Genomic DNA, 844,013 nt, shown 5'->3' with positions numbered 1-844,013 from the left:
TTAAAACTGCCACGGTAAGTTATTTTGTTTCCAGCCTTTATCTTGATTATTTCCTTCAAAGCCGTCACTAATATTATAACAATTTTTATAACCTATATTAGTTATAAAATTTGCTGCGATAAATGACCTATATCCTGAACGGCACAGAAAAAATATTATTGCATGAATTTTATCGTTAACGATAGATAAAAAATTATCTTCAAAATCTTTATTCAATTGCCAACTTAGAAAGATCATCTTATTTTTATTATCTAAATGAGGTATCCCCACTTGCTGCCACTCTTCTCTAGTTCTAACATCTACAAGAAAAGCATTATCATTTGAAATTAGCATATCATAAGCTTTTGTAGAACAGATATTTTGAACCGACATATTTATTTTTTTGCTGTTATTGATAATAAAAGTTAATAGAATTTTACCCATGTAGAATGGATTTATTAGAGTGCTGAATTATTAAAGCATTTTAAAATGATCTTGGTATCTGATTATTTTAATAATATTATTATAAAAAATTTTTGCAAGATGTTATATATGAATAAATTAAATAAAAACTCTTTACAAAAGAAACTTGTTTACCGTAGTAAAAATCGCGGTTGCAGAGAAATGGATTATATACTCGGTAGCTTTGCCGAAAAGTACCTATCCTTAATGGATGAAAAAAAACTTGGAAGCTATTCTTTAATACTTGATCAAAATGATAATGATCTTTATAATTGGATTAATAATAAATCTTCTGCTCCTTCTTATCTAGATGCCGAAATAATTGATAAATTACGCAAAATAGCAAAAATATAAACTCCTGTAGAATGTTACAACAAAAATTTCCGGCGGCTGCCAAATCTTTCTTTGCAATTGATAATTTTACTAAGAATCTTAACCAAGATTTCATCTTGAGTGCGAGTAATGAAGAGGAGGCGTTGCAATTATACAAGCAAGCTTTATTTTTTTCTTCTAATGAAAATATTTATTACTTTCCAAGCTATAATACCATCCCTTATGACCATACGTCACCAAATGCAAATATCTTATCTAGACGTGCAGAAACATTAATCAAGCTAACAACAAATAATAGTAATAGCAACAAATTACTCATCACTCATACAGCGAACTTATTAAACAAATTACCGCCGAAAGATTTTTTTTCTAAATATTTTTTGAAATTATCCCCTAAAATGAAATTTACTACGGATGAGCTTGCTATGTTTCTAGTAGAAAATAGTTTTACAAGAAATGCGAGTAGCATCGATGCCGGGGAATTTGCGGTTAGAGGCGAAATCATTGATATAATATTGTCCGGTCCTAAAGCTTATAGAATTCATTTTAGCTGGGGTTATATTGAATCAATAAAAGAATTTGATATTGATACACAAATTTCGACTAAATCCTGCAGGGAGCTTATTATTAGTCCTGCAAATGAGATAGTTTTAAATAGTGAAACTATAGGTAATTTTAAGAATAATTACTTACGAAATTTTGGAGTTAATCATACTGATAATGCTTTATATGAGGCGGTAATATCTGGAAGAAAATTTACAGGATATGAACAATTGCTCCCATTATTTTACGATTCCTGCTCTAACTTAATAGATTATTTAAACGATCCTATTTTCATATTCGATAATTTGTCAAAACAAGCCATTTTAGAATTTGAACATAGTTATAACGATTTTTATTCGGCAAGGTCAGAGGCAAATAAACTTAAATTTAATAGTTTCTATCCCACCCTTTCACCGACTAGCTTATATTTTACCGCTTCTGAAATAACGGAATTACTAGAACAAAAAAATAATATACTACTTACTTTTGAAAACTCAGAGCAAGCTAGCTTAATTGAAAATATCGCTGCTACAAGTTTTATAGAAAAGAAAACGGTTTTCGATAAATTATTTGAGGTTATTAAAGCAAATTCTCATAAGAAAATTATTATAGGCTCAAGCGTTTTAAGTAGTTTTGAGCGGATCAAAAGCATAATTCAAAATTATGAATATAAATATAATGAGATAAATAAATTAGATGAGGCTAAGGCTTCAATAATAAATGTCGCGATAATTCCTTTAAATCAAAGCTTTTATACGAAAGAATATTTATTTATTACCGCTAGCGAATTATTAGAAGAAAAACCTAGCTCTACAAACACTAACAAAAAACTTAAAAATATCTTGCTGGAGCTTGATAATTTAGCTGAAGGCGAATTTGTTGTTCACAAAGATCATGGAATAGGGCAGTTTTTAAAGCTAGAAGCTTTAGAAATCAAAGGCAAACCACATGATTTTTTAAAGATTTTATATGCCGGCAATGATAAATTATATATACCAGTTGAAAGTATAGAGGTAATAAAAAAATACGGCAATGATAATGCGAGGCTTGATAAGCTTGGTAGCGTTGCATGGCAAAGAAGTAAGGCAAAGCTTAAAAAGCGTATAAAAGAGATAGCACTGCATTTAATACAAATAGCAGCTAAAAGGAAACTTAATAGTAGTGCTTCCGTTGAATTTGACCTTGAAGAATATGATAAATTTTGTGCTAATTTTCCTTTCAGCGAAACGGAAGACCAATTAATCGCTATAAACGATATTAAAGAAGATCTAAGCAACGGTATGTTAATGGATAGGTTAATATGCGGTGATGTCGGGTTTGGTAAAACAGAGGTAGCAATGCGTGCCGTCTTTATGGTAGCAAAATCTCTAAATGAACATTTACCTCAAGTAGCCGTAGTTGTACCGACAACTATTTTATGTAGTCAACATTTTTCAAGGTTCATAGAAAGGTTCAAAGGTTTTGGTTTAAATATCAAGCAATTATCTAGCGTTATTAGTTCTAAAGAAGCAAAAATTATAAGATCGGAGCTTGAAAGCGGTAAAATAAATATAATAATAGGCACTCATTCTTTATTACATAAAAATATAAAATTCTTTAATTTGAAATTGTTAATAATCGATGAAGAACAACATTTCGGTGTCGGTCAAAAAGAATTTCTTAAATCGCTAAAATCCTCTTCCCATGTACTTGCAATGTCGGCAACACCGATTCCTCGAACGCTGCAAATGTCAATGACCGGTTTAAAAGACCTTAGCATTATTGCAACGCCGCCTCTAAACAGGCGGGAAGTTCATACCTCGGTTATGCCGTTTGATCCCGTTATTATCAGAGATGCATTATTACGCGAACATTTTAGAGGCGGAAGAAGTTTTTATGTAGTTCCAAGAATTAAAGATATAGAGGATATCGCAAAACAATTAAAACAAATCGTGCCGGAATTAAGCTATAAAATAGCTTACGGAAAAATGACTCCGAGTAAAATTGATGAGGTTATGAGCGAGTTTTATGCCGGCAAATTCGATATACTAGTCTCAACTACTATTATAGAATCAGGAATTGATATAGCCGAGGCAAATACCATGATCATACATAATGCTGATATGCTGGGTCTTAGTCAGCTATATCAATTGCGTGGTCGCATAGGTCGAGGTAAAATGCGGGGTTATGCCTATCTAACGGTAGCAAGTCATAAAAAGATGACATCGCACTCCTTAAGATGCTTAGAGATAATACAAAATAGTTGTGCTTTGGGCTCAGGTTTTACTATTGCAAGCCGTGATATGGATTTACGAGGTTTCGGTAATTTGATAGGTGAAGAACAATCAGGACAAATTAAAGAAGTAGGTACAGAACTCTATCAAGAAATGCTGGAAGAACAAATAGCTATTTTTAAAGATGAACCGATTGTTTCAGAACAACCCTTTATCCCGACTATTAATTTGGGATTATCCGTCTTTATTCCAGATAATTATGTAGCCGATGCAGCTCTTAAACTTGGACTATATAGAAGAATAGGTAATTTAAGTAATGAGATAGAAGTAGAGACATTTAAAGATGAGATGATTGATAGATTCGGTTTACTACCGATTGAATTTAATAATTTACTTGATATTGTAAAAATAAAACTATTATGCTTTAAGTTAAATATTGAAAATCTAGATTCAGGAGATAACGGATTTGTGATTAAATTTTATAAAAATGCCGATATGACTGATAAAATTTTAAAATTCGTTAGTACTTACTCTAATCAGGCAAAAATCAAACCAGATAATAAATTAGTATATATCAAGAAATTAGTAGATAAAAATATAATTGTTGAGGCAAATCAACTACTTTGGAATTTATCGGAGGTGTAGACTCGATGTCATGCCTGCTCTGTCATTGCAAGCAGCCGTAGGCTGCGTGGCAATCTCATGAAATAATAACAAACTCCTGAGATTGCTTCGTCAATTGCTATGCAATTTCCTTGCAATGACGGTAACACGTTTTTAACATAATAAATATGTCCCATAACCTAAAGCAATTATTTCAACAACATAATGTAAAAGGTTTGTCGATTAATTCTAAAACCGTTAAGGATAAAGATATCTTTTTTGCGATTAAAGGACGGAATACTGATGGAAATGATTTTATTAAGGATGCTTTAAGCAAAGGTGCAGTATTAGTAATTACGGACAATAAAAATATTGTTATAGATAAAGTAATTTACGTAAAAGATGTGCAGGCAGCTTTATATGAAGCCATAGAAATATTCTATCCTAAAAAACCAAAGGATCTAATAGCCGTAACCGGTACTAACGGTAAAAGCTCGGTAGTATCCTATATAGCTCAAACATATTCATTACTTGGGAAAAAAGCAGCATCTATAGGTACGATAGGGGTAGAAATATTTGGCTGCGTTAATCTTATAAATGATGTACCGGAATTAACAACTTTAGACTATTTAAGCTTTAGAAAAATTGCTCATAATTTAGCTGAAAATGGTATAGAATATTTAGTTTTTGAAGCTTCTAGTCATGGTCTTGATCAAGCAAGACTTAGGGAAATAAAAGTAAATATCGCATGTTTTACTAGCTTTAGTCAGGATCATCTAGATTACCACCATACAAAAGAAAATTATTTATTAGCCAAACTGAAATTATTTATAAATCATTTATTACCGAACGGTATCGCAATATTAAATTCTGATATAGAAGAAATAGAGTTTGTTAAAGATTATCTACATAATCATAATGTTAAATTTATAACCGTTGGGACAAAAGGTGATTTAGAAATAACTAGACTTAACGGTTCTTTAAAAGGACAAAATATTAATTTTACATTTAATAATAGAGAATATAATTTTAATACCCCGATAATTGGTAGCTTTCAGGCTAGTAATTTATTAATTGCTGTTCTTAGCATTCATTATATTGGTTTTGCTTTTGATGATGTTATAGATTCTTTATTAGAAGTTAAAGCAGTAAAAGGCAGAATGGAGAGAATAGATAACACTAATATCTTCGTTGATTATGCCCACACTCCGGACGCTCTTGAAAAAGCTTTAACGGAACTGAAAAATATTAAATTACGTGATAGTAAGCTAAGCGTAGTTTTTGGCTGCGGCGGTAATCGTGATAAGGCAAAGAGAAGTCTTATGGGGCAAATAGCCGCAAAACGTGCCGATACCATCATAATTACAGATGATAATCCACGCCATGAAGACCCAAAGCTTATTAGAGCTGAAATTATAAGCGGTATAGAGAAAGCAGATTATACAGAAATAGCAAATAGAGAAGAGGCTATTAAATACGGTATAAATAATTTAAAACAAGATGATATCTTATTAGTTGCCGGCAAAGGTCATGAAAATTACCAAATTATAGGCGATAAGAAATTACCTTTTGATGATGCTGAGGTTGTGAGGAAGTGTATAAAAGTTTGTCATCCCGTGGCTTGACCCATAGTACCGGACAGTTTTAAAAAAACTTGATGTCATCCCCGCGGAAGCGGGGATCCAGAAAAATAACTTCAATATTAATACAGAAATGACATATTTGATAAAATAAACATATAAAAAGCTTGTTTTTTATATGTTTACTGGCTTCCCGCCTACACGGGAATGACATAAACACGCCATACAACAACACATAAATAACAAAAACATATGATCTGGAATTCTAAAACTTTAAGTGCTGTTCTCGGTATCACAATCTCTAATTCTATAAATTGTAATGAAGTGCAATTTAATTCCAAAGATGTTAAAAAAGGTAATTTATTTATAGCACTTCAAGGTAATAGAGATGGTCACGATTATGTTCTAGATGCAATAGATAAAGGAGCAGCAGCCGTAATTATTAGTAAGCGAGTAGAGATCAATGATAAAGATAAAATTATCTTAGTAGATGATTGTTTTGAAGCTCTACAAAAAATGGCTTTATATAAACGAGAGAATTCAAAAGCTAAATTTATAGCTATAACAGGCAGCGTTGGTAAAACTTCTACAAAAGAAGCACTGAAAGTATTATTACAACATGATTTTCTAGTTTTTGCTAGCCGAGGTAACTTCAATAACAAACTCGGTATGCTTATTAATCTTGCTTCAATGGCTGATGATACGGAATATGCTATTTTTGAGCTTGGCATGAACCATAAAGGTGAAATAAGAGAGCTGGTTCAAATATTAAAGCCGCATATTGCCATGATTACTAATATTTCAGAGGCTCATTTAGAATTTTTTAACTCGCTTGAAGAGATAGCTGAAGCTAAATGTGAGATTTTTGCAAATTTTAGCAAAAATGATATTGCCGTTATTAATGCCGATACTAATTGCTATAACAAAATATTATCGATATTAAAAAACCTTTTTATCACCGATATACATAGCTTCGGTAGATCAGCTAAAACTTCAGCAGAATTAATTTTATATGAGAACCTAGGAGAGCAAGTCTACTTAAAGTATAAGATAAATAATAAAGTCTTAGATGTAACGATACCGTTTATTCCTCGGCATTTTACCGAAAATTATACCGGTGTACTTTTAATTATCGATATATTAGGTAAAGATATAGAGATAGCTGCAAATCACTTAGCAAATATTTCTCCTACTAAAGGAAGAGGGGAAATTATCAATATACAAAATTGTCGTGTAATTTGTGATTACTATAACGCAAGTCCGCAGTCAATGAAAGCTGCATTAGAATATTTAAAACAAGTACCTGCCGAGAATAAAACTGCTATAATAGGCGATATGCTAGAGCTAGGGGAAAATGCTAAACGATTACATGAGAAACTAGTGCAGTACATATTAGATGCCGCTTGTTCTAAGGTCTATTTAGTAGGAGTAAATACTAAATATATTGATGATTTACTACCTTCCAAAATAGCTAAAAAATACTTTAAAAATGTTGATGAATTAATTACGCATATTACGGATTTATTTGAAGGTAATGAGCTGATTCTAATAAAAGGGTCAAGAGGCGTAAAACTTGATAAGATTGTTGATTATTATAAATAAATACACTAGGATATTCTTAATATTGTGTAGTTTGGTTGCCCGTCATTGCGCGGAAATGACGTAGTAATTGACGAAGCAATCTCAGGATGTTTGACAAGATTGCTGCCGCGCAGTCTACGACTGCGCGCAATGACGATTTGGTATCCAATAACATCAAAATATACTTTTAAATTTAAATCTACAAATGTTATACAATCTTTTACTCCCTCATATCCATAATTCACATATAGCTAATTTATTTCACTATATTACTTTTCGTAGCGGTCTTGCTATTATTATAACTCTAAGCCTTAGCTTTATCACGGGTCCGATATTAATAGAATTTCTGCGATCTATTCAAAAAAACGGTCAGCCTATACGCTCAGACGGACCTGAATCGCATCAAACAAAAGTAGGTACTCCGACAATGGGGGGCATTATGATTATTTTGTCTAGTTGTCTTTCTACTTTATTACTTGCTGATTTAACGAATAAATATATTTGGATTACGTTATTTGGTTTGATTAGTTTCGGTATTATAGGATTTATGGATGATTATGCTAAGGTAACTAAAAATAATCATTACGGAGTAAGAGGAAAAAGTAAGCTTTTACTTCAAGGAATTATTAGCTTCATTATATGTGTTTTACTAGAATATCTAGATAAAAGTCCAAGTCATTTACTTAACGTACCGTTTTTTAAAAATTTAAGTTTGGATCTTGGTTATTGTTATATAGTTTTTGCTATATTTGTTATAGTTGGCTCTTCTAATGCCGTGAATCTAACGGATGGGCTTGATGGTCTTGCTACCGTTCCTATTGCCTTTACTGCCGGTTCTTTTGCTTTAATAAGTTATTTAGTAGGAAATCTAATTTACTCGAACTACTTACAGCTAACCTATATACCACATACCGGAGAGTTAACGGTGTTATGTGCAGGATTAGTCGGTAGCTGCCTTGGATTTTTATGGTTTAATGCACAACCGGCAGAAGTTTTTATGGGCGATACCGGTAGTCTAAGTCTTGGCGGTGTGCTTGGTATTATTAGCGTTATTACTAAGCATGAAATAGTTTTAGCTATAGTCGGCGGCTTGTTTGTTATTGAAACGGCATCCGTAATTTTACAGGTATATTACTTCAAAGCTACTAAAGGAAAAAGAATATTTAAAATGGCACCGCTCCATCATCATTTTGAAAAACACGGCTGGGCAGAATCAAAAGTCGTAATAAGATTTTGGATTATTTCAGTTATATTTGCTCTGATAGGCTTATCATCCTTAAAATTACGTTAACTATATTCGTTTATCTATCTTTTATTTATCAAAATACATTACATAAATTAACTTTCTCTTTGCTTTTGTACAAGAAATTTGCTATAATACTGATATTAATTTATAGTAGGTGTATGGCATGGTTAAAGAAATAGATATAAATAAATTATTAGCACAAGAAAATAATGCTTTAAATGCTATACTAAGCCAAGTACATGAATTATGCAAGCAAAATAAGCAGTTGCAAGGTTTAATCGAAATACAAAATGAAACTAAAGAACTAGAAAAAGAACATAATAGATCGTTGCCTTGGTTTAAAAGATTTGTAAAAACAGTTTCTAATGTAAAGTATATTTTAATCAAAAGTGAAGAACAGTTAACAAATGAAGCAATAAAGTATAATAATAAAATATTAAAAGATATTGATAATAAGATATATAATATAGCGGAAAAATCTGCACCTTTAAAGCAAGCATTACAAGAAGAAATCGAAAAAAATTTTAAGGATTTAACAAAGAAAGATTTATCTAAAGATCAAAGAGCAAGATTATCAGAAGTATTTTTTAGTTATAAGAGTACCCCTGAAAGATTCTCAGCTCTACATATGACCAATCCCTTACAATTCATTAATGCTGAAGAACTAGAGAAACAATATAATTCTTTAAATGCTACAAAACAAAACATCCAAAATTTAATATCCGAAAATTCTAATATCAAAGAACTTAAAGAAATACAAAAACAGGTTGCTGAAATTAGGGCAGAAGTACCTCATACATTTTTTGAAAAATTAAATAATATTTGGCAAAATGTTAAAAATGTTTTTGTAAATAATAGTGAGCAGGTTTTAGCAAAAAACAAAGAGAGTAATACTAGAACAATTAGAAAGATTGATGAACAATTATATAAAACAAAGCATAAATTTGAGGAATTAATTGAAAATAAAGAAAGAAATATTAAGGATATAATTGCAAAATTACCTGACAATGAGGAGTTACAAAAGATAGTAAGTAACCTTACCAATCACATGGCTTCAAAAAAAGAACCAATATTAGCAAATGTGTCCCTAGCTAAACCTTTGGAAAATAATATAACACCACCGCCTCCTTTACCGGAAAATAACATTCCATCACCACCTCCACCTCCACCACCGCCTCCTTTACCGGAAAATAACATTCCATCACCACCTCCACCACCGCCTCCTTTACCGGAAAATAACATTCCATCACCACCTCCACCACCGCCTATGGCTCCGGCTGAGACATTATCTAAGTCTGTAGAAGCTACTACGGTTAAAAAACTGGAAAATCAACCACGTCCTTCTATAGATACTTCTGATTTAATGAGAGAAATAGCAGGGCCAAAAAAACTAAAAAAAGTTGAATTTGACCCTAATACAGGAAAACCGGTTGCACATTCTCATAGTAAGCCTGCTCAGAATGTTAACAAACCTAGTGGACTTGAATCAATTTTCGCACGAAGAGTTGCTATAGAGATGAGTGATAGTAGTAGCAGTGAAAGCGATAGTGGTAACTGGAGTGAGGTTAGTGTTAATAGGAATAAATCAAAAATGCTTAAAACTAAAGGAGAACGAGATGCTAAAATGACTACGCATGCTCAAAAAATTAATAATAGGAACTCACAAAAACCATCATTTGTTAGATAATAAATGTCATTCCCACGGAAGCGGGAATGACATAAAACACCATATAAATCTACCCTTTAAACTTCTTCAACTATTCTTTTACCAAAGAAATTAGCAGTTTTTAAATCGCCTTGAGTAGGAGTAATATCAGGAGAAGATTTGTGGTTAGATTGAGTCATACGTCCTGACCAGCTACCTAAGCGGTTAATTTTATTGGGATCAGGCATCTCATGATCAGAACAATTCGGAGCAGCTTCAGCTTGCCCTACCCAAATCATACAATGCTGCATAGGGAAGTGAAATAGCTGCTGAATACTGCAAACTTATCACCTGAATAAAAAGCAGAATTAGTAAAAGCTGCAGCTATTTTATCTTTCCATTTTTGTTGTGCCCATCTAGTTGAGGTAGCTTCCATAAATATTTTAAACGATCTGGCTAAACTACCCATATAGGTTGGGACTCCAAAAATGATAGCACCTGCATTGTCTCATAAATCCCAATCGAGATTATTAGGTTTATCTTTATTTATTTGTATAAGAAACATTTGCTCCTGCTTCTTTTATGCTCTTATTTAGTTTTTCAGCTACTTTTGCAGTATGACCGTATCTACTATAATATTACGATAGCTACTTTAACCATTTTATTCTCCTATAAATTTACTATAAACTCGGCTTCAGTTTTAGACGTTATTTCTTCAATAGTAACATCGTCAGCTTGTCTAACTAATATCATTGCATCTTTATCAATATCAAAAATTCCAAGATCGGTAATTACTCTGTTAACTACTTTTTTACCTGTTCACGGAAAGTTGCATTCTTTTAATAATTTAGCATCGCCATCTTTTGCGTTATGTTCCATTGTAATAACTACTCTTGTGGTGTTAGTGACCAAATCCATAGCTCCTCCCATACCTTTAACCATTTTACCCGGAATAGTCCAGTTGGCAAGATCGCCTGTTTGTGAGACTTGCATAGCACCTCAAATAGTTAAATAGACATGCGAACCTCTAATCATCCCAAATGAAAAGCTACTGTCGAAATAGCTGCTTTCAGGAATAGCAGTAATAGTTTGCTTACCGGCGTTAATTAAATCAGGATCTTCCTCTCCTGCGTAAGGAAATGGTCCCATACCAATCATACCGTTCTCGCTTTGAAATATTACATTCACTCCTTGAGGTATATAATTTGCTACATGCGTAGGCATACCTATACCAAGATTGACATATAATCCGTCTTTAAGTTCCTCTGCGGTTATTTGATAAATTTCTTCTTTGCTCCAAGGCATATTTTATTTTTCCCTGACAGTTAATTGCTCAATACGTTTCTCATATTTTTCACCTACTATTAATCGCTGTATGAAAATATTAGGTGTGTGAATATTGTTAGGGTCACGCTCTCCCACCTCAACTATTTCCTCTACTTCACAAACTGTAACTTTAGCGGCACCTGCCATGACTGCATTAAAATTTCGTGCAGTTTTATTATAAATCACGTTGCCGCTTTTATCAGCTTTAAAGCCTTTAATAATAGCAAGGTCAGCTTGAAGGGCAGTTTCCATTATATATTTTTTGCCGTTAAACTCCTTGGTTTCTTTACCTTCCTCTACAATTGTACCTATACCTGTTTTAGTATAAAAAGCTGGAATTCCCATACAAGCAGCCCTAATTCGTTCAGCTAAAGTTCCTTGTGGGTTTAGCTCAAGCTCTAAAACCTTATCAAGATATTGTTGCTCAAAAATCTTATTTTCTCCGACATACGAAGAAATCATTTTTTTTATTTGTTTAGTTTGAAGAAGAAGCCCAAGTCCGAAGTTGTCAACACCGCAATTATTGCTTATAACTGTTAAATTTTGAACATTGCTTTTAAGAAGTGCATTTATTAAATTTTCAGGAATACCACATAGACCGAATCCGCCCGACATTATAGTCATGCCGTCATAAAGAAGTCCTTCAAGAGCTCAGCCGAAGGATAGATTTTATTCATAAATTTTAAATTATTTAATATCTATTATTTAAGACATTAGGAAGATTTGCAAAAGAAGTCAAGGACATACACAAGTTTGGTATATTACAAAAATACTGTACAAGAAATTACATTTAACCATTGCTGCTTGTTTTGTGTATTCATCAACAGTATTAGTAACTGAATCAAATATTGATGACAATATAACAATTCAAGAAAATTCTAAAAAAAAATTATAGTTATGTAGTGACTTATAATAAAGATATGTCCTCAAGAGTGAGTAGTAATGTTGCTATGTCATTAATTGAAGGTTACCGTCAATTAGATGATGCTATGTTTGCCGATTCAGATAATATAGCTATGAAGATCTTAAGTTATATTACAAGATTTACTGCTACATCTTGGATTATGGTAGGTAATCATGAAATAGGAGGTTATGGAGCAAGAGCAAAGAATTTGATTTAAAAGTAACAAAATATGAAGTAGATCCTTTTGAGGGTACAACATATTTTAAAACTAAAGATTTTAATTCTTTGCAAGTTCATAAGCACATTGCTATAGATACAGGGGGAATGCAAGCAAGTTATTTGTTATCTGAAAATATTAAAGATAGATACATGGCAAGTCACAAAATTAATCCTACTTACGGTATAGGTTATTTATGGATAAGACTAGAGCAAGCAAGTTATATTTTTAGTACTAAGTTTGATGGCAAAGATAAAAGCGGTAATGATATAAATACATATGTAAAAGCGATTAACTCCATATACGGTAAAAATTATATTACTAAAAATAAAATTTTTCATATGCTTATTTAGATTTATTTGATCCGTTTTTATTCTATTCAGGATATTCATTTATTAACTTAAATAATATGCCGATGATTGCATTAGGACCGGTTAAATATTTACCGGCTACTAGAGCGATACTTGCTCCATACGGTTTAGAGCGTGGTTTAGTTAACCATTTTGTTGTTGATAACAAATATATTCAAGTTAATATTAATTACGGCAAAAATCAAAAATTTAAGTCTTACGGTGTCGGAGTGAAAGCTAATAACTTAGTCAAAGTTGAATTTATCGGTTTAGGTTTAGAAGCGACATTTTGGAATCAGCCTAAAATGTTAACCGCTACCCCTTTAAAAGAAAATTGTAAGCAAGGTGGACTTGGAGCCGTTAATTTTGAGCTTAGCGTAAATGAAACATTTAAGATAGTCGGCTCAGACGGTTACAAAACAGCGGGATTTATAGAAGGTATGCCTTTAAAATCCTCAGCTATAGTTAGAGCAGGGTTAAAATTAGCTTTATAAGAGAAGGCTTTGTTGCATGATTAATATGTCATTCCTGCGAAAGCAGCAAGCCAGAAAAAAGCGCGATACATCAAGCTTTTAATTTTCAACACTTACTGTGTATGCACCGTTTAATTACTGGATTCCCGCTTTTGCAAGAATGACATATTAATCATAATTTGTATATTTTATTATTCTTCTTTTATTATAAAGTATATATATTTGTATATAAGATAATTATGACTATATATGCTAACTATTTTAGAAAAATTCTTATTCTCTTCTGTAAAAACGTTCATCAATATACGTGAAGATACCGTATCTGCTCTTAAAAGGCTTGGTATTAACAATATTCGTGATTTATTATTTTATCTACCTGTTTCATATCAAAATAAAATATTATCGCCTAATTTAACTGAAGTTAGAGACGGTGACATAATCCAAACAGAAATTGTAGTTGAGAGCATTAATTTACCCAAGAAAAGTAGTCAGCCTTTAAAAATTACAGCTAGCAATGATACTGGTTCTTTGTTATTAGTGTTTTTTCATAAACCCCCACCGTTTATTTTTAATAAGCTGCAAGTTGGTACTTCTCATATTATCAGCGGAAAGGTGCAATTTTTTGATCATTACTTGCAAATTGCGCATCCTGAATTTATTGTAAATCCTAAACTCGCAAAAGAAATAGAGCCGATTTATTCCCTGACATATTTACTTAGTAACAAGCAGTTATATTCATATATCATAAAAGCAATAGAGATATTTGAAGAGAAGTGTAAGAGTATAGAAGATAAAGAAGTAAAAGATTATTTAGATATTATATTGCAGAATTTGCAAATGTTGCATGTTTTCCATCATTGCGAGGAGGCATGCATGCCGACAAAGCAATCCAGTAATGTAAAATTAATAAATTCTAGATTGCCACAGCCTCTAAAGGGGCTTCGCAATGACGATTTATATACTAACGCCAAAAAACAATTAGCAGCTAAGGAGCTTATCGCTAATCAAATATCTCTTTTAAATGTACGTACGCAAATAAGTAGAAGACAAGGTAATATTTACCCTAAAGCTGTATCTATTCAAGCAAATATATTAAATGAGCTAGGATTTGAGTTAACCTCTTATCAAAAGCAAGTCATAGAAGAAATAGAGTGTGATCAAAGCGATAAAATAGAAATGATGAGATTGTTGCAAGGCGATGTTGGTTCCGGTAAAACTTTGGTAGCTCTGCTGACGATGGTAAATGTGGTAGCCACTGGATTTCAAGCAACGCTTATGGCTCCAACTGATTTGCTTGCCAATCAGCATTATGAGTTTTTTGTTAAAGCTTTAAAAAATACTAATATAAGAGTCGGATTACTTACAGGTAAGATACTGGGGGCCGCTCGTAAAAATATTATGATACAACTTGACAACAATGAGATTGATATATTAGTCGGCACTCATGCTTTATTTCAAGAAAAAGTAAGTTTTAAGAAATTAGGTTATATAGTTATTGATGAGCAGCATAGATTTGGGGTACAACAGCGTTTGAATTTAATAAATAAAGGAGTAAATCCCGATGTGTTAGTTATGACTGCAACGCCGATTCCTCGAAGTCTTGCACTGACTATGTTTGGTGATATGACTATCTCAAAGCTAATGGGTAAGCCGAAAAGTCGTTTACCTATCGCTACAAATACCATGTCCGTTAATAAGATAGAGCATATTATAGTAGCGATAAATAAGAAGCTTATTGCAGGTGAGCGGGTATATTGGATTTGTCCATTGATAGAGCAGGGAGGGAAAGAAACGCCGGAAGAGGATAGTTTATTGATGGATGTGATGAATCGTTTTAACTCTATCGACAATATCTATCAAGGTTATACCGGTATTATTCACGGTAAGATGAAAAACGAGCAGAAAGACCAAATAATGAAGCAATTTAAGGAAGGTGAAATTAAGATATTAGTTGCAACAACCGTTATTGAAGTCGGAATAGACATACCTGAAGCCACTTTGATAATTATTGAAAATGCTGAGCAATTTGGTCTCGCTCAACTTCATCAGCTTAGAGGTAGAGTAGGGCGGGGTAGTTTGCAGTCATATTGTATATTGTTATACAATCCTAAAAGGCTTAGAAAAGTTGCACGAGGTAGGTTTGAGATAATGAAACAAACTAATGATGGATTTTATATAGCTGAGCAGGATTTAAAACTTCGAGGTAGCGGTGAGATTTTAGGAGTAAAACAAAGCGGCGAAATCGCATTTTTCTTCGCCGATTTAGCGGACGATTATGACCTACTTCTTAAAGCGCATAAATTTGCGGCAATAGGCTCAAAAGGTAATGTAAATTTTGTTAACTTTCAGATCAAGCTCTTTGCCAAATCTCAAGTAAGCGAGCTGGTTTAGTTTGAATATGCTATTTCCGCTTGACATTGGCGTTGTTGCATGGATCGATTTTTCCGTCATTGCGAGAAGAATTACGCAGTAATTCGATAAAGCAATCTCGTGCCAAAATCCTGAGATTGCCGTGCTCCTTTCAGTCGCTCGCAATGATGAAAAACCGTACCGTGCAAGCAAGCTGTTTTATAAAATCTAGAATACTATAAGTTAAAGTTAATCCTGTGTGATTTCAGCAAGTCTAGTAAACAGAGCGTCAATCATATCCCAGCCTTTTTTTTGAATAGTGAGTAAAGAAGAATCATTAATGTTTATTTGTTTTAATAAAGCTATTCCCATTTGTTCATGTTCAGGATCAAGATACATATGTGTTTTGAAATGTTTTGCTGCTTTATGATTAAAAAATATTGATCCTAGTTTTGCATAAAATATAGTAGCACAAGATTCTATTACTAAATGGACAAGGACGGCTCTTTCACTATCTCCAAGAGTCATCATTTTTAGCGTAAACCAAGAACCTAAGGCCTCAAAAATCGAATCTGTAGTTTCTTCATTATTTTCTAGATTTTGGAATAATTCTATATTATGTCCAAATTCATCAGTAAGATGCTCCCATGCAAGTTGTTGAAATTCTTTTGTTTCAGAAAACACTACTCTTGCTAATACCATTTTTTGAAATGCGTCTGACCAAAGCCGAAAATGTTTAAGAAATTTATTTTTTCGTAGCGTACTATCTAACTTAATTTTAAATAATTTGTTTTTTTTAAATTGCTCTTTATATTGTTCATTATCCAACATTAAACGATCTATTATATTCATATATTTAAATATATTAATAATCCAACATTAAACGATCTATTATATTCATATATTTAAATATATTAATATTAACTAAATTACGCTGTCACTTATTATTAATGTTTATTTACCAATTTTTAAAACCATATGTGTATTTATAGATGAATATGAATTGTAAGATCATAATGTGTATGCAGTAAATATATAAAACATTGCGACTTATCCATTTTAGATTTATAGCTATTTTTTGTGAATAATCGCTTAGGATCATTAATATATAGGTAATTGTTAAGAAAGTGAGGTTTAAAATTAAGTCAGTATTTGAAAAATTAAACTCATTAAAGGAAATCGCAAGAGTAAAAAGAGTTGAATGCACGAAAGAAGCAAAAATTGCTATAAAACAGCAAAGTTTTAAGTTTGCCTGCTCATGTTTTGAAATAAATCCAAGTATCATTGTAGCAATTACAAGCGTCCCGTAATCAATCAAAGCCCAGCTAATATACCACAATAGTACCATTATAATTGCATGACAATAACCGCTATAGAAAAAGCGAGTTAAAGAATTACGAAAATAATAAATATACCATTGCCCTAAATAGATAGAGATTAGAATATTTGTAGTAAGAAACTGTTTAAATAGTACAGTGGTATATATTTGTAATAAAACACCGAATATTATTATATGGGTTTTTGGTTTATCATGAAAATTATAACCGGCAAAAAAGCAAAATACTGGCATAGTTGTACGACCTATGATCCGCATAATTGTTAATTCAGGATATAGATATAAACCTACATGATCAATGATCATGGCTATAATAGCTAAGGCTTTTAGCCAATCCTGATAATTTGATTGGTGCTTATTTTTTGTTGTTATCATAATTAACCGCTTTTAATAAATATGCCGTGCCGAAAAATGCTCCCATTCCAACTGCAATTGTACTACCTAGCATACAGACTTTAATCAGTAAATATTCCGAATAAAAATATTCTAAATAATAATGCTTTATTAAAGCAATTATAATAGACATTAATATACAGCATAACAAAATTTTACCGCAGAAAAGTTTTATACCGGCTTCTATATGAAGCTTATTTTGTTTTGTAGTATAGCTATATAATAAACCTAGATTATACCAAGCTGCAATAGATGTACCGACTGCAATACCGATATGTTTCAAAGAATCCATTAATAATAGGTTCATGCCGGTATTAATTATTATGGACAATAAGGTTATTTTGAGCGGTGTTTTAGTATCTCCGTTAGCATAAAAAATAGGAGTTAAAATTTTTGCCAAAATAAAAGCAGGGAGCCCAAGTGCAAACGCAGAAATAGCCTCAGCTGTATTTGTAGTATCTTGGCTCGTGAATACTCCTCTTTCATAAATTATATTAATAATCGGATGAGATAGAATTATAATACCGAATGTAGCAGGCAACGATAATAATAATCCCATTCTAATAGCATTATTCTGTATTTTTTTTGCAGCTACTATATCATTTGATTTATAGATTTTTGACAGCTCAGGTAGCAATATAGTAGAGAAGCTAGTACCTATTATTGATAGAGGAAATTGATATATCCGGTCGGCATAAGATAATATAGAAATAGCACCTTCAATAAAGCTAGCAATAGATTGGGATATGAAAAGGTTTAATTGCTGTATGCCGGAGCTAATGGTTGCCGGTCCCATATTAATCAAAAGCTTTTTTACATCGGGATCGCTTGGGTTAAAAATTATTGGAAAGTTTAAATCCGCTCTTTTCACACAGACAAACATAAACGAAACTTGTAATATTCCGGCCATTATTAAAGATAAGCTAATTGAGATAGTAGCTTCTATATAATGATCAAATGTTAAAGTAAAAATTATTACGCATATACTTAAAATAACCGGTGAAAAAGCAAATGCAGCGAATTTTTTTATAGAGTTTAATATTCCGCCAAGTAGAGCCGTTAATGAAACAAATATTAAATAAGGTATTGTAATTCGGCATAAAAATACCGTAAGCTCAAACTTTTCTTTTTTACCGTGAAATCCAGGAACAATAAACAGCATTAATTGTGGCATGAAGATTTGCATTAATGCTATTATTACTATTAATGTCAGAAGTAAAAGGGTAAAAATCTCACCTGAAAAATTATTAGCGGCTTTCTTAGAAATAAGCATTTTTTCATTATAAATAGGAATGAATACGCTTGATAATGCTCCTTCTGCAAAAATTCTTCTAAATAGATTCGGTAGTTTAAAAGCAACATTAATGCTATCACCCATAGGCGTAGAGCCGAATAATGATGCGATAAACTGTTCACGCACTAAGCCAAATATGCGAGAAATTAATGTGAAAAAAGCTACTACGACTCCTGAACGAAATAATCGACTTCTTGCATAACTTGCCTCTAAAGGTAATTTGTGCGTCAATCCGGTACTCGCATTCTCACGTACTAAAGTGTACGCTGCGGTGCTGTGTTCCGTGTTTCCTTTAAATTCCTCTTTATTAGCTACGTTATGCAAGAAGTCGGTCACTGTTTGTTTTTTATCTTATTTTTCTGATGCCATTCCCGCGGAGGCGGGAATCCAGTAAAACCTATAAAAAATAAAAACTTCTTTTTATAGGTTTATTTTGTTAATTAATGTGTAATTGTTGAGATCGGGATTAAGGCTACTGTTTCTGGATTCCTGCCTCTGCGGGAATGACATCAAGCACCATGCAAGCAACGTCATGAATTCTTATCCCTAGCTGACCCTCTATCTATTCCTTCATTGATTAAAGCGTCTGCTTTTGATTTATTTTCCCATCCAGTCACTTTAACCCATTTACCTTTTTCTAAATCTTTATAATGCTCAAAGAAATGCACGATACGTTTCTTGAGCATGTCACATAAATCATCTAGCTCTTTAATATGATCGAAAGTAATATCGAGCTTAGAAGTCGGTACTGCGATTATTTTCTCATCAAGCCCTGATTCGTCTTCCATCATCAATACACCGACTGCTCGGCATTGTATAACCGACCCAGGCACTACCGGATGATGAGCTACGACAAGTACGTCTACCGGATCACCGTCATTTGAAAGAGTATGAGGAATAAAACCGTAATTGCATGGATAGCTCATGGTAGTTTGCATAAAGCGATCAACAAAAATTGCTCCTGATTCTTTGTCAAATTCGTATTTGATTGGACCGCTATTCATCGGAATTTCGATAATTACGTTTATTTCGTAATTATTTGCTTTTGCTTTGATTTTATCTATAAACATGTTTTTATTTATTTAGTTTAGTTGTTTTTCGTCATTGCGAGGAGAATTACAACGTAATTCGACGAAGCAATCTCAGGCCTATTTTACTAGATTGCCACGTCGCTTCGCTCTTCGCAATGACGTTGTTATTGCGGAGGTCTGTAATTCTCATCATGCTTTGCAAGTAATTGTCTTGCTATAAATTTCCCGTTCGATAATTGCCCGATGGCAATAATTCCTTGTCCTTTACGAAATAGAGCCGGAAGGGCTCCTTGATATAATATCTCGAAATCCTTAATATTATCGGTAATAACAAAACTTATCTTATCATCAGCAATTTTATTTATTGAGTCTGTTTTAACAAGCCCACCGACTCTTAACTCTTTGCCTTGTTCTATTTCATTAATTTTTGACGGCGGCAAAAAAAATACTATATTTTTCTCTAAATTGTAAAGTATTATACTAATTCCTAAACATGCTGAGCAGAAACAAATAATTATTGTTATGAATCTATTTCTTACTCTCTTTTGCATTAAAGTGCTGTTTATTTTTCAATGACTTGTAATTTAAAAAACTTACAATTAACAATGTCGCTAAGGTTAAAAAGGTAAATAAATACGCTACCGATATATAATTATTCATTTCTTAAAAATTCCATAATTTCCTTAGGTGAAGAATCTAAATAGAAATGTTTCAGATATTTTCCGTTTGCATCGATTAAATATGTAAAAGATGAATGATCAAGCATATAGTTCGGGTCGTCATCATCACCATGCACACGAGCATAGAAGACCTTGAATTTATCAGTTACATCTTTTATTTGCTGCTCGTTACCGGTAAGACCTATAAATTTCGGATGAAAATGTTTTAGATATTCTTTAAGTGCTATAGGAGTATCACGTTTTGGGTCAATAGTGATAAAAACAGGTAGAATATCTATTTTATGTTTATTTAAAATTTCTACAATCTCTGTCATTTTATTTAGAGAGGTTGGGCATATATCAGGACAACTAGTAAATCCAAAGTAAATGAGGCTTAAGTTGCCTTTCAACTTATCACTATTAAATATCTCTCCATTTTGGTCTATTAGTTCAAAATCACCGCCGATTTTTACGTTATCTTCATAGATATTAACTTGACCGGCAAGTGGCTTTTCAGGCGTTCTTAAAGATAACAACAAATATAATGCTCCTACTCCTATTAATAAGCTAATTACGATAATTATTTTTATAACATTTGACTGTATTTTCATAAGATATTATCCATTTTTGCGTTGTCATCCTAGCTGGTCCTGCTGTATGGCTCTTATGTTATTCCTGCGAAAGCAGGAATCCAGAGAAAAGTGAAAATGTCATACCGTGGCTTGACTACGGTATCTTATATCACAGGCCGTGTTCTGAGATCCCGCAATCAAGTTGCGGGATGACATTAAAGGTTACTGGATTCCCGCTTTCGTGGGAATGACATAAAAAGACCATACAACAAAGTCTACTCTTTTACACAAGCCCTAATTTTTTAGGTTTAAAATATTGTACCCAAATATCTATTAACAATTTAGTAATGATAATCGCCGAAAACATTGAAGATATAATCCCGATAGTTAATGCAACGGCAAAACCTTTTATTGCACCTACTCCAAATATATAAAGTAAAAAAGCAACGATTAAAGTAGTTAGGTTAGCATCAAGGATAGTGGCAAACGCAGATTCAAAACCGGTTCTAATAGCATAAAGATTAGACACTCCTTTATGCAGTTCCTCTTTAATTCTTTCGTAAATCAATACATTAGCATCAACAGCCATACCCATAGTGAGTATTATTCCTGCAATGCCCGGCAGAGTTAAAGTAGCTTGGAAAAGTGAAAGTAAAGCTAAAATATATAACAATGCAAGGCTTAAGGCTATATTGGCAAATAAACCAAGCACACCGTAAGACCAAACCATAAATATACACACTGCTATAAATCCTATAAGTCCTGCCTTTTTGCCTGACTCTATAGAATCAGCACCCAAATTTGGACCTATACTTCTCTCTTCAATAATTTTAAGTGGGGCAGGAAGCGAACCGGCTCGCAATAATAGTGCAAGCTCATTTGCCGACTCAACGGTAAAATTTCCTGTTATTATACCGCTTCCGCCCATAATTGCTCCGTTTATCATTGGAGCACTTAGTAATTTATTGTCTAAAACTATAGCAAGGCGTTTACCGGTATTATTTTTAGTTATTGCACCAAATATTTTACTACCTAAATTGTTGAAAGAAAAAGCCACTACCGCTTGCGAATTTTGGTCAAAAGAAGCTGAAGCGGTTGTAAGCTGATCCCCACCCAAAACAACTTTTTTCTTTATAACGACATAATACTCCCCATGACTTTCGTTATCTCCCTTAACTAGCATTGAACCTACTGGAACATGTCCTTTTACCGCTTCTTCGATATTGGCATTTTCATCAACTAAATGAAAAGTTAGCTTTGCAGTTTTCCCTAATATATTCTTCAGGTAAGAGGGATTTTCTTCACCGGGAACTTGCAGTAATATATGCTTATCGCCTTGTTTCTGTAGGGTCGGCTCTTTAGTGCCGGTACTATCAACTCTCATGCGAACGATCTCAATAGATTGGTCTACTACCTTATTAAGTAAGTCATTTAATCTAGATTCGCTGTAGCTAAGCTTTATTTTATTTTCATTTACTTCAGCGATAATTTCTGGATCGATTTTATTAATTATTTTCTTTAACTGCTTTAATTTCTCAGGCGATCTTACTTCTAATTGAATGCTATTTTGTCTAACTAACAGATTTTTATAGCCGATTTTATCCTCACGAAAATTTTTGCGTAAAGTGTCGGCAAGATTTTCCATTGAATCATTTAAGTAGGTGTCAAAATCAACATCGAGTAATAAATGGGCTCCTCCTCTAAGATCAAGTCCTAGATTTACTGAATCATGAGGTAGAAACTTAGAGTTTACCTGCATGAAATTAGGTAAGGCACAAATAACCGCAAAAACCGTACATATAATTGAAAGAAAAATTTTCCACTTAGGAAGATTTTGCACCGCTTACCCTCTTATTTTTTTTGTTTTCTTTTTTTACTGCTACTTCTTTTGTACGACTAGTTATATCGATAATAGCACTTTTTAAAACTTTAATACGTACATCTTTAGCTATTTCGATTTCAATATTATTGTCATTTTCACTTACTTTAGTCACAATACCATAAATGCCGCTATTTGTTAGAACTTCTTCGCCTTTTTTAACTTCACTTACTAATTTCTCTCTTTCTTTGCGTCGTGTTTCTTGTGGACGTAATAATAAGAAGTAAAATACAGCAAAAATTAAAACCATCGGTATTAAGCTTGTTAACCCTGATTGTAAAGAATTTGTTTCTGCAGGCACTACCTCAGTTTCCTGTATTTCTATAGTGTCATTATTATTTGCCTGATTATCTTGCGTATTTGCTGACATATGTAATTTCCTAATTGTTGCAATAGTCTTCCTGTATAACCTCTTTCTAAAAGTAATTTTTATACCTTTGATACTTCAAGCTTTGGTACGTCAAATTTTAGGCTTCGCCTTTGCTCATGTAGTTTTCTACGCTCCGCAGGTTCACCACTTACTTGGCTTCCAACTTTTGAAGTATCTGCGGTATACATCACTCGGGTACTCGCATCTCACGTCCCTTTTTGTACGCTGCAGTGCTGCGTGCCGTGTTTCCTTAAAATTTCTCTTTATAAGATAGGTTATGCACTAAGTTTAATAAAATAAAAATAGCTACCTAATAGCTTTAATGCAAGGGTAAAATAATAATATAAAATACATTTAAATATATTTTATACTAATATAAGTTATCACAAAACCGATAAATGGCTATTTTTATGACAGTTATAACTACTAGAATTTCTAATGCACTAGATATTATACTTTCTAATGTTGTTAAGGAAATCGATAGACCAAAAGGATATATTATACGTAAAGCAATAGAAAGTTATATAGCAGAAAAAGCAGATTTATTAATTGCTGTGTCTTGTGTAGAAACAAGAGAAGAAGTAATTTCATTAGAAGATATTAAGAACAAATATGGTTTGGAAGATTGAATTTATAATAAACTTACTGATGTCATTTGCAAAAGGGCGTTGTTGCTTGGCTCGAAAAACATGCTCTATGTCATTCCCGCCTACGCGGGAATGACATAAAATGGACAAAATCACTGGAGCGGGTGAAGGGATTCGAACCCTCGACTTCAACCTTGGCAAGGTAGTGCTCTACCCCTGAGCTACACCCGCTTAAATAAAATAACGGCGTTTTAATGTAAAAAGTTTAAGGGGATCAAAATTAATTACATCAAAACGCCTTAGTGCTTTTTAATCTAAGCGCATCTGAATATAAGTAATTATAAGATAAATTGCAAGTATTAAATTAGAAATTTATTGGCATTGCTAAATAAAGATATATTTTTTAATAAATTAACGCCATTGCAAGGCAATGACAAAGTATATTGACTAAGCAATCTAGTTAAAAACTCTGTAAACTAGAATTTATTATTATTTTTTTAGATTGATACGCTCCTTTCAGTCGCTCAGCTCATTACGACACCTGTCTTGAGTTAGCAATGCTGTAAAAAATCTAATTTTGTTAACTTGACTTTTATTGTTATATAAAACAGTATAGTTCTTTATTAATTTTAACTAATCTGTAAAAAAGTATGTGAAGTTACGCAAAAGAGCAAAAAAGTTTAGCCCGTAATCAACAATAGGACTACTATCGATAGGTACGTTTCTTGCATATTGTGATCTCACGCTTGTACACATGGCGGTAATACTTAACGAGCTATTTTTTCCTGAAGCCGATGTACGAGCAGCTTCTCTATATTCTGCCATTGCATATTGTGCAACATATGTATTTAGACCTATCGGTGCTTTAATATTCGGTTGGATAGGAGATACTATAGGTCGTAAGGCAACGGTCATTATTACAACTTTTTTAATGTCGCTTTGTTATCTTATAATGGCTAATTATAAAAACTTATGCCGAAATTGGTATTACGGGGACTTTTGTAGTAACTGCGTGTCGTATCGCTCAGGGGATGTCCTTTATAAGGGAGGTAGTAGGTGCCGAGCTTTATCTAACCGAAATGACAAAAATTCCTCAACGTTATTGGGTGGTGGCTTCGCTTGTTGTTTTTGTAATTTTAGGTGCAACCGTGTAGCATTGGCGGTAGGAACACTTGTTACTTCTTTTGGACTTGATTGGCGTATTGCATTGTGGTTTGGAGCAGCTATTGCTATAGTTGGTGCTGTTGTAAGGACAAAGCTTAGGGAGACTCAAGATTTCATTGATGCAAAAAGACAAATAAAGAAAACTTTAATAAACCAACAGCAATAGCTTTCTTTTTGGTACATTGTGGAGCCCCGTTATGGTTTTATATTGTTTATATTTATTGCAGTAATATGCTAAAAACTCATTATAATTACAGTGCTACTCAAAATTCATCACAATTTTATTGTTTGTGGTACAGAATTAATAAATACAATAATTGTTACTTATTTGGTTTGTAAAATACATCCTTTAAAAGTCCTTAAAGTAAGATTAATAATATTTTCTATGGTAGCCCTTATATCTTCTATCTTACTAAATAATATTTCAAATACTATAGAATTACTTTTATTCCAATTATTTATTGTAGTATTTGCCCCTACTATTTTTCCGGCAGGTGCAGTGTTTTATGCAAGATTTCCAGTATTAAAACGTTTTACATGCGGCAGTTTTATATTGGCTTTATCACAAGCTTTAATGTTTGCAGTTTCTTCTTTTAGAACAATTTACTTGATAGATTCTTTTAATCACTGGGGATTATTATTCTTGATTATTCCAATTCTAATTGGTTATACATTTGGAGTAAATCATTTTATAAAGTTAGAGGAGGAAGCAGAGAGTTATTATTAGAAAAAGCTTTGTGTCTTTCAAGTTCAATATTAAAAACTTTTAGGCATAACTTAGCAAATTCTTGTTCTAGTTTATAATTTATATTAGCAGCGACCACAAGAAAATTTATTAAAGTCGCTTCAATAATTTTTCTAGCTTTCTCAGGTGATTTAACTCCCAAAGTTTGCACATTATGAATTCGGTCAAATAATTTTATTAATGCCGTATTGTATCTTTTTTCTTTAATTAATAAGTTTAGGCTTTCTCCGCCACTTATCTTCCCGTAAGATTTAATTCTAGTTAGACCTTCTACGTGTTTTGTTACTTCCGGTCCAAAAATTTCGGTAATTGCTTCTTCAGTTAATTCAGTGTCTTCAATAGTATCATGAAGTAAAGCGGCTTGCAGCATAATGATGTTATAAAGCTTAGGTGCTTCTTCAGCTACAAATTCAGCAAGCATAATTTTTACCTCAATCGGGTGCAAATAATAAGGATCGCCTGATTGACGTATTTGAGAACCGTGTTACGTGCATAGTGGATACCTTTTGTGATTTCGAGTATATCTATAGGATTTGCTACTTTAGTATTTAAATATTCGAGTTTATCAAGTAATTTTTGACTATAAACACAAATTGCAAACTTTTCTTTCCACGAGCTTATATCTTCTATAAAAGTTATTTCTTATTTCATTATAATTTGTGGGCTATTAATTAAAAAATTAGACATTGCCTAGAAAAAGTTGATAATTTGAAAAGTTTACGTCATTGCCACGCTCTTTGCAGTCGCTTAGCTCATGACGATATCAACCGTTTCAAGGAAATGCCAAAAATTGCAGTAATAAATAGCTGCAGATTAGGTTCTATGAAGGAAAATTAAATTAATCTATTTTTGCTATTTTTTGCTGTAAATCATAAGATTTTTTTTGAAATAGGAACAACTATTACTTCAAAAATCTTATTAATGTTCGCTACAAAATATCTGAAAATATAAATAATTTAATTTGCCTTCACAGAACCTAAAGATTATTGTTATATTATTTTAAATATTAATCCTAAAGTCAAAATATAACTATGTCAAACCGTAATAGTTTAGAAGTACAAGAGTACGCACAAGCTAGCTCCTTAAATAATACTAATCTAACTGCATCACAGGGTGAGTTAATACTAACTGTTGCAAATTTATTGTTCAAAGAGTCCAATATTAATAATCATCAGAATATACAAAGAGATAATAATATATCTTATGAGAATAATATTACCGACTTTGAAAATCAGGATACAAGTGGTGGTATATGTAAATGTCTTGGAGCGATAGCTACTGTGTGCTGCAATGTGTATGTATTTTTATTTGAATAAACACCAATTTTACACTAAAAAAATATGAGCAAGGCTTAAGAAAGTTAGGAAACCTAGCGCATCGGTTATGGTTGTTAGAAATACACCGGAGCCTGTAGCGGGGTCTATATCAAAATAATGCAGTATTATAGGAATAGCAGAGCCGAATAATCCGGCTACTAAAAAATTTAAAATAACTGCAATAGCAAAAATAACGCTAAGATTTAAGTCAAGCAACATCACAAAGCTAAGTCCTGCTCCGATAATTGCAAGTACAAAACCGTTAAAAGCCGATACGGCTATTTCTTTTAATATAACTTTATTGACATTATTATAATGAATATCTTTATTAGCAAGGGCTCTAACCGTAACGGTCATGGCTTGTGTTCCGGCATTTCCGCCCATTGAAGCTACAATAGGCATAATGGCTGCAAGCGTTACAAGTTTTGCAATAGTATCGTTAAAATGGTTAATGATAAGTGAGGTCATGCAGGCAGTGATTAGATTAACAAAGAGCCAAGGAAAACGATGTCTAACGGTATAAAATACATTGAAGAAGGTATCTTGAGTGTGTACCCCGCTTAATGATAATATATCTTTGCCGGCTTGTTCTTCGATAATATAAATTATATTATCGATTGATACGCTACCTACTAACTTACCGCTTTTATTGACTACCGGTACAATAGTTAAAGCATATTGTCTAAAAATGAAGCTTAGTTCATTTAAGTCGGTAAAAGCATCTGCAAGTTTAAAATCTTTGTTCATCAAATCTTTTATCAATTCATTTTGTTTGCCTTTAATTAGCGTGCTAAGAGAAATAATACCGATAGGGCGTAATTTATTATCCGTAACGATTGCCGCATAAAAGTCATTCTTTACGTTCTTGATAAAATTTAATGATTCCTCGACCGTCCATCCTTCGTGAAGATTAATAAAATCTCGTTCAATTACCCTACCTACCGTATTTTCGGGATATGTACAACCTACGGTAATTTGGTGTTTTTTTTCTTTAGTGAGATTACTTAGGATAAGGTCTTTTATATCATCGTCTAGATCGATTACTACTTCAATAGCATCTTCTATAACTAGCTTATTGATTAATTCTGCAGATTTTTTTATGCCTAAAGTTTCTATTATTAAAGGTTTACTATAAGCATTTAATGATACTAACGTTTCAGGCTTAATTTCATCCTGTAATAAAGGAATAATTATTTTATATGTTTTATTGTTAAGATTATCTAAGAAATCTGCTAAATCGGCATAATGAAGCTTGGCCAGCCTGCTTGCAGCAGCATCATAATTGTGATTTTCGATCAGATCGTTAATTTGATCAAAAATTTCAGCAAATTGATCGTGATGATCTGGTAAGATGCTTTTAAATATATTGAAATTAGGCATAGCCTATTGACCTAATAGTTTATTATAGACTTATTATAATTATTTAAAGCTGGGTAGCTAGGCTTGGCACAGAAGTGTGTACAATTTGCTAATCAATATAAATCACAGAGTACAAATAAGCAATAGTTTTTATTTTAACTCCTTTTCATTTATCAGGAGTATACAATTAGCACAAACATTTGCTAACAAGACGAACTTAGGAGTAAATATAAAATCTGAAGTGTCGAAACAAACAAAAATTTGACTTTGTGAAAAACCGGCGAATGGTGCGGTCGAGAAGACTTGAACTTCCAATCTTTTTACAGAACAGCACCCTCAATGCTGCGCGTCTACCAATTTCGCCACGACCGCTTAAGTTTTACTCTATAGCAGATTATGAGTAAAATATCAATAGAATTCTTTTGATGTTATTTCCACCTTTCTATGTCATTCCCACTTCCACGGGAATGACATAAACTAGCCATGCGACAACACCTTTAGTCGTTCGCAATGACGGAAAGCTATTCAAGATAAATCAACAACAAAACTAGGTGTAATCGATTGCTTAACAGCAGCTTTCATTAAACTATCTAGTTTTTCATCAATATTATCAAAATCAATATGATATTCTCTAGAATTTCCGGTTAACACTAGGGCAGAGTCTATACCAAGGCGATTTGCTGCCAGTATATCGGTGTAAACAGTGTCCCCAATCATTAACATGCGATTCTTAGGGGTATTATGACATTCTTTTAAAATTTTGCTATATATTTCTTCATATGGCTTACCACTATAAATTACTTTTCCGCCAAGCTGCTTTATTTTTTCGGCATAATAGCCGCTACAATATCTATAAACACCGTGCTGATTTATTCCAAGGTCAGGATTAGCACAAATATTGACCATTTTACGTTGTACAACAATTTTAAATAATTCATTGAATTCGTTTAAATCTAAATTTTCGTTTTCGTCTCTGTAAATAGTCATTAAGAAAATATTAGCTTTGTTAATATCGTCAGTGATAGGACATTGAATTCTGTTTATTATATCATTTTCTAAATGTCCTAAATGATATATTGCTGGTTTTTCTATACCGAACCGCTCTTTACTTTCTAGTATCATTTCTACTGCTATTTGGCCTGAGCTAATGATCATTTCCGGTTCTGCATTTAAGCCCCACGATTTAATTGTTTGATGCAGTGAAACAATATTGCGTGGAGCATTAGTGACAAAATATACTTTTTTTCGTTTAATAATCTTATTGATATTTTGTACGACGCCCGGATAGGTAAGCCCCCCTTCAATTATTACCCCCCAAAGATCGAATAAAAACACGTCATAATCATTAATTACATCGAAAATATGTTTTAACTTTAATATATTCATTGTTATCTCGCTAATTTTAAATCAAGAAACTTTACTATTTTAATAAGTTACGTTATAGTCATTTTTATTGTTTCTAGCAACAAGTAATAGAGCCAAATATATAATATGTCGGAAATTGAAAAAAAATTTAACGAATCATCATACGGTGCTGATTCCATAAAGGTTTTAAAAGGTCTTGAAGCCGTAAGAAAAAGACCGGGAATGTATATCGGGGATGTTGGAGACGGGTCGGGTCTACATCATATGATTTATGAAGTAGTCGACAACGCTATCGATGAGTCGCTTGCTGGTTATTGCGATCTAGTACGAGTAACATTAAATAAAAACGGTTCAGTAACCGTATCCGATAACGGGCGAGGTATACCCGTTGAAATTCATGCAGAAGAAGGAATATCGGCAGCTGAAGTTATTATGACGCAACTTCACGCCGGCGGTAAGTTTGACCAGAACGCTTATAAGGTTGCAGGCGGTCTACACGGTGTTGGTGTATCGGTTGTAAATGCTCTTTCTGAATGGCTTGAGCTGCGTATTTGGCGTAATAATAAGGAATATTTGATGAGATTTAATAATGGTATAACGGAAGCTCCGCTTGCGGTTGTCAAAGAAAATATTGATAAAAAAGGTACGGAAGTTACTTTTTTTCCGTCTGTAGAAACGTTTACTAATATAGAATTTGATTTTGGCACTATAGAGCATCGTCTTCGTGAGCTTGCTTTTTTAAATTCAGGCGTAAAGATTTTACTCGTCGATAATCGCTTTGAAGAAGTGAAAGAAGTAGAGTTTTATTATACGGGCGGTATAGAAGCTTATGTAAAATATATAGACAGAGCAAAGCACGCTATCCATCCATGTATAGTAGTTAATACGGAGAATGCTGAGTCCGGTATAAGCCTTGAGCTTGCAATGCATTGGAACGATTCTTATCATGAAAATATTTTATGCTTTACTAATAATATTAGGCAGCGTGATGGCGGAACTCATCTTAGTGCTTTCAAATCAGCGATAACACGTGTTATGACCTCGTATCTTGATACTACGGGTCTTAATAAAAAAGCTAAAAATTACTTTAGCGGTGAAGATACTAGGGAAGGGCTATGTTGTGTGCTTTCTGTTAAAGTGCCTGATCCTAAATTCTCTTCTCAAACAAAAGATAAGCTAGTAAGCTCCGAAGTACGACCGGTTGTTGAGAATGCCGTTTATACAAAGGTTCTTGAGTGGTTTGAAGAGCATCCAGCAGAAGCTAAGGCAATTATAGCTAAGATTATGGAAGCTGCGAATGCTCGTGAAGCTGCTAGAAAAGCAAGGGAACTCACTCGAAGAAAATCAGCTTTAGAAGTTTCGAATTTACCAGGTAAACTTGCCGATTGCCATGCAAAAGATCCTGCGATTTCAGAATTGTTTATTGTTGAGGGGGACTCTGCGGGCGGTACTGCAAAGCAGGGTAGGGATAGCAAAATTCAGGCTATATTGCCTTTGCGTGGTAAAATTTTGAACGTTGAACGTGCAAGATTTGATAAAATGCTCGGTTCGGACCAAATCGGTACGTTAATTACAGCGCTTGGAATTAGTGTTGAACGAGAATTTTCCTTAGAAAAGCTTAGATACCATAAAGTTATTATTATGACCGATGCTGATGTTGATGGCTCGCACATTAGAACTTTATTACTCACGTTTTTCTATCGTCATATGCCTGCGCTAATAAATAAAGGCTATCTATATATAGCTCAGCCACCGCTTTATAAAGTAAAAAAAGGAGCAGCCGAGTTTTATTTAAAGAATGAGCAAGCGCTGCAAGATTATTTGATCAAATCAACTATTAATGATGCAACCTTAATTCTAGACGATAAAGAGCAGTTAGTGGGTGATAATTTAGAAGAGCTAATTAATAAAGTGGTTAAGCTTAACGGCTTACTTGACCATGCTAGCAAAAAATTTAATCGCTCAATTACCGAAATTCTTGCTATTAATGACTTACTTAATAACAAAATATTTGATCCTGAAAGTGATTTAAGACTTAAAAAAGCTTTAGATGTTTTAAATAGCTTAGAAGATTCGCCTGATAAGACTAGTTGGGAAGTTTTAAAACATGAAAATAAAATAGAGTTCTTCCGCTTTAGTAGGGGTTTAAAAGAAAGTAAAATATTATTGAAAGAGCAGTTAGAATCATTTGAGTTTGTACAAATATCAAAGCTTGCTTTAACGATTTTTGATATATTTAGTAAGCAATTAAAGCTTATAGTGAAAAGTCAGGAATTCGATATTTTAACACCGAGTCAGTTGTTAAATACCATTATAGAATGCGGAAAAAGAGGTATAAATATTCAGCGTTTTAAGGGTCTTGGTGAGATGAATTCCGACCAGCTATGGGAAACTACTCTTGACCCTACAAAAAGAACTTTGCTTCAGGTAAGAGTTGCAGAAATTGATGAAGCAGAAGGCATTTTCTCTACTTTAATGGGTGACGTTGTTGAACCTCGCAGGTTATTTATCCAAGCAAATGCGTTGAATGTCGTGAATTTGGATGTGTAGTATAATCGGTGTCATACCGTGGTCAAGCCACGGTATGACAATTTAATCAGTTTCTCTTCGCAATGACGTTACAATTGTATCAAAATAATTTATGCACAAATTAATTATTCACGGTGGTATACCTCTGAAAGGTAGTATTAATATTAGCGGTGCTAAAAATGCCGTGCTACCTATTATGGCAGCGTCTATTCTTACCGATAAACTGCATATTACTAATGTTCCAAAGTTAACGGATGTTAGTACTATGAAAGATTTGCTCCGAAGTCACGGGGCAGATATTGAAATAATAGAACATCAAGATGAATTTGAGCTTATAATTGATACCAAAAATATAAATAACTTTACTGCAGATTATGAAATAGTCCGTAAAATGAGAGCATCGATTTGGGTGCTTGGTCCTTTGCTTACCAAATACGGTAAAGCAAAAGTATCGCTTCCGGGTGGTTGTGCTATTGGAGCAAGGCAAGTAGATTTGCATATTGCTGTATTAAAAGCTATGGGAGCTGAGATTGAAATAGAAGACGGTTATATTAACGCTTCAAGTAAAGGACGCTTAAAAGGTACTCATTTTGTTTTTGATAAAGTTTCCGTAGGTGCTACGATTAATGCAATACTTGCAGCTGTTTTAGCAGAGGGGGAAACTGTGCTTTTTAATTGTGGTCGAGAGCCGGAAATAGTTGATTTATGTAATTGTCTTATCACAATGGGAGCCGATATTGCAGGTATCGGCACTAGCGAAATAACAATTAAAGGCAAGGATTCTTTAAATAAAGCGAGCTATAAAGTACTTTCTGATCGTATTGAAGCCGGTACTTATATGTTTGCGGCAGCTATTACTAAAGGTGATGTAAAAATTTGTGGGATTGATTACCATATTGTAGAAAACATAGCTTTAAAACTTATCGAAACGGGTATAAAAGTCGTGCCGATCAATAACGGAGTGCAAGTAACTTATGAAGGGAAGTTAAATTCAGTTGATTTAGAAACTAATCCCTATCCTGGCTTTGCTACTGATTTGCAAGCACAATTTATGAGCCTTATGACGCTTAGTAGCGGTGTTTCAATGATCACCGAGAATATTTTTGAAAATCGTTTTATGCATGTTCCTGAATTATGTAGAATGGGAGCAGATATAGTAGCACGAGGTAATAAGGCGGTTGTTCGAGGTGTAGAAATGTTAAAAGGTGCAGAAGTTATGGCCAGTGATCTTAGAGCTTCGGTATCGCTAATACTCGCCGGTCTTAGTACTAATAGCAAAACCGTATTACACCGAATATATCATTTAGATCGTGGCTTCCAAGATTTAGAAAAAAAATTAAGTAATTGTGGTGCAGATATAAAAAGGGTATAATATATTCGATCAACTTCAAAAATGGGCTCAGTCGTTCGTTTTACAAGAGCTGCGGTACGCACGTATTAAGTATATGCTGTGTTCCTCGCCTTGTCAACTCCTTGCTCTTTTTGAAGTTGATCTGCGTATATTCGTTTCCTATTTATTTATAGTATACTATTTTTAACGGAGAAAAATTATGGCAAGAATTACAGCAGAAGATTGTAATAAAATTATACCGGATAGGTTTCGGCTTGTTGTCCTAGCAACAAGATATGCTAAATTATTAAATTATAAAGTAGAAACTAATCACATCAAAAAAGAAAAGCTTGATAAGCCTCCTGTTATCGCATTACGTAGAATTGCTGCCGGAAAAGTAGCGGTAGCTCAGTTAGAACAAGATTTAATAAATAGTCTGCGTACAAGAACTATGATAGAGCCGCTTGTTAATCAAGATGAATCAGAAGCTGTAGAAGAAAAATTTGAGTATTTACCTGAAGTTTATATCGGGGAAGATTATTCTGATTTAGATGATCAAATCTTTATTGATGAGACTGGCAAAGATTATGAAACCGATAAGTAAATGCTTATCGGTGTTGGTACTGATATAGTACAAATTCCTAGAATCGAAAAAATATTACATTTATATCCAGAACTTTTTGCTAAAAAAATTCTAACTTCAAAGGAATTAAAACAGTTTGCTTTGTTGGGAAAAATAAACCATGCTGCTTTTTTAGCCAAGCGTTTTGCTGCTAAAGAGGCTGTTAGTAAAGCCTTTGGAGTCGGTATAGGTCAAGGTATAAATTTTAAAGATATTACTATACTAAATAATGATTTAGGTAAGCCTATAGTAGAAGTTAGCTCAAACTATACAAACAAACTCTCTCCTTTTAATATTCACCTTTCTCTTGCTGATGATTATCCTGTGTGTGTAGCATTTGCTGTGATTGAGAGTAGTGATAATGTTATTCGTGGGTAGAGGCGTGTTACTGTGTGAACCCTATTTCATTCCCGCGGAGGCATTGTTGCATGGATGTCCAAACCGTTATTGCGAGGCGCGAAGGGACGTGGCAATCTCATGCAGTAATAACAAACTTCTGAGATTGCTTCGTCAAAACTTACAGTTTTTCCTCGTAATGACGACTTGGTATACGGGGAATGCCCACTCTCGCAATGACAAAATATAAATTACGATCCGGCTTTGCTGTCTGCTTTAGGTAACATGATTTTTAAATTAGCTTTAGCTTCTAAATCAGCAATATATTTCTTTAGTACTTCTGCAGCTAATATATTATCAATAGTTACTTTTGCTTCTTCTTTTGTTGGAATAGGCACAGGTTTTTTCTCAAGCACTTTGATAATATGCCAACCGAAATCGGTTTTTACAGGAGTTGAAACTTCATTTACTTTTAAAGCAAAAGCTTTCTTTTCAAATTCCGGTACTAACTGCCCAGGTTGATTTAGTAGAATGTAACCGATAACGCCGCCGTTTGAAGCTGAAGCTTTATCAAGAGATAACTCTTCTGCAAGCTTAGTAAAGTTTCCGCCTTTGCTTAATTTAGTTTTTATATCATTAGCTTCTTTTTGAGATTTAACTAAAATATGAGCAACTTTTATTTGTTCTTTACCTTTAAGATTACCGACATATTTATTATATTCGTCATCAAACATCTTATCTGTAATGTTAGATTTTATGTAGTTTGCTAGTAATTCTTGTTGAGCTAATTGATTTTTTGCATTTTCAAGTTTTTCTTGGAATTCTTTAGAAGAAGTAATATTTGACTTAGCAACTTCTTCTTTTAACAAAAGATTATTAACATAAATTTTTATTAATTTTTCCTGATCTTGTGGTGGAAAATCATCAAAATTTTTGATTGTTTCACCTGATTGAAGATTAAGCTGAGGCTTAAATTCTTTCATAATTTGCGATGCTTTTACTTCACCGCCTTTATAGGTAGCAACTACCTTGTCTTTATCAGCAAAAGCAATACCGGAAAGCATGCTAACTGATAAAAATATAACAGATAATTTTTTCATTTATGACTCATAATTGTGTTAAATATAAGCTTAAATTTTATAAAAATAATATATAACCGTCAACAGCTATTTGAGAATATTTTATTTATTAATAATAATTTACAAATATTTGTAGTAAAAAATTATTCATTTAAATAAAATTATAACATTTGATAATTTTATAAAATATACCTATATTTAAGTACTAAAATACTAAAAATATCATAAGGACTTTAATGCTTTCTATTTTAAAAAAACTTTTCGGTACTGCAAATGATCGTACTGTAAAAAAACTATTTTCTGAAATTACAAAAATTAACTCGCTTGAACCTGCTATACAAAAATTATCAGATGAGGAGTTGAAGAATAAAACTGTGGAGTTTAAAGAAAAACTTAAAAACGGAGCTACTTTAGACGATATAGTATATGAGGCGTTTGCGGTAGTTAGGGAAGCAGCTAAAAGAGTTTGCGGTATGCGTCATTTTGACGTTCAGCTTATAGGTGGCCTGATATTACATCGAGGCATGATTACCGAAATGCGTACCGGTGAGGGTAAGACCTTAGTTGCAACGCTTCCTGCTTACTTAAATGCTTTAACTGGAAAAGGTGTACATGTTGTAACCGTAAATGATTATCTAGCACGCCGTGATTCTGCTTCCATGGGTAAAATTTACAATTTTTTAGGTTTATCGGTTGGATGTATTGTTGGCGGTATGCCTGATGAGGTAAAACGAGCCGCCTATAACGCCGATATTACGCATGCAACAAATAATGAGCTCGGTTTCGATTATTTAAGGGATAATATGAAGTATAGCTTGCAGGAGCGGGTACTGCGTCCTTTTAATTTTGCTATCATCGATGAGGTTGATTCGATTTTGATAGATGAAGCAAGAACTCCGCTCGTTATCTCGGGTCCGGTTAATGATAATGCAGAATTATACGGTAAAATTGATAAAATAGTACGTCTGCTTAATGCAAGTGATTTTGAAAAAGACGAAAAATTAAAAACTATCAATTTAACGGAAACCGGCATTACACATATAGAATCGCTTTTAAGTAAAGAAAATATTATAAAACCAGATACCAGTTTATATGATTTTGAGAATTTAACTTTAGTACATTATGTTAACCAAGCCTTAAGAGCTCATAATATGTTTACTGTTAATGTAGATTATTTGGTGCGTGAAGGTAAAGTAATGATTATTGATGAGTTTACCGGTCGTGTAATGGAAGGGCGTAGATATTCGGAAGGGTTACATCAAGCATTAGAAGCAAAAGAAAATGTGAAAATTCAAAATGAGAACCAAACTTTAGCATCTATTACTTTCCAAAATTATTTTCGTAATTATCCTAAATTATCGGGTATGACCGGTACGGCTATGACCGAAGCATCGGAACTAAAAGATATATATAATCTCGATGTGGTCGCAGTCCCAACCCATAATAAAGTTACAAGGCTTGACCTTGATGACGAAATTTACGGTAGTAAAAAAGAAAAATATGATGCTATCTTAAAGCTAATTAGGGATTGTTACGATCGTGGACAGCCTATACTTGTCGGTACGATAAGCATAGAAAAGTCAGAAGAACTTTCAAGCGTTTTAAATAAAGAAAAAATCCCTCATAAAGTATTAAACGCCAAATTTCATGAGCAGGAAGCTTTTATTATTGCTCAAGCAGGTAGGTTTAAGGCAGTAACGATTGCAACTAATATGGCAGGGCGGGGTACTGATATTATGCTTGGCGGTAATCCTGAAATGTTAATAGAACAGCTGGATAAAGAACATAATTATGAAGCTAAAATAGCTGAAATAAAAGCTCAAATTGCCGCAGAAAAGAAGCAGGTTATTGAAGCAGGCGGCTTATTTGTGATAGGTACGGAAAGGCATGAAAGCCGTAGGATAGATAATCAGCTAAGAGGAAGATCAGGTAGACAAGGTGATCCTGGTAAAACTAAGTTTTTCCTATCGCTTGATGACGATTTAATGCGTATTTTTGCATCAGATCGTATATCAGGAGTCCTTAGAACACTTGGATTGAAAGACGGAGAGGCTATCCACCATCCAATGATTAGTCGTTCACTTGAGAAAGCGCAGCAAAAAGTGGAAGGACATAACTACGAAATGCGTAAAAATTTATTACGTTTTGATGATGTAATGAATGACCAACGTAAGATAATATACGAGCAACGTACTGAAATTATTAAATCTAAAGATAGTCACGGTTTCTTAAATAGTACTACTGAGGAACTCGCCAAAAAGATAGTATTAACTTTCATGCCGGTAGGCTCTTATAGAGAAGATTGGGATATAGAGAATTTAAGCGTAGAATTACATCGTGTTTTTTCTATAAAATTTGATCATAATGTAGTAAGTAAAAATGATGTAACGGAAGAAGAAATCACGAAGACTGTTATACAAATGGCTCATGATATATATAAGTCAAAAGAAGAAGCCTATAGTAGCGAGCTAATGCATAATGCCGTGAAATATATTTTATTAACTACCCTTGATCAAGTTTGGAAAGATCATTTATATAGCTTAGATCATTTAAGACAAGGCATATCTCTTCGAGCTTATGGCCAAAAAGACCCTCTTAGTGAGTATAAAAGAGAAGCATTTAACTTATTCGAGCAGATGCTTAATAATTTAAAAGAATTATTTATTCAAACCGTATACCATTTCCATATTGACTTAAAAAATGTTCAAAAAGAAGATGTTTCGCTTGAGTATAAAAAACTTCAGAAAAATATGCGTGAGAGTCGGGAAGATCCGGCATTTAGTAAATATAACGCAGGAAGTAGCCTTGAGACTGACCTTAAACCAGTCGTATCACGCATTGATCCAAAAGATAGAAACCCTGACGATCCTACTAGTTGGGGTAGGGTATCTCGTAATGAGCTATGTCCGTGCGGTTCAGGCAAGAAATATAAATATTGTCATGGTGCAAATGAATAGATGCACACCTATAATACCCTACGATTTTTACTCTATGTCATTCCCGCGAAGGCGGGAATCCAGCAAAACTCGAAAAAATCAAAAGGTTATAGCTATTTCTTACAGTTTCTTTACATTTTTAGAAAAAGTAACAATTCTTCGAGATTTTTATACTTTCTGGGTTCCCGCCTTCGCGGGAATGACATAAAACGAGCCATTAATTCTTAAGACAATAAAACCTTTTTAAAAATTGTAGGGTATTATAATGAATACCACTTTACATCAGCGTTCTCTAAAAATCCAAGCTAGGCTTCATTTTATAGTGTAGCAACTTCTAGATAGTGCACAAGATAAAATCGCTATGATTATCTTTGGCTCTTTTGCAAGAGGTGATTGGGTGCGTGATCTACCTAACGGTTACCATACGGCAAGGATTAATCAGTAGGAGTTCTCAGTATTGTCTGCGTGACTTCCTAATCGTCATTGCGAGGAAATTGCATAGCAATTGACTAAGCAATCTCAGGAGTTTGTTATTATTTCATAAGATTGCCACGCAGCCTACGGCTGCTCGCAATGACGATTTGGGTATCCAAGCAAGCCTTTTGCAGGAATGACAATGAGATCTTTATCACCTTTAAGAAATACACAGTATAAATAAGTAGAATATGATAAAAGAACTATTAAATAGTAATTTAACTCTGTTGCTAAAGTCAAATAGAGTAGTAGTGCAAGATATAGAACATTATGTAAAACAATGTAGCTTTGAAAATGTTTTAAAAGAGTCTATTTTTCTCTTGATACAGTGGGCCTAGTAAGGAGTTTAAATGAATTACGTGCAGTATCTCCTACTGAACTATTTTCGGTATCTACAAATAATGCACTAAAAGTTGGCTAAATGGTTAGTTGAAGAAAAAAAAGCAAATGTTAATATGTGTAGTGATATTTTGAAGAATACTCCTTGAAATTCAGCTGCACGTCACGGAAATTGTAGCAGAATATCTAATATCAAAAGGTGCTGCAGTAAACGGGAACGAGGAGCTTGGCTAGGATCACCTTTATATGAAGCAGTAAGCACTTTAATGTAGCAACACTATTAATTAAGAACGGAGCTGAGGTGGATCAAAGAAAATCCAGAGGAATACCTTTGCATGCGGTTGCTAAAAATGTTCGATGTACTTCTAAAGATATTAAGGATGATGAAATATATAAGCTGTTAGTATCATATGGTGCTGATATCAACGCAAAAGTAGAATGTACAATAGCATTTGTCGGTGAAAGTGAAGTAATAACGGAAGAATAATGATATTTTGAGATATCTTAACATATTTATAGGCATTGCCTAGAAATCGTTGATACCCCGTCATTGTAAGCGGCTGTAGGCTCCTGTTGCATGGATACCAAATCGTCATTGCGAGCGACTGTAAGGAGCGTGGCAATCCAGAAAAATAATAAAAATGCTACGCATTTTACTAGATTGCTTCGTCAATTACTTTGTAATTTTCCTCGTAATGACGTCAACTTTTCAAATTATCAACTTTTTCTAGGTAATGTCTATTTATCGACACGGTAGTTATTGACAAGTTTAGGAAAAAGTTGTATATTCTTCACAAGTTTAAGAAAAAGTTAATAGTATATGTCTAAAGCAAAAACAGCTTCCAAAAATAACCCGACTTCTAGGGAACAGGCTAAAGAATATTTTCATAACGGTCAGAAAATCAAACCGGTCAAGCTTATTGCTGCTCAAAAGTCTTTTCTAGCTGCCGAATATGAATCTTCCGGAGATTTAGTCGTAGGGAGCAATGGTCAGCCATTACCTTGGGGATTAGTTAAAAGCTTATCTTAATATTTTCACTTCCAAAAACCTCGCTAATAAATAATCGGGGGCATAGCTCAGGGGTAGAGCATCTGCTTTGCACGCAGAGGGTCAAGGGTTCGATTCCCTTTGCCTCCACCACTTCCGATAAGGGTTTCAAGGCTTTTTGAAATTTAGTAAAAACTTTGAATGTTCCTTTTGTTTTAATTTTCGCTCCATGTCTTGCTAAAAAAATATTCTGTACCTACTATTATTGGTTATGGGAAGTATTTACAACAGCAGAATCTAGGCAAAAATAATAATCTACATACTCAAAAGTTGAGGTGACTATTTACTTGAGAAAGAAATATACTAAGCTTTGCTAGAACTTAGTAATTATAGCAGTGAAGAGAATAATAAATTATTAAGGACATAATATGAGTGGTACAACAAAAAATATAAATGCAAAGGGAGCAGCAAGCATGGGTCTTGATAGTTGGCTTGGCGTTACTGTAGGTGATAATATTACTCATTCTTTTAGTTTAGATACTAATAGTAATATTTTTTAGGTATCACCGATACTATGAATTACTATAATGGCTTAGGTAGTATAGACATAAATAATGCACGTGTTAATTTTAATATAACTAATAGAGCTTTAGAAATAAATGCTAATAACAGCCCTTTTAAATTGATTGTAGATGAGGATTTGTCTATAAAAATTGCAAAGTTTAACACCTATGAAAATGAGCAATATACTTTTACAAATCATTATCAAGATAAAATGAGTTTCCAAGATATAAATATGTTAGCAAAAATAACTAATCTATCTCATAAAGAATTTGTTAAAATTTTATCTAATAATTATACGCTAGAAGCAATAAAGGAGATTGCAGATAAATATAAAGCAATAGATAAAGAGGCATTAAATTTATTTATAGGACAAAATTATAAGCTTTTTTATAGCTCTGATCAAACTGAAAATCCTTTTAAAGATCATACTCCATTTTTAAATTAGTAGACAAGTCTTTAGAAGAAAGTCCAATCCTTAATCTAATGCCTGTTGACCTTAAAATATCATATAGCTTCTTATTTAGAGGACGAAGTCGATATAATAGGCAATGACAGCTAAATCCTCTATCTACTACAATGCAAGCTGGCATACAATACATATTGGCATGCAAGAAGATTTAAGCTACACTGCAAAGCTTGCCAATCACTTAATACATAAAAATGGTACGTAATGGCTTGATGTTCTAGATCAGGCATTAAATTTATACCAGCTAGGTACTCAGACTATGCAGATAGCAGACGATATAAGAAAGCTAGTAGCAGGCACATCGCTGGTAGACTTAAAGACAAATTTACCAAATCTTGACTCTGTAAGATTTGGTATGTAGGTATCAAGGGGAGTAAGTACTACAAATAGTTTAGTAGTTGAGAGTTTGCAGGACGTAATACAAGATTTTGATATGATTACTAATGGATTAAATAAAGAAGAAAAAGCAGCTTTGAAAACAAGATTCAGTTGCTCAAAGATGCTGGCTCAAACAAAGGAAGCTATTTATGCCAAAGCATTTGATATTTCAACGCACTATTTAAAAACGTTTAAAGGCACAGGTTTAAAAGGTATGTTAATAGCTTCTTCTAGATTAATTGTCGTTCGTTTTAAAAAATTTTTAGATGATATAGGACAAGTAAGTTCTGAAGTTGTTATATCTGCTACTGATGACCGGGACGGTTATAAAGATATTGAAGGCGAAAATGAAGTAGATAAATTTATAAAAAACATGAGGGAACAATATGGAGCAAAATTCAATAATAGAATTATTAAAAAATTTAAAAGTTCCGATGATCCTGACATTTTAATTGTAGTTTCAAAATTACTAACCGGTTTTGATGCACCGCGTAATGTCGTTATTTACATATGCAAAGAATGAAAAGAGCATAATCTTTTACAAGCAATTGCTCGTGCGAATCGTCTATTTGAAGAAAAAGGGAAAACTAAAGAATATGGTTACATAATTGACTATGTAGGGTTATCGAATCAATTAAAACAAGCACATCAATTTTATGAAAATGATGGTTTAAACAATTTTGATAGAGAAGATTTAGAAGATGCTATATTTTTTGTATATGATAAATTGAAAGCATTTTTTCTGTTACTACAAGAAAAAAGTGCCTAACGATTTGGATTCTGAACAGCTCGAACAGCATTTAGCCGATGAAGTTATACGCAATAAGTTTTATTTCTTGTTGAATAAATTTAAAAATCTGATGTCTATAGCTTCTAATTCTTATGAATTTTATGAAGAAAAAGAACACGTTAATTTACAATATGAATAAAATTTAATAAGCTCAAAGAGATAGTGGAAAAGCGTTATAAAGAAAAACCGGATAAAACAATATATACCGCTCAAGTCATGAAGTTGCTTGATGAGTATGTTATTGCCGGTCATATTACTAAAACTGAAGCGGTTAACATTCGGTCATGGATATGGCTTCAAATACAAGATACTATTAAGGATTATATCAATATCGATCCTGCCTTTTATCAAAAATTTTCTACCCTTAATAAATAACACAATAATACAGCATCATAATAAACGTGTATCGGAGAGTGATCTTTTAAATAGAGTTAAAAAAATAAGAGCTGAATTTAAAAATGATGTGCCACGTGAACTCGGCACTAACAAAACAATAATAGCTTCTTACAGAATCGCAAAGATCAAAATCAGCGTGAAAATGCCATTCAAATTGCTCTTGATACCTATGACATCATTAAGCAGGAAATAATTGTTGCTTGGACAAAAAACACTTCCATTTTAAATGAAAAATTCACTTGATGATTATTTTGTTGATGTTGTTAAAAAAGAAATGAGGATTGACTTTAATAATGAAGATTTAAGTGATGTTGTGAAAAGCCTAATTGATTTTGCTAAAGAGCAGCATGAAGCTAAATGATTTGGCTTAAATAACGCAAATAGCGCATTATGCAATAATTCGCTATTATAGAATTTTTAAGCTATCAATATTTATATAATATCTTTAGTCGTATTATCGTAATATTTTCCTAATATGTCTAAAGTGTTTTGATCATAGTCATTGTGAGCTTCCATATGCCATACCGGTTCATAATCGCGAGCTGCTAAAAAATGTTTTGTATAATGTTTTAATTCTCTCTCACCTGAGTTACCAAGTTTGTATGAAAGTGTATAAGAAATGGTGGGTTGATTTGGGGCCTTTTCTATTTTTTATTGAATATAATTATACTGTAATTCGTTTGTATTGCCTATAATGTGGATATTTATGTGTCTGTGTTGTAAGTTATATATCTCTGTTAGCTTTTCAGGTTCTATTTTGCACATAGCATTCCAGCTTTTATCAAATACCTCATTATCTCGTATAGAATTACCGTTTTTTTCTTGTATAAGCTCATTCATTTTCTTACGAAATTTTGCGGTAGTTATTTTACCGGTTTTATACTGATCTATTATTCCGTTAGTTTTTCTTCTTCTTTTGCCATAGTAGCAATATCCGGTATACTTAGTCCGCTGTATTTGCTAAATTTTATTATAGCGAGTTCCCTCTTGGTTAAAATGACCTGCGAATATTTAAAAACATGAGCTTTTATCATAGTGATTACCTATAAATTGTTAGTTTTAAAAATATAAAATTGTTAAATAAAAAATCAATACTATAATATTAAGAAATCATATTTAGGGTAAAATAATGAGTTTAAAATCCGCTTGGCTAGATACGCCTCTTGTTTCTATGCTGGCAATTAGTGATGAAAAATTGCTTTATTTGCTAGAGTTTGTTGATAGAAGAGGTTTGGAGCGTGAACTTGAGAGGCTAAGGATTAAGATAGAATCTGCTATTATTCCTGGAAGCACTGAACCGATTTGAATGATTGAAGATGATCTTCAATTGTACTTATAACGGAAAAATTTAATACGCCTATATAGCTTTTAGGAAGCCCATTTCAAAAAATGGTTTGGCAAGAATTAATGAATATACCTTACGGTGAAACACGAAGCTATTTAAATCAGGCTAAAGTTTTGGGCAAACCTAATTCTTATAGAGCTGTTGCAAATGCTAATGGTATGAATCAGTTAGCAATCATTGTTCCTTGTCATCGTATTTATTAATAGCAATGGCAAACTTGGAGGCTATGGCAGGGGATTACATCGTAAAAAATGGCTTATTGAACATGAGAGAAAATTTACAGCAAATTAGAAATATTTTACTTGAGAATGCTACTATTCCTGTAGAACGTAGAATGCTATTCTTGAAAACTAGAGGAGAGTATGGAGAGCATGACCGATTTATTGGTGTGACCGTGCCGACTTTACGTACAATAGCTAAAAGTTATTTATAATTTGGATATGGAGGATTTAAGCCGACTTATTACTTCAGAATTTAATGAAGAGAAATTTTTAGCATTAGCTATTTTGATTATGCAATATCAGACAGCACAAGATAAAGAGTTTTTGTATAATTTTTATTTAAACAATATAAAACACGTAAATAATTGGAATTTAGTGGATGCATCAGCTCATCATATAATCGGAGCTTATTTATGGGATAAAGAAAAGGATTATCTCTTTACACTAACAAAATCGGAAATTCTATGGGAAAGACGAATAGCTATAGTTGCTACTTGGTATTTTATCAAAAATAATACATGAGATACGACTTTTGAAATAGCAAAATTACTCTTAAACGATAAACATGATTTAATGTATAAAGCAGTAGGTTGGATGCTACGTGAAGCAGGAAAAAAAGATGAAAAACAATTAATAGATTTTTTGGATCGCTATACTTTACAAATGCCAAGAATCGCAGTTCGTTATGCTATAGAGAGATTACCACAAGAAGTGTACAAAAAATATCTTTTAAAAAACTAGATTTATATTTAATCTATGTTAATATTTCATTTTAATTTATTAAGGGTATTATTATGCTAAAAACATTACTAATTAGTTTTATAACTTTAATTTGTGCAGTAAACTATGCTGATAACCAAACAGCTCAAAATCCTAATTCTACAAATTCTTCTTCTGATCAGCCCGATGATTTACCTGCAGAGGCAGCCGTTCACTTTGCACAGCCTTGGGCAAGACCTACAACAAATGTGCAAGGTAAAGTTAGCAATTCTGCTATGTATTTTACATTAATAAATAGTAGAAGTAAGAGTTATAATTTAGTGAATATATCTTCAGATAAGATAAGTGGAATAGAAATTCATCAAACAATTAATGATCAAGGGGTTAGTAAAATGGTAAAAGTGGATTATCCATTTTTAATTGCCGGTAATATTAATGTTGATTTTAAGCCCGGTGACATGCATATTATGCTTTATGACCCAAAAGTAGATTTAAATGTAGGAGATGAGTTTAAAATAACCTTTTTCTTTGATGACAATACACGAAAAATAGTGAATGTTAAAGTCGCAAATGACAATCCGTATAATAAAACGGGGAATTGAAGGTTATTGTTGCATGGTGCACTCTTCTATGTCATGCCCACAAAGGCAGGAATCCAGTAAAACCTATAAAAAACTTGTTTGTTGAGGTTTAATGTGTAATTTTTATATCAATATTAAGGTTATTTGTTCTGGATTTCGGCTTTTAGCTAAGGACCACTATACACATGACCCTAGAAATTACCGGAAGTGAGTTAATTAAATCTAAACTTATAGATGCTCCTGAACGTTCAGGGGTTTATCGAATGTTTGACGTTAACAAGCAAGTTCTCTATGTCGGTAAAGCTAAAAATTTAAAGAAACGCCTTACTAATTACATTAAAAGTAATTTAGATAATAAGACGCTTCGGATGATTGCAAATACTTGTTTTTTAGAGTATAGCATCACTAATTCCGAAGTTGAAGCACTACTGTTAGAAGCACAGTTAATCAAGAAATTTCAGCCGAAATTTAATATTCTTCTTAAGGACTGCAAGTCTTTTCCTTTCATTAAGTTACGTTTAGATCATGATTTCCCACAATTACTAAAATATCGAGGTAAAACTCTAAGTGACGGGAAGTTTTTTGGTCCTTTTGCCTCGAGTGTGGAAGTTAATACTACTTTGACCGAACTACAAAAAATTTTTAAATTACGTTCCTGCACGGATAATTACTTTAATTCACGTACTCGTCCTTGCTTACAATATGAAATAAAACGTTGTTATGCTCCTTGCGTCGGTAAAATAAACAAGGAAGACTATAGAGACTTAGTAACTCAGGTTAAAGATTTCTTACAAGGTCGCACTAAAGAACTCCAAGAGAACCTATCTAGAAAGATGGAAGAGCTAAGTAGTCAGATGCGTTTTGAAGAGGCGGCAGAAATTAGAGATCGCATTAAAGCACTTAGTTATGTGCAGCTTAAGGCAGGGGTTTTAGATGTCGTTAAAGACGCAGATATAATCGCTATTGTGGAAAAGAACGGGCATTATTGCGTGGAAGTGTTTTTATATAGGGCAGGGCAAGCATGCGGTAATATTCCTTATTTTCCTACTTCTACCGAAAATAGTACCAAAGAAGAAGTATTAGAATATTTTTTATTACAATTTTACCAAAAACAACACGTGCCTGCGGCAATTATAATTAATCATGCAATTAATGATAAAGAGAATGTGATAGAGGCGATTAAGAAAATCAACAATATACTTCAGCTTAATATTACAGTACCTAATAAAGGCGGTAAGGCTAAATTAGTTCAAAATGCTGAGACAAATGCTTTATTTTCTCTAGAGCAGTATTTGAAGAAATTTGCAAAAAATCAAGAGATTATATTTGAAATTAAAGAGCTATTTGGTCTTTCTGAAATTCCTGAAAGAATTGAGATTTATGATAATAGCCATATTCAAGGTAAGTTTGCGGTTGGAGTGATGGTAGTTGCTGGTAAAGTCGGTTTTGATAAAAAAGAATATCGGGTTTTTAATGTCCATGCTCCCTCTCTCGTATGTCATTCCCGTGAAAGCGGGGATCCAAAAAGGTTAATGGATTCCTGCTTTCGCGGGCATGGCATCAAGAACTGCGGGGGTGACATAAAAGGTGACGATTATGAGATGCTCCGGCAAGTCCTAACAAGGCGGCTTACAAGGTTAAGGCAAGAGCCGCATAAATTGCCAAGCTTAATGATTATAGACGGCGGCAAAGGGCATTTAGGCGTCGTTAAAGAGGTGATGGATAAATTTGAAATGAATATTCCTTTTGTTTGTATGTCAAAAGGAGTAGATAGAAATGCCGGTTTTGAACAGTTCCATGTTATAGGTAAGGAAGTATTTACTCTAGATAAGAATTTGCCGGTTATGAAATATTTACAAATCTTGCGAGATGAGGCACATAATTTTGCCATAAAGAATCATAGACTAGGTAGATCACGTGCTATAAAAATATCACGCCTTGACGATATAGAGGGCGTAGGTGAAACTCGAAAAAAAGCATTACTGCATTATTTCGGTTCGTATAAAGCAGTATGCGACGCAACCATATATGAGCTTGCTAAAGTAAATGGTATTAACAAGTTACTTGCTGAGATGATTTTTAATGTTTTGCACAGAAAAAACTAATATTATAACTCATGAAAAACCTAGTTGTATGAGTCGCGATGTCATTCCTGCGGAGGCGGGAATCCAGTCACTAAAAAGTCTAGACATACTAAATTTAAAAAATTAAAAGCTCGATTTTCCTACTTGTCACTGAATTCCTGCTTCCGCAGGAATGACATCGAGCAGGTTTCTGGATTTATGCAATAAGGCTAGCTTTTTATATCCTCAATAGGATCTTTAAGTTCTTGGCATGCTGTGCCTATTAATTTAGGTTCATCATTCTGAGATAAATCATTAATATTAAATTTAGTTAAGTCAGGATAATATGGAGTCATTGTACTATGAATAGAATAATTTAAAGTTCCTGTCATTAAAGAGTTAACAGCATCATTTTTTTGCTTAGTAGAGTAATACATATTACGCATATTTTCTGAATACGACGTAGCTATATCAGCTAAAGTGCTGCCATTAACGTCATCACGTGAATTTAAGCTTAAATTTTATTCTCCCATTCTTGTCTTCAATAGGAATTATTATGCTATATTTTCCTTCAATACTATTTTGCTTAGACATAAAATCCTCATAATTCAATTATTAATCTTGAGTTAACATATTAAATTATTTAAAACTTCAAGTAAATAGATAATATATTTTATATGACTTTCTTCGTAATGACATTAGAATACCACCATCCTAGAATAAATATCACAAGACTCACCATTGTCCCTATAAACACTCCTCTAAGGTTGAAATATTGCAACGATAAAGAATAATATTCCCATATTAAGAAGATAGCTGCTCCGCCAAGTGATGATAAGACCATTATAGTTTTAGATGTTCTGATACCAAAAAGCGTTATTATTAACGGTACTAATGTTACCGGTCCCCAGAAACCAGTGAAGAATACTACTAAGTCAATTACATTACTAAATTTTAAAGCTACAATTATTGCAAAACTTCCTATTATAACGTTAATAATTCGAGCAATTAATAATAATTTTTGCTGATTTTTAACCTTAAAAATAGGATTGATTATATCTTTAACAATAGCTATAGAAGTAACGTTTAAATCAGAATCAGCAGTAGACATAACGGCAGCTAAGAGTCCACTCATTACTATCCCTTGAATTAAAGTTGGGATGATTTGGTTGATTAAATAAGGTAATACTAAATTTGACGGTTGGTTTGGATAAAGCTTATAAGCAATTAAACCATTTAAAGTAATGCAAATCAAGAAGAAAAAATATATAGCGGATTTTGCATATATTGCTTTAGTTGTTTGCGTAGGATTTTTATTAATTAAAGCTCTTTGAATAAATGTAGGATATAGATTCATGACGCTAAAACTTAAAGCTGCTGCGATTGTATAAGAAAGTAGGTTGCTCCGATCAAAATTTGCATTTTCCGTAGGTAGGTTATTAATAAAATCTACAAAACCGATTTTATTTAAACTGATAAAAGTTATGGTTGGTATAGCGATTATCATTGCCAAAAATTGTAGTAAATTAGTAAAAACAATAGATTGTAAACCGCCTATTGTAGTATATATAAGTACTATACTATAACTTAAAATTACCCCATTTACATCATTTATTTCTAAGATATATTGAAAAATATAGCCGCTGACGCTTATTTGAGCAGCCAAAAACCCCACTGAAACGATAACCGAACTAACCCCTCCGATAAAACGACCTATATTACCGTAATATGTACTTAGGATATCGCCGATGCTTTCAGCTCCGTAATGTTTGGCAATTAAAGGCACTATATAGATTGCAATTAATATATCTATAGGTATTGTAAGTATAAGAGCGTAAGCATAATATTCATGCCCCAAAAAAGCCTTTTCCATAATGCCGAAAGTGGTGGCTCCTCCGACAGAACTTACAAATATCGTAGCTATTAATAACAGCTTACTATTTTGCGCTTTACTTTCAACATTTGCATAGTTCTTAAAACTACTATTTTTAGTTCGGTAATATATACCAATAAGTAGAATAGATATTAGGTATATGAATACGATAATATTATCAATAGGTAAATTAAACATAAATTAGATTTTAAAGCTCAAACTTAGTATTTGTTCACAATATATATTTAGTCAAGAATGCTAGATTTATAATTATGTGTCATAATCTGTTCCAAGAAGTTCAGTATCCGGTGTCCAAATATCTTAGTTGGGAGCATATTTCTATATTTTACAGTGGGGTTTAATTTTTTTTCAGTAGTGTTTTTCTTTAGGGGATCGTTAGAGTTTGATTGAGTTGTAGTTTTTATATTTTTACAATATTTATGTATTTTAAAAATACCTATTTTAAGTTGTGGCATAATTAACCTTTATTTATGTAAAAAATAAAATCATTATTAACATTAATCAATAATTATTTCAAATAAAACATAATATAAGTCAATATTTTTTAAATTAACCTATATTAAAATAGTTCTATAGGTCATTATTATTGAGTATGTTTAAGAAACCTATTCATGTACTTCACCAGCTAATTCAAGTCCCAACTCTTCAGGATTTTCATTAGCAACCAAAACAATTTTAGATATTCTTGAACCGGTATAGAAATTTGTAGTATCATTTAATTTTTCTATATCTTTAGTGGTAACAAGAGAATTATCTATTGTGTTAGAATTATTATTTTGAGACGCTATTGCAAGGCTTAAAAAAGCTTTTAATTCAGGTTTATCATCGGGTACTAATTCTATTAGTTTTTATCTCGATGATCTGCTCCATATTATTAAATTTAACCATTTCTGTGTAGCCTTCATGAATAACTAATTGAAGAGGTGTATATCCATCTAAATCTTTTAACTCTGTTGAAGCTCCTTTTTCTAGTAAAAATTCAGCTATATCATAAAGTTTGCGGTAAATAGCCTTATGTAGAACTGTATGATAAAACGAATCTTGAATATTGATATCATCACCTTGATGATCTAAAATCTTTTTTATAAGATGTTTTAGTTGAGCGGTTTGAAAAAACTTGGATTGGTAAAAAGAATATGCTCCGTAAGTGATGTGAAACTGTTCGAATAGTTTATCTAGTGTAATGTTGTAGCCGGAGTCTTGTGCAGAAGGAAGATATCAGTGGTACTTCTTGAATGGCCGATAAACTAATGCTAGGGATAAAATTGGAAGAAACAATAGGAGTTAGGGTGTCGCCTTGCTCTAGTAAGGTAATATCCAAACACCATACCTGTATCATAAGAAGATGTGTGTTCTGTTATTAGAGTAGCCATCGTTTCTATTTCTCTAACTTTAGCCATAAAATTACTATAATCATTTATCTGAAATTAATATATTAAATAATATGAATTTTCAAGGTGAAAATCACTTTAAAAAATCCATAAAATCATTGGATTAAACTTTGTTGTGTGGTTCGATGTTATTCCTGTATGGCGTTGTTGTGTGGATCAATGTCCCCTCTGTCATCCCACGACGTGATCGCGGAATCCATTCTAAAATACTAATATTAGTATTTTAAATTATTTTTTTGGATACCGTGGTCAAGCCACGGTATGACATCTTAATAATTTAATTCATCCTTGTTAAAAACCCTTGACTCCTTGATATTCCTATAATATTCTATAATTTCCCATTAAATCCCAAATTAACCCAAATTATACCAATGAATGTATTTTTATCTAAGTATATAAATGGTGTTGATAAAAAGAGTAGGGTGTCGGTGCCGGCGAATTACCGTGCGGTACTAGGGAAAGAATTATTTAACGGTGTAATTGCTTATCCGTCGATTAGGAATAATTGTATAGAGGTGTGCGGTATTTCGCATATCGAGAGATTAAGGCAGATGATAGAGACGCTTGATCCTTATTCCGAGGAGCGTGATGCGTTTGAGACTATGATATTCGGGGAAGCTGTACAACTTTCCTTTGATGGGGAGGGAAGAATTATATTGCCGCAATCTTTAATGAAGCATGCAGGAATCGAAGAGCAAGCATGTTTTGTAGGTAAAGGGGTGATTTTTGAGATTTGGCAGCCGCAGAATTTTGAGAAATATTTAAATGCCGCTCAAAAAATTGCTCATGAAAAGCGCTTAACTCTAAGGAATGCTCATTAATGATACAATCTCACGTGTCTGTAATGCTAAATGAAATGTTAGAGGCCTTAAGCCCAAAAGCTGGTGAGTCTTATTTAGATTGTACGTTTGGAGCAGGAGGATATAGCAAAGCAATATTAGAAAGCTGTAACTGTTATGTCACAGCCTTGGATCGTGATCCAAACGTAATTAAAAGAGCCGAAGAAATTCAGCAAAATTACGGTGAGAGATTTGATTTTGTAGAAACAAATTTTGCGGATAGCTTTGCAAAGCTTAAGGAAAAAAAATTTGATGGGATAGTGCTGGATTTAGGCGTTTCATCAATGCAGTTAGATATAGCAGATAGAGGATTTTCGTTTTTGCATGACGGACCACTCGATATGCGTATGAGCGGGCAAGGGCTTAGTGCCGAGGAGTTTGTAAATGCGGCAGAGGAAAAAGAGCTCGCTGACGTAATTTACAAATACGGAGATGAGAGCTTTTCACGAAGAATTGCTAAGAGAATTGTAGAATATAGAAAAACGGCGAGAATTGATAGTACAGGCAAGTTAGCCGAGATTGTTAGAAGTAGTATAGGATTTAGAAAAGGCAAAATTGATCCTGCAACTAAAACCTTTCAAGCCATTAGGATTTATGTAAACGATGAGCTTGGGGCGTTAGAGCAGTTTTTAGTGAATGTAAAAAATATATTAAAGAACGACGGACGTTTAGTTGTGGTGTCTTTTCACTCTTTAGAAGATAGGATAGTTAAGAATTTCTTTAAAGAACATTCGGAAAAGCCGGTAGTAAGATCAAAATATGCTAAAGACGATATGACGATTGATCCAAATAAATGGCTTAAGATTATTACTAACAAAGCTCTAGCACCGTCAGATAAAGAAGTAGGGCTAAATATTAGAGCGAGATCGGCAAAACTTCGAGCAGCAAAAGCGATATATGAGTAATTAATTATGAGTATAAGAAAGCTTCACTATTTAACATTATTGATAACAATTATAGCAATATGTAGTTTGTTTAGCATAAAGGAGCGAGTCTCAACTCTTGATTATCAATTAAGTAGCGTTGTAAAACAGATAAATAGTGAGAATAATAATATTCATATTTTAAAAGCAGAGCAAGCTTATCTACTTTTGCCGGCTCGATTGGAAAAACTTGCGGCGGCTTATTTAAAATTAGAAACAGTTAAATCTTATCAAATGATAAAAGATCCGTTAGGGCCAAATATCGATCAAAATATTAAATTTAATCATAATATTAGTATTTCCAAGAGTAGTAAATGGCGTTACAAAAGAATTACAAATAATAAGTATATACAGACTGTTTCGAGTAGAGTGAAGGATACTCGATGAACTTCAAAAATTGGCTACGTCATCCTACAAGTACTGTGGTACTCACGTATTAAGTATACGCTCCGTTCCTCGTTTTGTGGATTCCTTGCTCTTTTTGACGTTGATCTTTGTATCTTGGTAGGATTGTTGCATGGCTTGGAAAAAGCATTCGATGTCATTCCCGCGTAGGCGGGAATCTAGGGTAAAGCGAGATAAATCGAGCTTTTTAAAAAATCTTGATTTTAAAGATTTTTTATTTTTCAAATCAAGTTTTGAAAAGGTTTTAAAGTACTGGATTCCTGCTTTCGCGGGAATGACATAAGGATTGCAGAAATATTAGTGTTTGAAACACCATAAATAACATATGAAACAAATTTGGGAAAAATGGAAACCTACAATTAAAAGTCTAACAATTTGGAATGTTTGTAGTAAAAATACAAAAATCCGATTATTAATGGTTATTTGTGTCTTTTCTTTTCTTTTTTGTACTTTATCTTACAGATTGATAATCGTTGCTACGAATGTTTATGATAAAAATATTAATTCCTTTAAAAAAAAGCATCAATTTAGAAAAGAAATAGTTGATCGAAACGGTAATTTATTAGCAGTGAACCTACCTTCTGCCTCATTATTTGCTAATCCACAAATAGTACTTGATCCTGAAACTTCCGTAAAAAAGCTAGCAGAAATTCTACCTGATATTAATAAAGCTAAATTACTTGCAGAACTTAAGTCAAATAAAAGCTTTATATGGGTAAAAAGGGATGTACTACCTAGTCAGCAAGAAAAGATAACTAGCCTTGGGTTACTTGGTTTTGAATTTGAAGAAGAGCAGAAACGAATTTATACCTTTTCTAATTTATTGTCGCATGTTATCGGTTATGTAGGTAGAGACTCGGTAGGGCTTAGTGGCTTAGAGCTCGCTTATGATAAGTATTTAACTAATTCTGATTATGAATTAAACGAACCAAAGAATCGGAAAGAACCGCTGCAATTATCTATTGATATCAGATTACAAAGTATTTTAAGTGAGGAGATTGATAAAACTTTAAAGCAATTTAAGGCCATAGGAGCAGTAGGCATTATTGCTGATCCAAATAATGGCGAGATTTTAGCATTAGTAAATAAGCCTGATTTCGATCCGCATTATCCGAGTTTAGCCAAACCAGAAGAGCTGTTTAATATAGCAAGTCTCGGGATTTACGAAATGGGTTCGGTGTTTAAGGCATTAACTATGGCAGTCGGCTTTGATACCGGTGCAATAAATATGAATGATGCTTATGATATAAGTTATATGAAAGTAGGAGGATTCCAGCTTAAGGATTATACGCCAAGGCAAGGATGGCATAGTGTACCTGAGATTTTTCTATATTCTTCAAATATTGGCACAAGTCAAATTATGCTTGAAATCGGTAAAAGCAATTTTAAAAAATACCTAAAGAAATTAGGTCTATTAGATCAGTTGCAAATAGAATTACCTGAACGAGGTACTCCGTTATTTCCTTCCGAGAAAAGATGGAATGAGTTAACGAGTGTTACTATGTCGTATGGCTACGGCATTTCGATTAGCCCTTTGCATTTTGTTAGAGCAATGTTACCGGTTGTTAACGGCGGTACTTTATATGATCTTACTTTATTAAAAAGAAAGGATGAAAAAGTAATAGGTACAAAAGTTTTTAGTGAAAATACCTCTACCCAAATGAAGAAATTATTTAGAGCGGTAGTAAAAGAAGGTAACGGTAAAAGAGCAGAGGTCAAAGGCTATCTTATCGGCGGTAAGACCGGTACGGCAGAAAAACTTTCACAAGGGGCAGGGGGAAAAAAGAAATATCTAAAAAATAGTAGAGCGTCATCGTTTTTAGGTATGCTGCCTGCATCTAACCCGCAATATATTATTTTTATTAGATTTGATGAGCCGAAACCGACTAAAGAAAGCTTTGGCTTTGCAACCGCAAGTTGGACGGCTGCCCCTACTGCCGGTAGAGTATTTGAACGTATGATATCTTTATATGGTTTAGAACCGATAGAACAAAGTGAGGAAGAAAGTTAAAATATTACCTAATAATTATAGATTTTGTCATTGCGAGCAGGCATTGTTGCGTAGATCGGTAAAACCTACTTGATGTCATCCCCGCCTATGCGGGCATGATATAAAACGATCTGTGCAACAAAAAGCCTAAATTTTCTGGTAATGACGCATTTATAAGCTAAAAAGGAGGTTTTTATGTCAAAAAATAAAAATATAACAGATAAACCTAGTATACCTATCCCACGGCTTAAGTTTTTTGATCTCACGACAACAATAAATAATATTATATCAAAACAACTATTTATATCCACAAGTTCCAAGGCACAAGAAGAATTAGAGCTTAGCGATAATGATAAAAGACCTAACCCTAGTTGTTGTGAGTTATTGTAGAATCCATATTCATTTTTTAAAACTGTACAAAATAGAAAATTAATTTATATTTTGTATATGGTTGATATGGTCGTTGGGTGGTTGCAATTTTTCTATTGTCACCCCGTGGTTTGACCACGGGGTCCAGTAAAAATGACCACACAAAATGTTGTTTATATAGATCCCGCGATCAAGTCGTGGGATGACAACCTAATTGCCGATCAAGTCACGGTATGACACAGTATAAAACTATATAACAAAAAACTATTTATGTTAAAGATAAAACAGGAAATATATAAAAATAGCTTACAAATAATATTAAAATTGCTGTTTGCTTTGCTATGTTTTTTTATAATATTATTTCCGTTAGTGAGTTATAAAATAAATATTCAAAGCAGAATCTTTCCGGCGATGGAAATTATATTTATTTATTATTTTATGTCGTTATATTCCTTAAATATTTTTGGCATATTTTTTCTCGGTCTATTTATAGATCAAATAAGTGGTATGCCTATCGGTACAAATTCGCTAGTTTTTTTATCGGCATATACGATTTATAAATTATCTTCACAATATTTTGTAGCTAAAAACTATTTAATAAATTTCATTATTTTTTGCGTTTATTGTTTATTTATATTGAATTTTAAATATTTACTAATAACAATCAAGAAGCTAGAAGCAGACGGATATTTAATAATTTTCTTTCAATTTTTAACAACTATATTTTCTTATAATATAATTCGTCTTATACTTGACTCTCCTATGAATTACTTTAAAAAGTATGCTAAATAAGAAAATACTACATGGTGAGTTAATTTCACGAAGAGCCTTTATAATCGGATTAGGTAAACTCGGATTTTTATCGTTGCTTGGAATAAGAATGTTTTATTTACAGCTTATTAAAAGCGAAGAATATAAGACTTTATCGGATAAGAATCGTATTAATTTCGTTGTACTTCCACCGACTAGAGGAAGAATTTACGATTTAGACGGCAATATTTTAGCTACTAATAAACCATGTTATCAGCTAGTAATAGATAGAAGCATTAATAATAATTATAGGGATGAATTAGAAATAATTAGTAATATTCTAAATTTATCTCCGGAAAAATATAATTATATTAAGCAAAAAATTAAAAAATCTAGTCGCCACACTCCTTTAATAATATTTGATCAGCTTGATTGGCAGCAAGTATCAATGATTGAAGAACAAAAGCATAAACTCGCTTCAATATTTATTGATATAGGTTATTTAAGGTTTTATCCTTTTTCAAGCGTTACTTCTCATTTAATCGGTTATCTTGGTCAAATAAATGAGCACGAGAAGCAGGAATTAAATATACATAGTTTACGCGATTTTAATATCGGTAAATCCGGTATTGAAAAATATTACGATAACAAACTAAGAGGAGCATTTGGTTATAAAAAAGTTGAAGTAAACGCTTACGGTAAGCAGGTAAGAGAAATAGCAGGAACCCCTACTAAATCGGGTGAAGATATGCATTTAAATATCGATGTGTTGCTTCAGAAAAATATCCAGCAATATTTAAATCCTAAAGGTTCTTCGGCAATAGTTATGGATACTAAAACCGGCAATGTACTAATTTGTGCTTCCACTCCGGGTTTTGAATCAAATCATTTCAGTAAATTATCGGAAAATTATTGGCAAAGTTTAACGAGTGATCCTTATAAGCCTTTAATTAATAAGGTAATACAAAATTCTTATCCTCCAGGCTCGGTTTTTAAAATAATTACCGTACTTGCAGCCCTTGAAGTAGGCATTAATCCTAATAAAACCGTTTTTTGCGACGGTAGCTCTGCTCTTGGTACTAATAGCTTTAGATGTTGGAATCATAGCGGACACGGAACGTTAGATATGATGTCTGCTTTAAAGCATTCTTGTAATATTTATATGTATGAATTAGCAAGAATAGTAGGTCCGGATAAAATTCTTGAAGTTGCAAGAGAATTTGGCCTCGGTTCAAAAACCGGTATTGATTTAGCTCCTGAAAGTAGCGGGTTTGTACCGTCAAAAGAGTGGAAAAAGAAAAAATTAAAGCGTCCTTGGTCAATAGGAGATAGTTTTAATTTAGCAATCGGACAGGGGTTTCTAGGGGTAACCCCGATGCAGCTTGCAAGGTTTATTACAGCTATTGCAAGTAACGGTAAACTGTATACGCCTAGAATATTAAAAAATGATCCGGAATTTTATAATGTCAATATTAAGCCCGAAAATATCACAATAATCCAAGAAAGTTTGTATAATACCGTTAATGTTGCGGGAGGTACGGCGTATTATAATAGAATTTTAGGCAAAAATAGGCAGCTCGCTGGTAAAACCGGTACTTCGCAGGTGCAAGGCAAACTAAATGCTAAAGATGATTTAAGCCGTAAAGCTATTGCTTGGGAGAGGCGTAATCATGCCTTGTTCTTAGGCTTCGCTCCTTATCACGATCCTAGTTATTCCGTTACCGTCTTTATTGATCATGGTGGAGGCGGTAGTAAAGCCGCCGCCCCTGTAGCTCGTAAAATTATGTCGGACGTGTTGGATAAGTATTTATAGCTTTTTTTAGTTTGTAGTTTGTGCTATTATGTGTCGTAATGTGTTAGATAGGTCACAAGATGGCAAGACTGAATTTAACTATTCCGGACGAACTAAATAATAGTTTAGCATAGTCAGCAAAAAACTTAGACAGATCAAAAGGGTATATATACGTAAAGCGATTGAATATCTACAGGAAATACAAGAAGATTCAGAAGATGCAAAATTGCTTTGCAAAGAATTAATGCCCCTGATTTTAAAACTTACACTACTGACGAAGTGAGGGAATGGTTAAAAAAGAAAAATGTTTAAAGTTATATGAGAAAATAAGGCACGTGCAGAATTAGCTGAATTGTGTGGTATCCAGAAAACAACTTAAAATACTAATAATATTAGTATTTTTAATTAGACCCCGTGATCAAGGAACTAGGTGACAATGGCAAAACTGATCCACACGTATAATTCTAGCTTTATATAATTATATCTTAACTCATATCACAAAATACTTTATTTTAGTTAGTAGTTTGTGTTATTAATAACTAGGCTTTGCATGCGGAAAATTGAATTAATCTATTTTTTGTTGTAAATCATAAGATTTTTTTGAAATAGGAATAACTATTATTGCAAAAATCTTATTAATTTTCTTTTACAAAACCTAGGAATTATTATAGAGGTATATATATGTCTAAGAAAAAGCAGGACGATCAAATAATAAAAGAATTAGAAGAAAGACTAGCAAAACTTAAAGGCACTCCTCCATCACTTGAAGAATTAGAAGAAAGGTTTGCAAAGCTCCAAGATAGACCTTATATCCCCACAAAAAAATCCGGTAATGAAGTAGACGATCTAATTGAGCAGCTGCAATCTGAGCTTAAACTAGAACAAAAAAGTAAAAGCCTTAATGATCAAAAAGACCAAGCAATACGTGATAGGCTAGATAAATTAAGAGAAGACAGTCCTATAACGCAAAAAACGACACCTATAGATCTTTCTTTTAATGATACTAAATCAATAATTACCGATACTATAGATGCTCAGGCAGATATCGCTAGTTCATATGCTAATCGCTCTACCGAGTTAGAGGAGAAAAAAGCATTACTCCATTTAGCTCATAATCTAACTGAAGCGAGAGATATTATTAGGGATATACCCCCTATATCTAAAGAATATGCGCCTAAACTATTAGATGTTATTGCTAGTGGGTTAGGTAAAATTTATGAAGGAATAAAGAAAATAGCTTCGCCTGCAGTTAATATTATAAAAGAAATAGGTAGTAGTCTTGTTAATGCGATTAAATCACTTCCTCACAAATCTTCCAAGCAACAAATAAAATTAAAGAAGTTATATAGAACATATGTTGATTTGAAAGGAATAAAGCCAAAGATAAAAGAAGAGTTTCTTAAAAAACATTATGAGCGAATTGATCAGCTACAAACTCCTAAGGAAATATTTGTAGAAACTGCCAAAATTACTCAATCTATAAGGATAGCCGGAAAACAAAAGATAAATACTCTTAAACAACAACAAATTATTAATAGAATGAAGCAGAAAAGTCCTACTGCTTTTATAAATAATAATTCATTTACACCGTCTAATACTCCTACTAATAAAGCAAAGTCTTCCAAGAGCAACCAAAGGTAAATGCTATGTTATTCCTGTGAAAGCAGGCATCTAGAAAAATAACCCTTAATATTGGATCAAATTATACCTTTAACAAAATAAGCATATAAAAAATTTTTTATATGTTTTACTGGATTCCCGCTTTCGCGGGAATGACATAAAGAGCATTTACTGATCCACGCAACAATGCCACGCGGGGATGACATACTGAATGTTCGTATAAGGACCAAGGTATTTAAAGATTATTCTACTCCTTTCATTCCGCTTGTCTTAGCTTTATCAAACGAAGTATCTTTAATTGCTGCTTCGGTAAAATCGGCATTTGTTAGGTCGGAGTTATTAAAGCCCGCCTGATCAATTTTAGCTGATTTAAATATACTATCTGTTAATATTGAGTTTGAAAAATCTGTTTTAGTAAGTATTGCTGCAGAAAAATTAGCCTCTTTTAAAATAGAATTTTTTATTACCGTATTTGTTAGGTTAGCATTTTTAAAGATACTATTTGAAAAATCTACTCTATCAAATATTAAGTTGCTCAAGTCAAAATTTGTTAAATTCATATTTGCTAAGTGAGTTATTTTTTGCAAATCTTTTACCGAATTTATTACTATATTATTTGGTAGAATTTTGCTCGAATTATCACTATTTAAAATAATATTATTAAAAACATTAGTATTAATAAAACCGGAATACGCTTGGTAGTTAATATTATTTATTTGCGAATTAGAAAGGACGGAGTTAATAACCGCAGTATTTGTTAGAGTGGAATTTATTAGAGCTACTTGGTTTAAATTGCCTAAAGTAATTTTAACATCTGAAAAATTTACGTTTTGTATTAAAGATTTAGAAAAATTTATATTATTAAATTGTCCGTTAGTTATATTTGAGTTTATTATTTCACTGCTGTTTAAGTCAGTATTAATCACTATAAATTGTTTAAAATCATTATTGCTAAAAATATTATTAGTATAGCTAATATTATCTAAAGTAACATTTGAGCCTTTAGTTTTATTAATCCTTACAAAATTAGCATTACTATTTTTTATTGATAAATTATTAAATTTATTATCGTTTAGACTCATATTATTTAATATCGCATTATTGATTTTAAAATGCTTTAAAACTGAACTACTAATTGTACTATTTTGTAAATCACATTTAGTAAGGCTAATATTTTGTAGTGTTGAATCTTGAAAGGAAGCGTATGAAAAGCAAGAGTTATTACTTTGTACGTTATTAAAATTTACTGCATTAAAAATACTGTGTGTGAAGTTAGACTCCTTAATTATTACTGCTGTTAATGTAGTTTGACTTAGGTTGCTAGATTCAAAATAATTATTAGTAAAATTGGTATTATTTATTAGACTTTTTTCTAAATCCGTACCGTAAAATATTGAATTTGTTATATTAGTATTTTTAAAGCTATTATTCTGTAGGGTAGCTTTTTGAAAATTAACACCGTCGATAGTATTATTGCTCCATAATACATGACTAAATTTAGAATTTTCAAAGTTGACATTTATTATAGTAGTTTTATTAAAAGCAGTATCGCTAAAATTTGATTGAACAAAATTTGTATTTTGTAATGTTATATTGTGAAAAATTGAACCTTGAAAGTCAGCATTATATCCGGAAATATTTTTTATTACCGAATCTGCAAAATTACTTTCTTGAATTATAGCATTTGTAAGTATTGCTTTTTCTAAATTGCTACCTGTAAAATCAGCACGTAATATTTCGCAGGAAGTCAAATCTATTCCTGATAAATCTTCATTGATTAGCTGTACTCCTATTAATTTTACTCCTTTTAAATTTGAACCGAACTTCTCTTTAAGGTTCACTTTAAGGTTTTTAGAATTTTGCGATATTATATAATTCCGAATTACCGTGCTTTGGCTATCCGTAAGTAATCCGTTCGCATCACGAGTAGATTCGGAGCAGCTGCTTAATAACAAATAAATCGTAATTATTGATATGACTTTAAGCATTTGCTTCCTCATATTCTTCATCATTTATTCTATTGGTAGGAGGTATATGTAAGCTTAATAATTTTAATTTACGATGCAAAGCCGATCTTTCCATACCGACAAATGCGGATGTTTTTGAAATATTATTATTAAAACGACTCATTTGTGCCGATAGATATTGACGCTCAAAAACTTCTCTAGCTTCTCTAAGCGGCATAGATAACATATCAAAGCTATCTTCAAGTTTTGTAAGATTAGCACTATTTGCTAATATTTCAGAAGGTATCATATAAGGTTTTATAATTTCATTATTACCTGTAGTTAACGGATTCATAATTAAAGTCCATTCAACAACGTTACGTAATTGTCTAATATTGCCTGGCCATTCATAGGATTGAAGAGCAGCGATAGTTTCATCGGCAAAGCTACGTTCTTTTAAACCTGAAAATTTTGAAAGTTGCTTAACAAAATACTTAACGAGTAGCGGTATATCTTCTTTTCTTTCATATAATGAAGGTACTTTTAGAGAGGATACATTAAGGCGATAATATAGATCTTCTAGGAATTTGCCGTTATTAACTTCATCTTGGATATTTTTAGAAGTACCGGTGATAATTTTTATATCAATTTTAATATTTTTCCCGCAAGGTTTTGTAAGAGTTTGCTCTTTAAGGAATTTTAATAATTTTACTTGGATAGGAATAGGAATATTACTGACCTCATCTATATATAAAGTACCGTTATTGGCAAATTCTAAGATAGTAGGGCGTTTATTATTTGCCTCCTTTTCCGATTCGCCGAATAATTCTTGATTGATTTTTTCCGTAGTCATACAGGTAGGGCTGAAAATAATGAACGGATTATTAACCCTTTTAGATTGTTTATGAATTAATCTTGCTGCAAGTGCTTTACCGCTACCGACTTTACCGTGAATCATTATACGACTGCTAGAGGTAGCTGCCTTTGCTATTGCCATTTTATATTTTAAAGTTACCGCACATTCGCCTACTAATTCAGTTTTATCTATAACCTTTGATTTTAAATCTATATTTTCGCGTTTTAACTTTGTTACTTCACAAGCTCTTGTAAGTAAAATAACTAATTTATCATTATTAAACGGTTTTTCTATATAATCGTAAGCACCCATTTTTATAGCATTTACTGCTGTTTCTATAGTACCGTGACCGCTAATAATTATTACTGGCATTAAAGGATAGCGTTTTTTTATTATCTCTAAAATCCCAAGTCCGTCAATTTCGCTTCCTTGAAGCCAAATATCAAGTATAACTGCAGAGACCGGTTTTTCGGAAAGTATTTTAAGGGCTTGAGTACTATTAGCGGCAACCTTAGGGTTAAAACCTTCATCTTTCAAATTTGCAGCAATGAGATTTCGTATACTCTCTTCATCGTCTACTATTAAAACATCTAGTTGTGACATTACAATTTACCTTAAAAATATTAATACTAGGTTCTTGCGTAGGATTTCTAAAAAGATTTAATATTTTACGATATTTGTTAGCGAAAATTAATAAGATTTTTGAAAGAATTAGTTATTCATATTTCAAAAAAATCTTATAATTTGCAGCAAAAAATAGTCAAAATTAAATCTTTTTAGAAATCCTACGCAAGAACCTAAATATATACGTTAATGCCGAATGTAAAAGAAAGCAACATTTTTTTATAACATTTTTGTCACAATAGCTATTTATAATGTAAAGGTTGGCTAAGATTACATAATATTAAAATTATTTAAGGAATTTTAATTAATTTTATTTGCAGTTTGTAGTGTTATAAATGATTATATATAATGAGAGGGGTAGGATATCCAAGCCGTCATTGCGAGCGACCGTAGGGAGCGTGGCAATCTCATGAAATAATAACAAGCTCCTGAGATTGCTTCGTCAATTACTTCGTAATTTCCTCGCAATGACGATGATGATTGTGTATCCAACAGTAAAACCGATTTTAAAAATTATGCTTAACATCTTTTTAATTATTATTTCATTATTTATTTGCTTAATAACCTACCTATTTATCAGCAAAACGGATATTTTAACAAATTTGTTGATTTTAAATAGCTTCACGACTTTAGCGAGTGTATTGATTTGTTGTTTAGGTTTATACTCAGGCAATAGTTCATATTTGGATATAGCAATTATTTATTTTCTTCTAAGCTTTATAGCAACAAACGGATATTTAAAATATTTCATAAATGAATCGAATGAAAACAAAACAGATTGATAGACATCTTGCCAAATTCGCTTATAGAGAGGAATTTGTAGGAGACACGAAACGCAGCACCGCAGCGTACACAAGCTTACGTGAGGATGCGAGTATCGGATCGACGCACAAATTACCTCTAGAAGTAAAAGAGTTTGGGAAGATGTCTAATACAGTAATTTTAGGATGCGGTCTTAGCGGCATGTTAACGGCGCTTTCTTTTGCACAAAAGGGTATAAAAACTACTATATTCGAGAGTAAATCGGTAAAAAGCCCAGAGTTTTTTAAAGATATAAGAACTACTGCTTTAACGCCGCATTCTAAAAATTTCTTATTCTCTATTGATATATGGGAAGAGCTTGAGAAGTTTGTAGCAGAAATGCAAGACATATATGTAGTAGATAATAAGGCTTCAGAGATATTAGACTTACGAAATGACGCTGACGCTGTACTTGGATATGTGGTTAAGAATAGCGACTTTAAAAAAATGCTATTGTCAAAAATAACTAATAATCCGTTGATAACATTAATTGATAATAATCAATATCAAGAGGTTATAAGCCATAATGACTACTCGATTATAAAATTTGATGATAACCAAATTAAGTGTAATTTATTAATTATATGTGACGGAGCAAATTCAAAAGTGAGGTCTCATTACTTTGCTAATGAAATTGAGAAACCTTATCAAACTGCTCTTACATTTAATATTAAGCATGAAAAGCCGCATGAAAATTGTGCTATGGAGCATTTCCTGCCGCTTGGTCCTTTTGCTTTGCTGCCTTTAAAAGATCAATATGCTTCATCCGTAATATGGTCAACTTCTTCTGATCAGGCTGCTTTAATTGTTAATTTGTCTGTAGAAGAAGTTAGGTTCTTAACTCAAAGAAATGCCGGTAATTCCCTAGGTAAAATTACTATTGATAGTGAGATTAGTAGCTTTCCACTAAAAGCCCGTATAGCAAATAGATATTTTCATAACCGTATAGTGCTTGTTGCCGACACTGCCCACACAGTACATCCGCTAGCCGGACAAGGGCTTAATCAGGGCATAAAGGATATAGAGATTTTGAGTATGATAGTGAGTAGTAATGGCACATTACAAGAATATCAAAAGCTAAGGCAAGAGGATAATTGTATTATGTATAAGCTGACTGATGAGTTAAATAATATTTTTTCAAATTATTCCAAAAATTTAAGATGTTTAAGACAAATAGGATTTAAGGTGATCAATAATTTTAAACCTGTAAAAAACTTGATTACTAGCTATGCGATGGGGAAGAGGTGAGTGTTCTTGTGTATCATTTCTAGCTAGTTCTGATGTCATTCCCGCGAAAGTGGGCATCCAGTAATCAAGAATCGATAAAAGCATTGTTTATTTATACTGTTTAAAAGATGGATTCCCGCTTTCACGGGAATGACATAGAATGTGAAATAACGTAGAACAGAATTTTATAAGATATGCATGAGTAAAGAAAATTTAAGCAGTAAATCATCTATTAATACTCCTAAAGAAGAAATAAAAAATGCAGCAGAAGATAATAAGCTTAAATCTTCAATAAATACTCCTGAAAGAGTAGAGCTTTTAGAAGCAGCACAAACAAAAGCTTCTGAGCCTTCACAGGAGAACAGCAATCGTAAAATAAGCCAGCAGGAAAAAGAACGCTGCAAGAGGATACAGCACTTTACGGTGCTAGAGTTGCTCGTGCCGGAATCGCTGCAAGTGGAGTAGCAATCGAAGTGGTACAGGAGGGCAGTAAAGTTATCGCTAGTCCTACTCATATTAGTAGAAGTAGTAATTAACGTTGGAGAAAAAGTAGCAAAAGCTTATGATCCGGTTGATACACTTCAGCAAGGTGCAAAAATTAAAGCAAAAGGTCCCCCAAGTCCCGGTTTAGCCGATAAGGCATTAAATAAAATCATGACACTACCCGGTGGTGAAACTGCAGCAAATGTTCTAGAGAAAACATATAAAACATTAGGTAGTAAAGCAGTCAGACGTGCGGCTAGCATTGGCGGCGTTGCAGTATCGTTAGTCCTTAATCCCACTCCCGTTGGGGTTGGGCTTGCTGCACTTTCTTTATCAACCGTTGCTTACAATGTTGGAAAAGAAACTTTGGAAGTAAAAGAAGATAAGCGTTTAGATAGAAAGAAACAACTTTAGAAAATATTAAAGCTAATTATGTGAAGCAAGCAGAGTTAGTAGTTACTACTCGAATAGATCAAGCAAAAGATAGCCCTGAACTTACAAATGTCTTGGATACTCAATGAGCTAAAATTTACCAAGAAAAAGTTGAATCTGAAAAATTAAATACAACTAGAACTAAAGAGATTTTAAAAGCAATACGAGATACTACCTTAGAGACGGTATCTTTAGTAGCACAAGCAAGTGCTGTAGGCGGTATTATAGGCGGTTTGGTAGCAGGTGCTACTGGAGGAGGAGCAGAGCCTAATGTAATAGGTGAAGGAGATGCTAATTTAGTCCGTATGGAGCGAAAAAAAGATAAAATCAATCAAATAAATAGTTTAAAACATCAATAGGAAATTATGCAGATAAGAAAGACTTGCTTGAAAAAGAAAGGCAAGCAAAAATAGATACCAAAGCATTAGAAGAATTTTTAACTATACCCCCTAAAATTGATCAATTAAGTGCAGGGCAGCTAAGAGAGCATTTTAATGTAACTAGAGCAAAGGTTGCAGCGAGACCTGAATTTGCTCCTCCTGCTGAAAAAACTAATTTTGAAAAAGTTAAATCGGCAGTAAAAGTAGGAGTCGGTTATTTTGTTGAATCGCAATTTGGTGATTTAAAAGAAATATACGGTAAAAAAAAGAAATATTTCAATCTTTTATAACTCCCAATGTTAGCAATAAAGTAAAACCTGAGCAAAATAAAGCTCATGAGCAAGCTAACATATGCAAGAGAATTTGTCACGTGGCAAGGGGGGTCGTTATGGTGCTAGCGCACCATCATCACAATCAACACCGAATGCTTCTAAACACCATGAATCTTCAAGAGGATTTTAATTGTTAATAAAGACTTATAATTATCTTATAGATTATATCTTGCCGCAGAGATGTTTTTAAGCGGTGCGGAAATACTAGGGGGAGCGGTGAATTTTGTAGCGATTGTTGGAAGAAGCTAGAGTTTATAGCAAGACTCTATTGTAGTATATGTGGACAAAGATTTAGTATAAAAATCTTAGATAACTGCATTTGTGGAAATTGTTATAGCAACAAACCTAATTATGAGTTTGCTCGCAGCTTATTTAAGTGTAATGAGCATAGCAAAAAAATAGTTCATCAGTTTAAATATCAAGATAAGACGATATTTGCTAAGACCTTTGCTAAGCTTTTATATAATAGATATAGCAGCGAGGATATAAAAGATATTGATTTAATCATACCTGTACCTACGAATGTATAATCCTGCTCGTATTTTAGCTATGGAAATTGCAAAAGTTACCGATAAAATGTTAAAAGCTGAGATTTTAACTAAAGCAAAATGGACTAAGTCTCAGACTTTTCTCTCACGAAAACAACACACAAATCATATAAAGGGTAGTATCAAATTTAACACAAAGTATAATATTGTCAGTAAAAAAATCTTATTAGTCGATGATGTCGTTACCACTGCTGTTACTATAAATGAATGTGCTAAAATTTTACGACAAGCCGGGGGTGGCGTTGGTAAAAGTCTTAAGTGTTGCTATGACATAACGTTATTGCAAGGGGACATGGTTGTGTGTATCGAAAAACACACTCGATGTCATCCCTTGGCTTGACCACGGGATCCAAAAAATAATAAAAATTTTTAGTATTTTTAACTGGACTTCATGGTCAAGGCACGGGGTAACACAGAAGGTAACTTATGCAAAATGAAATAAAAAAAGTTTGTGTTATCAGTGCGGGAGTAATGGGTTCAGGGATTACAGCGTTAATTGCTAATTCCTCTTATAAAGTAGTGCTGCTTGATATTATCGCTAAAGATTCCGATGATCCTAATAAAATAGTTAACACCGCTAAAGACAAATTGCATAAACAAAAACCTCCACCTCCACCTTTATCTTTTCCTGATAAAGCAAATTTCATTACCATCGGTAATTTAGAATATGATTGAGATTTAATTAAAGAATGTGATTTAGTGATTGAAGTTATTGTTGAGAAGTTAGAAATCAAACACCAATTATATAATAAAATTATTCCTGATCTTAAAGAAGATGCAATTATTACTTCTAATATCTCTACATTACCGCTTGAAAGACTCAAAGAGAATTTACCAGATAATATTAAATCTAGGTTCGTTATTACGCATTTCTTCAATCCGCCAAGATAATATGGAACTGCTTGAGTTAATTATAGACCCTATGATAAAGGCTGAAGTAATAGAAAGAGTATCAGAGTTCTTAACGAAAACGCTTGGTAAAATTATAGTAAAATGTAATGATACGCCTGGTTTTATTGCTAATAGAGTATGGTATTTTTTACTTGAATTAGTAGCCCGTAAAGCGATAAGTCAGAATCTTGATATTGCTACTATAGATAAAATATTTACTACATTTTTGGGGCTGCCGAGTACCGGAATTTTCGGTTTATATGATCTAATCGGGTATGACGTAATGAAGTTAATTTCAAGTTCATTACTTGCCTCTCTTCCTGCAAATGATGCTTATCATAAAATAATATGTAAAGACCCCTGTCTTGATAAGATGATAGAGAAGCAGTTAATTGGACGTAAAAGTGACGGTGGATTTTATCGTTTATCGGTATCAAATGGCAAAAAGATTAAAGAAGTTATCAATATAAACGACTTATCATATAGTCCTGTTCAAAAAGTAGATATTTTAATCTTGATGCGCTTCTTGTAAGTGATTCGGTTTACGGTAAATTTTTTACTGAAATTATCACGGAATTTTATGTTTATTTAGCAGGTTTAGTTTCGTCGGTTACGGATAATATTTATGATATCGATGCTATGAAGCTTGGTTACAGCTGGAAATATGGTCCATTTGAATTATTGAACTATAGCGGCTAAAAACGGTTGGAATTCGGTAATTAAAAATGCTGATTTAATGCATATCCCACTTCCGCAATATTTAGCCAATAAAGAATATCAAAAAATCGATAAACAAAAATTTAATTCTCACAAAGATATTTTACAAGAAAGTCAGATAGTATTAGAGAATAGCTCGGCAAAATTAATACTTTATCAAGATGTTTTGATTTTTGTTATTACTATAAAAATGAATTGTTTAAATCATGAGGTGTTTTATTTACTACAAGAAGCAGCAAGTAAAGCCGAAAATGACGGTAAAAATCTTTGTATTTATCCGCAAGGAAATAATTTGTCTGCCGGTGCTGATTTAAAACTTCTGCTGTCTTATATTGAAGGAATTTTCACGATCTAGAGAATTTACTAAAGCTGGGATAGCGAACCATGCTCCACTTAAAATATTCCTCTGTACATGTTATTAGCTTGTGGTCTTGGTGTGGCACTTGGAGGTGGATATGAGCTGTTATTGCACTCAAGCTTTATTATAGGAAATCAAGAACTTAACGCAGGGCTTGTAGAACTTGGTGTTGGTTTAATACCCGGGTGGGGCGGTGTTACCGCAATGTTTGCTTGAGGTAATGGTAATAAAACTAAACTAATTAGAAATATCAGCAATATTATAGAGCAGAATAAAACAAGTTCAGCCCGATTACTTGAAAGCAGATTATGATGTAGAGAAGATGCACGTAAATATGAACAAGTATTATATTTTAGAGGAAGCTTTAAAATTAAACCTACCTAAAAAGATAGTACCGATTCCGCATAAAATTACTTTGCCTAAAATAAATTTAGCAACAGCAATAGATACATCAAAATATAACGATCTACAAAATAAGGTGCTTAGCAAATTTCAAGATATTATTGATACACATAATGAAACAAATGAAGAAGAGCTACTTGCCTATGAGTAGGAAATATTGTTAGAACTTGTAAAAGATCCAAAAACTATAGAGAAGCTGAAAGTAATTGTGGGATAAACTCCTACTATGTCATTCCTGCGAAAGCAGGAATCCAGAAAAGTAGTCTTAATATTGACAAAATAAACCTAAAAAAACAAGTTTTTTGTAGGTTTTACTGGGTTCCCGCTTTCGCAGGAATGACATAAAAACCGTGCGGGTAATGCTACTCCAAAATAATATTGCTTATAACACCACGATAGTAAGTTTGAGGGTCGTACATAGCTTCACTGTAAATAGCAGGAGTAGAGAATATGCCCTTATTAACTGCTTTGATTTTATACTGATACGTCATTTTTTGATCAGAAATAGTACCGCAAATCATAACTCTATCATCACGATTATTTATATATATCGGTTTCCATATCATTATTTCCTGCGTGCGTTCTAATATATTTATGTGGTTGTTATCCGGTAAAAGCTCGAAGCCTGCCGGTAATAAATCAAGTAGAACCATATTGCTCAAGGGTTTATTACTACCTGAACGCATGGTGATTTCCACCGTAATATTATCACCTAATTTTACTTTGCTAACCTCTTTATTATTTTCATCGAGATATTTTTTTGTTATTTCTATGCCTTTAACTATCTCTTTATGTTCTGTTAATTGCTTATCATAGCCTGAAGTTAAAAGCTGATAGAAAAAGCCGTTACTTGAGAATGTTAAGTCGATATTCTTATTTTCTACCGACAGCTCAGCAATCATCACTTTATTGCCTGTTAAAGTAACTTCTTTATCTGTAGAGGTTACTTTAATAGTAGCCTCATCTACATGATTTATTTTATCGGCATAGGCAAGACTTGCCATAATAGCATAGCTTGCGGATAGGCTATTATAGTTATCTTTAGCAAAAAGAGCGATATCCTGTACAATTTTTGGGTCAAAGTCTTTTAACCGTTCTGGAAAATGCATAGAAATTAAGTATAAATACTGACTATATTTTATTAGAGGATTGTAATACTGATAGTCTGTTTTTGATATAGGTTTATTTAGAGTAAATCTGTCTAATAATTTCTCCGCTTCTTCATTCATTTGCAGCATTTTATAGCTAGCTGCTAAATAAACGCTAGTCAAATCATCTTGCCATGTATTTTTATGGTACTCGTCTAAATATTTTAAAATATTTGCAATATAGCTTGTAGTAATAACGCTGTTTTGCGTCAGGATATAAACCGCATATGCCTTTTCTCTTGCTTCATCTAAGGAGTTTATTGATCTGTTAGCCATATTCTCTAAATAGTAAATACCTTGATTAAATGTATCACTTGGAACAGCTAAATATCTAGTTGCTCCCTCGCTTAAGCAATGCATAGCATAAACGGAAATAAATGGATCGGAATCGTCATTAAAATTGTTCCAATATCTAAATCCACCGTCATAATTTTGACGTTCTGATAAAGTTTGGAATATTTTTGATAATGATTCATCCATTTTTTTACGATCAGTTTTAAGAATCTGAACTAGCTCTTGTTCATTATATAATAAAATATTGGCAAAATTTTGGCTTATTAATTGTTCAGTGCAACCATAAGGATAATTATCTAGGACATCTTTAAAGCCAGAAATAATAGCTAGCGGTGATTTAGAAGCGGAAATGTGTAGTTTAGCAAATTCAGGATATACATCCCGTAAGATTTTTAAATTAGTCTTGTTGTCTGTAATAAAGCCTGTATTAACTGTTGTAACGCTCGGACTAGCAGGGCGAACGCTCGTAGTACTAAGTTCATTCGGAGCTATGTACTACTGCCATAGATATTATATCCGGCTTTAGGTGATTTATAGAAGCCACAACCTTTAAATCTGCCGCACCGAGTTGATCAGTCGCTTTTAATTTAACATTAATAGTAGCTTCCTTATTTTCGTCTATCGGGATCTCTTTAGGATAATCTAATATTTTAAGTCCTTCACTTGTTTCAATATTTAGAAAAACCTGAGCATTTCCTGAATCTTTTAGGTTATTAAATATTGTTACCGGTACTGTAAATTCATCATTTGGAGCTACAAATAAAGGTAAATTTGGATTGATAATAAGATCAGATTGGACTAATAAATCAGCTTTGGAAGTTCCTATAGAGTCAAGGCTTGAGGCTACCCCTATAACTCTTAAAGTGCCGTTAAAATAGCTTGGTATATCAAATGTGACTTCTCTCTCATCAAGATCTGCTTCTAAAATTCCTGACCAAAATGCTACGGGAGGTTAGCTTTTTCTTTTAAACGGATTAAGGTTTCGAGCGACATTTATACAACCGTCTCCGGCAGGAGCCGCCATATAAGCTTTCATTAATAAAGGACGCTAAGGTAATATTAAATCCATGATTTGTGATGTTCGGACTTCCCAAGGCTTTATCGTTAATAAAGTAATTAAGCAGGTCGGGAGTCTGATAACCAGCAAATGATAATATCCCTGCATCAACAGCAAATATTATTATTTTACCGGGATTTGTAGTACGGTAACGAATTGCTAGCTTTTCTCCCGATTTGATTTTTGCAGGAAGTGTTAATCCAATATCTTGTTTATGTTTATAAATGCCCGCAGTAAACGGTACTACTGCATAGCTAAACGGTGATATAAAGATTTCCGTAGCTTCTATGTCTCTTATAAATTGTACATTTACATATCCTTTACCCTCAAAGCCGTCAGGAATTTTTATTTCTTGAATGCTATTATTTGCATCAGCTTTAAACCATTCAAAATTATGTACTTTATCGGTCTCGATAGTAATTAACCCATAACCTGTATAAGGAGTTATAATATTTAAAAGAATAGTATCGCCGGCTTTATAATCATCTTTATCAAGTTTAACTTTTAAATTTGCTTTGTCTGTTAAATTAGCCGTAACATTTCCTTCACCTATTACCGAAAATTCAGCTTGGGCAAAGATTGTATCTTCTTTATCGGTTAAGTAAATAACGTAATCGCCTGCTTCTTTAGTAGGCACTTTATAAATATAACTTTCGTTTGCCGTGATATTAATTTTGTCAGAAGATATATTAGTCTCAATAGGTACTGAACTGTAAGAATAATTACCGTTACTATCTGCTACTAAGTTATTTACATAATTAATCTTTTTTAAGTTAAGAGTTAAATTAGGTGCAGCTACTTTTTCTGCTTTATTTGATATGGCTATGAATTCTATTGCCGCGCTTGTTTTTGTCTTAATATATTTTAGATCGTTGTTGCTTCTAAATCCTATAATATAAGGCAGAGGTGACACTATAAGCGATTTGCTTGCGTTTACGCTTCTTCCTGAATCAGGCTCAAATCCTGCTGCTGAAAATGTTAGATTAAAATTAGCGTTATAATATTTCTCAAGGTTAAGGTCAAAGTTTGCCGTACCTTTAGAGTCGGTAGTAATATCTCCTAAACGTTCGTAAAAAAACTCTTTATTTCCTTTGCTACTATAAAATTTATATTCTTTAAATCTAGGTACGAAAAACTCGGTAGGTCTAATATCAATAAAGCCGCTGACTTTTCTATTTTCTGCAGGAGTGCCGTAAAGATTTATGAGATTAACGGTTGCTTTAAGATCTTTTGGATTCGTCCATAGCTCATCTTGTGAGTTATTGAAGTTTATGTTTATTTTCATGCAGTCAGGCTGAAAATCACCAACCCTGACAGACACGCTATTAAGATAGTTATTGCTGCCTTTATCTCCTACTAAATATAAGCTTATATTGTATAAGCCGGTTAAGGCATCATCAAGCGTTGAGAATAAATATTCGCCGAATCCTTCTGCATCTAGAACTATTTTACTTTTATCTATTACTTTTCCTCTAGGGTTAGTTACTTGTATTTCTAAAGGTAAGCCGTCAAATTTTCCTTGCCAGTCGGTTTGTTTGAGCATAATGCCTATGTGACCTTGCTTGCTTGGATAGATGCAGCCGATCGGAAAATAAATAAGCTTTTAACCATTGATCAGAACTAACGGCTCCTGCTACATCAAACCGAGAATAATTAACTTGTCTATCAATTCTACTATACGGCATAAATGAAAAATCATCCTTAGTAGTTAATATATAAGCCACTGGAGTTTTTTCTTTTGAAAAATCATTTATATTTGATAAAACGGCATGTCCTTTACTATCGGTTTTGCTGCTTACTAACACCTCACCGTTAAGTCCTATAATATCTGCTTTTACACCTCCAGCCGGTTTACCGTTACTGATATAAGAAACAAAGATATGATGCGTCCCGGTTTTATCAGTTTTTACTATACAACCAAGATCGGTAACTAAAATTAATCTTTTATCTTGAGATATAATGTTATTATTGTCTTGAGCATAAACTTTTGCTAGAAATAACTCCTTGGAATAGCTGCCTGCTTCTTCTACATTAAAATATTTACTGAAATCTAAATCGGTATAATGAGGTAAATTTAAATTTTGAGAGTTCACTATTACTTCCTCTTGAAATACCTCGGAAATATTATACTCATTAAAGGTATATTCATTTATAAAAGTCGGGTTTTGGAAAATATTATATCTATTTGTTTGGCTGATTAAATGATTAACTTCTTGCTGATTAATCTTATCGATTTCTAAATATAATTTATCTATGCCAAGTGAATATACGGGCAGCTTTCTTTCGCCAGCTAATGAAAGAATAGAACCGTCGGACATTAGCTTAACTTCTTTAGGGTTACCCGGTATTTGTACGATTTGAAAATAATCTGAGCCGAGTGTTAAATTATCCGATGTTTTAACACCTTGATTTACTTTAACAAGCAAAGCTCTTGAGGTAAACGTATCTACTTTAAAACTATGCATAGTAGTAATGCTTGGGACGGAAGATAAAAGCTCAAAATTTATTTTTTCACTCGATTTAAGAATATCATCGGTTATTTCTTTCGGATTTTGCCATTTATAGTTTTTTTTGCCTGCAACTCCTAAGAAAGCCGGCTTATCCTGCCGTAATAAAAATAACTCTAAATGTTTTTTTATTTCCTCACCCGACACCGGTGTATTTGTGGTAATTATAATTATCTGTTCCGGTTTTAGTTTATCATCTTTAACAATTGTAGCAGTACTATTAGTGATTTTTAAATATGAGGATAGACTTGGAATTAATACATTTTCTTTATAAGAATATCTTATGTTATTTGGCGTCTTATGATTTTGATCTTTTACATTTTTATATGTGAAAACTTCTCCGCCATGTAGAGGTTTAACACCGTCTTTTATAATTACGGAAATTGTATCTTCTTTATCTGTAAGCGGTGGTATATTAGTAATAATCGTAGCTTCCGTATTATTGGTATTGAATTTGATAGGAAAAGGTAATTTTTCTTTAGTTGAAGATTTTATACACTCTATTCTTTCCTCTAGAGTTTTAGGATCGATAGGATAGTTAAAAGCTATTTTAGTTTGAACGAATTTTTTGGAAATATCGATATTATCCTGTAGATAATTCATTTCTTTAATAATAGGAAGTAGTGGTAAAGTCGTGAAACTTATATTATTACTTTTTAAACCGACAAAATTAGGGAATATATAATCTTCGATAGTAATCTTATCAGTTTGATGAGCTACAAAAGTGCTTTCTGGAGTAAAATTTATGTTATACCACCAGCCAAATCACCATGCTCCTTTAATATCAGATGAAATAGATATGTAATCATTTATTTTTTTTTCCGTTAAGCCCTAGCTCTCTTTGTGGCTTTGTACACCATTCTTTAATGCTAGAGTCGCAAAGGTCAATATTTAACGCATTTTGTCCTGCTAACAGATTTTCGTGAGTTAATTTAAAATATAAAGGTATTTTTTTGTTAAAGCTTGCAGCAATTAGTTGTAAATTTATTAAACATACGAAAATAGTAAATACAAATTTGCGGAAAATATTTTTCATATCTATAGCTTATTATTTATGATAACTTCAATTATATATAAATAAAATTAAGTAAAGTAATGAATAAGGATATTTTTTTCAATATTCAGCAAAAATTTTTTTGTTATTTGGACAAGAGGAGTGTTATGAGATTATCATAATATTCGGATTTACTATATTAGGAGGCAACTATTTGCACAAGCTATTTGTGTATTACTTTTCACTACAATTTTAAATATATTGTTAAAATATATATTTGAAATAACTTTGAATCTTGCTCTAAATATTAAAGGTTTTGCTTTCCCTAGAGTCATATGAGCAGCAGCGTACTATTTTACGGTTGGTTTTTTGCAAATATTATATATTCCTTATTAAGAATAATAATAGTAGTGACTTTAACCGGTATGGGATTTGCGCTGATTTATAAGGGCTATCATTATCCGGTTGATATTATTGCATCTATAACAATTGGAATAATGGTTATTGCTGTTATATATAGTGTAACCAAAGAAGAGATTATTCAAAAATACCCTTATATGTTTGGAGCGTTTTTATGACTATTAACCGTACCGATGGTAGCTTATCTTAAAATTATTGACGTGCATTGTCTTGCTTGGGTATGGACGGTATTTTGGGGATTACTCGGTTTTACTATTTCTGGAGGACTGTTTTATAAATATTTTGATTTTCCTCAATCAAAATTAAATCGTTTTATTAATTTAGCTATCATTGTTGCTTCAGTAGCTTTGATTGCATATATTAATTATCTATTCAAACAATATTTGGGATATAAGTTTTATTTAACTTGGTTCTTAATAGGTTTTAGTTTGCCACTATCGGTGAGGTGATGCCATATTCATATAAGATCAACGCATGAGTATATGAAGTGAGTTAAGTTGCACTTCGTGTCCTTATTTATCGTGTAAAGCGAAATTTCCTATTGACTTTTATATAAAACAGTATAAGTTTCTTTACAATTTAATTTTTTATAAAGACATTATGCTCGGCTATGAGAAAGAACAAAGCAGCTTAAATCGTAATTAAAAAGAAGCAATAGGTTTATTATCTGTTGGTACATTGCTTGAATATTTTGACCTTATGCTTTATGTACATATGGTAGTAGTATTCAATGAATTGTTTTTGCCAAAGGCTGATCCAAAAGTAGTTTTTATTTATTCTGTATCTGCTTTTTGTTCAACATATTTATTAAGACCTTTTGGAGCTTTTTAATATTTGGTTGGATAGGAGACGCTATAGGACGTAAAACAACAATTATTACTACCACCTTTTTCAATGTCTATATCTTGTTTAGCATAGATGATGTGAAGAAAGATGAGTCTCTCAAAAGACAAAAAATTGACCTCAGTCGAAATGATTTATTGTTGCAGAAAATTAAGAATAATGATCCTGAAATTGTTCGTGTAGAACTACCTTATGAAGAAGATAGTAGTTTTTTGTCAATTGTAATTAAAACTTTAGAGAAAAATACTGTAGTAAAAGAAATTGATTGATATGGCAGCAACCTTAGTAACGATGATATAAAAAATCTAAGTAAAATTGTAAAGTTAAATCAAATATCACATTTAAACCTGAATTCTACTTCTTTAGATAGTGAAAAAATAAAAATTCTTATTGATGCTTTAGCAGATAATACCTCTCTTGAATATTTATCTTTAAATTCTATTGCGCTGAAAATAGAAGATTTAAGAATATTAATAGATGCTATTAAAAACCACCCTAATTTAAGTTCTTTAGCATTAGGTAGTAGTGAACTAGGAAATAAAGGAGCAGCAATTATTAGTGAGTTGTTTCATTCAAAACTACCGTTAAAATCCTTAGATATAGGACAAATGAATATTACTGCCGAAGGGATAGACGTTATCGCAAATAATATTAGCAGTACAAAATTAATGTCGTTAAATTTAGGGTATAATAACCTTAGAAACAAGGGAGTCATAAAATTACTGCATGCTTTAATGGCTAATCAATATATTAAAGAATTAATATTAAATGCAACAAGAATCTCCGAAAAAAGTGCAGAAGTAATTGAAAATTTTTTAACCTCACATCTATTGATACTTTAGATTTAAAAATAATAACTTAGGAGATGAAAATATATAGCATCTGCTTTAAAATGAAATCCATGGTTAAAAACTCTAAATCTTAATAACAAGAATTTAACCCATAATAATATAAAAGAACTTACTACTGCATTAACCGAAAATAAAGCGTAACTTTACTCATAAGCAATAATATTGAAATAGGAGATCTAGGTTTTGAAGCAATAGCGAACATGCTACAAAAAAACAATTCTCTAAAAAAATTAGCGCTTATGAACATTAAATTAGGAGATCTAATAGATAATAACATAACCAATTTGGGTGCGGAAAGCTTAAAAAGCATTCCAGGTAACATGACGATTGTAGTAGACGGTAATGATATTGATAATTCAATATTTGAGAAAAGCGTTGAGGCTTTAGGAGAAAAGAATTAAAATTATAAAATAATATTTATATGGCAAATCTAACAAATGCACAGAAAGAAAGGTTAACAGTAGAGTGTGTTAAATATGTAGATAGCCAGACAGTAGAGGAATCATAAGAGATAAAAAATCGAGAGAGGCTTTATTAAAAAGTATTATATTAAACGAATCTATATCTGCCTTAAAAATCCTTACTGAACACTATAAGAAAATACACAAAAATAATAGTGAAGCCCTGGATGAAAGTGTTGAAAAATTAGCAGTTCTAGCGGTTGTAGCAAGTAAAACAGCAAAGATGATTCCAAAACAACTTGTTCCTTATATGGTATTTCATGTTGGATTTGCTGACGAGAATCCTACCCATGGGCTATTCAATGACAACAACAACTCAAATCTGCAGAATGTTGCATATGCTTTCCGTACTCGACTTAACTCAAAGATTATAAAAGCAAATGATACTCCTTTACAAAATAGACGCTTTGATGCCTTAGGTAGGTTAATTCAATATAATAGCCAATGTAGTGCCGTATGTTTTGACGGCAAACAAATTTTAGTAGCGTTCAACGAATTACATAATTCTAGTGTGAACACAAATAAAGTTGAACAAATTGAGACACATAACACAAAAGTTTTTAAATATTTACAAGATTATGCTCCTTACACAGCTTTACCTACAGAAGAGCAAAAAAATTTTCTACAACAACAAAATCTATCTACTCAACGAAAAGCGCTACTTCTAGATGTTGCACAATATTATTATAAAAATAATAGTGACCATAAGGATATATTACCACGTATTTTGCAAGAGCTAGAAAAATATCCGAATAATAATCAAGAGGTGCAACAAAAAGTCTGTAATGTAACCAGTGTAAGTCCAAAAGTAGTGAAGGCAGTAGCTAGAGCTAGAAGAGATTTGATGAAATGAGAAGATGCATTAAACCCTGATACTATTGATGCAAGTAAAAAATTTGTCCATTCAATTATTGAAGCTATAAAACAACCATATAAAATTGTATTAGATGGTCCACTTAGCGATAAAGCTCATGCTGAAATGAGAATAATACAGTATATAAAAGCACAACTTCCAGATCGTGATAATCAATTAAGTGCAGCAATATAATACATAGGATTGTCTAAATTTTGTTGTATTAGTTGTGATTTAATTATAAATAAAGAAACGAAAAATGTAGATTTGCATTTTACTGATAAGAGTAAACAAAGACACTTAATACCGCTTAATATTACTACTAGCGGAGGAAATGGAGTAGGATATGAATGGGATTGAATAGATGTTATAAGAAAAAATCCTTACTGGTTAGAGGATTTGCTAGGTAAAACAGCATATGAAAAATATAACGCTTTATCAGAACAGGAGAAGAAAATAGCAATTAACGGTATAGTAAGATATATAGGCAAAGGGGAATTAAAGATTAAGGACACCCTGCTTAAAATAAACCCGGAGAAAGAACATAGCAAAGATAAAGAACATGAACCTTTGAAAAAACATAGACAAAAGAAATTGACTGCTGACACTTCTTCTATTGAAGCTGAAGCAAAAAATGAACCTAGGCAAAAGATAATTGCTGCTAAGTACAACGGAAAGCTTTAAACGATCAGTCAAAAAGCAATATCTCAATTGGGAGATAACTCTATATAGAAGAAAAATCTTTATTTCGCGAGAATAAATGTGTTTCTTTCTTGCTTAAATCTCACTTGGTAAAGCTAAATCCACCTCGCTCAAAATATAGTCCGTTCCAGCTTACGGCATTTAACTAAGCCTTTAAGTTCTTTATCCTTTACATAGGTAATTGTGTTTAAGACGTCAAGATAAGAGCTAACTTTTTGGCTTTTCCTTGTTTTACAAGTCTTTTATAAAAAGGTTTAACTGCAGAATTATATCTTACAGACGTAACAGTGGCCATATATAATGCTGCCCGCATCGTTTTTCTACCACCTTTAGTTGTTGCTAACCTAACACTTAAACCTGAAAAGCTTGATTTTATGCTGCGTCCACCGTTTGATTCATTCATAAAAGTGAAAGAAATTGAAGAATGGCGCACCCGAGAGGAGTCGAACCCCTAACCTTATGATCCGTAGTCATATACTCTATCCAATTGAGCTACGGGTGCCTAAGTTTGAAGTACTTATTTCTAAGCCTTATTTCTTGTTGCTAACATACGAAGAAGCATATATAAAAGCATAGTATTTGTCAAGAAACATAAAGTGTTCTTATGTTTCTCTGAATAATAAAATATAAAAAATTACAATTAATAATTGAATTATCATATTATATATTGTATATAGAGGTTCATAAATTGATATGAGAAAAAAATGAATAAAATTAATCATAATTTACTTACTTTGGATTAATATGACTGCACAAGCAGACAATATATCAGAAAGTGCTAAAAAAAATTAGCAGTAATGAACTCTTTAAATGTTAAGGAAAAGTGGTAGAAAGGTAATGTAATAAATTGTAAGTCGGGAGAAACTTTATTAGAAGAAACAGAAAAATATACTTCTCCTAAGTTAAAGCGTTTGACTCATTGTAGTTGTTGTGCGTATGCTGCTAGTGCAGCCTTGGGGTTTCCAAATCAGTCTCTACCATCCTGAAAGCGATAAAATGTTTATACCTTACTTTATCAAATAAGCAAGCTGAGTGGCTTGAAACAGACCGAATAAAGAACGGATGGCATTTTGTTAAAGCAGGAAATCGTGATGATAGTTTTATTCAAGCACAACAATTTGCTAATCAAGGATATTTTGTTCTATCCGTATATAACAATGCTAATCCAAAAAGAGCAGGGCATATTGCCGTTGTAGTACCAAGTAGTAAGGATATAGAGAAAATAAAAAATGAAGGACCGGACACGGCTCAAGCCGGTAATATTAATTTTTCCTGTAGCTCTTTGAAAAAGGGTTTTAGGAATAAAATTTTATTATTATAAAATATAACAGATATCAGTAAGGTAACCGGACAGTTTTTATTCTATGTCATTCCCGTGGGGCATTGCCTGTATGGATCGATTTCCTGTTGTCATACCGTGGCTTGACCACGGGATCCATAAATATGATAAAAAAATACTAGTATTTTTAACTGGACCCAGCTACGGGGTGACAATAGGTGGAATCGATCTACGCAGGCAATGTCCTCCTGCAGCAGCGGGCATCCCCAGTGTTTTAAGTTATTTTTTTGGATACCATGGTCAAACCACGGTATGACACAGTGGATTTTACTGATTCATGCAACAATGTCTTGCGGGAATGACGCCGATTTATGCAACAACGTCCCTGGTTTGCAGGAATGACATAATCAGCTTTTTTAGTTATTGGCTATTTTAGCGATTTATGCAACAGCATCTACCCATGAAATTTCTATGCTACCGACTAGATCCACTTGAGGAGTTTCGCTGTAGCTTGGTAAGTTATCATACACAAGATGAGCTAAGCCGGCTATTCCGTTTACTATCCCTGCTGTATTTTCATAAGCAAATTTTGCTGCTTCTATTCCTGTATAAGTCGTATTTTTTAATAACTCAAATGTGTTCTCCGGTGAATATGCAAGAGCTGTTCCAACACAAATCCCCATAGCAACTGTAGGATGAGCATAAAATCTCCATGCAGCCGTTGATATTGCTGCTTTTACAAATATTCGCATGATAATCTAATATATCAAGTATTGACAAAGTACTTACATTCTTTATAAGATTGAAAATGTTTGTATTATGAGTATCAAACTAGATTCTTACGAACAAGATATTGAAGATAATTTTGAAAAGCAGCAAAAAAATTGATGATAGAAGTGAAATAGTTTTGCTTCAAAAATTTGCAAAAGCACATCTTAATAAAAAAAGATCTGTTACTATTAGGATTGCAGAACATGACATAGAAGCAATAAAAATTAAAGCTTCTAAGTATGGTTTGCCTTATCAGACCTATCTTAATATGCTAATTCATTCAGACACTACTAAACTCTAAATATATGACCAAGTATATATATAATCATGCAAAGAACGTTAAGTTATTGAATGAGCGTGGTGGTATAGGCTTTGAAGAAATAATACAGTCGATTGCTGACGGTAATTTATTAGATATTAAATTACATCATAATCAAGAGCAATATAAAGGTCAAAAAATTTTATATGTTCAAATGATTGCGCAAGTACATGCAGTACTTTATATAAAAGGTGATAAAGATGCTATGTTCCTTAACACTTTATTGCCTAGCAGAAAAGCAAAAAAGGAATTTTTAAAAGATAAGAAATAATATATGCGTTTTATAGAAGAATTTATAAATAAAGGATATTTCCATCAATGTACCGATTTGGATCGGTTAACTGCTATAACGAAAGAAACAAAAATAGCTGCGTATATAGGCTTTGACTGTACTGCTACATCACTCCACATCGGTAGTTTAATGCAGATAATGATTCTGCGATTGCTTCAGCAGCACGGGCATAAGCCTATTGTAATTATCGGCGGCGGTACGAGTAAAATCGGTGATCCTACTTGGAAAGACGAAGTGCGCAAAATTTTAAGCAAAGAAGATATAGCTAAAAATGCCGAAGGTATTAAAAAATCTTTGTCGAAGTTTATCAAATTCGGTGACGGTAAAAGTGATGCTATTATGCTGGATAACGCAGAGTGGTTAGATGCGTTCAATTATCTAGATTTTCTACGGGATTTTGGTAGCTATTTCTCGGTAAACCGTATGCTGACTATGGATTCGGTAAAACTAAGGCTTGAGCGTGAGCAGCATTTAAGCTTCTTAGAATTTAACTATATGTTATTGCAGGCCTATGATTTTTACTATTTAAGCAAGCATTACAATTGCAGCTTGCAGCTTGGCGGTAGTGATCAGTGGGGCAATATCGTAATGGGAGCCGATTTAATTCGTAAAATAAGCGGCAAAGAAGTATTCGGTATGACGACACCGCTACTTACGACTAGCTCCGGTGCTAAGATGGGCAAGACTGCTGCGGGAGCGGTATGGCTTAATGAAGATTTGCTAAGCCCGTATGATTATTACCAATATTGGCGTAACTGTGAAGATGCCGACATAGTTAGATTTGCCAAATTATATAGCGAGTTCACTCAAGAAGAGCTTAATAGGTTTGAGAGTTTAGTGGCAGAAGATATTAATGCAGCTAAAAAACAGCTTGCTTATGAGCTAACTAAGCTTTGTCACTCGGAGCAGGCAGCAAAATCAGCTCTAGAAACTGCAGTAAAGATATTTGAAGAAGGACAAATCGATGAGAATTTACCTACCGTTGTTTTAGAGCAGGAAGTATTACAAGCAGGTATTAGTGCATATGAATTATTTCATGAAGCAGGGCTTGCTACTTCTAAATCGGAAGCACGCAAGCTTATAAGAGGGAATGGTGCTAAGATAAATGATAGATTAGTCGCAGATGAAAATATGATAATTAACACTAATTTCTTACTCGATAAAAAAGTTATAAAGCTCTCTGCCGGTAAGAAAAGACATATATTGGTTAGGGTTTGAATATTTTTCTAGATTACCATGTTCCCTTCAGTTGTAGCATTATTGTATGGCTCAAATATATTATGTCTAATTGAAACTGTAACTTTCAATTAGACAAATTGTATATTGTCTATCTAATGGGCCCTTATAACATAAGTTAAATTCAAATTTAAACAGTAATGACTAAAATAAGGCTTGATGAATATTTGCTGCAAAAAGGTTTTGTAACAGATATTACCATAGCACGAAGTTTGATTATCCAAGGTAAAGTACATAATAAGCATGAGCAGTTAATTAAGCCTGGGATACAGGTTAATATAAATGACACCGACATTAAGGTAAAGCTACCGCAGCATAATTATGTTTCAAGAGGGGCATTAAAATTAATTGCCGCTTTGGATTATTTTCAAATTGATCCCGAAAATTTAGTTTGTATTGATATCGGTAGTAGCACCGGCGGTTTTACAGAAGTGTTACTTGAGCGTAAAGCAAAATTAATTTTTGCCGTAGATGTCGGTTATGGCGGACTTCATCCTAAATTACGCGATAATCCACACATTAAGGTGCTTGAGAAGACTAATGCACGATATTTAACCGATAAACAAATAATAACGAAGCCTGATTTAATTGTTTGCGATGCCAGCTTTATTAGTTTAACTACTATATTACCGACTGCACTAAATTTAGTTAAAGAAGATTGCATGCTTATTGCTTTAATAAAACCGCAGTTTGAGGTCGAAAAGCATGAAGTAGAGCAGGGAGGAGTTATTAAAAATCCTCTCTTACATCAAAAAGTATGCGATAAAATCAAAGATTGGCTTGAGAAAGAGCATAATTTTAAAATATTCGGTATAATAGCAAGTCCAATACTAGGAGCTAAGGGGAATCAAGAGTTTTTAATATGCGGAAAAAGAAAAACGCTTATTTTTCTATAGTTTATCCTTAATTTGAATTGTTTTAGTAATCATTGCATCTTCTAATGTATAATTATTCAATGTTTTTATAAATGCTTCACTTGCTGCTTTAATAAAATGTTTAAATTGGCATGAATTTGTAATTCTGCAGCTATTAGTATTTTTATTGAAACATTCTACTATATTCATATTAGGTTCTAATTTTTCTATTATATCTCCCAACTTCATGGAAAAAGGGCTAAATGCTAGCTTAATTCCTCCTCCTTTTCCTTTACTACTATTAATATATCCTAATTGTGCTAATCTATGAATCACTTTTATCAAATGATTAAGGGAAATATTATGGTACTCTGATATCTCTTTTACACTACAAATTCTTTCCGGTGTTGAAGCAAGATATATAAGGCTACGTAATCCGTAGTCGGTAAAACTTGTTAACTGCATAAAAATTTTATTTATTTTTACCTTAAAAAACGTCTATATAAGTCTAGTTACTATAATATGTATTTTAAATGCATATTTGTAGTAAAGGTTATATTATTCAAAAAGGAGTAATTATGTCTAGAACAACTATAGTGAGCGAAATAAGCAAAACTGCTGCGCTATTTAAGAATTTTGATATTACTAAATCTTTAAATTTTTATGGAAATTTAGCAACTAAACATGAAGCAGTGGTAAATGAATTTTTTAATAGTAAGAGTTTTAATACTGAAAAACCTGAGAAAGGAATACAGCCAAATGCAATGAAAAATTTTTTAAATCTTACCGGCAGTAGTATTCTAAAGGTTTTAAGTGCATATAGCGAAACAGATGAAGTAGATCTTTTAGAAGTGATCCAATCCAAGCATTAGAGAATGATCATAAATGTAAAAGGGCGGTATCAAAAATTGTTGATACATTGTAGGGCGTAATATTCCTTCAGAGTGATATCAACCTGTTGCTGAAGAGCTTATAGCAAATGTAGATGAGGGTAACAAGCTGGTAGGTAACGTAAATATAGTAGGAAAGCATTTTGTAAGTGCTGAAAAGAAGCAATATGATGAATTAAAAGCAAAGTATAATATAGCGAGTTTTGAAAGTCATAAAATAAAAATCGAAATAGAAAGTGCTGAACAAAAAGTAATACCGCACAAACATAGGCAAATTATTACTTTTAAAGTAGGAGAAAGATACAGTGAATTTACAGTTATAAAAACCGGTCATGATGAAGAAGGTCATTATTATGAATACTTAATAAAGAAAAATCCTAATGGCACTGTAACAAATTATCTATTTGATTCTGAAAATCATCTGGTAAAAGTACACCCTTCATATATTGAATCGGATATAGAAAACAATAAAGATCTCGTTCTTATCAGCGGCGGGTCGGGAGCAAGCCATTCTATTTCTAGAATTAATAGTATAACAAATGAAGAAAATGTTAAGCTTTCCGCCGTTATGCACATTATTCACTCTACTAGAAATAAAAACAGTGATACATTTCAATTAGATGCAGCTGTCAAAAAATTAACTGATATGGCCGCAATATGCGATACTGAAATTCACTATAAATTTTATACTCAAGATAGTTATAATAATATTAATGAGAACGATAATATACATTATCATATCGGTAGAATAGCTGAAGAATTTTTATTAGGCCTTTTAAAAGGTGAAACTGATGAAATTTGTGGTCCTCATTCTTTTAACGATCATGTGCAGCATATATTAGAAGCGAAAATGGGGGTGATGTGTATACTCAGATTCATGTAGAAGCATTTTGTTCATCAGGAGGAGACTATGATTCATCTCTAAGCAGACCAGAGGGATTATCGAGTATTTGCCCCTTTATGAATATGTAGTTTTACAAAAATATAAAGTTAAATATTGCTTATATATTCTAATTAGTGTATTTTGGTTACGGATAAGCATTATAAAAATTATAGATAGGTGGGTTTATCCCACCTTTTTTGTTATAAATATCAAATATGCAAACTATTGAACAACAAATAACAAACGTAATAGAAGAATCCTTGACAGATATGGGGTTTGAGTTAGTTCTTGTGAAGTTTAAAGGTGTTAACCCTAAAGTAGTCGAGATATTGATTGATAGCTTAAACAGCGAAAAAGTATCTGTGGAAGATTGTACTAAAGCAAGTAGGACTATCTCCGCTATTCTAGATGTTGAAGATTTAATAGAAGCTGCATATTCTTTAGAGGTAGCATCAAGCGGTCTTGAACGTCCGTTAGTAAAGTTTGAAAATTATAATAGATTTTTAGAAAGAGAAGTTAAAATCAAACTTAAAGAATTATTGAACGGCAAAACTCGTTATCAGGGTAAAATAATTAAAGCAGAAAATAATAAAATATATTTAAAATGTGAAGAACAAGAAGTACTAATTGATTATGATTTAATTAAAAATGCTAATCTAGTGTTAACTGAAGAAGTATTTAAAAAATTGCTAAAGCAATAAGAGATAATGTATGTCTAATGTAGGTAATGTAGAAATTTTACAAATTATAGATTCTGTAGCTCGTGAGAAAGGAATATCAAAAGAAATTTTGATTTCAACGGTTGAACAAGCGGTACAAGCAGCAGGACGAAAAAAATACGGTAATGAATATAATATTAAAGCTCAGATAAATAGGAAAACCGGTGAGATAAATCTTTTAAGGATCTTAAAAATAGTAGAAGATGTAGAAGATTACTTAACGCAACTCTCACTTGAAGAAGCTTTAATAAAGAATCCGGAAGCTAAAATCGGTGATGAGATATATGAATATTTACCGCCGATTGATCATGCTAGAGTATCGGCTCAAGCTGCAAAACAAGTTATAACTCAACGTGTTATAGAAGCTGAACGTGAAAAACAATATCATGACTTTAAAGATAGAAAAGGCGAAATTATAAATGGGATAGTTAAGAGAATAGAATACGGTGATATAATAGTTGACCTGAGTCGTGCGGAAGCAATAATAAAAAAAGATCAATTAATTAAGGGTGAGAATTTTAAACCTAATGATCGTATAAAAGCATATGTACAGGATGTAAGGCAAGAAACAAAAGGACCGCAGATTTTCTTGTCTAGAGTAGATAACCAGATGCTAGTTAAACTATTTAAGCTAGAAGTACCTGAAATTCTTGAATCTATTATTCAAATAAAATCAGTAGCACGTGATCCCGGTTCAAAAGCAAAAATAGCGGTATTTGCTTCGGATAGTAGTATAGATCCCGTAGGCTCATGCGTAGGTATTAGAGGTAATAGAGTAAAAGCCGTAACAAATGAATTAAACGGAGAGAAAATTGATATAGTATTATGGAGTAATGATCTTGCACAGTTTATAGTTAATGCTCTTGCACCGCTTGCACCTGGGGAAATCACAAAAATTTTGATTGATGAGGATAGGCATAAGGTAGAAGTAGTAGTTTCGCAGGAAAATCAAAGTATTGCAATAGGTAGAAGAGGGCAGAATGTTCGTTTAGCTTCTCAGCTTACAGGTTGGAATATCGATATAATGACCGAAGAGCAAGAATCAAAAAGAAGAAATGAAGAGTTCTTAACTTCTACGGCATTATTTATGGAAGCTTTAGATGTTGAAGAAGTTATAGGTCAGCTTTTATCGGTAACGGGATTTAATTCAGTAGAACAAATTGCTAGTAGTGAGATTAGTACTTTAACAAGAATTGAAGGCTTTGAGGAAGAACTTGCCGTAGAGATTAAAAATCGAGCTATTAATTACGTCGACCTTAAGAATGAAAAGATTATCAAAAAGCTAGAGGATCTAGGAGTTGAGCAAGAATTAATAGATATATTAGAATTATCGCTTGAATTCATATTACAATTTGCCGAATATGGTATAAAGACCATAGAAGATTTAGGAGAGATGAGTGTAAATGAATTTAAAAATTTAGCTCCAAATTCTAATATAACGGACGAAAATATTAAATTGCTGATTAAAACTGCTAGACAGCATGGTGCATTGAAGGATAGTTAGTGGGTTGAATGTAGGGTGTATGTCATTCCTGCGAAAGCAGGCATCCAGAATAAATAGCTTAGTAATTACGGCGTCCTTGAAAAATAAACCTATAAAAATAAGTTTTTTTATAAATTTTAGTGTATTCCCGCTTTCGCGGGAATGACATAAACGAGCCATGCGAGCAACGCCGCTTTTAGCTAGGAATGACATAATCAAGTAGTAGACAGACAAAACAGAAACACAAAGGTTTTAAATATGACGGATAACCAGGAAATCAAACCCAAAAAGTTGACACTTGGCAATTCAAAATTATCGCTTAATAAGTCTTTTGACTCTCTTACAGGAGCTCAAAGCTTTGTTAATGCTAAATCTAAAACGCTAGTAGAAGTTAGAAAAAGCTCTACCGGTAGTGCTACTACCCTTTCATTAAATAAAGAAAGGAATAGCTTAGATCAAACTGTTATTGATGCTAATAAGGAAGAATTTAACAGACGTTTATCTATTCTAAAAAAAGCTGCTGAGCAATCTCAATTAAATGACCCTTCAAAAATAAGCACTTTAAGCAAACTTGCAAGTATTAACCAGTCTGCTAACTCCAAAATAGAACCGCTAGAAACTGATAAAGAAGTTGAACAAAAACAGCAAAATACCGAAGAAAATAAAGTAGAAGTTAGTGCTAAAATCGTTCAAGATGATGAAGATATACCGTCACAAATACCTAAAAAGCAAGAAGAAACTTTTGTAAAGTCTCCTTTAGTAGGAATGCGAACACGTTACGGTATAGAATCAGAGAAAGAATTAGATAAAACAGCAGATAGTAAAATAATAGCACCAAAAATTAAGCTAGAAGAGCCAAAAAAATTCAAAAAAGCCGATCTTTTCAATATGCTTAGCGACGACGAAAGCGGCAGCTGTAGAACTAGAAGTCTTGCTTCTATAAAAAGAGCTAGAGAAAAAGAAAAGCGTAAATTAGCATCACAAGCACCTGAGAAAGTATATAGAGAAGTGACGATCCCGGAAGTTATCGGAGTCGGCGATCTTGCAAATGCTATGTCTGAAAGAGTGGCTGATGTAATTAAAGAATTAATGAAACTCGGTATTCTTGCAAATGCTAGCCAAACAATAGATGCCGATACGGCAGAACTAGTTGCAACAAATTTAGGGCATACGGTAAAAAGAGTCCAAGAGTCAGATGTTGAAAATGTTTTAATTAGTGATGATAAGGTTGAGGATTTAAGAACGCGTGCTCCGGTTGTAACGGTAATGGGTCATGTCGATCATGGTAAAACCTCATTGCTTGACGCTCTTAAGTCTACAGATATTGCTGCAGGTGAGCTAGGCGGAATTACACAACATATTGGGGCTTATAGAGTAACTCTTGCAGATGGTAGAGCAATTACTTTTATTGATACTCCGGGGCATGAAGCTTTTTCGGAAATGCGGTCAAGAGGTGCTAAAGTAACGGATATAGTTATTATAGTGGTCGCAGCAGATGATGGAATCAAAACGCAAACGGTTGAGGCAATTAATCATGCGAAAGCAGCGGGCGTTCCTATAATTGTAGCTATTAATAAGATTGATAAGCCTGATATTGATATTGAGCGTGTAAAGAATGAATTATATGTCCATGAAATTATCGGCGAAGAGGCAGGTGGTGACGTTATGATTATTCCTATCTCGGCACTAAAGAAAATTAACTTAGATAAACTTGAAGAAGCAATTTTATTAATTGCAGAAATGCAGGATTTAAAGGCAAATCCTTTCGGTTCAGCTGCCGGTGTTGTAATCGAGTCAAAAATTGAACAAGGAAGAGGAACGCTAACCACTATATTAGTGCAGCGAGGTACTTTAAGAAACAGTGATATTATAATAGCTGGTACTGCTTACGGTAAAGTTAAAAAGATGACTAATGATAAGGGACTAGAAATAGTAGAAGCAACTCCGTCTGTTCCTGTAGAAATTCAGGGGTTAAATGAAGTGCCTTTTGCCGGCGATAAATTTAACATAGTACAAAATGAGAAACAAGCAAAAGATATAGCCGAATATAGAATGCGTCTTGCTAAAGAAAAAAAAATATCTATTGCACCGCGTTCAAGTTTAGAAGATTTGTTTTTAAAAGCTTCCGGTAATAGTAAAATTAAGGAATTACCTTTAATTATTAAAGGTGATGTTCAAGGGTCGGTTGAAGCTATTTCAGGTAGCTTATTAAAATTACCGAGTGATGAGATAAAGCTTCGTATACTTCATAGTGGCGTAGGTCCGATAACGGAATCCGATGTATCTCTTGCACATGCTTCTTCGGCTATTATTGTCAGCTTTAACGTTAGAGCAGGGGCAAATGCCTTAACTGCCGCAGAAAAAGAAAAAGTCGATATTCGATATTATAGTATAATATATCATTTAATTGATGATATAAAAGCCATTATGAGCGGTATGCTTGATCCGATCGTTAGAGAGCAGTATATCGGAAGCGCAGAAATTAGACAAATATTTAATATTACCAAAGTTGGCAAAATCGCCGGTAGCTATGTAACTAAAGGGATTATTAAGAAAGGAGCGGGCGTACGCTTATTACGTGATAATGTAGTCATTCATGAAGGAAAACTCAAAACTTTAAAACGCTTTAAAGATGAAGTTAAAGAAGTTAGAGAAGGATATGAGTGTGGTATAGCATTTGAAAATTATGAAGATATTAGAGAAGGAGACACAGTTGAAGTTTTTGAGCTAATTCAAGAACAAAGACAATTATAATATACTCGTTGAACTTCAAAAATTGCCTACATTATCATACAAGTACTGCGGTGTTGTTGCATGGATACTACTAAATCGTCATTGCGAGTAGTTGTAGACTGTATGGCAATCTCATGAAATAATAACAAACTCCTGAGATTGCTTCGTCAATTACTTTGTAATTTCCTCGCAATGACGAAAAGTTAGAACCACGCAACAACCTGCTTTCGCGGGCATGACATTTAGTAGAATATCCCTTTTTGATAAATTAATCAATTTGAAGTAAAATATAATAAAAAGTTAATAATTATTAGCCTTTATCTTGACCTCCTCATAATTTCTATTATAATGGCAATGTTGATTATTGTAATCAGAAATGAGGAAAAATTATGGCCATAACATCAATTTTTAATAAGTTACAAAATTTAATCCCAAATAATACCTCTCCAAAGTCGGCCTCCTATCTTGCTAACGATGAATTTGAGTTTATAACTTCTCCTACTAAGCAAGAAGAAAATACTGATTTTTTAGCAGCGTTAGATAATTCAATTAAGCAGTATGACGAAAAAAGTGCAAGATGTAATAAAAAAATAGTAGAAGCTCAAGCTAAAGATCCTTTTTTAAATTCTAAAATAATCTTCCAAGAAGCAGTAAAAGGTCAGCCAGATACTCTAGGCATCTCTCAAATCAGATTTACAGATCTTTTAAATAAGCTTGATGGTAGTGAAAAAGTAACTAACACACCTAAAAGTAAAGGTTTTGTCAGTACATTTAGTTCATCATTAAAAACAGTTTATGATTTCGGAGTAAAGAGTTTTAATATTATAAAAAATACATCTAGTATTCTTTCTTCTAAAGTTGCTGAAACTTGTAATTTTGTGAGTAATAAACTTTTTTCTTATTTAAATAATAACGCTGAAGAAACATTTAATCTCTTAGATCAACTAGAAACTCTTCCTGATGATGAGTTAGTAGAAGCAATTTTAAACACGTCTGAAAATGCATTAGATGAAGTGTTTGAAAAGATAACATATAAAAAATTGGTAGAATTAATTAATAATATTTCCGATGAACAAGCACAAAAATTAGTTCATTATATTTTGCCGGAGCATTTTGAAAAATTAATGCAATTTATTCCATTAGATAAATTAAATACATATATCGATACTACCCTTTCTTTAGAAAAGCTTACCGAGCAGGAACTAAAAAAATTATCAGATGAGGATCTTTCTGATGAACAGCTTGAAAATATAATTATTTTAGCAGGAGAAGAAAAGCTTGCAGAAAATTTTGATATTATTCCAAATAAAAATTTAGTAAGAATCATGAGTCATATTTCAAATGATAAGCTAGCACCAATAATTTTGCACGCCTCAGATGAAAGTCTAGTAAGAATCATTGATATTATTAACTCGGATAATCATGATTTATCGAAATCATTAGTTGGGCAAATAATAGCCTTAATACACGACAAGAAGTGTGTAAAACAAGAATCAGGTGCAGTCTCTGATAGTGATTCCGGATTCTTTGATTATGAAGATGAAATAAAAGTACCAGACAATCAAGTAGAACACTCTAATAGTGATTTTACTATGAAATTATCTTATCATTTTGGAGTCTTTAATTATGAAGATGATGTAGTATACTTATAATAAAGCTCTTATGTCATTTCGTTGATTATAGAAATCCAGTAAATGGATTCCTACTTTTAACTAGGAATGGCATAATTGATTGCGATTTTAGCATCAGGAGGGCGTATGTATAGTGGCTCGATAGAGCTATTTAATTTTACATCGCTCGACAATCTACTAGCAATATATCTACAGGTAACCCAAGCTTTAACTCGTGCAAAACGTGGCAAGGTTATTATATTCGGCAAATGCATAATTTGGTGATATATAAATTCAAGTCCGCTACCGCAACAAACTATATGCCCTTTCTCATTTGTAAGCAGTTTTATAGCATACTCGAAATCTATCAATAACGGCTCTTCTATTTGTCCTGATTTATGAAAAACTTGCATATAAAGCTGTGAGCGATAAGCATTTAAAAAGACATATATTTTATCATAATCTTTAACTTGAGTTATGGCTCTAAAATAAGCATATTCAAAATTGCTAACCGCTACTGCTTGAATATTCTCCTTGGAAAATAATATACCTTTAGCACTAGCAAGTCCTATTCTAATGCCGGTAAAGCTACCGGGTCCGTTAGTTACCGCTAAATAATCTAAATCATCATATGAACATTTAGCTGATTTCATCACGTCTTCTATCATCGGCATTAGATTTTCTGCTTGCATAGAAGGACGTAATTCTTCTATACATGCCAGGATATTCTCATTTTCGGATATTGCTACCGATGCAGTATTATTGGCTGTGTCAAATGCTAGTATTTTCATAGATTATTATTTGAATAAGTCACTATGTGTACCGGTATGTATAGATAGTGTACCAGGAAATTTTTGAAAAGCCCTTATGTCATTAAATCTTGATTTTAAAGATTTTTTTATTATATTACTTTCTTCTTGAGTAAAGCTTTTAAGAAGCTTTACTCAACTGGATTCTCGCTTTCGCAGGAATGACATGTAATAAAATAGTAGAGATTTGCAGAATCATATTAAATTAAGGTTTTTATACATTTCTTTATACGCAGAATATTTATTAATATTTAAACCTTTTGCTGATTCTTCTAATATTTTTATTGATTCTGCATTTAATGCTTTTTCCTGTGCTATTTTATGATATATCGCTTCTCTTACAAAATTCATAATAGTATCATTTTGCAGTGTGAACTTTAAGAAAATGATGTAATTCGTTTGGTATATCTATGCTTAGTCTAGTCATATTACATACTTATTTAAGTAATTACTTAAGTAAGTATATCATAAAATAAGAAAAATAAAAGTAAAAATATAGTCTCTAAAAATTATTTAAAGTATATTCAATAAAAGTTTGGCGTGCTTCAACCTGTCTATTATTATGAAATAAATATCTATTAAAAAAATAGTTTGTTAGAGCTAAAGCTTGCCGTTTTTCTTCTAATGTAATCTCACTATTATCTGAAAGTAAAAATCTTGGTAACATCAATAATTTATCTTTATAAGCTTTTCCTACTTCATATGATAATGCTCTAGCTGATTTAGGTGATACATAGATTAAATCAGTTGTAACATGGCTCACGCCGCACTTGGTAAGATCAAGCTTATAACCCGTCTCGGCAAGTAAAGCTAGCTCAAAATTAATATAATCACGAAAACAAAAATTCTTTGATAAATTATCTAAATAGTTAATTAGAAATGAAAAAAATTTAGAATGTTCTTCTCTTTCATGAAATAACTCTTTGATTAAAGATATAACGGAATTAAAAGCATATAATTTAGTTTTATTTGTGATAAAATAACCGGTGTAAGATTTAATGAGTTCACATTTAGCCATGCCAATATGTTCATGTAATCTTGCCTGCCAAAGAAAATCTATAATATTCCCTTCTTGATATATAAATTTACTTTTTTTAGTAAATTCTTTTACAACTCCCGAATATAAACCATGATTTTTAGTAAAAACCGTAATAATAAATGTATTTTCTTTCAAAGGTTTTTTAGCAATTATTACTCCTATATCTTTGATATTCATGGTTTTTTTTATTAAATTGTTGTCATTGCAAGGAAAATTACGGAGTAATTGACGAAGCAATTCAGTTAAAAATGCTAATTTTTAGCATTTTTTTAATTATTTTCTGGATTGCCGTGCTCCTTTCAGTCGCTCGCAATGACGGTTTGATATCCGTACAACAACCCCCTAGCTTCCTCAGAATTCCCTGTATATGATATATTCCTATACCCTAGTTTGATTGCAGTAAATAAAGCAGCGTGATCCTCTCCTACATTTACGGTAAGATCTAAAACTTTTTCTGGAAATTCTTTACTTAGAGTTTTAAACATGTAATCAATTGCTAGCATACCGTAATATTTTACGCTAGAGGCATGATTTGTTAATATCAGCTGTTCTTCTACACTAGATAAAAAATTACGTGCTTCTTCCAAATTTCTTATTTCATAAACTATACTCATTTAATTATCTCTTTTAGGTCCTGTAAATGTGAGACGGAAGATATAAAGTCATACGTTAAATTTTCAAATTTAGAGCAGATAATCTTATTAAATCCAAGTTTTACGGCTTCTTTTATTCTTGTTTCTGCCTTTGCGGTTTTTCTTATTTCACCCGATAAGCTTATTTCGCCGAAAAAGACGCTATGTTCGGGTACAGGGTTGCCGGTTGCAGCAGATATTAAGCTCGCTATTACTGCTAAATCAGAAGCAGGATCGGCAATTTTAAGTCCCCCCGCAATGCTTAAATATACCTCATAATTAGCAAGATTCAGTCCGATCCTACTACTAAGCACGGCAAGTATCATTGATAACCTATTAGCATCCCAGCCCACCGCAGAGCGTCTAGGAGTTACCATATTTGAGGGTACTATAAGGGCTTGTACTTCCATAAGTAACGGTCTTGAACCTTCGATTCCTGCAAAAATAGACGTACCTATAACGTTCTGTTCTCGCTGCATTAAAAATAGTTCAGACGGATTTGTTACTTCAATAAGTCCGCTGCCGTTCATCTCAAATACTCCTATTTCACCCACACCGCCAAAACGATTTTTATATGAGCGTAAAATACGGAAATGATTATTATGATCTCCCTCAAAATATAGCACGGTATCCACTAAATGTTCAAGTATCTTAGGACCTGCTAGTTGTCCGTCTTTAGTGACGTGACAGCTTAATAAAATAATTATATTGTTTTGCTTAGCATAATTAACAAGCTCATTTGCACATGTACGAATTTGCGAAACAGTGCCTGGAGGCGATGATAATTCTTTTGTGGTAATTGTTTGAATAGAATCAATCACTATTAAATCAATATTATTTTTATTAGCTTCTATACTCCCAATAATATCTTCCAAATTAGTAGCTGCTAAAATATCGGTATTATAGTTAGTTAGGTTTAGCCTTATGGCCCTTAATTTTATTTGGTCTAACGATTCTTCGCCCGTTATATATAAGCAATTCATCTTTGATGCAAAGTTACTTGCTGCTAGCTGTAGTAACAAAGTAGATTTGCCTATACCAGGGTCTCCTCCTATTAATATAGCCGAACCAAGCACTAAACCGCCGCCTAGTACTCTATTGAATTCACCTATAGGGGTAGGGATGCGTAACTGCTCGGTTACATGCCCTGAAAGCTTATCGAAGTCTTGCTTGCTACCGACTTTAACAATTGCTTGATTTGTACTGATTATCTCTTCGACAATACTACCCCATACACCGCAATCAAAGCACTGCCCTGACCATTTAGGACTAATATTTCCACAGTTAGAACATATGTAATGTTTTTTGGTCATGTTTGTTTTTAATGTCTTGTTACGCGGTTCTATGTCATTCCCACGAAAGCGGGAATCCAGAAAAATAACCTTAATACAGGTACAAAATTACATACTATTAATAAAATAAAAATATAAAAACAAGTTTTTATATTTTATATGTTTTACTGGATTCCCGCCTTCGCGGGAATGACGGTAAAGCTCAAAACCAACAGCTTACTCTTACCATATAGTTTTTCACGTATAATTTCAATATTTTCATCTAAAATATAATCATCTGTTTTAGCCATCTCAATAACTATAATAGCACCGTCTTTGAGCCAATTATTTTTTATCAGCAGTTTCATTACTTTAGGCACTATATTTTTATGATAAGGGGGGTCTATAAAGACAAGATCAAATGCTTTATTAGACATCTTCCCAAACTTCGCTTCTAGAGGTAATTTAGACGTTGATCTGGTACTCGCATCCTCACGTACTAGTGTGTACGCTGCGGTGCTGTGTTCCGTGTCTCCTTTAGATCCCTCTCTATAAGCTGGTTTAAAAAGATGTCTAGTAGCTTTCGTTAGATTTAAAGCATTAATATTAACAAAATTAACATTATTTTCAATGTTTAGAGATTTAGCAAATCCTGCTGCTATTTTTAATGAGGATGTATCAATATCAATTAAGGTAGCAAAACCTGCTCCTCTTGATAGGCTCTCAAAAGCAAGGCTACCACTACCGGCAAATAAATCGAGAATGTGAGTATTTTCGTTAAATAATTTATTACCGGTAAACTCACCGGAGGTTAATATACTAAATATTGCCTCTTTGAGTTTACCGGTGGAAGGTCGATATTTGATATTTTTAGCGGTAGGTATAATTTGGTTTCTATATTTACCGGATATTATTTTTAACACTTATTTAGTTATATGCTTCTTTTATTGAGCGTGATTTTTTTTCGTTTTTTATTTTTGTGGCAAATCCTTTGCCTTGAGTGTTAGGCTTAAATTTTGCTGCAAATGTATTAGATTTTGCTTGTTGTTTTTCTACAGTTTTATCTTGCTTTTCTTTGATTTCTACTTTTGGCGTTGTTTGGTTTAAATTATTTTGTGCTTGTTTTGAAAGATCTTGTTCTTTAGCTTTATCAATATTATTATTTACATTATTTAAATTTTCTTCCCTTTCTTTAGATTTTTCTGTCTCAGCTTTTTGTCTTGCTTGTTGTTTTGCTGTTACTAATTCATCAATATTTTTAGGAGGCGGTGAGATATATTTATCTATACTACTAGTTAAGTTTTCAAATGACTTCTGAAGATTGCGTAAAGGTTTTTGAGTGAGTTTATAAGTGCCGGTAGCGACTAGCCCTCCGGCCAAAATACCTGCGCCTAGAATTACAGCTTTAGTAGTAAGGGCCGTGCCGGTGGCCAATAACACAGGCATTGCTACGAAAGGTGCAGCTGCTACTGCAAGACCGGTTACTACGGCAAGTCCTACTAAAAATTTTTTACTTGCTAAAAAATTTGTTACGCGGCTAAGTCCTGATGTAGTACTTTTAGCAAGTTTTGTACAAAACTGTCCTACTCCGGTTTTCAGAAACCAACCGCTTTTCTCTCTGGCATGAATTTTATCTTGTAATTTAGCATGTTCGTTAACATTGACAGATGTTTTTTTACCGTCTTTATCTTGATGATCTAAATTCCCTTTAGCCTCACCTTTAGTATCATGCATCTTTGTAGCATCGTTGATTTTTGCTTTATCAAAATCTGCTCCTTCTTTATTAATTCCAGCTAGATTTGCTGCTTTTAGATTCGCTTGTTTTAGATTTGCTTCTTTAAATATAGCCTCGGCTGCTTCCACTGCTTGCATATCGGCATTTTCCAACACTGCTTTAGTGAAATTGGCTTTAGTAAGATCGGCACGCTGCATAATTGCATTTTTAAAGTTAGCTTCCTTAGCATTAATATTTTTAGCAATAGCATCCGAAATATTTAATCCCTCGGCTTCTGCTTTTTCTAAAGTAGCATTACTTAACTGAGCAAATTGTGCAGTTGCATTAGTAAGCGTAGCGTTTGTAAGATCGGCATATTCAAGATTTGCTTTATCAAGCTGTGCTTTTGTTAAATCAGCGTTCTTAAGTTTAACACGTTGCATTATAGCTTCTCTTAAGTCAGCTTCTTTTAAAGATAGTATATTTTCAAATTCAGCATCGCTAAAATAGGCATTTCTTGCAGTTATGCCTTGCATGTTACATTGCTCTTTAAATTTTGCTTCTAATGCATGTGTTTTATTCATAAAAACATTTTCAAGATTAGTAGAAACGATATTTGCTTGATCTAGAAGTGCATTATTTAAAACTACCCCCTGCATTTGAACTCTTTGCATATCTGCATAGGCAAGCGATATACCGGTCAGATTAGAATTTTTCCATTCTGAATCTTTAATAATGAACTTTTCAGCATCGGCATTAACCATCATAACCGCATTAAATTTGCTATTTGTTACCTCTACTTCAGATAAATCTACTTTAGGCATGTAAGCTCTCGACATATCACTATTTTCAATTTTGCTCTTTTTAAGATCAGCAAAAAGAAATCCTGCGTTACGAGCCGTAACATTTTGAAAAACGGCATTTTGTAAATTAGCTCCTTCAAAATTAGTAAAATCTAAATTACAATTTGAGATTTTGACATTCTCTAAGTTGGCTGAAGCAAATAATGTATTCTTCAGGTTAAGATTAGTAAGAGTTTTACCTGATAAATTAATCGCTGAAAGATCAGGAACTATATTTAAATCGTCTGAAAGATTTTTTTGCTTTCTAACAAATTCGGTAAGAGATAATTTTGTATTGGATTGTTTTGCTGCTTCAGCTAAATATAGATCAAATTCGGCAGAAGTTAATTTTATATATTCTTTCGGTATATCTCGTTCTTTGGCAGTCGAGCCTATAATATATGATGGGTCTAGTGTTATTTGTATTTCTTCGTCTTTTAACTGCTCAAAAATACCCTCTAAACCCTTACCGCAGAACATTCTAAGATTATCTAAAGCATATACTTCAGTTTCTAATTTGTTTACTTCATGCTGTAACTTGTTGATTTTTTCTAGTGCGTGTTGTCGGTTTCTAGCAATAGTTTCTGCACTATTCCAAAAAGCATTTAAAAAATTGGTAGCAATCCCAGGATTATCTAAATTTTGCTTTAGAGTTTCTAACTCTTCTTGCTTAGTCTTTAGTTCGTTTGATTTGATGTTCCATAAAGTTTTTTCGTCTTCTCCAGCCAAAATATATTTCTTTGTCTTCGTAGCTTCATCTATAACTATTTCTTTGATATGTTCTTTTTCTAAATCTTTATCTATATATTGATTTAATCTTTCAAGATCTGAAAAAGATAGTTTTATATCTCGTATTTTATCTTTGAGATTGGGGATTTTATAGTTATCATAATCATAATCTTTATAATTAAAATCTGTATAATGAAGATTTGCTCCTCTAAAGTCGGTACCGATAAATGTACAATCATTAAATTGTACATTTGTTAAATCTGAATCACATAATATGGTATTTGTTAAGTCACAATTATTAAATACGGCATCTGTTAGTATTGTACCTTGGAAATTAGCATTGGCTAAATCTGCGTTAATTTCCATATTTTCTAAACTAGTAATGATAATGTTATCATTATCTTCAGCGAAATATTTATTTTTGATAAAATCATTTAGCGAGACACTAGGGTTATCTTTTATATAACCAAGGTAATCGTTTAGGTCTTTTTCTGCACATGTATATATATTAAGATTTGTCATATGTATTCTATATGATTAGTTAAAATGTATTAATAATAACACATTACTAATTATTTTCCAGTATTTTATTATTTATTTCTTTATAATCTCCGGGTTTTAGATTATCTATTGTAAAACTACCATATTGAATCCTAATTAATTTGTTAACTTTTAGTCCACAATACTCGAATATTCTTCTAATTTCACGATTTTTTCCTTCAAATAAAACTACTTCAAACCAACAATTAGTCTTATTTTGCTTAAGTAATTTTATCGAATGAGGGTTATAAAATATCCCGTCAATTTCTAAATTTTTATAATTGCTTTTTAGTAGAACATCAGACTTCCCATACGCCCTAACATGATATACTCGCTTTAACCTACTTGAGGGGAGCTCAAACTGACGAGCTAAATCACCGCTATTAGTTAGTAATAATAAACCTTCACTATTTAAATCCAGCCTACCTATTGAAATAACACGAGGTAAACCGGTTAGCTGTTCAAACACTGTTTTACGAGATAAAGGATCTTTATGAGTGGTAATTAAACCAACAGGTTTGTAATAAATCCAAAGCCTTGGTTTGTGTATATTATTGATTAATGTGCCTGATACTTCAATTTGATTACTAATATCAACATTTGTAGTTGGTGATAAAATTGTAATGCCGTCTACTTTTACCTGTCCTTCAACTATCAGCTTTTCAGCATCACGCCTAGAACAAACTCCTGCATTACTAATTATTTTAGCTAATCTATGCATTTTTAAATATAGTAATTTTCAATAGACCTCTTCCCAAGCGTCGTTTCTAGAGATAATTTATACGTCGATTCGGTACTCGCATCTTCACGTATTTCTATATATGCTGTGGTGCTGTGTCCCGTGTCTCCGTTAAATTCCTCTCTATAAGTTGGTTTGGGAAGAGGTCTAATAAGAATATATAAAAATACCCTTAAAAAGCAATATTAATAATTTTACATAAATTATTAATATAATTTATACTATACCGCTACATATGTTTTAACAAAATTATACGAATGTTAATTTTACTTATCAAAACTTTTTATTCTTTAAAATTCTTATCGTCTTTTTTTAGCTGATTTTCTTTTTAACAAAAATTAAGTCCTTTGCTTTAATCTAAACTTCATTAAATTATGCAAAAACTTATTATCCTGTTAATTTCAGGTACTTGTATAGGTAGCGGTATGATAGCACTACCCATGGTATTAGCAACATTAGGTTATAATACCTAGTATAATATTGATGTTTGTAATTTGGTTTATAATGTATTATACTTCTTTAATTAACCTAGAGCTTAATCTTCAAGCGGGTAAAGGCTTAACACTTGGGCATTGGGAAAATATTTTTCAGGACATATTGCTCAAATCATCGGTACTGTAAGGCTTAAGCTCCTTTCATATGCTTTACTTGCAGTATTTATATACGGAGGCTCTTCAATATTACAGAAGTTATTAGCTTTAAATACAAGTATAACTTATATAGGAGCATGGTGTATTATTATTACCTCTAAAAGAAATATCTATATGGGGTATAGTCACTTCGGTAGTTTTTACTTCATTTAGTTTTCAAGTAATCTTCCATACCTTAACTAATTATTGTAACAAAAATGCTAAAGACGGCGTTTTTATTTGGAAGCTTAATTCCTGCAATAGTATATATAATTTGGACTTGTAGTATTCTTATTGTAGTACATCATAATAATCCAACATTTTATCAACAAATGATTACCAGTAATGTAGAAGTCGGAGATTTAAGGAATTAAGTAATATAGCAAAATGGCCGTTCGTACAATTATTAGTTTAGATATTTTCAACTCTTGCTATCATTAGATCAATACTCGGAGTAGGAGTAGGGCTATGTAATTCCCTTAAAACTATGTTTATGAATTCGATACCGAATGTAGTAATGCGTAATATGACCGCTTCTATCGTTACTATATTACCAGCTTGTATTGTAGCAGTAGTAGTACCTAATGCTTTTATTATAATTTTAGGATTTGCTGTGATTCTCGTAATTATTGCAATTTTATTACCGGTTTATCTGTTATATAAAGCAAAGATAAATAATTTATTATCTTGAATTACAAAAACAATATCTAATTATTATATGTGTAATTGTTGAAATGCTTATAATGGGCTATGAACTTGTTAATATAGTAACTAAATCATAAGGTTATTTATTATTAAATATACTAGTAATATTGAAAAATAGGAATTTTGTAAATATAAATATTATGATAATAGGAAATAATATAGCAACAATAAAACATGTAAGAAATAACGGGCAAATACCCGTGGGGAAGAAATATGCAGGAAAACAGATACAAGTTTTAACATCAAGTGATGGTGCTATAATAATAAAGCCCGGTAAGTTCATTCCTTATAATGAGATGTGGCTTTATAGGAACAATAATAATGAGGTGTTTGATAAAGCAATAGGATAGACAGAAAAAAATAAAGATAAACATCATCATTGCGAGAGGAAGGTACGAAGTAACTGACGAAGCAATCTCAGGAAAAATTCCTGAGATTGCCACACTCACTAACGTTCGCTCGCAATGACGATTTGGTATCCACGCAATAATGACGTAAAACAATTCTGATTTAATTAGAGTTAAAAGTTCTTGTCTCCAAATTACCAAATTTCGAAAATTGACTATCATAATAAAGCGGAACATTTCCAACTGGTCCGTTACGATGTTTTGCAACAATTATATCGGCAATATTATATACTTTGTTGAGCTTATCTAACCATGCGGCATGTTTAGCATCGCCTGCTGCCGGTTCTTTTCTAGTTAAATAATATTCTTCACGATAAATAAACATTACTATATCAGCATCCTGTTCTATAGTTCCCGATTCTCGAAGATCGGATAGCATAGGTTTTTTGTCCTCACGTAGTTCTACCGCTCTTGAAAGCTGAGATAACGCAATAACCGGAATATTTAACTCTTTTGCTATTGCTTTTAAACCTTGGGTTATTTCTGAAATCTCGCTAACTCTATTTTCGGATTTACTTACTCCTCTAATTAATTGTAAATAATCAATAAATAATATACCGAGATTATGCTTGCGTTTCATTCTTCTAGCTCTTGTTCTTATAGCGGAAATAGATAGAGCAGGGGTATCATCGATAAAAAATTGTAATTCCGATAAAGTATTTGCTTCCTTGCGAAGACGGTTATATTTTTCTTCACCTAGAATCCCCGTACGAAGAGAAGTAGAATCAATTTCTGCACACATTGAAAGTAGACGTGTGGTTAGCTGTTCTGAGGACATTTCTAAAGAGAAAAAACCTACTGACTGAATTTCTTTATTATCTCTAATATTTTTAAGACGCATATTATTACAGGCATTAAGTGCAAGATTTATAGCAAATGCCGTTTTACCCATAGACGGACGTCCTGCAAGAATTATAAGATCGGAATTATGAAAGCCGCATAATTTATTATCTAGATCAATCAAACCGGTAGATATACCAATTATATGATCATTATTTTTCATAGCCCTATTAATACTAGCTAGTGATTCTGAAATAGATATACCGATTTTGGTAAAACTTTTTTCATTCAAACCTTCGCTAGCTAAATCGTAAAGTTTAGCTTCGGCATGTTCAATCTGTTCCTTTGCTTCAACTGCTAATGAAGAATTATAGGCATTATTTACTACTTCTTCACCGATATTTATTAAATTACGCTTTATTGCTAAATCATATATTATTTTACCATAATCAACCGGATTTATTACCATCATTGACATAGTTATCAATTGTGCTAAATACTCCGCTCCTTCTACTTCTTGAAATAGTGCATCTTGAGTTAACATACTACGTAAAGTAATAGGTGTAGCTGTCAGCCCTTTTTCAGTAATTTTCTCAATTGCCTTATAGATTTTTTTATGAATAGGTTCAAAAAAATGCTCATCACGTAAAAATTCCGATACGTAATTTAGTAATTCGTTATTGGTTAAAATCGCCCCAAGTAGCATTTGCTCTGCTTGAACATTTGAAGGTAAAACCCTTGGTATAGGTAAATTATTTTCGTTATCAGCTAATATATTTGTTTCGTTATTTATTTTATTACGTGCCATTGTTGTTTGTTAAATTATTATATGGTTTGAAAAAAGAAGCCCTTTATGTCATTCCCACGAGGTATTGTTGCGTGGATACCGAGTCGTCATTGCAAGCAGCCGTAGGCTGCGTGGTGATAAAAAAATTCTGTAAATCAGAATTTTTACTGGATTGCTTCGTCAATTACTTATGTCATTTCCTCGCAATGACGTTAAAACCGATCCACACAACAAAGCCCAAAACAGAACATTGTACATTGTGCATTCTTTGCTTCATTTCTATGTTCAGCCATTAATTTATCTACTACACTTTTTTCCAGTGAAAAATATTTATTAATAATATTACAGGCTTTTTTAAATGCAAGTTTTAATAGTAAAGTTGATACTTTATTGCTCATAACTATCCCAGCGTTTAATTAAATTAGTTTCGATATCGAAAAAATCTAAAACTCTAGTAATAGAATGATTCACTATATCATCTATACTTACAGGGTTATTATAAAAAGCCGGCACGGGCGGTGATATAATGCCGCCGTAACTCGCTACTTTTAACATATTTTCTAAATGTCCGATATGCAAAGGAGTTTCACGGGTCATTAAAATAAGTTTCCTTCTGTCTTTAAGTACAACACCTGCCGCTCTACTAATTAAATTATCTTCCATTGAGTGAGCAATACTTGCTAAGGTCTTCATACTACAAGGGGCTATTATCATGCCTGAAGTTTTAAAAGAGCCGCTTGAAATGGTAGCACCTAAATCTTTATCGTCATAATAATAATTCGCCAGTAGCTTAATTTTATCTATAGAATATTTAGTTTCGAGCTTTATAGTAAGAGCTGCTCCCTCTGAAATAACCAAATGAGTTTCGATATTTTGTTGTTTTAGTACTTCAAGCAAACGAATACCGTATATTGTGCCTGAAGCTCCAGAAATTGCTATAACAATTTTTGTTTCTTTATTCATCTAGGTTTCTATAATTTATCAGTTTAGTATATAATAAAAAAAAAAATATAAAATACATTATATATGCGAATAGCAAAAATATTATTACCGGTAGCAAAATTATTTCCGCTAGATTATTTAATACCTGAAGATTTAGAGCTAAACATAGGTGATCTTGTTGTAGTGCCTTTTAGAAATAAGGAATTAACCGGTATAGTATGGGAGCTTGTTTCAAATTCCGAGGCAAAAAAAATAAAAACTATTAGAGCGAAAGTACCGTTAAACTTAAATATTACTTCAGAAGTTTTAGAATTAATTAAATGGATGAGTAGCTACTATATGTCAGAGCTTGGGAGCATAGCCAAGTTAGTATTACCTATGGATATTGCTGAAAAACCGATTAAAGTTAAGGAGCAGAAAGTCAATAATAACTTTGTGCTACCTGATTTGTCAGAAGAGCAGAAACAAGCAGTAACAATTTTAAATGAAAGTAATAAGCCAACACTTGTTAAAGGTGTTACGGGATCAGGTAAAACAGAAATATATTTTCATCTAATAGCAGATTACTTAGCAAAAGGCACACAAGTGCTTGTTATGTTGCCTGAAATTGCTTTAAGTACACAAATTATTAATCGTTTTATAGAGCGATTCGGTTTTGAGCCTATCATATGGAACTCAAGCGTTACCAAAGCTCACAAGAAAATGATTTTAAGAGGTATATTAAGCGATAAAGTTAAAGTAGTAATTGGGGCTAGAAGTAGTTTGTTTTTACCTTTTAAAAATCTCGGTTTAATAGTTATAGATGAGGAACATGACGATTCCTATAAACAAGATGACGGTATATTATATAATGCTAGGGATACGGCTATCGTAAGAGGTACATTTGATAAAGCACAAATTGTTTTGTGTTCGGCAACACCGTCTATTGAAACGATACATAATATAGAAATTGGTAAATATCAATTGGTTACATTGGTTAATAGATACAAAAATGTCGATTTGCCAAATATAGAAATAATCGACATGACTAAAGAAAAGCTATCTAAGAATTCCTATTTATCCAAGCTTCTTATAGAAGCTATCAAAGGTAATTTAGATAATAAAAAGCAAGTCTTATTATTTCTTAATAGGCGTGGTTATGCTCCGCTCATGCTATGCAAAGCTTGCGGTCACAGATTGACCTGTAAATTCTGCTCTTCTTGGATGGTAGTACATAAAGCGACTAACAAACTTGAATGTCACCATTGCGGTTATCAAAGTAAAATTTTTAGTTCTTGTCCTGAATGTCTAGAGGATGAAACATTAACTATCTGTGGTCCAGGTATAGAGAGAATAGAGGAAGAAGCAAAAGCACTTTTTCCTGAGAGTAAAATTGCAGTGATAAGTAAAGATCATGCTAAAAGCCCGGAAAAAATAGCACAGCTTCTACATCAAATGGAAAATTTAGAAATTGATATTTTAATAGGCACACAAATAATAACAAAAGGTTATCACTTTCCGAATCTTACTTTAGTTGGAGTAATAGATGCCGATCTTGGAAGCAATAATGCCGATCTTAGAGCATCTGAGCGAACTTTTCAGCTACTACATCAGGTAGGTGGTAGAGCGGGTAGAGGAGATAGTAAAGGTGTAGTATATTTACAAAGCTATTATCCTGATAATACAATTTTTAGTTATGTTAAAGCCGGTGATGAAGATAGTTTTTTTGCACATGAACTTGAAATAAGAAAATCAGCAGATATGCCGCCATTTTCCAAAACAGCATCGGTAATTTTGTCAGGTTCCAGTGAGGCTAAAATTCTAGAAATTGCTAGGGATATGGTCCGAATTGCACCAAAAGCAAACGTAAAAATTTTAGGACCGGCAAGCTCATTAATGTCAAAGCTCGCTGGTAAATATCGTTACCGAATACTTATTATAGCCGATAAGAAATTTAATTTGCAGAAATATTTAAAATTTTGGCTAAGCCTTATAAAAATTCCTTCTTTTTGCCATCTAAAAATAGATATCGATCCTAAAAGTTTTTATTAGCTTCTATATCTTTCTCCTTGATTCTTCGACGGTGGAACATTAGATGAATGAGGAGAAGGGTTGGTAAGAGATTTTTGTATTTCTTCTATAGCTTTTTTAGTATTTTGAGTAGAATTTTTATAGCATCTTTATAAAAAGCAGCTTTAGCTTTATCTTCGGTAAAAGAATATTGTATAAAATTACCAATATTTTTCCAAAGAGGATTATTATCCATTTTTGTAGTTTTTTCACACCATTTACCTACCTCTTGCAGTTTTGCTTCAACTTTAGCTATAGCAGCTGGATTATGTTTATTATCATCATAAATCTGAATAATATTATTTACTTTTTCTTTAAATTCAATGTGTTGTCTACTTTGTTTCAAATGAGCTATTATATCATCATTGTTTACTAATTCTCTCAGATTATCAATTATATCAGATAGTGTAGGTGGTTCAGGTAATTTATAATGTTGATTGATTTTTTCAAATTTATCTTTGTGTGGATGATGCTTGATTAGATCATCTTCTATAAAAGAAACAAACTCTTTTTGGGGTACTCCTACTTGTTTTATTAGCCGTCCTAATGATTGTTCATAAGCTTTAATAGTAACATCACGATGCTTCCCTGCCATAGAACCGCTTAATGCTATATAGTGGCTAAATTCCGGAATCAAAGCATCTTTAGTATCAATATTATGATCTTTAAAAAATTGCTCTCTTTTCTCTTTTACGGTTAAATTGGATTGTTTTTTAGGTGTTGTTTCCGGTACTTTTGTTTGTTCCGGAGCCGGTTTTGAAAAAATAATAGGCTTTTGGGTTTCAACTTGTGGAGATGGGGTATCAACAAATATATCAAGTGCTTGGGAATGTGTAGTTAAGTCAGGCTGTTTTTTATGTGCCTCGTTCCATGCCTTTATGTGCTCAGAAGTGGGTTTTAGAGGAACAGCCGGTTTTGTATTTTTTAGTGGGTTATTTGACATATTTTTTGATTTTTTTCCCACTCTTGTATTCTATCTTGTACTGATTTTGGCATATTATCTTGTGTCATATTAAGCTCCTATGTTTATTTACATAATTAAACAGCTTGCTTAAATTTTTTATAAATTGCAAGCAAAATTTCTTTTTGTAATGCAATATTTTTACTATAAGATAGTTAGGTTATATATTTTATATATTAGAATCCAAGTTATTAACTAAAATGAGATATGAATTTTATGTACCCCCATATTAGACTTAGAAGAAATAGAAAAGCTTTTTGGCTTAGAGAGTTAATATCCGAAAGTAATTTATCGGTTAGTGATTTAGTGTTGCCTTTATTTGTTGTTGAAGGACATAATGAAAGGCAAGAAATTAAAACTATGCCTGGTATATATCGTTTATCGATTGATCAAATAGTAGAAACGGCAAAAGAAGCAGCAGAGCTGGGTATTAATGTTATTGCATTATTTCCAAGTATTGATCAAAGTCTAAAAAGCGAAAATGCCGATGAGGCTTATAATTTAGATAATTTAATATGTAGAACTATTAGAAGCATCAAAAACGCTAATATCGATATTGGTATAATATGCGATGTAGCACTTGATCCTTATACTACACATGGTCATGATGGTATTGTGCATCATGGGGCAGTTGATAATGATAGATCAGTAAGCGCTTTGTGTAATCAGGCATTAGTGCTAGCAAAAGCTGGAGTAGATATTGTTGCACCTTCCGATATGATGGATGGAAGAATTAGGGCTATAAGGGAATATCTTGACCAAGAGGGATTTATAAATGTTGGAATTCTTGCTTATGCCGCTAAATATGCTTCAAGTTTTTACGGTCCGTTTCGCGATGCTGTTAAGAGTAATAAAAAGAATTATTTAGATAAATCAAGCTATCAAATGGATGTACGTAATATTAAGGAAGCAATGCTTGAGATGGAGCATGATATAGCAGAGGGAGCCGATATGGTAATGGTGAAGCCTGGTATGCCGTTTTTGGATGTTATTCGTGAAGCGGCAAATAATTTAAATGCTAAAATTTTTGCATATCAGGTTAGTGGAGAATATGCAATGTTAAAATTTGCAGCAGAAGCAGGGGCAATGGATTGGGAGAGAGCTGTGATGGAGTCATTAATTAGTTTTAAACGTGCCGGTGCCACAGGTATATTTACCTATGCAGCTCTTGAAGTAGCTGAAATATTAAAGAACAATAAAATTAGGTACAAAACAGCTTCTGATATAAAATAAATAATATGTTAATTATATCAAAATTATCAATGTAGTGTAAATCATTATAAAGAGGCGAAGATGACGCAAAATAAGAAATCAGTATTTAAAGGTTGGAATTTTTTAAAGCCTAAAGGAGGCGGAGCTAATGAGGTAGGAGAGCATGGCGGAGTATATCAAAGCTTAGACGGTAAAATTACGGCGATGATAAAAAAAGAGGCTTCAAGCGCAAAAAATATAGCTGAGTTTTTAGGATCTCAAATTTTTGAAGCTATAAGTCCTGGAAATGGAGCAAAGGTTAATTTAATTGCTCCTGATGATTTTAATAAATCTAAAGCCGTTGATTTGCAAATATATGTCAAATCTGAATTTTTTGAGAATTATAGTAGTGATATGTATGTGGACATGGATAAACATATGTCTGCTAAAACTAAACCGAGTTCTTGGTTTAGAAAGGACGGCGGTAGACCACTTTTTATGGGGACTAGAAATAAATTATTTAGAACCTTAGAAAATGCTTTTAAGGAAATTAAGTATCAGAACTTTGAAAACATTATGCCGGCAAGTTTATTGATCGGCGATTTTGATATACATGTTGGAAATATAGGAGTTATCAGAGATCCAAAAAATCCAAAAACTTTACCTAAATTAGTAAGAATTGATTTTGCTGGTAGTTTTGATAATTTAACAAATAATATATATCCGCATTCAAGAGCTAAACATTTGCCTGGATTCGGTCCCACTAACCATTTTAGAGAATTTCCTTCTAATTTAAGAACAAAAAATCCTAATTTTGCCGATAGCTTACTTGCAGTTTCTAAAATTGATTTAAGCAAAACTATTGATAAAAGTTTTGATGCATTAACTAAATATTATAGTAATGAAGCAATTGCAGAATTTGCAAAACAAGCGATGCCAAAGCAATTTAATAATAAACAATCTAAAGAAATAACGCCTGAAGCAATTAAGGCTAGTTTAATAGATACAATGAAAAAAAGGCAAGAATCCTTAAAGGAATACGGCTTAGAAATTAAAGTAAATAGTTTAATTTCTAAAAAATATAGTTTTCCTTATTACGAAGTGAAAGAGCAAGGATTAAAAACATTAATGAAAGAGTATCCTGATTATTTTGCGAACATTCTTAATTATGAAGAAAGAAAAAAAGGAGGACAAAAACTTAAATTAAGAAATAACATTACTACTAATTTTGCAAGAATTTTAGAAATACTTGGTATTAGAGATAGTGCGAAAAAACATTTAATAAAGACAATAAAAAGTTTAAATGAAGATATTAAAGATGAAAGAAATTTAGCTGGTTCTTCTGATAAAATAAAGAAAGAACCAAAACAAAAATTGGTAAAGACAAATATATATGCAAACAGAGAATATGTAGATGCTCTAGAAAAATTTAAGAAAGAAGTTGGAACGGATGATATTGTTAGTGTTACTCCAAGTCAATTAGGCCTAGCTAAAAAAGCTACACAAAAAGACCAAGATTTATTAAAATTAGATGAAGAAAATCTAAAACATATAAAGAATCTAAAAGGCAAGGTTATGAAGCCTACTCAAACTACTGCAGCTAGTGTTGTTAATAAAAAGTCTACACCGGCTAAAACGAGATAATAAATGAACCAAGCAACAAGAAGCCTACAACTAAGTAATTAATCAGTAAAAGCCCATATTGCATCGGCAGCTTAATTATCTCAATCTTTTTAGAAAAATACATGCCTTTTACTACTTTAAGATAATAAAACGCAGCAACTACGCTGGTAAAAATACCACAATAAGCTAATGCGAATTCTTCTTGATTAATTGCTTGGTAAAAAAGGTAATATTTACCGAAAAATCCTGTAAGAGGAGGGATTCCAATCATTGAAAACATAACTATGCTAATTACGGCAGCTATAGTTTTATGATACTCTGCAATTCCTTGTATAGTTTTAAAACTAGCTTTATCGACGTCTTTACCGAGCAGTATAATTAAGCAAGTAAAAAATCCTATACTCCCTACCGCATATATTAGAATATATAGTAGAGCTGCTTTATATCCTTCTTGATTATGCAGAAGAACGCCGATTAATACATAACCGATATTTAAAATAGTACTATAAGCCATTAATCTTTTTAGAGAAGTTTGACGAATTGCTCCAAAAGCTCCAAACAGCATAGATAATATAGCAATTATCTTTATTAAATTATAATTAATAGGATAGTAATTACCTATAATTAATTTGCTGATATTTAATAAAACAATAACCATACCTATTTTTGAGGCAGCGTTGAAATAAGTAACCGCAGTAATCGGTGATCCTTCATATACGTCAGGGACCCAAAAATGGAGTGGAACACTTGAGAGTTTAAAGAAAATACTACTTAAAAATAGTACAATACCGATTATTAACCCAAGATTCATTCCGGAATTATCATTTAGTTTATATAAGATATCCTCAAATTGTAGGCTTCCGCCGAATCCGTATATAAAAGAAATACCGAATAATGATAAACAACTAACTAAACTACCTAAGATAAAATATTTTAAAGCACCTTCCGATGATTTCATATCATTTAATTTGAATCCTGCAAGTGCATATGAAGTTAAAGCAGTAAGCTCCATACCGCAGAATAATAATAGAAAATTCCGTGATGAAATTGCAACAAAAATACCTACAACCGATAATAACATTAAAGTAATAAATTCAAACTTTAATTCATCAGCAACAAGAATAGAGTAATCACGGTATATAATCATGGAGATAATAGTGAATAGTAGCACTATGCTTTTACTAATACCGATATTTATTCCGGTAGCAAATGAGTACCATACTCCTTCATAACTTGAGTACTTAAAGGTAAGAAAAATTGATAATATGCATAGTAAAATAATGATATTAGAAATAATTCTATTTTTATTTGGGATCATTATGGCAAAAAACTGCCCTAAAAGTGCTATTAAAGTCAAAGTTATTTCAGGAAGTAGCAGTAGCATATAAAAATAATATTATTTATGGAAATATAAATATTAGTAAATAAATCATTTTTTATCAACAAACTTATATATAATATTGCACTTTAATACTACCTCTAATTAAAATTATTTTCTTCGTATAATTATTTTATACAAAAAAAGCCTAAACATGATGAGATTGTACGTAGTGCATTTGAAAACCCTATAGTTGCTAAAGCCCTCTACAGCTTAGTTCTCATAATCCTTCTTTGTTCTTATTCTTTAGCAGGCTTCGTATCCTGTGCAAATATATTATTACCGGCTATTAAAATTCCTATGGCTAATATTTCATAACTATAAGTGCTAATTTTGTTGAGTGTATAATGTCTTATACATTAATAATTAATAGTTGCAATAAATAAAAAATAAATTATTTTGGTTAATCAATGTTAAATTGCTTAAATAAAATTAAATTCTTAAACTCACACCTATAATTGTTTTAATCTAATTAGGTTTTCTAATAAAAATATGAAGCCTTCTACTTCAAAACCATTAACTGACAAGTTAAGAACCTTATATAGTTCTCACGATACTTTACCAAAGCTAATAGAATACGAAAAAAAAGCTCAGTCTTTAGATGAATATTAAGTAAAATTACAGATATTATTTAGTGAAGACGATGAAGCAGCTAAAGCAGCATTACGCGATAAAGTTGTCGGAGAAAAGAGATCGATAGAAATAGAGAATATTTTTAAAGCCATAGATACGGAAAGATAAGAGAGCTGTTTAATAAAAATTATCAAGTTCAAGAAGAAAAAATTGATAATATAGTTAAGTCACTAAATGAAGAACAGAAGTTTGAGATACTTCGCGGAAATCTACCTAATAAAAGTGAATCAGAAATAAAAAATATAATTGAGCAAGTAAACAGAATAAAAGCAGATGTCGGTAAAGTACTGTTACTCGGTAGTGCAGGAATAGGTAAAACCACGTTAATGCATTATCTATCGTATAAATGGGGAAAAGGGGCGTTATGGAGCGATAAGTTTGATTATGTTTTAGAGTTAAAAGAATTATTAAATGAAAGTTAGAAAGACGGTGATAGTGGGTATTTTGATATTAATAATTTATCTCAAAGTCAGCTTAATTGTTTTATCCATTATTGTTTAGGCAGTAGTGAAAGTACCTTAAGTGTTAAGGAAATAATGGATATCCAAAATAAAGATAAGATGTTGTTATTACTTGATGGGTATGATGCAGTAGCACATCTAAATACTCGCGGTGTAAAAAGTTAATAGATAAAATATTAGAATATCAAAACGTAATAATGAGTGCTAGACCTAATGTGGTTGTAGAAGAAATGCGTAAAACAGGTTTGCGCGGAAATTAGACAATACAGGACAGGCTGGGATAGTGAGGGAATAGAGCAATATGTACATAAAAATTTTGAGTATGATAAAGAGCTAGGAGTGCAATTAAAAAGCTTTTTGGATACTCATAGCCAAATAAAAGAAATATGTGAAGTTCCTATCAATACTGCATTAATATGTTTGGTTTGGAGTGATCAAACAATAAGGGATAAATTTCAAAAAAAACAGTAATCAAGATTTTATAAGTCGTTTATATAGTGAAGTAATAAACTGGCTTAATAATAGGCATATAGAAAAAAACAAAATATAAAAATAAAACTGAAGCTAATGATATAGATGAAGTTATAGAACAAGGATGATTAAAAAGCAAAGGAAGTAATGATCAATTTATTCACTTAACTATTCAAGAATTTTTAGCCGCATGTTATTTAAAAAATCAATTAACAGATAATAAGATGCAAAAATAAGGTTGAAAACCAGTAATTTTAAATTACTAGATGCCGGGGCAAATAAAAGATTAGATGCCTATGCAATTAAGATAGATAGCCACAATAAAATACTATAGTGGAACAATACAAAAAGCAGAAATCTTTGAGAAATTGAAAGTTTAGCACAAGAAAGCCCATTATTATACGATTACTGTAATGCATTTTATTGGAATATAAAAATATCATAAATGCTTGCTGTATTGTTGAAACTAAAATATTTAAAAATAATATTAATGAGCAAGAGGGTATAATAAAAATTTTAGTAAAAGGTATAGATTTAATAACGCAAAGTTTCTTAATAGATATATTAACAGATTTGGCTTGCAGTATAGTAGCAGCAACGCATGAGAGAAAGCATGGAAATAAAGTAATTAGTATAAACGATATTATTCGCAATAAAATTGGAATGGAAGATTTAGACGATCACTTAAAGAAAATAGTTATTATTAAAACACAAGAACGTAGAAACGAAATAATAAATCTCTCAAAAACACCTATGTCACATTCTGATTCTACTAGATTTCGAGCTAATATACAAGAATTAGGTAATGTAGTTAAAGAATTTGGGCTTTTCTAAAACTATAGAAATACATGATCAGGATAATATAGCTGTGCAACTAGCTTTAAAGGACTCTATTTTATTTATTGAATCTTTATATACAAACCGTGATGATATATTGAATGAAAAAAACGATTTTTACGTGCAGGATGAAAAGGGTGAAAATAGTAATATTGTCTAATGTTAATCTCTTCTGACACCTAATAAATGTAAAATCAGATAAGCAGCAATTGCCACGCCCCTAAGAATCGTGTATGCTGGTTTTTCCGCACACAGCTCAAACCTTAATACACATGTGATGAGTTTCTTTTGAGTCGGCTCACGCTTTTCAAAATATTTCTTATATGCCGGATCATATATTGTAGTATCCATTTTAACTTTCACATGTCTTACAATCGGTAAATATTTCATTTTGAGTCTCTTTATGCATACTCTTAGGTTCATCTAGTGACATAGATGGTTGCCTAGCGGAAACAACTCTTTGATACAACCTCGTTGTCACAAACTATTCTATTAAAAGGTTCTTGCACGATAAACTCAAAAACATGATCTCTAATACGTCCGATTGTATCCCATACAAATTCTGGAATCTTCTTAAAACCGTCATATCCACGCAAAGCAAAAATATGATTATTAATTAACTTATTATCATATATAACATAAGCTCTTTCGCTATAGTATATTTACCCGTCCTGGGCTTTCCTATTAAATAGATAATATTTTAGAGGCAATTTCTATAGCCCTTCACTTGGAGTTATCGAACCAAGTATTATAGAAGTTTCTACAAGATTCAAAAACATCATATTGTCCACTCTGTAATCTTACAAAATCTTCCGTTAAGAAGAGGTTGTCAGTTCTAGTGTTTAATCTTTTTAATCGTTCTTCAACCGGACAAAAGATTCCTTAAAAAGGTGATTTTGTAACAATTTAGATATTTAAGATAAAATTTAGCAAGTTCTTGAGCATCCAGACCATCTAGTGCCGTATCGATTACAATATTAAAATTTTTATCTAATAATGCTTTTGCGGTTGTAAGCAATATCAACGCAACAATTTTTCTTCTTGCTAACCTATTATTATTAAAACGACCTTTTAGTCTATCATCATTGTTTTCAGTGCCAGCCTCATTTTCTGCAAACTTAAATTCTGTAGGAAAAATCGTACTATAAAACGCTCCGACTTTATCAATTTGTAAATGAATAAATTTATTATTAAATTGCCTACCAATTTCTTTGGCTATTGTTGTTTTACCTGCACAAGAAGGACCGTTGATTATTATAACTTGATTCATATTTCACTAATCTCAATTATGATATAATAAATCGTCCCACAAGTAATTTTTAGAAAAAATATATTTATGTATAAACTTATCAAAGTAGTTTATTTACTTTTAAATCTTTCTTCAAGTTCCTTATCTAAAAGCCAAATATGTTCTTTTTCAAGTATTGCATAACGTAATTGTTCTTTTTCTTTATCTATAATATGCTTCGATTTAACATGATCTTTGATGAAAATTGAATCACGATAACTATTAAATATTTTCATAAAATCATTAAAATTTTAACTTCACTATATATTATGCACTTAAGTAATAACTCCATTAGGCTTATGCGTTGCACACATTATAGCGAGTGGAAAGAATACCATCGCATACGAGCTGAACAAATCTTTGATACTATAAATGTAAAATATGATTCTAACCATCCAACTATAACGGCAGAGAATCATTATCATTTTGTGTTATATAAAAGAGTTAAAATCGTTGCAACTGCTCATATAGAATTGTTCAATGAAAATGAATGGGCACTAAGGTCACTTGCAGTAGATAGGCCTTATCAAAACCAAGGATTCGGTAAATATACAATGAAGCTTGCGGTTTTAAACCATTATTTAATTTAAAGCCACAAAACTATGAATTTAATATGGTGTATATGGTTAAGAATCTAGAATCTAACAAATCCTCTACAAAATTTAATTCTGCTTGAGCAAGACGCACGGGGCTATGGTTTTGATTGGCCGGATCATGAGATGATTTTAGAAAAGCAGGCAATAGATGAATGTAGAGAGATAAAAGAAGCTATTGACGATGCCGAACCACCAGAAAGAGTACAAGAAGAAATAGGGGATTTGCTCCATACGGCGATTTCGTTGTGTATTTTTTCAGGGTTGGATGTTGAGACAACGCTTAGCAAGACAAATGAAAAATTTGAGAAACGTATGAGAGCAATAAAAATGCTTACCAAAAAGCATCACCTGCCAAATCTGCACGGACAATCCGTAGAATTTATGCTGAAGCTTTGGAAAGAAGCAAAAGAGATAACTAAAAATGTTAAACCCTAAAAGCATTCTTAAATTAATAATCTTTCTTAGTATATTTTTACTTACTTTATACGGAGTAAATTTTGCTTTGCATTGGCAATAATCCCGACGTAAATAATGAAGTAGCTGATGATATAGGAATTTGTTTATATAAAAATGCTCATAAAAGCCTACAGGTTAATTCTATGGGAATAGCATTTAATATTTCCTATACCCCAAATGCTGAAAAAGACTGTTTTAATCCATCCTTCCCTATTATTCATACTAAAACAGATGCAAAACATAATACTTGGCTTCACATAGTTCGCACTGATTTGCTCGGATAAGGAATTACAAGAGTTTATAGACGGTGATATAAAACTCAATTACCCATTTTACACTTTAGAACAAGATTTTTATGATTCTCCTTTATGGTACTACACACTTTTCTCTAAACCTTTATCTTACTGGATCGGTCACGTTTATGCCATTAAAATTGATCATGAGCGTAAAACAATAAAAGTTATAGACGGTATCAAATGGGGGTTTAAGCTCTCGTATTTTCCTACAATATGATCATTTAAATCTTCGTCCGGTGTTAAACTCGGTACAGAATATCCTTTTAAATATGGCTTTACAAATTCAAGGTCTTCAGCAGCAGAATGTTCTACTACACTTAATAAATATAAAGCATCTTTTAGAGTTAATGCTTCAATTGGCGGAGCTTTAATATTTTTATACAAAAATGTATCTATTAAAATATGTCTTTTTGCTGCTTCTTCAGTTTGTTTTTGCTGTTTTATAGATTTCTTACAATTATCACATGAACAACTAGAGTTATTGTTATGATTACATATAGGACCCAATAGAGCAAAACTCATTTCTCCATAAACATAGCTATAATCATTTCTACTCTTTCGCTTAATAACTAAATTTGTATCTCGGTAGTATTTACAGAATAATTTATGATGCGTAACAAGCGGAAATAAACTAACTAAACTATTGGCATTAACATTCAATTCTTCTAATTTAGCTATTTTCTCATAGTTATAATAACGTTTTATTAAATCTTTGATTTGTTCTTCTGTTAAATGTGATAAATCTTTATGAGTCATAACTTAATATAAATTAATTGATTCTTAGGTATATAATTGTAACTTATAAAATTACAGCTGTAATAAAAAAACAATATAAAGATACAACTATTTTTATTATAAAAGTAAAAATAGAAATTAAAAGACTATCAATATGAGGTAATTAGTAAACGATAAGCTTTGTAAAAAGCTTTTAGACTTTATAAATGTAATAACAAATGCATATGCAACTTTTAAATACTCGACAGTGGAAACCTTGATTACTATTTAGCTTTCCGGTTCGATAAACTACAAAAATTGGCTAACTGTCCAGACTAGAGCATGGTAAGTTAGTATTACAGAAAAAAGATATTTTTGTTTAGGTAAAGTTGATGGTAATATTTTAACAGTCCGTTTTACATTCCGAGATAATCATAAGAATTTTTAGAGCAGGATACTGGCGCAAAGGTAAGAGAATTTATGAGCAAGAGAATAAAATACACTGATGGGGAAATAGGGGAAGTAAAAAGAGTCAAAGATTTCTTGCCGCACCCTAGAGAACTTTTATTAAAAGATGATTCAATAAAAGTAACCATGTCTTTAAGTAAAGAGAGCGTAGAATTTTTTAAATCAGAAGCAGCAACTGCACATGTTCCTTTACTAGATAAATATACTAAGTATTATAAAGAAAATAAACGAGCATAACATACTCTTCTGCTTTTAAGAATTGCTCTTTGTTATCTGCATGAATTCACGTACTCACTTATTAAGTATAAACTGTACACACTCACCATTTGATAACAAATTCAATTCTTGAAATCATGCGAGTATACCATAAACTGAACTGGCGGAGAGAGGGGGATTCGAACCCCCGACACGTTGCCGTGAACACGCTTTCCAGGCGTGCGCCTTAAACCACTCGGCCATCTCTCCCAAATTTTTAGCATTGCCTGTATGGCTTCCTATGTCATTCTCACAAGGTATTGATGTTGTTGCATAGAGTAAAAAGCCTACTCGATATCATCCCAGCGGAAGCGAGGATCCCAAAAAATAAACCTATAACAACAAGTTTTTTATAGGTTTTACTGGATTCCCGGTTTCTCGCGGGAATGACATAAAACAATCTATGTCACAAAGCCTTTAGTCACTTGCAATGACGACTCGGGTATCCATACGACAAAGCTAAGACTTATTCTGAGAAAAAATATTATTAGCTTCTTCTAGCTCATTTTTAGTATTAACACCAACAATTAAATCATGATCAGTAGATAATAAATATGAAACTTTTTCACCGTGATTTTTACATATTTTTACTATTTCAGTTAAATAAACTTCCTTATGACCGTTAGTATTAGTAGCAAATAAAGGTAAGTATTTATTTAAAATTTCGCTACTGAAAGCCATAATACCTGAATTACAAAGCTTTATGTTTTTCTCTTCTGCGCTTGCATTTTTATGTTCGATTATCTCTAAAAATTCACCATTTTTATCAGTAGATATTCTCCCATATTGAACCGGATTTGCTCTCTCAAAGCTTAAAGTCACTAATGCAGAATTAGTAAGGCTTAAATAAGCTATTAATTCATGCATAAGTTTTGGAGTAATAAGAGGATGATCAGCGTACAAAACTAATATTGTTTTATTTTTATTAATTAAATCTATTGCTACATAAGTAGCATGAGCTGTGCCTTTAGGTTCTGCTTGCAGTACAAAGCGACACATATTTTCATAGGGCATTAAATGTTTTTTAAGTTCTTCTGAATACACTATAATTACATCATTTGTAACGTTAAGCGAATTCTTTAATACCGTTTCAAGCATTGGAACTCCACCGACTGGATGCATTACTTTCGGTAAATCGGACTCCATTCTAGTACCTTTACCGGCTGCTAAAATAATTATTTGATAATTTGCATCGTTATAAGTCATGGTTCTCCTTGTATTATTTCGTAAACATCATCAGATAACTCATAATTCCCAAAAACTCTTTGCACATCATCGCTTTCTTCTAAAACTTCCACAAGCTTTAGTAATTTTTCGGCTTTTTCCTTATCATCTATAATTATTGTATTTAATGGGATCCAGCCTATATACGAATCTTCAGGTATGCCGTATTTGCCAGTGAAAAAGTCTAGAACTTTAGAGAAATTTTCAATATCCGTATAGATTGTATGGGTGGTATCATCGGATATAATATCATGCCCCCCGGCTTCTATGACTGCCTCTAAAACATCTGCATTAGATGCTATATTTATTGGATACTGAATAACGCCGCAATGGTTAAATAAATAATTGACACTACCGGTTTCGCCTAAACTCCCACCATATTTAGTAAAACTAGAGCGTACTTCTGCAGCAGTGCGGTTTTTATTATCGGTTAACGCTTCAACTATTATAGCAATACCATTCGGTGCATAACCTTCATATCTAATTTCCGTATAATTTTCGTTATTAGAAGACTCATTAGCACTATTAAGAGCTTTATCTATTCTTTCTTTAGGGAGATTGTGACTACGTGCAGCGGTTAAAGCATTTCTAAGACGTGGATTATTTTCAGGGTTATTAGAAGAACCGGTTTTAGCTGCAGTAACTATTTCACGAATTAATTTAGTGAAAACTTTTGCTCTTTTTTTATCTTGAGCCCCTTTACGATGCTGAATATTTTTGAACTTTGAATGACCGGCCATATTTATTTCTTTTCTTTCAAAAGTAGTATTATATACTCTGAAGTAAAATGAAAAGTAATATACGAAGATCAACTGGAAAAAGAGCAAGGAGTCTGCAAACCGAGGAGCGGAGCATATAATAAACACTCAGCATCCGAGGACTTACAAAGACGACGTAGCTAATTTTTCAAGTTCATCGAGTATATTTTTTTCTCCACAAATGATTAATTAACCTTGTTTTGCTTTAAATCTTTTATTCTTTTTATTTATTACAAAAATTTTGCCTCTTCTTTTAACGATCTGACAATCTTTATCACGTTTTTTTAACGATTTTAATGAGCTAACAACTTTCATAAAATATACTTTTACATTTAATTTGGATTGATAATAAACATGTTTATTTAATCAGTCAATTAGGTTCTGTACTCTTGTAATAGAATAATCATAATTATGGCCATTTTTAGTTGCAAATTATAAGATTTTTTTGAAATATGAATAACTATTTCTGCAAAAATCTTATTAATTTTTGCTAAAAAACATCTCAAAATTATAATCATTAATCAAAAGTGTACAGAACCTAACAATTTAAAGCATTTTTAAAAAATACCATGTTTCGTGGTTTTTAACTATAAATTTAACCAATAATTACAAAGGGATCAAATTATGAATAAATATTCATTATATAACTTTACTCAAGAAACCATAAATGAAATCAAGCAAAATGGAAGAGAATGGAGTTTAAACAAACCATATTATGATGAATTGCTTGTTGAATTACCGAAATTAGTTCAAAAATTTGATCTATCTGAAATAATTACAAAAGTAGATTATAGATTATCCAGGTAAACGTGTATCCATATTTAATGCAGTAAGGGAGCGAGCATCATATGCTCAACTTGCTAAATGGGCTGAGAATGCTATTCAAGATGAGCAGCAAGGTGAAAATGAAAAAGCTAATAATCAAGGAAAGCTATAAAAGCAGTATTAGAGCATGCTAAAACATCAGGTATAGATTATTGTAGTTTAATAAGAGGCTGGGAAAATAATAAAGGGGCAGCACAAGGCAATCAGATACTGACACTTCTTTTAAACAAAGTGAAACAAAATATTGACTTAAGTATAGATGAACTAAAGATAGCTAAAATCATAATAGACGCAGCAAATAAAGGAGGATACGGCTTATACGCTATTCCAAATAATTATAAAAATAATGAAAATGCAAAACATGCAGCTAACGAACATAAAAAATGGTATGAAAGCGTAATTAAAGATGATGATTTTTCAATGTTAAGCTTTAAGCTATAGTGTGGATACAAGCTCTATATTGCAAGAAAAAGATCTAATTGATCTATCTGAGGATAATTCTACTATATCTCCAGAAATGTCAAAGGAACAAAATAATCTTAACGATCAACAACTTGCAGCTTTGGTTCATCAAGCAACTGCTCACGCTAACAGAGAGGAAATACCACATATACAACCTTCTACTAGTTCTAATAGAGGAGAGAGCGGTACAGTAGGTATGCAATAAGGATTTAGTAACATTAATTAATGCCGGAGTTCAAGCTTTAGATGGGACTACTAATCCTCAAGATGCTCAAGGTAGCACTGCTGAAGACTTTGTAATACAAGTAAGTAATCTTTTGCAAGCGACAGGAGGCGATATTAATAATTTGTTGGATATGGTACCCGATATATTAGGTAATCCTCAAAACACTAATGATGCTGCTTGGGATTTAGATTAAATCCTTACCTCTTACATGCTATAACTTCCCTTGCTTCGTAAGATAAGTTATGGTAGGCTAGTTTATCTTATTGTAACTCAAGTTATTTTAGCGTTGCCGGTATGGTTTGGGAATTATGCCAAAATTGTTATTGCGAGCGACTACAAGGAGCGTGGCAATCCAGTAAAACGATAAAAAAATTCTGTAAATCAGAATTGTTTACTGGACTGCTGCGTCAATTACTCCGTAATTTTCCTCTCAATGACGTTAAAACCATACTACTCCTATTATTATCCTGTATCCTTTTCTCTAAGCCGGCTATTGCCGATCCTGAAATAGCTGAATCCTTTAAATGTTCAAAACTTTTTCCTTACTTTGAAAAAAAATTTAATATCCCATCTAATACGTTACATTCAATAGCTTTAAAAGAATCGGGGAAAAAACATACAACCCGTAAAATTACAATAGTATGGCCTTGGACAGTAAATGTTGAAGGAAAAGGCTATTATTTTAACACAAAAAGAGAAGCCGTAAGTTTTGTTAGAGTAGAGCTTATAAAAGGGCGAGAGAGTATTGATATCGGATGCATGCAGATTAACTTAAGGCATCATTTAGGGGCTTTTAATTCCCTTGAACAGGCATTTGATCCAAATAATAACATTCGTTACGGTGCAGAATTTTTGCGTTCAAAATATGATCAGCTAGGGAGCTGGCACAAGGCGATAGCTCATTATCATTCGGCTACACATTCTTTAGGGTTTAAATATAAACAAGATGTAGTTAAAATAGCAAGTAATATGGCTCTTTATAAAGCATCCTTACATAGTTATCTAAATAATAATGAAGGGGCTTTAGAAGATACAATTCCAGTAAATAATAACAAAGTTCAAAAAAAATCACTTTTTAGTGGCAATAAAAGATACAGAAGTAGTATTATGATACCGGTTCCTGCTAAAATTAATTAATTCTATGAATATTAAATTAATTACATGTTTTTTAATATTAGTAAGTGCGGTAAAAGTAAATGCCGATTTTAACAATATTCAAGATAATTTTGAATATCAGAAAGAGCAATTAATAATAGAATTACCTTGGAGCGATTGTACCGAAATTCATAAATTATTAGAGGAAAAATTATCTTTTTCAGAACAACAAATAAAAAAAGAAAATAAAATTCGTGAGAAATATAAACAATTTTATTTAAAACATAATAATCCTACTAATTTTTCTATGCAATTTCTTGAGAAAAAATCTGAGACTAATGGAGTAGAAACTTTAATATCAGGTTTTTTAAAATTTTGTGAAGATAATTTTCAAACTAGTAAAAGTAAATCTCATTCCCTAAATTATTATATTAAAAAACAACAAGACCAATGGTTTAATGATATAAGAAATGAGAATTACAAAATATATTATAGAAAAAAATACGAAGATAATATCTTTAGAAATAATTAATTAAGGCAACTATATATCTTGTATAACCTAAATTGTTTCGATAATTTTATATAAAATTGTGTTAGTATAGTTAAGTGTTAGATTTTAAAAGTGTTGTTGATTTATTCGAAAAATTACCTACTGAACAAAAGTGCATAATTATTTTACTGATATACGTTGGGCTAACGTAGCTTATTGTCCGTATTGCGGCAACCAAAAGATTTTTCATTATGCGGATGGAACGAATCACAAATGTTAGGCATGTAAAAAGCGTTTTAGTATCAAAGTTGGCACAATTTTTGAAAATAGTAAGATTTCTTTAAAGAAATGGTTTACAGCAGTTTTACAAGTGACTACGCAAAAAAAAGTTTATCATCGTTACAGCTTTCAAGAGATATTAATGTTACCCAAACAACTGCATGGTTTATGCTTCATAGGATTAGAGAAGTGACTAAACTAGAAAGTTTTAGTATGCCTTTAAAAAGTACTGTAGAAATAGATGAGACGTATATTGGTGGTAAAGAAAAGAACAAACATCAAAATAAAAAAAACTAAAAGTACACAAGGTGGCAGCACAAAGACAACAACCGTTGTAATCGGCATGATAGAGAGAAACGGTAACGCTAAGGCTCAAGTTATAACAAAAGTTAATTCAAAGACCATAGAAAAAATTGCAATAAATAATATTCTAATAGGGTCAACTATTTTATCTGATGAATGGGGAGCTTACAAGGTATTAGAACAGTTATATAATCATGAATATATAAATCACGACTTAGGTAAATATATAAGAGAGTCTGTGTCCACAAACACGATAGAAAGCTTTTGGGCGTTGTTTAAGCGTGGTATAATCGGACTCTTATTCTATTAGAAAAAAACACATGGAGAGATATTTAAACGAGTTTGTATTTAGGTGCAACCATAAAAACTATAATGTAAGAAATATGTTTAATGCTATACTTTTAAATACAGGTAATTATTGATTTTATAAAGCCTTGGTAGGTCGGTATGCAACTCAAAGTAGTTAAAAACGGAGAATTATCTTTTAACGAGGTTTTAGCAATGATAGGTCAAGCTCCGTTAAAAATTAATTCTCCAGAGATTGCAGAAGACAAAATCCCTAAACTATTTATAAAATTTATAAAATGGACAGGGGAAAAAGAAGCCTTATCAAAGAGTTGTGCTTACGCTTACCTGCTAGTTACAATAATCATTATGAGTCTTTAGGGGGAGCCCTTTTTTGCACTCGTTCCAGACAAAGCTATTATATCAGATATAAACTTAGATTTCATACAAGGCAGTTAAAGATGAAGCTCGAGCATTAGTTGAGCTGTTAGCTAAGCATAAAGCTAATCACTCTCAAGATTATTACTATGCTGTTAGAAAGAACGCAAATAGCGATAACCCTATTGAGATAGCAACACGTTTCATATACCTTAACAAGACTTTTGTTATAATGGTCTTTATAGAGTAAATAGCAAAGGAGAGTGCAACGTCCCGATGGGAGCTTATATGAATCCTAATATTCTTGATAAGGATAACATACTTGCTTGCGTGTAGTAAAGCTTTACAAAATGTTGAAATAATATATCAGGATTTCAGCAATATTTCGCCTAAGCCTAAAGATTTCGTTTATATAGACCCGTCATATCAACCTATTAATAAAATACTTCATTTACAAAATATACAAAGCTTGGCTTTACAGAGGCAGATCAGGTTAAGCTTTATGAAAAATGCAGAGCATTACATAAGAAAGGTGTATATTTTATTTCAAATTCAGATAGCGATTTTATATTATATCATCCAGAACGTCACCCTAATTGCCTAGTTATAGAATCTAAGTGGCAACAATCAGGAGGATCGGTTGATGAAAAATATACTTATCTTGTGCTAAACATAAAAAAAACAAGGAATTTATGATACTATAATAATAATTGATGGTGATGGATATAAAAAAGAAGCCTTGAAATGTTTCAAGGATCAAGTTGGCAGTAATTTAATAGAAGTGTTTAGTATGTCTGAATTTACATCTTGGGTAAATAAAAAGAAAATATAGGTTATACAAGTATATAATTCCCTTAATTTATTTCAGTACTTGATTAATGTATACTAACTGTTAATATACAGGGTTATTTATGTTAAAGAATTTTATATTAGTATTGTTGTGTATAAGTAGTTATAAATCTCTAGGAGAATCTAATAAGACCGAGAACAATGTTTCAGCGATAGAAAGAAAAAAAGTTTCTAGTAATGATAAACAACTAAAACCTGTCTACTTAGAGCATTTTGATCTAACTGCGGATTTAAATCCTACAGAAAAAAGCCTGTTGAGTTTAGAACCTTTATCACCTAATAATAACAATACGAAACCTATAATTGTAGATATTCAGGAGACTTTTGAAGGGCTAGATAGAGTTAAAGGGGATGATATTCGCACTGCAAGACAGAGAGAACTTGTTCAAAATAGTTTGCTAGGAGATTTTTTAGCGGGTTTTATTTCTCGACCGCCACCAACAATTTTAGGAGAGAAAATTCAAGATAGGAGAAGATTATATATTCAACAGACTAAAGCTAAAAAATCACCGAAATAATGCAGTAGAGGCGATAAGTAACAGCTTATTTATCAAGCATGCAGCTAATGATATAATAAGTCGATTAGGGATGATTGATAAGGATTTTTCGGATATTCTAGAAATATCGGCTAAATGCGGTTATCTTACGAGCTTACTAAAAAATGCTTATCGAAGTGCCGATATTACCGTAACAGATATGTCGCCTTTATTGCTTGATTCTTTTGAGCATAATCATAAATTATTAACCGATGATGAAGATTTAGCATTGCCAAAAGACTCTTTTGATTTAATTATTTATTCATTAGGGTTACACTGGATAAATGATGTACAACGCTTTTTATCTAATATAAGAATATTTTTAAAATCTGACGGTATTTTTATCGGTAATTTTGTCGGAGGAAATAGCTTAAAGAATTTACGTAAATCCTTAATAGATGCCGAAATAGCAAGTGATTTTAAGCACTCTCCTCATATTGCTCCTTTTATTCATTTTGCTCATGTTCCGATTTTATTTTCGCAAGCAAGATTTGCCGAAGTAATTGTTGACTATGAAAATATAGAGCTAAAATTTGATAATCCTTTAGCTTTAATGAGAGAAATAAAAAATATAGGTGAGGCAAATTCACTAAATGCTAGTCATAATTATGCTATTTCTAAAAAGATGTTTTCTTTACTACAAAATTATACAAACGGTTTTGAAGATAATATTAATTTAATTAGTTTTATTGCTTCACCAAATAAGAATAGTATAAGATTAAAGTTGTTATAAAGGTGGTAGTGGTGTATTTTAGCAGTATTACATCATTGCAAGGAAATTATGTAAGTAATTGACAAAGCAATCTCAGGATATTTGACAAGATTGCCACGCAGCCTATGGCTCCTTGCAATGACGATCCAACAATTTATTAAGGTCAAACAAATATGCAAGAATTTGATTTAGTGGTAATAGGTAGCGGTCCAGCCGGTTATACAGGCAGTATTAGGGCTGCTCAACTTGGTATGAAAGTAGCGTGTATTGAGAAAAGCGATACTCTTGGCGGCACTTGTTTAAATATAGGATGCATACCATCGAAAGCTTTACTGAATTCTTCCGAAAAATATGAAGCAGCTCTAAAACATTTTGAGAATATAGGTATTACTGCGGATGTAAAATTAGACTTACAAAAAATGCTAGCTAATAAAGATAAAGTAGTTCTTGATCTCACAAAAGGTATAGAAAGTCTCTTTGCCAAAAACAAAGTTACTAGGATAAAAGGTGAAGCTAAAATTAGTTCTAGTAATATCGTTGAAGTAAATAAAGAGCAAATTAAAGCCAAAAATATCCTAATTACTACAGGTTCCAGCGTCATAGAAATACCGAATATCAAAATAGACGAAGAATTTATTGTTTCATCTACCGGTGCTTTGAAACTTTCTAAAGTACCTGAGAACTTAATAGTAGTAGGCGGAGGGTATATAGGCTTAGAACTTGGTTCAGTTTGGCGTCGTTTGGGAGCTAAAGTAACAGTTATTGAGTATGCACCGAGCATTGTACCTATGCTTGATAAAGAAATTGCTACACAATTTATGAAACTACAGCAAAAACAAGGTATAGAGTTTAAACTGAATACTAAAGTGCTATCTGCTGAAGTAAAGTCAGGAAAAGTAAATCTAACAATAGAGGAGGACGGTAAGAGTTCAGTAGTAACAAGCGATGTTGTGTTGATGGCGGTAGGCAGAAAAGCCTATACGCAAAATCTAGGGCTTGAGTCTGTCGGTATTATTACGGATAAGCAAGGTAGCATTGAGATTAATAACCGGTTCCAAACAGCAGTTTCCAATATTTATGCAGTCGGTGATGTGGTAAAAGGAGCTATGCTTGCTCATAAAGCCGAGGAAGAGGCTGTAGCTGCCGTAGAAATTATGGCAGGGCAGGCAGGACATGTTAACTATAACTTAATTCCAAGCGTAATATATACTTATCCTGAAGTAGCAAGCGTCGGTGAAACGGAAGAACAGCTAAAAGAAAAAGGCATTAATTATAAAGTCGGTAAGTTTCCGTTTTTAGCAAATAGTAGAGCAAGAGCAATCGGTAGTACGGAAGGTATGGTTAAGATCCTTGCCGATAGTAAAACCGATAGGGTTTTAGGAGCTCATATTATAGGAGCTGATGCAGGTACATTAATTGCCGCGCTTACGGCTTATATGGAATTCGGAGCAGCTTCAGAAGATATAGCAAGAACCTGCCACGCTCACCCAACTTTAAGCGAGGCTATAAAAGAGGCAGCACTTAGTGTAGATAAGAGGACTATTAATATTTGATATATTTCTACGTCATTGCAAGGAAAAACTGTAAGTTTTGACGAAGCAATCTCAAGCGTCCTGCTTTATGAGATTGCCACGCTCCTTGCAGTCGCGGCGTTGTTGCATGGCTTGAAAAACCAGTTCGTTGTCATACCATGGCTTGACCACGGTATCCAGTAAAACCACTCAAAATACTAATAATATTAGTATTTTTAACTAGATCCCACGAACAAGTCGTGGGATGACAGAGATGAAGCGAGCCCCACAAGGCCTTCAGTCGCTCGCAATGACGAATTTAAGGATATTTATGACCAAACAAGAGCTGCGTCTTTATTTCAAAGAATTTTTAATAAAAAACCAAGATAAGATTAATTCCGATTTAGTCAAAAACTCTCTAATCAATAAAATTAGCCGGTTATTACAGGAGTTAAAAGTAAAGACAGTAGGACTTTACTTTCCTCTAAAATACGAAATTAACTTACTTGAAATAACAAATTTACATCCTGCAATAAGATTCTTCCTACCGAAAATCATAAAAAATGAGATAAAATATTGTTCTTATCATTATAACGATCAATTGGCTTTAGGGGCTTTTAAAATCTATGAACCTATAAATAATGATTTTTTTATTCCTGAGTTAGTTATTATCCCAGGACTTGCGTTTAGTAAGGAGGGTTATAGACTTGGATACGGCCAAGGACATTTTGACCGATATCTTAATAATAACCGCAATATATTAACCGCCGGAGTTTGTTTAAAAGAACAATTAATAGATAATTTTCTGATTGAATCTCATGATCGTAAGCTTAAATTTATGATTTCGGTATAATAACCTTAACTTTATTGTATAAAATATTAATTTATATTTAATTATAAAAATCAACTTAGGGTAAAATGGTTGATATAATAAAAAAATTGTTGTATTGATCGGTGTACCTTTTGCTTTTTTTGCACAAGCAGTTGGAGATTGGCTAGAAACAGGACAAATATCCGGCGATACTCAGACTGGAGATATTTGCCTTCAATTAGCATTAGTAGGGACACTGATCATAGCCCAGGCATTTAGTAACTTGCCTGATTATGTATACAACGAATATGTCAAAGTAGTACAAGATAGTGAGATATAAGTTACATTAGTGGGCTAATTGTTTTCTATTCATAATAGGCTACAAGTTATTCGATTTATAGCTTTTTTCTTATAAGTTATTACACAAACTTATTATTTCATCTTTATATTTTTGTTTGTGTAAATATTTGCTTTTTAAATTTAGATTTTTAAAATCCTTGTGATTCAATGGCGGGTATTTACTAAGCTTTATTAAATCTTCATCTAAAATAAAATGCTTACGAGGAATATTTATAGTTTGTGCATTCTCTTCACGATAAGCTGCAAGCATTTGAATTTTGTGATTAAAACTCTTATCATCACTTCCATATTTTATTTTTTTCCAAGCATCTTTCGGCTCAACCTTATAATTTCTAACATCTAATAAAGCACTAAGAGTAGTTTGATATTTATTAGTTAAATTATTTCTAACAATTATATTATTTAACTCTTTATATATCTTATACAAATACTCCACGTCTAACATTGCATAATTTAACATATCACTAGTAATAGGGCGTTTTAGCCAGTGAGATTTTTGGTGGGTTTTATCGATAGTAATACCGATTAGCTTATAGCAAAGGTCATCATAGCTTAGCTGTTTACCGAATCCGCAAATATTTGCTGCAATTTGTATATCAAAAACATTAGCAGGTAGTGTTTTAAATAAATTATAGAAAATCTCTAAATCTTCACGAGGAGCATGAAATATTTTAGTAATATTATTATCTGCAAGCAGCTGATTAAAAATATTCAGATCTAAATTACTTAATGCATCAATTATTCCGCAATATTCTTCTGCTTTAACTTGAATTATACTAAGCTGAGCATAATAAGTATAGCGACGCTCAAATTCCGTATCTATGCTTAAGCATGCCTTATTTGCTAACCGGTTACAAAATTCTTCTAATATTTTTTGATTATCGATAATTTGCATAGAAGCTATTTATAAAGCTCCGATAATTTTTAAGAAAAGATTAGTATGAGATAACGACAGAACCACTTCAAGACCGATTAAAATAATAATAATCCACTCAAGTTTGGTGGAATGTTTATAATTAAGATCGTTTGAAAGAATGTCTAAAAGCTCGTGAATCATATTAAGACGATGATTCATTATATTTTGCCGTATTTCTATGTCTTGAAACTCTGCTGTCATGAGATATAGAGGCTCATAACTCGGACGACGCCAAAAAAATTCTGGAGTATCGAATATATCGCTATGCAAACTGATTGAATAACGCTCGTTAAATAATATACCTATTTGCTGTAATATCTCCTTTTTAGAAAGCGATACGCTACCGGTTCTAGCTAGTTCCTGTTGTATAGGGGTTGTCTGAACAATCAAGTTACTAACAGATTGCTCAAGAACGCTAAGTTTAACCGATTGTGCAAGAGCATGGGAAATAGAAAGTTTAACAAAAACTGATTTATCTGCTAAGATTATTTTATTTTTTTCTTCATCAATAAATGTTTTCTTGACTTCCGTATTATATTCAAAATAAATATAATCGGATACCGGCTCTTTAAGCTTATTTACTGGTACTAAATCAGTATCGCTTAAAACTATTTTTTCTTGAATTTCATCGCCGCCCCAAATAGTTACACAACCAAACGGAAAGAAAAATATCTCTATAAAATCAGAATCTTTATTTATCTCTTTCCGAATATATAAAACATCATCAAAATGTTGAGGTTCAAGACCAATCTTTTTTAAATTAGTAACTAGATCACTCATCTTATATTCGGAAGAAGTACAGTAAGATGAACATCTCATGATTATTCAGTTTAATTTATATAAATTTAGAGTATAGTAGTTAGGAACCTATAAAGTCAATAATATTATAATTATGTATGAAATATTAAGTAATAGAGAAGTTATCAAAATAATAGGTTTCGATTCCGTAAAGTTCCTACAAAATCTCATTACTAACGATATTTGTAAGAGTATAGTCAATTCAGTTGAATTCAGATACAAGGAGCGAGGAGCGAAGCCTATAATAATAGGTGAGACGACGAGTAACGCAGTAGGCGAGTCCAAATCAATTGACTATAATTATTGCTATACTTATTTGCTTAATAATCAAGGAAGATATTTATTTGATTTTTTCGTGTATGTTCATAACTCTGAAGAAATTTACCTTGATATTGATAAAAGTAATAAAGCTGCTTTGATAGAGTATTTAAACTTCTATAAATTTCGCTCAAAAATACAAGTAATAGATTGTAGTAACGAATATAAAGTTATCTACTCACTTCAAAAATTAGATATAGACTCGCTAATTACGGTTCGTGATCCTCGTTATGCTAAGCTTGGTTTCCGCTCAATAAATAAGCTCGATGTCATACCGCTGTGCGGTATCCAGACAATAATTAAAAAAGACTGGATCCCGTGGTCAAGCCACAGGGTGATAGAGGGGGAACCGCTCTCCTCAACAACATCTCCCCGTGAAAACCGGAATCCAATATACCTAGAAGATAAATATAATTTTGCAATAATAGATGGTGTGGAAGATTTAATCACAGATAAATCTATTCCAAATATGTATGGTGCTGAGGAGTTAAATGCAATTAGTTTTGATAAAGGTTGTTATGTCGGGCAAGAAGTGATTTCAAGGGCTAAATATCAAGGAGTTATAAGAAGAAAGATATATAAAATTACAGCAGATGAAGATTTATCTTCATTAGTTAAAGATGAAGAAATACTCGCAGATAACAATAAAATCGGCGTAATATGCTCAAGTTATCACAATAAAGCAATCGCCTTAATCAGAGAAGAAAAATATCTTGCCGATAAAGAAGCTGATGTTACCGTTAAAGGGATTAAAATCAACTTATCTCTCGCACCTTGGTATTAAATAATAGTTAATTTTTTAATAATTACTTGACATTTATCAAGTTTGCATGTATTATTATAATTATAAATAGACACAAACCATATTTCATGGTATTTTTTATAAAAAATTAATATAAATTGGAGACTTTTATGTATACACCTTTTCCATTATTAACTTCAGGAAACATACAATTAATACCGGCTATATTAAACAGAACTAATGTTAACAACAAACTTAATATTTTTGAAGCTCTTTGTAGTTTAATACCTCAACAATAAGATCAGAATGTTAAAAATGTTTTAGAAAATATTGCTGTACAGATATTAAACAAAATGATCCTCATCCCTGACACTAATTGGGATAAGAAAGATACAAACGGATACTTGAATGGGGTATTTGGAGTAATAGCTCCAATGTTATTGATGTATTTCATCATAACCCTGCACTTATGGCAAAATTTGTTTCAACTGAGAAAGCACAAATTCATAATTTTTTCTGTGTTGCTATAGAGTCGCATATTTCTGATGATTTCCGTAAGACACAAATTGAAAAATTTACACAATTAGGTTTAGATATTAATGATCTTGGTCAAGATAATCATATTGCTTTATATTCTACAATAAATATCCGCTTATTACTAATAATCCGAGTAATCAAAATATAAGTTTATTTCAAACTCAAATGGATAAATATTATAAAATAATTGAGAATCTAGTTAAATTTGGTGTTAATCCTTCGCTTGAAGCAAATAATATATTAAATTTATTAGCTACCGGTACTTTACAAATACAAAATACAATATCTAAAATGTCTGATAACGGTCATAAATATTTAGCTCAAGCAGGTTTTAAAACTTTAATAATGAATGTAAAGGAATTAGTAGAAAAAACATTAGGAAAGTGTAACCTTGAAAATTCTACCGGTGGTAATAATATGATTGCTACGCTTGGTAATATAATATGGTCTATTAAACAAGATATTTCAAAAGCATCCGGTCAAGCAAAAACATTGTTAATCAACAATTTTAAAGAACTGAAATCTTTAGCTGAGCCTATAATAGAAAAAATAGTAAAACTTCTTAGAAAAATGCATAAAAATACGCATACAAAACCTGATGTAAATTTCTATGATAAGAGTGGTAAAACACCACTTGATTGGTATAGCGATTATAACGCTACTAAAATCGTAGAAACTTTAATAAAAAATGGCGGTAATGTAAATCTTCAGTGTACTCAAGATGCAGCTGCTCCTAGCCATAGATTATTTTTAAACAATTCAAAAGTATAATGCTAGCAACCCAAAACTGCCAACTCTAAAAGCATTATTAAATAAAGAAAACAAGCCACCGTTTGATCCAAGTATCAAGATGGTAGGTAATAAAAACGGCAGCAGATGTATGAGAAGAGAAAAAAAACAGCTATAGTTGATGACAATTATTGTCATAATGCACTTGATGAGTACACAACTTGGTATAATAACGATTATACTGTAGCATCATTAGGTCAGGGCAGTAGAAGTTTAATCTTTATGAATATAAAAATGAGTCTTGTATGTCATTCCTAGCTAAAAGCGGCCTTATTGCATGGCTCGTTTATGTCATGTCCGCAGAAGCAGGAATTTCAGCATAAAGCGAGCTTTAAAAAAAATCTTTTAAAAAGTTTTGAAGTACTGGATTCCCGCCTACGCGGGAATGACATCGAGTCTTATGACACCCATGTGTATTCGTAGGAATGACATACTGTTTTAACTCCACAAAAATATTGTTTGTTTCTTTTTTTATCTTTATTATTATTTGCATAGAAAATCCCTATAACTTAAATCTATGCCAAATATAGATCTCCTTATTTTTACTAGCTTTTTAGCGATTAATTTGCTAGTTGGACTTCTAAATATCACAAATATAAAAAATATTTGCGAATATGCGATAGGAACAAGGAATTTTTCTACAGGTACAATAGTCGCAACTCTTATTGCTACTTGGATCAGTACTAGTACTTTTTTAATCGATAATTCAAGAATATATACGGACGGATTATTGTACTTATTACCTAGTATATTCGGTAGCGTTGTTAGTTGGTTATTAATTAGTGACTTTATAGCTCTTCGTTGTGAGAATTGTTTGGGTAGCTTATCGGCAGCAGAAATAATAGGGGAGGCGTATGGTAACAAAGTTCGTATTCTTACGTCGATAGTTAGTATATTAATGTCTATAGGTAGGATTGCCATGCAATTCCACGTAGCAAGTTTAATATTACAGCTATTCTTTAACATTTCAAATTTGTACATAGATTTATGTATTGCCACTGTAATAATAAGCTATTCTGCTTTTGGCGGTGTAAAATCGGTTACTTTTACCGAAGCCGTACAGTTTTTTACTTATAGTGCAATTATTCCAGTAATAGGAATTGTCGTATGGAATGTTTTTAGCGATCCGCATATAGTTATAGACTCAAATGTACAAACTCGTCTTACTGATTTACAAGGATTGTTTCACTATACTAGTCCTAAATTTTGGATTTCTTTAAATATTTTTATATATTTTGTGATTCCGTCACTTGGTCCTTCAATTTTTCAAAGAATATTGATGGCAAAAGACACAAGGCAAATATCACGAACATTTTTTATTTCGGCAGTTATTTGTCTTTTTTTATCCGTTTTATTCATTTGGATTGCAATATTATTATTGTCTCAAGATCCAGTAGTTAACACCAATGAATTGTTTTTACGGATCATTACAAGTTATATAGGATTTAAGGGGTTAATAGTCGGCGTTATTATGGCAATGATAATCGCAAGTACAAACGCTTATATTAACGTTGCAGTGGTAACTTTGACTAATGACATAATTAAAAAAGCTTCATTAAATTATAATTATATAACCGCAATTACTATAGGATTAATAGGTTTTATTATATCGCTCTACACTAAAGATTTAATAAATCTATTTTTATTATTGACTAGCATCTATTTACTGCTAATCACTTTGCCGTTAATTTTGTTAATATACGGTTTTAAATCAAGTGCCAAAAGTTTTTTTATCGGTATGATTACTGCAATATTAACTATTATATTGTGGCAAATATTTTCTTTAAGAGCAGTTCTAGGTATTTATCCGATACTACCCGCAACTATTGTAAATTTACTCTTTTTTCTTGGAAGCCATTATATTTTAAAGCAACCCGGAGGGTTTAGTTCTTTAAAAGAGCCGCTAACCGTTAAAATAATCAGGCAAGAGAGAGCAAGAAAAGGTTTGACTTTATTTCGTGATCTTAAGAATTTTAACATCTTTAAATATTGGGAAAGTACCCTACCAAATCAAAAAATTACTTATAGTTATGTCGGTATATTTATTTTAATATCGATGTTCTCATCTTTATATATCACATCAGGTAGCAGAATAATAAACCATTTGGAGATATATAATATTATTTACCATACCACACTTATAACTGCTGCAATATTAATTACTTATCCTTTATGGTCTTTAAAGTTTCAAAAGAATTATATTATATCTTTATCTTGGTTTGTGGCTACTTTCGTTATATTAATATTTTTCGGTAGTTTACTTGTTATATCAAGTTAGTTTTGATCAACTGCAATTAATGTGTTTGATAATTAACTTACTTATAATTGCAACGATATTCAGGTGGCAAGCTACTTTACTACTTATGACCGTTACGTTTGCTAGTATAGAGCTTTATAAATATTTTATGGATGAGAAGTTATTAATTAGCATAGGTAGTTTTCAATTCAAAGTAGTATATTCCTAACCTTATTTAGTAGCCTTTTAATAGTATGCTTAAAACCAAGGCAGGAGCAAGAAAAATTAGTTAACCTAAAAAATACTCCTTTAGGTAATAGAGTTAATTATAGAGAGCAGGCATTAGAGAAGTTACTTGATTTGAAACATGAGTTCTTACGTAATATAAACCATGAAATCAATACGCTGCTAACCGGTATTATTAGCCTTGGTGAAACCTTATGGGCTAATTATGATAAATTTAATGAAGATCAGCGTCGCAATGCAGTAGAGGTTATAGCTAAAAGCTCTATTAAATTAAATAGCTTGATAAATAATATTCTAGATTTTTCAAAATTATCCAGTCTTAATGATGCACTCAATAAAAAAGATATAAACTTAAGCGAATTGCTACATGAAAGGATTAAAATATGTAAGAAATTATATCTAAACGGCAAAATCTTAAATTTTGTATCTGATATTGAAAAGAATATAATTATTATATTCTTTTCAATTTTAACTGTGATCCTCATTATATTAAACACACATTCGCTAATCTAATAATAAATGCTATCAGCTATTGTAGTGAGGGAATAATAAACATTGATCTACACATGCAAGAAAATAATATCTTGTTTTATAGTATAAAAGACGATGGAATAGGAGTACTGAAAGAGGAATTGCAGAGTATATTCGGTGTATTTGTCGTAAGCTCTAAAACACGTACGGCAGGAGGTAGAGGAGTAGGACTTGCATTATGTAAGAAAGTAATAGAACTGCACGCCGGAAAAATTTGGGCAGAAAACAATAAACAGGGAAAGACTACTTTTATTTTTACGATGCCTTTGTAATTGAAAATGTCATTCCGTTGAGCACAGGAATACAGTACTGTTTGCTGTCATACCGTGCCCCGCCACGGTATCCAAAAAACAACTTATAACACGCATTTTTAACATTTTTACCGGATGCCGTGGCAGGGCCACGGTATGACATTATTATGAAAAAAATTATTTTTAATAAACAACAAGATTTTATATCAATTATAGAACCGGCGTCAAGCTGTCTAGATGCACAAGATAAATTAAAGGAAGCTATTAAAATACTAGCGTTGCATGGTTTTAACACTTTAGTAGATGATAAGATTTTTTCAGGTGATGCATTGCCTTTTTTCGCTGCTTCTAAAGAGGAAAGGTTAAGAATGTTTGAAGCTATGGAAAATGCACAGGTTAAAATAATTTGGGCTTTTCGTGGCGGATGTGGATGCAGTGAATTTGTAGAAGATTGTTTTAATATAGAACAAAAAGGGGATAAAGTCCTGATAGGCTATAGCGATATTACCGTTTTGCATTTATTACTAAATAACCATTATAATATCCCAACTATTCACGGTTCAGTGTTAACTTCGTTACTACCGCCTACTAATCAGGATATTATGCCTATAATAAATGTTCTTAAAGGAGAAAAGAGTGAAATACAACTTATACCTATAAAGAAAATTAGTGAGGAAAATATAACAGGTACAATAACAGGCGGGAATTTAACGGTTTTAACTAAATTGATTAGTACTGGTTTGCAAATTCATTCTCATTCCTATGCTTCTTTATGTCATTCCCGCGGAAGCGGGAATCCAGAAAAAATAATACTGGATCCCCGTTTCCACGGGGATGACAATAAAATTCTATTGCTTGAAGACGTTAATGAAAAAGCCTATGCCGTACATCGTAATCTAGTTCAATTAAAAAATACCGGTATATTTGAATGCATAAAGGCAATAATCTTTGGTGATTTTACTAAAGGGGATGAGTTTGTAGAACAAGCAGTTATTATGAATCATGAAGTAATTATAAACAGTAATGTTTTAAGTTTTACTAGCCCTTTTGAAATAGTAGAAAACAAATGACAAATTCTATCAGAATAGGTACAAGAAAAAGTCCACTTGCTTTAATACACACTAATTTAGTTATTCAGCAAATCAAACAATTTTTTCCTGATATCAATTGTGAAATAGTGCCGATTATTACTAGCGGGGATTTAATCCAAAATAAACCATTATATGATATAGGCGGTAAAGCTTTATTTTTAAAGGAAATAGAGCAAGCCTTGCTTGATAAAAAAATTGACTTAGCTGTTCATTCTTTAAAAGATGTACCGGGTAGAATACCTGAACCGCTAGTAATAGCTGCTGTTTTAGAGCGTGAAGACCCCAGAGATGTTTTTGTTTGTCTAAAATATAAATCTATAGAAGAGCTGCCGCAAAATGCCGTAATAGGTAGCTCGGCAGTACGAAGAAAAGCATTTATCCAAAAAATAAGACCGGATTTAAAGGTAACGGTTTTTAGAGGGAATGTTGATTCAAGAATAAAAAAGCTAATGACCGGCGAAGTTGACGCAACAATTTTAGCATATACAGGTCTTAAAAGGTTAGAGGTGTTTAATCCGGAGTATTGCCATTTGATAGAGTATTCACAGATGTTACCGTGTATAGGGCAGGGAGTCATTGCAGTTGAGATTAGAAAAGATGATAATGCTATGCTTGAGATATGCAACCAAATTAATCATCTGCCCACTTTTGAGCTCATAAAACCCGAAAGAGCATTTTTAGAGTATCTAGATGCTAATTGCCGCACCCCGATTGCTGCTTATTCACAATATCTAGATGTAAATCCTAGACATCTTTCCAAATTCGCTTATAGGGAGGTATTTGAAGGAAACACAGAAGCACTTGCCACCGCAGCGTACAAAAGCAATCGCACAGATGCGAGTACCGGATTGACGTACAAATTACCCCTAGAAGTAGAGTTTGGGAAGATGTCTAATATACAAACCAATTTTATGCTCGGTAACCTTGATGGCAGTAAAATAACTTTCCATACCGAAACTACCAATATAAAAACTTCAACAGAAGCAGGCATAAAAGCCGCTAAAATGATGTTGGAAGCTATCTGTAAATAAATTTTAATCGATAATTTAATTCTTTTTTGCTGCAAATTATAAGATTTTTTTGAAATATGAATAACACCCTATCAAAAATCTTATCAATTTTTGCTAAAAAAGCTCTTTACTTGCTAATTACAATTTATTTACAGATAACCTCTTAAATCAACTAGATAAATAGATATTTAGGGAATATACTCCTAAAATATCTAAATTTGCAAGATATTATCATGACAATACAAAGATTTTTAGACTTAGAATTACCAAAAGGACAGTCCTGTTTTTTGTGGGGAGCACGTAAAACTGGTAAGTCAACATATCTGAAACAACGTTTTCCGGATATATATAGATTTATTACAAGCTGATATCCTATAAAGTTTACTTTCAAAATCCTGAACGTGTAAGAGAAGAATTTAAGTCAAAAGACGGCATCTCAACTATTATTATTGATGAGGTGCAAAAAATTCCCTTACTGTTAGATAAGGTTCATTATTTAATAGAATCTAATAAATCTTTACAATTTATCCTTTGCTGCTCCAGTACTAGGCGCTTAAAATCAACAGGTAGCAATTTACTTGGCAGAAGAGCTTGGAGATATATGTTTTTGCTGCTCTATGCTATTCTGAGCTAAAAGAGCTTGATTGGCATAAAATTTTTAATCATGGACTAATACCTGATCATTATATTGCATCAAAAAAGCTTCATAAATATCTTGCGTCCTATTTATATGACTATATTTTACCTGAAGTACAGTTTGTGAAGCAAATTTAAGAAAACGCAAGGTTTCTAGAGATTATAGGCATTTCAAACGATGAGATGATAAATTATAGTAATATAGCAAGAGATTGCGGTGTTGATGCAAAAACCGTTAGAACATATCTTGAAATATTAGAAGATATATATTTAGGATATCATCTTTATCCGTATAGATCACTTAGCAAAAGGCGAATTATTACGGCAATGCCTAAATTTTACCTTTTCGATACCGCACTTAGCAAATTACCTAAGGCAATATGAATATCAGGAAATGACAGGGTTTGATGCTGGTAAATCTTTTGAGCATTATGTATTCTTAGAATTAATAGCTTATAAATATTTAAACAACAAAAGAGATGAATTATTTTATTGGTGTACTAAAGAAGGATATGAGGTTGATTTTATATTTCAAAATAGTGATGCATTTGAAGTTAAAATTGCTTCTTCTATACACAAAAATCATTTAGAAGGTCTATTAGAATTTAGTAAAGATAGTGATTTTAAATTACATATATGGACATTTAGTATAGAGCTAAGTATTATTAAATTAATCGATTAAAGGCTAAAAATGCATTCTTCTTTTGAATGGGATGAAGAAAAAAATAAAATTAATATTGGTAGCATAACGTAAGCTTTTATGAAGCTCAAAAAGCTTTTCTAGATATCAAAAGGATAATCCTTCAAGATGTAGACCATAGTGTTACAGAAAAAAGATATTTTTGTTTAGGTAAAGTTGATGGTAATATTTAACAGTCCGTTTTATGTTCCGAGGTAATCATATAAGAATTTTGGGAGCAGGATACTGGCGTAAAGGCAAGAGAATTTATGAACAAGAGCTAAAATACACTGATGGGGAAATAGGGGAAGTAAAAATAGTAAAAGATTTCTTACCACATCCTAGAGAACTTTTATTAAAAGATGATTCAGTAAAAGTAACCATGTCTTTAAGTAAAGAGAGCGTAGAATTTTTTAAATCAGAAGCAGCAACTGCACATGTGCCTTATCAAAAAATGATTAGGATTTTACTAGAAAATATACTAAGCACTATAAAGCAAATAAAAGGGTATAATACTATAAACTGAGCTGGCGGATAGGGTGGGATTCGAACCCACGGTACGGTTGCCCGTACGCCAGTTTTCAAGACTAGTGCCTTAAACCACTCGGCCACCTATCCAAGAAGATTCATACCAAATAATCTTATATATTTCAAGGGAAATCTTGCAATATATGAATCTAAATTACAAATCCGAATTGTTCTTTCACTTCATTAACCGTTTCAGAAGCTCTAATTCTTGCTTTTTCTGCTCCTTTGTGCAGTATTTTTAATAAATATCCTTTATCATTCATTAATTCTAAATATTTATCACGTATCGGTTGTAAATTTGTAATAATAATTTCTGCCAAATCTTCTTTAAATTTTGCAAAACCTTGGTTTTGATAATTACCGATTATTTTTTCCAAGCTTTCTTCGGATAAACTGCTATAAATATCTAATAAATTACTAATTTCCGGTCTTGTTTCTTGATCATAGCTAACAAAACTTAAATGATCGGTTTTGGCTTTTTTTATTTTTTGATGAATAAGATCGTTATCGTCTTTTAAATTGATACGGGAAAAATCCGAAATATCAGATTTACTCATTTTCTGTAATCCATCCCGTAAGCTCATGATTCTTGTGCCTGTTGCACTAATTAAAACCTCAGGAACTTTTAGAATTTCTTTGTTAAATTTTCTATTTATTACCCCTGCAATATCTCTTGTTAGCTCTAAATGCTGCTTCTGATCCTCACCTACAGGCACTATATCGGCTTTATATATTAAGATATCCGCTGCCATAAGTACCGGATAGGAAAATAACCCAAGACAAGCCTTTTCTTGATCGCTACCTGCTTTATCTTTAAATTGCGTCATGCGCTTTAACCATCCAAGCGGTGTAACGCAATTTAGTAGCCAAGCAAGTTCAGTATGCTCTTTCACCATACTTTGGGCAAAAATCGTTACTTTGTCAGGGTTAAGCCCTGCTGCTAAATAAACAGCAAGCACCTCCATAATTGAATTGTTAAGTTCTGATGGCTGAATATCAACCGTGATAGAATGCAAATCTGCTAAGAAGAAAAAACAATTATATTCTTCCTGCATTTTAACCCAGTTTTTAATTGCGCCAAGATAGTTACCGAGATGTAAAGAACCGGTTGCTTGCACACCGGAAAGAACAGTTTTTTTCATTTAATACCTTTTTATTTTACTCATTGTAAAATTATGTTATAAATACCATTTTTATTAATATAAGTATCTTAATAATTATGCTGTGGCGTTTAAGAATTTTATCATTTTACGGATTATTATCGTTATTTACATTTATTTTTTTTCTTATATGTTACATACCAGTAACATTTTTCAATGTCAACTATCAAATAAGATATAGAATTGCCATTATCTTTTCTTATGCTTTTGTGTTGCTTGCAAAAATTTGTTGCGGTTTAAAATATGAAGTAGAGGGGCTTGAGAAATTACCGAAGACTATTGCAATCGTCGTGTCTAATCACCAATCCTTTTGGGATCAAATGTTTATGCAACTGATTATTCCTAAACATTCTTGGGTATTAAAGCGTGAATTATTTAATATACCCCTGCTTGGTTGGGGACTTCGGATGGTTAAACCTATTGCAGTTGACCGTGGTACTAATAGCTCGGTTGCTCAGATTTTAAGAGAAGGTCAGGAAAAAATAAAAGAAGGATTATGGTTAATAATATTTCCGGAATCAACTAAAGTTCCGCCTGATAGAACGGTAAAATTTAAACCAAGTGCCGTAAAGCTTGCTTCAATTACTAAAGTTCCAATTGTGATGATAGCTCATAATGCCGGTTTATTTTGGCCTAGAGGTTTTTGGTTTAAGCGACCTGGAACTATAAAGATAAAGATTATAGGTGTAATAGAAAAAGAAGAAATAGAGCAAACAGACGTACGTATACTTAATGACAAGGTTGAGCAAATTATTAACAGTGAAAAGCAAAAATTATTAAATTAATATTAGGTTTTAAAAATAATTAGTATTATCATAAAATTACAACTTAGTTCTTATGGAGGTATGTCAGTATTTTCTTAGATAATCTTTATATGTCATTCCCGCGTAGGCGGGAATCCAGTAAAACCTATAAAAAACTTGTTTTTTTAGGTTTATTTGGTCAATAATCTGTAATTTTTATACTAGTATTAAGGTGATCCTTTCTAGACTCCCACTTTCGCAGGAATGACATAGAAGTCGTACAACAAGGTTTTTAGTCGTTTGTAATGATGATACAAATTAGGTGCCTAACTTATTAAATATTTCTTTTGTATTATTTGCGATAGTTAAACCAATTTGCTTATCTGTATTCTCAAAAGTTTTTATAGTCTTTTCATTAGGAATCTTAATATGTGGTTTGAAAGGCAAACCGCCGCTATTTATACATTGAGTTAGAAAAATATCCTCATGGCTTCTGACATAGTCATCCCCATTTGCTTAAATATTTCTGCTGCTTCAAGTTTTATATCTGCTGAAACGCGTAATCTAATATCTACTGAATATAGCTCCATTCAATTATTATTATCCGCTATAGTCAAATGATTTAAATTCACTTACATCGTTTCTCGTCGCTCTCCGATTATTATAGGCTGCGCTTCTCGCTCTTTGTAATTACATCCAACTGATTTGACCACATTTTAGTATATATGGCGGCATGCGTCAATACACTCATATTTTAATTCAGAATAGTTGCACTAATAAGAAAAAGTGGTAAAATATCATATCGAACAAATTAAATATTATGAATAATTATGCCACAAATTTATTTTAACGGTCCGGAAGGACGAATTGAAGGAAGATATGTAAAAGCTACCGCGCCTAACGCCCCTATTGCATTAGTGCTTCATCCTCATCCTTTATATGAGGGTAATATGAATAATAAAGTAGTTTATAATGCCTATAAGATTTTAGCAGATAACGGTTATACCGTCTTACGTATTAATTTTAGAGGAGTAGGGGGATCACAAGGTAAATTTGATAACGGAGTCGGTGAAGTGGTTGATGCGGGGGCAGCTCTCGACTGGTTACAGCAGAATAACCCAAATGCTCAGTCTAATCTGATATTAGGATTTTCTTTCGGAGCATGGATAGCTATGCAACTTGTAATGCGACGTCCGGAAATAAATCATTTTATTGCTATTTCACCGCCAGTTAATACAATTCATAAATATGACTTCTCATTCCTCTCACCTTGTCCTATTCCAGGGTTTATATTACAGGGAGATAATGATAGTATAGTATCGGCAGATGATGTAAAAGACCTAGCAAATAGATTATCTAAGCAACAATCCCATATTAAAGTTGATTATAAAATTATCAATGGAGCTGACCATTTCTTTCGTTATAAAACTGAAGAATTTGCTAAAGCAATAAATGCTTATTTAATAACAATTCAATCTAATTATCATCACCATAATAATAATGTAAATGAAGAAATTAGTAAGCACCCAAAGAAATTATTTTTATATTAGTTTTTGTTGTGTGGTTCGGCTTATCCGTCATTGCAAGCAGGCGTTGTTGCAGGTACCCAAGTCGTCATATTTTTTTATCACCACGTAGCCTACGGCTGCTTGCAATGACGACTTGGTATCCACGCAACAATATCTCGTGGGGAATAACATAAAAGAATCCATATCACAACGTCTACAATTCTAAATAAGCTTCTATTGCTAAAATTAATATTTCATCTTGTTTAGCATCTAACTCTTGAGTTAATTCTTCATAAATTTGCCTATCTGATAGAGAAGTAAATTTTTTAAATAGCTGCACTAATTTTAAAGAAGGAATAATACGAAAAGCATCTTTTAATATTTTGATCTTTTTATTAACATTCAGCTTATTATTTAAATTAAAGTAACATTCTAGTAATTCGTCGTTATAAAAATTTAAATCTACAGCCGTTGCCAAATAATCTATAGCATTAGCCGTATTATTACTTTCTATTTCTTGCTTCACTGCTAATAAATAATACTCAGCAATTTCCGGCATAGACTCATGTTTATGAAATTTTGCGAGCTTATTCGTTATAAAAATAAATTTTGTCCATAGAGAAAGTCTAGCATAACAACGCATTAAAGTAATTAAATTGTCAATATCAAGTTCATTGAAATTATAAGCCTTGGTTGCGTAATTTTCTGCTTGCTCATAAAAAGATTTATCATAATAAAGTTTTGCTAGATTTTTGCTACCGTAAAAAACAAATTCTTTAGATGTAATAAGTTTTTGAAAATAGGAAATTTTTCTATCTACATCCTCTTCAGTTACGGCTAAGATTAAATTATGGAATTCTTGTGAATCTTTTAGATCTTCAGAAGATAAATTTTTGCGAGCAATAGAAGCAGATTTAGCTTTATTATTCATAATATATTCGGCAAAAGCTAAAATTAAAGCATATCTATCATGATTAATTTTTCGTTTACTAAAAATATTATGTATTTTAGATGGTAAATCGATAATTAATATTAGAAATCTAATGACAATAAAACAAGAAATTAGTAATAAAAGGCCTAAAATAAGACTAAAGAACAAGTTAGTCTCTATATTATAATCATATAAACTAATAAAAACTTTTGAATCAAAGCTCTCTATAAAAGTAAACCCGAAATAAAGCAGTAAAAAAGTAGCACATATTAATAATAACCTAAACATCTTTATTTACAAACTCCTGCATAAATTTTTCTGAATAAAGACAATCGATTAGATAGTTTAAGTTCTCTAAAATTAGAGGTTTATCTTGTTCTTTTATCATCATAGCAGAAGGTTTTTTTTCAATTTTGATAAACTTCGCCAGCCACTTATGGTTGGTAGGAAAAATTACTTCCGTACTACTTGATTTAGAAAAAAGATAATTATTATATGCTTCTAAGTTATTTAAAATATTCCTTATATCTTGAGGCAGCAGACGGGACTTTACTATTCTTAGTTCTTTACTATAATCCTTATCTTGCATGAAATTATATACTAATAGATTTACATTTAATAAGTAATTAATATAGTCAAGTGATACCCATACGCCTACCTCATCACTCGTCGTTCTCCTATTAGTTATAGGCTTCTTCGCTCCTTGTTCCTTGTATCCGAATGAAGCTGAATTGACTACAGTTTCTAATTTTGGTTCTACTAAATTAGTCGGTGCTTCAGGAAACTTTAAAGAACTTACGTAATTTAAAAGCGATTTGGTAGATAATAGAGGAGCTGCTTCCTTTTCTTCCAGGGTAGTATTTTCTTTATTTTCTACTGCTTGATCAGGAATTTGGCTTAAATCCTTATTTTCACTTTTAAAAAGTTTTAAAATATTGGATCTATTATGATAAAGAGTAAAAGAAGATAAGACAAATATTACTATGGCTATAAAAAAGATGTTTTTGCTTTTAAATAAACTATCGAATTTGTGCATTTTCAGATAATAACTTGATTATATCGTTAAGGTTTTGATCATCACAATAAACCACATTTTTTATAAAAGGTCTAACTATATTTGCAACTTTCAAACTTATGGCTACAACTAAACTATCTTGTAAGTACTCTAGTAAATTATTTTGCAGTAATAATTTTACTAAAGTCCTAGCACTATTTTGAGAATAAAGTAATATAAAATCAATATTATTTTTAAATGCTTTTATAATAGATACGGGCAGCTCATTCAAATATTCTACATTATAAATGATATGTCTAGCTATTTTGCTAGGTAAATCTTTAGTAATTTCATTTGAAGATAAATATATAGTCTGCTCATATAAATCAGGAGGAAAATGCTTAATCAAATCTTCCACGTTTTTAGCAGTATACATTACTTCCTTGCCTAATAATCGTTTTGACTTACTACCTACTACCCAAATATCTTGTTTTAAGTTATGACCGGTTAAGATACTTGCTGCATATTTACTAGTTATTATTATATTTGAGTAATTATCTAAAATATCGATATTAAAATCTAGAGTTTTATATTTAATTAAAGGACAATGAATATCACGTAAATCTAAATTATATTTACTTATTTCCTTTATAGTTTCATTATTTTCTTCAATATGTCTAGTTAATAAAACCGATTTCATACAATATTTGTACTCCAATATAAAAAGCAACTGCCCAAATAATAATAGCAGCTATTTTATTAATTATAGTGAAAATCGTACTACTTTTATTTAGCTTTCTAATATTATAACCTGCAACTGCTAAAGAAAAAAACCATATCCAAGATATAAGTATGCAAGTTAAGGTAAATATAATTTTTGCAATACCGCTATACTTTAAAGCACTAATACCTATTACTATAATCGTATCCATAATTGCATGCGGATTTAATATTGACACCGATATAGCAAATAAAATTTGTTTTTGAGCTGAAAAAGCCCCGGACTTCATTGTAAGATCAATAGGCGGCTGATTCCAAGTATTATATCCCATATAAATTAAGAAAATAAATCCAACAATAAATATAGATAATTTTAACCAAGAAATTTCAAGAATTAACAAAGATATCCCAAGAACTGCCATACATATAAGCATAGTATCACATATTGAGGCTGCAATTATGCTAGGTAAAGCCTTGCTAAACTTTGGCTGTGTTGCTCCTTGATTGAATATAAAAATATTCTGTACTCCGAGCGGCACTATTAAACCGAGAGCTAAAACGATGCCATGTAAAAAAGCACTTAATATATCATTATTCATTTAAATAGCCATTTTATATACTAGAGCTATGCTCCAAATTGTTACTGCTCCCATTTTATTAATTATTTTTAATATTATAGCATTTTTATTTAATTTTCTAATATTATAACCAATTATTGCCAATGATAAAAACTATATACTAATAAAAATGTAAATAATTTTAATGTCATTTCCTTGATATTTGTAAAAACCAATATTTAATATACTCATTATATATGGGTTTAATATAGATAATATTGATATCACAATATAGAAACTAAACTTTGTTTCTACATAGAAATAGGCTAAGGTTCTATTGTTAAATTAAAATATGATTGATGCCAAGTATTATATTCCATACAGATTAGAAAAATAAATTTAGAAAAATAAATCCAATTATGAAAAAAGGTATTGTTATATATCAAATCATAAAAATAAAGAAGAAATCATGATTGAAAACGATTATATGTATAAGTATATTATAACATAAGCAACAATTACACTAGGTAGAGCTTTTTTGAAGCTACGATATTTTGCACTGTGATTTAATATAAAAATACTTGGTATAATGGAAGAAATAGCAAAATACGGTATTAAAAATATTATACTTAATATATTCATTCATTATTGTAATTTAGTTTTTATTTTTAATAATATTAATAAAGACGGAATAGTTATAATAGTAGTAAATAAAAAGAAATTTTGCCAACCGAAATTTACTACCATATAGCCTGAAATTATAGGAAAAATTGAGCGCGAAATCCCCATCATCGATGAAAGAAAAGAATATTGAGTAGCTCGAAATTGACCTTGACAGAGTGCAGAAATAAAAGCGATATAAGCAGTCATTGTCATACCGCCGGTAATACTTGCTATTCCTATCGTAATAAATAATAATAAAGAATTTTTACCGTTTATTTCAAGAAAAATAAATAAAATATGTCCTAAAGCATGAATAATACCAAATAAAAATATACTATTTAATATATTTTTATGTTTCATAATAACCCCGCCGACAAGTCCACCGATTATAGCTCCTACAACTCCACAAAACTTTCCAACGCTTGCTATTTCAAAAGCATCATACTCAAGATGAAGCAAAAACGGATTAATCATAACATTAATTAAGTTATCCGGTAACCTATATAATACTAGGAAAATTAATATAAGAATAATGAAATAAACAGAACCTATAGGTTTTAACGCATTATATATAAAATTTATTATGTTTTTTTTATTTTGATTATTTTTTATATCATTCTTGATTATCTGTATATGTATGTTCTCGTTTAAATAACAATACTTAATTCCTACAATCAATAAAATTAAATAAATAAATACTAAACCGGCAAAGATTTTATATATTTCATTAAATGTTAAATAAATAGATAAATAAATAGCTCCAGAACCGGCTAAAAGCATACCGACCCGATAACCGAATATATATATTCCTGAAGTAAACCCAAGCGATTCTTTAGGTACTATTTCCGTTCTTAAAGCACTTAATATAGTATCTTGTGCAGCACTAAAAAAAGAAATAATTAAAGCTGTGAAAGCAAATAATAATAGATTAGTACTAGGATCTAGAAAGCTGAAAATATATATAAGAAATATCAATGCACTACTAGTTAAGCAAATCCAAGATAATCTATGACCGAATATTTTGTTTAAATATTTAATTTGCACTGCATCAAAAATCGGTGCTAACAAGAAATTAATAGAGTAGGGAAGCGTTATGAATGATAATATACCGATTGTTTGCAGTGCTATATCTTCTTTAGCAAGCCAATAATTTAAAGTATTACCGGTAATCATTAGATTAAAACCGCTAATAAGCCCAAACAACCAAATAATACATAAACGAGAGTTATTTAACATGAATTTATATAATTCGAGTAAATGAAGAATTGATAGACGAAGATCAACTTCAACAAGAGCAAGGAGTCTATAAGGCGAAGAGCGGAGCGTATACTTAATACGTGAGCACCGCAGAGCTTATGAAACAACATAGCCAATTTTTGAAGTTGATCGAGTATATATGCCTTTAGCTCTAAGTTCCTATAGGCTTAATATGCAAAAATGTGAGTCTTCGGTTGATTTGCAGCATGTAATGTAATCATGTTATTTTAATGTCTCAATATCTTTCTTATCTAATTTTGTTATTTTCATAATAGTTTCTAAAGAAAGCCCTTCTTTTTTCATTGCTTTAGTCATAGTAATTTTCTCTTTTTTTCTACCTTCTTCAATACCTGCTTGTTTCCAGCTATGAGCTAAGCTATTATGCATAAGGTTTCCTCCTAATGCAGGGTTTCAATGCTATTTAAGTATTTTTTCTATTTCTATTTTATCATTTTCCCTAGTCTGATTCAAGGTGTAGAGGACAAAATTAGCTCTATATAATCTATACCGATATTAACTTTAATAAATTCTGGTAAAAGATCAGCTACTTCTTGCCATCTCTTTAATAAATCTCGTTTGTGGATATGTTTTAAAAAAAACTGCAAGATTCCAGACCAAGCTTTTTCTTTTAATTTGTCATCAGAAATATTTTGAACATTAATTAACTGATAATCATTAATCCATATGTATTTTTTACAAGTTCACTGTTTTCAAATAACTCCCATAGATTAGTCATAAAGTGACAAAAGAATGTAAGAGAAATATAGCTCATTTTAAACTTAAAAAATATGCACAAAACGCAAGATAAAAATATGCTTTTAAAAACTTTACAAAAGTCAAAATGTGATTTTTCTTTTCCTAACTAAGATTTATTAAATCTTATCGATGAGATGGAACTGTTTTACATATTTTTAGACTCAAAGCCCTTATTTTTCTTATTTCATTTTACACTATGCAGGACCTAAGCCATGGACTACCGATAAGCAGGAATTATGGAAGACACATCAGGACAAATTAGATAAGATCACAAAATATTACTGGCGATATAAAGAAATAACACCTTGGAGTAGTATAAATTAATTATTTTAATTGACTTTAGCACTTAAGAGATTTAAAAATTAACTTTAATATGTAAGGTTACAATAAAAATGTTACCGCCTAAAATTTTCTTTGAAAAAGTTAAAGAAATAATTTGGCCTATAGAAAGGCAAGAATTAAAGCTATTTATACCTATGGCTTTAATGATGTTATGTATCCTTTTTAATTTTGGGGCTTTAAGATCTATCAAAGATAGTTTAGTAGTACCCTCTATGGGGGCTGAAATTATTAGCTTCTTAAAATTATGGTTAGTATTACCCTCGTGCGTAATTTTTACCGTACTTTATGTTAAACTTAGTAATAACTTAAATTTTGAATATATTTTCTACATTATAGTCGGCAGTTTTTTACTATTTTTCTTATTATTTGCCTATATTATTTATCCAAATCAAGATATTTATCATCCTAATGATGAAATGATAAATAAATTAATTGCTTCATACCCTCATTTTAAATGGTTTATTAAAATAGGTAGTCAATGGAGTTATGCACTGATGTATATTTTCGCGGAATTATGGAGTGCAGTAGTCATAAACTTAATGTTTTGGCAGTTTGCCAATCACATTTTTGATACTTCTAAAGCTAAAAGATTCTATCCCGTTCTTGGAATGGTCGGTAATATCGGTCTTATAATAGCAGGCAGCGTACTTGTCTTTTTCTCAAGCGGGCAGGACGTCATTGATTCAGAATTATTACCGGATGCTTTTAATTTATCTGTTGGAAATGCTATAATGCTTCAGCCAATCATGTCAATTATTGTTACTGTAGGAATAATTGCTATGCTTCTATTTAGAATAATCAATAGATTTATTTTAACAGATTCCATAAATGTTTTAGATGCAAAAAAAGTTACAGCTAAAATGAAAACAAAACTTTCGGTAATTGAAAGTATCAAATTAGTAATTCACTCAAAATATATAGGTCGTATTGCCTTATTAATAATCTGTTATGGATTATTAATAAATATAGTTGAAGGACCTTGGAAAGCAAAAATAAAAGAATTACATCCCAACACTATAGACTATGTTAACTTTATGGGCAGGTTTAATATTTGGATGGGGATATCATGCGTTACTTTCATGATAATAGGCAGTAATATTCTTAGAAGACTCGGTTGGCTCATTTCGGCATTATTAACTCCTATGATGTTGTCTATTACCGGCTTGATGTTTTTTATCTTTATAATTTTTATTGAAGAAATAGGAGAATGTTTCGGTGATTTTAATCTTCTATATGCAGCGATTATTGTTGGAGCAATTCAGAACATACTGAGTAAATCGTCCAAATATTCATTATTCGATTCAACAAAAGAAATGGCGTATATTCCTTTATCTTTAGAGCTTAGAACTAAGGGAAAAGCTGCCGTAGAGGTAATAGGTACTAAATTCGGTAAATCGCTTGGAGCATTTATACAGTCTTTGATATTTATTATTATTCCGACTGCTACCTTTGATTCTATTATAATATATTTATTAGTAACTTTTATAGTTATGATGAGTTTATGGATTTGGAACGTTATAAAATTGAATAAGGAATATATAGAGCTGTGTAAGTAAACGTCATTGCAAGCGGGCATTGTTGCGTGGATATACCACCCAGTCATATTTTCAATTTTTCCTTGCAATGACAAAAAAACTTATCCATACAACAAAAGAAAATCACACTATAATACCGATTTAAAGATGAAAAAAATTCTTAAAATAATATTATTTATAACTATCTTTATTATACTCGCATATAGTGGGTTGTGGTTTACTATTATGTTCTCTTTATCACACTCTATAAATCAAAAATATGCCGGTACCAACCTTAATATAGAAGAGGCTGATAATAATCCTAATCAGCAATATCTTATTAAGTTTTCTAAAGTTCAGCCATATGGTTTTCCTTTCAAATTAGGTATTTCAGTAATTAATTGGCAAGAAGAGAGTATTAATAGAGTAACTGAATTTACCACACCGATAAATATCGGTTATGATTTACTTAAGCAGAAATTATTTATACATTTTTCCGGAGAAGCATTCGGAAAATTTAAGCCGGTTCAAAGAGGCTTTGGAGTAAGATTTTATAATGAGAACTGTATATTATCAACAAAAATACCGTTAAATTTTAAATTATTTGAAATAGTACGATTTAAAAAAGATTTATTTGAAGTTATAAATTTAATAGAAAATATTAAATTTACTTCCGGTAAAACAGAAATTTTTGATTTAGTCGATAATCAAAAATTATATGAAGAAGATCATACTATACTTACTATGTTATTTGACAAAAGTAAGTATTATACAAGTAAACAGGATTTCCTTGATAACATACCGCAAAAATTAGCAATTTATTATGAAACCGAAATAGTACAAAGTAACCTTGAAGATAGAATAATACCTGCCGGCTTATTATTATATAGACCCGCTTGGAATAATAATTTCAAATTTTCCGGTAATTTCTTGATTAGTACTAGTAGTGTGAATTTTAAAGATATTGCTAAAGATTTAACAATTGAAGTTACTAATGCAAAAATCAATAGTAATAACTTTGAAAATAATATTAATTTATTATATAAAGGTAAGTTAAACGATTTCGGCAATAATAATATTGATCTTTTGGTAGATTCGCAATTTAAGCTAAAACCTGGTTTTATAATAGGTTCATTAGAATTTATAAAGAAATATTACGATAAGCAAACCTATTTATTTAAACTTTCTGATAATAAGCTATATAAAGATTTTAATAATGAACTAAGCTATATTTTAAATAATAATAAACAATATAATTTTAGTATTTTTGAAGATAGGGAATATCATTTTAATTTAAATATTAATTTAGTAACTGAATTAAACAAATTAACTAGAGCACAGATAAATGCTTTAAGTCTCTATTCAAACGCATCGGGATTTAATATAACAAATGAAACTATAGTAAATGCTCTTAAAGATTCTTACAGTAAAGGTACTATAATAATTAATGATTACTCTAGAATAATAGATGTTTTAAGTGCATATATATACGGAGTAGGGGATTTTAAAGATTTTTCGGAAGAGAGTAAGGAAGTATACGGGAATGCTTTGAAATCATTTTTAAAAACTATTTCTGATCACCCGAATTCATCTAATTTAATTGATGCTAGCATTGAGTATGTGTTTGATTTGTCCGATTTAAACAAAGCTAAAATAGGTAATATAGATGATATAAATAAACTTATACCTTTATATTATTTATCTTTATATCAAGCAGCAGTAAAAAAAGTGCAACCCGGTGAAAATGTAAAAGAAAAAATTATGGAGTTAATTCCTAATGTTAATCAAAAAATATTAGAGGAATGTATACTCGATGAACTGCGTTAATCATCATTGCAAGCAACTGAAAGGAGCGTGGCAATCTCAGGATTTTGGCACGAGTATAAAAATACCAACCATGAATATTATAGTAAAAATACAGCAAGATTTAAAAGATGAAGTAACTAAGTTAAACAATTTAATCATTAGCTGTTTAAAAAGTGATGAAGAGTTAATAGAAAAGGTCGGTAAATATTTACTAGAAGCAGGAGGTAAAAGAATTCGTCCGCTTTTAACTATAATAACTGCTAAAATGTTTGATTATAAAGGCGATAATCATATAAAGCTCGCAAGTGCCGTTGAATTCATTCACACCGCCACATTGCTTCATGATGATGTGGTAGACGACAGTACTTTAAGAAGATTCAAACCTACGGCTAACGTTATTTGGGGCAGTAAAACAAGTATTTTAGTGGGTGATTTCCTCTTTAGTCAGTCTTTTAAGTTAATGGTAGCTTCCGGCTCTATTAAAGCTATGAATGTTCTAGCTAAAGCTTCAGCAATTATTTCCGAAGGGGAGGTAGTACAGCTAGTGAAGTTAAATGAACGACGTATTATAACTATAGACGAATATCAGCAAATAGTTAAATCTAAAACCGCCGAACTATTTGGAACTGCTTGTGCAGTTGGAGCTATTATAGCAGAGCAGGTAGACCATATTTCTAAAGATATGGAGGACTTTGGGAAATTACTCGGTACGATATTTCAGGTTATAGATGACTTGCTTGATTATTTGGGTAATGATAAACAGGTAGGCAAAAATATTGGCGATGATTTCTTAGAAGGAAAAGTTACGTTACCGCTGATTTTTTTATATAATAAGTTAGCGCAAGATAAGCAGCTTTGGCTTGAAAATATAATTAAATGTGATAAGCGTACTAAAGATGACTTTGTAAAAATACATGACTTAATGGTAAAGCATGAAATTTACAATGAAACAGTTAATTATTTGAGTAACTTAGAAAATGCAGCAAGTAAGTTATTAAATAAAATTCCGGTTCCGGTTCAGAATATTTATAAAGACTATTTGTTTTCGATTATTAAATTTATTTTGGATCGCTCTTATTAGTTATTTTTATTTTGGATCGCTCTTATTAGTTATTTGCATTCGTAGCTCAGCTGGATAGAGCGTTGCCCTCCGAAGGCAAAGGTCGTTGGTTCAAATCCAATCGAATGCACCATATAAAATTTTATTTTCCATAATATAGATTATAGAACAACAATTACTTATGGGTTGTAAAAATGTTTAGGGATTGTAAAAATATTGAAAATTGACGAATGGCTGGGACGGGAGGATTCGAACCTCCGGATGACGATACCAAAAACCGTTGCCTTACCACTTGGCGACGTCCCAATATAGAAATAGACTTTATACCAATAAATAGCAGAAACGTCAATTACAATCAATTACAATATAAATTTATACCAATATAAATTTATACCAATAAATAGCAGAAACGTCAATTACAATATAAATTTATTTCATTATTAAGCCAATTCCTCGCTTGCGTGGATAATAAATCATAAATTTTAGCTCTAATTTTGTTATAATATTCCTTGATATAGTTTATTTCATCAATATTAAGTAGTTTCATATCAGTCAATTTACTAGCATAAGGCACTAGGCTTAAGGTCTCAAACTCCAGCCATCCATTATTTTCTTTTACATACATCAAATTCTCAATCCTAATACCATATTTTCCAGGAACATAAAACCCCGGTTCATTAGATAAGATCATACCTGCTTTAAGTATTGTTTTATTAAGAAGATTTATGCTTTGCGGTCCTTCGTGAACACTTAAGAAGCTCCCTACCCCATGCCCTGTACCGTGTGGATAATCTAGCATTTCTTGCCATAAATATTGCCGAGCGAGTATATCAAGATTAGCTCCTGCGATGATATTTTTTGGGAATTTGGCTTTAGCTAAAGCAATATGTCCTTTAAGTACTTGCGTATAACGCTTTTTCTGCTCATCTGTCGGTGTACCTATTACTATTGTTCTAGTTATATCGGTAGTAGCACCTTGATACTGACCGCCGGAATCTATCAGTAATATCCCCTGCCCTTCAATTTTTTTAGCAGTTTTTTGGTCAGCTCTATAATGAATAATAGCACTATTTTCCTGAAATCCGCAAATAGCAGGAAAACTATCCGAAACATATCCCTCTTGTTTAGCTCGTTGCTCTGTAAGCTTTAAACCGAGGGAATACTCGGTCAATTCGTTATTATGTTTTTCTGGATCTCCGTTTTCACAGGGATGACATTGAGAAAAATCAGCAAAAAATTCACATAAAGCTACTGCATCTTTAATATGCAAATCGATTGCATGCTTAATTTCTACATCGTTCTTACAAGCTTTAAGCATTAAGCATGGATCGGTAATTTTTTGTACTTTTTTATCAGCTACTAAGTCCATTATATGAACAGATGCTATAGTATCATCAATAAAAATTCTATAAGCTGGTTTGGAAAGATGTTTATTCTCGCTATCTCTTAAAATATTTTCAAATTCTTCTTCCGGTAAAATCGTTATTTCAGGACGAGCATTAATAATTTCGGCATCGATTCTTGTAGGATTTATAAACAAATATAATTGTGTAGAAGTGAGTATAACTTTTGCAAACATTAAAGGCGTATAAGCAACATCACTGGCACGCAAATTTAGTAACCAACATATGGAGGAGCTATCGAGAATGACTAAGGCAGATTGCTCGGTGTCATTCCTGCAAAAGCGGGAATCCAAAAAAATTTCACGACATTTACTTATTTTATCAGTATGACTAACGCCCGCCAACTTAATATCATGCAAATAAACTTTAGAGTTTGGCTCTAGCGGCTGATTTGGCCAAATCTTATCAACTAAATTTCCATTAATCTTCTGAAAATTGAACTTTAAATTTGATATAGTGGGATAAGTAAATAATTCAGAATCGTATCCTATTTTTGCATCTTTACCAAACTTAGATATATCTTTTAAGTCAAAAAGCTTAAAAAGCTCTAAATCCAGCTCTTTATTTGCTTGCTCTAAATAACGTCCATCGGTAAAGAATAATGCTGTATCTTTATATATAATAGCTATACCGTTTGAACCAGTAAAACCTGTTATATATTCAAGTCTCTTTGCATAGCTTGGAACATATTCACTCATATATTTATCGTTAGACGGAATTATATAACCGTCTATATCATATTCTGTGAATAAATTTCTAAGCAGATTAATGCGGATTTTGATCATGTTTTTATATCTCTGTTTATATCTCTTATGTCGTGCTCTTGCCCGCTTGGAGGCTGAGTCGTCATTGCAAGGAAATTACTTGCAGTCGCTTGCAATAACGGCTCAGCATCCAGCTAGGTAACGCTCATAGACGGGAATGATATTTATACCATCCATAATACAAAGGAATACCAAAGATAGTAAAAGAACTAGCTATAATCAGAGTTTTAACAGGTGTTTCATAGATCACCCATGCACAAAAGATAATCGATATTATAGCTATAAGTAAATAATAATAAGAAAAATTTTCTTTTGAGCTAAAAATCATCTTTAAAAAAGCTAAGCTACAAATTAAATAGACGAATAAGAATGTGATTGCCGAGAAATCTATTATTTGTGTAATCTGTTTGGCCAAATTATCATTTGCCGTAAAGACTAATAACGGCACAATGCCAAGGCAGCTTACAATAATTCCGTGAGTTGGAGCGTTATTGCTATTTTTCTTAGCAAAAAATTTCGGTAATAAACCGTCTTCTGCAAGCCCAAGAGCTATCTGTCCGCTAGTTAGCACCCAAGCATTAAGCGTACCTATACATATAATCGAGGCTATAACCGTAATTACGCTTGACCATTTACCCCCGAATAATAATGAAGCGGCATCGGCATAAGGAGCTTTAGCACTGACAAGTTCAGAAGCAGGGATTAATCCCATTATACCTATGCTATTAATAATATATAACACTGCTACGCAAAAAGTTCCAACTATTATGGCTCGTGGAATGGTTTTTGCCGGATCTTTTACTGCACCTGCCGTGGTAGTTGCACATTCTATGCCAATAAATCCCCAAAAAGTAAGCAGTACAACTCTTCCCATAATGCTCGGAATGCTTAAATTCTCTACTTCCTCGGCAATAGTTATATTATCGATATTAAAATGTGATAAAGCACATAAACCTACTATAAGCAATGGAACAAATTTTAAGAGAGTTAAATAAAACTCTGCTTTTCCTGCTACTTCAGGACCTTTTAAATTTAAAACCATAATAGCACCTAATAATATGATCTGTAATATTAAGTCTGAAATCGCTTGTGATTTAAAAAAAGGCGTTAGATAACCTATTGCCGAAATGACTACTATACTTGTACTGACAAAGGATATAATCCAGTAAGTCCAACCGGTGAAAAAAGCTATTTTATCCCCAAAATTTTCCCGTACATAAACGTGCGGACCTCCTGTTTTAGGAAATTGTGCACAAAGGGTAGAAAATACAAGTGCTATACTCATAGCACCGAATAATGAAAGTACCCAGCCCCAAATGCTGTATATACCGAACGGTGCTAAACTTAACGGCAAGATAAAAACGCTAGTACCGATTTGACTGCCGGTTACTAAGGCAAAAACCGCCCAGAAACCTAATTTTTGTGACATATTAATCTAATTTAAAGAAAACAGCTTTAACATAGCTGAAATAATGATTTTTAGCAATAGTTAAAACTACTATAATTATTTTACTCTTGATTTCTAAACAAAAGATTGATAACTTTTTAAGCTATCAAAAATAATCTTAGGGGTTAATATGCCAAATCGCACCGCTAAAGTTTATACAGTGAAATCAGGAGATGCTTTATCAAAAATTTCACAAATTATGATACTCCTGTTCAGGATTTAGTTAAATATACTAATATACGCGATCCTAATCATATCGCAGTAGGCTGGGGGATTTCATTTTCCAGTGATTTGCATGATTGTTCTTAAAATAAAGCTATTGGTGTAATAGTCAACTGCAATTGACTTTTTATGGATGTGCTGTAATTGCTAGAATAGTGTGATATTATCTTTGTTTGGTCCATATAATACCAAAAAATTCTATAAGCAGCAGGAATATTATTTGCAGCATAAGCTTTAAATATTTCTTCTCCGTCATGTCCTTTAACAGATTTTTATATTTATGGGTATTTAAACTAGGATGACGAGGGTTGGCCTGTAGATATGCCAGTGTTTTTTTACTGCTTTTAAACGTTTTTCTAATCCTTTATTATTTTCGAGTTCTTCCAAATCTTTACTAGCTTGAATAGTAAAAAGAATTTTCAAAGTCATCATCTAAATATTTACTGAAATCTTCTATAAATTTAACTTGCCCTTTAGCAGAATCTTTAATACCATTATTTAATTGCATTAAAACCTTTTTGTGATTAAATAGCCAACTTTCTTTTAAAGGTATTTCCGTATAGGGTTCTAAAATAATTTGTCCTTTTTTACTATTGCTTCTAGAATAGACTTTTTATCATTTTCGATATCAGCATCCCTCATAAGTCTAATTTCAGCCCTTCTTTTTTCCTTTTCTTCTGTATTAAGCGGAGAAAAGAAATCAATTCTTTCCTCTAGTGCTTTTAAGAGAATATTTTATTATAAACCCAGTTAAACATATTTTAAAACCTTTATTGATTCTAAAGTGTTACACGCTAAAAGATTTGCCGCAGCCGCAATTAGCTTTTTCGTTAGGATTGGTGAAAGTGAATTGGGATTTGAATTTAGTCTCTACATAGTCCATTTCAGAACCTAGAATATACATTAATGCCTTTGGGTCGATTAGTATCCGTACGCCCTTTTCTTCAACTACTTCATCGAATTGATTTTTACTATCGGCATATTCCACGTAATAAGTCTGACCGGCACAACCGCCTGACTTAACCCCTACCCTAATACCAAAGGTAGGCTTGGCGCGTTTTTCTATTAGCAATTTTACTTGCTTTGCAGCAGAATCGGTTAATGAAATAACATTTTTCATATGTTAAGAGTCTTTTTTGCTTTCTTTTTTCTGTTTGTAATCGGCTATAGCTGCTTTTATTGCATCTTCAGCAAGTAGTGAGCAATGTAATTTGACCGGTGGAAGTGACAATTCTTTTGCTATTTCGGTATTTTTAATAGTCTCGGCATCTTCTACCGATCTTCCTTTAACCCACTCCGTTACTAAAGAACTTGAAGCAATAGCTGAACCGCAGCCGAATGTTTTAAATTTAGCATCTGTAATAATCCCGTCATCATCAACTGCGATTTGTAACTTCATAACGTCACCGCAAGCAGGAGCTCCAACTAGTCCTGTACCAACATTTTTATTTTCTTTATCAAGCGATCCAACATTACGAGGATTTTCATAATGATCTATCACTTTTTTGCTATAAGCCATTGTTATTCTCTAAAATTTGGTTTTGTATGTTATACTTGTGTGAATACCTGAGCCGTCATTGTGAGGAAAAACTGTAAGTTTGGATGAAGCAATCTCAGGATATTTGACAAGATTGCAACGCAGCCTACCGGCTGCTCGCAATGCTGATATTCTCAATGTACAGCCCATTTAATCTTTTTCAAATCAATTCCCTCTTGCATCATTTCCCAAAGAGGGCTTAATGCCCTTAGTTTATCGATTTTTGAGCATATTAAATTTACTGCGTAGTCAACTTCCTGCTCGGTAGTAAATCTACCTATGCCGAACCGAATTGCAGTATGGGCAAGCTCTTCACCGATTCCCATAGAACGTAAAACATATGACGGCTCTAAAGAGGCAGAAGTACAAGCAGAACCGGAGGAAACCGCTAAATCTTTAATGGCAAGGATCATTGATTCTCCTTCAACTCCGGCAAAGCTTAAATTTAAATTACCTTTATATCTTTGATTTTTATCGCCGTTTAAATAAACTTCTGAAATTCGCTTATGTATATTATTTAAAAATCTGTCGAATAAGTAATTTACGTGCTTAGTATCTTTTTCCATCTCACTATACGCTATTTCAGCAGCCATGCCAAGCCCTACAATTAAAGGAGTCGGTAGCGTACCTGAACGCATACCTCTCTCCTGCCCGCCACCGTTTATGAGCGGTGTAACACGCACACGAGGTTTTTTCCTTACATATAATGCACCTATTCCTTTTGGACCGTAAATTTTATGCCCTGAGATACTGGCAAGATCAATATTCAATGCGTTAACATCAATTGGAATTTTACCAAAACCTTGAGCAATATCGGAATGAAAAAAAACGCCCTTTTCACGGCAAATTTTCCCGATTTCCTTTAAAGGCTGAACAACACCTATTTCATTATTAACCACCATAACTGAAACTAACATAGTCTGATCGGTAATGGCATTTTTTAGAGTTTCTAAATTGATTATTCCATTTGGCTTAATCGGTAAGTATGTGATTTTTATACCTTCTTGCTCTAAATGCCTGCAAGCATCAAGTACGCATTTATGTTCACTGACTACGGTAATAATATGATTCTTTTTATTGCTGTAAAATTTTGCTATTCCCTTTATTGCAAGATTGTTAGACTCAGTTGCACCGGAAGTGAAAATAATTTCTTTAGTATCCGCTCCTATTAACTTTGCTACCATACTCCTTGCCTCTTCAACGGCGTTTTCTGCCTCCCAACCGAAAGAATGGCTGCGTGAATGAGGATTGCCGAATTTAGTAGTAAAATAAGGCAACATTGCCTCCATTACTCTTGGATCTATTGGAGTTGTCGCCTGATAATCCATATATATCGGTAAGGTTAAATTGTTTAATTGTGGGTTCATATGGTTAAATTAATTCATGTTTTGGTATAGTTTAAACAGTCATCGATGTCATTCCTGCAGAAGCGGGAATGACATAAACGGAGCCGTGCAACAACGTAGCTTTTAGCTAGGAATGACATCGTAAATCTCCTCAAAAGCCTCTATAAAAGCCTCTATATCACTTACCGTATTAGTATGGCTTAAAGATATCCTAATCGAAGATTTTGCTTCTTCTTCCCCTACACCCATATTGGTTAATACATGTGATTTAGATATTTTTCCCGATGAACAAGCAGAACCGGAACTTACGCAAATATTATGTAAATCAAACCCGATTAATTTCGCTTGTGCATCCGTATTTGGTATAGTAATTAATGTAGTATTAGGCAACCTAGCTACGTTATTACTAACAATATTTACATTAGGATATTTTTTTAATTTTTTCTCTAAATTTTCTTGTAACTTTTTGATTTTTATATAATTTTCTGAGATATTGTCTGTCCTCAATGCAGAAGCTAAACCAAATCCTGCAATTGCTAAAACATTTTCAGTGCCTGAGCGTACTGATTTTTCCTGCCCTCCTCCTATAATCATTGGAGTAATTTGAAAATTAGAGCTAGAAATTAAAGCAGCACCACCCTGCCCCCCTCCTATTTTATGCCCTGAAATTGTAGCAAAATCTAATCCTAATGCTTTGATATTTATTGGTATTCTGCCAAAACCTTGCACTAAATCGCTATGAAATTTTGCCTCATATTTTTTAGTTATTTTACCTATCTCAGCTATATCTTGTAAAACTCCGCTTTCATTATTAGCCATTATTATGGAAACTAGTTTTTTACTAGTATTACTTTGAGCTAACAACTCTTCTAAATGTTCTAAATCAACTAGCCCTTGCGTATTAACACTTATAACTTTAATATTTGGAGCGTAGTTTATATGGTTATAGATCGATAAATGTTCAATAGCTGAAATAAAAATATCGCCGTCATAAAAATTTTTCATTATTAAATTATTACCTTCAGTTCCTGATGAAGTAAAAGTAATATCATATTCTCTAGATGATAAGGTTATACCAAGAGCCGTCGCTATTTGTGCGCGTACCGTTTCTATGAGATTCTTAGCAAATCTACCTGAGCTATGTGCTGATGAAGGGTTAAGCTCCTTGTCCATTAAACTTATTATGAATTCCTTAACTCTAGGGTCGATAACAGTAGTAGCATTATGGTCTAAATATATCATATATTTAAATTTGAGTTTAAAGCATCTTTAATTGAGATATTTTCAAAATAATCTCTAATATGCTTACCAAGACCTTGCCATAATTTATGCGAATTACATTTTATTGTATCAGGCACGCAAGTTTTAACTGACTTCTTATAGCAGGTAGTCATTATAAAATTTTCGTTAACGGCGTCCATAATATCGGAAATTTTTATTTCTTCTAGGTTACCGATTAAAATATACCCACCTTTCGATCCTCTAATAGCCTTAACTAGATCAGCTTTTTTAAGTTTAGCAAATATCTGCTCTAAATAGTTAAGCGATATATTTTGTTTTACGGACATTTCATTCAAAGTGACCGGTTCGGCACTTGATTTTGAAGCCATTTCAAGTATTGCCATTACGGCATATCTTCCTTTCGTCGTCAGCATCATATAACCAACCTATTAAAACTTAAAATTGTTTAATATCTACAATACCCAAGTAATTTAGTCAAGTATATAATTATATTATTTAATAAAAAATTAGCTTGTTAATATAAACTAAAATTTAATTGTGTAAAAACTAGTAGCAGTAGAAAAGAAGGAGAGAATATTATAAATAAGTGTTAATCCAACATTACCTAGGGACGTTGTTGCATGGTGCAAAAAACACCTTCGATATCATTCCTAGCTAGAAGCGGGAATCCAAAATTGCTTTGTCATCATCCCGCAAGCTTGTAGCAGGACCCAATTAAATATTAGTACTTTAAATTATTTTTATGGTCCCAGTGGTCAAGCGCACTAGGTGACATAATGGGTTTTACCAATCCACGCAACAATGCTGGAGTATGACATTTAGCTGGATGCCTGCTTTCGCAGGAATGACATTTAATTATAAATAGTTAATTTATTATCCACGCCCTCTGTTTGTTGTTCTATTTCTAGCTTTAGGTTTTGAAGAAGCAGCAATATTTTTTAAATTAGTTTGATAATGTTTAATTTTCTCTATTCTTGCCTCTCTTAGTTTTTCATAATGAGTTTTAGCATTTTTGCTGAAACCTACTTTGGTTTCCATATTTTTTACAAAATCAGTAACAAGTATTCGAGATGCCCTTGAATATCGATTTGACAATTTTTATCTAAAGCACCGGGCATAGTTTCTTGTATTTTTTTACAACACAGTACATATCTAAAGCTTCAGGTTGATAATGACCGCTATTATTACGAAGGTAATCAATTTTCCCCTATCATTTATACCTATAACTCCTGCTGCTTCCGCAGGCTTTCCACTTAAAAATGAACCGTGAACAAGATTTTTAGTATTTGGCAAATATTGATTTTTATGAGTACCCATATAAATTGTTCCATCCTCTCCCATTACAAATACTTGAACATTATTCATGCTTTTACTTTCTTTACCGATAGTAGAAGCTACTTTACCGTTAGCATCAAGTAATCTTTGAGAGGAGGTATCATAGAATAATTGGTGATTTTTTTCTTCTGGTCCCATACGTAATATTTTAAATTTATGCCCATCCCATATTTGTTTACCTTGAGCTATTTCTTGAAGATGATGTTCTGCAAGTTTTGGATTTGGATGAACTACTTTAACTCTTACAGAATCTACTATTGCATCGTTTAATTTTCCTAACTCATGTTCCGGTATTAAAGCCTGCTTAAATTTCTTTATTAATCTATTCCAATTATCTCTAGCTCTAGTTTTGGGATCTCTAAAAGGTGTATCAATATTTCTTCTGACATCTCCAACTAGATAAACTTTATTATCTTTTTGGACTAAGTTATCTTTGTATAAAGGCTCTCCTTCTTGATTTATAAGTGGACCTTGTCTTGCAATAGCAGCTAATTGACCATCCTTATAAAGAATAATTTTTTCATTACTTATGAATTAATTTGTATTTTATCCTGATGATTTAAATTACCAATACCGATACCGTCAATATCTGCAATTTGAATATCTCTATTTTTATCAACAAATTTTCTAATTTCTTCAGAATTATTAATAAATTGACCGTTATCCTTTAATATTCCTTGTATATCGCCGATAGTATAAGTAAATTCTTCTTTGATTGTTTTTGTGTCCTTTATAAGACCTACTGCAGCGAAAATTTGTTGAAAGAAATTTAGATTGCTCTTTACTTCAACATTTTTTACTCCAATAGCTTCTCGTTAATGAATTACCAATTGATCCGGCTTTAAGTAGCCACCTTTATCATAAATATTAATTATTCTTCCTCTTATAAGGTCTACTTCTGTTGCTTCTTTATCTTGTGAAAATTCCTTAACTTGCGGCTCTTCTGCAAACCTTACTTTCTTTTTTGTCCTTACCCATTTAAATAAATGTATAAAAAATAACTTTAGGTTTCATTTTAACAATAAAAACTTTTATTTTGTTAATAATAGGCTATTTTTTTAGTAAATTGAGGATTTAAAATCACATATTATATGATAACTGATTTTTCTTACATATAGTGCGATAGGTTCTTGTTAATTTGCCAAATAGCGACAAATACTAAACAAGTTGTAAACATTTGTAGTAGCTGTAATAATATGCTTAATTCCGGTATTAATATAATAATAACCGGTTGTAATATTATCGGGACTCCGCTTGAAAACATTACTAACCTTATAGCAGTTTGTATTGAAGTTTTAGTAGTAAGTAAATTAGCTAAGCTATATACTAACAAAACTATAATACTTCTCTCTAATAAGAATGTTACAAACCAAAATAATATAATAGCCGGCATACCGAAATAAATAAATAAATTGGGGGCATATAATAAATGATCGGCAAAATATTTTTTTATTATTTCAGGAGTTAAAATTACTTCATTTTGCTTGAATATCTCAGAATAGTTAATAGTACTTGGGAAATTTTTCTTAGTATTGGCTACAATTAAATTTATCTTCAGCTTATTCTCTTCAAGTACAAACGGTATTTTGCTTTTTTCTTTGTTAGAAACTTGATTTTTTGTATCAATGACGACTATTTTATTGTTATTCTTGCTATATAAATATATAGGCTCTACTTCTGCAACTGAAATGTTTGAATTATTATATTTAATTTCCGGTAATTGATTGATAATATATTCAATGTTGGCTGTAACTTTTGATGATTGTATTCCGTTAAAATAATCTTTTAAAGTTATTAGGTAATTTAATATAAAAATACAATAAATTATTGATGGAATAAAAGATAAGGTAAATACATATCTTATTCCGTACCCTTGATAGTTTTTATATACATCTTTATAAAACTCTATAGAGCGAATTGATAAATGTAATTGACGGAGTAATGCGTTTAATCCTCCTAATATAAATGATAATAAATACATGTATAAGTAATTTATTTAAGTTTTTCAACCTCTTCCTTCTTTAATCCGGTTGAGGTAGCTATTAAATCAGTTTTTACACCAGCTGTGATTAAATTTTTGGCTATATTAATTGTGCTTTAAGTATTTTTGCTATTGCTATTATATCATTTTGACCGAGTTTGATCAAAATGTAGAATAAAATTAACTCTAAATCAATCCCTATATTAACCTCAGCAAATATAGGTAAAAGGTCTGCTATTTCTTACCATCTCTTTAACAAATCTCGTGTATGAATGTGCTTCATAAAAAATTATAAAATTCCTGACCAAGTATTTTCTGTCAATTTTTCATCAGGAATTTCATGAACATTAATTAGCTGATAATCATTAATACAAGTAGCGTTTACTAATTCACTATTTTCAAATAATTCCCATAAATTTAAAGGAGCAGTATTATTTTTGTATGCCATTATAAAACACTCAAGGATATATGAAAGGAAATTTTGTATTTTTTAGTACTTTCTATGATATTCAGCAATATTTAACATATACCTAAATAACCAAAAAGCCATATAATAATATTAACCAATGTCTTAGAAGATAATTAAGGTGATCATAAGCTTTTTAAGCAAGTAGAAAATATGGCTTTGCAGCGTGACTCTCTTATTGTACCGGTAAAACTACTTATTTCAGTAGAGGAAAATAATAAACGAATACAAAGGCCCGATAGAGTGTTGTGTTATAAATCTTTGAGTATTGAAGGAAACGCAGAGTTAATTAATATAACGCATTCTCATTTGTTAGAAATAGATGTTAGTGATCTAACGGCACGTGCTTTAGTAGAGAAGATTTTAGAGCATACAAATAATATTGAGTAAATGAATAATATTTTAGATTACAAATCATACTACGATTTAATTGAGAATCTGAAGCTAGAAATCAAGCAAATACGAATTCGTGCACATTTAAGCATAAATAAAGAATTGATAAAACTATATTGAAATATTGGTTTTCAAATAATTAAACGTCAAAAGCTTGAGAAGTGGGAGCAAAAGTTATAGAAAATTTTTCTAAAGACTTATTAAAAGAATTTCCTGAAATGAAAAGATTATCTTATCAAAATATTTCTTATATGAGGCAATTTGCTGAAGAATATAACGATGAACAAATCCCCCAACAGCCTGTTGGAGAAATTCCCTGGGGATATCATATAGTCATTGTCTCAAAAGTTAAAAATCATACTGAAAGGCTTTGGTATGTATGCACACAAAACTATAGAAAACGGTTGGTCACGTAACGTACTAACCTTGCAAATTAAAAGCAATTTATACGCAAGATCAGGAAAAAGTATAAATAATTTTGGACATACTTTACCGGCAATGCAGTCTGATTTAGCAAAATCAATTATAAAAAATCCTTATAATTTAGAATTTCTAGATATTAAAGAAAATGTTTTAGAACGAGAACTAGAAAATAAGCTAATAGATAATATTAAGGATTTTTTATTAGAACTCGGTCAAGATTTTGCATTTATAGGTAATCCATACCTATAGAATTAGAAGGAGAGGATTATTACTTAGATTTATTGTTTTATCATGTTAAACTTAAATGCTATGTTGTTATTGAATTAAAAACGGGTAAATTTAAACTTAAATTAACCGAAAAATTTACCTACGAAATGAAAAAGCTATTTACCTAGTCCAAAAGATTTAGCTAGGTTAAAGAAACGAAGAGAAAAAGGATAATTATGAGTAGTGTAAATATTAGTTTAGCAACTCCTGATAATATTACAAATATTTTACCTTTGATGGCTCACTAGAATTCATATTGAAGCTTTAGTGATTGATGAGAATTATCGGGGAAAACAAATAGGTAAAAAGCTTATGGAATATTTAGAAGAAATAGTAAAAAAATATAGCCTCGTAATCGTTGATCTTACTTCTGGTTATCGATGTGCTACAGATAGTACGCATATATTTTATGAAGTGCTAGGTTATCATAATTCCGGAGAAATGGCTAAATTATATTTAAGACAAGAGTTATGAAGAATGAATCTGTAAAGAATATACGTTTAACCACTGCAACCGTTGCTGATTATCCTCTAATCCGAAATATGGTAAGGTTTTATATATATGATATATCGCGTTATTGTGGGTTTGAATCAGATGAATATGATTGGACATTGTCACGAGATGGTTTATATGAAGCTGATAATTACAAAAAATATTTTATAGAAACGGATAGGAAAGCCTATTGAATTAAATTAAATATAAAGGAGTTGGTAGGCAAGTAGCTAAGCAAATTTGGCAAATGCATAAAAGATTATGGGAAGTTGTGATTATTCCTGAAAATAAGCTGGCATTAATATTTTGGCGGAAAGTCATTAATGAATTTACCAAAGGTAATTTATCTTGAGGAAATTAAACTTGTTCAAATGAGTGATTATAAGGCCGAAAGAGTTATTTTTGAATTTGGTGCCAATATATTATGAATATAAATTTTACTACAACCTAATCTCTGCTTTTGCTAAATCTTTTAAAGTGCGTGATCCGGTGCATAGCATGGTAATTTTAAGCTGCTCGATTATCAATTGTATCTCTTCGAAAAGCAAGCTTTCAGAAATATCTGCCGCTTTTAAAAATTGACCGGCAAGTCCAAAAATATTAGCTCCTATACGAATTGCTTTTGCACCGTCAATGCCGGATTTTAACCCGCCACTGGTAATAATCGGAATATCTTTTGAAACTTCCCGCACCATTTTTAGAGAATCTAAAGTCGGAATTCCCCAGTTAATAAAGCTACTAGCTATACGGTTTTGTAACGAATTTGTAGCACGATAAGCCTCTACTTGACTCCAAGATGTCCCACCGCTCCCTGCAATATCAAGAACCTTAACCCCTGCGTCAATAAGACTCTCAGCAACTTGTTTAGATAAACCGTATCCTACTTCCTTAACAATTACTGGAATAGAGAGGTAATGAACCACTTCTCTTATCTTAGGTAACAGCTTTTCCCAGTTTCTATTACCTTCCGGCTGAGTCAGTTCCTGTAACACGTTTAAGTGTAAAATTAAGGCATCGGCTTTAATAGCATCCACTAAATACTGACATTCTTTAGGTGTCACTCCGTAATTAAGCTGTACTGCACCGATATTGGCTAGTAAAGGGATATCGGGAGCTATATGCCTTACTGCAAATGTCTTGATTGTATCCGGTTCCGTTAACAAAACCCGCATAGAGCCAAGCCCCATAGCAATACCGGCTTTTTGAGCGACCTGTGCAAGTCTATAGTTAATATCTCTAGCTCTAGTCGTGCCTCCGGTCATACTAGAAATTAGGATAGGTGCTTGTAAAGATTTTCCGAGGAAAGTAGTAGTTGTATTGATGCTATCGTAGTGAATTTCCGGTAATGCATTGTGAATAAAGTGAATAGATTCAAAACCGCTTTTAAGTGTAGATTCAACGTTTTTCGTAAGATTAATTTCAATATGGTCTTGCTTTCTTTCTATATCTAAATTCTGATCTTTTAGCATTTTCTCACTAATTCTTTTTACACTTAATCTATATTAATATATCTAGGTTCTGTGAAGATTTCTAATGGATTTTTTATTTTGAAGTATTTTTTAGCGAAAATTAATAAGATTTTTGAAGGAATAGTTATTCATATTTCAAAAAAACTTATAATTTGCAGCAAAAAAAGAGTCATAATTATGATTATTCTATTAAATGTCTACAGCACCTAAGCATTAAAGAAATAATCAAGTGCTGCAAGTTTTGAAGGTAAGTTTATTAATGGGTCTGAACGCTCAAAATCATAAGCATTGTAAAGGAGTACAGTCTGCTTCTATAATGTAAGCGTGTATATTTTTAGGCTCATTATTTTCTAGCTTATACCCTATAACATAGCTTGAGTATTTTTGTTCGATCAATTCTAAGCTCCATTCTATATCCTGATCCCACCATAGTTTTATATGTGGCATTTCTAGCCATTTTAAAAAAAGCAAAAAATGAGAAGTAGAAAGTGGGGTAAAGCTTATGTTAATATATTGTTTATCATTAAATAACTTGTATTACCTTTAAAATGCCCTGCTTTGAGCTTTATATTCTCCGGCCTGTTGTAATACCAATTAATTTAATTTCTGATAATTGTGTAATTACTTTATGCATTGTATAGCCTCTTATTAATTCACTCAGTAAGTTAAAACTAATCTAAAAAGGAATTATGATAAGATTTGAATATTATCTAACTTTTTTTGAAAAGCAAAAAGTCCTTAGTTTATGATATGTTTACTGTGTGAAGTATTTATAAATTGAAATAGCAATAAGATATGGTGGAGCCAGGGGGAGTCGAACCCCCGACCTTTTGAATGCCATTCAAACACTCTACCAACTGAGCTATGACCCCAATATAGTCAATGGATTTGGACTCGCCTGCATCGTCATTCGTCGTTCTCCTATTAGTTAGGTTTAACTCCTCGCTTCTAGTGTACAAATCCCACTGACTTGACTATAACAAATTAATTCTCTTATACTATAATAATAAAACTAAATCTATAGAATTTAATCTTTATTTTGCTAACAATGCCATAGCATCTCTGGACGATATTATATTATCTACTAATCCAAATTTTTTTGCTTCTTCCGGTGACATGAACTTATCACGTTCCATACTTTTTTCGATATGTTGTAACTCTTGTTCAGTATGTTTACTATACAATTCGTTAAGTAACCTTTTGATTTTTAGGGTTTCTTGAGCGTGGATTTCTATATCGGTAGCTTGCCCTTTATAACCTCCTGATGGTTGATGGATCATAATACGACTGTGAGGTAAACTATAACGCATCCCCTTCTCGCCCCCGCACAGTAAAAGTGAACCCATAGAACAAGCTTGACCTATGCATAATGTAGCCACTTTAGGTTTTATATATTGCATTGTGTCATAAATTGCAAGACCTGCGGTTACAACTCCTCCGGGGGAATTGATATACATATATATATCTTTTTTAGGATTTTCTGCTTCAAGAAACAATAATTGTGCAACAATTAAGTTGGCCATATGATCTTCAACAGTACTACATACAAAGATTATACGTTCTTTTAGCAATCTTGAATATATATCATAAGCACGTTCACCGCGTGATGTTGGTTCAATTACTATCGGTACATACGACATTAATATTTTCTCCTGAAATTGATTAATTAAATAGTTTTTCGTCATTACGAGGAGGTTATTTTAATAACCGACGTGGCAATCTCATGAAGTAGCATAGAACTCCTGAGATTGCTTCGTTGCAACTTACAGTTTCTCCTCGCAATAACTTATACTAGATTATTACTTCTTATCTTCTAAAGCATTAGCAAGTATATCTCCCATATTGGTAGTATTATCACTAGAACCATATGCTTTGAGAGCTTTTTGACGTTCTGCTATTTTATGAGCTTTGACCGATAATAAAATTCTACCGGTTGATTTCTCGATAGACACAACTTTTGCTTCTATTTCTTTGTCTATTTGAAACATTTCAGGCTTCTGCTCGTCTTTTTCATCCGATAGTTCAGTGCTTTTAATAAAACCTGCTACTTTATCGTTTAATAATACTTCGAGTCCCTCATCTTTAACTGCTGTTATAAGGGCTTTAACTATGGTGCCTTTTTTATATTCATCACTGATTTCTTGATATGGATTCGGCGACAATTGTTTTATACCTAAACTCACTTGTTCTTTTTCAATATTAATGGCTAGAACTTTGCATTCTATTTCGTCACCTTTTTTGTATGATTTTAATAGATCCGTTCCTTTATCTTCCCAGCTAATATCACCTTCATGAATCATGCCGTCCATATTATTACCGAGTGCAACAAAAATACCGAAATCCGTAATATTTCTAATCGGTGCTTTAATTATAGTACCGACAGGATTATTTTCAGCGAACTTTGTTAAAGGATTTTCTTGGCATTGTTTAATACTTAAAGAAACACGATGCTTTTCAGTATCGACCTCTAAAACTACGAATTCTACTTCTTGCCCTATAGTTAGCGTTTTTCTAGGATTTTGATTAGATTTTAACCAACTAATTTCGCTTGAATGAACAAGTCCCTCAAGCCCGTCTTTTAATTCTATAAATACGCCGTAATCAGCAAAATTTGTAACTTTACCGGTCATTTGTTTACCGACGGGGAATTCTTCTTTAATTGCTTCCCATGGGTTAGAATCAAGTTGTTTTATACCGAGTGATATTCTTTTGGTTTTTTCATCAAACTTAATAACCATTACTTTAACCTTTTGGTTAAAGTCTAACACTTCTGAAGGATGGTTAACTCTTCCCCAAGAAATATCGGTTAAATGTAATAAACCATCAACACTGCCAAGATCGATAAACGCACCGTAATCAGTAATATTTTTTACGGTTCCTTCTAATACCATGCCTTCTTTAATTTTAGATAGCATCTCATCTCTAGCTTCGGAACGTGATTCTTCTAAAATGGCTCTTCTTGAAACTACTATATTACCAAGCTTTTTATCCATACTTAAAATTTTAAACGGTTGCTTGATATTCATTATAGAAGTAGGATCTTTAATAGGTCTAACGTCAACTTGGCTTCCCGGTAAGAATGCTACTACACCCGATAAATCCACGGTAAAGCCTCCTTTTACACGACCGAAAATCGTACCGTCGACAAATTCGCCCTTGGAACACATGATTTCTAGTTGTCCCCATAATTCCTCTTTAACTGCTTTTTCACGGCTCAATATTGTTCTGCCGTTACGTCCTTCAATTGTCTCGATGAAAACTTCAACTACGTCCCCAACTCCAGGTAAAGCTAAAAATTCAGACTTAGGTATTCTACCTTCATTTTTTAATCCAACGTCAACAATAATTATATCGTTTTTTATTTCGATTACTTGACCTTTAACTACCGTTTTTTCTTTTATATGACTTGTATCAACGGTTTCAAGCATTTTAGAGAAATCTTCTGCAAATTTGTGATTCATTGCTGCAAGTTGTGGAACAAATCGTTGTTTTAGTTTTATTGACATATTCTTCTCGTAATATTAGCTAAAGTGCCTAGGCTAATAAAATTTTTTTGAAAGGTTAATAAAATTGGATGCTCTTGCATGGCTAAAAAAAGCGTTCTATGTCATTCCCGCGTAGGCGGGAATCCAGAACAAGCGAAATGGAGCTTTTAATATTAAAAATTCAGTGTGTTTTCACCTTTTAGTTGCTGAATTCCCGCCTACGCGGGAATGACATACTAGCCATGCAATAACGCCATAAAATCGAATAAAATAACCTAGCACTTTTTCAAGTTATTTTATTCTTTATATAATTTGTTACTTCTTCTACGACTTCCATAGCCGAAAGCTTTGAAGTATCGATAATTAAAGCATCTGAAGCCGGTAATAACGGTGCAGCTTTTCGCTCTTTATCTCTTTTATCTCGCAAAATTATTTGCCGTAAAATCTCATCGAGTATACATGTTTTTCCTTGTGCTTGCAACTGCTTATATCGTCTTTCAGCCCTAATTTGAGGATTTGCGGTTATAAAAATCTTTAAATCGGCGTCCGGTGCAACAACGGTGCCTATATCCCTACCCTCCATAATCATTCTAGGTGTTGTTTTTACTAGATTAATCAGGTATTTGTTTAGATTATTTCTAATTTCACTTATTATGGCAATTTGCGATGCTATATTTCCTATATTCTCATTCTCTAAGTCAAAATTATTGTCGAGTTTTAATTCTTTAGATAAAGCAATTACCGCATCTATATCAGTGACATCTATTTTTTGACTAATACAGTCAAACGCAAGCTGCCTATAAACAATACTTGACTGAAAATATTTAAGAGAAAATTTCTTGGCCAGTATTAAACCGATAGTCCCTTTACCTGAAGCAGCAGGACCGTCAAGAGCAATAGTGAAATTTTGAGAAATATCAAAGGCTTTAGTTTTTAAATCCACCATAAAATTATAGACTAAATAATAAAATATTATAAATAATGGAAATAAAGCTTGAAATCTAGTACATTAATGAATGTTTTAAAAAAACAAGGGTTAAAAACTACATATAGATTTAGTAGTACACCCTATGATGGGGTAATCAACAAATTAATTTTTTGATTTACAGCTTTAGTGTTTAAGAAATTAGGAATATGATGTCCGCTTTCCATTCTTGCTATTTGCGCTTGAGAATTAGACATTTTTTTAGCAACATCCGCCTGAGTCATATTAGATGCAAGACGAACCTTTAATAAAGTGCTTGCTATCTCAAATTCCATTTTTCGTGCTTCATAAGCTTTTTTTACTTCGGGGTTTGATAATAACTCTTTTTTAAATTTATCAAAGTTTTTCATTAAAACCTTCCTTTAATCTTAAGTTTTAGTTATTGAAATAGCTATTTTAGGAGTTTTTTTCTGTTTTTTTAATAAATGTATGCAATATAACTATTTTTTATCAATATAATCTTTTTAACATATAACTTGAACTAATCAATTGACACTTATCTTAATTGTAAATATTATAAGGTCCATAATTCAATAAACCCAAAACTACATAAAGATTAAAAAAATTATAAGGGTGATTAGCTCAGTTGGTTAGAGCATTACGTTGACATCGTAAAGGTTGAGGGTTCGAATCCCCCATCGCCCACCATATTACCTCTAGGCTTTTAAGACTTGTATGATTTTAATAAAAAACCCGTATGCTGGTTATATGATGGTTTTTTACTAAAGTTACCCCCATATACTTCTCTATAAAGTTTTCCTCTAACTGGTCTACAGAAGGAGGGAGTATAACAGAAATTTTAACTTTTCCCGGTCATTTTGCTGGTAATCATGATACCATATTTTATAATTTTGTGGGTAATTTTATTCCACCTGAGTGGCGAAATCTTAACAATAACCATGGTAAAAGATTAAGTACAACTTCTCGTCAACTTTTATCGTTAATAGTTTCTCGTATAAATTTTTATAATAAGCTTGGTAAGCAAGCAGAAGAACTACAGGAAAGTTTTCTTTTCTTCCAGCAAAAGCTAGGAGTTTGTCAAAAACGGGTAAAGCAATGTCTAGAAGAACTGAAAGGCAGTGGTTTCATTGATTTTTATTCAACTACCTTGATTATACATAATTATGAGATGTCCTAATATTCAATGTATCAAACTCCTTAAAAATTTTGTCAGTTTTCGTAGTAAAACTAATTGCGACTCTAACCAACAAGAATTTTCAAAGCAATCTGAAACAAAACATAACTCAATAGATCAAAATATTCAACCTAACCCAAAAAAAAATTTCCACTCAACCGGAAAAAATTTTCCATCACACAATATAATAGATATATATAATAATATATCTATATCTAGATATGGCAAAAAAAAATTTTTTTGAGGAAAATTGTAGACAAAGTTTGGAAGAGAGTAAATCAACGGAAGAGCAAAACTTTCAATCAGAAGGAGTGGTAAGTTCAGTAAGTAAGATGCCACCCATAAATTCTAGTGAGTCCTCTCCAATCAGCGATTCAGGCAGTAAGTCAGACTCTGACTCAAAAGATGATGATGCAGGTAGTGGAGGGGTTAATCAATCTTGCCAAAAATTGGCTGGTGTGATTAGCAAAATTGCCAGCAAGGTTAAAGGTTGGGGTTTGCCTCAGAAGTTAGAGGAGTTTCATCCATTGACTGAAGACGATGGCGATGTGCTAAGAATGAGATCAGGCCGTGACTTCAACTTGAGTTTTATCAACAAGTTGTTGATTAGACTAAGCAAGTAACGTTCCAATAATTACTTTCGCAATAAGCAAGCCGTGCTAAGTTACATGACTTTGGCTTTGATGCATGAAATGCGTCAACCGGCTTTGGCAAATAACGCGCGCTTTAACTTCAAAATGGATGATACTACTAGGACTAGAGAGAGTTATTTGCAGAAGGTAGAAGCGAGTCTAGACACTAGTCCAACAAATCAACTAAAATACAAGATCGCTGGAGTATTTGAGCGTAATACTGCCTATAAATTGCTGACTAGTTGTTGTTTCCTAGGGGTCTTTGGTGATTTATATAAGATCAAGCTAACACAGGAGGATATTAGGTTGCCTGAGTATGAGAAAACAAAATTACTCCATCAAGTACAAGTGGTATACGGCAACGAGGTACAGCACTTGGAGATTATTAGCAAAAAAACTACCACAACTACCGATAAATCAAAATCAAGCTATTTAGGACTAAGCCAGCTAAATCCACAGTCAGTGTGGTACAAAGTACGGCAATATTTACTGGAATCTTATGGTGAATTTGTTGATAAAGCATGGTTTAGCCAGTTAGAAGTGGTTGAAGAGGATATGACTTGCAAAAAAATCATTCTCAAACCAGCAACTGCCTTTATTGGTGACTGGATTAAGCAGAAGTATGGTATGGATTTAAGGCATGCTTTTCACAGTCATAATTTTACTTTTGAGTTTATGAAAGTTGACAGTAGTGCAATGGTATAGGATATGAGGAGGTTTAATATTTTTTTATTTAGCTGTTAATTGGTATTAAAAAATAACAATAAAAGGAAGAAGTTTTTTATTACGATTTAATAAACTAAACAACCCTCAGCTATAAGCTGAGGGGTTATAAAGTGGAATCGATTAGAAATCGATTATCGTTCACTAGACCTCTTGCGAAACTCAGTTCTGCTGGTAATTTGGATAATAATGCGGTACTCGAATCCTCACGTACATTTATATACACTGCAGTTTGAGGTGAAGCATCTCCTTCAAATTCTTGTGCATAAGCGAGTTTCGAAAAAGTCTTTTCTATAATTCCTCATATACCTTCTCTGATATAAATTCGTTGCTACGCAACTTCATTATATCTTTCCTTCGCCTAAAGGCAAGGGATTTTATATCCCCGAAGGGGACATTAAAGAAATAGCACTTAAAGCTATTTTCAACATATTTATAAGAGGATTATAATTTTAGCTAAGGGGGGGCTTATTAAAAACAAATAACACTATTGTACAAGTCTGTATTTATGAAATTTTAAGATGTTATTTCAATAATTGGTAGTGTGTTTTAAAGAAATATAGTCTAGAGTGACGAAACGTGAGAAAAGCAAAAATTTAAATTGGTAGTGATAGTTTGATAAAACTAATTGTATTAGTTGAGAAGACAATAATTACGATAGAGTAATAATGAGAAATAATTGTTCATTTAAGGAAAAACCAGCATGTAACCAGCATATAGCACTAAGAGAACTGAGAAATCTTGAGAGTAATGGGGTTTATAAAGGATTAACTTTTTCGTGGGTAACGAGAAAGCCTAGCCCTAAATTCACTATTTACAACTAATTTTACAAGATTTTTATCAGTTTTTTTCATTTTTTGGCAAAAATAACCTCACAGAATCAATAGGGGGGGCTATGTGGTATAAAATCAAGTATAGGGGGATTTTTGTAAACTTTTTTTAAAGATAATTAATCGCTTATTATTAAAAATTTTTATTTTTTTATTACTAGCAATAATCTGTGTTATTTGATAAAATTAAACCTAAAAAGAAAGGGAAAGTTATGAGTAATATTAACGCTAAGTTTTACATACCATTGGTGTCACTACTTGTTTACAAGATTTTTATCAGTTTTTTTCATTTTTTGGCAAAAATAACCTCACAGAATCAATAGGGGGGCTATGTGGTATAAAATCAAGTATAGGGGGATTTTTGTAAACTTTTTTTAAAGATAATTAATCGCTTATTATTAAAAATTTTTATTTTTTTATTACTAGCAATAATCTGTGTTATTTGATAAAATTAAACCTAAAAGAAAGGGAAAGTTATGAGTAATATTAACGCTAAGTTTTACATACCATTGGTGTCACTACTTGGTATATTCATTTATTTACTAAATTATTTTAATAAAATATCTCAGTGTTCTTTAGTATTTGTGTTTTTAGCTATAACTACCAATATTATATCTGAGCTATATGGTAGAAATAGAGCTTTGATTGCTGTGGCGTTATGTATAATAGTAAGTTTTGGTTTGTTATGGAACTTCAATTATTATATTCATGGTCGTGTTATTAAAGGAGTTGTTTTTGCATCTTTTGTATCTGTATTATTATCAACATATTGTAGTACAAGTATATTTTCACAACTTAAGCCAAGATGTTCTTTGAATACAAGAAATTTTGCTAGTTTAATAATGTGTGCTGTCGTAGATGGTATTGTGATGTCAGGATTTTTTGTAAATGTATTCTCTACAAGTAAAGTTTTGTCGATATTTTATAAAGAAGTATTATATAAATGTGCATATTCATTAACAGTTTATATATGTATATTTTTAGTTCAAAAAGTATATGGCAATAATGGGAGTGTCCGCGAACTGAAAAATTTTTGAATAAAAAATATAGCTAACCTTAGCTCGATGTAACAAGTTCTAGCTAATACTATCGTTTATTTGAACAACAATACATTTAGATTTATAACATGTTTTATAAAAGTATAAAAATCCGTCTACATTATATTTTGTCTCTTATCTTTGTTAAAACTTCAGTATATCACTTGCAGATTGCTGAATAATACACTATAAATAGCTGGAATATTATATTATTTTATAGAGATTATGATTATTAAGGTAATATTTGTCTTGTTAATTCCTTTTATTAAGTGGTTGTACTTTTAATAATAAGGTTAAATTACAGCAAGATTATACAACACAATACAACGTAGAATTACAAATGTAAAGGATACTACTAAACGGTATAAGCAAACTAGTTATGAACATAGTACAGACACTTTTAAATCTTTTGCATATGAAATTGAACAAAAAAATTATGGAATCTCCGTATGCATTTGAAGATGCTGTAAAATACTAGACAACAATTAACCAGAATTATTGAACAATACAAGGAAGAACAAAATAGACAAGAGCACATTGCTGCTGATTATGCAAGACAGCCATCGCATGCTGAAGGGTTGCAAAACCAGTTAAAGAGTTATGGGGCAGCAGTTCAGAGTCAGTTGGATAGCTATTGGCAGAGATTTAGAATAGCGGGCTGGGAGGTATCAAAAATCTGCAAGAACTACTGGATTAGTACAAGGATTGGGGCTAACGGCTTTAACCTTTGGACTTGGGTCAGGATTAGGAGCAATTGGTGCTAAGGGTTCAGTATTTGCTGGGATAGGTTCAGGAATCGAAATGTTATCTCCGCTTGTTGGTATAGGTCATTATATGAATAGAGCCGATATTGGTCGTAAACTTGCTGGTTTTGAAAGAATTAATCTTAACAACAATGATCCAAGTATAGGTGCTGATTTGTCGCGAATGGCAAAATACGGTCCATCAGGATTAAGAAAAATGGCAATAGCTGAGCTTGGTGGTCTAAAACAATCGCTGGAACATTTTAATATATCAGTACCACGATTAAAAGATTTACCGCCGTTACATGAATCTCTTGGCAAGATCATATCCCTTAAGGATATTGAAGGATTAACCCTAGGCTTGCCTAGTATGACTGCAGCGAGTGGCAAAAAATATAACCATGCAATGCTGTATAATAGTGATTTCCTCAAGAAACTTAAGAAAGTATCAAAAAAATTGGCAACACCATATTTAACAGCTAATACAAGTGTAAACTCAAGAGTTATGAACTATGCATGATAATGAATTAAACAAAAAGATTGAATATTTTGATAATCTGAAAAGCAAGCGGGAAAAATGGAATCAGATATGGGATGAGCTAAAGAGATATGTCTGTCCACAAACTGAGAGTAATAAGGTAATATTTGATTCTACTTCCATTTGGTCAAGGGAACAATTAGCCTCAGGTTTACAAAGCTTGCTAGTTAATCCATCACTGAACTGGTTTAACCTGAGCATAGTAGTGGAGGATGAAAATCAATACCAAAGTAAATTAACATCAGCTGATGAACATGTTAGCCCAAATGATAGAAAAAGCCATAATGGATATATTCAACAATTCAGCTTCTAATTTCTACAATCAGATTCATCAGTTTTTTCTAAATCTAGCTGCCTTTGGTACAGCGATATTCTATGTTGAAGAAGACCTATTATTGCCCCAAACTCTATTTTTTCGTAATATTAATTTATAGGAATGTTATTTTGAAGAAGATAAATTTGGTTTTGTTAATACCATGTACCGACTATTTATAAAGCTGCATCAGCTCAATGGCCAGACTTTGCCGATTTCAAGGAAAGACTAGCTAAGAATCCTGATGAAACAGTAGAGATATTGCACATAGTTAGCCCACAAAGTGAGAATCAGAGAGGTAAAGGTGGAAAAAAAGGGTTAATGACAACACTTGCCTATAGCTCAGAATATATCTACTTATCTGAACAAAAAATTATCAGTCAATCAGGATATTCATATTTTCCGTTTTTTGTTACGCGGTGGATTAAAGGAGAAGGTCAAGTATACGGCTATGCTCCCACCATGCTATCTAAAGAGTTTAAAAGAATTGTTGCTATTTCTGCACTAGCATCTATAGAACTTTTTACATTTTTTAATGGTTCTATTCATTCCTCCGCTACAATTAAAGCCTTTTGTGATTTAAACTCTATTATTTTATTGTATGACAATGCTATAGGATTAAATTTTGAGACTGCTGAAGATTTAGGATTTTTTATCATAATAAATACTTATTAATAAATAGGCATGTATTATAAAGTAAACCCACTATTTTGTAAAGAAAATACTAATTTTTAATTAAAGTTAATAACTTGAAGCATTTCTATTGGTATTTCACCCCCACTATTTTAACTCTTAATAAACACCAATTCGTTATCAGATGAGTGTTTAGTACTAAATGCATAACCTAAATATGAGAAATTCTTAAGTAGCTCAGGTGAGTCAATTAGGTTGTTAGCAATAACCTTGACCATCGCCCCTCGAGCTTTTTTAGCATTTATACCGATTGTTGATAATTTACCGTTCCTATTTTCTTTAAAATGAACGTTAACTAATTGATATTTAAGTTTATTTGGGTTTATTACAGATGAATATTCTTGTGATGCTAGGTTGAGTAAATATTTATTTTCCTGTGTAGCAAGAATTTTATTAATATAATTAGTGACTTCATCTTGCCAAAAGTTTGTTAAATTTATTTCATTTAATTTTGTTGCCATTTCTAATCTATACGGCTTAATAGTATCTAGCGGTTTTAAGACTCCGTAAAGTCCTGATATAATAAGCAAATGTGATTGCAAGAAATTTAATGCATGATTAGTTAATTTTTCTATATGTATATTATTAAAAACATCTCCTGCATAAGCAAAAATAGTCGCTTTACTCTCTTGATTATCAAAATCCTTAAATCTTTCTTTATTTATAGATGCAAGTTTTGCACTTATATTCATTATTTTCGATAATTGATTCTCAGAATAGCTTTGGAGTGTAGAAAGTAGTTGATTAGTTAACGTAAGGAACACTGGAATCGTCAGCTCCGTCTTGGGAGCTAACTTCTCGAAATTTAGAGTTTTAGCAGAAGAAATAATAGCAAGCATTTCTATCGAGCCGGAGTACTCGGAAGAGATGCAGTAGTGCGAGCGATATTTCTGTTAGTACTATCGATTGTTTGCATAATTGCATAGCTTGGATCACCGTCAAGCTCTACTACTTCTTTGGGTTTCGTAGTTTTTGGACTGGTACAGCCAATTAAAGCTATAGAAGCAAATAAAATTATTAAATACCTTATCATAAATACCCTGTTTTAATTTTACACTTAAGATAGCTGCCTATTATTATAATGTCAAGTGAGAGGAAAATTTTATTACCCTACCCTATAACCTTTCAGTAATAGTCTAAAGATTCTTCATAATATTTTAAATCTAATTCTGCATAATTTAAATTAGGTTCATCTTTGTTGCTTTCTATTTCGGGTTCAGGTTTAAGCTTATCATAATTTTTTCTAGTTTTTCAATAATATTCTAAAGTTTCTTCATATTCCCATCTAGGTAGAGGGTGATTATCAGATTCTTTTTCTAAATATATCATTATTGATGATGTTTTTTCCTTTAAAGATTCATTACATAATTCTTCAACAATAGGATAATATTCTTTCTGATTCAGATACTAAAGGCATGATTGTTGGTGTACTATCATTTAAGTAATTATATAATGCTTCAAAAAAAGAATCATATTGCCTATTACCTATAATATCGTGATATATAAAAGAGTCTATATTAAGTGTTTGAATAATCAGCTTCCCATCTATCGATAATATTTTTTTGAAGAGTTCTAAATCTTCAGTATGAAGAGCCATGGAAATTTATTCCTTAAATAAATTTTTAGGCATTCTGTAATAAATCGTATTATAGAATTTTTCGCTTTCAGGAAATTTGCGTTTGCGGATAGAGAAATTACCGAAATTTCTGATTTCGATACGCTTTTGTTGTTTAAGAGATTCGTTTAAATAATCTAAAATTAAATCTACTGAATCTTTAACATCTTCTTTAGAAAGATAATTCAGCTTATTATGTATTTTATCTATTAAATAATTCTTAGTAATCATTATTAAAAAATCGCTTTGATTCCGTTAAAACTATTTTTAAAAAAACTAGGTGCTATACTATCAAAATCTTCAAGTATTAGGTCCATTAATTTTGGTTTTGGTTTTAATTGATAATCTTTAACTAGTAGATTAACATTAATTTTCTGAACTTCCTGTAACCATTTTAATGCAGTATCTTCCGAGCCTATAGCATCCACAAGCTTTAACTTTAAAGCCTGACGACCTGAATATACTCGTCCGTCTGCGAGCTTTTTTACTTCTTCTATAGGAAGATTACGCCTCTCTGAAACAAGTTCAAGGAAGAAATTATAAGTATCTTCTATATTTTCCATAATGGCTACCCGCACTGCTTCCGTCAGTTTTTCGGTAGGATTTGGGACAGCTTTTAATTCACCCGATTTGAAATTATTAAACTTAATCCCCAATTTTTGAGCAAGCTCCGTTACCTCGGCTGTTTGTAGTATTACACCGATTGAACCCGTAATAGTTCCGTTATGGCTGATAATATAATCACCTCCAAGAGAGATTAAATAACCGCCGCTTGCAGCTATTGTTCCCATAACTATCACTACCGGCTTTTTTGCGGATATTTTACGCAGAATATTATAAATTTTTTCAGCGCCGACTACCGTACCGCCGGGAGAATTTACGTTAACTATTAACGCTTTAATATGAGAATCATCGATTATTTTTTTGAGTTTTTTGTCACGCTTTTCGTCTTCAAGAATTATTTCGTCTATTAATACGGAAGCTATATAGTCTTCATTACTATTAATAGGTAACACCTCTTTTGGAGCAAAATCTTTACCGACTAGTAAGAATACGATCGCAATTAAAATAATAGCTGCTAGCTTCCAAATTAACAAACGAGATTTTATTTGTCTTCTTTCAATTAAATAATCAGGTGTTATACTCATGATCTTATATACTTTTTTAGAATACTAAATGCAGACCTATACTGTGACAGGCGTGAGGAGCGAAGCCTATAATATAATAAGGTGAAGCCGACGCACAACGAAGCACAATATAGGTTATAGACCGTTCTTAGGACGTTCAGGACTCTTCATCATCTCAAAAAACTCACCGTTAGTTTTAGTATTTTCAAGTTTTTTGAGTAAAAATTCTATTGCTTCACTGCTACCCATTGGATCGATAATACGACGAAGGACCCACATTTTATTTAATATTATTTTATCTACTAATAAATCTTCTTTTCTAGTTCCTGATCTAGTTATATCAATAGCCGGATAAATACGCTTATCGGCAATCTTACGATCTAGAACTATCTCGGAATTACCTGTACCTTTAAACTCCTCAAAAATTACCTCATCCATACGAGAACCGGTTTCAATTAAAGCCGTACCGATTATAGTAAGCGAACCGCCGTTTTCAATATTTCTTGCTGCTCCGAAAAATCTTTTAGGTCTCTGAAGAGCATTAGCATCAACACCGCCCGTTAATACTTTACCTGATGACGGCACTACGGTATTATAAGCACGAGCTAAACGTGTTATCGCATCTACTAAAATTACCACATCTTTTTTATGTTCTACTAAACGCTTTGCTTTTTTGATAACCATTTCTGCAAGCTGCACGTGCCTACTTGCCGGTTCATCGAAAGTAGAGCTAACAACCTCCCCACGTACGGAACGTTGCATATCGGTTACTTCTTCAGGTCTTTCGTCTATTAACAGTACTATTAAAAATACTTCCGGATTATTGGTTGTAATTGCATGTGCTATATTTTGTAATAGTACGGTTTTACCTGTACGAGGCGGTGCTACTATTAATGCACGTTGTCCTTTACCCATAGGGGCAACAAGTTCAATAACCCGTGTACTAAAATCCTTACTATCTTTACTATTATTTTCAAGTTCTAATCCTAATTTTTCATCAGGGTATAAGGGGGTTAAATTATCAAAATGAACACGATGATAAGCTTTAGAAGGGTCTTCAAAATTTACTCTATTGACTTTCAGTAAAGCAAAATAACGTTCCCCGGCTTTTGGAGCTCTGATCTGACCTTCTACAGTATCACCGGTACGCAGACCAAAGCGACGAATCTGACTAGGAGAAATATAAATATCATCAGGGCCTGCTAAGTAGTTTACTTCCGGCGAACGTAAAAAACCAAATCCGTCAGGTAGTACTTCAAGTACCCCCTCTCCCACTATTAAAACTCCCTGCTCTACGGATTTTTTCAAAATTGCAAAAACTAATTCTTGTTTAAGTAATGAATTAATATTTTCAATTTTTAATTCTTCTGCTTGAGCTTGTAGTTCCTCCGGTAATTTACGTTTTAATTGTTTTAAATTAATAATATTACCGTTCTCTGCAAAATTATTATAATTGTTATTGGATTCGGTATTGTTAAGTTCTGCTGTGGATTCTTTATTAGTTGTGTTCATTATTTTATTATTAATAGATTATAATTGAAAAGTTGAGTTAGCAATCAAGTTTAAAGGTAAGTAATATACTTATTTAAGTTAGGAATCAAATTAGATTTTTAGAAAGTTTTATTTATTCTTGTGGTTTAAAGAATTATTTATCTTGTTAGCTTATCAGAGCTGGCTATGTATGTAAAACCATACTAACAACGTTAATAGCACATTGTCAACCCAAATCGTCATTGTGAGCAGGTAATTGGTAAATGGTCATTGCGAGAAAATTACGAAGCAATCTTGGGAGTGTATTATTATTGCATGAGATTGCTGCACAGCTTACGGCTGCGTAGCTCATGACGACCTTGGTAACCTCTTCTCGCAATGACGGATGAATCAATCCACGTAACTCTAGCAATCTTTTGATTTTAACAATAACACATTTGTATTAAGTAATGGCATGCATACCTTTTTAACTTCATTTAATAAGGCCTCATTGCTTATTGCTGGGTTTAATTCGTTGCGTACCGCATCAAATATTTCTCTTAAACTTTTCTCTTCTACCATATATTTAAAAATATATTTAGTGCTTCTAAATATCGACATTGAGATATTAACATTATTTAATATTCCATTATTAATAGTAAAATTAATAGCATTATTTACTGCTGAAGGATTAGATTCCAAATGCTCATAAATTTGTTTAGCAAAATTGGCAATATTATGGAAGTACGGTATATTATCAAGGTCATCAAGAGAGGCTACACTATCTTTTTGATTTGATACGTAAAATGAATGTTTAATAATATTACCGGTAAGTATTTCAGAAATTGCTTCTCTAGTTACTTTATCCATCTTTTTAACTTTTTGTAGAAGTGAAAAATCTTTTATATAATTTTCCGGTCTTAATAAAATTTTCTCTAAAGGATCAAGATAATCAACAAAATTTAAGCCTGCTTTTTCTACGAATTCATATAACTCAGGAACGGAATAGGCTCTATCCTGTTTGTGCAGGAACATATCATAAACTCCGACGTCACCGAAATTTTGGTAATCTGAAAATAACTCCCAACCTCTTTTATACCAGTTAGTAGCAGGCAAATTCTCTAGAATTAGCTTCCCGTTCATTACTTCTTCGATACGGCTTTTAGTATCTTTATTTATCATTTTCATTACATCCTGAATTTGATAAACACCGGTACGTCCGTATTTAGCATATACCATTAAACCCATACCGCCGGTCGGCTTTAAAGAATCTTTTAGATTTTTTAAACCTTCATCAGGATTTGCTAAATGATGAAGCACGCCGGTACAATTTATATAATCGAATTTTCCAAGTTTTAGATTAGGTATATTTAATATTGAATCATTAATCCATTTAATATTTCTAAGACCTCGTACTTCTGCACGTTTTTGTGCTACTTCCATGCTAGGCTTGCTGAAATCTAGATATATTATTTCGGCATTTTTATCTTTTAACTGCTCGGCAAGATAAATAGTCGAATCACCGGTGCCGCCGCCTGCTATTAAGCATCTAAAATTATTATTAAAATTTTCTTTTCCTTGATATAGAAAATGGTTTAATTCTCCTAAGAACTCACCGCATGTTGCAAGTAAATATTCTTGTTCTTGATTTGGGTCTCTGAAAGGATAAGGATAATCTTGATAATGCTCTTGTACTTCTGCTAAGTCTTTAGAAATTGTAGTATTTTTTGTTTTCTTTAAATTGCTCATAAATTATTATTTTTTACGTTGTTATTATATATACTTAGCATATCTACTCTTTTAGCAGTATATCTTTTATAATTAATTGAATAGTATAATTATCTTGCCAATTATTAGTTTTTAACGTTCCTATTGCGGCAATATTTTTTGCTTTAGGGCTTAATAAAACATCTTCAAATGCAGTTCCTACCGAATTAAAAGCAATAGCAGATAAGGCTTTATTACCAAAGCCTCGCTTATTTGGAACAAGCATACATTTAATATGCTTACTTCCAACGATATCCGCTTTTAATACAAATAAATCATCAAATTTAAATATAGGCTCATGATTTCCTTGACCGAAAGGCTCTAAAGTGTTTAATTCCTCCATTAAAGGGAAATTCACACTATTAACCGTTAAATCAATATCATATTCCGCATGCTTATAATTTTCTAGTTTAGTTATACTAATTCTAAAAGCATTATTAAAAAAATTCTGCAATTCTTGTAATTTTTCAGCCGTTACGGTAAAACCTGCCGCCATAGCATGACCTCCGCCTGCTATTAGCAAATCTTTGCTTTTAGCATTGATAATTTCAGCACCAAAATCAATACCTAAAATAGAACGGCATGAAGCTTTACCAATCCCGTCATTTAAAGCTATAACTGCCACCGGCTTATCAAATCTTTCTTTTAATTTGCCGGCAACGATTCCTATAACGCCTGGATGCCATCCTTCTTTTACGATAAATAATACACTACTCTCTTGTTGTGTCAAAGCAATTTCCATCGCTTCTTCTATCATTAATAACTCAATTACTTTACGCTCATTATTGTGTTTTTCAAGTTCTTTAGCTAATTTATTTGCTTCATTAGAACAACTAGTAGATAGGAGATGAGCCCCTAAACTTGACTTTCCTACTCTACCGCCTGCATTGATACGGGGACCTAGAATAAACCCTAAATGATAACATTTTGGTATTTCATGAAGCCCTGCCATATCATATAATGTTTTAATCCCTATATTTTGCCTTTGTTGCATTACTTTCAATCCGCTTGCAACAAATGCACGATTTAAGCCTGTTAATTTCATCATATCGCAAACAGTACCAAGAGCCACTAAATCTAGATACTGCATTAGATTAGGCTGAAGCATTGTTTGCGTGAAATAATTTTGCTTCTTTAAATTCGATAATATTGCAGTTGCAAATAAGAAAGCAACTCCTACGGCTGCCAAATGTTTATATTCGCTTTTTTCATCAATACGATTTGGATTTACTATAGCTACTGCATCCGGTAATATTTCCGTAGCTATATGATGATCGATTACTATAACATCAAGGTTAACGTCTTTTGCGTATTTTAGGGCTTCATGTGCCATAGCACCGCAATCAACCGTAATTAATAATTCTGTGCCGTTATCTTTAATTTTTTGCATAGCAAAAGGAGTTGGACCGTATCCTTCAGCTATACGATCAGGAACATAAATATCACATAGTATATTTAAATCTCTAAAAATATTTTTAAGTAAAGCGGCTGAAGTAGCACCGTCTACATCATAATCGGCAAAGATACATATTTTTTGGTTATTTAAAATAGCTGTAACAGTTCTATCTACAGCCTTTTCCATATCAAGTAGATGAAAAGGATCAGGTAATAAATTTTTGATTTTCGGTCTCAAGAAATTTTCTACTTCCTCTAGATTATTTACTCTTAATGATACTATTCTAGCAAGTAAATCACTAATTTTGAAACTACGACATAACTCGGTGACTATATCTTCGTTAATCAGTTTCTGCTGCCAGATTTTACCGTTTATAGATGCTTGTGGTTTCATTTGTTTATTAGGCTGTATTTTTGCTGTATATCGTCATTGTGAGTAGGCATTGTTGCGTGGATCAATTTCACCTCTGTTCACCCCGTGGCTTGACCACAGGATCCAGTTAAAAATACTAACATTATTAGTATTTTTTATTATTTTTATGGACTCCGTGGTCAAGCCACGGGGTGAACAGAGGTGAAATTGATCCACGCAACAATGCCTACTCACAATGACGATATACACTTATATCTCCAAAAGTTTTTTAGCTTCATCATCTGCAATTAAAGCTTCAACAAACTCATCTAATTGTCCGTTTTTAACTACTTCGTCTATCTTATAAAGTGTTAAGTGTATTCTATGGTCGGATACTCTTCCCTGTGGGAAATTATAAGTACGTATCCGCTCCGAACGATCTCCCGAACCTACCTGCCCTCTTCTGCTATCGGCTCTTTCTTGTTCCTTTTTACGTCGTTCTTCTTCATAAATTCTAGCACGTAGAATTTTTAACGCCTTTGCTTTATTTTTATGCTGTGACTTCTCATCTTGCAAGGCTACGGTAATACCGGTAGGGATATGAGTTATACGTACGGCAGAATCGGTAGTATTAACGTGCTGTCCACCAGCCCCTGAAGCTCTATAAGTATCGATTCTTAAGTCTTTATCTTCAATTTTAATATCAACCTCTTCAGCCTCAGGAAGTACTGCAACCGTTGCTGCCGAAGTATGAATACGTCCTTGTGATTCCGTTTCCGGTACTCTCTGTACTCTATGAACGCCTGACTCAAATTTGAGCTTAGAAAATACATCTTTGCCTTTTATTGACGCCGATGCTTCTTTATAACCGCCTATTCCCGTATCGGAAATTGCTAATATCTCAAAACGCCATCCTTTTAACTCAGCATATCTTTGATACATATTAAAAAGTACGGCAGCAAAAAGTGCCGCTTCTTCTCCGCCGCTTCCTGCTCTAACTTCAATAATAGCACTTTTACTATCCGCATCATCTTTTGGTAATAAAGCAATTTTTACGGCTCTTTCAAGTTTTGGTAACGAATTTTCAAGAGTGTATATTTCGTCTTCAATCATTTCTAAAGTGGCATTATCAAGTCCCACTTCTAGCTTAAAATTATTTGCTTCTTCAAGCTCAGATTTAGCCTTATTATATTCTTTAATTTTTGCTACAACATCTTCAAGTTCTGCATATTCTTTAGATGCCTTAACAAACTCGTCTCCCATAATGCCGGAAGATAGTTTATTGCCTAAATTTTCGTATTTGTCTAAAATTTTTGCTAAATTATCTGAAAAACGCATGTTATTTTATTGTGATTTGTTTATGGCTGAGATTTCAACGTTATTGCGAGAAGCAACTGAAAGTTACGATGAAGCAATCTCAGGATATTTGACGAGATTGTCACGCAGCCTATGGCTGCTCGTAATGACGACTTATATCAACATCAAAACAGGACTCTCTATAAACTTTTGAAATGCTGCCAAGAACTCAGCACCGACTGCTCCGTCTACTACTCGGTGATCGGCAGAAAGAGTTACGTCCATAATTGTGGCTATAGTTATTTGATCATTCTTGACTATAGCACGTTTTGCAATAGCTCCGACGCCCATTATACAACTTTGCGGTGGGTTAATTATAGCATTGAAATTCTTAATACCGTACATACCGAGGTTAGAAATGGTAAACCCTCCGCCCTGAAATTCTTCAGGGGTTAATTTATTATCTTTTGCTTTCTTTATTAATGCTTTCATTTCACGAGATAGTTCTAGAATGTTTTTTTGATTGGCATTTTTAACTATCGGTGTAACAAGCCCGTTCTCAATCGCTACCGCTACTGAAATATCGACATTATTGTAATATCTAATTGCATCTTCTCCCCAGCTAGCATTGGCATTTGGCACTTCTTGTAAAGCTTTGGCTACTGCTAAAATAATAAAATCATTAACCGATATCCTTGTTGATTTATCTTCAGAAAAAGATTTATTAATGTCTTCTCTTATATCTAACAATTTATCGACATTACATTCTATAGATAAATAAAAATGTGGAACTGTTTGTTTAGATTCAAGCAGACGCTTGGCTATAATCTTGCGGATATTATTATTTGGTACTAAACGATATTCTGCAGGATTTCTGCTAACTATTTTATTATGAGCAGTGCTAGGAGTATATGATAAGATATCTTGTTTGACTATTCTACCGTGCGGACCGCTACCTTTCACGCTCTCAAATCTAATATTTCTCATTTTTGCAAGTCTTTTTGCAAGTGGTGAGGCGAATATTTTACTAGCATCATGTTTTATAACTGTTACCTGTTCTTCTACATTAGTTATATTCTCGTGGGGTTTCGGAAGATTAGCATCTGTTTTCGGTGACGGTGATACACTATTATTTTTTGCAATAAACGCATCAATGTCTGTTTTTTCTTCTCCCTCTTCACTTAACACGGCAATTAAAGAGTTAACAGGTACATTTTGACTATTTTGTGGGATAACTATTTGGGCAAGTATACCTTCGTCTACTGCTTCTACTTCCATCGTTGCTTTATCGGTTTCAATTTCAGCAATTACTTCTCCAGGATTAACTTTGTCCCCTTCTTTTTTTAACCACCTAGCTAGATTTCCTTCCGTCATAGTTGGAGATAAAGCAGGCATTAAAATTTTAATCGGCATAACTTATTTAGATTTGACTTTTTATTGTTGTTATTACACGTCATTGCGAGGAGAGGCCAAGCCTCGACGCGGCAACCTCATGAAACAGTAAAATTCCTGAGATTGCCACACTCTCTACGTTCACGCGCAATGACGATTTGAGTAGCTATTGCACCTTAATATCAGGGCTAACGATCATTATCATCTGTTTACCTTCCATTTTAGCATGCTGATCGATTTTAACGAGTCCTTCGAGCCCTACTTCTATACGTTTAAATAGTTCTTGACCGACCTCTTTATGAAGAATCTCTCGTCCCTTAAACCATAAAGAAATTTTTACTTTATCTCCGTCTTTTAAAAATTCTTTTATTTTTCTTAACTTAGTTTCAAAATCACCTATACTAATATTAGGTTTAAATTTCATTTCTTTAAGTACGATGATTTTTTGTTTTTTGCGTGCTTCATGCAAACGTTTTTTGCTTTCGTACTTAAACTTACCAAAATCTAGAATTTTACAGACAGGGGGTACAGCATTCGGTGATATCTCGACTAAGTCAAGACCGGCTCTTTCCGCCATATCTAATGCTGCTCTAATATTTACGACGCCGTGCATTTCGCCGTTTTCGCCTACTAAACGCACTTCTCTAGCTCTGATTTCTCTATTAGCCTTAGGAAAATTATTTTTAGAAATAAAATGTCTCCGTATTATGTTTATAAATAAATATATATTGGATTTAACTTATTTTATTTAAAATTACAAGTAAATAAAATATTTTATCTTTAATTTTATTTAGAAAGTTTTAAAAAAAATTGAAACTACAAGGCAAATTCCAAATATTAATAAACAGATTCGTGTTAATTTAGCGACTCTTGCCTGTATTTTCAAGTTTTTTAGGTCTATAGCATGCTTATGAGCTTGCTCTTGTTGTGCCATATGCATTAATTCCTGTAAAGTACCGGGATAAATACTCTCATACTCACTGATTAAATCAATTGGCGGTAATATATGTTCAAATTTTTTACGGTAAAAATTATTATCAGGTTCGTTTACACTAAAAGTCTTAGCATAACCTTTATTTAATCTATTATTTTTATTAAAAAAACGTTTAGTCTCTTTCATATCCCTGTGTTATTTTTTGAAATGTATATAATATATTACTTTCAACTATTTTAAAATAATCAATTAATTGCGTTTCTTTTTTTTGCTGTTGTTTGGAGCTTTTCATATTTATTATATTCTGTAGCTCTGCATATACTAGTTTTATAAAACTTTGTTTCATTGATTATACTAAATTTATAAAATCTGTTTTTGGTATTAGCGGTTCGCCCCTAAAATTTATAGCATTATTAAATTTATTGCAACAGGTTATAAAATTTTTATCACATCCGGCAGTAATTTTTACTTCCTCGGCATCTTTAACATAATCCGGTATAATATCCTCTAATATAATCAAATTACCGAAATTGCTTAGAACTTTACTGTTAAAACGATTTTGCTGAATATAATTTGACCGCCGTTATAATAGCCGTTTTCCTCAAAAATACCTTCAATGATTATATGGTTTTGTGCGGAATCGTTAAATTCTGCTTCTTTTAAATCTAAACTGGAATTCGGTAAAAAAACTCTCTCTTCACTTTTTATAGCATGATCGCTATTTGTTAAGTTTAATTCCCCACCGCTAGCTCGCTTAATTTAAAAACAATAAACAAAATTCGTAAGCTTTGTAATTACCTCTTCAATCGCAATACTCATATAATCACCTCCACTAACTCTATGTTGTATAACGCTATAGAACCGTCATTACAATAAGAATATTCAAAACTATCTATACTAAATCTAATTGCTACGTCAAAAGTAAAATCAGCAGTTCAAATTACATCTTGACCTAAGGGACTTGGTAAGGTCACTATACCATCGTTGTAATCTACAATGCCCATAGTTCTGACATTATTCATGTATAGAATGACACTATTATTAACCGGTTTAGTGATAACTCGTTCGTAAGGAGCAATAGGATCGCCATATATCTTCCTTAGCTGAAATTTATTTAAATTACCGTCCCCTTTAGCAATAACTTCGTTAATTCCTCTATAATCTGCATAATTCCTAAATCTCAAAGCAAAATTACTTCCACATCTTGCTTTAAAAAAGCTATTAAATTGCTCAAATTCCGTACTGCTTAACCTTGCATTTTTGATTAAATATTTCTGACTCGTTAATTGTGAAAGGATCTTCACTATTTTGCTGTTGACATATTTCAATAGTTTTTACGTGAGTAACAACACTTGGTTTGAGAAATTTTTCATTAATATTTACTGACAATAAGGAGGTATTTATACATTGTTCATGCTTAAGTTCTCTTCCGACTAAGACCATAATATCTCTAAATTGTGTTATATTTATATTTTGAAGTTCCTAATTAGGCATTTTTTATTACTTCGTCATATAATTCTACTAAACCTTCACATGCGTTATTATTACCCGTAAATAGTGTACATTTAAAAGCTTTTTCAATTTTATAAAATCTTGCATTAATGTACGAATGTTATTAGAAGAAAGTTTTTTAAATTCGTTTAATGGCTCATATGCATTTGTTAAAAACGCTTGAGACAGATAACTTGGGTTGTTTAAATTGGAGCTTAAGTAGAAGTTAACAAAAATTAAATCTACAATTTAAATTTAGTAATATTTTTTGCTAAAAAAAAAGTTCGGCATTGGAAAAAGAGATTATTTTTTTGGACGGTAGTTGCAATATTATTCTGCCGGTATTATCGATATCTTTAAAAAGACCGGTTACTATATCATTTTGATATTTAACGCTAATATTTTCATATAACTTATAAGCATGTTCTAACCATTTTTTTCTAATAAAAGGAAAACCGTTATTATGCCAAATTTGATAATATTCTTCAAAATTTTCTATTAATATCTTAAGTAAAGCTTGCGGTTCTATAGGTGGTAGATTTTCGCTTATTAAGCTAGTAGTAGGCTGGTCGATATTATCAGGGTGATAGCTAATATTAATGCCGATACCGATAATAAGGTAATAATTATTTTCTACTTTAACAGATTCAAGAAGTATACCGGCAATTTTCCGACTGTTAATTAATACATCATTGGGCCATTTGAGTTGTATAATGTTATTTTCGTTCCTTATGTCATTCCTGCTTTCGCGGGAATGACATAGAGAACTATAGGAGTGACATAAAGAGGTTATACTATCATAAACGCTAAGTGCCGTAACAAAAGATAATTGCGGCACTAATTCTAGCTCTTTATCAGGCTTTATTAGTAAACTTACATGTAAGTTACCTGACCTAGACTGCCAGTTTTTGCCGCTTCTACCACGTCCATTAGTTTGAGATTTGGCAAGTACTGCATAGTTTGAATCAACTTTAGCATTCTGAGCCATTTTCATAGCCTCAGAGTTTGTACTGTCTAGCTTGTCAAAAACAATTAGTTTAAATTTACCGATATTCATTTTTTTGAGTAGCCGTCATTGCGAGGAAAGGCGAGCTTTGTTGCATGTCTTGAAAAACCCGCTTGATGTCATTCCTGCGAAAGCGGGAATGACATCAAAACACCTAACTCGCCCCCTACTGACATGACTTGTAGCTACACTATGTTTGCTTTGAATTTTTGGTGCTTCGCTTTTACTCTTAGTTATAAAGCTTTCTAAATCTTGTTTAGTCAATTTAAACTTAGCAATATTTTCATCAAAGGTTTTAGTTTTATCAAATCTTACATCTTTATTTTTATCTATTCCAAGTACCTCAATGAAACTATCTTTTATTTTACTTGAAGCAGCAGTATCATTTAAGGTATACAATAAAGCGTTCAATGAGTTTGTATCGGCTTTTAGTGTATTATTACGACTAGTGGCAGCAATAATTACATATTTTTTAAGCTTTTCATTTAATTCTTTTTCGTTTAATGCTCCGGTTTTACAAAATGATAATAACATCTTTGCTTCATCATCATGATTTTCAATAACTCCTTCTTGCCATTTAGAAGTATTATTTTCTTTTGACTGAATAAACATTTCTAACAATGTAGTGCCAAATGTTTTATGTAGATTGTTATTATCATAAACTTCATAAACATTATAGTAGAAATTTTTGATGGTCAAATATTTTATCTGCTTCTTTGCCAAGGTCATGATTATTCAAATGTTCTCTAGTTTGACAATATCCTTTAATATGCAAATAATTAGAATATTTGTGTGCATCTTTGAAATCCAAAGTATCTATTCCGGTAGTATCTAAAACAGCAGTGTTTAAAGCATTTTCACGTAACTGTTCATTAGTTGCTCTTAGAGTTTCAGTATATTTAAATTTTCCTCCTACTTTTGCAAGTGTCTTAAATAATATATCAGCTAAAAACTTTACAATATCACTTGGGCTTTCAAATTTTTTTGCACTATATATAGCAATATTTGCATCAGCTTCCATACACGTACCAAAAGCCATAGCTAGAGTTCTACCTTGTTTTTTAGCTAAGGTAATCTCCTCCATATTATCAGTTATTGTTTTTGTATCAAATTCCAGTTCATTGCCTTTAAAATATTTTGTCGGTATATTATCTCTATATCTGCCGTCTATATATTTTTTACTGTCAATTTCTACCGACTTAAAAACAAGCGGTATAGAAGCAGAAGCACAGTAAGCTAAAGTAATTTCAACATTTGGCGTATCAAAGCTATTGAAAATAGTTAGTTCACTTGTCTCTTGCTGAGTTGCCATAATTACTAAATCTTTATACTGCACTGGATTTTATTTTCGCAGTAACGTTATATCCTTAAAATATATTTTACCGTCTTTTTGGTTGTATCTTTCTCTTAATTCATCAAGAGCTTTATCATCTTTAACATTTACTATATCTGATCTCTGTAAAAAATTTCCTATATTTTCTTTAATAACAAGTTCTAATAGAGCATATAAAGGTTTACCGTCTTTATTTAACTGTACTATATCCACAGAAAATCCTTTTTTTCCAAGTAAAGTTTGCAGATTTGTATTTTTAGAAATTGCTTCAAATCGCTCAGGCGGGTGTCCCAAGAGCTACCACTGTGGCAGTTATAGCACCAGCGGAAGAACCTGCTACCGCCTTGACATTATCTAAAATACCAGCTTTTTTGCTGTCTCATAAGCTTCGGAATATATTGCTCCCTTAGCTCCTCCTCCACTAAAAGCTATATATTCGATAGGAGCTTTCTGTGCTTGCTCTAACTCCTGCAATGTTTTTATTTGATTGCTAGAAGATTGTTGAATTTTTTTTAGGTCTTTTAACTCCTCTAATATATCAGATTGCTCATTAACTACAGGAGTTTGTGACTCTTGCTTCAGATTATTAATAATAGGATGTTTTCTTACCTTTATATCAGCCATAGTTTTATTTTATTAAGTTATCTTCTACAAACTTCCAGTTGATCATATGCTTAATAAATATGTCAACATAATCAGGTCGTTTGTTACGATAATCAATATAATAAGCATGTTCCCATACATCACATGCAAAAAGCGGCTTCATACCGTGTGCTATAGGTGTACCGGCATTAGCGGTTTTTATAATTTGTAACCTATTATCGTGATATACAAGCCATGCCCAGCCGCTACCGAATTGCCCTACTGCCTCTTGCTTAAACTGTTTACAAAACTCTTCAAAACTACCGAAATCTTTATTAATTTGTTCTAATATTTTACCGCTTGGCTTACCTCCGCCCTGCGGCTTTATTGAATGCCAAAAAAAGGTATGATTCCATATTTGGGCTGCGTTATTAAAAATAGCCGTATTTGAGTTTTGTGATGACCATTCTATTATTTCTTCTAAATCTTTTTTTTGTAATTCTTCTTTATCTTTAAGTAAATTGTTTAGATTTTGTACATAAGTATTATGATGCTTACCATGATGATAATCAAAAGTCTCGAGAGTAAAATGTGGTTTAAAACTTTCTTTCTCATAAGGTAAATCAGGTAAGATAAAAGGATATGAGGTTTGATTAGATTTGTTGCAATAGGTCATGTTATTTTCTCCTATGTTGGTTTTTATATATTTATAGCGAGAACCAATACGTCATTGCGAGGAAAAATTGAAAATTTTGACGAAGCAATCTCAGGAGTCCTACTTTATGAGATTGCCACGCTCCTTGCAGTTGCTTGCAATGACGATTTAGTATCCACGCAGGCATGACATCATAGTAACTTATAAAAATCGGACGCTAAATAAAGCGATCCGGTTATTATAATATTTGCTTTATTATCGCCGTTTATCTTCTTTATATCACTAATCGCTTCTTCGAGTGAGTTGCTTTCGCTAAAATCAATACCACTCTTTCTGCCTTCCAAATTTATTGTTTCTGCACTATGGCTTAGCGGTTCGGATAAAACTTTAACGCCGTAACCTTTAATTGTCAAATCCTTAAAGTAAGAGCAAAATTCCTCAATATTCCTATTTTTAGTCATACCGAGTATTAAATATATCGATGATTTTAAATTATCACGCATCCAATTTGCCAAAACTTGAGCTCCGCCATTATTGTGAGCTACGTCTATCCAAATTTGAACATTATCACCTATTAATTTAGAATATTTTTTCGGTTCTATTTTTTCGATTCTAGCAGGCCAAATAGTATTTTGTAATCCTTTAGCAATAACCTCATTATTAATATTAAATTGTTTGTTAATAAGGCTTATTAAGGCAATAACGCTTGCAGCATTTATTAATTGATGATCACCAAGTAGTGCAGGAGTCGGAAACTCATAGGTAAAATTTCGTGATGAATAAATAAATCCGTTGTCCGTCTTTTTAATACCGAAATCATATTCATAACAGAAACTCGGTACTTCTAACTCTTCAGCCTTGGCAAATAATGTTTCATAAACTTCCAAAACTTGCATACTTATAACGCAAGGAACACAAGACTTCATAATACCAGCTTTCTCAACTGCTATTAGGGGTAATGTATTACCCAGCATATGCATATGATCATATGAAATAGGTGTAATTAAAGTAATTAATGGTTGTTCTACTATATTTGTTGCGTCTAACCGACCGCCTAGTCCCGTCTCTAAAATTAATATATCGGCTTTTGTTTTCTCAAATGCTAGAAACGCTGCTGCCGTAGTACCTTCAAAGAAGCTAGGTTCAATATTAAATTTTTCGCTTGCTACCCTCACCTGCTCACAAACCTGCCATAATTCATTATCCGAGATTTTCTCACCTGCTACTACGATTCGTTCATTAAATTCTAATAAATGAGGAGATGTATAGCAATGTACCTTATAACCGGCAAGCGTAAAGATGCTTTTAAGCATAGCACTACTTGAACCTTTACCGTTTGTACCTGCTATATGTATGACGGGAGGAAGCCTTAAATGAGCGTTACCTAAGGCTCTTAAAAGTCTTGCTATATTTTCAAGATCATATTTAATGTTATTTTTCCAGGTCGGCACGGGAAAATGAGGCATTAGCATTGTTATTGATTTTTTTCATGAATGATAGAGTTATACCATATTTGTTGTCAACTTAAAGATCGATGCCATTCCTGCAAAGGTGGTGTTTTTGCATGGCTCGAAACAGGGTAAAGCGAGATAAATCAAGCTTTTAGAAAGCTTAAAAGTAGCGGATTCCCGCTTGCGCGGGAATGACATCAAAACTTTAGATCAACTGTTTTTAGGCAATACTGAAGTTCATCGAATTTTTGGTTTTACTGCATTGATAAGTCCAATTAATAATACTGATTTAATTATTCCCGGTATTATAAAAGGTAATACGCCGCCGTAAAAGGCACCGCTTGCTCCTAAGAGTGTAGAGAGCCACATCCAGCCTAAACTCATAATAATTATATTACCGATCAAACATAAAGATATCTGATTTAACCATTGATTAGAAGTAAAAATTTTATCTTTTAAGCTAGCCATAACATATACGGCAATTACAAAACCTGCTAGATATCCTCCGGTAGGACCGAATAATATTCGTAAACCGCTTGAAAATTCTCCGAACACAGGGATTCCCATTGCTCCAAGAGTTATGAAAGATAATATTGTTAAAGGTGCGGTAGTCTTATTATATGTAAGTCCGATGAATATTACTGCAACGGTTTGCAATGAAATAAATATAGGCTTTATAGGTATTACTATTTGTGAACAAATAGTAAGTAATGTCACTCCTAAAACTATTTCTATTGCTTGCCTTGTGGTTAACGGTAGTGAGATTGAATTAAGTTGCATAAAATTACCGCATGATTTATTTTTAAGTAATTACACTAAATAGAATTATATAATGTCCTTGTCAAGAATATAAAAATGAAAATAAAAATTTATAATGATCTAGGAGTTTCAAAAGAAAGTATTAAGCATTGCGTGCATACCTTAAGACTTTATGCTCCAAAGTATAACGTAGATTATATTACTGCACAAGAAATTATAGACGAAAAGTGGGTTCAAAACACCTTATTACTTATTTTACTCGGTGGAAGAGATTTATACTATGTACAAAAATTGCAAGGCAAAGGAAATGCTAATATAAAGAATTATATTAAAAACGGTGGTAATTTTCTTGGGATATGTGCAGGCAGTTACTACAGCGGTAACTATGTAGAATTTGCTAAAGGAACAAATATAGAGGTTATAAGTAAAAGAGAATTAAAGATTTTCAATGGAACGGTTAGAGGACCATTGCTTGCTCCTTATTATTACAACTCACATAAAGGAGCAAGAGCCGCGTATCTAAAAATAAATCCAACACTTAATTTAAATATTAAGGATTGTTATGCTTTTTATAATGGCGGTGGATATTTTATTGATGCAGAAAATACCAAAGATACTGAAATAATAGCAAGTTATGAGGATTCTCAGGCTGCAATAATAAAATGTACTTACGGCGACGGGACAGCTATTTTAAGTGGAGTTCATCTTGAATATGATCCTGCACTCATAAAAAATCAATCTCTTAATAATATTCATAAAATACTAAAAGCTCATGATACGGAAAGAATCAAATTATTAAATTATATATTAGACTTCTTCGGAAACGCGCTTATAGAGAGGAATGTGTAGGAAACACGCAACACAACAGAACCGCAGCGTACGTAGAAGTACGTGAGAGGATGCGAGCAGCGAATTGACGCACAAATTAGCTCTAGAAGTAGAGTTTCCGAAGAAGTCTATTCAAAAATCTAAATCTGTATAATAGTTTGGAGGGGTAAAGCCAGGGATTCTATCTTGTAGTAATAACCTAAAAGCCGGTCTTGATTTAATTAGTGAATACCAATGTTTGATAAGCGTCCATTTATCCCAATAAATCTCACCGAAATAATCGAGTACCGATAAGTGACAACTTGCGGCAATATCAGCAATAGTGAGTGAATCCGATACAAGATAACTTCTTTTTTCTAGTAAAGAAGTTATATATTCTAAGTGATAATTTAAATTATTTTTTGCAATACGTAAAAACTCGGTTCGTGGGCTGCTCATTTTAGCAATTGATCTTATAACTTTTTCATCGATAATAATCTTAGTAACTTCACGATAAAATTTATCGTTAAACCAAAAGAATAATCGTCTAATTTCGCAACAAATATCAATATCTTCATCTAAAAAATTAAAATTCGGATATTTGCTATTAAGATATTCAACAAAAGGATAAATACCTACCACACATAAGCCGTATGATTCTGCTAAAATAGGTAAAGTTCCGGCAGGATTTATTTTTAAGAAATCTTTATTGAATTGCCAATAATCTTCTTTAATCGTAGTAAATTCTATATCTAATGCTTTTAAGAAGACACGGGCTTGTCTTGAAAGAGGACAAATAGGATTATGATATAACTTTTTCATTAAATTGTGTTACAGTCCTAGTCATTCCGCGACTTGATCGCAGGATCTATCAATATTTGTTAAGCTATTTTCTAAGCTCCCGCGATCAAGTCGCGGGATGACAATAAGGTCTATAAGCCGGATTCTGTATGAATATTAATTCATTGCAGTTATTTATCTAGGATAAACGTTACCGTTTACCTCAAGCGATCTACCCGCATTACAAGCCGGTTAGAGATAACCCGGGAACTTGATAAGTTCTGTAACGCCTATTTGATCTTGCTCTTGGTGGGGTTTACCATGCGTAATTTGTTACCAACTTACCGGTACGCTCTTACCGTACCTTTTCACCCTTACCAAAAATACTCGATCAACTGCAAAAATTGGCTGCGTCATTTCACAAGTACTACGGTACTCACGTATTAAGTATACGCTCCGTTCCTCGTCTTGTGAACTCCTAGCTCTTTTTGAAGTTGATCTTCGTATTCATACTTGGCGGTGTATTTTCTGTGGTACTGTCCCTAAAGTAATAATACTCTGCCGGAGGTTAACCGGCACCATACCTCTATAGAGTCCGGACTTTCCTCGTGATCTATAGCTTTGCTATATTATCACGCAACTGCACGACCATTTAGAATTATGGTCAATTTTCTTAAATTAGTCAATAACATTTAGCATAAGTTCAATTAACTTATTAGGTTCTGTGAAGGTTTCTAATTGATTTGCTATTTTGAGATATTTTTTAGCGAAAATTAATAAGATTTTTTTTGAAAATTTGACTTTTGTACACAGAATATAATTAAATTAGTAAGTATAATAACAAATTAAAATTTCAACTATTTTATTAAAGATATTCTTAATTTAACGTTGCTACTATTTTTTTCATACTGTATAAATATGTATTTAATGCTCCTAAACACATAAATTGTTAGCAAATTTTGATATATGATATGAAAAAATTAATTTATTATTTTGGCAGTAATGGTAGTGATGGAAACGCTAGAATGAAAAATATACTTGGTAACAAAGGTGCTGGTCTTGCCGAAATGTCCAACCTAAAACTACCTATTCCTGATGGTTTTACAATAACTACAGAGCTATGTAATTATTTTTATACCCACAATAATAACTTTCCTAAAAACTTTCAAAGCGACTTAAAAAAAGCTATCACTGAACTTGAAATAATTACCGGTAAAATTTTCGGCAGTACAAGCAATCCTTTATTGTTATCGGTGCGTTCGGGCTCTACGGTTTCAATGCCTGGAATGATGGATACTATCCTTAATCTTGGAATGAATAACGAAGTGTGTAATGCTCTTGCGGATTCCTGCGGTGATAAACGATTTGCTCTTGATAGTTACAAAAGATTTTTAGAAATGTACGGTTCAACGGTATTATCTATACCTCGTGATCTATTTGAACAAATTTACGAAAAGCACAAGATGCAAGCCGATATTCATAAAGATAGCGATATTACCGTAGAATTATTAGAAAAAATTATTGATGATTTCAAACGGTTGCATATTAAGTATACTAAGCAACTAATTAATGATCCTTATGAACAGTTAGAATCGGCAATTAAAGCGGTGCTACATTCTTGGATGAGTAATAGAGCGGTTATATATAGAAAAATCAATAATATTGCGGAGGATTGCGGTACGGCTATTAATATCCAAGCAATGGTTTTCGGTAATTTAGGTAAAACTTCAGCTACGGGAGTTGCTTTTACTAGATCACCTTCTACAGGAGAAAAAAAGCTCTTTGGAGAGTTTTTAATAAATGCTCAAGGTGAAGACATAGTATCGGGAACTAGAACACCTATGCCTATTATTGCAAATGATTCAAATTCTATGCAAGCAATGATGCCGGAAGTGTTTAAGGAGTTATCACAAATTGCACAAAAGCTTGAAGAACATTACTTAGATATGCAGGATATAGAATTCACTATAGAAAATAATAAGCTATATATTTTGCAAACACGTACTGCAAAAAGAACAGCCATCGCTGCTATTAATATTGCCGTACAAATGGTAGAAGAAAAGCTTATTTCTAAAGAACAAGCCTTAATGCGAATCGATCCGGAATCATTAAATCAATTATTACATACAAGAATTGATTACAGTAAGGGGCTTACTTCTATTGCTGAGGGGCTACCTGCTTCTCCTGGGGCTGCAACAGGTATTGCAGTATTCTCACCTTATGATGCCGAAAAATTATCTCATCATCATAAAGTAATTTTAGTACGCCATGATACTAGTCCTGAGGATATTAACGGAATGCATGTTTCTTCAGGTATTTTAACTATTAGAGGGGGAATGACTTCACATGCTGCAGTTGTGGCAAGAGGTATGGGGAAGCCTTGTGTTTGCGGTACAAGTAATTTATCTATAGATGAGAAAAAACAAATATTAACAGCAGGCGACATAGTTATTAAACAAGGTGATATTATAACGATTGACGGAGGTAGCGGTAAAATCTTCTTAGGTGAAATGCCGTTAATTCAACCTACTTTCAGTGAGGAATCAAAATTAATTTTAGATTGGGCAGACGAGATTAGTAGCTTAAAAGTTCGTGCAAATGCTGAAACAGTTAACGATGCTTTAGTATCTGTAAAGTTTGGAGCTCAAGGTATAGGTTTATGTCGTAGCGAACATATGTTTTTTGATAAAAATAAAATTCCTTTAGTAAGAGACATGATTATTGCTCCTGATATAGAACGGAGAAAGCTTGCCGTGCAGAAATTATTACCTCTGCAAACTGAGGATTTTAAAGCTTTATTCAGAGTAATGAAAGATAAACCGGTAAATATTAGATTACTTGATCCGCCGTTACATGAGTTTTTACCTACCACCGAAGAAGATAAAAAGAATTTAGCCAATAGCTTAAATCTACCTTTATCCATGATTAATCAACGTCTTCATGCTATGCATGAAGTAAATCCTATGCTCGGTCACCGTGGATGTAGACTTGGTATATGTTCGCCAGAAATTTACCAAATGCAAATTGAAGCAATTTTTACAGCTATTTTTGAGCTACATAAAAAAGAACATATAGAATGCAACTTAGAATTAATGATTCCTTTAATTAGCAATGTAGGTGAAATAAAAAAGCTTAAAATGGATATTTATGCGGTAATAGAGGAATTAGAGCAACGTTATAGCTATAAGTTTTCCTTTACGCTCGGTACTATGATAGAACTACCCAGGGCAGCACTCGGCAGTAAGAAAATAGCTAAGGAAGTTGACTATTTTAGTTTTGGTACTAATGATTTAACTCAGACTACATATGGAATTTCTAGAGATGATATTGCCTCTTTTCTTCCATATTATTTAGAAGAAAAGATTTTTGAATCCGATCCATTTACTACTCTCGATGAAGAAGGAGTAGGAGAATTAATTGAAATTGCTATAAAACGCGGAAAAAGCAGTAATGCTAATTTGAAACTCGGAGCTTGCGGAGAACATGCAGGGCACCCTGCCTCTATAGAATTTTTTCATAGAATGAATTTAAACTATGTTTCTTGTTCTCCATATCGTATCCCTATAGCAAGAATCGCCGCAGCACAAGCTAAAATTAAACACGGGTGATAAAGGCGTTGTTGCGAGCGGGTATTGGATACCTATAGTACCGGACATTTTCGTGCTATATCATTTCAGCGTGGCCTTGTTGCGTGAATCAATTTCACCTCTGTCACCCCGTGGCTTAACCACGGGGTGACACAGTGGGTTTTACCGGTTCACGCAATGACCAAAAAATTATTTACAATATTTACAAATTAATATGATCATAATACCAATATTAAGCATTTTTGGGTTTTCATCTTTTTTTGCCAAATATTTCAAAACAAAATTGACTTTCGCTATTCCCATAACAATCAGCATATTAGTACCGATTTTATATTGTTTTGCTATGTTAAAGCTATTACCGGCTATAACATATATATATTATTGCATCGGTATATTTTTAGCTTTCATGTCATTCTTGCATTTTATAGGCGTTGTTGTAGGGGGTGGCTCCGCTCCTGTCATCCCGCGACTTGATCGCGGGATCCAGTTAAAAATGTTTAGTATTTTTAAGTTATATTGTTGGATACCGTGGTCAAGCCACGGTATGACACCGCACGCATTTCTTGATCTACGCAATAATACCTCCTTCATTTCATTTCTGTGGAAGCAGGAATCTAGAAAAAATATAATTGAAATCATTGTATTTACTTTATTGATTCTTTTGTTTTTTCTTTATACCAGAGATGCATCGCTGCATTCTTATGATGATTTCTCACATTGGGGAATATTTACTAAAGAATTATTATATTTCGGTGTTTTTGAAAATCAGTCTTCGTTAACTTCCATTATTACTACTCATGCCCATTATCCAAGAGGAGCTGCCGTTTATCATTATTTTATGCTGCTACTTTCAGGTTATTCGGACGGTAACGTATTATTTGCTCATTTCTTATTACATTTAGCATTTCTAGCTCCTTTAGCCGCAAATAAGAAAGTGTGGCAAACCGGAATGTTGTTTTCACTTTTACTTTGCGGCGTAGTATTATATACGACCGGAATTCGTTCAATATATAACGATAGTACTATTGGCTTAATGTTCGGAGCTATTTTTGCAATTTATATCCTTGCGGAAGACAAGAAAAAAGCATTATTGCTTATTTTACCTATTACGATATTACTTGCCTCTTTCCGAGAAATTGGAACATGGCTTGCTAGTTTTGCTTCGATAATTCTTATAGCTCATTATACAATTTTTTATAAAAAGCCTAAGAAATCAAGTGATTATATTACATATCTGATTTTACTTACTTTACCTATTTTGTGTAATTTTATTTGGATGAGTTATTTTAAAAACACCCATGATTTTTTTGACAGATGCGAACATAGTTTTAGCAATTTAGTATATATTGCTGAAAATTTTAATGAACAGCATAGATCATTATTACTAAATTACGGTAAATTTCTCTTGTTATTCTTATTAAAAGAAGGAAGTTTAGTTGTATATACTATTTGTATAGCTGCATGGTACGGAATTCGTAAATATAAACCGGGTTTGCTGAAAGAATATAAATTTTTCCTGATAAGTACGTTTGCGTGTTTTATAATTTTTGCTTTGTGGCGGTTATATTTATATTTCTTTAACTTTAGTTATGAAGAGGCAATTAGAGGGGCATCGTTACTGAGATATCTTGGATGTTATGTTATAGCTATCGGAATGATTGCAGCTTCGTATGTTAAAAATAGTATTTTCTTACACAAGCAAAGTAATAAAGAGTTATTTATATTCCTTCTGCTTCTTGCTGTTTCTACGTTTTCCGTAGTAAAAAATATACTAAGAATCAAACACTTAAACTTAGAACAAAAGAATTTTATCCAGCAAACAACAGAAGTGAAAAAGCTATTGGAGCAAGGCAATAAAATTGAATTTAACTTTAGCGGTAAGAAAGATAATTTACAATGTTATATATTAAATTATAATCTAGTACCGTATTTAGGTAAGAAATCCTTACAAGAATGCATAAAAGCTCCTAAAGAAGCGATTATAGAAACAAAGGAAGAAGCGGTATACGCTCCTTTTAAATAGAGTTGAGGATTTATTGCACAGCTCCTATGTCATTCCTGTGTGGCCTTGTTGTGTAGATATTACCCCATCATTGCCATCAGTTGTAGTATTTGCGTGGCAATCTCATAAAATAATAACAGACTTCTGAGATTGCTTCATCAATTGCTATGCAATTTCCGTAGCTCAGATGGGAAAGCTGATTCACGTAATAACATCACGTGAGAATAACATAAAACCAATATAGATTTTAACAATTATGGATATAAAATATAATTTAGCTGCCGCTTACCGAATAATGGCGTATTTATCGCTGGATGATCATACTTATACGCATCTATCCGCAAGACCTAAAAATGCCGTTTTTTACTATATTTATCCTTTTGGACTAAGATTTGAAGAAGTAACTACAGAGAATCTTTTAAAAGTTAGTTTAGACGGACAAATTTTAGAAGGAGAAGAATATCAATATAATAAAACCGGTTACTTTATTCATGGTAGTATTTATAAAACACGCCCTGATATTTCTGCTATTTTTCATTATCATACTCCTGCAGCTATTGCCGTTTCTGCTTTAAAATGCGGGCTTGTACCGATCAGTCAATGGGCATTACATTTTTACGACAGAATATCATATAATAATTATAATTCTCTAGTACTAGATGCCGACAAACAGAGTAGTAGACTTGTTACTGACCTTAAACAGAATTATGTGATGTTACTTCGTAATCACGGTGCTATTTACCTGCGGAAAAACTATTCATGAAGCTATGTTTTATACTTACCATTTAGAACAAGCTTGTAAAACGCAATGCCTACTAAATTCTACAAAAGAACAAGAGCTTATAATCCCTTCCGTAGAAATATGTAAGCAGACGGTAAAAGACTTATTATCGTTTGAAGAAGATTTAGGCAAACGTGACTGGGCAGCTTGGCTACGACTTGTGAAGATGTGATCATAATACTACGACCCCAGCGGCTTTACTTGCGTGTTTTAAGGATGTATCAAGTGTTGCTATTGGTAACCCACAGCCTAATACTAGCTCTAAATAGCTAGATCATAAAGTGTTAATCCATATTGTACGGCTAAATCCATTGTCTCACACCATATATGTTCCAATGTTATTTGATCAATTTTGATGTAAAGATCCTTTAAAGTATAAATTGTTTGGTGACGTTGATTTGCAGTAAGACGTTTTGCACGCTCTGCACATAATAATACATTTCCAATCTCAAGCCCCCAAATAGCAGGGACAATTGCTCCTTCTGTTATGGTTTTATCTAGTATATCCAAGCTTGCTACTTCATCAGGCATAAGCCATGATAAAGCAATTGAAGAATCTAAAACAAAAGAGACCATTTTTTACTTCTTACCCTCATTTTTGTAATTTAGCCATACTTCTAAATCCGATGGTTGTAAATTAATTTCTTTTGCAAGTTTTCGAAGTCTAAGAGCTGCAATCTTTGCTATTTCAATATTATTATGAGAATCAATAGGAACAATTTTTGCAGCAGCTTTTCCTCTTTTAGTAATTAAAATTTCTTCACCTGTACTAACTCGGTCTAATAATTTAGAAAAATGGGTTTTAGCATCAAAGGCTGTAATTGTGTTTTTCATATAATGAACTAGTTAATTAACTAGTCAGTTATAACATAATTTTAAATTTAAATGTCAAAAACTTTAATAGACATCTTTCCAAACACTTATAGAGAGGAATTTAAAGGAGACACGAAAGCACTTGTCACCGCAGCGTACAAATTAGTACGTGAGGATACGGCGTCTAGGCTTGATGTATAAATTACCTCTAGCAGCGCAGTTTGAGACAATGTCTAATGCCTACAATCGCTACCGTGAATATGTGGAGGATGGAGTTTTATATGCTTTAGCATCTTTTTAAGTAGTGTATCACGCTTAAGTTTTGATAAATAATCTAAGAAAGTTTTGCCGTTTAAATAATCTATTTCATGCTGAATTACAGTTGCTAAAAAGCCTTCTGCTGCTAGTTTTTGCTTATTACCGTTATAATCAAGATATTTTACCTTGATTGCTTTTGATCGTGTAATAGATGCTTCAATGCCTGGAAACGATAAAGAACCCTCAATAAAAGTTTGTTTTTCTTCTGAAAAATAAGTTATGTCCGGATTAATAAAAACTATAGGCGATGATTTATTATTTTCATGTAGGTCAACTACCGCTATACGCTTTAATATTCCTACCATATTAGCACCCAAGCCCACTGCCCTTTCTATATGTAAATTCTGAAGCATTTTATCGACAATAGTACGAATATTATCATCAACAATGTCTATATATTCTGCTTGTTTTTTAAAAATATCGTTTGGTGCATAAACTATTTGATAGTAAGGTTTATCTTGATTCATTAATATACTCCGATACATGAAGAGTGATTTTTGCATTGCTAAATAAAGATAGATATCGTTATTGCGAGCAAGCATTGTTGCGTAGACCGGTTTTCCTATCATTACAAGGAAATTACAAAGTAATTGACGAAGCAATCCAGTAAAAAATTCTAATTTACAGAATTTTTTAATTATTTTCTAGATTGCCACGCAGCCTACGGCTGCTCACAATGATGACTCAGTGTCCATGCAACAACGCCTCCTTGCAATGGTGTAGCTTTTTCAAACCATCAATATTTATTTAGCAATGCCATTATTTCATTACGATAGCTGATAATATATTCTGATTATAAGGTTCTTGCAAATGATATGAGCGTCTTTTACTTGGATATTTTAACGGATTTGTGTAAGTATCTTCAGCAATATTTTTTATATCTTTGACGCCTGCTTCTTTAAGTTTTAACTCTACAAAAGCCGGTAAATCAAACATATAATGATTTTCTTTTATAGAGTTTATAAAAAACTGTTTATTGTTAATATCCTTACTTAAGAAAGCTTTATAATATTCATCATCAACTTCATATGAACTTTGAGCTATAGCAGGACCTATCACTGCTATTAAATTCTTTGCTCCTTTTTCTGTTATTTTAGTAACTATATTACTAATAATATTATTTATACTTCCTTTCCAACCTGCATGTGCCGCTCCGATTATTTTACCGTCGCCGCTTGCAAGTAATACCGGTACACAATCTGCTGATTGTACCGCTAATACTAAATTTTTCTTAGTTGTAATGCTGCCATCTGCTTCAGGTAAGGCAATTATGGACTCGTCAGCATTAACAATTTGATTGCCATGTACTTGGTTTAAAATTAAAATATCTTGTGCTTTAAAATAAGTAGTAATAGATTTTTTGTTTTCAACTATTTCTGTTTCATTTATAGCGTTATTTTTTTTTATATATCTATGACTAGAATTATTGAATGTTTTATCAAAAATTTTATAATAAACTGATCCGTTTATTAATCCTTCCATGAAAATATCCCATATTAATTATAATAGTTTTATTAATACTTTATCCGGTCGTTTACAAAAAAATAAACAGCTAGAAAAAATAATAGCACAATTTCATCAAGACTATAACCTAATCCCTATTATGGGCGTAGAAATAGAGTTTTATTTAAGTCACAATATTGATATAGCTAAATTTGAAATACTTTCAAGAAAATACTTAGCTAGATTTCAAATTGCTAAAATAAAAAAAGAAAAAGGCAATAACCAATTTGAAATAGATCTCCCCCCTTCTGTAAACTTAATACAATATATACAAAATATTTTAGAGGTTAAAACTATTTTAAAAAAAATGGCACAGCAGTTAAACGGTTATATAGATTTTTCGCCTAAGCCGTTTTTGGATGATTATGGTAATAGTATGCATTTTCATATTAATTTTCATTCCGAGTTCAATGATTATTATATAATTTTAGCAGCACAAGGGCTATGTCACTATATGTTAGACACCCTACTCGCTTTTATGCCTACTACTCTAGATTATTCACGGATAAATAAAAAATTTATGGCTCCTACGCATATATCGTACGGTGGAAATAATAGAAGCGTAGCCGTACGAACTCCAAATGCTTTTCCCAAACGTTTAGAACATCGCTTATCTTCCCCCGAAACCGATCCATATATAGCAATTTTTACTATTTTAAAGTCAATATTGTTGGCTTTGAAATCTCCAAGTTCGCTCCAAACAATAGAAAAAATTTACGGAAATGCTTTCGATCCACAATATAATTTAACTCCATTACCGACATCATCTCAGGCGAGCTTTATGTTATTTAAACCGGATTTTTTTAAATAATTTGTATGTTGTTCACAAAACCTAAAAACTAAACAATAATTGTTTTTTACAACTAAAATAAAGATTGATATAAAATATTAAATATAAAACTGCCGAAATTGTTTCAATTCAGTATTTTATTTTTCTGATGAAGTGCTTTAAGCTGCACTTCACTCTATATTTTCATAATTTTTCATTAGATAATTAAATTCCGCACCATAGATAAATATCATATTTATAATATAAAAGAATATTAATGTAACTATTATACTACCAAGTGAACCATACATTAGATTTAATTGATTATAGTAGACTATATAAGTTGAAAGCAAATAGCCGCTTATTATCCATAATATCACAGTTAATAAAGCCCCTGGAAATACATCAATAAAATTTAGTTTTACATTAGGTAATATATAATACAAAGATGAGGCACCTAAAAATAATAAAATTAAAATTAAAAAATATCTTATAAAATTTAAAATGATCTTATATTTTTCAATGGTCTCTAATATTATCGGAATTTTTGTAAATAATATTGGAATCACCACTAAAAGAAACATAGTAAAGGTAATCAAGGCACTAATTATAAGAAACTGTATAATACTAAGTAATCTTCTTCTTATATAAGGGGGTGGAGATTTGATTTGATATACACGATTTAAAATAGTCCTTAAACATTCTACAAAAGAAGAAGCAGTCCAAATACTGCCTACTATGGCAAGATTCATTAAACTTTGAGGAGGAGCACTTAGTAATTCGCGTATTCTTTTTTCTATTGATTCCATTGCTTGTTCTGGAAGACTCTCTAGAAAAATTTGTATAAAATTTTGACCAAGTTCTGAAGCTCCTAAAAAGCTTGTTAAAGCTAATAAGAATACTAGGAAAGGGAAAATAGATAAAAGTATCATGAATGACATATATCCCGAATGTTCAACGCCATCATCTTCTATTGTTCTAAATAAGGCTACGTAAAGACAATTACAAATTTTTCTCATTATAAAAGCTAAGTTGTTATTATTAATTTTATATTTAATCTTAAATAAGTTCGCTGTAAATAATTAATTTATAATTAAAATGAAACTATACTTTATCCTTGATTTAAAATATGAATATAGAAATGAAATTTTTTCCTTGCATTAATTTTATATTTTTCTATAATACACCAAATTTTTTTTTATAAATTGTTAATTTATGCTTCAGTAAATAAGTTTTTAAAACATAAGGTATTCATATTTTACAAATAATTTTAAAGTTCTTATGATATTTTTATTTGATAAGAAATAATTTTATTCTTTAATAATTATTTACTAAATGATTACAAAAAACTTAAAAAATGTTATTTTATAGTTGCTTATAATATTAATTTATGGTATTATTTCTACCTACGCTTGGATAAGTTTAACGGTATTAAATTATTAATAACCACATGTTTTATAATAATATAGGATAATATCATTTTTGTTCAAAGAAAATTTTTAAATATAGATATAATTAGTAACCAAGGAGAGGATCATGGGTAGAAAAAACGATATTATACAAAAAATCGATAGTTTTATCGGCAAGAAAATTTATTCTTTAAGACTCGCTAAGGGGTTGTCTCGTCAACAACTGGCTGAAGTAATTGATGTTACGCATCAACAATTACAAAAATACGAAAAAGCAATTAATAGAATTTCTGTAGGAAGGCTAGTACTAATCGCAGAAGCTTTAGATAGGAATATTGATTATTTCTTTGAAGGTTTAGAAGAAGCTAATAAACCGCAGCCCGTACATACTCAACATCAACGTATGTGTATTGAAGTTTCAAGAAATTTTATGAAAATTAATAGCACAGAAGAACAACAAGCCGTTAATAATTTAGTAAAATGTTTAGCTGGAAAGAAAAACTAAAAACTAATGCATAACGGCAAGCTGCCATCCTGATTACGTTGTGATATAATTTATGTCATCCTCGCAGAAGCAGGAGTAACATTGCTTGCCTTGATAATATACAGAATACAAATCTTGATCAGCGTTGTGGAAGGGAAGACTCTCTTTTAATAGGTGTTGATTTATTTAAAGTTTCCGACTGAATGATATCTCGTGCATTCATTAATGCTCCCATAATTTTTATATTCCCTTTGATATTAACTCTATCTCTTCCTACTACCATTTTAGCTTTTTCAATATCTGGATTATCTTTACTTATAGGTTTTAATTGAGACTTTCCTGATACTACCCTTACATCTTCCGTTTTAACACTAGGGTTTTCAATTGCTTCTGCTCGTTTTTGTGCTTGTAATAACTTATCTATAGTTTGTAAACGTACCTCTTTAGATAAAGTTTTATCATCAATTAAATTAGTTTTAATGAAACTTTGCTGTTCTGCAGTAGAAGATTTAGTACCAAATGCCTTTACCAGCTCATCTACTTTTTTTATTGATTCCTCTTTTTTTTCTTCAAGAGTTTTAAGGTTACCATTTGGAGAAAGCATAGCACGAAAATTATTGACTTTCTCAACTGCAAGCTTAGAGATATTATTTAATATACTAGAAGTTTCTTGTACAATTCTTTCTTCTGCTGACACTACCGGTTCTTTAGATTTTTCTAATGCTTCTATAACAGGATTAACAGCGTTAATTACTTCTCGAGCTTTGTTATATATATCATCGTGAGGCTTGTGTTCTTCTATATTCTGTCCTTTTAACCCTTCAGTTAAATTGTGAATGTCTCTATCTAAAGCTGTCTCACTCGCTGCATCTTTAGCTTTGTTAAGTGCCTCTTTCTCAGAGTCATTAATATTACTATTATCGATCCCGCTAGAAACTGCCTTAGTTATTTCAGGACCTCCTTTGCCTTCATAAATACCGTCTACTAACCCTTTAGTCATTAGCTCTCTATCAGGTAAATTGGTCTGACTTTCTGCAATACCTTTTTCCGCTGATGCCATAATAAGTGCTTTATTAGGTAAGGATAAAGAGGTATCACTATGAGTAGCTATAGTCTCGCCTACCCCTTTAACAATCGTTGCTTTGTCTTGAGCTTCAAGCGCGCTTCCTGCAATTGTGTTAGTAATTTCTTGAATTATTTCGCCTTTGACTGCTGCTGTAGCCGGACCATCTAAAACATTAGATATAATGGCTTGTATGTTTGTTGTTTTTAATTCAGTATTACTTAGAGGATCAAACAAAATATCATTTACTTTTTTTATTGTATCTTTTTTAGTTTGTTCTGCCATAATCTTATCTAAATGCTGCTGCATCAATTGTTGTTGTGCCGGACTGAGAACTTGGGCTTCTACCCCTTTCTTTAATACAGAACCTAATAATTTTTGTTTTTCCGCATTGCTTAATTCAGAGACATTAACCTTATCACCTACTGCTATAAGCATTGCAGTAGAAAGGTTACTTTTTATTACAACATCCTTAATACCGTCAATTGCTGCAGCTCTACTTGTATCATCTTTCAGACTTAAACCGACATCTACTGCCTTTTCTAACACCTGTTGTTTTTGCTTCGGCTCAAGATTCTCTGAATTTAAAACGATAGCTACTGTAGCTTCAAGCATTTTTGATTTTTCTAGGTCTGGGGTATTCTGATCATTTTTTATGGTTTCTAATACTGCATTGACTCCAGCTACTTTTGCATCCGGTTTGAGGTTTTTATTATTGACCATATTTTCAGCGAAAGCAATGATATTAGCCTGCTTTTCAGCAATATCACTTTTCTCATTATTAAGAATTACCGTGGCTGCTTCTTTAATCAAATCAATTTGTTTATTGCTATCAATTTCTTTTGTTAAACCTACATTTACATAATTTAATAAATCTTGCATGCTGCCTGATAAAGCCGTAGCTGCATTAAGAAGATTTGGATTCACTTGTTGCGACTGTGGCATTTGTGAAGTCTCAGGTTGCAGTGGTTGGTTAGTAGGAGTAATTGGCGGTACTTGTTGTTTATACTGATGTGGTTCAACCGATGAACTTGTTGTTTGCTGTGGAGTTATTAGCGGTTGTTCCTTACTTTGTCCTTGTCCTATTATAATATCTTCAGCTTGCGATAAATCAACGCTCTGTCCTTGGTTCAGTTCCACCTCCTTCATCATTTCTTTATATTTACCGCGTGTTACCGCAAGTGTATAAATTTCTCCACCATGCTCTATATAAGCTATTGCGTCATCTCCGGTTCCGGCAAATTTTAAAGGTTTTGGTGAGCTTATTTCTTTAAGTTGAGGTTTACCGTTTGGTCCTTCTTCGTAGTGGGCAGTGAAATATACGGCTTTATCTTTGGAGGGCTTTGTGCCATCAGCTTTTAATGCTACCATCGATAAATGCATTGACCCATCGGCTTTATCAAGTTTTATAGGAAAATCTATTTCCCTATATGAGCTGATCTGAACCTGAGTACCGTCTTGTTTAGCTACAGTAAAAGGCGTAGTTTTAACAGTTGTTTCATTTAAGGTACAGAGTTCATCACCTGCATCATTTTTAACTACTGTTGCTCTAAGATCGCTTGCACTTACGTGATTTTCCCACTGTACCGGTTTAAATCCACCAGGGTATCCACTAGCGGCGCTAAATGTATTATGCACATTTTTATAGCCGGCTATTTCTATTGATTCTAATTTCTTTTTAAGCTCAGGCTTTTCTAAAGCCTTATCAATAAATGCTCTATTAGCCGGATTACCGAAAAAAGTACTTAATGTTTTATCTTTTTCTTCTTCTATTTCTTTTCTTTTTTGTTCAGCTAAATCACGGTCTGTAAGGGCTGCCAGGTCTTTTAATATTTGTTCTATTAAATTATCTTTTTGCGGTTGTATAATTGTTTCTCTTACAGCCTTGGTTATTGGGTCTGATGTCTGACTGTCAGGAGAGATATTGCCCGATAAAGCACTCATTGAAGGGGTAGATTGAGTAGAAGATGCAGAAGTAACGATAAAACCATCGTCAGCTTCTAGTTCTGGGGTAGTTTGAGATAAAAATTCTTTTTGCTCTTGTTCTAATGTTTGCTTTTGTTCTTCTGTATATTCCTTATTTGCTAAAGGATCAAATTCACTTGTATCTAGGTTACCGTCTTTACTCATAAAACCTCTCATTTAACCAAAAATTAATTAGCATAAACTGTAAGTGATGCGTAGTCAAGTCGATGTTGTTATATTGATCTTTACCCTCTTATGTCATTCCCGCGTAGGCGGGTATCCAGTCACTACAAAGTCTAAGCACACTAGATTTTTAAATTAAAAGCTCGATTTATTTCGTTTTTTTCTGGATTCCCGCCTCTGCGGGAATGACATAACATATCCTTTTTTCACAGTTTGAGTTATACTGTCAAAGATAGTATATAGAGATTTTAGTAATATCAAGACAAAACTAATTTTATTGAGAAAATTTAATAGAATTTTTATATTCTTTATTGAGTGCTTTAGTTGCCCAAAGCCAAGTTAAGCAAGTAATTATAAATATAATCATTAAACAGATGGAAATAGATTGATAACTAGCGGAAGGTAATATTATAAATACCAATGACTGTAAAAATGCACTACCAGATTTACCGAGTTTTGTACCTATCACGTCGGCAGCAGCTTTGCCTTTTATTTTTATTTCCGGATCTAAAGGAACATAGGCCATTTCTTTTGTTGAATCAAATAAGGTATATTTGCTTGATTTACTAAGCACATTTTGAATAGCACCTATTGTTATAGCAATTAAAGCAGGATCGGTTAGAATAAAATTTGCTATTATTAAGCCGGCAAATCTTTCAAAATTATTAACGGCAAAAAATAATATACCGGTAATAAAAACTATTAAAGGGGTGATAACAGCTGCCGTAAACCAGCCAAGTCTTCTAATTATATTTGAACCAAGTACGACAAATAAAATAGTCAATACTCCGGTATAGCTCAAATAACTTCCTATAAAAGCTGCATATTCGGTTGGAGTTTTATAAATTTTAGTAGCTGCTGCTTTCCAAGGACCTTCTACTAAATTAATGGCAATGCCATAGCAGATAAGCAAAGTTGCAATTAATCTAATATGTCTTGACGATAGAAGCATCTGAAAACTTTCGGCAATAGTCATGGATTTTTTCTTTGCTTTAAACCTGAGTAACGCCATATGCGCTTTGTCTAGTACTTTATGATTAAGCAACCAAAAGGTTTTAATAGCTATTATTCCTAAAATTAATACTATAGTTAGTATAATTTGTATAGAAAGTGTATGAAAAGACGATTGCAATGCAAATTTATTAGTGACGTAATCATTAATATTACTTAGATTTTCTAAAAACTGCCCTGCTAAATAAATACCTGTTTGACTAAGTAAACCGAATAACGGATAAAATCTTTTAGATTCTTCTACTGTAGTAATATTATTCACAAACTGCCAAAAAAGTAATGCGAAAACTACGTTTGGCCATAATTCGGCTATTATATAAAATAACGAAAAACTCCATTTTGATAAAAGCAATATAAACCATTTTAAATTAGGTAAACTTGCCGTTAAATTTTGAACGGTTACAGGACTGAAATGCAGCATTTCATGATTTGGAAAAATAACGTAAGCAAAAAGAGCAAAGAATGTTAAAAATATTGATATAATAAGATAAAATATATTTTCTGCTTTCATCTTATTAACAAGCTTTACATATATAGCAGTTATTAAAAAAGCTGACGGCATCACTCCCCAAAACTTCAAAAACGAGATAATCTCGGCACCGATCATAGTATTAACAATACTATCTTTTAATGCTCTGATTAGATTTTGGATAAATAAAATACAGAACATTAATAAAGTGATGAATAAAAATTTAGAAACTTCATGGCGTTTTATAGGCCAGATATAATCGGTAAGTTTAGAAAAATAGCTATTGATTTTAGAGGAAGAATTTTCTACATTACTGTGGTTAATCGTCATTATTTGGTCTAACCTATCTTGCTATTCTATTGGCTAGAGTTATATATTAAAGATTGTCTAAATTTAAGTCAAGTTAAAATCACATTAAAATGAGTAATTATTGGTTAAATATTTATAAACCAAGAGGTATAAGTTCTGCTCAACTTGTTAGCATAATAAAAAAAATACTCGGTAAAACCAAGATAGGACATGCCGGTACTTTAGACGTAGAAGCGGAAGGAATATTACCGTTTGCCGTAGGTGAAGCTACAAAACTGATACATCTGCTAATTGATGCTAGAAAAACCTATATTTTTACCGTAAAATTCGGAATGCAAACCAATAGCGGCGATTGTGCCGGTAAAGTAATAGCAACGAAAGATTGTGTCCCTTCTCAAGAAGAAGCTTATGCCGTATGTTCTAAATTTATCGGTAGCGTAACACAAATACCGCCGGCTTTTTCAGCTCTTAAAGTTAACGGTGTAAGAGCTTATAAATTGGCTAGAGAGGAAAAAAAAGTAGAATTAAAGCCACGAAATATAACTATTTATGATCTAAAATGTTTAAATTTTGATGAGAAAAATGCTACCGCTACATACTATACGGAATGCTCAAAAGGTACTTATATAAGGACTTTAGCAGAAGATTTGGCATTGTCCTTGCAAAGTTTAGGATTTGTGATAGAATTACGCCGTACTCGGGTTGGAATATTTAAAGAAGAAAATGCTATCCGAATTAAATCGCCTGACGAAATTACCAAAAGTGCCTTAGAGGAAAAAAGTATAAAGATAGAAGCAATACTGGACGACATCCTGGTTCTTGATGCAACTGACAGCCAAGCACAGCAAATTAAATATGGACAGAAATGTTTATTTAATTATGAAAAAGACTTTAGACATCTTGCCAAATTTGCTTATAGAGAGGAATTTAAAGGAAACACGGAACGCAGCACCACAGCGTACACTTTAGTGCGTGAGAATGCGAGTACCGGATTGACGTACAAATTACCTCTAGAAGTAGAGTTTGGCAAGATGTCTGTTGATCTTTTGTGGGTTCGCTATAAAGGCACTTTGCTTGCAATAGGTAGCTTAAACAAGAATTGCTTTAATTCTTTACGAGTATTTAATTTAACATAAGACTTCTTTTAAAACTGGAAGTCTATATATTTAAGGAGAAATTATCGATGTCGATTACTACAGAACGTAAACAACAATTAATTAAAGAATATGCTATAACGGAAAATGATACCGGTTCAAGTGCAGTGCAATGTGCTATCTTAACTGAAAGAATCAATAATTTAACCGAGCATTTTAAATCTAACCATAAAGATCATACTTCAAGACGCGGATTATTAATTTTAGTCGGGCGCCGCCGCAGATTACTTAACTATATTAAAAAGAATAATGTTAGCAAATATTTAGATTTAATAAGTAAGCTAGGAATTAGAAAGATTAAGTAGTTGGATAATCGTCATTGCGAGCAGCCGTAGGATGCGTGGCAATCTTGTCAAATATCCTGAGATTGCTTCGTCGAATTACTTCGTAATTTTCCTCGCAATGACGTGGTAGAATACAATACAATATAAATTATGAGATGAGATAAATAGATGTTTAACGAAATAACTAAGAGTGTTACATGGAACGGGCAAGTGCTTGAGCTTAGTACAGGTAAAATAGCAAGGCAAGCTGACGGGGCAGTTACGGTAAAAATGGGTAATTCCGTTTTATTATGTACGGCAGTAGTAGCTAACAAAGCAAAAGAGGGCATAGGTTTTCTTCCTTTAACAATTAATTATAGAGAAATGGCATATGCTGCCGGTAAGATACCAGGAGGATTTTTTAAACATGAGGGAAAAGCATCAGATAGAGAAGTTTTAGTATCTCGTTTAATAGATAGACCGATTAGACCATTATTTCATCCGGCTTTTGTGAATGAAACGCATGTAACTTGCAGTGTTCTTTCATATGATCCTGAAACTCCGGTAGATATACTTGCAATTATCGGTGCATCGGCTGCACTTAGCCTATCCCCTGCTCCTTATCTAGAAATAGTTGCGGCAAGTAAAGTAGGTTTAATCAATGGTGAATTTGTTTTAAATCCGACACTTGCATTATTAAAAACAAGTCAGCTTGATTTAGTAGTTGCAGGAACATCAGATTCAGTAATGATGGTTGAATCGGAAGCTCATTTACTTTCTGAAGAACAAATGTTAGAAGCTGTAAAATTTGGATTTGAAAGCTTTCAGCCGGTAATAAAGATAATTAAAGCACTAGCAGAAGAAGCTAAAAAACCAAAACTTGAAATGCAAGCTTTATATCCTGCTTCATTAAAGAAAGAAATTGAGAAGTTATTTGTAAAAGAAATTGAACAAGCTTTTGCAATGAAATCTAAACAAGAACGTAGCACTAATTTAGATTTAATACATGAAAAAGTTCTTACACATTTTGTAAGCGACATAGAAAATAAAAAATATAGTCATTATCAAATCGAATCAGCTTTAAAAGCTATTGAATCAGATATATTACGTAACGAGATTTTAGAAAAAAATAGACGTATCGATGGAAGAAGTACCACGGATATAAGACAAATTGCTTGTGAAATAGGTTTACTACCTTCCGCACATGGTTCAGCTTTATTTACTAGAGGTGAAACGCAAAGCTTAGTTAGTACTACATTCGGTACTAGTTTAGATGAGCAGATAGTTGACAGTTTAGAGGGTGAGTATAAAGAGCGTTTTATGCTCAATTATATCTTCCCGCCCTACTCTGTAAATGAAGCAATGCCAATGAAAGCACCTAGTCGTCGTGAAGTCGGACACGGTAAACTCGCATGGCGTGCTATTAATCCAATATTACCTAATAAAGTACAATTTCCTTATTCTATTAGAGTAGTTGCCGAAACTACGGAATCTAACGGTTCTTCTTCAATGGCAACTGTTTGCGGTAGTTCTCTTGCTTTAATGTATGCCGGCGTACCGATAAAAGCACCGGTTGCGGGTATTGCTATGGGACTTGTTAAGGAAGGTAAAAATTTTGCCGTATTATCGGATATTCTCGGCGATGAAGATTATTTCGGTGATATGGACTTTAAGGTTGCAGGAACTAGCGAAGGGATTACTGCATTACAAATGGATATCAAAATATCCGGAGTAGATTTTAAAATAATGAAAGTAGCTTTAGAGCAAGCACGACTCGGTCGTTTGCATATACTGGAGCAAATGAATAAAGTTATCAGTAAACCAAATAACGAACTAAGTAAAAATGCTCCTTCTACTACTACTATAAAAATAGATAAGGATAAAATTAGAGATATTATAGGACCGGGAGGTAAAGTAATAAAGGAAATTTGTGAAACTAGCGGTGCTAAAATAGATATAAGCGATGACGGTACGGTGTCTGTTTATGCTTCAGATAGAGATAAGCTAAAAGTTGCCTTAGATAAAATTAAAGCTATTGTCGTTGAACCTGAAATCGGTGAAATATTTAACGGTACGGTAGTGAAAGTCTTAGATTCCGGTGCTTTTATTAATTATGTAGGTAATAAAGACGGCTTTGTGCATATTAGTGAAGTATCAGGAGAAAGAATAGAAACGGTTAGCAGTGTTTTAAAACAAGGCGATATAGTAAAAGTTAAGCTAATAGGCTTTGATAATAAAGGCAAAGCAAAATTAACTATTAAAAATGCCGATAAAGATAAATCTTCAAATAATACAAAGCCAAAAACTAATGTTAATAATACTAAGGACAATTCAGAACCTGAGCAGCGACATGATTCTAGTAAAAAACGCGCTTGGAATGAAGATAATAATGCTGAAATTGCTGAAGTAATTACAGAACGTAAGTATTTTAATTGATATGAAGCTTAATCGTCATTGCAAGGAAATTACGAAGTAATTGACGAAGCAATCTCAGGAGTTTGTTATTATTTCATGAGATTGCCGTGCAGCCTACGGCTGTTCGCAATGACGGTTCGGGTATCCACAAAAATAGCTCATAATACTAATAATTTGCTAGATACCGTGGATAAGCCACGGTATGACAATGAGTACATAAATGACCAACACAAATAATTACCGAATCATCGCAAAGAGGGTTATTTCTAGTGAAGCAAGTGCTTTAGAAAAATTATCCGAAAATATCCCTGAAGACTTTAACAGAATTATAGAATTTTTACTATCTTTCAAAGGACGGATAATCCTAACCGGCATAGGCAAAAGCGGTTATATTGCAAGAAAAATCGCTGCTAGCTTTTCTTCAACCGGTATGCCTGCTTTTTATTTACATCCGGCAGAAGCAAGTCACGGCGATTTAGGTATGGTGACGAAAAATGATCTAGTAATTATGTTATCTAATTCCGGCGAAACTAAAGAACTATTTAATATAATTGAATATTGCAAGAACTCTTCCATAAAAATTGCTGCAATGACAATGAATAAGAATTCTACTTTAGCTAAAAGAAGCGATTTTTTATTACTAGTACCTGAATACCAGGAAGCTTCTGTAATTGGAGTTCCTACTATATCATCTTTAATCATGCTATCACTCGGTGATGCTTTAATGACTGTTATACATGAAAAACGAGGCTTTACTAAAGATGATTTTAAAATTTATCATCCGGGAGGTACAATCGGCGCTAATTTAACAAAAATTAAAAACCTAATGCGTAGCGGTGATGAAATACCTTTAGTATATGAAGATACTTCCTTTGCCAAAACTATAATTATTATGAATAAAAAACGTTTAGGTTGTACGCTTGTAACAGATAAAAACCAAAATTTGGTGGGAATTATAACCGATGGGGATTTACGTCGTCATATTAACGATCAAATCCACTTAAAAACAGCATCAAGCATTATGACCAAAAACCCTATTCATATCTCATCGGAAATATTTGCAAAAGAGGCTTTAAATTTAATGAAAGCCAAAAATATCACTAATATACCGATTGTTGATGATAATATTATTATAGGCATTATTCATATTCATGATTTACTACGCATAGGGGTTAGCTAAAATCTATGCCCTCTTCTTATAAACGGCGAAAAAAAATTTGGAAATCTGTATATCTTTTAATAACAGTTGGAATTTTATATATAGGGTATATATTAATTAAAAGCGGTTATATTAATGAAAAAAACGATATTAACGTTACAAAAAAAAGTTTAAAAGACAATAAAAATTTTGATTTAAAGTATAATATTATATTGAAAGATTCAATTTTTGAAGGAGTAAGTAAAAATTTAAATACGTATAAGATTAAAACTGAACGAGCTATAAAAGAGTCGAATAACAAATATAAACTAGATATAATAAATGCTATTTATAACGTAAATCAAGATCAAACTCTTATTATCAATGCGAAAGAAGGCTTTTTAGATGAAGAATCAAGCATATTAGATTTAAAAAACGATGTAAAACTTCTTTTTGATGAGATCATATTTAACACTAACGATGCAAGGATTGATTTAGTAAATAAGAATATAACCGGTCATTCCCCTGTTACGTTACTTTACAAAAACTCTTCAATTACTTCGGATAGTTTTAATACAAAAGATGAAAATAATATTATAATTTTTAGAGGCAATGTCTCTACAATCATCGATTTATCGGATTAGACATCTTGCCAAACCAGCTTATAGAGAGGAATTTAAAGGAGATATGGAATGTAGCACCGCAGCGTACAAAGAAGTACTTGAGGATACGAGTACCGATTTGACGTCTAAATTACCTCTAGAAGCAAAGTTTGGAAAGATGTCTATTATTAAACTTGTTTTACTTCTTATAATTAGTAATATAATATATGCTAATGATAAAAATATTTCAAATTTACATATCACATCTGATAGTTTAATTATTGATAGAACCAAACAAAAAGCAGCATATCTTGGAAATGTTATTGTTTACTTCGATAATGCGATACTTAGAACGAAAGAATTATATATTTTTTATAAAACAATAGATGAAAAGCAAACTATTGATCATATAGTTGTCCCTACTAAATTGACTGTAGAAAGAAAAATAAATAATGAATTATTACTTGCAGATAGTGCTAAATATTTTTGCGATAATAAACAACTTATTCTACTTGGTAATGTAATATTACAGCGTGACGATAATGTTTTAAAAACTAATAAACTAATCTACTATGTAGATATTATTAAAAAATAGAGCTATTTACCGTTGGTACGTCATTGCAAGCGATTGCAAGAAGTGTGACAACCCAGAAAATAATTAAAAAAATGCTAAAGATTAATATTTTTAACTGGATTGCTTCGTCAATTACTTAGTAATTTCCTCGCAATGACGTTGAAAATTAATCCACGCAACAAAATCTTAACAAATAAAAAAGATGGACAGCTTACACATTAAAAATATATCAAAATCCTACAAAAAAAGGAATATATTAACTGATATATCTCTGAATATAAAACAAGGAGAGATAGTTGGTTTATTCGGTCCGAATGGAGCCGGTAAAACAACTTGCTTTAACATTATTATCGGTTTAATGAAACTGGACTCAGGGCAATTACTTTTAAATGATATAAATATTACCAACTTGCCTATTTATTTACGAGCAAGGCTTGGACTCGGCTATCTTCTTCAAGAACCTTCGATATTTCGGGAATTGTCGGTTGAAGATAATATTAAGGCTGTAGTTGAGATATCTAACAATGATAAAGAAGTAATTGCACAAAAAACCCATAATTTGTTAGAGAAGTTTTCGATAGTTCATTTAAAAGATTTATCCGCTGCTAGCTTATCAGGCGGTGAAAGGCGTAGGCTTGAGATTGCACGTGTACTTGCAATAGAGCCTAAATTTATCATGCTTGATGAACCGCTTGCCGGTATTGACCCGCTTGCTATTTCCGATATTAAAAATCTAATTACTTATTTACGTGAATTTAAGATAGGTATATTAATTACCGACCATAATGTACGTGATACTCTAGATATAGTCGACCGTGCTTATGTTATTTTTGAAGGTAAAGTATTATTAGAAGGTAGTGCTAAGGAAATAGCAAATAGCAAAAAAGTTAAGGAAGTGTATTTAGGTGAGAGCTTTAGTTTTTAGACTATGCCAATTCGTTATTGCGAGCGACTTGCAGGTGTTGTTGCATGGATTGTTTTATGTCATGCCCGCCTACGCGGGGATAACATCGAGTAGGTTTTTCGAGCCATGCAACAAGGCTCTTTTGTAGGAATGACATAAGAGCCATGTAATAATATTCCAAACAGTTTTCTATGCAAATTAACAAAGAAATTTTTAGGGCTTATGATATAAGAGGCAATAGCCTTAAAGATTTAACGGAAGAAGTAGCTTATAAAATCGGCTTTGGTTTTGCCGAGATGACTATAACGAAAGATAACGATAAAATCTGTGTCGGTTTAGACGGTCGGCTTAGCTCCCCTACCCTTTGTAAAGCTTTAGAACTAGGATTAACTAATGCAGGGGCTGAAATCATAAATATTGGCGTAGTTCCAACACCAGTTTTATATTTTGCCGATAAACACTTGACGCCCGTCGGTAGTATTATGGTCACGGGGTCACACAATCCTCGTGACGATAACGGCTTTAAAATACTACAAAACGGTAAACCTTTTTTCGGTGATCAGATACAGGAGTTATTGACTAAGATTTTGGATAACTATTCCAATACCACACCAGCATTCCCTTATGTCATTCCTGCGAAAGCAGGAATCCATAATATACAATCTAAATACCTAAAACGTATTTTAGATGGCATAAACATTAATCCAAAATTAAAAGTGGCTTGGGATTGCGGCAATGGAGCAACCGGCGATATTGTTGAAGAACTTAAAAAGCATCTCTCAAACAAGAATATAATCATACATAGTAAAATTGACGGGAATTTTCCAAGCCATCATCCTGATCCTACAAATCCTGCTAATTTGCAGGAGTTAATAAAAGTGGTTAAAGAACAAAATTGTGACCTTGGTATAGCTTTTGACGGTGACGGTGATAGAATCGGCATTATAAGCTCAAGCGGTAAAATATTATTAGGTGATCAAATTTTATGCATTTTTGCTGAGGATATTTTAAAGGAAAATCCAAACGCAACTATAATAGTTGATGTAAAAGTCAGCCAATTTATAGTCGCTAAAATAAAATCATATGGAGGACATCCTATAATATGGCGAACAGGTCATCCTTTTATTAAAAGCAAAATGCTTGAGACAAAGGCTTTACTCGCTGGCGAAATGAGCGGGCATATATTTTTTGCCGATAAATATTTTGGTTTTGACGATGCAATTTATGCAGCTCTTAGATTTTTAGATTTACTTAGTAGATCAAGTAAAACTCTAGATGAGATAATAGAGGATGTACCGAAAAGCTATAGTACACCGGAAATTAAAATTGTTGTTCCTTCAGAGTTAAAATTACAAATTATTAAAGAGATTAAAGAAAAAGCATTAGAAGAGAAAATGGAGTTTAATGATATAGACGGTGTACGGGTAAATACTGCACATGGTTGGTGGCTCTTGCGTAGCTCTAATACCGAATCTATTATAGTTGCAAGGGCTGAATCAGATAGTAAGAATGGTTTAGAGGAAATAATCACTATAATTAATAAATATCTTGAAAAATACGGGTTATTAATTAATTATTAACACATCATTGCTTTCTAAAATATTATTTTATATATTTTTCTTACATTAAATTAATATCAAGCAAAATAATATGTTAAAAATCTCAAATATCAATCACTTATTTGTTGATACTAGATTAGTGACAATAACGCCAATAGGTGTAAATACATTAAATATTAACATTGAGGCACCATTAGTAATAAAACATAAAGACCTTGAGCCTACTGATAATCCTCTTAACAGTGACGTAGCCGCATTTAATGGTTTAAATAGTCTGACCATTGACTACAGTGATGCGGGCTTATTTAGTGCTCCAACTATTAATTATGACAACAAACTTGGTACAATAACATTTAGTGGACCAGCAGATAGTAATGCTAATACTGACACTTTAGGACATACTAATGAAACCGTTTAAGGGTATGAGGTCATTCCTGCTAGGCGTTGTTACATGGATAGGTTTTTCCGTCATTGCGAGGAGTTACGTTAGCAACGGCGCGGCAATCTCATAAGATAATATAAAAAAACTCCTGAGCTTGCCACGCCATCATAAATGCTGGCTTGCAATGACTATACAAGTTTGTATTTATTAGTTAAACAAGTGACAAAGAAAGAAATATACTCAAATGATTTGGAGAATGGGAATGTAAAACGAGGAGCGAGTACGCACAGCCTATATTTAATAGGTGATCCGAAGTTTTGCAGAAACAATTCTTCAAAGCAGAAGAGTATAATTATATTATGCGGGCCGACTGCTAGCGGGAAGTCTTATTTAGGTCATGAACTGGCTAAAGCTTATAACGGCGAAATCATTAATATCGACTCAATGCAGGTTTATAAGGAAATTCCTATTATTACCGCCTCCCCTCCGAAAAGCTACAAAACTGAAATCTTGTATCACTTATATAACTTCTTATCAATGACAGAAGATTTCTCGGTAATAAAATATCTAAAACTTGCGACAGAAAAAATAAAAGAAATAACCGACAGAGGTAAGCTACCTATATTAATAGGTGGAACGGGTTTATATATTAATTCTTTAGTTTTTGGCTATAATAATATTCCTGATATATCAGAAGATTTACAAGCAAAGGTAAGAAATTTACATGTTAAAATAGGCAATATAGAATTATGGGGTAAATTAGAGAAGTTTGACCCGCTTGCTGCTTCTAAAATAAACCAAAATGATACTCAGCGTTTAATTAGAGCTTATGAAGTATTCATGCAAACCGGTAAATCTATTTTTTCTTTTCAAACTTTGCCAAAAGAACAAATCTTATCTGACTTTAATTGCAAAATTATTTTCTTAAATCCTGAGCGAAAGTTTTTATATAAAACATGTGATGAGCGTTTAGATAAGATATTTAAAGAAGGGGCAATTGACGAAATAGCTTTAATAAAAAAGCAATTTGCTCCTAAAGATTATACGAATTTGAAAGCTGTAGGGATAAAAGAAATTTTAGCTTATTTAAACGGCAATCTCACTTTAGATGAGGCTTTAAATGCAGCTCAAATACGAACCCGTCAGTATGCTAAAAGACAAGTTACTTGGTTTAAAAATCAGATACAAGATAAAATCACATTGGAATATGCTAACCAAGAAGAATTTACTCAAATTTTAAAAAACCCTTTTAACACTATATAGCTTATCTACGTATTGCTTCTTTCTTTTTATTATTGGAAATAGGAGTAATGGAAAGTGTATTTGTCTTAGGTCCTACAATATTAATCTTACTATTTAAATTTGAGACGATACTTTGTGCTGCTTTTAATACATCAGCCGGAACTTTATTTTCTAATTCTGGTTTCTTATCAGATTTTTGATTAAAATAACCAACTCCTGCTTGAACAACATTTAGGATTTGTTTAATAATATTCAGTGCTTGTCCTTCTTTCCAAACTAAACTACCTATACTAGTAGCAACATTAATATATTTTTTATTTGCAATATTTTCTAAGATTGGAATCAGCTTATCCGGTTGATTGAGCATAGGTGTTAGTATACTATATAATTCTTTCTTATCGAGCTTATTTATACCGGGTACATCTTTTAAAGTTTTATCTAAAATACCTGTAAATATTTCCTTATTATCGTTTAAATATTTTTTGATCTCGGGATTATCTTTAGTTAACATTACCAATTCTTTAGCTATTCCTGTATAATCCCTTTAACAAATCCATCAAAAACCTTTTTTAATTATTCAGGATTATCAAGTAATATAGGCATTACATTCGTAAGTTTTGTAGTATCTGTTGTTTCTAGTCCATAATTTTCAAGCTGCTGTTTATAGTGTGGCTATTTGTTTCATCTTGCTCTAAAATGCCTTTAATTAAATTATCGAATAAACCCTCTTTACTTTGCTCTACTAATATATCTTTTAATTTAAATGAAGGATCTATTAAGGGCGGAGATTATATTACCGGTTAAACTCATAATCGCCTTTATTTAAGTCTGCAATAATCTCATGAGCAACTTCCGGTTTTGACATAACTTCATCTACTATACTAAGCATTTGTTTATCGAAATTATATTCTTGCGTTATGCTTTGTATATTCGGAGTATTTTCAATAATAGCTGCGGCAATATCTGATAAGACTGTTTTATTATCAGCAACAAAACTTTTTAATTTATCGTCACCCGCTACCATTTCTAAAGATTTCCACGAGCCACCATTACTCCTTGATTTGCATTCAGAGTATCAAAAATCTCTGTTGTTTCAGGCATTTTATTTAATAAAGTAGGAATAGTCTCTACATCCACTTTATAGCTTTCAAAATATTCTTTTAAGAAAGGTTTCGCTTGTTCTTTAGTTTCTATTAAGAAACCTTCTATAATTATTTATTTTTCAGGAGATAATTTATTAAACCTTTTTAGAGCATTAGGATTGTTTATATTTTCAGCCAGCTCTTTTTTAAACTCAGGATGTTCATTAAATATTTTTATAACTTTTGCATATGTGTCATTGACTTTGAGGTTTTTGTAATATATCATTAAAAGCTTTTATATAGTCGCTTGGAAGTATTTCAGTTATGTAATTCGCAATATCGTTACCTTTTTCATTAAACAATTTTCAGCAATTTTTATCCGTGGATAACATTCCTAATGTTTGAGAAGTTACTTTATTCATAGTCCCGTACTTCTTGCTTTATCTCAAGTACAATTTCTTGAAGGCTTTTAAGTACAGCATCATTTTTAAAACATTCTTTTAGTATTTCGAGTCTCTTTTCATCTAAAGCACTCTTATCTTGAAATTCTCTAAAACCTGCTTTTGCTAAGATTGGTCCTATTTTTGGTAAATCATCGGAATGCTTTTGTAGAAAATCCTATATTTCGGATTTTTCAAGAACAGATTTTTGACACTTTGAATCAAGATATATATCAGAGGAGCTTGCAAGTTTAACAAGATTATAACTATTTACGGGATTAGTGAAGGCAAACTTCGCACCTTTTAATAATGCTCCTATACTAACTGGTAATATTTTTTCTTTGGAGATGCAGCAAGGTCATAAATAAAGCTTGTCAATGCCTTGCTGCATCAGTAGAAGATAATGTCCTTTTAACAGTTTTATTAAAATTCTTTAATTTAATATCTTTAATGGAATTTGTAACTGCCGTAAAAATAATGAAATATATTTAATTACATAAACATTAAATTATCTTAAAATTGATTCAAAGAAATAAATTAAGCACTACTTAAATATTTTAATTTATATTACATAATATGGTAATTAAATCAATTTGATCTAAGATTTATGGAGTTATCTGTGTATTTGTTTACTTTTTGTAGGTAATGATGCGTAAGTATGTGATTTATCGTGATTATCTACTACATGCACTTTACTATCTAAATTTGAAACTATATTTTTTGTTGCTTTTAAAACATTTAATTTATTAATATTTTCGAACTCATTTTTAAAGTTATCTTTTAACTGTTCATTGAAGATTTCTTTTGGTAAATAAATTCCACCGGTAATAGTGCCTACCCCAGTATATTGAGATTTAGAATATAAAGTAGAGGCAATATTACTTGCTAACTTTTCTAGATTTGTTGGCTCTAAAAAATTATTTATATTATCAGGATTTTCTTTAGAATATTCAGAAACGATAGGTTTTAGCATCTGATTTATCATGTAAAAATCTTCACCTCTATTATCACCTTTATCAAAAAGTTTTTGTGATATTTTCTCGCTTAAAATATTTGCCAATAAATTACTCTTAATATTTTGTTTATTTGCAATATTTTCATATAAAGGGTTCAATACTTGTAGTGGAGAATTTACATGATTTGTAATATGTTTATATTGATTTGTTCTAGGAGTAGCTAGGTTAGTAACCATATTCATAGGTAGTGAATTTAGTTTTTCTATAATATAGTCTTTAATCGTTTGATTTTCTTCATATAATCTTTTTACTTGTTGAGCAAAATTTTTTTTACTAAGTACATTTCTTTTTCCTTCAGCTTGTATTTGTAAAAATAATTTATCAATTGCCTTATCAATTAATTTTGCTTGTTGTTCTTTAATTAGTGTAGGTACTAAAGGAGGGATAGCCTTATCAAGATTGTAAGTATCAGTAAGTAGCATTAAATTATCAGGTAATTTAGCCTCTGCTAAATTAATATTTTTAAAATTACAATCTTTTAAAGAAGTGACTTTAGTTAAATCTGCATTTTTTAATGATACGCCTGAGAAGTCGATATTAGATAAATCACCTACTAATATAGCTCCCTCTAAGCTGAATTTTCCATTTTGTATTTTATGTAAATTATTTCTAAGAGTAATTGCATCTATAGTTTTATCTTTAAAATCTTGTGATGGACTAAATACGTCTTTTAGTTTTTCAGTAGCATAGCTAAAACCTGCTGTTATAATATTCGGCAATTGCCCTTCCAAATAATTTGTTTTTTGAGCTAGATTATATATAGCACTAGCAGCCTCACGATAATTACTTTTTTCAACCTCTTCTATAACTTTAACTAATTCATTAGGATGGTTTAACATTGATGGAAGTATATTATATAATTCTTTCTTATCAAGGTTATTTATACCTGGTATTTTTACTAAAGTTTTATCTAAAATACTTGCAAATATTTCTCTATTATTGTTTAAATATTTTTTAATTTCAGGATTGTCTTTAGTTAAAGCTATTAACTCTTTTGCCATTCCCGTATAATCACCTTGAATAAAATCTCGAAAAACCTTTTTTAATGATTCAGATTGATCAAGTAATATAGGCATTATGCTCGTTAGCTTTGTCACATCACGCGCTTCCAGACTATAATTTATAAGTTGTTGTTTTATAGTTTGGCTATTTTTTGCATCTTGTTCTAAAACTCCTGTAATTAAATTATCCAATAGACCTCCTTTACTTTGCTCTACTAATATATCTTTTAATTTAAATGTAAGATCATTAAGGGCGGAGATTATATTACCGGTTAAACTCATATAATCGCCTTTATTTAAGTCTGCAATAATCTCATGAGCAACTTCCGGTTTTGACATAACTTCGCCTACAATACTAAGCATTTGTTTATCAAAATTATATTCTTTTGTTACGTTTTGTACGCTAGGAGTATTTTCAATAATACCTAAAGCAATATTTGGTAAGATTGTTTTATTATTAGCAAAAAAACTTTTTAATTTATCATCACCAGCTACCATTTCTAAGGATTTCTCAAGAGATATCATTACACCTTGATTTGGAGCATTAAGAGTATCAAAAATCTCTTTTATCTCAGGCATTTTATTTAATAAAGTAGGAATAATATCTAAAATATTAAGATCAATTTTGTAGGTTTCAAAATGTTCTTTTAAGAAAGGTTTAGCTTGTTCTTTTGCTTCTTCTAAGAAATTTTCAATAATTATTTGTTTTTCAGGAGATAACTTATTAAATCTTTTTAGAGTATTAGGATTGTTTATATTTTTAGCCAGTTCTTGCTTAAAATCAGGATGATCATTAAATATTTTTAATAAATTTTTCTTTTCGGGTTTTTGTAATATATAATCAAAAGTTTTTATATAATCGCTTGGAAGTATTTCAGTTGCTCCTGTACGTATGTATTTCGTAATATCTTCACTCTTTTCGTTAAAGAATTTTTGGAAGTTTTTATCGGTAACCAGCATATCTAAAGTTCTAGAAGTCACTTTATTCCAGTCCGGTAGCTCTTGCTTTACTTCAACTGCAATTTCTTGAAGTGTTTTAAGTACTTGTTCATTTTTAAAACATTCTTTTAGTATTTCGAGTCCCTTTTCATCTAAAGCACTCTTATCTTGAAATTCTCTAAAGCCTGCATTTGCTAAGATTTGACCTATTTTAGGCAAATCATCCGAATGTTTTTTTAAAAATTCCCATATTGGAGATTTTTTAAGAAGTGATTTTTGAAATTCCGGATCAAGATATATCTTAGAAGAGTTAGCAAGCTTAACAAGATTATAAGTATTTACAGGATTAGTTAAAATAAATCTTGCTCCGAGTAATATCGTTCTTAAGCTTATACTCTTTGAAGATGATAAATCCTGAATTGCACTCTTTAGTACTTTATTAGCTTTAGAAGAAGATAAAACTTTTTCTACAACTTTTTGATAGTTTTTATTATTTATAACAGCCATAAAATCACTTGCAATGTTTAAATATTCTAAATCTATTTTAAAAAATTTTTAAAAATAAAGATCAGGTATTTTTAATTTTTTGTTATTGTTGTTCTTAATATGTATACTTCAACACAACATGTTTAGCATAAGTGCTATCTGAGTATATTATTTAGCCTCCGCTGTGGCGTCCATCTCAGTGAATACTTCTTCCCATGAACCGGTAGTCGCTGCTTTTGAATATTCAGTTGTTCTATTTTCAAAAAAGTTCGTATGTTCGACTCCGTTTAGCATTTCATCAAGCCAAGGAAGGGGGTTATGATTTACCAAATATACATCTTTGAGTCCTAGCTGCATTAAACGACGGTCGGCAATATAACGAATATATTGTCTTACTTCATATGCCGTTAATCCCTCAATACCGCCAACTTCAAAAGCAAGTTCAATAAAGGCATCTTCAAAATGCACAATAGTCGTACAAGCTTCATAAATACGTTTACGTAAAGTTTCTGTCCAAACTTCAGGGTTTTCTCTTACAAAAGTCTTAAACAGAGTAATAATTGAGTTAGTATGAAGTGTTTCATCACGCACTGACCAAGCAATAATCTGTCCCATACCTTTCATTTTATTCAAACGAGGGAAATTAAGCATGATCGCAAAAGAAGCAAATAGCTGTAATCCTTCAGTAAAAGCTCCAAATACTGCGAGTGTAGTTGCTATATCTTCTTTGGCACCCACTCCGAATTGCTGCATATAATCATACTTGTCTTTCATTTCCTTATATTTAAGAAATGCTGAATATTCTACTTCCGGCATACCTACCGTATCAAGTAAATGTGAATATGCCGCGATATGTACCGTTTCCATATTAGAAAATGCTGATAACATCATTAATATTTCAGTCGGTTTAAATACTCGTGAATAATGCTTCATATAGCAATTATTCACTTCAATATCTGCCTGTGTAAAAAAACGAAATATTTGCGTTAATAGATGTTTTTCCCCTGGAGTTAAGTTATATTTCCAATCTTTAACATCGTCGGCAAGCGGTACTTCTTCCGGTAGCCAATGAATTTTTTGTTGAGTGTGCCAAGCTTCATATGCCCATGGATATGAAAACGGTTTATAAATTGGACTTGCATCAAGTAGTGACATAATTTTTCTTCTTTTAATTTTTCTATTTCTTCTTTTGAAAGCTTAGTATATTTAATTATTTTCTCTATCGGCTCATTATCCGCTAACATTTTTTTTGCTATTTCTGTATTTCTTCTAGTTTCTCCAATTTCAATACCCTCAGCTTTCCCCTCATTATATTTACTTTTTTGATTTAACTCTTCCGTTTGAGTAGCAAGCATCACTTTAATATAATTATCATATTCTGCTTCGCTCCAGTTAAATTATTCAATAGTTTTATAAACTGATAATGCTATTTTCATCTTTTGTATGTTGCGGGGGTTCTTTTGCTCTATCGAATTTAGCCATCATATATAACCAATCATTTTCTAAGCTTTCTCACTCATCTGCTTCTTTGGTAAATTTGTCTAATGCAACAAATACGCAAGCATTTAAGTTGCTGCTTACCGTTGCCGACATTAATAGTTTGATGATAGCTAATACATTCTTTTTCCTCGGGCAATGCCTGAAATCCAGAAATAATTACTACCATTACTACAGGAGCTAGATCAACATATTCTTTTCCTCTTTTTAATTGCGAAGAAAATGCTACACCACTGTACAATGGTACTCTTGATAAAGAAGCATCGGCATAGCCGTTTTGCATCTCAACAATATAAATATTGCCGGAGTTATCTCGAACTTTTACGTCTACTATACTCCTTTTATTCTATCCTAAATCCAACGCTTGTTCGTTTGAAATATATTCAAGGTTGATAATCCTTAACTCTTCAGGTAACTTCATAATATATTGAGAAAGCCTAGTCACCTTGTTTTATCCGTAAACAATTTTTTAAATGCTACATCATTTGTTGGGTCTAAATATCTTTGCATAGTTATACTTACTGACACGCTAAGCATTCTTCGTAGTTACCGGCTTCTGCTAATTTATCGTTTTGTTCCTCTAAATCTTTAAAATTGGCCTTTAATACGTCATGCGAGACCTTATCGGCTCGCTGTATTGATGTCGATCGACAGTAATATAAACTTTTTACTCCTTTTTTCCAGGCTTTAAAATGAATATTATTTAAATATTTCTTACTAACATTCCCCGGTAAAAAGATGTTTAAAGATTGTGCTTGCGTAATGTAAGGAGTACGATCGCTTGCCAGTTCAATTAGCCAATTCTGATCAATTTCGTAAGCGGTTTTGAAAACCTGTTTTTCTTCTTCGGATAAAAATGTTAAATGTTGTACTGATCCTTCATGTGTTGCAATCGAAGACCAAACTTGATCATTATTAAATCCTTTCTCCTCTAATAACCTTTCTAAATGTTTGTTACGCACGTTAAAAGAACCGGTTAAAGTCTTTTGTACAAAGCTATTAGCGGCAAACGGCTCTATTCCAGGTGAGGCATTACCTGCTATTACCGAAATTGAGGCGGTAGGTGCTATTGCGGTTTTATTGCTAAATCGTTCATTACTTCCTGCATCTAGAGCATCAGGACATACTCCTTTTTCTTTACCGATTTCTATTGAGGCTTTATCAGTTTCAGCAGATATATATTCAAATATTTTTTTATTCCAAACTTTTGCCATAACCGATTCTATCGGTACTTTTTTCATTTGCAAAAATGAGTGGAAGCCCATTACGCCAAGTCCAACGCTTCGCTCACGTAAAGCCGAATATTTAGCTCTTGCCATAGTATCCGGTGCTTTATTAATAAAGTCTTCTAAAACATTATCAAGGAACAACATAATAGAATGGATAAATTCTTTATCGTCTTTCCACTCTTCGTAATACTCTAAATTTAAAGAGGAAAGGCAGCAAACAGCAGTTCTTGGCTTTCCTAGATGGTCAATTCCCGTCGGCAATGTAATTTCGCTACAAAGATTAGACATTTTAACTTGAAGCCCTAATTTTTTATGATGCTCAGGGATAGATTTATTAACACTATCGATAAATAACAAGTAAGGCTCACCTGTTTCTATTCTAGTAGTTAATAACTTAACCCATAAATCTCTTGCTCTAACTTTATTTACGACTTTTTTGGTAGCAGGACTAACAAGGTCAAAATCCGTATTGTTTTCAACTGCTTTCATAAATTCATCGGTTATAGCTATACCGTGATGAATATTAAGAGCTTTACGATTAACATCCCCGCCTGTCGGACGTCTTATATCGATAAATTCTTCAATTTCAGGGTGATTAATAGGCAAATATACAGCCGATGAACCTCGTCTAATAGAACCTTGCGAAATAGCAAGAGTCATAGAATCCATTACTTTAATAAACGGTATAATACCAGATGAATGACCTTTATCACGAATCCCTTCATTAATAGCACGAACATTACCCCAATAACTGCCAATCCCGCCACCGCGTGCAGCAAGCCAAACATTTTCTGTCCATAAATTTACTATATCGTCTAAGCTATCATCGGTCTCATTCAAGAAGCATGAAATAGGAAGTCCCCTATCCGTTCCGCCGTTACTTAAGATTGGTGTTGCTGGCATAAACCACATTTTACTCATATATTCATATAACTTCTGAGCATGCTGTTTATTTTCGGCATAATAACTAGAAACTCTTGCAAATAAATCTTGAAAATCCTCACCTTTCATAAGATATCGATCTCGCAGAATAGCTTTACCGAAAGGAGTAAGTAAATTGTTATGGTTGTTGTTTATAGTGATTTGAAATTTATTTTTTTTAAACGTGTTCATTATAGGTACTAATGGGGTTGTAGGATTTATAATGCTTATTTTGAAAAAATGACACCATATTCAGTGTATAGAATCTTCACTTAAGTAGACACGAGAATAATAATTTATTCAATATAAATATTTATTTTTTTTTAGATTTTTGACTTGACACAAATCACTCTTGATTACTATATAGAATTGTTTGTACAAATATTATACTTTCTTAAGGCACAAACAGTCTTATCCTGCGGAAGTAAGGCAACGTTGCGTGGTTCCCGGTTGCATTTTCGCGTAGACATAAGTTTAAGGATCGATTCCATCTCTGTCATCTCACGATCAAGTCACAGCGTAACAGAAAGAAAACCGATCCATGCAACAAGACCTTATCTATACGGGCATAACGTTAAATACATTCTCTATCATTCGTATTAAGAGACCTATCGGTGTAACCTCATCCTTATATTCAACAATAAACGATGCAACAAACGTGGCGTGTCGGCTACTATCCAATCAACTTCTACAACATAATATCCTGGCTCTCTATCTGGAAAAGTTACTTCAATCATTTTAGAAGGAACTAATGTATGATCCCAGTAAGGAAATTGATCAAAAAGTTCACTATAAATTTCTTCTAAATCATCGTGTTTCAGTCTATTTGCAAAGGTAAACTCTGCTTTTGTCATTTGCACTATATAACCGCAAGTTTTATGTGATACAGTATAATCCCATGCTATTGTAAGTTTTTTCTCACCTTCTAATGGTATAGTTTATCCAGTTAAACATTGGATCTTTTAATTCCGCTCTTATTTCTTCATTAGTAGCATTTACCCAATCTGTATCATCTGTACGCCCACCATTAAGAATATGCCCATCTAGCGGTAGCGGTTCCCCTGCGACATCATTTCCAAAACGCTCATCACTCCCTTTCCCTGTTTCAAATTCGTTAAGTTTCCACTCTTCATCTATTAGCTTCTTATCTACACAAACTTTTCCCATTGTGTAAAGCGGGAATATTATTCGATCATGTTTTGGAGTTGGTGGATTGTGTTGTTCTTCATTTTTCATAAATTCGACCTTTATTTAAGTTAAAAATATTAAGTAACTACAAAATACTAAATGTAGTTATAGTAATATAAAACTTAAATTGTTTTTGATATTATAATAAAAATACAGCTTCATAATACTGGACAGCCATGTCTAGCACCCTAGGAGTCAATCCATGCAAGCCACAAAGTTAGAACCTAGGCTGAAGAATTTTGATTTTAAAGATTTTTTATTATATAGCCATGGCTGAGTTACGGTAATAGTGTCTTGAAATGTGCCGGCAGCAGCAAGAGGTTGTGACGGCAGACGTGCATATACGGTATAGTTTTTTGTGACCGGTTCAAGACCTAGTGTATAGCTATCGGTAAATGTTACAGTACTACTAGTACTGTTACCGATGATTTGAGTAAAACCGGCATCTTTATACAAATTATAATTCAGCTTACGTACCACATTAATCATATTCTTGGGTTATAAATATTAGCAGCTCCCGTACTGAAAGTTACGGTATAGCTAACAAGTAGTGATAATAAAGCACTACAAGTAACTGAAGCAGTAACGGAAGTTGTGCTAATGGCACCGACATTAAAACTACCGAAATTTACGGTTGGAACTGACGGATTACATTTTGCAAGTAACGCCATAGCATTTCCTGACATAATCATGTTGATTAATAATATTATTATTGATTTCTTGACATTGCTTAAAAAGAATTTGTCATACCGTGGTGGTCAAGCCACGGTATGACAACGGAGCGTTTTTAGTCCACACAGAAGTAACAATAAGTCTTCATTTGCATATTGCTTTGCCTAAATCAATTACAGGGTCATTTAAATCTCTATTAACCGGTACGCTAAAATGACAGTATTTATTATTCTCCGCATTCTCGTCACAAATAGAACCGTTTAATACTTCAAGATCTTTAATATATATCTTACCGTCATAGCCTACAAATATTTCTGCATCTAAACCTTCAATACTCACGTACTATCAAATACTGTCATTTCAATGCTTTTAATTATTTTAATATTAAAGTCTAATAATACCGCTGATTTTGTTCTTGGAGCAACTTTCAAAGCAATTTCTTCAAACTCTGTATTAAGAGGTAGATTTTCATCGTCTAGTCTTATTTCGGAAGGAACATACGGTGTTAAGTTAGGTACAAGCATTTTACCTTTATCATCGGTATCACCCGCTATTATTATAAACCCCGACATTCTTTAAACTATTGACTTTAATCAAAGCAAGACCTCCGTTAATCGGTCTTGTCTCATAATAGCTTTTATCAATAGAGAAAATTCCTCCTTTGATATTAAACTGTTTCATTATTTCGGTATCATTTTTCTGCAGATAAACTCCAATATCATTATTTTTACCGTTACAGTTAACTTGTACATTGTAATTTGTAGCTTTAGCTTTGATCAGGTTAGCATTATATCCCCATCCCATATTTGAAGTAATCGGCCAGGAAACACCAAGTTACTTTGTATGATATTTATTTTGATATAAATCGGTCAATGAAATGCTTTTATTGGAATCTCAATTTAAGTTAAATGGTATATAGGCAAAATTATTTTTACGTTTACTGTTTAAATCGGTACCTATAGTAAAACGTAAGAAACCTTTTTTAGTAATATTGCTTTGATAAGTTGATGATAATATCTTTGAGCGTTTACCTTTTTGCATTGTGTTATTTACGACAAAAGACAAAAAATTAACACTTATATTACCAAAATCGGTATTACCGCAACTAGCTGAAATCTGATAATTTAAACTTGAGAAAATTTTATCGGGATCGTTATATACGTCCTGATAATTACTATTATTCCAATCTAAATTACTATTAATATCAAAATATTCCGATTCATAAGTATAGCCGCAATTAATTCTTTGACAGCGACCAAAATTTTTGATATTATTTGCAGCTGAAATGCCTATAATAAATTTCCGATTTTTAAATTATTACCCCCTACTGCTCCATTATTTTTTAAAAACTCAAAATGTCCGCCGCTTGTTATAATCATTCATACCAAGCATATAATCAGTATTTAGAACTAAATATTTATAAGCACTGCTATATATAGTAAAATCTTGTCTTTGAAAACCTGCTTAGTAAGAGAAATGTGAAAGCCCGGAACGTAATAAGCTCGGTGATACGTAATAAGGAGAATAGTAATTGTCTCAACTTTACCGGTTATATCTTGTGTTTTAACTATTAAATCACCTCTACCGGTGATAACCGGAATATTGGTTATATCAAAATCCCCCATATGAGCTTTAGCATTATATATAGGTATACTATTTGAAAATATCTCTATACTGCTTGGAAGTTCTGATTTCCCTCTAAAATCCAGTAACGGATAGGTAACTAAATTTGGTTTAACTGCAAAATTAGTAGTATACTGAATACCGGCAAATCTAGTTGAATTAGACCAAGAAGACACTTTAGTTATGCTATTATCCCCTACCCACCAATGATATCCACATTCTCATATGTCCAATTTGTGTCTAAACGTGTAAATTTATTTTGGTTTTTTGTGGTATGTGTGATTTTAGAAAAATTTGATTTAACGGCTTCAGTTTGAAATAAGACACTATAACTATACACCGTGTTCAGTGAAATAATTGAGTTCCTCTACTCCGGCTAAATAATTAATATCATCATTTGGACTAAGAGTCACATCATAGTTTAAATATACCCCACTAATAAGTTTAGTATCGACGTTCTTCATAGGACCACCTGAAGCATCAAATGATTGAGGTTGAATTTTTCTGCTGGAAAAGTAATATTTAAATCTAAATTCTCAAAGTTTAAATCATATTTAGTACCCTCAAGCAAATCTAAATTAATATATGCAGTATCATGATAATGCACTAAACCCTGCTTAAGATAATCTTCTTGAACATCAAAATGTTCTATATCTTCAAGAGGAATTAAATAATGACCTTGAGCGTTTTGCACTATAGTCGGCAATATATCGGTTTCGGTATAATTAACTTCTAACGAAACCATCAATTCACTCTCACCCGCAATTTCATTAGCGCTATTCTCAAATTCTACTGCTAGAGGTAATTGGGGCAATAACCCTAACTCCTAATCCTCATGTACGTTTGTATCCGCTGCGATTCAAGGCGAAGTATCACCAAGAGATTCAGAGATAACTCCACCTGCAAAACTCACCGGTATAAAAAAATAATACCTATAAAAACCGATATTATTGTATTTAAAAAGCACATTGCTTTAATTTATTTAGTTTTAAAGATTTGTAACCTGATATTGTTATAGCTATACTATGCTGAACAACAAGATCTACGGTGGAGGTAACACTATTCTCTAACTTCACTCTACGAGGTAATTCTTTTATAAAAATTCTATAGTCTTTTGCTTTAGTAGAATAATTCTGTGTGTTTTTTAAAGCTACCCGTATCAATTGTATTTTACCATCATGTAAGGTAAATGTTACCGGAGTTGTCACTAAATCTTTAGTTTCTTTATATTCTTCTATACCATCTTTATATGTACGCTTGAAACGAATTAATTGAAACTTTTTAGGTGCATAATCATTATTTTGCACCGTCATAGTTGCTATTCTATTACTATATATTGACAGGTACGAGTGGCACTGGCAAAAGAATTAAAAATCAAGAATATAGATAGGATAGGTAGCAATCTTAAAAAATATTTATATCAATATGCCACGATTATTGTAATTGTATCATTACAAGTATCGGAAGGAACATTTGCTCCTTGAGGTATTTTGCCGTATATTGTGAGCGTTTGCTCTAGTCCTGTTCCCATTACCCAGCCACTTGATTGATTTCCCCAATTCTGCGTTCTCCCTGCATGGGAGTAAAGATTATAAGGTAAATAACTATTAGTGTTAACAAGACCAGTAATTTTACGGGTACTAGTTGTAGCAGCAGGTGCAGTACCGGCATTTAATGAAACAGTATAATTAGTACCTAAAGTACACTTTATTATAATTGTATTTGTTTGCAGAGCATCGACAGTTGGAACATACGTACCGAAAGCTAAAGGAGTAGCCGAACTATACAAGATGGTAAAACCATCGCACTAACAAGGCAAAAAGCATTAGCGGAGGAGGCAAAACTATTGCCCGTACTTATAGTTAAGATAATAAAACCGATAATATTTCGTAGAATCTTAATTTTCATAATTTATTATAAAAATAATTAATTTCTATTATTAATCTTTTACAAAGTTTAACGATTTTACAAGGCTAGTTTAAGAAATGGTTATATTTAAATATGAATTAATGATATGTGCCCCACAGAATTTGTTTTGGTTTTTCTTTAAATTTTATTTTTTACATTAAAATATAATGAATATAACCCAGATTAGCTATAAATAGATTCTTTATATAGAAAAATTACAAACAGATAAAGAATCTATTATAATTACCAAAAGCGATAGGGAAGTAGCACAAATATTACCTATAAATACTAAAAAAATCTCATTATTCGGTATGCTACAAAACACAGCCGAGATAAAAGCGAATATATTAGAACCCGTAGAAGAAAAGTGGAATGCAGTACAACATTTAAATGCATCTCGTCTAGTATAATATCCGACAGTTTTTAAAAATCCCTCTGAGACAGTGTTGGATTTCTATAAATATACTCACATAACCATTGATTATTTTCTCAATATCCAATAAAATCCTTTTTAAAATTTAAATATAAAAAGTATGCATAATACTGATGTTGTAATAATAGGTGCCGGTCCGGTTGGATTATTTGCAGTTTTTCAAGCAGGAATGCTTGGCATGAAGTGTCATGTTATTGATGCACAAGAAGTTATCGGCGGTCAGTGTATTACCCTATATCCTGAAAAGCCTATTTACGATATACCGGCATATCCTAAAATTGTAGCAGAAGAGCTAATAAAACAGTTAGCACTTCAAGCAGCTCCTTTTAACCCTATATATCATTTAAATCAGCAAGCTATAGAGCTAAATAAACAAGATGATTCTTTTGAAATTAAAACCTCAAAAAACACTCTTATTAAAAGCAAAGTTATTATTATTGCAGCAGGAGCAGGTGCATTCGGTCCAAACAAACCGCCCCTTGCGAATATTGAAGATTTTGAAAGCAAGTCAGTTTTTTATTTCATCAATGATAAAAGCAAATTTGCGGGTAAAAATATAGTTATAGCAGGCGGCGGGGATTCGGCTGTTGACTGGGCTATTTCTCTTTCAGATATTGCAAATAAAATATATTTAGTACATAGGCGGGATAAATTTACGGCAGCTCCTGAAAGCGTAAGGCAATTAAGGCATATTGCAGAAACCGATAAAATCGAGTTAATAACCGGTTATCAATTAAATGCTTTAGATGGTAATAATAGTGAACTTCAATCGGTTATAGTTAAAGATTTACAAAATAATACTCGCAAATTGGATGCCAATATATTACTACCTTTTTTTGGGTTAAAGCAAGATTTAGGTAGCTTAGCAAATTGGGGTTTAAATGTTAAGCTTCACCATATTGAAGTAGACTCTTCCTATTATCAAACTAATATAGAAGGTATTTACGCCATTGGCGATATTGCTCATTATGTTGGTAAGCTTAAGCTGATTCTTACGGGTTTTGCTGAAGCGGCAAGCAGTCTTCATCATGCTTATAGTAGAGTATTTGACGGCAAGGCTCTACATTTTGAGTATTCTACTACCAAAAATACGGGGAAAAGAAGTAAGAGCGTGACTAAATAAAGCGATCGTCATTGCGAACAACCGTAGAGAACGTGACAATCTCATGAAACAATAACAAACTCCTGAGATTGCTTCGTCAATTACTTACGTAATTTCCTTGCAATGACGTTAAAACTGAACGGAGACAAAAATAAGAGTGAATAATATAATTGACGGTAAAGCATTAGCCAATGAGATACTAGCAGACTTAAAGCTAGAAATTCAAGAACTTACAAGCCAAACCAACGCTTCACCAAAGCTTGCTATAGTCCTAGTAGGCGATAATCCGGCAAGCATTATTTATGTAAGACACAAAATAAAAAATGCACATAAAGTAGGAATTTATACTTTATTAATAAATCTATCTGCTACTATTCATACTAATGATTTAATATCAAAAATCAATGAGTTAAACCTTGATAACGAGATTTCAGGAATTATAGTTCAGCTTCCTTTGCCAAGCTCCATAGATAAAAATAAAATTTTATCGGCAGTATCACCTTCTAAAGATATCGATGGTTTCCACCCTTTAAATGTCGGTTACTTACATAGCGGAATTAGTCAAGGCTTTATTCCCTGCACTGCTCTTGGTTGTCTTGCAGCTATCAAAAAATACGAACCTAATTTAACCGGTAAAAACGTTGTAATTATTGGACGCTCAAATATAGTAGGCAAACCTTTAAGTGCTTTACTGTTAAAAGAAAATTGCAGCGTTACTATTTGTCATTCTAAGACACACAATTTACGCTCTATTACTTCTAAAGCCGATATTGTTGTTGCTGCAATAGGCTCACCTTTAAAATTAACTGCAGAATATTTTAATCCTGAATCTATAGTAATTGATGTAGGCATTAATAGAATTAGCAGCAATAAAATTATCGGTGATGTTGATTTTGAAAATGTTCAGTCTAAAGTACAATATATTACTCCCGTCCCAGGCGGCATCGGACCGATGACTATTGCGTTTTTACTTAAAAATACGGTTAAGGCATTTAAGGATTCCTTATATACGCTTGATACGTAAAAAGTAGAGAGACGACGCCAATTTTTCAAATGAAACGAGTATCTTATAAACATTTGCAAGTTCTACATAATGTCTTACATTATCTTGCATATATTCTAAATCTTGATCGGTTAAATATCTAACAAATTGTGCAGGGGATCCCATCCATAATTCTTGAGATTTAATTATCTTCTTTGGCAGGATAAGACTGCCTGCAGCAATAAAGGCATATTCTTCTATTACTGCATAAATCCATTATCGTAGCACTCATACTGATAAAAGCATTATTATGTATTGTACAGGCATGAATAAGAGAGAGATGAACGGTAGTTATATTATCGCCTATTTCTACCGGTCCGTTAAACCTTGAAGCATGAATTATACTACCGTCTTGTACGTTAGTATTATTTCCTATTTTTATCTATTCAACGTCGCCTCTAAGAACCGTATTAAACCAAATGCTTGAATTACTACCTATTTCAACATCTCCTATTAAAGAGCTGCTTTCGGCAATATATGCACTTTTATCGATTCTTGGCGTAACTCCTTTGTAAGGGATAATGAGCATTAATTATAATCTACCCAAGAAATATTACCGTCTTTACGATAATAAACTATATTGATACGATCATTATTTATATTTTTAAATACTACTGCAGGTAAATCTTCTAAATCCATTTGCATTACCGCTTCTTTTACTGATAATTTTAATATTCCTACAGGCTTTTCAGCGATAATTGCCGGATTATCATTATCTTCAGCGTTAGAGGTTTCACTATCAGATTGCGGCTTAATAATATATTTGGTACCTTCGTAAGCAATTTCTGATATTTTTACTTTACCCGTATGATGATTTTTGAATTTTGATTTATATTTTCTAAGCTGTTTTTCTAGTTTTGACATAGCTTTATCAAAAGCTACATATATATCGCTACAACTATCATTACTTTTGACTATATTATGTTTACCGGAGCCATATTTTACTATAATATCACATTTAAAGTTAATTCCTTCTTTTGAAAAATGTATATCTATATTTATTATATCGGTAAAATATTTTTTAACGACTTGCGTAGCCCTCTCTTTTGAATATTCTTGTAAATTATTACCGATAGAAATATGTTGACCTGAAACTGAAATAATCATAAATAACCTTTATAATCTGAAATAATTAATATATAGGCGTTACTAAGTAACACCTATACAATTAATTTATATTTAGAGTAATTTCAAGTTTTATTACAAATTAATTTATTTAAACTTTAGCCGTAGAGTTTAGGACGCTTATCCTTATTTTGTTGCGATTTAATTAGTTTTTTAGCAGTCTTTCTTACATAATTAGGCTCAATGCCAATTTCTAAGCAGGTAGCATTAAAATTTTCATTATTTTCAACAAGCCATTTTTTAGCGTTATATTCTGCTTTTGTTGTCTCTTTCTTGTTAGAAGTATTAGTTGTATCTATTATTGTCTGCATAATAATAGCACTTCTAAGAGCAATATCGGGTATAGAATTATAAAGTTTAATACGCTCAAAAGGAGTAGTTAATTTAATGACATATGGTTTAGTCATATAAAACCTCTAATAATTATTAATAAAGTAAGATTTTATTAAAATAAATGTAACTACTAGGTTTTTCTTTTTTAACAAAGGCCTTAAAAAGTATAATAATTTTCAAGGCTTCAACTAGTAGTGACTAATTTGGATTAATAGAGATATCTAGTAATTATAATATTAGGAATAAGCTAGATGTTAGGTTCTGTATATTTTTTGATAAAATACGATATTTTACTCTTGCAGAAATAGAAAAATTGTTATATACATTGTTATCTTTTACTTATACTCAAATGATTTCAAGAATTGAATTTTATTTTGAGAGGTAAGCACCCGCAGCCTATACTTAATGGATGAAGATGCAATCCTTGATAAAATGAAAGAGCAATTCTTAAAAGCAGAAGAGTATATAAGGGGGTGTAGCTCAGTTGGTTAGAGCATCTGCCTGTCACGCAGAAGGTCGCGGGTTCGAGTCCCGTCACTCTCGCCAACCCCTTTCAGGTTTCGGGGTTTCCTGTCGTTTTCTAAAAAATTCATATGCTCCTTTTATGCGCCTTTTATTGTAATTCTCATATTAAACTCTTTTAAATTCCGAATTTTAAATATTATAAAAAACTAACTTTGTATATACCTTAAAGTAACCTCAACTCATTTGTTCGCACTTTTAGTTAAATTTCTATTGTATTCTTAAAACTTCTTATTATGATTCTATCTATAAGCTCGTTTTTAACAAAATTTATAGAATTTAATAAGAAAATAATTATGTTTAGATGGTTTCAACCCTCAAATCAAGAATTAATAAGCACTATACAGAAAGAAAATACCGCAGAAGCACAAAAATTAATTGCCGCAATGGAGATTACTGCATTAAGTAAAGTTAGGGATATTTATATTAGCATTAGCAGGGCTATTTGTAGCATCCGTACCTATATTTTGAGTTACATTACCGTCACCTATAAATTCAATGTACCGCCTACACCGCCGGTGCTAAGTACTACTCCATTTGCTCCTACGCTACCGGTTAGCGTAACCCCATCTGCTAAAGCTAAGATAGAGCCATTCTTATTTAAAGCTACGGGAACAAATACATTAGCTGAGAACGTAATGGGGGTTGCTCCGATATTTACGAGTTTTAAGCTGCTGCCGTTAGTTCCAATCGTACCGTTAACATTACCGCTTTGTATTGTCAGTGTGCATTGGTTATTGCCTTGGTTATTTGCAGAGGTCGTAACTGAACTGGTCACACCATTTACTATTAACTCACCATCTACTCTAAATAATATGTTACCACCCGCTCCTAGGTCTAAAAAGCTTGGTTAAATGTTACCTGCTATTCATACTAAGTAACTGCGTAAATACCGTATTATCGACTACGACATCACCTGCTCAGTCTACTATGAAATTCTTAAGGCGATGAGTATTCTATAGTATAAGGTCCACCGTTATTTGCTATGGTTAGGTATTTTGTGATTGCTCCTATTCTCACTATTCCATATTCATCATTGCCAGATTTGTTTAAATTATTATTTTAGCAAATTTATATTCCTATTTGCTGCATCTATTGTATATGTCGTATTATCCGCTATTCTAATATCACCTATATCTCCGCACTTGGATCATTGATTGTTAAATTAGCATTTATTTGTATTTTTGCTTTTATAGCGTTTAATAATGCAACATTGATTGTATTTTCGGTATTTATTATTAAAGTACCACCGCTAGCATTACTATTATTAAAAGTAATACCTCCTACATCTAATAGACTGTTAACACTTATAGTTCCCGCAGCTAAAACACTATCTGCAAAAACAATACTATTTACCGTAGTATTACCTTGTAAATCAAGAATCTTACCGTTACCTCCATTACACTGAAGTATATTGAAATTATTTATCTTTCCATTAAGTATAGCATTCCCTATAAAATTTCCGTTGACTCCTTTAGCACCATCTACATTACCTGTAACCGTTATGTCGTCATCTCAATTAAGTACGTATTACTGTGTAAATTAATATTAGTAGCTTTTAATATTGTAGCATTAAGTGTTGCCGACCCAAGTAAAACATTTACTGCGGCTAATGAGCCTATATTACCTATATCGCCTGTTATTATGTTATTACTACCAAGATCATGAGCTAGATTTAGTATCCCTTGACCGTCAACGCCGGTAGTATTATTTATATTACCCGTTAACGTTGTTATATTACCGTCAAAAAGAGTAAGTATAGAGTTATTGTTAGTAAGATTTATATTTGCAGCATTAATTGTAATATTACCTGCTCCGGACATATAAATCTGTGCTTCCCCGTTTCCTAGATTTATTCCAGCAAAAGAGTTAGTTCTATGTGATTTGATATAGTACCCGTACCTACAAATGTTATTGTACCGTTATTGCCAGCTACCGTATTATCTATCTGAGTTGTAATATTTAAACCGTTATTAATTTGTCAAGTAGAATTCTTACCGGCGAAATCTATATTACTAAATGTTTGATTACCGACTCCGGTAACAATTGACGTAACATCATTATTAATAAATTTAAGAGGAGTGAAATTAGGAGTAAGACCTACTGTTGCACTAAAAGCACCTCTTGATACATTTTGACTTACCTCAACCCCACCAAAAGCAGGTAGTGCTATTAATTAATGTATTGATCCCACCAATAACAGCATTTGTTTTATCTGCCGATATTTTAATTCCAAGCCCTTTGAAGAAATATTGCCGTTATTAAATACTCCTCCTACAAGACCGGCACCGGGACTCAAGCTTACGCTACCGAGATTAGGAATTGTTGCTCCTGCAGTATTAGAGCTAGTGAATAATGTTCCGCATAATGATGCCGTTGCTAAAAATTTTCTTAAAATTTTTGATTCTTTCATTAATATTAATACATTTAATTAATAATTTGTAGCAACTTTTTTACAATAATAAAATAGAAGCAGATAGAGCTAGATTCCGAAAGCTTTAGACAAGATGAATTGACGACTGAGCCTGCGGAACGTACAAAAAGTACGTGAGCAAAGGCACATGTCAGAAAATTCACTTGTATCAAGCTTTCGGAACGATGCTGTACCAAACAAATATTGTTACTTGGTAGTGTAGAAATTTAATTATGTATTTAGAATTAAGTTAAAGGAATTTCTCAATGAAATTTGGAAAGCAGAAAGATAAACTAAGCTGTTTTGTCTTTTATTGTAGGCATGGATTTTACTACCTCAGATACACCGCTTTGAGTAGCTGCCGCAGTAGTAGCAGCATTACTGTGTCACACCCCCACGGGGTCCATAAAAACAATAAAAAATACTAAAATTATTAGTAGTTTTAACTGGATCCCATGGTCAAGCCACGGGATGACAGAGGTGAAATTGATCCACGCAACAATATAGTCAATTCAGCCCAATTTAGTGACAGGCGTAAGGAAGAGAGTCTATAATAATAGGTGAGCTCAAGATAGTCAGGAATGAAGCAAGAAAAATCGCATTTTGATTGAAAAGTCAACAAGAATTACTTTACTATAGCTTGCATTAATTTAATATATGATATTTTGACTATTAACAAATCTCTATTTATTTATCGGTGTTCCTACCAAAGCATGCTTAAGTACTTGATCAATATTTGATACAGATATAATTTCTAGGCTTTCTTTTATATTCGGCGGTATATCTTGCAAATCTTTGACATTTTCTTCAGGAATCAACACGGTTTTAATACCTCCCCTACTTGCAGCAAGTAACTTCTCTTTAAGACCACCTATAGGTAAAACATTGCCTCTTAAAGTAATTTCACCGGTCATTGCTACAGTACGATGTACGGGTATTTTAGTCATCAACGAAACAATAGTCGTAAACAAAGCACAGCCAGCAGACGGCCCATCTTTTGGAATAGCTCCAGCCGGTACGTGAATGTGAATATCAAAATCTTTATAATTGTCGTACTTTAATCCAAAATTTGTTGCTCTGCTTCTAAAACAACTATAGGCAGCCATTGCCGATTCTTTCATAACATCACCGAGTTTTCCGGTGGTCTTTATTTCACCTTTCCCTGGAAATGCTAAAGCCTCTATAGTTAAAAGCTCTCCGCCTACTTCAGTGTAAGCAAGTCCCGTAGTACTTCCTATTTGATCTTCTTTCTCGGCAAGCCCGAAATTATATTTCTTAGCTCCTAAAAATTCTTCAAGATGATTACTATCTATGGCGATATGCTTAACACTTTTATCTGCTAAAATCTGCTTTAATGCTTTTCTAGTTAATGCCCCTATTTCACGCTCTAAAGCTCTTACACCTGATTCCTTGGTATAATATCTAATTAAATCCAAAATTGCCGTCTCGGATATAGTAATTTCATCTTTTTTGATTTTATGCATTTTAAATTGTTTTGGAACTAAATAATTTCTCGCAATTTGGAGCTTTGTTTCCTCTACATAACCGGAAATATATATTTTTTCCATTCTATCACTTAAAGCTCTAGGTAAATCATGAGAGTTAGCAGTAGCAATAAATATTACATTTGATAGATCATATTCTACTTCTAGATAATGATCAACAAAGTGACTATTCTGCTCAGGGTCTAATACCTCAAGCAAAGCGGATGCCGGATCACCTCTAAAATCAGAACTCATTTTATCGATTTCATCAAGCAGCATTACAGGATTACTAGTCTTAACTTTCTTAAGTTGACCTAAAATTTTACCGGGCATTGATCCAAGGTAAGTTTTTCTATGCCCTCTGATTTCTGCTTCGTCTCTAACACCGCCGAGCGCAAGTTTAGTATATTTTCTGCCCATTCCTTCGGCAATAGATTTTACAAGTGAAGTCTTACCGACCCCTGGCGGACCTATTAAACATAATATAGGTCCTCTAATTTTACTTGAACGCTGTAATACCGCTAAATATTCTATAATTCGTTCTTTAACTTTTTCGAGTCCAAAATGGTCACGATTTAAAATTTTCTCTGCTTGGTTAATATCTATTTTGCTATTATCATACTTACCCCAAGGCAGGCTAAGCAATGTCTCAAGATAGTTACGCGTTACTCCTGACTCCGCTGACATTTGGTTCATAGTACGGAGTTTCTTAAGTTCAGCCTCAGCTTTTTCTTTTGCTTCTTTTGATAATTTTAAACTTTTAATTTTTTTCTCAAAATCGGCAAGTTCTGATTTATCTTCATCAAGCTCTTTTTGAATAGCTTTCATTTGTTCGTGCAGATAATAATCACGCTGCGTTTTTTCGATTTGCTTTCTTACTCTTTGCTGCAATGCCTGCTCGGTTTCTGAATTTACTATATTGGAAGTAAGCGTACTAATAACCGTAGTGATACGCTTAAAAGGATTAGTTTCTTCTAATAAATGCTGCTTTGCCTCAAGTGAAGTTATCAAATGTGAGGCTAATATATTTATAATATCTATGAAATTAGTGCTATTACTTATTTCTTTATTGATAGTTTCAATAATTTCTGCATTAACTTTCTTATCATTAATCGCATATTTACTAAATAGTTGTACTGCATTATCAACGAGTGAACGCATGTTATTAACGTCAAATATTTCTTCATCTGGAATAATTTCGTAATTTGCTTCAAAAGCTTCGTCGCCTTTGATATTGCTTAGCTTTACTCTTGCTACTGCTTCTATTAAGATTTTTGCCGTATTATTAGGCAGCTTCACTATTTGGATAATCTTGGCAAGTATAGCTGTGTTATAAAGTTCGTGTGTACTAGGGTTTTCTTGATCAAATTTTTTCTGTAAAGTTACTAAAATATATTTACTATTATCTTCCTCGGAAATGGTAGTATGAGAGAGTGCTTGCAACGATTTTGGCCTACCCACAAAAATAGGAGCAATTACTCCCGGGAATACTACCATATCTCTCAGTGCCATTAACGGAAGGGATTTTTTATGCATCAATTAAAACCTTTTAAAATTTCTAATTATTAACTATATAATATAGTATTAACCTGATTTCAAGCTACCATTATTAATTATATTTATGAATTTATTACTACAACCTCCTCAAAATGTAGCAGCCGCACATAATAGAATAAAACAATATCTACATTTAACTCCGATCGTTCACTCTGAAAGCTTAAATGAGATGCTCGGTCATGAGATTTTTTTTAAAGTTGAATCATTACAAAAAACCGGTGCATTTAAAGTTAGAGGCGTGTTAAATCATTTATTAGAATTAAAAGAGCAAGGAAAATTACCTGATAAAATAGTCGGTTATAGTACGGGTAACCATGGAATCGGTCTTGCTTATGCGAGCAAATTATTCGGTATTAAAACAAGGATTTATTTACCGTTAAATACTTCAAAAGTAAAACAGCAAGCAGCTCTTTATTACGGCGGTGAAGTTATATATACATATACTCGACAAGAAGCGGAAGAAAAAGCAAAAGAAGATGAAAAGCAAGGATTTTACTATATGCATCCTTCCGATAGTGATTCTACAATAGCAGGAGCAGGCACGTTATGCTATGAAGCATTACAGCAGCTAGGTTTTAGTCCTGATGCTATTTTTGCCTCTTGCGGCGGCGGCGGTTTAATTTCTGGCGCATATCTTGCCAAGGAATTAATATCACCGACAAGCTTGTTAATAGGTGCAGAACCTTTAAATGCCAATGATGCTTATTTATCTGTTAAAGATAATAAAACATATAGATTTAACTATGCTCCGAATACTATTGCGGACGGTCTTAAAACCTTGAGTATATCAGCTCGTACATTTGAATATCTGAAAAAACTTGATGATTTTTATTTAGCAGAAGAATATGAAATATATTACTGGACGGCGTGGCTTACTCATTTACTTAAAGTAATATGCGAACCGTCAAGTAGTATAAACATGGTTTCAGTGGTAAATTTTTTAAAAACACAATCCAAACCTCAAAAATTACTAGTACTAATCTCAGGCGGTAATATCGATCCTATTCTTTATAATGAATTATGGAAAGAGGCGTATTTAAGCATCTCACCTAAATCTTTATGTTCTGATGTCATTTCTGCGAAAGCAGCAATCTAGTAACCTTTAATGTCATACTGCAACTTGATCGCGGTATCTTAGGACTCAGCTGGTGATACAAGACCCCGTGGTCACGCCACGGGGTGACAATAAAAAATCTAGATTCCCGCTTTCGCGGGCATGACATAGAAGCAATGTAACAACGCCTCCTCACAATGATGAAGTTATATTAAAATTTAACCCTTTCTTCTTACTGCTTCTTGATTTTTAGTAGAAGGATTAGGAGTGATTTGCGGAGGTGTTATATTAGAACTTCTTAGTTTTATTAAATCTTCAAATATGGTTTTATCAAATGCTATTGGATTGATTTTTCTGAGTTCCGCTAAATTAAAATTATTAATTTGTTGCGGTTGAACTATAATAGGCTCACCCGTAACAGGAATTAAATTTTTAAATTCAGGATTAGTTGCTACTTTATCTTTATTTTCATTTAAAAATTTTGTTAGACCTGCAGCAATGTCAGGATTTGTTAAAGCATTTGAAAAGATTTTATCATTAATTGTCTTCACTACATATCCATCACTCAGAGTAATATATTTATCTACAACTTTTCCTAATCTTGTTTCCAAATAGTTTCTACCTGTAAATATCTGCTTAAATTTTTCCCATAAAGAAGTACCTCTATCATTAATATCTTTTAATTCAGTGGCTATTTTAGTACTATTCTCAGTTAGATAAGTAGAATCTAACTTATTTAATGCCCTTATTATTTCAGGATTCTTTATGCCTGATGAGTTAGTAAGTATAATAATTTGTTCTAATTGCTTACTAATTTTATTATTTTTTTCTAATCTATTAATAACCTGCTGTACCGTATAAGTGGCTGCATTTTGTAATGCCTTAAATTCCACTTGAGATAATTGATTTACTCTTGGGATAAACTGCTTACTATTTTTATTAAATTTCTGGTTTTGATCTCCTTGCATAATAAATTTTTCATATTTCTCAAGTTTGTCTGGAGTGTTTTTAGGATCTTGTTTTAAGATTTCTATAGCTTGATCTTTTACAGCCTGTGCATATTGCTCTTTAGGTATAGACTTTCCGCTTACGGCTATTAATGCTTCTTTAGTTGCTCTTATAGGATTGGCAAAGATTTCTTCTTCATCTTCTATACCCATCAATGATAATTCATCAAAAGGTCCTCCTGTATTTAGAGGCAGTACAAAACCCTTAAGTGCTGCTTCAGCCCTTGCGACATCAAACTTTAGCTTATCTGCTACACTAGGTATTAGTTTTATATCTTGTCCTAAATTGATATGCAAGTTATCTACTAATTTTTGTATATCTTTATTTTCTACAACTTCACTAATAATTTTACTGGCAAGTACTTCAAGCGTACTAGTGATATATTCTTCAGATTGTAAATATTGTTGAATAGGATCGGGAGTAACAATATTTTTATTCAAAGTATCTAATCTCCTATCTACGTTTTTTATATCAACTATTTTATCTTTTACTGCAGCCAATATCTCAGTCACTTCATCGTTTTTTTTAATAGTATCATCTATATTACTTATAATCTCTGCCATATAATACTCATTATTAAGTTATTTGATATAATGAACAATTATCAAACTTTTTAAAAATTCGCAACTATATTATCATATAAATCACTACTTACTATGCCCTGACTGTTGCCCACTCTCTCTACTTTTATTAAGGTTTTCAACATGAGATATAGGGGTTGATATAGAAGACTTATAGCCTTGGGGTATTGTTTTATTTTGCTTTACAATATTTGGTGCTTGTTTTTCTCTTTGTAGTTCTTACGACAAATTTTTCGTTTCTATATGTAAACTATTACTTTTTTCAAAGTTAGCAAATGCTTTATCTATATTTTTTTGAGCATAATCCGTACCGGTAAAAACTGCTACTATTCTTTGCCATAGCTTAGGTTTGGTTACTCTTTGTAATTCTAATGCTATAACTTTCTCCCCCCATCCGTGTGTTCCTTCAATATCCAGGATTTAACTCTGCTAATACTCTTTTAGTACCGTTAACAAGTGCAGAATTGCTGCTCTCAAGTAATGGGACAAAATTCTTGATAATTTCTTTACCTTGCTCTATCATTTGTTCAAACGGTAGTTTACTTATCGCTGGTAATAAAGTGTTAATTATATTAGGCTCATTTACTCCTAACTCATGAATAGACGATAAAGCTTTTGCTTCTTTTTCATCTGTTTGAAAAGTAATTTTTAAAAATTCAGCTATCTTTAATGCTGCTTGTGTTAATGCTTCTACTTGTTTTGGATCATTAATTTGCTCTTGTTTATCAAGTTTAGGGGTAGTATTTTTAGTAAGAAATTTTCTGTAGTTACCTAATGTTGTTTCTGAAACATTTTCTTTAAGGTTATCTAATGTTTTATCTATTAATTTCTCTCTATATTGTTCTTTAGATATTTTTTGGTTAGCTAATTCTAACATAGCTTTTTCTAATGGTTTTTTAATATCCATCACTTCATCTTCGCTTAAGCCATTACGTTTTTCGTCGTTCATCTGCTCTACTTGAGACTCACTTAAATCTATGGCAAACCAATTTAAAATTTATGAATGAAAATTAATTAAAACTTATAAAAAGAATTGTATTTTTTCATAGAAGAGGTCCTGATCGTAATTTCATCAGGGATTTCAGTTATGAACCTTGAAGGGTAAGAACGGACTATTTCATAAAATATTTTTCTGCTTTCAGCATGAGTAATGTAGAGGTCTTTTTTGGCTCTCGTAATACCCACATAAGCAATGCGGCGTTCTTCTTCTAAGCCTTTTTCGCCATCTTCGTCTAGAGATCTTTGAGACGGAAATACCCCCTCTTCCCAGCCCGGTAAAAATACCACGTCAAACTCAAGCCCTTTAGCTGCGTGCAGGGTCATTATAGTAACCGAGCCACCGTAATTGGTTTCAAGCACTTCATTTTCCATAACTAAGCTTGAATGTTCGACAAAATCATGAACATCGTTAAATTCAGCAATAGCTCTAAGCATTTCGTTAATATTTTCGATTCTACCGAATGCTTCTTCGGTTTTTTCTTCTTGAAGCATTTCAAGATAACCGGAATCATCAAGTATTGCTTTAACTACGTTTATTGGAGCATCTATACTAAATCTTTCGTACCAATTATCGATTTTAGTAACCAAATCTTTTAGAGTTTCATATGATTTTGCTTTAATCTCACCTATTTCTAGCATTTCTTTAATGGCTGCGAAATTAGAAATATTTCGCTCAAGTGCATAACCTCTAATTTTATTTAAGCTAGCTGCACCTATTGTCCTTTTCGGCACATTTATAATACGCTCAAGTGCTAGATTGTCATTTTTATTCAAAGATATACGGATATAAGCAAGCACATCTCTTATTTCCATACGTTCATAGAACCGCAAACCGCCTATAATTTTATAAGGCATAGCACTATTTATAAACGCTTCCTCAAAACTTCTTGTTTGAAATCCGGCTCGTACTAATATTGCAATATTGCCGGCATTATACCGATTTTCTCGCACTAACTTATCTATTTCACCGGCTATATATCTTGCTTCTTCTTTATCACTCCAACAAGAGATAATTTTTATCTTTTCACCGTTTTCCCTATCCGTCCATAACGTTTTACCGTGACGGTTTTTATTATTATTAATAACATTGGAAGCAGCAGCAAGTATTGGCAAAGTTGATCTATAATTCTGCTCTAATTTAATAATTGTTGCACCTGCAAAATCTTTTTCAAAACGTAATATATTCCCGACTTCTGCTCCTCGCCAACCATAAATAGATTGATCATCATCCCCTACACAGCAAATATTTTTATATAAACTTGCGAGCATTCTTGCCCATAAATACTGGACAACGTTAGTGTCTTGATATTCATCAATTAAAATATATCGATATTTTTCTTGGTAATATCTTAGTATTTCAGAGTTTTTAATAAAAAGCTCATTATTATAAAGTAGCAAATCTCCAAAATCTAAAACATTAGAAATAAGTAAATTTTTCTGATATTCTTCGTATACAAGTTTTGCAACCCTCTGCAACGGTAAATTAGTATCTGATACTGATAGTTTAGTTGGTAATAATCCTTGATCTTTCCATCTAGAAATTATGATATGTATTAATTTAGGAGCATATTTTTTAGTATCAATATCTTTTAGCTTTACTATATCTTTCACTAGTTTTAATTGATCATCATGACTAATAATAGTAAATCTATTATTTAAACCAAGATTTAAATGCTCAATCTGGTCACGTAATATCCTAGCTGCCATTGAGTGGAAAGTGCCTATATTAAGACCATAGCAATTAATTAGACTATTAACTCTTTCAGCCATTTCTTTAGCAGCTTTATTAGTAAAAGTAACGGCTAGAATATTTTGAGGTGAGGCTAAATTTTGGTGAATAATATTAGCTATTCTTGAGGTAAGTACCTTTGTTTTACCTGTCCCTGCACCTGCAAGCAATAAAAGCGGTCCTTCAGTGTGAAGCACTGCTTTTTGCTGCTCTGGATTTAATGTATGTATGAAATCTTGATTTTGCATTTATTTTAAGGATGTTGTGCTATGGCTCTACTATGTCATTCCCGCAAAAGCAGGAATGACATTAAAGCATTAAAATATCACCTTATTCTTCTTAGATTTTTCATAATATACGAAATAGTAATTATCGGACTACAAATAATTATTTTAAATAACCTAAAATAAGAGCTTAAATTTCTATCTTCAATAAACCAATTATATAAATCATTTATAGGTTTAATCTCAGCAGGAATAATATATTGATCTTTAAATAATGCTTTTAAAACTCTTTTTGCCTGTTTTGCTTCTACTTTACGCTCTATTGTTAAGCTTTGATCATGTACTCGGTAGAAATATAAAGATTCCGGTATATGAGCAAATTTCGTAATAAGCCCAAACCTTAGCCAATATTCATAATCATCCACTAACTGCATATTTTCATTATATCCACCTACTTGCCTTGCTAAATCGGCTCTATATAAGAAACATGCACCGACGCAATCTCTAATCGGTAAAAACTCAGGAGGTTCTTGATAAAGTCTTATTCCTACTTTACCGTGGTCATCGATCAAAGTATAATCAGTATATACAAGCCCTATCTCAGGTGAATTATCAAGTATCTTAACCATTTTTTCTAAAGCATTTTCATGGAAAAGATTATCATCTGAAGTCCAAGTAAAATACTCCCCCTTGGCCTCTTTAAAAGCAATATTAAGACTTGCCGGTAATCTTTTATTGGTCTCATTTACTATTACCTTAATACGTGAATCCTGCTCTGCATATGTCCTAGCTACTATAACGCTATTATCTTTTGAGCAATCATCAATAATAATAAGCTCAAAGTCTTTAAAACTTTGATTAAGACAACTCTCAATAGCAAAAGGTAACAGCTTCTTTCTATTATAAACCGGTAAAACTATTGAGATTTTTGGAAGATTACTATGCATGTCCTCCTAACATATCAAGAGTATTTAAACTATTAATTATATTTTCTATTAGTTCTGATTCTTCAGCTTTACATCCATCTTCAAGGATTAATAATATATTGCTTAAAGCATTATTAAGCATTTTGGGTATTATAGTATTTTGCTCTTCAAACCTTTTAATTAGTTGCATCAAAGGATCAACATCTTCAATTGTTAACGATTCTTTATATTGAGCAATAGCTCGGCAAGACAATCAGATAATGCCCATAACAAAAGATCAGCTCCTTCATTATCTATTAAATCAAATACTTCATAAATTTTTTCAATTTGTACTTCAATATTATCTACAAGCACTAGCATCATTTTTACTATTTAGATTATTATATTTTCTATGTCATTCCCGCTTTCGCGGGAATCCAGAAAAAATAATCTTAATACTGCTACAAAGAATTATATTTTTTATATTCTTTACGAGATTCCTGCTTTCGCAGGAATGACATAAAAGAAACCATGCGGGCATGCTTAATGCTGTAAATTTATATATTTCGTATTTAGATATTCAAATATCCCTTCAAATGAGCCTTCCACTCCAAAACCTGAAGCTTTACGTCCTGCAAAAGGTGCTTTTGCATTTGCAGGTAACGGGTCGTTAATCGATACCATACCAAAATCAAGCTTAGACGCTATCATTTATGCCACAGATATATTATTTGAATACACATATCCTTGCAAGCCGTATTCGGTATTATTTGCATGTTCTATTACTTCATCCAAATCTTTGAATTTATAACAAGCAACTACCGGACCGAATATTTCTATTCTAAAGATATCCATATTATCCAAACAGTCAATAATAATAGTAGGCTCAATAAAATTATCAACAGTTTTACCGCCGCAAATTAATGTAGCTCCTTTACTTTGTGCATCAGCGAGTAACTTTTGTATTTTTGCTATGGCAGCAGAATTAATTAACGGACCTACCTACATCCGATTCCTTATCAAATCCGTCACCAGCTTTAAGCTTAGTAAATTTCGCCTTTATCACTTGATCATATCTAACTCCGGTTATTTCTAGCTCTGTAAATTTTTTACTTTGGCTATTTGGATAAAAATGATTTAAGTAAAATTTAATTGCCGAATATATTAAAAATTTTTGTGAAAATGCGGCTTCTGCTAGCTCTATTTCTAAATTAGCATTTTTCAATGCTTCTAAATTTTGTATGTTAAAATTACCTCATCCAACTAAAAATTTCATAAGTAATGGATATGTATCAATATTTTGTTTTTGTGGTGGTATATTTGTTCCAAGTCATTATATATTTGTACCTCATTAAATTAATACACAATGACTATAATAAGTGTCTTACTAAATGCAACAATTTTTTATTAACTTATATGTTAATTTACAGCTAAAAAATCTAAATTATTTATTTAGAAATTTTTCAGCCTCAAGAGCCGCCATACAGCCTGTTCCTGCAGCAGTTATTGCTTGTCTATAAATTTTATCCTGAACGTCACCAGCAGCAAAAACACCTTCTACACTAGTTCTAGTAGTGCCTGACTTCGTGATGATATAATTATCGTCATCCATTACAATTTGTCCGGTAAATAGCCCCGTATTCGGTGCATGCCCAATAGCTATAAATACACCGCTACAATTCAATAAACTAATCTCTTGGGTGTGAACATTTTGAATTTTAACTCCAGTAACAGATTTTGGTTTATTGCTACCTACAATCTCATCTACTACATGATCCCAAATGACTGATATTTTAGAATTTTTAAATAATCGATCCTGTAATATTTTCTCAGCTCTAAAACTATCTCTTCTATGCACTATAGTGACTTTGTTAGCATGATTGGTTAAGTATAAAGCTTCTTCTACTGCACTATTTCCTCCCCCTACTACAACTATTTCTTGATTCTTAAAAAAGACACCATCGCAAGTAGCACATGCCGAAACACCAAAACCACGAAATTTCTGCTCTGAAGCTATACCAAGCCATTTTGCTTCCGCACCGGTACAAATGATTATGCTCTCCGCGTCATATTCATTTCCTGCTCCTGTAAATACTTTAAAAGGTCTTTTTGATAAATCCACCTTTTCTACGTAATCACTAACAATTTCCGTACCGACATTTTTAGCCTGCATATACATCTGCTCCATAAGCCAAGGTCCTTGCACCGTTTCTGCAAATCCTGGATAGTTCTCAACACCGGTGGTAATTGTAAGCTGCCCGCCTGGCTGCATACCATTTATTAATATTGGTTTTAAAGCAGCTCTAGCTGTATAAATAGCGGCACTTAAGCCCGCAGGTCCTGAACCTATTATTAGTACTTTAGTAGTAATTTTCATAATTATTATTTATTAATTTAAATGATGCCTATGTCATTCATGCGAAAGCAGGAATCCAGAAAAACATATAAAAAATAGTTTTTTTATATGTTTTTCTGGATTCCCGCTTCCGCGGGAATGACATCCTGAACGTTCGTACAATACAAGGTCATACAATCTAAGACTTCTTTTCTAACCAAGATTTGACATAGTTAATTTCTTCAGGGTTCATTAGAGAAGGAGCATGACCGGCATATTTTATTTCATAAAGATCAAAAATTTTTGTTGCTTTCATCTTTTTAAGAGTAGATTTTGTTAAAATTTGAGATTTCATCCCATGAATTACTAATATTCTACATTTTATTTTATTCCATACAGACCATAGTTTAATATCTTCATGGTTACTAGCATTTTTCATTCCTTTTGTTATAGCAGGATCATAATTCATTTTATATTTTCCGCCGAATGTAGAAATGACACTATATTTTGTTAAATAATCCCAATCTTCTTCATCTTTAATACCGCTTTGTGCATAAATAAGTTTTAAATGTTCTTTTGCACTAGCCAAATCATCTAAGAGTATCGTTTTTTTAGCATAACCTCCCATTTTAATTAAAGGAGCAGCATCAATAAACGCCCCTATATCATTTAATATTAAGGCTTTAAAAATATTTTTATATTTACTGGCAAGTACCATACCTATAATACCACCCATTGAAGTACCAAGCCAAATAGGATTTTTGATATTTAGCCTTTTTAAAAAAAATAACGTATCTTTAATATAAGTCGTATAGTTATAATGATTAGCTTTTTTAAAATTTTCGCTATCACTGCGACCGGGATAATTTATTGCAATTACTCTATAATTTTTACTCAACTCTTTAGCTATTTTATCAAAATCATGAGCATTTCTAGTTAAACCGTGAGCACATACTATTATATTTTTATTTTTAGGATCACCGAATTCCAAATAAGAAATTTTATGTTTCGGTATATATTGAAGAGGTAATAAATTAATATAGGGACCAATTTTTATTGAATTAATTTTCATATGAACCTATTAATACCAATTTAGAATAAATTGTAAAAAAATCATTGTCATCAATTGTCATCATGTTATTAATTTAAGTCACTTAAAAATATACTGACCATGGTCGGCATATATATAACTACAAAAAGCAAAGATAAAAACACAGTAGCTGCAACTTTTTCAGGGTAAAATTTCTGTAAATTCGCTATAACTATAGTATTTGCTGCGAGTGGTGCCGTAGAAAGTAGTTTTAGGGCATTATAGTAATCATTGTTATACCATTTTGTTACAAAATGATCAAACATGATAAATAACCCTACTCCCAAAGGATAGAATAGAAATTTAGCAGCAAAAGTAGCAAGAGTAAATTTGATATCGACTTCAAATTTTTGTAGAGACGAAAGAGCAAGACCCACCATCACCATACCGAGTATCGAAAAAGCGCCTTTCATATTATATATAAAATCATCTAAAAAATCCGGTAAAGTAAAACCGCAAAAACTAAATAAACATCCCAAGAAAAAAGCATTTAAAATCGGTAATTTTACTACTTTTAATATACTATCGGTGGTATTAGCAAAGCTCCTCATACAAATATAAAAGCCGACGGAACATTCATAAATATTCACTCCTATAACAACCATCATGTAAATACTTAATGTATAATCATCAAAAAGTGCTGTAGCTATAGGCAACATAAAATACCCGCCATTTGCCGTACCTGCAGACAAAGCTATAATATTACGTGTATGATCCTGCCAAAATTTACCAAAAAAATAATAAGAAAAGAGCGATAAGAGTGTTGCAATTACAAATGTTACAACCGTAATGCTTAATGCCGCAAGTGTTAAGGTTGTACTAGCAGGTATCGTAAAAAATACTATAGGCGATATAAAATAGAATAGTAACGAAGAGATACTATCTCTTTCAACATTTGAATATTTACCTGCTAAAAATCCTATTACTACACTTAATAATACCGAAACGGTTTTAAAAAAAACTATACTAAAGATTATCATGTAATGAGCTAAAGATATAATTACTTATAATATATGAGGTTTTATTTTTTTCACTAAATTTTGTAAAGATTTTTACTTCATCAGACCAAAATAAATTTCTAATTAAAACTTTAAAAACTTTATGTGATTTAAGGTATCTAATTTAATATGAAATTTTCATATTTATTAGTATTGCTCGCGTGGATTCATATGTCATTCCCGCGGAGGCATTGTTGCGTGGATTCATATGTCATTCCTGCTTTTGCAGGAATGACATAAGGAATAACACATGAAGCTACTTCGGAAATTATAGGCATATGTAAATTATATTTTTTTATCAAATCCAAAACTAATTTTAATGCTTCTCTTCCCTCTACTAGCTCTTTATATTCCTGTAAAAATTTCTTTTTATCGCTACTAATTCCAAGTTCATAACCAAATTTTGTATTACGTGAACCTAACGAATAACAAGTAAGCACTAAATCGCCTACTACGCCCTCTAGTAAAATATCAGAATTTTTTTGCATACCACCTAACGCTTTCGACAAAATAGCAATTTCTTTTAAGGCAGCTACTATAAGCGTTGCTCTTGCATTTTCGCCCTGCTTTCTTGCTAAATCAATCCCGCTTTTAATAGCAAAAATATTTTTTAAAGCTCCTGCTACCTGTAATGTTACAATATCGCTTGACACATTAGTAGTAAAAATTTTTGAACTTAGGTTATAAGCTATTTTATTTGCTATATCTATATCTAAACTTGCAATACTTGCCGAAGCAGGTAAATTTTTAGCAAGTTCTTTTGCTAGATTTGGACCTACAAAAAACGCTGTAGGACTATGCGGTAATAGAGTTTTTAACCTATCTGAAAATAATGCGGTAGGATTACGGGCAAAGCCTTTTGTTGCAATTAGAAGAGTATTGTCTTTAGAAATGCTGTGAGTTTTTAATAATTTTATTGAGTCATCAAAAGCGTAAGACGGCACTGCAATAATAATTAATTCAAAATCCTTAATTATATCTAAGTTTGTAGTAGCCTGTAAATGAGCAGGTAATTTAATATCCCCTAAATATTTTACATTAGTTTTGTTATGTAAAATTTCCTTTGCTATTGCCTCATCACGTAAAAATAAAGTAACGTTATTACAGTTTTGTGCTGCTAAAGAAGCAAGGCTAGTACCGAAACTCCCTCCCCCATAAACCGCAATATTTTTAAATTTGTTCATGTGCTTATTTTTTCTTTGTCACTTGCAGGTTTGTAGGTATCGTTGCTTGGCTTGTTTATGTCATTCTCACGAAGGGGGAATCCAGTAAAACCATATAAACACAAGTTTTTATATGGTGTTTTTATCAAATATGTAACTTCTGTATCAATATTGAAGTTGTGTTTCTGAATTCCCGCTTCTGTGGGAATGACATTGAGCCAATTTCTCGAGCCATAAAACAATACCTACTCACAATAACAATTGCACTACTCCACAGCTTTCTCAAGATTTACTATTATAACGGGTGACTTATTAATTTCTTGTTTTAAGGTTTTACGGATTGTTCCTTTTATTGCCTCGATTACTTGTTCATCCGACAATGCTTTTTTAGCCTGTTTATTTTGAATGGTCACAAGTTCTTTAATATCGTTTTTAATGAGGTTAACTAATGCCATATCCTCTTTCGGATCAAGCAGCCCGGGCATAGACAGCATTGGGTTTGCAACCAGCAGTCCTTTTTTATTAATGACTACTGATGCTACCACGATACCCGACTCACGCATACGTCTTCTAGCTTTGAAAATCGGAGATTCAACGGGCAGCAAATAATTACCGTCAACAGCTAAATAACCGTTTTCAACCTTTGAAATTACTTTTGCATTATTAGGTTCAAGCAGTACTACACTACCATTTTCAACCTCTACTACCTGTTTTATGCCGTTTTTCTTAGCAAGCTTAACATGTTCATGAATATGTACAGGCTCGCCGTGAACAGGTATACAAATATTCGGTCTAATTAGAGAATACATTTTTTGTAGCTCGTCAATCGATGGATGTCCTGAAACATGTACAAAATGGTCTCGCTCGGTAATAACTTCTACACCGGCTTTAACAAATATATTAAATAGCCTGAATATTTTCTTTTCATTACCCGGAATAATTTTTGAAGAAAAAATCATTGTATCCTTAGGAACAAGCTTTATAGACGGATGAGAATTACTAGCCAGTTTTGCGGTAGCAGCCATAGGCTCACCTTGACAACCGGTAGCAATTACTAATAATTCTTCTCTTCTAAATCTGCTAACATCACGTTCACTAATTAGAGGAGCAATATCTTTCAAATAGCCGCTTTCCTGCGCAGCAAGCATCATACGGTGCAAACTTCTACCGGTTAAGACTACTTTTCTACCCGCAAGCCCTGCAGCATGAATTATTGTATCAAGCCGTGCTAAATTAGAGGCAAAGGTTGAAACTACTACCATTTGAGGACAACCGGCTATAATATCTACTAAACTTTTTCTAACATCCCCCTCAGAACCTGAGCTTCCTTTATTAAATACGTTAGTTGAATCACAAACAAGTGCAAGAACCCCTTCATCTCCGTAAGATTTTAAAAGCTCCTCATCGGCTTTTTTTCCAAGTATCGGATCGTTATCAAATTTCCAATCCCCCGTATGTAAAATATTACCTGCATCCGTACGGATCATAATTGCTTGCATTTCAGGAGCCGAATGAGTCAGTGGCACCATCTCTAAGGAAAAAGGATCTAGATTTATTTTACTACCGGGTTTTACTTCATGAATTTTTATATTTTTAGCAAAATCATATTCATTTAAACGAATTTTTAGAAAATTTGCTGTAAAAGTAGTAATATAAATAGGACATTTAAGTCTATTCCATAAATATTGGACTCCACCTAAATGATCCTCGTGAGCATGAGTTAAAATCAGACCTACTATATCTTTTTTATATTTCTCGATAAAGCTGCTATCAGCAATGATCATATCAACACCGGGTAAATAATCATCGGCAAAACCGCTACCACAATCAATCATTAACCATTGACCTTGATAATGGTAAAGATTAAGATTCATACCTATTTCATTAGATCCCCCTAGCGGTACAAATAGCAGATCATTTTTATGATTTTTGATGTTGAATGATGACATAATTTAACTTAATATTTATTTTATTATTTTATTCTTATAACTTATTATTAGTTAAGCGTCTATATATTAAAAAAGAAATTCATATAATGAATATAAATAAAATAGCATTGATTTATAACCACAATTCCAAACATTTAGCTATTATAGAAGAAATAAAAAAACTCTATAATTATTGTAAAATAGAGGAAGCGGAGGTCATTATCGTAATAGGCGGGGATGGAGCATTACTACATAATATTCACCGCTATATGCATCTTAATATACCTTTTTACGGAGTTAATTTAGGAAGCCTCGGCTTTTTAATGAATCCTTTAGATACCAAAAAATTATTACAAAATATACACGAAAGTACGGTTTCTATCCTAAATCCTCTTCTTATGCAAGTCGCAGATACGAGCGGTCAAATATATACGGCACTTGCTATTAACGAAGTATCGATATTTCGTAAAACTAATCAAGCTGCTAAATTTAGAATAGAAGTAAACGGGATAGAGAGAATGAACGAATTAGTAGCAGACGGAGCTTTAGTTGCAACACCTGCCGGAAGTAGTGCTTATAATTTATCTGCCAGCGGTCCTATTTTACCGCTTGAGTCAAACATGTTATGCCTAACCCCTATCTGCTCGTTTAGACCGCGTAGATGGCACGGTGCTTTACTGCTTTCATCTGCTACGATTAAATTTGAAATACTTAATACAAATAAACGACCGGTAAATGCTACTGCCGACTTTCAGGAGTTTAATAATATCACAAATGTTACCGTTAAATCTACTAAGGATAAGCCTGTTAAACTGCTCTTTAATAAAAACCATACGCTGGAAGATAGAATTATTAAAGAGCAATTCGGTGGGTAATTATTAAAAAATATTAATAATTTTTTGACTAAGAATTAAACTAATGTATGATGCCTTGTTAAAAATAACTAGGCATCATATATGAAATCAAAAAAGTCTTCTATTAACTTTTCTGAAAATACCCATATTTTATGGTTACCACGTGAAGCTCCAATATTACCTTAAATACAGCTATAGAATTGTACTCAGCAATAGTTAAGGATTTTGATATAAAAAATAATTATTTAAGAACTATTGAAGAAATCAAAAATTCAAAATTAGCTTCAGAATTTGCTAATTTAGCAATTAAGGAGATAAAAGAGGTAAAAACCCCAAAAAAGCTATTGGAATGTGTATTAAAAAATACAATTACGAAGAACTTAAAAATCATGAGTTATTTAAAGATTATGAGATTAGTGAATATAATGCTTTAATTAATAAAAATTCTAAAGTAGAAATATTTTTTGAATACAAACCTAGCTCCAATTCTTCTAACCCTATCACTAAGATTATCAATAAATTTATCGCTAAGGAAAATATTTTTCGTTTAGCCGTAGTAGAAAAGAATATTGCATTAATGGAAGAAGTAGCTAAAGATATACTTAAATCAGCACCTATAGTTTTAAATTTACTTAAAACTCACGGAGAATGGTATCAAAAATATCTAAATATTATTATTTGTAAAACCTGAATTTCAACCTGATATTATTAAACAATTAGCAAATATAGAAGATTTTGCTATTCTAGGCTCTTTTTCTGAAATATTGCTTGCTACCAAAAAATATGATGAAATAATAACATTACCTGCACCACGACCAGCGAATCTAGTAAACAATGAGCAAAAACAGGAAAGTAAATTTCATCTATTTTTGCCGTTATAATCTATCAGTAGCCTATAATAAATACAGGAAAATTATCATTAGACGAAGAACAATTATTACGCATTTTAAAGGATCGACCAAACGATAGCGCTTCATCAAGCTATAGCTTATTTAATATTTATTTACTTAACGAAAGGGCAACAGCAACAACAAATTTAATCAAAATGCTCCTACAGATATCAAAATTTCGACAGCAATGAGTTTTAATTTAGCTGAAATTGCTGAAGCTAAATTAAATCTAATTAACCAAGACAATTTATCTAAAGATAGTCAAGAACAGTTTCGATGTTTTCAATATATTGCCAAATACAATCAATATTCTGCTGCTGCGAAAATTGTGCATTAAGAAAACCTAAAGGATGAGTGAATCGAAATTAGCAACTCTATTAGTGGTGTTATATTACTATCTACAATAGCCTTATATACCAAAGTAATATGAATTAGCTAAACAATTTATACAAAAAATACCTAAAAATAAAATAACTCCATATCTCAGTAATATCTTCCAGGCAATAGAATTTTTATTCAATCCTGAAGAATATATTAACCAAATTCATATCGAAGCTCTTGTTAGCAACCTTAATTTTGCACAAGCACAAGCTATAGAAAAAATTAATAAGATTATCAATTGTTTAATCGCAATTAAGAAATACAACTTAGGGTTAAAGAAAGTTGAGGCAATTTTACAATATGATAATAAAAATCAGGAAGCCATTGAGATTAGATACGAATCAATGTGATAAATTTATAAATGCCTTAAAGAAAGATATAATATATAGACAACAGGGGGATAACGGCGTTAAATTTATCGGTAAAAAAGTAGTTGACATTAAAATTGATGGTGACCAGCATTTATTCACAAATATATTACATTCAAACGAACAAGGTGAATTACTGATACATTTTGATCATCAAGGAAATCATAATGATGTAATAAAATTCGCCAGCGAACATCATCTAGAATTTCACCAAGATTCACTATAACTTTAATAAAATTATTAATTTTTACTCAAAAGGTTGGCGTAGGTTAATAGCGGCAGATACGGTACCCTCGTCTAAATAATCAAGTTCACCTCCGATAGGTATACCGCTAGCAAGGCGAGAAATTTTAGCAGGATGCTCTTTTAAATATTCTGTAATAAAATAAGCAGTAGTCTGACCTTCTAAAGTAGAATTAGTAGCAATAATAACTTCTTTAATATTTTCTGCAAAACATCTTGTAAGTAGTTCAGGTAACCGAAGTATGCTAGGGTTTTGTCTACTAGCTGCCGATAAATTATGACCGAGTACATGATATAAACCTTTAAAATTACCGCTACGCTCCATTGCCCATAATTCAGCCACAGTTTCGACAATAGCAATAATTGATTTATCTCTATATTCAGAAGAACAAATACGGCAAATATTTTCCGTATCCATATTACCGCAAATCTCGCATTTTACTATTTTCTTATCTATCTCTACAAGATTATTAATCAGGCTTTTTAACCTTACGTCTTTATCTTGCAATAGGTAAAGCGCTATACGCCTTGCCGATCTAATACCAAGACCGGGTAATTTTGAAAAAAGATAAATTAGCTGATCTATATCATTATCATTTGTTTCATTCATAAATATACTCGTTTAATTTGAAAAATGCGCTACATCGTATTATAAGCACTGCGGTACTCACCTATTAAGTGTATATGCTCCGCTCTTCGCCTTATATACTCCTTGCTCTTTTCCAAATTAAACTTCGTCTATTACTTAGGAGTATATTTAAGACTTAATAACGACGGTTCCGGCTATTTTATCATGTAATGCTTGTTTTTTAGAAGAAAAAAGTATGAAAAAAATACCGATAGGAAAAGTCATATACCCTAAAAATCTTTTAATTAACTGCTTTAAGGTCGGACGATTTAATGTTACGGCATCTACGATTTTCATACGTAAAAACATTTTACTAAGCGTTGCACCTTTATAATACCAAAGCGTTATGAAATATGAGCCTATTACTAATATATTAGTAGCAAAAATTGAAATATTAAACAAAATATATTTATTAAAATTTCCTGCTTTAAGATATTCATAAAATTCCTGACTCATAACCGAGTTAAACATTGCATTGGGATTATGAAGATTAATGTTATTGCTAAGGAAATAATCATTAAAGAACAACCATAATAAATTAAAAGAACAAAATTGTGATATTGGGATTGCTATAAAGGCAAATACTGATAAATCAAGTGCCGTAGAAAAAATTCGTGCTATAAAATCAGGATAAATAATTTGTTTTTTCATTGCCAGTTACTTTATTTTGGTGTTAGATAGTAAGGGTTATGGCAATCTCAGGATTGTGGCATGAGATTGCTTCGTCAAAACTTACAGTTTGTCCTTGCAATGACGATTAATACCCCTAATCACAATCCAATATATTACATTCATGAATCAATTTAAAGCATATAGTTTATTATTTGTTGATAGTTTTGTCTCAAATCTTGTTATAGGTTTTCAGAATGAATTAATATTTCATTCTATGAAAATGTTCGGAGGCTATAATAGTTTAATAATGCTGTTAGTAGCTATTTGTGCTTCTCTTAGCGGTAATGCAATCAATTATATTTTTGGAACAATAGTTTTAAATATCTTTTATGCTTCCAAAAATACACAAAATATTTTAAGACATAAAAATTTAACAAAACTATATTATAAATATGAGATATTTATAATTTTCTTAATGGCATTTTCTTTTTGGGGAAGCTTTATTTCTTTATTCTCCGGTTTTTTTAAAACAAAATTTCTAAAATTTTTAGGTATTGGTTGTTTGGCAAAAGCATGCTATTATGCCTTAGAATTGTATATATTTTTTAACGCATGAAAAAATTAACCAAAACTCATTCTCATAGACAACAAAAATTAGCAAGCATTATAAATGAAGCATTAATAGAAATTCTAAGGCGTGGCAAAATGCTGGATAGCAGACTTTTTGCTTGTCCTCTCACTATTACGAAAGTTATAGTTACTACTGATCTCAAAATAGCTAATTGTTATTTCTTGCCTTTTAATACTAAACTAACAATAGATGAAATTATGGATGCATTAAATAATTCTAAAAATGCTATCAGAAATTTTATTACTAATAAAATACATATGAAATTCTCGCCTGATATAAGATTTCATTACGATCACGGATTTGATAATGCTATAAAAGTGGCACACTTATTAAAAGATCTCTGAATATAAGAATCTAATAATTTATTAAAAAATTATTATTAATAAATTATTTTAATATTTAGGTTATTGTATCATGCCATATTTTAATCAGTAATGTTATAACTGAAATATGGCATAACAAAATAGATAACTTAAAAGAAATAAAAGGATTAACAGGTTTACGCGGGTATACTGCATTATGGGTATTCTTCTTAACACGCCACATATAATTTGGCCAGATAACTCAATTGGAATGAATATAGCAAGACTTCAGTCTTGGGGTTGTAATATTTTTTGTGTTATCCGGCTTTATTTTTATACGCATACCGTTAGTTATAAAAGTTTTTTATTTGCACGTATTGCCAGAGTTTATCCCTTACATTTATTTATGCTTTTATAATGTGTTCCTTATTCAAGCATGGGGGTTCACGGATTTAGTATCTTGGAATCCAACCTTCATGTGCAATAAGTACGGTAATGTTTGCATATTAATTATTTCCTTTTTTAATATCATTGATGCAAAGATTATCAATAATTAAGTTATTGATAATCTTGTTATTTATATCTTATTGGATAATTTCTGCTCCTTATGCTTTTTTCAATGGCTGCAGACCCATATTAGTAACGAAAGAGTACAATTTGCTTACGGTAAAAGCTTAATAATGTTTTTAGGTGTATTTATTTTTGGTTGTATAACATATTTTATTACAAAATATATAAAATCTTTGAAACTTAATTATATTATTTATGATATTATTACATTTGTAGGAATTGCTGTTTTTGCTTATATTTTTATTATAATTAATGCAGAAACACTTTGGTGGCTTGCAGTTGGCTCATTCTTAATAATTATTGGAAAATCTAATGATTCAGGATTAAGTAAACTTATTTTCGGTAATCCAATAACATATTTTCTAGATCAAATTTCATATGCTTTATACCTTTCTGCTTTAACTACAGAATTTTTTGTAGCATAATTACTGGATTTATCCAACTCCTTTATGGCTTAAATTTGCTACTTCGGTTACAATAGCTACTATTTTGCATTATATAATTGAATTACCAGCTCGCCAGTTCATTCGTCAATTAAAAGTGAATAGATAGATAGGTGCTAGGAGATAAACGCAATCATTGAAAACAATAATTATCCGTTATACTAAAAACGCTTAAAAATTAAGCTTTAGTACAACAGCCCCCCTAGCATAAATGGACTAAAGGCTATTATAAATAAGTGTTTTGCAATGATGGAGTTTAAACATCATTTACAAAACGATAAATATCATAATAATTAAAATAATCAAGATATTTTAGTTATGTTTTAAATTTTAAGTATAACGCAAATAAAAATAAATCCTTATTTTTATTAAATAACTTTAAAAGATTATTTTTTTATATTAAAATATAAAAATAATCTTTTAATAAAAATAAATAGAAAATGTCTCCTCAAATAATAGAGTTATTAATTTTTGCCGTTATTGCCTTTTACATTATCAACAAATTAATTACGACTCTCGGTTCTACTGCAGAAGAGGAACAGACAAAGCAAAAATCTTATTTTGGCGAACCGGTTATTAAGGACGTAACTTACAGTATAGTTAAATCTAATAAAGAAGAAAAAAATATTCCAACAGCCCAAGATATTAAAGCTTTTAAAGATATAATAGTAGAACATAATATAACTGCGGTCGTAGATGGAATGGAACAAGTCCATAAACGCCTTTACTCCTTTGATCCGGTTAAATTCATAAATAATGCTAAAACTGCTTTTCAAATGATTATAGAAGCTGCTTATAAAAAAGATGCTAAAGAATTATCTGAGCTGGTAGATAAAAGATACTTGGAAGAATTTGAAAAAATAACACCGTCCTATGGTGATTTTTTTGACTCATCGGCTTTAAGTGCAAAATATTCAGAAATTTACATGTTCGGTAATAACATATTTATTAAATTACTATTTCAAGGTAAAAATGTAGTTGACAAAATCGAAGATTTAAAGGAAGAATGGACATTTACACGTAATGCTAATACCAAAGAAGTTGATTGGTTTTTAAGCAATATTGAGAGAGTGTAGCAATTATATTTTATGACCTGAATGTCATTTCCGCGGAAGTGGGAATGACATCAAAAGACTATAAAACTAAATAACAAACTATTAGTAATGAGTAAAATTTTCTATATTATAGGCACTATATTAATAATAAGTGTCGGTATTTTTATGTTTCAAACGATAACGGATAACAATCAAATAATCCCCAGAAAAGTTTTATTCGGTAACCCTGATAAAGCCAGGGTTTCTCTAACCCACGACGGCAAATATATTCTATATGTTGCACCGAAAGATGGTGTATTAAATATTTGGCTAGCACCCTCAGATGATATTAGTAAAGCAGAAGCCATAACCCATGACAAAGGACGCGGTATTTGGTCTTATGCTAAAGCTTATAATAATAAAAATATTTTATATACCCAAGATTTTAACGGTGATGAAAATGACCGAATTTATAGCTATAACATAGAGACAAAAGAGACAAAATTACTTACTCCTGCAAAAGGAGTTAAAGCCAAAATAGCCGGAGCAAGTCATAAGAAGCCAAATGAGATATTAATATATTTAAATGAGCGTAATCCTGAATATTTTGATATTTACAAATTAAATCTAGATACTCTAGAAAAAGAACTGATTTATAAAAATGATAGATTTACTGATTATGTAACTGATGAAAATTTAAATTTAAGATTCGGTAGCTTACTAGATAAAGACGGAACTGTTGAATATTATGAATTAAAAGACGGAGAACCAAAGTTATTTACTAAGATATCAATGGAAGATTCTTTTAACACTGCCATACTTGGTTTTGATGCTAGCGGTGAAACTTTATATATGCTAGAGGGACGTAATCGTAATACCTCCGCACTTAAAGCTATAACACTAGCTACAGGTAGTGAAGAAATATTAGCCGAAGATGCAAAAGCCGATATCAGCTTATTTACAGTTCATCCCACAAAGCAAACTCCGCAAGCAGTATCTATAGATTATGATAGAGTCTCATATAAAATATTAGATAAAGATATTGAAGATGATATTAAATATTTGCAATCTATTGATCGCGGTGATTTAATTATTAATAGTAGGACGCTAGACGATAAAACTTGGATCGTTGCTTATATGGCTGATAATGCACCGGTGAAATATTATAAATATGATAGGACAAATAAAAAAGCTGAGTTTTTATTTACTAATCGCAAAGAACTTGAGCAATATAATCTTGCTAAGATGATACCGATAATTATCAAGTCACGTGACGGGCTTGATTTAGTTAGCTATATCACTTTTCCAAATGATGTAAAGCTCGATAAAAATAATATACCCGATAGAAAAGTACCTCTAATTTTAAATGTCCACGGCGGTCCGTGGGTACGTGATAGCTGGGGATACAATACTGAGCATCAGTGGCTTGCAAATCGTGGTTACGCAGTTTTAAGTATAAATTACCGTGGTTCTACCGGTTTTGGGAAAGATTTCTTAAACGCCGGTAATTTAGAATATGCCGGTAAAATGCACACCGATTTAATTGATGGTGTTAACTGGGCTATTAAGAATAATATAGTTGATTCTGACAAAGTTTGTATTATGGGTGGAAGCTATGGAGGTTATGCAACGCTTGTAGGTCTTACCATGACGCCTGACGTATTTGCTTGCGGTATTGACGTTGTCGGTATGTCTAATTTATTAACTCATGTGCAATCTAAAGCTCCTTATATGACACCATTGTTAAGTATATATAAAACACGTATAGGACCTTGGGACACTGAAGAAGAAAAAGAATTTTTAAGACAAAGATCACCGATTAATTTTGTTGATAATATCAAAAAGCCTTTATTTATAGCACAAGGTGTTCACGATGTGAGAGTCGTGCAGGCAGAATCAGAACAGATTGTAAACAGCATGCAAGCAAAGCATATACCGGTAGTTTATGCACTTTACAAAGATGAAGGTCATGGATTTGCAAAAGCCGGTAATAGAATCTCATATTACGCTCTTGCCGAGCAGTTTTTAGCTAAGGTTTTAAAAGGAAGAGCGGAACATATAGGAGATGACTTAAAGAATGCTAATCTCATTCTGAATGATAAAGAAAAAATTAGCGGTACAGAGGCAGAAAAGATTATAGATACGGCAGTTGGGAATTAAGAAGCAACTGTCATACCGTGACTCGGTGTCACCCCGTGGCTTTGCCCATGGGATCTAGTTAAAAATACTAATAATTTTAGTATTTTTATTGTTTTTTAGATTCCTGCTTTCGCAGGAAAATTACACAGAAGAGCGACAATGACATTAAGTAAGTTTGAGTACTATCATGCTACTTACAAATACTGAAAATTCTTACGGCTTAATTGCAAAACTTTTTCACTGGATCATGAGCATTATAGTTATAGTAATGCTCATTGTCGGTGTCTTAATGGATAATTTCTTAGAACTTCCTTTAAAAGGGCAATTATACGGGATACATGAAGCAACCGGTATAGTTGTTGTATCTTTAGTAATAATAAGGCTTTTATAGAAATTCTATAATGCTAATGTTTTGCTACCGGAAGATATGCCGAATTGGCACAAAAAGCCACTAATATTAATATAAATTTGCTATAGCTTTTAATGTTATTAATGCCGATAAGCGGCTTTCTAATAACTATCTTATCAAACCATCATATTGATTTTTATGATTTGTTTACTATCAATTCTTTTGCTCCAGATTTACAATTTGCCAAAATCTTTAAAAAAATCTATAAAAAGGCTGCTTATTTACTGCTTTAATTATTTTGATATACTAGCTGCATTATATCATCACTTTATTAAGAAAGATAACGTATTAAAAGGATATTGAATGAGTAACCTCATTATAAACTTATTGACATATAATAAATTGTGTTTTATATACAAAGTAAGATCAGATAACTTACTATATTAGTATTATGAGTAAAAGTGCCAGAGTAGTAATCTCATCGAAAGGACAGGTAGTTATACCTAAATATATAAGCAATAAACTTGGTTTACATTCAGGCTCTGAGTTAATAATTAACTACAAAAAAAATGAAACATTAGAATTGCTTCCTATAAAAAAAGATATCTATAGCTTTTTTTGGTAAAGGTAAACATAAAGCTAAAAACGGTCCGGTGGATGTAGATGAAGCTATTAGTATTGCGATTATCGAAAATGATAGGAATTGACACTAATATCTTAACTCGTACTTTTCTTGAAGATGATGAAATACAAGGTAAAGCAGCTCAAAATTTCTTAAAACATAACATCACTAATAAGATTTTTATTGCATCATATGCATTACTTGAATTTGTATGGGTGCTAAAAGTAAATAAATTTACTCGCCAGGAAATTTATGAAGCAGTAATTAATTTTATTGATAATTCTGGCTTTATCATTGGGCATCAAGACATATATCAGCTACTGAGAAATATATTAAAGGTAAAGCAGACTTTGCCGATTATATGATTATTGCAGAAGGAGAAGTCAACAGTGCTAATAAGTTTAGCACTTTTGATAAAGATATAGTAAGAGAAGTTAAAAATGCATCTTATCCATAAAAATTAATAGCACTTTAAATAAATTATTTAAAATGAATATTCATGAATATCAAGCAAAAGAGATTTTAAGAAAATACGGCGTACCTACTTCCACCGGGCTAGTTGTTACGAAAACCGAAAAGATTAATGAAACCATAGATAAATTAAATACGGAAGTATATGTGGTTAAAGCACAAATACATGCCGGCGGTAGAGGTAAAGCAGGCGGTGTTAAGGTTGTTAAGAGTAAAGAAGAAGCCAAAAAAGTTGCTCATGACATGTTTGGTATTAATTTAGTAACGCATCAAACAGGACCTCAAGGACAAAAAGTAAACCGTCTTTATATCGAATCAGGTTGTGAGATTTTAAAAGAATATTATTTTAGTATAGTATTTGATAGATCGGCTAGCTGTATTACTTTTATAGCTTCTACGGAAGGAGGAGTTGATATTGAAGAAGTAGCAGAAAACACTCCGGAAAAAATTATTAAATTTTCCGTTGATCCTGCAACCGGTTTACAAGATTTTCATATGCGAGGCATAGCTTATGAGTTAGGCTTTAAGGATAACCAAGCTAAACAGATGAAAGAAATAGTAAAATCAGTCTATAATGCTTTTATTGAAACCGATGCAGCACAAATCGAAATCAACCCATTAATTGTAAATAGCGACGGGAACTTATTAGCTTTGGATGCAAAAATTACTTTTGACGATAACGGCTTATTGCGGCATCCGAATATTACGGCAATGCGTGATCATGATGAAGAAGATCCTCTAGAAACTAGAGCAGCAAATGCAGGACTTAGCTATGTAAAAATGGACGGTAATATCGGTTGTATGGTTAACGGTGCCGGTCTTGCCATGGCCACTATGGATATTATTAAACTTTACGGTGCTTCACCTGCTAATTTCTTGGATGTCGGTGGTGGAGCTGATCGTGAGCGTGTAAAAGAAGCTTTAAAAATAATTTTATCTGATAAAGCAGTACAAGGGATTCTAGTTAATATTTTCGGCGGTATCATGCGTTGTGATATTATAGCAGAAGGGATTATTGCCGCTGCAAAAGACATAGGTATAAAAGTACCGTTAGTAGTTCGTTTAGCCGGTACAAACGTTGAAAAAGGCGAAGACATTTTATCAAATTCTGGTTTAGAAATAATACCGGCACATGATTTAGCAGATGCGGCAAATAAAATAGTTGAAGCGATACGGTAGATAACCGTCATGAGCTATACAGGCATTGACCTTGTTGTATAGCGCTCGAAAAACCAGTTCAGTGTCATACCGTGTCTTGACCACAGTATCCATAAAAAAATTAAAATAAGGACTGGATCACGCGATCAAGTCGCGGGATGACATCAAAGTAAAATAAAAACAATAAACATTATTTAACATGGCAATATTAATAAATAAAAAAACACAAGTTATCTGTCAGGGTTTTACTGGTTTACAAGGAACTTTTCACTCTGAACAAGCGATAGCGTACGGCACTAACATGGTTGGCGGTGTTACACCCGGCAAAGGCGGTCATACTCACCTTGATTTACCTGTATATAATACCGTACATGAAGCAAAAGCAAAAACCGGTGCAAATGCAAGCGTTATATATGTTCCGCCCGGCTTTGCCGCTGATTCGATATTAGAAGCAATCGATGCCAAAATTGAAGTAGTAGTATGTATAACGGAAGGCATTCCGGTGCTTGATATGGTGAAAGTCAAACGTGCTTTAGTCGGTTCTAAAACTAGATTAATCGGTCCTAACTGCCCTGGAGTTATCACACCGGGTGAATGTAAAATCGGTATTATGCCTGGGCATATTCATAAAAGAGGAACAATAGGTATTGTTTCCAGATCAGGTACTCTAACTTATGAAGCAGTAGCACAGACAACAGCAGTAGGACTTGGACAATCTACGTGTGTCGGTATAGGCGGCGATCCTGTTAACGGCACTAATTTTGTTGATTGTATTGAGATGTTTTTGACAGATGATGAAACAAAAGCAATTATTATGATCGGTGAAATTGGCGGTAATGCAGAAGAAGATGCAGCTGAGTTTATCAAGCAGTCAAAAATCAAGAAACCTATAGTAAGCTTTATTGCAGGTATTACAGCACCTCCAGGTAAAAGAATGGGACATGCCGGAGCTATTATTGTCGGAAGAACAGGAAGTGCCGAAGATAAGCTGGAAGCTCTACAAAGTGCCGGCGTAATTATCACTAGATCCCCTGCCGATATCGGTAAAACTATGTTAGATTTACTAAATAAAGGCTAAAGTTATTCAAGAGCAATTGCTGTCATTCCTACTAGGTCTTGTTGCGTGGAGACTGAAGGTCGTCATTGCGAGGAAATTACGTAAGTAATTGACGAAGCAATTTCAGGATGCTTGACAGGATTGCCACGTCGCTTCGCTCCTCGCAATGATGATTTGGTACCCATGCAACCATGCTTTCACGGGAATAACATAAAAAGCATTTACTGGTCTACGCAACAATTCTTAAGGACTCTTAATTATCCCTAATTTCTTTAACTATATTTAGTAATTGTGGAAAATCTATTAACCCAGGTATTAATTTTGAATCGATTATATACGCAGGTACTCCTTGAATTCTAAGACTTCTAGCTATTTTCATATTTTGAGTAATTAAATCTTTAATCTCATTACTATCGGCAATTTCTTCAATTTCCGTAGCATTTAAGCCATTCTCAGTTAATAATTCTTTTATAGATTCCTTAGAAACATCTCTTATTTTTATTAATTCATCATGAACAGCTTTGAATTTACTTGGATTAACCTTATAAACGGCTAAAACTATTCTTGCAAGATATTCGGAAACATCTCCAAGGATAGGAAGCGGTCGTAATACAACTTTAACTTTTGGATCGTTTTGCAATAATTCATTTATAGAAACATCGCCTTTTTTACAATAAGAACAATTGTAATCATAAAAAGCAATTATTGTTACATCACCGTCTTTATTTCCTATAACAGGAAAGCTTGTGCTATCTTCAATACTTAACTTATTATCTTTTATATAGTTATTAACTTTAGTCTCATTTTCCTGTACTTTACGTTTTTGCAACCCTTCTATTGATTCTATTATTATTTCCGGAGTTTTAAGCAAATAATCTTTGATTATTGCTTGTACTCTTTCTTCTTCACATTTTCTTGCATCTTCGCTTTGTTTAACCTCAACGGAAACTGGATTTGTAGAATAAGTTTTCATTGTTTTGAAAACAAATAAAACTCCTATTATAACTATAAATATAACCAATATTTTACCTATAATATCCTGCATAAATACCTTTTTTAAAAATTTTATATCTTCCTAAAGTCTAAGTAATTCTATATGTCATTCCCGCGAAAGCGGGAATGACATAAAACGATCTATGTAACAAAGCCAGCTTGTCATCCGGTGTAGCAAAGTCCATTACTTCTGTCTTATTAATCTGCTCTGATCTCTTTTCCAGTCTTTTTCTTTAATTGACTCTCTTTTATCATGTAATTTCTTACCTTTAGCAATACCAAGTTCAACTTTCACTTTATTTTTTTTATTAAAATACATAGAAAGAGCTACTAGCGTATAGCCTTTTATTCTAATTCTACCGATAATTTTCTTTATCTCTTTAGTATGCAACAATAATTTACGCGGTCTACGAGTAGCATGATTAAATCTATTCGCTTTTTCATATTCTGCAATATGGCAGTTATACAAAAATACCTCATGTCCGGTATCTGCCGCATGACTTTCTTCTATAGAAGCTTTGCCTTGACGCAGAGACCGTACTTCACTACCCTTTAATACAATACCCGCTTCTAATCTTTCTTCAATAAAATAATGAAAAAGGGCTTTCTTATTTTGTGCAATAACTTTCTTATATTCAGTCATATTTTTATAGATAGTGATGTTATGATGTTTTCAATTTGTTTTTTGGCACTATCGCTTGCTTCAGTTAATGGGGGTCTAATTTCATTTTCACATAAACCTAAATAATGTGCAGCATATTTTATCGGAATCGGATTAGATTCTACAAATAATGCTGTATATAAAGGTAGTAATTTCTGATGGATTTCTAATGCTCCTTTAGTATCGTTCTTATTCCATTTTTCTAATAGCTCTTTACATATATTAGGAACAATATTAGAGGCTACAGAAGTCCACCCCACCCCACCTTGAGCGTTAAAAGCTAAGACTACTTCATCATTACCGGTTAAAATATTGAAATCCTTTTTAACTGTTGCTCTGATCCGCAATGGACGTTCTAAATCTACACCACAATCTTTTAATGCTAAAATACGCGGTAGCTTGCTAAGTCTCAATATTGTCTCATCAGAAAAATCTACTCCGCTTCTAGTTGGAGCTGAATATAACATAATAGGTAAATTACACGCTTCATGCAATGCTTCAAAATGCTTATAAATTCCGTGTTGGGTAGGTTTGACATAAGATGGTGGACTAGCCATAAAACCATCTACGCCGATTTTTGTAGATTCCGCTGCAAGTGCTCTTGCATAAGTAGTATTATTTGATGAACACCCGCTTATTATAGGAATACACTTATTAACGATTTCTACGCTAGTTTGCAGTAATAATTTATATTCTTCAAAGCTTAAACTACTACTTTCTCCCGTTGAGCCTGCAATTAATACTGCATCGACTTCATGCTTTATTTGATGTTTTACAATTCTCTCTAAAGCATATAAGTCTAACTTATTATCTTTAAAAGGTGTTATAAGTGCGGTAATTAAACCTTTAAATATGTTATGCATGATTTTTTTGATTTTAATTGTTTAGCTTATTAAATCATCATTGCGAGAAGAATTACGTAGTAATTCGACGAAGCAATCTCAGGAGTTTGTTATTATTTCATGGGATTACCACGCAGTCTACGACTGCTCGCAATGACGACTCAGTATCCATACACAGGCAATACCTCCTCGCAATGACGTTTCTTCTACTCCCTAACAACACGCCTATACTCTTCTTTCAAACGATCTGCAATTTTATGATCATCAAAAATAATCTTTTTATTGCCAAGATCTATAGAATCAATATTTTGTACCTCAATTGCCGTGCCTGTAACAAAACATCCGGTAAAATCCTCTATTTGCTCTAATTTTAAACGCTCTTCTTTTACTTCTAGACCTAAATCTTTTGCAATTTCAATAATAGTCTTTCTTGTTATACCGTTTAAAAACCTATCGGCAATTGGAGTATATAATATTTTATCTTTAACAAAGAAAATATTTGTTGTAGTGCATTCAGCAATATATCCTTCATAATCAAGTAATAATGCATCCTCATAGCCAAGAGCCTTAGCTTCTTTTTTACTCGTTATTGCCATATTATATTGAGCGGCGGATTTAGATTGTACCGGGGTGCTATCAGGCATTGCTTTACGCCAGCGGCTTACATGCAAATTTATACCTTTCTCAAAAGACCTCGGCATAGATGGAATACCGGCAATCAAAAGATTAGTAGATAAATACTGATTAGTGATATTTAGCGACTCGTCTCCGCACCAAATAAGCGGTCTTATATATGCATCCTTAATATTATTTTGTTTTATTACACGTTCATGCGCTTTTATTATCTCGTCTACATTATAAGGTACTTTCAAACCTAATGCTTCTGCTGATTTTATTAATCTTGCCGTATGTTCTTTTAGTTTAAAAACTTTGCCATTATAAGCTCTCTCACCCTCAAATACCGATCCTGAATAATGCAGGCTATGAGTCAAAACATGAATCCTTGCACATTGATAAGGAACTAAATCACCATTAATCCAAACATGCCAAAAAATTTGCTCTAGTTTTACCATTGTCATTAATCTATATTTATATTAAAGTATTGTCAATCGTCATGAGCTATACGGCCGTAGTTCCTATGTCATTCCTGCGAAAGCGGGAATCCAGTAGTATTTAACGTCATCCCGCGACTTGATCGCAGGATCTCAGAACACAACCTACGACATAAGATCCCGTGGTCAAGCCATGGGATGACAATAGTGAAATACAATTTTTTTAAATTAAACGAGTATGCATACATACAAAGCACATATTTTAATCGTTGATGATGATAGCAGAATATTAGCACTTTTAAAGCAATTTTTAAATAAAAACGCGTTTTTAGTATCAACGGCAAGCTCAGTCATAGAAGCTAAAAATCTATTAAAAACTTCTAATTATGATTTAATTATTTTAGATGTTATGTTACCTGAAATAACAGGGCTTGATTTTGCTACTACTATAAGGGATGCCGGTAATAATATTCCTATAGTTATGCTTACTGCTTTATCGGAAGCCGATGACCGTGTTAAAGGACTTGAAGCCGGTGCCTCTGATTATATAACTAAACCTTTTGAACCGAGAGAATTATTACTTCGGATAAATAACTTAATCAATAATTATAATAACTTTAAAAAAGAAACGAATATAATTAAATTCGGCAATAATTTTTATAATTCCGATACAAAAGAATTTACCAAGAATCATCAAATTGTATCTCTTAGCTCTACTGAACAAAAATTACTTGAGATATTAATAAAAAATTCCGGTAAATCTACTAGTCGTTTTGAACTGTCAAAAATAATGGGAGGGCTTAGTATGCGTTCTATCGATGTACAAATTACAAGAATAAGAAGCAAAATAGAAGACAACCCAAAAGAGCCGAAATATTTAAAAACTGTGCGTAATGAGGGCTATGCACTTTATATCTAAATTATTACAGCATATTTCAAAGAGCTTCAGACAAGATGAATTTAAAAGCGAGCCTACACAGCGTATAAAAATAAGTGAGCACAGACCAATCTTGAAAAATTCGCTTGTATCAAGCTCTTTGAAATATGCTTTACCAAGAACATTATTTGTACGGTTTATGTTTATTATAATCATTCCGATTTTAATAGGACAAATCGTTGCTATATTTTTGTTTTACGATCGTCATTGGTATAATGTTTCATATTATACTAGTACTATTATTATCAATGAAATAGAATCATTGATTAAAGAACATAGAAATAATTCAAGAGAGATAACCCATTTATCGGAAAATTATCTTAATTTATCTTATCAGTTTCAGCTTAATAAAAAGTTATCTATAAAACAGCCTAAATTAGGTGAACCTTTAACTATATTCAAAAATATTTTAGCTACAAAAATCCATGAAAACAATATAGTTAAACTAAATAAGAAAAATAAAATTGAAGTATTTTTAGAATTAAAAGATGGAGTATTATATATTACTTTTCCTGCAAAGTTACTACTTAATCCTACAGTATATATATTTGTTTTATGGATTATATCTTTAACTGTTATATTACTTTCTGTTTCTATTATTTTCTCCAAAAATCAAATTAAATCAATACTCACTCTTGCGGATAGCATGGATAAATTTGGTCGAGGTGTTTTAAAAGGCAACAATTTCAAACCTTCAGGAGCCTTAGAAATAAGAAAAGCAGGGCTTGCTTTTTTAAAAATGAAAGCTCGTATTGAAAAACAAATTACTAAAAAAACCACTATACTTGCTATGATTTCTCATGACCTGAGAACTCCTTTAACAAGAATGAAGCTACAACTTGAATTGATGGAAGAAAGCGAAGAAATCGAAGGGTTAAAACAAGATATATTAACTATGCAGCAAATGATAAATTCTTATTTAGATTTTGCTAAAGGTGCAAGTACAGAAGAATTTGAAGACATTTTATTATTACCTTGGATGGAACGTTTTTTTAACAAATGGTCACATGTAAATATTGAATTTATAAAATCTACTAATTTAGATAAACTAGCAGTATGCATTAAGCCGCATTCTTTTGAAAGAGCCTTGTCTAATGTAATCGGTAACGCTATAAAATATGGAACTAAAATTAAGATATCCTCAAAAGATAATGCATCTACCGTAGCTATAATTATTGAGGATAACGGTCCCGGTATAGATGATACGGAAACACACCTTGTATTTAAACCGTTTTATAGATCGGATAAAGCAAGACAGCTTGATAATGCAAGTAACGTAGGGCTTGGGCTTGCTATTACTAAAGAAATAATAAACGATCATAAAGGCTCTATTTATTTAGAAGATAGCAAGGATTTAGGCGGGCTATCGGTAAGAATCGAAATACCTAAAATATGACTACCGATGTCATTCCCGTGTAGATGCCAAATCGTCATTACAATGATAGGCACAACCGAGGGCGTGACAATCTCAGAAATTTTATATTGTTTCATGAGATTGCCACGCTCCTTTTAGTCACTTGCAATGACGGAAAAATCGATCCATGCAGCAACATCTAAAATATAAAATAATGACTAACATAAAACATTTAGCAATAATAATGGACGGTAATGCTCGTTGGGCAGATCAGCATAACTTAACAAAATCTGAAGGGCATAAAGCAGGAGCCGATAAAATTCGTGAATTACTGCCTGAGTTTCTTAACCTTAACATACCTTATATAACTTTATATACTTTCTCTTCCGAAAATTGGCAACGCTCAAGCACGGAAGTAGATTTCTTAATAAAATTATTAAGTATTTATTTAAAAACCGAATTAAATAATTTACATAAAAACGGCGTTAAAATAAAAGTAATAGGTAGGCTGACTTTATTAAGTAGCTCATTGCAAAAACAAATAAATAATGCTATAGAATTAACAAAAAATAATAATAAAATAACGCTTTGTATAGCTTTTAGTTATGGAAGTCGTCAAGAAATAGTTGATGCCTGCACAAAAATTATTACAAGCGGTAAAAAAGCAGTAAGTGACAGCGATATACAACACGCTTTATATGATCCTGAAATGCCGGATGTAGATTTATTAATAAGACCGGGCGGGGTTTATCGCATCAGTAATTTCTTGCTTTGGCAAGCAGCTTATGCTGAATTATATTTCTCACCCAAATATTGGCCTGATTTTAATAAATATGATATACAAGAAGCTATAAATGATTACTCAAAAAGGAAAAGAACATTTGGTAAAAGATAAACAAAAATCAAACATATATTTAAGAATCCTATCCGGTATAGTTTTAGTTCCGTTATTTGTCATAGCTATATTATGGTGTAAGCCTTTATTCTATATTCTAATGATATTAGTAGGTACGGGAATGTTAAGTGAGTGGTATAATATGACCTACTCTTCTATTCCTGATCTATTAATCGGGCTAATTATTATTCCGATTCCTATAAGCCTATTAATATTTTTAAGTATGGAAGATACCAATAGATGGCTTATTATGCTTTATTTTTGCATAATGTGGTCGGTAGATACTTTCGCTATGATTGGCGGCAAAACTTTTAAAGGAGCAAAACTTGCTCCGAAACTTAGTCCTAACAAAACCTGGAGCGGTTTAGTGACGGGAGTATTATCAGCAGGTTTAGTTGCGGTATTAGTTAGTGTTATACCAAACTTTCATATTGAAAATTACTATTTTTCAAATAAAATTTATTTGTTTATAATGAGTTGTATATTAGCATTAATAGCTCAATTAAGTGATTTATTTATTTCATATTTTAAGCGAAAATTTAATATTAAAGATAGCGGTCATATAATACCCGGTCATGGAGGAGTGCTAGACAGATTTGATAGTATTATTTTAACCGCTCTGATATTATTTCTTATGAAGATATATTTATGATAATACATTTAAATAATCATTCTAAAAAAATAATTTTAAATATCTTTTTAGCTTTACTGCTTGTATATTTTGTTTTTCATTGCATATATGGTAACAAAGGGATTATTGCATATTTAAAAGTAAATAGGCAGCTTGAAAAAGCTTATGATGAACTAAAAGGCTTACGAGCAGAAAGAGTAGAACTTGAGCATAACGTCAAATTACTACGAACGGAATCTCTAAATAAAGATATGTTAGAAGAACAAGCAAAGAAAGTTTTAGGAGTAGCTGCTCCAAATGAGCAGGTGTTTAATCACCAATAACAAAACTTTGTTGTCATCCCGCTACTTGATCGCGGGATCCAGTCTTTTTTAATTTTTTTTTGATACCGTGGTCAAGCCACGGGATGACACAGAACGCGTTTTGCGATCCGCACAACAACATTATTGATTCAAAGGAATTAAAAATCATTTATGACTATAAAAATTTATCAAAACGACCTACCTAATAATTTTACACTTGAAGGAGATTTAGCTATAGATACCGAAACAATGGGACTAAATCTCCATAGAGATAAACTATGTTTGCTACAATTGAGTAACGGCAATGGTGAAGCTCATCTTGTTCATTTTACAAATCAAGATTATACAGCTCCTAATGTAAAAGCATTATTACTAGATAAAACTAGATGTAAGATATTTCATTTTGCTAGATTTGATCTAGCATCCATAAAAAAATATTTAAGTATAGATTTAGAAAATATCTTTTGTACTAAAATATCTTCAAAACTAGTTAGAACTTATACCGATAGTCATGGGCTTAAGGATTTGTGCCGAGAATTGCTTAATATAAATATTTCAAAACAACAACAATCTTCCTATTGGGGTGCGGATCATTTATCTTCAGAACAAAAAGAATATGCAGCAAAAGATGTGCTTTATTTGCATCAGTTAAAAGATATTTTACAAAACATGCTACTTAAAGAAAATAGGTATGAACTTGCCCAAGATATTTTCCGTTTTTTACCGATAAGAGCTAATTTAGACCTTATCGGTTGGAATGAAATTGATATTTTCATGCATTAATTTATTAATACCATTTATTGACTTCAGGTATAAAATCAGGCGCACTATTTAATAGTCTATCTGTAATAAATTTTCATTAATAATTGAAGATTTTTGCAGAAATAGCAGTTCCTATTTCAAAAAAATCTTATAATTTACAGCAAAAAAAATTAAATTACCGGTTAAAATTTATTACAGACAGTCTATTAGTAGCTAATTGATTTTTTTAAATTACTGAGCCTACAATAGACTTATTGCATAATGTAGCTAATAAGAAAGAATTTGAAGAAAACATGGAAACACTTGCCACCGCAGCGTACATAAAAATACGTAAGGATGTGAGTACCGGATTGACATACAAATTTACCCTTAGATACAAGTTATACAAAAAGTGTAATTAATTAGTAACTAAAAGGGGATTTTTATGACTAATAGAAAAAAAATAGAAGTGCTAGATTCAAAGTCAGATTTAAATCTAAGTCTAAATAGTATAGCAAACCTCTGTTATCCTAGGATTATAACTTGTGAAACAGAAGAAGAAACTTTAAGTATTGATGGCGGTTTTGCCGCATTTTGGTAGGCAGCTAATTATATAATAGATAAAGTATTAATGCTAATAAACAATATTTACTATTACCTTAGAGAAGGGACATTATGAAACTTCATCTTATCAGAGTTATAAGGGTGCTTCAAAAGGTACTTACCATAATAATTGCAGTAATTTTATAAATGAGACGAAGCAGCATTATGACTCTTCATTAGATAAACATAAGGAGGTAGTTTTAGGTCATACTACTACTTTTTTTTGGGTTAGTATGATAAGGTAATACAATAAAAGTATACTAGGTGTCATACTGCGGCTTGACCACGGTATTTAAAAATAACTTAAAGTACTAATAATTTTAGTATTTTAAACTAGATCCCACGATCAAATCACGGGATGACAGATTCAAAAAATAATATACTTCTGATAAATGAAAAGTAGATAGACGCAGTTTAATTTGGAAAGAGCAAGGAATCTGTAAGCCGAGGAGCGGAGCATATACTTAATACGTGAGCATCCGAAGACTTACCCAAAACGACGTAGCCAATTGTCCAAATTAAACGAGTATATTCACAATTTTACGAGGAACGAGGATAATCTTCTTCGGCTCTTTCCCTTCTAAGAACTTTTGTACCTTTGGCAAACTGACGGTCACTTGCTTTATTTCATCTTCACTTACGGAAGTTTTAAACTCATAGGTATCACGGAGTTTGCCATTAACCTGCACTGCCATAATATATGTATCTAACTCTAGCATTGATTCATCAAATGCAGGAAAAGACAAATTATATAATCGCGCTTTATTGCCAAGCTTTTGCCAAATTTCTTCCGTAATATGCGGGATAAAAGGATTTAGTAGCTGTACTAAAACATTAAAGCCATGCCTTACGGTTTTAACATCAATTTTATCTTTGGATATTTCAGCAGATATAGCATTAGAAAGCTCACGCATACGTGCTATTGCTCTGTTTAGGGCCAAATGCTTTATATCTTCGGCGACGTGCTTTATTGTAAAATGTACTAACCTATTAAGCTCTTTATTAACCTCGCTATTCACATCATCTTTTAAAGAATCTATCGCCTTAAACATATACTCAAGCTTATTAATAAAACGTGAGCAGCCTTCAATACCGCTTGCCGACCATTCTAGATCTTTCTCAGGCGGACTATCGGACAGTACAAAAAGCCTAATAGCATCTGCCCCATATTGCTCTTGCATTGTCTCAAGATCGATGAGATTCTTTTTAGACTTACTCATCTTTTCAATGCGTCCCTGCACTACTCTATTATTGCTTTCTTTATGAAAAAATTCATTACCCTTTTTAACTACTTCTTCAGGATATAACCAATTATTATGTTCATCTTTGTAAGTGGCATGCAGCACCATACCTTGAGTAAATAACCCTTTAAAAGGCTCTCGAACGCTTACGTAATTCTGTTCGTTCATTACTTTTGTGAAAAACCTTGCATATAATAAATGCATTACCGCATGTTCAATGCCGCCTATATATTTATCAACCGGTAGCCAGTAATCACAAGCTTTTTTATCAGTCATCTCTGTAGCATTGCTATTGCAATATCTCGTAAAATACCAAGATGATTCAAAAAATGTATCAAAAGTATCGGTTTCACGCACAGCCGGCTTATCGCATTTCGGACAATTAACATGTTTCCAACTAGGATGATGATCAAGCGGATTACCGTGACCGTCAAAATTGACATCATCAGGTAAAGTAACGGGTAAGTCTTTGTAAGGTACGGGCACTATGCCACAAATTTCGCAGTGAATCATAGGAATAGGACATCCCCAAAAGCGCTGCCTTGAAATCCCCCAATCTTTTAGACGATAATTTACGCTGCGTTTACCTATGCCTAGTTTCTCAAATGCTCCGATGACTTCTTGTTTTGCTTCGTTACTAGTTAAGCCGTTTAGAAAATCCGAATTAATTAAAATTCCATCTTCCGTATAAGCGGTCTTTTGTACATCCATATCTGCTTTAATTACTTGTTTAATAGATAAATTCATTTTAACAGCTAATTCATGGTCACATTCGTCATGAGCAGGGCAACCAAATATTGCACCAGTGCCATAATCCATTAGCACAAAATTAGTAATAATAACCGGTAAAACTATATTTGAATCGAAAGGATGAGTAACAAAAAGACCGGTAAATACACCTTCCTTTTCAGCCTTTTCTAGTTTGCTACTTCTTGTAATATGCGAGCATTGAGTTATAAAAGCGAGTATTTCAGGTGTTTTAGAAACTAACCGCTCTATTATCGGATGATTAAAGGCAATTCCTATAAAGCTAGCACCAAAAATGGTTTCAGGTTTGGTTGAGAATACTTCTATAGTAATCTCTTCATTATCCTTAATTTTGAAATGAAAATTAGCACCTATCGATTTACCTATCCATTTCTCTTGCATAGACCGAACAGCTTCAGGCCACTCTTTTAAATTCTGAATTTCGTTTAATAATTCTTCAGCATAATCGGTAATTTTTAAGAACCATTGCTTTAAATAACGTTTTGCAACTATTGCACCTGAACGCCAACCACGCCCGTCTACAACTTGTTCATTCGCAAGCACAGTATTATCAACCGGATCCCAATTAACAAATGATTCTTTTTGATAAGCAAGATTTCGTGCATAAAGCTCTAAAAAGAATTTCTGCTCATGTTTATAATACTCAGGATCGCAACTATTTATCTCTCTAGACCAATCATAAGAAAAGCCCATAGATTTTAGCTGCTTTTTCATATTCTTGATATTAGCATATGTCCATTTTTTTGGGTGAGAATTATTGTTTATTGCGGCATTTTCGGCAGGTAGCCCGAAAGCATCCCAACCCATCGGATGAAGTACATTAAAACCTTGCATAGTCATAAACCTTGCAATAACATCACCTATAGAATAGTTGCGTACGTGACCTACATGGATTTTACCGGAAGGATAAGGCAGCATTTCAAGTACGTAATATTTTGGCTTGCTACTCGCGTTTGATACCTCAAAAGCTTTTTCTTCTTGCCAAATGTACTGCCATTTTTGTTCTATTTGGTTCATATTTTTTTAATTTATATACTGCATTGTCATTGTGAGCAGTCGTAGACTGCACGGCAATCTCATCAAATATCCTGAGATTGCTTTGTCAATTACTCTGTAATTGCCTCGCAATGACGGCAATACTGTTATTACCTCACACTATTAATATATATCTCTCTAGCTTTTCTTAAAATTTTATCTTCAAGCGTGATAGCAAGATTTGAGGTGTTTTCATTAAATACCCATTGTTTATTTTTAAGCATTTCTTCAAATACTTTCACTTCGATTGAATCAGGGCTGATTACATCGTCTTTAATAAATATATTTATTTTAAATCGAAAATTAGGATTAGAACGTGGGCTATACCATTCCGTAATAATCACGCCGCCGTTTGAGTCGGCTGATGCAAGAGGAGCCACACTTATAGTCTCTAATGCTGCTTGCCAGAGATATTTATTAACTGAACCTCCTATAGCTTTAGTAGATTCATTCTTAACCCTACCCGGTCTAAAAACTAATCCTTCTTCACCTGCTATAGAACCGACTTCGTCCCATTTCTGCTCTCGTTCTGTTTTTGGATAATCACCCGCTAAGATACTAGTACTTATTGCACTAAGTATAATTACAAAAAATAATCCGATAATTTTCTTCATAACCAATATTTAATTAGTGTGCTTGAGGGAAATAATAGAGAAGCTTTAGCTATTAGTCAAAAATTATTTCTTCCCACCGTTCTTTGGCATTGTTATATGGCTCAAAAAAAACCCACTCGATCCCGCCTATGCGGGAATGACATAGGGCAGATTTAATTATTTCTCAGAAATAAATTCAAAACGTGGAATATTTTTGCCGTGTAATAAAACCTTTTCGCTAAACATTTCAAGCGGCCTTACCCAGAAGCTGGAAATTATCATATAACTCTTGCAAAGTTTCAGTATGTTTTGCAGTATCTATAACTTGATATAATTTTTCTTTGTAATGCTTATATATTCCGGTTCTCATAACACTTACACCTTAACAGGCATGACGACAAAAATATCTTTAGGATTCTCAGGAAATTTAATAAGTACCGGTGCTGAAACATCTGAAAAATATAGTTCTACTAAATCCGATTTCACTGCTTTTAAGACATCTTCCAAATATTGCGGGTTAAAGCCTATAGCTAAAGACTCATCACTATTATATTCATAAAAACTTTCCTTATCTTGTGAAGAATTAATAACCTCTTTTGCGTTGCCTCTTGCTTCACCGACGGCACTAATCTCTAAGGTTTCACAAGATAACGATAATTTTACTGCTCTAAATTTTTCAACGGTTATTATCGCTATCCTTTCTATACTATCTGCAAACATTTTTCGATTAATTACTAATTTTGAGCTGCTGCTTTCCGGAATAAAAGTACTATAATCAGGGAAAGTACCGTCTATAAGCTTTGATAGCATAATAGTATTTTCGTTACATATAAATTTAATCTTATTGCTATTTAATAAAATTTCTATATCTTCATTTATATTTTTAGGATCTTTAACGATTTTTAAAATTTCCTCTGCACTTTTTTGGGGTAATATAACTCCAAAATTCTTTATTTGTTTTTCTAATGTTACCCATGAAATCGAAAGTCTATGCCCATCGGTACTTGCCGAACAAAACTCTTTGTCTTTTATGTGTAAATAAACACCGTTTAAATTATAACGAGTTTCATCTAAAGAAATCGAAAATTTTGTCGATTCGATTATTTTAGCAAAATCCGTGCAGGAAATTTTAAAACTTGCTTCAGGATTAATACTATCCATTGCAGGAAAAGAACTAACCGGCAAAGTAAATAAATTAAATTTACAATTTTTTCCTTTGATCTCAAGTCCCGTTGTACCGAGATCTGTTAATGTAAGCTCGGAATCCGGAAGTTTTCGGACTATATCATTTAGAGTTTTCGTAGAAACGGTACATTCACCTTCACTTACTACCTGTACTGCTATTTTTTGACTTAAGTACAAATCCATATTAGTAGAACTAAGCTCTAGATTGCCGTCTTGTGCTGATAATTTAATGTTTGCATATTCAGGTATGAAATTACGTTTTTCAACAACGGAACTTGCAAACCCTAGGGACTGAACTAATGTTTTTGTTTCCACTATTAATTTTAACATATTGTTATTCTCTTAATGTTCCTTGAAATTTTTGTGAGATGGCAGCAACTAAATCTTTACTGAACGAATTTAAATCAGTATCAGATAACGTCCGATCATCTGCTTGTAGCTCTATTTTAACCGCTATAGATTTTTTACCTTCAGGTAATTTATCACCGCTATAAATATCAAATAATATAACTGATTTGATAAGCTTTTTATTAAAATTATTTATATATGCTATTATTTCACCGACTCTATGATCTTGACCAACAATAAATGCGTAATCTCTAAAATTAGCTTGGAAATCCGATACTGCAAATTCGTCTCTTTTACCCAATTTAGCTTTTATCAACGGCAAATTCGTAATATTTAGCTCGAATGCAAATATTTCCTGATTAATATCGTAATATTTCAAGATTTTAGGGTGTATCTGCCCAAAATGACCTAATAAATTTTTACCAAGCCCTATATTTACTGCTCTAGTTGGATGATAATATTGTGGCAATGCTGTCCCATTTGTTGCTATACATTTATCTATAGATAGTCCTGCATAATCAGCTACCAACTCTAAATCGCCTTTAAGATCAAAAACATCATAGCCTCGTCCAAGCGAATGAGGGTTTTTATTATTATATGAACCGCTTATAATTGCCGTCAAATAAGTTGCTTCCGTATTTAAATCTATAAAACTTGGTCCAACTTCAAAAAAAGCCATATCTTTTATAGAGCGTGCTAGATTTTTACTTACTATACTTAACAAATTCGGCAGTATAGTAGGACGCATATAATTGTCTCCTATGCTCATAGGATTAAGCAAAAATAACTCTTCTTTTAATTCAGCAAACAACTTTGCATCTTCACTACTCATAAAAGAGTTAGTTACTACCTCATCATAACCTTTGCTTGCTAATATCCTTTTAAAACTAGATATTCTTTTATGCTCTCTTAGCTTATTATTATCTTGGTCTAGTTCAGGTAATTTTATACTCTCTATTTTATCATAGCCGTAAATACGAGCGATTTCTTCAGCTATATCTTCTAAAATAGTTATATCGTGACGCCAAGAAGGAGCTATTACCTTTATAATCTCACCTTTAACATCCGTAATAAATCCTAGTTTATGTAATATGGCTTCTATCGCTTTGATATTTAGTTTAATTCCTGTAATTTTTTCTAAATAACATGCTGAAAAATCTAAAGGTTTTTTTTGTGACTCTTTTTCACCGACTTTCACTACTTCCGATACTTCACCGTTTCCGCATATTGACAAAATAAGATTAGTTGCTATATCCAAAGCCTTTTCCGTAAAATTTCTATCGATATTACGCTCATTACGATATCTAGCATCCGTATCAATTTGGAACCTTCGCCCGCTAGCTGCAACCATTTTAGCATTAAAACAAGCAGCCTCGAGTATTATATTAGTTGTACTATCAGTACAACTACTATCAGCCCCGCCAATGACACCGGCCAGACCTTGAATACCACTTTCATCTTTTATAACTAAATCATTTTCTGTAAGTAAATATTCTTTGCCGTTTAGGGCGTGGCATTTAGCTACGTCATTGCGAGGCTGCAAAGCAGCCGTGGCAATCTCATTTTGTTGTCCTGAGATTGCTTCGTCGCTACGCTTCTCGCAATGACGTGCTACAGTAATTCCCCCTTTTATCCTATCTGCATCGTAAGCATGCATCGGCTGCCCAAAGCTATAGGAAATATAATTTGTTACATCCACTAAGCTTGAAATAGTTTTTACCCCAACATTTTTTAATAATTTCTGTAACCAATCAGGGCTTGGTTTATTTTTTAAATTTCTTATCTCTCTAAAAGTAAATAACGGACAGGCTTCCTTATCTTGCACGTTAAGCTTCATTTTAGAAATAAATGTACTCTTTATTGCCGCAATTTCTAGCTCTTTAAGTATGCCTATTCCTTTAGCTGCTAAATCTCTTGCGATGCCGTAAACTCCAAGTGCATCACCACGATTAGGAGTAACGTTAATAACAAATATAGGATCATCTAAACCGTAATATTTAGTAAAATTCTCTCCAACTACGGCATCTTCAGATAGCTCTATAATCCCTTCAGACTCTGAAGCTAGCAGTAATTCCTCTTCAGAGCAAAGCATACCACAGCTTTTTTCGCCTCTAATAACAGATTCCTTAATCTTAAATTTACCGTTTGGTATTTCTATTCCGATATTTGCAAGTACTACTTTTATACCTGCTCTTGCATTACGCGCACCACAAACTATTTGCAACATACCGCTTTTAGTCTCAACATCACAAAGCTTTAATTTATCAGCTGACGGGTGAGGTTTAATATTTGTAATATATGCTACTTCAAACTTTTGTAATGCTGCTGCTTTATCTATCACCTCTTCCACTTCAAGGCCAATAGCTGTTAGGGCTTCGGCAATTTCAGTAACTGAAGCCGATGTCTCTAAAAATTGTTTTAACCATGATAACGTAAATTTCATTTCGTAAGCCCTCCTGCTAAATTCGGTATATCAAAGCTCCCAAAATTATAATGTTTAAGCCAACGCATATCTCCTTCAAAAAATTGTCTTAAATCTTTGATATTATATTTTAACATTGCAAAACGCTCTACTCCAAGCCCAAAAGCAAAACCTTGATACTCGCTGCTATCGATACCAACATTTTTAAGCACGTTTGGATGAACCATCCCGCAACCGAGGACCTCAAGCCATTTATCGTTTTTATTCATCCGAATATCAACTTCGGCAGAAGGTTCGGTAAATGGGAAAAAGCTGGGTCTAAAACGTAATTCAATATTAGAATTTTCAAAAAAGCTTTTTATAAATGTCGTGATAACATATTTTAAATGTCCCATATTGATATTTTTATCCATAACAAGCCCTTCTATTTGGTGAAACATTGGCGTATGCGTCATATCCGAATCCGATCTATAAGTCCTACCCGGTGCTATAAACCTAAAAGGCGGTTTGCCGTTTTTCATAGCTCTAATCTGCACTGTTGAGGTATGAGTACGTAATAACAACGGCTTATTATTTTCCTGACTTTTCAAATAAAAAGTATCATGCATTTGCCTTGCGGGATGATCATCTTCAAAATTGAGAGCGGTAAAATTATGAAAATCATTCTCGATATTCGGTCCGTTTTCTATAGTAAAACCAAACTGCGAAAATACTTGTATTAACTCCTCACTACATTGTGTTATTGGATGAATAGAACCTTGTTTATATCTCCGTGCAGGGATTGTTAAATCAATTTTATCGGCAGCAAGTTTAAAATTTAGTTCCTGCTCCTCTAAAATTTCTGCTTTTGCTTTTATTATATTCTGTATTGTATCTTTTAATTTATTGATTTTTAAGCCAAATTCTTTACGTTCCTGTTCATTTAAACTACCTAATTTTTTAAGCTCACCGGTCACTATACCGTTCTTGCCTAAAAATGCTACTTTATATTCTTGCAGAGCTTTTAAGTTTTGTACTAATAAGATTTTGTCCTCAGCAAGCCTTAATATTGTTTCTATATTTTCCATGATTGTTTTTTTGTTTTTGATTTTTTATTGTACGGTAGAACGTCATTGCGAGCGGGCATTGTTGCGTGGACCTGTTTATCCGTCATTGCAAGGAAATCGCATAGCAATTGATGAAGCAATCCAGTTAAAAATTCTGTAAATCAGAATTTTTTTAATTATTTTCTGGATTGCCGCGTCACCTACGGCTCCTCGCAATGACGACCTTCAGTATCTACGCAACAATACCTCCCTGCAATGACTTTAAACCAACATACACTTCATATAATTCTCTTCTATCGCCACCAACTTCGCTTTAAATATCTGCCCTATTTCTAAAGGTTTATCTAGCTTTACCGGAATAAAATTTTCGGTATGGGCAATATTATTATTCTCTACTAATAACTCCACTTGCTGTCCTATATGTTTTTTAAAGAATTCGGTCAACTGGTTTTGCCCTTCTTGCCTTAAAATTGCTGCCCTTTCTTTTCTTATATTTTTAGGTACTTGTGGCATACGTGCTGCAGGCGTTCCTTCTCTTTCCGAATAAGGAAAAACATGTAAATATTGTAATTCCGCTTCTGAAATTAATTTTCTTGTATTTTCAAACATTTCAGGGGTTTCAGTCGGGAAACCAGCTATAATATCCGCACCAAAAGATACTTCCGGTCTTATTGCCCGCAGTTTCCGACAAAACTCTATTACGTTTGCTCTATTATGACGTCTTTTCATACGTTTTAAGATCATATCATCACCTGCTTGCAAGCTAATATGAAAATGCGGCATTATCCTTTCACTATAAGCTATAAGCTCAAAAAGTTCATCATCTATTTCTGCAACATCTATTGAAGATAATCTAAGCCTCTTTAATTCAGGGACTAAATTCAACACTCGTTTAATCATTTGTGCGAATGTTGGACTTCCTGGCAAATCACTACCATAAGCCGTGACATCAACACCGGTAAAAACTACTTCGTTAAAGCCGTTTAATACCAAATGCTTGACCTGCTCTGCTATAGCTCCTATTGCTACTGATCTACTTTTTCCTCTACCATAAGGGATAATACAGAAAGTACAAAAATGATCACAACCGTTTTGTACCTGAATAAAAGCACGAGACTTACAGTCAAAGCTACTTACTAAATGACTTGCCGTCTCTTTCACCGACATTATATCGTTAACTGTTATTTTTGCATCGGTAATTTGGTAGTAATGAGGTAATAACTTCTCTGCATTACCTATAACTTTGTCAACTTCCGGCATATTACCGTACATTTGCGGACTTGTTTGAGCACTACAGCCGGTAACAATAATTTTTAAATCAGGATTATTTTTTTTAGCCTTGCGTATAGCTTGTCTTGCTTGTTTCTCAGCTGCTTTAGTTACCGCACAAGTATTGAATATTGCTACATTATCGATACCCGACAATTCCAAGTTTTTTCGTATTATCTCACTTTCGTAAATATTAAGTCTACAGCCAAATGTTACTACGTTTTGTCTTAAATTATTGCTCACAATAATATTCCCCACGTGCTACAAGCGTAGCTGCCCCTTGCATTATTATATTACCGTTTTCTTCTTTCATAGTAAGGTTACCGTGCTTAAAGACTATAGTACTTGGTGAATGGATAAAACCGTGCTTTAAACCGGCAGCAAAACTACCGCAAGCTCCGCTTCCGCAAGCAAGCGTTAACCCTGCCCCCCGCTCCCAAACGGATAAATAGATTTTATTATCTTTTACTTCAGCAAAATTAACATTTACCCCATCTGCGAATAATTCCTTAGCCTGCAATCTTTCACCGACAATTTTTTGATCTTGAGGTTCTAACTTACTAAAAATAACTACATGTGGATTACCTATATCAACGCAAATAGTTTCCTTTAAATCAATCATATAACGCTCTGCAAATTGCCAAACTTTATCACGACTTGGCATCCAAGCTTCATTAAAACTCACGCTTCCTACATTAACGCTAATATTATTTTCATCATTGACATTACATAGCAATTTTTTATTGCCTACTATTACGGTAATATCTTGCTTTCCCGTATCAAGATAAATTAACTTGGCTAAACATCTTGTAGCATTACCGCATAATTTAGCACTAGAGCCGTCTATGTTATATATAATCATTTCATAAAAATCATTATGCTCTTCATAAATAATACACTGATCGCAACCGATACCTGTATGACGCTCAGCCATATTTTTTGCTAACTGCGATAAATCATATGAACTTGATAAATCTCGTTTGTTAACAATAACAAAATCATTACCGAGACCATGCATTTTTACAAAATTAATTTTACTAATCATAATGTTTTATATATTAGGAAATTGTATTATAGCAAATTTCTTGGAATTTGCTATAATGAAGTGATGATATATAAAAATATAGACTATTATGCTAATTTCACGTTTCTTAGACCCTAAAAATAACTATGCATTTTTAAAAATTTGCGGTACAGAAAAAAATAAGGATATACTTATTCATTTTCTAAATAACATTTTAGGTTATACGGGAAAAGAAGTAATTACCGAAGTTACTTTTTTAAAAAAAAATCTAAGGTTCTGACATCCCTACTGATAGACAATCTATAGTTGATGTATTATGTAGAGATAAATACGGTACTCAATTTATTGTAGAGATGCAGGTTAGCAAACATCCAGGTTTTGAAAAACGAACTCAGCTTTATACAGCAAAGGCCTATTCAAGCAAAATAATAAACAAAGATGAAGATCATAAAAAAATGGCAGTATATGCAAAACTTCGAGGAGTAATATTCTTAGCTATTGCCGATTTTATTTTATTGCCCGATAAAAAAGATTGGAGATCAAATCATAGATTACTTGATACTAAAACTTATGAGAACGACCTACAAGATTTGTATTTTAGCTTTTTAGAGCTTGAGAAATTTAATAAAGAATTAGATCAATTAGAGAACCTTCAAGAAAAATGGGCATATTTCTTTAAACATGCACATGAAAGCACTCTAGAAGAAATGGAGAATTTGATAGGTCATGATTTTATTATTAAAAAAGCTTTTTATGCTTTGGATCAAGCTAGTTGGTCTGAAAAAGAGTTAAATACTTATGAAAAAATGATAAAAACCGAAACGGATCATCTAGCCGTAGAAGAGCAGAAAATTATGGATGCTGAAGCTAAAGGGGAAGCCAGAGGGGCAGCAAAACAAAAAATTTCTATAGCTAAAAACATGTTAGCCAAAAATAAACCTTTAGATAAAATTATAGATTTTACCGGTTTAACAGAAAAAGAAATCGAGCAATTATAAGTAATGAAGATCCTTAATATTATGCTAAGTCGTGACCTTGGCGGCATTCAACAAGCATTTTTAGATTATAGCACTGCTTTAGAGATGCAAAAAATTGAGGTTATAAATATCACTTCTTACAAGGCAAAAATAAATTCCTTTCTTCTATACAAACAAAGCTTAAAACTACCTAATATAGTACCGTTTGATTTACTCTCGGTACTTATTTTTAAGTATATAATTCATAAGACTAAACCCGATATAATTATAGCACACGGTAATAGAGCAATAAATTTTAGTAAATTGGCTAAATCACAAAATATAAAATTAATCGGTATCGCTCATAATTATAGTTTAAAAGGACTACGTAAATGTGATTTTGTTATTGCCTTGACGCATCATATGAAAGCATTTTTATTAAAAAATCACTTTGCCGAATCTAGGATATGCATCCTACCGAATATGATAAATATTGCTAAAGACTTTATTCCAAATAAAACATATAGCAAACCTGTCGTAATTGGTGTACTAGCAAGATTTGTAGCTAAGAAAGGTGTTGATGTTTTTATTAAAGCTATCAAAATTTTAAAAGAAAAAAAATATGATCTTCATGCAGTTATAGGTGGAAGCGGCGAGGAAAAAGATAATTTAATTGCTTTAGCACATAAACTTAATTTACAAGATCAAATATCATTTACGGGATGGGTTCACGATAGAGATAAATTCTTTAAACAAATAGATATTTTTTGCTTACCGTCTCTTCATGAACCGTTTGGCATTATAGTGCTTGAAGCAATGGAGGCAAGCATGCCTATCGTTAGTACAGATACTGAAGGGCCTGCAGCAATCTTAAACGACATGCAAGACGGGCTTATTTGTAAAGCCGGCTCTGCTGAAGATTTAGCAGCAAAAATTGTCTATCTAATAGAGAACCCTATAAAAGCAAAAGAATTTTCTAAAAACGCCTACCTTACTCTCAAACAAAATTATGACATTAAAGTTGTTTCTGAAAAGTTACAGCATATTTTAGAAAGCTTCAGATAAGATGAATTTAAGGGTGAGCCTACACAGCTTATAAAAATACGTGAACACAAGCGAATCCTGCAAAATTCACTTATATCAAGCTTTCTAAAATATGCTATAGCAACATTATTACGTAATTATAAAAATAGTTAGTTGCAAAAATAATAGTCTATATTGACATAACGGTTTAAAGATTCATAATTAATATTAAGTAATATGAATTTATTTTAATGAACCTAATCGATGAACTTCATATGCCGATTTTGCATTTACTTAAAATATATTCTAGTTTTATCGATTTCATCATTTCTTCTATGTGGTTGTAACGCAAAACACGATACTATTCCCCCTAAACTCTCATTACCTACTACTTGGAATAATTATTCTCTAGAACAAAATAATAATGCATCCTCCAAGTAGTGACTGCAATTTAACGATCCGGTGTTAAATAACCTAATCGAAGAATCTTTAACTGGTAACTCCGATATTGAGCTGGCAATGAGTAATGTGCTAGCAGCGCAAGCACAGCTTAACCTTATTAATTCTTATAGATTTCCACAAATCAATTTACAAGGCGGAGCAAATCAAACAAAAAACAGTAAAGACACAAAAGCACCGAATGAACCGAAATTCTCTAATAATTTGGGGCTAGCAAGCGTGCTTAATTACGAGCTGGATTTATAGAGGCAGCCGCCAACGCTAGCGAATCAGCTAAAAAACTTGCCTTGCAAGTGAGTATAGCAAGGCAGCGGTACGTTTATCAGTTATAAGTCACGTCACTATAAGTTACTTTAATCTTTTAGTATTAGACAAATAAATCTATCTAACTAAAAAGCTAATTGAGGCTCAAACGGAAATTTATAAATTAAATCAGAAATTATATAATCTTGGCGTAGGTGATTTAATATCGGTTAGTGAAGCTGCTTCCGACCTTGCACTTACTAAGTTATCATTGCCACCTTTAAAACAACAAAGACATGAGCAGGAAACCGCTTTAAAATTTTAGTAGGTAGAATTCCTGAAAATATAGTAAACGGCTTAATTTATCGTAATAAACCAATAGATTACTTCCCTGCTCTACCGGTATTACCTAAAATATTACCATCAGAGCTTTTAGAGCAAAGACCAGATATTAAAACAGCAGCGCAGAATTTACTAGCAGCAGATGTAAACTTAAAAACAATAAAAGCTACTTATTTTCCACAAATTTCTTTAACAGGCTTATTAGGATACGGTAGCAATAAACTTAATACTCTGTTTACTAACTCAGCTGAGACTTGGCAGGTAGGCGGCAACATAGCAGGACCTATTTGTGATTTTGGCAAATAACAATGCTTAAAACAATAATGCGGAATTTGATATTGATAACATTACTAGTACTAAATAGTAATATTAGTGGTTTGGGTAATAAAACATCATAATAAAAGCAGTAAACAAATCACTATAGCAGCTCCGGTTGAGGTAACACAAGTTATCAGAAAAGACGTATCTGATGTGATAGAACTTGCAGGAGTAGCTGAAACTGACCAAAGTGCCGATATTCAATCTCAAGTTACGGGCCAAATATTAAGTGTAAATTTTGATGATGGACAAGAAGTAAAAACAGGTGATTGATTATATGAAATCGATTCTCGTCCTTTTCAAAATCAATTATAGCAAGCACCAGCAAATTTACTAAGTGATACTTATAACCTTGAAGATGCTATAAAAGCAGAGGCAAGATATCATGCTTTATATGAGGAAAAAGCCGTTTCGGAAGAGCAGTATTTACAGATGCTAACTAATATGAATATGCTTAGGGCCACCGTGGAACGCGATAAAGCAATTATTGCAGACGCTAATTTACAAATCGAGTATTCAAAAATAGTAGCTCCTTTTGATGGTAAACTTAGTGCGAGTAATGTGGATATAGGTGATTTAGTATCGCCGGATTTTGTGCGTCTAGTAACTATCAATACTAGCTCGCCTATTTATGTCAGCTTCTCCGTACCTGAAAAATATCTCGATCGTATTAATAAATCTCAAAAATCTAATGATTTAGCTTTGACGGTTAGAACCGTAAGCGACTAAGAAATTAAAGACGGTGAGATCGTTTTTGTCGATAATTCGATTGATCCAAATAGCGGCACTATCAAAGTTAAAGCAACATTACCTAACCAAAACGAAATATTATGTGGCCAGGACAGTGTGTGCGTGTATCCCTAACGATTTACATCGAACAAGAGGCTTTAATAGTTCCGTCTAAAACCATGCAAACTAACGATCAAGATCCTTATATATTTGTTGTCGATCAAGATAATAAAGCCGTGGGTCAAGAATATAGATATAGTGTTTTCTAATGATGATTTTATTGTTATTAAAACGGTATAGATGGGGGAGAAACGGTAATCACCAACGGGCAGCTACGATTATCTAACGGAGCAGAGGTGAGTATTAGGGAGGAGTAGTGTCAAATCGTCATTGCGAGGAAATTACAAAGTAATTGACGAGAAGCAATATTAGGAGTTTGTCATTATTTCATGACATTGCCACGCTTCTTACAGTCGCTTGCAATGACGATATGTATGACAGAAAAAATCCATAAAACAGGACAAAATAATTGGGTATTTCAGAAATATTTATTAAGCGTCCGGTTCTTGCTACTTTATTCATGGCAACTATTTTGCTGTTTGGCGCATTCGGCTATAGGATATGACCGGTAAGCGTTTTACCTGACATCAACTGCCCGACTATTCCGGTTTCAGTAAGCTTGCCTGGAGCTGACCCTACTACTATGGCATCTTCAGTTGCATTACCGCTTGAAAAGCAATGATCGACGATATCAGATATTGACTCGATGAGTTCGGTTAATAGTAACAGTACTACTCAAATTACTTTGCAGTTTAATTTAGACCGAAATATAGATGCAGCGGCACAAGACATACAAGCAACTACCGAACGACTTACCTACCCCGCCCTCATATTGTAAAGTAAATCCTGCCGACGCACCTATATTTTATTTATCTTTAACCTCTGAGACTCTTCCCCTTATATACCGTGGACTATTACGCCGAAACAATTATGGCTGAGCGTTTATCTATGCTGCCGGGGGTGTTGCACAGATACAAGTTTACGGCTCACAGCAATATGCAGTGCGTATGCAGATTGACCCTGTTAAAATGGCAGCAAATAATATAGGGCTTGACCAAGTATCAAACATTATCAGCTCTGCTAACGTTAATTTACCGACCGGAGCTTTATACGGTACAGATATCTACTCAAGCATTAGCACCCCTGGGCAATTACAAAATGTTAAAGAACATAATGAGTTAATATTAACTTATAAAAACGGTAATCCGCTTTTTCTTAAAAATATTGGGAAAGCCATTGATAGCGTAACTAATAATAAAATAGCCGCTTGGTATAGGGATAAGCCGGGGGTAATACTTGCTATTCAAAAACAACCGGATACTACTAATACTATTGAAATAGTCGACTCTATAAAAGAAGTATTGCCGTTGCTTCGCAGGCAAATCCCTGAGGACATTAATATTAATATCATGTTTGATAGGTCAATTTCTATATCAGAGAATCGGTCAATGATGCCAATTTTACTATGCTACTCGCTTTATTTAATACTAGTAGTGATTGCTATATTTCGCTTTCTACATAACTTACGGTCCGTGATTATTTCGACTATTGCCCTTCCTTTATCAGTTGTCGGTACTTTTGCCTTTATATATCTATTCGGTTATAGCATCAATAATATGTCTTTAATGGCTCTAACGCTTGCGATGGGTTTTGTCGTGGATGATGCAATAGTAGTGCTTGAAAATATCACACGACATATGGAAAAAGGCGAGAGTAAAATAGCAGGATGTATTAACGGTACTAAAGAAATAGGATTTACTATCATCTCAAGGACTTTATCCCTAATGACGATATTCATCCCAATATATTTATGAGCGGAATTTTAGTGAAGCTATTGCACGAACTTACCGTTGTTATTACTACCGCTATTTTGCTTTCGGGAGTTATCTCGATAACCGTAACTCCTATGTTATGTAATGTGTTTTTGAGGGATCGTCATTGCGAGGAACGTAGTGACGAAGCACTCTCAGGGCAACCCACCGAGATTGCCACTGCGTCTTTGACGCCTCGCAATGACGACCTACCACTAACCGAAAAAGCCTTTGAATATGTCAAACAAAAATATGGTAGCAGTCTAAAAACAGTAGTAGAGCATTCAAAAACTACTATGCTTATATTTTTCTCTTAGTAATCATCGCAACGGCTTATTTATTTGGGAAAGTACGCAAAGACCTTATGCCTTATTCCTATACGGGATAAATCTTATTTTTTACCGACGCCGCTCAAACTATTTCTTTTGATACGATAGTGCAAGAACAGCAACAAGTAAGTGATGTATTACTTAAAAATCCTAATATAGATTCATTTTTTTCTGCCGTAGATGTTTCAGGTAGAAACTCTGCCGTAAATCAGGGTACGATTTTGATTAGCTTAAAACCTCGTGACCAAAGAATAGGCGCTGACGCCGTTATAGATCAGTTACGTTCAAAACTAAATCATTTAGTAGGTTTAAGGGTATATATCCAGAACGTACCTACTATTACGATCGACGGACCAGCAACCAAAAGCCAATATCAATATACTATGCAAGAACTCGATCAAGATGTGCTATTTAGCTTTGCACCGAAATTAAAGGACAAGCTCGCACAACTTGCCAGGTTTTATTAACGTAACTTCGGATTTACAAATAGCACAGCCATAAACTTTAGTGCAGATTGATAGATATAGGGCTGCAAAACTCGGTATATCAGTCGAGCACGTCCAAAATATCTTATATACAGCTTACGGTGCTGAGCAGATTTCCACATTATATACCCCAACAGCTCAATATGATGTTATTTTAGAGCTAGATCCTAAATATCAAACAGATTCGTCAATGTTATCTCTAGTCAATATTAACTCCGCAAGCGGCAATTTAGTACCGCTAACTACCATTGCTAAAATTGTTAACACTGTTGGCCCGCTTAGTATTTCACATTTCGGGCCATTACCTTCAGTGATGGTATCATTTAACCTGCAAGATGGATATTCAATTAGTGATGTCGTTCCAAAAGTTAATCAAGCAATAAGAGAGTTACAAATGCCGGCTACGATTACGGGAAGCTTCCAAGGAACAGTTCAGGCATGTCAGTCGTCTTTTTCCGATCTTGGCTTATTGCTTGGACTTGCCGTTATAGTTATTTACATCATCCTTGGCATGTTATATGAAAGTTTTGTGCATCCTATAACTATACTTTTAGGACTACCCTACCGCTATATTGGGAGCATTACTCACTCTACTAATATTTAATGAAGCATGTATAATACGATTCAGACCGATTATGATGACTACCCTAGCTGCCTTAATGAGCACTATACCTATTGCGTTTGAAGTTGGAGCAACAAGAACAGAGAGAAGATCACTAGGGCCTGCAGTAGTGGGAGGTTTACTCACACATTGCAATTACTTACTCTTTATACATCACACCGATAATTTGCCTATATTTAGACACAGCTAAGAAATGGTTAAAGCATAGCAATTATAAAGCTGAAATTTTAGAAACTATCCGGAATTAAATTGGAAATCTTAATGTTGTTGTATGGCGCGAGAAACTCGTTCAGCATTATACCGTGGCTTGACCACGATATCCAGAAAATAACTAAAAATACTAATATTATTAGTATTTTTGACTAGCTCCCATGGACAAGCTACGGCGTGACAGTGGTATCAAGCGTGTTCAGTATTCGGCATCGTTTTCTCTTCTCCAACAACCGTAATTTCATCACTATCATAATTAAATGTGTCCGTTGTAGAAGGAGTAGACGGTACAGGCGATGTGCTTACTAACTCAGAAGACTTTTGATCTAAATAGTCTCTTACTTCTCGTTTACCAAGCAATTCCATAGCATCATTTTTATTACTTTCTTTTATTTATATATGCTTCAGGAATATATGCCTTAATATATTCCATATCAGATGCGTTTTTTAATAAATAAGGTGATACAAACTCTAGTATGTCCTTACCGCTTCTTTTATAATGAGTAAGCAACACAAATACCGTAGTCATTTAATAAATGCTTGTGTCTTGTCTGTTGAATGTTGTTTTGCAGATTCCACAGCTCTTAAAGCATATAATATCTGTTCTCGTGTTGCTTGAATAGAAACATCATCTGATGAAGCCATACAGTAAGCTTTTTCAAGCTCTTGATCTTTAAAAATGTAATTTTTTTGTTAATTCTTTTATTTTAGTAACAATAGGGTTTTGAAGGCCTTTTATAAAGATAAGACTAGCAGTACTTGCTGAAAGTTTACTTTTCATAATATACCTATTAATAAATTTAACATATTTCTATATTCAAATATTAATTTTTATTAATAAATAATAAACCTATTGGTAGTGATAAATATATCATATCAGAGATTGCTTTATATATCTAAAGACTGGAGATTTCTGCTTTTAGCTAAGAATAGGCTTATTATATCGAACAAGCATTACTGTCGTTATCATCATCTTCAAGGATAAATTTTTGCTTTACCTTAGAATTGTTATTATACGGCTTACTATTTTTTACCGGTGGATAATTTACAGGCTCATAATTTGTAACGGGCGGGGCATAATTTTGATTTACTACAGCATTTGGACAAGTATATTTTGATATATCACGCTTAGTTTCTCTAAGCATGGCTTTTATCTGATTTAATTCCTCTTGTATCTTTTTTTCTTTATCGCTATCGTCTTTTCTAACCTTTTTATTCGCTCTACTTAAAGTCATATCATCATCGGATTCAGCGAAACCGGCTTCTGCTTTTTGCTTTGCTATATCCCTTTTAATCATCTTAAGATACATTTCACGATTTCTCTTTACAGGATCGATTCTTTCTCCTCTTAAAGGACTATCACTATCATAGTCATCATCGTTATCATAATCAAGATTATCTTCTACTATATTCTTTTTAGCCAAAGTAATATATTTATTATTATATACAGGTTGTCTCTTGCCGCCTTTAGCACCTTTGCTATCAACCAATCTGTTATTTGCTGATCTTTGAAAATAGCTTCTAAAATTATCTGTACAAGCTGAAAGTAAAAACATTCCTAAAAATAATATTATAATTTTTTTTAACATATATTTATATTATTCCAAAACTTTTATTAGACTTCCTGTACAACTTAGCTAATAAGGAGGAATTTGTAGAAGACATGGAACGCAGCACCGCAGCGTACGCTTTGGTACGTGAGGATACGAGTACCGGATCGACGCACAAATTACCCTTAGAAGCAAGTTATGCAGAAAGTCTAATATGATTAATGCCACATAATAGCCAAACTTGCAAGAATAAAGAGCCGAACTGCTATGTGCTTAATTAAATTATTGTGATTCTGAGGTATTTTTGGTCTTGTTGTATGTCTCCACCCCGTCATTGCAAGCGACTAAAAGGAGCGTGGCAATCTCAGGACTTTAGCACGAGATTGCTTCGTCAAAACTTACAGTCTTTCCTCGCAATGACGGAAAACAAAATCTAAATCATCTCTCCTATTAGGTTACTTAATAGCTTATGCCCTTCTTTTCTTCTTTTTAATAAATTTTGTGAAGCATCCTCTAATATTTTTGGATTACTTATCAAATCGAGTATTTTATCTGCTAATTTTTCTGCAGAAATATTATGCTGCTCTAAACACCATCCTGTTTTTTCATCTGCCAATAATTGTGCATTGTAATATTGATGATTATCCGCGGCACTAGGCAGTGGAATAAAGATTGCCGGCAACCCTATATAGGTCAATTCTTCTATAGTAGATGCTCCTGCTCTTGAAATCACTAAATCGGCTTCTTTATATTGCAATGCTATATTATCAAAAAATTCAGCCAATTCATAGGTAATGTTTAATTTCAAGTATATATCTTTTATTTTTACTTGATCATCTAATGCCGCTTGCTGGATTATATTTAATTCAAGACTTGGCTGTTTTTGCATCAAAATTTGGATACTTGCAGGTATCAGCTCTGAAAATAACTTAGCTCCTTGACTACCGCCAAAGATAAATATTGTAAAAAGCTTATCATTCCGTGGCTTAACCACGGAGTCCAGTGCTTTTATTAAAGACTTTTTGGACCCCGTGGTCAAGCCACGGGACGACATTTCTATAACCTTTAATTTCCTAATATTCTCTCTAACTACCCCACCGGTAACTACTATTTTACTTTTTGCAAATTCCGGTAAATTCTTTATTTTTTCATAAGAAATAGCTATCTTTTTAGCAAAGCTTGCAAAAAATTTATTAACTTTTCCAAGGTAAGAATTCTGTTCATGAATTATAATCGGTACTCTTAAAAAAATTGCCGCAAACATTGGAGCTATAACAGGATAACCGCCAAACCCTACAGTAACGGAAGGCTTCATATTATATAATAATTTAATAGCTTTTAAAACTGCAATTGATAACCTAGGTAAAAACAAGAAAATATTACCTGAGCGTTTTAAATCTAGGATATGAAAAATTACTTTCATATCCTGCTTTATATATTGTTTGCATCTTAAATCCGTAATAAAATGAACTTCATAGCCACGTTTGATTAATTCTTCTCCAAGAGCAACTGCCGGAAAAAAATGTCCCCCCGTCCCTCCTGCTACCAAAATGATTTTTTTCATATTTCAATATTACGAATTTTGTACGAATTTAACGGCGTTCGGTATCTTGTAAAGCCAAGAAGCATACCGGTAGCGATAGCTATTGCAAGCGTTGAAGAACCACCGTAACTAATAAACGGTAATGTCATACCTTTAGTAGGAAGTAAATGTAAAGTCACACCCATATTAATTATTGCCTGAAGCCCTAATTGTGCAATTATACCGCTAGCAGCGAATTGTACAAATTTATCTGTTTCGTTTAATAACTTAATAAGACTTCTTAATACTATAAAAGCAAATATACCTATAACAATAAGGCAAATAATAGCTCCAAACTCCTCACCTGCTACAGCAAAAATAAAATCCGTATGCGAGTCAGGTAGTACCTGCTTGACTGCCCCCTCCCCTGGACCTCGTCCATATAACCCGCCATGCTCAAACGCCTTAAGAGACTTACTAACTTGATAATTCTCGCTACTATCTGGATCTAAAAACGAATTAATTCTTTGCGTTACGTGCGGTAACCAAAAATAAGCAATAGTTACTCCTATCATTCCTAAAAAACCGGCTAAAACAATCCAAAATATCGGCATACCCGCAATAAACAGTTGAATACCGAAAACTGCCGTAATCATTACAAGCATTCCAAAATCCGGCTGAATAATTAAGAGAATAGCAACAATAGAATAAAGTATTACACAAATCGTAAAACTTGGAAAATCATCATTAAATTTTAGCGATAATATCCAGCCCGTAACAACTGCAAAAAACGGTTTGATAAATTCCGAAGGTTGAATAGATAGACCTAGAATATTAATCCATCGCACTGCGCCTTTTACTTCATAGCCAAAAAATTTAACTGCTATTAATAAAACTATACTAGCAATAAATCCAACTATTGCAAAACGCCTTAACCATTTTTTATTAAGACATGAAAATAATAATATAAGTCCTGAAGCGGTAGCTAAATAAAATATTTGTCTAGATACAAAATAACTTTCTTCAAGACCTATTCTACTTGCTACTGCTGAACCTGAGGTAGTAACCAGCATTAGACTAAAAGCAAATAAGATAATTAAAGAAATTATTATTTGCCTATCGGTACTCCGCCACCATAATTTTATAAAGTTATTAGATATTTCGTTATTCATATTATAGTTATTCAATTATGGCTATATTTATAATGTTATTGCATGGATCGGAAAACACCCTCGATGTCACTCCGTGGCTTGACCACGGTATCCAGAAAAACAATAAAAAATACTAATATTATTTAGTATTTTTAACTAGACCCTGTGGTCAAGCCACGGAGTGACAGGATACTACACAATTTTATAAACAACTCGCCACGCTCTTCAAAATTTTTAAACTGATCATATGAGCTACAACTAGGTGCTAACAAGATATTTTTTACTTCCGCGTTATCACCTACTGCATCCTTATAAGCAAGATCGAAAGCCTGCTCAAGATTATCACATATTACAAAATCTACTATATTCTTAGCAGTATTTGCAAATATTTCTTTAGCTTGACCATAAAAATAAGCTTTCTTAATTTGACTGAAATAAGGCTTTATTTCCTCAATACCACCCTCTTTAGGGATTCCTCCCGCAAGCCAGTAAATATTAGCGAGTGCTTTAATTGATTGCACAGCAGATATGGCATTGGTCGCTTTACTATCATTGTAAAAACTTATATTATTTATACTACCGATATATTGCATTCTATGAGGTAAACTTTGAAAACTACTTATAGATTCAAGTATTTTTTTAGGTTCTACTCCTATTATTTTAGCTACTGCATAACTTGCTGCAATATTCTCACAATTATGAACTCCTTGCAGGTTTTTATTAAAAGGTACAGTATAATGCATAAAGCTTGATACAAGCGAATTTTGCAGGTCTTGCCTGTGCTCACGTATTTTTATACACTCCGGCTCCGCAGGCTCACCTTGCAATTCATCTTGTCTAAAACTTTCTGAATTATGCTGTAATTCAAAACTTATATCATCAAAAAAATTAGCGCTAATTTTATCATCAACTACCGAAATACCGTTTTCAAGAATTTGAGTAACCGAAAAAGGAATTAGCTTTATACGCTGCTCTTGCTGCAATTTTATAAAGACTTCACGACAATAATCATTATCGATATTAATTACCGCATAACTCTCTTGATCCATTCGATCAAAGATCTTAGATTTTGCTGCAATATAGCAGGGCATATCCTGATGTCTATCTAAATGGTCGGGAGTGATATTAAGAAGCACGGCTATTTTAGCTGTAAAGGTTTTTACTAGATCTAGCTGAAAAGAAGACAATTCAAGTACATATCCATCCTTACTTGCTTTAGCTTGCAAAGCAGAAACTCCAATATTACCGGCAACCGGATAGTCTAAACCGCTACTATTTAAGATATGGCTTATTAAAGCAGTAGTAGTACTTTTACCGTTTGTACCGGTTATAGCTATAAATTTTAAGTTTTTTGATTTTGCAAATAATAAGTCTATATCGGAAGTGATTGGAATATTAAAACTTTTTGCAATATTGACTATCTCATGCGTTAAAGGAATTCCAGGACTTAAGACAATTGTATCTAAATTTTGCCATCTTGAATCAGATAAAGCAGCGATAGCGGTTTTACTATATAATTCTTCAAATATATCTCTATTTGCTTTTAAATCATCATAAACAATTACATCATATTTATTTTGCAATTCCTCGTAAACCGATATACCGGTTTTACCAAGCCCAAAAACACCTATTTTTTGTTTTGTATGAGAATTCATGAATTAATTTGAAAAAATATTGCAGTCCTAGTATTCAAGAACAGGTATATGAAGATCAACTTCAAAAAGAGCAAGGAGTTTACAAGTCGAGGAGCAGAGCGTATACTTAATACGTAAGCACCGCAGATCTTGTAAAACGACGTAGCCAATTTTTGAAGTTGATCAAGTATACTAATGCATGTCCTGCATTAATGCTTGTTCACCTTCATTAAATTCACCTTGTCCTTTTACATTACTGTAAGTTGTTTTGCTATGCCCAGGATCAGGTAAATAATAATGAGGCGGAACTTCTAGTGCTTTAGCACGCTGTACTTGATACTCATTAGGTCCAACTGTTGATATACCTATGGTTTCTTTTAACTTTTTACTACAAGCAGAAGTAATTAATAAAACAGTAAATAATACAAAAATCTTTTTCACTTAAACACCTATAAATTAAAATTAAAATTAATAGCCTCCTTGCAAAATGAACTTCTAGAAGGTAATGTGTAAGTCAACCCGGTACTTGAATCCTCAAGTAGGTCTACTACGCTACGGTTCTGCGTTCTATGTTGCCTTCAAATGCCTCTCTATAAGTTTAATTTTGCAAGGAGGCTATTTTATCATTACCACCCTTATCGGTATTACGAATTTTTTCAGCCATAGCTTCAATTTGAGCATTATCATAATTCCCTTTAGCCTTTTCTTCAATAACTTTTTTAGTACTATAATAATCTTCTATTAAGATAATTACTCCTATTGTAATAAAGCAATCAGCTAAATTAAATACGGGGAAGCTATAATTCTGATAATGAAAATGGATGAAGTCAAAAACTGCTCCTCTAAAAAATCTATCAATTAGATTACCAACAGCTCCGCCGATTACAAAGCTATAACCGGCAAAGCTTCCGATCGTTTTTGAACGTATCATCAAATAATATAAATAACAGACAATAATCGTATTCGTTATTAAGAAAATAGCATTGCTATATTGATAATATTCACGCATTAGACCAAAGCTAATACCGTAATTCCAAGTATAAACCATATTTAAGAAAGAAGTAACCTTAAGCATTAAGCCCGGCTTCCATCTCAAATTATCAATAAACCACCATTTACTTAACTGATCAATAATCACTAAGGTTATTATTATACGACTACTACGAGCAAATGTGAGATATAGTTTTTTTAGTAGTGGGAGCATAATTGTAAATGTCATTCCCGCGAAAGCGGGAATCCAGAAAAAACAACCTTAATATTAATACAAAATTATATATTTGATAAAATAAACCTATAAAAAACAAGTTTTTTATAGATTCTACTAGATTCCCGCTTTCGCATGAATGACATAAGAGCCGTACAACACAAAGTTGATTACGGTATGACAAGGATTCACTCTACAATGAAACTGTGGCTGCTTTATCAGCTTGCAATTCCTTATCAAGCTTAACACTTAAAGTTTTTATTTCTTTTTTAAATTGTTTAAATTTCTCTAAATTTTTTCCGTTTAATTCTATACCCGGTGTTGTTTTAACTGACATAGGATTAACATGTTTTCCATCAATTTTAACTTCATAATGTAAATGTGGAGCTGTAGCTCTGCCGGTACTTCCGACATATGCGATGATTTGTCCTTGTTTTACGATACTTCCGACTTTTAAATTTTTTGCAAAATTTGAAGCATGCGCATAAGCAGTAGATAGCGTACCGCTATGTTTGACCTGAATAAATTTGCCATAACCCGACTTCCAACCTATTTCTGTTATAACTCCGTTTCCTGCGGAATATATAGGCGTACCGATTGGAGCTGCAAAGTCAACCCCCCTATGCATTTTAGTATAACCGAGTATCGGATGCTTTCTATTACCGTAATGTGAAGAAACTTTTATAACTTTTAGCGGAGTTTTAAGTAAGCTTCTTTTTACGCTTTTACCGTCTTCGGAAAAAAATGCATGATTATTTGCGTTATTGTCATGAGAATAACGATATATATTATATTCTTTCCCTGAAAGATTTAATGAAACATATAGAATTTTACCGTGGTGGGAAAATTTACCATCTTCCGTTACGTATTTTTCCGTTATTACGGTTGCAGTATCACCGCTTTTTATTTGACGCTGAAAATCGATTTGATAAGCATAAGCATTAATCAGCTCTATTATACTGTTATCCGATAAGCCCAGTTTTTTAAGAGCTGACATGAAATTTGCCTCAATACTTACCGACGATTTAGCAACTTTTTTATTTAAAGGTACTACAATTTCTTCAACTTTAAAATTATCACCTTCTCTAATTACTTCAATAGTTTTTAGCTTATCGATAATTATAACGATTTTATTTAAGAATGCTACCTCTGAGGTTAAATCTTCATCCTCGTTTTCGATAATTTTTGTTTCATATTCAAAAGTAATTTGCTGCCCTATTTTCAGAGCAGAAGATAATTTTCCCTCCTTTATTAAACTTACAATTTTGTCTATTTCATTTTTAGGGATATGTTGTTCTATCAAAATTGACTTTATAGTATCGCCTTTTTTTACTACTACTTCTTTAAATAAAATTGTTTCTTCTTCACTACTATCAGGTTGTACTAAAGTTATGGATAAAGTGTTGTTAACATAATTATTAACAGCAAAAGAGACAAAAACAACTAATCCTATAAATAATAATAAGGAGGCAGAGGTGAGGATCTTCCTGAGACGTGCACTAATAAAAGATGATGGTAATATGCCATTAAAATCACAAGATAGTGCGGTATCATTCATTAAAATTGCTCTGAAGATTATTTGAATCAATTTTTCATTACTAGTAATAATATGCACTATATACAAACAAATTACAATAGCAAATTGTAAAATTTTGTTTTATTTCTGTCTTAATTAGTTTTTTATTGATTAAAAGTTAATTTTTATTAACTTATATAGATAAATATTATGCCTAGACTTTTCCTATTTGTATTAATGTTTTATTAATTTTTATAAATCTTATGTCCTGCTCATCTAACCATAATACTGTCAAATTACCCAAATAGAATATTATGATAATATTTCTTTAAATAAAAACTGTCCTATAAATAGTGAAATAGTTCTAGTAGGCGGTTGTTTTGATTTATTACATTACGGTCATATAGAATTTCTACGCAAAGCTAAAAAACACGGTAAATACTTAATCGTTGCTTTAGAGCCGGATAAAACAATTATTAAATATAAAAAACGTCAACCTCTCCATAATCAATTACAACAAGCACAAATTTTAAGTTCTTTCACATTTGTTGATAAAGTACTCATATTACCTAAACTAAAAGATTTTAATGATTATGCTCGGTTAGTGCAAAATATTTGTCCTTCTGTAATCGCCGTAACAAAGCATGATCCTCAGTTAATAAATAAATTCAAGCAAAATTAAGAAATGCGAAAGTAATAGAAGTTATTGACTTACTGCAACATCCTAATATAGGTACACTGTCTAGCTCAAATATTATTAAAAATATGTAGTTTTTACAAAAATTTATCGATTTTTACTTTAATAAAACTGTATATCCATTTATATTAAATGTAAATCACTTTATATGTGCTATGAAAAATATTATTAGACATCTTTCCAAACCAGCTGATAGAGAGGAATTTAAAGAAGACACTCCCCCTCGAACCGCAGAGTACAAAAGCGTAAGTGAGGATTCGAGTACCGGATTGACGTATACATTACCTCCAAAAGCGAAATTTGGAAAAATGTCTATTGCTTTAATGTGTTTTTTGATTGTTAGCAGTAATTGCTTTGCTTCCGAGCCGTTACCTTGGCAAGTAACGTTCCAGCCACCGGCAAGTCCGATTATGGAGGAATTACATCATTTTCATAATTTTCTGCTGTATATCTCAACAGCTATTGTTTTATTTGTTGCCGGATTACTTGGCTTTGTATGCATCAGATTTAATGCAAAAAATAATCCCGTACCGGCAAAATTTTCACATAATGTTTTAATAGAAATAATTTGGACTGTAATACCTATAATAATTTTAGTGATTATTGCAGTGCCGTCTTTTAAAATATTGCGTCATGCCGAAAAAATACCCGAAACGGATTTAACTATTAAAGTAGTAGGTTATCAATGGTATTGGCATTATATATATCCTGATCATGATAATTTAGAATTTGATAGCGTAATGATCTCTGATGAAAATTTAAAACCTAACCACAAAAGATTATTAGATGTTGATAATCGAATTGTTATCCCTGAAAATGCTACCGTAAGGTTTCTCATTACCGCAGGTGACGTAATACATAGTTTTGCCGTTCCATCACTTGGATTTAAAATAGACGCAGTCCCAGGCAGAATAAACGAAACCTGGACAAGAGTGGCTAAAAAAGGCGTATATTACGGACAATGCTCCGAACTATGCGGCATCCATCACGGCTTCATGCCGATTGCTATAGAAGTAGTAAGTAAAGAGGATTTCGACAATTGGATTGCAAGCAAGAATAAGACTGCTATGAATGGTAAGAAGCCAAAATTGGCAGCTAACTAATTATATTTAGAAGTTCTATGGAAAATTATAATACAAAAATATCTGAACTAGATAAATTACTAAACGATATAACCGATTCTAATCGACATCAAGCAATTATTAAGTAGTGATGATTCAGCAGGTACAGAAGCATGGTAATTTATAACGAAAGTATTTTATAAACTAAAACTATTACTTTAAATTTTTTAATATATGCCTAACCACAATAACCCTTATCCCCATCTTTTTCCTAAACAAACAAAAGAAACGATATTTTTAAAACATTTTATCCATAATCTAAATATAATAGTCGGAGATTACACTTATTACAATGACGCTAATCACCCTGAGAAATTTGAATATGAAAATGTTAGAGGAGCTTATTTTGTTAAATTGATTATAGGAAAATTTTGTGCTATTGCTATGGGTACTAGTATAGTATTGTTGTCGGTAATCCTGCAAAGATATAGATTTCCTGATGAGATAGTTGAGCAATTACTTGAAATTCTGGGATTGGGATTATGATCAAATCACTCGGAATATTCCGGCAATTGTTGGAGCAGATATCGCAAAATTAAAACAGACAGAATAATAATTATGGATATAACTACTACCGAAATTTATCACGATGGCCACCACACCCCACACGGTTGGAGGCGATGGCTTTTTTCTACCAATCACAAAGATATCGGCATTATGTATATCATATTTGCCGTTTTTGCCGGAATTGTCGGAGGTTTGTTCTCACTGCTTTTTAGGTTAGAGCTTGCAATGCCCGGCGGCACTTTCTTAAATCATGATTTCCAGCTATATAACGTACTTATCACAGCACATGCGGTTATTATGGTATTCTTTATGATTATGCCGGCGTTGTTCGGTGGCTTTGGTAACTATTTCGTACCTCTGTTAATAGGGGCTCCCGATATGGCATTTCCACGCCTTAACAATATCAGTTTTTGGCTACTAGTGCCTGCTTTTCTTTTACTTATGGGATCAGCTTTTGTTGACGGTGGGCCAGGAACGGGCTGGACACTCTACCCTCCTTTAAGTAATTTAAGCGGTCACCCCGGTGCAGCCGTTGATATGGCTATTTTCAGTTTACATTTAACCGGTCTATCGTCAATCCTTGGATCAATTAACTTAATCGTTACTATCTTTAATATGAGAGCTCCGGGAATGGGACTTTTCAAGATGCCGTTATTCGTTTGGTCTATTTTAGTTACCGCATTTCTAATAATTCTTGCGATGCCGGTACTTGGTGGAGCTATTACTATGCTACTTACAGATCGTAATTTTGGAACTACTTTCTTTAAGCCTGACGGCGGCGGTGATCCTGTATTATTTCAGCATCTATTTTGGTTTTTCGGTCATCCTGAAGTATATATCGTAATACTTCCAGGCTTTGGTATAGTAAGTCAAGTTATTGCAACTTTTTCACGCAAACCTATATTCGGCTATCAAGGTATGATCGGGGCTATGGTGATCATAGGCTTTGTTGGATTTATCGTATGGGCTCACCATATGTTTACTGTTGGGCTTTCTTATAATGCACTTATATATTTCACTGCCGGAACGATGATTATAGCAGTTCCGACGGGTATTAAAATATTTAGCTGGATAGCGACTATGTGGGGTGGTTCGATTACATTCCCAACTCCTATGCTATTTTCGATAGGATTTATTATATTATTCACAATCGGCGGCGTAACCGGCATAATCCTATCAAATTCGGCACTTGATAGAGTTCTGCACGATACATATTATGTTGTTGCACATTTCCATTATACGATGTCGCTCGGTGCTTTATTTACGGCATTTGCAGGCTTTTATTATTGGTTTGGCAAAATATCTGGTAAACAATATCCAGACATTTTAGGCAAAATTCATTTTTGGATTACCTTTATAGGCGTTAATTTAACTTTCTTCCCGCAGCATTTCTTAGGTCTTGCGGGCATGCCAAGAAGAATACCGGACTACCCTGAAGCTTTCGCCGGCTGGAATATGGTTTCGTCGATAGGAGCAGGTATTTCTATGTTTGCTGCCCTTTATTTTGTATTTATCGTTTTCTATACGCTAAAATACGGCAAAGATTGTCCAAACAATCCTTGGGGAGAAGGAGCAGACACATTAGAGTGGACACTTACCTCACCACCGCCGTTCCATACTTTTGAAACACCACCGCATATTGGGGGGTAATAGTGGCTTTGCTGCGTGGATGCCAAGTCATCATCATTGCGAGGAGTTGCGTTAGCAACGACGCGGTAATCTCATAAGATAATATAAAAAACTCCTGAGATTGCCACGTCAGCATAAATGCTGGCTTGCAATGATAGGACCTTTATGAACTGTCCGGTACTATGAAGAATGACATAGCTGACAGAAAAATAATAAAATGATAATAAAATGTATAAAAAACCGATAATAGGTGTTACACCTGATTTAGCTCAAAATTGTGAAAAATATACTTACGCTGCTTTTCCATGGTACGCCTTGCGAAGAAACTATACCGATGCGATTATTGCAGCCGGCGGTGTACCGCTATTATTACCTTATCAAAGTGATACAATAAATCAGCTTATGGAACTTGTTGATGGTGTTGTAATGCCAGGCGGTGATGAGGACATACATCCTAAATTTTATGAGCCGGAATACGCTGAAGATATAGTCGTTTCCAATGAAGAACGTGATAATTTTGAGATATTAGTTTTAAAGAAAGCATTAGAGAGAGATATTCCGGTTTTAGGAATATGCCGAGGTATGCAGTTATTAAACGTTATTTTTAAGGGTACGCTTATTAAACATATTCCTGATTATATTGAAACTGTAATTAATCATACACAACCTTCGCCTAAAAACATCGTTTCGCATGCAATTAATATAGAAGCAAATACTAAACTTGCTAAAATAGCTAATAATCAGCTACAAACTATGGTTAATTCGACTCATCACCAGGCTGCTAAACAACTTGGTAATGATCTTATCGTATCTGCAACAGCAGAAGACGGTATAATTGAAGCCATTGAATCAACGAAACATAAATTTGTTATCGGCGTTCAATGGCATCCTGAATATCTTAACGATAATGGAGTAGATTTAGAATTATTTAAAGAATTCGTAAAAGTTAGTAAGTAAATATTAGTTTTTAACATCATTAGATGAACATATTACAAACGCTTTATTATATTCATATCCAAGCGGCTAACAACATACGGAATTTTTAGAGCGTTCATATACAAAAGTAGAACCTCTACCATTACCTTCTAGTTGATACTGACCATAAATTACAGGTCCACATTGTTCTTGCCAAGTAATTGAATATTTTACCCGATTATCTTGCACGTCCCATTGTTGTAAACAGCTGCTAATAATACAATTCATTTCAGGCACAAATAGTTTAACCAATTTTTGTATTACCAAATCTTCTTGTTGTTCTACTTGTATATTATCACAATAAGCTATATGTGAGTTTAAATTATTAGCATAAGCGCGTGATATTATAGAGACTATAATAGTAAATAATATAAAAAATTTCTTTATTTATTAAATTTAAATTAAAATATTTAAAGATACTTAATAAGAAACTAATAATCAAATATTATTTATTGTACTATATTATCATTTTAAATAAGATTTCGGACCTTTGATCTGCTATATTATCGTCAAAAACATTATTTATGACTGCTGATTATTCTTTTTTGAAAAGTTTTGCTGAGTATATCATTGATAAATTAGGTAAAGATACAAAAGTTCAAATAATATTGCCTAATAATTTCTCATGCCTAGAATTAAAGAAGATTTTAACCGATAAATATAAAATTAAATTACCTATCATTATTCCTTTTAATTCTCTTATTTCAAAAAAAAACGATTCGGATTATATATCTAAAATAGAAGAATTACTTATTTTATCATCCATTATCACCGAATATAAAGAATTACCTTTGAATAAAAATGAATCATTAAAAGCTGCAGAACTTTTAAGAAAATTGTTTAATGATCTTATAATCAATAATATCGATATAAAATTAATTGAAGTCTATAACAATTCTAATTATTGGCAAAAGATTTATAAATTTCTAGAATATTGCTTTTTACGATGGCAAGAAGAAATATCGTTTACTCAAAAACAAACTAAAGCAGTTTATAAATTAAAGCTATTACAAGAAGAAATAATAAAAATAAAAACAGGACATAAACAGGTAATACTCGCTGGAATATTCAAGCCTAATGTTTTTTTAAAAAGATTTGAAGAAGAATTAAAGGATTACATAATGCACTATAATCCTGCCTCCAAGCAGATTAGCGATGGTATATCTTATTATGAACCTAATGACATTTATGAAGAAACTAAACAAATATCTTATATATGTAGCCGTAATAAAGACAGACGGATTGCAATCGTTACAAATAATAATAAGCTTAAAAGAGTATATTGTAATTTTTTAGACAAATATGAAGATCTACTAGGTAATGACTTAAGGCTTACTAATATAGGTGAATTACTAACTTCCATTATTAAAATATTATGTAATAATTTTGATTTAAAACTTCTATTTTTATTACTTAAAAATCCTTTAATTAACTGCCCTACTGTGCAGCAGTTAGAGTTAATGCTATCTAATAAACACCGTTTTATATCCTCACCGAAATATTTATTGCAATTACAATTTGATAATGAGGATATAAGAGAGTATTGCCGTAACTTAATAGATATTTTATTTACCGATACTCCAAATAATATACAAGCTATTCTAACCTTAACTAAAGAAATAACTGAAAAACTTTTGCCTACTATTTGGGAAAAAGAAGGAGGAGCAGAACTACTTGAGTTTTTAACAAATTTAACTGCATATAGTAAATATATAAATTCAACGGATAAAAAGGATTTTCCTAAAATTTTTTCTTTTTTACTTTCTAATATCAAATATTACAAAAATACTGACGCTGCTAGTATTATTATAGGACGGCCTGAAGATTTAGCATTATGTGAATTTGACTTAATTATATTACCGCATTTTAATAATGAAAACTGGACACTTAGTGCTAAAGCTCACCCATGGCTTAGCAAGAAAGCATTGCAGATACTAAATATAGATTACGATGAAATTGCTCCTACTCTATATTCAGATTACTTCAATTTATTTCTACAAAATAAGCAAATAGTTATACTGAATGCTAAAAAATATGATGGGAAACTGTCAGTGCCGAGTAATTTATTTTTGAAGCTAGAAAAAGGTGCTATGTCACCCCGTGACTTGATCACGGGGTCCAGTAATTATATGGATACCGTGGTCAAGCCACGGTATGACAAGAGTATTGAGATCCACAGCCCTTCTTTCCCAACCACCTTATCAGTAACCGAAATAGAAACATTAATAAGAAACCCATACGGTTTTTATGCTAAGAAAATTCTTGGACTACGTAAAAAAGATCATATATGGGAAGAACCTAAAATATCGGATTTCGGTAATTTGATTCATAAAGTTTTAGAAGAATATTCTAAAAATTACGACAAACAATATATTAATTTAAATTTGCTTGATAAACAAAATGCTTTAATAAATATCGGTAATCATATTTTATATAGCACTATTTTACCAAGCTACACCAAAAAAACGTGGCAAATAAAACTCACGGCTTTCAGCAAAGCTTTTATTTTATTTGATATAGAACGCCGAAAAAACTGCAAAGAAATCTATTTTGAAACTAAAGGGGAATTACGGCTAAATATTGTAGGTCAAGATATAAAAATAATCGGTATAGCTGACCGAATTGAAATAAGTAAATCAAACAATATAACTATACTAGATTATAAGACCGGTACTATTCCGACTAAGAAAGAAATAGAGCTTGGACTCTCGCCGCAACTTATCATAGAAAGTTTGATGTTACTAGAAAACGGATTTACGAAATGTAATTCTCTGTCCCTTTTATGTCATCCCCAGCCCCTTTTGTGTTATTCCCGCGAAAGCAGGAATCCAGTTATAAATAACAATATTACTATCGCCTACGTAAAAATCACTAGTACCGAACCTTATGTGCACACAACGGAAATAGCTTTAAGCATCGAGACTTTAAATAGACATAAAGCAGGATTAGTAAAATTACTTGAACATTATATTACAAATAAATTCTTTTCTTATGATTTGAATTTATCAAAGTATAATGATTATTTGCATTTGAGTCGATAGGCTAATTATGTCATTCCTGCGCAGGTGCATGGGTGTCAACTTAAGACTCAATGTCATTCCCGCGTAGGCAGGAATCCAGTACTTTAAAACTTTTTTTAAAGTTCGATTTATCTCGCTTTACCCTAGGATTCCCGCCTACGCGGGAATATGACATAAACAAACCATGCAACAAGGCTTTCAGTCGCTCGCAATGACGGCTTAGCAACTGCTCGCAATAGTGCTTACAACCCCATCACTAACTTAAATTCTTTACTTTTAATAATCTTACTATTCGTATTATAAATAATCGGATCGTTAATTTTTTCATGACCGAATCTATTTGTTTTAAATACCGGTATATCTACACTATCTGCAAAATTACGAAGCACTAACATTGTGGCATCAAAATCTTTACCAAATGAACCAAATATTATAGCCTTAACATCCTCAAGTAACCCTGCTTGCTTTAAGTGTAAAAGCGCACGATCTAATCTAAAAGGAACTACATTCACATCTTCTAAAAAAAGAATTTTGCCCTTAGTCTTTATTTGCCAACTCGTTCCTATACTAGTCTGCACCATAGTTAAGTTACCGCCTGTTAGTTTGCCGTTAACAAGATCACTTGATTTTGCTATATCGTTAAGAGGCACTAAATTATCTATAGTAACCTGCTTTACTTTACCTTTTAATATTTCAGCAAGCTTGGTAAAATTACCTTGATCTTGTTCTGGCTTTAAGAGATCGGCTATATTACTGCCGTGAATAGTTTTCCAGCCCCATTCTTGTGATAGAAAAAGATGTAACGCTGTTATATCGCTATATCCTATAAAGACTTTCTCTTTATTTGGTTTTGATAGCTTTAGTAAATCGGGAATTATTCTCGCAGAGCCGTAACCACCTCGTAAACTCCATACTATATTATCAGACTCATCAAATAATGCATCCCGCAGGCAATTAAATCTTACTTCATCGCTACTTGCAAGAAAGGGTAGCTTACCTTTAGCAAAACACTTAGAAGAAATTTGTAAATTTAGTCCATTAATATTTTTTAAATCCGACAAGGTTTTATTATCCGCTCCTGTTGCCGGAGCAACAACAGTAATAGAGATATTTTTTAGACTATGACCAGCAGCAAAAGTTGATATTGAAAAAAATAATATTATTAGTAAAGATATCTTTTTAAGAATCATAAATATAATTGATAGGTATTGTTATATGAACAGGTAAACCTACTATGTCATGCCGTGGCGTGACCACAGCATCCAGTCTTTATTTTATTTTTTCTAGATACCGTGGACAAGACACGCTATGACAGAGGCAAGCACTGGATTCCCATTTTAGCTAGGGACAGACATGACATAGAAAATGCGAATAACCTTAAGAAGCTATTCTAAAGCAGCATCATCACCGGCAATCTCTACTGCTTTAGCCCTGATTTGGTCAATAGTAAGGCCACTATATTCTACAGACCCACCTAATACAGTATCATCCTGACCAAAAAAATTAATGTTCTTAACAACAGTTGCTTTATCTATATTATCTTCCCTCATATCATATACAAGCTTTAATGCTTCTTTTTGTGCTGGTAGTTCATGAGTATTAGATAGTGCTAAAGTCTTTACTTTTGCTCCAAGTTCATTCGCCGAAGCCTCTGATATTTCATCATCTTCAGATTTATCAGTTGAATTTTCGCTTATTCTAAGGTTTTCTATTATAGGTTCAACAAGCTGTGTCCATAGCTGGTCAGTTGAACTACAATCACAATCGGCTAGATATTTTCTACCTTCTTCTCCAGTTTTTACAGCATTATCAACAAACTCTTTAACTATCCACTTATTGTTAAATTTGTTATAAGCAGCTTTTATGAATAGTTCTAAATGATTAGAACCTAAATCTAAGAATTTTTGTTTAAGGTCCATAGGGATATGACTTTTTGTATCTAGCCATGTTTGCATTCCTGATAATATTTCTGACATTACCTTATTAGTGTCTTGTATCGGTACAGTAATATTATTACTCTTAATAGTAACCTCAAGTGCATTTTTAGTACTAGCATCCAAGTTAGATACTAAGTTTTCATACTGGGCTGGGTTACTTTTAGCTTCTTTTAAAATGCTTACTATTTTCTTAAATCTTGGTACTATTTCTGAATGACTATTCGTACTGCTTGTCATCCAATCCCATTTAAAATATTCAAAACCGCCGGTAGCATGATTTGGAACTGCAACATGTGCAAATTTATGGTCATATCTAATGCCGATTACATCAAGATCGTTTTTATATTTCTTTACTTGAGTATCGTGATCATTGCGCTGTTTTTTAAAGTGTTGCTCTAATTTTTTCATACTCTCCTCCTTAATTCATAGTTTTTAATTAGTGTTGATATGATACTTATATATTACTATATGTCAAAATAAAACACTAATAGAAATTAACTTTTTGCTATATCACAAGCATGTAAGTCACGCTTAAAGTACAAACTACTATTCTTATTTAAGATTACCCGATAAATCTGAACATTTTCAAGTACTCTTTGAACGTAATCTCTTGTTTCTCGATAAGGTATAAGTTCTATCCAGTCAATAACTTTTCTTGTATCTTTTATATCCCTTGGATCACCAAACCTATCTATCCATTTTACTACATTATGACTTCCGGCATTGTAAGAAGCAATGGATAGAATATAAGAACCTTTATGATTATCTAATAATTTTTTGAAATGATGCGCACCAAGTTTAATATTATATACCGGATTTCTAGTTAAGTCTGCTACATTACATTTAACATTTATGGACCTTGCGGTATCACAAGCAGTACCTTTAATAAGTTGCATGAGACCCATAGCATTTGCATAACTTACTGCTTTATGATCAAAAACCGATTCTTGTCTAATTATTCCATAAGTTAAATGAGGTGGGATAGGCAAATCTACTAGATTATAAGGCGTTGGAAAAGCACAATCCGGAATAAAAGCATTATTTTGGGCAGCAATTTTTGCCACCTCAACCATATGATTAGTATTATTATTGGCTTTAATAATATTCGCAATTATTTGAATTTCTGCAGAATTTTTAGTATTTTTCATTGCTGCTTTGGAATATATCAGGGCTAAGTAGTTTTTATTATATTTAACCAATAACCTTATTGCTTTAATAATCTCTTTATTTTCTATAATTTTCCTTTCTTCAGAAGTTATTACGGGAATAGGAGGTAAAACTAACTTTGTCCTATTTAATTCAATATTTGCTACCTGCCCATAAAAGGTAAAAGAATATTTAGCTGCCTGCTCGTAAAATTTTCTAGCCATTTGCTTATCGCCTTTTGCTGCATAAGTACGACCGAGCCAATAAAACCCACGTGCCAAACTAATCGGAGTCTTAACAACTTTAATAAACTTATTAAAATGTACTAATGCTTGATCAGGCTTTTTTAAAAAACTTAAAGAAAGCCAGCCCGCAAGCCACTCCTGCTCCCTTATAGTTTCAGGACAAGTAGCAAAAGGAAGCGTTGCCATTCTATAGCTATTAGCAAAATCTTTGTAATCGATGAATTCACGAGCATAATAGGACTGAATACGACACCATTTAGCAAAATGTTTACGGTTATTTTTAGCTTTCTTAAACAAAGTAATAATTTCCTTTGTCGGCTTTTGCATTTTTTTAAAATCTAAATAACGATATAATAAACCGGAAGTATAGTATTTTTCAGGAACACTTTTAAAAAGCTTTTCAGCATTTGGCGATTTACCTATAATCGCAATTTGGACTTTAAAAGAATTACGGTAACCTTGCTCTACATATTTCAGGGATTGCTTAGCAGATCTAATATCATTTTTCCATAAATGTTCTTCTATTCGTTCTAAATGATCACTCGCAGTTAAATATTTATGCCACTTATTGTAATATGCATTTTCTTCTTCAGGAGTGAAATTGGCGTATACCCAAGCCTCTTTAATAATCGGTAGTAATATCTTCTGATCTTTGATTAAACTACTTGCAGCTGCCGCATAAAATTTATAACCTTTGCCGGTAAGAGGAGGATGTTTACTAAACCAATCAACAATTACTTTTTTATTTGTATTATTATTTAGATATTCTTCTGCTCTTTCTTCAAGCAGCTTATTTTGAGGCCAATCCGGGTTATTGCATAAAAACCTTATTACATGTTCAAAACTATTATCTGAATATTTATTATCTAAATATTTCTGAGAAAGTACAATTTTTGTTAAAATTTTATTATTTACTTCTAGCGCTAAATCTTCGGCTCGTGACCAATTTTTTTGATCGATATAGGTAAAAACTTGTTTAACATTATCTATAGCATCAGAATTAGCATTTACTTTCAAAGCTAATAACAACAATATAGAGGTTAACAATTTTATTATGATTTTCATAAGTTTTATGATTTGTTGCGTGGATACCTAATAGTCATTACGAGCTACTAAAAGCGTTGTTGTATGGCTTGTTAATGTCATTCCTGCGAAAGTAGGAATCCAGTAAAACCTATAAAAAACTTATTTTTTATAGGTTTATCTAATATGTAATTTTTGTATCAATATTAAGGTTATTTTTCTGGATTCCCGCCTACGCGGGAATGACATAGAGACCTACTAAACACCGGTAGAACCAAAGCCACCGCTACCACGCATCGTTTCCATCAGACTAATACTTTCTTCCCATAATATACGTTCGTACTTTGCGATTATCATCTGTGCAATTCGCATGCCTTTTTCTATAATAAAATCTTCTTTACCGAGATTAATAAGAATGACCTTTATTTCACCTCGATAATCTGCATCAATAGTACCGGGTGAATTAGCAACCGTGATACCGTGTTTAACGGCAAGACCCGAACGGGGTCTTATTTGGGCTTCAAACGAATCCGGTAGTGCTATAGCGATGCCTGTTGGAATTAGCTGTATTGCGGCTGCTTTTATTGTTATAGGTTGCTCGTTTGCGGCTATTAAATCCATCCCCGCACTATGCTCTGTAGCATATTCCGGCAAACTGCCGGAAAAATTTTCTAGTTTTTTAATTTTCACTTGTGTTATTGTCATATTATTTCATATCAAATTTATCGTTAATAATTTTATTTTCTACCGCATCAATTAAAGAATTAGCAAGATTATCGGTTAATATCTTACTTCCCATGCCAAGTTTCTTTTTAAGCCAAGGTTGCTTAGCACACAGATATTGAAACTTAATATTATCACCGAATTTTTCTTTCATTACGCTATACATATCACCTATGCCATCAATTAAGCCGTAATCAAGCGCCGTGTGCCCTGCCCAAAATTCACCGTTAAATAAAATTTCGTCTTGCTGAGTTAACTTCCCTGCTCTTCTTGTTTTTACATATTCTATAAAATGTTCATAAACCTGCTTTTGCAAATCTTTGATAATTTTAAGATCATCTTTATTAATAGGTTTAAACGGATCCAATACTGATTTATTCTTGCCTTCCGTATAAACTCTCCTCTCTATCCCAAGTTTATTAATTGCTTCATGAAAACCGAATCCGCTTGATACTACTCCGATACTACCGATAACCGAACTCGGCAAAGCATATATCCGGTCACCGCTGCAAGCCAGCCAATATCCGCCTGAAGCCGCCATATCTTCAATAAAACTATAAATTTTTATTTTATTTTCTTCAGCAAGATCACGAATACGTTTTGCAATAAGTTCAGATTGTACCGGAGAACCGCCAGGAGAATTAATAATTAAACATAATGCTTTTAATTTCTTTATTTTAAAAGCTTTTTCTATTAGTGCATTTAATGATTCTAACGTAAGTCCCGATTGCATAGTACTTACTTTACCGATAACACCGCTAAGGCGTAAAACGGCAATCACCTCTTTAGAATTACCAAAAACCGAAGCAAATAATTGATCTAATTTACTTATCTGTCGTTTGGTTATTATCTGATCAAATTCAGCATTCGCCATAGTTGATTTATTTACTTCATTCATTAATTTTACTCATTTTTAATTTAATATACTCGTTTCATTTGAAAAATTGGCTATGTTGTCTTATAAGATCTGCGGTACTCACCTATTAAGTATACGCTCCGCTCCTCGCCTTATAGACTCCTTGCTCTTTTCCAAATTACACTTCGTCTATTTACTTGGAGTTACTATAGAGCATCCTTTTTTATTGGCCGCAAAGGCTTAGCCGGTTTATTCAGAGATTGCGCGTTATAACTATTTTTAGGTTCAGGATAATTTCCGGAAATGGCAGATAAAATAGTACTTCTAACTTTTTCGTCATACCAATTTGTATTGCCGACAAAGCTAGTTACTATTTTGCCGTTTGGATCTATTAATATACTAGTCGGCAAACTAACAACCCCTAAGGCTTTAAATAATTCATTTCTATAATCATGATAAATCGGCAAATATCTTATTTGATAGCTTTTAAAATATTCTTTCACAACTTTTATGTCTTGATAATCTTCTGAAATCGGAATTACTGAAAAAGGTAATTTCCTAAAATCTTTTTGCAACATATCAAGGTCAGGCATTTCTTTGACACAAGGAGCACTCCAAGTAGCCCAAAACACTAACAATATAGTCTTTCCTTCAAACTGATCAAGAGAATATTGATTTTTTTCTTCATCAAAAAAAATTATATTATCAGGAACGCTTGAACCTCTTAAAAATGCTAATTTATCCTTAGGCTGCTCATAGAGCCTAGCATGAATTTTAGGAATAAAAATTATTATATATAATAAAAATACTATAATATATATAAGATATTTATTATAATTTCTTAAGGTCATATAATAATTTATAGTAATGAAGACATTTTATTTATTCGTATTAGCACTTACATTATGTAGTTGTGGTATAAAAAAGCCTTTAGAAGCACCGCAGAAAGAGGCAAAAAGTCATTGCGAGCAGTCGTAGACTGCGTGGCAATCTCGTCAAATATCCTGAGATTGCTTCGTCAAATTACTTCGTAATTTTCCTCGCAATGACGTACTGTATCAATACCTCTTAAGCGTCGTACCTTGCAAAACTAAGTCAAAACAATAAGACGGCATATTTGCTTGCGGTTCGATCAATATCGGATTTACTTCACCGCACTCATTATCACACATATTTTGATCAGATAAGTCTAAGCGTGTTTCGAGAGTAGTAAGACTAGGATGCTCTATTCTTATATTTGCACTTCTCAAATAACGAGAAGATGTATAAGGCAACATGCTAATAAAGTAATATTCTCCTTTATTATTAGTAGTAGCAATACCGGAACCGGTAAAACTTGAATCGCTTTTACTTGTAAATCTTCTTTTATCAACTCTAGTTTTTAAAGGTTCGTAAGGATATTTACCCCCACTGCCTGCTTGCCATAAATAAACTTTAGCATCCGCAACCGGCACGCAATTTTGATCTAATACTTTTCCTTTAATTAATATCCTTTCACCATAAAATTTTGATAATCTTCCTGTTTTACGTAATAAATTATTAGTAGTTTCAAAAACTTTTGGTTCATAATCATTAAATATATTTCTAGTAATTTTACAACGATTCAGCTTATTAGGGTAAGTTTTAGAAGCAGCAAATAGGTTTAATGTCCATAAACATAAAAAACAAAATATAAATTTTTTCACTTTTCACCACTATATTTATAAAATTCTGCATCTAAATTTAAATTAATTATTTTTATTAATCAAATTATTTTTATTCTCATTTGATTATTAAGTAATTGATTGTTATAGTAAACTTTGTTATACTAAAATATTATATAATATGCAAAAATTTTTATCTTTAATAATTGTAATTCTAATACTTTACAATATAGTAAAGTTAAAAATATCTCCCGACAACAATAATCTTACAACTGTAGAGCAAACGACTTCAAATAATTCATCTACCAATGAAAACCAAACTAGTATAAATAATGAACCTCCTATTTCATTAAACGGCAACTTATTTGAACGTACGGTTTCAAAAATAGTAATAAATGCTCTTAAAACCGAAGAAGGGAAAGCATTTTTTGAAAATATTTTACAACCGTTAAATGGACCTATCAATCCTAATGATTACACTATTGAAGTACGTAAGGATTTAGTAAAAACACTGTTCAAAATTAATACGCTCGGTAGCGGTAATATCGGTCCCGCTTCTTGCGGACATGTAGTTACCGTATTTTATCAAATATCAGATATGAACAATACTTTAATATCTGAAGATACTAAGACTTTTACTTTAGGCTCTGCTCCTGTAATGCTTGGCTTAGATAATGTAATAATCGGTATGATGGTAGGAGAAGCACGAGAAGCTATTATTCCGGCAAAATATGCTGTTAATAATAGTAATAATATTATCTTCGATGATGCTTATAATTATAAAGTTAATGTAATTTTAAAATCCATATTACCGCAAAATTTTGTTAAAAGTAATGAAGTGAAAATTTATGACGATGAGATAGCTTATCGTGTTCCTTTATTATGTGGTGAAAAAGTAAGCTTTAATGCTAAAATTACTCGCTTATCAAACGGTAAAATACTATATGATTCCAAAGCAAAAGGACAACCAATAGATATGAAAATCGGCGATATTACATATCCTTTAATTTTTTCTTACGCCTTGCAAGGTAAAGTAACGATTGGAACACGCAGTGTTATTGCTGAAGGCAAAACATTTAAAACTTTAGGTTCTAACATAAATAAAATTATTTCTCATGAATCGTTACCGATAAATGAATATCTTTTGCTTGAACTAGGAGACTTTAAACAAAATTAAATAAATATGAAACAAAATAAAATTCAAAGACAAAAAAATTATATTTTATTATCTATCCTTGTCATAATGATAATAATTGTATATCTTATAGCATTAATAAAAATTGCAGGATAAATTTTGTAATTATTAAAAATTTAAAACTCAAATTAAACGAGTATATAAGCATCTTACTTTAAACTTTAATTATAGTATGGAAATTATTAAAAAAAACAAAAATATTATTATATTAGTAGGTTTAATATTTTTAGCAGTAATTATTTATATCTCTACAAGTAAGAATTCCGATAATAAAACAAACGATAATATATTAGAAGTAAAGATAGCTATACAAGATCATAAATTTGTTCCGAATATAGTTGAAGTACCAAAAGCGACTAAGATAAGGTTAATTGTTCATAATGAAGATGATACGGTAGAAGAGTTTGAAAGTCACGATTTACATCGTGAAAAAATAGTTATGCCAAATGAGTCAATACATATTATACTTGCACCTCTCAAGTCCGGAAAATATGAATTTTTTGGAGATTTTCATCAAGATACGGCGCAGGGTTTTATAATTGTTAATGATTAGATAAAAAATATGTTTAAAATTGCTTTAGTAGTGTTTCGTGAATGTTTAGAAATATCCTTATTACTTGGTGTAATACTCGTCGTAACAAAACAAATAGAAAAATCTCGTCTTTATATTATTGCTGGAGTAATGCTTGGAGTAGTATTTGCTTCAATTTTTGCATTTTTTACACGTAAATTATCTTTATCTTTTGGCGGAATAGGCGACGAATTATTCAATTCCGGAATTATGATACTAATAACAATTCTGATTAGCTGGACAATAATATGGATGCAAGGTTACGGTATAAAAGTAAAGCAACATATAAACGACTTATCAGTAAAAATTCATGAAGGTAATGCCAGTTATTTCATGTTGTTTTTTTTAGTTGCCACTACTATATTACGAGAAGGTGCAGAAATTATTATTTTAGTATATAGCATATCTTCAGTTGAAACAATATCAAGCAGTATTTACTTGCAAGGAGTGATAATAGGTGCTACAAGTGGCTTCTTACTTGGTTTAGTAATATATTTCGGTTTCATTAAGATTGCTAATCAAAAATATATTTTTAAAATCTCTACCATATTATTAATGCTAATAGCAGGCGGATTTGCAGCAAGTGCTGCAGGTATTTTAACCTCTTCCGGTCTAATTATGTTTTTATCCGATCAACTTTGGGATAGTTCATGGTTAGTAGCAGATAGAAGTATGATAGGTAAAATCTTACATATTGTTACCGGTTATATTGCAAGACCTAACGGGCTACAAGTACTGGCTTATTTTACTACTATATTACTGATAAATATTTTCATACAAATAAAATTAAGATATTCCAAAAATAACTTAATATCAGTACAAAAAAATGAATCAAATTAATTTTATCAAAGAGAACAATTAAATTAAATATGTTAAAATTTTTATCAGAAATTGGTCCGGTAATAGCATTTTTTGCAGGCTTTTTTTATGGAGGCGGTATACAACACGCTACTCTTTATATGCTTATTACCTCTGTTATTTGTATTACCCTTTGTTATGTTATAGATAAGAAAGTATCCAAGCTTTCTATTATTTCTACGACTGTTTTATTAGTTTCGGGAAGTATTACTTTAATTAGCGGCGATGCAATGTATATAAAAATCAAACCTACTATATTATATGTTATTTTTGGAATAATATTTCTCATGAGCGGTATAAGAAAAAATCCTTTTATCAAATATGCTTTAGAGAGTATAGTACGTCTTAAAGAAGAAAGTTGGATAACCTTAAGCTATAGAACAGCGGCTTTTTTCTTTTTTATGGCTGTAGTTAATGAAGTAGTTTGGCGTAATTGCTCAGATGAAACATGGGTAAAATTCAAAGTATTCGGTGTAATACCTATTACTTTTATATTTATTTTACTGCAATTACCTCTTTTATTAAAGAATAAATTACCGGATAGTAAGATATGATATATAATACCTTACTATTTTTACTTTATGTCATTACCGCGTAGGTGTTGTTGCATGGACCGGTAAAATCCACTGTGTCACCCTGTGGCTTGACGACGGGGTCCATACAAACAATTTAAAATACTAATATTAGTATTTTAAGCTGGATCCCACGATCAAGTCGCGGGATGACACAGAATCCATGCTTTCACAGAGATAACACCGATGGCTTTTTAAAAATTGTCCGGTACTATAATAAACAAACAGTTAATTCTTGAACAAATACAATCTTTTTAAAAATCGTAGGGTACTATTGTTATGATATTACGAGTTCTAATTTTTATAGCTCTTTCTTTTAGTCTATCTGCTTGTTTACCTGCTATTTTTACCGCAGCAACCACTACCGGCATTGTTGCTTCAAAAGATCAACCAATATCTGAAACATTAAATGATGCAAGGATTTCTGCCAGCATTAAAGCTGATTTAGTAAAAAATAATTTTAGAGATTTAGGTGCTAAAATAAAGGTTGAAGTATCACAAGGAAGAGTATTATTAACAGGAAATATTCAAAAAGAATCTGATGCGTTAAAAGCCGTAGAAATTGCTTGGAATCAAAAAAGCGTAAAAGAAGTTATTAATGAGTTGAAAGTAAATAAAAACAGTAATCATTTTGACTTAGCCCAATATACTAAAGATAGTATGATAACCACACAAATTAAAGCTAAAAATTTAGTCAGAAAAGACATTAAATTTGCTAATTATACTATTCTAACTATAGATAATATTGTTTATTTATTTGGAGTTGCAAGATCAGAAGAAGAGCTAGAAAAGCTTGCTTCTATTGCATCAAAAATAAAAGGTGTTGAAAAAGTTGTGTGTTACGCTAAAATAATGAATAACTTTAACACCAATAATGATAATAGTGAAGAATCATAAATTCAAATTAGACCTCTTGCAGAATGAAGCTAATACAGAGAAATTTGAAGGAAACACTGCATGTAGCACTGCAGCATACACTTTAGTACGTGAGGATGCGAGTACCGGATTGACGTATACCGCAGATATTTCAAAAGTTGGAAATCAAATAAGTGGTGAGCCTGCACAGCGTATAAAAATACGTGAACACAGGCGAATCCCGAAATTTGACTTACCAAATCTTAAAGTATCAAAGGTATACAAATTACCTTTAGGAGCAAGTTATGTAAAGGGTTTATTACTTTTGTTAATTTTTTGTTTTGGTCTAAGCAGTTGTAATACCTCAAAAAGATTACCTTATTCCCACAAATATTCTTACAAAGAATTATCAAAAGATGATCCTCATAATCTAACTTATAAAGGACATTATAAAGTCGGTAAAAATTATAAAATACAAGGAAAGACTTACAAACCTCACAACCCTAAATCTTTTACCGAAACAGGTTATGCCTCATGGTACGGTGGACTTAAAGACGGTTTTCACGGTAAAAAAACAGCTAATGGCGATAGATTTAATAGAAATTTATTAACTGCTGCACATAAAACTCTTCCGCTCCCTTGCTTAGTTAAAGTTACCAACAAAGCCAATAATAAAGCAGTAATTTTAATGGTTAATGACAGAGGCCCTTTTAAGAAAAATCGTATAATAGATGTTTCTCAAAAAGCGGCTGAAATTTTAGCATTTAAAAATCAAGGTATAACTAAAGTAAAAATAGAATATTTACCTAATGAAACTGAGAAATTTCTAAAAAATATTAATCTAAAAAAACCACAAAGTAAAACTTTAGCTAAAAACTCTAAAAAATCTTCATCTAATAAAGTTACAAACAACAATAAATGTAGCGTTAATTGTCATATAAAACTTATAAATTTAAAGTATAAATTGGCCGTAACTCCTTAAAAGATGTGTGAATATTAAATCGTCAATAGTCGTAGGCATTGTTGCATGGCTCGATTTTTAACGTCATTGCGAGGAGCAACTTAAGTTTCGACGACGCAATCTCAGAAGTGTTTGTATTACCTCATGAGATTGCCACGACCACTTTGTGGTCTCACAATAACGATACATATCAACTACGTATATTCTTTTTCTTTATTATTTTTGATTTAGCTTTGGTAGTAGATTTATTATTAGAGGCAAGCTTGATTGAAGGTTTAGAGACTATAGGCTTAATATTAAAATGCTGATCTAATAGCCCCATCATCTTTTGATCACGAGATGCGGCACTTTTACCGCCTGTAACAACGGCAATCAATGATTTACCGTTCCTAGAAGCAGTAGTTACTAAATTATAACCTGCCGGTGTATGAAAACCTGTTTTCATCCCTTCTGCACCTTGATAATTTTTAGTAACCCTATTATGTCCATTTACTACATTTCCACGAAATACAAAGCTGGTTTTAGCAAATAACGGATAAAATTTAGGATAATCTCTCTTCAAAGCCATAGCAAGTTTAGCCATATCTCTTGCGGTAGTTTGCTGCAATGGGTCATGCCAACCTGAAGCATTTTTAAAATAGGTATTCTTCATACCGAGCTGTTTAGCTTTAACATTCATTAAATGAGCAAAAGCTTTCTCTGACCCTTTCATGCCCTCAGCAACCGTTACAGCAACATCATTAGCAGATTTTATAATTAATCCATTAATTGCCTCTCGAACGGTTATAGTTTCCCCTGCTTTTAAACCCAGCTTACACGGTGGCATTTTTGAAGCTTTTGCTGATACAAATAATTTTTTATCTAAAGGTAACTTACCGGCTTCAATTGCTTCAAACATTAAGTATAGAGTCATTAGCTTAGTTAAAGAAGCGGGGTAAATCCGAATTTGTGAATTATGGGCCTGCAACACTTTACCGCTTTTTGCATCAATTACTAAACTAGTTTGAACAGGAGGCTTAGGGGTATTTTTTACGGCTTTTTTTGCTTCGCTTATAGGCGCCAAGAAAAATGTTATGACAAAAATATAAGGTAATAAAAATTTCCTAAACATTTTAAATAAATAAAATATTATTCAAATTAAACCAAATGTGATTTTTCGTCATTGCGAGGAAAAATTGAAAATTTTGACGAAGCAATCAAGTAAAAAATGCATAGCATTTTTTTATTATTTTCCTAGATTGTCACGCTTCCTATGGTCGCTCGCAATGACAATGAAAATAATACTTACTACACATTAACCTTTTTATTAAGATACATTAATATAAACAAAGCAGGCAAGGCTAAAATTATAGTAAAGAGGAAAAAACCGTCCCAGCCCATCATATTTACAAGTTTTCCAGCATAAATAGTGACAGTATTGTTACATAAACTACTAGCACTACTAAGTAAAGCATATTGTGTTGCGGAATATTTTTTATTACATAAATTACCTATATATCCGACTAAAGAAGTAGCACCCATAGCGGCAGCAAAATTCTCTATAGTAATAGCAATTAATAAAGCTTCAAAAGAAGGAGGCTGATGATTAAGCCAAATAAATGCAAAATGCGTTAAGCTTTGGGCAATACCGGTAATAATCAAACCTTTAAAATTCCCCACCCTATACATTACAATACCACCGACAAAACCGCCGACTAAGGTTGCAATCAATCCATAAAGTTTAGCTATTATTGCTATTTCGCCTTTTGTATAACCAAGCTCTATATAAAAAGGTGAGGCAACCGCTCCAAGCATAGCATCGCCTAATTTAAAAAATATTACCGCAAGTAAAATAGTTGCAGCAAATTCTCTTTTGAAAAAATCCTGGAAAGGATTAATTACTGTAGAAATCCATGAAGTAATAGAAATAATATTAATTTTTTCTCTTACTAATTCTTTTTCATTTACGGTTATTATAAATATCGTTGCAACGACAAATATTATAGCTATAACACAGAAAGTTAGTTGCCAATTATTTCCAGTTATTTCTGCAAAGTACAAAGCACCTGCCCCTGTAATAAGCATACCGATTCGATAACCGAATACAGCCGTTGCACTAGCTATGCTTTGTGTTTCTTGATCAAACTTATCTATACGCAACGCATCAACGGCAATATCAAACGTGCTAGATAAAAAGCCTAATAATATAGTCAAAAAATAGAAAGAAGTTAAAGAAACTTCAGGATTTTCCTTGCTCATAGCAATTAGTACTAAAGCCATTAAAGAGCTACATAATATAAGCCAGCTTTTGCGATGTCCCCACCTACTTAAAAAAGGTATTTTAAAATTGTCGACTAGAGGCGACCAAAATACTTTTAACGAATATGATAACCTTGCAACCGCAAAAGTAGTAATAACGGCGATATCTATACCGGATTCTTTTAACCATACTGCAAGAGTAGAAAAAATTATAACCAGCGGCATACCGCTAACTATTCCTAAAATAAATATTTCAAATAATCGATAGTCTTTAAAAATCTTAGTAATACGCATTGTGATATTTCATTAAATCGTCATTGCGAGGAGGGGCATAGTCCCAACGTGACAATCTAGGAAAATAATAAAAAAATGCTATGCATTTTTTACTGGATTGCTTCGTCAAAATTTTCAATTTTTCCTCGCAATGACGAAAATATTAGTGTTGCAATAATAATTAATAAATATAAGCTATTTACTTTATAAATCAACCATTTTCTCTTAACTCCTTATTATACAACCTATAATATTCATCTTTATTTTTAAGCAATTGTGTATGAGTGCCTTGTTCACAAATCTCACCGTTTTTCATGACGATAATATTATCAAGATCGGTAATACTGCTTAAACGATGCGTAATTATTAAAGTGGTTTTTCCTTGGCGTAATTTCTTTAACGATTCTAGAATTTTCTGTTCGGAAGCTTGGTCTAAGCTGCTTGTTGCTTCATCCCAAATTAAAATAGGAGCATCTTTTAAGAAAGCTCTAGCAATAGATAAACGCTGACGCTGACCGCCTGAAAGAGTTGTCCCCTGCCCCCCTATCTGCGTGTCGTAACCATTCGGCAGATGCATAATAAACTCATGAGCATCGGCATATTTTGCTGCTCTAATTATTTCTTCTCTTGTAGCGTTTTCCTGACCGTATGCTATATTTTCTGCAACGCTTGTATCAAATAAATAAGTATCTTGAGTAACTAAGGAAATCTGACCTCTAAGTGAAGTAAGCTTAATATCTTTAATATCATGATTATTAATTAAAATTCTTCCTTCATTTGGATCATAAAAACGCACTAATAAATTACTAAGCGAAGTCTTAGCACTACCTGAACGCCCGACAAACGCAATAATTTTATGAGGCTCTAGCCTTAAATCTATATATTTTATAGCTATTTTACTCTCAAACCTTAAAGCTAATTTTTCAAAAGTAATTTGTGGATTATATAAATCTACGTCTTTAGCATCTTCATGATCTTTAATAAGAGGCTCGGTATCCAAAATACTAAATACCCTCTTAGCTGCTGCTATTCCTTCTTGCAAATTAATATTTAATGATACCAAACTTTTAAACGGTCTATAAGCCGCTGCAAAAGAAGCCAAAAAAGCAAAAAGAGCCCCTGGCGTACTTTTCCCCTCCAGGACTAGATTACCTCCATACCATACCATCCCTCCAACTGCAAGACCGCTTAAACCCTCCATAATCGGTGCAACCATCGCATCTAGCTTAGATGTTTTTTTGTAGAACTCTAAAATATTATTAATAATCAACGATGCTCTATTACGTTCTATTTGTTCGCCTACAAAAGATTTAATAATCTTAATTGACTGAAATGTTTCATCAAGCCGAGAGGTATAATGCCCAAGCTCTTCTTGTGACTGTGCAAATATTCTTCTTATCTTTCTACCCATCCTTTGCACCGGATAAACAGCTAAAGGGAAAACAAGAAAAACTACGCAAGATAATAGCGGTTCTAAATGAAACATTGTTGCTATTAAACATACTACAGTTAGGAAGTGTTTAGCACATCCGACAAGTAAGTTAGAAACAGCTCCACGCATCAAAGAAATATCATTAGTAAAACGAGATATTAAACGTCCTGAAGATTGGTTTTGAATAAAAGAAATATCGGCAAATAACAAATGCTCATACATTTTTATCTGTAAATCGTTTAGTACCCTCTGCCCAACAAATTTTATTAGATAATTCTGATAATACTCTGAAATTCCTTTTATAACAAAAGTTACAGTAAGCACTATGGGCATTATTATAAGCATTTTCTTATCATGCGTTAAAAAAACCTTATCAATAATAGGTCTAGCCGCATGTACGATCACTGCCGTACAAAGTGCTGCAACAACCATACAAAATATCGCAAAATATATTTTATTTGCGTAAGGTTTAACATGATCTTTTATCAGCCTTTTTATAACATCTGCGGCTGTGTAGTTATCATTTAAATTATTGTTATTCATTCTCGTTAAAAATATTAAATTGATGATGTGATTGATTCGGTACAGGCATTTTCAAATGCTCAAAAGCGGCAATCGTGATTACCCTACCTCTAGGAGTTCTTTGTAGTAAACCTATCTGTATAAGATAAGGCTCTATGGTTTCTTCAAGTGCATCACGTTGTTCAGATAAGGCAGCTGCAATCGTTTCAATTCCGACAGGACCGCCGTTATAATTATCCGCTATGAATTTTAGATAACGATAATCATTGCTATCAAGTCCTATGCGATCAACTTCCAAACGATTTAACCCAAAATCAGAGACTTCCTTATCTACTCTTGATTTACCGTCAACTGCTGCAAAATCTCTTATACGACGAAGCAATCTTAATGCAATTCTTGGCGTTCCTCTACTTCTTTTAGCTATTTCTTCAGAACCTGAATCGGTCAAATCAATATCAAGTAGTGTACTTGCTCTATTTAGAACTTTCTTCAATTCCTCAGTATTATAAAAATTTAGCCGCATAGGGATACCGAACCTATCACGCAAAGGATTACTAAGCAGCCCGAGGCGTGTGGTAGCACCGATTAAGGTAAATTTCGGCAAGGTTATTTTCACTGACCTTGCAGCAGATCCTTCACCGATAATTATATCCAGCTCAAAATCTTCCATAGCAGGATATAAAACCTCTTCAACCGCAGTATTTAAGCGGTGGATTTCATCAATAAATAATACATCGTTCTTTTCAAGATTGGTAAGAATAGCAGCAAGATCAGCTACCTTAAGTATAGCAGGACCGGAGGTGGATTTAAAATTACCGCCGATTTCGTTAGAGATAATTTTAGCAAGCGTAGTTTTACCAAGCCCGGGCGGACCATAAAATAAAGTATGATCCAGATGCTCATTTCGAGATTTTGCAGCCTTAATAAATACCGAAAGATTTTCTTTAATCTGCTGTTGACCGACAAATTCTTGCAAATATGATGGCCTTATCGGCAATTCTTGATCATTTTCACTTTTTTCAGGTGATAATATATTAGTCATTATTTTAAATCGAATATAATGACTAATAATAGCCAAAAAATAGTTTTATGCTATAAATTATTTTAGACTTTTATATTAGCCCTCTTCATAGACACTAGTTACCCCTTCTCTAAGTTTATCTAAGGTTTCAAAAAATTTTTCTGTATCAGTGACGCCTAAGTTTTGTAATTCTTCTTTAAGGTAATTTTGATTTAATCCTTTATATCACTTGAAATAATGGCCAAATATCTCATGTGATAATATTATATTAGGATTTTCATAATAATTTTTCAACACTTCTGCTACATCTTTTAGAGTAAGGTTATTTTCATCAGTTATTTCTGTAATTTGTGCATCCAATTCTTGTCTATCTTGAGATTTCATTCCTATCTTATAACCTAAAATATTACATCCAATTAAGCTTTTATTCTCTTTTATAGAATCCGATAAGGCTTTCTTTGATTCCTCGCTTACTTCTGTACTTAATGAAAAATTCAATCCGGCAAGTTTAGTATTTTTAACAAATGAGGATCAGGCAGGAACATTATTATCAAAAAATATCCCACTTATATCTAAAGCGCTTATTTTTGTTTTGTTTACTCTTAAGGTATCTAAAAGAACATCTATCTTATTAGCATTATTCAAAGCATTTATAAAACTAATGTCGGTAATGCGGCATAGCGGATCTTTAAAAAATTCAGCAAATAACTTTATTGATTTTAAACTCCACACAAAACTATCAGTACTTAAGTACTTTATAGTAGCGTCTCCTTGTAAAGCATTAAATAACCCATTTTAAAGCATCTTCAGGAATTTTAGAGTATCCAGCAGCTACAAATACCGGTGATTGTGGTACAAAATTAACCTCGGTAATACTTAAAGTAGCAGGGTCTTTCTATAGCTCTTTTAATATTGCTTCAGCCTTTATTTTTCCTAAATATTCTATTAACTTGGACATATATTTTACCTATTAATTTTAGTAATTAAATTAATATAAAATAACTGCTAATTTATCAACTAAAAATTAGAATTTCGATTTTTCAGGGCTGTTTTGATTAATTCATCAATAGAGATTTCGGGATTTTGGGTAATGATGCCTTGAACAGCGTTTTGAGCTTCAAATCTAGAAAATCCTAGATTTACTAGAGCTTTTATTACTTCATTACTTGCAACGGGTGTGATATTCTTAATATTTAAGCTCTCTTTAATAATAGCTGAACCGCTTGATATTTTCGCTACTTTACCTTTCAGCTCTAGCACTATACGTTCAGCAAGTTTAGCCCCTACTCCGGATATTGCTTTAAATATATTTTTATCTTCATTATTTACAGCAATTTGAATATCTGAAGGTGTAAGGCTTGATAAGATAAATAAAGCCATTCTGGTACCTATACCGTTTACTGATTGTAGTAAATTAAAAAAAATCTTCTCTTCTAGAGTCAAAAAACCGTAAAGATGAATATGTTCCTCTCGAACATGGGTTTCAATAAATAGTTTATAAAACTCCCCTTCAGCAAGTGTACCTAAAGTTTTACCTGAAGCATAGACTAAGTACCCTACCCCGTTTACGTCAATTATAACGTAATCATCGCCTTGGGAATCAACTTTACCACTTAATTTACCGATCATATATTTACTTTTTCTTTTTACTATATATTAAAATTAGTGTTGGTAAAGCGGTAATAATTGCTGCTAAGATGTAATAAATAACAAACGGTCTATCCATCATATGACACTGCTCATAATTAGGAATAGTTTGAGCCAAAACCATATAAGCAACTATTATCGTCACTACTAATATATAGACCGGTAAAAAACAAATATTTTATAAAATTTTTCATGTTAATCTCTTTGTGAATCAGTGATATGATGTTATTCCTGCGAAAGTAGAAATCTAGGGGTCAAGCAAGATAAATCGAGCTTTGAAAAAGCTTTAAAGTACTGGATTCCGGCTTTCGCGGAAATGGCATCAGAGGTTTTTTCTTCTCTTAAGTTAACACTCATACACGAAAGCGGGAATTACATTAAAAACTACACAAACTTATAATAAGTTTGATTCTTACCCCCTTTACTTATTAAAAGTTTACGCTCTAAACCATATAACAAATCTCTACTAGCCGTTGCCGTAGAAATACTTTTATGTACAGTAATATAATCTTTTCTAGAAAACCATTGATCTATTAAATTAACCTTAGCAAATTCCATTCTAGATAAAGGCGTATTTGCCTCATATGTAATATTGTTACTATATAATTTTAATGCTACAACTATTTTATCAAGCATAAACTCGATAAATCAGGTCGATTCACCAAGCTTATCACACTTACTTAAAACATTATAATATTCACTTTGATTATTCCTTATCAAACTTTCAACGGAAATATACTCAAAAATTTTATTAGCTTGCATTAGTAATAATTGTTGCCATAATCTACCGATTCGTCCGTTACCGTCTGAAAAAGGATGGATAAATTCAAACTCATAATGAAATATACAAACTTTAACTATTCCAGAAATTTGCTTATCTTGTGCTATACACTCAAATAAATCCTGCATTAATAAAGATACACGGCGTGCCGTAGGGGCAAAATATATAATCTCTGTGCCTTTAAATATAGCGGCATTACCTTTACGCCACTTTCCGTTATCTTCTACTAATCCTTGCATTAATATCTCATGTGCTTTTAATAATGATTCAATTTTGAAGGGATTAAATATAGTCAGATTATTGTATAGTTTTATAGCATTTTTTTTACTTCTACAATATCTTTTTCAGGTGCGAGTACACGCTTGTCGTTTATTATATCGGTTATCTGCTCTACGCTTAAACTATTTCCTTCAATTGCTAAAGAAGAATGTATAGTTTTAATTTGATTATTTTTTCTAAGTTTTATAGGTTGAGAGTAAAGCTTGCTACCGGCTACAATACCAAGCTCATAAGAAATATCTTGTGATAACTCCAAGATTTTATTAGTTATTTGAAAAGACGGTTTACTATTCATTATATGATAGTATCATATGATACTATCATTGTCTACGAAGAATATTTTTATCATTCCCATAGGGTATTAGCCTTATTGCATGACTCCAAAATCGTCATTGCGAACAGCCGTAGACTGCGTGGCAATCTCATGAAATAATAACAAACTCCTGAGATTGCCTCATCCATTGCTATGCAATTTTCTCGTAATGACGTATATCTCTTTATTTTACAATACACTCATTAGACTACCTACCTCAATATCTTCTATAACACCACTTTTACGATCTTTTAATTCAACAATATTATTTGCGGCTTTTTTAGGACCAATTATAATTTGATGAGGTGAGCCTATAAGATCATGCGTTGCAAATTTACTGCCTGGACGTGCTTCGGTATCGTCATATAACACTTCTATATTTTTATCTGATAGCTCTTTATAAGCCATTTCCGCAAGCTCTACGCATTTACTATCATGAATATTTAAATTAATTAGAGAAACTTTGAAAGGAGCAACGCTAGAAGGCCATATGATACCTTTCTCATCGCAATTTGCTTCTATGATAGCAGCAACTAACCTTGAAATGCCTATGCCGTAAGAACTCATTTCTATAGGCGTTAGTTTACCATACTCATCATTAATAAGTGCATTCATATTAACCGAATATTTTGAGCCTATATAAAAAATATGCCCGACTTCTATTCCTTTACTGCTGGTTATTTCTTGTTCAGATATAGGTAATTTATTTACTTCATATTTTTCTTCAGCTGCTGCGTACCAACTTTTAATTTCCTCTACATCGATATCAGGATTATCTTTTAATATCTTAAATTTTTTATCGTAATAAATAGTACTTTCACCAGTTTCAGCGATTATATGAAACTCATGGCTTAAATTGCCACCGATCGGACCGTTATCGGCAATAACAGGGATAGCAAACACGCCTAAATCCCTGAAAGCATTGATATAAGCCTTATACATTTGATTATAGGTTTTAACAGCATTTTCTTCATTGATATCAAAAGAATAAGCATCTTTCATTAAAAACTCTCGTCCTCTCATAACACCAAAACGAGGTCTAATCTCATCACGAAATTTCCATTGGATATGATAAAGATTTTTCGGCAAATCCTTATATGACTTAATATTATGACGAAAAATATCCGTAATCATATCTTCGTTAGTAGGACCAAATAGTAAAGTATTATCGTGGCGATCTTGAAATTTCAGCATTTCTTTACCGTAATTATCAAAACGTCCTGATTCCATCCATAAATGTGCCGGCTGAATGCAAGGCATTAGAACTTCCAAAGCTCCCACTTTATTCATATTTAAGCGTACTATATTCTCGATATTCTTCAATACTTTTAAGCCAAGCGGAAGCCAAGTATAAATCCCTGCTGCTTGCTGCCTAATCATTCCGCTTCTAAGCATTAATTTATGCGAAGTTACTTGAGCTTCACTTGGCTCTTCCTTTAACACAGGTAAAAAATATTTTGATAATAACATATTGTATTTACTTTCTTGCTATATGTATAATCATTTATTTGGTTATCCCGTGGCTTGACCACGGGATCCAGTTTTTTTAAATTTTTTTCTAGATACCGCGATCAAGTCGCGGTATGACAAAATGACTGGATTCCCGCTTCCGCAGAAATGACATTAATAACGTATCACCTTTTAGCAGTAAGGTTTAAAAACTCATGACGATATTTCTGCTGTTCGGCAAATATACCCGTATAATGCATGGTATTCATAACGCTATTATCTTGCATTACGCCACGCATTGACATACAGCTATGTACGGCAGAAATCTTAACGGCAACGCCAAGCGGCGTTAAATTCTCCTGCACGCTTTCTGCTATCTGTACCGTCATTTTTTCTTGGATTTGTAGTCTTCTAGCAAAAATATTTACTATTCGTGCTAGCTTACTTATGCCGACAATACAATTATCAGGAACATAAGCTATATCTACTGTACCGTTAAACGGTAATATATGATGTTCACAGAAAGAGGTAAATTTTATATTCAGTAAGATAAAATCTCGAAAATTACAAGTTTCATAAAACTTGGTATTTAATATTTCTGCTACATCCTTTCCATAACCGGAAAATATTTCTGCGTAGCTATTAATTACTCTATCAGGCGTTTTAAGCAACCCTTCTCTGCTTGGATCTTCACCAATGAATTTTAGTAACGTTCTTACTGCCTCTTTAGCTTCTTCTCTAGTTGGTTTACTCATGTGCTAGTTTTATACTTTTAAAAAACATTACTTTAACACAAATATATACAAACATCAAGCCGCCTACTATAGCAATAACCCCTCCTCCGCCCATCATGCCCATTAATAGCTTAGCTGACATCGGCATTACACTATTTGGGTCTTTCCGCATAACACCGTAACCACCGGCGAATGCTAGACCTAGTATGTGCAGAATCTGCCCGAATGTTAGGAGGTAAAATGTAAAATTAATAATATTGTCATTGCGAAGAGGCACGAAGTGCCGACGCGATAATCTAGGGAGTTTTTGTATTACCTCATGAGATTGCCACGCTCTTTTTAGTCGCTCACAATGACGTTGATACCTCCCAATACCCAAATAACTACACCCCATACAAGCAATGCTAATCCCTACTATAGACCCGTGATAATGAGCAGGAATTGCTACATTTATACCTGTGATATTCATTGCTATAAAACCGCCAAGTAAGAATAAAGTAATAGAGCAAAGTAAGATGGTTTTGATTACTCTGTCATTTATTGTAACCGTGTCATCCCGCGGGATGACAAATACCCACACCAACTCAACCCCCATACCTATTAAACATAAAACAGGAGCAATGCCGCCTAGATATTTCATATGATTTGTATAGAATACTTTGAAGGCTCCATCGATAATATCATAAAATATATGACCGAAAAGTGTAAGAATTCCAAAAATAAAATTTAAATAAAGTAAGAAAAGATAGAAGTTTTGACATTTCACTTCTCTAGCTATTAACTCTCTAAATAAACTAACCCAAATAAATATTAATATTTGAGTATATATAAATTGCAGTAAATGACCTCCGCTCCAAAAAAGTAATTCATAATAAAATTCTATCTCGATTGGAATAATTTGAATGATGTTTTGCAAGCCATTATAAGACCATCCAAAACAAACAAAACTTAAAATAAACATTATAATAGTCGATAATACGGTAAAATTCACTAGACTATTTAAGTTCGTCCAATCGAAGAAATATAAAATATTTATAGCGTACAATAGCAACGTAATACCAAATAAGCTTAACCCCCCAATAAATACGATATTTTCAAGCATCGGTATATAATTATTCATCACCGGATTATGCCCGGCTATTGGGGAGATGGCGATTAGAAGAGTAGCTAGAAAAGCAAGTTTGGGGTAAAGGCGCAACACGTCATTACAAGCGAACGTAGAGAGCGTGGCAATCTCAGAAATTTTGTATTGTTTCATGAGATTGCCGCGTCGAGGCTTTGCCTCTCCTCGCAATGACATTGCACCCCCCCAAACACTAGCCGTCACGGACAATAACCAAATCAATACCGATAAATTAACATGAATAATTAAAGCAGATTTGAAAATATGCGGATTTGGGAAAAAGCTTGATAATTGCGGGGTACGTAGTACCACCAAAATAATTGAATATAAACCCGCAAATCCCAAGGATAAAATACCAAGCTTAAGCCAAGAATTAGTTAAGCTATTATTTTGTAATTGATTGGTAGAATTCATAACTACAGGTAAATATTAAATATACTCTACAAATAGCTCACGGTATTTAAATAAGCAATATTTTTTTATTTGCTTTAGAAGCTAACATACGATATTAATAAGTCAATCCAGAGTTAATAGTTAGATATGACTAACCACCTACGTATCGGTATTTTTAATCTTTGAATAATAGGAATGAAATTTTATTAGGTAAACATATTTAATTCCCATGGTGAGTCTAGTTATGCTCCTGTCGGTGGACATTTAGAATTTGGAGAAACATTTGCAGAATGTGCTATCCGTGAAGTTTTAGAAGAAACAAATCTGATCATTGAAAATCCACAATTGATAGCGGTGACTAACGATATTTTTGAAAAAGAACAAAAGTATTACATCTTGATTTGCCTTAAAGCTCATTGTTTAAATGAGCATGAATTACAGAATCTTGAGGGTCATAAAGTAGCAAGCTGGTAGTGGTTTGCTCTTGATAATTTACCCTCTAAACTTTTTCTACCTCTAAAAAGACTCATTGAGAAAAAATGTTATTTATATAAAAAAAGTATTGATTAACTAAGTTTATCTAATTTTAAATATCCGGACTCGTATTTGTGTAAAACACTAGCAATAAGAGTTTGATAAGACATTCTTTCTTATGCTGCAATTCTTTTGATATGATTTAAATCGTATAACGGCAATCTAATATTAATGCTTTCCGATTTTTTAAAAAAAATTAGCTGCGGCAATTTTAGCTATATCTTTTGGCTCTCTAGTTCTTTTTTAGGCAACTCTAAAAGCTCATCTTGTTCAAAATAATCTAGTATTTCTTGTTCTTTTTCAGTAAATTTGTATTTTTTCATAATCTAATCCTTAGCTTGATAATATAATCCTAACTTAGCAATTTTAATAAATGATCACCTTGATTTATAATTATGATAATACAGATTTTATTGTTGTAGCGGATTGAATGGTGGGTTTGAGAAGACTTGAACTTCCGACCTCACGCTTATCAGGCGTGTGCTCTAACCAGCTGAGCTACAAACCCACAGTATAGAAGTATGGTGAGCTCGCCGGGATTTGAACCCGGGACCCTTTGATTAAAAGTCAAATGCTCTACCGGCTGAGCTACGAGCTCTTAAATATACTGCATATATTCAAAAATTATGTTTTACTTTATCGCCGAAAAAGGCTAATCTGTCAACAGTTATTTTTTAATTTAAACTTAGGAAGTTTATGCGGCATCAGGACGTGGCTATAATTATCCCCTCAAGGCTAAGTTCAACTAGGCTCAAACAAAAACCGCTGCAGCTTATCGGCTCTATAACTTTAATCGAGCGGGTATTCAAACAAGTAAATCAAGCGGGCCTTGAGCATACATATGTTGCAACCGACTCGGAAGAGATAGCAAGCGTTATTACAAAAGTCGGAGGAAAAGTAATATTCACGGATAGTGCTATCCCAACCGGTACTGATCGTACTTATGAAGCTTTTAAATTAATTCCAAATAATCAAAACATTAATTACATAGTTAATGTACAGGGAGATATGCCTTTCATTGAACCTAGCTCTATTTTGAAAATTATAGAATATTTAAAAAACAGCAAATACGATATTGTTACACCGATAGTAAAAGTAGATAGGGAATCAGTGAAAGCTAGTAGTAATGTTACCGTAGCGGTTGACTCGGCGGGGACAGCATTGTATTTTTCGCGTAGTCTTATTCCAAACGGTGCAGAAGAATTTTTATACCATGTAGGCATGTATGGTTTTCGCAAAAACGCTTTAGAAAAATTTGTATCTCTTAAGCCAACTTTTTTAGAAAAAACAGAACGTTTAGAACAATTACGTGTCCTTGAAAACGGCATGACTATAGGTACATGTTTAGTTGAGAATGTTCCTATTTCCGTAGATACGGAAGAAGACTTAAAAAAAGCAGTAAAATTTTACGAAAATATTAGTAAACTAGGTTTATAATAATGGTACATTTCATTTTTGTTACCGGCGGCGTTGTTTCATCACTAGGTAAAGGTCTAACGGCAGCATCTCTTGCTATGCTATTGCAAGCGAAAGGTTTTAGAGTAAGTGTACGAAAACTAGACCCTTATCTTAACATTGACCCGGGAACTATGAATCCTCATGAACATGGTGAGGTATATGTAACCGATGACGGAGCAGAAACCGATCTAGATCTTGGACATTATGAACGTTTTACCGGAGTGTCCGCATGCAAATTTGATAGCATCACAACAGGTGCGATATACTCAAAATTACTTAAAGATGAACGTTTAGGAAATTACGCCGGCGCTACTGTTCAAGTCATCCCGCATGTTACAAATATAATAAAAGATTTTATACTTTCAAACACCAAGGGTGTTGATTTTATTATTTGTGAAATAGGCGGTACAGTCGGTGATATTGAAGGTCTACCGTTTTTTGAAGCTATAAGGCAAATTGGTAACCAATTAAAAAGCGAAAATTGTTTATTTATTCATTTAACATTATTACCTTATGTTAAAACCGCCCGTGAATTAAAAATAAAACCTACCCAACACTCAGTTAAAGCATTACGCGCTATAGGTATTTCACCTAATATACTAGTGTGTCGTGCAGAACGTCACATTTCAAAAGGCGCAATAGATAAAATATCTTTATTGTGTAATATAAAATCTGAGTATGTTGTTCCGGCAATAGATCAAAAAAATATATATTTAGTACCGATTGCATATCATAATTCAGGTCTTGATAATAAAGTATTAAAATTTTTTAATATTAATATCATGCCATCTAAATTAGATAAATGGCATGATATAATTAATAGGCTAAAAGATTCTAATTCAAAAGTAAGAATCGCTATAATAGCTAAATATCATAAATTAAAAGATGCTTATAAATCAGTAATCGAGGCACTTAATCATGCAGGTATTTATTACAAATACAAAATTGATTTAGTATGGATAAATGCTGAAAATCTAACTGAAGAGAGTATTAATAAAAAATTATTAGATATAGATGGGATTTTAGTACCAGGTGGATTTGGAGAACGGGCAACTAAAGGAAAAATTATAGCAATAAAATATGCCCGTACTAATAACATACCTTTTTTTGGAATATGTTTCGGTATGCAACTTGCGACGATCGAAATAGCTCAGAATTTAATCGGTATTAAAGATGCAGTAACGGAAGAATTTAAAGTAGACGGTACAAAAATTATTGAGAAAATAAATAAAAACTGTGAAGACTCAAAAATAACAATTGAAAATGTAAAAAAGACTATGAGGCTCGGCTCTTATCCTTGTAGTTTGGTCGCAAATACCATTGCAGCAAATGCTTATAAAAGCCTTGAAATAAATGAGAGACATCGTCATAGATATAAATTTAATAATGAATTTCAAAATATTTTTGAAAAACACGGAATAGTATTTAGCGGTTTTTCAAAAGATGAAGAGATTGTAGAAATAATTGAACTACCGCTACTGCGTTGGTTCGTAGGAGTACAATTTCATCCGGAATTTAAATCTAAACCTTTTGAAGCTCATCCGTTATTTATTCAGTTTATTAAAGCAGCGATTGAGTATAACAAATGTAATTAACAACAATATATGAGACTATTTTAAAAAATCTTGACATAGTTTTTATTATAGTCTAGGGTGCAAAAATAATATATCCGGACAGTTTCTAAAAAGCGTTTGAGGCCATTCCCGCATATGCGGGAATGGCCTCTAAAGCTCTAAGCCTTGCAAAAACATAACATTTTTAAAAACTATCCGGTACTAAAAAAATAAGCTCATAGTAAATCAATGGATAGCGTGGATTCTAATTGCACAATTTGGAATAAAGCCAGAAACAGTAAATTTAGGCATATAGTATGGCCGATTAGATCGTATGAATTAACCAAGTTCATCCCGATGGCTTTACTAATGTTTTTTATTCTACTTAATCAAAACTTAGTTCGTAGTATTAAAGATAGTTTTGTTGTTACCTTAATTAGCTCGGAAGTATTGAGTTTTATCAAACTTTGGGGCGAAATGCCGATGGGAATTTTATTTGTTATTTTTTATTCTAAACTCTGTAATATTATGACAACAGAGCAAGTTTTTAGGATAATTACCGGTACTTTTTTATTTTTCTTCACAATTTTTGGTTTTATTTTATTTCCGTACAGAGACTTTTTTCATCCCGATCCCGAATTAATTAAGCACTATATCACTGTTCTTCCTCACTTAAAATGGTTTTTAATCATTTGGGGACAGTGGAGTTTAGTATTATTTTACATTATGGGAGAGTTATGGCCGGTTATAGTCTTTACGCTTTTATATTGGCAGCTTGCAAATAAAATTACCAAAGTTGAAGAAGCACCAAGATTTTACTCATTTTTTACTTTATTCGGACAAACTAATTTACTCATCTCAGGAACCGTAATTATTTATTTTGCTAAGAGTGAGCATTTCTTATTACCTTTATTTTCTCATCTAAACGATACAAATGAAATTCTTTTAAAATCATTTATTACGGTTATTTTAATATCCGGATTAATTTGTTTAGCTCTTCATAAACTTATTGATAAATCAGTCGTAGAAGCTGACAAAAATATTAAATTTAAAAACCAAAGAACGGATATATTAAAATTAAGCTTGGTCGACAGTGCAAAAGTAATATTAACTTCTAGATATCTCGGTTTTATTTGTCTTCTTGTAATGTCTTATTCTATGAGTATTAGCCTAATAGAAGGATTATGGATGTCCAAAGTAAAGCAACTCTATCCCGCTACAAAGGATTTTATAGCCTATCACGGTAAAGTGTTTTTTTGGACGGGAATACTCACGTTAGTTAGTGCGTTTTTAGGCAGTAGTTTAATTAGAATATGCGGCTGGTTTTGGGGAGCTATTATAACACCGATTATGATGTTTGGAGCAGGTGTTATGTTCTTTTCATTCACGGTTTTTGAAAATCACCTAGGACATATCGTAAATACTCTCGGCTATAGTGCACCGCTTGTCGTTATAGTTTTTATCGGCGGACTTTGGCATGTACTGTCTAAATCCGTAAAATATTCACTTTTTGATGCTACCAAAGAAATGGTATATATTCCGCTCGATAGTGAAATGAAGACCAAAGGTAAAGCTGCAGTTGATGTTATGGGTGCTAAAATCGGTAAATCAATAGGGGCTATTATTCAATTCATATCCTTTAGTATTTTCCCGAACGCCATACATAACGACATAGCCGGTTTATTGATGTTTAGTTTTATTATCGTATGTCTATTATGGCTATATGGCGTGAAAGTTTTATCAAAATATTATAATAAGATGATACAACGTTGATAAGGATATCCATTCCTGCAAAGGCTTGCTTGCGTTGATACCTATAATCTTCATGAGCTACGTAGGCGTTGTTGTATAACTCAGGAAAGGCGTACGATGTCATTCGTAGCTCAATATTGTTGCGTAGACCAGTAAAATCCCCTGTGTCATCCCGTGGCTTAACCACGGGATCCATAAAAACAATAAAAAATACTAATAATTCTAGTATTTTTCACTGGATCCCGCGATCAAGTCGCGGGATTGACATCGGAAACATTGATCCACGCAACAAGGCCTGAAAGCGGGGATCTAGCACAATAACTTCAAATATCGATATAGAAGTTATTTATTAAAAAAATAAACCTAAAAAAACAAATTTTTTATAGGTTTTACTAGCTTTCCGCCTACGCGGGAATGATATAAAACGATCCATGTATACAATGCTGAACAGAAATGACCAGTGCTGTTCAAAAATTGCTTGATACTATGAATCAAACTACTGTATTTTGAACACCCTCTCCTATTAATCCTTGATCAAGCAAATCAAAAGCCTCATCCCAGCACTTATATACTGCATTTTCTTGAGCTACTTCCGAATAATTTTCGATTAACCCTAGATTTTGACAATAATAACAAGTTGAGCTTTTAAACCATCACTCTATTGATTTTTAATATAATCTAATATTATTTTTAAAACAGCTTGGCTACTATCCTTTGCTTTTTCATATTTATTTTTTAAGCTCTATAATCTGTCAACATATATTCTTAACGTCTCTACTTCTGTACTTTGATATATTAAGCTCTCTATTTTTTCAATTTGTTTTATTAACCGCTCTGCCTCTTCATACGGTTCTTTACATTGTCTTACTAAATTTGCTTTTGTAAAATTAGTATTAGCATTGTTATGCATTAATAGTGAAAGAATAATTTTGTTTTCTACTAAGTTACGACATATTCAAGTAACATTTTGGCTTTTTTAAAATTACCTGTAACCTCTAAAGCAGTATCACCATTCTCATATTGTATATTAAGATCAATACCTTTTTGCAGTAACTCTTTAAGGTCTGCTAAGTCAGTTACATAATGTAGGGTACTTTTGTTTTCTGGGCTATCTACCGTATCAAAACTAACATCTTTACTGTTTTTACTATAAGACTATTGTTAATACTAATGCGTAAATCATGAAACATGTCTGGAGCGGTTTTACATGCTTTTGCATTACTCCCCTTTCCTATACAAGATTAAAAATATTTATTAACTTAGAAATTTTAGGCATAATTATTTTTTTTAGTTATTTTATTAAAATTCCATGTTTCATGGTATTTTTGACTCGACATTATATTAATATATTTTAATAAAGTCAATGTGAATGGTTAATTTTTATGAATTAACCAATTAACAATATAATTTAAAAATTCTTTTTTCTTGAGTCTATTTGTAATATAGTTAATAGACATATTTAATATTTGTAGAGGGAGTAATGAAACAAAATCCAAAAATCTCATTAATAGGTAGCGGTAACATAGGTGGTACACTGGCTCACTTAATTAGCCTTAGAGCACTCGGCAATATCGTATTATTTGATGTGACTGAAGGAGTACCGCAAGGAAAAGCATTGGATCTCATGCAAGCCGGTACAATAGCCGGGTCTGATATCAAAATAAAAGGCACAAACGACTATAAAGATATTAAAGGATCTGATGCCATAATTATTACTGCCGGTTTACCAAGAAAACCAGGGATGAGTAGAGACGATTTAATTAGCATTAACACCGGTATTATGAAAACGGTTGCAGCAAATGTTAAAAAATACGCTCCTGATGCCTTTGTAATAGTAATTACCAATCCACTTGATGTTATGGTATATGTCATGCTTAAAGAAAGCGGATTGCCTCACAATAAAGTAATCGGTATGGCAGGAGTACTTGACTCATCAAGATTTAATCTTTTTCTTGCTGAAGAGTTTAAAGTATCGGTTAGCAATGTTAATAGCATGGTTCTCGGCGGTCACGGCGATGCTATGGTACCTCTTGCAAGATATTCTACAATATCAGGCGTGCCGATACCTGACTTGATAAAAATGGGCTTATCAAGTAATGAAAATATTGAAAAAATAATCGATCGTACTAGAAACGGCGGCGGTGAGATTGTTGCATTACTTAAAACAGGTTCTGCTTATTATGCTCCTGCAGCCTCAGCAATAGAAATGCTTGAGTCATATTTAAAAGATAAACGTCAGATTCTAACTTGTGCCGCTCATTTACAAGGTGAGTACGGCGTACATGATTTATATGTCGGAGTGCCTATTATGATCGGTAAAGAAGGTGTTCTAAAAGTAATAGAACTGCAGTTAACCGCAGAGGAAAAAGCACTATTTGATAAATCAGTCGAGGGAATTAAAAAACTCATTGAGACGATAAAATAAATGATAAAATTATATTATTGAAGCACAAATGCAACAAGATTTAAAATATTGAATTAATACTAATTATTAGTATTGTTAATTGAACATACATGGTATTACATTTTGTTTATTTTTATTAATAGAGGGAAATTATGAAACATAAGAATGAATTAGACCGGCTAATAAGAAATCTTTATTTAATAAAAAATACTAATTTAAATAATATTTTAGAAACAGATAAACTAGCTATAACACGTACAACTAATTTTATAGAAGCTCTAATAAACAAAATAGACCCTAGAACGCCGGGACCGTATGTTTCTCAACCACAAGCTAACTTCAAAGTAACAAATGATAAAAATATACAGGGTGCTAGTAAAGAAATTTATTTAAAAAATCTACCTATTAGTATTGGTAAGGTTGAAGGCTTTAAGGAAGACAGAAAAGGTAGAAAAACAAAGGCTCAACTTGATGTCCTAATATCCCCTTCAGATTTTTCAGCATGATTAAGACTAAGTAATTCATTACCAATCACTAATGAGCAAGAACTAGAAATAAAGGGCAATATTAATCTATTGCAATTGATGGAAGAAGTTGTTCAGAAAGTAGGGGAAAAGAGCTTAAATATAAAGCAAGATAAAAAAGTACTTACCTCACAAAAAACGAACAAGCTATAACACACGGTCAACAAAAAGTAGAACTTAGCCTTAAAGAAGAAATAATCAAGTTAAGGGAAGCATTTCAAGAAACAATCAAAAATCCAACTAATAATGAAGCATTTAATAAGACATCAAAAGAAATTTTAGGTTTGATTAATAATATCAATGCTCATCAACCATTTAGATTACAGGCAGCTAGAAATAAAATCCTAAGTAGCAGAGAAAGCCCTAATACTAAAAATATAAAAATAGAGGGATTTTTTCTTGAACAACATGCATTGGATAAATTTCAAGCATTACAGAGAGAGATTACAAAAAATAAAAGAGCCTAGAGAAAAATTATATGAAATGAAAAATTTTTATGATGTGATTAATTCATTAGATAAAAATATCATTCTAGGAGTAATGCAAGAGAAACAAAAAGTGCAAGAGATTATAAGAAGTAAATTTTTATACCTTGATAATGCCTGGGATTTTTCAGATGGTTTACAAAATTTATTTGAGAAGTTAAAAAATAAAGAAGCGACAGGGGAAAAAGAACTTATAGAAGCTTCTAAAAATATACTCAGCAAAAGTATATCAGTAAATAAAAATTACTTCCGTAATACTAATAATTCAAGCGCATTAGATTTACAATATAAGATGTTGTTAAGATAATATCTCGCAAAATATAAAGGAGGCTCTAATCTTATATGCCAGAAGTAATAACAAGATTGATATATTATCTGAAGAATTAGCAAATAAATTTATATCAAATTTAATCAAGCAAAATGAATCGTTACTACAAAAAGAAACAGGTAAATATTCTCCTTCTTTAGAAACTATACCTGAAGATTCTATACCTCAGTTATCACCGGCAATAGTACATTCCTCAACAGAACTTTTTGCAAAACTAGAAAATTCATTCAATGAACTAGCACAATTCACTGATAAAATATTAATAGATACCGGCAAATCTTATGTACAACAGGCAAATATTAATCCTCAATCTAATACCGTTTCTAGATCTTCTTCTATTGATTCAGGAATAGCCTCAAGTCAAGAAGAATTATCTACCACATTTGGAAAAAGCAGCGCTACTAATTTAATTGACGCGCTTGATTTAGTACAAGCGAAAATTTTATCAAATTCAAATATAGCAAAAGATAAGTTAACTGTAACAAAAGAACTACAAAAATCTATCCAACAAAAAGAAGTAAGCAATGAAAGACTTACTCAAGAAGAAATAGATAATATTTATAAGACACTAGGTATATTTGAAGAAATTAAGGAATATGAAAAGAGCGACAATTCACGTGTTCCTCGTTTACTAAATAAAAATTACTATAAGCTAACTGATCCTCGTGAGGAGCGTAGAAGCGATAATATCGCTTTAGAGCAGGATGATATTGGAATGCTAACTACTGATACTGATTTAGAGTGGGATGACACCGGAATACTGCCTCCTGCCCAAAATAGTGCCCTTTCAGATAAATTAAAAGAAGCAGTAGATGATTATATATCTGAGCTACAAAATGAAAAGCTATCTAAAGATACATCCCCGAAACAAGTTGAGGCAATAACTCATCCAATGCAGGAAGCAAGACCGACTCCTCCTGCTCTTTCCTGGAATACTCATCCTATATTCGATGATACAATAAAGTTCTTAAAGAGGTTTAAAGAAGAGATCGATAAATTTCCACAAGATTATACTAAAGTCTCTACCATACCTCTATATTGAAATAATGTTAATAGAAATTTAGGAAGAAGTGAATTTTTAGCAAGTATGGTATCGACTTCTCAACAAGATGAGAGCATTAATGATATAGTAGATAAACTTCAAAAAATTTCTACTAATTGTAGTAAGATAAGTAATAATGATGATAAATTTAATAAAGAGATTAAAGCATCTTTTGTAGAAATTAATACCACATTAAAAAATATAATGGAATATAAAGGACCCGAAATAGAATATTTAAATTCCAATATAGAAAAAGTTTAAAAGAATTTATCTAATTTAGAATCTTTGACTTATGAATTATCTAAAAATACATCTCCGAAACATATTAAGCAATCAACCCAAAACCAACCTAAAATATCTACAGGAGCAGTTACCGGTATAAAAGATAGAATAGCAAAATTTGAAGCAGACTCTGACAGCAACATCAAAAAATACTGGACAGAAGAAAAGAAACAGACTGTAGAAAAACAACATGAAAATACTCAATCTGACTATATAAATCCTCAGAAAAATTTTGAGTTTGAAAAGCGAGGTAAAGAAATTAAAGAGAATAGTACCAAAAATTTAATAAACAAATTTGAAAAAGGCTTTGATAGTAAAACAACAAGATACTGGACATCACCGGCGGGATAGGATAAATGGGAGGAAGAAAAACAGAAAGGTATAGGAAAAGAGAATAAACTAATAAGACCTCGTACAAAATTTGCAATAGAACATTCTAAACATACTCAATCTAAAGAGCCTATATATCATCCAACTCCTGAAAAATTGAATATTCACGAAATAACTCACGATTTAAAGCTAAAAGGCAATACAAAAAACTTAAAAGACAAATTTGAAAACTTAGCAAAAGCAGCGAAGCAAATTGGGACACAAGCACAGCAAAGCGCCAAATCTTCACGTAGTCCTAGCATAAAACCTACAGGTTGCAGTAAAGACGGAAGAAATATATAAGGCAATTGATGTTATTCTTGTTTTTGGGTCTTGTTGCATGGCTCGTTTATGTCATTTCCGCGGAGGCGGGACTCCAGTAAAACACATAAAACAACAAGTTTTTTATGTGTTTATTTTGTCAAATATATCAATATTGAAGTTATTTTGCTAGATCCCCGCTTTCGCAGGGATGACATTGAGTAGGTTTTTCAAGCCATGCAACAAGACTTTACTGTTGTGAGGATGACATCCTACGTAAAACCAACACTGTACTCATTAATATTATAAGCAAAAATATGAAAAAGCTTAAAGTGAGAGATAGTGACTTAAAATTTTGCCATAACAACATACTAAAGAAAGGAGTAGTTGAGGATAGAATAATACCTCCAAAAGAATGTGATAGACTATAAAGCCTCATTTTAACATTAGTCTTAAATAAGGATTGAACAATAATTTGTAGCGGTACTGCATAAAATGCTGCAAGTCCTATTAATATAACGGGACAGAGAATATTAAATATTTGTTTGTATAACATTATTTGCATTCCTAAAGCAACAATAATGCTGACAAATAAAGCCCATGTAATCTGTCTTAAAGGGTTTATTTTATCGGCAAACAGCCCTGCAAAAACAGCTGATATTCCATAGGTAGTAGTAAGAGCTATATTCATAAATCTTATTTCAGGATGATTTATAAGAGCTATTTTTGTTAACAAAACTCCTAAGAAAATTACTAAAAAGTGATACACTCCTCCAATAGCACCGTTTATTAGTAATGCTATTATAACGGATAGTTTATTATTCCATATAATTTGCCGCAAGGTACTTTTTGATGACGTTCTTAAAAACTCGCTACTTTCTTTAAAAAAATTTCTCATCAAAATAGCAAATAAACCAAATATTGCACCAATAAAGAAAGTAAAACGCCATAAATATTGGATATCGGAATTACTAGCGTAATAATAAGCTATAGCCGCAAGTAATGCACCTATTTGGCTACAGCATGAAACTATTCCTATATTTAAATTTTTCTGATTATCGCCTGTTTTTTCAGCTACATAAACCTTTATTCCGTCAACTTCTCCGGCAAGGCTTGCTAAAAAAACCATTCGACATAATGTTAGTATGACCGTAGCAAAAATACCTATTATCTCAAAGGAAGGAGTAATAGCAATTAATCCAGTAGCAATGCTACTCATACACATTGATATCTTGATAGATTTAGTACGCCCGTATTTATCTCCGATAAATCCAAACATTAAGGACCCTAAAGGTCGTACTATAACGGCTGCACTAAGAATAGCAAAAAAAACAAGTAGTTGTTTATCCTGCTCTATATTAGGTAAGAAATTTTGTGCAAGAATACTAGCCGATAAACCGAATAGAGCATAATCATAATAACGGATAATCGTTGTAAAAAATGCAACTAAAAAAGCTGAATTAGACATATAATATTTTCTTTTTGTGGCAACAGCTATGATACCAACTATTTAGGCTGTGTGAAAGAAAATTAATTTAATCTATTTTTACTCTTTGTGTCTACAAATTATAAGATTTTTTTGAAATAGGCACAACTACAGCATAATTTCAATATAGAAATCTTTTATATTTATTTTACTATTGTAGTTTTAATTATAATATTTTATATTTGGTATATATTCAATTTTTAACCGTTTTAAAAATATGCACTTAGAATATAAAGTTACTATATCTGAAAATGGCAGAATAAATATTCCTGCAAAAATTCGTGATCAATTACATCTTGCTTCAGGAGATCAGTTAATGCTAATACTTGATAAAGAATTAACATTGATTCCTCTAAAAAATAAAATTAAAGAATTTCAAGCATTAGTAAAATCTAGAAATAAAGATAACATATCATTAGTTGACTCTTTAATTGAATCAAGAAGAAAGGAATTTAATAATGAATAAATATATTTTAGATTCATCTGCTTTACTTGCATTATTTAACTTAGAAACTGGTAGTGACAAGGTCGAAGAATTATTACCGTTATCTATTATGTCTACAGTAAATATAGCAGAAGTAGTAGCTGAACTAGATAAAAAATTGAACATATCTTTTATTCAAAGTAAAGAAATGATCTCAGCTTCCATAAATAAAATTGTAGCCTTAGATCTTGATCAAGCTATAGAAATTGGACGCTTAAAGAAAGAAACAGAACAATTTGGCTTATCTCTTGGTGACAGAGCGTGCATTAGCCTAGGATTAATTACAGGCTATCCTATATATACTGCAGATAAAATTTGGGCTAAACTGCAATTAAATTGTAAAATCGTTCTAATTCGCTAGGCTCTACGAAGATTTCTAATTGATTTGCTATTTTGAGGTATTTTTTAGCGAAAATTAATAAGATTTTTGAAAGAATAGCTACTCCTATTTCAAAGAAACCTTATAATTTGCAGCAAAAAATAATCAAAATTAAATCTTCTTAGAGACTAACAGCTCATTTTATGATAAAATTTGAACAAAGAGCCATTATGATACTATAATAATTACCTTCCTCTTCCTGAGTTTTGCTTTTCTATTTTTGCTCTTCGTGCTTTCATAGCCTTTGCTAGTGCTTCTTTATGCTGATCTCCTCCTTGAGGCATTTGTTTACCAGCATCCTTTGCCTCGTTTTTTATAGTTTTTGGAATTGATATAGGTGGTGGCGGAAGCGATGGGGGAATATGAATACCGCTTCCAGGCATTAGAGGCGGCACCGGTATAGTACCGCTAGGCATAGTTGGAGTATTTTTTGAAGATTGATTAACAGCTTCTGCTTGCTGCTGCTTTATCTTCTCTTCTTTCATACGTTTTATAGCTGCTAATACTCCTTGTTGCTATAAACCTGCAGCTATCGGCTCTCTTTTTGTAGCAGTTAAGTGTTTATTTTTATTATCAAACTTTTGTTCTCTATCGGAAGCACTATTAATAGTATTATGTTCTTTTTCTATAGCCTTAAATTGATTATTAATAGCTTCTAATTCTGCAGCGATTTTCCATCTTTCTTCTCTAGTAATATTAGAATTAGCTTTTTTTTCTTCCAGCCCCTTTTGCCTCTCTTCTAGTTCTTTCTGTTTTTGCTTTAATGCTGCTATACGTTGTGCATGATTATCTATTTTTTCTTCTGTACTCTTTGTTTGCGGCTCGAAAAAATCCTGTACTTGTCTGCTTTGAACTTTTGTCTTTAACTCTTCATCAAAGGAAAGCGGTTTATTTCGTACAGGCTATCCTAAATCAGAATGTATGAGATCGTCAAAATTTTCTCTAGAAGCTAACGGTTTTTTACTGGTATCAGGTATTTGAGGATCATGTTTTCGTAAATCTTTTGTAATTTCTTGTATATTTTTATGAAGTTCTGTAATCAACGCCACTTTACCTCTCACAAGTTAATTGATTTTAAAGATATAAGTAATTAAACCTCGTTTATAGCTTCAACGCAAGCAAAAGTTGCTATTTTTAGTATTTCATTAGCTGTTGCTGCAGCTTGAAGTATTTGAACGGGTTTTTCAAAACCGTTTGTTATAGGACCTATAAAGCTGTTTGACGAAAATTCTTGTAACAACTCAGTAGAAATAGCAGCTGAATTTAAACCAGGCATAATTAATACATTTGCAGATCCTGATAATCTACAAAATTTATATAATTTACGTAAATCACCATCTAAAGCCACTTGAACTGACATCTCTCCGTCATATTCAAAATCTACCTTCATGCCGCTCAGCTCTTCTTTGTCCTTGCTAAAATTATCTAGTATATTTACTGCTTCACGAATACGAGCTGTTTTTGCCTTAGAAGAATTACCGAATGTTGAAAAAGAAAGAAGTGCAACACGAGGCGTGATTCCCATATTTTTAGCAATTTCTGCAGTTTGGGTTGCTATTTGTGCAAGTTCCCAACTGTTTGGATATTCTGTAATACAATTATCGGCAATAATAATATTATTATCTTTAGCAATCATAATTGAATAGCCAAGGATTCTACGATTAGTTTTTGGTGAAATGACTTTCATGATATCTTCTAAACTATCGATATAACTTTGCGTAACACCGGTTAGAAGAGCATCACCGTCACCGCATGCTAACATACAAGCAGCGAAAATATTCTTATCAGTTTTAACAAGCTTTGCACAATCACGGTATAAATAACCTTTTCTCTGAAGTTTTTTATATAAATAACTAGTATATTTCTCTAAACTATCGCTTAAGGCCGCATTCATTATTTGAATTCCGTCTAAGCTAATATCTTGACCTATCTTTTTTAACATAGCCTCAATTCGTTCAACACGACCAATTATAATCGGATGACCGTATTTCTTGTCTCGCATCATAAGAGCGGCAGAAATTACTTCTTCTTCTTCACCTTCAGCAAAAACAATCCGTTTAAGCGGTGCATTATGAATTTTTTCAGCTAAGAAATTCATATAGTTAGCAGTAGGATTTAATCTGCTACCTAATTCTTTCTTATATTTACCTATACTAAAATCTTTAACCCTAGCAACGCCGCTTTCTATTGCAGCAACGGCAACCGCCGCTGCTACGGTAATTAAACGAGGATCAAACGGTACAGGAATGATATATTCCTTACCAAAAACCATCTTACGCCCTGAATAAGCTTTATACACCTCTTCCGGTACAGGTCTACGGGCTAAATCTGCAATGGCTTTTGCTGCAGCTATTTTCATTGCCGTATTAATAGTCTTAGCTCTTATATCTAATGCTCCTCTAAAAATATAAGGAAATCCCATAACATTATTAATCTGATTATTATAATCAGATCGCCCTGTTGCTATAATCGCATCATCGCGTACAAGTTTTATATCTTCCGGAGTAATTTCCGGATCAGGGTTAGCCATAGCAAAAATAATCGGATTATTTGCCATTCTACTCACCATATCTTTAGTTACTGCCCCTTTTACCGATAACCCTATAAATACATCAGCGTTATTTAAGCTTTCCGCTAAAGTTCTAAACTTGGTATCACTTGCATATAGCTCTTTCCATTTATTCATACCTTCTAGGCGTCCTTTGTAAACAACGCCTTTAGTATCACATACAATAATCTTTGATTTATCAGCTCCAAGAGCAATTAATAAATCAATACAAGCAATAGCTGCTGCACCTGCTCCGTTAACTACGATTTTTAAATCTTCAAGCTTGCGATTAGTAAGATACGCAGCATTTATTAGCCCTGCGGCGGTAATAATCGCTGTTCCATGCTGATCGTCATGAAAGACCGGTATATCCATTAAAGATTTTAATTTTTCTTCTATAATAAAACATTCCGGAGCTTTAATATCTTCAAGATTAATACCCCCAAAACTATAACTGAGATACTTCACGGCATTAATAAATTCTTCAGGGTCTTCCGTATTCACTTCCAAGTCAATTGCATCAATATCAGCAAATTTTTTGAATAGTACCGCTTTACCTTCCATCACCGGTTTTGAAGCGGCAGCTCCTAAATTACCAAGCCCAAGTACGGCAGTACCGTTAGAGATTACGGCAACTAAATTACCGCGAGCAGTATATTTATATACATCCTCTAAATTTTTAGCAATTTCAAGGCAAGGAGCCGCAACCCCTGGGGAATAAGCAAGTGATAAATCTTGCTGAGTAACTAAAGACTTTGTTGCAGAAATAGCGATCTTACCAGGCTTATCTTTTGCATGATATTCAAGGGCCTCAGCATAATTTATTTTATTCATTGCATCCATTTTAGAAATTCCTGTTTTATTTGTTTGTTTTAGTTTTGCGTCATTGCGAGCAAACGCAATAGGCATCGACGAAGCAATCTCAGGCAACATTCCTGAGATTGCCACGCTCCTTTCAGTCGCTTGCAATGACGTGGTAAATTCACCCCATTATATACATAATAATTGATATAGTAACTACCGAGAAAAAAGTAGTAAATGTTATAATCAACGCCATAGAATCAGGATCACCGTCAAGTTGACGAGATAAAACATAAGCCGTACTTGCACATGGAAGGCAGCTATATAATATTCCTACCGATCTATTTAATCCGTCAATAGACATTAACCATAGTACTACTACACTAACTAGAGGAAATGCAACTAATTTAACAAAGCTTGTAAACATTACATTATGTAAAAGCTCTTGTCTAATAGTAAAATTAAGCCCTGCCCCAACATTTAGCATACCGATAGCTAAAGCGGCATTAGAAAGGCTATCTAACGTTTGCTTAAGCCCTAAATGTAATTCAAGATTTGAGTAATTAAAAACGAATCCTACTAAACTGGCGATAATTAACGGATTACGCACAATTAATTTCATCATTAAAACAAAACTAGTGCTAATAGTATTAGTCACGGATTTATTAGGGACATAATAAGCGAAAATCATTACCGATAAAATATTGGTAAAAATAATCATATAAGAAGAAATAATGGCAACGATTGAAAGTCCGCTAGAACCAAGCAAGGGGCTACTTACCCCAAAAAAAATGTAGCTATTATAACGAATCGATCCTTGAAAAATGGAAGTAAATTGGACTTTATCTATGTTGTATTTTTTTTGGTAAATTATAAGACCGATTGATACAAGAATAGTGGATATAATAAGAGCCACTACTAATTTAATTATGAGTGCAATACTTAAATCGGCAGTAGATACGTAACTAAACAACATGGCAGGAAATAGTACAAAATACGATAATTTCTCAATACCACGCCAAAATTCTTCTGAAGTTAACCATTTATTTTTGATAATACTACCAAGCAGCATAATTAAAAAAATAGGTAACGTACTACAAAAAATTTCATTCATTTGTTAATAGTTTTTATTTTAACGTCATTGCGAGGAGCGAAGCGACGTGGCAATCTCTTCCAACTTCCTGAGATTGCCACACTCACTTCGTTCGCAATGACGCTTAGATACCCATGCGGGAATGATATATAGGCTACAACTGCCCTTCAACAAGCTTTTTCATTTCCTGCACCCCGTAAAGCTTTATAAAAGTCCCAAGTCTGGGACCTTCATTCTGTCCAAGCAATATTTGATATAAATCTTTGAAGTAATCACGCAGATTTTCATATCCTGCTTTCATTCCTATATCATATATTGCTTTCTGAATTGCTTCAGCTTCGGTTTGATCAGCTATATCAGATAACATATCTAATATATCCTGCAAAATAACCTTATGCTTTTCAGAAGGAGATAAATATGATTTATGTGCTTTAATAAAGTCATTATAATATCTTATAGCAAATTCTGCTAAATGGTCAAGATAAGGGTTAGTATTTGGAGTTGCTTGTGGCTCATATTTGCTAATAAATCCCCAAAGCACCGATTTATCCGAAGGATTACACACAGAAGTAAGATTTAAAAGCAACGAATAGGTAATTCCAAAAGTCTCAATTTTCGGTACATTTCCGTGATGGATGTGATAAACGGGATTTGCAAAACGCTTTGCCCTGTCCTCTTCTAAATGATATTTCTGGTTAAAAGTAATATATTCATCAACATTTTTAGGAATTACATCAAAAAACAAACGCTTAGCTCTAGTCGGATTTTGATACATAAATAATGCCATACTTTCAACAGGAGCATATTTAAGCCAATCATCAATGCTAATACTATTACCTTTTGATTTTGATATTTTCTCACCGTTTGCATCTAAGAATAACTCATAACATAACTGCACCGGCGGCTTTCCTCCTAGGATTCGGCAAATTTCTGAATAAAGACGAGCATTTGCCAAATGGTCTTTGCCGTACATCTCATAATCGACTTTAAGCGCAGCCCAACGCATACCAAAATCCGGCTTCCACTGTAATTTGCAATGCCCTCCCGTTACCGGTACTTCTATATAATTACCGGCTTTGTCTTTATACGTTACAGTGCCTGCTTTAGCATCCCATTTCTCTATAGGTACTTGCAGTACCTTACCTGTTTTCGGACATATAGGCATGAAAGGTGAATAGGTAGCCTTGCGCTCTTCTCTAAAAGTCGGTAGCATTAGCTCCATTATCTCGTCATATTTCTCAAGCACCATTATCAGCATCTCATCAAACATACCAGCTTTATAACAGTTAGTACTGCTATAAAATTCATACTCAAAGCCGAATTTATCAAGGAATGAGCGAAGCTTTGCATTCATATAATGCCCATAACTTTCACATTCACCGAATGTATCAGGGATAGAAGTAAGCGGCATATCCATATACTGTGCCACTATTTCAGGATTTGGGATATTGCTAGGTACTTTACGAAGCCCGTCCATATCATCGGAAAAGCAAATTAGTTTAGTCGGAATATCGGATAATTGCTCAAATGCTTTCTGTACCATCACCATACGAGCATTTTCACCAAAAGTACCGATATGAGGTAAACCTGAAGGACCGTAACCCGTTTCAAATAATACATACCCCTTCTCAGGAATTTGACCGTTTAAGCTATCTAATATCTTCTTAGCCTCAACAAAAGGCCACGCGTTTGACTTAATAGCATCTTCCCAAATGTCTGACATTGATTTTTCTTGCGCTTTAATTAATAATCAGTGACAATATACTAAATTTATTTATTTGTAAAATATCAAATTAAACGCTGTCATTGCGAGGAGCGAAGCGACGTGGCAATCTCATCAAACTTCCCGAGATTGCCACGCTCCTGGCAGTCGCTCGCAATGACATTAAGAACAAAAAAACATGCCATTTAATACTATTATAAATTACATCAGAAAAGATAGATATAAAGTTCTACATTTAGGACTGATCGCAATTTCTATAATAGCACTTTCTACCGCTTATATTGCTGAATATATATTCCATTATACACCCTGTCCTTTATGCGTTTACGAACGATTTCCCTATTTAACCCTAATCAAAATTTGCTTAACTGCTTTAATCATCCGACAGTTAAGTAAGTATACTTTAATATTCATTCTCCTAACTATCCTTAGCTCTTGTATATTATCAACCTATCATAGCTTCGTAGAAAGAGGCATAGTACAACCAAGTGCTCTTTGTTCATCAATGCTTCATATCCCGAAAGGCTTGTCTATACAACACATCAAACAAATGTTCTACTCGCAGCCAATCACGTCCTGCATGAAACCCGCCATCAAAATCTTTGGTATTTCTATGACAGAGTATAATCTACTCTTAAATATCGGTCTTCTAATCTGTGTACTCCTCGTTTGGTTTTATCCAAAATCTAATAAATAGTTAAAATTAACTATTGGATTGCAGCAATTCAAAATATTATGTATAATGCTCACACGACAAAATAATATTTAAACATAAAGGAATATTTATATGATGAATCAACCAACAAATAATGCTAATTACAGACTTCCAGACGGTAGTACGGTTTTACATAATGCAGCAACGTATAGGGAATGTAAATAATGTTAGACTTTTACTTTCACAAGGTACCGATATTAATGCTTTAGATGCTAAAGGAAACAAACTATAGATTATGCATCTAAACCAGAAATTAAAGAAATACTAACTGATGCTAATGTACGCTCAGCACTACCTGAATTCAAAGCAGAACAAAAGCTTGCTGAGATGAAGAAAAATATTCAAAATGAGGATGATAAAAATAACATTATCAACGGATTAATTATGAATCCTGAATTTTATTCTGATATAGATGATGTTACAAGAGAGAAATTAATAGAAAAACTTTTTAATTATAATTTCACGATAATAATCCAGTAATAGCTCAGGTAGCAGCACCGGCACCAGTAACAACCACTACTTCTACAGAAATAGCAGCAGAGGATAATGTACGTGCACCAAACCCTGAAATATATGACACCTTAATTGAAGCTGAAGACAACCGTACACCGTTTAGTATAGCAGCCTCAACTGGAAATGCAAATATTGTTCAAAAATTAATTGAGCAAGGTCATAATGTCAATGCTAAGGATGAACAAGGAAATACGGCATTATTTTATGCAAGCACTAAAGAAATAGCTAAAATTTTATTAGACAAAGGGACAAGTTTTGAAGTTGAGCATAAATATCTATACTCACCTATACATTATGCGGCAACAATAGGAAATAAGCAGCTTTTTACTTAAAAAAATGTGGATGTTAATACTAAAGATGGAAAGGGACGTATACCTATAAATTATGCAACTTATTCTAAACAGCACGAAATAACTCAAATTTTATTACAACCCGGCAGTGAAATTGATACAGTAGACAATTATGGCGGCACACCTTTGTGCTATTTGCTACTAAAGCATGAATCAGTTCAAAATAAAACGTTACTGGACTTCTTTTTAAATAATAACGTTAATCTTAAGATTAATGCGTGTGGTGAGTCAATTTTTAATCACGCACTAACATCAAGAGATAAATGGTTACTTGAGAAGTTAATATCTAAAGGTGCTGATATAGGACGACAAGGCGTTCTATTGCATAATCCATTCGATCACAGTATAGCAGAACTTGTAAAGATAGGTGTTGATAAAGAAAAGATAATTCTCATATTAATGAGCAATTAAAAATTACATACAAAAATACTTGGGTGCAAAATCAGCTAACAATTATAAAGACATGGATGTTAATGGTTATAATTATGATTTACCGGATGAAGAAGGGTTTGCAAAAAATACACACGAAAAATTATTAAAAGATGTTATGCAACGTATTAAAAACGGTGAAGATAAAGATGGCATTATTAATACATTAATTGAGATTAGTATTAATGAAGATACAAGAACAGAGTTAATAGAAAAAGTTTTAAATTATAATGTTAATGATAATAATCCTGTAGCAGCTCCAGCATTAGTTACTCCTGTAGCAACCCCTATAGTAGTACTGACTCCATCAACTACAACAGAAGAAAAGTTATCGGCTGAAGTGAAGACACGCCTTACAATAGGGAAAATAAGGATGATATTATTAATTTCGTGCTTCTTTATCAGACTACTAACGAGAATGTAAAAAGTGAGTTAATAGATTATATCTGTGAATATTCTTTCGATACTGAATTAGCCAGACAGATAGGTGCAGATATGCAATTCTAATTTAAAATCTCTTTAAGTGCTTGTAAAGAAAAACCCGGTGGTTTTAGGTAGTCTAGTACTACCTTACCACTATCTAAGACTATAAGCCTTTTGCCGTAATTTACGGCATCTTCTAAATTATGCGTGATCATAACGGAAGTGATCTTATGTTTCTCTATAATCTCTGCTGTTTTTTTCATCACTTCCAAAGAAGCTTTCGGATCTAAATTTGCCGTATGTTCGTCTAGAAATAATATTTTAGGTGGATGAGCTATGATAAGTGCCAGCAGTATCATCTGCTTTTCTCCACCGGAAAATTTACCTAATGGCTGTGAAAGTAAAGGCACAAAGCGTTTAGGCGCACCTGTAAGCTCTAACAACTCGCTACTTGCTAACCGTTCATTACTAGAGAATCTACTTTCCCACAAAATGATATTTTCTTCAAGGGTTAGCTCGGTAAATAGCCTCTCTTCAGCTTTTTGTGTTAATGTAACTAATGTAGAAGCTTTTTGTCCTTTAGGTATTTTATCGATTCTGACTTGATCTAGCAACACTTTCCCGCTAGTAGGTTTTAAATAGCCGGCAAGTATTTTAGCTAAAGTAGACTTACCGCTACCGTTATGACCCAATATGACAACAAACTCTTCTTTAGCAATATTTAAAGTAGTTTCAGCAATTATAGGTTCGGTTCTTTCTTTAACTTTGAACTGTATATTTTCTGCATATAAATAAGGTTTCATAAAGCCTCTCTTTTTACAGAACTCAACGAAATAAACAATACTATACCTAAAATAAGCTTAAGATTTATGGGATCGATTCCAATTCGGAGTAAAAAGCCCAGAGCAATAAAGTAAAATAATATACCTATCAAACAAGACAATATCTCTTTAAACGCATTAAAATTATTAGCATGGATTAAAATATGACGCCCTATAACAATTGCACCAATACCGACTAGTGCAACCCCGAAACCCATATTAATATCGGCAAAACCATTTACTTGTGCAGATAAAGTACCGGTTAAAGCAGCCAAACAATTACTTATGCTAAAACCGATAGTACGGTAAAGCTCAGCAGGTTTTCCTAAATTAATCAATAAATCTTTATTAAAACCAAAAGCACGAAGAAATAAACCGAACTTACCTTTTAATAAAATTATAACTGAACATATAATAAGACAATTGATTATTACTAAAGGTATTAACCAATTTTCGAGATCTAATATAGATAATAGAGTCGGCATACCAAGAACTGATATATTAGGACGCTGCATAATTTGTAAGTTAACCGAATAAAGCATAAAACTTGCAAGTATTCCGGCTATAAGCCCGTTAATGCGGTTATTCTTCTGCATAACACTAACTATACTGCCTATAATTCCGCCTGCTATTACGGCAAATATTAATGCAGGCAATAACCCAAATGAAAGGCTGCGGGCAAACACTGCCGCACCAAGTACATAAGTACCGTCTACGGTAAGATCGGTAATTTTGAGAATCTGATAACTTATATACATCCCTAAAATAAGCGGCAGCATTATTAAGGATTGCTCAAGAGCAGTAACTAAAATGTTCATGTTACTACTCTTCAAGTTCTTTACGCGCGAAAGGAAGTACGGATAAATTTTCTTTAGTAAGAATATCTTGTTTAACAAATGATTTAAGGTTAATAAATAAAGTTAAGTCTTTCATATCCCCAAATGGAATATCTTTCGGTGCTATTCCTTGTAAGATTTTTTTTGCCATTAAACCTGCTTCTACGCCTATTTGCTTCTCTTGTACTCCTACCGCAATAGTTGCCCCGCTAATTACCGAACCTTCATCGGAAGCAATGATCGGAATACGGCGTTTAAATGCTTCTTGCTTTAAAATATTAATCCCACTGACTATTAAATGATCTTTCAAAATTATAAAACTCTGCGTATTTTCAGGAGCATTTTTTACAGCCACAGGCATATCATTGAAATTTTGTATCATTACCGTGTGCAGCGAAATATTGTTTTTGCCAGCATATAATTTTAACATTTCTACTTCAGGTATAACTTTCTCGCTACTGCTATAAATTAAAGTGATATTCTGTAAAACAGGTAATTGACTAATGGTGTCAGTGATTTTTATCTCATCGTTAACACCAGTAACTAAAGGTAGGTTTTTACTATTAATCATAGCAGCAGCACAAACAATCGGTTTATTTGTTATATGAGAAATAACAGTTTGGCTGGCTGTCGTGCCTATTGGAATTATTACATCAATATCCTGATCTGTTATTTGCTTTATAATGGCAAGTAAAATATTAGAATCAGCATGAGCATTTTTAACTATAATTTCTGCATCTATATCTTTTAGCGACTCTTTAATTCCTGATATAATCTCAGTCATTGCGGCATGTTCAAGTGGAACAATGACTGCTACTTTTTTTTGATCCGCATACACTGCAGCTGTGATGAATAAAACAAAAAGACAAGAAAAAAATTTTTGCAAAATATTAGAGATAAACATTTTAATATCCTGTTATAAGTTATAATTTAATAATCAAAATTTAAATTTGCATATAGCAAACACATAAACGCACAAAATTATCTACGCCAACGCCAATTTTGTATTAAACTATTAACCTTTAAAGATATCATAAATATTTTTAACTGTAGAAATATAAAGTAAAGATAAAAAACTTAGCTTTCTGTGACTAGAAGCTAAATAGTCAAGAAAGCTCTACCTTAGAGGCTATCTGTAAATAAGTTTTAATTGGTAATTAAAGAGCTTTTTTAGTAAAAATTGATAAGATTTTTGAAAGAATATTACTTTATATTTCAAAAAAGTCTTACAATTTGCAGTAAAAAAGCTCTTTAATTACCAATTAAAACTTATTTACAGATAGCCTCTTAATTTTTAATGTTTAGCACTATTTTTAGATTATGTCAATAACCAATAAATACTACTAAAAGAATTACTTGAGATAGCCTATACTCGATGTCATGACCGCTTTTACGAAACGTTATCATTGCATAAAGTTGTTGCACGGCTACAAACAACCTACTCGATGTCATACCGTAGCTTGACCACGGCATCCATAAAAGTCACTTTAAAATACTAAATTTTTAGTATTTTAAATTGGATCCCGTGATCAAGTCGCAGGATGACAGGGGTGGAATCGATCCACGCAGAAATGACCTAAACAAGCCATTAATCCTCTTAATGACGATTCAGTACCCATGCAGCAGCAAGGCTTGCAAAATGAAAAAGGAACTCATTTCTTAAACTATGCATTTTCTGTTTGTTCTAATACCATTTGCCCTAGTAATTGCGATAGAACATCTTGACCTGCTTCAGTCCAACTTACAGGTGGCTCTTCGTTTGGTAAACCTGTACCATAACGATCATTAAATACTCTCACTGCTTGCTGAGTAAATTGATCAAATATACTTGTGGATTCTACTCCATAGCCATATTCTTTTAAATTTTCCTGTAAAGTATTAACTTTTTCTCCAGTACTATCAAGACTTAATAATAATTTACTCTTTTGCTCTTGCGTAGTCTCAAAATATCTACCAAAACCAGCTTCAGCTAATTCTTTCCAAGGAAATTTTGATCCAGGAGCTATATGAGCATTGCCTTCTCGGTTTACAGTTACTTCACCAAGACCGACTAAATCATGTTTTAAATCTAAATTTGGATATCTTTCTGTTACATCCTTAAGAAATTCTTTTAATTGCCCTATTTGCTCTTCAGGAAAATCACTTTTTGCATCATTAATAAGCATGACTCCAATACCAAACTTATTAACACCTACTTCTCCTTTCCAACTACTCTTGCCTGCATAAAAAGCTTGATCTGTTAAATCATTATGATATTCTTTTTGAGTCCCATCCTTATCAATTATGTAATGAACACTTGCACCTCGCTCATCCAATACTTCACGAACAGTCTTAATATCCTTACTTACAGAATAAGTAATTACTACACAGGTAGGTTTTACTCCTTCCGGTCTTGGGGCCATATATTTACAATTTGGACTATTGGTATTACTAATACCGTTATTTTCAATAGCCTTACTTTTACTCATAACTTTCCTCCAATATATTTAATAATTGTTGACGGTTCAGAATGTACTAAACCTTAATAAAAATTAATACTTTGGTAATGCTAAGTCAATGAAAATTTAAATATTATTCACAAGGTATCGATACTGATCTGACACGTTCAATGATTATTTTTCTAATATTTGTAGTAAATGCTCTAGTTAACGATAAAAGTGCTCTTTCCATAGTCCTTGATAATTCTTTATAATCAAAAGAGACGTCATGTTCATATTGCCCTTCTGCTTAAGCAATATTATTTAAGAAATCACTTTCTATTTCTTTGAATAGATATTCAATTTTATTATTAGGAGTATTTTCATTGTCAGCTTTTAACTTTTCTTCTTCAGAACTATTAAAGAAATATTTTAAAGGCATATTGAAAACTTTTGCAAAAACATATAACCTACTTATAGGTATATTACTTAAACCTTCTTCATATTTTTTAACTTGGAGAGCACTAATATCGAAAAAGCTTGCCCTAATTCTTTTTGGATAATACCTACAGCAAGACGTCGTTCTTTTAAACGTTCACTTGCGAATTTGTCTGGATGTTTTATTGAATCATTCATTTTAACAATAAGCTTTAATTAAAAATTAATTATTGATAAAGGCTATTCAACTTTAATGCAGTATATATTACTTTATATTTAATCAAGCAACTTTATTAAACATTTAATATAATAATACTAAAACCCTTTGTTATCAAGAATCAAGGCTAATAAATAATTAATTAAAAGTATAAAAACGATGAGTAATACAATAGTAAAATTACCGAATTGCGAGAATATAGTGGGAGAGATTAGTTTTTTAGGAATTAAACCTTGAGTATCATTTATTTCATTTAGATTTAGTTTTTTTATTGTTCTGCCAAAAGGATCTACTATAGCTGAAATACCGTTATTCGCTACTCTAATCATAGGTAAACCGTTCTCTACGGCTCTACTTCTACTAATATGAAAATGCTGATATGGACCGCTGGATTTACCATACCATGCATCATTTGTAATATTAATTATTACATCGGCTATTTCATTATTCGTCCGTACAAAATCAGGAAAAATAGATTCATAACAAATTAAAGGTTTAATTTTAAGATTATATTTTTCAAGATACACAAGCCCTCCGTTTCCTTCTTTATAATCAATTAAACCATGAGTTAATTTTTTAAACGGTAGTATCTTTTTAAGGGGCATATACTCACCGAAAGGTACTAAATGTGATTTATGGTATTCAAATAATTTATGATTATTTTTATCAAGAGCATACATAGCTGAGTAAAGTTCAAACTCATCACCTTGTTTTTTATTATCCGAAATTCCTCCTGTTATCAAAATAGCATTTGTAGAATTTAGCATTTTTAATAATTTTGATTTAACTTGCGGTATATCATCAGGTACTACTAATGCTGCCTCAGACCAAATAATTAAATCGGTAGGTTCCAAATTTTCGGATAAATTAATATGTAGCATTAAATTATGCCAAAATTCTTCTTCATTCCATTTTTCGGTTTGAGGTATTGAAGGTTGCACTAATCGTACTTTTATATCAGTGAAATTTGTATGGTTATTACTTAGCCTTACTGCTCCATAAATGACAATGATGGTTAATACTAGGACTGAACTAGCTAGTAATATTTTTAACTGAGTAAATTGCTTGCTAAATAAAGGATAAGCTGATGTAGAAATATATATAACTATAAAACTAAGCCCATATATCCCTATTATACTTAAAGGCTGTATTAAAATATCTGAAAACGAAAAAGCATAACCAATCAAATTCCAAGGAAGACCGGTAAAAAGCCATGAACGTACCCACTCAAATAATACCCAACATAAACAGAATATAAATTGGTAATATTTATTATTTTTAGCAAAAAAACTAAGCGTGCAGCTTGCCGATATAAAGCAAGCTAAAACTATAGGTAGTCCAAATAACGCAAAAGGAATTGCCCACCAAAAATCTGCAATATAAACGCTAACACCGATACTTATCCAATATATTCCACTTAAAAAATGCCCAAAACCAAATAAATAACCAAATTTTGTGGCTTCTTGCCAATTTGCAGATTTTTGCACTATATAACATAAGTAAGATAACGTTAATAATGCCGGTATAAAGAAAGTCGGAGCAAAAACTAAACCGCTTAATATCCCTAGCAGTAAACATATGATTTTAGGTTTATACATTTTTATCGATTATTTGTTTACAAAATAATACATCATGCTATCATTTCAGCAAGTTTTAATATAATGAGTAAATAAATGACTACAGGATTACTACAAGGAAAAAAAGGCTTAATTACAGGTATTGCAAATAATATGTCAATATCGTGGGCGATTGCACAGCTTGCTAAAAAACACGGAGCAGAGCTATGGTTTACTTATCAATCGGGAGTACTAGAAAAACGAGTTAAACCACTCGCTGAGGAAATAGGTTGTAATTTTGTTAGCGAACTTGATGTTACGAAGCCAAAATCAATTAGTAATTTATTTGATGATATACAAGAGAAATGGGGTAGCTTCGATTTCTTACTTCACGGTATGGCTTTTGCCGATAAAAATGAATTAAAAGGACGTTATGTTGATACTAGCTTAGAAAATTTTCATAATTCTTTACATATATCATGTTACTCTCTTTTAGAACTCTCAAGGTCCGCAGAAGCCTTAATGCATAACGGCGGAAGCATTGTGACATTAACTTACTACGGCGCTGAAAAAGTTATACCTAATTATAACGTTATGGGAGTAGCCAAAGCTGCACTTGAGGCTAGTATAAAATATTTAGCAAACGATATGGGAGAAAATAATATTAGGGTAAATGCTATTTCGGCAGGACCTATCAAAACTTTAGCATCTAGTGCAATAGGTGATTTTAGTACTATGCTTAAATCTCACGCTGCAACCGCACCGTTAAAACGTAATACTACCCAAAACGATGTAGGAGGAGCAGCAGTATATTTATTTAGTGAATTATCTAAAGGTGTTACCGGTGAAATCCATTATGTAGATTGCGGTTATAATATTATGGGAAGTAATAAATTATAAATTATTGTAGGGATTAATGTCATTCCCGCAAAAGGCTTGCTTGTGTAGACCAATAAAATCCACTGTATCATCCTGTAGCTTGACCACAGGGCCCATAAAAACAATAAAAATACTAATATTATTAGTATTTTAAGCTAGATCCCGTGAATAAATCACGGGATGACAACTGTATTTTTCAAGTCACACAACAAAATCATCATAATCCATGATTTCTTTTTTTGAGGTGTTCAGGTTTTGGAGGAACAGGCGGTTTTTTAGATTTTGCCTGAACCTTTTTAGCCTCTAACGGCAATGCCAGATTATTGAATCTATTTAACTCTTTTGAGATTTGTTTTAACTGTTCTTGTACTTCTATCTTTAAAGGAGTATAAGAATTTTTTATTTCACTATTTATTATTGTGCCTATTTTCTCAAGATTTTCTTTAGAAATAGAATATGATTTTATACCTATATAATTAACAATCTTTGACCACCAAGTTTGTCCTTGATCTAATCCTTGATATATTACATCTACTAAATCATTTTTTTTGAATGTTAATATATAATCAGAAGCTCCTTCTAAAGCTTTAGATAAATGCCTTTTTATTTCTCCTTGTCTCTTATCTTCAATATTTACTTTTTTGTCTTTCTTGAGTTTTGTTATTGCTTTTTCAATTATTGAAGATATCTTAGTTTCTTTTCCTTCATGTGCTTTATTTTCTAAATTTTCTTTGGTATTAAAATTTATATTAGTTCCTATTTTAGCATCTACTAATTGTTTAGCATACTTACCGTTAGGATCTTGTATTTCTCGCTCTATCTCAGCGGATTTTAAACCTAATTTTGTATATATATCTGATTCTCGGAAAAGTGGAGCATATAATAAAAAATTAATACTTTGAGCTATTCTACTATCTATCAAATCTTTAGAATCTCTTTTGGGATAAAATTTTTCTTGTAAAATATGATAGTGATCTAATATTTCCTGTGTTATATCTTTTACATCAAGAGATTGTAATTCTCCTTTATCATTAAATTTTGCTTTCATACCTGAGCGTTTGGCTTCCAATAATAATATTTCTTGAAAAACTTTATTATTAGGAGTACGACAAACGAAATTAGGATCGTTATCCGGCATTAATTCATTTGCATTTTCCATTATTGCTTGATTGAGTTTATGTAATTGCTCTTTATTAAGTTTTTTATCTAACAAACTTATAAAAGCTTCTCTTTGTTTTTGCTTACTTGCAGTACTAAAAGCCTGCTGCATCTTTTGCAAAACAACAAAATCAAAATTTTTGTTACCTATTTCTTGGATCACTAAATTTGCTAAATTTTTTGTTTCAGTATTCACTGTTTCTTTTTTATTTTTTGCAGCCATATTTAGTATTAATCTCACTTATAATTATTTAAATATTAATGATAGATTAAATTAATTTCTAGATGTTTTTACTATATTTATAATCAAAACTTTAAAACAGTATAGCAAGTCATACTGGTTCTGAGCTATTACCTAAAATTTCTATTGATTCTATTGTGTCATTATGCGATTGACTATGCATTACTAAAGCTAAAATATTTGAAGATGCTAAATTGCTAATATAAACACCTTGTACATCATTTAATACATAATCAACCACTAATAATTTAGCATCCGCAGAAGTTCCATATAATGACATTTTTGCCTCAAATAATTTTTTAAATGTATCTAATTCAAGTAATTCTTCACATACAGCATGTTCTTTAATATCTCTACTTACAAATAAACTCATTATGCTTCGTGCTAAACTATTTTTAATATACAAGCCTTTTAAGCATTCAATAAAATGTTCAAAAAAATTTAGTTCTTCAAAAGGAATGTTGAAATCAGGTAATAATTCTTGATATAATTTTTTCTGTAATTCCTTTTTTTCAATTAGTTCTTCAAAAGGAATGTTGAGATCAGTGAACAATTCTTGATATAATTTTTTCTGCAATGCCTCATCCTCAAATTTTTTCAAATAGAAATTATCAATTAATAGCTTGTAAAGCTTAAGTATCACACTAGGAAAATTAATTTTCAAAGTTCCTTTTTTATCAATTTCTACAGTAAACCTGTTTTCTTTTGCTTCTAAATATATTAGATCTCGAAATATACTATCCTCTTTTGTTCTACGAAGTAAAAAAGCTGTATCTTTAGAATCAACTAAATCTAAAGCATGTTTCATTATTGTTGCATTAAGCTCATGTAACATATTGTTAGATATCACCTCTGCTGCATCTGCTAGAAAAGATTTTTTATCATCTATTTTTAATTTCCTTAAATTTTCTAGAACTTCTAAAGTTATTTCACCTTGTTGAATTTTTTTAAGTAACTCATAATAGTTGCTAAATTTTACTTCTTGATTTTTACATCCTAACCCGGCATAAACATTGCATCCTGATTCTTGCTTTTGAGCTAATCCAGTATATTCTTTTTCAATTTCTCTAGGTTTACTAATACAAGAGTTCATAATGTCTTTTAGCTTCATATAATTTATTCCTTACATTTAATAAGGAATATTATATTTAGTTAAGAAATATTAACAAGTACTTTATAGAAGATTAATATAAATTAATTTTTATTAAGAGGATGATGCAACAATGCTTTTTTGAGATGATTAGTTTGAAGATGAGTATATATTTGGGTAGTAGATATATCAGCGTGACCAAGCAGCTCTTGAATTACTCTTAAGTCTGCTCCGCCCTCAAGCAAATGACTTGCAAAACTGTGACGTAATATATGCGGAGAAATATACTCAGGGTTAAGTCCTGCATAAAAGGCAGCAGATTTTAACAGAATAGCAAAATTTTGCCTAGTCATATAACCCGCTAAAGCTGATGAAGGAAATAAATAAATTAGATTTCTTGGTTTAGCTTTATTCACAAAAACACCTCTAATTGCAAGATATTTAGCAATACTGATAACTGCCTGTTCATTTATTACTATGACTCTTTCCTTATTACCTTTACCAAGTACCGAAAATATTTTTCTTACTTCTCCTTTAGACGTTTTATTAGTTAGAATATCAGCAAGCTTAAGACTAACAAGCTCCGAGACTCTAAGACCGCTAGCATAAAGCAAATGAATCATAGCATTAAGCCTGATACCTTCAGGAGAATTATCTTGAGAACAATGTTCAAGTAAAGATTTAATTTGAGCTATAGATAATATTTCGGGCAGTTTATTTTGATATTTAGGCAAATCTACGTTAAGAACCGGATTAAACGCGGTATGGTTTTCGCTAATTAAAAATTCATAATAACTTTTTATAGTTGAGATTTTTCTATTGATTGAGCGTGCTTGCAAATCATTACTTGCTAGATACTCAATCCAGTCTCTAATATTCTCAGTAGTAATATTTAATTCGGATAATTTGTGTTTAGCAAGATAATTTTGAAAATCGAATAAGTCACGCTTATAGCTAAGTATAGAATTTTTTGACAATGCTCTCTCGGCTAAAAGCATTTCTAGGAATTGCGCAATAAATCCCATAAGATGTTTTAATTTCTATAATGGAGGCCAGGGTCGGAATCGAACCGACGAATAGAGGATTTGCAGTCCACGGCATTACCACTTTGCTACCCAGCCTAATCAGTGTCATACCACAATCCTATGTTATGCCTGCGCAAGCAGGAATCCATAAACGGATAATTGTATTTTTACTGGATTCCCGCTTTCGCGGGAATGACATAAATACTACCAACATCCATACAAAAAAGCAACTATTTTTATATTAAACTCCTAATCCTTGCAGGATATTTAAACGATTTATCCTTCATACAATTCAAGAACTGGCTAACTGAATCTACTATATCGTCATTTTTAATATGGGGAAAATTCAGTAATTCCTTTAAAATTATGCTTGATTGTTTAGGTATTAGAACACTAGCTGATTGCAATAAAGGCACTACCGAGGCGAATCTTGTAACTTTATCAAAGCTTAGCTTCATCCCTATCACTCTAATATTACCACCTAAATCCTATATCTTGAATCAATTGTTGACCACTTGCTTTATCTTCGATTAATATAAATTTTGGCTGATATTCTCTAGCTAATTTTTCTGTCAAATTCTTAAGCTCAGGATAATTAATTTTTTTCCGTACTAATGATACTAGATAATATTTCTGCATCCCCCATATATTACAAACACTATAATCGGAATCTTCGGAACTCTTAATTGCCGTATCCCAGCTGTGCACAAAATAATCAAATCTTGAATGTAGATTTTCATAAAATCTAATATCTTCCATATTCAGTAACGATGACCTTTGTGCTATCGGTTCTTGTAAATATTGAGCATTATCATTATAGCTACCTATTTCCTGCTCTAATTTCATTAAACAATCAGGAGGTGCTTTAATAGCTGTCTAATAACTTTACCACTAAGATATTGATATTCTTTATTCATTAATTTAAAGGAGTAATCTTGCATGCTAATCGCCGGAATTTTTAAATGATGCCATGAATTGCTATTATTAAGTAGATAACCGGATAAATCATCCGTATGCAGACGCTGCATAACTAAAACTATCGCTCCCTTATTACGATTATTTAGTCTGCTAACAAAAGTTTGCTCAAACCAATCTATAAACTTTCTTACGTATTTTATAAGAATGAATTTGCGTGGGGTTATGAGGATCATCAATAATTAAGATATCACCGCCCTCACCTGTTGCAGATCCTCCAACCGATGTTGCAAATCTAAAGCCATTAGCTGTTGTTAAAAACTTACTTTTTTGATTATGGAGTTTACTAAGGATAGTACTTGAAGTTCTTTATACCAATCAGAATTTAAAATGAACTGACAATCTAGTGAGTGTTTCATGCTAAGTATTTGAGAATAGCTACTATAATCCTTTTGGTAGGATTAACCCCCAATAAATAAGCAGGCCAAGCAACGCTAACACAAATAGATTGTAGTCAGCTCCTTGGCGGTATATTTTTTATTAAACGATTAATATCACCGCTTTGCACGGCATTTAAATAATCGGTAATTATTCTTATATGCTTACTTGGATAATACTCCGCTCCAGGATTAATAGTATTAAATTAATAATAAAACTATAAAAATCCTGTAGTAAAATAGAATTTAAGAGTTCTTTAGAGTGGAGGATATTGTACCTACATCGTCATTGCGAGGAAAAATTGTAAGTTTTGACTAAGCAATCTCAGGCAAGATTCCTGAGATTGCCACGCTCCTTGAAATCGCTTGCAATGACCTTAAAACCTTATCATAAATTATCATTGCCATTAATCCCCTATAGTATATAATTTTGAAAAATAATATATTTATCTATGAAATTACTAAAAATTATTTTTATCATTACTATATGCATTAATTTTCCTATATTCGCAGAAAATTTAGAGTCGGTTACTACAACCGAAGATATTGAAAATGACGTATTTATCCCTCTTGATGAAAATCATCCTATTTTAAATCCAAACGATAATATTAATGATAGTTCTGAGTTTAAAAATTATACAAATGGCAAAATTATTGCTCTCAATAACATTACTGCTACTTCTGAAGAGATAGATTTTAAAGTCGGGGAAGAAAAATATTTCGGTAATATAAAAATCAAATTGCACAAATGTATAAAAAACCTTGATCCATATAATGAAGATAATTATTTGTTGATGACCATAACGGAATATAAAATAGATGAAGATCCTAATGTACTCTTTCAAGGATGGATGATTTCTTCAAGCATTTCACTTTCAACGTTTGAACACCCAATCTACGAAATTTTTGCTAAAGATTGTTTTTAGATGCAATATTTAATTTCAAGTTTAATATTTTTAATTCCAAGCCTTGGGATGCTGGCGGGCTTATCCGCTGCAGCTACTGTTACAATTTTTTTGCTTATATCATTCCTGCAAGATATTAATCGTCATTGCGAGCGACTTAAAGGAGCGTGGCAATCCAGTAACAATGTCATACCGTGGCTTGACCACGGTATCCAAAAAATAAAAAAAGACTTGATCCCACTACAAGCTCACGGGATGACAATGTTATTCACCGCTTGGTGCTTTATATCTTGTTTATTCGCAATTCATCTTATTAATAGCTTAGCTACTTTTACTCAAGTTTTTATACTCTTATTTCTTGGCTTTGCAGTTAGTAATTCTGCTCCTTTTCAAAATCGCTTACAGCTTAAAAAAGCCTTAATATTCGGAATTCTCACAGCAATATTATTATTCTTCATCGAATATTCTTCTAATGGATTTTTAACAAGAATATTCAAAACTAGTTTTGGCTTATATATGCTAGATCGTGGTTGTGCTTTACTTTCAATTACCGCTTGGGTAGCGATTATAATTTTACTTTCTAACGGTAAAAAACGACATACCTTAATACTATATATATTAGTACTTTATTTACTAAGTATTTCCGATAGTTTAGCAAGTTTTTTAGGCTTCGGTATAGGAGGAGTAATATTTATTTTAACAAGATGTATGAAGCCGATATTTTTCAAATTAATCACAATAAGTTTAATTACCGGCTCGTTACTATTTCCTGTGATAGCTAAACAAATAGAACCACAAGATTTATCTGAAAAATATTTAGCTACACAACCTTCCGCTGCTCATCGTTTATTTATTTGGCATTTCGTCGCAAACAAAATCATTGAAAAGCCGATTTTAGGCTATGGCTTAGCTTCTTCTAAATATATCGAAGCTAGTGATAGTGAAATGATCGATTACAATGGAGAAAAATGGCATCCTTTGCCGCTTCATCCTCATAATAATATATTACAAATTACTCTTGAACTCGGTATAATAGGTTTAATATTATTTTTATGCTTAGTTTATAAATATCTCAAACAAATTAGTAATCTCGAAAATAAAAATTTCAAGGCAATTTCCTATGCATGTTTTATAAATTACTATATTATCGGCATGATTTCATATAATATTTGGCAAATATGGTGGATATCAAGCGGTATTTGGGTACTAGTTTTAATGAAGCTACTAGTTAAACCTGATATTGTCATTGATAATTGATGCTATTTGAGGTAAATATAGAGTTAAGTGTCATTAAATCTACGTCATTGCAAACAGCCGTAGGCTGCGTGGCAATCTCATCAAATATCCTGAGACTGCTTCGTCGCATTACTGTGCAATGCTTCTCGCAATGACGGAACAATATAATAAAAAACATATGCTACAAAACTCAGAACTTTTACAAGAATATCTACCGATTGCCATATTTTTCGGTATTGCGGTATTGGTTTCCGGTGTAATAATGATGCTACCTCACCTATTATCGACAAAAAAATATAATAAAGATAAGCTAGAACCTTATGAGTGCGGTTTTGAGCCTTTTAGCGATGCAAGATCAAAATTTGACATATGTTTTTACTTAGTTGCTATTTTATTTATTATCTTTGATCTTGAAATTGCATTTTTAGTGCCTTGGGCTATTAGTCTTAATACGATAGGTCAAATAGGCTTTTTTTCAATGATGTTTTTCTTATTCGTACTTATTATCGGGTTCATATATGAATGGAAGAAAGGAGCTTTAGACTGGTAGTAATATGAAAAATAATTTTTATCAAGAAGACGAATTATTAAGTAATGAGCTTTCTAATAGAGGATTCTTACTCACTAAAGTTGATGACGTTATAGGCTGGGCGAGAGCTAATTCCTTATGGCCTATGACTTTTGGGCTTGCTTGTTGTGCTGTTGAGATGATGCAGGCAGCAGCAAGTAGATATGATATGGATCGCTTCGGTATGTTATTTAGACCCAGTCCAAGACAGTCCGACCTTATGATAGTTGCAGGAACGCTTACTAACAAAATGGCACCAGCTCTACGTAAAGTATATGATCAGATGGCTGAACCTAAATGGGTCCTTTCAATGGGTAGTTGTGCCAATGGCGGCGGCTATTACCACTTTTCCTATTCGGTAGTGCGTGGCTGTGATAGAATCGTACCGGTTGACGTATATGTCCCTGGCTGCCCTCCTACCGCCGAAGCATTAATTTACGGGCTGATGCAGTTACAGAAAAAAATTAAACGCACTACAGGTTTTAAGTATGACGCTAGACAAACTCATTGAAAGACTTGCAGCTAAATCTAGCATTTTAATAACTCCGATCACGGTTAAAGATTACCTAGCTTATACAATCGAGCCGCATTTGTTATTGCCGTTTTTAAAAGCTTTAAAAGAATCGGAAGAATTACGCTTCACTTTACTTACTGATTTATTTGGGGCTGATTTTCCTCAGAATAACGTAGTCAATTCAGTTGGGCTTGGCCACAAGGAGCAAGACGCGAAGCCTATAACTAATAGGAGCACGACGAACGACAATGTAGGCGAGTCCAAATCAATTGACTATAAAAGGTTTGAAGTAGTATATAATTTATTAAGCTTAAAATTAAATAAGCGTCTTATAATAAAAGTATATATATCTGAAAAAGAAACTATACCTTCAGCAATGAATATATTTAGTGCCGCTTGTTGGTATGAGCGTGAAGTTTATGATATGTACGGGGTAAATTTCGAGGGTAATGACGATAAAAGACGCATACTAACCGATTACGAATTTGAGGGGCATCCATTACGTAAAGATTTCCCGTTAACAGGCTATACACAAGTTAAATATGATGAGAAGCTAAAGAAAGTAGCTTATGAACCGGTCGATTTAGACATAGAATATCGTGAGTTTGATTTTAGCTCGCACTGGCATAGCCCGAGTTATGTATTGCCAGGTGATGAGAAGGCAACCAATGTCATTCCTGCGAAAGCAGGAATCCAGAAATAAAATGAATGTCATCCTGTGACTTGATCGCGGGATCCAGAAAAAATACAAAAGACTGGACCCCGTGGTCAAGCGAACGAGGTGACAGTAGGAAAAATACTATGACTAACAACACCAAAACTATAACTCTAAACCTTGGTCCACAGCATCCGGCAACTCACGGAGTTTTAAGGTTAATCCTTGAGATGGACGGGGAAGTAGTAAATAATGCCGACCCTCATATTGGGTTACTTCATCGTGGTACGGAAAAGCTTATTGAGCATAAAACATATTTGCAGGCTATACCATATTTTGATCGTCTTGATTATGTTTCACCGATGTGTCAGGAACATGCATTTGCTTTAGCTGTTGAGTCGTTATTAGAATGCGACGTCCCACGAAGAGCTCAGTTTATCAGGGTATTATTCTCAGAGCTAACAAGAATTTTGAACCATACTTTGAATATTGGCAGCCAAGCTTTAGATATCGGTGCTACTACTCCTTTATTATGGCTCTTTGAAGAGCGAGAAAAGATCATGGAATTTTACGAGCATGTTTCCGGCTCTCGTATGCATTCAAACTACTTTAGACCGGGCGGGGTTGCAGCAGATTTACCCGAAGGTTTACTTGAGGATATAGATAAGTTTATAGAACAGTTTCCTCCTAAACTTCACGATATTGAAAGTCTACTAAATGAAAATAGATTATGGAAACAACGTTTAGTAGATATCGGCGTTGTGTCTCAAAAAGAGGCAATGGACTGGGGGTTTTCAGGACCAATGCTTAGAGGTTCGGGTATAGCTTGGGATTTACGCAAGTCAAACCCTTATGACGTTTACGATGAAATGGACTTTAAAGTACCAATTGGCAAAAACGGTGATTGTTACGACAGATATTTCGTTCGTATGCTTGAAATGTACGAATCAATCAAGATAATCAAGCAATGTATAGAAAAAATGCCGAAAGGTGCAATTAAAACCGATGATCCTAAATTAACACCACCGACAAGAGCCAAAATGAAAGAATCTATGGAAGCAATGATTCATCATTTTAAGCTCTATACAGAAGGATATGACGTCCCAGCCGGCGAGACCTATAAAGCCGTAGAAGCCCCTAAAGGCGAATTTGGTGTATATTTATACTCGCAAGGAGGTAATAGACCTTATAGATGTCGTATTAAAGCACCCGGCTTTGCTCATTTGCAAGGACTAGATTTTATGTCTAAAGGTCATTTAATGGCAGATGTTATTACTATTATTGCAACGCTTGATATAGTATTTGGTGAGATAGATAGGTAATATATTTGTCATGCCGTGGGCTTGTACTTGCGTTGCTCTGTCATTCCTGCGAAAACAGGAATCCATAAAATAAAACTAAAACACACAAAATATATTGGGTATATATATTATGCTCTAATAAGCATGGTACTTTATATATTGGTATTACTAATAATATAATAAGTCGTGCTTATGAACATAAACAAAAAATAATAAAAGGTTTTACCTCAAAATATAATATTATAAAGCTTGTTTATACAGAAGCATTTACTGATATTCAAGAAGCACTTACAAGAAAAAAACTTGAAAAAATGGCAACGTAGTTGGAAAATAGAACTGATAGAAAAAACTAATCCTGAATGGACAGATTTAATTAAATAGTTCTAAGGATTCCTGCTTGCGCAGAAATGACATAAAACTATACCGTAAAAATATATGAATACAAAAATTACAAATTTTACATTTGATAAGAAAAATTTAAATCTAGCAGAAGAGATTATAAAAAAATATCCACCGCATGGAAAAAGAAGTGCAATACTTCCGCTGCTTGATCTAGCACAACGTCAAAACGGCGGCTGGCTACCTGTTCCTGCTATCGAATATGTCGCAAATATGTTAGCAATGCCTTATATACGGGCTTATGAGGTTGCAACATTTTATACTATGTTTAACTTAAAGCGGGTTGGTAAATATCATATCCAAGTATGTACTACCACTCCTTGCTGGCTGAGTGGTAGTGATGATATAATGAAAATTTGCGAAAAGAAATTAGGTGTAAAACTCAAAGAAACTACTGAAGATCAAAAATTTACTTTAAGCGAGATAGAATGTTTGGGAGCATGCGTTAACGCTCCGGTCGTACAGATTAATGACGATTATTATGAAGATCTAACTCAAGAAAAAATGGGGAAAATAATAGACAAGCTTCAAAATGACTAGAATTTTATTATTATTACTTAGATTTTATCAATATTTCATTTCTCCACTACTTGGCAATAATTGCAGGTTTCACCCCACTTGTTCTGAATATGCCAAAGAAGCTATATCAATGCACGGCAGCATAAAAGGCTTGTGGTTTACCTTTAAAAGAATCATCAAATGTCAACCGTTTTGCGACGGCGGATATGATACAGTTCCAATCTCTATAAAAAATTCTAAACCACTTAATAAAAAAATATAAATTATGTTTATTGTAAACCTTAAATATACCTTAGGCTTAGATCTTTCTTCTATTGAAAATTTATTACGCAACATAGAAAATGTTTAGATACATGTTATGATAAAGGACATTTTATTAGGTCCTATACATCCAAGAATTGGTGGTATTATTTTAGCTAATATAGAAAAACTAAGTCAACTTAAAGATATATTAAGAGAAGATCCTTTTTATATAAATAATATAGCTGAATATGCAATTACTAACTTCACTCCTACAAAATGGAATAAGAATTTAAATATTTTTTTCAAAAACATGAATAAACTAATCCCTTTACCTCGTGAATTTTTTGCAAGAGATACTAATGTAGTAAGCACTGAGTTAATCGGTAAAACTCTTTATTTCCAAGGTAAAACAGCTATCATTACTGAAACTGAAAGCTATATAGGGCAGAATGATCCTGCTTGCCATGCAGCAAGAGGGCGGACAAAAAGAACGGATATAATGTTTGGTCCTGCAGGCTTTAGCTATGTCTATTTAATTTACGGAATGTATTATTGTTTAAATTTCGTAACCGAAGCTAAAGGCTTCCCTGCTGCAACCTTAATAAGAGGCGTACATGTTATTTCGCCTGAAAATCTATACCTCAACGGTCCGGGTAAATTATGCAAATATTTAGGAATTAATATTTCTCATAATAAATGCGATCTCATAAATAACAACGAATTTTTTGTCGGCGATATCGGCTTAAAGCTACCCTACTCTACTACTGCTCGTATAGGTATTACTAAAGGCACGGATAAATTATGGCGTTATGTTGTTACAGATATCACTAATTTAATCTCTCAATATAATGTACAGCCTTAATAAGGTCATATTGATTTACGGCAAAAGGACCTCGAAAAGGTTTGTCTAATATAAATAATAACAAAAGCATTGATGATGAAGTGATACAAACTAAACCAACCGAAATCTTATGTAAATAAAGCTTGGTGCCAAGCATACAGACAAAAATTAAATTAATAGCAGTCATTATACATACAACTATCCAATATTGAATATTTAAGGAAAAATAGGACACTTTAATCCTGTTATACCTTACTGTCTAAAGCTCTTTTATCTCTTCAATGATTTACCTGCTTAGTCAATAGCTGCATTTGCTCGCGTGCTTTATAAGCTTGTAGTCTCTTATTAATATCTTGGAGGAAACTAAGAACTTCATGACCGATTTGCTTGCCGTCTTTCATTAATTGCCATTCACGCCGCATTACACCTGTGGTATAATTTTTAATATCTAGATAAATTGTAGGCCTCATGTCATGAGGAAGCTACACTATCTGCAAGCCTCATCAACACTATAGATTCTGCTGCCACCCCACCCCTTCTTGTGCTTTATTAAAATTACCGAGTAAATAAATTAATACAAAACCGGTTGATACCGCATACATACTACCGACTACACCTGATAAACACCCACCAAGACTTCCAAGCTCTTCTTTTTGAAAATTATTAGGAATAATGTATTTTGTTAAATATAAACATCCCACACAAAAACTCATCAAAACAATATTTATTATGATGAATAAAACAATATTAGGAACGGTATAGATAAAGTCAATTATATGATTACATAGGTATTATTAACCATGTCCTGCTGAATATTTATGTAATATACTAGAAATAAGAGTTTGATAAGGTAATCCCTCATAAGCAGCTTTTTGTTTTATTCTCATTAAATCACTACTAGAAATACGAATATTTATGCGAGTATCTTTTTTTAAATAATTAGCTGCTGCCACTTGTGATATATGTTTCTCTTGTTCAAAATTTTTAATTCTTTGCCATTCATCATTTTCAAAAGACTCCAGCAATGCGTTTTCTTCAGCATCTAGTATTATATTTGATATATTCTCTTTATTTCTCATGACTTTTCCTATTTTTAGATATTCCTGAGTAGCTTTGTGACGTGGAATAATAGTCTTTAAAAAAATTGTTCTATCAACTTCACTAATAAAAGGCACTAAATAGGCGTATTCATTAAATTTAACTATATACATTTTTTGCTCTGAATATTTATTAGGATTTGGATGTTCTATTATATCCAATAAACAATTACTTTCTATAACTGATATTATTTCTTCAAAACTTACCTTGCGCTCACTTATTAACTTATAATTTTTTTCAGCAGAAAAGCTATAATTACATTTCTTTGTCATCTTATGATATTAGTACAATGTATGCTTTATGTCAACACTACACTTCCATCTCTTCTAAGACCACTGTAGAATCAGCAAGTTTAGTAATTTTTTCAATTTTTAACCGAGCTTCTTTTAGTTTTTTCTCACAATGATTCTTAAGTAAAATACCTCTTTCAAAGCTATTAACTGCCGTCTCTAGACTCTCTTGTCCGTTATCTATTTTTTTAACAATTTCCTCAAGCTCTTTTAAAGCTTCTTCAAAGCTAATATTTGCTTCTAAAGTTTTAGTATTAGTCATTTATTTTTATGTTTAATGGTTATCTGTAGTAATTGTGTCTTCAGTTGTTTGGGGTATAAGTAATTGTTTTAGCTCACTACTATCAAAAGTTTTCTTAGGAGCAAAAATACTCCCTTGCATTTTTATATTAAGATGTGCCAAGCTATCTTTATCAGAACTTGTATTTGAGGTATTTAACTTAACAAGCCTTGCCGGCACGTAAAATGATAAAATACTAGATGCATCCATATCAAAATTATATATATTAACTGCAAAAGAGGCCGCACCACTACTATATTGTGTTGCAAATTTTACTTTCTTTAAAAGGGCAATACCTTTTTGTAGTTCAATATCACCGCTTATACCTCTAATATTTTCTTGTCCTGTGGTTATAGCACTATTTATATCTTTATCTAAATTTTGTACCTTATAATCAGCTGTATCAATTTTTTCTATAAAAGCATCAATTGCAAAATTATTAACATCTATATTGTTTATAGCAAATTGTGATTTTGTAGTAAGGTTATATAGCTGGCTTTGAAGAGTGTTACCGTTAGTTCCTAAACTACCGCTGATACTTATTTTTCCACCACTTGTAGTAAATATTTTAGGCATAAGAGCTGACACTTTGTTTAAATCTATTGTATTTAAAGCATATACGAAATTTATAGCATAAGGTTCTAATAAAATATTGCCGTTACCTTGAAGCTTACCACCTAATAATTCTGCTTCAATATTATTAAATTGTAATAAATTATTATTATTTGCTACATAAAATTTAACATTTTTCAATATTAAATCATTTTGTAATAATGTCGACAATGTACCGGCAACTTGTAAGGTAGCTTTATCTAAACTATAATCATTTATTAATTTATTTCTTAAATTAAGCATTCCTGCCGGTGATAATAAATCAGTAGTAAGATTACCGTCCTTAATTTCTACGGTCAAAGACGGTAATACACTCGATGCATCTAAGTTCCAGCTAGTTGATAAATAGCTGTTAGCAGTTTTAAAATCTAAATTACTAATTTTTATATTAGCTGGTACGATTTTAGCAAGCAAATTCATTTTGTCAAATACATGATCGTTATACTTAACGCTATCTATCAGAATATCTAAATTAGCTAAATATCCTATTGTTCTAATAGGGATGAATTTACTTGGATAATCTAGAGCTTTCATATCTTTAGTTAAATTTTTTGTAAATTCGATAAGCGGTGAAATTATTGGATACGTTCTACTGCTTAAGTCAAGCGAAGATATATTAAGCGTAGCGTCTAAACGCGGTGTTTGAGCAATAAATTTACTAGAAAAATTTCCTGATAAATTTAAATTATCTGTTTTGAGTAATAAATTTTTAAAAAATAAATCTATTAAAGTGAGTTTTAAATCCGATGACAAGCTAAAAGGAATAGCTTCTTTAATAGTAACGTCGTTAAATCCTAAAATATTCAGTAACGAATTTATATCGTTGTGCTTTAAATATAGCTGTCCATCGAACATACTTCTAACGGCATTCTGTGTTACATTACCTGTAAGCTTAAATTCTCCACCTGATTTAATATTACCTGAAAATTCATTTATCTTTAAAGTACCCTTTGATAAGTTAGAAGAAAAGACTATTTTTTTTAGTGCTTCATTATTACTTAAAATTATTTCGTTAATTGCCACGTCTGCTTTAAGTAATTTATTGGCAAAAATAAATCTAATATTTGAAGAAGAAGTATTAAATGTTACCTCTGCATTTGGAGAAATTAACGAACTTAAATCTATTTTAGGAAAATCTAGTTTTACATTAGTAGTAATATTATCATTTTTAGCAATGTTAACAAATCCATGACCAATAATAAAAGATGATGCTATTACTATGTCTTTTAGTTCTATTGCATCTTCATTATTTGAAATATTAAATTTAACGTTTACTGCCTCATGTTGATTAAATTTATTAAAAAGATGGTTTAAATCCGGTAATATATTATACATTACCGATGCTAAATTTTTAATCTGATATTCACCACTACCGCTAGTAAGCTTAGAATCTTTGTAAATTTGCGATAACTTAAAACCATAATCATTATTATCAATATTAAGACTAAAATCTACTATATCGTCACGTTTATTAATTGAACCTGAAATTTTACCTATATAGTTACTTGTAGTTTTAAATATGTAATTAGACGATAAAGCATTTTCTTTTTTTAATATACAATTATTAAAATTTAAAATAGAATAATCTTGTTTATTAATAATACTTAGATTAGTAACATTTAGATTTATATTTTGTAATTTATATTTAAAGAAATTCTTTATTAACTCTTCATGATTATAAATATTTAATACATTAGAATGTGAATAAAATTTAGCATCTAATATATCTATTTTATTAATTTTAGGATTAAATTTTATAAGCGACCACAACGAAAAATGAATTTTGATCTGCTCTAAATCTAACTTTCCTTCTTCTCTTATCGTCTCAATAACTAAATAGGACAAAGGAAATTTATGCATCTTTATTTTTCCGATGTTTTCTTTCGCAATTCCTAAATAACTGGTAAAATTATTAGTAACCGAATTATAGTTAACAAACGATAATGCACCAAACATTATAAATAACAATAATGAAAAACAAATTATGACGCCGGCAGCTATTTTTTTTATCATGTCTGTAAAAAAGTTTTTAAATATATTATTATATATAATTATCAAAATTTAAAGGCAAATTAATGAATTCTTTAGAAAATTTAATTTTAGTCGGTGTAATAAAATCATGTCATGGAATTAAAGGTCATGTAATGTTAAAATCTTTTACCGACCCTGCTACAAAAATACTTGAAAGAAATTTAGTAAATGAGTCAGGAGCAAATATACATATTAAGCTAATTAGCCAAAATGCCAAAGGAGAATTAATTTGTACATTTAATGATATAGCTACTCGAAATGAAGCTGAACATTTAAAAGGTTATAAAATATTTTGCTTAAGAGCAAGTTTACCGGAACTAGAAGAAGATGAATTTTATATAGCGGATTTAACTCATTTACCGGTATTAAACCAAGATCATAAAGAAATAGGCAAAATTACAAATATTCTTAACTTTGGTGCCGGTGACATAATTGAAATAGCATTTTCAGATCAAACAACCGAATTATTACCTTTCAATAAAGAATTTTTTCCTATTATAACTAAAGATTATGTGATTTTAAATTATCAAAGAGAAGCTTGAATAATTTACCGTAGTTTTCAATTTCTTTATAGTACCCTACGATTCTTATTCACCTCTGTTTCATCCCGTGGCATGACCACGGGATCCAGTTAAAAATACTAAATTTATTAGTATGTATTGTTTTTATGGCCCCCGTGGTCAAGCCACGGGGTGACACAGTGGATTTTATCGGTCCACGCAACAACATCTACTCGCAATGATGGACAAACCGATCCACGCAACAACGCATCGTGGGAATGACATAGAATATAATTATTTTAATCCTTAATTGAGTAAATTATATAAAATTGACAATTAATCCTTAAATACTATAATTAATATATGTATATAAATAGAAGGTTAAGCTCTATGCCTAAAACTTTAAAATACTCACTTATTATATTTATAAGTATAATATTATTATTAATTGTTATTCCTTTCTTTATTCCTTTAAATAATTATAAAGGAATAGTAATAGATAAAGTTAAAGAGGCTACAAATAGAGATTTAACTATTAACGGCGACATAAAATTATCTTTACTACCGAATCCCGCAATATCACTATCAGAAATTAAATTATCATCAATAAACGGTACAAAAGAACCTCATCTAGTTTCCGTTGAAGGTGCTAAAGCGTCATTGCGACTTTTTCCTCTTTTTAGAGGAGCAATTGAAGTAGCTTCTATAGAACTGCAAAAACCGATTATAAATCTAGAAGTTTTAAGTAATGGACAAAAAAATTGGCAATTTTCTACACCTAATAATGCATCCAAAACAAATGAACTTAGCTCTGTAGAATCTACCGATACTAAAACTGAATTAGCACTTCCTATTTTGATTAGTCATTTTAAAATTATAGACGGCAAAGTAATATATATAGAAAAAAACAGTGAGAAAATATTTAACGATATTAACTTAGAGACTAAAATTAAAAGCCTTAAAGGTCCTATAGATTTGACTTTAGCTTTAAAGGCTTTGGAACAGCAAATTAATATAGACGGCCATATTGAAGAAATCGGTAAAATAATTCCGTTAAGTGCCAATATTAATCTTGCCGGTGAAAAAATTAAAATTGAAGGAAAATTTGATAGCGAACATAATTCCTTCATAGGTAACACAAATATTAAAGGTAATACTAAAACTTTAGGTATGCCTGCTGATTTACAAAATGACTACGAGCTAACTACGGCAATTACTGCCGATAGTAAAAATATAGCTATTAAAGATGCTAGACTTAATTATTCAAATATAGAATTACTAGCAAATGCAAATTATGATATAGAGCGTAATAACCTGAAATCAAATATTATTATCAATCCCGGTAACATTATAACCGAGATTAGCTCTAATTTAGATAAGACAAATATTATGCTACAAGCTGATAGTTTAAAACCTATACTTGATGCTCTAAAACTAAAGACCGATAAATTACCGTCTATTATTAACCAAAAACTTATACTTACTTCTAATGTAATTAGTAATGCTCAAGCAATAAAATTACAAAATATTAATTTATCGGCTGCAAATAGTAATCTAACCGGAGATATTGAGCTTAAAAATTTAGCACAAGATATAACTATTTCGTACAATCTAAAAATTAATAATTTTGAGTCGTTTATGTCTCTTATGGGAGTAAGTAATTTAAGTCAGATTGGAGTATTGCAGTTAAACGGAGGAGTGCAAAAAATTAAAGATACTTTCCATATTAATAATAAAATATCCGCTTTTAATACTAATATATCTATTAAAGGAGATATTAATTTAGAAACTCAGAAGCCCAATTTTAATCTTAACTTATATAGTCCGTTAGTGAATTTGGATAAAATTCTTACAAGTAATAGTCCTACTCCTGCTCCAAATAAAACTAATAGTCCTGCTATTCACAACATACCTACAGCTAAAAATAATTCTCCTTGGTCACATAATCCTATTAATTTAGGGTTTTTAAATGAAATTGAAGGGCAATTATCCGCAAATATTGATAAATTAACTAACGACTCATTAATCATAAATAATTTAAAAGCAAAATTAAATATCACCGGCGGCACGCTGAATATTACTTCAGTTAATGCAAGCATTTACGGTGGCGAACTAAGTAGCACCGGTTATGTGAGTTCAGCCAAAGATCAAAACGCTGCAATTAAAATCGATTTAAAAAATGCCTATCTCAAAAGTTTCACTCCGCAATCGGATAAAATAAAAATCACTGATGGGCGACTAAGCTTTAAAGCCGATCTTACTTCTCGCGGTAATAGCGTTTATACATATGTTAATAATCTAAATGGACAATTTAACGTAAATAGCGATAACGGGGAAATAAGCGGATTTGATTTAAATCGAATCGCAGATGCGGTAAATAATGCTAAAAATACCGAAGGAGTATTGCGACTTATTAACAGCGCCTTTAGTGGCGGATCCACATCTTTCAAAAATTTAATTGCCAGAGGAAATATAACGCAAGGCAAGCTTAATTTAAATGAATGTAGTTTAGATGCTTCACCTGCCACAACAAATGCAAGCGGTCAAATTAACTTACCACAATATATGATGGATGTTAGTGCAAGCGTTACTATTGCGGATTTACCGCCTATAGCCGTTAAATTATACGGATTCATAAATAATCCGCAGCATAAATTAGACGTTCAAGCCTTTCAAACATATTTAGTTAAAAACGTATTTAATAGCGTTATTAAAGACTTAAAAAGCGGAGAGAAGAAACCTGAAAATATTATTAAAGATGCTTTAGGTCTCAGAAAGACAAAGGATACAAATACAGAGGAACAAAACAGCCCTACGCAGGAAAACCAACAAACAGATCCTGTGAATAAGCTTCTACAAAAAGGATTGAAGAAACTGTTTTAATGTGACCGTCACGGGTGTTGTGTAACTTATTATTCCTCTCTATGTCATCATCCAGCAAAACATATAATATAGTGTAGTAACAATGTTGAAGTTATTTTTTCTAGACTTAGTTAGCAAGCAACTAGATGACAGTGCAACACTCATAAATACCCACGTTTTGATACGGTTACTCCTGTGCCAAACCTAATTTGATACAAATCCTTTGTTTCCTCAGTACCTAATACCAAATTAGGTATATTTTTAGGGAAATCTTGAATTACTTTAGTAATTTTTGCTACTTCTCCATCATAATTTACCTTTTTCAACAAAATAATAAGGTCTTCATATAATGATTTTTTATTTGGATTTAACCCTATAGCTCTTTTGATAGAAGCGAGTGCTTCCTCCGGATTTATTTTATGTAATTTATTAAAAAACTCTTCGTGATATTATACTTTACTTGGATCTAGTTCAATAGCTTTCTTTAATGATTTAATTGCATTATCTTGTTGTTTTTCCATTAAAATAGAACTTAAACTATGAAAAATTTCAGCTTCTCTATTGTTATATTTTTCAGTCTTATCATAAGTTTCAATAAAATTTGAAAGTTCTTCAGGATCAGTTTCAACGAATTTTCGTAGATTGTCTTTTTCTTTTTGATATTGGATATCTGTTATGAAGATCGAGATATTTTTTCACTACTTTCTTTAGCAATTTCAGAAGTTTTAAACTTCCAATAAGGCAAAATTTCATTTTTATATGGTTGACAAATGCATACTCCTTGCGCCCCTTTACCTACTCTATAGCTTTCCGGGTATTTACGATACTCAATATCATTTTTCCATTTATAACTTTTATTATCAAAATTTAGATAGCTTGGTTTTGCCATAACTTATGATATATTTGTAATTAATAATTTATAACTACAATTTCAACGTAAGTAAATAAATCTGAAGTTTGTAAAGCTAAGTAAGTAGTTTAAATAAACTTTAATTTAAAATCGTATGATTAAGAAAATAGTACAAAATACGAAAACTTTGCATGTACGTCCTAATGGAAGATCAGCTGATTACATAACTCCTAACTTCATGTATGGCTGTGCCGGAGGTTGCAGAAATAGTTATTGTTATGTTATGCATCATAACTATGAGACATTATATATCAATGAAAATATAGATCAAATACTTGACGTATTGGATAAACATATAGCAAACTTACCGACTAAAATTTCCAATCAAACAGATTCTAAATATTGGACATATGATATAGGTTGTTCTACCGATGTAAGTTTGCATTGGAAACACACTAATTGGTTAAAGATATTTAATTTCTTTAAAGAAGATCCACGTGCTAAAGCAACTTTTGCTACTAAATATGTCAATCCTAAATTACTTAATTTTAATCCTGAAAACAAAATAAGGATTAGATTTAGTTTGATACCGACAAGAATGAGTGAGATATTAGAGCCAAAAACGAGTCCAATTATCGAGCGAATAAAAGCAGTGAATATTTTTATTGAAGCAGGTTACGAAGTTCATCTAAACTTTGCTCCTATTATTGCTTATGAAGGCTGGCTTACCGAATATGCAAAGTTATTTGAAGATTTAGCTCAATACATAAACAACCAATATAAACCGTTTATAAAAGCGGAATGCATATTTTTAACGCATAACGATAAGCAGCATGAAAGAAATATTACCTTAAATAGATTAGAGAGTGAAGCTTTAATTTGGCAACCAAATTATACAGGAAAATAAAGTAAGCGAATATGGAGGCAAGGCGGTACGTTATAAAGCCGGTATTAAGAGTAGTTTTTATCCAACGATGGAGTGTGTTGCATGACAGGTTGCTCCTATGGAATAAAATACGATATATATGCTCACTCCTCCTACTTATCAAAATTACGAAACAAAAGCATAAAATTTAAAATTACAGTTATAAATAAAAAATCACTTGCATGAAAATACACTTATGATATGTTTCTTCACATTGGGTTTCAATTTTAGCTTCTATAAAAGTAACCCAACACTATTATCTCTCAGCTAATAGTGGATATAGTGTTAGTTGAGTACAAAAGTAAAAATATAAAAAACAAGTAAAATATCGAATAGGCAAAAAATTGTTTAGCTTGTTTGTTATCAGGGGTGTCATAGAATAAAGAACCGGCATAATATAGAAATACTACCCCAAGGATACCAGAAATTATTAAATATATAAAATTATTCATTCCAATAAAAAAAGGCATTAGCGAAACAATAAATAAAAGAATACTGTAAATTAGAATTTGTTTTTTAGTATATAAAGTCCCCTTTACTGCAGGCATCATCGGTACTTTACAGTTTTTATAGTCATCGTTACAGAATAAAGCAAGAGCCCATGAATGCGGCGGCGTCCAAATAAAAATAATCAAAAATAATATAATCGACTCTAGAGATATAGTATTGCTTACCGCTGCATAACCTATCACAGGAGGTAATGCTCCCGATACTCCGCCAATAACGATATTTTGTATAGAACGACGCTTTAACCAAATAGTATAAATACAGATATAATAAAAAATAGTGAATAGCAGTAAAAAGGATGCAAGTAGATTAACACATAAAGCCATAAAAAATACTGCAAAAAATCCCGTTATCAAACCAAAAGATAAAGCTTCATCAGATTCTATAACTCCTCTTACTATCGGTCTTTTTTGGGTACGTTTCATTAAGCTATCGATGTCTCTATCGTACCACATATTAATTGCCCCTGCACTACCTGCCCCAAGCGCTATGCAAACAACTGCAATACCAGCAATAAACGGATGCACGGAATAAGGAGCAAGCCACATACCTACAAAACCCGTAAAAATCACAAGTGACATTACACGCGGTTTCATAAGTAAAATATAGTCTTTAACAGTACTTTGTGAATGATTGATTTTACCTAAATTGATTGGTCTTACTAAGGAACGCATATGAAATATTTTTTAATTAAATATAAAAAGTTTTAGGTTAAAAATCAATTATTGACTTTGATGCAAGCAATGTATATATTTTTTTGTAATTCAAATAATAAATAATAAGTTAAGGATATTATCAGTGACAAAAATTGTTCGTTCTAAATATAAAGCTAGTAGAAGACTTGGAGTAAGTCTATGGGGTGATAGCAAGGATGCTTTCAATACACGAAATTATCGTCCCGGGCAACATGGGCAGAATACCATGATTAAAACTTCAGATTATGGTTTACATTTAAAAGCTAAGCAAAGATTGAAATGCCACTACGGTCGTGTCACTGAAAAACAATTTAGAAATATTTTTGCACTTGCTCAAAAAATGAAAGGTAATACCGGTGAAAATTTCATTGGGTTACTTGAAAGTAGACTTGATACGGTAGTTTATAGAATGAATATAGCTCCAACTATTTTTGCTGCACGACAGTTAGTTTCACACGGACATATTAAATTAAACGGTAAGAAAGCCGATATCGCAAGCATACGACTAAAGGCAGGCGATGTTATAGAAGTTCAAGAATCCGTAAAACAAATACCGCTTATCCAAGAATCCGTTTCAAAACAAGGTCAAACAACACCGGGGTATTTATCATTTGATGTACCTTCATTAACCGGTAAATATTTAAGAGTTCCTGCTCTTTCTGATGTCCCATATCCTTTTGAAGCAGAAGTGCATTTAGTAATCGAGTTATATTCTCGTTAACAATTATAAAAAGGCAGGTTTTATTTATCTGCCTTTTTACTTTCTTCCCTACACCTACATTTTTTCTTTATACTATAATACAACTTATCACCTAATTCGGCAGCTTTTATTAAAGATAGATTAGTTAAGAATTTAACGTCTGAGCTAAGAAAAAACTGTAATTTTTGACGAAGCAAGGAAGTATAAAAATGCTAATTTTTAGTATTTTTTATTATTTTTATGGAGTGCCACGCTACTTTCAATCGCTCAAACGGTACTGCTGCGTGGATCAGTTTTTCAGTTGTTTTTGGATACCGTGGTCAAACCACGGTATAACACCGAGTGCCTTTTTCGATACACATAACAACACTCACTCACAATAACGATATCTATTTTTAATAAAAATAATGCTGCTTCTACCTTTTCCCAAAAGTTAGCATATGGCATGCATTTAATAATTAGCGGTATAATTTGGTTTTATTGTACATGGGACAACAGGAAGCAGTCTTTTTGTTTCGGCAACTCTTGCTGATGAAATCTTAATAACCGAAGGGTATTGTCAGAAACATTATCTTACTTCTGCCACATTTAAAGGAAGTTTAATCTACCCTATTACTACAAATCTCATCACAACTTTTCCTAATTATTCAGTACCAATTTATTTAACTTCTACAGCTGCAATAGTAGGCTTAGCATATTATGGGACTGATTTCTTAAATTATCAGGACAATTTAAAAGAAATTCAGATAAACTTAACTCCTCATATTAGGGTAATTGATCCTAATATACTTTCTAACAATTTTAAAAATGATTCAAAAAATGCAATTAAAGATGTAACCCAAGGGTTTTAGATTTAATTGAAGCATACATAAATAGTAGTTTTATTAACTATACCGAAAATGATGGCAATATATTAATTGCATTAACCTTACTCATACAGGACCCTAATGCTGATATAGGAGCTCTTGTTTCTCAAGGAGCAAAAATCAGTATTTTATGGTGTGGAAAAAATATAATAAGCACACTATTCCAATCATATAAAGTTTCTTTAACACAAAATACTCAAGATTTAATCGAACAAAAAACTTTAGAACTGTTACTAAACTAGGAATATAAAAGTAAAATCTTAGGATTAAAGGATATAGAAGCTATTACTAATAATTTTATTTAATGATCTTAATAATACTTTCACTATTGGAATTTTACAATTAGAGAATTTAACGACTCAAAAAATTATACAGCTTATTGCATTGCAAGATATAATGAATTTAGTTCCAGGAGCTATTATATTTAATGCGTTTGACAATATTAAGAAAGGATTTTTAAATATATTATATCAACTGAATATTTCTTACAGGCAAGAAGCCAGAGGAAATTAACGAAAATACAGCTTCTATAGTAAGAAATCTATCCTCTAATACTTCAAATATTTTGTTAACTAATTCTGCTCAATTTGTACAAAATCAATATGCCAAACAACTTAAAGCTAAAAAAGAAATATCAAAGAAAATGTTGTTTTTAGATAGCACAAAAAATACTATAACTACTATACTAGATATCTCCGATAAATTCATAAAATCACTTTACTATATTTATAAAGTAAAAAATGGAGAGATTACGCCTGAGCAAGCTCTACTACTTAATCCTTGGCTTGAAACCTTAAAATCATTCTTAACAAGTTCCTCATTAAAAATAATCTTTAGTGGAGCAGTTCAGTTATATAACAAGCGAGAATTACAAAATTAATAGAGGCATCTTCTGAGAATACAAAAGGAATAACATGGTCTACTAATGATACAAACGATGAACTTGTAATTTCTGATTATAACCTAATTATAGAAGAAAGAACTATTTTGAGTTTTGAAAAATTAGTATTCAAACTAGGAGCACATGATCTTCTTTCAGCTTCCTCAGGAAAAGGCAACACTACTTTTTTAAAGAGTTTAGTCAATTGTATTGCTGATCCATGCCATAGAGTTGGTGAAATTTCCATACCTACCCATTATCAAAATCCAAAAATAATATTTATTGATCAGAATAGTGACATACCGGTTTAATCTACTTTATTTGAAATAATAACCTCCGACCTTGATCAATCAATCATTAAAAGTAATAAGCAATTATTAGAAGAAAAAATTAACACACTACTTATAAAATTAGATCTAGGTACATTAAATTAAGCACTTAAGTGATAAAAATTATGATGTAATCAATGCACCAAGTGGCAGTCAAAAGAAAAAAATTGGAATCATTAAAGCTATAATTTCAAACCCTAAAATATTAATTTTAGACGAGGTATTTGCTAATCTTGATAAAATATCTATAGAAAATGCATAACAAGCTTTAAAAGAATTTTTACCGGAAACTTTAATGCTTGTAGTGCATCATGACGGTAAATCTCATGACTATAATAATTTTTATGATCAGTATAAATCTTGCAGATTTGTATGCTGAAATAAAATTATTAGGAGAATAGCTATTCTATTCAACCCTATATACTTGACTACTTTTCATTTATCATGAGTATATACTCAATCTAGATGTTCATTTATGGGAGTTTTTTAAGATTTCTTTATAGATTTCAAGGTTTTTTCTTAGCATCAGATCAAGAGAGAAATTATTAATTACCGTATGTCTTGCCGCTTCTTGGATTTTCTTAGCAAGATCAGTACCTAAAATCGAGAAACAATAATCGATTTTCTGTGCTAACGCTTCGGCATTATTTGGTTCTACGTGGAAACCGGTTATATTATTCTTTATTGTCTCTACTGCCCCGCCGATATTAGTTGCAATAACAAGCTTCTTCATCGCCTGCCCTTCTATAATAGTACGCCCGAAAGCTTCAGGCTCGATTGAGGCAGAAATGATAATATCGGAAATCCCATATAGGTTTATTATATCCGAATCATTACCAAAAATTTGAATTTTATTTTGAAGTTTTAGATTAGCTATAAGCTCTTTTACTCTATTAGTAAAATTGGGATGTCTAGATATATCACCGACCATTAAACAATAAAAGTCTCTATGTTTTAATTTACTTAATGCTTCTACTAGAACAAGATGCCCTTTCCAACTTGTCATTCTAGAAGGCATTAATATTATCGGCACGTTACTCGGTACATCATATTTATCACAACATTTTTCAAGTTTTTCCGGTGTTAAATTTGCGGGATCGAAATAATCACAATTCACTCCACGCTCAATTACTACTATTTTATCTTCATCAATTTTATAGTTTTCGAGCAAGTGTTGTTTTACAAAATTAGACACGGCAACAACTTTCTTGCCTTTTAGCATTATGCTATTATAATATTTTTTAAAACTATTCGGAATATTATAAACCCCATGAAAGGTAGTCAAAAATTTAGCATTTGTCCATTTTGTTGCTAGATATGAACTCCATGCCGGTGCTCTTGATCTTGTATGAACTATATCAACATTATATTTTTTGATTATTTCTGCTATCAATTTTGCATTATTCAGAATTACAAAAGGATTTTTACTGTTACTATTCATTTCAATATGCAATATATCTTCCTTATCTAACTCTTTAACTAGAGTACCGCCTGCTGAAATTATGATAGGAGTATGACCGAGAATTTTAAGATATTTTGCAACTTCTATAGTACCTCTTTCAACTCCTCCCGAAACTAGAGCAGGCACTACTTGCAAAATAGTATATTTATTGTATCGTTTACTTGACTTTAATGAAGGCATTAAATCTCAATCTATTAAAATAATTATTTAAAATGCACAAACTTTATAATAAAACACAAGACAAATTTATTGTCTATGATAATTATAGAATAATTAATACAAATATTCCATCTGTAATTTTTTTACACGGCTTGATGTCTAGTATGCAATCAACTAAGGCTATCTATTTAATAGATTATTGTAAAAAAAACAATTATAATTTTATTGTTTTTGATAATTTCGGCCATGGAAACGCATCAGGACAATTTAAGGATCAAACAATTAGTGATTGGTTAGAAGGAGTATCACTAATTTTAGATAAATTAATTAATACGGAGGCGATATTAGTAGGTTCGAGCATAGGAGGATGGCTAGCACTTCTTGCGGCTTTAAGATTTCCTGATAAAATAAAGGGACTTGTGTGTGTAGCCCCTGCTCCAGATTGTACTGAAAATATTTGGCAGAATATATCTCTAAATGATCAAAATAAGATGCAAAAAGAGGGAATACTAGAAGTAAGCGGTAAAAATTGTGAGCATAAATATCATATAAGCTATAAACTGATAGAAGATGCAAAAAAACATTTATTATTGACAAAGAAACAGATTGATATAAATATACCGGTACATCTCATTCATGGGATGTTAGATGAAGACGTGCCTTATAATGTTTCAGTAAAATTATTAGAAAAAATAACGAGCAAACAAATAGTAATGAAGCTAATTAAAGACGGTCACCATAATTTATCTAGAGAAGAAGATTTAAAGGTAATGACAAATTCCTTAGAAGAAGTAATTAGACTCTTAAGTAATATTAAATAAACAATAAATATGTATAGCAACATAAATAAAGTGCATGATTTTAAAGAAGTTATAGAAGCGGTAAAACAAGCCGATCATACTAGCTTGGTGTTTTTTGATGTAGATGAAGTAATTGTAATGGATAGTGATGAATCTAGGTTAACACATGATTATAGAAAAGAATTAATGAAGAACATTGAAAAAAGACTTACTAGAAAAGAATGTGAATTATTACTTAGTATTGTTCTTAAAGATAGGAAAGCTAGATTTGTTAACCCAGATATCTTAACGATATTTGCTCTACTTATAGAAAAAAATGTACCGGCAATGGGTCTTACTAAACTTCCTACCGGTAAATTCGGCGTAATTGAAGATATGATCGAATGGAGAATTCGTGAACTCACTGCATTAAAGGTAAATTTTCAAGAATTTTCACCTTTAGAAGATGAGATAATAATAGAAGATTTTAATGCCGGTTACGGTAAACCTACATTAAAAGACGGAATAATTTACACTGCGGAATATGATAAAGGAAGCATGCTTGAGTATGTATTACGAAAAACAAGTTATTATCCACAATCAATAATATTTATCGATGATATGGAAGAAAATTTATTATCATTACAAGCAATTTGTAAGAAACTAAAAATTAACTATCAAGGATTTGAGTTTACCGGTTCTGCTATCGTTCCTGAACCTGTTCTTGATGCACAATTAGAAAAAATTAGATTTGAAATTCTAGAAAAAGAATATAAATGGTTAACGGATAAGGAACTGAAAAAGCATACTTTGTCATCTAGTAGATTGTCCACAGTATCCAGCTAAAAATGTCACAACAACATACACTTTTAGTTGCTTTTCCTAGATGCCGTCGACACACTACTAGATGACACCTATGCACCTTAGAGTATAATATATGATGTCTGCAAAACTTATTGTTCTTTTTACCTTACTTATCTCGCTTTCTACTATGGCAAGTAAAAAGGAAGCAGAAACAATTACAGAAGTAAAAGCAACTAAAGTACAAATTGCTGAGCTTTACGACATATTTAATATTGTAGGGCAATGCCAGAATGATAATAGTCGTGATTATTATGCCAATGCCACCGGAGTAGTTGAACAAGTCTCAGCACATCAAGGAGAAATAGTAAAAAAAGGGGATATATTGCTAGTTATAGATAAAAACATAGCAGAAACCACTAAATCTAGAGCAGCAGCGTTATTAAATACAAAACAAGAAGATTATAATAGAAAAGAAGCTTTATTCGCTAAAAAATTTGTAAGCAACGAGGAATATAAAAGGTCAAAAAGCGAACTTGAAGATGCAAAATTTAATTATTCCAAAGCTCTAAAAACATATAATGATATGATAATTACTGCACCCTACTCTGGTAAAATAGGCGTAATTAAGTCTATGGTCGGCGATGAAGTAAAAATAGGTGACTATCTTTTTAGCATTACCGGAACAGAAAACTCACAAAGTATTTTTATTGAATTGCCGGAGTCTTTAAGCGGAAAAGTTGGCGTCGATACTGAAGTTTTAATTGCAGGAAAAATTAAAAGTAAAATCGGGGCAATATCGCATTACTTATCAGATAATGGTACTTTAACAGCTAAAATTATTTTACCTATGGGTACAAAAATCCTGCATAATAGCTTTGTAGATGTTATGCTTATAATTAACCCTCATAAAAACCTAACCGTTCCTGAAAGTTGTATTCAACGCAATAATCAAGGTAATTTTATTTATAAAATAGACGGTTATACGATAAAACAATTATATGTAAAAATCGGTACACGTACAGAAGGTCTAATTGAAATTATCTCTGACGATATTAAAGCAGGTGACTTAGTCGTTACCGAAGGTATGACTAAAATTGGTGATGGCTCAAAAGTTAAGATACTTGAGGAATAGTTATTTATATATGCTTTTTAAGCCATCTCTGTATTCTAGAGATTGTTGCACGTATTCCTTCTTGCCTTATAGAAGTAATAGTTAATAAAATCAAAATTTTTGTTACAAAGCAATAGGTGCGTATTTTTTGAATTACATAGTTATTTTTGAAAAAAGAAATATTACTTTTTTTATAGTCTTCATTTTTATTTTCTAGTAATCTTAATTGTGTAACAGCTGCTAATAACAAATTAATAGTAAACGGACTAAATTTACTTAAATAAGAATCATTAAGAACATAAGAAGTAATATTTATTAAACCTACTGAATATTTATTTGGGTCCATAAACGTATTAGTACCACCGCTAATTCGTACTTTAGACAATTCTTTGTCTATACCGCCTATTGAGTTTTTACTAGCAATAGATATCCATAAACAACAATCTTCACCGCTTCTTATATTTTCAGGAAATAAATTTTCTTGAAATAATGTCAAAGTTCCCATAACTGTCGGCATTGCTATTGGACAAGTTTGTATAACTTGAGGAAAAACATTGCCACTAAAAAGCCCGGAATGAACAGATTCGATATATTTTCCTTTTTCATTTATTTTTTGATATGAAGTATGAGAAAATATAAAATTATTTTCTTCCATAAACTTTAATTGGATTTCTATTTTATCCTTATAAAATAAATCGTCCGAATCAAGGAAAGCAATATATTTTCCTATAGCATTTTTAATACCTAAGTTACGTGCAGCAGCAGGTCCTTCATTTTTTTTATGAAAATATTTTATTCTTTTATCTTTTTTGCATATTGCAGTTAATGCTGATATATCATCAGTCGACCCATCATCTATTATAAGTATCTCAAAATTTTTGTGTGTTTGAATAAGTACACTTTCTATAGCTTCAATTGCCCAATTTATTCTATTATATACCGGTATAATAACACTAATTTTAGTATCATTTAGTACTTGTTGAGCCATAGTATTTGCTAAATCACAGGCTTTTTTATACGGAGTATTATTGGATAAAAAAGTAGCTGTACGAGTTAAAAATAAATAAGGAGAACCTTCCATTTTGATCATTTCTTCTTCTGTTAACTCGTGAAGAAACGATGACCATAATACATTACATTCTTCGTTATGATTTGATATTTTTTTACTACCTTGCTCTGAATGAAAACGAGATTTAATTAGGATAGATTCGTCAAAATGAATAGGAGCAACACGGAAAATTTTAAACCATAAATCATAATCTTGCGTTGTCGGTAAAGCCTCATTAAATATACCGACTTCATGAAAATATTTAGCAGGAATCAATAACGAACAACCATGTATTAATCCTCGTAATAAAGGTAATAAAGAAATATTAAGTTTATTTATAGGTAGCACACTATCCGGTTTAATATAACGTAGAGAGTTGCCTTTTTCATCGATTAATTCATAACCACCGTAAATGATAGTATCTTTATTATCTAATTTATTTAATATGTCAACTTGATGCTCGATTTTATTAGGATAATATATATCATCATGGCTAAGCCACGAAAAATATTCCCCTTGCATGTGTTTTATACCGTAATTTAAGGCCGAACCGCAACCTCCGTTTTCTTTATGAAAATAGCGTATTTTATCACCATATGATAATGCTACACGTTCTGTCTCTCCATTATCTTTTGAACCATCATTAACAACAATAATTTCAATATTTTTGTAAGTTTGTGCTAAAGCACTATTTATAGCTTCTTTCATATAATTAGCCCCATTATAGACAGGTATAATAATGGAAACTAAAGTATGATAAATATTTAGAGGTTTATCTTTTCTATTTGTCATAACTTTTAAAAATAATTTATAAAATGTTAGTTTTATTGTTTAAATTTTCTATAGAGTTTTAGAAAAATAGATGTTTCTTCTTCACTAATAATTAGTTTATTTTAAAATTTTTATTTCTTCTAAAGCATTATTTAGCTCTGTTACAGTATTATTTTAATTTAGTGTTTCTCTTCGCTATTTTTAAATGCATCTCTAGTTTGCAGCAATTGTTTTAATATATCTTGGGATTGCAAACCTAGCTTTTCTAAAAATTCTAGAGTCCAAGCTGAGATTAGATAGTTAAATAATTGTTTTATAGGCTTTAAATCTGAGTTACTAGATATACAAATTATAGAATTAGGAGGATTTTTTCAGAATGCGTGTCGTGAGTTACACCATCTACTCCTTCATAGAAAAATTCTTTGTTCGGATATGATTCAAAGTCTTTTTCAGTAATTCAATTAACTAAATGATGTATATTCCCTTCCGGTTCATTAAAAGGTACATTTACTATTAATCGTTTTTTACATTTAAGATTAAGTGCTAGATTTAACCCATCTTCAATATGCTCAAGTGCATGTCGTGATACAACAATATAATCATATTCTTCTGCCTTTTTAATAAAACTAACTAAATCAGATTTAATATATTGTATATTAGATGCTCCACAATTTTGTTCAGCATAAATTATAGATTCTTTACTGATATTTATTGCTGTAATTTCTACTCCTAATATATCGCTAAGCATGAAAGTTCCGTGTCCCGTTCCACAACCTATATCTAAAATTTTTATTTTTTGATTTAGCATTAATGGGCTATTAAGTATCTCGGCTTCTATAATTTTTTTAAAAATCTTATAGCTACTTTTATGACGCATTACCTCTAAAACATCATAAGTTTCCCCAAGAATTAATCTTTCTCCATCATTATAAATTTCTTCTAACATAAATTATTTAAACTATTATAATTTTAATAAATATTCGGCGATAAATGCAGCAGGGTTTTCTACAGGATCAAGCATCTTTTTAAATTGATTTCTGCCACTACTATTTTCATAATAAGGTAAATAATGATTTTGCTTAATAAATTCTATATAGTTAATAATATCTTGCGGCTCATAAGCAAAATACATATATTTTTTTAATTCTTTAGATAGAGCATTGCTATTAAATTCATTATTCCAACCATTACTTAAGTAAATTATAGGCTTATCGGCAACTACTACTTCAGCAAGAGATGAAGTACCGTCACTTATTACAATATCTGACACCATTATATCATCCAGTAACGACCTGAATGCATGTGCAGAAATAGTAACATTCTTTAAAGAGTTAAATCTACTTAATATATTATCCATATCACTTTGGCTTAAGTAATTTTTACCGACTGCATAGGTAAATAGTGTTACATGCGGTCTTATAATAAAATGAATATTAGGATGTTGTAATGCATAATTATAGAAAAAATAGTGATAATTTAAGAAAGTAGAACCTCCTTCATATAAATCTCTATTTTTAAATGATAATTCCCATCTAGGAAGCCATAAAATGGTTTCCGAGTTTGGTTTTTCTTTAATATTATAATTTCTTACTTCATAGTATGGTTGATAACCTGAAACAATAACTCTATCCTTAGGAAATTTATAATTACTAATAAAGATATCCTTTGTACTTTCTGAATCAACAAATACCGTCTCTATGCAACTTGATAACTTATCATCATCAATATTTTTTTGATGAAAGATATGCGGACCATAGACTATATACATAATTTTTGTTTTAGTGCCTCTAAAGCTCTTATACAAATTAGCAGCCGTAAAAGGTTCTGATATATAGCCTTGAAAATTTTCGTAAGGATTTTGCGTAAAGATAAAATCCGGCTGATAATTTTTTAGTTCAGAAATTTCACATTTTGTATTAACATTTGAATAAGAAGCATACTTACCGCATGGATATATCACATCTTGTGCATCAAATTTACTAATAAACCCGGTATCTATTCCTCCTTGAATATTGGGATGAGGATGAGGTACTATTACAATTTTGACATCGTGACCTATTTTTTTCATCTCATTATACATTGCGTATACGCCTTTGCCGCCGAATGTCTCTGTACTAACAAGGAAAACTATTTTTTTATAAGAATTTTCTTTGGAATAGCAAAAAGAAGATATAAGAGTTATTAGTAAAAAAACACTTAAAAATAAAGTGTTAAGTTTTATTAATTTAAAAAATTTCATGTTTTGATATGATAATAATGAATAGGATTACTTTTTAAACCATACTGTATGGTTAACATAATCCACATAACTTAAAACTATACGTAATATTTTCTTTGATACAAGTCCTGCGTCTGCATAATCCGGCACGATATCTTGCAAGCGTTTATTATTCTCGTGTTCTTCCGTAATAGCTTTCACCGATTGTAGTACCCGTTCAGCCTTAAAACCCGACATAATAAGTGTTCCGGCGTCCATACCTTCAGGACGTTCATGTGCTTCTCGAATATTTAAAGCAGGTAAATTAAGTATAGATGCCTCTTCAGTGATAGTACCGCTATCGGATAAAATACAAAATGCATTCATCTGAAGTTTAACGTAGTCCGTAAACCCGAAGGCTGGCAAAAATCTTATTTTATCGCCAAGTTCTTTAAACTCCTCTAAATCCTCAAGCCTTTTTTTAGTCCTTGGATGTGTTGAGAAGATTACAGGAAAATTATACTCTTTAATAAGCGTTTGTAAACTACTTAATAATTCTTTCAGGTTATTTTTGACATCAACATTTTCCTCACGATGTGAGCTAATTAAGAAATATTGCTTTGTGGTAAGTGACAATTTATCTAAAATATCAGACTTTAATATTTTAGACATAAAGCGATCAAGGACCTCAGGCATATGTGAACCTGATTTAAAAATAAGCTCAGGCGGTAAACCTTCAAAAATTAAATAACGTCTTGCATGCTCGGTTAACGTAATGTTAACGTCACTAATATGATCAATGATTTTACGGTTTATTTCTTCAGGTACACGCTGATCAAAACAACGATTTCCTGCTTCCATATGAAAAATTGGAATTTTACGGCGTTTAGCGGCAATTGCCGATAAACATGAATTAGTATCACCGTAAAATAAAACGGCGTCGGGCTTTTCTTTCTCAAGTACTGCATCAACTTTTTCGATAATAAGCCCAATAGATTTGGCCGTATTATCTGCTGCTACTTCTAAGAAATAATCGGGTTTTCTAATTCCCATATCATCAAAAAACACCTGATGTAATTCATATGCATAATTTTGACCGGTGTGAACTAGGATGTGATGAGTATATTTATCAAACTCAGAAATCACGCAGCATAGTTTAATAAGTTCAGGACGAGTACCAACAATCGTCATTACCTTAAGCATTTTTGAGCTCCTCTTGTATGTAATCAAGAGTCAGTAATAACTCTTTTACTTCTTCTAAATTTAAACGTTTTGTATTATGGGAAGTGTAATCCTCTAAAAGTGCTACTTTCTTTTCACCTTCAACAAAATATTTTGCATAATTAAGATCGCGCCCGTCCATAGGAATACGGTAATAATCCCTTAAATCATCAGCTTTTGCCATTTCTTCTGATGATACTAATGATTCGTAATGTTTTTCGCCGTGACGTGTACCGATAAAACGTATTTCATTTTTACTATTGAATATATCTTGTAACGCTTTTGCGAGTACTTCAATTGTGCTTGCCGGAGATTTTTGTACGAAAATATCACCCTGATGACCATGCTCAAATGCATATAAAACTAAATCCACTGAATCTACAAGCGACATTAAAAAACGTGTCATTGACGGTTCTGTGATGGTTAATTCCTTACCTTGTTTTATTTGATTGATAAAAAGAGGAATGACTGAACCTCTAGAAGCCATAACGTTACCGTATCTAGTAACGCACAGCACAGTCTCACCTGGAGAACGCATACGTGCTTTTGCTATTGCTAACTTTTCCATTAATGCTTTAGATAATCCCATTGCATTAATTGGATATACAGCCTTATCGGTACTTAGTACAATAACTTTTGTAACTTTGTTATTAATAGCAGCACTTAAAACATTTTCAGTACCTAAGACGTTAGTATTTATTGCTTCCATAGGATAAAATTCACAAGTTGGAACCTGCTTTAAAGCAGCGGCATGGAATACATAATTTACACCATGCATTGCCTCATCAATACTTTTATAATTGCGTACGTCCCCGATATAGAATTTAAGTTTCGGATTATTTAAAGCAATACGCATATCCTCTTGCTTTTTTTCATCTCTACTGAAAATACGAATTTCCTTAATATCGTTAATAATACCGGATTTAAGAAAACGAGAAAGCACCGCATTACCAAATGAACCGGTGCCTCCTGTAATCATTAAAGTTTTATCTACAAACATTATATATAAATACCTATTTTGTTATTATTCATTCTGTCATTGTGTCAATCGAGACACACTCTAAGGTAGCCATCCTGTGGCTTGTCCACAGGGTCCAGTTATAAAAAATACAAACATAAAACGCTCGATTTATCTCACTTTATGCTGGATTCCGTGTACAAGCCTATATTCGCAATGACAATTTACTTAAACTCACACATACGCTTTACAAGCTCACGCCATTCAGGAGGCGTATATCCCGTCACCTCATTAAAACGAGTACTATCTAGTGAGCGATCTACTACAAGCTCATCTGATGCAATAATATCGATGTCTTTATTATATATTTCTGCTACTAATTTTAACAATTCTAACTTATTAATCGGTTTTGAGGAAACATGATACAGCCCGTGCAACTCTTTATTAGGTAACACAAAATCCCTTATTATTCTTGCAAGCTCTACTGTCGGGAATCCTGAATAAATAGCTTTCTCAAACCCTTTCACTGAACCTTCTGCACTTAAAAACCAATTGATTAAACTTCTATTGCCTGCTAGCTCATGACCTATAATGGAAGTACGCAATGTGATAGCATGCGGATAATCTACCTCACCAAGAAATTTTGAACGACCGTAAAGGTCATAACAGTCAGACAAATCGCTTTCCTTATAATTACCTTTTTTTCCTGAAAACACACAATCAGTACTAATATGGATTAACCTTGAATTAGCTAGTTTACATAAATTAGCTAGCCTATGAGGCAGCAAACTATTTATCGATAATGCTTTTAACGGGTCATTAGCATCTGCCAATTGTTTTACAAGCCCTATACAATTTATTACTATATCGGGTTTTGTTTGATTAAATACCTCAACTAACGCATCATGGTTCTCAACATTTACATTTGTAATTAATTTATCGGATAAATCCTTAGAAAAGTAAGAACGAGCTGAATTATTTCGGGCTGTCGCAAAAATGTCAAATTTTTTATCACTACTTAAAAACCTGAATATGCTATTACCTAGCATACCGGTAACACCTAAAATTAATATTTTCATAGTATATTTTATTTATTTTTACCGAATCGGTTCTATCATAAATAATATATCTTTACAATAGTGTTTTGAGTGCGTAACAATATTGAGTTATACATAATTAACTTGCCATAAAAAAGGTTCTTATTCTATCTTCTGTAATTTTCCAACCTTCATCTTCTGCAAGCTCTAAATCATATTGGTATTGCATATTCCCAATGAGGATTAATATTAAAATACTTACCCAAACGAAGGGCTGTATCAGCTGCAATTGAACGATGATGCTTAATTATATTATTGATCCTAGTAACGGGTACATCAATATCACGAGCAAGTTTGCTTTGACTAATCCCCATAGGTTCCATAAATTCTGCTAGTAAAATTTGTCCCAGTGAAATAGGAGGTAATTTATTCTTGGCTTTGTTGCATGGACCATTTTATGTCATTCCCGCGTAGGCGGGCATCCAGTAAAACCTATAAAAACTTGTTTTGATAGGTTTATTTTGTCAAATATGCCACTTCTATATCAATATTGAAGTTATTTTGCTGGATCCCCGCTTTCGCGGGGATGACATTGAGTAGGTTGTTCGATCCATACAACAACTCCTCAATTCTTTCCTAATTAAATATTTTTTATAGAATCAAGCACGGTTTCAAGAATCATACTAGCAGCTACTGCATCATCGTTATTATTACGGTCTTTTCTTTTCACTCCAAACGATTTAAGCAAATTATTTGCAGCTTTGGTAGTTAATCTTTCATCTTGTAAATATATAGGCAAGTTTATAGATTTTGCTAGCTCTTCAGCAAATTTCATCACTATATTTGTTTGCTCCGTTACTGCTCCGCTCATATCAATCGGTAGACCTATTATAACACCGCAAACTTTATATTTCTCGATGATATTAAGCAAGGCAGTAATAACAATTTTTTTATTTATCTCGGTTATAGTATTTAAGGGCATAGCAATACTACGTTCTTGATTAGATAATGCGATTCCTAATTTTTTGCTTCCGTAATCAATAGCGATAAGCGGAGCATTTGGTATTAAAAGCCGATAAAATTCTTGAAGATTTTTTATGATCATGATAGTTATAAAAATTACTTTATTAATTATTATTTATGCTAAAAACTATTCAGAAACATTTAGATACGAAATTAATTAAATTATCAGCGATTTTAGCCTTTATTTATTGTTTATTCTTTAATACCGCAATATTGATTTATAAATTTGATTATTATAAAGCAACAATCTTTAGAGGGATATTAGAGTTATCAAAAGATTTTTGCTATATTTATATATTTTCTTTTATAGCATTTTTCGGTCTTAGCGTACATAGATTAGTGTTAAAAATCGGCGTGGGGTTTTTATTTATAACATCCGCTATTGCTAGTTATTACATTTATTTCTTCAAAATCAAGCCTACTAAACAAGTAATAGGTAGTTTTTTCTCAACGGATTTAAACGAAGTTTATGAATTAACCAGCATTAAGTTAATAATATGGATAATTTTTTGCCTTTTGACCTGTTTTTATACTCTCAAATCTTTTGCCGCCGAAAATTCTAAATCATTCGTAACAAAACTATTATCTACCGCTTGCTTACTTATTTTTGTATATAATATTATTACTCCTTCATTTAAGATACTAAAAAATTATTTTCCCATTCAGTATTTACATAATAGCTACCTTAATTTTGCCGGAAATTTCGGTGAAAAAAATTATGCATGTATAGATATTAGCAAACAATATAACTTTATAGATAAGTCAGATAAAGATATTATCGGTGTTTTAGTTATAGGAGAATCAGCAAGATTTGATCATTTCGGTATTAACGGTTATGAAAGAGATACGACTCCTTACTTAAAGACTACTCAAAACCTAATTTCTTTCAAAGCTAAATCTTCTTCTAACCTTACCTATCTTTCCGTACCGTCGTTACTTTCACGTTATCCTGCAAGTCAAATTGAAAATAGTAGACAAGAGAACAGCTTTTTATCAATTTTAACAAATCTTGGCTTTAATACTACCTGGATCGGGACTCAAACTTTAATGAGGAGTTTTGCAAATTTTGACCTCAGTAATATATATAATGACGTTAATTTTACTATAGTACCGGGCGGCTCTGCCCTATTTTCTTTAAATGATCATGATGAAAAAATATTGCCTTTTATAAAAGAAATACTAACAAACTCAGAGAAACAATTTTTAGTCGTTCACACTTCCGGCAGCCATTGGAACTATAATGCGAGATATCCAAAAGAGTTTGAGTATTTTACCCCTACCTGTCCTATTAAGGTTAAGGGAGATGCAAGTGATTGCGATAAGCTTGCTTTAGTTAACAGTTATGATAACTCGATTTTATATACCGATTTTTTTTTATATAATTTAATAGATTTGCTTAAAGATAAAAATGCATTTTTATTATATGTATCTGATCACGGCGAGTCCCTCGGAGAAAATGGTTATTACGGTCACGGCGGTCCACTACTTGCAGAACAAATAACCGTACCTCTTATAGTTTGGGTATCAGATGATTTTCAAGCTAAATATCCTCAATCAGTATCTTCAATGAAAAATTATGCTAATACCGAAATTAGCCATGATTATGTATTTCATTCAATCCTTAACTGTTTAAATATAGAGTCCGACATAATAGATAAAGACTTAAGTATATGTAAATCTAGTTAAAAATTATTGAATTATTAAAAAATTTATATATAAATTAAGAACTCAATAATTATATGATTTATTATTATGTCTGATATACCTAAACTAGACGACTATTATTATAGATTTTTACAAAGTATTTTACTTAAAACACTAGAACAAAATAAAGCTGCTGAAACGTATTTATTGCAGAAAGATTTTAATAGCGCTTTAAATGAGATAAAAAATGTAAATGAACAACTTGAAGAATATTCAAGCATTCTTTCTTTACTCAAAGTAATTAAAACCCATTTTAATGATAAAAAAATATATAATTAAGTACCGTTTAACTTAAAATCCTTTTTTTATAATTAAAAATAATATAGAGTGAAAATAAAAAAAGGTATTGAATTATGGAATATGCATTATTAATTTTCAGTATTATAGCGATTTTAGTTATAATACAAATGGTTAAAGTTGTACCGCAACAACAAGCATGGGTAGTAGAAAAACTTGGAAAATTCGATAAGGTACTGCAGCCTGGCTTAAATTTACTCATCCCTGTTATTCAGAGAGTAGCATACAAACATACTTTAAAAGAAGAAGCAATAGACGTTACCGCTCAAACAGCTATTTCAAACGATAACGTAACATTATCTATAGACGGTGTTTTATATGTTAAGATCATTGATCCAATGGCAGCATCTTATGGTGTTAATAATCCTTACTATGCCATAACACAGCTTGCTCAAACTACTATGCGTTCGGAAATCGGTAAACTCCCTTTAGATAGAACTTTTGAAGAGCGCGAAACTTTAAACGTAGCAATTGTAGCAGCTATTAATCAGGCTGCTATAAATTGGGGCATACAATGTATGCGTTATGAAATTAAAGATATTCAACCTCCGCAAACTATACTTAAAGCTATGGAATTGCAGGTAGCGGCAGAGCGTCAAAAAAGAGCTCAAATTCTAGAGTCGGAAGGTAATAGACAAGCAAAAATTAACCATGCAGAAGGTGAAAAAGCACAAATCGTACTGAATTCAGAAGCTTCTTATACAGATCAAGTTAACAGGGCAAAAGGTGAAGCTGAAGCAATAGGCTTAGTCGCTACCGCTACGGCAAATAGTATTGAGATTGTTGCAACTGCCGTACAAAAAACGGGAGGAAGTGATGCAGTAGCTCTTAAAATAGCCGAGCAATATATTAGTGCGTTCGGTAATTTGGCTAAAGATACCAACACCGTAATTTTACCCGCAAATCTTTCAGAACCGAGTAGTTTTATAACCGAAGCATTAACTATATTTAACCAATTAAAAGCTTCTTCTTCGGGAACGAAAATAGATAAGTAGCAATTTATAACGATTTATTATTGTAATAATAATTAGTTTTATATATCATATCAGATTATTAATTAATAAAAGGTTATGAATATGTCAGTATTTGTCGGCAAAACTGCTCCGGATTTTACAGCTAAAGCTATTATGCCTAATAATAATATAGACGATAAGTTTAAACTTAGCAATTATGCTGCAGGGGATAATATAGTGTTATTTTTTTATCCCCTAGATTTTACTTTTGTTTGTCCATCGGAAATTATAGCATTTCACAATAAGCTTGGTGAATTTACCGAAAGACGTACTAAAGTAGTAGCTGTTAGTGTTGATTCGCATTTTAGCCATTTAGCTTGGAAAAATACTCCGCATAATAAAGGCGGGCTTGGACAAGTACAATTCCCAATGGTTTCCGATATAAAAAAGGATATTTCTTCAAAATATAATGTACTTAATGAAGACGGTGTTGCTTTGCGTGGAACTTTTTTAATCGATAAGGATTTCATAGTACGTCACATGCTAGTTAACGACTTACCTATCGGTCGTGATATTAATTATACATTAAAAGTAATCGATGCTTTAACTCATCATCAAAAGCACGGCGAAGTTTGTCCTGCCGGCTGGCATAAAGGTGAGGAAGCAATTACTCCATCACATGAAGGTATAGCACATTATTTAAGCTCACATGCAGAGAAGCTGTAATATATTACTACTGTGTTATTAAAGTGGAAAACTGTCCTACCGTGGCTTGTATAGTGTTGTTGCATTGTTCGATGTCATATCCCGCGAAAGCGGGAATCCAGCAAAAAATAACCTTAACATTGATAAACAATTACATATTTAATAAAATAAACATATAAAAACACAAATTTTTGTATGCTTGACTGGATTCCCGCCTAGGCAGGAATGACATACAGCACTAACGCAATATCAAATAACCCTAAATAATGTTGAAAGAATTATTTTCTGCTCCTAAAATATCTTATAATATTGATTGCAACAATTAATATTTTACGTCTTATTAGGAGTGAAATATCGGTCCTAAAACTTTCTTTAGTTTAATTAAATTATTTGGTGATATAGCAACTGCCATAGATAACGTTCCGGATTTTTCATTGCGAGGCGGAAAGTCAAAACCAATTAAATTTTTCAGTAAAAGCGATGCTGAAAACGAGTTAGAGCTTCTCGAAAAAGACAATGCTAAGATCATCACATCTAAATCGCCGGAATATCAAAATTATTACTTGAAATTTATGATCCACTGCTAATATTAAGCTATAATAATATAGAGTTATTAAATTATACTATATAAATGCGTTGCAATAGTAGGTACAAAAACGCTGCTGCAAACGGAAGAAGCTTTGCGCATAAAATTGCAAATGATTTAGTAAAAGAAGGTTATATAAACGTTTCAGGATTAGCACGAGGAATAGATAGCAGCGTACATCAAGCTGCAATTGCTCAAACTATCGGAGTTATTGCAGGCAGTATTGATCATATATATCCACCGGAAAATAAAAAACTATTGGAAAATTTAGCAGAAGAAGGTTTAATATTATGAGTTACCTATCGGCTTTACCCCGCTTGGAAAACATTTTCCACAGCGTAACAGGATAATATCGGGACTAGCCTTAGGAGTAGTGGTAGTAGAAGCAAGCTTAAAATCCGGTTCATTAATAACTGCAAAATTTGCACTTGAACACAATAAGGCAATATTTGCCGTTCCCGGCTTTCCTTTAGATCAAAAATGTCAAGGTACAAATTGATTAGAGAGGGAGCATATTTAGTGGAATCAGTAGACGATATTGTAGCTAATTTACCGCAATATGAAGAATTTATGAAAAAAGATGATGGATTATTTAAGGATTTTGTTGAGCTAGGAACAGTAAATACGAGATATATTAAAGAACCGTCACAAAAGGAGCGTACTGCTTGCTATATTGGAATTATTATCGGCAGTACCCATAATAGACTTGGAATATTTACAAAAAGAAATAGAATTACCGCTTCCTATCATATATACGGTAATATTAGAATTAGAACTCGCCGGGACAGTAATGCGTCACGCCGGTAATAAAATATCATTAGTTTATAATAAGTAGATGAAATTAGTAATAGTAGAATCGCCGGCAAAGGCAAAAACTATAAATAAATATTTAGGTGATGAGTTTAAGGTCATTGCATCATTCGGTCATATTAGAGATTTACCTTCTAAAAAAGGCTCGGTATTACCTGATGAAAATTTTGCAATGAAATATGATATTTCCGATAAAGCCGGTAAATATGTAGATGCCATAGTTAAAGATGCTACAAAAGCTGATGCAGTATATCTTGCAACCGATCCTGATCGTGAGGGTGAATCTATCTCATGGCATATTGCAGAGGTAATAAAAGAAAAAACTCAAGTTAAATCCGATGATTTTTTCAAAAGGGTAGCATTTAACGAAATCACTAAAAAAGCAATTATTCATGCCGTTGAAAACCCTAGGAAACTTGATACTAACTTAGTAAATGCCCAACAAGCAAGAAGAGCTTTAGACTATTTAGTCGGCTTTACCCTTTCACCTCTTTTATGGCGTAAGTTACCGGGATGTAAATCGGCAGGACGTGTGCAGTCTGTGGCTCTGCGATTAATATGTGAGCGAGAAGATGAAATAGAGCGTTTTAAGTCAGAAGAATATTGGGATATTAGCCTTAAAATGCAAAATAGTAATAACGAACTATTTACTGCTAAATTGACTCAAGTACACGATCAGAAGTTAGAAAAATTCTCAATTATTAACGAAAAAAACGCCAAAGATTTAACCAAAAAATTAAAATCTCAAAAATTTCATGTTGATAAGATAGAAAAAAAACAACAAAAACGTCAACCACAACCTCCTTTTATTACTTCATCACTACAACAAGAAGCAGCAAGAAAATTAGGTTTTAGTGCTAAAAAGACTATGCAAATAGCACAAAAACTTTATGAGGGTGTTGATATAGGTAAGGAAACTATAGGGCTTATTACTTATATGAGAACCGACGGCGTTACATTATCAAATGATGCAATAGCAGATATACGTAAGTTAATCGATAAAAGTTACGGCGATAAATATTTACCGACTAGCCCTAGAATTTATAAATCCAAAGTAAAAAATGCTCAAGAAGCTCATGAAGCAATAAGACCCACAAATATTACTTATACTCCTGATAGCTTAAAAGAAAAGCTAGACAAGGATTATTATAAGCTTTATGAGTTGATTTGGAAAAGAACTATAGCCTGCCAAATGGAAAATGTTATAATGGATTTGGTAGTTGCAAATTTAGCTTCGGAAAATAAAGAATATTTAGCAAAAGCAAACGGATCGACTATAGCCTTTGACGGATTTTATAAGGTTTATCGTGAAAGTATGGACGATGAAGCTGAAGAAGAAAATAAAATGCTGCCGCCTTTAAAAGAACAAGAGCCGCTGAAAACTAAAGCAGTTATTCCAAATCAACATTTTACCGAACCGCCTCCAAGATATTCAGAAGCAAGTTTAGTGAAAAAACTTGAAGAGCTTGGAATCGGTCGTCCTTCGACCTATGCTAGTATTTTATCGGTTTTACAAGATCGAAAATATGTTGCTCTTGAGAAAAAACGATTTATACCTGAAGAGCTTGGACGTTTGGTAACGGTATTTTTAGTCGGTTTCTTCAAAAAATACGTTGAATATGATTTTACTGCAGGACTTGAAAACGAATTAGACGCAATAGCAGCCGGCAAACTTGAATGGAAAGCTGCTTTAAATAATTTTTGGAGCGGTTTTAACCATAATATTGAATCAGTAAACGAGCAGAAAATAACCGAGATTATTAGCTATGTACAAAAAGCCCTTGATTATCACCTGTTCGGTGAGAATAAAGAATCTAAAATTTGTCCTTCATGTCACACGGGCGAGCTTAGCTTAAAGCTTGGTAAGTTCGGAGCGTTTTTAGCATGTAGTAATTACCCTGAATGTACTTTTAGAAAAGCTATTGTTAGCGGTAACGATAACAACGAAAATGAAGGCGAGCCTGCTGCTATGCCTAATGAGAATAAAGTTTTAGGTACGGATAAAGACGGAGTAGAAATATATCTGAAAAAAGGACCTTACGGACCTTATATTCAACTTGGCAAACAAGAAGGCAAAGTAAAGCCCAAACGTAGCCCCGTGCCTGCTAGCTTGAACCAAAATGATATTACACTTGATATAGCATTAAAGCTTCTAAGCTTACCGCTAAAAATAGGTATTCATAAAGATAGCGACGAGGAAATTATGATAGGATACGGTAAATTCGGTCCTTACATAAAATATATGGGTAAATTTATTTCGGTACAAAAAAAATATGATTTTCTAAATTTAAGCTTAGATGATGCGATGAAGCTAATTGAAGAGAATAAAGCGAAATTAGAGAAGAAACAGGCATAAATGGTTCAGTGTCATCCCGTGGACTTGATCACGGGGTCTCAGGACACAGGCTGTGATACAAGATCCCGTGGTCAAGCCACAGGATGACAATTAATAAAATTACTTATTTATGACAAAAGTTATAACACGATTTGCTCCGTCACCGACCGGTATGTTACATGTCGGGAATATCAGGGCAGCATTGCTTAACTGGCTATATGCCAAGAAGCATAACGGACAGTTTATTTTAAGATTTGACGATACGGATTTAGAGCGTAGTAAACAGGAATATAAAGACGCTATCGAGGAAGATCTAAAATTTTTAAATATTAATTGGGATCAGACATTTAATCAATTAAGTCGTTTAAGTAGATATGATGCAATCAAAAATCTATTACTAGACAAAAAAAGATTATATGCCTGCTATGAGACTCCTGAAGAGCTAGAATTAAAGCGTAAATTTCAATTATCTAAAGGTTTACCACCGATTTATGATCGAGCTAGCTTAAATCTAACTGAAGAGCAAGCAAAGAAATATATAGAACAAGGAAGAAAACCGCATTATAGATTTTTGGTAAATCATGAACCGATTAGCTGGCATGATATGATCAAAGGCGAAGTTAAATATGACGGCAAGGCTTTAAGCGACCCAATAGTGATAAGAGCAGACGGTAGTATGACCTATATGTTATGCTCAGTTATTGATGATATTGATTATGATATTACTCATATTATTAGGGGTGAAGATCACGTTAGCAATACCGCCATTCAAATGCAAATGTTTGAGGCTTTAAATACTACTCCTCCGACTTTTGGGCATTTAAGTTTAATAATCAATAAAGATGAGAAAATTTCTAAAAGAGTTGGAGGGTTTGAGATCGCAACTCTTAGAAAAGAAATCGGAATCGAAGCTATGGCAATCGCTAGCTTTTTTAGTTTACTTGGTTCATCAGCACAAATCTTGCCTTATAAATCAATGGAGAAGCTAGCAAATCAATTTGAGATAAGTAGTTTCTCTAAAAGTCCAACTATCTATCAGCCGGAAGATTTAGAAAGATTAAATCATAAATTACTTATAAGTTTAGATTTTGATACAGTAAAAGAACGCCTTAAAGAAATAGATGCCGAGTATATTGATGAAAATTTTTGGTTATCGGTAAGCCCTAACTTGCAAAAATTACGTGATGTAAAAGATTGGTGGGAAATTTGCCATCAAACTCCGAATGTAGAAAATCTAAATTTAGATAAGGAATATTTAAAGCAAGCAGCAGAATTATTACCGCAAGGTGAAATCACTAAAGATAGCTGGAGCATTTGGACTAAAGAAATAACAAATATAACAGGCAGGAAAGGTAAGGAGTTATTTTTACCTCTTCGCCTTGCTTTAACCGCCAGAGAATCAGGACCAGAAATCGCAAGCGTTTTACCTTTGATTGATAGAGAAGAGATAATAAAGCGTTTAACTAGTGCGTGACTCTCGATGTCATGCCCGCGAAAGCGGGGATCCAGTAAAAATAATCTTATTGGTACAAAAATGATATATTTGATAAAATAAACATATAAAAACAAGTTTTTATATGTTTTACTAGATGCCTGCTTTCGCGGGAATGACATAGACACCATGCAACTCCTCGCAATGACAATTGAGTATGACAATATTTTAACTATAATACTCTATCATGTGAGTATTAATAGCACCGGCAAGCTGCGGTATCACCGTAAATATTATCGGCAATAAGAGAAACTATACCTGCTGTTCCTGCTACTAAACCTTCCCACAGTTTCATAAGCTACATATCCTGCAGTTAGTCCTGCTTTTACTGTATTTTTTAATCGGACGGCGAAATTAAAATTGCCCCTAATGTAAAAGCACCGATAAGAACCGGAGGATTGTAATAAGCAAAAGTTGCAAGGCTTGCTACAGTTGCTTGAGCAAATGTAGATACAACAGAATAATTAGAGTTGTTCACATCAGAAACACAACCCTGAACGGAACATACAGTTTTTGCACCGTTTTCTATCACATTAATAGCATGTTCCGTTGCTAAGGTAGCACATACATTGTGCAATCTGTCACAGCTTTGGTAGCATTTTGAAAATGAATTGTAGCACTGTCAAAGTAACTAGATGTTTTTTGTGAAGTTTTTACAATCATTATTATTGTAATTGACGTTTCCGCTATTTATTTGTGGCCCCGTATAGTTTTTTGTCATGATTTTCCCCCTTAAAATTAAATCGTGACGCAATTATAACTTAAATGTTGTTGTGTCAATGGATATTATTAATAATACTTTAAGATAAAAAGAAGGTTTAGCTGTTAAAAAACTTTTTGATTTTTAGCTTATCTTCTTTAGACAAAGTAGGCTTGAACCCGTATATATCTTTTTTATTAGCACTTTCAGGTCTAAATTGAAACTCGCCTTTAATTGTGTTGCTTGTAACTATCTGATCAGGAGCACCCCATTTAGGAACATCATATTTTATAACTATGTCCCTGTTTCTAAGTCCAGATTTATAAGCGTTACTATTTTCGTCAATATCTTTTATTGTATAATTATTTATTAAAGCATCTCTATCAAAACCACGATCATATGCCCACATTGTTATTTTCTCGATCGGCAGCACTTTAGCAACATTAGCTAAATCTATAAGTTTTACCTTGTTCTATATATTCGTTTATCTCTTTATCTATGCCCTTTAGAACATAATTTTTAACTATTGTTTTAAAATAATCGCTTGAAAATTCTTGTTCTTTTGAGGTTTTAAATAAATCAAGCATAACATTATCCAGCGATTTACTCTTATTATTCTCTTTAATGAAATTGTCCAAATAAAGTGCCAAAACAAATCCACTATAGTATGGCAATCTTTGTACTGCATAATCTTGCCAATAATCTGTTTCAATTACATTATTAGGTTCATTTATAACAGGTGATAAATAATAATTCTCAAAGAATTTATTAAATTCTTCTACAAATTCCTCAAGAGTTATTATAACACTAGAACGTAAGGCTAAAACCCTACTATAATAATCGGTAAATCCCTCACTCCACCAATAATTTAATCGTTCTAAGTTATTACGTATTTTCTTCCCTGTCCAATTATGTAGATGTTCATGAGCAAGTCACGTTATATAATCCTGTTTGTCCAAACCGTGAGGAATAAATGCAGTAAAACTATGAGTTAAGCCCGTTCTGGCTATATGTCTAGGTTGATTCCCCTCGCTTAAGCTTAGTAGATAATAAGGAAAAATCATTATCATGGAAAAATGTTCTTTGTCCCTTGATAATTTTATTTATATAAGCAGCTATTTCTTAATCTTTAAAATCAAATTGACCATGTAACGAAAGATATACAGGATTTTTTTGATCGACAATTTTGTAAACACGTAAATCACGCGCTGCATAAACTGCACTATATAATTCAATCGGCATAGCTTTAAATTTCACGCTTTTACCAAGACCATAATCTGATATTGTTTCCCAACTATCAGGAATATTATTCCATTCAATGTTAAACGCTACTATATCATTTCCATTTAGATCACCGGGAGTAGCAAAAAGCCCATAACCCGGTGAATAAATTAAATTTTGTCTAATTATTGCTTCGTGGATATCACAAGGATTACCGGTTTTTTGATATATTGCGTAGCTTAAACAAATAATATGGATTTTTCCCGTATTTAAAATAGCTTTATTCGCGTCTTGATTTCTAAACTGTAATTTTCCAATAGGATATTCTAGCTTCACATTTTTGATTTGCTTGTAATATGTAGGCATTTGCCCATGCATAGGGTACATCTAAAACAACCTCACCACTCATATTGCCGATTATTTCCGTCTCAACTTTGATAGCTGAAACAGACGTATTAGACAAAGGTGTTATTTTGTAATGTATCTGCCTATAAGTATTTACCGATACTAGATTTGAAATTAGAATTCTGATTTACAGAATTTTTATTATTTTTTATGGATTGCCACACCGCCTATATGGCTGCTCGCAATGACGATATCTATGTATGCATGTATTCTATTTAATTATTACTTCCTGACCATTAGCCCATAAGCTTCTATGTCTTCAAGCCATTTAGCGTTTTCTATTGAATATGATTCTTAAAATTCGGCAAGTGTAGGATCAGGTTCGCCTGTTAAATTTTTAAGCCCGTCAAATAAAATGTCTAAAAAACCTATTTTATTCTTTTTACAATAATCTCCTACATCTTCAATATGCTTCGCACGATCATCAACAAATACAATAAACTAGCATTTAGCTCTTCAGAAACTTTTGATAAAGTACCACTTTTTGAGTAATTACCGGTTATAAATATACCTTTATAAAAAATAGCATCATCCTTTTGTCCTGAATTATACATTGCTAATTTTTTATTATCTGAAAATTCGATACCCAGCTCTTTTAGTTCTTTATATCACCAATCGTGCATAGAAGGAATATTGCCAAATGCTCCCGTATTCATTTGTATAAGACCATAAACCGAAAACTTTTCCTTGAGCTTGTTTATAACTTCTACCCACTCTTCATCAATTAATATTACTTTTCGCTGCAAACGCCAATTACTGATAATTTCCTCATAATTGTCATTTCCTTAATTCTATCAATTATTTGATTATAAGGCGGCTGCTTAAAAGTTTTTGATTTAGGAGTTATAAGCATATCGTCAACATCAATGAATATAGATGCACGAGTAGGAGCATTTTTTATTATTAAATCATAAACTTTTTCGGCACTATCGGCAGTTTCAAAATCTTTCATATATACTCCGAAGTCAAATGAAGAGTAGTGATACGAAGTTTAACTTGGAAAAGAGTAATCGATCTGTCAGCTGAGGAGCGGAGCGTATATTAAACGTTCAGCATCTGAGGTCTTACAAAGACATTGTTGCTAATTTTTCAAGTGGGGCGAGTATCAAATTTAATATTAAGTTCTTCAGTTAAAATAGCCATTAATTCAAGCCCTGCTCTATTTGTCCATTTGCCTTGTTCATAAAAAAAATGATAAGGACCGCTAACCGGCGACGACAACCAAATTTCTTTGGCAGCACTTTGTTTATTTATTACATATACCCCTTTATCAGTATCAAGGTTTAATATATCGCCTTGTAAATCTACATCTATACTTGCTTCTTTATCCTGCTCTTCTATCTTTTCTGCTATATATGCAATTGTTGTCTCGGCTATTTTACTAAATTCACTATTATTCATGATAACATCCCTTAAGTAGATAAAAATATACGCAAATCAACTTCAAAAAGAGTAAGGAGTCTATAAGGCAAGGAGCGGAGCGTATACTTAATACATGAGCACCACAGCTCTTATAAGACGACGTAGCCAATTTTGAAGTTCATCGAGTAGATGGTTTTTCAGGATCAATTGCCGGCTCAGGTACTTTAATCAAACTTTTTCGATAAGTTTCAACAAATCTATTATGATCATTAAGATTGTTAGAAAAATTATGCCCGCCTTTACCGTCAACTACAAAAAATAATGCATCCGTTTTAGCAGATTTTACCACTGCTTCTAAAGATTTTAACGACGGACAAGAAATCGGACCGGGTGGTAAACCTTTTATATAATAAGTATTATAGGGTAGTTCTTGCAATAAATCTTTTTTTGTTAAAGCTCTTGCTAATTTAAATTTTCCTTCAGTCAAAGCATATATAGTAGTCGAATCGGCTTGTAGCTTCATATTTTTCTTTAAACGATTAATGAATACTGCTGCTATAATAGGTTTTTCTGCATTTGAACCGGCTTCTTTTTCAATTATCGAAGCTAGCGTTAATACCTCAAGTCTAGTTTTTAATGGAGAATCCGGTGCAAGATTTTGCATTACTTTATCTAAATTAGCAGACATTAAATTTCTCATGTGATCAATTATCTGCTCTTTTTGATCACCGTAAGAAAAAAAATACGTGGAAGGCATTAAAAAACCTTCAGGTATTATCCCTTTTATTTCTCCAAGTAATCGACTTTCTTCATTAATTTTCTTTATAACCTCACTAACTACCGTACCTTCCGGGACAATTATCTTGTGTATTATAGATTTACCGCTTGCTAATATTCTTAAAGTTTGCAGAGGCGATATATTACGAGTAAACACATATTCACCACTTTTAAGAGGTCTTTTTATAGAATAAATTTTAGCAATTACCTTAAAAATTCTTGGATATTTGATTACTGCATTAGAATAAAGTTTTGTAACTATTTGATTTACGGATAATTTAGGTTCAATAATTATCGTTTTATTTTGAGTAAGATCACCCGGCACAAAAATATAAAATATACTAAAATTTAGCAAAGTAATAAATATAGTTAGAGGTACTATCACTAAAAAAAGTTTAGTTTTTAATAGGTTGTTTAACATAATAACTATTATTTTTATAAGGCTTAGAAAGATTGACAAAAATAATTACCATGAAATGTGGTTTTTTTTCTTGACATTTGAAATAACATATAGTAAAATTAACTTTTTGCTGAATTTAAATTATATAGTTTGTGCTAAATCAATCAATAGTTTTAATATTTGGTAATTAAAATGAGATAACTAATGAGCAACAAATTAATAACGCAAACCAATTTACTATAACAATAGTATACTCCTGTAAAATGAAAAGTTAGAATTTTTATTACAAACAAAAAATATACATCTTTATTCATAGTGCATATTACTATACCGGCGTTAATACTGATCTTATAATGGGCATTATATATTATGATACAAGATCACAATACCGATCTAAAACACGAAGAACAGACTGAAAGGTTAAAAGCTTTACAAAATAAGTTAGGAAACTTATCCGGTTTCTTGACAACAATGCGTTCTGATAACAATGAGGAATACAAAAAAATTGCCAATGATTTAAAAATTTTAATGAAACAAATTCATACTATAAGAAAAAACATGGAAATATATTTTGTTATTATATTAATATTAATGTTTATTATAATTCAGAAAATGTTGTGGACCATCGGTTTCAAGTACTAATCTTTCTCTTTTAACAACTTTATTTTAGGTTCTAAGAACTCCTGTTTAATAATTTCTGCAGCTATATAAGAAGGTACAGCGTCATCTCGATCACTTGATACAAGCGAATGTTCCAAGCTAAGCCTGTGTCCAAGTACTTTTGTACACCTAGCTAGCTTGCCTTTAAATTTATCGTGTCTAAAACTTTCTGAATTTAGCTGTAATCGGTTTGATTTAAATCCTAATTGCTGCAAAATTTTTTGGCTTTCTATGACCTGCTCATAAACTTTCTTAGAATTAAATAATAACTCTTGAAGCTTATTACTAATAAGATTAGCTCGGCAATTAAATTGGATAAATTCCGGAATTATTTCTTTATCGGCTATAATATTTATCAACGTAACATATTTTATTTTTATCAATAGCCTGATAATAAAAAAGCTTATAAGATTAACTTTATAAGCCACAATCATAGGAGTACCGGAAGCTGCTATCTCTAAAGTATTAGTACCGGATTTTGCTAAAGCTACATCCGCAACAGCATAAGTTTTAAGTCTCTCACTTGAAAATAAATAATTAAACTTAACATCTTCTAGAAACGGTTTTATTATTGCCTCATGAGCAGGATTTGCAAGAGTAAATATAACTTTAAGATTATTACAACTCTCGAATATTTCTTCAATAGAAGAAACAAAAACCGATAAATGCCTTAGAATCTCACCCTTTCTACTACCAAGAGTAACACACAAAACTCTCTCATTCTCATCTATTTTAAACTCTTCACGTAAAGCTATTTTATCACTATAAAACTCTTGCTCCATAATCGGATGACCTATATATCTACAATCAAGACCGACTTTAGTAAAATATGGAGGTTCAAACGGTAGTAAAGTAAATAAACAATCATAAATTTTAGCGTATTTTACTGCCCTACCCTCTTTATATGCCCAAACTGACGGTGCAACGATATGAATCATTTTCAGCTTTGGTAAAAGTTTCCTTACTCGCTTTGCCACACGATAAGTAAACCCTGGTGAATCTATGGTAATTAATAAATCAGCTTTACTATTTATTATATCCTCCACAGTTTTATCAATTAATTTTTTAAGCTTAAAAATATGAGGCAAAATTTCTACAAAACCCATTAAATTTATGGAAGTAATAGGAAATAAGCTTTTAAAGCTACCGGCTTCCTCCATATATTTGCCGCCAACACCAACAAACTGTACAGCGTCATTCACAAAACTTAATACAGGTGAATTGAGTTGTACTCCTGTATTGTTTTTTAAATGCTGCATTATACGACCACCTACAAAGTCTCCTGAAACCTCACCAGCTATAAAGTAAATTTTTGTCATTAAAGATAGTTATTTTTAAGGTTCTCAATTTCTGTTTGTAATCGCTCTATTTCTTTTATAGATACTTCAGTAATCTCATGTATTTTTTCTATCGAGTTTTTTTTCATTAACATCTTTGTTGCTATTTTTATCCTTTTTGTAACTTCACCTTCTTGTTTACTTTTTTCCTCCCCTCCTCTATTCCTTTTGCCATACCTTGTTCTCTACCTTTTTCTTCAGCAGAAACTATATAATCACGCTCTTTATAGCTTCTATTCATATAGGCATGATAAATTATTTGCTCTTTAGGAGTCATCTTCAGTATATCAAGACGTTTTGCTACTGTCTTCATATATGGTGATTTAAAATCTTTCTTAACTTCAGAATTTTTTACTACATATAGCCATTCATCCAATTCATCTCTTATAACAGCATTAAATAATGGTACTGATATTACAACATATTCTGGAAATACATTATATAAATCAAATATTTTACCTCTCATATCTCCCAAAGAAAATTTCATAGGGTGTTTTTTATCAACTTCTCTAAAAATAGTCTTACCGTGATATAAAGGTGCTTTCATATTATCAAAAGGAAAATACAATTTTTCTTTATTACTGCCACTTTCTAGTAAGGGGATTTCATTTTAACAGCACTATAACCAGCATCTTTAAGAATAGCCGAAATAAATCCCTCGACTATTTCATAATCCCCTGTATCTTTTAATAAATATTTTATAGCGTAATCAAAACTTATTATAGTACTCATATCTTTTATCCTTAAATCATCTTAAATATATTGCAAAAAATGAAGACAGTATACGAAGATCAACTTCAAAAAGAGCAAGGAGTCCACAAGGCGAGGAACGCATCGTATACTTAATACGTGAGTACCGAAGCTCTTGTAGGACGACGTAGCATTTTTGAAGTTGATCTTCGTATACATATTATTAAATTCCATTTTACGGTAACTCAAAGCTTCTGCAATATGCACTTTCAAGACCTTCTCAACATTCTTAAGATCAGCAATCGTGCATGCTACTCTAAGTATTCGGTTATAAGCACGCATTGATAAACAAAATTTATTTGCCGCTTCATTCAGTAAATCTTTACTTTCATCCGCAGGCATAGCATAATCTATTAACACCTGCCCATCTAATCTGTTATTTGTTTTAATATTAATAGCCCTCATATCTCTTTTCTTGAATTAAACGTACTTTCTCAACTCTTGCAGCTATATATTCAGATTCTTCCTCAGAGTTATCTACAATCAAGTCATAATTATAAACATTAATACTAGTTACTGCTATATGCAAATTAAATCTATCCATAATAGGTCCCGATACTTTCATTTGATAGTCGCTAGCACATTTTGGAACTTTCATACATTCTTTATAAGAATCGCCTCAATAACCGCATTTACAAGGATTCATAGCTGCTATTAACTGGAAATTTGCCAGATATTTTATATGAGCATTTGATCGTGAGATTAGTATTTCACCGTTTTCAATAGGCTGTCTTCATGCATCAATAACATGCTGTGGAAATTCAGGTAGTTCATCTCAAAATAATACTCCGTTATGAGCTAGCGTAATTGCCCCCAGGCTTTACTTTTTTTCCGACACCGCCACCGACCATAGCGGCCAATGAGTATGAATAATGTGGAGTTCTACACGGCCTTACTTTGGTAAGTTTACCGTCTAAAAATTTTCCTGCAATACTTGTAATCTTACTACATTCTAAAATTTCTTTTGTAGACATTTTAGGTAGTATACTGGGAAGACAGGCAGCAAGTCTTGATTTACCGGTTCCGGGAGGACCAAACATTAAAAGGTTATGCCACCTGATGCTGCAATTTCTAAAGCTTGTTTAGCAATTTTGTGACCTTTTATATCTTTAAAATCAGGATAATTTATCGGCTCATCTTGTAGCTTAGCTTCCGGAGGAGTTGAAACTTGTGAACCTTTAAAATGATTTACTAGTTCAATTAAATTACCTACAACAAGTATATTATCATTTTACCCGACCAAGCAACTTCCGAGCTGTTTTTACTTGAACAAATAAGACCTTTACCTCTAAAAGAAGCCCCCAATCGCTGCAGGTCAAGCTCCACTTACCGGTAAGCTTGAACCGTCTAATGATAGCTCTCCTATTATCAAATATTCTGCAATTTCAAGTTCAGATAACATATTCATTGCGGTAAGTATCGCACAAGTAATCACAAGATCGAAGTGGCTTCCTTCTTTTACTAAATCTGCCAGAACTAAATTTATTAAAATCTTTTTAGTATGTAGTGCAAGCCCTATAGAAGATAACACTACTTTAACACGTTAGACTTGCTATATGCCTTATCATGAAATTTTTCTTAAAATACTATTTTGCTAGGTTGTAGATGTTATTGCATGATACTACTAAATCGTCATTGCGAGCAGACATAGGCTGCGTGGCAATCTCATGAAATAATAACAAACTCCTGAGATTGCTTCGTCAATTACTGACGTAATTGCCTCGTAATGATGAAAAATAACAACCTTATCTTAACCATTGATTGAAAAACGTACTACAGAACAAACTTAGCTAAGTCAAGATTAGTTATTATTTTTGATAATTGATTTTCTACGAATTTATCATCGATAGTTATTTTTTTGCCTTTCATTTCGCTAGCTTCAAAGCTTATATCCTCAAGCAAATTCTCAAGTATAGTATGCAGCCTTCTAGCCCCTATATCCTCGACTTCTAAATTAACGGTGATCGCATAATCCGCTATCTTCTCAATAGCAGAAGCAGCAAATTCAAGACGTACGTCTTCAGTACCTATTAACGCCGAATATTGTTTTATTAAACTAGTTTCAGGCTCAAGCAATATTTTAATCATATCATCTTTGGTAAGCGAATTTAATTCTACTCTAATCGGTAACCTTCCTTGTAACTCCGGTAATAAATCAGAAGGTTTAGCAATATGAAAAGCACCGGAAGCAATAAATAATATATGATCGGTTTTAACCGGTCCATATTTAGTATTAACCGTCGTGCCCTCTATCAAAGGTAGCAAATCTCTTTGCACTCCCTCTCTACTTATTTCGGCATTTTTTGCTCTGGAACTACCAGTTGAAGCTATTTTATCAATTTCGTCAATAAAAACTATACCGTCATTTTCAGCTAAATTTATAGCTTGCTGAATAATTTTTTCTTGGTCTATTAATTTTTCTGATTCTTCAGGTATAATCATAGCCATAGCATCTTTAACTAGCATTTTTTTTGTTTTAGTCTTACTACTGCCAAGGGCTCGTCCAATCATATCGCCAAGATTCAGAACGCCCATAGATGCTCCCGGCATACCCGGTATTTCAAAACTGCCACCGCCGACAGGTGTAGTATCAGCTACGCTAATTTCAATTTCCGTATCATCAAGTTCGCCGTTTAAAATTTTTTCTTTGAACTTTTCTCTAGTCTCACTACTAGAAGTTTTACCTACTAAACTATCTAATATTCTCTCGATCGCTTTTTCACGGGCATGAATATCTACTTTCGTTTTTGCTAAAGTTTTTTCAGTATTAACGGCTATTTCGACTAAATCACGAATTATTGATTCTACATCACGCCCTACATATCCGACTTCGGTAAATTTAGTTGCTTCAATTTTATAGAAAGGAGAATTAGTCAGCGTTGCAAGGCGTCTTGCTATTTCTGTTTTCCCGACACCGGTTGAACCAATCATTAAAATATTTTTCGGTACTATTTCATTACGTAAATTACCTTCTACTCTTTTACGACGACAACGATTTCTAAGTGCAATAGCAACAGCTTTTTTGGCCTTTTCTTGACCTACGATAAATCTATTCAGTTCATTCACTATTTGAGAAGGGGTAAGCCCCATAGGGTCTTTTTTATAAGTAGTTTTAGTAGCTTTCATACAACTTTTTCCATTATAATATTATGATTAGAAAATACACACAAATCTGCAGCTATATTCATAGATTTTAAAGCAATTTCTTCAGCAGTTAAATTATTCTCGTAAGACATTAGAGCGCGAGCGGCAGATAGCGCAAATAAACCGCCTGAACCTATTGCTGCAACATTATTTTCAGGCTCTACGACATCACCGTTACCGGTTAAAATTAATATATGACTACGATCAGCAACAATCATCATTGCTTCCAAACGTCTCAAATATTTATCGCTACGCCAATCTTTTGCAAGCTCAACTGCACTTCTAAGTAAATTATGCTTATGTTGCTCTATCTTTACTGCAAGCTTTTCAAATAACGCAAGACCGTCAGCCGTAGAACCCGCAAAACCGGCAATAATTTTATTATTTGCTATAGTCCGAAGTTTTCGTGCTGTAGATTTTAGTACGGTATTACCATGCGAGACTTGTCCATCTGCTGCTATAATTATTTCTTCGTTCTTTTTTAAACAAAGTATTGTTGTACCGTGTAAGGATAAATTATCTGACATAATATAAAATTTATTGATATTAAGTTGTTAATTAAGTACTATTAGAATTACTGTTAAGTAGACGAATAGACGAAGTTTAATTTGGACAAGAGCAAGGAGTCTGTAAGCCGAGGAGCGGAGCGTATATTAATACGTGAGCATACGAGGACTTACCAAAACGACGTAGCCAATTTTCCAAATTAAACGAGTATACTTGACTAATCCAATTTAATTAATTATTGTCCCTTGAATTTTCAAGGCTTAAACTTAAATAATGAATATATACGCAATATACATTAACTCCACACAAAAAAATAATAATTTTATTGTTATTGCAGAAGGCTTTTCATGGATAGCGGCTCTTTTAAGTATATTTTGGGCATTATACCATAAAATGTGGTTAATTGTTGCTATTGCCGTAATAGCGAATATAATCGTTACGGCGATTAATATCGAAGAGTTAAAGTTTATATTTAAGATAGTCTTAATATTAGGCTTCGGCTTTTGTGCTTCAGATATTAGAGAAAATTATTTAAAAAGAAATAATTACCGACTAGAAGATATAATAATTGCCAACTCTAGAATTGAAGCTGAATTAAAATTTCTAAAACGTAGTGTGCTTGTTTAACAACAACGTGGTTTCATAAATATTAAATCGTCATTGCAAGCAGTCGTAGACTGCACACTGCAAGGCAATCCAGAAAAAAATTAAAGCAATGCTAAAATTAGCATTTCTTACTGGATTGCTTCGTCAAAACTTACATTTTTTACTCGCAATGACGGAAAATTAAGCCATACAATAAAGCTTTTAACAGGAATCAAATGATGTATAACAAAGAAAATGTTTTTGCAAAAATCATAGGTAAAAATCTTCCGGCAGAAATAATTTATGAAGACGAACAAATTTTAGCATTCAAAGATATAGCACCCGTAGCACCTGTACATATTATCGTTATACCTAAAAACGAATATATAGATTATGCCGATTTCATCTCTAAAGCTTCTATAGACGAAATAAAACATTTTTTTGCTAAACTTTCTGATATAGCAAATGAAGCGGGTTTAGATAAAGACGGTTATCGTTTAATAACTAATAAAGGCGAGAAATCGGGACAAACTATTTTTCATTTCCATTTCCATATTATCGGAGGTGAAAAACTCATCGGATTAATAAATAATGACTAAAAAATACAATATTGCAGTAATCGGAGCTACAGGAAATGTAGGGCGTGAAACTCTAAATATTCTAGCTGAGCGTAATTTCCCCATTAATAAAGTTTATGCTATAGCTTCAGATAGCTCTCTAGGGCGAGAAGTAAGCTTTGGAGAAAAAATACTACAAATTAATAGTTTAAAAAGTTTACATTTTGACGATATCGATATTGCTTTTTTTTGTGTAGGTTCAGAAGTGTCAAAAGAACTTATACCAAAAGCTACTGCTAGTAATTGTGTAGTTATCGACAAATCCTCACTTTTTAGAGTTGATAATCAAGTGCCGTTAATTGTACCTGAGGTTAATTTATCAACACTTAAAGAGTTTAATACTAAAAATATCATAGCTAACCCTAACTGTATCGTCATTCCGCTTGCAGTAGTATTAAAACCGCTAGATAATGAAATAAAGATTAAAAGAGTAGTGATATCTACTTATCAATCAGTATCAGGAGCAGGTAAAGCAGGAATGGACGAACTCTACGACCAAACAAAATCTAAATATGTTTTTGGAGCACATGATCCTAAGAAATTTCCAAAACAGATTGCATTTAATCTTTTTCCTCATATAGGTGATTTAAATAAAGATGGCTATACAAGTGAAGAAGCAAAAATTGCTTCTGAACTAAACAAAATTATAGGTAATCACTTTACAGCTAGCGTTACTGCTGTTAGAGTACCAGTATTTATCGGTCATTCTATATCGGTTAACATAGAATTTAACGACAAAATTGATGCCAAAGAAGTCGAAGAAATATTACAAGATGCCGATGGAATTGTTACAATTTCTAATAATAATTACCTTGCGTATATCTCACCCGTTGAAGTGGTAGGCGAAGATGCCGTATATGTCTCCCGAATTAGAAATGACGTAAGTAGAGATAATACGATAAATCTATGGATCACATGTGATAACTTACGTAAAGGAGCAGCTTTAAATAGTGTTCAAATTGCTGAAGAATTAATTAATAATTATTTATAATATAAAATATGAATAATAAAAATAATAATCTAAATAAAAAAAACCCACTAGTAATAGCATTAGGCGAATGTAGAACAGCTTTTTGGATAGTCTTTTGGTTTGCTTTTGTAATCAACTTACTAATGTTAATTACTCCTCTTTACTCACTACAAGTTCTTGATAGAGTCCTTGGAAGCGGTAATCTACAAACATTATTATTTTTATCAATAATAATCGCATATATTTATTTTGTTTACGGATTATTACAAATTGCTCGTTCTTTTACACTTATAAAGGTAGGAGAATGGCTTGATAGAACAGTAGCTCCCGTAATTTTTGCTTCTTCAATTTCTGCAGCTGCAACACGAGCAAATATGGGTTCTAGCCAATTATTACGTGATTTTCAAACCGTCAAAACATTCCTAACAAGTACCGGAATTAATACTTTATTCGATGCCCCTTGGAGCCTTATCTATATTGCGGTTATTTTTTCAATTCATCCATATATCGGTCTTATTACCGTTTTTGGTGCAATTATAATAGTTTCAACCGCTTTCTTTAACGCTGCAGCTACTAATAAAACACTTGGTGAAGCTACCGAATTTTCGATAAAAGGTATGACACAAGCCGATATTGCAAACAGAAATGCAGAAGCAATTGAAGCAATGGGAATGATGAAGAATGTTACAAAAAATTGGCATAAATTTAACATATTAGCACTTGATAAGCAATCGGTTGCTAGCTATCGTAACGGTGTTATTTCTAACTTTTCAAGGTTTATCCGTAATATAATGCAAATGGCTGTTACCGGAGTCGGTGCTTACATTGTTGTAAAATCTCACAGTGCAGATATGACTCCCGGTAATATGATTATGAGTTCTATCATAGTCGGTAGAGCTCTTGCTCCTTTCGATAATGCTATTGATTTATGGAAAAGTATGAGCGGTGCTATTAAATCATACAAAAACATTAATAATTTATTTAACACTTATTCTTCTAGAGACGAAACGATGCCAATTCCGAACGTTGATGGTCATCTTACTGTTGAAAATATTTATTATGCTCACCCTATACCGCAATATTTACCGCAACCTCCCGTACCGAAATATATCTTAAAAGGCGTTAGTTTTGCAGTACAACCGGGCGAAGTTTTAGCAATTATCGGTCCTTCAGCTACAGGAAAATCAACTTTAGCTAAAATCATAGTCGGGGTATGGAAAGAATCATCAGGTTCCGTACGTTTAGATAGTGCTGAAATTTATCGTTGGAATAGAGAAGATTTCGGTAGACATGTCGGCTATCTTCCTCAAGGAATAGAACTTTTTAGCGGTAGTATTAAACAAAATATAGCTAGAATGGAAGAAGATGCCGATCCGCAAAAAGTTATTGAAGCAGCTAAAATAGCCGGAGCTCATGAAATGATATTAAGATTCCCTGACGGTTATGATTCTGATATCGGTCCTGCAGGCTCTAATCTATCAGGTGGTCAAAGACAGCGTATCGGGCTTGCTAGAGCTTTTTACGGTAATCCAAAACTCATCATTTTAGATGAGCCTAATGCTAATTTAGATGAGGCAGGTGAAGTTGCCCTTGCAAGTGCCTTAAAACAAGCAAAACTTAAAGGAATAGCAGTTCTTGTAATTTCACATAGACCATCCGTATTATCCGTTGTTGATAAAATTCTAATATTACAGGATGGAGCCGTTGCAGTTTACGGAACGGCAGAAGAGATTCAAAAACACTTTAAAACTTTAAAAAGCGATACAATTCATATCAATAACTAAAGTGTCATATCGTGACTTGATTAGCATTGTTGCATGGCTTCCAAATCATCATTGTGCGGAAACTTTGTGCGCGTGGCAATCTCATGCATTCTATCGAGATTGCTTCGTCAATTACTACATCATGTCCTCGCAATGACGCAAAATACAAACAATACTGACTAAATATAATAATGATTAAATATTATGCAGGACTTAAAACACAATAAACCTCAAATTACTCCGGAACAATTAAAACAATTATTGTCCTTAAGAGAAGATGCGTTAAATCTTAAAGGTCAAAGTTCTAAACGTAAAGCTTTAATAAATACTACATTAAAGAAAACCTCTCATGCTATAGAATTCTTATTAGTAAAACTTGATAGGTTTGTTAATTTTATTACCAAAAAAACCGATAAAGATCGTAATAACGTAGCCCAAGCTGCAAGATCACCTATACTTTTCGGTATTTATGTTATGATCTTTTTAGTATTAATAGGTGGATTATGGTCGGCTCTTGCTCCGCTTGATAGTGGTGCTGTAGCTGTCGGTATCGTAATGCCAAGCACAAATAAAAAAACGATTCAACATCATGAAGGCGGAATAATCAATGCTATTTATGTGAAGCAAGGTGATAAAGTCAAAGAAGGCGATAAATTAATAGAGCTTGAAGAAACTAGAATAAAAAGCGAACATGAAAATATTCTTGGTCAATACCGTAATTTTTTAGCAACTGAAAATCGTTTAATTGCCGAACGTGATAATTTAGAACAAATCGAATTCTCTGATTTTCTAATGCAGGATATCAATTTACCGGAAGTAGCTAAAATAATTCATACGCAGGAAAATTTATTTAGATCTAGAAAAGAAGTATATAACTCAGAGAAAGATGCATTACATCAAAATATTGCTCAACTTGAAAAAAAAATTGAAGGTTTAGAAGCAAAAAAAGTTGCCGCCTCCAAAACTGCTGAAGTTTATCAAGACCGTTTAAAAGCTTTAAGAACCTTAAAAGAAAAAGGCTTTGTACAAAAAGCAGCCTTATTAGACCAAGAGGCAAAAGTTGCCGCTTCAAAAAGCGATGTTGCAACAACTGAAGCCGAAATAGCAGGAATACGCCATGCTATTACCGAAACGCAAATTAAAATTATAAATCAACAAAATAAATACACTGAACGGACTTTAACAGAGCTTCGTGAAGCTCAAGTACAAACCGCATCTCTTAAAGAAAAATATAATGCCCTGACGGATTCGCTTAATCGTGTGATAATCAGATCACCTGTTGACGGTATCGTTAATAATTTAAAATATCATACAATAGGCGGTGTTATAAGTCACGGACAACCTATTATGGAAATTTCGCCCACTAATGACCCATTAATAATAGAAGCAAAGGTATCTCAAAAAAACATTGACTCAGTACATGAGGGATTAGTTGCAAAAATACGTTTCAGTGCATTTAAATCAAGAACAACTCCAACATTTACCGGTAAAGTAGTAAGCATATCTCCCGATATCGTACAAGATGAAAGACAGCATCCGGGACAACAGCAAGATAATTATTATGTTGCAAGAGTTGAAATCGATATGGATGAATTTAACAAAGTTGCTAAAGTTAAAAATCTTGAATTACACCCCGGTATGCAAGCTGAGGTACAAATCGTAACAGGTACTAGAACACTACTTCGATATTTACTTGATCCCGTTACTGATACTGCATTTAAAGCTTTCAGAGAAAAATAGATAATTTGCAAATTTTAAGTTAGATAACTTTACGAAACCTAAATATTTACAATATTTATTAAAATTCTTAATCCTTTATTGACTTTGAATCAAAAGCAGTATAGCTTATTTTGTAATCTAATTAATATACAAAGGTTATGTTAGGCTACGAAAAAGAACAACGAAGTTTAAATACAGAACAAAAACAAGCAGTCGGATTACTTTCTATAGGTACATTTCTAGAGTATTTTGACCTTATGCTTTATGTGCATATGGCGGTGCTTTTAAATAATTTATTTTTTCCGGAATATGATCCTTTCACTTTTTCGTTGCTTACTGCCTTTTCTTTCTGTTCTACCTATTTGCTAAGACCTATAGGAGCATTAATATTTGGGTATATAGGCGATCATTTTGGACGTAAGATTGTAGTTGTTTTAACTACCCTATTAATGGCTATTACTTGTGTGATTATAGGCAGCATGCCAACATATGCACAGATAGGTATCACAGCCTCTTGGGTTCTTACTATATGTCGTATAATTCAAGGTATGTCAGCAACTGCAGAAGCACGAGGTGCAGAGCTGTACTTAACCGAAAATTCATCTCCTCCTATACAATATCCATTAGTAACAATTATAACCGTATTTTCTGCCGTAGGCACTACGGTAGCACTAGGTATTGCATCAATTTTTACTAATCAAAATATTTATCACCATGAGTCAAGTTGGCGTATAGCCTTTTTCGTTGGTGCAACTATCGCTTTTGTAGGTACTATTGCAAGGACTAGTTTAAAAGAAGCAGAGGCATTTTCAAATAAAAGAAACAAATTAAAACTCAGACTTCAAGAAAATAATATTATGCTTGAAGAAATTGACAAGGATATTCTAGATCAAAAAGTTCCAAACACCACTTCTATTTGGTATTTCTTTATCCAGTGTGCTAGGCCACCGTGTTTTTATTTCGTATATATATATTGCGGTGATATATTAAAAAGAGAATGTGGATTTACTCCAAATCAAATTATAAATCAAAATTTTTGGGTATCTATAATAGATTTACTCGGTATTATCGGTCTTGCATTTATTAGCTATAAAATCCATCCTTTAAAAATCCTAAAGGTAAAATTATATCTATTTTTTACCTCTCTCATTTTTTTTCCTATAATGTTAAATTATAACCCTACTCCTTTATATATTTTTATTTTTCAATGTTTAGCTGCATTATTCGTATTTGATCACGTACCAGCAGCTCCTATATTTTATAAATATTTTCCGGTTTTTAAGAGATTTACATATACTAGTATGCTAAGTGCAATAGCAAAATTATTTACTTATATTATAACGTCATTTGGTTTAGTTTATATTACCAATTCTCTAGGATATTGGGGATTATTTTTAATTTTCATTCCGGTAGGTATCACTTTTTTTATGGGAGTAACTTATTTTGAGAAAATGGAAACGAATCGAAATTTATAATTTTATTAAAAGTAGAATTTATATTAAATTTTAAATTATTTTTATAACATTCAGCATATATAAGCTCTGAAACTGAAGGTATTTCAAGTATTTCACTTAACACTAAAAAGCTTTTTAATGTCTCTTTAATTATTTTATGAGCTTTTTCAGGCGATTTTGCTTCCAAAGTTTGTAAATTATGTATTCTATCAAAAAGTTTTATAAGAGCAGTATCGTATCTTTGTTGTTTAATTAATAAAATAAGACTTTTCTCGCTACTTATTTTGCCCCAAGGTTTAATTCTAGTTAGACCTGCTACATGCCTTGCTACTTCTTCATCAAAAATATTGCTAATTATTTCTTCAGTAAGTTCAGTATCTTCAATAGTGTCATGCAGTAATGCAGCTTGTAGCATTCTAAAAGTAAAGAGTTTAGGCACTTCTTTTGCTACAAATTCTGCTACCATACTCGTTACTGCGATTGGATGAGAATAATAAGGGTCACCTGATTGACGCTTTTGCTCACCATGATATTTACGAGCATAATAAATACCTTTTTGAACTTCTCTAATATCGATAGGTTGTTTGACTTGGGTATTTAAAAATAAAAGCCTTTCGATTAATTGATCTGAATATTTACAGCTTTCAAAATTTTTTTCCCAATATTCTATATCTTTCATACAATCGTCCCATTATATATATATTATTTTATTGTTTTATTGTTTTTTTTGATGATTATCTTTTATATTTTCTTTTTAAAATCCAATTATTATTTATTAAAAATCTCTATATTTAATAAATTTTCTATTTTTAATGCTAAAAAATAACTATATATTAAAAATAGGTTTTTACAAAGGTTTATATGTCATTCTTAACTATCACCTAAATTTTGCTCATTACAACAATATTTCTTTTGCGTCTGTATGGCTTAGGAAGTATTCTTTCAAGTTTTTTTTAAAAGAACATTACAAAATCTTTGACCAAAACAGCAGATTTTAGCTGTTATTATAGCATCTTTAATATTTGGGATTACATATTTTCAAGGCAGAATATATAGCGTTAAGCACTATATGCGGTTTTGTCTATGGTTATGCATATTATAAAACAGGCAAAATATTATGCTCTGTGATAGTTCATTTCGGTCTAAATTTATGCCATGTATTATTATTTACTTAATTTACAAATAGTAAACATAATAACTAAGTTTTATGAACAAAGACATCCCTACAGATTTATTATCTTCAGAATATGAGTTAGCAAGCTCTAGTAATGCTGCTTTGACCCTATTTTTAATGGAAGCAACCTTATTATTCTTGTTTGGTTATTGCTGCTACTGTTGTTTCAATAATGAGCCACAAGATATGGGGCTTGAATTAATCGGTGATCACCACGAACATGATGAATAAACATTTTTTAATTATTGCATGGTTCTTAATGTCATTCCTGCGAAAGGCTTGCCTACGTGGCTCGAAAATAGTCATTGCGAGGAAATTATGAAATAATTGATGAAGCAATCTCAGGAATTTGTTATTATTTCATGAGATTGCCATGCAGTCTACGACTGCTCGTAATGACGGGGTGGTATCCACGCAGGCAATGCCTACAACCTACAATTTACTTGGATCAAAGCTAAAATTAATCTCTTTCCAATGGTTAAAGCGTGCAGAGTCAAGGTTTTCGATAGGGCTTGCTTGCCATACCGCTCTAATTGCATTATCTGCCAAAGCTTCACACACACTAGCCGGAATATTAGGACAGATTTTTTTGTTAACCTTTGCCTGCTCAACATTACCTGCTTTATCTAGCGTAATACTAATAATGACTTTTACCTTATTATTACCTCTAACTCCTGCCGGTACATTACTCCAATGTCTTTCAATCTGTCTTTTTATCAAAGATGTGTCACTATCGGAAAGAGGCAGCCCATCCGTATAAACCCCCTTAGCTTCTTGTGCATTATCAGCTTTTTTTGACCTTTGATGCTTATTGGATTTTACATTATCCCCTTCTGAAGATTGCTCTAAATTCTTCAGCAAAGAATCAAGCTCATCGGTTTTAGGATCTTTTTTCTTCACATCTTTAGGTTTCTCAGCCGGTTTCGTTTCCTCTTTCTTTTCTTCGGGCTTCTTCTTTTCTTCTGCTTGTTTTTTTTCTTCTTCTTTAGGTGTTTCTTCCTTTACTTCTTCTTTCTTCTCAGGTAACGCTTCTTTTGCTTCTTCAGACTTTGGTTCTTCTATAGGTTTTTTCTCTTCTATTTTAGGCTTTGCTTCCATTGTTTTAGCCTCAGGCTCTTTTGCTTTTTCTTCTTTAGACAAATCTTGCGGTTCTTCTTTTGGCTTACTTTGCTCAGATTTTTTAGCGTCTTCGTTTTCTATAGGGGCTTCTTTTTGCTTTGTCTGAGTGATAATATTTGATTTATCGCTAACAGGTAACATTTCAAAAGTTATAGTTTGCTCTTCCGGTAATTTTTCAAAAAGTGACGGCATACCGAATAGAAAAAAATATAAAAGAAGTAAGTGCAGAACAATAGAGAAGCTAAGGAAAACCGTAAAATTATCCTTATTTTGATTATCTTTCATTATTTTTAATATTTGAAATAAGAGCTACACGCGAAAAGCCGGCAGCATGAATTTCGGTAACTATTTCTACTACCTGCCCATAAGAAACATTTCTATCACCTCTTACAAAAATTCTAGCATCCTTTTTTTCTTTAGTGATATTTGCAAGCTTGTCGGTTAAATGCATTCTTTCTATTGGACTTTCAAGTAAGAAAATTTTGCCTTTATTATTGATAGTAACAACCAAAGGCTCATCCTGACCTGAAATCGGGCTTGAATTTGTCTCAGGCAAATCCACGTTTACTCCTGACACAAGCATTGGAGAAGTAATCATAAAAATAATTAATAGCACAAGCATCACGTCAACAAGCGGCGTAACGTTAATTTCGCTAACTACCGCTCTTTTACTTTTTCTATTACTTCCGGCAAGCTTTATAGCCATTACATTTTCTCCTGATCAATTGCCTTAGACAGTATAGACTTTAACTCACTAATAAAATCTTCAATCTTATTATTGATAAGAGTAATACGGGAAATCAGATAATTATAAAAAATTACTGCCGGAATAGCTGCAAATAAGCCTATCGCAGTTGCAAGTAACGCCTCAGCAATTCCGGGAGCTACTACAGCAAGAGAAGTATTTTTTGAAGTAGCAATCGATTGGAAGCTATGCATAATCCCCCAAACGGTACCGAATAAACCTACGAAAGGAGCACTTGATCCAACAGTTGCCAAGAAGCTTAAATTTTTCTCGAGCTTTTCGACTTCCCTATTTTGAGCTAAGTACATTGCACCTGTTATACGCTCTTTATGGTTGTTTTTTAAGCTTTCAGAAAGCCCTTTAGTGCTTAAGCTTTTACACTCATCCATAGCTGAGACAAAAATTAAAGCTAGCGGATTATTAACCGACCTCTTTATGCTTTCATATAATTGCTCTAATACTCCACCGGACCAAAACACATTTTCAAATGCCCGCATGCTTTTCTGCACTTGCACTAGCTTAAATATTTTATCCAAAATAATAGCCCATGACCAAATAGAGGCAATAAGCAACATCAGCATAACTGACTTACCGATAATGTCGGAGGAGCTTATTAAAGAAAAAATCGATAAATGATCTTGCGTAATGACTTCTAAACCGTCGCTAATATTAGTATCTGCACTCATTGAATATATATTATTTAAATTATTCTAAAATTAAATAATATATTCATATTTTATTTTTGTCATTAGGTTATGTGAAAAATTTTAGTAATCAATTTAGTATGGCTTGTGCAAAACACTTCAGTGTCATACCGTGGCTTGACCACAGTATCCAGAAAACAACTAAAAATACTAATATTATTAGTATTTTTAACTGGATTCTGTGAATAAATCACGAGGTGACACATATTTTTAAACCATTAATTTAATATCTCTTGACTCATGTCAATTTTTGATATAAAACGCCGCTCTTACATTTAATCTAAAGTTGCACATAAAATTAATTCAATATTTAAAAAAACTTGAATCTATAGCTTTTGGTCCATGGCTTAATAAATACAAAATACAAACAATTATTTACCTCAGATGAATTAGAAACTGAGCTGTTTGATATAATCATTCAAACTCAAGAAAATAAAAAACATTTTAATAAAGAGTTATTTATATTATCTAATAACGTTATTGAGAGAGCAAAGAGAAGAGATCAAGCGATCAGAAGTTGCTGTTATTTTTTCTTCGGACTATAGAGCAAATTTATATTCTATATTTACTTGGTTAACTAACTTTCAGTTAGAACAATATGCTAGATTTATATTAAATCTTCCAAAGAATTATAAGGACTATGAAGATTATTTTTTACAAGAACAACAACAAGACAGATATTCAAAAATCAAAGCTTTTAATAATGTTCAAGATAAGAAATTCTTGAGAAAAGATTGCAATTTATCAAAGCACGAACAATCAAATAATTACCCATTGTTTCAAAAAAATACTTTAAAATTGCAAAAATATTTAGAATATCCTTATGAATATAATACTGCAATTGATAAATCTGAATTTCTAGGTTCTGTAGATAGCTATTATAATTATTCTTGTAATAATATATAAAAATTATATATTAATAAAACAATCATTTATTAATAAAATGAATATGCTGAAATCAGAAAATATACAAAAATCCGATAAAGCTCCTAAAGTTATAAGTAAAGACACGTTTTTTAGACCTTATGGCCTTCCATCTTATTCTATTTACTATATGGATGACGGCACAACTATATATAGTGAATCTGAATCACCTTATTATTATGATAAAGTTAAAATTATAGGTCATGATACCGGATATTTATAAATATTTTACTGGATTTGGGTTTGAATAGACATTACTTAGAAAGAATTGCTTTGTGAGTTAATGGAGCCTCTCGATGTCATTCCTAGCTAGAAGCAGGAATCCAGTAATAAAAAGTTCATACACTGTAAGTTTTAATAATAATTCTATGTAAAATTTTAAACCTTTCCTATCACATTGTAGCAGTTCTTAAGCCCAACTAATACTAAATTATATTAATGAACAATGCAGAGCCTTCAATTACTTTTAAGCTTGATATTAGTTTATAACACCCTCAATATATTATCAGAAAGTAACATAAGAAATTTTAGAAAAAACTTTTCCGGTCTTGATGTAGTAGAAATGGATAAAAACTTTTCATCTATACCAACTGTTGGTGCCGCTATAGAAGTAATGCATTATATATTTGGACATTTAAATAGTGAAAATCTACAGTAAGTAGCAAGAAAGTTACCGAAATTAAGCATTCACTAATACATAAATTAATGCCTAATTATCCATATGAAAGTTACACAAATCATGAATTGTTGAAAAATTATGAAATAATACAGAGACCAGGCTTTTTTGAATATCAATTAGATGGTGAACTCATAAAATGGATGCCGGATAAAATCATTTCTATACCACCTGATATGCTAACCAAAATTCAAATAATGAGTCTTGCCTTTCAATGTAGTATATTAAATAGACACAATGAAGCTGCTAAAGAGATATTTAAATGTATCATTGCAGCAATAAATCTATATTTTAATTACTTTGCAAAAGAAGTTGAACAATATAGCAAATGTGCAGAATATCTACTCCCCGTACTAAAGCTTATTGCACCGGAATCTAAGCTTAAAATTACTCAAGCACTAGTACCGTATATAAAATCCAGCTTAGATTTGTCAGGTCAATGCTCTGATTTATTAATGGAAAATAAAAATTTTGAAAGGGTAAAAGCTTTACTTGAAGAATCTATTTTTTCATTAAATACTCACACTGAAAATCAGGTTTTAGCCCAGTGGTATTATAGAACAGGGCGTGTTTATGAAGAAACCGGGAGCTATGATATGTCCACTAAATGTTATGAACATGCTTTTGTGCTTCTACCTACACATCCAACAGCAGCCTATCATTTATGGTCTAATTATAGAATACAAGGCAAATGTGATAAAGCTAATGACTTAATACAATATGTGCCGGTAGAATATATACAATACATTCTAGAAATGTTAACTAATCCATATGAAATTTCTTATAAGACGTTAGATGTAATAAAACAAATACCTTAGTGCCTTTCTATTCATCAATATATGATGGCTGTGAATACATGGCTTTTTATAACAGCATTTCCAATAAAAAAATTAACAAAAACCAGCAATCAATATTAACCGCAAAACTAAAAGCAATTAGTGATACCCCAAACAACATACTTCTAACATTCTCACTTGCCATATGTAGTACGCAATTTAAAACGGCTTCTGATCTTTTAAATAAGATACCTGAGCATCAAATAAATTTGTATGAAAAGGCTATTATAAAACTTCGGAGTTACATGGACCCAAATTATACGTTACCTCAAAATAATACTCTAACATCCAATGAAAAAACAGAGGTTCTTAACGCCGTTAATACCGGTTTAATAGCAGATAACGAGACTAAATTAACTTCTGAAAAATCTGAAAAGATTTTCCAAAATGTTGAAAATGCTCTGCAAAATGATTCTTGCCATGAAAACACTTTAGAAATTGGAGTAGTGACCGCCTTATTAAATAATAACCTAACAAAGTACAAGAATATGCAAGTAAATGAAGTCAAAAAAACAAGAAGGGATTATTGCAAGCTATTCAATAAGCCAATAGAAAACTTAGAACAATTAACCCTTCAATATTATACAAAAAAAATCCATCAATATTATCAACTAAACAAGAAACATGAATTTTATCTAGCCATTCAAAAGATTACCAACTTCAATAATAATTCTTGGAATATTCCTAAAGAAGGTCAAATTAAAATTGATAATCAGAAAGTAACAAAAGGTACGGATAAATTTCTTGGCAAATATAGAGGATTTGATTATTACGGTACAATGTCTAAAAAAATCTATAACACCTTTGATAAAAGTAAAGTTACCTCTTTTGTTTCTGCTTTAAAAAAAGGAATAATATATCACAAACACGGAGTAACCGGAGTTAAACTTATTAAAGAAAATGCTTTTAAAGCTACGTGGGACTGTGATGACTGATTATTTACAAATATATTATATTTTAATGAACAAGGGTTATTATTAAATGTTGATGAGTATGGTAACCATGCTGAAATAAAAAAGTTTATTAGCGGTCATCATTTGGAGTTTTATAATGTGGAGTGATTAACTTTAAGATTCTGCTTTGTTGCATGACTCGATTTTTATTGTCATTGCAAGGAAATTGCATAGCAATTGATGAAGCAATCTCAGGATATTTGACGAGATTGCTACGCAGCCTATGGCTGCTTGCAATGACGTGGTGGTATCCACACAACAACGCCTCTTCGCAATGACGATATCTATATTTAATGAACGTAGTAGAACTTAAATAATCGTTGCCGTATTTCTCAATATAATCATCATATTTACCTTTAAAATCAACAATCTTTTTCCTATGGGAAAGAGTAATAATTCCGATCGTGCGTTACTAATATTACCGTACCATCAAAATCAATTAGAGATTTTTTCAGAGCTTCTCTTGACTCTATATCAAGATGGTTTGTCGGTTCGTCGAGTAGTAAAATATCGGGATTATTAAATAGACTTTGTACGAGTAATACACGAAAGCTTATAACCTTCTGACAACCCAGAAAGCGGCTCATAATGGTATTTTTCGGCTATTCCAAGACCTACAAGCAAGCTAGCTGCAAAAATTTCAGCAGTATAACCGTCATTATCGTATATTACCTGTTCAAGTTCACCAGACTTATACCCATCTTCATCGCTACATTCCTGCCGATTTAATATCTCTTCTTTTTCTTGTAAAACTTTCCATAACTCCTTCTTCCCTGCTATTACCGTATCTATAATTTTAGTATTTTCATAAAGAAACTGAGCTTGTTTTAAACAACCTATTTTGGAGTTTTTTGGTATGTTAATCTCACCGAAAGCTGGCTCTTCTTCCTTAGTTAAGACTTTGAAAAAAGTTGTTTGACCTGCTCCGTTGGCACCTACTAAACCATATCGTTTATTGTTTTTAATATGCAAATTTACATCGGTAAATAGTATTCTTGTACCATCACTCATGGCTAAATCGTTTATAATAATCATATTTTTAGATGTCGTGGTTAAATGGTGTTATTGTATAGACACCTAATCGCCATTGTGAACAACTGCAGATCTTGTTGCACGGCTCGTTTTATGTCATTCCAGCGAAGGCGTTGTTGCATAGATACCGCCCTGTCATTGCGAGCAGTCGTAGACTGCGTGGCAGTCCAAAACAATAATAAAAAAAATTCTGTAAATCAGAATTTTTTACTGAATTGCTGCGTCAAAACTTACAGTTTTTCCTTGCAATGACGACCTTCAGTATCCACACAACAAGACCTATGCAGACATAACACAAGAGCCATGCGGGCAATGCCGAGCTTGTGGCAAAATTCATAAATGCTTATTACTTACAGTTAGTTTTGATGGATACCATAGAAGGTTCACAGTATAACAATAAAAAATCTTATTTCTTCAATAGCTCAAGAGCTTTTGCAAAATCTACTATATATTCTGCTTCTTTTTTTAAGTCTTTAATTTTTAAGTTATTATTCGCCTGCTCTTCGTCACCTATAAAAATAATAAATTGAGCATTTTCATTAAAAATGCGTTGCATTCTTTTAGCTATTTTACCTAGGGATTCTATGATAATCGCAATATTTTCTGTTCGCAATTTATCTACAATTTCTAAAGCATAGCAAATATTATTTTTGCCTATAGGTAATACAAATACCGGCTTAACTTCAGATATATCATATTCCCGCATTAAAGCAATTCGCTCAATACCGGCAGCAAAACCGATAGCCGGCACATCATCGTTATTACCCATGATTTTAGCAAGCCCGTCATAACGTCCACCAGCTAGAATAGTAGATTGGCTCCCTAACTTTTTTGTAGTGAATTCAAAAGCAGTATGGCAATAATAATCAAGCCCTCTAACCAAGCGTGGATTTATGCTATATTTCACACCTAAAATATCTAGATACTGTATTAACTCCTCAAAATATTCTTTGGATTCATCAGTGTAATATTCAGATAAAACCGGTGCGTTTGCTATTATTTTCTGATCAGTCTCACTTTTAGAATCAAGTATCCGCATTGGATTTTTAGATAACCTTATTTTGCTTTCTTCTGATAATTGATCTTTAAAATCATTTAGATATTCTACTAATTTTTGCTGATAAACGCTTCTTGATTCATTACATCCAAGAGAGTTAAGCTCTAAGGTAGTATCCTGCTCTATTTCGAGTGCTTTTAATATATCAACGGCTAACTTCAAAGTATCAGCATCAGTAATTGCTCCTTTAGCACCGATATACTCATAATTTAGTTGGTGAAATTGTCTTTGACGCCCTGCTTGCGGTCTATCATAACGAAAAATAGGACCGGTAGAGAAAAACTTTAATGGTAATTTATGTTGTAATCTGTTTGAGATGAAGCTTCTTATAATACATGCTGTAAATTCAGGTCGTAATGCTACGCAATCATTGCTTTTATCTAAAAAACTATAGATTTCTTTGCTGATTACGTCAGAGCTTGCACCCATCGAACGGTTAAAGACTTTAGTATACTCCACAATAGGAGTACTCATTTGTTTATAGCCGTACAATACTCCCACATCTCTTGCTTTGTTAATGATATAGTCGTGAACTTTATAATCATCCGGCAAGAGATCTTTCATTCCTCGGAGTGGTTGCAGCTTTTCAGTCATTTGGTTAATTTTGTTTTGTTGCGTGGATACTACTAACTCGTCATTGCGAGGAGAGGCAAAGCCTTGACGGTGGCAATCTCAGGAATTTTGTACTACTGCATGAGATTGCCATGCTCTCTACGTTCGCTCGCAATGACGGATATCCCCCTCTTAATTCTGCTCTTTTTGCATAAAAAACGATCTTACAATATATAAAACAAATATTGTAATAAACCAATATATTAATACACGACCTGCGGTTAATAGATTAAATTCACCGTCATATATTTGAATAAATAGTAAATATGCACAAGCAATTAAAATAAACGGTACGATAATAAATACTAAAGGACATCTAAAAGGCCTTGGAGCATCAGGTAGCGTTACCCTAAATAATACCACTATTATTGTAACGGTTATATAATCAATAAGAGCTCCCATTGAAGTTAATTGCGTTAATAATTCCGTAGAACAAAATCCTCCAAGGATAGCGGCTAAAGAAGCAAATATTATAATCGTAATATACGGACTATCATATTTTGGGTGCAGCCTTGCAAAACTTTTCGGTAGTAAACCGTCACGTGCAATAGCATAAAAAATACGAGAAGTACCGTAAATATTCATCATCAACACCGTCATCATACCGCAAACTGCTCCGGTTGCAACAATAGCAGAGCCGATCTTGCTATTATTGATAGTTAAAGCATAAGCAAGCGGTTGATCGTTATTTAACTGATCAAAAGGTGCAATACCGGTAACAAGCCCTGCCATTGTTACATAAACTATAGTAGTTAGAACAAGTGAGCCAATAATACCGATCATTATATCGCGTTTTGGGTTTTTACACTCCTCAGCTGCGGTTGCAATCGTTCCAAAACCTGTAAAAGCTAAGAATAAAATAGACGCACCTACTAAAACATTACTAAAACCGAAAGGCATAAAATTACTCCAGTTAGTAGCATCAAAATGAGGGGCAGCAGTGAGTATAAATACAAATATTGCAGTCATTTTTATGAAAACTAAAATTGCATTTAGTCTCTTACTATCTTTAGTACCTAAATATAAAATAAATCCAATAAATCCCGAGATTAAAAATGCCGGTAAATTTATTATACCGCCATTTGTCGGTACAGTAGTTAATTCTTTCGGTAAATTGATTCCACCTGCTGCTAGTATTCCTTGTACGTAGCCCGACCAGCCTGCAGCTACTATTCCTGCAGCAACACCAAGTTCTAATATTATAACACTACCGATCATCCAAGCAAATACTTCGCCAAATGCTACATAGGAATAAGTGTAAATACTTCCTGATGTCGGAAGCATTGCAGCAAGTTCAGTATAAACAAGCGCTACAAAGATACAGGTAATACCTGCAATCGCATAAGATAACATTACTGCAGGTCCTGAATATTTAGCAGCAATTATACCGGTAACGACGAATACGCCTGTGCCGATCATCGCACCAAGACCCAGTAATATTAAATCGAATGCTCCAAGTGTCTTGCTAAGACCGCTTGAACTGCCTATCTCTTTTACTGATTCAAAACTTTTCTTCCTTAAAAAACTCATTAGTTTCTCCTGTTTTAGTGAGCTTATTTTTTTGTGAATTGTGTCTCATTGCGAGCGACTAAAAGGAGCGTGGCAATCTCAGGAGGCCTAACTAGATTGCCACGTCGCTTCCCTCCTCGTAATGACACAATTACCTTATCTCTCTAGTAATCCATCCGCCGCCAAGTACTCTTTCACCGGCATAAATAACGCATGCTTGCCCAGGGGCAACGGCTTTTTCTTCGCATAAAAATTTTACTTTCATTTTATCATCACCGAGTTTACTTATTTCAGCTAGACGCGGCGGTCTTGTCGAGCGAATTTTAACTGCTACTTCTAACTTTTCGTTATCTTTAATCTCATCTGCAAGCCAATTCACATCTCTAATGATAAATTCCTGCACGTTTAATGCGGACTCCGGTCCTACATATACTATATTGTCCTTAGGATCAATCTTTACTACATATAAAGGCTCATTATACGCTATACCAAGACCACGACGTTGCCCTATGGTGTAGTTAATTATACCGCTATGCTCCCCTAGCTCAAACCCGTTTACATGAATAATTTTACCGCTTTCACTACTATTTGGACGTATTTTATTTATTACGCTCTTATAATGTCCGTCAGGTATGAAACAAATATCTTGGCTGTCGGGCTTATCCGCTACCTCAAGCCCAAATTTACTAGCAAGCTTTCGTGTTTCACCCTTAGTAAGCCCTCCTAGAGGGAAACGTAAATATTCTAATTGCTCTTTAGTTGTCGTAAATAAAAAATAACTTTGATCTTTTGCTGGATCAAGCCCTGTATGTAATTCCGCTCCGTTATCACCGTGTATTTTTCGTACGTAATGACCGGTAGCAAGCTTATCTGCTCCAAGCTCTCTAGCCGTTTTAATTAGATCCCTGAACTTTACCGATTTATTACATTGCACACATGGAAGCGGTGTTTCACCTTGTAAATAGCTATCGACGAAATTATCTATTACCGACTCTTTAAATTTGCTCTCATAATCAAGTACGTAATGGGGAATACCTAGCTTATTTGCTACCATTTTAGCATCGTAAATATCCTGACCGGCACAACAGGCATTTTTCTTCCCTACTGCCATACCGTGATCATATAGCTGCAAGGTAATACCTATAACATTATGTCCTTGTTCATGCAGCATTGCGGCAACCGCCGAACTATCAACCCCGCCTGACATTGCGACAACTATAGTAGACTGCTTATCCCCTAAATTAATCATACCAACCTTAAACAAACAACAAATTATACTAAATTTATAATTAAATTACAACACTATCTTTTAATATATTAAAATGCTATAATTGGCGTTGTCTAATAATTATCGATTTCGTCATTGCAAGCAGCCCTAGGCTGCGTGGCAATCTCATGAAATAATAACAAACTCCTGAGATTGCTTCGTCAATACTTCGTATTTCCTCGCAATAACGCTTTACTAATCCACCTGGGAATGACAAAATGCTTCAAATAATGCAAAAATTATATGTTATTAAAATATTATACAAAACAGTTATTACATTAGCTCTAATTTATTTCATACTGATTATTTTAGAATATGCACGTCAAGGTTTTCTTAATGACTTATCGTTACAAAAAGTAGATTTATCTATTCAGAATTCCATAAAAGAACCAATTTATTTAGTATCTTATGCCGACGGTCTGGAGTATGTTTATCGTAATCAAAATGCAACCACTCATTATGCAATTAATAAAGGTATAGACTTCATATTTAACTATAAGAAAAAGCACATAAATCAAGCGTTTATAGAAAAAAACCAAGAAATTTTTAATGCACCTGCAGGAGCGGGGTTATGGCTATGGAAGCCTTATATTATACTTGAAACAATGAAAAATGCACCAGAAGGAGCTATTATAGTATATTTAGATTCAGCATTTGTTATTAAAAAGCATATCAGTAATTTAACAAATCTTTTAGGCGATAATGATATATTACTGGTACATGATCGCAATCGTAAAAACGGTAGTTTTGTTAAAGGCGACACTTTTGCTTTAATGGATTGCCTTACAGACGAATGCAGAAATGACTATCACATTTGGAGTGCCGTTATTATTGTGCGTAATACCAAGCTTTCTCGTTCTTTCATTGAAAAATGGCTACAAAGTTGTGAAGATATTAGAATTCTTTCAGGTAAAAATTATAATATCCATCCTAACTACGATGAATATAAATGGCATCATTCCGATCAATCGGTACTGAGCCTTATATATCATAAAAATCCACAATCGGTTAAAGTAATAGAATATGAAGACACAACACCTTCTTTATCTTGGTTCCACCGTAAATATTCAAATAGCTCACCGTTAAAACCTTGGTATAGCATATACGGTATAGATCCTATAATTAATTTTAATACTAACGGCAAAGTTTTACCTGCTACCTCTCTTATAAATTCTCCGACGATTGTTAGACTTCGTAAATGGGTTATCGAGTATATTCAATGAGCCGGTGTTGTTGCATAATTCCAAAGCCGTCATTACGAGCGAACGTAGAGAGCGTGGCAATCTCATGAAATAATAACAAACTCCTGAGATTGCTTCGTCAATTACTTACGTAATTTCCTCGCAATGACGACATCTCTCGTACTTTAAAAAAACTATAAGATAAAGTAAGTACTTTAATGTCTTGCATTTCAGGGTCAAGCTCAAAATCCTTATCTATATAAAATGTAACCGGCATTAAGACTCTTTCGCCGGCTTTTAATAATTGTTCTTCAAAACAAAAACAATGAATTTTTATGAAATATTTTCCTGCTTTATTTGGAGTAACATTATATACGGAAGTACCTATTATATCGTTATCGCTTAGATTCTCCGTTTCATAGAACACTAGAGTATTCTGCCCCGGAACAATTTGCACTCTTTGCTGCCTTGGAATAAACCGCCAAGGTAAATCTTTATCAACATTAGCATCAAACTCGATAATTATAGGTTTAGTGCCTTTTACCTTAGAATATACACTCACCGTTTCTTTTGCAGTAGTGCCGCCATATCCTGTAACTTTACAAAATAAATTATAGATAGGTACGGAAGCAAAACTGAGTAACACCATACTAATTATTAAGCCCAGCAAGGAAAAAGCTAAATTTTTATTGGATTTTTTAGACATTATTTGATTTTATTTAAAAATATTCTAGAAAAAGTTTATTTTAGATCATATATGTGTTAGTATAAAAAAAATAGTTTTTAAGGTTAGTATGACTAATAATATTAATGCATTAGCAATTTCTAGCGAATCAGGATTTTATAGCTACTTACAGAAAATCAATAAAATTCCTTCACTTACGCAAGAAGAAGAATTGTTATTAGCAAAATCCTATTTAGAAGGGAATGATTTACAAGCTGCACATAAATTAGTAACAAGCCATCTTAAACTTGTTGCAAAAATTGCAAGCGGCTATAGGACTTACGGTCTTCCTATTACCGAATTGGTTTCAGAAGGTAATATAGGTTTAATGCAAGCAGTAAAAAAATTCAATCCCGAACTTGGTTTTCGCCTATCAACATATGCGATGTGGTGGATTAAAGCAGCCATACAAGAATATATATTAAAATCTTGGTCATTAGTAAAGATGGGAACAACGACCGCACAAAAAAAATTATTTTTTAGTCTTAATAAAGTTAAGCATAAAATTACTAATTTATACTCAAGGGCTATTACTACCGATGATTTTGTACAAATAGCAGATGAGCTAGGCGTTTCGGTTAATGAAGTTTCTGAAATGAATACTAGAATTTCAGGTCCTGATTTATCGTTAAATAACTCTATAAATAGTGACGATGCAGAATCCGGAGAATTAATAGAACTATTACCGGAAACACGCCCTACTCCTGAAGCTATGGCTATTAATAAGCAAAATTCTACCAGTAAAAGGCAGTTACTATCAAATGCTATGAAGATTTTAAACGACAGGGAACTGCGTATTTTCACAGAGCGTAAATTAACTGATACTCCTAAAACTCTAGATATTCTAAGCAATGAGTATAATATTTCTAAGGAACGTATTAGACAAATAGAAAATACGGCTTTTGAAAAAATAAAGAAGTTTATTTTAAACCATAGTAGAGAAGTAGCTTAAGCCTTATTGGACTGTCATCCCGTGGCTTGACCACAGGATCCAAAAACAACTAATAGTATTTTTACTGGATACCGCGATTAAGTCACGGTATGACAACGGAAAAACGATCCACCCAACAATGCTTTCGTAGCAATGACATTAGTTCAGTACACCTGACCATTCTGGATCAGAAGCATCTGCCGGTGTCATAATTTCTCTTTCATTATGACCTGTTAGATCAATTGCAAAAATTTTGTTTTTTCCTGGAGCTTTAGCGCTCGACGGCCAACCTTTAGCAAACATAATAACTCGTCCGTTAGGCGACCAACAAGGACTTTCGACTAAATATCCGCTTGTTATTATCCTTTCACTATTCTTATCATCTTGAGGACATGCTTTCATAATTCCGATATTAAAAGTTTTTCCTCCGTCTCCTTTAGTAATCTTAGTAAATGCTATATAGTCTCCTCTAGGCGACCAGCTAGGAGCTGCGTAAGAACCACTGCCAAAACTAATACGCTGAACGTCACTTCCGTCTGAATTCATGATATATAATTGAGGCACACCGTTTCTATCGGAATTATATACAATTTTTTTACCGTCCGGTGAATAGCTAGGAGAGGTATTAATACCGAATCCGTCAGTCAATTTATGAAGCCGTTTAGTAGCAAGGTCGATTTCATAAATATGCGTCGAGCCGTTTTTAGCTATCGACATTACAGCTTTTCTACCGTCTGGTGAGAATCTAGGAGCAAAAGATATACCGGGAAAATCACCTACTACACTTTCTTTGCCTGTTTTTAAATCTTTTTCATAAACAAGTACTCTTCTTTTAGTAGCATATGAAACATAAAAAATCTTATCCGCCGAACGAGCAAATCTTGGGGTTAAGACTAGTGACTTTCCATTGGTAAGGTATTTATTATTAGCCCCGTCATAATCCATCAAAGCAATTCTTTTTATTTTCGGTAAAGAGCTGCTTTCTGATACATACACTATTTTAGTGTCAAAATAACCGGCATCACCGGTAATTTTTTCATAAATTTTATCGGCAATTTTATGTGCTGCTCTTCTCCATAGATTTTTCGGTACTTCAAGACGTTCACCGACGAGCTGTTTTTCAAGCAACGTATCCCATAATATAAAGCTAATTTGAAATTTACCGCTTTCTAGTTTTTTCACTTCACCGTTTACTAAAAGACTAGCATTAATTTGACGCCATGCAGCAAAAAGCGGTTTATATTCTATTCCTGTCTTCTCTTCTATAAAAGAGGCAGCAGAAATAGGACGGAATAACCCCGAAAGCTTTAAATCATTAGAGATAACTTTAACCATATCGTGACCTAATACATCAGCGGCAGAATTATCGGCATCAAATTTATTGACCGCTATAGGTGTTGGGTCAGCTCGCCCATGCTCAATGTTTATTGTTTCAAGTGCATAGCTGGTAACGCTAAATAATAGTGATAGTATAAAATATATAATATTTCTCACTTAAAATACTCCTTTTTATCAAATGCCGTTATGGTTGTTGTATGTCATTCCTGCGAAAGCAGGAATGACATACATTACCCAAAAATCTTCATCAGTTCTTCCCATTCTCTCTTAGTCATATCACTAGTTTCATGGGTAACTTTTTCACCGTTTATCATTCTTTTAATTACATCCAAACCTTTACGTGAAATGTTTGCTCCCTGCAAACGATATTCTTCAAAAGCTTCGTAAACAAAAGGAACCCAAGCTTTGACTATCTCAAGCATCTTTTCAGCATAAACTCTAATTTCATATTGAGCGTGAGGGTCAGCTCGCAATCTTAAAAAATGAAGTAAATTATGTAAATTAATCTTCCAATACCATTCCGTATAATAATTTAAAGTTAAATTCATACGAGCAAGCTCTCTTGCTATCCCTGTGGCGTTCTCATCTATAATATTACCCTCTTCATCGGCATTCATCAGTTCTTTATAATGCCCGTAGCACTGTCTAGCATCTTCCTCTAAAATTGCAAGGACCTTTTCAGCCACTTCTTTCGGTAAGCTATCCCCTTCCCTACATTGTTTATTTACAGCAGATTGGGAAGCAATATTTGCCGGTTCAGGTAGATAAAATTCATTACCTACAATAGAATACCTTGCCGAATATTCGTTAACGCTAGCTGTTCTATGCCTAATCCATTGCCTTGCAATAAATATCGGTAGTTTAATATGGAACTTGATATCACACATCTCAAAAGGAGTGGTATGATAATGACGAAGCAAGTAGTTTATCAGCCCTTTATCTTGGTTTAATTGCTTCGTACCCTTACCGTAAGATACACGAGCTGCTTGTACTATAGCACTATCATCCCCCATATAGTCGATAACTCTAATAAAGCCGTAATCTAACACTTTTATAGGCTCATATAAGATTTCTTCAAGTGCCGGGACTGTTACTCTTTTTGTGGTGTTATGCATTCTATTTATCCTTTATGTTTTGCTTTAAATTAACCTTTTCGATGTCATTACTGCGTTGTTGCATGGCTCGTTTTATGTCATTCCCGCTTTCGCAGGCATGACATAAAGTTATGGCAAATAACTATATAAATTCTTACCGTTTCTTTTTAGCCATAATTTTGCCGGTTGGTATTCGGGATATATATACTCAACTAGCTCCCAAAAATTTTTACTATGGTTCATTTCTTTTAAATGTGCCATTTCATGAGCTACTAAATATTTCAGTACTTCAAAGGGAGCAAAAACTACCCGCCAATTAAAAACAAGATTCCCTTTGCTACAACAACTCCCCCAACGGCTAACATTTTCCATTATTCTAATATTGGAATAAGTCAAATTATGTTTTTTAGATATATTCTCTACTATTATTTTTATTTCTGCTAATAATTTCTTTTTAAGGAATACTGCTATACTAAGTTTTTTTAGTACCTGACTACAACAATACACTTCTAACGTAGAATCATTTAATTTTAGCTGATTTTTAGACGAATCAATATGTATTATTTCATAAGATTTACCCAAAATAGAAATCTTATCTTCATCTTTTGGTATCGCAGTTACATTACGACGTAATTTTTGCCTAACCCAATATTCTTGACTTAACAAAAAATTATGACCTTTTTCGGCTTTTACCTTAAGAGGTAATACAAGCTCTGCACCTTTAGACGTAATGCGGATGGCTATATTTTTAGCTTTGCTACTCCTTCTTACTATAACATTTTGAGGTTCACCATATTTGGTAAGAGTAATAACATCTTCCATTTAAAATTCTATATACTTATTAGGATCAACTGCTATTTTATTTTTACGCATAGCAAAATATAATTTATGTTCTACATGTCCGATAACACTATTTCTAGCAATTTTATCACCTTTTTTCAGTAATAAATCATCTAAACTCGCATATGCTACTTCTAGATCGTCTTTATCTAATTTAACTATTACTAAATTACCGAATTGCTTATTATAACCTGAATATATTACCGTTCCTGCAGCTATCGATTTCACTTCACTATATTCTTTAGCTACAATATCTATCCCTTTACTTTTACCGGCTTTAAACTCGGTAATAATTACCCCATTTAACGGTTTTACAAAGTTTAATTGTTCTATCGATTCTTCATCTGCGTCTTCATTCCGAGACATAGGAATCTCAATATCATCATTATCATCTTCTATAATTTTTGCCTTTGGCTCTTCAAGTCTACCGCTAACTTTTTCTGACGCGGGATTATCTTCCATAGTTCTTTGAACTATCATACCCTCATCGTGATCTAGTGCGGTAGAATTATTATTTGCAGTAACATCTCCTACTTTATACTCAATTGGAGCCGGTGGCTGATCAACACAAGCAACTAAACAAAAACATATAACGATACTAAGTACAACAGGATATTTCATATATTTAACAAAACTATTATTTACATTAGAAAACAAATCTTACATAGTATATAATTTTTATCATTATTTTCCATCAAAAAATTAACTATGAAAACTTATAATATTGTCATAGCTAGTGATCATTCAGGTTATGAGCTTAAGTCTGAAATTATCAATTATTTAGAGCAGAAATCTCTAAAGATTTATGACTGCGGAACAAATAATACACAAACTGTTGATTATCCTGATTATGCTAAGAAAGTAGTAGATATTATTATTGAAAAATCAGCACCTATCGGTATTTTAATTAGTGATACGGGGATTGGTATGTCTATAGCTGCGAATCGTAGCTCGGAAATAAGAGCCGCTTTGTGCAACAATATATTAACTGCCGAAAATGCTAAAGCTCATAATGACGCTAATATCTTGATACTCGGAGCAAAAACCATAGACCAAAAAATAGTATTTGATATTATAGATAAGTTTTTAACTACCCAATTTGAAGGCGGCAGACATAGCACCCGCCTATCAAAGATCAAATAGTTGTATAAACTGTTAAACATTGTTATTATCCGTCATTGCGAGGAGAGGCAAAGCCTCGACGTGGCAATCTCAGGCATTTTGCACTATTTCATAAGATTGCTACGCTCCTTGCAGTCGCTCGCAATGACGATTCGGTATCCATGCAATAAAGCCAAACTATAATATAAATTATGCTGCTTAATATGAATCTTCAAGAGTTGAAACAAAAATATAATTACGATGTTGCAACGAAAATGATGCAGCAATATCTAGACATTAAATTTGCTCATTTAGATTGTTTACTACTATTTAGAATGGGTGATTTTTATGAAATGTTCTATGAAGATGCAATTCTAGCAAGCAATATACTTGGCATTGCTTTAACAAAGCGCGGCAAAAACGGCGAAGAAGACATTGCGATGTGCGGGGTACCTTATCATGCCCTTGAGAATTATTTAACGAAGTTAATTGAAGCAAATTATAAGGTTGCTATTTGTGATCAACTAGAAACACCTGAAGAAGCAAAGAATAGAGGCGGTTATAAAGCGGTAGTTACTAGGGATGTTACACGTATTATAACTCCGGGAACTATAATTGAAGAAAATTTAATTGCTTCAGCCGAACCTAATTATTTAGCAAGTCTCGTAATACCGAAAAATAAAGAAACAGCTAGCCTTTGTTATGTTGATCTTTCTACTTCCGAAATTGTTGTAGTTAATGTACCGGAAACGGAAATTCTTAATGAGCTGGCTCGTTTAAAACCTCGTGAAATTCTGCTTAGCGAAAATCTGAGATCTTCTAATCTTGCGGATAGTATTTTCAAACAATTAAATTTTCGTATTACCTATCAAGTTGATAGTTTTTTTGCGATTAATAAATGCAAAAAAATCATTTTAGATTTTTATAAAATGAAAGATATTAAAGGAATCGGCGAGATATCTAGTAGTCAAATTTGTGCCATAGGTAGCGTTTTAGAATATTTATCGTTAACGCAAAAACAAAATATTCCTCATTTGCCAATCCCTAGAATTATCAATTTTCATAGCTATATGACTATTGATTTCTCTACTAGACGCAACCTTGAAATTGTCACAAACTCACAAGGCGGCTCGCAAGGAAGTTTATTAAGCACCCTTAATCATACGGTTACTAAACAAGGTGGACGTTTACTATATCATTTTCTTTCAAGTCCTTTAACCAACATTGCTAAAATAAATCATCGTTTAAATATTACCGAGTTCTTTTATTCCAACTTAGAAATAGTAAAAAAAATTAGAGAACTTCTAAAAAAAACTAGTGATATAGAACGCTGCTTAACACGTATTACGATGAACAGAAGTTCAGGTCGTGATTTACTTAGCATTAAATATACTTTAGAAACGGCAACGATTATTAAAGGAGTATTCTTTGACGCTTACGGTTTTAATTTACCTGATTTTATCGAAAAAATTATTAAACCTCTATCAGGTGATACAGAATTATATAATTTAATAGATGAAACAATACGAGAAGATGCACCGAATAATTTAAATGACGGAGGTATAATAAAACATGAATATCATCCGAAAGTAGCCCAATTACATGATTTAATTAATAACGGAAAATTATATATTGAAAAGCTAAAAGATCAATATCGCAAAGAAACGGGAATAGACAGTTTAAAAATATCTCATAATAATGTTATAGGGCTTTTTATCGATATCACCGCTAAAAATGTTAATAAAATCCTTGATCACAAATTTATTCACCGTCAAACAACGGTTAATCATGTTCGTTACACTACTGCTGAACTACAAAAGCTTGAAAGTGAGTTAGTCAATGCTAAAACCTTAGTAATAAGCTTAGAAAAAGAATTATATGCGGATATTTGTAGCCAAGTAATCGAAAAAGCTTCCTATTTACGAATGCTTGCAAGCTCCTTAAGCGGGCTTGACGTATTTTGTAATTTTGCTTACATCGCTGATGAATATGATTATGTTAAGCCTGAGTTTACCGATGATTTAAGCTTTGATATCGTTAAAGGACGGCATCCTGTAGTAGAGAAAGCACTACAGCGAGAAAGCAAAAGCTTTGTATATAATGATTGTCATTTATCAGAGCTTGAGCGTATTTGGTTAATTACCGGTCCTAATATGGCAGGTAAAAGTACTTTTTTACGTCAAAACGCCATCATTGCAATCATTGCTCAAATAGGCTCGTTCGTGCCGGCAAAAAGTGCTAAAATAGGGGTAGTCGACAAAATATTTAGCCGAATAGGTGCTGCCGATGACTTAATTAAGGGACAATCGACCTTTATGGCAGAGATGCTTGAAACCTCGGCAATCCTTGCTCAATCTACAAAAAACTCACTAATCATACTTGATGAGGTAGGTAGAGGCACATCCACTTATGACGGGGTATCTATAGCATGGTCGGTGCTTGAATATATTCATGATAAGCTGAAATGTCGCTGTTTATTTGCAACGCACTATCATGAGCTAACCGTTATGAGTAATTTCCTGCCGGCTTTGCAAAATTATACTATTGCTATTGAGGAGTCAGGTAAAGATATTCTATTTTTACATAATATTATATCAGGTGCTGCCGATAGGTCCTACGGTCTTCATGTTGCAGCTCTTGCCGGTCTTCCTGCGAGTGTTATAAACAGAGCTGAGCAGATTCTGCTTAAATTTGAAAAAACTTCTACAGGTAAAGGAAAAAATATTTTATCAACGGAATCAAATAATTTAAGTTTGTTTTATCTTGAACCTAATAAAACTACTATAAGCAGCAAATTAGATAAAAAATTCAGCACTATCGATCCTGATAAACTATCCCCTAAAGAAGCACTTGAGTTAATGTATGAGTTAAAGAAGTTGGTTTGATGCGAGTTTGGCAGTGCCTGCGTGGATCAGTTTTTTTTATCATTGCAAGGAAAAACTGTAAGTTGTGACAAAGCAATCTCAGGAGTTTGTTATTATTGCATGAGATTGCCACGCAGCCTACTGCTGCTTGCAATGACAATCTAGTATCTATGCAACCTTGCCTCCCTTTCCAACCAATATTTACTACAGGCGAAAAAATTAGGATTAGCGAAACTTTCTTTACCGTAAGTAATTTCTTGTCCATGCGTATCTAAAATATTACCACCGCCGGCTTTAATTAAAGCATGACCTGCCGCTATGTCCCATTCCATAGTTTGACCGAATTTTGGATATATATCAGCTGCTCCTTCAGCAATTAAGCATAGTTTCATTGAACTGCCTATTGCATTTATTTGACCGAATGAATACTTACTTAAAAATTCTTTAGTAGCTTTATTTGAATTATAAAAACCTATTACCGCATTAAGCTCTTCATGTTTAGGTTCATGATTAACAAATATTTCTTTAGAATTCTGTTCGATTTTTAACCGACCGTTTACATCAGTATAATATAGCTTTGCTGTTTCAGGGTGATATATCAAGCCGATGGTTGGAAAACCGTTTTCAATAAGCCCTATATTGACCGTATATGTACTTTTACCGTTTACATAGCTCCATGTCCCATCAATAGGATCGATTAACCAAAAAGTATCACTGCTGAATATAGGTAGCGGCTGCTCTTCACATACTATAGCTATTTGAGAGGTTAAGGTTTGTAGAGTTTGATAAATTATTTTACTAATTTCCTTATCGGCATTAGTGACTACTGACCCATCTGATTTAATATCAGTCAACATTCCTGTCTTTTTTATATCTAGTGCAATCTTGCCGGTATTAATAATTAAATCTTTTAAAGCATTAATTAAATTGTCATTCATAATTATTTATTTAACATCTTTGCAGCTGTATCATCTTCTAACCACTGACCGGTATTTAAAAACGTAGATTGCTGCAACTCAGCGATTTGATGATCAGGTGACCCCGGTAACATTTGCCACCCCAAATATTCAATTCCATAATATCCTATATCAACCATACTTAAATAAGAGTCCATATTTTCTAAATCTTTTTTATTATTTGCAAAAATTACTATTTTTTTAGGTTGTTTTGGTATAATTTTTAAGAACTCTATAAGAGCTTTGACTCTATTTATATTACCGGTAAATATTATACCTAAATAAAAAATAGGGGCTTCAGCATCGCTTGGATTAAATCTAAATACATCTTTATCATTAACTTTATTAGTAAAATTAATATTGAGTCCGTAAAGTAAGGTATATAACCATCCTTCATAATTTTCAATTAAATTACATGGGGCCGTTATTTCCTGAAGACCTAAAACCGTTGCACCTTGCTGTTTCATCTTATTAATTAAATCTACCCATTTAGATTCAACAAGCATCATCTGACGCTGCACTATCAATTTTGCAATAGTTTTATTAACTGATGCGTTATCCGCTGCAAGACTATATAAATATTTAGTAAAATTTATATAAGAATTATCCTGATATCGAAATAATTTGGATTTCGGTGTTATGATAGTATTATCTATATTTATAAGTACCAGCGTATCTGCATCTATCTTCGGTAATAAGTTTTTCATTGTTACTGAATCTACGGAGTAAGTAGGAATAATTTGACCGTAGCCCGCATACGAAATAACTAAGCAAAGTACACTCAATAAAACTTTATTTATTCGTGTCATAAGGATTTTTACCTTTTGCATTATTATTCTTTAAAGGTGGATTATTTCTTTTTAGCTTATTTATTTGAGATATTAAATCATTAATCAGTTTAGTATAATATGCAACATCTTTATTTTTCGGAGTATTTTTATTATTATAATGATAACCAATAAATAATATATTAGAACTATAACTACTAAGTTGCAATTCCATTGAGCTTAGTAATTCTAAGCTACTACTAATCATTATAAAGCATTTCGGTATAAAATTCATTTGAATAAGGAACTTGAGCATCATTTCCGCTTCCGATATATTATTACTTGTCAATATACCCTTATAAAATACCGGATAAGTATTAGCAAAACTGTCTACATTATTAAAAATAATATAATTATTGTTTGGAAAACTATTTGAAAAATCAATATCAAAATTTTTCTTTAAATAATCGGCAAACCATATCTCAAATTTAGGAATATTATTAAAATTACCGGTAAACCCATCATTTACTGCTATTATGGGGATTTTACTATTACTCATTTCATTTACAAAATTTGGAAAATCAGATTCTTGTAATTCTTTCTTATAACTATCATTAGTTAAAACCAATTGCTTTATATAAATAGCTTTTGAATTTTTATTAATATTAAGTAAAAGAGGAATTAGTGTAAGATAAATGTCTTTATCAAGCTGTGTAACGATAGGCACTAAAGACTTAAACACAAAATCATCTAGAACCGTTACTACTAATAAATCCTGAGGTACATAATTTTTATTATAATTTTCTTTAAAATCTTGTTTTATTTTATTTAAACTATCCACTTCTATAATTTCTGCACGAGCTATAGAAGCAATACATAATATTAGAATAAATATATATTTTTTAAACATTTATGATTTCCATTTTTTTAAAGGCAGCATATCACCCTGTGATTTTCTATGTAATTCCTGCGAAAGCGGGAATCCAGAAAAAATAACCTTAATAATTGGTACATGTTTGACAAAATAAACATATAAAAGCTTGTTTTTTTATATATGTTTTCCTAGATTCCCGCTTTCGCAGGAATTACATATATTAGTGTTATCACATCATACTGCTAATATCAATCCATATTAAATTATAATATGGTAAATATGTTTGGAAGTTTTTTTAGTTCGCTTGGCGGTACTGTTGGAAATGCATTTGGCGGCGGCATATTTTCAAGCGTGGGAAGATTTGTCGACAAAATGCTTGGTGAGTATTTAGATCAACTAAATCACGAACCGATAGAATATGACAATATTAAAAATTTCAAAGAAAGTTTTAAATATGTAACAGCTAATTACGGTGAACCTATACCGCTAATTTTCGGTACTGCAAGAGTTAACAGACAAATAATTTCAAATCAAAATAAGCAACTAAATTGTTATGTGCTATAACCAGTTCCGTAACAAGAGCCGGTAGTCAGTAAATCTCTTTAGGGTACGAGTCTAGAGCTGATAAAATATAACTATTATCGAATAATAATTTGCTTGCAATTAGCTCACTAACAAAATCCGCTCCGGCTTTTTTGGGATTCGGTTTTTTAGTAAATAATGAACCGGATAGTCTAAATATTACTGCTCCGGTTTTACTTTTAAGCACTTTCCACGGAACATGTCCCGCCGATTGTGCAATTAAATTAATACATCTATATACTATAACATTTTCGCGATAAGCTTCTATGTCGACTCTGATTAAATTACCATATGCAATGTCGTTTAGTTCAATAAAATTTTGTGATTTGGTAGTACTATTCTTCCAAAACTTTTTCCAATAATTTTTTATCATATATCCTAATATATTTATTGTTTTCAGGATTATATAATGATTTGGGAGGTAGACTAAGAGAGCTTAATAAGATGTTAATGTTCGTTAATGTAATTAAAATTATTTCTTTACAAATAGAAAGATATAGTATTTATTATCAAACATATTACCATGAAATATAGCAACTTGATAGGATATAAAACATGTCTTTACCATCTGAATATTATTCACAATGACCCATAACAGCTTTGAATAAGCTAATAAAAAATTTTATAAAAACTAAAAAATATGACGAAATAAAATCAATTTTAGCATCTAAGAACAGCTATAATTTGTTAGGGTTACATCATGCCATTACGTCATTTGATCTAGAAGCATATACACTTATTATTTCTTATGCTAACCCTAGCCACTTTACTTCTGCTGAATACGATAGATATATACATAACATCGATGATACATCTATGCTTGATGTAGCAGCATTTATAAATTTTGATACTATACAATATAGAGATACAAAAAGCAGCATGTTGCAAGAGTTGATTAAGTGTAAGAAGAGAACGATTGAGTAGCACAATAACAATGCAATTAGTGAATTTAAAATAGAAGGATTTGAATTAAAAATTAGCTAGTTATTTAAGTTTTTAAGAGTTTAAAAGCTTTATTGAATATAATAAAATTGAGATAAATATTGAAGAACTTAATATTGCAAAATTTAAAATAGAAAAATTATCACCGATTGCATATAGCGAAAACTCTGATATGACTATATTACTATTTTAATGACAAGGACTTACAATGTAAGCGATTTAAACGACAATATAATGCTTCATAACTATACAAAGCTTTTGCAATAGGGGCCTACAAATAAGTTATTAGCCTATAATAGCAGCGGTTAATATTCAAGTGCAAGATAGCCTAAAAATAATATTTGATAATAAATCATTTTCTCATTACGATTGAGACAATAACCTAATATGTATAGGCGCAGAAAAATTAAATTTAGAATCAATAATAGCACATAAATTTGGACATTATGCAATAGAGAAAACTTTGTACAATGCAAGTATCCCACTAAATAATAGTTTTCAAATTTTGAAAACAGATTTCGTAAAAAATGTACCATATCAAAATGATGATAAAATATTTTTGCCTAAAAATTTTGACAGCTTAAAGCGTTTAATTAATAGTTCATATGAATATAGTAGAGCGGCAAAACCAATACTTGATTTAACGGCACATTTAATATTAACACCAGAGGAAAAAAATGAAATTAGTAGTAAATATAACAATAGTAAAGAATTGATTAAATATTTAAAAAATGAGACTATATTACCTATATTTTACTTTAATAATTATAGACCGGAACAGATACAAGAGAATTAGAGGAAGTTATAAAAACTAATTCTCATACCCATATTATGTGACCACTTTAATTATTAATTTACTAAAATTACCTTGTGTAAAAGAACAGGATTATTATGAATAATTTGCAACTGATCAAAAAGTTCAATTGCAATGTATATTAACCAAGATTCTACCACAAATAATAAAAGATAAAGATCTTACTAGCGAGCAAGTTTACTACTTAGAAAGAATTGGAAATCTTATACACAGAGAATCAGATGATAGCGCTGCAGAGTGCATAGTTAGGTATCTAGAAATTAGTATAGATAATTTATTGCATCCCATCGAAGATTTACTTATTATTAATGCAATGCAACTGTTGGTAGATTTCTGGGCGGAACACATAGTTCCTAAAATGGAATCTACTATTATAGGATGTACAAAGGAATATAATTGTGACACATTTGATGGAGCGTAATTAATTTAGCTATTGTTGTGTGGCGCTTTTTATGTCATACCTACGCAAGCAGGAATCCAGTACTTTAAAGCTTTTTTTACTTTAAAAGTGAAACAATATAATAAAAAATCTTTGCAATCAAGATTTTTTTAGCCTGTATCCCTGCTTTCGCAGGTATGACATCACTGGCTTTTCGAAAACTATCCAGCACTATAACACAAAAACCCTAATCACTAAAATTATACCTAATATTTTTTCTAGCAGAACTTATATCTTTTAAACGTTCACACACCTTTTCAAAGACTTGTTTAGGCAAGATATTTGAAGCATTAATTTGTAAAAATTTATCGTCTTTTAATTTAATCGAAAAAGAAGGCTCTTGAAATTCTGGCCCATCAATTTCTCTAGCAATTTTTATATAATAACCGATTATATGACTGTTGTAATAATCACTTTTACTAATCATTTTCTTAGCTATTTTATTAATCTGCATGTCAGTTTTAGCAGTATAAGTAACCGTAAGGGCAATACCTAGCATAAGACGCTGTCTATGACTAAAAGGAATGTCTGAAGATAATATAAATTCCGAAACAAAATTTGCTCTAAGCGTTTTATCAATATTTTTATTATATTGTGCTAGCATTATAGCGAGTTCAATAATAATAAGAGTCGTGGCATCGGCATTAATTAAAAGATATTGTACTGCTTCAATATATTTTTCAATTTTACATATATTTCTATCAAATTTTACTAATCTCTTCACCCTCTCATAAATAATATCTTTTTCTGTTTCATGAGACGGCAACGAGTCAAATCTTACTCCTTCTTTTAAACCGTAATTTGAGATAATAATTTTTTCCGGTGAAAATACCTTAATCATTGCTTTTATTACTAAAACTGCATTATAATTTATGACTTTCTGCTCGTAATAACTCAGTTTTAATTTATCGATTTGCGATAATTTCTCTAAATATAACTCAAACTCTACACGATTTATTTCAAAATTATGTAAATTTTTAAGGGGATAATTTATAGACTCCATGTATATACGGCTCATTAGACGTAATGCACCGCCAATTAAATATAAATTAGGATAATGTGCAGCTCCAAATTCTTCCTCTAGCATTTTAGTAATCAGCCCGACATCACCAAAATTGCTACTAACAATAATTTTTGTACCAAGCGGCAATGATTTTAATTTACCGACTTTTTTATTTCCAATCTGTGCAAGCTCAAGACTTCCACCTCCAAGATCAGCTACAATACCGAAAGCATCACTAATACCGGAAATTAATCCGGCAGCAGTTAAATAAGCTTCACGTTCACCTGAGATAATTTCAATATCAATATTGAATCTCTTTTTAATTATAGCTTTGAATTCATCTGCTTTAGGATGCCCCCTAAGTATGGCTGTTGCAACACATCGAATATTAGTAACAGACAGTTTGGTAAAAATATGAATAAGATATTGTAGAGATAAATATGTTTGATGTTTTACGTCTAAATTATCTAAATTAAGTAAATTTGTAAGATAATTTCTAAATTTATAATTAAAAATTTCCGGCGCTCCAAGCTCATCATTTTCATAAACTACAGCTCTTAAAGCATTTGAACCGATATCAATAATAGCTGAACGCATTTTACTCATTATTTTCCGGAACAGTTATTGTTTCAGTCTCTTCCGAAGCCTCATTATTATTTGCCCTAGGGTCAAAAGGCACTTGAGTAGGTACAAAAGTCGGCGGTAATAATCTACTAGTAAAAAACTTATCTTCATAATACTTAATTTTACGCGATTTTATAGGCGGAAAGGATTCTATTAAAACAATTTGCTCATCTCTCGGTAACTGTATTACTTCTTGAGGTAAAAGTAAAGCTCTTTGAACCTGAGAAACGTTTTGGGTTCTAGTAGCAATATTAAGATCAAAAAATAAAGGTTTACTAAATGATCTTTGTTCTACCGTCTTATTACCGACAAGCTGCGATATTAAATTTGCCGTTTCATAGTTATTAGCGGCAAAAGTAATACGATATGTTGCATTAGATAAGAAAGAATTCATCCCGGCATCTTCATATGTTCCTTTTAACTGCTGTGTATCTTGGATAATTAAAAATAAACGAACTCTATAACCTCTAAAATAAGCTATACCGGCTTTAAAAGTATCCATCTTCCCGAGCGTCGGGAACTCGTCAAGTAAGAACATCACTCCATACGGCTCTTCCTTTAAATCCGGCATTTTGCGGCTTAAAAATTCTGTCGCCTGCTGATAAAACACCTGCATTAATTTTTGTAAACGCTGTATATTATCGGGTGTTAACCCTACATATACGGTTGTTTTGACTTTTTTAAATTCTTGTATATTGAAATCAGAAGATGCTGTAGCTGAATCAATAAGTGGATTTGCCCATAATTCAAGCGATGAGTTCATTGTAGATATTACGCCGGAACGCTCTTTATCGGCTTTTTGCAAAAATGCAGCAATATTCATATATGCAACAGGATGTATTACACCACCAAGCGTATCGAGTACGACCGCTAGATTATAAACTACGTCGTCACTCCTCATAGTACGCACTACTTCACCGAAAGATTTAGTTTTAGTAGGATCGGCTATTAAATATAGAGTTACGCCTAAAAATAAGCTTCGTGCCTCATTATTCCAAAAATCTTTTTCCGGCATTATAAGATTTGAAATTTTTTGAACGTCATCAACCATTTGCCCAGGCTTAGTACTAACCCAATCAATCGGATTATAACAATGAGTAACACCATCAGGATTAGAAGGCTCCCATACAAAAACTTTCTGCCCTTGCTTCTCACGCCAACCACTTGTCAACCCGTGATTTTCAAGCTTTATGTCATGCACTACTACCGAATCACTCCAAAATAACAAGTTAGGTATCACAAACCCTACACCTTTACCTGAACCGGTAGGAGCAAATAATAAAGCATGCTGGAACCCGTCTGCAACAAAATATCCACCGGCATCAACACCGATCAGCATACCTTTCTTAGATCTAAGACCTGCAGCCTCTATATCTGACGGATTAGCCCAACTTGCATCTCCATATACTTTTTCATCTTGTTTGAAAAATTGTAATGATTTTATTCTTTCAAAATTTTTAATGTAAAATATTATAACAATAATAGCCGGACTGAGAAGAGAGGCAAGTAGCTTCAATTTTAAATAATTATAGTCGGAAATTTTTAACTGCTCCCAAACGTTAATAAGCCAATACGCCCACTTATAAACAATATTTATAGCATTTATATTTACACCTAAAGCTCCAACCTCATTAGTAAAAATTGCAACAAATGCACCGCTTATCCAAATGGTACCAAAAATAACAACCGGATGAATTATAGCATGACCGAATATATTTCTAGTAACTTTAAGTATCTTATGCCATTCCATGAATTGATATTCCTAGTTTATGCTTATATATTAGTTTTTGTGTGGAGTAATTTTTACGTCATTGCGCGCAACTAAAAGGAGCGTGGCAATCTCAGGATTGTGGCTTGAGATTGTGCTTAGTCAATTACTGCATAATTTCCTCGCAATGACGTTTTTAAACCATCCCCTCAGCGTTCTTGTTCTGCTTATAATATACTTCCGAAACATATCTTTTCCCGCCGCTACCGCGTTTTAACTGCACAACAATATCTACAACGGTTAAAATATACTTCTTTACTTCTTCAGGCGGCATACCAAGATCTGCTTGCATAACCATAAGCTTTAACTGCTCAATAGCCATAGCGGGACTATCAGCATGCAGTGTTGATATTGAACCGGGATGACCTGTATTAATAGCACGCAAAAAACTAAAAGCTTCTTTACCTCGAAGCTCACCTACTATAATCCTATCTGGTCTTAAACGCAAACAGGCCTCTATTAAATCTTGAGTAGTCACATTTGCACGCCCCTGTCCTCCTTTGGAAGCCAGTAAATGCACTCTGTTAGGATGGCGTGATAGCACAATCTCACGAGCATCTTCTACAGTAATTAATCTTTCTATTGAAGGTATTTCAGTGAGTGCCGCATTAGTAAAAGTAGTTTTACCGGTTGAAGTACCGCCGCTAATTATGATATTTTTCTTTGAAACAACTGCATGTCTAATAAATTCTTTAATCTTTTTTTCAGCTAAGAAATTATTTAAAATTACTGCATCTTCATCTACTAAACTCTCTGTTGCAGTATCATCAAATGCCCCCATTTTAGCATATTCATCTAAAGTTAGATTCATACCGTTAGGCTTTCTTATAGCATAAATGATTTGTCCTATCTCACAAGCAGGAGGAAATACTATTTGAATACGGTAGCCATTCGGCAAAGTTGCCGAAAGAAGCGGTTTTTCTTCTGAAATCATCTGTTCGGTAGATTGAGCGACTAAACTCCCTAATGCAAGTAGATGTTCGCTATCCAGTTCCGGTATTTGCTTAGAATATATATCGCCTTTTTTTTCAACCCATACTTCTCCGGGCTTATTAACCATAATTTCGTTAATACCGTCTTCAGCAAATAAATTTTTAAAAGGAAGTAAAAACGTCTCTAAGGCTGCAAATTCTTCACTCATTTCATTACCTTCGATTTTAATAAAACGGCTTTTGGGAATTTATAATCCTTATTAACGTATATTCTAACCGGCGTACCTTGATTAACCGTTGTCGTCGGCTTAAACTGCTGCTGAGTTATCATATTTTTTACAACATGCGTTACATCCGTAAAAGCTTCAGTAGAAGCTTGTTGTGCTTGCGTCGGAGTTGATGCTATAGAGGTAGTAGTAAGCAAACTTGAAGCTGCCGTATTAACTGCCTGTACTAAGGTTTGAAGTCTCTGCTCAGCAGTATTCGCTGAAGAAGCAGTTTGTGCGGTTGTACATGCTTGAGTCATAGTAGTATAAGCAGTCGAAGTTTTATCGGTAATAGCAGCAAGTATATTAGTACAAATTGTAACTATCCGAGTATTGGCATCTATAGCGGTATTAGACGCAATAGTTTGAGCAGTATTTAACAATTGTTTTGCCGTAGCACTATTGGTAGCCGCTGCCTGAGAAGCTATAGGAGGCGGCACTAACTTATCAAGGACTTTAGCAAGCCCTATATTAAAGCCGGATTGTAATACGGCATTTGCAAATTGTTCTTTATATTTATTATCAACTCTTCCTTGTAATCCCGGTCTACCTAAATTATCAACTGCAGGTGAGTCGAATTCTATAGTATAACCGCTCGTTAAATCGATTCTATCCCATATTATAGAAACTCTACCATAACTACTGGACGAAGTTGAGGTTGCATATTTACCGAATATTTTTGACCCTTTCGGTATCAATATCACTTTATCTTTCTCAGAAAATACGTCTCTACTAATAATGGCTCTTATTTCACCGCCGAGATCACTATTTATTGCCGTCTCAAGGACTGCATCAATTAATTTACCGCGTCCGAGAACCAAAGACATATCACCGCGATCTTTAAAGGTCGTTTCTGCTGTAATCTGTTCCGGTGTTTTTTTAGGCTCTACACCACCAATTAACACTATAGCTGATTTTCTTTTTGCTTCACGACGTTGCTTCTCTGCATCGCTCTCAACTAACGTTCCTGAAGTCGAAGGCAACGAAACCGGCGGCAATGGAAGCGTTTTGTCTTTATGCTCTTCTACAGGAGTAGTAGGAGGTAAGACCGGTGGAACTTTTACTACCGGAGGGAGAGGCGGTGGAGGAGCGGTGGGCGTCTCAAGCTTAGGCGGATCAGGTAACTTTGGAATCTCCGGAATATTATCATCAACCTCCATAACAGGTTTTACAATATTACTCGGTATCTGAGTCTCCGGTATTTCTTCTTTTTCAGTACCGAAAAAAAGAGTATAAAAAATATATATAAAAATACCACAAATTACGACTACTATCGCAATACTCTTATTAAAGCTAACCGCAACTTTTGATAATTCTCTTTGTACTTCAGGAGAATCTGCTCCTGATAAAGCACCGGTATTATGATTGTTATTTTGCTCTTCAGCCATATCTAAATTATATTAGTTAAAGTGTTTTTATTGTCATTGTTGCGTGGATCGATTTTTCCGTCATTGCGAGGAAACCTCAGAGCAATTGTACGTCCGCAATCTCAGGAGTTTGTATTATTTCATAAGATTGTCACGCAGCCTACGGCTTGCTCGCAATGACATATCTACGCAGAAATGACATCGATTAAAATCTTGCCATGTAATTACTATTTTTCTTAGGGTAGTAAAATTTAATTACATATACTAAATCCCTTTCGTTACCCATCATAAGTTCCGTAGAAGCGATATCAAATTCATATATTCTTTTATTAGTTATAATAGTCATATTTGTACGAATATCTTTTTCAAGAGGCTTAATAAATAATCTATTTGCCAAAGGAGTTATTTTCCAAGCATAAGCATCCCCAAGAATTATATTTTGGACTTCTTCGTTTTTAGCAAATTCTATATGCGATTGAAAGCCAAAATGCAAAACTAATAAATAAACTTCATTTGGATTATATATATAAGTTTTTATCCTATTATCTTTAGTTATAGATAAATCATCTACATAATTATTACTACTATTACATGGATCATCTACAAGTGGACATTCTCGTTGTACTGTAAAACCGCTTAATAATATAAAAACTAAAAAATAAAATCTAACTATTGTCATCGTCTACCCTATATCCGTTCACTTGAAACCCTACCGGATTTACATCAAGTTCTGAATCTGTTAATTGCATAGGCACATAAGCATAACTTACTACCGCTATTTTATTATAAACTAATTGGTTTCCTGATGTTTCATTTACGGAAAATCTAACTATATATTTATCTGCTGCGATTTTTGACCATGATTTTATTACTAAAAATGTAGTATTTGCTTCTTTATATTTTAAAGTAGGATCAAAATCTTTATTTCTTATATAGCCAAGATAATTGTAATAAACACTGCTTGTTGAAAATAATCTTATTGTCGTACGAGCTATCGTTGCAAAATCAACCGGATTATATGTTTCCCGTGCTGTTATGTATTTCTTTATAAAATACCTTGTAAGAGACTCATCCGCCGTTAACACTGGTGATGAAATAGGTTCTACCACTGAGGCACGTCCGGTATTACTATTAAGCTGAATAACAAAAGGCTCAAACTGTTTAGATTTCACTACAAAGGCTATTACTAAAGTTGCTATAACCATAAAAATGGTTAGTAGTATTATTAATATGATAAGTAAGTTACGTTGAACAAGTAACTTATCAGATCGCTCTTCATACCAATTCTGAGTCATTTTTAAAGGATTAGCCGATTTAATATTTTCTTGCGTTTGTGTATCTCCTGAACCGCTTTGTGAGTTATTACTTGATTTAAAGAAGCCAAATATATTATTCATATCAAAGGTATTTTTCTTATTACAAACTATTACTTTTATACTATATTTACTGAATTAACAGGTCTTCTTACACAAGGATTTACGCTTACACTCGAACCATTATCTATATCAGCAGCAACGCACGGGCTTTTAATTTCATAAGGAGCTGAAGGGGTACATGACAACAATTGAGCAAGCATAATTAATACTAATAGAAGCTTTAATGATTTTAACATTCTAATTATACATTATTAAATTATCTTGTTACTATTTTAAAATTACCTTACTATACAATAGTTCACAAGCATTTTTTAAAAAAATCTATTTATAAATATAAAAAAATATTAAAAAGATTGTAAACGATTATACTCTGAAGTAAATAAAGAGTAGTTATACGAAGTGCAGCTTAGGAGAAGAGCGTATACTTAATACGTGGCTACCTGCAGACTTATAAAGACATTGTCGCCAATTTTTCAAGTGGGATGAGTATAACATAATAACTACCATCAATAATTGTTATTGTATAATTTTAATTTATAATTTATTTATTTTAATTTTAAAGTTAAACAATATTTGGTATTGTAGCAACAATATAAACTTGTTTTATAGCTTAAATAACATTAAATTCAATCATAATCATATTATAATAATTATGATAGAGTGTTAAAACAGAATAAAATGAGATATTAATCTAGTCATTATGGACCCATTAACCAACGCAATACAAGAATATATAAAATCCGGCGAATATTTTATTGATGCAAGAAAATGGTATAATTTTAAGTATATCTTACCGTTCAGTCATAGAAGTCTTCTGCTTTTAATATGCACGATTTTTACCTTATTATTAACCTTAGTTTGTATAAATATCACCATATTGCTACCTATAAACAAAAAAGTAAATTATTTAATAAAAGATGATGCCGAAAAACAAGCTGCCATTACTAATACTAAACATTCAACATTAGTAAAGCCTTATACCTCTATTGCAAATATTATGCTTCAGAATTATGTAAACCAACGAGAAGAATACAATTACGATATATTAAAAGAACAATTTACCTTTATCAAAAATGCTTCTACGCGTATTGTTTATATGCAATTTGCTAATTTTATGAATATTGATAACCCATTATCACCGGTCATAAGATATCAAAAACTATATAGACGCTCAATTAATATATTATCAATTAACAATATAAACGATAACGAGGCAGTTGTTACTTTTGAATCATTGGCAAAAAATAGTACGGATGCAATTTTAGAAAATATGGTATGGGAAGCAAGAATCGGATTTATAATGGATTCTATCAGTACAAATACATCACCTGATATGCCGTTCAATTTTACCGTTACTAGTTACAAGCTAAAGTTATTAAGGAATAAAAATCAGAAATAATATGAAGCAACTAATAATATTTTGTACTTTTATAATACTTACATTAGATGTATTGGCTCTTACTATATCACGACCTCTAGGTCGAGACCCACGTCTCAGAGTTATGACTTATAACCCTGACGATGTTTTCAAATTCACAGGATATTACGGCTATCAAGCAAGTATAGAACTAGCAAGAGACGAGGAAATAGTAAGTATTTCTATGGGAGATACTACTTCATGGCAAATAGTACCTGCCGGTCATAGGATTTTTATTAAACCGATGGAACCGGATGCTACTACTAATATGACTTTAATTACTAATAAACGGACGTACTTCTTTGAACTATATGCCGCTGAAACTCTTGATATGCGTGATCCTGAAATGGTCTTTAACGTAAAGTTTCTTTATCCGGATGACGAAAATGACAATATGAGCGGTCATATGCAAACTTTTTCTGCTGCCCTAGCAAGTCCCGACCTGACTCATCCTGAAAAATATAACTTTAATTACTATATTAGCGGCAGCGAAGAAATAGCTCCTATTAAAATTTTTGATGACGGCGAGTTTACTTATCTGCAATTTAGAGATAAAAACGCTGAAATTTCCGGTATTTTTGCTGTAGATGATTCACTTCGAGAATCTTTAGTAAATTATCGCCTTGCTCAAGATAATCCTAATATGGTGATCCTTGAACAGGTTTTTCCTAAGCTCGCTATACGTAAGGGCAAAAAAGTCACATGCGTATTTAATCAGTCTTTCAAAGCGTATTAATGTCTACCAACGTCACTACGGCAATGACGATGAAACTGATTCACGTAACAATACTTTTCTTACAATAACAATATAATTATGCATAATTTAATATATTTCTTTGCCTTGATCTTACTAACTAGCGGCTTATTTATAATGCTTACAAGTCGTAATTATATTCATAAAATTATCGGGCTTGGAATCTTTCAAAGTTCGGTGTTAGTATTGTATTTAAGTATCGGAAAAATTAAAACAGGCGGTGTACCTATTTTCCAAGAGGGCATCACTACTTACACTAGCCCTTTGCCTCATGTATTAATGCTAACTGCTATAGTAGTTGGGTTTGCTACTCTTAGCGTAGCTTTAAGTTTAATATATCAAATTTATAAACATTGTGGTACAATATCAGAAAATGAAATTAATTTTGATAAATGATTCTAGCTCACCATGTCCCTATCATACAAATATTATTCCCTTTATTTGGGGCTTTACTCTCAATAATATCTTTTCGCTTTATTACCTTTGCACGAATAATTACTACGATTTGTATTTTATCTAGCCTTTTGGTCAGTGTTTATGGATATAGCATTATACAAAATACGGAGCTATCTTACACCATGGGAGGATGGACTTCAAAAATAGGAATAGAATATCGGCTAAATGCACTAAACCAAGCTATTATTATTTATCTTAACTTGGTTTTATTATTCTTTTTAGTTTTTTGTCATAAGATTACTAATCAAACTATCTTAAAATATATAAACAATAATAGAAAATCTTTATTTTACGGTATATTATTATTCGCTCATACGGGCTATTTAGGGATGATGGCTACTCACGATTTTTTTAATCTATATATATTTATAGAGATTTCGGCACTGAGTAGCTATGTACTGATAGCCTCAGGTAATAATCCAAAATCTTTAATCGGAGCTTTTGATTATTTGATAATAGGTAGTATTGGTGCAACTCTTATTCTTATATCTATAGGATTTTTGCTAAGCATTACGGGTAGTTTGAATATGGCAGAAATTGCAGCGTATTTACAAGCACATACTAATTCCCGTATAATCACTATAGCTATCGGTTTTTTCTTAATAGGTGCTATTTTAAAAACAGCTTTTTTCCCTATGCATTTTTGGATGATGAGAGCTTATAATAACACGGCTTCAGTTATTTTAGTATATTTAGCAGGGATTTCTACTATAATAGGAATATATATAATATATAAATTTACTTATATTATTATAGGCTATGAGACAATTAAAACGGCTATTACAAATTTTATAAAACCTATCGCTTTAGCTACTCTTATTATAGCCCCATATTTTGCTTACCAAACAAAAGATTTCAAGAATATTATAATTTATTCATGTTGCACTCAAATAGGTTACGTATTTTTATTATACGTAACCGAAAACGGTATAATAGTTTTACCAAGTTTATTACTTACGGATAGTATAAATAAAATAGCTCTTTTCTTGATAGATGCTTATAATGGAAGCTATAAAAGAGAGCCTAACAAAGTTTTAATAATAATTGCTATTATGTGCAGCTGTGGCTTACCTATCAGTCCATTATTTTTTATCAAAGTAAATATTCTTGAATTATTATTAACACAAAATCTACTATTAGATTTTATTATAATTTTACTTAGCTCCGTAGGATCGTTATTTTACCATTATAAAATGGTACTATTGTCATTCCCGCGAAAGCGGGAATCCAGTAATTAAAAAATATAAACACAGTAAGTTTTTAAAACTAAAAGCACGATTTATCTCGCTTTTTCTGGATTTCCCCACTTTTAGCTAGGCATGACATAGAAAGCCATACAGGTAATGCGCTAACCATACTATCAAAAAAAGTATAACAGCTTATCATGATTACACAATTTACTACTCCGAGTCTTTTGATTCTATCAACTTTGCTAGTTGGTGTATTAAACTTAACTAGCCCGTATGCCACTCAAAAAGATAGCTTTATACGTAATTTTTTACTTATTACTATCGCTATTTTTTTCTTCGGTAATATTTTAATTATAGACTGGTTGTTTTTAAAAGGTATTAGAGCAGGGTTTGAATTTAATATATGCGGTAATTACTCTATAGGATTCCATCTTGAACCTTTAGGGCTTATTTTCTTAAGTTTAATAGGCTTTTTATGGATTTGTGCTTTACTTTACACTCCTAAATATCTTGCTATTAATAATATAGACTATTCTTCTAGATTCTTATTTTTCTTTAACTTCACTATTCTAATCGGTGTTTTAATTGCTTTATCTAGCAACTTATTCACGATGTTTATTTGCTATGAGCTTTTAACTATTTCTACAGCTTTTTTAATAGGACATACCAAAAATAATATAGTACTTAGCGGGTTATATAAATATCTAAAAATTCTGATGATTTCTGCCACAATATTATTTTTACCGGCAGTGATAATTATTTATACTAAAACCGGTAACGGAGATTTTGCAAGTGGAAGTTTAGTAGAAAATTATTTTTCCAAAAACCAGTCAATTATTTTATTGTTAATGTTTATTTGCGGTATTGCTAAAACTGCAATTTTTCCGGTGCATTCATGGCTTCCTGCTGCAATGGTTGCACATTACCCCATTAGTAGTTTGCTGCATGCCGTAATAGTGGTTAAAACCGGATTATTTTGTATTTACAAAATCCTATTATATATATTCGGTTTATCGTATTTACAAATGATATTTGCCGAGTTTAACTGGTTAATTTTTATACCGATAGTAAGCATATTTTATAGCTCAATCAAAGCCCTAGACACGGATAATATCAAAAAAATACTCGCCTACTCCACTATGAACCAATTAAGCCTTGCATTGCTTAGTGCTTTCATGTTAACACCTAAGGCACTTGGAGCCGCAATACTCCATTTAGTTTCACATTCTTTTACAAAAATCTGCTTATTTTATAGTATGGGAAGTATTTACAGTTTAAAGAAAGCCAATCAAGTACAGAATTTACATGGTACATCCAAAGAATTTCCTTTAATTTCTTTTATTATATCTATCTCTTCATTATCCTTAATCGGTATGCCTATCTTTAGCGGATTTATTAGCAAATTCTCAATATTACTTGCCGCAAGCGAACAGCATCAAATCATTGTTATGATTGTCGTAATAGCTAGTAGTATATTCTCAAGCCTTTACCTGCTCAAAATATTAAGCTCTATTTATAAACCTTCTTTAGTAGAATCTAACGTAACAAAACCACTCCCCTACTCTATGCAAATTAGTATAATAATGTGCTGCTGTGCCGTAACTCTTTTCTATTTTATTCAAATCTTAATCAGAGAATTTTTAGCTTATATTACATAAACATATTTACATAATCTACACATAATCATATAATATGTATACCGTAGATACTTCAAAAGTTGGAAGTCAAATAAGCAGTGCACCTACACAGCGTACAATAGTGAGCACAGGCGAATCCCGAAATTTGACGTACCACATCTTGAAGTATCAAAGGTATAAATATGGTAATTATTTTTGAGGATAAATATGGCACAAATTATTAGAGCAACAGAATTTGTACGATCTTTTTCAGATATTATGAATAGAGTTTACTATAAAGGCGAAAGCTTTGACGTTCAAAAAGGTAATCATATCGTAGCAAGGATTACGCCTGCAGAAATCAAGCCTTCTGTAGCAGTAAGAGACTTAGAGGAAGCTTTTAAAAATGGTCCACATCTTGATCCTGAAGATGCTGATCAATTCATGAAAAATCGCGAAGAAATAAGACACAATACTAAACAAGATATTAAAAAATTGGTTGAAAGATGGGATTAATTATTGATACTGCTATAATCATAGCTTTAGAAAGAGAAAAGGTAAGTACTAAGCAATGGTCACCTTACGGTCAGACTTATATTAGCCCTATTGTGTTAACTGAACTATTAATAGGAGTAGATAGAGTCAAGAATGAGAATAAACGTATAAAATGTTTAGCTTTTATAGAATACGTAAAAAGTCTGTTTACTATATTACCTTTCGGTATTGAAGAAGTATATACATATGCACGTATTACTCATGATTTATACACACAACGTATAACTATAGGAGCTCATGATATGCTTATTGCAGCAACGGCTATTACAAAAGGTTTTCTGATATTAACTCTAAATGTAAAAGACTTTAAAAGAATCCAGGGACTAGAGGTTTTAACAGTTTCTGCTAAGGATTAAAATGTTTATTCAAAATACCAAGTGTACATTTCCGCTTACTAATTTTGAGCTGATGTTTGATTTTCACCCACAAAATCAGCTAATAGCTCTAGCATTTCTAATTGTTACTGCTATCTTAAATCTTTATACAATTTCCCAAAATAGAAAATTAGAATGCTTAATCGGTAGTTTATACTGTTTATCCTCTATTATATGCGTATTTGCAGCTGATTTTATTTCCATGATAATCTCGCTTGAATTCATGACGATTTTTGCCTGCATAATTATTTTTTGTGACCAATTAAAGATAAAACCGGCACGTCAATATTTCCTCACTCATTTATTCAGCAGCGGGCTAATCTTAATCGGTATGACTCTTCTAATCCAAACAACAAGTAATACGACTTTTACTTCTTTAACGGCATCAGTAAATAATTTTGAGTTACCAGCAATATTCATACTTGCAGGTTGTTTAATTAATGCCTCGACTATTTTTGTAAACGGCTGGGTGGTTCATTGCTATCCTATAGCTTCAAGTAGCGGTATTGTATATTTAATTAGTTTTACTACTAAAGTTATTTTAATTATCATTTTAAAATTATTTAGCGGTCTTGAGATATTAAAGTTTTTTGGGATATCAATGATCATTTACGGATTAGTATTGTCTCTAATTGAAAAAAAACTTAAACGATTAATATGTTATCTTACCGTATCACAGCTTGGTTTTATATTAACGGCTATTAGCATAAACTCTCCAAATATAGCTTATCTTATTACAAGCTTTATATTCATACATATATTATATAACGGATTATTTGCTTTATATTTCGCTTATATAGAAGATGAGTATGATATTAAAAATTACCAAGATCTTCAGAATACTCAAATTAATTTTATTTTATTAAGCGGATTTGTTATTAGTATATTGATCTATACATCTATACTGCCTATTAGTTCGTCTTATATTAAAGATGAAATAGCTAATATTTTAAACGAGAATAGTGTAATGCTATTTTCCAAGATAGCGACTTGTACCGTATTATTTGGGTTGTTAATGGAGAGTTCTACGTCATTCCCATCTCTCTTTATGTCATTCCTGCGAAAGCAGGAATCCAGTAAAAACCTTAAAAATAAAAGCTTTATAATATTTCTGGATTCCTGCTTTCGCGGGGATTACATAAGAACTATAACCTACCTCTCTTTCTGCATCATAACTTTATGCATATGTTTATTCTACCCTATTCAAATATCACATACTGCTAACTTTAAGCTAGTGATCCTTGCCATCTCACTGTTATTGGCTTTAATATTTAGAAAAATACCACGCATTTCGACAGAAAACATAAACCTTGACCTATACCAATATATTGAAAAATTTATATATTTCAGTATCGATAAATATAAAGAAACGGCAGACAATAACGAAGATGCGGCAGAATATCTTAATTTTAAGATTATTTGGGATAATATTTTAAGTAAAATATCTGCTTGGCATAATCAACAAACTGCTATATTGATTGTATTATTCCTATTAATTAGTTTGATTTTAACACTACAATAATTCGATGTCATTTTTGTATAGATACCAAAATCGTCATTGCGAGAAGAAACTGTAAGTTTCAACGAAGCAATCTAGTAAACAATTCTGATTACAGAATTTTTGTATTATTTTACTAGATTGCCGCGTCACCTACGGCTCCTCGCAATGACGACTTTAGGCATAACAACACAAAAAAATAAAAAACATGAAACCACCAATAACAGACAAACAAAATTACAGCTTTGAAGTTCACGAAGCAACAATAAACGATGATTATCACTGGCTGCGTGATCCTAAGTGGCCAAATGTAGAAGACTCTAAAATTTTAGATTATTTAAAAGCTGAGAATCAATATACCGAAAATTTCTTTGCCGCTCTGCAAAATGATAAGGAAAAGATTTTTGAAGAATTAAAAGGACGGGTTAAATTAGACGATGAATCGGTTTATGTTAAGAACAAAGATTATTACTATTACCATAGAGTAGAGGAGAATAAAAATTATCCGATATATTGCAGAAAGCATAATAATATGGATTCAGCAGAAGAAGTAATATTAGATGTCAACCTTCTTGCTCCAAATAGCAGTTTTACTGATGTTGCTACAGTTGCAATGTCACCTGATCACAATTTAATGGCTTATAGTGTTAATTTTACAGGTAATGAACAATACAATATCAAAATATATAACCTTAAAGAACAAAAATACTTACCTGATGAATTAGGCAATGTACAGCTAAATCTCGATCGCTTCAGACAAGATGAATTTCAGGACAAGCCTGCGGAACGTACAAATGTACGTGAGCCTAGGCGAATGCCACAAAATTCGCTTGTATCAAGCGATCGAGATTTAGCTGTAGCGCCTACTATAATTTGGCATGAACACTTAAACGGCTTTTTCTATATTACTATTAATGAGAATCAACGCTGGGATAAGGTAATGTTTCACCGTCTAGGTGAAGAGGTCACTCAGGATAAATTAATATTCGAGGTAAAAAACCCTCTTCATTTTATCAGCTGCAAGAAATCAGCAAGTCATGAATATATTTTTATAAATTCAGGCGATCATAATGAAAATGAAATTTACGTAATTTCTATGCAGGATGATAGTTTTACGCCTAAATTAGTACGAGCTGCAGAAAACAAAATATTCTATGAAATAGAATATAATGGCGATTATTTTTATATTAAAACTAATTATAAAGCTAAAAATTTCCATGTTATAAAACTGCCGGTAAATAATTTTGAAAATACTAGCTGGGATGATATTTATATTAAGGAAGAACAAGACAAATATTTAAAAAGCTTTAATGTTACAAATAATTATTTAATCTTACACTATCGTGACCAAGGTTTACCGCTAATTAAAATAAAGCGATTTAAAGATTTACAAGAAAATACAATTCATTTTCCCGACGAAAGTTTCCAAGCAAGTAGTTTTTCTACAAACTTTGAGGAAGACGATATCAGAATAGATTACTCTTCTCTAGCAAGACCCAATACCACTTATAGCTACGATTTTAATAGCGATAAATTAACGATATTAAAGAGCCACGAAATACCTTCAGGCTTTAACCCGGAGGAGTATAAAGTAGAGAGAATATTTGCAGATAATGAAGATGTAAAAGTACCTATAACCTTGTTTTATAAAAAATCTTTATTTAAAAAAGACGGTTCAAATCCTTTATATCTAATGGGTTACGGTGCTTATGGCATCGCTATGCCCGTCAATTTTAGAAATACAGCAGTAACACTTGCCGATCGTGGTTTTATTTACGCAGTTGCTCATATTAGAGGTGGCGATGATCTAGGTCATGATTGGTATGAAGCTGCTAAGTTTTTAACCAAAAAAAGAACATTTGAAGACTTCATAGCCTGTAGTAGAGCTTTAATTAACGAGCAATATACAAGTAACAACAATATAGTAATAATGGGCGGTAGTGCCGGCGGTATGTTAATCGGTTACATACTCAACGAAAAACCGGAAATCTATAGAGCAGCAATCGCGCATGTACCGTTTGTTGATGTTTTGAATACCATGCTTGACGAAAGCTTACCGTTAACTCTCTTGGAATATAATGAGTGGGGTAATCCGAAAGAGAAAGAATATTTTGAATATATTAAATCATATTCCCCTTATGATAACGTAAAAGCACAAAACTACCCTGCTCTATTCGTTACTTGCGGTATATCCGACCCACGTGTAGGTTACTGGGAACCTGCTAAATGGGTAGCAAAATTACGAGCACTAAAAATGGACAATAATCCCTTATTATTAAAAACCAATATGGATACGGGACATAAAGGTTCTGCCGGTCGTTTTGATTATCTGAAAGAGATAGCTGACGAATTAGTATTTATTTTTAAGGTGTTTGATGTTGAGGTTTAGTTAGCAGATTTGTGGCTGGAATCCTGTTATGTCATTCCTGCGAAAGCAGGCAGCCAGGAACAAGCGCAATAAATTGAGCTTTTAAAAAGCTTTAAAGTACTGGATTCCTGCTTTTGCAGGAATGACATACAACACCTCTACTGAATACAAAAACAATGCATAAAAATTATCTAGAACAATTACAAAAATTACCGATTACTTTAATTGTACTAATTAGCTTAATTTGCTGTATTGGTTTCATTGTGCTTTATTCTGCAGCAAATAGTAATTTGCAGCCCTGGGCTTACAAACAAATTATAAATTTTTGTATATTCTTGCCTTTAGCTATTATTATTGCATTAATTGATTTACGCATAATATTTAGGTTATCGTATATCTTTTATTTGTGCGTACTCGCTTTACTAGTAGCCGTGGAGCTTTTTGGCTCAACTGCCATGGGCGGTAAAAGATGGATTGATATCGGTATAGTTAAGCTTCAACCTTCCGAACCGATAAAAATCGCCGTTGTAGTAATGCTTGCTAGATATTTCCATTCACTAACAATTGATGATCTTACAAAATTTCATAAAGTTATTATACCGATTATAGGAGTTTTAATACCGGCTTTTCTAATAATTAGAGAACCAGATTTAGGTACGGGAATGATTGTTTTAATTGTTTCGGCAATTATATTTTTTGCGGCAGGTCTTAGAATAAAATATTTTATAATACTAGGTCTTGCTGCTCTTATTAGCCTACCTATTGCTTGGAATATGATGTATGATTATCAAAAAAAACGGGTAATGGTTTTTTTAGATCCCGAACATGATCCGCTTGGTGCTAGTTATAATATTATTCAGTCTAAAATCGCTATAGGTTCAGGTAGCCTATTTGGACGCGGTTTAAATCAAGGTAGCCAAAGCCATTTGGATTTTCTTCCCGAACATCAAACTGACTTTATCTTTGCTACCTTCGCTGAAGAGTTCGGCTTTATAGGAGGAATGTTTTTACTAATATTATATTTTGCACTTATAACTATTTCTTTATTAATTGCCGCAAATTGCCGAGAGATTTTTAGTAAATTAATAGTAATAGGTATTACTTCAATCTTATTTACTCACGTATTTATTAATATAGCTATGGTTATGGGCTTGCTTCCCGTAGTAGGCGTACCACTACCGTTTATTTCTTACGGCGGAACAATGATCGCATCCATGCTAATCGGCTTTGGGCTTGTGATGAATGCTCAGGTACACAGACATACCGCTTTAAACTAGTGCAATTATATTGACAAAATGGATAACATAAATTAATAATAAGTTGCACTTCACTTTCGGATTTTCGTATAAAGCGCAATTTCCTATTGACTTTTATATAAAACAGTATAGATTTCTTTACAATTTAATTTTTTATAAAGAATTTATGCTTGGCTATGAGAAAGCACAAACAAGTTTAAATAGAGAACCAAAACAAGCATGAGATATTTTGTCTATAGTGGCTATTTTCTTTAAATTATCCTCACCAAATTTATATAGGTTTATTTTATATTGTTCTGCTAACGGATCGTCTGTTTCTGCAAGTAATTTAGTTATAAACTCCTCTAAACTTACTATTTTGCTTGCTGAATTATCGGTTGTAAACATTTCATAGTTTCTATCTTCAAATATTATCTTGCCTTCTATTCCTGATGCTTTACTAACCGATACCGTAAAAGTAAAATTATATTTCTTTATACCATTTAAAATAAACTTACACTCAACTCATTTATCACACCGCTTTTTAATATGCTTTTACATACTTCTTTTAAAAAGATTTGCGTTTCGCTTATATTCGGTAATTCGTTAAAACTCGCAATAAACCATTCTATTACTTCAGGATTTTTACTTTTTTCATATTCTTGAGTGATGTAATCGGTTATTGTGTGTAGAGGGTTTGGGCGTCTATTTCTAAATATAAATCCTTATCAAAATTTTGAGTTCTATGTAGATCAATTATTTTTATTAACCTATTAACTTGTTTATAACTAGCTTTATCAAATGATCTTAAATTTATTATATTAATTAAACTTACAGCAACTGCATACTTAACATATCTGTCAACATAAGGGTCACTGAGTATATCTTTGAACACTTTAAATGCTTCTTCTACCGGTTTTACCTTTCCTAATTCAACTAAACTTAAAGCAGACTCCGATTTGTCAGAATTACTAAATAAATTTTTCAGTATTTTAGATGCGTCATGTGATATATTGGGGTTTATTTGTATTATCCAACCTAGGATTTTGGCGATTGTGAATTCAATATAATTACTAGGGTTATTAAGTAGTGTATTCAATATTTTTAATGTCTCTTGGGCTAAACTAGGATTTATACGTACTGTTTCAGTTAAGCTCCAAATAACTACAATTTTGACTTCGTTGCCGGAATCGTTTAATACTTCTTTCAATATACTAAATATTGCTAATGTTAAACTTGGTACAATATATATTAACTATAAGCTTACAACAGCCGTAACCTTAATATAAATATTAGAATCATTTAGTAGATCTTGCAGTGTATTTAAAGCTTATTGTTCATATATTACACTTAGCATTTCAGTTAAGCTTCTCAAGTAGCTTGATATAAAATTTCATTATTAGGGTTACCAAATAGTTATTCTGATTTTAAACATTGCACAGTATCAAATTTGACATAATTAGGCATTACGGATTAGTGTTTGCAATATGTTCAATGCTTCTTTTACTAAACTAGGCTTTGCCTTTACTATTTCAACTAAAACTGAAACTGCCTCGCACTTGAAATTTTCTATAGGATCATTAAATAATGCTTGCAGTGCATTAAATTGCCTTGGGTGCTATATTAGGTGTTGTATTTACTATCTTAACTAAGCTTTTAGTAACTAAGTATTTGTTGTATAATTTTTTTTTACCTGATTTAATATTTTTATATCTAAATTAGGCATAATATTAATTATTTCAATCAATATTATATTTACATATTCATTTAATACCTTTTTATTTAATAACGGTATTATTTTTTTTAAACTTTCCTGTAATACTGTCTTATCTATCGTCTCATCTAATATTTGGGCTAATTTTTGTAATTGTTCATCTTTAATTTCTAATAGGCTTGTTAACTTCTTATAAATTTTTGTTTTACTGCCCCATTCATTTCTTATTTGCTAATCCTGTGATGATTCCTATAACTTTTTTCAATTCTTGAGGGTCCGTTTTTTTTATTTTGTAATTTTTCATTTACTGTTTTAACAATCGCTTCCGATAAATAACCACTGTCTATTATATGTTGTTCCCAACCTGTAATATCTTTTAGCACAACTTCATCTATTAAATATTGTATTTGTTTTAAATTCGGTATTCTACTATCAAATTTCCCGTTAATGTTGCTTTGAGCTAATAAATGCATTAATAGTATAATCTTTCTTTCAATCCCTAACTCTAATATCCTATCCACATTACATGTTACAGCTTTCCAAAATATTTCTATTAACTCTTGATTATTTTCATTACTTACCATCCCTGTTAGAAACTTCAGAGTCATTAGATATTTCGGATCGTTTCGATGCGCACCTATAAAATTTGCTGCTGTATATTTTGTGTTGTTATCTGCTAACTGATTTTTTAAATAACATGCAGCTAGATATTCTTGAAATGTTAAATGAATAAACTGAAAATTTTGCCCTTCTATTCTTAATAGCCCTTGTTCTATAACTTCGTCTATATCTAATATATCTTTCTTGCTTTCTACTACTTTGTTCTCTACTCACTTCCCTGTTGCAACAAACGACTCATAAGCTATTTGCTCTAAAAAACTCATTTTGTTTTTTAAGTGATTATTAGCTTCAGTTTTATTGTTATATTTAAGTCGTTTATATAGTAAAATAATAAACTGGCTTAATAATAGGCATTTAGAAAAAAACAAATTATTATTTCACTATATAAACGACTTATATTAAAATCTTGATTACTGTTTTTTTTGAAATTTATCCCTTATTGCTTGATCGCTCCAAACCAAACATATTAATGCAGTATTGATAGGAACTGCACATATTTCTTTTATTTGGCCATGAGTATCCAAAAAGATTTTTAATGGTGTGCCAAGCTCTTGATCATACTCAAAATTTTTATGTACATATTGCTCTATTCCCTCACTATAACCAACCGCATTAGGCCTAGAACTGATTACGATATTTTTATACTGCAATACCGAATCCATAATATCTCGGTAATCACGATTACTCTGTGATAAAAACGCTACCTCATCATAACCATCCAGTAGTAATAATATCCTATCTTTATCTTGTATGCTTTTTATATCTTCAAGTTTTATATCGTTAGAATCTAAACAATAATGGACAAAACAACTTAGTATATCTATATCGTCATCTATATTAGTACCATAACGTACTGTCCAGCTTAACAATTCCTTTAACCTGATTCTAAATACATAATCAAATTTGTTGTTCCATAGTTTTTCTTTTTCCCATTTATAAGATAGATAATGCATTAACGTGGTTTTACCTATTCCTGCACTACCGAATAACAATACTTTACCTATATCAACTTGCATTCTGTTTATTTTCTCAACTATATTTTTTATTTCTGAGGTACTTTTATTAGTTAGATTTCTGCGAAGTATCGCAAACTTATTTTCTTCATTTAGTGACTTAACTATATTATCAATTTTTTCTTCTTGAACTTGATAATTTTTATCAAACAACTCCCTTATCTTTTCTTCCGTATCTATGGCTTTAAAAATATTCTCTATTTCTGCCGGTGATGAGACAGCAGTAGATTTCAGTACGTGGGCTAGTCCTTTTGTCGGCAATAGTCCTCAAAAGGCACAAAATAATCTAAGCGGTTATAAATCTAACTCAACCAGCAGTACTGTCGGTTTTGATAGTTGAATAGGCGATGATTTCTTACTTAGCGTTGCTAGTGCATGGCAAACGAACTCTTACGACTGATATGGCACTGAGATTAGGTAAATATTTTCACACTTCAGCCCAGTTATGGATTAATTTACAAGCAAGATATGATTTAAAATTAACCTAGCGTAATGAATGGCCTCATATTAAATCGTATTCGTACTATGGAAACAGCAAGAAAAGCTAGTTGATCATTTCCTAGCAATGGCAAAAGATTCAGGATGTCTTATGGCAATATCGATATCCTACATAAATCTTATTCTTATACTGTCGCTTGTACCAAGTGCATAAGGGTTAACTAACACATCTAATACGCCCCATTGCCTGACATAAAATATTAAATAATACTTTTTATCACGGAGTAATACATTATAAAAAAGGCAACAAATACTACCCTTATATTTACAAGCCTATTGTTACTCAAGAATTATAGAACAAATAGAAAAAGTTTTTGCATCAATGTATATTGAGCCTGATTTATTGAGCAACATAATTAAAAGTGTTAAAGAATCGGCAAAATATGAAAAAGATTATTATAACACAAGAATAACAGAATGAAATAAAGAGCTTATCAGTGTAAAAAATAGCCTTGATAAGCTTAGAAGTAAACTTTTAGACGGTATATTTACAAATGAAGAATACGAAGAAGATAAATATAAATTAACAACACGTCGTGATAAAGTAATGTTAGAGATAGCAGAGCATAATAAAGGTAATGATTGTTTTACGGACAAAATGATAGATGTACTAAATTTAGTTGCCAATGCACATCAATATTGTGTTTTGTCGAATGCTGAGGGAAAAAGACGCCTAATAAAAACTGTGTTTTCAATTAAATTAACAGGCAAAAAGCTTGACTTTATGCTGCATTCGCCGTTTGATTCATTCGTAAAGTTGTCAAAAGTTGAGGAATGGCTCCCCGGGCCGGACTCGAACCAGCGACCGAACGGTTAACAGCCGTTTGCTCTACCACTAAGCTACCGAGGAACATTAGAAGCATCTGGAAGATTCAGATACTTCCTTATAACAAATCTTTATTATAACGTCTAGCGTTTTCTTTATATAAAATAAAAAAGTTTTATTCATCACCTATTTTTAAAGCTGCAATAAACGCAGATTGCGGAATTTCGATATTACCGTACTGTCTCATTCTCTTTTTACCTGCTTTTTGTTTCTCAAGTAATTTACGTTTACGACTTATATCACCACCGTAACATTTAGATAACACATCTTTACGTAGGGCTTTAATAGTCTCACGCGCGATAATACGACTACCTATACTTGCTTGAATTGCTATATCAATCTGCTGTCTCGGTATTAAATCCTTTAACCTTACGCATAATGCCCTCCCCCTTTGCTCGGCACGTGAGCGGTGTACGATTGTGGATAGTGCATCAACCACCTCTGCGTTAACCAAAATCCCAAGCTTAACAAGTTCGGAAGGTTTATAAACATCCATTTGCCATTCAAAACTTGCATAACCTTTAGAACAGCTTTTTAAACGATCGTAGAAATCGTAAACTATCTCATTTAGCGGTAATTTATAAATTATTTTAGCCCTATTTGCTATATAGCTATGATCAAGCTGCATCCCTCTCTTTTCCGTACAAAGCGATAGTACCGCACCTAAAAACTCATCAGGTACCATTATAGTTGCCTTAATCCAAGGCTCTTCCATTGATTCGATTTTTTGTAAATCAGGCAAATCTGCTGGGTTATGTATCTCTAAGTTCTCACCGTCCCGCATATGAATTTTATACACCACGCTTGGAGCGGTAGTGATTAAATCTAAATCGAATTCCCTACTTAAACGTTCTTGGATTATCTCTAAATGTAACAGCCCTAAAAAGCCGCATCTAAAACCTACTCCGAGTGCCGAAGAACTTTCCATTTCATACTCAAAACTAGCATCATTAAGGCGTAATTTAGCCAGTGAATCCTTTAGATGCTCAAATTCCGAGCTATCCGTTGGATAAAGACCACAAAACACTACGGGTAAGTTTGGTTTAAAACCCGGTAGAGCTTGCTCACAAGGCTTTGTTTCATCAGTGATAGTATCCCCAACTTTACAATCCGCTACTTGCTTTATAGCCGCAGTAAAGAAGCCGATTTCGCCTGCATGCAGAACATCCGAAATATGTTTTTTCGGAGTAAAATAGCCAACATTCTCAACGGTATAAACTGAGTTAGTAGCCATCATTTTAATACGCATATTCTTACGTAAGTAGCCATCAATAACACGTACTAAAATAACCACGCCAAGATATGGGTCATACCAACTATCAACAAGCAAAGCTTTCAAAATATCAGAACTACTTTCTTTTGGCGGAGGTAATTTATTTACTATAGCCTCTAAAACTAAATCAATCCCTATACCACTTTTAGCAGAGATTAGCACAGCCTCACTTGTATCGATTCCGATTATATCCTCTATTTGCTGCTTAACCTGTTCAGGTTCTGACGCCGGTAGGTCAAGCTTGTTAAGCACCAGTACAATCTCATGATCATTCTCGATTGCTTGGTAAACATTGGCAAGCGTTTGTGCTTCTACTCCTTGCGTACTATCAACTACCAATAACGAGCCTTCACAAGCAGCAAGTGACCTACTAACTTCATAAGCAAAATCGACATGCCCGGGAGTGTCCATTAGATTCAAATAGTAGGTGTTACCGTCTTTAGCTTTATATACAAGCCGCACGGTTTGTGCCTTAATAGTTATACCTCTCTCTTTTTCAATATCCATCGAATCTAGCACTTGCTGGCTCATTTCCCTAGCCTGCAAGCCGCCGCAATGTTCAATTAACCTATCGGCTAACGTAGATTTACCGTGATCAATATGGGCAATTATTGAGAAGTTCCTTATATATTTTTGATGATTCATAATTATTGTGATATAATTTGCATTTGTTTATTGTCTGTTATCCCGCGATCAAGTCGCAGCATGACACTAAACCACGATAATATATAACAAAATCGAAATTTATAACAGGAAAAAATAATGCGAGCTGAAATAGAAAATTATGTAAAAAAAATTGAGCAGTCTTTAGAACTACTTTGGAGGTCACTTTGACGTTGAAGCATCAACTGAAAGACTGAACGCGTTAGAAGAGTTAACAGCCGATCCTAGTTTATGGAATGATCAGGCTAATGCTCAAAAATTACTGCGAGAAAAAAGTAATCTAGAAGAAAAACTAAACGCTTTTAATAAACTCAAATCCAATTTAAAAGATGCTTTAGAACTTGAAGAAATGGCTGAAGCCGAAAACGATTTAGAAACACTTTCACAAATTGAACAGGACTTAAAAAATTTAAGCATCATTGCTGCCAAATTTGAAACGGAATGTTTGTTTTCAGGTGCAGCAGACGGTAATAATTGCTTTTTAGAGATTAATGCTGGAGCCGGGGGAACTGAAAGCCATGACTGGGCGTCTATTATGATGCGTATGTATTTGCGTTTTGCCGAAAGACTCGGCTTTAAAACCGAAATAATCAATATGATTAACGGCGAAGAGGCAGGCATTAAATCATGCACGATTAGGATAATAGGAAAGCGTGCTCACGGCTGGTTTAAGACCGAAGCTGGCGTTCACAGATTAGTGCGTATTTCTCCGTTTAATGCAGCCGGTAAAAGAATGACTAGCTTTGCAAGTAGCTGGATATATCCCGAAATTGATGATAATATAGCAATTACTATTGAGGATAAAGATTTAAGAATCGATACTTTTAGAGCATCGGGAGCCGGCGGGCAGCACGTTAATACTACCGATTCAGCTGTACGTATCACTCATATACCGACCGGTACGGTAACACAATGCCAAAGCGATAGATCGCAGCATAAAAATAAAGCTCAAGCTATGAAAATGCTTCAAGCCAAACTCTATGAGCTTGAAATGCAAAAACGTACTGATAGCGTTAACGAGCAGAATGCCGCTAAAACCGATAATAGCTGGGGACATCAAATTAGATCATATGTTTTGCAACCTTATCAAATGGTAAAAGATTTACGTACCGATTATGAAACTTCCGATACTAAAGGAGTGCTTGACGGTGACCTTGAAGAATTTGTTTCCGCAAACCTTGCTATGAATGCAGGTGGTAAGAAGTAGTGAAAATCAATGAGCAATACTTTAAGTAATGAATCATACACTAATTTAATCAAAAATTTAAAACAAGAAATTAGCAAAGCTCGTATTAGAGCCCATTTAGCAGCAAATAAAGAATTGATAGTGCTTTATTAGCATATAGGAAAATTAATTTTAGAACGTCAGAATAAAGAAAAATGGGGATCAAAAGTGATGCAAAATATTTCTGATGATTTGTGTAAAGAATTTCCTAAAATGCAAGGATTATCATATCAAAACCTTTCTTATATGCGTCAGTTTTTTGCAGAATATAATAATGACCAAATTCTCCAACAGGCGGTTAGAGAAATCGCATGGAGTCATAATATTATTATTTTTTCAAAACTAAAAAATATAAATCAAAGAATTTGGTATGCACAACAAACCATCGACAATGCTTGGTCAAGAAATGTATTATCTTTGCAAATTAAAAGTAACTTACATGAAAGGTCAGCGAAAGGTATAAATAACTTTTCCAATACTTTACCTGAGCTACAGTCCGATTTAGCCAGGTCGATTATAAAAGAACCGTATAACTTAGAATTTTTAGATATTCAAGGTAAAATAATAGAACGAGATTTAGAAAATAAATTGATAGATAATATTAAAAACTTTTTATTAGAGTTAGGACAAGGTTTTGCATTTGTTGGCAATCAGTATCATATAGAACTTGAGGGAGAAGATTATTATTTGGATTTAGTTTTTTATCACATAAAACTCAAATGCTATGTATGTTGTTATTGAATTAAAAACCGGCAAGTTTAAGCCGGAATATGCCGGTACACTAACTTTTTATCTTAATTTAATGGAGCGCACAATTAAAGATAATTCGGACAATCCTACAATTGGATTAATTTTGTGCGAAGCAAAACAAGGTATTACTGTAGAATACGCTATAGAAGGCATCCAAAAACCAATAGGAGTATCACAATTTAAGCTTACAGCAACATTACCTAAAAAGCTTGAAAAATTCCTGCCTACCCCTCAAGATCTAGCAAAGCTAAAAAGCGAATAAATTACTAAAAGTTATTTTTCTTGATACCATGGTCAAGCTTTGGTATGACCTTTTCATATTTCAACCTTATTATTTTTATCGCAACATGAAAAACTAGAAAAACTTTACTACTGCTATTTCTATATTTATTATAGCTATAGCCTCGATGCTAGGATTTCAGAGTTATCAAAAATTTACTCAAGATAAACATTTTGAGCAGGTAATAACCGTAAATAATCTATAGTGTGATCCTGCTAATGAAAAAATCCGCAAGACATTCTTATATCAAAATACCTATCAATTCCGATACTCAAAATATAGAGGCTGCAGATAAAGAGGACGGATATAATAGGATGAGGCTTGGCATAGATAGAGATTGCAAGAGAAGTAGCAAATAAAAAACTTGATAAGCAAATATCTAGCCTAACATATGAAGAATTGAAAAAATACGGACCGATGATTTTGTTTAACGGCGGAGCGTATGATAATAAATTACTACAAGAAGCGCTTGATAAAAATATTATTACCGATTATCCAAAAGAAAATTTTTATATTTTTACGCTGCCGGAATACCAAACCAATACCGGCGTGGACAATTTAACACTCTATATAAAGAGCATGAAAACGGTAATATTGACTTAAGTAATGCCGACATTGCTATTGTTACTCATGCTTATTATTTTCCTCGTGTTAATCGATATTTTGATAACAAACCGAATTTTGACTTCTTCTTTATTCATAACACTAAACCTATAATTTTCTTAGTCGATCGAAAATTTGAAACCATAGGAGTAGATAATGAACTAAAGCATGAGCTAATAAAATTACCTAACTATATAGAGAAAGGTTTTGTTTCAGAAAAATTAAATGCTAATATTTAGCAATGTTTGATTAATCAATGACTATCTCTCTTGCTTCTTGTTCTTTAATCTCAATACGAGGTAGAATAATAGTAAGTATTCCATTCTTAAGGCTTGAAGAGATATTTGCCTGATCTACATCTTCATATAATGATATTACATAATTAAAATTTTTATTCATATAATTATCTGAATCATCAGCTTTATTTTTTTCTTCTATATTCCCTGTAATAAATAATTTATTACCGTTTACTTTAACCTTAATTTGACTTTTATCAAAGCCAGGTACTTCCATAATAATAATATACTGCTTATCTTTAGTAATAAAATTGCTTTTTATGCTATTAGATTCATAAAGCAGCAATCTATTTTTAAATAAATTATCAATATTTGTAATTTGATTATCTATTAAATCTGCTACCTGACGCAGTGGCGTTGCATTACCGGAATCATAATTCTTATTAGCTATTGCAATATTACTAGATAAAATCATAGCTGCTATAGACGGAATATATAATCTTACGCTCTTTAACATAAAACCACCATTAATTTTGTTCACCATTAATTTTGTTAGTTATATAATTTAAATATATAAAATTATCTATTTAAAATTCAAGTCTTATATTTCCATAATTTGCTGAAAGTACTCTGCCCAAAATAAAAACTAATAATCTCCGCAAAAATAGTTTGATCTTCTATGCCCCATAATATATCTAGATATTCAACTAGCAGAGCAGAACTTTTGAACGATTTATATTGAACATATTTAACTCCTCCATACATTGCAAAAAAGCTATAGGCAAGCACGGGTCTTACCGAGCCATTTAAAGCATCAACCCAACTAACACCTGATTTATAAGTGGAGTAAAGAGAATATTACTCTACCATTTCTTGTGATATGGTCAGCTCTGTAAAAGTTTTAGACTGATTAAGTTTTTGTTATTAGCAATTTGACGGTCTAAAATATTTATCTCGTGTTTTTTGTCGTTAATATCTTTATATATTTTCAAAATTTCAGGAATTATTGAACTCATAAATCCTGTTATCGCCACAAGTAAAGTAATCATAAATACCTATCTATATAAATTTTAGGATAAGTATAGCAAAGATAAGTCATTATACTAAGAAAGAGGCAGCATGGACTGATTATTTATGTCATTTCTGCGAAAGCAGGAATTCAGTAAAAAATGATAAAAACACAGCAAACTATATAAAAATTTAGTATATAATTAGATTAAAAAACTAGATTCCTGCTTTCACAGAAATGACATTGAACATGTTTAATGATCCATGCAACAACGCCAATAATAGGAAAACTGATCCACTCAACAATTACTTTAAATTAGACCAAATGCGGTTTTTTGCAATATAGAAAAAGATAGTAAATACCGCTAAAAACATCATAACTTTAAGACCCATAGATTTACGATGTTCCATTTCCGGCTCAGCTGCCCATTGTAGAAATACCACAATATCTTGCGACATCTGCTCTACACTTGCGTTAGTACCGTCCATATAGGTTACCTGCCCATCTGTAAGCGGCGGCGGCATTGCTATTTGCTCTCCAGGGAAATAGGGATTATAATGAGTTCCCTGCATCAGCTTAAAATCTGCCGGCGGTTCGGTATAGCCGGTAAGTAGCGAATATATATAATTAGCTCCGTCATGACGTGCTTTTATTATCAACGATAAATCAGGAGGATGGGCACCGTTATTAGCTGCTCTTGATGCTTGCTCATTAGGGTAAGGAGGTACAAAACGATCAGAGGGAAGAGCGGGGCGGTCAAACATTTCACCATCATCATTAGGTCCGTCTTGTATCATATAGCCTTTGGCAATCTCTTTTATCTCATCATCCGAAAAGCCGATATCTTTAAGATTACGGTAATATAAATTGTTTAAACCGTGGCAGACACTACAAACTTCTTTATAGACCTGAAAACCTCTTTGTGCTGCTTCACGATTAACTGTACCAAATATGCCGTCAAACGACCATTTCATCTTTTTTGGATGTAATACTTCTTCGTTGGCTAAACTTAAGCACGAAGTTAGTAGTATGATGATAGAGATAAGTAGTTTAGTTTTCATAAATTTTTTTGAGTCGTCATTGCAAGGAAAAATTGCAAATGTTGACGAAGCAATCTCAGGAGTTTATATATTATTTTATAAGATTGTTGTGTTGAGATTTTGTCTTTCCTTGCAATTTATTCTATTAATTTAATTTTTTTGTTTCTTAAACCGGCTTTAATTTGTTTTTCTCTATTTATTGCTGAATTCATAGTTGATGAATTTCATAAAATACTAAAATTTTGCAATTTTTACTAAACTCCTTAATTGTATCATTTTGGTGTTGATATATTCTTTTATTCAATTAAAAGTAACACCAGTATAGAGTATACCATTTTCTTATTAGTTACTATAATATACTATTGGTTACTTCATAAATTTGTATAATACAAAAAACGTCATTGCGAGCAGCCATAGGCTGCACGGCAATCTCATGAAATAATAACAAACTCCTGAGATTGCTTCGTCAATTGCTATGCAATTTCCTCGCAATGACATCTCTTTGCAATGACTTAACTCTTACAATTCCTCCGGCAATGGCAGCGGTTTTTCATATTTACCTATCAGCGGCAGAGCTACTAAGACATGAAAAAAGTAATAACAAGCAGCAAAACGGCTAATGGTAATATACGGCTCTTCTGCCGGCTGCCCACCTAAATAACCAAGCAATAAACAATCTGCCATAAATATCCAAAAAGCCATTCGGTATATCGGTCTATAATTGCTACTTCTAATTTTTGAAGTATCAAGCCAAGGTAGTAACAATAACACAAATATACTTCCGAACATTAATAGCACCCCACCGAGCTTAGACGGCACGGCTCTAAGTATTGCATAAAACGGCAGAAAATACCATTCAGGGACAATGTGGGCAGGCGTAACTAACGGATTTGCTGGAATGTAATTATCGGGATGTCCTAAATAATTAGGTTCGTAAAAAATAAAATAGGCAAATATTATGAAATAAACTCCGAAACCGACAAAATCCTTTACGGTATAATAAGGGTGGAACGGAATAGTATCTTTAGGGCTTTTAACATCTATACCTTTTGGGTTATTTGAACCATGCTGATGCAAGGCCACTAAATGCAGCATCACTAAAGCAACAATAATAAACGGCAATAAATAATGCAGTGAGAAGAACCTATTTAATGTCGGGTTATCAACAGAAAAACCACCCCATAACCACGTAACTATGAATTCCCCTATTAACGGAATAGCGGAAAATAAATTAGTAATAACCGTTGCTCCCCAGTAGCTCATCTGCCCCCAAGGAAGCACGTAACCCATGAAAGCAGTAGCCATCATGGTTAGAAAAATGATGATACCGATATGCCAAAGCAGTTCTCTAGGTGCTTTATAAGAGCCGTAATACAAACCTCTTGCTATGTGTAAGTATACGGCGACAAAAAACATCGATGCACCTACCGCATGAGTATAACGCAGTAACCAACCGTAATTCACGTTACGCATGATTCGCTCAACACTATCGAAAGCATGATCAACATGCGGAGTATAGTGCATAGCAAGTATGACGCCGGTGATTATCTGAATCACTAACGCAATACCGGCAATAGAGCCTAAATTCCACAAATAGCTAAGATTTTTCGGAGTTTGATAATGACTAAAATGCTTTAGGAACGCAAAAATAGGAAGACGATAATCTATCCATTCTATAATAGCATTAGGCTTTTTAGGGGTAATATCTTCATTCATAAATAATTACCCGATTCTAATTTTTTTGTCGCTAATAAAAGTGTAAGGCGGCACAGCTAAATTTAAAGGAGCAGGACCTCTTCTAACTCTACCTGAAGAATCATATTGTGAACCATGGCACGGACAGAACCATCCATCATATTCACCTTGATTAGCAAGCGGTACACAACCTAAATGCGTGCAGATCCCGATCGTCACCAGCCAATTATCATGCCCTGCTTTCACACGTGCTGCATCTGCTTCAGGATCAATCAGCTCTGACATTTTAACGGCTCTTGCTTCAGCTATTTTGTCAGGCGTACGGTTAGTGATAAAAACCGGTTTACCTTGCCATTTAACCGTAACTGTTTGACCTACCGCAATATTTGATAAATCAACCTCAATTGATGATAAAGCTAGCACGTCCGCAGAAGGGTTCAAAGAATCAACGAGAGGCCAAAGAGTACATGCTGCCCCAATTGCTGCCACACTACTAGCCGTTAGAACCATAAAATCACGACGTGTTGTTTGTTTGTTTTTATTATCTTCAGTATCCGACATATAATATTAAAGTGACATAAATTAATGATTATTATTACTACCGCTTGGGGTATTATTAAGATTATTTGGATTTTCTCGTGCTTCATAAGGATTTATTATAGGACGTTCAGCATCTTCAACACTATCTGCTTGTTTTGGCGTAAGTTTATTTATTTCATCTTCTAACACTCGTGCTCCTGTCCCTTCTTCATGCTTATATGCGCCAGGATCACTTAAGCAATTCCAAAAACTAACTAAACGATTCCAATTAGGACCGAGTTTTGTAGTACAATTTTGAGCAACTGCTTTAGTTGTATCTAATATCTCGACTGTAGTGTCAGTAAAATAATCTATAAACCCAATTTTTTTTAAGCCCAATACTGTATAATATAAAGTAATTAAGGAAGCAACCGCTATAATTAAATACCATTTAGTGATAATAGACCACAGAAAAAATCCCATAGGATTTGCTGCCATTAACCTTCGTAAAGCCTGCCACATATATTTTGCTCAAAAAATTTATTAATAATATTCATCTTATTTTATATCACTACATTAGTAAAAATAAAGCAAAATCACGTAATATTATAAATATTTTTAATTAAACAGGAACTCAAGAAGAATGAAATCGGTAAAAATACTAAATTAATTCCTATCATAATAAAAATTAATTGTAAGTTATTATCCTGTAATATTAAACCTGTCATTATAATATTCGGAATTAATAACGGCATGATAAACGTACCGACAAAGTTAGCATTCTTCTTAAAATAACATTGCACGCTACCGGATAACACTACTAAACTACTTGATAACACTAATATCATCCATACACTAATAAAGAAAAATATTATCTCAAGCAAAGTTTTATCAAACAAGACATAAATAATGGGTAAAACAAAAACCAGCCCTATCGTACTACTGATAAATATAGCAAAAAATTTAGCCAATATAATTTTTTCATGACTAACAATTGATAATAATAACTCTAAGCTTCCGTCTTCCAAATCAGATTTAAATATAACCGAAGAAAAACCGATTAATGAAATTAATAAACAAATGACCGAAAAAATTAAACCGAATTTGTTAATATCCCTTTCACTGTTAATTAAAACAGTACTAATTATGCAAAATAAAAAAAATATAACTAGATATTTTATTATATTATTAATGCGATTCTGCACTATCAATTCACGCTTAATTAGTACCAATAGACTATTCATAATTATTAAATACGTTGTAAATTAAGTACATAATAGCTGCAACAGTTAAACCTATACCAATTTCAACAATAACTATCGCAATATGCTGAGCAAGTAGCTTATCATTGATAAAATTTGTTAGTGAATAATAATTTAAATAATTATCGTTAAAAAAGAGTGATATTGTTCCTACAATTGCATATATTGCTACACCTAAAACCGCAATACAAACTAGCACGTTAGGAGGAACATATCGGCTTAATTTTCGATTACCGTAAACTAAATCATAAGCAATAAGGCTAGATGCAAATATAACACCTGCTTGAAACCCACCACCCGGCGAAGACTCACCGTTAAGCTGAATATATATACTATATAAAATTATATAAGGTATTATAAAACTAGTAATATATTTTATTATTGGATTTGTCATCCCATGGCTTGACCACGGGATCTTGTATCGCCTGCTGTGTCCTGAGATACCGAGATCAAGTCGCGGTATGGCATCATCAGACTTTCTTGAAAATATCAACAGCACGGCCATTCCTGCAATTAAAATTACGCTAGTTTCACCTAAAGTATCATATCCACGATAACTTGCAAGAATAGCCGCAACAAAAGAAGGTATACCTATATCTCTAGAGGTATTTTCGATATAATATTTACTTGAATGCATATGAATAGGAGCATTATCATCACCGTAATTCGGTAATTCTAGCCCCATATAAGCAAGAGTTACTACCAACAATAAACATATTAAACTTGCTGGAATAATATTAGTTCTCTCAATATTCTTTAAATCCGAAGGTAATTTACGCAACAAATTCAAATATACGCATGTTGATAAGCAAGCTCCAAGTGCTGCCTCGGTCATTGCGACATCAGGAGCATCCATAATAAGATAGGATACACCAATTAATAAGCTAAATACAGAAGCAGCAATCACTGCATTTAGTAAATCTTTAGCAAAAATTATTTTTATCGAGATTAAGATCAATAAAAAAGCAATTAAGTTAAGTAGGTAATTGCCGAGATCAAAATTTAAAGCTGTCTTTACTGTCATATGGTTATTAAAATTTAACGTCATTGCAAGGAGAAACCTAATTTCGACGTGGCAATTTTATCAAGCATCCTGAGATTGCTGCATCAATTACTTCGTAATTTTCCTTGCAATGACGGTACTATCAGCTCTAATTTTCATACATAAAGATGCTTTACCAAGTGCATGAGTTGCTACCGGATTGAGTATAAAAATCAATAAAGCCGCTAAAATTAATTTAACAGAGTTCACAATATCTGCTTCAATGCACGCAAAACCTATTAAGCAAATAGGCACGCCGAAACTCTCAATAACACTTGCTGCATGTAATTTAGTATAAAAATCAGGAAATCTAAAAAAACCGATTATTCCTGAAAATATAGCAAATAATCCAATAATTACTAATAAAATTCCTATATAGTATAGTGTCATTGTGTTTATCCTTTTTTCATCATTGCGAGGAAATTATGAAATAATTGACGAAGCAATCTCATGCACAAGTCCTGAGATTGCCTCACGAACTAAAGTTCACTCGCAATGACGTTTTTACTCACCTTGAGCCAAGCTATAACCTGCAACCCCGTCAAATTCAAACAGATTCTCTACTTTGATAAAATCGATATTTGCTGTGCTTAAAGCTTCAAGCAATCTTGTTATATCTAAATGCTTTATTTCGGTGCCGTCTTTATTCATAAAACGACAACACCAATGATCGGAAACAGTTTCAAACCTTGTATCACGAGGCCACAGCTTTAATCCTTTTGACGAGATTGTTTTTAACTCAAAATTACCAAGATCAAGTTTATTAATTTTATCTGCTATATCATGAGCAGAAGATACATTCATATTCACAAATATATCCGTACCAACCAATTTCTTAACTTCTTTAGTATCAATTTTATAATCTATATTGCTTTCTTGCTTCTCAGCAATTAAGGGATAATCTGCTTTAGGTAGCTTTGTCGGTAACTGTCCTAATCTTTTTGTTACTTCTTCGGCAAATTCTTTTGTACCGACTTTTTTACTAGAACTCTGCTCGTTATATATATCGGCTGTATGAACGCCATCCTCTATAGTTTTTTTCCAAGCATTTTCGATTAATGTAGCGATATCACCCTGCCCTATATGTACTAGCATCATTATTGCAGCATTTAAAAGCCCTGACGGATTTGCGATATCTTTACCGGCAATATCGGGAGCACTTCCATGTACCGCTTCAAACATTGCATAATGCTGCCCAATATTTGCAGAACCTGCAAGACCTACCGAGCCTGAAATTTCAGCAGCTACGTCAGATATGATATCACCGTATAAATTAGAAGTTACGATAACGTCAAATATTTCCGGTTGGGTAGCAAGCCTTGCCGTCCCGATATCGATAATATAATGCGCGTTATTAATTTGCGGGTATTCTTTTGCAATCTCATTAAATACTTTATGCAAAACCCCATCGGAAAATTTCATAATATTATCTTTGCTTAAACACATGACTTTTTTACGGTTATTTTTTATTGCATATTCAAAAGCATATCTAATAATCTTCTCACATCCTGTATGACTTATCAACTTCATTGACTCATACATATTATGCGTTTGACGGTATTCTATACCTGCGTATAAATCTTCCTCATTCTCACGTATAATAGTTAGGTTCAAATTTGGATGTAATGTTCTAGTAAAAGGATGAAACGAAACGACAGGACGAATATTAGCAAAAAGCTGTAATGTTTTACGAATCGTGACATTTAAACTTTTATATCCTCCACCTTGCGGAGTAGTAATCGGGGCTTTAAGTATAATACCGGTGCGTTGTATTGATTCCCAGCTTTCCTCGCTTATGCCTGAAGTATAATGCTTCTTGTAAAGCTTTTCACCTACTTCAATGGTTTCTAAACGAATACGAGCCTCGGCTTTACGTAATATATAAAGCACTGCCTCCATTATTTCAGGACCTATACCGTCCCCGTATGCAATTGTAATCGGTGTAAATTCTGCCATATTAAATACTCTCTTGTTTATATCATTCCCGGGTAGACGGGAATCCAGTAAAATCTATAAAAACTAGTTTTTATAGATTTATTTTATCAAATATGTAACTTCTGTATCAATATTGAAGTTATTTTTCTGGATTACCACCTACGCGGGAATGACACACAAAAATCCATACAACACTATCAATAGTTTATCGTTACTTCTTTTAATCTCTCATTCAACATAAAAGTCACTTCGGAAGTTATATTCAAATTATTTTTGGCATATAAGACTTGAGCACTTGGAATTACCAAATTAAGGTTATATTTCTCAGCAAGTTCACTAATTATTGTAATAGTTGTTTCATGGACTCTACTCATAGCCTCAGCGTGGGCTTGTTCAAGCTTTGTTTTCTTAATCTGAATTTCTTTTCTAACGTGGCTAACTTTTGCATTAAATTCGTTTACTTTATGCTCAAATTCAGTTTCACTTAAATGAGAACGCTCATTTAGCAGCTTCTCTTCCAGCGGTTTAAATTCTGCTTCTTTTGCAGCAATATTCTCTTGAATTTTATGATTAAGCTTTTCGATTTTATTACGCAAATCTTTTATAGCGATCGAACCTTCCAATATAGATTGTACATCAGCAACAGCTACTCTAACTTTAAAATTATCTTCTTTAATTGGCACATTTTGTGCCTCCGTAATCGTTGAGAAATTTATTATGAATATGCATAAACATAATATTCGGTATATCATCCTTGATCCTTTTAGGTTAAACGGTATCGGCTAGAATTGTCATCCCATGGCTTGACCACGGGATCTTGTGTCACAGGCAGTATCCTGAGATTCCGCGATCAAGTCGCGGGATGATATTCAAGATGACTGGATTCCCGCCTACGTGGGAATGACACTGGAGCAACACCCTTATTAATCTAAGAATAAATAACATCAAGCAATTTGTCTATAATTAAAAACTTAACCTTTACCTAACATTGGTACATTCCCGCCTCCCCATGGTATATATTCGCCATCCGAATAATAATCACTAGCAATAGGTTCAAACGAAATAGCTTTTATTGCTTCAGGACTTAAATAGGTACTCTCTCCATCACTAAACAAAGGTTCAGTAGCCGGTTCTTCTAGCTCAATATAAATTTCATGCTGTTCATTTCATTAAATTCATATAAAAAAAAGCTTCATGAATATGCTCTGTTCCTTTGTTCTTAACCAACACTACTGTAATACCATAGTCTTGTGCAGCATTGACAGTTATTTCGGTATTATTAATTATTTCTCTTATATATTCTTTTTTAGTACAATTTTGTATTGCTTCAAAATTATTAGAAGGTAAAGCTGATGTTATATAAATTTTTGCTGCATCTTCCTTGCCTAGTAACCTTGCTAATGCATATTTTACAGCATGAGGATAATCATTAAATGATGCTATAGCTATTTTATATAATATTCTTAAAAAGGCGTGCTATTTGCTCTTCATTGTCCAACCTAAATTTTCATTATCTAGGAATTTCTCCATCAGCTCTATAGAAAATTTTTGCTCAAGCCTAACTTTTTCTTGCTCTCGTGCTTCATAGGAGCTAAAAAAGCGATGTTGTATATTACGTGCTATTAAACCTCCTAACCTCTCTCCGATATAATTATGCGAATGTCCAACTAAAGTATTGTCACAATCAAATATAAATAAAACTGTATTATCGTTCATTAATTTCTCTTATTTTAAAGTTTAAAAATTCTTAGTAATTTTTATGCTACAGTTAAATCAATTTCTTTTTCAAGAACTTATATTCCAATTTTTGGTATTTTAGTGTATAATACGAAAAACTATTGTAAACTTGTAAGAATTTTTAAAGATGACATCTATTCGTAATATAGCAATTATTGCCCACGTTGATCATGGAAAAACTACGCTTGTTGATAACATGCTTAAACAAAGCGGAACATTTAGAGCTAACCAAGCAGTTGCTGAGCGTGCTATGGACTCTAACGATCTTGAGCGTGAGCGTGGAATCACGATACTTGCCAAATGCACTGCTCTTATGTGGAACGATATCCGTATCAATATAGTTGATACGCCAGGACACGCCGATTTTGGCGGTGAAGTAGAACGCATCCTTAGCATGGTTGACGGTGTAGTGCTACTTGTCGATGCATCGGAAGGACCAATGCCGCAAACAAAATTCGTGCTTTCTAAAGCGTTAAATCTTGGCTTAAAACCTATTGTCGTTATTAATAAAATCGATAGAGATGACCAAAGAATTAAAGAAGTTATCGATGAAGTATTTGAGCTATTTGTGGCACTTGAAGCAAACAACGATCAGCTTGACTTCCCTATAGTGTATGCATCAGGTAGAGCAGGTAGAGCATCTTTAACCTTTGATGATAAAATTAATCCTTTAGACAATTTAGCAGATGATTTAGCACCGCTTTTCGACCTTATAGTACAGCATGTACCAAAACCCTTAGCCGATGACAAAGCACCGTTTTCTATGCTTGTTACTACTAGAGAATATAACTCTTTCTTCGGTAGGGTTTTAACAGGTCGTGTACAAAGCGGCACTGTTAAAATTAACCAAAACGTAAAAGTATTAAATCGTGAGAATAAAGTACTTGAAACCGGACGTATCACTAAAATATTAGCCTTTAGAGGCTTAGAGCGAATCGCTATAAATGATGCTACAGCCGGCGATATTATTGCCGTAGCAGGCGTTGAAAACGCCAACGTTGCCGATACTATCTGCTCCCCTGAGGTAACCGAGGCCGTACCGTCTCTACCTATCGATCCGCCGACTTTATCCATGACTTTTAGCGTTAATGACTCACCGCTTGCAGGAAGCGAAGGGACAAAAGTTACGTCGAGCTTAATTGGAGCGAGGTTAATGCGTGAGCTTGAAAGTAACGTTGCCTTAAAAGTTACTGAAGCTGCGGAGAAAAATGCTTTCCAAGTTGCAGGGCGTGGTGAGTTACAACTTGGGATCTTAATTGAAACTATGCGTCGTGAAGGATTTGAGCTATCTATTAGCAGACCCGAAGTATTATTCCAAACTGATGAGAAAGGTAATAAGCAAGAACCGATGGAAGAAATCCAAGTTGACGTTGATGATGATTATGTTGGAGTAGTCGTAAAATCTTTAGCACTGAGAAAAGCCGAAATGACTGATATGAGGGCGTCAGGCGGCGGTAAAAGCCGTGTTACGTTTATCGGACCGTCTAGAGGGTTAATCGGCTATCACAGCCAGTTTTTAACCGAAACACGAGGCACAGGGATTATGAATCGTATTTTCCATGGATATGCTGATTATAAAGGAAATATCGAAGGAAGACGTAACGGTGTGCTTATCTCTAACGGTGACGGGGCAGCAGTCGCATATGCTCTATGGAATCTAGAAGAAAGGGGGAAAATGTTTATAAACCCTAGTGACAAAGTATATAGAGGCATGATTATCGGCGAACATAATCGTGATAATGATTTAGAGGTAAACCCACTCAAAGCGAAACAACTGAGCAACGTTAGAGCAACAGGTAAAGACGAAGCCATAAGGCTAACTCCGCCAATGCTTTTAACGTTAGAGCAGGCAATCAGCTATATACAAGATGACGAGCGAGTTGAAGTCACACCGAAATCTATTCGTTTACGTAAAGCTCTACTTGACCCTAACGACCGTAAAAGAGCTGCAAAGTAGATATGCCTAAAAAAGTTGACATCGTCATTGCGAGGGAAAACTGTAAGTTTTGACAAAACAATCTCTGGAATCTTGCTTTATGAGATTGCCAAGCTCCTTTCAGTTGCGCGCAATGACGAAAAAACTAAGCTAATACATTAAATACTATAATAACAAACCTTTTTAACGGCTTCTATTACATCGCTCTCACTCGGCAGAGCTAGTGTTTCTAAATTAACAGCATAAGGAAGGGGAAGATCTTTGCCGCTTACAATCTCTATCGGAGCATCTAAATAATCAAATGCTTCTTTCATAACAATAGACGCTATACTTGCACCAACACCTGCAAAAAACCACCCTTCTTCCACTACAACTAAACGATTAGTTTTTTTCACTGATTCTATTATTGTCTCAGTATCAAGCGGTTTAATAGTGCGAAGATCAATCACCTCACAATCAATATTATCATTCTGCACAACATTTGCAGCATCTAAGGCAAGTTTTACTTGAATCGAGAAAGTTACTATAGTGACACTACTACCCTCTCTTAAAATTTTTGCCTGACCAAAGGGTATAGGCTCGATTGTTTTCGGCACATCAAAACTATGACCGTATAAAATTTCATTTTCTAAAAAAACAACGGGATTATCGTCCCTAATAGCTGTAAGCATAAGTCCTTTATGATCTGCTGCACTATAAGGAGCTACTACTTTTAATCCCGGAATGTGGGAATAGCAAGCTGTATAATTTTGGCTATGTTGTGCAGCTACTCTACTTGCTGCTCCGTTTGGTCCTCTAAATACTATCGGACATTTGACCTGCCCGCCTGACATGTAATGTGTTTTTGCCGCTGAATTAACTATGTGATCGAATGCTTGCATAGCAAAGTTAAAGGTCATAAACTCTACGATCGGGCGAAGTCCTGCAAAAGCTGCTCCGACTGCAAGCCCTGCAAAACCATATTCCGTTATCGGTGTATCAATTACCCTCTTAGGACCAAATCGCTCTAGTAATCCTTGAGTTACCTTGTAAGCTCCTTGATATTCTGCAACTTCCTCGCCTATGACAAAAACCTTGTCGTCTCTTATCATCTCTTCTTGCATGGCATCACGCAATGCTTCACGTACCGTTATTTGCATTTTTCTTTTTTATTTGATTAAATTAAACGTTATTGCAAGGAGGCTGCCTGCGTGAACGTCATTGCGAACAGCCATAGGCTGCGTGACAATCTCATGCAATAATAATAAATTCCTGAGATTGCTTCGTCAAAACTTACAGTTTTTCCTCGCAATGACGCCTTAACAGTACACCTGTGTATACAACTCCCCTTCATCAGGTAGCGGTGAATTTTCTGAGAATTCTACTGCTTCTTTCACAATTTCTTTTACCGACTGTTCTATTGCTTTTAAATCCGCTTCGGTTACATATTTATTGTCAAGTATCGTTTTGCTTATTATTACCAACGGATCACGCTCTTTATATTGCTCAACTTCTTCTTTACTACGATATTTTGCCGGGTCGGACATCGAATGCCCACGATAACGATAAGTTTTTACCTCTAATATCAGAGGAAAGCTATTTTCTCTAACATACTCGGCTGCTTGCTTAGAGCCGTCATACATTTCTTCAAAATCCATACCGTCTAGCTGAAATCCTTTAATCCCAAACGATGCCCCTTTCTTATATAAATCACGCATAAAGGTAGAACGTGCTACAGACGTCCCCATCGAATATTCGTTATTTTCAATAATATAAACTACCGGCAAACCCCATAAAGCAGCCATATTAAAAGCTTCATATACCTGACCTTGATTAACGGCACCGTCACCTAAAAAAGTAAAACAGATATTATGCGTATCGTTATATTTTTCAGCAAACGCAAGCCCTGTACCTATCGGTACTTGAGCCCCTACTATACCGTGTCCACCGTAAAATTTGTTGGGTACATTAAATAAATGCATCGAGCCACCCTTACCTTTCGAGCAACCTGTAGCACGCCCCATAAGCTCGGCAAGAACATACTTAGGCTCAGTTCCTGCTAAAATAATATGAGCATGGTCACGATAGCTAGTAATAGTGCTATCACCTTTTTGTTTAACCATATCTACTGCAGAAATTACTGCTTCTTGCCCTACATATAAATGACAAAAACCACCGATTTCTCCCATGCCGTATAACTGACCGCATTTTTCTTCAAAACGACGCAGTAGGAGCATATCTTTAAAGCTTTTTATATATTCTTCCTTTGTCGGCTTATATTTTCCTAACTTAATATCCACTAATTACTCCTTAAGACTATTGTTATCCCGTGGCTTGACCACGGGATGACATCTGTAAATTAAAAGTCACAAAATATGGTACATGATCCGAAGGTGAAAACCAATCACGTGCTTCTGATAGTAAATGCATAGAAAATAATGCACCTTTTAAATTATCGCTAACCCAAATATGATCAAGTCTTCTACCTCTGTTAGATTTTTTCCAATCTATATTTCTATAACTCCACCAAGTATAAAATTTTTCGTCAAGCGATACGAAATGTCTGCTACTATCAATAAAACCTAACGCATTTTGTAGCTCTACCAATAACGAGCGTTCAATATCGGTATGGCTGATAACATTTCGCAACTGCTTACTAGACCATACATCATGTTCATGCGGAGCAATGTTCAAGTCCCCAACAATAATCATTTTATCGTTTTTAGTACGGTTAGTCGTTAACCATTCCTGCATTAACCTTATATATTCAAGCTTATGCTTAAATTTTGTATTTACCTCGATATCAGGTATATCACCGCCGGCAGGAACATAAAAATTATGTATTTCTATATCATTAACCATAGCTGCTATATGCCTTTTATCACTATTATATAACTCCAATGAAAAAACATTATTCAAAGGAAATTTTGAAATAATAGCAACACCGTTATATGATTTCTGCCCTGAATATATTACATGTTCATAGCCTATATTTTTAATAACTTCAAGAGGAAATAATGAGTCAGCTACCTTTGTTTCTTGAAGTAAAATAATATCCGGCTGATGTTCATATGCTAATTTCCTTAATAAATCGATCCGTAGACGCAATGAATTAATATTCCAAGTAACTATCTGCATTAGACTTGTTGTATAACCCCTCCTTCTCAAGGTAATTTGTATGTCAATCCGATACTCGCATCCTCACGTACTAAGTGTACGCTGCGGTGCTACGTTCCGTGTTTCTTTCAAATTCCTCTTTATAAGATAGGTTATACAACAAGTCTATTTAATTTTTTATAGCTGCCCCTATGATTGCATCTCTAAAATAAATTATTCCAAGTTGATTTAAAGGATTTTTCATGTCAATTTTATCTTTTTCTTATTCAGGAATTTTTATCATAGTATTACTGAGTATAGCAAAATACAGATTATCAGGCAACACAGATCCTGCTTCACTTTGTATTCCAAGGGCTTTTCCCGTATAATGAATCATTAAACGCTTAGAATCAAGATCAGTAAGAAAAATACCGTAACCCATATAAGACTTACGCCCTTCTATATCTTGTGCTAAAAAATATTTAGTAGTCATAAGTTTATACGACTTCTTAGAAAGCATTTTCTCCTCATTTAATGCCCTATACCATCTAATAAGATCAACCGGTGTTGAGATTATACCACCGTCAGCACAAGGAACTGAAAATCAGCAGTTACAGGAGTAAATATAGGTTTATTACTATTATTAGGCGTTAAAAAATATCTTACCGGATAATTAGAACTAATAATGTTTTTTTTGGATTCTAGCGGCTTCACTATTGAAGCAAAACTAGTAGATTTCATATTAAGCGGTTTAAAAAATTCATCATAAAAAAAGTTAGCTAAATCTTTTTTAGCCACCTTTTCTATAATCATACCGAGTATAACAAAATTAGTATTACTATATTTAAATTTTTTCCCTATAGATATTGCTAAAGGCTTAGAAGAAACAAATTGTAATATTTTCTTGTAAATCTCTTTCTTAGGCATATTTAAATCAAGTTTAACAAAACTAAAATATTCAGCAATACCGCTACTATGCGTTAATAAATTATGGATAGATATTTTATATGCCCAATCCGGCACTTTTCCACCCCACATTTCCGGATCAAGATATTTATAAATTTTATCGTTAATATTTAATAATGCCTGTTCTTGTAATTTTAAGATTCTAGCTGCTGTAAAAGGCTTTGTAGCAGAAACAATAGGCATCATTTCATTTGCTTTTAATTGCTCATCATTTAAAGCAAAAATTCCTTTAGCACTGGTTAATAAAGGTTTCTAATCATCGGCAAACATAAAAACGGCATTTAAAAACCTATTACTGACATATTCTTTTTCTGCTTCATTGATTCTTTGCTGTATATCTGCAAAACAATCAATACAATTAGTAATAAAAAAAGCAACAATAAAAAATATCTACGCATCATAACTGCAACACTCCACAAATTTATCAATAGACGTCTTACATAACGCAGCTAATAAAAAGAAATTTGCAGGAGACACGGAACGCAGAACCACAGCGTACACTTGACATGAGGATTCGAGTACCGGATCGACGTACAAATTACCTTTAGAAGCAATTTATGTAAGACGTCTAGTAAAATAAAACGGTAATTTTGCTTCTAACTTAATCTCTTGACCAAAAATTTTTTCAGATAAACATATATTATTAGCATGCAAGAACATATATTTACTATACGGCATTATTTCTTTATTACCATATTTATCATCTCCAAGTATCGGACAACCTAATAATTTAGCATGCAACCTTAATTGATGCATTCTACCTGTAACCGGCGTAAATTCAATTAAAAATAAGTTATTATCAAGTGATTTAAGTACTTTATAATAAGTAATGGCAAGTTTACCATTTTCACTATCAATATCAGTAATTTTAGGTGTACTTCCTTTACTCTTTTCTATATTACTTCTAACTTCGCCTACATTTTTAATTGGCTTCCCATAGGTTACGGCAAAATATGTTTTTACAACCAATTTTTCTTTCAAAGCATCATGAAGTTTTACACTACTTAAATAATTTTTGGCTATTAAGAGCAAACCACTTGTTTTTTTATCTAATCTATGTACTAGCTTAAAATCAGTACCTTTATAATTCAAATATTTTAATGCAGAGTCAATAGATAAATTTATTTTAGTGCCGCCTTGAGTAGCAAGACCTGCAGGTTTATTTATAGCTATTAAATTATCATCTGCATATATCAAATAATCGGTAGTAATTTTCTTCGCTAGCTTAATTTCAGCGTCGGTAAAAACTAATTTTTCAGGTTGCTTAACAGGTAAATTAAACTTATCGTTAATAAAAATTTTATCGCCGCCCTTTACTCTTAAACTCGCTTCTGCTTTCTGAGAATTAACGGTAATTTGTTTTTGACGTAATGCTTTCTCTATTACTCCTTGAGTCAATAAGGGATATAGACGTTTTAAATATTTATCTAATCTAGAAGAAATAGGAGTATTGACATCGATGATCATATTTTTAATAAATTAGGAACTTTTTATTAAAAAATAGCACCAAATTATTATAGATAACAGGATTATAGCAAAAAGCTGATGTATAGAGGCAATTATTATAGGTACAGAGTATAAAAGAGTAATGATGCCGGTAGATACCTGCATAAATAATGCAATCATTAGAAAATACGCTATCTTATTTAATTTCGGATGCTCTATTTTTAACAAGCAAATTATCAAAACTACAACAACCAAAAATACGCTATAGCCGACTAAACGATGTATGAATTGTATAAAAACCGGATCATACCAATTTTTAAGATCAAAGAAATTATCTTTTATCTCCATCGGGATAAAGCTATCATCCATTAGCGGAAAACTATTATATATCAGCCCTGCATCAAGCCCTGCAACTAAAGCACCTAAAAACATTTGCACATATACTACAGTAATAGCAATACCGGAAAATATTAATGGTAATTTAAAATCTGTTTGTGACGGGATTAACAAAATATCACAACGATTTTTTATTAGTTGATAAAAAAGTATGTGATAAATAATTACGGCAATAATTAAATGAAAAGCAAGTCGAAAATGACTAACATACGGGCTATTCAACAAGCCGCTTTTAACCATATACCACCCTATAAAGCCTTGTACGCAAAATAACAACAAAGCAATTATATAAGGTAGCATGTCACGATTTTTTATAACATCTTTAAAATAAAAATATATAAAAGGTACAATATATATTAAAGCTGTAATTCTACCGAGTAATCGATGTATAAACTCTAACAGATAAATAAACTTAAACTGTGATAAAGTAATTCCGTAATTAACGGAGTTATATTCAGGAAAAGCTTTATATTTAGCAAATTCCGATTGCCAGCTTTCAAAACTCAAAGGCGGCAAAATACCGGTGACCGGACGCCACTCAACTATAGATAAACCAGAACCGGTAAGCCTTGTTATCCCCCCTATAACAATCGTCGCTATGACCATTATACAATTTATACACAACCATTTTGTAATTAAACTTTTCTGCACTTTTATTTTAAGTTTATGTTTTTTATCGCGTCATTACAGCACTGCTATGTCATCCCCGCGTAGGCCTTGTGGCGTGGATAGGTTTATCATTTATCAGCCCCGCGACTTGATCGCGGGATCCAGCTAAAAATACTAATATTATTAGTATTTTTTATTATTTTTATGGACCCCGTGGTCAAGCCCACGGGGTGACATTAAGGATTACTGGATTCCTGCTTTCGCAGGAATGACATTATTATAGCCCTCAAATCAAGACTCTGCATTCTTTTCCGTATCTTCGACGGTATTAGAAGGACATTTCTTATTTGATGTTTTATTACGATATCTACGTTTTGTCTTTTTGGGAGCAGCTTGTGCTTCTTCTAAGCCGGCATTACTTTCTACAACTTTCACCTCTTCCACAACGCGTACGGTTTGCTCCACCGATTCTTCTGCCTCTAAACTCTTATCTTTTACTTCATTAGCAACATTATTACTATTATTAGCTGTTTTCCATTTATGTTTATTTTTGCGTAACTGTTCTTTTTTCAGCTCTTCTTCAGTATAATCGGCATTATGATTCTGAATTACCGGCTTAACAGAATTAAAATTATTGTTATTTTTCTTGAACAACTTCACTTTTTCAATCGAATAACTATCTGATGTAGCATTAGGATCGGAATAAAAATTAAGCTTTATATTATATTTTTCTTCAATAAATTTTATCTCAGCACGTTTATTATTAAGTAGATAAATAACTGAAACGATATTGGTAAAAACATTTATTACATCAATTCTTTCTTCAAAAATTTCATTCTCTATAGTACGTAAAATTAACATAGCATTAGCGTCACTTGCTCTAATGACTCCTTTACCGTTACAATGAGAACAAATTGCCGAATTAGTTTCTAAGAAAGAAGAACGTAATCTCTGCCTTGAGAATTCAAGTAGTCCAAACTGACTAATATTACCGGTTTGTATACGAGCACGATCACGACTTAAAAACTCTTTAAAGGATCGTTCAATAATTTTACGATTCTTAGCTTCGCTCATGTCTATAAAATCAACAACTATCAAACCTGATAGATCTCTAAGCTTTACTTGCTTTGCTACTTCTTTGGCTGCTTCTAAATTAGTTTTTAGTGCCGTTTCTTCAATATTTTGTTCAGAAGTTGATTTACCGGAATTTACATCAATTGCAATAAGAGCTTCCGTAGGATTAATAACGATATATCCTCCTGAAGGTAACGTCACTACAGGCTGATATAATTTAACTAATTGCTCTTCTACTTGAAACTTAGTAAATATAGGAGTTTTACTTTTATGCTCTTTCAGCTTTACAAGCTCTGAAGGTAATAAATCCTGCATAAATTTTGAAGCGTCTTCATAACCCTCTTGTCCTTGAATTACCACCTCTTTAACATTGTGATCGCACATATCACGTATGGTTTTACGTATTATACCATCTTCCTCATGAATAAAACACGGAGCCGGAAATTTAATAGTACTTTTACGAATTTTATTCCATAACCTTACTAAATAATTATAGTCTTTCTTTAAATCTAAGGTGCTACTTCCTCTACCTGCGGTTCTAACAATGACGCTATAAGCATTTTTGTCACCGCTTACTATTTTATTTAAAATATCTTTCAGTCTTTTTCTTTCTTCCCCGTTTGATATTTTACGCGATATACCGTTTTGCGAACCTTTATTAGGCATTAAAACACAATATTTACCAGCCAAGGATATATAAGTAGTAAAAGCGGCGCACTTACTTCCTCGTTCTTCCTTAGTAACCTGCACTAATAATATTTGGTTTTTTCTTATTACTTCTTGAACTTTATATTGTTTATATTGCGGAATATTTGACTCAGGGGTACCGCTTTGAATCATTTCAATATCATCAGCCGCTTCTAAATTAAGTTCTGACTGGAATTTACTCTCTACTAAATCTTCTATGGTTTTTAGATCAATTTCTTCACTATCAACCAAAGCATCATATATAGCAGCTGGTTTCTCTTTATCATCCTCAACCGTAATATTTGAAAGAGCTATTTCAGGAAAAGCATTAACCAGAAAATTTCTCTCCGAGGTAGGCAAATTGTAATAGTTAGGATGGATTTCACTAAACGGTAAAAAACCGCTTTTATCCATTCCGTACTCTATAAAAACAGCTTGTAGCGACGGTTCTATTCTTGTAACTTTTGCTAAATAAATGTTACCTTTATTTTGTTGTCTTACGGTTGTTTGAAATTCAATATCTTCTATATTGTTGCTTTGTCCTAATAAAACTACTCTTGTTTCGCTTGGAAAATTAGCATCAATTATAATCTTTTTATTCATTTATCTTGCTCACTAACTTGAAGAACAAATAATTAATATAATGCTTGTATCTTAAGAAAAATCATTGTTTATCTTGTATTAATTTATTTAAATAGATAATTTATCTATGAGTAAAGAGCAAAAATGAAATTCTAGATAAACTTCAAATAACACCTCTTTAAAATACTAAAAAATATATTATTATTTTTCTTACATTAAAATATTTTCATATTATTTAATTCATTAATTTTTTTTAAAATTCAACAATAATTATATACAAATTACAAATAAGACTACCATACTTGATTAAAAGCTGATAATATAATAACTATCCATATATACTTAAATAATGGAATTATGAATCTCTTTAATTTTTAAGATAATAATCTTAATCATTATAATTATGAGTTATATACCATGTATTTATGTTTAGCAAACACTTAATTTATGACTTTAAAAAACGATTACAAAACTATTTTTTTCTCACTTTTGGGAATATTTATTTTTTCCTGTATCAATGCTATAAATTTTTATAATTTTAAAATCTTTTTACTGCTAAATAAAAATCTAGGCGGAGAACAAATAAATCATATCAATCAAACTAAATTTATAGGTTCGATAATCGCAGGCTTTGCCTTAACACAGTTAATTAATAAGTTCAGTAATCAAAAAATTATTTTAATTAGCTTATCTTTATTAATTATTTGTACAATAAACCTAATTTTATTAAATAATTATACTCTAATTAAAATTAATTTTATTGTAATTAATTTTGGAACATTTTCATATTTCACTTCTATAACATTAGACATTATTGAGAGTAGCAAAGAAAAGCAATATTTTTTTTTAGCTTGTATAATGTTGTTATGGGCGGGTGGAAACTTAATGGTAGATTTATTAAATCCATTTATAACACCGACAAATAATACTATAGTAATTTGTGCATTGTTATATTGTATCAATATACTAACCGAATTTCTGCATTATAATCCTACATCTCATAAATTAAATTTAAATTCCAAATTTTCATCCTTAATAAAAAATGTCGAATTACAATTATTGACAGGCTTCGTAGTTGCTTATGTCACCTTGGATATATTATGGTATTATGAAGCTTTTGCATTAAAGAAAGAATTAGTATTAATTAATTTAAGACTTATACTAAAATATATTTTTCTAGCAATATGTTTTTCTATAATTCCTATATGCTATATATTAAGCAAAGTAAATAAATATTTGGCTAATTTATTACTCACTATAATTCTGCTCGTCTGCTTTATTTTACTACCGCTTCATGGAACTAATAAAAACCTTAATATATTATATATAATACTAATCGGTAGTTGTTTAGGATCCATTTATATTTGCAATATTTTAATACTAATTGATAAATTTAGGGATTACGAACTTAGAACAGCTTTATTTGCGTATTTTTCAATGTGCAGCATCGGTACATATGCCGGAGCTTTATCATCTCATGTACCTTACGGCACTATTAACGGCAGTGATTTCTTATTTTCTGTTTTTGCCGTAGTCGGTAGTTTTGTAGCTTATCATTTTTGGTATTTTATTAAGTATACATTATATAGATTTTAATAAGACTTTTTGCATAACTTGCTAATAAAGGTAATTTGTACGTCGATCCGGTACTCGCATCCTCACGTTACTTGCGGTGTACGCTGCGGTTCTGCGTTCCGTGTCTCCTTCAAATTGCTCTTTATTAGCAAGTTATGCAAAAAGTCTTATACTAAACATAGACGAAGATCAACTTCAAAAAGAGCAAGGAATCCACAAGGTGAGGAGCGGCGCTTATACTTAATACGTGAATATCGCAACTCTTGTAGGATGACACAGCCAATTGTGAAGTTCATCGAGTATATGTGTAATATTCTGTAACATAATATAACTTGTATAATTTGGCATTAAATATTAATATTTAAATATATTTTTACAATGCCTAAAATGCAGCAAAGTACATTATTAAAACCGGTTAGTTGTTACGGAATCGGGGTCCACTCAGGAAAACGTACCCAGTTAACTATAGAACCCGCTAAAGAAAATACCGGAATTATATTCATTAGAACCGATATATCTTCTGAAAAGAATTATATTGAAGCTAGCTATTGCAATGTTTCCGATACCTTGTTATCTACCACTATCAGTAATGATCATAAAGTTCAAATTTCAACAATTGAACATTTAATGGCAGCACTTTGGGGATGCAGCATTGATAATGCAATTATTAAAATTGACGGTCCTGAAGTACCAATTATGGACGGCAGTAGTAAACCTTTTGTGTTTATGATTGAGTGTGCAGGAAAAACATTACAAAATGCTCCTAAAAAATATCTAAAAATTTTAAAAGATATAAAAGTAGTTCATAAAGATTGTGAATTATATTGTACTCCTTCCGATCACATGACTGTAGATTTAACCATTGATTTTAGTAGTAAAGCTATAGGCAGACAAAATCTAAGTTTTAGGGATCAAGAATCTTTTACTAAAAATATTGCGGATGCTAGAACTTTTGGCTTTATAAGAGATGTTGATTATTTGAAAAGCAAAGGGCTTGCCCAAGGTGCCTCATTTGAGAATGCTATAGGAATAGATGAGCAGGATAAAATCTTAAACCCCAACGGCTTACGTTATGAAGACGAATTTGTTCGCCATAAACTATTAGATTTATTCGGTGATTTATATACCAACGGCACTAGCATTGTAAGTGCAATTAAAGGCTACAAAACCAGCCATGCTCTTAATAATGAACTATTGCATAGAATATTTAGCGATACTACCTCTTACAAATTTGTAACTAGCAGTGAGTTATAATAATCATTTCATATTGTTAAATTTCGCTTTCTTTTTTGCATCCTTTGTAAATTTTCACTTTTTGTCCTTTTTATTGCAGCATTATTAACTTTATCTTGATCCATAGCTTTAGTTAAAGGAGTATATCCTTCGGCTTTACTAGGATTTTCATAAAATGGATTCATTACATTTTTAATATCTTTAACATAGCTCTCTTTGCTATTATCCATTGTTATTTTATTTTCTCTAAAAAATTCTTCTAAACCGTTTCTTTTTATTTCAGAATTAAAACTGCCTATTATTTCTCGAAATTTTTGTATTTTTTGGTCTTTATTCATACTCCAATAATTCTTATCCATTATTAATTTTTTTAAAGCTAACGTTTGCAATACTTGATTCTTAGTATAATTCTCTAATTGTTCTAAATTTTTATATATAGGAGTATCTTGTTTTTTATATTCTTCATTTATATTTAATTTAAATATTGCTTTTATTTCTATTTTTTCCTTTTCAGTAAGACCGTCGATAATTAATGATGCGGTCGTAACTACACCGTAACCCGTAGCTTTTAATATATCAAGCACATTACCGCTCGCACCTTTAATAATAGAAGCGGCCAAATTTGCGGCTCCACCTAAATTATTGCCAAATATTCGTCCTGTACTGTTCAATTTATTTACATTTAACTCATACTTATCTTGAGTAGCATCCTTACCTGCCGTTTGCGGCGTATATAATTCATTTTTCAAAATATCTTTTAAGCTCGGTTCTAATGATAATATATAATCTTGCTGATTTTTAGCATTTCTGTTATGTACTAATAAATTATTCTCTTTATGAAGTTTACACAAATCATGCACTTTCAAAGTCTCAGTTACAGCTTGAATTCCTACGCTAACTCCTGAAACAACAGCTACAGCTATAATTATCGGTGATATAGGAGTAAAAAGTCCAGAAACTGTAATTGCTATAGAAGCTATGGAAACTGCATAACTTAAACTATTGCTAAATAATATTTTACCGATTTTACTTTGTCTAAAACTAGTCCAATAAGATTTTAACTTATTAAATATTTTTCTAACCCTTGATTTGTTTGACATTTATTTTTCTCTCCAAAGAACAAATATTTTTATAAACTTTTCTTTTATTTATTTAATTAACTTCTCTTACAACTTAAATTATAGTATAAATTCTAATAAAAAAACAAAATAAATGTCTGGAAAAGAATTAAATAAAATTGTTGCAGCCATCTTATTTGCTAGTTTAATTGCTATGATGGTTGGATTTGTTGCAAATATATTATACAAGCCCACTCTAGAGTTACAACATCGCGGCTACAGCGTTGCGGTTCAAGAATCATCAGAAAATCAAAATACTACCGCACTAGAGCAAGCACTGGTAAATATACCGGAATTAATGAAGACTGCCAACGCCGATAACGGTCGTGAAATAGCCAAGAAATGTTTAATGTGTCATTCTCTTGATAAAGACGGTCCAAATAAACTAGGACCGCATCTTTGGGATGTAGCAGGCAGACCAAAAGCGAGCATAGCAGACTATAAATATTCCCCTGCTCTATCAAAACTTGGCGGCGTATGGGATGATGATAGTTTATTTGCTTTCTTACATAAACCAAGTAGCTATGCACCAGGAACTAAAATGTCCTTTGCCGGTATCTCAAAACCACAAGACATAGCTGACGTAATATTATTTTTAAAAACTTATGTTCATGATAAATAATTATCTCACCGAAATATGGTTAATAATAGGTATAATTTGCATAGTTGTTGAATTCTTTACAGTTCCAAGTATTGGATTCTTATTCTTTGGGCTTGGAGCGTTATCAAACACTCTTGTGATATATAACTACCCTCTAGTTAGCTTAACAAATCAAATAACATTTTTTGGTATATTAGCACTTATTTGGTTTTGCATATTATATTATCCTCTTAAAAAATATGTTTATAATAAAACTGATAAAACAAAAAATTACTCGGATATGATAGGCAAAACGGTAGAGGTTTATAGTGCTACAGTTTCTTCTGATACTATAGGACAAGTAAGATGGTCCGGTGCTATTATGAATGCTTACCTTGTGCCAAATGAAATCGATGCCAAAACAGGCAACCGACTTTTTATTATCGAAGTTAAAGGGAATGTACTAATTTGTTCTAGAGAAAAACCTAATAATAATTCTTAGCAAAATATTTCTAAATTATATTGCCCGCGTAAATACAAGTCCTCATTGCCAGTCGGTATTGTTGCGTGGATCATTTTATGTCATTCTCACGGAAGCGGGAATGACACTAAATGCATTTTCCAGTCCAACACGGGCAGCCTCTCTAAATATTCTCTTTAAACCAATCAAAAGCTTTTTTAAAGAAGCTACTATTTGTATCAAGTCTAATATGAGCAAATTCTTTTTGCTGTTTTAGAGCATGAATTTTTAGCATTCCTATAGTTGCTGAATACATAGCCGGATTATAGTCTTCTATAAAACCGGCAATAATCTCCGGTTTACCGATTCTACTCTGTTTTTCAAAAATTTTATTTGAAAGCTCTTTAAGTCCTCTAAGCTGGGACCCGCCGCCGGTAATTACAACTCTTAAAACTTCAACCTGCCCTTTTGTTGCTTTATCATATTCGGCTTTTACCATTGATAATATTTCTTCGGCTCTTGCTCTTATTACCTCAGCCAATTTATAAATTGTTACGGAAGTATTTAAAGTATGATGAGTATCAACCTGAAAATCCTCCATATTTATAATACTATCTTTCTCAAATAAAGGTATCATTGCATTACCGTATAAAATTTTTAATTTCTCTGCCGTAACAAGATCAATACCAAAGACTTTAGCAATATCCGAGCTAATATGAAAACTACCTATATTTACATGCCCCGTATATATTAATTTACCGGCAAAAAAAATGCCGAAAGAGGTAGTTTTATCCCCCATATCGATTATAAGCGAACCTAGATTTTTTTCATCATTCGTAAGACAGCTAATAGCAGAAGCATAAATTGCTAGAGTAATATTTGTGACTTCAACATGACATTTAGCGAAGCATTGTACAATATTTGATAACATATTTGAACTAGCAGCAATAATATGTAATTCACAACTAAGTTCTCTACCGTACATACCTATAGGATTCTCGACTGAATTATTATCAAGGGTAAATTCAAGAGGAAAATAATGAATAATTTCTTGGTTTTTAACTTTAAATTCAAGTAATGCTTTTTGTAGTAACTTTTTAATATCCTGCTGCGTTACGGTTTGCCCGTTAACTTTAATGGTATAATTAATATAATAAGATTTAGTGTCGGCACCTGATAACGATAATATAACTTTTTTTATATTTTTACCGCAATCTTTTTCAAGTGCGTAAATTGCTGAAACAATGCTAGTTTCAGCATTTTTTAAATCTGATATAACTCCTGATTTAATACCTTTAGAATGATGCAAATTTTGGCTAGCTACTTTAATTTCACCTTTTTTACTAATATAGGCAGCAATTACGGCAATCTTACTACTACCTAAATCAAGTGTAACAAAATTTGATATTTTCTCTTTCATTTTTTTATGCTTGTTATTCCAAAAACGTCATTACGCAAAGAATTACAAAGTAATGAGACGAAGCAAGCTCAGGATGCTTGACAAGAGTACCACGTCGAAACTACGTTTCTCTTCGCAATGACGATTCTCAGTACTTCTCTATATAATACTTATTCTTATCCCTTAAATCCAAAACCTTATAATTTTGGTTAAATAGCTTATTAGCTTTATTTAGTGCATCGACATATTTTAATGCTTCTTCAAACTCTTTTTCAGGTAACTTAATACTTATATTACCTTTAAGATTTAAATCCCACCTTCTATCTCCGAGTCTTACAGCAGCTGAAGTTTTATTCATTAATGCCGGATATTTCTGCAGCTCTAATACTAATGTACCTGCATAGATATTCGCCCCTTCCCCTACAACATGTAATAAATGAGGAAAAGGTTGAATATTTTTACTAATTTCGTAACCTTCTTCATCGACTAAGAAAAGCTGATTATTAATTTGCCAAATAGCAATAGGTTCTCTTTCAAATAATTTTATATATACCGTATTTGGTAATCTTCTACTGACATATACTTCCTTGATCCATTTATTTTTCTTTAAATTATTTCTAATTTCGTCTAATTTAAGAGCAAAAATAGGACTGTCCTTATTCGCATTTAAAACATTTAATATTGTAGGCTCATCGACATTTTGCTGTCCTTCAATGATAACATTCTCAAGTTTAAACCCAAGTTTTGTTGTTGTTTGGTATATATTTGTTGTTAAGTAGGTTTTTATGCCGGCAAAATATTTTGTAAAAACAAATAGACATACAAAGATAATTAAAGCAATCTTAAGCCCTAATATTGCTTTTTGGTAAATTAGTCCTAATTTTCGGCGTAATGAGATATTATTAGTTTTTTTTGTTTGTCTTTTTTTATTGGAGCTTGTTTTTTTTCTCATGATTCAAAGCTTGCCGTCTTTATAATTTCTTCAATTAAGTTAGTAAAATTTATCCCTGCATAAGCTGCAATTTCCGGCACTATTGATAAAGACATCATACCTGGGTGAGTATTTATCTCCAAAGCATATAACTTGTTTGTCTGCTCTTCTAAAATAAACTCTGCTCTAGCAGGACCTTTACAATTCATTGTTTTATAAATTTTTTCTGATTCTATAAGTAATTTCTCATATAAATTAGCAGGTAGCGGAGCAGGACAAAGATGATCAGCAAATCCTTCGGTATATTTAGTTTCATAATCATAGAAACGATTCTTTAGTAATTTAATCTCTAAAGCTCCAAGAGCTTTGCCGTTTAATACCGCTACTTGCAATTCTCGCCCTTTTATATATTGTTCTATTATTACCTGATCACCGTAAGGAAAATAATAATCGGCAAAGTTAAAATCGTCTTCTGCAAATATCACCTCAACACCAATACTTGAACCTTGCGTAAGAGGCTTAATAACGTACGGTCGTTTCATAGGATCATTTTTTATATTATCGCTTTTATTTACAACAATGCTTTCTGCCATATTAATATTATTCCTTAAAAACCAGATCCTAGAATGTATTTTATCGAATGCTAAAGCTGAAGATAACACGCCGCTATGAGTATAAGGAATCCGCATTATATTAAGTAATCCTGGTAAACAACCGTCTTCACCATATGTACCGTGCAGGCAATTAAAAACGATATCAGGTTTTATTTCTTGTAATCTAACGGCAATATCCGCTCCCATATCAATAAAGGTAACTCTATATCCTAATTCAATTAAAGCTTTACTAACTCCTTCGCTTGACACTAACGATACTTCACGCTCAGCAGACATACCGCCTGCTATTAATGCTATATGCTTTTTACCGGTATTACTTAATATTTTGACTATAGAGTGTTCTACCCAATGTGTTTGATATTTATGCACGTTTTTTCCTTTCTTATTAAATCCATTGTAATTCCTAACTAAAAGCGGCCTTGTTGCATAGCTCGAAAAACCTACTCGATGTCATCGCCGCGTAGGCGGGGATCCAGAAAAATAACTTCAATATTGATATAGAAGTTACATATTATAAAATAAACATATAAAAAACTTGTTTTTTATATGTTTTACTGGATTCCCGCCTTCGCGGGAATGACATAAAACTAGCTGCAACAACGCCATTTTTAATTAGGGATGACGTCCGATTCGCTTAATCTCCCACTCTAACTTAACCCCGCTATCTTCAAATACTTTCTGCTGGACGAAATCACCTAAATCTTCTAAATCCTTAGCGGTAGCATCACCATTATTTATCATAAAATTACAATGAAGTTCTGACATCGAAGCACCGCCTATTCTATAGCCTCTAAGCCCCGCTTTGTCAATAAGTTCCCAAGATTTATACCCTTCAGGATTTGCAAAAGTACTACCGCCCGTACGCTCTTTAATAGGCTGTGTAGATGATCTTGCGTTATTTATTTCATTCATCCGTAATAATATATTTTCACTATCGCCTTTATTTATTTTAAAAACAACTTTGAGAATAATTAAATTCTTTGGTAAATTATTACTGCGATATTTAAAACCGATTTCTTCATTTGTGAATGTTAAAAAGTTTCCTGCAAAGTCAATCGCTTCAATCTGCACTACAATATCTTTAAATTCAGAGCCGTAAGCACCGGCATTCATAGCAACACCGCCGCCGATAGTCCCTGGAATACCTACTAAAAACTCAAAACCGGAAATAGCATTTGCTTGACAAAATTTTGCTAAATTATAATTAAGGCAGCTGCTACCTACTATTAAATGATTATCTATAAACTCAATATTGCTAAAATTCTGACCAAGTTTTATAACGACCCCTTCTATGCCGCCGTCTCTTATAATAATATTTGAGCCTGCTCCAAAAGTCTTTATAGGTAATTTTTGCTTATTTTGTATTAAGAAACTTTTTAAATCTTCGCTATCTAAAGGTTTAAAGAAAATTTCAGCATTACCGCCTACTTTAAACCATGTTAAGTGTTTTAAATTATAATCTTTTTTATACTCGCCTTTTACTATCGGTAAAATTAACATATTTAGTCCTGCTATTCGCTTTACTGTTATCTTCACTCTTTTGTCCCCTAGTTCGCTTGACCCTATGTTATACGAACAGATGTCATTCCCGCAAAAGCGGGAATCCAGAAAAAAATGATAACAACAAAGAAAATTATATACTAAATTTTTATATAATTTATTTAAAAAACTGGATTCCCGCTTTCGCGGGAATGACATAAGAGCTATGCAACAATACCAGTCAAACCACAGTATGACAGCTAAAGCCACGGGATGACAATCTCCCATCTAATTCATTAGCAAAACTTGAAATATTACCTGCTCCCATCATAATTATCATATCACCAGAAGCTGCATTATCTATAATAACTCCAACCGCATCATCTAGCTCTGCTAGAAAATTTGCTTTATCGTGATGTTTACGCTTAGTAATCTTATCAACTAAACTTCGTCCTGTAATTCCTTCTATAGGGTTTTCACCTGCAGCATATATATCGGTAATATAGAGTATATCGGCATCAGCAAAGCAAAGCATAAAATCATCAAATAAATACTGCATTCTTGAATATCTGTGAGGCTGAAAAATAGCAATAACTTTACCGTTTTGTTTATTTGCTATATTTTTAGCCGTCGCAAGCGTTGCTTTGATTTCCTCAGGGTGATGAGCGTAATCATCGATAATTGAAGCGTTATTATATTCAGCTACTTTAGTAAATCTCCTCTTCACTCCTTTAAAATTATTAAAACCGTTTTTAATAGCTTTAATACCGAAATCTAATTCTATCCCAACAGCAATTGCAGCAAGACTATTTAAAATATTATGTCTTCCGGGCGTTGGAATAGTAATTTTTTCAATAATCGTTGTACCTAGTACACTTGGTAGACTAATTTTTACGTCAAAAGTAGAGGAGGCAATATCAGTGTTAATATTAAACGCTATAATATGAGCATCTTCCGAATCGATGCCATAAGTCACAATCTTCCTTTCAGTAATCTCGTCTACTAACTTACGCACTATTTTATGATCGATACAACAAACGGCAAAACCGTAAAACGGCAAATTAGTAATAAAGCTTCTAAAAGCACCAATTAATGTTTCAAAATCTCTATAATAATCTAAATGTTCAGGATCAATGTTAGTTATTATCGCAATAGTTGATGGAATATGAATAAACGTTGCATCCGATTCATCGGCCTCCGCAATTAAATAATTACTTGAACCAAGATATGCATTAGTCGATTTATTATTGATGATCCCACCGTTAATAACCGTAGGACATAAACCAGCTGCCTCAAATAAACAAGCAACTAAAGAAGTAGTAGTGGTTTTACCGTGCGATCCCGAAACTGCTACTGAACATTTTAATCTCATAAGTTCAGCAAGCATGTCCGCACGTCTAATAATTGGAATTTTACGCTCCAAAGCTTCTTTTATTTCAGGATTCTTTGGATTAATTGCCGATGAAATCACAACATACGACACATTGGTAATGTTCTGCTCGGCGTGTCCTAAAAATATTTTAATGCCGTATGACTCAAGCCTTTTAGTATTATAATTTTCTACTAAATCGGAACCTTGTACTTTATAACCTAGATTATATAATATCTCGGCAATACCGCTCATGCCAACGCCACCGATACCTATAAAATGTATAGTTTCTAAGGTTTGATTAGTTTTTTTTAATTCAAGTAACAGCATTTAAGTTTAATCATTTAAAATTGAGTTCTGCATATAGGTTTTAAGTCACATTGTCAAGTACTAACTGTGTCATACCGCGACTTGATCGCGGTATCCAGTTGAAAATATTAAAATCATTGATATTAAAAGTTATTTTTATGGATACCGTGGTCAAATCACGGCATGACATCGGAGTCTTTTTCAAGAGCCATGCAACAAAACCGGTTCAGTATGACAATTATTAAACCTCATCCCCTCTATCAAATTTTGCTTCGGAATAGAAGTTTCCTTGTAGCCCACCGACTTTTAGATCAATTAAAAATTTAGCTATTTCTCCGTTTTCTACGAATTCAGCTACCGTTGCAATACCTAAATCTTCTGAAATTTTAATTAATCTTTCCACGAAATACCTACTTTGTACATCACTTGTAATACTACGCACATATTTACCGTCAATTTTGATAATATCAATTGGTAAACTTTGAAGTTGTTTAAAAGAAGTAAAACCCGCACCAAAATCGTCTAATGCAAATTTACATCCGTACTTATGTAGTTTATTAATAAATAAAGTTATTTTATCGTAATGCTGATTGAAAGAAGTTTCCGTAATTTCAATAATTAAACGATCCCGAACATTATGAGCTTTTAATAAGTTTTCTGCTATTTCCCATAAAGCTTCATCGCCTGTTCCTATATTTGAAATATTAACGGCTAACATTAAGTTTGGGTTGCGGGCAAGTTCATTAACAGTCATTTCTAAAACAATTTGATCAATTATAAAAATTAATCCTTTATTTTCAGCAATAGGGATTATAGGACCTACGGAAATATAAACACCGTTCTCGTCAGGTATACGAAGCAGACATTCATAATAATGAATCTTCATAGTATTACGATCTATTATAGGCTGATAAGCAAATCGCATAGTCTTTTTTGCTAAGGCTTGTCGTAGTAAGTTAAGCTGAAGATTAGATTTTCTTATATTTTCTAAATCATGTTCTGTACTGCTATATTCACGGTAATAATAATTATTATTTTGTGCAAGTAACATATTTAATATTTTTTCAATTTCTTTAGCATTATTACTTACTTTTTTTGGAAATTTAATACTAGCAATATAACAATTCATATAAATTGCCGGCTTCTGTTCATTAATATAAAGCTGCAAAAATAAATATAATTTTCTAGCAAAATTTTTAATTAAGTCAGAATCAGTAGTATTTAGGATAAATAATATTCTATCTTTCTTTATTTTCTTAAACTTTGAAAAAATATTAAGTTCTTTGCTTACATCTTCAATGATTTGATCTAAATCTTCAATTATAAAATGCTTACCCTGCTCTATAAATTCTATTTCATCATAATTAACTAATCTACAAGCAAAACATACGCCTTTTTCCAATTTATCTATCGCATCTTGTAAATCTTTATAATTCGTTCTTAATTCCGACATTGCCATGTGTATCATAAAATTATATACTTAAGAATATTAGGACATTTTTACTGTAAATGAAATAAAAATATGAACCGCATAGAAAGGATACAAGAAAAATTAAGTGTGTTAAAACCACATTTTCAAGAAATAATAGATGAAAGCTATAAACATGCTAGTCATTATAACGGAATTCACAGCCATATAAAAATAAGAATTTCTGCAGAAACATTACAGGGGCAAAGCCTAATTGCCAATCATCGCACGATTAATAACTTACTTGCCGATGAATTTAATAGCGGCTTGCATGCTTTATCGATAGAGGTACTATGAAAACAAATAATATTTTAAAAGTAGCCATTGGAGCTAGCAGCGTAGCACAAAAAGCCTTAAATAGTATAACGGATAAAAGCTGTGGCATAATTGAGGATAAAATACTTAAAGGTAATTACGTCACTCGCGAAGAATTTGAAAAATTACAAACTTTAGTAATAAAACTCAAGAAAGAATTAGCAGAGTTAAAGAGCAAATAATTCATCAACTAGTTTCAGAATTTTCTATTTTTGCTTTTAGCTCTTCTATGTCTTCTATAGTTAGCCCTGTTGAATCTGCTATTATATTGACATCTATATCTTTAAGTCATAAGTTCTTTGCTATTTCTATGCTTCTTTCTTTCCCTTGTTCACACTGTTCTTCCTAAAGCTATTTCCTCGGCATCTTCCATTAATTGCGCTCTTTTATATAGGCATCATATTCTTTGGCGGTGAGGTTATGCATTTCTATTATATTGTATGCATCTAATACCTTCTCGCTCTTTATATTTGCAGGTGGGGTGTTTTCTGTTTCTGCACACTTAAATAAATGTAGCCACTCATCTATAGTAGTTTCAAGCTTATCTTTATCAAAATTTTAAGCTCTATAAATACATAGGAAAAATCAAATAAATATTTGTTTTAGTTTCAAGCATTTTAGTCTTAATAAGTGCAATAACTATTACCGGTAATAAATCTTTATGCTTTATTCCTTGTGTAAGTTGCTGTACGTAAGAATGAGCAGAATAATATTGCACTCTTTTTAAGTAATCGCTTTCATTTCTTTTTTGCATCTCGATTATATACCAGCTACCGGCTTCAGCTTTAACCTTTAAATCAAATATGCTTCTTGTTCCCTTTATCGAGCATAGGTACTTGCTCTACAGATATAAATTCTATTGCTTTAATTCTCAGCCCCTCAGGTAGTTCAAGAACTGCATTGATAAATTCCTTGAACCTCTCTAAATCACGAAAGATTTTTTAAATACACTATCAATTAGTGGGATCTAAATATCTTTGCATATTAATTATTACTTTTGGTATTACTCATAATTATATAGCTTTTTAAGTAATCAGTAAATAAATACTAGAATATGTACTGTTAATAGAATAATTATTGCTATTTTTTAACAAAAATTACGTACTTTGATCCGTTCTAATGGATACGATTGCTGACATGCCGGGAACTAGATTAGCATTTGGGGATTTAAAATCTATTAAAACAGGTACACGTTGTACGCTTTTAGTAAAATTACCGGTAGCATGATCTGGTGGGATTAAGCTAAATTTAGAGCCGGTCGCAGGAGCAATATTACGAATTTTCCCGTAAATTACCTTTTTAGGCAAAGCATCAAATTCAATTTTGACTTTCATGCCGGACTTAAATTTCTGAATTTGTGTTTCTTTAAAATTAGCCTGAATATACATAGTATTATCTTGAACTATAGAAAACAACACCCTACCCGGTACTATGTAATTTCCGACTTCTAAACTACTATTACCGAATATACCGGGTACCATAGCAATAAGTTTAGTATTTTGTAAGCTCCTTAAGGTTACTTTTTTATTTTCTGTTAGCTCTTTAAGTTTTTCCTGTTCTGCTGCTTTTTCAAGCTCAAGAAGCTGTAAATGTTGCTTAGATATATCTAAATCTAACTGTGCTTGTTTATAATCCGTTTTGGCTTTTTGATATGCGTTTTTAGAATCATCTAACGTTTTAGAGCTAGCAAATTTTGCCTTATTTAACTCCTGCACTCTCATAAAATCTGTTGCAACAATATCAAAGCTTATTTTATTAAGCTTTAATTTTTCAGCTGCTTGCTCTAGGCTACTCTGCCCTATTGAGATTTTTTGCTCTATAATTTCTATATTTTTTATGCAAGCTTCAATAGATGCTTCAAGTGCTGCAAGCTTTGCCTTATAATCTCTATCGTCAATTTCACCTATCAGATCGCCTTTATTAACTTTAGTATTATCGGTAACAAATAACTTTGTTAAAACACCGCTAACTTCAGCACTAACATTTGAAATATCTGCATCTATGTAAGCATTATCCGTAGATTGTGTATTGGCCCAAACATAAATTCTATATCCCAAATAAATAAATATGATTAAGGCTATAATAATTACATATTTAGTAAATGGATGATGTTTATATTTGTCGATAGCTTGTTGTAATACACTCGGCATAATTAACTTTACCAATACCCTCTATGTTTAAAAAAATAACAAATGGGTATAGAAAGAATATATATAACTGCAATTAACGGCAGTGAATACCATGGATATATGATAAGATTTATAATAACAAGAGCAACTAAAATCATTGCAAGCGATAAATATTCAGGTTTAATACTCAAATTTTTTGTTGAAATTGTAGGAAGCCTACTAGCAAGTAGCAAAGCTATAATAGCCAAATATATATTAATTGTTATAGTATGAGTACGGGTATTGATATTTAATAACGTACTGATTTCAAAATCTATCATTACAGGCATTAAAGCAAGTAAAGCACCGCATGGGGCAGGTACACCGGTAAAAAAATAGTCAGTTTTATCTTGTTTCGGTTGATAAATACCAACGTTAAAGCGAGCTAAACGTAGTGCCATACACACTATAAATAATAACATTACCGCTGATGAAAATACCTTATACTCATATTGTTGAAAAGACCATAAATATATCAGATAGGCAGGAGCTATACCGAAATTAGCAAAATCGCATAATGAATCAAGCTCTGCACCAAATGGACTAACTGCATTTAGCATCCTTGCTATTCTACCGTCGATACTGTCAATAATTGCCGCTACTATAATGCAATATACCGCAAGTTCCCATCTGCTATCCAAAGCAAATTTTATAGAACTCATACCGGTTACTAAACCAAGCAACGTAATAAAGTTGGGAATTAATTTTATTAGAGGTACAGGCTTAGTTATTATAGATTTACGCATTTTTAACAATTTTTATACTCAAAATGTATTTATCACGTCATTGCAAGGAAAAAACAGTGTGGTTGCATGGCTGTCAATGTCTCATTCCTGCAAAAGCAGGAATCCAGAAAAAAATAATCTTAATTGGTACAAAATTATATATTTGATAAAATAAACAGATAAAAAACTTGTTTTTTATACGTTTCACTAGATTCCCTCCCGCCTACGCGGGAATGACATAAACAAACCATGCCTACAGCTGCTCGCAATGACGGTTTTAAAGTTATGAGGCTACTTCCTTTCAAACTTAAATTCTGTTGTCTTTTTACGTCCAAAATCAGCAATGATAGTTTCACCGCCTATAGCAGTCTGCCCTTTACTCACTAATAAAGCTGTTTTCAACGGTAGATAAACATCTACTCTGCTACCGAAACGAATTATACCGTATCGCTCGCCCGTTTTCACTTCATTACCCTCTTCTAAATCACAAACTATACGCCTTGCTATAAGTCCGGCTATTTGAACAAAAACAATTTTCTGACCTTGAGCCATTTCCATTAATACTGATTGACGCTCATTATAAATACTAGCTTTATCGAGTGAAGCATTAAAAAATTTTCCTGGATTATAATGAAGTGCTAAAATTTTTCCGTTTGCCGGGATTCTATTAACATGGACATTAAAAATATTTAGAAAAATACTCACTCTAATCATTTCCACATCACCGAGTCCTAATTCCGGAGGCGGCAATGCTTCCTTAATTTCTTGAATTATTCCATCTGCGGGACTTATTACCAGATCATCACTTATAGGCACAAAGCGATCAGGATTACGGAAAAAATAAATACACCAAGCAGTAGCAATACATCCAATACAGCCAAGTTTTTCATTAAATGATGCTAATAAAAAACTTACTAATGCAAAGCTAGCAATAAATATATATCCTTCGCGATGAATAATTTTAAATAAATCATTATATTGTTTCATTTTAATCTCTATGAATCTCCTTATTATTTTTAACTATGCCTGCTCTGCTTTATCCTCTTGGTTCTCACTCTCGTTTTCATCTTCGTCTTGAGGGGTAGCTTGGACTTCTTGCGCAGAACCAAGAGCATATACGCATAAATCCGGGAGTGGAACACCGTTTTTTTTGGCAAGATCATTTAGCTGTGATATTGCTTTCATAACATCATCAGGAATAGTACCACCTCTTTCGTCAGATAACCATTTTGCTTGAAATTGTAGCGGATGATGCCCTTCTTGAGGCGTACCTATATAAAACTTAAACTTGGCTCTTTGTCCACTAAAATCGCAGTCAAATTCAAACTCTTTATAATGTGCCATAACTTTATGAATTAATAATTATATTAATATTATTATAATAATAAAAATGCAAATCTAAAATAATTTCTTGTCTAATATTTTTTAAGTTTTTTAGCAATATAACGATTTGAATATAGAAATTTATCGCTAGAATCTATAATGATTCCGCCTGCTTCCTTAATAAAAAGCTCAAATGCATAATATAATGTAAAATTTAATAATGATAAACATATTAAATCCGCTTTACCTGACGCTACAAGCGTAGCCCCATAGCAAAGAGAACCAAAAGATCTAATATTATCTACCTCTATCTCCTCCAAATCATTATGATTTACACCTTCAATAATTGCTAAACAGTTTTTTAAATCGGCATTATCGGAAACTCTAAGTCTTAATCCTTGATAATTAGAGTTTAAATTATTTTTTTCTATCCAAGCTCCCTTACCTTTTTCAGCATAATAAATTTCATTAAGAGCAGGAAAATATATTACTGTAGAAGTAGGAATTAAAACTTCTTGATTCCTTTTTAAATAAGTTACGGATATCGCAAAAAAAGGTATGCTTCTGGCGAAATTATTTGGGCTATCTATAGGATTAATTAAAAAAACACTCTCATAATTATTATTTAAATCGAATTTATCCTCCGGAAAAAATAAATATTGTGTATATTTTTGTAATTCTTCACATAATAAAGTTTTTAATTTTAAATAAGATCGCTTACAAAATTCTTCATTTCTTACAGAGTTTTTTTGTAGCATTTCGAGTTCTAAAAAATCTCTATGCAAAAACTTAACAGCTTTACGCAGGGCATTAATTAATAAATTAGTTATAGGTTGCATTTGATATTTTTAATTTAAGATATTAGTTTTAGAAATTATGTCATATGGCTTTAAAAATTGATACCATGCCTAGCTAAAAGGATTGCCTGAGTGGATGCTGAAAGTCGTCATTGCGAGGAAAAACTGTAAGTTTTGACTAAGCAATCTCAGGATATTTAACGAGATTGCCACACAGCCTACGGCTCGCAATGACAGGGTGGTATCCATAGTTCAATAAAACAGCTTACTTCGCTCGCTCGACATATGTCATATCATCAGTTTTAATAACAATTTTTTCTCCTATTTCTAAATATTGCGGGACCTTAACTTTAATACCGTTTTCTAAAATTGCTGGTTTATAAGAAGCGGTAGCGGTTGCTCCTTTTATTACCGGATCAGTTTCACTAATTTCAAGTATAACAGTTGGAGGAAGCTCAATATTTAAAGGCTTGTCATTATAAAATTCGACTTTAACAATCATATTTTCAGTTAAGAAAGATAATTTTTCTTCTAACATTTCCTTGGAAATATTTATTTGATCAAAATGTTTAGTATCCATTAATACCAAATCATCACCTTCAAAATATAAAAATTGATAATCTTTTTGTTCAAGTTCAGCTTTTTCTAAATAATCGGCAGAACTGAATCTTTCGTTACGCTTTGTCCCTGTTTTTAAATTTTTCATCTCAACTTGTACATAAGCTCCACCTTTCCCGGGTTGAGTATGTTCCGGTGTTTTGCTGACAACCCATAAATCATTATTATACACTAATATGTTACCTGTTCTAATTGAATTTGCTGAAATTTTCATATATCATACATTTAAGACTTTAAATTAAAGTATAAATATACAAATTATTTCCTTTAAAAACAAGAATTTAATCTTATGACCACAATATTAGTAGTAGATGATATAGAACCCAATATTAAGTTACTAACAGCCAAACTTTTAAAAGAGTATTATACGGTTCTTACTGCAAATAGCGGTAAAGAAGCACTAGCAATTCTTAAAAAAGCAAAAATTGATATTATACTACTTGATGTTATGATGCCGGAAATGGATGGATTTGAGGTATGTAAAACGATAAAAACCGATCCGGAAACTACTCATATACCGGTTGTAATGGTAACTGCACTTTCCGATATTGATGATCGAGTTAAAGGTCTTGAGGCAGGAGCTGATGAGTTTTTAACAAAGCCGATTAACGATACTGCTCTATTTGTAAGACTTAAATCGCTATCTAGAATGAAAAGCTTAATTGATGAGTTAAAGCTTCGTAATAGCACTAATGCATTATTAGGCGTAACAAATATCGAAATGCATGACACTTTTGCAGATAAAAAAATATTACTAATTAATGATGATGTGGTACAAACTAAAAATATAAAACAAATGTTACTTAAGCTTACCCAAAACGTAAAGGTAATAAGTAATTCCGATGAATTAGATATTATAAATGAATATACCCCCGATTTAGTAATTATCAGTAGTACGCTCGAAAATGACGATCCTTTGAGGATCAGTGTTATTTTAAGAGGTAAAGCAGAAATAAGCGGCGTAGTAATAATTTTACAAATTGATGAAGACGGTATGCCTTTGGTTGTGAAAGGTATTGAACTCGGTATTAATGATTATTTCGTTTATCCTATAGAGGAAAGCGAATTGCTTGCTAGAATTAGAACACAATTAAGACGTAAGCAATATCAAGATAATTTACGTAATGATCTTGAACAAAGCGTCAATTTAGCAGTTAAAGACGGTCTAACCGGCTTATTTAATCGTCGCTATTTCGATATACATCTCAAACAAATTATTGAGAAAACTAATAAAGAAAGTATTAAATTATGTTTACTTATGTGCGATATCGACAATTTTAAACATGTAAACGATACTTACGGTCATCAAGCAGGCGATAAGGTTTTAACAATTGTATCCCGTATTTTGAAGAATACTCTCAGAGTAACAGACTTAATAGCAAGATTCGGCGGTGAAGAATTTACTATACTCTTAACGGATATAGATATTTCTAAAGCAATTGAAACTGCGGAGAGAGTTAGAGTTAAAATAGAATATATGAATTTTCACATTGAAGATCAAATTGAACCTTTAAAAACAACTATTTCAATCGGAGTTACGAAATATAAAAAAGAAGAATCAATAGAATCTTTCATTGAACGTGCTGACAAAGCTATGTATGAAGCTAAAACAACGGGTAAAAATAAAGTAGTAAAATTATAATTGATTTTTTAAAGTAAAAAAATAATGAGCAATTCTTCCAAAAAACATCTTGATTTACCATATAGACCAGGGGTCGGCATGATGATATTAAATGCCGATAACCATATATTCGTGGGTAAAAGAATAGATACAAAAATATCTGCATGGCAAATGCCGCAAGGTGGGATAGTTCCCGGCGAAACACCAAGTATTGCAGCAATGCGTGAGATGTTAGAAGAAATAGGCAGCGATAAAGGATATATTATTGCCGAAAGCAAATTCTGGTATAGTTATGATGTACCAAACTTTTTAATACCTAAACTGTGGAACGGTAATTTTCGTGGACAAAAACAACGCTGGTTTTTAATTAGGTTTACCGGAAATAACGAAGATATTAATATAAATACCTCTAATCCGGAATTTGACCAATGGCGTTGGGCATCACTTGATGAACTCTTATCTATTATAATACCGTTTAAACGTAAACTTTACCAAGCCGTCGTAAAAGAATTTGAATCATTAATTCAGTAAAATTTTATATATATAGTACTTGTAGAACAGCACTATTTACCTCTTTATCACCTTCAATTCATTCATTTATAGCACTAAATAATGAAATATCCGTATTATTGCCTAAAGTAAATACAGCACACTCATTTGTTCCTCTAGACAATAAACTAATCTTTATCGCAACTAGATGCAATCATATAATATGTACGTACTATCATTCTTTATTAGGTTATAATTATAATCACCGATTATATGTGCAGTAAATGCATTTGCTAGATTAGATATAGTTATATTAGCAATAAAATCTTTTACTTCTCTTATATGAAATAAGTTTATAATGAAATTACTTAGACAGTAATTTGTTGTTGTTTCAGTTTCCCAATTAACCGTATCAATTTGAGTTTCCGGCATTAAAAATCATGAATTTATATCTTCAAACGCAAATTTTAGCTCTCTAACCAATCCATATAAAATATATTTTTTATCAGCAATATGTACAAAGGTATGATCAGGATGCTCATCTCAAAAATATGTAGAGGTATTAGAAAAAGGTTTTAAATGTACAGAATATACCTTATTTCTATCAAGGCTTTGGTCATAACTATTTTCACTAGAATCAGCTGGTATTAAATTTGGTAATAAAATAAGTCTACAAAAATAACCGATTAAATTAACTATATTTGGTAAAATTTAATATGATAATTTGGCATAAAGTTACTTTATGTTTAGTATTACATGTCTTATTATTAAGATTATTGTTATAATTCAATTAATTTAATAAGAAACCATAGTTTAGCTGCTGTTGATACTTGTGTGATTTTTGCTATTATTCTTTTCACTTAAGTAATTCAACCTGACAATAATTAGATTTTACTTTCTATCTTTGCAGCCAATATAAAGTCGTTTTCCATAAGACCGTCGATTTTATGAGTCCATATTTCCACACTACATGCTCCCCAAGATATAGTTAAATCGGAATGATGTGCTTCCTGCTCTGCAATTTCAGTTATCTTATTTGCAAATTCCATAGCTTTTATAAAATTAGAAAATTTATATTTTTTATAAAGAGGCCCTAATGCATTCACTTGCCACTCACTTTGTAATTGAACTAATAACTTATCAATTTCTTTTTCTCAAGTGGCGGAACTCCACCCTCACATGGTATGCATCTTTTCTCACTGAATACTGTCATAGTTTTTTTTCTATATCAAAGTTAAAATATTGATCTTTATAAGGCTCATCTGCAAGTTGTATAATGCCACTACTCAATTTTACATGCTTTAAAATTATGTTTTTGCATCTTAGAACATAAATAATTACGTTTTGCTAAATATTGCTTATCAATTAATTTACTATCATTAGGTAAAGCTTTATCAAATAAGTCAAAAGAAGTATACATGTCTACCGTATTGTCATCTAAAGAGGATTATAACACGCGCGTCTTTCAGCTTTCTCTTAATAATCTTCAGAATTATTATTAACTTCCTTCTGAAGCTTTATTATTGATCAATCTACAGTACTTACTATGACTAAATCTTTCAGCTATGTAACCTAATATAAAACATTTAGACTGATCTATATATGGGTAAAAGCTTTCCTTATTTTTTTGATCAATATTATCTTTGCTCAATCTTAAAAATGTTGTACAGCTTTTTGTGGCCTATATGCATATAATCAGTGAATAACCATCTTTTTGTATCTCAGCTTGTTACTGCTCTAAGAGCCTTAACAGCTTATATGGTTAAAATTGCTTCCGGTGCTTTATAACCATCTACCTTTTTACCAACAAAATTTTCATCTGAATAATAATGCATATTTTGAATAATTGTAGGGTCGATATCGTTCAGATACATGAACCCTTTAAGTAAGGATTTAGCATATATTGGAAGAAAACTCATAAATATAAAAATTAAACTTGTTAAAATCAATTTCATAAAATGCTAGGCTTTGTAAAGATTTCTAATTGATTTTATTTTGAGATATTTTTTAGTGCAAATCAAATCGTTTTAGAGATCTTCACAGAACCTAATATAAAATAGACTCCTTGGCATAATCTCTTTCTAAAAGTAATTTGAATCTGGTACTCGAATCCTTACATAGATTTGGCTACGCTCCGGTTCTATGTTCTGTGCCTCCTTCAAATTCCTCTTTATAAAATAGGTTATACAAGAAGTCTAATATTTATCTTATACAAAATTTTATTAAAAACTATGGAACTGTTAACAGTACTATAGTAAACTCACCCCCATTTTGTGCCAGGCACGAAAGGTAGAGCCTATATATATAATAGACGAGAGGATGAACAACAAAGCACAAAGTTCAAATCAGTTTACTATAGAACTGTCAAAAAGACGGATGAATGGTAGCGAGGGAGGGATTTGAACCCCCGACACACGGATTATGATTCCGTCGCTCTAACCAGCTGAGCTACCCCGCCAGGAGAAAAGTGTTTATATAATTTGTTAAGAAGTGTCATTCTAGATAAAAGCGGTTACATGGCTTGGAAAATGTACTTAGTGTCATACCGTGGCTTGACCACGGTATCCCAAAAAAATAACTTAAAATACTAATTAATTTAAATATGTTAAGCTGAACCCCACGATCAAGTCGCGGGATGACAATAAAAAATTGATCCATGCAACAATTGACTAGCAACTTCTCAAATTGTATCTTAACGTTTAGAGAATTGTGTTTTCTTACGTGCTTTACGTTGTCCGTATTTCTTACGCTCTACTACCCTAGAATCACGTGTTAAAAGACCACCTTTACGCAAAATAGCATGAAAATCCGGAGCAGATTTATCTAAAGCTTTAGAAATTCCATGCAAAATAGCACCTTTCTGTCCTGAAATTCCTCCACCTCTAACAGTACAAATTATATCATACTGATCAATAGTTTTTGTTAAGACAAACGGCTGTAAGATAGTTTTCACATAAGTTTCAGAAGGAAAATACTGGGCTATTGTTTTTTTATTAACAACTATTTTTCCTTTTCCTACTTTAAGCCATACTCGTGCTATAGCATTTTTTCTTTTACCTGTAGCATAAAACTTGCCTAAATTATCTATTTTTTCTTTAGGAGTTTTTAATACTAAAGGTTCTTTAGTTAACTGCTTTTCTACTTTTTCTGTTTTAATTTTTAACTCGGGCATATTCTATTACTTTTTATTTTTTGGATTTTGGCTTGCAAAATCATAAACAGTAGGTTGCTGTGCCATATGAGGATGATCACCATTTGCATAAACATACAAATTACTCATTTGCTTAGCACCTAAAGCATTTCTTGTAATCATTCTTTTTACGGCCATTTTAATAACTCTCTCAGGGTGTTTACCACTTAAGATTTTACCTGCCGTAGTATCTTTTATCCCACCTGGAAATCCTGTATATCTGTAATATATTTTTCCGTCTTTGGGATTTGCTTTTTTACCTGTTAATTTTACATGCTCCGCATTTATTATGATTATATTATCACCACAATCTAAATGAGGTGTAAAGCTAGGCTTATGCTTGCCGCGTAGCATATTAGCAACTCTGCTAGCGAGGCGTCCTAGTACAATATTTTTTGCGTCTATGACCCACCATTTCTTTTCAATTTCCGATGGCTTTGCCGAGTAAGTTTTCACAATAGTATCTTTTTAATTAGAATTTAAAATTAAAGAATCAAGCAACATATTTAATAGCATTAATACCCGCTATCTGTCAAGCTAAATATAATTTATTTACTTCCAAATATTATTTTTCTATCGGTCGAAAAATATAAATTATTATTTGCTCTTAGCCCATAATAACGAATATTTTTTATAATTTTGACAACATTAGGTATCATGTTTAATCCATTATTATCAACATCAAAACTATATAAAACACCGTTAACGGAAATAACATTTAAACTTCGCTTATTGTTATTATTAACGCCAACAAAAGGTACTAAAAAAGCAGCAGATTTTAGTTTCTTAGGATCTTGTCTATCATTTAAATCAGCTACAAACTTTACTTTCCCTGTTTCAGGATTAAATGCTGCTATTTGTCTAGCATTATTTGTTACAAATAGACTATTACCGATTAAAGACATTGATTGAATATCCTCGGCATTTACCTGCCAAATCACACTGCCAGTTGCTAAATTAAGCTTAATCAGCTTACCAAGACCGGTTGCTATATACAGATTCATATTATCATGAACGGGAGTACATAAAATACTTGATTCGTCAAAATTCGGTATAGCTGTACGATCATTAAGATTTGTAAACTCAAAATTCCATTTTACTTCACCGTTTGTTATATTTAAGGCAAGTATTTGCCCGGAATTATAAGTTACTATTACATTATCATGCTGTACTATCGGCGTCATAAAATAACTAGCCGACAAAACTTCCGCTAGGCTTTCATGTTCCCATACGGTTTTTAAAGTTTCTGCATTTAAAGCAATAGTTTGATTACTGATAGTTTGCACTAAGACAGTATTATCATTGAGCACAATAGGCTTAATTCTAATAATATCCGGAAGTTCTTTTCTAATTATTTCATAACCTGATTTTGCATCTAGCACTACTAACAACCTTGAACCGTATGTTACGTATAATTTTCCGTTATGGTGTAAAATTCCACCGCCTATATAATTATCTTTTTTATGTCTACTTAAATTATAAGACCAAATAATCTTATTTTTCTCTATAGAAAATGCAGAAATATTCGATCTAATATCCAATGCATAAATCATATTGCCTATAAAAACCGGCTCGGTAATCGTTTTACTTCTAGTGAAACTATACTGTTTATTCTTAAGCATATTTGCATTAAATGCATATATATTTGCATTAGAATCTAAATATATAGGCTCATGAGTCTGAATTGCTAATTTAGGAGTCAACTCAACAATATTTTTTACCCTTGTTGGTCCAAGCCCGTTACATGAAATTAAAATAAACGGTAATAACAGAAGTGCTATTTTTTTTGTCATATTTTTCCTTAAGTACGAATTATTATTTATTTAAATTTACAAGCAATGCTTTAGCCTGATCTTTTATTAGATCAGATACATTATTTGAAATTAATAAATTTTTTAGATTTTTTTCTGCTTGCGGTTTCATATTATTCTTAATATCCCACATAGCTTTTATAATAGTTGCTGTAGCCCAAAAAGGTTTTTTCTCGTCATCAAAATAGTTTAAATATTTGGTCAATTTCTCTTTATCTTGAATATCTAGATTGTGATCATCAATAACAAGACTACACCATGAAATACGTGCATAAGAAGTAGAAATTTCGGAATATTCTTTATTTTCAATAATTTTATTAAGCAGGTCTTTCGCTTCTGAATATTTTTTTTTTGAAATCTTTATGGCTACTTGTTTTAATGCAGCTATTTCTTTGATTTTAGTATTACTAGTAGTAACTAAATTCTCTAAAGTATTAAAAGCTAATTCTTCATTATCTTTTGTTGTTTTCAAACCAACAGTCTTAACAAGAATATCTCCGTTTTTTTGGTTATTTTTAATTCTTTTATCTTTATTATTATTAATAACAACCATTATAGTAATAGCTATTATAGAAATGATTATTATTATAGGTAAAAGCTTTTTGAAAAAAATTAACCTTTTTTCTTCATTTTGATCACTCAGTACTTCATCCAAAATATCAGTCATATTTTATTATTTTTATTTATTTTTACAGCCAAATTTAATCTTAGCATCTTCTGCCATTTTCTTGGATGCGGCAGTTCTATTAGTTGGAAATTCCTTATCACACTTAGCAAGCATATTACATGCTTCCTGAGTTTTTTTTAGTTCGCCTAAGGAAAGTGCTAACTTCAATAAACCATCGGAAGATTTTGCCCCTTTCGGTAACTCTTTATAGCCTTTTAAATAGTTAACCGCTGCCCCGTTATAGTCTTTTTGTTTAAAAAAGCATTCCCCATACCAGAAATAAGCATTACTAATTAGCAAACTGTTAGGATATTTTTGGATAAAATTTTTAAACTTATCTTTTGCTTCAGTAAGTTTATTATCTTTATAAGCAGCAAGAGCCAAATCATAGGCTTGCTTATCAGGAGCTATATCCTTATTAACCTCAATAGGTTTTGTAGGCGCATTATCCGTCATATCTTTAAGCAAAGCTATATCAAAAACATCTTGTTTTGTTGAATCACCGGCTTCTAAAACTTCAGTATTTTCTTCTTGATTTGAAATATTTGAGTTCTGAGTTAGCATATCAATTTTATGCTGTAAAACCTCAACTTTACCGATTAGCCTTCTGATTTCTTGTTCCTGTTCATCTAGTCTATTTTCAAAATCATTATTTGCTACATATTTTAAAGGCTTTCCTTTAATAGTTTCGCTTTCTCCGAAAGAAAACATAGAAAATAAAAAAGTAAATAATAAGACAATCAGTTTCATATATTTTTTAAAAATTTATAATTTTTTTATAATACCGAAATTTTTTTAATATTCCACACAATTTTTTATATTTCAATACTACCGTCATATGTAAACGTTATTGTTATGGTGGTACCTTCATTTATCTTACTTTGCAAATCAAATTTACCGTTCATAAGTTCAACCAGCTTTTTAGTAAGCGGCAACCCAAGACCGGTACCTTCATATTTTCTACTAAGCTCACTATCAATTTGACCGAACGCCGATAAAGTTTTTGGGATATCTTTTTCCTCAATACCGATACCGGTATCTATAACTTTTATATATACTAATTTTGCTAACTCATCTTTTTCAAGTGCAATAGTAACACTTCCTCCGGAATTTGTAAATTTCACGGCATTTGATAAAAGATTTAAGAATACTTGTTTTAGCCTTTTTGGATCAGCCTTTATAACCACATGCTCTTTCGGTAATCTACTAATTAAAGCCACTTCGGCTTGATCGGCACGAGGCTTAACAAGTATCAGCGAAGAACGAATTAATTTATTTAAATCAAGATCTATACTATCTACTTTTAATTTATCGGCAGAAGCTTTAGAAAGATCTAAAATATCATTAATCATACTAAGCAAATGCTTACCGGCATCATTTATATCTTTAATATAATTTTTACTTTTTTCTTCATCTCTTTCCGACATAAGAATTTCCGAAAAGCCTATTATAGCATTAAGCGGTGTACGCAATTCATGACTAATATTCGCAAAAAACTTTGTATTTGAAGAGCTGGTTTTTTCTACTTTTACTATTTGAGCTTTTAAATTTCTATTTATTTCAAGCTGCTCCTCAATGATTTGTCTAGCATAGTTAGTATTACTAATAATTATAGTGCAGAATATTATAAAAATAATGATAAAAGTTATAAAAACCTTTTGCTCAAGAGAGGTTATATTTTGCCACTGGCTGGTAATATTAGTGTTAATCTCAAATACTGCATCTACGGGAAAATCTAAATTATTATTTATAACAGGGATATAGCTAGTAATAAAAGAAGCCTCTTCCACTGTTAAATCACTTTCATTTTCTATTACTACCCTTGGTAATAATATATGACTTGTAATACCTTCAAAAGCATCTCGAAGCGGAGCTTTTGAAGTAAAGGATTTTAAAAAAAATTTATCGATTTTTGCGGTAACTATCTCAACCAAACTATCATCTTTATAATTGTCTACACTATACATATGTAACATATTACTAGTGATGAATTTATTACCTTTGAGATCGTAGAGAGAAATATTAATATTAAGATTGGTGAACCATTGAGCGGTAATCTTTGCAAAATTAATAAAATCTTGATCTTGTAATAGTTTTAAATAATCGAATTTGTGTAATTTACTGATTACGTTCTGATGAGTATTCCAAATATTATCAGTGTAAAGTTCTACAATTTTAGTATGTTCCAAAGCCACTTGTTTTACTATCATTTCTTTTATCATAAAATAACGATAAAACATCATATTTATGACAATATTAAGAAACAATATAATGAATGACAATCTTACTATATACTTATTGTGGTTCATTATAAGACCTAGTAGTTATTTTTAACTCAACTGATGTCATCCCTGCGGAAGGCTTGCTCGCATAACAAATCGTCATTGCGAGTGACTAAAAGGAGCGTGGCAATCTCATAAACCAGGGTGCCTGAGAGATCTCGCGTACGTACAAAACTTACAGTTTTTCCGTAGCTTATGACGAAGAATCTACCCATGCAGCAAAACCGAGAATGATATTATCCTCTCTACTTATCTTCTTGTTTAACTCTCTCTTTTGTTTCCAGCTTCTTATTAAGAATCAACCCTGTAATTACATCATAAGCACGAGCAAATTGATAATCTTTTTTGTATAATTCCGATAATTCATTCTCTTCTTGTTTATTATTTTTGGCTTTTGTTGCTTTTTGGCTATCTTTGTTTTTTTCATTATCATTCTTCAAATAATTTTTTAAAGAACTCTCAGAAAAACGCTTATCTATTTTTTTCACTTCTGGATACTCAACTTTCGCCGGCTCAATTAAAATATCAGGCTCTATTCCTTCTGCTTGAATAGAACGACCGCTTGGGGTGTAATATTTAGATATAGTCAGTTTTACGGCCGCCCTAGAATTGATTTGTGTTAAAGCCTGAACTGATCCTTTACCGAAAGACTTAGTGCCAAGTATTATTGCTCTTTTATGATCTTGCAAAGCTCCGGCAACTATTTCCGAGGCAGAGGCAGAATTACCGTTTATTAAAACTATCATAGGTACTTTGGGAGCTTTTAACGAAAACTCATTTGCTTTAATTTCGCTATTACTTGATGTAGTTCTACCTTTTGTTGTTACAATTACACCGGAATCAATAAAATAATCACTAACAGCAATAGCTTGATCGAGTATACCTCCGGCATTATTACGTAAATCTAGAATTATACCTTTAAGGTCATCTTTACCCTCAGTTTTTAACTTCTTTACTGCTGCCTTCAGCTCAGAAATTGTTGACTCATTAAAAGTAGTTATACGTATATATGCAATATTATTTTTTTCTAAATGTGCTTTTATCGGCTTGATTTTTACTATTTCGCGAGTAAGCTCTAGCTCTTGCGGTTTTGCCTCTTCTTCCTTAATTATCAACAATTTAACCTTAGTACCAGGCGTACCACGCATCTCTTTTATAGCTTTATTAGGACCAAGCGTAGAGACTAACTCGTCATTCACGCCTACTATATAATCCCCACCTTTAAGCCCTGCTTTGAAAGCCGGCAAATCGTCAATAGGCGATATTATCTTAATTGCTCCGCTATCATACATTATTTCAACACCGATTCCGCCGAATTCACCTTTTGTAAAAGTAAAAATATCTTCTAAATCCTCATCGGTATAATAGCTTGAATGGGGATCAAGTGAGTTTAACATACCGTTAATTGCTTCATCTATCATTTTTTGCCTATCGGGCACCTGTACATAAGCCTTTTCGATACGTTCAAATACTTCTTGAAATTGCTTATAAGCTTCCTGATTTGATATTTTATTTTCAGTTTCTTTTTCTCCTTCTGCAAATGCACAAATAGAATTTATAATAAAAAATAGTGTTATAATTAAACGTAATAACATAATACTCCAAATATGTGTGTTTTTTAAGCAAAGCGTCATTGCGAGGAAAATTACGAAGTAATTTGACGAAGCAATCTCAGGATATTTGACGAGATTGCCGAGTCGCCTACGGCTCCTCGCAATAACGATTAAATATCCAACTCACTAATAATTTTATCCATTTTAACTAAAGCCTGTTCATAAATAAATTGAAATCTTTTTTCCGGCTTTTTACCCATTAAATCATCTACTATTTTATCAACATTTTGAACATCTTCTAAAGTTACCTTTAAAAGCGATCTTTTTTCCGGATGCATAGTAGTTTCCTTTAATTGTGCAGGCATCATTTCACCGAGACCTTTAAACCTACCTACTTCAATTTTAGCTTTACTAGCTTTTAATAATTTATCCGTTAACTTAGCTTTTTCCTCTTCATCGCCTGCATAATAAGTTTTATTAGACTGCGTTAAACGATAAAGCGGAGGCTTAGCTAGATATAAATGCCCCTCTTCTACCAATTTCGGCATTCGTAAAAAAAAGAAAGTCATTAATAGCGAAGCTATATGAGCACCGTCAACATCTGCATCAGTCATAATAATTATTTTTTCGTAACGCAGATTTTCTTTTTTATAATTCTTTAAACTACCGCAGGCAAGAGCTATTTCTAAATCTTGTATTGCTTGATTATTAACGATTTTCTCAAGCGTAGAACTCGCAACATTTAGAACTTTACCCCATAGCGGTAATACTGCTTGCGTTTCTCTATTACGTGCTTGTTTTGCAGAGCCTCCTGCCGAATCACCTTCTACAATAAATAATTCCGTCCCTTCAGGTGAAGTGCGTGTGCAATCGGCAAGTTTACCGGGTAAACGTAATTTTTGAGTGGCATTTTTACGGGAAATATTTTTTTCGTTTTTCTTACTGATTCTAAACTCCGCAATGCTAATTACATGCTCCAGTAAATTAGTAGCTAAAGCTTTATCACTACTAAGAAAATGGTCAAAATGATCTTTTATTATATTCTCGACCGGTTTACTTACACCGTTTGATACTAATTTTTCCTTAGTTTGTCCTTGAAAAGACGGCTCAGCTATAAAAATAGAAAGTACGACACTTGTGGTTTCTAAAATATCCTCAATAGTTAGATTAGCAGCTTTTTTATTCCCTATCATTTCACCATATGCTTTAAGCCCACGTAAAATAGCCGACTTAAGTCCTTGCTCATGTGTTCCTCCTTGAGGAGTCGGAACAGTATTACAATATGATTGAACAAATGCCGAGCTATCGTTATTTTGCCAACAAATCGCCCATTCAAGTTTTATCCTGTCCGGCGTAGACTCTATATTACCTGCAAAAATTCCTGGAATAACTAAATTATCTAAAGTTATTTTTGAACTTAAATAATCTTTTAAACCGTTCGGGAAACTTATTAATGCCTTTTTAGGTATATCTGACTGTACTTCTACTTCGCATACCCATTCTATAGTAACACCGCGATATAAATAAGCTTTTGACCTTGCAAGCTCATAAATCTTTTTAGGATTAAAATGTAATTTTTCACTAAAAATTTCCGGATCGGGAGTGAAATGTATTGATGTACCTCTTAGCCTTTTAGATGTTTCTTCACATATTAAATCAGTTAATTTTTCTCCTTTAGAATAACTTTGGCTATATAATTTACCTTGTTTATAAACCTTTATTTCTAAATGTTTAGATAAAGCATTTACTACCGATATTCCAACACCATGCAATCCGCCTGCAGTATGATAAACATTATTTGAGAATTTACCTCCTGAATGAAGAGTAGTTAAAATTACTTCTAAAGCTGATTTGTTAGGAAATTTAGGATGATTATCAATAGGGATACCGCGACCGTTATCAAATATAGTAATACTATGATCATGATGCATTTTTATCGTGATGATACTTGCAAAGCCGGCGACTGCTTCATCCATAGCATTATCCAGCACCTCAGATACTAAATGATGCATAGCATTTGAATCAGTACCCCCGATATACATCCCCGGTCTTTTACGAACAGGCTCAAGCCCCTCTAATACTTCAATATCTTTTGCACTATAGTTATTATCGACTAGCTTATTTTTCTTTTCTTTGTTAAAGCTGAATAAATCGCTCATATATTAGAGATTTAATTAATTATTGTCTCTCCTAAATTAAACTATTTAACATAGAAAAGCAATTAAGCTTTAAAGAAATTGTTTGAAAATTCTACGTAATTGCGAGGTAAAACTGTAAGTTTTGACGAAGCAATCTCAGGATTTTATACTATTTTTGAGATTGCCACGCTCCTTACAGTCGCTTGCAATGACGATAAAAATAATCTTATCAATATCCCTTAGCTTTGATTAACATACAAGTTATGTTAGCGTTTCCTTGAGCTAATGCAATATCTAATGGATATTGGCACTCATCATTTAGAGTAGAAATGTTAATACCTCGTATGACCAAAAATTTTGCTAAATAGTAATTATCGTTATAAATAGCAGCAGTTAGTAATGTCTCACCGCTTCTACCTTTTTCTTGCAATATAGGATAAACGTCAAGTAACGCACGCAACCCAAAAAGATTGTTTCTATCCACTGCTCTAAAAGCATTCTCTACTGCACTACAATAAGATAGATTGGCATAAATATCTTTCTTTTTATTTATATTATTATCATATTTAATAAAACTCTCTACAACTTTTCTTCTTTCGGCACTTGCTATCCATTCTGCTTTCTTTTGGAACAGCTCTATATATGCATACATATCCATCTGCTCTAAAGTCGCCTGCTCTGTTAGTTTACCAAGCACTATATCATCATCAGGTAAAAGTAACATTTGTGTTTCATCTTTAACAAATGTTGTTACCAACTCCGATGTGTCATTATTTACGTTATTATCTTGTTTTTGAATCGTGACATTTGGAGAGCTTGCCGGAGGTGATTTCTCTTGATTATTTGTAGTTTGATTATTATTAATTTGTAAAGGCTGAAGTTGATTCAGCTTCACTACAACAACGGGTATAAGCGGCGTATTCCAATCTTGTTTTTTTGGGACATCTGAAACAGCTACAAATGTCTCTTGCGAGTTATTGAGTTCTGCTGAAGAATCGGTTGTAGGAATTACTTTAGACGGAGTAGTAACGGGTGTATTTGGGCTAGTCGGTGTTATAGGCTGTGTAGAAGGTTGATTTGTAGGCATTACCGAAGGTGCAGGTACATTACTAGGTACTACCGGAGTTACTGTTGTCGGCATAGTACTTGATGTATTATCTTGGGTTACCGGCGGGCTAACCACAGGCGGAGAAACAGCAGGTATATTAGTTATAGAGGGCGGTGCTATCGGTGCTACGCTTTCTTCCTCTTTATTAGCATCAGGAGGGGGATTAAGCGGAATAGGCTTATGCACAGGCGGCAAATTGGTTGGTGTATATATTTGCACCGGTCGCTGCGGAGGCACTACATAACTTCCTGCTTGAGCCGGAGGCATAGATACTATCGGTCTCGGTACGTTAGGAATTATAATATTAGAAGCTAAATTTGTATCATTATGCTCATTAGAAGCAACTTGTGCTTCATGCATTTCATTACTTGTAACACTAGGTAACGTTGCACTACCAATATCTATAAAAGGTTCAGATGCCTCGGCTTCATTAGATTCCTGAATGTCATGAGAAGCTAAATTTACACTACTTTCATGACTGGGATTTGTATGAACGTTATCACTTGTAGCACTAGGCAATGCTGTATTACCGACATCTATAAACGGCTTAGCTTGTTCATTGTCATTAGGCTCTTGGGAAGCTAGCTTTGGTTCTTCTTGATGGGCTGCTTTAGTTTGTTCATTTGCTTGTTTAGGGGGTATATCTTTCTTTTTTGGTTTACTAAAAAATTGTTTAAATTTATCAAAAAAAGAAATATCGGCACTAGAGCGAACATCCTTATCTTTAGTATCTACTTCGGCAGCCGGTAATGATGGCGGTAAGGGCGGAGGTGAAGCATAACTTTGAACTATCACTAATAATAGATTTATAAAAAATAATATCTTACATAATTTATTTAACATATAATTCCTTATTAAATCATTTATTTGATAGCAAGAGGTTGTTCGATGTCATTCCTGCGAAAGCAGGCATCCAGGGTAAAGCGAGATAAATCGAGCTTTTAATATTCAAACTTACTGTGTATATACCTTTTAATTGTTGGATTCCCGCTTCCGTGGGAATGACATAAACAAGCCATACACCTCCCCCGCTTTTAGCTAGCAATGACATGCACTCCCCTACCTCTTACTATTCTGCACCAATTTCTTTATCTCAATCTCTACTAACTCTTTAACAAGTACAGGTAGATTTTTATCAAGCCAAGCTTTAAGTTCTGGTTTTAACATCTCAACGACTAATTCTTCAAGTGCATTTTTAGATGAGATATTATGATCCAGCTTTTTATCTTTAATAGTATCAGTAAAATTTTTAAAAATATCACCTACCTCTTCAGCAGATTTCGTTGATATTAACTTTTCTTCTTCATCTTGATTTACTATTTCCGTTAGCTCTAATACATCTTCATCTTCGTTATCATTTTCATGAATAGGATTTTTACGCTCGTTTATTACTCCTTTAATCGCTTTTAATATGTCTTCTATCGACATATCTTGGTTCTTTTTATTGTCCTTACTCACGTTAGAAACCTATAAACATTTTCTTTTTAATAGTCTTAAACTCTTCTTCAGGACTAAAATATTTTACTTTAAGTTTTAAACTTTGAGCCGTTAGCTCGCCGGTTAACAATTTCATTTGATATGCCGCAAGTACTGAAGATTTATACGCATCCACACGAGTTATTTTTGCTTCGTATAATTTTTCTTCGGCAGTTAAAACATCTAATATTGTTTTAGATCCGACTATTTCCTCTTGCACAGTACCGTCATATGATATTTGAGCAGCATCCACTCCTTGATTAGCGGCAACAATACGAGATTTTGCTGCTTCAAATCCCTCCCACACGCTTACAACCCCTGCTTGGGTCTGCTTTATCACATTATCAAGCTGAACTGCACTATTTCTTGTTTGATTTTTAGCCGATCTGATTCTTGAATATTGAGCTCCTCCCTCAGGATAAATAGGGATATTTACCGAAAGAGTAGTAGTATAGCTTCTATTATTTATAGCATTTACATTTCTAGCATTTATATCACCTTGTGGATTGTAGTATGTTCTACCGGATTGCAGTTGCACACTTACTTGCGGTAATAATTTCCCTTTTTCTGCCATTTCTAAAGCTTTAGCCGCAGTTACATTATGCCTTGCCGAATCAATATCAGGATTGAGTTTAGCAGCTCTTCCAGTTAACTCATCTAATGAAGCAGGTAACATTTTAGGTAACTCAGGCATAGTTATATTAGTCGGCTCTATTCCAAATACTCTAATAAAATTTGCTTTTTTTCCTTGAAAATCGGCATAAGCAGCTAGTTTATTCGTTTCTGCTGCTGCAAGCCCCGCTCTTGCGGTTGCTATATCTACTTCCGTTGCTTCTCCAAGTCTTAATTTTTCCTCAACGGTGTTAACTTGTTGTATGTTAGTGCGAACTCTACTTTCGGAAATATCATATTTCGCTTTGCTCTCAAAACAATCAAGATACGCAGTTATTAAATTTAATAATATTTTTTGTTCACCGGCATAATATGCACCCCGTGCAGCTCTAAATCCTGCTTGAGCAGCTTTAAGAGCCGCAACACTAGAACCACCATTAAATAGAGACTGTTGAATTGTTAATGCACCTTGATCACTATCTGTTTCCCTTGGAGTAAGACCAAGCCTATCAGCATATTTTTTATTATATTTAGTCTTATTATGTTGTCTATTAATCTGTAATCCGGCACTAGGCATAAACCCCGAAAAAGCTCGCGGAAACTGCTCAATCGAGTCTAAAAACTTAATTCTAGCAGCTTTCAGCTCCTCATTATTCTTATATCCTTCAGTTAAAGCTCCCTGCAAATCAACTGCTGCAACCGAACTAGTTAGTAATAATGTAACAATAAATGTAATTAATTTACGCATAAATTTCTTGAATAATTGATAATATATTAGTTAGATTAGTTTAATCTTTCAAGAATATACCTATATCCTAATCAAACAATATAAATCTATTGTAGCAATGTTAGCACGTAATATAACAAAAATTAATCTCAAGGGCAATGATAACTATTTTACATTTTATTTTACGGTTATAAAGCTTTAAGATTAATTAATATTTGATAACAAAATAAAATTTTATGTCTATATATTGATTTTTCTAGTTTCAGTGGATTAAATAAAGAATAACAAAGACTTTTAATACAATTAAAAGGTTTTACCAAATCTTTGAAAATGAATGTAAAAGATTTAGAAGATCTTATTTTATATTTTACAAAATTCTTTAATGAATTATCTCACACTGAAAATATCGATGTAGCGAAAATAGAAAAACTTTTTAATAGGACAATCCAAGAATCTATAACTACTTTATCTGAAGCGCTTGAGAAAGCATATCAAGAACAGTTAAAAAACAAAAGATATCTTTTTATTTGACAGGATTATTGTAGAAAAATGTTTAAATGTTTTAGAACATATTTTATTTCAGCAAGAATGAGATAAACTCTATCCTGGAGCTTCTAAAAAAATTATAGAATCATTAGACAATATATTAGTCGGGGTTATATCGACTCAAATACCGATGCTTGGAATATTTATACAAACAAGAGAAATACTTGAAAAAGTAAATAATCTTATTGACTCTGAAAAAATTATTGCCAAAAATAACAAAATTGCATAATGATATAAAAGAAATAAGGACAGAAGCTAAATCTCATGAGAAGCTTCAAAACATCTATGAAAAAGCCAAAAAAGTTGCTACAATTTCAGAAATATTAAAAGAACCGACTCGAAAAATTATTGAAATAGCAAATAAAAACCCTAATAACCAAGCTTCACTAGAGAATATTGTAAAAGCTACTAAAGCTATACCAAAAAGCAAAGATGAAGTAGAAGAAAAAATAACAGAACTAAAAAGTAATATTGAAAGTGCAATTCCACAAGATACAAATATTGACAAATTAAACGCTGTAAAGAATACTATTTCTGGTAATCTAAATGAAGCTAAAACAGAATTATTACAAGTATTACATCCGGAAGCTTCTTGTAGCGAAAAGATAGAATCCTTATGTAAAGCAGCAGAAAAAGCTATAAAAATTGCAAGCGACATAAAAAAATAGTAGGAGTAATACCAGGAAGTCAAGAACTCGGAAATGTTATAAGTCTCACAATAAAAACTAACTTATTACCGCCTCCGGTCTTAGCAATTGCAAAGCTAACTCCTGATATAGCTAACTTAGTTAATATAGGTAAAGCAGTGGTTACTATACTTTCTAAAACACACAACTTAACTCAACAACAAGGAAGAGCAAAATAGTGTCTAATTCTAATACTCATATTTTAATTGCCATAGGTTGCTTATTAGCATTATTATTAATATTTTTAATGTATAAGAAAATAGCAGCACGTAAAAACAATATATTACCTGCTGCAGGAGGTAATATTGATGATTCGCCAAATGTGGCACTTAATAGTCAAACACCAGAAAATAAAAAGCTGACATTACAAGAAAGAATAGAACTATCTTGGAAATTTCTTTATAACATCACGGAAGTTATTTTAAATAAATTCTCTAAAGAAGATGTTATTCAAGTGAATAAATGCGGTCAAGTTTTATTTGAAAATGGCGTTAGATATGAACATGTAGTCGATCTTGCAATTCCTCAAGTTAAGTCTCATACTCAAACAGTTGAACAAGAACAATCTAAAGGGAAAAAAGCCTTAGGGGTATAACTCTTTTCTTTGAAAAGTAGTATTTTATACTTTTCTTTAAAGCATGTTTAAAATCAATTATGTTTTTTATCCTTTACTTATATACTAATATAACTATTTAGGCGTTTATTCCTAAATAGTAATTTTTTAGGAATAAACTCCAATTAAGTGAGATTATAAAAGGCAGCACTCTTAGCTAAATAGGTAAATTTTATTTAAACTATGTCTAATATATATCTTGTTACTATATCGTTTAATAAAAGTAAGCAATTCTTATTATTGGCATTTACTTTGTAGTTTTATCGGTTCTTTATACCAAAACGGTAATATATTAAATAATGGAGAATTTTTAGTCTTACAAAAAATAAATTGGTTTTTTATGCAGTAATTCCTAATAAAGATGCTTTGCATGCTTCACATTTAAGCTATCATGCATTGAAAGATAAAGATGAATTAGAGCAATTGGGCGTAATAATTAGTTATAAAATAACAGCAGACTATGTTAGTGCAACACCTATTGATATCGAAAAAAATATTGAAAATGCAAAATTTCTCTATTTATATCCTATTTCATGGTCAAAAGCTTATGAAGAGCAGCTTATATTACGTACAGATGAGGGGAGATAGCTACCTTTATATATAATAAATGATAAAGACCGATATCTCGGAGGAACAATTACTTCTTGGCAAAATGATTATGCAGCGGCTTACAGCTTATGGCTTTCAAGCTATAAACATTAGAACCTTTAATGCAAAAACAATTAGCAGAATTAGATAGTGATATTTCTATAAAAGGAAGAAAAATGAGTAAGCGAATACAAAAATGTTTAAAAAAGAAAGTTTTTTATCCTATAGCAGCACCGGTATCAAGAAACTCCTATGCACGTTCTAATTATTCAAATTGTCCATCTTGTAAAAAAGATTGGCAATTCAAAACAACATTTCATGAAATATTTGATTATAAATGTAATAAATGCCTTTTATTAGGTTAGGAACTTCATAGTTAGCTTTTTGTTGCCTAGAGATACCTTACATATTCTTAATATAACGCCGGTTTACACAAATCCGTTAACTTGATGCTCCCAGAGTTCCTTAAAAGTGCCGTCTTCTACGATCTTGCCTTTATCCATAACAATAATTCTATCCATATGCTTGATAGTAGATAATCTGTGGGCTATAGCAATTATTGTGACATTCTCAATATCAAGCATGGTATTAATAGATTTTTGTACTTATTGCTCTGTATGGCTATCAAGGCTTGAAGTTGCTTCATCTAAAACCAAAATCGGAGCGTTTTTAAGAATAGCACAGACAATTGCTATACGTTGCCTCTGTCCACCACTTAGCTTTACTCCTCTCTCACCGACAATGGTGTTATATTTTTCCGGTAAACTTTCGATAAATTCATAAATATTTGCAGCTTTGGCGGCATTTTCTATTTCCTAAAGGCTTGGGTTATCGATTATAATATCGCAAATTCCGGCTTAAAATTTTTCAATAATAATGCAATGAAAGTGGATTGACCGCTACCTGAATTCCCGACAATACCCACTTTCTCACCGGCTTTAATATACAAATTAAGAGACTGGAATACACTACTCCCCTCTTTATAAGCAAACGATATATCCTTAAATATAATCTCCCCTTTGAAGATTTTTAATTCAGCAGCATTTTTTATCTATAGTATCTTGTGGGATTTGCATGATTGTAAAGGCGGAGCGAAACGCTGCTATATCGTCTAAAAAGTCTTTAAGTTCCATAGTGGCATGCCACGAATTTTCAGTAACTAAAAAAGTAAGGGACATAATAAAAGCAATATCGCCGATACTAATTTCACCAAGATTACGTTAAATGAATTACATACACAAATACACCTATATACCCAATATACTAAACTGAGTATTATACAAATAATTAAATCATATTTGTAATATTTTTGTTAGAGGATGTACATTATGGTAATAATCATTTACTTTATTTAATTCTCGCTGCTTTGCTGCAAACGAAAAAATAGTAAAGATGTTTATAATACAATCAGCTACCAAGAATCTTGCTTATCTTGTTCCATTGTAGCAAGTTTAGTAAAAAACTGTAAAGCAAGCGGTAAGTCAATAGCCATAAAGGTACTAATGACAACAAATACTTTAATATTAGTAAGACCCAGTGCAATACCGGAAAGCAAGGTAATGAATAACGGTTTGCTTAATTGATACTCGATTGCTTGGTGCATTTTATAATAATTATCACCTATGCCCCGTACTCTTCCAACGATAGAACCGGAAAGGTTATTTTGAAAATAAGTATACGGCAAATTAAAACAGTGATTACATATTTTATGCATCATGCCTTGAAAGATATGAGCACGCCAAGCACCATCAAGTATAGCTTGTGCTGCTACAAACCATATTATCGGTTTATAACTTTGAGCAAATATAATCTTTTCATTTTGGGTAAATAAATCAAGCAAAAGCTTTACGGCATAATTATATATAATAGGATGAAAGCCGCTTGCAATAGGCCCAAGCATCATAACAAAATACCAATATTTATACGGCTTTATAACAGACCATAAAAAAGAAACAGAATATTGATTTTCATAAGTTGAGAAATGTATGTTATTCTGAGATAAAAGCGGCCTTATTACATGGCCCGTTTCATATCATACCTGCGTGCCCTTGTTGCATGACTCTTATGTCATTCCCGCAAAAGCGGGAATCCAGTACTTTAAAGCTTTATTTGAAAACTAAAATTTATAAAAAAATCTTGGTCTAAAAGATTTGTTTAGAAAGCTCGCTTTACCCTAAATTCCCGCCTTCGCGGGAATGACATCGATCCTTAAGTTGTCACCCATGTGCGATCAACGGAATGACATTATTGTAGATAATCTATTAATATATTAGTATCAAAGGTAGCTTTCATTCGTTCCACTCATTACATAATTTAGCCTTATATTCTTTTTATCTTTCCAGAGTTCAAAAGCGTTTTCAAATGCCTTATTATTGTGATCATTACTAGCAATGTAACTAGTTAAAGCTTGCCCAATAATTTTATCTCTTGATATTTTTTTCTTGGATAATTTATCTAGAATTTTAATTTGCGAATCAGCTATATTAATAATAGTTCTCACATAATCTCCTTAGAATTTTTTCCTAATTAGGATATCATATCCCTATGACACGTATTATTATCTTATATCATCCTTTAGATTTAAAAGCTACAAATATTTCTCATTCTCTTCTTTAACCACAGCTATTAACTGCTCAACCGATAATACTTCTTGGTCAGTAGTTCCAAGCCTTCTAATCGCTACTTGTTTATTTTCTTGCTCTTGTTTACCGATTACTGCAATCATCGGTATTTTTTGATTAGAAAACTCACGAATCTTATAGTTAATTTTATCAGGTGAGATATTAAAATCCGTTCTTACCCCGTTATCAATTAAAGCTTTCTGCACTTCCAAAGCGTAATCGTTCAAATCGCTGGTAATAGTTGCAATAGCAACCTGCACTGGTGCAAGCCAAAGCGGAAACCTACCTGCATATTCTTCGATCAATATACCAATAAAACGCTCAAGTGAGCCAAGGATCGCTCTATGTAGCATTACGGGTCTTTTTTTCTCTCCGCTTGCTGCAACATAGCTAGCGTCTAACCGCTCTGGCAAAACAAAATCCATCTGAAGCGTACCGCATTGCCATTGCCGCCCTATCGCATCGGTTAATACAAACTCAAGCTTCGGACCGTAAAATGCCCCCTCGCCCGGGTTTAGTGTATAAGTAAACCCTGCTTGTTCTACTGCTTCTTTTAAAGCATTCTCAGCCTTATCCCAAACTTCATTGCTCCCTGCTCTGATTTCAGGACGATCAGAGAATTTTACCTTTATATCAGTAAAGCCGAAATCCTTATAAATTTCAGTCAGTAATTTACAAAAACTAACCGTTTCATCGGTAATTTGTTCCGCAGCACAAAATATATGTGCATCGTCTTGCACTAAACTCCGCACTCTCATTAAACCGTGCAATGCACCGGATGCCTCATTACGATGGCACAAACCAAACTCCGACATACGAAGAGGTAAATCACGATAACTCTTGATACCTTGTTTGAAAATCTGCACGTGGCAAGGGCAGTTCATCGGCTTCAAAGCTAATGTCTTGTCGTCTGTTTCTAACGCAAACATATCATCACGAAACTTTTCCCAATGTCCTGAAGCCTCCCAAAGGCTTTTATCGACCAAAACAGGAGTCTTAACTTCGGTATAACCGTTTTTACGAATCTTTTTCCTAATATACTGCTCAATGGTATTATATATACTCCAGCCTTTATCATGCCAAAATACCATTCCTTGAGCTTCTTCTTGGAAGTGGAATAAATCAAGCTCACGCCCAAGCTTTCTATGATCACGCTTTTCGGCTTCTTCAAGCATCAAGAGATAACTATCTAGCTGCTCCTTCGTGGCCCAAGCAGTGCCGTATATACGCTGCAACATCTCATTACGACTATCACCTCGCCAATACGCTCCTGCAACTTTCATCAACTTAAAATGCTTAACAACCCCTGTAGAAGGAGCATGCGGACCTCGGCATAGATCAATAAAATTACCTTGCCTGTATAAAGTAATTGGCTCACCTGCCGGAATTGAAGCAATAATTTCGGCTTTATAATGCTCTCCTATCGATTTAAAAAACTCTATGGCTTTATCCCTATCCCATAGCTCTCTTGTTACTTGCTCGTTCTTTTGTGAAAGTTCTTGCATTTTAGCTTCTATAACGGCTAAATCATCATTGGTAAAAGGTTTATCACGAGCAAAATCGTAATAATAACCGTTTTCAATTGCAGGACCAATCGTTACCTGAGTTTCAGGGAATAGTTCCTTTACTGCTTCTGCTGTTAAATGTGCCGCATCATGCCTTATTATCTCGAGACATTCAGGATCTTTCGCAGTTAAAATACGAAGCTTGCAATCATTGTCAATTACGATACTTAAGTCTTGAAGCTCACCGTTTATTTCAGCAACCATTGCTGCTTTAGCAAGTGACATTGAAATTGCATTTGCTACTTCATAGGCGGTAATGTTTTTTGCAAATTGTTTTATACTCCCATCGGGAAAGGAAATATTAATCATTCTTTTATAACTTATTTTTTCTTCAAATTTTTTACTTGTAGACCTTATCTCGTAGCTCTTATTTCATTCCTGCAAAAGCAGGAATGACACTTAGACTACTTGCTTTCTTGATCTATCATAGCCATGGCATTTATAAATTCTAATACTCTTGCATCACTAAGGATCTGATCAATAGCTTTATCGTTAAAGGTTAGTCCGGCGTCTTTACTTTTTACAGCCACTACTAAAGATTCACCGTCTTTTAATTCAGAATTTTTACTAAAAACTTCTATTGCCCTAAAGCCGTATTGCTTTATTATTGAAGATTGTTTTCCTAGATTTAAAGCAAATTCCTTAGAATTTTCTATTTTATTAAGCACCGGTACAATAGCATTATTAGTATAATGCACAAAATTATTTATAACCACACTCGGATCCGATAATTTTATTACGCTTTCTAGATTCAGAGGATTATCTATACTAGGCATATCAATATCAATAGCAAAATTAAAATCATCCATTACAAGATTAGTTTTACCGGATAATTTTTTTGCTTCAGGATCAAACTCACCTTTTAAATTAAATTCGGAATTATTTATTTTTGCAAAAACACCCATTACTTTTTCTCCATCTTCTTGAGTAATAGGGCTAGTTAGTTTAAAAAATTTATCTAACTCAGCTCTTTTGTTTAAACCATTACTAAAGTAGCTTCCTAAAGCTTCAGCTGCCGTTTTTTGGTATGTTTCAGAAGGTTCTATAGTAGATTTAATATTTAAAGCAAAATCAAAAATTTTATCTTTTTCTATATTTAATTTATATAAATTACTTTCTACTTTTCCTTTTCTTTCAATATCACAAGCAAATAAAAACGGCTTACCTTTTACTAATTCTCCTAACATCTGCATAAAAATAACAGCATACATATTCTCATCTTGCCTTTGATCTAGAGAAAAATTTTGAATTAATAATTTCCCAAGAGCTACTAACTCATCACTATATTTTAGTTTTAATTTGGAATTGTAAGAAATAGGTAAATTCAATATATCTAACTTTGTCAAACCATACTCAAAGAAAGCAGTATCAGAGTCATTAGCTATTTGATCTCTCAAAAATTCAAAAATTTTATCATATAAATTTCTTCTGTAATTTTCAGAAATAAAAGAAACAGTATTTTTTCCATCCAAAATTAACAAATTAAGGTTATCCGATGTCTTAGTATTAGTAATTACAGAATTACTAATACTACTCTCTGCTAATTTTTCTGCATCTAGAGAACTATAAAGAGTTGATTTATTGTCACTCAAGCTTAATTTCCAATAATCAGGCTCTTTATTAAACAAAGATTTTCTAAACCAAATTGTTGTATGATGATCAGGTGAGTAAAAAATATTTTTTTCATCTTGAGCGGTAGTAATTTTTACATTATTTCCGTAAGAATCAATTTTTGTAATATTCAAAAACGGTATATGTCTAATAACTATTTCATCACAATAAAAATCTATAGGTTTTAACATTACTTTATTTAAAGTAACACTAAAGCCATATTTATTAACTTTTATTGCATCATAAGTTATATATTCTTCATATTTATCAAGAATAGAGATAATATTTTCTTTACTTTGATGTTCAAATTTATAGGCAACATATCCCCACCCTACCAGGACTAGCGCTATAAAGCTTATTATAATAAATCGTATTTTCATCTTTTTTACTGTAAAAAATTATTAAAAATCAATGTTGTTCCTGCGTAAACACCTAATCGTCATTGCGAGCAGCAGTAGGCTGCGTGGCAATCTCGTCAAATATCCTGAGATTGCTTCGTCAAGTACTTCGTAATTTTCCTCGCAATGACGAAAAACTGAACTTTGTAATAAAACCTTAAACAGTCCAAAATAGCATATATCGCTTAAAAAATATATTTATTTTTCTTTTAAACGATCAGCTATTAGCTGATATGATTCAAAAACCTTATTTGGTTCTTTTTCAAGCAATTCAAATCCCAATTTTTCATTACTGTTAATATGCCATAATCTACAATTATCCGGACTAATTTCATCAGTTAACATAATGATAGATTCTTCACCGTTAAACACACGCCCAAATTCTAATTTACACTCAACAAGCCGAATCCCGACACCGATAAATACGCCGCTTAGAAAATCATATATACGCAAAGCCTGCTCTTTTACCGCTTTAATTTCATCCCTAGTTAACCAGCCGAAATTTAATATTTGATACTCATTAACTATCGGATATTTAAATTCACGACTTCGGATCTTAAAATCAATGATAGGTTTATCAAATACATACCCTTCATCAATTCCGAATTCTTTTACAAATCTACTGCACGCTACTGATGATATTATTACTTGTATTGGGAAAACCTCAACATATTGAATTAATTGCTCCCTCATATTTATTTTTTCGATAAAATGATTTTCAATGCCGATCATTTCCAGTTTATCCATGAGAAAGGAAGAAATATTATTATTAAGTACTCCTTTACCTGATATATCAACAATCTCACCTGTTTCTAAAATAGCCTTATCGGAAAAAGCCATTATAAGTAAACAATCTTCTTCGGCAGAATATAAAATTTTACTTGAACCTTCATATAATTTTTTTTTCATTTATTTGTCTCAAAATTCATTTTCCTCGTCATTGCGAGAAAATTACAAAGTAATTGACGAAGCAATCTCAGGAACTTGTTATTATTTCATGAGATTGCTACGCAGCCTACGGCCGCTTGCAATGACGACTCTGGTATCCACACAAGCATATCATTAAACTCCCTGAAGATCATTCGGACCGATAATTGCCGACGTAGTAGTACCACTAAATATTTTATTTGCCGTATTAATAATATCATCAGCTTTTATGCTCATGATAATTTCCATAATCTCTTCAGGAGAAATATATTGACCGAAAACAGAATAATTTTTACCTATTTCTTCTGACTTATAGGTATTTTTCTCTTGAGCCATTTGTAAATTACTACGTAGTTGTGTTTTAGCTCTAAGAATCTCTTCTGTGCTTACTTGTTCAGTCATTTTTATTATTTCGTTTTTAATCTCTCTATATAATAATTCTAATTTATCATGTGCAGTGGATGCATAAATTGTAAACACTCCACTATCAAAATAAGCACTATTATAACTACCTACTGCATATGCTAAACCTAATTTCTCACGAATACTTTGAAATAAACGCGATGACATACCGCCACCGAATATTATAGAAAGTAGATGGGTTTGGTAAAGCTTTTCTAAATTAATATATGATGTACCTTCAAACCCTAGCACTACACTAGTTTGCTCTAACTCCTTATTAATAAAGCCGTGCCCGCCTATGTATTTTGCTGGAATAAAGCTACTTTCTACTCCTTGCTTCAAAGAAGAAAATAACTGTTCCGCTATAATTACTATTTTATCATGATCAATATTACCGGCAATTGATAAATAGAGATTTTCAGCATTATAATGTTTATCTATAAAATTAAAAAAATGTTCTTTCGTAAAAGTTGCAAGGGTTTTAGCAGTACCTAAGATTGACTTACCCAATGGTTGTTCTCTATAAACTTTATTATAAAATTTCTCATATACTAGGTCATCTGGATTATCCTGATGATGAGCAATTTCCTGCATGATCACCTGATATTCCTTAGCTATTTCCTCATCAGCAAAAATAGAATTTTGAATTATATCGGCAAGTATATTAAGTGCTTTATCACAATTTTCAGACAAGACTCGTGCATAATATACCGTATTCTCATGACCGGTATAGGCATTAAAATGTCCGCCTATAGAGTCAAACACTTCCGCTATCTGTTTTGCCGTTCTAGTTTTTGTACCTTTAAAAGCCATATGCTCAAGAAAGTGAGATATGCCATCCTCTTCTACATTCTCATAACGTGCTCCAACTTTAGCAATTAAATTTATTGCTACTGAATTAACATAAGGCATATTATATGTTAAAATTGTCAAACCGTTTTTTAATTTACTAACATTAAAATTTTCTTTCATAATTTATCTTTTATTTTCTAAATCGTCATTGCACGGAGATGTATAGCATCGACGTGGCAATCTCAGAAATTTTATATTACTTCATGAAATTGCCACGCTCCTTATAGTCGCTCGCAATGACGTTTTTTGATTTAAGCGATAACTCTCTGAACTTCGTAAGCCTTAGAAATCTTGCAAAAGCAAAAATTATTGAATCTACAAAACCGTCAAAACCAAATACAAAATAGCGTCTGATAAAAAACGCTTTACAAAACCACCATATCATTTCTGTTGTTAAACGAAAATTTGAAAGCTTTTTTCCTTGCTTAACTAAATCTTTTGCTTGCTCGTTAGAATAAAAATTTGCTTTAGTGACCAACTGCTCAATTGAAGTACCCGAATAATGATAAGCAACTTCATTTAATAGATAAATTTTACCTGCAAAATCAACATCTTTATTAAATATTACCGAATCATGAGTAGTACTATTTACCGTATTTGCAAAGCTTGCAAATTTTTTATTATACAACCGAGTACATTTATTAAATGGAGCAAACATTCGTGGCTTTTGGTCATTACGATGCATTATTAACAGCTTTATTTGATAAGCTAAATAACGATCTTGATTATGAGAGGCAAAAATATACTCTATTTCGTCTTGTAACTCTTTAGACAACTCCTCATCGGCATCAATATTAAGAACCCAATCATTTACGCAAAGGCTTTCGGCAAAAGATTTCTGTCCTACATAACCAAGCCACGGTTTTATTACTACCTTTGCTCCTAATTTTTCAGCTATTGCTACCGTATCATCAGTACTTTCACTATCGACTACTATCACCTCATCAGTAATATTTTTTACGCTATTTATAGCTCGTGCTACCCTTGTGGATTCATTTTTGGTAATAATAAATGCTGAGATTTTTTCAGTTAATGACTTATGCATAATACGTATACATTCTAAGAATTTTTACAACTTTTTCTTGTTTATAAACTTCATAAACCAACCTATGTTGAATATTAATTCTTCTTGAATAGCAACCGCTAAAGTCACCAACTAGCTTTTCATATGGAGGGTAAATTTTCCAAGGATCAGTACTAACTATGTTTAATAAAACTTCTACTTTATTCTTTAAACCGGCTTGCACTATTTTCTTAGCATCTTTTTGTGCTTGTATAGTATAACGAATTATATACATTTATAAAAAATTACCAATTTAATTTATCGCTACACTTTGCTATAGGCTCTGCTCGTCCTTCAATTATATACTTATGCATATTTGGAATAGATAATAAATATAAAGTTTCTTCCATATTATGATAATCTTCTTCTGAAATTATAACTACATTATTTCTTTTACCTTTAATATAAACAGGTTTGTGTACATCAGAAACATAATCTATAAGTTTATAAAGCTTACTTCTTGCTTCACTTGTATTATATATTTCCATTATTTTTTCCTTATAGTTAGTGAGACTTAATATTAATAACGTACTATAAACAGTACGTTTTGTCAAGGTTATATTCCTACTATCACCCTAAACACCAGCTTAACTACATAAGTTAAAAGGAATGTGGATAATAATCCGCTAAGCCATAGGATAATAAACCATTGCCACCCTTTGAGACCAGAGGTTATTGTTTTAAATTTTTTAATATATCGGATGATGAGATGATTTGCCACGGAATATATAATAACAATAGAATGTGTAGCCAAGTATGACAGGTAGGAATATCCCAGCTCCTATCAACAGTAAAGACTGTGACTCCGGTGCTGCTGCAGCAGTTTCAAGCGTAACTTTATAAGGAACGATATATGGCCATATGCTTATCGCGAGCCCTAAATATCCTAATAAAAATAACCAGATCGTATAAATAAACGGCTTTACTTCTTTTTTCTGCTTAACGGCTTTAATGAACTTGATAAATATTAAAGCAGTTACAATAGGTACAATAGATAAATAGTAAATATTAGGTACACTAAACCAACGATGTTTTATGTGGTTATTTAAGAAAGGAACCCATAAGCTTACAAACCCCATAAAAAGTGCAACGTAAAATAAAATATATAAAGCAGATTTATAAGCCCAATCTTGTGTTGTCTTTTCTGTTTTCAGAATAAGCCAAGTAGCACCCAAGAGTGCATAACCGAATATTAATGCTATCCCCGTCATAACGGAAAAGGGAGTAAGAAAATCAAAGCTCCCTCCTGCAAATTCTCGTCCTTCTATCTCTATTCCTTGGACAAACGTACCAAGCATTAAACCTTGACAAAAAACAGTAATCATAGAACCGAAATGAAAAGCGTAGTCCCAAATATAACGATGACCTATATGAGCCTTAAAACGGAATTCAAAAGCTACACCACGAAATATTAGACCGAGTAACATCAATATAATAGGAATATATAAAGCCGGCATTAATAGCGAATATGCCAACGGGAAAGCCGCAAATAAACCACCGCCGCCAAGTACTAACCAAGTTTCGTTACCGTCCCAAAAAGGAGCAATAGAATTGATCATTTTATGACGGCAATCATCGGTAGGTGCAAACGGAAATAAGATTCCTACTCCTAAATCAAAACCGTCTAATAAAACATATAAACAAATAGCGGTAGCTACAAGCCCACCCCAAACAAGCGGTAAATCTATATAAGGTGCAAAATTTAACATAAGCTTATTACTTTTCTAATAATGGGTTATTCAAACAACTCTCTCCGTACATTTCTTTATTATCTATCACTTCTATACCTTTCTGTATCAAATGCATTATATAATATATACCCGCTCCGAAAATGATCACATACACTACTATAAAAGCAATTAGAGAAATAAATACATATTTGCCGAGTACCGGTGATACCGTATCCACGGTTTTTAAAATATTATATACTATATAAGGTTGTCTCCCTACCTCGGTTACGAACCAACCGGCAAGTACTGCAATAAAACCTGAAGGTGACATTAATATATACCAATATTGAAACCAATGCGTAGTATATAATCTTTTCTTCAAGTAAAGATATAACCCCACAATACCTGTAAATACCATTAAGCAACCGATTCCTACCATAATACGAAAGCTAAAAAATACTACTGCAACCGGCGGACGCTCTTCTGTTGTCCATTCTTTTAATCCTTTCACTTCACCATCTAAACTATGCGTTAAGATTAAACTACTAGCATAAGGTATTTCTACAGCATATTTTGTTTTTTCTTCTTCCCCGTCAGGAAAGCCGATAAGATTAAAAGCTGCTCCTTTGTCTGTATTCCAAATACCTTCCATAGCAGAGACCTTGACCGGCTGATATTTAAGAGTATTTAAACCATGCAGATCACCAATAACTATTTGAATAGGTGCAACGATTAACGCCATTAACACTGCCATAAAAAGCATAATTTTAGCATGCTCTTTATAACGATTATTTAGTAAATAAAAGCTAGCTACACCACCAATAACAAAAGAAGTAGTTAAATAAGCCGCCGTAATCATATGGAAAAAGCGATATGGGAAAGAAGGGTTAAAGATAATTTCTAGCCAATTTAAAGGATAAAAGAATCCTTCGCCTCGCAGTTCAAAACCAGCAGGAGTATGCATCCAGCTACTAGCTGCAAGTATCCAAAAAGCTGAGATTACAGTACCAACGGCAACTATTAACGTAGAAATAAAATGTACTTTTTTACTGACTTTATTAAAGCCGAATAACATTATACCTAAAAAAGAAGATTCGAGGAAAAAGGCAGTAAATACTTCAAAACCAAGAAGCGGACCAAGGACATTTCCAACTTTATCTGAAAAATTCGACCAGTTAGTACCGAATTGATAAGACATTACAACACCCGAAACTACTCCCATACTGAAAGTAACAGCAAAAATCTTCACCCAAAATTTGTATATTTCTTGATAAACCGGCTTTTTTGTTTTCAACCATAACCCTTCAATTACCGCTAAAAAGCTTGCAAGCCCTATAGTAAAAGCAGGGAATATTATATGAAAACTTATGGTAAAAGCAAATTGAATCCTTGATAATAATCCTTGATCAAATTCCATATTTAAGCTGCTGTTTTAAGATAATAAGCTTTGTGACGATAACAATATACTCCCAGTGTAATCACGTATACTTACGTGAGTACCACAGTACTTATAGGACGACGACGTAGCCAATTTTTCAAATTAAGCGAGTATACAGTATTTGATTTAATCATCCACCTTTGCTATTATTAAATTCTATCTGATTAGTTTTAACAAATTTTCCTTTTTCGGAGTTCCAATTATAATGAACATTTACTATTCTTACTTCTGTAACATTAATATCACCATTGGGCAATTGCGTTACATCATACCCTTTTCGGATAGAATCCGTAATTAATAAACTTGCTTGACAAATATATTTTACATCAAAGAACGGAGAATCGTCTTCCTTAGACTTTTCTTGTTCTTCTAAAAAATTATTAGATAATTCTTTTGCTTGCATTTCTAATGATGTTGAAGTTATTTTCGGAATTTTGTAGCATTATTTAAGGTAAGAAGCAAGACTTGTTTATTATTTTTCCACAGATTTAATATTTTGAGGTATATTTTAAAATAATTAAATTAAAATATGCTCCAAAATAACACGAATTAATATATTATTTTAAAATCGAGGTACATTATCGTGATAAAATACCCTACTTTATCTAAATCAACATTTAGCTTAAGTATTTATTTTTTAAAATTCGATAAAGTTAAAATGACTTTATTGACTGTAATTTGTATTTTACTCGGTATGATTCCGGCGATTGATAGTATATTACTTCAGAAAATCATTGATTTAATAGAATCTTTCAGCGATAAGAACGCTAATAATCTTTTATCTTCTATGATTTACTGGGCAGTATTTTATGCTCTTTGGTGGGAGAGTATTAATATAGCATATCGTTCATATGATTATTTGTATCTCAAGACTATGCCCGTAATAAAAGGGAAAATACTAAATGAACTTTATAATTACACCCAATATCATAGCCATAAATTCTTTCAGGATAATCTAGCAGGACATATTAGCAATCGTATTACCGAAACTGCAAGATCGTTTGAGATGATTATTTCAATATTTGGTGAAAAAATTCTTCGTAAACTCGCTATTATTGTATTTGCATTAATTGCTTTATATTCAGTACATTACGTTTTTGCTACGATATTTATTTTATGGATTACGGTTTTTTTAGGACTTAGTGTTCTTTTCTCCGATAAAATCAATAAATACTCATTAAATTATGCTAGAAGCCAATCTTTTGTTGCCGGTAGTATCGTAGATGCAATTAGCAACATTAATGCGGTTAGAATGTTTACAGCCCATAAATTTGAACGTCAACATCTCGAAACAAGAGTAGAAAATGCCGTAGCCGATGAGCAAACTATGCAATTCTTTATGTTCAAATTGCGTTATGCTCTTGGGACTTCTTGTTCAATAATGATTTTTATAATGATTTATTATTTATCTAAACTTCGTAGCGAATTATCTATAAGCATAGGTGATTGCGTATTAGTGCTAACATTATGTATAAATGTAGCAGACGATATTTGGGATTTAACGCAAGAAATCGGTGATATGTTCGAGCAGGTCGGGGCATTTAATCAAGGCTTATCTTTAATGGCACCGCATATTATAACTGATATTGCAAACGCTACTCCATTAGATATCAAAGAAGGGGTTATTGAATTTAGAAATGTTACATTTAATTATCATCATAATAACAATCTATTTTATAATAAATCGGTATTAATACCGAGTAAACAAAAAGTAGGACTAGTTGGATTTTCAGGTTCAGGGAAAACCACTTTTATTAGTTTACTCACGAGGTTACATGATATAGAAGAAGGAATGATTTTAATAGATAATCAAAATATTAAAAACGTAACTCAAGATTCTTTAAGAAAAGCCATTAGCCTTATACCTCAAGAACCGGTGCTTTTTCATCGTACCATTTTGGACAATATCAGATACGGGAAAAAAGAAGCTACTCTTGAGGAGGTTATAGAAGCAGCAAAAGCTGCACATATTCATGATGTTATCGATAATCTACCGGATGGTTACGATACTATGTGCGGTGAACGGGGGAATAACTTATCAGGCGGTCAGCGTCAAAGAATTATCATAGCAAGAGCCATCTTAAAAAATGCTCCTATTTTAATTCTCGATGAAGCAACAAGTAGCTTAGATAGCGAGACGGAAAGCCTGATTCAAGAGTCAATGGATTATTTAATGCAAAATAAAACTGTGATAGTCATTGCCCACAGATTATCTACTTTACTCAATATGGATAGAATTTTAGTTTTTGAAAAGGGAAGTATAATCGATGACGGTAACCATGCAGAATTACTAAAAAATAGTAAGCTATATCAAAAATTATGGAACTCTCAAGTTAAAGGGTTAATAGTGTGAGGAGGTATTACCCATGTTTTATGTCATTCCTGCGAAAGCAGGAATGACATAAAACCAGCCTCAACCTTTAAACTAAATCATTATAAGCCACTATTTCTCCTGTTGCTTCAACTTGAAGTAGTCCGCACTCTGTCATTGCTTTTATTGCACTCTCAGGTAATTCTATCTTATCTGTAGCGTTACTATCAATAATATCTTCAATTTTTAAAATGCATAAAAACTCTAAAGGCGGTATCAATTTAGCTATCTTTTCTCCTAATTCTATTAATGGTTGTTTTATAGAATCATCCGAATCCAAACTCATTTGATTTGAAAATATTATATAGTTCTAATAGGCTTTTTATATACTCATCCTTAGCAACATCTTTTACAACCGATAATATTGCTGCTTTCCATTGAACAAACGCAGCTAAATCTTTCTTGTCAATAGCCTTAATTTTCTTGTAATCATTCTTACGCAATGTGGATTCAAGCGTTAAAAGAGCTTTCAGAGATTCATAAATTGCTTCCTTGTCACGGACCATTTGACCGTCAGAATCGAGTATATTCGATTAGCACCATATTGTAACAATACTTTTACTATATCTGTACTCTGCTTACTATCATTAAATTCTCTAGTTAGGTCTACTAAACTTTTAAATGCGGTTTTTCATATTAGCACCATAAGCGAGCAATTTAGTTACCATGGCTATATTTAGGTATAGGACGTACATATTTCTAAATAAGTCATATTGTCACCTGTTACGTAATTAGGACCTACACCATTTTCAATTAGAAATGCTACCATATCAAAATGTTGAGCTGTTAGGGCAGTGTGAAAAACGGTCATACCGCTGTTGTGGTCAAGGATTATATTTGCACCTTGTGCAAGTAGAAGCCTTACTATCCCTTTCTGATTATTATGACACGCAAAATATAAAAAAGATTTAGCCTCACCTTCCAATGTATATACTTCTGTATTTGGATCTTCAATCAAAGCTTTGAATTCTTTGACAAAACTTTCTCTACATATCTTTTTATTTTATATATATTATTAAATCCCATATTTTCTTCTATATCTTTACTGCTTAATATCTCATGAAATTTATTTCTAATTATATCATCGATTATCAAGTATTTCCCTTAATGATTCAATTGATAGTATTTTGTATCGTACAGCAAAAAATCATTTTATCAACAAATAGTTGATTTATTAGTAAGCAATCAATAAACTAAAATATTATATTAAATATTGTCATATGCTGTTATAATCACTTTTTTAGCCACTAATATTTAAACAATGAAACTATCTGATTTTGACTTTGATTTACCAAGCGAACTGATCGCACAATATCCATCTAGTGAACGTGATAACTCAGATTTACTAATTGCTGTTATGCCGCCTATTAAAACCAAATTCTACAACATAATAGATTACTTAAAAGCAGGGGACTTATTAGTCTTTAATAATAGTAAGGTAATAAAAGCAAAGTTAAATTTGGGGAAAAATATTACAATAAATTTGAATCAAAAATTATCAGATGATAGTTGGTCGGCTTTTGCTAAACCAGCTCGAAAGCTTCATGTAAATGATGAATTTTATTTTGATAATCATAAGGTAATTATTACCGAAAAACTTGCAATGGGTGAGATTAAAGTAAAATTTGAGCTTAATGATATTTCTGTATTCGAGTTCTTAAATAAATACGGTGAGATGCCGCTACCGGTTTATATTAGGCGTTCACACTCATTATGTCATCCCGTGGCTACGACCACGGGATCCAAAACATATTTAAATAATGACTGGATACCGTGGTCAAACCATGGGATGACAAACACTCAAAACGACAACGACCGCTATCAAACTGTCTATAGCCAAATAGAAGGTTCAGTTGCAGCACCGACAGCAGGCTTGCATTTTACAAAGGATATACTTGATAAGCTTAAGGCAGAAGGCATACAAGCCACATTTTTAACATTACATGTGGGAGCTGGAACTTTTTTACCTGTAAAAACCGAAAATATTCATGAACATAAAATGCATACCGAATATTGCTCTATTACTCCTGACACTGCTGAAATTATCAATAAAGCAAAGCAAGAAGGGCAACGTATTATCGCAGTCGGCACTACAACACTTAGAACACTTGAGAGTTCTTGCAATAACGGCATCGTAAAAGCAGGTAGCTTTAAAACCGATATTTTCATAACCCCAGGTTTTAAATTTCAAACAGCTGATATGCTACTTACTAATTTCCATTTTCCTAAATCTACTTTATTTATGCTTATATGTGCTTTTGCCGGATTTAAAGAGATGCATGAATTATATAAATATGCTATAAAAGAAGCAATGCGTTTTTTTAGCTACGGCGATGCAACGCTTTTATATAGGAAATGATAATCACAACCGTCATTGCGAGCAACTAAAAGGAGCGTGGCAATCTAGCAAAAATAACAAACAATGCTAAAGGTTAGCATTTTTCACTGGATCCCGTGGTCAAACCACGGGATGACGGAGGTGAAATTGATCCACGCAACAAAGCCTTCCTGCTTTTAGCTAGGAACGACATTTTAGAAAAAACCTATAACAAACTAGATAAAAAATATTTTGGATGATTAAATCCTCTACTTTATTAATACGAGATTCAAAACAAACTGCTTTACGAGAAGAATTAAAACAGCTGGCAGCAGCACTTAATAAGCCTAAAAGTTTATTCAAATTCTTTAATCAAAACAACTTAGAAAGCGGAATTTATTTATACGGTCCGGTGGGTAGCGGTAAAACTATGCTCATGAATTCTTTTTGTGAAGAATTAACCACACCTAAAATAATAATACATTATCAGCACTTTATGCAGGAAATTCATAAATCTATGCATAAATTACAAACAGCAAATCAAAAAGATATCATCCCTAAAATTGCTAAAAACTATACTAAACAAACTAAAGTGTTATGTATAGATGAGTTTGAAATTAAAGATATTACTGATGCAATGATAATCAGTAGATTATTTAATGAATTAATAAAGCAAAATATTTTTATTTTTATAACTTCTAACACGAGTCCCAATAATCTGTACAAAGACGGATTACAACGAGAATCTTTCTTACCTTTTATAAAGATAATCAATAATACATTTTATGTTAAATATCTAGATAATCAACATGATTATCGATTTGATAAAGCGTTAAGAGTTAAAGAGGCAAGGATAATTTATCCTTTAACTTTAGAAAACCAAAACAAACTTGAAAAAATTATCACGGATATTAGTGATAATAATCTTGCTCCTCAAAATATACAGGTTCTAGGTAGAGAAATATCCTTTCAAAAAGTGCATAAAAGAATATTAGTAACAGATTATAATGAATTATTTACAAGAGGCTTAAGCTATATCGATTATGTTAATATTTGCCAAAATTTTAACGTTATTATAGTGGGGAACGTTCATACTATCGATGCTAACGATACAAATACAGCCGTTAGATTTATCAACTTTATCGATAATGCCTATTTCTATAAAATACTCTTATTTATGAGCCTAGAAAATAACCCAAATAAAATATATCAAGGTTCAGCACGAGCCGCAGAATTTAAACGCACTATTTCAAGACTAAATGAAATGAATAGCGAATCTTATTTATTAAATAATGATTTTAAGAATTAACTTCAATTTTCGCTAAAAAAGCTCTTTAATTACTAATTAAAATTTATTTACAGATGACCTCTAAGAAACTTAATAAATTCATCAATATTGATCTTTATATCGTCTTCTAAATGCTCTTCTGTTGTCTGATGATCTACATAAAAAGGATAATAATCGCATGACATATAATTTGCCATTCTTTTATAAACACTTCTAGAGGGGGTTGTACCGTGATCAATCTCTACTACCGTGCATTTTGGAACCGCAAAAATAAAGTTAGCAAATCCTGATCCGTGCGATCCAACTATTATTTTTGCTTTATTAAAAAGCTGGGCCTGTTCATACGGGAAGGATAGCGCTAGATATATTACTTTCAAACCGGATCTCTCAATTTTTTCTATTAATTCCTCTTCATTAACTATTTTTCGGGTAGAAGCGTATTTACGAGAAATATATATTTTATCGTATGCTTTACTATTAGCTTTAATAAAAATATTTCTTAAATCTTTTTTTAACCATAAAGGCAAAGGTGTACCTTTTACCGGAATAAAAGGTACAGATCGCACAATTAGTCTAGTAGCTTGAATTATACAGTCACTATTTACTACAAAAAGCTTATCTTCCGGTATATTGAAATAATTTAATACTATTTCTAATGACTTAATTTGCCATGAATATTTTAAATTATTAATATAGGTACGATCATATTCAAGAGCTGCTTCTTTTAATATAATTAATCTAGGCAAAATTTGTAGCAGCCAATGATACTAATTTTCAGAACCAAAAGATAATAATTTTCCATTAAAATATAAAGGATTTTCAGTATTAATATCTCGTTTTTTTAATAAACGATGTTGATCACCTAAGCTTGTTTGAGTATCTTGTAGAATATAACCTTCTTGAGTTAAAATTCCACCTTCATTAATTACTGTGACGTTTGGTAACTCTAAAATAAATTGAGCAGTATTTTTTTTTCTTTAAATAGCTTTTTAATTTCTATGTTAGATTTTAGCGATTCTATGGAAATAAATTGATGTTTATTCTTTAATGCGTAAGCATTACTAATATAGAGAAAGGTAAAAATTATGAATATAAAATATGCTCATAAAGAGAAAGAAAGATAATTAAAAATTTGCATTGCAAGCTTGGCAGCGACTTACTCTCCCATGCCTTATGACATAGTACCATTAGCGCTATGAGGTTTCACATTCGAGTTCGGGATGGGATCGTGTGTTTCACTCATGCTATAACCACCAAGCTAGCAATACAAACTTTTAAAAAGATAGATTTGTATTATAGCTTACTGTTAATGTTGTTGCACGACTCAAAAAAATTCTCAACATCATATCTTAACTTTTACTACGATACTCAGCAAAATAATTTTCGCTGAATATCGTGGCAGGACTACAGTATAACATTAGTTATGCAATAACATTTTTATTAGTTGATAAAATTATTTAACCTGATAACTTTGTGAGTAGATACTACACTCTTATAACATTAACACTATATGCACATGTAATCTCACAGCAAAGTAAATCAATCGAGCTATTAGTATCGGTTAGCTACACACATTACTGTGCTTCCACACCCGACCTATCAACGTGGTGGTCTTCCACGGCTCTAATGGGGAAGTCTAGTTTTGAGGTGGGTTTCCTGCTTAGATGCATTCAGCAGTTATCCCTTCCGTACTTAGCTACCCAGCTGTGCCGTTGGCACGACAACTGGTCCACCAGGGGTACGTCCACCTCGGTCCTCTCGTACTAGAGGCAGATCCTCTCAAACTTCCTACACCCACGGCAGATAGGGACCGAACTGTCTCACGACGTTCTAAACCCAGCTCACGTACCACTTTAATCGGCGAACAGCCGAACCCTTGGGACCTTCTCCAGCCCCAGGATGTGATGAGCCGACATCGAGGTGCCAAACGATTTCGTCGCTATGGACGCTTGGAAATCATCAGCCTGTTATCCCCGGAGTACCTTTTATTCGTTGAGCGATGGCCCTTCCACTCGGGACCACCGGATCACTATGACCGACTTTCGTCTCTGCTCGTCTTGTCAGACTCGCAGTCAGGCTAGCTTATGCCATTGCACTCTAAAAGTTGATTTCCGACCAACCTGAGCTAACCATCGCGCGCCTCCGTTACTCTTTGGGAGGCGACCGCCCCAGTCAAACTACCCACCATGCATTGTCTCGGATCCTGATTCAAGGACCTCGGTTAGATGTCAAGCACCAAAAGGGTGGTATCTCAAGGGTGACTCCACAAAGGCTGACGCCTTCGCTTCGTAGTCTCCCACCTATCCTGCACATCTGATTCCTAACACCAGTGCAAAGCTATAGTAAAGGTTCACGGGGTCTTTCCGTCTGACCGCGGGAACTCCGCATCTTCACGGAGAATTCAATTTCGCTGAGTCGATACTGGAGACAGTGGGGAAATCGTTACGCCATTCGTGCGGGTCGGAACTTACCCGACAAGGAATTTCGCTACCTTAGGACCGTCATAGTTACGGCCGCCGTTCACTGGGACTTCAATTCAGAGCTTGCACCCCTCCTTTTAATCTTCCAGCACTGGGCAGGCGTCAGACCCTATACATCGTCTATTGACTTTGCAGAGCCCTGTGTTTTTAATAAACAGTCGCTACCCCCTAGCTTGTGCCACCTACACATGGTTGCCCATATACAGGTCATCTTTCTTCCGAAGTTACAGATGCAATTTGCCTAGTTCCTTCAGCATCGTTCTCTCAAGCGCCTTGGTATACTCTACCTGTCCACCTGTGTCGGTTTCGGGTACGGTCTATAATGAAGGTGTTATTTCCTGGAAAATATTCACTGCACAATCAATCCAATAAGACTGTACAATTTACTATTTTCGTCACATCCTTCAGGTTCAGGAATATTAACCTGATTCCCATCGACTACGCCTTTCAGCCTCATCTTAGGGGCCGACTAACCTTGCGCAGATTAACTTTACGCAAGAACCCTTGGACTTTCGGCGAGAATGTTTCTCACATTCTTTATCGCTACTTATGTCAGCATTCTCACTTCCGATACCTCCAGCAAACCTTACGGTTCACCTTCGCAGGCTTACGGAACGCTCCGCTACCATTTATGCCAAATGCATAAACCCGCATCTTCGGTACATGACTTGAGCCCCGTTACATTGTTGGCGCAAGAAAACTTATTTAGACTAGTGAGCTATTACGCTTTCTTTAAATGATGGCTGCTTCTAAGCCAACATCCTAGTTGTTTTGGTCTTCTCACATCCTTTAACACTTAGTCATGATTTAGGGACCTTAGATGGCGGTCTGGGCTTTTTCCCTCTCGACTATGGACCTTAGCACCCATAGTCTGTCTGCTATGCTGTACTCATCGACATTCGGAGTTTGATTGAGTTTGGTAAGTCTGTGGGACCCCCTAGCTCATTCAGTGCTCTACCTTCGATGGTAATCGCTATAACGCTCTACCTAAATAGATTTCGCGGAGAACCAGCTATATCCGAGTTTGATTGGCCTTTCACCCCTAACCACAGCTCATCCCCTACTTTTTCAACAGTAGTGGGTTCGGTCCTTCAGTGGATTTTACTCCGCTTTCAACCTGGCCATGGCTAGATCACCCGGTTTCGGGTCTAATTCATCTAACTAAACGCCCTATTCAGACTCGCTTTCGCTACGCCTACACCTAACGGCTTAAGCTTGCTAGATAAACTAAGTCGCTGACCCATTATACAAAAGGTACGCCGTCACAAGACATATAAATACGCTTGCTCCGACTGCTTGTAAGCATTTGGTTTCAGATACTATTTCACTCCCCTTGTCGGGGTACTTTTCACCTTTCCCTCACGGTACTTGTTCACTATAGGTCACTAGAGAGTACTTAGGCTTAGAGGGTGGTCCCCCTATGTTCAAACAGGATTTCACGTGTCCCGCCTTACTCAAGGACTTCAAACTTTTTACCTATACGGGACTATCACCCTCTATGGTCAACATTTCCATGTTGTTTTAGTTATTTTTTTGAAGCCACTGGCCTGGTCCGCGTTCGCTCGTCACTACTAACGGAGTCTCGGTTGATGTCCTTTCCTCCAGCTACTTAGATATTTCAGTTCGCTGGGTTTGCCTCATATAGCTATGTATTCACTATACAATACCTAATAAATTAGGTAGGTTTCCCTATTCGGAAATCTTCGGATCAAAGTTTATTCGCAACTCCCCGAAGCTTATCGCAGCGTATTACGTCCTTCATCGCCTTCTAGTGCCAAGGCATCCACCAAATGCTCTTATTATATTTACTTATGCTTTTAACTTGAGATTACACAATGCATACAGAATTAATTTCACAATTATTTTTCTTATTTTCAGCATCTACTCACGATATAAATTTTTATTATCGCGGTGTATTTAGTTTTTAGCTTTACCAACTTTTTAAACAGCTACAAAGTTTTACGTTTCAAACTTTGTGTGATGATTTTATATCTATATTTTTAAAGCTTGTCAAACACTAATTTCAAATAATTTTAATTTTATTTCTTATGAGAGGGCTTAAAGTTATTTTAACCTCTTTTTAAGGTAGGCTTTGTCGGCTTTTTGTTTAGATTTGTGGTCCCTAATTTTGTATCTACCTTACCGCCTAAATCTTCAAACAAAAATCTGCCTTTTTGTAAAATATGATTTACTGCTGTTATTTCTCCTTCTCTGTTTATCAAACCGCTTTGAGTTTTAACCCATAATAATTTACCGTCTTTTCTAAAGACTGGATTTTCATCAATTGCAAAATCTTTAGTTATACTTAAATTACCGTTCTTATCAAATTTACCTAAAATATTTTTCTGCAAATCAGCAAATACGACATGAGCGTATAATTTTGAAATTTCTTTTATTTGTTTTGGATCGTTTATATGTTCGCCGGCTTTGTTAATAAAGCCGCTAATTTCATATTGAGATATTTTACCATGTGGAGTTTTTTTTCACAAGAAATTGAGTTTCCGTAAGTAGCTTAGTTTGATCCTCTACTTCATCATCTACTATAGATGCTTATAATGCTATCAAAGCTTTGTTACCATATTAATTACTTTCCTTTTTAAAGAATAAATATCACTATTCTTTTCAAACTTTGAGGTAAACTCCTTAACGTCTCAATTATCATTAAACCTAACTTCTTGTTTATCTTTACCCATAATAATACTCTTATTTTAATACTGTATCTTTTAAAATATTTGTACCACGTAAAAATTCTTCTATATTCAAAGCTTTTTTACTCTCTTGCTGAAGTTTTTTCACGCGTAATATACCGCTGCCACAAGCTATTTCCAGCTTATCGCTAATAACGGTACCGGAAGTAAAGTGATGATCCGCATTTAAATATTCTGCTTCAAGGATTTTAATTATTTTATCATTATAACTAAAATATACTCCGGGCCAAGGATTCATGCCCCTTATTTTACAATCTATTTTATATGCGGATTCATGCCAATTAATTTTTCCTTCTGCTTTAGTTAATTTATGAGCATACGTAACGCCGTCACTTGGCTGTGTTATTGGTACTATATTATCGATATTTGCAAGTGTTTTAATTAATAATTCCGCTCCGAGATTTGCACATTTGTTATGCAGTTCTTCCAATGTTATTCTTTCTTCTAAATCAAAATCTTCTTTCATCAATATATCACCTGTATCAAGCCCTGTATCCATACGCATAATACATACACTACTTTTCCGGTCACCCTCTATAATAGTACGCTGCAGAGGAGCCGCTCCTCTGTGACGAGGCAAATCAGATGGATGGATATTAAGACAGCCGTATTTCTTAGCTTCTAATATAGCTTTCGGCACAATAAAACCATAGGCAATAACAACTATAATATCAGCATTAACTTTATTAATTAGATTTATTATTTCATCATTACGAAGAGTAGAAGGAGTATAAACAGGAATTTGATGCTCAAATGCTAATTGATGTATTGGAGATTTAGCTAAGTTAAGTCCTCTGCCCTTAGCTTTAGGTTGCTGTGTAAAAACAGCTTTAACTTCGTGATGAGTTATAAGTTTTTTAAGAGCGGGAACAGCGAATTCAGGCGTTCCCATAAAGATTACTTTCACACTATATTATTTTTGAGTTTCTTAAGCTTACGAAGTACTACATCTCGTTTTAAATTACTTAAATAATCAATCATAAGCTTACCTTCTAAATGATCATACTCATGCTGGATAACTCTTGCAAGCCAATCATTTGCTTTAAGCTCTTGCGATTTACCATGATAGTCTAAATACCTAATCTTTATAGATTCCGGTCTTGCCACCTCAATACGTTGCTCCGGTAATGAGATACAACCTTCGTTAGCCGTAACTAGCTCTTCTGCTTTTTCTATTATTTCAGGATTCACTATAAAAAGCGGATAAAAATCTTTTGGTCTTGCTACCGAATCATGATCTTGTATATCAATTACTAAAATACGTTTCAATACCCCTACTTGTACTGCTGCAAGCCCTGCACCATCTTCATGGTACATAGTTTTAAGCATATCATCCATAAATTTTCGTGTTTGATCGGTAAACTCTAAAACCGGCTGAGATTTCTGCTTTAATCTTTCATCAGGTGCCGTTACTATCGGTAATATTGACATAATTAAATCTTAATATTTAATTTTAATATACTATAAAATCACCAAAATGTAAAGAAAGCAAACCTGCCTAATTCCGGCAATAGTTGCATAATAAACTCACCTATTTGCAATAATGTGTCGAATTAATAATATTTAGTAAAAAATAATAGCAAATATCAGATAACATGTTAATAAATAAGGCTTGCAAAAATTAAGGAGGAATAATAATGCATTGGGGTGATATTGAAGAAATTGCCGAACAACTCGAAGAACATTGTAGCGATCAGGATAATGAAAAAAAATTTCATTATTAAAGCTAGAGAAACTGATTAGAGATTTAAAGGACTTTGAAGATGGAGAGAAAAAAGTCGAAGAAGTTACATTAGAAGAAATTTTAGACAAATGGGAAGAATTACGTGCAGGAATTAGAGAAATCGATTAAGTAGCTTTTGAGTTATTTTTAGACATTTATAAATTAACTTTATAAAAATACATTATAATCAATAAAAATATAGCAACTGCCTGAAAAAAAACCCTTAAAGTCATTAACTTTGAACTAAATTTCTTATCAAACTTTCCTTCGATAGCCATCGATACTACCCCTATAATAAGAACCACAACGGTTAAACCAATCGCAATTAATAACCACATCATAATTTATTACCAATATATCACTTTCCACACAAAGATTATATGCTTTTTCTCTTTTAAATCAATTATATAATATTTGAGATTTGATTAAAAAATTCACTAATTCTTCGTAAAAAATAATAATTCAAGGAACACAAATATCTAATTTATCAAATATAGATAATTCAACAATTACTTTAAAAGCAAAAGAGATATTAGGCTCTTGCGTTCTTATTAATTTTTGCTCAAAAATATCTAAAAATACAAATAATTTAATTTTCTGCACGCAAGAACCTAGAGTATTTTGAGAAACCTCGTCCTATTGCTCAAATATTTATTAATGCTCACGGTGGAACATGACTTGCTCTGTGCCAATTTGCTTAAATTAAGCTTTCTGAGTTACACTATATATATTATCTATCAGTTTAACAAAAGCACCATTTCCTAAAACATTAGCACAAGTGATCACAGGATCAAATAAGATATCAAGAGCTGTAATCAGAGACATCATATTAGTATTAAAACCTAGATATTGTTCAAGTATAGGGCGCATTACAATAATTCTACCACCTGGTATAGCTGCTACTGAAAATTTTGCCAATACAAAATAAAAAGTAAAATAATTAAATAGAGTAGGTTCAGCTAATCCATACCTTTTTAGTATAGCATAAGCCAAAATCGATATGGCAAAACAATCGCCAACAAGATAAATATTGACTGTTATTGGTCAACGGTACGAGCGAGTGCTTTATTATTTGTATTATTTTCTGCTCCTATTATACTAAGTGGCATACTTATAACACTAGACATTGCACTAAATCCACTTATAGACGCTGGCATCATATTACTAAAGCTAGCTATGCATTCCTTAACTCGACAGTTACTTAAAATAAAATAAGCAAGAAAGATATAACCAAACTGAGCAAATACGATCGTCACAAAAATGAACATATAATCTTTAATCATTATATCTAATACTTCATCAAACTGTAGTTTTACGATAAAGCCCATTATAAATAAGGGCATTATATAGATCAACAATCGCAATATTTTTGCAACAAATGCTTCTAGCTTACAAGCCAATCCAATTGCAACTTCAGCACACAACTTTGAGGAAATAAAGCCTAAGATAATACTACTAAATACGATTTTATCATTAGAAATAATATTAGGAAAATTAAGCAACCATAAAGGCTTTAAACTATCATTTTCTATAGGAGAGATCATGAATTGATATATGTATATACCTACATAATGACTTATGAAGGAAACATTAGACCCACATACTAGTAATAATATTAAGAAAACTATACGTGTTGCATCTTTGGCTAGCATTACAACAGATTTAAAAAGTAAACCAAAAATAATTAAAGGCAGAAATAATCCAATGATAGAAATAGATAGACTTATTGAATACAATAACCTTTGTACTTCTAAACTCATTAGTGGGTTTAACAATATGATAGCTATGATAATAGCCATTAAAATAAGTAGCATTTTACGCAACATAAAACTTACCTAATAATTAGTTAATTTAAATAGATGAATATAATTAAAAGAAAGATATAGAGATATTGTTAACGGCTTAGACCGGTTATAGTAGTAAAAAAAAGACTGGAAAGTTAATATCTGCATATTAATTCAACATACAGTTATTATAGAGAGAAAAATTAGTGTTGCAATACTTTTCTAGAAGTTCTTTTTTTTGGGGGGTATTGTTAACTAAAAGCAGATCAATTAATAAATTAACGTCATTGCGAGGAAAAGTACAAAGTAATTTGTACGTCTGCAATCTCAGGAGTTTTATTATTTCATGAGATTGCCACGTAACCTATGGCTGCTCACAAGGCATTGTTGCGTGAAGCAATTTCACCTCTGTCATCCCGTGGCTTGACCACGGGGTGACACAGTGGGTTTTACCGGTCCACGCAACAATACCTCCGCGCAATGATGACTTAGGTATCTATGCAAAATGCTTTCGCAAGAATGACATCGAGAGCTTTTTAAGAGCTATGCGGGAATAACAACGCCTCAGCCCTTACACCTCTTCAGATTGCTCTAATCCCTCTTCCTCTAACTCACTATCTTCTTCTCTTTCAGCAGTTTCAGCAATTAAAGAGACAGACACGACTTTTTCACCATCATCTAGCTTAAATAGGATTACGCCGCTAGTATTACGTCCCGTAATACGTACTGACTCAAGTTTACAGCGAATTAACTTACCGCTATTGGTAATCAGCATTAACTCATCATCCATTTTAACCGGCATAACACCGACGACTAAACCAGTTTTGTCGTTAATATCCATATTGATTATACCGCTACCGCCACGGTCAGTAATTCTATAGCCATAAGCTGAGCTTCTCTTACCAAAACCGTTCTCAGTTACGGTTAAAATGAATTCTTCGGAATTTGCCATTTCTACAATAGCCGGGGCAGTTAAGCTTACACCAAGTTCTTCAGGATTAAACTCCTTACCTTTAGCAATCTCTAATCTCTGCTCCCACGGCACGGATAAATAAGCATCTCTATCCTCTTTTGTACTACTAATACCTTTAAGCACAGTCATAGAAATTACGGAATCCTCTTTGGCAAGCTTCATACCTCGTACCCCATCAGAAGTACGGCTCTTAATAACACGCAGCGATTCAACAGGGAATCTTAAAGCTTTACCGGCTTTGGTAGCAAGTAAAATATGCTCGTCTTCTTTACATGGTTTTACATCTATTAATTTATCGTCCTCATCAAGCCTAATAGCAATTTTACCGTTCGACTGAAGCTTTTTGAAATCTAATAAATCGCTTCTTCTGATATTACCTTTGGCAGTTGCGAACATAATGTTTAAATTATCCCTCTCATCCTGATTTTCAGGTAGCGGCATAATATTCGTAATATGCTCATTTGCTTTCAGCGGTAATATATTAACCATCGGTCTACCCTTACCCTGCGGATTACTTAAAGGCAGTTTATACAGTTTTAAACTATAAACCTGACCGATATTTGAGAAGAACAACATAGGAGTATGGGTACTACCGACAAAAACTTGCGTGGTAATATCTTCATCACGCATTGAAAGCCCTGATCTTCCTTTACCGCCACGTTTTTGCGCACGATAGCTACTTAGAGGTACACGCTTGATATACCCGCCAAGCGTTACGGTTACAACCATTTCTTCACGCTGAATTAAATCTTCTATATCTTGATCAAATTCGCCAAATTCAATTGAAGTAAGACGAGGAGTCGCAAATTCTTCTTTAACTTTAATGAGCTCTTCCTTTAAAATTTCAAGTAACCTTGTACGCGAGCCAAGTATATTAAGATATTCGGTGATTTCCGTAGTGAGGTTCTTTAAATCCTCTTCAAGCTTGTTTTTCTCCATAGCGGTCAGGCGTTGCAATCTCATTTCTAAGATTGCCTTAGCTTGCACTTCGGTAAAGTTACATTTACCCTGCTCGTTTAACATTGCTTTATCATCAACCAACTTTACAAGAGGTAGGATATTTAATGCTTCCCACTGACGAGCCATTAATTCTTGTTTAGCTGCATTCGGGTCATTTGAAGCTTTAATAATACGTATTATTTCATCGATATTACTAACGGCAATAGTTAGTCCTAGTAAAATATGAGCTCTATCTCTTGCTTTATTGAGTAAATATATAGTACGGTTAGTAACTACTACTTCCCTAAAACTAACGAAAGCTGCAATTACTTCTTTCAAATTCATCACTTTCGGTAACCCGTCTTTAAGAGCAAGCATAATAACACCGAAGCTAGTTTGTAGCTGCGTACATGCGTATATTTGATTTAAGACTACTTCAGCAACTACGTCTTTCTTTAACTCAATAAAAATCCTTACACCGTTTTTATTCGATTCATCACGTAAATCACTTATACCTTCTATACGCTTTTCCTTAACCATTTGAGCGATTTTCTCAACAAGCCTTGCCTTATTTACCATATACGGTATTTCGGTAATAATAATTGCTTGACGGCTATTACCGATATTCTCAATCTCGGCTCGACCTCGCATAATGATACTACCTCTACCAGTAAGATATGCCGATCTAATACCGCTAATGCCTAAAATCATTGAACCTGTAGGAAAATCCGGTCCTTTAACAACTTCAAGTAAATCTAATATTTCTATATCGTTATTATCTATATATAAACAGCACGCATCGATAACCTCACCAAGATTATGAGGCGGGATATTAGTTGCCATACCGACCGCAATGCCTCCGCTACCGTTCACCAATAAATTGGGAAACATTGCAGGAAGTACGGAAGGCTCTTCTTCAGAACCATCGTAATTAGGGTTAAAGCTGACAGTCTCTTTATCGATATCTTCTACGAGCTTATACGCAACTTTAGCCATTCGAGATTCGGTATATCTCATTGCTGCCGCCGCATCACCATCCATCGAACCGAAATTACCCTGCCCGTCTACAAGCGGTAAACGCAAGGAAAAATCTTGTGCCATACGTACTAACGCATCGTAAATAGCACTATCGCCGTGCGGATGGTATTTACCCATCACGTCACCGACTATTCTAGCGGATTTTCTATAAGGTTTACTAGCATGATTACCAGCTTCATGCATAGAATAGATAATTCGGCGATGTACCGGCTTTAAGCCGTCCCGAACATCCGGTATAGCTCTACTTACTATAACACTCATAGCATAATCAAGATAAGATACTTTCATCTCATCTTCGATATTTACCGGTACTAAATTAGAAGAAAATTTATCAGTCACGATTACTTAGCCTTAAATTTAATGAATTATATTTAATAATAGAGACATAATAAATTTCTTTCAAGGATTGCTTGTATTTATAATCGTGGCATTGTTTCTAAGTTACCGATGTCATTGCTGCGGGGCATTGTTGCACGGATGCCGATGTCATTCCTGCGAAAGCAGGAATCTAGTTTTTTAAGCAAATTATATACTAAATTTTTATGTAATTTTCTTTGTTTATCATTTTGTACTGGATTCCCGCTTGCGTGGAAATGACATAAACGAACCATACAACAAGGCCTTTAGTCGCTTACAATGACGACATCAACCGTTTCTATGCAATAACATAATCGTAAAAGTTAACAAACTTTATTATATATTAGCATTATTTTATACTTTTAACCTTTGTTTAAACTTAGATCTTAGTTTTTCTAAATCTTTATTTTGCTTAGAGAACGGTAATATTTTAGATAATAATTTATTATTTTTATTGAACATGTAGTTGCTCCCGTGATTACACTTAAATTGCTCAAGTTTTAACCACCGAAGATTTTAACTTCGGGTGGTTGGGACGTTCAAAGAACCGTCACAGAACAGTTATAATAGCTTTTAGGTTTAAAGCTTACACTTTAAACCTTGTACATAGCCCCGACCATGAAGTCGAGGATTATATACGGCTGATAATACCGCTTAGGATAGAGGCTTTGAAACCCCGGAATAACGTCACCGCTATTCTTGCAAGAGATTTTAGCCAATTTTTTGAAATATCAATTAGCTATCCATGTCATTCCTGCGTGGATCAGTTTTTTTTGTCATTGCGAGGAAAATTACATAGTAATTTGACTCAGCAATCTTGAGAAGAATTCCTGAGATTGCCACGCAGTCTATGGCTGCTCGCAATGACGACTTGATATCCACGCAACAACACCTCCGCGGGAATGACATCGAGCTGGTTTTACCAAACCACTTAATAAAGCTTGTAGTTGATATAATGATACATTTTAAGAATGTTCCTCTTCTTGCTGTTTATACCAAAGTTCGGCATAATAGCCTTTGTGCTGTAGCAAGGTTTTATGGTTGCCCCGCTCAACTATATAACCGTTATCTAACACGATAATCTCATCTGCATCGATAATAGTTGAGAGTCTATGGGCAATGATAAGGGTAGTATGCTGAGCCGAGATCTCTTTAAGGCGTGCTTGAATTAGCTTTTCGGCTTTAGTATCAAGCGAACTTGTTGCCTCATCAAAAACATATATTGCTGGATTTTTTAAGATGGTTCTTGCAATTGCAATACGCTGTTTCTCACCGCCCGAAAGCTTTAAGCCTCTCTCGCCTACCTGCGTCTCATACCCTTCGGGTAACGTGCTAATAAACTCATGAATATGAGCATTTTTTGAGGCTGCTATAACTTCATCGTAGCTTGCTGCATTATTACCGTATGCGATGTTGTAATATATCGCGTATCGTTAAACAGTACCGTATCTTGCAAGACAATTCCAATAGATTTACGCAGCGATTGTTGCGTGACTTCTCTTATATCCTGACCATCAATAGTAATATTGCCGCTATTAATATTGTAAAACCTAAAAAGCAAGCGTGATATCGTCGATTTCCCTGCCCCGCTACTACCGACTACTGCTAAAATTTTACCGCTCTTGATCGTAAAACTTATATTATGTAAAATCGGACGTTCCTGATTATAAGCAAAGCTAACATTATCGAAACTAACCGCACCTTTTAAGATAATTAGCTCCTTAGCGTTCAAAGCATCCTCTACTTCTACAGGTATATCAAGCAGCTTAAACATATCTTCCATACTAACTAGGAGCGTTTTTAATTTCTCTATAAGCAAAGCCAAGTATTGAAAGCAGAATTGATAGCTGAAATAGATAAGTATTAACCATTATTAAATCGCCGACGATCATTTTATTTTGGTTAATAGCATTTGCTGAAAGTATCATAAGACTAACAAGCCAAGGATATTATAACATCCTGCCCGATATTTAAAATCGATATGCTGTTAGTAGTTTTAGTAGCTGATTTTTCATAAGTTTATAAAACCTCATTAAACTTTATCGCCTCATATTCTTCATTACCGAAATATTGAATGGCCTCAAAATTCAGTAAACTATCGATTGCTCTATTATTGGCGGTGTTATCGCTTTGGTTCATTTCCCTTGCAAAAGAAATACGCCAAATACTGATTAGGCAAGTATAACCAACATAAACTATCATTGTTATTAAAATAGTTACGGCAAACCAAATACTGTAAACATACCATAACATCCCGCTTACTAATATAATTTCTACGCTTGTCGGAAAAATATTAAATAACGAATACCGCAGTACCACTTCAATACCTTTAGTACCACGCTCTATTAACCTACTTAAGCCCCCTGTCTTTCTAGTAATGTGAAAACGCATACTTAAAGCATGTACTTAAAGACATTTAGAGCAACTAAGCGAGTTACTTGATGCCCTACTTTTGAAAAAAAGATATTTCGTAATTCACTGTTGAACAAGTATTTTTGTTCCGCCATATGCAACAATAATCCCGATCATAACCGAAAGAGCAAAGTTTTTATTTAGCCCATTTATTATATATTTATAAACAATAGGAACGAAAATATTTATTACTTTAGCTATGACTAGACAAATAAGAGAGGTAACAATACGCAGGCGTATATCAAAATCCTTCGACCATAAATACGGCAGAAGTAGAGAGAATGAATTTTTGCGAGTTTTGTTTTTGAACATTTTAAAGTTTTGGTAGTTTGCAGCATCATTGCAAGCGGGCATTGCTCACGTGGATACTAAATCGTCATTGCGAGCGACCGTAGGGAGCGTGGCAATCTCATAAAATAATAACAACCTCCTTAGATTGCTTCGTCAATTACTTCGTAATTTCCTTGCAATGACGTTTTTATTAATTACGCTCCGGCAGCAGGTGAAGTCGTCTTTAGCTGATTTTCTAACAGCTTATCTAGCCTTCCCTCTTTTTCAAGATCAAACAGAGCATCACAACCGCCAACATGCATATTATCTATAAATATCTGCGGGACGGTCTTTTTTCCACCGGATTTCTTAATAAATTTTTCTTTCTCTTCCTGAGTAAAATTACTTACTTCAATTTCCTCATAAGCAACATTTTTCTCATCAAGCAATGCTTTAGCTTTTATACAATAAGGACAACTAGCGAGAGTATAAACAATAATTGTGTGTAATATAGCTTTATTCATAATGTTATATTTTTTTGTTAGATTTTAATATATTATCTTAAACTATAGTTTTTAAAGCAAGTAAAAAGGCATGAATAATTTTTCTATTATCTCAGAATATAAACCGGCAGGCGATCAACCAAAAGCAATAGATGAAATTATAGCAGGGTTAAGTAGCAAAAAACGCTCACAAATGTTGCTTGGTATTACGGGATCAGGCAAAACCTTTACTATGGCAAATATTATAGAGAGAACTAATCGTCCTACTCTTATTATGGCTCATAATAAAACTTTAGCTGCCCAAATCTATTCAGAGATGAAATCGCTTTTTCCAAAGAATGCCGTTGAATACTTTGTCTCATATTATGATTATTACCAGCCCGAAGCTTATATAGCACGCACCGATACTTTTATAGAAAAAGACTCATCAATTAACGAACAAATTGATTTAATGCGTCATGCCGCTACAAGATCGCTATTAGAGCGTCGTGACGTTATAGTAGTTTCTTCCGTTTCCTGTATTTACGGCCTTGGCTCTCCCGATTTATATTACCAAATGGTGGTTAATCTAGAGCCTGGTCAAAGCTACCTTCGTGATCAACTACTAAACGATTTGATAAATCTACAATATGAGCGTAACGATATCGGATTTGAGCGTGGCTGTTTTAGAGTTAAAGGCGACAACATCGATATTTTCCCCTCACATTACAGCGATAAAGCTTGGCGTTTATCGTTTTTCGGTAATGAACTCGAATATATCCATGAATTTGATCCCCTAACAGGTGAAAAACTTGCTAAGCTCGATAAAGCTATGGTTTTTGGTAATTCACATTTTGTGATGCCTCAAGAAACGGTCAATAATGCCATATCAGGTATTGAAGAAGAATTACAAAAACGCTTAGAGTTTTTAAAGTCACAAGACAAACCACTTGAAACTCAAAGGCTAAATCAACGTACTCAATATGATCTTGAAATGTTAACGGAAACCGGCAGCTGTAAAGGCGTTGAAAACTACTCTCGCTTTTTCACAGGACGTAATGCCGGTGAGCCGCCTCCTACATTATTCGAATACCTACCAGAAGATGCATTATTATTTGTTGATGAAAGCCATGTATCCGTACCGCAAATTAGAGCGATGTATAACGGTGATCGAGCAAGGAAAAAAGTTTTGGTAGAGCATGGGTTTCGTCTACCCTCTGCACTTGATAACAGACCTTTAAAATTTGAAGAATGGGACAAATTTAGACCACAAACTGTGTTTGTATCTGCAACTCCAGGACCGTTTGAGTTAGAAGAAACCGGCGGCACGGTTGTAGAATTGATTATTAGACCTACTGGACTGCTTGATCCTGAATGTATTATCAAACCCGCTACTAACCAAGTTGAGGATTTAATTAGCGAAATTCAAACCACTATCGCTCAAGGTTTTCGTGTTCTAGTCACCACCTTAACTAAAAAAATGGCAGAAGATTTAACCGCCTATTTGCAGGAGCTAAAATATAAAACTGCTTATTTACATTCTAACGTTCATACTCTCGAACGTATAGAGATTTTACGAGATTTAAGACAAGGTACTATTGATGTTTTAGTCGGTATTAATCTATTAAGGGAAGGGCTTGACATCCCTGAATGCGGCTTAGTTGCTATACTTGATGCAGACAAAGAGGGGTTTTTGCGGTCGGAAGTATCGTTAATACAAACAATAGGAAGAGCTGCAAGAAATAGCGCGGGTAGAGTTATACTTTATGCCGATAAAATGACTCAATCTATCGATAAAGCTGTTAGTGAAACGTTGCGTAGAAGGCAAATTCAGCAGGAATATAATGAAAAACACGGCATAATTCCAAAAACCATCAACCGTGCTATTCACGCTTTAGCAGAATTTGAGAAAATCGATAGTAAGCTTGATAAAAAACAAGCTCATACTTTATTTGATAATCCTGCTAAGCTAAAAACCCATATTGATAAATTAAAGAAAGAAATGCTTAAAGCCGCAAGTAATCTTGAATTTGAACAAGCCGTAAAACTTCGTGATCAGCTAAAAACTCTAGAAGAAGCGGCACTCGAGTTGAGTTAATGGTGTGCGTTGTGGATACCAAAATCGTCATCGTCATTGCGAGGCAAACCTGTAAGTTTTGACAATCTCAGGAGTTTGTTATTATTTCATGAGATTGCCACCCAGCCTATGGCTGCTCGCAATGATGATTCAGTGTCCACACGGGCAATACCATTAACAACACCTAAAACTCCTACGATGATACGGTGATAAGCCATGTATATTAATAGCTTCGATATGTTCTTTGGTACCGTAGCCGGAATTTTTGTGCCATAAATATTGGGGAAATTCAGCACTTAAGTCTAGCATCAAACGATCCCTAGTAACTTTTGCAATAATAGAAGCTGCAGCAATCGATAATGATAAATTATCACCGTTAATTATACTGACAAATCTTTCATCCTTAAACTGCATATTACCGTCAACTAACACTATTTCTGGCTCAAGGCTAAGATTTGCTACAGCAATAGAACAAGCTTTTTTAGTTGCCTCTAATATATTAATATCATCAATTTCGGTATGAGAAATAATAGCAGTGGCCCAAACATAATTACTAGTGATTTGTTCATATAGTAATTCTCTTTTCTTTTTGGAAAGCTTTTTAGAATCTTTAATGCCCATTATAATATTGGCGTTATCTACTATAACGGCACTTGCTACTACCGGACCTGCAAGCGGTCCTCTACCTGCTTCATCTATACCTGCTACAATACAGTTATGATATTTTTTTTCAAAATGTAATAGATCTACTTCCATAATTGTATTTTTTTAATTTTTGATATATGATAGAGCAGTTTAGAATTACAAAAAAGGAAAAGTGCAAAATTATTTTCAATTATTAGGACTTCCGCAAGAGTATAATATTAATTTAAAGATATTAGAAAAGCAATATTTTGCTATGCAGGTAAAATATCATCCCGATAAAGCAAAAACTTTGCAAGAAAAGGAACAAAATCTAATTACTGCGGCTGAATTAAATAACGCTTACTCTACTCTTAAAGATGCCTTAAAGCGTGCTGAATATATGCTGCTTTTGCAAAATATAAATTTGAATGACGAAAAAACACGTAGTTTACTTTCGCCGCTAGAATTAAGCATATTCTGGGATGAAATGGAAATAATCGAAAATACTATCTTATTTAGTGATTTAGAAAAAATAAAAGACAAATATGAATTAATGAAAAAGCTTGAAATTGATTCTTTAAAACAAGCTTTTGAAGAACAAAATCTATCAGACGCAACTATAAAAACTAGCAAGCTTAAATATATTGGGACATTGCTGCATAAACTGCAAGAAAAAATAAAATCATGCAAATAATAGAAATTAGGGAACCGGAGCAAGCTGATTTTAAGCCAGAACAGCAAATAGCAGTCGGTATCGATTTTGGCACTACTAACTCATTAATAGCTATTGCAGCTAATAGAAAAGTTAAAGTTATTAAATCTATAGATGATAAAGAATTAATCCCAACTACTATAGATTTTACAAGTAACAATTTTACTATAGGTAATAATAAAGGACTGCGTTCTATTAAAAGACTATTCGGTAAAACATTAAAAGAAATTCTAAATACTCCGGCACTTTTTTCGTTAGTTAAAGATTATCTAGATGTAAATAGTAGTGAGCTTAAGCTAAATTTTGCAAATAAACAACTGAGAGTCCCTGAAATTGCAGCAGAAATTTTTATTTACCTAAAAAATCAAGCAGAAGAACAATTAAAGACTAATCTAACTAAAGCAGTAATAACAGTACCTGCACATTTTAACGATGCAGCAAGAGGAGAAGTAATGCTTGCGGCTAAAATAGCAGGTTTTGAAGTATTAAGGCTAATTGCCGAACCTACTGCAGCTGCCTATGCTTACGGCTTAAACAAAAATCAAAAAGGCTGTTATTTAGTATATGACCTAGGCGGCGGCACTTTTGACGTATCTATTCTTAATATACAAGAAGGTATTTTTCAAGTTATAGCAACAAATGGCGATAATATGCTTGGTGGCAACGATATAGATGTAGTAATTACACAATATCTTTGCAATAAATTTGATTTACCTAATTCTATAGATACTTTACAATTTGCAAAAAAAGCAAAAGAAACTTTAACATATAAAGATAGTTTTAATAATGATAATGTATCAATTAATAAGCAAACATTAGAGCAATTAATTTTACCCTTAGTAGAACGTACTATCAATATAGCTCAAGAGTGTTTAGAACAAGCAGGAAATCCAAATATAGACGGAGTTATTTTAGTAGGAGGTGCAACCCGCACTCCTTTAATAAAAGACGAATTATATAAAGCATTTAAAATAGATATTCTATCAGATATTGATCCTGATAAAGCAGTTGTATGGGGGGCTGCATTACAAGCAGAAAATTTAATAGCACCCCATACAAATTCATTATTGATTGATGTAGTACCTTTATCGCTGGGTATGGAATTATATGGCGGTATAGTTGAAAAAATCATCATGCATAATACTCCGATTCCTATTTCGGTCGTAAAAGAATTTACGACTTATGTCGATAATCAAACCGGTATACAATTTCATATATTACAAGGTGAACGTGAAATGGCTGCCGATTGTCGCAGTTTAGCCCGATTTGAGTTAAAGGGACTTCCTCCTATGAAAGCAGGATATATTAGAGCCGAAGTTACTTTTTCTATTGACGCAGACGGTATATTATCCGTTTCTGCTTATGAGAAAATCAGCAATACATCACATGCTATAGAAGTAAAGCCAAATCACGGTATTGATAAAACGGAGATTGATATTATGTTAGAAAACGCGTATAAAAATGCTAAAATAGATTATACTACAAGATTATTACAAGAAGCAGTAATTGAAGCAGAGGCTTTTATCTTTAGCATAGAACGTGCTATAGCGGAATTAACAACTTTATTATCGGAAAGTGAGATATCTATAATTAATTCTTTATTAGATAATATAAAAGAAGCCGTACACGCTAGAGATTGGATCTTAATTAATAATTCTATTAAAGAGTTTAAATCCAAAATAAAAAAATCTATGGATACAAAGTTTAATATAATAATTAATGATTTGCTAAAAGGCAAAAATATCAATCAAATTAAATAGCCTCAGTTATATATAAAATATTATATATAATCGAACTAATTTAGATAATGAAAAATAAGAAGAATGTCAGGAAAAATAAAAGTAACATTTATTATAAATGATGGAGAAGAAAAAACAGTAGAAGCACCGATAGGGCTTTCTATTTTAGAAATTGCCCATAGTAACGATCTAGACCTTGAGGGAGCTTGTGAAGGATCGCTTGCTTGTGCTACTTGTCACGTTATTTTAGAAGAAGAATTTTACAACAAATTAAAAAAACCTACGGAAGCAGAGGAAGATATGCTTGACTTAGCCTTTGGTCTTACCGATACTTCTAGATTGGGATGTCAAATTATTTTAACCGAAGAATTAGACGGCATAAAAGTACGCCTTCCTGCTGCTACTCGTAATATAAAATTATAATGGATTAAAAAAGTGATACGTAAAATACTTCTTTTTGTGTTTTTAGCCTTTACTATAATATGGTTTGCAACTGCATATACTATAAAAAATAACGTTGTAAGTTTAATGAAGAATTCTGAATCCGATAATCTTAAAATATCTTATAATGTAGTTAAGTTTTCAGGCTATCCTTTTAATTGGAAAATTACCGTAACGGATCCTAAAGTAAAATTAATTAATCATGTAAATTCTAAAGAATTTACATGCAAAAATATTGTCCTAAATATAGCTTTTAGTACTAAAAGAGCCGCTCTTAATTTCGGTCCTTTTATTAGAGAAGTCGATAATTACGGCGACAAAACATTTACCTATGATGTACGCAGCGATGATGACATAAAAGGTATAGGAAAATTTAATAAACCTTTATATAAAATATCAAAAGATGATAATTTAAAAGGAATATTAAAATCAATTCAGTTAAATAATAAAGCATTATTGATATTTAAAGATAATCAAGAAATCTTTAAAATTAATGATTTAGCATTTCTTATAAGAAAACAGAATTTAGCAAGTGAGGAAAATATATCCTTATTTTTAAACATGAAGTATTATTCAGAAAAAGATATTTTGAATTTTAAAAATGCTAATTTAGATATTGCTGCTTCTTTAAAATTTGCTGAAGACGGAGAAGATTCAGCTATTTTACAAAATTTTAATATAGAGAGATTTATTGTTACTTGTGATAATGATTCTAAAATTAATTTAAACGGTGATTTACAACTCTTTGCCAATAAATTACCGAAAGGAAAACTATATTTTGAGCTGGAAAATTATAATTCCATAGTTGATAAATTATTACCGAATAATATTATTTTTTCTAAGAAAATAATTAAAACAATTATTGCTAAAGCAATTAATAAAGCTTCCGACGTGCAATTAAATACAGAGCAAAATGATTCAAATTCAGCTTACAACAATATAGCAAAAGCTAAGTTTGATATTGAGTTTTCAGACAAAGGAATAAATATCGGTGCTATTAATTTATTAGAACTAAAACTTGGTGAACATAAAGAAGACCAAAATACCACAAATAATTCAAATTAGCTTTATGAACAATTTTAAGCTAGCGACTATTATTAGCATATTTCTTATTTGCAGTAATATTTATGCTGCTCCAAAAGTCATTAAAATCGGTACCGGCTCTATTTTAAAAGGATATTATGCTATTGGACTTGATTTATGCAAGACTATTACAAATGACGATAAAAATAATGAACATATTAAATGCGAAGTTGTTGCAACAAACGGTAGTATAGAAAATTTAAAATTATTACAACAAGGCAAAATTGATTTAGCCCTAGTGCAAGCTAATATTGCAGTAGAAGCATATGAGGGCATAGGTTATTATCACGATCAAGAAAAAATGCACAATTTACGTCAGGTGCTTAATCTACATGATGAGTTTTTTACGGTTATTGTAAAAGATGAGGATAAAATAAAAGGTTTTGCTGATATTGACGGAAAAAAAATAACTAACGGTCCAGCATTTTCCAGTAGTCATATTACTTATGATGTCGTACGTTCTTTATATAAATTTGCTAAGGAACCTGAAGAGCTACACATTAATTATGAAGATTCTAGTGATCAATTCTGTAATAAGGAAATAGATGCTATAATAATGATGGTTGGACATTCTAACCCCTTAGTAAATTTAATAGCTAATAAGTGTGCAATTGATTTCATTTCTATTGACAATGATAAAATAACGGAATTAATAAAACAAAATAGAGCTTTTCATAAAGCCATACTTCATAAGGGCTTATATCCAGGGATTACCGATAATCACACTACAGTAAAAGTATCGGCAATCCTAGTAACTAGAGATGAGGCAAATCGTGATATTTTAGATAAATTTATCGGAGCTTTTCATAGAAACGTAGCAAATTTTAAACTTTCTAACTACTTATTAAATAACCTGGACCTTAACTATTTCGCCGATACTAAAAATTTTATCCTACCAAAACATGATGCAGTAAGAAACAAAAACTAACAATATCTTATGTCTGAAAATACTATATTTAAAAATATACTGATACCTATAGATTTAAATGATAAAAAATCTATAAAAGGTATTCTTTCTAAGGCTTTAATGCTTGCGACGAACTTTCAAGCAAAATTACATTTTATGTATGTAATTCCTGAATTCGGTACGAAAATGTTTGAAGATTATTTACCCAAACATTGGAGAACAGAGAAAAAAGAAAAGTATAAAGCTCAAATTCAAGAGCTTATCAAACAATATATTCCCAATGAAATTGAAACAGATTATTATATAGGTAGCGGTGCCGTTTATGATGAAATCATTAAGCACTCTAATGAAATTAAAGCCGATTTAATCATAATCTCTGCAGTCAGACTACAATTAAAAGATTATATGCTTGGACCTAATGCTTCTAAAATCGTCCGTCATTCAGATATATCAGTGTTAGTAGTAAGAGACGAGTAATAAGTATTAACTCTTGGGAGTGCATTGCTAGCGTGGGTCCATAATCGTCATTGCGAGCCAGCCATAGGCTGCGTGGTAATCCACAAAAAATAAAAAACAATGCTATAAATTAGCATTTTTTACTGGATTGCTTCGTCAAAACTTACAGTTTTTTCTTGCAATGACGATTTTGGCTGTTATAATTTCACTTTCAACTTCACACAGCCTTGATAGCTTTGATATTTCTTTTGTAAATGACAGTGATATTCAAGTAATACGCTTACATTATCTTGTTCAGTTAAAACGCTAGCACCGATATTATAAGCGACTTTAGGTTGCTTCGGTAATGCGATAGTTTCATTAACTTCTCTATCTTTCCATTTTACTTTAGCATTAAGTGTTGTACTATTATCATTAAGTAATGTTCTACAGATGCTTGAAGTGCAGGCATAACACTGAAACCTTCAGCTATTTTCTGCGGTGCTAAAGAGCTACCTTACCGCCTAAAATACCGCTCTATAAATGCTACTTTTAGAACCAATACTCAAATGCTGAATACCTACAACATCACTTTCTTGATATATATTGTCTTTAGAGTGGCCGTATCTTATACCAAGATTTGGAGTAAGAGTAATATCACCATTCATAAGATGAGTATAACTTAATAAAGTGTCAAAGTTATAATTATTATCCTTATATTTACCGGTTGCAATAGTACCTAAACGGTTGATTTACTCTTTACTATATTATGATTGTAAGCAAACATAGCTTGTATCATAAAGTTTTTCGGTAATTCTTTTTGTCCGTATAAAGTTACGATATGGCTATCGATATTAGTATTTGTACCGTTAGATTTAAACTTTGAATCCAATTTAGTATAAGCCCGACTAAATCTTTGTAGTTATCAGAACCAATATCAAAACCTATAGTACCACCCGCAGCATGACCTTTATAACCGGCAAAACCTTTTTGCGTATTAGTACCGTAAGTACCTGCAATCCAAAGGCTTTTATCTAACACTTTTTCATCTTCATCACCCGCAGCAACCACAGCACTAGAGAACATGCTATGCGATATAATATTACAGCTCATTTGAGTGATATCATGAATCAGATTATATATTGCTCCAATCATTTCTTCGTCTTGTTTTACTGCATTTTGCATTTCTACAACTTCAGCAGCTTCAACTCTTACAGCTTCAGCAATGCTTGCTTCTGCGGCTTCCTTTATAGAAGCAACTACTTTTGCCTCCTCTTCTTGTCTAGCTTCCTCTTGCTTCGAGTTTTCAAGGCTAACTTCAGAATCCTTAGATGCTGAATTTGTACTACTAGATACTTCTACTTTTGTTCGCTCCTGTATTATATTATAATCATCATTTTCATAATCTTCTTCAATGTTAAAATCATCATCTTTATCATCAAAGCCTTCAATATTGCCTTCTACAGGAACAATCCTCTCTACAGTATGTGGAGCTTCTTCCACCGGAGGCGGAACTACCCCTATATCTTCCATATTAATAACTACCGGTGCCGGTGCTAATGGAGCTGCAACTGCAGGAACAGCTATTACCTCTCCTGCATCCTCTTCAGGATCTGCCGTAAAACCAACGGTGCAACAGGAACCACAAAAGCAACAGCAGAAGCTACTACAACTACTCCACCATAGCTTACGTCTCCATTTGCTACTGCTTGTGCTGCTGCTGACTCAGGATGTCTTGTAGCAACTTCTGCTTCATTTACAGCTGCCGCTTCTATAATTGCTGCTAACCTAGAATTATTCGCTTTAAGTTGCCGCATTAATCCTGCATCTTGATTCATTCTAATACATAAATTTCTTGTTTCCTGATCTATACCACTTGCTACTTCTCTTTTAGGACCTATGAACTCAATATTGGTTCCTTCTTTTATAGCTTGAGCTAATTGATTTATATTACCATCAAGTGCATCTGCATTTTTATTTGTATATTTCTCAAAAACTTCTTCTACAATTAATGCTTTTAGTGTTTCCTTTCCTTGAGTCTTTATTGCTCACTCTCTTTTTAAATCCGTGTCAACTGACGCTGCTATAGCTTGAACAACGGTTTCGTATTTTTGCCCCTATTTTAGAAGTAGGAGCAATATAAGCTACTGCCACTGCAACCACAGCATTTTGTTTAGGAAAAAGATTTACGATAGGCTTTAGACTGTTCCTCTTTCTGACTAAACCGTCCATACCAAGCCCATTATATCCTATCCTCGTAGGTAGTGGCAGGTCCACCTGCTACCACTATTACTGGTGCAATAACAGGGGTATTAGCAGCTTTACTCCTTTTAATACCGCTTCTATTTTCTCATCACTTATTTATATTAAGAAATTTTACAATTGCCTCTTTTAAGAAATCTTTAGTATTAGGTATTAAAGCTTTCATTTTTGCATTAAAATTATTTTGTACAGCGTCTGTTATATTTTTCTCTGTAATGGTTTTAGAAACTTTAGATAAACCAGCTGCATTATCGGCTAAAACTTTTCTTAGTAATCTAGCGTTAGTATCAACTACCGTTTCATAAATTCTTGATAATGTTGCCGGTACAGCTTTATTTTGTAAAAATGTTAGCCTCTATCTATATTACTTTCCACTGTTAAATTAACAATATTGTTATTAATCCAATTATTTATTTGAGTATTTACTTCGTTTGCTTTAGGAGTAAGGGCTATATTATCGCGTACTTCTCCTTTATTAGGAGCTAGATCTAGTACACCGGAAAATTTTATCTCTATTTCATTATTTAAAGAATTTGCTCCTAAAACATTTTCATTTTTAGCAATATAATCTATTCTTGATATAATTGTTTTCTTATCTTGTAGTTCATCTTTTATTTTTATTTCAGTACTTCTTGCCGTAATATGATTTTGTAAGTCCAGCGGTAATTTATCAAAAGTATAGTTTAACGGTCTATTGCATTATGTTCTTCTTCATTAAATAGCTCTTTAAAAAATTCCTTGTTGGCTATTTTATTATTTAAAGTTAAAGCTTGCCTTGAAATTTGCTTTATTACATCATCATCTTTTAGTCTATTCCAAATCATTCTCAGCTTTTATCATTAATTGTGCTTTATCAGGCTTTGCTTCTGAAAATAATGCTAAAGACTCAAGTGAACTTTTCCTTTCTTCTAAAGTTAAAAGTGTTTTGATAGTAATCCCTAAATCTGTTTCTGCACCTAATCTAATGTTCTTACTTCTAGCTTTCCGGGATTTCCATTATTTTTAGCTAAATACATCTCATTATGAAATATTCTGTCTAAAGTATTCGGAGCTACAAGAACTTCTGCGACTGCTCTGCCTACAACCGGTGCCGGTGCAGCTATTCTTCCTCTTAATGCAACATCTTCTTTTGCCTTTAGATTTATAACCTGCTAATTTTAGTTCATCATCACCTATGGCATCTAGATTTGCTATATCCCTAGCTATTGCAAGTCTTATACCTACACCTGCCGGAGGAGGAGCTGCTACTCCACCCGGTAGAGGCAGAGGAGGCGGTACTACTCCTGCCATTGCTTGAGGTGCTATATTACAAGACCTACTAGACCCTCATTATCTATTCTTATTTCACCTACAGTCTTTTTTAGGACAAGTGCCAGATCACTCATTGTTAAAGCATCGAAATTATTTATCAATGCCTGCATTTTCTTACCATCCAAATCTTTAGTTATTAAACCGGCATCTTTTAAAATCTTCTTATAACTTTTTAGACCTTGCTCATCAACTACCTTATCGTTTTCATTCACTATCTTAATTTTACCGTTATCAATATATGCTTCTTTTAATTTAGCCATCTGCTCTCAATAATTAACTACTATTGCAGGATCAGCTAACTTCATTACGGATTGTCTTATGGGAATACTAGATTGTTTAGACTCAAGCTCAACTAAGTTTTGATTAACATAGTTTTTAAATTGATCTAATAATTTATGTTTTGCTTCCGGAGTAGCTACGCTTTTAAACTTATTTAAAAGGGCTGTTTCCTGATTCAGAGTATTTAGCATTAATATCGATGCTTCTTACAGATTATTTACAACTTTTAAATCGTCATTCACATCTACACCACCTGTCATAGCTATATATTTTAACTGCTCCAAAGGTGTATTTAAATTTTCTATGTTATAAAATGTATAGCCTTTTTAATTTTATCGTTAATACTGACAGCATTTGCCCCTTCAGCTTTAGCAAGGATTTCCAATACTTGAAGTCTATTTTCTAGAGCCATCTCTTGCTCGTTACGTCCTGTTTCTACTGCTGTATTACCTGTTAAATCAACAACTTCAACACCGGCTGCACGTACTTCTCTTCTTTCTCTAGCACCGTTAAGTACAGGAGCAACTGCTTGAAGTCTAGTGACTTCTATTATTGCGTTATTGAATAATCTTCTTTCCCCTGGCATAAGATGGTCAACAAGGTCACCAAAATCTGTACGGTCCTGAATTCCTTTTATAACATTAAGCTTTTGAGCAGGAGTTAATATTTGGTAGTCAGCAGTATGGTGCAATATATCATAGATTTCTATATCTGCTCTTCCTTCCCCGGTCACAGCGGTAAGGATTGCAGCATTAGCACAGTTAAGTAAGAATAATTTTGTAAGTTTAGAATTTATAGATTTAATATTTTTTCCATAATCTCTAATTCCTCTTTAATAAATCTTATTACTTAAAATATTAATACTTTTTTGTTATTCAAGTAATGATACATAAAAAATATTATGTCAAAAATTTATATTGATGAGTTATAAAATAGGATAGTAACGTGGATTTTATATGATATTTTAGTATTTATAGGAAATGTTATTTTGTTAACGTTTAGTTAATTTATTAAAATCTCGTAGAATATTATACGATATTACTTCTATACATGCAAGCTATATTATTAAAATTTTCATTATTTTTAAAATGCTTTATAATGATTGTTATATAACATGATGTCATTCCCGCATGAATACCCAAGTCGTCATTGCAAGCGAACGTTAGTGAGCGTGGCAATCTCAGGAATTGTGCCAATATTGCTTAGTCGAAACTTGCAGTTTTTCCTCGCAATGACGCAAAAATCGTTCCACGCAACCGCGCTTTCTTGCCTACACAGGAATGACATTAAACTATAAGGTATATTACTTTGTCTCTCAAAACCAAATTACTTTTTATTACAATTAGCGGCATTATAATATTATATTTTGCTATTCCTCCTGCACCTTTACTTAAAGACGTAAGTTTCTCACAAAGAGTATTTGACCGAAACAGCGAGTTAATGCGTATTTCGCTTTCTAAAGACGATAAATATAGGATATTCACTCCTATACGTGAAATACCGGCAAGTTTTATAGAAACAGTACTATTATATGAAGACAAGCATTTTTATGCGCATTTTGGCGTTAACCCTGTTTCTTTAGCCAAAGCTTTTTATTCTACTTATTTACAGAATAATCGTAAAATAGGCGGCTCTACTATAACAATGCAAGTAGCACGTTTAAGATATGGAATAAACTCTGCTACTATTCTTGGTAAAATCCATCAAATCATTAAAGCTATTCATGTAGAGCTACATTATTCAAAAGATAAATCCTAGAAGCTTATCTAAATCTAGTGCCTTACGGTAGTAATATTGAAGGGATAGCAGCCAGCAGTTATATTTACTTCAATCGTGACCTAAAAGATTTAAATTTGATCGATATTCTAAGCCTTGCTGTAATCCCACAAAATCCGCTTAAAAGAGGCGGGAATGATATTAATATTTTTAAAGCACGTAAATATCTATTTACCGAGTGGCTCACGATTCACCCACAAGATATTATTTATAATAAGTTAATTAGTTTGCCGGTTAAATTTAATCAAAATAAAAAGCTTCCTTTTATTGCACCGCATTTTACTTTAGACATACTAGCAAATAATGATAGCCCTATTATACGCACTACTATAGATAAAAATCTGCAAGCTGCTATAGAACAACAAGTTCGGCTATATATTAATGATCGGAAAAAATATGGCATTAATAATGCCTCCGTAATTCTTATTGATTTTACTACTATGGAAGTGCTTGCAAGTATTGGCTCCGGAGAGTTTTTTAATAACGATATTTGTGGACAGATTAACGGCACTAAAAGCCATAGATCTCCAGGCTCAGCTTTAAAACCGTTTGTCTATGCACTTAGTTTTGATTAATCACTAATACATCCGTTAACTTTACTAAAGGATACACCTACTTACTATGATTATTATAAACCGGAAAATTTTGATAGTAGGTTTGCAGGCGGTTTAAGTGCTAGAGAATCGTTAATAAAGAGCCGTAACGTACCTGTAATATTTCTAGCGTCTAAGTTAAAAAACCCGAATTTTTATGAGTTCTTACAACAAGCAAAAATTAGCGGCTTACGAAAACCTGAAAATTACGGTTTATCTATAGTGCTCGGCACAGCAGAAATTACTCTTGAAGAGTTAATTACTCTTTATGCTATGCTTGCTAATTTCGGTACTTATAAACCGCTTAGAAAAGTATTGGATTCTACTATGTCATTCCTGCAACAGCAGGAAGCCATAAAAAATTACCTAAATGTTGGAACAAAAATTTTATATGATTTACTGGATTCCCGCTTTCGCGGGAATAACACAGGAGAGGACAAGGATGACACAGACACCGTACTACTATCCCCCGAGACAAGCTATTTAACACTTGATATCATAAAAGATACGACTCGTCCTATTACCTATAATAATACAAGGCATAACTTACCGATTTATTGGAAAACAGGTACTTCCAGCTCATTTAGAGATGCACTTAGCGTCGGCATATTCAGGAAATACGTACTTGCTGTTTGGGTTGGGGATTTCAAAGGGCAAACTCACGGAACATTTACGGGTAATATTGCTGCAACCCCTTTATTCTTTAATATTATCGAATCCATAGCTAGACCAAATAAAGATGAGGATTTAATCCTTTCAAAAATTAATCACTAAATATTACTAAAGTAAAAGTTTGTGCAGATACGGGAGATATCGATAACGATATGTGTCCGGTTAAAGCAGAAACCTTATTCATTCAAGGCAAATCACCGATAAAACAATCCGGTATTTATAGAAAAATGTTGATAGATTTAAAAACCGGTATGCCTGCTTGTAACTTTATTAAAGGACAAACAGAATATAAAACAGTAAATTTATGGCCAACAGATATGCTTGCGGTTTATCAAAAAGCAGGAATACATATATTACCGAAACCGATACCTACAAACCATTGCAATAGGTTGACAAATTGGCATCATCAAAAACCTAAAATTATATACCCGTTAAAAAATTCCGTACATTCAATTAAAAATAGTGATCACATTACTTTTAGTGCAATTAGCGATAATAAAACCAACAACATTTTTTGGTTTGTGGAAAATGAATTAATAGCAACCGCGAAACCAAACGAAGCAGTAATATGGAAAGCAAAAACCGGTGAATTTATTATTAGAGCTATCAGCGATAGCGGCGAAAGCTACAGTATAAAAATTTATATTAAAGAATAGATTAGCGGTTATATATGAAATTTAAAATTCCCACAGACATTGAGATTAAACCTTTCACAGAAGAAGAAACTGCTCTTGATTCTTTAAAAGCAAATATTCTCAATGCATTGACTGCAGTGAATTATTCACTAATACCAGCAGGAAAAACACCAGAAGCTACAGAGTAGTAATAGGGTTACCTTATAGCGGAAAAAAAACACATTTTTAAATGCTCTTGAGAACAACCTTAAGATTAACGGTGAAGAATTTACATTTGATAAATTATTTGATTTTGAAACAACGCCGGAAATTCAGCATAAATATGAACCGGCTATATATGATCCCAAAAAATTTGAAATTGCAGAAAAAGTATTGTGGGAATGCTCTAACGGAGTACCCGATACAGTGCAAGAGTTAATCAATGTATTTTTCATTCAAAAGCTAGTTCAAATGACCGATAAATTAAAATTTATCATAGTAGCAAAAAAAGAGACCATAAAATCCCCTAGTATCTTTAACAGGATTATAGAAGACTTTAAAAAAATTTTTCCTACAGAAGAACACAAAAAATTAAAAGGAAATGTTATATGCGTAATAACACAACATAATGAAAATAATTATGAAAACATTATACCGATGTACAAAATAGCATTGCTATTAACAAGGATATATTAGAATTCTCTGATATAAAATTTTTCTATAAACCTACTTCTCAAAATGGGGGAATAAACCTCTCTCTAGAACTAAAACACCTAGAAGAGCAAAAAGGAGTACAAAATTTAGAGATAAAGCAGCTAAATTCATTGTTAAAGGAACAAGACAGTCTGATAGAAAATTTACATACACAAATACAGATAAATGTAGAATGTATAATTAATACTATCCAATCAATTTTTGAAGACTTTAATGTATATACACCTCTTAACTACTCAAAATTTTTTAACTACTAATAACCTTATAGGGGTAATATTGCAAATTTTAGACTCTATTGAGAAATTCACAGACAATAAACCGGTTATTCAAGCTTACCGATATGTATTAAACCGACAAATTAAAGAATTATCATTATTTGAAGAAATGTTATCTACAACATGGTCTCAATCCAATGATTGCTATAGTTCCTTAATTGAAATATGATTCATACAAAATCACGATCTATCTTCTATAAAAAATATAGAACCTAAACACGATCAACCAGTGCAATATTATAAAAAAGCCATAGAGTGTAAATAAGTACTCGGACAAAGCAGAAGTGACTCAAACTATAGCTAGGCTGCTACTCTAAAATAGGCGATATATTGAGCGAAGCAGAAGATTATAATGAAGCTCTAACATGTAATGAAGAACTTAAAGAAATGTACAATAAAATCGACGATATGCTATTTAACTTAGGACGTGAAGACCCAGCTATCATATTTTATAGAAAGAATAATAAATTAGACTCTATATTAAAATGTTATGACAGTCTTATAAATAAGGCTGCAAAGCCTATAAAATATGATTTATATATGGCCCAAGGAAACGAACTTTGCTTTCAAAAACAACAGGGAAACAGATGCTGCAGAATCATATTTTAAAGCAGCTGGTGTTGTACGTGATCCTCAAAAACAACGAGATGCAATGCTTATGGCATACAATATTCTTAGGCAACCCAAATAATAACGCAATTCAACAAACAGATATTTCAGAACAACAACAAAGAGAGGGATATCTTAATGGTATAATCGGCGATATTATTGATCTGTGACCTTTCACTGGTATTAAGCGGCTTATTATGCCTCTCTGTCATCCCGTGATTTATTCACGGAATCCAGTAAAACATATAAAAATTTATTTTTATATGTTTACTTTGTTAAACATGTAGTGTAGGTAACAATATTGAAGTTATTTTTTCTGGACCCCATGGTCAGGCCACGGGGTGACAGTGAAAAACCCATGGACGCTCACCTTGATCTATCTATCTCAGTAAATCATTTATTCTTACTTTAGCTCTAGTAGTTTTATCGACTTGTTTTACGATAACTACGCAATAAAGTCCAGGCTTACCGGCTTCCTTAGCAGGTAATACTCCTGGAACTACAACGGAATAAGCCGGAATTCTGCCGTAAATAATTTCACCTGTATCTCTGTATACTATTTTTGTAGAGCTACCGATAAACACCCCCATACTAATTACTGCTCCTTCCTCTACTATTACACCTTCTGCTATTTCCGATCTTGCACCGATAAAACAATTATCTTCAATGATAACAGGCTTTGCGTGCAACGGCTCAAGCACCCCACCTATTCCCGTACCGCCTGAAATATGACAATTCTTGCCGATTTGAGCACATGAGCCGATAGTAGCCCATGTATCAATCATTGTTCCCTCATCTATATAAGCACCTATATTAATGAAAGAAGGCATAATTACAACATTTTTAGCTATATAAGTACCGGTTCTAACAACAGCTCCAGGCACTGTGCGTATAGCTGCTTCTTTGAATGTATTTTTATCAGTATCTGCAGAAAATTTAGGAGCAACTTTGTCATACCAACTATTATAATTGTTATTATAAAGTTGTGATTCCGTAGTGATAAAATATAGCAATATAGCTTTCTTTACCCATTCATTAACGTGCCAACTATTTTCTTTCTTTTCACAAACACGAATCGTACCTTGATTTAAGCTTTCTATACTATCATTAAGAGTTTGCTTTAATGTTATAAGCTTTGAAGAATCTTGAAGCAGATTGTCCTTAATTTGCCAAGCTTCTTCAACTTCTTTAATAAGAGAGGACATATCTTTTAACTGTTTTATTGCCAAAAATAATAAATGAGATTATCATGAAAGTCAAACATAATAATTATAATTAACTATGCATATTACTTGCCCAAATTGCCAAACAAGATTTATTGTTACAAGCAATCAAATAGGTATTAACGGACGACGAGTAAAATGTTCCAAATGTAGCCATTTGTGGTATCAGAAATTAGACTATAATACTAGTACATTAAATGATTTTAAAGATAAAGTAAACACGGGAACTATTAAAACTCCTATTAAAAATCATTACAATGCTAATGTACCAGTTATTTTACCGTATATTCCTCCTAAGAAAAAATATAATATATTTCCAATATTATGGACTAGCTTTATAATTTTTTGTTTAGTGATATTACTAATAGATAGCTTTAAATTCTTAGGTAAATATGATCAATTAAAGATAGAAGAAATTAATTTAGGCAAATCTCGTCATATAGGCGGTATGAAGATATTTTATAAATTATCTAATGAGTCTGATTATTTAATTTCCGATCCTATAATCAAAGTAAGAGTAATGGATACTAATAATCAAGCTTTAGATGAATATGTATCAATTACAAAACTACAAACAAAAATCCCTGCAAAACAAGCAATATATCTAGAAATGAATATTGAAGGGATCCCTATTACAGCAAAATATATTGATATTGTTATAGGTAATAGATTAGGACTTTTATTTAAGTGAGGATGTTGTTGCATAGACCGACAAAATCTATTGTCATCCCGTGGTTTAACCACGTGATCCATCAAAACAATTAAAATACTATTGAGTATTGTACGAATGTTGCTGTTGACCTGAGTATAAAGGCAAGTGATGTCATTCCCATGTAGGCGGAATCTAGGAAAACATATAAAAACTTGTTTTTATATGTTTATTTTTATTAAATATGTAACCTATATTAAGGTTGTCTTGTCCCTACCTTTGCAGGAATGACATAGGGGCTATGCAACAACATCACTTAAAAATAAAAATACCCATAAGCCGAAGCTTATGGGTATTACTAAAGATATAATAATTGTTTTGTGTATTAGGAAACACCACAATTTGAGCTATTAGTATCACTTGATACCATATTAACAATATCTGGAGCTTTAAATAATATAATGATTGCAGTAACTACCACTAAAGCTACTTCCCACTGCAATTTTCCTCTTAATGTTTGAATGCCCAGAACAATTATACCGACAACAGCTATACCTTTTGCAGTATTGCCTCTGAATACTTTAATTAACTTACATAATGCCTCACCTACAGGATCACCGACATTACTACCTAAGCTATCAAAAGCTACCATAATAACAGCCACGCTTAGAATAGTAAATAATATGCGTAATGATAGATTATAATCGATTAATTCTTCGTTTAATTTACGAATAGGAAAGTTCATATGTTTTACCTCAATAAAATAATTAGCATTTAAAAAATAATGTATAATTTATTTATATATAAATCAACTCCTAAATATATTCAATGTTAATTAATATGCCAAAATATTTTAAAAATACTTATTTTAAGTAACATTATAATCACATATAGTATAATTTAACTTCCAAATATATAAACAAACGTAAATAAAAATAACCAAACCACATCTACAAAATGCCAGTACCATGCAGCACATTCAAACCCTAAATGTCCATTACCTTCTGTAGTAAAATCTCCTCTTTTTGCTCTAAAGTAGCAAATTATTAGAAATATAGTACCTATAATTACATGAGCTCCATGAAAACCCGTGGCTAAATAAAAATTAGAAGCATATATACCATCTGTAAATTTAAACGCCGCATGGTAATATTCATATGCCTGCATAGTTGTAAAAAATATTCCAAGCAATATGGTAAGAGCAAGTGCAGTTACACAATCTTTTTGATTTTTTTCTTCTAAGGCGTAGTGAGCCCAAGTAACGGTAGTGCCTGATAAGAGTAGTATTAAAGTATTGATAAAAGGAATATCAAACGGCTCCAAAGTTTTAATTGTAGGTGGAGGCCAAATACCTTGCTTTACAACCCATACACCGTCTAAAAGACCTACGGGTGATAGACTTGATTTAAAAAAAGAAGCAAAAAATACACCAAAAAATACTATTTCCGTTAAGATAAATAACGCCATACCTATTTGCAAACCTTTTCTAACAGGACTAGTATGCTGATGTTCGACTATTCCTTCTTTCACTATATCTCTCCACCAAGAATATAAACAGTAACCTACTGAAATAATCCCTGCAGATAAAATATATATATTAAATTTGTAGCCATGCATGAACGAGACGCCGCCTATAACTAAAAGAAGTAAAGCAAAAGATGTTAGGACGGGCCAAGGGCTTGGGTCTACTATATGGAATAAGTGCGATTTAGTAATAGAATATGAATTATTTAAAATTATCTTTTGACTCATATTGTTACATATTGTTATTTTATATTTCCTAATTATCACCAATAACAAACTACAAAAGTAATCTGCTATTCGCATGAGTGAAAATAAATATAAATTATTATTGATGTAAAAGCAAATGCGAGAAGGAGATTATATAGAAAATATACCCTCCAACTCAGAATTACATGATTTATTATCAATGACAACTAAAATCTCTTGACTCTTTATATTATTTAACATATATAGACCACTAATAATGTTTAAACTCCATTATTGCAAGACCAATCTGTCAAAACTTAATATTAAGTTATGCCAGGAGTCTATTATTATCAGTGAGTAAAATCATGAAGTATAATGGAGGTTGTTGTCTTACAGCAACGGATCTTAACCCCTGGCCCCTTTATTTATTAATTCTAAAAAATACAAATGCAAAAAATAAAGAACAAATTTAAAAAAAGTTTTTCTTTTCATCACCATTTCTAATAATATTACTAATGTTTTTTTAATATCTTAGAAGTAAAATATTTCTAGATTTTTTAACTAATTAAGTTGTTAACTCTAAATTTTCTTACTTAAAATTATAGAGATACGACAAATTATCTTCACTATTTTACTAGTTATTTCTGCAAATATTGCTTCAGTACTATCATTCATTATAGCAATATTTTTATGTTCAATTTCATCAAGTCGAAATTTAATAATATTATTTAATAATTCTGGCTCAACATTTTTATTTTCTAAATAATTTATTTGCTGTTCATAATGTTTTTCTATTACTTCTTCTACACTCTCGGTAATAAGCATCGCCGTTTTGATTCCCATCAAGGAAGATAAAACACCAAGTAAAAATCCGTAATGATGCCACAAAAATAATAAAAACGTGGGTCTCACTGCTTTTTCCAGTAATTTTTTTTCAAAATAATTTAAATGCACTTCTTCGTGGTCAAGCATTTCTTTAATCAATATATGATCATTTTGAGATTTAATATATTGTAGCTGTCCTTGATAAATTCTTTTTGCACCATATTCTCCGGCATGATTAACTCTAATTATCTCGTGAATTTGTTTGTCAGGGTCAGAAAAATCAGGTCTAGGCATAATGTATACTCGTTTAATTTGAAAAATTGGCTACGTCATCTTATAAGAGCTACGGTGCTCACGTATTAAGTATACGCCCCGCTCCTCGCCGTATAGTCTTCCTTGCTCTTTTCCAAATTAAACTTCGTCTACTCTTCATTTACTTTGGAGTATACTTTGGAATAAATCGAAACTAGCAGGATTTAACTTATAATCCACTTCTGCCTGTTGTAGCACTTTTAAAGTCTTTAGACATTCAGTGAGGCTAAGACCGTTTGCTATCTTCGTAAAATCATTAATATACTGATAGAAAATCGGTGGTGATAATGATTTTATTGCGTGTTCCAAACGCTCACCGTTTTTTACTTTCGACAACACTATATATAAATTTAAATAATGCCTTATTAATGCTCTAATAATTAAAACTTCATTGATATTTTGTTTTTTTAATATATCAAGCTCTTGCAGAAAATTACTGTAATCTTTTTTTGAAAAATACATTGCTAAATCACTGCCGTTTGCCGTAATTGCGCTACTTATAACTGCTAGAACGTCGTTTAAAGTAATTTCGCGTGCGTCGTGAACAAAATATATTAATTTATTTATTTCGCTACAAATTAAATCATGATCACCTTTTAAATGAGCTTTTAAATAAGTGATAGCTTCTTTACTTATAACTTTATTAGTTTTTTCTACTTTACCTAAAATAATTCGTTCAATTTTTGCTTCATCATCATGATAACAAGCAACTGCTGCTAAATATTCTTCTGTTTCAAAAAACTTTCTAATGCTCCCACTAGAAGTCATTTCTTCACCTATAAATACAGGAAAATTTATATAATCACTGTTTAGAATTGTTTTTAAATTCTGATCTATTGAATTCCCAACCGATCTAATTTTAATTAATTCTTTTTGACCAAAAAAATTAGACGAATTAAGTAATATTTCTAAAGATGAAATATTAAGATCTGCATATTCTATAGAAGTTTGTAGCATATTTAAGCTTTTTACTAAATGCTTACAAATTTTTTCTATATAACCTTTATCAGGACCATATAGTAAAAGAGCTCTAATCTTTCCGGATGTTATTAGTTCAAATAATCTACCTATTTGTGAAAAATAAAATTTCATAGCTTAACTATTTCCGTGTAAAATATAAAATTAATCTGCTACGAATTTCTTCTGCTGCTTGATATGCCAAGTCTATTCCTGTTTTATCTCTTTCAACATTTGTCGCATATGGTGTAAAAATAGCATTATATGACATGTTTTGGTAAAACTGCTCTTCAATTAAAACCTTTTGGCTTTCTATATCAATTAATTTATATCTAACTAATTGATTAATATATTCCCTTAAAACATTGGAGTTTTTTTCAATAGTAGCAGGCATAGTTGTTGCGATAAGCTTTACTTTAAGCAGGTATTTTGCTTGTGCTTTCTGAGGTAAAATACTAGTTAAACGATGATAAAACTCAGCCCCTTCAATTGTTCGCATTGGTTCAACTTCAATAGCTTCTAAATCATTATTTCTACTGTATTTTTCACTATATACCGGTTTTAAATTACAACTGCTCGTTAGACAGAATATAATTATTACAAATAAAGAACGCATATATTAGATTAAGATTGGTTTTTTATATTAATAACAGTTTATTTCGATTTTGTGAAAGAAAATTATAATAATGAGCATTTATTAATAATTTATAATAATATGTTAATTGATGTTGACATTAATCAGTGAGGCTTGTATGATGCCATTTCAAAATTTTTAAGGTATTAGATGTTATTAAATAAACTTGTTCTAAGTATTCCAATACACATACACACAGCATGGATAAAAATAAGAGCATATTTTCTAGAAAAAGTAACTTTAACAAAATATAGCTTAACAGAAAATATTGAAACGCTCAAAGTCAATACAGATGAAGCTAAAACTGTAAAGATTACAAAAGAGGATTTAAAAAAATCTTTTGAGTTATATGAAGAAAAATTGATAATATTAGCACAAAAACTATCATTACAAACATCAATTAGTTATGATGCTTATAACATTCAAACAAAGTATTACCCATTGATAGGAGAAGATGGAAATATCGATTATATCCCTATCACCGAATTATAATCTTTTAAGCTTTAAATTTAATCGGTAAGTTTTACATACTTACCGTTTTTTATTAAAGAACTCTCTATATCTTCCTTGCAAATCTCATACTCTATGTTAAATTTACAAGGAAGATGCTTCTCCGATAATTTACAAAATTTTTATACAAGCTCCATTATTGTATGCTTATTGTTTCCGATTATAGACATATCATCTCTAAATATTTTATCTTCTGCCCAACCATGCCATAGTTCTATATTAAGCCAGTCTATAATATCTCGTTCACAATTTTGCAATATTTCTAATATTTCTTTACTAGTATTATAATATGGTGGAGTAAGACCTGAAGCATCTTTGATCATTACTAAATAAGGATTTTTTGCTAATAAAGTTGTGATAATCTCTTTGTTAGCAATTCCTGTAACTGCTGAATGTAACACTGTTGAATCGTTATAGGTTATCTCTGTTACGTATTTAGCTAATTCTAATATTTTTTCAACTAATGTTTGTTCTTTATCCTCAACCGCATCATGTAAGATATACTTATTATTTTTATCAAATAGAAATGTAGTGCAGCTTCATCATTCTTGTCTATTAATGCTTTGAATTTTCTTAAGAAGCTTCTTTTTTAGAAACATCCCTCTCTATATAATCATCTGAACGTGGTGATGTTAGTGAATCCTGAGTATTAGAGTTATTACTATTTTTTGTAAAAAACTTAAAAAAAGATGTTTTTTGTTTTATCTACTGTAGGTATTTGTTCTTTAGTCATTAATGCTCCTAAATTTATTAATTATTTTAGGAGAAATTGTTAATTAGCTATGTTTCTTAGGTGGTGAGTAAGGGGCGTTTTTTCTGTCATTGCGAGGAAATTGCATAGCAATTGACGAAGCAAAATCTCAGGAGAGTTTGTTATTATTTCATGAGATTGTCACGCAACCTACGGTTGCTCGCAATGACGGTTTCAGTATGTATCCACGCAACAATACTGTCTCGCTTTTGCAGGAATAAAATAAAGAATATTTATCAATCCACTCAAAAATGACCTAGTTGGCGAACTACTCTGAGCTAATTTGCAATTCTCCTAAAATATAAGATTATAAATTTAAGAATAATAACACAACAAACCAAGTTGAATTATATATTACTTCATTGATTAAGAATTGTTAATTTATCACAATGTCATTAGTTACTGAAGTTTTATATTTTCCATATCCCAATCATGAGAAATAGTATTATACTTTAATATATAAGGCTTAGTATCTATAGAATCTAGAGTTACATCAGCAATCATATCATCATGCGACGAGATAAGTTCATTATAACCGAAATTAGCATAATAAGGTTGATAATTTCTAAATCTAACCGTTATAAACTTCTCTTTAGTAATAGCAGGCAAGAATTGCACCAAATCATCAAGATTACTTAAAGCTAAATCTTTCATCTCAAAAATTTGCAATCTATAAACATTTTTATAATCTTTAGTAAAAAACGTTGGTATAGAGCTAAAGCTACTACCGGATTGAACGGAAGCTATACTTAGAGCTTTAAGAGGAATACCTGATTTATTACTAAAATAATCATCGGCTTCAAAAAATACTGCACCGCCGAAATTTATCATTTTAGCGATTTTATTATTGTTCACATCATATAAATCTACTGCTTGTTCTAGCTTTTTTCCGTCACGAAATATAGTAAGTTTAATAGCTATTCCTTTGAAATTATCCATTTCTCTATCAAATAATGCTAGATTGCCGCCGAGTTCCTTATCATTAACTGCCCAAATAATATCACCGGCTTTTAAAGATTTTGCGGCAGGTGATCCGGCTAGAACTGCCTTAATGCTTATCACTCTATTTCTACTATCAGGAAATTTCTTTATATATTTATCCATTTCTTCTTTAGGGAAATTGTGATGTCTAACTGCTTTATTTAAAGAATATAACTCGCTTATTATTCCTATATGTTTTCTGCCTGGTTGTTTATTATTCTTTAAACTTTCTAAAGTGCGAGCTACATAATCACCGTGCAGCGCTAGAGAATGAGTTTTACCGCCACCATATAATACTCCTATAGCCTCAATCTTATCGTTTAATACCGGTGAACCGCTAGCACCTCCTGTAGTATTTAAATTAATAACATAAGTACATTGCGGCATTAAACCTTCAATATTATAAAGATCAGACAAATAACCGGTATGGAAAGAAAAACCTTTTGCTTCTGTGTTACCGACTACAAAAACCTTTTGATTTAATTTTGGAAATTCGCTTGCAAAAGATATTTGCGTTGCTGATGCCGGTATATCTTTACTCTCTACTTTTAAAACGGCATAATCTTGCCAAATATCGTAATAGATAAGTTTTGCTTCTGCCTGCTCACCGTTATAAAAAGTAACAAAATAAGTTCCGATAGACGCACCGCCGACAACATGAGTATTAGTAATTATATAACCGTTGTTCTTATCGTTGATAAATCCCGTTCCAGTCCAACTACTTGTATCGTCATATGCCGATACGGCAATTCTAGTATCGATCGTTACGATTGCTTTCTTTGCTTTTTCAAATATAATAGTGCTTGTTTCGCTAGATGCTAAAACTATATTATTTAGGAACGCTAAATTAATAATAAATAAAAGTTTTAGTAAAATCGGTAGTTTTTTCATTGTCAGCTCTTGTAAAATCATTTAAGCCACACTATATCAAATCAAAAGTCATAATAAAATAAAAAAAAGAAAACGAGGAATCTTATGGGAAAAGTAATAGGTATCGACCTTGGGACTACCAACTCTTGTGTTGCAGTCATGGAAGGTAAAGAACCAAAGGTAATAGAAAATGCAGAAGGTGAAAGAACTACGCCGTCAATAATAGCTTTTGCAAACGGCGAAAAATTAGTCGGGCAATCTGCTAAGAGGCAAGCAGTAACTAACCCTCGCAATACTATATATGCGGTAAAGCGATTAATCGGTAGAAATTTTATCGATCCTATGGTTAGGAAAGACCAAGGTATTGTACCGTATAATATAGTGAAAGCCGATAACGGGGATGCATGGGTCGAAGCGGATAATAATAAATATTCACCAAGTCAAATTAGTGCATTCATTTTACAAAAAATGAAAGAAACTGCTGAGAATTATTTAGGGGACAAAGTAACACAAGCAGTAATTACCGTACCTGCTTATTTTAATGATGCACAGCGTCAAGCAACGAAAGACGCTGGTAAAATAGCAGGTCTTGAGGTCCTTAGAATAATCAACGAGCCGACTGCTGCAGCTCTTGCTTACGGTTTCGAGAAATCGGCAAGTAAAACTATTGCAGTATACGATCTTGGCGGCGGAACATTCGATGTTTCAATTCTTGAGATCGCTGACGGTGTTTTTGAAGTGAAATCAACAAACGGCGATACATTCCTTGGCGGTGAAGATTTCGATACAAGAATATTAAACCATTTAATAGATGTATTCAAAAAAGAAAACGGTATAGATTTAAGTAAAGATCCTTTAGCACTTCAACGTTTGAAAGAAGCCGCGGAAAAAGCTAAGAAAGAGCTATCTTCTGCAGTAACTACCGATATTAATTTACCTTATATTACGGCTGATAGTAGCGGTCCAAAACACTTAAATATTAAATTTACTAGAGCTGAACTAGAAAAATTAGTAGATGATTTAATTGAAAAAACAATTGAGCCTTGCCGTAAAGCATTAAAGGATGCAGGTTTTAAAGCTTCTGATATTCAAGAAGTAGTATTAGTAGGCGGTATGACTAGAATGCCGAAAGTACAAGAAGCCGTAAAAAAATTCTTCGGACGTGAGCCGCATAAAGGCGTAAATCCCGATGAGGTTGTAGCTCTTGGTGCTGCTATTCAAGGGGGAGTACTTAATAAAGAAGTAACGGATATATTATTATTAGACGTTACACCTCTATCCCTTGGCATTGAAACTCTTGGCGGTGTATTTACAAGATTAATTGATCGTAATACTACTATACCTACTAAGAAAAGTCAGGTATTCTCAACTGCTGATGATAACCAGCATGCCGTAACTATTAGAGTATTCCAAGGTGAACGTGAAATGGCAAAAGATAATAAATTACTTGGTCAGTTTAATCTCGAAGGTATACCTCCTGCACCAAGAGGTTTACCACAAATAGAAGTAACGTTTGACATTGATGCTAACGGAATAGTGCATGTTTCAGCTAAAGATAAAGCAAGCGGTAAAGAGCAGAAAGTAACTATTCAAGCTTCCGGTGGTCTTAGCGATGCAGAAATTGAACAAATGGTTAAAGATGCCGAACAAAATGCTGATGAAGACAAAAAGCGTAAGGAACTTATTGAAGCAAAAAATGCTGCCGATAGTTTAGTTTATTCTACTGAAAAAACTCTTACAGAATATGGCGATAAATTATCATCAGACGATAAAGGAGCTGTTGAAGAAGCACTAGCCGCTTTAAAAGCCGTGCTTGAGTCGGAAGATACTGCTTTGATTAAAGAAAAGACTGCAAGTTTAACTGCAGCTAGCATGAAAATCGGTGAAGCGATGTATAAAGCACAAAGCGAGAGCCAACCTGCTGCAGAAAGTGCCACTAATGATGAAAAAATAGTAGATGCCGACTTTCAAGATGTAGAGAAGAAGTAGAAGTAATTTCGTCATTGCAAGGAACGAAGCGACATGGCAGTCTAGTTAAATATCCTGAGATTGCTTCGTCACATTACTATGTAATTTTCCTCGTAATGACATTACAATCTCATTTTATAAATTAAATTATGTCACAAAATTATTACCAAATACTAGGGGTTAGTAAAACAGCTAGCCAAGCTGACCTTAAAAAAGCCTACCTCAAGCTAGCCAAGCAATATCACCCTGATACTACTGATGCTAAAGATGCTGAAAAGAAATTTAAAGCAATCAATGCCGCTTATGATGTCCTAAAAGATGAGCAAAAAAGAGCTGCTTATGACCGTTTGGGACACGATGCTTTTCAAAATCAACAATCACGAGGGGGAGGAGGAAATCATGGCGGTTTTCACCCTGATATTAACGACATATTCGGTGACTTCTTTAGCGACTTTATGGGAGGCAGCAGAAGATCATCACGCCCAACTTCAGCTAAAGTTAGAGGCTCAGATTTAAAATATAATCTGACAATTAACCTAGAGGAAGCATTTCACGGTATAGAAAAAAATATTAGCTTTTCTAGCGCAGTAAAATGCGATACTTGTCACGGTAGCGGTTCTGAAAAAGGTGAAACCGTAACTACTTGCGATGCTTGCAGCGGTGTTGGAGCGACTAGAATGCAGCAAGGATTCTTTACGATCGAACAAGCTTGTCATAAATGCCAAGGTAACGGACACATTATAAAAAATCCTTGTAAGAAATGTCATGGCATGGGACGTTACCATAAACAACGAAATTTATCGGTAAACATTCCTGCCGGTGTTGAAAACGGTACTAGAATAAGACATACCGGAGAAGGGGAAGCAGGTATTAGAGGCGGTAATAGCGGTGATTTATACGTTGATATAACAATAAAACCACATGATATTTATAAAGTAGACGGAGCAAATCTACATTGTAAACTACCTATTAGTTTTGTGAATGCTGCTCTTGGAGGAGAGATAGAAGTACCGGTAATTGAAGGCGGAAAAGTAAGCTTAACAATTCCTGCAGGCACACAAAACGGTGATCAATTAAGGCTACGCAGCAAAGGTATGTCTAAAATGAGATCAACTATTAGGGGTGATATGCTTACGCATATTCATGTCGAAGTACCTAAAAATTTATCTAAAAGACAACGTGAATTACTAGAAGAATTCAAAAAAGAATCCATAAATGAAAAAGAAAATGACGGCAGCTTTTTTAATAAAATGAAAAGTCTGTGGTCGTAAATTTTATTTACCTTTCCTATAGAAATGAAACCTCCAATATTATAAAATATTATTTGCATAATATTACCGGAGGTTTTTATGCATTATAAGAATAATAACGATTTACCTGATTCAGTTAAAAATCATCTTCTGAGCCATGCTAAGGATATTTATCGCGAAGCTTTTAATCATGGCATTTGAACCATATAAGGATGCCGATAAAAGACGTGGAAATGACTCTAGAGAGACAGAGTTGCACATAAAGTAGCATGGTCCGGCCGTAGAAAAAAAATACCATAAAAATGATAAAGGACATTGGGTAGAGACATAAGTCCAAGAATATAGACCTATTCTTCTAGGGGTAATTTGTACGTCGATCCGGTACTCGAATCCTTACGTACAAGTGTACGCTGCGATTCTGCATTCTGTGTTTCCCTCAAATTCCGCCCTATAAACAAGTTTCTGAATAGGTCTAATTTATAAGTTTGTGAGATTTTAAATTGAATCCTTGAAATTCTGTAAGCCTATATGTATATTTAGTTATTAACTGAATTTAAGTTCTTATGAAATTAACAAAATTATTGAGTACCCTTTTAGTTATAGGGTTAGTTTTAGGCGGATGCAAAAACAAAAAAACCAGTGATGACATAGTAGTCCCTATCGCTACCCTTTATAATGAAGGTATTACCTTATTGGAAAAGAAAAAATATAAGAATGCTGCAGAAGAATTCGGAAGAGTATTGTACCAGCATCCAGGTAATGAAATGACGCCGCAAGCCGAATTGATGCAGGCTTATTCTTTATTTCTCGCCGCTCAATATGAAGAAGCGGTTGATGTGCTTGATATGTTCATTAAGTTGCACCCTGCAAATGTTGACATTGCTTATGCATATTACCTTAAAGCATTATCATATTATATGTTAATTTCAGACGTAAATCATGATCAATCTAGAACTTTCCTAGCTAAAGATAGTTTTGAAGACGTAATAGCAAAATTCCCACATACTAAATATGCTATTGATTCATCTTTAAAAATTGACCTAGTAAACGATCATTTAGCAGGTAAAGAGATGATGGTAGGTCGGTTTTACTTAAAGAAAAAGAATCCGATGGCAGCTATAAATAGATTTGAAGAGGTAATTGATAATTATCAAACTACTTCTCACTCGGTAGAAGCTCTTTACCGTTTAGCCGAGAGTTATATGATACTTGGACTTCCGGATGAAGCAAAAAAATATGCCTCAGTGCTAGGTTACAACTATCCTGATAGTCAATGGTATAGTTATGCGTACAGGCTAGTTCAGAACCACCAAAATTAAGCGGCATATGTTCTACAGTCTCTCAGTTAAAAACTTCATTCTGATAGACGAGCTGGAAATTGAGTTTAATAAAGGTTTATGTGTTATTACCGGTGAAACGGGAGCCGGTAAATCTATTTTACTTGATGCTATTTTATTTTGCTTAGGTTATAAAACTTCAAATAATATAATAAAGCGTGGAAAAGAGTACGCTGTTGTTAATATAATATTCTCTTTAAATGAAGAAATAAAAAATTTTCTGATTCAAAATTTGATTGAACCTGAAGAGTTATTGTTTGTAAAGTGTCTGCAAAAAGCCGAAGGACGAAAAAATTTTTTCATTAATAATCAATTGGTTACTAAAGCTCTTATGCAGCAATTAGCTACTTATTTATTCGAGCTTCATGGACAAAATAATAATATTTCTCTTCTAGAAGCAAATACGCAGCGTGATATTTTAGATAGTTATGGAAATCTTTTGGACTTTCGAGCGGAGCTTTCCAAATGCTATCAGGCTTGGCAAAATACTCGGAAAGAAATGGCCGAAATAACACTTAAACAAAATTCTATAGAACAAGAAATTGATTATTTGAGCTTTGCAACGGAAGAATTAACTAAACTGAACATTCAAACAGGTGAAGAAGAAAAATTAGCAAATCTACGAAAAGATTTGCAAAATAAAGATAAGGATTTACAGCTAATAAAAGATATTCTAGAACAGATTAATAACATAAATACATCGATTAATAGAGCAGAGAAATTATTAGCAAGGCAAGGCAACAATGAGCGTTTTGAAGCTATCGTTACAAGTTTAGAGGAAGCCTATAATAATCTAGAAGAAGCACGCCAAGAATTATCAAATCTGTTAGATAGTTTCAATTATGAGGAATATAATCTTGAAGAAACAGAAGAAAGATTATTTTTAATAAAAGCTATTAGCCGTAAATATAATGTTCCTGCTGATGCGTTAGGTGTATTTTTAGATAAATCTTTAGAGCAGCTCAGTATATTAAAACACAAAATAGCAAATAGTAATGAGTTGAAAGCTCAAGAAGTACTACTGCAGAAAAAATATTATGAACTAGCGAGTAATTTATCTGCAAAGCGTCTTATTGTTGCAAAACATCTAGAAGAATCGTTGCATCAGGAACTAAAGCAGCTTAAAATGGCGAAAGCAATTTTTGAGATTGAGATAAATGCTAAAGAACCAACAGCCGACGGTAATGACGATATTGTGTTTAAAGCGTCTACTAACCCGGGAACAGCAGCTGCAGCAATTAATAAAATCGCTTCCGGCGGTGAATTATCAAGATTCATGTTAGCTTTAAAAACTTCTTTGTTTGATAAAATGGTAAAACCATCTATTATATTTGATGAAATAGATGTCGGGATTGGCGGAGAGGTCGCAGATAAAGTAGGTGAGCGATTAAAAAAACTTAGTAGCGTTACTCAAGTAATAGTTATTACGCACCAACCGCAAGTAGCAGGTAAAGCGGATTTGCATATAAAAATCGAGAAAACACAGCTAGAGAAAGAAACGAAAGTAACGGTAAAAGCTTTAAATTTAGCTGAAAGACAGGAGGAACTCGCCCGCATGATTTCAGGTAAAACAATCACCAAAGCAAGTTTAAAAGCAGCAAAGGAGTTGTTGCATTTGTAATAGGCACTAGCGGTACGGTTTTTATGTCATTCCTGCGAAAGCGAGAATGACATAATAGGGAACATATGAACCACAACTACACAAAATTAGAAAACGAATTTGCAACTATCTCACATTTTAATAATATCTTGAGCATATTATACTGGGATGTTGCCGTAAATATGCCTATGGGTTCAGGTGAGAGTAGGACAAACGAAATAGTAACTTTAACGTCGCTAGTTCATTCTATGCTCAAATCTCCTATTCTAAAGGAGCTACTTAGCAAGGCAAAAGAAGAATCAAAGAACCTTGATGAATGGCAGAATGGTAATATTAGAGAGATTGAGAGAAAAGTAACAGATGCAAATTGTATTGACGAACAACTACAAAAGAAATGCGTAGCAGCTACTACTAAAGCCGCACTTGTTTGGCGAGAAGCAAGAAAACATAACGACTATAATTTATTCAAATCACACTTACAAAAAGTCTTAGATTATACGAAAGAAGTGGCTAAAGTACGAGCAGATGCTTTTAATTGTGGATTATACAACTCATTAATAGATATGTTTGATCCAAGCAGAAAAAGTAGCGAGATCAAACAAGTTTTTTCAGTACTTAAAAAAGCACTCCTGCAGCTCATAAATAAAGTTTTAGAAAAACAGAAAACCGAGAAAGAACTAGTAAAACACAGCAAACTAGCTCCTGAAATGCAAAAGCGTATCGGAAAACGCATTATGGAAATTATGCAGTTTGATCTAACAAAAGGACGATTAGACGCATCGACTCATCCTTTTTGCGGTGGGAACGCCAAACGATATACGTTTAACTACTAGGTATGATAAAGATAATTTCATAAGCGGTTTAATGGGAATTATTCATGAAACAGGACATGCTTTATATGAGCAGAATCTACCGGAAATGTATAAAGGGCAGCTGGTTGGGCTTGCTAAAGGTATGGCATTCCATGAAAGCCAATCTTTATTTATGGAAATGCAAGTAGGTAGATCAAGAGAATTTACCGAATTTTTAGCTAAATTACTTAGAGACGAATTTGCTTTTAAAAGCGAAGAATATTCAGCAGCAAGTTTATATAGAAAAATTACAAGAGTGACGCCTGATTTTATAAGAGTAGATGCAGATGAATTAACTTATCCGATGCACGTAATGTTACGTTTTGAGATAGAGGAAATGCTTATCAATGGCGACTTGAATCTCGATGAGTTACCAAGCTGTTGGGATAGTAAGATGCAGGAATATTTAGGCGTTAAACCGGTAAGTTTTAGTAACGGCTGTCTTCAAGATATTCATTGGTCACACGGAAATTTCGGTTACTTTCCCGCCTATACAAACGGTGCAATTATCGCATCAATGGTGATGAAAAAAGTAAAAGAGATGCATTCAAATATAAAAGATGATATATTAAAAGGTGATTTTAGTAACTTAAATAATTATCTAAATAAGAATTTTAGAAATCTCGGTTCGTTAAAAAATTCAGCCGATTTATTAAAAAGTGCTAGCGGTGAGGCAAAAATCAGCCCTGAGGTGTATATAAGATATTTAGAAGGGAAGTATTTATAGTAATAAAATCGTTATTGCGAGGAAATTACGCAGTAATTGACGAAGCAATCTCGGAAGAATTGCTGAAATTGCCACGCTCCTTGCAGTCGCTTGCAATGACAGCTTATGACAACAACTAAACAATACAAACAATAATATGGAAGAAGACTTTAAAAAAACAGGTTATTTATTTGGCGGGAATGCTGTTTTTGTTGAAGAGCTATATAAGCAATATCTAGCCAACCCTGCCTCGGTTGATCAAACTTGGCAAGATTTTTTTGCCGGCATTCAGGATAATAATACTTTACTCAATAAAAGTACGGCAAAAATAATTATCCCTGATGAAATAAAAAAAGAATCGTTAAATAATAATTTATCTTCTGAAGACTTAAATAGTTTAAAAGCTAAGGAAATGATCAATGCTTATCGCAAGCATGCTCACTATTTAGCGAATCTTGATCCGCTTGGTCTTGAGCTACGTAAAACAAAAAATGATTTAAAGCTTAATATAGAAACTTTTGGTTTTGATAGCAGTCAGCTAGAAGAAAATATCAATATTACGGATGAATTTGTCGGTACTTGGAACTGTAAATTATCTGAATTAGTGACCAAGTTCGATAAAGTTTATACAGGTTCTATAGGTGTAGAGTTTGAGCAAATAGAAAATGTAGCAAGAAAAAATTGGTTATATAATAAGCTAGAAAGCGAAGTTACGTTTTCTTCTGAAGACAAAAAAACTATCTTAAATGATTTAGTAGAAGTAGAAGGGTTTGAGCAGTATTTACATACAAAATTTCCCGGAGTTAAGCGTTTTTCCATTGAGGGTGGTGATGCTGCTATAGTTGCTATGAGTAAAGCTATAGATTTATCCATGCATCAGGGCGTCTCAGAAATCGTTATCGGTATGGCACATCGAGGGAGATTAAACACTCTAACTAAAGTAGTAGGTAAGCCATATAAAGCCGTTATTGCGGGCTTCATAAGCGGCAGCGTATTTCCTGATGAGCTAAATGTTTCAGGCGATGTAAAATACCATTTAGGCTATTCGTTCGATAGAACTCTAGAGGATAAGACAATACACTTGTCGCTAGCCGATAACCCTTCACATTTAGAAGCGGTCAATCCTATAGTTGCAGGAAAAGTAAGAGCAAAGCAAGATATTCTTGGAGATACTAAACGCAGCAAAGTCAAAGCTATTTTAGTACATGGCGATGCTGCTTTTTGCGGTCAGGGCGTGGTTGCCGAGAGTCTATCAATGTCACCTTTAGCTGCTTATGATATCGGCGGGATATTGCATTTCGTCATTAATAATCAGTTAGGTTTTACGGCTAATGCTGCAGATACTAGAGCTAGTAGATATTCTACGGAGTTTGCTAAAATCATAGCTGCCCCGATTTTACACGTTAACGGTGACGATATAGAAGCAGTGTTAAAAGCCACCAATATTGCGGTAGAATACAGGCAGAAATTTGGTAAGGATGTTGTAGTAGAAATTATTTGTTACCGTAAATATGGGCATAATGAGGGCGATGAGCCGATGTATACTCAAGGCAAGATGTATAACATTATTAAAAACAAACTGACCCCTGGAAATATTTACGCAAATGAGTTAGTAAAAAGCGGTGTAATCGACAATAATTATTTTGCTAAGTTAAAAGAAGAATTTAAAGCAAAACTAGATAAGGAATATGAGCAGGCAAAAAGTTATAAGCAAGAAGCACATTGCTTAGGCGGATTATGGCAAGGTATTGCTCGTACTCGTACACAAGCTACAATAACGGGTATCAGTAAAAAAACATTACACGATTTAGGCACTAAACTATGCGAAATACCGAAAGATTTTGCCGTTAATCCAAAACTTGTAAAACTATTTGAAGCTCGAAAAGCCACTCTAACAGCTGATCAACCTATTGATTGGGCGACGGCAGAGCAGCTAGCTTTTGCAAGCTTGCTTGCTTCAGGCACAAATATAAGGCTAACCGGACAAGATTCAGGACGCGGTACTTTCTCGCATCGTCATTCAGTATTGCACAACCAAATTGATGGTACTACCTATATACCTCTAAATAATTTATCTAAAGAACAAGCAAAATACGAGGTAGCCGATAGTAATGTATCTGAATATGCGGTGCTTGGTTTTGAGTATGGTTATTCACTCGCAAATCCAAAAAATTTAGTTGTATGGGAAGCACAATTTGGTGATTTTGCTAATGGAGCTCAGATTATTTTTGACCAGTTTATTTCAAGCAGCGAAACTAAATGGCTTCGTATGAGCGGGCTTGTGGTTTTGTTACCTCATGCATTTGAGGGACAAGGACCGGAGCATAGTTCGGCAAGACTTGAGAGGTTCTTACAACTGGCGGCTGAGAATAATATGTATGTTACATACCCTACTACCCCTGCTTCGATTTTCCATCTGCTACGTCGCCAAATACTTGATGATACCCGTAAACCGTTAATCGTAATGTCGCCGAAATCATTATTACGTCATAAATATGCCGTATCTAAACTTGACGAGCTAGGTGCAAATACTACTTTCTTACCAGTTTTAGATGAAGTAACTAAAGTAGATACAAACAATATTACTAAAGTAATTTTATGCAGCGGTAAGGTATATTACGATCTATTTGAAATGCGTGGCAATAACAGTAATATAGCGATTATTAGGCTTGAGCAATTATACCCTTTTGAAAAAAAACTTGTAGCATCGCTATTAAAAAAATATAATAGGACGCAGGAATTTATTTGGTGTCAGGAAGAACCAAAGAATATGGGAACTTGGTGTTATATAGTTTCTCACTTAAACGATGCTTTAAAAGAAGCAGGAATTAAAAATGAATTTAAATATGTAGGTAGAGAGGAATCAGCCTCTCCAGCAGTAGGCTCGCTACAAGCACATAATAAACAGCAAGAGAAACTATTAAAGACAGCATTGGGAATATGATTCTTAGGGTATTGCCTAATAATCATCATTACGAGCGACTAAAAGAGCGTGGCAATCTCAGGAATTTGCCTGAGATTGCTTCGTCGACGCTTATAGCGTCTTCTCGCAATGACGATAAAACTATACAGGGCGATGCTATACAAATATAGGAGTAAAATAAATTATGAGAGTTAAAATTATAGTACCGTCGCTTGGGGAGTCCATAACGGAAGCAACTATTGCCAAATGGTATAAGAAAGAAGGCGATTCGGTTAAAACCGATGAATTACTGTTAGAAATCGAAACCGAAAAAGTGACTTTAGAAGTTCATGCTCCTTGCAATGGTACTATAGGTAAAATATCGAAAACTGACGGTGCAAATGTAGCAGTTGGCGAAGAAATAGGCGAAATAAATGAAGGAGCATCTGTAAATACTGCCGGTACTAATAATGAATCTGCTAAAGCTCAACCAGTAACACAACCTACTTCAGAAAAACCTGCTGTGGCTAATAATACTCTTGCTCCTTCTGTACAAAAATTAGTTACCGAAAATAAGCTTGACCCCAATAATATAAAAGGAACAGGTAGAGATGGTAGAATTACCAAAGGTGATGTGCTTGCAACAATAAACACTACGACTACTTCTGCTCCTGCAATAAGTAAATCTAATGAAGAAAGAGTGCAGCGTGTTCGTATGTCACGCTTGCGTAAAACTATTGCACAGCGTTTAAAAGATTCACAAAATACAGCAGCTATTTTGACTACTTTTAATGAAATCGATATGTCAAAAGTAATTGCTTTGCGTAATCAATATAAAGAAGAGTTTGAGAAAAAGCACACTGTGAAACTTGGGTTGATGTCTTTCTTTGTTAAAGCAACAATTGAAGCTTTAAAGCTTATTCCGTCGGTAAATGCTGAAATAGATGGCGATGATTTAGTATATAAAAATTACTATGATATAGGTGTAGCTGTCGGAACAGAGCAAGGGCTTGTTGTACCGGTTGTTAGGGATGCCGATAAAATGGGATTTGCCGAAGTGGAGAAAACTATAGGAATTTTGGCTAAACAAGCTCGTGAGGGTAAGCTTTCTATGGCTGATTTGTCAGGTGGGACATTCTCGATTTCTAACGGAGGCGTATATGGCTCATTATTATCTACACCGATTATTAATCCTCCTCAATCAGGTATTCTAGGCTTACATAAAACCGAGGAAAGAGCTGTAGTTATAGACGGTACAATTGAAATACGTCCGATGATGTATATAGCTTTATCTTACGATCATCGTATAATTGATGGGAAAGAAGGAGTATCGTTCTTGGTAAAAATTAAGCAGCTTATTGAGAATCCTGAAAAGTTATTGTTAAATTTGTAAAAAATTGTCATTGCGAGCAGTCGTAGGCTGCGTGGCAATCTCATGAAATCATAACAAACTCCTGAGATTGCTTCGTCAATTACTGCGTAATTTTCCTCACAATGACGTGGTCCCGTTTTTACTCTTTGAAAAAAAAGTAAAATCATTCAAAGAAAGGAAGTATATAATAATGATAAAATGTACTCGTCGTATTGAGTTCGATGCAGGACATAGAATTATAGCACATCAAAATAAATGTCAATTCCTGCACGGTCATCGCTATGTTCTTGAGATCGCTATAGCCGCAAACAAAACCGATAAACTTGGTATGGTAATCGATTTTGGTTTAATTAAGGATTTAGCTAAAAAATGGATTGATGAAAATTTTGATCATAGCTTAATCCTACATCAAGACGATAAGGAAATGGGGCAGCAAATAGAAAATTATACCGGTCAAAAAATATATTACATGCAAAATAACCCAACTGCAGAAAATATAGCGACGCATTTAAAGAATGAAATTTTTCCTAAACTTTTCGTAAGTCAAAACTTCTTCGTAACTAGCCTCAAACTATATGAAACACCGAATTGTTTTGTTGAGGTTTAGGCATGCAAGATTGCTGTTTAATTTTAACTACTACTAATGATTTACAAATTGCCGAGAAAATAGCATCTGTTTTGTTAGAATTAAATCTTACTGCCTGCATTCAAATTGACGATGTCAAAAGTTACTTTAGATGGAATGGTAGAGTAACTTTAGAAACTGAATATAGACTTGTAATTAAAACAAAATCTTCTAATTATAATGAAATTGAAAATAAACTCCTTGAAATGCATAATTATGAATTACCACAAATAATAAAAATAAATATTGACTATGGCTTTCAAAAGTACTTAGAATGGATTAACCAAAATAATAAATAAACTTATAGTTGAGAAAATTTAAAATTAAGTAAGTAAATTATGAAATTATGGCAAAAAGTTACCTTAGGGTTAATCTTAGGTATTATATTTGGTATATACTTACCACAATATGTTAATTATATTAAACCTATCGGTGACATTTTCTTACGTTTGATAAAAATGATCATTACCCCTTTAATTTTCTTCAGTTTGGTTTCCGGTATCACTAGTATGCATGATAATTCTGCCCTTGGTAGAGTAGGAATGAAAGCGGTAGTCGCTTTTTTAGGTACTACTTTTTTTGCCACGGTTTTTGGACTCACTGTTGCCTTAGTATTAAAGCCAGGAGTAGGCGTACATATAGATTTCACCTCTTCAGGAACGACAAGCAGAACTTCATTTAATATAATTGATTTTTTTGTAAATATCGTCCCTGATAATGCTGTTGGGGCTTTTGCAAACGGTGATGTCTTACAAGTTGTATTTTTTGCTATTTTTGTTGGAATTACCTTAAACAAAATGAAATCTATCGGTGAACCTATTACTGATTTAATTCATGTAATGTCAAAATTAATATTAAAAATGATATCGTTTGTTATTCAATTATCCCCTTACGGTGCTTTTGCTTTAACAGGCTGGATTGTAGGCATGCAGGGCGTTGAGGTAATGATTAGTTTATCGAAACTTGTTGTAGCGGTAGTTGTGGCGATGACATTCCAATATTTAGTTTTTGGCTTACTGATATGTGTATTCTGTCGTGTTTCACCTATACCTTTTTATAAGAAAAGTTTTGAGTATCAGATACTTGCTTTTTCTACTTCAAGCAGTAAGGCAACTCTTGCAACTACTATGCAAGTTTGTCGTGAAAAGCTTGGCATTTCAGAGTCTAGTACTTCGTTCGTACTTCCGATAGGTGCATCAATTAATATGGACGGCTTTGCTATAAATTTATCTCTTACCACCATATTTTTTGCTCAGATGATGGGAGTAACACTTGCTCCTCACGACTATTTAGTCATTATTCTCACCTCAACACTTGGATCTATCGGTGGTGCCGGTATTCCCGGTGCCTCTTTGATAATGCTTCCTATGGTTCTTTCTTCGGTTCACTTACCTATAGAGGGAGTAGCAATTATTGCTGGTATTGACCGAATACTTGATATGCTACGTACTACTATCAATATTACCGGCGATGCAACAATTACTATGATTATAGATAACAGCGAAGATACTTTAGATAAGGAAGTATATTTATCTTAATGATATTGCTAACTAAGACCAGACATTGTCATTGCGAGCAACTATAAGCATTGTTGTCTGAATTGAAAAATGCGTTTTATGTCATTCCCGCGAAAGCGGGAATCCAAGGAAAAGCGAAATTAAAATATAGTTATCAAAAAGAAGATAATAGAATAGAATTTTTACAAGGTGATTCTAATAAAGTAGAGGCAATATTCCCAAAAGAAAAAATATCTGAAATAGTACATCCTATACTTTGAATAGAAGATGCTCATATTAATACTATAGGTATTTTAGAATATTTTTGAAGAAGGGGATTATTTCATCATTGAAGATACTAATATTGACTATAATAATGCGTGCTATGATGTTTGGAGGAAAATTTTAGATGAAAAAACTTGTATAGCAACATTAGAAAATTTAAACAATACAATCGTTAGATTAACTAGCTGGTTGAAAGAAAACAAAGATTTATATTTAGTAGATACAAAATATGTAAATTATACAAAAGAAATTAAAGATGCCGTAAATAATAATGCAGAAATTATACATATAAAAAATATCGATCAAAAAAATTATAATATAATGACTCCCTATGACGGTGAAGTACGGATTAGCGGAATAGAAGAATTAATTTGTCATATGTATGGAGTAATAGGGATAATTGGTAGTTTGCCTGTATTATATAAAGAAGATAAGAATATTATTAGAGCAGTAGCACCAAGACGTAATTCGCATAATGAACATAGCTCTCAATCGCCGTATAATGATTGAGATTGGCATGTAGATGCTGCATACCGTCCAAATGACCAAGAAGAGTGATAACTTATCTCCTATAGTTGACACTTAATTTTGGGGATTGTACATAAAGGACATGAGAATCTACCTATAGTATATATTAGCCTTAAAGATATTATTAAATCAATTGAGCTACCAAGATATCTTAATCGGGCTAACAACATCGCAGTCGTAGACTGCATGGCACTCCCCAAAAAATAATAAAAGAATTCTGTAAATCAGAATTTTTTCTCTTCCTTACTTCGTCAATTGCTATGCAATTTTCTTGCAATGACAGAGACAGAACATAAGGCAGCAAATTAAGATAGGTTTTTATCCTAACTTGTGAAGTATAAATAGAAACGCTACACAAATTTAACGGTGAGAATTGAGAAGCTTTTTTATTGCTTTTCTTTGTTTTGAGTCTTTATGCTATTTCTTTCTTTTATAATTTTCAGTTTAGTTTTAAATGGAGCAACAAATAAAGCAGTATAGTATTCTACGTCAGAAGCATGTAAAGTTCTATTAGCATCCACCGCTATCCAATCTAAAGCTCTTTTCCCTTTGCAATCTTTAATTTTTGATCCGCTCCATATTCTAATAAAATACGAGTAGGTTCAACATTAAGATATGATGATGCATAATAAGGGAAGTCATTCCGGTTTTAGAATTTTGAACATTAGGATTAACACCTAACTTAAGCAAAAGTTTTATTAAATCAAGATTATTTCTTTCTGCGGCTAGCATCATTCCGGTAATACCGTCTTCATATCTTAAATTAGGACTCATGCCCTGATTAATTAAAAGTTCGGCAATTTCCGGCTTCATAAATCCTATATTTATATGGATTAAATTCATAGGTGCACCACACTTTAATAAAAAATCGGCAATTTTTATATTATTATTCGATATAGCATAATCTAAAGGAGTCCAGCCCAAATATGGTTGATTTACTCCATATCCCTCATCTAATATTTTTTTACTTCATCAATATTATCTGCTTTAATAGCATTTGCTATCGGTGTAATTGGATTTTCGACTTTTTGATCATACTCAACACCATTCACATATATCTTTTTTAAACTCAAGTTTACATTCCATAACATGAATAGAAGCAATAATAAAAATAATTATAAACTTTAAAATTACTTGAATAATTTTCATATAATCAATCTAGGTACTATGTAGCTATACAGCATTAAACCTTTGTCGGTAAGATAGATATTTTCATCTAGTCTAATTAAGTCTAACGCTTGATAATGCTTAAGATTATTCATATCTAAAATATGCTCTAATTTCGTGTTTAATTTCTGCTCTAATGTAGAAATATTTATACCTTTGCTAAGGCGTAAACCCATCATTAGCATTTCTTCAATAATCTCTTGATGTGTTAACTTAGTATTAGTTTGAATACCAACATTTTTTGTTTTAACCGCATCTAACCATTTTTCAGGTTTATGCCACATCATAATTGCCGATACCGAACTTGAGGATTCAATGATTCTACTATGAGCTCCGGGGCCTATACCTAAATAGCTATTATAATTCCAATAAGTTAAATTATGCAAACATTCATACCCTATCATAGCATAATTGGATATTTCATATCTAAAATACTTTTTAGATTCTAGATAATGATTCGTCCATTCATACATTTCAGCTGCCGCATCTGAATGCGGCAAAATCAGATTACCCTCCTTAAACAATTTATAACACGGCGTACCTTTTTCGATAGTCAATTGATAAAGAGAAATATGTGAGGTAGCGAGCTGCATAGCTTGTTTTAATTCTTCTTGCCAGTCTTTTAATGTCTGACCGCTACGTGCATATATTAAATCAAATGACACTCGTAGAAAAATCGTATTTGCCGCCTCAATTGTTTTAATGGCCTGCATACAATCATGAGTCCTACCTAATTTTTTTAAATCGTCCTCTTTTAAGGATTGCACTCCTATTGAAACACGATTAATTCCAGCGGCTTTGAATGCTTTAAATTTTTCAGTTTCAAATGATGTGGGATTAGTTTCTAGAGTTATCTCGGTTTGATTATCAATAATTGCTAGATTACTGATTTTATTTATTATTCCTTCAACTATTACAGGATTCATTAAAGAGGGAGTACCGCCTCCAAAAAAAATAGATTTTATATATTTATTTTGAATAATATCCTTAAAATATTCAATTTCAGTTTCATAAGATTTAAGCCACGGATTATGATCTATAGTACTTGCTACATGAGAATTAAAATCACAATACGGACATTTGGACAAACAAAAAGGCCAATGAATATAAATACTTAAATCATTAGCTATAACTCTCATATGTTGTATTTTTGCTAGTACTAGCTTAGGTTTTGTGGACATTGCTAAAAAGATTTAATTTTGGTTATTTTTTGCTACAAATTATAAGATTTTTTTGAAAAATGAATAACTATTTCTACAAAAATCTTATTAATTGTTGCTAAAAAAGACCTCAAAATAGCAAATCAATTAGCAATGTCTACAAAACCTAGCATCTTCTTTGATGTTATTCAAGGTGTATGATAAAACACTATTCTAATTCAAAGAAAACTTTAAATAAAGCTTTTAATTTAATAGATATTATTAAAATAATGAAAAAAAATTACCCACTATTTTATAATTTTTTGTGTTCAAGCTATGGGAAGTAATAATGAACAAATATATAACCCAAAAGACACTAAATTTCTAGAAGAAACTAAAGCTCTAAAATGGGCAAAAGAGCGTACTGATAAAACAGCAAAGGCTTGCCAATCTATGCCTACTTATAAGGTAGTTAAGAAAGAAATAGAATCTGTTTGCTATGATCAAAGAAAAACTCCTTTTGGTGCTATACGTAAAGGTTACGTGTATAATTTTTGGATGGATTATAAAAACCCGCAAGGGTTATGGCGTAGGACATTGGTTGAGAATTACTTGAAAGATAAACCAAATTGGGAAGTTCTAATCGATTTTGATAAATTATCCAACAAACTCGGTAAAAAAGTAATGTATCGAGGTGGGAGTGATTGTTTTCAAAATCCTAATCGTTTCTTAATTACCATGTCATTTGGCGGTAAGGATGAGATGTTTTTTAGAGCATGAGATTTAGAGAAAAAGATTTTGTAAAAAATGGTTTTGAACCAAAAACAAGTAGCGGGAAATTACTAGAAGGTAAATTTACTGTCCCTACTTGGGTTGATCAAGATACTATTATATTTATCCAGTTTTGCATCAAGAGGAAGTGACTGACTCTTTATATCCTAGCTTGCGCTACATATGGCAGCGAGGAAAACCTATAGAGAAAGCCAAAAAACTATTTGAAATACCAAAGAATTATATACGTGTATCAGCCAGTAAGCTTTTACCGATAATATTTCTTCATCTTTAATATTTATATCTGCAAATAAGGCTTTTTATAATTACGATCATTATATTTTAGATACTAAAGATGAGAGCTTCAAATTACAAAAAATAAATATGCCATCAGATGCAATACCTGAAGGTTCTTTTAAAGAATATGTATTTTGGCTACTACGTTCCGATTGGCAATTTAAAGATAGTAATATAAAGCAGGTTCACTTATTGCCATACACTACGCTGATCTTCTAAAAGAAGATAGCGATAAAGCTAGCTTAAAAATATTATTTACCCCAACAGAGAGGGTAGGAATGACTAAAGATACGGTATTTTTCACTAGCTATGAGAATGTTATTTTCAACAGTAGTAACATTTACATTAGAAAATCATGAATGGACAAAACCGGTAACTTTACTGTCTTATGAAAATACAATTTTTGGTATGTTGTCTGATGATGAGGAATAAGATGCATTAATTACTATAGAAAATTCTATAGTTCCTCCCACTATCTATTTATGGGATAAAACTCATGAATTAAAAGTTATTAGAAAGCCTTTATATCCGTTTGATAGCACAAATTATGTTGTAGATCAAAAGGAAGCTACAAGCTCGGATGGAGTTAAAATACCATATTTTATTGTCTATAAAAAAGGTACAAAGATTGTAAGAATCCAACATTACTTGAAGCATACAGCGGTTTTCAAGTAATCAACTCTCCATATTTCTCTCGCATAGAAAATGAAGTATGGGTTAAACATGGCGGGGTTAGTGTTCTTGCTAATATTAGAGGTGGCGGAGAGTTTGGTCCTGAGTGGCATAAGGCGACTCAAGGAATAAAACATCAAACCGGCTTGAATGAGGATTTAATAAAGCAAAATATTACTAGCCCTGAGTATTTAGGAATTAAAGGAGGAAGTAACGGCGGATTGCTAGTAAGTGTTGCAATGACACAGCGTCCTGATTTATTTGGAGCTATAGCATGTGAAGTGCCGATACTTGATACGATACGATATAAAGAATTCGGAGCAGGACATTCATGGGGTACAGAATATGGTGATCCAAAGTAGAAGATTTAGTACATATCAAAAAATATGCACCGCTAGAGAATTTATCTTTAACGCAAAAATACCAAGCTGTGTTAATTACAGATTCAGTATTAGAGCAGCGTGTACACCCATGACATGGAAGAATTTTTGAGTATGTGCTTGAGAAAAACCCAAATACTAAAACTTACTTTCTAGGAAGTGTAGATAGTGGGCATGGTAGTGGTAGTGATTTAAAAGATAGTGCCAATTATTTGATCAATATTTATACATTGTTTGCAAATACTTTGAAATTAAAAATTAATTAAATTTAATACTAGGTCAATATGTGTTACTTATTATACTACTGGATAGTTTAAAAAAACCGTCGATGTCATTCCTGCGAAGACACATGGGTGTCAACTTAAGGAAAAGGTCACCCCGTGGCTTGACCACAGGATCCATATAATTTTAGTATTTTTAACTGGATCCCGCAATCAAGTCGGCATTGTTGCATGGATCGGAAAACCTACTCGATGTCATGCCCGCGTAGGCGAGAATCCAGAAAAATAACTTCAATATTGCTACAGAAGTTACATACTTGATAAAATAACCATACAAACACTTGTTTTTATATGCTTGACTGGATTTCCGCTTCACAGGAATGACATAATGTAGATATAATATAAATTCAAGAAAACAATTTTCCAATTCCGCTACGTAATAGATTTTTAGGATTCATTTTACTGGCTTTTTTCATTATCTCGCTTATTTGTTTATATTGCTTTAGCAAAATATTTACCTTTTGTACCGTAGTTCCTGCTCCAACCGCTATACGTTTCCTACGAGAAGCATTAATTATATCGGGATTTTTACGTTCTTTTGGCGTCATAGATAAAATAATTGCTTCTTGATGTGCAATTATTTTACTATTTAATTTTGATTGATCTATTTGATCCATAATTTTACCGCTACCCGGTAACATACTAAGTATACTTCCAAAACCTCCCATTTTTCTTATACTTCTCATTTGCTGAAGATAATCATTTAAATCAAACTTACCCTTTTTTAATTTAGCTGCCGTTTTTTCGGCTTCTTCTCTATCAACAATACTAGCTGCTTTTTCAACAAAAGAGATAATATCACCCATATCCAGTATTCGAGAAGCTAAACGTTCAGCATCGAATTCTTCTAAATCAATTAGGTTTTCACCGCTACTTAAAAATTTAATCGGCTTTTTAGTAATATATTTTACACTGAGTGCTGCACCACCCTTGGAATCGCCGTCAATTCTAGATAAAATTAATCCTGAAATTGCTAACTTTTCATTAAAACTACTTGCCGTAACTACTGCATCCTGCCCTGTCATACTGTCGATCACTAACAAAGTTTCTGTAGGCTCCACTATCTTTTTTATTGCAAGCGCTTCCTCCATCATCGCTTTATCAATTTGTGTACGACCTGCCGTATCATAAATTACGACATCATAAGCAGAAATTTTAGCCTCGGCAATAGCTCTTTTGACAATATCGAGGGGTTTCTCACCTTGCACAATAGGTAATGAATTAATCTGTACTGAGTTTGCAAGTATAGCGAGTTGCTCTTGTGCGGCCGGTCTGTAAGTATCCAAAGAAACAAGTAAAACTTTCTTATTTTGATTTCTAAGCCGTAAAGCAAGCTTACTACTCGCCGTAGTTTTACCACTCCCTTGCAGCCCTACCATTAGGAAATTTACGGGCGGCTTTGAATTTAAATTTAGCTTTGTCTCACTTTTACTTGAAGCTAAGAGATTGATCATCTCTTCATGGATAATTTTAATTATCATCTGTCCAGGTGAAACAGACTTAATAACCTCCTGCCCTAAAGCTTTCTGTTTAACTTCCGCTATAAAATCTTTTATCACCGGTAATGCAACATCTGACTCTAAAAGAGCCACTCTTATATCCCGCATAGCAACATCTATTTGGGCTTCCGTCAAAATGCCTGAGCTAACTAGCTTATCAAAAATCTTCGTTAAATTTTGTGTTAAAGTTTTAAACATGCAAATAATTTAATTTATAAAGTTCCTAAAACCTAATATATACTACGAGTAAATTAACAATAGTCAAAATAAAACATAAATTAAATTTATATTCTAGAGGAAAGCCGCTTTCTATCTTGAATATCTATTAACTATTTTTAAAAAAAAGGAGTATCTCAATATATTTTGTTGTTTTATGGATAACATAGAAAGGCACTTAGTGATATCGTGTTAATTACTAGCAAACTCATTCACCACTAATATATAACTTGTTTTTAAGTCCAAATCATAATCAATGGTATTATATATTAACTTTTTTATGTCGGTAAATTTTTGCAGTAAATATGAAGGGTGTCTATTTGATAGTTTATTAAAAATCTTATTTTCCAAATCTAGAAGTTCAATATTAACGTTGGCAGATTTTTTAAGGATTCTATTCATTAATAATAATAAATTATCAATAAAATCTAGCCATAATTCTCGGTCTTTAGTAGTAAAGCGATGAATAAAATCTAACGTTTTGTTATCTGCTATCGACTGAATAAACTCGGCATATAATTCGTTTTTAGTATGATGGATAGATGATCTAACATTAATTTTAAAACATCTTGATCTAATTGTAGAAATAATACTTGCAGCTCTTGAAGTAATTAAAAAAATGTAACTATTCTTTGGTGCATCTTCAAGAATTTTTAAGCATGAATTCGCTGCATTCAAATTCATAAGCTCTGCCGCATAAATTATTGCAACTTTATAACCTGAAATTGCAGAAGTTTTACTTAAGAAGTCTTGTAATTTTCTTATTTGTTCAATAGAAATATTTTTAGCATTAGATGTAGCTGAAGTTTCCCTAGCGATGAAATGATAATCAGGATTGTTGTCAAGAGGAATGCTATTCTTAAAAAGCTTAATATATATAAACTCTTCTAAATCTTTTAAAGCTTGCTCTATATTTTCGGCTTCGATAAGCCAACTATTGTATAGCGTATTATGTTTTAAGTTAAACTCTAGGCGTTCAATTATCAATGGTTGTAATATCATTATGAATTGTACTTAAGAAGTATTCTATATCATTCCGGCTTTTGCAGAGCATTATTGCATGAGCTGGTTTTGCTAGTATCACCCCGCAAGCGTGTAACGGGGTTCGGAAATTATTAGTACTGTAAATACGTTACTTCTTTTAATTACAAGCTTCTTTCATTTTTCTTCCGGCTCTAAAAGTAGGTTGATTGTAAGCATCTATTTTCATTTTTGCTCCGGTTTTTGGGTTACGACCCTCACGTGCTTTTCTATGATGTATTTCAAATGAACCGAAACCTGTTATATTAATATTATGGTGGCTCTTTATAGCACTAATCACACTATCAAGAACTAAATTAAGTGCTTTCTCGGCTTCAGCTTTTGTTAATGTTTTATGTGAAGCATGTTTATGATTATGACTATGGTCGGTCATAAATGCTATAAATTCGGTTTTATTCATTTTTTTTGGTTCTTTTGTGTTATGTGTACTCATAATAAAATCAATTCTCCTTTGATAGGTTAATATGTATTGATGTTTTTTTATAAAACAATATATACAACTGGCAATAATATACATCAATATATTTTTTATGTGCGTTAATTATAACAAACTACCCACATACTGCAAATGCCAGTTATTTACAAAATTTAAAATATATACGTTATTATATTAATTTATAGAAAAATGTAGCCATTTTACATCAGTTATACTGTTAAAACTATCTTAATCAAGTAATTAAAGTGAAAATTTATCGTTAAAACCATAATTTATTGTCAGTAGTAAATTACAAAAACTCATTTTCTAATCTATAAAAAATTATAAGTTTTTTAATAAAAAACAATATATACTTAATTTACATAAAAAGTGGAAACCGTCTTTCACCTTTTATATAGAATATTTCTAACCGAATAGCAGATTATGTAATAATTCACTATGCACATTAATTTAGAATAAAATTTTTAATCCAATGTTATTGTCTAAAATTTGTATTAAACGCCCTGTCTTTGCTACAGTTTTGAATTTGGTTATCGTAGCTCTTGGAGCAATGTTTTTTACCAAACTACAAATTAGAGGTACTCCAGATATTTCAGTTCCTATTATAAATGTCGAAGCTCATTATGCAGGTGCCGATGCCTTATATATGGAGCAAGCAATAACGACACGTATAGAAAAAGCTTTAAAGACGGTTAAAAATTTAGATTATATAACTTCTCAAAGTTCTACCGGCGAAAGTAGTATTACTTTATCGTTTCTATTATCTACCGATATTGAAGTAGCACTAAACGATGTCCGCGCCAAAATATCGGATATCACTTATATGTTCCCGCAAGATATGAAAGCCCCGTCAGTTACAAAACTTGATGCCGATAGTTTCCCAAGCCTCTTCATAAGCATTGAAAGTGATCAATATAGCGATTTAGAATTAACAAAGATCGTCGAAGATAATCTACAAACACCGTTAGATAAACTTGAAAGCGTAGGACAGTCACAAATTTACGGCGGTCGGGAATATATAATAAGAATAGAACCCGATTCTAAAAAATTATATCAACATAAAATTTCTTTATTGGAGATTGAATCCGCAATAAAAGAGCAAAACAAAGATTATCCCGCAGGTACGATTAAAACAAAAAGCAATAATTTTATAGTAACTCTTGCAGGTTCTTTATCTACACCAGAAGAATTCGGTAATATTATTCTAAAAGTACAAAACGGAGGTATCATAAAATTACGAGATATAGCAAAAATATCTTTAACTTCTCCCGATGAGGACATAATTTTTAGATATAACGGCAAAAGCTCTATTGCCCTTGGTCTTATAAAAGCATCAAAAGCTAACGTCATAGATTTATCACATGAAGTAACTAAAGCACTAGAAAGAATTAAAGAATCCATGCCCAAAGGAATAAGCATGGGTATCGCATATGATGCAGCAACACCTGTAAAAGCATCAATTTATGCAGTATTTCAAACAATTTTTGAAGCTTTAATATTAGTAGTTTTAGTCACTTATTTATTTCTTGCTTCTGCTAAAATTACCTTAATTCCGTTTGTAACAATTCCGGTATCGTTGATCGGTACTTTTAGCGTAATGTATGCTTTTGGATTTTCTATTAATATATTTACTCTCCTTGCTATGATACTTGCTATAGGTTTAGTGGTCGATGATGCGATAGTTATGCTTGAAAACATTTTTAGATATAATGAAATGGGGCATAAACCCATGGAAGCGGCTATGCTTGCTTCTAAAGAAATCGGCTTTGCAATCATTGCTATGACTATTACACTTGCTGCCGTATTTTTACCCGTGGGTTTTATAGAGGGTTTTATCGGGAAATTATTTATTGAATTTGCTTGGACTTTAGCATTTTGTGTTTTGTTCTCAGGATTTGTTGCTTTAACTTTAACTCCTATGATGTCAAGTCGTATGGTTACAAAACATAATACGGACTTACCGAAATTCTTAGTAAAGTTTAACGACATTCTACAATTTATTCAAAATAAATATATTTACTATCTAAAGCTAACTTTTGACAATCAAAAGAAATTTGTCATCATTATTGCATCATCATTTATAGTGCTGATTATTAGTTTTAAATTTACTCAAAAAATTTTCGTACCCCAAGAAGATGATGGATTCTTACAAGTTTCTCTTAAAGGTCCTGAAGGTTCTAATTTAGAATCTTCTACTAAAGTAGTGAAAGAAGCCGAAAAAATCCTTGCTAATTATAAAGATATATTAGGTTATCTGATGGTAATAGGTGCAGGCGGTAGCGATAACGTTTTTGGATTCATTCCTCTAAAAAATTGGGGTGAGCGTTCTTGTTCCCAAGAAACTATTAAGAATATGTTAAATAAGCAGTTTTCTGAAATACCGGGCATGTCGATTTACGCTATGGATCCACGTTCAATGGTTAGCGGGAATGCAAGTAGCCCTATCGAGTTTACTATTCAAACGAACCTTGAATATGATGATCTAGATAAAATATCACAACAATTTATTGATATAATGAAAACAAATCCTATTTTCTTAAACGTCAATAGAAATTTACAATCGGCAATGCCGACTATAAGTATAGAAGTCAACCGTGATAAGGCTTATTTATACGGAATGGATTTGGCAAATATAGGCAAAACGGTACAATATTTACTTGCAGGTCAACAAATCGGGCATTTTAGAATGAGTAATGATTTATATGACGTTATATTACAATTTAATCAAAAAGATCGAAAAGATATTAGCGATTTTAGTAAAATTTTAATCAGAGCAAAAAATAATAATATGTTACCGCTTGAATCGATAGCCAATATTACGGAAAAAATATCAGTAAAATCATATAGTCATTATAATAATTCAAAATCCGTTACTATTTCTTCTGATCTTGCTCCTGACAGGAAAATTGATGATGCAATTAATGAAATCAATAAAATAGCCGCTAAGTTACTTGATCCTAGTAATACTATAATTGAATATATAGGAGAAATTAAACAAATGAGAGAGGCAGACAGTAATATGCTTATAACATTTGTGTTTGCTCTTATATTTATCTATTTAGTGCTTGCAGCTCAATTTGAAAGCTTTACTGACCCTTTATTAATATTACTCGCCGTACCTTTCTCAATAACCGGTGGTGTACTTGCTCTCTGGCTTGCCGGTAATAGCCTTAATATGTATAGTAATATAGGACTTATTACTTTAATTGGATTAATTACTAAGAATTCTATTATGATAGTAGAATTTGCTAATCAGCTAAGAGCAAAAGGAGTAAAGGTTCAAGAAGCTATAATAGAATCCTCAAAACTTCGCTTGCGTCCAATTCTTATGACTACTCTTGCTGCCGTAGTCGGAGCTTTACCTCTAGTTTTTGCAGACGGGGCCAGTGCTGCTGCTCGTAATTCTATAGGCTTTGTAATAGTTGGAGGATTAAGCATCGGTACTATATTTACAATTTTTGTTATACCTGTAATATATCACACTTTTAAGAAGGATTAATAAATTATAGAATAATAAAATTTAGTAGACATATAGCTCAAAATGAGGAATGATTATTTTACGTTAGTTTTGTTGCATGGCTCGGAAAACGCATATAGTGTCATCCCGAGGCCTCGCCACGGGATCCAAAAATGTAACCCATAATACTAGTGTAATTTTAGTATTTTAACTGGACCCCGCTATCAAGTTGTGGGATGACAGAGGTATGAGCTACACAACAAGGTCTTTTACGTTTAACTAAAAGGAGCTTAAATATGTTAATAAATACTTCTAATAATCCACTTATTACTACTGTACATTTATTATCTTCTATAGGTGCTATAAATTGGGGCTTAGTCGGATTATTTAATTTTAATTTAGCCACACTTTTATTTGGCTCATTTCCAATTATTGTTACAATACTTTATATAATTATAGGCTTTTGTGGTGTATATTCTTTCCTTTGTTTAGGTAAGCTATTTTGTAAACCCGGAATAGCAAAGGCAAAGTAACTCTACCTTTTCGTCATTGCGAGCAGCCGTAGGCTGCGTGGCAATCTCATGAAATCATAACACACTCCTGAGATTGCTTCGTCAATTGCTATGCAATTTCCTCGCAATGACTACCTAACAACCTCACTTGTGCTATAGCAGTTATTGCTGCTGTTTCAGCACGTAATATATTACTTCCTAAACTTATAGATTTTGTATTCTTATATGAGGCAAGAAGTTCCAGCTCATCATTAGTAAAGCCTCCCTCCGGTCCTACAATAATAGTTATATCACTATTACTCAGTGATGATGAAATTCGTAATATAGAATTTTCTTCTTTTTCATGTTCATTAGCATATAACATCAAATTATTATTCTTTTTTAGGTAATCTTGTATTGTGATAGCTTTTTCAATTATCGGGGGAGTAAGACGTTCTGATTGCTCTGTTGCCTCAATAACACATTTCGTTAAACGTTCGATATTTACCGATCTAAATTGACACCACCTAGTAATTAACGGAATAATTTTAGTTATACCGAGTTGCGTAGCCATATTTATTGCAAGCATTAATTTATCTTGCTTTATTATAGCAACAGCAAGAGTTAAAGTAGATTCTGTATAAGGCTTTTTTAACTGTTCTTTCAGTCTCACCGATAGGTTATTTTTACCTATATCGTTAATTTGTGCTAGAAATTCTCCATCCGTACCGTTAAAGAGACGTAAGCCATCATTTACTTTAAGACGTAGCACCGTTTTGACATAATGAACATGATGATCACTTGCTAATTCTATCTTGCTATTTTCAGCTAAACGACTATTAATATAAATACGGTTATATTTCATATATTTAGTACTATGGACGATAAAAAAGATAATAGACATCTTGCCAAACCAGCTTATAGAGAGGAATGTACAGGAGACACGGAACGCAGCACTACAGCGTATATGGACATACGTGAGGATGTGATGAGTACCGGATCGATGTCTAAATTACCTCTAGAAGCGAAGTTTGTAAAGATATCTAATAATATATCAGAAAAAGAAAATTTACCAAAAGAAAAAGAAATTGGCGGTGTTAAAGGTCTAGAACCGACAAGATACGGGGACTGGCAGCATAAAGGTAAAGTCACAGATTTCTAATGCCTTGCCTTCAACACACTAAAATTTTACCCTATAAACCGCAAGAATTGTTTGATTTGGTCTGGGATGTAAAATCTTATCCTAAATTCTTGCCTTGGTGTTCTGCTTCTAGAATTATTTCAGAAAATAATCAAGAGGTTATTGCTGAATTAGTAATTCAGTTAAAAGGCTTTTCAGAAAAATATAACTCACGAGTTACAAGCGAAATAACAGATGATGGAATATATTTGATTAATACGGTAGCTATTTCAGGACCTTTTGAATATTTAAAAAGTACTTGGCAATTTGTTCCATGCACGGCAGGAACTGCATTAAAATTCTTTATTGATTTTAAAATGAAATCCGTAATACTGGATAAATTAATCGACACTTATTTTACCAAAGCAACCGAAAAAATGATTATAGCTTTCGAAAGGAGAGCTAAAGAGGTTATTAAATAAATAAAGAGTAAGGTTATAGATCTATAACCTTACTCTTTAGAAAGTTTTGTATTTAGTTACTAGGCAATATCAGATATATATCCTCCATCTCCCTCATCTCCTAAGATTTGAGTGTGATAATCATTATTATAATCAAGGCTATAAAACTGCTCTTCTTGTTCTTCACTAGTGGAAGTATGATAATTAAATAATTCTTCATACGCTTCATTTATTTCAGCATATTTCTGTATTTCTTTTGAAAGTTCTACTACTTTATTTTGCATAGCTTTTTCTGTACCATGCCATAACTTACTTGTCAAACTTGGCTTGTATTCTGCTAATTGCGTATTTTTGTAACTTTCTCTCTTTGCAACAGTTCCTAAACTTAAAGCTTTTTCAATATCTTCACTTGAATAGCCATTTTGTATTAGCTGCTGAATAATACAAGCATGTAAAGGAAGAATACTAGTATCTAGAACTAATTTATTTGTATATTGTCCTTTCACGCCAGGTATTGCCTGATATAACGCACGATCTGTTGATTCTACTATTTCATAGCCACCATTATGTTTGTAACCAACGCCGTCTTCCGTTAAACTTAAGGTTGGTACGCGAGTTATTGCATTAGATATTATCTTAGCGTTTGTTCCTTCAATATATTTACCGGTAAATTTATCTATACCGTTTTTATCTATAGCAGTACCGTATACAAAACTTCCTAACCTCGAAGTAGCCAAATACCCTTCAACTTTAGTTGCTTCATGAGCTTGAGTAAAAAGCTTTATTTGTTCATTACTCTCCATAATGCCTTTTGCCCCATAACTAGTACCAAAAACACCCCATGTTATTAAAGGTATTTTGCTTAACCAACTACTAAATGAAAACAAACTACTTACTCCTACAAAAAAGCTTCCTGATGCTAATTTTGTATAAAAACTATAATCTGCTTTTGCTTTGTCTATTAAAGATAAGTAAGTGATTGGTTTATTACTTCTGAATAAGTTTTGTATTAATAATGTCAACATAGTCTATCTCCTAATTTAAGTCACCATATTTCATGGTTGTAAATGCACTATATGACAAAAGTAATCAAATATCAATCCTTTATTTAATAATAGCTTAATATTTGACTTGACATTTTTTAGAAAAAACCATATTTTATGGTAAAATTGATCAAAAAGAGGTAGATATGCGTACGTACAAAAATTCTAAACATATTAGCACTAAAAAGCTTGCTTATATAGGTTTAGACCTCGCATATAACACAGATGATTTAAATATTTATAAGCTAAAAGCATCAAAGGTCAATGAACAATTAACAGATAGCGGCTGGGAAATACTGACTGCTTCATGTGATAATATCAACACTGCTAAATATGCTTATAAAGCCGTCGCATTTATAAATAAAGACACTAAAGAAGTTCATATTGCTAGTGCCGGCACAAAATTCAATATATATGATTTATTAGACGACTTGCTTATCGCACTGCACTACTTACCTACTAAACTAACTCCAATTCAGGATTTTGTTAATGAAATAATTAACAAATTAGGCGGCTTAAGTAAAGCCACAGAATATAGTTTTAATACTAGCGGTCATTCACTTGGAGCAATAATTGCAGATTTAACCTTAGTAGAAATACATTCTCGCAACCTACATTTTAATAAATCTACAACTTTTGACAGCCCTGGCTCAAAACCGATAATTGAAAGAGGCATAGAAAAAAATTTATTTACCGGAAAAGTAACAACGCCAATAAAAGAGCTAGCTACCCATTCTAAGATATATAATGCAAAACATAATCTTATTAATATTACTAATAAGCATTTTGGACAAACAACAATGGTACTTCCTGGTAAAAAAACAACACTATCACAATCAGAAGAATGGGCATCATATTTATATAATTTTGCCAAACAAAAAGTTACAAAATATCTAGGAATTAATGTAATAATCGAAGGCTTTGAAGAAATCATAGCCGGAATCAGTAAACATGGACTTGTTAATTTTTCTGATTTGAAACAGAATATTACTTTAACCATAGATGATTGGGAAGCAGCAACACCAAAATATGCTAAAAATACTCTAAATTTAAAAAATAACTTATATAATCAAATAGTTGAAACTGAAACTGGAGCTAATTTAGTTGGGATGTATAATAATTTTCAAAGCTGCAGTCAAGAATATGCTCAGGAAGTCCAAACAACAGGAGATATAAGTAATTATCATCTATATCCTCTAATATGTTAAATAAAAAAATAAATTTATAGGTAGACATCACCTTTCGCCTTTCATATTCATTATTTCTTATTTAGAGCAACTAAATAGATTTCCGTAGATTCACTGCGGCTGGATGAAGGTTTAAAATGTTTCACTGTTTTAAATTCACGCTTTACTTTATGTAATAATTCATTTTCTGCACCGCCACGAAAAATTTTAGCAATAAAATGACCGGAGGGTTTTAGTACTTTTAAAGCAAATTCAAAAGCTTGCTCACATAAAAGTAAGGTTCTTATATGGTCTGTAGCTTTATGACCTATGGTATTTGATGCCATATCACTCATTACTATATCAGCTCTACCATCTAAAGCCTGAATAATTAATTCTTCCGTATCTGCTTCAAAAAAGTCCTTTTGAACAAATTCAACTCCAGCAACATGTTCAATTTCTAACACATCGATAGAAATTATTTTATTATTTAGGTTATTATCCGAAGCTTTAATCAGCTTAGAAGCTACTTGACTCCATCCCCCAGGAGCTGCTCCTAGATCAACAATTTTCATGTTAGGAGTAAAAAGTTTAAATTTTTCATGAATTTCAAGTAGTTTATATGCAGCTCTTGACCTAAAGCCGTCTATACGTGCTTTTGCAACATACGGATCGTTTAATTGGCGTCTAAGCCAATTACTAGAAGAGACGGTGCGTTTTTTAGAAGTCTTAACTCTAACGAATTTATTTCTATAACCGCTTAAATTATTTGTCATAAAATCTTTTATACTTATAAATAAATGAAGAATAAGTAGACGAAGTTTAATCTGGAAAAGAGCAAGGAATCCACAAGACGAGGCACGAAAGTCGTTAATAATACTTGAGTACCACAGTACTTATAGCCAATTTTTCAAATTAAACGAGTATGCTCTTTTGCTATTTTATCTAATACAGAATTAACAAAACCAATTTCATGCTCATTTAACATATCATTTGCTATGTCCGTATATTCGTTGATTACTACTTTAGCAGGCGTAGTAGGGCAAAATAATAGCTCACATATACTAACACGCAATAAAGCTCGGAGTAAGATTGGCATATGTGCAGGATCTTTATCATTGGTTAAATGATTGTCGATAATTTCGTCTAGTTTATGAATATTTTCAAATACTGACTTTACCAGCATTTTAAAATGACTTATACTTAATGATATTTTTAAATTCTCAGGTAAATCTGTTATAGAATTATTATTTTGATAAAAAGAAAGTACATTTTGCATGATATCATCCATATCGTCGTTATTTTGCAATATGTTTTGATAAATAGCTTGCACTGCTGCAATACGTGCAATCGACTTTTTATTAATTTTATTTGAACTCATAGAGAAAAGAAATTTAAAATTTAATTTTCGTCAATGCGTAAGGTGATATGGCGTGATGTCATTCCCGTGAAAGCGGGAATCCAGTAATTCAAAAACATAAATACTATTAGTTTTTAAAACTAATACATTTGGATTATTTCATTTTTTTTCTGTGGATTCCCGCTTTCGCGGGAATGACATCGGAAACCAAGTAGCAACGTCCACTCACAACGACGAAATGATCTTTATAACCTTACAAGGTATACCTTAAAATAATTTATTAGTAAACTTATAAAATTTTTATGCTCTCTATAATAGGATTTATTATAACAATTAGTATCTTGGTATTTATCCATGAATTTGGGCATTATTGTATTGCTAGATATTTTAATGTAAAAGTTGAGGAGTTCTCGATAGGTTTCGGTAAAGCACTAATAGGCATTACCGATAAAAAAGGAGTTAGGTGGAAGATTTGCCTTATACCGCTTGGCGGTTATGTCAAGATTTACGGCTATGATCGCAGCCTTATGGATAAGACTAAAGAAGTTAACGAAAAAGTAGCTTTTGATGCTAAATCTTGTTTAGAACGTTTTTTAATCGTTGCAGCAGGTCCGTTAATTAATTATTTACTTGCCATAATAATATTTGCAGGTTTTTATTGTTACTTTGGAAAAACAGAGATTCCTCCTATAATAGGTAATGTAGTAGCTTCATCACCGGCAGAGAGAGCAAACTTAAGAGCAGGAGATAAAATTGTTAAGGTTAACGATAAATCTGTTAAAGATTTCGGGGACGTGCAAAGAGAGATATTAATTAACGGTTTTAGCTCTTCTACTTTAACTATAGAAAGAAAAAGTGAAGAATTTATCGTTAATATAATGCCTCAAGAAATAATTACATCACCTCCCGAAGAAAAGCAAGTTAAGAAAACTCTTCGCATCGGTATTATAGCTAAAAATGAACCTATTTATACTAAAATAGGAATTTTAGGAGGATTATGGGAAGCTATTAAGACTACTATAGATATGTCTGCTTTAACTCTAAACGCAATATCGCAAATGATTTTAGGAAAACGTTCATTCGATGAGCTAGGAGGGCCGATAGCTATTGCTAAAGAGTCAGGCAAATCTATAGCTGGTGGAACCCAAATGTATCTGTTATTTATAGCAATGCTTTCCGTTAATTTAGGGTTACTTAACTTACTACCTATACCGGTGCTTGACGGCGGACATTTAGTATTTATATTATATGAAGCAATTACAGGTAAATTACCGCATCCTAAGACTAAAAATATTTTGTTACAATTAGGAGCAATAATCATAATTTTTCTTATTATAATTGCTGTTTCCAACGATATACAAAATTTGTTTTCCTAAATTATAGATTTGCTTGCTCTCGTTTATATTATCTACTATAGTGGAGTACATTAATTATGTTTGAATGCATTAGTTAGGAGAACTTTGTATTATTCTTAGCTAAAAGCGAAAATCCAGTTCTTTGTCATACCGCGACTTGAACGCGGTATCTAATTTATTATTTTTACCGTGGTCAAGCCACGGGGGATGACATTGGGTTTAAACACAGAAATTTAAATTAAATCTTAAAGAAGGTTTTAGGTGACAATCAGATCAATTATTAAGTTAACAATTTTATTATTAACGATTTTTTATTATCATATTTCATTAGCTGACTCTATAATTCGTAAAATAACTATCGAAGGTAATCATAGGGTTGAGCGTTCTACTATTGAGAGCTATTTAAAGCTTAAGGTAGGAGAAACCTATAATAATTCTAAAGAAGATGAGGTAATAAAACGTTTATATGCCACCTCACTTTTTAGAAATATAAATATGCATATAACAAATGATGGTAATTTAATAGTTAACGTTACTGAAACGCCTTTTATAAGTAGTATAGTATTTAGCGGTAATTCTAAAATCAAAACTAAGATGCTCGCTAAAGAACTTTACACAATGTCGGGTGAATCTCTTAGCCAAGCCAAAATTGAATTAGATGTAAAGAAAATATTAGAAATTTATAAACGTAGCGGACGTTTTGCTACTACGGTAACACCTAAAATCGAAAATTTAGAAAACAACAGAGTTAAGGTTATTTTTGATATAGCAGAAGGACCAAAAACCGGTATTAACTATATTTATTTTAGCGGTAATGAAAATTATAGTGATTCAGAACTTAAATCTATTATTTTAACTAAAGAATCTCGTTGGTTTCGTTTTTTAGAAAGTAACGATACTTACGATCCTGATAGAATGGAGTATGATAAAGAATTACTGAGAGAGTTTTATCAATCTGTAGGTTTTGCAGATTTTAGAGTAATTTCGGCATCAGCAGAACTCAATAATACTAAAGAATATTTCACCCTTACCTATTCCATTGAAGAGGGAGAAAAATATAGCTTCGGTAATATTACAATAGACAATAAATTAACTAATATAGATATAACACCCCTTAATAAAATTGTTAATATTAAGCAAGGCAAGGTTTTCAATATGAAAAAGGTTAATGATATAGCTGAAAAAATCGGAGAATATTTTACAGCGAACGGTTACCCTGCGGTAAATGTTTATCCGGATATAATGAAAAATGCTAATCATACTGCAGATATTAAATTTATTATTGAAAAAGCCGATAAGGTTTATATTAATAAAATTAATATTATTAATAACCTTAAAACCGAAGACCCTGTTATAAGAAGAGAATTTAAAATAGAAGAAGGTGATATAATGAATCGTTCATATATTGAAAAAGGTGAGCGTAATCTTAGAAATTTAGATTATTTTGAGAAAGTAGCAATTAGCTTAGCTCCGACTAAAGCTAAAGATAAATATGATGTTAACGTTGAAGTTGATGAAAAATCTACTTCCTCTATAGGTTTTGATTTAGGATATAATACTGCCGGCGGTTTATTCGGACGTTTCTCTTTCTTAGAGCGTAATTTAGTCGGTACCGGGAAACTGCTTAATGCCGGTGTGCAAGTAAGTAAAAACACTACAAGCTATTACGGTGGTATTACCGCACCGCACTTTTTAGATCGTGATTTATCACTTGGCGTAAACATATTTAGAAACTATACCGGACGCGGTGCTAGTGTATTAAATACAACTGATCAAAGCTATAAGTTACACTCTATAGGAGTCAAAACTTCTCTTGGTTATGAAATTAAAGAGGATTTAGGTCACGAAATAGATTATTTAATCAAACGTGATATTTTAAGTGCTCCAACTCCATCAAGCTCAATATTCTTAAAGGAGCAAATGGGAAGATTCATTACTTCTGCTATAGGACATACTATTACTTATGATCAAACCGATAATAAAATTGTTCCAAAGAACGGTTATTTAGTAAGCGGCACACAAGAATTTGCCGGAGTTGGAGGTGATAACAAATATATAAAGCATGAAGTTGACGGTAAATATTATACATCTTTCATACATAACAAGCTTACTTTAAAATTATCTGCTTCCGGAGGCAATATTGCAGGGCTTGGAGGAAAAATTATTAGAATTTCCGATCGCTTTAATTTAGGTGATTATAGTTTAAGAGGCTTTGCAAGCGGTGGTGTAGGACCTCGTGAAAAGGTCACTCACGAAGGACTTGGTGGTGAGCGATATTACACATTCTCAACAGAGCTTAATTTCCCAACACCTATACCTGAGGAATTTAATTTAATCAGTACAGTCTTTATGGATTTAGGAAGCGTTTGGGGAGTAGGCCTAAATAAGAAACAATATCAAACTCCAAACGGTTTTTATAACGATAAATCTCTTAGAGCTTCCATTGGTTTCGGCTTTATTTGGGTAACACGTTTTGCACCAATCAGAATGGATTGGGGTTTCCCGGTTAAGAAGAAGAAATATGACGATACGCAGCATTTCCATTTAAGATTTTCGACGCATTTATAAAGATGTCTCATTTTCACCCCGTGGCTTGACCACGGGGTCCAATTAAGGATGCTAGTCTTTTAGCATTGTAAAATTTTTTATTGGATTGCCAAGCTCCTTGTCAGTCGTCGCTCGCAATGACGAAACATGTCTCGTAGGAATCCATATCTCAGCATAATATAATCATATTTCAGCCGATGTAGCTCAGCTGGTAGAGCGGCGCATTCGTAATGCGTAGGTCTGGGGTTCAAATCCCCACATTGGCACCATCTTCTAAATAAAACTATAGCCCTATTTGTGATAGGCGTGGTAGAACCTGATATACTAATAATGTGTAGAAAAACGCATTCGTGTCATACCGTGGCTTGACCACGATATCCAAAAAAATAACTTAAAATACTAATCATTTATTATCACCCTCAATTCAAGTGGTTAAAAAGTCCAGCATCTAAAGAACCTAAAACGGTTTTAAAAAATGCTTATAACATAAGTAATGATACTGAAAAACTTATTGCTGTTGATATAAAAAATGACCAGTTTGTAATATTTGATAATACAAGTGGTAATGTAGCTCATGTAAGGACATATCAAACAATAGAGAGAGATGCTGTTTTAAAAAATAACCTAATCACAACAAAAATATGCAAATAAGGTAATAAAAACTTTAATGAAACCTCGAAGCGGTATAAATTATTAGAATAACAAAATGAAATAAACAATGACAGATAAATTATGGTATGCAAAAATAAATGAAGAAGATGCATATATCAGCAAAACACTTCAAGAATATATAGATTTATATTTCTTTGATTCTGTAGCATTTAAAGCAGTAGAAGATATAACCTTAGAAAATTTAGGTGAATTTTTAGAAGTAATGTTAAAACATTATCAACAATATCATTTTCATTTAGGCGAATTATATGATACTGGAGAAACATTAGAAGAATATTTCGATTATGTTTTTATGGATGATGCAAAATATATACATTATCCTAAATATTCTAAAGAGGATAGACGTAATTTAGGTTGGTTATTGATTAGTAACTTATATACAAATGTGTAATCCAAGACTATTTCCAGAAGATGTCCCGCATTTAATAGAATTTTTACACGCTAAAGATGGAGAAGTGACAAAGGCTCAAGAAAAGCTAAATACCTACCTTGCCCAATTTGATTTAATGAAAAGACAAGATGAAGATTACAGATGCTGGGAAGCAATCACGCAAGAACGTCAGCAAGCTATAGCAGAAAATAAACCTTTACCAATAAGACCTATGAGTATTGAACTATCAAAATGCTTGAAAGAGTGAAGTGGGAAACTTTTTTAAGACCATCATAGAGCTAACGCAAGCATAGGGAGTACAGCTAGCGAAGATGATAGCGATAGAGAAAGTAACGGAACTTGCAGTAAATGCTGTAAATAACAACGCACTATCTGGTTTAGGGCAGAAGATAGAGAATAAAATAGCGGGGAGCGTTACTCCAACTTTAAATTCTAATAACAGGATATTGCTAAGTGTTTACAGTCGTTTAGAGCAGGACGGTAACAAGAGAATATGACGCCATTCGTGATTCCCTGAGCCAATAAATATAGGCCAGATTGCAGCAACTGCGGTAATGCACTTTATTAACTGCAAGGTCACCTGAGTATTTTAAACTGGATCTCGCTACAAATGAGCTAGGATGACAGGGTGGAATTAACCCATGCAACAACACCAATGCTACACGGAAATGACAATAAGGTCTTTTTAAGCATGGGGTAAAACAAAACTACCTTTTTTAGGTAATTCCATTATATTTTGTAAAGAATTATAAGTTGTTGCTAAAAAATAATATATGCTTAGCTTTATATAAAAAGTGAAAGCCAATTGTCACCTTTTATATTCAACTTCTTAAGCCGAATAGCAGATTATGTAATAATTCGCTATTTGTGTTAATTAACTATTATCTTTTTTCTTGGAGGAATATAGATTGTTTCATCTTCAGCATGCGAAATCTTTTCTAAAAGTCCGATAAAACGGTCGTTATTAGGTACTAGCTTTACTATCGCCCACCCCTCTTCTATTGATTTCTTTATGCGTTCTATATCCGATTTATGCTCTGAAAAAGATATCACTTTTTGTGCTGGGTTTTGCATATTGATAAATCAATTATAGTTAATTAACATTATAGTAAATATTTTTAATAAATCAATCACATATTTATTATTTGCTAAATATAAATAAAATGATTACCATATATTATGTCTTGTTTACTTATATCCTAATAAATAGTTTAATTAAAAATTAAAAGTTGTACGATGATTTTTTATTTTAAACATATATGTCACTTATTAACTTTATTTAATTTAAACTGTATAATTTAATTATGTCCAATGATAATTTACAACCGCCTGCTCTTTCTAAAAAGCAATTATTTGCTTTTTTTGGTATGGTTGTCGGCATGTTTATGTCTGTACTTGATGTTCAAATTGTCGCTAGCTCATTATCCGTAATAGCTGCCGGTCTTGCCGCTTCAAACGATGAACTTTCTTGGGTTCAAACATCGTACTTAATAGCTGAAGTTATCATTATTCCTATTACCGGCTTTTTAGCAAGGTTACTTACTACTAGAATTTCTTATTTTATTGCAGCTTTAGGGTTTACGGTTATAAGCGTATTATGTTCGCTTGCAACTAATATTGAATCCATGATTATCTTTAGAGCATTACAAGGCTTTTTTGGCGGTGCTATGATACCGACGGTCTTTAGTACCGTTTTTATACTTTTTCCTGCATCGCAACGTCCTATCGTTACTATCTTAATTGGACTTGTCGTAACTGTTGCCCCTACTTTAGGACCTACACTCGGTGGATATATTACGGAGATTTTATCATGGCATTTTATGTTTTTATTAAACGTCATACCTGGTATTTTCGTATGCACGGTAGTTTTTTTATATGGGGATTTTGATAAACCAAATTATAAATTACTGAAAAATTTTGATTTTCTCGGTATATTATTAATGGCTTTAACGCTTGGCTTATTACAGTATGTGTTAGAAGAAGGAAACAAAAAAGGTTGGCTTGAGGATAATTTAATATTATTCTTAAGTATTACAGTAGTTTTAGGTTTTATTTTATTAATCATTAGAGAACTAACCTTTATTAATCCAATTTTAGACTTAAAAACATTTCTTTATAAAGACTTTACTTTTGGTTGCCTTTATTCGTTCGTTATGGGTATCGGATTATACGGGGCAGTATATATATTACCGCTATTTCTCTTTACTATTGCCGGATATGATACATTACAAATCGGGACTACTATGATGGTGACGGGCGTAGCACAATTTTTATCTGCACCACTCGCCGGTAGAATGTTAGGGTTAGGGGTAGATTTACGCCTGATGCTTATTATAGGGCTTGGAGGGTTTGCTCTTGGATGTCATTTGAATAGTTTTCTAACGTCTGATTCTAAATTTGCTGCATTTGTGCTTCCTCAATTTGTTAGAGGGTTTTCATTAATGTTTTGTTTTATACCGACTAATAATATAGCTCTTGGCAATATGCCGAAAGAAAGAGTAGGTAACGCTAGCGGGCTTTATAATCTTACTCGTAATTTAGGAGGAGCGGTAGGGCTTGCAATAATCAGTACTATACTTACTAATGATACTAAAACCTTTATGCAATATTTATCGGAAAATATCTCGTCTACTTCTATAATGGCATTAGAACAACTAGATTCTTATACTGAATTATTAAGCGGAAAAGTTTTAAATCCCGAAAAAGCATCATATTTGTTATTAGCAAACAAATTAAATCATGATGCTTTTGTAATTGCAATAAATAATATATTTAATATGATAGGGCTGTTATTTGTATTTATAATGCTACTAATACCTTTTACTTCAAATATCAAATTAACCGAAAATGTTAATGCTCACTAAAATTAAATTTATATTATATTTTCCTTGGTTATTATTAGAAATATGGAAATCGGCTTTCGCGGTTATTAAAATAATTTGGCAAAGAAAGATAGGAATAGAGCCAGTTTTTGAATGGGTTAACGCAGAAGGGCTAGAAGAAATAGGCGAAATAATTTATGGTAATTCGATTACTCTAACTCCAGGTACAGTAACACTTGATATAAATAATAATATGTTATTAGTGCATGCACTCAATAAATCATCGATTACCGACCTACAAAGAGGTATAATGATTAAAAAAATTAAGCAGATATTAAAAACAACTTGAAGCAGAAAATGATATCAGATATAAATGCTCTAAAGTATAAAAAAGTTTTACTTAAAGTGTCAGGGGAAGCTTTAATGGGAGATAAGCAATTTGGTCATGAATATGACATAATAAAAAAGATTGCCATCGATATTAAAGAAGTTATCGCTTTAGGAGTAGAAGTCGCTATTGTAGTCGGCGGTGGCAATATTTACCGTGGGATTAATGCAGCACTTGTCGGTATGGACCGAGCTTCAGCGGATTATATAGGTATGCTTGCAACGGTGATTAATGCTTTAACTTTACAAAACGTTATGGAAAGCCTCAATATCTATACAAGAGTTCTATCGGCTATTCCTATGATGAGCGTGTGCGAACCTTATATTCGCCGCAAAGCTAAAAGACATATGGAAAAAAAGCGTGTAGTAATTTTTGCCGGCGGTACGGGTAACCCGTTTTGTACAACTGATAGTGCCGCAGTACTTCGCGCAATCGAAATGAATTGCGATATTTTATTAAAAGCAACTCAGGTTGACGGTGTATATGATTCCGACCCTAAAAAAAATCCGGATGCTAAAAAATATTTCACTATTAGCTATAAAGATGTTATAACTAATAACCTGCAAGTCATGGATACGGCAGCTATTGCAGTTGCAAGAGAAAATAAATTACCTATAAGGGTATTTTCGATAAAAGAACAGGGAAATTTTGCTAGAGTAATACAAGATAAAGGGGAATATACGACAATTGAGGAATAATATGTAGTGTGAATTGTTGTATGATTTTTATATCATTCCCGCATAGGTGTTGTTGCGTAGAGACTAAATCGTCATTGCGAGCAGCCGTAGGCTGCGTGACAATCTAGAAAGAATAATAAAAAATTCTGTAGATCAGAATTTTTTACTAGATTGCTTCGTCAAAACTTATAGTTTTTCCTTGCAATGACGGAAAAACCAATCTACGCAGGAATTACATCGGGGGCATTGCCTAATACATATAACAATGTCTCAGTGTACTAATAATATATGGATAAATAAAGATGGATAAAGAGCATTTAAAGAAAAACTTACAAGAAAAGATGGAGAAAGCTCTCAAAGTTTTAGATCATGAGCTTAAAGGGCTACGTACCAGTAGAGCTTCAGTGAATTTACTTGATAGCGTAACCGTGGAAGCTTACGGGAGTAAAATGCCGCTTTCACAAGTTGCTTCTCTATCTACCCCTGATGCACGAACAATTAACGTGCAGGTTTGGGATAAATCTATGGTATCATCGGTAGAAAAAGGAATTACGATAGCAAATCTTGGCTTAACTCCTGCAACGGACGGTCAATTAATCAGACTGCCGATACCGGCTTTAACTGAAGAAAGACGTACAGAACTGGTAAAACTTGCTCATAAATACGGTGAAGATACTAAAATTTCATTACGTAATATTAGAAGAGACGGCAATGAAGCACTTAAAAAGCTAGAAAAGGATAACGTTATCGCAAAAGATGAGCATCATAGCTTATCTGAACAAGTACAAAAGCTAACCGATAATTATAGTAGTAAAGTTGACTCGGTAATAAAACAAAAAGAACAAGAAATAATGACTGTTTGATTTTCTATGTCATTCCTACTTTAGATTTGTTGCGTGGATACTAAATCATCATTGCGAGGATGCATTGTTGCGTGGACCGGTAAAATCCACTGTGTCACCCCGTGGCTTGACCACAGGGTCTATAAAAACAATAAAAAATACTAATAATTTTATTTTTAACTGGATCCCGCAATCAAGTCGCGGGATGACAGCAGTGGAATTGATCCACGCAACAATACCTTGCGAAGAGCAAAGCGACGTGGCAATCCAGAAAAATCGATCCATGCAACAATGCTAAGCGAGAATGACATAAATTGAATCTATACTGACAAAATAAAATGACAAAATTAGTTAGAGATTTAATTCCAGAAATTACCTTAAAATCAGGCAGGATACCATTTACTCATATTGCTGAATCATATGAGTATAAAGAATTATTAAAAAATAAACTACTAGGAGAAGTAGAGGAAATTTTACAAGATGAGTATATGGAGAAGTTGCCGATATATTAGAAATACTTGAAACAATCTGTAATATTAGTGGCTATAAACTAAAAGATATATTAAAAATTAAAAAAAGAAAGTTAATGGTGGTTTTGATAATAAGATAATTTTAGAAAAAATAACTAATTAGCTTTTTTGCCTTAATAAAATAAAGGAGTCATGCAATAAAATCGGCTATAGAACCTTATATCACAGGCTGTATCCAGGGTCTAGCTCACAAGTCGTAGGACGACAGAAATACCATTACAAACAGGCAAGCCTTCACAGGAATAACATCAGACTATACCACTCAAAATAATAAAACTATGATAACAAAAGAAGCAGCACAGAAAATAGCAAAATTAGCTAGATTAAAATTTGAAGAAGATACTGTAGAAAAATTTTTTACTCAGCTTAGTACTATTATGGATATGATCGATATTTTAAATGAAATAGATTGCAAAGATATAGAGCCTTTAACTTCGGTTTGTAATATGAATGCTAGAATGCGAGAGGACGCCGTTACAAGTTTTGATTTATCAAGTGAGTTATTTGATAATGTAAGTGGAAATAGTACTCAGCTGGCTAAAGAAGTAAAATATTTTATCACTCCAAAGGTTGTTGAATAATTATGACGGAACTAAACAAACTAACAGTAGCAGACAGTATAAAAGGTCTAAAAAATAAAGATTTTACAAGTACGGAATTAATAGGTGCACATATTAAACAAATAGAGAAGCATAGAAACCTAAATGCTTATGTTACCGAAACTTTTGACTTAGCTTTAAAACAGGCTGAAGCAGCCGATCAAAATTATGCTCAAAATAACGCAAGAACCCTTGAGGGTATCCCGTTTGCTGCGAAAGATCTTTTCTGCACAAAAGGAATTAGAACTACGGCATGTTCTAATATACTGAAAAATTTTATACCTAATTATGAATCAAGTGTTACACAAAATATTTTTGATAAGGGCGGTGTGATGCTCGGCAAAACCAATATGGATGAGTTTGCTATGGGTTCAGCAAATATCACTAGTTGTTTTGGAAATGTAATTAGCCCTTGGAAAGCAAATGATGATAATGCTGATTTAGTTCCAGGCGGTTCTTCAGGCGGTTCAGCTGCAGCAGTTAGCGGATTTATGGCATCTGCTGCTCTTGGTAGCGATACGGGCGGCTCGGTACGTCAACCTGCAAGCTTTACGGGTTTAGTCGGTTTTAAACCGACATATGGTCGTTGCTCAAGATACGGAATGATATCGTTTGCTAGCTCCCTTGATCAAGCAGGAATATTTACTAGAAGCGTTTTAGACAGTAGCATTATGCTTGAAGCAATGATGGGGTTTGACGAAAAAGATTCTACTTCGATTAAAGCAGAAGTTCCAGAGCTACAATCCGCTATCGGAAGTTCTATAAAAAATATGAAGATGGGCGTACCTCTTAGCCTTGGTGAGGGCAGTATTATTGAACCTGATATTATGAAAATGTGGCAGGATACCATAGAACTACTTAAAAACGCCGGTGCTGAAATAGTTGATATTACTTTGCCGCATGCTAAATACGGTGTTGCTGTTTATTACGTAATAGCACCGGCTGAAGCTTCTTCAAATTTATCTAGATATGACGGCGTTAGATACGGTCTTCGAGTAGAACGTGAAAATATGACGCTTGACGAAATGTATGAAATGACTAGATCAACCGGATTTGGAGAGGAAGTAAAACGTCGTATTATGATTGGAACATATGTGCTATCATCTAGTGGTATGGATGCATATTATCTAAAAGCTCAAAAAGTACGTCGTTTAGTTGCAAACGATTTTAATAATGCTTTTGCAAAAGTTGATGCCATTTTATTACCGGCTGCCCCGACTGCAGCTTTTAAGATTGGTGAAAAACAAAATGATCCGACTATTATGTATTTAAACGATTTATTTACTATTCCTGCAAGTTTAGCCGGTTTACCTTGTGCATCGGTTCCTGCTGGATTATCGGCACGCGGTTTACCTCTTGGGATACAGATTATAGGTAAACAATTAGACGAATATAATGTTTTGAAAGTAGCATCGACAATTGAGTCAGGTGTAAAACATATTAAATTTGAACCAAAGGGTTTTTAATTATGGCATATATTGAAGGTAATACGGGGAAATGGGAATATGTAATAGGGCTTGAAATCCATGCTCAAATTTCCTCAAAATCTAAGCTTTTTTCAGGAAGTAGTACTATTTTTGCAGCAAATCCAAATTCGCAGGTTTCCTATGTCGATGCAGCAATGCCCGGGATGTTACCGGTATTAAATAAGCATTGTGTACACCAAGCAATTAAAACAGGGCTTGGGCTTAAAGCTAAAATAAATAAATATTCGGTATTTGACCGTAAAAATTATTTTTATGCCGATCTGCCGCAAGGTTACCAAATTTCGCAATTTTACTATCCTATAGTACAAAACGGCACTATGGAAATACCAACTAGTACCGGCGATCTTAAAACTATTCGTATTAACCGTTTGCATTTAGAGCAAGATGCGGGTAAATCTATGCATGATCAATCACCACATTACAGCTTTATCGATTTGAATCGTGCCGGTATTGGACTTATGGAAATTGTGACCGAACCTGATATATCATCACCGGAAGAAGCAGCTGAATTTGTAAAAAAGCTAAGAAATTTGTTACGTTATATTGGCAGCTGTGACGGTGATATGGAAAAAGGCTCGATGCGTTGCGATGCTAATATTTCAGTAAGACGTAGCGGCGAACCACTCGGCACAAGATGCGAAATTAAAAATATTAATTCAATTCGTAACATCATTAAAGCAATAGAATTTGAAGCTAAAAGACAAGTTGACTTGCTTGAAAGCGGTGAAGAAATAATTCAAGAAACACGCCTATTTAATGCCGATAGCGGCGAAACAAGAACTATGCGTTTAAAAGAAGAAGCACTTGATTATAGATATTTTCCTGATCCCGATTTATTACCGCTTGTTATTTCTGATGAGTTAATAAATGAGCTAAAAGCAAATTTACCTGAGCTACCTGATCAAAAGATTGAAAAATATACGAAGGAATTTAGCTTAAGTAAATATGATGCCGAAGTAATAGTAGCCGATGAATCGGTTGCTGAGTATTTTGAGAAAGCAGCAAATGAATGTAACCCTAAAATGCTTACTAATTGGCTAACTAGTGAATTATTTGGCCAATTAAATAAAGCATCGATAGGAATAAATGAATGCAAAATTACCCCTAGTAACTTTGCAAAACTGGTAAAATTAATAGAAAATGATACTATTTCCGGTAAAATTGCAAAAACCGTTTTTGAAATTATGTTTGAAACCGGTAAAGCACCTGATAAAATAGTAGAAGAAGAAGGACTGGTACAAGTTTCGGATAATAACGTGCTAAACACGGTAATTGACGAGGTAATAGCTGAAAATCCTGAATCAGTAGAGGGTTATAGAAGTGGTAAGGATAAATTATTCGGTTTCTTTGTAGGGCAGGTAATGAACAAAACCGACGGTAAGGCTAATCCGACGCTTGTGAATCAGCTTTTAAAGGAGAAATTGAGTTCTTGATGCTATTCCTTTGAAGATATTGCCCGAGTGGATAGATTTTCCTGTCATTGTGAGCAGCCATAGACTTTGTTGCATGGCGCGGTTTCATCGTCATTACGAGCAGCCGTAGGCTACATAGCAATCTTGCCAAATATCCTGAGATTGCTTCGTCAATTACTACGTAATTTTCCTTGCAATGACGATTTGATATCCGTACAACAAGGGCAATGCCTAGTAGGATGACACAGAACATACTCAAACTTAAAACATTATTTTTATGAAATTTCTGAAAATATTTTTACTATCTTGCTTACTAGTGTCTTGTGAAAAAAAAGAAACGGAAAAAACTTTAATAGTCGGTACTGCCGCAGATAATCCTCCTTATGAATTTATCCAAGACGGAGAGATTGTTGGGATTGATATTGATATTATCAAAGCAATAAGCGAACGTCTAAATAAAAAAGTTATCATAAAAAACTTCGACTTTAACGGTTTACTTGCAGCTTTGGTTAGTGAAAATATTGATGTTGCGGTGGCGGAGCTTTCCGTAACACCGGAGCGTGCTGAATATATCAGCTTTTCCGATAATTATGCTACTGCAAGATTTGCCATAATATATAGAACAGGTGATAATATACAAAATAGCAAAGATCTAGAAAATAAAATAGTAGGGGTACAGCTCGGTAGTGTTTTAGAAAAAAAAGCACACGATCTATCACAGACGATAAATATTAAAGTTCATTCTTTAGCAAATCATTTAATGTTGGTTGAAGAATTAAAAGCCAGAGTCATAGATGCTATTATTTCTGAGGAATTTCAAGGCAAAAAATTAAAAGAAAATAATTCAAATTTAGAAAGCAGTACTTTAGAAGAATTTTCATCCGATTTTGCTATAGGCATGTCTAAAAACTCAGGACTAATTAATGAAATTAATGAGGCAATCGATTCATTAAAAAAAGACGGAACCATTAACAAAATTATGAAAAAATGGCTGGGACAGTAACAGAAAGTCAATTTAAAGATGCTATGAGCCGATTCCCTCAGGGAGTGACTATTATAACAACAAATTGCAATAACGAACTTTTTGGCTTTACTGCTAGTTCTCTTACTTCCGTATCTTTAAAACCACCGTTAATATTATTTTGCCTTAATAAAAACTCTTTTAGTATAAACAGTTTTCAAAAAAGTGATAAGTTTGCAATTAGTATTTTAGCAGAGAATCAAATTGATATCTCAAAACATTTTGCTAAATCACAATCTAATAAATTTACAAAAATTGATTATGAGCTTGGTAATAAAACTGATTGCCCTTTAATAAACGGTGCAACTTATCATATAGAGTGTAATAAATATGCTTCTTACGATGCCGGTGATCATGTTATATTTATCGGTGAAGTAATAAATACCGCTATTAAAAATGATTTAAAGCCTCTATTATATTTTCATAAATCGTATACAAAGATTTAATTTTGGTTATTTTTTGCTGCAAATTATAAGATTTTTTGAAATATAAGTAACTATTCCAGCAAAAATCTTATTAATTTTCGCTAAAAAATACCTCAAAATAGCCAATCAATTAGAAATATTCACAGAACCTAGTTTAATTTGAAAAATTGGCGTCGTATAATAAGATCTGCGGTTCAAACTATATTAAGTATACACTGCGATCCAAGGACTTTAGACGCCTTGCTCTTGTCCAAATTAAACTTCGTCTACTTACTGTTCATTTATTAGGAGTATACATTGCCAATATGTTAAATATCGGTCTTAGTGGTTCTACCGGTAAAATGGGAGAAACCATTCTAGAGAGAATAGATAAATTTAAAGATTGCAAAATTGCAGCAAAATTTAATAGTACTAATAATTTAGATGATTTAGATAATTTTTGTAAAAATTCTGATGTGATCATCGATTTTTCTACCCCTGAAATATTAGAAAAATTAATTAATTATGCATTAAAACATAATACAAAATTAGTAATCGGAACCACAGGTCTCCAACCTCAACATTTTAAGCTTTTAGAAAAAGCAGCTCAAACTTTACCTGTTTTATATTCTGCAAATATGAGTATAGGAGCTCATTTGCTTAGCTATCTAGCTAAAGAAGTAACAAAAATACTAGATGATTACGATGTTGAAATTCTAGAAACGCATCACCGTAATAAAAAAGATTCACCCTCAGGAACTGCTGTTATGCTTGCTGAAACAATTGCCAGCAAAAAAGGATTAAATATAACATTTAATCGTGGTAATAGACTAAGAAGCGAAAAAGAAATAGGTATTTCCTCGCTTCGTGGTGGAAATGTTCACGGTATACATGAAATATCTTTCCTAGGTGACGATGAAATAATCACCTTAAAACACGAAGCTCTGAATAAAAATTCTTTTTCTATTGGTGCAATTAAAGCCGCTATTTGGCTACAAGATAAACCTTCTGCTTTATATTCAATGCAAGATATTTATAAAATATAATTAATATAGCTTGAAAAAATACCTTTAAGAGGCTATATTTTATTATGTAAATAACATAATCCTAAGGTTACTTATGATCGATTATACAAAAACTTTAACTGCCGCCTCAAAAAATAAAACTTTTGACGAAGGCTTAAGACAATACATGCTTAAAGTATATAATTATATGGCTTTAGCACTTTTACTAACCGGTGTAGCAGCCGTAACGACTATATCAGTTGAGCCTATTTATAATTTAATGTTTCAAACAGGTTTCGGTACTATTATAATGTTTGCTCCGCTCGGTATTGCTTTATATTTCTTTATGGGCTTTGGACAAATGAACCTGCAAACGGCACAAATATTATTTTGGGTTTATGCCGGTTTAACCGGTATGTCGCTTGCATATTTAGCTCTTATTTATACCGGTGCATCAATAGCTCGTACTTTCTTTATTTGCTCTTCCGTTTTTGGAGCAATGAGTTTATACGGTTATAGTACAAGTAGAGATTTAACATCTATGGGTTCATTTTTTGCAATGGGTCTTATAGGTCTTATCATTGCTTCATTAGTCAACTTGTTTCTAAAAAGCTCGGCGCTCTCTTTTGCTACCTCTCTTATTGGAATAGTAATATTTATGGGATTAATTGCTTGGGATACTCAAAAGATTAAGTCTATGTATTACATGGCAGGAAACGATGAAGTAGGACAAAAGCTTTCTATTATGGCAGCCTTTACTTTATATTTAGATTTTATAAATCTTTTCCTATATTTAATGAGATTTTTAGGCAATAGAAGAGATTAATTGGTATCATTCTTGCCAAAGTCATGATTTTATCATTGCTTCGGTTTTTTCATTGTTATATCACGATCAAATCTATAGTACTGAATAGTTTTTAAAAAGACCTGGATGTCATATCCCTGCAAAAGCAGGGGCTTTGTCGCACGGCTTTGAAAACTTATTCAATGTCATTCCCACGTGGCATTGTTCCGTGGATACCGAATCATCATTGCAAACGGCCGCAGCGAACTCGGCAATCCAGAAAAAATAATAAAAAAATTCTGTAAATCAAAATGTTTACTGGATTGCTTCGTCAATTGCTACGTGGTTTCCTCACAATGATGAGGATTTTGACCCACGCAACAACACTCTTTCACTATTAGTTAATATTAAACAGGTTATTTTTATGTCTAAAGAGAAAACTCAACAAGAATTATTATTACAAGAGCAACTTTTTAAAGCCCTGAAAACTAACGATACAGAATTGAATGCCAAAATATCTAGAACCTGCAAAGGCATTGCCGAATCTGTTATTGACCTTTCTAATGACCAATCTCCTACTGCTGAAAGCCTATATATTAGCTATATGGCCCTAGCCGATTTAAACACTAAGGATTTAGCTAAAGTTACAACAATAATAAAAAACTTGTTTCCAGGAGATAAAAACAAGAAATTAAGAGAAATAATCGATACACCTCTTTTAGAGCACTTAGTTATGATAGAGGCAATTGAACGACAGGTTGGATTAGATGATAGCCGATATAACGCAGATTACAGAAAACTTGAAGACATAAGCAATCCTAATGACCCTAAAAAAGTAATTGATGCTATGCTACGTGATAAGAGGGTGGCACAGCAAGCTGAGTTTGAGGAGAAAGGACAAAAGGCAGCAGGCGTATCGGCCGGTTATGTTGCTAAAGATAACGCCGGTAATACTTTTATTTTAAAACATTTTTATAAAACTCATGCTGCATGCCAAAAAATACAAGATAATAATGCACAAAAACAGGCTATGGCTGACCGCAGAGACGGAGTACAAGAATTAATAGGCTCTACCATGTATCAATTTTTATTACATGATCGCGCACCAAAAGAAGGGCTGGTAACAGCGGATGAAAAACACCCTGATTCACTTTATGTACGTTCTAAATTTTTTGATAATGCTGTAACACTAACAGAATTTTCCGGTTTATCAGGTGAAACTAGAGTCAGAGCTAATGATCAAAATTTAAAAAAGTTGGAAGGATTTGAAAAAGCCATAGCTGCTTGTCATATGCTGGGGGAAGTAGATTATCATGCTGGTAATTTAATGGTACAGGATGGTAAAACAATAACCAAAATTGATCATGGTCGCTCTTTTTTAGCATTTCATAAGAATTTTAGCAGTATAATTCAATCAACAGCTGAAATGTTTACACATCCTGGTGTTGGCTACAGTGCTGCTATTAAAGCAGGTAATTTCTCATTTAGTATCGATAAATATAGCGAATCATTAAATCAAATGATAAGTCAATTTGATGAGAAACAGATGGAAGCAATAGTTGATCAAAAAATTGATGAATTAAAAAAAGCTGGGTTTGATCCAAAAAATATTATGTTATCCACTAATATTCAAAATTTTGATGATTTGAGAAAACACTATAAAAGCAGTATAAAAGAAAATCTTGTTAATATGCAAGAAGTGGCCAAAGGAGCTGAGATAGTAACAAAATTCAGTAATGTTTCACCTGAATTTAAAAATGGTGGTTGGTTAGAGGCTTTCGCTAATTCACCTGTAAAAGACCCGGTACTCTATGCAATAGATAATAACATTACAATTGAATGTAAAGATGCTAAAGAGTGGGCGTATGAAAATAATTACCAAATTAAAATTGCTATAGGCTTGAAAAAAGAAACAATCAAGGAACAACAATGGAGCAAAGATTTGGACGGAAAATGGAAAGAAAAAGAAGTTGAGGTTAAGACAGATAAAGTAGAAGTACAAATTGCTGATCCTGCAAAATCAATGCGTATACAAGACAAATCTACAGGCGAAAAATTGGCATCACTAATTGTTGATTTTACAAAGCAGGCAACAACTAAAAACGTAACCGATAAAGCAGTAGCAAAATTCTACAACAATATAATGAAAGTGCTAAAAAAAGAAAATTATCTTACCGCGCAAGATATTAAGGGTATAAAGAAAAATTTAAAATATCAGGATAACATCGAAAACACGACCAACTTATTAAATGCTAAATCTTTCAAGTTAAATTATAAAGATACTATATATTACAAGGTAGGAATTTTTTGTGAAAAGAGAGGTTTACCTAGTATCTCAAATTATTTTATGAAACAAATTTCTCCTGAGAATTTAAATAAAATTCATAATACAGAAAAACTTATAGCAGAAAGTATAAAAATTGGTAATGTACTACAACAGAAGAAGCCAGAAAGACTCCAAACAAAAAGAGTAGAAACGGTAAAAGAAATCGCATTCTCTCAATTACAAGCTAGGAAGGAAAGACATCAACAAAGATAAGCATTGTTGAGTGTATGCCTTAAACGTCATTGCGAGCAAGTCACAGAGTTGTTGCATAGTCCTAATGTCATTTCTAGCTAAAACGCGGAAAACCAGTAACTATTAATCTCATCCTGCGACTTGATAGCAGGATCTAGTCTTTTTTAAATTTTTTTCTCGATACTGTGGTCAAGCCACGGTATGACAGTGAAAAGTACTGGATTTCCGCTTTTAGCTAGAAATGACATACTAAAGTTGCGGTATGACATAATAACATACAACAGCTATAAATTCTTATTCTTTTTCTGCATTTTTTCTAGCAGACGGTGAGAGCATAATGCTTAGCTCTTTTAGAGCTTTATCCTCTACATAGCTTGGGGCGTTCATTAGTAAATCTTCAGCCTGCTGGTTTAAAGGAAACGCAATTATTTCCCTTATATTTGTTGCTTCCGCAAGCAGCATAACGATTCGGTCAATACCGGGGGCTATTCCACCATGTGGTGGAGCTCCAAACTTAAATGCTCTAATCATCCCTCCAAATCTCTTATCAACTTCCTCTTCACTATAACCTGCTATGGAAAATGCTTTATACATAATTTCCGGCTTATGGTTTCTAATAGCACCGCTGGACAGTTCAATACCGTTACAAACAATATCATATTGGTATGCGGTAAGTTCTAATAACTCTTCAGTGGTTTTAGCTTGCTCTAAAGCATCTATTCCGCCCTGCGGCATAGAAAACGGATTATGGCTAAAATCAATTTTTCCTGTTTCTTCATTTAACTCATAGAATGGAAAATCGGTAATCCAGCAGAATTTAAAACAATCTTTTTCAAGTAAATCAAGCTCTTCACCAAGTCTTATTCTAACCTTACCGGCAAGTTTAGCAGCTTTCTCTTTCTTATCGCTAGCGAAAAATACAGCATCACCGTTACTAACACTAGCTGTAGCTTTTAGACTCTCTAATTGCTGCGGGCTTAAGAATTTTACTACCGGTCCCTTTGCTTCACCGGTTTCACTAAACTGAATATAGCCAAGTCCACTTGCTCCTTCTGATATCGCAAACTCTATCATTTTATCGAAGAAACTACGAGGCAGTGCAGCTGCCTTAGGTGCAGGAATTGCACGAACTATGCTACCTTTTTTAATATTCTCTCTAAAGATTGTAAAATCGGAATCTCTAAATATCTCAGTTACATCGGCAATTATAATAGGGTTACGCAAATCAGGCTTATCAGAGCCGTATTTTAGCATAGATTCATTATATGGAATACAAACGAAAGGAGTCTCTGATACTTTCTTATCCGTGAATTTAGTGAATAAATCATACATCACAGGCTCAATAGTACTAAATACGTCTTCCTGTGTAACAAACGACATTTCTACATCTAGCTGATAAAACTCGCCGGGTGATCTATCGGCTCTTGCATCTTCATCCCGAAAACAAGGAGCAATTTGGAAATAACGATCAAAGCCTGATACCATCAATAACTGCTTGAATTGCTGAGGTGCTTGCGGTAATGCATAGAACTTACCCGGGTGCATTCTACTAGGTACTAAAAAATCCCTAGCCCCCTCAGGTGAGCTTGCTGTTAAAATCGGAGTTTGAAATTCGGTAAAACCGCTTGCCGTCATCAAATGACGAAGATGAGAAATAATTTGTGAGCGGAGTATTATATTATTATGTAATTTCTCACGTCTAAGATCTAAAAAGCGATGTTTAAGCCTAGACTCTTCGGGAGCGTCTTTTTCAGTATTAATAACAAAAGGTAGAGTGTCCGCAGCTGACTCAACACTAAATTCTACAGCTAGCACTTCAACATGACCTGTCGGAAGCGTATTATTAATTGTGTCCTCTGATCTTGCTACAACTGTACCCCTTACCGTAATTACCGACTCATAACGCAAACGACTTGCATCCTCCATAAGCTGAGGGTTTTGATCGGTAAACACGATTTGAGTTATACCGTAATGATCACGTAAATCTATAAAAACTAGATTCCCGTGATCTCTTCTTCTATGTACCCAACCGGATAGCTTAACTTCTGTTTCTACATCGGATATTTGTAATTCGTTACAATTATGAGTTCTGTATTTATGCATTTTTATTTTTTTATTATACGATTTCCCCATTATATACATAAAATCACAAATTTTCGCAAATAAAAACTAAAAATTTATCTTGCCAAAGTTTTATCTTGATATTGCAGCAGCTTTTGGCTTTGATGGGCGTTGCTGATAATTTTGTTGTTGAGGTTTTACTTGATTTAACTCACCTTTAATCCATTCATATATTGCTTTCTTAGGATTTTTAATTATCTCTGCAACATTTTCGACTAGATTTATTATTCCTTTAACTAACGATAATACATCTTTTGCTATTTCACCTATAGAATTATTACCTGCTTGTAGTTTTTCTTGGTCTTGCTTAGACAAATTACTACGTATCCTATTCATTCTTGATTTAAGCTCATCTTGTTCTAGCTCTTCTTTTGTAAAATGTGACTTAAGTTTTCTATCAACAATTTTTTGTTCTTCCGGAGTTAAATTTTTATATTGATCAACAAGCTTATTAACTTTTTCTTGTTCTTCCGGTAGTTTTGAAATATTTTCAGCAATATTTGGCATTTGTTTCTCTTCTCTTATAATATTAAAACATATTAATTTACATTATATATATATTTTATACAAGCAAAACTTTAATAGAAATTAACCTTTGAACGCAGCCTTAATACCTAGAAAGTCTAAAAAATTTCGTAATTCTTGACGTGCAAGCACGTGTGAGCTATTAAATGCTTTATCATATTTTGCAGTTTTTAGATCAAGTAATGTTAGACCTTGTAAAAATAACTCCCTATATATTACACGTTCACTAAATCCTTCTGCGAGTTTAAAGTTAATTCTTTTAGCAAGTTTAGCTAATACATTTCCTACGCGTCTTTTATTTAATGCATCAAGATTACTTAAACGATTACGAAGTATTACCCAATCTATACTAATTCTATCACGACTAGCACGTTCCATTTTCTGCTCCCAAATCATTTGACTATATATTGATGGGCTAATAATTTCATCCTTGCTATCGACTTTTGCTATTACGTCTAAATCTAGAAAGCTATCATTAATCGGTGTAATAATTGTATCAGCGTAAGAATGAACAACCCTTGATAAAGGAGTATGACTGCCTGGGGTATCAATCACTATATAATCGACATCCTGATTATTTTTGAGTATCAGCTCAAAACTCTTTGCTTGCTCTTCTACTTTGCTTTCCGATATATGAAAATGTTTCGGTACTAATACAGGTTTATCAGGATTGTGTTTATTATATAAATCTCGATTTTTTAAATAATTCGTTAACGAACTTTGACGTGAATCGGTATCTATACTTACTACCGAATAATTTTGATAAAGCAGAGCGATTATTAGATGCATAGAACAGGTAGTTTTACCTGCTCCGCCTTTCTCATTACCTATAACAAATATATAAGGTTTATTTATTGTGTTCATAATTATATTCAGAATAAACGAATAGTAAATAGACGAAGTTTAATGTCATTCTTAGCTCAGTATTACACATGTGGATAGTTTTTTCCGTCATTGCAAGAAAATGACGTAAGTAATTGACGAAGCAATCTCAGGATATTTGACGAGATTGCCACGCAGCCTAGGGCTGCTCGCAATGACGACTGGGTATCCATGCAGGCAATGCAACGCAAGAATAACATTTAAGTATATTCTTTGATAAATTTCTCTAGTAATCTCACGCCGTATCCTACTGCCCCCTTAGGACCGAGCGCTGACGCTTTATTACTATTTGCAACGCCTGCTATATCTAAATGAGCCCAATCTACTCCATCTTTAATGAAACGTTTAATGAAATGTGCAGCTATGCAGCTTCCGGCAGCTCTCGGTACATTCGCGATATTTGCCATATCGGCTATGTCGGAGTGAATCATTGCATCGTACTCATCATGCAGCGGCATTCTCCAAAGTTTTTCATTAACTTCTTCCCCTACTTTTATTAACTTATCAGCTAACTCATCATTATTGGAAAAACAACCAGCATATGTATTACCAAGTGCTATGGTTATTGCTCCTGTTAGAGTTGCAACATCAATCACGCATTTAGGCTTAAATTTTTCTTGTGCATACCAAACAGCATCAGCAAGTACTAAACGCCCTTCTGCATCAGTATTTAAAACTTCGGCAGTTTGCCCTGACATGGTAGTTACTACATCCCCTGGACGCTGTGCATTACCGGACGGCATATTTTCGACAAGCCCTACAACACCGACTATATTTACAGGTAATTTTTGACCAGCAACCGCAATTATGGTACCCACAACTGCTGCAGAACCTCCCATATCGTATCGCATTAAGTGCATATCACTTGACGGTTTTAATGAAATGCCGCCTGTATCAAAAATCACTCCTTTACCAACCAAAGCAATAGTCGGAACATCCTTACTGCCACCTTTATATTCCATTACCACTAACTTTGACTCGTTTTGTGAACCTTGCCCCACACCAAGTAATGCTCCCATACCAAGGTTTTTCATCTCACGTTCACCGATAACATCAACATCTACCCCTAGCGGTTCAAGTTTATCAACTATTCTTTCGGCATAAACTTGAGGAGTTTTAATATTTGACGGTTCATTACTTATATCTCTTGTAAAAAATACTGCTTCAGCAATTAATTTTTTGATTTCAAATAATTTTGCCGTTTCAGTGCTATTATCAGTAAAAATTTCAATTGACTCTACTGCGAACTTCTCTGCTTCTTTTAAGGTAGTTCTATATTTATCAAATCTGTAAGAAGCAAGAAACGCACCGCTAGCAACTAAAGATGCAAATGTTTGAGGTGTAAACCTGCTAATTCTATTTGTAAGTTTTAAGCCAATAGTAGAAATTTTACAACCGGTTGCATGCTGTAAGATTTTACCGCCTAACTCTTCAATTTTTGCTTCAGTTAATTTTTCTTCATTCCCAAGACCTGCTATTATCAAATATCTAACCTCGCCTGATTTAATGACGGACGGAATAACCTTGATCTGTCCATATTTACCGGTAAATTGCAGTTTATTCTGAATAGTTTTAGAAATTAATCCATGATGTTGTTGATCAAGTCCTATTAAATTACTATCAAGCTTTAACTGTTCATCAATAAAAACTACTAGACCTTGATTAGTAGATGATTCTTCATTCACAAAATTTACGTTAAGCATATTTACTCCTTATATTATTTTTGACTTTGGGTCATTCTATGTATCTTGATAAAACTTTGCAAGTATTATAATTGATTTAAAACAAAATCTCATTAAATAGCATTTGACACATGTTAACGTTTTTTATATCTTACTGACGAGTTAGTTAAATTTAAGTAATAATATGCCAGTATATGACATCACTTCTCATTTAATTAAGCAGAAGTATACAATGATTAAAACATCATGTGAGTTAAACCAAAATATGGGTAAAATTTATAGTCTCACTCCTCATCCAATACGATATAATTGCCTTAACTATTTAAAGTTATTATCTCTACCTATATCGCTAGCATTTTATATAGCAAAGCTTTGTTTTTCGGCTAATCCGTCATGGACATGGATCGGGGTTAATATTTTGCATGAGAAGATAGGTCAAGCAACAGCCAAAAAAATATTACACGGCTTACCTGACGAAGTAGAACCAAATCAAAATATACCTAAAATTGTCGAGTATGTATTTAGACAATATGAAGAAAATCCTAAATTAACCCCTATTATTGAACCTACATTTATGCAAAAATTTTTAGCAAAGGCCAGTAAATATATTCCTGCTTTGTCTAGAATAGTAAGGTTTTGGAATGAAGGAGGAATTAACTATTCTGATGAAATACAAACAAAACTAGCATTAATTGACGTTATTTATAAACACATTATTGCTAAAGCTTATGAAGTAGGTAAAAAAGGAGGAAAACTTGAAATAATTGATGTGACAGCACTTTTCCCAGAGATAAATTTTGAAGAAAAAGTCAATGCTGCATCAGCAAATCTTGAAACAGAGAAGGTAGAAGTAAGCAATGAAGAGTCTTTAATTTCTGAATTGCCTGTTAGACATCTTTCTAAACCAGCTGATAGAGAGGACTTTAAAAGAGATACGGAACGCAGCACTGCAGCGTATATAGACATACGTGAGGATGCGAGTACCGGATCGACGTCTAAATTACCTCTAGAAGTGAAGTTTGAAAAGATGTCTATTGATCAAAAACACGAAGAAGTTACGACTACTACTAATGCAAATAATAGTATTAACCCATTAGTAAACTTACTCATGTTAAAAGCTTTACATAATACAATTCGTCAAGAAGTACTGAACACTTATGTTGAACATTGTTTAGCAGAAATTCAGATATCTAAAAAGCAAGAAACACTTGAAAACTTCCAATATGATGATTCTTTAGCAAGATCACAATTATACGGTAATTATGATAACAATAATACGTATACCTTTGAACAACCAGTATCCGATTTAGGTCAAACCTACGAGCATTTAACAGCACCAATTGCTTGTTATTAAAGCGTCATTTCTGCAAGTGGGCAATAAGAAAACTTGGTTTTTTATAGGCTTTTTTTTGTCAATAATGCGTAGTAAGGTTATTTTTCTGGATTCCCGCTTCTAGCTAGGAAGGCATTGTTGCGTAGATACCACCTCGTTATTGCAAGGACATTACAAAGTAATTGACGAAGCCAGCTTAGGGGAGTTTGTTATTATTTCATGAGATTGCCACGCCAGCATAAATGTTGGCTTGCAATGACGGGTTTTTTATAAACTATCCGGTACATACGAAGATCAACTTGGAAAAGAGCAAAGGGTCTGTAAATCGAGGAGCGGAGCGTATATTAAACGTTCAGCATCCTACGACTTACAAAGACGACACAGCCAATTTTTCAAGTGCTATCTTAGTATATTTATACATTCTCTTCATCAAGCTTTACGGCTGCTTTACGCATTTTATCCATAAAGTAACCGGTTCCAGCAGGTACTAATCGTCCAACTATCACGTTTTCCTTTAGTCCTCGCAACTTATCTACTTTACCAGCAATAGCTGCTTCAGTTAAAACTCTAGTAGTCTCTTGGAATGATGCCGCGGAGATAAACGATCTAGTTTGCAGAGAAGCTTTAGTAATACCTTGTAATATTAATTGTGCTTCAGCAGGTTTTAAACCATTTTTTATAGCTTTTTCATTTATCTCATCAAATTCATGTCTATCTATTTTTTCACCTGCTAATAACGTAGTTCCGCCTGAATCCGTAACCTCTACTTTTTGTAACATCTGACGAATAATAACTTCTATGTGCTTATCATCAATCTTTACACCTTGTAGACGATAAACGGCTTGAACTTCATTAACAATATAATTTGCAAGAACCTCTACGCCCATTACTTTTAAAATATCTTGAAGTACCGGATTACCGTCAATCAATAAATCACCTTTTTTAACAAAGTCACCTTCGTTAACTACAACATGCTTGCCTTTTGGTACCATATATTCAATAGACATTGTTTCATCAATCGGATGTATAATAATACGTCTTTTAGATTTATAGTCTTTACCGAATTCTACTCTACCGTCAATTTCGGCAATAACTGCATGATCTTTAGGGCGTCTTGCTTCTACAAGCTCGGCAACTCTTGGTAAACCACCGGTAATATCTTTAGTAGTGGTTGATTCTTTTGGTATACGTGCAATGATATCACCTACCGATATTTGTACTCCGTCTTCTACGCTTAACACTGCTCCAACCGGCAAGTAATATCTAGCTTCTAAACCGTTTGATAAGGTGATAACTTCACCTTTAGCATCTAAAAGCTGTATACGCGGACGTAATTCTGCACCGCGTGAATATTGCTTTGATTCAATAATAACTTTACTCGGTATTCCGGTAGCTTCGTCAGTTACGTCACGAATAGAAATACCCTCAACCATATCTTTGAATAAAACTTTACCTGACTTCTCCGTGATAATCGGTATAGTATAAGGATCCCATTCTGCTAGTTTTTGAGTTTTAATCACCATATCACCATCATCAACAAGTAATCTAGCACCGTATGGAATTTTATGACGAGCCTTTTCATTACCGTGATTATCAAGCAATAATAATTCACAATTTCGGCTCATAACAATTTTGCGTTCTTCAGAATTAATTACAACGTTACGACTTATAATTTTCACTTTTGCGTCATAGGAAGCGTCTACGGCAGAAACCTCAGCACCTTTTGTTGCCGCTCCTCCGATATGGAAAGTTCTCATTGTAAGCTGCGTACCCGGTTCACCGATAGATTGAGCAGCAATAACCCCAATTGCTTCACCCTCTGATACTAATGTACCGGTAGCAAGATCCCTACCGTAACATATGCTACATATACCGGTAGTACTTTCACAGGTTAATACGGATTTTATCATAATTCTGTCGAGTCCTGCCGACTCAATCTGCTCTAACTTTGCTTCATTAATAAGCTCGCCTTTATTGAGAATTAGATCATTAGTTACCGGATGAAATATATCAATAGCAGCAGTACGACCTAAAATCTTTTCAGCTAAAGGTACTATAACTTCTCCACCTTCAATAACACTCTTAACTTCAATTCCTTTATCAGTTCCACAATCTTTTTCAGTAATAATACAATCTTGTGCAACATCTACTAATTTTCTTGTTAAGTAACCTGAGCTTGCTGTTTTTAAAGCCGTATCTATTTGCCCTTTACGCATTCCGTTAGCAGAATTAAAACACTCAAATTCAGTTAATCCTTCCTTAAAGTTAGAGATAATAGGAGTTTGTATAATTTGACCGTTTGATTTGGTCATTAAACCTCGCATACCGCCTAGCTGCTTAATTTGCTGGAAAGAACCTCTTGCTCCGGAAATAGCCATCATATATATAGCATTTATTTTCTGATGATTTGGAGCATCATTAACCGGCAGCGTAGCAATCTCTTTCATCATGTCGTTTGCTACTCTATCGGTACATCTTGACCAAGCATCGACTACTTTATTATATTTCTCTCCGTAAGTAATTAAACCGTTTGAATATTGTTGTTCAAATTCTTTTATTTCAAGCTGAGTTTCGTTGATATGAGTACTCTTAGATTCCGGTACTACCATATCGTCCATTCCAAAAGAAATACCTGAAGAACAAGCATATTTAAAACCTAGTTTCATTAGCTGATCGGCAAAAATTACCGTAGCTTTTTGACCGCAGTGACGATAAACTAAATCTATAACTAATGATATGTCTTTTTTAGTTAGTTGTTTATTAATAAACTTGAATTCTATATTAGGGTTAGAAGGCAATAACTCACCGACCATTAACCTACCGTAAGTAGTATCAATGATAACAGGGACCATTTTACCTTCGGCATTTAACTGATTTCTGCGATATTTTATCTTTGTATGAATAGTTATAAATTTATTATATAAAGCATGTTCCATCTCAGCTAAATCTGAGAACATCATCCCTGCGCCTACTTCATTATCAAATGCAAGGGTTAGATAATATAAACCAAGCACTATATCCTTATCCGGTACAATAATAGGACGACCGTTTGCGGGGCTTAAGATATTATTTGTAGACATCATAAATACCCTAGCTTCAAGCTGTGCTTCAATCGATAACGGGATATGTACTGCCATCTGATCACCATCAAAATCCGCATTGAACGCAGCACACACAAGCGGATGAAGCTGGATCGCTTTACCTTCAATTAATAGCGGTTCAAATGCTTGAATACCAAGCCTATGTAACGTCGGAGCCCTATTCAGTAAAACCGGATGCTCTCTAATTACCTCTTCAAGCACGTCCCACACTTCGGATTTTTCAGCTTCCACCATTCTTTTAGCGGCTTTAATAGTTGTAGCGATGCCGTACAACTCAAGCTTAGAATAAATAAACGGCTTAAATAACTCCAGAGCCATTTTTTTAGGTAAACCGCACTGGTGAAGTTTAAGCTCAGGTCCTACCACGATAACCGAACGTCCTGAGTAATCAACCCTCTTACCTAGCAAGTTCTGACGGAAACGTCCCTGCTTACCTTTAAGCATATCACTTAATGACTTAAATGGACGCTTATTAGCATTTTTCGCTGCTCTACCGCGACGACCGTTATCAAATAACGCATCCACCGCTTCTTGTAACATTCTTTTTTCATTTCTGACTATTATATCAGGAGCTTTGGACTCTATTAATTTCTTTAAACGATTATTTCTATTAATTACTCTTCTATAAAGTTCATTTAAGTCTGAAGTAGCAAATCTTCCGCCGTCAAGCATAACAAGCGGTCTAATTTCAGGAGGAATAACCGGTAAAACATCCATAATCATCCATTCCGGCTTGTTTTCTGACTCTAAAAAATTCTCTACTAATTTTAAACGCTTTACTAATTTTTTCTTTTTGACTTCTGAAGCAGTGGTTTGTAATTCCTCGTATAACTCTTGCTTTAACTTTGAAAAATCAAGCTCTTTAAGCATTTGTTGTATTACTTCTGCACCTATAGAGGCAGTAAATGCATCTTCACCGTACTTATCTTTTGCTTTCTGTAATTCTTCCTCTGTTAAGAGTTCGCCTTTTTGTAAAATCGATAGCCCTGGGTCAACTACTACATAATTTTCAAAATAAAGAATCTTTTCTACATCTCGCATTGTCATATCAAGAAGTGTACTAATTCTTGAAGGTAGCGACTTTAAAAACCAAATATGAGCAACGGGAGCTGCAAGTTCAATATGCCCCATTCTTTCACGTCTTACTCTAGAAACCGTAACTTCAACGCCGCATTTCTCACACGTAATGCCACGGTTTTTCATCCGCTTATATTTACCGCAAAGACATTCATAATCTTTTACCGGACCAAAAATTCTTGCACAAAATAAACCATCTTTCTCAGGTTTAAAAGTTCGATAGTTAATTGTTTCAGGTTTTGTTACTTCACCGAAAGACCACGAACGTACCTGATCGGGACTTGCTATATTAATCCTTATCTGATCAAATTGTTGAGTATTACTTAATTGTCCGTAAAAATTTACTACGCTCATAAATACTTTTCCTTAAAAATTACTCGTATATACTCGGTGAATTTCAAAAATTGGCGTTGTCGTTCTACAAGTTCTGCGGTGCTCACGTATTAAGTATACGCTCCGCTCCTCGCCTTGTGAACTCCTAGCTCTTTTTGAAATTGACCTTCGTCTACCCAGAGTTCTTATTACACCCTATATGTCATTCCCGCAAAAGCGGGAATCTAGTAAAACAGATAAAAAATAAGTTTTTTATCTGTTTAAATGACCTGTCTTTCTTAACTTGAAGTTACTTCAAGCTTTACGTTAAGACATAAAGATCTAAATTCTTTTATCATAACATTAAATGATTCAGGAATGCCTGATTCAAAATTATTTTCACCACGTACTATAGAATCATAAGTTTTGATCCTACCGTTTACGTCATCCGACTTAACCGTTAACATTTCCTGTAACGTATAAGCTGCACCGTAAGCTTGTAATGCCCAGCATTCCATTTCTCCGAAACGCTGTCCGCCGAAATGAGACTTACCTCCAAGCGGTTGCTGCGTTACTAAGCTATAAGGTCCTATAGAACGGGAGTGAATTTTATTATCGACTAAATGATGCAATTTCAGCAAATATTTCTGTCCTACGGTTACTAGACGGTCAAAATATTCACCGGTTCTACCGTCAATTAATTTCACTTGTCCTGAAGGGTCTTGACCGGCAAGCTTTAGCATATCTTTAACGTCCTGAACTTTTGCTCCATCAAATACAGGAGTTGCAAAATATACGCCTTTACTTACTTTCTTACAAAAAGCGATAATCTCTTCTTCCGGTCTTTCAAGTATAGAATTAATATTTTCTCCATACAGTTCAATTAAGAATTTCTTAATCTGCTCAATACCTATATGTTTATTTTTATATTCCTTTACTAAGGTAGATATTTTTTTTGCTAAATTTATTGATGCCCACCCAAGATGCGTTTCTAAAATCTGTCCTATATTCATACGGGACGGAAGACCTAGAGGGTTAAGCACGATATCTACCACAGTTCCATCTTCTAAAAACGGCATATCTTCTTCAGGTACGATACGTGAAATAACACCTTTATTTCCGTGTCTTCCTGCCATTTTATCCCCGGGTTGTAATTTATGCTTAGTTGCAATAAATACTTTTACTACTTTTAAAGCTCCCTGAGGTAAATCATCACCACTTTGCAATTTCTCTACCTTAGTAGCAAATCTTTTATCAAGAGCCTCTTTTTTCTCATCATAATGAGTCTTTATCTGCTCTATTTCATTCATTACATTTGCATCTTCCACGGTAATCTGCCAAAATTGCCCTTTAGATAAGCCTTTTAGCATTTCAGTAGTAATAGTTTGTCCTACTTTTACTTGCTTAGGACCGTTAATAATCACCTGCCCTACTAAAAGCTTTTCAAGCCAACTAAACACAAAATGCTCAATAATTTCTAATTCATCATCTCTGTCTTTTGCGAATTTTTCAATTTGTTGTTTTTCAATAGCAATAGCTCGCTGGTCTTTTTCTACACCTCTACGAGAAAATACCCTTACTTCTACTACAGTTCCGCTCACTCCGGAAGGTACATGCAGCGATGAATCTTTTACGTCAAAAGCTTTTTCCCCGAAAATAGCACGTAGTAGCTTCTCTTCAGGAGTAATAGGCGATTCACTTTTTGGTGTTACTTTTCCAACTAAAATATCACCGGCTTTTACTTCTGCACCTATATAAATTATTCCGACCTCATCAAGATGACGCAATGCTTCTTCACTTACATTCGGTATATCACGGGTAATTTCTTCAGGACCAAGGCGTGTATCTCTAGCTATTACTTCAAACTCTTCAATATGAATAGATGTAAATACATCCTCTTTTACTATACGTTCGGATATTAAAATGGAATCTTCAAAATTATAACCGTTCCAAGGTAAGAAAGCCACAAGCACGTTTCGACCTAAAGCAATTTCACCGTTATCCGTACTAGGACCGTCAGCTATAATATCGTTTTTCTTAACGTAATGCCCAACCTTAACTAAAGGCTTTTGATTTATACAAGTATTATGATTGGATTTTTGGAATTTTAGTAAGTTATAAATATCAACCGAAGGAGAACCGTCAACTTTGTGTTCTAGAGTTCTAATCACGATTCTATTTGAATCTACCTGCTCAACAATACCGTCATGTAATGCAAGCACTGACGCTCCGGAATCTTTAGCTACTACCCCTTCAACTCCAGTACCTACAAAAGGTGCATCCGTTTTAATTAAAGGAACGGCTTGTCTTTGCATGTTTGAACCCATCAAAGCACGGTTAGCATCATCGTTTTCTAAGAAAGGTATAAGAGAAGCCGCAACCGATACTACCTGCATAGGAGTCACATCAATGAAGTCTACCTCATACGGTTCTACCATTACAAAATTACCGCCTTCAACACGGCAATTAATAAACTCTCCTTGCAGCTTTCCGTCTTTATTAATTTTAGAATTTGCTTGTCCGATTTTGTATTTACCTTCTTCAATAGCAGAAAGATATACCACTTCATCGGTTACACATCCATCTTTAACTCTTCTATACGGACTCTCTATAAAACCATGTTTATTTATTCTAGCATAAGTAGCCATAGAGTTAATTAACCCGATATTCTGACCTTCAGGTGTTTCAATAGGACAAATACGACCGTAATGAGTCGGATGTACGTCACGCACCTCAAAACCTGCTCGATCTCGACTAAGACCCCCGGGACCGAGTGCCGACAGCCTTCTTTTATGAGTTATTTCCGATAATGGATTTGTTTGATCCATAAATTGGGATAATTGGGAGGTACTAAAAAATTCTTTTACTACTGAAACTAAAATTTTAGAATTTACTAAATCATGAGGCATTACGGTATCAACATCACCTGCCGACATCCTTTCAATTACAGATTTTTCCATTCGGACTAAACCTATTCTAAATTGATTTTCTATCAATTCACCTACCGATCTAACCCTTCTATTACCTAAATGATCAATATCATCTATGACACCTTTACCGTCTTTAAGCTCTACTAAAACTCTTACGATATTTTTAATATCATCAATTGTTAAAACCGTAACTTCTTCAGAAATATTCAGCTCTAACCTAGAATTCATTTTTATTCGCCCGACTTCTGAAAGATCATATCTTTCCGTATCAAAGAATAAATTATAAAACAGGCTTTCAGCCGCTTCGATATTAGCAGGTTCGCCTGGTCTTAGAACTCTGAAAATATCACATAATGCTGCCTCACGATCCTGATTTTTATCAGCAAATAAGGTGTTCCTTATATATGGACCGGATTGAGGATTGATTACTAATACGTTAACATTTTTAATTTTAAGATCATTAATAACATTTAGCATATCAGCAGTAATCATTTCACCGATTTTTGCTAATACTTCATCGCTTGCAGGATCTCTTAAATCTTCGGATAGATATTTGCCGATTAAAGTTTCATGAGCTACTAAAATATTATTAAGCCCTTCCCCAAAATATTTTTTAGCCAAACGCGGAGTAATTTTTTGTCCTGCTTTCAGTAGAATATTGCCAGTATCTGCATCTACTAAATCACTTGTTAAACGATGAGCAGTAATATGCTGAGGTATAAATTTAACCGCCCAACCTTTATTTTTAACAAGCTTATAAGTTACTGAATTATAATAAAATTTTATAATTTCTTCAGTACTCATACCTATAGCTCTAAGCAAAGTAGTAGTATAAAGCTTTCTTTTTCTATCAATCCTGAAATAAATAACATCCTTAGCGTCGAATTCTAAATCAAGCCAAGACCCTCTATATGGAATAACACGAGCAGAATATAAAAGCTTGCCGGAAGAGTGGACTTTTCCTTCATCATGATAAAAGAATACACCAGGTGAGCGATGCATTTGTGATACAACTACTCTTTCCGTACCGTTGATAATAAAAGTACCGTTTTTAGTCATTAATGGGATATCACCCATATATACTTCTTGCTCTTTAATCCCTTTAATTTCTCTAGTACCGGTATCCTCATCTATATCCCAAATACTTAATCTTAAAGTAACTTTAAGAGGCGCAGCATAACTTAAACTTCTTTGACTGCACTCTTCTACATCATATTTTGGAGTATCAAATTCATATTTTACAAATTCTAAATTAGCAACATTGGAGGAATCTGAAATAGGAAAAATTGAGTTTAATATAGATTGTAAACCTTTGTTTTTTCTTTCAGAATCTTTAATATTTAACTGTAGAAAATTTTTCTCATATGAATTTTTTTGAATTTCAATCAAATTCGGTATATCTGCTACTAAATTTATGTGACCGAAATTTTTTCTTATTCTTCTATTATGTGACAAGGGTTGTGCTTCTATATTATCCCTTAATGAAACCATATAATCTCCTGACTGATAAAATTACTGCCCGTATTACAGTGATTAGGTCCTATGCACTTTTAATAGAATAATAATAATTATGGCTCTTTTTAGCTGTAAATCATCAGATTTTTTTGAAATAGTAATAAACTCTCCTCTCAAAAATCTTATTAATTTTCGCTTAAAAATATCTCCTAATTAATAATCATTAATCAAAAGTATTCAGCACCTAGGTTCTGCATATAAAATTTAAATTATTTATATTATAAACAATAAAGTTTTTATTGTAATAGATACCTATTTCAATAAAATACTTATAATTTGCAGTAAAATAAAATATACTGTTTTAAAATTTTTCACATAAAACTTAAATTAAAGAAACCTAGTAAGTTTCTTATTTAGATCTTGTGTAGGCTCTATGAACATTTCCAAAAAGATTTGATTTTGGTTATTTGTTTGTTGCAACAAATTATAATATTTTTTTAAAATAGGTAGCTATTCCTTCAAAAATCTCATTAATTTTCACTAAAAATCAATTATAAATGTTCACAGAACCTAGAAAATTTCAATAATTTAAACTTCTAGATGTATGGTACACATTAACCAAATTATTTTAATCAATAAGACTTTTAATGTAATAGCTTTATCCTATTGCAAAAAAATAACTTAAATTAGCTTTAAATTAACTTCTTAAAATCCAAAAAGCCTTATTTAGTAATTAAAATTTGAATAAGGCTTTTTGGATTTTAAGAAGTTAATTTAAAGCTATACAATATTTCATCTGTAATGCAAAAACATTAGGTCCTGTAAAAAAATTCACCTATACTTAGTTGTTTTTGATTGAAAATTATAAGATTTTTCTTGGAATAACAACAACTGTTTCAACAAGCATCTTATTAATTTTTACTTAAAACTATCTAAAATACGAATAATTCAACTTTTCTTTACAGAACCTAGTGCAGAAATAATTATTTTAATTCAACTTTTGCTCCAGCAGCTTCTAACTTACCTTTGATTTCATCTGCTTCTGCTTTTTTCACATTGCTTTTAATCGGCTTTGGAGCTTCATCAACTAATTTCTTAGCTTCAATTAAACCAAGACCTGTGATATCTTTCACAACTTTAATTACTTCAACTTTCTTATCACCGGCAGCTGTTAAAACTACTTCAAACTCAGTTTTTTCAGCTACTGCTTCAGCCGCCGCAGGAGCTGCAGCACCGGCAGCTGCTACAGCTACAGGAGCTGCTGCAGATACACCCCATTTTTCTTCTAGCATTTTCACAAGCTCAGCTGCTTGCATTAACGTTAATGATGATAATTGTTCTTCAATTTTAGCTAAATCTGCCATAATTTTTTCCTTTTTACTTTTTTTATATTGAGAGATTACTACATCAGGCATTTTAAAGTTAATTAAATTCTTTTGTGCTTCAAATTATAAGACTTTTTTAAAATAAGAATAATATCCTATAAAAAACCTTATTAATTTTCACTATAACAGCTCTTTAATTATCAATTAAAATACCTGATGCAGTAACCTTTAAGTTAATTTTTACTAGCATGTGCTTGTATTACTCTCGCCATACTCGAAGATGGGGCTTGTAAAACACCTACAACCTTAGTAGCCGGTGCTTGTAATAACCCAACAATTTTACCCCTAAGCTCATTAAGTGTAAGTAGCTTAGAAAGTTCTTTTATTGAATGTTCATCTAATACGTGATTATCTACTATTCCACCGATAATCTTAAGATTATCATTAGCCTTAGCAAAACTAACTACTAATTTTGCCATCTCAACCGGTTCTTTAGAATAAACAATAGCAGTAGGACCCGCAAATAAATTAGCAATACTATTAAGCCCTGTTTGATTTGCAGCTATTTTTGCTAAAGTATTTTTAACTACTTTAAAACCTGCTTCTTTAGATTTAAGTGATTCTCTAAGCGAACTCACTTGACTAACGGTTAACCCGTGATAATGAGTAATAATTATAGAGGGCGATTCTTTATAAATATTTACAATATCCTCTACTGCTACCGGTTTTTCTGATCTTAACACCTTTTAATTCTCCTTTTATAATACAGTTTAATATATTTAAACTGATACAAATGCTTTTAAAATAACAAAATTTTTTTATTATTACTATACTACCGTTAAACGGCTATAAAAATTATGCTATACTAGTTAAATCTATTTGTACCGATGCTCCCATAGTAGAAGATAAATACATTGCTTTTAAATAACTTCCTTTTAATCCGGCAGGTTTTGCTTTAATTACTGCCTCAATAAACGCATTTAAATTTTTTAATAAATCTTGGTCTGAAAAAGATAATTTTCCAAGCCCTGCATGAATTATACCTGCTTTCTCTGCTCTATATTCTACCTGACCGCTTTTAGCATTTTTAATAGCATTTTTAATATCTAAAGTTACGGTACCAAGTTTAGGGTTAGGCATTAAACCTTTTGGTCCTAAAATTCTTGCAACTGAACCTATAGCTGCCATCACATCGGGAGTAGCTATACATACATCAAAATTAATTTTCCCTGCTTTAATTTCATCAATAATATTTGTTGAACCTACTAAATCTGCTCCGGCACTTTTAGCTTCTTCTTCTCTTTCTTCTTTACAAATAACGGCAACTCTTACGGTTTTGCCTGTACCGGCAGGTAAATTAACTACACCACGTACCATTTGATCGGAATGCCTAGAATCAATTCCAAGCTTCATAACTATTTCTAAGGTTGGATCAAATTTAACATATGATGCTGACTTTAATCGTTCAACTGCATTTGTTAAATTATATAAAGTATCTGATTTTACTTTTTCTCTAGCTTCTCTTATTTTTTTACCGCCGCTAATTTTTACAGCAACATCTTTCTTATTTGACATAATAATTAATTCCCTACTACTTCAAGTCCCATAGATGCAGCACTACCACAAATAATTTTTGTTGCTGCTTCAATATTTTTTGTATTTAAATCAGGCATTTTTAACCTTGCAATTTCACGACAATCATCCATAGTAACTTTACCTACTACGGCTTCTTTTTTAGTAGCACTAGAACCTTTAGTAATTTTAGCATATTTCTTTAAAAAGTAAGAAGCAGGAGGAGTTTTTATTTTAAAAGAAAAACTACTATCTTCATAAACAGTAATTACGGTTGGCAGAGGTATTCCTTTTTCCATACCTTGCGTAGCATCATTAAAATCTTTACAAAATGCTGCAATATTAACTTTTCTTTGTCCTAGGGCTGGTCCTATAGGAGGTGCAGGAGTGGCTCCAGCAGCTGGAATTATCAAGTTAATATAACCTTTTATTGCTTTCTGAGACATTTATAAATATCCTTATTTTTCTCTTAAATTAATATTACTTTGTAACAATTGCATGGATCTTGTTTCCCATCATTGCAAGGACAAGCTGTAAGTTTTGACAAAACAAGGAAGAAAAAAATTCTGTAAATCAGAAGTTTTGTATTATTTCTCCTAGATTGCCACGCAGCCTACGGCTGCTTGCAATGACGACACATTATCCCGCAACAATGACATCCTGAACATTCGTACAATACAGCTTAAGTAATTAATAAACCGTATTTAGTCCAACTTTTAATCATTTTTCTTTACTTGATTAAAATTTAGTTCTATTGGAGTTGCTTTACCAAATATTGCAACTGAAACTTTTAACCTATTTTTTTCTTGATCTATTCCTTCTACTGTACCCATGAAAGTTTCAAAAGGACCATCTATAACAGTCACTATTTCACCAACTTCATACAATTTAGAATTCTTTGCTTCTTTAGCTTCTGCTTCCAAATTATTAAAAATATTTTGTATTTCACTTTCTGTAAGAGCTTTTGGCGTGGTTTTGCTTCCTAAAAAGCCGGTTACTCCAGATATATTTTTTACTAAATGCCAAGATTTATCAGTCATATTCATCTTTATCAAGATATAACTCGGCATTAGTTTTTTTTCTACCTTGAAATTTTTACCGCGTTTAACTTCAGAAACTCCAAAAACAGGTATTAATATATCTTCAAAACAATCCGTCATGTTCTGTTTAGCGATTTTTCTAAGCATATCTTCTTTAATGCGTTTCTCTGCTCCTGATGCCGTATGTACTACATACCACTGCTTTACATTTTTTTCAGAAGAAGGCAATATATTATCTATACTCTGTGCTGTCACAATTTATTCCTTATACTATTTGCCGATATTAAGCAAAAGCTGCATTATGTTATGTATACTATAATCAAGTACCAAACAAATTAGACTAAAAATAAAAACTGCTACTACCACTACTAACGTTGAAGCAACAAGCTCTTTTCTAGTTGGCCAAACTACCTTATAAGTTTCTTGTTTAACTTGTTCAAAAAACTTATAAATTTTATATTCTTTAAACATATTTTTGTTAGGTAATTTATTAGACTTCTTACAAAATGCTACTTCTAAAGGCCATTGAGACGATAATCCAGCACTGGAATTCTCACATACTATTATGTACGCTGCGATTCGAGGTGAAGTACCTCTTTCAAATTTCTCTCTATAAGCAAATTTTGTAAAAATTCTATATTTTATAGCAAAAAAGCTCTAAGCCTATAATGGCAGGAGCGACAGGTATCGAACCCGCAACCTCCGGTTTTGGAGACCGGCGCTCTACCAATTGAGCTACACTCCTATCATATTTTTAATAAAAAATCAATAAAAGTTATTAAAAATATTTGTTATTATTAAAAATTACTATAATAAACAGTACTGTTACTGTATAAGCTGCCACGGCAAAACAACATGTATTTCTGTAAGACGTGACACCTCACCCCTAAATTATTTTTTAGCTTTAATAATATCAGCTATTTGACTCGGCACTTGATCATAATGAGAAAATATCATACTAAACTGAGCTCTACCTTGAGATAAAGACCTAAGCGTATTAACATAACCAAACATTTCCGCTAAAGGAACATTCGCAGTAACTACTTGAGCATTCCCTCTTGGATCCATGCTTTGAATTTGTCCTCTACGACTATTTAAATCGCCTATAATATCACCCATATATTCATCAGGAGTGATAACTTCAACTTGCATAATCGGCTCAAGTAATTTAGGATTACCTTTCGGCATCCCTTCTCTAAATGCTGCCTTTGCAGCAATTTCAAACGCAAGTACACTAGAATCTACATCATGAAACGCACCGTCAACTAAAGTTGCTTTAAAATCAATCATAGGATAACCGGCAATAACACCGGTTTCTCTAATATTATTTAATCCTTTTTCAACACCTGGTATATATTCTTTAGGCACGGCACCGCCGATGATTTTACTTTCAAAGACAAAAATTTTATTTTTATCTTCATCTTTTAGATCTTTTACCTCTTTTAGAGGCTCAAAAATAATTTTTACACGAGCAAATTGTCCTGCACCGCCGGATTGTTTCTTATGGGTATAATCAATTTCACAAACTTTTGTTATAGTTTCACGATATGCTACTTGAGGAGCTCCAATATTTGCTTCGACCTTAAACTCTCTTCTCATACGATCAATGATAATTTCTAAATGGAGCTCTCCCATTCCTTTTATCACTGTTTGTCCTGTTTCATAATCAGTTGACACTCTAAATGATGGATCTTCAGCTGCTAAACGAGAAAGTGCAAGGCCCATTTTTTCTTGATCGGCTGTTGATTTAGGTTCTACTGCAAGCTCAATTACCGGCTCTGGAAATTCCATTCTTTCTAAGATTACTTGCTGATCAATATCAGATAACGTATCACCTGTGGTAGTATCTTTAAGACCTGCTAAAGCTACTATATCACCTGCTGATGCTTCTTTTACGTCTTCACGATTATTAGCATGCATTAATAGCATTCTACCGATTTTTTCTCTTTTATTCTTTACGGTATTAATAACAGTTGTTCCTGAAGTAATTTTACCTGAATATATTCTAATAAAAGTTAATGAACCGACAAATGGGTCATTCATAATTTTAAATGCTAAAGCTGCAAAAGGCTCAGTTACCGAAATAGGGAAATCTTTTTCTTCACCGGTACTTACTGCCATACCTTTTACTATACCTATATCAATAGGCGAAGGTAGGAAATCTACTACGGCATCAAGTAAAGGCTGTACCCCTTTATTTTTAAAAGCACTACCGCATAAAACCGGATAAAATGCTGCTGAAATAGTACCTTTTCTGATTAATCTTTTAATCTCTTCTGCTGTTACTTCTTCACCTGATAAATATTTTTCCATAACATGATCATCTAACTCAACAACCATATCAAGTAATTTAGCACGATATTCTTCAGCTTTATCTTTCATATCGGCAGGTATATCTTCTTCAAAATACTCAGCTCCAAGTGCTTCATCTTTCCAAATCACTGCTTTCATTTTAATAAGATCAATGATACCTTTAAAATTTTCTTCAATCCCTACAGGCAACTGAATAACAAGCGGTTTTGCTCCTAAACGATCTTTGAGCATTTCAACGCATCTATAAAAATCTGCTCCCATTCTGTCCATTTTATTGACAAAACACATTCTAGGAACATTATATTTATCTGCTTGCCTCCAAACCGTTTCTGACTGCGGTTCAACACCTGCTACACCGTCAAATACTGCAACTGCACCGTCAAGAACACGAAGCGAACGCTCTACTTCGATAGTAAAGTCAACGTGTCCAGGAGTATCGATAATATTAATTATTTTATCTTGCCATCTACAAGTAGTAGCAGCTGAGGTAATGGTTATACCGCGTTCTTGTTCTTGTTCCATCCAATCCATGGTAGCACCACCCTCATGAACTTCACCTATTTTATGCGATTTACCGGTATAATATAAAATACGTTCGGTAGTTGTGGTTTTACCGGCATCAATGTGAGCACATATACCGATATTACGAATATGCTCAAGTTTATTTATTTTACTCATTATTACCCTACCTTATTTCATTTTTTTAGGGCTAAAATGAGAGAAAGCTTTATTAGCTTCGGCCATTTTATGAGTATCTTCTTTCTTCTTAATGGCAACACCTCTATTATTAGAAGCTTCAAACAGCTCTTCGGCAAGTTTATCAATCATCATTTTTTCAGAACGTTTTGACGCAGCATTAATAATCCAACGGCTAGCAAGGGCATATCCTCTTCTTTCATCAACATGAGTCGGAACTTGATAATTAGCTCCTCCAACCCTAACCGAAGTTACTTCTAAATGCGGCTTCACGTTATGCAGAGCATTATTAAAGGCTTGATACGGATCAACTCTATGCTTCTTTTCAATTTTATTAAAGGCTGAATAAACAATTTTCTCTGCAAGGGCTTTCTTCCCTTCTTTCATAATATTATTGATAAATCTTGACAGTAAAATACTGTTATATTTCATATCAGGTAAAATTACTCGCTTTTCTGCGGCATGACGACGTGACATTTTATTTTTTCTCTCTAACTAATAATTTATTTTTTTGTAACTGCAACTTGTTTACGAGGAGCACCGTAACGTGACCGACCTTGCTTACGTCCTTTAACTCCGGCAATATCATAAGCACCGAGTACGATATGATATTTCACCCCCGGAAGATCAGGCACCTGACCACCTCTTACCAACACCCTATCATGTTCCTTTACACTATGCTTTTCACCAGGAATATATGCATTTACGGTTCTTTTATTACTTAAACGCACCGTTGCAATCTTACGAAGTGCAGAGTTAGGCTTTTTAGGGGTAACGGTTTTTACAACTAGGCAAACACCGCTTTTAAAAGGATTAGATTCTAAGGCAGGAGATTTGGTCTTACGAGTTTTTGACTTTCTCCCAAAACGTACTAATTGATTATATGTCGGCATTAAAAAAAATACTCCAAAAAAACTTATATATACGATAATTAAAGGGTGAAAATACTTCCACCCTTTATTTTCAATCATTTCTAAATACAAATTATAAGAATTTGTAAATTACACTAAATTTAAATTATAATTACTTTTTCCATAAAAGCAAGTATGTTTTAATTAACAATCATTTTTTTCTCAATTATTTTTGCTATAAAGCTGATTAACATCACTAAAATATAGTAACAGCACGCAGCAATAAGCATTGGAAAAAAATAATTATATGTTTCAATTGATACAATTTGTGCTCTACGCATTAAATCCATTTCTCCAAGCATAGAAATAATGGCTGATTCTTTAATCAAATTTACAAGCTCATTTACTAATGACGGAAAAATATTTTTAACTGCTTGCGGCAGAATTATATCTTTCGTTATTAAAAACTTTGGAATAGCAAGAGCTTCAGCCGCTTCAAACTGCCCTTTATCAACTGCATTAATCCCTGCCCTGATTACTTCGGAAACATATGCTCCCGAATTAAGAGAAAAAGCAATAGCTCCCGCCATAAACACACTAAATTTAATGCCTATGATATAAGGTGAAGCAAAATAAATAATACTTAATTGAATTAATAAAGGCGTTCCTCTGAAAATAGACGTATAGAAATTTGCAAAAAGCCTTAAAGCACGATTGTTATTTACCTTACAAATAGCGAGCAGCATCCCTATTACTAAACCAAATATAACAGCAATAACGCTATATTTTAAAGTTACCAAAGTTCCCTCTACAATAAAAAAGATTTTTGGATAGAACTTTATTAAATACTCAAACATATTTTATATATATTTTTTTCTTGTCATACCGCGGCTTGATCACGATATCTAAAAAATAAGCATTTTTGGATCCCGCGATTTAATCTCGGGATAACATTAAAGGTTTCTAGATTCCTGCTTTCGCATGAATGACATAAGAACATTATCAGTACACTCTCTTCACCGGCGGGACTGGTGTTACTTCATCGGTTAAAGTAGTTAAAGTCACAGGTTTATAATCAAGAACTACTTTACCTGCTTCATCGATAGAGCTAAGAGTATGCCTCATCCAATCCTCATCATTACGATCAGGATAATCTTCACGTGCATGAGCTCCTCTACTTTCTTTTCTTGCAGCTGCCGAATATACCGTTACTAAAGCTTGATCAAGTAGATTATCTAGCTCTAAGGCTTCCACCAAATCGCTATTCCAAATTAAAGATTTATCGTTAATTTTTATATCTTTATAGCCGCTTCTTATTTCGCTAATCATTCCTGCCCCTGCATCTAGTACCTCTTGAGTTCTAAATACCGAAGCATGGCTTTGCATAGTTCGTTGCATTTTAAGCCTTAACTCTGCAACTAAAATATTACCGTTAGCGTGACGGACTTTATCAAATCTATTTATAATTTTTTCAAGGCTTTCTTCTTTTATAGACTTGTGGGGACTCGCAGGCTTAATAAGCTCGGCTGCTTTTAATGCAGAACTTCTACCAAATACTACCAAATCAAGCAAAGAATTTGATCCTAATCGGTTAGCACCGTGTACCGATACGCAAGCCGCTTCACCGATTGCCATAAGCCCTTTTACTACGCTATTATGATTTTTACCGTCTTTGATTATGACTTGACCGTGATAATTCGTTGGTATCCCGCCCATATTATAATGTACCGTAGGAAGTACCGGTATCGGCTCTTTAGTCACGTCAACACCGGCAAAAATTTTAGCCGTCTCAGAGATCCCGGGCAAACGACTATGTAAAATCTCAGGCGATAAATGATTTAAATGTAAAAATACATGATCTTTATGCTTGCCGACTCCTCGCCCCTCTCTGATTTCTATAGTCATTGCTCTTGAAACTACATCTCTTGAAGCTAAATCCTTTGCAGCAGGAGCATAACGCTCCATAAAACGCTCACCGTTTGCATTAACGAGATATCCCCCTTCGCCTCTTGCCCCCTCGGTAATAAGACAGCCGGCCGAATATATACCTGTCGGATGGAACTGTACAAATTCCATATCTTGCAGTGGAAGAGCGGCTCTAATCGCCATGCCGCCCCCATCACCAGTACAAGTATGAGCAGACGTCGCTGAAAAATAAGCACGCCCGTATCCGCCCGTTGCAAGCACTACATTATGCGCTCTAAAACAATGCAGACTACCGTCATCTAAATTCCACGCAACTACGCCTCTACATTCACCATCTTCCATCAATAAATCAATAGCAAAATACTCAACGAAAAACTGTACTTTATGTTTTAGTGACTGTTGATATAAAGTATGCAGTATGGCATGCCCCGTACGATCTGCCGCAGCACATGTACGCTGCGCTGCTTTTCCTTTGCCGTACTCTGTTGTCATCCCTCCAAAAGGACGCTGATAAATTTTTCCCTCTTCAGTTCTTGAGAAAGGTACGCCGTAATGCTCTAGCTCTAAAATCGCACCGGGAGCATTTTTGCACATATACTCAATGGCATCCTGATCGCCTAACCAATCAGAACCTTTTACCGTATCATACATATGCCAACGCCAATCATCTTCACCCATATTCCCAAGAGCCGCACTAATTCCGCCCTGAGCAGCCACAGTATGACTACGGGTTGGGAACAGCTTAGTTATACAAGCAGTATTTAGCCCTTCTTTAGCCATACCGAATGCAGACCGAAGACCTGCTCCGCCTGCACCTACAACTACTACGTCAAATTTATGATGAATGATATTATACGCTTTGGTCATTAAATTAATTTTTTACTATTTTGATACGTGAATTGTCTATCTCTGTCACCCCATGGCTTGACCACGGGGTCCAGTAATTCAATACACAATATTGCTTTCTGGATACCGCGGTCAAGCCGCGGTATGACAATTTTTATCCTTTATAAAACAGCGCTACTACAAAAGCTACAATAGTAACAATGCAAAATAATTGCACTATTATAATCAATGTATTACGTAATTTGTGACAACTTATATAATCTTCAATTACTACACGCATACCAAGCATCGCATGATACAACGAAATAACCACCGTAATTAACAAAGCTACTACATTAAAAGGCTTTTTAAGTTCCCACATAATAATATTTATATCATTATTTTTGTTGGTTAACGTAAAATATATTAGCCACACAGAACATAAAGCTAATATAATCCCCGTTACTCTTTGCAATAACCAATGATGAGAACCGCTTTTAGCAGAACCGCTATTTTTTGCTTTTACAATTTCTGCTTTAAAATCATATACCATTAATTTTCTCTATTATTTGTTTTAGCTTTTCGTCATTGCGAGGAAATTGCATAGCAATTGACGAAACAATCTCAGGCATTTGTTATTATTTCTGAGATTGCCACGTCGATGCTACGCATCTCCTCGCAATGACATTTTTAATTACTACACCCATAACAATACCGTTAATAATACAGATCCTACCACTACACACCAACCGGTGATATTAACCAATTTTATAGAAAAACCGTAACCGATATCCCAAAATAAATGCCGAATGCCGTTACATAAATGATAAAACCAAGCGTAGCTAACAGCTACTAAACATATTTTTATAATACAGCATTCAGCAAGCTGTAAATAATTATTGTCATATTTACTAAGAATCAACCACCACACCAAGATTGACACCGCAAAAAACAAAGCTACGCCGGTCATACGATACAAAATTGATAATGTAGAACTTATTTGTGGCTTATATATAGTTAAATGCGGTGAAGTTGGACGCTTATTATAAATTTCTTGTTTGGTTTTAGTCATATATTTCTAATAAATAAACAAAGGGTTATGTCATTCCTGCGGAAGCAGGAATCCAGTAATTAAAAAATACAACTATACTGAATTTTTAAAATTAAAAGCTCTCTTTTTTCTGGATTCCCGTTTTCGCGGGAATGACATACTACACGTTTCAATCGGTCAACGACATCTATCTCTGCAACCAATGTCTTTCTACAGGCGATAAATCATCTGTCACTGCTCTCCTATCATCGAAGACAAAACATTCACCTTGCCATAAATTGTTCTTGTTTTTTGTATCTTCTAGATATTGCAGTATTCCACCCTTTAAATGATATACCTCATTATAACCTATGCTTTTAAGTAAGCTGGTGGATTTTTCACACCTGATACCACCTGTACAAACCATAGCAATTTTCTTACCTTTGAGCAATTCTTGATTCTGCTGAACCCAAGCAGGAAATTGTTTAAATGTTTTGGTCTTAGGATTAATTGCTGATTTAAATGTACCAACCTCTACTTCATAATCATTTCGAGTATCTATTACTATAACATCTTGTTTTGTGATAAATTCATCCCAATCTTTCGGCTCTATATATTCGCCTTTAAACAAATCAACATTTAAATCATCAACGTTCATTGCTACGATCTCTTTCTTCAGTCTGACTTTCAATTTCTGAAAAGGATGAACATCACTATAATTTATTTTAACGTTAACATCTTTGGGACCGGTCAGCTTTATCAATTCTTCAAGTACAAGATTTACATTTTCATATGAACCTGAAAAAGAACCGTTAAAGCCTTCATTAGCTAATAAAATAGTACCTCTAATATATTTTCTTTTACCGATAAGCAAAAGTTTCGGTATCAAATTCGCTGGTTCTTCTATATTAACAAAACTATATGCACTTAAAATTGCTATTTTTTCATTCATAAATTATTTAGGTATTATTTTTACATTCTATGTCATTCCCGCGAAGGCGGGAATCCAGCAAAAGCTATAAAAAACTTATTTTTATAGCTTTATTTTATTAAATATGTAATTTTTGTATCAATGTTAAGATTATTTTTCCTTCGTAGCAATAACATAGAAAACTACATAACCTGCAATGGTACGAACATATTACTACTCCCCCTTTCAATCAAGAGCAAAATATTTTGCTTATCTGATTTTTTAGCATTGTCATATAATTCTTCTAGCTTACTTATATCGTCTATGCTTTCCTGATTAATATTGGTTATCAGATCACCAATTTTGAAGCTACTTTCTTCTTCATCAATATTGGTTATCACTATTCCCATTTTATCTTGAGGAATAGTATATTTTTGTCTTAGTTCTTCAGTCAAATTACCAAAAGTAATATTATTTTTAGTAATAGATAAATTATTTTCTTCTTTATTTGTTATTTCTTTCTTATTGGTCTCTTCTGTAGAATCTTTGGTAACCTCTTCATTATCCGAAGTAACTTTAATAGGTAACTCAAGCTCCTTTTTATCACGAAGTATTTTTACTTTTACTTCCTGATCAATAGGAGCATCTGCAATAATTACACGTAATTTTTTAGTATTTTTAACCGGTATATCTGCAAACTCTATTATTATATCACCTGTTTTAATTCCCGCTTTATCACCTGGACCGTCTTCTTGTACTTTAGCTACTAACACCCCCCTAGTATTTTTAAGTCCTAGCCCTTCAGAAATTTCCTCGGTTAAATCTTGTATTGTTACTCCAAGGCGTCCTCTACTTACTTTTCCATCTTTCTTAAGACGTTCGATTATAGGCTTTGCAGTATTTGACGGTATTGCAAAACCGATACCTATATTAGTACCGAGCGGTGAAAAAATTGCCGTATTTACGCCGATTACTTTCTGATCCAAATTAAACATAGGACCACCGGAATTACCGTTATTAATTGCAGCATCCGTTTGAATAAAATTATCGACTATATTGTCCGTATCTATATCGATATCCCGCCCTTTAGAAGAAATAATACCACTTGTCACCGTACCGCCTAGATTACCAAACGGATTACCGATCGCAATAACCCAATCTCCTACTCTTGCATCATTTGAATCTCCAAACTCAACAAAAGGTAGAGGTTCCTCGCTATCTATTTTTAAGAGAGCTAAATCGGTTTTAGTATCGTTACCTATTAATTTAGCCGATAATTCGGTATTATCTGCAAGTTTTATATTAATTTTATCAACATTTGCAATTACATGATAGTTTGTCACTATTAAGCCGTTAGGTTCAATAATAAATCCTGAACCAAGCGGGACACTTTTCGGAGTTTGATCAACCTCTTCCAAATTCAGCGGTATATTAAGCTTTTCTAAAAAATCATTAACTTTTTCTTGCAGAGGATCTTTCTCAGCGTTTTCCGATTTACTATTAACATATTCTATTGTTGAAATATTAACGACTGCAGGAATTAACGGTTCAACTATATCGGCAAAGCTATAACGAGCGGCTTCACTTACTTTTAAAGGAGCAGAATTTATTTCCGTAAATTCATTCTCTTCTTGAGCTGCTACTTTTAAAGACTTACTATTTTCTTTTGCTAGAACAACGTTACTTGATATTAAAACTATTATAACAATAACTATTTTCAGATTAACCATATACTCCGTAAATAAAAAGTAGATAGACTAGTATACTACTTAGTAAGATTTAGATATTTTAAAACTTCAGCATCCGGTGAAATTACAAAATTAGTATTCTCTTTCTTTAAAGAATTTTTATATACTAAAAGTGATCTATAAAATTTATAAAATTCTGGATCAACTGAATAAGCAGAATTATATATTTTTGCCGCTTTCTCATCGCCGTCACCTTTAATAATTTGTGCATCTCGATAAGCTTTCGCAAGTATTATTTTACTTTCTTTATCTGCTTTTGAACGAATACGCACGCTTTCTTCTTGTCCTTCCGCTCTAATTTGGGTTGCTTCTTTTTCACGTGCCGTTTGCATACGACGATAAATAGCCGCACTATTTTCTTTTGGTAAGTCTGCTCTTAAAATTCTAACATCTACAACATCAATACCGAAGCTTTTAGCTTCACCGTCCACTTGATTTAAGATATTTAACATTACATTACTACGTTCCTGACTTAAAAGGCTACTTAGCGAGATTTTACCTATCACCTTACGCATTGACGATTCAAGATTACGAGTCAGCCTAATTTTTACACCTTGATAATCATGTACCGTTTTATAAAACATTACGGGATTATTAATTTGGAATTTGGCGTAGGCATCAACAATAACTCGTTTACCGTCAGCAGCCGTTAATTCTTTTGCCTCAACCTCAACATCTAAAAGACGCTTATCAAAAAATTCAACATTTTGAATAAACGGGATTTTAATATTCAGTCCTGGATTTTCTATAGTTCTAACTGCCTCACCAAACTGGAATACTACTGCAGATTGGCGTTGGTCAACTGAAAATAAGGAGCTAGAAATCAGTATCAGCCCAAAAACAATTGTAAAAATTATATAATAAATCTTTTGTTGCATTTAATATTCCTTGTTGTTTAGATGTCATTTGTGTATAGCGTGAAAAACATGCTTGATGTCATTCCCGCAAAAGCGGGAATGACATAGCACCCCTATGGTTTAATAGCCATGTGCGGCAGTAGTGCATTATTAATAATCGTTTTATTTGAACCGCCTAATACCTCTTCGACTACTTCTAAATATAATCTATCTCTAGTTACTTGCCTACCTGTAGCATATTGTTTATAAATAGCATTAAATCTTTGGCTATCACCTTCTGCTTTCGATATAACTTCTGCTCTATAACCTTCTGCTTCTTGTATAATCTTTGCAGCCGCTCCTCTAGCTTCCGGCAAAATCTTATTATTATAGGCTTGAGCTTGATTTATTTCTTTTTCTTTATCTGCTTTTGAAGTTTGCACGTCTCTATAAGCGTCTATTACTTCGGCAGGCGGCTCGGCTTTTAATAATTGTACTTTCTCAATCATAACGCCGGCATTATAACTATCCAATATCTTCTGTGCTAATTTCTCTATTTTATAAGTAATCTCCTGCTTTTGATCGGATAATACCCAAGAAATAGGAGTATTGCCTATGACTTCCCTAACGGCACTCTCGACTGTTGCTTTTACTGTTTCTGCAGGTCTTTGTACGTTAAAAATAAAATCTTCAAGATTATTAATATGCCACATTACATCACAATTTAAAGCAATGATATTTTCATCACCGGTGAGCATTATACTTTCACCGGCAATATTTTTAGTATTATCGCCACCGCTACGCAGAGAGCTATTTGTACGATAACCAATCTCAATCCGACGTGATTGTTTAACTTTCTCAACTATTATCTTTTCAAAAGGTGCCGGTAAATGATAATTAAGCCCAGGGTAGCCCTTACGCACAAAACGCCCAAATCTTATTACCGCTGCTTCTTCGCCTTCTTTTATTTCATAAATACCTGAAGCGAGCCATAAAGCAACCACTGCAACAACAACTAAAATTATTGTTTTAGCATTGAAATTAAACGGGAATTGAAATTGATCAAAATTAAATTGATTTTTACGCGGCCTTGTGAATATGTTATCTTCTTTATCAGAATCAAAATCTTTCCATGGGGATTTTTTTAAAATTGAGATATGTTTTTTATTAAGCATTTGCTTTATTGTTTTATATTATTTTTAAAGATGAGATAATTATATATATTATAGTATATAACGTCAAGTTACGAGCTTAAACAGCTTTAAATAAGGAAATTTAATTATGGCGAATTTACACCAACGACAAATTATAGATAAAATTCAGCATATTACCTTTAAAGACGGTACTTTTTTAAATGAAGTTATATCGGATATTATAATTAAACGTAATAATATCGGTTTCTCAATAGATATATCAGGTAAAAACAAGTTAGAAGCCGAAGAAATTAGACTTAAGGCAATGAATAAACTTAACGAGATTTCAGAAGTAAATAAAATAACAATTGTTTTTACCGAAAGTAAACCGATGGAGAAAAAAGTTCAAAAACCAAAACATTTTGTAGAAAATGTAAAAAAAATTATCTTAGTAGCGTCAGGTAAAGGCGGAGTCGGAAAATCTACAATATCGGCTCTTATCGCTCAGCAGTTAAGTCTAGCAAATTACCGCGTTGGGATAGTAGATGCGGATATTTACGGTCCATCAATTCCTCATATATTCGGCATTAACGAAGTACCGCAAACGAAAGATGGACGAATAATACCGGTACTTGCTCAAAGCATCGAAATTATATCTATAGGCTTCTTCGTTAAAGACCGCTCGGCAATTATTTGGCGTGGTCCTATGGCGAGTAAGACTATTTATCAATTATTATCGGTAACAAAATGGGATAATTTAGATTATTTAATTATCGATATGCCGCCGGGAACAGGTGATATTCATTTAAGTATACTAGAAAATTATCATTTAGACGGCGTAATAATCGTAACTACACCACAAAAAATATCAGCAATAGACGTAATACGTTCTATAGATTTATATCAAAAACTAAATTTACCTATTTTGGGAATAATTGAGAATATGAGCTATATGCTTAAAAATAATAGTGGCGGACATTTATCACAAAAATATAATATACCACTAATCGCTCAAATTCCGATCACACCACAAATAGCCGAGGCTTGCGATAAATCACTACCTCTAACAAACTTATTAACATTACCTTTAGAGAAGTATTTACAATGAAAATACACGTATTGGAGGATGATAGAACAGGCAACACCCATCAGGCTATTGCACTTGCTGAAAAATTAACGGAAGAATATACAACAATTAAGCTTGAATATAATTGCTTAGCTAAGCTACCGAACTTTTTACTAAAATATTATCCTATTCATATAAAAAGTGAGCTATTGCAGTATCTTTTGGATAAGTCCCCGCCTGATATGATAATTACCGCTGGAAGAAGAACGGCAGTACTAGCATTTTATTTAAAAAAGAAATTTAAAGATATCAAGTTAATACAAATAATGCAGCCTAATCTTCCTTACAATGCATTTGATGCCGTGATTCTGCCTTATCATGACCAACGTCATTGCGAAGCCACAAAGTGGCTGAAGCAATCTCAGGGCTTTTTTACTAGATTGCTTCGTCAATACTTCGTATTTCCTCGCAATGACGACTTTAAAAACATCATCCCCATCAACGGAGCTATCAATAACGTAACTGAACAGTTCGCCGCAGCGAACTTGGAACTCCAAAAACATTATCCTACTCTTAAACAGTTTATTGCAGTGATAATCGGTGGGAATAATAAAAAATTTAATTTCCATGAAGATGAAGCAGTTTTATTTGCTTCATTATTAAATAAAATATATACTAATCAAAAAATACCTTTTTTTATTAGTTTTAGTAGACGTACACCACACACTGTAAAATCAATTATTAAAAATAATATGCCGTCCTCCACAATTATTTATTACCCGAACGAAGACGCAGGCTATAATCCTTATATAGCTATGCTCTCCAAGGCAAAATATATAATCTCTACGGCCGACTCAATCTCAATGTGCAGTGAAGCAGCTTCAAGCGGCAAGCCTCTTTATATATTCTGCCCACCAAACTTTAATTCTTCAAAGCATAAGATTTTTATAAAGCAGTTAGTAGAACAGAAGATAGCAAGAATTTTTGATAAGTCGGCTATTGCTCTAGAAGAATATAGCTACAAACCCTTAAATGAAGCAGAAAGAGTAGCTGCAATTATTAAATCTTTAATCAAAAGCTGGTAATTATATGGATAAAGAATACAATCATATATATTCATTAATAAGCTAAAATCTTTACCGTTTGTCAATGAAATATGGCTTTTTGGCTTCTCGTGCTAGAGGGGATAACGATGAGCGTTCTGATATTGATATTGCAATTATCTGCCCTAATATTCCAAGATCAAGAATGGCTAGAAGTTATGTCTATTATAGAGAATGCCGACACGCTTTTAAAAATAGATTGTGTAAGGTTTGAAAGTACTAAAATAAGCTCTGAACTTTATAAAAATATATTAAAAGAAAAAAATTATATATGTCAAAAATAAACCTTAAACTTGAAAAATTTCGTAAAGCTTTTATGACGCTTGAAGATATTTATTTAAAACCGACAACAGAAGATAGGGGCTTATATTGATGCCACTATACAAAGATTTGAATTTACTTTTGAACTCGCTTGGAAGTTTTTAAAAGAATATTTTTCTCAAAAAGGCAAATTTCTTCACTATCCTAAAGAAGTGATAAAGGAAGCTTTTGTTGCCGGTATTATAAATGATGAGAGTTTATGGATTTATATGCTCACTGATCGTAATATGATATCTTATACTTACGATAAAAAGCTTGCTGATGAAATATATAACCGAATAAGAAATTATGTTCCTGAACTTAAGAAATTACTAAATATCATTGATTTAAAGATTTAATAATACCTTGCAGAGTTTGGACTTCAGGGGAAGAGAGACTATTTATACGTGTAAATATATTAGTAATATTTTGTTGCATAGCAGTTTTTTTGTCGGGAGCCTTGAAGAATCCGGCTTTATCGAGTTTGCCGAATAAATTTACTAAAAAATGCTCTATTTCTTCTTTAGTAGCTAATTTTTGAATGTTATGTACATCCTCTCTGGGCGTAGAATTACGCAACAACTCATAGCATATAATAATAACCGCTTGAGCAATGTTTAATGAGCTAAATTCGGTTGTATTAATAGTGATAATCTTATTAGCAAATGCGATTTCTGCGTTGCTAAGGCCATTATTTTCCCGTCCGAACATTATCCCGACTTTTTCAGAATTTGGATAATCTAAAAGTAAATTTTGTGAAAATACATAATCTTTATTCATAGCCCTTTTAATGCAAGTAGTAGCATATAAATATTCGAGGTCTTTAATGCTATCCTCTAGGCTATCAAAAATTTGTGCATGATCTATAATATTAACCGCTCCGACTGCATTACTACGTGCTTGCTCATTAGGCCAGCCGTCTCTGGGAGCCACGATTCTAAGCTCATTTAAGCCAAAATTCTTCATTGCTCTTGCAGTAGCACCGATATTCGCACCCATTTGCGGGGCAACTAATATTATTATTGGATTCATTTTAATAATTTTTTGTAACTAAGCAGGTATAGGCAATCGCTACGGCGTCAGCTTCATCAGAATTGGTAATTAAGGCAGTGCCAGACAGCAAAAGCTTTATCATATGCAACATTTGGTCTTTCTCTGCATGCCCATATCCTGTTACGGTTTTTTTTACCGTATTTGGCTTAAACTCGCGCATGTCCAAATTATATCTACCGATCAGCGACATTATCGCCCCTCTAGCATATCCAAGCTTTAAAGAAGTCACGCTATTAGTATTAACAAATGTTTCTTCAATCGCTGCCATATTTGGTTGATATTCTAATATTACTTTTTCTAATGTACTATTAATAAAAGCCAGTCTATGATGAATTGCATCCTTACTATTTGTTCTAATAATACCACTAGCTAAATATTTCAACTGTGCGGTCTCCTTTGCCACTACTGCCCATCCAAGACTCCCAAGTGCCGGATCAATCCCAAGTATTATCATGATTATTTAATGTTATTTTTATTGGCATTATTATATGGCTTTTATGTCATTCCCGCTTTTGGGGGCATGACATCGAAAACGATCCAACAAAGCCTGTCACGCCACAGAGTGACAGCTTTATATCTTCATATACTGATAAAATTCTTGATTATTCTCCCACAGCTCACGCACCTTAACGAATAAAAATAAATGAACAGGAAATCCAAAAAACCTCTCCATTTGCATTCGGGATTTTGCTCCTATTTCTTTGATTTTAGAGCCGTTTTTACCGAGTATTATAGTTTTATAGCTCTCTCTTGAAACTACTATAACTTGATTAATCTTTACGGATTTGTCTTTAAGATCTTCCCATTTTTCGGTTTGTACGGTTAATTTATAAGGGAGTTCTTTCTGCAAATTTAAAAATAACTGCTCTCTTGTAATTTCTGCTGCAATAAAACGCATAGGTAAATCCGTTATGTCGTCTTCCCCATAAAGCCAAGGAGAAATTTTGGCCTTACTTGTTATATATTCAAGTAATCCATCAATATTTTTGCCTGATAAAGCAGATATAGGCAAAAGCAAGCTATCAGGATAATTTTCTGTTAAAAAAGCTTTAATGTCATTGAGATATTTTGATTCGATGTCTATTTTGTTCAATAAAAATATCGGAATAATATTAAGTGAGCGAAGCTTATCTAAAATATTATGCGTTATATCATCAAACGACTTTAGACTATCAATAATTAACAGAACTAAATCCGCACTATGCAAACTAGACCACGCACATCTTACCATTGCTTTCTCTAAGCTCCCTTTCGGCTCAAATATACCGGGCGTATCGTATAAAATTACCTGTGTATCTTTTAAGGTAATAATACCGGTAATAATTGACCTAGTAGTTTGAACTTTTGGGGTAACGATTGAAAGCTTCTCACCGATTATTCTGTTTAATAAAGTTGATTTTCCGCTATTAGGTCGCCCGATTATACAAACCGATACCGTTTTCTGATTAGACATCTTCCCAAACTTCACTTCTCGAGGTAATTTAGACGTCGATCCAGTACTCGCATCCTCGCGTACTGCGGCGGCAAGTTCTGCCGTGTCTCCTTTAAATTCCTCTCTATAAGCGAATTTGGCAAGATGTCTATTAGTCATTTTTAAGTCTATGCAATAAGCTGCGTGCTGCGTTTTTCTCTGCTTCTTTTATTGCGTGACCAGTGCCTATTTGTTCATAATCTTTTACTTTTACAAGAACCGTAAAAGTCGATGAATGGGAGGCTCCTTCTCTTTTTATCAGACGATATATAGGTAGGTGATGATCACTAGCTTGAGCCCATTCTTGTAAAGCAGTTTTTGGGTCATAATCCGTTAAATTCTGAACTTTTATAAATTCTGCCCATAACTTCTCGATAATATCATGGGTTGTTTCAATATTGCTATCAAGATATATAGCTGCAATTAAAGCTTCCGTGGCATTTTCTATATTATTAAGATTATCACGCCCGCCTGCTACTTCTTCGCCATGAGTCATAATTATATAATTTTTTAAAGTAAGTTTAGCTCCAACCATGCATATTGTTTCTTTGCAAACCAAATATGATCTAATTTTAGCTAAATTCCCCTCATTATAATTTGCAAAATTTCTAAATAAAATTTCTGTGATTACTAAATTTAATACGGCATCACCTAGAAATTCTAATCGTTCATAATCTTTATCATCCTTGTACTCGTGATGTTGCCTTAAAGACGGGTGACTTAACGCCTCTATTAAAAGCTCTTTATTTTTGAAACTATAGCTAAGTAGCTTTTCTAACTTCTCAAATGATTCCATTACGCATCCGTGTTATAAAGATTTCTGAAAATGCGATTTAACCTAACAGATTCAATCCATGGCTTTAACTTTAGTACTAGATTAATAACTCCTATATCATTATCCCACCAAGTTATTTTTGTTGAGAACCAAATAAATTGTGCTTTAGCAATAAAATTTTCAAACGGTACAAATCCAAGACTTACTCTACTATCATTTGACTGATCTCTATTATCCCCTAAAAAGAAATATTGCCCTTCAGGTACATAAAAAACATCCGTATTACCGTATCTATCATTATATATAACGCCATAAATAGGAGCAAGCTTATAAGAAAAATATGTTCTACCGTTTGGCAGTGTTTCTTTAAACTTTAAATATTTTATTCCCTCTTCGCTTATATAAGTTCCAACTTCCGTGCGTTCTATTTTTTTGTCGTTAATATATATTACGTCATCAATCAATTGAATTTTATCGCCGGGTAGCCCTATTAAACGCTTTATATATCTAACACTCATATCGTTAGGCGGACGAAAAACTACAATATCGCCACGATCCGGTTCACGAGCAAATATTCGCCCTTTAAAAAGAGGAATAAAATCAAAAAAAGATAAAGAATAATTACTATAACCATAACTATATTTCGTAGAAAATATATAGTCATTCTCAAGTATGGTTGCTTTCATAGACCCGGTTGGAACGGTAAACGGCTCCATAATAAGTATTCTAATAAGTAAAGCGATACATATTACAAAAGCAAAAGACCCCCACTCTTGCTTAGCTGTTTTATTAGTGTTTGATTTTGTATTATCTGTTTGCATAATCTCTTAATTATTTATAAATTGGAATCGTTATTGCGAGGAAATTACAAAGTAATTGACGAAGCAATCTCAGGAGTTTGTTATTATTTCATGAGATTACCACGCTCCTCTCCTTTCAGCCGCTCGCAATGACGGCTTAGTATCCACGCAGGCAATATCTCCTCGCAATGACGATAAAAAGTCAAACCACACTATAACTCTTTATCCTTGCCTCAATCTCGCTTCTAAAATGGCGTATCAGCCCTTGAATCGGCCAAGCTGCCGCATCACCTAAAGCACAGATAGTATGCCCCTCTATTTCTTTCGTAACGTTAAGGAGTTCGTCTATCTCAGATTTTGTGACATTACCTTTAACTAGCCGCATCATAACTCGCCACATCCAGCCCGTACCCTCACGGCAAGGAGTACATTGCCCGCAAGATTCATGCATGTAAAATTTACTAAGCCTTGCTATTGCATAAATAATATCGGTAGATTGATCCATAACTATAATACCGCCTGTACCAAGTCCAGAACCTGCTGTTCTTAAACTATCAAAATCCATATCCACTTCACATAATGACTTAGGCAGTAAAGGCACGGAAGAACCGCCCGGGATTATGGCTTTAAGATTATCCCATCCACCACGAACACCACCCGCATATTTCTCAATCAATTCTTTTAACGAAATGCCCATTGCTTCCTCAACATTACAAGGCTTGTTAACATGCCCTGATATGCAGAAAATCTTAGTTCCCGTATTGTTAGGTTTACCTATACCAGCAAACCAGCTAGCTCCTCGTCTTAAAATGGTTGGCACTACTGCGATAGACTCAACATTATTTATAGTAGTCGGACAGCCATATAACCCAAAGCCGGCAGGAAAAGGCGGCTTTAAACGAGGCATACCTTTTTTGCCCTCTAAGCTTTCAAGCAATGCCGTTTCTTCGCCACAAATATAAGCACCCGCCCCACGATGTAAATAAATATTACAATCAAAGCCCGAACCGCAAGAATTCTTTCCTATTAACCCTTCTTTATAGGCTTCATCTAAGGCACGCTGAATATTAGAGGCTTCATTATAAAACTCACCTCTAATATAGATATAACAATTATTCGCTCCTATAGCAAAGCTTGCAAGCAAGCAACCTTCTATTAATTTGTGCGGCTCAAACCTTAATATATCACGATCCTTACAAGTACCAGGCTCAGACTCGTCGGCATTTACTACTAAATAGCAAGACTTCTCTAAATTTTTAGGCATAAATGACCATTTCATACCGGTAGAAAATCCGGCACCTCCTCGCCCTCTAAGCCCTGATTTCTTAACCTCTTCAACGATGAAATCTCTACCTTTATCAAGCAAAGCTTTAGTATTCTCCCAATCGCCTCGCTTCTTGCTAGATTTCAAATCATGGCTTTGCTGCCCATGCAGGTTAGTAAAAATTTTGTCTTCTTCTTTTAGCATAAACTATTCTCCTTATGGCTTAAAAACGTCATTGCGAGGAAAAATTGAAAATTTTGACGAAGCAATCTCGTGCCAAAATCCTGAGATTGTCATGCAGCCTACGGCCACTCGCAATGACAATAAAGCCGGCCCAAGCAACAATGCCTGCTCGCAATGACGATTCTTTACCTTTCTATTACTTTTTTATTAAACTTCCTATTAACAAACATTGTAAGTATCGGCGCAGAGATAAAAATTGAGGAATAAGTACCGACTATTATCCCAAAAAATACAAGTACGCTAAAACTACGGATTGCCTCACCGCCAAAAAGAATAAGGGCTAAATTGGCAAGTAGCGTGGTAATGACAGTTAAAATAGTTCTTGATAAAGTCTCATTAATACTTAAATTTATAATTTCCGTGATATTTTTTTTATGATATTTACGTAAATTTTCTCTAATCCTATCATATATTACTACCGAATCATTAACGGAATAACCTATAATAGTTAACACTGCAGCAATAGTGCTTAAGTTAAAATCAAGCTTTGTCATACTCATAAACCCAAGAGCGAGTATTACGTCATGCACTAAGGCGATCAGTATACCAAGACCAAAATACCACTCAAAACGCACCCAAATATAAACCATAATCGCTAAGAAAGAGAATAGCATCGCCATAGCCCCCGCTTCTATTAGCTGCCTACCGACTTGCGGACCGACAAAATCTACCTTACGATATTCAAACTTATACGGAAAATTACTTTGCAAAGATCCTTTAATTAACTCAATATTTTTCATGAGATTTTCTTCACTACTACTACTGAATCTAATCGATAAATCACGCTCACTACCGAAATTCTGTAAGACCACCTCACCTATTCCAAGCTTGCCTAGAACCCCACGCATTTTTGGCAAATCAGGAGCTTGATCAAGCCTTACTTCAATAACTATACCGCCGGCAAAATCAATACCGAAATTAAATTTATATATACCGATCCAAATAAAGCTAATGAGTGATAAAATAATTGAAAAAGTGTAACTAACTTTTTTAAAATTCATAAAATCAAAATCGATTTTATTAGGTAAAAGTCTTAAAGGATAAATTTGCATTATTATATATTTTGTTGAATAAGGATTATATTTGTATTATATAGTAAATTCAAAAAGGTTAAATGATTTTTTATGTCAGAAGTAGTAATAAAAGAACAATTAGAGCAATATATAAGCAAAATAGAAAGATTAGAACAAGAAAAAGCTGATTTATCTCAAGAAGTAAAAGATATCTTCCAAGATGCTTCTTCACATGGATTTGATGTTAAAGCTATGAAATCTATATTGAAACTAAAGAAATTGGATAAAGATAAACTTGCCGAGCAGGACGCTATGCTTGAGCTTTATAGAGATACTTTAGGGATTTGAGGCATACGTCATTACGAGGAAATTACGAAGTAATTGACAAAGCCATCTAAGGAGTTTGTTATTATTTCATGAGATTGCCATGCAGCCTACGGCTGCTTGCAATGGCGTATTGAGTATTCACGTAGCAATGCACTCTTTCGCAGTAATGACATAAGAGATACAAATATATTTAAGCTTTTGCTGCCTTAGTTTTAGCAATAGGGATATGTCTCTCTTTAATTCTAGCCGACTTACCGCTTCTATTTCTTAAATAATAAAGTTTAGCACGACGAACTACTCCGTATTTTACTACATCAATAGAGTGTACTATCGGCGAGTAAGTCATAAAGCGTCTTTCGACTCCTTCACCGTGGCTAATTTTACGTACTAAGAAAGATGAAGTAATACCGCGATTTCTTTTTGCGATAACTACACCTTCATAAGCTTGAAATCTTTCCGTTAATTTTTCCTTACCGTCTTTCTCAATCGATCTATCAACAATTTTAACAGTTACCTTAACTGTATCGCCGGCTTCAAAATCAGGAATTTTTTTATTTGCAGTACGCTTTAAAATATTTTCCTGTTCAAAGCGGTCAATAATATTCATTTTTTAACTCCTTAACTCTATAAATCTTTAAGTAACTCCGGACGGCGTAATTTAGTAATCATATGTGATTGCTCTTTTTTCCATTCATTAATTAGCCTGTGGTTACCGGATAACAAAACACTCGGTACAGCTCGATTACGCCAAATTTCAGGTCTTGTATATAGGCTGCATTCAAGCCCGCCCTTAAATTCCCCGTCTTCTTCAAAAGACTCAGAAGATAAGGTATTTTGGTTCATTAAAACACCTGGCAGTAGTCTAATTAAGCAATCGAGAATGGTGAGAGTAGGTATTTCTCCGCCGGATAAAATGTAGTCGCCTACACTAATTTCTTTAACATTATACTCTTCAATTACACGTTCGTCAATCCCTTCGTAACGTCCACATAAGAATATGAGGTTTTTATTTTTTAACATCTCTTTAGCAAAGCTTTGGGTAAAGACTCTACCGCGAGGTGAAGGATAGTACATTTCAGCATTAGGATTTAAAGCAAGAGCATGATCTATGCTACTGCCTAAAACATCAGGACGCATTATAAGCCCGTTACCACCGCCATAAGCCTCATCATCAATATTTTTATGCTTAGTTAAACCGAAATCTCGAATATTAATAACGTCATATGACCAAATATTTTTATTTAGTGCTTGTCCTGCTAAAGAATGTCCTAGAGTTCCAGGAAACATTTCAGGAAAAACGGTTAAGATTGTGGCATGAAGTATAGACATACGTTTAAAATAGTAGACAGTACCAATTAACGCAATAAAATTATAATTTAATTATTTTCCCACCCACCTGTCCTATAATCTTCTTTTCTTTGTTTTTTAGCAGCAGCTGTTGTACCACTCCTAAATGCTTCAGCTTTTTGTTGATATGTTTTATGAGCTTGATCACTTTGAAATTTTTGAAATTCTGCTTTCTTAGCAGCTTCTATATAATGGACTTGTTATTTTCTCTAAGCGTCTCATAGCATCTTTATCTAAACTAATACCTGCTTCTTTTGCTTGCTGCTCTATTTTTAATGCTGTCTTATAACCTGCTGCTGCGTTTTTAGCTATAACTTGCCTCTGCATCAACCCACTTTTCTAGAATCTTTCTTCATTGCATCATTATATGGATTTATCTTATTATTTTTAATATCCTTTATTTGTTTTTCTGCTTTCTTTTTATCAAAAAATCTTCTGGCATAACTTCCCCCAAAATTTAAGTTAAAAATATATCTATAGTTGCATATATTTCAAAAAAAGTTAATAAAGAAAAATAGAGGTATAAGTAATTAAAAATTAACCAATTTGTGTTATAAAAACTTCATCACTTTCTCAGCGATGATTAGCTCTTCGTTTGTCGGCACAGCGAAAACTTTAACCTTACTGCTTTCAGCGCTTATTAGATGCTCATTTTTTTGGTTTTTTGTATCATCTATTTTAATGCCTAGCCATAAAAGTTTTTCAGTAATCATTTCTCGTATTACAGCGGAATTCTGTCCAACACCGGCAGTAAAAATTAGACAATCAACTCCCTCAAGTGCAGCAGTTAGCTTACCTATTTCAAGTACAATGCGATACACAAATAACTCTATAGCAAATTTAGCATCAGGTGAGTTACTGGCAAGCAAAGTACGCATATCGGAGCTTTCACTGGACATACCGAGTAATCCTGATTTCTTATATAGTAACTCAGTTACTGCTTTCGTAGTCATTTGCTCATGATCGATAAGATATAACACTACTCCAGGATCAAGGTTACCTGTCCTTGTACCCATCATAACACCGTCAAGTACGCTAAAGCCCATGGAACTTGTTAAACTAAGACCGTTTTTAATAGCACATAGACTACTACTGCGTCCTAAATGAGCTATAATAGTCTTTGTAGGTAAATCTTCCTTTGTCATTTCGTTAAAACGGCTGCTAACATATTTATATGATAACCCATGAAAACCGTAACGCATTATCCCTTTATCATAATATTTTTTCAGTAAACCGAAAGCTTTTGTAATAGGAGGATTGGTAAAATGAAACGACGTATCAAAACAAGCTATATGTGAGATTTCTTTATATTTTGGAAGAAATAAAGCCAGTACCTGCAAATTATAAGGTTGATGCAAGGGGCTTAGAGGTATTAATGCTCTTAAATCTTCACGAACTTTGTCATTAACAATAACCGGTTTATTAAAAATTTTCTCGCCATGGACAATACGGCAACCGGTTGCAATTAACTTGAGATTTTTTGGTTTTTTCCACCAATCTTCAAAAAGATCAATAATCATTTCAATAGCATCATCTTTAATGTCGGTAGCAGATGCCTGTGTTTTATTTATATGAAATAATATTTTATTATCATTGTTTCTAAAAAAATATTATAAATTTTATCCTTAACTTTTTCATTCTGAATTTCAAAAATAGAAATTTTCAAACTAGATGAGCCAGCATTAGCTATTAAAATAACATTTTTCATTATTTACCTGCTTGGATATGTAGCTTCGCCTTAGTGTGATTATAAATAAATGAAGCAAGTACACAGGAAATAATACGCATATCCATAGGATCGGCTCTACTTGTTAAAATAATAGGCACACGGGCTCCAAGAACGATACGCGCCATAACCGCTTGACCCAAATATTTTCGCTGCTTTGCAAGCATATTGCCTGATTCAAGATCATGTACTACTAATATATCAGCATTTCCTGAAACTGAAGAGCTAATGCCTTTTGCTTCTGCAGCAAATAAAGAAATAGCATTATCAAACGCAAGCGGTCCGTCAACTATAGCATTCGTAATTTGCCCTCTATCTACCATTTGCGATAAAGCAGCAGCATCAAAGGTTGTAGGGATTGCAGAAGTTACCGTCTCAACTACCGATAATACCGCAACTCTAACCTGCTTGTCTTCTCTGATCATATGCATTAAATTAATAGCATTCTGCACTATATCACGCTTATCTTCTAGAGTAGGACGAATATTAATAGCAGCATCGGTAATAATGAACGGTTTTGGAAAGGTAGCAACTGCCATTAAGAAAGCATGGCTTATACGACGTTCAGTACGTAGAGTCCATTCTCCTTATAAACTACCGCAGACATAAGCTTATCAGTATGAAGCGCCCCCTTGGCATAATAGCCGCAACTTCCTTTTTCTTCGCAAGCTCTACGGCTTTTTTTGCTGCTTCGTGGCTATGCTCAACATTAATTACTTGATAATCCTCAAGATCGACATTATTAACTTTTGCTACTGATTCAATTTTATGTTGTGGACCAATCAAGACCGGTTTTATTACATTAAATTGTGCTGCTCTAACTGCACCGAGCAATGATTCTTTATCGATTGGATGAACTACTGCAGTGTTAACAGACTTAAAGCCGTCGGCTCTAAGTAATAGATCGATGAAATGCTTTGCTGCTTCATCACAGTCAGGATCGTTGATTTCTTTTGGAGGAGTATAAGTAGTACCTAATTTCTTAGCTAGAATGGCATCTAAAAAAGTCTCGTTTATTATATGTTGCTGCTTCATAAACCCCTTAATAAATTAATCACTAACTTAATTAGATAGTATATAAGTTAATTAATAAAGGGAAAACTAATTATTGTTTTTAGCGGGCATTTCTTAAATGCTATTAACGCAACAGTGTATATTCGAATTCCGTGTAGGCATTGTTGCGTAGTTCGGACAATACCCTTAATGTCATTCCCGCAGAAACGAGCATCCAGTAAAGCATAAAAAAACTTGTTTTTTATATGCTTATTTTATCAAATATGTAACTTCTGTATCAATATTGAAGTTATTTTTCTGGATTCCTGCTTTCACCGGAATTACATAAGAGCTATATATCAATCATTTAAATAATTTCCAATTTCGTTCTTGCGGTGGAGAATCTTCTCTGCCTTCAGAAAAAAAATCATTAGTAGGATTTGAGCTTAGTTCTGTAAATAGTTCTTCCCAACTTTTTGCGGTTTTAAGCTTTTATCTGATGATAAATACTTGAGTTCTTCAGAACCATTTTTAGTTTGATCGTTCATCAATATGTTTGTTTTTACATATTCTATATACTGTAATTGTTAAAAAAAAACAATTATTAGTTATTCTACTTCATATTTCTTAAATGATCTTCTAATTTTCTTAGCTTTCTACCCTCGTTTACTATAGGCTTTACATAGGTTTGCATTTTGGCATTTTCTCTATATTTATTAATCTTATCGATCTGAGCATTGACTTCATCGGTAATGGCTTGCTTTCTATCCTCTATTTTATTTAATACTTCAGTACTATATTCATAATTTTTAACATCAGCATTAAAGTTATTAAGCTCTTCCGTAATCTTTTGGTCTATTTCAGCTCCCTCGGCGGTATCTTTAACTTTTTGTGCTATTAATGCCGGCATTTCTTCGATCTTGATATCATCTCTTTTGAAATGATCTTTAAGCTCTTTATAAGTTTGCTCTAAATTTTCCTGGGCTTTCTCGTACATAATATCATAATGCTCTTGGCGACGAATATATCGATCTCCATCTATAAATTCTGCATGTTTTCTATGAGCGTTATCTATCATATCGCGCATCTGAGAATCAGTAGCTTTCTCACGCATAAATCTGTCGCCCATCATTACCGGTTCACCTTCCTCAAATAACCTACCATGCACCTCATGAATAAGCTTTCTTTGAGCTAATTCTTGATAATATTCCACATCACTATGTCTACCTGCTTTTTCTAGTCTTGCTAGATATTCCGGTGATAATATATCTGCTTGAGCAGCTAGCGCCTCCTTATTAATATGCATTTGGAGCTCTTCATGTTCTCGTGCTTTTTCATCATCTTTTAATTTTTCGCTATAAGTTCTAAGCCTTGGATCGTTATATTCAAAATCATGCCATTCGGCACTGGTTAGATTACCCTCATAAGCATCACGTAAATCTTTACCGACTATTGCAGTTAAAGCTCCTCTTTTTATTCCTGTATAACCTGCATATATTTTTTCGCCTATACCTACACGCTTTGCTTCTTTTAATTTACGTTTTGTATCAACACAATGCTCTATCTCTTGCCAACTTCTAAGCAATCCTATATTCTTACCGAACAGACCAACACCTCGCCCGGACATTTCTTGGTGAGCATTTTTATAAGCATCTTGATAATCTCTAGTAAAGTTTGCATCGCTAGCGAGTTCACGTAAGTTAGCATCTTTTAATGACTTATCAAGCTCAGCTTTTTGTTCTTTACTTAAAGCAGCGTAATCTTTCACTCCATATTTATTTGCAGCAATTTTATCTCGAAGCTGAGTAAACTTCATGTGCGATAGTTCTTTTGCTTTTAATTGATTCCCCTTAGGTAAATTCTTTAATAATCCTGCAATACCGTTTTCATAATCCGTAATAGCATTCATTTTTACATCTTTAGAATCTATACCGTATTTTCTCTTAACCTCATTTTGTACGGTTTTATTTGCTGAAGAACCGAGAGCTTGCTTTTCAAGCCTTCCCATCATCATATTTTCAAATTTCTCGGCACAAAACATACGAACTTGCTCTTTCCCTGCACTTACACGGCTAGTTACAGGTGCACTTACCGTCTTAGTCACATAATTTAGCGGTCTATTCATTTGTTTCGCTGCAGATTCATAAGATTGCTGATTAACTTTTTGTATGTCTGTTAAATTACCTGAAGTACCGGCAATAAATTGTGCCGTCGATATAGCAGTATCGTTAAATTTACTTAGCAAATAAATAGACACAAAAATTAGTAATATCCCGTCAAGTTGGACAAATTTCCCATTTATAAAATTACTAATTCTTTTTGCATCTTTAACTAAATCTAAAAACGGTAATTCAATATAGCGTTCATCTATACACTCATACGCAGCACAATGCTTACATTTATCAGGGTCATTCTTACAAGAATCATCTACTATTATATGATCTTTAGGAACTAATATATTTGCTTTGTGGAAATTATTTATACCGCCTTTCATCGGTACTGGGAACCACCAATAAAATATTGAATGACCCAGGCTTGGATCTATATCCTCAAGGAAGCTACCAAATATTTCATTTATCGGACCTAAATTAGGAAAATCATGTTTACATACTGCAAAACCAAGCGTTGAATATATTTCAGTTCTGATGATCATTGAAATAAAAGCGATACCGGTAAATAAAATTATAGGCTGTAATGCATATGATATTAATTGTCTTAACCAATTCTCAAATAACGAACGAGTTATATTAAACAACATGAAACAAATAAATATCGGTCCCATAATTATAATCATACCGATAGTTATAAGAGCGGTTAGATAGATAATAGTGGCTTTAAATATAAGAAAGAAAATAAAATATAAGGCTATTAAATATAGAATGATATATATAAAACCAAGCCAATCAACAAATAGTAAAGAAAATAATTTAGATAAAGTTTGAGGAGAAATAAGTAACCCAAGCAAGCTTTGAGAACCGGGACCGGTAGCCGAAGCTTCATTAATTATTTGCAGTATTTGCTGAACCCCATCAATAAAAAATACGAATAAATAATCATGAAAAAATGTCCAAGCTTTATCAGTACTTAATAATATTGAGACTATACTAACTTTTAATATTCTAACTATAAGTTCGACATGAGTAAGGTTTATATTACCTATTAAAAAGGAAAAGCCTGTAAACATTATATATAGAGTTAAAATAGCCGAGACACTCATCCTATAACCCGACGTATCAATTATTTGTTGATAAGTTTTCTTTATAATCCCATCCTTACCAAATAATACTCCTTTTATTAAATCCGTTAAAAATTGTAGCGGATCGGGTCTAGTATCAGTAACTCCGGACTTTATTACTAATCTATATTGCCCGCTATTATCATTATAAAATTTATCTATAATCTTAAAATAAAGAGGAGATTGAGCATATTTTGACTTATCTTCACCTTTATATTGATAATTTATACCGCCGGCTTCCAAGAATTGTCCTGTACTACTAGTACTATAAAATTCATAGCCCGAAGTAAGCTCCTCTCCTAAATGCTGAGTTATACCTTGCGGTTTACTCTGTGAGTCCGGTGAAATATTGGGATCGGTATTTTTAGCGGCAATAAGAAAATAAAGCCCGACACCGTTTGTCATTATACATGGAGCATTACTAATCATTGCATCATTTTTATTTGCAGGATTAGGAGTACACATATCAAGTCTAGTATTATCCCAAAAAGTACACGGTTGTAGCTTAACGCAAAAAGCAGCCAAAGTAGTTGTGTTATTTTTTTGACCATACCATGGACACCATGCAGATAACTGACCTGAAGTATTTTTATCGCCAAGTATATAACTCCACGGTCTTACCATAATGGTTAAAGGATAGCCGTTTACTTTATAAGCACTATCACGCCATGGTGCTACCTGATTACCTTCCTGTCTTGAAGTAATTTCTTCCGGATCATATCTAGCAGAGACATTGAATTTGATAAAACCGAAATCATCAGGGTCAATACAAGTATCGCCGGTACAACCGGAAAGCAGCAATAGCGATATTAATAATGTAATAAAAATATTTTTGTTCATTTATTATGTGTTATTTCCATATGTCTTAATTTCAATGTCATTGCGCGCGACCATAGGGAGCGTGGCAATCTCATGCAGCAGTACTAAATTCCTGAGATTGCTTTGTCAATTGCTATGCAATTTCCTCACAATGACGGTAAAAATATTTACAATTATTCTTTCTGCTCTCCTTCCTCTTTCTTCACATCATTACGCTCAGCAAGAAATTTATTTGTAAATTCACCACCTACTTCCGGTTTTCTAGCTTTATAATTTTGATCAATTATCTTGTCTTTGAAAACTCTAGCCGGAGCCATTGCAGCCTTTTTAATCGGTTTTGTTACTGAATCTATATCCTGCATAACGGCTCCCACAGGATCAGAACGTTCTTGATAATTTCCTAATATTCGTGCCGGTGTAACATTTGTAAGCATTCCAACTACTATATTTACAAAAGTTACTAAACTATATGACATCAAGCAATATGAATAAAATAATAAAGCCGTAGTAAATAATACTAAGAAAGTATTAGCATTGTTCGTTAGAATATTCGAGCTACTAATTTCTGGAACATCCGGTACATAGAAAGGTATTCCGGGTAAGAACGGTAATGTAAAAGAGAAATGAATCGGAATACCAAGATTTGTTAAATCAAGCCCTATTTTTATTGGTATAAGAGTATCCCAACAGGCTCTAACTACCACTTTTAAAAGCTGCTCAGATAAAACCTGATCTATCAATAAAAAGAAAATCAATAATATTGTCGGCTGCACTACATAGCTAAGCAATGTCGATATCCAATTATCAAATAAACTTTTAGTTTTTTCAAATAACATTAATATTATAAAAAACGGTGCCAATGAAATCATAACAGTTACCCCTATGAATGCAATAACATAACCTATTATAACTTCTAAAATAGCTCTAAAATAAGTAATAAGTGAATAAATGGTTATAATAGCGATAAATGCTAAACCATTATGTATTTGTAATAATTCAATAAATAGTAATCCCCAAATCCTACCGTTAGTATATTTATCAAATATAGGATCAATAAAACCAAAAATATTAGATCTAGAGCTTGTAGCACCTACTACATTAGTTACAAAGAAATCAATACCGTCAGTAAATACACTAAAGAAGTATGTATTAAAGAAGCTCCAACTTTCTTCTCTAATTAAAAAAGCTACTATAGCTATTTTGCATATACGTGTTATTACTTCTACAGCAGTTAATTTTAATGCTCCTGTAACGAACATTAGCCCAAATATAGTAACATAAAGGGTTAATGCAGTTTTAGCTAAATTCTGCACTGCAGAATTTTTAACTAACTTAATATAAAAGTTTTGACTAAAAGTTCTAAACTGATCGGTAATAGGTTTAATAGCACCGTTATATATTATATCAGAAAACCAAGTTGTACCGGTATAATTAGCATAATTTACACTAACTACCCCTTGTATATTACTATTAGGATTTACCACCCTTAACCATAAATATCCATCTTGCGGGGCATCAGTCGCAAAGTTATAATCTACCGGCGTACCACGAACAGATGGATCAGGTAATGTACCATCAGACGTTATTAAATATTCTAACTTTATATTTTGTTGATCATCAGGATTAATTGAATTTGCCCCATTACCTATTTCAACAATCATCGAATAACAACCAAAATATAAAAAATTAGCTGACCAATCATTCTTATTTATATAATCTACAAAACTAGCATAATTTGAAAAATTTCGGCTCCACTCACTCATTAAAACTGAATTACTAAACATGTTACTAACTTGCCAATCGCTAGTAAAATCCATAGTACCACCGCTAGTGGCTTGATAATATATAAAGCTACTTTGAGTACTGCCTGAATTTACAAAACTCTGATCTCGTCCCTTAATAACCTGCCCGCCTACTTTAATTATCATCCCTCTACCTTGATCGTAATAGCAAACAGGGCTAGTATTTATATCGGCATTAGCAGGACAAGCCTTAATTAAGCCCATGAAATACTGTACCGCTGCCGTTATCATAGGCTTACCGACTATTACTCCATTATCGATATGTTTATACTTTGTAGCAGTACCCGTGCCGCTACATACAATTTTTCTTTCCTTATCTATCATATTACACACCTGCTCTGCAGAAGAGTAAATTATTCTATTATCAAAATCTCCAAGGTTACTTTGAGTATAAAGTGCAGAAGCAGCGAATATCGAGCTATCAAGTTCCTGTGTTAAAATATTATCTACGGTATTAGGAAGTTTTAGAGTATTAGGGCTAAAAAAATTATCTTTACCAACTAAACTAATATTTACTACATCGCCGGCCTTAACTTCAATTCTCGAATTACCGTTAGAATAGTTAAAATATTTAACAAAATCAGACATTTTAGTAAATGAAAGTGCATCAAGGTCTTTATCAGGCGGTATAGTCCCCGGTGTTTCACTGTTATTGTCTGTAACAAAACGAGGAAACCCTAAAGCTTCAAATTGTAATTTAGAATAATTATAAGTTTTAATGAAAACTTGCGGCATACTAAACCTTGGATCAATTCTATATAATACTAGATATTTTCTAGGTTCAGGAGTAATACCTGAAGTAGACCAATTTATTTTTAACAATTTACCTTTCTGAACAGTATGACCTGTTGATTGCCAAATTCCGGCTGTAGATAAATTAATTCCTATATTACCCTCTTGAAAACTTGTAAATTCAGGCACTTCTAAACAACCGAATAAGCTTTTTAACCCACCAAAACTGGTTGACATCCATGAAAAAGCATCATCGGCTTTAGCTGGCATCGCTATAAACAAAACTAATAAAACTAAACTCTTAAGAATTTTCATAATTTTAAATTGTTATCCAATACGTCATACCGTGGCTTGTCCATAGTATTAAATAGTAAATCCGTCATTGCGAGCAGCTGTATGGCTGCGCGGCAATCTCATGAAATAACTCCTGAGATTGCTTTGTCAATGATTTCATAATTTCCTCGCAATGACGATTTTCGATTCACCCTCTATTTCGGTGTTTCAGGTTTAGGTGGTTCTTCATTTGTCTTCTCGCCTCCTTCTTTTGGCGTATTTTTCCTATTTTTCTCAGCCTGATCTAATGTCTTATTGCGTTGTTTTAATCGTGCTTCCGCTCTGCCGGTAATACCTTGTCTTGTTTTATCATCCATTCCTATTGAACTTAATGCTTTTTGTCCTGCATCATGAGACATTTTACCACCAATTTCAGTAGCCGAAGGCCCAACAGCACTAGTTAATTTTACTACCATACGTCCTGAAAATTCGACATAACCGTACATACCGTAAGCAATAATAACTAGAGCTACGATATTTTGCATATTTACTCCCATCATACCCGACATATAATCCATTCCCCAAGGGGCAAACCAATTAATACAGAAGATAGGTACATTCAGCAAGGCAATAGGTAAAATAGTACCGATAAACGGAATTTTTATCGGTAAAGCACATTTCCAACACACGCTATAACCTAAAACAAAATCTAGATAAATGGTAAATAGTTGTGTTAGTACTATAATACCTGCCATCATAACTACCGGTTCTATCATATAGCGGATCGTAAACCTCACCCAATTATCAAATAAATACCTAGTAAAATCAAATAATAAGAAACTAATAAATAAAGGGGCTATACCGATTAATATACAAGTTGCCATAAATGCCATAATATAAACGGCAACAGCTCTAAGCGCCGTAATAATTACTATACAAACCGCAATAAAAATAATTATAAAATATATAATACCGCTAAGCCCAAGAGAAAGAAGTGCAAGTAATTGAGCGATAAAGGTTTGACTAAAAAATATTTTACTCATTACTGCATCTAAAAACATGAAAGGATTAGCAATAGTATTAGTAGAAGTAAACAAACTATATCCACTCATATTAGCAATAATTGAGTCTGAAAAATTGGTAATTGCATCAAAAAGATAGTTATTGAAAAATTCAAAGGTATTACCGTTCATAAGTCCGCTAACTACCCCGATTTTTGCTATTCTAATTACTAGCTCTTTTTGGTTTATCTTAGCAAAACCAAGCAAAAACATTGCTCCGTAAGTCATCACATACAGAATTAAAATTGCTTTAATATAGGTAAAAAAGTTAGTACAGGACGAACTATCATTAGCTTTATAACATACCATATTTTTAAAAATAGAAGTAGCAGCCCCTTGCACTTTAGTTTTAAATAACTGAAGTAACGGATTCATTACTTTAATAGTAAAACTTCCTACTTTTAAGGATGTTGAGAAATGTACTTTATAGCTACCTTCACTATCTTTATAGTCCCTTAAATTATTACCAGGATCATTTAGAATTTTCATCCATATATAACCCGCCTCATTTGCGTTAAAGCTATATTTACCTTCACTATCAACGCTAATTCCTTGAGGTGAATAGGTTTTACCGCTAGTATTCGGGTTTTCCAAAGGCTTTACTATGATGTATTGCACTCGTCCTCGATCATCAAAAGTATCGTTAAAACTATTACCGTTTTCTCTATAGCATTTAGTCTGTTTAATATTTAAAACGTATCCTCCCGTATTCTTACTACTATCTTGTGAGGTAGGAGACCACAGCCTATATTGTAAATAACTTTTTGCAATATTACTGTTAAAAGGTATATTATATATAACTTTATATAAATATTTACCGTCTTTATCTTTATAGTCAGGCGGTTGATCTGTATCTGCAACAAATTTAGCAAATTCTAGCTTAGCAGGCAGAGCTTGACTTACAGAACCCGCATCATTCATTTGATATATTAATCCAGTTGGTCCTTTGCCTCCTTTACCGTCCGCCGTATACCAAAATCTCCGATTCTTTTGAAAATCTCCATCGCTACATATGCCCGAAGTACAATGTACACCTCCAATATAATCTTTATCTTTTGGATTACGATTGCTAACACTATCAGGACATTGATCAACTGGAGGAATATTAGCATTATAAGAACATTGAAGGGCTGAATAGTCGATAAATAATTTACCTGTGTTGTCAGACCACGAAAATGTAAAACTCTCATCATCTAGGTAGTTTTCTGGTGCTGGTCTCGTTCTATTAACCCAAGCCATACATTTCGTTGTACATTCTGGTATCTTATCACAAAAAGGAAAACAGCCCAATTCTCCCCAGTTGCAACCTATTTGCTCATGCAAGGTAGGGCACCTCCATGTGACTTCACAATTCCAATACTGCTCTTTTAACTCGCAAGCATTGACATACTCACCTGAATAAACAGAATATTTTCCACAAATTGGATTATAAGTAGTTTTATTCTCTGAACAATCTTGCGTAACTTCAACACCTTTAAAAGCATCTTTAACTGTCGCATCCGTATTGGCAAAATTAGGAGATACGGAAACTAAAACTCTATCATTGGCGTATAATTCGGCAATATTACGCCATTCATTATTTTTTGCATCCATTATTAGAGAGACAGGTGGATTATTTGTATCGTTAATACGAGGAATCGGGATCATTTGACCGTTATCGTCTAAATTAGATCCAGCCCCTGTACGTTGTAAATTATCTTTCGGTATATAAGCTAAACACAAACTAACCTGACCGACCACTTGTAAATTCACCGGTTGGCCGTTTTCTACTAGCACCTGAGTATTTAGCCATTCACCGTAACGAGTAGGATCAGGAATAAGCCGAATCGTGCCGTCGGACAACATCTTAGTAGTGTTTACATAATTAGCATTAGCATTAAGGGTTATAGTACCGATTATTGAATCCGCTCCTCCTTTACCGTCCGACTCATATCTCATGTAGCAGCTGTCACCGACTTTTACTGCTCCTATCATACCAAGTGCTGCAAAAATAAAGCAAACTAACGTTGCTACTATAGCAAGTACTCCTAAAACTTTTAATAAGTTACCCTGCATATTCTATCATTTACCTCCACCCGAACCGCTTGCTAAATCCCCGCCTTGCTGCTGTCCCTCTTTACGCTTACCTCCAACACCCGGCTTATCTCCTACCAGCGGCTTACCTTGCGAAGCCATAGCAGCATCCTTAAGGAAAGCTGCTCCTTTCTTTACTAAACCAACGATTTTAGTGGGACTTGCCGTTACTGCATCCATATTAGGACCATTAGTTAAATCAGAAGCAAATCGCCCTATAGATTTAGAGAAGTAATAAAAAATAACCGAAAATACTAATACGCATAAAAGTTCTGCTAAAATAGATACAACATCTCTAACAATTGATTTTATTGGAAAAAGTATCAATAAATGCTCTTCCCAACCTTTACCTGCATAATATTCTAACATTTTATATCCAAAACTTTCCTGACATTGATCTGCCCCGCCAACAGGAAGCCTTAACTCAAAAGTACTAAATCTAATATCCCCTTTTTCATAATCATATCTAAGGAATTCACAATTTTTAAATATTGCGGAATCATACATAGTTATTAATAAAGCTATAAAACCTGCTACTACTGCCGGCTGCAATGCACATGAAATACATACTTTTAGCCACCCGTCAAAATAAGCTTTTGTACGAGTAAATAGAGCCATAGGAATGAATATAGGAGAAATATATGTCATAACATAAATAGTAATCATGCAAACTAAATAATGCGTAATAAAATATAAAAGTATAGATAAAAATATTACAGAAAATATTAAACCTGCTGCAAGTATAATAACATTTCCGGCCATAAAGAATCCAAACATAACGGTAAAAAATCTAAGTGCTCCTGCTTTACTTAAATCCTTCGGTCTGTCATTTTTGCCTTCAGGATCAAAATTAGGTATAGGTGTATTATTACCACGGGGACCATTGCCGACTACATTCCCTAACACTCCATTCTTATCTATATTATAAAGTAAATCCAAGCCAAGATAATAACCTATACGGCAATCAATCGCGTCCCATAAACCGTAAAATTTATAACCGTCCTTATACTTTGAATTATCAAATTGACATAATCCTCTAGAACCTGCTGCATTAAAGATCATCTGTGCAAAGTCCGGTGCTGCTCCTGTCAAAAGAGGTAATCCATATTTTAACATACCGTTTTCTTTTGTCGGCTGACCGCCACTAAAATCTAAAGGTCCAAGACCGATAGAAAAATAAGCAACAAATAAGAATTTTATTACAAAAAGAGCTATTTTTTCAGTACTTGCATATTCTGTATTTAGAGCCATATTAAAAGCAAAAAACATAGTATAAAGAATTAATGCCGCACCTATAATTCTCTTTAAATAACCTTGAAACGTAGAAAAAGCAGCAAGCTTAGTTATTCTAGAATTTTGATCTTGAGCACTACAACTCTTTCCAGCAAAAAATATTTTATTAAGCGTTGCACTCAAACACTGAACTGCAAGACCGGAAAAATTAATTAACGATTGACTATAATTTGCTCCCGTATAGCAACTTTTTCCTATATTACAATTCTCATCCTCAGGAGGGGGTGGAATCGGTGTAGCACTCAAAGATTTACATGCTACCGGCATCGGTCCCCTTGACGTAGGCATAACTAAACATAGATCATTATCCCATTTTTTAACCGTTAAAACGATATTCTTTAATACAGGATTTGCTCCAAGATCAGGATTATTATCGGTACTTAAATCACTAATCTTTTTAGAGTCACCTTCATTTAAAGTATACATGGTGCAAGGGCTACTACTACCTTCTACATTTTTAAAACAAAACGTTATACTAGACGCAACTGAGTTACAATTACCTCTCGGATCTTTCATATCAATATTACGAATTATATAGCCATATGCCGTGTCCGTTTCTAAATACCCATCTGAAGTAGTCGGTAAACTAGAACATGATTCTCCAAAGCCGGCAAAGCTAGCTAAGCTTACAGACGTTATACAAACTATAATAAATATCTTTAAGGTTTTAAGAGTTTTCATTAGCACTATTATCTTTTTTTTCTGTTACTACGCCGCTTTTTACTAACTCATCCCATGCCTTTTCAGCATTTGCACGTCGTTCTGATATTTCTCCTCCTTCTTGTTCTCTTACTCTTCCTCCTCCGCTTGCTACTAGTTCATTCCATGCTTTTTCTACTTTTACACGTTTATCTCGAATCTCTGCATTTTCCTTTATCTGTTTTACACCTGTCGGATTATCATGTTCCTTTAAGTTAAAACTATAATCAATTACTCCTGTACCTTTACTTGTGCTGTCAACTTTTTCTTGTGAAGGCAGAGTATTATCAATCTCTTTTTTACTTTCTTGATTATTATCTCTTATGATTTTTCCAACACGTGGTGCAGGTGTAGAAATAGAAGTTCTAATACTAGCAGGCGGTGGTGAAACAGCTTCTGTAGGAGCAGGAGGAGTAACAACATCTTTTACACGTTTATCTCGAATCTCTGCATTTTCCTTTATCTGTTTTACACCTGTCGGATTATCATGTTCCTTTAAGTTAAAACTATAATCAATTACTCCTGTACCTTTACTTGTGCTGTCAACTTTTTCTTGTGAAGGCAGAGTATTATCAATCTCTTTTTTACTTTCTTGATTATTATCTCTTATGATTTTTCCAACACGTGGTGCAGGTGTAGAAATAGAAGTTCTAATACTAGCAGGCGGTGGTGAAACAGCTTCTGTAGGAGCAGGAGGAGTAACAACATCTGATCTTGCTTCACTACTTACAGTTTTTGGGCTAGAAGTTGCTACAGAAGACGAAGCTGTCGGCGTCGACATACCTCCGCTTGTAGCAATATTATCATTTGGTAGTCCGCCTTTCCCTACCTCTAAATCACTTACTCCTCCACCTTGACCAGCTTTTAAATCACCAACTCCTCCTCTACTTGCTATCTGATCGCCCCCCTGAGTTGCAGCACCCGCAGTAGCAAGTACTGCCATAGCTGCCTTAAATATTGCTTGCGGTTTTATAGCAACATTATTAAGAGCTACTCCTTCCGTCATATCTGCAGCAAATTCAGCTAGCTGACTACTAAAATTATACATCAAATACAATGTAAAACATGCCATAACTAACGCAAGCAAAATATTTTTAATTTTCTCAAAAAGCACTTTTGGAGACATGAAAAACATTCCGGGCCCTAAAACTACTCCTGATAAAAACTGGAATTTAGCAAGAAATTTATCGGTAGGGGTATTACCCGGTTTACTATCGACAATTTCACTTACACTATCTTTTGTAAAGTTAAATACCGTGGTAATAGGGTTATTTAACATATAACCTAAACTATTTTGACAGCTTTCTACGGCATCTTTATCAGGATACTGTGACGTATCATCCCAATCATTATTAATGTAAAATATTAAAACATCCCTCTTAGAAGTAATGCCACCTTGAATTTTGTCTTCTATACTATTGTGAATTAACTTGCTCTTATATTGACATTTACCATAGAAACCATAATCATATACCGAAAACATCGTGATCATAAAAGTAACTACCACCATAGGTTGTAGCAAGAACGAGATCATTAGTTTAACCCAGCTCTCAAAATAATTTCTTGTATATGCGAATAAAAACATAGGTACAAAAAGAGGAGCCAAAATACCGAGTATTACTATAGATATCATACACATAATCGTTGCATTAACCATAAAGGCAGCAACCGAAATCACAAGCAATGGATAAGAAAGAGCGAGTGACACCAACATCATATTACCGGAGATTATCGCCGGAATTAGCAAATAAATATATGGTGGAGCACTAAAACTAAAGAAATCAAAATTTAAAAAATCATGACTGCGATAAGCATTTTCGACAAGTAACGTAGATAATATATCAAGCCCTAAATAATGAGCTACCCTACAATCTAATGCATCCCATAATGCAATATAAGAAACGGTACCGTCATAAGAAAGATTGTTAAATTTACATAAACCGGACGGAGCAGCATTCATAACCCAACTTGCTAAACCGTTTATACCGTCAAGTAAGAAAGGAAACGCCCACTGAATCATGCCGTCTAACCGGTCATACGGAGAACCATTACCAGGGGTTATATTAATTCCTATTGAAAAATAAGTTACGAATATCATTTTCAATATAAAATTTATATACTCACTTTTTGGCGGCACTTCACCTGCAAGTAATAGTTTAAAGCCAAAAAACATAACATATAAAGTTAGAAAAGCCGTAACTATTTTATACATTCCTACTTGAAACTGAAAGAATGCACTATCTTGCCTTGAAACCAAATTAACCACTTGGCTTACATTATCAAAACTACAAACATCTTTACTAATTAGTAATCTAGCAATCATTTGCCTCATACATTCTATAAGAGGAGAAGTCATGACTACTGCAGTTTTTGAAGCATTATAAGCTTTTTGATAACATCCATCACCTGCTGCACTACAGGAAACTAAAGCTAAAGGATCGGTAGGAGTTTTATTTGGATCCTCAATAAAATCCTTATCTGCTACATCCATAAAGCTATTATACATGGATTTTGGAAACGGCTCTTTCATATATTTACAGCCAACGGGAACGTCTCCTGTAAATCCTTTTGTCGATACGCATATTCTATCTTTATCTTGAATAACTTTCCAATATATTACAGGAAAGCCTAAATCAAATGCAAAACCGTCATCACCGGGCTTACCACTATATGGAACATGATATTCCTTTTTTTTATTTGCCCACGCTGTCTTTATATCATCCCAAGGGTCGCTCCCTGTTAAGACGGCTTTAGCAATAGCAAGTGCCGATTCTGCAACAGATGTTGCCCGAGATACAATTAATTTAGCATTATTACATAAAGCAAAGCGTAATTCTGGATTTTTAGGATCAATTCTGTTTTCACGAGTACATTGACCTCCGGGAAAATTCCCAAAGTTACTATCGTTAAATAAATCACTGTCGTTTATTTTAAGCTTTAAAAACGTATTCATGTATAAAACGGGAGAGACAAGATTCATTACCGCAAAAGTAAAGAACGGAGCAACAATACATGTATGAGAAAATTCAGTACGCAGCAAATCGCCTACGCCTTGGGTTTCGCAAGTTAAGCCACTCAAAATATCTACAATGCTATCAAGAGTATCTTTAGCATGAGTTTTAGTAACTATTCCTAAATTTAGGGCAAAGCTTAATACTAATGTTATAAGTATACTACGAGGAAATAATTTCATAACTAGTTACTTGCCTCGCATTGTAAAAATGTCATCCCGTGGCTTGTCCACGGGATCTCAGAATACAGTCTGTGAGACAAGATCCCGCGGTCAAGCCGTGGGATGAAAGACAGGCATTTATAATGTTTTAACTGCTGCATAAAATATAGGTAACCATTTATCCGGATCATTGCCGTGTTTCTCTCTAATTTGATCGAGCAATATTACAGTCTCAACTCTACCGGATAAAACACTGATTATGTTATCCATACCATCTAAGCTAACTTTTGCCACTACAGCATCTATTCCTTGTTTTATTAAAAAATAACGTGTAGTAGGGTCGGTAGTTTTAATTAAAATATATTCTCGCTGACTTAACATAAATGCACTACGATAAATATCCGTAGCTTTCAAATTAGGTAAAAAAATCTGCGTAGCTGTTTGTTGAATCAACGTATCACTAATTCTACTTTTTGCAGCATCTTCGACACTCTGCGTAGCAAATATAACAAAAGTATTTAATTTTCTCAACACTTTTAACCAATCTTTGATCTTAGGTGCAAATACCGGGTTATCGATTAAAGCCCATGCTTCATCAAGTACTATCATAGTTTTCTGCCCATCTAAAGAGATATTAATACGATGGAAAATATATAGTAATACCGGTGCAAGGCTTACAGGATCTTTAAGTAATTCAGTCATATCAAAACCGAATACTCTTGCTTTTTGTAAATCAATATCATCTATTTCATTGTCAAATATCTTAGCGTGTGAACCTTTACCAACCCACATTGCAATCCTACTTGCCAAACTATTTGGTGTATCAATACCAAGAAATGCTATAACATTACTAAGCCTTCTATCTTGTTTTGCTAATCTAAAATTACCGCTTACCGCTTGAGATAAGATTTTATTATCTTGTGCAGTTAAACTTTCACCGTTAGAAGTTACAAGCACACGAAGCCACTCTAAAATAAACGTTCTATTCTCACTAGTATCTTCAAGCTGTAGAGGGTTAAAGTTGCATTTTAAACCCGGATCAATTACTGTATAAACTCCCTTTAAAGCACGTATAAATATTTCTGCTCCTCGATCTTTATCAAAAAAGAACATACGAGGTTTGAATTTTTGTGCTTCAGCACATAAGAAATTCATAAGAACTGTTTTACCGGCACCGGTTGGACCGATAATGAGAGTATGTCCAACATCCCTTACATGGAAATTAAAATAAAACGGTGTACCTGAAGTAGTATCAAGTACTGTGACATATTCTCCCCAATGGTTATCTCTAATTTTACCGAGCGGATAATTATGTTGTGAGGCAAAGCTAGCCATATTAAGAGTATTTATAGTGGATTTACGCACTATATAATCCATATTTCCCGGCAACTGTCCCCAATAGCTAGGTTCCATGTTAACTTTTTCTCTAACCGGCTGAATTCCTGAATTAGAAAGCTCAACTGCTGCCATTGACAATATATCTTCCAAAGCTTTAATATTATTTGCGGAACATAAAAGCGATAAATGATGCTCACCGAAAGCGATATCACCGCTAGTGGCCATATCAAGGGCCGTATTAATCTCAGCAATTTGTGAAGTAGCTTTATCACCGGCTTGTATCATTCTATTTTGCTGTAATTGCATTTTACCGATCGCTACTGTTCTATTAACAAAGACAAAGCTTTGCGTCATAACAAATTCAAAAGGCATTTGCAGGAATCCGTCAAAAATTCCTGCCGAAGTATTAGGACCGTATTCAAGTATACTGATCATTCCAGCATATTTCTTGCCAAGCGGACTTCTTGCTTCAATAGTACGAGAATCAAAAAATAAGCGATGAGTCGGTAAATATTCGTCAATAGTACCAAGCGGTAATGCTATAGGACCCGGTGAATCGCCACAATTGATTAAAGATGAAAGGAATTCTAAAATTTCACAATAACTACCTGACTGCGTTTGATAAACTCCAAGTAATCTTGCTCCGTAACTTCTGAATGTATTAATCACTCTAGTTGACATTTCTTGAAGATTTTCTTTCATCTCTTTCATGTCGTTTTCCCAAGCGGTTTTATTAGATTTCTGTCTAAGCTTCTTTAGAAAATACTCAACTATAGCAACACCGCCAGTATCAGGCTTATATAAAATACTAACATATAATTCATTAAAAAACGACCTAGCCCCAGCATGTTTCTTACGCCATTCTGCACCTAAATAAGTAATAAAATCATTAGGGACTTTTACGGTAGGATCATAAGTAAATTCCGTATCGTCAAATATTACTGCTTTACGTCTTCTAATAGTATGGAAATACATAACGATATTTCCCGAAGCCATATTTTTAAGTAAGGCATTTCTGATATTCTTTTTAATGTCTAGATCTTCATCATCAGCAGTTTCAAAAGAAAATCCATTTATTTTAATAACTTGTAATAAAGAATTATCTTTTGTTAAAATAGTATTACTATCCCAATGACATTTATAAGGAATAAAATGCGAAGTGGGTCTTTCTTGTTTAGACCTTAATTCTTTAGCAGCTCTAGTTCTAAATAATTTCATTACCTCACCTGATTTAACTATTTTGATTTATTTTGTCAGTTATACCTCTTTTTATGTCATTCCCGCGTAGGCAGGAATCCAGATTTTTTGTTGTCATCCCGTGGCTACGACCACGGGATCTTGTATCACAGACTGTGTCCTAAGATACTGCGATCAATGCGCGGCATGACATAAAACTCAAATATTATACGAATTTGCTCTGTAGTAAAATTTATTAGGACATTGGCTAGTTCTTGACATTTTATTTAAATAAAGCTCTATGAATCTCGGTTCTTTAAAACATATAATATAAGCTACCAAATGCAAAGCAGCTGCAATGAATAAAATCATAATGCCGTTATTCCAAATAAATACTATCATCGTCATTATCATATTTAATGCAGCAAACTTAATACTTACTCCAAATATCATCGGCGGTCTAGTTAACCCTACAAATAAAAGATCGGATGCTAATGCTCCTGCCATAAAAAACCTCTATTAATTTATATTAATATCAAACATAGTTGACAATATTGAATTCGGTGCTTCACTATTCACAAAATGTACGTAACCATTATTGTTTTCAAGGGCATTAACTGCTATCTTAATTAATGCTTCTTCGATGAAATTATTACTATCATCTAACATTGATTTCAACAAGTTAATATCTCGTATTTTTATATTATACGGAAACGTCTCGGATACCTGTAATATCTCATATGGCAATATTAAATGTTCTGCACTTAATGCAGAAGCAATTGTTGCTAACGTTAAGTTAACATTTAATAAATGCGTTTTCTCCTGATCGTCGCTCGCAAACGGTGCTATCACGGGTATAATATTATTATCTGCAAAATTTAATAAAATTTCTGGATTAATCATAATAGGCTCGCTTAAAAAACCAATATTTATAACATCATGATTTACAATTTTTCGGTAAGATAGTTTTGATTTTTTTGCTTGCAGTAAATTAGCATCCTTACCTGAAATACCAACTGCATAACAACCTATACTACTTAACTTTGTTACTATAAGCTTGTTAACGTAACTGGATAAAATTTCCATAATAATAGGATTATTTAGAGAACTATAGTCGCTTATTTTACTAATTTTTTGACTAAAATTTTCATCTATTTGTGATACTAAAGACGAACTTCGTAAATCAATATGATCATGTACTATATATATTTTAGCACCGCACATCTCAAGCAATCTAACAGATTCAATAAAAGCCGTAAATAATTTATCGTCAATAATAATAGTAGCAGGTAATTTTAGAACTATTGCTTGATTCTTCAACTCACTACTACACTTTATTATATTCTTAATTATAGCAATGTTATTTAATGAAGAAATACTATCTACCTCTTTATTTTTGAAGTTTGATGCATTTTGCCAAACTAGCTTTAAGTTCTCTTGCACCTTCTTTACTCCTATTGCTTACATACATAACATTACATGAGTAGTTTAAAGTTGCAAGAAAATTCTGTGCTTCATCGTGAAGGTTTTTATGATCCGTAACTTTATCGGATTTTGTGAAAATAATTTGAAATTCTCTTTTATTGGCAAGTAATAGATCAGCTACTTTCTTATCATTTTCTTTTATACCCCTTCTTGAATCAATCAATAAGTTAACTAACCTTAAATTATAACTATTTCGTAAATAATAACTAATTAACACTCCCCACTGCTCTTTGACTGATATAGGAACATTAGCAAAACCATAACCGGGAAGGTCAACTATAATAAGTTTATCTGCAAGGTTAAAGAAATTGATTTGCCTAGTACGCCCTGCAGTATTAGAAACTTTAGCAAGATTTTTATTATTACATATCGTGTTTATTAGGCTTGATTTGCCGACATTTGACTTACCGACAAAAGCAATTTCCGGTAATGAAAAATTGGGGATTTGATTTATATTCATAGCACCGGCTACAAATTTAGCTTGATGACGAAAAAGCTTACTGCCATCAGTTGATTTTGTAGGCACTATTTTCTGAGTAGTCATAATTTGCTTTCGTATAGGAATGGCATCAGCAGACTGCAATAACGCTATAAGTGAGCTAGCATGACATTAAAAAATATGGTAGCGGGGGCTGGATTTGAACCAACGACCTTCAGGTTATGAGCCTGACGAGCTACCGAGCTGCTCCACCCCGCAATAATTGAGAATTGACGATTTATCTGTGTTATATTTTGTTGTTAGTGTCATTCTTGTGTAAATACCGAGTAGTCGTAGACTGCACGGCAACCCAGAAAAAATAATAAAAAAATTCTATAAATCAAAATCGTTTACTGGATTGCTTCGTCAATTGCTATGCAATTTCCTTGCAATGACGATTTGTTATTCACAAACAAAGCCTAGCTAGCTTCTTTCTTACTACCGAAAGAAAGACCTGAGAATCTTTTATTGAAATCACTAACACTTTTGTTCGATTGATTTACTACATTTCCAGAATCTTTATTCCATGCCGGATGCTTTCTAAAATCAACATCCATTAAAATTTCACCTGTAGGATGAGTAGACATTGTTTCAAAAACATCGCTTCCTACTTTAATCAAAAACTTTTTATATTCTGGATGTATACCACTTTTCATAATGATTTTGCTGTTTTAGTCTGAATTATTTTTTTCTTAATAGCTCTAGCGTTACTTGATAAAACATTATCATCGGCTTTTAGAATATATGCATCAAAACCCCCGGCTTTTTCCACTGAACTAATACATCTAGCATTAACCGATAATCTATATTCCCCGGCTGTTATATCACTTGTAAACTTAACCGATCTTAGGTTAGGTTCAAAACGTCTTCTAGTTTTACGCTGAGAATGTGATACATTGTTGCCGTATAAAACACCCACACCTGTGAGTTCGCACTTACGAGACATAAGCTAAATACCTTAAAACTTATAAAATATACTTCAAGTAAATGAAGAGTCATATACGAAGATCAACTTCAAAAAGAGCTAAGAGTTCACACGCCAAGGAGCGGAGCGTATACTTAATACGTGAGCACCGCAGATCTTGTAGAACGACGTAGCCAATTTTGAAGTTCATCCAGTATATACAATAGATAAAGAAGATAACGCAATACTCCCCTAGTGTCAAGAGATAATTATTTTGTAGCTAAGTATTAGCTCATGCTTGATTTTTATTAAATAACAGAGTTTTATATAAAAATATAAATTAATTAAACTATTATAAATCTATGCTTATTAATGGGAAGCCAGTTCAAGGTAATATCACCGGACTAATTAAAAAATTAGGCGAGTTGCCTTCAAGTTTTCCTGAATATATTAGTAATCTTACTCCAAAACCATTAAGTACAAAGGAGCAAATTGATCATAATCAAGCAGCTTTTTGTATAATGAAGGATTAAAATTATATAGCAAAGATAATCATCTTGTTGCTCTTAAACAACTACAACAAGCTGAACAAATTGCTATAGGTCAAACTGACAGTAATTTTCTTTCCTACTTTCCTATATTAATACTATGATAGGACGTAGCTATCAACAGCTAGGACTGTTTGATAATGCCATTCAACAATTTCAAGATAGCATAGAGAATTCTTTTGAAGCAAAGCAATATTATAATGTCGAAAATTCATACAAAGCATTAGTCACTGCATATCAACCATAAGGAACATTAGCCAAGCTAAAGAATTAATGGCAAGATTAGCTTTAGGAGCTGCTTATAACACTCAAAACCGTAAAGAAAATTCAATAGCGCAGTATGCATATGCTTACTCATTACAGCAAGGTATAGTTGATTATGAAGCTGTTCGTGTAGAACAGCATAAAGTTGGTTTTTCTGATAAAGAAAAGATAGGCACTGATCACATTCAACAATGCGTTGCTGTAATTTTACATGATCCATTAACTAAAAAAACTGCATTAGCCCATGTTGACAGGTTTACTGATGCTGGTGCTTTAACACATGATGTAATAAGCAACTTTCCTCCTAATACTCAATTAGAAGCTTATTTAGTAGGAGGGCGTGATAGATCTGCAGTATCAATTTCGCTATCAGATGGTAATATTCGTAAAGTAACACAAGAATTAACTAACCACTTTAACGTAAATATAAAATCTGCAGATATAGAAGACAAGGGCGCCCCATTAGGAATTATATTTGATCCAATAACAGGTAACTGTTCCGGATAGAGAGGATAAAACAACCGCTGCTAGAAAAGTACATTTAAGTATAGGAAGTAATACTCCTGTACTTTATAAAGCTTTTGATTTCACTAAACATAAAAATATACCTAATCGCTCTTTAAATGAAATCCAACAAAAACATATTATTCAGCAATATTTATTAGGATCTAATCAAAATCCTAATTCTATGGACACATGGCAATCTAATCAAATATCAAGACCACTTACTAAAGTAGCAGAGGAAATTCAAAAAACTAATCCAAAATTAGTAAAAAATGTAGTAACTAAAAATATTAGTACTCGAGTTCACGAATTGAATCTAAAGGATCAAGAACAAACAAAAATTGTAAATAATTTAATAGCTAAAACTGATTATTTATTATCTAACAATTTAAATCCGTTGGAAAGTGTACGTTCAGAAATTAATAAAACATTAGCACTTACTCATTCTACCTACCAACAAGATAGTAATATTAAAAAATCCTGGATACAAAAAATAAAAGATTTGTTCATAAATATTTTTAGTAGTAATAAAACACAAAATGAACCAAAATTAAACTGAACAAGTAATAAGATATTAAAAAAATATAAGTACTAAGACAAAAATAGCTGCACCTAGCTATACTCTTCCCAATAAAAATATTGCTTTACACAAAAATAATCAACAAAGTAAATAAACTATGCAAATTGAAATTAACTCACAAGAATATAAAATTTTTGATATAAATGATGACTTAGTAATTTATACTAAAGATTTAAATGAAGAGATTGCCTGTAGTGTCTTTTCCGTAAAATTAAATAAAATAGCATTAGCTAGAAATATTAATTCACAACAGTTAGAGCAATGAATTACTAACTTTAATCAGAATGAATTGATAGAACAAGCTTTAATAAAAGTACAAATAATTGGAGGTAATGATTCGCCTGAATCATCTAAATACTTGGAAGATATTCGTACTACTTTAAATGGTATTGATAATAATACTAATATGATTAATATAATAGGTTTAGATGCATGTAAAAATATACATCCCAATTATTTTGAATTAGATGGCTATCACGGGGGAGTTAGAGCTTTAGATTAAGTGTAGAATATTAAATTGATACTATTAGAAGAGAAAATAGCTGAGATGTGGGGCGTCACTAATAGCAATATTTATCTTTATGGGCCATTTAGTAAAGAAATAAAGATAGGTACGATGTATTTATACGTGAAATAGGCACAAGACAAGCCTAACATAGTACCGATAACGATTATACGGAATTTTGCAGGACTAAAAATTAAAATAACTATTCCAAGAATAATTACTATTTTTATGATATCATCTGTCGTATAAGAGCTAGAATTTATAGCATAAACATTTAGATTTATACCTAGAAATATTATTATACATAATAAGTTCTTAAACATTTTATACCTCTATAGGCCCAGTAGTTAATCCATTTATAAATTGTTTTAAATAAGGATTATCACTATTACGCATGTCATCTTTACTACCGTACCATGTAATTTTTCCTTGATAAATCATCGCTACTTCTTTAGCTATTTTTGCGGCACTAATCATATCATGAGTTATAGTAATCGTAGTTGCCTCTAACTCTTCTTGGATTTTTATAATTAATTCGTTGATAACATTTGCCATGATAGGATCAAGCCCTGTGGTCGGTTCATCAAGAAATAAAATCGACGGTGTACTACAAATAGCCCTAGCAAGGGCTACTCTTTTTTGCATTCCTCCCGATAATTCGGCAGGGTAAAGCTCGAGTATTCTAGGAGATAAACCAACGGCATTAAGCTTTGCACCGGCAAGGTCGTTTTTTTCTTTCTTAGATAATTTTTTAGTCTCGAAAGTAATATTATCACGTATATTTAAGGAGTCAAATAATGCTCCGCCTTGGAATAAAAAACCTATACCATCCATAATCTCAAATTTTTGTTTACTTGAGATATCTTGGATTTCTACATTATCAATAAAAATTTTACCTTTATCAGGTTTAATCAATCCTACTATATTTTTAATTAGAACTGATTTGCCACTACCGGAACCACCTAAAATCACTAATGAACTGCCCTTTTTTACATCCAAATCTATTCCGTCTAACACCTTATGATTAGCAAATGATTTATATAATGACCGAATTTTAATTTTAAATTCTTCTACACTCATGCATACTCCAAATAAACAAAAAAACTGTATACTCGTTTAATTTGGAAACGAGCTAGGCGTTTATATTTTTTGACCGCAGCGTACATAAACGTACGTGAGGATCAAAAAATATAAAACAACAAAACCAATTTTTCAAATTAAACAAGTATACTATACTTTAAAAAATAATTCGGTCATTAAATAATTACTGATTAAGATAAGGATAGAAGAATTCACTACTGCCGAGGTAGTTGCTCTTCCAACTCCCTTAGCCCCTTTACCTGAATAATAGCCGCTATAACAACTTATTATAGAAATAATAAACCCAAAAACTCCTGCTTTAACAAGACCGGAAATTACGTCAATCGGTTCTAAATACTGAAAAGTACTGGTTAAATAAGCTGCACTATTAAAATCAAGTTTATATACCCCTACCAAATAACCGCCCATAACACCAATTATATCCCCGATTAAAACAAGACAAGGCATTGTAATAATAGCTGTTATTACTCTTGGAAAAACTAAATATTTAATAGGATCGGTAGATAAAGTATATAAAGCATCTACCTGCTCCGTTACTCTCATTGTGGCTATTTCGGCGGCGATTGATGCCCCAACTCTTCCCGCTACCATTAGTCCAGCTAAGACAGGTCCAAGCTCTCTAGTCAGCGACAATACTACTACCGTTGCAATAGAGCTTTCAGCTGAGAAACGGGAAAAACCGATATAGCTCTGTAATGCAAGTACTGCCCCTGAGAAAAAAGTCGTCATTGCAACAACCGGAAGCGAGTGAAACCCGATAAATAATAATTGTCTGATGATTAAACTCAAATATAAAGGCGGTCTTATGATACTGCTAACGGCAGCAAAGCTAAATAGAGAAAAACTACCTACACTTTGTGCAAACTTTACAGTACGTTTACCGACCGCATTAGCTATATTGAATAACATTTGTATTTTTTCTATTTAATTTAAGTACGCTATGTCATTTCTGCGCAAGCAGGAATACAGTAACCTCTAATGTCATCCCGCGACTTGATCGCGGGATCCAGTCTTTTTTAATTTTTTTCTGGATACCGTGGTCAAGCCATGGTATGATACAGATATCTACCCGATATACTTTCTTTTATATCTACTACCAAGGTTAGTTAATACCTCATACCCGATAGTACCTATAATACTCGCTATTTTATTGGGCGTGCAATAATTTCCGATAATTTCTGCTTCCTGCCCTAGAAAAATCTCGGATGGTGGTAGATCGGTAACATCGATATTTATTAAATCCATCGATACTCGCCCTACTATAGGAACGCTGCGACTGTTAATAAATACTTCGCCTTGATTGCTAAAATTACGACTAAACCCATCAGCATAACCAAGCGGTAACGTTGCAATGACACTATCACGCTTAGTTGTAAAAGTCATATTATAACCGATATGGCTATCTAGTGTCAAATTCTGTAAGTGAATTATAGGAGCTTTTAAGGTTACGGGATTCTTTGTTAAGGGATTAAGACCATATAAGGCTGCCCCGGGTCTTGCTAAATCAAAATGGTAATCCTGTCCTAAAAATATGCCGCCGGAATTAGCAAGGCTTGCTTTGACGTTTGGGAAATATTGTAAATAAGCTTTAAATCTGTTTAATTGTTCTAGATTATAAGGATTATCTATTTCCTCGGATATAGCTAGATGGCTTATAATATATTGTAAATCTAGCCCTTTTAACAAATCACGATCATTAATGAGCTGCTCTATCTCATCAGAGCTTAAGCCAAGACGATTAATCCCCGTATTGAAATGTAAATAACAAGGCAATAATCGGTTTTTCAAATTACTAAATTTTTGCCAAATTTCTATTTGTTTTAAGTTATTTAGGACAGGTGTTAAATTATATTCTATCAGCTCTAAAGCATCATGTTCAAAAACGCCGTTAAGAACTAAAATATTAACATCTAATCCTAAAGCGTTGCGTAAATTCACTCCTTCTTCACTTGAGGCCACAAAAAAATGCCTACAATTTTCTTCTATTAAAGCTTTAGAAATTTGTACTGCTCCAAGACCGTAACCGTTAGCTTTAACGGCAGCACCGACTAATGAGGTTTTGCACACATCTTGTAATAAAAGGTAATTATTTTTTATTGTAGATAGATTTATTTCTACAGTACACAAGCTCATAGTATATTTATTAACTTTTTTACGATGATAGACAATACGGGTATTATATGAAATTTTGTAGATAAGTCACTTGTTTCTAGTATCCGTGATAAAAATATTTCTAATAGACCTCTTGCATAACTTGCTTCTAAAGGTAATTTGTACGTCAATCCAGTACTCGCATCCTCACGTACTAAAGTGTACGCTGCGGTGCTGCGTTCCGTGTTTCCTACAAATTCCTCTTTATTAGCTTCGTTCTCCAAGAGGTCTATTAGCGAATTTTTAGAACCGGCCGGCAGAAAGCACTGCATGAGTTATAAAAGCACTAACCGATAAAGCCGAATGTTCTTTTAAAAATCTCGCTGCTTTTACGATTGTTTCTCCACTATCTATAATATCATCAATTAATATGCAATTTTTGCCCTCTACACTACTTGTTATTGATATCAATCTCGCAATTATTATTTATATCCCTTTCTTTGTTTATATAAGCTGAATCTATATTTAGTAAATTACTAATTTTTTGAACTCGATTGATACTTCCTTTATCAGGTGTAACTATGACGAAATTGCTATAAGTGCTTAAAAACGGGATATATAAATTTATAGGTTCAAGATTAGAAACAGGAATATTAAAAAATTTCTCCATTTTATCGGAGTGTAAATCAATAGTAATTACATGGTTTACTCCGAGCTTCTCTAAGAAATCTGCTATTAACTTAGCAGGAATTATATTTTGAGAATTTATATTATCTTGCCTTGCATAACCAAAATAAGGCATTACTAAAATTATTCGATTTGTGCTCCCGCTTTTTTTGCTGCATCTACTAGCAAAAACAACTCAATTAAGCGATCATTAACGGGTTTTGATGTGGATTGTACTATGATTATATCTTCATTATGAAACGATTTTTGAATTTCTACTTTTATTTCGGAATCATTGAAATAGGTAATTTGCGGCTCAATATATTTAATATTTAATGCTATAGCTAAACGCGTTGCAAGTAACTTATTACTACTGCCTGCTAAGATTTTTATGTGAGTGATTTATGTTGTTTAACGCTATTAGCGAGCGCGGGCTTTGTTGCGTGGATATCTAATCGTCATTGCGAGCAGTCGTAGACTGTGACAATCTCATGCAATAATAACAAACTCCTGAGATTGCTTCGTCAATTGCTACGCAATTTCCTCGCAATGCCGACGAGGTGTCTACGCAACAATACCTCCTCACAATGACGATTTAAGATGACAGTGAAATAAGCTTAAGAACGACTTTCTAATTTTTGTATTAGTGCCTTAAAGCCTTGATTTTTTAAAGTATCGGTAAACTCGTCTTGTTGAGCTCCAATAAGACTTACACCTTCCGTAATTATATCAGAAACTTTAAAAACGTCTTTTCCGTTTCCTTTCATTTCACGTACAAGATATTCTACTTTAATAGGGTCTTGCTCTTTATTACTAATGATATTCATAGCAACCATAAAATCGGTTGAGCTTAAAGGACGAACTCCTACTATTTTAGGCTGTTTGCCTTTATAATCTTTTATTAAATCAGTATAAGATTTAGTAACATATTTAGAGTAAACTTTGATGAATTCCTGAACCTGCCCACCTGATAAAGTTTTTATCCCATTTCTGCCTAATGTATATTTAGCCATCCAATCAAAATCTAGGTTCTGAGACATTAACTCACGTGCTTTAGCAATTTTTACTCGCTCAGATAACTTACTATCGTTTAATATACTAGAAGCTTCATTTACTAAATTAGTAACGTAACTGTTCAAACCGGCAGGCACTTTTTCATTAGAATAAGCGTAAAACGTCATAACTAATAAAAATAAACCTGTAATAATTTTTTGCATATAATCCTCTTTAATTTCATTAATTCTTGGGTTTAGGACATTTAAAATTTTCAGGATATTGAACCGATGCTTCACGAACACGATGTAATGCTGATCTAATAGCCACATAAGGATCGGTAGAATTCTTCATCACATAATCACTAAACGGTAATACAACATATCGATCGTTTATTTTACTAACTGCTAGTACTCCTAAGTCAAAATCATTATGAGTGTAGTACATTAATGGATTAAGAGCATAATTAGTAATTACCGAATCCGTCATATCTCTTGCGTTAGTACTACCGATTATCGGCAATACTAAATAAGGACCTGGGGCAACTCCATAATGTGCGAGGGTACTACCGAAAGTTTGACGATCAGACGGCAAACCTACTTTACCTGCCACGTCAAATAAACCGCCTATGCCAAGCGTCGTGTTAATGAGAAACCGCCAAACGCTTTTCATAGTTTTATCGTAATTTAACTGAAGCCCGTAATTTACCGCCGTAAGCGGTGTATCGACATTATTGACGAAACTATTAACGCGTGCTTTTACGTAATCATTCGTGATGTTCTTATAACCTATCGCTAAAGGACGCAATATTATATAATCTAACACAGAATTAAATACAAACACTTTACGGTTGAATTTTTCATATGGATCATAAACTTCTATGCAACCGTTTTCATTGCTTCCACCATTATAGTTATATATTTCATTATCAACATATTCAAGATCAGCTCTTATCGATAATGAACATAAAATAATGGATAATATAATTAATATTCTCATTGATTTATGCTGTTTTCTTACAAACAATAATACTATATTTATTGTTTTCCGCTAGTATTATTTCTTCCGAAGTTAATATAGTAAAATTATTTTTTTGTAAAAAATTATTTATTTCATTCAAGTTAAAAATAAATTCTTTGCGTTTTACTGAAAATTGTGTCTTCGTCGCATTCGGTAAACAAAGGGCAAAATACCCTTGTTTATTAAGAGATGAGTATATTAAATTAAAATATTCTATTAAATTGTTAGTAAACGATAATCCGCAAAAACTAAAAATAATATCAAATTTATTAGAGTTTTGTTTTAAAAATTCATCGATAGCAATATTATATATTTGATCGTAAATTTTAGTGTTCGGGTAATATGTTTCTTGTAACTTATTCATTAAAGCAGACACTTCTACACCGGTTAAAGTAAAACGTTCCGGAAAACGTTTTTGTATTTCATAACCTACAAGCCCTATATTACTTCCAAGTTCCAAAATAGAGTAATTATCCGGTAAATCAGATATCTGCTTAAGTGCTTCATTAACAAACCTATACGGAAGATGGATATTGTTATCGTTATTAAAAATAGTAGGATAATATTGTGCAGTTAAATCACGATATTTTCCACAAATTTCTTGAGGTATTTCAGTAATATCCTTATAATTTTTCAAAAAATTTATAAATATAGGTTTATATTTTTCATTAGATTTTTCTAAATATTCTATAGCTTGCCTGTAATTATTTTTTAAAAAATAAACCCATCCGAGTTGAGAATATACTTTAGAATCATTAGGATTAAAAAATTTATCAACTAGTTTAAACCTAAGTAATGCATCATTTAAATTACCTCTATATAAATGATCGAGTCCAAGTTGATAATTAGTTTCGGTTAAATGAGAGAATTTATATTTACAATCACTTATATAATTTTTAAATTCTAAAATTTTATTCTTAATAAAATTTGGTACATTTATTATAGTTAAGCAATAATGTTTGATTTTGTCTTTTATTTTACCGAGCATAGTTTAATTACTAAATTAATATTACTTACTATAATAAAGCATATCTTGATAAATTTTTAAATAAAATAATAATTTTACTTGTGAATTAATGGTATTGAAGCTAGGATGTACATGTTATTATATGTACATCAGTAGGTAGCTCATGAACTCAATTAGCGGCACTTCATTTAGAAAAAACTTAAGCTCTGTACTAAATACCGTAGAAAACGATCATGTCCCTTATATTATTAAAAGAAAAAATCATAAGAATATTATTCTTTTAACCGAAGAAGAATATGAATCTACAAAAGAAACATTATATTTATAATCTAATCTTGCTAATGCGAATCGAATAAAAAAATCTATCGAACAAGCAAAAAGAGGCGAGTTTGCTAAAGTTAATTTAGATGATTGAGATTGAGTGGACACTAAAAGCAGTGGAAGGATTTAGCATATTGGAAAAAAATACGATATTAAAAAAATATGAACGTATTAAACTTCTAATAAAAAATATCCAAGAAGCACCGGTTACAGGTATAGGTAAGCCCGAACCTTTAAAACATATATTATCAGGTTTATGGTCACGTAGAATTAACCACGAACATAGACTAATATATTCTGTCAATACTAAACAAATTATAATATATAATTGTAGATTTCATTATAAGAATTAATATTTATTTCTTGAAATTACCGATTTTACTATAGCTTTCATTTAATACGGACTCAAATTATGTCAATTATTTCTACGAAGCTAACTTCTATAAAACCGTCGCCGACCCTTGCAGTCGTTAAAAAAACTCTTGAACTTAAAAAAGCGGGAGTTGATATTATCACACTCGGTGCCGGTGAGCCTGATTTTGATACGCCTGACAATATTAAGGAAGCAGCGATTAAAGCGATTAAAGACGGCTTTACTAAATATACTAACGTTGAGGGTATGCCTCTTTTAAAGCAAGCAATAAAAGACAAATTCAAACGTGAAAATAATATAAATTACGAACTTGATGAAATAATAGTAAGCACCGGCGGTAAGCAAGTTATATATAATTTGTTTATGGCATCTTTAGACCAAGGGGATGAGGTAATTATTCCAGCACCCTATTGGGTTTCATATCCTGATATGGTTGCACTTAGCACAGGAACACCTGTTTTTGTAAATTGCGGAATTGAAAATAACTTTAAATTAAGTGCAGAAGCTTTAGAACGTTCAATTACGGATAAAACTAAGTGGCTTATTATTAACTCACCTAGTAATCCAACAGGTGCAAGCTATAATTTTGAAGAACTAGAAAATATTGCTAAAGTTTTAAGAAAATATTCACATGTAAACGTAATGTCCGATGATATTTACGAGCATATTACTTTTGATGATTTTAAATTTTATACATTAGCCCAAATAGCACCTGATTTAAAAAAGAGAATATTTACCGTAAACGGAGTATCTAAAGCTTATTCTATGACGGGTTGGCGTATAGGCTACGGTGCAGGCTCTCAAGCTTTGATTAAAGCAATGACTATTATTCAGTCGCAAAGTACTTCAAACCCTTGTTCAATAAGTCAAATGGCTGCTATTGAAGCATTAAACGGTCCTCAAGATTATATAAAGCCTAATGCTTTAAATTGTCAAAAAAAGCGTGATCTTGCTTTATCAATTTTGAAAAGAGTAAAATATTTTGAATGCTATAAGCCCGAAGGGGCGTTTTACTTATTTGTTAAATGCGATAAAATATTTGGGCATAAAACTAAATCAGGAACAATTATTGCAAATAGTAATGATTTTGCCGAATATTTACTTGAAGAAGCAAAAGTTGCCGTAGTACCTGGTATCGCTTTCGGCTTAGAGGGATATTTTAGAATCTCTTATGCTACTTCTATGGAAGAGCTAGAAAAAGCTTGTATTAGAATTGAGAGAACAATCGATGTCATTCCTGCTTAATTGCATGGATACCAAATCGTCATTGCGAGCAGCCATAGGCTGCGTGACAATCTCGTCAAATATCCTGAGATTGCTTCGTCACTTACTTCGTAATTTCCTCGCAATGACGGAAAAGTTAAAAAGCCACCTAAACCAACAAAAAAATAATGCGGAAAGTTTTTAAAAAATTTTTAAAAAATAATAAATACGTACTTAGTATCATTACTATTTTACTATATTGGTATTTGCGTTTTGTTTACTTTACTTCAAAGCAGAAATTTATATTTTACGATAACGGCAATAAGGAAAAATTCCTAAACGAACAAGGGGTAATCTTTGCATTTTGGCATAATATGCTTGCCTTAAGTCCGTCTATGTTTATAGGACATAGAAATATCTATGCTTTAATATCACCGCATTTAGACGGAAAAATTTTAAACGATCTAGTAGGAAAATTCGGTTGCAGAGTGATAGTAGGTTCTACTAATAAAAATCCAATTGGAGCTTTACGTAATATTATAGGTAAGTTATCTCAAGGTGCAAATATAATAGTCACGCCGGACGGTCCTAAAGGACCGGTATATAAAGTAAATAGCGGTATTACCGAAATTGCCTATAGATATAACACAAAACTTATTACTATAGTCAGCTCCACTTCTAGATGTTTCAGATTAAAAAGTTGGGATAAATTAATAATACCCCTACCGTTTGGTACCATTAAAATCATAGTTGGCTCGCCTTTAGAACTCACAAATGATAAAATACAAAACCATATAAGCCTTGAAAAACAATTAGCAAGCTTAACAGAAAGTTTAAAGAAATGATGTTATTATATTATGCTTTAAGCTTTATATTATTACCTGTTTATTTTATCATAATGCTTATACGTTTATTAATAGGTAAAGAAGATATAAGACGCATCCAAGAGCGTTTTGCTATTGGCAAACACAGACAAGACTATTCATTAGACTTCGTGCAAACGTCCGCTAATCAAGAGGAATTTAAAGGAGACACTTCGCTGCGAACCACAGCGTATACACTAATACGTGAGGATGAAGGGTTAGGATCGACGTATAAATTACCTTTAGAAGCAAGTTATGCACGAAGGCTGATATGGATTAATGCAGCAAGCATTGGCGAGTCTATGGTAGCTTTAACATTAATACATAATATAAGTAAACGCTACCCTGACGTTCGTTTTCTAGTAACTTCTTGGACTAACAGCTCCGCTAAAATATTAACTGCCAAATTACCTAAAATAGCAGTTCACCAATTTTTACCGATAGATAATATTATTTTTACTCGAAAATTTTTAAGAAATTGGCAACCTGATTTAGGCATTTTTATAGAATCGGAATTATGGCCGTGTACTATTAATGAGGGAGCAAAGCAGTGTAAATTACTACTAGTTAATGCTCGTATTTCCGATAAATCGTTTAAAGCTTGGCTACAAAGAAAAAGCTTTTTTCAGCTTATTCTCAAAAATTGCAGTAAAATTATCGTACAAAGCGAACGTGACTTACAAAAATTCAATGAACTTGGCGTATCAGATGCAGTGAATTTAGGCAATATTAAATTTGCCAACGAAAAACTTCCGGTTAATCAAGAAGAGTTATCAAAATTAAGCTTACATTTAGACAATAAGCGAGTCGTGCTATTTTCCAGCACTCACCCCGAAGATGAAGAGGTGATTTTGCCTATAATCAAAAACCTAAAAGAGCAGTTTTTAGACTGCTATATTATCTTAATTCCAAGACATCCTGAGCGAGTTAAATCAATTATCGATAATTGTAAGTCACATAATTTATCCGCTACCGCTAAGTCGCAAAATGATTTACCTGTTTTAAGCGATGATCTTTATATAGTTGATAGGTTCGGCGAAATGGGACTATTTTTTTCTGTAGCTACAATTTCTTTTATCGGCGGTTCTTTTAAACAAGGCGGACATAATATTTTAGAAGCAGCATATTTCTCTAATTGTATTATATTCGGTCCCGATATGAGCAAAAACACCGATATCGCTAAAGGCGTACTGCAAAATGAAGCAGCTATCCAAATCAAAAACGGTGAAGATTTACTAACTAAACTAACATATCTACTCAGGTCTAATAATGCTCTAGAACTTACAGCTTACCGCGAAAATGCTTTAAAATTTATTAAGGACAACCAAAAAGTCCTAGATGAATATTTAAAAGTAATTACGAAGTTTCTTTGATAGAATTTAACTAAAAACTCTTATTCTCCTAAAAGCTCTATAGTAAATTCAGGATCTACGTGACTGATTTCTATACTTCCGTTATGTTCTAGTATTTTCTTATTCAAATACCTATAATACCCACTACTTATAGGCAAAGAACATAATTCACCTTTATAAACGGTTAAGGCCGGATACCATTGGTTATGAAAAATTATAGGTGGGTTTGGCAACGATAACTTATTTAATTTTCCGTCTCTACCGTAATGTATCTTTAAAAAAGCAGGATCTGCTTTAGGCATGTTTGCCCCATCAGAATATTTTAAAATTAGAATTAGCGAAATATCAAAAGTTTCTCCTGTATCTTCTGTAGTATCAGAGACAATCTCATGCTTCTAAATTCTTGAATCTTAACTATACGCTTGTTATTTAATCTTAATGTTAAGGAAGCTTCAATGGTCTCTTCCAACATAATACCGCACTTATAACCGTTTTCGGTTTTAAATTCTTTTTGAACAACTTTACGCTTAGTAGGTTCAGAAAATATAAATTTTTCCTTACCGGTGCTATTAAAAATTACTTCCTGGACCGACGACTTCTATTGTACCAATTGTCACGTTATAAGCGTTTGAAAGGGTTTTAGCTCCAATCTTTGCACTATCTACCAGTTTTTTTCCGTATATTTTAGCCTTTTCTCTTTTAGATGTAGGAGTATTAGGGGGAGTTTGCTCTAAAGGATCTACACGATTAGTTGTCATCGACTGAGTGGGAGTACTCGTATTACCTCGAGACGAAGGATGCTTTGTTATATAAGTTATTTTACTTTCGGCATCAGTACCGAGTACTGCTATTTGTCCACTTCCTATCTTATAGGCGTTTTCTATAATTTTACTTCCTGTGACGGTAACTTTTACTGCCCCTTCTACTGCTTTATAACATACATAACCGGCACATACTATAATAACTTCAAGCAATTCGGCATCATTATCACTATAATTAGCTTGTCTCCTACGATGCTCTTCAGCAGCATAAATTTGTGCAGCATATTCCTCTTGTGTCCTTGACATAAAATGCTCTTCATTTAAACTAATAATAACAATTAATGTAAGATTTTCTATGATTAAGTCAATATAAATCTTTTATTATAAAGTAAAAAACCGAAAATTATTTATTAATAGATAGTTGATTATAGTTAGAAAGATATTATAAATACGAGTTTAGAATAAGCACTTATCCTAAATTCGCCTTTGTTTGCTTTGAAAAGGTGTGAGTGAGTATTCACGAGTTTTTTACTGTCACCTAGTTCAATTGACCACGGGAAGGTATTATTGCGTGGATAGAAAAACGTATTCGGTGTCATACCGTGGTTTGACCACGGTATTCATAAAAATAACTAGTATTAGGTGTTTTTATATTTTTACTGGATCCCGCGATCAAGTCGCGGGATGACAGGATAGAATTGTGTCTGCACAACAACGCATGCTTGCAATGACGATTTGGTATCCACGCGGGAATGACATTGAAGCTATGAAACAAGCCCATTAACCTTGCGTAATGGCAGCTACTTCATCGGCAAAGTTTTTTTCTGTGTGTTCTATACCTTCACCAAGTTCGTATCTAATAAATTTGGCAATTTTAATTTCTGCACCGAGTTCTTTTTCAGCATTTTTAATTACTTCCGCAACGGTAAGTTTAGGTTCAAATAAGAAATTTTGCTGAAGTAATACAACTTCCGAGAAGAATTTACGTATTCTACCTTCTACCATTTTTGCTATAATATTATCAGGCTTTCCTTCTTCTTTAGATTTTTCAAAAAATACTTTTCTCTCACGCTCTACGAGTGCTTGATCCAAGCTTGAATCATCTATACTTTGCGGGTTATTTCCTGCTACATGAACAGCAATTTGTTTAGCTAAAGCTTCTAGTTTTGCTTTATCTTTTGCGTTAGACGCAAGACCTACTAATACGGAAATTTTTCCTAAATTCGGTACAACTTCATTATGCACGTACGAACCGATTGCTCCTTCAGATATCTCTAATACATCCATACGACGTAATGTTAAATTTTCACCGATTGTAGCGATATTTTCTATAATTTCTTCTTCAACTGATTTACCGCTTTGCATTTTAAATGTTTTTAGCGTGTCTATAGTTTTTGCAATTACTGCAAGATTTGCAATATCTTTAACTAGATCCTGAAACTGCTCATTTCTAGCAACAAAATCCGTTTCGGAATTTACTTCAATTACCACTCCGGTAAGCCCATCAACTTTTGCAGCCGTTAAACCTTCAGAAGCAATGCGTCCGGCTTTCTTTGCAGCAGCAGCTAAACCTTTCTTACGAAGAAAATCAATAGCTTCTTCAAAATTACCGCTGGTTTCTATTAATGCTTTTTTGCAATCCATCATACCTGCACCGGTTTTTTCTCTTAATTCTTTAACTGCTACAGCACTTATATTTATTTCACTCATACCTTACTTTCTCCTTAATTATTATATTTGGCTTGGGTTGTAGCTCGAAGAACGCCCCTGGTGTCACCCCGTGGCTTGCTCCTAGGGTCTATAAAAACAATTTAAAATACTAACATTAATATTATTAGTATTTTTAAGCTGGATCCCGCGATCAAGTCGCGGGATGACAATGGGAAATCCAATCAATGCAACAACACTTATGCATTATCAGAATTTTTATTTTCATCGGCATCATTTAATACTTGCTCAAATTCTGTATTTGTCTCTTCATCAATATTTTTCGTTTTAGAGAATTTTTTAGCTTGTTTTAATTTAGAAACATTTTTAGAAGTTAACCCCTTATCTGTATGCTCTTGCATAGCACCCATATCAACTCCTGAAGCTTTCATTGATTCTTCAAGTCCTTGTAATGCCGCATCTGCAAATAAACTACAATAAAGTCTTATTGATCTTATAGAATCATCATTACCCGGAATCGGATAATCTACATTATCAGGATTAGAATTAGTATCAACTACTGCAACTATAGGAACATTAAGCTTTACCGCTTCATTAATTGCGATATGCTCTTTATTAGTGTCAATAACTACTAGAAGATCAGGTTTAGAATTAAGATTTCTAATACCGGCAAGAGATAGAAGTAATTTATCTTTCTTACGGCTCATATCGAGTATCTCTTTCTTAGTATAACCCATAAGTGCTTCTTCGTTTTCTAAGGTTTTGTCTAACTTATTTAGCTTTTCTATTGAACCCGCAATAGTTTTCCAGTTAGTTAGCATACCACCAAGCCATCTATGATTTACGTAATACTGCCCGCATTTTTCGGCATATTCCGCTATAATATCGCTTGCCTGTATTTTAGTACTTACAAATAATATTTTACCGTCTTTTTTTACAGTTTCATATATTGCATTCAAAGCAACGTTCATTAAAGCGACACTTTGTCTTAAATCGATTATATGAACATCATCACGTTCACCATATATATAAGATGCCATTTTAGGATTCCAGCGTGAGGTCTTGTGACCGAAATGCACGCCCGCATCTAATAATGCTTTAATGTTAACAGATGGTATTTTTGACATTTTTAAATTCTCCTAATTGTTAGTTTATACCTCCGTAAGATGTCCATTCTAATGAACTAACATATATCTTACGTGTGAATTTTTTGCTTAAGTTTTGGATAATCGTCATTGCGAGCAGCCGTAGACTGCGTGACAATCTCATCAAATATCCTGTAAGATTGCTTCGTCAATTATTACATAATTTCCTTGCAATGACGACTTACAAGCCCATAAATTATATACGCATATTGCGTAATTTACAAGCTTTTATTCTTTGCGCCAAATAGTAGTACCATCAGGTTGATCTTCTAGAATTATTTTTTCCTCTAATAACTGGTTACGAATTTGATCGGCTAATAACCAATTTTTTTGTTTTTTTGCTTCCAAACGCTTATTTACAAGCTCATTTATATAGAGTTCATCCACACCGCTATTAAACCACTCGTGTGGACTCTTATTCATTAAACCAATAAAATTAGCACAAGTAATAATAGCAGAGGCGTTAAGCTGCCTTTCTTCTTCAGTTTTAGAAATAAAAACACCTTTAGCGTAGTCATTAATGATTTTAACGGCAAGCGGCGTATTCATATCATCAAGTAAGCTTTGCATGAAATCATGAGGTAAATCTATTTTCTGCACATTAATATTTTCTATAGCTCTATACCAATAATCTAAAGTTTTCTTAGCATCTTCTATAGCTTTATCATTATAATCAAGAGGACGCCTATAGTGACTACTTAATAAAAATAACCTTACTACTTCTCCTTGAATTTGTTTATCCATTAAATCCCTTACAGTAATAAAATTACCAAGAGATTTACTCATTTTCTCACCGTTAACCGTTAGAAACCCATTATGTACCCAATATTTAGCATAGGTAGAACTTGGAAAAGCACATCTACTTTGAGCAATCTCATTGGTATGATGCGGAAAGATTAAATCTGCTCCGCCGCCGTGAATATCAAAATTCTCACCTAAATATTTGTAGCTCATGGCTGAACATTCAATATGCCATCCAGGGCGACCAAGTCCCCAGGGGCTTTCAAAATTCATATTTGCCGATTCATTTTGCTTTGCCGGTTTCCATAATACAAAATCTTGTGGATTTTTTTTGGTTTTACTATTTTCTACATGCACTCCCTCAAACATTTCTTCTAAATTTCGGTTAGATAATTCCGTATAATTTGGCGCTGATAAAACATCAAAATAAACATGATTATCAGCAATATATGCGTGATCTTTTGCTATTAAGCGTTCTATTATTGCGATCATTACATCAATATGCTTTGTAGCTTTCGGCTCAATACTAGGTAGCATACAACCTAAATATGCCATATTTTTATGAAACTCTTTCGTAACTTTATCAGTCAACTCATCAATAGTAACACCAAGTAGTGCAGCTCTATCGATAATTTTATCGTCAACATCCGTAATGTTACGTACATATTTTACTGCCTTCTCACCGAATATTTTTATAACTATACGATAAAGTAAATCATATACTACTCCTGACCTACTATTGCCTATATGAGGATTATAATAAACAGTCGGTCCACATACATACATTTTTACGTTATCTTGATCTTGAGGATTAAAAACCTCTTTAGTACGACTAAGAGTGTTATATAAGCGCAATTGAATTTGCATATTTTATATTTACCAAAAACTGAAGTACATTTCTTTCAAAATTAGTATTACATACTCCTTTTGAAAAAAGTTTAAAATTTGGAGTATACATTAGCTTGTGATATATTAAACACATTTTGGCTAAAAAATTCATTGGTTAACAAAAATTAGTAATTAATAGTTCACATAAGTTAACAAAAATTATATTATCCGCCTCGTTTGTATTGAATAATAACTAATCGAGGTTTGAATGAATTTACAAAATTCCCACTCAAAAAAATATGTTTTAACTTTTTTCATGTCAACATGTTTGTTGACTAGTAGCTTTTTAAGTACAAGTGCTAGAGCGGCAAGCTTTAAAGATTTAGTTAATAAAACCCCGGCATGGGAAAAGCACAATTCAACACAGCAACAAAATATTTGGAAAGATTTGACTCTAAATGAAAAAATCAAAAAATGGCAAGAAGCAGCTTTAGTTCCTAGTTTTACTCAAGCACAAAATGATCTAGGAATAAAGTATAAGGAAACAGATTTATCAAGTTTTTTAGATAATACTAGACATAAAGCAAGACAAGCAAGAGCTGAAATTTTATTATACATCGAAAGAATAAAACAACAGGATTTTGATACAAAAAAACAAGAATATATTAATCAAGGTGTAGTTCCTACAGATATAGAAGCAGCAACAAATCTTGGAATAAGTTATGACCCTAGCAAAATAGACCATAATGTAGAACACGATCAAAAGGTACGTCGTGCAGAAAAAGACAAAAAAGCAGTAATCGAACTATATATCAGCTCAATAAACAGAGATATTAAATACAAACATTATGTTGATAATGATATTATCCCTGAAATACAAGAAGTAAGGACTGCTCTTAACATGAATAAAGATGATGCACAATCTTTTGTTGCTTCAATAAGAACTGAAATTATGGAAAACGCAAAGGGACAATATATAGCCGATAGCCATATTCCTACAGAAAAAGAGTTAAAAAAGAAGTTTGGTATATCTCGTGATGATAATAGAGACGGCTATATTAAGTCAATAAGACTTAAAGTTATGGAAAACGCAAAGGGACAATATATAGCCGATAGCCATATTCCTACAGAAAAAGAGCTAGAGCAGAAATTTGCTGCTGATAAAGGTGAGGCAACAAATTATATCGCATCAATAGCAACTCAGATGATGCTTGGTAAAAAATCGTACTATATAGATAATAATATTATCCCTAACACTGACGAATTAATGAATGCATTTAATATAGGGCCAGTAAAAGCAACTTCTTATATAAACCAAATAAGAGCCGGAATAGAAGCAAAGCAGTTTCTAAACAACAATGATACTACTAAACTATCTACCGGACGCTCTCAAAAAAAGAGCGGAAGCAAAAACGACCATTGGTATATGTCAAATCAAAGTATAAATGATACAGGAACATCTTCACGGATTTTCACAGGTAGAGAAAAGAAACAACGATATTTTTTTGATCCTATAAGTACTTTTAAAACTCACTTTAATACTAAAGCAAGTAAGGGTAATTTAACGCAGTCTCAACACACTATAAATAGAATAATACAACAAGAAGAAAATATTGAAGAATTTAAAAATCTTATTAAAACAGATCCTATAGCAGCATTAACTCTTCAAGTAGATAGTAGTTATAAACAAGAAGCAGTAACGACTATCTTAAGTGATTTTAATGATGATACTATTCAAAGGGTATTATTTAGCAATGATAAGGGACAATTAGATTTCAAGACCAATATTGACGTTAAAAATAGACCTATTTTACAAGAATTATTAGAAAATAGTTCTTCTGAAGAAAAAACTAAATTTGCTGAAAGAATTCAAGACTATGCAACACGAAATATATCTAATAGTCAATTTGAAGAAAAGGCACGATTAGATCTTATCAAACTAGCAGCAAGTCAAGATAAGCGTTCAGTAGAAAACTTTTTAACTCTGCAATTAGAGTTAAAAAACAGAATGCAACCCTATATTGTAAACAGCGTCTATGTTTTAACACCAGAAATAGTACAAGAAATAAATATAGAACTAAAAAATAAAGGGCTAATAAGAGATAGTTTAACTAAAGACTATATGATTAAACTAGCCAAAGAAGTAAATAACCACACATTAAATTCAGTAATTAAAGTAATATTATCTGATAGTAACATACTCAGCAATGAAACCAATAAAATTTTAGGGTTAGCAGTAGGTAATAATGCAAATAATTTAGAACAAACACAAAGCGGCATTCCGAATCCACCACCTCTACCGCTCAATGGGGATATTCCAAATCCGCCTCCTCTACCGCTAAACGGAAGCATGCCACCACCGCCCTTACATTCTCAAGGCTTTAGTAGCAACTCTAAACATTTTGATTTAAATCAGTTACAAACAGAATATCCTCACATACATTCGTTATATATTCAGTTTACTCACAATACTACTGTTCAATCAAAAGCACCACTTCAACCTACAGCTTCTAGTGCAACCAGCACAGGCAGAAGCACGCCAGAAACAGCTTATGCCAAACTATATGCAGAATATAGAACTGAGACAGGAGGTACAAAAGCTAATGATTTACAAGATCAGCTTATAAAAAGACAAGCTGATCTTACAAATGTTATACGTCAAATATTAACAGAATCATACGCCAACCAAGGAGCTGACGAGAAAACTCTTGTAAATTTATTTAGCATTTCAACCCCTGAAATCGCAGAAAAAGCTAAAGAAGCTTTTAACACCCTTGCTCAAGACCAGTATATAAAAGATATAACCGTAAATGGTAAGAAAACAATAACAAGCGAAGAGATAATTAAAAATCTTTTCAATGAAGACACTGATGATGCAGTAAAACGTATTTTATTATCGTCATGTAAAATATCTGAAGAATTAAAGAGACCTATTAAACTTGAATTCAATAAATCAGCATTGATTAGAGAGTTACAGGGCAAACAAAATCCGTTTGAACAATTAGAATTTGCCTATATTAATGCAAAAAACTTCGATCAAGATATATTTAGCAATAGAGTCGACGAGTTAATTAACAACCCTAATATATTAACTATAGCACAACAAGCTACTTTTTTAATAACAGAAGATACAAACTTAAGAAAAACAATTAATTCTGATCAAGCACAGGCTAAACTTGATGATTTAAGAACAGCTATTTTAAGCACAATAAAATTTGAAGAATTAATTACAGCAAATTTACCTCAACATGATTTTATTGCTATAGTAAAGGAAAAAGACCCCGCATTATTACAAGAGTTTTTAAAAGCTACTACTCTCAAACTAACAGGTAATAATAATTTAGATCAATTAAGATTAGCTTTGCCTTCATTTACAGACATGAGCAATGAACAAATAAGAATTCTTGCTAATAAATTAAAGATGCCTATAATATTAAAAGCTATTCAAGAGTGCTCGCAAGAAAAAGCTAAACAACACATCCATACCGGAAACATGCCACCACCACCACCGCCACTGCCTAATACACAAGATTTGGAATTAGCTTATCTAAAAAGTTTAGGGATTACTAAATTCAATACATCTACTTTTAAAACAACTCCAAAAACTTATCACTTTAGCTCCGATATAGCTTTAAGATATAAAGAATTTACTTTATCAGGACAAAAATCAGCAGGATATAAAGCAAAATACTCCGATGCCGATTTATTGCAAAAAGCTATAGTGGAATCAGTAGCATTTGAGCATTCAAAAAATTTATCTAAAGCTCATCAAAATAATAAGTATTTTGCACAAATCCAAGAAGCAGTCGACACTATGCACCCTCGCTTTATAGGTCCTAGAACTGAAATAGGACAAAAAATACATAATATTTATACTTCTAAACTTTTGGAATTAACAAAAGATAAAGAATTTATTAAATATGTTGAAGATAATATTATACTTAGCAAAAAATTAACGGAGGCGTTTACTTCCGCTGACTCTGATTTTATAGATTCTAGAACTGAAATAGGACAAAAAATACATAATATTTATATACAGCAATTGACAAAATATCCAGAGGAAGCCGTAAAAGAGGCATTTAATACTGCTCACCCTGATTTTATAGGTCCTAGAACTGAAATAGGGCAAGAAGTACATAATATTTATAAATCTCAACTTTTAGAGTTAGCAAAAGATAAAGAATTGTTTCTATTTGTTCAACAAGTACTAGTAGAGTCTGCTGAACTAGAACAAAAATATGGTAGTGATATTCAATCAGAAAATAGTAACGATGAAAAGAAAGTAGGGCGTTTAGATCAGACAAAATTACGATTATTCCAACAAGAAAACGAAGCTACAAATGACGAATCCTCAACAAAGGATTATACACAACCTGAAGATAGCAATAAAAAGTCAGAGCAATCTGATTCAAAAACCGCTTTATCACCGAGATCATTGAGTTCTAACGATAGCAAAAATGATAAATCATCAGATTACAAAAAATCACTTCTAGCATTAAGATCTAGTGATGAAGACGATAAAGGGTATGCAACTGATGAAGAAGAATTAGAAGAAAGCAATAGCACCACTGGCGAAGAATTAAAAAAAGATATATCAGATTACAAAAAATCACTTCTAGCATTAAGATCTAGTGATGAAGACGATAAAGGGTATGCAACTGATGAAGAAGAATTAGAAGAAAGCAATAGCACCACTGGCGAAGAATTAAAAAAAGATATAGTTTTAGAAAGCGAAGATGAAGCTATCGATGTATCATTCAAAACTGAAGCAATTACAGAACAAGATGAGGTGACACAGAGACAACAGGTATCTGATGATACTAGGGGGAAAGTAGCAATATTAGTTCAGGCGACTTCAACTCTTCACAAACCTGTTCACTATAATATAAATGATAGATTAACGGTTGCTGCAATAGGGGCCGGTGATGAAGAAACTAGTATAAACAGAGGGGTATGGATTAGCGGCTTATACGGCATCAACAAACAAAGCATTTGGAAGAATATTCCAAAATATCAAAATCGTACAACCGGCATAACCATCGGGGCTGATGCTGAATTCATCAATAGTCATGATGTTATAGGAATAGCTTATAGCCGTTTGGCATCCCACATTAAATATAATAAAAAACTAGGGAAAACAGCAGTTAACGGTCATCTTTTAAGCATTTACAGTCTAAAAGAACTAATTAAAGGTTTCTCATTGCAGACTATAACATCTTACGGTCATAATTATATTAAGAATAGATCTAAAAATATTAATAATATAATTGGAAAATATCAAAACAATAATTTAAGTTTTCAAACTTTATTAAATTATAAATATCGTACAAAATACGATTTACATTTTATTCCTAATATCGGTTTTCAATATGATTATTCAAGAGCTAGCAACTATAAAGAGTATAATGTAGATATAGAAAATCTCATGATTCAAAAGAAATCAAATCAATTATTTGAAAGTAGCCTTGGCGGTAAAATAGTGTTTAAGCCTATAGTGACCACAAACAATATAGTATTAACACCAAGTTTGTATGGTAATATTGAGCATCACTTCAATAATAAAAATACAAAAGTTAATGCAAAAGCGACTTTTAAAGGACAAACATTACAAGAAACAATTATTACACTAAAACAACCTAAGCTTGGATATAATATCGGTAGTAATATACTTATGAGTAGAAAAAATATCAATGTTCTACTTGAGTATAATTATTATACGCATAGAAAGTATCAAAGCCATCAAGGACTTATGAAACTAAAAGTCAATTTGTAAATCCACCAATAGAAAATTTAAATAAGGATAAGCTTTTCCTAAGAGCTTATCCTTTCTTAATGAATAAACTTATTAACCAAACACTCCTGCATAGAATACTGGAGTACTAAATATAGTAAAAAATAGTTTCAATGAATAGCTATTAAGTACAAGATGCCCTAATTGGTCAAAAGGAAAAATATTAAATAAGCTCATAATCCCAATTACAATAAAAGTATCGATAAATAAAGAAATTGCTGTACTAAAATTATTTCTGATCCATAAATAAATATTAATATCAACAAGTTGAGCTATATAACAAGCAAAAGTTGATACTAAAAAAGATATTAGTAGCTTCCAATTTATCCATGAGACTTATTATTAAAACTACTATTATATTAAAAATAATAGCAAGCTTTACACAAAAATTGGTTCTTTCTTTATCGTAAAACTCAGCTATTAAATCCGTTAATAAAAAAGTTAACGGGTAAAAAATTGCTCTTATAGATAATTCAAGAATATAAAAATTAAAAATATTAAGGTAAACAAATTTTTGCTATATTAAGTTTCCTACTATACTGTAAAAAACGTACATAAAATGATATAAAATTTTTCTTTTATATTAAATTCTATAGCCATTTCTAAAATTATTTTAGGTGCAAAAACATTGCTGTACTCTAATAATATATATTGGGAGTTCTGAAAACTATACTAAATTCTCTGATGTCATGCCATTGATCCATAGGTGTTGTTACATGACTCCTGTTATGTCATTCCCGCAAAAGCAGGAATCCAGTACTTTTATCTGTCACCCCATGGTCAAGCAACGGGGTGACACAGTGGATTTGACCGATCCACGCAACAACACCAACAAAGGTAGACAATGACAAGTATGAGAGATATTACTAAGATAAAGCTGTAACTATTTAGCTATAGGTAAACTATTTTCTGCTTGATTTTCTTCAATTTCATTAATCTTAGAAACTAAATCAGATTTCTTTTTTGAGGAAAGGTTAGCAAGTACTATTGCATTTATTAAAAATAATGTTGTAAGTATTATAGTGCTTTTAGTAAGAAAATTACCGACTGTTTTAGCACTGACTACTCCCATATTATTACCGCCGCTTATACTACTAATCCCATCCGATCCGCTACGCTGCATCAGAATAACTATAATTAGCAATATTGCAATAGTAATATGTACAAAAAGAAGAATGTCTATCATATAATAAAATAATCGTTACCGTATTTTAAATGTAAATCATACATTAGTTTTATATTATTTGCAACTTAGCTTTATAAAATAAACATAATACTATAATAGTATCTGACAGAAACTAGACTAAAATCAGCATATGAATTTTTCAAGAAAGGTTACTCACAAAGCTTAGGATGTGTGGTGGTGCTACTAGGGGGAATCGAACCCCCGACCTCTTCATTACCAATGAAGTGCTCTACCCCTGAGCTATAGTAGCAAGATTATTTCAAACTCTTTTTGCCACATATTTGTCATTAAATCAAGAAAAATTTTGGACATTCGTTTACTCTTTACAAAAAAGCTCTTATTCGATCTCTTCATGCGCTCCACTTATATGTACCCCATCATAAGATGCTAATATAGTTTCATTAGCATGCATCCCAAATTCTTTCTGTAAATAATCACTTAAAATCTTTAGTGTTTTTTCTTTGGTTTGGCATGCTAATATCATTTTATTATCTTGTACTAACTTGTGTAATTTGGGTATCTCTTCTGCAGTAACAAGCCTCATTGCCAAACAACCATTTTCTTCTTATTGTAGAAGGTCAGCCGTTACACTCGTAGTAACTCTATGACATGTACCGAATAAGTCTAGATCTATCCTTGAAATTGCTTCGTCACTAGTTACTTCTTTAAAAGTTCTGGAATGATTGATGTATCCTCAGAGATACTGGCAAAGACTAATCCCTTTGCAGTTATTTTATGTTCACAAACATCGCCATAGTAATAACTCTTAGGTTTAAAGACTACAATTTTGTTATTAAATTCAACTAGGTTTGCAGGTTTTGTAATTTTTTTCATATTTTATCTAAACTTCTATTTTTATAAAAAGATAAGGCAATCAATGCAAAAATACAGCTTAATATGACATAATAAACTGCTGAGGTTACATGCCCTGTTTTGTGTACTAAATATTCAAAGACAAGAGGCGTAGTACCACCAAAAATACTTGTAGCAGTGTTATATGAAATAGAGAGAGCAGTGTTACGTATATTTGTAGGATACAATTCTGCTTGTAATGCCGGTTCAGGACCGATATAGCTAGCAGCAAGTATAGCAAGTATCAATTGTGAGATAATTACACTTGTGAAGACCCCATTCTCAAAATTATTAAGTAAAAATGGCGTTGTTACAATAATTATTATCAGATTAATTACAAAAATTTTCCTGCGACCTATAATATCGGATAGATAACCGCTTAATAAAGTTACGACTATCATAATCACGTAACACACGCTAGCAAGGCTATTTACCTCATTTTCAGTAAAGTTGCGGCTGATTTTTAAAAACGATACCAAGTAAATTGTAGTGAGATAGAATATTATCGAACCGGGAGCATTGATAAAAATCGAGATTAATATATCAAACCAATAATTGGTAATGACTTTTTTTAACGGTGATTGTAAAATCTTTTTCTGCTCTCTTAGATTTTTAAAATTCGGTGTTTCGTGTGTATTTTTTTTAATATAAAATGCTGCAAAAAGAATAAAAAAACCAAGTAAAAAAGGTATTCTCCAGCCAAAACTATCAAATTGTGAAGCTGTTAGGATATTCTTAACGATATAAGAAACAAAAGAACCAAGCAATAAACCAGCGCATATACTAGACATTGAAATACTACCGGTGAAGCCTTGGTGTTTATGGCTAGTATGCTCAATAACAAAGGAAATAGAGCCGGTCAAAACTCCCCCCATTGATAATCCTTGTAGAATTCGTACACAAATCATTAATATAGTCGCAGTTATACCGATAGTATGGTAAGTTGGTAATATTCCTATTAATACGGTTGGGGCAGACATGCAAAATAACGCACTAGTTAAGGCTACTTTGCGTCCAAATCTATCACCGATAACACCAAAAAATATGCCGCCCAACGGTCTTGCCAAATAACCTATAGCAAATACTAAAAAAACTTGCAGTAAAGAACTATTAGCATCATCATTTGGAAAAAATTTTGTTCCTATTATGGGTGCAAAATAACCGAATAATACATAATCATACCATTCAAAAATGTTAGCGATACCGCTTGAAAATACTAGTTTACTGCAATTCATGTTTTCTATTCATAGCTTTTTTTTCGGAATATATTATAAACAAGGTGGTAGGAATTATTATTACTGCTCCATGAAGTGTGCTTTTATCAGGAAATTCGTTAAATATGAAATATGCCGCTATTACCGAAATCACCAGCTCTAAATATCTATAAGGAGCGGTAGCGGTTGCATCTACCATGGAAAAAGCTTTAAGCAGGAAGAATAATATTAAGCTTCCGCTACTACCGAGTACAAACAATAAAGCTAATTCAAAACTACTAGGAGTTAGCCAATACTGCAATGCTACAGGTAACGACACTATAGCAGTTACTATTGCCGAATAAAATAGCATGCTAATCATCGATTCTTTTATTACGAATTTTTTATTAATAATATCAAGCATAGCAAATGAAATAGCGGCTAATACAAAATACAAAATTTCTGGGTTAAAATCCTCGGCATGCGGTTTAAGCGTAATAACAAGTCCTATCAATCCTACTACGGTAACTACCCATCTTGGCCAAATAATATTTTCGTTCAGAAAAAATATGGCAAGTATTAAAGTAAATAAAGGAATAGAAAAACTTACGACTGTTGCAGTAGTAACGGGAGCTATGGTAAGACCGTAAGTCCAAGAAGTCATACCGAAAAATAATAATAACCCTCTTAATATATGTACAAAAGGACGACTTGTTTTTAAAGTATTTTTACCATAATAAACAACAAAAGGTAGTAAAACTATGCTACTGAAAAAGAAGCGGAAAAAAGCTACTTCAAAGCTATGTAAACGAGTCCCAAGATATTTAGATATTACATCATTGGCACTACTACTTACTAAACTAAGTAAAAACCAACCTATACCAGTGAAATATGTTTTTAATGCATCATTCATTAATATGCTCCAATAATTTCTATAATTTTACTTAAATGTCTTGACTTTTAGCATAAAAGAATTCTATCTTTTATGACAATGGTATAAATAATATAAACAAAAATTTTATATAATAATACGGTAATCAATTTTAAGCAAGTAAAGGTTATAATTATATGTTAAGAATAGTGAAAAAATTAGGGATAATTTTGTTTGTATCCAGCATAAGTATTAATAGTTTTGCTAAAAGCATGTATGATGATGTAGACTCTGCTTCTGACTATGATAGTACACCGTATTACGAAAACGAAGGCAGTTTAGTTTTCAAGATGCGTCTAGGAGGTGTTGTTTCAAGTGCTAAGCAAAAAGGATTACCTACTCCTACCTCTCCTCAACCTGTTTCAGTAGGCGAAGTGGCAAAAAATGGTTATGGAGGTGATGCGTCCACTACTATATTCTTTAATAATTATTTAGCTACTGAATTATCACTTGGCTTTAATGTTTTACGCACTAAATATACATCCCTTGCAGCCGTTGCTCATAATTATGGCGTTGATAATGTTAAACTAGGAAAAAACAAACCTATTTATATTATTCCTGCAACAGTTACCGGACAATTTCATATAGCTCCTTACGGTGGAATAAGACCATATATAGGTATAGGTTATCACGGTTCTTATATGCTTACTCAAGCTACCGGTCTTAAAATTAGAAACGGACACGGTGCCGTAGGACAAATAGGTGTAGATTTTTATGCTAAAGACGATACTTTAATCAATATTGACGTAAGACAATTTTTCTTAAATCCTAAACTTGAGTATAAACCGAATTTAGTAGGTAATAAAACCATGACCTCTAAAGTTAAACTTAATCCTTTAATAGTTTCTATAGGTATAGGATTTACTTTTTAGCCTTGTTGCATGGTTCTTGAAGCGTATTTGTCATCCCGCGACTTGATCGCGGGATCCAGTTTTTTTATTTTTTTTGGATACCGTGGTCAAGCCGCGGTATGACACTAAATAACTAATAATATAAACATACATTCACCTATGTCCCTACAAATTATCCAGTTATTATACTTAGTTGCAGCTGTTTGCTTTATTCTATCACTCAAATTCTTATCCTCACAGAAACAAGCACGTTTAGGCAGTACCATAGGTATTTTGGGGATGGCGATAGCAGTCATCGTTACTTTTTTCCTACCGGATTTTACTCATAAATTACCCATTATAGCAATCATATTATTAGGTGCTGTAATAGGCGGGATTATCGCACTTAAAATCTCCATGACAGCAATGCCTCAATTAGTAGCGGGATTTCACTCTTTTGTCGGTCTTGCTGCGGTATTTGTAGCTTATGCTACAGTACTTGCTCCTGAAAATTTTTCTATAGGAATAGCAGGCAGTTTACCGATTAATGCATTAATAGAAATATCAGTAGGCGTCTCTATCGGTGCTTTAACTTTTAGCGGTTCGATTATAGCTTTTCTAAAACTACAAGGCTTAATGAAAAGTAGCCAGTTAAAATTCTACGGTCAGCAATATATATGCTTATTAACGGCAATAATATTGGTTATTCTAGTAATATCGTTTATTCGTTCAGAGAATATATTTTTATTTAATCTAATAGTCTTTTTATCACTGTTAATCGGAGTATTACTAATAATACCGGTAGGCGGTGCAGATATGCCTGTTATAGTCTCAATGCTAAATTCTTATTCAGGTTTTGCGGCAGCAGGTATAGGCTTTACGCTTAGCAATAGCCTACTTATTATTACTGGAGCATTAGTCGGTAGTAGCGGAGCTATACTTAGCTATATAATGTGCAAAGCGATGAATCGCTCATTAATTAAGGTTATTTTTGGGGCGTTTTTGCCTGCACCTACTGGAATTAACAAGGATATAGACGACGATAAAATAGTAAAAACAAGCTGCCCTGAAGATGCGGCACATTTACTACTTAATACATCATCGGTGATAATTGTTCCCGGTTACGGTATGGCAGTAGCCCAATCTCAGCATATCATAAAAGAGATGGTTGATATATTAGAACGTTCAGATATTAATGTACGTTTTGCCGTACATCCGGTAGCAGGTAGAATGCCGGGGCATATGAATGTTTTACTTGCAGAAGCTAATATAGATTATGAGAAAGTACTTGAGCTTGAAGAAATTAATAGAGATTTCGCTACCACTGACGTAGTGCTTGTGATTGGTGCAAATGACGTAACTAATCCTGCTGCTAAAAATGATCCGAACAGTCCAATTTACGGTATGCCGGTACTCGATGTCGAAAAAGCACGTACGATTTTGTTTATTAAACGTTCTATGGCATCCGGATATGCAGGTATAAAAAATGCGCTATTTTATCACGATAATACTTTTATGTTATTCGGCGATGCTAAGAAAGTAGTTGAGGAGATAGTTAAGTTTCTAAATGAAGATTGACTTAAATAACTCTATTTGTTATAATTTCTTAAGTTAAGCCAAAAAACAATTATCATGAATTCACAAAAAACATTACCGCTTCTGCCAAAAGCCACGGCTATATGGTTAATTGAAAATACTTCTTTAACTTTTAAACAAATTGCCGATTTTTGCGGTATTCATGAATTTGAAATAAAAGGTATGGCTGACGGTGAAGTAGCACACTCTATAAAAGGTTTAAATCCAATTGCAAACGGTCAGTTAACTTTAGAAGAAATTGAGCGTTGCAGTAAAGATCCTAATGCTAATTTACAAATTTCATATAGCCCTGCTGATGAATTGATGAAAAATCAGAAAAAAAAACGTGCTAAATACACTCCTATAGCAAGACGTCAAGATAAACCGGATGCTATATATTGGTTATTGTCTAATTATCCGAACATCCAAGACCATCAAATAATTAAATTAATAGGTACTACTAAAATTACTATAGATGCTATTAGAACCCGTAGCCATTGGAATATGAATTCTATTCGTCCTCGTGATCCCGTATTACTGGGGATCTGTAGTCAAATAGACCTGAATAAAATAGTAGAAAGCCTAAAGCCTCCACAAAATCCTACAAAAGAATCATAAAATTATACTATCTGCTATCCTGTGAAAAGCTTGCTTACGTGAATTATTTTTGATTGTTACCCCACCTTGATCAGCGTTATTGCGTAGCTCGTTTATGTCATTTCTGTATAGTCAGAACATTGCTGGATGGACCGGTAAAATCCACTGTGTCACCCCGTGGCTTGACCCACGGGATCCAAAAAAGATCTAAAATACTATTAATAGTATTTTAAGCTAGATTCCGTTGTCATTCCATGGCTTGACAACGGATGCGTTTTTCAATCCACACTGACAATACTTTTCTTATAAACGGATTTTTTATGGAGTAGAAAAGTGATTATTGCCTAATAAATCGTTTATCGCTAGGTAAAGTATAACTTTTATCGGTAGAACGATAGGGACAAATATCAATTCCTCCACGCCTAGCATATACTATATAAATAGAAAGAAAATCAGGACTTATAGCGTTTTTAATATCTGTAAAAATACGCTCAGCACACTGCTCTGCAAACTCATTACAATTTCTAAAAGATATTAAATATTTCAGAAAAGAATCATATTTTAACTTTTTTCCTTTATATTTTATAACGATTGTACCCCAATCCGGTTGACTGGTTACTAGGCAATTTGATTTGAGTAAATTAGAATTAATCTCTTCTTCTACCAAAATATCTTCATACTCAATTAAACTATTATCGGGTGCACCGTAATTATTGCATACTATATCTAAATCATCGATATTTTTACCACTTGGAACACCAAATTCTACTTTTGTATTTATAGGAAATATACGTCCTGTCACTTTAGCGTGTGTAACATTACTTAGATCCTGCAAGATAATTCTTTCTAGTTCTTTTACTGATTCAACAACAAAGTTATTAAAAGAATTTAGATATAATTTAAATGATTTTGATTCTACTATATTTTCAGAATCCGTCGGTATATAAAAAGTGCCTACTCCAACCCATGGCTTACCGTTCTTATTAAGGCAAGATAGTTCATATGTATTCCAAACATCTACACCGTAAAACGGAAGATTATTACTATTTATTCCAAGTTCGTTTCGATTATTTATACGTGGAATTTTAAATAATAAAGTCACATCATAACTATCTTTATAAGTACTTTTTTTACCAAGTAAAGAAGTAGATAAAGGCATTAATTATGCTCCTTGTGCTAAAATTTCTTTTTGTTGTAACTCATCATATTCTTTTAGCATATAACCACGTCCCCATACTGTGTCGATATAATCTCTACCGCCGGCAGCATCACTTAACTTTTTACGAAGTTTACAAATAAATACGTCAATAATTTTCATTTCCGGTTCATCAACACTACTATATAAGTGATTTAAGAACATTTCTTTAGTTAAGATAGTTCCTCTTCGGAGTATTAATAGCTCTAAAATAGCATATTCTTTGTTCGTCAAATGTACTTTTTTGCCGTCAACTTCTACACTTCTAGTATCTAGGTTTATGCTAACCTTATCAAACCTAAATACTGATGCTGCATGACCTTTAGAACGTCTAACTATAGCTTTAATTCTAGCAATTAATTCCTCTCTTACAAACGGCTTGGTTAGATAATCATCGGCGCCGGAAGAGAAACCAGTAATCTTTTGATACGTATCCGTTAAGCTAGATAAAATTAAGATTGGGGTTTTTATTTTTGCAGCACGCAATCTTAGTAATATCTCAAAACCATTAATATCCGGTAACATAAGGTCTAATATTACTAGATCATAACCACCAACTTTACCAAGTCTTAAACCTTCTACACCAACTGAAGCTTTATCGCAAACTATCCCTTCTGAAGCTAAAGTTAGTTCAATTAAGTTAGCCATTTCCGGTTCGCCTTCAATTAACAAAACTCTCATTATTTTTCTCCATAAAATTCAATTTTTATATTGTGCTATAATTTAATTACAGGTAATTATTGTTAACTAAATTATAATTTTTTATCTAGTGCTTTATACATTCATTAATAATATAAGTAAAGAATATTTAATCTTGATAAAATTTTTACTATTAAGCTCTATCTGTGGTTTAAAAACCATGGCGTTTAAAATGAAATTTATTAAATAATTAAATGATTTTCTTAGTTTTGATGCTCTGACATTTTCTTATGATATAAGGCACCAAAATCTATAGGATCAATCATTAAAGGCTGGAATCCTGCATCTTGAGTACAGCTAGCTATAATTTTTCTGGCAAATGGAAATATCATTGCCGGACAATGAACGGATAATAAAACCGGATGTTGTTCAGAATCAATATTAATTAAATTAAATACTCCAGCATATTTTAATTCTACCTGAAATAATTTATATTTCTCATTTCTTGCAATTGCCTCGATATTTAACTCTACTTCATAGAAACTTTCTTCCGATAAATTAGTAATATTTATATCTAGAGATAAATCAATTTGAGGGCGTTGATCCAAAGCCGCAAGAGAAGACGGGGCAGAAGGGTTCTCAAGAGATAAATCTTTTATATATTGTGCATTAACGGAAATATGCGGTATTGTCTCATTAGTATCGGTGTTTATTGTACTCATAAAAATCCTTATTAAAAATTTAATATAATTTTCTACATAAAAAAGTTATGTTAGCGGTAAAGTTACGCCTACTTGTTTCATATATTTTCCTTGGCGATCGGCATATGAAGTATCACAAATTTGATCACTCTTTAAAAATAAAAACTGACAAGCTCCTTCATTTGCATATATTTTAGCAGGTAATGGAGTAGTATTAGAAAACTCTAAAGTTACATGTCCTTCCCACTCCGGTTCTAACGGAGTCACATTTACTATTATACCGCATCTTGCATAAGTGGACTTGCCGACACAAATAACTAATACATCACGCGGTATTTTAAAATATTCTATAGTTCTGCCAAGGGCAAAGCTATTAGGTGGGATAATACACACATCTACTTCTCTATCAACTAAATTATATTCACTGAAATTTTTTGGATCAACCGTAGTAGAATTTATATTGGTGAATATTTTAAATTCATTAGATACTCTAGCATCATAGCCGTAAGAAGATAAGCCGTAAGAAATAATCTTTTCTTTATTATGCACTCTTACCTGCTTTTCTGCAAAGGGCCTTATCATACTGTGATTTATAACAGCTTCTTTTACCCACTTATCTGACATTATAGCCATAATCATAACTTGATTTAATTAATAAGCTAATGATTATAGCTCATAATTATTTACAATACAAAATTTTTCTTTAAAACTATAAGTCTGAGACTATTTGAATAATGATAGTGATAATAATACAATATTATATACTTAAAATTCAATTATTACAAATTAAAATAGTTTTTTATTGTCAATTCTGAAAAGTATTATTATATTAGTATAGTTAATTTATATTTATTAATACTAAAAATTTACTTTGTATTAGTAAATTTTATTTAAGTTTATTAGGAGCTATTATTAAAGTGAAAAAATTATTATTAGCTGCAAGTATTATTTGCCTTGCATCGGCTGGTCTTGCCGAAGAAAATCCAACACCTGTTATTTCTAATTCTGATACTGAAATAAAATTAGAAGGATTCTATTTATTTGAAAACGGTTATATTAAACAGAATCACTTAATTTTATTTGATAAAAATGTAACTGATAACAGGAAAAAGCTAGGGTTTTACACGGAAGCAGCGTTTGCGGCCACTATTGCTAAAACTATCAATGATGTAATAGCAGGTGCTAAAATAGTGCTTCAGCCTACTACAAGAGCAAAAACCTCTACAAGTTATAATGGGTCACATATATTTATTGAAACTAGTTACGGTAAAGTAGAACTAGGCTCTCCTGCTGATGCAAGCGCTAAGTTGCGTATTACCGGTAGTCAAGTAACTGCAGGTACCGGAGGATGGTCTAGATATGCTCTACTTGACGGTCAATATATGCGATATAATGGTTTAAAACCGGATTTTGATACTAATGCTAGCTTTTATCTTGAGTCATACTCTAATTCTTTTGATCAAATCAATGATAAAACTGAGAGAGCTAGAAGATTGAATTTTTTCACGCCTAAAATGAAAGGCTTCCAAGCCGGAGTTTCTTATACTCCCGATACTGCTAATACAGGCGGTAATAGAGATATAAATAATTTAACGCTTGAAAGCTGCAGAAAAGGAGTTAGTGTTTCTAAAACCGGAATAAAGACGGTTAAATTAGAGAATAACGAAACCATGACTATTAATCAGAATATTAGGGATGCTTTTTCTGCCGGCTTAACTTATGAACATGAAATTAGCGAAGATGCAGACTTAAAACTATCTGTCACCGGAGAATACGGTAAACCTGCTCGTCGTCTTATTCATGCTAAAAAGGACGGAACTACAATTCAAGTGCTTAATACCTATAAACTTTCTAATTTAAAAGCATATAATCTTGGAGCTGTATTTACTTATGGTAATTTCTCGTGTGGTGCTTCTTATGGTAATTTAGGTAAAAGCTTAACCGCTAAGGAATATTATAAAGTCGGTCGTGATACCTATTATTACAATGGAGCAATTGCTTATGGACAAGGACCTATAAAAACAAGTCTTGAATATCTTAAAACTTCAAGATATAAAAACACCGTTGATGCTGTAAGCCTCGCTACTGAATATAAGATCATGCCTGGTTTATTACCATATGCTGAAATTTCTCATTTCCAAGCTAAAGGTAAACCTGTATATTACCCTGAAGCACCTAGTAAAACAACACGAGGTACTGTTGGTCTTATAGGTACAAAACTTAAGTTTTAATTATTTACAAATTAATTGCCATCACTATTATAATTAAGGCTTAGAGTAATCTTATGCCTTGATTATTATATTTTTTTAATTGAACTATCAATAAACTTTATAGTTCCGTCGTTGTAATAATCTTGTTGTCTCTTCTGTTAAATCTTTAAACCATTCTATTAGCTTACAGTACTCTAATTCTTGTCAAATTATGCTTAGCTTTTGTACTTCAAGTACCAGCCCAAACCTTGAAAAATTTATTCTATACTGCCTTTTGATTAAATAAAATTATATATTTTACTTTTTTTATTTTTAGATATTGATTTTCTCTGATTACCATATATTGTGGTTGCATCACAATATATGGTAATCATGTGATATATGATTTTTATTATTTTAAAACAGGAGTAACACTATGAATTATGCTCAATTTACAAGCTCAGGATATTCCTTTTGTAAATGGATTAAAAGCAGTTACAAGATATGCAACCGCTTCTAAATTATTATTTAAAGATACATATAATTTTGTTTCTAGTGCCAACTTAAAAAATATTTACAATATTACATGCTTTAAATATTCAGAAAGTCTATACAAAAGACAGGGATTTTGAGGCAGCATTGAAGTTTTTTAATATGCAACAGGATAATTCTCTAAAGATATGTAACTCAGAACATCGAAAACCAGCATCAGAGGACAATGAAAATCTTTTCCCTCCTATATTAATATGATGAAAATCTATTATTTTTTGGGAAGCCCATAGGAGGTAATTTACCGGTACTACCTCTTTTGCCTAAAAATGCAACAATGTTTTTTTCAAGTTTTACTTTTCCATTGTTATTCCAACTTAAGCCGTCTTCTTTATTGAATATTTTAATATCTAGAAGCTTAGCATTCTTAAATTTTTGCAGCGTTACACCTTGCCCTTTTTTCATTTCAGGTATTTCATCTATATTAAATACCAATAATTTACGACTTTCACCGATACAAGCAATACTATCACCGTTTACAGGTAAACAAGCTATACATACATGACCATCCGGTACATTCATAATTTGCTTTCCTGTTTTTGTTTGAGCCATTACTTCATTTGAATTAACTAAAAACCCTTTACCTACACTACTTGCAAGTAATAAAAGCTGATCAGGTTTATAGACTAAAATATTCGTAATATCGTTATTACCTATATCCACAAGTAGCTTTATAGATTCCCCTGTTCCTTTACCTTTGGAAATATTATCGGCAAGCAAAGTAAAAAATCTGCCTTCTGAACTAACTATTAATATTTTATCAGTCGTGTAAGCTTCTAAAATAAATTTTTCTGCATCACCTTCTTTATATTTGATAGTCGATAAATCGGTGTTATGACCTTTTAACGAACGCACCCACCCCATTTTTGAGCAGATAATAGTAATCGGCTCTTTAGTAATGAAAGCCGTTATATCAACTACTTGATTCGTAAACGTTACTTCCTCAAAGCTTGTACGCCTTGCTCCTATTACCGTATTTAATCCAAATTTCGTTTGTACTGTTTTGATTTCTTTTTTAACTATTTTCCATAGTTCTTTAGGATTATTTAGAATTTCTTCTAATATAGCTTGTTGCTTCTGCAAATTACTATGCTCATTAATAATTTCCTGCTCTTCAAGCTTGCGAAGCGAGCGAAGACGGGTATTTAATATCGCTTCTACTTGTATTTCGGTTAGTTTAAACCGCTCCATTATTATCGCTTTTGGCTCATCTTCTTCACGAATAATTTTAATTATCTCATCAAGATTTAGATAAGCTATCCTAAGCCCTTTTAGAATTTCTAAACGATGCTTGATTTTGTTTAAAAGATAAGTTGATCTGCGAGTAACAATATTTTGTCTATGATATAGAAACTCTTGTAAAATCTCTAAAATATTCATTACTCTCGGCACGTTATTACTGCCGATCACATTCATATTTAACTGAATGCGGCTTTCTAAATTCGTTAGCTTGAATAGAGATTCCATAACTATTTGCGGATCACATCCCCGATCTCTCGGCTCTATAACCAACCTTATAATGTCTGTTGATTCATCTCTAATATTGCTAACAAGGGGAATTTTTTTATCCTTTAGTAATATTGCTATTTGTTCTATAAGTTTTGATTTCTGAACCTGATAAGGTATCTCGGTTACGACTATCTGATATGTACCGTAACTTAGCTCCTCTTTTTCCCATCTGCTTCTCACTCTAAGACTACCACGTCCAGTAGTATATGCAGCATTAATAACTTCAGCTTTATCAATAATTATGCCGCCGGTCGGAAAATCAGGACCTTTGACAAAGTTCATTATATCGTTAATTTCAGCTTTCGGATAGTTAATTAAATGTATTAGAGCATCACAAAGCTCATGTAAATTATGCGGCGGTATATTGGTTGCCATACCGACTGCTATCCCTTCAGAACCATTAGCTAATAAATTCGGAAAACTTGCCGGCATTATTACCGGTTCTAAATCGGAACCATCATAAGTAGGGCGAAAATCTACCGTATCTTTATCGATGTCCTCCATTAATAACGTACATATGTTCGTCATACGTGATTCGGTATAACGCATAGCTGCTGCATTATCACCGTCGATAGAGCCGAAATTACCCTGCCCATCAATTAAAGGATAACGCAACGAAAAATGCTGAGCAAGGCGTACCAAGGTATCATACACTGCCACATCACCGTGCGGGTGGTATTTACCTATTACGTCACCGACCACCCTCGCACATTTCTTATAGCCGGAATTCGGCTCAAGCCTTAACTGTAGCATTGCGTATAATAACCTACGATGTACAGGCTTGAGTCCGTCACGTACGTCAGGAAGTGAACGTGACATAATTGTTGATAACGCATAAGCAAGATAACGCTCTGATAATGCATTACCAAAGTCAATATTTTCTATTTTAGCTTCTTTCATAAGTTATTTAGTTTTTATTTATAGTCGTTGTTGCGTGGTTCTCTATGTCATTCCTGCGAAAGCAGGAATCCAGAAAAAAAGTATAAACACAGCAAATTCTTAAAATTAAAAGCTCGATTTATCTCGCTTTATGATAGATTTCTGCTTTCACAGGAATGACATAAGAGTATACAAATATCACTTCAACACACAACTCTGCTTATTATAAGCTAATTTCTTACAAACCGCTTTAGCTTGACTAAGACTACCATAATCACCGGCTAAGATTAAATAGAAAAATTTGCCGTCGTCATATTTAACTTTTTTGGTTGTGATAACAACATTTTTAAGAATTTTCGGGAATTGCTTTTTTATTCTTTCCCCTTCTTTCATTGCTTCTGCTTCAGATTTTACCGAACCTAGTTGTACTTTATAACTTTCATTATTTTTACAATTTTTAGCATTACTAACCTTATCTTTACTTCCTTTTTCAAGCTTTATTATATTTAAATCCGTTTCATTTTTGGAGTTATTATTTGGCTCTATTAATGCAATAAGGTTAGATATTTCATCAAAAGATTCATCGCTTTGACTTTGGTTGCGAGAATCTATACTCATAGGTTTCTCAGGGTCAGGAAGCAATTTTACGGTTTTAATATTTGTATCTTTAGCAACAAGATTTTCATATATTGCACTATGTACTGCAGCTATTTGGTTATTTTCTATTATAGACGGTTTTATTTTCGTAGGCAGCTCATCAGGATAAATAGTAATTACCGGCTTGCTATTCTGATAATATTGATAACCAAAATAAATAGCGGACATACATACTAAAAATACTAGAAATATTTTAATAAAAATATTATTGATCATATTTAGTAATTTGATAATAGAAAAACATTATTGCGAGGAAAAATTGTAAGTTTTGACGAAGCACTCTCAGGAGTATTATTTTATGAGATTGCCACGCAGCCTACGGCTGCTCACAATGACGACTCGGTATCCACATGAGTAATACCTCCTTGCAATGACGATGAAAACCTAACTACATTTTGTTCATTGGTTCTACACCTATCACTTCGAGACCGCTAGCTATAACTTTCTGTATGGCACTTGCAAGAGCAAGGCGTGCTAGAGTTAATTCTTTATTGCTCTCAATTACAAATCTATACTCGCTATTTTCTTTACCGAAATTCCACATAGAATGAAATTTTGAGGCTAAATTTATTAAATAAAATGCGATGCGATGCGGTTCAAAATATTTTGCAGATGCTTCTAATGTTTTTGTCCAGCTAACCAAAAGTTTTATAATCTCAATTTCTTCTTCAGAGGATAATAAAGATAAATCATACTTACCTGATTCAAAGTTATTATAAGATTCAGGCATTAATTCTCTAGCTTTTGATAAAATAGATATCGTTCTCACATGTGCATATTGTACATAAAAGATAGGATTTTCTCTTGATTGTTCTTTTACTTTTACCAAATCAAAATCAAGTGGCTTATCATTTTGTCTAGTCAACATCATAAATCTTATGATATCTTTCCCCACCTCATTATTTACGTCTTGCACACTAGCAAAGCTCCCAAGACGTTTTGACATTTTAACCGGCACACCGTTTTCAACGAAATTGACCAATTGACAGATTTTAACGTCCACTTTAACCTGCTCCTTACCTAAAGCTTTAACTATTGCCTCAATTCTTTTAACATATCCACTATGATCGGCACCCAGTACATAAATTAAGTGATTCGCTCCCCGCTCTATTTTATCCTTAGCATATGCAAGATCAGAAGCAAAATAAGACCAACTTCCATCAGCTTTTTCTATAGGACGATCTTGACTATCACCGTACTTAGTAGATTTAAATAATTTTTGAACTCTATTATCCCACTCTTCGTGAATTTTACCTTTAGGAGCAGGTAACGTACCTTCATAAATTAGCCCCATACGCTCCAGTAGTTTAACTGTTTCCTCTATCTTACCTTTATCATGCAATGATTGCTCAGAGAAAAATATATCATGTTTAATCCCTAAATCTGCTAAATCTTTTCTATTTAAATCAAGCATTTTTTCTACGGCAAAACTTTTAATTATTTTGAACCTTTCAGCATAGTTCATCGTTAATAATTTATTGCCGTATTCTTTCGCTAAAATTTGCCCAAGTGGAATTAAATACTCTCCCGGATATAACCCGGCAGGGATAGTAATTTGCTCACCTAAAGCTTCTTTATAACGTAATAATACCGTACTAACTAAATCATTTATTTGTGAGCCTGCATCATTAACATAATATTCTTTTGTAACGGAATAACTTACCTTTTGCAAAATCCTTGCTAGCACATCACCATATACCGCACCCCTAGCATGCCCTATATGCATTGGACCGGTGGGATTTGCCGAAACATACTCGATGTTAATATTTCTGCTTTTATCTATATCAATTTCAAAAAACTTTTCTTCATGCTGTAAAATATCCTTTATTGATGCCTGCCAACTATCAGCTTTTATAGTAAAATTAATAAAGCCCGGTCCTGCTATTTCTATACTTGCAATATAAGGTAATGTTATAAGGACTTCTTTAAATTTTAAAGCCACTTCCCGAGGAGCAAGACTTTCTTTAGCTGCAATAATCATTGCAACATTACTTGATAAATCACCGTTAAAACTATCTTTTGGTATATCAATAGTAGCAGTATTTGCTATTGCTTGATTATTATATAATTGCCTGCTTGCCACAATTATATCTTGTTTCAATTGATTAAATATGTTCATAATTATTAAATGTTATTAAAATTCAGCGAATAGAATTCTTACAAACGCTTGCTAATAAGGAGGAATTTGTAGGAGACACAGAACGCAGCACCGCAGCGACGCACAAATTACCCTTAGAAGCAAGTTATGTAGGAAGTCGAGCAGAGCTGATTATATTCCTGAATGGCAAAACGGTCAGTCATCCCTGCTATATAATCAGCAATAACTCTAGCTTTACTATATGTTTCATTAGAGTCTATTAGCATTTTCCAATTAACCGGCAATAAATTAATATCATCCATATAAACCTTAAACAGCCCTTGTACGATTTTAGTACATTTAAGGCTGATGGCCGTAATTTTATTACTTTTATAAACTCGCTCATGAAGAAACTTCTTAGTTTCCTTAATATTTTTATTAGTTTTTTCCGTAAAATCCACTATCTGATAATTTAAGTTACGTATTTCATCTATGTTAGTAATTTTTTCTTTATTTAAATTTTCTTTTGTTTGCCATAATAAATCGGTAATTAACTCATGTATTAGCTTACGTACTACCTCATAAATCAGACATGAGGAACTAATATTTTTAAATTTTGACTTGAGTTCAACAACATGTTGATCAATATATTTAAGTTCAGCAAGACTATTAAAATCGATAATTTTAGCACCGATACTATCTTCCAAATCATGCGAAATATAGCTAATATCATCGGCAAGAGCTGCTATTTGAGCCTCTGCCGATGCATAGGTACTCAGTTCTAAATCATTTTGCTTATTATACTCTGCTATATATTCATTTATCTCGCCTAGTATAGGACCGTTATGTTTTACTATTCCTTCTAAAACTTCCCATGTTAAATTTACTCCATTATAAGCCGCATATCTTTTTTCAAGTAATGTTAGTATCTTTAAAGATTGAGCATTATGAGAAAAGCCGTTATACTCTCTCATACATTCATTTAAAGCCCGCTCTCCCGCATGACCGAAAGGCGTATGCCCAAGATCATGAGCAAGTGCTATTGTCTCAGCTAAATCATTTGATAAATTTAAAGTACTAGCGACCGAACGTGCAACAGTCGAAACCTCTAGAGAATGAGTTAGCCTATTTCTGTAATGATCTCCCTCGTGATTAATAAAAACTTGAGTTTTATATTGCAAACGCCTAAATGCATTAGTATGTATAATGCGATCACGATCACGTTCAAACTCGTTTCTATAAGAGGTCGGGATTTCCTTATATAATCTTCCCCTACTTTTAAGAGGATCAGAAGCGTATGAAGCAAGCATCGTTATCCTTTATTTTGAAAGACGTTGTTGTGGTTCTAACTTTTCGTCATTGCGAGGAAATTGCATAGCAATTGACAAAGCAATCTCAGGAGTTTGTTATTATTTCATGAGATTACCACGCAGCCTACGGCTGCTCGCAATGCCGATTGGGTATCCACACAACAAAGCCAACTTGAAAAATATTAAGATATACTATATAATTTATGAGACTTTTACAAGGTAATTTTAAGTGACGATAACAATTACGGATAGAGCTTTTGAACGGGTTTGCGAGTTAGTAAAGCTAGAAAAAGATAAGAATTTAGTACTGCGAGTTTCGGTTGATAGCGGCGGTTGCTCAGGACTTATGTATAATTATGAACTAGTCTCAAAAGATAATATAGAGCAAGATGATTATGTCATTACTAAACATAATGCTACAATTATTATTGATCCTATCTCTCAAAAATTTATGCTAGATTGCACTCTCGATTTTATAGAAGAACTAGGCAGTTCATATTTCAACGTTAGTAATCCGCAAGCTAAAGCAAAATGCGGCTGCGGTAATTCTTTCTCGGTGTAAATGCAAGTATTGCGAGTGGGCATTATTATTAGAATGCCGATGTCATTCCTGCAACAGCAGCAATGACATCGCAACGTCAAACTTTTAATGTTAATCATTAAGTTGCATAGTTGCTCCACCTACTTCAACTTCGTCATTATTATCATCAGGAGGACGCTCTACTTCATTACTATTAACGTTATTATCTTTATCTTCTTCGTTATCTGAAGCATTACTATCTAATGTTAATATAAACATGTTGTTCTTGGACTTGTTGAGAGCTATTAAACTTTATTTTAATGTTTCAGCTTGAGATTTTCTTAAATTTAGTCCTTGTCCTTTACATTGCTCCGTAGAGAGAATTTTCAGGCCTTGAGATTGTCTTATTAAATCATCGCATACCAAAACTCCTTAGTCCTAAGTATTTCCTTCTTCTTGTTTTTGAGTTTTGAAATCCATTATTTCTGCATCAGAGCAAACCTCGGTAATAAGTTTTACTAAGTCAGGATGAGCATTTAACGATCTGCCCAAAGGATCATTATAAGTAAATATTATCTTATTTGTATCATTATCTCATATTTACCCAATGCCTATGTCCTGTATTAATTGGCATTTGTTTACTTCTTGTTGATTATTAGTCAATTACTCATTTTGATTTTGTTGTACTTCTGGCCACTCCGTGGCTTGCAGCTCCGGCAGTGAAACAAAATCATTTATTATAGTCTGTGTATCACTTAAAAATTTTGTTCTGTCAGCCTCTTTAGTAACTATACTCAGATCTTCCATCTTACCTTTGTCAAGCATTGAGCGTATAAAAGCAGTATTTTCCTCCATCTCCGTACTATAAACTTTATGAACTTTTAACAATAATTTTTGTTCTTCCTGAGGGCTAGCTATACTTGCAGCCTTTAAACATTCAAAAGCAGCTAATTTAATTACTATTTCGCTTTTATTTTCGTCCTTATAGAATCTCCCTAAATTTAAAATAATCCACCTATTTTTTTACAAATATTGCTAAAAATGTACGGAATTGTATCATGGTTATAGAGAAAGTTAAAATCTTTATCAATTTCCAGAGTACTAATATATTCTCTTATTGCTCTAAACCAATCTAATTCCGATTTACTATTTTCATAGATCATACCTAAATAATAATGAGCATTGGCTTTTATTTCATTTATAGATATAATAATATGCTTAGCTTGCGATCCCGTAAGTTTATCAAGCCATTCTAATGCTTCTTTATAATATTTTTTTTGTCCTTTATTAGATTCTACATTATCAGTTACTTGATAAGGTTTTAATTTTATATTATTATTTACTCCGTCAAAAAATCATTTATATTTTTCTGTTTAGGACTACCAAGCAATGTACTGCCAACTGCTTTTATTTGATTCCATAAATAATTATACCTATAAATTATTTGCATTTATACAAATAAAAACATTTATGATCTATAAGCTGAATAAATCAATATTAATACTATTTAAAAAAATTCTAAATAAGTAAATTTACAACAAAGATTTAAAGGCGAATTTGTGAAATTCTAACGATAGGAAAGTTCTATTTTTTATATTGTAAAAAATTATTACTTCTATTTTAAAATTGAATTAATAGGGGATATTTATATATATTTTGAAAGGTAAAATTTGCAGTTATTTTTCTTTTGTAATTTTATCATATTTTTTTAGTTTGATAAGAATAGACTCTAGATTATCCAACTTCAGCATACATGGACCATCGCTTGGAGCGTTATCGGGATCTTGATGTACTTCCATATACATACCGGCGATACCTACAGAAGTTGCTGCCTTTGCAAGTAACTCTACATATTTTCTTTCTCCGCCGGTACTGCCTCCTAGCCCACCCGGTTGCTGAACGGAATGTGTGGCATCAAAAACTACAGGTATATTTAACTCTGCCATTATTGCAAGACTACGCATATCAGATACCAAGTTATTATAGCCAAAACATGTTCCTCGCTCTGTAAATAATATATCCTTTACTCCAAAAGTTTCTAGTTTTGTTTGTACATTTTTCATATCCCACGGAGCTAGAAACTGTCCTTTTTTTACTTTTACTATTTTACCTGTTTTTGCTGCAGCTTGAAGCAAGTCGGTTTGTCTACATAAAAATGCCGGAATTTGTAAAATATCTGCTACTTCAGCTGTTTCAGTACATTGACTCTCTGAATGAACATCAGTAACAATAGGGCAATCGAATTCAGATTTTACTTTTGATAAAATTTCTAAACCTTTCTCAATACCAACTCCTCTAATCCCATGTACGGAAGTTCTATTAGCTTTATCAAAAGAAGATTTATAAATAAATGGAATCTCAAGCTTGCTAGTTAATTTAACAAGTTTTTCTGCCATAAACAACGCATGATCTTTTCCTTCAATCTGACAAGGCCCTGTAATTAGAACAAACGGTAAATCATTTCCTATTTTGATATTGTTAAGTTTTACTACTTTTTGCATAATTCTTAGATTTAATCAATTGAGCGAGGCACGGATTAGTGTTTCTCTGTTATATCAGGCACTGATTCATTTTCTATTAAGTCATTATTAATTATTAGTGTATAATATTTTTCTTTTATTGTCGTTAAATCATAACTACCATGATAATAACCTTCTAGGTTAATAATTTTTTTTAAATAAAAATTTACCTGCTCTGTTTCTAACGGTTCATCTATATTTTTGACAATAGATGACTTAATATTAATTAAATACGCTTTTATTTTTTTTAATTCTTTAATAATTATAAAAATATCATGCGGTTTTGTTACCAATATTCCTACAAACAAAATTAATAATATTTGCGTTAAAGACATATTTATATTAATTTCTTATGTTTATATTTTGGATTTAAAATACTTTCCCCGTTAGTACTTAGCATATATTCATGATAATCTTGATAATTTCCTTCAAACCATGTAGCATTATTTTCTTTATCATATGATATAATATGAGTGGTTATTCTATCTAAAAACCATCTATCATGACTAATCACTAATACACAACCTGCAAAATCTAAAATAGCATCTTCAAGTGCTCTTAACGTATCAATATCTAAATCATTAGACGGCTCATCTAATAATATAACATTTGCTCCTTCTTTTAGTAATTTTGCCAAATGTACTCTGTTACGTTCTCCACCTGAAAGTTGTCCAACTTTTTTTTGTTGATCACCGCCTCTAAAATTAAAAGCTGCACAATAAGCTCTACTTTTAATTATTCTATTACCAAGTTGTAATTCATCTAGACCTTCTGAAATTTCTTCCCATATAGTCTTATTATCATCTAAATGATCCCGTGATTGATCGACATAACCTAATTTTACCGTTTGACCAATTTTAATAGAACCACTATCTGGCATTATTTTACCTGTAATAATATTAAATAAAGTAGACTTACCTGCTCCATTCGGTCCAATAATTCCTACAATAGCTCCACGTGGAACTTTAAAACTAAAATCTGATAATAATATTTTATTATTAAATTTTTTAGCTATATGTTCTGCTTCAATAACAAGATCACCTAAACGAGGTCCGTTAGGTATAATTATTTGAGTAGGATCAGTTTTTTGTTCTTGTTGTTTATTTAATAACTCTTGATATGCTGTAATACGTGCTTTATTTTTTGATTGTCTAGCTTTTGGAGTTTGACGAATCCATTCAAGTTCACGATTCAATTGTTTTTTTCTATCATCGTCTTCTTTACTTTCTAAAGCTAATTTTTTTTGCTTCTGCTCAAGCCAAGAACTATAATTTAATGCCCACGGTATACAATTTCCACGATCTATTTCTAATATCCATTCTGTAACATTATCTAAAAAATAACGATCATGGGTAATTACTATTACAGTACCTTCATAATGCTTTAAATAATCCTCAAGCCAAGAAACTGATTCTGCATCCAAATGATTTGTAGGTTCATCAAGTAACAACATATCAGGTTTCTCTAAAAGCAATTTACATAAAGCCACTCTTCTTTTTTCTCCACCGGAAATTTTTGTAATATCTGCTTCTTTTGGTGGGCAACGTAAAGCAAGCATTGCGATCTCTATTTCACGTTCTAGATTCCATCCATCACAATTGTCTATTTTTTCTTGCAATTCTGCTTGTTTATCAAAAAGCTTTTGCATTTCTTCATCAGCGATTTCAGCAGCAAATTTGTTACTTATATAATTAAATTCATCAATAAGTTTTTTCTTTTCATGAAGACCTTCTATGATATTATCAAAAACATTTTTACTAGCATCAAGATACGGTTCTTGAGGTAAATATCCTACTTTTATACCAATTTTAGCTGTTGCTTTACCTTCAAACTCTCTATCAATACCTGCCATTATTTTTAATAAAGTCGATTTGCCTGCTCCATTTGGACCTATTATACCGATTTTAGCTTTTGGTAAAAATGATAAATTTGTTTCTTTTAAAATTCGTTTACCATTTATAATTTTGCTTAAACCAACCATTTCATAAACATATTGATATGACATAAATTACTTATTTCCTTATATTATTATTACTACTGTATTGTATGAATTTATTGCTCTATGATCATATAATTCAAAATTAGACATTGTAATTTCTATCATTGTTTTTCTCGTTTAGATATTTATTTTAAGAAATAAAATGCTGTATATATACTTTAATTTAGCAGCTTGAGGATTGTGTATACTTTTATACTTATAATTTTTCGTTCAAGCTTATTGATAATTTTTCCATATGCATTTTAATTTAATTTTAACAATATCAAGTCTAATTCTTCCAAATCTTTATAATGAAATATTAATTTTCCGCCTAATGGATAATTTTCTATTGTTATTTTTATACCAAATTTTTCTGATAAAGCTTTTACTAATAATTCTAGATCATTATTCGTAGCGTTGTCCTTTAAAAAACGCTTTCCTATTTTGTTATTATTGTTCGGGGATTTTGTATACTCATTTTTATACCATTGTCTTACTAGTTCTTCTGTTTGACGTACATTTAAATCATTATTTATAATATAATCGGCTATTACTTCTGCATGTTCATGATTTATTAAACACCGAGCTTGACCCATACTTAGTATATTTTCATTTACTTTATCTTGAATAGACTGCGGCAAATTATTAAGCCTTAATAAATTAGCTATATGACTACGACTTTTACCAAGCCTTTCAGCTAATTTTTCTACCGTATAATTAAAATTTTCTATTAAATATTTAAAGCCACGAGCTTCTTCCATCACTGTTAAATCAGTTCGTTGTATGTTCTCAATTAATGCTATTTCCATACTCTCTCTAGCATCTAAATTTTTTATAATTACCGGTATCTCTAAAACTTTTGCTAATTTACATGCACGCCAGCGTCGCTCTCCTGCTATAATTTGGAAATTATTATCAACAATAATAGGCTGTAATAAACCATTATTCAATATAGAATCTGCTAATTCTTTTATTTTATCATATTCAAAGTTTTTTCTAGGCTGATTCTCGTTTGGTCTTATTTTATCAATATTTATTATTTGTACTATTTCTGATTCTATAGAAATAACTTCTTCTCCAAGTAATGAAGATAATCCTCTTCCTAGTCCTTTATTTTTCGCCATATCTTTCTAAGATTTCTTTTGTAAGTTCTATATATGCAACTGCTCCCGAACATTTATAATCATATATAATAGCCGGTTTTCCATATGAAGGAGCTTCAGATAGTTTAATATTTCTTGGAATAACGGTTTTAAATACTAATTCTCCTAAGCATTTTCTAACATCATCTTCTACTTGTTCAGTTAAACGATTACGCTTATCATACATTGTAAATAATATACCTGCAATCTTTATCTTAGGATTTAATTTTTTCTCTACAATTTCAATTGTTTTTAACAAATGACTTAATCCTTCTAAAGAATAAAAATCACATTGCATTGGAATCAGTACTTCATCGCTTGCAACTAAAGCGTTTACCGTTAATAAATTTAATGAAGGAGGGCAATCAATAATTATATAATCATATAATATTTTTATTTCTGCCAATAGCTTCATTAAAATATATTCTCGGTCCTTTAATTTTGTTAAGTCTAATTCAGCCGCAGATAGATTAGTGTTTGAAGTAATTATTTCTAAATTTGGTATATCTGTAGAAATTATTGCATCTTGCAATTCTATTAAATTTGTTAATACTTGGTATATAGTATTTTTGCGTTGTTGCTGACTAATTCCAAAACCGGTACTACTATTCCCTTGAGGATCAAGATCTATAACTAAAATTTTTTTATTTACAGCAGCAAAAGCTGTAGCTAAATTTACAGTAGTTGTAGTTTTAGCTACCCCTCCTTTTTGATTAACAATAGCAATTACTTTCATATCATTTTTGTTAAATTACTAACTTCTAGAATTTTCCCTTCTTCACAAGTAATACTTTGATGTATTAAATAACCAAATAACCATCTCTCTTTAGCTTCTACTATTTCAGTTAAATAATTTTTTCCTTTTAATAACAAAAATTTTTCTCGTACTGAAATATTTTTTATGCAATTAAATATTGTATTTAAGTTAGAGAAAGCTCTACAAGTTAATATACTACAATCTATTTCTACTTTTTCTATTCTTTGATTGATTATTTGTACGTTATTATTTGATATCTTTGATGCTTTTTCTAAAAATATACATTTACGTAAATCAGCTTCTATTAAACTTACTTGCGCTACCCCCGCTATAGATAATACTATACCAGGCAAACCGGAACCGCTTCCTATATCAACTAAATGTATTTCTTTATTATCAATATATTGTATTAATTGTAATGAGTCTAATATATGACGTTGCCAAAAATTATGTATAGTATTATCCGATACAAGATTGATTGATTTATTCCATTTTTTAACTAACTTTTGAAAAATTTCTAACTTTTCAATTATTTCACGTGGAACTTCCATCACTATATTTAGTTTTTAAATAAATTATAATAGCCGTAATTGCTGCAGGTGTAATCCCTGGAATTCGACGTGCTACACCAATAGTAGTAGGTTTATGGGCAGAAAGTTTTTCCTGTATCTCTAATGATATACTTGGTATTTTAAAATAGTCAATATTTTTAGGTATGAACTGCGCCTCTTCACTTTGAAATAAATTAATATCTGCGTGTTGTCTAGTTAAATATGAAGCATATTTTGCTTCAATATAGAGTAATTGCAAAATGTTATTATTTTGTGTTTCTTTAAGTATAGGAAAAATTTTAATAGCTTGTTCAACATTAAAATTAGGTATTTTAAATAAGTCTAATACTGTTTTATATGTACCATCCTGTGCAACCTGTATACCCATTTTAGCAAGTTTACTAGTAGTTAAAGACAAGGTATTTAATAATGATTTTATTTTTTCTATATCTTCACATTTTTTTGTGAATATTTTTTTACGTTTTTCTGATACGACTCCAATGTTCATCCCTAATTCCGTTAAACGTAAATCAGAGTTATCTGCTCTTAAAGATAATCTATATTCTGAGCGAGAAGTAAACATACGATAAGGTTCTATAGTACCAAATGTTGTTAAATCGTCAATCATTACTCCAATATAACTGTTTGCTCTTGTTAACATAAACGGTGCTTGATCTTTTACTGCTAAAGCAGCATTTATACCGGCTATTATACCTTGCCCTGCGGCTTCCTCATATCCTGTAGTACCGTTAATTTGCCCGGCCAAATACAATCCAGCTATTTTTTTTGTCTCTAGCGTAACACTTATTTCACGTGGATCAACATAATCATATTCTATAGCATAACCTGGACGTAAAACCTTTACATTTTCTAATCCTGGTATTGTTTTGATTAATTTATGTTGCACATCTTCAGGCAAAGAAGTAGAAATACCGTTTGGATAAACCGTATAATCATCTAACCCTTCAGGTTCTAAAAATATACGATGTTCTGATTTTGTACTAAATCTGACTATTTTATCTTCAATAGAAGGACAATATCGCGGTCCTATTCCTTCTATTTGCCCTGAATACATTGCGGATTTATCAAGATTCTCACGTATAATATCATGAGTTTCTGAGGTTGTTTTTGTGATAAAACAATTTATCTGAGAAACATTAACAATATTTGTTAATTCAGAAAAAGGACGAGGAATTTTATCGCCGGGTTGTAAAATTGTTTTACTATAATCAATAGTACGTCCATCAATGCGAGGCGGTGTACCTGTTTTTAAACGAGCCAGTTTAAAACCTATTTGTTTTAATGTATTTGATAATCCATACGAAGGCTCTTCATCTACTCTACCTGCAGGAATTTTTTTTTGTCCAATATGAATAAGACCTGATAGGAAAGTACCTGTAGTTAATATAATTTTTTGACAAAGAATTTTGCTACCGTTATTTAAAATAACCGCTTCAATTTTAGAAGATTTAATTTCTATATCTTCCACTTTTCCATATAATATATCTAGATTAGGATAATTTGTTAATATTTGATACATTGCTTTTTTATAAAGCTTGCGATCAGCTTGAGCTCTAGGTCCCCAAACTGCTGGTCCTTTAGTCTCATTCAGCATTTTATAATGTATACCGGCTTGGTCTATAACATAACCCATTAACCCATCAAGTGCATCGATTTCTTTAACTAATGTGCCTTTTGCAATGCCACCGATTGCTGGATTGCAAGACATTTCGCCTAAATTTTCCGGTTTTAACGTAATTAAGAGAGTAGGAACCCCAAGACGTGCAGAAGCAGCGGCTGCTTCTACGCCTGCATGTCCACCGCCTATAACTATTACGTCATATTTTAGCATTAATTATTCTATAATTTCAGATTTATTAAAGAAAAATTCGATTTCTCTTTTCGCACTATTTTCACTATCTGAACCATGAATACTATTAGCCTCAATTGATTCGCCTAAATCTTTTCTAATAGTGCCTGCTTCAGCTTCAGCAGGATTAGTTGCACCCATAACGGTGCGGTTTAAAGTTATAGCATCCTCCCCCTTAAGCACTTGAAGTACTACCGCTCCTGAAGTAATATATTCAACTAAGCTATTAAAAAATGGTCTTGCTCTATGCTCATCATAAAAACATGCAGCTTCATATTTAGTTAAAAATTTCATTTTCTGAGCCACTATTTTTAAACCGGCATTTTCTAAGTAAGTATTAACTTGCCCTATTTTATTCCTTTTGATAGCATCAGGCTTAATCATTGAAAAAGTATATTGTATTGTCATTTTGTAACCTATTTATTATAATTATTAAATGTATTTTTTAGCTGAACGATTCCATATTAAAGCAAATAATCCTCCTCCTAAAAGAGCAGAAATACTGAAAAATATAAATACCCCATTCCAACCATAATTATCGCTAATCCATCCTACGCCGACTCCCGCAATAGCCGCTCCTAAATAACCAAATAACCCTGATAATCCATTAGCCGTACCGACAGCCTGACGGGTACTAAAATCAGCAGCTGCTATACCTACAAGGAGCTGAGGTCCTGAAACAAAAAAGCCTATTAAAGAAAGAATTACTATACTTAATAATTCACTGTGAATAGGAAGTTTCCAAAACAAGACTAACAATAAGCTAAGCAATACCATACATATGGATGCAACAGGACCTCGACGACCTTGAAATAGTTTATCAGATAAAACACCTGCTATTAATGCCCCTGGGATACCTATCATTTCATATAAACCGATTTGTAAGCCTGCATTTGCAAGACTTATATTACGTAAATCTTTTAAAAATGTTGGAGCCCAATAAATTACTCCGGAACGTATTATATAAACAAACATGTTTGCTAAACAAACATACCATATTAGCTTATTACAAAAGACCATTTTAAGTAATTGTGGAGTTAATAGCTTCTCATAATCTCCTATAGCTTCAAGCGGATATTCTTTATATTCCTCTACGGTAGATAAACCTACTTCTTTTGGAGAATTACGAAGCCTATTATATAAAAAAAGCGATACTACACAAGCAACTACACCTGGAACAAAAAAGGCAGCTCTCCAATCAAATTTATCGATTAAATAACCGCAGCTTATCATAGCAAGAGCACCACCTATTTGATTAGAAGTTGCACCCATAGCCCATTTAGTTCCAAGTTCTTTTGAAGCGAACCAGTGAGTAAGCATCTTTGTTGCAGGAGGCCAGCCCATAGATTGAAACCAGTTACTGGCTATCCATAAAATTCCTATAAGCCATAAAGAATCTGAAAAACCTATTAGCATAGTAATGATCCCGACAAATAAAAGACCCAAAACCATAAATATCCGAGCATTAACTTTATCGCTAATAAACCCGTTACACGCTTTACTAACTCCATACATAATAGATGAAGCAGTTAATATCCAGCCAATTTGTGTTTTAGTAACCCCAAAATATTCTCTTATAGCAGGAGTTGCTATATTAAAATTCTGACGACAAAAATAAAAAGTTGCGTAACCTATAATAATAGAATACAAAATCCTTACTCGCCAACTATTATATTTTTTTACATATGGCGATCTTGGAGTTTTAATTTTGGATCTTGTATTTATCATATTATAAACTCTCCGACTATAAAAAAAGCAAGTTTAAGAGTCTAGCAGTAAATAAATTTGCATTAATAATTAAAGAGCTTTTTTGCTACAAATTATAAGATTTGTGTTATTCATATTTCACACAAATCTTATAATTTGTAGCAAAAAAGCTCTTTAATTATTAATGCAAATTTATTTACTGCTAGACTCTTAAATTTGCTTTTTTTATAATATTAAATTTTAACAAATTCTATTTTTCGGTTTTATTTACCAAAACTTTATACTCTTTATTTAAACCTTTAACGGCATATATCCATAATATTACTATTACAAAGAATATAGAAGCAAAATAAGGAGTTGCCTCTACAAAACCAAAAGCAGGAAATAAAATAAAGAATGTAGATTGAATAATAGCACCACCTGATTTACCAAATCTTCCTCCGATAACTTCAACAGCAGCTTGCCCTTTTACTCGTAAATCCTTATCAAGCGGAATATACGCCATGTTTTTAGTGGCATCAAATAAAGAATATTTTACACCTTTACTTAAAACATTTTGAATCATACCGATCATAACAGCAAATGCTAAAGGACCTGAAGCAAGAATACCTGTTAAATGCATAGCAATAACACTATCAAAAAAGATAAATGCAAAAAACGCTGCACCGGTAATTAACATCATTAATGGAGTTATCATAGCTGCAGTTAGCCATGATACTTTTCTTAAAATATTACTACCTATAAGCATGAAAGCAATTGCAACCCAACCCTGATAAAATTGGAACTTCCCCATATATATAGTGTAAGCCTCTTTCGTCGGATATAATTCTTTTACTTTGGATTTCCAAACACCTTCAACTAAATTTACTGAAACACCGTAAGCAATAAGTAACAATGCAATATAACCTACATACTTAGAAGTAAAGATCATTTTAAAACTGTCTATTAATGACATTTTAGCTTTAGTTTTCTTTTCTTTTACTAATGCCGGATCATAAAGTCTAGGATCGGTTAGAACGTTTTTATTCATCCATCTATATGTTAATATTACTAAAAAGCTACTTGTTATCATTATAACAAATAAAGGTATAAATTTTAGATGTTCTGCAACTATTTGAGTTTTTTCATGCAAGCAATATCCAATAATTACGGATGTTACAGGCAATGCTAAATTAGCAAGTAAACCAAACATTGAGTAAAAACGTTTAGCTTCATCGGTTTTAGTAATTTGGTTAGCAAATTGCCAAAATAATAAACTAAGCATCATTGTTCCCCAAAGCTCTGCCATAGTATAAAAAGATGCAAAACTCCATTTCCCAACTATTCTTATAAACCATTTGAAATTAGGATAAACTACACTCCAAGATTCTATGGTTTCAGGATCAGGATGAACTAAATCAGGGTAAGGGTAAAGAACAAACGCAAATAATGCAAAATACCCTAAGAAAAATGAAGTAATAACATAAAACACGTTTTCTTGCTTTAAAATATCGCAGAGCTTAACATAAATTACCATAGCGATTACGGCAGAAGGTAGTACTATATATGTTTTTAAGAAACTTATTGCTTCTGCTCCTATATCCGTTACTACAAACCCGTCTTTAATTGAACGAAGCGTTGAGTAGTTTAATAAAATACAGAACATCATAAACGCCATAGGAAGAAACTTCTTATTTTCATATCTTTCTATAGGCCAAATTACCTTGCTTAGTTCTGAGAGATAATTGTCATTTTTGGGAGTATTCATAAATTAAATTTTTCTATTTATTTTGAAGATAAATATTATACTAGAATATGTTAGAAAAGTCAAACCTATTGATTTTTCTCAAAAGAAATAAAATAAAATTATTAACTATAGGATGCGTAAAAGAAATATGACAATTTATTTACTTGATTTTAGTTTCTATCTATAATTTTCTATTTATAAATTATTATAATAAAATATATGTCCAAATTAAAAACAGCTCTATTATTAACTGCTATAATTTTTATAACAGGTTGTAAAAGTAATATGAAAAATGAAAACAATATTTCATGACCGCAATATGTAACTTTGAACATTCAAACCTTAAATAGTTCAGAGGATAAAACTATTAGAATAAAGGCAAAAACTTTAAACTTTCCGTTATCTTCAGAAGATTTACGTGATATATCTATTTTAGAAAAGAAATATGATCAAGAAGAAAATTGTGCAGAACTTGCTGCACCGCAAATAGACATATCAAAATGTATAATAATATTTGCAGTACATGAAGATGCAGAGTTAAAAAAATGGCATCCTGACCTTAAGGATACAATGCCTAAAACTATTTGGATTAACCCCTCATATAAACCGATAGGTATTGATAAACATGAAGATTACGAGGGATGCTTTTCTGTTGAAAATGCTACAGGACCGGTAGCAAGATTCAAGAAAATTCATTATCACGCATATGATATAAATGGCAATCAAATTCAAGGTATCGCAGAAGGATTTTTAGCAAGAGTTATCCAGCATGAAATCGATCATCTAAACGGAAAAGTATTTTTAGATTATATGTAGCTCCAAAAAAAATAATGACTAAAGCAGAATATTTAGAAATGCGTAAAAAAGCAATGGAGCAGGAAAATATAAAATCTTAGAGTTCTCTAAATCTCAAATATCATTCTAGCTAAAATTTGAGTGTGTCATTCCCGCGAAAATTTACTTTATATTATTTGGTATAATACTATTTAATCGGATACGGGACACATGCGATGTTCGCCTAAAGCTTCATCTTCATCACCTGTTACATTATTTATAATTTTTCCGCCCATGAATAATGTAGAAGAACCGCCACCGTCTAAATTGATTGCCGATTCATATCCAAGTTAACATATTAATATGCAAGTTCTGTTTTAGTTAATCCTATCACAGTATAATTAACAAGGTGTTTTTCTAAAATTTTTAAAGCTTCAGGGATTATTAATTTATCAACATTTATTTCTTTCTCTTTCCGTAATATTGATCTTACTTGCACAAGCTTAAGGTCTTTGACATGTTGCTTATAAATATGTTCGACTACAACTATAACTATAGTGCCGTCATTACACACTCCTAAGGCAGTACGAGCATGAGCCGGATCATCTTGCTTTGGATTATCTACAATATTTTTACCGTTTTGAACCAATAAGGGAATACCGGTTACTATTGAAGCAGTGTTACTTAAATTTATAAGCTTACCGTCTTTATCGATAAATTCCAAAATTAACTTTACAGAATCATTTATATTTACTATCGGCAAACTTGTTGCTTGTGGAAAGGACAATATAAAGCCTTTCTGTGGGATTTGACTATCACCATGCTTACTTATTGCCGTAAAAATAAAATTTAACCATAATGCCTCTTTACTTGGAGAGAATCTCTTACTCTTTTCCGTCCATATTTTAACTATTTCAAAAAGCCTGTTAAAATAAGGTTTTATTGTATCTTCATGCATATTGTAAAAATCGCGATCATCACGTTGTATAATATCTGAACCGTATCCGTAAGAAACATAAAAAATGCTTTCCGGCTTTAATGCAGCATGAATTTTTATACACATTGATTGTTTCATTATAAGGTACATAAAGGAGAGTTGCTTCAGCCCAAACACCATCAAACGACTCCTTAAAATCAATATCTTGAAAAGTGGAGTGCAGTACATCTATTCCGGTTGCTTTTGTAGCTCATTTAACCATTTCGGTTGAACCGTCAAAAGCAGTAACTTGATATCTTTGACTTAAAAAATATTTTGTATCACGACCAACTCCGCAACCTGCATCTAAAATATGAGCCTGTTCAGGTAAATAGCTAGTAAATGCTTTATAGTTATCAGACAAATCTGCATTGATTGTTCTGCTATAAAACTCTTGAGCGTTATTATTATAATATTGTATATTTGTCCCAACTATTAGTATATTTATACTCACCAAACAATAACATACAAATAGAAAATACATATAATTTCTATTATATATTAGACTTCTTTTCGAACTCGCTTATAGGGAGGCATTTGGAGGAAACACGGAACGCAGCACCGCAGCGTATAAAAAAGTACGTGAGGATGCGAGTACCGGATTGACGTACAAATTACCCCTAGAAGTAGAGTTCCAAAAGAAGTCTATTGACTATTAGACTTAAAAATGGTCTACTTATCAAGAATAAGGCTTAAGGTTTATATGATAAAAAAAATAATATTTGGAATAGCTATTTTACTTAGTACAAGCTGCTTTGCCAATAGTACAACTTCTGACGGCTCAAAAAAAGATGCAGCAAAAACTAACGATGTTACAACACAAAAAATTATAGATGATTTTTCTGCTTACGCCGGTACTATAAAACCGGAAGTACGGGAGGAAATACAAAAATATAGAGTAGCAATAGTCAAGATTAATAAGAAGAAACGTGAACTATATAACAGCCTTTCTAAAGAGGCTCAAAATTTTTTAGCAGAGCAACAAAAATATAAACAAAAACTATCTATCTCTAAGCTAACGGTAGAAAACGACCAAAAGAATAATACTGTTGATTCTAATGATAATAAGAGCAAAGATACAAAATAAATTACTTTTCTTAGCCGTTATTGTACGGGTCAAAAATCGTCATTGCGAGCAGCCGTAGGCTGTGGCGGCAATCTCATGAAATAATAAACAAACTCTCCTGAGATTGCTTAGTCAATTGCTACGCAATGTCCTTGCAATGACGGATAAACCTATCCACAACAACTCCGCTTTTTAGCTAGGTATTTCATAAATCTGCTCTACTACACCATCAAGACCCATTAAAAAAGTATAAACTTTTAATTGGGGGAATTTTTCTTTTATTATATCACGGGCCTTGTTTAAAATTGCTGCATGTGCTGCCGTTTCTTTTTCCTTGGTATTTAGCTGTTCCTGACCTATAAGTATTTTATAAGCTCCACATTCTCTATGATCAAGAAAAACAATTTGTTTTATGTTATGTAATTTTTGCAAAATCTCAATAGTATCTTCTATTGTTTTTCCCCAATAAGTATATTTGTCGTTAATAAGAGCAAGCGATGCACCGGGCAGTGATACTTTATCAAAATTATCTTCTAATCCTAATTGCTTCATTAATTTATCTGTTTCGTCTATTAATCTAAAATCTACACAACTAATTAAAAGAGTAGAAGCTTCATTTAATGTTTTTAAATGTGCATTACTGACTTCTACCTTTACAACTTTCTTATTGGCAATTATATCATTGTTAGCAGCGTAAAGATTTAAACTAGACACCATAATAAACCCTAAAATTATATATTTTACATGTATCATACAATTTTCCTATTTAAAAATATTTCTTACAGGCTTTAAAATAAGAATAACCTGTAATGATTGTTAAAAAAGCGGCAATCCATAAAATTATTTCCCCTACTATATCTAAATAAATAATTCCTGAACCTTTTGAGCCTAGTATCAATATCGATAAAGCAAACATTTGTAAAAACGTTTTGACCTTAGCAAGTCTCGATACAGGCACACTAACCTTTACTAGAGCTAAAAATTCGCGAAGACCGCTAACTAAAAATTCTCGTGCTAAAATTAATAAGCAAGGTATCTCATCTACATTATCTTTTTTTAGTAGCATGATAATAACGCAACCTACAAGTAGCTTATCTGCTATAGGGTCAAACATCTTGCCGAAACTTGTAACTAAATTATATTTTCTTGCTATATAACCGTCCAAAAAATCCGTAATACTAGCTAAAACAAATAATAATGCCCCAAGTGTACGTGCAAGTGAGTTATTTATATAAAATACCAGTATAATAACTGGAATTACCATTATTCGAGCAATAGTTAGATAATTAGGTAAATTTTTATCTATTCTCATTAATTAATTAAATTTATTAATATAATATTGTTGAATGATGGATAGAATATTATTCCAAGACCAATATATTAAAAGTCCAACAGGAAAACTACTAAACATAAATAAAAAAATTAGCGGCATAAATTTCATTACTTGAGCTTGCATCGGATCCGCAGGTTCAGGACTCATTTTTTGCTGTAAGAACATAGTAATAGCCATTAAAATAGGCCATGCTCCAATCATTAAAAATGACGGCGGCGCGAACGGTAATAAGCCAAATAAATTAAAAATAGTAGTAGGGTCAGGTGCAGATAAGTCTTTAATCCAGCCGTAAAACGGTGCTTGCCGCATTTCAATAGTTACATACAATACTTTATAAATGGAGAAAAATACCGGAATTTGCACAAGTATAGGTAAACAACCAGCTACCGGATTGACTTTTTCTTTTTTATATAAAGCCATAATTTCTTGATTTAAACGTGCTTTATCATCACTGTATAAATTTTTTATCCTATCAATTTCCGGCTGTAAATTTTTCATTTTTTTCATCGAACGATAAGACTTATTGGCTAAAGTAAACATTAATAGCTTAATTATAACCGTAACAATTAATATACTAACACCGAAATTACCGACATAGCCATAGAAAAAATTCATGGCGTAGAAAACCGGTTTGGTAATTATATAGAACCAACCGAAATCAATAGCTCTATCAAATAATTTAATATCATATTGCTTTTCATATTTATCAAGCAAGTCTACTTTTTTTGCTCCAGCAAAAATTCTGCTTCTAATTGAAAAATTTTTGCCGGGCTTTATTATTTGTACCGGTGAAATAAAATCTACCTGATATCTTTCAATCCCTTGCTTAAGAGCATAATTAAAATTCGAGCTGTAATTACTTGATTTATCCGGAATCAAGGAAGATAACCAATATTTATCGGTAATTCCTATCCAGTCAACCTTACTTGCTGCAAATTTTTCACTTTTCTTATCTTTAATATCATCATAAGAATATTCTTTAAGATTCTCGTCTATACACCCGATAGGTCCTTGATGTAATATATTCACCGCTTTCTCTACAGCAATATATTTACGATTTATTAAACCGTAAGATTGCACAGGAAGTTCTTTATCACTATTATTAACGATGGTTTGCTCTATAGTAAATAAATAGTTTTCATCGACAGTAATAGTAACTAAAAATTTAACTCCGTCTTCATTAACCCAAAATAAATGCACAGGTTTTTCAGGACTTAATATTTCACTATCACTATTCCATATAGTATCGTTGTTAGGGAGTTTTACACTAGATAAATTACTAACTAAACCAACTTCAGCAAAATATGCATTTTCTGTATTAGCCGGTGAAAATAATCTCACTTCAGGACTATTTTTAGATAAATCTTGTTTATATTTCTTTAATATTAAATCATCAAATCTAAGTCCTTTTAATGAAATAGAACCGGTAAGTGATTCAGATTCTATTTTAATACGCTGTACTTGACTTTCTTCTTGCACAACAATACCAGTTGCAGGTTCGACTAAAGCTTTTAACTGTTGTTTCTTTAAATTTTCTGCTTTCTGCACTGCTATTTGCTGTTGCTGTTTTTTTTGTTCAGGTTTTACAACAAAATACTGCCAACCGAAAATTATACTTAAAGACAGTATAATAGCGGCTATTAAATTAATTATATTATTATTCATTCCTAGGTCTTAAATTTTAATATTTTTAAAGCTTTAAGTTTTAAAGCATTTAGAGCAAATAATCAAGTAGTATAATATACTTCTTTGCTTTCAAAAGTAGTGCATATCCAAGCTGAAAGACAACTTCCATCTTGGATACAAATTTAATTTATTTTTTTATTTTTACTACTTTTCATTTTACTTCGGATATATTATACCACTCCTACATTCTGAAATATTTTTAATTTAAATTCAGGAAGTATAGAAATGAAATGTTCAGAAATATTGTCCTGTATATTTTCATAACCTACTAAATTTACTTCTTTAACAAAGATATATATTTCTATAGGCAACCCATTAATCGTAGGTTCAAGCTGTCTTACTAGAAAAGTAAACCCTTCGGTATAAACTGCTGGATTATTTTTTAGATATTCCTGAATATATAATTTGAATAGTTTAATGTTGGTTAAATCTTTCTCTTCTTTATCAAGAGTGATTTTATCTATTACATCCTTTGATATATAAGGAGATTTTTTTAGTGCTTTTAAAATAGTAGCATCACAGAAGTTAATAGTTGCCATATTAATATTAAATACTCTCTTTACCCTTCTTGCTCCTGATTCACTAATTCCTCTATAATTAGTTACGTTAGAATTTAAAATGCTGTAAGTAGGAACTGTGGAAATAGATTGGTCAAAATTCCTAATTGTTACTACGGAAATAGTAATTTTTTCAACTGTTCCTTCAATTGCGCCTATACGTACCCAGTCTCCAATATTAATAATTTCTTGAGTAGTTAGTTGCAAGCTTGCAAGTAATCCTAAAACGGTATCTTTGAAAACAAATGTTAAAAGAGCTGCGGCTGCACCTAAGCTTGTTAAGAATGTACTAAGCGAAATATTTAATATATATGAAATAGTTACCATTGCTGCAATAACTATGACAATAATTTTTAATATTTGAAAATATAAGCTAAGCGGTGCATTTTTTGTAACGGCTTTGATTCTATTGTGATACAGATCTGCAAAAGCATCTATAAGCGTTAATAATAACATCGTCACAGATATACCAGTATATAAGATTACTATAGTATCTTTGATTCCCAGTAATACATGTGCTTTAAAAGAAGTAGGATGAAAAATCTTTCCCCAACATACAAAGTAAAGTGCTAATAAAGCATGTAATAAATAACGAAATATAGGATATTTTTTTATCCTTTCATAATCATCATAATGATGTCTAGTTAAATAATTTTTTACCGGAATAAAAATTAATCTTTTAATTAGAAATATCACCGGTATAAGAGATACTAACATAAAAAACAATAATACTAACTCAGTACTTGAGGTATGATATAGATCCATTAAATATTGCATATTTTACCTATCATTATTATTATAAATATAAATCTTTTTATTATTACTAAGAATTTTATTTTTATCAATAATTCTAACTCAAAAGAATTGTGTATTGCTAAGCAAATATAGATACTGTCATTGCAAAGCCACGAAGCAGCTGCAGCAACCCATAAAAATAATAAAAAACTGAATTGCCTAGTCAATTACTTACGTAATTTTCTGTAACTCAGACGTTAAATGAATTAAATAACTTATTTATCTATGACATTTCCTAATATCAATCCAGTTATTTTCTCTATAGGTCCACTTGCTATCTCTTGGTATTCTCTTTCATATGTAATAGGAATTTTGCTAGGCTGGTTCTATGCAAATAAAATTATAGAAAAATTTAAGCCTCAAATTACCAAAAAAAATCTAGAAGATTTCATTACTTATGCCGTTATAGGCATAATAGTCGGAGGCAGACTAGGGTTTGTTTTATTATATAACCCTTCTAGATATTTTTCAAATCCAATAGATATCTTAAAAACTTATGAAGGCGGGATGTCTTTCCATGGCGGAGCTTTAGGGGGGATTATTGCTGCTTATTTGTTTTGCCGAAAATATAAAATTAATTTTTTAAGTCTCACGGATATAATAGCCCCTGTAGTACCTATCGGATTATTTTTAGGTAGGATCGCTAATTTTATTAACGGCGAACTATACGGACGTATTACAAATGCTTCTTTTGGTATGATTTTTCCGAATAGCGATTTGATGCCAAGACATCCTAGTCAATTATATGAAGCTTTTTTTGAAGGTTTAGTATTATTTAGTATCTTAGCATATGCAACATTTAAGCACAAAACTCTTAAAAAGTGCGGTTTAAACTCAGGAATATTTTGCACATTTTACGGTCTTTTCCGAATCACTATTGAAATATTTAGAGAACCCGACATACAAATCGGGTTTATTTTAGATAGCTTAACTATGGGACAAATTTTATCTGTACCTATGTTACTTTTAGGAAGTTATTTAATATGTCAATCGAATCCAAAATAAGACAATTAATTGATCAAAACGGTTATATTACTTGCGATGTCCTCATGCAGGAGGTATTAAACTTAAATCCTACTTCCTATTATAAGCAAGTAAAATCATTAGCTAATGAAGGTGACTTTGTTACGGCTCCTGAAATTTCACAGCTATTCGGTGAAATTATCGGCTTATGGTGTATCAGAGAGTGGCAAAGAATTGGCTGCCCAAAAAGTCTTAGTTTAGTAGAGCTTGGTCCTGGTCGAGGTCTATTAATGCGTGATTTACTACGTACTGCAAAATTAGTACCGGAATTTTATAAAGCCTTATCAATTGAACTAATAGAAATTAATAAAAATTTTATTGCTTATCAAAAGGCTAATTTACAAGATATTAATTTACCGATTAGTCATCAATCATTTGTAGAAGATATACCAAAAAAACCTACTATAATAATAGCTAACGAATTCTTTGATGCTATACCGATAAAGCAATATATTAAAGTCAAGGAATTATGGTATGAAAGAATATTTGTAGTGCAGCCGGTAGATGAAAGAATTAAATACGATAAAATAAGGGTTAATAAGCAATTACAAGAATATCTGCTGTGTACTCATATTGAAGCAAAAGACGGGGCAGTACTTGAAGAATCTTATAAATCGATAGAAATTATAAAATTTATAGCGCAGCATCTAAAAAGACTAAGCGGCAGTGGCTTAATAATAGATTACGGCTATGATATAGCTCCGAATGGTAGAACTAGATATCAATATAATCAAACATTACAAGCGGTTAAAAACCATAAATATTGCCCCATCCTTGAAAATCTTGGAGAAGCTGATTTATCGGCACATGTGGATTTTTATGCATTAAAGACGGTAGCTAAAAACAGCAAAATAAACGTAATAGATACAATATCGCAACGAGATTTTTTAATAGAAAATGGAATCTTATTACGTAAACAAACATTGCAAGACAAGCTTAATGATAGACATCTTGCCAAATTCGCTTATAGAGAGGAATTTAAAGGAGACACGCAACGCAGCACCGCAGCGTACACTTTAGTACGTGAGGATGCGAATATCGGATCGACGTATAAATTACCTCTAAAAGTAGAGTTTGGAAAGATGTCTGAGCAGGCACAAATAATAGAAAGACAGGTAGAAAGACTAATATCACCGAAACAAATGGGAGAATTATTTAAAGTATTACAAATTATGAATTAATTTAGGTTTTGTGGACATTTCTAATTTGTTGCTGCAAATTATAAGATTTTTTTGAAATATGACTAACTATTCCGCAAAAATCTTATTAATTTTTGTTACAAAATACCTCAAAATAGCAAATCAACTAGCAATGTCCACAAAAAAACCTAGGTTCTGAGTCTTGATTATAAATGGACAACTTTAAGTCCCCTTCTTCACATTTCAGCATGGCTTCAAATTCTTTTTTATACGCTCTTCGGTTTTTCCTGTAAGATGTAAGACACATAAGCAGTATCATTGGATATACGGAACCGCTATAAACCCCAAAACTTCGAAATTCACAATCAGCATCTCGGTACTTAATCCATAAATTTGGGGATTTTTTAAGTAAATTAACTTGTTCTCGTTTGTCTGAAATATTGTTTTAATATTTCTTGGTATATTTGATTTAGTTTCTTATCAACTTTCTTATATTCTGCAGCGACACAATAATTCATGTCACCTTGTGTCATGGTATTATTACAATCAACAGAAAATAATTGCTTTTTTCATTATTTTATCATTTTTAAAAATAATTAATTAAGAATCACACACCGTGACGTTCTGCAATTAAACTTTTTATTTTACCGATAGCTTTAGCAGGATTTAAGCCTTTCGGGCAGGTCTTAGTACAGTTCATAATCGTATGACAACGGTAAAGCTTAAATGGGTCTTCTAAAGCTTCAAGACGTTCACCGGTATTATCATCCCTTGAATCGGCAATCCATCTATATGCTTGTAGTAAAATCGCAGGACCCAAATATTTATCACCGTTCCACCAATAGCTAGGACAAGAAGTAGAACAGCAAGCACATAATATACACTCATATACACCGTCAAGCTTTTCTCGGTCTTTAATCGACTGTAACCTTTCAGAGTTTGAAGGAGTAGGGCTATCGGTTTTGAGCCAAGGTTCTATAGATTCGTATTGTGCATAAAAATGCGACATATCAGGTACTAAATCTTTCACTACTTTCATATGAGGAAGCGGATAGATTTTGATATCGCCTGATATATCTTCTATTGGTTTTATGCATGCTAAAGTATTTGTACCGTCAATATTCATTGCACAACTACCACAAATTCCTTCCCGACAAGAACGCCTAAAAGTTAAAGTAGAATCGATTTCGTTTTTGATTTTAATTAAAGCATCTAAAACCATCGGTCCGGTTTTGCTTAAATCTATCTCAAAACTATCGATAGTAGGATTCTTATCAAGATCAGGATCATACCTATAAATTTTTATCTTTCTAGGTTTAAGCATTTCCTCTTGTTCTTTATGCTCTCTACCTTTTTTTACTACTGAATTTGGCGGTAACCTTAACTCTGCCATTTTAAGTACTCTCTTAAAATTTGTTTTTAGAACTATACAAAATAATTAGCTAATTCACAATCTTTCATACCTGTTACGTGGATGACATTAATGTCTCTAGGTTGCCATGCTACTTACAGTTACTCACAAGGTATTGCCAGCGTGGATACCGATGTCATTCCCGCTTCTGCGGGAATGACATCAAGAGCATTTACTGGTCCACGCAACAATGCCTACTCACAATGACGATATTTATAGTTAGCAATCCATATACGAAGATCAACTTCAAAAAGAGCCAGGAGTTCACAAGACAAGGAACGCAGCGTATACTTAACACGTGAGTACCACAGTACTTGTAGAACGACTTCGCCAATTTTGAAGTTGATCAAGTATATTCCATTATCCATTAAACTGCTCTTTTATTGAGTCATATATATTTTATAATCTCATCTAATTTTTTAGTTTCAATTACGCTGCCATTATTAATATTCAGAATATTTTTAACATTCTCAAGCAATAATATATAGGGTTTGTGATATTGTACTATTCTGATTAATACAAAAGTCTACATCTCCTATACCAAGCCTCTTACCTGAAATACTAAAAGATTGGCAAGGAAAACCGGCACATCAAATATCATGTTTAGGGATTTTGGTTTCTGATATTTCCATAATATCACCATATGGCTTATCACCGAAATTTCTTTTATATGCTTCTTGTACATCTTTGTCTATGAAAAAACACATTCAAGCCGCTTTATTTCCAAGGCTTTTCTAAAACCACCGATACCACAAAATAAATCTATAAATTTATACGTAAATTATACTACTAAACTTAGGAAGCGTAATTTTCTTTTTTAGCTTTAGTCGTTTTTGTTTTCTCAAGTGATTTTTCTTTATCTATTTTTATAGTAGATGAATCATTAAAAGGAAATTTATTCTCCTCTTCTGAATCTAAAGCTCTACCACTAAGTAAATTTTTAATTTGCTGACCGGACAATGTCTCATATTCAATTAAAGCATTTGCTAAGGTATGAAGTTGATCTATATGTTTTGTTAAAATATCTTTTGCAAATTCATATCCTTGCGTAATAATTCTTTTAACTTCAGCATCAATTAACTCTGCAGTAGCTTCCGAGGTTTCATTATTAGGTTGTCTACCATACATATCGTCACCACTTGAACCGTGAAATATCGGTCCTATTAAATCACTTAAACCTGCTTTTGTAACCATCGCTCTGGCAATATTAGTTGCACCTTTTATATCCGACGAAGCTCCTGAGGTCACTTTATTTCTACCGAAAATAATTTCCTCCGCTACTCTTCCTGCCATATAAACTGCTATAGATGATTCCATCTGTTCACGATTCTGAGAATATTCATCAGTTTCAGGAAGTCTTTGCACCATCCCAAGAGCATTACCACGCGGTATAATCGTAGCCTTATGAATAGGTGATGCTGCAGGACAATAAAGTCCTACTAATGCATGTCCGCCTTCATGATATGCAGTCAACCTTTTTTCTTTCTCCGACATTGCAATGGAGCGACGTGCAACTCCCATCAGCACCTTATCTTTTGCCTCTTCCATGTCTTGCATATCTACTTCTTTCTTACCAAGCCTTGCAGCAATAAGAGCAGCTTCATTAACTAAGTTAGCAAGTTCAGCACCGGAAAAGCCCGGAGTACCGCGAGCAATAATTCGTGCTAATACCGTACTATTATATTTAATTTTCTTTAAATGTACTTTTAGAATTTGCTCACGACCGTTTATATCAGGGTTTGCAACGGCAATTTGACGATCAAACCTACCGGGACGCAGTAATGCACGATCAAGAACGTCAGGACGGTTTGTAGCTGCAATGATCACAACTCCCTCGTTTGCTTCAAATCCATCCATTTCGACTAACATTTGGTTTAAGGTTTGCTCACGTTCATCATTGCCGCCACCCATACCGATACCTCTATGGCGACCTACCGCATCAATTTCATCGATAAAGATAATACAAGGAGCATTACGTTTACCCTGTTCAAACATGTCACGCACACGGCTTGCACCGACACCTACAAACATTTCAACAAAATCAGAACCGGATATGCTAAAAAACGGAACATTAGCCTCACCTGCAATTGCTTTAGCAAGAAGTGTCTTACCGGTTCCGGGAGGACCTATAAGTAAGCAGCCTTTCGGTATTTTACCACCAAGCTTTTGGAACTTGCTTGGATCCCTTAAAAAATCTACTATTTCAGTTAATTCTTCTTTTGCTTCATCGATACCTGCTACATCTTTAAAGGTAATTTTTGGTCCTTTATCTGATAGCAACCTAGCTTTAGATTTTCCAAACCCCATAGCTTTCCCACCTCCATGCATTTGACGCATGAAAAAAACCCAAACACCTATCAATAAAAGCATAGGAAACCAAGAAATTAAAAAGCCTAAAAAGGTATTCATTCTTGTTTCAAGAGGCACTACTTCAATATTAACGTCATTGCTAGTAAGACGATTTACTAAATCAGGATAATCAGGAGCATAAGTATTAAAAGTAGAGCCGTCATTTGAAGTGCCTTCAATTACTCTACCCTGAATTTTTACCGAATTAACGGTCTTTTCATCAACTCGTGTTAAAAAATCCGAGAAAGTTATATTATTTCTTCCACCAAGTAAACCGTCAGATTGGAACACATTAAACAGTAATATTACAAAAATAAAAAGTACTGCCCAAGCTAAAATACTTCTACCTTGATTATTCATCGATATAAAACCTAATAAAAATTTTTATTGGTATAAGAGAGGTCTGTAAATAAATTTTATAGTTAAAATTTATTTACAGATAACCTCTTAAATACCGGTGTTAGCAAAAATGGGTGAAACGAGATACAAAATTTGGAGAAAAAGATACTTCAAAGTTCCACATGTCGTTATCATAATATGATATATGTGGTATTGCTATAACTTTTTCAAGTATTTTAATGATAGGTAAGGTCAATAAAACTGCATTGTGGTTTTTGCAAGATAGATTTTTCAAAGGTTCTAAATCTAATTGTGTCTTTATTATTTTATAATCTTTTAACGATAGATGAGTTACAAAACAATTTGGAGTTTCTTGATTTTTTGTGATACAAAATCTATTATCCCAAATAACGGATTTATCTAGTAATATTTTACTCTCAGGCAATTTTTTGCCGAATTCCCTGTATATAAGTAACTCGTTTTGTATGCGCTTAATTATACAGCCATGAAGTGTATTCTTAAAGTTTACGTCTTGAGTAATTAATTTCAAAATAGGTTCTACCGAATAAAAACGAGCTGCTCTAGATTGTCCACTAATTATTATCAGTAAAAAATTAATTATTTGTACTTTCACCTCATTTGAAAACTGATCAAATTTAACTAAATCAAGAAAAGCAAAGCCATATTCAAAAATCTTGACCGCTTCAGCTATCGCCGATATTAATTCAGGCTTAAACTCGTTTTCTATACGTTTGTTGGTTTTAAGTTGTTGTGAGATTATTGCGGCTTTAGACATCTTTCCACACTTCGCTTCTAGAGATAATTTAGATGCCATTCCGGTACTCGCATCCTCACGTACGCTTGTGTACGCTGCGGTGCTGCGTTCCGTGTTGCCTTTAAATTCCTCTCTATAAACTGGTTTGGAAAAATGTCTAATATAATCTGCACCTTTAGCTAATTTTTGCCTAATAACATTTCGTCTATATTTATCAGATGAATTTGACTCATCTTCAAACCATTTTATATTATGACTGACTAAATATTCTACTAATTCACTTTTTGGAATATTATATAGCGGTCTAATGATGTGTATATTATTATACCAATTGATATTACTGCTACTAAGTCCAAATATACCGCTATTACGCTCTAATCTTAAACAAAAATTTTCTACGTAATCATCTTCATGGTGAGCAGTTAAAAGTACTAATATATCGAGTTCTAGACATAGATTGGTCATCAAATCATAGCGTCCTTCTCTTGCTCTTTCTTGTAAATTGGAAAAATTATTTTGATGGTCAAAAGATAAACTATAATGCTTGCGACTTAGACTATTACTGATATTTTGGATATAATGGGTCTCTTGCTTCGACTGTTCCCGTAAGTTATGATCAACCGATATAACAAATAATTCTATATTATTTTTCTCTGCCCAAATATTAGCAAGATAAAGAAGTGCTACCGAATCGCTCCCACCAGATACTGCAATCGATATTTTAGATAAGCTAAAATTACCTATTAGATTATTGATATTATACTCAAATTTTTCATATAGCATGGTTGAAAAATGTTAGTATTGTTTGTAAAGTGTTTGGATATTGTGGTCAAACTTAGTAGTATGTCATTTCCGCGTAGGCGGGACGTTGTTGCATGGCTCTTATGTCATTCCTGCGAAAGCAGGAATCCAGAAAAAAAGTATAAATACAGCAAATTCTTGAAATTAAAAGCCCGATTTATCTTGCTTTATGCTGGGCCCACCTACGCAGGAATGACATCGAGCAAGTTTCTCAATCCATACAACAATGCTCTACTTTTGCAATGGTAACAAAAAACTACACAATTAGATGATAAAAAAAATTTATGCTGACTCAGCTAAATCTTCTGAAGTTTCAGTCTTTTGTTCGCGTAAATAATCTTGTGCTTCTGATTCTGATCTTGCAACAATAACCGTAACTATAGCATTAAGCTCTGCATGGAGTCTTATTTCAACTGTATAAATTCCGGTAGATTTAATTTGTTTATCAAGAATAATATTTGAATGAGAAATATTATAAGATATATTTTCAGATAATTTATTGGCTATTTCTTTATTAGTAACCGAACCGAAAAGTTTACCGTCATTTGATGTTTGACGGATAAAAACTAATTGTTGATCTTTAATAAGAGCATTAATTTTTTCTACTTCTTCTCTTATTTGCTTATCTTTTGCTTCAAATTCGTGTTTTTGTTTAACTATTAGCTCTTTATTAGGCTCAGTAGCTCTAATAGCTAATTTTTGCGGTAAAAGATAATTACGACCAAACCCGTCTGCTACTTTGAGTATGTCGCCAATTTTACCTAATTTTCTTACGGGTTTTATTAATATAATTTCCATGTATTATGCCTTTATTTAGCTTGAAATACAAAAGGTAATAACGCTAAAATTCTTGCAATTTTAATAGCATTATTTAGCTTTCTTTGTTTCTTTGCACAAACATTTGTGATCCTGCTTGGTAACATTCTACCGCCTTCAGAGACAAATTTTATTAAAAGCTCAGGGTTTTTATAATCAATAACAGGTGCATTAGGCACAGAAAGAGGGCATCCTTTACGTCTTCTAAAAAATACTTTTTTAGCAGTTTTATCTCCTACCTTGTGAGCAGCTGTTTCACTAGCATTATTACTTTTTAACATTCTTTAACCTTAATTCTTACAAATTTAATTATTAATCGTTACGTCAATTACCGGAGCATTCTCTGTACTTTGATTTTTTAATATCGGTGAAGGTTCACTACTAATTGAATCTGCTTGAATTGTAAGAAATCTAATGATATTTTCGTTAAGCTTCATTTTTCTTTCTAGCTCTTCTTTTACATTACCAGTAATATCTAGACCTAAAAAATAATAATGTCCTTTTTTGTTATTACCGATTTTGTAAGCTAAAGTTCTTAACCCCCAATATTCTTTTTTTATGATAGTGCCATTATTATCTTTAATAATTTTAGCAAAATCATCAACGATTTTATCTATATCGTTTAATGATACGTCTTGACGTATAATAAAAACTGACTCATAAAAGCTCATGATATATAAGAATCTCCAACAAACTTTAAAATAAAGTATTAATAGCAACTAAAACTATTAAATTCAAGTATTATCTTTAAAAAATTATTATTTCTTTGTTTCTTTTTATAAAAAGTTTGCTATAAATCCTAATAAATTAGAAAATTATTACAAAATTTTTTTTATTTACTAAAGATTAATTCAGTGTTTGATGAGCTATTACCTGCAGTTTTAATTATAGAAGAAAAAAAATAAAAAAGTGTTAATATTTCTTTAAGTAATGATATAAGAGAGAGCAGGATTTAATATAATGAGGGCTTCAACTCTAGAAAAAGCATTAACTTATTTTTTTAGTCAGCTGCTTGTTATCATGATTATTAGTGCAGAATTACAAGAAAATCCTTTAATAACAATAAATAACTAACAGAAATAGACTATAACGTGCTATTTTTTTATAAGCCCTTCTTATCTGAGCAAATAGTAGGTACTTTAAAGAGCTTATTGAGACGTTTCAAGTCAGTTGTACAAGATAATATTATTAAATTTAAGAATCTAAATATTGATTTAAATACTGCAAAAGTATACAAAGACGGACTGAATATTCCTCTAGGTCCTACTGAGTTTTAAATTTTACAACTTTTTTTCAGGTCCCAAATGAAGTATTTTTGCGTAAGAAATAATAAAATATTTATGGGAAAGTGAAAAGACCTTTAATGAACGTCTCTATAGATGTTCATATAAATAGGATTAGAGAGGTCTTAGGGAAAAACAATTTAATTATTACAACCGTTCGTTTATCGGTTATTGTCTAAATAAGGATAACTAGAATTTTATTGTCAAAATTTTCTTTGTATTTATGCATTAAGTATGTTAATATCTATTAATATTGATGTATAATATAATTAAGATTTTATTCGTTGCCGATTTATATATTTTATAACTAAAAACTGTAAATTTTATGTTAAGTAAACTAAATAAGCCCGCTTTATTTGCTTTAATATTTTATCCTATTTTTATTATATCTCTTGTAGTTAAATATTCGTTTGATTATGGAATAGGGCTAACTGAAGTTATTTTTATAATTGCTAGTTATTATATTAATAATATTACCGTTGGGATCGGTTTGCATAGGTTATGGTCTCATAATGCCTATAAAATAAATAAATATGCCGAGTTTGTCTTAATTATGCTGTCTGCAGGAACATTACAAGGACCAGCTTTATCTTGGGCATCGAATCATTATAAACATCATAGATATACGGACCAAGACCAAGATCCGCATACTCCTTTAAAATTTGATAATAAATTTTTAGGCTTTATGTGGTCTCATATAGGATGGATGCTAGTCGGAAGCGGTAGCTATAAGTCTATTGATCGCATTACTTGGGCTAAGCACGGGAAAAACAATTTATTAAAATGGCAGCTAAAATATTATTGGCAAATAGCAGCTTTTATGAATATTGTCGTGCCTTTATTTATCGGTTACTTAGTCGGTGGTACTATGCAATCGGCATATGCAGGATTTTTATTTATGGGGCTCGGTAGATTCCTACAGCAGCAAGCAACCTTCTGCGTTAATTCTTTATGCCACTTTGCCGGTAGTAAAAAATATTACAAAGGCACTGCCGGAGATATTTGGTGGATGGCATTATTCTTACTCGGTGAAAATTGGCATAATTACCATCATGCTTTTCCTTCAGATTATCGTAACGGTGCAAAATGGTATCATTTGGACGTTCACAAATGGATAATATTTTTAATGAGTAAAATCGGTTTAGCTTCAGAACTTGAACGTACTACAAAAGTACGTATACAGGCAAAAATGCAAGAAACTTTAAGCTATCTTAGTGAAAAACAAAAGCAAAAATTGACTTTAATGCAAACTAAGATAGATCATTTATTAGAAAATCTATGCTTAAAAATTAAAGAGCTTGAAGAATCATCTATTACTATCAAAGAACAATTTAAAAAATCTTTTGTAGAAATACAAGAATCACTTAAAAATTTAGCGGAGCAAGTAAGTGCTGCAACGCAAATAACAGAAAAATCTTCGGAAAAACTATTAAAAATAGTTAATAAAAAAATTATTGATGCCGAACAATCTATTTATAAGCTGTATAATCAATTAAATACCTTAAAGGTATCTAATTAGGCATTATTAAATAAAGATAGATATCGTGATTGCAAGCGGGTGTTGGTGTTTTCACATGGGTCCTGTTATGTCATGCCCGCCTACACAGGAATGACATCGGTATCCACGTGGACAACACCTTCTCACAATGACGCAAACTATCATTTTTTACTTAACAACGCCTCTAATTAGTTTCAATTTGAATGATAAAAATTTTAGGTATAGAATCAAGCTGTGATGATACAGCTGTTTCTATAATTACCGAAAATCGAGAAATCTTATCTAATATAATCATTTCACAAAATACAGAACATGCAGTTTTTGGAGGGGTAGTACCTGAAATTGCTGCACGTTCTCACTTATCGCATCTAGATAAAGCATTAAAAAATGTTTTAAAAGAAAGCAACACTAAATTAACGGACATTAGTACAATTGCTGCAACTTCCGGTCCAGGTTTAATCGGCGGTGTTATAGTTGGCTCAATGTTTGCAAGATCACTAAGCAGTGCTTTAAAAAAACCCTTTATTGCAATTAATCATTTAGAAGGTCATGCTTTAACCGCAAGACTAACCGATAATATTCCTTATCCTTATTTACTCTTGTTAGCTTCAGGCGGACATTGCCAATTTGTAGCAGTTTTAGGTCTCGGAAAATATAAAATACTAGGATCTACTATAGATGATGCCGTAGGCGAAGCCTTTGACAAGGTAGCCAAAATGCTAAACTTAGCTTTTCCCGGAGGACCTGAAATTGAGAAAAGAGCAAAACTTGGCGATCCTCATAAATATAAATTTCCAAAACCTATAATTAACAGCGGTAATTGCAATATGTCCTTTTCAGGACTTAAAACTGCCGTGCGTACTTTAATAATGAATTTAAAGGAAATTAATGACACTGTAATCAATGATATAGCAGCAAGTTTTCAATTTACTATAGGAGAAATTCTAAGTAGTAAGGTACAAGATGCTATTAGAGCATATGAACCAATAACAAATAATTTTGATAAGAAGAATATAGTTATTGCCGGCGGTGTCGCTGCTAATAAATATTTACAAAAAATATTAAGTAGCTGTGCTAAAACATATGGTTATCGGCTTATTTATCCACCTATCCACTTATGCACCGATAATGCTGCAATGATTGCATATGCAGGACTTGAGCGTTACAATAATAAGTTATTTACTCCTTTGAATTTCTCTCCAAAAGCTAGGTGGAGTTTAGAGGATATTAGTAATTAAAATTTATTTACTGATATCCTCTAAGAAGAAATATAATTTTTTAATATTGACACACTTCTTAATTTAGTAGTATGATATATAATTACCATGAAACATGGCAATTACGTATATAAAAAAGAGGTAAGTTTATGAGCAATAGCAATTATGAAAACATATACAAAGCATTTAGTTGTCTTTCAGAAGCAACCAATGCTGCCTATTCAGCCGTAAATGCTTTTTTAGAACTACCTAATGTATTTAATAAATATCCTACTGTTATTTCTTTAATTTTTTCTAAAACAGCAAAATTAGACTCTAATATAACCAATATAATTAAAAACGGTATTATTATATATGAGATATCAACAACCTTAATAGGGGCCGTAAATACTTTTTATAAAGATAAAAAACTAGTCGATAAAATATTAAAAGACGGACAGAATGCTATTGATAAGCTTATTGAAACAACCACCTATTTATCGCCAATAGTTACAGATATTACAAATTCTTACTTAGTTGATCCGTATAAAGAAGAAAAAGCACTATTATTTGACTTACAAATTCCTAACTCTACTAGTAGTGATTATTATAAATTATCAGGTACTGAAAGTATAACATTAGCTGAAATTGAATATTATTAATACTAATTAATAGAATTTTTTTATTACTTTTTCTAGATGACCATACTCCTTATTAGTTATGGTCTTGTTGCATTGCTCGTTTTGTGTCATTCCCGCTTCCGCAGGAATGACATCAAGCGCGTTTTTTGAGCTATGCAACAAATCTTTTAATAGCTCGCAATGACAAAATCAATAATTATTAAACAGTGCCTTTAACAAGAATAGTGGATTATGCGATAATGCGTTATTCGGAAAAAATTAATCAACTTATTGTTACCTTCAATTCTTTATCCTTTGCATTTATTTTAACCGTTTTACCGCTACTTATTTCGCCTGCTAAAATCATTTTGGCTAAATTATTTTGTATTTCCCGCTGGATAAGACGTTTTAATGGTCTTGCTCCAAAGCTTGGATCATAACCTTTTTCGGCTAAATAATTTAATGCAGATTCATCAAATTCAAGAATAATATTTTGTGCTAGTAAAATTTTCTTTAAACTTTCAAGCTGTATCTTAACTATATCATGAATATTATTACGATTTAGGCGATGGAATAATATAATCTCGTCTAATCTGTTCAAAAACTCAGGTTTAAATACTGCTTTTACATATTCCATAACCTCATCCTTTACTTTATATGTATCTTCGTCCTCTTTCTGATTAACGAGTATCTCAGCACCTAAATTAGACGTTAAAACTATTATAGTATTCTTAAAATCAACCGTTATACCTTGACTATCTGTTAATCTTCCCTCATCAAGTATTTGCAGCATAATATTAAATATGTCGGGATGGGCTTTTTCAACCTCATCAAATAATATTACCTGATAAGGACGACGTCTTACTGCCTCCGTTAACACTCCGCCTTGATCATATCCGATATAGCCGGGAGGAGCTCCTATCAAACGAGAAATAGCGTGCTTCTCCATATATTCCGACATATCTATACGAAGTATTGCATTACGGTCATCAAAAAGAAAACCAGCTAAGGCTTTGGTAAGCTCGGTTTTACCGACTCCGGTCGGTCCTAAGAATAAGAACGAACCAAGCGGGCGGTTAATATCTTGAATCCCTGCACGTGATCTTCTTACCGCATCACTAACACCTTTAATTGCCTTATCCTGGCCTATTACCGATTCTCGTAATTTCTGCTCCATCATAAGCAGACGCTCACGTTCACTTGATAGCATCGTATCAATTGGAATACCAGTAATACGAGAGATAATACTTGCTATATCACTTTCCGATACAATTTCTTTTAACAGCCCTTTATTATCCATACTTTCGGCTTCCTGAATCTTTTTCATAATCTCAGGTATAATTCCGTATTTTAGCTCACTAGCTTTAGCGAGATTAGCATCACGTTCGGCACGTTCAAGCTCGTTTCGGCTACGGTCTAGTTCTTCTTTGAGCTTTTGTGTTTGCTGTAGTTTAGACTTTTCAGCTTGCCATTTAGCTCCCATATCATAGGATTTAGCCTCTAATTTTTCTAATGCTGTAGTTAAATGCTCTATTTTCTTTTTAGAATGCTCGTCATTTTCTTTTTTAAGTGCTGCAAGCTCTATTTTTATCTGAATAATACGACGGTCCAGCTCATCAAGCTCTTCTGGTTTACTTGATAGCTCTATTTTCATACGGCTACAAGCTTCATCAATCAAATCAATAGCTTTATCAGGTAAATAACGATCGGTAATATAACGGTTTGATAACGTCGCTGCTGCAACTATTGCACTATCGGAAATTCGCACTGCATGATGCAGCTCATATTTTTCTTTAATTCCTCTAAGTATTGATATAGTATCCTCAACCGTCGGCTCACTCACGTAAACAGGCTGAAAACGACGAGCAAGTGCCGCATCTTTCTCAATATATTTACGATATTCATCTAGAGTAGTAGCACCGATACAATGCAGCTCACCACGAGCAAGCATCGGCTTTAGTAAATTCGAGGCATCCATAACACCATCGGTTTTTCCCGTACCGACTAATAGATGCAATTCATCGATAAATAAAATAATTTCACCGCTTGATTCTTTGATTTCGCTAAGCACTGCTTTAAGACGCTCTTCAAATTCGCCTCGATATTTAGCTCCCGCTATTAAAGCTCCCATATCAAGCTCAATAATACGGCAATTAATAAGCGATTCAGGTACGTCCTTACTAAATATTCGTTGTGCAAGCCCTTCTATTATAGCAGTTTTACCAACTCCAGGCTCTCCAATCAATACAGGATTATTTTTCATACGTCGTGATAGTACCTGCACCGTTCTTCTTATTTCTTCATCACGTCCGATGATCGGATCAAGCTTACCGCTTTCGGCAAGCTCTGTTACGTCTCTGCCGTATTTCTTTAAAGCATCATAACTATTTTCTGCCGATTCGGTATCTGCCTTTTTGCCTTTACGAAACTGTAAAATAGCTGTTGCTATTTTTTTATTATTAATTCCATTATTCGTTAAAATTTTACCGGCTATAGTATTATCATAAGTTAATGCTTCAAATATACGCTCTATGGTTACAAAGCTATCCCCACTGTCTTTAGCAATGCTACTAGCTTTTTCTAAAACTTTAAGAGCTTCAGCAGAAGAATAAACTTGTCCCCCTCCCTCAACCTGAACTTTTGGGATTTTATTTAGTTCTAGCTGAACTTGATCTTTTAATAAGTTTATATTACCGCCGGTATTATTAATAAGGGTTTGAATTATACCTGTTTCTTCACTTAAAAGACTCGATAATAAATGCAAAGCTAATATTTGCTGATGATCATTTTTAGCAGCAAGTGATTGGCTACTAGCTATCACTGATTTAGCATGTGCAGTAAATTTATCAATATTCATATAAATAATATATTTTAATTAATAAAGTTAAATATTTTTAACTAGACTATTTTTATATAATAATTTTTAATTAAAATAACAAGAGATGCACAACTACATATAGAATTTTATAATACTTTCATCATTAAAAAAACAATTTGATAATGATAAGGAGTTTTTATTAAATCATACAAAAAAATTTTTAACCACACCCGGAATAAGCGTTACTTTAGAAACAAATAGAGTGAAAATTGAAAAAAAGGTGAAACTCCAATATTAATACGTAACGGTCGTAACAATCCCAATGAAAAAATTGTTTTAGGCACTAAAGCTTTTGAAATGCAATATTTAAATGCTATCAGAGGAGCGATAAACATAGCAAAGGGCAAAAATAAACCTGAGCTTGTGCTGAAATTAAATAAAGAAACAGTAAAATTTATTAATAGTTTTAATGCTTTGAATATGGAAAAATCACAAGAAAACATCGCAAAAAATAGGCAAGCTGAAATTGACAGTGTTGCTGAATTGCTAGGCAACAGTGGTATTAAAAATGCTCATAAAAAATTAAATGTTGCTAAAGATTTTCAAAATTTCAATGATGAGCATTGTAATATAGTCACTTTGTCAAAAGTCATCAATGATGAGGGAAAAGAGCATATTGTAGTCGAAGCGGAAGTAGCTTTTAAAGACTTGACAGAAGAACAAAAGCAAGAATATCAAAATAGAGACGGTAAAAACTGGTATAATGTAATGCCTGAATGCGAGAGGAAGCTTGTTGATCAGTATACTGATACAATTTAAAACGGTAGGCATGTTATCCCAACCCAGTTACGACAAATTGTTGGCATGAAAAACGCCTTTGAGAAAATTGGGACAATAACCGACAAAGACGGTAAAAATTTTGAAACATTGCTTACATCTAAACATGCAGGTACATTAGCCTCGATTTCAAATGATATAGATTCTAGACAAAAATTACCGACTTAAATGCACGCCAAGCTCAAGAATGGCTTGAAGATGGCGTTACTCTTCATACTAATACATTAAACTCAGGTCCTATAGGAGCTGGCAATGATCCCACAATTGTTGATCAGACAAAAAAATCTATGGAAAATGTCGGTGGGAAAAATACTAATACTCCTCTTAATTTATTTAGGCTTATAGGAGTAACAAATAACTTTGCAGGAGTGAGTGATACTTTAAACAAAATAGCAAAAAATTTACCGACTGAAAAAGGAATTGATGAATTAAAAGCACATATTAAACCGAGAAGCAAATTTGAACATTTTTTTAGGATAAATAAACCTACAGGAAATGCAGCAGAAACAATTAACAATGCAAATTTAACGGATCAGGAAAAAGAAATATTAAAAAAAGCTGTAACATTAAGAAAAAATATTGAACAAGCAGATATTCCTTTTAGAGTATCCTTCGAGACAAAACTTCCTTTTATATCTTTTGATAAAGAAAATATTAATCTAAATATATCAGATGTCTTAAGTAATTTAACAGCAAAAATAAGACAAAATAAACAAGAAACTAAAACCACTAGTTTAATAAAGAAGAAATATGCACAATGTGTGCCAGCGGTAAAGATAGAGAAGGGCTTAATGAACATAATAAAATATCTCAAGCAGTATCAAAATATACCGGTATAAAAAGAAACAGACATCGATAAACAATTACTTAAAAACTGTCATATTACTCAGCAAGCAGGTATTATTTATGCAAGCGGTGCAACAATAGGTTGTTACGGCACTAAAAAAGAAAATAAAAGAGTCATTCCAAAAAGTAGAAAAGAAACACTTGCTGCTATAATGGCATTAACTGCTAAAACTAATAAAATTGCAGACAAAAAAAAGATGGATAAAAGATAGATGCAGAATATGAAAAAAATCACCCTAGAGAATCTATCGCAATACGCAGTGATAGGAAAGTTGTTAAACCGTTAACTAAATCAGTATCATAGCTTAAACTAAGTATAACCCCAACGGTTAAATTTAATAAAAGTCAAAATATAGTATGGAGAAATAATGTCAGAACTTACAATTGTAACAGGCGGTACTAGAGGAATAGGTAAAGCTACCGCTTTAGAATTAAAAAATAAGGGTCTTACGATAGTTGCTAATTTTTTCGCAATTATGACACTGCTAAAGAAATAGAAGAAAAATACAGTATAAAAACCAAACGCTAGAATATTGCGGATTTTGAAGAATGTAGAAAAGCAGTACAGGAAATTGAAGAGGAGTTTAAAAAATCGGTAAGTATTCTTGTAAATAATGCCGGTATTACCAAAGATAAAATGCTACATAGAACGAGTCATCAAGATTGGAATGATGTGATTAACGTTAATCTCAATTCTTGCTTTAATATGTCTAGTAGCGTAATGGACGAAACCAAGATTACGGTCGTATAATAAATATCAGTTCAATTAATGCTCAAGCAAGGCAGGTTGGGCAGACTAATTACTCTGCTGCTAAAGCTGGAATTATCAGCTTTACTAAGGCCCTTGCTCGTGAAACTGCTTCTAAAAATATCACCATTAACTGTATAGCTCCAGGGTATATTGCAACCGAAATGGTAGGAGCAGTACCCGAAGACGTGCTTGTTAAAATCGTTAATAGTATCCCCAAAAAAAGACTAGGATAGCCGGAAGAAATAGCTAGAGCCGTGGCATTTTTAGTTGATGAAAATGCCGGTTTATCACAGGTGAGACTATTTCTATCAACGGCGGCCATAATATGATTTAAACAATTAACTAATAATAGATTAGAATATGAAAGAGATCGTAAACCAATTAATCTCTAAAGGAAGAGAACTTTTAAGTAAAAATGAATATAAGGAAGCACTTAATATATTTACCTTAAATTAAACAATATAAAGGTTTTCTAAATATCTATTATTATGAAGACATCACTTACTTGTGTTGGGGAGAGTATTATAATAATGTGGAACAAACAGACCTTTACCTTAAGGCATTAGCTTCATTACGACAAACAGCTCTATATACATCTAAACCTAAAGATACTGATGTTTTATTAGGAAAAGCTTTTTATAAAGCAGGCAAATTAAGCGAAGCTGGTACTGTACTTAAGAAATATATATATCTTGTCCAGAGAATGAGGAAGAATTTCAGGAAATTCTCAGTCAAATAACTCCAGAACTTAATAAAACTAATAATTCACCGATGTTATCGAGAGATAGTAGTCAATTAACTTCGTTTAATAATAAAGATTCGCATGATATAATAGAAGTGAGTCAAACATTAAATGCATTAATAAGCATAATAGCTAAACATGACCACGATATAGCTCGACATGCGCAAGCAATTGCAGACATAAAAAAATGTTACAATCTGCAAATGTTGGGTATACTGCAGATATAAACAACCAAATTAAAGAATTGAAAGTCATTAACCCTAAATTAGAAGAATATTATAAATGTTTTAATATGGCTTTACAACAATGTATGTATTGTTGCTAGTGCTGTAAGTAGAGGCCTAGTAGTTCATGATGCAGGGTATTTAACGTGTGAGTGCCTCTTCTCTTATAAAATGGGTTTGTTATCTTGGCGACATAGCAGCGTCCGGTTTTTTAAATTCTATTGCCACTGCTCTAATAGCAGTTCTGCATGATGCCGGTGATAATATGTTTAACTCTAAGGAAGAAAAAAAGCTATTAGATGTACTTACTACATTTTGTAAAATGATTAATAAACAATCTAATATAACCCGTACCTGTAGGACAAGATCTACAGAGATTAGCTTTACTTTTTGCTAATTTAAGGAGTGTAGAAATCAAAAAAAATAATGAGAAAGATTTCAGTAATTTCTTTACGACTAAATTGCCAATGCACAATAAATTTTTTCGTTATGATACCAAATAATATCAAAGAAATGAATAGTAATCCTATGGAAAAATTAGCGTTTCAAGATACTATTTCTTTGATTAGTTATATGTATCATCATGCAGAGGATATATTAAAGAGTTCTAAATCGTTGTTAAATCAAATTTTAACTACTACAAAAGAAGGATTAAGCACATCATGGGATGATATAAAGAAAACTACTCCCGGCAATGTAGAGTACGATTTATGGCAAATGGAAAAACAAGTACCTGAATCTGAAATAATAACTGAGAAAGCAAAAAGCGGACAGCTGCGAAGTATAAAGATATCTTGCTTTTCGGTTGATTACTCAAAACCACTTTAAAAAAAATAGCGATTTCTTCAACCGGCATCAGAAGAGGAGTTGAAGATTTTCTTAATTAAAAATATTTTGCTGATAAATTTACTGAAGAAGAACAAGGTTGTTTTGTCTTATTCTTAGCATATAAAATATTTAGATATGGTAATAAGGTATGTCTCAAATATTTTAGCGAGCAACAGCCGGAGCGGAGCTAATTACAAAAATTTTCGATGATTATCCTCATTTATTTTTTAGGAGAAAGGCAATTAACATATGTATTAAAAATAAAGATGGTAGACAAAAACCATTAGATGCAATAAAGTTAAAATCGTCAGATAAATTTCAGTATTCCCTAAGGTAGATATTGTTGTAAACCTCATATTTGAAGAAGAACCTAAACCGAAGCACGTACCTAATGAACCTGAGCTTGTATTTAACTTAGAGCTCATACCTTTAAATATAGACGAAAATGATGATGTACTACCAACAAGTAATGTAGAAAATAACCACTAAATTTTTAAAATGACTAGCATATATCACATTCTTGACCGTGTTCCTGCTATTTATAAGCAGGACATGGAAATAGAGTATGAGCATTTGGCTATGCAATTAATTAAGTCCGGTAAATTACGGATAGATACCGATGATTGCTGCAATTTTGCAAGGTTTACCGAACCTGCTCTTAATATAAGCTTAATGGTTAGTAAAGAAGAGCTAACAAGCCCGCATTTAATCCCTGAAACTACCAAGCTTTTTCAAAATTTATACAGAAATTCCGCTTCAGATCAAAAAATAAAATCAATTTTCGATAATTTAAAAAAGCAAATACAAAAGCTACAGCCGGTTAAGAAAGAAGTAACCGAAATGCTAGCACGTATTTTTGTTCAGTCGGCTCATCCGATCGTAATAAGGTGGCTTCTTCTTAATAAGACGGAAGTATTTCTTACCTACTCACATAATATCGGCGATATGATGGATATGGTTAGCTGGCAACGAGTAGGCGGTAATAGCGGTATGCAAAGCACTAACGGCAAGGACGTAGCTATTTTTGTTTCATGCGGCGGTAATCCTTTTGCTGAAAACAATAAAGATCATCCGACTTACGGCAACGGCTTTGCTGCGGCAGCAAGACTTCAGATTATCGCAGCCCAAGAGCTTGGGCATTTTGCCGATATAAAGAGAGATGATAAAGGCAGGCAAATAACTCGCCATTCGGCTAATTTTTCCGGTACTAAAGCTACCGATAAAGTACGAATTGCTAGAAAAAATGACATAATACATTGTCATAATTTGCTGAGTAAGCTCCTTAAAGCAGGTATGAAAAAGCAATTAGATTATGAAACGAAACTTAAATTTTATAATGCAAATAAAGTTAGCGGCTTAAAAGTTTATGCTATAAAATTCATGATTTTTATATATAAATTTCGGCTTTTAAATTATAGCAGTAGGAATAATCTAATATTTGTAAGAAAATTTAAAACCGATGAATATATGGCATTAATGATTGATGCTATGTTTAAAGATATGCAAGCTAATTTATCACCGGCAGCTGACGTGTATAAAAATAAAAACCCTGAAATTGAAGAAGCGATAGCCTGCATTGAAGCCTTAGCAAGAGTACCGCAACAAACCGTAAAATGGGGATATTTAACTACCAAAGAAACTATGCATGACCTTTATAAAATATATTATAACGAGGTTATACCTTCTTTAATTACTAGCTATAATGCTATCACCGGTGAAAATTATCAACGTAATTTTAAAAAGCCAAAAAGTAATTTCTTTTCTAAAATCAATATCTTTAGTAACAAAAAGTTAGTACTAAAACCGGTTAGGGAATTATGAGTATACTGATGTGAAATGAAGAATGGTAGACAAAGATTAACTTCAAAAAGAGCAAGGAATTCACAAGGCGATGAGGCATTGCTGCGTGGATATTGTTTTTTCGTCATTGCAAGGAAAATTACAAAGTAATTTGACGAAGCAATCTCAGGAGTTTGTTATTATTTCATGAGATTGCCACGCAGCCTACGGCTGCTCGCAATGACGATTTGGTATCCCGCACAGGAATGATATTTTTAGAACAATATCTTTAACTTTATGAACCTTTGGTGGCTAGTATATTTGCTGCGTAAATTACAGTTATACGTTGCAAATAGCTCAATATTCTTATGAGCGGTAAGTAAACTTGCACCTACATTATAGCCAACTTTCGGTGTGCTGCTACTTGTAGTGTGCTCAAAGTAATTATCTGCCCAAATAAATCTAGCTTTCACCTTAGGTTGCTTATTGCTAAAGCTATTTTCTACAGAAGCATGTAGTCCCGGTACTATTTGAGTATCGTGTGATAATCTCTTAGGAGCGGTTAATTTTATGCCTGCAATCCCTGTAGTTAAGTTACCGGACTTACCAGCGACATACATATTATTCACACCTGTACCGGTTTGCTGCAGTATAAGTATATCCATTAGGAACCAATCCATCTCCATTACTCATCCTCAAAATTGATAGGGCGGCTAAATCATTCGCCGTGTGAGCCCCTATTAATATTAATCACAATATTTGTACAGAATGCCGTAGGGAGATTGTGAAAAACTATACCGCTTTCTCCTAAAGCATTTATAGTAATATTACCGGTAAAACCTTTATTAACCCTTACCTTCCCAAAACTTATAAACTCTAAATTCCCTGTATCTATTACACTGCCGTTGCGATGTTTCATATCAACTTTTTCTTTAAATACAAGCTCAATAGATTCAACGGCACTAATATCATTACCGGTAATGGTTAGCTCAGAACCTGTTCCATTACCGCTTATAAGCTTTAGCTTTGCTTTTGCATTATTATTAGCGCCATATGCAAGAGGTGCTACTAAAGCATTTTGAACTGCCTTTTGAGTTTGCAGATTGTCAATGTTAGTTATATTGTTAATACTAACTCTTGTAGTTGGATTGCCTTCAATAATAGTAAATACCCCATTAAAACCATAAAGATTAATATCATTAATATTAATATTTTGGGCAAAATTAACCATATGGTTATTTTCTGCGATAATAATATTGTCATTATCTTGTGGAAGATAATGGTTGTGATTATATCTTCAATCATTCATCGTACCTATATTAGAAGATGGATTTCCCGCCGAAATAATATCCGCCGCAAAGCCTCCCATGCTTGCAAGCAGCCCAATACTACTGGTTGCTAGTAAAAGTTTATTAAAAAAATTTTGTTCTTATTAGTTATAATTTCCCCTATAATTTATTGCTTTTAATGATTTCACCACTTAACTTATCGGTCATTATACACTATTTATTTACGACGCACAATAATTAATAAATAAATTTACTATTAGTTAATATTTATTAATTATTTACGATGGCGTGATTTATGAAATTTAAATAGGCTGGTTTAATGAAAGGTAGGGGTTATGGTGTTTGTTTGGTAGGTAATCGTCATTGCGAGCATGCATTGCCAGTGTGGATCAGTTTTCCGTTGTCATCCCGTGGTCAAACCACGGGATGACACCGAGTGCGTTTTTCGATCCACACAATAATGTCGTAATTTCCTCGCAATGACGTCAAAATAACATCCTATTCATCATCTATATTAGAAAGCTCATCTTGTAATTCTCGAGAAAATACATCCTCATCATCGTTAGAATCATTCGATTTCTTAAGAGAGTTTTTGAAATTATTTAGGTCTTTATTTTCAAATATGTCAATAGATTTTAAAGTCTCGTTTGGAATTATAACTATAATATTTTTACTTAATTTATCTAAATAATCAGTGGTAACGGCAACTTTCAGTACTCCTCCATATTTGCTCTGTTTGCTACTTACTACAAAATCTTTTAAAGATTTACTTTTAAAATAGTTTTCAGAAGTAAAGATCATTGTTATAAAAAATAGTACTAACGAGATAGTAGTACCTACGACAAATCCTGCTAATAACCCTAAGAATCTGTCAATAAAACCGTTTCTCATAAATGAAATTATAGCAAGAAATTTATAAACTATAAAAACACATAAAATTAAAGCAATAACATAAGATATAACACCGGCAATAATTATGCTTATAACCTCATTATCCATATATTTCCCGATTAGGTCAGAAATATATGGATATAAAAAATATCCTAACATTATAGAAGTAATAAAACCGAGTATTCTAGTTGCAAACCCGATTATGCCTTGATATAAGCCGAAAAATGAGAAAAGAGTAATAATAGCAAAAATAGTAATATCAAAAAATGTGATCATTATTGTTAACTTCTATTGAATAATTGGATTTAAATCTTATATATTATATAATTAAAGTTTAATTTATGAGCGATAAAATTTTTCATAACTTATCCGGTAAAACACTAGTTGCTACACCGCATGTCATTACAAAAGGCATTTACCATAAATCCTTAATTTATATGTTATCACACACGGAACAAGGAGCAATAGGATTAATATTTAACCGCTTAGTAAATCATATAGATTTAAAATCGTTTTTTAAAATAAAAAATGACGAAATAACAACCCCGGTTATGGTTCCTATATATCTTGGCGGACCCGTAGAACATGAAAAAGGGTTTTTTCTTCATTCTAGCGATTATAATAAAAATTTGTTATTGGATTTCCATAATGATTTAGCAGTAAGCTCTAATTTAGAAATTTCAGAAGATATAGCTTTCGGTAAAGGACCTAAAAATAGCTTATTCATTGTCGGTTATACAGCATGGAAACCAGGGCAGCTTGAAGAAGAATTAGAGACAAATCTATGGCTGGTTATGGATTGTAATAAAGAATTTATTTTTGCCGATAATCCTGAAAGTAAATGGCATAATGCATTAAAACACTTAGGCATTGATGAAATACATTTCTCATCACAAATAGGAAATGCTTAGAGATTATCTGTTAACCATTTTTCGGTAAGCCTAAGCAATAATGCTTTAAAAATTTTCCCTGACTGCTAATTAAATACACAAAATTAGAATGTTGTAATTCATATTTGTTTGTTTTTACATCAAATATTTTGGATGTATAGAAGACCTTAAATTGATCTGCTAATTGTTCAATATCTTGGACTCTCCCTGTTAAACCTATAAAATTATCATCTATTTTTTCTAAATATTTTTTTAATACTTCACTTGTATCATGCTCAGAATCTAGAGTAATAAAAACTACTTGTACTAAAATATTCTCTTTCTTCAAAATCTTAATAATATCTTCTACTCTTTTTAGTGTTTGATTGTCATATAAGGAATAGGTAGTACCAAAATAAAGCAAACTTAAATGACCTTGCAAATGGGTACTATCAAATTTCTTTCCTTCTTGATCTATAAGAGTAAACTTAATTTTAGGCGAATCGTCCATATTACTAGTTTTCGCACCAATCTTAAGCTTAGACGGAATTAATGAAGAATACAATAAACATAAAAATATTATGCCCGTAATCATAGCTAGGGCTATAAAAATTTTTATAATATACATTTGGTTTTTATTATTTCTCATAACCTAAGTAATTATTAATATTTATTTATAATAAAACTTATTCTTATCATATATGCAATAAAAATCATCTTTCAGTATATTAAATATCGTAATATCTAAATTGTGATATTTTTAGTTAAAATTAATTAATTTATTAACTAAATTGAAATTTTTTGAGTTAAGATTATTAAATAAAAAACAACTAAGAAACGGATTAATTATGTACAATAATACCGTTTATGTAAAACGTTTAAATGATAACTTTAAAAAACAAGAACATACGGAAATAGTAGAGAGTACTATTTCAAATGCTAAATGACAACAACAATGCAACTTAACTGATACAAACACTCCTAAATCAAAATGGAATATTATATGATTTGTCTAAAGAGTTAACATCAATAATTTCTTCACCGTGTAGTCAACTTAAATTTATACAAAAAACTGAAAAATATAAAAATTTAGCAGAAAAATTTAAAGAAGAAAAACTAGAAACTAATTATACGAATATTACGACAAGCCGGTCACATGATTCATACTTTAAAGAACCTTTACTTAAGTTCGATGATTTACACCTTAATTCTTCATTGAGACCATATTATGATAATAATGAAGATTCTAGCAATATGTTAGGTGCTTGTTATAATTCCTCAGAGTTAGCCTCAATGAGAAAAATTTAATATCTCTTAATACAATTTTAATAGACAAGCAGAAATGTGGTGCTAGTATAAAAAATAGCTATATTTAACGATGAATTAGATTATGACAAATAATCAATTTTCCAAAGATACCAAAAAAATTGCTGATCAAATAAAAGATGCATTAATGGGTATTAGTGACGATCTTGTACTTGAAAGTAAAGAGGTAGAGGAAATTTTTGAAGAATTAAGCCAAAATGAAGAATTTGAGTATGAGGTGGAACGAATGCTTTCTATCTTAAATGAACAAACTATGGATTTAACTCAACTGCAAAGTCGGATTATCTTATTAATCCGTAAGTATTTAGGTAAAACTAAAAACTTAAAGCTTAAAATGGATGAGAAGCTCATTAACAAGAATGTTGCCGAAGTCAGTAATTATTTAATGCATCAGCATTCTAAAATAGTTAGAGATGCTAATAAAAACCTTACAAACCCAAAAGACAAATTACAAGGTTTAACCAAACAAGCTAGAATAGACTTAAAACGTTTATTAAAAAGCTTTGCCGTTTACCAAATTTATATGTTTATGAACCCAAAAAGAATAGCAGGCGAAACGAAGCTAATGAACTTCGCCTATAATATGATCAAAGGGGGCATGAAACTCGCTAAAAAATATGAAGGCGGCAAGGAACAAGAAATTAAATCATATTCACCTAGACTTATTAAAAAACTTGAAAAAGCTCATGTCGGCTTTAAAAAAAGTGGCGGTATATCAATTTAACTATTGTATCTTTTTATAAAGAGCTTATACTAAATTAACATTAATATTATGATAGGTATCAAGCTTTCAACTTAAATTATTCATGTAAACTTAATATTGCGGAACTAATAACTTGGGTACATCTTGGCTGCAGTACTCAAGAAAAACACCACGCTCAACCTGTAAAAATTAACATAAAACTCTTTCTCTCAACTCCTCCCCTTGCTACTGTAACGGATAATATAAACGATACTGTTTGTTATGCAAAAATCGTACGGCTAGTACAAAAACTTTCTCAAGAAAATCACTTTAATCTTATCGAGTATTTAGCCGCACAAATATATGTGATATTATTTATCAAAATTTTATCGAATCTAAATTAGAAAAGATTTTTCTAAACGTAACCATTACTAAATTAAAATCACCGGTTTCAGGAGTGCATGGCGGCGTTTCTTTTTCTTATTCAGGAAAGGAGACACTATGATTTATATTTCTATAGGCAGTAATTTAGGTAATAAACTTTTAAATATTAAAAAAGCTCTAAATTCACTAAAAAGTTGTAATTTTATATCGCTTAAGCAATCTATTATTTTTGAAACACAAGCTATTCTACAACCTAATGCAGATAAAGCTTGGGATAAATCATATTTAAATATGGTGGTGCAGGGCAAAAGTACTTTAACGCCTAGTAAACTTCTAATTGAGCTTAAAAAGATTGAAAAACAACTAGGTCGAGCAAGCTCTTACGATAAATGGTCTCCAAGAGTTATTGATTTAGATATCCTACTTTGGAATAATTGCCATATAGATTTATCTGATTTAAAGATACCGCATCCTGAATTATTAAACACACCGTTTCTTATTCATCTAATTGCAGGTTTAAGCTTGGAATGTCGTTATTCATGTCCGATCAATAATTTTTACAACAATAAAACCTTTGCAGAAATAGCACATTTAATTGAAAATCAAGGAGTTATAGGCTCTCTTGTTTTAAATCCTCAATTTGTCGGTATTTTAAACATTACTCCTGATTCTTTTTCTGATGGAGGATTGAGTTTTCATAATGAAGGGGCTACAATAATTGAGCTTGGATCACAATCAACACGTCCTTCTGCTTTAATTATTAATGAAGATGAAGAATATGCAAGGCTCAATAATGTTCTTGAAGAGCTTAAGGAAGTTATAAAGGAAAAAGAAGTTATAGTCAGTATTGATAGTTTTACTCCTGAAGTAATTAAACGTGTTTTAAAAAAATACCCTATTTCCTATATCAAATTGGTTAAAAATAATCTAGATGATTATACATTACGATTAATTGCCGATTATAATTGTAAAATTATTACTATGCATTCATTAACCGTTCCACCGCAAAAACAAAAATGTCTTGATAAATCTCCGCTTGCTAGCTTAAATATAATAGACAGAGCAAGAAATAACAAAATTAGAAAAATGTGGATTTGATAGAAAAAATATCATTCTTGATCCTGGAATTGGTTTTGGAAAATCCGTTTATCAAAATTTACATATTACAATATATTAAAGAATTTAAAAATCTAGGATGTGAGATATTGTTAGGACACTCACGAAAATCTTATATTTCCGCTTTTTATAATTCCAAAGCATCGGAAAGAGACTTAGAAATAATAGCAATATCAAAATATTTAATGGAAAACGTAGTTGATTATTTACGAGTGCATAATGTTATAGAGCATCAAAAATTTTTTGTAGCAGACCATATGATTAACTATATCTTATGAAAAATAGAAAAATCATCGGTATAATGGCATGTGACCCACAAGGGGTGATAGGTAATAAAGGTCAGATGCCTTGGTCTTATACTAAGGAGTTTGAATATTTTTATCAGACGGTAAAAAATAATATTATAGTCATGGGACGCAAAACCTTTGACTCTATACCCACAAAGATTTTAAAAAATTGTATTTGTATTGTTTTTTCAAGAAATACACCATTACAATCTTATAATAATATATTTTTTATTAAATCCTTAGATGATTTTTGGCAGGTAATAAAACCTTTTACTGATAAAAAATTTTTTATGGTTGGAGGGACAGAAATAGCAACTCTTTTCCTAGAACAAAATCTTATTGATGAATTTTTACTTACAAAAATAAATAAAAATTATGATGGAGATACTTTTTTGCCTCTTAATCTTTTAGCAGAATGGCATTCTGTAATAATAGATAAAACAAACAATTATCAGATTTATAAATTTACTAAGAGGAGGTAAGATGAAATTTTTAGAACAGCTTAATATAAAAATCTTGAGCAATATAACCTCTTAAATCATCCATTTTTCAATTATGGCATATGGGAAAACTTACTCATTCTACTTTACAAATTTACACAAAAGAATATTATCATCACGTTACAGCTTTCCCACGTTATATTAAGTGCAATACATTCCAAATGTAGTGATATACAAGCTAGACAAATATTACTTGGTAATCTTATAGAAGAAGAACAAGGTGAAGAAAATCACCTGGAACTATGGAAACGTTGTGCTAAAGGACTTGGATGTTTAAGAAACCAACGCACTTCAGAACCTAAATTAGACTCAACTCAAAAACTTGTTCAAGATTATTAAATTAACAGAGGAATCTTTTTCTATAGGTCTTGGAGTACTTTATGCTTATGAGCGTCAGACTCCTAAAGTATCTGACTCTAAAATTCAAGGATTACAAAAATTTTATGGAAATTCAGATTACAGAACTTTACAGTTTTTCATTGTTCATAGTAAAGTTGATCAATGGCATACACAAGAATGTGCAAATTTGATTAATAATTTAAGCTCAAAAGAACAAACATTAGCATATCAAGGAACAAAACTACTATGGCAATTTCTAGACGGTATAAATGCAACGTATCAATAATTTAACTATTATTCTTTCATAAAATGAAAAATATCTTCCTACATTCCTTAAGTCTTGAGAATTATCGTAATTTTAAAAATCTTGAACTAAAAACAGATAATACACCAATAATTTTAATAGGTGAAAACGGTAGCGGTAAAACTAATATTTTAGAAGCTATATCGCTATTTTATCCAGGAAGAGGGCTGAGATCAGCAAAACTTGCCAATGTATGCAAAACTTCAGAAGATCATTGTCTAGTTAAAGCTCTATTGCAAAGTAAGCTAGGACTTGCAGAATTTACCACCCAATTTAAACGTAGTTCTAATAGAAGGATAACTGAGTATAACGAAAGTAAAATAGCCAATAATGAGTTAAGTAAATTCACTAGCATGGTATGGCTGACTCCACACATGGAAGGAATCTTTACAAGCGGTAGCAATGATAGAAGAAAATTTCTTGATAGAATAGTTTATAATTTTGATCCAAAGCATGCAGAGCTAGTTAGTAAATACGAATATTACATGCATGAGAGAAATAAAATTCTAGTAGAAGATATAAGAGATGATAATTGGCTTAAAATTATTGAAGAAAAGATGGCTGATATTTCTAACCATATTGCTAATAATCGCTTAAAAACCTTAGAATTTATGCAGCAAGCAATAGATGACCTTGAAAATGAATTTCCAAAAGCCGATTTATCGATTGACGGCATTGTTGAACAAAAAATATTAAACGGCAAAGAAAATATTGTTAGTTTTATTACTGCAGAACTTTATCAAACAAGAAGCAAAGATAAACTACTTGGTCGCACTAGTTTTGGAGTTCATAAAAGTGACTTTTTAGTAAAGCATCAAAAGAAAAATATCTTAGCCAAATTCTGTTCTACCGGTGAACAAAAAGCTATATTAATTGCAATAATCCTTGCTGAAATGAATTATGCTATAAAGCTAACTAAAATAGCACCGATTTTACTTTTAGATGAGGTCTTTGTGCATTTAGACGACAAAAGACGTCAATATTTAATCGAATTTTTGACCGGCTTAAACATGCAACTATGGGTTACCACTACCAATCTAGAGGGAATAGAAAATTTTGCAACTAAAGCACAATTGATTAAGTTATAGTTTGTTTAATAATGTCATTCCTGCGAAAGCAGGAATCCAGAAAAAAAGTATTAAATACAGCAAATTTTTGAAATTAAAAGCTCGATTTATCTCGCTTTATGCTGGATTCCTGCTTCCGCAGGAATGACATTGAACACTTTTCTCACACCATATAACAACGCCCGCTAAAAGCGGGCATGACATCAAGAGTATTTTCTGATCCATACAATAAAGCACTATCCCAATCAGATTCACAAGAAAAATTTCATCCTTCTTGATTTTTATCGCACCTCTTAAAAAACCAAAATAACTATTATTATTTTTCATAAAATAAAATTGCACTTCACTTACATATTATATGAGCATTAGTTAAATTTAAAGTTTTTTGTATATAAATATATTGCTTAATCTTTTGAAACTGCTTAAAATTGATTTTTAATTTATGTAAATACTATGACAAAACAAGCTAATAAAATATCCTATGATGAAGTACCTTATTCTCCATTTACTTTCAGTTATACCTCCCCACCTTATTTAAGAACTATCGGCAAGCTATTCGGGCTAAACCCTCCACCTCTTGAAACTGCTAAAATACTTGAACTCGGTTGTGGAATCGGTGTTAATCTGCTTAACTTTGCTGAAACATATCCTAAATCACAATCTCTAGGTGTTGACTTATCCAAAACACAAATAGAATTAGGTAAAAAAATTATCAGTGATTTGAAAATAAAAAATGCCGAACTAAAGGCATTATCTATATTGGACCTTGATGAGTCATACGGTAAGTTTGATTACATAGTTTGTCACGGCGTATATTCATGGGTACCTGAAGAAGTACAAGATAAAATACTCAAAGTCTGTAATACACTGCTAAATCCGAACGGCATAGCTTTTGTAAGCTATAATACGCTCCCGGGCTGGAATATGCAGAGAACAATACGTGAAATGATTATGTTCCATTCAGAGCTATTTAATACTAGCCATGATAAATTACAGCAAGCTAAATTACTTTTAAAGTTCATCAATGACTCATTAGAAAGCTCCACAACGCCTTATTCTAATTTCTTACGAGATGAAACAAAATTATTATCTACATATACGGACTCATATGTATTACATGAATATTTAGGCGAAATTAATACAGGTATATATTTTCACCAATTCATAGAAAAAGCTCAAAAAAATCATCTAAATTACTTAGGTGATACGTCGCTTACTGCAATGTTTATCGGTAATTTACCTACTCAGGCAGCAGAAAAGCTACAAGCAGTTAATGATATTGTTCGTACTGAGCAATATATGGATTTTATCACTAATAGAAAGTTCCGCTCGACATTATTATGTCATCAAAACATACCTATAAACAGAAAAATTGAATTTAATAATTTAAAAGAGTTTTTTACTAGCCTTAATATTAGACCGGTAATTCTAGAAAAAGCTGTTGATTTAACTAACGAACAGGAAAATGTTAGCTTCTATTACGAAAATTTACCTGAGCCTTTTATTTCAACCACTTCGCCGATCATGAAAGCTATTTTATATGTATATGCCGAAAATATTAGCAATCCGATAAGCTTAGAACAAGTAGCAAAAGAAGCTTTTAAAAAGCTTGGTAAATATCAATTACAAGATTTCTTAGCAGCATTAGAACAGCATTTTATCATATTCATTTTTCAAGGTTATCTCAAAATATTTGAGACAAAACCTCATGCTATAGCAACTATCACCGAAAAACCTAAAACTAGCGAATTTGCAAGATACCAAGCAAAACAAGCATATTTTAATAATGTAACTAGCGTGTTTAGCGTCACTAATAGACTTAACGATATGGTAGGTATACCGATACATGAAAAATATATTTTAGAAATGTTAGACGGTACGCATAATATTGATGATATTAAGAAAGGCGTTCTTGAAAAAATTAATTCAAAACTTTTAACTGCTCGTGACGATAAAGGACAGGAAGTAACAGATCCAAAATTATTAAAAGAATTTGTTGACTATGTAGTTAATACATCCCTTGAGAAATTCCGGGTGAATTATCTGTTAGTAGAGTAATTAAAATGTTCGTGATCAAGTCTGCTTTGTTGCATGGATCAGCTTTTTCGTTATTGCGAGTAGTCGTAGACTACAGCCAATCCATAAAAATATAATCCGAGTAAATGAAGAGTAGCTATACGAAGCTCAACTTGGAAAAGAGCAAGGAGCCTGTAAGCCGAGGAGCAGAGCGTATACTTTTAACACGTGAGCATCCGAGGATTTACAAAGACGACACAGTCAATTTTTCAAGTTGAACGAGTATAACTATGCTACTAATTTTTCACGCAATACTTCAACTAACTTATTAATTGCTTCGGTTGGGTGGATGTTTTCAAGGATAGCAAGCTCGCCTGCAAGTCTATTTAAAGCTGATTCGTAGAGTGTTCTTTCACTGTAAGAACGATCATTATCAACATTTTTATGTAAGTCCCGTAATACTTCGGCTATAGCTACAATATTACCTGAGTTAATTTTGCCTTCATATTCTTGGGCTCTTCTACTCCACATTCTATTTCCTTGTTTTGGTTTACCTTGAAGAGTTGAATATATGACATCTAAATCTTTTCTGCTTGCAACCGCTCTAAGACCAACAACCGCAGCTCTACTAACAGGCACTTTTAATGTCATTTTATCCTGCGAAAAGGAAATTACATATACTTTAATTTCAGTACCTGCAATAGTATGATATTCTATATTTGTTATTTCACCAACTCCATGTGCAGGATAGACAATTCTCTGGCCTATTTTAAACTCAGATTTTTGTTCGGATTGTGTTGTATTTGCCATTATTAATTCCTCCGTAGTGGTTTTAGTGCCTAAGAACTTAATGTTAGACTATTATTTTCCATAGCATAGCACATTTTTCTTTTATTATAAAGTAGAGATTTTTATTGAAATAAAATTGATACGATCTTATTGTAGATAATATTAATAAGTTAAAGGAATAAATATGCGAAGTATTTTTACTATACTAATATTTTTATTATTTTTGAGTAGCTGTTCAGAAGAAAAAGCACAAGATAAGAACCATGAGGAAAAACAAATAATAGAGCACGAAACTCAAAATAACGAAACTTATAAAGAAACGAATCAGGAAGCCGTAAATTCTGAAAATACGGCTGAATCAATAGTTCCTGCTAATGATAATAATCAGACTGATGAAGTATCAACGCCGGCTTCACACAAACAAAAAAATCCTGCAATAAAACCTGTTAAAGTCACTTTTAAAGTTGATGATAATGATATGGTTCTTGGTAACAAAAAATCAAATGTTATAGTAGTCGAGTATTTTTCTCCTACCTGTCCACATTGTGCTTATTATCATCAAACAATTTTTCCAGAACTTAAGAAAAAATATATTGATACTAACAAAATTGCATATGTGGTTCGTGAATTTATTGCTACTAAACAAGATTTAGATGCTGCAATTTTAGCCCGCTGCAAGGGGGATACAAATAGTTTTACACAACTTCATAATATCATATTAATACAACAAGATAAGTGGGCATATAGCAATAAATACAGAGAATTACTAACTGATATAGGACAACTTGGCGGTATTTCTCCGGAAGAATACAAACAATGTTTAAATAATGATAAAATTACTGCAATACTAATTGCTAATACCAATTTTGTAGCAAAAGCACCCCAATTTATAGGTACTCCTTCTTTCTTCGTTAACGGAGTACAAACAGGAAGTTATAGCATAGATACTATTTCCACAGCAATTGATAAAGCTTTAGAGGAGCAGAAAGAAAAAGCAAAAAATGAAATGAGCTTGTAATTTAGATCGTCATTGCAAGCAGTCGTAGACTGTGCGGCAATCTCGTTAAATATCCTGAGATTGCTTCGTCGACGGCTATGGCGTCTTCTCGCAATGACGGAGATAAACTAATGAATACGGAAAAACTAAAAGATATCAAAGCAAGAATTAAAGACTTAACAACTCCTAAGTTTTCTAATCCTAAAATTCGGCAAGAAATTAGCCCATTCACTATCGCTGTAGATTTAGTTTCAGGTACAATGGTAGGTGTCGTAATTGGAATATTTACGGATAAAATTTTTAATTCTAAACCTTTATTTCTTATTATATTTACAATAATAGGAATGATTGCCGGCTTTAACATTATAAGGAAAAAAGTAAATAATAAAAAGTAAGGAAATGACTCATAGCCCTTTAGCACAATTTGATATCAAAAAATTAATAGACATCAAAATGTTCGGTTTTGACGTCAGCTTTACTAATGCGAGTATCTATATGTTACTTGCTAGCATCTTAGCTCTCACTTATTTTTACTTAGCTTTTTATAACCGGAAATTAGTACCTTCTAGATTACAAGTGAGTGCTGAAATAGTTTATAATCTTGTAGCTGATATGTTAAATCAGAATATAGGAGTAAAAGGACATAAATTTATTCCGTTAGTTTTTAGTTTATTTATTTTCATTTTATTCTGTAATTTACTTGGTATGACACCTTATAGCTTTACTGCTACTAGTCATATTATCGTTACTTTTACCTTGGCAATTCTAGTATTTTTAATAGTAACTATAGTCGGTTTTGTAAAACACGGCTTACGTTTTTTAACCCTTTTTTTACCGCATGGTACTCCTTTATGGTTAGCACCGTTGATGATAGTAATTGAACTATTTACATATTTAGCAAGACCGGTTAGTTTATCATTGCGACTTGCCGCTAATATGATGGCAGGACATGTTTTATTAAAAGTAATAGCCGGTTTTACCGTGTCATTAATGATTTACTTGAAATTTCTGCCAATCCCTATTATGGTGATACTAATTGGGTTTGAAATTTTTGTTGCAATACTTCAAGCTTATATTTTTACTATTTTATCTTGTATGTATCTTAATGATGCTATTAATTTACACTAGGCTTTTTGCACAACTTGCTTCTAAAGGTAATTTGTACGTCAATCCGATGCTTGAATCCTCACGTACTTTTTTGTACTCTGCAGTTCTGTGCTTCGTGTTTCCTGCAAATTCCTTTTTATTAGCTTCGTTGTGCAAAAAGCCTATTATACAGATAATTAGATAAAGTTTTTTGATTAATTAAAAGTGAGTTTTTTTATGGACATGGTTTCTTTAAAATTTATTGGTACAGGACTTATGGCTATCGGCATGTACGGTGCAGCTTTAGGCGTTAGTAATATATTTAGCTCTCTACTTAGTTCAATAGCACGAAACCCTTCGGCTACAGAAAACTTACAAAGAATTGCTCTGATCGGTGCAGGTCTTGCTGAAGCAATGGGACTTTTTTCCTTTGTAATTGCTATGTTACTTATTTTTTCTTAAAATTCATTTTTAAATAAGATGCCTCAATTTGATATTGCTACCTATTATTCACAAATTTTTTGGCTTATCGTTACTTTCGGCTTATTGTATATCTTTGTTTATAAATTTATAACTCCAAAAGCTGAAGAAATTTTTAATAATAGACAGACAAATATTCAAGATAATATTACACAAGCCGATATATTGACCATAGAAGTAGAAAAGCTAAATAAATATTATAACGAGGAAGTAGACAAAACAAATGCTGAAATAGATAGACTAAAAAAAGAAAAAATAGACTCTTTAGAATCAGAATTTTTAATTAAAAAAAAGAATCTAGAGCAAGATTTAAAAAACGCTATAAATCAAAACATTGAAGATATAAATTTAGCTGCTAAGCAATTTAGAACTAATAAAAGCGCAGCAATCATAAAGCTTGCCGTTAATATTATTGAAAAAATAGTTGACACTAAAGCAGATATGAATTTACTACAAAATATAAAAGTAAAATAATGAATTTCCTAGATGAGAGCTTCTGGCTTGCCGTTAGTTTTATAATTTTTTTATATTTAGTTTATAGACCGGCAAAAAAAGCCATTTTAAATTCTTTAGATGCTAAGATTTTAGAAGTCCAAGAAAAAGTTCTACAAGCTGAAAAGTTAAAAGAAGATGCTGCTTTGCTCTTTAAACACACAAAAGCACAAATAAAGAAATTAGAAACTTTACGCTCTCAAATGATAGAAGAAAGTAATGAAGTTACCAAGAAAATCATTCAAGAAAAAACTAAAGAAATTGAAGAATTTTTAGAGCATAAAAAATCTGATGCTATACAGTTAATGCAAAACCAAAAATCAACCGCAAGTAAAGAGCTACAAGATGAATTTTGTGATGAAGTGATAAAACTTGTATCCGAATATTTTCAATCAGTTAAGCTTTCAGAAAGCAACATTGCTAAAAATTTAATGGATAAATCTTATTTTCCTCAGGATGAGGGTAAAGCTACATAGCCACACTAACCACTAGCTAGCAATTTATTTAAAATTGCTTCATCATTAACACATATCCGTAATATTGAGCCATCAATAAAATATTCAGGACGTTTGTTATCTTATTTGTTAATTCAGAATAGGCTCTAACAAATTCTTTTACACAAGTGAAGTTTTTGCTAGAGCTGTTAATTGCTCCTAAGCAAATCGCTTCAAAACATAACATTTTAGCTATTTCTATATTTTTAAGGTTAGATAAAACTCCTAGTTGTTTTGCTATAAATATCTATCACCTAAATAGACTTGCACCCCCAATTTCCTCAGATTGAGAACTTACTATTCCACTTATCTTTAGCAACATTAATATATATTTTTTTAAAACATTCTTTTGTATTTTTTGTTTAATTTCTAATGTAACTTCCTCAAAATCGCCTCTTTATAATATAAACTCCCTAGTTTCATTATTTTTTATAAATTCTGGTGCAATTTTTTTTAGATAAGTTTTTAGCCTTGTAGTGACCTAAACCTAAAGTTTGACGTACATTAAATAAGATTGTTTATAGAACTCTATAGCTTCGTATGTATTATCTAATTTTCATAAATCACTCCGATATTATTAAGAGAGCTAGCAATAAAAGAAGGGTGAACTAATTCTTGATCGATTTTTAAAGCTTTCTTATAATATTTTAACGATTCTTCAAATTTACATAATATATATTCATTATAATAACCCATTTTTTGATATAAATTTGCCTTTCTACATTTATCCATTTCAATATCATCATTTAATATTTTTACTACATGGGGATAAAATATTTTAGAATTTTCCCAGTCTTCACTTGGAACATCTGTTAATATTGGAAATAAATCATCTAAGATTTCTGCTAGTCTTGTATAAATCTCTTTTTCATCTATCGCATGTTCTTTATTTTATTTATATATTGCTTTGTTATAAATTGCATTAATCTATGTAATTGTAAGCCGGCTTGTCTATTTTGGTATGTTAGATTCATTATCGATAATGCTTCTAACCTTTTTATAGGTTCTTGTAGCTTTTCTTTATCTATTAAAAATAATTCTTCGAAAATCTCTATACTGATAAACTCAGGGTCTAAATCTGCAGAATATTGTAAAATATCTGCCAAGCTAAAGGTGATTTTTCTAATAATTGTAGTAATAAAATGGTTTCTATATGATCATCTTTGCTATTTTTAAAGTAATTAATGTAATCATTTACTTTAAGTAATTTATTTGCTTTTAAATATGCTACTGCTTTAGATAGCCTATAAGGTGATGCAGCATCGTTACTACCAAAGTCTTCTACTAATTTATCAATATCTTTCTTGTTTAATCTATTTTTTAGAGATTTCTTTAAATATAATATCGCTTCTTTTTTACTAAAAGACTCTACTAATATAATATTTTCTATATCATCACTTAAATTATTATTTTTAGTAGTAATTATCACTTGTGCCTTATCATTAAGTATATTAATTATACTGTTAAGATAAGGCTCTATATCTTTATGATCTTCAACATTATCAAAAATAAATAATATAGCTGAATTTAAATTAGCAATCCTCTCATGGACTAATCTTATTATGTTTTCTTCCTTTTCATCTATTACGTAAATAGTAAATTCTTTAACAAGTTGTCTATATGCTTCAAGGACTTTGTCTGCAGAATCTACGTTAATAATTGTAAGAAAGTTCAAATGTTCCCTCAGGGGTTATGATCTCTTTTGATGGGCAACCTTGTGCGGCATTATTTTCTAAATGCTTATAAATATCTAAAAATTGTCCGGTTGCAATATTACCGTTTATAAGCTGATCGATTACCTCTAAGAAGCTTCCAAATGTCGTTGCAGTAGCATTTTTATATATTAGATTGCTTGCTAAAGGTAATAAATATCAAGTGCTTTATTAATATGCGGATTACAGACATTTACAAAATTTGGAGCTGATAAATAAGTTGTTATATTTAAAATTTTTACGTCAAAGGTAGTTTCATGGCTATACATACATATGCGGCTAAAGATTTTCTGTAGCTAAACCCGGGCTATCGAATGTGATTGCCTTTGCTTTTGGATAATGAAAATCTCTATGAGCAAAATATAAACTAAGCTCTGCGAGCCATACACCTAAAGAATGACCTGTGAAAGATAAATTATAATTATTCTCTTCAGCATATTTGGTAATCTCCTTTGTAGCTTCATATGCGGCCGCTTGCTGGCCACTATCTGTCCACCTAAAATACTTTTAAAATGAGCTTTAAACGGTGAATTAGTTTTGAGCAAATCTAATTTTTCAAATGTAGTACCTTGATAGGTAAGTACAATTTGTTTTACTTTTTCATTTACATATGCTACTGCGTAACATCTACCTATTTCAGGCTCCAGTCTTTTAATTGTTCATTTCGGGTTTTGACCTTTTCATTATTTTCTTTTTCTACAGCAAACTCTACAATATCATTTTCCGTAGAATTCATATAAGCATGTAAACTAAATAACCCATGGACAAAGTCGGTAGGGTGGTGCTTTATAGTTTTGATTATTTAAGATCTTATATTATAGGAAAATATAGAATGGTGACCCCTACGGGACTTGAACCCGTGTTCCCACCGTGAAAGGGTGGTGTCCTAACCGCTAGACGAAGGGGCCTTAATTTTAAAGTAAGCAATATAGTTAGTCATACCGTGGCTATGACCACGGCATGACATTAAGTTAGAAGTTTTATATAACACCTTTGCAAATATTGCAAGTATAAAAATTATAGGTTTACCTTAAGCTTAACACTACCTTGATGACTTCTATAATGTTTATTTAGATAATAATTATAATCAAACGAAATAGTAGTATTTTTGATACTGCCTATAATACCCGTTCCTAAATTATAGGATGTTTTCGGTTGCTTCGGTATTAGATAATTATGTTTGAATGTATTATCAAATATTTTAACAACTCTATTTATTCTTTGGGTTTTCTCTTTAAAATTATGTTCTACCGCTCCTTGGAATGTTAGACCTAAATTATTAAATTTTAGAGCATCTTTTAAAGGTACTGTGACTTTAGTACCGACAATTCCGGACAATATATTATTCTCTTTCATTGTAAGAGCTATTTCTTGTACGTTAACACCGGTTTCATTATATACCCCGTCTCGTGACTTCCCGTATCTTAAGCCGATATTCGGGGTAATAACGAGCTTGCCCTGCAAAAGATAATTATAATGCAGTAATGCTTCCGCAGTATAACTATGATTACGATGTTTTACATTACTTTTAATTTTAGTATCACCATATGAATAAGTTGTTTTATCTTTAATAAAGTTTTTAGAAGCAGATACTAAAGCTTGTAGTGCAAAATTCTTCGGTAATTCTTTTTGTCCGTAAATAGAAACCACATGACTATTAATAAGTTCTTTATCATTATTTTTACTATTTTTAAATTTAAATACTGAATGAACATTACTATAAGCTATACCTACGATATTATTGTCGATTTCAGCATCGAACCCGATAGTAGCACCTTTGTTAGTACCTCTATAACCGGTCATATTCTCAACGCGTCCATGATTATTAGTGCCGTACATACCACGCATCCACAAACCTCTTTTTATATGAGACTCTTCTTCATCACCGGCTCCCACTGCTACCATATTATTAGACATATTCACATCTAATCTGTTACGAATCATATTATTTACAATAGTATTAACAACTTTCGCTTGATTTAAAGTAGGAGCGTTTTCTGAAATTTGCGTTTGCATTTCTTTTTTTGCTTCCTGTTCAAGAGGAATAACCGTATCAACTTCCATTATTTTAAGATTACCCCCATCGGAATCGGATAATTGCCCTATTGTTTCTTCTTCCTCTTCAAATCCTGAATCATAACTTTCTTCATCTTCGCTACCATCGCCTAATGCTAAACATTCCTTTTCTCTATCGTCACTTAATGCTAATGCACTCTCATTACTTGATGCAAGTGCAGGTAATGAAGATAATTGTCTACTTACTTCTGTGTCTTCTTGTTCTTCATCTCCTGCAGGTAAGGTAGATTCTGATTTACCATCCGACACTAACATTTCTTGTAGCAATAACTGAGCAAGAATATCTGTAGCTTCTTCGCGAAGTAACGAAGAAATTTTCTCATCATGTTCTTGTAATTGTGCATTTATTACTAAAAGCATTTTTTCATCTAATTCCTCTACATCCTGTATACGATTACTTATATAAGCCATTGCTTCTTTAATATGATTAAGTTCCTCACTTCTAGAACTTGAGCCAGACAATTCTTCTATTTTTTGTATTTTATTGCTTAATACTCTTATATAGGTATCTACATAATCTTTATTAATTTCTATATTTAGAGTATCTACCGGAGTTACAACATCACGACTACTCAAATCATCATCATTAGAGAAGCTGTTTATGCTATCAACTGAAGATGAACATGAAAATACCGGCTTACTCTCAGTTACCTTAGGTTTAGATTCAGTATCTAGATGCTTTATCTTCCCTTCTAACAAAATCTTTTCTTTATTATAATCATTGGCTATTTTTTCATGTTTAGATTCTAATTCCCCTAATTGCATAACATTAGAATTGTTTAAATCCTCTAAGCTACTAACCGAAGGTGAACGGGATAGATTTGATTCTGCACCACTAAGTACACTGCTTATGTCATCAATTGAATAGGAACGTAATATTGATACATCTGTGCTTGAAGACTTTTCATTTAAAGAAAATTCTGCTTCTATGGCTTTCCTTTTTCCTTTTAATTGTGATTCTTTTAAAGATAAGTCTAGTGCTTCCATAGCTAACCGCTTAAATTCTAGGTTTTCTGGATCTTGATATTGATTCAATTTTGCAATAGCTTGCTTTTCCTTAACTATTCTAGCTTCCTCTACTTCTAATAGTTTATCTTCTAAATCTAAATACTCTAATTTCTTATCAAGCTCGGCACTTCTGAATAATGGTATAGGTAATTTTCGTTTACTAGTATTCGTGTAACTTATAGATGGCTTAGGTTGCTCTGTCTTATATATTGTTTCTGATGCTAAATTCTCATCACTAACCGACTCATATATAGTAGATAAATTAGATAATGGCTGTGTACCTTTTTTAATAGTACTATCAACCAAATTTAGTCTACCTTGTGATCTATCATTTATTATAATATTTTTATGATCTTCTCGAAATTGTTGAGCTTGCGGAGAGTTATATAGTGACCCTACATTTATAGGTGGGGTTACAGCTAAATTTTTTGGTAAGCTATCCATATTAGCAGTCGGCATAGAATGACTATTTCCCCCATTTGGATTAAATCCAATATCTACATCTGTTTCTATATTATCAAAGTGTTTATCTGCTCTGCTTTTAATAGCATCCAATTTTTTTTCTGCTTTTGCATTATAAGCTTTTATATCTTCCGGTTTGCGTATTAATACTTGCTGTAATTCTTGAGAGATTTTAATTGCTTCTCGGTAATCATTTTCTATTTCCTGTAAAACTAAACTAAGTGATTTTCTTTGTGAAGGACTGGTTGTTTGCAGTATTGCGGTTCTCTTTGCATCTAAAAGGCTTATAAGCTGAGTTGCCTTTTTTGTGAATCCACTAACTACACTTAAACTAGACTCCTTATGATTCTCATTTCCCCAAGCGTGACCAAATTCTCCCTCTTGATCTACTGTTCTTTGCTTTGAGGTTTCTCCATCTCTTTTCCTTTTTCTGTTCTCTGAATAATTTGTGTGCAAAATTGACTCTACTTTTGATACAGCTCTCTTTATTATATTACCTGGTTTTTTCTTACTAGAAACTAAATAGGTACTTTCTTCAGTTAAAGTTTCTTGAGGTGCATAATGTAAATCTAGCCCTAGATCATCCTGTACACCTAAAGTTTCTGTACGCATTTTTTCTGATTGCAGTTGTTGTATCTCCGGAATACTTCCACTTACATTATTTTTCCTCGATGAGTCACTTTTAGCAAAAGTTGTATTTTGTGTTGGCGTTATTAAATCAAGAGTTTCTATAGTTAACGTATCAGATTGTTTTAGATTCTGAACGAACGCGTCGCCAGCTAAATCTAAATATTCTAATCCTCTTTTATTAAGCTTTGGGCTTGAAGAATATGGTGCAGAATTTTTCCAATTGTTGTCAGATCTCAAGCTTTCATCTGTAGTTGTGGTTTGTAACAATGCTGATTTTTCTTCAAAATTTGATGATATTACACTTTTAGCTGAAGACGAGCGTGATAATACTGGAGTACTGCTTTTTCTTGAATTCTCTTCATACTCTGCATAAGACTGAGATATTTCCGCTTGCTCATATACTTTTTGAGTTTCTGGAATTCTAGCTTGCTGAATTTCATATAATTTCTCGAACAAACCTTCATATGCCTTTATACTGGCAAGATGTGCAATCTCACCTAATTTTTGACTAAATTGATCCGCACTAAACTTTCTCATTTCTGTTGCTAAACTATCTATTACACTATCTATTTGAGCTTGATTTGACTGATTTGGCTGTATGCTATTCAAATAATTAATGTATTGTGAAACCTTAGCCTCATAACTATCTTTTGAATGACTTGGAATAGGATCCTCTATTTCTTGATTCGGCAACATTACTGTATAAGGTTGCTGCTGAACTTTTATTGGCACTAAGTACCCCTCTTCATCCTCTAGTTGTTCACCTAAAATTCTCTGAACCCTATGACTTAATGGTATAGTTGGCTTTGCTTGTGGCGACTGCTTATAAGTAGGACCGGTAGAACTAACAACAGGAGTTAATAACTTTAGATTTTCCTCTATCTTATTTAATTGTTCAGAATCACCATTCATTTTATCTTGCATGGCTCGTAATGCAGTTCTACTTGTTTCTTCTTTCGCACTAGCAGCTACTTCTTTAGCTTTATCTGATGCCGTTTTTATAGTTTTTTCTTGTTTCTTTATTTCTGATAACTGCTTTTGTGCTTCTTGTTTTTTCTTTTCTCTTTTTGTTCCAGCATTACTTTTTCTTGCATTACCTCCGCTTGATTTATTTTTATTAAATATACCTTGCCGAGCTTCATTAATTCTTGCTTGCTGTGCTTGAAACGCACTAACTTCGGTTGACGCCGTTGTAACCGGAACTGTTTCCTGCGATTTTATTGAAACTTTATT

At 32.5% G+C, this 844,013-nt stretch carries 843 protein-coding genes, 21 tRNA genes, 2 rRNA genes, 1 other RNA gene and 85 pseudogenes (1 of these 952 cut by a window edge); 427 read left to right on the top strand and 525 right to left on the bottom strand.

Translation table 11 applies throughout. The annotated features are described in order from the left end of the window. Complete coding sequence (locus ACHBLB_RS07310; protein WP_062811891.1) at positions 1-372, bottom strand: rhodanese-like domain-containing protein; 372 nt, start codon at positions 370-372, stop codon at positions 1-3. Positions 373-531: 159 nt separating this feature from the next. On the opposite strand from ACHBLB_RS07310, the gene ACHBLB_RS07305 reads away from it, so the two are divergent. The 6 genes from ACHBLB_RS07305 (at position 532) to rickA (ending at position 10,227) form a co-directional block, all read left to right on the top strand. Beyond that, entirely contained in the window at positions 532-795 is a 264-nt protein-coding gene (locus ACHBLB_RS07305) for a succinate dehydrogenase assembly factor 2 (protein ID WP_475841710.1), read from the top strand. Between the two features lie 11 nt (positions 796-806). Continuing rightward, positions 807-4,175, top strand: a complete 3,369-nt coding sequence (gene mfd, locus ACHBLB_RS07300) for a transcription-repair coupling factor (protein WP_475841708.1) — start codon at positions 807-809, stop codon at positions 4,173-4,175. Positions 4,176-4,321: 146 nt separating this feature from the next. Beyond that, complete coding sequence (locus ACHBLB_RS07295; protein ID WP_475841706.1) at positions 4,322-5,758, top strand: UDP-N-acetylmuramoyl-L-alanyl-D-glutamate--2,6-diaminopimelate ligase; 1,437 nt, start codon at positions 4,322-4,324, stop codon at positions 5,756-5,758. A 207-nt stretch (positions 5,759-5,965) separates the two neighbouring features. Next, on the top strand, positions 5,966-7,315 hold the full coding sequence (locus ACHBLB_RS07290) for a UDP-N-acetylmuramoyl-tripeptide--D-alanyl-D-alanine ligase (RefSeq protein ID WP_475841704.1): 1,350 nt from the start codon (positions 5,966-5,968) through the stop codon (positions 7,313-7,315). 184 nt (positions 7,316-7,499) lie between these two features. Beyond that, complete coding sequence (gene mraY / locus ACHBLB_RS07285; RefSeq protein WP_475841702.1) at positions 7,500-8,585, top strand: phospho-N-acetylmuramoyl-pentapeptide-transferase; 1,086 nt, start codon at positions 7,500-7,502, stop codon at positions 8,583-8,585. 118 nt (positions 8,586-8,703) lie between these two features. Next, positions 8,704-10,227: an Arp2/3 complex-activating protein RickA gene (gene rickA, locus ACHBLB_RS07280; RefSeq protein WP_475841700.1), complete on the top strand. Its 1,524-nt coding sequence runs from the start codon at positions 8,704-8,706 to the stop codon at positions 10,225-10,227. 56 nt (positions 10,228-10,283) lie between these two features. Here rickA and ACHBLB_RS07275 read toward each other — a convergent pair whose 3' ends face one another. The 4 genes and pseudogenes from ACHBLB_RS07275 to ACHBLB_RS07260 form a co-directional block, all read right to left on the bottom strand. Continuing rightward, positions 10,284-10,484 (bottom strand): transcriptional regulator, encoded by a 201-nt coding sequence (locus ACHBLB_RS07275; RefSeq protein ID WP_475841698.1) that lies wholly within the window; start codon positions 10,482-10,484, stop codon positions 10,284-10,286. Then, the gene (locus ACHBLB_RS07270; RefSeq protein WP_041472167.1) at positions 10,481-10,654 is read right to left on the bottom strand and encodes a flavodoxin family protein; all 174 of its coding nucleotides are present in this window, start codon (positions 10,652-10,654) and stop codon (positions 10,481-10,483) included. The genes ACHBLB_RS07275 and ACHBLB_RS07270 overlap by 4 nt, the downstream gene beginning before the upstream one ends. A gap of 200 nt (positions 10,655-10,854) precedes the next feature. Beyond that, positions 10,855-11,490: pseudogene (locus tag ACHBLB_RS07265) on the bottom strand (3-oxoacid CoA-transferase subunit B). 3 nt (positions 11,491-11,493) lie between these two features. Next, complete coding sequence (locus ACHBLB_RS07260; RefSeq protein ID WP_475841696.1) at positions 11,494-12,135, bottom strand: CoA transferase subunit A; 642 nt, start codon at positions 12,133-12,135, stop codon at positions 11,494-11,496. A gap of 278 nt (positions 12,136-12,413) precedes the next feature. Between ACHBLB_RS07260 and ACHBLB_RS07255 the strand changes: the two genes are divergently transcribed. From ACHBLB_RS07255 to ACHBLB_RS07240, 4 genes are all read left to right on the top strand, one after another. After that, positions 12,414-12,632, top strand: coding sequence for a hypothetical protein (locus tag ACHBLB_RS07255; RefSeq protein ID WP_475841694.1), 219 nt, complete (start codon positions 12,414-12,416; stop codon positions 12,630-12,632). Positions 12,633-12,700: 68 nt separating this feature from the next. Next, positions 12,701-12,985, top strand: coding sequence for a hypothetical protein (locus ACHBLB_RS07250; protein WP_475841692.1), 285 nt, complete (start codon positions 12,701-12,703; stop codon positions 12,983-12,985). Between the two features lie 56 nt (positions 12,986-13,041). Then, on the top strand, positions 13,042-13,476 hold the full coding sequence (locus ACHBLB_RS07245) for a hypothetical protein (protein WP_475841690.1): 435 nt from the start codon (positions 13,042-13,044) through the stop codon (positions 13,474-13,476). Positions 13,477-13,704: 228 nt separating this feature from the next. Further along, on the top strand, positions 13,705-15,846 hold the full coding sequence (locus ACHBLB_RS07240) for an ATP-dependent DNA helicase RecG (protein WP_475841688.1): 2,142 nt from the start codon (positions 13,705-13,707) through the stop codon (positions 15,844-15,846). Between the two features lie 207 nt (positions 15,847-16,053). Here ACHBLB_RS07240 and ACHBLB_RS07235 read toward each other — a convergent pair whose 3' ends face one another. From ACHBLB_RS07235 to ACHBLB_RS07195, 9 genes and pseudogenes are all read right to left on the bottom strand, one after another. Further along, on the bottom strand, positions 16,054-16,656 hold the full coding sequence (locus ACHBLB_RS07235; RefSeq protein ID WP_475841686.1) for a hypothetical protein: 603 nt from the start codon (positions 16,654-16,656) through the stop codon (positions 16,054-16,056). Between the two features lie 106 nt (positions 16,657-16,762). Then, complete coding sequence (locus tag ACHBLB_RS07230; RefSeq protein WP_475841684.1) at positions 16,763-17,515, bottom strand: TraX family protein; 753 nt, start codon at positions 17,513-17,515, stop codon at positions 16,763-16,765. Beyond that, entirely contained in the window at positions 17,496-19,058 is a 1,563-nt protein-coding gene (gene murJ, locus ACHBLB_RS07225; protein ID WP_475842810.1) for a murein biosynthesis integral membrane protein MurJ, read from the bottom strand. The genes ACHBLB_RS07230 and murJ overlap by 20 nt, the downstream gene beginning before the upstream one ends. A gap of 299 nt (positions 19,059-19,357) precedes the next feature. After that, a complete protein-coding gene (gene ppa / locus ACHBLB_RS07220) occupies positions 19,358-19,897 on the bottom strand; it encodes an inorganic diphosphatase (RefSeq protein WP_475841682.1) in 540 nt (179 codons plus the stop codon). 125 nt (positions 19,898-20,022) lie between these two features. Next, the gene (gene ccmE, locus ACHBLB_RS07215) at positions 20,023-20,409 is read right to left on the bottom strand and encodes a cytochrome c maturation protein CcmE (RefSeq protein ID WP_475841680.1); all 387 of its coding nucleotides are present in this window, start codon (positions 20,407-20,409) and stop codon (positions 20,023-20,025) included. Between the two features lie 101 nt (positions 20,410-20,510). Beyond that, positions 20,511-21,128, bottom strand: a complete 618-nt coding sequence (locus ACHBLB_RS07210) for an SCO family protein (RefSeq protein ID WP_012736692.1) — start codon at positions 21,126-21,128, stop codon at positions 20,511-20,513. 244 nt (positions 21,129-21,372) lie between these two features. Then, positions 21,373-22,929, bottom strand: coding sequence for a protein translocase subunit SecD (gene secD, locus ACHBLB_RS07205; protein ID WP_475841678.1), 1,557 nt, complete (start codon positions 22,927-22,929; stop codon positions 21,373-21,375). Beyond that, positions 22,913-23,338 carry a preprotein translocase subunit YajC gene (gene yajC / locus ACHBLB_RS07200; protein WP_475841676.1) on the bottom strand — a complete coding sequence of 142 codons (426 nt, stop codon included), beginning with the start codon at positions 23,336-23,338 and terminating at the stop codon, positions 22,913-22,915. Before yajC ends, secD begins: the two co-directional genes overlap by 17 nt. Before the next feature lie 62 nt (positions 23,339-23,400). After that, a pseudogene (locus tag ACHBLB_RS07195) lies at positions 23,401-23,642 on the bottom strand (palindromic element RPE1 domain-containing protein); the annotation flags it as partial. 94 nt (positions 23,643-23,736) lie between these two features. Between ACHBLB_RS07195 and ACHBLB_RS07190 the strand changes: the two are divergent. Then, a complete protein-coding gene (locus tag ACHBLB_RS07190) occupies positions 23,737-23,967 on the top strand; it encodes an antitoxin of toxin-antitoxin stability system (protein ID WP_475841674.1) in 231 nt (76 codons plus the stop codon). Between the two features lie 114 nt (positions 23,968-24,081). On the opposite strand, the gene ACHBLB_RS07185 is transcribed toward ACHBLB_RS07190, so the two are convergent. Beyond that, positions 24,082-24,156: transfer RNA gene (locus ACHBLB_RS07185), tRNA-Gly, on the bottom strand. 523 nt (positions 24,157-24,679) lie between these two features. Between ACHBLB_RS07185 and ACHBLB_RS07180 the strand changes: the two genes are divergently transcribed. Both ACHBLB_RS07180 and ACHBLB_RS07175 read left to right on the top strand, forming a co-directional pair. Further along, positions 24,680-25,255 (top strand): MFS transporter, encoded by a 576-nt coding sequence (locus tag ACHBLB_RS07180; protein ID WP_475841672.1) that lies wholly within the window; start codon positions 24,680-24,682, stop codon positions 25,253-25,255. A gap of 219 nt (positions 25,256-25,474) precedes the next feature. Continuing rightward, complete coding sequence (locus ACHBLB_RS07175) at positions 25,475-25,816, top strand: proline/betaine transporter (RefSeq protein WP_475842808.1); 342 nt, start codon at positions 25,475-25,477, stop codon at positions 25,814-25,816. On the opposite strand, the pseudogene ACHBLB_RS07170 reads toward ACHBLB_RS07175, so the two are convergent. Then, positions 25,779-26,464 (bottom strand): annotated as a pseudogene (locus ACHBLB_RS07170) (HD domain-containing protein). The gene ACHBLB_RS07175 and the pseudogene ACHBLB_RS07170 overlap by 38 nt on opposite strands. Positions 26,465-26,865: 401 nt before the next feature. Between ACHBLB_RS07170 and ACHBLB_RS07165 the strand changes: the two are divergent. Further along, positions 26,866-27,150 carry a hypothetical protein gene (locus ACHBLB_RS07165; RefSeq protein WP_475841670.1) on the top strand — a complete coding sequence of 95 codons (285 nt, stop codon included), beginning with the start codon at positions 26,866-26,868 and terminating at the stop codon, positions 27,148-27,150. 9 nt (positions 27,151-27,159) lie between these two features. Here the strand turns inward: ACHBLB_RS07165 and mgtE are convergent, their stop codons facing one another. The 3 genes from mgtE to ACHBLB_RS07150 form a co-directional block, all read right to left on the bottom strand. Next, positions 27,160-28,530, bottom strand: coding sequence for a magnesium transporter (gene mgtE / locus ACHBLB_RS07160; protein ID WP_475841668.1), 1,371 nt, complete (start codon positions 28,528-28,530; stop codon positions 27,160-27,162). A 264-nt stretch (positions 28,531-28,794) separates the two neighbouring features. Then, a tRNA-Leu gene (locus ACHBLB_RS07155) sits at positions 28,795-28,881 on the bottom strand. A gap of 153 nt (positions 28,882-29,034) precedes the next feature. After that, entirely contained in the window at positions 29,035-29,895 is an 861-nt protein-coding gene (locus ACHBLB_RS07150; RefSeq protein ID WP_475841666.1) for a TIGR01459 family HAD-type hydrolase, read from the bottom strand. Between the two features lie 105 nt (positions 29,896-30,000). Between ACHBLB_RS07150 and gyrB the strand changes: the two genes are divergently transcribed. The 4 genes from gyrB (at position 30,001) to acpS (ending at position 34,733) form a co-directional block, all read left to right on the top strand. Beyond that, positions 30,001-32,424 (top strand): DNA topoisomerase (ATP-hydrolyzing) subunit B, encoded by a 2,424-nt coding sequence (gene gyrB / locus ACHBLB_RS07145; protein WP_475841664.1) that lies wholly within the window; start codon positions 30,001-30,003, stop codon positions 32,422-32,424. Between the two features lie 91 nt (positions 32,425-32,515). Beyond that, positions 32,516-33,775 (top strand): UDP-N-acetylglucosamine 1-carboxyvinyltransferase, encoded by a 1,260-nt coding sequence (gene murA, locus ACHBLB_RS07140; RefSeq protein ID WP_475841662.1) that lies wholly within the window; start codon positions 32,516-32,518, stop codon positions 33,773-33,775. A 178-nt stretch (positions 33,776-33,953) separates the two neighbouring features. Beyond that, a complete protein-coding gene (gene rpoZ / locus ACHBLB_RS07135) occupies positions 33,954-34,337 on the top strand; it encodes a DNA-directed RNA polymerase subunit omega (protein WP_475841660.1) in 384 nt (127 codons plus the stop codon). Continuing rightward, positions 34,338-34,733 (top strand): holo-ACP synthase, encoded by a 396-nt coding sequence (acpS, locus tag ACHBLB_RS07130; RefSeq protein ID WP_475841658.1) that lies wholly within the window; start codon positions 34,338-34,340, stop codon positions 34,731-34,733. Between the two features lie 209 nt (positions 34,734-34,942). Here acpS and ACHBLB_RS07125 read toward each other — a convergent pair whose 3' ends face one another. After that, the gene (locus ACHBLB_RS07125; RefSeq protein WP_475841655.1) at positions 34,943-35,791 is read right to left on the bottom strand and encodes a foldase protein PrsA; all 849 of its coding nucleotides are present in this window, start codon (positions 35,789-35,791) and stop codon (positions 34,943-34,945) included. Between the two features lie 215 nt (positions 35,792-36,006). Here ACHBLB_RS07125 and secA point away from each other — a divergent pair, with 215 nt between their 5' ends. The 11 genes and pseudogenes from secA (at position 36,007) to ACHBLB_RS07070 (ending at position 43,462) form a co-directional block, all read left to right on the top strand. Beyond that, on the top strand, positions 36,007-38,727 hold the full coding sequence (gene secA, locus ACHBLB_RS07120) for a preprotein translocase subunit SecA (RefSeq protein WP_475841653.1): 2,721 nt from the start codon (positions 36,007-36,009) through the stop codon (positions 38,725-38,727). Positions 38,728-38,971: 244 nt separating this feature from the next. Then, positions 38,972-39,133, top strand: a pseudogene (locus ACHBLB_RS07115) (nucleotidyltransferase); the annotation flags it as partial. 687 nt (positions 39,134-39,820) lie between these two features. Continuing rightward, on the top strand, positions 39,821-40,006 hold the full coding sequence (locus ACHBLB_RS07110) for an ankyrin repeat domain-containing protein (RefSeq protein WP_475841651.1): 186 nt from the start codon (positions 39,821-39,823) through the stop codon (positions 40,004-40,006). 333 nt (positions 40,007-40,339) lie between these two features. Beyond that, positions 40,340-40,549 carry a hypothetical protein gene (locus tag ACHBLB_RS07105; protein WP_004998070.1) on the top strand — a complete coding sequence of 70 codons (210 nt, stop codon included), beginning with the start codon at positions 40,340-40,342 and terminating at the stop codon, positions 40,547-40,549. A gap of 36 nt (positions 40,550-40,585) precedes the next feature. Beyond that, positions 40,586-40,660 (top strand) — tRNA-Ala (locus ACHBLB_RS07100). A gap of 275 nt (positions 40,661-40,935) precedes the next feature. Further along, a complete protein-coding gene (locus ACHBLB_RS07095; protein ID WP_016728225.1) occupies positions 40,936-41,067 on the top strand; it encodes a hypothetical protein in 132 nt (43 codons plus the stop codon). A gap of 14 nt (positions 41,068-41,081) precedes the next feature. Next, positions 41,082-41,516: a hypothetical protein gene (locus ACHBLB_RS07090; protein WP_475841649.1), complete on the top strand. Its 435-nt coding sequence runs from the start codon at positions 41,082-41,084 to the stop codon at positions 41,514-41,516. A gap of 454 nt (positions 41,517-41,970) precedes the next feature. Further along, entirely contained in the window at positions 41,971-42,438 is a 468-nt protein-coding gene (locus tag ACHBLB_RS07085) for a type I restriction enzyme subunit R domain-containing protein (protein WP_475842806.1), read from the top strand. A 238-nt stretch (positions 42,439-42,676) separates the two neighbouring features. Continuing rightward, on the top strand, positions 42,677-42,844 hold the full coding sequence (locus ACHBLB_RS07080) for a hypothetical protein (RefSeq protein WP_475841647.1): 168 nt from the start codon (positions 42,677-42,679) through the stop codon (positions 42,842-42,844). Between the two features lie 23 nt (positions 42,845-42,867). Then, on the top strand, positions 42,868-43,080 hold the full coding sequence (locus tag ACHBLB_RS07075; protein ID WP_475841646.1) for a hypothetical protein: 213 nt from the start codon (positions 42,868-42,870) through the stop codon (positions 43,078-43,080). Positions 43,081-43,327: 247 nt separating this feature from the next. Continuing rightward, positions 43,328-43,462, top strand: coding sequence for a hypothetical protein (locus ACHBLB_RS07070; protein ID WP_475841645.1), 135 nt, complete (start codon positions 43,328-43,330; stop codon positions 43,460-43,462). Between the two features lie 290 nt (positions 43,463-43,752). On the opposite strand, the gene ACHBLB_RS07065 is transcribed toward ACHBLB_RS07070, so the two are convergent. Beyond that, a complete protein-coding gene (locus ACHBLB_RS07065) occupies positions 43,753-43,941 on the bottom strand; it encodes a hypothetical protein (RefSeq protein ID WP_475841643.1) in 189 nt (62 codons plus the stop codon). 50 nt (positions 43,942-43,991) lie between these two features. Next, positions 43,992-44,135, bottom strand: a complete 144-nt coding sequence (locus tag ACHBLB_RS07060; protein ID WP_014273624.1) for a hypothetical protein — start codon at positions 44,133-44,135, stop codon at positions 43,992-43,994. A gap of 95 nt (positions 44,136-44,230) precedes the next feature. On the opposite strand from ACHBLB_RS07060, the pseudogene ACHBLB_RS07055 reads away from it, so the two are divergent. The 5 genes and pseudogenes from ACHBLB_RS07055 (at position 44,231) to uvrC (ending at position 48,073) form a co-directional block, all read left to right on the top strand. After that, a pseudogene (locus ACHBLB_RS07055) lies at positions 44,231-44,737 on the top strand (methylated-DNA--[protein]-cysteine S-methyltransferase). Next, positions 44,712-44,879, top strand: coding sequence for a DNA alkylation repair protein (locus ACHBLB_RS07050; protein WP_475841641.1), 168 nt, complete (start codon positions 44,712-44,714; stop codon positions 44,877-44,879). Before ACHBLB_RS07055 ends, ACHBLB_RS07050 begins: the two are co-directional and overlap by 26 nt. Positions 44,880-44,886: 7 nt before the next feature. Beyond that, a pseudogene (locus tag ACHBLB_RS07045) lies at positions 44,887-45,408 on the top strand (DNA alkylation repair protein). Positions 45,409-45,461: 53 nt separating this feature from the next. Beyond that, the gene (locus ACHBLB_RS07040; protein WP_012151029.1) at positions 45,462-45,989 is read left to right on the top strand and encodes a copper chaperone PCu(A)C; all 528 of its coding nucleotides are present in this window, start codon (positions 45,462-45,464) and stop codon (positions 45,987-45,989) included. Between the two features lie 164 nt (positions 45,990-46,153). Continuing rightward, positions 46,154-48,073 carry an excinuclease ABC subunit UvrC gene (gene uvrC / locus ACHBLB_RS07035; protein ID WP_475841639.1) on the top strand — a complete coding sequence of 640 codons (1,920 nt, stop codon included), beginning with the start codon at positions 46,154-46,156 and terminating at the stop codon, positions 48,071-48,073. Positions 48,074-48,261: 188 nt separating this feature from the next. On the opposite strand, the gene ACHBLB_RS07030 is transcribed toward uvrC, so the two are convergent. The 3 genes from ACHBLB_RS07030 to ACHBLB_RS07020 all read right to left on the bottom strand — a co-directional run bounded on the left by ACHBLB_RS07030 (position 48,262) and on the right by ACHBLB_RS07020 (position 50,972). Then, a complete protein-coding gene (locus ACHBLB_RS07030) occupies positions 48,262-48,477 on the bottom strand; it encodes a hypothetical protein (protein WP_475841637.1) in 216 nt (71 codons plus the stop codon). Between the two features lie 227 nt (positions 48,478-48,704). Continuing rightward, positions 48,705-50,102: a sodium:solute symporter family protein gene (locus tag ACHBLB_RS07025; RefSeq protein WP_475841635.1), complete on the bottom strand. Its 1,398-nt coding sequence runs from the start codon at positions 50,100-50,102 to the stop codon at positions 48,705-48,707. Between the two features lie 645 nt (positions 50,103-50,747). After that, positions 50,748-50,972, bottom strand: coding sequence for an ankyrin repeat domain-containing protein (locus ACHBLB_RS07020; protein ID WP_237737588.1), 225 nt, complete (start codon positions 50,970-50,972; stop codon positions 50,748-50,750). Between the two features lie 715 nt (positions 50,973-51,687). On the opposite strand from ACHBLB_RS07020, the gene mraZ reads away from it, so the two are divergent. The 9 genes from mraZ to ACHBLB_RS06975 all read left to right on the top strand — a co-directional run bounded on the left by mraZ (position 51,688) and on the right by ACHBLB_RS06975 (position 60,025). Continuing rightward, complete coding sequence (mraZ, locus tag ACHBLB_RS07015) at positions 51,688-52,137, top strand: division/cell wall cluster transcriptional repressor MraZ (protein ID WP_475841633.1); 450 nt, start codon at positions 51,688-51,690, stop codon at positions 52,135-52,137. Next, positions 52,137-53,060: a 16S rRNA (cytosine(1402)-N(4))-methyltransferase RsmH gene (gene rsmH / locus ACHBLB_RS07010; protein WP_475841631.1), complete on the top strand. Its 924-nt coding sequence runs from the start codon at positions 52,137-52,139 to the stop codon at positions 53,058-53,060. The genes mraZ and rsmH overlap by 1 nt, the downstream gene beginning before the upstream one ends. A 6-nt stretch (positions 53,061-53,066) precedes the next feature. Next, positions 53,067-53,465 carry a cell division protein FtsL gene (ftsL, locus tag ACHBLB_RS07005; protein WP_004998104.1) on the top strand — a complete coding sequence of 133 codons (399 nt, stop codon included), beginning with the start codon at positions 53,067-53,069 and terminating at the stop codon, positions 53,463-53,465. A 130-nt stretch (positions 53,466-53,595) separates the two neighbouring features. Next, on the top strand, positions 53,596-53,766 hold the full coding sequence (locus ACHBLB_RS07000; protein ID WP_475841629.1) for a hypothetical protein: 171 nt from the start codon (positions 53,596-53,598) through the stop codon (positions 53,764-53,766). Between the two features lie 42 nt (positions 53,767-53,808). Continuing rightward, positions 53,809-55,494, top strand: a complete 1,686-nt coding sequence (locus tag ACHBLB_RS06995) for a peptidoglycan D,D-transpeptidase FtsI family protein (protein ID WP_012151022.1) — start codon at positions 53,809-53,811, stop codon at positions 55,492-55,494. Between the two features lie 174 nt (positions 55,495-55,668). Beyond that, a complete protein-coding gene (locus tag ACHBLB_RS06990; RefSeq protein WP_475841627.1) occupies positions 55,669-55,863 on the top strand; it encodes a hypothetical protein in 195 nt (64 codons plus the stop codon). Between the two features lie 249 nt (positions 55,864-56,112). Beyond that, positions 56,113-56,634, top strand: a complete 522-nt coding sequence (locus tag ACHBLB_RS06985) for a hypothetical protein (RefSeq protein WP_475841625.1) — start codon at positions 56,113-56,115, stop codon at positions 56,632-56,634. Next, positions 56,624-58,405 (top strand): penicillin-binding protein 2, encoded by a 1,782-nt coding sequence (gene mrdA, locus ACHBLB_RS06980; RefSeq protein ID WP_475841623.1) that lies wholly within the window; start codon positions 56,624-56,626, stop codon positions 58,403-58,405. The genes ACHBLB_RS06985 and mrdA overlap by 11 nt, the downstream gene beginning before the upstream one ends. 660 nt (positions 58,406-59,065) lie before the next feature. Continuing rightward, entirely contained in the window at positions 59,066-60,025 is a 960-nt protein-coding gene (locus ACHBLB_RS06975; RefSeq protein ID WP_475841621.1) for a hypothetical protein, read from the top strand. 221 nt (positions 60,026-60,246) lie between these two features. On the opposite strand, the gene ACHBLB_RS06970 is transcribed toward ACHBLB_RS06975, so the two are convergent. Continuing rightward, positions 60,247-61,992 (bottom strand): pentapeptide repeat-containing protein, encoded by a 1,746-nt coding sequence (locus tag ACHBLB_RS06970; protein WP_475841619.1) that lies wholly within the window; start codon positions 61,990-61,992, stop codon positions 60,247-60,249. Next, positions 61,985-63,409, bottom strand: a complete 1,425-nt coding sequence (locus ACHBLB_RS06965; RefSeq protein ID WP_475841617.1) for a sigma-54-dependent transcriptional regulator — start codon at positions 63,407-63,409, stop codon at positions 61,985-61,987. Before ACHBLB_RS06965 ends, ACHBLB_RS06970 begins: the two co-directional genes overlap by 8 nt. Positions 63,410-63,945: 536 nt before the next feature. On the opposite strand from ACHBLB_RS06965, the gene ACHBLB_RS06960 reads away from it, so the two are divergent. The 9 genes and pseudogenes from ACHBLB_RS06960 to ACHBLB_RS06920 all read left to right on the top strand — a co-directional run bounded on the left by ACHBLB_RS06960 (position 63,946) and on the right by ACHBLB_RS06920 (position 70,218). Continuing rightward, positions 63,946-64,212: a monovalent cation/H+ antiporter complex subunit F gene (locus ACHBLB_RS06960; protein ID WP_475841615.1), complete on the top strand. Its 267-nt coding sequence runs from the start codon at positions 63,946-63,948 to the stop codon at positions 64,210-64,212. Continuing rightward, positions 64,193-65,479 (top strand): 2-octaprenyl-6-methoxyphenyl hydroxylase, encoded by a 1,287-nt coding sequence (gene ubiH, locus ACHBLB_RS06955; RefSeq protein WP_475841613.1) that lies wholly within the window; start codon positions 64,193-64,195, stop codon positions 65,477-65,479. The genes ACHBLB_RS06960 and ubiH overlap by 20 nt, the downstream gene beginning before the upstream one ends. Positions 65,480-65,656: 177 nt before the next feature. Then, a complete protein-coding gene (locus ACHBLB_RS06950) occupies positions 65,657-65,923 on the top strand; it encodes a hypothetical protein (protein ID WP_475841611.1) in 267 nt (88 codons plus the stop codon). Between the two features lie 189 nt (positions 65,924-66,112). Further along, complete coding sequence (locus ACHBLB_RS06945; RefSeq protein WP_475841610.1) at positions 66,113-66,355, top strand: hypothetical protein; 243 nt, start codon at positions 66,113-66,115, stop codon at positions 66,353-66,355. A 251-nt stretch (positions 66,356-66,606) separates the two neighbouring features. Further along, complete coding sequence (locus ACHBLB_RS06940; RefSeq protein ID WP_475841608.1) at positions 66,607-66,732, top strand: hypothetical protein; 126 nt, start codon at positions 66,607-66,609, stop codon at positions 66,730-66,732. A 23-nt stretch (positions 66,733-66,755) separates the two neighbouring features. Then, positions 66,756-67,043 carry a hypothetical protein gene (locus ACHBLB_RS06935; RefSeq protein ID WP_475841606.1) on the top strand — a complete coding sequence of 96 codons (288 nt, stop codon included), beginning with the start codon at positions 66,756-66,758 and terminating at the stop codon, positions 67,041-67,043. 203 nt (positions 67,044-67,246) lie between these two features. Beyond that, a complete protein-coding gene (locus tag ACHBLB_RS06930; protein ID WP_329518040.1) occupies positions 67,247-67,615 on the top strand; it encodes a ComF family protein in 369 nt (122 codons plus the stop codon). Next, complete coding sequence (locus ACHBLB_RS06925; RefSeq protein ID WP_475841604.1) at positions 67,608-67,973, top strand: ComF family protein; 366 nt, start codon at positions 67,608-67,610, stop codon at positions 67,971-67,973. The genes ACHBLB_RS06930 and ACHBLB_RS06925 overlap by 8 nt, the downstream gene beginning before the upstream one ends. 86 nt (positions 67,974-68,059) lie before the next feature. Then, positions 68,060-70,218: pseudogene (locus ACHBLB_RS06920) on the top strand (3-hydroxyacyl-CoA dehydrogenase/enoyl-CoA hydratase family protein). 145 nt (positions 70,219-70,363) lie between these two features. Here the strand turns inward: ACHBLB_RS06920 and ACHBLB_RS06915 are convergent. Beyond that, a pseudogene (locus tag ACHBLB_RS06915) lies at positions 70,364-76,043 on the bottom strand (alpha-2-macroglobulin family protein). 293 nt (positions 76,044-76,336) lie between these two features. Here ACHBLB_RS06915 and ACHBLB_RS06910 point away from each other — a divergent pair. The 6 genes and pseudogenes from ACHBLB_RS06910 (at position 76,337) to ACHBLB_RS06885 (ending at position 80,113) form a co-directional block, all read left to right on the top strand. Beyond that, the gene (locus ACHBLB_RS06910; RefSeq protein WP_475841602.1) at positions 76,337-76,579 is read left to right on the top strand and encodes a phosphatase PAP2 family protein; all 243 of its coding nucleotides are present in this window, start codon (positions 76,337-76,339) and stop codon (positions 76,577-76,579) included. Between the two features lie 15 nt (positions 76,580-76,594). Further along, on the top strand, positions 76,595-76,870 hold the full coding sequence (locus ACHBLB_RS06905) for a hypothetical protein (RefSeq protein WP_475841600.1): 276 nt from the start codon (positions 76,595-76,597) through the stop codon (positions 76,868-76,870). Between the two features lie 474 nt (positions 76,871-77,344). Next, positions 77,345-78,106: pseudogene (locus ACHBLB_RS06900) on the top strand (leucine-rich repeat domain-containing protein). A gap of 209 nt (positions 78,107-78,315) precedes the next feature. Continuing rightward, positions 78,316-78,516: a hypothetical protein gene (locus tag ACHBLB_RS06895; protein ID WP_475841598.1), complete on the top strand. Its 201-nt coding sequence runs from the start codon at positions 78,316-78,318 to the stop codon at positions 78,514-78,516. Between the two features lie 283 nt (positions 78,517-78,799). After that, positions 78,800-79,429 carry a hypothetical protein gene (locus ACHBLB_RS06890; protein WP_475841596.1) on the top strand — a complete coding sequence of 210 codons (630 nt, stop codon included), beginning with the start codon at positions 78,800-78,802 and terminating at the stop codon, positions 79,427-79,429. Positions 79,430-79,633: 204 nt separating this feature from the next. Next, positions 79,634-80,113: pseudogene (locus tag ACHBLB_RS06885) on the top strand (hypothetical protein). 205 nt (positions 80,114-80,318) lie between these two features. Here ACHBLB_RS06885 and ACHBLB_RS06880 read toward each other — a convergent pair. From ACHBLB_RS06880 to ACHBLB_RS06870, 3 genes are all read right to left on the bottom strand, one after another. After that, positions 80,319-80,534 carry a transposase gene (locus tag ACHBLB_RS06880; RefSeq protein WP_475841595.1) on the bottom strand — a complete coding sequence of 72 codons (216 nt, stop codon included), beginning with the start codon at positions 80,532-80,534 and terminating at the stop codon, positions 80,319-80,321. A 22-nt stretch (positions 80,535-80,556) separates the two neighbouring features. After that, positions 80,557-80,633: transfer RNA gene (locus ACHBLB_RS06875), tRNA-Arg, on the bottom strand. A 1,217-nt stretch (positions 80,634-81,850) separates the two neighbouring features. Beyond that, positions 81,851-82,162, bottom strand: a complete 312-nt coding sequence (locus tag ACHBLB_RS06870; RefSeq protein ID WP_014273593.1) for a hypothetical protein — start codon at positions 82,160-82,162, stop codon at positions 81,851-81,853. A 67-nt stretch (positions 82,163-82,229) separates the two neighbouring features. On the opposite strand from ACHBLB_RS06870, the pseudogene ACHBLB_RS06865 reads away from it, so the two are divergent. From ACHBLB_RS06865 to ACHBLB_RS06850, 4 genes and pseudogenes are all read left to right on the top strand, one after another. After that, a pseudogene (locus ACHBLB_RS06865) lies at positions 82,230-82,482 on the top strand (CopG family antitoxin). A 4-nt stretch (positions 82,483-82,486) separates the two neighbouring features. After that, a complete protein-coding gene (locus tag ACHBLB_RS06860; protein WP_475841593.1) occupies positions 82,487-82,771 on the top strand; it encodes a hypothetical protein in 285 nt (94 codons plus the stop codon). A 3-nt stretch (positions 82,772-82,774) separates the two neighbouring features. After that, complete coding sequence (gene tyrS / locus ACHBLB_RS06855; protein WP_475841591.1) at positions 82,775-84,010, top strand: tyrosine--tRNA ligase; 1,236 nt, start codon at positions 82,775-82,777, stop codon at positions 84,008-84,010. 158 nt (positions 84,011-84,168) lie between these two features. Then, positions 84,169-84,924 carry a TlyA family RNA methyltransferase gene (locus ACHBLB_RS06850; protein WP_475841589.1) on the top strand — a complete coding sequence of 252 codons (756 nt, stop codon included), beginning with the start codon at positions 84,169-84,171 and terminating at the stop codon, positions 84,922-84,924. On the opposite strand, the gene ACHBLB_RS06845 is transcribed toward ACHBLB_RS06850, so the two are convergent. Further along, entirely contained in the window at positions 84,919-85,347 is a 429-nt protein-coding gene (locus ACHBLB_RS06845) for an Rrf2 family transcriptional regulator (RefSeq protein ID WP_475841587.1), read from the bottom strand. The two genes, ACHBLB_RS06850 and ACHBLB_RS06845, sit on opposite strands and share 6 nt — an antisense overlap. A gap of 113 nt (positions 85,348-85,460) precedes the next feature. Here ACHBLB_RS06845 and ACHBLB_RS06840 point away from each other — a divergent pair, with 113 nt between their 5' ends. The 6 genes from ACHBLB_RS06840 (at position 85,461) to srfC (ending at position 93,242) form a co-directional block, all read left to right on the top strand. After that, the gene (locus tag ACHBLB_RS06840; protein WP_475841585.1) at positions 85,461-85,754 is read left to right on the top strand and encodes a hypothetical protein; all 294 of its coding nucleotides are present in this window, start codon (positions 85,461-85,463) and stop codon (positions 85,752-85,754) included. A 586-nt stretch (positions 85,755-86,340) separates the two neighbouring features. Further along, complete coding sequence (locus tag ACHBLB_RS06835; protein ID WP_475841583.1) at positions 86,341-86,655, top strand: ferredoxin reductase domain-containing protein; 315 nt, start codon at positions 86,341-86,343, stop codon at positions 86,653-86,655. Between the two features lie 215 nt (positions 86,656-86,870). Next, positions 86,871-87,356, top strand: coding sequence for a ribosome maturation factor RimP (gene rimP / locus ACHBLB_RS06830; RefSeq protein ID WP_012150994.1), 486 nt, complete (start codon positions 86,871-86,873; stop codon positions 87,354-87,356). Between the two features lie 10 nt (positions 87,357-87,366). Continuing rightward, entirely contained in the window at positions 87,367-88,878 is a 1,512-nt protein-coding gene (nusA, locus tag ACHBLB_RS06825) for a transcription termination factor NusA (protein WP_475841581.1), read from the top strand. Between the two features lie 237 nt (positions 88,879-89,115). Continuing rightward, positions 89,116-91,611, top strand: coding sequence for a translation initiation factor IF-2 (infB, locus tag ACHBLB_RS06820; RefSeq protein WP_475841579.1), 2,496 nt, complete (start codon positions 89,116-89,118; stop codon positions 91,609-91,611). Between the two features lie 368 nt (positions 91,612-91,979). After that, positions 91,980-93,242: an SrfC family effector protein gene (gene srfC, locus ACHBLB_RS06815; protein WP_475841577.1), complete on the top strand. Its 1,263-nt coding sequence runs from the start codon at positions 91,980-91,982 to the stop codon at positions 93,240-93,242. Positions 93,243-93,298: 56 nt separating this feature from the next. Here the strand turns inward: srfC and tsaB are convergent, their stop codons facing one another. The 8 genes from tsaB to ACHBLB_RS06775 form a co-directional block, all read right to left on the bottom strand. Then, on the bottom strand, positions 93,299-93,991 hold the full coding sequence (tsaB, locus tag ACHBLB_RS06810; RefSeq protein WP_475841575.1) for a tRNA (adenosine(37)-N6)-threonylcarbamoyltransferase complex dimerization subunit type 1 TsaB: 693 nt from the start codon (positions 93,989-93,991) through the stop codon (positions 93,299-93,301). Positions 93,992-94,204: 213 nt separating this feature from the next. Continuing rightward, the gene (locus ACHBLB_RS06805) at positions 94,205-94,360 is read right to left on the bottom strand and encodes a hypothetical protein (protein ID WP_014364818.1); all 156 of its coding nucleotides are present in this window, start codon (positions 94,358-94,360) and stop codon (positions 94,205-94,207) included. A gap of 151 nt (positions 94,361-94,511) precedes the next feature. Then, positions 94,512-95,225 (bottom strand): DNA repair protein RecO, encoded by a 714-nt coding sequence (recO, locus tag ACHBLB_RS06800; RefSeq protein ID WP_475841573.1) that lies wholly within the window; start codon positions 95,223-95,225, stop codon positions 94,512-94,514. Positions 95,226-95,347: 122 nt separating this feature from the next. After that, positions 95,348-95,662 (bottom strand): hypothetical protein, encoded by a 315-nt coding sequence (locus ACHBLB_RS06795; RefSeq protein ID WP_475841571.1) that lies wholly within the window; start codon positions 95,660-95,662, stop codon positions 95,348-95,350. After that, positions 95,659-96,993 (bottom strand): DNA repair protein RadA, encoded by a 1,335-nt coding sequence (radA, locus tag ACHBLB_RS06790; protein ID WP_475841569.1) that lies wholly within the window; start codon positions 96,991-96,993, stop codon positions 95,659-95,661. The genes ACHBLB_RS06795 and radA overlap by 4 nt, the downstream gene beginning before the upstream one ends. Before the next feature lie 143 nt (positions 96,994-97,136). Further along, on the bottom strand, positions 97,137-97,874 hold the full coding sequence (locus ACHBLB_RS06785; RefSeq protein WP_475841567.1) for an RsmD family RNA methyltransferase: 738 nt from the start codon (positions 97,872-97,874) through the stop codon (positions 97,137-97,139). A gap of 4 nt (positions 97,875-97,878) precedes the next feature. Next, entirely contained in the window at positions 97,879-100,758 is a 2,880-nt protein-coding gene (gene srfD / locus ACHBLB_RS06780; RefSeq protein WP_475841565.1) for an effector protein SrfD, read from the bottom strand. A gap of 46 nt (positions 100,759-100,804) precedes the next feature. Continuing rightward, complete coding sequence (locus ACHBLB_RS06775; RefSeq protein WP_012262460.1) at positions 100,805-101,497, bottom strand: pseudouridine synthase; 693 nt, start codon at positions 101,495-101,497, stop codon at positions 100,805-100,807. 590 nt (positions 101,498-102,087) lie between these two features. Here ACHBLB_RS06775 and ACHBLB_RS06770 point away from each other — a divergent pair. From ACHBLB_RS06770 to ACHBLB_RS06760, 3 genes are all read left to right on the top strand, one after another. After that, complete coding sequence (locus ACHBLB_RS06770) at positions 102,088-102,318, top strand: to amino acid permease (protein WP_475841563.1); 231 nt, start codon at positions 102,088-102,090, stop codon at positions 102,316-102,318. Positions 102,319-102,589: 271 nt separating this feature from the next. Further along, entirely contained in the window at positions 102,590-102,835 is a 246-nt protein-coding gene (locus ACHBLB_RS06765; protein ID WP_475842803.1) for an aromatic amino acid transport family protein, read from the top strand. Between the two features lie 154 nt (positions 102,836-102,989). Then, a complete protein-coding gene (locus ACHBLB_RS06760; RefSeq protein ID WP_475841561.1) occupies positions 102,990-103,199 on the top strand; it encodes a hypothetical protein in 210 nt (69 codons plus the stop codon). Between the two features lie 160 nt (positions 103,200-103,359). On the opposite strand, the gene ACHBLB_RS06755 is transcribed toward ACHBLB_RS06760, so the two are convergent. From ACHBLB_RS06755 to ACHBLB_RS06745, 3 genes are all read right to left on the bottom strand, one after another. Continuing rightward, a complete protein-coding gene (locus ACHBLB_RS06755; RefSeq protein ID WP_475841559.1) occupies positions 103,360-104,844 on the bottom strand; it encodes a replicative DNA helicase in 1,485 nt (494 codons plus the stop codon). Positions 104,845-105,035: 191 nt separating this feature from the next. Beyond that, positions 105,036-105,221: a hypothetical protein gene (locus ACHBLB_RS06750; RefSeq protein WP_475842814.1), complete on the bottom strand. Its 186-nt coding sequence runs from the start codon at positions 105,219-105,221 to the stop codon at positions 105,036-105,038. Beyond that, positions 105,211-105,786, bottom strand: coding sequence for a UbiX family flavin prenyltransferase (locus ACHBLB_RS06745; RefSeq protein ID WP_475841557.1), 576 nt, complete (start codon positions 105,784-105,786; stop codon positions 105,211-105,213). The genes ACHBLB_RS06750 and ACHBLB_RS06745 overlap by 11 nt, the downstream gene beginning before the upstream one ends. Before the next feature lie 63 nt (positions 105,787-105,849). Between ACHBLB_RS06745 and ACHBLB_RS06740 the strand changes: the two genes are divergently transcribed. Beyond that, positions 105,850-107,796: a primosomal protein N' gene (locus tag ACHBLB_RS06740; RefSeq protein WP_475841555.1), complete on the top strand. Its 1,947-nt coding sequence runs from the start codon at positions 105,850-105,852 to the stop codon at positions 107,794-107,796. A gap of 85 nt (positions 107,797-107,881) precedes the next feature. Here the strand turns inward: ACHBLB_RS06740 and ACHBLB_RS06735 are convergent, their stop codons facing one another. After that, positions 107,882-108,757: a hypothetical protein gene (locus ACHBLB_RS06735; protein ID WP_475841553.1), complete on the bottom strand. Its 876-nt coding sequence runs from the start codon at positions 108,755-108,757 to the stop codon at positions 107,882-107,884. 234 nt (positions 108,758-108,991) lie between these two features. Here ACHBLB_RS06735 and hemB point away from each other — a divergent pair, with 234 nt between their 5' ends. Beyond that, positions 108,992-110,008: a porphobilinogen synthase gene (gene hemB, locus ACHBLB_RS06730; protein WP_475842800.1), complete on the top strand. Its 1,017-nt coding sequence runs from the start codon at positions 108,992-108,994 to the stop codon at positions 110,006-110,008. Between the two features lie 60 nt (positions 110,009-110,068). Next, positions 110,069-111,610 (top strand): hypothetical protein, encoded by a 1,542-nt coding sequence (locus ACHBLB_RS06725; RefSeq protein WP_475841551.1) that lies wholly within the window; start codon positions 110,069-110,071, stop codon positions 111,608-111,610. Here the strand turns inward: ACHBLB_RS06725 and nuoN are convergent. Then, entirely contained in the window at positions 111,597-112,973 is a 1,377-nt protein-coding gene (gene nuoN / locus ACHBLB_RS06720; RefSeq protein WP_475841549.1) for an NADH-quinone oxidoreductase subunit NuoN, read from the bottom strand. The genes ACHBLB_RS06725 and nuoN overlap by 14 nt on opposite strands. A 953-nt stretch (positions 112,974-113,926) precedes the next feature. On the opposite strand from nuoN, the gene ACHBLB_RS06715 reads away from it, so the two are divergent. Next, entirely contained in the window at positions 113,927-114,022 is a 96-nt protein-coding gene (locus tag ACHBLB_RS06715; RefSeq protein WP_475841547.1) for an NTPase, read from the top strand. A gap of 933 nt (positions 114,023-114,955) precedes the next feature. Beyond that, positions 114,956-115,366, top strand: a complete 411-nt coding sequence (locus ACHBLB_RS06710) for a hypothetical protein (protein ID WP_475841545.1) — start codon at positions 114,956-114,958, stop codon at positions 115,364-115,366. Positions 115,367-115,531: 165 nt separating this feature from the next. Here ACHBLB_RS06710 and ACHBLB_RS06705 read toward each other — a convergent pair whose 3' ends face one another. The 3 genes from ACHBLB_RS06705 to ACHBLB_RS06695 form a co-directional block, all read right to left on the bottom strand. Further along, a complete protein-coding gene (locus ACHBLB_RS06705) occupies positions 115,532-115,759 on the bottom strand; it encodes a hypothetical protein (protein ID WP_475841543.1) in 228 nt (75 codons plus the stop codon). A 472-nt stretch (positions 115,760-116,231) separates the two neighbouring features. Then, positions 116,232-116,639, bottom strand: a complete 408-nt coding sequence (locus tag ACHBLB_RS06700) for a phosphotransferase-like protein (protein WP_475841541.1) — start codon at positions 116,637-116,639, stop codon at positions 116,232-116,234. A gap of 89 nt (positions 116,640-116,728) precedes the next feature. Beyond that, positions 116,729-116,893 carry a hypothetical protein gene (locus ACHBLB_RS06695; protein WP_475841539.1) on the bottom strand — a complete coding sequence of 55 codons (165 nt, stop codon included), beginning with the start codon at positions 116,891-116,893 and terminating at the stop codon, positions 116,729-116,731. A gap of 63 nt (positions 116,894-116,956) precedes the next feature. Between ACHBLB_RS06695 and ACHBLB_RS06690 the strand changes: the two genes are divergently transcribed. From ACHBLB_RS06690 to ACHBLB_RS06680, 3 genes are all read left to right on the top strand, one after another. Continuing rightward, positions 116,957-117,247: a GNAT family N-acetyltransferase gene (locus tag ACHBLB_RS06690; RefSeq protein WP_475841537.1), complete on the top strand. Its 291-nt coding sequence runs from the start codon at positions 116,957-116,959 to the stop codon at positions 117,245-117,247. 129 nt (positions 117,248-117,376) lie between these two features. After that, positions 117,377-117,688 (top strand): MazG nucleotide pyrophosphohydrolase domain-containing protein, encoded by a 312-nt coding sequence (locus tag ACHBLB_RS06685; protein ID WP_475841535.1) that lies wholly within the window; start codon positions 117,377-117,379, stop codon positions 117,686-117,688. Positions 117,689-117,750: 62 nt separating this feature from the next. Continuing rightward, positions 117,751-117,993, top strand: coding sequence for a hypothetical protein (locus ACHBLB_RS06680; RefSeq protein WP_475841533.1), 243 nt, complete (start codon positions 117,751-117,753; stop codon positions 117,991-117,993). Positions 117,994-118,146: 153 nt separating this feature from the next. Here the strand turns inward: ACHBLB_RS06680 and ACHBLB_RS06675 are convergent, their stop codons facing one another. Continuing rightward, positions 118,147-118,761: a hypothetical protein gene (locus tag ACHBLB_RS06675; RefSeq protein ID WP_475841531.1), complete on the bottom strand. Its 615-nt coding sequence runs from the start codon at positions 118,759-118,761 to the stop codon at positions 118,147-118,149. Between the two features lie 438 nt (positions 118,762-119,199). On the opposite strand from ACHBLB_RS06675, the gene ACHBLB_RS06670 reads away from it, so the two are divergent. Then, a complete protein-coding gene (locus ACHBLB_RS06670; RefSeq protein ID WP_475841529.1) occupies positions 119,200-119,424 on the top strand; it encodes a CopG family transcriptional regulator in 225 nt (74 codons plus the stop codon). Positions 119,425-119,564: 140 nt separating this feature from the next. On the opposite strand, the gene ACHBLB_RS06665 is transcribed toward ACHBLB_RS06670, so the two are convergent. The 4 genes from ACHBLB_RS06665 to ykgO form a co-directional block, all read right to left on the bottom strand. Next, positions 119,565-119,652, bottom strand: a tRNA-Ser gene (locus tag ACHBLB_RS06665). 249 nt (positions 119,653-119,901) lie between these two features. Next, positions 119,902-120,648 carry a sugar phosphate nucleotidyltransferase gene (locus tag ACHBLB_RS06660; RefSeq protein WP_475841527.1) on the bottom strand — a complete coding sequence of 249 codons (747 nt, stop codon included), beginning with the start codon at positions 120,646-120,648 and terminating at the stop codon, positions 119,902-119,904. Next, positions 120,645-121,406, bottom strand: coding sequence for a YebC/PmpR family DNA-binding transcriptional regulator (locus ACHBLB_RS06655; RefSeq protein WP_475841525.1), 762 nt, complete (start codon positions 121,404-121,406; stop codon positions 120,645-120,647). Before ACHBLB_RS06655 ends, ACHBLB_RS06660 begins: the two co-directional genes overlap by 4 nt. A 207-nt stretch (positions 121,407-121,613) precedes the next feature. Then, positions 121,614-121,739 carry a type B 50S ribosomal protein L36 gene (gene ykgO / locus ACHBLB_RS06650; protein WP_004998227.1) on the bottom strand — a complete coding sequence of 42 codons (126 nt, stop codon included), beginning with the start codon at positions 121,737-121,739 and terminating at the stop codon, positions 121,614-121,616. Between the two features lie 309 nt (positions 121,740-122,048). Between ykgO and ACHBLB_RS06645 the strand changes: the two genes are divergently transcribed. The 17 genes and pseudogenes from ACHBLB_RS06645 to ACHBLB_RS06565 all read left to right on the top strand — a co-directional run bounded on the left by ACHBLB_RS06645 (position 122,049) and on the right by ACHBLB_RS06565 (position 130,526). Then, on the top strand, positions 122,049-122,231 hold the full coding sequence (locus tag ACHBLB_RS06645) for a hypothetical protein (protein ID WP_014362890.1): 183 nt from the start codon (positions 122,049-122,051) through the stop codon (positions 122,229-122,231). Positions 122,232-122,480: 249 nt separating this feature from the next. Continuing rightward, positions 122,481-122,690, top strand: coding sequence for a hypothetical protein (locus tag ACHBLB_RS06640; protein ID WP_475841523.1), 210 nt, complete (start codon positions 122,481-122,483; stop codon positions 122,688-122,690). A gap of 1 nt (position 122,691) precedes the next feature. After that, positions 122,692-122,916 carry a hypothetical protein gene (locus tag ACHBLB_RS06635; protein ID WP_475841521.1) on the top strand — a complete coding sequence of 75 codons (225 nt, stop codon included), beginning with the start codon at positions 122,692-122,694 and terminating at the stop codon, positions 122,914-122,916. Positions 122,917-123,231: 315 nt separating this feature from the next. Then, positions 123,232-124,074, top strand: a complete 843-nt coding sequence (locus ACHBLB_RS06630) for a lytic transglycosylase domain-containing protein (RefSeq protein ID WP_475841519.1) — start codon at positions 123,232-123,234, stop codon at positions 124,072-124,074. A gap of 4 nt (positions 124,075-124,078) precedes the next feature. Further along, positions 124,079-124,564, top strand: a complete 486-nt coding sequence (locus ACHBLB_RS06625; RefSeq protein WP_475841517.1) for a DUF2532 domain-containing protein — start codon at positions 124,079-124,081, stop codon at positions 124,562-124,564. Positions 124,565-124,694: 130 nt separating this feature from the next. Then, positions 124,695-124,802: a transposase gene (locus ACHBLB_RS06620; protein ID WP_155114716.1), complete on the top strand. Its 108-nt coding sequence runs from the start codon at positions 124,695-124,697 to the stop codon at positions 124,800-124,802. 68 nt (positions 124,803-124,870) lie between these two features. Next, on the top strand, positions 124,871-125,098 hold the full coding sequence (locus ACHBLB_RS06615; protein ID WP_475841515.1) for a hypothetical protein: 228 nt from the start codon (positions 124,871-124,873) through the stop codon (positions 125,096-125,098). Then, positions 125,058-125,414, top strand: coding sequence for a transposase (locus ACHBLB_RS06610; protein WP_475841513.1), 357 nt, complete (start codon positions 125,058-125,060; stop codon positions 125,412-125,414). Before ACHBLB_RS06615 ends, ACHBLB_RS06610 begins: the two co-directional genes overlap by 41 nt. Positions 125,415-125,551: 137 nt before the next feature. Beyond that, a complete protein-coding gene (locus tag ACHBLB_RS06605) occupies positions 125,552-125,770 on the top strand; it encodes a hypothetical protein (RefSeq protein WP_475841511.1) in 219 nt (72 codons plus the stop codon). 264 nt (positions 125,771-126,034) lie between these two features. Then, a pseudogene (locus ACHBLB_RS06600) lies at positions 126,035-126,103 on the top strand (DNA adenine methylase); the annotation flags it as partial. A gap of 207 nt (positions 126,104-126,310) precedes the next feature. Beyond that, the gene (locus ACHBLB_RS06595; RefSeq protein ID WP_475842798.1) at positions 126,311-126,463 is read left to right on the top strand and encodes a PD-(D/E)XK nuclease superfamily protein; all 153 of its coding nucleotides are present in this window, start codon (positions 126,311-126,313) and stop codon (positions 126,461-126,463) included. Positions 126,464-126,506: 43 nt separating this feature from the next. Beyond that, positions 126,507-126,599, top strand: a complete 93-nt coding sequence (locus ACHBLB_RS06590) for a hypothetical protein (RefSeq protein WP_475841509.1) — start codon at positions 126,507-126,509, stop codon at positions 126,597-126,599. A 79-nt stretch (positions 126,600-126,678) separates the two neighbouring features. Beyond that, on the top strand, positions 126,679-127,134 hold the full coding sequence (locus ACHBLB_RS06585; RefSeq protein ID WP_475841507.1) for a hypothetical protein: 456 nt from the start codon (positions 126,679-126,681) through the stop codon (positions 127,132-127,134). 31 nt (positions 127,135-127,165) lie between these two features. Next, entirely contained in the window at positions 127,166-127,885 is a 720-nt protein-coding gene (locus tag ACHBLB_RS06580) for a methyltransferase domain-containing protein (protein ID WP_475842796.1), read from the top strand. 152 nt (positions 127,886-128,037) lie between these two features. After that, positions 128,038-129,417: a dihydrolipoyl dehydrogenase gene (gene lpdA / locus ACHBLB_RS06575; RefSeq protein ID WP_475841505.1), complete on the top strand. Its 1,380-nt coding sequence runs from the start codon at positions 128,038-128,040 to the stop codon at positions 129,415-129,417. Between the two features lie 289 nt (positions 129,418-129,706). After that, positions 129,707-130,228, top strand: a complete 522-nt coding sequence (locus tag ACHBLB_RS06570) for a 5-formyltetrahydrofolate cyclo-ligase (protein WP_475841503.1) — start codon at positions 129,707-129,709, stop codon at positions 130,226-130,228. A 94-nt stretch (positions 130,229-130,322) separates the two neighbouring features. After that, positions 130,323-130,526, top strand: coding sequence for a hypothetical protein (locus tag ACHBLB_RS06565; protein ID WP_475841501.1), 204 nt, complete (start codon positions 130,323-130,325; stop codon positions 130,524-130,526). 69 nt (positions 130,527-130,595) lie between these two features. Here ACHBLB_RS06565 and ACHBLB_RS06560 read toward each other — a convergent pair whose 3' ends face one another. Together ACHBLB_RS06560 and ACHBLB_RS06555 are read right to left on the bottom strand one after the other, a co-directional pair. After that, complete coding sequence (locus tag ACHBLB_RS06560) at positions 130,596-131,441, bottom strand: ribonuclease D (protein WP_475841499.1); 846 nt, start codon at positions 131,439-131,441, stop codon at positions 130,596-130,598. 9 nt (positions 131,442-131,450) lie between these two features. Then, a complete protein-coding gene (locus ACHBLB_RS06555; protein ID WP_012150942.1) occupies positions 131,451-132,242 on the bottom strand; it encodes an RMD1 family protein in 792 nt (263 codons plus the stop codon). Positions 132,243-132,354: 112 nt separating this feature from the next. Between ACHBLB_RS06555 and ygfZ the strand changes: the two genes are divergently transcribed. The 15 genes and pseudogenes from ygfZ to ACHBLB_RS06480 all read left to right on the top strand — a co-directional run bounded on the left by ygfZ (position 132,355) and on the right by ACHBLB_RS06480 (position 141,852). After that, positions 132,355-133,362, top strand: coding sequence for a CAF17-like 4Fe-4S cluster assembly/insertion protein YgfZ (ygfZ, locus tag ACHBLB_RS06550; protein ID WP_475841497.1), 1,008 nt, complete (start codon positions 132,355-132,357; stop codon positions 133,360-133,362). 128 nt (positions 133,363-133,490) lie between these two features. Continuing rightward, the gene (locus tag ACHBLB_RS06545; protein ID WP_475841495.1) at positions 133,491-133,619 is read left to right on the top strand and encodes a hypothetical protein; all 129 of its coding nucleotides are present in this window, start codon (positions 133,491-133,493) and stop codon (positions 133,617-133,619) included. A 54-nt stretch (positions 133,620-133,673) separates the two neighbouring features. Beyond that, positions 133,674-134,005: pseudogene (locus ACHBLB_RS06540) on the top strand (hypothetical protein). Positions 134,006-134,022: 17 nt separating this feature from the next. Continuing rightward, positions 134,023-134,628 (top strand): ankyrin repeat domain-containing protein, encoded by a 606-nt coding sequence (locus tag ACHBLB_RS06535; RefSeq protein ID WP_012150939.1) that lies wholly within the window; start codon positions 134,023-134,025, stop codon positions 134,626-134,628. A 105-nt stretch (positions 134,629-134,733) separates the two neighbouring features. Next, entirely contained in the window at positions 134,734-134,904 is a 171-nt protein-coding gene (locus ACHBLB_RS06530) for a hypothetical protein (RefSeq protein WP_475841493.1), read from the top strand. Between the two features lie 259 nt (positions 134,905-135,163). Continuing rightward, positions 135,164-136,924, top strand: coding sequence for a sodium:solute symporter family protein (locus ACHBLB_RS06525; RefSeq protein ID WP_475841491.1), 1,761 nt, complete (start codon positions 135,164-135,166; stop codon positions 136,922-136,924). Then, the gene (locus ACHBLB_RS06520) at positions 136,908-137,111 is read left to right on the top strand and encodes a hypothetical protein (RefSeq protein WP_231284201.1); all 204 of its coding nucleotides are present in this window, start codon (positions 136,908-136,910) and stop codon (positions 137,109-137,111) included. The genes ACHBLB_RS06525 and ACHBLB_RS06520 overlap by 17 nt, the downstream gene beginning before the upstream one ends. Positions 137,112-137,242: 131 nt before the next feature. Then, entirely contained in the window at positions 137,243-137,641 is a 399-nt protein-coding gene (locus ACHBLB_RS06515) for a sensor histidine kinase (protein WP_475841489.1), read from the top strand. Continuing rightward, on the top strand, positions 137,584-137,931 hold the full coding sequence (locus ACHBLB_RS06510; protein WP_475842794.1) for a sensor histidine kinase: 348 nt from the start codon (positions 137,584-137,586) through the stop codon (positions 137,929-137,931). The genes ACHBLB_RS06515 and ACHBLB_RS06510 overlap by 58 nt, the downstream gene beginning before the upstream one ends. Before the next feature lie 146 nt (positions 137,932-138,077). Next, on the top strand, positions 138,078-138,980 hold the full coding sequence (locus ACHBLB_RS06505; RefSeq protein WP_475841487.1) for an LD-carboxypeptidase: 903 nt from the start codon (positions 138,078-138,080) through the stop codon (positions 138,978-138,980). Continuing rightward, positions 138,977-140,032, top strand: a complete 1,056-nt coding sequence (hemC, locus tag ACHBLB_RS06500; RefSeq protein WP_475841485.1) for a hydroxymethylbilane synthase — start codon at positions 138,977-138,979, stop codon at positions 140,030-140,032. The genes ACHBLB_RS06505 and hemC overlap by 4 nt, the downstream gene beginning before the upstream one ends. A 436-nt stretch (positions 140,033-140,468) precedes the next feature. Then, on the top strand, positions 140,469-140,645 hold the full coding sequence (locus ACHBLB_RS06495; RefSeq protein WP_475841483.1) for a hypothetical protein: 177 nt from the start codon (positions 140,469-140,471) through the stop codon (positions 140,643-140,645). Between the two features lie 185 nt (positions 140,646-140,830). Then, positions 140,831-141,031: a DUF4143 domain-containing protein gene (locus tag ACHBLB_RS06490; RefSeq protein WP_475841481.1), complete on the top strand. Its 201-nt coding sequence runs from the start codon at positions 140,831-140,833 to the stop codon at positions 141,029-141,031. A gap of 10 nt (positions 141,032-141,041) precedes the next feature. Beyond that, positions 141,042-141,329, top strand: coding sequence for a DUF4143 domain-containing protein (locus ACHBLB_RS06485; protein WP_475841479.1), 288 nt, complete (start codon positions 141,042-141,044; stop codon positions 141,327-141,329). A 202-nt stretch (positions 141,330-141,531) separates the two neighbouring features. Beyond that, on the top strand, positions 141,532-141,852 hold the full coding sequence (locus ACHBLB_RS06480) for a hypothetical protein (protein WP_475841477.1): 321 nt from the start codon (positions 141,532-141,534) through the stop codon (positions 141,850-141,852). Between the two features lie 2 nt (positions 141,853-141,854). Here the strand turns inward: ACHBLB_RS06480 and ACHBLB_RS06475 are convergent. Both ACHBLB_RS06475 and trpS read right to left on the bottom strand, forming a co-directional pair. Continuing rightward, positions 141,855-141,944, bottom strand: a tRNA-Ser gene (locus ACHBLB_RS06475). A 59-nt stretch (positions 141,945-142,003) separates the two neighbouring features. Continuing rightward, positions 142,004-142,996, bottom strand: a complete 993-nt coding sequence (trpS, locus tag ACHBLB_RS06470) for a tryptophan--tRNA ligase (protein ID WP_475841475.1) — start codon at positions 142,994-142,996, stop codon at positions 142,004-142,006. 77 nt (positions 142,997-143,073) lie between these two features. Here trpS and ACHBLB_RS06465 point away from each other — a divergent pair, with 77 nt between their 5' ends. Continuing rightward, positions 143,074-143,799, top strand: coding sequence for a lysophospholipid acyltransferase family protein (locus ACHBLB_RS06465; protein ID WP_475841473.1), 726 nt, complete (start codon positions 143,074-143,076; stop codon positions 143,797-143,799). 276 nt (positions 143,800-144,075) lie between these two features. Here the strand turns inward: ACHBLB_RS06465 and ACHBLB_RS06460 are convergent, their stop codons facing one another. Beyond that, positions 144,076-144,204 (bottom strand): hypothetical protein, encoded by a 129-nt coding sequence (locus ACHBLB_RS06460; RefSeq protein ID WP_012262417.1) that lies wholly within the window; start codon positions 144,202-144,204, stop codon positions 144,076-144,078. Positions 144,205-144,227: 23 nt separating this feature from the next. Beyond that, positions 144,228-144,347: a type II toxin-antitoxin system RelB/DinJ family antitoxin gene (locus ACHBLB_RS06455; protein ID WP_475841471.1), complete on the bottom strand. Its 120-nt coding sequence runs from the start codon at positions 144,345-144,347 to the stop codon at positions 144,228-144,230. A 240-nt stretch (positions 144,348-144,587) separates the two neighbouring features. Here ACHBLB_RS06455 and ACHBLB_RS06450 point away from each other — a divergent pair, with 240 nt between their 5' ends. Next, positions 144,588-145,307, top strand: coding sequence for an alpha/beta hydrolase (locus tag ACHBLB_RS06450; protein ID WP_475841469.1), 720 nt, complete (start codon positions 144,588-144,590; stop codon positions 145,305-145,307). A gap of 172 nt (positions 145,308-145,479) precedes the next feature. Here ACHBLB_RS06450 and ACHBLB_RS06445 read toward each other — a convergent pair whose 3' ends face one another. The 8 genes and pseudogenes from ACHBLB_RS06445 to ACHBLB_RS06410 all read right to left on the bottom strand — a co-directional run bounded on the left by ACHBLB_RS06445 (position 145,480) and on the right by ACHBLB_RS06410 (position 151,034). Then, entirely contained in the window at positions 145,480-146,484 is a 1,005-nt protein-coding gene (locus tag ACHBLB_RS06445; protein WP_475841467.1) for a tetratricopeptide repeat protein, read from the bottom strand. Next, positions 146,477-147,232: a palindromic element RPE2 domain-containing protein gene (locus tag ACHBLB_RS06440; RefSeq protein WP_475841465.1), complete on the bottom strand. Its 756-nt coding sequence runs from the start codon at positions 147,230-147,232 to the stop codon at positions 146,477-146,479. Before ACHBLB_RS06440 ends, ACHBLB_RS06445 begins: the two co-directional genes overlap by 8 nt. Further along, positions 147,216-147,890 carry a uroporphyrinogen-III synthase gene (locus ACHBLB_RS06435; RefSeq protein WP_475841463.1) on the bottom strand — a complete coding sequence of 225 codons (675 nt, stop codon included), beginning with the start codon at positions 147,888-147,890 and terminating at the stop codon, positions 147,216-147,218. The genes ACHBLB_RS06440 and ACHBLB_RS06435 overlap by 17 nt, the downstream gene beginning before the upstream one ends. Further along, positions 147,868-148,509: a LysE/ArgO family amino acid transporter gene (locus ACHBLB_RS06430; protein WP_475841461.1), complete on the bottom strand. Its 642-nt coding sequence runs from the start codon at positions 148,507-148,509 to the stop codon at positions 147,868-147,870. The genes ACHBLB_RS06435 and ACHBLB_RS06430 overlap by 23 nt, the downstream gene beginning before the upstream one ends. Then, entirely contained in the window at positions 148,510-148,632 is a 123-nt protein-coding gene (locus tag ACHBLB_RS06425) for a hypothetical protein (protein WP_012150903.1), read from the bottom strand. Positions 148,633-149,112: 480 nt separating this feature from the next. After that, complete coding sequence (locus ACHBLB_RS06420; RefSeq protein ID WP_475841459.1) at positions 149,113-150,366, bottom strand: AmpG family muropeptide MFS transporter; 1,254 nt, start codon at positions 150,364-150,366, stop codon at positions 149,113-149,115. Between the two features lie 243 nt (positions 150,367-150,609). Continuing rightward, positions 150,610-150,858: pseudogene (locus ACHBLB_RS06415) on the bottom strand (transposase). Next, positions 150,855-151,034 (bottom strand): hypothetical protein, encoded by a 180-nt coding sequence (locus ACHBLB_RS06410; RefSeq protein WP_475842793.1) that lies wholly within the window; start codon positions 151,032-151,034, stop codon positions 150,855-150,857. The pseudogene ACHBLB_RS06415 and the gene ACHBLB_RS06410 overlap by 4 nt, the downstream one beginning before the upstream one ends. Positions 151,035-151,120: 86 nt before the next feature. Between ACHBLB_RS06410 and ACHBLB_RS06405 the strand changes: the two are divergent. The 5 genes and pseudogenes from ACHBLB_RS06405 to ACHBLB_RS06385 all read left to right on the top strand — a co-directional run. Further along, positions 151,121-151,467: pseudogene (locus tag ACHBLB_RS06405) on the top strand (glycosyltransferase family 8 protein); the annotation flags it as partial. Between the two features lie 68 nt (positions 151,468-151,535). After that, positions 151,536-153,041: a nucleotide exchange transporter Tlc3 gene (tlc3, locus tag ACHBLB_RS06400; RefSeq protein WP_475841457.1), complete on the top strand. Its 1,506-nt coding sequence runs from the start codon at positions 151,536-151,538 to the stop codon at positions 153,039-153,041. Between the two features lie 126 nt (positions 153,042-153,167). Continuing rightward, positions 153,168-154,826: a hypothetical protein gene (locus ACHBLB_RS06395; protein ID WP_475841455.1), complete on the top strand. Its 1,659-nt coding sequence runs from the start codon at positions 153,168-153,170 to the stop codon at positions 154,824-154,826. 70 nt (positions 154,827-154,896) lie between these two features. Further along, positions 154,897-155,886 (top strand): polyprenyl synthetase family protein, encoded by a 990-nt coding sequence (locus ACHBLB_RS06390; protein WP_475842791.1) that lies wholly within the window; start codon positions 154,897-154,899, stop codon positions 155,884-155,886. Between the two features lie 35 nt (positions 155,887-155,921). Continuing rightward, positions 155,922-155,998: transfer RNA gene (locus tag ACHBLB_RS06385), tRNA-Arg, on the top strand. A 98-nt stretch (positions 155,999-156,096) separates the two neighbouring features. Here the strand turns inward: ACHBLB_RS06385 and ACHBLB_RS06380 are convergent. The 3 genes from ACHBLB_RS06380 to ACHBLB_RS06370 all read right to left on the bottom strand — a co-directional run bounded on the left by ACHBLB_RS06380 (position 156,097) and on the right by ACHBLB_RS06370 (position 159,461). Next, a tRNA-Gln gene (locus ACHBLB_RS06380) sits at positions 156,097-156,171 on the bottom strand. A 106-nt stretch (positions 156,172-156,277) separates the two neighbouring features. Continuing rightward, positions 156,278-158,053, bottom strand: a complete 1,776-nt coding sequence (locus ACHBLB_RS06375; RefSeq protein WP_475841453.1) for an aminopeptidase P family protein — start codon at positions 158,051-158,053, stop codon at positions 156,278-156,280. A 124-nt stretch (positions 158,054-158,177) separates the two neighbouring features. Beyond that, positions 158,178-159,461: an APC family permease gene (locus ACHBLB_RS06370; RefSeq protein ID WP_475841451.1), complete on the bottom strand. Its 1,284-nt coding sequence runs from the start codon at positions 159,459-159,461 to the stop codon at positions 158,178-158,180. A 148-nt stretch (positions 159,462-159,609) separates the two neighbouring features. Here ACHBLB_RS06370 and ACHBLB_RS06365 point away from each other — a divergent pair. Next, a pseudogene (locus ACHBLB_RS06365) lies at positions 159,610-159,788 on the top strand (LysM peptidoglycan-binding domain-containing protein). Between the two features lie 700 nt (positions 159,789-160,488). On the opposite strand, the gene ACHBLB_RS06360 reads toward ACHBLB_RS06365, so the two are convergent. From ACHBLB_RS06360 to ACHBLB_RS06320, 9 genes are all read right to left on the bottom strand, one after another. Beyond that, entirely contained in the window at positions 160,489-160,821 is a 333-nt protein-coding gene (locus tag ACHBLB_RS06360; protein WP_004998325.1) for an iron-sulfur cluster assembly accessory protein, read from the bottom strand. A gap of 3 nt (positions 160,822-160,824) precedes the next feature. Then, the gene (gene iscU / locus ACHBLB_RS06355; RefSeq protein WP_010977348.1) at positions 160,825-161,220 is read right to left on the bottom strand and encodes a Fe-S cluster assembly scaffold IscU; all 396 of its coding nucleotides are present in this window, start codon (positions 161,218-161,220) and stop codon (positions 160,825-160,827) included. A gap of 152 nt (positions 161,221-161,372) precedes the next feature. Beyond that, on the bottom strand, positions 161,373-162,605 hold the full coding sequence (locus tag ACHBLB_RS06350; RefSeq protein ID WP_475841449.1) for an IscS subfamily cysteine desulfurase: 1,233 nt from the start codon (positions 162,603-162,605) through the stop codon (positions 161,373-161,375). A gap of 102 nt (positions 162,606-162,707) precedes the next feature. Beyond that, complete coding sequence (locus ACHBLB_RS06345) at positions 162,708-163,826, bottom strand: cysteine desulfurase family protein (RefSeq protein ID WP_475841447.1); 1,119 nt, start codon at positions 163,824-163,826, stop codon at positions 162,708-162,710. Beyond that, positions 163,823-164,242, bottom strand: coding sequence for a Fe-S cluster assembly transcription factor (locus ACHBLB_RS06340; RefSeq protein ID WP_475841445.1), 420 nt, complete (start codon positions 164,240-164,242; stop codon positions 163,823-163,825). Before ACHBLB_RS06340 ends, ACHBLB_RS06345 begins: the two co-directional genes overlap by 4 nt. Positions 164,243-164,699: 457 nt before the next feature. Beyond that, positions 164,700-164,864: a hypothetical protein gene (locus tag ACHBLB_RS06335; RefSeq protein ID WP_475841443.1), complete on the bottom strand. Its 165-nt coding sequence runs from the start codon at positions 164,862-164,864 to the stop codon at positions 164,700-164,702. Positions 164,865-164,978: 114 nt separating this feature from the next. Next, positions 164,979-165,299, bottom strand: coding sequence for a hypothetical protein (locus ACHBLB_RS06330; RefSeq protein WP_475841441.1), 321 nt, complete (start codon positions 165,297-165,299; stop codon positions 164,979-164,981). Between the two features lie 970 nt (positions 165,300-166,269). Next, positions 166,270-167,142, bottom strand: a complete 873-nt coding sequence (locus ACHBLB_RS06325; protein ID WP_475841439.1) for a DUF1189 family protein — start codon at positions 167,140-167,142, stop codon at positions 166,270-166,272. Between the two features lie 289 nt (positions 167,143-167,431). Continuing rightward, entirely contained in the window at positions 167,432-167,590 is a 159-nt protein-coding gene (locus ACHBLB_RS06320; RefSeq protein ID WP_475841437.1) for a hypothetical protein, read from the bottom strand. 171 nt (positions 167,591-167,761) lie between these two features. Here ACHBLB_RS06320 and ACHBLB_RS06315 point away from each other — a divergent pair, with 171 nt between their 5' ends. The 8 genes and pseudogenes from ACHBLB_RS06315 (at position 167,762) to ACHBLB_RS06280 (ending at position 169,535) form a co-directional block, all read left to right on the top strand. Next, positions 167,762-167,998, top strand: coding sequence for a hypothetical protein (locus ACHBLB_RS06315; RefSeq protein ID WP_475841435.1), 237 nt, complete (start codon positions 167,762-167,764; stop codon positions 167,996-167,998). Between the two features lie 164 nt (positions 167,999-168,162). Then, positions 168,163-168,417 (top strand): DUF1016 N-terminal domain-containing protein, encoded by a 255-nt coding sequence (locus ACHBLB_RS06310; protein ID WP_475841433.1) that lies wholly within the window; start codon positions 168,163-168,165, stop codon positions 168,415-168,417. After that, a complete protein-coding gene (locus ACHBLB_RS06305; RefSeq protein ID WP_475841431.1) occupies positions 168,338-168,673 on the top strand; it encodes a PDDEXK nuclease domain-containing protein in 336 nt (111 codons plus the stop codon). Before ACHBLB_RS06310 ends, ACHBLB_RS06305 begins: the two co-directional genes overlap by 80 nt. Positions 168,674-168,705: 32 nt before the next feature. Next, positions 168,706-168,819, top strand: a complete 114-nt coding sequence (locus tag ACHBLB_RS06300; RefSeq protein WP_475841429.1) for a hypothetical protein — start codon at positions 168,706-168,708, stop codon at positions 168,817-168,819. 48 nt (positions 168,820-168,867) lie between these two features. Continuing rightward, positions 168,868-168,930: pseudogene (locus tag ACHBLB_RS06295) on the top strand (GNAT family N-acetyltransferase); the annotation flags it as partial. A 4-nt stretch (positions 168,931-168,934) separates the two neighbouring features. Next, positions 168,935-169,165: pseudogene (locus ACHBLB_RS06290) on the top strand (GNAT family N-acetyltransferase); the annotation flags it as partial. Next, positions 169,162-169,377 carry a hypothetical protein gene (locus ACHBLB_RS06285; RefSeq protein WP_475841427.1) on the top strand — a complete coding sequence of 72 codons (216 nt, stop codon included), beginning with the start codon at positions 169,162-169,164 and terminating at the stop codon, positions 169,375-169,377. The pseudogene ACHBLB_RS06290 and the gene ACHBLB_RS06285, both read left to right, overlap by 4 nt. Positions 169,378-169,382: 5 nt before the next feature. Next, the gene (locus ACHBLB_RS06280; protein WP_475842789.1) at positions 169,383-169,535 is read left to right on the top strand and encodes an acetyltransferase; all 153 of its coding nucleotides are present in this window, start codon (positions 169,383-169,385) and stop codon (positions 169,533-169,535) included. 88 nt (positions 169,536-169,623) lie between these two features. On the opposite strand, the gene fni is transcribed toward ACHBLB_RS06280, so the two are convergent. The 7 genes from fni to ACHBLB_RS06245 form a co-directional block, all read right to left on the bottom strand. Next, complete coding sequence (gene fni, locus ACHBLB_RS06275; RefSeq protein ID WP_475841424.1) at positions 169,624-170,652, bottom strand: type 2 isopentenyl-diphosphate Delta-isomerase; 1,029 nt, start codon at positions 170,650-170,652, stop codon at positions 169,624-169,626. Between the two features lie 279 nt (positions 170,653-170,931). Continuing rightward, the gene (locus tag ACHBLB_RS06270; protein WP_475841422.1) at positions 170,932-171,099 is read right to left on the bottom strand and encodes a hypothetical protein; all 168 of its coding nucleotides are present in this window, start codon (positions 171,097-171,099) and stop codon (positions 170,932-170,934) included. 349 nt (positions 171,100-171,448) lie between these two features. Beyond that, positions 171,449-171,524 (bottom strand) — tRNA-Ala (locus ACHBLB_RS06265). A gap of 162 nt (positions 171,525-171,686) precedes the next feature. Further along, positions 171,687-172,292, bottom strand: a complete 606-nt coding sequence (gene clpP / locus ACHBLB_RS06260) for an ATP-dependent Clp endopeptidase proteolytic subunit ClpP (protein ID WP_475842787.1) — start codon at positions 172,290-172,292, stop codon at positions 171,687-171,689. 159 nt (positions 172,293-172,451) lie between these two features. Next, a complete protein-coding gene (locus ACHBLB_RS06255; protein WP_475841420.1) occupies positions 172,452-174,158 on the bottom strand; it encodes a 30S ribosomal protein S1 in 1,707 nt (568 codons plus the stop codon). 265 nt (positions 174,159-174,423) lie between these two features. Further along, the gene (gene cmk / locus ACHBLB_RS06250; RefSeq protein ID WP_475841418.1) at positions 174,424-175,083 is read right to left on the bottom strand and encodes a (d)CMP kinase; all 660 of its coding nucleotides are present in this window, start codon (positions 175,081-175,083) and stop codon (positions 174,424-174,426) included. 122 nt (positions 175,084-175,205) lie between these two features. Continuing rightward, positions 175,206-175,472, bottom strand: coding sequence for a helix-turn-helix domain-containing protein (locus ACHBLB_RS06245; RefSeq protein WP_475841416.1), 267 nt, complete (start codon positions 175,470-175,472; stop codon positions 175,206-175,208). 221 nt (positions 175,473-175,693) lie between these two features. On the opposite strand from ACHBLB_RS06245, the gene ACHBLB_RS06240 reads away from it, so the two are divergent. The 10 genes and pseudogenes from ACHBLB_RS06240 to ACHBLB_RS06195 all read left to right on the top strand — a co-directional run bounded on the left by ACHBLB_RS06240 (position 175,694) and on the right by ACHBLB_RS06195 (position 181,748). Then, a tRNA-Val gene (locus tag ACHBLB_RS06240) sits at positions 175,694-175,770 on the top strand. Positions 175,771-175,975: 205 nt separating this feature from the next. Next, entirely contained in the window at positions 175,976-176,260 is a 285-nt protein-coding gene (locus ACHBLB_RS06235) for a hypothetical protein (protein WP_475841414.1), read from the top strand. A gap of 218 nt (positions 176,261-176,478) precedes the next feature. After that, complete coding sequence (locus ACHBLB_RS06230) at positions 176,479-176,880, top strand: hypothetical protein (protein ID WP_475841412.1); 402 nt, start codon at positions 176,479-176,481, stop codon at positions 176,878-176,880. 60 nt (positions 176,881-176,940) lie between these two features. Continuing rightward, the gene (locus ACHBLB_RS06225) at positions 176,941-177,594 is read left to right on the top strand and encodes a DnaA N-terminal domain-containing protein (protein WP_475842785.1); all 654 of its coding nucleotides are present in this window, start codon (positions 176,941-176,943) and stop codon (positions 177,592-177,594) included. Positions 177,595-178,918: 1,324 nt separating this feature from the next. Then, the gene (locus ACHBLB_RS06220) at positions 178,919-179,479 is read left to right on the top strand and encodes a VUT family protein (protein WP_475841410.1); all 561 of its coding nucleotides are present in this window, start codon (positions 178,919-178,921) and stop codon (positions 179,477-179,479) included. 705 nt (positions 179,480-180,184) lie between these two features. Further along, the gene (locus ACHBLB_RS06215; RefSeq protein ID WP_475841408.1) at positions 180,185-180,742 is read left to right on the top strand and encodes a hypothetical protein; all 558 of its coding nucleotides are present in this window, start codon (positions 180,185-180,187) and stop codon (positions 180,740-180,742) included. Further along, on the top strand, positions 180,735-181,073 hold the full coding sequence (locus ACHBLB_RS06210; RefSeq protein WP_475841406.1) for a portal protein: 339 nt from the start codon (positions 180,735-180,737) through the stop codon (positions 181,071-181,073). The genes ACHBLB_RS06215 and ACHBLB_RS06210 overlap by 8 nt, the downstream gene beginning before the upstream one ends. Further along, the gene (locus ACHBLB_RS06205; protein WP_475841404.1) at positions 181,009-181,194 is read left to right on the top strand and encodes a portal protein; all 186 of its coding nucleotides are present in this window, start codon (positions 181,009-181,011) and stop codon (positions 181,192-181,194) included. The genes ACHBLB_RS06210 and ACHBLB_RS06205 overlap by 65 nt, the downstream gene beginning before the upstream one ends. A 53-nt stretch (positions 181,195-181,247) precedes the next feature. Further along, positions 181,248-181,529: pseudogene (locus tag ACHBLB_RS06200) on the top strand (portal protein); the annotation flags it as partial. 6 nt (positions 181,530-181,535) lie between these two features. After that, on the top strand, positions 181,536-181,748 hold the full coding sequence (locus tag ACHBLB_RS06195; RefSeq protein ID WP_475842783.1) for a hypothetical protein: 213 nt from the start codon (positions 181,536-181,538) through the stop codon (positions 181,746-181,748). Between the two features lie 110 nt (positions 181,749-181,858). Here the strand turns inward: ACHBLB_RS06195 and ACHBLB_RS06190 are convergent, their stop codons facing one another. The 20 genes and pseudogenes from ACHBLB_RS06190 to ACHBLB_RS06095 form a co-directional block, all read right to left on the bottom strand. Then, on the bottom strand, positions 181,859-182,605 hold the full coding sequence (locus ACHBLB_RS06190; protein WP_475841402.1) for a YaaA family protein: 747 nt from the start codon (positions 182,603-182,605) through the stop codon (positions 181,859-181,861). A 2-nt stretch (positions 182,606-182,607) separates the two neighbouring features. Further along, positions 182,608-182,799: a hypothetical protein gene (locus ACHBLB_RS06185; protein WP_475841400.1), complete on the bottom strand. Its 192-nt coding sequence runs from the start codon at positions 182,797-182,799 to the stop codon at positions 182,608-182,610. Positions 182,800-183,138: 339 nt separating this feature from the next. Next, on the bottom strand, positions 183,139-183,363 hold the full coding sequence (locus ACHBLB_RS06180) for a hypothetical protein (protein ID WP_475841398.1): 225 nt from the start codon (positions 183,361-183,363) through the stop codon (positions 183,139-183,141). 6 nt (positions 183,364-183,369) lie between these two features. Continuing rightward, the gene (locus ACHBLB_RS06175) at positions 183,370-183,612 is read right to left on the bottom strand and encodes an HU family DNA-binding protein (RefSeq protein ID WP_475841396.1); all 243 of its coding nucleotides are present in this window, start codon (positions 183,610-183,612) and stop codon (positions 183,370-183,372) included. A 2-nt stretch (positions 183,613-183,614) separates the two neighbouring features. Further along, positions 183,615-184,529 carry a signal peptide peptidase SppA gene (sppA, locus tag ACHBLB_RS06170; protein ID WP_475841394.1) on the bottom strand — a complete coding sequence of 305 codons (915 nt, stop codon included), beginning with the start codon at positions 184,527-184,529 and terminating at the stop codon, positions 183,615-183,617. A gap of 114 nt (positions 184,530-184,643) precedes the next feature. Then, positions 184,644-186,020, bottom strand: a complete 1,377-nt coding sequence (gene rho, locus ACHBLB_RS06165; RefSeq protein ID WP_004998383.1) for a transcription termination factor Rho — start codon at positions 186,018-186,020, stop codon at positions 184,644-184,646. Positions 186,021-186,404: 384 nt separating this feature from the next. Then, positions 186,405-187,727, bottom strand: coding sequence for a class I SAM-dependent methyltransferase (locus tag ACHBLB_RS06160; RefSeq protein ID WP_475841392.1), 1,323 nt, complete (start codon positions 187,725-187,727; stop codon positions 186,405-186,407). 43 nt (positions 187,728-187,770) lie between these two features. Beyond that, positions 187,771-189,534 (bottom strand): single-stranded-DNA-specific exonuclease RecJ, encoded by a 1,764-nt coding sequence (recJ, locus tag ACHBLB_RS06155; RefSeq protein ID WP_475841390.1) that lies wholly within the window; start codon positions 189,532-189,534, stop codon positions 187,771-187,773. Between the two features lie 228 nt (positions 189,535-189,762). Beyond that, positions 189,763-190,830 (bottom strand): peptide chain release factor 1, encoded by a 1,068-nt coding sequence (prfA, locus tag ACHBLB_RS06150; RefSeq protein ID WP_475841388.1) that lies wholly within the window; start codon positions 190,828-190,830, stop codon positions 189,763-189,765. A gap of 132 nt (positions 190,831-190,962) precedes the next feature. Next, positions 190,963-192,201, bottom strand: coding sequence for a pyruvate dehydrogenase complex dihydrolipoamide acetyltransferase (locus tag ACHBLB_RS06145; RefSeq protein WP_475841386.1), 1,239 nt, complete (start codon positions 192,199-192,201; stop codon positions 190,963-190,965). A gap of 145 nt (positions 192,202-192,346) precedes the next feature. After that, complete coding sequence (gene infC / locus ACHBLB_RS06140) at positions 192,347-192,820, bottom strand: translation initiation factor IF-3 (RefSeq protein ID WP_475841384.1); 474 nt, start codon at positions 192,818-192,820, stop codon at positions 192,347-192,349. A gap of 150 nt (positions 192,821-192,970) precedes the next feature. Next, a complete protein-coding gene (locus ACHBLB_RS06135) occupies positions 192,971-193,300 on the bottom strand; it encodes a DUF2335 domain-containing protein (RefSeq protein WP_014362932.1) in 330 nt (109 codons plus the stop codon). A gap of 163 nt (positions 193,301-193,463) precedes the next feature. Beyond that, positions 193,464-193,634 carry a phage BR0599 family protein gene (locus ACHBLB_RS06130; protein WP_016916830.1) on the bottom strand — a complete coding sequence of 57 codons (171 nt, stop codon included), beginning with the start codon at positions 193,632-193,634 and terminating at the stop codon, positions 193,464-193,466. Positions 193,635-193,648: 14 nt separating this feature from the next. Then, a complete protein-coding gene (locus tag ACHBLB_RS06125; RefSeq protein WP_475842781.1) occupies positions 193,649-193,873 on the bottom strand; it encodes a hypothetical protein in 225 nt (74 codons plus the stop codon). Between the two features lie 56 nt (positions 193,874-193,929). Next, positions 193,930-194,418 (bottom strand): annotated as a pseudogene (locus tag ACHBLB_RS06120) (phage distal tail protein, Rcc01695 family). A gap of 429 nt (positions 194,419-194,847) precedes the next feature. Next, a pseudogene (locus ACHBLB_RS06115) lies at positions 194,848-195,662 on the bottom strand (biotin--[acetyl-CoA-carboxylase] ligase). Positions 195,663-195,773: 111 nt separating this feature from the next. Beyond that, positions 195,774-197,568, bottom strand: a pseudogene (locus ACHBLB_RS06110) (patatin-like phospholipase family protein); the annotation flags it as partial. Between the two features lie 4 nt (positions 197,569-197,572). Further along, complete coding sequence (locus tag ACHBLB_RS06105) at positions 197,573-198,202, bottom strand: superoxide dismutase (RefSeq protein ID WP_475841382.1); 630 nt, start codon at positions 198,200-198,202, stop codon at positions 197,573-197,575. Positions 198,203-198,372: 170 nt separating this feature from the next. Continuing rightward, positions 198,373-199,653, bottom strand: coding sequence for a folylpolyglutamate synthase/dihydrofolate synthase family protein (locus ACHBLB_RS06100; RefSeq protein WP_475841379.1), 1,281 nt, complete (start codon positions 199,651-199,653; stop codon positions 198,373-198,375). Positions 199,654-199,869: 216 nt separating this feature from the next. Beyond that, positions 199,870-200,412: a biotin transporter BioY gene (locus ACHBLB_RS06095; RefSeq protein ID WP_475841377.1), complete on the bottom strand. Its 543-nt coding sequence runs from the start codon at positions 200,410-200,412 to the stop codon at positions 199,870-199,872. A 75-nt stretch (positions 200,413-200,487) separates the two neighbouring features. Between ACHBLB_RS06095 and ACHBLB_RS06090 the strand changes: the two genes are divergently transcribed. Continuing rightward, entirely contained in the window at positions 200,488-201,240 is a 753-nt protein-coding gene (locus tag ACHBLB_RS06090; protein WP_475841375.1) for a BPL-N domain-containing protein, read from the top strand. A gap of 111 nt (positions 201,241-201,351) precedes the next feature. On the opposite strand, the gene ACHBLB_RS06085 is transcribed toward ACHBLB_RS06090, so the two are convergent. Both ACHBLB_RS06085 and rnpB read right to left on the bottom strand, forming a co-directional pair. Continuing rightward, entirely contained in the window at positions 201,352-202,020 is a 669-nt protein-coding gene (locus ACHBLB_RS06085) for a glutathione S-transferase family protein (protein ID WP_475841372.1), read from the bottom strand. 97 nt (positions 202,021-202,117) lie between these two features. Next, positions 202,118-202,634: RNase P RNA component class A (gene rnpB / locus ACHBLB_RS06080), an RNA gene on the bottom strand. Between the two features lie 315 nt (positions 202,635-202,949). Between rnpB and ppdK the strand changes: the two genes are divergently transcribed. Continuing rightward, positions 202,950-205,586 (top strand): pyruvate, phosphate dikinase, encoded by a 2,637-nt coding sequence (gene ppdK / locus ACHBLB_RS06075; protein WP_475841370.1) that lies wholly within the window; start codon positions 202,950-202,952, stop codon positions 205,584-205,586. A gap of 168 nt (positions 205,587-205,754) precedes the next feature. Here the strand turns inward: ppdK and ACHBLB_RS06070 are convergent, their stop codons facing one another. Continuing rightward, positions 205,755-205,880: a hypothetical protein gene (locus tag ACHBLB_RS06070; RefSeq protein ID WP_012150863.1), complete on the bottom strand. Its 126-nt coding sequence runs from the start codon at positions 205,878-205,880 to the stop codon at positions 205,755-205,757. Between the two features lie 28 nt (positions 205,881-205,908). On the opposite strand from ACHBLB_RS06070, the gene ACHBLB_RS06065 reads away from it, so the two are divergent. Together ACHBLB_RS06065 and ACHBLB_RS06060 are read left to right on the top strand one after the other, a co-directional pair. Continuing rightward, entirely contained in the window at positions 205,909-207,588 is a 1,680-nt protein-coding gene (locus tag ACHBLB_RS06065; protein ID WP_475841368.1) for a hypothetical protein, read from the top strand. 235 nt (positions 207,589-207,823) lie between these two features. After that, positions 207,824-208,520, top strand: a pseudogene (locus ACHBLB_RS06060) (class II aldolase/adducin family protein). Between the two features lie 89 nt (positions 208,521-208,609). Here ACHBLB_RS06060 and ACHBLB_RS06055 read toward each other — a convergent pair. Further along, complete coding sequence (locus ACHBLB_RS06055; protein ID WP_475841365.1) at positions 208,610-208,924, bottom strand: type II toxin-antitoxin system VapC family toxin; 315 nt, start codon at positions 208,922-208,924, stop codon at positions 208,610-208,612. Between the two features lie 3 nt (positions 208,925-208,927). Then, positions 208,928-209,182, bottom strand: a complete 255-nt coding sequence (locus ACHBLB_RS06050) for a type II toxin-antitoxin system Phd/YefM family antitoxin (protein ID WP_475841362.1) — start codon at positions 209,180-209,182, stop codon at positions 208,928-208,930. A 51-nt stretch (positions 209,183-209,233) separates the two neighbouring features. Between ACHBLB_RS06050 and ACHBLB_RS06045 the strand changes: the two genes are divergently transcribed. Continuing rightward, positions 209,234-209,362, top strand: a complete 129-nt coding sequence (locus ACHBLB_RS06045; RefSeq protein ID WP_475841360.1) for a palindromic element RPE1 domain-containing protein — start codon at positions 209,234-209,236, stop codon at positions 209,360-209,362. 32 nt (positions 209,363-209,394) lie between these two features. Here ACHBLB_RS06045 and def (ACHBLB_RS06040) read toward each other — a convergent pair whose 3' ends face one another. The 3 genes and pseudogenes from def (ACHBLB_RS06040) to pgeF all read right to left on the bottom strand — a co-directional run bounded on the left by def (ACHBLB_RS06040) (position 209,395) and on the right by pgeF (position 210,961). Beyond that, positions 209,395-209,946 (bottom strand): peptide deformylase, encoded by a 552-nt coding sequence (gene def / locus ACHBLB_RS06040; protein ID WP_475842779.1) that lies wholly within the window; start codon positions 209,944-209,946, stop codon positions 209,395-209,397. A 108-nt stretch (positions 209,947-210,054) separates the two neighbouring features. Next, positions 210,055-210,167 (bottom strand): annotated as a pseudogene (locus ACHBLB_RS06035) (lytic transglycosylase domain-containing protein); the annotation flags it as partial. A gap of 71 nt (positions 210,168-210,238) precedes the next feature. Then, a complete protein-coding gene (gene pgeF, locus ACHBLB_RS06030) occupies positions 210,239-210,961 on the bottom strand; it encodes a peptidoglycan editing factor PgeF (RefSeq protein ID WP_475841358.1) in 723 nt (240 codons plus the stop codon). On the opposite strand from pgeF, the gene ACHBLB_RS06025 reads away from it, so the two are divergent. Then, positions 210,960-211,793, top strand: coding sequence for a type I glutamate--ammonia ligase (locus tag ACHBLB_RS06025; protein WP_475841356.1), 834 nt, complete (start codon positions 210,960-210,962; stop codon positions 211,791-211,793). The genes pgeF and ACHBLB_RS06025 overlap by 2 nt on opposite strands. 149 nt (positions 211,794-211,942) lie before the next feature. Here ACHBLB_RS06025 and ACHBLB_RS06020 read toward each other — a convergent pair whose 3' ends face one another. After that, positions 211,943-212,770 carry a YihY/virulence factor BrkB family protein gene (locus ACHBLB_RS06020; protein WP_012150857.1) on the bottom strand — a complete coding sequence of 276 codons (828 nt, stop codon included), beginning with the start codon at positions 212,768-212,770 and terminating at the stop codon, positions 211,943-211,945. Between the two features lie 517 nt (positions 212,771-213,287). Between ACHBLB_RS06020 and ACHBLB_RS06015 the strand changes: the two genes are divergently transcribed. Then, a complete protein-coding gene (locus ACHBLB_RS06015) occupies positions 213,288-213,665 on the top strand; it encodes a helix-turn-helix domain-containing protein (protein ID WP_010977292.1) in 378 nt (125 codons plus the stop codon). A gap of 118 nt (positions 213,666-213,783) precedes the next feature. On the opposite strand, the gene ACHBLB_RS06010 is transcribed toward ACHBLB_RS06015, so the two are convergent. After that, entirely contained in the window at positions 213,784-216,837 is a 3,054-nt protein-coding gene (locus ACHBLB_RS06010; RefSeq protein ID WP_475841354.1) for a Sca4 family spreading effector, read from the bottom strand. A 292-nt stretch (positions 216,838-217,129) separates the two neighbouring features. Continuing rightward, positions 217,130-218,665, bottom strand: coding sequence for an NTP/NDP exchange transporter Tlc4 (gene tlc4, locus ACHBLB_RS06005; protein WP_475841351.1), 1,536 nt, complete (start codon positions 218,663-218,665; stop codon positions 217,130-217,132). A gap of 89 nt (positions 218,666-218,754) precedes the next feature. On the opposite strand from tlc4, the gene truB reads away from it, so the two are divergent. The 10 genes from truB to miaA all read left to right on the top strand — a co-directional run bounded on the left by truB (position 218,755) and on the right by miaA (position 228,898). Next, positions 218,755-219,780 (top strand): tRNA pseudouridine(55) synthase TruB, encoded by a 1,026-nt coding sequence (gene truB, locus ACHBLB_RS06000; protein WP_475841348.1) that lies wholly within the window; start codon positions 218,755-218,757, stop codon positions 219,778-219,780. A gap of 47 nt (positions 219,781-219,827) precedes the next feature. Continuing rightward, the gene (gene rpsO, locus ACHBLB_RS05995) at positions 219,828-220,103 is read left to right on the top strand and encodes a 30S ribosomal protein S15 (protein ID WP_004995678.1); all 276 of its coding nucleotides are present in this window, start codon (positions 219,828-219,830) and stop codon (positions 220,101-220,103) included. A 147-nt stretch (positions 220,104-220,250) separates the two neighbouring features. Continuing rightward, positions 220,251-222,497 (top strand): polyribonucleotide nucleotidyltransferase, encoded by a 2,247-nt coding sequence (gene pnp, locus ACHBLB_RS05990; RefSeq protein WP_475841346.1) that lies wholly within the window; start codon positions 220,251-220,253, stop codon positions 222,495-222,497. Between the two features lie 199 nt (positions 222,498-222,696). Next, a complete protein-coding gene (locus ACHBLB_RS05985) occupies positions 222,697-223,656 on the top strand; it encodes a KpsF/GutQ family sugar-phosphate isomerase (RefSeq protein WP_475841343.1) in 960 nt (319 codons plus the stop codon). Between the two features lie 5 nt (positions 223,657-223,661). After that, the gene (gene lptC, locus ACHBLB_RS05980; RefSeq protein WP_475841340.1) at positions 223,662-224,258 is read left to right on the top strand and encodes an LPS export ABC transporter periplasmic protein LptC; all 597 of its coding nucleotides are present in this window, start codon (positions 223,662-223,664) and stop codon (positions 224,256-224,258) included. Between the two features lie 136 nt (positions 224,259-224,394). After that, complete coding sequence (locus ACHBLB_RS05975) at positions 224,395-224,811, top strand: LptA/OstA family protein (protein ID WP_475842777.1); 417 nt, start codon at positions 224,395-224,397, stop codon at positions 224,809-224,811. 181 nt (positions 224,812-224,992) lie between these two features. Further along, positions 224,993-225,715 carry an LPS export ABC transporter ATP-binding protein gene (gene lptB, locus ACHBLB_RS05970; protein WP_475841338.1) on the top strand — a complete coding sequence of 241 codons (723 nt, stop codon included), beginning with the start codon at positions 224,993-224,995 and terminating at the stop codon, positions 225,713-225,715. A 170-nt stretch (positions 225,716-225,885) separates the two neighbouring features. Beyond that, the gene (locus ACHBLB_RS05965) at positions 225,886-227,274 is read left to right on the top strand and encodes a phosphomannomutase/phosphoglucomutase (protein WP_475841336.1); all 1,389 of its coding nucleotides are present in this window, start codon (positions 225,886-225,888) and stop codon (positions 227,272-227,274) included. 70 nt (positions 227,275-227,344) lie between these two features. Beyond that, positions 227,345-227,671 carry a hypothetical protein gene (locus ACHBLB_RS05960; RefSeq protein ID WP_475841334.1) on the top strand — a complete coding sequence of 109 codons (327 nt, stop codon included), beginning with the start codon at positions 227,345-227,347 and terminating at the stop codon, positions 227,669-227,671. 135 nt (positions 227,672-227,806) lie between these two features. Next, complete coding sequence (gene miaA / locus ACHBLB_RS05955) at positions 227,807-228,898, top strand: tRNA (adenosine(37)-N6)-dimethylallyltransferase MiaA (RefSeq protein ID WP_475841331.1); 1,092 nt, start codon at positions 227,807-227,809, stop codon at positions 228,896-228,898. 172 nt (positions 228,899-229,070) lie between these two features. On the opposite strand, the pseudogene ACHBLB_RS05950 reads toward miaA, so the two are convergent. From ACHBLB_RS05950 to ACHBLB_RS05870, 17 genes and pseudogenes are all read right to left on the bottom strand, one after another. Then, a pseudogene (locus ACHBLB_RS05950) lies at positions 229,071-230,851 on the bottom strand (pentapeptide repeat-containing protein); the annotation flags it as partial. A gap of 161 nt (positions 230,852-231,012) precedes the next feature. Then, the gene (locus ACHBLB_RS05945) at positions 231,013-233,862 is read right to left on the bottom strand and encodes a pentapeptide repeat-containing protein (RefSeq protein WP_475841329.1); all 2,850 of its coding nucleotides are present in this window, start codon (positions 233,860-233,862) and stop codon (positions 231,013-231,015) included. Positions 233,863-234,009: 147 nt separating this feature from the next. Next, positions 234,010-234,996 carry a ribonucleotide-diphosphate reductase subunit beta gene (locus ACHBLB_RS05940; RefSeq protein ID WP_475841326.1) on the bottom strand — a complete coding sequence of 329 codons (987 nt, stop codon included), beginning with the start codon at positions 234,994-234,996 and terminating at the stop codon, positions 234,010-234,012. 361 nt (positions 234,997-235,357) lie between these two features. Further along, entirely contained in the window at positions 235,358-235,621 is a 264-nt protein-coding gene (locus ACHBLB_RS05935) for a hypothetical protein (RefSeq protein WP_475841324.1), read from the bottom strand. A 235-nt stretch (positions 235,622-235,856) separates the two neighbouring features. Beyond that, a complete protein-coding gene (locus ACHBLB_RS05930; RefSeq protein ID WP_475841321.1) occupies positions 235,857-237,680 on the bottom strand; it encodes a ribonucleoside-diphosphate reductase subunit alpha in 1,824 nt (607 codons plus the stop codon). Between the two features lie 416 nt (positions 237,681-238,096). Next, positions 238,097-238,348, bottom strand: a complete 252-nt coding sequence (locus ACHBLB_RS05925; protein ID WP_475841318.1) for a chitin-binding protein — start codon at positions 238,346-238,348, stop codon at positions 238,097-238,099. A gap of 58 nt (positions 238,349-238,406) precedes the next feature. Then, positions 238,407-238,724: a chitin-binding protein gene (locus ACHBLB_RS05920; protein ID WP_475841315.1), complete on the bottom strand. Its 318-nt coding sequence runs from the start codon at positions 238,722-238,724 to the stop codon at positions 238,407-238,409. A 147-nt stretch (positions 238,725-238,871) separates the two neighbouring features. Further along, positions 238,872-239,368: pseudogene (locus ACHBLB_RS05915) on the bottom strand (spore coat protein U domain-containing protein). 124 nt (positions 239,369-239,492) lie between these two features. Further along, positions 239,493-239,687: a hypothetical protein gene (locus tag ACHBLB_RS05910; protein WP_475841312.1), complete on the bottom strand. Its 195-nt coding sequence runs from the start codon at positions 239,685-239,687 to the stop codon at positions 239,493-239,495. Then, positions 239,684-239,920: a fimbria/pilus outer membrane usher protein gene (locus tag ACHBLB_RS05905; RefSeq protein ID WP_004995697.1), complete on the bottom strand. Its 237-nt coding sequence runs from the start codon at positions 239,918-239,920 to the stop codon at positions 239,684-239,686. Before ACHBLB_RS05905 ends, ACHBLB_RS05910 begins: the two co-directional genes overlap by 4 nt. Then, entirely contained in the window at positions 239,892-240,152 is a 261-nt protein-coding gene (locus ACHBLB_RS05900; protein ID WP_475841309.1) for a hypothetical protein, read from the bottom strand. The genes ACHBLB_RS05905 and ACHBLB_RS05900 overlap by 29 nt, the downstream gene beginning before the upstream one ends. 90 nt (positions 240,153-240,242) lie before the next feature. After that, positions 240,243-240,389 carry a hypothetical protein gene (locus ACHBLB_RS05895; protein ID WP_475841306.1) on the bottom strand — a complete coding sequence of 49 codons (147 nt, stop codon included), beginning with the start codon at positions 240,387-240,389 and terminating at the stop codon, positions 240,243-240,245. Positions 240,390-240,757: 368 nt separating this feature from the next. Next, positions 240,758-241,147: a hypothetical protein gene (locus ACHBLB_RS05890; RefSeq protein WP_475841303.1), complete on the bottom strand. Its 390-nt coding sequence runs from the start codon at positions 241,145-241,147 to the stop codon at positions 240,758-240,760. A gap of 156 nt (positions 241,148-241,303) precedes the next feature. Next, positions 241,304-241,435, bottom strand: coding sequence for a hypothetical protein (locus tag ACHBLB_RS05885; protein WP_012150834.1), 132 nt, complete (start codon positions 241,433-241,435; stop codon positions 241,304-241,306). Next, positions 241,432-241,785, bottom strand: a complete 354-nt coding sequence (locus tag ACHBLB_RS05880) for a hypothetical protein (protein WP_475841301.1) — start codon at positions 241,783-241,785, stop codon at positions 241,432-241,434. Before ACHBLB_RS05880 ends, ACHBLB_RS05885 begins: the two co-directional genes overlap by 4 nt. Before the next feature lie 142 nt (positions 241,786-241,927). Continuing rightward, positions 241,928-242,284 carry a fimbria/pilus periplasmic chaperone gene (locus ACHBLB_RS05875; protein ID WP_475841298.1) on the bottom strand — a complete coding sequence of 119 codons (357 nt, stop codon included), beginning with the start codon at positions 242,282-242,284 and terminating at the stop codon, positions 241,928-241,930. A 107-nt stretch (positions 242,285-242,391) separates the two neighbouring features. Next, positions 242,392-242,760, bottom strand: coding sequence for a Csu type fimbrial protein (locus ACHBLB_RS05870; protein WP_475841295.1), 369 nt, complete (start codon positions 242,758-242,760; stop codon positions 242,392-242,394). Between the two features lie 316 nt (positions 242,761-243,076). Between ACHBLB_RS05870 and ACHBLB_RS05865 the strand changes: the two genes are divergently transcribed. The 3 genes and pseudogenes from ACHBLB_RS05865 to folD all read left to right on the top strand — a co-directional run bounded on the left by ACHBLB_RS05865 (position 243,077) and on the right by folD (position 245,438). Beyond that, entirely contained in the window at positions 243,077-243,289 is a 213-nt protein-coding gene (locus tag ACHBLB_RS05865) for a type II toxin-antitoxin system Phd/YefM family antitoxin (RefSeq protein WP_475842775.1), read from the top strand. 123 nt (positions 243,290-243,412) lie between these two features. Then, positions 243,413-244,419 (top strand): annotated as a pseudogene (locus tag ACHBLB_RS05860) (NAD(P)/FAD-dependent oxidoreductase). Positions 244,420-244,571: 152 nt separating this feature from the next. Beyond that, complete coding sequence (gene folD / locus ACHBLB_RS05855; protein WP_475841292.1) at positions 244,572-245,438, top strand: bifunctional methylenetetrahydrofolate dehydrogenase/methenyltetrahydrofolate cyclohydrolase FolD; 867 nt, start codon at positions 244,572-244,574, stop codon at positions 245,436-245,438. Here the strand turns inward: folD and ACHBLB_RS05850 are convergent. The 3 genes and pseudogenes from ACHBLB_RS05850 to ACHBLB_RS05840 form a co-directional block, all read right to left on the bottom strand. Beyond that, positions 245,418-245,985, bottom strand: a pseudogene (locus ACHBLB_RS05850) (gamma carbonic anhydrase family protein). The gene folD and the pseudogene ACHBLB_RS05850 sit on opposite strands and share 21 nt — an antisense overlap. Continuing rightward, positions 245,985-246,563 carry a ribosome hibernation-promoting factor, HPF/YfiA family gene (hpf, locus tag ACHBLB_RS05845; protein WP_475841290.1) on the bottom strand — a complete coding sequence of 193 codons (579 nt, stop codon included), beginning with the start codon at positions 246,561-246,563 and terminating at the stop codon, positions 245,985-245,987. The pseudogene ACHBLB_RS05850 and the gene hpf overlap by 1 nt, the downstream one beginning before the upstream one ends. A gap of 116 nt (positions 246,564-246,679) precedes the next feature. Beyond that, the gene (locus ACHBLB_RS05840; RefSeq protein ID WP_475841287.1) at positions 246,680-246,988 is read right to left on the bottom strand and encodes a hypothetical protein; all 309 of its coding nucleotides are present in this window, start codon (positions 246,986-246,988) and stop codon (positions 246,680-246,682) included. A gap of 395 nt (positions 246,989-247,383) precedes the next feature. On the opposite strand from ACHBLB_RS05840, the gene ACHBLB_RS05835 reads away from it, so the two are divergent. The 3 genes from ACHBLB_RS05835 (at position 247,384) to ACHBLB_RS05825 (ending at position 248,844) form a co-directional block, all read left to right on the top strand. After that, a tRNA-Asp gene (locus ACHBLB_RS05835) sits at positions 247,384-247,460 on the top strand. A gap of 272 nt (positions 247,461-247,732) precedes the next feature. After that, on the top strand, positions 247,733-248,290 hold the full coding sequence (locus ACHBLB_RS05830) for a hypothetical protein (RefSeq protein WP_475841285.1): 558 nt from the start codon (positions 247,733-247,735) through the stop codon (positions 248,288-248,290). Positions 248,291-248,589: 299 nt separating this feature from the next. Beyond that, positions 248,590-248,844, top strand: a complete 255-nt coding sequence (locus tag ACHBLB_RS05825) for a hypothetical protein (protein ID WP_475841283.1) — start codon at positions 248,590-248,592, stop codon at positions 248,842-248,844. 94 nt (positions 248,845-248,938) lie between these two features. On the opposite strand, the gene ACHBLB_RS05820 is transcribed toward ACHBLB_RS05825, so the two are convergent. The 3 genes from ACHBLB_RS05820 to lon all read right to left on the bottom strand — a co-directional run bounded on the left by ACHBLB_RS05820 (position 248,939) and on the right by lon (position 252,869). After that, positions 248,939-249,259 (bottom strand): hypothetical protein, encoded by a 321-nt coding sequence (locus tag ACHBLB_RS05820; protein WP_475841281.1) that lies wholly within the window; start codon positions 249,257-249,259, stop codon positions 248,939-248,941. A 353-nt stretch (positions 249,260-249,612) separates the two neighbouring features. After that, positions 249,613-249,849 carry a hypothetical protein gene (locus tag ACHBLB_RS05815; RefSeq protein ID WP_475841279.1) on the bottom strand — a complete coding sequence of 79 codons (237 nt, stop codon included), beginning with the start codon at positions 249,847-249,849 and terminating at the stop codon, positions 249,613-249,615. A 683-nt stretch (positions 249,850-250,532) separates the two neighbouring features. Next, the gene (gene lon, locus ACHBLB_RS05810) at positions 250,533-252,869 is read right to left on the bottom strand and encodes an endopeptidase La (RefSeq protein ID WP_475841277.1); all 2,337 of its coding nucleotides are present in this window, start codon (positions 252,867-252,869) and stop codon (positions 250,533-250,535) included. A gap of 85 nt (positions 252,870-252,954) precedes the next feature. Between lon and ACHBLB_RS05805 the strand changes: the two genes are divergently transcribed. Next, on the top strand, positions 252,955-253,986 hold the full coding sequence (locus ACHBLB_RS05805; RefSeq protein ID WP_475841274.1) for a serine/threonine dehydratase: 1,032 nt from the start codon (positions 252,955-252,957) through the stop codon (positions 253,984-253,986). Positions 253,987-254,162: 176 nt separating this feature from the next. Here the strand turns inward: ACHBLB_RS05805 and ACHBLB_RS05800 are convergent, their stop codons facing one another. The 12 genes and pseudogenes from ACHBLB_RS05800 to ACHBLB_RS05745 all read right to left on the bottom strand — a co-directional run bounded on the left by ACHBLB_RS05800 (position 254,163) and on the right by ACHBLB_RS05745 (position 266,925). After that, positions 254,163-255,515, bottom strand: a complete 1,353-nt coding sequence (locus tag ACHBLB_RS05800) for a hypothetical protein (protein ID WP_475841272.1) — start codon at positions 255,513-255,515, stop codon at positions 254,163-254,165. Positions 255,516-255,939: 424 nt separating this feature from the next. Beyond that, complete coding sequence (locus tag ACHBLB_RS05795) at positions 255,940-256,482, bottom strand: hypothetical protein (protein WP_475841269.1); 543 nt, start codon at positions 256,480-256,482, stop codon at positions 255,940-255,942. A gap of 65 nt (positions 256,483-256,547) precedes the next feature. Continuing rightward, positions 256,548-258,509: a DNA helicase PcrA gene (gene pcrA / locus ACHBLB_RS05790; RefSeq protein WP_475841266.1), complete on the bottom strand. Its 1,962-nt coding sequence runs from the start codon at positions 258,507-258,509 to the stop codon at positions 256,548-256,550. A 77-nt stretch (positions 258,510-258,586) separates the two neighbouring features. Next, the gene (locus ACHBLB_RS05785) at positions 258,587-259,432 is read right to left on the bottom strand and encodes a glycosyltransferase (protein WP_475841264.1); all 846 of its coding nucleotides are present in this window, start codon (positions 259,430-259,432) and stop codon (positions 258,587-258,589) included. Further along, positions 259,425-259,771: pseudogene (locus tag ACHBLB_RS05780) on the bottom strand (hypothetical protein). The gene ACHBLB_RS05785 and the pseudogene ACHBLB_RS05780 overlap by 8 nt, the downstream one beginning before the upstream one ends. Positions 259,772-259,933: 162 nt before the next feature. Next, positions 259,934-260,453: pseudogene (locus ACHBLB_RS05775) on the bottom strand (aldehyde dehydrogenase family protein); the annotation flags it as partial. Then, positions 260,430-260,615, bottom strand: a pseudogene (locus tag ACHBLB_RS05770) (hypothetical protein); the annotation flags it as partial. The pseudogenes ACHBLB_RS05770 and ACHBLB_RS05775, both read right to left, overlap by 24 nt. Positions 260,616-260,834: 219 nt before the next feature. Next, a complete protein-coding gene (gene trxB, locus ACHBLB_RS05765; RefSeq protein ID WP_475841261.1) occupies positions 260,835-261,767 on the bottom strand; it encodes a thioredoxin-disulfide reductase in 933 nt (310 codons plus the stop codon). A 157-nt stretch (positions 261,768-261,924) separates the two neighbouring features. Continuing rightward, the gene (locus tag ACHBLB_RS05760; RefSeq protein ID WP_475841258.1) at positions 261,925-262,797 is read right to left on the bottom strand and encodes an alpha/beta fold hydrolase; all 873 of its coding nucleotides are present in this window, start codon (positions 262,795-262,797) and stop codon (positions 261,925-261,927) included. Between the two features lie 68 nt (positions 262,798-262,865). Next, positions 262,866-263,795, bottom strand: coding sequence for an AEC family transporter (locus ACHBLB_RS05755; protein WP_475841256.1), 930 nt, complete (start codon positions 263,793-263,795; stop codon positions 262,866-262,868). A 185-nt stretch (positions 263,796-263,980) separates the two neighbouring features. After that, complete coding sequence (locus ACHBLB_RS05750) at positions 263,981-264,997, bottom strand: NAD(P)H-dependent glycerol-3-phosphate dehydrogenase (protein ID WP_475841254.1); 1,017 nt, start codon at positions 264,995-264,997, stop codon at positions 263,981-263,983. Positions 264,998-265,242: 245 nt separating this feature from the next. Next, positions 265,243-266,925, bottom strand: coding sequence for a ribonuclease J (locus ACHBLB_RS05745; protein WP_475841252.1), 1,683 nt, complete (start codon positions 266,923-266,925; stop codon positions 265,243-265,245). Positions 266,926-267,011: 86 nt separating this feature from the next. On the opposite strand from ACHBLB_RS05745, the gene ACHBLB_RS05740 reads away from it, so the two are divergent. Beyond that, a complete protein-coding gene (locus ACHBLB_RS05740) occupies positions 267,012-267,779 on the top strand; it encodes an NAD kinase (RefSeq protein WP_475841250.1) in 768 nt (255 codons plus the stop codon). A gap of 328 nt (positions 267,780-268,107) precedes the next feature. Next, a complete protein-coding gene (locus ACHBLB_RS05735) occupies positions 268,108-268,449 on the top strand; it encodes a hypothetical protein (RefSeq protein ID WP_475841248.1) in 342 nt (113 codons plus the stop codon). A 3-nt stretch (positions 268,450-268,452) separates the two neighbouring features. Here ACHBLB_RS05735 and ACHBLB_RS05730 read toward each other — a convergent pair whose 3' ends face one another. Beyond that, positions 268,453-268,593 (bottom strand): hypothetical protein, encoded by a 141-nt coding sequence (locus ACHBLB_RS05730; protein ID WP_475841246.1) that lies wholly within the window; start codon positions 268,591-268,593, stop codon positions 268,453-268,455. A gap of 736 nt (positions 268,594-269,329) precedes the next feature. Here ACHBLB_RS05730 and ACHBLB_RS05725 point away from each other — a divergent pair. Further along, positions 269,330-269,623, top strand: a complete 294-nt coding sequence (locus tag ACHBLB_RS05725) for a hypothetical protein (protein ID WP_475841244.1) — start codon at positions 269,330-269,332, stop codon at positions 269,621-269,623. Between the two features lie 21 nt (positions 269,624-269,644). Here ACHBLB_RS05725 and recR read toward each other — a convergent pair whose 3' ends face one another. Beyond that, a complete protein-coding gene (recR, locus tag ACHBLB_RS05720; protein ID WP_014364701.1) occupies positions 269,645-270,250 on the bottom strand; it encodes a recombination mediator RecR in 606 nt (201 codons plus the stop codon). 147 nt (positions 270,251-270,397) lie between these two features. Further along, positions 270,398-270,919, bottom strand: a complete 522-nt coding sequence (locus ACHBLB_RS05715) for an RDD family protein (protein WP_475841242.1) — start codon at positions 270,917-270,919, stop codon at positions 270,398-270,400. Positions 270,920-271,061: 142 nt separating this feature from the next. Here ACHBLB_RS05715 and ACHBLB_RS05710 point away from each other — a divergent pair, with 142 nt between their 5' ends. The 12 genes and pseudogenes from ACHBLB_RS05710 to sucD all read left to right on the top strand — a co-directional run bounded on the left by ACHBLB_RS05710 (position 271,062) and on the right by sucD (position 279,677). Next, complete coding sequence (locus tag ACHBLB_RS05710) at positions 271,062-271,496, top strand: YqaA family protein (protein ID WP_475841240.1); 435 nt, start codon at positions 271,062-271,064, stop codon at positions 271,494-271,496. Beyond that, positions 271,493-271,855 (top strand): 30S ribosome-binding factor RbfA, encoded by a 363-nt coding sequence (gene rbfA, locus ACHBLB_RS05705; RefSeq protein WP_475841238.1) that lies wholly within the window; start codon positions 271,493-271,495, stop codon positions 271,853-271,855. The genes ACHBLB_RS05710 and rbfA overlap by 4 nt, the downstream gene beginning before the upstream one ends. Positions 271,856-272,030: 175 nt before the next feature. Beyond that, a pseudogene (locus ACHBLB_RS05700) lies at positions 272,031-272,231 on the top strand (hypothetical protein). Positions 272,232-272,556: 325 nt separating this feature from the next. Further along, positions 272,557-272,808, top strand: a complete 252-nt coding sequence (locus ACHBLB_RS05695) for a hypothetical protein (RefSeq protein WP_475841236.1) — start codon at positions 272,557-272,559, stop codon at positions 272,806-272,808. 458 nt (positions 272,809-273,266) lie between these two features. Next, the gene (locus tag ACHBLB_RS05690) at positions 273,267-273,902 is read left to right on the top strand and encodes a Tim44/TimA family putative adaptor protein (RefSeq protein WP_475841234.1); all 636 of its coding nucleotides are present in this window, start codon (positions 273,267-273,269) and stop codon (positions 273,900-273,902) included. An 87-nt stretch (positions 273,903-273,989) separates the two neighbouring features. Then, the gene (locus ACHBLB_RS05685; protein WP_475841231.1) at positions 273,990-276,020 is read left to right on the top strand and encodes a S9 family peptidase; all 2,031 of its coding nucleotides are present in this window, start codon (positions 273,990-273,992) and stop codon (positions 276,018-276,020) included. Positions 276,021-276,186: 166 nt separating this feature from the next. Then, a pseudogene (locus ACHBLB_RS05680) lies at positions 276,187-276,465 on the top strand (cytochrome b). Positions 276,466-276,482: 17 nt separating this feature from the next. Beyond that, complete coding sequence (locus tag ACHBLB_RS05675) at positions 276,483-276,641, top strand: cytochrome B (RefSeq protein ID WP_475841229.1); 159 nt, start codon at positions 276,483-276,485, stop codon at positions 276,639-276,641. 158 nt (positions 276,642-276,799) lie between these two features. Continuing rightward, a pseudogene (locus ACHBLB_RS05670) lies at positions 276,800-277,055 on the top strand (AbrB/MazE/SpoVT family DNA-binding domain-containing protein). Then, positions 277,042-277,427, top strand: a pseudogene (locus tag ACHBLB_RS05665) (PIN domain-containing protein). The pseudogenes ACHBLB_RS05670 and ACHBLB_RS05665 overlap by 14 nt, the downstream one beginning before the upstream one ends. A 32-nt stretch (positions 277,428-277,459) precedes the next feature. Further along, positions 277,460-278,620: an ADP-forming succinate--CoA ligase subunit beta gene (gene sucC, locus ACHBLB_RS05660; RefSeq protein WP_475841226.1), complete on the top strand. Its 1,161-nt coding sequence runs from the start codon at positions 277,460-277,462 to the stop codon at positions 278,618-278,620. A 178-nt stretch (positions 278,621-278,798) separates the two neighbouring features. After that, on the top strand, positions 278,799-279,677 hold the full coding sequence (sucD, locus tag ACHBLB_RS05655; RefSeq protein ID WP_475841223.1) for a succinate--CoA ligase subunit alpha: 879 nt from the start codon (positions 278,799-278,801) through the stop codon (positions 279,675-279,677). A gap of 232 nt (positions 279,678-279,909) precedes the next feature. Here sucD and ACHBLB_RS05650 read toward each other — a convergent pair whose 3' ends face one another. The 4 genes from ACHBLB_RS05650 to ACHBLB_RS05635 all read right to left on the bottom strand — a co-directional run bounded on the left by ACHBLB_RS05650 (position 279,910) and on the right by ACHBLB_RS05635 (position 283,231). Next, the gene (locus tag ACHBLB_RS05650; protein WP_475841222.1) at positions 279,910-280,701 is read right to left on the bottom strand and encodes a DsbA family protein; all 792 of its coding nucleotides are present in this window, start codon (positions 280,699-280,701) and stop codon (positions 279,910-279,912) included. A gap of 132 nt (positions 280,702-280,833) precedes the next feature. Further along, positions 280,834-281,292, bottom strand: coding sequence for an SsrA-binding protein SmpB (gene smpB, locus ACHBLB_RS05645; RefSeq protein WP_012150787.1), 459 nt, complete (start codon positions 281,290-281,292; stop codon positions 280,834-280,836). Then, positions 281,289-282,173 (bottom strand): 4-hydroxy-tetrahydrodipicolinate synthase, encoded by an 885-nt coding sequence (gene dapA / locus ACHBLB_RS05640; RefSeq protein WP_004995750.1) that lies wholly within the window; start codon positions 282,171-282,173, stop codon positions 281,289-281,291. The genes smpB and dapA overlap by 4 nt, the downstream gene beginning before the upstream one ends. Before the next feature lie 185 nt (positions 282,174-282,358). Continuing rightward, the gene (locus tag ACHBLB_RS05635) at positions 282,359-283,231 is read right to left on the bottom strand and encodes a branched-chain amino acid transaminase (protein ID WP_475841221.1); all 873 of its coding nucleotides are present in this window, start codon (positions 283,229-283,231) and stop codon (positions 282,359-282,361) included. 211 nt (positions 283,232-283,442) lie between these two features. On the opposite strand from ACHBLB_RS05635, the gene ACHBLB_RS05630 reads away from it, so the two are divergent. The 7 genes from ACHBLB_RS05630 to ACHBLB_RS05600 all read left to right on the top strand — a co-directional run bounded on the left by ACHBLB_RS05630 (position 283,443) and on the right by ACHBLB_RS05600 (position 288,665). After that, positions 283,443-284,123 (top strand): response regulator transcription factor, encoded by a 681-nt coding sequence (locus ACHBLB_RS05630; protein WP_475841220.1) that lies wholly within the window; start codon positions 283,443-283,445, stop codon positions 284,121-284,123. Continuing rightward, positions 284,107-285,537 carry a palindromic element RPE3 domain-containing protein gene (locus ACHBLB_RS05625; RefSeq protein WP_475842773.1) on the top strand — a complete coding sequence of 477 codons (1,431 nt, stop codon included), beginning with the start codon at positions 284,107-284,109 and terminating at the stop codon, positions 285,535-285,537. The genes ACHBLB_RS05630 and ACHBLB_RS05625 overlap by 17 nt, the downstream gene beginning before the upstream one ends. Positions 285,538-285,682: 145 nt before the next feature. Continuing rightward, positions 285,683-286,390 (top strand): polyprenyl diphosphate synthase, encoded by a 708-nt coding sequence (gene uppS, locus ACHBLB_RS05620; RefSeq protein ID WP_010977222.1) that lies wholly within the window; start codon positions 285,683-285,685, stop codon positions 286,388-286,390. Then, positions 286,350-287,042 carry a phosphatidate cytidylyltransferase gene (locus ACHBLB_RS05615; protein ID WP_475841218.1) on the top strand — a complete coding sequence of 231 codons (693 nt, stop codon included), beginning with the start codon at positions 286,350-286,352 and terminating at the stop codon, positions 287,040-287,042. Before uppS ends, ACHBLB_RS05615 begins: the two co-directional genes overlap by 41 nt. Next, positions 287,039-287,344: an FtsB family cell division protein gene (locus ACHBLB_RS05610; protein ID WP_475841216.1), complete on the top strand. Its 306-nt coding sequence runs from the start codon at positions 287,039-287,041 to the stop codon at positions 287,342-287,344. The genes ACHBLB_RS05615 and ACHBLB_RS05610 overlap by 4 nt, the downstream gene beginning before the upstream one ends. 150 nt (positions 287,345-287,494) lie before the next feature. After that, complete coding sequence (locus ACHBLB_RS05605) at positions 287,495-288,106, top strand: ribonuclease D (protein ID WP_475841214.1); 612 nt, start codon at positions 287,495-287,497, stop codon at positions 288,104-288,106. A 403-nt stretch (positions 288,107-288,509) separates the two neighbouring features. Next, the gene (locus tag ACHBLB_RS05600; RefSeq protein WP_475841211.1) at positions 288,510-288,665 is read left to right on the top strand and encodes a hypothetical protein; all 156 of its coding nucleotides are present in this window, start codon (positions 288,510-288,512) and stop codon (positions 288,663-288,665) included. 520 nt (positions 288,666-289,185) lie between these two features. Here the strand turns inward: ACHBLB_RS05600 and leuS are convergent. From leuS to dapF, 9 genes are all read right to left on the bottom strand, one after another. Further along, positions 289,186-291,693: a leucine--tRNA ligase gene (gene leuS, locus ACHBLB_RS05595; protein WP_475841209.1), complete on the bottom strand. Its 2,508-nt coding sequence runs from the start codon at positions 291,691-291,693 to the stop codon at positions 289,186-289,188. Positions 291,694-291,821: 128 nt separating this feature from the next. After that, a complete protein-coding gene (locus ACHBLB_RS05590) occupies positions 291,822-292,325 on the bottom strand; it encodes a DUF3576 domain-containing protein (RefSeq protein ID WP_475841206.1) in 504 nt (167 codons plus the stop codon). Between the two features lie 156 nt (positions 292,326-292,481). Beyond that, entirely contained in the window at positions 292,482-292,550 is a 69-nt protein-coding gene (locus ACHBLB_RS05585) for a hypothetical protein (RefSeq protein ID WP_475842771.1), read from the bottom strand. Position 292,551: 1 nt separating this feature from the next. Continuing rightward, complete coding sequence (locus tag ACHBLB_RS05580; protein WP_012262374.1) at positions 292,552-292,674, bottom strand: DUF1653 domain-containing protein; 123 nt, start codon at positions 292,672-292,674, stop codon at positions 292,552-292,554. A gap of 5 nt (positions 292,675-292,679) precedes the next feature. Beyond that, a complete protein-coding gene (gene dnaN, locus ACHBLB_RS05575; protein WP_475841204.1) occupies positions 292,680-293,819 on the bottom strand; it encodes a DNA polymerase III subunit beta in 1,140 nt (379 codons plus the stop codon). Positions 293,820-293,823: 4 nt separating this feature from the next. After that, positions 293,824-296,280 carry a phenylalanine--tRNA ligase subunit beta gene (gene pheT / locus ACHBLB_RS05570; RefSeq protein ID WP_475841202.1) on the bottom strand — a complete coding sequence of 819 codons (2,457 nt, stop codon included), beginning with the start codon at positions 296,278-296,280 and terminating at the stop codon, positions 293,824-293,826. Beyond that, positions 296,277-297,326 (bottom strand): phenylalanine--tRNA ligase subunit alpha, encoded by a 1,050-nt coding sequence (pheS, locus tag ACHBLB_RS05565; RefSeq protein ID WP_475841199.1) that lies wholly within the window; start codon positions 297,324-297,326, stop codon positions 296,277-296,279. The genes pheT and pheS overlap by 4 nt, the downstream gene beginning before the upstream one ends. Positions 297,327-297,566: 240 nt before the next feature. After that, the gene (gene mtaB, locus ACHBLB_RS05560) at positions 297,567-298,832 is read right to left on the bottom strand and encodes a tRNA (N(6)-L-threonylcarbamoyladenosine(37)-C(2))-methylthiotransferase MtaB (RefSeq protein ID WP_475841197.1); all 1,266 of its coding nucleotides are present in this window, start codon (positions 298,830-298,832) and stop codon (positions 297,567-297,569) included. Continuing rightward, complete coding sequence (gene dapF / locus ACHBLB_RS05555; RefSeq protein WP_475841194.1) at positions 298,807-299,619, bottom strand: diaminopimelate epimerase; 813 nt, start codon at positions 299,617-299,619, stop codon at positions 298,807-298,809. Before dapF ends, mtaB begins: the two co-directional genes overlap by 26 nt. A gap of 88 nt (positions 299,620-299,707) precedes the next feature. Between dapF and ACHBLB_RS05550 the strand changes: the two are divergent. The 14 genes and pseudogenes from ACHBLB_RS05550 (at position 299,708) to ACHBLB_RS05485 (ending at position 307,165) form a co-directional block, all read left to right on the top strand. Continuing rightward, positions 299,708-300,596, top strand: a pseudogene (locus ACHBLB_RS05550) (Rpn family recombination-promoting nuclease/putative transposase). A gap of 3 nt (positions 300,597-300,599) precedes the next feature. Continuing rightward, positions 300,600-301,619, top strand: a complete 1,020-nt coding sequence (locus ACHBLB_RS05545) for a glycosyltransferase family 4 protein (RefSeq protein WP_475841192.1) — start codon at positions 300,600-300,602, stop codon at positions 301,617-301,619. A 420-nt stretch (positions 301,620-302,039) separates the two neighbouring features. Continuing rightward, positions 302,040-302,282: a TolC family protein gene (locus tag ACHBLB_RS05540; protein WP_475841189.1), complete on the top strand. Its 243-nt coding sequence runs from the start codon at positions 302,040-302,042 to the stop codon at positions 302,280-302,282. A gap of 315 nt (positions 302,283-302,597) precedes the next feature. Continuing rightward, on the top strand, positions 302,598-302,927 hold the full coding sequence (locus tag ACHBLB_RS05535; protein WP_475842769.1) for a TolC family protein: 330 nt from the start codon (positions 302,598-302,600) through the stop codon (positions 302,925-302,927). A 66-nt stretch (positions 302,928-302,993) separates the two neighbouring features. Next, on the top strand, positions 302,994-303,212 hold the full coding sequence (locus tag ACHBLB_RS05530; RefSeq protein WP_014410664.1) for a biotin/lipoyl-binding protein: 219 nt from the start codon (positions 302,994-302,996) through the stop codon (positions 303,210-303,212). Positions 303,213-303,302: 90 nt separating this feature from the next. After that, positions 303,303-303,668 carry an efflux RND transporter periplasmic adaptor subunit gene (locus tag ACHBLB_RS05525; RefSeq protein ID WP_475842767.1) on the top strand — a complete coding sequence of 122 codons (366 nt, stop codon included), beginning with the start codon at positions 303,303-303,305 and terminating at the stop codon, positions 303,666-303,668. Between the two features lie 3 nt (positions 303,669-303,671). Further along, complete coding sequence (locus tag ACHBLB_RS05520) at positions 303,672-303,803, top strand: hypothetical protein (RefSeq protein ID WP_475842765.1); 132 nt, start codon at positions 303,672-303,674, stop codon at positions 303,801-303,803. Then, the gene (locus tag ACHBLB_RS05515; protein WP_475841186.1) at positions 303,788-303,937 is read left to right on the top strand and encodes a hypothetical protein; all 150 of its coding nucleotides are present in this window, start codon (positions 303,788-303,790) and stop codon (positions 303,935-303,937) included. The genes ACHBLB_RS05520 and ACHBLB_RS05515 overlap by 16 nt, the downstream gene beginning before the upstream one ends. A gap of 410 nt (positions 303,938-304,347) precedes the next feature. Beyond that, on the top strand, positions 304,348-304,410 hold the full coding sequence (locus ACHBLB_RS05510) for a hypothetical protein (RefSeq protein ID WP_475842763.1): 63 nt from the start codon (positions 304,348-304,350) through the stop codon (positions 304,408-304,410). Between the two features lie 24 nt (positions 304,411-304,434). Continuing rightward, positions 304,435-304,566, top strand: coding sequence for an acriflavin resistance protein (locus ACHBLB_RS05505; protein ID WP_012262369.1), 132 nt, complete (start codon positions 304,435-304,437; stop codon positions 304,564-304,566). A gap of 169 nt (positions 304,567-304,735) precedes the next feature. Further along, a pseudogene (locus tag ACHBLB_RS05500) lies at positions 304,736-305,856 on the top strand (efflux RND transporter permease subunit). Positions 305,857-305,927: 71 nt separating this feature from the next. After that, a pseudogene (locus ACHBLB_RS05495) lies at positions 305,928-306,369 on the top strand (efflux RND transporter permease subunit). A 6-nt stretch (positions 306,370-306,375) separates the two neighbouring features. Continuing rightward, positions 306,376-306,958: pseudogene (locus ACHBLB_RS05490) on the top strand (efflux RND transporter permease subunit); the annotation flags it as partial. Between the two features lie 30 nt (positions 306,959-306,988). Beyond that, complete coding sequence (locus ACHBLB_RS05485) at positions 306,989-307,165, top strand: AcrB/AcrD/AcrF family protein (RefSeq protein WP_475842761.1); 177 nt, start codon at positions 306,989-306,991, stop codon at positions 307,163-307,165. A 209-nt stretch (positions 307,166-307,374) separates the two neighbouring features. Here ACHBLB_RS05485 and ACHBLB_RS05480 read toward each other — a convergent pair whose 3' ends face one another. The 3 genes from ACHBLB_RS05480 to ACHBLB_RS05470 all read right to left on the bottom strand — a co-directional run bounded on the left by ACHBLB_RS05480 (position 307,375) and on the right by ACHBLB_RS05470 (position 308,774). Beyond that, entirely contained in the window at positions 307,375-307,551 is a 177-nt protein-coding gene (locus ACHBLB_RS05480; RefSeq protein ID WP_012150763.1) for a hypothetical protein, read from the bottom strand. Positions 307,552-307,564: 13 nt separating this feature from the next. Beyond that, a complete protein-coding gene (locus ACHBLB_RS05475) occupies positions 307,565-307,714 on the bottom strand; it encodes a hypothetical protein (protein WP_475841184.1) in 150 nt (49 codons plus the stop codon). A gap of 409 nt (positions 307,715-308,123) precedes the next feature. Next, positions 308,124-308,774, bottom strand: coding sequence for a hypothetical protein (locus ACHBLB_RS05470; RefSeq protein WP_475841182.1), 651 nt, complete (start codon positions 308,772-308,774; stop codon positions 308,124-308,126). 74 nt (positions 308,775-308,848) lie between these two features. On the opposite strand from ACHBLB_RS05470, the pseudogene ACHBLB_RS05465 reads away from it, so the two are divergent. Beyond that, a pseudogene (locus ACHBLB_RS05465) lies at positions 308,849-308,944 on the top strand (palindromic element RPE1 domain-containing protein); the annotation flags it as partial. A gap of 224 nt (positions 308,945-309,168) precedes the next feature. Here ACHBLB_RS05465 and murG read toward each other — a convergent pair. The 6 genes from murG to ACHBLB_RS05435 form a co-directional block, all read right to left on the bottom strand. Continuing rightward, positions 309,169-310,299, bottom strand: a complete 1,131-nt coding sequence (murG, locus tag ACHBLB_RS05460; protein WP_475841180.1) for an undecaprenyldiphospho-muramoylpentapeptide beta-N-acetylglucosaminyltransferase — start codon at positions 310,297-310,299, stop codon at positions 309,169-309,171. Beyond that, positions 310,296-311,429, bottom strand: a complete 1,134-nt coding sequence (gene ftsW, locus ACHBLB_RS05455; RefSeq protein ID WP_475841178.1) for a putative lipid II flippase FtsW — start codon at positions 311,427-311,429, stop codon at positions 310,296-310,298. The genes murG and ftsW overlap by 4 nt, the downstream gene beginning before the upstream one ends. Positions 311,430-311,560: 131 nt before the next feature. Further along, entirely contained in the window at positions 311,561-313,063 is a 1,503-nt protein-coding gene (gene murD / locus ACHBLB_RS05450) for a UDP-N-acetylmuramoyl-L-alanine--D-glutamate ligase (protein ID WP_475841175.1), read from the bottom strand. A gap of 171 nt (positions 313,064-313,234) precedes the next feature. After that, positions 313,235-313,483 carry a DUF3035 domain-containing protein gene (locus tag ACHBLB_RS05445; RefSeq protein ID WP_062811446.1) on the bottom strand — a complete coding sequence of 83 codons (249 nt, stop codon included), beginning with the start codon at positions 313,481-313,483 and terminating at the stop codon, positions 313,235-313,237. A gap of 157 nt (positions 313,484-313,640) precedes the next feature. Next, positions 313,641-314,246: a signal peptidase II gene (gene lspA, locus ACHBLB_RS05440; protein WP_004995831.1), complete on the bottom strand. Its 606-nt coding sequence runs from the start codon at positions 314,244-314,246 to the stop codon at positions 313,641-313,643. A 193-nt stretch (positions 314,247-314,439) separates the two neighbouring features. After that, entirely contained in the window at positions 314,440-315,804 is a 1,365-nt protein-coding gene (locus ACHBLB_RS05435) for a peptidoglycan DD-metalloendopeptidase family protein (protein ID WP_475841173.1), read from the bottom strand. A gap of 221 nt (positions 315,805-316,025) precedes the next feature. On the opposite strand from ACHBLB_RS05435, the pseudogene ACHBLB_RS05430 reads away from it, so the two are divergent. From ACHBLB_RS05430 to ACHBLB_RS05410, 5 genes and pseudogenes are all read left to right on the top strand, one after another. Next, positions 316,026-316,444: pseudogene (locus tag ACHBLB_RS05430) on the top strand (adenylyltransferase/cytidyltransferase family protein). Positions 316,445-316,614: 170 nt separating this feature from the next. Further along, the gene (coxB, locus tag ACHBLB_RS05425; protein ID WP_475841171.1) at positions 316,615-317,562 is read left to right on the top strand and encodes a cytochrome c oxidase subunit II; all 948 of its coding nucleotides are present in this window, start codon (positions 316,615-316,617) and stop codon (positions 317,560-317,562) included. A 192-nt stretch (positions 317,563-317,754) separates the two neighbouring features. Beyond that, a pseudogene (locus ACHBLB_RS05420) lies at positions 317,755-318,133 on the top strand (LbetaH domain-containing protein). 5 nt (positions 318,134-318,138) lie between these two features. Next, positions 318,139-319,737, top strand: a complete 1,599-nt coding sequence (gene ctaD, locus ACHBLB_RS05415; RefSeq protein ID WP_475841168.1) for a cytochrome c oxidase subunit I — start codon at positions 318,139-318,141, stop codon at positions 319,735-319,737. Positions 319,738-319,944: 207 nt separating this feature from the next. Beyond that, positions 319,945-320,673 carry a gamma-glutamyl-gamma-aminobutyrate hydrolase family protein gene (locus ACHBLB_RS05410; RefSeq protein WP_010977188.1) on the top strand — a complete coding sequence of 243 codons (729 nt, stop codon included), beginning with the start codon at positions 319,945-319,947 and terminating at the stop codon, positions 320,671-320,673. A 66-nt stretch (positions 320,674-320,739) separates the two neighbouring features. Here the strand turns inward: ACHBLB_RS05410 and ACHBLB_RS05405 are convergent, their stop codons facing one another. Then, a complete protein-coding gene (locus ACHBLB_RS05405; protein WP_475841166.1) occupies positions 320,740-320,958 on the bottom strand; it encodes a hypothetical protein in 219 nt (72 codons plus the stop codon). Positions 320,959-321,215: 257 nt separating this feature from the next. Here ACHBLB_RS05405 and ACHBLB_RS05400 point away from each other — a divergent pair, with 257 nt between their 5' ends. After that, positions 321,216-323,732: a PD-(D/E)XK nuclease family protein gene (locus ACHBLB_RS05400; protein ID WP_475841163.1), complete on the top strand. Its 2,517-nt coding sequence runs from the start codon at positions 321,216-321,218 to the stop codon at positions 323,730-323,732. 221 nt (positions 323,733-323,953) lie between these two features. Here ACHBLB_RS05400 and ACHBLB_RS05395 read toward each other — a convergent pair whose 3' ends face one another. From ACHBLB_RS05395 to ACHBLB_RS05365, 7 genes are all read right to left on the bottom strand, one after another. Beyond that, the gene (locus tag ACHBLB_RS05395) at positions 323,954-324,901 is read right to left on the bottom strand and encodes an LD-carboxypeptidase (protein WP_475841161.1); all 948 of its coding nucleotides are present in this window, start codon (positions 324,899-324,901) and stop codon (positions 323,954-323,956) included. A gap of 195 nt (positions 324,902-325,096) precedes the next feature. Beyond that, the gene (gene srfF / locus ACHBLB_RS05390) at positions 325,097-326,056 is read right to left on the bottom strand and encodes an SrfF family effector protein (protein WP_475841158.1); all 960 of its coding nucleotides are present in this window, start codon (positions 326,054-326,056) and stop codon (positions 325,097-325,099) included. 86 nt (positions 326,057-326,142) lie between these two features. Then, on the bottom strand, positions 326,143-328,104 hold the full coding sequence (locus ACHBLB_RS05385; RefSeq protein ID WP_475841155.1) for a lytic transglycosylase domain-containing protein: 1,962 nt from the start codon (positions 328,102-328,104) through the stop codon (positions 326,143-326,145). A gap of 216 nt (positions 328,105-328,320) precedes the next feature. Beyond that, positions 328,321-328,767 carry a dUTP diphosphatase gene (dut, locus tag ACHBLB_RS05380; RefSeq protein WP_012150745.1) on the bottom strand — a complete coding sequence of 149 codons (447 nt, stop codon included), beginning with the start codon at positions 328,765-328,767 and terminating at the stop codon, positions 328,321-328,323. Position 328,768: 1 nt separating this feature from the next. Next, positions 328,769-329,683 carry a S49 family peptidase gene (locus ACHBLB_RS05375; RefSeq protein ID WP_475841153.1) on the bottom strand — a complete coding sequence of 305 codons (915 nt, stop codon included), beginning with the start codon at positions 329,681-329,683 and terminating at the stop codon, positions 328,769-328,771. Positions 329,684-329,847: 164 nt separating this feature from the next. Next, the gene (locus tag ACHBLB_RS05370) at positions 329,848-330,492 is read right to left on the bottom strand and encodes a TlpA disulfide reductase family protein (protein WP_475841150.1); all 645 of its coding nucleotides are present in this window, start codon (positions 330,490-330,492) and stop codon (positions 329,848-329,850) included. A 207-nt stretch (positions 330,493-330,699) separates the two neighbouring features. Beyond that, entirely contained in the window at positions 330,700-331,326 is a 627-nt protein-coding gene (locus tag ACHBLB_RS05365) for a dioxygenase family protein (protein ID WP_475841147.1), read from the bottom strand. Positions 331,327-331,465: 139 nt separating this feature from the next. Between ACHBLB_RS05365 and ACHBLB_RS05360 the strand changes: the two genes are divergently transcribed. The 6 genes from ACHBLB_RS05360 to ACHBLB_RS05335 all read left to right on the top strand — a co-directional run bounded on the left by ACHBLB_RS05360 (position 331,466) and on the right by ACHBLB_RS05335 (position 336,317). Beyond that, positions 331,466-332,461 carry an FKBP-type peptidyl-prolyl cis-trans isomerase gene (locus ACHBLB_RS05360; RefSeq protein ID WP_475841144.1) on the top strand — a complete coding sequence of 332 codons (996 nt, stop codon included), beginning with the start codon at positions 331,466-331,468 and terminating at the stop codon, positions 332,459-332,461. A 190-nt stretch (positions 332,462-332,651) separates the two neighbouring features. Beyond that, complete coding sequence (locus ACHBLB_RS05355; RefSeq protein WP_475841142.1) at positions 332,652-333,032, top strand: cupredoxin domain-containing protein; 381 nt, start codon at positions 332,652-332,654, stop codon at positions 333,030-333,032. Positions 333,033-333,041: 9 nt separating this feature from the next. After that, positions 333,042-333,890, top strand: coding sequence for an FTR1 family protein (locus ACHBLB_RS05350; RefSeq protein ID WP_014410641.1), 849 nt, complete (start codon positions 333,042-333,044; stop codon positions 333,888-333,890). 29 nt (positions 333,891-333,919) lie between these two features. Then, a complete protein-coding gene (locus ACHBLB_RS05345; protein ID WP_475841139.1) occupies positions 333,920-334,462 on the top strand; it encodes a septation protein A in 543 nt (180 codons plus the stop codon). A gap of 297 nt (positions 334,463-334,759) precedes the next feature. After that, positions 334,760-335,377, top strand: a complete 618-nt coding sequence (locus ACHBLB_RS05340; RefSeq protein WP_475841137.1) for a BON domain-containing protein — start codon at positions 334,760-334,762, stop codon at positions 335,375-335,377. Then, entirely contained in the window at positions 335,355-336,317 is a 963-nt protein-coding gene (locus ACHBLB_RS05335; RefSeq protein ID WP_475841134.1) for a septal ring lytic transglycosylase RlpA family protein, read from the top strand. The genes ACHBLB_RS05340 and ACHBLB_RS05335 overlap by 23 nt, the downstream gene beginning before the upstream one ends. Before the next feature lie 169 nt (positions 336,318-336,486). Here the strand turns inward: ACHBLB_RS05335 and ACHBLB_RS05330 are convergent, their stop codons facing one another. The 12 genes and pseudogenes from ACHBLB_RS05330 to ACHBLB_RS05275 all read right to left on the bottom strand — a co-directional run bounded on the left by ACHBLB_RS05330 (position 336,487) and on the right by ACHBLB_RS05275 (position 348,522). Next, positions 336,487-337,407, bottom strand: coding sequence for a D-alanyl-D-alanine carboxypeptidase family protein (locus tag ACHBLB_RS05330; protein ID WP_475841132.1), 921 nt, complete (start codon positions 337,405-337,407; stop codon positions 336,487-336,489). Positions 337,408-337,583: 176 nt separating this feature from the next. After that, positions 337,584-338,828 (bottom strand): AmpG family muropeptide MFS transporter, encoded by a 1,245-nt coding sequence (locus tag ACHBLB_RS05325; protein WP_475841130.1) that lies wholly within the window; start codon positions 338,826-338,828, stop codon positions 337,584-337,586. A gap of 190 nt (positions 338,829-339,018) precedes the next feature. Further along, complete coding sequence (locus tag ACHBLB_RS05320) at positions 339,019-340,782, bottom strand: ABC transporter ATP-binding protein (protein ID WP_475841128.1); 1,764 nt, start codon at positions 340,780-340,782, stop codon at positions 339,019-339,021. Then, positions 340,775-341,803 (bottom strand): Holliday junction branch migration DNA helicase RuvB, encoded by a 1,029-nt coding sequence (gene ruvB, locus ACHBLB_RS05315; RefSeq protein WP_475841125.1) that lies wholly within the window; start codon positions 341,801-341,803, stop codon positions 340,775-340,777. The genes ACHBLB_RS05320 and ruvB overlap by 8 nt, the downstream gene beginning before the upstream one ends. Positions 341,804-341,878: 75 nt before the next feature. Further along, positions 341,879-342,166: pseudogene (locus tag ACHBLB_RS05310) on the bottom strand (hypothetical protein). Between the two features lie 147 nt (positions 342,167-342,313). Next, positions 342,314-342,514 carry a hypothetical protein gene (locus ACHBLB_RS05305; RefSeq protein WP_475841123.1) on the bottom strand — a complete coding sequence of 67 codons (201 nt, stop codon included), beginning with the start codon at positions 342,512-342,514 and terminating at the stop codon, positions 342,314-342,316. 285 nt (positions 342,515-342,799) lie between these two features. After that, the gene (ruvA, locus tag ACHBLB_RS05300; protein WP_014363012.1) at positions 342,800-343,411 is read right to left on the bottom strand and encodes a Holliday junction branch migration protein RuvA; all 612 of its coding nucleotides are present in this window, start codon (positions 343,409-343,411) and stop codon (positions 342,800-342,802) included. A gap of 4 nt (positions 343,412-343,415) precedes the next feature. After that, positions 343,416-343,623: pseudogene (locus ACHBLB_RS05295) on the bottom strand (Holliday junction ATP-dependent DNA helicase RuvA). 190 nt (positions 343,624-343,813) lie between these two features. Continuing rightward, positions 343,814-344,784 (bottom strand): annotated as a pseudogene (locus ACHBLB_RS05290) (Fic family protein). A gap of 207 nt (positions 344,785-344,991) precedes the next feature. Further along, positions 344,992-346,272 carry a proline--tRNA ligase gene (gene proS / locus ACHBLB_RS05285; RefSeq protein ID WP_475841120.1) on the bottom strand — a complete coding sequence of 427 codons (1,281 nt, stop codon included), beginning with the start codon at positions 346,270-346,272 and terminating at the stop codon, positions 344,992-344,994. 164 nt (positions 346,273-346,436) lie between these two features. After that, positions 346,437-347,006 (bottom strand): GTP cyclohydrolase I FolE, encoded by a 570-nt coding sequence (folE, locus tag ACHBLB_RS05280; protein ID WP_475841118.1) that lies wholly within the window; start codon positions 347,004-347,006, stop codon positions 346,437-346,439. Beyond that, positions 346,999-348,522 (bottom strand): cbb3-type cytochrome c oxidase subunit I, encoded by a 1,524-nt coding sequence (locus ACHBLB_RS05275; protein WP_475841116.1) that lies wholly within the window; start codon positions 348,520-348,522, stop codon positions 346,999-347,001. The genes folE and ACHBLB_RS05275 overlap by 8 nt, the downstream gene beginning before the upstream one ends. A 161-nt stretch (positions 348,523-348,683) precedes the next feature. Between ACHBLB_RS05275 and ACHBLB_RS05270 the strand changes: the two are divergent. After that, positions 348,684-348,975, top strand: a pseudogene (locus ACHBLB_RS05270) (nucleotide triphosphate diphosphatase NUDT15). Positions 348,976-349,466: 491 nt separating this feature from the next. On the opposite strand, the gene ACHBLB_RS05265 reads toward ACHBLB_RS05270, so the two are convergent. After that, a tRNA-Ile gene (locus ACHBLB_RS05265) sits at positions 349,467-349,543 on the bottom strand. A 14-nt stretch (positions 349,544-349,557) separates the two neighbouring features. After that, a tRNA-Lys gene (locus ACHBLB_RS05260) sits at positions 349,558-349,633 on the bottom strand. Between the two features lie 98 nt (positions 349,634-349,731). Between ACHBLB_RS05260 and ACHBLB_RS05255 the strand changes: the two genes are divergently transcribed. From ACHBLB_RS05255 to tlc2, 3 genes are all read left to right on the top strand, one after another. Further along, a complete protein-coding gene (locus ACHBLB_RS05255) occupies positions 349,732-350,472 on the top strand; it encodes a 3-deoxy-manno-octulosonate cytidylyltransferase (RefSeq protein WP_014014217.1) in 741 nt (246 codons plus the stop codon). Between the two features lie 2 nt (positions 350,473-350,474). Next, positions 350,475-352,088, top strand: a complete 1,614-nt coding sequence (locus tag ACHBLB_RS05250) for a CTP synthase (RefSeq protein ID WP_475841113.1) — start codon at positions 350,475-350,477, stop codon at positions 352,086-352,088. 207 nt (positions 352,089-352,295) lie between these two features. Next, positions 352,296-353,819 (top strand): nucleotide exchange transporter Tlc2, encoded by a 1,524-nt coding sequence (gene tlc2, locus ACHBLB_RS05245; protein ID WP_475841111.1) that lies wholly within the window; start codon positions 352,296-352,298, stop codon positions 353,817-353,819. Positions 353,820-354,540: 721 nt separating this feature from the next. On the opposite strand, the gene ACHBLB_RS05240 is transcribed toward tlc2, so the two are convergent. Continuing rightward, positions 354,541-354,708 (bottom strand): hypothetical protein, encoded by a 168-nt coding sequence (locus ACHBLB_RS05240; protein WP_475841109.1) that lies wholly within the window; start codon positions 354,706-354,708, stop codon positions 354,541-354,543. Positions 354,709-355,278: 570 nt separating this feature from the next. Between ACHBLB_RS05240 and mdh the strand changes: the two genes are divergently transcribed. The 7 genes from mdh (at position 355,279) to ACHBLB_RS05205 (ending at position 359,535) form a co-directional block, all read left to right on the top strand. Next, positions 355,279-356,223: a malate dehydrogenase gene (gene mdh, locus ACHBLB_RS05235; protein WP_475841106.1), complete on the top strand. Its 945-nt coding sequence runs from the start codon at positions 355,279-355,281 to the stop codon at positions 356,221-356,223. Between the two features lie 131 nt (positions 356,224-356,354). Then, entirely contained in the window at positions 356,355-356,708 is a 354-nt protein-coding gene (locus ACHBLB_RS05230) for a hypothetical protein (RefSeq protein WP_475841104.1), read from the top strand. Between the two features lie 417 nt (positions 356,709-357,125). After that, positions 357,126-357,518, top strand: coding sequence for a hypothetical protein (locus ACHBLB_RS05225; protein ID WP_475841101.1), 393 nt, complete (start codon positions 357,126-357,128; stop codon positions 357,516-357,518). Positions 357,519-358,254: 736 nt separating this feature from the next. Continuing rightward, on the top strand, positions 358,255-358,581 hold the full coding sequence (locus ACHBLB_RS05220; protein WP_475841099.1) for a hypothetical protein: 327 nt from the start codon (positions 358,255-358,257) through the stop codon (positions 358,579-358,581). A 45-nt stretch (positions 358,582-358,626) separates the two neighbouring features. Next, on the top strand, positions 358,627-358,842 hold the full coding sequence (locus ACHBLB_RS05215) for a hypothetical protein (RefSeq protein WP_475841097.1): 216 nt from the start codon (positions 358,627-358,629) through the stop codon (positions 358,840-358,842). Between the two features lie 24 nt (positions 358,843-358,866). Further along, positions 358,867-359,214 carry a hypothetical protein gene (locus ACHBLB_RS05210; RefSeq protein WP_475841094.1) on the top strand — a complete coding sequence of 116 codons (348 nt, stop codon included), beginning with the start codon at positions 358,867-358,869 and terminating at the stop codon, positions 359,212-359,214. Between the two features lie 135 nt (positions 359,215-359,349). After that, the gene (locus tag ACHBLB_RS05205; RefSeq protein WP_475841091.1) at positions 359,350-359,535 is read left to right on the top strand and encodes a hypothetical protein; all 186 of its coding nucleotides are present in this window, start codon (positions 359,350-359,352) and stop codon (positions 359,533-359,535) included. A gap of 208 nt (positions 359,536-359,743) precedes the next feature. Here the strand turns inward: ACHBLB_RS05205 and ACHBLB_RS05200 are convergent, their stop codons facing one another. Further along, on the bottom strand, positions 359,744-360,961 hold the full coding sequence (locus tag ACHBLB_RS05200) for an MFS transporter (protein WP_475841088.1): 1,218 nt from the start codon (positions 360,959-360,961) through the stop codon (positions 359,744-359,746). A 235-nt stretch (positions 360,962-361,196) separates the two neighbouring features. Between ACHBLB_RS05200 and ACHBLB_RS05195 the strand changes: the two genes are divergently transcribed. Together ACHBLB_RS05195 and ACHBLB_RS05190 are read left to right on the top strand one after the other, a co-directional pair. After that, positions 361,197-361,445 (top strand): AbrB/MazE/SpoVT family DNA-binding domain-containing protein, encoded by a 249-nt coding sequence (locus ACHBLB_RS05195; protein WP_010977150.1) that lies wholly within the window; start codon positions 361,197-361,199, stop codon positions 361,443-361,445. After that, positions 361,438-361,824 (top strand): type II toxin-antitoxin system VapC family toxin, encoded by a 387-nt coding sequence (locus ACHBLB_RS05190; protein WP_475841086.1) that lies wholly within the window; start codon positions 361,438-361,440, stop codon positions 361,822-361,824. The genes ACHBLB_RS05195 and ACHBLB_RS05190 overlap by 8 nt, the downstream gene beginning before the upstream one ends. Positions 361,825-362,027: 203 nt before the next feature. Here ACHBLB_RS05190 and ACHBLB_RS05185 read toward each other — a convergent pair whose 3' ends face one another. The 5 genes from ACHBLB_RS05185 to ACHBLB_RS05165 form a co-directional block, all read right to left on the bottom strand. After that, entirely contained in the window at positions 362,028-362,327 is a 300-nt protein-coding gene (locus ACHBLB_RS05185) for a transporter (RefSeq protein WP_475841084.1), read from the bottom strand. A gap of 417 nt (positions 362,328-362,744) precedes the next feature. Next, positions 362,745-362,891, bottom strand: a complete 147-nt coding sequence (locus ACHBLB_RS05180; protein WP_475841082.1) for a hypothetical protein — start codon at positions 362,889-362,891, stop codon at positions 362,745-362,747. Positions 362,892-362,932: 41 nt separating this feature from the next. Next, a complete protein-coding gene (locus ACHBLB_RS05175; RefSeq protein WP_475842758.1) occupies positions 362,933-365,233 on the bottom strand; it encodes an NADP-dependent malic enzyme in 2,301 nt (766 codons plus the stop codon). Between the two features lie 139 nt (positions 365,234-365,372). Continuing rightward, positions 365,373-366,305: an AEC family transporter gene (locus ACHBLB_RS05170; RefSeq protein ID WP_012150704.1), complete on the bottom strand. Its 933-nt coding sequence runs from the start codon at positions 366,303-366,305 to the stop codon at positions 365,373-365,375. A gap of 133 nt (positions 366,306-366,438) precedes the next feature. Beyond that, positions 366,439-368,007 (bottom strand): lysine--tRNA ligase, encoded by a 1,569-nt coding sequence (locus tag ACHBLB_RS05165; protein ID WP_475841080.1) that lies wholly within the window; start codon positions 368,005-368,007, stop codon positions 366,439-366,441. A gap of 178 nt (positions 368,008-368,185) precedes the next feature. Here ACHBLB_RS05165 and ACHBLB_RS05160 point away from each other — a divergent pair, with 178 nt between their 5' ends. The 5 genes from ACHBLB_RS05160 to ACHBLB_RS05140 all read left to right on the top strand — a co-directional run bounded on the left by ACHBLB_RS05160 (position 368,186) and on the right by ACHBLB_RS05140 (position 370,438). Then, complete coding sequence (locus tag ACHBLB_RS05160) at positions 368,186-368,704, top strand: disulfide bond formation protein B (protein ID WP_475841077.1); 519 nt, start codon at positions 368,186-368,188, stop codon at positions 368,702-368,704. A 345-nt stretch (positions 368,705-369,049) separates the two neighbouring features. Next, positions 369,050-369,202 carry a hypothetical protein gene (locus tag ACHBLB_RS05155; protein WP_475841074.1) on the top strand — a complete coding sequence of 51 codons (153 nt, stop codon included), beginning with the start codon at positions 369,050-369,052 and terminating at the stop codon, positions 369,200-369,202. An 89-nt stretch (positions 369,203-369,291) separates the two neighbouring features. Further along, the gene (locus ACHBLB_RS05150; RefSeq protein WP_475842756.1) at positions 369,292-369,567 is read left to right on the top strand and encodes an ankyrin repeat domain-containing protein; all 276 of its coding nucleotides are present in this window, start codon (positions 369,292-369,294) and stop codon (positions 369,565-369,567) included. Positions 369,568-369,573: 6 nt separating this feature from the next. Further along, the gene (locus ACHBLB_RS05145) at positions 369,574-369,996 is read left to right on the top strand and encodes an ankyrin repeat domain-containing protein (RefSeq protein ID WP_475841072.1); all 423 of its coding nucleotides are present in this window, start codon (positions 369,574-369,576) and stop codon (positions 369,994-369,996) included. Between the two features lie 19 nt (positions 369,997-370,015). Continuing rightward, on the top strand, positions 370,016-370,438 hold the full coding sequence (locus ACHBLB_RS05140) for a hypothetical protein (protein WP_475841070.1): 423 nt from the start codon (positions 370,016-370,018) through the stop codon (positions 370,436-370,438). 79 nt (positions 370,439-370,517) lie between these two features. Here ACHBLB_RS05140 and ACHBLB_RS05135 read toward each other — a convergent pair whose 3' ends face one another. The 7 genes from ACHBLB_RS05135 to lnt form a co-directional block, all read right to left on the bottom strand. Continuing rightward, entirely contained in the window at positions 370,518-371,240 is a 723-nt protein-coding gene (locus ACHBLB_RS05135) for an ATP-binding cassette domain-containing protein (protein ID WP_475841068.1), read from the bottom strand. Beyond that, positions 371,237-372,076 carry an ABC transporter permease gene (locus tag ACHBLB_RS05130; protein WP_475841066.1) on the bottom strand — a complete coding sequence of 280 codons (840 nt, stop codon included), beginning with the start codon at positions 372,074-372,076 and terminating at the stop codon, positions 371,237-371,239. The genes ACHBLB_RS05135 and ACHBLB_RS05130 overlap by 4 nt, the downstream gene beginning before the upstream one ends. 4 nt (positions 372,077-372,080) lie before the next feature. Then, positions 372,081-372,998, bottom strand: a complete 918-nt coding sequence (locus ACHBLB_RS05125; protein WP_475841064.1) for an ABC transporter substrate binding protein — start codon at positions 372,996-372,998, stop codon at positions 372,081-372,083. Positions 372,999-373,758: 760 nt separating this feature from the next. Beyond that, complete coding sequence (locus ACHBLB_RS05120) at positions 373,759-374,562, bottom strand: N-acetylmuramoyl-L-alanine amidase (protein WP_475841061.1); 804 nt, start codon at positions 374,560-374,562, stop codon at positions 373,759-373,761. A 259-nt stretch (positions 374,563-374,821) separates the two neighbouring features. Next, positions 374,822-374,953 carry a hypothetical protein gene (locus tag ACHBLB_RS05115; RefSeq protein ID WP_475841058.1) on the bottom strand — a complete coding sequence of 44 codons (132 nt, stop codon included), beginning with the start codon at positions 374,951-374,953 and terminating at the stop codon, positions 374,822-374,824. 47 nt (positions 374,954-375,000) lie between these two features. Then, positions 375,001-375,147, bottom strand: coding sequence for a hypothetical protein (locus ACHBLB_RS05110; protein ID WP_475841056.1), 147 nt, complete (start codon positions 375,145-375,147; stop codon positions 375,001-375,003). Positions 375,148-375,264: 117 nt separating this feature from the next. Next, positions 375,265-376,764: an apolipoprotein N-acyltransferase gene (gene lnt, locus ACHBLB_RS05105; protein WP_475841054.1), complete on the bottom strand. Its 1,500-nt coding sequence runs from the start codon at positions 376,762-376,764 to the stop codon at positions 375,265-375,267. A 75-nt stretch (positions 376,765-376,839) separates the two neighbouring features. Between lnt and fabI the strand changes: the two genes are divergently transcribed. Further along, entirely contained in the window at positions 376,840-377,622 is a 783-nt protein-coding gene (gene fabI / locus ACHBLB_RS05100) for an enoyl-ACP reductase FabI (RefSeq protein ID WP_475841051.1), read from the top strand. A gap of 196 nt (positions 377,623-377,818) precedes the next feature. Here fabI and ACHBLB_RS05095 read toward each other — a convergent pair whose 3' ends face one another. The 7 genes from ACHBLB_RS05095 to ACHBLB_RS05065 form a co-directional block, all read right to left on the bottom strand. Continuing rightward, the gene (locus ACHBLB_RS05095) at positions 377,819-378,982 is read right to left on the bottom strand and encodes a DUF5410 family protein (protein WP_475841049.1); all 1,164 of its coding nucleotides are present in this window, start codon (positions 378,980-378,982) and stop codon (positions 377,819-377,821) included. A 109-nt stretch (positions 378,983-379,091) separates the two neighbouring features. After that, the gene (locus ACHBLB_RS05090) at positions 379,092-380,111 is read right to left on the bottom strand and encodes a DUF5410 family protein (protein ID WP_475841047.1); all 1,020 of its coding nucleotides are present in this window, start codon (positions 380,109-380,111) and stop codon (positions 379,092-379,094) included. Between the two features lie 83 nt (positions 380,112-380,194). After that, positions 380,195-381,115, bottom strand: a complete 921-nt coding sequence (locus ACHBLB_RS05085) for a site-specific tyrosine recombinase XerD (protein ID WP_475841044.1) — start codon at positions 381,113-381,115, stop codon at positions 380,195-380,197. A gap of 21 nt (positions 381,116-381,136) precedes the next feature. After that, positions 381,137-381,211, bottom strand: a tRNA-Cys gene (locus tag ACHBLB_RS05080). Positions 381,212-381,351: 140 nt separating this feature from the next. Next, positions 381,352-381,582 (bottom strand): hypothetical protein, encoded by a 231-nt coding sequence (locus ACHBLB_RS05075; RefSeq protein ID WP_475841042.1) that lies wholly within the window; start codon positions 381,580-381,582, stop codon positions 381,352-381,354. A gap of 7 nt (positions 381,583-381,589) precedes the next feature. After that, positions 381,590-381,961 (bottom strand): phage terminase large subunit family protein, encoded by a 372-nt coding sequence (locus ACHBLB_RS05070; protein ID WP_475841040.1) that lies wholly within the window; start codon positions 381,959-381,961, stop codon positions 381,590-381,592. After that, positions 381,961-382,266, bottom strand: coding sequence for a hypothetical protein (locus ACHBLB_RS05065; RefSeq protein ID WP_475841037.1), 306 nt, complete (start codon positions 382,264-382,266; stop codon positions 381,961-381,963). Before ACHBLB_RS05065 ends, ACHBLB_RS05070 begins: the two co-directional genes overlap by 1 nt. A gap of 653 nt (positions 382,267-382,919) precedes the next feature. On the opposite strand from ACHBLB_RS05065, the gene ACHBLB_RS05060 reads away from it, so the two are divergent. The 10 genes and pseudogenes from ACHBLB_RS05060 (at position 382,920) to ACHBLB_RS05015 (ending at position 389,669) form a co-directional block, all read left to right on the top strand. Next, positions 382,920-383,393, top strand: a complete 474-nt coding sequence (locus tag ACHBLB_RS05060) for a DUF2155 domain-containing protein (RefSeq protein WP_010977127.1) — start codon at positions 382,920-382,922, stop codon at positions 383,391-383,393. Beyond that, on the top strand, positions 383,394-384,629 hold the full coding sequence (locus tag ACHBLB_RS05055; RefSeq protein WP_475841035.1) for an O-antigen ligase family protein: 1,236 nt from the start codon (positions 383,394-383,396) through the stop codon (positions 384,627-384,629). It begins immediately after the preceding gene. 157 nt (positions 384,630-384,786) lie between these two features. Further along, positions 384,787-385,158: an NADH-quinone oxidoreductase subunit A gene (locus ACHBLB_RS05050; protein WP_475841032.1), complete on the top strand. Its 372-nt coding sequence runs from the start codon at positions 384,787-384,789 to the stop codon at positions 385,156-385,158. A gap of 4 nt (positions 385,159-385,162) precedes the next feature. Beyond that, positions 385,163-385,687: a NuoB/complex I 20 kDa subunit family protein gene (locus ACHBLB_RS05045; protein WP_004995988.1), complete on the top strand. Its 525-nt coding sequence runs from the start codon at positions 385,163-385,165 to the stop codon at positions 385,685-385,687. After that, the gene (locus ACHBLB_RS05040; RefSeq protein WP_475841030.1) at positions 385,665-386,393 is read left to right on the top strand and encodes an NADH-quinone oxidoreductase subunit C; all 729 of its coding nucleotides are present in this window, start codon (positions 385,665-385,667) and stop codon (positions 386,391-386,393) included. Before ACHBLB_RS05045 ends, ACHBLB_RS05040 begins: the two co-directional genes overlap by 23 nt. Before the next feature lie 98 nt (positions 386,394-386,491). After that, positions 386,492-387,667, top strand: a complete 1,176-nt coding sequence (nuoD, locus tag ACHBLB_RS05035) for an NADH dehydrogenase (quinone) subunit D (RefSeq protein WP_475841028.1) — start codon at positions 386,492-386,494, stop codon at positions 387,665-387,667. Between the two features lie 89 nt (positions 387,668-387,756). After that, positions 387,757-388,027, top strand: a pseudogene (locus ACHBLB_RS05030) (GIY-YIG nuclease family protein). Positions 388,028-388,081: 54 nt separating this feature from the next. Then, positions 388,082-388,585: an NADH-quinone oxidoreductase subunit NuoE gene (gene nuoE, locus ACHBLB_RS05025; protein WP_014363037.1), complete on the top strand. Its 504-nt coding sequence runs from the start codon at positions 388,082-388,084 to the stop codon at positions 388,583-388,585. Beyond that, positions 388,578-388,826 (top strand): membrane protein insertion efficiency factor YidD, encoded by a 249-nt coding sequence (gene yidD, locus ACHBLB_RS05020; protein WP_012262333.1) that lies wholly within the window; start codon positions 388,578-388,580, stop codon positions 388,824-388,826. The genes nuoE and yidD overlap by 8 nt, the downstream gene beginning before the upstream one ends. 291 nt (positions 388,827-389,117) lie before the next feature. Next, entirely contained in the window at positions 389,118-389,669 is a 552-nt protein-coding gene (locus ACHBLB_RS05015) for a DNA-3-methyladenine glycosylase (protein WP_012150679.1), read from the top strand. Here the strand turns inward: ACHBLB_RS05015 and ACHBLB_RS05010 are convergent. The 4 genes and pseudogenes from ACHBLB_RS05010 to ACHBLB_RS04995 form a co-directional block, all read right to left on the bottom strand. Beyond that, a pseudogene (locus ACHBLB_RS05010) lies at positions 389,635-390,361 on the bottom strand (bestrophin-like domain). The gene ACHBLB_RS05015 and the pseudogene ACHBLB_RS05010 sit on opposite strands and share 35 nt — an antisense overlap. Positions 390,362-390,442: 81 nt before the next feature. Continuing rightward, a complete protein-coding gene (locus ACHBLB_RS05005) occupies positions 390,443-391,018 on the bottom strand; it encodes a hypothetical protein (RefSeq protein WP_014364616.1) in 576 nt (191 codons plus the stop codon). A gap of 37 nt (positions 391,019-391,055) precedes the next feature. Further along, complete coding sequence (locus tag ACHBLB_RS05000) at positions 391,056-391,298, bottom strand: exodeoxyribonuclease VII small subunit (RefSeq protein WP_004996011.1); 243 nt, start codon at positions 391,296-391,298, stop codon at positions 391,056-391,058. 12 nt (positions 391,299-391,310) lie between these two features. Further along, the gene (locus ACHBLB_RS04995; RefSeq protein ID WP_475841026.1) at positions 391,311-393,941 is read right to left on the bottom strand and encodes an exodeoxyribonuclease 7 small subunit; all 2,631 of its coding nucleotides are present in this window, start codon (positions 393,939-393,941) and stop codon (positions 391,311-391,313) included. Between the two features lie 62 nt (positions 393,942-394,003). On the opposite strand from ACHBLB_RS04995, the gene rimM reads away from it, so the two are divergent. Beyond that, positions 394,004-394,501 carry a ribosome maturation factor RimM gene (rimM, locus tag ACHBLB_RS04990; protein ID WP_475841024.1) on the top strand — a complete coding sequence of 166 codons (498 nt, stop codon included), beginning with the start codon at positions 394,004-394,006 and terminating at the stop codon, positions 394,499-394,501. A gap of 348 nt (positions 394,502-394,849) precedes the next feature. Further along, positions 394,850-397,342 (top strand): AsmA family protein, encoded by a 2,493-nt coding sequence (locus ACHBLB_RS04985; protein ID WP_475841022.1) that lies wholly within the window; start codon positions 394,850-394,852, stop codon positions 397,340-397,342. Positions 397,343-397,482: 140 nt separating this feature from the next. On the opposite strand, the gene ACHBLB_RS04980 is transcribed toward ACHBLB_RS04985, so the two are convergent. Both ACHBLB_RS04980 and ACHBLB_RS04975 read right to left on the bottom strand, forming a co-directional pair. Further along, entirely contained in the window at positions 397,483-397,647 is a 165-nt protein-coding gene (locus ACHBLB_RS04980; protein ID WP_475841019.1) for a hypothetical protein, read from the bottom strand. 347 nt (positions 397,648-397,994) lie between these two features. Beyond that, positions 397,995-398,210 carry a DUF4385 family protein gene (locus ACHBLB_RS04975; RefSeq protein WP_475841017.1) on the bottom strand — a complete coding sequence of 72 codons (216 nt, stop codon included), beginning with the start codon at positions 398,208-398,210 and terminating at the stop codon, positions 397,995-397,997. Between the two features lie 115 nt (positions 398,211-398,325). On the opposite strand from ACHBLB_RS04975, the gene ACHBLB_RS04970 reads away from it, so the two are divergent. Next, a complete protein-coding gene (locus ACHBLB_RS04970) occupies positions 398,326-399,078 on the top strand; it encodes an SPL family radical SAM protein (RefSeq protein ID WP_475841014.1) in 753 nt (250 codons plus the stop codon). Between the two features lie 281 nt (positions 399,079-399,359). On the opposite strand, the gene cyoE is transcribed toward ACHBLB_RS04970, so the two are convergent. After that, on the bottom strand, positions 399,360-400,277 hold the full coding sequence (gene cyoE, locus ACHBLB_RS04965) for a heme o synthase (RefSeq protein WP_475841012.1): 918 nt from the start codon (positions 400,275-400,277) through the stop codon (positions 399,360-399,362). A gap of 124 nt (positions 400,278-400,401) precedes the next feature. Here cyoE and rpsD point away from each other — a divergent pair, with 124 nt between their 5' ends. Together rpsD and ACHBLB_RS04955 are read left to right on the top strand one after the other, a co-directional pair. Continuing rightward, positions 400,402-401,019 (top strand): 30S ribosomal protein S4, encoded by a 618-nt coding sequence (gene rpsD / locus ACHBLB_RS04960; RefSeq protein ID WP_475841009.1) that lies wholly within the window; start codon positions 400,402-400,404, stop codon positions 401,017-401,019. Between the two features lie 1,410 nt (positions 401,020-402,429). Next, positions 402,430-402,744, top strand: a complete 315-nt coding sequence (locus ACHBLB_RS04955) for an ABC transporter ATP-binding protein (protein ID WP_475841007.1) — start codon at positions 402,430-402,432, stop codon at positions 402,742-402,744. A 76-nt stretch (positions 402,745-402,820) separates the two neighbouring features. Here the strand turns inward: ACHBLB_RS04955 and ACHBLB_RS04950 are convergent, their stop codons facing one another. Both ACHBLB_RS04950 and ACHBLB_RS04945 read right to left on the bottom strand, forming a co-directional pair. Continuing rightward, positions 402,821-402,991, bottom strand: coding sequence for a hypothetical protein (locus ACHBLB_RS04950; protein ID WP_016728091.1), 171 nt, complete (start codon positions 402,989-402,991; stop codon positions 402,821-402,823). A 551-nt stretch (positions 402,992-403,542) separates the two neighbouring features. After that, positions 403,543-404,715, bottom strand: coding sequence for a glycosyltransferase family 4 protein (locus tag ACHBLB_RS04945; RefSeq protein WP_475841004.1), 1,173 nt, complete (start codon positions 404,713-404,715; stop codon positions 403,543-403,545). Between the two features lie 32 nt (positions 404,716-404,747). Here ACHBLB_RS04945 and ACHBLB_RS04940 point away from each other — a divergent pair, with 32 nt between their 5' ends. From ACHBLB_RS04940 to ACHBLB_RS04930, 3 genes are all read left to right on the top strand, one after another. Further along, positions 404,748-405,515: an alpha/beta hydrolase gene (locus tag ACHBLB_RS04940; RefSeq protein ID WP_012737019.1), complete on the top strand. Its 768-nt coding sequence runs from the start codon at positions 404,748-404,750 to the stop codon at positions 405,513-405,515. A 9-nt stretch (positions 405,516-405,524) separates the two neighbouring features. After that, positions 405,525-406,319, top strand: coding sequence for a DUF2608 domain-containing protein (locus ACHBLB_RS04935; RefSeq protein ID WP_475841002.1), 795 nt, complete (start codon positions 405,525-405,527; stop codon positions 406,317-406,319). Positions 406,320-406,410: 91 nt separating this feature from the next. Beyond that, positions 406,411-407,409, top strand: a complete 999-nt coding sequence (locus ACHBLB_RS04930) for an efflux RND transporter periplasmic adaptor subunit (protein WP_475841000.1) — start codon at positions 406,411-406,413, stop codon at positions 407,407-407,409. 4 nt (positions 407,410-407,413) lie between these two features. Here the strand turns inward: ACHBLB_RS04930 and ACHBLB_RS04925 are convergent, their stop codons facing one another. From ACHBLB_RS04925 to ruvX, 9 genes and pseudogenes are all read right to left on the bottom strand, one after another. Then, positions 407,414-409,228: a glycosyltransferase family 2 protein gene (locus tag ACHBLB_RS04925; RefSeq protein ID WP_475840998.1), complete on the bottom strand. Its 1,815-nt coding sequence runs from the start codon at positions 409,226-409,228 to the stop codon at positions 407,414-407,416. Positions 409,229-409,664: 436 nt separating this feature from the next. Beyond that, positions 409,665-410,153, bottom strand: a complete 489-nt coding sequence (locus ACHBLB_RS04920; protein WP_475840995.1) for a class I SAM-dependent methyltransferase — start codon at positions 410,151-410,153, stop codon at positions 409,665-409,667. Positions 410,154-410,168: 15 nt separating this feature from the next. Beyond that, a pseudogene (locus ACHBLB_RS04915) lies at positions 410,169-411,514 on the bottom strand (hypothetical protein). Next, positions 411,474-412,607 carry a non-hydrolyzing UDP-N-acetylglucosamine 2-epimerase gene (gene wecB / locus ACHBLB_RS04910; protein ID WP_012150661.1) on the bottom strand — a complete coding sequence of 378 codons (1,134 nt, stop codon included), beginning with the start codon at positions 412,605-412,607 and terminating at the stop codon, positions 411,474-411,476. The pseudogene ACHBLB_RS04915 and the gene wecB overlap by 41 nt, the downstream one beginning before the upstream one ends. Beyond that, positions 412,600-413,625 (bottom strand): UDP-glucose 4-epimerase, encoded by a 1,026-nt coding sequence (gene capD, locus ACHBLB_RS04905; protein WP_475840993.1) that lies wholly within the window; start codon positions 413,623-413,625, stop codon positions 412,600-412,602. The genes wecB and capD overlap by 8 nt, the downstream gene beginning before the upstream one ends. Positions 413,626-413,807: 182 nt before the next feature. Then, positions 413,808-414,662: a dTDP-4-dehydrorhamnose reductase family protein gene (locus ACHBLB_RS04900; protein ID WP_475840990.1), complete on the bottom strand. Its 855-nt coding sequence runs from the start codon at positions 414,660-414,662 to the stop codon at positions 413,808-413,810. A gap of 97 nt (positions 414,663-414,759) precedes the next feature. Then, positions 414,760-414,849: a plasmid maintenance system antidote protein gene (locus tag ACHBLB_RS04895; RefSeq protein ID WP_475840988.1), complete on the bottom strand. Its 90-nt coding sequence runs from the start codon at positions 414,847-414,849 to the stop codon at positions 414,760-414,762. After that, positions 414,833-414,994, bottom strand: coding sequence for a helix-turn-helix transcriptional regulator (locus tag ACHBLB_RS04890; protein ID WP_475840986.1), 162 nt, complete (start codon positions 414,992-414,994; stop codon positions 414,833-414,835). Before ACHBLB_RS04890 ends, ACHBLB_RS04895 begins: the two co-directional genes overlap by 17 nt. Positions 414,995-415,260: 266 nt before the next feature. Further along, positions 415,261-415,725 carry a Holliday junction resolvase RuvX gene (gene ruvX, locus ACHBLB_RS04885; protein ID WP_475840984.1) on the bottom strand — a complete coding sequence of 155 codons (465 nt, stop codon included), beginning with the start codon at positions 415,723-415,725 and terminating at the stop codon, positions 415,261-415,263. Positions 415,726-415,760: 35 nt separating this feature from the next. On the opposite strand from ruvX, the gene ACHBLB_RS04880 reads away from it, so the two are divergent. The 10 genes from ACHBLB_RS04880 (at position 415,761) to gltX (ending at position 424,507) form a co-directional block, all read left to right on the top strand. Beyond that, complete coding sequence (locus tag ACHBLB_RS04880; RefSeq protein WP_475840981.1) at positions 415,761-417,329, top strand: phosphoethanolamine transferase; 1,569 nt, start codon at positions 415,761-415,763, stop codon at positions 417,327-417,329. A gap of 66 nt (positions 417,330-417,395) precedes the next feature. Then, positions 417,396-417,626, top strand: a complete 231-nt coding sequence (locus ACHBLB_RS04875) for a hypothetical protein (protein WP_085065766.1) — start codon at positions 417,396-417,398, stop codon at positions 417,624-417,626. 74 nt (positions 417,627-417,700) lie between these two features. Beyond that, complete coding sequence (locus tag ACHBLB_RS04870) at positions 417,701-418,639, top strand: SPFH domain-containing protein (RefSeq protein ID WP_004996064.1); 939 nt, start codon at positions 417,701-417,703, stop codon at positions 418,637-418,639. Between the two features lie 81 nt (positions 418,640-418,720). Further along, positions 418,721-419,323 (top strand): peroxiredoxin, encoded by a 603-nt coding sequence (locus tag ACHBLB_RS04865; RefSeq protein WP_012150652.1) that lies wholly within the window; start codon positions 418,721-418,723, stop codon positions 419,321-419,323. 332 nt (positions 419,324-419,655) lie between these two features. Continuing rightward, complete coding sequence (locus ACHBLB_RS04860) at positions 419,656-419,889, top strand: DNA processing protein DprA (RefSeq protein ID WP_475842754.1); 234 nt, start codon at positions 419,656-419,658, stop codon at positions 419,887-419,889. 44 nt (positions 419,890-419,933) lie between these two features. Further along, positions 419,934-420,182: a DNA-processing protein DprA gene (locus ACHBLB_RS04855; RefSeq protein ID WP_475840979.1), complete on the top strand. Its 249-nt coding sequence runs from the start codon at positions 419,934-419,936 to the stop codon at positions 420,180-420,182. Positions 420,183-420,189: 7 nt separating this feature from the next. Continuing rightward, positions 420,190-420,387: a DNA-processing protein DprA gene (locus ACHBLB_RS04850; RefSeq protein WP_475842752.1), complete on the top strand. Its 198-nt coding sequence runs from the start codon at positions 420,190-420,192 to the stop codon at positions 420,385-420,387. 174 nt (positions 420,388-420,561) lie between these two features. After that, positions 420,562-420,723 carry a DprA-like winged helix domain-containing protein gene (locus tag ACHBLB_RS04845; protein WP_475840977.1) on the top strand — a complete coding sequence of 54 codons (162 nt, stop codon included), beginning with the start codon at positions 420,562-420,564 and terminating at the stop codon, positions 420,721-420,723. Continuing rightward, positions 420,724-423,054 carry a type I DNA topoisomerase gene (gene topA, locus ACHBLB_RS04840; RefSeq protein ID WP_475840974.1) on the top strand — a complete coding sequence of 777 codons (2,331 nt, stop codon included), beginning with the start codon at positions 420,724-420,726 and terminating at the stop codon, positions 423,052-423,054. It abuts the gene before it with no gap. A gap of 109 nt (positions 423,055-423,163) precedes the next feature. Further along, positions 423,164-424,507: a glutamate--tRNA ligase gene (gltX, locus tag ACHBLB_RS04835; protein ID WP_475840971.1), complete on the top strand. Its 1,344-nt coding sequence runs from the start codon at positions 423,164-423,166 to the stop codon at positions 424,505-424,507. A gap of 355 nt (positions 424,508-424,862) precedes the next feature. On the opposite strand, the gene ACHBLB_RS04830 is transcribed toward gltX, so the two are convergent. The 10 genes and pseudogenes from ACHBLB_RS04830 to mltG all read right to left on the bottom strand — a co-directional run bounded on the left by ACHBLB_RS04830 (position 424,863) and on the right by mltG (position 429,411). Further along, entirely contained in the window at positions 424,863-425,057 is a 195-nt protein-coding gene (locus tag ACHBLB_RS04830) for a hypothetical protein (protein ID WP_041472379.1), read from the bottom strand. Between the two features lie 286 nt (positions 425,058-425,343). Continuing rightward, entirely contained in the window at positions 425,344-425,634 is a 291-nt protein-coding gene (locus ACHBLB_RS04825; protein ID WP_475840968.1) for a hypothetical protein, read from the bottom strand. A 34-nt stretch (positions 425,635-425,668) separates the two neighbouring features. Next, entirely contained in the window at positions 425,669-425,875 is a 207-nt protein-coding gene (locus ACHBLB_RS04820) for a hypothetical protein (protein ID WP_475840965.1), read from the bottom strand. A 156-nt stretch (positions 425,876-426,031) separates the two neighbouring features. Further along, positions 426,032-426,118, bottom strand: a pseudogene (locus ACHBLB_RS04815) (M61 family metallopeptidase); the annotation flags it as partial. 229 nt (positions 426,119-426,347) lie between these two features. Continuing rightward, positions 426,348-426,824, bottom strand: a complete 477-nt coding sequence (locus ACHBLB_RS04810; RefSeq protein ID WP_475842750.1) for a hypothetical protein — start codon at positions 426,822-426,824, stop codon at positions 426,348-426,350. A gap of 321 nt (positions 426,825-427,145) precedes the next feature. Further along, positions 427,146-427,259: a hypothetical protein gene (locus ACHBLB_RS04805; RefSeq protein WP_230453593.1), complete on the bottom strand. Its 114-nt coding sequence runs from the start codon at positions 427,257-427,259 to the stop codon at positions 427,146-427,148. Next, the gene (locus tag ACHBLB_RS04800; RefSeq protein ID WP_475840963.1) at positions 427,247-427,405 is read right to left on the bottom strand and encodes a hypothetical protein; all 159 of its coding nucleotides are present in this window, start codon (positions 427,403-427,405) and stop codon (positions 427,247-427,249) included. Before ACHBLB_RS04800 ends, ACHBLB_RS04805 begins: the two co-directional genes overlap by 13 nt. 176 nt (positions 427,406-427,581) lie before the next feature. Then, a complete protein-coding gene (locus ACHBLB_RS04795) occupies positions 427,582-427,803 on the bottom strand; it encodes a hypothetical protein (RefSeq protein WP_475840960.1) in 222 nt (73 codons plus the stop codon). Positions 427,804-427,940: 137 nt separating this feature from the next. Then, positions 427,941-428,252, bottom strand: coding sequence for an iron donor protein CyaY (gene cyaY / locus ACHBLB_RS04790; RefSeq protein WP_012150646.1), 312 nt, complete (start codon positions 428,250-428,252; stop codon positions 427,941-427,943). 139 nt (positions 428,253-428,391) lie between these two features. After that, positions 428,392-429,411 (bottom strand): endolytic transglycosylase MltG, encoded by a 1,020-nt coding sequence (mltG, locus tag ACHBLB_RS04785; RefSeq protein ID WP_475840958.1) that lies wholly within the window; start codon positions 429,409-429,411, stop codon positions 428,392-428,394. A gap of 348 nt (positions 429,412-429,759) precedes the next feature. Here mltG and ACHBLB_RS04780 point away from each other — a divergent pair, with 348 nt between their 5' ends. Continuing rightward, complete coding sequence (locus ACHBLB_RS04780; protein WP_014363058.1) at positions 429,760-430,032, top strand: hypothetical protein; 273 nt, start codon at positions 429,760-429,762, stop codon at positions 430,030-430,032. Here the strand turns inward: ACHBLB_RS04780 and lpxB are convergent. The 9 genes and pseudogenes from lpxB to hslV all read right to left on the bottom strand — a co-directional run bounded on the left by lpxB (position 430,029) and on the right by hslV (position 435,808). Beyond that, positions 430,029-431,369 (bottom strand): lipid-A-disaccharide synthase, encoded by a 1,341-nt coding sequence (gene lpxB, locus ACHBLB_RS04775; protein ID WP_475840955.1) that lies wholly within the window; start codon positions 431,367-431,369, stop codon positions 430,029-430,031. The two genes, ACHBLB_RS04780 and lpxB, sit on opposite strands and share 4 nt — an antisense overlap. Beyond that, a pseudogene (locus ACHBLB_RS04770) lies at positions 431,369-431,955 on the bottom strand (RpnC/YadD family protein). Before ACHBLB_RS04770 ends, lpxB begins: the two are co-directional and overlap by 1 nt. Before the next feature lie 23 nt (positions 431,956-431,978). Next, entirely contained in the window at positions 431,979-432,119 is a 141-nt protein-coding gene (locus tag ACHBLB_RS04765) for a hypothetical protein (protein ID WP_475840953.1), read from the bottom strand. Positions 432,120-432,140: 21 nt separating this feature from the next. Continuing rightward, a complete protein-coding gene (locus tag ACHBLB_RS04760) occupies positions 432,141-432,542 on the bottom strand; it encodes a magnesium chelatase subunit ChlI family protein (RefSeq protein WP_475840950.1) in 402 nt (133 codons plus the stop codon). After that, positions 432,529-432,810 (bottom strand): annotated as a pseudogene (locus tag ACHBLB_RS04755) (ATP-binding protein). Before ACHBLB_RS04755 ends, ACHBLB_RS04760 begins: the two are co-directional and overlap by 14 nt. A gap of 118 nt (positions 432,811-432,928) precedes the next feature. Then, complete coding sequence (locus ACHBLB_RS04750) at positions 432,929-433,177, bottom strand: ATP-binding protein (protein WP_475840947.1); 249 nt, start codon at positions 433,175-433,177, stop codon at positions 432,929-432,931. A gap of 275 nt (positions 433,178-433,452) precedes the next feature. Continuing rightward, entirely contained in the window at positions 433,453-433,668 is a 216-nt protein-coding gene (locus tag ACHBLB_RS04745; RefSeq protein ID WP_475840945.1) for a magnesium chelatase domain-containing protein, read from the bottom strand. A gap of 242 nt (positions 433,669-433,910) precedes the next feature. Beyond that, the gene (gene hslU / locus ACHBLB_RS04740) at positions 433,911-435,263 is read right to left on the bottom strand and encodes an ATP-dependent protease ATPase subunit HslU (RefSeq protein WP_475840942.1); all 1,353 of its coding nucleotides are present in this window, start codon (positions 435,261-435,263) and stop codon (positions 433,911-433,913) included. Further along, positions 435,260-435,808, bottom strand: coding sequence for an ATP-dependent protease subunit HslV (gene hslV / locus ACHBLB_RS04735; RefSeq protein WP_004996101.1), 549 nt, complete (start codon positions 435,806-435,808; stop codon positions 435,260-435,262). The genes hslU and hslV overlap by 4 nt, the downstream gene beginning before the upstream one ends. Before the next feature lie 81 nt (positions 435,809-435,889). On the opposite strand from hslV, the gene ACHBLB_RS04730 reads away from it, so the two are divergent. From ACHBLB_RS04730 to ACHBLB_RS04700, 7 genes are all read left to right on the top strand, one after another. Further along, positions 435,890-435,991 (top strand): palindromic element RPE5 domain-containing protein, encoded by a 102-nt coding sequence (locus ACHBLB_RS04730; RefSeq protein ID WP_475840940.1) that lies wholly within the window; start codon positions 435,890-435,892, stop codon positions 435,989-435,991. A gap of 70 nt (positions 435,992-436,061) precedes the next feature. Beyond that, a complete protein-coding gene (locus ACHBLB_RS04725) occupies positions 436,062-436,415 on the top strand; it encodes a DUF2628 domain-containing protein (protein WP_475840938.1) in 354 nt (117 codons plus the stop codon). A gap of 197 nt (positions 436,416-436,612) precedes the next feature. Further along, positions 436,613-436,972 carry an HIT domain-containing protein gene (locus tag ACHBLB_RS04720; RefSeq protein ID WP_012150637.1) on the top strand — a complete coding sequence of 120 codons (360 nt, stop codon included), beginning with the start codon at positions 436,613-436,615 and terminating at the stop codon, positions 436,970-436,972. Continuing rightward, positions 436,965-437,981, top strand: coding sequence for an aspartate-semialdehyde dehydrogenase (gene asd, locus ACHBLB_RS04715; RefSeq protein ID WP_475840936.1), 1,017 nt, complete (start codon positions 436,965-436,967; stop codon positions 437,979-437,981). Before ACHBLB_RS04720 ends, asd begins: the two co-directional genes overlap by 8 nt. 8 nt (positions 437,982-437,989) lie before the next feature. Next, entirely contained in the window at positions 437,990-439,744 is a 1,755-nt protein-coding gene (locus tag ACHBLB_RS04710; protein WP_475840934.1) for a type I secretion system permease/ATPase, read from the top strand. 183 nt (positions 439,745-439,927) lie between these two features. Further along, positions 439,928-441,463 carry an HlyD family type I secretion periplasmic adaptor subunit gene (locus ACHBLB_RS04705; RefSeq protein ID WP_014364584.1) on the top strand — a complete coding sequence of 512 codons (1,536 nt, stop codon included), beginning with the start codon at positions 439,928-439,930 and terminating at the stop codon, positions 441,461-441,463. Between the two features lie 137 nt (positions 441,464-441,600). Then, positions 441,601-442,917, top strand: coding sequence for an MFS transporter (locus tag ACHBLB_RS04700; RefSeq protein WP_012262315.1), 1,317 nt, complete (start codon positions 441,601-441,603; stop codon positions 442,915-442,917). Here the strand turns inward: ACHBLB_RS04700 and ACHBLB_RS04695 are convergent. Then, positions 442,868-443,575, bottom strand: coding sequence for an HD domain-containing protein (locus ACHBLB_RS04695; protein WP_475840932.1), 708 nt, complete (start codon positions 443,573-443,575; stop codon positions 442,868-442,870). The genes ACHBLB_RS04700 and ACHBLB_RS04695 overlap by 50 nt on opposite strands. Positions 443,576-443,918: 343 nt before the next feature. Here ACHBLB_RS04695 and ACHBLB_RS04690 point away from each other — a divergent pair, with 343 nt between their 5' ends. Next, positions 443,919-444,071 carry a CPBP family glutamic-type intramembrane protease gene (locus tag ACHBLB_RS04690; protein ID WP_475840930.1) on the top strand — a complete coding sequence of 51 codons (153 nt, stop codon included), beginning with the start codon at positions 443,919-443,921 and terminating at the stop codon, positions 444,069-444,071. Between the two features lie 32 nt (positions 444,072-444,103). Then, positions 444,104-444,301 (top strand): hypothetical protein, encoded by a 198-nt coding sequence (locus ACHBLB_RS04685; protein ID WP_475840928.1) that lies wholly within the window; start codon positions 444,104-444,106, stop codon positions 444,299-444,301. 201 nt (positions 444,302-444,502) lie between these two features. On the opposite strand, the gene ACHBLB_RS04680 is transcribed toward ACHBLB_RS04685, so the two are convergent. From ACHBLB_RS04680 to tolQ, 3 genes are read right to left on the bottom strand one after another with little or no spacing between them, the layout of a single operon-like run. Beyond that, positions 444,503-445,474, bottom strand: coding sequence for an energy transducer TonB (locus tag ACHBLB_RS04680; protein ID WP_475840926.1), 972 nt, complete (start codon positions 445,472-445,474; stop codon positions 444,503-444,505). Then, a complete protein-coding gene (tolR, locus tag ACHBLB_RS04675) occupies positions 445,464-445,895 on the bottom strand; it encodes a protein TolR (protein ID WP_475840925.1) in 432 nt (143 codons plus the stop codon). Before tolR ends, ACHBLB_RS04680 begins: the two co-directional genes overlap by 11 nt. Next, on the bottom strand, positions 445,895-446,620 hold the full coding sequence (gene tolQ / locus ACHBLB_RS04670) for a protein TolQ (protein ID WP_475840923.1): 726 nt from the start codon (positions 446,618-446,620) through the stop codon (positions 445,895-445,897). Before tolQ ends, tolR begins: the two co-directional genes overlap by 1 nt. A gap of 498 nt (positions 446,621-447,118) precedes the next feature. Here tolQ and ACHBLB_RS04665 point away from each other — a divergent pair, with 498 nt between their 5' ends. From ACHBLB_RS04665 to ACHBLB_RS04645, 5 genes and pseudogenes are all read left to right on the top strand, one after another. Continuing rightward, entirely contained in the window at positions 447,119-447,544 is a 426-nt protein-coding gene (locus ACHBLB_RS04665; RefSeq protein WP_475840921.1) for a hypothetical protein, read from the top strand. A 37-nt stretch (positions 447,545-447,581) separates the two neighbouring features. Continuing rightward, positions 447,582-447,785, top strand: coding sequence for a hypothetical protein (locus ACHBLB_RS04660; protein WP_475840919.1), 204 nt, complete (start codon positions 447,582-447,584; stop codon positions 447,783-447,785). A 222-nt stretch (positions 447,786-448,007) separates the two neighbouring features. After that, positions 448,008-448,220 carry a hypothetical protein gene (locus tag ACHBLB_RS04655; RefSeq protein WP_475840917.1) on the top strand — a complete coding sequence of 71 codons (213 nt, stop codon included), beginning with the start codon at positions 448,008-448,010 and terminating at the stop codon, positions 448,218-448,220. Between the two features lie 47 nt (positions 448,221-448,267). Beyond that, positions 448,268-449,056, top strand: a complete 789-nt coding sequence (locus ACHBLB_RS04650; RefSeq protein ID WP_475840915.1) for a tetratricopeptide repeat protein — start codon at positions 448,268-448,270, stop codon at positions 449,054-449,056. A gap of 516 nt (positions 449,057-449,572) precedes the next feature. Then, positions 449,573-450,009, top strand: a pseudogene (locus ACHBLB_RS04645) (hypothetical protein). A 537-nt stretch (positions 450,010-450,546) separates the two neighbouring features. Here ACHBLB_RS04645 and ACHBLB_RS04640 read toward each other — a convergent pair. The 4 genes from ACHBLB_RS04640 to mnmA all read right to left on the bottom strand — a co-directional run bounded on the left by ACHBLB_RS04640 (position 450,547) and on the right by mnmA (position 455,486). Next, complete coding sequence (locus ACHBLB_RS04640; protein ID WP_475840913.1) at positions 450,547-451,062, bottom strand: ATP-binding cassette domain-containing protein; 516 nt, start codon at positions 451,060-451,062, stop codon at positions 450,547-450,549. A gap of 403 nt (positions 451,063-451,465) precedes the next feature. Further along, complete coding sequence (gene hisS, locus ACHBLB_RS04635) at positions 451,466-452,710, bottom strand: histidine--tRNA ligase (protein WP_475840911.1); 1,245 nt, start codon at positions 452,708-452,710, stop codon at positions 451,466-451,468. Positions 452,711-452,860: 150 nt separating this feature from the next. After that, positions 452,861-454,258 (bottom strand): amino acid permease, encoded by a 1,398-nt coding sequence (locus tag ACHBLB_RS04630; RefSeq protein WP_475840909.1) that lies wholly within the window; start codon positions 454,256-454,258, stop codon positions 452,861-452,863. Between the two features lie 130 nt (positions 454,259-454,388). Next, complete coding sequence (gene mnmA, locus ACHBLB_RS04625) at positions 454,389-455,486, bottom strand: tRNA 2-thiouridine(34) synthase MnmA (RefSeq protein ID WP_475840907.1); 1,098 nt, start codon at positions 455,484-455,486, stop codon at positions 454,389-454,391. 236 nt (positions 455,487-455,722) lie between these two features. Between mnmA and ACHBLB_RS04620 the strand changes: the two genes are divergently transcribed. Further along, on the top strand, positions 455,723-456,727 hold the full coding sequence (locus ACHBLB_RS04620; protein WP_475840905.1) for a hypothetical protein: 1,005 nt from the start codon (positions 455,723-455,725) through the stop codon (positions 456,725-456,727). Between the two features lie 97 nt (positions 456,728-456,824). On the opposite strand, the gene ACHBLB_RS04615 is transcribed toward ACHBLB_RS04620, so the two are convergent. Continuing rightward, the gene (locus tag ACHBLB_RS04615; RefSeq protein ID WP_475840903.1) at positions 456,825-457,391 is read right to left on the bottom strand and encodes a cytochrome c oxidase assembly protein; all 567 of its coding nucleotides are present in this window, start codon (positions 457,389-457,391) and stop codon (positions 456,825-456,827) included. Positions 457,392-457,479: 88 nt separating this feature from the next. Here ACHBLB_RS04615 and rpoH point away from each other — a divergent pair, with 88 nt between their 5' ends. After that, positions 457,480-458,361: an RNA polymerase sigma factor RpoH gene (gene rpoH, locus ACHBLB_RS04610; RefSeq protein ID WP_475840901.1), complete on the top strand. Its 882-nt coding sequence runs from the start codon at positions 457,480-457,482 to the stop codon at positions 458,359-458,361. A 138-nt stretch (positions 458,362-458,499) separates the two neighbouring features. Here rpoH and tolB read toward each other — a convergent pair whose 3' ends face one another. The 4 genes from tolB to ACHBLB_RS04590 form a co-directional block, all read right to left on the bottom strand. Beyond that, on the bottom strand, positions 458,500-459,834 hold the full coding sequence (tolB, locus tag ACHBLB_RS04605) for a Tol-Pal system beta propeller repeat protein TolB (protein ID WP_475840899.1): 1,335 nt from the start codon (positions 459,832-459,834) through the stop codon (positions 458,500-458,502). 74 nt (positions 459,835-459,908) lie between these two features. Next, on the bottom strand, positions 459,909-460,793 hold the full coding sequence (thyX, locus tag ACHBLB_RS04600) for an FAD-dependent thymidylate synthase (protein WP_475840897.1): 885 nt from the start codon (positions 460,791-460,793) through the stop codon (positions 459,909-459,911). Positions 460,794-460,901: 108 nt separating this feature from the next. Next, the gene (locus ACHBLB_RS04595) at positions 460,902-461,594 is read right to left on the bottom strand and encodes a M48 family metallopeptidase (protein WP_475840895.1); all 693 of its coding nucleotides are present in this window, start codon (positions 461,592-461,594) and stop codon (positions 460,902-460,904) included. Continuing rightward, a complete protein-coding gene (locus ACHBLB_RS04590; protein WP_475840893.1) occupies positions 461,595-462,269 on the bottom strand; it encodes a murein hydrolase activator EnvC family protein in 675 nt (224 codons plus the stop codon). Between the two features lie 51 nt (positions 462,270-462,320). On the opposite strand from ACHBLB_RS04590, the gene rpiB reads away from it, so the two are divergent. After that, positions 462,321-462,755: a ribose 5-phosphate isomerase B gene (gene rpiB, locus ACHBLB_RS04585; protein WP_010977056.1), complete on the top strand. Its 435-nt coding sequence runs from the start codon at positions 462,321-462,323 to the stop codon at positions 462,753-462,755. Positions 462,756-462,937: 182 nt separating this feature from the next. Beyond that, positions 462,938-465,598, top strand: coding sequence for a DNA mismatch repair protein MutS (mutS, locus tag ACHBLB_RS04580; RefSeq protein ID WP_475840891.1), 2,661 nt, complete (start codon positions 462,938-462,940; stop codon positions 465,596-465,598). A 140-nt stretch (positions 465,599-465,738) separates the two neighbouring features. Here mutS and ACHBLB_RS04575 read toward each other — a convergent pair whose 3' ends face one another. The 3 genes from ACHBLB_RS04575 to ACHBLB_RS04565 are packed head-to-tail and all read right to left on the bottom strand — an operon-like array spanning position 465,739 to position 468,210. After that, positions 465,739-466,515, bottom strand: a complete 777-nt coding sequence (locus ACHBLB_RS04575; protein ID WP_475840890.1) for a 3'(2'),5'-bisphosphate nucleotidase CysQ family protein — start codon at positions 466,513-466,515, stop codon at positions 465,739-465,741. A gap of 2 nt (positions 466,516-466,517) precedes the next feature. Beyond that, entirely contained in the window at positions 466,518-467,363 is an 846-nt protein-coding gene (locus tag ACHBLB_RS04570) for a DUF2608 domain-containing protein (protein WP_475840888.1), read from the bottom strand. Next, positions 467,326-468,210, bottom strand: a complete 885-nt coding sequence (locus tag ACHBLB_RS04565) for a DUF2608 domain-containing protein (protein WP_475840886.1) — start codon at positions 468,208-468,210, stop codon at positions 467,326-467,328. Before ACHBLB_RS04565 ends, ACHBLB_RS04570 begins: the two co-directional genes overlap by 38 nt. Before the next feature lie 243 nt (positions 468,211-468,453). Here ACHBLB_RS04565 and ACHBLB_RS04560 point away from each other — a divergent pair, with 243 nt between their 5' ends. Further along, on the top strand, positions 468,454-468,738 hold the full coding sequence (locus tag ACHBLB_RS04560) for a host specificity protein (protein ID WP_475842747.1): 285 nt from the start codon (positions 468,454-468,456) through the stop codon (positions 468,736-468,738). A 28-nt stretch (positions 468,739-468,766) separates the two neighbouring features. On the opposite strand, the pseudogene ACHBLB_RS04555 reads toward ACHBLB_RS04560, so the two are convergent. Further along, positions 468,767-469,129: pseudogene (locus tag ACHBLB_RS04555) on the bottom strand (phage portal protein); the annotation flags it as partial. Positions 469,130-469,356: 227 nt separating this feature from the next. Between ACHBLB_RS04555 and ACHBLB_RS04550 the strand changes: the two are divergent. Continuing rightward, entirely contained in the window at positions 469,357-469,680 is a 324-nt protein-coding gene (locus ACHBLB_RS04550) for a hypothetical protein (protein ID WP_475840884.1), read from the top strand. Positions 469,681-470,203: 523 nt separating this feature from the next. Further along, complete coding sequence (locus ACHBLB_RS04545) at positions 470,204-470,494, top strand: hypothetical protein (protein ID WP_475840882.1); 291 nt, start codon at positions 470,204-470,206, stop codon at positions 470,492-470,494. Positions 470,495-471,138: 644 nt separating this feature from the next. On the opposite strand, the gene ACHBLB_RS04540 is transcribed toward ACHBLB_RS04545, so the two are convergent. The 7 genes from ACHBLB_RS04540 to ACHBLB_RS04510 all read right to left on the bottom strand — a co-directional run bounded on the left by ACHBLB_RS04540 (position 471,139) and on the right by ACHBLB_RS04510 (position 478,523). After that, a complete protein-coding gene (locus ACHBLB_RS04540) occupies positions 471,139-472,551 on the bottom strand; it encodes a Ppx/GppA phosphatase family protein (protein ID WP_475842745.1) in 1,413 nt (470 codons plus the stop codon). A 1-nt stretch (position 472,552) separates the two neighbouring features. Beyond that, entirely contained in the window at positions 472,553-474,328 is a 1,776-nt protein-coding gene (locus tag ACHBLB_RS04535) for a type IV secretory system conjugative DNA transfer family protein (RefSeq protein WP_475840880.1), read from the bottom strand. Positions 474,329-474,482: 154 nt separating this feature from the next. After that, positions 474,483-475,487: a P-type DNA transfer ATPase VirB11 gene (gene virB11, locus ACHBLB_RS04530; RefSeq protein ID WP_475840878.1), complete on the bottom strand. Its 1,005-nt coding sequence runs from the start codon at positions 475,485-475,487 to the stop codon at positions 474,483-474,485. Then, a complete protein-coding gene (locus ACHBLB_RS04525) occupies positions 475,484-476,932 on the bottom strand; it encodes a TraB/TrbI/VirB10 family type IV secretion system protein (protein WP_475840876.1) in 1,449 nt (482 codons plus the stop codon). Before ACHBLB_RS04525 ends, virB11 begins: the two co-directional genes overlap by 4 nt. A 184-nt stretch (positions 476,933-477,116) precedes the next feature. Continuing rightward, positions 477,117-477,590 carry a TrbG/VirB9 family P-type conjugative transfer protein gene (locus ACHBLB_RS04520; RefSeq protein WP_004996190.1) on the bottom strand — a complete coding sequence of 158 codons (474 nt, stop codon included), beginning with the start codon at positions 477,588-477,590 and terminating at the stop codon, positions 477,117-477,119. Then, positions 477,577-478,308, bottom strand: coding sequence for a VirB8 family type IV secretion system protein (locus tag ACHBLB_RS04515; RefSeq protein ID WP_475840874.1), 732 nt, complete (start codon positions 478,306-478,308; stop codon positions 477,577-477,579). The genes ACHBLB_RS04520 and ACHBLB_RS04515 overlap by 14 nt, the downstream gene beginning before the upstream one ends. A 35-nt stretch (positions 478,309-478,343) precedes the next feature. Further along, entirely contained in the window at positions 478,344-478,523 is a 180-nt protein-coding gene (locus ACHBLB_RS04510; RefSeq protein WP_475840872.1) for a DUF2706 domain-containing protein, read from the bottom strand. Positions 478,524-478,987: 464 nt separating this feature from the next. Between ACHBLB_RS04510 and ACHBLB_RS04505 the strand changes: the two genes are divergently transcribed. The 11 genes and pseudogenes from ACHBLB_RS04505 to rodA all read left to right on the top strand — a co-directional run bounded on the left by ACHBLB_RS04505 (position 478,988) and on the right by rodA (position 489,792). Continuing rightward, on the top strand, positions 478,988-479,686 hold the full coding sequence (locus ACHBLB_RS04505) for a VirB8 family type IV secretion system protein (protein ID WP_475840870.1): 699 nt from the start codon (positions 478,988-478,990) through the stop codon (positions 479,684-479,686). A gap of 1 nt (position 479,687) precedes the next feature. Beyond that, positions 479,688-480,440, top strand: a complete 753-nt coding sequence (virB9, locus tag ACHBLB_RS04500) for a P-type conjugative transfer protein VirB9 (protein ID WP_014364553.1) — start codon at positions 479,688-479,690, stop codon at positions 480,438-480,440. A gap of 78 nt (positions 480,441-480,518) precedes the next feature. Beyond that, the gene (locus tag ACHBLB_RS04495; RefSeq protein WP_475840868.1) at positions 480,519-480,854 is read left to right on the top strand and encodes a Na+/H+ antiporter subunit C; all 336 of its coding nucleotides are present in this window, start codon (positions 480,519-480,521) and stop codon (positions 480,852-480,854) included. Continuing rightward, entirely contained in the window at positions 480,851-482,152 is a 1,302-nt protein-coding gene (locus tag ACHBLB_RS04490; RefSeq protein WP_475840866.1) for a proton-conducting transporter transmembrane domain-containing protein, read from the top strand. The genes ACHBLB_RS04495 and ACHBLB_RS04490 overlap by 4 nt, the downstream gene beginning before the upstream one ends. Before the next feature lie 146 nt (positions 482,153-482,298). Further along, complete coding sequence (locus ACHBLB_RS04485) at positions 482,299-483,762, top strand: proton-conducting transporter transmembrane domain-containing protein (RefSeq protein WP_475840864.1); 1,464 nt, start codon at positions 482,299-482,301, stop codon at positions 483,760-483,762. 37 nt (positions 483,763-483,799) lie between these two features. Next, positions 483,800-483,918: pseudogene (locus tag ACHBLB_RS04480) on the top strand (palindromic element RPE5 domain-containing protein); the annotation flags it as partial. 30 nt (positions 483,919-483,948) lie between these two features. Continuing rightward, a complete protein-coding gene (vapB, locus tag ACHBLB_RS04475; protein WP_012150592.1) occupies positions 483,949-484,236 on the top strand; it encodes a type II toxin-antitoxin system antitoxin VapB in 288 nt (95 codons plus the stop codon). Continuing rightward, the gene (gene vapC / locus ACHBLB_RS04470) at positions 484,227-484,631 is read left to right on the top strand and encodes a ribonuclease VapC (protein WP_475840862.1); all 405 of its coding nucleotides are present in this window, start codon (positions 484,227-484,229) and stop codon (positions 484,629-484,631) included. The genes vapB and vapC overlap by 10 nt, the downstream gene beginning before the upstream one ends. A gap of 1 nt (position 484,632) precedes the next feature. After that, positions 484,633-486,171, top strand: coding sequence for a proton-conducting transporter transmembrane domain-containing protein (locus ACHBLB_RS04465; RefSeq protein WP_475840860.1), 1,539 nt, complete (start codon positions 484,633-484,635; stop codon positions 486,169-486,171). Positions 486,172-486,355: 184 nt separating this feature from the next. Continuing rightward, entirely contained in the window at positions 486,356-488,536 is a 2,181-nt protein-coding gene (locus ACHBLB_RS04460; protein WP_475840858.1) for a prolyl oligopeptidase family serine peptidase, read from the top strand. 155 nt (positions 488,537-488,691) lie between these two features. Continuing rightward, positions 488,692-489,792, top strand: a complete 1,101-nt coding sequence (gene rodA, locus ACHBLB_RS04455) for a rod shape-determining protein RodA (RefSeq protein ID WP_475840856.1) — start codon at positions 488,692-488,694, stop codon at positions 489,790-489,792. Positions 489,793-489,945: 153 nt separating this feature from the next. On the opposite strand, the gene ACHBLB_RS04450 is transcribed toward rodA, so the two are convergent. The 4 genes from ACHBLB_RS04450 to ACHBLB_RS04435 all read right to left on the bottom strand — a co-directional run bounded on the left by ACHBLB_RS04450 (position 489,946) and on the right by ACHBLB_RS04435 (position 493,251). After that, positions 489,946-490,158: a hypothetical protein gene (locus ACHBLB_RS04450; protein ID WP_475840855.1), complete on the bottom strand. Its 213-nt coding sequence runs from the start codon at positions 490,156-490,158 to the stop codon at positions 489,946-489,948. A gap of 271 nt (positions 490,159-490,429) precedes the next feature. Beyond that, positions 490,430-490,960 carry a hypothetical protein gene (locus ACHBLB_RS04445; RefSeq protein WP_475840853.1) on the bottom strand — a complete coding sequence of 177 codons (531 nt, stop codon included), beginning with the start codon at positions 490,958-490,960 and terminating at the stop codon, positions 490,430-490,432. A 728-nt stretch (positions 490,961-491,688) separates the two neighbouring features. After that, entirely contained in the window at positions 491,689-492,072 is a 384-nt protein-coding gene (locus tag ACHBLB_RS04440) for a hypothetical protein (RefSeq protein ID WP_475840851.1), read from the bottom strand. 423 nt (positions 492,073-492,495) lie between these two features. Continuing rightward, positions 492,496-493,251, bottom strand: coding sequence for an NACHT domain-containing protein (locus tag ACHBLB_RS04435; RefSeq protein ID WP_475840849.1), 756 nt, complete (start codon positions 493,249-493,251; stop codon positions 492,496-492,498). A 25-nt stretch (positions 493,252-493,276) separates the two neighbouring features. On the opposite strand from ACHBLB_RS04435, the gene ACHBLB_RS04430 reads away from it, so the two are divergent. Beyond that, on the top strand, positions 493,277-493,438 hold the full coding sequence (locus tag ACHBLB_RS04430; protein WP_475840847.1) for an autotransporter outer membrane beta-barrel domain-containing protein: 162 nt from the start codon (positions 493,277-493,279) through the stop codon (positions 493,436-493,438). A gap of 7 nt (positions 493,439-493,445) precedes the next feature. Further along, positions 493,446-493,586 carry a HigA family addiction module antitoxin gene (locus ACHBLB_RS04425; protein WP_014362313.1) on the top strand — a complete coding sequence of 47 codons (141 nt, stop codon included), beginning with the start codon at positions 493,446-493,448 and terminating at the stop codon, positions 493,584-493,586. A 785-nt stretch (positions 493,587-494,371) separates the two neighbouring features. Here ACHBLB_RS04425 and ACHBLB_RS04420 read toward each other — a convergent pair. Together ACHBLB_RS04420 and lepA are read right to left on the bottom strand one after the other, a co-directional pair. Then, positions 494,372-494,446, bottom strand: a tRNA-Asn gene (locus ACHBLB_RS04420). A 91-nt stretch (positions 494,447-494,537) separates the two neighbouring features. Then, the gene (lepA, locus tag ACHBLB_RS04415) at positions 494,538-496,340 is read right to left on the bottom strand and encodes a translation elongation factor 4 (RefSeq protein ID WP_475840845.1); all 1,803 of its coding nucleotides are present in this window, start codon (positions 496,338-496,340) and stop codon (positions 494,538-494,540) included. Between the two features lie 117 nt (positions 496,341-496,457). Between lepA and prfB the strand changes: the two genes are divergently transcribed. From prfB to ACHBLB_RS04385, 6 genes and pseudogenes are all read left to right on the top strand, one after another. Next, positions 496,458-497,565, top strand: a protein-coding gene (gene prfB / locus ACHBLB_RS04410) for a peptide chain release factor 2 (RefSeq protein WP_475840843.1) whose coding sequence is annotated in 2 segments (ribosomal slippage) — positions 496,458-496,526 and positions 496,528-497,565 — 1,107 coding nt in all. Because the reading frame shifts where the segments join, the coding sequence is not laid out codon by codon here. A gap of 9 nt (positions 497,566-497,574) precedes the next feature. Next, on the top strand, positions 497,575-497,697 hold the full coding sequence (locus ACHBLB_RS04405) for a hypothetical protein (RefSeq protein WP_261763522.1): 123 nt from the start codon (positions 497,575-497,577) through the stop codon (positions 497,695-497,697). A gap of 57 nt (positions 497,698-497,754) precedes the next feature. After that, positions 497,755-498,255 (top strand): annotated as a pseudogene (locus ACHBLB_RS04400) (PDDEXK nuclease domain-containing protein); the annotation flags it as partial. A gap of 15 nt (positions 498,256-498,270) precedes the next feature. Next, positions 498,271-498,595: pseudogene (locus ACHBLB_RS04395) on the top strand (PDDEXK nuclease domain-containing protein). 236 nt (positions 498,596-498,831) lie between these two features. Next, the gene (locus ACHBLB_RS04390; RefSeq protein ID WP_014410506.1) at positions 498,832-498,972 is read left to right on the top strand and encodes a hypothetical protein; all 141 of its coding nucleotides are present in this window, start codon (positions 498,832-498,834) and stop codon (positions 498,970-498,972) included. Positions 498,973-499,030: 58 nt separating this feature from the next. Further along, positions 499,031-499,216: a hypothetical protein gene (locus ACHBLB_RS04385; RefSeq protein ID WP_475842743.1), complete on the top strand. Its 186-nt coding sequence runs from the start codon at positions 499,031-499,033 to the stop codon at positions 499,214-499,216. Positions 499,217-499,465: 249 nt separating this feature from the next. Here the strand turns inward: ACHBLB_RS04385 and ACHBLB_RS04380 are convergent, their stop codons facing one another. The 13 genes from ACHBLB_RS04380 to ACHBLB_RS04320 all read right to left on the bottom strand — a co-directional run bounded on the left by ACHBLB_RS04380 (position 499,466) and on the right by ACHBLB_RS04320 (position 509,670). Then, positions 499,466-499,969: an Hsp20/alpha crystallin family protein gene (locus ACHBLB_RS04380; protein WP_475840841.1), complete on the bottom strand. Its 504-nt coding sequence runs from the start codon at positions 499,967-499,969 to the stop codon at positions 499,466-499,468. Between the two features lie 367 nt (positions 499,970-500,336). After that, positions 500,337-500,501, bottom strand: coding sequence for a hypothetical protein (locus tag ACHBLB_RS04375; protein WP_475840839.1), 165 nt, complete (start codon positions 500,499-500,501; stop codon positions 500,337-500,339). A 265-nt stretch (positions 500,502-500,766) separates the two neighbouring features. Beyond that, positions 500,767-501,522, bottom strand: coding sequence for a cytochrome c1 (locus tag ACHBLB_RS04370; RefSeq protein ID WP_475840837.1), 756 nt, complete (start codon positions 501,520-501,522; stop codon positions 500,767-500,769). Between the two features lie 498 nt (positions 501,523-502,020). After that, complete coding sequence (locus ACHBLB_RS04365) at positions 502,021-503,217, bottom strand: cytochrome b (protein WP_475840835.1); 1,197 nt, start codon at positions 503,215-503,217, stop codon at positions 502,021-502,023. 6 nt (positions 503,218-503,223) lie between these two features. Further along, a complete protein-coding gene (gene petA / locus ACHBLB_RS04360) occupies positions 503,224-503,757 on the bottom strand; it encodes a ubiquinol-cytochrome c reductase iron-sulfur subunit (protein ID WP_475840833.1) in 534 nt (177 codons plus the stop codon). A 21-nt stretch (positions 503,758-503,778) separates the two neighbouring features. Continuing rightward, positions 503,779-504,237 (bottom strand): DUF2670 domain-containing protein, encoded by a 459-nt coding sequence (locus ACHBLB_RS04355; RefSeq protein WP_475840831.1) that lies wholly within the window; start codon positions 504,235-504,237, stop codon positions 503,779-503,781. A gap of 74 nt (positions 504,238-504,311) precedes the next feature. Beyond that, positions 504,312-504,959 (bottom strand): heme exporter protein CcmB, encoded by a 648-nt coding sequence (locus ACHBLB_RS04350; RefSeq protein ID WP_475840829.1) that lies wholly within the window; start codon positions 504,957-504,959, stop codon positions 504,312-504,314. After that, positions 504,952-506,025, bottom strand: coding sequence for a DUF4040 domain-containing protein (locus tag ACHBLB_RS04345; RefSeq protein WP_475840827.1), 1,074 nt, complete (start codon positions 506,023-506,025; stop codon positions 504,952-504,954). Before ACHBLB_RS04345 ends, ACHBLB_RS04350 begins: the two co-directional genes overlap by 8 nt. A 63-nt stretch (positions 506,026-506,088) precedes the next feature. Next, the gene (locus ACHBLB_RS04340; protein ID WP_475840825.1) at positions 506,089-506,409 is read right to left on the bottom strand and encodes a Na+/H+ antiporter subunit G; all 321 of its coding nucleotides are present in this window, start codon (positions 506,407-506,409) and stop codon (positions 506,089-506,091) included. A 114-nt stretch (positions 506,410-506,523) separates the two neighbouring features. Beyond that, complete coding sequence (locus ACHBLB_RS04335) at positions 506,524-507,975, bottom strand: NADP-dependent isocitrate dehydrogenase (protein ID WP_475840823.1); 1,452 nt, start codon at positions 507,973-507,975, stop codon at positions 506,524-506,526. 176 nt (positions 507,976-508,151) lie between these two features. After that, complete coding sequence (locus ACHBLB_RS04330; protein WP_010977007.1) at positions 508,152-508,706, bottom strand: OmpH family outer membrane protein; 555 nt, start codon at positions 508,704-508,706, stop codon at positions 508,152-508,154. Between the two features lie 219 nt (positions 508,707-508,925). Then, positions 508,926-509,069, bottom strand: a complete 144-nt coding sequence (locus ACHBLB_RS04325) for a hypothetical protein (protein WP_475840821.1) — start codon at positions 509,067-509,069, stop codon at positions 508,926-508,928. Positions 509,070-509,430: 361 nt separating this feature from the next. Next, on the bottom strand, positions 509,431-509,670 hold the full coding sequence (locus ACHBLB_RS04320; RefSeq protein WP_475840819.1) for a hypothetical protein: 240 nt from the start codon (positions 509,668-509,670) through the stop codon (positions 509,431-509,433). A gap of 148 nt (positions 509,671-509,818) precedes the next feature. On the opposite strand from ACHBLB_RS04320, the gene typA reads away from it, so the two are divergent. Continuing rightward, positions 509,819-511,648 carry a translational GTPase TypA gene (typA, locus tag ACHBLB_RS04315; RefSeq protein ID WP_475840817.1) on the top strand — a complete coding sequence of 610 codons (1,830 nt, stop codon included), beginning with the start codon at positions 509,819-509,821 and terminating at the stop codon, positions 511,646-511,648. Positions 511,649-511,785: 137 nt separating this feature from the next. Here typA and ACHBLB_RS04310 read toward each other — a convergent pair whose 3' ends face one another. From ACHBLB_RS04310 to ACHBLB_RS04290, 5 genes and pseudogenes are all read right to left on the bottom strand, one after another. After that, positions 511,786-512,766, bottom strand: a complete 981-nt coding sequence (locus ACHBLB_RS04310) for a pyruvate dehydrogenase complex E1 component subunit beta (RefSeq protein ID WP_014362858.1) — start codon at positions 512,764-512,766, stop codon at positions 511,786-511,788. Positions 512,767-512,925: 159 nt separating this feature from the next. Beyond that, positions 512,926-513,906: a pyruvate dehydrogenase (acetyl-transferring) E1 component subunit alpha gene (gene pdhA, locus ACHBLB_RS04305; RefSeq protein WP_475840816.1), complete on the bottom strand. Its 981-nt coding sequence runs from the start codon at positions 513,904-513,906 to the stop codon at positions 512,926-512,928. A gap of 22 nt (positions 513,907-513,928) precedes the next feature. Further along, positions 513,929-514,744, bottom strand: coding sequence for an exodeoxyribonuclease III (xth, locus tag ACHBLB_RS04300; protein ID WP_012150559.1), 816 nt, complete (start codon positions 514,742-514,744; stop codon positions 513,929-513,931). Positions 514,745-514,773: 29 nt separating this feature from the next. After that, positions 514,774-514,892: pseudogene (locus ACHBLB_RS04295) on the bottom strand (palindromic element RPE1 domain-containing protein); the annotation flags it as partial. Beyond that, positions 514,893-516,069 (bottom strand): annotated as a pseudogene (locus tag ACHBLB_RS04290) (serine hydrolase domain-containing protein). Between the two features lie 2 nt (positions 516,070-516,071). On the opposite strand from ACHBLB_RS04290, the pseudogene ACHBLB_RS04285 reads away from it, so the two are divergent. Continuing rightward, positions 516,072-516,242: pseudogene (locus ACHBLB_RS04285) on the top strand (palindromic element RPE1 domain-containing protein); the annotation flags it as partial. On the opposite strand, the gene ACHBLB_RS04280 reads toward ACHBLB_RS04285, so the two are convergent. The 3 genes from ACHBLB_RS04280 to ACHBLB_RS04270 form a co-directional block, all read right to left on the bottom strand. Further along, the gene (locus tag ACHBLB_RS04280; RefSeq protein ID WP_475840814.1) at positions 516,224-517,135 is read right to left on the bottom strand and encodes an RluA family pseudouridine synthase; all 912 of its coding nucleotides are present in this window, start codon (positions 517,133-517,135) and stop codon (positions 516,224-516,226) included. The pseudogene ACHBLB_RS04285 and the gene ACHBLB_RS04280 overlap by 19 nt on opposite strands. A 12-nt stretch (positions 517,136-517,147) precedes the next feature. After that, on the bottom strand, positions 517,148-518,161 hold the full coding sequence (locus ACHBLB_RS04275; RefSeq protein ID WP_475840812.1) for a COX15/CtaA family protein: 1,014 nt from the start codon (positions 518,159-518,161) through the stop codon (positions 517,148-517,150). A 249-nt stretch (positions 518,162-518,410) separates the two neighbouring features. Beyond that, on the bottom strand, positions 518,411-520,483 hold the full coding sequence (locus ACHBLB_RS04270) for an Rne/Rng family ribonuclease (protein WP_475840810.1): 2,073 nt from the start codon (positions 520,481-520,483) through the stop codon (positions 518,411-518,413). 426 nt (positions 520,484-520,909) lie between these two features. Between ACHBLB_RS04270 and ACHBLB_RS04265 the strand changes: the two genes are divergently transcribed. Then, positions 520,910-522,058 (top strand): MFS transporter, encoded by a 1,149-nt coding sequence (locus ACHBLB_RS04265; RefSeq protein ID WP_475840808.1) that lies wholly within the window; start codon positions 520,910-520,912, stop codon positions 522,056-522,058. Here the strand turns inward: ACHBLB_RS04265 and ACHBLB_RS04260 are convergent. Then, a pseudogene (locus ACHBLB_RS04260) lies at positions 522,051-522,187 on the bottom strand (palindromic element RPE1 domain-containing protein); the annotation flags it as partial. The gene ACHBLB_RS04265 and the pseudogene ACHBLB_RS04260 overlap by 8 nt on opposite strands. Before the next feature lie 237 nt (positions 522,188-522,424). On the opposite strand from ACHBLB_RS04260, the gene lpxC reads away from it, so the two are divergent. After that, on the top strand, positions 522,425-523,291 hold the full coding sequence (lpxC, locus tag ACHBLB_RS04255) for a UDP-3-O-acyl-N-acetylglucosamine deacetylase (protein ID WP_475842741.1): 867 nt from the start codon (positions 522,425-522,427) through the stop codon (positions 523,289-523,291). An 8-nt stretch (positions 523,292-523,299) separates the two neighbouring features. Here lpxC and ACHBLB_RS04250 read toward each other — a convergent pair whose 3' ends face one another. Then, complete coding sequence (locus ACHBLB_RS04250; protein ID WP_475840806.1) at positions 523,300-524,370, bottom strand: hypothetical protein; 1,071 nt, start codon at positions 524,368-524,370, stop codon at positions 523,300-523,302. A 112-nt stretch (positions 524,371-524,482) separates the two neighbouring features. Here ACHBLB_RS04250 and ACHBLB_RS04245 point away from each other — a divergent pair, with 112 nt between their 5' ends. Both ACHBLB_RS04245 and ACHBLB_RS04240 read left to right on the top strand, forming a co-directional pair. Next, positions 524,483-525,010, top strand: coding sequence for a c-type cytochrome (locus tag ACHBLB_RS04245; protein WP_475840804.1), 528 nt, complete (start codon positions 524,483-524,485; stop codon positions 525,008-525,010). Beyond that, positions 524,994-525,470: an NfeD family protein gene (locus ACHBLB_RS04240; RefSeq protein ID WP_475840802.1), complete on the top strand. Its 477-nt coding sequence runs from the start codon at positions 524,994-524,996 to the stop codon at positions 525,468-525,470. The genes ACHBLB_RS04245 and ACHBLB_RS04240 overlap by 17 nt, the downstream gene beginning before the upstream one ends. A gap of 142 nt (positions 525,471-525,612) precedes the next feature. Here ACHBLB_RS04240 and ftsA read toward each other — a convergent pair whose 3' ends face one another. The 6 genes from ftsA to ACHBLB_RS04210 all read right to left on the bottom strand — a co-directional run bounded on the left by ftsA (position 525,613) and on the right by ACHBLB_RS04210 (position 532,997). Beyond that, positions 525,613-526,848, bottom strand: coding sequence for a cell division protein FtsA (gene ftsA, locus ACHBLB_RS04235; protein ID WP_475840800.1), 1,236 nt, complete (start codon positions 526,846-526,848; stop codon positions 525,613-525,615). Positions 526,849-526,975: 127 nt separating this feature from the next. Further along, a complete protein-coding gene (locus tag ACHBLB_RS04230) occupies positions 526,976-527,779 on the bottom strand; it encodes a cell division protein FtsQ/DivIB (protein WP_475840798.1) in 804 nt (267 codons plus the stop codon). Then, positions 527,776-528,741, bottom strand: coding sequence for a D-alanine--D-alanine ligase (locus ACHBLB_RS04225; RefSeq protein WP_475840796.1), 966 nt, complete (start codon positions 528,739-528,741; stop codon positions 527,776-527,778). The genes ACHBLB_RS04230 and ACHBLB_RS04225 overlap by 4 nt, the downstream gene beginning before the upstream one ends. Before the next feature lie 243 nt (positions 528,742-528,984). After that, positions 528,985-529,872: a UDP-N-acetylmuramate dehydrogenase gene (gene murB, locus ACHBLB_RS04220; protein WP_475842739.1), complete on the bottom strand. Its 888-nt coding sequence runs from the start codon at positions 529,870-529,872 to the stop codon at positions 528,985-528,987. 220 nt (positions 529,873-530,092) lie between these two features. After that, positions 530,093-531,550 carry a UDP-N-acetylmuramate--L-alanine ligase gene (gene murC / locus ACHBLB_RS04215; protein ID WP_475840794.1) on the bottom strand — a complete coding sequence of 486 codons (1,458 nt, stop codon included), beginning with the start codon at positions 531,548-531,550 and terminating at the stop codon, positions 530,093-530,095. 220 nt (positions 531,551-531,770) lie between these two features. Continuing rightward, positions 531,771-532,997, bottom strand: a complete 1,227-nt coding sequence (locus ACHBLB_RS04210; protein WP_475840792.1) for an EAL domain-containing protein — start codon at positions 532,995-532,997, stop codon at positions 531,771-531,773. A gap of 54 nt (positions 532,998-533,051) precedes the next feature. Here ACHBLB_RS04210 and ACHBLB_RS04205 point away from each other — a divergent pair, with 54 nt between their 5' ends. Both ACHBLB_RS04205 and ACHBLB_RS04200 read left to right on the top strand, forming a co-directional pair. After that, positions 533,052-533,294 (top strand): BolA family protein, encoded by a 243-nt coding sequence (locus ACHBLB_RS04205; RefSeq protein ID WP_012150544.1) that lies wholly within the window; start codon positions 533,052-533,054, stop codon positions 533,292-533,294. Continuing rightward, complete coding sequence (locus ACHBLB_RS04200) at positions 533,291-533,494, top strand: hypothetical protein (RefSeq protein ID WP_475840790.1); 204 nt, start codon at positions 533,291-533,293, stop codon at positions 533,492-533,494. The genes ACHBLB_RS04205 and ACHBLB_RS04200 overlap by 4 nt, the downstream gene beginning before the upstream one ends. Positions 533,495-533,877: 383 nt before the next feature. On the opposite strand, the gene ACHBLB_RS04195 is transcribed toward ACHBLB_RS04200, so the two are convergent. From ACHBLB_RS04195 to efp, 8 genes and pseudogenes are all read right to left on the bottom strand, one after another. Beyond that, on the bottom strand, positions 533,878-534,072 hold the full coding sequence (locus ACHBLB_RS04195; RefSeq protein ID WP_475842737.1) for a PD-(D/E)XK nuclease family transposase: 195 nt from the start codon (positions 534,070-534,072) through the stop codon (positions 533,878-533,880). Between the two features lie 37 nt (positions 534,073-534,109). After that, a pseudogene (locus ACHBLB_RS04190) lies at positions 534,110-534,295 on the bottom strand (hypothetical protein). A 114-nt stretch (positions 534,296-534,409) separates the two neighbouring features. Beyond that, positions 534,410-535,462, bottom strand: a complete 1,053-nt coding sequence (locus tag ACHBLB_RS04185) for an HlyD family secretion protein (RefSeq protein WP_475842735.1) — start codon at positions 535,460-535,462, stop codon at positions 534,410-534,412. Between the two features lie 8 nt (positions 535,463-535,470). Next, a complete protein-coding gene (pssA, locus tag ACHBLB_RS04180; RefSeq protein ID WP_475840788.1) occupies positions 535,471-536,235 on the bottom strand; it encodes a CDP-diacylglycerol--serine O-phosphatidyltransferase in 765 nt (254 codons plus the stop codon). A gap of 261 nt (positions 536,236-536,496) precedes the next feature. Beyond that, positions 536,497-537,192, bottom strand: coding sequence for a phosphatidylserine decarboxylase (locus ACHBLB_RS04175; protein ID WP_062811288.1), 696 nt, complete (start codon positions 537,190-537,192; stop codon positions 536,497-536,499). A gap of 33 nt (positions 537,193-537,225) precedes the next feature. After that, positions 537,226-537,549 carry a DUF2610 domain-containing protein gene (locus ACHBLB_RS04170; RefSeq protein WP_010976982.1) on the bottom strand — a complete coding sequence of 108 codons (324 nt, stop codon included), beginning with the start codon at positions 537,547-537,549 and terminating at the stop codon, positions 537,226-537,228. Positions 537,550-537,620: 71 nt separating this feature from the next. After that, positions 537,621-538,367 carry an inositol monophosphatase family protein gene (locus ACHBLB_RS04165; RefSeq protein WP_014362845.1) on the bottom strand — a complete coding sequence of 249 codons (747 nt, stop codon included), beginning with the start codon at positions 538,365-538,367 and terminating at the stop codon, positions 537,621-537,623. Between the two features lie 223 nt (positions 538,368-538,590). After that, positions 538,591-539,157: an elongation factor P gene (gene efp, locus ACHBLB_RS04160; RefSeq protein WP_475840786.1), complete on the bottom strand. Its 567-nt coding sequence runs from the start codon at positions 539,155-539,157 to the stop codon at positions 538,591-538,593. Positions 539,158-539,232: 75 nt separating this feature from the next. Between efp and ACHBLB_RS04155 the strand changes: the two genes are divergently transcribed. Together ACHBLB_RS04155 and ACHBLB_RS04150 are read left to right on the top strand one after the other, a co-directional pair. Next, complete coding sequence (locus ACHBLB_RS04155) at positions 539,233-540,585, top strand: PleD family two-component system response regulator (RefSeq protein WP_475840784.1); 1,353 nt, start codon at positions 539,233-539,235, stop codon at positions 540,583-540,585. Between the two features lie 24 nt (positions 540,586-540,609). Next, entirely contained in the window at positions 540,610-541,095 is a 486-nt protein-coding gene (locus ACHBLB_RS04150) for an RNA pyrophosphohydrolase (protein WP_016926064.1), read from the top strand. A gap of 162 nt (positions 541,096-541,257) precedes the next feature. Here the strand turns inward: ACHBLB_RS04150 and ACHBLB_RS04145 are convergent, their stop codons facing one another. The 19 genes and pseudogenes from ACHBLB_RS04145 to ACHBLB_RS04055 all read right to left on the bottom strand — a co-directional run bounded on the left by ACHBLB_RS04145 (position 541,258) and on the right by ACHBLB_RS04055 (position 556,638). Next, complete coding sequence (locus ACHBLB_RS04145) at positions 541,258-541,485, bottom strand: hypothetical protein (protein WP_475840782.1); 228 nt, start codon at positions 541,483-541,485, stop codon at positions 541,258-541,260. Positions 541,486-541,491: 6 nt separating this feature from the next. After that, a pseudogene (locus tag ACHBLB_RS04140) lies at positions 541,492-541,784 on the bottom strand (hypothetical protein). A 153-nt stretch (positions 541,785-541,937) separates the two neighbouring features. Then, a pseudogene (locus ACHBLB_RS04135) lies at positions 541,938-542,266 on the bottom strand (4a-hydroxytetrahydrobiopterin dehydratase). A 69-nt stretch (positions 542,267-542,335) separates the two neighbouring features. After that, complete coding sequence (locus ACHBLB_RS04130; protein ID WP_475840780.1) at positions 542,336-542,473, bottom strand: M15 family metallopeptidase domain-containing protein; 138 nt, start codon at positions 542,471-542,473, stop codon at positions 542,336-542,338. 334 nt (positions 542,474-542,807) lie between these two features. Beyond that, positions 542,808-543,008, bottom strand: coding sequence for a D-alanyl-D-alanine dipeptidase (locus tag ACHBLB_RS04125; protein ID WP_475840778.1), 201 nt, complete (start codon positions 543,006-543,008; stop codon positions 542,808-542,810). Positions 543,009-543,434: 426 nt separating this feature from the next. Further along, positions 543,435-543,511, bottom strand: a tRNA-Met gene (locus ACHBLB_RS04120). A 35-nt stretch (positions 543,512-543,546) separates the two neighbouring features. After that, complete coding sequence (locus ACHBLB_RS04115; protein ID WP_475842812.1) at positions 543,547-543,711, bottom strand: hypothetical protein; 165 nt, start codon at positions 543,709-543,711, stop codon at positions 543,547-543,549. 34 nt (positions 543,712-543,745) lie between these two features. Then, the gene (gene rpsI, locus ACHBLB_RS04110; protein ID WP_012736490.1) at positions 543,746-544,225 is read right to left on the bottom strand and encodes a 30S ribosomal protein S9; all 480 of its coding nucleotides are present in this window, start codon (positions 544,223-544,225) and stop codon (positions 543,746-543,748) included. A gap of 6 nt (positions 544,226-544,231) precedes the next feature. Beyond that, the gene (gene rplM, locus ACHBLB_RS04105) at positions 544,232-544,699 is read right to left on the bottom strand and encodes a 50S ribosomal protein L13 (RefSeq protein ID WP_004996373.1); all 468 of its coding nucleotides are present in this window, start codon (positions 544,697-544,699) and stop codon (positions 544,232-544,234) included. A gap of 92 nt (positions 544,700-544,791) precedes the next feature. Continuing rightward, positions 544,792-546,036 carry an outer membrane protein assembly factor BamB gene (locus tag ACHBLB_RS04100; protein ID WP_475840776.1) on the bottom strand — a complete coding sequence of 415 codons (1,245 nt, stop codon included), beginning with the start codon at positions 546,034-546,036 and terminating at the stop codon, positions 544,792-544,794. Positions 546,037-546,058: 22 nt separating this feature from the next. Next, positions 546,059-546,721 carry a DUF2659 family protein gene (locus tag ACHBLB_RS04095; protein WP_475840774.1) on the bottom strand — a complete coding sequence of 221 codons (663 nt, stop codon included), beginning with the start codon at positions 546,719-546,721 and terminating at the stop codon, positions 546,059-546,061. Positions 546,722-546,733: 12 nt separating this feature from the next. Continuing rightward, positions 546,734-547,471, bottom strand: coding sequence for a tol-pal system protein YbgF (ybgF, locus tag ACHBLB_RS04090; RefSeq protein ID WP_475840772.1), 738 nt, complete (start codon positions 547,469-547,471; stop codon positions 546,734-546,736). Between the two features lie 65 nt (positions 547,472-547,536). After that, positions 547,537-549,030, bottom strand: a complete 1,494-nt coding sequence (locus ACHBLB_RS04085; RefSeq protein WP_475840770.1) for a sensor histidine kinase — start codon at positions 549,028-549,030, stop codon at positions 547,537-547,539. Positions 549,031-549,248: 218 nt separating this feature from the next. Then, positions 549,249-550,598: a S41 family peptidase gene (locus ACHBLB_RS04080; RefSeq protein WP_475840768.1), complete on the bottom strand. Its 1,350-nt coding sequence runs from the start codon at positions 550,596-550,598 to the stop codon at positions 549,249-549,251. 128 nt (positions 550,599-550,726) lie between these two features. Beyond that, complete coding sequence (gene parE / locus ACHBLB_RS04075) at positions 550,727-552,715, bottom strand: DNA topoisomerase IV subunit B (protein WP_475840766.1); 1,989 nt, start codon at positions 552,713-552,715, stop codon at positions 550,727-550,729. Between the two features lie 208 nt (positions 552,716-552,923). Next, positions 552,924-554,645: an ankyrin repeat domain-containing protein gene (locus ACHBLB_RS04070; protein ID WP_475840764.1), complete on the bottom strand. Its 1,722-nt coding sequence runs from the start codon at positions 554,643-554,645 to the stop codon at positions 552,924-552,926. 16 nt (positions 554,646-554,661) lie between these two features. Continuing rightward, positions 554,662-554,853, bottom strand: a complete 192-nt coding sequence (locus ACHBLB_RS04065; RefSeq protein ID WP_475840762.1) for a hypothetical protein — start codon at positions 554,851-554,853, stop codon at positions 554,662-554,664. A gap of 8 nt (positions 554,854-554,861) precedes the next feature. Next, positions 554,862-555,260 (bottom strand): DUF2497 domain-containing protein, encoded by a 399-nt coding sequence (locus ACHBLB_RS04060; protein WP_475840760.1) that lies wholly within the window; start codon positions 555,258-555,260, stop codon positions 554,862-554,864. A 1-nt stretch (position 555,261) separates the two neighbouring features. Further along, positions 555,262-556,638, bottom strand: a complete 1,377-nt coding sequence (locus ACHBLB_RS04055) for a TolC family protein (RefSeq protein WP_016917019.1) — start codon at positions 556,636-556,638, stop codon at positions 555,262-555,264. A 309-nt stretch (positions 556,639-556,947) separates the two neighbouring features. Here ACHBLB_RS04055 and ACHBLB_RS04050 point away from each other — a divergent pair, with 309 nt between their 5' ends. The 5 genes from ACHBLB_RS04050 to ACHBLB_RS04030 all read left to right on the top strand — a co-directional run bounded on the left by ACHBLB_RS04050 (position 556,948) and on the right by ACHBLB_RS04030 (position 559,415). Beyond that, positions 556,948-557,148, top strand: a complete 201-nt coding sequence (locus ACHBLB_RS04050; RefSeq protein WP_032849764.1) for a hypothetical protein — start codon at positions 556,948-556,950, stop codon at positions 557,146-557,148. Positions 557,149-557,348: 200 nt separating this feature from the next. Continuing rightward, positions 557,349-557,831 carry a hypothetical protein gene (locus tag ACHBLB_RS04045; RefSeq protein WP_475840758.1) on the top strand — a complete coding sequence of 161 codons (483 nt, stop codon included), beginning with the start codon at positions 557,349-557,351 and terminating at the stop codon, positions 557,829-557,831. A 196-nt stretch (positions 557,832-558,027) separates the two neighbouring features. Beyond that, positions 558,028-558,444: a DUF2660 domain-containing protein gene (locus tag ACHBLB_RS04040; RefSeq protein ID WP_475840756.1), complete on the top strand. Its 417-nt coding sequence runs from the start codon at positions 558,028-558,030 to the stop codon at positions 558,442-558,444. 348 nt (positions 558,445-558,792) lie between these two features. Then, positions 558,793-559,050: a hypothetical protein gene (locus ACHBLB_RS04035; RefSeq protein ID WP_475840754.1), complete on the top strand. Its 258-nt coding sequence runs from the start codon at positions 558,793-558,795 to the stop codon at positions 559,048-559,050. A gap of 122 nt (positions 559,051-559,172) precedes the next feature. Beyond that, complete coding sequence (locus ACHBLB_RS04030; RefSeq protein WP_475840752.1) at positions 559,173-559,415, top strand: DUF2310 family Zn-ribbon-containing protein; 243 nt, start codon at positions 559,173-559,175, stop codon at positions 559,413-559,415. Positions 559,416-559,478: 63 nt separating this feature from the next. On the opposite strand, the gene ACHBLB_RS04025 is transcribed toward ACHBLB_RS04030, so the two are convergent. The 15 genes and pseudogenes from ACHBLB_RS04025 to ACHBLB_RS03955 form a co-directional block, all read right to left on the bottom strand. Beyond that, on the bottom strand, positions 559,479-559,634 hold the full coding sequence (locus ACHBLB_RS04025) for a hypothetical protein (protein ID WP_004996407.1): 156 nt from the start codon (positions 559,632-559,634) through the stop codon (positions 559,479-559,481). 21 nt (positions 559,635-559,655) lie between these two features. Continuing rightward, entirely contained in the window at positions 559,656-559,793 is a 138-nt protein-coding gene (locus ACHBLB_RS04020) for an ATP-binding cassette domain-containing protein (RefSeq protein WP_475842733.1), read from the bottom strand. 92 nt (positions 559,794-559,885) lie between these two features. Then, positions 559,886-559,975 carry a hypothetical protein gene (locus ACHBLB_RS04015; RefSeq protein ID WP_475842731.1) on the bottom strand — a complete coding sequence of 30 codons (90 nt, stop codon included), beginning with the start codon at positions 559,973-559,975 and terminating at the stop codon, positions 559,886-559,888. Between the two features lie 486 nt (positions 559,976-560,461). Next, entirely contained in the window at positions 560,462-560,953 is a 492-nt protein-coding gene (locus ACHBLB_RS04010) for a multidrug ABC transporter ATPase (protein WP_475840750.1), read from the bottom strand. 385 nt (positions 560,954-561,338) lie between these two features. Beyond that, positions 561,339-561,550 (bottom strand): annotated as a pseudogene (locus tag ACHBLB_RS04005) (hypothetical protein). An 87-nt stretch (positions 561,551-561,637) separates the two neighbouring features. After that, positions 561,638-563,545, bottom strand: coding sequence for a threonine--tRNA ligase (gene thrS, locus ACHBLB_RS04000; RefSeq protein WP_475840748.1), 1,908 nt, complete (start codon positions 563,543-563,545; stop codon positions 561,638-561,640). Positions 563,546-563,640: 95 nt separating this feature from the next. Further along, entirely contained in the window at positions 563,641-565,227 is a 1,587-nt protein-coding gene (locus tag ACHBLB_RS03995) for a phosphoribosylaminoimidazolesuccinocarboxamide synthase (RefSeq protein ID WP_475840746.1), read from the bottom strand. A gap of 216 nt (positions 565,228-565,443) precedes the next feature. Continuing rightward, a complete protein-coding gene (locus ACHBLB_RS03990; RefSeq protein ID WP_475840744.1) occupies positions 565,444-566,154 on the bottom strand; it encodes a phosphoribosylaminoimidazolesuccinocarboxamide synthase in 711 nt (236 codons plus the stop codon). Positions 566,155-566,307: 153 nt separating this feature from the next. Continuing rightward, positions 566,308-567,546, bottom strand: a complete 1,239-nt coding sequence (locus ACHBLB_RS03985; protein WP_475840742.1) for a M16 family metallopeptidase — start codon at positions 567,544-567,546, stop codon at positions 566,308-566,310. Between the two features lie 76 nt (positions 567,547-567,622). Next, positions 567,623-568,471, bottom strand: coding sequence for a glycosyltransferase family 2 protein (locus tag ACHBLB_RS03980; protein ID WP_475840740.1), 849 nt, complete (start codon positions 568,469-568,471; stop codon positions 567,623-567,625). Further along, positions 568,464-568,724 (bottom strand): Txe/YoeB family addiction module toxin, encoded by a 261-nt coding sequence (locus ACHBLB_RS03975; RefSeq protein WP_014364487.1) that lies wholly within the window; start codon positions 568,722-568,724, stop codon positions 568,464-568,466. Before ACHBLB_RS03975 ends, ACHBLB_RS03980 begins: the two co-directional genes overlap by 8 nt. Before the next feature lie 10 nt (positions 568,725-568,734). Continuing rightward, a complete protein-coding gene (locus tag ACHBLB_RS03970; protein WP_475842729.1) occupies positions 568,735-568,977 on the bottom strand; it encodes a type II toxin-antitoxin system Phd/YefM family antitoxin in 243 nt (80 codons plus the stop codon). A gap of 201 nt (positions 568,978-569,178) precedes the next feature. Beyond that, the gene (gene cydB / locus ACHBLB_RS03965) at positions 569,179-570,198 is read right to left on the bottom strand and encodes a cytochrome d ubiquinol oxidase subunit II (RefSeq protein ID WP_475840738.1); all 1,020 of its coding nucleotides are present in this window, start codon (positions 570,196-570,198) and stop codon (positions 569,179-569,181) included. A 7-nt stretch (positions 570,199-570,205) separates the two neighbouring features. Then, positions 570,206-571,576 carry a cytochrome ubiquinol oxidase subunit I gene (locus tag ACHBLB_RS03960; RefSeq protein WP_475840736.1) on the bottom strand — a complete coding sequence of 457 codons (1,371 nt, stop codon included), beginning with the start codon at positions 571,574-571,576 and terminating at the stop codon, positions 570,206-570,208. Positions 571,577-571,727: 151 nt separating this feature from the next. Next, positions 571,728-572,000: a DUF2671 domain-containing protein gene (locus ACHBLB_RS03955; RefSeq protein WP_475840734.1), complete on the bottom strand. Its 273-nt coding sequence runs from the start codon at positions 571,998-572,000 to the stop codon at positions 571,728-571,730. A 180-nt stretch (positions 572,001-572,180) separates the two neighbouring features. On the opposite strand from ACHBLB_RS03955, the gene ACHBLB_RS03950 reads away from it, so the two are divergent. Then, the gene (locus ACHBLB_RS03950; protein ID WP_012150503.1) at positions 572,181-573,950 is read left to right on the top strand and encodes an ABC transporter ATP-binding protein; all 1,770 of its coding nucleotides are present in this window, start codon (positions 572,181-572,183) and stop codon (positions 573,948-573,950) included. A gap of 67 nt (positions 573,951-574,017) precedes the next feature. Here ACHBLB_RS03950 and ACHBLB_RS03945 read toward each other — a convergent pair whose 3' ends face one another. From ACHBLB_RS03945 to ACHBLB_RS03930, 4 genes are all read right to left on the bottom strand, one after another. Further along, the gene (locus ACHBLB_RS03945) at positions 574,018-574,254 is read right to left on the bottom strand and encodes a hypothetical protein (protein ID WP_475840732.1); all 237 of its coding nucleotides are present in this window, start codon (positions 574,252-574,254) and stop codon (positions 574,018-574,020) included. Then, the gene (locus ACHBLB_RS03940; protein ID WP_475840730.1) at positions 574,235-574,474 is read right to left on the bottom strand and encodes a hypothetical protein; all 240 of its coding nucleotides are present in this window, start codon (positions 574,472-574,474) and stop codon (positions 574,235-574,237) included. Before ACHBLB_RS03940 ends, ACHBLB_RS03945 begins: the two co-directional genes overlap by 20 nt. Positions 574,475-574,644: 170 nt before the next feature. Beyond that, positions 574,645-574,926 (bottom strand): ankyrin repeat domain-containing protein, encoded by a 282-nt coding sequence (locus ACHBLB_RS03935; RefSeq protein ID WP_475840728.1) that lies wholly within the window; start codon positions 574,924-574,926, stop codon positions 574,645-574,647. Beyond that, positions 574,923-575,063 carry a hypothetical protein gene (locus ACHBLB_RS03930; protein WP_475840726.1) on the bottom strand — a complete coding sequence of 47 codons (141 nt, stop codon included), beginning with the start codon at positions 575,061-575,063 and terminating at the stop codon, positions 574,923-574,925. Before ACHBLB_RS03930 ends, ACHBLB_RS03935 begins: the two co-directional genes overlap by 4 nt. A 166-nt stretch (positions 575,064-575,229) precedes the next feature. Between ACHBLB_RS03930 and queA the strand changes: the two genes are divergently transcribed. Together queA and zapE are read left to right on the top strand one after the other, a co-directional pair. Further along, positions 575,230-576,327, top strand: a complete 1,098-nt coding sequence (gene queA / locus ACHBLB_RS03925) for a tRNA preQ1(34) S-adenosylmethionine ribosyltransferase-isomerase QueA (RefSeq protein ID WP_475840724.1) — start codon at positions 575,230-575,232, stop codon at positions 576,325-576,327. 214 nt (positions 576,328-576,541) lie between these two features. Further along, on the top strand, positions 576,542-577,594 hold the full coding sequence (gene zapE, locus ACHBLB_RS03920) for a cell division protein ZapE (RefSeq protein ID WP_475840722.1): 1,053 nt from the start codon (positions 576,542-576,544) through the stop codon (positions 577,592-577,594). A 47-nt stretch (positions 577,595-577,641) separates the two neighbouring features. On the opposite strand, the gene ACHBLB_RS03915 is transcribed toward zapE, so the two are convergent. The 6 genes from ACHBLB_RS03915 to def (ACHBLB_RS03890) all read right to left on the bottom strand — a co-directional run bounded on the left by ACHBLB_RS03915 (position 577,642) and on the right by def (ACHBLB_RS03890) (position 584,192). Continuing rightward, a complete protein-coding gene (locus ACHBLB_RS03915) occupies positions 577,642-578,319 on the bottom strand; it encodes a glycosyltransferase family 61 protein (protein WP_475840721.1) in 678 nt (225 codons plus the stop codon). Between the two features lie 397 nt (positions 578,320-578,716). Further along, a 5S ribosomal RNA gene (rrf, locus tag ACHBLB_RS03910) occupies positions 578,717-578,831 on the bottom strand. A 272-nt stretch (positions 578,832-579,103) separates the two neighbouring features. Further along, a 23S ribosomal RNA gene (locus tag ACHBLB_RS03905) occupies positions 579,104-581,864 on the bottom strand. 258 nt (positions 581,865-582,122) lie between these two features. Continuing rightward, the gene (locus ACHBLB_RS03900) at positions 582,123-582,515 is read right to left on the bottom strand and encodes a hypothetical protein (RefSeq protein WP_475842728.1); all 393 of its coding nucleotides are present in this window, start codon (positions 582,513-582,515) and stop codon (positions 582,123-582,125) included. 241 nt (positions 582,516-582,756) lie between these two features. Beyond that, a complete protein-coding gene (gene fmt / locus ACHBLB_RS03895) occupies positions 582,757-583,668 on the bottom strand; it encodes a methionyl-tRNA formyltransferase (protein WP_012736517.1) in 912 nt (303 codons plus the stop codon). Further along, a complete protein-coding gene (gene def, locus ACHBLB_RS03890) occupies positions 583,665-584,192 on the bottom strand; it encodes a peptide deformylase (protein ID WP_012150494.1) in 528 nt (175 codons plus the stop codon). Before def (ACHBLB_RS03890) ends, fmt begins: the two co-directional genes overlap by 4 nt. A gap of 206 nt (positions 584,193-584,398) precedes the next feature. Here def (ACHBLB_RS03890) and iscX point away from each other — a divergent pair. Further along, positions 584,399-584,613, top strand: a pseudogene (iscX, locus tag ACHBLB_RS03885) (Fe-S cluster assembly protein IscX). Between the two features lie 26 nt (positions 584,614-584,639). Here the strand turns inward: iscX and ACHBLB_RS03880 are convergent. The 4 genes from ACHBLB_RS03880 to ACHBLB_RS03865 form a co-directional block, all read right to left on the bottom strand. Further along, positions 584,640-584,825, bottom strand: coding sequence for a twin transmembrane helix small protein (locus tag ACHBLB_RS03880; protein WP_475840719.1), 186 nt, complete (start codon positions 584,823-584,825; stop codon positions 584,640-584,642). A 121-nt stretch (positions 584,826-584,946) separates the two neighbouring features. After that, positions 584,947-585,087: a hypothetical protein gene (locus ACHBLB_RS03875; RefSeq protein WP_012262260.1), complete on the bottom strand. Its 141-nt coding sequence runs from the start codon at positions 585,085-585,087 to the stop codon at positions 584,947-584,949. Positions 585,088-585,186: 99 nt separating this feature from the next. Then, positions 585,187-585,477 carry a cation:dicarboxylate symporter family transporter gene (locus ACHBLB_RS03870; protein ID WP_475840717.1) on the bottom strand — a complete coding sequence of 97 codons (291 nt, stop codon included), beginning with the start codon at positions 585,475-585,477 and terminating at the stop codon, positions 585,187-585,189. Positions 585,478-585,521: 44 nt separating this feature from the next. Then, positions 585,522-586,028: a cation:dicarboxylate symporter family transporter gene (locus ACHBLB_RS03865; protein WP_475840715.1), complete on the bottom strand. Its 507-nt coding sequence runs from the start codon at positions 586,026-586,028 to the stop codon at positions 585,522-585,524. A 34-nt stretch (positions 586,029-586,062) separates the two neighbouring features. Between ACHBLB_RS03865 and ACHBLB_RS03860 the strand changes: the two genes are divergently transcribed. After that, positions 586,063-586,323: a hypothetical protein gene (locus ACHBLB_RS03860; RefSeq protein WP_475840713.1), complete on the top strand. Its 261-nt coding sequence runs from the start codon at positions 586,063-586,065 to the stop codon at positions 586,321-586,323. A gap of 516 nt (positions 586,324-586,839) precedes the next feature. Here the strand turns inward: ACHBLB_RS03860 and gyrA are convergent. The 3 genes and pseudogenes from gyrA to grxC form a co-directional block, all read right to left on the bottom strand. Then, positions 586,840-589,557: a DNA topoisomerase (ATP-hydrolyzing) subunit A gene (gene gyrA / locus ACHBLB_RS03855; RefSeq protein ID WP_475840711.1), complete on the bottom strand. Its 2,718-nt coding sequence runs from the start codon at positions 589,555-589,557 to the stop codon at positions 586,840-586,842. Between the two features lie 983 nt (positions 589,558-590,540). Beyond that, positions 590,541-592,299 (bottom strand): annotated as a pseudogene (locus tag ACHBLB_RS03850) (ABCB family ABC transporter ATP-binding protein/permease). Between the two features lie 173 nt (positions 592,300-592,472). Continuing rightward, positions 592,473-592,781, bottom strand: a complete 309-nt coding sequence (gene grxC, locus ACHBLB_RS03845) for a glutaredoxin 3 (protein ID WP_475840709.1) — start codon at positions 592,779-592,781, stop codon at positions 592,473-592,475. A gap of 70 nt (positions 592,782-592,851) precedes the next feature. Here grxC and uvrB point away from each other — a divergent pair, with 70 nt between their 5' ends. Beyond that, the gene (gene uvrB / locus ACHBLB_RS03840) at positions 592,852-594,837 is read left to right on the top strand and encodes an excinuclease ABC subunit UvrB (RefSeq protein ID WP_475840707.1); all 1,986 of its coding nucleotides are present in this window, start codon (positions 592,852-592,854) and stop codon (positions 594,835-594,837) included. Positions 594,838-594,990: 153 nt separating this feature from the next. On the opposite strand, the gene ACHBLB_RS03835 is transcribed toward uvrB, so the two are convergent. Continuing rightward, the gene (locus ACHBLB_RS03835) at positions 594,991-595,572 is read right to left on the bottom strand and encodes a ribonuclease HII (protein WP_475840705.1); all 582 of its coding nucleotides are present in this window, start codon (positions 595,570-595,572) and stop codon (positions 594,991-594,993) included. Positions 595,573-595,633: 61 nt separating this feature from the next. Between ACHBLB_RS03835 and hscB the strand changes: the two genes are divergently transcribed. The 6 genes from hscB (at position 595,634) to ACHBLB_RS03805 (ending at position 600,799) form a co-directional block, all read left to right on the top strand. After that, positions 595,634-596,134: a Fe-S protein assembly co-chaperone HscB gene (gene hscB, locus ACHBLB_RS03830; RefSeq protein ID WP_004996487.1), complete on the top strand. Its 501-nt coding sequence runs from the start codon at positions 595,634-595,636 to the stop codon at positions 596,132-596,134. Next, positions 596,125-597,912, top strand: a complete 1,788-nt coding sequence (gene hscA, locus ACHBLB_RS03825; RefSeq protein WP_475840703.1) for a Fe-S protein assembly chaperone HscA — start codon at positions 596,125-596,127, stop codon at positions 597,910-597,912. The genes hscB and hscA overlap by 10 nt, the downstream gene beginning before the upstream one ends. Before the next feature lie 63 nt (positions 597,913-597,975). Then, on the top strand, positions 597,976-598,314 hold the full coding sequence (locus ACHBLB_RS03820; RefSeq protein WP_004996492.1) for a ferredoxin family 2Fe-2S iron-sulfur cluster binding protein: 339 nt from the start codon (positions 597,976-597,978) through the stop codon (positions 598,312-598,314). A gap of 12 nt (positions 598,315-598,326) precedes the next feature. Further along, positions 598,327-599,397, top strand: a complete 1,071-nt coding sequence (locus tag ACHBLB_RS03815; RefSeq protein WP_475840701.1) for an RP198 family tick cell line-upregulated protein — start codon at positions 598,327-598,329, stop codon at positions 599,395-599,397. A gap of 4 nt (positions 599,398-599,401) precedes the next feature. Continuing rightward, positions 599,402-600,343: a TAXI family TRAP transporter solute-binding subunit gene (locus tag ACHBLB_RS03810; RefSeq protein ID WP_475840699.1), complete on the top strand. Its 942-nt coding sequence runs from the start codon at positions 599,402-599,404 to the stop codon at positions 600,341-600,343. A 9-nt stretch (positions 600,344-600,352) separates the two neighbouring features. Next, on the top strand, positions 600,353-600,799 hold the full coding sequence (locus ACHBLB_RS03805) for a universal stress protein (RefSeq protein WP_475840697.1): 447 nt from the start codon (positions 600,353-600,355) through the stop codon (positions 600,797-600,799). A gap of 482 nt (positions 600,800-601,281) precedes the next feature. Here the strand turns inward: ACHBLB_RS03805 and ACHBLB_RS03800 are convergent, their stop codons facing one another. The 4 genes from ACHBLB_RS03800 to ACHBLB_RS03785 form a co-directional block, all read right to left on the bottom strand. After that, positions 601,282-601,491 carry an autotransporter domain-containing protein gene (locus ACHBLB_RS03800; RefSeq protein WP_475842726.1) on the bottom strand — a complete coding sequence of 70 codons (210 nt, stop codon included), beginning with the start codon at positions 601,489-601,491 and terminating at the stop codon, positions 601,282-601,284. A gap of 100 nt (positions 601,492-601,591) precedes the next feature. After that, entirely contained in the window at positions 601,592-602,290 is a 699-nt protein-coding gene (locus tag ACHBLB_RS03795) for a hypothetical protein (protein ID WP_475840695.1), read from the bottom strand. Positions 602,291-602,343: 53 nt separating this feature from the next. Continuing rightward, a complete protein-coding gene (locus tag ACHBLB_RS03790; protein WP_475840694.1) occupies positions 602,344-602,595 on the bottom strand; it encodes a hypothetical protein in 252 nt (83 codons plus the stop codon). A 232-nt stretch (positions 602,596-602,827) separates the two neighbouring features. Continuing rightward, complete coding sequence (locus tag ACHBLB_RS03785; protein ID WP_475840692.1) at positions 602,828-603,034, bottom strand: hypothetical protein; 207 nt, start codon at positions 603,032-603,034, stop codon at positions 602,828-602,830. Between ACHBLB_RS03785 and ACHBLB_RS03780 the strand changes: the two genes are divergently transcribed. After that, a complete protein-coding gene (locus ACHBLB_RS03780; RefSeq protein ID WP_475840690.1) occupies positions 603,022-603,324 on the top strand; it encodes a hypothetical protein in 303 nt (100 codons plus the stop codon). The genes ACHBLB_RS03785 and ACHBLB_RS03780 overlap by 13 nt on opposite strands. Before the next feature lie 378 nt (positions 603,325-603,702). Here the strand turns inward: ACHBLB_RS03780 and ACHBLB_RS03775 are convergent, their stop codons facing one another. The 5 genes from ACHBLB_RS03775 to ACHBLB_RS03755 form a co-directional block, all read right to left on the bottom strand. Next, complete coding sequence (locus ACHBLB_RS03775; protein ID WP_475840688.1) at positions 603,703-603,843, bottom strand: hypothetical protein; 141 nt, start codon at positions 603,841-603,843, stop codon at positions 603,703-603,705. Between the two features lie 196 nt (positions 603,844-604,039). Beyond that, positions 604,040-604,309 (bottom strand): hypothetical protein, encoded by a 270-nt coding sequence (locus ACHBLB_RS03770; RefSeq protein ID WP_475840686.1) that lies wholly within the window; start codon positions 604,307-604,309, stop codon positions 604,040-604,042. A gap of 11 nt (positions 604,310-604,320) precedes the next feature. Beyond that, a complete protein-coding gene (locus tag ACHBLB_RS03765; protein ID WP_475840684.1) occupies positions 604,321-604,590 on the bottom strand; it encodes a hypothetical protein in 270 nt (89 codons plus the stop codon). 6 nt (positions 604,591-604,596) lie between these two features. Beyond that, complete coding sequence (locus ACHBLB_RS03760) at positions 604,597-604,800, bottom strand: hypothetical protein (protein WP_004996507.1); 204 nt, start codon at positions 604,798-604,800, stop codon at positions 604,597-604,599. 110 nt (positions 604,801-604,910) lie between these two features. Then, positions 604,911-605,342 carry a cell surface protein gene (locus ACHBLB_RS03755; protein ID WP_475840682.1) on the bottom strand — a complete coding sequence of 144 codons (432 nt, stop codon included), beginning with the start codon at positions 605,340-605,342 and terminating at the stop codon, positions 604,911-604,913. A gap of 575 nt (positions 605,343-605,917) precedes the next feature. Here ACHBLB_RS03755 and pbpC point away from each other — a divergent pair. From pbpC to ACHBLB_RS03730, 5 genes and pseudogenes are all read left to right on the top strand, one after another. Next, a pseudogene (gene pbpC / locus ACHBLB_RS03750) lies at positions 605,918-608,306 on the top strand (penicillin-binding protein 1C). Positions 608,307-608,320: 14 nt separating this feature from the next. Next, the gene (locus ACHBLB_RS03745; RefSeq protein ID WP_475840681.1) at positions 608,321-608,473 is read left to right on the top strand and encodes a hypothetical protein; all 153 of its coding nucleotides are present in this window, start codon (positions 608,321-608,323) and stop codon (positions 608,471-608,473) included. Positions 608,474-608,690: 217 nt separating this feature from the next. Further along, positions 608,691-608,960, top strand: coding sequence for a hypothetical protein (locus ACHBLB_RS03740; protein WP_475842724.1), 270 nt, complete (start codon positions 608,691-608,693; stop codon positions 608,958-608,960). Between the two features lie 231 nt (positions 608,961-609,191). Next, positions 609,192-609,422: a hypothetical protein gene (locus ACHBLB_RS03735; protein ID WP_475840679.1), complete on the top strand. Its 231-nt coding sequence runs from the start codon at positions 609,192-609,194 to the stop codon at positions 609,420-609,422. Between the two features lie 161 nt (positions 609,423-609,583). After that, positions 609,584-609,862: a hypothetical protein gene (locus ACHBLB_RS03730; protein ID WP_475840677.1), complete on the top strand. Its 279-nt coding sequence runs from the start codon at positions 609,584-609,586 to the stop codon at positions 609,860-609,862. Positions 609,863-610,242: 380 nt separating this feature from the next. Here ACHBLB_RS03730 and dapD read toward each other — a convergent pair whose 3' ends face one another. Next, entirely contained in the window at positions 610,243-611,067 is an 825-nt protein-coding gene (gene dapD, locus ACHBLB_RS03725) for a 2,3,4,5-tetrahydropyridine-2,6-dicarboxylate N-succinyltransferase (protein ID WP_475840675.1), read from the bottom strand. Positions 611,068-611,143: 76 nt separating this feature from the next. Between dapD and ACHBLB_RS03720 the strand changes: the two genes are divergently transcribed. After that, positions 611,144-611,776 carry an MJ0042-type zinc finger domain-containing protein gene (locus ACHBLB_RS03720; RefSeq protein WP_475840673.1) on the top strand — a complete coding sequence of 211 codons (633 nt, stop codon included), beginning with the start codon at positions 611,144-611,146 and terminating at the stop codon, positions 611,774-611,776. 343 nt (positions 611,777-612,119) lie between these two features. On the opposite strand, the gene ACHBLB_RS03715 is transcribed toward ACHBLB_RS03720, so the two are convergent. From ACHBLB_RS03715 to ACHBLB_RS03695, 5 genes are all read right to left on the bottom strand, one after another. Next, entirely contained in the window at positions 612,120-612,479 is a 360-nt protein-coding gene (locus ACHBLB_RS03715) for a TrbC/VirB2 family type IV secretion system protein (RefSeq protein ID WP_475840671.1), read from the bottom strand. A 155-nt stretch (positions 612,480-612,634) separates the two neighbouring features. After that, positions 612,635-613,486: a cytochrome c oxidase subunit 3 gene (locus ACHBLB_RS03710; RefSeq protein ID WP_475840669.1), complete on the bottom strand. Its 852-nt coding sequence runs from the start codon at positions 613,484-613,486 to the stop codon at positions 612,635-612,637. 537 nt (positions 613,487-614,023) lie between these two features. Further along, positions 614,024-614,563, bottom strand: coding sequence for a demethoxyubiquinone hydroxylase family protein (locus ACHBLB_RS03705; protein WP_475840667.1), 540 nt, complete (start codon positions 614,561-614,563; stop codon positions 614,024-614,026). Between the two features lie 135 nt (positions 614,564-614,698). Further along, positions 614,699-615,673, bottom strand: a complete 975-nt coding sequence (holA, locus tag ACHBLB_RS03700; protein ID WP_475840665.1) for a DNA polymerase III subunit delta — start codon at positions 615,671-615,673, stop codon at positions 614,699-614,701. Positions 615,674-615,680: 7 nt separating this feature from the next. Continuing rightward, positions 615,681-616,154: a hypothetical protein gene (locus tag ACHBLB_RS03695; protein ID WP_475840663.1), complete on the bottom strand. Its 474-nt coding sequence runs from the start codon at positions 616,152-616,154 to the stop codon at positions 615,681-615,683. A gap of 168 nt (positions 616,155-616,322) precedes the next feature. Between ACHBLB_RS03695 and ACHBLB_RS03690 the strand changes: the two genes are divergently transcribed. Beyond that, positions 616,323-616,664 carry a hypothetical protein gene (locus tag ACHBLB_RS03690; protein WP_475840661.1) on the top strand — a complete coding sequence of 114 codons (342 nt, stop codon included), beginning with the start codon at positions 616,323-616,325 and terminating at the stop codon, positions 616,662-616,664. A 140-nt stretch (positions 616,665-616,804) separates the two neighbouring features. On the opposite strand, the gene ACHBLB_RS03685 is transcribed toward ACHBLB_RS03690, so the two are convergent. Continuing rightward, positions 616,805-617,083, bottom strand: a complete 279-nt coding sequence (locus ACHBLB_RS03685) for a hypothetical protein (protein ID WP_475840659.1) — start codon at positions 617,081-617,083, stop codon at positions 616,805-616,807. Positions 617,084-617,832: 749 nt separating this feature from the next. Continuing rightward, entirely contained in the window at positions 617,833-619,326 is a 1,494-nt protein-coding gene (locus ACHBLB_RS03680) for a S1C family serine protease (RefSeq protein ID WP_475840657.1), read from the bottom strand. Between the two features lie 63 nt (positions 619,327-619,389). Here ACHBLB_RS03680 and dnaK point away from each other — a divergent pair, with 63 nt between their 5' ends. Together dnaK and dnaJ are read left to right on the top strand one after the other, a co-directional pair. Continuing rightward, positions 619,390-621,273, top strand: coding sequence for a molecular chaperone DnaK (dnaK, locus tag ACHBLB_RS03675; protein WP_475840655.1), 1,884 nt, complete (start codon positions 619,390-619,392; stop codon positions 621,271-621,273). A gap of 128 nt (positions 621,274-621,401) precedes the next feature. Then, on the top strand, positions 621,402-622,523 hold the full coding sequence (dnaJ, locus tag ACHBLB_RS03670; RefSeq protein ID WP_014362791.1) for a molecular chaperone DnaJ: 1,122 nt from the start codon (positions 621,402-621,404) through the stop codon (positions 622,521-622,523). 332 nt (positions 622,524-622,855) lie between these two features. Here the strand turns inward: dnaJ and ACHBLB_RS03665 are convergent. After that, positions 622,856-622,964, bottom strand: a pseudogene (locus ACHBLB_RS03665) (palindromic element RPE1 domain-containing protein); the annotation flags it as partial. A gap of 101 nt (positions 622,965-623,065) precedes the next feature. On the opposite strand from ACHBLB_RS03665, the gene ACHBLB_RS03660 reads away from it, so the two are divergent. The 11 genes and pseudogenes from ACHBLB_RS03660 to ACHBLB_RS03610 all read left to right on the top strand — a co-directional run bounded on the left by ACHBLB_RS03660 (position 623,066) and on the right by ACHBLB_RS03610 (position 634,186). Continuing rightward, positions 623,066-623,821: an outer membrane protein assembly factor BamD gene (locus tag ACHBLB_RS03660; RefSeq protein ID WP_475840653.1), complete on the top strand. Its 756-nt coding sequence runs from the start codon at positions 623,066-623,068 to the stop codon at positions 623,819-623,821. Positions 623,822-623,828: 7 nt separating this feature from the next. Further along, positions 623,829-625,460 (top strand): DNA repair protein RecN, encoded by a 1,632-nt coding sequence (recN, locus tag ACHBLB_RS03655; protein WP_475840651.1) that lies wholly within the window; start codon positions 623,829-623,831, stop codon positions 625,458-625,460. A gap of 65 nt (positions 625,461-625,525) precedes the next feature. Beyond that, positions 625,526-627,017: pseudogene (locus ACHBLB_RS03650) on the top strand (carboxypeptidase M32). A 136-nt stretch (positions 627,018-627,153) separates the two neighbouring features. Next, positions 627,154-629,940 carry a 2-oxoglutarate dehydrogenase E1 component gene (locus ACHBLB_RS03645; RefSeq protein ID WP_475840649.1) on the top strand — a complete coding sequence of 929 codons (2,787 nt, stop codon included), beginning with the start codon at positions 627,154-627,156 and terminating at the stop codon, positions 629,938-629,940. Positions 629,941-629,951: 11 nt separating this feature from the next. Next, positions 629,952-630,089: an alpha-ketoglutarate decarboxylase gene (locus tag ACHBLB_RS03640; protein ID WP_475840647.1), complete on the top strand. Its 138-nt coding sequence runs from the start codon at positions 629,952-629,954 to the stop codon at positions 630,087-630,089. 14 nt (positions 630,090-630,103) lie between these two features. Next, entirely contained in the window at positions 630,104-631,291 is a 1,188-nt protein-coding gene (gene odhB / locus ACHBLB_RS03635) for a 2-oxoglutarate dehydrogenase complex dihydrolipoyllysine-residue succinyltransferase (RefSeq protein ID WP_475840645.1), read from the top strand. A 169-nt stretch (positions 631,292-631,460) separates the two neighbouring features. Next, positions 631,461-631,877, top strand: a complete 417-nt coding sequence (locus ACHBLB_RS03630) for a 6-pyruvoyl trahydropterin synthase family protein (RefSeq protein ID WP_475840643.1) — start codon at positions 631,461-631,463, stop codon at positions 631,875-631,877. Between the two features lie 2 nt (positions 631,878-631,879). After that, positions 631,880-632,194: a divalent-cation tolerance protein CutA gene (gene cutA / locus ACHBLB_RS03625; RefSeq protein WP_012150441.1), complete on the top strand. Its 315-nt coding sequence runs from the start codon at positions 631,880-631,882 to the stop codon at positions 632,192-632,194. A 39-nt stretch (positions 632,195-632,233) separates the two neighbouring features. Beyond that, entirely contained in the window at positions 632,234-633,433 is a 1,200-nt protein-coding gene (locus ACHBLB_RS03620) for a dicarboxylate/amino acid:cation symporter (RefSeq protein ID WP_475840641.1), read from the top strand. 53 nt (positions 633,434-633,486) lie between these two features. Then, positions 633,487-633,672 carry a hypothetical protein gene (locus tag ACHBLB_RS03615; protein ID WP_014013930.1) on the top strand — a complete coding sequence of 62 codons (186 nt, stop codon included), beginning with the start codon at positions 633,487-633,489 and terminating at the stop codon, positions 633,670-633,672. Positions 633,673-633,865: 193 nt separating this feature from the next. Continuing rightward, positions 633,866-634,186 (top strand): hypothetical protein, encoded by a 321-nt coding sequence (locus ACHBLB_RS03610; RefSeq protein WP_014419715.1) that lies wholly within the window; start codon positions 633,866-633,868, stop codon positions 634,184-634,186. 600 nt (positions 634,187-634,786) lie between these two features. Here ACHBLB_RS03610 and ACHBLB_RS03605 read toward each other — a convergent pair. Together ACHBLB_RS03605 and hemW are read right to left on the bottom strand one after the other, a co-directional pair. Continuing rightward, positions 634,787-635,128: an ankyrin repeat domain-containing protein gene (locus ACHBLB_RS03605; protein ID WP_012736679.1), complete on the bottom strand. Its 342-nt coding sequence runs from the start codon at positions 635,126-635,128 to the stop codon at positions 634,787-634,789. A 221-nt stretch (positions 635,129-635,349) separates the two neighbouring features. Beyond that, positions 635,350-636,552, bottom strand: a complete 1,203-nt coding sequence (gene hemW / locus ACHBLB_RS03600) for a radical SAM family heme chaperone HemW (protein ID WP_475842686.1) — start codon at positions 636,550-636,552, stop codon at positions 635,350-635,352. 294 nt (positions 636,553-636,846) lie between these two features. Here hemW and ACHBLB_RS03595 point away from each other — a divergent pair. Then, positions 636,847-638,896, top strand: a pseudogene (locus ACHBLB_RS03595) (prolyl oligopeptidase family serine peptidase). Positions 638,897-639,258: 362 nt separating this feature from the next. Here ACHBLB_RS03595 and ffh read toward each other — a convergent pair. From ffh to ACHBLB_RS03580, 3 genes are all read right to left on the bottom strand, one after another. Beyond that, entirely contained in the window at positions 639,259-640,608 is a 1,350-nt protein-coding gene (gene ffh / locus ACHBLB_RS03590; RefSeq protein WP_475842683.1) for a signal recognition particle protein, read from the bottom strand. 210 nt (positions 640,609-640,818) lie between these two features. Beyond that, positions 640,819-641,628, bottom strand: a complete 810-nt coding sequence (locus ACHBLB_RS03585) for a DNA polymerase III subunit delta' (RefSeq protein ID WP_475842681.1) — start codon at positions 641,626-641,628, stop codon at positions 640,819-640,821. Between the two features lie 139 nt (positions 641,629-641,767). Then, positions 641,768-642,100, bottom strand: coding sequence for an HU family DNA-binding protein (locus ACHBLB_RS03580; protein WP_475842679.1), 333 nt, complete (start codon positions 642,098-642,100; stop codon positions 641,768-641,770). Positions 642,101-642,575: 475 nt separating this feature from the next. On the opposite strand from ACHBLB_RS03580, the gene ACHBLB_RS03575 reads away from it, so the two are divergent. Both ACHBLB_RS03575 and ACHBLB_RS03570 read left to right on the top strand, forming a co-directional pair. Continuing rightward, complete coding sequence (locus ACHBLB_RS03575) at positions 642,576-645,602, top strand: efflux RND transporter permease subunit (RefSeq protein WP_475842677.1); 3,027 nt, start codon at positions 642,576-642,578, stop codon at positions 645,600-645,602. Between the two features lie 254 nt (positions 645,603-645,856). Continuing rightward, complete coding sequence (locus ACHBLB_RS03570) at positions 645,857-646,093, top strand: DUF378 domain-containing protein (RefSeq protein ID WP_475842675.1); 237 nt, start codon at positions 645,857-645,859, stop codon at positions 646,091-646,093. Between the two features lie 88 nt (positions 646,094-646,181). Here the strand turns inward: ACHBLB_RS03570 and ACHBLB_RS03565 are convergent, their stop codons facing one another. Further along, a complete protein-coding gene (locus ACHBLB_RS03565) occupies positions 646,182-646,916 on the bottom strand; it encodes a 16S rRNA (uracil(1498)-N(3))-methyltransferase (protein ID WP_004996584.1) in 735 nt (244 codons plus the stop codon). Positions 646,917-646,928: 12 nt separating this feature from the next. On the opposite strand from ACHBLB_RS03565, the gene ACHBLB_RS03560 reads away from it, so the two are divergent. Then, positions 646,929-647,213 (top strand): DUF1674 domain-containing protein, encoded by a 285-nt coding sequence (locus ACHBLB_RS03560; protein ID WP_475842673.1) that lies wholly within the window; start codon positions 646,929-646,931, stop codon positions 647,211-647,213. Then, entirely contained in the window at positions 647,213-647,653 is a 441-nt protein-coding gene (locus ACHBLB_RS03555) for a type II toxin-antitoxin system RatA family toxin (RefSeq protein WP_475842671.1), read from the top strand. Before ACHBLB_RS03560 ends, ACHBLB_RS03555 begins: the two co-directional genes overlap by 1 nt. 59 nt (positions 647,654-647,712) lie before the next feature. Here ACHBLB_RS03555 and ACHBLB_RS03550 read toward each other — a convergent pair whose 3' ends face one another. Further along, the gene (locus ACHBLB_RS03550; RefSeq protein WP_475842669.1) at positions 647,713-648,657 is read right to left on the bottom strand and encodes a hypothetical protein; all 945 of its coding nucleotides are present in this window, start codon (positions 648,655-648,657) and stop codon (positions 647,713-647,715) included. A 164-nt stretch (positions 648,658-648,821) separates the two neighbouring features. Between ACHBLB_RS03550 and rlip the strand changes: the two genes are divergently transcribed. Beyond that, the gene (gene rlip / locus ACHBLB_RS03545) at positions 648,822-649,883 is read left to right on the top strand and encodes a secreted effector lipase Rlip (RefSeq protein WP_475842667.1); all 1,062 of its coding nucleotides are present in this window, start codon (positions 648,822-648,824) and stop codon (positions 649,881-649,883) included. Positions 649,884-649,933: 50 nt separating this feature from the next. Here the strand turns inward: rlip and ACHBLB_RS03540 are convergent, their stop codons facing one another. Further along, positions 649,934-650,617, bottom strand: a complete 684-nt coding sequence (locus ACHBLB_RS03540) for an RlmE family RNA methyltransferase (protein WP_004996598.1) — start codon at positions 650,615-650,617, stop codon at positions 649,934-649,936. Positions 650,618-650,751: 134 nt separating this feature from the next. After that, positions 650,752-651,222 (bottom strand): transcription antitermination factor NusB, encoded by a 471-nt coding sequence (gene nusB / locus ACHBLB_RS03535; RefSeq protein ID WP_012736449.1) that lies wholly within the window; start codon positions 651,220-651,222, stop codon positions 650,752-650,754. Positions 651,223-651,503: 281 nt separating this feature from the next. Here nusB and rseP point away from each other — a divergent pair, with 281 nt between their 5' ends. The 5 genes and pseudogenes from rseP (at position 651,504) to ACHBLB_RS03510 (ending at position 656,663) form a co-directional block, all read left to right on the top strand. After that, positions 651,504-652,577, top strand: a complete 1,074-nt coding sequence (gene rseP, locus ACHBLB_RS03530) for an RIP metalloprotease RseP (protein WP_475842665.1) — start codon at positions 651,504-651,506, stop codon at positions 652,575-652,577. Positions 652,578-652,817: 240 nt separating this feature from the next. Continuing rightward, positions 652,818-655,124, top strand: coding sequence for an outer membrane protein assembly factor BamA (gene bamA, locus ACHBLB_RS03525; RefSeq protein WP_475842662.1), 2,307 nt, complete (start codon positions 652,818-652,820; stop codon positions 655,122-655,124). Between the two features lie 172 nt (positions 655,125-655,296). Then, a tRNA-Thr gene (locus tag ACHBLB_RS03520) sits at positions 655,297-655,372 on the top strand. Positions 655,373-655,821: 449 nt separating this feature from the next. Continuing rightward, positions 655,822-656,413 (top strand): annotated as a pseudogene (locus tag ACHBLB_RS03515) (hypothetical protein). 64 nt (positions 656,414-656,477) lie between these two features. Further along, positions 656,478-656,663, top strand: coding sequence for a hypothetical protein (locus ACHBLB_RS03510; RefSeq protein WP_012150416.1), 186 nt, complete (start codon positions 656,478-656,480; stop codon positions 656,661-656,663). Positions 656,664-657,036: 373 nt separating this feature from the next. On the opposite strand, the gene ACHBLB_RS03505 is transcribed toward ACHBLB_RS03510, so the two are convergent. Then, positions 657,037-657,240, bottom strand: a complete 204-nt coding sequence (locus ACHBLB_RS03505; RefSeq protein WP_004996604.1) for a DUF2674 domain-containing protein — start codon at positions 657,238-657,240, stop codon at positions 657,037-657,039. A gap of 230 nt (positions 657,241-657,470) precedes the next feature. Here ACHBLB_RS03505 and ACHBLB_RS03500 point away from each other — a divergent pair, with 230 nt between their 5' ends. The 13 genes from ACHBLB_RS03500 (at position 657,471) to risK1 (ending at position 670,675) form a co-directional block, all read left to right on the top strand. Next, positions 657,471-659,030 carry a DHA2 family efflux MFS transporter permease subunit gene (locus tag ACHBLB_RS03500; protein ID WP_475842660.1) on the top strand — a complete coding sequence of 520 codons (1,560 nt, stop codon included), beginning with the start codon at positions 657,471-657,473 and terminating at the stop codon, positions 659,028-659,030. Next, positions 659,014-659,337 (top strand): monovalent cation/H+ antiporter subunit E, encoded by a 324-nt coding sequence (locus ACHBLB_RS03495; RefSeq protein ID WP_475842658.1) that lies wholly within the window; start codon positions 659,014-659,016, stop codon positions 659,335-659,337. The genes ACHBLB_RS03500 and ACHBLB_RS03495 overlap by 17 nt, the downstream gene beginning before the upstream one ends. Positions 659,338-659,345: 8 nt before the next feature. After that, on the top strand, positions 659,346-660,074 hold the full coding sequence (gene pyrH / locus ACHBLB_RS03490; protein WP_014364421.1) for a UMP kinase: 729 nt from the start codon (positions 659,346-659,348) through the stop codon (positions 660,072-660,074). 281 nt (positions 660,075-660,355) lie between these two features. Continuing rightward, positions 660,356-660,916 carry a ribosome recycling factor gene (gene frr / locus ACHBLB_RS03485; protein ID WP_475842656.1) on the top strand — a complete coding sequence of 187 codons (561 nt, stop codon included), beginning with the start codon at positions 660,356-660,358 and terminating at the stop codon, positions 660,914-660,916. Between the two features lie 317 nt (positions 660,917-661,233). Further along, the gene (locus ACHBLB_RS03480) at positions 661,234-661,407 is read left to right on the top strand and encodes a nucleoside triphosphate pyrophosphohydrolase family protein (protein ID WP_475842654.1); all 174 of its coding nucleotides are present in this window, start codon (positions 661,234-661,236) and stop codon (positions 661,405-661,407) included. A gap of 296 nt (positions 661,408-661,703) precedes the next feature. Further along, on the top strand, positions 661,704-662,006 hold the full coding sequence (gene gatC, locus ACHBLB_RS03475; RefSeq protein WP_475842652.1) for an Asp-tRNA(Asn)/Glu-tRNA(Gln) amidotransferase subunit GatC: 303 nt from the start codon (positions 661,704-661,706) through the stop codon (positions 662,004-662,006). Between the two features lie 2 nt (positions 662,007-662,008). Further along, on the top strand, positions 662,009-663,490 hold the full coding sequence (gene gatA, locus ACHBLB_RS03470) for an Asp-tRNA(Asn)/Glu-tRNA(Gln) amidotransferase subunit GatA (protein WP_475842650.1): 1,482 nt from the start codon (positions 662,009-662,011) through the stop codon (positions 663,488-663,490). A 2-nt stretch (positions 663,491-663,492) separates the two neighbouring features. After that, the gene (gene gatB / locus ACHBLB_RS03465) at positions 663,493-664,944 is read left to right on the top strand and encodes an Asp-tRNA(Asn)/Glu-tRNA(Gln) amidotransferase subunit GatB (protein ID WP_475842648.1); all 1,452 of its coding nucleotides are present in this window, start codon (positions 663,493-663,495) and stop codon (positions 664,942-664,944) included. 256 nt (positions 664,945-665,200) lie between these two features. Next, positions 665,201-665,926 (top strand): ABC transporter substrate-binding protein, encoded by a 726-nt coding sequence (locus ACHBLB_RS03460; RefSeq protein ID WP_010976861.1) that lies wholly within the window; start codon positions 665,201-665,203, stop codon positions 665,924-665,926. After that, positions 665,911-666,390 (top strand): flavin reductase family protein, encoded by a 480-nt coding sequence (locus tag ACHBLB_RS03455; RefSeq protein ID WP_010976860.1) that lies wholly within the window; start codon positions 665,911-665,913, stop codon positions 666,388-666,390. Before ACHBLB_RS03460 ends, ACHBLB_RS03455 begins: the two co-directional genes overlap by 16 nt. A gap of 284 nt (positions 666,391-666,674) precedes the next feature. After that, positions 666,675-667,394, top strand: coding sequence for a 4-hydroxy-tetrahydrodipicolinate reductase (gene dapB, locus ACHBLB_RS03450; RefSeq protein ID WP_475842646.1), 720 nt, complete (start codon positions 666,675-666,677; stop codon positions 667,392-667,394). 73 nt (positions 667,395-667,467) lie between these two features. Beyond that, entirely contained in the window at positions 667,468-668,178 is a 711-nt protein-coding gene (locus tag ACHBLB_RS03445; protein WP_012150405.1) for a Bax inhibitor-1/YccA family protein, read from the top strand. Positions 668,179-668,560: 382 nt separating this feature from the next. After that, the gene (gene risK1 / locus ACHBLB_RS03440) at positions 668,561-670,675 is read left to right on the top strand and encodes a T4SS effector phosphatidylinositol 3-Kinase RisK1 (protein ID WP_475842644.1); all 2,115 of its coding nucleotides are present in this window, start codon (positions 668,561-668,563) and stop codon (positions 670,673-670,675) included. Between the two features lie 273 nt (positions 670,676-670,948). Here the strand turns inward: risK1 and aspS are convergent, their stop codons facing one another. From aspS to ACHBLB_RS03420, 4 genes are all read right to left on the bottom strand, one after another. Beyond that, positions 670,949-672,757 carry an aspartate--tRNA ligase gene (aspS, locus tag ACHBLB_RS03435; RefSeq protein ID WP_475842642.1) on the bottom strand — a complete coding sequence of 603 codons (1,809 nt, stop codon included), beginning with the start codon at positions 672,755-672,757 and terminating at the stop codon, positions 670,949-670,951. 90 nt (positions 672,758-672,847) lie between these two features. Continuing rightward, positions 672,848-673,282 (bottom strand): DUF3106 domain-containing protein, encoded by a 435-nt coding sequence (locus ACHBLB_RS03430; protein WP_014362761.1) that lies wholly within the window; start codon positions 673,280-673,282, stop codon positions 672,848-672,850. A gap of 81 nt (positions 673,283-673,363) precedes the next feature. After that, entirely contained in the window at positions 673,364-674,164 is an 801-nt protein-coding gene (locus tag ACHBLB_RS03425) for a division plane positioning ATPase MipZ (protein WP_475842640.1), read from the bottom strand. A 218-nt stretch (positions 674,165-674,382) separates the two neighbouring features. Continuing rightward, complete coding sequence (locus ACHBLB_RS03420) at positions 674,383-675,885, bottom strand: leucyl aminopeptidase (RefSeq protein WP_475842638.1); 1,503 nt, start codon at positions 675,883-675,885, stop codon at positions 674,383-674,385. A 163-nt stretch (positions 675,886-676,048) separates the two neighbouring features. Here ACHBLB_RS03420 and ACHBLB_RS03415 point away from each other — a divergent pair, with 163 nt between their 5' ends. Next, complete coding sequence (locus ACHBLB_RS03415) at positions 676,049-677,218, top strand: palindromic element RPE1 domain-containing protein (RefSeq protein WP_475842636.1); 1,170 nt, start codon at positions 676,049-676,051, stop codon at positions 677,216-677,218. Positions 677,219-677,610: 392 nt separating this feature from the next. Here the strand turns inward: ACHBLB_RS03415 and rpoC are convergent, their stop codons facing one another. The 20 genes from rpoC to hflK form a co-directional block, all read right to left on the bottom strand. Then, positions 677,611-681,729, bottom strand: coding sequence for a DNA-directed RNA polymerase subunit beta' (gene rpoC / locus ACHBLB_RS03410; RefSeq protein ID WP_475842632.1), 4,119 nt, complete (start codon positions 681,727-681,729; stop codon positions 677,611-677,613). 257 nt (positions 681,730-681,986) lie between these two features. Further along, a complete protein-coding gene (gene rpoB / locus ACHBLB_RS03405) occupies positions 681,987-686,108 on the bottom strand; it encodes a DNA-directed RNA polymerase subunit beta (RefSeq protein WP_475842630.1) in 4,122 nt (1,373 codons plus the stop codon). A gap of 947 nt (positions 686,109-687,055) precedes the next feature. Further along, positions 687,056-687,436, bottom strand: coding sequence for a 50S ribosomal protein L7/L12 (gene rplL, locus ACHBLB_RS03400; protein ID WP_014362285.1), 381 nt, complete (start codon positions 687,434-687,436; stop codon positions 687,056-687,058). Positions 687,437-687,630: 194 nt separating this feature from the next. Beyond that, positions 687,631-688,140 carry a 50S ribosomal protein L10 gene (rplJ, locus tag ACHBLB_RS03395; RefSeq protein WP_475842629.1) on the bottom strand — a complete coding sequence of 170 codons (510 nt, stop codon included), beginning with the start codon at positions 688,138-688,140 and terminating at the stop codon, positions 687,631-687,633. Between the two features lie 112 nt (positions 688,141-688,252). Further along, positions 688,253-688,972 carry a 50S ribosomal protein L1 gene (gene rplA / locus ACHBLB_RS03390; RefSeq protein ID WP_014362755.1) on the bottom strand — a complete coding sequence of 240 codons (720 nt, stop codon included), beginning with the start codon at positions 688,970-688,972 and terminating at the stop codon, positions 688,253-688,255. Between the two features lie 5 nt (positions 688,973-688,977). Next, complete coding sequence (gene rplK, locus ACHBLB_RS03385; protein ID WP_475842627.1) at positions 688,978-689,415, bottom strand: 50S ribosomal protein L11; 438 nt, start codon at positions 689,413-689,415, stop codon at positions 688,978-688,980. Positions 689,416-689,685: 270 nt separating this feature from the next. After that, the gene (gene nusG, locus ACHBLB_RS03380) at positions 689,686-690,264 is read right to left on the bottom strand and encodes a transcription termination/antitermination protein NusG (protein ID WP_475842624.1); all 579 of its coding nucleotides are present in this window, start codon (positions 690,262-690,264) and stop codon (positions 689,686-689,688) included. A 15-nt stretch (positions 690,265-690,279) separates the two neighbouring features. Next, positions 690,280-690,480: a preprotein translocase subunit SecE gene (gene secE, locus ACHBLB_RS03375; protein ID WP_004996644.1), complete on the bottom strand. Its 201-nt coding sequence runs from the start codon at positions 690,478-690,480 to the stop codon at positions 690,280-690,282. A 198-nt stretch (positions 690,481-690,678) separates the two neighbouring features. Next, a tRNA-Trp gene (locus ACHBLB_RS03370) sits at positions 690,679-690,754 on the bottom strand. Between the two features lie 146 nt (positions 690,755-690,900). Continuing rightward, positions 690,901-693,000: an elongation factor G gene (gene fusA, locus ACHBLB_RS03365; protein ID WP_475842622.1), complete on the bottom strand. Its 2,100-nt coding sequence runs from the start codon at positions 692,998-693,000 to the stop codon at positions 690,901-690,903. 12 nt (positions 693,001-693,012) lie between these two features. Beyond that, on the bottom strand, positions 693,013-693,495 hold the full coding sequence (rpsG, locus tag ACHBLB_RS03360) for a 30S ribosomal protein S7 (RefSeq protein WP_475842620.1): 483 nt from the start codon (positions 693,493-693,495) through the stop codon (positions 693,013-693,015). 26 nt (positions 693,496-693,521) lie between these two features. Beyond that, positions 693,522-693,911 carry a 30S ribosomal protein S12 gene (gene rpsL, locus ACHBLB_RS03355; protein ID WP_004996647.1) on the bottom strand — a complete coding sequence of 130 codons (390 nt, stop codon included), beginning with the start codon at positions 693,909-693,911 and terminating at the stop codon, positions 693,522-693,524. Between the two features lie 158 nt (positions 693,912-694,069). After that, positions 694,070-694,726: an amino acid ABC transporter permease gene (locus ACHBLB_RS03350; protein WP_475842617.1), complete on the bottom strand. Its 657-nt coding sequence runs from the start codon at positions 694,724-694,726 to the stop codon at positions 694,070-694,072. A gap of 145 nt (positions 694,727-694,871) precedes the next feature. After that, entirely contained in the window at positions 694,872-696,662 is a 1,791-nt protein-coding gene (gene sdhA / locus ACHBLB_RS03345; RefSeq protein ID WP_475842615.1) for a succinate dehydrogenase flavoprotein subunit, read from the bottom strand. 133 nt (positions 696,663-696,795) lie between these two features. Further along, positions 696,796-697,173, bottom strand: a complete 378-nt coding sequence (gene sdhD, locus ACHBLB_RS03340; protein WP_012736733.1) for a succinate dehydrogenase, hydrophobic membrane anchor protein — start codon at positions 697,171-697,173, stop codon at positions 696,796-696,798. Between the two features lie 144 nt (positions 697,174-697,317). Next, positions 697,318-697,692: a succinate dehydrogenase, cytochrome b556 subunit gene (gene sdhC / locus ACHBLB_RS03335; protein WP_010976843.1), complete on the bottom strand. Its 375-nt coding sequence runs from the start codon at positions 697,690-697,692 to the stop codon at positions 697,318-697,320. A gap of 166 nt (positions 697,693-697,858) precedes the next feature. Further along, positions 697,859-698,602 (bottom strand): oxygen-dependent tRNA uridine(34) hydroxylase TrhO, encoded by a 744-nt coding sequence (gene trhO, locus ACHBLB_RS03330; protein WP_475842613.1) that lies wholly within the window; start codon positions 698,600-698,602, stop codon positions 697,859-697,861. 161 nt (positions 698,603-698,763) lie between these two features. Then, positions 698,764-700,290 (bottom strand): Do family serine endopeptidase, encoded by a 1,527-nt coding sequence (locus tag ACHBLB_RS03325; protein WP_014362750.1) that lies wholly within the window; start codon positions 700,288-700,290, stop codon positions 698,764-698,766. Positions 700,291-700,325: 35 nt separating this feature from the next. Further along, positions 700,326-701,186, bottom strand: a complete 861-nt coding sequence (hflC, locus tag ACHBLB_RS03320; protein ID WP_004996654.1) for a protease modulator HflC — start codon at positions 701,184-701,186, stop codon at positions 700,326-700,328. 92 nt (positions 701,187-701,278) lie between these two features. Next, on the bottom strand, positions 701,279-702,319 hold the full coding sequence (gene hflK, locus ACHBLB_RS03315; RefSeq protein ID WP_475842611.1) for an FtsH protease activity modulator HflK: 1,041 nt from the start codon (positions 702,317-702,319) through the stop codon (positions 701,279-701,281). A gap of 106 nt (positions 702,320-702,425) precedes the next feature. Here hflK and ACHBLB_RS03310 point away from each other — a divergent pair, with 106 nt between their 5' ends. From ACHBLB_RS03310 to ACHBLB_RS03295, 4 genes are all read left to right on the top strand, one after another. Next, a complete protein-coding gene (locus tag ACHBLB_RS03310) occupies positions 702,426-703,385 on the top strand; it encodes an Mrp/NBP35 family ATP-binding protein (RefSeq protein ID WP_475842609.1) in 960 nt (319 codons plus the stop codon). Continuing rightward, positions 703,382-704,428, top strand: coding sequence for a mitochondrial fission ELM1 family protein (locus ACHBLB_RS03305; RefSeq protein WP_475842607.1), 1,047 nt, complete (start codon positions 703,382-703,384; stop codon positions 704,426-704,428). The genes ACHBLB_RS03310 and ACHBLB_RS03305 overlap by 4 nt, the downstream gene beginning before the upstream one ends. Before the next feature lie 71 nt (positions 704,429-704,499). Beyond that, on the top strand, positions 704,500-704,730 hold the full coding sequence (locus tag ACHBLB_RS03300; RefSeq protein WP_475842605.1) for a hypothetical protein: 231 nt from the start codon (positions 704,500-704,502) through the stop codon (positions 704,728-704,730). Positions 704,731-704,802: 72 nt separating this feature from the next. Next, positions 704,803-705,105, top strand: a complete 303-nt coding sequence (locus ACHBLB_RS03295; protein WP_475842722.1) for an HI0074 family nucleotidyltransferase substrate-binding subunit — start codon at positions 704,803-704,805, stop codon at positions 705,103-705,105. Here the strand turns inward: ACHBLB_RS03295 and ACHBLB_RS03290 are convergent. The 7 genes from ACHBLB_RS03290 to secF form a co-directional block, all read right to left on the bottom strand. Then, complete coding sequence (locus tag ACHBLB_RS03290) at positions 705,086-705,778, bottom strand: RNA methyltransferase (RefSeq protein ID WP_475842602.1); 693 nt, start codon at positions 705,776-705,778, stop codon at positions 705,086-705,088. The two genes, ACHBLB_RS03295 and ACHBLB_RS03290, sit on opposite strands and share 20 nt — an antisense overlap. Position 705,779: 1 nt before the next feature. Further along, positions 705,780-706,253: a crossover junction endodeoxyribonuclease RuvC gene (gene ruvC / locus ACHBLB_RS03285; RefSeq protein ID WP_004996663.1), complete on the bottom strand. Its 474-nt coding sequence runs from the start codon at positions 706,251-706,253 to the stop codon at positions 705,780-705,782. A gap of 117 nt (positions 706,254-706,370) precedes the next feature. Then, positions 706,371-707,390: a GTPase Era gene (gene era / locus ACHBLB_RS03280; RefSeq protein WP_475842600.1), complete on the bottom strand. Its 1,020-nt coding sequence runs from the start codon at positions 707,388-707,390 to the stop codon at positions 706,371-706,373. Then, the gene (rnc, locus tag ACHBLB_RS03275; protein WP_475842598.1) at positions 707,383-708,066 is read right to left on the bottom strand and encodes a ribonuclease III; all 684 of its coding nucleotides are present in this window, start codon (positions 708,064-708,066) and stop codon (positions 707,383-707,385) included. The genes era and rnc overlap by 8 nt, the downstream gene beginning before the upstream one ends. Then, positions 708,066-708,866 (bottom strand): signal peptidase I, encoded by an 801-nt coding sequence (gene lepB / locus ACHBLB_RS03270; protein WP_475842596.1) that lies wholly within the window; start codon positions 708,864-708,866, stop codon positions 708,066-708,068. The genes rnc and lepB overlap by 1 nt, the downstream gene beginning before the upstream one ends. 181 nt (positions 708,867-709,047) lie before the next feature. Continuing rightward, positions 709,048-710,313, bottom strand: coding sequence for an NADH-quinone oxidoreductase subunit NuoF (gene nuoF, locus ACHBLB_RS03265; protein WP_014364403.1), 1,266 nt, complete (start codon positions 710,311-710,313; stop codon positions 709,048-709,050). A 164-nt stretch (positions 710,314-710,477) separates the two neighbouring features. Next, positions 710,478-711,404, bottom strand: a complete 927-nt coding sequence (gene secF / locus ACHBLB_RS03260; protein ID WP_475842594.1) for a protein translocase subunit SecF — start codon at positions 711,402-711,404, stop codon at positions 710,478-710,480. A 72-nt stretch (positions 711,405-711,476) separates the two neighbouring features. Here secF and ACHBLB_RS03255 point away from each other — a divergent pair, with 72 nt between their 5' ends. After that, positions 711,477-711,713 carry a DUF2312 domain-containing protein gene (locus ACHBLB_RS03255; protein ID WP_012150371.1) on the top strand — a complete coding sequence of 79 codons (237 nt, stop codon included), beginning with the start codon at positions 711,477-711,479 and terminating at the stop codon, positions 711,711-711,713. Between the two features lie 169 nt (positions 711,714-711,882). Here the strand turns inward: ACHBLB_RS03255 and rplS are convergent, their stop codons facing one another. The 18 genes and pseudogenes from rplS to rpmB form a co-directional block, all read right to left on the bottom strand. Continuing rightward, entirely contained in the window at positions 711,883-712,299 is a 417-nt protein-coding gene (gene rplS / locus ACHBLB_RS03250) for a 50S ribosomal protein L19 (protein WP_475842591.1), read from the bottom strand. 17 nt (positions 712,300-712,316) lie between these two features. Continuing rightward, positions 712,317-713,021, bottom strand: a complete 705-nt coding sequence (gene trmD, locus ACHBLB_RS03245; RefSeq protein WP_475842589.1) for a tRNA (guanosine(37)-N1)-methyltransferase TrmD — start codon at positions 713,019-713,021, stop codon at positions 712,317-712,319. Between the two features lie 192 nt (positions 713,022-713,213). Beyond that, a complete protein-coding gene (locus ACHBLB_RS03240) occupies positions 713,214-713,366 on the bottom strand; it encodes a hypothetical protein (protein WP_187145804.1) in 153 nt (50 codons plus the stop codon). Between the two features lie 224 nt (positions 713,367-713,590). Then, positions 713,591-714,747, bottom strand: a pseudogene (locus tag ACHBLB_RS03235) (acetate/propionate family kinase). Further along, a pseudogene (locus ACHBLB_RS03230) lies at positions 714,747-715,800 on the bottom strand (phosphate acetyltransferase). The pseudogenes ACHBLB_RS03235 and ACHBLB_RS03230 overlap by 1 nt, the downstream one beginning before the upstream one ends. A gap of 571 nt (positions 715,801-716,371) precedes the next feature. After that, a complete protein-coding gene (locus tag ACHBLB_RS03225; protein ID WP_475842587.1) occupies positions 716,372-719,833 on the bottom strand; it encodes a TrbL/VirB6 family protein in 3,462 nt (1,153 codons plus the stop codon). A 152-nt stretch (positions 719,834-719,985) separates the two neighbouring features. Further along, positions 719,986-722,661 carry a TrbL/VirB6 family protein gene (locus tag ACHBLB_RS03220; RefSeq protein WP_475842585.1) on the bottom strand — a complete coding sequence of 892 codons (2,676 nt, stop codon included), beginning with the start codon at positions 722,659-722,661 and terminating at the stop codon, positions 719,986-719,988. A gap of 173 nt (positions 722,662-722,834) precedes the next feature. After that, positions 722,835-725,735 carry a TrbL/VirB6 family protein gene (locus tag ACHBLB_RS03215; RefSeq protein ID WP_475842583.1) on the bottom strand — a complete coding sequence of 967 codons (2,901 nt, stop codon included), beginning with the start codon at positions 725,733-725,735 and terminating at the stop codon, positions 722,835-722,837. A 6-nt stretch (positions 725,736-725,741) separates the two neighbouring features. Then, complete coding sequence (locus tag ACHBLB_RS03210; RefSeq protein ID WP_475842581.1) at positions 725,742-727,727, bottom strand: TrbL/VirB6 family protein; 1,986 nt, start codon at positions 727,725-727,727, stop codon at positions 725,742-725,744. Further along, positions 727,714-728,034, bottom strand: a pseudogene (locus tag ACHBLB_RS03205) (type IV secretion system protein); the annotation flags it as partial. The pseudogene ACHBLB_RS03205 and the gene ACHBLB_RS03210, both read right to left, overlap by 14 nt. Before the next feature lie 138 nt (positions 728,035-728,172). Further along, positions 728,173-730,938, bottom strand: a pseudogene (locus ACHBLB_RS03200) (TrbL/VirB6 family protein); the annotation flags it as partial. A 117-nt stretch (positions 730,939-731,055) separates the two neighbouring features. Next, positions 731,056-733,473, bottom strand: coding sequence for a VirB4 family type IV secretion/conjugal transfer ATPase (locus ACHBLB_RS03195; RefSeq protein WP_475842579.1), 2,418 nt, complete (start codon positions 733,471-733,473; stop codon positions 731,056-731,058). 177 nt (positions 733,474-733,650) lie between these two features. After that, positions 733,651-733,938 (bottom strand): type IV secretion system protein VirB3, encoded by a 288-nt coding sequence (locus tag ACHBLB_RS03190; protein WP_475842577.1) that lies wholly within the window; start codon positions 733,936-733,938, stop codon positions 733,651-733,653. A gap of 12 nt (positions 733,939-733,950) precedes the next feature. Then, complete coding sequence (locus ACHBLB_RS03185; protein WP_475842575.1) at positions 733,951-734,874, bottom strand: amino acid kinase family protein; 924 nt, start codon at positions 734,872-734,874, stop codon at positions 733,951-733,953. Further along, on the bottom strand, positions 734,822-735,460 hold the full coding sequence (yihA, locus tag ACHBLB_RS03180) for a ribosome biogenesis GTP-binding protein YihA/YsxC (RefSeq protein ID WP_014362736.1): 639 nt from the start codon (positions 735,458-735,460) through the stop codon (positions 734,822-734,824). The genes ACHBLB_RS03185 and yihA overlap by 53 nt, the downstream gene beginning before the upstream one ends. Before the next feature lie 76 nt (positions 735,461-735,536). Beyond that, a tRNA-Met gene (locus ACHBLB_RS03175) sits at positions 735,537-735,613 on the bottom strand. A 200-nt stretch (positions 735,614-735,813) separates the two neighbouring features. Further along, positions 735,814-736,050 (bottom strand): 50S ribosomal protein L31, encoded by a 237-nt coding sequence (gene rpmE / locus ACHBLB_RS03170; RefSeq protein ID WP_004996719.1) that lies wholly within the window; start codon positions 736,048-736,050, stop codon positions 735,814-735,816. After that, on the bottom strand, positions 736,047-736,340 hold the full coding sequence (gene rpmB, locus ACHBLB_RS03165) for a 50S ribosomal protein L28 (protein ID WP_004996729.1): 294 nt from the start codon (positions 736,338-736,340) through the stop codon (positions 736,047-736,049). The genes rpmE and rpmB overlap by 4 nt, the downstream gene beginning before the upstream one ends. A 320-nt stretch (positions 736,341-736,660) precedes the next feature. On the opposite strand from rpmB, the gene ACHBLB_RS03160 reads away from it, so the two are divergent. The 5 genes from ACHBLB_RS03160 (at position 736,661) to ACHBLB_RS03140 (ending at position 738,696) form a co-directional block, all read left to right on the top strand. Beyond that, positions 736,661-736,831, top strand: coding sequence for a hypothetical protein (locus tag ACHBLB_RS03160; protein ID WP_475842573.1), 171 nt, complete (start codon positions 736,661-736,663; stop codon positions 736,829-736,831). A 288-nt stretch (positions 736,832-737,119) separates the two neighbouring features. After that, positions 737,120-737,617 (top strand): hypothetical protein, encoded by a 498-nt coding sequence (locus tag ACHBLB_RS03155; RefSeq protein ID WP_475842571.1) that lies wholly within the window; start codon positions 737,120-737,122, stop codon positions 737,615-737,617. A gap of 181 nt (positions 737,618-737,798) precedes the next feature. Further along, positions 737,799-738,173: a hypothetical protein gene (locus tag ACHBLB_RS03150; protein ID WP_475842569.1), complete on the top strand. Its 375-nt coding sequence runs from the start codon at positions 737,799-737,801 to the stop codon at positions 738,171-738,173. A gap of 118 nt (positions 738,174-738,291) precedes the next feature. Continuing rightward, positions 738,292-738,459 carry a hypothetical protein gene (locus ACHBLB_RS03145; RefSeq protein WP_475842566.1) on the top strand — a complete coding sequence of 56 codons (168 nt, stop codon included), beginning with the start codon at positions 738,292-738,294 and terminating at the stop codon, positions 738,457-738,459. Between the two features lie 24 nt (positions 738,460-738,483). Further along, positions 738,484-738,696, top strand: a complete 213-nt coding sequence (locus ACHBLB_RS03140; protein WP_475842564.1) for a hypothetical protein — start codon at positions 738,484-738,486, stop codon at positions 738,694-738,696. Between the two features lie 77 nt (positions 738,697-738,773). Here the strand turns inward: ACHBLB_RS03140 and ACHBLB_RS03135 are convergent, their stop codons facing one another. The 11 genes and pseudogenes from ACHBLB_RS03135 to ACHBLB_RS03085 all read right to left on the bottom strand — a co-directional run bounded on the left by ACHBLB_RS03135 (position 738,774) and on the right by ACHBLB_RS03085 (position 745,558). Next, the gene (locus ACHBLB_RS03135; protein WP_004996738.1) at positions 738,774-739,022 is read right to left on the bottom strand and encodes a DUF5510 family protein; all 249 of its coding nucleotides are present in this window, start codon (positions 739,020-739,022) and stop codon (positions 738,774-738,776) included. 1 nt (position 739,023) lies between these two features. Next, a complete protein-coding gene (locus tag ACHBLB_RS03130; RefSeq protein ID WP_475842561.1) occupies positions 739,024-739,779 on the bottom strand; it encodes an ABC transporter ATP-binding protein in 756 nt (251 codons plus the stop codon). 150 nt (positions 739,780-739,929) lie between these two features. Further along, positions 739,930-740,709: an MlaE family ABC transporter permease gene (locus ACHBLB_RS03125; protein ID WP_475842558.1), complete on the bottom strand. Its 780-nt coding sequence runs from the start codon at positions 740,707-740,709 to the stop codon at positions 739,930-739,932. Positions 740,710-740,865: 156 nt separating this feature from the next. Then, positions 740,866-741,933, bottom strand: coding sequence for an alanine racemase (locus ACHBLB_RS03120; RefSeq protein ID WP_475842555.1), 1,068 nt, complete (start codon positions 741,931-741,933; stop codon positions 740,866-740,868). 104 nt (positions 741,934-742,037) lie between these two features. Continuing rightward, positions 742,038-742,178 (bottom strand): annotated as a pseudogene (locus ACHBLB_RS03115) (palindromic element RPE1 domain-containing protein); the annotation flags it as partial. A gap of 16 nt (positions 742,179-742,194) precedes the next feature. Next, a complete protein-coding gene (locus tag ACHBLB_RS03110) occupies positions 742,195-742,362 on the bottom strand; it encodes a phosphoribosyltransferase family protein (RefSeq protein ID WP_014419695.1) in 168 nt (55 codons plus the stop codon). After that, the gene (locus ACHBLB_RS03105) at positions 742,343-742,693 is read right to left on the bottom strand and encodes a ribose-phosphate pyrophosphokinase-like domain-containing protein (protein ID WP_014362730.1); all 351 of its coding nucleotides are present in this window, start codon (positions 742,691-742,693) and stop codon (positions 742,343-742,345) included. The genes ACHBLB_RS03110 and ACHBLB_RS03105 overlap by 20 nt, the downstream gene beginning before the upstream one ends. Positions 742,694-742,701: 8 nt before the next feature. Then, positions 742,702-742,899 carry a ribose-phosphate pyrophosphokinase-like domain-containing protein gene (locus ACHBLB_RS03100; RefSeq protein WP_475842720.1) on the bottom strand — a complete coding sequence of 66 codons (198 nt, stop codon included), beginning with the start codon at positions 742,897-742,899 and terminating at the stop codon, positions 742,702-742,704. 275 nt (positions 742,900-743,174) lie between these two features. Continuing rightward, complete coding sequence (locus tag ACHBLB_RS03095; protein ID WP_004996745.1) at positions 743,175-743,774, bottom strand: MlaC/ttg2D family ABC transporter substrate-binding protein; 600 nt, start codon at positions 743,772-743,774, stop codon at positions 743,175-743,177. 19 nt (positions 743,775-743,793) lie between these two features. Next, on the bottom strand, positions 743,794-744,549 hold the full coding sequence (locus ACHBLB_RS03090; protein ID WP_014362729.1) for an MlaA family lipoprotein: 756 nt from the start codon (positions 744,547-744,549) through the stop codon (positions 743,794-743,796). A 4-nt stretch (positions 744,550-744,553) separates the two neighbouring features. Then, on the bottom strand, positions 744,554-745,558 hold the full coding sequence (locus ACHBLB_RS03085; protein WP_475842552.1) for a methyltransferase domain-containing protein: 1,005 nt from the start codon (positions 745,556-745,558) through the stop codon (positions 744,554-744,556). Between the two features lie 142 nt (positions 745,559-745,700). Between ACHBLB_RS03085 and ACHBLB_RS03080 the strand changes: the two genes are divergently transcribed. The 5 genes from ACHBLB_RS03080 to waaA all read left to right on the top strand — a co-directional run bounded on the left by ACHBLB_RS03080 (position 745,701) and on the right by waaA (position 749,670). Continuing rightward, a complete protein-coding gene (locus ACHBLB_RS03080; protein ID WP_475842550.1) occupies positions 745,701-745,865 on the top strand; it encodes a type II toxin-antitoxin system Phd/YefM family antitoxin in 165 nt (54 codons plus the stop codon). A 79-nt stretch (positions 745,866-745,944) separates the two neighbouring features. Then, positions 745,945-746,211, top strand: coding sequence for a Txe/YoeB family addiction module toxin (locus tag ACHBLB_RS03075; RefSeq protein WP_475842547.1), 267 nt, complete (start codon positions 745,945-745,947; stop codon positions 746,209-746,211). Between the two features lie 59 nt (positions 746,212-746,270). Next, on the top strand, positions 746,271-747,476 hold the full coding sequence (locus ACHBLB_RS03070; protein ID WP_475842544.1) for a pyridoxal phosphate-dependent aminotransferase: 1,206 nt from the start codon (positions 746,271-746,273) through the stop codon (positions 747,474-747,476). A 146-nt stretch (positions 747,477-747,622) separates the two neighbouring features. Beyond that, complete coding sequence (locus tag ACHBLB_RS03065; RefSeq protein ID WP_012736612.1) at positions 747,623-748,279, top strand: lysophospholipid acyltransferase family protein; 657 nt, start codon at positions 747,623-747,625, stop codon at positions 748,277-748,279. Continuing rightward, entirely contained in the window at positions 748,276-749,670 is a 1,395-nt protein-coding gene (gene waaA, locus ACHBLB_RS03060; protein ID WP_475842541.1) for a lipid IV(A) 3-deoxy-D-manno-octulosonic acid transferase, read from the top strand. Before ACHBLB_RS03065 ends, waaA begins: the two co-directional genes overlap by 4 nt. A gap of 20 nt (positions 749,671-749,690) precedes the next feature. Here waaA and ACHBLB_RS03055 read toward each other — a convergent pair whose 3' ends face one another. The 5 genes from ACHBLB_RS03055 to cysS all read right to left on the bottom strand — a co-directional run bounded on the left by ACHBLB_RS03055 (position 749,691) and on the right by cysS (position 754,831). Beyond that, positions 749,691-749,951, bottom strand: a complete 261-nt coding sequence (locus ACHBLB_RS03055) for a hypothetical protein (protein ID WP_475842538.1) — start codon at positions 749,949-749,951, stop codon at positions 749,691-749,693. A gap of 267 nt (positions 749,952-750,218) precedes the next feature. Then, positions 750,219-750,716, bottom strand: coding sequence for a hypothetical protein (locus tag ACHBLB_RS03050; protein ID WP_475842536.1), 498 nt, complete (start codon positions 750,714-750,716; stop codon positions 750,219-750,221). Between the two features lie 474 nt (positions 750,717-751,190). Beyond that, on the bottom strand, positions 751,191-752,120 hold the full coding sequence (tsf, locus tag ACHBLB_RS03045) for a translation elongation factor Ts (protein WP_475842534.1): 930 nt from the start codon (positions 752,118-752,120) through the stop codon (positions 751,191-751,193). 197 nt (positions 752,121-752,317) lie between these two features. Further along, on the bottom strand, positions 752,318-753,205 hold the full coding sequence (rpsB, locus tag ACHBLB_RS03040; RefSeq protein WP_014364383.1) for a 30S ribosomal protein S2: 888 nt from the start codon (positions 753,203-753,205) through the stop codon (positions 752,318-752,320). 246 nt (positions 753,206-753,451) lie between these two features. Beyond that, the gene (cysS, locus tag ACHBLB_RS03035; protein ID WP_475842532.1) at positions 753,452-754,831 is read right to left on the bottom strand and encodes a cysteine--tRNA ligase; all 1,380 of its coding nucleotides are present in this window, start codon (positions 754,829-754,831) and stop codon (positions 753,452-753,454) included. Positions 754,832-755,060: 229 nt separating this feature from the next. On the opposite strand from cysS, the gene ACHBLB_RS03030 reads away from it, so the two are divergent. After that, positions 755,061-760,565: an autotransporter outer membrane beta-barrel domain-containing protein gene (locus tag ACHBLB_RS03030; protein WP_475842530.1), complete on the top strand. Its 5,505-nt coding sequence runs from the start codon at positions 755,061-755,063 to the stop codon at positions 760,563-760,565. Between the two features lie 46 nt (positions 760,566-760,611). Here ACHBLB_RS03030 and ACHBLB_RS03025 read toward each other — a convergent pair. From ACHBLB_RS03025 to ACHBLB_RS02995, 7 genes and pseudogenes are all read right to left on the bottom strand, one after another. After that, positions 760,612-761,183 (bottom strand): annotated as a pseudogene (locus ACHBLB_RS03025) (VUT family protein). 283 nt (positions 761,184-761,466) lie between these two features. Then, positions 761,467-761,769, bottom strand: coding sequence for a preprotein translocase subunit SecG (gene secG / locus ACHBLB_RS03020; RefSeq protein WP_004996773.1), 303 nt, complete (start codon positions 761,767-761,769; stop codon positions 761,467-761,469). 175 nt (positions 761,770-761,944) lie between these two features. Beyond that, a tRNA-Thr gene (locus tag ACHBLB_RS03015) sits at positions 761,945-762,019 on the bottom strand. A gap of 87 nt (positions 762,020-762,106) precedes the next feature. After that, the gene (locus ACHBLB_RS03010; RefSeq protein WP_475842528.1) at positions 762,107-762,319 is read right to left on the bottom strand and encodes a hypothetical protein; all 213 of its coding nucleotides are present in this window, start codon (positions 762,317-762,319) and stop codon (positions 762,107-762,109) included. Between the two features lie 107 nt (positions 762,320-762,426). After that, positions 762,427-762,603 (bottom strand): hypothetical protein, encoded by a 177-nt coding sequence (locus ACHBLB_RS03005; protein WP_014362722.1) that lies wholly within the window; start codon positions 762,601-762,603, stop codon positions 762,427-762,429. After that, positions 762,600-763,856, bottom strand: coding sequence for an MFS transporter (locus tag ACHBLB_RS03000; RefSeq protein WP_475842526.1), 1,257 nt, complete (start codon positions 763,854-763,856; stop codon positions 762,600-762,602). Before ACHBLB_RS03000 ends, ACHBLB_RS03005 begins: the two co-directional genes overlap by 4 nt. Further along, positions 763,843-764,727, bottom strand: a complete 885-nt coding sequence (locus tag ACHBLB_RS02995; RefSeq protein ID WP_475842524.1) for a DMT family transporter — start codon at positions 764,725-764,727, stop codon at positions 763,843-763,845. The genes ACHBLB_RS03000 and ACHBLB_RS02995 overlap by 14 nt, the downstream gene beginning before the upstream one ends. Before the next feature lie 155 nt (positions 764,728-764,882). On the opposite strand from ACHBLB_RS02995, the gene ACHBLB_RS02990 reads away from it, so the two are divergent. The 3 genes from ACHBLB_RS02990 (at position 764,883) to ACHBLB_RS02980 (ending at position 767,768) form a co-directional block, all read left to right on the top strand. Continuing rightward, complete coding sequence (locus tag ACHBLB_RS02990; protein ID WP_475842522.1) at positions 764,883-765,617, top strand: OmpW family outer membrane protein; 735 nt, start codon at positions 764,883-764,885, stop codon at positions 765,615-765,617. A gap of 138 nt (positions 765,618-765,755) precedes the next feature. Beyond that, on the top strand, positions 765,756-767,153 hold the full coding sequence (locus ACHBLB_RS02985) for an NAD(P)(+) transhydrogenase (Re/Si-specific) subunit beta (protein ID WP_475842520.1): 1,398 nt from the start codon (positions 765,756-765,758) through the stop codon (positions 767,151-767,153). A 54-nt stretch (positions 767,154-767,207) separates the two neighbouring features. Then, on the top strand, positions 767,208-767,768 hold the full coding sequence (locus ACHBLB_RS02980; RefSeq protein WP_012736602.1) for a cell cycle transcriptional regulator TrcR: 561 nt from the start codon (positions 767,208-767,210) through the stop codon (positions 767,766-767,768). Between the two features lie 316 nt (positions 767,769-768,084). On the opposite strand, the gene queF is transcribed toward ACHBLB_RS02980, so the two are convergent. The 4 genes from queF to dcd all read right to left on the bottom strand — a co-directional run bounded on the left by queF (position 768,085) and on the right by dcd (position 770,915). Continuing rightward, a complete protein-coding gene (queF, locus tag ACHBLB_RS02975; RefSeq protein WP_475842518.1) occupies positions 768,085-768,906 on the bottom strand; it encodes an NADPH-dependent 7-cyano-7-deazaguanine reductase QueF in 822 nt (273 codons plus the stop codon). Positions 768,907-768,909: 3 nt separating this feature from the next. Then, entirely contained in the window at positions 768,910-769,623 is a 714-nt protein-coding gene (gene ctrA / locus ACHBLB_RS02970) for a response regulator transcription factor CtrA (RefSeq protein WP_010976784.1), read from the bottom strand. 221 nt (positions 769,624-769,844) lie between these two features. Next, on the bottom strand, positions 769,845-770,303 hold the full coding sequence (secB, locus tag ACHBLB_RS02965; RefSeq protein ID WP_475842516.1) for a protein-export chaperone SecB: 459 nt from the start codon (positions 770,301-770,303) through the stop codon (positions 769,845-769,847). A gap of 45 nt (positions 770,304-770,348) precedes the next feature. Next, positions 770,349-770,915, bottom strand: a complete 567-nt coding sequence (dcd, locus tag ACHBLB_RS02960) for a dCTP deaminase (RefSeq protein WP_475842514.1) — start codon at positions 770,913-770,915, stop codon at positions 770,349-770,351. 284 nt (positions 770,916-771,199) lie between these two features. On the opposite strand from dcd, the gene ACHBLB_RS02955 reads away from it, so the two are divergent. Further along, entirely contained in the window at positions 771,200-772,513 is a 1,314-nt protein-coding gene (locus ACHBLB_RS02955) for a porin (protein WP_475842512.1), read from the top strand. Positions 772,514-773,212: 699 nt separating this feature from the next. On the opposite strand, the gene parC is transcribed toward ACHBLB_RS02955, so the two are convergent. The 4 genes from parC to ACHBLB_RS02935 all read right to left on the bottom strand — a co-directional run bounded on the left by parC (position 773,213) and on the right by ACHBLB_RS02935 (position 779,452). Continuing rightward, the gene (parC, locus tag ACHBLB_RS02950; protein WP_475842510.1) at positions 773,213-775,429 is read right to left on the bottom strand and encodes a DNA topoisomerase IV subunit A; all 2,217 of its coding nucleotides are present in this window, start codon (positions 775,427-775,429) and stop codon (positions 773,213-773,215) included. Between the two features lie 177 nt (positions 775,430-775,606). After that, positions 775,607-776,281, bottom strand: coding sequence for an SPOR domain-containing protein (locus tag ACHBLB_RS02945; RefSeq protein WP_475842508.1), 675 nt, complete (start codon positions 776,279-776,281; stop codon positions 775,607-775,609). Between the two features lie 172 nt (positions 776,282-776,453). Next, the gene (gene argS, locus ACHBLB_RS02940; RefSeq protein WP_475842506.1) at positions 776,454-778,184 is read right to left on the bottom strand and encodes an arginine--tRNA ligase; all 1,731 of its coding nucleotides are present in this window, start codon (positions 778,182-778,184) and stop codon (positions 776,454-776,456) included. A gap of 113 nt (positions 778,185-778,297) precedes the next feature. After that, positions 778,298-779,452 (bottom strand): deoxyguanosinetriphosphate triphosphohydrolase, encoded by a 1,155-nt coding sequence (locus ACHBLB_RS02935; protein WP_012150319.1) that lies wholly within the window; start codon positions 779,450-779,452, stop codon positions 778,298-778,300. 229 nt (positions 779,453-779,681) lie between these two features. On the opposite strand from ACHBLB_RS02935, the gene ACHBLB_RS02930 reads away from it, so the two are divergent. Continuing rightward, entirely contained in the window at positions 779,682-780,014 is a 333-nt protein-coding gene (locus ACHBLB_RS02930) for an iron-sulfur cluster assembly accessory protein (RefSeq protein WP_012150318.1), read from the top strand. A 90-nt stretch (positions 780,015-780,104) separates the two neighbouring features. Here the strand turns inward: ACHBLB_RS02930 and ACHBLB_RS02925 are convergent, their stop codons facing one another. From ACHBLB_RS02925 to tlc1, 13 genes are all read right to left on the bottom strand, one after another. Continuing rightward, positions 780,105-780,251, bottom strand: a complete 147-nt coding sequence (locus ACHBLB_RS02925) for a hypothetical protein (RefSeq protein ID WP_475842504.1) — start codon at positions 780,249-780,251, stop codon at positions 780,105-780,107. 159 nt (positions 780,252-780,410) lie between these two features. Then, positions 780,411-780,524, bottom strand: coding sequence for a hypothetical protein (locus ACHBLB_RS02920; protein ID WP_475842502.1), 114 nt, complete (start codon positions 780,522-780,524; stop codon positions 780,411-780,413). A gap of 111 nt (positions 780,525-780,635) precedes the next feature. Beyond that, entirely contained in the window at positions 780,636-780,860 is a 225-nt protein-coding gene (locus tag ACHBLB_RS02915) for a hypothetical protein (protein WP_475842500.1), read from the bottom strand. A 788-nt stretch (positions 780,861-781,648) separates the two neighbouring features. Beyond that, on the bottom strand, positions 781,649-782,473 hold the full coding sequence (gene kdsA / locus ACHBLB_RS02910) for a 3-deoxy-8-phosphooctulonate synthase (protein ID WP_475842497.1): 825 nt from the start codon (positions 782,471-782,473) through the stop codon (positions 781,649-781,651). 35 nt (positions 782,474-782,508) lie between these two features. Beyond that, positions 782,509-782,826: a DUF2672 domain-containing protein gene (locus ACHBLB_RS02905; RefSeq protein WP_004996813.1), complete on the bottom strand. Its 318-nt coding sequence runs from the start codon at positions 782,824-782,826 to the stop codon at positions 782,509-782,511. 2 nt (positions 782,827-782,828) lie between these two features. Next, positions 782,829-784,496, bottom strand: a complete 1,668-nt coding sequence (gene ettA, locus ACHBLB_RS02900) for an energy-dependent translational throttle protein EttA (protein WP_475842495.1) — start codon at positions 784,494-784,496, stop codon at positions 782,829-782,831. A gap of 236 nt (positions 784,497-784,732) precedes the next feature. Beyond that, positions 784,733-785,593: a ParB/RepB/Spo0J family partition protein gene (locus tag ACHBLB_RS02895; protein WP_014364365.1), complete on the bottom strand. Its 861-nt coding sequence runs from the start codon at positions 785,591-785,593 to the stop codon at positions 784,733-784,735. Beyond that, a complete protein-coding gene (locus ACHBLB_RS02890; RefSeq protein ID WP_010976770.1) occupies positions 785,580-786,347 on the bottom strand; it encodes a ParA family protein in 768 nt (255 codons plus the stop codon). Before ACHBLB_RS02890 ends, ACHBLB_RS02895 begins: the two co-directional genes overlap by 14 nt. Next, complete coding sequence (gene rsmG, locus ACHBLB_RS02885) at positions 786,344-786,922, bottom strand: 16S rRNA (guanine(527)-N(7))-methyltransferase RsmG (RefSeq protein ID WP_475842493.1); 579 nt, start codon at positions 786,920-786,922, stop codon at positions 786,344-786,346. Before rsmG ends, ACHBLB_RS02890 begins: the two co-directional genes overlap by 4 nt. Next, entirely contained in the window at positions 786,903-788,771 is a 1,869-nt protein-coding gene (gene mnmG / locus ACHBLB_RS02880; protein WP_475842491.1) for a tRNA uridine-5-carboxymethylaminomethyl(34) synthesis enzyme MnmG, read from the bottom strand. Before mnmG ends, rsmG begins: the two co-directional genes overlap by 20 nt. Positions 788,772-788,774: 3 nt before the next feature. After that, the gene (gene ndk, locus ACHBLB_RS02875) at positions 788,775-789,197 is read right to left on the bottom strand and encodes a nucleoside-diphosphate kinase (protein WP_010976767.1); all 423 of its coding nucleotides are present in this window, start codon (positions 789,195-789,197) and stop codon (positions 788,775-788,777) included. Positions 789,198-789,221: 24 nt separating this feature from the next. After that, positions 789,222-790,517, bottom strand: coding sequence for an MFS transporter (locus tag ACHBLB_RS02870; protein WP_475842489.1), 1,296 nt, complete (start codon positions 790,515-790,517; stop codon positions 789,222-789,224). 229 nt (positions 790,518-790,746) lie between these two features. Then, positions 790,747-792,243: an ATP/ADP exchange transporter Tlc1 gene (gene tlc1 / locus ACHBLB_RS02865; RefSeq protein WP_475842487.1), complete on the bottom strand. Its 1,497-nt coding sequence runs from the start codon at positions 792,241-792,243 to the stop codon at positions 790,747-790,749. A gap of 306 nt (positions 792,244-792,549) precedes the next feature. Between tlc1 and ACHBLB_RS02860 the strand changes: the two are divergent. Further along, positions 792,550-793,035, top strand: a pseudogene (locus ACHBLB_RS02860) (peptide deformylase); the annotation flags it as partial. 319 nt (positions 793,036-793,354) lie between these two features. Here the strand turns inward: ACHBLB_RS02860 and ACHBLB_RS02855 are convergent. Both ACHBLB_RS02855 and ACHBLB_RS02850 read right to left on the bottom strand, forming a co-directional pair. Continuing rightward, a complete protein-coding gene (locus ACHBLB_RS02855; protein ID WP_475842485.1) occupies positions 793,355-794,059 on the bottom strand; it encodes a phosphodiester glycosidase family protein in 705 nt (234 codons plus the stop codon). Between the two features lie 124 nt (positions 794,060-794,183). Beyond that, positions 794,184-794,426, bottom strand: coding sequence for a class I SAM-dependent methyltransferase (locus ACHBLB_RS02850; protein ID WP_475842483.1), 243 nt, complete (start codon positions 794,424-794,426; stop codon positions 794,184-794,186). 49 nt (positions 794,427-794,475) lie between these two features. Between ACHBLB_RS02850 and ACHBLB_RS02845 the strand changes: the two are divergent. Together ACHBLB_RS02845 and ACHBLB_RS02840 are read left to right on the top strand one after the other, a co-directional pair. Continuing rightward, positions 794,476-794,625 (top strand): annotated as a pseudogene (locus ACHBLB_RS02845) (palindromic element RPE1 domain-containing protein); the annotation flags it as partial. A 50-nt stretch (positions 794,626-794,675) separates the two neighbouring features. After that, entirely contained in the window at positions 794,676-795,059 is a 384-nt protein-coding gene (locus ACHBLB_RS02840; protein WP_475842481.1) for a hypothetical protein, read from the top strand. A 171-nt stretch (positions 795,060-795,230) separates the two neighbouring features. On the opposite strand, the gene ACHBLB_RS02835 is transcribed toward ACHBLB_RS02840, so the two are convergent. The 4 genes from ACHBLB_RS02835 to ACHBLB_RS02820 all read right to left on the bottom strand — a co-directional run bounded on the left by ACHBLB_RS02835 (position 795,231) and on the right by ACHBLB_RS02820 (position 799,391). Then, entirely contained in the window at positions 795,231-795,791 is a 561-nt protein-coding gene (locus ACHBLB_RS02835; RefSeq protein ID WP_475842479.1) for a carbonic anhydrase, read from the bottom strand. A 13-nt stretch (positions 795,792-795,804) separates the two neighbouring features. Further along, positions 795,805-796,350 (bottom strand): CDP-diacylglycerol--glycerol-3-phosphate 3-phosphatidyltransferase, encoded by a 546-nt coding sequence (gene pgsA, locus ACHBLB_RS02830; protein ID WP_475842477.1) that lies wholly within the window; start codon positions 796,348-796,350, stop codon positions 795,805-795,807. A gap of 3 nt (positions 796,351-796,353) precedes the next feature. After that, positions 796,354-798,036: a membrane protein insertase YidC gene (yidC, locus tag ACHBLB_RS02825; RefSeq protein WP_475842475.1), complete on the bottom strand. Its 1,683-nt coding sequence runs from the start codon at positions 798,034-798,036 to the stop codon at positions 796,354-796,356. A gap of 191 nt (positions 798,037-798,227) precedes the next feature. Continuing rightward, positions 798,228-799,391: a mechanosensitive ion channel family protein gene (locus tag ACHBLB_RS02820; RefSeq protein WP_475842473.1), complete on the bottom strand. Its 1,164-nt coding sequence runs from the start codon at positions 799,389-799,391 to the stop codon at positions 798,228-798,230. Positions 799,392-799,634: 243 nt separating this feature from the next. Between ACHBLB_RS02820 and lgt the strand changes: the two genes are divergently transcribed. Beyond that, entirely contained in the window at positions 799,635-800,414 is a 780-nt protein-coding gene (gene lgt, locus ACHBLB_RS02815; protein ID WP_475842471.1) for a prolipoprotein diacylglyceryl transferase, read from the top strand. After that, positions 800,393-801,613 (top strand): class I SAM-dependent methyltransferase, encoded by a 1,221-nt coding sequence (locus ACHBLB_RS02810; RefSeq protein WP_475842469.1) that lies wholly within the window; start codon positions 800,393-800,395, stop codon positions 801,611-801,613. Before lgt ends, ACHBLB_RS02810 begins: the two co-directional genes overlap by 22 nt. Positions 801,614-801,733: 120 nt before the next feature. Here the strand turns inward: ACHBLB_RS02810 and ACHBLB_RS02805 are convergent. The 9 genes and pseudogenes from ACHBLB_RS02805 to rpsF all read right to left on the bottom strand — a co-directional run bounded on the left by ACHBLB_RS02805 (position 801,734) and on the right by rpsF (position 808,733). Beyond that, a pseudogene (locus tag ACHBLB_RS02805) lies at positions 801,734-802,104 on the bottom strand (lysozyme inhibitor LprI family protein). A 74-nt stretch (positions 802,105-802,178) separates the two neighbouring features. Then, positions 802,179-802,964, bottom strand: coding sequence for a succinate dehydrogenase iron-sulfur subunit (locus ACHBLB_RS02800; RefSeq protein WP_475842466.1), 786 nt, complete (start codon positions 802,962-802,964; stop codon positions 802,179-802,181). A 406-nt stretch (positions 802,965-803,370) separates the two neighbouring features. Continuing rightward, positions 803,371-803,460 carry a hypothetical protein gene (locus tag ACHBLB_RS02795; RefSeq protein ID WP_475842464.1) on the bottom strand — a complete coding sequence of 30 codons (90 nt, stop codon included), beginning with the start codon at positions 803,458-803,460 and terminating at the stop codon, positions 803,371-803,373. A gap of 112 nt (positions 803,461-803,572) precedes the next feature. Further along, a pseudogene (locus ACHBLB_RS02790) lies at positions 803,573-803,709 on the bottom strand (DNA cytosine methyltransferase). A gap of 68 nt (positions 803,710-803,777) precedes the next feature. Continuing rightward, the gene (ftsH, locus tag ACHBLB_RS02785; RefSeq protein ID WP_475842462.1) at positions 803,778-805,691 is read right to left on the bottom strand and encodes an ATP-dependent zinc metalloprotease FtsH; all 1,914 of its coding nucleotides are present in this window, start codon (positions 805,689-805,691) and stop codon (positions 803,778-803,780) included. A gap of 100 nt (positions 805,692-805,791) precedes the next feature. Continuing rightward, positions 805,792-807,228 (bottom strand): tRNA lysidine(34) synthetase TilS, encoded by a 1,437-nt coding sequence (gene tilS, locus ACHBLB_RS02780; RefSeq protein WP_475842460.1) that lies wholly within the window; start codon positions 807,226-807,228, stop codon positions 805,792-805,794. A 300-nt stretch (positions 807,229-807,528) separates the two neighbouring features. Next, positions 807,529-808,044, bottom strand: coding sequence for a 50S ribosomal protein L9 (gene rplI, locus ACHBLB_RS02775; RefSeq protein WP_475842458.1), 516 nt, complete (start codon positions 808,042-808,044; stop codon positions 807,529-807,531). 11 nt (positions 808,045-808,055) lie between these two features. Continuing rightward, a complete protein-coding gene (gene rpsR, locus ACHBLB_RS02770) occupies positions 808,056-808,343 on the bottom strand; it encodes a 30S ribosomal protein S18 (protein ID WP_004996865.1) in 288 nt (95 codons plus the stop codon). A gap of 24 nt (positions 808,344-808,367) precedes the next feature. Beyond that, positions 808,368-808,733, bottom strand: coding sequence for a 30S ribosomal protein S6 (gene rpsF, locus ACHBLB_RS02765; RefSeq protein ID WP_012150292.1), 366 nt, complete (start codon positions 808,731-808,733; stop codon positions 808,368-808,370). A gap of 937 nt (positions 808,734-809,670) precedes the next feature. On the opposite strand from rpsF, the gene ACHBLB_RS02760 reads away from it, so the two are divergent. The 3 genes from ACHBLB_RS02760 (at position 809,671) to ACHBLB_RS02750 (ending at position 812,701) form a co-directional block, all read left to right on the top strand. Continuing rightward, complete coding sequence (locus ACHBLB_RS02760) at positions 809,671-810,864, top strand: fatty acid desaturase (protein ID WP_016925901.1); 1,194 nt, start codon at positions 809,671-809,673, stop codon at positions 810,862-810,864. Between the two features lie 182 nt (positions 810,865-811,046). Beyond that, positions 811,047-812,081 carry a tRNA (adenosine(37)-N6)-threonylcarbamoyltransferase complex transferase subunit TsaD gene (gene tsaD / locus ACHBLB_RS02755; RefSeq protein ID WP_475842457.1) on the top strand — a complete coding sequence of 345 codons (1,035 nt, stop codon included), beginning with the start codon at positions 811,047-811,049 and terminating at the stop codon, positions 812,079-812,081. A 128-nt stretch (positions 812,082-812,209) separates the two neighbouring features. Then, complete coding sequence (locus ACHBLB_RS02750; protein ID WP_475842455.1) at positions 812,210-812,701, top strand: DUF5424 family protein; 492 nt, start codon at positions 812,210-812,212, stop codon at positions 812,699-812,701. Between the two features lie 241 nt (positions 812,702-812,942). Here the strand turns inward: ACHBLB_RS02750 and clpB are convergent, their stop codons facing one another. After that, positions 812,943-815,516, bottom strand: coding sequence for an ATP-dependent chaperone ClpB (gene clpB / locus ACHBLB_RS02745; RefSeq protein ID WP_475842453.1), 2,574 nt, complete (start codon positions 815,514-815,516; stop codon positions 812,943-812,945). Positions 815,517-815,834: 318 nt separating this feature from the next. Here clpB and ACHBLB_RS02740 point away from each other — a divergent pair, with 318 nt between their 5' ends. The 10 genes and pseudogenes from ACHBLB_RS02740 (at position 815,835) to ACHBLB_RS02695 (ending at position 821,526) form a co-directional block, all read left to right on the top strand. Further along, positions 815,835-816,296, top strand: coding sequence for a hypothetical protein (locus ACHBLB_RS02740; protein ID WP_475842451.1), 462 nt, complete (start codon positions 815,835-815,837; stop codon positions 816,294-816,296). A 45-nt stretch (positions 816,297-816,341) separates the two neighbouring features. Next, the gene (locus ACHBLB_RS02735) at positions 816,342-816,482 is read left to right on the top strand and encodes a hypothetical protein (RefSeq protein WP_475842449.1); all 141 of its coding nucleotides are present in this window, start codon (positions 816,342-816,344) and stop codon (positions 816,480-816,482) included. Positions 816,483-816,601: 119 nt separating this feature from the next. Next, the gene (locus tag ACHBLB_RS02730) at positions 816,602-817,153 is read left to right on the top strand and encodes a hypothetical protein (RefSeq protein WP_475842447.1); all 552 of its coding nucleotides are present in this window, start codon (positions 816,602-816,604) and stop codon (positions 817,151-817,153) included. Between the two features lie 375 nt (positions 817,154-817,528). Then, a pseudogene (locus ACHBLB_RS02725) lies at positions 817,529-818,245 on the top strand (SDR family oxidoreductase). 198 nt (positions 818,246-818,443) lie between these two features. Next, positions 818,444-818,650, top strand: coding sequence for a hypothetical protein (locus ACHBLB_RS02720; RefSeq protein WP_475842445.1), 207 nt, complete (start codon positions 818,444-818,446; stop codon positions 818,648-818,650). Positions 818,651-818,682: 32 nt separating this feature from the next. Beyond that, the gene (locus ACHBLB_RS02715) at positions 818,683-818,880 is read left to right on the top strand and encodes a hypothetical protein (RefSeq protein WP_004996895.1); all 198 of its coding nucleotides are present in this window, start codon (positions 818,683-818,685) and stop codon (positions 818,878-818,880) included. Continuing rightward, positions 818,841-818,978, top strand: a complete 138-nt coding sequence (locus ACHBLB_RS02710) for a hypothetical protein (protein WP_230454137.1) — start codon at positions 818,841-818,843, stop codon at positions 818,976-818,978. The genes ACHBLB_RS02715 and ACHBLB_RS02710 overlap by 40 nt, the downstream gene beginning before the upstream one ends. Positions 818,979-819,025: 47 nt before the next feature. Continuing rightward, positions 819,026-819,274, top strand: coding sequence for a hypothetical protein (locus ACHBLB_RS02705; RefSeq protein WP_475842443.1), 249 nt, complete (start codon positions 819,026-819,028; stop codon positions 819,272-819,274). Positions 819,275-819,682: 408 nt separating this feature from the next. Beyond that, positions 819,683-820,194 (top strand): annotated as a pseudogene (locus ACHBLB_RS02700) (hypothetical protein). A gap of 9 nt (positions 820,195-820,203) precedes the next feature. Continuing rightward, positions 820,204-821,526 carry a DUF2748 family protein gene (locus tag ACHBLB_RS02695; RefSeq protein ID WP_475842441.1) on the top strand — a complete coding sequence of 441 codons (1,323 nt, stop codon included), beginning with the start codon at positions 820,204-820,206 and terminating at the stop codon, positions 821,524-821,526. Between the two features lie 233 nt (positions 821,527-821,759). Here the strand turns inward: ACHBLB_RS02695 and ACHBLB_RS02690 are convergent, their stop codons facing one another. The 3 genes from ACHBLB_RS02690 to ACHBLB_RS02680 form a co-directional block, all read right to left on the bottom strand. Next, complete coding sequence (locus ACHBLB_RS02690) at positions 821,760-822,149, bottom strand: autotransporter domain-containing protein (RefSeq protein WP_475842718.1); 390 nt, start codon at positions 822,147-822,149, stop codon at positions 821,760-821,762. A gap of 53 nt (positions 822,150-822,202) precedes the next feature. Continuing rightward, on the bottom strand, positions 822,203-822,715 hold the full coding sequence (locus ACHBLB_RS02685) for a hypothetical protein (RefSeq protein WP_475842439.1): 513 nt from the start codon (positions 822,713-822,715) through the stop codon (positions 822,203-822,205). 556 nt (positions 822,716-823,271) lie between these two features. After that, the gene (locus ACHBLB_RS02680; protein ID WP_475842437.1) at positions 823,272-823,940 is read right to left on the bottom strand and encodes a CvpA family protein; all 669 of its coding nucleotides are present in this window, start codon (positions 823,938-823,940) and stop codon (positions 823,272-823,274) included. 65 nt (positions 823,941-824,005) lie between these two features. Here ACHBLB_RS02680 and ACHBLB_RS02675 point away from each other — a divergent pair, with 65 nt between their 5' ends. After that, entirely contained in the window at positions 824,006-824,575 is a 570-nt protein-coding gene (locus ACHBLB_RS02675) for a YqgE/AlgH family protein (RefSeq protein WP_475842435.1), read from the top strand. Positions 824,576-824,585: 10 nt separating this feature from the next. Here the strand turns inward: ACHBLB_RS02675 and ACHBLB_RS02670 are convergent, their stop codons facing one another. Next, the gene (locus ACHBLB_RS02670) at positions 824,586-825,182 is read right to left on the bottom strand and encodes an SCO family protein (RefSeq protein WP_475842433.1); all 597 of its coding nucleotides are present in this window, start codon (positions 825,180-825,182) and stop codon (positions 824,586-824,588) included. Positions 825,183-825,541: 359 nt separating this feature from the next. On the opposite strand from ACHBLB_RS02670, the gene ACHBLB_RS02665 reads away from it, so the two are divergent. The 9 genes and pseudogenes from ACHBLB_RS02665 (at position 825,542) to ACHBLB_RS02625 (ending at position 832,596) form a co-directional block, all read left to right on the top strand. Beyond that, complete coding sequence (locus tag ACHBLB_RS02665) at positions 825,542-825,841, top strand: hypothetical protein (RefSeq protein ID WP_475842431.1); 300 nt, start codon at positions 825,542-825,544, stop codon at positions 825,839-825,841. Positions 825,842-825,923: 82 nt separating this feature from the next. Beyond that, on the top strand, positions 825,924-826,583 hold the full coding sequence (locus tag ACHBLB_RS02660; RefSeq protein ID WP_475842429.1) for a DUF5394 family protein: 660 nt from the start codon (positions 825,924-825,926) through the stop codon (positions 826,581-826,583). A 95-nt stretch (positions 826,584-826,678) separates the two neighbouring features. Further along, on the top strand, positions 826,679-826,945 hold the full coding sequence (locus ACHBLB_RS02655) for a dihydroneopterin aldolase (protein ID WP_228368905.1): 267 nt from the start codon (positions 826,679-826,681) through the stop codon (positions 826,943-826,945). 97 nt (positions 826,946-827,042) lie between these two features. Further along, on the top strand, positions 827,043-828,023 hold the full coding sequence (folK, locus tag ACHBLB_RS02650; protein ID WP_475842427.1) for a 2-amino-4-hydroxy-6-hydroxymethyldihydropteridine diphosphokinase: 981 nt from the start codon (positions 827,043-827,045) through the stop codon (positions 828,021-828,023). Further along, positions 827,995-828,319 (top strand): annotated as a pseudogene (locus tag ACHBLB_RS02645) (dihydropteroate synthase). The gene folK and the pseudogene ACHBLB_RS02645 overlap by 29 nt, the downstream one beginning before the upstream one ends. Next, positions 828,316-828,810, top strand: a complete 495-nt coding sequence (locus ACHBLB_RS02640; RefSeq protein ID WP_475842425.1) for a dihydrofolate reductase — start codon at positions 828,316-828,318, stop codon at positions 828,808-828,810. Before ACHBLB_RS02645 ends, ACHBLB_RS02640 begins: the two are co-directional and overlap by 4 nt. A 340-nt stretch (positions 828,811-829,150) precedes the next feature. After that, on the top strand, positions 829,151-829,453 hold the full coding sequence (locus ACHBLB_RS02635; protein ID WP_475842423.1) for an iron-containing redox enzyme family protein: 303 nt from the start codon (positions 829,151-829,153) through the stop codon (positions 829,451-829,453). Positions 829,454-829,476: 23 nt separating this feature from the next. Next, positions 829,477-830,559, top strand: a complete 1,083-nt coding sequence (gene recF, locus ACHBLB_RS02630; protein WP_012736443.1) for a DNA replication/repair protein RecF — start codon at positions 829,477-829,479, stop codon at positions 830,557-830,559. Positions 830,560-830,991: 432 nt separating this feature from the next. After that, on the top strand, positions 830,992-832,596 hold the full coding sequence (locus tag ACHBLB_RS02625) for a methyltransferase regulatory domain-containing protein (RefSeq protein WP_475842421.1): 1,605 nt from the start codon (positions 830,992-830,994) through the stop codon (positions 832,594-832,596). Between the two features lie 246 nt (positions 832,597-832,842). Here the strand turns inward: ACHBLB_RS02625 and ACHBLB_RS02620 are convergent, their stop codons facing one another. Further along, positions 832,843-833,364, bottom strand: coding sequence for a CarD family transcriptional regulator (locus ACHBLB_RS02620; protein WP_010976718.1), 522 nt, complete (start codon positions 833,362-833,364; stop codon positions 832,843-832,845). Positions 833,365-833,527: 163 nt separating this feature from the next. On the opposite strand from ACHBLB_RS02620, the gene ACHBLB_RS02615 reads away from it, so the two are divergent. The 3 genes from ACHBLB_RS02615 to ACHBLB_RS02605 all read left to right on the top strand — a co-directional run bounded on the left by ACHBLB_RS02615 (position 833,528) and on the right by ACHBLB_RS02605 (position 835,468). Continuing rightward, on the top strand, positions 833,528-834,361 hold the full coding sequence (locus ACHBLB_RS02615) for a DsbA family protein (protein ID WP_475842419.1): 834 nt from the start codon (positions 833,528-833,530) through the stop codon (positions 834,359-834,361). 110 nt (positions 834,362-834,471) lie between these two features. Then, positions 834,472-834,735, top strand: coding sequence for an AtpZ/AtpI family protein (locus ACHBLB_RS02610; protein ID WP_012719316.1), 264 nt, complete (start codon positions 834,472-834,474; stop codon positions 834,733-834,735). 4 nt (positions 834,736-834,739) lie between these two features. Continuing rightward, on the top strand, positions 834,740-835,468 hold the full coding sequence (locus ACHBLB_RS02605) for a F0F1 ATP synthase subunit A (protein WP_475842417.1): 729 nt from the start codon (positions 834,740-834,742) through the stop codon (positions 835,466-835,468). Here ACHBLB_RS02605 and ACHBLB_RS02600 read toward each other — a convergent pair. Further along, on the bottom strand, positions 835,460-835,603 hold the full coding sequence (locus ACHBLB_RS02600) for a palindromic element RPE1 domain-containing protein (RefSeq protein ID WP_081498196.1): 144 nt from the start codon (positions 835,601-835,603) through the stop codon (positions 835,460-835,462). The genes ACHBLB_RS02605 and ACHBLB_RS02600 overlap by 9 nt on opposite strands. Positions 835,604-835,663: 60 nt before the next feature. Here ACHBLB_RS02600 and ACHBLB_RS02595 point away from each other — a divergent pair, with 60 nt between their 5' ends. The 3 genes from ACHBLB_RS02595 to ACHBLB_RS02585 are packed head-to-tail and all read left to right on the top strand — an operon-like array spanning position 835,664 to position 836,874. After that, positions 835,664-835,888 (top strand): F0F1 ATP synthase subunit C, encoded by a 225-nt coding sequence (locus ACHBLB_RS02595; RefSeq protein ID WP_475842415.1) that lies wholly within the window; start codon positions 835,664-835,666, stop codon positions 835,886-835,888. Between the two features lie 18 nt (positions 835,889-835,906). Further along, positions 835,907-836,380, top strand: coding sequence for a F0F1 ATP synthase subunit B family protein (locus ACHBLB_RS02590; RefSeq protein ID WP_475842413.1), 474 nt, complete (start codon positions 835,907-835,909; stop codon positions 836,378-836,380). Beyond that, positions 836,380-836,874 carry a F0F1 ATP synthase subunit B gene (locus ACHBLB_RS02585; protein ID WP_475842411.1) on the top strand — a complete coding sequence of 165 codons (495 nt, stop codon included), beginning with the start codon at positions 836,380-836,382 and terminating at the stop codon, positions 836,872-836,874. Before ACHBLB_RS02590 ends, ACHBLB_RS02585 begins: the two co-directional genes overlap by 1 nt. Before the next feature lie 567 nt (positions 836,875-837,441). Here ACHBLB_RS02585 and ACHBLB_RS02580 read toward each other — a convergent pair. From ACHBLB_RS02580 to sca1, 6 genes are all read right to left on the bottom strand, one after another. Then, positions 837,442-837,624 (bottom strand): tetratricopeptide repeat protein, encoded by a 183-nt coding sequence (locus tag ACHBLB_RS02580; protein WP_010976710.1) that lies wholly within the window; start codon positions 837,622-837,624, stop codon positions 837,442-837,444. Positions 837,625-837,764: 140 nt separating this feature from the next. Continuing rightward, complete coding sequence (locus ACHBLB_RS02575) at positions 837,765-837,998, bottom strand: hypothetical protein (RefSeq protein WP_012150252.1); 234 nt, start codon at positions 837,996-837,998, stop codon at positions 837,765-837,767. Continuing rightward, positions 837,965-838,567: an NB-ARC domain-containing protein gene (locus tag ACHBLB_RS02570; protein ID WP_475842409.1), complete on the bottom strand. Its 603-nt coding sequence runs from the start codon at positions 838,565-838,567 to the stop codon at positions 837,965-837,967. The genes ACHBLB_RS02575 and ACHBLB_RS02570 overlap by 34 nt, the downstream gene beginning before the upstream one ends. A 316-nt stretch (positions 838,568-838,883) precedes the next feature. Next, positions 838,884-839,051 (bottom strand): lipase family protein, encoded by a 168-nt coding sequence (locus tag ACHBLB_RS02565; RefSeq protein ID WP_230455944.1) that lies wholly within the window; start codon positions 839,049-839,051, stop codon positions 838,884-838,886. A 386-nt stretch (positions 839,052-839,437) separates the two neighbouring features. Beyond that, a tRNA-Glu gene (locus ACHBLB_RS02560) sits at positions 839,438-839,512 on the bottom strand. A gap of 109 nt (positions 839,513-839,621) precedes the next feature. Continuing rightward, a protein-coding gene (gene sca1 / locus ACHBLB_RS02555; RefSeq protein ID WP_475842407.1) for a surface cell antigen Sca1 crosses the window boundary here: on the bottom strand, positions 839,622-844,013 show its 3' portion. Its footprint extends 1,128 nt past the window's final position; only the last 4,392 of its 5,520 coding nucleotides appear in the window; its start codon lies off the right edge, out of view — the gene reads right to left on this strand; the stop codon is at positions 839,622-839,624.

It is taken from the genome of Rickettsia lanei, assembly GCF_056242675.1.
Note: the sequence above shows the minus strand (reverse complement) of the source record. Positions and strands in the feature narration are given on the sequence as shown.

Coding starts and splice junctions, on each gene's coding strand:
- radA (WP_475841569.1), bottom strand. CDS start 96,993: ATGACCAAAAAACATTACATATGTTCTAACTGTGGAAATATTAGTCCT.
- ACHBLB_RS04165 (WP_014362845.1), bottom strand. CDS start 538,367: ATGCAACCTATAACTAATTTATTAATTAATGCCCTGCGTAAAGCTGTT.
- ACHBLB_RS06835 (WP_475841583.1), top strand. CDS start 86,341: ATGCACATTATTCACTCTACTAGAAATAAAAACAGTGATACATTTCAA.
- ACHBLB_RS03690 (WP_475840661.1), top strand. CDS start 616,323: ATGTTATTAAATAAACTTGTTCTAAGTATTCCAATACACATACACACA.
- ACHBLB_RS05060 (WP_010977127.1), top strand. CDS start 382,920: ATGAAATTACTAAAAATTATTTTTATCATTACTATATGCATTAATTTT.
- ACHBLB_RS05090 (WP_475841047.1), bottom strand. CDS start 380,111: ATGAAGCTAAAAGACATTATGAACTCTTGTATTAGTAAACCTAGAGAA.
- iscU (WP_010977348.1), bottom strand. CDS start 161,220: ATGGCTTATAGCAAAAAAGTGATAGATCATTATGAAAATCCTCGTAAT.
- ACHBLB_RS05635 (WP_475841221.1), bottom strand. CDS start 283,231: ATGACAATGGTAAAACTAGAGCAAATTTTTTGGCATGTTTGGATTAAT.
- ACHBLB_RS03455 (WP_010976860.1), top strand. CDS start 665,911: ATGGCTGGGACAGTAACAGAAAGTCAATTTAAAGATGCTATGAGCCGA.
- ACHBLB_RS03000 (WP_475842526.1), bottom strand. CDS start 763,856: ATGAATTGCAGTAAACTAGTATTTTCAAGCGGTATCGCTAACATTTTT.
- sppA (WP_475841394.1), bottom strand. CDS start 184,529: ATGAGTATAACACCTGATTATTTAATTGAAAGAAGACAAATAAAATCT.
- ACHBLB_RS03255 (WP_012150371.1), top strand. CDS start 711,477: ATGTCAGAAGTAGTAATAAAAGAACAATTAGAGCAATATATAAGCAAA.
- recF (WP_012736443.1), top strand. CDS start 829,477: ATGAAAAATATCTTCCTACATTCCTTAAGTCTTGAGAATTATCGTAAT.
- rodA (WP_475840856.1), top strand. CDS start 488,692: ATGCATAAAAATTATCTAGAACAATTACAAAAATTACCGATTACTTTA.
- ACHBLB_RS02590 (WP_475842413.1), top strand. CDS start 835,907: ATGCCTCAATTTGATATTGCTACCTATTATTCACAAATTTTTTGGCTT.
- rsmH (WP_475841631.1), top strand. CDS start 52,137: ATGATACAATCTCACGTGTCTGTAATGCTAAATGAAATGTTAGAGGCC.
- ACHBLB_RS07030 (WP_475841637.1), bottom strand. CDS start 48,477: ATGCGTAATATGTATTACTCTACTAAGCAAAAAAATGATGCTGTTAAC.
- ACHBLB_RS02995 (WP_475842524.1), bottom strand. CDS start 764,727: ATGAATGATGCATTAAAAACATATTTCACTGGTATAGGTTGGTTTTTA.
- hemC (WP_475841485.1), top strand. CDS start 138,977: ATGACAAATTCTATCAGAATAGGTACAAGAAAAAGTCCACTTGCTTTA.
- ACHBLB_RS04330 (WP_010977007.1), bottom strand. CDS start 508,706: ATGATATACCGAATATTATGTTTATGCATATTCATAATAAATTTCTCA.
- ACHBLB_RS04025 (WP_004996407.1), bottom strand. CDS start 559,634: ATGCTTGATATTGAGAATGTCACAATAATTGCTATAGCCCACAGATTA.
- ACHBLB_RS03090 (WP_014362729.1), bottom strand. CDS start 744,549: ATGAGAATATTAATTATATTATCCATTATTTTATGTTCATTATCGATA.
- folE (WP_475841118.1), bottom strand. CDS start 347,006: ATGAGTAAACCAACTAGAGAAGAAGCTAAAGAGGCAGTAAGAACGTTA.
- ACHBLB_RS04385 (WP_475842743.1), top strand. CDS start 499,031: ATGATTTTGTTTAACGGCGGAGCGTATGATAATAAATTACTACAAGAA.
- ACHBLB_RS07290 (WP_475841704.1), top strand. CDS start 5,966: ATGATCTGGAATTCTAAAACTTTAAGTGCTGTTCTCGGTATCACAATC.
- ACHBLB_RS05610 (WP_475841216.1), top strand. CDS start 287,039: ATGATAATACATTTAAATAATCATTCTAAAAAAATAATTTTAAATATC.
- nuoE (WP_014363037.1), top strand. CDS start 388,082: ATGAATACAAAAATTACAAATTTTACATTTGATAAGAAAAATTTAAAT.
- ACHBLB_RS03155 (WP_475842571.1), top strand. CDS start 737,120: ATGGCAAGATTAGCTTTAGGAGCTGCTTATAACACTCAAAACCGTAAA.
- ACHBLB_RS03555 (WP_475842671.1), top strand. CDS start 647,213: ATGCCTTGCCTTCAACACACTAAAATTTTACCCTATAAACCGCAAGAA.
- ACHBLB_RS02620 (WP_010976718.1), bottom strand. CDS start 833,364: ATGGCAAATACAACACAATCCGAACAAAAATCTGAGTTTAAAATAGGC.
- ACHBLB_RS02625 (WP_475842421.1), top strand. CDS start 830,992: ATGACAAAACAAGCTAATAAAATATCCTATGATGAAGTACCTTATTCT.
- ACHBLB_RS05930 (WP_475841321.1), bottom strand. CDS start 237,680: ATGAACACGTTTAAAAAAAATAAATTTCAAATCACTATAAACAACAAC.
- ACHBLB_RS04970 (WP_475841014.1), top strand. CDS start 398,326: ATGATTAAGAAAATAGTACAAAATACGAAAACTTTGCATGTACGTCCT.
- ACHBLB_RS03620 (WP_475840641.1), top strand. CDS start 632,234: ATGAAATTATGGCAAAAAGTTACCTTAGGGTTAATCTTAGGTATTATA.
- cyoE (WP_475841012.1), bottom strand. CDS start 400,277: ATGCGTTCCTTAGTAAGACCAATCAATTTAGGTAAAATCAATCATTCA.
- ACHBLB_RS05370 (WP_475841150.1), bottom strand. CDS start 330,492: ATGACCTTAAGAAATTATAATAAATATCTTATATATATTATAGTATTT.
- ACHBLB_RS03500 (WP_475842660.1), top strand. CDS start 657,471: ATGTCCAATGATAATTTACAACCGCCTGCTCTTTCTAAAAAGCAATTA.
- rpmE (WP_004996719.1), bottom strand. CDS start 736,050: ATGAAAAGTGGTATACATCCAGAATATAAAAAGTTTTTGATTAAAGTA.
- ACHBLB_RS03070 (WP_475842544.1), top strand. CDS start 746,271: ATGTCAATTATTTCTACGAAGCTAACTTCTATAAAACCGTCGCCGACC.
- mdh (WP_475841106.1), top strand. CDS start 355,279: ATGAAACAAAATCCAAAAATCTCATTAATAGGTAGCGGTAACATAGGT.
- dapB (WP_475842646.1), top strand. CDS start 666,675: ATGTTAAATATCGGTCTTAGTGGTTCTACCGGTAAAATGGGAGAAACC.
- ACHBLB_RS05830 (WP_475841285.1), top strand. CDS start 247,733: ATGTTTAGATGGTTTCAACCCTCAAATCAAGAATTAATAAGCACTATA.
- ACHBLB_RS04655 (WP_475840917.1), top strand. CDS start 448,008: ATGCAGAGCCTTCAATTACTTTTAAGCTTGATATTAGTTTATAACACC.
- yajC (WP_475841676.1), bottom strand. CDS start 23,338: ATGTCAGCAAATACGCAAGATAATCAGGCAAATAATAATGACACTATA.
- ACHBLB_RS06225 (WP_475842785.1), top strand. CDS start 176,941: ATGCATGAAATGCGTCAACCGGCTTTGGCAAATAACGCGCGCTTTAAC.
- fusA (WP_475842622.1), bottom strand. CDS start 693,000: ATGAGTAAAATAAATAAACTTGAGCATATTCGTAATATCGGTATATGT.
- ACHBLB_RS04810 (WP_475842750.1), bottom strand. CDS start 426,824: ATGCATGGGCAAATGCCTACATATTACAAGCAAATCAAAAATGTGAAG.
- ACHBLB_RS07240 (WP_475841688.1), top strand. CDS start 13,705: ATGCTAACTATTTTAGAAAAATTCTTATTCTCTTCTGTAAAAACGTTC.
- ACHBLB_RS04245 (WP_475840804.1), top strand. CDS start 524,483: ATGTCTGGAAAAGAATTAAATAAAATTGTTGCAGCCATCTTATTTGCT.
- ACHBLB_RS06205 (WP_475841404.1), top strand. CDS start 181,009: ATGAACATGTTAGCCCAAATGATAGAAAAAGCCATAATGGATATATTC.
- rpmB (WP_004996729.1), bottom strand. CDS start 736,340: ATGTCTCGTAAGTGCGAACTCACAGGTGTGGGTGTTTTATACGGCAAC.
- ACHBLB_RS05115 (WP_475841058.1), bottom strand. CDS start 374,953: ATGCCTTTAAAATATTTCTTTAATAGTTCTGAAGAAGAAAAGTTAAAA.
- ACHBLB_RS06185 (WP_475841400.1), bottom strand. CDS start 182,799: ATGATAAGGTATTTAATAATTTTATTTGCTTCTATAGCTTTAATTGGC.
- trpS (WP_475841475.1), bottom strand. CDS start 142,996: ATGAAAAAAACTGTTCTTTCCGGTGTGCAAGCAACCGGTTCTTTACAT.
- ACHBLB_RS05065 (WP_475841037.1), bottom strand. CDS start 382,266: ATGATCCTCATAACCCCACGCAAATTCATTCTTATAAAATACGTAAGA.
- ACHBLB_RS03760 (WP_004996507.1), bottom strand. CDS start 604,800: ATGCTAAATACTCTGAATCAGGAAACAGCCCTTTTAAATAAGTTTAAA.
- ACHBLB_RS07040 (WP_012151029.1), top strand. CDS start 45,462: ATGCTAAAAACATTACTAATTAGTTTTATAACTTTAATTTGTGCAGTA.
- ACHBLB_RS05385 (WP_475841155.1), bottom strand. CDS start 328,104: ATGAAAATCATAATAAAATTGTTAACCTCTATATTGTTGTTATTAGCT.
- ACHBLB_RS03565 (WP_004996584.1), bottom strand. CDS start 646,916: ATGAAATATAACCGTATTTATATTAATAGTCGTTTAGCTGAAAATAGC.
- mraZ (WP_475841633.1), top strand. CDS start 51,688: ATGAATGTATTTTTATCTAAGTATATAAATGGTGTTGATAAAAAGAGT.
- ACHBLB_RS04450 (WP_475840855.1), bottom strand. CDS start 490,158: ATGTTTACAACCGATAATTCAGCAAGCAAAATAGTAAGTTTAGAGGAG.
- ACHBLB_RS03240 (WP_187145804.1), bottom strand. CDS start 713,366: ATGCAGAGGCAAGTTATAGCTAAAAACGCAGCAGCAGGTTATAAGACA.
- grxC (WP_475840709.1), bottom strand. CDS start 592,781: ATGAATAAAGCTATATTACACACAATTATTGTTTATACTCTCGCTAGT.
- ACHBLB_RS05960 (WP_475841334.1), top strand. CDS start 227,345: ATGTTAAAAATCTCAAATATCAATCACTTATTTGTTGATACTAGATTA.
- ACHBLB_RS05375 (WP_475841153.1), bottom strand. CDS start 329,683: ATGAATGAAGTAAATAAATCAACTATGGCGAATGCTGAATTTGATCAG.
- ACHBLB_RS04310 (WP_014362858.1), bottom strand. CDS start 512,766: ATGCAAATAACGGTACGTGAAGCATTGCGTGATGCCATGCAAGAAGAG.
- dnaJ (WP_014362791.1), top strand. CDS start 621,402: ATGTCACAAAATTATTACCAAATACTAGGGGTTAGTAAAACAGCTAGC.
- leuS (WP_475841209.1), bottom strand. CDS start 291,693: ATGAACCAAATAGAACAAAAATGGCAGTACATTTGGCAAGAAGAAAAA.
- ftsL (WP_004998104.1), top strand. CDS start 53,067: ATGAGTATAAGAAAGCTTCACTATTTAACATTATTGATAACAATTATA.
- waaA (WP_475842541.1), top strand. CDS start 748,276: ATGATGTTATTATATTATGCTTTAAGCTTTATATTATTACCTGTTTAT.
- hemB (WP_475842800.1), top strand. CDS start 108,992: ATGTACCCCCATATTAGACTTAGAAGAAATAGAAAAGCTTTTTGGCTT.
- ACHBLB_RS04780 (WP_014363058.1), top strand. CDS start 429,760: ATGATACAAGATCACAATACCGATCTAAAACACGAAGAACAGACTGAA.
- ACHBLB_RS03960 (WP_475840736.1), bottom strand. CDS start 571,576: ATGGAATTTGATCAAGGATTATTATCAAGGATTCAATTTGCTTTTACC.
- ACHBLB_RS03310 (WP_475842609.1), top strand. CDS start 702,426: ATGGCGAATTTACACCAACGACAAATTATAGATAAAATTCAGCATATT.
- ACHBLB_RS04440 (WP_475840851.1), bottom strand. CDS start 492,072: ATGACTCTGAAGTTTCTAACAGGGATGGTAAGTAATGAAAATAATCAA.
- ACHBLB_RS03005 (WP_014362722.1), bottom strand. CDS start 762,603: ATGAAAAAAATTACAAAACCTGCAAACCTAGTTGAATTTAATAACAAA.
- ACHBLB_RS02660 (WP_475842429.1), top strand. CDS start 825,924: ATGACAAATAATCAATTTTCCAAAGATACCAAAAAAATTGCTGATCAA.
- uppS (WP_010977222.1), top strand. CDS start 285,683: ATGCAGCAACATCTAAAATATAAAATAATGACTAACATAAAACATTTA.
- ndk (WP_010976767.1), bottom strand. CDS start 789,197: ATGACAATACAATATACTTTTTCAATGATTAAGCCTGATGCTATCAAA.
- lpdA (WP_475841505.1), top strand. CDS start 128,038: ATGCAAGAATTTGATTTAGTGGTAATAGGTAGCGGTCCAGCCGGTTAT.
- gatC (WP_475842652.1), top strand. CDS start 661,704: ATGATAACAAAAGAAGCAGCACAGAAAATAGCAAAATTAGCTAGATTA.
- ACHBLB_RS04825 (WP_475840968.1), bottom strand. CDS start 425,634: ATGTGGGCATATGATCGTGGTTTTGATAGAGATGCTTTAATAAATAAT.
- hpf (WP_475841290.1), bottom strand. CDS start 246,563: ATGATTATTTCAGTTTCAGGTCAACATATTTCTATCGGTAATAATTTA.
- mutS (WP_475840891.1), top strand. CDS start 462,938: ATGAATCTTCAAGAGTTGAAACAAAAATATAATTACGATGTTGCAACG.
- ACHBLB_RS04270 (WP_475840810.1), bottom strand. CDS start 520,483: ATGAATAAAAAGATTATAATTGATGCTAATTTTCCAAGCGAAACAAGA.
- ACHBLB_RS02855 (WP_475842485.1), bottom strand. CDS start 794,059: ATGTGTATAAAAATTCATGCTGCATTAAAGCCGGAAAGCATTTTTTAT.
- ACHBLB_RS06615 (WP_475841515.1), top strand. CDS start 124,871: ATGGTTTACAGCAGTTTTACAAGTGACTACGCAAAAAAAAGTTTATCA.
- ACHBLB_RS04150 (WP_016926064.1), top strand. CDS start 540,610: ATGAGCAATTCTTCCAAAAAACATCTTGATTTACCATATAGACCAGGG.
- ACHBLB_RS05395 (WP_475841161.1), bottom strand. CDS start 324,901: ATGATTCTTAAAAAGATATCTTTACTAATAATATTATTTTTTTCAATA.
- ACHBLB_RS04685 (WP_475840928.1), top strand. CDS start 444,104: ATGAACAAAGACATCCCTACAGATTTATTATCTTCAGAATATGAGTTA.
- ACHBLB_RS04370 (WP_475840837.1), bottom strand. CDS start 501,522: ATGAAAACTAAACTACTTATCTCTATCATCATACTACTAACTTCGTGC.
- ygfZ (WP_475841497.1), top strand. CDS start 132,355: ATGTATGAAATATTAAGTAATAGAGAAGTTATCAAAATAATAGGTTTC.
- ACHBLB_RS06055 (WP_475841365.1), bottom strand. CDS start 208,924: ATGGTCTCTTTTGTTTTAGATTCTTCAATTGCTTTATCATGGCTTATG.
- ACHBLB_RS06555 (WP_012150942.1), bottom strand. CDS start 132,242: ATGAGTGATCTAGTTACTAATTTAAAAAAGATTGGTCTTGAACCTCAA.
- ACHBLB_RS06135 (WP_014362932.1), bottom strand. CDS start 193,300: ATGAAAGAGACTAAACGTTTTTTTAATAAAAATAATAGATTAAATAAA.
- ACHBLB_RS03660 (WP_475840653.1), top strand. CDS start 623,066: ATGAAATTAACAAAATTATTGAGTACCCTTTTAGTTATAGGGTTAGTT.
- ACHBLB_RS07085 (WP_475842806.1), top strand. CDS start 41,971: ATGATTACTAATGGATTAAATAAAGAAGAAAAAGCAGCTTTGAAAACA.
- ACHBLB_RS03145 (WP_475842566.1), top strand. CDS start 738,292: ATGCAAATTGAAATTAACTCACAAGAATATAAAATTTTTGATATAAAT.
- ACHBLB_RS06845 (WP_475841587.1), bottom strand. CDS start 85,347: ATGCAGTTAACAAGTTTTACCGACTACGGATTACGTAGCCTTATATAT.
- ACHBLB_RS06085 (WP_475841372.1), bottom strand. CDS start 202,020: ATGAAAAAGTTATATCATAATCCTATTTGTCCTCTTTCAAGACAAGCC.
- sdhA (WP_475842615.1), bottom strand. CDS start 696,662: ATGACCAAAGCGTATAATATCATTCATCATAAATTTGACGTAGTAGTT.
- ACHBLB_RS06015 (WP_010977292.1), top strand. CDS start 213,288: ATGGGTAGAAAAAACGATATTATACAAAAAATCGATAGTTTTATCGGC.
- ACHBLB_RS05900 (WP_475841309.1), bottom strand. CDS start 240,152: ATGGGATGGGGATATAATGCTAACCTGATCAAAGCTAAAGCTACAAAT.
- ACHBLB_RS05965 (WP_475841336.1), top strand. CDS start 225,886: ATGCAAATTAACAAAGAAATTTTTAGGGCTTATGATATAAGAGGCAAT.
- ACHBLB_RS04205 (WP_012150544.1), top strand. CDS start 533,052: ATGAACCGCATAGAAAGGATACAAGAAAAATTAAGTGTGTTAAAACCA.
- hflK (WP_475842611.1), bottom strand. CDS start 702,319: ATGCTTAATAAAAAACATATCTCAATTTTAAAAAAATCCCCATGGAAA.
- dut (WP_012150745.1), bottom strand. CDS start 328,767: ATGACAATAACACAAGTGAAAATTAAAAAACTAGAAAATTTTTCCGGC.
- ACHBLB_RS06430 (WP_475841461.1), bottom strand. CDS start 148,509: ATGAATAATGATATATTAAGTGCTTTTTTACATGGCATCGTTTTAGCT.
- uvrC (WP_475841639.1), top strand. CDS start 46,154: ATGACCCTAGAAATTACCGGAAGTGAGTTAATTAAATCTAAACTTATA.
- ACHBLB_RS05805 (WP_475841274.1), top strand. CDS start 252,955: ATGAATTTATTACTACAACCTCCTCAAAATGTAGCAGCCGCACATAAT.
- ACHBLB_RS04920 (WP_475840995.1), bottom strand. CDS start 410,153: ATGTTAGAAGAAATTTATAATGATGGAGAAAGATTAATTCTTGGGGAA.
- ACHBLB_RS04630 (WP_475840909.1), bottom strand. CDS start 454,258: ATGAGTTTTTTAAGGAAGAAAAGTTTTGAATCAGTAAAAGAGATAGGC.
- smpB (WP_012150787.1), bottom strand. CDS start 281,292: ATGACTGAATATAAGAAAGTTATTGCACAAAATAAGAAAGCCCTTTTT.
- ACHBLB_RS06335 (WP_475841443.1), bottom strand. CDS start 164,864: ATGGAAACCAAAGTAGGTTTCAGCAAAAATGCTAAAACTCATTATGAA.
- ACHBLB_RS05175 (WP_475842758.1), bottom strand. CDS start 365,233: ATGGATGCAATGAATAAAATAAATTATGCTGAGGCCCTTGAATATCAT.
- ACHBLB_RS04800 (WP_475840963.1), bottom strand. CDS start 427,405: ATGTATAATTCAGGACAAAAGGATGATGCTATTTTTTATAAAGGTATA.
- thrS (WP_475840748.1), bottom strand. CDS start 563,545: ATGATTAATATTTCCTTTCCCGATGGGAGTATAAAACAATTTGCAAAA.
- ACHBLB_RS03630 (WP_475840643.1), top strand. CDS start 631,461: ATGATAAAATGTACTCGTCGTATTGAGTTCGATGCAGGACATAGAATT.
- ACHBLB_RS05940 (WP_475841326.1), bottom strand. CDS start 234,996: ATGTCACTACTTGATGCAAGTCCAATTTATAAACCGTTTTCATATCCA.
- ACHBLB_RS02595 (WP_475842415.1), top strand. CDS start 835,664: ATGGACATGGTTTCTTTAAAATTTATTGGTACAGGACTTATGGCTATC.
- ACHBLB_RS05985 (WP_475841343.1), top strand. CDS start 222,697: ATGACCAACACAAATAATTACCGAATCATCGCAAAGAGGGTTATTTCT.
- ACHBLB_RS06220 (WP_475841410.1), top strand. CDS start 178,919: ATGAGTAATATTAACGCTAAGTTTTACATACCATTGGTGTCACTACTT.
- ACHBLB_RS05935 (WP_475841324.1), bottom strand. CDS start 235,621: ATGCAAAACGGCTATGCCGATGCTTCTTTATCAAGAGTACCATTGTAC.
- ACHBLB_RS07305 (WP_475841710.1), top strand. CDS start 532: ATGAATAAATTAAATAAAAACTCTTTACAAAAGAAACTTGTTTACCGT.
- ACHBLB_RS04935 (WP_475841002.1), top strand. CDS start 405,525: ATGTATAGCAACATAAATAAAGTGCATGATTTTAAAGAAGTTATAGAA.
- mnmG (WP_475842491.1), bottom strand. CDS start 788,771: ATGCTAAAATATGACGTAATAGTTATAGGCGGTGGACATGCAGGCGTA.
- ACHBLB_RS05410 (WP_010977188.1), top strand. CDS start 319,945: ATGTATAAAAAACCGATAATAGGTGTTACACCTGATTTAGCTCAAAAT.
- ACHBLB_RS05275 (WP_475841116.1), bottom strand. CDS start 348,522: ATGAATTCTACCAATCAATTACAAAATAATAGCTTAACTAATTCTTGG.
- ACHBLB_RS03425 (WP_475842640.1), bottom strand. CDS start 674,164: ATGAACACAATAAATAAACCTTATATATTTGTTATAGGTAATGAGAAA.
- rpoZ (WP_475841660.1), top strand. CDS start 33,954: ATGGCAAGAATTACAGCAGAAGATTGTAATAAAATTATACCGGATAGG.
- lpxB (WP_475840955.1), bottom strand. CDS start 431,369: ATGACAAAAATTTACTTTATAGCTGGTGAGGTTTCAGGAGACTTTGTA.
- ACHBLB_RS06050 (WP_475841362.1), bottom strand. CDS start 209,182: ATGAAAAACACAATTACAGCCTTTGATGCTAAAACCCATTTTTCTAAA.
- ACHBLB_RS06700 (WP_475841541.1), bottom strand. CDS start 116,639: ATGAATCAAGTTATAATAATCAACGGTCCTTCTTGTGCAGGTAAAACA.
- murC (WP_475840794.1), bottom strand. CDS start 531,550: ATGCTGTTACTTGAATTAAAAAAAACTAATCAAACCTTAGAAACTATA.
- ACHBLB_RS06735 (WP_475841553.1), bottom strand. CDS start 108,757: ATGTCAAATAACCCACTAAAAAATACAAAACCGGCTGTTCCTCTAAAA.
- ACHBLB_RS07125 (WP_475841655.1), bottom strand. CDS start 35,791: ATGAAAAAATTATCTGTTATATTTTTATCAGTTAGCATGCTTTCCGGT.
- ACHBLB_RS03810 (WP_475840699.1), top strand. CDS start 599,402: ATGAACAATTTTAAGCTAGCGACTATTATTAGCATATTTCTTATTTGC.
- ACHBLB_RS03955 (WP_475840734.1), bottom strand. CDS start 572,000: ATGCAAGCAAAAGAATTATCTAATAATTTTTTAGAAGAACAAGAAAAG.
- ACHBLB_RS03575 (WP_475842677.1), top strand. CDS start 642,576: ATGTTATTGTCTAAAATTTGTATTAAACGCCCTGTCTTTGCTACAGTT.
- ACHBLB_RS03065 (WP_012736612.1), top strand. CDS start 747,623: ATGCGGAAAGTTTTTAAAAAATTTTTAAAAAATAATAAATACGTACTT.
- ACHBLB_RS05185 (WP_475841084.1), bottom strand. CDS start 362,327: ATGAAAGAAGAGAAGATAAAGCAGCAGCAAGCAGAAGCTGTTAATCAA.
- ACHBLB_RS04065 (WP_475840762.1), bottom strand. CDS start 554,853: ATGTCATTGCTAGCTAAAAGCGGGGGAGGTGTATGGCTTGTTTATGTC.
- ACHBLB_RS05005 (WP_014364616.1), bottom strand. CDS start 391,018: ATGACAAAGAAATGTAATTATAGCTTTTCTGCTGAAAAAAATTATAAG.
- ACHBLB_RS04490 (WP_475840866.1), top strand. CDS start 480,851: ATGATTCTAGCTCACCATGTCCCTATCATACAAATATTATTCCCTTTA.
- ACHBLB_RS02740 (WP_475842451.1), top strand. CDS start 815,835: ATGCAATATTTAAATGCTATCAGAGGAGCGATAAACATAGCAAAGGGC.
- ACHBLB_RS05945 (WP_475841329.1), bottom strand. CDS start 233,862: ATGGCTGTTATAAATAATAAAAACTATCAAAAAGTTGTAGAAAAAGTT.
- ACHBLB_RS05070 (WP_475841040.1), bottom strand. CDS start 381,961: ATGAAATTAGAGCAGGAAATAGGTAGCTATAATGATAATGCTCAATAT.
- ACHBLB_RS03225 (WP_475842587.1), bottom strand. CDS start 719,833: ATGAACAAAAATATTTTTATTACATTATTAATATCGCTATTGCTGCTT.
- ACHBLB_RS04615 (WP_475840903.1), bottom strand. CDS start 457,391: ATGTCTAAAAAATCCAATAAAAATTTAGCTTTTTCCTTGCTGGGCTTA.
- ACHBLB_RS03095 (WP_004996745.1), bottom strand. CDS start 743,774: ATGCAAAAAATTATTACAGGTTTATTTTTATTAGTTATGACGTTTTAC.
- virB11 (WP_475840878.1), bottom strand. CDS start 475,487: ATGAGTGAAGAATTTGCAGCCTTAGAGACGTTTTTACTTCCTTTTAAA.
- def (WP_012150494.1), bottom strand. CDS start 584,192: ATGTCAATATTACCGATAGTAACGGCACCTGATGAAAGATTAAAGCAG.
- ACHBLB_RS04930 (WP_475841000.1), top strand. CDS start 406,411: ATGATGTCTGCAAAACTTATTGTTCTTTTTACCTTACTTATCTCGCTT.
- virB9 (WP_014364553.1), top strand. CDS start 479,688: ATGAAGCAACTAATAATATTTTGTACTTTTATAATACTTACATTAGAT.
- ACHBLB_RS04865 (WP_012150652.1), top strand. CDS start 418,721: ATGTCAGTATTTGTCGGCAAAACTGCTCCGGATTTTACAGCTAAAGCT.
- ACHBLB_RS04895 (WP_475840988.1), bottom strand. CDS start 414,849: ATGCAATACCAATATGATTTAGAGCTTGCAGAAGATGAAGGTTGGAAA.
- ACHBLB_RS05040 (WP_475841030.1), top strand. CDS start 385,665: ATGACGCTAGACAAACTCATTGAAAGACTTGCAGCTAAATCTAGCATT.
- ACHBLB_RS05155 (WP_475841074.1), top strand. CDS start 369,050: ATGAAGAAAAATATTCAAAATGAGGATGATAAAAATAACATTATCAAC.
- ACHBLB_RS06675 (WP_475841531.1), bottom strand. CDS start 118,761: ATGACTCATAAAGATTTATCACATTTAACAGAAGAACAAATCAAAGAT.
- ACHBLB_RS03820 (WP_004996492.1), top strand. CDS start 597,976: ATGTCAGGAAAAATAAAAGTAACATTTATTATAAATGATGGAGAAGAA.
- ACHBLB_RS06395 (WP_475841455.1), top strand. CDS start 153,168: ATGAAAAAAATTCTTAAAATAATATTATTTATAACTATCTTTATTATA.
- ACHBLB_RS06970 (WP_475841619.1), bottom strand. CDS start 61,992: ATGCTTAAAGTCATATCAATAATTACGATTTATTTGTTATTAAGCAGC.
- ACHBLB_RS03645 (WP_475840649.1), top strand. CDS start 627,154: ATGGAAGAAGACTTTAAAAAAACAGGTTATTTATTTGGCGGGAATGCT.
- ACHBLB_RS03160 (WP_475842573.1), top strand. CDS start 736,661: ATGCTTATTAATGGGAAGCCAGTTCAAGGTAATATCACCGGACTAATT.
- ACHBLB_RS04505 (WP_475840870.1), top strand. CDS start 478,988: ATGGACCCATTAACCAACGCAATACAAGAATATATAAAATCCGGCGAA.
- asd (WP_475840936.1), top strand. CDS start 436,965: ATGACTAAAAAATACAATATTGCAGTAATCGGAGCTACAGGAAATGTA.
- ACHBLB_RS04650 (WP_475840915.1), top strand. CDS start 448,268: ATGCCTAATTATCCATATGAAAGTTACACAAATCATGAATTGTTGAAA.
- ACHBLB_RS02605 (WP_475842417.1), top strand. CDS start 834,740: ATGACTCATAGCCCTTTAGCACAATTTGATATCAAAAAATTAATAGAC.
- yidD (WP_012262333.1), top strand. CDS start 388,578: ATGACTAGAATTTTATTATTATTACTTAGATTTTATCAATATTTCATT.
- ACHBLB_RS05715 (WP_475841242.1), bottom strand. CDS start 270,919: ATGAAAAAACAAATTATTTATCCTGATTTTATAGCACGAATTTTTTCT.
- ftsW (WP_475841178.1), bottom strand. CDS start 311,429: ATGAATAACGAAATATCTAATAACTTTATAAAATTATGGTGGCGGAGT.
- ACHBLB_RS06795 (WP_475841571.1), bottom strand. CDS start 95,662: ATGAGTATAGTTTATGAAATAAGAAATTTGGAAGAAGCACGTAATTTT.
- ACHBLB_RS06850 (WP_475841589.1), top strand. CDS start 84,169: ATGACTAAAATAAGGCTTGATGAATATTTGCTGCAAAAAGGTTTTGTA.
- ACHBLB_RS06490 (WP_475841481.1), top strand. CDS start 140,831: ATGATAAATTATAGTAATATAGCAAGAGATTGCGGTGTTGATGCAAAA.
- murB (WP_475842739.1), bottom strand. CDS start 529,872: ATGTTAATTTTACCGATAGTAAAAGGCGAGTATAAAAAAGATTATAAT.
- ACHBLB_RS06990 (WP_475841627.1), top strand. CDS start 55,669: ATGTCAAAAAATAAAAATATAACAGATAAACCTAGTATACCTATCCCA.
- gyrB (WP_475841664.1), top strand. CDS start 30,001: ATGTCGGAAATTGAAAAAAAATTTAACGAATCATCATACGGTGCTGAT.
- ACHBLB_RS06180 (WP_475841398.1), bottom strand. CDS start 183,363: ATGGCTCTTCATACTGAAGATTTAGAACTCTTCAAAAAAATATTATCG.
- ACHBLB_RS06445 (WP_475841467.1), bottom strand. CDS start 146,484: ATGTTTAGGTTATTATTAATATGTGCTACTTTTTTACTGCTTTATTTC.
- ACHBLB_RS07230 (WP_475841684.1), bottom strand. CDS start 17,515: ATGATAACAACAAAAAATAAGCACCAATCAAATTATCAGGATTGGCTA.
- ACHBLB_RS04200 (WP_475840790.1), top strand. CDS start 533,291: ATGAAAACAAATAATATTTTAAAAGTAGCCATTGGAGCTAGCAGCGTA.
- vapB (WP_012150592.1), top strand. CDS start 483,949: ATGGCACAAATTATTAGAGCAACAGAATTTGTACGATCTTTTTCAGAT.
- ACHBLB_RS06325 (WP_475841439.1), bottom strand. CDS start 167,142: ATGTATTTATTATCATTTATATTAGGAGGATTAAACGCATTACTCCGT.
- ACHBLB_RS03990 (WP_475840744.1), bottom strand. CDS start 566,154: ATGAAAAAAAAATTATATGAAGGTTCAAGTAAAATTTTATATTCTGCC.
- clpP (WP_475842787.1), bottom strand. CDS start 172,292: ATGTCGTATGTACCGATAGTAATTGAACCAACATCACGCGGTGAACGT.
- argS (WP_475842506.1), bottom strand. CDS start 778,184: ATGAACATATTTAATCAATTGAAACAAGATATAATTGTGGCAAGCAGG.
- ACHBLB_RS07095 (WP_016728225.1), top strand. CDS start 40,936: ATGAGTGGTACAACAAAAAATATAAATGCAAAGGGAGCAGCAAGCATG.
- tlc2 (WP_475841111.1), top strand. CDS start 352,296: ATGGATAGCGTGGATTCTAATTGCACAATTTGGAATAAAGCCAGAAAC.
- ACHBLB_RS06870 (WP_014273593.1), bottom strand. CDS start 82,162: ATGCGAATATTTGTAAAAGCAGCAATATCAACGGCTGCATGGAGATTT.
- hslV (WP_004996101.1), bottom strand. CDS start 435,808: ATGTCAGATAATTTATCCTTACACGGTACAACAATACTTTGTTTAAAA.
- ACHBLB_RS04950 (WP_016728091.1), bottom strand. CDS start 402,991: ATGGAAATTTCACCAACTCTATGGCATGGATCAGCAATACAATTGACT.
- ACHBLB_RS06065 (WP_475841368.1), top strand. CDS start 205,909: ATGTTAAAGCTATTACCGGCTATAACATATATATATTATTGCATCGGT.
- ACHBLB_RS04230 (WP_475840798.1), bottom strand. CDS start 527,779: ATGAGAAAAAAAACAAGCTCCAATAAAAAAAGACAAACAAAAAAAACT.
- ACHBLB_RS02835 (WP_475842479.1), bottom strand. CDS start 795,791: ATGATACATGTAAAATATATAATTTTAGGGTTTATTATGGTGTCTAGT.
- ACHBLB_RS03075 (WP_475842547.1), top strand. CDS start 745,945: ATGATTGAGATTGAGTGGACACTAAAAGCAGTGGAAGGATTTAGCATA.
- ACHBLB_RS06525 (WP_475841491.1), top strand. CDS start 135,164: ATGCCAAATATAGATCTCCTTATTTTTACTAGCTTTTTAGCGATTAAT.
- ACHBLB_RS04535 (WP_475840880.1), bottom strand. CDS start 474,328: ATGGAATGGCATAAGATACTTAAAGTTACTAGAAATATATTCGGTCAT.
- ACHBLB_RS07105 (WP_004998070.1), top strand. CDS start 40,340: ATGTCTAAAGCAAAAACAGCTTCCAAAAATAACCCGACTTCTAGGGAA.
- ACHBLB_RS05475 (WP_475841184.1), bottom strand. CDS start 307,714: ATGACTACGGTATTTGTGTTGCTTACTCATTATAAAAGAAGCGGTAAG.
- ACHBLB_RS05360 (WP_475841144.1), top strand. CDS start 331,466: ATGCAAAAATTTTTATCTTTAATAATTGTAATTCTAATACTTTACAAT.
- ybgF (WP_475840772.1), bottom strand. CDS start 547,471: ATGAAACTGATTGTCTTATTATTTACTTTTTTATTTTCTATGTTTTCT.
- ACHBLB_RS04170 (WP_010976982.1), bottom strand. CDS start 537,549: ATGGCACATTATAAAGAGTTTGAATTTGACTGCGATTTTAGTGGACAA.
- ftsH (WP_475842462.1), bottom strand. CDS start 805,691: ATGAATAATCAAGGTAGAAGTATTTTAGCTTGGGCAGTACTTTTTATT.
- ACHBLB_RS04525 (WP_475840876.1), bottom strand. CDS start 476,932: ATGGCTGAAGAGCAAAATAACAATCATAATACCGGTGCTTTATCAGGA.
- ACHBLB_RS04095 (WP_475840774.1), bottom strand. CDS start 546,721: ATGACTGATATTTTGGATGAAGTACTGAGTGATCAAAATGAAGAAAAA.
- ACHBLB_RS04575 (WP_475840890.1), bottom strand. CDS start 466,515: ATGAATGACAATTTAATTAATGCTTTAAAAGATTTAATTATTAATACC.
- ACHBLB_RS06860 (WP_475841593.1), top strand. CDS start 82,487: ATGACCAAGTATATATATAATCATGCAAAGAACGTTAAGTTATTGAAT.
- lon (WP_475841277.1), bottom strand. CDS start 252,869: ATGCATAAAAAATCCCTTCCGTTAATGGCACTGAGAGATATGGTAGTA.
- ACHBLB_RS04890 (WP_475840986.1), bottom strand. CDS start 414,994: ATGGGGATTAGTCAAAGCAAACTTGCTCGTGATATTGATGTACCCGTT.
- trxB (WP_475841261.1), bottom strand. CDS start 261,767: ATGAAAATTACTACTAAAGTACTAATAATAGGTTCAGGACCTGCGGGC.
- ACHBLB_RS06950 (WP_475841611.1), top strand. CDS start 65,657: ATGAGTAAAGAAAATTTAAGCAGTAAATCATCTATTAATACTCCTAAA.
- ACHBLB_RS05920 (WP_475841315.1), bottom strand. CDS start 238,724: ATGAAAAATGAAGAACAACACAATCCACCAACTCCAAAACATGATCGA.
- rimP (WP_012150994.1), top strand. CDS start 86,871: ATGCAAACTATTGAACAACAAATAACAAACGTAATAGAAGAATCCTTG.
- murD (WP_475841175.1), bottom strand. CDS start 313,063: ATGAATTCTCATACAAAACAAAAAATAGGTGTTTTTGGGCTTGGTAAA.
- gltX (WP_475840971.1), top strand. CDS start 423,164: ATGACAAAAGTTATAACACGATTTGCTCCGTCACCGACCGGTATGTTA.
- ACHBLB_RS04345 (WP_475840827.1), bottom strand. CDS start 506,025: ATGACGTTAAATTTTAATAACCATATGACAGTAAAGACAGCTTTAAAT.
- ACHBLB_RS03135 (WP_004996738.1), bottom strand. CDS start 739,022: ATGTTTAAGAACTTATTATGTATAATAATATTTCTAGGTATAAATCTA.
- ACHBLB_RS05840 (WP_475841287.1), bottom strand. CDS start 246,988: ATGACTAAACCATATGTCATTAAATTAACTACTCCTTTTGAGCGTATT.
- ACHBLB_RS03580 (WP_475842679.1), bottom strand. CDS start 642,100: ATGAGTACACATAACACAAAAGAACCAAAAAAAATGAATAAAACCGAA.
- ACHBLB_RS04595 (WP_475840895.1), bottom strand. CDS start 461,594: ATGGAAGATGTTATTACTCTTACCAAATATGGTGAACCTCAAAATGTT.
- ACHBLB_RS05650 (WP_475841222.1), bottom strand. CDS start 280,701: ATGCAGGATATTATAGGTAAAATATTGGTTATATTTATAGTTATAATA.
- fabI (WP_475841051.1), top strand. CDS start 376,840: ATGACTACAGGATTACTACAAGGAAAAAAAGGCTTAATTACAGGTATT.
- ACHBLB_RS04145 (WP_475840782.1), bottom strand. CDS start 541,485: ATGCCGGAAACTCAAATTGATACGGTTAATTGGGAAACTGAAACAACA.
- secE (WP_004996644.1), bottom strand. CDS start 690,480: ATGTTTAAAGAATATAAAATTTATAAGTTTTTTGAACAAGTTAAACAA.
- ACHBLB_RS04620 (WP_475840905.1), top strand. CDS start 455,723: ATGCTTCAAATAATGCAAAAATTATATGTTATTAAAATATTATACAAA.
- secF (WP_475842594.1), bottom strand. CDS start 711,404: ATGCAAATTTATCCTTTAAGACTTTTACCTAATAAAATCGATTTTGAT.
- ACHBLB_RS02925 (WP_475842504.1), bottom strand. CDS start 780,251: ATGTTTATATTAACATTAGATAGTAATGCTTCAGATAACGAAGAAGAT.
- ACHBLB_RS06625 (WP_475841517.1), top strand. CDS start 124,079: ATGAATATTAAATTAATTACATGTTTTTTAATATTAGTAAGTGCGGTA.
- ACHBLB_RS06545 (WP_475841495.1), top strand. CDS start 133,491: ATGTATACACCTTTTCCATTATTAACTTCAGGAAACATACAATTAATA.
- yihA (WP_014362736.1), bottom strand. CDS start 735,460: ATGACTACTCAGAAAATAGTGCCTACAAAATCAACTGATGGCAGTAAG.
- ACHBLB_RS06360 (WP_004998325.1), bottom strand. CDS start 160,821: ATGAAAAATGTTATTTCATTAACCGATTCTGCTGCAAAGCAAGTAAAA.
- ACHBLB_RS04425 (WP_014362313.1), top strand. CDS start 493,446: ATGATTTCTTACTTAGCGTTGCTAGTGCATGGCAAACGAACTCTTACG.
- ACHBLB_RS04335 (WP_475840823.1), bottom strand. CDS start 507,975: ATGGCAGAATTTACACCGATTACAATTGCATACGGGGACGGTATAGGT.
- ACHBLB_RS06945 (WP_475841610.1), top strand. CDS start 66,113: ATGACACTACCCGGTGGTGAAACTGCAGCAAATGTTCTAGAGAAAACA.
- ACHBLB_RS03860 (WP_475840713.1), top strand. CDS start 586,063: ATGAAGGAAACATTAGACCCACATACTAGTAATAATATTAAGAAAACT.
- ACHBLB_RS03495 (WP_475842658.1), top strand. CDS start 659,014: ATGTTAATGCTCACTAAAATTAAATTTATATTATATTTTCCTTGGTTA.
- mnmA (WP_475840907.1), bottom strand. CDS start 455,486: ATGATTAATTTAGGGGATAAGCAGTCTACTATAGTTGTCGCAATGTCA.
- ACHBLB_RS04560 (WP_475842747.1), top strand. CDS start 468,454: ATGTTTGGAAGTTTTTTTAGTTCGCTTGGCGGTACTGTTGGAAATGCA.
- ACHBLB_RS03420 (WP_475842638.1), bottom strand. CDS start 675,885: ATGCTTAACGTAAATTTTGTGAATGAAGAATCATCTACTAATCAAGGT.
- ACHBLB_RS02985 (WP_475842520.1), top strand. CDS start 765,756: ATGTCCCTACAAATTATCCAGTTATTATACTTAGTTGCAGCTGTTTGC.
- rpsO (WP_004995678.1), top strand. CDS start 219,828: ATGTCGATTACTACAGAACGTAAACAACAATTAATTAAAGAATATGCT.
- ACHBLB_RS03880 (WP_475840719.1), bottom strand. CDS start 584,825: ATGATGTGGTTATTAATTGCGATTGGTTTAACCGTTGTGGTTCTTATT.
- cmk (WP_475841418.1), bottom strand. CDS start 175,083: ATGGTGGATTTAAAAACTAAAGCCTTTGATATTTCTCAAAATTTCACT.
- rplL (WP_014362285.1), bottom strand. CDS start 687,436: ATGGCAGATTTAGCTAAAATTGAAGAACAATTATCATCATTAACGTTA.
- gatA (WP_475842650.1), top strand. CDS start 662,009: ATGACGGAACTAAACAAACTAACAGTAGCAGACAGTATAAAAGGTCTA.
- tsaD (WP_475842457.1), top strand. CDS start 811,047: ATGATAAAAATTTTAGGTATAGAATCAAGCTGTGATGATACAGCTGTT.
- lspA (WP_004995831.1), bottom strand. CDS start 314,246: ATGCTCCCACTACTAAAAAAACTATATCTCACATTTGCTCGTAGTAGT.
- mgtE (WP_475841668.1), bottom strand. CDS start 28,530: ATGCCTAATTTCAATATATTTAAAAGCATCTTACCAGATCATCACGAT.
- hflC (WP_004996654.1), bottom strand. CDS start 701,186: ATGCAACAAAAGATTTATTATATAATTTTTACAATTGTTTTTGGGCTG.
- tlc1 (WP_475842487.1), bottom strand. CDS start 792,243: ATGAATACTCCCAAAAATGACAATTATCTCTCAGAACTAAGCAAGGTA.
- ACHBLB_RS02640 (WP_475842425.1), top strand. CDS start 828,316: ATGAAAAATAGAAAAATCATCGGTATAATGGCATGTGACCCACAAGGG.
- rnc (WP_475842598.1), bottom strand. CDS start 708,066: ATGGAATCATTTGAGAAGTTAGAAAAGCTACTTAGCTATAGTTTCAAA.
- ACHBLB_RS02680 (WP_475842437.1), bottom strand. CDS start 823,940: ATGATCACATTTTTTGATATTACTATTTTTGCTATTATTACTCTTTTC.
- ACHBLB_RS04115 (WP_475842812.1), bottom strand. CDS start 543,711: ATGGATCAATTTTTTATTGTCATCCCGCGACTTGATCGTGGGGTTCAG.
- ACHBLB_RS03695 (WP_475840663.1), bottom strand. CDS start 616,154: ATGCGTTCTTTATTTGTAATAATTATATTCTGTCTAACGAGCAGTTGT.
- ACHBLB_RS05170 (WP_012150704.1), bottom strand. CDS start 366,305: ATGAATGAAATTTTTTGTAGTACGTTACCTATTTTTTTAATTATGCTG.
- xth (WP_012150559.1), bottom strand. CDS start 514,744: ATGCAGATAGTTACTTGGAATATTAATTCATTGCGTCTACGGATCGAT.
- ACHBLB_RS03325 (WP_014362750.1), bottom strand. CDS start 700,290: ATGGTTAATCTGAAAATAGTTATTGTTATAATAGTTTTAATATCAAGT.
- ACHBLB_RS05045 (WP_004995988.1), top strand. CDS start 385,163: ATGAAAAATAATTTTTATCAAGAAGACGAATTATTAAGTAATGAGCTT.
- cyaY (WP_012150646.1), bottom strand. CDS start 428,252: ATGAATAATAGTGAATTTAGTAAAATAGCCGAGACAACAATTGCATAT.
- ACHBLB_RS04080 (WP_475840768.1), bottom strand. CDS start 550,598: ATGTTATTACGTTTAATTATAACACTATTTTTTATTATAAATTCTATT.
- ACHBLB_RS05815 (WP_475841279.1), bottom strand. CDS start 249,849: ATGAAAGAATCAAAAATTTTAAGAAAATTTTTAGCAACGGCATCATTA.
- ACHBLB_RS04125 (WP_475840778.1), bottom strand. CDS start 543,008: ATGAAATTGATTTTAACAAGTTTAATTTTTATATTTATGAGTTTTCTT.
- ACHBLB_RS06345 (WP_475841447.1), bottom strand. CDS start 163,826: ATGATATATTTAGACCATAATGCTACTACTGTTATCGACCCTAGAGTT.
- pheT (WP_475841202.1), bottom strand. CDS start 296,280: ATGAAATTTACGTTATCATGGTTAAAACAATTTTTAGAGACATCGGCT.
- truB (WP_475841348.1), top strand. CDS start 218,755: ATGAGTAATTATTGGTTAAATATTTATAAACCAAGAGGTATAAGTTCT.
- rpsR (WP_004996865.1), bottom strand. CDS start 808,343: ATGTTAAAAAGTAATAATGCTAGTGAAACAGCTGCTCACAAGGTAGGA.
- ACHBLB_RS06270 (WP_475841422.1), bottom strand. CDS start 171,099: ATGCCACATATAAAACTATGGTGGGATCAGGATATAGAATGGAGCTTA.
- ACHBLB_RS03085 (WP_475842552.1), bottom strand. CDS start 745,558: ATGCTCGGTAAAATAAAAGACAAAATCAAACATTATTGCTTAACTATA.
- ACHBLB_RS03765 (WP_475840684.1), bottom strand. CDS start 604,590: ATGGCTAAATTAAAAGAAGCATATATTGATAACGGTAAAATTAAGATA.
- ACHBLB_RS02715 (WP_004996895.1), top strand. CDS start 818,683: ATGTTATCGAGAGATAGTAGTCAATTAACTTCGTTTAATAATAAAGAT.
- ACHBLB_RS04945 (WP_475841004.1), bottom strand. CDS start 404,715: ATGCCTTCATTAAAGTCAAGTAAACGATACAATAAATATACTATTTTG.
- lepA (WP_475840845.1), bottom strand. CDS start 496,340: ATGAATCATCAAAAATATATAAGGAACTTCTCAATAATTGCCCATATT.
- ACHBLB_RS03975 (WP_014364487.1), bottom strand. CDS start 568,724: ATGTATATAATTCGTTATACTATACAAGCACAAAAAGATGCTAAGAAA.
- ACHBLB_RS06695 (WP_475841539.1), bottom strand. CDS start 116,893: ATGAAAATATTTAATAGTTATCGTGATTCAATTTTCATCAAAGATCAT.
- ACHBLB_RS03195 (WP_475842579.1), bottom strand. CDS start 733,473: ATGAAATTATTTAGAACTAGAGCTGCTAAAGAATTAAGGTCTAAACAA.
- rpsL (WP_004996647.1), bottom strand. CDS start 693,911: ATGCCGACATATAATCAATTAGTACGTTTTGGGAGAAAGTCAAAAACT.
- ACHBLB_RS06985 (WP_475841625.1), top strand. CDS start 56,113: ATGTTAAAGATAAAACAGGAAATATATAAAAATAGCTTACAAATAATA.
- ruvC (WP_004996663.1), bottom strand. CDS start 706,253: ATGATAATACTTGGGATTGATCCGGCACTTGGGAGTCTTGGATGGGCA.
- ACHBLB_RS02685 (WP_475842439.1), bottom strand. CDS start 822,715: ATGGTTAATTTTGCCCAAAATATTAATATTAATGATATTAATCTTTAT.
- ACHBLB_RS06645 (WP_014362890.1), top strand. CDS start 122,049: ATGAATAAATATTCATTATATAACTTTACTCAAGAAACCATAAATGAA.
- uvrB (WP_475840707.1), top strand. CDS start 592,852: ATGAATAATTTTTCTATTATCTCAGAATATAAACCGGCAGGCGATCAA.
- ACHBLB_RS06210 (WP_475841406.1), top strand. CDS start 180,735: ATGCATGATAATGAATTAAACAAAAAGATTGAATATTTTGATAATCTG.
- ACHBLB_RS06745 (WP_475841557.1), bottom strand. CDS start 105,786: ATGAATAAAGAAACAAAAATTGTTATAGCAATTTCTGGAGCTTCAGGC.
- ACHBLB_RS07210 (WP_012736692.1), bottom strand. CDS start 21,128: ATGAAAATACAGTCAAATGTTATAAAAATAATTATCGTAATTAGCTTA.
- ACHBLB_RS07235 (WP_475841686.1), bottom strand. CDS start 16,656: ATGAATATAATAGATCGTTTAATGTTGGATAATGAACAATATAAAGAG.
- ACHBLB_RS06690 (WP_475841537.1), top strand. CDS start 116,957: ATGCGTTGCACACATTATAGCGAGTGGAAAGAATACCATCGCATACGA.
- ACHBLB_RS04465 (WP_475840860.1), top strand. CDS start 484,633: ATGTTTATTCAAAATACCAAGTGTACATTTCCGCTTACTAATTTTGAG.
- ACHBLB_RS05055 (WP_475841035.1), top strand. CDS start 383,394: ATGCAATATTTAATTTCAAGTTTAATATTTTTAATTCCAAGCCTTGGG.
- ubiH (WP_475841613.1), top strand. CDS start 64,193: ATGAAAACAAAACAGATTGATAGACATCTTGCCAAATTCGCTTATAGA.
- ACHBLB_RS07025 (WP_475841635.1), bottom strand. CDS start 50,102: ATGTTTAATTTACCTATTGATAATATTATCGTATTCATATACCTAATA.
- ACHBLB_RS03805 (WP_475840697.1), top strand. CDS start 600,353: ATGTCTGAAAATACTATATTTAAAAATATACTGATACCTATAGATTTA.
- ACHBLB_RS03220 (WP_475842585.1), bottom strand. CDS start 722,661: ATGAAAATTCTTAAGAGTTTAGTTTTATTAGTTTTGTTTATAGCGATG.
- ACHBLB_RS04975 (WP_475841017.1), bottom strand. CDS start 398,210: ATGGCAAAACCAAGCTATCTAAATTTTGATAATAAAAGTTATAAATGG.
- ACHBLB_RS02945 (WP_475842508.1), bottom strand. CDS start 776,281: ATGATCAATAATATTTTTATTAAAATATTTCTAGTATTTTTAGTATGT.
- dapD (WP_475840675.1), bottom strand. CDS start 611,067: ATGTCCTCTCTTATTAAAGAAGTTGAAGAAGCTTGGCAAATTAAGGAC.
- ACHBLB_RS06025 (WP_475841356.1), top strand. CDS start 210,960: ATGAAAATATCCCATATTAATTATAATAGTTTTATTAATACTTTATCC.
- ACHBLB_RS04660 (WP_475840919.1), top strand. CDS start 447,582: ATGAATATGCTGAAATCAGAAAATATACAAAAATCCGATAAAGCTCCT.
- rplI (WP_475842458.1), bottom strand. CDS start 808,044: ATGGAAATTATATTAATAAAACCCGTAAGAAAATTAGGTAAAATTGGC.
- ACHBLB_RS05220 (WP_475841099.1), top strand. CDS start 358,255: ATGCTAACTACTGATACTGATTTAGAGTGGGATGACACCGGAATACTG.
- kdsA (WP_475842497.1), bottom strand. CDS start 782,473: ATGCAAAAAGTAGTAAAACTTAACAATATCAAAATAGGAAATGATTTA.
- ACHBLB_RS07070 (WP_475841645.1), top strand. CDS start 43,328: ATGAAAAATTCACTTGATGATTATTTTGTTGATGTTGTTAAAAAAGAA.
- ACHBLB_RS05975 (WP_475842777.1), top strand. CDS start 224,395: ATGTCTATTATTAAACTTGTTTTACTTCTTATAATTAGTAATATAATA.
- ruvA (WP_014363012.1), bottom strand. CDS start 343,411: ATGATCGGTAAATTAAGTGGTAAAGTTGATTCCCAAGGCGATGATTAC.
- ACHBLB_RS04750 (WP_475840947.1), bottom strand. CDS start 433,177: ATGTTTGGTCCTCCCGGAACCGGTAAATCAAGACTTGCTGCCTGTCTT.
- ACHBLB_RS04185 (WP_475842735.1), bottom strand. CDS start 535,462: ATGCCGAGTGTATTACAACAAGCTATCGACAAATATAAACATCATCCA.
- recO (WP_475841573.1), bottom strand. CDS start 95,225: ATGAATATCAAAGATATAGGAGTAATAATTGCTAAAAAACCTTTGAAA.
- ACHBLB_RS02840 (WP_475842481.1), top strand. CDS start 794,676: ATGATAAAAAAAATAATATTTGGAATAGCTATTTTACTTAGTACAAGC.
- ACHBLB_RS02895 (WP_014364365.1), bottom strand. CDS start 785,593: ATGGCGAAAAATAAAGGACTAGGAAGAGGATTATCTTCATTACTTGGA.
- ACHBLB_RS05615 (WP_475841218.1), top strand. CDS start 286,350: ATGATTACTCAAAAAGGAAAAGAACATTTGGTAAAAGATAAACAAAAA.
- ACHBLB_RS05050 (WP_475841032.1), top strand. CDS start 384,787: ATGCTACAAAACTCAGAACTTTTACAAGAATATCTACCGATTGCCATA.
- ACHBLB_RS06315 (WP_475841435.1), top strand. CDS start 167,762: ATGGCTTTGCAGCGTGACTCTCTTATTGTACCGGTAAAACTACTTATT.
- tilS (WP_475842460.1), bottom strand. CDS start 807,228: ATGCTATATGAAAAATTTGAGTATAATATCAATAATCTAATAGGTAAT.
- rpsG (WP_475842620.1), bottom strand. CDS start 693,495: ATGTCACGTCGTCATGCCGCAGAAAAGCGAGTAATTTTACCTGATATG.
- ACHBLB_RS03190 (WP_475842577.1), bottom strand. CDS start 733,938: ATGGCAGGAGCATTAGCATCCGATCTTTTATTTGTAGGGTTAACTAGA.
- ACHBLB_RS07260 (WP_475841696.1), bottom strand. CDS start 12,135: ATGACTATAATGTCGGGCGGATTCGGTCTATGTGGTATTCCTGAAAAT.
- clpB (WP_475842453.1), bottom strand. CDS start 815,516: ATGAATATTGATAAATTTACTGCACATGCTAAATCAGTGATAGCTAGT.
- ACHBLB_RS02935 (WP_012150319.1), bottom strand. CDS start 779,452: ATGCTTGCTTCATACGCTTCTGATCCTCTTAAAAGTAGGGGAAGATTA.
- ACHBLB_RS04365 (WP_475840835.1), bottom strand. CDS start 503,217: ATGAATGAAGATATTACCCCTAAAAAGCCTAATGCTATTATAGAATGG.
- ACHBLB_RS06995 (WP_012151022.1), top strand. CDS start 53,809: ATGAAACAAATTTGGGAAAAATGGAAACCTACAATTAAAAGTCTAACA.
- zapE (WP_475840722.1), top strand. CDS start 576,542: ATGATTAAATCCTCTACTTTATTAATACGAGATTCAAAACAAACTGCT.
- wecB (WP_012150661.1), bottom strand. CDS start 412,607: ATGCTTAAGGTAATGACGATTGTTGGTACTCGTCCTGAACTTATTAAA.
- hemW (WP_475842686.1), bottom strand. CDS start 636,552: ATGTCCACAAAACCTAAGCTAGTACTAGCAAAAATACAACATATGAGA.
- ACHBLB_RS04380 (WP_475840841.1), bottom strand. CDS start 499,969: ATGTTAAAGAGCGTAAGATTATATATTCCGTCTATAGCAGCTATGATT.
- ACHBLB_RS03105 (WP_014362730.1), bottom strand. CDS start 742,693: ATGCCTTATTTTGGTTATGCAAGGCAAGATAATATAAATTCTCAAAAT.
- ACHBLB_RS05320 (WP_475841128.1), bottom strand. CDS start 340,782: ATGAATAACAATAATTTAAATGATAACTACACAGCCGCAGATGTTATA.
- ACHBLB_RS02870 (WP_475842489.1), bottom strand. CDS start 790,517: ATGATAAATACAAGATCCAAAATTAAAACTCCAAGATCGCCATATGTA.
- ACHBLB_RS04280 (WP_475840814.1), bottom strand. CDS start 517,135: ATGATCATCGATGTCAATACTCCTATTTCTTCTAGATTAGATAAATAT.
- ACHBLB_RS06880 (WP_475841595.1), bottom strand. CDS start 80,534: ATGAATGAATCAAACGGTGGACGCAGCATAAAATCAAGCTTTTCAGGT.
- ACHBLB_RS04130 (WP_475840780.1), bottom strand. CDS start 542,473: ATGTATACTTCTTTTGACTTATTTGATAAAGCTTTACCTAATGATAGT.
- dapF (WP_475841194.1), bottom strand. CDS start 299,619: ATGATTAGTAAAATTAATTTTGTAAAAATGCATGGTCTCGGTAATGAT.
- ACHBLB_RS06760 (WP_475841561.1), top strand. CDS start 102,990: ATGATAATAGGAAATAATATAGCAACAATAAAACATGTAAGAAATAAC.
- ACHBLB_RS06440 (WP_475841465.1), bottom strand. CDS start 147,232: ATGCACAAATTCGATAGTTTATTTAAAAGCAAAAACATCTTTTTTATA.
- yidC (WP_475842475.1), bottom strand. CDS start 798,036: ATGAATAATAATATAATTAATTTAATAGCCGCTATTATACTGTCTTTA.
- ACHBLB_RS04640 (WP_475840913.1), bottom strand. CDS start 451,062: ATGATTATTATAAACGATTTAGCCATGAGTGATGGTACAAGAATACTA.
- ACHBLB_RS04175 (WP_062811288.1), bottom strand. CDS start 537,192: ATGAAACAATATAATGATTTATTTAAAATTATTCATCGCGAAGGATAT.
- ACHBLB_RS04350 (WP_475840829.1), bottom strand. CDS start 504,959: ATGAATAGTCTATTGGTACTAATTAAGCGTGAATTGATAGTGCAGAAT.
- ACHBLB_RS06905 (WP_475841600.1), top strand. CDS start 76,595: ATGGTAGCTTATCTTAAAATTATTGACGTGCATTGTCTTGCTTGGGTA.
- ACHBLB_RS05625 (WP_475842773.1), top strand. CDS start 284,107: ATGCACTTTATATCTAAATTATTACAGCATATTTCAAAGAGCTTCAGA.
- ppdK (WP_475841370.1), top strand. CDS start 202,950: ATGAAAAAATTAATTTATTATTTTGGCAGTAATGGTAGTGATGGAAAC.
- sdhD (WP_012736733.1), bottom strand. CDS start 697,173: ATGGTATATGATTTTAAAGCAGAAATTGTAAAAGCAAAAAATAGCGGT.
- recR (WP_014364701.1), bottom strand. CDS start 270,250: ATGAATGAAACAAATGATAATGATATAGATCAGCTAATTTATCTTTTT.
- ACHBLB_RS03415 (WP_475842636.1), top strand. CDS start 676,049: ATGCCAGTATATGACATCACTTCTCATTTAATTAAGCAGAAGTATACA.
- ACHBLB_RS02750 (WP_475842455.1), top strand. CDS start 812,210: ATGAGCAATAGCAATTATGAAAACATATACAAAGCATTTAGTTGTCTT.
- ACHBLB_RS05340 (WP_475841137.1), top strand. CDS start 334,760: ATGATATTACGAGTTCTAATTTTTATAGCTCTTTCTTTTAGTCTATCT.
- ACHBLB_RS05200 (WP_475841088.1), bottom strand. CDS start 360,961: ATGTCTAATTCAGCTTTTTTAGTTGCATTTTTTACAACGATTATCCGT.
- ACHBLB_RS05725 (WP_475841244.1), top strand. CDS start 269,330: ATGATAATAAAAATCAGGAAGCCATTGAGATTAGATACGAATCAATGT.
- ACHBLB_RS02580 (WP_010976710.1), bottom strand. CDS start 837,624: ATGGATAAATGTAGAAAGGCAAATTTATATCAAAAAATGGGTTATTAT.
- rpsB (WP_014364383.1), bottom strand. CDS start 753,205: ATGTCAAAAATACCATCTGTTAACATTAAAGCATTATTAGATGCGGGC.
- ACHBLB_RS06045 (WP_475841360.1), top strand. CDS start 209,234: ATGTCAAAAACTTTAATAGACATCTTTCCAAACACTTATAGAGAGGAA.
- sucD (WP_475841223.1), top strand. CDS start 278,799: ATGGCAATATTAATAAATAAAAAAACACAAGTTATCTGTCAGGGTTTT.
- ACHBLB_RS05750 (WP_475841254.1), bottom strand. CDS start 264,997: ATGAACAAATTTAAAAATATTGCGGTTTATGGGGGAGGGAGTTTCGGT.
- ACHBLB_RS03300 (WP_475842605.1), top strand. CDS start 704,500: ATGGCTTTTTGGCTTCTCGTGCTAGAGGGGATAACGATGAGCGTTCTG.
- tolQ (WP_475840923.1), bottom strand. CDS start 446,620: ATGAGTGCAGATACTAATATTAGCGACGGTTTAGAAGTCATTACGCAA.
- ACHBLB_RS06340 (WP_475841445.1), bottom strand. CDS start 164,242: ATGATGCTGACGACGAAAGGAAGATATGCCGTAATGGCAATACTTGAA.
- ACHBLB_RS06975 (WP_475841621.1), top strand. CDS start 59,066: ATGTCTAAGAAAAAGCAGGACGATCAAATAATAAAAGAATTAGAAGAA.
- ACHBLB_RS04880 (WP_475840981.1), top strand. CDS start 415,761: ATGCTAAAAACTATTCAGAAACATTTAGATACGAAATTAATTAAATTA.
- sucC (WP_475841226.1), top strand. CDS start 277,460: ATGAATATTCATGAATATCAAGCAAAAGAGATTTTAAGAAAATACGGC.
- ACHBLB_RS04050 (WP_032849764.1), top strand. CDS start 556,948: ATGAATGTAAAAGATTTAGAAGATCTTATTTTATATTTTACAAAATTC.
- rho (WP_004998383.1), bottom strand. CDS start 186,020: ATGAACACAACTAATAAAGAATCCACAGCAGAACTTAACAATACCGAA.
- ACHBLB_RS02760 (WP_016925901.1), top strand. CDS start 809,671: ATGTTAAGTAAACTAAATAAGCCCGCTTTATTTGCTTTAATATTTTAT.
- ACHBLB_RS03790 (WP_475840694.1), bottom strand. CDS start 602,595: ATGAATCAAGATGCAGGATTAATGCGGCAACTTAAAGCGAATAATTCT.
- ACHBLB_RS03050 (WP_475842536.1), bottom strand. CDS start 750,716: ATGTCAAGGACACAAGAGGAATATGCTGCACAAATTTATGCTGCTGAA.
- thyX (WP_475840897.1), bottom strand. CDS start 460,793: ATGCATAACACCACAAAAAGAGTAACAGTCCCGGCACTTGAAGAAATC.
- ACHBLB_RS03770 (WP_475840686.1), bottom strand. CDS start 604,309: ATGGCAGGAGTAGTACCGCCTCCTCTGCCTCTACCGGGTGGAGTAGCA.
- ACHBLB_RS06480 (WP_475841477.1), top strand. CDS start 141,532: ATGTTCCGAGGTAATCATATAAGAATTTTGGGAGCAGGATACTGGCGT.
- ACHBLB_RS06020 (WP_012150857.1), bottom strand. CDS start 212,770: ATGAGAAAAATTTGTAATTGTCTTTACGTAGCCTTATTTAGAACAATA.
- ACHBLB_RS05685 (WP_475841231.1), top strand. CDS start 273,990: ATGAGTAAAATTTTCTATATTATAGGCACTATATTAATAATAAGTGTC.
- ACHBLB_RS06070 (WP_012150863.1), bottom strand. CDS start 205,880: ATGCTGATTGTTATGGGAATAGCGAAAGTCAATTTTGTTTTGAAATAT.
- ACHBLB_RS05590 (WP_475841206.1), bottom strand. CDS start 292,325: ATGAAGAAAATTATCGGATTATTTTTTGTAATTATACTTAGTGCAATA.
- ACHBLB_RS06230 (WP_475841412.1), top strand. CDS start 176,479: ATGGCAAAAAAAAATTTTTTTGAGGAAAATTGTAGACAAAGTTTGGAA.
- dcd (WP_475842514.1), bottom strand. CDS start 770,915: ATGGCTATAATGTCAGATAAGTGGGTAAAAGAAGCTGTTATAAATCAC.
- ACHBLB_RS06505 (WP_475841487.1), top strand. CDS start 138,078: ATGAAAAAAATTATTTTTAATAAACAACAAGATTTTATATCAATTATA.
- recN (WP_475840651.1), top strand. CDS start 623,829: ATGTTCTACAGTCTCTCAGTTAAAAACTTCATTCTGATAGACGAGCTG.
- ACHBLB_RS03150 (WP_475842569.1), top strand. CDS start 737,799: ATGGACACATGGCAATCTAATCAAATATCAAGACCACTTACTAAAGTA.
- ACHBLB_RS06195 (WP_475842783.1), top strand. CDS start 181,536: ATGCTATCTAAAGAGTTTAAAAGAATTGTTGCTATTTCTGCACTAGCA.
- ACHBLB_RS05400 (WP_475841163.1), top strand. CDS start 321,216: ATGACTGCTGATTATTCTTTTTTGAAAAGTTTTGCTGAGTATATCATT.
- hscA (WP_475840703.1), top strand. CDS start 596,125: ATGCAAATAATAGAAATTAGGGAACCGGAGCAAGCTGATTTTAAGCCA.
- ACHBLB_RS04055 (WP_016917019.1), bottom strand. CDS start 556,638: ATGCGTAAATTAATTACATTTATTGTTACATTATTACTAACTAGTTCG.
- ACHBLB_RS04870 (WP_004996064.1), top strand. CDS start 417,701: ATGGAATATGCATTATTAATTTTCAGTATTATAGCGATTTTAGTTATA.
- ACHBLB_RS03290 (WP_475842602.1), bottom strand. CDS start 705,778: ATGAATCCAATAATAATATTAGTTGCCCCGCAAATGGGTGCGAATATC.
- ACHBLB_RS06560 (WP_475841499.1), bottom strand. CDS start 131,441: ATGCAAATTATCGATAATCAAAAAATATTAGAAGAATTTTGTAACCGG.
- ACHBLB_RS07275 (WP_475841698.1), bottom strand. CDS start 10,484: ATGATTTGGGTAGGGCAAGCTGAAGCTGCTCCGAATTGTTCTGATCAT.
- ACHBLB_RS06775 (WP_012262460.1), bottom strand. CDS start 101,497: ATGCATAGATTAGCTAAAATAATTAGTAATGCAGGAGTTTGTTCTAGG.
- ctaD (WP_475841168.1), top strand. CDS start 318,139: ATGGATATAACTACTACCGAAATTTATCACGATGGCCACCACACCCCA.
- rlip (WP_475842667.1), top strand. CDS start 648,822: ATGCGTACGTACAAAAATTCTAAACATATTAGCACTAAAAAGCTTGCT.
- ACHBLB_RS02615 (WP_475842419.1), top strand. CDS start 833,528: ATGCGAAGTATTTTTACTATACTAATATTTTTATTATTTTTGAGTAGC.
- nuoF (WP_014364403.1), bottom strand. CDS start 710,313: ATGCTAAAAGAAGAAGACAAAATTTTTACTAACCTGCATGGGCAGCAA.
- ppa (WP_475841682.1), bottom strand. CDS start 19,897: ATGTTTATAGATAAAATCAAAGCAAAAGCAAATAATTACGAAATAAAC.
- ACHBLB_RS05745 (WP_475841252.1), bottom strand. CDS start 266,925: ATGTCATCATTCAACATCAAAAATCATAAAAATGATCTGCTATTTGTA.
- ACHBLB_RS05110 (WP_475841056.1), bottom strand. CDS start 375,147: ATGAATGATTCAATAAAACATCCAGACAAATTCGCAAGTGAACGTTTA.
- dapA (WP_004995750.1), bottom strand. CDS start 282,173: ATGCATAACATATTTAAAGGTTTAATTACCGCACTTATAACACCTTTT.
- rpoH (WP_475840901.1), top strand. CDS start 457,480: ATGACTAATAATATTAATGCATTAGCAATTTCTAGCGAATCAGGATTT.
- ACHBLB_RS04510 (WP_475840872.1), bottom strand. CDS start 478,523: ATGTTAAAATCATTAAAGCTTCTATTAGTATTAATTATGCTTGCTCAA.
- ACHBLB_RS04875 (WP_085065766.1), top strand. CDS start 417,396: ATGTCTGATATACCTAAACTAGACGACTATTATTATAGATTTTTACAA.
- ACHBLB_RS05230 (WP_475841104.1), top strand. CDS start 356,355: ATGAAACATAAGAATGAATTAGACCGGCTAATAAGAAATCTTTATTTA.
- ACHBLB_RS03995 (WP_475840746.1), bottom strand. CDS start 565,227: ATGAAAATACGATTTATTATAATAAGCTTTATAGCGCTAGTCCTGGTA.
- miaA (WP_475841331.1), top strand. CDS start 227,807: ATGCTGGCTTGCAATGACTATACAAGTTTGTATTTATTAGTTAAACAA.
- ACHBLB_RS04485 (WP_475840864.1), top strand. CDS start 482,299: ATGATTACACAATTTACTACTCCGAGTCTTTTGATTCTATCAACTTTG.
- nusB (WP_012736449.1), bottom strand. CDS start 651,222: ATGAGTTCAAATAAAATTAATAAAAAGTCGATTGCACGTATTGCAGCA.
- hisS (WP_475840911.1), bottom strand. CDS start 452,710: ATGACTGAAAAGCTGCAACCACTCCGAGGAATGAAAGATCTCTTGCCG.
- ACHBLB_RS04725 (WP_475840938.1), top strand. CDS start 436,062: ATGAATATATACGCAATATACATTAACTCCACACAAAAAAATAATAAT.
- ACHBLB_RS03510 (WP_012150416.1), top strand. CDS start 656,478: ATGATAGCGATAGAGAAAGTAACGGAACTTGCAGTAAATGCTGTAAAT.
- ACHBLB_RS06370 (WP_475841451.1), bottom strand. CDS start 159,461: ATGTCACAAAAATTAGGTTTCTGGGCGGTTTTTGCCTTAGTAACCGGC.
- ACHBLB_RS07000 (WP_475841629.1), top strand. CDS start 53,596: ATGGCTTGGAAAAAGCATTCGATGTCATTCCCGCGTAGGCGGGAATCT.
- ACHBLB_RS06255 (WP_475841420.1), bottom strand. CDS start 174,158: ATGTCAATAAAACTAAAACAACGATTTGTTCCACAACTTGCAGCAATG.
- ACHBLB_RS04680 (WP_475840926.1), bottom strand. CDS start 445,474: ATGAAAGATAATCAAAATAAGGATAATTTTACGGTTTTCCTTAGCTTC.
- ACHBLB_RS05895 (WP_475841306.1), bottom strand. CDS start 240,389: ATGCAAAAAGGTAAACGCTCAAAGATATTATCATCAACTTATCAAAGC.
- murA (WP_475841662.1), top strand. CDS start 32,516: ATGCACAAATTAATTATTCACGGTGGTATACCTCTGAAAGGTAGTATT.
- ACHBLB_RS05250 (WP_475841113.1), top strand. CDS start 350,475: ATGGTACATTTCATTTTTGTTACCGGCGGCGTTGTTTCATCACTAGGT.
- ACHBLB_RS02990 (WP_475842522.1), top strand. CDS start 764,883: ATGTTAAGAATAGTGAAAAAATTAGGGATAATTTTGTTTGTATCCAGC.
- ACHBLB_RS02820 (WP_475842473.1), bottom strand. CDS start 799,391: ATGCAATATTTAATGGATCTATATCATACCTCAAGTACTGAGTTAGTA.
- rpoC (WP_475842632.1), bottom strand. CDS start 681,729: ATGAGCGTAGTAAATTTTTACGGACAATTAAGTAATACTCAACAATTT.
- mraY (WP_475841702.1), top strand. CDS start 7,500: ATGTTATACAATCTTTTACTCCCTCATATCCATAATTCACATATAGCT.
- efp (WP_475840786.1), bottom strand. CDS start 539,157: ATGAAAATTTCAGCAAATTCAATTAGAACAGGTAACATATTAGTGTAT.
- ACHBLB_RS03505 (WP_004996604.1), bottom strand. CDS start 657,240: ATGCAAAACCCAGCACAAAAAGTGATATCTTTTTCAGAGCATAAATCG.
- ACHBLB_RS03445 (WP_012150405.1), top strand. CDS start 667,468: ATGATCGATTATACAAAAACTTTAACTGCCGCCTCAAAAAATAAAACT.
- ACHBLB_RS06320 (WP_475841437.1), bottom strand. CDS start 167,590: ATGGCATACAAAAATAATACTGCTCCTTTAAATTTATGGGAATTATTT.
- ACHBLB_RS03795 (WP_475840695.1), bottom strand. CDS start 602,290: ATGGAAGATATAGGGGTAGTTCCGCCTCCGGTGGAAGAAGCTCCACAT.
- rickA (WP_475841700.1), top strand. CDS start 8,704: ATGGTTAAAGAAATAGATATAAATAAATTATTAGCACAAGAAAATAAT.
- tyrS (WP_475841591.1), top strand. CDS start 82,775: ATGCGTTTTATAGAAGAATTTATAAATAAAGGATATTTCCATCAATGT.
- ACHBLB_RS06420 (WP_475841459.1), bottom strand. CDS start 150,366: ATGTTAAATAACTCTCGTTTATGTATTATTTGGTTGTTTGGGCTTATT.
- ACHBLB_RS06455 (WP_475841471.1), bottom strand. CDS start 144,347: ATGGAGCTATATTCAGTAGATATTAGATTACGCGTTTCAGCAGATATA.
- holA (WP_475840665.1), bottom strand. CDS start 615,673: ATGAAATTTTATTTTTCACAAATAGGTAGATTATTTGAACTAATAACA.
- ACHBLB_RS03680 (WP_475840657.1), bottom strand. CDS start 619,326: ATGATTTTACAAGAGCTGACAATGAAAAAACTACCGATTTTACTAAAA.
- ACHBLB_RS02675 (WP_475842435.1), top strand. CDS start 824,006: ATGAGCGATAAAATTTTTCATAACTTATCCGGTAAAACACTAGTTGCT.
- ACHBLB_RS04320 (WP_475840819.1), bottom strand. CDS start 509,670: ATGAACGATAATACAGTTTTATTTATATTTGATTGTGACAATACTTTA.
- ACHBLB_RS04070 (WP_475840764.1), bottom strand. CDS start 554,645: ATGTTAAATAAATTATGTAAGATATTATTTTTTATAAATCTATTATTA.
- ACHBLB_RS06805 (WP_014364818.1), bottom strand. CDS start 94,360: ATGAATTTTGTAAGAGAAGCGATATATCATAAAATAGCACAGGAAAAA.
- ACHBLB_RS05630 (WP_475841220.1), top strand. CDS start 283,443: ATGCATACATACAAAGCACATATTTTAATCGTTGATGATGATAGCAGA.
- ACHBLB_RS05325 (WP_475841130.1), bottom strand. CDS start 338,828: ATGCGTATTACTAAGATTTTTAAAGACTATCGATTATTTGAAATATTT.
- recJ (WP_475841390.1), bottom strand. CDS start 189,534: ATGAAACCACAAGCATCTATAAACGGTAAAATCTGGCAGCAGAAACTG.
- era (WP_475842600.1), bottom strand. CDS start 707,390: ATGACTAATAGACATCTTGCCAAATTCGCTTATAGAGAGGAATTTAAA.
- ACHBLB_RS03120 (WP_475842555.1), bottom strand. CDS start 741,933: ATGAGCTTGTGTACTGTAGAAATAAATCTATCTACAATAAAAAATAAT.
- tlc3 (WP_475841457.1), top strand. CDS start 151,536: ATGTTACCGCCTAAAATTTTCTTTGAAAAAGTTAAAGAAATAATTTGG.
- ACHBLB_RS03550 (WP_475842669.1), bottom strand. CDS start 648,657: ATGTTGACATTATTAATACAAAACTTATTCAGAAGTAATAAACCAATC.
- ACHBLB_RS03215 (WP_475842583.1), bottom strand. CDS start 725,735: ATGCAGGGTAACTTATTAAAAGTTTTAGGAGTACTTGCTATAGTAGCA.
- ACHBLB_RS06245 (WP_475841416.1), bottom strand. CDS start 175,472: ATGAAAAACTTTGATAAATTTAAAAAAGAGTTATTATCAAACCCCGAA.
- ACHBLB_RS04705 (WP_014364584.1), top strand. CDS start 439,928: ATGCAGGACTTAAAACACAATAAACCTCAAATTACTCCGGAACAATTA.
- ACHBLB_RS07060 (WP_014273624.1), bottom strand. CDS start 44,135: ATGATAAAAGCTCATGTTTTTAAATATTCGCAGGTCATTTTAACCAAG.
- ACHBLB_RS06740 (WP_475841555.1), top strand. CDS start 105,850: ATGCGAATAGCAAAAATATTATTACCGGTAGCAAAATTATTTCCGCTA.
- ACHBLB_RS04540 (WP_475842745.1), bottom strand. CDS start 472,551: ATGCGTTCAGCTATTATTGATATCGGTTCAAATGCTTTAAGAGCTGTA.
- ACHBLB_RS04695 (WP_475840932.1), bottom strand. CDS start 443,575: ATGAAAGATATAGAATATTGGGAAAAAAATTTTGAAAGCTGTAAATAT.
- ACHBLB_RS03305 (WP_475842607.1), top strand. CDS start 703,382: ATGAAAATACACGTATTGGAGGATGATAGAACAGGCAACACCCATCAG.
- ACHBLB_RS06725 (WP_475841551.1), top strand. CDS start 110,069: ATGACGCAAAATAAGAAATCAGTATTTAAAGGTTGGAATTTTTTAAAG.
- nusA (WP_475841581.1), top strand. CDS start 87,367: ATGTCTAATGTAGGTAATGTAGAAATTTTACAAATTATAGATTCTGTA.
- ACHBLB_RS06465 (WP_475841473.1), top strand. CDS start 143,074: ATGCTGTGGCGTTTAAGAATTTTATCATTTTACGGATTATTATCGTTA.
- ACHBLB_RS03970 (WP_475842729.1), bottom strand. CDS start 568,977: ATGGAAATATATAATACAAGTGAAGCAAGAAGTAAGCTTTATAAACTT.
- ACHBLB_RS07175 (WP_475842808.1), top strand. CDS start 25,475: ATGGTAGCCCTTATATCTTCTATCTTACTAAATAATATTTCAAATACT.
- cysS (WP_475842532.1), bottom strand. CDS start 754,831: ATGCAAATTCAATTGCGCTTATATAACACTCTTAGTCGTACTAAAGAG.
- ACHBLB_RS06450 (WP_475841469.1), top strand. CDS start 144,588: ATGCCACAAATTTATTTTAACGGTCCGGAAGGACGAATTGAAGGAAGA.
- cutA (WP_012150441.1), top strand. CDS start 631,880: ATGCAAGATTGCTGTTTAATTTTAACTACTACTAATGATTTACAAATT.
- ACHBLB_RS03735 (WP_475840679.1), top strand. CDS start 609,192: ATGTATATACACCTCTTAACTACTCAAAATTTTTTAACTACTAATAAC.
- ACHBLB_RS06375 (WP_475841453.1), bottom strand. CDS start 158,053: ATGATCAAAATCCGCATTAATCTGCTTAGAAATTTATTCACAGAATAT.
- ACHBLB_RS05015 (WP_012150679.1), top strand. CDS start 389,118: ATGAATAAACTAATCCCTTTACCTCGTGAATTTTTTGCAAGAGATACT.
- ACHBLB_RS06895 (WP_475841598.1), top strand. CDS start 78,316: ATGCTACAAAAAAACAATTCTCTAAAAAAATTAGCGCTTATGAACATT.
- folK (WP_475842427.1), top strand. CDS start 827,043: ATGATTTATATTTCTATAGGCAGTAATTTAGGTAATAAACTTTTAAAT.
- ACHBLB_RS02610 (WP_012719316.1), top strand. CDS start 834,472: ATGAATACGGAAAAACTAAAAGATATCAAAGCAAGAATTAAAGACTTA.
- ccmE (WP_475841680.1), bottom strand. CDS start 20,409: ATGCAAAAGAGAGTAAGAAATAGATTCATAACAATAATTATTTGTTTC.
- rpsI (WP_012736490.1), bottom strand. CDS start 544,225: ATGCCCGAGTTAAAAATTAAAACAGAAAAAGTAGAAAAGCAGTTAACT.
- ykgO (WP_004998227.1), bottom strand. CDS start 121,739: ATGAAAGTTGTTAGCTCATTAAAATCGTTAAAAAAACGTGATAAAGAT.
- ACHBLB_RS04985 (WP_475841022.1), top strand. CDS start 394,850: ATGCCTAAAACTTTAAAATACTCACTTATTATATTTATAAGTATAATA.
- ACHBLB_RS03585 (WP_475842681.1), bottom strand. CDS start 641,628: ATGATATTACAACCATTGATAATTGAACGCCTAGAGTTTAACTTAAAA.
- ACHBLB_RS06630 (WP_475841519.1), top strand. CDS start 123,232: ATGGTTTGGGAATTATGCCAAAATTGTTATTGCGAGCGACTACAAGGA.
- ACHBLB_RS06095 (WP_475841377.1), bottom strand. CDS start 200,412: ATGCAACTTAATTCAATCTCACTACCGTTAACCACAAGGCAAGCAATA.
- ACHBLB_RS04030 (WP_475840752.1), top strand. CDS start 559,173: ATGCAAAAACAATTAGCAGAATTAGATAGTGATATTTCTATAAAAGGA.
- ACHBLB_RS03460 (WP_010976861.1), top strand. CDS start 665,201: ATGAAATTTCTGAAAATATTTTTACTATCTTGCTTACTAGTGTCTTGT.
- pcrA (WP_475841266.1), bottom strand. CDS start 258,509: ATGCAAAATCAAGATTTCATACATACATTAAATCCAGAGCAGCAAAAA.
- ACHBLB_RS06840 (WP_475841585.1), top strand. CDS start 85,461: ATGTCTAGAACAACTATAGTGAGCGAAATAAGCAAAACTGCTGCGCTA.
- secG (WP_004996773.1), bottom strand. CDS start 761,769: ATGATAGACATTCTTCTTTTTGTACATATTACTATTGCAATATTGCTA.
- dnaK (WP_475840655.1), top strand. CDS start 619,390: ATGGGAAAAGTAATAGGTATCGACCTTGGGACTACCAACTCTTGTGTT.
- pheS (WP_475841199.1), bottom strand. CDS start 297,326: ATGGAAAATATAGAAACAATATTAAGGCTTGCTGAGGACAAAATCTTA.
- ctrA (WP_010976784.1), bottom strand. CDS start 769,623: ATGAGAGTTTTGTTAATTGAAGGCGAACCGGAAATGGCTAACTTAATT.
- ACHBLB_RS04515 (WP_475840874.1), bottom strand. CDS start 478,308: ATGAATAATATATTTGGCTTCTTTAAATCAAGTAATAACTCACAAAGC.
- ACHBLB_RS02905 (WP_004996813.1), bottom strand. CDS start 782,826: ATGTCTTTAACGCAAATATTATTAATTTTGTTTGTAGGAATATTGGTA.
- ACHBLB_RS06655 (WP_475841525.1), bottom strand. CDS start 121,406: ATGGCCGGTCATTCAAAGTTCAAAAATATTCAGCATCGTAAAGGGGCT.
- cydB (WP_475840738.1), bottom strand. CDS start 570,198: ATGTTAAATTTTGCACCTTATATAGATTTACCGCTTGTTTGGGGTGGG.
- tolR (WP_475840925.1), bottom strand. CDS start 445,895: ATGGCTATAAAGCTTGCCGGAAGTAATAGAAAAAGTAAAAGAGCGGTA.
- nuoN (WP_475841549.1), bottom strand. CDS start 112,973: ATGCTACTGCTACTTCCTGAAATAACTTTGACTTTAATAGCACTTTTA.
- fni (WP_475841424.1), bottom strand. CDS start 170,652: ATGCTAAAAGATCAGAATTTAGATATAGAAAGAAAGCAAGACCATATT.
- ACHBLB_RS06925 (WP_475841604.1), top strand. CDS start 67,608: ATGTATAATCCTGCTCGTATTTTAGCTATGGAAATTGCAAAAGTTACC.
- lptC (WP_475841340.1), top strand. CDS start 223,662: ATGCCCTCTTCTTATAAACGGCGAAAAAAAATTTGGAAATCTGTATAT.
- acpS (WP_475841658.1), top strand. CDS start 34,338: ATGCTTATCGGTGTTGGTACTGATATAGTACAAATTCCTAGAATCGAA.
- ACHBLB_RS05330 (WP_475841132.1), bottom strand. CDS start 337,407: ATGTTTAGGAAATTTTTATTACCTTATATTTTTGTCATAACATTTTTC.
- ACHBLB_RS04340 (WP_475840825.1), bottom strand. CDS start 506,409: ATGACACTATACTATATAGGAATTTTATTAGTAATTATTGGATTATTT.
- ACHBLB_RS05355 (WP_475841142.1), top strand. CDS start 332,652: ATGGAAATTATTAAAAAAAACAAAAATATTATTATATTAGTAGGTTTA.
- trmD (WP_475842589.1), bottom strand. CDS start 713,021: ATGTCTATACTTCATGCCACAATCTTAACCGTTTTTCCTGAAATGTTT.
- ACHBLB_RS04250 (WP_475840806.1), bottom strand. CDS start 524,370: ATGTCAAACAAATCAAGGGTTAGAAAAATATTTAATAAGTTAAAATCT.
- ACHBLB_RS05255 (WP_014014217.1), top strand. CDS start 349,732: ATGCGGCATCAGGACGTGGCTATAATTATCCCCTCAAGGCTAAGTTCA.
- ACHBLB_RS04375 (WP_475840839.1), bottom strand. CDS start 500,501: ATGATTACTTTACTTGTGGCGATAACAGGATTTATGAGTTCAATAATT.
- ACHBLB_RS03130 (WP_475842561.1), bottom strand. CDS start 739,779: ATGAGTGTAGAAGAATTTAAAATTAAAATTCGGTCATTATATAAATCA.
- tsaB (WP_475841575.1), bottom strand. CDS start 93,991: ATGAAAATACTAGCATTTGACACAGCCAATAATACTGCATCGGTAGCA.
- ACHBLB_RS04795 (WP_475840960.1), bottom strand. CDS start 427,803: ATGAAAGATTTTGAAACTGCCGATAGTGCCGAAAAAGTTTATGATTTA.
- ACHBLB_RS05505 (WP_012262369.1), top strand. CDS start 304,435: ATGAGTTCGGTTAATAGTAACAGTACTACTCAAATTACTTTGCAGTTT.
- ACHBLB_RS06585 (WP_475841507.1), top strand. CDS start 126,679: ATGTTAAAGAATTTTATATTAGTATTGTTGTGTATAAGTAGTTATAAA.
- ACHBLB_RS05885 (WP_012150834.1), bottom strand. CDS start 241,435: ATGAAGAACGTCGATACTAAACTTATTAGTGGGGTATATTTAAACTAT.
- ACHBLB_RS03945 (WP_475840732.1), bottom strand. CDS start 574,254: ATGAGTTTGGATTCGGATGATTCTATAAAACAACCATTAATAGAATTA.
- ACHBLB_RS02690 (WP_475842718.1), bottom strand. CDS start 822,149: ATGGATATACTTATACTGCAGCAAACCGGTACAGGTGTGAATAATATG.
- ACHBLB_RS03350 (WP_475842617.1), bottom strand. CDS start 694,726: ATGTTTGAGTATTTAATAAAGTTCTATCCAAAAATCTTTTTTATTGTA.
- ACHBLB_RS06670 (WP_475841529.1), top strand. CDS start 119,200: ATGAGCAAGAGAATAAAATACACTGATGGGGAAATAGGGGAAGTAAAA.
- rplS (WP_475842591.1), bottom strand. CDS start 712,299: ATGAATATTATTGACCGCTTTGAACAGGAAAATATTTTAAAGCGTACT.
- coxB (WP_475841171.1), top strand. CDS start 316,615: ATGAAAAATATTATTAGACATCTTTCCAAACCAGCTGATAGAGAGGAA.
- ACHBLB_RS05755 (WP_475841256.1), bottom strand. CDS start 263,795: ATGATAATCTTTAGTATAGTTTTTTTTAAAACCGTTTCGGTATTATTA.
- ACHBLB_RS05350 (WP_014410641.1), top strand. CDS start 333,042: ATGTTTAAAATTGCTTTAGTAGTGTTTCGTGAATGTTTAGAAATATCC.
- ACHBLB_RS05690 (WP_475841234.1), top strand. CDS start 273,267: ATGTCTCCTCAAATAATAGAGTTATTAATTTTTGCCGTTATTGCCTTT.
- ACHBLB_RS05785 (WP_475841264.1), bottom strand. CDS start 259,432: ATGCATAGTAATCTTCCAAAAATCTCAATAGTTTTACCGGTTTATAAT.
- ACHBLB_RS06390 (WP_475842791.1), top strand. CDS start 154,897: ATGAATATTATAGTAAAAATACAGCAAGATTTAAAAGATGAAGTAACT.
- ACHBLB_RS05000 (WP_004996011.1), bottom strand. CDS start 391,298: ATGACTAATACTAAAACTTTAGAAGCAAATATTAGCTTTGAAGAAGCT.
- ACHBLB_RS02585 (WP_475842411.1), top strand. CDS start 836,380: ATGAATTTCCTAGATGAGAGCTTCTGGCTTGCCGTTAGTTTTATAATT.
- ACHBLB_RS05120 (WP_475841061.1), bottom strand. CDS start 374,562: ATGAGTAAAAGTAAGGCTATTGAAAATAACGGTATTAGTAATACCAAT.
- ACHBLB_RS03030 (WP_475842530.1), top strand. CDS start 755,061: ATGAATTTACAAAATTCCCACTCAAAAAAATATGTTTTAACTTTTTTC.
- ACHBLB_RS05905 (WP_004995697.1), bottom strand. CDS start 239,920: ATGTCGGGGTTTATAATAATAGCGGGTGATACCGATGATAAAGGTAAA.
- ACHBLB_RS05710 (WP_475841240.1), top strand. CDS start 271,062: ATGAATCAATTTAAAGCATATAGTTTATTATTTGTTGATAGTTTTGTC.
- pgeF (WP_475841358.1), bottom strand. CDS start 210,961: ATGGAAGGATTAATAAACGGATCAGTTTATTATAAAATTTTTGATAAA.
- ACHBLB_RS07180 (WP_475841672.1), top strand. CDS start 24,680: ATGGCGGTAATACTTAACGAGCTATTTTTTCCTGAAGCCGATGTACGA.
- ACHBLB_RS05095 (WP_475841049.1), bottom strand. CDS start 378,982: ATGGCTGCAAAAAATAAAAAAGAAACAGTGAATACTGAAACAAAAAAT.
- queF (WP_475842518.1), bottom strand. CDS start 768,906: ATGCCTTTATCTACTTCTTTACTTGGTAAAAAAAGTACTTATAAAGAT.
- ACHBLB_RS03715 (WP_475840671.1), bottom strand. CDS start 612,479: ATGAACTTTCCTATTCGTAAATTAAACGAAGAATTAATCGATTATAAT.
- vapC (WP_475840862.1), top strand. CDS start 484,227: ATGGGATTAATTATTGATACTGCTATAATCATAGCTTTAGAAAGAGAA.
- ACHBLB_RS07190 (WP_475841674.1), top strand. CDS start 23,737: ATGGCTATTTTTATGACAGTTATAACTACTAGAATTTCTAATGCACTA.
- mrdA (WP_475841623.1), top strand. CDS start 56,624: ATGCTAAATAAGAAAATACTACATGGTGAGTTAATTTCACGAAGAGCC.
- ACHBLB_RS03055 (WP_475842538.1), bottom strand. CDS start 749,951: ATGCCTAAAGCAGATCCTGCTTTTTTAAAGATACATTACGGTAGAGAC.
- ACHBLB_RS06285 (WP_475841427.1), top strand. CDS start 169,162: ATGAAGAATGAATCTGTAAAGAATATACGTTTAACCACTGCAACCGTT.
- ACHBLB_RS04210 (WP_475840792.1), bottom strand. CDS start 532,997: ATGATACACATGGCAATGTCGGAATTAAGAACGAATTATAAAGATTTA.
- trhO (WP_475842613.1), bottom strand. CDS start 698,602: ATGAATGAAAAAATAGCAATTTTAAGTGCATATAGTTTTGTTAATATA.
- ACHBLB_RS06965 (WP_475841617.1), bottom strand. CDS start 63,409: ATGTCACAACTAGATGTTTTAATAGTAGACGATGAAGAGAGTATACGA.
- ACHBLB_RS03570 (WP_475842675.1), top strand. CDS start 645,857: ATGTTAATAAATACTTCTAATAATCCACTTATTACTACTGTACATTTA.
- ACHBLB_RS06660 (WP_475841527.1), bottom strand. CDS start 120,648: ATGACTTATAACGATGCAAATTATCAAATAATTATTTTAGCAGCCGGT.
- rplA (WP_014362755.1), bottom strand. CDS start 688,972: ATGTCAAATAAGAAAGATGTTGCTGTAAAAATTAGCGGCGGTAAAAAA.
- ACHBLB_RS03705 (WP_475840667.1), bottom strand. CDS start 614,563: ATGCCTAGACCTGATTTTTCTGACCCTGACAAACAAATTCACGAGATA.
- ACHBLB_RS06190 (WP_475841402.1), bottom strand. CDS start 182,605: ATGCTTGCTATTATTTCTTCTGCTAAAACTCTAAATTTCGAGAAGTTA.
- mfd (WP_475841708.1), top strand. CDS start 807: ATGTTACAACAAAAATTTCCGGCGGCTGCCAAATCTTTCTTTGCAATT.
- ACHBLB_RS05215 (WP_475841097.1), top strand. CDS start 358,627: ATGGTATCGACTTCTCAACAAGATGAGAGCATTAATGATATAGTAGAT.
- murG (WP_475841180.1), bottom strand. CDS start 310,299: ATGAAAAAAATCATTTTGGTAGCAGGAGGGACGGGGGGACATTTTTTT.
- ACHBLB_RS03775 (WP_475840688.1), bottom strand. CDS start 603,843: ATGATTTGGAATAGACTAAAAGATGATGATGTAATAAAGCAAATTTCA.
- ACHBLB_RS06530 (WP_475841493.1), top strand. CDS start 134,734: ATGTATGAGAAGAGAAAAAAAACAGCTATAGTTGATGACAATTATTGT.
- pyrH (WP_014364421.1), top strand. CDS start 659,346: ATGATATCAGATATAAATGCTCTAAAGTATAAAAAAGTTTTACTTAAA.
- mltG (WP_475840958.1), bottom strand. CDS start 429,411: ATGTTAAACAACCTATTAAAAACTAAACTTTTTTTAGTGATAGTACCT.
- ACHBLB_RS07065 (WP_475841643.1), bottom strand. CDS start 43,941: ATGAATGAGCTTATACAAGAAAAAAACGGTAATTCTATACGAGATAAT.
- ACHBLB_RS03980 (WP_475840740.1), bottom strand. CDS start 568,471: ATGCATAAGTCATTAACTGAAAAAATCTCAGCATTTATTATTACCAAA.
- proS (WP_475841120.1), bottom strand. CDS start 346,272: ATGTTATTATCAAAATATTTTTTACCTGTGTTAAAGGAAGAGCCAAGT.
- ACHBLB_RS04100 (WP_475840776.1), bottom strand. CDS start 546,036: ATGACAAAAAAAATAGCACTTCTGTTATTACCGTTTATTTTAATTTCA.
- ACHBLB_RS04405 (WP_261763522.1), top strand. CDS start 497,575: ATGAGCAATACTTTAAGTAATGAATCATACACTAATTTAATCAAAAAT.
- tlc4 (WP_475841351.1), bottom strand. CDS start 218,665: ATGACGATTAACCACAGTAATGTAGAAAATTCTTCCTCTAAAATCAAT.
- ACHBLB_RS04940 (WP_012737019.1), top strand. CDS start 404,748: ATGCACAAACTTTATAATAAAACACAAGACAAATTTATTGTCTATGAT.
- secA (WP_475841653.1), top strand. CDS start 36,007: ATGCTTTCTATTTTAAAAAAACTTTTCGGTACTGCAAATGATCGTACT.
- ACHBLB_RS05165 (WP_475841080.1), bottom strand. CDS start 368,007: ATGTCAGACATTTGGGAAGATGCTATTAAGTCAAACGCGTGGCCTTTT.
- ACHBLB_RS05085 (WP_475841044.1), bottom strand. CDS start 381,115: ATGGGATTTATTGCGCAATTCCTAGAAATGCTTTTAGCCGAGAGAGCA.
- ACHBLB_RS06910 (WP_475841602.1), top strand. CDS start 76,337: ATGAGCAGCAGCGTACTATTTTACGGTTGGTTTTTTGCAAATATTATA.
- odhB (WP_475840645.1), top strand. CDS start 630,104: ATGAGAGTTAAAATTATAGTACCGTCGCTTGGGGAGTCCATAACGGAA.
- ffh (WP_475842683.1), bottom strand. CDS start 640,608: ATGTTTAAAACTTTAACACAAAATTTAACGAAGATTTTTGATAAGCTA.
- rplK (WP_475842627.1), bottom strand. CDS start 689,415: ATGTCTCAGAAAGCAATAAAAGGTTATATTAACTTGATAATTCCAGCT.
- ACHBLB_RS06485 (WP_475841479.1), top strand. CDS start 141,042: ATGACAGGGTTTGATGCTGGTAAATCTTTTGAGCATTATGTATTCTTA.
- ACHBLB_RS04925 (WP_475840998.1), bottom strand. CDS start 409,228: ATGACAAATAGAAAAGATAAACCTCTAAATATTTATCATACTTTAGTT.
- ACHBLB_RS06570 (WP_475841503.1), top strand. CDS start 129,707: ATGACCAAACAAGAGCTGCGTCTTTATTTCAAAGAATTTTTAATAAAA.
- ACHBLB_RS03560 (WP_475842673.1), top strand. CDS start 646,929: ATGGACGATAAAAAAGATAATAGACATCTTGCCAAACCAGCTTATAGA.
- ACHBLB_RS02710 (WP_230454137.1), top strand. CDS start 818,841: ATGTTACAATCTGCAAATGTTGGGTATACTGCAGATATAAACAACCAA.
- aspS (WP_475842642.1), bottom strand. CDS start 672,757: ATGCATAAATACAGAACTCATAATTGTAACGAATTACAAATATCCGAT.
- ACHBLB_RS05335 (WP_475841134.1), top strand. CDS start 335,355: ATGATAATAGTGAAGAATCATAAATTCAAATTAGACCTCTTGCAGAAT.
- nuoD (WP_475841028.1), top strand. CDS start 386,492: ATGACTAACAACACCAAAACTATAACTCTAAACCTTGGTCCACAGCAT.
- ACHBLB_RS05195 (WP_010977150.1), top strand. CDS start 361,197: ATGCACTTAGAATATAAAGTTACTATATCTGAAAATGGCAGAATAAAT.
- ACHBLB_RS07050 (WP_475841641.1), top strand. CDS start 44,712: ATGAGAGAAAATTTACAGCAAATTAGAAATATTTTACTTGAGAATGCT.
- gatB (WP_475842648.1), top strand. CDS start 663,493: ATGGCATATATTGAAGGTAATACGGGGAAATGGGAATATGTAATAGGG.
- ACHBLB_RS02800 (WP_475842466.1), bottom strand. CDS start 802,964: ATGGCAGAGTTAAGGTTACCGCCAAATTCAGTAGTAAAAAAAGGTAGA.
- ACHBLB_RS05795 (WP_475841269.1), bottom strand. CDS start 256,482: ATGAACGACGAAAAACGTAATGGCTTAAGCGAAGATGAAGTGATGGAT.
- rimM (WP_475841024.1), top strand. CDS start 394,004: ATGAATTCTTTAGAAAATTTAATTTTAGTCGGTGTAATAAAATCATGT.
- ACHBLB_RS05740 (WP_475841250.1), top strand. CDS start 267,012: ATGAATATAAATAAAATAGCATTGATTTATAACCACAATTCCAAACAT.
- srfC (WP_475841577.1), top strand. CDS start 91,980: ATGGCCATAACATCAATTTTTAATAAGTTACAAAATTTAATCCCAAAT.
- ACHBLB_RS04855 (WP_475840979.1), top strand. CDS start 419,934: ATGCGTTGCAATAGTAGGTACAAAAACGCTGCTGCAAACGGAAGAAGC.
- ACHBLB_RS02695 (WP_475842441.1), top strand. CDS start 820,204: ATGACTAGCATATATCACATTCTTGACCGTGTTCCTGCTATTTATAAG.
- ruvX (WP_475840984.1), bottom strand. CDS start 415,725: ATGATCATAAAAAATCTTCAAGAATTTTATCGGCTTTTAATACCAAAT.
- ACHBLB_RS04355 (WP_475840831.1), bottom strand. CDS start 504,237: ATGTGGCAGGCTTTACGAAGGTTAATGGCAGCAAATCCTATGGGATTT.
- ACHBLB_RS02730 (WP_475842447.1), top strand. CDS start 816,602: ATGGAAAATGTCGGTGGGAAAAATACTAATACTCCTCTTAATTTATTT.
- hslU (WP_475840942.1), bottom strand. CDS start 435,263: ATGAAAGCTACTAAAACTACTTATAAAAAAGACCCTATGGGGCTTACC.
- ACHBLB_RS03745 (WP_475840681.1), top strand. CDS start 608,321: ATGAAATTTAAAATTCCCACAGACATTGAGATTAAACCTTTCACAGAA.
- ACHBLB_RS05190 (WP_475841086.1), top strand. CDS start 361,438: ATGAATAAATATATTTTAGATTCATCTGCTTTACTTGCATTATTTAAC.
- ACHBLB_RS03480 (WP_475842654.1), top strand. CDS start 661,234: ATGACAAAATTAGTTAGAGATTTAATTCCAGAAATTACCTTAAAATCA.
- ACHBLB_RS05820 (WP_475841281.1), bottom strand. CDS start 249,259: ATGTCCGGAGCAGGTAATATTACAATTAATGCTGCAAATATAAATCTT.
- ACHBLB_RS05605 (WP_475841214.1), top strand. CDS start 287,495: ATGACTATAAAAATTTATCAAAACGACCTACCTAATAATTTTACACTT.
- ACHBLB_RS05545 (WP_475841192.1), top strand. CDS start 300,600: ATGAAGATCCTTAATATTATGCTAAGTCGTGACCTTGGCGGCATTCAA.
- ACHBLB_RS06705 (WP_475841543.1), bottom strand. CDS start 115,759: ATGAAATATTTACCGATTGTAAGACATGTGAAAGTTAAAATGGATACT.
- typA (WP_475840817.1), top strand. CDS start 509,819: ATGACATCTATTCGTAATATAGCAATTATTGCCCACGTTGATCATGGA.
- ACHBLB_RS06715 (WP_475841547.1), top strand. CDS start 113,927: ATGCATTATCTATCGTATAAATGGGGAAAAGGGGCGTTATGGAGCGAT.
- ACHBLB_RS04265 (WP_475840808.1), top strand. CDS start 520,910: ATGACTTTAAAAAACGATTACAAAACTATTTTTTTCTCACTTTTGGGA.
- ACHBLB_RS04900 (WP_475840990.1), bottom strand. CDS start 414,662: ATGAAAATATTAATTTTAGGTGTTACCGGTATGCTAGGTAATAGCATA.
- ACHBLB_RS04155 (WP_475840784.1), top strand. CDS start 539,233: ATGACCACAATATTAGTAGTAGATGATATAGAACCCAATATTAAGTTA.
- ACHBLB_RS05600 (WP_475841211.1), top strand. CDS start 288,510: ATGACTAATAGAAAAAAAATAGAAGTGCTAGATTCAAAGTCAGATTTA.
- rpsF (WP_012150292.1), bottom strand. CDS start 808,733: ATGAGCTTTTATGAGTCAGTTTTTATTATACGTCAAGACGTATCATTA.
- ACHBLB_RS03210 (WP_475842581.1), bottom strand. CDS start 727,727: ATGAAAACTCTTAAAACCTTAAAGATATTTATTATAGTTTGTATAACG.
- ACHBLB_RS05240 (WP_475841109.1), bottom strand. CDS start 354,708: ATGCATAACAATGCTAATACTAATTTTACAAAAGCAAATTTAGTAAGA.
- ACHBLB_RS03720 (WP_475840673.1), top strand. CDS start 611,144: ATGCATATTACTTGCCCAAATTGCCAAACAAGATTTATTGTTACAAGC.
- ACHBLB_RS07270 (WP_041472167.1), bottom strand. CDS start 10,654: ATGGGTAGTTTAGCCAGATCGTTTAAAATATTTATGGAAGCTACCTCA.
- ACHBLB_RS06175 (WP_475841396.1), bottom strand. CDS start 183,612: ATGATTACTAAGAATTATTTAATAGATAAAATACATAATAAGCTGAAT.
- ACHBLB_RS04010 (WP_475840750.1), bottom strand. CDS start 560,953: ATGATGCTTGGGCCTATTGCAAGCGGCTTTCATCCTATTATATATAAT.
- rbfA (WP_475841238.1), top strand. CDS start 271,493: ATGAAAAAATTAACCAAAACTCATTCTCATAGACAACAAAAATTAGCA.
- ACHBLB_RS03430 (WP_014362761.1), bottom strand. CDS start 673,282: ATGCCAAATATTGCTGAAAATATTTCAAAACTACCGGAAGAACAAGAA.
- parE (WP_475840766.1), bottom strand. CDS start 552,715: ATGAGCGATTTATTCAGCTTTAACAAAGAAAAGAAAAATAAGCTAGTC.
- frr (WP_475842656.1), top strand. CDS start 660,356: ATGGATAAAGAGCATTTAAAGAAAAACTTACAAGAAAAGATGGAGAAA.
- ACHBLB_RS05160 (WP_475841077.1), top strand. CDS start 368,186: ATGCCATTTAATACTATTATAAATTACATCAGAAAAGATAGATATAAA.
- pgsA (WP_475842477.1), bottom strand. CDS start 796,350: ATGAGAATAGATAAAAATTTACCTAATTATCTAACTATTGCTCGAATA.
- ACHBLB_RS06755 (WP_475841559.1), bottom strand. CDS start 104,844: ATGGCACGTAATAAAATAAATAACGAAACAAATATATTAGCTGATAAC.
- ACHBLB_RS05480 (WP_012150763.1), bottom strand. CDS start 307,551: ATGGAATTGCTTGGTAAACGAGAAGTAAGAGACTATTTAGATCAAAAG.
- ACHBLB_RS04430 (WP_475840847.1), top strand. CDS start 493,277: ATGGCTTTAAAAATATTCTCTATTTCTGCCGGTGATGAGACAGCAGTA.
- ACHBLB_RS05735 (WP_475841248.1), top strand. CDS start 268,108: ATGTGTATTAAAAAATACAATTACGAAGAACTTAAAAATCATGAGTTA.
- ACHBLB_RS05125 (WP_475841064.1), bottom strand. CDS start 372,998: ATGTTTATCTCTAATATTTTGCAAAAATTTTTTTCTTGTCTTTTTGTT.
- ettA (WP_475842495.1), bottom strand. CDS start 784,496: ATGTCATATCAATATGTTTATGAAATGGTTGGTTTAAGCAAAATTATA.
- ACHBLB_RS05580 (WP_012262374.1), bottom strand. CDS start 292,674: ATGAGAACCGGAATATATAAGCATTACAAAGAAAAATTATATCAAGTT.
- ACHBLB_RS03540 (WP_004996598.1), bottom strand. CDS start 650,617: ATGACAAATAATTTAAGCGGTTATAGAAATAAATTCGTTAGAGTTAAG.
- ACHBLB_RS05800 (WP_475841272.1), bottom strand. CDS start 255,515: ATGGCAGAGATTATAAGTAATATAGATGATACTATTAAAAAAAACGAT.
- petA (WP_475840833.1), bottom strand. CDS start 503,757: ATGTCGGATACTGAAGATAATAAAAACAAACAAACAACACGTCGTGAT.
- ACHBLB_RS02670 (WP_475842433.1), bottom strand. CDS start 825,182: ATGAGAAATAATAAAAACCAAATGTATATTATAAAAATTTTTATAGCC.
- ACHBLB_RS06750 (WP_475842814.1), bottom strand. CDS start 105,221: ATGAGCAATAAAGTATCAACTTTACTATTAAAACTTGCATTTAAAAAA.
- lptB (WP_475841338.1), top strand. CDS start 224,993: ATGGACAGCTTACACATTAAAAATATATCAAAATCCTACAAAAAAAGG.
- rseP (WP_475842665.1), top strand. CDS start 651,504: ATGCTCTCTATAATAGGATTTATTATAACAATTAGTATCTTGGTATTT.
- ACHBLB_RS06605 (WP_475841511.1), top strand. CDS start 125,552: ATGCAACTCAAAGTAGTTAAAAACGGAGAATTATCTTTTAACGAGGTT.
- ACHBLB_RS02810 (WP_475842469.1), top strand. CDS start 800,393: ATGTCAATCGAATCCAAAATAAGACAATTAATTGATCAAAACGGTTAT.
- ACHBLB_RS07310 (WP_062811891.1), bottom strand. CDS start 372: ATGTCGGTTCAAAATATCTGTTCTACAAAAGCTTATGATATGCTAATT.
- lnt (WP_475841054.1), bottom strand. CDS start 376,764: ATGTATAAACCTAAAATCATATGTTTACTGCTAGGGATATTAAGCGGT.
- ACHBLB_RS04390 (WP_014410506.1), top strand. CDS start 498,832: ATGAAAAAATCCGCAAGACATTCTTATATCAAAATACCTATCAATTCC.
- ACHBLB_RS04995 (WP_475841026.1), bottom strand. CDS start 393,941: ATGATAAAAAAAATAGCTGCCGGCGTCATAATTTGTTTTTCATTATTG.
- ACHBLB_RS04565 (WP_475840886.1), bottom strand. CDS start 468,210: ATGTTTAAAAAATATATATTTATTCTAATATTATGTATTGCTTCTATA.
- parC (WP_475842510.1), bottom strand. CDS start 775,429: ATGAAAGAAGCTAAAATAGAAAATATTGACTTTGGTAATGCATTATCA.
- rpiB (WP_010977056.1), top strand. CDS start 462,321: ATGAAAACTTATAATATTGTCATAGCTAGTGATCATTCAGGTTATGAG.
- def (WP_475842779.1), bottom strand. CDS start 209,946: ATGAATCAAGATAAACCTTACTATCAAATAGTTTATGCACCAAACGAT.
- ACHBLB_RS06960 (WP_475841615.1), top strand. CDS start 63,946: ATGCTTAACATCTTTTTAATTATTATTTCATTATTTATTTGCTTAATA.
- prfA (WP_475841388.1), bottom strand. CDS start 190,830: ATGCGTTTTTCAGATAATTTAGCAAAAATTTTAGACAAATACGAAAAT.
- lgt (WP_475842471.1), top strand. CDS start 799,635: ATGACATTTCCTAATATCAATCCAGTTATTTTCTCTATAGGTCCACTT.
- ACHBLB_RS03835 (WP_475840705.1), bottom strand. CDS start 595,572: ATGGAAGTAGATCTATTACATTTTGAAAAAAAATATCATAACTGTATT.
- ACHBLB_RS06160 (WP_475841392.1), bottom strand. CDS start 187,727: ATGAGCAATTTAAAGAAAACAAAAAATACTACAATTTCTAAAGACTTA.
- ACHBLB_RS04720 (WP_012150637.1), top strand. CDS start 436,613: ATGTATAACAAAGAAAATGTTTTTGCAAAAATCATAGGTAAAAATCTT.
- ACHBLB_RS04240 (WP_475840802.1), top strand. CDS start 524,994: ATGTTCATGATAAATAATTATCTCACCGAAATATGGTTAATAATAGGT.
- srfD (WP_475841565.1), bottom strand. CDS start 100,758: ATGACAAATCTTAATATATATACATGTGCAGAAAAAGACCTAAACGAT.
- ACHBLB_RS04700 (WP_012262315.1), top strand. CDS start 441,601: ATGTTAGGCTACGAAAAAGAACAACGAAGTTTAAATACAGAACAAAAA.
- ACHBLB_RS04760 (WP_475840950.1), bottom strand. CDS start 432,542: ATGAGGGCTATTAATATTAAAACAAATAACAGATTAGATGGGCAGGTG.
- infB (WP_475841579.1), top strand. CDS start 89,116: ATGACGGATAACCAGGAAATCAAACCCAAAAAGTTGACACTTGGCAAT.
- ACHBLB_RS07295 (WP_475841706.1), top strand. CDS start 4,322: ATGTCCCATAACCTAAAGCAATTATTTCAACAACATAATGTAAAAGGT.
- ACHBLB_RS07245 (WP_475841690.1), top strand. CDS start 13,042: ATGCCGATGATTGCATTAGGACCGGTTAAATATTTACCGGCTACTAGA.
- ACHBLB_RS04765 (WP_475840953.1), bottom strand. CDS start 432,119: ATGAGTACTATAATAAGTTTTGATTACGCTATAAAATATTTATTAAAA.
- ACHBLB_RS03080 (WP_475842550.1), top strand. CDS start 745,701: ATGAACTCAATTAGCGGCACTTCATTTAGAAAAAACTTAAGCTCTGTA.
- ACHBLB_RS05760 (WP_475841258.1), bottom strand. CDS start 262,797: ATGAAAATTAATTCAATAAAAATTGGTCCCTATATTAATTTATTACCT.
- lpxC (WP_475842741.1), top strand. CDS start 522,425: ATGCAGCAAAGTACATTATTAAAACCGGTTAGTTGTTACGGAATCGGG.
- ACHBLB_RS07150 (WP_475841666.1), bottom strand. CDS start 29,895: ATGAATATATTAAAGTTAAAACATATTTTCGATGTAATTAATGATTAT.
- pnp (WP_475841346.1), top strand. CDS start 220,251: ATGTTTAACGAAATAACTAAGAGTGTTACATGGAACGGGCAAGTGCTT.
- rpoB (WP_475842630.1), bottom strand. CDS start 686,108: ATGGTTTCATTAAGGGATAATATAGAAGCACAACCCTTGTCACATAAT.
- ACHBLB_RS06010 (WP_475841354.1), bottom strand. CDS start 216,837: ATGAGTAAAGACGGTAACCTAGATACAAGTGAATTTGATCCTTTAGCA.
- topA (WP_475840974.1), top strand. CDS start 420,724: ATGAAATTAGTAATAGTAGAATCGCCGGCAAAGGCAAAAACTATAAAT.
- ACHBLB_RS06090 (WP_475841375.1), top strand. CDS start 200,488: ATGAAAATAAAAATTTATAATGATCTAGGAGTTTCAAAAGAAAGTATT.
- ACHBLB_RS06890 (WP_475841596.1), top strand. CDS start 78,800: ATGATTCCAAAACAACTTGTTCCTTATATGGTATTTCATGTTGGATTT.
- ACHBLB_RS05435 (WP_475841173.1), bottom strand. CDS start 315,804: ATGAATGATACCGCACTATCTTGTGATTTTAATGGCATATTACCATCA.
- ACHBLB_RS06100 (WP_475841379.1), bottom strand. CDS start 199,653: ATGCTAATGCCTCATTTTCCCGTGCCGACCTGGAAAAATAACATTAAA.
- lepB (WP_475842596.1), bottom strand. CDS start 708,866: ATGCAAACAGATAATACAAAATCAAACACTAATAAAACAGCTAAGCAA.
- ACHBLB_RS06330 (WP_475841441.1), bottom strand. CDS start 165,299: ATGGGACCAGAAGAAAAAAATCACCAATTATTCTATGATACCTCCTCT.
- risK1 (WP_475842644.1), top strand. CDS start 668,561: ATGTCTAAAGAGAAAACTCAACAAGAATTATTATTACAAGAGCAACTT.
- ACHBLB_RS04085 (WP_475840770.1), bottom strand. CDS start 549,030: ATGAACCACAATAAGTATATAGTAAGATTGTCATTCATTATATTGTTT.
- ACHBLB_RS03125 (WP_475842558.1), bottom strand. CDS start 740,709: ATGTTATTCAATATAGCTAATGCGGTCGGTAAACGTACTGTAAAGTTT.
- dnaN (WP_475841204.1), bottom strand. CDS start 293,819: ATGTTAAAATTAATAGTGGAAACAAAAACATTAGTTCAGTCCCTAGGG.
- ACHBLB_RS05485 (WP_475842761.1), top strand. CDS start 306,989: ATGATGACTACCCTAGCTGCCTTAATGAGCACTATACCTATTGCGTTT.
- ACHBLB_RS07090 (WP_475841649.1), top strand. CDS start 41,082: ATGAATTACTATAATGGCTTAGGTAGTATAGACATAAATAATGCACGT.
- ruvB (WP_475841125.1), bottom strand. CDS start 341,803: ATGACTAATATATTATCACCTGAAAAAAGTGAAAATGATCAAGAATTG.
- ACHBLB_RS04460 (WP_475840858.1), top strand. CDS start 486,356: ATGAAACCACCAATAACAGACAAACAAAATTACAGCTTTGAAGTTCAC.
- ACHBLB_RS06535 (WP_012150939.1), top strand. CDS start 134,023: ATGGATAAATATTATAAAATAATTGAGAATCTAGTTAAATTTGGTGTT.
- ACHBLB_RS03985 (WP_475840742.1), bottom strand. CDS start 567,546: ATGAAAGAAAATTTTAATGTTAGTAAATTAAAAAACGGTTTGACAATT.
- ACHBLB_RS02890 (WP_010976770.1), bottom strand. CDS start 786,347: ATGAAAGTAATTGCTATTGTTAATCAAAAAGGAGGGGTAGCTAAAACT.
- ACHBLB_RS04710 (WP_475840934.1), top strand. CDS start 437,990: ATGAATAATAAAAATAATAATCTAAATAAAAAAAACCCACTAGTAATA.
- ACHBLB_RS07165 (WP_475841670.1), top strand. CDS start 26,866: ATGTCAAACCGTAATAGTTTAGAAGTACAAGAGTACGCACAAGCTAGC.
- ACHBLB_RS06435 (WP_475841463.1), bottom strand. CDS start 147,890: ATGAAATCGGTTTTATTAACTAGACATATTGAAGAAAATAATGAAACT.
- tsf (WP_475842534.1), bottom strand. CDS start 752,120: ATGAGTGAAATAAATATAAGTGCTGTAGCAGTTAAAGAATTAAGAGAA.
- ACHBLB_RS05875 (WP_475841298.1), bottom strand. CDS start 242,284: ATGACGGTGCAAAATAATGATTATGCACCTAAAAAGTTTCAATTAATT.
- ACHBLB_RS06145 (WP_475841386.1), bottom strand. CDS start 192,201: ATGCCGATTAAAATTTTAATGCCTGCTTTATCTCCAACTATGACGGAA.
- ACHBLB_RS05470 (WP_475841182.1), bottom strand. CDS start 308,774: ATGTTAAAAAAAATTATAATATTATTTTTAGGAATGTTTTTACTTTCA.
- ACHBLB_RS06105 (WP_475841382.1), bottom strand. CDS start 198,202: ATGACCTATTGCAACAAATCTAATCAAACCTCATATCCTTTTATCTTA.
- secB (WP_475842516.1), bottom strand. CDS start 770,303: ATGAGTACAATAAACACCGATACTAATGAGACAATACCGCATATTTCC.
- ACHBLB_RS02980 (WP_012736602.1), top strand. CDS start 767,208: ATGAATTCACAAAAAACATTACCGCTTCTGCCAAAAGCCACGGCTATA.
- srfF (WP_475841158.1), bottom strand. CDS start 326,056: ATGAAAAAATTAGAGCAACACTTTAAAAAACAGCGCAATGATCACGAT.
- ACHBLB_RS05135 (WP_475841068.1), bottom strand. CDS start 371,240: ATGAAACCTTATTTATATGCAGAAAATATACAGTTCAAAGTTAAAGAA.
- sdhC (WP_010976843.1), bottom strand. CDS start 697,692: ATGACTAAAACCAAACAAGAAATTTATAATAAGCGTCCAACTTCACCG.
- ACHBLB_RS06685 (WP_475841535.1), top strand. CDS start 117,377: ATGATTTTAGAAAAGCAGGCAATAGATGAATGTAGAGAGATAAAAGAA.
- ACHBLB_RS06350 (WP_475841449.1), bottom strand. CDS start 162,605: ATGAACCCACAATTAAACAATTTAACCTTACCGATATATATGGATTAT.
- ACHBLB_RS04570 (WP_475840888.1), bottom strand. CDS start 467,363: ATGCAAAAGGTAAAAATCCTTATGACACGAATAAATAAAGTTTTATTG.
- ACHBLB_RS05130 (WP_475841066.1), bottom strand. CDS start 372,076: ATGAACATTTTAGTTACTGCTCTTGAGCAATCCTTAATAATGCTGCCG.
- capD (WP_475840993.1), bottom strand. CDS start 413,625: ATGTTTGTAGATAAAACTTTAATGATTACAGGAGGCACCGGTTCATTT.
- ACHBLB_RS05675 (WP_475841229.1), top strand. CDS start 276,483: ATGTTATTAATGCCGATAAGCGGCTTTCTAATAACTATCTTATCAAAC.
- ACHBLB_RS02735 (WP_475842449.1), top strand. CDS start 816,342: ATGAAAAACGCCTTTGAGAAAATTGGGACAATAACCGACAAAGACGGT.
- ACHBLB_RS03940 (WP_475840730.1), bottom strand. CDS start 574,474: ATGGTCCGTGACAAGGAAGCAATTTATGAATCTCTGAAAGCTCTTTTA.
- ACHBLB_RS05345 (WP_475841139.1), top strand. CDS start 333,920: ATGTTAAAATTTTTATCAGAAATTGGTCCGGTAATAGCATTTTTTGCA.
- ACHBLB_RS04520 (WP_004996190.1), bottom strand. CDS start 477,590: ATGACAATAGTTAGATTTTATTTTTTAGTTTTTATATTATTAAGCGGT.
- queA (WP_475840724.1), top strand. CDS start 575,230: ATGAAACTATCTGATTTTGACTTTGATTTACCAAGCGAACTGATCGCA.
- ACHBLB_RS04495 (WP_475840868.1), top strand. CDS start 480,519: ATGCATAATTTAATATATTTCTTTGCCTTGATCTTACTAACTAGCGGC.
- ACHBLB_RS03710 (WP_475840669.1), bottom strand. CDS start 613,486: ATGAGTCAAAAGATAATTTTAAATAATTCATATTCTATTACTAAATCG.
- ftsA (WP_475840800.1), bottom strand. CDS start 526,848: ATGAAAGAGAAAATATCAAATTTTGTTACACTTGATTTAGGTAGTAGT.
- ACHBLB_RS03865 (WP_475840715.1), bottom strand. CDS start 586,028: ATGATCTCTCCTATAGAAAATGATAGTTTAAAGCCTTTATGGTTGCTT.